This is a genomic window from Hahella sp. HNIBRBA332 (genome assembly GCF_030719035.1).
In the GTDB taxonomy this organism is placed as follows: domain Bacteria; phylum Pseudomonadota; class Gammaproteobacteria; order Pseudomonadales; family Oleiphilaceae; genus Hahella.
Map to the genome: position 1 here is coordinate 919,053 of NZ_CP132203.1, position 922,746 is coordinate 1,841,798.

The following is a 922,746-nucleotide window of genomic DNA, read 5'->3' on the forward strand; positions in this document are numbered from 1 at the left end:
TCTCAGAAGGTTTATTACTCATAGTTTGATGGAGGGCTCGTGTGAATAAACAGGCGTATGAATAAGCGTATGAACAAAAAGACGCATGAAACAAATAGCTCTGTAACTCTTCGTCTGCGCCATTGAAGATCGCATGGCATGCTTATATACTCGCTTAAGAACTTAGGTTTTGACGTTTTCTGGAGCCGATTTATGCGCATGCCCCGTGAAAGGTAATCTGAAGCGTTCTGCTTCCGCCAGCCGAGTTATTCTTGTTTCCCCTGATCTCAGGGTCTTACCTAATTAATTGATATTGCTTTAACTTTCGCGTTTCAGTCCAGAAACAGCGTCCACCTTTTTCTCGCCAGCTTGATCAACGCCTTCAGATAAACGGCTGTTTCCAGCACTTTGCGGCATTCCATTTCGATAAAACCGACCTGAGCCTTTTCGAATCTGTCATAGTCGCCGGTTTCGATGGATATTTTCATATAGCGGTCGCTGTACAGGTCGTTACAGGACTTAATGCAGTACTTGTCGTGAGCAATGAACTGCATGGCGGCCGGCTTCAGGTGTTTGGGCAGACTTTCCAGATTGCAGGAGTCCATAAGGCCTTCTGAGGTGGAAAGGTAATACTGATAGGGCAGCCCTTTGTGCTTTTTGCTGGCGTCGCTTTGGTACTGCGGCAATTCGTTGCGGAAGGCTTCGAACTGTGAGCGGATGTGGCGCACGTAATTATCGAAAGGCGTTTGTAGATAGCCGTTCATCAGTGCGCGTTTGCTGTCGATATTGAGGTCTTCCGACGGCCGCGTCAGGCCCAGCGGCAGCCAGCGTCGCCAGCGGCTGACCTGTAACTTGCGGGCGATCGCCTTCACGGCTTCGTCGATTTCCTTACGGGTGGACAGCATCAAGCCGAAGTCTTCGAACAGCATCTCCACCAAGGCGTCCATTTGCGCCAGCGCCTGCTGCTGCGCGTTGATCAAGGTCAGGTAATAGCGGGCGGCGGGAATCAGAATCTGAATCAGAATGGCGCCCAACACCACGGCGACGATGCGGGGATCAATGGCGGCGATCCAGCTTTTGCCGGTTTCCGGGTGCAGAATATCCTGCAGCGGCGAACTGAAAATGCTGACAATCAATGCGATCAGCACGACGCTTAACGCAATCCAAACGAAAAAAGAAACGCGTAGAAATCCCCAGGTCCACGGCATGCGGCCTATCCTTCGATATTGGGCTGATGAAAGGGAAATATTAGAAAATTAAAGCATTTGAAAGTCAAAGAAAGGTCGTTTCAGCAAGAATATTACGAAGTTCTAGGAGGAGGCCTGGGCTTCCCATGCTGCTCCGTTGGTCAGGGCGTGCAGACGAAAGTAAAAGGTGGCGCCGCAGTTCGGCTCGGAATGGTAGCCGATCTGGCCATGGTGACGCTGAACGATTTCTTTGGAGATGCTCAATCCCAAGCCAGTGCCGCCTTTGAGGCGAGTGTCGGAGCTGTCAGCCTGGGCGAATTTTTGGAAAATCTTATTGCGGAACTCCGGGGGCACTCCTGGCCCCTGATCTTGCACGGAGACTTCCCAATAGTGGGCGTGAGCGCTCAGCGATAACGTCACAGCTTCGTCGGCGGGAGAGAATTTGACGGCGTTGGAGATCAGGTTATCCAACACTTGCCGCAAACGATCCCGATCTGCTTTTACGAACGCAGGTGACGCTGGCGCCTCAAAGGCGAGGCTGACGGACGCTTTTTCCGCGAGTTGCCGATTGGCGCCCAGGGTCTCCTCGATGAGGTCTCGTAAGTCCAGGCGTTCGAAGCTGAACTCCAGACCGCCGGATTCTATTTTCTGTATATCAAGCAGATCATTGATCAGGCGCAGTAAGCGTTCACAGTTACTATAGGCGATGTGCAGCATTTGCCTGGCCTGGTCGGGCAACAGGCCGAGGCGACCGGAATCCAGCAGCGCCAGTGAGCCGTTGATGGCGGTTAAAGGCGTACGCAGTTCATGGGAAACCGTGGAAATGAATTCGTTCTTCAGAATATCCAGACGCTTACGTTCGCTGATGTCGGCGATGAAACCGCTATACCCGTCCATTTTTCCGCTGGCGTCTTTGCTGCGCTGCAAATGGATTTCCACCCAGGGCGCCCGTTCCAGTTGCAAGGCGTTCAGGCGCAGTTCCAGAAACATACTGGACTCTTCCAGCCGGGCGATTTTCTGTAGCGCATCCCCCAGCTTGTCGCAGTCATCGGGGTGAAAGTAGCGAAACATTTCACGACCGATGGCGTCTTCGGGGTTTTCCCCGGTCAGGCCGCTCCAGGCGGGGTTAAGCACTCGCCACTGATAGGCTTTATCGATCTGAAAGATTACCTGCTTCAACCCTGTGAATAATTCCTGATAACGGGTTTCGGCTTTGACCAGTCGTTGCGATTGATCGATGACCGCTTTCTCTATTTTGACGGTATGCGCCGTCTCCAGCAGCAAAACGGCGGTGAGCAGACTGCCGAACAAGACAGCCAGTATCAAGGCAATCCAGGGCGTGAAGGACGCGTCCTGCATTACGAACAGATGCGTTGGCGTTATGGAAATGCGCCAGATCCGCCCTGAAATATCCATCTGCATGGTTTGGGTGAACATATCCTCCAAAGGGTTGTCCGGCGTGCTTGGGCGAGAAATGAACAGTGCCTCGGGTTGCTCTGGTTCGGTGATATCGAAAATTTCTATATGGAACAGCTCAAGATTGATGTCCTGGGATAAACGGTCAATCAGATTGCCGATCTGAACTGATCCCACAACAAACCCCATGACTCTGCGTGTTTGATCTGAATTGGAGTTCTGCGGCGGGCTGGAGTAAACCGGCGTAATACAGATGGCGCCTTTGCCGTAGTTGCCCGCCAGCGTAATCGGCGCTGTCAGTGTCAGTTCGCCCTTACGCATGGACTCCAGAATGGCGCTGCGGCGTATGTCGTTGGAATACAGATCGAACCCTTGTGCGGCGCGGGTGACTTCATTATTGGGCGTGACATACAACACCGGGACATAGAAATTGCGCTCTGAAGCCGGAACCTGCTGTTGGCCCAGTGTTTCGCGTATTTGATAGTCCTTTTCCAGCAACAACGACGCCCAGTGCTCGAAGTTTGAGCGGCTGGCGTTATCGATATAGGGCGCCCAACCCAGCCCGCTGATATCGCGATGGAAGTTGCGGAACTGTGAGGCGTAGCGTTCAAAATCCTGCGGCACTATGACCTTGGAGCCCTCAAACAGCAGGGCGAGGGCGTTGACGGCGTTGGTGATCCCCTGTACTTGATTGAAGGTGGACCAGTGCAGTTGCACGCCCTGCTGGCGCACGTCTTCTTTAATCTGCTTCTGGTCCGCTTGCACCAGATAATAATGAGAAATCACAGCGAGTGTGAACGACGCCATTCCAGGCAACGTCACCAGCAGTCGTCGCTTCAGCGTGCTGCTCTCCTTCTGAAGCCACAGCAACAGAATCGGGGCGAAGATCAATACGCCGAAGGTGTCGCCAAACCACCACGCCAGCCAGTGAGCGCCTGCGTCCTGGATATGTATAACGTTCAGGCTGGCCATCAGGCCAATGCTGATGGTTGCGCTGATAACGCAGGCCACGGGGCCGCCGAGTATGAGTAAGCGCGCCACATCTTCTTTTTTCTCCAGGGAAGGGCTGAAGTTTGCGCGCATTCGGATCAGGGTGACGCCGATGGCCGCCTCCAGCGGCGCGCCGATGGAAATGACCAGCGCCAGCAAGACTTTGCTGAAGGAGTCGGCCTGTTGCGATATCAGCTCCACGGCGAAACTCGCGCACCAGATGGCGGGCCAGATGCCGCGGCCGTAGTGGATCATTCCCGCCAGTGCGATGCCGGCGGGAATCCATACCGGGCTGGCGTTGCTGCCGGGCAGCGACAATAGCAGGCCGGCGCGGGCGGTGAGGAAATAGGCTATAGCCAGTGCGCACGCCGGAGCCAGAACGCCGAGCTTCGATGGCCGCTGATGTTTCGCCATGGGCGCGGGCAACCTCCTGTCGGGCTGAAAAAAGATCAGCGCCATGTTGATTATAGACACAAGTTTGCGCCACGTTGGCCGGATATAACCTTGGGATATTTAACGCATTGAAATCACTTACAGTTTTTTACATTTGTTTACCCTTGGGAACCGCGTCGTCATGGGTTTGGGAGGTTGACTTCGGTATGATGCGCATGCCTTCGCAAAGGGTGACAGGTAGTTTCTTTTAGAAGTGTCAAACATTTAGCCGCAGGCGCTTTCCCCTCTTTTTCATATGGATTTCTTTTTGATGTGTCAGGGTGGTCAATGATCTCAGTAAAACAGTTTTACGCAATCACACTTGTCGGTTTCAGTGCGGCTATCTCCGCTAACAGTTACGCGACGCCGGTAAATCTTGGCGCGGCGGCGAACTACAACGGATTCTTCCATGGCGACTTCACGTCTTCCCCTAACGACAGTGAAGGCGCGTTGGCGGTAGGCGGGAACGCCAGTCTTACCGGTTATACGCTGAACGCTTTCCGTGAAAACGATGGATTAGCGATAGTCGTTGGCGGCGATTACAGCCATGTTGGCGGCGATATCCATGGCGACGCTTTGGTTGGCGGCCAGTTCACCACCGCCAGCGCAGGCATTTTTGGGACCGTGAAGGATCATGCGGTATTGCCGATTAATTTTGACGCCGAATTCACCAAGTTGACGCAACTGTCAAAAGAGCTGTCTTTGGCGGATTCCCTTGGCGTAACCGAACAGTGGGGCGCTCTGACTTTCAATGGCGACAGCTCTGGCGACCAGCAGATCTTCAATATCAGCGAGAAGGATTTCGAATCTGTCTGGGGCTTCTTCGCCAAAGACATCGGCCAACACCAGGAGTTGATCATCAACGTGGCGGGCGACGTCATCGATATCGACCCCGCTGACTACAAAATCAAAGCCAGCGACTGGTCTTGGGTGGGTAATGAAACCAGCGTCATTTTTAACTTCTATGAAGCGACGCAGATCAACCTGTCCGCAGGCTTCTATGGGACCATTCTGGCGCCGGGCGCAGATATCTTTGCTAACGGCGGTCATGTTGACGGTCAGGTGATTGCGCACTCCTGGCAAGGCGCCAATCAGTTGAACTGGCGTCCTTATGAGCACAATGTGGAGCTGCCTGAACCGACGACGTTTGGCCTGATGTTGTCCGCGCTGGCGGTTGTAGGCGCCGGCGCATTGCGTCGCAAGCAGCAGGCGTAACGGGCGAAGACAGTCAGTGGCTGTGAATTAATAATGATGAGAGAAGGCCCCGAATTCGGGGCCTTTTTGATGGTTACTGGTTGCTGGTTGCTGATCAGGAAGAGGCGGGCGCTTCCGCCGCCTCAGCGGCGTCGCCTTGTTGTCCCAGGTTGACGTCGCTTTGTTCCGGCTCGGTCACGGGGGCGGCGCTGACGAAGCGGGCGCGCTCCAGATCCAGCAGCGAGTCAACATGACTGGCGTCGATCTTGAACACTTGCGGGCGATCAGAACGGGTGAGGATGTAATAGTCGCCTTCCGCCGGTTTGCCGAAAGTCAGCTCAAGGGATTGCTCGCCCTTGGCGTTTTTCTCTTTTAGCTGCAGCGTAAAATGAAGCTTGGGTTCGCTTAGGTTATATTCCGGCTTCACTTCCGCGCCCAGTACATCCTCAAAGCGCATGTCCGCCAAGGACGCAAGCAGTTTGTGGGCGGCTTCCTCATTGGTGATTTCGCCGTTCTGCAGGTCTTCCAGGTCCCATCTGTCGCCGTTTTTATTCAGCACGATATCTTTGATTTTGACCTGACTGATACTCTCTTCGGGCACGGCGGTCAGCTTGCTGTCCACCCAGTCTTTGCCCGTCATGGGCAGTTCATGAATGGCGTAATTGACTGCGAAGACGGCGTCCTGTTCATTCAGACGCGCGTGAACTTTGCGATATCCCGGGGATGTGCCCAGATAGAGCGTGGCCAGCGTGTCCCCCCCTTGGGACAGTTCCAGTTTGCGCTGGAACTTATCCTCGGCGACTTCAAAGCGCTTGGCGCCGGACGCGGTGGTGGCCACAGGCCAACTGGCCTTGATCTCTTTCAGCTTGGTCAGCATGGCGTCCACTTTACCGTTAGCGACGGGCAGGTTGTAGTAACTGGCCACCACCCAGCCGTCCTGTTCTTTCTTCAGGTCGACTTTCGTCGTTTCTTCGCCGTAGATATGGATGGCGTCAGGCTGCCTGGACTCCAGGTCAAGCAGCGCCTGGTCGGTGTGGGTGTACGCCGGCTGTGAGCCAGGCCAATGCAGGGCGACGATAAGCGCCGCCTGCGCCACCAAGGCGATGGATAGTAATTTGGTCCACTTGGCGTTCATCTATCAAGCCCTCCCTAATTCCAGCATGCCGGCGTAATAGCTCTGCCGGCGGTTGAACCATAAGCGGAACAATGCATACAACAACGCCAGTCCGGCGATCGCCAGGCCGTAGTTCAGGTATTCCCAGAACTGTTGGCGCTCTGCGCTCATGGGGTAGAGCGTATTGGCGAAATGGCTGCGTGAGCGGATTTGCAGCAGACTGCGATCCTCCAGCGACCAGTCCACGGCGTTTTGCACCAATTGCATCGAGTTGAGATAAGGCGCTCGTTCTGTGGAGCTGATCAGGCTGATGGTCTGGTCATTCAGGAACTCGTTGGAGGAAAACAGAATGATGCGCGCGGACTCCGGCGATTTATCGATTACGCCGCCGAAGTGCGTTTTCTCTTCTTTGTCTTCTTTCTGTCCGGGCTTATCGCCGTCAGTGGAAGTTTGATCCGCTTTTTGCGCGTCGTCGGCTTTGCTCAACAGAGGCGACTCCTTGCCTTTGAACGAGGACTCGAAACGCCCTTCCAATGCGACGCCCACCAGATAGGATTCCGGTTCGCCCTCGCTGGTCCAGGGACTGACGTGGCCGTCGGCAGAAACCCGAGGCGTTACGTCCAGCTTATCGGAAGCCCAGGATTGCGGCGAAGAGCGCAGCAATTCCGTGACCTGCAGCGCTTTGGTTTTCTCTTTATCCAGCTCAATGGGGGAAGCCCAGCTCATGGTGACGTTAGGCAGACCGGAGGTGATTGCGGAATCCTGATTCATGCCGGTGTCGCGAATGTCGGCGAAGTAAGGGTAATCCAACAGACGTATCTCCCGGAACGACATGCCGCCCACATTACGCGTGACTGGAATGGGGAAGCTGGCGTTCTGTGGGTCCAGCACCATGGACTGAGCGAGATTGATCCCGTAATTCTGCAGCCATGTCTCCAGCCCGGAGGTGTGTTTGCCCGCCGTGAGGGAGTTGGAGGTCATGCGGGTTTGGTAGGGGGATGTGGACAACAGTACTGTGCCGCCTTTCATCAGGAACTGGTCAACGGCGAACAGCTGCTTGTCGGACAGGGACTCCGGCGCCGCCAGCATGAGAATATCTGCATCTTCTGGGACCAGGCCATCCTTCAGGTCGACTGTTTTAACCGTCATGGTTTCCATCAGCTTGTCGTGCAGCGTTTTGAAGCTGGGAGAGCTTGGCTGACCGAACTGCTGCATGTAAGGCTTGGCGTCGCTTTCCGGAACCACCAGCGCCAGCGTCTTGGTGAAGCCCGCTGAGAAGCGCTTCAGGCCGCTTTCAATATTACGCTTGAGACCTTCTTTGTCGAGAGAGTCGGGTAGGGCGATCTGCACGTATTGTTTGCTGTCGTTCATCAGCAGATAGAAATAGAAGCGCTCATCGGACAGCAGGCTGGTGGCCATCGGTTGCATGCCGAAATCCTGCTGAATCTGCTGCGCCAGCGAGCCGTCGCCTGCGTTGGGGTCCTGCAGTTCATAGCTGAACTTGCCGTTGGACTCCTGTTTGATCTCCGCCAGTACGTCGTTCAAATCCTGCGCCAGGGTTTGCAGTTCTTTCGGCAACTGCTGGGTGGAGGAGACGTAGCCGTTCAATTTTACCGGGGTGTTAATCGTGGCGAACAGGTCGCCCTGGCTCTGGTAGGCGTACAGCACTTTCTTGATGGCTTTGGTGATGTCGTATTCCGGATTGCGCAGGCGCACGTCCAGGTCCGATTCATTGCGGTCCTTCACTTCGATCAGGTCGCGGAAGCCCAGTACTTCGAATTGATCGCCGTAGCTGATCAGCACGTTGAAGTAGGAGTTCACCAGTGACGCCTGATACTTATCCGACACCTGGAAAGGCACAGGGCGGATGCTGTATTTGTTGTTGGCTTCGTCTTCCAGCTCGGGATTGCTTTGCGGGTCGACGAACTCCACGCGTACTTTACCGCCGCCGGCGACTTCATACTCTTTGATCAGATCCCGCAGCTGGGGAACCAATGGAGCCAGCAGAGGGTGGGTTTTGGCGGAGAAGTAACCGCGAACCAGCAGAGGCTCCTGCAATTGGTTCAGGTAGTCGCGGGTGGCGTCGTTGATGGAGTACAAATTGCCGTCGGTGAGGTCCGCACGCAAGGTTTTGACTTCGCTCAGCCACAGGTTGGCGGCGAACAGGTTGGCGATCATCAGGCCGGAAACGGCGTACCAGGCGCGATGGTTGGAGCGGGCGCCATCGCTGTTGGCCCAGCGCTGTTTCTCCAGCGCCAGCACGTTAAGCGCGAGGAACATGCCGACCAGACTGAGATAGTAATACAGGTCGCGAATGTCGATGATGCCGCGTGTGACAGACTCAAAACGGGAGCCAGCGCCCAATTGTTTCAGGACTTCGCCTGTGGAGTATCCAAACAGGTCCACCAGCGTGTCGGACCCTAACAGATACAACAGTGAGCAGACCAACACCGTGACGATCAGACTGACGATTTGCGAGTCATTCTTAGCGCTGACATACAAGCCAATGGCGAGGTAGGCTGCGCCAAGACACAGAGTGGCCACATAGGCGCCGATAACCGGTCCCCAATCCAAATGCCCAAGGTAAGACACGGTGAAGGGGATCGGCAGCGTGAGCGCCAGGGCAATGAGCAACAGAATGAAGCAGGCGATAAATTTGCCCAGCACCAATTGCAAGGGCGTCACGGGCAGCGTCATCAGAAACTCGATGGTGCCCATGCGCTTTTCATCGCTCCACATGCGCATCGTCAGCGCCGCCACCAGGAAGATCAGCAGCAGCGGCATCCATTCAAACAGGGGGCGCACGTCTGCGATATTGCGGGCGAAGAAGGCTTCCACCCAGAAGAAAATAAACAGGTTAACCGCCAGAAAGGCGGCCAGGAAAACAAACGCCACCGGCGAAGAGAAGAACTGAGAGACTTCCTTGCCGGCCATCCGTAATACGCTTTTTTCAGGCAGCATAGGGAACCTCCGCGACTTGATTCACTTCCTTGAATACGGTTTCCAGGTCGCGCACTTCCGGGTGCAGCGCGAGGATGGGCACATGGGCGTTAATCAGCTTGCGCGCGACGTCGGACACGAAGCTCTCGTCCACATGCAACAGGGAAGTGTTGAGCGCGTAGGTGGACGTGCCGCCATCGGTGGCGATCGGATGGATGTCCTGTAAGGCGCCCAGGTCCGCCAGCGCGCTCTTTATCTGCGTCTGGCCTGCACTGCTGCGCAACAAAAGACGCTGCGACTTTTGCAGGTCCGCCAGAGAAGAATCCAGCGCCAGTTCTCCGTGACGAATCATCAGTACGCGGTCGCACATGGCGCTCACCTCTTGCATGATGTGCGTGGACAGTATCACCGTGGAATGGCTGCGCAACGACGTGATGAGATCGCGCATGTGCTGTATCTGAGAAGGGTCAAGGCCGTTGGTGGGTTCGTCGAGAATAAGAATTTTGGGGCGGTTGATGATGGCTTGGGCGACGCCAACTCTTTGCCGGTAACCCCGGGATAAGGTGCTGATGGAGTTAAGCGCCTTATCCCGTAAATCGGTGCGGGCGATGGCGTCTATCACCGCCTGACGGCGCTTGTTCGCAGGGGTTCCTCTTAGTTGTGCGGCGTAGTCCAGATAATCCACCACGGTCATTTCCGGATAAGTGGGTGGATTTTCCGGCAGGTATCCCATCTCGGCGCGTAACGCGAGTGAGTTTTCGCGCATATCTTTGCCATCGATGAGGATGCTGCCTGACGAAGGCTCAAGATAGCCCATCAGCATTTTCATGATCGTGGTTTTGCCGGCCCCGTTATGGCCAAGCAATCCGACGATGCGGCCGCTTTCGATATTGAAACTCACGTTATTGACGGCGGTGAAGTCGCCGTAATGACGGCTGAGGTTCTGGACATTGATCATGGAATCATGTCTCCCTTCTGACATTTACAACGAATAATGCTTATTGATTGTGCTCGGCGTTGCGCCGATATGATTCCGGGAGTGTGGGCCTTTGGCCTTTCGACGTCAAAACGCCAATAAACCCGATTCCCGGGCGCGATAAAAAATAGGGGCTTAAATATAAGAAAAAAATACCTCGACCGAACAAAATTAATGAAATTTAACCACTTGTCGCGAATCAAGCGCACGCCGGAAAGTCCCGGCGCGCAGGGGAAAGGTCAGGTGGAAGGATTATTATTAACATGGCGATGATATTGACATGTTAGTAGTCAGGCGCATGGATGCGCCTGCGCGGCGGCTAGCCGCGGGAGACAGGGCCTGACATGTGCAGGCCCTGTCGTTGCAGACAAATAGAAGGAAGCTATTTGTCTGCCTGACTATTAATCAATTGCAAGGCGTCGCTGAGGCTGGCGGCGAAGCCCAAAGCGCCTTCGATGGGTTTGACATTGGCTTTGGCCAGGGTGCGCAAAGGTTGAAACTGCAAGTCCGCCAGGATGAGTCGGCGCCCCCGTTGCTGGCTCAATTGGACGAACTTGTTGAATGCGGAGAGCCCGCCGGCATCCAGCAGGGACACGGCGTCCATGTACAGAATCAGCCCCTGTTTAGTCTCGGTCAGCATTTCCAGCTCGGAAAACACCCTGTCCGCTGCAGCGAAGAATAAGGGGCCGTTGATCTTATACACCGCCCAATTGTCAGGTAGCGGCGTGGAGATCAGCTTAGGATGGCTGGAGATATCAGAGACCTTGGTCATCATCGATATATCGCGCATGAACAGCAGCGCCGCCAGAACGATGCCGGCGGAGATCGCCAATACCATATCGAATAACACAGTCAGCGTGAGGCAGGTCATCAATACAAAAATATCGCCAGTAGGCGCTTTCTTGATCAGTGCGACGACTTTATGCGCTTCGCTCATATTCCACGCCACCATTAATAGCAGCGCCGCCATGGAGGCCATCGGCAGATAGGCGAGCAAGGGACCCAGGGCGATCAGACCTGCCAGGACCACTGCAGCGTGAACCATGCCGGAGACGGGGGACTCTGCGCCGGAGCGGTAGTTGGCGGTGGAGCGTGCGATGGCGGCGGTCGCGGTGATGCCGCCGAAAAATGGAACCACCAGATTGCCAATGCCCTGGCCGAGCAATTCGCCGTTGGCCTGATGGCGGCGTCCGGTCATGCCGTCCAGAACCACGGCGCACAGCAACGACTCGATAGCGCCCAACATGGCGATGGAGAACGCCGCTGGCAGAAGCCGTTCAAAGGTGCTCCAGGTCCACGCCAATGGCTGACCGTCCGGCCCAGGCTGCAGCCAGGGCCAGGTGAAGTCCGGAAATAAGCTGGGAATGCCGTGGCCCACGCCACCGTCGGCGAGCGGATAAGTAAAGCGAGAGCCGATGGTGTCTACAGGATGCCCCGCCGACGCCAGAGCGAGTGACACGGCGACGCCAAGCAGAACGGCGGGTAAATGTCCGGGGATCGGCATTTTCAGTCGCGGCCACAGTATCAGTAACGCCAGAGTGAGTGACGCCACCAGGACATTCGCCCAGTCCAGCGTCGGCAGCGCCAGCGCCAAGGTATGGATTTTGTCGATATAGGATTCCGGCATTTCGGCGAGCTTGAGTCCGAAAAAGTCTTTCACCTGTAAAGTGGCGATAACGATAGCAATACCGGAGGTGAAGCCCAGGGTGACGGATTCCGGGATGTATTCGATCAGTCTGCCCAGGCGGGCCAAAGCCAGTCCGACCAGAATGAAACCGGACATCAGCGTCGCCATCAATAGTCCTGCGAGCCCAAACTCGGATGCGATGGGGAACAAGATCACCACAAAAGCGGCGGTGGGACCGGAAATGCTGAGGCGGGAGCCTCCGGTCAGCGCAATCAGGAACCCGGCGATCATGGCGGTGTAAAGGCCGTGTTGCGGCGGTACGCCACTGGCGATAGCCAGCGCCATGGCCAGGGGAATGGCGATAATGCCCACGGTCACGCCGGCGATCAGGTCCTTGCGAAAGCGATGGAGGTTATAGGGTTCTTTGATGCAGCTATCGACAAAGGCGCTAGCCAGACGTACCGAACGCAGATGCGCGCGATGTGGCATATGGACTCCGAAGATGTGAGGTTAAGGGACTCGTCGCCGGAGTGGTCCGCCGTGAGGGGGGGACGCAGTCAGACGCGCCCTTAGTTTAGCATGGCGCGAGGTCAAAATTGTTATGTGATTGATTTTAAATGAAATTATTGGTGGTTTGAGGCTTGGGTCGTTCTCAGCAGCTTTAGGCGAAGTCAGCGCAAGCCTGGAAGGTCATATCCTCGCCAAAATAGGGATGCCTAAAACTCAGTGACTGCGCATGTAGCAGTAGACGGTCGCTGGCGGCCAGCGCTTCCGGAGAAGCATAGAAACGATCGCCCAGAATTGGATGTCCAAGGGACAGCATGTGTACGCGCAGTTGATGCGAACGCCCGGTAATGGGGTATAGCTCCACCAAGGTGGCGTTTCTTTCCCGCGATAACACTCGATAGCCTGTCACCGCTGGCTTGCCGTGTTCGAAACAAACTTTCTGTTTGGGGCGGTTGGGCCAGTCGCATATCAGAGGCAGATCCACTTCGCCCTGGTCTTCCTTAATTACGCCCCAGACTTTGGCGATATAGGTTTTGCGCACTTCGCGCTCCATGAACTGCCGTTTCAGCTCCTTTTCCGCCTTGCGCCTCAGGGCCAGCACCAGCACGCCGGATGTCGCCAGGTCCAGTCGGTGTACGACATGGGATAGAGGGTGTTTCTCCTTTACCCGGCTCCAGATACTGTCATACAAATGCGCGCCGCGTCCCGGGCTGGTGAGAATGCCGCTGGGTTTGTTAACGACGATAATATCTTTGTCTTCATACAGCGTTTCCAACCAGGGTTCGGTTGGGGGAGAGTAAACGAAATTATCTTGCATGGGCGGAACGGCTGGCCAAGTGGAATAATAAGCTCCCAGGGACGGGAATCCGGCAGTTATAAGGCGGTTCGCAGGATAAATCAATCAAGTATTGTTATCGCTGAGCCGGCGGTCATACACTATCTCAGCGCTGATCTTTGGCGCGCCTGCGCCCAAAGCAAGCCAGAGATCTGATAACAATAAAACCATGGCGGGGGATAGAGAGTATGGAGCGTAGTTACCTGACGACCTTATGTTTGTTGATTTTCCATCAAATTGACGCTGCTTACTGGAAAGAGTGGGAGATGTTTCAACTTCCAGGAGGCGTACAGGGATATCTGATTTTCAACATGCTGGCGTTGCCCATACTGCTTTACGGGTATCGACAGGTGTTGCTGAAGAAACGCAACGCGCCCCTGTTTTCCTACGTCTGCGCGGGTCTCGGCATCCTCACGTTCCTGATCCATGCCGGCTTTTTTCTCACTGGTTACACGCAGTTCAAGTTACCGCTATCCATCGCGTTGATCGTCGCCTGTCTGGTCAGCGGTCTCTGGCAGTTTTTTCAGACCCGGTTATACGAAAGACATCAGCGCTGACGCGATGGCGTCAGCCTATGCCAGGTCTTGACGAAACGGTGCTTGTCACCCAGTGAGACCGCCCTGTTGTCACAGGCCTGAGCAAAAGCCTCGCGACATCGCCATGAGCACACAACTGTACGCGAGATGTAATGAATCAAGACGAAATCCGCCAGCTGATTATTCAATCCGCCGACACCAGAGGCTTCACCGATCGCCTATTAATAAAAGAGCTGCGGGCGCAACTGGCGCCATGTGCTCCCTCTGAGTTATTTGAAGGTTTGTACAGTCTATTCCTATCCGACGAAAGCAATTATAGAGATCGGCAAGAACTGGCTGGCAGGCTGCTGTACAAGCTATACCCACGGTTACGCCTGGATCTGCGGCGGGTGATAAAAGATTGCTTGGCGACCTACTACATCAGTGTGGAACAGCTGCCGCAATACCTGGTCTTGCTCTGCGGCATAGAGCGCGTTGTGATGGTCGTGAATGAACTGGCTGCGACGGAACTGACAGAAAGAGAAAGAATCAGTCTGAATGTTTTCAAATTTTGGCTGGGTATGGACTGATCACTCCGATACGCCTGAACCTACATTGTCCGCCTTATAAGATTTATGTCGCGGCAACCACAGCGATATCACCGCGCCTCTCCATTTTTATCCCGCATTAGAAAAAAACTGAAACTTAATCGTATATTTCGTCACCAAGAGAATAATGCAAATTTCTAGTGGGGACATATTGATGACTCATGGCTATGAGACCGTACAGAGTTTTTTATCTGCTTTAGGTAAAAAAGTGCAATCGAATTAAATTTGGATCGAAACGGGGTTTGTTTGTTAGAGGATGATAGAGGGTTCGTCTGGCAACTTGAAGTCTTAGGAGATGAGGTGCTGCTTTCATGTGAAATGATGAAAATAAGTGATCAGGACGGCAATTCGGCTATTTCCCTTTTGGACTTTAATCTTAATCTAAATAAAACAAAAGGCGCATGGTTCTCTCGTAATGCCTCTTCTGGAATGGATTTGCTATGTATATGTAGACCGATTATTTATCTGGATGAATATTCTTTTGAGTCATTGTTGCTCGGCTTTATGAAGTCCAGTGCTGACATTAAAGAAGAGTTAGAGTTTCAATTAAGTAAAAAAGCGGGCGCAAAGGAAAAAGAGGTGTCCCGACCAAACTTTGCTTCTTTCGTATAAGTCCATATCAATAAAATTCATTAGAATAGCCAGGAGAAGTCAATGGATCCTATCGTTGGGAACGCTGCTAGTTCAAGTCATCAGGTAAACACTGCAAATCCAGCCCAAGGCGTTGTCGGTGGTCAGAGTGTCGCTACTAGACAAAGTCAAGGAGGTCATAGCGTGGGAGGAGATGTCGCGTCGTTGGAGACGTCTCATGCTGAGGCCCCATCGGGGTTAAAGGCAAAACCTTCTGCTCAAGAAATTTATGATCATTTCAAAGGTGACTATAAGAGTGATGATAGAAGTAAACCTTATGAAATTATGAGAGAAGTTACCAAAGATAAAATTAGTTTCGACACTGAAAAGCCAAGCCTTAATGGAATTCAGAAACGGGCATATCAAGCGCTAAAAAATATGCCTATGACACTAAGGCATTATTCTACTAATCAGCAAGCAAAAGGCCAAGAGCCGCCATTTAAAAGTATTGCTTCAAACTTTGAGTTGGTGCATAACGGAGTCAAAGATCTTTCGGGCGGAAGTTCGTCAAATACGAATCAAAAGGATTGGACTCATTGCGGTAACACAGCATTTACTTTCTTTCTTGTTAGTATCGACGGGCAAGTAAGCGACAAAGCAAAATTTTTGGATAACTGCACTCATTATGCTGAGGTAGATTTATCGAGTGATAGTGCGAAATCATTAGGAGAGATATGGGCTTCGAAGGATTTACTGGATGAGCGTGATCTCGGTTCAGCAGTAGCAATTAAAGGAACCCCCTCTGAGTTCAAAGATTTGATATGCCTTCATTTGGCGAAAAAAGGGGCGCTTGGAATGAATGTAGACGCTAAGAACGCTGTGGAAAAGCTTGATACAGCTGTATTTAAGGGTCTGCCCGAAGTTAAAGTTCCAGGGGCTGTTCAAGTTGCCGAATGGAAAGCTAAATGATGGGCTTTAGTCTATATAGAAAGGCTGCTCATTCTTTTGCGTCCTGCTTTTGTCGGTATGTCGCGGCAACCACAGCGATATCACCGCAGTCGTCGCAATAAATCCAGCGGAGGTCCACAGGCAGGCGGCCAGTCCGGCAGTTTGGAACAGCCAGCCTGACAGGATGGTTCCGCATAGGCGCCCCAAGGCGTTGGCCATGTAGTAGAAGCCGACGTCGAGGGAGACGCCTTCTTCTTTGGCGTAGCTGACGATCAGGTAGCTGTGCATTGAGGAGTTGACGGCGAAGACGGCGCCGAACATCAGCAGGCCTGTGACGACGATCAGCCCCGGCGGCGCTTGCAAATACAGACCCATGGCGATCGCTGCAGGCGTCGCCGCCAAGGCGGCCGCCCAGACCACTGCGCTGGCTCCGTCTGGCGTTTTGCCCGCCGTTAGTCTGGGGGCGGCGGATTGTATAACGCCGTAGCCGATAATCCAGGCGGCGAGGAAGCCGCCCACACCCCAAAAGTCCCAACCCAGCTGTTCGCTGAGGAAAACGGGCAGGGCGACCACAAACCAGACATCCCGCGAAGCAAACAGAAACAGCCGTGCCGCGGACAGAATATTGACCGCTCGGCTTTGCGAAAAAATATCCCTGAACTTGGGTTTGTTCTTCGCTTTACCCATGTCCTGTTTCAGCCAATACAGACTGGCGATCCAGATCACCATGATCGCTATCGCCATACCCGCAACGGATCCGCGAAATCCGACCAGCGCCAGCAGGGCTCCGCCAAGAAAGAATCCGACGCCCTTCAGCGCATTTTTAGAGCCGGTCAGCAACGCCACCCACTTATATAACTTGCCTTGGGCATTGGCGGGGACCAGCAGCTTGATCGCGCTTTTTGCGCTCATCTTATTGAGGTCTTTGGCGACGCCGGACAGGGCCTGGGCGCTCATTACCCAGGGAATGCTTAACCAGGAGGAAGGAACCGTCAGCATGGCCAGCGCGATGACTTGTAGCGCCAGCCCCAGGTTCATGGTGCGATTGAGACCGATGCGGGCGCCGAGCCATCCTCCGAAAAGGTTGGTGACGACGCCGAAAAACTCATAAAAGAGAAACAGCAGCGCAATGTCCAGTGGCGCATAGCCGAGCTGGTGAAAATGCAGCACCACCAGCATCCGCAAGGCGCCGTCAGTCAGAGTGAACGCCCAGTAATTGCCAGTGATCAATAAATACTGACGCACCTGCGGCGACAGGCTGGCGATGAAGGACATAACGACTTCTGCTCCCAATGCCTCTGTTATGCGGCGCCGACCATGCGCGCCAATTCCACCGTGCGGTTCGCGTAAGCCCACTCATTGTCATACCACGCGTAGACTTTCACTTGCGTCTCGTTCACTACCATGGTTGACAGGGCGTCGATGACGCTGGAGCGGGGATCGGTGCGGTAATCAATGGACACCAGCGGGCGCTCCTCATAACCGAGGATGCCTTTCAACTCGCCCTCCGCCGCCTTTTTAAACAGTGCATTCACTTCCTCCACAGTGGTGGGCTTCTCCACTTCGAATACGCAGTCAGTGATAGAGGCATTGGCCAGGGGGACGCGAATGGCGTGTCCATTGAGGCGGCCCGACAGCTCGGGAAATATTTCCGTGATGGCGGTGGCGGAGCCGGTGGTGGTCGGAATCAGGCTCATGCCGCAGGCCCGGGCGCGACGCAGATCCTTGTGCGCGGCGTCGAGAATGGTCTGAGTGTTGGTTATATCGTGAATGGTGGTGATGGACCCATGGCGTAAGTGCAGGTTTTCATGAATGACTTTCACCACGGGGGCCAGGCAGTTGGTGGTGCAGGACGCGGCGGTGACGATGCGATGCGCCTGCGGAATGAAACAGTGATCATTGACGCCCATCACCACGTTCAAGACGCCTTCTTCTTTCACTGGCGCAGTAACCACGACGCGTTTGACGCCCTGAGCGAAGTAGGCCTGCAGTAACTCTTTTTTGCGCATTTTGCCGGAGGCCTCAATCACGACGTCGCACTCCGACCAGTCTGCGCCGGGGATGGATTTTTCCGCACTAAGAGCAATGTGTTTGCCATTGATGTCGATGCCATCATTGCTCGCCATGGCCTCATGCGCCCAGCGACCATGAACGGAATCAAAATTCAGCAGGTGGGCGTGAGTCGCCGCATTGCCGGCGGGGTCATTGATGCGTACAAACTCCACCTCTGGCCAATCCCAGGCGGCTCTAAGCGCCAGGCGACCAATGCGGCCAAAGCCGTTGATACCGATTTTTATTGTCATAACCAACTCCTGTTTGCGTTGTTTATCCAGCTATATGGCGATGCCTGCAGACTTTAGCAGCAGGAACGGGCGCTGTCGGGTTTTATCGTGCTGGCGCAGCAGCTTTTCTCCGCGGAGGAAGTCATCGCCTCCTGCTTGGCGGCGCTTGTGTCGCCATAGGTGGGAATGGCCTCCAGGCTGTGAAAAGCTTCCCAGGCGACGCCGTCTGGATCCACGGTCCAATGTTTGTTGGAGCGGGCGTAACAGCAGGCGGCGCCTTCTTCCTCTTTCATGGGGCGACCAGCGTCCTCCATTAACTGTCGCACCAGATCAAGCTCATCTTCGCTCTCCACCTGGATGCCCAGGTGATCCAAACCCTGTTTGGCGGAGCGATCAGAAATGGCGAAGTTGACCCGGGGATCATCCAGTTTCCATTTTGCGTAGTCGTCTTTAAGGATAGTCGGCTCAACAGCGAACAGACCCGAATAAAAGCGGACGCTGGCTTGCAGATCTTTGACGCTCAGGTGTACATGCAGTCGTTTCATATTGCTCTCCTTATATATGATTAAAGATATATATTTGGCTTTGGGGAACCTGCAGGCGTTAGTCGCAGCAGGCGGAACTGGCGCCGGGCCTGGCGCACATATCGGCGAGTCTGCTCCTGACCTCCTGCATAAACGCCTCGTTACCGGAGGCGGTATGTTCCAGGGTGGCCTTTACCCAGTAGGGCAGGGCCGGATTCAGACGATAGTAGACCCACTGTCCGCGCTTGCTGTCCAGAAGCAGGCCGGACTTGCGGAGCTGCGCCAGATGACGAGAAATTTTCGGTTGAATTTCCTGTAAGGCGTGAGTCAGTTCACACACGCATAACTCGCCTTCGCTTTGTATCAAGAGCATAAGACGCAGACGGGTTTCATCCGCCAGACACTTAAAGAATGAGACGGGAGTCATGATGATTTCCTGTTCCGTATATATGGAATATCATATATATGATATTCCATATGTATCAACACTAAAGAAGTGGGACAGATGCGTGCTGAAAGTCACAAGGCGTGAGGAGGTGTGAGGAAGTGTAAGGAGGAGAGAAGAATGTAACGGTAGAGAGAAAAGTAAAAATACAGGGCGCTGCTTGCGAGCGCCCAGAGGGAGGCCCAATCTCTATTGCGCAGCCGCCAGCTTCGGCTTGATTAAGCTGTTGGTCAGCGCCGTGCCGGCGAACACTACAAGGCAGCCGCTCAGCATATAAATCGTGACAGGCTCATCGAGTACGACATAACCCCAGAACATGGCGAACACTGGAATCAAATAGGTCACGGTGACCGTTTTGGTCGGACCGATACGGGAGAGCAAGCCATAGAAAATGATGTACGCCAGGGCGGTGGAGAAAACGCCCATAACGATCACTGAGATCCAGGCGGCGGCGGAAATATCTCCTTGCGGCATATAACTCCAGGTGAACGGGGCCAACGCCAGTGCGGCGGCGATCTGGCTGGCGGCGGCCAGCACCATAGGCTGCACGCCAGTGAGAAAGCGCTTGGTGTAATTGGCTGAGAAGCCGTAGCTGAGGGTGGCGGTCAAGGCGGCCATAATCGCCAGGGTGGGACCGGTCAGCGAGAATTCGCCTTTACTGACGATCAGGATGGAAACCCCAAGAAATCCGATCAACAGCCCCATTGTTTGCCAGCGGTTAAGCCAGTCTCCCAGCCAGAGCGCGGCGATGATGGCGCTCCATAAAGGCACGGCGGCGTTCAGAATGGAGGTGAAGCCGGCGCTCACGTGCAGTGTGGCGAAGCCTAACAGGACGAAGGGCAGGGCGGAGTTGCTTACTCCCAGGAAGATATAGTGGGGCGCATGAGCCCAGCGTACTTGATGTCGATACTTGACCAGCATAATGGGCGTCAGGCAGAGCGCGGCGATGGTAATGCGCAACTGCACCATCGCGACCGGACCGAATTCCGGCGCCGCGATACGCATGAACAGGAAGGAGGCGCCCCATAATCCTGCGAGGGCGAGCAGGTTGATCAAGTCTTTCTTTTCCATTGTCGACGCTCATGCAGATACGGCTGAAAGTGGCAGCATGTCTTCTTTTGCAAGCCAATGATATAGGTGAAAATATCCGGTTATTAAAGGGCTCAGAATGGTGCTTTTTCCAGCTCTAAAAGCGCTTGCTTTCTATGCAATCCACCGGCGTAACCGGTCAATGAACCATTGCCGCCGATGACGCGGTGACAGGGAATAATGACGGAGAGGGGGTTACGTCCTACCGCCGCGCCGACCGCTCGCGTGGCGCTGGGACGCCCCAAAAAGTTGGCGATCTGCTGGTAGGTAGAGAGCCGACCCGACTCAATATCCGACAGGGCGCGCCATACCTCCTGCTGAAACGCGGTGCCTTTGGGCGCCAGCGGTAAATCGAAACGCTGTAACTGGCCGGCGAAGTAGAGCTCAAGCTGGCGCGCCGCCTCCTGCAAAACGGTGCAATCAGGATTATGACGCCATGATGGAGTCAGCTCCGGGTAGTATTTCTGGCCATCGAAATAGCAACCGGTAAGCTCGTTATTCTGAGCGGCCAGACGAACGCGCCCCAAGGGCGAGTCAATATCGATATAGTCAATCATGGGATATCTCCAAACTTCTCCATAAATGCATGACGGCGTATCCGCGCCAAGGTCGCCAGTCCTCCGCCGTCAGCGCCGCCTGTTTGGCGTCTACGCCGCCCAGGGCTTTGCGCACGCCCACATCGGAGGCGGGAAAGCCGTCGGGCCAGGACATGGCGCGCAGAGCGATATATTGGGCTGTCCAGTCGCCAATGCCTGGAATGGCGTGCAACCGTTTTATTTCCTGCTCCACATTGGTGGCTGGAGTCAGGGTTAATTCGCCACGCAGCATCGCAGCGGCGATTTCCTGAATGGCGCGTACTCGCGTTCGGATCACGCCAAGGGAAGCCAGTTCCTCAATGGGCAGGTCGACCAGCGTCGCAGCGTTGGGAAAAGCGCGGTGGATCTCCGGAAATGGGGTATCGATAGGCTCGCCGAATTTGTCCACCAGCCTGGCCAGTAACGTCCGCGCCGCCGCGACGGTAATCTGTTGTCCGAGAATGGCGCGCACGGCGATTTCAAAGCCGTCCATGCCGCCGGGAATGCGTAATCCGGGGTCGCCTTGCGCCAGCGTTCCCAACACTTTATTGATCTCCTGCGGGACGCAGGAAACATCGAAAAAGGCGCGCAGACGATTAATGAGGTAGCCAATGTGGCGACTGAGCGTACTGTCCAAGCGTATGCGGATGCGAGCGGCCTCTGCTTCGTGGCTGGCCTCAAACCAGCCCACGACGGGGTTCTCTTCTGCTTCAACTCTGACAATCCTTCGATAACGTCCGTCGACGACTGCGTCCACGCCGGCAATGGTTCTGGCGTTGAGAAAGTTGAGCAGGGCGTCCCAGGCGTAAGGTGGACGGTAGGGCATCTCAAAGCTGATCATATCGGTCTGCGATGGCGCTGAACGTCGCCGCACCTTGGATGGGATCAGGCTGTAGTGCTTTTGAAACAGGTCATTAAAGCGGCGGGTGCTGTTGAACCCGGCCGCCAGCGCCACATCCGTCATGGACAAGTCGCTCTCTGTCAGTAGCTGCTTGGCCAGCAACAGACGATGCGTTTGTGAATACTGAATAGGCGACACGCCGAACTCGTTCTGAAACAGATCACGCAGATAGCGGTCGCTGACGCCAATCCGCGCAGCCAGTTGCGCCAGTGAACGTCCACGCAGAAACCCTTGCTCAATCAGGTTGGAGGCGGCGCGGGCGAGCTGCCGCTTGCTATCCACCGCCGCCAGTCCGGGAGCGAGTTCCGGCCGGCATTTCAAACAGGGACGAAAGCCGCCGTTTTCCGCTGCTGCGGCGCTACGGAAAAACAACGTATTTTCCTTCTTTGGCTTACGGACGGCGCAGACGGGTCGGCAATACACACCGGTGCTGGTGACGCCGACAAAAAAGCAGCCGTCAAAGCGCTGGTCTCTGCTGATCAGAGCGTTATAACAGGTATCATGGTCGAGGTTGGCGTTTGTCATCATAGAGGCTATGCTAGTCCTCAATACGAAGCCTGTCTCGCCATTTTCGGAACTGTTGTTTTTTCATTCCCGACAGACCGTTTTTCACTTCAGGCAGTTCGTTGTATTATCCGGAAGACCGGTCCCTGCAATTGCGCTGAATGATAACCAGGAGCTTATATGGCCTATACGCCCGAGCTGATTGACGAAATCGAGATCCTCGCTAAATACAATCTCACCACGACCCAGGAAGGGCTAAAAGTGCACCAGACTGCAGGGCAGAAAATGGTGACGGCGGCGAAAAGGCTGCATGCGAAAGGGCTGATCACCCAGGCGGACGGCGGCTATCTTACCAGCCTCGGCCACGACGCGGCGGAACACGCCCAGGCCCTGCTGACCATATTGAAGCCGGTTTGAGTGTCTCCGGGGCTCAGCAGGCGCTGAGTCCCGATTCATTGGTGCTGTCCTTCTGCCGACGCCCCACAAGCAAAATATTCCTCGGCGTTATCTCGCGACTACAAAACTCCCGCATTGTCACCTCATAGCCCTGCTCTTGCAGAAACAGAGCGCGATCAAGCGCCAGCCAGATTTCCAGTGGGCGGCGAAACAGATGTCTCACCAGTTCTATTCTGCGCACTTCGCGATAACGAGAGCGGCCAGCTGCTGCGAACTGAACGTAGTCGATATCCTCAGGCAATATGAGTTGTTTTTCCTGCGCCGCCCATGCGCAGAAGGCGGTGAAGTCGCCATTCAGCATCGCTTTGGGAAGCGATGGCGTGGGAAGGTATTCGTCTTTATTGCGTAATTGACGCTGTAGCGCGTCGAATCCGAGACGCCATTGGCTTTCCTTCTCTCTCTGTGCGCGTTCTTTCGCTGAAGCGGTCACTGTCTCCTGCACCGAGAGGGAAACGTCTTTCAATGACAAGGTTAGACTGGCTTGACGGGCGGCTGCGGAGAGCGGCTGGTAATGTGCGCCGAGACAGAGTTTATGGTAGCAACATGGCGCGATGGCGAGGCCATCCGCCGCACCCTCCACACAGGCGCGCAACAGGTTGACGTGTAACTGCCCGCAAGCGTGAAGACCCAGGCGCCACCCTCCGCGATACTCCTCCTTATAGGAATCGAACGGCTGTAGCAAGTCCTGTCGAACATAGCGGATCGGCAATTTCTGCTTATCAGCCAATGCCTGTCCGCTCTCACATAATTGCGCGTCCAGTTCAAAACAATACATCGTCACGTCGTTGGCGCCCGTGATGGCGCGAGCGAGGTGGCCTTTGCCTGAGCACCAGTCGTGAACGCGTCCGCTCAGCGGCGGAAGGGCGGCGGCGAAGGCGGTAACCTGCCGCCATTTGCGTCCGGGCGCATGCACGGCGTCAAAAGACGAAAATGTCAAAGGACGACTTGACGCAGCGACCAACTCACTGGCCCGCAACAACTCCTGCAGCCAGGGAAAAAATGGCTGAGCAATGTCCTGAAACCGGGCTGGTTCGGTGGAGCAGATGTCGACCTCTGCATCGGACAGACGACTGACCGCGTTATAGAGTTCCGGATGCGCATGGCGCCAACTCGGATGGACTGTTTCAAAAGGGCGCGGCTTCCAAAAATAGTCATGCTCGGCGAGCAGGGCGTCGAGGGATTGGAAGCGTTGAAGCAGATCCAGATCGCCCCGCTCAGAGAGGGCGTCAGGATGCAGCGGGACAGCGGCTGGCATTAAGTTTAATAATTGATCAGGTGGAAGGTGCGCAGATTTTATAGCGAATTCGGTGTTTGGCAAGTGAAATGTTAATGCCTGATAACGTGAAAGTCCTTGGTGGAGGAGCGCTTCGCCGTGACCTTGCGCGCGCCTTTCGTTATATTGCACGGGTTTTGCTTAAGCCAAAAAACACACTCGCTTTTTCAGGTAGGAAGATATCCATGATGAGTACGACCGAACCGCTATGGAAACAGATGCTGGCCGGCGCGCAAATGCTATTTGTCGCATTTGGCGCACTGGTGTTGATGCCTCTCATTACCGGACTGGATACCAATGTCGCATTATTCACCGCCGGCATGGGCACCTTGTTGTTCCACCTGATTACCGGCGGCCAGGTTCCTATCTTTCTGGCTTCTTCATTTGCTTTTATCGCGCCGATTATGGCGGCGAAATCCACTTTCGGGTTGCCCGCCACTATGGGAGGGCTGATCGCCGCTGGTCTGACCTACATGGTTTTGAGCGCAGCGGTGAAGTTCAGAGGAACCGGATTTCTGGACCGTTTATTGCCGCCGGTGGTGGTGGGGCCGGTGATCATGTCCATAGGTTTGGGCCTGGCGCCGGTGGCCGCCAACATGGCGATGGGCAAAAGCGGTAATGGCGCTCTACAGTTGGTGCCCTACGATACGGCATTGATGATATCCCTGCCTGCGCTGGCGTTGACATTGGTGGTGGCGGTCATGGGCAAGGGGCTGTTGCGTTTGTTGCCGATATTGTGCGGCGTGGCGTTTGGATATGCGTTGTCGTGGATTTTCGGCGTGGTGGATATGACTCCAGTTCTCAACGCTGATTGGATTGGGCTGCCCGCTTTTGTGGCGCCGGAGTTCAGTTGGGGAGCGATTCTGTTCATGATACCTGTCGCGTTGGCGCCGGCCGTGGAGCATATCGGCGATATTCTGGCGATCAGCTCGGTCACTGGCAAAAACTACCTGCAAAAGCCAGGCTTGCATCGCACTCTGCTCGGCGATGGCGTGGCCACCTCCGTCGCGGCGGCGTTTGGCGGGCCGCCCAATACGACCTACTCAGAGGTGACGGGCGCTGTGATGCTGACCAAAAACTACAATCCCAAAATCATGATCTGGGCGGCGGTCATCGCTATCGCGTTGGCGTTTATCGGCAAATTCGGCGCGGCGTTGCAGACGATTCCGGTCCCCGTGATGGGAGGCATATTGTGTCTGCTGTTCGGTTCTATCGCCGCGGTGGGAATGAATTCACTGATTCGCCATCAGGTGGATTTGAGTGAAGCCCGTAATCTGGTGATAGTCGGCGTCACGCTGGTGTTCGGGATTGGCGGTATGGTGATAGGAGATGGAGAGTTGGGTCTGAAGGGAATATCACTGTGCGCATTCGTCGCGATTATTCTGAATGTGCTATTGCCGATGCCCGCTGGGCGGCAGGAGCATATTGAGCGGGTAGAGGATATGATCTGATCACGGTGAGGGCGGCATTGGCCGCCCTTTTATTAATCTGGCGTCCTATCAATGGGAATGAGGAACGGGAACATGATAGATGTCGCCTCCCACTTCCAACACATAATATTCTGGCGAGCCTCTGTAGCGCATAATCATCATGGACTTGGCGGCCTCAATATAGTGAGCTTCCACTTTAAGGGGCAGTTTTGCGTTAGGACGCATTTCCTCGCCTTTTTCGTTCAGTACTACCATCCTGCCGTCACTGGTCATCGTAATCCTGAATGACGCATATTTGTCCACATTTTTAGGGTCGTGTTTTTCCCCGGTATTCGGATGGTTAGGGAAATTTGGGTCTCCGTCGCTGGGTTTGGTTCCCGGAGTATGAGCGCAGGCGCTGAGGGAAAGGGAAGATCCCAAAGCAAGGGTGTAAAGCAGCTTCATCATTCTCATTATCATCTCCTTGTTTTTACGTTTTTTATTTAGAAAGACAGCTGTATGCGGCTGTATAGGAATCTTTTCGGGTAATACCCAGGATAATCCAGCTCACTGTTCAGGATTTCTTTGTTTTTATCAAAGATGTTGTCGACGCCAAACTGCAGCTCTCCGAAGCGGCGTGGCAATTTGTAATCCAGGCGAATATTGAAGGTCCAAAGATGAGTGTCAAAGTCTCTTTGATCATCAGAGGCGAAAGAGGCCTTTATCTTTTGGTCAGTGTATATGCTCTCCATTCGCATAGAGAGGTGTCTGGGGAGATAAAGCGTGACGCCTAATGGGAGGCTGTGTGTTTTCACTCGGTAAATAGACCCTGAGCTAAACTGCTTGTCCTCTAAATCCTGATCTTCATACTCGTAGGCGATATCCAGGGTGGCGGAAGAAGAAAGGGCGCCAAAGTAATAGAGTCTGTAGTTTTCAAACTCATGATGTGGTCTTTCCGGTTCTTCCTGTAGAAGCTTTGGACGAATATCTACGGTGCGTCGCATCGCTTCCAAGCCGGCGCCGAAGCGGCTACCAAGCTTATAATCCATTGCTGCGGCGTAGGTCTTTATATCTGAGCCATTAGGGTCGTCATACAGCTGATTGAAACCTAGGATATGCGCCGGCTCGATGGTGCGGTCTGCGGCAATATCGCGTTTGAGGGATCTATATGTCGCCAGTCGGAATGTAAGCTGTTCAGTTGGCGTGAATTCAACACCGAATTTGGGGGACCATTGTTTAATTTCGTCAGTGGCGCTGTCGCTAATATCGATGTCCGGTAACGGGAATGGAAAATCAAAGAAAGTGTTGCGCTCTACTTCAAGCCGCAAATTATCGTAGGTTGCGCCAATCAATAGAAATACTGATTCTGACGGCTGGATTCCAAAATAGGTATATATATTTCGGTGGGTTATGTCGTCGTCGTTATTGATATATCCAGCAGGGTTCTGGATGTTCGTTTTCGTTTCAATCGAAGCCCTGCCAGCGCCTATTTGGGCATAGAAGTTTGAGGCGGTATGGATATATTGCACCTCGTAAGTACGCGGCTTACGGTCTGAAAAGGTATCTGCGGCAGCCAGCGCTTGCTCTTCCTCGAACTCCTGGCGAATAGCGGAAAACAGCCAACTGTTGTGATTGTCCAGGCGACTGGCTAATCCAACTCTGTAGGTTTTCGTATCTACACTGCGGCTCTCTGGATCGGTGTCTGGGGCAATGGTTTTCAGTTTAAACAGATGATCATCTTTTTCAGCCTTCCGCGCTTCCAATTGAATGCTGATGGAAGGATGGACTTGCCATTGCAAAAGCCCGTTGTAGATATTCTGTTCCTGATCCAATCCGTTGCGGAAGCCATCGCTTTCATAGTGATACTGGCCGAAGCTGGCGCTCACCGGGCCCTGTAAGCCGGAGACGACGATGTCTTCTCCCCAGGTGTCGTCGCTGCCGACAAAGCCGTTGGTCAGACCGTAAACCCCATCTTGTAGAAACAAGGGATGGTATTCATTGACGCCGCTACGGGATGGGCCAAGTCCTTCCACGATAGGCAGTCCAGTCTCGTAGAGTTGCGGTTGCAGCGGATAAGCGGTGATGGGCTGCCAGAGTTGCGCCTGCATCAGTTCGGAAACCCGGGCGGCCTGATGATTGGGTTGCGACAGGTAGCGATCCGCCAGCAAACGATGGCCGTCGGCGCTGGTCGGATCTTGTCTGAGCGCTTCCCAGCCCTCTAAAAGCACCGCCTGGTCGAAGCCCGCTTCACCATAGGCGCGAGCTAATGCTGCGCTGCGGGCGGCGGAGTCGCTTTGCAGCAGCCCGTCTGAACGGTACACGGCGCGATTGCGGTTCAGCTGCTTCGATTGTTCCAATTCTTCTATGGCTCCGACCGGATCATTGCTGAAGAGCTTGTTGACGCCCTCATAAAAGTATGGCGTTGGGTCCTGCGGATCGCGCTCTTTCGCCAGCAGCCACTGCTCATTGGCGTCGTCGCTGCGTTTTTCTTCAAAATAGGCGCGCCCCAGATAGCTGCGTAAGACGGCGTTGTTGGGGGACAGACTGACGGCGACTTCGAGGTCGTTGCGTCCTCCCTCCAGATCGCCGCTGCGTAATTTGGTCAGCCCCAGACCCAGCCAGGCGTCAGGAACGCCCGGGTCTGTTTTGATCGCGCTTTGGAAATGGGCGTCGGCGTCGGACAGTTTGTGTTCGAATAACGCAATAAATCCCGCAGCGATTTGAGCCTGAGGATGAGCGGGGGAGACTTCCGTTGCGCGTCCGGCTGCATATTTTGCATCGCTATATGCGCCGGAAGTAAGCTGAAGCTCAGCCAGACGGGTCCATGCGATGACGCTATGGGGCGCGCTCACTGTCGCTCTTTCGGCGGCGGCAATGGCTTCCGGCAAATTTAAGTTAGCCTGCCAGGCGTAAGAGAGTGCGAGCTGTGCGGACGGGCTGTCAGCACGCAGGGTGACGGCGTCCTGCGCCAGTCGCAATGCCTGCTGAGATTGACTGTTGACCGCAGCGAGCACGGCTTTCATCGCCAGTGCGAGATGCCCCATGCGCTGATCATCTTGCATGGGCCTTAAGAGATCGTCAGCTTCCTGTTGCTGCCCGGAAGTTAACAATATTGCAGCGCGGGCCAGCTTGATGGACGGCTCGTCAGTTGTGCTATTTGAATACTCGCGTAACGCTTGTAACGCCGCATCCGGGCGATTGCGGCCAGTCATTTCCTGGGCCTTGGTCAATGCGTCGGCGGCAGCGCCATCGCTTATGGCGACCAGCTCGGTCAGCACCGTGCCTGGAGGGTAATAAATCGCCCAGGCCACAGTGTCCTGCGTATTGACCTTTAAACTGCGCAGGTGCGCGCCCGCATCGCTGCGTGCTTGCTCGCCCTGGGTCAGCCTCTGGCGTTCCGTGTCGGTGAAAGCCAGCACTTTGCCCTCGATCACCGTGACGGAGCCGCTTTGCGTAGCCTCCACGACGAACTCGGTGCCTTCCACCATTGCGTTTACGTAGGGAGTATCGACTTCAAACCGGTTGACGATGCGGCTGAGAAAGTGTGCGACGCCTTGCTTGAGCTGCACCCAGAAACTTTCTTTCTCAACGTTGTCGGGAAAGCGCATGATAGCGTTCTGATTCAGGCGCATGTAGGTGTTGTTGCGGAGATAAATGGAGGCGCGACTATCCTGGCCCGTGCGCAGAGTGTCTCCTGGACAGAGATACTGCTCAGGCTTTAACGAGGTCCAGGATTGTTGGGGGAATGACTTTTCCAGCGTTCCCTGGACGGCGATGACTTTGCCCATCCAGTCCGCGCAGGGAGGCGCGGCGACAGAAGCTTCCGACAGCGTCAGGCTAATGGATAATAATGCTCCGCATGAAACACGACACAGCAATTGGCCACGCAGCAATAGGCCCACGGCGATCTCCTTAACGGGTACCGCAATATTGATGTTCAGGCTGACAACTACGTGAGGACAACGCGCCGGATTCAGGAGACAGCTTCCGGCAAGCTCAATATCCGCCCAGATAGATGACTATGTTTATATATCGATGCGACTTTAATGATTGGAATTATCCCTAAGGATTAAATCCGGATACAGAGAAGTCCACCTGTCTTTTGGCTTATTCAACACTCGGAAAAGTGTCGCATAGTCATGTAATAATTCTGAGAGGATTGTAGCAGTAAATCCAGGCATTAGTGCCGGTAATTCAGTGGAAAAATTCCAATAAACTCATATAAATGGACTAGACCTTGCTTAATTGGGAAACAAATTCCCGTGGGGTATCGTATGTTGACTGTGAGGATATTGCATCACATTGGCGCAGGTAATATTTGCATACGGAATCGGCGCTATTTTCGTGCAGGCGCGCAAAAAGAGCCCGAGCTTGCGCAATCTCACCCAGATCCAGGTAATGCAGCGCTTGCCGAAACGCGATTTCATTATCATAACTCCAGCTGTCCTGCATCAGACTGAATAAGGCGACAGGATGCTGTTTGCCTTGTAGTAGAAATCGTCCCAGGGCGCGTAGAGAGCTGGACTGGATATCAGCGCAGGTCTCACTGATCAGCGTGTCCGTTCCCAGTAATTTATTGGCGTTTTCGATGCGCGATGTCGTGTTGACAATATCGCCCATCGCCCGGTATTCAAAGTGGTCGGAAGCGCCGAAATGGCCCAGCACCACCTCGCCGGCGTGCAGGCCGATACGAGTGGGGAGCGGCGAATCCGGATACTGTTGATTGAACAGGTCTATGGACGCGCGCAACGCCTTCAATGCAGGCTCGATCGTCGTCCAGGTCTTATCGGTAGGTATGTGCGGCCAAAGCGCGATTACGCCATCACCCGCCACATCGGAAATGATGCCGCCATGTTGGCGAATTGGCGTGAGCACGGCCTGATAGTAGCTGTCCATAATCTGACTCAGTCGCTCCGGCGGCACGTTTTCGGACAGCGTCGTATACCCTGCGGCGTCGGTTGCGAGGCACACGCCAAACAGCTTTTGTTGTTGCGGCAGCCCTGGCTGGCTGGCCAGGCGCTTAATTTCATTCGCCGGAATATAGCGACCAAAGGCCAGCTCCAGACGGCGTTTCTGCTGGTCGATAATCTGCATGCGCCGCCATACTCCATGCAACGCCGCAGCGGGAGTGAGTCCCAGGACGGGCGTCATCCAGGGAAGCCAGAAATAACTCTGTACGAACAACGCGTACGTCAGCGCCATATAGCCTGCGCCAAGCAAACACAGCATCAGCAACCCGCGTCCGGGGGAGGCAAGATTGCTCAATATGAACGCCAGTGCGGCGTACAGCAGCGTTACGGCGAACCAGACTCCCAGATGATAACGTACGGCGCTGTTTTCCAGCAGATTGGCGTAAGCGGTGGCGGCCAGCTCTACGCCACTGATGTCCAAGCCGGTGTCTGGGGTGAAGGGGGTATAAAAGCCATCGCGCTGGTCGGGTTGGTATTCCGCCGCATAGCCGATGAAGACAGTCGCATCGCGTAGGAGATCGGCGTAATCATCAGGGCGGGCAAGGAGATTCTCCATAAAGATGGTGGGAATAGAGCGGGGCGGACCATAAAAATTATACAGCTGCGTTGGCCGCAGTTCCTGCAAACGGGCGACGACGGCGCCGCGATCAGGCGCGCGTTGCAGCAGCGCCGCAGCGGGCATCGCCCAGCGTGACGGGTTGGCAGGCTGGAGTAGCCAGAAGCGGCTGATTTTGGAAGACACCTTCGGCAGTGCAAAAGGCGCTGTCGTCGCCGCTGCATTCGCGAAAATGGGGTGCGGTTCGCTGACGCTGTCCGCGACAATGCGGCGGCCATCCACATTGGTGATGCGCCGCATGCTGAAAGCGAACAACGCCACTTTGCCGCTGCGTGTCATAGCGTCGGCGAAACGTGCGTCCGCCACAGGGTCGCGGGCTTCTCTGAAATAGATGTCGAACGCAATCAAACCGACCTGCTGAGCGTCCAATGTGTCCACCAGCTCCCCGTAAACTGAACGGGGCCATTCGGTGAGCCGGGCCGGCGTCTGTAAGTACGCTGCGGTGTTTTCCGTAATGGCGACCACTGCCACTTTAGGAGGAGGGGACCTCTCTCCACGCAGATGAAACAGCGTATCCAATCCGAAACCTTCCTCCATGCTCTGACCGACCGGCGTGATCAGGCTGAGCGCCAAAACCAGGCTCAGCAGCAAGGGCGGCAGCCACAATCTCAAGTGCTGTCGAAGAGGCGGACGGTATCGTGGTTGTTTGGACATCTGATTAATTTTTACGGAAAAATCACTCACTAGCGCGTAACATATAAAACATAGCCGGGGACGGCGTAATAAGAAAAAATGATGTCGGAGCTAATACAGTATGAGTCTTTTATCGCAGATTCCACTTTTCTCCGGGTTCGACGCTGAACAACTCCAGCAATTGGAAAAGCACGCTGTTTTTCGGTGTTTCCAGAAAAACAGCATTGTCATTACGGAAGGCGACCACAGCGACTCCCTTTATATCATCGTCTCCGGACGGGTCAGAGTGTTCTGTAGCGATGAGAACGGCAAGGAGGTCATTTTAAACGACCTTAAAGCCGGCGAATATTTTGGAGAACTGGCCTTATTTGATGACAAAGAACGCTCGGCTTCGGTGATGGCCACCGAACCATGCCGCTTTCTGATGCTAAGCAAATCCAGTCTGTTGGAAGGGTTCAGGCAGACGCCCGAACTTGCCTACAACCTGATTATCCACCTCACCCAGCGCGTGCGCGCTCTCACCCATAATGTGAAAAATCTGGCGTTGATGGATGTCTATGGCCGGGTCGCCAGCACTTTGTTGCAGCTATCGGAGCGCAAAGGCGACCGCCTGATTACGGAGATTCCTCTGACGCAGCAGGAAATCGCCAACCGGGTCGGCGCCAGTCGGGAAATGGTCTCGCGCATCATGAAGGATCTTGAGATTGGCGGGTATATCAAAGTGGAGAAAAAGAAAATCGTCATTAACGACGCGCTGCCAGCCCATTATTGAGTTGGCGCGCGCCACGCCTTACTGGCTATTGCGTCACGAGTGGGGCGGCTATCTTTTTGTTTTGCGCCCATAACTCAAGAATGGCCTCGTCGCTGATTAGCGGCGGGTAGTGCAGATAGTCGCTGGATAGGGCGACTGGACGGACGCCGGGCTGGGCGCCTTGATTTGCTCCAGAAATGCGGTCCTTGCCAAATACCGGGTTCTGCGCCGGAGGGGCGTCCTGAGCCAATGCAGGATGTTTGTCGTCATTCATGGACATCCTTTCAAAGGCGATGCTGGCGGCGACGGCGCAGCAGAGGGCGACGGCGACCAGTGGCGCATCAATATAGACTTTCATAGGGCGGCTCTTTTTGTAGTTGCTACTACTCTCGGAGGTTGAGATTCCGGATCAGCTTTGAAATTGCAATAGCTATTAGACCAGCGGACGGAACAATCCTCTGTAACACAATGCGCTTTCAATTTGTGGAAAATTCACTAACCGACCGTCCTCGCGAAGCATCTCCACCGTAACTCCGGCGCAGGCGCTTTGGTTGAACTCACCCGCTTCCCGGATACTGCCGGCTAGTCGCAAGGGGCCTGTCCAGGAGCCGCGAACGCGGCGGTTGGCCCTCTGTATTAAATATAGTCCATTTCTGAGAGGGTAGGACTGTTATTGTGAAAATTCCGGTGTTTTTCTTGGGGGCGACTATTCGGAAAATGGAATGCTCTTTGGCGAAAGACGTGGTCATCAGCTAAAACTCATAGAAGCGCTGATAAAAACAGAAGGATGAATGGGCTGGAGTTGAATCGCGGGACTGCTAAAATCCAGAATGTCGCGCTACGAGCATTGAGCGAACAACATCGCTAGAATCCACAGGAGACGCTATGAAGAATGTTGATGCCAAAGTAGTAGAGGATTTCGGAAATGAATGGGGCGCATACCCTCAGGATGAGGTAGCTCAATGCTCTCTCGAAAAAGCTTTTAATCAATACTTCGATATCTTTCCCTTTAATCTCCTCGATAAAAACGCAGCCGGCTTCGACATGGGGTGCGGAAGCGGTAGGTGGGCAAGTTTTGTCGCTCCGCGCGTAGGTAGTCTGACTTGCATTGACCCCAGTGAAAAGGCGTTGGGCGTCGCTAGGAAGAAATTATCTAGATACAGCAATGTCAGCTATGAGTGCGCGCCGGTCGATGGCGTTTCTATTGAGCCTGGGAGCCAGGATTTCGGATATTGTCTGGGGGTGTTGCATCACATTCCTGATACGGAAAGTGGAATAAAGTCCTGTTCCGAGTTGCTAAAAAGCGGCGCTCCATTTTTGTTGTATCTTTATTATAACTTTGAAAACAGAGGGGTAGCCTTTAAGTTGCTATGGCGAGTCTCTGATGTGATCAGAAAGTTTATTTCCAGCCTGCCATTTGCTGCTAAGAAGCCTCTTTCTACTTGTATCGCTGCTCTAGTCTATTTTCCTTTTGCAAGAGCTGCTCTGTGCTTCGAAAAGCTGGGCTTTGAAGTGGAGAGAATGCCTTTGTCTGATTACCGTGGTAAAGAGTTCTACTATATGAAAACGGACGCTCTGGATCGGTTTGGAACTAGGCTTGAGAAGAGGTTTAGCCGTGAGGACATCACAAAGATGCTGGAGAGGAACGGCTTTCGTGACGTTAAGTTTTCTCCCAACATGCCATACTGGGTGTGTTTGGCATTTAGAAAGTAAGCTAAACCATCTATGGATGGTCGGCTATGCGTTCAAAGCAGAGTCGTTAGGTTGGCTTGTCCATTCTGAATAGAGTTGGTGTGGCTGATGTTGCTAAAAATAATGACCATCGACTGCTTTGTGGCCTAATGGCCGCCCTGCATTGGGCGGCTTTGTTTTAGTGCTGATTTATCTGGTATATGTTTAAAAAACGAAATCGACAATTGTATTGAGGCTAAAATTCTTCAATAGGCCTATCAAGCGCTGCGGGATTAAATAGCCTGTGGGTCAGGGGTGGGGCAATGTGCAAAATTTGTGATCCGCTTGTCTGTGTGCTGACATTAAAGGGAGTATGTTGCTTGTAAAGGGACTACAAGTTGAATTGGGCCTGTTCTATCAGGCGTGAGCCGAAGGTAGGTAAAGACTCCAATACATCAGCGAGGATGTGTTCACTTTAGCTTGCTTCGGATAACTGCTTTGAGATGTACAGAAATCATGAGCGAACCGCAATTCGACTGTGTCGAGCAAATAGGAGCCGCCTTGGCGGCGCATTGGTATAACGCCCTTGCAATAGAAATCAGTCCGGGACAGCTGGTATCTCGCTTGTTGGCCACTGGCGACGATGTGGAGATGTGTCTGGGAGGGTTTGAGTGGATTTGTGATGGTGAGGAAAGGGCGGCCCTGATCGGACTGCCCGATAAAGATCCTCATGGCGCGAAGATAGCCTTACCGGAGAGCATTGATGACGGTCATCACTGCCTTTTTATTCTCAATCTGGCGGCGTTAATCGCCAACAAAATCGGCGTTTCCGACGACTTCACTGCGCTACAGGATTCTCAAATCACCGACGACCTGATCGCGATGCTGAAAACCGCGATTGAGTACGAAATGCTGCATTCCCTTGGCGACGTTAAGCGACAACTGGAGCAGGGCGGCGTGAAGTTCTCTGCTGACGCAGTGGTCGGCGTATACCGCCACGATGAACTGACCCCCACCACTCTTGAAGACTACGCCAATGGCCCGGAACAACTGGAATTCTGCTCCCACAAAATCGCCCCGGAACATGTACTGGAAATAGTGGCCGACGCCTTCTACCGGTCTGACGAGAGAAAGACATGGCTGAAACAAGGCGGACTGTTTGTAGTGGAATGTGAACTGTGACTGATTGAGTCAAGCGGCCAGAGTCAATCTCAGCTGCAGTGTGAGGCCCGCTCTTATGGTCACCTACGGATACCTTCTCTGTGAGTTAGCTTCTTTTTATAAAGATCAAAAATAAACGCGATGCTGTGGGTTTCATAGCCTGTCTGTGCGCCTGTCTCGATGAACCACTCTTGCAGTTTTGGGAGCGCTTCTTCCTTTAACAGTGAGCTCGAAATGGATAAATATTCCTTTGGCAGTGCAGTCAAAGTGATTGTCCATTTCGGCTCATATAAACCTTGCTCGATAAACTTATTAGGCGATGAATGGCGAGTACGAAGGCGAGAATACGTGGCTTTCAGGATGGTGACAGGCTCTTGCATACGGAGCCTGTAGCGATAGGAGCTTAGTGAGTACTCGTCTCCGAACCTAAAAATCGCCGATAACTCGCTATATTGAGGTACATCGATAAGAGCCTCCGATAAAGCTTTGCTGTTTAACGGAAAGGCATGATCTTTGGGTATTTTATATCTCAATTGGGTGGGAATCTGATTCACTGCTAATTAAATCTGGCGGGTAAACGACCTGAGATAATAAAGTGAAATGAGCCGCTTGTGTATTGGGCTAGGGTTATTTTCGAACAACAGATGAGCGCTTGTCTTAATTTCAAGAACATTTGCCGCAGCAAGGCAGGATTTAAATGGGCCGCCCACCCGCATACGACCGCCAAGGTCGTTTTTCAGGCAATAAAAAAGCCAGCTAAAAAGCTGGCTTTAAGAATGCTGGTTGCGGGGGCAGGATTTGAACCTACGACCTTCGGGTTATGAGCCCGACGAGCTACCAGACTGCTCCACCCCGCGACAACGAGGTGCGTATACTAAAGATCGGATTGGCGTACGTCAATGGTAAATTCCAAAAAACTTTTGAGAAATCGCTATTTATCGACGAGCTTGGGGCGGGGGCCTGAATGAAGCGCTTCTCGTGGCGCAAAAACTTGGAAGGAATTGTTTGCGGACTCTCTCCTGGGTAAACGCCTGCATCCAAAGGTGAATGCCCGCTCTAAGGTTAATAAGCCCAATGCCATTGAGCTTTAAAGCGCAGGTTGCAGGGCGGATAGTACATGGACGGGCCGGCCATCAGGATAAGCCTGCCAAAGCTATTTTTCAGGCAATAAAAAAGCCCGATATAAAATCGAGCTTTTAGGAATGCTGGTTGCGGGGGCAGGATTTGAACCTACGACCTTCGGGTTATGAGCCCGACGAGCTACCAGACTGCTCCACCCCGCGACAACGAGGTGCGTATACTAAAGACCTTGTTTGCATCCGTCAACCCCTTGTAGAAAAAAGTTAACGGGGCGGTCAAATATTGCGCTGAGTTGGGTGCCAGTGCGAACAATTTCTGGATGTTTGACTATTATTTAGCTCAAGCGTGGGAGTTTAGGCGTTGATCGTCTCTTTGCATCGGCGAAGCAAACGTCAATGTTTCGTATAGTGGCCTGGACTCAGGTCTTGAGAGCTAATAATAAATCAATGAATTCAAGAAATGGCCCGATGGGGCATTTGAGAGAGTGAGTCAGAACTTCGATGGATTCTCTGGAAGAGCTGTTCGCCCTGGCGCGTAAAAATGAAGAAATTGCGCGTAACCTGTTCGATATTGAGGTCGCGATCCTTAATGTCGCCAAGGTGCAGCCGTTTCTTGAGCATCTGCTGCAAACCGTGCAGGACAAATTTGGCGTTAAGTATGTCTGGTACGCCATGGTTGAAAGCGCTCACACGGAATCTCTGATAAAAACGCTGAAAGCCTCGCCGGATCTTATGGGAAAGTGGGTGAGCGCGCCTTCCGTTGAGTATCTGGCGGCCACTAAAGGTGCGCGGGAGCCGTTGATGGATCACGCCGATCTGTATCGCTTCTTCTTTATGACGCCGCCGGAAATTCGCACTCAGATTCGCTCCATTGCGATACTGCCGCTGATTCTTGAGGGGCGTCTGGCGGGTAGTCTGAATTTGGCCGCCGACGATCAGGAGCGTTATCGCGCCGATAAAGAATGTTTCTTTTTGCGTCAGCTGAGCGTCAAGGCGTCGCTATGTCTGAGTTCTGTGGTGGCGCGGGAAAAAGTCGCTGATCTCGCCACCCGCGATCCTTTGACGCAATTGCGCAATCGCCGGGAAATGGAGGACGCGTTGGAAGTGGAGGTGAGCCGATCGGCGCGCAACGACCAGCCTTTGGCGCTCGCGTTTATTGATTGCGATGACTTCAAACTGGTCAACGACGCCTACGGACATGATGTAGGCGACGAGTATCTGAAGCATGTCGCTGAGGGGCTGTGTGTGATGTTGCGCAAGTCCGACCAGGCGTTTCGCTTCGCCGGGGATGAGTTTGTGGTGCTGTTGCCTGACCAGGATCAGGACGGCGCAGAGCAAATTGCGGAGCGGCTGGGCGAGTATCTCTACGCCAATCCTTTGATCATTGACGACATGCGTATTCCCGTCAAAGTAAGCATTGGCGTGGCGTCCACCAGTCAAATCGGAACGGGGAGCGCGCGCTCGCTGTTGAAACTGGCTGACAAGCGCTTGTATGAAAAGAAAAAGCGTAAGCCCTGCGCTGCAACTCGCCTGTCGTCACAGGATCAGTGCTGACGCTCTCGCAGCACGCTTTCCCGATATTCTCCCGGTGTTACCCCTGTCCATTTCTTAAAAGCACGGTGAAAGGTGCTGGGCTCGGTGAATCCCACTTTAAAGGCGATTTCGTTGATGGACATTTCCCGGCGCGACAGATAATAAATCGCCGCGTCCCGCCGCATATTGTCCTTGATCTCCTGAAACGAGGTGTTTTCCTCCTTCAGACGCCGCCGCAGGGTTTGCGGGCTGACATTGATCTGGGACGCGATGAACTCAAAATCCGGCATTTGCTGGCTGAGATCGCGCCCCACCAGCGCACGGATTTTCGATGTATAGGTGTTGCTGTCGTCCGGTCGCGCCAGCAGGTCGGCGGGGGAGGTTTTCAAAAATTCCTTGAGCGATGGCTCATCCTGAATCACAGGTAATTGCAGATAGCGTTTATGGAAATAAATGCGCGTGTCCGGCTGATTGAATTGCAGTGGGCAATAGAACAAATGACGATACTCACTGGAGTGCTCCGGTTCAGGATAATTGAAGCGCGCTTCGTCCAGGGCCACCCGCTGTCCGGTTAACCAGCAGGCGAGTCGGTGCCAGATCACCAAAAGACTTTCCTGAAAGAAGTGATAAGGGTCGTGAAAAGTCGCTTCAGCGTCGACGATGAGCGCCGCCTGATCGCCCTGTACTTCCAGTTTCAAGGTCACTGGCTTGTCGAACAGAGAATAAAAGATACGGCCGCGACGCAGCACGCTCTCCAGATTATTGCAGTGCACCACCAGATAACACATGGTGGCGAAGGTTCCGGTTTTGCAGACGGTGTCCGTCAAGCCCATAAATTCGTCCTGCAGGGCCTTCCAGATGCATTGCATCAATTTGGTGTACTGCGGTCCGCCCACACGACTGCGTGGGTTTTGGTACGCCTGCAGGGGAATGCCTGCGCAGCGCAATAGTTCGGCAACGTCCTTGCCTTGTCTTTCCGCACCGCTGAGCGCAGCGCGAACAAAATGACTGGAAACCGTAAGTTTTGCCATGTTTTTGGGTATACCGGCGGAAAATGCTGTTCGTCACGCCCTTGTGGGGCTCTAACTTATTGGAATCTATGGAAACTCTGATTCGCTCAGTCTTAACTAATTGCCTGTTATGATCAAGGATGATTTCGCCAATGGATTTGGCGCGCAATCCCATTGGCGCCTGCTCAAGGGGCATGATAATGGAGGTTGCTGAAGCGACGCGCCCGGCAATCAGGGCGTATTCGTGTCGATAATGATAATAAAACGGTGGTTTCTTTATATGGCTGCGCCCTTATCCTCCCTGAAAATACTCGATTTCTCCACGCTACTGCCCGGTCCCTGCGCCACCATGATGCTGGCGGACATGGGGGCGCAAGTATTGCGAATTGAATCTCCCACGCGCACGGATCTGTTAAGAGTCGTCCCGCCGATGCTGGGTGAGGTCTCCGCCAGTCATGCCTATCTGAACCGGGGAAAACGCTCTCTGACTCTGGACCTGAAACAGCCGACGGCCGTCGATATCGTCAGAAAGCTGATTGCTGAGTACGACATTCTGGTGGAGCAATTCCGGCCGGGGGTGATGCGGCGATTGGGGTTGGATTATGAAACCCTGCAGGCGATCAACCCTCGATTGATCTATTGCTCCATCACCGGATACGGGCAAAGCGGGCCCTGCCGGGATCGACCTGGCCACGATATTAACTACCTGGCGTTGGCGGGCGTCAGCTCCTATAGCGGTAGAACGGAAAGCGGCCCGTCGCCGTTTGGCGTGCAAGCGGCGGATGTGGCGGGAGGCTCTCATCACGCGGTGATGGGGATTCTGGCGGCGGTCGTGCAACGACAATCAAGTGGCGAAGGGCGGCGCATCGATATTTCCATGAGCGATGCGGCGCTGTCGATGAATCATATGGCGATGGCGGGTTATCTGGCGACCGGAGAAGATCCGCAACTGGAGGAGGAAATCCTCAATGGCGGGGGCTGCTATGACTATTACCGCACTCAGGACGGACGCTATCTTTCCGTTGGCGCCTTGGAGCCGCAATTCGCTGAGGCGTTATGCCGCACCCTGGGCGTGCCTCAGATGCTGCCGTTGATGCTGAGCCCACGAGAGTTGGATCGGAAGGTCAGCAAGCAAAAATTCGTGGAAATTTTCCTGGGTAAAACCCTGGCGGAATGGCAGCGGATATTCGCATCGGTCGACGCCTGTGTGGAGCCGGTTTTGACCTTGTCGGAAGTGGAAAAACATCCTCACTTCAACGCGAGGGGTATGTTTTGTCAGGTACGCGACGAGGATGGCGCGAGTCGCAAGCAGCTGGCGTCCCCCATCAAATTTGAGGGAGACGCCTTTGTTCCTGGCCGCGCTGGCGCTGCATTGGGGCAACACAGCCGGGAAGTATTGATTGAGTTAGGCTTTAACGACACTGGGATAGACGCCCTGATGGAACAGGGAGTTACCTCATCGCCGAAAAGGCTGTCCCAATAAAGTTAGAATGTGCCGCTGACGGCGTTGTTGATGCGCTCCAACTCTCTGCCTGCCTCAGAGTTGTCCGTCACCGGCGCCACGATGCCAGCGCCTACAGTGTTGGCGACTGCGCCGGCGGCATTGATTGCGGCGTTTCCGAAATCGCCCTGGGCTGCGTACTGTACGGCGCTGCCAGCGAACATTCTGGCTTCCCGCATGTGGGCTTCGCCTTGGGACAATGTGCCTCTCTCATGCTCAGACACGTTATTGGCGATACTCTGCGCTTGGTCGTTGGGCAATGGCACGCCGTTTTGTTGCAGGAAACTGTTTACGCCGTTGACCGCTTGGCCATAGTAGGTTTGGGCTCCTTCGGTGCTGGACGCGAGATAAGCTCGGCCGTTTGACGAACCGGTTGGGTGAGAGGATGAGCCTCCTCCCAGATCTGAGCCGCCAAGTCGCGCACTGTCGCTGGAGGGCGAGGCATGGTTAAGGCTCGACGATGGATTGGTCGAATTGGGTTGTTGGGTTGATTGCACTTGATTGGCGGATGATACGCCATGGATATTGGTCATCTGACGACTCCTATACTCGCATGAAGCTACTTGGGTGTGCCGGCTGGGCGTTAGTCGACGCGCTCGGCGCTTTATTGCCGGCGCCGATGGCGTCTACTAACTGCTCGCGGGTTTGGGTGGCGCTTTCAATAAAGAAATCCAGTAAGTTGTTTAATTGAACCGCCTCGTTAACCTGTTCTGTCAGATACTGCATATGGAACGTCAGGCGATGGCTTTCCGGGTTGAGGGACAGGGTGGCGCCGCGAGTGCTTTTGCCCAGAAAATTCCACTCAAGCAGTTGCTCCAGCAGAGCGGCTTTGCTTGCTTCCGCGCTGGGCGCATGGCCGAAATCCGCATGTAGCAATAACCAGGGGCTGTCATGGGTTTGTACAATGGAATAGAGATGGCCATCTACAGAGAGAGAGCAGACGCCGTTATCGTCGAGCTTCATAAACGGCAGATTGTAGTCCTGGCCTAATTGGCGCAGGAAAGAGTTGATTTTAGTTTGGCCGGATTGGTCAACCATCTTGAACGTTCCCTCATACTGACTATTTGTCTGCATTGGGTAACGCTTGCGATAGTAAAGTTGCGCCGGGTTTTAGCCCTGGCGCAACCAGATAGTAGGGAATTGAGGTTTAAGGCAGTCGATAGGCCGCCAGTTCGCCTTTCCACATGAGCGGCATCAGCACCAGTTTTTGTTCAGGAATGTAGTCCAGGTCGGCGCTACCGGGGGGAAGTTCGAATTCCGCCGGCGCTGTGGTCAGAGAGCTGAAATAGAATAGGCGGCCGCGCATGAAGTCCGTCGCCAGCAGGCCGTTTGCGCCATCGTCGGTCACGCCGTCCAGGTTGCCAAGTGGTTGGTCGTCAATCAAATCGCTGATGTGTTTGTCGGACAACTGAACCTGTTTGAGGCGGCCGGGGATGCGTGTGCTGAAGTCCTCCTGCAGACCCTGTCCCCAGGCGGCCACCAGCAGTCGATCGCGCTGCGCCCACAGACCATTGGGCAAATTCAGTTCCGCAGAGCTTAGCCAGATTTCCAGGACGCCCTGATGCAAGCGGTAAATACGCTGCGCCAAAAGGTCGGAAATATAGACGTCGCCGTTGTCGGTGACCGTCACATCGTTGAGAAACTGGGCCTCCGGCGCGTCATAAATATGAGCGATTTTTCCGGTAGTGATGTCGATATCCAAGACGCGGGTCAGGTCCGCCACGTAAAGGTGGTCTCCATGGATACCCATGCCCTTGGGCGCATTCAGTCCTTGCACCCAATGCTTTTGCACGATGTCTCCATGCTCCGTCAGTACCGAGATATACCCCATGCCATTGGCGGCGTCAGCACTTCCATTCATGCTGGACAGCAGAATCTGATGACGTTTGCGGTCATAAATCGCTGACTCTGGCTGGTCGAATCCTGAGGCGGTCCAAACGTTTTGGAGGGCGGGTTGTGTGGGCGCGGCGGTCTCCGCTGACGCGAGGATGGGCAGGGCGGCGAGTGCGAGTAGGCTGAGCATTCGAGCGTGCATGATATCTCCTGAGGCAGAGCAATTAAGTTGTGGTTTACAGGCGCTCAGGTTATGTTTTTATGGATCTTTTATAAAATTATGAATAATAAAGTGACAATATATGTATCTTTTTGTCGCTTGAAGCGACATATGAAGAAAGGTGTCATATGAATCAAGAGCAGGGCGTTAATCAGGGGGGCGACCGGTCAGAACTGATTGCCGTGCTAAAAACCGCGTTGAAAGCCAAAGGACTTACCTACCGCGACATCGCAGAAAAATTGGGCGTGTCGGAGCAGAGCATTAAGCGGCTTTTTCGCGACCAGGATTGCGCACTCAGCAGGCTGGAAAAAATCTGTGAGGCGATTGGCGTCTCTCTGCTTGATTTGATGCTGGTGGCGCGCAATCGTCAGGAGCCTCTCACTCAGATCACGCCGGAACAGGAGGATTTTCTGGCCTCCCATATCAGTCATTTCAATATATTGTTCCTGCTCACGCAGGGATATAGCGTCACCGATATTCAGGCGCGTCATGGTCTATCGCAGGCGCAGATGTACTCTTTCCTACGCGCGCTGGAAGTCTGGCGTTTTCTGGATATCAAGCAGGGACTGGAGATTCGGCTGCGAGTGGAGGGGCATTTGAGTTTTCCTCTGGGAGGGGCATTGCATGAGCATATTAAAGGCATGAACAGCCGTTTTTTGTCCCAGGTCCTGGACGAGTATGAGCAGGAAGACCGGCTGTTTGACAGCGGGTTTCGGCGGGTTTCCCAAAGCACCCTGCAGCGCTGGCGACGGGATATGGAAGAGCTGATTCGGCAGGTGCGGCGCAGCGCCTATCAGGACGAACGGCTGCTGCCGGTGGATCAACTGGTCCCGGTGAAGTGGACATTGTGTTTGAGTCCGTTTGACTGGTTTGCGCAGTTAGAGGTCGATCCTGAGGATGCATTGATCGCTATACCGCAACAGGGTGTTTAGGCGGTTTCAGTCAAAGCTTCGAGTGGGGCAATCAAGAGGGCGCGCCGGCGTTGTCGCGGAACTCACCGGGCGTTACCCCCGTATGACTCTTAAAGCTGCGGTGAAAGGAGCGCACTTCCGCGAAGCCAAGCTGGCGGGCAATATCCGGAATAGGGACGTCTGAATGGGTCAACATATCCTGCGCCATTTCCAGACGCACCTCGTCGAGCAGCAGCTGGTAGCTGCTATGGTATTCGCTTAACCGCCTTTGCAGCGTGCGAGCGGTGACGCCGAGCCGTTCCGCCACCATGTCCTGGCGGCTGACGCCATGGCGCAATTGGTGGCGAATGGCGTTCTTCACCCGGGTCAATAAGCTCAGATCTTCTTCATCCAGGGTTTTGATCTGGGCGCTGGCGTGGCTTTCCAACGTTTGCCGCAGTAACAGGTCCGGCTGCCGCAAAGGCGTGTCCAGCAGCGAGTCGTTCACTACTAGGCCGCTCATCGGGCTGTCGAAGATGACTTCGCATTGGAAAGCTCGCTGGTAGGCGGGTTCGAACTCAGGGCCGGGGGACGGGTGTTCAAATAGAACCTGCAAGGGCGCGGCATTATCCGCGTTTGCCAGCCAACGGGCGAAGTTGACCCAGGACGCCAGCACATTGGCGATCATATGCGGACGCACGTCCGGATCAGGGTAGGCGCAGTCCCAGCGAATCAGAGTCTGCGCGCCCTCTCGCGTCAGACTGGTGACGCCCATGTCGCCGACCAGCTTCTCAAACGGAATGATACGCTCAACCGCCTCCCTTAATGTGCTGCAACTCATGACGATATAGCCCAGCACGCTATAGGAGCCGGGTTGCACATAACTTCCGCTTTTCAATCCCAATAATGGGTCCTGGGCTTGGTGCGCCAGATCTCGCAACAAAGACTGAAACTGATCGCCATTGATGCGCTGATTCTGCCCGCCTTGCAGGATGACCGGATCGACGCCGGCGGCGGCGAGGGCGCGCTTGCAATCCAGGCCGGAGTCGGCGGCGAAGCGCAAATATTGATTAACGGCGGGAACGGAGGCGAATCCCAAGTGTTGGTTGGCGTTCATTTCTTAGTCTATTACATCGTTTATTGACGCATGTCGCCAAATGATACCGGGGCTGTCTTAATCCGACAGTGACTGACGACGGATTTTAATTAGTATATGCCGCAGAGAACAGGCCCGAAATGGCGACAGATCATAGGGCCGGGGTCCGTTGAATTAGCGACGCCGCTATCGACGGACGCAGACAGCGACAGAAACAGGTTCACACGGGGAGACAGGTATGCGGCGTTGGAATGGCTGGGGCGATGAAAATAACGGGATGGAGCTGCCGCCGGGCGGCGTTGGATTTCTGCATGAGCGCGTAGGTAAGGCGGCGCCGCTCGCTGATGCGTCGCTGGAGAGCGTGCTGGCGCGAACGCCGTCGTCGCGTCTGCCTGCGCATCCTCTGATTACGACTGACGCCGAAACCCGCGTCAGGCACGCGCGCGGACAAAGTCTGCCGGACTGGCTGGCCATGCGCAGCGGCGATTTCCTGTATTTCCCCGATGGCGTGGCTTTTCCCGAAAGCTCGGAGGACGTACGCGAATTGCTGGACTTCTGTCTGGCGCGGGACATCGTCGTGATTCCCTACGGCGGCGGCACCAGCGTGGCGGGACACATCAACCCGTTTGAGTCGGACAAGCCCATCCTGACGATGGACATGGGGCGGATGAACAGCCTGCTGGAGCTGGATGAAGAGAGTCAGCTCGCCACTTTCGGCGCAGGGACCCCCGGCCCGCATCTGGAAGCGCAATTGCGGGCGCGGGGATACACCCTCGGACACTTTCCGCAATCCTTTGAACTCTCCACGGTGGGAGGTTGGGTCGCCAGTCGCTCCAGCGGGCAGCAGTCCCTGCGCTATGGCCGTATCGAACAGCTCTTTGCCGGCGGCCGCGTTGAGACTCCGCGGGGAACTATGTATATCCCCACCTTTCCTGCTTCGTCGGCGGGGCCGGATATTCGCGAAATCATCCTGGGTTCGGAAGGGCGCATGGGGGTGCTCACGGAAGTGAAAGTTCGGGTGACGCCTCTGGCGGAAAAAGAAGATTTTTACGTCATTGTGTTCCCCTCCTGGACTCAGGCCAAAATCGCCGCCCGCGAGCTGGTTCAGGGCAAGGTGCAGTTGTCCATGCTGCGGGTCAGCAACGCGGTGGAGACGGAAACGCAGTTGGCGCTGGCGGGGCATCCTAAACAGATCGAGTGGCTGGAGCGTTATCTGAAGTGGCGCGGGGCCGGCAATGGCAAATGCATGATGACCGTCGGCGTGACAGGAACGGCGGACCAGTGTCGCGCCGCCAAGAGTCAGCTCAATGCGCTGATTAAACGGCAACGAGGCGTTAACACGGGCACATTGCTGGGTCACAAATGGGCGCAAAAACGCTTCCTTATGCCTTATCTTCGGGAAGCGCTATGGCGTGACGGCTATGTGGTGGACACCCTGGAAACCGCCACCGACTGGGATAATGTCGATCATTTGCTCAATAAAATCGAAGCTAATCTACGCGCGGGCCTGGAGCGGGAAGGGGAGCGGGTGCATGTGTTCACGCACTTGTCGCACTTCTATGGACAGGGCTGCTCCATTTACACCACCTACGTATTTAAATCCGGCTCCAGCTATGAGGAGACGCTGGCGCGCTGGGAGCGCATGAAGCGTTCCACTTCCGAGATTATTGTCAACAATCGCGGCACCATCAGTCACCAGCACGGCGTGGGTAAGGATCACGCCCCTTTTCTGCCGGTGGAGAAAGGAGAGCTGGGTATGTGCGCGATCGCGGCGTTATGTCGTGAATTTGACCCCCAACAATTGATGAATCCGGGAACATTGATCGCTAGTGTGGAGGAGCCGCAAACCACCGCCAAAAAGGCTATCAAACGGGGGGATGCATGGACAACCTGAGCTACTGGCGGCCACAACAACGGGAAAAGCTCTGGGATATGCTGGAGTCCGGCAAGCATGTCTGGGACGTGGTGATTGTCGGCGGCGGCGTTACCGGCGCCGGCGTATTGAGGGAGGCGGTAAGATACGGCCTGAAGGCGCTGCTGGTGGAAAAGCGCGACTTCGCCTGGGGCGCTTCCAGTAAGTCATCGAAAATGGTGCATGGCGGATTGCGCTACCTCGCCTCGGGACAGCTTTCGCTGACCCGTCACTCTGTGCGAGAGCGTCAGCGTCTGTTGGAGGAAGCGCCGGGACTGGTGGAGCCGCTGAATTTTTTAATGGGGCACTATCGCGGCGAATTTCCTCCGTGTTTTATTTTTCAGCGCGTGCTGGATGTATATGACCGCATGGCGGGCGCGAGGAATCATGAAGCCTATGGGCCGGAACAGACGGCCTATCTGGCGCCGGGTCTGAACGCGGAGGGGCTGCGTGGGCTCAGCCGCTTTGGCGACGCAGTGACTGACGACGCCCGCTTGGTGCTGAAAATTCTGCGTCAAGGCGTGGCGGAAGGCGGCGTGGCGATGAACTATTGCGGCGCTAGAGAAATTGTGCGCGTCAATGGACGTATGCATGGCGTGGTGCTGCATGACACCATCGCCGACCGCAATTGTGAAGTGCGGGCGCGGGTGGTGGTGAACGCCACCGGCGCCTGGTCTGATCAATTGCGCATGCAGGAAGGCGTCGATGCGCAAATTCGCCCTTTGCGCGGCAGTCATCTGGTCTTGCCTCACTGGCGGTTGCCGGTCGCCTATGCGGTGAGCGGATTTCACCCGGATGATAAGCGTCCCGTCTTCGCATTTCCCTGGGAAGGCGTCACCGTAGTGGGCACCACGGACCTCGATCATACACAGGACATGGAGCAGGATGTCAGCATCAGCGCCGCCGAAATGACGTACTTGATGCGGGGCGTGAACCACATGTTTCCGTCCCTGCGGTTGCAGCCGGAGGAGGTCGTGTGTACTTACTCCGGCATTCGTCCCGTCGTATCCAGCGGCGCGGCGGACCCCTCCAAAGAAAAGCGCGAGCACTCGATCTGGAATGATAATGGACTGATTTCCGTCGCGGGGGGCAAACTGACCACATTCAGATTGATTGCGTTGGATGTGCTGCAGGAAGCCTCCCGTTATCTCGACGGCGTTGCGTTCAATGCTTCGGACGCCCGGGTGTTCGCCAATGGCGCGCCGCCTTACAGTCCGGAATGCGGCGTCTCGCCGTCGATGTATCGGCGGTTATGCGGACGCTACGGCTCCGCCGGGGCATCTATGTTGGAGAAGGACAAAGAGCGCCTGCGGCCCATCACCGGAACCAATCTGCTCTGGGGAGAGATTGATCATGCGTTGCAAAACGAATCCGTGGTTCATCTGGATGACCTGATGTTGCGACGCACCCGTCTGGGCCTGTTGGCGCCGAACGGCGCAGAGGCCATGTTGGAGGAGGTCGGCCGGCGTTGTCAGCGTTATCTCGGATGGTCGGAGGCGGTTTGGCGTGACGAGGCGGATCGCTATCGAAATCTGTTTCAGCGCCACTTTGGCGTACCGGGGATGACAGCGATCAGCGATGCGACGCAGACGCAGCGCAAGACAGAGGAGAGCGGCGCATGACCACGGTCGCATCCGCCCGCACCTACGTAATGGCTATCGATAACGGCACCCAAAGCGTGCGCGCCCTGTTAATCGACGACCTCGGCAATGTGGCCGCCAAAGGCAAGCAGCCTATCGAGCCCTATTTTTCAGAGCAGCCAGGCTGGGCGGAGCAGCATCCTGAGTATTATTGGGATGCGTTGGGAGAGGCTTGTCGTCTGATGTGGCGCAGCAGTCCGGTGGCGCCTGAACAGGTGGCGGCGGTCACGGTGACGACGCAGCGCGGTACGGTCATCTGCGTTGATCGGGATGGTAATTCTTTACGTCCTGCCATCATCTGGCTGGATCAGCGCCACGCGCAGGCGCAGGATAAATTGGGCGGCGTCTGGGATGTGTTGTTCAAAGTCGCCAGGGTGGAGGAGACCGTCAAGCGTTTTCGGGAAAAGACCCAAGCCAACTGGCTGGCTCAGCAGCAACCGGAACTCTGGCGGCGCACGCACAAGCTCCTATTGTTATCGGGCTACCTGAATTTTCGTCTGACCGGAAATTATGTGGACTCCATCGGCAGTCAGGTCGGATACATTCCCTTTGATTACAAGAAGCTGTGTTGGGCTTCGGCGCGAGACTGGAAATGGCGCGCTATGCCGGTAAGCCGAGAGCAATTACCCGATTTGGTGGAGCCGGGTCAGCCGGTAGGGACGTTGACTGTTGACGCCTCAGTTTGGCTAGGTCTACCCGCTGGCCTGCCTGTTATCGCTGCGGCGTCTGACAAGGCCTGTGAGATTATCGGCTCGGGCGGCTCCGCCCCGCACATCGGCTGCGTGAGTTACGGCACCACCGCTACTATCAACGCCACTAACGCCAAGTACGTGGAAGCCATTCCTTATATGCCGCCGTATCCGTCCGCGATCCCTGGGCGCTACTGTACGGAAGTCATGATTTATCGTGGTTTCTGGATGGTAAGCTGGTTCAAGAGGGAGTTTGGTCTGCGCGAGGAAGGCGTGGCGAAGGAACGAGGCATTGAGCCGGAGCAATTGTTCGACGAACTAGTCGACGCCGTACCGCCAGGGTCTATGGGGCTGACTTTACAGCCCTACTGGTCGCCCGGCGTGCGCAGCCCAGGGCCGGAGGCGAAAGGAGCGATTATCGGTTTTGGCGATGTGCACACCCGCGCTCATATGTATCGGGCGATTTTGGAAGGGCTGGCGTACGCCTTGAGGGAGGGGCGGGAAAAAATCGAGAAGAAGTCTGGCGTCAAAATGCGCGTATTGCGCGTATCCGGCGGCGGTTCGCAGAGCGACGCCGCTCTGCAACTGACGGCGGATATTTTCAATCTCCCGGTGGAGCGCCCTCATACTTATGAAACATCCGCGCTGGGCGCCGCCATTGACGCGATGGTTGGACTGGGCGTGCACAGGGATTTTGACGCCGCCATCGCCGCCATGACCCGTGTAGGGAAAACCTTTCAGCCGCGACCGGAGGTGGTGAGAGTCTATGAGCGTCTATATTCGGAGGTCTATCTGAAGATGTATCGGCAGCTGCAGCCACTCTATCAATCGATCAGGGAGATAACGGGATATCCCGGATAGAGTGTGACGAGACTAAGTTGGACATCAGCGGGGGATATAAACAAAAAGGGGCGACAAACTGCGTCACCCCAAAGAAACCTGCTAAGGATAAAAATGAAACAAAAAGGCAAGGAAACCTGGAGATTTGAAGCCCAAAAGAAGCAGGGGGTACAACTTAACCCCCCTGCTCTAAGTGGGGGATACTACTCAAATCCACGATTAAATCTTAGTGTCTGCCGGCTCGATTCTCAGTTGTGTTTGAGTAATGGGTTGTTTTGCTTTTGTAACAAAAGGATATAACGGAGCGGCTGCTGAAACATTTCTGTTATTGACGTAAGTATTTGTTATTCCAGGCCAGAAAGGGCTTTAAGTTTATAGCCCGATTGGAATAAGGGGGTTACGTAAAGAGTGTTTTTCTGGCAGTTTCGTCGCATCTGGATGGAGATTGTCGAGCAGACATAAAAAAGCCGGGGCGTCCCGGTTTTTTTATGTCTGATGGGCCGCCAGATGAGAGGCGGCGGCCGTCTGATTAATCTACATTATTCCGCGTCTTTGACTTCGTCGCTGACCTCCGGCCACAGGGCCAGGGCGATAGTGGCGGTTTCGTAGGCGTATTGCAGGCGGCGCAAGGCGACTTTTTCCACTTGCTGAGCCTTTGGCGTCGTGGTGCTGCCGTCGATGGCGCACACGCTGGTGCCCGCCTGAACGGAAACGAAGCCCGCGGTGGTTTTGAACGCCTTCAGGTTGATGCCGTCGTGAATGCGGCGATAGCAGCTAGTTGTGCACTGCTCCAGACTGGAAAACTGGCCAATGACCGCGAACTGATTCTCGGAGATGCGACAGACTGTATCCAGAGGCCGGGTCAGATGGCGCAGGCGGCGAGACACGCCGTTGGCGATTTCTTCAAGTATTGCTGGGTTGAAGTGCTTCTTGATGGTCTGCCAGTTCTTGATGCCCAGCAGCAGGTAGCTTGCAGCGCCGCCGCGGGACTCCATTTGACGCAGCGTATCAGTGAGACGCTCGCGAGCCAGCACCTGATTGCCCAGGCCGGTCGCCAGATCCAGCACATTGCGTTCCTGCAGTTCCTTGATGTTATCCATCAACAGTTGATTGGCCACCAGCAGAGTGTTTTGCATATCGGAAATCCGGTCTGCGGCGAACACGCGGGGCAGCAACTGTTTGTTCATCTCTGATTTATAAACGAAGTCGTCGACGCCGCGATCGAAGGCTTCAGCCAGTGCTTCCACGCCTTCTTTGGCAGTCAGCAGAATGATGTAGGTAAAGTGATTGCTTGCTTCGTCAAGTTGCCGAACCTTGGCCGTCAGTTCCAACCCATCCATTTCGGGCATCAGCCAGTCGGCGATCAATACGCTGACAGGGCGTTCTTCAAGCATTTGCAGGGCGGAGGGAGCATTGTGGGCGATACGCACATCGTGATAACCGGAGTTTCTCAATGTCTTGGCGATCATGGCGCTGCTGAATTTGGCGTCGTCGACCACAAGGATGGATAAATCTAGATTCGGCATGGAATAAGTCCAGTTCAACCTTATTGGTTATACATTTAAAAATTCTCGATAGTTCAATAAACGCTCCGACGGATGGGGTCGCCGGGATGGGTTGTATGAAGTGAGAACTTTCGTAACCGGCCGCGATAATCGGCCCGGGCTTGCCCGCCGTCAGGCCTGGGCGGTTGGTCCGGACGTGCGTTCTTGCAAGACTTTATTTGAAATAACTTAGTTGTCAGAAGTATAGCTGCATTTTTCGTGCGAGTTATAATAAACGGCTTGTAGTTTATTGCTATCGGACACATGGCGGATCTTGGCGACATGGCCAGGTGTAACGTTGTGTTTACAGTTTTGCATGCAGCCGCGTCAGGATTGCGTTGGTGGAGTGTGCCGAGAAAGTTATTTGTTAGTGTGTCGGCCAGGAATGCTGATGAGAGTCCGTATTCGTCGCGGAGCCGACGAAAGACCCTCGCCAGGCGCGACCTTTACGGCGCGGGCGGGTATGATGGGCGCAAACGTTAATGACTATTTGGAGAATTGAATGCCTTCGTTTGATATTGTTTCAGAAATAGACCGTCACGAACTCACCAACGCGGTGGACCAGGCCAATCGGGAACTGGAAATGCGGTATGACTTCCGGGGCGTCGAGGCTTCATTCACCCTGTCTGAAAAGTCGGTGGAAATGGCGGCGGAGCAGGAGTTTCAGCTGGAGCAGATGCTGCTGATCCTCAACACTACGTTGTCCAAGCGCAAAGTCGACCTGCGCGTACTGGGCGACTCAACAGATCAAAAATCCGGCAAGCAAGTGAAGCGCTCCTATGCCTTGAAAGAAGGGTTGGAGCAGAAAGTGGCCAAAGACATCGTCAAGAAGATTAAAGAAAGCAAAATGAAAGTGCAGGCCTCTATCCAGGGCGACCAAGTGCGCATCACTGGTAAGAAAAGAGATGATCTGCAAGAAGCTATCCAGTTGTTGCGCGGCGACGAATCCCTGGACGTTCCGCTGCAATTCAACAATTTCCGCGATTGATTCTTTCGGGCCGGTCCCTGGCCGGCCTTTCCTTACCGCATATTAAGCTCCTGGGTGCTGGAGCTTTGTCTCACCTGACTATATCCTGAGCCAGAATTTCTTCCCTAAACAAAAGGTTGTGAAACTTGGAAACGCCGACCTCCTGGCGCGACGGGGTGCGCTATTACCTCGATAAACGCCTGTTGACCATTTTTGTATTTGGCATCTCCAGCGGCTTTCCCGCTGTCATGATCGGCTCGGCGGTCACAGCCTGGTTGAAGGACGTGGGCTATTCGCGCACGGACATCGGTTTTTTTGGTCTGGTGTTCCTGGCTTATTCGACCAACTTTTTGTGGTCGCCAGTGGCGGACCGAGTGCGTCTACCCTGGTTGACTCGCGTTCTGGGACAGCGCCGCAGCTGGGTGCTGATGATGCAGGCTCTGGTGGCGATGTGTTGCTGGGCGATGTCAGGAGTGGATCTGGCGGACGACTTGCTGCTCGCCAAGTCCATTGCCCTGGCGCTGGCGTTTTTCGCGGCGACGCAGGATATCGCCATTGACGCCTATCGTATTGACGTTGTTCCGGAAGGGGATGGCAAGATGATGTCGGCGGCGTCCGCCATGGCCACCGCCGGTTGGTGGACTGGCTACGCGGGCCTGGGCGCTGCGCCGTTTATTCTGGTCGGGCGCTGGGAATGGGGGTGGGCGGACATGTATGTGCTGATGGCCGCCGTCGTGGTGGTATTGATGGCGTTCACCTGGTGGGTGGCGAGCGAGCCGGACAATAACCGTGAGAATGGACAGCAGGCGGCTGAATCCCGTTATGCGCGGGTGCTGGGATCAAAAGGCGAGGCGAAGCCGCTCGCCATGTTTGTCGCCCTGATGGCGATGATCGCCCTGGCGGTGTGGTCCATTATCGGCAAGCCAGGGCTGGCGGAAGAGTGGCGCGCCTCCACACCGTTGACCTTATTCATTGCAATGGCGGACTTGGCGGCGTTAGCCTGGATGATCCGCACCTTATGGCGCTGGGAGTCGCAGGCGGTGGAGGGTGAGCCTGACAGTTCCGCAAATCGCTGGGATCAGCGCGCGCTTATCTGGCTGCTTACTACGTTCATCGAACCGCTGGCGGAGTTCTTCCGGCGCAATGGCGTGCAATTGGCGGCGTCGATCCTGTTGTTTATCTTCCTGTTCAAAATCGGCGAGGCCTTTCTCGGCAAGATGTCGGTGGTCTTTTATAAAGAAGTTGGCTTCACAGACGAAGAAATAGGCATCTATTCCAAGGCCGTTACCTGGTGGGTGACGATTGTCTTCTCGATCTTGGGCAGCTTGGTCAATATTCGCTATGGGCTGTATCGCGGGCTAATGATCGGCGGCATCGCCATGGCCGCCTCCAATCTGATGTTCGCCGCGTTGGCGATGGTAGGGCCGAGCGTGCCCATGCTGGTGTCGGCGGTGGTGGTCGATGGGTTTACTTCTGCATGGTCCACGGTTGCGTTTGTCGCGTTTTTATCCGTGATGTGCAACCGCGCCTTCACTGCGGCGCAGTATGCGCTGATGGCGTCTCTCGGAACCTTGGGGCGGACCTTGCTGGCCTCATACAGCGGCGTATTGGTGGATAGTCTTGATGGCGACTGGGTGATGTTTTTTATCATCACCACGCTGATGATTACACCCAGCCTGATCTTTTTGACCTTCTTGAGGGTGCGTCTGGAAGCAGTTTTGAAGTAAAGATGAAGGTGGCTTTGGTCAGGGCGCCCATTGAAAGCGTTTCAGAGGGATGCGTCCGTTGTGAACCTCGACGCCCTCATGGGTCAATGCGCTTTGCTGACGAAAAAAAGCCTTCGACTTCGGTGGAAAAGAGATTTTCCCCTGGCTGTTGATGACCCTGTACCAGGGGATGCTGGAGCCGTCTGGAAGTTGTTTCATGGCGTATCCCACATATCGAGACAACCCGGGCAGTCCCGCCAGGCTGGCGACTTGGCCATAGGTCGCTACTTTTCCGGGAGGAATCTGGCTGACAACGAACCAGATAGCTTGCAGTTTTTCCTGTTGGCTGAGTTCAGACATGAAGGCGGTGCAGATCGGTCAGTGAATCTATTAGCGAAAGGAAACGGAGTCTCGCTTCACGGTGAAGTAAAAAGCAAGGGGCCGAAGCCCCTTATGGCTAGATACGCAGGGCGCCGTCCACTTCGATGACGCGGCCGGAAAGGTAGTCATTTTCCAGAATGAAGCATACTGTTTGCGCAATTTCATTCGGCTGCCCCATGCGACGCAAAGGAATCTGCTTGGTCATCATCTCCAGCGCTTCGGGTTTCATCGAGCCGGTCATTTCAGTTTCGATAAAGCCGGGAGCAATCGCCATACAACGAATACCGAAGCGCGCCAATTCCTTCGCCCAACTCACGCTCATGCCCACGACGCCGGCTTTGGCGGCGGAGTAGTTGGTCTGGCCGATGTTGCCGGCGCGGGAAATACTGGAAATGTTGATGATGCAGCCCTTGCGGCCGCTTTCCAGCATCTTGGCGGCGGCTTCGCGTCCGCACAGAAAGACGCCAGTCAGGTTGACGTCGATGACGGACTGCCATTGCTCCAGACTCATACGGTGAGTGACCTGGCCATCTTTATATTTGATCAGCATGCCATCCCGCAGGATCCCCGCATTGTTGACCAGCGCGTCGACGCCGCCGAAATCTTCGGCAATTTGGGCGAACACGCTTTCAACGTCGGCTTCCTTGGCGACATTGCACAGGTAGTACTTGGCTTCAGCGCCCAGCTCCTCGCATTTGGCGACGCTTTCCTGCAGTTTCTCTTCAGACAGGTCGATCAACGCCAGGCGGGCGCCTTTTTCGGCGAGATAAAGCGCCATCGCGCGGCCCAGGCCCTGGCCGCCACCGGTAATCACAACCATAGAATCTTTCAATTGCATAACTTGTCCCACTCTCTCGATAGTGAAAAAACAATAATCTTTGTCCGTCGCGTTGAAATAGAAATAAACAACTCCATCTATAGTAACGACAGGTGAAGATACATACGCTTCATAGAGGGGAGCGGACCGCCAGGGGCGGGACTCCTCCACGCTGAATTACCGCTTACTATATTGAATTATATGGTGTTCTAGGGTTTGCGGCTGCGCCCGGAGGCGCTCGTAAAGCCAGTATTATGGCAGTAATTTCGCCGACCACCAAACGGTCCAGGAACCGATTTCCACCTGCATAACACTGGCTGATGTAACGACGGAATCATGCTAAGCAGAATACCTTTTCTTATCCCCCTCATAGCGCTAATTGAGATTTATCTGATCATTGAAGTCGGCGGGGCCATTGGCTTCTGGCCGACTGTATCGATTTTTATCGTCACCGGAATTATCGGTGTGACCATGTTGCGACGGCAGGGATTTTCTCTGCTTCGCAGTCTGCAGGCGAAAATGCAGGCGGGCGAGCTGCCCGCAGGAGAAATGCTGGAAGGCGTCGCGTTGCTGATTGGCGGAGCCATGTTGGTGACGCCAGGCTTTTTGACCGATTTCATGGGGTTCGTTCTGCTGACGCCTTTGACGCGCAAATTGCTCATAGGCCGTATTGGCGGCGCGTTGTTGCGTAGCGGGCGAGTAGTAAGAAGCAGTTATAGCCAGACGACCTATTCTACGTCCTCAGAGCGTGACGCTCCCTTCCGCGAAGGACCTTCCGGCGGCCCACGCCAAGGCGCTGGCGGGGATAAGGTAATTGAAGGCGAGTACACCCGAGAGGACTAGGAAAAAAATTTAAAAAAATTATAGCCGGGGTGTTGAAATCCTCGCCCCGGGCCCCATTTAAACCTCCACAATTTAAGCACTCGGCGTTCTTGGTCCAACCCGGATGTCCGGCTGCTGTTTAAAACCAAAAAGTCAGCTAGTTAAATGTTCTAACTGGGAGAAAAAGCGAAATGAAAATTCGTCCGTTACACGAACGTGTTGTCGTGCGCCGTAAGGAAGAAGAAACCAAAACTGCCGGTGGTATCGTACTGCCCGGCAATGCGGCAGAAAAGCCTTCACAGGGTGAAGTTCTGGCTGTGGGCGAAGGCCGTATTCTGGATAATGGCGATGTCCGTCCGTTGGCGGTCAAAGTCGGTGACAAGGTGGTATTCGGCCAGTATGCCGGCAGCACCGTTAAGATTGATGGCGAAGAGCTGTTGATCATGAGCGAAAGCGACATCTTCGGCGTTATCGAAGGCTAACACTCCGAAACTAAAGACTTTTGTCATCAACTAACAAGTAATGGGATTTTGTTATGGCAGCTAAAGACGTTAAATTTGGCGATTCCGCGCGTAAGCGCATGGTGGCGGGCGTTAACACCTTAGCCGACGCAGTTAAAGTCACTTTGGGCCCGAAAGGCCGCAACGTGGTTCTGGACAAGTCCTTCGGCGCGCCTACTGTCACCAAAGACGGTGTGTCCGTAGCTAAAGAAATCGAACTGAAAGACAAGTTCGAAAACATGGGCGCGCAAATGGTTAAGGAAGTTGCTTCCAAAACCAACGATGAAGCGGGCGATGGCACCACTACTGCAACTGTACTGGCTCAGGCGATCCTGAACGAAGGTCTGAAGTCCGTTGCAGCGGGTATGAACCCAATGGACCTGAAGCGCGGCATCGACAAAGCAGTTATCGCTGCGGTCAAAGAAATCAAGAATATCTCCCGTCCTTGCGAAGACTCCAAGTCCATCGCCCAGGTTGGCACCATCTCCGCCAACAGCGACGAGCGCATCGGCAACATCATTGCTGAAGCCATGGAAAAAGTTGGTAAGGAAGGCGTTATCACTGTTGAAGAAGGCAGTGGTCTGGAAGACGAGCTGGACGTGGTTGAAGGTATGCAATTCGACCGTGGCTACCTGTCCGCCTACTTCGTAAACAACCAAGACAGCATGAGCGCTGAACTGGAAGATCCTTTCATCCTGCTGGTTGACAAGAAAATCTCCAACATCCGCGAAATGCTGCCTGTGCTGGAAGCTGTCGCCAAGTCTTCCAAGCCTCTGCTGGTGATCTCTGAAGATCTGGAAGGCGAAGCGCTGGCGACTCTGGTTGTCAACAACATGCGCGGCATCGTGAAAGTGGCGGCGGTTAAAGCGCCTGGCTTCGGCGACCGTCGTAAGGAAATGCTGCAGGATATCGCTATCCTGACTGGCGGCACCGTCATCTCCGAAGAAGTTGGCCTGAACCTGGAAGGCGCTACTCTGGATGACCTGGGCACCGCTAAGCGTGTTGTCGTCACTAAAGAAAACACCACTATCATTGACGGCGCTGGCGCTAAGAGCGACATCGAAGCGCGCGTTGCGCAAATCCGTCGTCAAGTCGAAGAAACTTCTTCCGATTACGACCGTGAGAAGCTGCAAGAGCGTGTTGCCAAACTGGCTGGCGGCGTAGCCGTTATCAAAGTTGGCGCAGCGACTGAAGTGGAAATGAAAGAGAAGAAAGCCCGCGTTGAAGACGCGCTGCACTCCACCCGCGCTGCGGTTGAGGAAGGCGTGGTGCCTGGCGGTGGCGTAGCGCTGGTGCGCGCACTGCAGGCCGTTTCTGACCTGACCGGTGACAACGCTGATCAGGACGTAGGCATCAACCTGCTGCGTCGCGCGATGGAAGCCCCTCTGCGTCAGATCGTCGCTAACGCTGGCGGCGAGCCTTCCGTAGTTGTGGACAAAGTCCGTCAGGGCGAAGGCGCATTCGGCTACAATGCCGGTACTGAAGTATACGGCGACATGCTGGAAATGGGTATTCTGGATCCTGCGAAAGTTACCCGCACCGCACTGCAGTCCGCTGCGTCTATCGCTGGTCTGATGATCACTACCGAGTGTATGGTTTCTGACCTGCCTGAAGACGACAAGAAAGGCGGCATGCCAGACATGGGCGGCATGGGAGGAATGGGCGGCATGGGCGGCATGATGTAATCATCCCCTCATAACGCTCCCGCGGAAAAAACCCGGCTTCGGCCGGGTTTTTTTATGGCGCGAAGAGCCTGAAGCGGGTGGTGGGGTCTATTAAGAATGTTTAACCTCAAACACGTTGCCAATGTTGCAAATATTCTTTAGAAAACACTGCTATGCTTTTGTTACCATGTAAGAATTTATAGCCTGTGTTTTGAGGCGAAGATAAAAGAATTCTGCTGTTCGCGACAGTTGTCTTAAACCTCCCGGAGGCGGAGCCCGGCCAGAGACAATGGCCGCCGAGGCTTGGCGTAGTAGGGTTTGTCGGTTCAACAATTAGAATGTAGTCCATTGCGCGTATGCATATGCTCAGTGGTTGATTGGGAAGGTTGTAGGCCAAAGAAGTGATAAAAAAAATTGTAGGATTGGTTATTATTGGCGGCCTGACCTATCTGGCGGGGTTAGTATTACTCGTGCCTGTGGAGTTTGTGTGGCGTCAGGCTGGGGGTCCCGCCAACCAACTTCCCGTGCGGGTGCAGAAGCTGCAGGGCACGCTTTGGGAAGGCAAAGCACTGATTTCTCATTCTTGGGCCACTGGCGTGCTGGATTGGGATGTGTATCCATCCGGCCTGCTACTGATGGGCGACGCTCTGGCGCTGAACTTTCGCGCCAACAAAATCGATATTGACGCCAAAGCCGCACTGGATGGATTTGATCAAGTCCGGGTGCTTGCTGATGGTTCTCTGGATTTGGCGGCGCTGGCGCCTGCGTTGCGCCGCCATCGTCTAAATCTGAGTGGAGAGCTGAAGATCAGCGGCTTGGATGTGACGCTGGATACAAATACAGGTCTTCCTGTGCGAGCTTCAGGGCGAGCGCAGTGGGCGGGCGGACCGGTTACCTATCCGATGGGCCGGGAGAATAAGACCGCCACAATGCCTCCGTTGCAGGGGCTGATTAAACAGGAGGGTGAGGAAATTCACCTGGAAGTACTGGATAGCACGGAAAACAAACCCGTTATGAGCGCTCAGGTAACGCGGGACGGCACAGCGAAGATACAAATTCGCAAACGGTTGCTGGACCTGGCGGGCGCGCCTTGGAGTAAACAGGCGAATCCTGACGACATTGTTTTCCGGGTGCAGCAACGGATACTTTAACGACCCATGTTGACAGGCCATATTACTAAGATAACCTGGGTGCTCTTGCTCGCCATCGTCGTGACGCTGGCGTGGCAAGCCGCAAGGGTGACCTGGGGCGTTTGGGTGGGAACCCCGGACATTATCGTCATGCCGGTCGGCGGCGTGGCGAATGCAAACAAGAATCAAGCGATGCAGGCTAACTATCCTGCGTGGAATTTATTCGGCAAGGCGGAAGATACCTCCGCCAAAAAGGCGTTGAGCCAAGTGGACGCTCCAATCACTGCGTTAAGGCTGGATCTGTATGGGGTCGTAGTCGGCGGTGAAGAAGGCGGTTCCGGCGCCATCATTGCGGAAAAGGGAAAATCGGCCGAATATTATCGTATTAATGAAATGCTGCCCGGCGGAGCCAAATTGTCAGCAGTGTTTCCTGATCATGTGTTGATCAGTCGAAATGGCGCTTTGGAGAAGCTGGCGTTTGACGATTCCGTCGCCGTTGCGGGCAGCGCTATCGAACAGGTGGCGAGACCCAGAGACAGCGGCAGGATTGACTCTCCCGAAGAGTTCGTCAACGTCGCGCAGAAGAGACTGGAGGAAGACCCGCGGGGAGCATTGGCTTCGGTGGGTCTGGCGCCGGTGAGTGGCGGCGACGGAGCGTCCGGCTACCAGTACGATGGCGCCAACCCTATGTTGGGTGCCATGAACCTGCAGAAAGGGGATGTGATTCGTTCGGTGAATGGTCATGTTCTTGGAAACATCGAGCAGGATAGACAGATGATTCAGCAGCTGTATGAAAGCGGCATGCTGGAGGTGGAAATAGAACGGGATGGGGCGACTTTCACTATCAGTTACCCATTACGCTGAGCCAGTTACCCGCTGCGCTAAGCGACTTCCTCAAAGTAATGAAAATCAAAAAAAGATTGTTGAATGGACATGAAACATTTTAGAGCCTTTACATTTGCCTGGTTGTTGATTGCGGGTTTTTTCTCCGGCGTGGCGGGGGCCGAAGATCAGACATGGAAGGTCAACCTTAAAGACGCCGATATCCGCGCCTTCATTACTCAAATCGCCGACATCACCGGCTACAGCTTTGTAGTCGACCCCAGGGTGAAAGGCAAAGTCACCGTGGTGTCGAACGCCGCCATGGGGCGTGATGAAGTCTACGAAATGTTTCTTTCCGTGTTGAACGTACATGGTTTCGCGGCGATTCCTTCCGAAGGAATCATCAAAATTGTGCAGCAGAACGAGGCTAAACAAACCGCGGAGAACACCTCGATTTTCAAGACGGTGCCGCAGGAGCAGTTGGTGACCCGGGTCATACAGGTCAAGAACGCCAACGCCCTTGAGCTGGTGCCGATATTGCGTCCGATGGTGGCCAAATATGGACACCTTGCCGGAGTCGCCGCCGCCAACGCCCTGATTATCAGCGACCACGTCAATAACATCGCCCGTATTGAGCGCATCGTAAGCGAGCTCGACAGCCCCTCCAACTATCAACTTGAAGTCATTCAGCTGAAAGACGCCTGGGTAGGCGACATGGTTAAATTGTTGGAAGAGCTGGCGCCTTCCGAGCTGGGTAAAGGCGCGCCCAAAGGGCCCGCCAACAAGTTCAGCGTTGTAGCCGATGAGCGCAGCAACCGTCTGATCCTGAAAGGCGATGAGAACTTCCGCGATAAAATGCGCCTTCTTATCGCCAAGTTGGACCAGCCTGCGGCGGTGAGCGGCACCACCAAGGTTATCAACTTGCGTCATGCTGACGCGGAGGCTCTGGCTGAGTTGCTGAAAGGTCTGATGGGTGATATTGCGCCGGCAAAAGGCGAGGGAGCGGCAGCGGCGGCGCCTGGCGGCGGCAAAGTCAGCATCTATCCGGATGAAGGGTTGAATGCGCTGGTGGTGCGCGCGGAGCCTTCCATGATGAAAGAGATCGAGGCGATCGTTCAGCAGCTGGATGTGCGTCGTGCGCAAGTATTGATCGAGGCTGCGATTGTGGAAATCAGCGATGGTCTGAGTCGCCAGTTGGGTGTGCAAATGGCCGCTGGGGATTTGACTGGCAAGTCTGGTCCGGCCACTGTCACTAACTTCACTAACGTAGGCATTTCCGCCTCGGCGATACTGGCGGCTATCGCCAGCAACTCGACGCCTTCCATTGGTGGCGATATCGCTGCAGTGGCGATTGGCGAGGCTGATGGCAAAAAAGGCTGGGGCGCGTTGATTCAGGCACTGGGCACCAGTGGTCAGGCGAACCTGCTGTCCACGCCAAGCATCATCACTATGGATAACCTGCAGTCTGAAATTATCGTTGGTCAAAACGTGCCATTCCGTACCGGACAAACTGGCACTGGCACCGACGGCACCAGTAACCCATTCACTACTATTGAGCGTCAGGACGTGGGCTTAACCTTGCGTGTTACGCCAAGCATCAGTGATGGCGATCTGGTCAGATTGGAAATCGAACAGGAAACCTCTTCCATTGCGCCCTCCAACGAAAGCGCGTCGGATATCATCACCAATAAGCGTCAGATCAAGACCTCTGTCTTGGCGGACAATGCTGAAACCATCGTGTTGGGCGGTCTGATGAGCGAGAACTACAAATTGTCAGAAGCCAAGGTGCCATTGTTGGGCGATATCCCTCTGTTAGGCGCGCTGTTCCGTAGCACCAAGCGTGAAAAAGATAAGCAAAACCTTCTCGTATTTCTGCGTCCAACCATCCTGCGCAACAAGGAAGAAGCCAAGAAGGCGAGCCAGGATAAATATGATCAGCTGTGGGAGCTTAACCTCAGCATCAAACGCAATCATAAAGGCGATAAGCATGCAGAAACCATGATCAAGCCTTCTATGGACAGCGTATACAGAGAGAACGCGTTCGAGCAGTAAGACTTCTCAATGCCGGCGGCGGACAAGCTCCGCCGCCTCACGCCTGATATCTTCCTTCTATCTTTCTTTTCTAATTATCAATCTCGTCGCTGGGTTCCAGGGGCGGCATCGGACATCCCATCACCGCCGTTGCGGCGCGCAGCAACTCATATTCCTTCAAGCTGACATAACCATCGTAGCTGACGCATTGTGCGAAGGCCTCGACCACGGCTGGTTTAAGTAATGCTGACAGCTGTGACAATCTGTTGAGCGCATCCGTGAGCCGATCGGAAGCAAGTCTGGAGTAAAAGGTCGCTTGCAGGTGGGGGAAGTTCTGCGACATCACTTGTTTGAAGAACTGGCTGGGATTGTTTTCTGGATCTGCGCCTGAAGCGGTGACGCCCAAACGCGCAAAAGCGGAGATCATCAATGCAATTTCATCACCGGCTTGCTCATAGCGAGTCAAGGTTTCTCGTTGAGGAGCAAAGCCTTCATCCAGTTGCGTGCGTAACAGGGCGAGGATGGCGAATTCCGAAAGCGTCGTGCGTTCGTCCAGAGCAACAATTTGTTGCGCGGTGACGACGACTTGAGAGCGAGTGGCGACGGCCCCTCCTTTCAATGCGCCAAGACAGACTTCTAAAAGCGGTAAGCGATGATTGGCCGGTAATGTCGTGATCTTGCGTTCAAGGCTGTCGACTTCTGGCATGCTCTTTATGGGAGTTCCCGAGGAGTGCAGGATATTCTCGCCCACCGGCAATCTGACTGGCGATTCCAGTAGCAGTAGAGCATAGATCATGCTTTCCGCCTGACTTGGCGTGTGCAGGGCGTCGCCAAAGGTGGCTTGCAGCTGTTGCAGTGTTCGCTGGCTCCAGTCATGCGTCGCCTGTGTATGACGTCCAACCTGCCTGGCGATGCCTGTGCTTTTGATTTGCTCCGTGCAAGGCGGCGCGCTCCCGGGTGCGAATCCCGATGTGGCTGGATGGGCGCTAGAGGCTGATGCTGTAGTTTGTTGGGCCTGGCCTTGATTGCGGCGCGCTCTCTGTTTGGTCAGAAAAAGTGGATCCACAGCGCGAATGCGTTCATCTAGCGGCGGATGGGAGGCGAACCAGGCGCTCAGTTTCAGGCTCTCTCCAAAGCACATATGGTTGACTTCCTGGGCGTTGGACGTATGTCCCAGGTAGGAGTGTGTCTGGTTTTCCCTGATCTTGAAGAGTGCGCCAGCGATGCCTTCTGGATTGCGGGTAAACTGCACCGACGATGCGTCCGCCAGATATTCCCTTTGGCGGGAGAGCGCAGCTTGAATCAGGCGGCCGAAAAACAGGCCTATATAGCCCAATATGAACAGAGTGAATCCCGCTGCGACGACGATTATGATCCCACGCGCGTCGCGTGAGCGCCCACCGCCGCTTCGGCTGGACATTCGCAGCAGAAAGGCCCCGGTGGAGCCTATCAGGAGGATGCCGGCAAGAACGGCGATAATCTGTACATTCAGGCGGGTGTCAGCGTTCAGAATGTGGCTGAACTCATGGCCAATGACGCCTTGTAACTCATCCCTGCTTAGTGAGTTAAGCGCGCCGGCAGTGACTACCAGAGACATATCCTCAAGCGTGTAGCCCGCCACAAAGGCGTTGATGGCTTCTTCCTTGTCCATGATGTAAATACTGGGAATGGGTACGCCGGAAGCAATGCTCATTTCCTCCACGATATTGACCAGGCGACGCTCATTCGGGTTCTGAGTCGCCGCATTGATCTGGCGGGCGCCAACCATCTGCGCAACGGAGCGTCCGCCGTGCCTCAACTGTAAAAAGCGTTTGCCTGCGCCCACTGCGACGATGGCGATGACCGCTAGCGCGACCCACCAGGCTGGGCCGGCCAGCCAGACGCCAGGGGTCATACGCGCATCCACAAAGTAGTAGTAAGCGACGAAGCCGGCGATATTAATGGCGAGTGCGATACCTATCAGGGCGGCGGCGAAATGGAGCAGGAGTATCCCGGAGAGCTTGCGCGCGCGCTCTTGTTTGGCGAAAAAGTCCATGGCTTGTCAGGAATCAGTTAAAGCTGACTTTGACAGCCTGACGAGCCTCGGCGGACTCGATTTCAAACATCTCTGTTTCTTTGAAGCCGAAAAAGCCGGCGATAAGATTGCTGGGGAATTGTTCTCGATAGGTGTGATAGGTCATAACGGCGTCGTTGTATGCCTGACGGGCGAAGCCAACTTTGTTTTCCGTGCTGGTTAGCTCTTCCATTAACTGTTGCATGGTTTGGTTCGCCTTGATGTCCGGATAGTTTTCAGACACAGCGTAGAAGTTCGCCAGAGCGCGGCTCAGCATGCCTTCGGCCTGAGAAAGCTGCTTGATGCGCTCTCCTTCCTCAGGCCGTTGCGCCGCCGCCTGTTGCGCATTGATAGCCTGGCTGCGCGCCTGCATGACTTTCTCCAACGTGTCCTGCTCATGCTTCATAAACGCCTTGGCGGTTTCCACCAGATTGGGTATCAGGTCGTGACGGCGCTGTAACTGTACGTCTATTTGGGCGAAAGCGTTCTTGAAGCGATTCTTCAGGGATACGAGTTTGTTGTAGATGGATATCAGGTAGAAGGCGACGGCGATGATGACGACAATGCCGATAATCGCGGAAATGCTCATTGATAGGCTCCCGTAATAGAATGTTTTCCCGCATGTTAAATGAGGGCGTTACGCAAGTTCCACCCTCACGCTTGGCGTCAAGCGTGATGAGGCGGCGGTCAGGTTTGCGGCGCGTGACTGACTTTCATGAACTCTATGAATTCTTCCGGCGGCACCGGCTTGCTGTAATAGTAGCCCTGCGCCAGCGTACAGCCGTCATGCTTCAGGAAGCGCTCTTGCCGCGGCGTTTCCACACCTTCGGCGATGACATCCAGGCGCAGGCTTTTGCCCAGCTGAATGATGGCGTGCACGATTTGGGTGTCGTCTTCGTCTTTCATCAAGTCACGGACAAATTGTTTGTCGATCTTGATCTTGCGGATAGGCAGCTGCTTCAGGTAACTGAGCGAAGAATAGCCGGTGCCGAAATCATCCACGGCGCATTGAATACCGAATTCACTGAGGTGGCGCAGGGACGTAATGGCCTGATTCAGGTTCTCCATGAAGCTGGTTTCAGTGACCTCCAGCTCGATCAGAGAAGTAGGGATTTGGCGGCTTTCGATAATTTTCAGCACATGAGGCGCGAACTCTTTCTGTCTGAGCTGGTTGGCGGACAGGTTTATCGCCACCTTGATGTTGAAGCCCTGGCTGCGCCACTGATGAACCTGAGCGCAGGCTTCGTGCAGCACCCAGTCGCCAATCTCCAGGATGGTCTCATTGGCTTCGGCAATGGGGATGAAAACGTCCGGGGGAACCAGGCCGCGTTCTGGATGACGCCAGCGCAACAGCGCCTCGCAGCCCACAACCTGCTTCGAATTCAGGTCCATTTGCGGCTGGTAGACCAGAAACAGCTCGTTGTTCTGTATGGCCTTGGAGAGATCTCTCTCCAGTTTTTTTCGCTCGCGAATTTCGCTGTCTAGGCTGGCGACGTAGAACTGAAAGTGATTATTGGCGACTGACTTGGCCAGCATCATGGTTTGCTCGGCCTTTTGTAGAATCTTCTCCGCATCGCGGGCGTCGTCCGGGTAAATGGCGATGCCGATGGTGCAGGATACGGGGGTTAATTGGTCCTCAATCTCGAACGGACGACTGATTTCCCGTAGCAGCGATTCGGCGAAAGCCGCCACCCGGTAACTGCTGCTGACATTAAACAGGATCAGGGCGAATTGATCGCCGCCAAGTCGGCAGACCGTATGCACGCCGTCCCGTTGCGACAGCAGTCTCTCGGCGAAGGCCTGTAACAGCTTGTCTCCCTGGCTGTAGCCCAGTTGTTCGTTGATCGACTTAAAGTCGTCGATGCCGACGCAAAAAACCGCAAACTTCTGGTTCAGCGCTTCGGAGTCGTCCACCGCTGCGGCAATGTAGTTACTGAACAGAGATCGAGTCGGCAGGCCGGTGAGGGAATCGTACTGGGATAGTTTAATGATTCGCGCTTCCGCCGCCTGACGCTTCTGTTGGTGCTCCTCTATGGACTGCAAAAGGCTGTTGGCGGCGCGCACCCAACTGCCCAATTCGTCTTTTTCGTGTTGGCGGGGCACTGGGAGTGACTGCAGTCCGGGCTCAGCAGGGTTGATGCGTAGTAACGAATTGATGATGGCTTTAAGCGGCGCGGTTAACAGAAAGTGGTAGACCAGGTGCAGGACAAACGCCAGGAGTAGGGCGCGCAGGAGGCCGGTTAAGAAAATCAGTATGGAGCGTTCGAAAAACAGCGCTGACTTGGGTGCGGTATCCACGACGATTTTTAGCTCGCCGTAGTAGGTGGGCTGTGGCGTCGGACGAAATAAAGAGATGGCGTATTCACGCTCTTTGCCAAAGATGGCGTCGGTCATCCAGCGGCTTTGGGTTTCCTGCAGGGGTTTGGAGAGCTCTGCCAGAATAGTCTGATTGGGATGGGAGATGGCCGCATAACGGATGGACGGTTTTTCGAACAGGCCTTCCAGAACCTGTTGCGCCAAATCGGGATCAATGCTGTATACCGCCTGAGTGGCGGGGTCGCGCACAATGGCCAGAGTTTGTCTGGCTTCGTTGTCCATTTCCTCCACGGCGCGCATGGATTCGAAAATAATCTGACCAATGCTGAGTAAAACGCCTACCGCCAAGGCGGTAAACAGCACCCAGTTCATTAATTTGGCGGACAGGCTGTGTCGCCATTTTACTGGAGCGTTTTGCTTTTCTTGAACCATGCTGATTGATTGCTTCGACGCCGGCGGTGGTGTTTGTGTCAATCTTATTATCCCCTGCTATAGAAAGTGTAGTTATATACGGGGCAAAGTAACAGCATAGGCGCGCGGGAGTAGAGAGGGGGGGAGAAACTGAATATGTGGCGAGTGAAATAAAAACCGGAGAGTGGGGAGGGAACTGTCTGGGTGTGAGTCACGCCGGGGCGCGGGGCCCCGACGTTGGAGCGGATTAAGCGGCCAGGTTCTTGGCGACGAAATCCCAGTTCACCAGATTCCAGAATGCGTTCATGTAGTTAGGACGAACATTTCTGTAATCGATGTAGTAGGCGTGCTCCCAAACGTCAACAGTCAGCAGGGCAGTTTTGCCGTCAGTCATTGGCGTGCCCGCGTTGCTGGTGTTGAAGATTTCCAGAGAGCCGTCAGCGTTTTTGACCAACCAGGTCCATGCAGAACCGAAGTTGTTAACGGCTTTGTCAGTGAATTGGGTTTTGAAGCTTTCAAAGGAGCCGAAGGTTTTGTTGATAGCGTCCGCCAACTCGCCGGTAGGCTCGCCGCCGCCGTTAGGGCTCAAACAGTGCCAGTAGAAAGTATGGTTCCATATTTGGGCGGCGTTGTTGAAAACGGGGCCGCTCTTGGAAGCCATAATAATTTCTTCCAGAGACTTCCCTTCGTATTCAGTTCCTGGAACCAGACCGTTCAACTTATCGACGTAAGTTTTGTGGTGTTTACCGTAGTGGTATTCGATAGTTTCTTCGGAAATGTGCGGCGCAAGCGCATTCTTTTCGTAAGGGAGAGCAGGAAGTTCAAATGCCATGAGATTTTCTCCGTCTTTTTAAGTGTGTAATCCCGTGTAAGTCTCTGATTCTAGAGTATACAGACTGAGTAGGAAGAGATAGCTCCGAATCTCCGGAAATTCAGCCTGCAGGCTCAGGGTCATCACAGTATCACCCTGGGTATTGATGCCGGCCAGATGGCGACCGACAGAATTCTTTTGTTTGATCGCGCAGAATGATATCACCCGCATATATGGAGTGCTATCAAGGGTTTTTCAAGATTATTTATCAGACTTATTAATAAAATTAATAAGCTAGGTGAGTGATAGAACCAGATGGCTATAAGAAATGCGGGCGGTTTATTGGGGATGCCGGCCCATAAAAATGGGCCGGCAAAACGTTAGTCAAAGTGAGCCAGCGAGGAAGTGAAAGGCGTATGCTCCGGCACGAAGGGGAGGCATTTTTCCACTTTGGCGATCAACGCTTTGTAGTCTTCCGCAACAATGTTGATATGTCCCAGTTTGCGGCCTGCGCGTTCTTCTTTGCCGTACAGGTGCAGATGCGTGTCGCTGAGCGTCAGTACGCTTTCACGATCCGCATGGCGACCGATCAGGTTGATCATGCAGCTGACGCCGACAGGCTGGGTGTCGCCTAACGGTAAGCCGGCGACGGCGCGCAAGTGGTTCTCAAACTGCCCTGTATGCGCCCCATTCATGGACCAGTGACCGGAGTTGTGCACTCGCGGCGCCATCTCATTGGCCAGGAGGCCGTCTGGCGTTTCAAAGAGCTCCAGAGCCAGGACGCCCACATAGGACAGGTGCGCCATCAGCTTTTCAATATACTCAGCCGCTTTCTGCGCCAGTTCGGCGCTAATGCGCGGCGCCGGGGCGATGGTGTAGCGCAAAATGCCGCCATGATGAATATTTTCCGCCAGAGGGTAGGTGACGGTTTCGCCTGAGCTGCTGCGGGCGGCGATGATGGAGATTTCCCGGGAGAAATTGACGAAGGACTCGACAATCAGTCGGGGGTGTCCAATGCTGTTCCAGGCTTCTTCCGCCTCTTCGGCGGACTTCAGGACCGCTTGGCCTTTGCCGTCGTAACCTTCCGTGATGGATTTCGCGACAACCGGAGTTCCCAGCTCACGAGCGGCTTCAGCCAATTCTTCCGGGCTGTTGGCCAGACGATATTTGGGCGTAGGGATGCCCAATTGAGTGAACAGCGCCTTTTCGTGTTCTCGATTCTGACATACGCGCAGCGCCTCCACGCCTGGATACAGAGGCTTACGAGCGGCGATGTTTTGCGCCAGATCTAGAGGCAGGTGTTCAAACTCGTAGGTCACTACATCAACGAAATCGAGGAAGCGATCCAGCTCTGACTGGGTGTTGTCGGGGTCGCTGAAAATCGTTCCAAGGCCCGCAGACGGGGCCCCGGAGGTGTCGTAAAGCGCAAATTCAAAGCCCAGCGGCATACCCGCCAGCGCCATCATGCGGCCAAGTTGGCCGGCTCCGAGAATGCCGATTCTTTTCATGATTGCCTTGGATCAGCGTTGTTGAGAACAGTGTCTGTCTGCTGTTTGCGGAACGCTTTGACTGCGTCCATGATATTGCTGTCCTGCAAGCCCAGAATCTGGGCCGCCATCAGTCCTGCGTTAGTAGCTCCGGCTTTGCCGATCGCCAGCGTACCCACAGGGACTCCTCCGGGCATTTGTACGATGGATAATAATGAGTCTAGACCATTCAGCGTTTTGGACTGCACAGGGACGCCCAGTACCGGTAACGAGGTTTGTGACGCGGCCATACCGGGCAGATGGGCGGCGCCGCCAGCTCCGGCGATGATTATCTTGATGCCTCTGCCTTCGGCGGACTTGGCGTAGTCAAACAGCAGGTCCGGCGTGCGGTGAGCGGAAACAACTTGCACTTCATAGGGGACGCCCAGCTTGTCGAGAATCTCGGCGGCGTGCTCCATGGTAGGCCAGTCGGATTTGGAGCCCATAATAATGCCAACTAAAGGCTGCATGATTTCTCCTTAGTAACCCTGTCATTATTGGATAAATTCGCCTATGGGGCGCGAATTTGCGGGTGGTCGAGGCATACTGTTTAAAAAAGAGGCGCATAGTTTAGTGAGTCGGTACATGGGATGCAAACGAAAGCGGCCCTTGTCGACTCCCGCTGCAAACCGTGGCGATCAGGCGTGCGCGACGCCTTTATCTGGCTCATGAAAAACGGAATAATAGCGGGTTGCTTCATGCCTGTTCTGTCGCAATTATTGTGAAGCTGGATGAGGGCGCGTGTACGGAAACTTCGGCATTGTCTAAAATGCCACGGCGCAACCGCGCAGAATCGGGCGTTTGCCGATACACTATATAAATACAGTCCACTAGCGAGGATACATGGAGACAATTAAGCCCGAGAAAGACGAGGTTGATCGATTTCAATCACAGCGCCATAAAGCGCCTGCGACGAAACCTGCTGAGCCCAAAAAGGCTGCGCCGGTTGCGGAGGCCCCGGTGGAGGCTTATGTCAGACTGTCCCGTCCCGCGCAATGGGCGATCGTCTTTGTGTTCATTCTGGTGCTGACTTTTGCGCTGATTGGATATTGGCAGGTCAAAAACCAGCAGCAAACCATTCTGTCTCTACAAAACCAACTGCAGCAGGCGACTCAGTACATATCCCAAAGTAAGCTGGTGACTGCGCGTCTTGAAGGTCAAATTAATCAGACCGACGCCACCATGGCGCAAAGCGGCAATGAAATGGCCAGGGAACTGAAGACCCTGGACTCCGAAATCCGTAAGTTGTGGGATGTGTCCAATAAACGCAATAAACAGTTGATTGAGGACAATCAGAAAGCGCTGAAAGCCCTGCAGGGTGATTTCAAGCAGTCACAGGAGCGGGTTAAGGCGCTAAGCGGTGAGATAAATGGCCTGACGGTTATCGGTGAAAACCTTGGCAAGTCTCAGGAAGCGCAGGCGCTGCAGATTTCCGCACTGGCGGATGATATGGGGCGCACCGATGAAGCATTGGAGAGGAAGCAGGCTGAGTTGGCGCAACTTCTGAAGCAAAGTTCCGACAAGCTGGAGAAAGCTTTGTCGGAACAGACCGTGGCTCTCGCCAAACTTGAGCGCATGATCGGAAAAATGAACGAGCAGAATCTGGAGGGCAATCTCAAGGAGCTTGAGAAGAAAGTCAGCGCCATCGACGCCACCCGCAATCAACTGGTGCAACGCTATGTTGAGCTGGATCGTCGCATGAACGAAATCGGGCTGCAATTGAAGGCAATGCAGAAATAGCACTGGGTTGTGCGCCTAAGTGAGGCTTGGGCGCTTTCCTGCAGCTCGCGAATCAATCTTTATTCTTTTACGGCCGCGGCGTGTTGACGATTGTGGTCGCATCAAAATCCACCGCTTGAAATTGCGGCTCAATTCTTACTTCCACATATTGGCGAAAAAGCAGCGCCGCTGCGACAGACGTTTCCAGCGTCGCTAATTTGTTAGGGTCGTATAGTGCGGCTTCTCTTTCATCATTACGCGCTCGTTGTGCTTCTTCATAAACAGGGCCACCCGCCGCAGGCGGGGAGAACAGGCCGGGAACGAAGATATCCGATAGCTGCGGATTCTGAAGCAGGGCGAGAGAGATGGAGTCCAGAGTGGTGCGTTCTACTGTGTCTGCAATGGGGATATAGTTTATTTGCGCCTCGGAGAAGGTGATATCGAGCGCTTGTCCGTCATCAAGCTCAATATGCACGCTAGCTTCCGTGGAAGGCTCATCCAAGGCTTTCCATTCCATTTCGTAGGGAAGCTCTTCGGCTGAAATGCTCAGCGCTGCGACGAGCAGTAACGCCATCAAAGCTGGTGTGAATAAACGATCCTTTTGTGGATCTGGCGCGGTGGCGAGGACATCCGAGTCGTTCATGAGTAGTGACCCTTGCGCATTTTTTATAATTGATTGTGACTGATTGTAGCAATTCAACAGAACGGGAATGTGGAGCCGTTTCAAAATACGACTTATTTATTGTCATTTATCGTCTCTGTTGAAAATTTAATCTAATCATTCGGCTGGCGCATGCTTGTGGGAAAAATAACTGTAAAGAAATGTAGTGCAAAGTAACTCCTTGTAGCGAATTCTTGCTCCAATTCTCAGCTGGCGAAGCATACGGTTGTTAGAATCATCGCCAGCCTGGAGAGTTGTACGCCAAGGGGATCGCCCCCACACAACCCTCTACCTCAATAAACAAGAGCCATGATTTGTGAAATGGTCATGAAAGCGACGCCCTTATAAATGGGGGAGTGAGTATGCAACGATATCCGAGCCTCAGAACGTTTGTATTACTGCTGGTGACGGCGGTGGGGATGAGTGGGTGTAAGATCTATCAATCCGTGGGGAAGAGCGTAGGGGCCTTTGTGCATCCGGTTAGCGGCCCTAAATTTGTGCATATTCCTGACTCGGAATGGGATAGTACGTCCTCCGCACTTATATATTTTTACCGACCTCACAGTGACTGGGCGTCAGAAGAGATAGAGTCGCCCAGTGTGTATGTCGATGACAGCCAGTACTTCAACTTTCGCGACAACAGTTATACCTGGCTGCAGGTGGCTCCAGGCGAGCGGCGTATTACTATGCGCAGGCCCTTACTGGGCTTTGAAGGTATCGGCGGATTTACTCTGAGCGATATGACGGATCAGATACTCAGTGTTGATGCAGGCAAAATTTACTATCTACGTTATTCCGAAATCAGCAAACCGGATCCAAACCCGGAAATAGAAGCGGACTCGCCCTGGGCGGAAGGGGATTTGCAGTTGGTGGCCGCTGACTTCGCTTATAACGAAATCGTGGAGACCCGCTTTCTGAATAGCGATCTGCTGGCGCCTAATCACGCCGCTACATCTATTGTGAAAGAAAATATCGAATACGCATTTGAGCGGGAGCAGGAAGAAATAGAGGTCGCCCGCGAGGAAGAAATTGAAAGGTTGAAAGAGCAGGGCCATTACCGTCCCGATAAATGGTGGTGTATGTATATGTGCGGCGGCGGGCCCACCAAGCGGCTGAAGGCGGATCGTATGCAGCGTGAGCTGGATCAACGCAAAGAAGCCTACGAGGCGCAGCTCGCGGAAAACGAAAGCTCATCCTGGTGGTGGCCGTTCTGATAGGACGCGTGATGCCACATTAAATTTTCAATTCTGTGCTGTCACCCGGTTCTATAGGGTGACATCTGGGTTTAACATCTATCATTTACTGTAAGGGCTTCAATTGAAGCAGAAGCTGCGGCGACGCCGCGCTTCTGAAATATGGGTAAGGTTTTCAGCCGGTTAGTTTTGGAAGTAAGCGGCGACAAATCAACGGCGGACAGGAAACAGAAAAAGGACTTACTGAACTATGAGCGTGACGACCATGTTTCAAGACCAAGTGCAAAAGACCAGAAGCTTTGTTGACCGTGTGAAGGATGTATATGGCAAAGCCTACGATAAGGCGTTGCAGACGGGAAAAGGCGGCTTGGCCGGAGCGACGCGCATCAGTGCGGCGCTGGAGCCCAAGGTGCGACAAAGTATCGACTCGGCCCATCATTTCTTTGACAGCATCAATCAATCTCTGGCGGATAAAGCCATTCCCGAATGTCGGCGTTCTAATGTCGAGTCAGCTCGTCTGGAGGAAAAGTCATGCGCAGCGCGACACGGAATCAGCGACGTCGGCGCTTCGCGCCAGGATATTTGAGATCGAGCCCGCGAAGTCACTGCGCTTTCGGATATGGTAAGGTAGCCGCATTTTTCACACTGTTGTTAGGAGAAAAATCATGAGGCTATTACATACGATGATCCGGGTTGGCGACCTGGATCGTTCCATCAGTTTTTACACTGAAGTGTTGGGTATGCGTCTGTTGCGGCGCAAAGACTATCCGGAAGGCCGTTTCACATTGGCGTTCGTCGGCTACGGAGACGAGTCGGAAAGCGCCGTTATTGAACTGACTCACAACTGGGACACTGCTGCATATGAGTTGGGTTCCGGGTTTGGTCATCTCGCCATTGAAGTAGAAGACGCTTATCAAGCCTGTGACGCTATTCGTGAAAAAGGCGGGCAAGTGGTTCGGGAGGCGGGCCCCATGAAGCATGGAACCACAGTGATTGCGTTCGTCAAAGATCCTGATGGTTATATGATTGAGCTGATCCAGCGCTAACTTCTCTTCTGGCTAATGGGGCTTTTATTTCTCTATAGAATAAGCGCCGCGATTTGGCGCTTTTGATCGACATTTCAGCGAAATAGCCATTGCGAAAACTTTTTTAAACATTGCGCTTGACACACCATGGGGCGATCAGTACTATGCGCATCGTCTTCACGGGGCAGCCAAGCGGTTCGCGGGGTTGATTCGGAAGCGCCTCTTGATTCAGAGTGACGTGGGGGTGGTTAGCTCAGCTGGGAGAGCATCGCCCTTACAAGGCGAGGGTCGCAGGTTCGATCCCTGCACCACCCACCAAATTCTGAAATAGAGATCGCGGAGCGGTAGTTCAGTTGGTTAGAATACCGGCCTGTCACGCCGGGGGTCGCGGGTTCGAGTCCCGTCCGCTCCGCCAATTTCTAGTAAGTCAAGAGCCAGTTCATCTGGAACTGGGTGGTTAGCTCAGCTGGGAGAGCATCGCCCTTACAAGGCGAGGGTCGCAGGTTCGATCCCTGCACCACCCACCATCTTCCCCAAAGATGGATTTTCGCGGAGCGGTAGTTCAGTCGGTTAGAATACCGGCCTGTCACGCCGGGGGTCGCGGGTTCGAGTCCCGTCCGCTCCGCCAACTCTTATCCCCTCCTCTTACGCACTTCTTATTTTAATTTCTACTCATAATTTTCTGATTCCAATCACTAATTTATTTTCCTCCCTGCATTATTTTATAGCCTTTCTTTGTCATTTTTCTGACATGGCAGTTTGATAGCCTGGACAATAACCATTAGCAAGGAGCCGTACCTGTGCAAGAATATATTGATGATCTCATTGATGTTGATTATGAAGAGTTTGATGACGACGAATTCGTCGATGACGCTGTAGAGCTTTAATTCAGTTTCTTCTTGTCTCGCTCAAGTATTTTCGCCTGTCGCTGTATCCCCGTCCACCCGGCCAGAAGTGTGCTGGTCCTTGAACGGCTTCGGATTGACGCCAAACCACCTCTTAAAGGCCCGATGAAATGCTGCAGGTGAAGAAAAGCCCAGTAGGTAAGCGATCTCGCCAATCGTTAAGTCTGTGGCTTTGAGGTAGGTAGCCGCGACCTGTTTGCGAGTCTCGTCCAGAACTTGTTGAAATTGAACGCCTTCCTTTTTTAATCGCCTTTGTAGTGTCCACTCCGATAGACCCAGCTGTCTTGCTGTTTCAGTGAGCCCCACTTCGCGTCCTTGCAGCATGGGGGTGATAATCTGCTTGACCCGTTCAGTCAGACTGGTGGCTCCAACCAGGGTGGTGAGCTCCCGGTTGCAGATGCTGACGATTTCGCTATGTGTAGCCGGATTGGCGTAAATAGAAGGGAGAGTTAGCGCTTCTTTACGAAAAATCAGTGCGTTACGAGAGCGACCGAACTTAACGGGACAATTGAAAGCCAGTTGATAATGTTGAGCGTAAGGCGGCGCCTCAAATTCGATTTCCACTTCTTTCAGTAGCCGCTCCTGTCCGGTAATCCAGTGCGCCAGCGCGCTCCATCCGCTGAGCAGGCAATCCACCACGAAATAGTTGAACTCGTTATAAGGGCTGATGGAATAAAACTGGGCGACGCCACTTTCTTCTGTCAGATAAAACCGGCTGCTGCCGCGTTTGTTGACGCTGCTCAGGCTTTCATAGTGAATCCATAGCCGGATCGCCCGCTCAAGATTGGAGCTGGTCATGGCTGCATAGCCGGAAAGGCCCATATGGGTGATGCGCAGCGCTTGCCCCATGAATAATCCCAGTGCGGGCTGGTTGGCGGTGCTGATCAGGGCCTGCCCGATGCGCATGAAGCGGGATATGCTGATTCGCGCCTTGGGGGAGGCGAGAGTCTCCGTCGTAACGCCGTATTCGTTGAGGACCGGCATTGGGTCAACGTTAAGCCGGTGACAGGCTTCGCGCATTAATTCTACGAAATTGACGGATATGTCGCCGAGCTGCATACGGCTCTTCCCCTGGCAGTGTTTAAGGTGGTGAGTGGGTGTATTTTATAGATAAAAAAATGTTATCCAAGGGTATTGGCTGTTTTACGTGGCAGGGCTAATTTATACGGCATATCCCGTAGCTATGATTGCTGCGTATAAATCGAGGCGGAAGCCGTTCAGTTACTGGCATTTCGCCCATTAAAGTGAATATTCAGGAGTGTTTCATGCAACAGAACTCATCTGGCGCGAGCAAGTACCCGCATCTGTTGGCCCCTTTGGACTTGGGCTTCACCACCCTCGCCAACCGGACTCTAATGGGCTCCATGCACACAGGGTTGGAGGAGTCGCCGAATGGCTTTCAGCGCATGGCGGCGTTTTACGCTGAGCGTGCGAGAGGCGGGGTGGGGCTCATCGTAACCGGCGGTATCGCTCCGAATCCAGAGGGTGCGGTCGCTCAAGGCGCTTCCAAGATGGATTCCGAGGCGGATGCGGAAAAGCACAAGATTATCACTCAGGCTGTGCATGAAGCGGGCGGCAAGATCTGTATGCAGATTCTGCATGCGGGGCGTTACGCCTATCATCCCAAGCTGGTGGCGCCTTCCGCCATTCAAGCGCCTATCAATATGTTCAAGCCGCGTGAACTATCCACTGAAGAGGTGGATGAGCAAATAGACGCCTACGCTGACTGCGCGGCTCTAGCGCAGCGGGCGGGCTATGATGGCGTTGAAATCATGGGTTCGGAAGGTTATTTCATCAACCAGTTCATCGTGAGTCACACCAACAAGCGGACCGACAAGTGGGGCGGTGATTACGAGAGCCGGATTCGCATGCCGATCGAGGTGGTGCGCCGTGTGCGTGAAAGAGTCGGCCCGAACTTCATTATCATTTATCGTCTTTCCATGCTTGATCTGATTGACGACGGCAGTAACTGGGAAGAGGTGGTGTTACTGGCCAAGAAGATCGAAGAGGCGGGCGCCACCATCATCAATACCGGTATCGGCTGGCATGAAGCGCGCGTTCCCACGATCGCGACAATGGTGCCGCGAGCGGCGTTCACCAAGGTAACGGCGAAGCTGAAGAAAGACGTCACTATTCCATTGGTGACCACTAACCGCATCAATATGCCGGATGTGGCGGAAAAAGTGCTGGCGGATGGCGATGCGGATATGATTTCCATGGCCCGTCCTTTCCTGGCGGATGCGGATTTTGTCGTGAAGGCGTCGGAAGATCGTGCGGATGAAATCAATACCTGTATCGCCTGCAACCAAGCCTGTCTCGATCATACATTCCAGATGAAGTTGACTTCCTGTTTGGTGAATCCTCGCGCCTGTCATGAAACCGAACTGGTTTACGTGAAAACCAATGCGAAGAAAAAATTAGCGGTTGTTGGCGCAGGGCCTGCCGGTTTGGCCTTTGCAACAGTGGCCGCCGAAAGAGGTCATGATGTAACACTGTTTGACGGCGCGGATAAGATTGGCGGCCAGTTCAATGTCGCCAAACTGATTCCGGGTAAAGAAGAGTTTTATGAAACCTTGCGTTACTTCGACCGTATGCTGAAAAAACATAATGTTGATGTGCGCCTGAATACCCGTGTGAGCGCTGAAGACTTGAAGGCTGGCGGTTACGACGAGGTGATTCTCGCCACGGGCGTTTCTCCGCGCATGCCCGAAATAGAAGGGATTGATCATCCTAAAGTGATGGGATATCTGGATGCGTTGCTGGGGCGTAAGCCGATAGGGAAAAAGGTCGCCGTTGTCGGCGCTGGCGGCATCGGTTTTGACGTTAGTGAATTTATTACGCATGAAGGCAAGTCGCCCAGCCTGGACGTTTCCGCGTTCATGAAAGAGTGGGGCGTGGACTTGGCGGTAGAGCATCGTGGTGGCGTTCAGGGCGTTGAAGCGCATATTGAGCCCTCTCCCAGAGAGGTTTATCTGTTGCAACGCAAAACCTCCAAGCCGGGTAAGAATCTTGGCAAAACGACTGGCTGGATTCATCGCGCTTCACTGAAGAATAAGCAGGTTCGGATGGTCGCCGGCTGCGAGTACGTCAAAATTGATGATGCCGGCTTCCATGTGAATATTAACGGCGAGGCCAAGTTGTTGCCGGTGGACAACGTGATTATTTGCGCAGGCCAAGATCCTCTGCGTGAGCTGCAGCAGCCGCTTGAGGCGGCGGGTGTGTCGGTGCATCTGATTGGCGGCGCGGATGTGGCGGCGGAGCTGGACGCTAAACGCGCGATTAATCAGGGCAGTCGACTGGCCGCAGAAATCTGATTTCCCTCTACTGGACTCAGTCTGTGCGCTGAGTCCAGTACAGCCTTTCTTTTTTTGCACAAACCAGGTCGATTGGCCTGGTTTGTGCGCCCTTTCCCTAACTTCACGCGATCTGTCCGACTGACATTTCCAAGGTTGCGTGCTAAGTTTTCATCAGCTTCATTAATAATCAACGGGTGCGCCGGAGCCGTTTTATATGGCCCGGGAACAAAAAATATCGGTGTTTAAACGCTTGGTAAGCGCTAACGAAACAATTTTCTGTTATTTTGTTGCGCTTACAAAAAATAACAACATCGACAATGGGCTTCTGGACAACGCAGCTTAAACAACAAGCAAAGAAAGAAGGGCTTATTATCTAGGACATTGGCATGCCCAAACCTCAAAAAGATGATATTTACGAAGCGGTTCTCTTTCTGGAGGATCAGTATGTAGCGCGGCAAATGCGCTATTCGGAATTTGAGGCCATATTGGACGGCGTGGTTGCTCTGAATGATCTGGCTGATACGGAAATAACGGCGGTTTATGCAGAGCTGAACAAACAGTTGATACCTCGAGCGCTGGTATTTTTTACGGTCTATTTCGACGAGGAAGGCGTCGCGGATTCGGAATGGAACGTGCCGCTGAAGCGGTTGGCGAAAATTTCCGGTTCCGGTCCTGATCTCGGCGCAGGTCCGATACGGCTTGCCTGTCGCAGTCAGTGCGCAATTTCATGGCATCAGCGGGATTTGTGGGATCCGGACATGAAGCCTGGCGGCAACGACTTTCAGGTGATAAAAAAGTCCCTGCAAGAGAATCGTCTGGGCTTCGAAGTGGTTGGTGAAGTGGTTGAGGGGGATGAGGATATTCCTGTCCTGACACCCACTGAGGCCGCGCCGCAGCCAGCGGCGTCCGCGTCTGCGCTGGAGGAGCAGGAGCGTATTCATCGCACGAAACTGGCGCGCTTGCTGAAAGCGCAACGCCTGCGCATCAAAACGTTGAATAGTCAGCACGAAGCGGAAATTGAAGAGCTCAGGCGTCAACACCGATTGGAGATGCAGGCGCTGAAGACTAAGGTCCAGGACATGGAGCAAAGTCTCCAGCACACCAAGGTGCTTTACGATCAGACCAAAATCAAACTGCAGAAGCGCAGCGATCAATACCTGTCTCTGCAAGAGGAAATGGTTCAGTTCAAGAAACGCCAATCCATGCTGGAGAAAGAACTCAGCAAAGGAGATGGGGGTGAGGAGGCGGAACGTCTGCGCCAGCGCCTGGAAAGCGAACTGACGATTGTGAAAGAGCAATTGCAGCGTCGCGAGGCGGAATTGGTCTACCGCGACGAGCGTGAGGAGCAGTTGCGCCAGGAGATTCAAACGCTAAAGGATGAATCTGAGGATGGCGGCGGAGATATTCTCAATAAGCTTTCCGAGCTGGATGTGGTCTTTGTCGTTTATCATCCCGGCGCGGGTCATATCACTATCCCGGCGAAAGATGTTTTGCGCTACGTACAGAATCCTATCGCCTATGCGGCGGAGCGTTGTTTTGTAACGGAGCGGCACTACAAAGAGTGGCTGGACCATTACGAAAACGCGGTATGCGAACACGAAATTCCTGGCAAGGGGTTGTGTGGCGAGAGCGTCCCTCGCGTGACCGTACCGGCGGAATTCGTTGCAGGCGAAAGCAACCGTTGCGAGAAGCATCAAGAATAGTTCGTGTCCTCTCTGTTGTATCAACCCGATTGCGTGATTCAACCGCTCAGCCATCCCGTGGCTGAGCGCGCCGGCGTTCGCCTATGGATGGCGCGGGGCGATTTGGTTCATGAGCTTGTGTCAGGCAACAAGTGGTTCAAGCTTAAATACAGCCTGTTGGAAGCGGAACGAAATCAAGCATCGGGATTGCTGAGCTTCGGCGGCGCTTACTCCAATCACTTGCATGCGCTCGCCGCGGCGGGTCGTATGCTGAATATTCCCACCTTTGGCGTTGTGCGCGGCGCCTGGCGGCGTGAGCTGACGTCAACTTTGCAGGATGCCCAAAAGTGGGGGATGCGTTTGTTGTTTGTCAGTAATCAGGCGTATCGCCGCAAAGATGACCCTGCTTGGGTGGAGGAAAGCATTGCGGACTGGGGGCTGTCAGAGCTTATCGATACGCAAAAGCTGATGGTTATCCCCGAAGGCGGCAGCAACGCGCTGGCGTTGAAAGGCGTGTCTGAGTGGGCGCAGCAAATCTATTCTCGTTTTCCCTCGGCGCCTGCGTCAGTATTCTTGCCTTGCGGCACCGGCGGCACGATGGCGGGGTTCGTCGCTGCTGACTCTCATCATGAGGTAGTTGGCGTGCCTGTATTGCGAGCCGGCGACTCTATTGCAGAAAAGATCGATGAGTTGCTGACTCTGAATGATCGACGACCAGGAACGGGTTTTCGTTTCCTGTCCGGCTATGAGTTTGGTGGATACGCGAAGACAAACACGGAGCTGATGGCCTTCATTCAGGCATTTGCCGATCATACTGGCGTTGGTTTGGAGCCCGTCTACACAGGAAAAATGGCGTATGCGGCGCTGGACTGGTTGCGCCGCGGCGAGGCTCCTAAAGGCTCGGACGTTGTGCTTGTGCACACTGGCGGTATGCAGGGCGCGCGGGGTTTTGTTGAGCAACTTTGATCCCTTCTGCTAGTTGTTCAGTGTTGCTCTTGCTGATTCCGCCCAGTCGTCGCTAACGACGAAATATCGGGCTGTTTCCAGCCATCCGCCCGCCGGCGACTCCGCCAATGCGATTAACATCTGTGGACGGCCGCTCCTTTCTGTAGAGTTCAATTCCCCAAATAACTTTTCCCAGCTCATAACTGGGGCCTGATCGTCGGGATGTATTGAAAGGGGCGATAGCCAGTGTGATTTAGGCGTGAGTATCCAGTGTGTGGCTGTTCCCTCCAATTGGGGCAGGGCGCTGACGGGTAGCCAGCCGCCGCGCAGGTGGTCGGGGGAGGCGAGTGGCGATGCGCCGACGTTGCCAGGGTCAAGCAGTGGATAGAACAGATAGCCTTTCATAACGATCTGACGACCGACTTCGTGAACGCCCAGATGCGCAAGCGCTTGTCTGGCTTCGGGCGTTTCCGAGAGTAGAATCTGGCTGGTGAGCAGCTTGTTCAGCTTAAGGTCCAGCCGGTCCAGGTAGTTGGGGCCGAACCAGTGTATGTCTCCGCCTTTCGCCGAGGGTGTTGGTAAGCCGAGATAGTATTTGATGGCGACTTCCTGATGTACATAATGGCCGTCCGGGGCCTGCAGGATAAAATCAAACTCGCCGTAAGTCTTTTTTCTGTCTTTCACTTGCAAGCTATGCGCAATCACACGCCAAGCGCTGAGCCGATCAACGCCGAAGCGCCAAAGCGATTCAAAGTAAGGGCCCAGAAAACGGCTTTTTAAGCCTTTCTCCATACTTACCAGATCCATGGTGAGCGTCTGGTCGGTATCGCTCAGCGCTATGGGCGCTTGGCGATCGAACTGTGTTGGCGCCATGTCAGGAATGGCGGCCAGTTCCGGGCTGTTACAAGTCCACTGTAAGTCTCTGAGCAGTTGTTGTGGCGTTCGCTTCACAAATTAAACTTCCGTTAGTACCCTGGCCGGCGCTTTGGTCGATGGGCGCAGTCACAGATTGGGCTGCAGCGGGGCGCGAGGGTGAGGAAAAAGACAAAAACCGCCCACGGGGCGCATACAAGCCGGGGCAGTTTGGGTAACATAACAAAAACGCTTGATTAAGGGCATGTATGGAACAGTTTCGTAATATCGGTTTGCTGGGCCGGATGGGCAGTGTGCAGGTGGTGGAGACGCTGAAGCGGCTCAAAAACTATCTGGTCGGCGAAGGTTACGCAGTGATCCTGGAAGAAGCTACCGCAGCGGTGTTGCCAGGGCATAACGTGCAGGTGTCCAGCAAGAAAATGCTAGGCGAGATCTGTGACTTGGTGATTGTGGTCGGCGGCGACGGCAGTTTGCTGGGCGCAGCGCGGGCGCTGGCGGGGTGCAATGTGCCGGTGCTCGGCGTCAATCGCGGCAGGTTGGGCTTTCTCACTGATATTACGCCAACAGAAATGGAGCCCCAGCTGGCGGAGGTGCTGTCCGGAAAGTATGTCGAAGAGTCCCGCTTTCTGTTGGACGCCTACGTCAAACGTAATGGCGAGCCCGTGGGCTATGGGTGCGGCCTGAATGATATCGTGCTGCACCCTGGTAAATCTACCCGGATGATCGGCTTCGACCTTTATATCGAAGGGCAGTTCGTCAACAGTCAGCGTTCCGACGGACTGATTGTTTCCACGCCGACCGGCTCTACGGCGTATGCGTTATCCGCGGGCGGCCCGATCATGCACCCGCGTCTGGACGCCATTGTTCTGGTGCCCATGTTTCCCCATACCCTGAGCAGCCGTCCGATTGTGGTGGACGGCAACAGCGAAATTAAGATCATTATCGGCGACTACAACGAAACCTATCCCCATGTCAGTTGCGATGGGCAGACCCACGTCACCTGCGCGCCGGGCGATACGGTCACGATTTGCAAGAAGCCGCAGAAGCTGCGTCTGATTCACCCCATGAACCATAATTTCTATCAGATCTGCCGGGATAAACTGGGCTGGTCGAGCAGTCGAGATCAGGGAGGGCAGTAGTCTAATGTCCGAGAGCCAGAAGTACCGAGGCTTTGACTTCATCGGCGACGTCCATGGATGCGCCAGAACCCTTGAGGCATTGCTGGAGAAGCTCGACTACCGGAAAATCAACGGCGTATACAGTCATAAGCATCGTCAGGCGATTTACGTTGGCGATATCGTCGACCGCGGTCCCCGTATCCGCGAGGCGTTGCATATTGTGCGGGATATGGTGGAGCACGGCAGCGCGCGCATTGTCATGGGGAATCATGAATACAATGCCCTGGGTTATTGCACTCGGGCGCGCCCAGGCAGCGCCCACACTTACCTGCGCGAACATACGCCTCGCCATGAACGCTTGATTCGGGAAACACTGGATCAGTTCGCTAATTACGGACATGAATGGAATGAGTTCCTTGAATGGTTCATGACGCTGCCGCTGGTGATTGACGACCAGAGTTTCCGGGTTGTGCACGCATGCTGGGACCATGAATTGATATCTCAGTTTCTGGAGCATCACCCCGATGGCCTTATTACGGAAGATTTTCTGCACGCATCGACCGTGCGCGACAGTTTTGCCGGCCATGTCATGGACAGGTTGTTGCGCGGCACGGATATGAAACTCCCGGATGGCATGTCCATTCACAGCAGCGACGGCTTCGTTCGCACTGCTTTTCGCACCAAATTCTGGAAAGCGGAGCCTGAAACCTATGGCGACATTGTGTTTCAGCCAGACGCTTTGCCCGACGAAGTGGCGGAAAGGCGCTTGTCGGAGCGGGAGCGGCGCATGCTGTTGTTTTACGGCCTGGAAGAGCCGCCCTTATTCGTCGGTCATTACTGGCTGCAGGGCGCGCCGCGTCCTATTCGTCCCAATATCGCCTGCCTGGATTACAGTGCAGTGAAGTACGGCAAGCTGGTGGCCTACCGACTCGAAGCGGGAGATCGCAAGCTGACGGCGGACAATTTTGTCTGGGTTGATGTAATGCGAGACGCGGGGGACGCCGCTGGGCGTTGAGCATATGGAAAAGGTTTGCGATATCCCTATCGAAGAGGACATTGAATCTCTATATCGCTATCTGCGCAGCAGAGGCGTTGCAATATGGGTGACCGAAAATGAGGGGCGGCAGGAAATATGGGTGAATGATCCCGCCGCCAAGTCTGTCGTGCTGGACTGCTATCAGCGCTTCAAAGAAGATCCTGGCGTTCGCGAGCGGCTGGATGATGCTGTAAGTGCGCAATCGCAGCCTAAAGGCAACAGTTTGTCGATGCAGTTAAAGCCTTTCCCCTGTATCGCATGGTTACTGCTGACGTTGCTGGCGGCGGCCTTGTACACCGGCTTTGGCGACTTTCAGAGCAGTCGTTATTTCTTTATTATCGATCGTTTCCAGTTGCCTTATGGGGACTTGTCTACTCGTGTGCAATCCTTATTGATTACGTTGCAGCAGGGCGAGTGGTGGCGTCTAATCTCGCCCGCTTGGTTGCATTGGGGGCTGGCGCACTGGTTGTTTAACTCCCTTGCGCTGTGGATATTTGGGCGCACTCTGGAAGCCTTGTTCAGTCGTGGTGGATTTATAGCGTTCATTTTGGGGTCGGCCGTATTCAGTAACCTTGCTCAATATCTGGTGGCGGGGCCGGCGTTCGGCGGTTTCTCAGGCGTCGCCTACGCTCTGGTTGGCGCGCATGCGGCGGGTTGGGCGTTAGCGCCGGGTATGCGGATATGGGCGCCTTCCGCGATGGTGATTTTCAGTATTGTGTGGATGTTGGCGGGTATGTTGGGCGTCACTGATCAATTTGGCGTGTCGTTCGCCAATACCGCTCACTTCGTCGGCTTTTGGTTTGGCTTGATGTTAATGGCGTTGTGGCTAAAAACAAGTGGGAAAAAGATGGGGAAGGCATCAACGGAGCATAACGGATAAACCAAGTTGCAGAGCTGATTTATCCAGCCTCCGTTGATGCGCATCCCCCAAGTAGCTGTGAATACTCTGATGAGAGCTGTGTGGGATCAAACACACAATGCAAATGATAATGATTATCATTTGTAAGTCAACACTTTTTCACCAGAATTTTATTGAAATGTCGGATCGCCCTTATGTTATAGTCCGCAACATTGTGCTGGAGACCCCTTATGTCCTTTGAAAATGCAGTAAAAAACCTGACTCCGGAGATCTATGAGGCCATGAAGACAGCCTTGGAGTTGGGGAAGTGGCCGGACGGCAAAAAATTATCAATGGAACAGAAAGAACTCTGCATGGAGGCGCTCATCACCTACGAAATTTCCCACAATGTGCCTGAAGAGCAACGAGTGGGGTATATAGAAAGAGATCGGCCGACGCCTTGCGCTTTGAAGGCGGCAGCGGCTGAATCCTCCTCTGGCGTATGGACGCCCGAAAGCGGCGTTTCCAAGCATTGATCGAAGCTTCGCTTTCGTTGCGACGGGAGCGCGCGTTTCGACAATAACAATAATCGAGAGATGAATTTAGAACCAAGGGGACTCACTTGAGGGAAGTAGCTCAAGGCTGTCTGGAGAAAATGTTCAGCCAGCTCGGTAACCCCGTCAACTACAGCCTGGTGGTTGGCGACGAACGGGTGGAGTTGAATCCTCTGCTCGGCAAATCACTTCAGATTAAATTCAGCGGTAAGATTGTCTGCAGTCATTGCGGCCGCTCGACCAAAAAGAGCTTCAGTCAGGGGTTCTGTTTTCCCTGCTTCAAAAAACTGGCGCGTTGCGACAGTTGCATTATGAGCCCGGAAAAGTGCCATTTTTTCGCCGGAACCTGTCGGGAGCCTGAGTGGGGAGAAACCCACTGTATGGTTCCGCATGTGGTGTATCTGGCTAACTCATCGGGAGTCAAAGTCGGCATTACCCGTAAAACCCAGACGCCCACGCGTTGGATTGATCAGGGCGCAACTCAGGCTCTGCCCATCATGGAAGTCACCACACGCCGGATGTCCGGTTTGGTGGAAGCGGTCTTCCGTCAATCGGTGACGGATAGAACCAATTGGCGCGCAATGCTTAAGGGTGATCCTGAGCCGCTGGATCTGGTCGCGGAAAGAGATCGTTTACTGGCCGAGCTGGAAGGGGCGCTGGAAGGTTTACGCTGCGCCGAGGGCGCGGATAACATGGAAATATTGACGTCTGCGGAGGTGGTCGACATCGCCTTTCCAGTGATGCAGTATCCGCAGAAGGTGGTTAGCCTGAATCCGGAAAAAGAGCCGGAAGTTAGTGGTACATTACTCGGTATCAAAGGGCAGTATCTGATCCTGGATACCGGCTGCATCAACATTCGCAAATTTACGTCATACGAAGTTTCAGTCGCCGCTTGAGCGTATATGGAAGCTCGCCTACGGAAAACTTGAGCATAATTACTATGAAAGAAAGTCAACCTCGCACTATTTATCTGAAAGATTATCGTAAACCGGACTTTTTGATCGACGCCACGGACCTGAACTTCCAGCTTTATGAAGATGGGGCCCGAGTCACTTCTCAGCTGCACATCAGACGCAACCCTGACGCCGATGCGTTTCGTGATGTTCTGGAGCTTGATGGCGTTGAGCTGCAACTGGAGCGTTTGCTGCTGGACGGGCGCACGCTGAACCCGGATGAGTATCAGCTGGACGACGAGACGCTGAGACTGGAGCGTTTGCCCAAGCAGTTCGTGCTGACCGTGGTCACCTGGATCAAGCCGCAGGAAAACACCTGCCTGGAAGGGCTGTATCGCTCCAGCTCGATGTTCTGTACTCAGTGCGAGGCGGAAGGTTTCCGTCGCATTACCTATTACCTGGATCGCCCGGACGTCATGTCCTCCTTCACCACCACAATTGAAGCGGAGAAGGGGCGCTATCCTGTATTGCTGTCCAACGGCAATCCTGTCGCTTCTGGTGAGAGCGGCGATCGTCATTGGGTGAAGTGGGAAGATCCTTTCAAGAAGCCTTGTTATCTGTTTGCTCTGGTCGCCGGCGATCTGCGCTGGGTGGAGGACAGCTTCACGACCATGAGCGGGCGCGAAGTGCAACTGCGTATCTATGTCGAACCGCAGGACCTGAATAAGTGCAGCCACGCCATGGACTCTCTCAAGCGCTCCATGACCTGGGACGAAGAAGTATATGGTCGTGAATACGATCTGGATATTTTCAATATCGTCGCCGTCAGCGATTTCAACATGGGCGCGATGGAAAACAAAGGGTTGAATATCTTCAACTCCTCCTGCGTGCTGGCGAACCCGGAAACGTCTACAGACAGCGCGTTTCAGCGTATAGAAGCGATTGTCGCTCATGAATACTTCCACAACTGGTCCGGCAACCGGGTGACCTGTCGCGACTGGTTTCAGTTGAGCCTGAAGGAAGGCTTTACTGTTTTCCGTGACGCGGAATTTTCTGCGGACATGCATTCGCGCGCCGTGAAGCGCATCGAAGACGTCGCCTTGCTGCGCACCATGCAGTTCGCTGAGGATGCGGGCCCAATGTCGCATCCGGTGCGTCCGGATTCCTATATGGAAATCTCTAACTTCTACACGCTGACAGTGTACGAGAAGGGCAGTGAGGTGGTTCGCATGCTGCACACACTGCTGGGGGCGGAGAAGTTCCGCGAGGGCTCTGATCTCTATTTCTCCCGTTTTGATGGCCAGGCAGTGACTACCGATGATTTTGTCGCCTGCATGGAAGAAGTCAGCGGGCAAGACTTTGCTCAGTTCAAGCGGTGGTACAGTCAGTCTGGAACGCCTGTGGTGTCAGTGACGGATCATTATGATGCGGAGACGAAAGAGTACCGTCTCGACGTCAAACAAAGCTGTCCTCCTACGCCAGGGCAACAGGAAAAGCAGCCGTTCCAGATTCCGTTGGCGGTTGGTCTGCTGGACAGTTCGGGCAAAGACATGTCCTTGACGCTGAAAGCAGGTCAGGGCGAAGCCTCCGGCGCGGATGGCGATCTCACCCGAGTCCTGCAGGTTAGAGAGTCCGAACAAAGCTTTGTTTTCACCGGCGTAACGGAAAAACCGACGCCTTCGCTGTTGCGTGGTTTCTCTGCGCCAGTGCGACTGAATTATCCCTATGACAGAAATCAGCTTACTTTCCTCATGTCTTTTGACAGCGATGGCTTCAACCGTTGGGACGCGGGACAGAAACTGGCTGTCTCCGTCTTCAATGAGTTGATAAATGCTGAGTTGAAAGGCGAACAAGCGGAAATCGACGAACGCTACATCGACGCTATGCGTCAGGTATTGCTGGATGACAAAGGCGATCACGCCATGCTGGCGAAAATGGTGCAGGCGCCCGGCGTGTCGCTACTGGCGGAACAGGCTGAAGTGGTCCATGTCGACGCTATACTCAACGCCCGTCAGCGTGTGCATGAGAGACTCGGCGCCACTTTGTCGGAACTGTTGTTGAGCAAATACCGTCAACTGCACGCTCAATCGGGCAATGCATTGGACAGCGTTTCCATGGGCTTGCGCGCTTATAAGAACGCTTGCTTGATGTTGCTTGCTCAGGGCGGCGCGCAAGAGTCCGTCTCCTTGGCGAAGCTGCAGATGCAGCAGGCGCAGACTATGACGGATGAATTCGGCGCTCTGGCTGCTCTGGTGAACGGCCCTGATGTTGAGGCGGCGCAATCCGCTCTTGCCGACTTCCTGTGTAAGTGGAAGAAAGATCAGTTGGTCATGGAGCAGTGGTTCAGCGTGCAGGCGGCCAGCGAGCATCATGGCGCGCTGGATAGCATCCAGGCGTTGACGGCGCATGAGCTGTTTTCTGAGCGTAATCCAAACAAGGTTCGTTCCGTGATTGGAACCTTTGGCGGCCAGAACTGGCGTCACTTCCATGCTGCGGACGGCTCCGGCTATCGCTTCCTGCGCGAGTGGATCATAAAAATGGATGGCCTGAATCCGCAGATCGCTTCCCGTCTGCTGACGCCGTTGACTCGCTGGCGTAAATTAGAGCCGCAGCGCTCTGCGCTCATGCAGAAAGAGCTGCAGGAAATCATGGCGCATCCAGGTCTGTCCAGAGATGCGTACGAAGTGGTGTCAAAGAGCCTGAAATAGGCGTAACTTGTAGAGAAAATGTCGATAAAAGCCCGATAAGTCCCGGAGGAATAGACAAAATTACTTGCTGAACTAAGCTTTTACAAACAATAAAGCCCTGTTGAAGCAGAGCATAATAAGAATAAAGCAGGAGGGGACCTCTAAGTCCGGCGCTCAATCACTCAGCTGAGCGCTGCGGCCGCCGAAAGAGTCGTTCAATAATCCAGCTGTCTTCGATTAGGAATAAGAGTATCTATGATGCAGAATAAAAAAGTACTGCTTGGAAGCTTGTTGCTGTTTTCCTTATACGCCGCCTGCGCTGGGGCGGCGGTAAGTCCCGCTGAAGCCAAAAAACTAACGGGGGAGCTCACCCCTTTTGGCGCAATCCGTGAAGGGAATGGCGCGGATATTCCCCGTTGGGAAGGGGGAATGACTCAGCCTCCGAAAGAGTATCAGCGTGAGGGGCAGCACCACCCGGATCCCTTCAAAGAAGATAAACCCAAAGAAGTCATTACAGCCCAGAACTTCACTAAGTACGAGAAGTACCTGAGTGAAGGTTTAAAGGCGCTGTTCAAGACTTATCCCACCACTTTTAAGATCCCGGTGTATGTCACTCGACGCTCGCACTCCGCGCCGGACTGGGTAAATCAAAATACCTACGAAAACGCCGTCAAAGCTGATCTGACTAAAGACGGAAATGGCGTTACCGGCGCATATGGCGGCATACCATTCCCTGTGTTGCATGGTTCGAACGAGCGCAAGGCGTTACAGGCGGTCTGGAACCACCTAACGCGCTGGCGCGGCGTTTTTGTCACGCGTCGCGCATCTGAGACGGCGGTACAGCGCAACGGTGAATTCAGTCTGGTCAATTCTCAGCAGGAAGTGTTCTGGAACTTTTATAACCCGGAAGGCAGTGAAAAGGATCTGAAGAATATTCTGTTCTACTATCTGTCGTTCACCATTTCACCTGCGCGTCTCGCCGGCGGCGCGGTATTGGTGCATGAAACCTTGGATCAGGTGAAAGAACCTCGGCAGGCATGGGGTTACAACGCTGGACAGAGACGCGTCAGAAGGGCGCCGAATCTGGCTTATGACTCGCCCATCGCCGCCTCGGATAATCTGCGCACGGCGGATGACACGGATATGTACAACGGCGCCCCGGATCGATACGACTGGAATTATCTGGGGCTGAAGGAAATGTACATTCCCTACAACAGCTATCAAATATCCCAGGCCGGTTTGAAGTATGCGGATGTGCTGGGCGTTTCTCATATCAATCCTGACTATACGCGTTTCGAGAAGCACCGGGTGCATGTCATTGAGGCCAAGCTCAAGGCGGGCGAGCGGCATATATACTCCCGACGCGTGTTTTATATCGATGAGGACAGCTGGAATATCGCTTTGGTGGACCAATACGACGGCCGCGGCGAGCTGTGGCGGGTCAGTATGGCGTTCCTGAAAAACTTTTACGAGCTGCCTTCCACATGGACGGCGCTGGACGTTTTTTACGATTTGCAGGCGCGCCGGTATCACGTGCAGGGCTTGGACAGCGAAGAGCGCTCCACCCGAGTGTTCACCAATGAGGTTCCAGATCGCCGTTACTTCAGTCCGCAGTCGCTGCGGCGGCGCGGCATACGCTAGGGCGCTTGCAGTTGGTGCGATAGCGGCTAATTTTTAAGGGGCGTCGTGAGGCGCAATGTGCAAAAGGAAGATGTGGGCGTAGACAGTGATGGGCTCAGAAAAAGGCAGGAATAAATGAAGTTAACGACGGTTCTGCGGAAAATGACGTTCGCGTGCGCGTTATATGCGTCGCTGAACTCTCCTTGGTCTCTGGCGGGCGATGTGCTTAGCACTCCGGCAATGAAAACCGAATTAGCGCCATCCACGTTGCTGGTGGATGTGGTGAAGGCCGGTGATCGTCTGGTGGCGGTTGGGCAGCGGGGACACATTATTTATTCCGATGATCAGGGAGGAAGCTGGACGCAGGCCAACTCGCCTGTATCGACATTATTGACCTCCCTGTATTTTGTGGACGCCAAGCAAGGCTGGGCGGTGGGCCACGGCGCTGTGGTGCTTCATACCGAGGATGGTGGCGTCAATTGGAGTAAACAGTTTGACGGTTTTGCGGCGAATGAGATGGTTATCGCTCAGGCGCAGAAACGCGTGGCGAATTTGAAGGAGCAACTGGAGTCGGCGCCGGAAGAGGAAGCAACAGATCTAGAGTATCAGCTCGAAGACGCCAACTTCGCTCTTGAAGACGCCATGGCGGATGCGGAAGTCGGCCCGGGCAAACCATTGCTCGACGTTTGGTTCAAAAATGCGCAGGAAGGATTCATCGTTGGCGCCTATGGATTTTTCTTTCATACGGAAGACGGCGGAGCAAGTTGGACCAACTGGGCGCCCAGACTGGAAAACACTGAACGCTTTCACTTGAATGCGATTGCGCAGATCACTGGCGGAGCCATGTTTATTGTCGGCGAGGCGGGATACGTTTTTCGCTCGACGGATTTTGGCGCGACTTGGGAAACCCTTGAGTCGCCCTATGACGGCTCGCTGTTCGGCGTGAGTGGCAATGGCAACGTCAATGAGGTGTTTGTGTTCGGCCTGCGTGGGCATCTGTTCTATTCCCAGGACTCGGGCTCCACATGGGAGCGCGTAGGGGTTGATGTGGAAGAATCGCTGATGGGAGCCGCCGTAGGCGAGGATGGACGCATGGCGGTCGTCGGCAACTCCGGGGTTATGTTGTTAAGCCAGAACTTCGGCGAAGACTTCAAAGTGCATCCGCAGGCTGACCGCCAGGGATTGTTGGCGGCGACATTCCTGTCATCCGACCAATTGTTGCTAGTCGGCGAGGGCGGCGTGAACGTCCTCAAAAGCATAAGCAAGCTGAACTAGCCATAGTTCGATAGCAACCCACAGTAGAACAATCAGACAGGGGAAACTTGAATGTCGAACAAGTTGCACGATCAAGGCGATCACTTCATTTTAACGCCAAAGGCGGAGCCATGGCTGGAACGCCTGGTGTTTAACAACCGCCTGATCATTCTAATCGCTTTCCTGGCGATTACCGTTTTCATGGCCTTCAACGCGGCCAAAATCAAGCCGGACTCCAGTTTTGAGAGACTGATTCCGCTGGAGCACCCTTACATTCAAAACATGCTTGAGAATCGGGATGACCTGGAAAACCTGGGTAACTCCATTCGCATCGCCGTGGCGGTCGAGGAAGGGGATATCTTTACCGATTCTTATATGGAAACCCTGAAGCAGATCACGGATGAAGTGTTTTATCTGCGCGGCGTGGACCGCTCCGGCGTACGCTCTGTATGGACCCCCAATGTACGCTGGGTGGAGGTCACTGAGGAAGGGTTCCAGGGCGGCACAGTCATTCCAGATGGATACAACGGCGGTCAGGAAAGTCTGGACAAGCTGCGCCAGAATATCTTGCGCTCTGGCGAAGTAGGTAGGCTGGTGGCGGACAATTTCCGCTCCGCTATTATCTATGCGCCTCTATTGGAGATCGACCCGGATACCGGGCAATCGTTGAATTACGAGCAGTTCTCTCGTGATCTGGAAAAAAATATCAGAGAGAAGTTTCAGGCGCAAAACCCTAATATCCGCGTCTACGCGATTGGATTTGCGAAGAAGCTGGGGGATTTGATAGAGGGTATGCGCTCTGTCGTGCTGTTCTTCCTGGTCGCCATTGTTCTTACCATCGTGCTGCTCTACTGGTACTCGCGTTGTTGGTCCGGCACATTGACGCCGGTTCTGGCTTCCATTGTGGCGGTAACCTGGCAGGTCGGGATATTGCGTCTGCTGGGATATGGAATAGATCCATACTCCATACTGGTACCATTCCTGGTATTCGCAATCGGCATTAGTCACGGGGTGCAAATCGTCAATGCAATGACCATTGAGTCAGCCCGCGGGTTCGACGCCACGACCTCTGCGCGTTTGGCGTTCAGGGCGTTGTATATTCCTGGAATGCTGGCGCTGGTGAGCGACGCGATGGGGTTCCTGACGCTTCTGTTCATTAAAATTGACGTCATCAAGGATCTCGCCGTCACCGCCAGCATTGGCGTTGCAGTGATCATTATCACCAACCTGGTGTTGCACCCGATTATTCTTTCCTATGTAGGCATCACCAAGACCGGGGTCAAGCACCAGAAGAACCGGGGCGAAGAGCGCGATCGTAAGTGGCTGCGTATGTCTTATTTCGCCCATCCCTCGGTGGCCCGAGTATCTTTGTTGATCGCGTTGGTCGGCGCCGGACTGGGAATTTACTACAAGCAGGGCTTGAAGATCGGCGATCTGGACAAAGGCGCGCCTGAGCTGCGTCCTGACAGCAGATATAACCGGGATAATGACTTCATCATCAACAATTACAGCACCAGCTCGGATGTAATGGTGGTGATGGTGAAGACGGATAAGGAAAAATGCTCCAGTTATCCGGTCATGAAAGGGATGGATGAGCTGCAGTGGGTGTTGGAGAACACGCCTGGCGTTGAGTCGACGGCGTCGTTGGCGACCGTATCCAAAATCGTCACCAAAGCGCTGAATGAAGGCAACTTCAAGTGGTACGAACTATCCCGCAACCAGCAGATTATTAACTCTTCCATCCAGCGGGCGCCGTCCGGACTGGTGAACTCTGATTGCAGCATGACGCCGTTGTTGGCTTTCCTTGAGGATCACAAAGCGGAAACCCTGCAGCGGGTGGTGGACACCATAGAAGCCTTCTCTCGCGAAAACGCCAGTGAGGACTACCAATTGCTGCTGGCGGCGGGCAACGCCGGCGTGGATGCAGCCACGAACCAGGTAATCTCCAAAGCCAAAGACCTGATGCTGATCTTCGTTTACTCGGTGGTCAGCGTATTGTGCTTTGTGACGTTCCGATCTATCCGGGCAGTGTTGTGTATTGTTGTGCCTCTTGGCTTGACCTCGATCCTGTGTGAAGCGCTGATGACGCAGATGGGCATTGGCATCAAAGTCGAAACCTTGCCAGTGATTGCACTGGGTGTGGGCATTGGCGTGGATTACGGCATCTATATCTACACCAAGTTTGAGCACTATATTCTGGAAGGTAAAAGTTTGCAGGATGCGTATTTCGAAACATTGCGCTCCACTGGTAAGGCGGTGATGTTTACAGGCGTTACGCTGGCGATTGGCGTATGCACCTGGATATTCTCGCCCATCAAACTGCAGGCGAATATGGGGCTGTTGCTGTTCTTTATGTTCCTTTGGAATATGATCGGCGCATTGTGGCTGCTGCCGGCGTTGGCCCGCTTTCTGCTTAATCCAGAGAAGATGGTCGCCAAGGCGAAAGCCGCAGAAGGGGGCGTCTGACACGCCGGGCGGTATAGTCGTCGTATATCTCTGTAACGAACAGGGCCCGGTCAAGGGCCCTTCTTTGACTATAATTAATTGGTAAGCGTCTGGAATTGAATAGTAAATTGGGTTGTAAAGCGGCTTGTGGGCCTATACACCACCCGGTATACGTAAAGCAGTCTTGAAAGCAGGTACTCATCTCCCAATGCCATTGATTAACGCTACGCTGCGCTTCTTGGTTCTGAGCATTGCAGCTCTTTGCGCCACATTGACGTACTCCGCAGACACGCCTTCTCACATCAGTATCGCCACCGGCAATGAAACCGGGGTGTATTTTCCTACCGGCGGCGCTATTTGTCGCTTGGTGAATAAGTCCAGCAAGGAGTACGGCTTTCGCTGCTTCGTTGAAAGCACGGACGGATCGCCTTACAACCTGCGCGCATTGCGCGCCGGAGAAGTGGACTTCGCAGTGGTGCAGTCCGATTGGCAGTTTCATGCCTATCATGGCAGCAGTATTTTCAAAGAAGCGGGGCCTCACAAAGAGCTTCGCTCTGTATTTGCTATCCACCCGGAAGCTTTTACCATCGTGGCGCGTAAAGACGCCAATGTGAAAAGTTTTAAGGATTTGAAGGGCAAGCGGGTCAATGTGGGTAACGAAGGTTCTGGCCAGCGTGGCACGATGGAAGTGCTGATGAATGCGTATGGCTGGTCCCTCAATGATTTCAAGTCCGCCTCGGAAATCAAGGCTATCGAACAGCCACGGGCGCTGTGCTCCGGCCAGATTGACGTGATGCTATATATTGTGGGCCACCCAAGCGGCGCGGTGAAAGAGGCGACCACCCTGTGCGACAGCGTGCTGGTGTCAGTGGAAGGGGGCGAAATCGACAAATTGGTCCGCGCCAACACCTATTATCGCCGCGCAGTGGTGCCCGGCGGAATGTATCGTGGCAATGAGCGGGATGTGAACACCTTTGGCGTCGGCGCTACCTTTGTGACGACTACGGCGGTATCGGATGAAGTGGTCTACAGCGTGGTTAAGGCGGTTTTTGAGAATTTTGACCTGTTTCGACGTCTGCATCCCGCGTTGGCCAATCTGAAGAAAGAACAGATGATCTTCGATAGTCTGACGGCGCCGTTGCATGCCGGCGCAGAAAAATACTATCGGGAAATGGGCATGATCGGTAACTGATCGCCAAATCTCTTCTCTGTAAGGCCAACCTTAACGTCGGCGCAGCGCTTTTTTGCGGATGTTGTCCCACAACAGCTGATAGGCGAGGGTGGCTGGCGATCTTGGCGCGAATACCGGCAAGGGCTCGCGAAACTCCCCCATCTTCTCCACGTCGCTGCAGTATGGAATAAAGCCGATAGGCGTCTTGCCGAGCGTTTTCCTGCAGCTGGCGGTGAACTCCTGGTGTATGCTCTTGCGGCGATCAATCATGGTCAGCACGGGATACAGCTTGGCCAAATCGATTTTCTTTTGCTCCATCATCTCTGTCACATGACGATAAGTTTCAAACGACAGATGGGTCGGTATCATGGTAACTAGCACGGCGTCGGCGGCCTTGAGTACGCGCAATGCCAGCTCCGATAAGGTGGGAGGGCAGTCCAGAACCAGTACCCCATAAGTCTCGCTCAGCATGGATAGCCAGGAGTCGAGCTTGCCTCCGCTGACGCCGGTGAGATTCACGTCGATATTACGATTGCTCATATCGGATGGGATAATATCGAGGCGATCATAGCCGGTTCCCTGAATCAGCTCGCCCAGCGCAAGCTTGTCCTTGATCAGCTTGCTCGCTTTCTTGCGTTTGCTGTTCTCAACCTGGAAATACCAACTCGCCGCCGCTTGAGCGTCAAAGTCCCACAATAACGTTGGCTGGCCGCTTCCTGCGCTGAGATAGGCAATGTTGACGGCGGTGGCGGTTTTTCCCACCCCGCCTTTGAGATTGTATACCGCTATGGTTTTCATGAAGTCAGATGGCGCCTTGTTGTTATGGTCGGTTGGAGCCTTTATTGACCGGCGGTGACGTCATACTTCCATGGAGCGCCGGTGAGTGTGGACAGTCAGGCTTCGCCGACAGGGTTTTATAATTCGGTTACTCTGTCAGAGTTATATAGCCTTTAACTGTAAAATCAAGAAACAATCGCATGCCGGGACGCTTTTGGCGTGGTAACGCAGCCACATAGTTGCTAGAATCTCTGCCCCTGAAATTTGTGTGCAAGTGGTCTTTGGTATGGACCACCACTGGTGAAGGATAGTTTTTTATGCCCGTAATTACATTGCCTGACGGCAGTAAGAGAGAATTTTCCAACCCTGTAACCGTGCTGGATGTCGCTGCCGACATCGGTCCCGGGTTAGCCAAAGCCGCCGTGGCGGGCAAAGTGGATGGAACACTGGTTGACTGCTCTCATGTTATTGATAAAGACGCCGAGCTGGCGATTGTAACGGAGCGGGACCCTGAAGGCGTGGAAGTAATCAGACATTCCAGCGCCCACTTACTGGCGATGGCGGTGCAAAGCATTTTTCCCAGTGCGCAGGTAACTATCGGTCCCGTTATTGAAGATGGCTTTTATTACGACTTTGCATTTGAGCGTCCTTTCACCCCAGACGATCTGGTTAAGATCGAAGAAAAGATGCAGGAGCTATCCGACGCCGACCTGCCGGTCACTCGCTCGTTGATGTCTCGTTCCGAGGCTGTAGAACTGTTCAAGAAAATGGGTGAAGAATACAAAGTCGAAATCATCGCCAGTATTCCCACTGAAGAAAATCTGTCTTTCTATTCTCAGGGCGACTTCATTGATTTGTGTCGCGGTCCACACGTCCCCAGTACAGGCAAAATCAAAGCCTTCAAGCTGACCAAAGTGGCGGGAGCATACTGGCGTGGCGACTCTAACAACGCCATGCTGCAACGGATTTATGGCACTGCCTGGGGTAATAAAAAGGACCTCAAGGCCTATTTGCATAGAATTGAAGAGGCGGAAAAGCGCGATCACCGTAAAATCGGTAAAAAGCTGGGCCTGTTCCACATGCAGGAAGAAGCGCCAGGTATGGTGTTCTGGCATTCTGATGGCTGGACCTTGTATCAGGTGATCGAGCAGTACATGCGCAAGCAGTTGCGCAAACACGACTACAAAGAAATCAAAACGCCTCAAGTGGTTGAGCGTACTTTGTGGGAGAAGTCCGGGCACTGGGAGAAGTTCCGCGACGATATGTTCACCACTCAGTCTGAAGATCGCGACTTCGCCATCAAGCCGATGAATTGCCCCTGCCACGTTCAGGTGTTCAACCAAGGGCTTCGTAGCTACCGCGATCTACCGCTGCGATTGGCCGAGTTTGGTTCCTGTCACCGTAATGAAGCTTCAGGTGCGCTCCATGGTCTGATGCGGGTGCGAGGTTTCACTCAGGATGACGCGCATATTTTCTGTACCGAAGAGCAAATTCAGGAAGAAGTCGGCAAGTTTATTGACTTCCTGCACGAGGTTTATGCGGATTTCGGCTTCTCTGAAATCATATATAAGCTGTCCACGCGTCCAGAGAAACGTGTAGGTTCAGACGAAATCTGGGATAAGTCAGAGAAGGCTCTGGCTGATGCGTTGGACGCTAAAGGCTTGCCTTGGGAAGAACTGCCCGGCGAGGGCGCGTTTTACGGTCCGAAGGTTGAGTTTTCACTGAAAGACTGCTTGGGACGTCTGTGGCAGTGCGGTACTGTGCAGGTGGATTTCTCCATGCCAGGCCGCTTAGGTGCGCAATACGTATCCGATGAGCAGGTCAGAAAAACGCCAGTCATGTTGCACCGAGCGATTCTGGGCTCCTTTGAGCGATTTATTGGTATTCTTATCGAACATTACGAAGGGGCCTTCCCTTCCTGGTTGGCTCCGACACAGGTGGCTATCCTCAATATTACCGATAAACAAGCGGAATATTGTAAAAAAATAGGCGAAATCCTGAATGATAAAGGGTTTAGGGTGTGTCTGGACTTGAGAAACGAAAAAATCAACTATAAAATTCGCGAGCATACTTTGAACAGGGTCCCCTTTTTGGCAGTGGTCGGGGACAAAGAAGTCGAAACTCAATGTTTAGCTATCCGGACTCGTCAAGGCGAAGACCTCGGCGTGATGTCCATTTCTGCGTTTGAAGAATTGCTTCAAAACGAAGAAGCCAAACGCAGCCGTAGCTAGAAACGATTAATTAACACGGAGAAAACACGATTAAGCGCAATACGCCACAAGGCAAATCCGATCGTCCAAAAATAAATGAAAACATAACTGCTTCGGAAGTTCGGCTGATCGCATCCGATGGGAAGCAGGTCGGTATAGTTCCTATAAAAGAAGCCTTGGAAAAAGCAGAGCAGGAAGGCTTGGACTTAGTGCAGATCGCGGATTCTGACCCGGTAGTCTGCCGCATAATGGACTACGGGAAAAAGATTTTTGAAGAGAAAAAGCAAAAAGCTGCTGCCAAGAAAAAGCAGAAGCAAACGCAAGTAAAAGAAATGAAATTTCGACCAGGGACGGAAGAAGGGGATTATCAGGTAAAGCTGCGCAACCTGATACGTTTCCTAGAGCACGGGGATAAGGCCAAAGTATCCATCCGCTTCCGCGGGCGGGAAATGGCTCACCAAGAGCTCGGGCTGCAGTTACTGCAAAGGGTCGAAAAAGACCTGGAGGAGTTCGGCGTCGTGGAGCAAAGGCCCAAGATGGAAGGGCGTCAGGCTATGATGGTGGTAGCCCCGAAAAAGAAAAAGTAGCTTTGTTAAGCGAAGCTGCTCATTTATATCTAAATGAATGCGGAGTATTCATATGCCTAAGATGAAAAGCAAAAGCTCGGCGGCGAAGCGGTTCAAAAAAACCGCTAATGGCTTCAAACACCGCCAATCCTTCACCAGTCATATTTTGACCAAGAAGAGCACCAAGCGTAAGCGTCACCTGCGTCCTAAGAAGCAAGTGAACCCTTCGGATGTTCCATTGATCAAGCGTATGCTCTGCCAGTAATTAATACGGAAGGATTGAAATATGCCTCGAGTTAAACGTGGTGTAACGGCTCGCCGTCGCCATAAGAAAGTTCTGAATCAAGCCAAGGGTTACTACGGAGCGCGTAGTCGTGTATTCCGTGTAGCCAAACAAGCGGTTATCAAAGCCGGACAGTATGCTTACCGTGACCGTCGTCAGCGTAAGCGTCAATTCCGCGCACTGTGGATCGCCCGTATTAACGCCGGTGCGCGTGACAACGGTCTGTCCTATAGCCGTTTGATCGCTGGTCTGAAGCGCGCCAACGTCGAAATCGACCGTAAGGTCCTGGCGGATCTGGCTATGAACGAAAAAGCAGCTTTTGCTGCTGTAGTTCAGAAAGCTAAAGAGGCCCTGGCGTAATCTAAATTTTCAGCAAATCCTTGATTTTGTTGATTAATATTTGATAGGGGAAGGGGCTGCTCTTCCCCTATTTTTGTTTCTCGGAGCGGAAAAATGGAGAATCTTGAAGGCATTGTTGATCGCGCCAAAGACGCCGTCGCCAAGGCGGAGAGCGAACAGAGCCTTGAACAACTAAGAGTTGACTACCTTGGCAAGAAAGGGCAAATCACCCAACTTCTGAAAGAGCTGGGGCGTCTTGACGCTGCGGAGAGACCTGCGGCGGGGGCAAAAATCAATGAAGCCAAGCTGTTGGTGCAAGACCTGATCAACGAAGCCAAAAGCGAGCTCTCCAGTAAAAACGAAGCAGCCAAACTGGCTGCGGAATCAATCGACGTAACTCTGCCTGGGCGTAAAGAGTCATTGGGAACTCTTCATCCTGTCACTCGGACGATGTTACGTATTGAAGACTTCTTCGCGCGATCTGGATACACAGTGGAAGAAGGCCCTGAAATCGAAGATGACTATCATAACTTCGAGGCCCTTAATATCCCCTCTCACCATCCGGCGCGCGCCATGCACGATACCTTTTACTTTGATCCGACGACATTGCTACGTACGCATACGTCCCCGGTACAGATTCGGGTGATGGAGTCAAGTAAGCCTCCATTTCGCATGATATGTCCTGGAAGAGTTTATCGTTGCGACTCGGATATGACCCATACGCCAATGTTCCACCAAGTCGAAGGTTTGATGGTGGATAAACACGTCAGCTTCGCTGACCTGAAAAGTACAATCGTTGAGTTTCTGCGTGAGTTCTTTGAGAAAGACCTTGAAGTGCGCTTCCGTCCTTCATACTTCCCGTTTACAGAGCCTTCCGCTGAAGTGGACATTGAGTGGGGAAGAAACGAAGACGGTTCAATCAAGTGGCTCGAAGTAATGGGCTGCGGCATGGTTCATCCTAAAGTGTTTGAAGCTGCGGGCGTCGATTCTGAAACCTATTCAGGGTTTGCCTTTGGTATGGGCGTTGAGCGATTGGCGATGCTCCGGTACGGCGTGAACGATCTGCGGATGTTTTTCGAAAACGACATGCGTTTTCTTGACCAGTTTTAACCTCAGACGTGATTACCCCTTAAAACACGGTAAGGATTAATAATAGGCTTTGTGATATGAAATTCAGTGAATATTGGTTACGAGAGTGGGTCGATCCGCAGCTGAGCTCAGAGGCTTTGGTTCAGCAAATCACTATGGCGGGCCTGGAAGTGGACGCTGCTGAGCGCGTAGCCAAGCCTTTTAGTGGAATCGTGGTGGGTGAGGTGCTGTCAGTCGAGCCCCACCCTGATGCAGATAAGCTTCGCGTTTGTAAGGTATCGGATGGTCAGGAGCAGTTCCAGGTAGTATGTGGCGCTCCTAATGTCGTAGCGGGAATGAAAGTTCCGTTCGCAAAAATTGGCGCTGTGCTGTCCGGCGACTTCAAAATAAAAAAGGCCAAGCTGCGGGGCGTAGAGTCCCAGGGCATGTTGTGCTCAGAAGAAGAGCTGACGCTGGCGGAAAAATCCGATGGCTTGATGCCGCTTGCTGCGGATGCGCCTGTTGGCGTTGACGTTCGCAGCTATTTGAAGTTGGATGACAATATTATTGATGTTGACCTGACTCCCAACCGTAGCGATTGCCTCAGTATTTTGGGGATGGCGCGGGAAGTGGCCGCTCTCAATAAGATTCCTTTTGAAGCCCCTGAAGTGAAGAAGACGGCGGCGGTTATTGACGACGTATTTCCTGTTCGTATCGACGCTCCTGACGCCTGCCCGCGATATGTCGGGCGCGTTATTAAAGGTGTGGATTTGTCTGCGCCTACACCTCAGTGGATGGTTGAAAAATTGCGTCGTAGCGGCATTCGCAGCATTGACGCTGTGGTGGACGTTACTAACTTCGTAATGATCGAGTTAGGTCAGCCTATGCATGCTTTTGACCTCAACGAACTTGCGGGCGGTATCGTCGTTCGGATGCCCACGCCGGGAGAAAAGCTGGTTCTGTTGGATGGTCAGGAGATAGCTATTAATCCTGATACATTGGTCATTGCTGACAAAGAAAAGCCTCTTGCCTTGGCAGGCATCATGGGGGGCGAACACAGTGGCGTTTCTGAAAAAACCAAGGACATATTCCTGGAAAGCGCGTTCTTTGCTCCTTTGCATTTGGCGGGGAAAGCGCGTTCATACGGTTTGCACACGGACTCATCTCACCGCTTTGAAAGAGGTGTTGACTACGCTCATCAGGCGCGGGCTATAGAAAGAGCCACGGAGCTGTTGCTTGAGATTGTGGGTGGTCAGCCTGGCCCGGTTACAGAAGTTTGCAGCAAGGAGCATTTGCCCGCCAAGACATTGGTAAATCTCCGTCATGCGCGCGTTGATGAGTTGCTGGGCGTTCATCTTGATCGCACAAGAGTAGAGGAAATGCTGGCGAGGCTGGGTCTTAGCGTACACAAGGTGGCTAAGGACGGCTGGACTTTCAGCGCGCCGACTCATCGCTTCGATATTAGTATTGAGGTGGATCTGATCGAAGAAGTGGCAAGACTGTATGGCTATAACAAGCTACCTGTTACCGAGCCTATGGCGCCATTGGGAATCAAGCCGTTGCCGGAAAGCAAGGTGTCGCTACGCCGCTTGAAGCTGCATTTAGTGTCGAAAGGGTACCAGGAAGCGATTACATACACTTTCGTAGATCAGAAAGTGCTGAGCCTGCTGACTCCTGAGGAAGATACCATTACCTTGGCGAATCCTATCGCCAGCGATATGGCTGCGATGCGTACGACCCTCTGGGCAGGCCTTTTGCAGACGGCTTTGTATAATCAAAATCGCCAACAAAATCGCATTCGTCTTTTTGAATCTGGTCTACGCTTCCTTAGGAAGGACGGGCAAATTCAACAAGACCCGATGTTGGCGGGGTTAATTATGGGAGCCAGCATGCCGGAAGGCTGGGAAAGCAAAAAGCGCACGGTAGACTTCTATGATGTGAAGGGTGATCTGGAGTCGCTTCTGGAAATCCCTGGCTGCAACTTGAGTTTCCGGAGCGCTCAGCATCCTGCATTGCACCCCGGGCAGACGGCTGAAGTACTGAAAGACGGGCAACCTATCGGTGTGTTAGGCGCACTGCATCCCAGAATTGCTAAAACTTTGAATTTAAATGGCCCACTTTATTTATTTGAGCTATGCTTAAATTCAATAGCAGACGGGCAAGTGCCTTCTTTTAAAGGAGTTTCCCGCTTCCCGGAGATCCGAAGAGACCTTGCTATTGTAATAGATGAACAAACACCTTACGCGGATGTCGCCCTGGCGATTGCTCAGAGCGCAGGGGAATGGCGTGTTCACCACGAACTGTTCGATGTATATCATGGGGAATCGGTCGGTGCGGATAAGAAGAGCCTGGCCATCAGTATCGTGTGGCGCCATCCTGAAAGAACATTACGCGACGAAGAAATCACGGAGGCATTTGACAACGTGGTGAAAGAACTTGGTAATCGTTTCGGTGCGTCTTTGAGGAGTTAGTCATGGGAGCTTTAACGAAAGCAGATATGGCTGAGCGGCTTTATCAGGAAGTGGGTCTCAATAAGCGTGAAGCAAAGGAAATGGTCGAGGCCTTCTTTGACGAGGTCAGGGATGCATTAAGCCACAACGAGCAAGTAAAGCTGTCAGGATTTGGCAATTTTGACCTGAGGGACAAAAAACAGCGTCCTGGCCGTAACCCTAAAACTGGTGAGGAAATACCTATCACCGCCAGACGGGTTGTTACTTTCAGACCAGGTCAAAAATTAAAGGCTAAAGTAGAAGCTTATGCTGGAACCCAGTCATAACGACGAGCTCCCACCCATTCCAGGAAAACGCTACTTCACTATTGGTGAAGTTAGCGATTTATGTAGTGTTAAGGCTCACGTACTACGATATTGGGAGCAGGAGTTTCCTCAACTCGCTCCCGTAAAGCGGCGCGGAAATCGCCGCTATTATCAACGTCAGGACGTGTTGATGATTCGCCAGATACGAGACCTTCTATACAATCAAGGGTATACCATCGGCGGCGCCAAGCAGAAATTGGCAGGCTCCGAAACCAAGGAAGACGCTACACAGGCCAAGCAACTCATTCGTCAGATGATTGTTGAGTTGGAAGAAGTGTTGTTGGTCCTCGAAACCTGATAAGTTTCGAGGACTATCACCCCAAAGTAAAAAACTAAATTATTTGGTTTTTTAGGGGTTGAAGGGCGAGGTGTTTTTATCTATGATACGCACCTCTTCGAGTCGGGGCGTAGCGCAGCCTGGTAGCGCACTTGCATGGGGTGCAAGGGGTCGAGTGTTCAAATCACTCCGTCCCGACCAATTTTACTTACTAATATCAATAAGTTACGCCACTTATCGGTTCTGTTTAAATTTTGCTCTTGCAAATGTTTTGCAAAACCTCCCGTTAAATTCCGGCTATTTTTAGGTCTGCACCGGCATTTATCCACCTAATTTCGCTGTGTCCGGAATCGTAGTTCTTCACCATTTTTTCTGAAGCCCATCCGCCTAATTTTTTAGGGTCTTTCCCTTGGTGTCTCTGTACAGTTTTTTCATCCAAAGCTCCTATATCATGAAAAGTTAGTTTTTCTTCTTCCGTGATTACGGCAAAGACCAGCTTGAGCTGACGCGCTATGAGGTGGGAATCAGTCACGCCCAGCCAAGCAGAATAGTCGATGGAGAGGCTGTTGCTACTAATAAGGCGGTAGAAAAGTGTACCTAATAATTGGTATTGATAAGTTGGTGGAGCCAACTAAATTTTAGTGGGAGTGAGGTGATTTTTTGGCGCATTTGAAGCTGAAACACCGAGGTATTATGTATGGTTGGTTTCATTCTGATTGATTAATTTTGGCATTAAATTGGCCGGTAATGCAGCCGCGAAGAAGCTGTTACATGCATTAATGAAAAATTCAATTATATCCAATGCTTAGAGAACGCTTCTTCTTTGCCGGCAGCTGTTTTGGACCATATCAGAGTCATGAGAACTTGCTGGGCGACACAAAGTGTTGTTGGCTAGAGGCAAGCCAGCTCTAACAAAGCCGCTGACTCCATAAGCATGTATAGTTTGGTAACTGTTGAGCTTAAGGTGCTTGGAATAATGTTAGGTTAATTGCCTACTTTCATAAGCAGGCCTAGTGTTTTTATTTCCTATAAATCTTGCTATTAATTCTTGCTGAGCGATGGTGCTTAGTTGACCCGTTAGTATTCTGATCAAAAGACAGAAAGCGCCAATTGCACAGCTCTTGGTATTAATGTAAACCCTATTATGTGAGCATGGTCTGGAGAGTGTAGGTGGTTGCCAATTTTAAATAACTCTCAGGAGGGGAGGTTATATGTGGCTTGGGATAAAAGTGCAGGTTTAATCAGTGTTTATGGAAAGTCGCCTTTAGATTCAAAGAGCCCCCCCGAGGTAGGTGATCATGTGAGTCTTTCTAAAGGTAATGGTGAGTTGTGGGTTACTGTATGTGTGTTATCTACTGACGGAAGCAGAATGAGAGGGATTATTAGCGAGGTTAGTGGAATGGAAGGCGCAGAGGCGGACTGCCAAATTGGGAAATTGGTTAGCTTCGCTAAGGAGAATGTCAGGATCCTGAAGCGCCAGGGTAAGCTATAAAACCACGTGGGAGTCAATCAACTATCATCTCTATCATTATCTGACGTTGGGAGAATGAGCCAGATTCTGAAGGTAGAGGACTTAGAGTAAAAATGGTGATGAAAGCCCCCCTTGTAGACCACTCATGGGAAGTCATTGGAGAGGAGAAACATCCACCGCGTTTAGCGCTGAAAGAAGTGCTAGCTAAGATGGAGCAGCTAAAAAAGGTGGCGGCGGTTATTCAAAAAAATGAGGGTAGTAATAAGTTAGAAAGAATACTTCGTTATACATGTTTAATGCATACATTGGCGAAGTGTAAAGATTTCTTAGAAGATGATAAGGACCCTGTTCGTGAAGAACACTTCCAGTGCTTGTTCGCCCATGCTACCAGCCAGCTCTTCGAAGCTCAGCAGAGAATTGATGCCGAACTCGGACATTTAGACTTATAAGTCCCTGTTAGGATGTAGGGAAGAGTATTATAAGGACGCAAAATGGATATTCCTAAGTGCAGGGAGTATACCCAAATTAAGGTTGATGGAATAACTAGTTTGCTTGAGCGCTCCTTACGTATAGATAGAGAGTGCTTTGACATCAAGCTAAAGTTAATGGATGCGAAGGTTAGGCTGGCGAAAGCAAGACAATACGAAGGCGATCCACCAAAAGGCATGTTAAGTGAGTCGGATGAGTCGATGGAAATATTACAGCAGCTATTCGGCGTGCACCTTCAATGGTTGCCGTAGACGTGACTAGCATGCATGAGATTAATCTCCGCCTATCCCTGCGGATGGGCCTAGACTCATACCATGATACCGATAAGGGAATGAGCTGAGCTGTAGTCAAGACGGCGTTTCTTCAATTGCGGTTGAGACATGGGGGGTAAAATGAATAGCGAAAGTAAGTATCAAGGCAGCTGTTTCTGTGGGGTTGTTCAATTTACGGTAAGTGGTAAACCCGAAGGGATGGGCTATTGCCATTGTGAGTCGTGTCGACGCTGGTCAGCATCACCAGTCAATGCTTTTACTCTGTGGAAGCCAGAGCAAGTCGTCGTGTTAAAGGGGGCAGATAGCATTGGCACATACAATAAGACCCCTAACAGTTACCGCAAATGGTGTAAAAACTGCGGAGGTCACATCTTTACAGAGCATCCAGGAATGGGGCTGATCGATGTCTTTGCTGCTGTGATTCCCGACTTTCCTTATGAAGCCGGTGTGCATGTCCATTATCAGGAGCACCGATTACCGATCAAGGATGGGGTGATGAAACTGAAAGATGTGCCTTTGGAGCTGGGTGGGTCTGGCGAAGTTATCCAAGAGTGAAGCTACAGACTTCGCCACGGGAGAAATGTCATGGTTAAGGTGTCAATTACTCAAAAGCCTCCGGTATTGTTGGATCTGCAAGCATCAATACATCTGGCCGTAGAAATAATTGAAGAAGCGGCGAGTAATGGAGCGAAGCTGATTGTTTTTCCCGAGGCGCATCTTCCTGGCTACCCAACTTGGATATGGCGTCTTAGGCCGGGAGGCGATATTGCGCTGGGTAATGAAATCCATGCCAAGCTCCGGGCCAATGCGGTTAATCTTAAAGCGGGTGATTTGAAACCTATTGCAGAAGCAGCCGCCAAGTACCAGATCGTCGTGGTTATGGGGGCGCATGAGCTTGAGTCAGAGTTCAGCGGATCAACTCTATTCAATTCGTTGTTTGTCTTTGACGCTGATGGCTCTTTGCTGAACCGGCATCGAAAACTGATGCCAACTAACCCAGAACGGATGGTGTGGGGAATGGGGGATGGTTCTGGGCTAAAAGTAGTGGAAACCGCGATAGGTCGGATAGGGTGTCTAATCTGTTGGGAAAGCTATATGCCACTGGCGCGGTTTGCTCTATATAGTCAGAACATTGATGTCTACGTAGCTCCGACTTGGGACAATGGCGATACTTGGGTTGCTTCGATGAATCACATAGCCAGAGAGGGCGGATGCTGGGTCTTGAGCACTGCGACGGCTATTACAGGCAGTGATATCCCTGATGACTTTCCGGGCAGGTCTCAGCTGTTTAAAAACGAAGAGTGGATCAACACTGGTGGAGCTGTCGTAGTGAAACCTTTTGGCGGGATTGCTGCAGGGCCTATGCATAAAGAGAAAGCCATACTGTATGCTGACATTGACCTTGAGGCCTCAAAAAACGCAAGAAAATCTCTTGATGTTGCTGGACATTATGGTCGACCCGATCTCTTTAAATTAAATGTTGATCGTAGCACTGTTTCTCCTGTGTCATTTCAGGATGACCAATCTTTGAAAAAAAGCCCCTGGGGAAGGGGCTGAGTCTACTCTAGCTCTAAACTAGTGAGGTTTACTCAGTGTGAAATCTTTTCCTTGAACAGGGCGACTTTGTCCCGAAGGTATTTGATCCTGTTTTCGAGGTTGTGTTTGTAGGTTTCGAGTCTTGGTTTGACTTCTTTGTCCACGGCTTTTTCGGCCTGCATTTTGGCGTAGGCGGACATCATGTTTGCGTTCCAGCGTATTCTGCCGCGCACGTCATAAGTGGCTGCGTCGATGTTGCGTGCGAAGTCTTTGAAGGTGTTGTTTTTGGCTCGGATTCGGGCGACGACGGCTTTCAGACTCTTATCTTCATTATCCAGATCTGCGCCAAGTTGATTCAGAACCTTTTTTCCTTCCTGTTCAACTGTGCTCAGGCCGGATTGCAGTTGGCGTTGTAGTTGGTCCTTTAAAGTGGTTAGCCGGTCCATTTGGCTTTTTGAGTTTTTTGCCGACATTTTAGCGCCTTGAAATCGGGTTATATGGCTAAATTAGAATCAAATACTAGAAGCAAAAATTAGAATAATCATCCTAATTTGCAGGCAGTCAGCAGGTGACTCAATGTGGGGAATCCGCCGATTTGAAATCGGCGGGAGCAGAGTGGGATTAGTCGATCCAGGTTAGAATCTGGCGGACAAGCTTTTCAATACCTGTGGCGGCTTCTGAAATCCGGCCCGCCAGCATATAGGCTGGCGTGGAGACAACCTTACGTTCTTCATCCGCTACTACGTCGTCCACGGCGCAGTCCACGTGCTGCCCGCCCATACTTTCAATCGCGCCGGCGATGTCTCTATTGTCGCCAATGGTGCATTTGACGCCGGCTCCATAGATATGAGGGATCATGGTTGGAGCGATGCAGATATAACCAGACGGTTTGCCAGCTTCGGCGAAAGCTTTGGCGACTCGCTCCACCTGTGGGAGGATTTTCATGTCGACGCCGTCGACAGCGAAAGTGGACAGGTTTTTCGCGGCGCCAAATCCTCCCGGAAAGATCAGTGCGTCAAACTCATCAGGATTAAGTTCCGAAAGTTCTTTGATTTCGCCGCGCGCCAAACGGGCGGACTCCAACAATACATTGCGTGACGCTCCCGGCACAGGCTCTCCGCTGATGTGGTTCACCACTTGCACCAGATTAATATCCGGGGCGAAACACTGATATTTTGCGTCGTTGCTGTCCAGCGCTAAAAGAGTGATGACGGACTCGTAGATTTCCGCGCCATCGAGGTACCCACAGCCTGACAAAACCACAGCAATATTAGCCATTGTAACTCCTCCCTTTTTCTCAGCTTAGCTTTAATCAGTCTTAACTATTTATGCCGACATACTTTAGCCCGGCGGGTTTGCATTTTCTATGCTATGGTGAATTTAGACTCACCAGAACAATCCGCCATGAATTTGAGATCGCTTTGGTTCAAATTCGGAGCAATTTGTGTCTGCTTCGCCGTGATTTTGATCATGATCTTTATGGCGGGGTTGCAGGTATTTTTTGCTCCAATGGCCAGGGACTTGGAATCTCAGCGCGCCCGTCTTGATATAGACAGGGTGACAGGCGCTTTATTTCATGAATTAACCAACCTGCATCAATATACCTTGGACTGGGCGGCCTGGGACGATACCTATCGTTTTGTCGAATCACCTTATCCTGAATACATAGAATCCAATCTCGGCGACGCCACATTCGTTAATCTCAAGATCGATGCGATGATGCTTTATAAGCCCAATGGCGAAGTGGTTTGGGGAAAGACGTGGGATCAGGAAGCCGGAGAGACGCTGCATGTGAAAGAGCTGCCCTTGGACGGTCCGCCCGATCCTGGTTTTATCCTGGGGGTGGCGCTCGGTGACTTTAAGGATCCCTACTCGGGGTATTCCGGGATCATGGGGACCGAATCCGGGCTGATGTTTGTCAGCGTGCGCCCTGTGTTTCGCTCGAATCTCACTGGGCCAGCGAATGGCGTGCTGCTATTTGGCCGCCTGGTGCGCGGGCGGTTGTTGCAAAATGTGCAGCAGTTGGTGGGGGTCCCTTTCGCGGTTTTTTGGATGCATGACCCAAAGCTTGGTGATGACTTGCGCGATATTGCGGACAGATTGACAGTGGATGAACCTATCTATACCCAGGAAGTCAGCGACTCCAAATTGGAAGGCTACACGCTGATCCCTGATATTGAGAGCGATCTTAGTATTCTGGTGCGTATCAACGCCGACCGCGATTTCTTTAATCTCACCGCAGCGACGTTCGACCGGGCGATGAGCTATGCCTCCTATTTATTGACGACGGTATTGGGTATCTTCGCCTTTCTTGTTTGGATGCTCGTGCTGCGTCCACTGGCGCGTTTGGAGGCTTATGTCCGGCGTGTTCAAAGCCAGCCGCAATTGGAAAAGCTGGATCTGCCCAAGCTGCCGAGAGACGAAATAGGCAAGCTTGGCAGGGCGTTTCATCAGTTGTTATGTCAGTTGCAGGAGCAGAGTGAAAAGCTGCGTGAGATGTCCTTTCGTGATGAGTTGACGGGGCTGGCGAACCGTCGAGCGGTCATTGGATATCTGGATGAGCGCTGGAAACTGGCTTTGGAGCAGAAGTCAGATATCGCCATTATCATCTGTGACGTCGATTATTTTAAGGACTTCAATGATCACTATGGCCATGACATGGGCGATGAAGTGCTCAAAGAGGTCGCCTCGGCGTTGCGTCGAGGCGCTAACAAGCGCCTTGATCTTGTCGCCCGTTATGGAGGAGAAGAGTTTTTAGTCGTGTTGCCTGGAGCTGACTTGCACATAGGAGAGCAGGTCGCTGAGCGTTTGGTTAAGCGCGTCTATGAAATGAAACTCCCTCACCACTTTTCGCAAGTCGCGCAGTATGTGTCAGTAAGTTGTGGCGTCGCGGCAGGGGCTCCTGGCGAAGACGAGACTAAAGAAGAGTGGATCCGGTTGGCGGATGAGGCCTTATACAAAGCCAAGGAATCTGGACGAAATAGATTCGCGGCGATCAATCCTGCGGACTTGCGCAATGTAAAGCGCAGTGGTTCTTACAACTCTGTCAATCCCTAAGCACTTGTCCATCCGCCCTCAGGCGTTATATTAGTCGCCTGACTCCGCTTCCAACGTTTTGGTGATCCATTATGCGTCTTGCTGCACTGCTTTCGTCGGCTTTGAGCTTCGTTCTATCCGGCTGTGATTCTTTTACAGTAAGAGAAGCGGAAATTCAGGCCAGTATTAATAAGCAGCTCCCCATTCAAGGCATTATCAATGTACAGGTCCGTGCGCCGGAAAATATGGGTGGACTGGGAACCATCCTGCCTGACCTCATGAGCCAAAGCCTGTCCGTTCAGGCGCAATTGGACTTGCAGCGGCTTACTATTGCGTTATTGGGCGATCGAGGCGGATATGTCATGTTAGATGCCGAGCCGATACTGTCCACTCGCATTTTGGGCGTCAGTATTGAAGAGCCGCTCCGAATTACCGGAAGCGCGGAGGTAAGATGGGAGGCGGATTCAGGCTCTCTGTATCTGGATAACATTCAAGTGCTAAATGTCGAGTCTCGATTTATTAATCGTTTCGTGCCCGAAGGCGTTCGTAAGCCTTTATGGAGCAATATTAGCGATTGGCTGAACGCCTATTATGGAGCCTATCCCGTCTATAAACTGAAAGAGCCCGTCGGTATTGCAAGTAGAGTTGTTGGCTCTGTGCGAGAGATCACGGTCGAAGATGATATGGTGAGGTTCCGCTTATAGCGGATAATGACGTCTGGCTTCCTGCTCCAGACGCCCGCAAATCCCTGTATGTCCTTTAGGATAAGGAGATTCTCGGATTTTTATTCCTATAGAGATGACTAAAATTCATCTTTACTTGTCGGTGATTGGCTGATCGTCGTCAGGAAGTCGAGTCATGCCGGGCTCTTTAACCGGGTGGCTAAAGAAGTAAAGTTGTATTAATGAAGTAGGTACCAGCTGTGATTAAACGTTTTGCATCTTATGGCGCACTGGACGCGTTCATAGCAGCCAACACAGTGCTGCTGGTTCAATGCTGGCCTGACGTTAACGGCGAATGGGTCGCTGAATTTAAGGCCTAATGGAAGAATCTTTTAAAGAAGCCGGGTGATGAGAGTCTCCCGGCTTTTTTCTTTCTATATCCGAGGCTTCTGCTAATCTCAAAGAGAGCGGCCAGGGCTTCCGGCAAATACCGTCATGTCCCCGGCTTAGTGCAGAAACACTGATATCGGACAACTGATAGACACCGCCGACATGGAGCATCGACTGATTCTATGGTTGACCATATGGGGAGTTAGCCTTCTCTATCCTCTCGCAGTGAGAGGGGCGGATAGTGTTGAGCTGGTTTTGTATAACTGGGCGAATTACATGCCTCCTGAGTTACTGGACGCCTTTCAAAAGGAAACGGGGGTTCAGGTGCGGGAACTTTATTACTCCTCCGATGAAAGCAAACAAGCCTTGCTGGCGGAAACCCAGGGAGTTGGGCTTGATTTGATTGTCAGCGCCGGCGCATCCATGCGGGAATATGTGATTCCAGAATGGATTGATGCCTTGCAGCCAGAGCTATTACCTCATTTGTCCAATGTGGATGAACACTGGATGAAGATGTTCGGAGAGGTGGGGGGTTACGGCGTGCCTCTGTTATGGGGAACCGTCGGCATCGCTTACCGAAGCGACAAGCTTCCGCAGCCGCCTTCCAGTTGGCGAGACTTCTTTAAACCCCATCATACTCTGCGACAAAAAATCATGGTGATCGATGACTCCGCTGATGCATTTGGAATGGCGTTGGTGGCGTTGGGATATTCTATGAATGCGACGGACCTGAACCAGGTTGAGGCGGCGGGCGTGTTGCTGGAGCAGCAAAAACCGTATGTGGCGGGTTACGCCTATCCCCTCATTGATGAAAACTCGGAGCTGATCAAAGGCCATATTGTAATGGCCATGATGTACAACGGAGATGCAGTGGGGCTGCACGAACTCGACCCAAGAGTAGAGTTCGTAGCGCCGGCCGAAGGCACCAATTTGTGGGTGGACTATATCGGCGTGGTCAAGAAAAGCCTGCATAAGGAAGAGGCGCATCAGTTTATCGACTTTTTACTACGCCCCGAGAACGCCGCTAAGCTGTCTGAGTTTCTACATTATGGTTCCGCAAATAAGGCGGCGGCCTCAAAATTGTCAAAAGAGCACCTGGAAAATCCTGACATTTACCCGCCGAAAAATGTGATGGATAAGGCGGATACTTACAAAGTCATTTCGCCGGAGGTGTTAAAGTTGCGCAACCAGATGTTTCGTTCGATTAAGCGTTAGAATGGATACGCCGCCATGCTAAAACTGCAGTTAAGAGCGCGCATCTTTCTATTCGTCCTGCCTTTCATTGTATTGCCGCTGCTCATGTTCGGCAGTCTCTCGTATCTTTATATTCGCGAGAACACCATGCGGATACTGGAACATCAGCTTGATCTTTCTTTGCGTAGCGGGCGTGATGAACTCAATAAGGATTTTAGCTCCGCCCGCGCCAATCTGGAGTTGTTCGTCTCCAATGACATTATTCGCCGCTATCTGAATCTCCCTGATACGGTTCGCTACAAAGTCATGCAGCCCGCATTGCTGGGATTGTTCGCCGACTACCGTAAAGCCTTTCCCTCATACGTCGACATTGCCTTGCTGTTGCCGGACGGCAGTATTGATTCAAGGGATGCGGAGGATCCTAAAGCTCCGCCTAAGTACCAGGATTTTATTGAGCGTGTGGCGGCCCAGCGCCCGAGCTATGCGGAGCAATTGTTTTTCGTGGAAGAGGGCGGATACATCGAATATGTGCAGGCGCAGCGAATTGATCATCGCAACGAGGCGGTGGAGTATCTTGGCACGACGGATCTGACCAAAGGTTATCTGTTGGTGGTGATGCGGATCGAGGATGTGATGCAGATGCTGCGCAAAAAGCTGAATAATCCAGAAGGGTACGTTGTGGTCAGTGATCCCCAGGGAGAATCATACTTTCTCAATGATAAGGAACTGAAGCTCTGGGGGCCTCAGGTAAAGCAGATTATTACCTCGGGAATCGGGCGACTGAGAGGTTTTACTTTGGGGGAGCAGGATTATCTGGGAGGCTTCTATCGCGTTAATGAGCAGCTTTTTATTACCGGTATCGTCACAGAAGAGGTGGTGGACCGGATGGTGACGCCTATCCTGATAGCTTTGGGCTGGTTTGTGGTGATTGTGATTATTGTGGCGTTTTTGTTGGTTTATTCGAAGCTAAACAAGCTGTTGCTGGAACCAATTAACCGTCTCCAGCGCCAAATCGCCGCATTTCGCAGTGGAGCGGAGATCGCCTGGGTGTTTGACGGTAACGATGAGCTCAGTCGGCTCAGCGCGGAGTTTGAGGAAATGGCTTCTACCCAACGCGGGCAAATAGAGCGTGTGAAAGGACTGTCGAATTTGGATCCGCTGACGGGCTTACCTAATCGCACCGCCTTTGCCGGCATCTTGGAAAAGGCGGTCAGTTATACCCGCAGGCAGGACCAGGCTTTGGCGGTGCTGTTTATTGATATCGATCACTTCAAGCGCATCAATGAGACCTACGGTTCTAAGGTCGGGGATGAGCTGTTTCGGCAGGTGGCCGACCGGATCGGCGCCAGTCTGCGGCTTTCCGATGAGGTGGCGCGACAGGTGATGACGGAATTTGGCGATATGGACAGAGTGTTGGTGCGCACTGGAGGAGATGAGTTCACGGTCCTCTTGAGGGATATCCGTAAAGCGCATCAGGTCTCATTGGTGGCTTCCCGTATTCTTGCTGCTTTTGAACATCCGTTTACCTTGGATGAACATAGCGTTTCCATGTCCGTCAGTATTGGTATTGCCTTGTATCCCGTAGACGGGCAGTCGCCGGAGCTGCTGTTGAAAAGTGCGGACTTGGCTATGTACGAAGCCAAACAAGCGGGTGGGGCCTGCTTCCGCTTCTTTACGCATGCCCTTAACACTTCCGCAGAGAAGCGATTGCAGTTGGAGCGGGATATTCAGGATGGCTTGGTCGTAAAAGAATTTACGGTGTACTTACAACCTCGTGTTAATTTGAGGACCGGTGTCGCTACTGAGTTTGAGGCGATGGCCCGATGGAATCATCCGCGCCTGGGTGTTTTGCTGCCTGAGCAATTTATCTCTGTGGCGGAAGAGTCCGGTCATTTGATTGAGTTAGGCAAACAGTTACTGGAGGCTGTTTGCAACGCGATTAAGAGCCTGCAACAAAGCGTTGGTAATGACGTGACCGTGTCATTTAACCTCTCTCCGCATCATTTAAGGATGAACGAAGTGCTTAGCGAGATCAGTAATTGCCTGGAACGTTATGGTCTGCCAGGGGAAACGCTTGAGCTGGAGATTACGGAGGACTTGCTAAAAGCGGAAAACAAGGACGCCTTGATTCTCTTGAATCGATTGCGTGAGCGTGGGGTGTCCGTGGCGCTGGATGATTTCGGCTCTGGAGATTCCTCACTGTCGGCGTTGCGTCGTGCGCCTATTGATACGCTGAAAGTCTCGCCAAACTTCATGCAGGAATTGTATGTGGATAAAGAAAGCCCGGTTGTTCTGAGGGCGATCTGCGATCTGGCGCGTAGTCTTGAGCTGAAGGTAGTGGTGCAGGGCGTGGAGAGTCGGGCGCAGGTGGAGCAGGCGCTTACCGTCGGCGCTGATCAGGCGCAAGGGCACTACCTTTCAGAAGCGGTTCCTGTTGATGATGTGAGAGTGGATTTCCGCATTAAAATCTTTGACCTGCCTACTGGCGAGCGCGGCGGTGTAAGAGTTTAGCTTCATTCCTGACTAACCTTCCTCGGGGTGTGTGCAGTCGCCGTCGCCATGTTTATAATGCCTGTTCACTTTGCTGTGGCCTGAAATCGGGCCCGATTCACTGAGATATAAAACAGGTAACTGCTACCATGACGGTAAGAACCCGTATTGCACCATCTCCCACCGGCGATCCTCACGTAGGAACCGCTTATATTGCGCTTTTCAATCTGTGCTTCGCTCGTCAGCACGGCGGTAAATTCATTCTGCGTATTGAAGATACTGATCAGACTCGCAGCACGACGGAATCAGAACAAGATATTCTGAGCGCTTTGAAATGGTTGGGGCTGGAATGGGATGAGGGGCCTGATGTTGGCGGTCCTCATGCGCCTTATCGTCAAAGCGAAAGAAAAGACAGTTATCGGGCTTATGCTGAGGAGTTAGTCGCTAAAGGGCATGCATACTACTGCTTCCGCACGCCGGAAGAATTGGATGTCATTCGCGAAGAGCGTAAAGCGAAAGGTTTGCCGCCTGGGGTAAAAGGCGATCTTGAGTTGCCTGAAGATGAAGTAAAGCGTCGTCTGGCCGCCGGCGAACCTCACGTTATCCGGATGAAAGTGCCGGACGAAGGCGTGTGCGTGGTGAAAGACATGTTGCGTGGCGATATTGAGATCGACTGGGGGCAGGTCGACTGCCAGATTCTGTTGAAATCCGATGGCATGCCCACTTATCACCTGGCCAACGTGGTGGATGATCATCTGATGGAAATCACCCACGTCATTCGTGGCGAAGAGTGGATTAACTCGGCGCCTAAGCACATGCTGTTGTACAAGTATTTTGGTTGGGAAATGCCAACGCTGTGCCACATGCCGTTGCTGCGCAATCCTGACAAAACCAAGCTGAGCAAGCGCAAGAACCCAACCAGTATTAATTTCTATGAGCGTTTGGGGGTGATGCCGGAAGCGCTGCTGAATTATCTGGGCCGGATGGGCTGGTCTATGCCTGATGAGAGCGAAAAGTTCACGCTGACCCAAATGATCGAGAATTTCGACATTAAACGTGTTTCGCTTGGCGGACCGGTTTTTGACATAGTGAAGCTGCGTTGGTTGAATGGGCTCTGGATGAGAGAGAATCTGAGCGAAACCCAGTTCCTGGAGCGACTGGTGCGCTGGTCTTACAATAATGACTACGCCGCCAAGATGATTCCCCATGTCCAAAGCAGGGCGGAGACATTTTCTGATGTAGCTCCGTTGGCGTCCTTCATGTTCAGCGGCTATTTACCGATTAAAGAGGAAGATTTCGCTGCCTCTAAACTAGAGGCGGAACAGCTCAAGAAGGTGCTGCAATATTCGTTATGGCGACTGGAAGCGCAACGCCATTGGACCAAAGAGAATATCTTCGCTGACCTGAAAGCGCTCAGCAAGGCGATGAGTGTGAAGATGGGCGACTTCATGATGCCTATTTTCGTGTCTATCGCGGGTACGCCAAACTCTTGGTCAGTCGTGGATTCCATGGAAGCCCTGGGGCCCGATATGACTCGCGCCAGGCTGCGTTTTGCGCTGGAAGTATTGGGCGGACTATCCAAGAAAGATCTGAAGGCGGCGGAGAAAGAGTTTGCTCAAATTTCAGCCGCTATCGATGCTGCTGAAAAAAATTAGAATTTTTTCAAAGGTAACGCTTGACTCAATGGGGGGATCTCTCTAACATACGCCTCCGTTGTGACACGGGGCCATAGCTCAGCTGGGAGAGCGCAACGCTGGCAGCGTTGAGGTCGACGGTTCGATCCCGTCTGGCTCCACCAAGTTTCTAGTCCCCTTCGTCTAGAGGCCTAGGACACCGCCCTTTCACGGCGGTAACAGGGGTTCGAATCCCCTAGGGGACGCCAAATTGAAAACCCTCATATCGAAAGATATGAGGGTTTTTTTATGCTTTTAAACTGAAGTTTCCCTTTTCTTCGCCGATAACCAACTAGTGACTGCAGTTTGTTGGGCGGAGGCTTCATGCAGATCCAATCCTCTTCCATTCAGTTGTCCAATCAGAGTGTTTCGCAGGAAAAAACGCTGGAGCGCGAACGTCTTTTGTTTGTCTCCTCGCAATCTTCGCCGGTAGATCCTTCCGGTTCTTATTTGCTTAGTCAGCGACAGTCTTATTTTAATTATGACGCTAATCAATCTGAAAGCGCTCAGGTATACACCAGGGTGCTCTCTGGCGATGGTCAGACAGAAGTGATGGGCAGAGGCTCGGCCTTATCGCAGATCGTCCAGGTTGGTTTACAGGGGGAGGAGGCGGTACAGGTGATCGCCAGCGGGGCGACGGGGGGCGTATCCGTTGCGGGCGAGGCCGTTGTTGCATTCAGTCGCTATTCTTTTGTCTCTGAATCTCAAAGCTCCACGACCGTTTCTTCTGGTGTTATCAATCTGGAAGATGGGAGAGAGGTCGCGTTCACCTTATATCTCAATCGTGAGCGTGCGAGCATAGTTGAAAGCCAGTCTAATCTTCTGGTCAGCGCAAGAGTGATGACCGATCCGCTGGTGCTGAATTTCGGAACGGAGGCCGCGACGCTGCGTAATACTTCCTTCAGCTTTGATCTGAATGGAGATGGGCGGCAGGAAGATATTGCGGAGCTGGGCGTTGGTAGCGGCTATTTGGTGCTGGACGTAAATGGCGACGGGAAAATTAATGATGGCGGTGAAATGTTTGGGGCGTATAGCGGCGATGGTCTTGGCGACCTTTCTCGTTATGATGCGGACGGCAATCGCTGGATTGACGAATCCGATCCTGTCTTTTCCCAATTGCGTGTTTGGGCGGCTTCGGAAAATGGCGATAAGCAGCTATTGTCCCTGAAGGAAGTGGGCGTTGGAGCGATATATCTGGGCTCGACGCCGGATTCGTTTGAGTTGGTGGGTGATTATGGTCGGGTGCTCGGGCGCACTAAGTCCACGGGAATAATGTTGATGGATAATGGCGACGTGCGCACTTTGCAAGAAATTGACCTTGCGCATTCCGCTCCAACCAGTATTAGGCCCTCCTCTTCTGAGGTAATCGAAGAAGCCAGGGCTGAACTTAATCTAGGTGACGCTCAGGCCTCCTCAGATGACGTACAAGGTTCAAGGTTTGTGCTTGGCATGCAGGATGTGCTCGCCAAGCTAAACGAGCTTAGAGAGCAGCAGAAGCAATATTTGGAAGCAATGGCTCCTGCTTCAGTGAAGTTCAAATCGCCGCTTGAACAACTATTGACGCGAATGGAAGAAGAGCGCCGAAAACTGCAGCGGCGCTTACACAAGGACTAAGGGGAAGGTGTGTAAAACTGGTTAGCGAACAGTTTTGGGGAGAATCTCTGAGGGTTCGCTTTCAATACCGTCAGTGTCGACTACTGTTACCGCAAAGTAGTGTTCGCCTGGTTTGAGGTTGTCAAAATAGTAGGAGTCGGCAGTGGCTGACATCTGAATGGAGCTCCACTTATCGTCCTTTATGCTTTTGTCTGAGCTTGTGGGTTCAGCTGGCGTGAAGCTGTGGTACACACGATAACTGGCAATTTCTGACAGCGCCAATGGTGAGCCGTCTTCGCGGGTAGCCGGGGCGTCCCAGAATACATATACGCCGTTATCTGTTGAGTGGGATGAGCCTTCACCTCCGCCACAACCAGTAACCAGGGTTGTCAGAAAGATAATGCCTGTGAATATGGGTAAGGATTTATTACGTAAGCAAGCAGATAAAATTGATGCAAATCCTGCAAATGACATGGACTTCACTGTAGGTACCGCCTTATACCAGCTCCTGATTTTGCGATGGAGTTTAAACCAAGCCTGTGACGGGATTCTGTTTATTTCGGTAACGAATTGTTTCGCAACAAAAAATTACAATATGTAAGGGCTTGGGGAGCACTGCCAAAGCCCCTGTTGCTCGTGTGGAGACGGGAGATATTGGAGTGGGTTTGGTTTTGAAATGTTGTAACAAGTCTGCGTATTAATGGAATGATGCGGATAGCAATACTCGATAGGCTGTTATTCGCAACCTGCCGAATGTGGCATGGCGTACTGGTAGCGCTACTGCTAATCTTCGCTAAAACAAAATGTTATAAAAAATAGCTGGATAGCGGCCCGTTATCCGGTCGCGTTTCGCCCTTGCGGAGTTCCTTCATGGCTAATAAAGGCGTGTTTAATTTGCTCGGTTCCATTCGCTTCCTGCCGTATTTTTTGACGCAGGCGTTTGGAGCTTTTAACGACAACCTTTTCAAGCAGGGTATCTTGCTGTTGTTCGCATACAAGCTGAGCGAAGAAGAAAGCGCAACGCTGGTAAATGTGGCGGCGGGTTTGTTTATCCTTCCCTTTTTCCTCTTTTCTCCTTTGGCGGGCCAGCTCGCAGATAAGTTTGAGAAGGGAAAGTTAATTCGAATCATCAAGTTGGTGGAAATTGCGCTCATGTCGCTGGCCGCCTTTGCTTTTATCACTGAGTCCAAAGTTCTGCTGTTGTTTTTGTTGTTTATGATGGGAGTGCAGTCTGCAGCGTTTGGTCCTGTGAAATACTCCATTCTCCCACAGCATTTGAGGCGTGAAGAGCTGTTGGCTGGAAATGCGCTGGTGGAGATGGGGACTTTCCTGGCGATTTTATTCGGCACTATCCTCGCTGGTGTTTTGTTTAGCCATCAAGGGGGCGTAAACCTTATCGCCGGCGGCATTATTGTTTGCGCTATTGCTGGCTATGTCGCCAGTCGTTCGATACCGCAGGCGGACTCGGTCAACCCGCAGCTAAGTATTAATTGGAACCCGATTACCGAGACCATGGGAACAGTGCGTGATGTAAAAGACAATCGCGCGGTGTTTCTCTCGGTGATGGCCATTAGTTGGTTCTGGTTTCTGGGGGCGAGCTATCTGACTCAATTCAACCTTTTTACCAAAGAGTATTTATTGGGGAATCCAGCCGTCGCCACGGGATTGTTGACATTGTTTTCTATCGGCGTTGCGGCGGGATCGCTGCTGTGCAGTAAATTGTCGGATGGCAAAGTGGAGCTTGGACTGGTGCCTATTGGCTCGCTGGGTCTGACCCTGTTTGGCGCCCATCTCTACTTTTCGACCCCTGCCGTTAATGCCATAGAGTTACGAACGTTTGGAGAATTTCTGGCTGATCCCTCCGGTTATGGCGTGTTGCTGGATCTATTGTTTATAGGCTTGTTTGGCGGTTTTTATATTGTGCCTTTGTATGCATTGATCCAGGAGCGCTCGGAAGAAAAGAAACGGGCGCAGGTCATTGCGTTAAATAATGTCATGAACGCTATTTTCATGGTGTTTAGCGCGGCTTTCGCCATTATTATCTTAACGCTAGTAGGGCTTAGCATTCCCGAATACTTCCTTGTTTTGGCGATCATGAACGCCGTTGTCGCCGTGTATATATTCAAGCAAGTGCCGGAATTTGCATTGCGCTTCTGCATATGGCTGTTGGGCCATACTATGTATCGGGTAACGCATCGAGGATTAGATAATATACCTGAAGAAGGACCAGTCGTTCTGGTGTGTAATCATGTCAGTTATGTCGACGCGATGCTGATCGGTGGCGCCGTGCGCAGACCTGTACGCTTTGTTATGGATAAAGGGATATATGAAATGGCTGGGCTGCACTGGTTCTTCAAACTTGCGCGCACCATTCCCATCACCTCCGAAAAGAGAGACCCGAATACCTATTATCGTGCTTTCGAAGCGATTAGCGAGGCGCTGGAGAATGGCGAGGTGATTTGTATCTTCCCGGAGGGGCGACTGACAAAGACGGGAGATATTGATGCTTTCAGGAAGGGGATTGAGCTGATTGTCCAGCGCAACCCTGTGCCTGTAACGCCAATGGCGCTACGAGGATTATGGGGGTCATTCTTTAGTCATAAAGACGGTGTGGCGCTGGCTAAACTGCCTCGGCGCTTCTGGTCCAAAGTCGAGTTGGTCGCGGACGCAAGCTGGGAGCCCGAAAAAGTCAGCTCCGATGCATTGGAAGTGAAAGTGAAAGCTTTAAGAGGGGAGTGGGCCTAAGCCCGCTCCGCTTTTCGATATAGGGCGCTAACGTTCGGCGATAGCTCCTTTTTTAACGCCTTCGTACGCGCGCACGGTAAACCAGTTTTGCGGGCGTTGCTTTTTCAGAGTCTGTGCAATATGTTCGGCGATCCACTCGACGGTGGAGTCAGTGTCAATCATGTATATCCGCTTCTTGGGCATCAATAGCTCAAAATCACCTTGGGAGGCGGTATATTTAAAGCGTATGTGCTCAACGCCGTTGATGGTCTCTTCCTGAGCGACATCTTCCCAGCTGCCGATATAGATATCTTTCCATTTTTTGGCCCATTGGTACTCGGTGAGCTGGCTGCGTTGTCCGTCTGCGAATATTTCCAGTTTGGAGCGGTGGCCGTGAGCAATGCGCTGGCAGTTGCCGGCATGCTTTTTCAATCCGTGAGTGTAGTGGTAGTAAGCGCCTTGGATGTTTTCCTCACGCAAGCGGATTTTTACCTTCTTCACATTGTCCGGCACCACGCTTTGCAGGTGTTTGGTCAATAGTGGCTCCACTGACTCGATATCGATTTCCGTCAGGGGGAGAGCGGCGATGGCGTCTGCGGGGCAGGAGATATAAAACTGGGCGTCGCCGGGAAAGCCGCAGCTGACTTCAACACGCTCTCCCTTTTGCTCAACATTTATGTCCAGCAGGTCTTGGGGAACCGCCAGCTTGTGATCAATCATATCCTCCGCAGCCTGACGAAGGATTTTTTTTACGTCGCCGAAATCGAACACCATGCCTTGTTCGTCCAGGTCGCCGGAAAGCTCTATATCCATAATCCAGCTTTCTCCGACGATGCCGCGGAGAGGGTGAAGGTAAGAAAAATCAAGGACGGTAAGGTGATCAACAAACAGACGATTCATAAGGGGTGGCTATAAAATAAGCTATGTGTGCGAAATTAATGCTGCGTTATATCGCTTAAAAGCGTGTAAGTCCAGTAATGTTGAGTATTTTCCTGGGACTTCTCCCGCCCCGCCATTCAGCGAATGGGGGCGGGAGGCGACAGGATAACAATCAGCCGAATATGCCGGAGATAAAGGCGACGCCTGCGGCGAATACGCCGATGCTGATCGATAAAGCGATCATATAAGCTTTATTGCTGGCGCTACGCTGTGATTCCGCGTACAGCTCAATGGTGCGCTGAGCGATGTCTTCCGCCGTTTCCCGGGAGATGTCATGCGCTTGCTGGATGGCCTCTGCCTGCAAGGTTTGCCAGAACTCAGTGTCAATAGACTGCACTGTCGTCATGTGATCTTTCAGCTCGTCCAATTGCTTCTGGGTGATGGCGGGAGAAGCGCCTGTGGCGGACGCCGCCGGCGCGGCGTTTTTAAGCTCTTCCTTGATTTCATTCAGCTCTTGGCTGATTTCTCTGGCCAGCTCAGCGGATACCTCTTCTTTGAGTGCGGCGAAGCTGGTTGTAATTTGGTTTTCAATGCGGCTATAAAAAGTTTCTATACGCTCATCATGTCTGTTTTGTAATTCTTCCGACAAGCGTTTGAGATGGGCGTACTGCTCATCGAACAGATCACTCAATAATTCGTGAACGCGTGTGTTCAAACTGGTTTTCACCGTAGAGCGCGCAACCTGCTCGATCATTTCTATGGGCAGGCTGAAGGCTTTGCCGTTGACAGGCAGGGCGTCATGAGGCGAAGGCGGCTGCTCTTCCTTAGCTTTGACGTTTTTGGCGGTAGTATCTTCCGCATCATCCACGTCATGGTCGCTGAAAGCGAAATCCATAGCGGTCAGATCGATGGGCGCCGAAGCCAGATTGCCGGCTTCAATGTCCCGGTTGAGCTGTTCCAGAATGCTATGCAGGCCGTCAGTTTGCGGTGGCTTGGTGAGAATGTTGTAGATACCGAAGCGTTTGGCTGCGTCCTCAAACTCCTTGGACTTTTTCGACGTGCACATAATGATCGGAATGGCGGCGGTGTCCGGATTGGACTTGATCGCCTTGGAGGCTTCCACTCCGTTCATACCCGGCATCAAGTGATCCATAAATATCACGTCGGGCGGCGAGTTCTTGCTCAGATAATCGAGCGCCTCTTCCGCGGAGCCGGCCAGATTTACGTTCATGCTGACGTTCTCAAGTAGCTTGCTGAGCGCAAACCTCGCTACTTTGGAGTCGTCAACGAGTAACGCAGTTTTAATTGTCATGGTGTACCTCAAATACCAATGTCACCGTCACAGCGGGCTAACATAGCTGACTTTGGGTGTTTGTTACCAGCCTTCTAAAGGCGGGCATTGAGTTGCTCTATAACTTTTCAGGCGATAGCAAACGCCGGGGTTACTGCTACGGGCGGTAAATATCTCGCCCTCCGGCGTCGTCAGCGTCGCCAGTCCATATGGTTTGCCGAATTTAAACGTACCGCTGATCTTACTGCCATTAGGGTTCAGTAATTCCCCCTGTCCATGAAACTTCCCTTCAAAGAACTGTCCGGTGTACTTCTTGCCGTCCGCGTAAATGAGCTCTCCTTTGCCCTGGAACTGTCCGTTGGCGAAGCCTCCCTCATAATGAGTCCCGTCCGGATATGTCAACGAACCGGAGCCGTGATATTTGCTTTCAGAAAAACCGCCAACGTAGAGCATACCGTTTTTGCCGGTCAGCGTACCTTCGCCGTTTAGTTTTCCATCAACCCAGTATCCTGTGTAGATGTCACCACTTTTCAGCGTCAGCGTGCCTTCGCCATTAAACTGGTCGTCTCTGAAATCGCCGACATACAGATCGCCGTTAGGCTGTTTGAAAGAACCGTGTCCATGCTTGCGGCCTTCATGCCATTCGCCGTTGTATTCCGCACCGTTGGCCATTTTCAGCAAGCCTTTGCCATGGAACAACTTGTTGACGAACTCTCCCTGGTAGCGGGAGCCGTCTTTGCCGACATAGGTTCCTTCGCCGGTTACCACGCCGTGTTTCCAGACGCCATCTTTGTATTCCACAACCGTGATGCGTTCCAGCGTTACGCTGATTGTGCGGGAGTCGCCCCGGGCGAGATCGATCTTATTGCGAAAGGTTTTGTAGCCTTCTTTACTGACTTCTATGTCGTATTCGCCAGCGGCCAACTCTACTTCGACGGCGCTGGCGCCATAGGACTTTCCGTTGATGAGGACATTGTCATTGGCGATATTCGATCGGATAAACAACTTGCCGGTTTCCGGCATAGTGGAGGAGGGCGACTGTTGGGTTTCTTTCGCAACAACCTGCTGTGGTAAAGAGAGCGTCTGGTCCGCATCCGCTGAAGCCAGTAGCGCGCCGTTCTCCGCATCTTGCAAGGCGTTCGACTCTTCAAGCGCCTGCTGTTGTTCGGCCGTCAACTGATCGACGAACAGAATGGCCTCTTCCAGCGATTCCCCCGGCGCGTTTTCAGTAGAGCGGAAACTTTCCAGCTGGGCGCTGAGATCCGCACTGCCGATGGGCGTGCCGTAATCGGTAGTTTTAATATCGCCTGCCCTGCGCTCGGTCGCGGGGGATAAGCTATCCGCCAGCGCCGGTATGTTGATATCTTGCCTATGGGCGAAGCCGGCGGTCACCAGCAGCATCAGGACAAGCGCATTGATAAATAAAAGTGGTCTCAGATCGACCATTATTACTACCTTGCCTACCAACCCATGTATAAATTGTAATTCATCTTAGCCCTTAATCCGGATGATTGTAACCAAATAGGCCACGGCTTCTATTAAATGCATATAGTGTCACATTGCTGTTGGTATTGGCTCACGCTAAATGTCTGTCCTTGTTAAGTTTTGTTGCGAGTTTGCAACTCCTCCCAAGCGCGCATATGGACATCCGCCTCATATTCATAGGGGCTTTTGAAGGGCGTAAGTATGAAGTCAAAAACTGCGAAGGTGAAGCCGATTGAAAACCAGGCGATAAATAAAGTTTCTATAGTCGCCGCCTGACTTTGCGGATTGGCCTCCACGAATGATTGCAAACTGGGAAGAATATCCTGAACCATCGCCACGGGATTGAACCGGGACAGCACCAAGGGCACCCAGAATGCGATGAACACAGGAAAGAATGTAAATGACCACAGAAAGCGCCGCAGTAAGTAGATGAGCGCTGATTTCATATAGCGGGTGCGCAGCTCCGGAATTTTCTTGATTTCATTCAAATAGCGCTTGCGTTCCACCCAATAGGCTTCAATCTCTACTGGAGCTGGAGCTGGAGCTGGAGCTGGAGCTGGAGCTGGAGCTGGAGCTGGAGCTGGAGCTGGAGCTGGAGCTGGAGCTGGAGCTGGAGCTGGAGCTGGAGCTGGAGCTGGAGACTCGCCGGACGGCGTTTCGTTGTTGTTTTCGCTTGTCATAGAGTCTGGTCTTTGCCTTTGGGTTCTGACATATTCGTATAAAAAGCTACATCCGATCTACCGATGTCAGCGTTTTAGCATGTATAGAATAAAGTCTGAAATAGTGGATGTAACTACATGACAGATCAAGTAAATCGCCCCAAGGGCGTCACCAGTGTCGCTCTTATCGCTCACGATAACAAAAAGGCCGACCTGATCGCCTGGGTGGAAAAAAATAGCGTTAAACTGAACAAATGTACAGTCTACGCGACGGGTACGACGGGAAAATTAATTGCTGAAAAAACAGGAGTGGAGGTTAAGCGCTGCCATAGCGGTCCACTTGGCGGAGACCAGCAGATAGGCGCTTTGATCTCAGAGGGAAAAGTTGATTTGCTGATATTCTTCTGGGACCCGTTGGAGCCGATGCCGCATGATCCGGATATCAAGGCGCTGTTGCGCCTGGCGACATTATGGAATGTGCCCAGCGCCTGCAATTCGGCGACCGCTGACTTTTTGGTTAACTCAAACTTGTTTGAAGATTTTCTCCCGCAGCGCCCGGATTTCGACTCCTATCTCAACCGGGATGTTCCTGGTAAATGATTGTTGGCCATAGGAATGCGCAATCGAGGAGATAGGAAGATATGTCTGGCGCGGCATTCGGTAAATATCTGTTCTCTCTGTTACACTTGTTTCAATTGTCATTCTCTGAAGGCGCGGCTCTGAGCTTATCTGGCGGTCTTCAGTAGAGCGGCGCAAGGAACTAAAACTAACTCGACACTCGTAAAGATTGGCTGGAAATAAATGTCTGACTCGTTGTCTTTGGATATCGCCCATCCCACATTTGAATGCATTAGCCGACGCAAAGTAGATGCGTTGAAAATTGAGCTTCAAGAATTCCGGCACCTGAAAACCGGAGCCAGGCACTTTCACTTGAGTTCCGAGCAAAAGGAAAACGTATTTCTGGTTGCATTGCGTACCGTGCCGACGGACTCCACAGGCGTCGCGCATATTCTTGAGCATACAACGCTATGCGGCAGCAAAAATTTCCCGGTGCGTGACCCGTTTTTTATGATGACCCGGCGGTCATTGAATACCTTTATGAACGCTTTCACCAGCAGCGACTGGACGGCTTACCCGTTCGCCAGCCAGAACCGCAAGGACTATTTTAATCTGCTGGATGTTTATTTGGATTCCGTGTTTTTCGCGAATCTGAATGAGCTGGATTTTGCGCAAGAAGGGCACCGTTTTGAGTTCGAAGAAGCGGCAAACCCCGATTCTGACTTGGTCTACAAGGGCGTTGTCTACAATGAGATGAAAGGCGCAATGAGTTCGCCGATGTCGCAATTGTGGGGGGCGGTCACCAAATATCTGTACCCGACATCCACTTATCATTACAACAGCGGGGGCGAGCCTGACCACATACCCGATCTGACCCACGAGCAACTGCTGCAGTTTTACCGTAAGCATTATCATCCCAGTAATGCCGTGTTCATGACCTTTGGCGACCTGCCGGCGAATGAGCTGCAGAAAGTGTTTGAAGATAAGGCGCTGAAGCAGTTCGAGCGCTCTGATGATATTCCTGTTATTAGTGATGAAAAACGCTACTTCTCGCCGATTCGCGTGCAAGAAGCCTATCCGCTGGCGGCGGAAGAAGAGTCCGCCTCCAAATCACATGTTGTTATGGGTTGGCTGCTGACGCCGAGCGGCGACCTCGAACGCAACCTGGAAGCTCACCTGTTGTCCAATGTTCTGTTGGAAAACAGCGCTTCGCCGCTGATGCATGCGTTGGAGACTACGGATTTGGGCCATTCGCCGTCTGGCCTTTGCGGCTTGGAAGACTCGTATAAAGAAATGGCGTTTGTGTGCGGAATAGAAGGTTCTGAGCCTGAGCGCGCTGCGGCGTTTGAGTCTTTGGTCGTGGGCGTGCTGGAAAAAGTGGCGGCGGAAGGCGTGCCTCTGGAGAAGCTGGAAGCTGTGCTGCACCAGTTGGAGCTGAGTCAGCGTGAGATTTCCGGAGACTCTTACCCTTATGGCCTGCAATTGATTCTGGCGGCCATGTCGCCTGCGCTGCAAGGCGTAGATCCTGCGGAATTATTGGATATCGATCCGGTGCTGGTGAAATTGCGGGAGCGCATCAAGGACCCGGAATATATTAAAACCCTGGTGAAAGAGCTGCTGCTGGACAATCCTCATCGCATTACCCTGACATTGGCTCCAGATGCGCAGCTGGAAGCTCAGCGGGAAAAGTATATTCAGGCTAAATTACAGGCGGTAAAGAGCCGTTTGTCGGATGAAGAGAAGCAGAAGATCGTCGCTCAGGCGCAAGCGCTGATCGAACGCCAGAACCAAAAAGACCCGGAAGATATTCTTCCTAAAGTGGGTCTGGATGATGTTCCTCTGGATATTACTATTCCGGAGCCGGTGAAGGTTCAAGGCGCTTTGCCGTTGACGGCTTATGCCCAGGGAACGAACGGCTTAATCTACCATCAGGCGATTTTGCCGTTGCCGGAGCTGAGCGATGAGGAATTGTCGCTGTTGCCCCTGCTGACGTTCTGCCTGGCGGAAGTCGGCGCTGGAGAACGCTCCTATCTGGAAATGCAAGAACGTCAATCCGCCTACACTGGCGGCGTATCCTGTTACTGGGAAATTCGCGGCGAGGTGGCGGATGAGCAAAAGTGCAAGGGCTTCTTGGTAGTTTCCGGCAAGGCGTTGCAGCGCAATCAGGCTGAGTTGATTGGTTTGATGAAAGAGTTTTTGTATCAGCCGCGCTTTGATGAGCTCGATCGCATCAAAGAGTTGGTGGCTCTGCTGGCTTCCAGACGAGAGCAGGGCGTTACCAGCAATGGTCATGGTATGGCGATGATGGCGGCGGCGAGTCGCCTGAGTCCTGCAGGGGCGATTGGTCACCGCACTGGCGGTCTGGCGGGCATTCAGTGGATCAAGGCGCTGGATAAGTCCTTCACGGATAAAGCGAAATTGCAAGCGTTCGCAGACAGTCTCAAGCAATTGCACCAGAAGCTGATCGCCAATCCGGCGCAGTTCCTGAGCGTCGCTGAGCCGGCTAACCTGGATGCGTTTAATCAGGCGGCGGCTGAGGGATGGGGGAGCGCCTCGTCCGATTCCGAGGCCAGTCTGCTTAACCTGCCCACCACGCGAGAGCATTGTCAGGTGGGTTGGATCACCAACAGCCAAGTAAGCTTCTGCGCCAAAGTCTATGCGACGGTTCCCAGCGATCATGCTGATGCTGCTGCATTGACCGTGTTGGGGCACTATCTGCGCAACGGCTTCCTGCATCGGGCGATTCGCGAGCAGGGCGGCGCCTATGGCGCGGGAGCGGGGCAGGATAACGCCAACTCCGTATTCCGCTTCTATTCATACCGCGATCCGCGGATAGAAGGAACGTTGGGCGACTTTGATGAGTCCATCACTTGGCTGCTGAATCGTGAACATGATCCAGCGGAGCTGGAGCAGGCGGTGTTGGGCGTAGTGAGCAATATTGATAAGCCGCGTTCTCCTGCGGGTGAGGCGAAGTCCGCTTTCCACAGCGAGTTGTTTGGTCGCACGGCCGAGCAGCGGAAGCAATTCCGTCGTCGAGTGCTTGGCGTGACGATGGAAGACCTGGAGAGGGTTGCCAAAACCTATCTGCTTAACAAAGACGCCAGTGTGGCGGTGGTGAGTGGAGAGAACGCCAAAGACACGTTCAATAAACTGAACTTGGCCATCCACAAGATATAAGCCGCCTTGCGGCGTGTCTAATGCGTCAATAAAAAGCCCCGGGGATGCAGGTCGCCGGGGCTTTTTTTATTAGCGAATGTGGCGTTCGATGCCGGTCATCATCATGATGCGGGTGGATATTTCCTCGACGGAATAGTCCGTGGAGTTGAGGTAAGGGATACGCTCACGGCGGTACATCAGCTCCACTTCCTCTACTTCATAGTTGCATTGCTTGATGGACGCGTATTTGGAATTGGGTTTGCGCTCGTTACGAATGACGGCAAGGCGCTCGGGGTCTATGGTGAGGCCGAAAATCTTTTCACGGTAGCTACGCAGCGATTCCGGCAGGCGTTGGTCCAGAATGTCGTCTTCGGTCAGGGGAAAGTTGGCGGCCTTGATGCCGTATTGCAGCGCAAGATAAATGCACGTGGGGGTTTTACCGCTACGGGAGACGCCGACCAAAATGATATCCGCCTCATTATAGTAGCGAACGCGCGCGCCATCGTCGTTCTCCAGGGCGTAGTTCATAGCGTCGATACGACGGTTGTAGGAGGAGTTGCTGACGATAGAGTGGGACTTCCCGACAGTGTAAGTGGATTTTGATCCCAGCTCCTGTTCCAGGGGCTCCAGGAAGGTGCCAAATATATCAATCATATATCCCTGGCTTTTGCGTATTTCTGCGCGAATTTCACTATTGACGATAGTGTCGAATATGACGGGTTTATTCCCGTCTATTTCTGATGCTTTATCTATGCGGGCGACAGCTTTGCGGGCTTTTTCCAGTGAGTCGATATATGGCAGGGTGATCTTTTCAAATTCTATGAATTCAAACTGCGCCAGCAGACTCTGTCCCAGGGCTTCGGCGGTAATGCCTGTGCCGTCGGATATAAAAAATGCGGTTCTTTTCATGAAGTTTAACCTGCTCAAAGCATATAAAAGGCGGAAGTAATAGTTAGTTATGATTTAAATGTATCTGCGCGTTTCCTTTGTCGCGAGTCCCGCCGCCGACAAGACTGGCCTGGAATGTCACATTTGAAAGACTTGATCGTAATCGCCTAATTGCTAATTGTCTTCCTGTATTGTTGGGTGCAGAGCTCAGTATACAGATGCTAGACTACGCCGGATAAGTCGCTTATAAAGTGAATCACAAATAAGATTAGGCATAAACATCATAGGGATGGCTGCTACTTGTAGTTATCTCGGTAAACGGTTACAACTGTGTGGCGCCGCTGAGCTATGATTTGCGACATGCTTCGTAGTTTGACGCCAAACGCTATGATTTGACTAGGGAGAAGCACCTTGGAAGATTACATCATTTGGTTTGAAAGCCTGGGTATGGGCGATATCGACAAAGTGGGGGGGAAGAACGCCTCACTTGGCGAGATGATCAGTAACCTGGCTCACGCCGGGGTTACCGTTCCGTTGGGGTTCGCCACTACCGCTCACGCTTATCGTGAGTTCCTCCAAACTGAGGGATTGGATAAGCGTATTCATGATGAGCTGGCCAAGTTGGATGTGAACGATGTGGTAGCGTTAGCGGAAACCGGTTCCCGTATTCGCCAGTGGATCACTGACACTCCTTTCCCCAAGCAGTTGGATGAAGCGATCGCCTCTGGCGTCGCCAAACTGCAAGAAGGCAATCAGAATATGGCGGTGGCGGTTCGTTCCTCCGCTACTGCAGAAGACCTGCCGGACGCCTCTTTCGCAGGCCAGCAGGAAACATTCCTCAATATCGTCGGCGTCGACAACATCAGACACGCAGTGAAAGAAGTCTTTGCGTCTCTGTTTAATGATCGCGCTATTTCCTATCGCGCCCACCATGGCTTCGAGCACAGTCACGTGGCGTTGTCCGCGGGCATTCAGCGCATGGTGCGCAGTGAATCCGCATCCAGTGGGGTTATGTTCACCCTGGATACGGAGTCAGGCTTTAAAGACGTCGTGTTTATCACTGCGTCATACGGTTTGGGCGAAACGGTTGTGCAGGGTGCAGTGAACCCGGATGAGTTCTATGTTCACAAGCCCACATTCGAAGCCGGGCGTCCCGCTGTATTGCGTCGCAATCTTGGCAGCAAAGCCATCAAGATGGTATATGGCGATCACGGCTCCGCCGGCAAGTCCGTGCAGACTGTAAACGTCGATCAGGAAGATCGCGGCAAGTTTTCGCTGACTGATGCGGAAATTTATGAGCTGACGCGTCAGGCGTTGGTTATCGAAAAGCATTACGACCGTCCGATGGACATCGAGTGGGCGAAAGACGGCGACGACGGCAAGCTATATATCGTACAAGCGCGTCCAGAAACCGTTAAGAGCCGCGCTTCCGCCGTCATGGAGCGTTACCTGTTGAAAGAGAAGGGTAAAGTGCTGTGTGAAGGCCGTAGCATCGGTCAGAAGATCGGAAGCGGTCCGGTTCGCGTCATCACCAATATTTCCGAGATGGATAAGGTTAAGGATGGCGACGTATTGGTCACTGATATGACCGATCCTGATTGGGAGCCTGTAATGAAGCGCGCTTCGGCCATCGTGACGGATCGCGGCGGCCGCACCTGCCACGCGGCGATTATCGCTCGTGAGCTGGGCATCCCTGCGGTGGTCGGTTGCGGAGACGCCACCGAGCTGTTGCAGGACGGCGTGAATGTGACAGTCTCCTGCGCCGAAGGCGATACCGGTATGATCTATGAAGGTCTGCTGGACTTCGAACTGCAGAAAAACAGCGTTGAATCCATGCCTAAACTGCCGTTCAAAATCATGATGAACGTCGGTAACCCGGATCGCGCGTTTGACTTCCAGGCGTTGCCCAACGAAGGCGTGGGGCTGGCGCGTTTGGAGTTCATCATTAACCGTATGATCGGCGTGCATCCCAAGGCGCTGTTGAACTTCGACACCCTTCCTCGTGATGTTAAGCAAGTCGTGGAGAAGCGCATTTCCGGTTACTCTTCTCCTGTTGATTTTTACATCGAGAAGTTGGTCGAGGGCATTTCCACGTTGGCGGCGGCGTTTTACCCGCAGCGCGTCATTGTGCGTTTGTCTGACTTCAAGTCCAATGAGTACGCCAACCTGATCGGCGGCACCATCTATGAGCCGGAAGAAGAGAACCCCATGTTGGGCTTCCGCGGCGCCTCTCGCTACATTTCGGATTCTTTCCGCGACTGTTTTGAGCTGGAATGTCGCGCGTTGAAGAAAGTTCGCAATGAAATGGGCTTCACCAACGTGGAAATCATGGTTCCGTTTGTACGGACAGTGGGTGAAGCCAAGCAGGTAGTAGAGCTGCTTGAGCAAAATGAACTGCGTCGCGGCGACAACGGTCTGCGTCTGGTCATGATGTGTGAGCTGCCTGCCAATGCATTGTTAGCCGAACAGTTCCTGGAATACTTTGATGGTTTCTCCATCGGTTCCAATGACCTGACTCAGCTGACGCTAGGGCTAGATCGCGATTCCGGCATTGTGGCGCACTTGTTTGATGAACGTAACGATGCGGTGTTGCGTCTGCTATCTATGGCTATTCAGGCCTGTAAGAACGCTGGCAAATACATTGGTATCTGCGGACAGGGTCCATCCGATCACCCTGATTTCGCCAAGTGGCTGATGGACCAGGGTATCGATAGTGTCTCTTTGAACCCTGACTCTGTGCTGGATACTTGGTTTTTCCTGGCGGAAAAACACGCATAACGACAGCATTGGATATGTTTGCAAAGCCGGCTGAATGCCGGCTTTTTGCGTTTAGAAGGCATATTGTCTTATCAAACGCGCCTCAGAAACGTTCTACGTCTCGGCGTAGAGGAAGCAAAGGAGACTAAATGGTGGATGGGAAGCGTAGCGCTTTGATACTGGGGGCGAGTGGCCTTGTCGGTGGATTATGTCTTCGCCGCATACTTGCGTCAGCGTGCTATGAGCAAGTTACAGCAGTCGTGCGCCGCCCTCTTGAAGTAGAAAGTGAAAAGTTGGCTCAGAGAGTGGTCAACTTTGATCGGCTGGAGCAGGAACTGAGGGATATACGTGCGGATGACGTGTTTTGCTGCCTTGGTTCAACCATGAAAAAGGCGGGCAGTCAGGAGGCATTCAGTCGGGTCGATTATGCCTACCCTGCTGCTGCGGCTCGTGCTATGAAGCGTAATGGCTCCAGTCACTTTTTGCTGGTATCGGCTCTAGGGGCGTCAGAAAAGTCACTGTTTTTCTACAATCGCGTCAAAGGAAAGGCGGAGCGGGCAGTGCTGGAAGAAGACTTTCCCTTTGTGACGATTTTCAGGCCCTCGTTGTTGCTTGGTGAGCGTCATGAGTCTCGATTTTTGGAAGGAGTTGGCGTCAAAGCTGCGGCTTGGTTGAGCCCTGTTATGCAAGGACCGCTTAGAAAGTATGCCGGACTGGAGGCAAATAAATTGGCGTGTCGTATGGTCCGGGAAGCGGAGCAAGCTCTAACCTCAAGCCGATCATCCGTTCTGACGCTTGAATCCGATAGTTTGCAAAGGTCTCTATAAAAGACGGTCATGGCCGTTTAAGTTTCTTAGTAAAAGCCTTTTAATAATGCCTCTGCACTTTCATAAAAATATGGAGAACTAATAAGTGAAATATGTCACTCCGGATTTATGCGACGCATATCCACAGCTGGTTAAAGTAGTTGAGCCAATGTTTCAAAACTTCGGCGCCAAAAGCTCTTTTGGTGGAGAGATTGTGACGGTTAAGTGTTTTGAGGATAACTCCGTCGTCAAGCAGCAGGTGGATCAACCTGGGCGTGGTAAGGTCATGGTGGTGGATGGCGGCGGCTCCAGAAGGGCTGCGCTATTGGGGGATATGCTGGCGGAAAAAGCAGCGGCCAATGGGTGGGAAGGCATCATTATCTATGGATGCATCCGGGATGTAGATGTTATTCGCCAAACTGATCTTGGAGTCCAGGCATTAGGTACTCATCCCATGAAAACGGATAAAAGGGGAATGGGTGACTTGAATGTGGACATTACGTTTGGCGGCGTCACATTTAAACCCGGCCATTATGTCTATGCAGACAATAATGGCGTGATTGTATCTCCTGAGCCATTGAGTATGCCTCAAGAGTAACAGCCGTCCACAGAAACAAAAAAGGCGTCGAGCGACGCCTTTCATGGATGTCAATTGACGACCTTGGTGATCTCTACGCCTATGATGTATCTGTCCTCAGATACCGGAGTACATCTGATCACTTTGACGATGGTCTCAAAAGAAGGAAATGCCTCGTTGGATGAGGGGAGGGATGTCTGGAACTCCGCGCCTTCGGCGAACGGCTCTCCGATTTCGATGGACATTCCCGCTCCGCTGAGGTCTTTGCAAACCCCCGTTAAGCTTCTGCCTGTGTCGGCGATCGTCAACACAATTTCTGAGTCAACTTTCATACGGATGAAGTCACGTTTTTCGCTGTAATCGCGCATAGTTGTCAGTCTCATCGCGGCCTCACTTATTGTTATTGGGTCCTTAGTTTTATACGCTGCTAAAAAGGACCTGTCAAAGCTGGATTTGTTATAAGTTGGCCTATTGGTAGAACATTTGGTATGTGCTATTGAATCAAGGCACTACATATTGATAGCATGAAAACCTTTCCCCCCTTCCAAGCACACCCGCTTTCATTATTCCGGACGCGTTTTCAGCTCACTGAGGTATAAAAAATATAGTGATGAAAGTATCCGGTTATAAAAGGCTTTAAAGAAGCAAACGGACGTCTGCTTCCTTATATAAGAATAGTGTAGCACTCGTCCGCAAACATACCCGGATGCTATTGCGGACAAGTTCTTAGGAGGCGACTGCGTTACCAGCCAGCTTTTTTCTCTCTTTTGAACATGGGGACAATCAGGGCGATAATGACGCCAAGTAACACCAGTCCTCCACCCAATAGCATTTTGTCGCGCTCGTCGCTGTCTTTCAGGCGCAAATTTTCTGCAGAGAGCAATTCCACTTCGTTTTTCAGCTTCTCATTACTTTCTCTGAGCTCGCGATTACGGGTATCCAGAGCGATTGCGTTTTCGGAAATGCGCTTGATATTGCTAAGCTCCAGCTGAAGCTCTTTGTTGGACTTTTCCAGCTGCTCTCGAGCGCCGCCGAGGTTAGAGTTTTCGCCCTTGATCTGGTTGTACTCGTTCTGTAGGTCGTTAAATTTCTGCTGTAACGCGGTATATTGCTGCGTCATTCTATTGAGCTTGTCTCTGGCGACGGGCTCATTGATCAAAAAGCGGGTGGGTAGCCAGCCTTCAATACCTTCAGGGGTGCGGATAAGGCTATATCCAGACTCTGCGTTGGTTTGCAGATGCTCAACCGGCGTACCGCTTTTTACGCCTTTGTGGACGATACGAAACTCCAGGCCCTGGCCGCTTCGCAGCGGAGCGTACATGGTATCGTCAATATATTTCGTTTCGGCAAATGCAAATGAGGAAATTAGCAAGCCGGCTAATAAAAGCGCTTTTTTTCCCACGTTGTTATTCCTAATCAGTATGCGGTGACATGGTTGGAAAGCCCGGGCGCGTTTGTATCATCGTCTCAGTTTGAGTTGACCCTGCTTCCCGCTTTAAATAGCGGCAGCATTAGTCGAATGTTTTTTAAACTATATCGACAGGGTAGCGCAAGCGCCCAGAGCGTTTGGTTGTTCTCAGGGCAATACTTTTTTGAATGGCTTGACGGTAACTTTTTCATACACGCCCGCTTTAACATAGGGGTCGGCGTCCGCCCAGGCTTTAGCGTCCTCCAGTGATGGAAACTCCGCTATCACCACGCTGCCGCTGAAACCGGCCGGTCCTGGATCCATCGCGTCAACATGTGGAGTGGGGCCGGCGAGGATGAGGCGGCCTTGCTGTTTCAACGTTTCCAGACGCTGGAGGTGGTCTGGCCTTGCCTGCATTCTGTTTTCCAGGCTGTCAGCTTTGTCTTCTGCGTAAATGACGTAAAGCATTGTGAGACTCTTGATTCTTTGAGGTATGTTGGAAGTTTCTTTGTTAACTAAAAGGACTTGTTATCGCCATTACCTGTGGCGCTCTCGGATGGCGCTGGTTCGTCCTCTTCCATGTGGCGGCTGATGTAAACGCCCTGCATCAATGCGAAAACCAGGGATAGACCGAGCATGCCGAATAGCTTGAAATTAACCCACTGGTCTTGGGTGTAGTGGTAGGCGACATACAAGTTGAGCGCCCCCAGCAGGGTGTTAAAGATAACCCAGGAATAGTTCAGCTTGGACCATGCGTGTTGCGGCAGGCTGATGTTCGCCTCCATCATACGCTGGTAGAGGTTCTTCTTGCTTACCCAGCCGCCAATCAAAAATACAACGGCCAGCAGCCAGCACACTACGCTGGGTTTCCACTTAATGAATGTGTCGTCTTTAAATAGAATCGTGGCGCCGCCCAGTATCACGACGATAACCAGGGCGATTAAATGCATCTTTTCCACTTTTCTATATTTAAACCAGGAGAAGGCGACTTGTGCGATGGTGGCGGGTATAAGTGCGGCGGTGGCGGTGACGATATCGTTAGTCGCTTTATAGACTACAAAAAAAAGAATAATCGGGAAAAAATCAAATAACAGTTTCATAGGTAGCCGTGTCGTTTGGCGACGGTCAGTTGGGCCGTCGGCGGTTATTGTCTCCCACAATGATGCAAGTTTAGGCGTGCGGAGAACTTTTTTAATTAGAACTTAAATTAGACGAGATGATACTGTATTTTCTACTAGCGTTGTACTTTAGGGTTTTGTAACCATTTATGCAGATTGTCAATCATGACTTCGATCTTCACTGTCACACCACCGCTTCGGATGGCTCCCGAAGTCCTGCAGAGCTGTTGGAGCTGGCCGTCAGCCGGGGACTGACAACTTTAGCTATCACGGATCACGATACCGTGGAAGGGATGCGTTCTTTGATGGATGCGTCATTGGATAAGGCGCAAGGGATCAGGCTGATTGCCGGTGCGGAGTTCTCATGCCTATGGCAAGGAATGACGCTGCATATGCTGGCGTTTGATTTTGATCTGGAGGGCGGTGACGTTGCAGTGCTGTTGGAGAAGCAGAAAACGCGACGTTTGGATCGCGCCAGAGTGATCGCCGAAAAATTGGAGAGAAAGCTGAAGATCGCCGATTTATACGCTCGAGCGGAAGCCTATGCGGAGAGCGGCGTGCCGGCTCGCCCGCACTTTGCCCAGGCGTTAGTGGAAATGGAAGCGGTTGAATCAATTGATGTGGCTTTCAAGAAGTACCTGGGCGCAGGGAAGATTGGCGATGTGAAGTTGTATTGGCCGGATCTTGAAGAAGTTCTCTCTGCGGTGAAACGTAGCAAGGGATATAGCTCCTTGGCGCACCCTTTCAAATACAAAATGACGGCTACGAAACTGCGGCGTTTAATGGGGGAAATTAAAGCCTGTGGCGGAGATGCGGTGGAGGTGTCGGTGCCCGACATCAACTCTGGCGAGTTCGGCTGGATTCAGCAGGAGGCCGGAAAGCTTGGGTTGGCGCAATCCGCCGGTAGCGACTATCACGGCGCTATGATGCCTTGGCGTCAATTGGGTAGATTTCCCAAAATGGCGCCATCTTTACCCAGTCTCATTGACATCTTGCTCGCGCGACAATAAATGAACACTCATGGATAGATGCAAGGTTGTCGGAGACAACGCTTTTAGTTTCTACATTGGACACATGGAAATTTTGCAAGCGCTACATCAGGCGCTTTCCTCCGCCCGTCACTATATATTTATTGAAATGTATTTGGTGGAGAGAGGGCGGGCCTTTCAGTGGGTGTATGCCTTATTGGAAGAGGCGTCGAATCGTGGGGTACAGGTATTTTTACTGCTGGATGATTTTGGCTCCCGCCCCGTGCTACGGGACCTCTTTTTATCTCATGCCTTGCCGGCGAATATCCATGTCGCTGCATACAATCCCATAAATTATCGACGTTGGACTCGAAACTTCAACAGAGATCATCGCAAACTGGTGTTAGTGGACGGCGAGGTGGCGTTGGTCGGTGGTTTTGGGATTACGGATGACTTTTTTCCGCAGACTCCAGATCCCGGCGAACCTGTCCCAGAAATGGCATACGAGTCGATTGGCGACGAGGCGGGGGCGGCCTGGCTGGATGTGGCGGTGACTATCTCCGGACCAGTGTTGACGGACTGGGATAGGGGGTTTCGGGAAGTCTGGCGTGAAAGCAGCGAGACCATACTGCCTTTGGGGCGTACGGCGGCGAAAGGGGGCGAGATGACTGGGCGCGCCGCTTTTGGTTGGGGGTGGCGTAAACAGGATATTGTGCGTGAGTTACTGCGCCGCATTAAGCGCTCCCACGGCAGCCTGCAGATTATCACTCCTTATTTCGTTACATCTTGGCGGGTCAGGCGCGCTTTACGTTGGGCGGCTCGAAAAGGGGTTAAAGTACAGATTATCGTTCCGGGATTGACCAGTGACCACCCGGGAGTGACTTATGCCGCGCGGCGTCATTATCGCTCTTTACTGCGAGCGGGAGTGGCATTGTATGAATACCAGCCGACGTTTATTCACGCCAAAGTATATATATGCGACGACTGGTGTTCAGTTGGTTCATTCAATCTCGATCATTGGACATATCGCTGGAACCTGGAAGCGAATCAGGAAGTGTGGAATGCGGAGTTCGCCACCCAAGTGGCTGGCTTTTTCGAACAGTGTCGTAAGAAGAGCAGGGCGGTAACCTTGGACTCTTTGAATAGAATGGGTTGGTATGGTCGGCTGATGGTCTATTTGATGGGGAAGTTAGACGAGCTGTTGATTCGGTTTCTGAGGTAGCGCGACCCTCGACAAGGTGTGAGGGCCGCCTAAAAAAGCCTACTGCTTAGCGTGATAAAGCAGGTATAGATCGGTTAGATTCTCAGGAATCTGGTCCGCCATCTCCGCCATCAGCTTGTCATTGTGTTTTATGTCCTCGAAGTCTTCATCCTCAAAGAGTTCAGAGTGCGCCATCATGGGTAGCAAGAGTGACGCCACCGCAGCTTCGTCGTAGCCTTCAAACCACTGCTTTTCATTGCTCAAGAAGCCTTCAATGAATCCTGCAGACCAGTTAGCCAGTGCGTCTTCATCGTCAAAAATTTCTTCTGGTACGGAGACGTTTTCTTCGCTGTGAAGTTGCTGTTCGATATGTTTGAACAGCTTCAGAATGGCTTGTTTGATTGCCTCAAGTTCTTGGCTCTCCAGTTGGCAGGAGTCGTCCAGAATAAGGCGTAGCCACTCGTTGACGTCCGCATCCGCCGGACCAACGGCAAAGGCGCTCAAGAGACCGTGAATCCCAAATAGATCCAGGTTTTCTTCTTCTTGGTCGTTGTCGAACAACAATGACTCAAGATGGTCGATTTCCTGGGAGGTAAAGGGAAAAGCTTCGGATTGCATGACGGGTTCCTTAGAGGACGCTTTGAATCAGTCTAATTTATGCCGATAGTGGATGCTACAGCAAAAATGTGAAGTATTAATATCCGCGTTTTGCACCGACATGATCGTCCCGTTTATAAGGTTTGCGGTATGTCTCGGTCTGAACCAGGAGCAAAAAGCGAGACGCCGACGGCTGGCGTTGCGGCCCGCCGTCGGCGCGTCATTGTGCCGGTTATCGCCGGCTTAGGCTTGTGACGCCTTGCTGTCCTGTGATGAAGGTTTGTCTTCAGCCTTTACATCGGAGACGGTCGCTTCCGGAGCGCTGGGAGCGCTCTTGGGAGACTCTGCTTCCTCGCGAGGTTTCTCGGCCGCTGGAGCTGGCGCCTTTTTAGGCTGCTCAGGCTCTTTCATTTCCGTCTTGGACTCGATGGTTGCCGCTTCGGGGGCTTTGGGAGCCGCCATTTGCCGGGTTGCCATTGCTCCAGTCGCGCCATTGCCGGCGGGAGTCTTCTGAGCCTGTATGCGTTTGCGTACCTCACGAGGGTCGTTGAAGGCCCGCTTAGGCTCTTCTTCCGCAGCTGCCTCAGTAGGTTTGTCGGAAAGTTTCTTCTCTGCTGTTGGCTCTGGCGCGGTTTTGGTTGCGCTTTTGTCCGTCGCAGGCGCTGTGTCTGGCTTCTCTTTGGGCTCTGTGGTCGCCTCTTTCTTTGGTCGCTCGACAGCGGGCGCCTTAGCCATACGCTCCTCTTTCTTGTCTTCCTTGTTTTTACTTTCCGCAGAAGGGCTGTCCACCTCAGGCGCGCTTGCTTTCGCTTGTGAGACGGGTTTTTCTAGCGAGCTTTTGGGCGTCTCTTCTGATTTGGTCTCCGTAGCCTCTCGCTTAGGGCGCCGCGCTTTGTTGCGAGGATCATTCTCCGCCCGGGATCTGCGCTCAGGCTTTTCCTTCTCGCCTTCGCTTGCGTCCTGCTTGGCTTCAACGCCATCGTGTTTGCGTTGGCGTGAATCCGCATCGGAGTGTTTTGCTGACTGCGCTGACGCGCGATCTTGCGGCGCCTTACTCTGGTCAGCGGATTCATGGGGCTGCTTTTCTGATTGCTGAGCAGGCGCTGCGCTTTTCTCTTCCGCTTGGGTCTGCGACGGTTGGACGCTGTCGGAGCTCTCTGCTCCAGCAATAGCTTCTACAGACTTGTTCCACACCTCTTTAGCGATTTCAGCCTTCACAGGTTCTTCTGCGACGCTGGCGGCTGCAGTGGGAGTGATGCGCTCTACAGTCTCCTCGGTCACTTTCTCCTGGGTTTCAGGTTTGTCTTGGCGCTCAGGTCTGTCCTGGCGCTGTGGGCGAGGGACGGGTTTGCCGGAGGAGCGATCGCGCCTCGGGCGGCTAAACTCCGATTTTTCCTGGCTGCTTGACTCCGCTTTCGGTGATTCGTTGCGGCCTTTTTGGTCGCGCTGAGAGTCGCCTTTGTTGGAGTCGCGGTCGCGTTGGCGTCTATCTTTCTGTCCGTCGTTGCGCTCATTGCGTTCGTTGCGGCGCTGGTTACGATCATCATTGCGACCACGGTTGCCGCGACGGTTATCCTGTCCGCCATCCCGGGATTCGGCTTGGCGGGAATCCTGACGTTGATTGTCGCGTTGCCCGTCCTGACGGTCCCGTACTTTAACTTTTCTGCGGCCGGCGTCTTTGTCTTGTGACGTTTGCGGAGACTCTGTAACAGTAATCTTGAGATCGCTGTCTTTCTTTTCACCAGAGAACATCTTTGACACTTTCTGGCGCAGGCGTTTCAGCAGGCCGACTTCCTCGCTTGGAGCGGTAGGCGTGGAGCTGGGCACGATGGTTTTTACTGCGGCTTCCTGGCGCACAACTTCTTTGTGCAGCAGGCTTTCAACCGGATTTTTCTCTTCCATCTCAGGCTTCACGTTGTAGCTGATCTCGCTAACATTGGCGTTGTCGTCCCGGATGCGCTGAACTTCGAAGTGAGGGGTGTCCATATGCGAGTTCGGGACTACAATCACTTTCACGCCATGACGCTTTTGCGTTTTGGCTAAATTCTCACGTTTTTCGTTCAGCAGGTATGTGGCGACGCTGATTGGGCAGATTGCGCGGACTTCCGCTGTACGCTCTTTAAACGCTTCCTCTTCGATCAGTCGCATGACGGAAAGAGCAAGAGACTCTACTCCGCGAATAGAGCCCTGGCCTTTACAGCGGGGGCACATTTCGTTACGGGTTTCGCCTAATGATGGACGCAGGCGTTGGCGTGACATTTCCAATAAGCCGAAGCGGGAAATTTTGCCGATTTGCACGCGGGCGCGGTCCAATTCCAGCGCCTCTTTCAGGCGATTCTCCACCTCACGCTGGTTCTTGTTGGGCGTCATGTCGATAAAGTCGATAACGATCAGACCGCCAATATCGCGCAGACGCAGTTGGCGTGCGATTTCGTCTGCTGCTTCCAGGTTGGTTTGCAGTGCGGTCTCTTCAATGTCGCCCCCTTTGGTGGCGCGAGCAGAGTTGATGTCGATAGAAACCAGGGCTTCGGTAGGATCTATAACAATAGAGCCGCCGGACGGGAGTTTTACCTCTCTCTGGAACGCGGTTTCGATCTGGCTTTCAATCTGGTAGCGATTGAACAGAGGGATATCATCTTGGTACAGCTTGATACGGTTTTCGAAGTTTGGCATCACCGCTTTTACAAAGTTGAGCGCGTCCTGATGCACCTGAGGGTGGTCGATCAGAACTTCGCCAATATCCTGGCGCAAGTAGTCGCGGGTGGCGCGGATGACTACGTTACTCTCCTGATAGATCAGGAAGGGGGCTGGTTTGCTATCTGATGCGTGACGGATGGAGTCCCAGAATTGCAGCAGGTAGTCCAAGTCTCTTTGCAGCTCTTTGGAGGAGCGGCCAACGCCCGCAGTGCGGATAATCAGTCCCATGTCTTTGGGGACTGTCAGGCCTGACATGGCGTCTTTCAATTGGTCGCGATCATCGCCTTCAATACGACGAGAAATGCCGCCCGCGCGGGGGTTGTTTGGCATTAGCACCAAGTAGCGGCCAGCCAGACTGATGAATGTCGTGAGAGCTGCGCCTTTATTGCCGCGCTCTTCTTTATCCACCTGGATAATGATTTCCTGACCTTCCTGCAGCAAATCCTTGATGTTCATCTTGCCGCCTTTTTGCGGCTGACTCTTGAAATATTCGCGGGAAATTTCTTTTAGGGGCAGGAAGCCGTGGCGCTCTGCGCCGAAGTCTACAAAGGCGGCCTCAAGGCTGGGCTCTATGCGGGTAATTTTGCCTTTATAGATATTGGATTTTTTTTGCTCGCGGGTGCCGGACTCAATGTCCAGGTCGTACAGTTTTTGTCCGTCAACGAGGGCTACACGCAACTCCTCTGGTTGAGTTGCGTTGATCAACATTCGCTTCATTTATGTTTTTGTCCCACTCAGTGTTCTGTGGGCGCCAAAAACCGCTTAAGCAAGTCGGAACGGTGATGCGTGAGGCCACAGCGGAGATGTGCTGGTGGACCATGGGATGGGATCATCCGGGTCAACCATAGAGTTACAGATTGTGCCTCTATTGTGCGAGCCGTACATTATCTATGCGTGCGCCGTGTCGTCACTAGTTTTCCACCCTCTTTTATAATCAGAGGGTGGGCGGGAAGGTAATTGCCCCTACCGCGGGAATTCGTTCCGCCTGGATATGCGTCTCTCGGCGCCGTTTTATCGGTTGCCAGTCTGATTACAGCATATAGGCTTGGAGTCAACGCTCGGTTTATAACCCGTGTTCAACTCTGTATAATCTCTTCGCGCCTGATGTTATGTCATCGCTCAGCTATTCGGATGCTAAATGGCCTACCTTTTTCCGCCGAGTTAGCGCCTTGAAAATATAGCAGTTAAACCCCTGGCATTCAATCACGTTTGTTTTGTCCGGTTTTTATTCAAGAATATTTGCGATTTACGCCAGAGTTAAATATTTGTGACTAAGTTAGATGGCGGGGCCGGCGTCGGCGCCCGAGTTGTTACTATCGATAGTGGGTCTGATGGCCAACGCCTGGATAACTTTCTGGTGCGAGAGCTGAAAGGCGTGCCGAAGGGGAAAATATATAAAATAATTCGCAAGGGAGAGGTGCGAATAAATAAAGGGCGATGCAAGCCCGAGACAAAACTGAAAAGCGGAGACTTGGTTAGAATTCCTCCCATTCGTGTATCGGAAACGGATAATTCAGAACCTGTTATACCCGCTGGTCTGATAGAGTTGATCTCTCAATCAACGCTGTTTGAGAATGACGAGCTGCTTATCATAAATAAGCCATGCGGCGTAGCTGTCCATGGTGGAAGCGGCGTCAGCTTCGGCATCATTGAAATTCTTCGCGCTGCGCGCCAGGACTTGCGTTTTCTTGAATTGGCTCATCGACTTGATCGCGACACATCTGGTGTTTTAGTGCTGGCGAAAAAGCGCCGGGCCTTGGTGCAGTTCCATGATATGTTGAAAACTGGCAGGGTGGAGAAAATCTATCATGCTTGGGTGTGTGGGAAATGGCCTAAGCATAAGTCAGTAATAACCGCTCCGCTGAAAAAAAATGTTCTGCGTTCTGGGGAGCGTATGGTGAGTGTCAGTGAAGATGGCAAGGCCAGTGAGACGCGTTTCAGGGTGTTGTATTCCGGTGCGGAGCGCTCTTTGGTTGAGGCTCAGCCAATTACGGGGAGAACGCATCAGATTCGAGTGCATGCGAAATTTGCCGGACACCCTATCATTGGCGATGACAAATACTGCGACTCGGAAACGAATAAGGTCTACCGGGATAGCGGCGTTAAAAGGTTGTGCCTGCACGCCTACTCGTTGCGTTTGAGTTGGCCTGATCGCCCAGAGCAAAAGATCGTATGTGAGTGGGATGAAGACTATTCCCCTGTGCTGAGAAGTTAGCGTCGAAATCATATGTATAAGTTGTTGATATTTGATTGGGATGGGACTTTGGCTGACTCCACTTCTCATATCGTGGACTGTTTGGAGGCGGCCAGTAAAAAAATGCAGGCGCCTTTTCCGGGAAGAGAGGCGGCCAAGAATATAATCGGGCTTGGTTTGTCTGAGGCGATTATCGAGTTATTTGGCATTGAGGATCAGATGTTTGTCGATGGCTTTAAAGAGGCGTATTCGGCGCAGTTCCTGTTGGCGGAGATAACTCGGAGCGGGCTGTATCCGGGGGTTATTGATATGCTGGATGGGCTGCGTAAGGCTAGATATCTGACTGCAATTGCAACAGGTAAGAGTCGTCGCGGCATGGATAGAGCGCTCAATGCAATGGAGATGTGTGCGTACTTCGATGCTGTCAGGTGTGCGGACGAGACCCGTTCCAAGCCGGACCCGCTTATGCTGCAGGAGTTGTTGGGCGAGTTTTCGCTACAGCCGCATGAAGCAGTGATGGTTGGGGACACAGAGTACGATATGGAGATGGCTATGCGATTGGGTATGGATCGTGTAGCGTTGTCTCATGGCGCCCATCAAGTTTTCCGGTTGCAAAAATATGGGCCGGTAGCGGTCGTGGATAATGTGGCTGAGTTGCAGAAATTGTTTCTGTGATGGCCTTGTAGTTGTGACTATGGATGTTAAGACCAAGCTAGCAGGTGTGTAAAAGCGAATATGTTTGAAAATTCTGAAGATAAAGCGATGCGGGAGTCTTCTGGGCAGCCAGGAAACCAAAAAGAGTGGCGTCTTATTGAAAAAATGGTGATGAGTTCTCTCAGCGAGCAACGCAAGGCGCGTCGCTGGGGGATTTTTTTTAAGTCACTGACCTTTTTGTACCTGTTTTTCATTGTGATTGCTCTCAGTCCCGGCGTAGGTAAAAACGTTGCTGCGCGTACAGAGCCTCATACGGCGGTAATTGAAGTGAACGGCGTTATCGCCGCCTCTGAGGAGGCTAATGCGGACGCCATCGTATCTGCGTTACGGGATGCATTCGAAGAGGATGCAGCCAAGGCGGTTATCTTGCGTATCAATAGTCCTGGCGGAAGCCCGGTCCAGGCGGGCTATGTTTATGATGAGATTGGTCGCCTGAAAGGCGAGCATCCAGATAAGAAAGTGTACGCGGTGATTATGGATATTGGCGCCAGCGGGGCTTACTACATCGCGGCGGCGGCGGATGAGATTTATGCTGATAAGGCGAGTCTGGTAGGGTCTATTGGTGTGACCGCATCTGGTTTTGGGTTTGTTGATGCGATGGATAAGTTGGGTGTCGAGCGCCGAATTTTCACCGCCGGCGAGCACAAGTCCTTTTTGGATCCTTTTGTGCCAGTTAAAGAGGATGAGCGCGAACTGTGGCAGGGTGTATTGAATACAACTCATAAGCAGTTTATTGAGCAGGTTGAGAAAGGCCGGGGTGACCGCATTCATAAAGATAATCCGCTGCTATATTCTGGAATGATCTGGAGTGGTGAGCAGGCTTTGGGGTTGGGATTGATTGATGGTCTGGGTAGCTCTGGTTATGTGGCCAGAGAGGTTGTGAAAGCGGAAAAGCTTATTAACTACACACCGAAGCGCAATCCATTTGATGAGCTGCTCGGAAAGTTGGGGGTTGGTGTTGGAAAGGGGGTTGCTCAGGCTGTATTGGGTTCTGGGCCTCAGCTTCAGTAAGTGCTCTCCTTCTTTTGATAAATGATTGTGATGAAGGGTTACGGTATGCGTAACCCTTCTTTTTTGAGTAGCGTGATCAGGTCGATTAGAGGGAGGCCGATAAGTGTGTTGGGGTCCTTTCCTTCTATTTTTTCAAATAAGCTAATCCCCAGGCCTTCGACTTTGAAGCTGCCAAGGCAGTCAAAGGGTTCTTCGAGTTCAAGATAGCGCTCGATTTCCTCTTTTGATAACTCTCTGAAATAGACGGTTTGCCAGTCGACGCAAGTTCTAACGGTGTTGAGTCTGGTGTTTATTAGCGCCAGTCCGCTATAAAAGGTCACCGATTTGCCTGAACAGGCGGTTAACTGCTTGGCGGCATTGGCTTTGTCGCCAGGCTTTCTGAGTAACTTTCCATCAAGTGCGGCCGTTTGGTCGGAGCCAATTATCAAGTGGTCTGGAAACTGTTTGCGGAGGCTTTCCGCCTTTTCTTTCGCGAAGTTGATGGCTATATCTTTGGGGTGGCTAGTTGGCGCCGTATTTTCGTCAAAGCATGGGGCGGCCTGTTGAAAACTCAGGTTTAGCTTTTGTAACAATGCGGCTCGGTAAGGAGAGGTTGAGCCTAATATAATAGAGGGAGGCGTGTTTTTATTCGTCATCTTTGGGGCTTAAGCTTTGTAATAGGGGCGAATAGTCGATTTGCGGCTCTTTTATCGCTTTAATTCCGTGATTTTGCAATCATCTCTTTGACTTTGTTTGGGCGCATCACTAGAATTGCGCGCTTATGAAAAAGCCTGGTATTCCGGAATTGGTAGATCCCTATAAATTGTGTGAGAAAGAACTCACGCATGAGGGGGTCATTTTGGCTAAAACACTCCCCAGATATGCGGATCAGCTGGCGGGTGGCGCAACTGACGAAGATCAGATTGAAGCGTCTGCCCGTTTTAGGCGTGATGAGCAGGGCTCCAGAGTGGCATGCGTTGCATATTCTACTTTGGCGAGATTGACCTGCCAGCGTTGCTTGGGAGAAGTTAGGCTGAAAATTAACGGTGAAACTACATTCGCCTTTTTAAGTTCCGAATCTGAGTTAGATCAGTTACCGCGTTCCTACGAGCCAGTGCTTATGGAAGGGAGCGAGGTTAACCTGCTCCAGGCAATTGAAGACGAGCTGCTGCTGAGTTTGCCCATGTTCGCATATCATGAAGATGAGCACTGTAGCGGCGAGTTAAATGAAATTAAGGGGCAGGCGTCCGAGACAAAGGCTGATAATCCTTTCTCGGTGCTGGGCGACCTGTTAAAAAAGTAGACCTGTTTTATTAGTTTTAGCGAAAGAGCTAGCTCAGGAGAATTGCAATGGCTGTTCAACAGAATCGTAAATCCCGTTCACGTCGCGGCATGCGTCGTTCACATGATGCATTGTCTTCAGCGGCGTTGTCCATCGACCCGACTACTGGCGAAAAGCATCGTCGTCACCACGTTACTCCAGATGGATTCTATCGTGGCAAGAAAGTGGTTGAGGTTTCTCAGGACTAAGAAGCCCTGTCTTGGAACGCAATATAACAGTTGCGGTCGATACGATGAGTGGGGACTTCGGTCCCTCCATCGTGATTCCTGCTGCATTAAAATGCATCAAAAATAATCCCTTCGTAAGTTTGATTTTGGTTGGCGATGAAGCTGAGCTGAGAAGCCTGCTTCGCAATCAGCCTAGCTCTCCCCGTATCTCAATTGTTCATGCTCCTGATGTTGTCCGAATGGATGATCGTCCCAGTCATGCGCTCAGGAAAAAGCAGCAGTCCTCTATGGCTGTGGCGTTATCACTGGTGCGGCAAAAGGCTGCTCATGCTTGTGTGAGTGCGGGTAATACTGGCGCCTTGATGTTGTTGGCCAGATCAATTCTGAAAACGCACCCTGGGGTGGATCGTCCCGCCATTGTGAAGCGCATCCCGTCGCCTAAAAATCGCTGTTATGTATTGGATTTGGGCGCCAACGTTGATTGTACGGCTGAGCATTTGTACCAGTTCGCCCTTATGGGGTCTGCTTTGGTTGAGGCGTTAGAGGGCAAGCCTGAGCCGAGGGTGGCGCTTCTGAATGTGGGGGAAGAGGAAATCAAGGGGAATGAGCAGGTGCGCTTGGCTTCGCGCATGCTGGCGGAGTGTGAGTCAGTTAACTACATTGGCTATGTAGAAGGTGGGGACATATTTAAAACCATTGCTGATGTGGTGGTGTGTGACGGCTTTGTCGGCAATGTCGCTCTGAAAGCTGGCGAAGGGGTGGTGGAGCTGATGATCGGTATGGTCAAGAGTGTGTTCAATCGTAACTGGTACAGTCGTTTGGTTGGATATGCGGCGTTGCCAATGTTGCGTAAGTTGCGCGACTTGGTGGATCCGTCCCGTCACAACGGTGCAAGTCTAATTGGGCTTCAGGCGACTGTGATTAAAAGTCATGGCAATGCGCGGGAGACGGGGTTCCTTAGTGCGCTGGAGCAGGCTATTTTTGAGGCGCAGAAAGGTGTGCCAGAGATGATAAACGCCCGCCTTGATGAGCTTATATGACGCTCTGATGCAAGTTGTAATACAACTTTGATCTAATTACTCCGTTTAACTGTATTTGAGTATTCTAAGCCGATGAACACTGCTATCTTATTTCCAGGGCAAGGGGCGCAAAGCATTGGGATGTTATCTGATCTCAATCAGGCGTTTCCATCAATTGCCGAAACATTTCAGGAGGCGTCCGACGCCTTGGGTTATGACCTCTGGTCTTTGACTCAAAACGGACCCGAAGATCAACTCAACAAAACTGAAATTACGCAACCTGCTATCCTGACCGCCAGTATAGCTCTATGGCGGCTATATCATCAGCAGAAAGCGAACCCCTCCATCTCTTTTATGGCGGGTCACAGTCTTGGTGAATATAGCGCTTTGGTCGCCGCTGGCGTCATCGGTCTGCAAGATGGCGTGAAGCTGGTTCAGTTGCGTGGCCAACTTATGCAGAAGTCTGTCGAAGGGCAGGCGACGGCGATGGCGGCGATTCTGGGGTTGGATGACCAAGCCGTGATTGACGGTTGTCGCGAAGTGGCTGTTGGAGAGTGCGTTGAGGCTGTGAATTTCAACTGCCCGGGACAAGTGGTTATAGCAGGAGTGGAGCCTGCTGTAGAAAGGGCTATTGTGGCGCTTAAGGAGAAGGGTGCGAAGCGCGCTTTGAAATTGGCTGTGAGCGTGCCGTCCCATTGCGCGTTGATGAAGCCTGCGGCGGAGAAGCTGGCGGAGCATATCGGCGCTATGTCGTTTAACAAGCCGTCTACTCCAATTGTCCAGAATGTGGGGGCGAGGTCTGTCGATGATCTTGCTGAACTCAAAGACAATCTGATCAAACAATTATTTTCTCCTGTGTTGTGGACGCAGAGCGTTCAATATATCAGCGAGAAGGGCGTGGACAGCTATGTAGAGTGCGGTCCAGGCAAAGTCTTGGCGGGTCTGGTTAAGAAGATTGATCGCGCCGCTTCCATTCAATCGCTATCAGACGCAGAAGTCTGGAACGCGTTATAGAAGGACTCCCATAATGGATAAAGTAGCCTTGGTGACTGGTGCTTCCAGAGGTATCGGCAGCGCCATTGCGGACTCGTTGGCGAAAGCGGGTTATATCACAATTGGTACGGCCACCTCTGAATCCGGTGCGGCGGCGATTACCGAGCGCCTGAGCGCTATCGGTAAGGGGGCGGGCAAAGTGCTGGACGTGGCTTCAGATGAATCCATTGCTCAGTGCCTCAAGTCAATTGAAGAAGAATTTGGCGCTCCGGCTGTGTTGATAAATAATGCAGGCATTACCCGGGATACCTTGATCATGCGCATGAAAGACGAAGATTGGGATCAAGTGGTTCAAACCAACTTGAGCTCGGTTTTTCGCATGAGCAAGCTGGTGGTGAAAAGCATGATGAAGGCGCGTTGGGGTCGAATTATTAACATTAGCTCTGTGGTCGCCTCAATGGGGAATGCGGGGCAAGTTAACTATGCCGCCGCCAAAGCGGGGATTGAAGGATTTACGCGCTCCCTTGCAAAAGAAATTGGCGCCAGAGGGATTACGGTTAATGCGATTGCGCCTGGTTTTATCGAGACAGATATGACCAGTGAATTGCCTGAAGCCCAGAAAGAGGCCTTGCTGAGCGCTATTCCTTTGCAGCGCCTTGGTAAGCCATCCGAAATTGCTGAAGTGGCTTCATTTTTGGTTTCTGACGCCGCCGGCTATATTACCGGTGAGACCATCCATGTAAACGGCGGCATGTATATGGGTTAAGTTTGCGCCGCCGCGCTATGCGGTGCGTGAACTTTAGCTTGATTAATTAAATAGGGTTCAACTAGACTAGCACGCGATTAAGTGCTTGGTTATGAAATAAGAGTGAGGAAATTATGAGTACTGTCGAAGAGCGCGTTAAGAAGATTGTTTGTGAGCAGTTGGGAGTTAAAGAGGGCGACGTTCAACTGACTTCCAAGTTCGTTGAAGATCTCGGTGCTGACTCTCTGGATACTGTGGAGCTGGTAATGGCGCTTGAAGAAGAATTCGAGACCGAAATCCCAGACGAAGAAGCAGAGAAGATCACAACTGTTCAAGACGCTATCGACTACATCTTGGCTAATCAATAAGAAGTAACCTTCTCAGACCAAGCCGAAGAACCGCTCGCAGGTAGACCTTGCGGGCGGTTTTTTGCTTTTAGGGTTTGTGATTTTTTTTGGGTTGATGCGTGTATCTGTTAAACGGCGAAAAAGCGGATCATATATCGATCACCGATCGGGGGTTGGCCTACGGGGACGGTCTCTTCGAGACTATTCTTGTGGTAAATGGTCAGCCTGTTTTATGGGATGAGCACTTGGCGCGTTTGCGGATGGGGTGTGAGCGATTGCGAATACCTTATGACGTAGATGGCGTTTCTTTGCTGGCGAGATTGGATGATCTGCTTGCAGAGAGTAAAGGTATGAGCTTCAAGTGTGTGTTGAAGATTGTATTGACCCGAGGAAGTGGCGGAAGAGGGTATGCGCTGCCCGAGAGGCAGTGTCCGGTGGAGATACTGGGCCTGTTTGCTGCGCCAGATGTCGTTTCGATTCAAGCGCATGGCGGCAGCGTACGGAGCCTAAAATCGCAGACTGTGGAATATGGCGCATACGCGGGGCTGAAGCATCTTAATCGCCTTGAGCAGGTGTTGGCGTCCATTGAGCTTGATGGGCAGGCGTTCGAAGGATTGATGTTTGATGCTTCCGGGCGTTTAGTTGAGGGAACTCGAACGAATATTTTTCTCTGGGATGAGGAGAAAATCTTTACGCCAACGCTGGCGAAATCGGGGGTGAAGGGTGTGCTGAGACAATATATCCTTAACAATGCTCCTGAGTGGGGTTTGCATATTGATGAGGCGAATATTACTCGGGCAGAATTGAGGGAAATCAAGGGGATGGCTTTAGTCAACAGCGTGATGGGGGTTATCCCAGTTAATCAATTAGATGGTAAATTACTGAATATCAACTGTGTCATCAAAGAACTCCAAGAAAAAGTCCACCAAAAAATCCCGTTTTAGCCTGAGAAAGTTCGTTCTCAAGACCCTTCTTGCTGTATTTCTTCTCTCATCAGCAGTTGTCGCCGGCGCATACTATTACGGGCGTTATTTGTTATCGCAGCCTTTGCCAGTCGCTGCCACCACCACGATTGAAGTCAAGCGTGGCGATTCTTTGCGGAAAGTCGCCGATCGGATGGCTGAGGAGGGGGTGCTGGAAAACGCGGAATGGTTTTATTGGTACGGCCGTCTGAGCAGAAAAGATAAGCAGCTGGTAGCTGGCGAGTATTTACTTGAGCCTGGTAAAAACTCCATTGAACTATTCGCTTTGCTGACTTCCGGGAATACTCTGAATTATGCGCTCACCATCATTGAAGGTTGGAATCTGAAGGATGTGCTGCGTGAGTTGGATAATCATCCGAAACTGGAAAAAACCATTGGTACACAAGATCCTGCGCAGCTCGCCAAATTGCTGGGCATGAACTATTCACATGCAGAAGGTCTTCTGTTTCCTGATACCTATTTTTATAAGAAGGGGACCCGCGACATAGATCTGCTGACTACGGCTCATCGTCGGATGGTCCGTATTTTGGAGGATGAATGGTCTCGCAAGAGCGCCTGGAGTGCGGCGGCGACTCCCTACGAGGCGCTGGTGCTGGCTTCGATCGTCGAAAAAGAAACTAGTGTGGACAGTGAGCGAGGACGTATCTCAGGAGTGTTCACTTTGCGGCTGGAGAAAGGGATGCGTCTGCAGACAGACCCCACTGTGATCTATGGTATGGGGGATAAATACGAAGGTAATCTACGGCGAAAAGATTTGCGCGAAGCGACGGCATACAATACCTATGTCATAAAAGGTTTGCCGCCAACGCCGATCGCTATGCCTGGGCGCGCTTCCATTCATGCGGCGTTACACCCAGAGATAACGGGGGATCTGTACTTTGTGGCGCGCGGCGACGGTACTCATGAGTTTTCTAAAACGCATGATGCGCATGTAAGAGCAGTCAGAAAGTATCAGCTACGCCGCAGAGAGGACTATCGCTCAACGCAGTGATCGAGTGTTGATGCTGTGCGTGCTACATTGGGTTTAAGTTCGGGTGTTTTAATGGGTGCAAATGTTGAAGAAAGGGTTGTTTATTACCGTTGAAGGTATTGAGGGGGCGGGTAAGACCACTAATCTCAACTTCATTCGTTCTATTTTAGAGGGGAAGGGCGAGGGGGTGGTTATGACTCGGGAGCCGGGTGGTACGCCGATGGCGGAGGAGGTCAGAGAGCTGTTGTTGCGTCCCCGTGAAGAATCCGTCTCGTCCACGGCTGAGCTGCTGCTCATGTTCGCTGCGAGAGCTCAGCACTTAGAGCAAAAGATTCGGCCAGCTATTGATCGGGGTGTGCATGTGTTGAGCGACCGATTTACCGATGCAACCTATGCTTATCAAGGTGGGGGGCGTGGTTTGTCCTGGGAAATGATTCACGACCTCGAAAAGATTGTACAGGCGGACTTCAAGCCGGATCTAACTTTGCTATTGCGTATTGATCCTGAGGTGGGGATGACAAGGGCAAGAAAGCGGGGGGCTTTGGACCGTTTTGAGCGGGAGAAGCAGGAGTTTTATTCCCGTGTTCAGGATGGTTATATGAAGAGAGTGGCCGAAGATCCGAAGCGCTTTCTGGTCGTGGATGCGCAACAGTCGTTGGAAGATGTGCAAGCGGCGATCGCTGAGGGATTGGCGGCGAAGCTGGCTGATTAGCAACTACGGGCTTGAGCTTTGAGTGGTAAAAGAACGCCCCGCATTTGCGGGGCGTTTTGTTTTAGGCCTCAGCTTTCGCGTTGGCTGCTTTCTCTGTGTATGCGTCCATTTTGTCGAAATTCAGGTAGCGGTAAATTTCGCCAGCCATGCTGTCGATATTCTTCGCATAATCCATGTACTCTTCAACAGAAGGCAGGCGACCCAATACTGCGCCGACAGCCGCCAGTTCCGCGGAAGTCAGGTAGACATTGGCTCCATCGCCCAAACGGTTGGGGAAGTTACGAGTGGATGTAGACAGTACGGTTACGCCGGGAGCTACGCGAGCCTGGTTGCCCATGCAGAGGGAGCAGCCTGGCATTTCTGTGCGCACGCCATTGCGTCCGTAAATGTTGTAGTAACCTTCTTCCATCAGCTGCGCCTGATCCATTTTGGTGGGCGGGGACATCCAGAATCGGGTTTTTAGCGCGTCTTTGTTTTGCTCCAGCAGTTTACCAGCGGCGCGGAAATGACCAATGTTGGTCATACAAGAGCCGATGAATACTTCATCAACTTTGTCGCCTGCCACTTCCGACAGCTTCTTGGCGTCGTCTGGATCGTTCGGGCAGCAAACGATAGGCTCTTTGATTTCGTCCATGTCAATTTCGATAACCGCTGCATACTCAGCGTCGGAGTCAGCGCGCATCAGGCTTGGGTTGGCCAGCCATTCTTCCATGGCTTTGGCGCGGCGCTCGATGGTGCGAACGTCTCCGTAGCCTTCAGCAATCATCCAGCGCAGCATAACAATGTTGGAGCGCAGGTATTCGGCGACTGAATCTTCAGACAGGGTGATAGTACAGCCTGCTGCGGAACGCTCTGCTGATGCGTCGGAAAGCTCGAACGCTTGCTCGACAGTCAGGCTTTCCAGACCTTCGATTTCCAGTACGCGACCAGAGAAAATGTTTTTCTTCCCTTTCTTTTCAACGGTCAGCAGGCCTTGCTGAATTGCGTAATAGGGGATGGCGTGAACCAAGTCGCGCAGCGTGATGCCGGACTGCATTTTGCCCTTAAAGCGAACCAGTACTGACTCAGGCATGTCCAGAGGCATCACGCCAGTGGCGGCGGCGAAAGCGACCAGGCCTGATCCTGCTGGGAAAGAGATGCCCATGGGGAAGCGAGTGTGGGAGTCGCCGCCGGTGCCAACGGTGTCGGGCAGCAGCATACGGTTCAGCCAGCTGTGAATGATGCCGTCGCCGGGGCGCAGCGCCACGCCGCCGCGGTTCATGATGAAGTCTGGCAGAGAGTGTTGCATTTCTACGTCAACCGGCTTGGGATAAGCGGCGGTGTGACAGAATGACTGCATAACCAGGTCAGCAGAGAAGCCCAGGCACGCCAAGTCTTTCAGCTCGTCGCGAGTCATCGGTCCGGTGGTGTCCTGAGAGCCGACGGTGGTCATGCGAGGTTCGCAGTATTGACCGGGGCGAATACCTTCAACGCCACAGGCTTTTCCGACCATTTTCTGGGCCAGGGTGAAGCCTTTGCCGGAGTCGCTGGCGGCTTGTGGGCGGCGGAATACGTCGGATGGCGTTAGGCCCATAGCTTCGCGAGCTTTATCGGTCAGGCCGCGGCCGATAATCAGAGGAATACGTCCACCTGCGCGAACTTCGTCCAGCAGTACGTCTGATTTCAGTTCGAATTCACCGATGACTTCGCCGGTTTCGTGATTCTTAACCTTGCCTTCGAATGGCAGGATTTCGATTACGTCGCCCATGTTCATCTGGGATACGTCACATTCAAAAGGTAGAGCGCCGGCATCTTCCATTGTGTTGAAGAAGATAGGGGCGATCTTTCCACCGATACAGATGCCGCCGGTGCGCTTGTTGGGCACGCCTGGCATGTCGCGGCCAATGTACCAAAGTACGGAGTTGGTGGCGGACTTTCTGGAGGAGCCTGTGCCGACTACGTCGCCGACGAAAGCGACTTCGTGGCCTTTCTTCTTCAGCTCTTCGATCTGCTGCTCGGCATTGGTGATGCCTTCGCGAGGCATTTTGTACATCGCTTTAGCGTGTAGAGGAATGTCCGGGCGCGACCAGGCGTCAGGAGCGGGAGAAAGGTCGTCGGTATTGGTCTCGCCTGTTACTTTGAAAACAGTAGCGATAATGCTCTTGGGCACTTCAGGCTTTTGCAGGAACCATTCTGCGTTAGCCCAGGATTCCATGACTGCTTTCGCGTTGGCGTTGCCTGCATCCGCTTTTTCTTTGATGTCGTGGAAAGTGTCGAAAACCAGAAGCGTAGACTTCAGTTGTTCTGCGGCGAGTTGTCCAAGAGAGGCGTCGTCCAGCAGTTCAACCAATGTGGAGATGTTGTAGCCGCCCTGCATCATGCCTAATAATTGAATGGCTTTTTCCTTGGAGATCAGGGGGGATTGGGCTTCGCCTTTAACGATGGCGGTGAGGAAGCCGGCTTTAACGTATGCCGCTTCATCAACACCGGGGGGCACGCGATTTTCCAACAAGTCTACTAGCGTTTCTTCCTCACCGGCTGGGGGGGCTTTCAGTAGCTCCACCAACCCTGCCATTTGCTCTGCGTTAAGTGGCTTGGGTGGGACGCCTAGTTCGGCTCGTTCTTCAACGTGTTTACGATATGCTTCTAGCACGGTAGAACCCTCATCATTTCCTGTATCCGCCCTTATGGGGCGGTGTTTTTGATTGGGCGAGAGGTTACTTCGCTCCATATATAAAGACGCAATATTCTATGCCAATGATAGTGCAAAGTTAAGCAAACGCCCTATCAGCCCGGTTGATAGTCGATATAAATTTGAAAAATGTAGCCATTGGTCGTAATAAACTTTCGTGAATGTAGGAGGGTGAGCGGCTCATTGAAAATGGCGTCGGTAATGAGTTGGAGTGGGCGGGGATATGGGAATTTCTGGTATACTGCGCGGCTCGAATTTTGACGATTATTTTTGACTTTAGTGCGGAAATTATAGTGGATATGTCTGTGTCGGCTCCTGAAGACATCGTTAGCTTTTTAGGGTGTGAAACGCCCGAGGCCTGGTTGCGTAAAGCTGCAGCGGAGCTGCCGTTATTGCTGGTGGATCATGCGCAATGTGAGAAGAAGGCGGCTTCTTCAGCATTGCAGTTGATGTTCAGATACCCTGAGGATATTGAGCTGTCGACTCGGATGTCGAAGCTTGCGCGGGAGGAACTGCGTCACTATGAGCAGGTAGTGAAGATCATGCAGGGCCGAAAAGTGTCTGATCGCAAGCAAACGGCGTCCCGTTATGCTTCTGCGTTGCGCGATTGCGTTCGTAAGGGGGAGCCGCACAGGTTGGTGGATATGTTGATCGTTGGCGCGTTTATAGAGGCGCGTTCCTGTGAGCGATTCGCTCGATTAATTCCATATTTGGATGAAGAGCTGGCTGTTTTTTATAGAGGCTTGCTTGAGTCGGAGGGGCGCCATTACAGAAGTTATCTGAAGCTGGCTAAAGAACGTTCTCCAGTCGATATAAAGGACAGGGTGGCTTATGTTCGTGGGGTGGAAGCTGATTTGATTTGTTCGCCCGATTCGGAGTTCCGTTTCCATAGCGGTGTTCCCGCTTGATGTGTTGAGGGCCTGACGCTGCCTGCGTCAGGCTATATCCTCGGCTTTCAGGTTCAGTAACTGGAAGCCGTCGGCGTCCGCTCGGCCATACCAGGTTTCCTCTCCCCAGTCGCCCAGAACAATGCGCTTCACTCTCCCTTGAGGCAAGTTGTAACGATGCGTGTCGGGGCGGTGGGTGTGACCGTGAATTAGCAGCTCAATCTGGTGGCTGTTGAAGGTGCTTATTACCTCGTCCTGAGCGACATCCATAATTTCTTCCGCTTTCCCTTGGTTCTTCGCCATGCTGATTTGGCGCATTTGGCGGGCGGTTAATTGGCGTTGATCCAGAGGGCGGGAGAGAAATTGCGACTGAAAGGCCGGGTTGCGAAATGTGGCGCGAGCCTTTTGGTAGGCGGCGTCCAGTGTGCAAAGCGAGTCGCCATGCATGAGTAATGATGGGACGCCATACAGGTCAAGCGCATGAGGGTCTTCCAACAAGGTGGCGCCACATTGCTTCGCATAGGCCTCCCCAATGAGGAAGTCGCGGTTGCCATGCATGAGATAGATATGCGTTCCGGCTTCTGCGAGGCTGTGCAGTCGCTGCGCCACCTCTACTTGCAGAGGGGACTGTTCATCGTCGCCTACCCAGACTTCGAAGAAGTCTCCGAGTATATACAGTGCGTCTGCATTCGGAGCTATTTTGTCCAGAAAGTTAAAGAAAAACCGGGTGAGCTCCGGTTTTTCCATTTCCAGGTGTAAATCGGAAATAAACAGCGTTGGCATGATTTATTCGACGATGGAGGCGGAAGTGATAATCACGTCCTCGGCTGGAACGTCCTGGTGTGCGCCTTTGTAAGTGGTGGCGACAGATTTGATTTGATTGACGACGTCCATGCCTTCGACGACTTTGCCGAATACTGCGTAACCCCAGCCTTCAGTGGTTTCCGATGTGAAGTCCAGAAATCCGTTATCCGCTACGTTAATAAAAAATTGAGCGCTGGCGGAATGAGGGTCCATAGTGCGGGCCATGGCGACGGAGCCTGTCATGTTGCTAAGGCCATTGTTGGCTTCATTTTTGATTGGCGCGCGGGCCTGCTTGGGGGCAAGTCCTGGCTCAAAGCCGCCACCCTGAATCATGAAATTGGAGATGACGCGGTGAAAGATAGTGCCGTCATAAAAGCCGTCGCGGACATATTGCTCGAAGTTTTTCGCTGTAATGGGCGCGTTTTCGTAGTCGAGCTCGATTTTGATGTCACCGAAGTTTGTCTGCAAAAGAATCATGTAGTTACCTTTTAAGGCTTTTGAACGGTTAAAACGTCATTTTAGCCAAAAAGCGGCGACCATTTCAGTAATTTGCGCTGCGACGAAGGTAAAGTTTCCCTATAATTGCCGGTTTATCCCCTGTGCGTATAATCCAGGGAATAACAAAAGCGAATTCTTTTGCAGGGCTGAGACGCAGCCTGAGCGCAATAATCATTGATGGTAGAGAAAGCATTTTTATGAGTGAAGGCGAGGCCATAAAGCCCAACTTTATTACCCAGATCATTGATAAAGATCTGGCGGCGAACAAGCATGGCGGCAAAGTGCATACCCGTTTTCCACCGGAACCGAATGGATATCTCCATATCGGTCATGCGAAGTCCATTTGTCTGAACTTTGGCGTTGCTGAAACCTACGCCAATGGCCGCTGCAATCTGCGCTTCGACGATACCAATCCTGAAAAAGAAAGCCAGGAATATATCGATTCGATTGCCACTGACGTCAAGTGGCTGGGATGCGAGTGGGAAGAGCCTATCAGACATGCTTCCTCATACTTTGATCAGTTATTTGAGTACGCCATTGAGCTGATTAATAAAGGCAAGGCTTATGTGTGTAGCCTGACGCCGGAAGAAATGACTGCATATCGCGGCTCACTGAAGGAGCCAGGCAAACCAAGTCCATACCGCGACCGGAGCGTTGAGGAAAACCTGGACCTGTTTCATCGTATGGCGAAAGGTGAGTTTGCGGATGGGGCGCATGTGCTGCGCGCTAAGATCGATATGGCGTCGCCTAACATCAATATGCGCGACCCGATTTTGTATCGCATTCGTCGCGCACACCATCATCAGACTGGCGATAAGTGGTGCGTGTACCCGATGTACGATTACACCCACCCAATTTCGGACGCCCTGGAAGGGATAACCCATTCTCTATGCACGCTGGAGTTTGAAGATCATCGCCCCCTGTATGACTGGGTGCTGGATAACATCAGTATTGATTGTCATCCGCAGCAAATTGAATTTGCGCGCTTAAATCTCAACTACACCGTCACCAGTAAGCGTAAGCTGAAGAAACTGGTGGACGAAAAGTATGTTGAAGGCTGGGATGATCCGCGCATGCCGACTCTGGCTGGGTTGCGTCGTCGCGGCTATACGCCTCGCTCAATTCGTAGCTTTTGTAACGCAATCGGCGTTACGCGTAGCGAAGGTGTGGTCGACGTAGCTATGCTGGAATTCGCGATCCGTGAAGACTTGAATGAGCGTGCGCCCAGAGCAATGTGTGTATTGCATCCGTTGAGGGTGGTGATTACTAACTATCCCGAAGGGCAGGTCGAGGAGTTGGTTGCCCCGGCGCATCCTCAAAATGAATCCATGGGGACGCGTACGGTGCCATTTGCGAAAGAGATCTATATCGATCAGGAAGATTTCCGGGAATCCGCTAACAAGCACTTCAAGCGTTTAGTGTTAGGGAAAGAGGTGCGCCTGCGTAACGCCTATGTGATTCGCTGCGATGAAGTGATCAAGAATGAAGCGGGTGAACCTGTTGAATTGCGCTGTGTCTATGATCCCGACACACTGGGCAAAGACCCTGAAGGACGTAAAGTTAAGGGAGTTATTCACTGGGTCGCTGCGGATCAGGCGGTGGACGTGGAAGTGCGGCTATATGATCGGCTGTTCAATCACGAAAGCCCGGATGCCCAGAAAGAAGTGGAATTTACGGAATTCCTGAATCCAGACTCACTGGTTGTCTTAAGTGGAGCCAAGGCTGAGGCGAGCTTGAGTCAGGCGAACTCTGAGATTCCTTACCAGTTTGAGCGGGAGGGGTATTTTTACCTTGACCCAATCAAGGCCGCCCAAGGGCGGCTGGTGTTTAATCGCACAGTCACGCTTCGTGACACTTGGGCGAAAATAGAGGCGAAGGGCGAATAAGTTCGCCTTGTCGCCGGAAGCAACGTTAACGGTAACATTAGGACTAATAGGTCGTGTTGAAGATATACAGTAGCCTTTCTCAGCAAAAAGAAGAGTTTAAACCCATTCAGGCCGGTAAGGTCGGTATCTACGTTTGCGGAATGACTGTATATGACTACTGTCACCTCGGGCATGCCCGGGTCCTGGTGTGTTTTGACATAATTACCCGTTACCTGCGCGCCAAGGGTTATGACGTTAACTATGTGCGCAACATTACCGATGTTGATGACAAGATCCTGAATCGGGCGCGTGATAACGGGGAGTCTGTTGATGCGCTGACGGCTCGTTTTATCGATGCTATGCATGAAGATGAGCGGGCGTTGGGCGTGCTGTCTCCTTCTGTGGAGCCCCGTGCGACGGGGCACATTGGCGAGATTATCGCTATGATTCAGCGTCTTGTGGATAAAGGGTATGCTTACCACGCGTCCAATGGCGATGTTTACTACGCCGTAGAGCAGTTTGCGGATTACGGTAAACTCAGCAAGCAGAAGCTGGATGAAATTCGCGCTGGAGCCAGAGTTGAAGTGGATGCGGAGAAGCGCAGCCCTGCGGATTTTGTGCTCTGGAAGGCGGCGAAGCCGGGTGAGTTGTCATGGAGTTCGCCATGGGGTGAGGGGCGTCCCGGTTGGCACATTGAGTGCTCTGCGATGTCTACGCAATGCTTGGGCGATACCTTTGATATCCATGGCGGCGGACCAGACCTTAAGTTCCCGCACCATGAAAATGAAATTGCCCAGTCGGAAGCCGCTACGGGTTGTAAGTATGTTAATTATTGGATGCATGCTGGTGCGGTAAGAGTTAACAAGGAAAAGATGTCCAAGTCTTTGGGTAACTTTTTCACAATTCGAGAAATTCTAGATAAGTATCCGGCGGAAGTTGTTCGGTACTTTTTGGTCTCTAGTCATTACAGAAGCGCGATTGATTATTCTGATCTCGCCTTGAACGAGGCGTGGAGTGGGTTGGAGCGATTGTACAACACTATCCGTGAACTCTACGGAGAGCTAGAAAGCGCTCATGCGGATGAGGAGGCGACCAGGGAGTACCAGGGGCGCTTCTACCAGGCGATGGACGATGACTTCAATACTTCCTCCGCTGTAGCTGTGTTGTTTGATATGGCGAAAGCGATAAACGTGGCGAAAAAGGAAGATCGCGCCAAGGCGTTATCGCTGGCGAAAGGCATGGTTAATTTGGCTGAGGTGCTTGGCCTGCTCCAGGCTAACCCTGAATCACTGATGCAGGGGGAGAGTGAAGAGGTTGGAGGGCTGAGCGTGGCCGAAATTGAAGATTATATTGCCCAGCGCAATGCGGCTCGCGCTAATAAGGACTTTGCTGAGTCTGACCGCATTAGAGACTTGCTCAAGGATAAAGGCATATTGCTTAACGACTCGCGCGAAGGTACAACCTGGCAGAGAGCATGACGTAAGTATATAAATAACAAAAAAGCCCCGGCCATTTGTACAAGTGGTCGGGGCTTTTCTTTATATGGAGATAGCGTTGGCTATGTGCTGGCCGCTATGAAAAGGGAACTAATCTTTGTGCAGGTGATTGGCGGCGTAAAGGGTGTTCTCCATGAGGGTGGCGACTGTCATTGGTCCAACGCCGCCGGGTACTGGCGTGATCCAGCTCGCGCGTTCCGCTGCTTCGTCAAATTCCACGTCGCCAACCAGTGCGCCATCTTCTTTGCGGTTGATGCCCACATCAATCACGATGGCGCCGGGCTTTATCCATTCGCCTTTAACAATGCCTGGGCGTCCCACCGCGACGACGACAATGTCAGACTGGCTTACTTTGGCTGGAAGATTGACCGTAAAGCGGTGAGTGATAGTGACGGTGCAGCCTGCTAACAATAGCTCCAGTCCCATTGGGCGTCCGACAATATTGGAAGCTCCAACCACCAGTGCGTCTTTTCCGCGTAGTTCAACGCCCGTGCGGGCCAGTAGTGTCATGATGCCTTTAGGGGTGCAGGGGCGGAGTACGGGCATGCGCTGCGCCAGTCGGCCAAGGTTGTAGGGGTGGAAGCCGTCAACGTCTTTGTCTGGTTTGATGCGTTCTAATATGTTGTCTGCATCCATATGTGCAGGGAGAGGCAGTTGGACAAGTATGCCGTCAATGGCGTTGTCTTCGTTAAGCGTGTCGATCAGGCTGAGCAACTCTTGCTCTGTCGTGCTCTCTTCCAGTGTGTATTTTTGGGAGAGAAATCCGACTTCTTCGCAAGCCTTGGTTTTATTCTTAACATAAACTTGGGAGGCGGGATCCTCTCCCACTAATACAACGGCGAGACCGGGAGGGCGTAAGCCGCTATCGATACGGGCTTTTACGCCTTCTGCAACATTTTTGCGAACGTCCGCGGCGACCTGCTTGCCGTCGATCAGCCTAGCGTGATGGTTGTTCTGGGCGTGAGTCATAGTCATGGCCAACTGATGGGAATAGGGGCCCACATTTTACTGAAATGGCGTCGTAGCTCAATTGTTTAATGTAATGGGCCAGGAAGCTCCCGGCAGGGTGATTTTATCCAAAGCTATGCGTTTGCGCATGATGAGGGTATTGGTAGCTAATGGGCGTCTATATGTATGTTATGGTGTTGAAGTGAAAATATAGGCGTGAGACCGGCGCTTCTAGATATCTTGTTCATTTATATGTGATTGCGGGTTATTGCCACTCGAATGGCCCGTGTTAGAAAATATTTTAAGTATTTTCAAATTGATGGTTGACGGTGGTGGGTGCCGCGAGTATTATTCGCGCCAGCTTTCGCTGAGACGCCTGGTCTCACTAAGAGCGGGGTATAGCGCAGTCTGGTAGCGCGCCTGCTTTGGGAGCAGGATGTCGGGAGTTCGAATCTCTCTACCCCGACCACTTTACTCAGTGAGTAATCACAGTTTAAGGTGGTAATTCGCAAGGATTCGCGAATATAGAGCGCCCGTAGCTCAACCGGATAGAGCATCGGCCTTCTAAGCCGAGGGTTGCAGGTTCGAGTCCTGCCGGGCGCGCCATGCTACGGAATGGTGGCCCTTAGTTAGCGAAGCATTTGTGGTGGACGTAGCTCAGTCGGTAGAGCTCAGGATTGTGATTCCTGCGGTCGAGGGTTCGATCCCCTTCGTCCACCCCATTCCTCTCAAGCTTTAGGGCTTGTTAAAAAGTTTTGATGTATTTTGCAGCAAAACTACCTCTTATAGTGCGAAAGTGGCGGAACTGGTAGACGCGCTGGATTTAGGTTCCAGTACCGAAAGGTGTGAGAGTTCGAGTCTCTCCTTTCGCACCATGTTAATATTTAATAATTGCGAAGCTCCTCGTTTGTATTCTCTACTTGCTAAAGCATCCGGGGCTCCGTAATATTTGCCTCCACTTTTTTAAGTTGCGTATCAGAATCGAGGATTATCATGCAAGTTTCGCTAGAGTCGACCTCTTCTATCGAGCGTCGAATGACAATTGGTGTGCCGGCAACTCAAGTTAACTCGGAAGTAGAAAAGCGTTTGCGGAAAACTGCTCGTACTGTCCGCATGAATGGTTTCCGTCCCGGCAAAGTACCGATGAGCGTGGTCAAAAAGCGCTACGGAGAGGGCGTACGCCAGGAAGTTATCGGCGAAATGATGCGCGACGCTTATGTTGAGGCGCTTCAGAAAGAAGACCTGAACCCCGCCGGCTATCCCAAATTTGAACCCAAAAAAATCGAAGACGGCGAAGACTTGGAGTTTATCGCCACTTTTGAAATCTATCCTGAAGTAGCTATCGGCGACCTTTCCTCTATCAGCGTTGAAAAAGAAGACTTTGAAATCGTTGATGCTGACGTTGATAGCATGATCGAAAAGCTGCGTCAGCAGTCTTCTGTATGGAAAGACAGCGAAGACGCGGCTGCTGAAGGCGACCGTCTGACTATCGACTTTAAAGGTATGGTTGATGGCGAAGCGTTCGAAGGCGGTTCTGCGCAAAATGCACAGATCGTTATCGGCTCCAAACGGATGATTCCTGGCTTTGAAGACGGCTTGGTAGGTTTAAAAGCTGGCGATGAAAAAACGCTGGATCTGACATTCCCTGAAGACTATCACGCAGAAAACCTGAAAGGTAAACCTGCTCAGTTTGAAGTGAAAGTGAGTAAGGTTGAGCGCTCTGAGCTGCCTGAAATCAATGATGAGTTTTTCGCGCAGTACGGTGTGCAGGAAGGTGGCGAAGAGGCTTTCAAAGTCGAAATTCGCAAAAACATGGAGCGCGAAGCAAAATTTGCCATCGCAAACAAAGTTAAACAGCAAGTGGTTGATCAGTTGCTGGGCTTGAGCGAATTTGAAGTCCCTTCCGCTTTGGTTGACTCTGAAGTTAACAGAATGCGTGAAGATGCCGCTCAACGTTTTGGCGGCGGCCAAATGAAGGCTTCGCAATTGCCTGCGGAACTGTTTAAGGATCAAGCGGTCAAACGAGTTAAGACCGGCTTAATTTTTGCTCAAGTGGTTAAGGATAACAATCTGGAAGCAACTGAAGAGCAGATCGAAGCGAAAATTCGTGAGCTGGCCTCTAGCTATCAAGAGCCTGAGCAAGTAGTTAGCTGGTATATGAGCAACCCTGAGCAGAAGGCTCAAATGCAGTCTGTAGTTCTGGAAGACGTAGTAGTGGACTTTGTAGCGGACAAGGCGAAGATCGAGACTAAGTCCGTATCATACGAAGACGCTGTCAAGCCTAGAACGGCTTCTGCTGCGGAAGCTGATCAAGCGGAAGACGCTGAGCAAAGCGCGGAATAAAAAACGCGGTCTTGCGCTAAAAAAGCCAGCAAATTAAGCTAGAATGACAAACAGCCGGTAACGTCCGGCTGTTTGTCTTTTATAGAAAGCAATGGAGTTCTGATAAAAATGGCTCGCGACGACAACGCAATGATGATGAATAAATTAGAAATAGCCAATGCTCTGGTGCCCATGGTGGTCGAGCAGACCGCGCGGGGCGAAAGATCCTACGATATATACTCAAGGCTGTTGAAGGAGCGGATCATTTTTCTGGTCGGCCAAGTTGAAGACCACATGGCTAACTTGGTGGTGGCGCAGTTGTTGTTCCTGGAGTCAGAGAACCCGGACAAAGATATTCATCTCTACATCAATTCTCCTGGCGGTTCCGTGACTGCGGGGCTGTCAATTTACGACACCATGCAATTTATTAAGCCTGACGTTTCTACGATGTGTATCGGGCAGGCGGCTAGTATGGGCGCCTTACTGCTAAGCGGCGGAGCTGCTGGAAAGCGATACTGTTTGCCGCACTCTCGAGTGATGATCCACCAGCCACTACTGGGCGGCCTTCAAGGGCAAGCTTCTGATATTGAGATACATGCCAAGGAAATTCTGTTGTTGCGCGAGAAGCTGAACAACATTCTCTCCAAGCACACTGGGCAAGATATCGAGACAATCGCCCGCGACACCGACCGGGATAAATTCATGGACGCGGAGATGGCTAAAAATTATGGCTTGATAGACTCCGTGCTTGATAAACGGGTGGTTGGTTAGCATACTTGGAGTATGGTAAATACGTAAGACTAACTAAACCCGTCTTGCATATATTGAATTAATTTAGGGGTAGTTTGATGGCTGATGAAAGAAGCGGAAAGGGCGAAGACAGCGGAAAGTTGCTGTATTGCTCCTTTTGCGGGAAAAGCCAACATGAGGTTCGCAAGCTGATCGCCGGTCCGTCTGTATTTATTTGCGATGAGTGCGTTGATCTGTGCAACGACATTATCCGCGAAGAGATTCAGGAAGCGACCACCAGTGACAGCAGCGACAGGTTGCCCACACCTCACGAAATTAAAGAGACGCTGGATGACTATGTTATTGGTCAGACCCGAGCCAAACTTGCACTGGCTGTCGCGGTTTACAACCATTACAAGCGCCTGCGTTACGAAGACAAAAAAGGTGAAGTTGAGTTAGGCAAGAGTAATATTTTGCTGATCGGGCCCACCGGTAGCGGTAAGACTTTGTTGGCTGAAACGCTGGCGAGATTACTGAACGTGCCCTTTACTATCGCTGACGCCACAACATTGACGGAAGCCGGTTATGTCGGCGAAGACGTTGAAAATATCATTCAGAAGTTGTTGCAGAAGTGCGACTATGATGTTGAGAAGGCGCAGAAAGGTATCGTATATATTGACGAAATCGATAAGATTTCGCGTAAATCCGATAATCCCTCTATAACGCGTGATGTGTCTGGCGAAGGCGTTCAACAGGCGCTGCTGAAGCTGATTGAGGGCACCGTCGCCTCTGTGCCGCCTCAGGGTGGCCGCAAGCATCCGCAGCAGGAATTTTTGCAAGTAGATACTTCGAATATTCTTTTCATCTGCGGCGGCGCATTTGCCGGATTGGAGAAGATTATTCGGGATCGCGCCGAAAAGGGCAGTATTGGATTCTCGGCAGTAGTGAAGAGTCAAATAAGCTCCAAGTCCGTTGGCGAGACATTGAAAGACGTAGAAACAGAGGACTTGATCAAGTTTGGCTTGATTCCTGAGTTTGTCGGTCGTTTACCTGTTATCGCAACATTGGATGAGTTGGACGAGGAGGCGTTGATTCAGATTTTGACTCAGCCGCGCAACGCTCTTACCAAGCAGTACTCCAAGCTGTTTGAGATGGAAAGCGTTGAAGTGGACTTCCGTGAGGACGCCTTGCGCTCAATCGCCAAGAAAGCCATGGAGCGTAAAACGGGTGCGAGGGGGCTTCGCTCTATACTTGAGCAAGTTCTTCTGAGGACCATGTATGACATTCCTTCAGAGCAGGATGTCTGCAAAGTCGTTATCGACGAGGGCGTTATCGCTGGCGAGTCTGAACCAATCAAAATCTACAAGAACAGCGAACAGGCCAAATTGGCTGCTGACGAGTAGCTTCTATTGCGGTAATGGTTAAATTACCGCCTGTTTTTGAAGGTTTTTGTAAAAAATGGGGCGTTCAGCCCCTTTTTTCTAAAATATTCCTATCTTGTAATCATCCTACATTTGTATTTTGCGGCCATTGTCCCCATCATCTATAGCAAGTGAAAGATAGTGACCAGCATACGGCGCGTGTAAGAAGCGCCATCAAGTTCTGAGGTGTTATATGGTTGAGGGTTCATCACCTATCGTAATCCCTTTACTGCCATTGCGTGATGTTGTTGTTTTCCCGCATATGGTGATCCCTTTGTTTGTTGGCAGAGCCAAATCTATTAAAGCTCTCGAAGAAGCAACGGAAGGCAATAAGGAAATTCTGCTGGTAGCTCAGCGTGACCCCGCGGACGAAGACCCGGGGCAGTCTGAAATTTATGGCATCGGCACCGTATCAACTATCCTGCAGATGCTTAAACTTCCTGACGGCACTGTAAAAGTGCTGGTTGAGGGCAACTATCGCGCCCATATTGACCGCGTTGAAAACGACGATTATCTCAGTGCGAAAGTCAGTGAGCTGCCTGAGCCAATCCTGTCTGAGCGTTCTGCCGATGTACTTACTCGTTCTCTGCTGTCTCAGTTCGAACAATACGTGAAGCTGAGTAAGAAAATCCCAAATGAACTATCCGATTCGTTGAGCAATATTGCTGAGCCCGGACGTTTGGCCGATACCATCGCGGCGCATTTGGAGCTTAAGCTTGAGTCCAAGCAAGAGCTACTGGAAGTTGTGGATGTTAAGGCGCGAGTTGAAGCGCTGATGCAGAGACTGGAGAATGAGATTGACATTCTGCAGGTGGAGCAGCGTATTCGCGGCCGCGTTAAAAAGCAGATGGAAAAGAGCCAGCGCGAGTATTACCTCAACGAGCAGATGAAAGCCATTCAAAAGGAAATGGGCGATCTGGGCGATGGCGGTAACGAGCTGGAGCAGCTTGAAAAACGCATCCTTTCGGCAGGTATGCCTGAAGAGGCGCGTAAGAAGGCGGAGTCTGAATTAAGTAAGCTCAAAATGATGTCGCCAATGTCCGCTGAAGCGACGGTTGTGCGCAGCTACATCGATTGGATGGTGAATATTCCATGGAAAAAGCGCAGCCGTGTTAAACATGACTTGGATGCCGCGCGTAAGATCCTGAATGAAGATCACTACGGTCTGGAAGAGGTTAAAGAGCGAATTCTTGAATATTTGGCGGTACAGAGTCGGGTCAAGAAGATGAAAGGGCCCGTGCTTTGCCTGGTCGGCCCTCCAGGCGTAGGTAAGACCTCGCTGGGGCAGTCAGTTGCAAAAGCCACAAACCGTAAGTACGTTCGTATGGCTCTTGGTGGCGTACGTGATGAGGCTGAGATTCGCGGTCATCGTCGGACTTATATTGGCTCTTTGCCCGGAAAGCTGTTGCAGAAACTGGCGAAAGTCAACGTAAAGAACCCGTTGTTCCTGTTCGATGAGATCGACAAAATGGGGATGGATCATCGCGGCGATCCAGCGTCGGCTTTGCTGGAAGTGTTGGATCCAGAGCAGAACCATACTTTTAACGACCACTACTTGGAAGTGGATTATGACCTGTCAGAGGTCATGTTTGTCTGTACTTCCAATACGATGAATATTCCGCCCGCGCTGCTGGATCGTATGGAGATTATTCGGATTCCGGGATATACGGAAGACGAAAAGGTGAATATTGCTCAGAAATACTTGTTGCCCAAGCAAATGGTGAACAACGGTTTGCAGGAAGGTGAGATGGAGACCGATGAGCAGGCCATTCGCACAGTCATTCGCTATTACACGAAAGAGGCGGGCGTGCGTGGGCTTGAGCGTGAGATCGCCAAAATCTGTCGCAAAGTAGTTAAAGAAAATGTATTGCTGAAAAGCAAGAAGGGGGAGCCTCGTCGCGTCACCGAAGAAAATCTGGAAGACTACTTGGGAGTGCGTAAGTTCAACTACGGCAAAGCCTCGTCTCAAGATCGCGTTGGACAGGTTACTGGGTTGGCTTGGACTCAGGTTGGCGGCGAACTGCTGACAATTGAGTGCACCTCGGTGCCTGGCAAGGGGAAGGTGGTGAAAACCGGTTCGCTTGGCGATGTTATGCAGGAGTCTATTCAGGCGGCTTTGACGGTAGTGAGAGGGCGTTCTCATGTGCTGGGCATCGCCCCTGATTTCCATGAAAAGAATGATATTCACGTACACGTTCCCGAAGGCGCAACGCCAAAGGATGGCCCTAGCGCAGGTATTGGAATGTGCACCGCGTTGGTATCGAGTTTGACCAATGCGCCGGTTAAGGCTAACGTGGCGATGACAGGAGAGATCACCCTTCGAGGTGAAGTCCTGGCTATCGGTGGACTTAAGGAGAAGTTATTGGCCGCGCACCGTGGCGGTATTAAAACGGTGGTGATACCACAGGAAAATGTTCGTGACTTAAAGGAGATTCCAGATAACATCAAAAATGAACTGGAAATTATTCCAGTTACATGGATAGATGAAGTTTGGAATATTGCACTGGGGGATGACTTTGCAAATAGGTTATCTAGTGCAGAAGGGGGCGTATCAGAAAAAGATAAAGGCTCCATAAATAAAGGTGATGAAACTTCTGATGGGGCGGACCGTATAAATACGCACTAGTGGAAGAAGCTGCTTGACACGCTTTTATCCGTGTTGGTATAAATGATCGCGTTGTCAGGCAGCGTCCCACAAGGGCTGCCGGCCAATTAAAAGAAGAAAAAGGATGTACTCACGCTCTAAAGTTATAAGTGTGTTGTATACCTGAATTCCTTCATCACCAGTCAATTAATCAATTCAAAAAGATCTAAGGGGTTTAGTGTGAATAAGTCAGAATTGATTGATGCTGTTGCTGCATCTGCAGACATCTCAAAAGCGGCTGCTGGTCGTGCTCTTGATGCTGTCGTTGAGTCAGTTACTGAAGCATTAAAAAAGGGTGAGCAGGTTACTTTGATCGGTTTTGGTACGTTCTCTGTTAAAGAGCGCGCTGCACGCACTGGTCGCAACCCGCAAACTGGCGCTACGATTAAAATCGACGCCGCCAAAGTTCCCAGCTTTAAAGCCGGTAAAGCTCTGAAAGACGCAGTCAACTAGCATCTTGTGTCCCTAGTAAAATAGGGACGCAATGCAATCGAAGGAGCGGTAGTTCAGTCGGTTAGAATACCGGCCTGTCACGCCGGGGGTCGCGGGTTCGAGTCCCGTCCGCTCCGCCAAGATCCAAGGCGCCCAAGAGCGCCTTTTTTCATTAGAACAGTACAACCAGATTTGGAAGTTAGAATTCTAAGAGGGGCGCATGCTTCAAAATATTCGGGATAACGCCCAGGGCGTGATCGCCAAGGTAATTGTCGGCCTAATTGTAATGACGTTTGCCTTCTTTGGCGTTGAGTCTATCGTTGGAGGGCTCAGCGGCGAGCCCGAAGTTGCGTCAGTCAATGGCGAACCTATCACCAAGTCTCAGTTCGAACGCCAGTTCGAGAGAAACCGCCTTCAGGCTATCGCCAGCATGGGAGAGAACTACGATCCCAGCAAAATCGATGAAAACAAACTGCGTAAAACCACCCTTGATGAATTTATAGCCCGCGAGGTTCAGCTACAGGCTGCGCGAGAGGCTGGTTTCGCTGTTTCTGATGCAACCATCAACAATTTTATTACCCAGTGGCCAATGGCCCAGAAAGACGGTAAATACGACAATAACCAGTTCATGGAGGCGCTACGCAGGATTGGCATGCGTCCTTTGGAATTCCGTAAAGAGTTATCGGATGAGCTGCTGGTGGGACAGTTGCAGTCTGGAATTGCTCAAACCTCTTTTGTTATTGGGGAAGAACTGAATGAACTGCTGAGAATGGAGCGTCAAACTCGCAGTTTCAGTTACTACCGCCTTAACGCTGAAGATGTTGCGAAAGATATCCAGATTAGCGACGTGGAAGCTGAAGAATATTACAACGCGAACAAAGACGAATTTATCCTGCCTGAGCGTATTATTGTCAACTACATCGAGTTGACTCGGGATGCTTTGGTGGGGCGCGCAGAAGTCAGCGATGAAGAAATAAGCGCGCGCTATGAGCAGGAAAAGAAAGACTTTCATGTTTCTGAGCAGCGCCGTGCTGCCCATATCCTGATCGAAACTTCTGATGATGTATCAGATGAGCAGGCGTTGGCAAAGGCTAAAGAAGTTGAGCAGAAGTTGAAAGACGGCGGCGACTTTGCTGCGCTGGCGAAAGAGTTTTCAAATGATTTAGGTTCGGCCAACGACGGCGGTGATTTGGGATATGCTCAGGAAGGCGCGTTTGTGAAGCCTTTCGAAGAAAAGCTGTTTTCCATGAATGTGGGCGAGATTTCTGAGCCGGTCAAGACTGAGTATGGCTACCACATCATTAAGTTGAATGATGTCAAAGCTGTTGAAATGCCAAGTCTGGAAGAATCCAGGGATCGTATAGTTAAAGAGTTGCAGGAGCAGAAGGCGGATAGTCTGTTCGTTGAAGTCAACGCCAAATTGAAAGATGTCACTTATACTGCGGATGATCTGGCAGGACCGGCTGAGGAGCTTGGCCTGACGGTTCAAACTTCCGAGCCGTTCTCCAGAGAAGGCGGACAAGGTATTTTCAGTGGCCCTCAGGTAATTCAAGAAGCTTTCTCTGCGGACGTCATTGAAGACGGCCACAACAGCCAAGTTATCGATCTTGGCAAGGAAGGAAGCTTGGTATTGAGGAAGAAAGAACTGTTGCCCAGCGTGCCGCAACAGTTTGCTGAGGTGAAAGAGTCTATTAAACAGAAGCTGGCTGTGCAGAAAGCGAAAGATTCTCTGGCTGCGAAATCAGAAGAAATGGTCGCTCAGCTGAAGAGCGGTGATCTGGCCCCGGTTTCTAAAGGCGCGGATGGCGAGCAAACTGGTTGGGTGGAGCTGAACGACGCTCGTCGTTCTCAGGCTGGCGCTGCGGATATTGCCCGCTTAGCCTTTAAGTTGCCCAAACCGGCGGAAGGTAAGCCTGTTATAGAGAAGTTCGAGACAAACTTTGGTTATGCGGTCATCGTTCTGAATGAAGTGAAGGATAATACAGAAGACCTGAGCGAAGCGGAGCAAAAGACCTACAGAACCTTCATGGCGAGTCGCAATGGTCAGCGTGAATACAGCGACTACAATGAGAAGATTCAAGACGCGGCGGAGATAGAGCGTCTGTAAAAGTTCTCGATTTTAAGTTAATAAAAAGACGGCCATGAGCCGTCTTTTTTGTTGTCTAGAACTGATTATCACCATACAAAACCAGGCCGCTTGTAAAAGGCTTTGTCTTGGGGGAGGGCGATGGCGTCGCAGTGAGCCCTCCGCCAGACCTTGGTCTCTCTGAAGCTTTTCCCGTAAGGGATTTTACTGATCTTGCGCCCCCGTCTAACTGAGAATTGTGTACTGGTTATCTTTACCGGAGAAGCAATTGCGGTATCTTTACTTTACAAACAGTTACGTTGTAATCCCGTAATTTCACAGAATAAAAACGAGTGGAAATGAATGCTTCTAGTGCTCGCCGGTTCGGTGCTCGCTTTCAATATCGCCAACGAGGCGGCTATTGTTGAGCCGCAGCCTAAAGGGGTTGTGGTGTATCAACAGGCAATCAGCACTGCGGGTAATGACGTTGCATTTTTGCGTTACGATACGATGGTGGAACCAGCGAAAGAACAAAAGTTTCGCAATATCACCAGGCAAGCCTATGATTACAGTTGCGGCTCCGCTGCGCTGACTACAGTGTTGGAACATTATCTGGGACGTACTTTCGAAGAACGTCAGATCATGGAGGGGCTGCTTCATTATGGCGACGCTGCCCGTATTGTAGAGCGTCGTGGCTTTTCCATGCTCGACTTCAAACGGCTGGTGACGGCGCTGGGATATCCTTCCGGCGGCTTCAAAGCGGAAATTGAAGACTTGGCTGAGCTGGATCACCCCGCCATCGTGCCTATCCGCTATGGCGGCTTCAAACATTTCATTGTCGTTCGCGCAGTTCGCGATAATCGCGTTTTTGTGGCGGACCCCTCGTTGGGCAACATCACGTTTACGGTGGAACTGTTCAAAGAACATTGGGATCAGAATGTTCTCTTTATTGTCTTTCCTGGTAATACCAAGCCCGTGGACGGACTGGAATTAAGAGAAGAGGACATGCGCTATGTGGATGAGCAGACCTTCACTTTAAATGCATACCGGGAATTTCCTCAGTTTCATGAGGCGACAGAGTTTCGCATACGTAACGAACTGGAAAGACTTAAAAACAACGAAGACGGTTCAGTTAACAATACCAACAAGTATTTGCACTACAAACGCAATTAAAAAGTCCTGAAAACGTAACCGTCTGGAAAAGCTAATAAATACAATAACATTAAGGGAAAGCTAATGAAGCATTGGGTAGTATCCTGTGTTTACTGTGCGCTTACTTTTACTGCTGCTTCGCCTGTCTTAGCCGATGATGAGCAAAGCAGCGTAGACAAGGCCAGAGAGGCGTTGACCAAACAGGAGGACGATGCCGATTCCGCGAAGCAACTGGAGGAAGTATTCCAGGCGGCGGAGAAAAACTACTCCTTGTTGAAGAAGGGCAAGATGTCATTGACCTATGCCTTTGACTACAGCTACTTCGGCGATCAGCGCCTGGATATTGATATCGTCAACGGCTCATTCCGGAATTTTGACGTCACGCCTGCTGCGCAACATACCTTCACCAACACTTTTACTTTTGACTACGGCGTAATGGACAACTTAACCCTATCCACACGCGTGCCGTTGTCCACCAAATATGATACTGAGACAGAGTTGAATAACTCTGATGTGGGGGATGTTTCACTGACCGCCCGTTGGCAGCCTTTCGCTTATGTGCCGGGGAAGCCATCTTATACCCTGTTCAGCACTTTCAAGTCTAAAACCGGGGTCAGTCCATATGAAATTGACGTCAAGAGACAGCTGTCTTCCGGGAGCGGTTATTACTCGTTTTCCGTCGGGGGCAGCTTTTCCAAGGTGCTTGATCCCGTCGTCATATTCAGCTCCGTCAGTTATACCTTCCCTCTGAAAGAGACAGATCTGAACCAGGTGCGCGGGGGGCAGAGGCTGGTCTCTGTAGAGCCCGCCAACTCCCTGTCGCTATCGGCGGGTTTTTCGTATGCGCTGTCATATGACGTATCGCTCAGTGTTTCATCTCAGCTGAGCTATTCGGATGAAACCGTTCTGACTTTCAACACTGGCAACAAAGCTGTCGCCCAGGATCAGGTCAGCAGTCTGATGAGTTTCGCCATGGGGATTCGCGTCAGTGAAACCAAAATCATTAACACCTCTGTGGGGTTTGGTCTCACAGAGGATTCGCCTGATGTAACTATCGGGGTGTCTATCCCCATCAATATCGCAGGACTTAAAGAGCAATAAGCGGGAACAACAATCAGGCAGAGTTGTAAGATGAGCTTAAATATTAATAAGAATACAAAGCTCCTGGCTACGGCGGGACTATGCGCAGCCTGCTGGAGCGGAATTGCCTCCGCCCAGCTGGCGACGAATCTGATGGTGGATCCCTACGCTTTATCGCTGGGAAACGCTGTGACGGCTGCGCCTCCTGGCGTGGCTTCCATTCACTATAATCCCGCCGGTCTGACCAAGCTGAAAGGACGTCAGCTGGCGGTGACGCTGATGGGGGTTCACGCCAACATACAGTCGGACTTTTACGCTCCTGAAGGCTATAACGTATTTGGGATCGATGGGGTTGAAAACGACCCTATATTCGATGGCGATACGGTCGCCAGGAGTCGCACGAATACCATCGCTCTGTATGTGCCTGGCTTCGGCATCCAGCGTCTGCCGAAAGGTCCGCCGGCATTGGCGCCTTCTGTGGGGTTCAGTCTGAACCCGCCTGGCTCTAAATTCACCTTTGCGAACCTCACCTACGGCCCGGAAATTCTGGGCTATTACCGGAAGAAAGACGATCCCGCCAGATATCTGGGCAAGGCGTTGTCATTGCAGCGTTTTACGTATTTATCACCCTCATTTGGTTATGAAATAAACGATGAGTGGTCGGTGGGGTTTGGCGTCAGCATGTCGTCTCAATCGTTGGCGCTGGATACATATACCCGCGCGCCCAACCTGATGATTGGCGTATTGGAAGTCCTGCAGGACGCCTTCAACTGTGAGACCGGAGAAGAGCCTCTGGCGCCGTTTTTGGGGCTGTGCGGCGGTAATGTCGGTCCTTGGGACGACATTGGCGGGATGAGTATTCAGGTGCAGGAGACGCTCTCTCCGAAGTATCACCTTGGCGTGCTCTGGGAGCCGACGGATTGGTTCGCATGGGGGGCCAGCTATCAGAGCGAGTCCGACATGAAGTTGAAAGGGACTTATGAGCTTGCGTACACCGATGACTGGTCTGGTTTCTGGCGTTCCTTCAACGGCTCGATTGTTGGCGCTATTACCGCAGGGATATTCTCACTGCCTTCCGGGACGCCCCGAGAAGCGGGGCAGCTATCCATCGATCTGACTCACCCTCAGCACTTCCAAACCGGCGTCAGTGTGAAGCTGAATCACCAGTTTACCGTGAATGTGGATGTGGGATGGACAGATTACAGTTCCTGGGACGCCTTCCTGCTCAAGTTTGATCGCAATCTGGAGTTTTTGGGGGCGGCGCGTCTGTTGTCGCCTAACGCGACGGCGAACACCATGCGTTTGCCGCTGGAGTATCAGGATGTCTGGAACCTGGGCATTGGCGTCGAGCACCATCTTTCCAACCGTCTGGATCTTCGTTTCGGGGTGGAGATGCGTAACTCGCCGATCCCGCATAATCGCCGCGATATTCTGGCTCCTCTGAATGATACGGTGCTGTACAGCGTAGGCATGGGGTACAAGTGGGATAGAGATACGACGGTGGACTTCAACCTCAGCTACATGCGTAGTTGGCAGTATATTCCCGCCGGCTCCAGTTTGAATCTGAACGACGACGGTATTCAGAATATTGTTTATAACCCCTATGCTGGCGTGGATGTGGAGACCAATCTGAAACTGATTATGGCGGGTATGACTTTCCGGACGGCGTTTTGAGCATGAAGAAAACAGCATTACTTCTCTCGCTGGCGCTATTCAGTAGCGGTTCGGTGTTGGCGGACAGGTATTACACCTGGGTGGACGAAAACGGCCAGGTGCGCCATACGCTGATACGTGATGGACAACCGGCGGCTTCGCCGCAGGCCCAACAACAGACACTGCCAGAAGCGGCCCAATCGACGCCCGAACAAAGTCCAACCTCTACAGAGGCAGCTGCTCCCCCAGTTGAGAAGGAGATTAATGCAGAGGCGACGTCTTCCAGTCAGGCGCAGGAAGTCTCTGTTGCAAATGACGTTCAGGAAGTATCTAAAGCAGATTCGCCCCAGCCTGCGTCGCCAGTGAGCCAGTCTAAATCAAGCCAACGCGAAATTATTGACGAGTCTACCTATATCGATGCGGCGGAGTTGGAAAAACGGGGCTTCGTGCGAGAAGGCGATAGTCGCTTTTACACTTGGGTTGACACTAACGGAGTCATGCATACAGAGGAATACAATCCCGCGGACGCTAAGTCCAAGGCGCACGTGCAGCCTCTGCAACCTACCCAGGTCGTGGCGGATGAACAGCGGATCGAGAAGGCCAGTCTCCCTGAAGGCGCAGACCCCTTTGCAGCCGATCTGCTAGGGCTGAACGCGCCGGGCGCGAAGCAGGAGATTGACCTTATCTATGAACGCTGCTGTGAAAACCTGGTGAATGACGAGCGGGTTGAGCTTGAGTTTGATGATGGGGAATTACTGGAAATTCACAAGGACGAACAGGGTTATAACTTCGGCGTAGGCTACAGTCTGTACCGAGTTGTGGAGATCCCTGAAGGCAGCGTCAATCGATTGTTGCAGTTGCGCGCCTATGCGCAACCTGACGCGTTTTATCCATCGGTGTTGGTATTGGATAGCGCATGGAAGCCGGTGCGCTTTTTACAGGACTTACTCTATATCTATGAGCCGGAAAACTGGTTCCGTTATGGCTATCTGGAAGGTTTTCTCAGGGTAAAAACGAAGGATGAGAAGTATCTCGTCTTGCTGACGACGGGGGCTGATCTCAAAAAACGCACTGTTGCAGAAGGCGTGGCTGACAAACCGGTCGTTATCAGCCACTCCGCCAGCGGTATACTGCATCTGGCGATTCTGCCGCCTGAGTAGGCGACAGGATGGATGCTAATCCTCGGGGACGGCGGGATTGATCCATGGGAAAGAGCGCCAATAGAACAGACCGCCGCCGGCCGGCGCTGTGCAATTGTAACGGAAGCGACGGCCTTTGAACGGCGCCATTCCTACGACGGTCACTTCGTTATTGTCGACTGCGCTGTCGAGAAGTCCTTGTCCGCTGCCGTAGCAAGTAACCTTTGCGTTCAACTCAGTGCTGAAGCGCAATTGCGGAGGGTTGTTATCCGCAATCAGGATGTTCTGTGGCGACAGCATTTGAGCAGGCAACGGTAGCGTGCTCAGTTTTTCTTTTAATTGCGGCACAGAACTGTAGGCGTTAGAGGCGGGAAAGCGGGGCAGGGCGGTCCAGTCGCTATCCGGTCCAATAGGCCCGGAGTGTTGGCCCAATCCTACGTAACCCATTGAACTCACTAATTTTTGTAGTGACGTATCGTATTCGCCGTAAGGGTAGGCGAGTAGTTTGAGTGAGGCGCCCGTCTCTTCCTCGATTCTTTTTTCCGCTTGTTCGATATTTTGAGTGATGCGGGCGCGCCAGGCGCTGGCGTCTTCATTGGTTTTGACTTCCACCATATGGATGTGGCCCACGCCATGGTTCGCCACCACGCCGCCGTGTTTCCCCATTTCTCGAGCCTGTTCCCAGGTAATGTGCGTGCTACGGTGATTATCAAGCGCGTCCGGGTTCAGGAAAATCGTGAATGGATAACCACGTTCTTTCAGCAGCGGGTAGGCGGTTTCGTAAATACTTTTGTAGCCGTCGTCAAAAGTCAGGGCGACTGTTTTCTCGGGCAGGCTGCCGCCTTCCTGAAGTGTGCGAATGATCTCCGCCAATGGCAGCACTTGGTAGCCATTATCGGCAATAAAGTTTATATGCTGGCGAAAGAGCGCCGGGGCGGTGGAGGTGCTGCGCGGAGTATCGTCGCTAATGTGATGATATTGCAGTATATATGCGCGGGCGGGACTTTCTTGAGCCTGAGCTGATGGGCAAAGCAAGACGCCGATGGCTATTCCAAGCGACTGTATTCGGCGTGTAGTTGGCGTTGCAGTGAGAGAATAGCGTCCGTTATTCATAGTGAGTAATAAACCTTCAATACTTCATATGCTTCCGTGATGGCTTGAAACAACGCGGTGTCTCCGCCACGGTCTGGGTGATGTTCCATGGCGAGGCGGCGGTAGCGAGCCTTAATCTGTCCTGCGTCGCTATCTGGAGCGCACCCCAGGGTGTCCAACGCGGACTGCTTTTGATGGGGGTGTACGTACATCAGCCAAAAATCCCGGATCAGCTTTTCCACGTCCGCGGCGCTGGTGTCGAATAGGTTTTTGGGGTTGAGGTAGTACTCCGCCAAAGGGTCCGCCGCAACCGGCGCGTTGTGGTTGCTGTGGGCCTCCGCATCGTAGTGATAAAGGGTGATGCGTACGGAGGTCATGGCGAGGACAAGATTATGTTCTTGTAACCATTTGTTTTTCAAGCGATAGAGCGTATGGAACGTCAAGAAGTGGGTCTGAAAAAGGTCCAGTGGAGATTGCAGGCAGTTCTCAGAAAAAATGCTATGTGGCGGCAGGGTCAGTTGTTTGATTAGGTCGTGTTCGGAAATCATTGCCGGGCCGGGGAGTAGAATCTCTGCGACGGCTTGTTCCAGTTTTTGCGTGAGATAGCGCCAACTGGTCGGTTCGCGGGAACCTTCCGTACCTGCTAAGGTCAAATCCTCTGGTATGTCTGGATGATCAAAACTCATGAGCGTAAGACTATTTTTAATCCTGATTTTTATGGGCTGGTTGTCGGGCGAAGCCATTGCGGCGCCGAAGGCCGAGTATTGGGGCCTGTGGGACAAGGCCAATGAGCGAAACCCTGCTTTGCTAGATCATAGCACTTGGACCCGTCTTCTGCAGACCCGCCTTAGTGATGATGGGGACGGCTTCGCCAGATTGTCGTACGGCAGGTTTACGACGGAAGAGAAGCGTCAGCTGGATGACTACATTGCCTCACTGACGGCCGTTGATCCCCGCGAGTATTCCAGAGATACGCAAATGGCGTACTGGATCAACTTATATAACGCCCTGACCGTGCAGCTGGTGCTGCAACATTATCCGGTAGACAGCATTAAGGAGATTGGCGGCGGCTGGTTTCATTTTGGACCCTGGGACGATGTCATCACCTATGTGCAAGGTCAGGCGCTGACATTGAACGATATCGAGCACCGAATTCTGCGCCCCATTTGGAAAGACAAACGCATCCACTATGCAGTCAACTGCGCCAGCCTCGGCTGCCCCAATCTTCTTCCTGAAGCCTTCGACCCCAATCGCCTGGAAGAACAATTAAATAACGCCGCGCAAAACTTCATCCGTCATCCCAAAGGTGTGGCTTTCGTTAAAGACGGCTTGCGGCTTTCCACTATCTATGACTGGTATCAAAGCGACTTCGGCTCCAGACAAGAACTTCTTGATCATCTCACCAAGTACTCCGTGGAGCCGGAAAAGAGCCGCCTGAGCAATTATCGAGGCGGCATCGAATACGCCTATGATTGGAAGCTGAATGATGCGCGTTAGGGGAGGCCTTGGTTCCACGTAAACTTAACATTCACTGTTTACAGACTGAACAAAAACTGCACTGGCGTTATGCGGGGGGATTTAGGCTATAATGCGCACCCGTTAACCGGAGGTAGTGAGATATGACGGCGGCTTTTAAGTCAGAGATGGCGCAGCGCGATCGCTTGGAGTTGAACAAACTGAGAAAACTGCTGCGGCGTGAAGTCGGCAGGGCGATTGCTGATTTCAATATGATTGAGGATGGCGACAAGGTGATGTGCTGCCTCAGTGGCGGTAAAGACTCTTACGCCATGCTGGACATCCTGTTGAATCTGAAAAAGCACGCGCCTATCAGCTTTGAAGTTATTGCGGTCAACCTGGACCAGAAACAACCCGGTTTTCCGGAGCATGTCCTGCCTGAGTATCTGAGCTCCCTGGGCGTTGAGTATTACGTCATTGAGCGCGATACATATAGCATCGTGAAAGACAAAATCCCTGAGGGCAAAACCACCTGTGGTTTGTGTTCACGTCTACGCCGCGGGATTCTGTACGACTTCGCCGTCGAGCATAAGTGCACCAAGATTGCGTTGGGACATCACCGCGACGACATCATGGAAACGCTGTTTCTGAATATGTTCTACGGCGGTAAAATGCGCGCAATGCCTCCCAAGCTGAAAAGCGATGACGGCCGCAATATCGTAATTCGTCCTCTGGCTTACTGCCGTGAAAAAGACATTGAGCGTTACGCTGGCCTGCGTGAGTTTCCAATTATTCCCTGCAACCTGTGCGGCTCTCAGGAAAACCTGCAGAGACAGAACATCAAAATGATGCTGCAGGACTGGGATAAGCGTTTCCCCGGTCGTTTGGAAAACATGTTCCGCGCTGTGCAAAACGTGCTGCCATCACACTTGTGCGACACCAGACTTTACGACTTCGACAAGCTGGAGAGATACAGCATGGAGCCGGAAGAGTTCAATCAAATCAGCGTACTTAACCTCTAAACAGGCATAACGCAGACGGGCCGAGCTCTTCGGCCCTTATCGTCTTGATGGGCCATCCCCCGGAGAATCAAGCGCCATGACGCCTTTATCGCTAGCCATTCTCAGCATTGTTGTCGGTATTTTTCCCTTGTTGATCGCCGGTATGGCGAAGGCGATTGCGACCTCTCTGGGCGGAACGCTAAGCGAAGCGGATTGTGAGGAGTGCATGCTGTTCGGAAGAGACATCAGCCCGATTCTCTACAGAATGTTTGTCTTCGCCTGGTTGAGTATGTTTACGCTTGGCTTAGGCATGCTCGGCGTCATGGGCGCTATTGTCTGGGCTTTGTTGAGCTAACCCTCCCGCCGATCTTAATTAACATATCGTAATCCTTTGATTTAATTGACGGCTTTTCTCTCTATCCAGCGCTTAGGGTGTCATGAAGAACAGCTTTTATGCGGCGCTCGCGCTGATATGTTTTTCCCCGCTGAGAAGCGGCCCAATCGGTTAGTTTTCTTATCCTATAGGCGTATCTCGACATACGCTCCTGCGCCGACCGCGGTTTTGCGAGTCGGCTTTTTTTATTGCCTCGACTTATCAGGCTCATAGTCTTTTCCTTTAGGCAAAACATTTTGCGAATGTGTCATACTCGTGCGCTCGAATTAAGCGAGCAGTATCAGGCTCCGCCTTTCGCTTATACGCCAACTGCCTGACAGAAAAAGGACCTGCTTATGTTAGCCAAATCCTATCCCTTCTATCTCGCCAATGAGCCTGTCGCAGATCCTCGCGGCTGGCTGCCGGTCGAAGACAAATATACCGGAGAAGAATTCACCAAAGTCGGTCTGGCCGATCACGATGATATTGAGAAGGCGATCGCCGCTGCAGAAAAAGCTGTGGCTCCCATGCGCAGAATGCCGGGATATAAACGTCGTGATGTGTTGTTGCATACCGTGGCGCGTCTGAAAGAGCGTTCGGAAGAGCTGGCTCAGGCGCTGGTGCGGGAAGCGGGCAAGCCGCTGAAGGACAGCCGTGGCGAAGTGGGACGTTTGATCGAAACCTTTCAGATTGCTGCTGAAGAAGCCGTGCGCAATAACGGGGAATGGCTGGATCTGGCTTATTCCGAACGCAGTGAAGGCTATCAGGGAATGGTGCGCCAGTTCCCGATTGGCGTCTGCTCGTTTATCACCCCCTTTAACTTTCCGTTGAATCTGGTGGCGCATAAGGTGGCTCCGGCCATCGCAGCGGGTTGTCCGTTTGTGCTCAAGCCCGCCAGTCTCACGCCTATCGGCGCGCTGATTTTGGCGGAAATTCTGGCTGAGACAGATCTTCCCAAAGGCGCTTTCTCCGTCGTGCCCTGTAAAAAGGACGACGCCATGGCGCTGATTTCCGATGAGCGCATCAAGCTGCTGAGTTTCACTGGTTCGCCGGCGGCGGGGTGGCCTATGAAAGCGAAGGCGGGCAAGAAAAAAGTCGTGCTGGAGCTGGGCGGCAACGCGGCCTGTATCGTGGAGCCGGAAACCGACCTGGATAAGGCTATTCCACGCATTCTTTTCGGCGGCTATTACCAATCCGGGCAAAGTTGCGTGAGCGTGCAGCGCGTTCTGGTGCAGGAGTCTTTATATGAAGACTTCAAACGTCGCCTGGTGGCGGAAGTGGAAACCCTGAAGACTGGCGACCCTAAAGATGAGAATACATTTGTAGGCCCGCTGATCAGCCGCAAAGAGGCGGACCGGGTGGCGTCCTGGATCAATGAGGCGGTAGAGGCGGGCGCAGAGCTGCTGATTGGCGGCGAACGAAGCGGCAACGTCATTACGCCAACGGTGCTGGCTAATACTCCGCATCATTGCAGCGCCTATAACGAGGAAATATTCGGGCCGGTGACCGTCTTGGAATCCTACAAGACTTTCGACGACGCCCTGCAAGCGGTCAATAACAGCAAGTTCGGCCTGCAAACCGGCGTATTTACCCGTGACGTGGAAAACATGCAGAAAGCCTGGGAAGAGCTGGAAGTTGGCGGCGTGATTATCGGCGATGTGCCCTCCTGGCGTGTGGATCACATGCCATACGGCGGCGTGAAAGACAGCGGTATTGGTCGGGAAGGGGTGCGTTACGCCATGCAGGACATGAGCGAACCACGCTTGCTGGCGATCAAGCGCCAAAGCTGATTGTGTTGCGAGGGATTCAGGCGCAGTCATTGCGCCTGGATATGGAGTACGTGTGAAAACCCTGTGGAGAGCTGAATGAAAACAGAGCACGGGGGCGAGAAAGCCTCAGATCTATTTGTCAAAGCGCTGGAAAATGAAGGCGTCAAATATATCTTCGGCGTGCCCGGAGAAGAAAACCTGGACTTACTCGAGTCGCTACGGGGTTCTTCTATCAAGCTGGTATTAACCCGGCATGAACAGGCGGCGGCCTTTATGGCGGCCACCTATGGCCGGTTAACGGGGAAAACCGGCGTGTGTCTATCTACTTTAGGGCCCGGAGCCACCAATCTGGTGACCGGCGCCGCCTACGCGAAACTGGGCGCCATGCCGTTGCTGATGGTGACGGGGCAGAAGCCGGTGAAGAAGTCCAAGCAGGGCCTGTTTCAAATTGTCGATGTGGTGGACATGATGCGTCCATTGACAAAATTCACCCATCAGATCATCAACGTAAACACTATTCCCTCGAAGATTCGCGAGGCGTTTCGCTTGGCGGAGGAAGAGCGACCGGGGCCCGCGCACCTGGAGTTGCCGGAAGATATCGCTGAAGAAATCTCCGACTCCGACGTCATGCTGTTCGAGTCCAGTCACAGTCGTCGCCCGGACGCCAATGACCTGAGTATTCAGCAGGCGCTGGAGATGATCCGGAACGCCAGGCATCCGCTGGTGTTGATCGGCGCCGGAGCGAATCGCAAACGAGTGTCTGAAGCGTTGCTGGGTTTTATTGAGAAGACCGGCATTCCGTTCTTCAACACCCAGATGGGCAAAGGCGTGGTGGATGAGCGCCATCCTCTGTTTATGGGAACGGCGGCGTTGTCAGACGGCGACTATCTGCATTGCGCCATCGACTTCGCTGATCTGATCATTAATGTCGGCCATGACGTCATTGAAAAACCGCCTTTCTTTATGGAGCCCGGCGGTAAGAAAGTCATTCACATCAACTTCAATTCCGCCAACGTGGACAGGGTGTATTTCCCGCAGTTGGAAGTGGTGGGAGATATCGCCAATTCGGTGTCGAGGCTGACGCAGTTGCTGGAGCCGGTGAACACCCACGACTTCGAATACTTCAAGCGGGTTAAGGAGGAGGTTGAGAAACAACTGTGCGAAGGCTCTGAGGACAACCGCTTTCCGATCATTCCTCAGCGACTGGTGGCGGATGTTCGCAAGGTGATGCCTGATGACGGCGTTATCGCTCTGGATAACGGCATGTACAAGATTTGGTTCGCCCGCAACTACAAGGCGCACATGAACAATACGGTGTTGCTGGACAACGCCCTCGCTACAATGGGAGCGGGATTGCCCAGCGCTATCGCGGCGGCGATGCTGCATCCCGAATTGCAGGTGATGGCGATCTGCGGTGATGGCGGATTCATGATGAACAGCCAGGAAATGGAAACGGCTGTGCGTCTGGGGTTGAATCTGGTGGTGTTAATCGTCAACGACAGCGCCTATGGCATGATTCGCTGGAAACAGGAGCAGGGCGGCTTTCATGATTGGGGATTGAGCTATGGCAATCCGGACTTCGTTAAGTACGCGCAAGCCTATGGCGCATCTGGACACCGCGTGAAACGCGCCGAAGACCTGTCGCCCACCATTAGACAGGCTTTCGCTGAAGGCGGCGTGCACTTGATTGACGTGCCGGTGGATTATTCGGAAAACCGTCGCGTGTTGACGGAGGAGCTGGCCCGTAGAGTTTGTCTGGTCTGACTGCTAACCATTCTTTTCCTGCTTCGGTCCCGAGCCGCCCCGGCTGGGACCTGCCTCCACAAGTTTGAAGCTACGCCATCTATAGCCTATAAAATATTCAGGCGAATACCTTATGTGGAAGGACCCCGTCCAACATTATGGCCAAATCCCATGCCGTCGGGACCCTGTTTTATAATCTGCTTACCGCGCTGGCGTATTTTGTCACGGGTAGAATTGGCTTATGGCTGACCACTGACAGCACTTATGTCACCGCTATCTGGATTCCCTCCGGCATTGCGCTCGCAGCGGTGTTGTTGGGTGGTTATCGCCTATGCGCAGGCGTTTTTCTTGGCTCTCTGATCAATAACCTGAGCGTTACCCAAGGGTTTCCCGATACGGAAATCTGGCCCTGGCAACTGTTCACTTTTGTCGCCATCGGAGCTGGGGCAGCCCTGCAGGCCTGTTTGGGGCGCTATTTAGTCATTCGCTTCGCGAACTATCCAGGTAGTCTGGCGGATCTTCCTGAGATCATTCGCTTCTTGTTTTTCGCCGGCCCGGCGAGCTGTTTGTCCAATGCCTTGATCGGCAGCAGCAGCCTGCTGATGGCTGGATTTATACCCGCTGAAAATTATGCGCGCTCTCTCGGTGTCTGGTGGATCGGCGATACTATTGGAGTGGTTGTTTTTACCCCGTTAATACTGGTGTGGGGATTACAGCCTCGCGAGTCATGGAAAAAACGCCGCTGGGCGGTGACTTTCTCTTTGCTCGGAACCTTCTTTCTCGCCACGGTCGCGTTTTTGTATGCGAAATCCTGGGAGGAAAGCAGTTTACGACTGCGTTTCTTCAGTGAAGCCCAGGGCTATTCCGCAGCTCTCAATCAGAGCCTGGAGGCGCATCTGGATGTGGCCCGGGCGATTGAAAAGAACCTTCCCGCTAATGCGACAATCGACCGAAGCGGTTTTGAGAAAGCGGTATTCTGGGCGCTGGAGCGTTATCCGGGGTTTCAGGCCATGTCCTGGAACCCTTATATACGCAGCTATGAAAGGGAGGAGTTTGAGGTCGGGCTGCAGGAAGACTACGGCTCCGATATGGGAATAGTGATTCGGCGGGACGGTGAATTACACCGCTCGCCGGAGAAGCCGATTTATCTACCCGTGCGCTATATCTTTCCTTTAGAGAGCAACCGTGGGGCGCTCGGATTTGATGTGTCTTCCAACCCCTCCCGCCTGACCGCTATCGCCGACGCCAGGGCATCAGGAAAGCCGATGATGACCGGGCCAATTCATCTAGTGCAGCACTCTATGGACAATGTGGGCGCATTGGTGTTTTACCCTCATTTTCTCAGCAGCGGGCGACCTGGCGAATCAACGCCATTGCCGAATCAGGATGACGAAGAGAGTGAAGACACAGATTATCCTGACGGTTTTATGGTGGCGGTATTTCGCATTCACTCGTTGCTGAAGCATTTTACCAAATTACTGGATATGGACGGTTACCATATTACGCTTGCCGACATCACAGAACAGCGTTTCTTGATGCATGAAATGACAATCGATAACGGCAAGGTCACTATGTCCACTGAAATCTCTGAAGAAGAAGTCAGTAGCCGGCCTTATCGCTGGGAACATAAATTCACCGTCCTCAACAGAGTGTGGGATCTGGATATTGCTCCCACCAAGGGCAATATTACTGCGAACACTTCCATTAATGCCTGGATTGTCTACGTGTTGGGACTATTGTTCACTGGCGTCAGTGGCATGGTGTCCTTGCTCTTCAGTGGTCGAACGCTGGCTTTGGAAGCACTGGTGGGTGAACGGACGGCGGAGTTGAGGCATAGCGAGCAACGCCTGCGCGCCATCTATGAGCATACGCCGGATGGGTTGCTGACAGTGACGGAGGACGGAAGTATCACGGCGGTGAATCCGGCGGTGGAAAATCTGTTTGGATATGCCTGCTCCGATCTGGCCGGTCTTAATATCCGGGTTCTGATACCAGATTATCATGCGACGACCGTTGAGTCGAGCCAAGTGTCCGTCGCTCTGGAATCGGGGCCAGGTTATTTGCAGGGTATACGCCGCAATGGGCAGGACTTCCCCCTGGAATTGCAAACGGTATGTCTGTCCCAGACGCCGCCGGTCTCTTATCTATGCATAGTGCGTGATGTGACCGAAAGGGCGGAGGCGGAGCGCATCAAAGACGAGTTCATTTCTACCATCAGTCATGAGTTGCGTACGCCGTTGACTGCGATTAACGGTTCACTGACGCTGTTGGACTCCAAGATCGCTCTGGCTACGCCGGACAAGCATGCGCATATGATTGATATTGCGCGGCGCAATACGGATCGCTTGCTCAATCTGGTTAATGCGATTCTGGACCTGAAGAAAATGGCGTCTGGAGAAATGACGTTGCAGCTCAGTCACTTCAATCTGGCGCAGCTTGTCAGCGATGTGCTGGCGCTCAATCAGGGACTGACTCATAACGCTGACGTCAGCTTTAGTTTACAGATTCCCTCTGACTGTGCGGTAGTGGTGGAGGCGGATGAAGAGCGTCTTACTCAGGTGCTGACGAATTTGATTTCCAACGCCGCCAAATTCTCGCCTCCGCATTCGGAAATCGTGGTTGCAATTACGCTGGAAGACCACGTCGCGCGAGTTTCCGTTACGGATAAGGGACCTGGCGTCCCCCCGGAATTCCAGAACCGCATATTCGGTCGCTTCGCACAGGCGGATTCCTCCAACACCCGCAACAAAAGCGGAACCGGTCTCGGTCTTAACATTTCCAAAGCCATCATTGAGAGACATGGCGGCAAAATTGGCTTTCACAATAATCCCCGCGGCGGCTGTACGTTCTATTTTGAGTTGCCGGTGCTTTCTTAAATTATGAAAGGCATTGCCCAGATACAGCGGCAACCGCGCGCTTATGGTATTTGGCGGTCATAGACGACTAAGACTGCTGAATTCACTGCTGAGAATCGATACCATGCTATGACTTCGTTGAACGCGCCATAACCCAAGTTAATGCGGCGCGTCCTGATTCAGCTGGAAGATAAGGGCGTTATGGCTATCAAATTTAATACTTCGACAATCACAAATGGTGTGAAAGGCGCCGTGCAGTCCTCCAAGGAGGCGCTGTCTAATCTGATGTCATCGGTGGATGAGCAATATCAGCGTGTGAAGGAGAGTGTCGGTAAGCTGCAGTTATTTTCCTCAAGCCAGACTGCGCCTTCCTTGTACGAGGATGTGGATGAGAAGCACTACTTTATTGTTCCTTTCCGTCTTGCTGAGCAAGGTTATGTATTGCACACCATGCGCGTGCTGCCGCCGGGCGTTTCGCCGCTTAACAGTCTTCCCAAAAAGCGCATTTTCCACGCGCCGTCGAACTGCTCCAGAGAAATGATTCAGCAGCTGATTGTAGAGCCCATGCTCGCGGAAGCGCCTCCGCCTGAAGATGGAAGCGCGTTTGGCCAATATCTGAAAGAAGTGGCGAACAATATCGACCGGGTAGAAAATAAAGTGACAGGCGGTCTGCTGCTGGTAGGAGGGCTGGTCGCGATGATCAATCCGGTGACGGCGGTGGCCATCGCCGGACACGCCTTGCTACCCACTCTGGCTAAATACGGACTGAATAGCGCAGGCAAGAAGCTCAACGCACTGAACGCCGAGAAAGAGGTTGAGCTGGCGCGTGCGAAGTTGTTAAAGGAGTTCAGCGAAAGTGGGGTGGAGTATGTGGAGAACCCGATACTGACGGAGCTTGTCCTGGCGTTATCGACCTCGGCCGAAGAGCATGATCCGGCGACCTTTGATCTCCAGCAACATCATTTTAATAATCGCGACAACGCTAAACTTATCCATCTGACATGCGCATGCATTTACGATGTTTACGTAGATCTGCTTAAAACCAAGCGCAAATGGAGCGATGCAGGCCTCGGCGCTGAAGATATTCAATGGATCAACCAATTGGGTCTGGAGGCGGATCACTATCGTTCCCTGATCAAGTCAAAGGGAATGCTTGACTGGAAAGCGTCCAAGCAACGCCTGATGACGCGCCTGAGTGACATGGGGCTCAATGAAACCAAAGCGTTAGTCGGGGAGATAGACCACCTTATCGATTATCTGCTGCCCTACATTAGCCGCCAATCTGTCTTTCAGGATGATAAGCACGACTTCCAGAAACTGGTGTTTTCCTGGTTGCCGGAATACATCAATTATTTTTTGAGCATGCCGACAGACAAACTGCTCGAAAAAGAGGGAGATGGTGAATCCTTGGCGGACCGCTTCATCGCGGAGATGGCGCTTCTACAGACCAAACTGAAAGAAATGTCCGCTTCCGTTTATCTCAACAAGTCGACATCTATGGTCAATTTAGGCGACTTTTTCAGATATAAGTTTGATCGCTCGGACTCGATAGCCATGGAAAACCAGAAAGAGCGCGGCTGAGAAAGCCGCGTCTATGCAGTGGGAGTTAAATAATCCGCGAAAACCCCTGTTGCGCCTGTGTCCGGTAGCGGTCGAATACTTTGCAGACGCCGCGGATCAGGAGTCTTCCTGTTGGGTTTACGTGCAGGCCGTCGTGGGTGAAGGTGATCAGTCCGTCTTGCGCCATGTCCTGCAATATTCTTAGTTCTCCCTGGAAATAATGGGCGAAGTCGATATTGAACAGCGTTTCGATGCGGCGGTATTCGATTTTGAAGTTGCAGATCAGCTCTACGATGACTTTACGGCGGATGACGTCGTCATCGTTTAACTGTACGCCTTTAATGACCGGTAGCCGGTTTTCCGCCATGGCCGCTTCATAGGTTTCCTGGTCGTAACAGTTCTGGTAATAGCAACGATCCAACATGCTGATGCTGGAAGCGCCCATGGCGATAAGGTCGCAGTCGCCATGGGTCGTGTAGCCCTGGAAGTTGCGATGCAACTCTCCTTTCTCTTGAGCAATGGAGAGCTCATCGCCGGGCTTGGCGAAGTGATCCATGCCGATAAAGCGATAATCCGCCGCGATCAATTGGTCGACGGATTGCTGCAGGATGGTCAACTTATCTTCTGGGCGCGGCAGATCTTCATCGCGAATGCGGCGTTGCGGCATAAAGCGTTGCGGCATATGCGCGTAATTGAACACCGACAGCCGGTCCGGGGCGAAGTCGATGATAGTGTCTACGGTTTTACGGAATGAGTCCGGCGTTTGCAAGGGCAGACCGTAGATCAGATCAATATTGATGGAGCGAAAACCCAGTTCTCGCGCCTTACGCAGCACGCCCAAAGTGAGCTCTTCGCTTTGAATCCGGTTTACCGCTTTCTGTACGGCGGGGTTGAAGTCCTGCACGCCCAGGCTGATGCGATTAAAGCCAATTTCACGCAATGTGGTCAGGGTCTCGTCGTCGGCTTCGCGGGGATCGATTTCGATGGAGTAGTCGCCCTGATCATCCTCCATAAAGCGAAAGTGCGTGCGTAATGCATTCATCAAATCGCGCATCTGCTGCGGGGCCAGAAAAGTGGGTGTGCCGCCGCCCCAATGCAGTTGCTCCACCAATCGATCTGCGCCAAAAAGCTCGCTTTGCAGGGCGATTTCGCGATACAGAGCGTCGAGGTAGGGAATCGCTTTTTCCCGACGTTTGGTAATGATTTTATTGCAGGCGCAGTAGTAGCAAAGGCGCGCGCAGAACGGGATGTGCAGATACAGTGATAGCGAGCGGTTCGCGGTGCGACTGGCGGCGGCTGCCTCATACACGGCGGTGATAGGGAACTCGTTCTGAAACTCGACGGCGGTGGGGTAGGAGGTGTATCGGGGGCCTTGCAGATCGTATTTGCGGATCAGGCTCTCGTTCCAGTAAATATTTTTCACAACGGCGCTCGCACTTCTAGCAACAGAATGGAGACGTCATTGTATATCCGAGGTTGTCAGTCGGGTTTGATATGCATCAATGCCCGGCGTGTTCAGCGGGAGAGTGCGGAGCGACAGAGGAGTCGAGTTGGTGATTTTCCATTTGTCCGACGAAAAGGCCAGCAAAATGCACGGGCAGCGTCCATACGCCGAACAGGATGAGCAGCCCGCCGAACACGCGACGCACGGAGAGATTGCTCAGCCAGCGTCGCAGGTGGTAAGCGAAAAGCCCTGCGGCCAGCATGCTGGGTAAAGTGCCAAGGCCAAAAGTAAACATTAGCAGCGCCGATAGGGAGGCGTCCGCGTTCGACATCGACCAGGCGAGAGCGCTGTAAACCAGTCCACAGGGCAGCCAGCCCCAGAGCAGTCCCAGAGCGAAGCTGATATGTGGCCCCTGGCGTTCGCCAAGGGATTTGCTAAGCGGGGAGATTCGGCTCCAGAGTCTGCCTCCGAGGCGTTCGATATGAGTCAGTCCCATCCACCACTGACCTACGTAAAGTCCCATCAGGATGATCATGACGGCTGCGATGGTGCGTAACGCCACCAGCAGTGTTTCGTTCAGCGCCAGGGCTTCGCCCAGGAAGCCGGCGAGCAGTCCGATCAATGCATAACTGCTGAGACGGCCGAAGTTGAACAAGAACAGCCAGGAGGTTCTTGGCGAGCCATCTCCACCCTGGGCGAAGGACTGTGCGCCAGCGATGCCGCCGCACATGGCGATACAGTGACCGCTGCCGAACAGACCGATCAGAAACGCGTTAGCGATCAGCAGAAGCTCATGCATCGTGGTTGCGGGAGGTGTCCTCGGAAGGCTGGGTGGACGCTTCCTGTTTGTCCTTCTTGTGCGCGTCGTTGCCGGGAATCATCTTTTCATCATCATCGAACAGGATGCTGTGCGCAGGGCCTTCCAGATCGTCATACTGGCCGGACCGCACCGCCCAACGAAAAATAAATATGGCGACGGTGATGAGTGCGATGGAGAGAGGGATCAGGACGAACAGTATCTGCATAGCGGGGCCTTATGGCTTTTGGACGCCGGACAGTCTAAGAGCGTTGAGCACAACAATCAATGAACTGACCGACATGCCGATAGCGGCGGCGTAGGGCGGTACATAACCGGCGGCGGCCAGCGGCAGGGCGAGCAGGTTATAGCAGACCGCCCAGGACAGGTTCTGGCGAATGATGCGATAAGCGTCCCGCGCTTTCTTGACGCCGAATGCGAAAGTGCGTAGATCGCCGTTAAGGATGACCGCGTCGGCGCGCACCTGAGTCAGGTCCGTCGCGTTGTTCATCGCCACCGCCAGGTGCGCTCCCGCCATGACGGGAACGTCATTGACGCCGTCCCCGACCATGACGACGGTGTCGCCTTCTCGCTGCCACTGCTTCACTCGCTCCAGCTTGCCCTCCGGCGAGCAGGATTTTTCGATGTCGGTCACCGCCAGCTCTGACGCAATGGTTTCGACGGCCGCGGAACTATCGCCGGATAAGATCGCAGTACGCAGACCCTGTTCCTGCTGCAATTGTCGCAAAGCCTCTTTCGCAGACGGACGCAGACTGTCAGTCAGATAGAACAGCGCCAGGAGCTGCTTATCGTCAGCCAGGGCCACGGTTTGATAGTTTTCCGGCGTCACGTTTTGCGACAGAGGTAGATTCTGCGTAGCAAATTTCAGACTGCCGAGACGGTAGTTAGACCCACCGTGAGTTCCCTCGACGCCTAGCCCGGTATGATTGCGAATCTGCTCTGCTGGTCCCTGGGCGTAATCCTGGAATGTTTTGGCGATGGGGTGGGGGTTATCCCACTCCAGGGATCCGGCGAGAGCAAGCAGCTCTGTGTCTGAAAAGCTTGAACGGTTATCGATTTTCACCAGACTTAGTTCGCCCTGGGTTAAGGTGCCGGTTTTATCGAATACCACGCGTGAGGCGCGGGCCAGGGTTTCCAGCGCATGACCCCGGGTAATAATTAATCCGGACTGTCGTAATGCAGTGGTGGCGGTGGTCAAAGCTGTAGGGGTGGCCAGCGACAGGGCGCAGGGACAGGTGACCACCAGCACGGAGAGCGTAATCGCGAAAGCGTGGGAGGGATCAATCCGCCACCAGATAAAGCCAACAATCGCTGCCGTCAGCAGCACCCCAGCCACGAAATAGCTGGCGACTTTGTCCGCCATAGCGCTGAGCTGCGGACGTTCCTGCAAGGCTCTTTCCACCAGTCGATTGATGGTAGACAGGTGCGAGTCCTGATCAAGAGCAGTAACACGCACCACCAGCGCGTTATCAATGTTGACGCTGCCGCTGAGTACGGCGTCTCCGATGCATCGGGGACGCGGCATGAACTCGCCAGTCAGCGCAGCTTCATTGACGGAAGACTCACCCTGCACGATTTCTCCGTCAACCGGAATCAGATCGCCGGCTTTAAATAAAATGAGGTCACCAACGCGAATATCCCGTAATGGCGTCAATTGCGCCCTGGACTGATCGATCTGGTCATTCTGTGTCCCTTGATTGGGCAGTAAGTCCACAAACTGAGGCGCCTTTTGCTTCAGGCGGGCGTTGGATTGGGCGGCGGACATCCGCGCGCGGCTCTCCAGATAGCGTCCCAATAGCAGGAAGAAAGTAAACATGCAGACAGAGTCGAAATAGACTTCCGGTCCTCCGCGAAAGGTGATCCAGACGCTGGCCGCGAAGGCGCCGCCAATCGCAAGGGAAACAGGAACGTCCATGGTCAGGTGGCGTAAGCGGATGTCTCGTAGCGCCGCGCTGAAGAATGGTCGCGCCGAATACAGAATCACTGGCATGGCGACAATCAGGCTGATGAAGCGGAACAGATCGACGTACTCGGGCGTATCCTGCAGCAGGCCGAAGTACATCGGCACCGCGAGCATCATGTTCTGCATCATGCCAATGCCGGCGATACCCAGACGCACCAACATGCTTTTTTGCTCATCGGCGAGTCGCTGTTCTTCTTTCGTCTCGGAAAAGGGATAACCGCGAAAGCCGATGGACTGCAATTGTAATAACACGTCGCTGAGTGGTGTGGCGTCCTGATTCCAGGTCAGGGTGGCGCGATGGTTACTCAGGTTCACCCAGAATTCGTCAACGCCAGGGAGCTTGCGCACGAACTGCTCAACCAGCCAGACACAGGCGGCGCAGGTAATGCCTTCAAGAGACAGGGACAGACTGCGTTTACCGCTGGAGGTGGGCTGAGTGGCGATAGACGAAAGCACGTCGTCTCTGTCGTACAGCGCGTACTTGGAGCGATCCAGGCTGGAGATCGGCTCAGGAGCCTCCAGGCGCTTGTCCCGGAAGCGATAGAACTGTTGCAATCCGTCGTTATGGATCAGATTGGCGACTGCCTGACAGCCGCGACAGCATACTGCGTAATCCTCGCCGCCTACGGTGACATGAAGGTTAATGGAGGCGGGAACGGAATTACTGCAGTGATAGCACTTTTCGGCTTCACTCATTCTCAGTCGGGACAGCTGGGCTCAAAGTGATTTTTGCGTCAGTGGGAAACCAGCTCTCGCCTTTCAGGCGCCAGGCGCCATCAGCGTCGGACAGATGAATGTAACGTCTGCCTTCGATCGGGCTGGGCAATATGCCGTGATAGCCGTCTTCCTGGCTGATCAGGGCGACATTGTAATCATGTTCCGCCAACGTGGGGTGAATAAACTGAATGTTCAGACGCTCCGCCTGCTTGATGGGAATACCTGAAGTCAGAACCAGTTTGATACGCCCGTCTTCATCAATATACGCCTGCGCCGCCAGGCCATAGTTTTGCGCAGTGCGATCTTTGAACAACTCCTGGTTGATCGCCAGACCATCTTTGTAATAGTCGTCTTTAACCAGCGTATCTTTCCCGCGCACCGCGAGAGTGACCATCAAGATGCTGAACAACACGGAAGAGGCGGGCAGGCCTATCAACAGCCACACCCATTTTTCTTTGTACCAAGGCAGAACAGTACCAGCCGACATAGCAGAATTACTCATTAGAATTTAACCGGCGCAGGACCAAGGAAACGACTTTCGGATTCAATCTTCACGGAGGCGTCGTCGACAGCCTGCGCTTTAAATACGATATCATGATTACGCTCTGTCAGCGCATTGGGTTTAGCTTCAATCGCCATTGGGATGGAGCGTACTTCCGAAGGCTCCAACGTGAATTCGCTCTTGCCGGAGATGCTGATGCCATCCATGCCCTCCACAGAAATGATGAACGTGCGCACTTGGTCGGACATATTCATCAACTGCAGGGTGTACGCGTTTTCAATGTAGCCTTTGGCGTTGGTCTGGAATAAGGCGCCGCGGTCGCGAATAACATCCAGCTCGACGGGAAGGCGCGTTCCCAGCTTGAAGGCGAAGGCCGACATCATGATCACCAGGGCCAGTCCGTAACCAATGGTGCGTGGGCGCAACAGCTTGGAGTCCTTGCCTTCCAGCTTCTGCTCAGTAGTGTAGCTGATCAGTCCTTTCGGATATTCCATTTTCTCCATGACTGAGTCGCAGGCGTCGATACAGAGCGCGCAGCCTATACATTCGTATTGCAGGCCGTCGCGAATATCGATGCCGGTCGGGCAGACCTGCACGCACATACCGCAGTCCACGCAATCGCCCAGGCCAACTTCTTTGGGGTCGGCGGAGCGTTTGCGGCTGCCTCTGGGTTCGCCACGGTTGAGGTCATAGGACACCACCAGTGTATCCTTGTCGAACATAACCGATTGGAAGCGAGCGTAAGGACACATGTACAGACATACCTGCTCGCGCATCCAGCCCGCGTTGATGTAAGTGGCCAGAGTAAAGAATGCGATCCAGAAATAGGCCCAGCCGGAGCTGATGTCAAAGGTGAAGAAGTCAGGAACCAATTCGCGGATAGGGTAAAAGTAACCCACGAAGGTCAGTCCGGTAGCGAAGGCCACGAATAACCAGGAAGCGTGCTTGGCCGCCTTTTTCAGCGCCTTCTGCTTGTTCATGGAAGCCTGATCCAGCTTCATGCGCTGGTTTCTGCTGCCTTCAATGCGTTCTTCCAGCCACATAAAGATGAACGTCCAGACGGTTTGCGGGCAGGTATAGCCGCACCAGACGCGTCCAAACAGGGTGGTGATGAAGAAGAGTCCGAAGGCGCAGATAATCAGCAGCCAGGACAACAGCACAAAGTCCTGCGGCCAGAACGTGGCGCCGAAGATGTGGAACTTGCGGTTTGGCAAATCGAACAGCACCAATTGCTGTCCGTCAACGCTGACCCAGCAGAACAGGAAGTACATTCCCATCAGGAACCAGAGCGAAAAGGAGCGGACTTTTTGGAAGACGCCAGTAATTTCCTTGACGTAAATCTTCTTGCGGGCTTCGTAAAGTTCGACCGTTTTGACCTTGGCGGTAGAAGCGTCTTGCGGGTCGATATTTTGGACCGGGATCTTAGTACTCATGATGCTGTCCAAGGTTTAATCACTTTAGCTTTGTCCAAACAGCGAATGACCAAAGCTAAGGAGACTAAGCCGCCGGAGTCCCGCTGGGCGGGCTCCGGCATCGCAATAGTTAGCGATGAGACAAAGAGTAGATGTATGCAGCCAGTAGATGGATGCGTTCTTCTCCAAGCTGATCTTTGAAAGATGGCATGATGCCGCCGCGACCATTACGAATTGTCGCTTCGACAATGTTCTGAGTGCCGCCGTACAACCAGATGCCGTCAGTCAGGTTGGGGGCGCCCATGTCATGGCTGCCTTTGCCGTCTTGGCCGTGACAAACAACGCAGTTTGCAGCGAAGATGTCAGCGCCTTTGGCCGCCATTGCTTCATCAACGCCTTCTTGGCCGCTCAGTAAGCGAACATAGTTGGCGACCTGTTTGACGCCTTCTTCGCCGATCTCGTCTTTCCAGGCGCGCATGGCGGAGCCATTACGACCGCTGGTGATGGTTTCTTTGATTTTCTCTGGGGAGCCGCCGTACAACCAATCATTGTCAGTCAGGTTGGGGAAGCCGGTGGCGCCGTGCGCCGTGCTGCCGTGACAGACTGCGCAGTTGTTGGCGAACAGGCGCTGACCGATTTTCATGGCGTTTTCATCTTTAGCCAACTCCTCAATCGGCGTGGCTGCAAGCTTGGCGAAAATCGGAGCGTAGGTTTCTTCCGCTTTTTTAACTTCCGCTTCCCACTGGTTTGCGGAGGTCCAGCCGAAAACGCCTTTGTAACTGCCTAACCCGGGGTAAAAAACCAAGTAACCCAGTCCGAAGACAATGGTTCCCATGAACAGAACCAGCCACCAGCGGGGCAGGGGATTGTCATACTCTTCAATGCCGTCGAACGAGTGACCCATGGTCTGCTCGGTCTCGGTATCGAACTTCTGGCTTTTGCGGGTGACCCACAACAACCAGGCGCAACCAAATATTGATCCCAGGACGATAAAAGATATCCATCCGGTCCAGAAACTAGTCATGTTTTTTAGTCTCCGCTTCGCGTACTGACTTAGCGTCCGCTTCGTCATCTTCAAAGGGTAGGTTCGCAGCTTCGTCAAACGTTTTCTTTTGTTTGGAGCTGAAGGCCCATACCACTAAGCCGATAAACGCCGCCATGATTAACAGGGTGGCTAACCCACGGACAGTATTAATATCCATTGAACTTACCGTTTGATTGCCGTACCCAGTTGCTGCAGGTAAGCAACCAGGGCTTCAATCTCATACTTGCCTTCAACCATTTCCGCTGCGCCATCGATGTCCTCTTGGGTATAAGGTACGCCAACTTTGCTGAGAGCGTTCAATTTGGCCGCAGTTTTTGATGGGTCCACTTTGGTGGTGAACAACCATGGGAAAGCAGGCATGTTGGATTCCGGAACCACATCGCGGGGGTCGTACAGGTGAGCCCGATGCCAGGCGTCGCTGTACTTTTCTCCTACACGGGCCAGGTCCGGACCAGTACGCTTGGAGCCCCACAGGAATGGGTGCTCATAAACGGATTCACCGGCGACAGAGTAGTGGCCGTAGCGCTCAGTTTCCGCACGGAACGGACGAATCATCTGTGTATGGCATACAGTGCAGCCTTCACGGATGTAAATGTCGCGTCCTTCCAACTGCAATGCGTTCAGCGGCTTGAGGCCTTTAACCGGTGTCGTCACTTCTTTGGTAAAGAACAAAGGTACGACTTCAACGAGTACACCGAAGCTGATTGCGATCACGATCAGAGGGATCATCAAGCCAAGGTTTTTCTCGACGACTTCATGATTCATCGAATTCTCTCCCTCTTAGTTAAACAGCATGTGGAACAGAGTCAGCTTGCGCCAGCGCATCAATTGCCTTGGCGTCGCTCTGTCTGACGGTTTTCCAGGTGTTGTACGCCATGACCAGCATACCGGTCAGGAATACGGCTCCGCCCAGGACACGCACTGCGTAACCAGGGTAGCTGGCGTTCAGCGCTTGTACGAAGCTGTAGGTCAGGGTGCCGTCTTCGTTAACTGCGCGCCACATCAGTCCTTGCATGATGCCGTTGACCCACATTGCTGCGATGTACAGTACAGTGCCGATAGTCGCCAGCCAGAAGTGGACGTTAACCAGCTTGACGCTGAACATTTCTTTCAGGCCGTACAGACGAGGAATCAGGTGGTAAAGCGCGCCGATGGAAATCATCGCAACCCAGCCCAGAGCGCCGGAGTGAACGTGGCCGATAGTCCAGTCAGTATTGTGGGACAGCGCGTTGACGGTCTTGATGGACATCATCGGACCTTCGAAGGTGGACATACCGTAGAAAGACAGAGATACGACCAGGAAGCGCAGAACCGGGTCGGTGCGCAGCTTATGCCATGCGCCGGACAGGGTCATCATGCCGTTGATCATACCGCCCCAGGAAGGAGCCAGCAGAATCAGGGACATAACCATCCCTGCGCTTTGCGCCCAGTCAGGCAGTGCGCTGTAGTGCAAATGGTGCGCGCCGGCCCATACGTAGATACTGATCAACGCCCAGAAGTGAACGATGGACAGACGGTAGGAGTAAACTGGACGCTCCGCCTGCTTGGGTACGAAGTAATACATGATGCCCAGGAAGCCGGCGGTCAGGAAGAAGCCTACCGCGTTGTGGCCCCACCACCACTGCACCATCGCGTCGATTGCGCCTGCGTAAATGGAGTAAGACTTCATGGCGGAAACGGGAATCGCCATGCTGTTGCCGATGTGCAGAACGGCGACAGTAATAATGAATGCGCCGAAGAACCAGTTAGCGACATATATATGCTTGCTTTTGCGCTTGGCGACCGTGCCAAAGAAAACGATAGCGTACGCCACCCAGACAACCGCGATCAAAATGTCGATCGGCCATTCCAGCTCAGCGTATTCTTTGGACGTGGTGTAACCCAGAGGCAGCGTGATAGCGGCCAGTACGATAATCGCCTGCCAGCCCCAGAAGGTGAAGCTAGCCAGACCGTTGGAAAACAGAGACGCCTGACTGGTGCGTTGGACTACATAGTAGGAAGTTGCGAAAAGTGCGCAGCCGCCGAAGGCGAATATAACGGCGTTAGTGTGCAGAGGTCTCAATCGACCGAAGTGGAACCATGGATAGTGAGTATTTAGCTCCGGCCAGACCAGCTGTGCTGCGATAAGCACGCCGACAGCCATGCCCACTATACCCCAAACAACTGTCATGATGGCGAACTGACGCACCACCTTGTAGTTGTAGGTTTCGTTAGCACTTACTGTATTCATTAGTGACTATTCCTACCCTGAGTTGATTAATACGGCGCAAACCTGCTGGCGAGTTCGTTATGCTTTTGCAATGTTGAGTTGTCGCCCAGTTCGAATGTCAGGCTTTCAGGATCCAGAAACCAGGGGCCTCTTTTTCCTCCCCCTCGACAGCGGGCCGAAGCATAAGAGCTGCGCAATAGGGCTGTCAACTGAATATGCTTGGCCAAGTCATTATCTCCACATATTTTTTCCCCTGCTTGATATGCATCAAACGCGTTATAAACCGGAGGGCGGATGCGTTAGTTCAGAAGGGGAGCGTCTGTCTTCGACTTTACTGCAAGGGAAGTCTTAGGGCATGTGAAGCAATGACCAAAGGACAGGAAATCCCTCTCACCCAATGCCTAAATAACTACTAGAAATAATAGATGATTTTTGGCTTATTTCTGGTCAATTTTATATGGGATGACTCCTTCCTTTAATAAAGGAGGCGAGATCGTGATAATAGCGGCCTTCGCGCAAAGATGAATATTTGTTCAGATCGCAGTCTTTATTGGTTTTTGGTTGAGGGAGGGCGCATGCGCTTCATGGTCGACGGTCCGGAACAGGCCGGGAAAGTTCTTTTATTCGCTCATGGCGCCGGCGCGCCGATGGACTCTGATTTCATGTCCTTTATTACACGGGAGATCAGCACCGGTGGCGTTAAGGTCGTGCGCTTTGAGTTTCCCTACATGCAGGAGCGCCGCGATAACGGAAAGAAGCGCCCGCCGGACCGTCAGGAGAAGTTGCTGAGCTGCTTCGCAGGGGCGCTGGAGAACTGCCCTCCTGACAGGGAGATTTTTTTGGCGGGCAAGTCCATGGGGGGGCGCATGGCCAGTATGCTGGCGGCGGATTTACCGGAAGGCGATTCCAGGGTGCAAGGTTGGCTGGCGTTTGGTTATCCCTTTCATCCCCCTGGCAAACCGGAAAAGCTCAGGACTGAGCACTTGGCGGATATTTCACTTCCCGGGTTGGTGCTGCAGGGCGAGCGGGATCCATTTGGCGATCGCTCTGAGAATATGGAGAAGTATTTGAACGAGCAAAGCGCTGTAGTCTGGCTGCCCGATGGCAATCATGATCTGGCTCCGCGCAAGGCTTCAGGCCTGACCAAAGAGCAAAACTGGCGAACGGCGGCGCAGGCGGCGTTGGCCTTTATGCTTCGCTGATTTGCCCGGGGCGATAGGATCGACGACAATAGCGGCCTTTACCCAGCCGCGCATTGGCGCGTCGATGAATTGATGATTGGAAATGCCCGGATGTCGCAAAAATACCCTGCCAGCTCTTCCCGTAAACGCTCTCCTTTAAGTTCCGGCAAATACTCCGCTATCGGACTTCTCGCCTACTGCCGACCTGGATTCGAAGCAGAATGCGCCCAGGAGCTGCAGAATATCGCCTCGCTGCAGTTTGTTTACGGTTACTCGAAAATAGAAAAGGGGGCAGGGGTTGTGTTTTGGCGCTGCTCCCAAGGCAATGCGCTGGATGTGTATAAAGAGATAGAGGTAAGTCGCTGCATTTTTGCGCGGCAAGTGTTTTGCGCGTTGCATGACCTCGAAATTGAAGACCCCACTGACCGTGTTTCGCCAGTGGTCGAAGCGCTGCGCGCCGGCGGCGCCTTCGGGTTCCTGCATATTGAAACGCCGTTGGAAGATGAAGCCGGCTCTTTGCAGAAATTAGCCAGGAAGCTGACGGCGCCGATGAGCGCGGCGTTGCGCAACGCGGGCGTGCTGAGCAAAACCAAGACGGATGAACTGCCTCAACTGCACTTGGTATGTTTGTCCGGTCAGCACATTATCGCCGCTTTGGCGATGTATCCCAACAGCAGCGCCTTACCGCTCGGTATTCCCCGTCTGCGGTTTCGCAATGAGGCTCCGAGTCGTTCCGCTCTGAAAATAGAAGAGGCGTTTCTCACCATGTTGACCCCTGCGGAACGTGAGTTCGTACTGAAGCGCGGTCAGCGGGGCGTGGATCTGGGCGCGGCGCCAGGCGGTTGGACCTGGTATATGGTGACTCAGGGCGTGAAGATGACGGCGGTCGATCATGGCGCTTTGCAGCAGGAACTTCTGGAAGATCCGGCGGTGACTTACGTCAGCGACGACGGATATGTCTATAAGCCACAGAAAAAAGTCGATTGGGTCGTATGCGATATCGTGGATAAGCCGAAACGGACGCTGGAGCGAATGGCGGATTGGTTGTGTTACGACTGGACCACCTATGCGTTGTTCAATCTCAAGTTGCCGATGAAAACGCGGATGGATGAAGTGGAGGCCTGTTTGCAACGGTTGCAGGAACGCCTTGTCGGTGCTGATATTGAGTCGGAAGTGCGCGTGAAGCAGTTATATCATGATCGCGAAGAAGTCACCGTGTTGGCGCTCACCGGACACTTTTTGACTGCGTTTCAGAAGCATTAACGCGCTGCTTGCGAGGATTGCAATCAGCGACGCTCGGGGGCTCAGGCCCCCGAGTCTCTGTTTGCTGCTCAGCCGGCTTTTCTTTAGGAGTGTTCCAGGATGGTGACTTTTTCTTCCCGGTCCATCATCGGAATCAGCTCCGCCATCAGCCTCTTACGCTCATCCGAGGTCTGCCAGGATTGCCAATCCTGCACTGAACGCCAAGTGGACCAAATCACCCGGTAATTGGGTTCGTTGGCGTTGCGCAGCGATTCACCAGATAGAAATCCGGGCGCCTGCACCGCCGCCTGCAGGATTTTTTTCGCGGTGTATTCGTAATTGGTTTCCAGGGTCTTGGCGATATGGCGCTCAATCAGCACGCGGATCATGAAGCTGTCCTCCGGTTTAGCAATGTTTGTTGTTATGAGTATAACAAGCAATCCCAAGCAATTGAGGCCGATGCGGCATTGACGGTGTATAATCGCCGCCACGTAATGGAGAGGTTGCAATGAACGACAGCAAGAGCGAAAACGTGGAATACTCAATCGACAGCGTCATGGATGTGTGCGGTCTGTTTTGTCCAGAGCCAGTCATGATGCTGCACAACCGTATCAATGACGTGGACGTGGGATGCGTTATCGAAGTATTGGCCACGGATCCATCCACCCAGAGAGATATCCCTAAATTCTGTCAGTTTCTGGGCCATGAATTGCTGGCTTCAGGCGAGCGGGACAAGCAGTTTTTTTATCACATACGCAAAGTCGGCAGCTGAAGCGTCAGCCTTTGGCGGTCGCAATTACCGGTTTTCTGGGGCGGCTATAGAAGAAGGTCAGTGCGCCAGCCAGGACAATCAGGCCGCTTCCGATCCAGAGCTCCAGGTATATCTCTTCACTCCAGATTAGCCATCCCAATAGGCCGGCAATTGGCAGCGACGCGTAGCTGTACAGGCCGATTTTGCCTGGCGAAGCCAGTGTATAGGCGTGGGTGGTTGATAGTTGGCCGACGGTCGCCAATATGGCGAATAGAAACAGCCAGACCAGGGTGGCCGGCTCCAGCGCCTGCCAGTACCAGAGCATGGGGATGCATGACAGTAGCGTGCTGAACAGGTTGAAATAGAAAACGATGCGGACGCTGGGCTCGGTAGAGCCCAGGCGGCCAATCACTACTTTGGCGCCGGCGGCGAACAGGGAGCCGCACAATCCCGCGAGGATGGCGAGGCGTCCTGCGGCGGCAAGGCTGTCCGGTTGCAGGATAATAATGACGCCTAGAAATCCCAAGCCCAGAGAAAACGCCAAAATTGGCGTTGGACGCTCGCGTAGCCAGACCCAGGCGATGACTGGAATAAATAGCGGCAGCATCAGCTTCAGCATGGTGGCTTCCGCCAAACGAATGGACGCGAAGGTGTAGATCAGACAGGAAAAGGCGGCGACGCCCAGGGCGGCGCGGAGAAAATGGAGCGGCAATCGCTGGGTTTTGAAGGCGCTACGCCCTGAGCGAAGTAGAAGCGGAGTAAGAAAAGCCAGACCGAAGAGATTGCGGAAAAACACCATCTGCCAGACGTGGGCTTCCAGGCTGATATGTTTCACCACCATGCCGGTAAGCACGAAAAAGCATTCGCCGAGAATGATGAACGCCACTCCCCGCAGGAAACGATCTTGCGGCATGCGCTGACAACCCTTAATGATGGATGATTGCGACGCCGGGCAGTTTATATATCTTTAACGTGATTAAGAAGCGCGTTTTTGGAGATTTCGCCCAGGAAGCGTTTGGACGCCAGTTCTGCGCCATTGGCGTCGAAGAAGACGAATGCGGGAGGTCCAAATATGCCGTAGCGTTTGAGCAGCGCCTGATTGCCTTGGTCGTTTTCAGTGACGTCCGCCTTGATAAGGTGAAAGCGGCTGAGTCCCGCTCGCACCTCTGGTAGAACGAAGGTCTCCCGTTCCATGATCTTGCAGCTGATGCACCAATCGGCGTAAAAATCCACCATGACGGGCTTGCCGCTGGCGGAGGCTTTGGCGACCTCTTGATCGAGCTGCTCTGGTGAGGTGACTTTGACAAAAGATAGCGGCTGTGCGGCTGATCCACCAGGGGCCGCCATCGCGGATTTGATCGCATAGGGCGCCAGAGGTTGCAGCGGGTCGTTGGCGCCCGCCGCGGCGCCCAGCATCAGGGTGACGGCGTAGACGAAGAACACCAGCCCCAAGCCCTTACTAAGCTTCTGCCAGCCGCTCCAACCAGATTCGACATTGGTGAAGGCGCCCATGTAAACCGCAGAGACGCCGATCAATACCGCCCACAGTGTCAGGGTCGCCTCCGGCGGCAGGATACGCTCCAGCATCCAGATGGCCACGCCCAGCAGGGCGACGCCGAAGACATGTTTCACATGCTCCATCCAGGCGCCGGCGCGGGGCAATAGTTTGGTGCCGCCAGTGCCGAGTATCAGCAATGGTAAGCCAATGCCCAGGCTGAGGCCGAACAGCGCCATGCCCCCTTTGAATGCGGAGCCTAGATAAGCCGCGTATCCCAGCGCGGCGATGAGCGGCGCGGAAACGCAGGGCGACACCACCAGCGCGGACAACAGGCCCATGATGAAAACGCTGAAGATTTCACCACCCTTTTGCTTGCTGTTCAGGCCGCTGAGCCTGTCGCGCAAAAACGAGGGCATCTGCAGCTCGTAGAATCCAAACATGGATAAAGCCAGGAACACAAACAATCCGCTGAACAGGATCAAGATCCAGGGTTTTTGCACCTGCGCCTGAATGTTGGCGTCCTGACCCAGTTCGCCGAAATGGCCTGCGACAGCGCCCAGCGCGGTATACACGGCGGCCATACCCATGATGTAGCTAAAGGACAAGATAAAGGAGCGCAGCAGAGTGACTTCTTTTTGTCCGACGATGATGCTGGACAGGATGGGTATCATGGGGAACACGCAAGGCGTGAATGCTAAACCTATCCCCACCGCCATCAGGATGAAAAAACTGAACAGCAGGCCTTGGGCGATGAGGTAGTCCGTAATCGAAGTGGATGACGTGAAGTCAACGTCAGCGGCCTTGCTTGCTGGGATGCTGGAAGCGGCTGAGGAACCGCCTTGGTTGGCTGAGGGCGGTGTGGATGAGGGAGTCTTGCTTGTGGTTGCGGCTGGCGTGGCGCCATCCGACTCCGTTCCGATAAAAAGCGCTGTTTCCGTTTGCGGCGGATAACACAAACCGGCTTCCGCACAGCCCTGATAGCGTACTTTGAACTCGACTTCGGCGCCGTCCTCCGCCGCTACCGGCACGCGGATTGTGAGCTCATCGTGATAGACGTAGACCAGGCCAAAATAAGGATCTTCTTTTTCCTCGCCAGGGGAGGAATAAGTCCAGCGCCCTTGCGCTACGCCCTCCGCGTCTGTCGTCACGGACATGCGGTCTTTGTACAGGTAATAGCCGTCAGCAATCGCCCAATGCAGGACTAGCTCGTCCCCTTCCACCGATGACGTGAACCGGTAGGCCTCCTCTACGGGCAGGAATTCCGGTTCGGCCAGAAAGCCGCTGTTGTCGCCGAACAGATTGCTTTCCGCTCTGACTGTGGCGCAGCAAAACAGCGTCAGTATGAATAGGGCTCTGAGTAGTAGGGGCATGTTTCTCGCTACAGGTGCTTAAAAATTAAAGTGGCGCTATCCAGCGCTCCTGTTTCCCGGGCGTCCCTTCGGTTGCGCGGGCATGGACTGGTTCAATATGACAATTTACTGGCTAAAAGGTTCAAAAAACTTGAACTTCTCGTTGAAATTACAATTGATTACCTTATCCATAAAATCGATAATCGGCCATCATAATCCAAGGCCCCTGTCTGCGCGACTTTCTGCGGTTAAGTTAAACTATTTTTAAGGTCCGCCTGAATGTATCGCAACACCTATACTCTAAGTGCTTCGCACAGGCGATGGGGCATCCATAAGACGGGCATGCCGCCCGGCTTGATTGTAGCGACACGGAGCTGTCACGCATCGGGGTTTTTTACGCGTTGTCGAGTTATTCCAGATTAGACTTCTCCATGCCGGCCGCTAGGGCGCAAGACTTGCAGCTATTATTCGACGGTTTGTTCCGGGAAACATTGAATACAGTGCTGGTGCGCGGAGAAGGCGAGCCTATTTACTTGCCTGCTTCCGCAACGGGCGGATGCAACGAAATCCATTTTGCTCATGGCTTTGTGAACAGCGCTTTGCATGAGATTTCTCACTGGTGCATCGCTGGTGAAGCACGTCGCCAACTCATCGACTACGGGTACTGGTACGAGCCCGATGGCCGTAGCGCCCAGCGTCAGGCGGAGTTTGAGCGGGTTGAAGTGAAGCCGCAGGCGTTGGAGTGGATTCTGGCGGAAGCCTGTGGCGTAAAGTTTTTTATCAGTTTCGATAATCTCGACGGTCAAGGCGCCGCCGGGGAAGGGGCCTTCAAGGTCGCCGTTCATGAACAGGCGCGACGCTATCTGCAAGAAGGGTTGCCGCCGCGCGCCCAGCAACTTCTGGACTGTTTTTTGGACACGTACATAGGGCGGGAAAATTTCGGACTGTCTCTGTTTGCACTGGATAAGCTATGAATGTTTGCGGAGATCCCGGAATAACCCAAATAAGCGGTGCGCGACGGAGCGTCCGCGGATAAGCTCTTCAACCTCCAACTCATTGGACTTCCTGTGAAGAGCAGGCGGTTGGCGAGTGAGGCGTTGAGGGCTTGTTTTAAACAACTTATTGCAAACATTGCAGGTCCAGCCGCCCATCGCATAAAGTATGTGGTTTGGACTACGTCGGTTTGCCGGGAATATCTTCAAAAATCATGACAGTTAGTGATCAAACGACGGATAACGCCGTCCTCTTTTCTTCTCTGAATTTACATCCAAAACTTGAGCAGGCTATTCGCGATCTGAAGTTTGAGCGCTGCACTCCGATTCAGGGGCAGACGCTGCCGCACACGTTGCAGGGCGTGGATCTGATCGGCCAGGCGCAGACAGGCACCGGCAAAACCGCCGCGTTCCTGATCACCATTCTGCAGCGTCTGGTTTCCAACCCAATTCCAACCGAAGAGCGCTTCTCCAGCGAGCCAAGAGCCCTGGTGGTGGCGCCGACCCGGGAGCTGGCGTTACAGATTGAGAAAGACGCCTGTGAGCTCGCCAAGCACCTGAAGCTGAATATCATCTCCGTCATCGGCGGCACGCAGCTGGATCGCCAGCGCAGAAAGCTGCGCGACGAAGCGGTGGACTTGTTGATCGCCACGCCGGGACGTTTGCTGGACCATCTCACCAGCGCTGATATTTACCTGGATCAGGTGGAAGTGCTGGTGCTGGACGAGGCGGATCGCATGTTGGACATGGGCTTTATTCCTGATGTCAAGCGTATTGTCCGAGCTACGCCGAGAGAGCGGCAGACCTTGCTGTTCAGCGCGACCTTCAGTGAAGACATCAAGAATCTGGCGCGGCGCTGGACCGAAGATCCGGTGGAGGTCATGCTGGCGGTGGACCATCTTCCCGCTAAAACAGTGGATCAGCGCGTCTACATGGTGGAAAGCAGCGCCAAGCGTAAGCTGTTGGTGAATCTGTTGAAAGACAGTGAAACCCGGCGCGTGATCGTATTTTGTAATCGCCGTGACGAAACACGAAGTTTGTCGGAAGCCTTGAATCGCCACTCCATCAAAAATGAGCTTATATCCGGTGAGTTGCCCCAGCAAAAACGCTTGAAGACACTGGAGCGTTTCCGTAAAGGCGACTTCCGCGTGTTGGTCGCCACCGATGTCGCCGGCCGTGGGCTGCATATCGATGGAGTGACTCACGTGGTCAACTATAATCTTCCCGACGACCCGGAAGATTATGTTCACCGTATCGGGCGCACCGGGCGTGCGGGCGCGACGGGCGTCTCCATCAGCTTTGCCTGTGAGGACGATTCCTTCCTGATTCCGGAACTGGAGAAATACCTGGGTCATGAGCTGGCTCTGATTCACCCGGATGATGACTTATTGCAGTAGCCGAGCATACCGACCAAGAGGAAAGGGAAGATGAAAATAGTTGCAGATGAGAATATTCCGCTACTGCAGCCGTTTTTCGGATCAATGGGAGAAATTCATACACTGCCGGGACGTGAGATCAGCAACGAGCACCTGCGTGACGCGGATGTGCTGTTGGTGCGTTCTGTGACCAGGGTGGACGAACGTCTGCTGGAAAATACTGGTGTGAAGTTTGTCGGTTCCGCCACCATTGGTTGCAACCATGTCGACATGGACTACCTCACTTCACGGGGAGTGGGGTTCAGTAATGCGCCGGGGTGTAACGCCAGCGCAGTGGTCGAGTATGTGGTGAGCTGTCTGTCCGTATTGAGCGAGCAGTTGGGCTTCGAGCTGGAAGACAAGACCGTAGGCATTATTGGTCGCGGTGAAATAGGCGGGCGACTTGAGCGCGCGCTGACCTTGTTGGGGCTTGAGGTGAAATCCAATGATCCGCCCAGAGAGGCCGCCGGAGAGCAGAACCTGTTTTCTCTGGATGAGGTGTTGCAGTGCGACATCATCACCCTGCATACGCCATTGACGGACTCTGGTTCCTATCCGACGCGAGAATTATTGAACGCGTCGATGATAGAGAATCTGCGTTCGGACCAGATACTGATCAACACCTGTCGCGGGGAAGTGGTCGACGAGTCGGCGCTCAAGCGCCGGTTGCAGAAGGGAGACGGTCTGACCGTCGCGCTCGACGTCTGGAATAACGAGCCCGCCATTGATGTGGAGCTGGCGATGCTTTGCCACTTCGCCACGCCGCATATTGCGGGCTACACGCTGGATGGCCGTACGGCGGGAACGGAGATTATTTATCAACATCTGAGTCGCTATCTGGGCCTGCCGGTGAGACATAAGCTGGGACAGTTCTTGCCCGAGCCGCCGCTGCGCAGAATGGCGTTTTCATCCGGGGTAGACCCGGACTGGGCGTTGCATACTGCGATCAGAGCGAGTTACGACGTGCGTCACGACGATAGTCAGTTAAAGCGCACCTTGCGTTTGGATGCGCCTGTGCGGGCTCAGGAGTTTGATCGTTTGCGCAGAGAATATCGTGTGCGTAGAGGATTTGATCGCATCAAGATTGAACTCAAGGGCGGCAAAGCGGATCTTCTGGCCACCCTGAGCGCAGTCGGGTTTAATCTCAGTTCGAAATAGCTCAGCCTTTCTGCCGCTGGCGCATACTCGTGTGCTGGCGGCTCCAGGGATTCCAATTATCCTCCATCGCTTTCAGCGCCTTTTGGATCATAGCTTCAGTGATGGGAATTTCTTCGCCGTTTTCCATAATGATGGCGGCGCCGTTCATCGCTTCGTCGTCGCCGGTTTCGCTTGCCGATTTACGCCAGTTGTTCGCTTGCATTTGCCCGGACCTCCAGAGTTTGCACCAGCCTAAACTCGTCTCATGACGATCCTGTGACACGAGAGGGGCGTCTGTTTACAGGTTTTATCTGTTTATCGCAGACGCCTTTATCTCTAAAGCTAGCCCATGACGTCAGCTTGAGCCATCGCCCTCCAGAAGGCGCTCCCAAGGCATTATCAACAGAAAATGCGAAAAAGCTCGAAAAGTGGACGATAATATATTGAAAGGCAAACCAACCCGAATCGGCGTTTATTTGTGAATCATTGCAAAAAAATGACCATTCGGGCTCATAAGCAGCGGCAGGCGGTCGATACTGAACTGTTGAAACTATCGTCACGGAAAGAGGCGATTAATCCATCCGGCATGAACAAAGGCGTTACAATGTAAACGTCGCTGGATACTAGTCTTGGAGAAATGGCTGAGTGGGTGATAAAGCTGCGGTGTATTCTCCCAAGGATGTGGAAATACCATTCGAAAAGCTGGGACTGCAAGTTGGCGATCCTTTGCATCTGGAGAGCATGGATCAGAGTGCGCGCTATCATGTGCGCCTGATCGGATATGCGCCAGGGCAAAGCGTAATGGTCACCACACCGGTTGTGGACGGCAAGCAATTGATTTTGAAAAAAGATCGGCCGTTCACCGTGCGTTCTGTGGCGAAGAATAAAGTGTGCGCTTTCACCAGCCAGGTTAAGCACATGGCGCTGCAGCCCTTCGCCCATGTTCATCTGGAATATCCCAAAGAGCTTCTGGCGCTACAAGTGCGCAACGCTGAACGACTGAAGGTGGAGATTCCCACCCAGGTCAACAGCGACTTCGACAGCGGCTTGGGCGACTGGCCGAAAGAGGCGGTGATTATTGATATCAGCAAGACCGGGGCGGGGGTAAAATCCATCGTCAAGCTGGGCGATGCTGGCGAAGAAGTGATTCTGCGCTTTGCGCTGACTGTGGCGGATATCACCAAGACGTTTAACGTCAACGGCATCATTCGCAACCGCACCATTATGGAACAGGACGATGCGCCTTTCAGGTACCTTTACGGGGTGCAGTTTACCGGGTTGTCTGATGCGGCGAAGATCGTCATTAGCGGCTTTGTGCACGAGCTGCAATTGTCCAAGTAATCGAGCGACGATAACGGGCTAAGCGTCAATCTGGGTGACGCTTTCGTTCATCTGGTAAGCGTCAATAAACGGCATTGCCTTCCTGAAATTCTATTGCAGACTTCCATTAGCTGAAACGAAAAAGCCCGGCATTGAAACCGGGCTTCTTGTTCGCGTTTAGCGATTGGCGGCGAGAGCCGCAATGCGCTCATCCAGGGGAGGGTGGCTGGAGAACAGCGCCTTAAGTCCCTGTTTGACTCCCTCGGTAATGCCGAAAGCGGTCAGCGTATCGGGCATTTCGTTCGGCATTTGCGTCTCAGCTTTCAGTCGTTGCAGCGCCGCAATCATGGCGCCGGAGCCCGCCAGTTTGGCCCCCATGGCGTCGGCGCGGAACTCTCGCTGACGGGAAAACCACATGACGATAATGGACGCGAGAATGCCCAGCACAATCTCGGCGAAAATGGTGGTGATGAAGAAGCCGATGCCGTGACCGTTTTCATTTTTGAAGACGGCCTTGTCCACAATGTTGCCGATAATGCGGGCGAAGAACATCACAAAGGTGTTAATAACGCCCTGTATCAGCGCCAGAGTCACCATATCGCCGTTGGCGACATGGCCGATCTCATGAGCCAGTACTGCGCGAACCTCATCTTTGCTGAAGCGGCGCAGCAGTCCTTCACTCACCGCCACCAGAGCGTCGTTCTTGTTCCAGCCTGTCGCGAAGGCGTTTGACTGATGTGCGGGAAAGATGCCGACTTCCGGCATATTTATTCCTGCTTCACTGGAAAGCTCTTTTACGGTGTCCAGCAACCAGCGTTCTGTCGCGTCCCGGGGCTGCCCGATTATCTGGGTGCGGGTGGACATCTTCGCCATCCACTTGGACAGGAAGAGCGAGATCATCGCCCCGCTCATGCCGAATACGGCGCAGAAGATAAGAAGTGAGGTGAGATTCAGCCCGCTGCCCTGCAGATAGGGTTCAACCCCCAAAAGCCGCAACGTCACGCTCGCCACAAGCAATACAGCAATGTTGGTTGCCAGAAACAGTAGAATCCTGAACATAGTCGCCTCAAACTAAAGGGATAAGCCTACTGGGAAAATATGTTTCGGATGGAGGAAAATCAATAAATGAGGGATTAAAGATTATTAACCGATCGGGGCGCGGAATACGCTTTTTAAAAGGCTGAATTCTAAGCGTGCCCAAGTGTTAAAGCGTGGCGATTTTCATCGGGGTTTCGCCTTTGCTAGTAGCGCTGAAAAAGTGGATTGAGGTTTGACCAGAACAGTTTGAATAGGGAGTGGAAGGAGCGTGACGGTTTCGATTTTTCTGGATGATGCAGGCAAGGAGTTGGAGAAGCGGGCGGCGGGGAAAAGGGTCGCTTTGGTGTTTCATTTGAAAATAAAGCGCAGCGAGGATTATCTGAGTTGGCTGCGAGAGAGTGCGAATCAGTGTGGTGGCGTACGGTTGTTTCGTGTGCAGGCGGACCCGGTCGCCAGGGAAGGGATGTGGCTGGATGAAATCCTGATTGATGAGTTTCCTTCACCCAAGGCCGCTGTGAATTTTATGACGACGCACTGCGAGCGCATACGGGAATGCTTTGATTCGTGGGCGGTGCTGGCGGTAGCGCCCGAGTCGCCTTGGGTGTTTCGGATGGTGAGGTGGATCTCCAGGCTGATTCAGGTGTTTAAGGGTGTTTGTGATAAAGGGACGCCGGCAGCCGACTGGAAAGCGGAAAATACGGCGATATGGCCTGACCCAGCCCAGATGGCGGTCGCACGAAGTCAGTGCTTGGACACCCCTTTGTTCGTCTACAACCTGAATAAATACAAAACGGTAGCGGAGTATCAGGGAGAATCCGTTTCTGAGCCTTCCGTTAGCGGTAAAGACGCCTATGATCGTTACGCTAAATTGGCTGGATTTGAGCTCATGCGACGAGGCGCGTTTCCCGTATACGGCGGAACACCGATCTGTTTGTTGGCGGGAGAGCCGGATTGCATGCTGCAGGATAACTGGGATAAGTTTATTTTTGTGCGTTATCCGCAGAGAAGGAATCTACTGGCTACGATAGAAGGCGATGCGTTTGGCGAGAGTCAGAAGCATCGTGACGCGGGACTGGCGCGAGTAGCGATATTCATGGCCAGTCCGGTTGGCTCAGGCTGATCCTTATTTCACACGGGGCGGATTCTCCGCTTCCACCCGCTGCGTCATCCAATCTCGAAACGCCTCCATCGCTGGGGTGGGCGACCGGGACTTCAGTCGCGTCAGCCAGTATCCGCCTTCGGAAATGAAGCAGGAAAACGGCTGTTGAATGGTCCCGGAGGCGAGATGGCGGGCGAACATCAGTGGTGGCGCCAAAGCCACGCCCACACCTTGCAAAGCCGCTTCCATCATGGCGATGGAGGAGTCGAAAACGATACCCTTTATCAAATTGGCCGGTTGCGCCATGCCGGCGGCGGCGAACCAGTTGCTCCATTCGTTGGCGCGATAGGAGCGCAATAATGTGTGCCCGCTCAAATCTTCCGGCGTGCGCAGCGTTTCCGCGAGGGCGGGGATGCATAAAGGCGTTAGCGGGGCTTCGAAAAGTGGTGCGGCGTCGACGCCATGCCAGGCGCCGTCCCCGAATCGGATAGCGTAGTCCAGGCCTTCCGCAGCGATATCCACGCGATTGTTGTTAGTCGACAGGCGTACTTCCACAAAGGGGTGCTGCTGTTGAAAATCGGCCAGACGCGGCAATAACCATCCCACCGCGAATGTTCCCACCGCCCCCAATGTCAGCACCTCTCGAACTTGTCCTCCTTCGAGTCGGGACAACGCCTCGGACATGCGGTCAAACGCCTGATTGACGGTCGGTAGCAGCGCTTCGCCTTCCGGCGTGATCATGAGCCCGCGGGGCAAGCGCTTAAACAACTTCACGTTGAGGCGTTCCTCCAGCACCTTGACCTGATGGCTGACGGCGGCTTGGGTGACGCAGAGTTCGATGGCGGCCTGGGTGAAGCTCAGGTGTCGAGCCGCCGCTTCAAAAGCTCTGATGGCGTTCAGAGGGAGGTGAGGTCTGGCCATGGATACCCAAATTTAATTTATGGCTAATGCAAAAATTGGTCGTTTGTTATCAATTCTCCTGAATCATAAGCTATCCAACTCTAAGCGTTAAGGGGTTCGTCGCTGGTTTGGTATAAATAAAATTTGTGCTCTTCGATCCAAATCCTTTTTCGACGGTGATAAAACCAACGCTTAGTTACTTCAATCAACATGGCAAGTTATCTGGGAGATACTTATGAGTTTTTGGGTGTCGCGTCGTCGTTTGACGGTGTTACTGGGATCGGCGTGCGTAGGCGGTCTGCTGATGTTTTCCGGCGTCAGCGTGGCGGCGGATAAATCCGTTCAGCTGGAAAAGGTGTTTGCGAAGCTGGAAGACCGGCTGGAAGCGCGAATGGGAGTGATGGTGCTGGACACGCAGACAGGCCGGACTTGGGAGCAGCGCGGACAAGAGCGTTTCCCGCTGTGCAGTACGTTTAAAGTGCTGGCCTGCGCGGCGTTGTTGGCGAAAGTGGACGCCGGTGAGGAGAATCTGGCGCGTCGCGTACAGATTCAAGCCCGAGACATCGTCACCTATTCGCCCGTTACCAAAGACCGTATCGGCGGGGAGGGAATGACGCTGGGAGAACTGTGTCAGGCGGCTATGACTAAAAGCGATAATACGGCGGCCAATCTGGTGCTGAAAGCCGTCGGCGGTCCGCCCAAACTGACCGAGTACCTGCGTGGTCTGGGGGATGAAACCACTCGTCTGGATCGCTGGGAAACCGAGCTGAATGAGGCGACGCCGGGCGACCCGCGCGATACAACCTCTCCCGCGGCGATGGCGTCTACGTTGCAAAAGCTTTTTTTGAACTCTCCGTTGTCATCGGCGTCCCGTCAGCAACTGACGGCCTGGTTTCTCGCGAACGAAACTGGCGACGCCAAGTTGCGCGCAGGCCTGCCGCAAGACTGGCGCATCGGAGATCGTACTGGCGGCGGCGCCTATGGCTCCACCAATGATGTGGCGGTGATCTGGCCGCAGGGGCGTGAGCCTCTGATTGTGACGGTGTATATCACAGAGACTGAAGCGGCTTTTGATGATCGCAACAAGGCGATTGCCGATATCGGCCGAGCAGTGGGTGCGGCGTTTCAGCCCTGAAGTCGGAATCGTTAAGGCGAACATCCAGAACAAGGGTAAACCAGGTTTACCCTTGATGTGCTTGGCTCAACGGAGGTGGGGCGTAAGTTCCATCAGTGTTGCGCCGGCGCGAACAGGATGCATTGCATGAGCTCCGCCAGTTGCGTGGAGGTCGCTTTATGCAGCGCCTTCTTGATGAGTTGGATGTTGCTCATGGCGATGTTGGGCGTCGCGTCGCCGCTCTCTTCCAGGGCGCTGATAAAGCGCTGCAAGGTAGGCGAGACTGCCTGATTGACGGCCAGACTGTTGAGTTTCAAAAAAGCCGGCTGGGTCAGCACCGCCTGATCAATCGCTTCCTGTCGGATGGTGTCTACGAAACGAATCAACCCTTCTTCCGACAGCCAGATCATGGCGGCGAAACAAGCCTGATGTCGCACGCTGTGCAGTCCGAACTCATCCGGCGTGTCCGCGCCGGAAATATCCTCCACAAAGACAGCGCTTTTGCGAGGGAAAGAGTTATAGAGCTGAATCAGGACCTTGGCTGCGTCCTTGTAGAACTCTTCTATATGTATTTCTGGCACGATTCAATTCTCGGTTAGTTCGCTATAAAGGCGGACGCATACCGGGCGCATCCGCCGCAAAGGCGACGAATTACTGTTCGTAGCCTTGCAGGAAGTGGCTGATGCGGCTGACCGCGCCCTCCAGTTCATCCACCCTTGGCAGGAACACCAGGCGGAAATGCTGAGTGTCCGGCTGATTAAAGGCGGAACCCTGAACGATCAGAATGCGTTCCTGACGCAGCAGGTCCAGCACCATTTTTTCATCATTGTGGATGGTCAATACCTTGGGATCAATTTTGGGAAAGAGGTACATGGCTCCGCGCGGCTTGACGCAACTGACCCCAGGGATCTGCGAAATCAGGTTGTAGGCGGTGTCGCGCTGTTCCCGCAGGCGTCCGCCTGGGGCTACCAGATCGTTGATGCTCTGGTAGCCGCCCAATGCGGTCTGAATGCCTAATTGCGCCGGCACGTTGGAGCACAAACGCATGGAGCTGAGCATGGTCAGGCCTTCAATATAATCTCCAGCGCGCAGTTTAGCGCCGCTGACGATCAGCCAGCCGGCGCGATAACCCGCCGCCCGATAGTTCTTGGACAGGCCGTTGAAGGTCAGGAATAACAGATCGTCCGCCAACGAGGCGATGCAAGTGTGCTCCGCTTCATCATAGAGAATCTTGTCGTAAATCTCGTCAGCAAGAACGATCAGGCGATGGCGACGCGCCAGCTCCACGATTTGTTGCAACAATTCCCGTGAATAGACGGCGCCAGTGGGATTGTTGGGGTTAATAATAACGATCGCCTTGGTGCGTTCGGTAATCTTGCTTTCGATATCCGCAATGTCTGGGAACCAGTCCGATTGCTCATCACAGCGGTAATGGACGGCGCGGCCGCTGGACAAAGTAACGGCGGCGGTCCATAGGGGGTAATCCGGCGCTGGAATCAGCACTTCGTCATTGGTGTTCAACAACGCCTGCATCGCCATGACGATCAGCTCGCTGACGCCATTGCCCAGGTAAATATCCTCGATATCCACGTTAGCGATGCCGCATTGCTGGGTGTAATGCTGCACCGCCTTGCGCGCGGCGAACAGACCTTTAGAATCCGCATAACCTTGCGCATGGCTGAGGTTGTAAATAACGTCTTGCTGGATCTCTTCCGGAACGTCAAACCCGAATGGGGCGGGGTTGCCGATATTGAGTTTCAGGATTCGATGGCCTTCTTCTTCCAGGCGTTTTGCTTCCTGGAGCACTTGTCCGCGAATTTCATAACAGACGTGGAGCAACTTATTTGATTTCTTGATTTCATGCATACTTAAACCGCTGCCGGGAACTGGCCTATAAGAAACATATATATAGAACATAAAAGGGGGCTGCGTATTATTCAATTGATGTCCCCATAATTACAAGCGGGATGCGGAAAGTCGCATGCTGCAGTCTTGTGTTGGCGCAGGGGCGGAACAATTTCGCGACGCCTGCGTCAAAGTAAATGGAATATCGTTCAAGCGAGCAGAGAGTATTTGAGTCGGAGGCCTTATGGATAAAGTAAAGAAAAGCGACCAGGAATGGCGTCAGCAATTATCGGATGAGCAATACCGGGTGACCCGTGAGAAGGGCACCGAGCGTCCTTTCACTGGCGAGTATTACGATACTAAAGATGAGGGCGTATATGTCTGTGTCTGTTGCGGCGAACCGTTGTTCACCTCGGAGAATAAATACGATTCCGGCTGTGGCTGGCCCAGTTTTTGGGCGCCGATGGATAAAGAAAAAATCACCGAAGAGATGGATATGAGCCATATGATGGTGCGCACGGAAATTATGTGTAGCAAATGCGATGCGCATCTGGGGCATGTTTTTGACGATGGCCCGCAGCCCACCGGGCAGCGCTACTGCGTGAACTCCGCCTCGCTACGCTTTCATTCTGCTGACGGCGACGCCAAACAGGAAGACGAATAACCGGCGCTCCGCGTCTCAGGAGAATTATCGTGAAATTTGCAGATCGGCTGGCGGCGGTGCGGGACCGCTTCGGCTCCGACGAGGCTATGCGCGCTGCGTTATCGGTGGCGGCGGATGCTGATGAACTGACGCAGCAGTCCGACGCTTACTATCTTTCCAATATCAGTCGGCGGATATTTCGCGCCGGGCTGAAGCACAGTTTTGTCGACTCTCGCTGGCCAGCCTTTGAAGAAGCTTTTTTCGGTTTTGAGCCGGAAAAAGCGGAGCTGTTGTCGGAGTCCGATCTGGATGAGCGTATGAAAGACACCCGGCTCATACGGCATTGGGGCAAGATGTGTTCTATTCCTTATAACGCCGCAATGGTGAGAGAAGTCTCCCGCGCTCATGGTGGTTTCGGTCGTTTTCTGGCGCAATGGCCGGAAACGGATATTGTCGGGCTGTGGCGCTATCTCGCCAAGCAGGGCAAGCAAATGGGCGGGCAATCGGGAGCTCGCTTTTTGCGCATGGTCGGCAAGGACACCTTTTTGTTGACGGATGATGTGGTCGCCGCGCTGAAAGCCATGGGCGTGGTGGAAAAAATCCCGACGTCCCAGAAGCAATTGCAGCACACACAGGCGTTTTTCAATGAGTTGGCGCACACCTACTCATTGCAGCTCTGTCAGTTAAGCCAGATCCTTGCCTACAGCGTAGGTTAGGCGTTGAATAAATGATAGGAACTGGGTGCATAACGATCGCCGCTTGAAGTGCGTTCAGCGGCGAGGTTTTGTGACCCTGGACGCAAAAGATCTCAGGAGAGATTGAAAATATATATTGCGCGCAATATTATTTTTCGAAATACAAAGGAGGAGCCTATGAGCGTTTACGATTATCAGGTAGAGGATATTAAAGGCGCCAAGCGGGACATGTCCGAGTTCAAGGGCAAGGTTCTGTTGATCGTCAACACCGCCAGCAAGTGTGGCTTCACGCCACAGTTTTCCGGCCTGGAGTCCTTGTATGAGAAATATAAAGATCAGGGGCTGGAAGTGTTGGGGTTTCCCTGTAACCAGTTTATGCAGCAGGATCCGGGCGAGAACGCCGAGATTGCGGAATTTTGCCAGCTTAACTATGGCGTCAGCTTTCCCATGTTCGCCAAGATTGATGTCAACGGCGATAGCGCACATCCGCTTTATAAGTTTCTGAAGAGCCAATCCAAAGGCCTTTTGGGCACCGAAGCGATCAAGTGGAACTTCACCAAATTCCTGGTGGACAAGAACGGTAAAGTCCTGGAACGTTTTCCGCCTACCGCTACTCCGGAGAAGCTGGAAAAGCCGATCAAGGAACTGTTGGCGTGACGCTACCCGCTTGTCAGGAAGGTCGGGAAGATCAGTTGCTGGCGTTGGATAACCAGATTTGTTTTCTGCTGTATTCCTGCTCCCGCAGCATGACGTCTCTCTACCGCCCTTTGCTGAGTGAGCTGGGGCTGACCTATCCACAGTATCTGGCCATGCTCGTGCTGTGGGAGGGTGATAAGTCTGGCGAGGCGATGAGCATCAAGCATATCTGTGAACGTTTGCTGCTAGATACCGGTACGGTGACGCCGCTACTGAAGCGACTGCAGCAGCAGGGGCTGATTACCCGTCAGCGCTCAGCGGAGGATGAGCGGAGCGTTTTGCTGGGTCTGACTGACGTGGGAAGGGAGCTAAAGGCGCAGGCGGCGAAAGTGCCGATGCAACTCTTATGCAAAGCCAATGTGGCGATTGAAGAGCTTGAGCGCTTGAAAGGCGATTTGCGCGGCTTTCTGGATCGTATTCAACAGCTGAGTTAAGGCGTTTAAGCGAATTTGCTGCTGGCGGCCGCTGCGACAGGATCCGCCAGCCACTTGGCCAGCATTTGGGTGAGCGCTTTTTTCTCGTAAGGCTTGGTAAGGTAGTCATTCATGCCGCAACTGAGACAACGCTCCTTGTCGCCCTGCATAACGTTGGCGGTGACGGCGATGATGGGCAGGGCGTCATACTTGGCATTCTGACGAATCAGCCGCGTGGCCTCGTAGCCGTCCATGACCGGCATATGACAGTCCATCAGAATGATGTCGTAATGGTCGTTGCCCACCAGATCCATGGCGTCCTGGCCGTTGTTGGCGATGCTGACTTCGTAACCCAGCTTGCGCAGGATGGTTTTCGCCACCAGCTGATTGACTTGATTATCCTCCACCAGCAGCACATGTTTCTTGCCAACCGGCGCCTCCGGCATGTCCGCGCCTTCAGTAACCACCGTGGCTCCGCCTGGGTTGGCGGCTTTGTATAAGGTGTCGTAAAGCCTGTCGCGACTGATCGGCGCGCTGATCATTTGCTCAATGCGCATGGCTTTGAAGGCGTCGTTGTCCGATGGAATGTTTTGGCGCGCCACCAGGATCATATGCACATTATCGATATCTTCATGCTCCACCAGGAGCGGAGAGAGTGAGCGGGAGTCGAACAAAATGATGGTGTTGGGCTCAAAACGCTGTTCTTTCAGATTAATGTCCTGAGGATGTTCATAGGGGTAGGCGTCGCAGGGCAGCTTCCAATTCTGCAATTCGGCGCTGATGCATTCAAAGGTGCGGTTCTCTGTTTGATGCATCAGCACAAAGTGATGTTTGAACAGACTTTCGTCCACCTTGGGACTGGGCGTGTTGTGGTCCGCCAGCAGGGGCAGGGTGACCATGAAACTGCTACCGCGTCCACGCTCCGAAGCCACTTCGATCTTGCCGCCCATATGGGTCACCAGCTGCCGGCACAGAGTCAGACCAAGGCCGGTGCCGCCGTATTTGCGAGTGATATCAGCGTCGCCTTGGGAGAAGGGGGAGAAGATAGACTCTAACCGGTCTGCTTCAATACCGATGCCGGTGTCGGACACGCGGATTTCCACGCTCTGGTTTTTCAGAATGCTCAGGCTGACGGTGACACTGCCTGTCTCAGTAAACTTGATGGCGTTACCGGTCAGGTTGCTGACGATCTGGCGAATACGAGTGGGGTCGCCGTAGACCCGTTCCGGGAAGGTGGGGTCGATATTGGTGTACAGCGCGACATTCTTGGCGTGTGCGTTTTGCGCTAACAGGCGCGATACGTCCTCGACGGTTTTGCGAAGATCGAAGGCGATGTTCTCCAGCGTAAGCTTGCCGGCTTCCACTTTGGAAATGTCCAGAATGTCGTTGAGCAACTCCAGCAAGGCGACGCCGGAGCTGTAGGCGACGTTAAGTTGTTCCTTTTGTTTCTCAGACAGCGGCTCTTCCAGCGTCAGGCTGATCATGCCCAGTACGCCGTTAAACGGGGTGCGGATTTCGTGGCTCATATTGGCGAGGAAATCCGCCCGGGCTTTGGCGCGGCTGACCGCTTCCTCTTTGGCGACGCGCAGGTCGTGGTTGCTCTTGATGAGCTGCTTGTTCTTCTCGGAAAGTTCTTTGGTGCGACTGTCGACGATCTGTTCCAGCTGCTCCGAATAGGTCTTCAGGCGCGATTCCGCTTTCTTCAGCTTGTTCAGGTTTTCGTCGATGGCCTGCAGCTGGTTGTTGGTGGAGTTGACCAGAACGCCGATTTCATCCATCTCATGGCCTTTGGGCACCGGCAGACGGATTTTTTCCGGGGTTTCCGGGTCGACTTCGCTGACCGCGGAGATAACTTTCACCAGCGGCTGGGTCAGCATGATATAGAACAGAATCAGCAACACTGCGGAAAGGATCAAGCTGCGCAAAAAGCCGGATACCAGGGTAAATGCCGCCCGTTTGAGGAACTCAGCGCCGCTGGGATAGGTGTCCACGACCACATTCAGGTCGCCCAGAACAAAGTCGTTCAGCTGCGGTACGAAGAGCGTTTCAGTGTAGGTGCGGCTGGGTTGGAACAGCAGATCGCTGAGCCAGCGGTAGGCGGATGTCTGTGGTTCGCGTTCTTTACTGGCCAGCAGTCGATTGTCCGTGTCGATAATTTCCGCATGGATGATCGATGGGTGTTCAAGCAGCCCGTCCAGCAGTTCCGCGGCGAGTCTGGCGTCGATGTTATAGGCGATTTGCGAGGCTGGCGCATGGCTGATGGCGACGACGGCGCGAATTTCCGCATCCAGAGAATTTTTTTCGTTGAGAAAGTCGATGATGACCTGGATCAGACTCAGCACCATGCCCAGCAGCAAGGCAACGGCGACGGTGTTGCGCGCCAGTCGGAAGGATAGTCGGTTGTTGATGCTAATTTTCAAGGGTTATTCCCATGAACGCCAAACGAGCTGCGGAGACAGGGGAAACTGCCCGGCGCTTCGCCGGTCAGGAAAGCATAAGCGCTGTCCGGGCCGTCCGCTCTAATCATAAGACTGCTTTTTCTTCCATTTTTCTTCTTCTGTCATCATCTTGTCCAATTGCGCGCTCAGCCTGTCGCTTCCTTCCGCAACTGCTTCAGATTTACTCTGCGCCGCTTCAGTGGCAAGTTTTTCCAGCTCTTTGATGCGTTGACGATAAATAAGCATGCTTTTCTGCGCAAGGGGATTCTTCTCTATTTTGCCCAAAGCCTCGATGGCGTCATGATAATGGTGAATGGCGACGCGCAGTCGGTTGTTGGCTTGGGCGTGTTTGGCTTTATTGACGTGGGAATCCGCCAGAGAGCGAACAATCAGGTATTGGGTGTTGAGGAGGTGTTTGACGCCGGTTTTCTTTTCTATGCGGCCTTTTTGAACCTGCACCTCAATAAACTTGTATAGTCCCTTGAGCAGTTTGCGGACTTCCTGCATCACCGCCTGGTTTTGCAAATCGAGCTGGGGGAAGTCGGCCTGACTCTTTATATTCTCCTTTATTACTTCCCACTCTTCGGCCTGGCTTTCATGATCGCCCCGGTGACCGAGATTGGCGAGCTCTGCGATGGTTTCCTGGGCGCGAGCCACCACCAGTAGACGAATGTCTTTGGCGGCGTATTGGGGCGGCAACCCAGTGGCCAGCGCTCTTAGCAGACGCAAACGGTCGAGCAAAGTATTGAGCTGACGTTGCCGGGCGTCCTTCGCCTTTTCGCGCCACTGTCCCAAGTAAATCAGAAGCAACACCAAAATAATGACGCCGCCTATTAAGGCGGTAATATTCGTTGCGGACATCTGGGTCGTATATTTTCTATATAAATTTAGAACTTACGGAAAGTATAGATGAAACTGGGAAAGTCTACGGATTTCTGCAAAAAAATGTCTGTCCGTGAGAAGAGGGCGACTGATTGGCGAGACTAAGCCGATAGAGACTTTGGCGTTACAAAAAGCTGCAAAATCCCCCGCGTTTGCGATACATCGGACCAGCGTTCCATATCAAAGCGGATTTGAGCGACGCCGCAGGTGGGAAGGTTGGCGATACGGCTGTCGGAAATGGCGTTCAACAGGTCTGTAAAACCGGGATTGTGTCCAATAATTGTGAGATTGGCTTGCGTTTGCTGTTTGATCAGAGCCAGGAGTATGGTGTAATCCGCCTCGTAAATTTTGGCGTCTTCCTGCACCACTTTTAATAGGGCAGGATTGTCCTGGCCCAGTAATTGCAAAGTTTGCCGGGTTCTGCGTGAAGGACTCAGCAGGCATACATCGGTGGAGAATTTCATATTCTTCAGGAAACCGCCAATCTTGGGCGCGTCCCGTAATCCTCGTTTTCCCAGCGGCCTCTCCAAATCAGGCAGTTGTGAATTTTCCCAGGAGGATTTTGCGTGACGGATCAGGGTCAGGGTATGCATGAGGGGCTGCCGGAATTTGCGCGAACTCGTATTTATAACGTGAAAATTATTCTGCCATCAATTAATTCAGGCGTGCGTCAACATTGTGCGTCGATGGAGAATTGTAATAGCATCCGCACTGTAATGATAAAAAGATCGTTCAGTCCTAGATCTACCAAGGATAATTATATGAAAAAAACTATAATTGCTGCTTGTATGGGGTTAACTTTGGTTCAGCCGGCGATCGCCGCGGACTTCAAACCGGCCGTTGTTTACGACAAAGCCGGCAAGTTCGACAAGTCATTCAATGAGGCGGTTTTTCGAGGAGCGGAAAAGTTTAAAAAGGACACCGGCGTTGAAGTGAAAGAGGTGGAGCCTACTAATGAGGCTCAGGTTGAGCAAGGTCTCGAGAAGTTGGCTCGTCGGGGCTCCAGCCCGATTGTAGCGGTTGGTTTCAGCCAGGCGAATGCGGTGTCTTCAGTCTCCGCAAAATATCCAGACGTTCAGTTCACCTTGATCGACATGGTGGTGGATAACCCTAACGTCCACTCCATCGTGTTCAAAGAGCATGAAGGTTCATTTTTGGTCGGCGCATTGGCGGCGATGAAGTCCGCGACCGGTAAAGTCGGTTTTATCGGCGGCATGGACATCCCTCTGATTCGTAAATTTGGCTGTGGCTTCGAGCAAGGCGCCAAGTACGAAAATCCAAAAGCGGAAGTTTTCACTAACATGATCGGCTCCACCGGCGCGGCGTTCAATAACCCGGGCAAAGCGGCGGAACTCGCCAAGAGCCAGTTTGACAGCGGCGCGGACGTTATCTTCGCAGCGGCTGGCAGCAGCGGCAGCGGCGTATATCAGGCGGCCAAAGACATGGGCAAGTACGCTATCGGCGTCGACAGCAACCAGAACTACCTGCACCCAGGCACCATGCTGACTTCTATGGTCAAACGCGTTGACGTAGCGGCTTACAGCAACTGGATGGCGGCCAAAGACGGCAAGTGGGAGCCGGGCGTTGAAGCGTTGGGATTGGCGGAGAACGGCGTTGATTGGGCGCTGGACGAGCACAACCGCGCGTTGGTGACCAAGGAAATGGAAGAGAAGGTCAATCAGATCAAGGCGGACATCATTTCCGGCAAGATCAAAGTACACGACTACATGTCTGACAACAGCTGCAAATACTAAGCAGGTTGTGAATTTAACGACGGCGTTGTAAGCGCCGCCACGAAAGAAATATCGCCGGGCTTAAAGGGCCCGAAGCCGGGTTTTAGTCGCCCCGGGACAAGTTTTTTCTTGCCCGGGTCTGTCATTTATCTTGACTACTTGGTCAGAAAAATGAGAAAAAACCCTGCGCGGGTGCTTAAGCCCGGCGGATTTCCGAGTAAACTAACAACCGATAAACCAATTCGGGATTTCCCATTTCCATGACTAGTAACGCATTGCAGCTTGAGAGTATCAGCAAGCGGTTCGGCGCTGTATTGGCTAATTCAGACGTTAGCCTTGCTGTCGAACAGGGAACTATACACGGCGTCATTGGTGAAAACGGCGCAGGTAAGTCGACCCTGATGAGCATACTCTACGGCTTTTACCAGGCGGACAGCGGTTCCATCAAAGTTTTCGGCAAGGAAGCAAAAATCCACGATTCTCAGGACGCCATCGACGTCGGCATCGGCATGGTGCATCAGCACTTTATGCTGGTGGATACCTTCACTGTGCTGGAGAACATTACTCTGGGTTGCGAAGGCAGCATGTTGCTGAGCAAAGGCCAGGCGCAGGCGCGCGAGGCTTTGAGTAAACTGTCCCGGGAGTACAACCTTAAAGTTGACCCTGACGCCCTGGTTGGCGAGCTGCCGGTCGGCGTACAGCAGCGGGTGGAAATCCTGAAGGCGCTGTACAAAGGCGCAAAAATTCTGATCCTGGACGAACCCACCGGCGTACTGACGCCACAGGAAACAGACGACCTGTTCAAGATACTGTTATCTCTGAAAGAGCAGGGCGTGACCGTCCTTTTGATCACACACAAACTGAAAGAAATCATGCACGTGACGGATAATGTGTCCGTTATGCGCCAAGGCAAGATGGTGGCTCACCGTCGTACTGCGGATACCAACCCCGAAGAGCTTGCGGAGCTGATGGTCGGGCGCAAGGTCGTTCTGCAACTGGAAAAGCCCGCGACCGAAGCCGGCTCCAAGGCGCTCACCGTTTCCAACCTGAAAGTTCGCGACGCCCAAGGCATTGAGCGGGTGAAAGGGGTTTCCTTTGAGGTGGCGGCTGGCGAAATCGTCGGTATCGCAGGGGTGTCCGGCAACGGACAGACCGAACTGATGGAAGCGCTGGCGGGCATGGTCACGCCGGAATCCGGGGAAATTCGCTACGGCGACCTGTTAATTTCCGCTGACCATAAAGTCTGCCCGTCAGAGATGCGCAAAGCTGGCGTGGCCCACGTGCCGGAAGACCGCCATCGGGTCGGCTTGGTGACCTCCTTCAGCGCCAGTGAAAACGCCATTCTGGGTTATCATCGCAGCGCCGCCTGGAATAGTAAGGGCGTACTAAGCAGCGCCACCGTTGGTAAGCACTGTGCGGAATTGATGGCCGATTTCGACGTACGTCCCCAGGACCCCACCCTCAAATGCGCCAACTTCTCCGGCGGCAATCAGCAGAAACTTATCCTTGCGCGTGAACTCGATCAGACGCCCAAAGTATTGCTGGTAGGCCAGCCAACGCGCGGCGTGGATATCGGCGCGATCGAGTTTATTCATCAGCGTCTGCTGGATATGCGCAATCGTGGGGGCGCTATTCTATTGGTATCCGTAGAGCTGGATGAGATTCTTTCTCTGAGCGACCGCATTATCGTCATGTGCGACGGCCGCGTCACTGGAGAGTTAGCCGCCTCGGAAGCGGATGAATGTACGCTGGGGCTGATGATGTCGTCGTCCCGGGATATCAACGCCAGCGAAGAGAAAGAATAATGAAAGGTCTGGATCGTAATTTGCCCACTTGGGTCAATGTCGGCTTGTTGCCGTTGTTGAACGTCGTTACCGCATTGCTGGTATCCGCCGTGGTGTTCTGGCTGATAGACGTTAACCCGCTGGAAGCGGCTGAAATTCTGTTGTACGGCGCCTTTGGCTATCAGGAAGGCATTGGGTTTACGCTGTATTACACCACTAACTTCATATTCACCGGACTGGCTGTAGCGATCGCGTTTCACGTCGGTCTGTTCAACATCGGCGGCGAAGGCCAGGCCTACATTGGCGGTCTAGGTGTCGGTTTGCTGTGTCTGGCGTTGGATGCGTCGGTGCCTGGACCGGTATTGCTGCTGTTGAGCACTTTGTCTGCGGCCCTGTTCGGAGCCGCCTGGGCGTTTATTCCAGGCTGGCTGCAGGCTTATCGCGGCAGTCACATCGTTATTACTACGATCATGTTCAACTTCCTGGCGTCGTCGCTGATGGTCTATCTAATGGTGAACGTACTGCGTGAGCCTGGACAGATGGCGCCGCAAAGCCGCGCCCTGGCGGAAACAGCCTGGCTGCCCTATATGCATGATTTGTTCGCTGCGATTGGCATTGAATTTGAGCGTTCTCCATTGAACATTTCTCTGTTTCTGGCTTTGCTGTGCGCGTTTGGAGCCTGGGTGTTTATCTGGAAAACCAAGTGGGGCTATGAGATTCGCACCGTAGGCAGCAACCAACAGGCAGCGGTTTACGCAGGCATCAAACCTGCGCGGGTGATGTTGTTGGCCATGGCGATTTCCGGCGCTCTGGCGGGCTTCGTCGGCGTCAATGAAATCAATGGTGTACAGCATCGTCTGTTGCTGGATTTCCATTACGGATATGGTTTTGCCGGGATTGCGGTCGCTCTGATGGGGCGCAACCATCCCATCGGCATCGTATTGGCGGCGTTGCTGTTTGGCGCGTTGTATCAGGGCGGCGCTGAGCTGGCCTTTGAAATGTCCAACGTGAACCGGGACATCGTCGTGGTCATGCAGGGTCTGGTTATTTTGTTCTGTGGCGCCTTGGAGTTTTTGTATAAACCCTTGATCGCCAATATGTTCAAGGAGAAAACGGCATGATCGATACCTTGATTCTGACTCTGGACGCCACCATGCGGGTGTCCACGCCACTGATCTTCGCCGCACTTGCGGGGATGTTTTCTGAGCGCTCCGGTGTTGTCGATATCAGTCTGGAAGGAAAAATGCTGGCGGCGGCTTTCACCGCGGCGGCGGTGGCCTATCTGACCAACTCCGCCTGGCTGGGCCTGAGCGCAGCCATCATGGTGTCAGTATGTCTGGCGATGCTGCACGGCGTCGCCTGCGTCACCTTCCGAGGCAATCAGGTTGTGAGCGGTGTGGCGATCAACATTCTGGCGGCCGGCTTGACTATGACCTTGGGGTTGAGCTGGTTCAAGCAGGGCGGTCAAACGCCGCAACTGACTGACGCCGCACGTTTCTCTACGATCGATTTTCCTGGCGCTGAAATGATGCGGGATGTGCCTGTAATTGGCGGGATCTATTCGGAAATGCTCAGTGGCCACAATATTTTCGTCTATCTGGCTTTCCTGGCGGTGCCCTTTACGTGGTGGTTGCTGTTCCGCACGCGCTTTGGGTTGCGTTTGAGAGCCGTTGGCGAGAACCCGAAAGCAGTGGATACCGCCGGTATTTCCGTGCATCGCATGCGCTACGCCGCATTACTGTGCGCGGGCATTCTTTGCGGCTTCGCCGGCGCCTATATTTCCTCCGCTCAGAATGCGCAGTTCGTACGCGACATGACCGCCGGGCAGGGCTTTATCGCGCTGGCGGCGTTGATTTTTGGTAAGTGGCGTCCTCTGCCGGTTCTGGGCGCCTGTCTGCTGTTCGGATTCCTCGACGCTGTCGCCGTGCGCTTGCAAGGCGTGGAAATTCCCGGATTGGGCAAGGCGCCGATTCAGTTGATTGAGGCGCTGCCTTATATCCTGACGGTTGTATTGTTGGCGGGCTTCTTTGGCAAAGCGGTGGCGCCCAAGGCGATCGGCTTGCCCTATGTGAAAGAGCGTTAAGACATAACACTGACAAAGGCATATCTGCGTCGCCAGGGCTCTGAGATCATTTAGTCTTGGCGACGACCTAAGGAAGACTATGAAAGTTCTGAATTTCGGTTCTATTAATATTGATTATGTCTACCGGGTGCCTCACTTCGTGCGCCCGGGGGAAACACTGGCCAGCGACTCGCTGACGACAGTTTTGGGCGGTAAGGGCGCTAATCAGTCCATCGCAGTGGCCCGCGCCGGCGTTAAAACTGCGCATTTGGGACGGGTGTCCGCGGCGGATGCCTGGGCGGTCGACCTGATGCGCGACAGCGGCGTGGACGTCGCCACCGTCTCACAAATCGCTGAGCCCAGCGGCCACGCCATCATTCAGGTGGATGACGCGGGTGAAAACGCCATTGTGTTGTTTGGCGGCGCAAATCGCAGTTTTTCCCAAGAAGAAGTGGCTTCCGCCGTGTCCGCTCTGGACGAAGGCGACTGGCTGCTGATGCAAAATGAATGTAATGGCGTGGAATGGGCGATCGCCGCGGCGGCGGAGCGTAAGGTGAAAATCGCGTTCAATCCCGCGCCAATGACGGAAGACGTCAAGAAGTTGCCTTTGGAGCAGGTTGACCTGTTGATTCTCAACGCCATGGAAGCCTGCGACCTGGCGGAAACCGCGGATGCGGACGCCGCATTGCAAGCCCTGGCGGGCAAATACCCGAACACCACAGTTGTGGTGACATTGGGGGGCGAAGGCGCTTTGGTCATGAGCGGCGGAGAGACTGTCACCCGTCCGGCGGACAAAGTGACTCCTGTCGACACCACGGGCGCCGGCGACACCTTCGTCGGCTATTTCCTGGCTTCGCTTATTTCCGGTTATGAACATTCCGCCGCTCTGGCCAGAGCGGTCAAAGCGGCTGGTATTGCGGTCACCCGTCCCGGCGCTTCTCCCAGTATTCCAACCGCCCAGGAGGTGGACTGATTTATGTACCCGATTATTATCGATACGGATCCCGGTGTAGATGATGCGATGGCGATCGCCTTCGCCCTGGCGCATCCTGAGATTGAACTGGTGGGTCTGACCACCGTTTTCGGCAACGTGCCGGTTGCTCGCGCCACCCGTAACGCGTTGGCCCTGGCTGAACGTTTTGGCGTTCCCAGTCTGCCGGTGGCGCAAGGCGCCAAATACCCTCTAGTGCAGTCGCCGCTGCCGCACCCTGATTTTGTGCACGGCGCGGACGGCCTGGGCAACATGGATTACGACGCCCCTCAGGGACAAGCCGTGGCGCAAAGCGCAGCGGAATTTATCGTTGAGCAGGCCAATCGCCTGAATGGCGAACTGACGGTCGTGGCGATAGGCCCGCTGACCAACTTGGCCTTGGCGCTCAAGCTGGATCCGGACCTGCCCAGTAAGTTACGCTCACTGGTAATCATGGGCGGCGCAGTCGACGAGCCGGGTAACGTGTCGCCGATCGCGGAGGCGAATTTCTTGTCTGACCCTCATGCCGCGGACGTGGTGTTGGGCGCGGATTGGCCGGCGGTCATCGTTGGCCTGGATGTAACGCACAAAATCATTCTCACGGACAGCAATTTGGCGCAACTGCGCGACAACGCCGGTGAAACCGGTAAATTGCTGTGGGAAACCAGCCGCTTTTATGTGAATTATTACTCCAATACCGGCGCTGCGTCCGACCATGACGAAGCGGGCTGCTGCATGCATGACGCCGCTGCGGTGGCGTATGTGGTGGCGCCGGAACTGTTCACTTGCATCAGTGGACCCGTGCGGGTCATCAGTGAGGGCGTTGGAGCAGGGCAGTTGACGATTAATCGTAAAGGCTACACCTATCTGCTCAAGCATTGGGAAGGCCGTCCCGCCGCCAAAGTCTGTATGGACCTGGAGGTGGAGAAAGTACGCTCTTTGTTCCTGGATACGATCATCCAGCACAAAGTGTGTTGAACTGTTAAATAGAATAATGACGGTATCGAACTTCTCATGATAAAAGGCCCTTGTACTCCAAGGGCCTTTTGCGAAGTGAGTGTTACCGAGCGGCCACGGGCGTTTAAAAATAACTCAGCTTAGGGCTTGGGTCTGTTGGCGATTGCTTTCGCCACCCCTTTTTGGCTATTTTCCCTTTCTCATTGCCGGAGACGCGACTCGGCGGCGTAACCAGCGCGGCAGAGCCTCCACTATGAGTAATGAAAAATCTTTCAAAATCGGCGCTGTTCCCAGAGGACAACGGGCCCGGATATAAAAACAGAAAGGAAAAACACATGGTAGCAAAGCAACGCAAACTGGGCCTGGCCATTCTGGCGGCCTGTTCCTTGACGGTCGTCGCCTGCGCCCCGATGCAAACGGGTCCGCAGAAAGACAGGACGTACCATATTACCCTCCTGCACACCAATGACCATCACGGCCGCTTCTGGCCCAATAAGCACGGCGAATATGGACTGGCGGCGCGTAAGTCCCTGGTGGACGAGATCCGTCAGGAGGTGATGGCGGAAGGCGGTCATGTGCTGCTGCTGTCCGGCGGCGATATCAACACTGGCGTTCCTGAGTCCGATTTGCAGGACGCTGAGCCGGATTTCAAAGGGATGAACATGGTCGGCTACGACGCCATGGCGATTGGCAACCATGAGTTTGACAACCCGCTCGACATCCTGCGTATGCAGGAGCAGTGGGCGAACTTCCCATTCCTGGCGGCGAATATCTACGACTCCAATGGCAAGCGCCTTTTCGAACCTTACAAGATCTTCAACGTTGAGGGTCTGCGCATCGGCGTAATGGGACTGACGACGGAAGACACCAAGAAGCTGGGCAACCCAGAATTTATTGACGCGGTTCAGTTCACCAAACCTGCGGACGAAGCGGCGAAAGTGTTGCCGGAGTTGAAGAAAAAGGCGGACGTCGTTATCGCTGCAACTCATATGGGCCACTACGTTGACGCTACTTACGGCATCAACGCTCCAGGCGACGTGACTCTGGCCAGAACCGTTTCCGGCATCGACGTGATCGTTGGCGGCCACTCCCAGGATCCTGTGTGTATGACTGGCGAAAACCAAGCCAATGAGTCGTACCAACCAGGTGATCCCTGTATGCCGGATGTGCAGAACGGCACACTGATCATGCAGGCGCATGAGTGGGGCAAATATGTGGGGCGTGCGGATCTGGAATACCGCAATGGTCAACTGAAACTGGTTAAATATCAGTTGATTCCCGTTAACCTGAAGAAAAAGGTCAAAAACGCCAAGGGTGAAGACGAGCGCGTGTTCGTGACCGAAGAGATCAAGCCGGATCAAAAAGTGTTGGCCTTCCTGCAGCCTTATCAGGATAAAGGTCAGGCGCAACTGAATCAGGTTGTGGGCGATGTGGACAAACGTCTGGAAGGCGACCGCAATGTTGTGCGTTTCAAACCGACCAATCTGGGGCACCTGATTGCGGCGGCGCAAATGGAGAAGGTAAAAGCGGATCTGGCGGTGATGAACTCCGGCGGCGTTCGCGACAGCATTGATGCGGGTCCGATCACCTACAAAGAAGTGCTGATGGTGCAGCCATTCGCCAACATGGTGAGCTCAGTAGACCTGAGCGGCAAAGAGCTGCTGGACTATCTGCGCATTGTGGCGGAGAAGCCTGTGGATAGCGGCGCTTTCGCTCAGTTCGCTGGCGTACAGCTGGAAGTGGTTGGCGGTAAACTAAAGTCCGCCAAGGTAAACGGCAAGCCTATCAATCCGAAGCAGACTTACCGTATGGCCATCAACAGCTATATCGCCTCCGGCGGTGACGGCTATCCGAAAATCGACACCCATTCCGGCTATGTGAACAGTGGGTTCGTCGATGCGGAAGTGTTGATGAGTTATCTGAAGAAACACTCTCCGGTTAAAGCGGCTGATCACGAGAAAGCGGAAATTATTCGTAAATAAGTTTCTCTGAACAGAAAGCGCTTCGGCCTCCCCTTTATCCTTGCATAACGCTCAAAAGGAGGAAGGGGAGGCATCCTCTCCCTTCTTTTATATTCCTCACTTAGAAATACTTAATCCATCCGACGATACATCACGTCAGTTCGAAGCACGTATTTGATTCCGGCTTTGACTTCGCAGCCTTCATGAAATATCTCGTGCTGAAACGCCAGCGCCAGACCCGCCTTGGGCGAAATTCTGACTTCCGGCGCCACAAAAAATCCGGTTTCGCCCCCAGCTTCAACTTCATTCAGATATAGCAGCAACGTGTAAAAGCTACGCTCGTCTTTTGAACGCCCATAAAAGCCGTCGGAGTGAGGGGCGAACTTCATCCCAGGTTTGTATCGGTAGCACCGAAATAGCTCATTCAATCCGGCAATGGTCCATCCAAATACCGTTTGAGGCAGGTCACTCTTTATTTTCTGGAACAGGTAGGCGGCATAGTCAGGGTCGCTTTTCATCACCCTTTCGTTATTTCGATAGTCTGGTTTATAGATTTCGCCTTTATGTGTGTGAAGGGGGGCTGCCTGGGGATTTTGATTATCAATGAACTGGATCCATTCAAGGCATTCCTGCACTGAAATAACCTCTTCCACGGTGGAAATATACGGGGCGCTATGATCAATATTCATGTGGATTTTGTGTGCCGGAGATATTAAGGAAGTGAGCGTTTGATAGCGGCGATTATTGTATCATTTTTTGCGTATTTTTAGGCTTCTTTATCGATGCTTTGCATTATTTAACTGATTGAAAATAAAGAAATTAATTTGTTTTTGCGTGAAGGTTTAGCTGGCATTCTGGTGACGTCATCAGGAGATGGAATTTAAGTGTCTGATGTGAGTATTTAGCTCATACAGTCAATGCGAAGGTTGAATCAGAGTGTTCATTGGATATCTCGATGGCCAGCCCTGTCATTAATCCTGAAAACGACAGGACCTGCGCAGGGCAGGTCCTGTATCTGCTTCCTTAGTTCTGTCGAGTACGCGCTGTATTTACTCTCTCTTCTTTAGATAAGCGCCCGGACATGCCCAGATATGCGCATCGGATAGAGGTTGATAGAAGACCCAGAGAGTGTCCTTAAGCGTCGCGATGGCGAGAGGCGTGTCGGAGTTGCGGAATACGCCGGAAACCGCGCCGGTTTCGCTCCAGCCCGCCTCAGCCAGGGTTCCATACCCATTGCTGGTAGTGTCGTTCTCGGCCGGGTTGTAGGAAACGGGATTAGCGGGCGTCAGGGTTCCGCTTATGGAAAAGGTTTCAAACAGTAACTGGCCGTTAGCCGGGCCATCGGTGAGTCGGTTATGCGCCAGATAAACGACGCCGTTGAGGGTTGCGGCGGCTATTTCTCCTGACGCGCCGACGCCTTCCGCCACAGGCTCATCTTCATTCGGCGTTACCGGATTGGGCGCTGCGCTGAAGTGATTCAGGGGGAAGGCGCTGGCGGACCATTGATTCACGGTGGTGTCGTCATAGGGGCCGGCGTATTGGCTGTTCTCCACCGTCACTCTATTGAATTCTCCGGTGTTGTAGCTCATACAAGCTAACTGTCCGGTTTTCACGATCTTATAGATCAATAGAATTGTGGGCCCCAGTGCTGCGAGCGTGAAAGGACCTTCGCTGTGAGTGCAAATAGCGGAGGAGGGACCCTGCCAGGCTCCGTTGCTGAAGGTCAGGCTGTGCAATTGCTGAGTCGCATTATCACGGTAGACCAGCATAAATGCTGACTGGTGCGGGATGCTGATCAGGGCGATTTCCTCGACTTCTCCGGTATCGGGCGCTTCCGCCAGTCGCCAACCGCTTTCAAGATCATAGTGCTTGATGATCAGTCGCTTATTCGAGTCCCGGTAGGCTAGCGCGAGCCCGTCTGTATTAGAAGCCAAATGCAGGTAGCCATCGCCATCCTCTGCGACGGTGACTTCCGGCGACCATCTATGGCCGTCAAACACGCAGTACTTCAATGTTCCATCGATATCTGCGCTGACGACATAGAGTTCATCCCGGTAAGCGGCGGCGCTCAGGTTCTGCTTGCCGCCAAGGGGTGTTTCCTGTGGAGGCTGCCATTGGAAGGATTTGCCCCACAGGAACTGAAACCAGTTGGCGTCTCTGTCGTTTTTCTGCAGGTCGCCCAGGTTGAAGTTCTTTTCGATGGTTTTGAGCAAGCTGTAATGGTTGTAACCTTCCGCCTGTTTCCCGGGGGCGATCATGTCTCCGAGAAGCACGGTATAGATCTGGTTGGGGCCATCGTAGGTGTACTTTTTGCCTTTGTCGTAAAAGGCTTCGAAGTCGGCTTCGTCGTAGGTGACGACCACCAGGGTTTTCGGCGGCAGTTTGCTGTTGGGGCCGGGAAAGTTCAGGCCGGCGAAGAAGGATTGCAGCCATTTCGCCTGCTGGTCGACCAATACTGGGGCGCGTTCGCCATTCAGACTGTTATTGAGCGTGCCCACCAGATAATGGCCGTCGTTCCACATATTGGGCGTGAACCAGGCATATTCTGGAAAGTCATTATTGAGCAGGTCGCGCCAAAACCCGGCTTCGTTGTCTATTTTTTTCCAGCGTTCCTGATTGTCCAGGATGTTCTGGAAGGATGAAAACGGATTGTGTTTGATCACATAGGGATAGTGGTCGCGAGGCTTGAAGTTCTCGGGAACCCAGGGCGTATCGTCAGGGACGTAGCTGTCCATATAGGCTTTCCAGCGTAAATTCTGCGGAGAAGCCTCAATGAGGTCCACTATGGTTTTCTGGGGGAGGGGTTGCGGCTGGTCGTCATCGCTGACATTGCAGAGCTCTCCCGCAATGGACGTAATGTAGTTGGTCTGAGAAGGATGCATGACGCCGAAGCTGTTGGTCAGCTCAATTCCCTGGGCGGCCAGGTTGCGCATGTACTCGTTCTCTTGCACGTACCCCCGGTATTCATTTTCGAACATGATGATCAGGACATGATCAAAGACGCGCTCTTCCATAAAACCTCCCTATTCGCCTTGGGCGGATAAACTGTACTGGCGGAGTGGAACTCTAACTTTCCGGTGCGGAAATGAGTCCCCACATAGTCTGGATTTTTGTAGGGAATGCAGTCAGTGAGTCCGATAAAAACGCATTCAGTGGAAGGGGAGTTGAGGGGAATGGAGTCTGACTGAGACAAATTTTCCAACCCGTCCATAGAGGGCTCCCTGGGCTTTGATCCACTAACCACTTGCTTCCGCGCAGCAATCTGAAGCCAACTTTTTGTCTTCTGTTGAGGGTTAGTATAGACCGTTTACTGATCAGTCAGGGGGCGTCAGGTATTCAGGGCTTTCGTTATTTCAAAAACGGATGTTTAGCAGGTGGTGCAGGGAAGCAGCTTTTGCAAATCTCTGTCCCACTCGAACAGCACTTCGTGTGATTTGGGGGATGCTGGCCATCCCTTTTCCTGCGCCGACTCGATGACCTTTCTGACTTCGGCGGGAGTGACTGGCCTCAGCTCAAATAGGTTTGGCGCTTTTTCTGGAGGGCATGAGATCAGGGGGCCGAAGTTGAGCCAGGGATCATCAAAGCGTGTGATAACAATCAGCTTCTGACTTTTGTTATCGGATGGCCAGACCGTGAGTCGTAGATATCCGGCCTCTTCTTTCAAGCATTTCTCATGAGAAATGGCGTAGTTGAAAGTGAGTTCGTTCACCGAAATTTTGCGAAGCTTGCTTTTCATCAAATAAGACGGCTCTATTGGCGCAACTAGGGTTCAATAATAAACAAAAAAAGGCGACCTTGCGGCCGCCTTTTTTCGGGGACTTAGCGTGAAAATCGGTTCTTAGTGGAACTGATCTTCTTCAGTTGAGCCGGTCAGAGCGGTTACTGAAGACTGACCGCCCTGGATAACGGTGGTCATGTCGTCGAAGTAGCCGGTGCCGACTTCTTGCTGGTGAGCAACGAAGGTGTAACCCCGTTCCGCAGCAGCAAATTCGGTTTCCTGCAGTTCCACGTATGCGGACATGTCGTTGCGAGCGTACTTGTACGCCAAGTCGAACATGTTGTACCACATGTTGTGGATGCCCGCCAAAGTGATGAACTGGAACTTGTAGCCCATGGCTGACAGTTCGCGCTGGAACTTGGCGATAGTGGCGTCGTCCAGGTTCTTCTTCCAGTTGAAGGAAGGAGAGCAGTTGTAGGACAACAGTTGATCTGGATATTCTCTCTTGATCGCTTCCGCGAACTTCCTGGCTTCGGCCAGATCCGGCGTCGCTGTTTCACACCACAGCAGGTCAGCGTATGGCGCGTAAGCCAGACCGCGAGCGATGGCTTGGTCAATACCGGCTTTAACGCGGTAGAAGCCTTCGGAAGTACGGTCGCCAGTGACGAACGGCTTGTCATAGTCGTCGCAATCGGAAGTCAGCAGATCCGCCGCGTTGGCGTCAGTACGCGCCAGAACGATGGTGGAGGCGCCGGAAACGTCTGCAGCCAAACGTGCAGCGATCAGCTTTTGTACGGCTTCCTGAGTAGGAACCAGTACTTTTCCGCCCATGTGGCCGCACTTCTTAACAGAAGCCAACTGGTCTTCGAAGTGAACGCCGGAAGCGCCTGCTTCGATCATGGCGCGCATCAGTTCGTAGGCGTTCAATACGCCGCCGAAACCGGCTTCCGCGTCAGCGACGATTGGAGCGAAGTAATCAATGTAGCCTTCGTCGCCTGGATTCAGGCCTTTTTTCCACTGAATCTGGTCAGCGCGACGGAAAGAGTTGTTGATGCGCTTAACGACTGCTGGAACAGAGTCCACCGGGTACAGAGATTGATCCGGGAACATGGACATGTAGGAGTTGTTGTCCGCAGCAACCTGCCAGCCTGACAGGTAGATAGCCTGGATGCCGGCTTTAACTTGTTGTACAGCCTGACCGCCGGTCAGAGCGCCCATGGCGTTTACGAAGTCCTTCTCAGGACGAAAAGCGGGTTTGGCGCCTTCATTGATCAGCTTCCACAGCTTTTCAGCGCCGCGCTTGGCGATAGTGTTTTCGATTTTCAGGGAACCACGCAGGCGCACTACGTCTTCAGCAGAGTAGGTGCGTCTTACGCCTTTCCAACGTGGGTTTTCCGCCCAGTCCTTCTCGATGGCTGCTATTTCTTCAGCGCGATTGTAATTTCCAGTTGTCATCGCTCAACGACCCTCTTTTGGCTTAGTTGAATTTTTGTACGAGACAAAGTGTACGACTTTAGTCATAATTTCTTAAATTTATAGTTTTTATTTTCGGTATTCGCGAAATGAATGTAAGTCGTATCGATTTGAATTTATTGGTTTTTCTTGATGTTTTGCTGCGTGAAAAAAGCGTCACCAAGGCGGCGAATCACTTGGGAATCACGCAGCCGGCCATGAGTAATGGTCTGCGTCGTCTGCGGGATATGTTTGGCGATCCATTGCTGGTGCGCACCAGTGAGGGCATGACGGCGACGGCCCGCGCACTGGAGTTGCAGCCGATGGTGCGGTCGATTTTGTCCGATATAGATATGGTGGTGCAGCCGAAGGAAGTGTTTTCGCCAGCCACCAGCCGCCGCGTCTTCCGCATTATGGCCAGCGACTATGCGGAAAGTACGCTAATCCCCGCTTTGTTGCGTCGCCTGCGCAGAGTGGCGCCGAATATCATTCTGGATGTACTGACTCCCAGCGACGTCAGCTTTCTCGATGTGGAGCAGGGCAGGGTTGATATGGCGATCAACCGCTTTGACAAAATGCCCCAGTCTTTCCACCAGAAAACCATTTGGGAGGACAGCTTTTCCTGCCTGTTGAGCGTTCATAATCCGTTGGTGTTCGATTTCACTTTGGAGAACTATCTCAACGCCAATCATATCTGGGTCAGTAAAACCGGCTTTGGCGTAGGGGTGGGGGTCAACCCCAAGGACGTGCAGCGTTTGGGATGGGTGGATGAGGCGCTGACCCGTTTGGGACGAAAGCGGAAGATCAGCGTGTTTACCCGTCACTATCAGGTGGCGATGTTGCTCGCGCAGCAGCATGACCTGATCGCCACTTTGCCGAGCCGCGCCGCGCTGTTGACTCTGGATAGCCCGGGGGTGGTGGTCAAGGAACCGCCTTTTCCCATTCCGCCGATCGAGCTGAAAATGGCGTGGAGCCCCCTGTTGCAGAACAACTCAGATCACCGCTGGCTGCGTCAACTGATTACGGAAGTCGCCAACGAACCCGAAGAGAGGGAGACCCGGGCCAAGGACTGATGACCTTGCCGTGCGCTTCTGCCGCTGACGACTCAGGATTTTTGCATGACGTCCACCAGCTTATTGTTCAGCTCCAATATTTGCTTGGCCATATTTTCCATCAGCGCCAGACAGGTGCGCGGCTGGTTGCGAATCAGAAAGATAAACTCATCCATGGGCGCAGACATTACCGTGCAAGGGCGGTCGGCGATGACTGTGGCGGTGCGGGGCGTTTTGGTCAACGCCGCCATAGCGCCGAAAATCTCATTGGGGCCGACCTTGCCGACTAATTGATCCTTCACGTACACCGACGCTTCGCCGCTGATCAGATCGAACACTTCGTCAGCGGAATCACCCTCTCGAATAATCACTTCTCCTTGTTTGAACGACTTGAAGGAAGTGTGGGTTTCATTCTGAGTATCGAGACCATGACAGCAGGCTTCGGCGAAAAAGGCTGAGATCTGCATGAGATATTCTTTGAAATGCACTGAGCCCGCGGCGGCGTCCCGAAAATGCTTCTTGCTGATCTGGGCCAGGGTGGCGGGGCCGTCTGAGCGGATGACCGGTTCTGGGAATCCTGACAGCACCTGAATGCCGATCAGGTCTCCTTGCTCGAAGTGATAAACCGGACGGTCATTCGTTACCGCTTCCAGCTCGCCTGATTCGACGAAGTACAGATAGTCGCCGTCGAACTCCCGGTACAAGTCGTCGATATAGTCGAATTTGACGCTGTCGCACAGCATCTTGATGGCGTCATACAGCTTGGCGCTGCTCTGGGTGACGTTTGCGCCCAGAGCTTGCAGCCTGTCCGTTGTGCTATTGATGAAACGCATGATGTTAGTTCCCCCGCAGAGACGGACTTATTGTTGTTCCATAAGCAAAAGACCTTCCACATGGACGTCTGGATCGTCAAATCGCTGCAAGTCGAATGAGCCGGCGAAGGCGTCTCCCGGCGCTGCGAAAATGCCGTTGAGATTGCCGGTGACGCAGTCGCTGCAATTGACGGATCCGCTGATATTTCCGTTCAGCACATTCAGGTAGGCCTGCGCATCTTGATACGAGCCAGAGAGCTGGCTGCTCCAGTTCTGGCTGGCGGTGCTGACGTCCAGCAGGCCATTGCTGATGACGCCGCTATCGAAATCCACCTGAAAAGAGCCATTGACGGCGGCGACCGCCCCATCTGAACCGCTGCCGATAAAGTCGCCGGTCGTGGCGAAGTTTGCGGTTCCCGTCAGGTCGGCGGTGTTGGCGGCCTCCGCTGACAGCCAGTAGACGGAGCGTTCCTCAGACCTGAAGACGTCTGGGTTGGCCACATCATCGTAAATCTGTACGCCGGCGCTGGCGGATGACTTCCAGAGCCCCCAACTGATATTGCTGCGACCGCCCACGTTGGGATCGAACTTTTCCAGGATGGCGTCACCCTGTCGCACCACCGTGTAGGGCTCAGGAAAGTTATCCGGATCGAAGAACATGACTGTGGAGGGCGGGCTGCCGGACCCGGGATCATCTACATCCGGCAGAATGAAAACCGGTTCGCCATTGGCGTCGAAGACGATTTTCAGGTTGGCGGACTGGGAGCCGTTGATGCTGCCGTAGCCATATGTGCCTTCCATGATGCCGCCCAGGGTGCCGGCGATATCCGTGCTGGACGCAGAGGAGGAGATGGGGTCATAGGTCACCAGACCAAACAGCAAGGTGACGTCTCCTGTGGTGGTGTAAAACTCCAGCTTGCCGGGGTTCTGCATGGACTCTCGCACGCCGATGGGCGCGCCGGAGAGGGACAGATCGTCGTCAATATCAGCGATGAGGCCGGCCAGATCTGTAATATTGTCCTGCAGCATGATGGTGACGGTATTAATAGGCGGCGCGCCGCCGGAGCTGCTGAAGGAATATTCGATATTAAATGTCACCGGGCCCGCGCTGGTGTAATCGAAAGGCGTTATCGTCTGGGGCGCGATGATGGTGGCGAGCATCTCTGCGCCGGCTCCAGTCACCACGGCGGCGCCGAATATGCGGTCATTGATGAACTGCTCATACTCGGCGATGGTCAGGCGTGGATCCTGGATAGCGGGACCGGAGTTGTCGCCAGGCGGTTCTGGCGTCAGTTCGCCGCTCAAGTCAGGGTTGGTGTCGGTGAAGTTGGTCGTTTCCGGGTCACTGATCTGGTTAACCGGATTGGACTCGGCAATCGTCGTCGCGGAGATCAGTTCCGCGTCGCTGTTGTCGGCGCTGGCGGTTGTGTCGTCGGTGAAGCCATCGGGTGACGTTCTGACCTCGCCAGTCGCCGCTGTTTGGCCTGAGGAAGTCGATGTGCTTTCGCTTTCTTTATTAGGCTCGTCTGCAGTATTGGCGTCGTCTGCGGTCGTCCCTTGTGAGCGTGAGCGCCGGGCTTCCGCTTTTGGAATGGGCAGGCCTTGCTGCATTTCCGGCGGCGCCTGCAAGAGCCCTTCAGGAGCTTGGCCGGGTGTGATGGCGGAGAAGCGGAAGGCGACATCTTCGCCCAGATCCAGGGCCCCGGCGGTATTCTCCACCCGTACGCCTCCCTGCCAGACTGCCAGTAACAGCTTTTGCCCGCTGCTTTCCAGAGCCTCGTAGTGCGTGCCGCGGATTCCGATGCTGGCCGCGTGGGTGGAGACTTTGTAGGCGTCGCTGTCGCCTTTGCCGATGGAGCCCGTGATAGTGCGGAATCCACCCTCCAGCAGCCGCATGATGGCGGCTCCGCCTTTACCCTTGTCTCCAGGGGAATACTCTTCGATGGTGAAGCGGGTGTTTTCCCGCAGCGTCATCAAGGCCTTGTCGGTAAATCTTAGTTGCAGCATGGAGTCAGCTCCGGTGGTGAGAGTATCTCCCACGTAAATAGCTGCGCGGCGGTTCAGGGAACGTTCTTCGCCGTTATCTCCCGTCGCAGTGGCGACGCCGCGGGACATAATCACTTTCCCCGCCTCCAAGGACGCTGCCGCGGCCGTAGGCGTGAGTGAACCGTAGGTCATCAGTATGGCGGCAAACGCGCTGAGCATGAGTTCTCGCATAAGGGGGCCTCCTTAAAACCGCCAACGGACGCGGAATTCTCCGCGCCAACGGGTGTAGTCATATAAGTCCAGATTGCTCTGGTTGTCCGTGTAGGACAGCTCGGCGAGCGCGCTTAGCTCATGATTGAGCTTCCATTCGCCGCCAGCGTTGAACTGAGAGGATTTATCGTCGCGCACTTCCCCGAAGACCGGATTTTCCGCTTTGTAATCGGCGAAAAAGCCCGAGTATCCCAAGTACGGCGTCAGGGTAGGGGAAAGCTTGTAGCTAAGCCGATAGCCCAGGCTGTGGAAGTCTTTGGCGAGAGAAGCTGCATTCTGCTCTCGTGGATTTTCCGTTCCGGCGAATACACTGAGGGTGTGCAGGAACTTGGCGCGAGGAATAAGCAAAGACAGACCTGTCAGCGGCTGATAGTTATTCAGCAGCGGGTTGGCGAAAGAGTCCTTGACGAACACGCCGGCGTAAAAAAACGTCAGCAAATGCGTATTCCATTGCTCTCGCCACTGCATGAATGCGCCGGTATTGCGCTGGTAATCTTCGGCGTCCAGCAGCACATGTTGATAGGAGGCTCCGGCCTCTACTTCCCGTCGGGTGCGACTGTATTTCCAGGAGGCGCTGAGGCGGCCGGAGTCGAGGTCAAAATCGCTGTTTTCAAAGTTGTGCTTGTGTTGGCTGTCGAACTCCAGCTTGGCGGCGTTTAATTGCGAAACCGGGTGTTCGTAAGCGAAATTGGTGCGCAGCGCGGCGTAGGCGCTTTCCGTTTCCTGGGCAGAATCAGGCAGTTCAAACAGGCCGACGAAGCGTTCGTCGGTGGCGTTGTTGATGTTGCTGTCGTAACCGCCGCCAAGCCCTATATAGCCGCGCCAGCGTCGCTGTGTCTCGTATTCGCGTTCATCCAGGGCGGCGAGAAAGCGGGCGATATTGTCTTTGACGGCGGGCGGTGGTTCTCTGGCCAGAACGATAAGAAACTGCTCTCGTGCAGCTTCATACTGTTGCAGATTGAACAGCGTCCTTGCGTACTCCAGGCGGAAGCGGTCATTGTCCGGGTACATCGCCGTGAGCCTTTCGAACATAAATTGCGCTTCTGGATAGTGCCCGCTTTGCAGGGCGGACATGCCGAAATAGAAATCGAATTCAGGATCTCCCTCCATGATTTCCATGTGCTCGGACCCCAGTCGATAAGCTTGCTCATAATCCGCTGCGGCGTTCAGCGACTTCAGGGTCGCAATGATTGAGCTACTCTTAACAGAATCCTGGGCGTAGGCGGGTAAGCCCCAGATCATCAGCAATATCAGTATCAGGCGGCGAGTTATTTTGGTTATCAACAAAGCGATAATTCCTTTTGCCCATGGTTACGGAAACATCCAGTGCTTTAAGTCTAGAAAGAGAGGGTGATTTTGCCAGCCGCAGTTTTTTCGGAGTCCGCAATAAATTGATGAATTGCAACAAGTTCACATGCGAACGATTTCTGGGTTCCTCAAACATCTTCCCACGCTGCTGATTGCTGTGGCCATGATCGGCTGGCAGTTGATCACGCAGTCGGGTGACCGTTCTTTGCTGAATCGTCTCGATTATGTGTTTTATGACTGGCGTGCGCAGACGGCGGCGCTTTTCACCAGGGCGGAGTTGTATACGGACGTGGTGATTGTCGATATCGACGAGGAGTCCATTCAACGCGAAGGACGTTGGCCCTGGAGTCGCGCCCGGGTGGCGGCTTTGGTGGAGTCGCTGCAGGAATCCGGTGCGGCGGTGGTGGCGTTTGATGTGGTGTTCTCCGAGTCCGAGAGCAATAACTTCATTGAATCCGTAGCGGCGTCCGCCGGGCCGGATCTGAGTGACGAAGAACGCACGGTGCTGAATCGCATCGCCATGTCCTGGCGGCCGGATGAACAACTGGCGGAACGTCTGTCGGAGATCGACACGGTGCTGGGGTTCTTCATGCATTTGGATACCTCGATGCAAATCGGCAGATTGCCGGATCCATTGGCGCGGGCGCCTGCCGGTAATGTTCTGGTGAATGCCTCAGGGTACGCCGCGCCGCTGTTGGAACTGCAGGATGTGGCGGCAGGCAGCGGGTTTGTCACCACCTTTCCCGATGCGGATGGCGTGATTCGACGCACGCCATTATTCATGTCTCATGACGGCTCCATTTATCCCTCCCTGGCGCTGGCGGCGGCGATGGCCTATTTGCTGGCGGATGAGGTGGAGTTGGAGTTCGCTCCTCTGGGCGCGGTGCAAGCCTCGAGCGGTATGCGTCTGACTGATGCGCTGGTGCAGACTGACGCCGTTGGACGGGTATTGGTTCCTTATCGGCAGGGGCGGGGACAGTTTCGCTATATTCCCGCCTGGATAGCATTAGCTGGCGGCTTGGCTCCGCAGGAGTTGGAAGGCAAGCTCGTGTTTGTGGGGACGTCCGCCATTGGTCTCGCTGATCTGGTCAGCACGCCATTCGCTACCGTTTTCCCCGGCGTGGAGGTGCAGGCGCTGGTGACGCAGGGACTGTTGCGGGGAGGGTTTCCATATCGTCCGGTATGGGAGCCGGGCGCGGTGCTGGTGTTTCAGTTGGCTTTGCTGCTGTTGCTGGTGTGGGTGTTGCCTGGGCGTCGTCCTCTGACCATGGTGCTGGCGGCGATCATGATCAGCCTTTTATTGGTGGCATTGAACACGCTGATATGGACGCGCTGGCGCATGGACTTTCCCATGATCAGTACGCTGTTGCTGGCGCAGGGCGTTTTTGGCTGGTATCTGGTGACGGAATTCATTCACGAATACGCTGTCGAGCGACGCGTTCGCGGCATGTTTGCGCAATATGTGCCGCCCGCCCATATCGACCGTATGTTGGATAATCCCGAGCAGTACTCCATGGCGGGGGAAAGCAAGGAGTTGACGGTGCTGTTCTCCGATATCCGCAGCTTCACCACTATTTCCGAGCAACTGTCCGCCGCGCAACTGAAAGAACTTCTGAATCTTTACTTTACGCCAATCACCGAGTCTATTTTTCGTAATGACGGTACTATCGATAAGTATGTCGGCGATATGGTCATGGCATTCTGGGGCGCGCCGGTAGACGATCCGGAGCATGCGGAAAAAGCGGTCAAAACCGCCATGGAGATGCAGGCGATCACCCGGCGCTTGTCTTCCGAGCTCACGGCAAAAGGTTTTCCCTCCATTCAAATCGGCGTTGGCGTCAATACCGGCTTGATGAATGTCGGCGACATGGGGTCGCAATATCGCAAGGCGTACACCGTGTTGGGGGACGCGGTGAATCTGGGCTCCCGGCTGGAGGGGCTGACCAAGTTCTATGGCGTCGATGTGCTGGTGGGAGAAACGACAGTCAAGGGGGCTGATGGCTATGCCTTTCGTTTCTGCGATCGCATTCAGGTGAAAGGTAAGGATATTCCGGTGGACGCCTACGAACCACTGGGTGAAAAGGGGCGGCTTGACGCGGTGACCTTGAATCGCCTGACCCGCTACCAAAGGGCGATAGAGTGTTACCGAGCGCGGCAATGGGAGCAGGCGGACGCCATATTCCAGCAACTGCAGCTCGAAGAGCCGGGGTGTCGTTTGTACAGCTTATACAGGGAACGGATCAGTGGGCTACGACAGCAAACGTTGCCGGAGGATTGGGATGGCGTCTATCGCCACACATCCAAATAGCGGCGTGCAGAATAACTGAGTCTGAGAGCCGGACTACAGGGAAAACTGACGCAATTCCTGCGACACCTGACTGTGCTGCAGTAAGCGCATGAACTCATCTTTCAGGCGTTTCACCGTTCCGGGGTCCTGATAGCAACAAAAGCCTTCCCATTTTTCATAATGGTGGCGCAGCAAGACGCCATCATCGTCGATCAGCACATAAACCTGTTCGGGAAAACTCAGCTCCGGGTTGAGCATTTTGATTTCAATGTTGGAGGTGAGCCGGCGGGCGAGGGCGAGCAGTTGGTTGCTCTGCGCCACCGGAGTTTTCGGCGCGCCCAGGAGGATTTTAATCTGCGTAGCGCGACCGCCCCGGGCGAGACGACTCAATGCATCCAGCACGTCGGGATTGTCCAGTACATTTTTTTCCAGATCCCAGGTCAATATTAAGGCGCTTTGTTTCGCCTGGGAGGTAAGCGATTTCAGGTGCTCCAGATAGTCGGGCTCGGAGTGAGTGCGGTAAACCCGCTCGTCTTGTCCCAGCGCATTGGCGGCTTCGACTTTGGCGGTTCCCAACGTCAGCTCCATGCGCTGATGCAGCGAGCCGGCTTCTTCATGGGGAGAGCCTAAAGCCTGAAAACCTTCGTTAGCATAGAGGGACGTGGCGTCGATGTTAGCGCTGAGCGTCAGATGATTGAATCCTTCGGAGCGGGCGTAGCCGATAACGAACTTGAGCAGACTTCTGGCGATGCCTTGGCGGCGAAACTCCGGCAGGACCGCCAGACGACCGAACTTCGCCTTTCCCGGCGATAGACGCACCAGACGGGCGACCGCCAGATTGCGGTCCTCCACGTCTTTCACCAGGAAGTGTACGGCGTTTTCGTCCTTGTCGTCCCACTCCAGTTGCGGGGGAACGCCTTGCTCTTCCACAAACACCTGTTGGCGGATCGCGCGTAACTCGCTCTCATTTTCCAACCAAGTCGTAATGCGGGTGTATTTAAGCGTCGTCATCGTCCCAATGTTCCTCGTCATCATCGAAGCCTTCTAACACCAGACTGCCTCTATTTAACAAGGAACTCAACAACTTCAATGCGTCCTTATCGGCGCTCCACGGCAGCAGCCGCTCACGGTCTATGTTGTTGCTGCGGCACAATATTTCCACCAGCGGCGCAAAGCGCTCATCGGCGTCATATGCCTCGCCGTCGACGGCAAACATGACGCGGCGCGCGCCAGCCTCTTCATACAGACTGTAGGTGTAGCGGGAACCCTCATTCCAGCGCCACTGGATTTCCTGGTCCTGCAACGACTCGCCTGCATCTTCCGGCGAAAGACGCATATCCGCTTCCAGCGGCGGCACAGCAGCGTCAAACTTGGGAGCGCTGATAAAGCGACCGAAGCTGCGACGCAGACCCGCTTCGTCATCGAGCAGAGCCTGTAAGCGGGATTTGATGTCTGCAAAAACGTCGTCGCTTATCAGGCCGGGATTGTTCAATGGCGCTTCGGTGGCGTCATGCAGATGAGTGGATAACGCGGGATTCTCAAACCAATCGTCCGCCAGCGCGGACATCAGTTCCGCATAAGTAGGGGAGCGAAAGCCCACAGAAAGAGTGATGCAGGACGTTTCCGCGATGCCGTAGTGAGCGTAGCGGGGCGGCAAATACAGCGCGTCGCCTGGCTCCAGCACCCACTCTTCCGTCTGCTCGAAATTCTGCAGAATGCGTAATGGCGTGCCGTCTACACGAGGCGACTGGTGATCGCAGGGCGGGCCGATGCGCCAGCGGCGAGCCCCCGTGGCCTGGATCAGGAACACGTCATAATGGTCAAAGTGCGGTCCCACGCTGCCGCCAGGGGGCGCGAAGCTGGCCATGACGTCATCCACGCGCCAGTTGGGCAGGAAACGGAAGCGGTCGAGCAGGTCTGCGACTTCCGGAACCCAGGTGTCTAATCCTTGCACCAAAAGGGTCCAGCCCTGAAGAGGCATATTCTCCAGCTTTTCTATGGAAAACGGACCATGCTCAAGTTGCCATGGTAGACCGTTCAGTTCTTCATAGACCAAACGGGATTCGACTTCTTCTTCTGTGGCGAGCCCCGCCAGATCATTCTCGTCCAACGGGCATTCGTAACCGGGAAATAAGCCGCGAATAATCAGCGGTTTTTTTTGCCAGTAATGCGCCAGGAAGTCGGCGACGCTGATGTCGCCCAGGTGAGTCAACATATCGCCGTTACTCGCCGCTATAGTCTTTGATGCGCGCAGCCTGCTCTGCAGCATTGCCGATGTATGTCGCCGGCGTCATTTCAAGCAGACGCTGCTTGGCTTCTTCAGGAATTTCCAGCGACTCAATAAACGGCTTCATCGCTTTTTGGGTAATCGCTTTGCCGCGGGTCAGTTCTTTCAGCTTCTCGTAGGCGCCTTCGATGCGATAGCGACGCATGACGGTCTGAATCGGTTCCGCCAACACTTCCCAGCTATGATTCAGGTCTTCGTCCAGGCGCATAGGGTTAAGCTCCAGCTTGCCCAGGCCCTTCAGAGTAGAGTGGTAAGCGATCAAGGACTGCGCTAGGCCAACGCCCAGGTTGCGCAATACAGTGGAGTCGGTCAGGTCGCGCTGCCAGCGGGAAACCGGCAACTTGCGGCTCAGGTGCTCCATTACCGCATTGGCGATGCCCAGGTTGCCCTCGGAGTTTTCGAAGTCAATCGGGTTAACTTTGTGGGGCATGGTGGAAGAGCCGACTTCGCCAGCCACCGCTTTCTGCTTGAAGTAACCCAGAGAAATGTAGCCCCATACGTCGCGGTTCAGGTCGATCAGGATGGTATTGAACCGGCACACTGCGTCGAAGGCCTCGGCGATAAAATCGTGGGGTTCGATCTGGGTGGTGTACGGGTTCCATTCCAGCCCCAGCTCTTTGATCAGAGCTTGCGCGTGAGCTTCCCAGTCGACATCGGGATAGGCGCTCAAGTGGGCGTTGTAGTTGCCGACCGCGCCGTTGATTTTGCCCAGCATTTTGACTTGGCGAATCTGCGCCATTTGTCTTTTCAGACGAGCGACCACATTGGCAAGCTCTTTGCCGACTGTCGTGGGCGATGCTGTTTGGCCGTGCGTGCGGGACAGCATGGGCTGTGCGGCGAAGTTCAGGGCCAGTTCTTCCAGTCTGGCGACGACTTGCTGCATGACTGGCAGCACGACGTCTTGCACGCCGCGTTTCAGCATCAGGGAGTAAGACAGGTTGTTGATGTCTTCCGAGGTGCAGGCGAAGTGGACGAACTCATTGATATCCGTAAGGATTTTAGGCGCGCCTTCGCGTTTGAACTGTTCTTTGATGAAATACTCCACCGCTTTCACATCGTGATTGGTGGTGCGCTCGATTTCCTTGACCCGGGAGGCGTCTTCCAGCGACAGGTTTTCATAAATGGCGGTCAGGAAGGCTGCCGTGGCTGCGTCAAAAACGGGAACTTCTGGGATACCGGGATTGGCGGCCAGTTGCAACAGCCATTTGATTTCCACTTCAATCCGCGCTTTGATCAGACCAAACTCACTGAAGATCGGCCGCAAATCGGCGACCTTACCGGCGTAGCGGCCGTCGACGGGGGAGAGTGCTGTCAGCTCGTTAAGTATCATGTTTCTATCTCTTGCAGCGGTTGAACAAACGTTGAATTCTAACATTAAAGGGGCGTGCGATCAGCGCAACATACCATTGGCGATCTGCAGAATCTTTTTGCGCATGAAGAACAGTTTCCAGCGGCGTCCGCCAACCTGTCTCCATAATACGGCGGCGCGAATGCCGGCCAGCAGCAGGGCGCGAATCTTATCCGCGTTTTCATCCACTCTCAGGAATCTGGGGTCGCCAGTCACCTGTATGCGCTGAGGGAAAGTGCTGATGGTGTCGCTGTATAGCGAGGCGAAAGCGCTGATGATATTGGTGTGTGTGGGGTCGAAGTGCAAAGTCTGGGTGTTTATCTGCGCGATGCGTTGACTCATTACGTCCAGCATATCGCCGCGCTTGTTGACCTTACCTTCCAGATACAGGAGCGTCAGGGCGTAACGCACGACATCCACTTTTTTGCGGTCCTGCTTTCTTTCCAGTACGGCGATCAACTCTTTCAAGCCCAGTTGCACGCCATAAATATCGCCATACACATCCAGGGTTGAGGTCGCATCGACCTTGAGCAGGCTCTTCAGACTGCATTCATAGCTGGTTGGTGCGACAGTACCTTGCTTGGCCAACTGATCCACCAACGCGGCGGACTGAAAAACGCCCGCCAGCGCTATCACTTGATTCTCAAGGTTATAGGACAATGTCGACAGACTCCTATTTGAATACGGATTCGATAACGCCGCCACCCAGGCAACGCGCGCCATCATAAAATACGACTGACTGGCCGGGGGTGACCGCCCGCTGGGGCTTATCGAAAGTCACCCTTACGCCGCCGTCCCGCACATCCACCCGACACAACTGATCGGGTTGTCTATAACGGGTTTTGGCGTAGCAGGAAAAGGAGGATTTGGCGGGAAGGCCGTTAATCCAATCCAGCTTGCTGGCGGTGAGGCCGGCGCTGAACAGTCGAGGATGATCGCCGCCCTGGGCGACGACCAGTTCATTGTTGTCGAGATCTTTCTCCACTACGTACCAGGGCGCGTCGTTATAGCCTTTCAGGCCGCCAATGCCGAGGCCTTGGCGCTGACCGATAGTGTGGTACATCAAGCCTTGGTGACGGCCGATCTCTTCGCCTTTGTCCGTCACGATTTTACCCGGCTGGGCGGGCAGGTAGGTTTTCAGGAAGTCGGAAAACTTACGCTCGCCGATGAAGCAGATGCCGGTGCTGTCCTTTTTGTCGTGAGTGACCAAATCCTGCTCCCGGGCAATGCGACGGACTTCTTTCTTCAATAGACCACCAACCGGGAATAAGGTTCGCGCCAGCGCCTGACCGGGGACGGCGTGCAGGAAGTAGCTCTGCTCTTTGCTGGGATCCGCGCCTTTCATCAGATAAGTGTGCTCGCCAAAGCGGGAGAACTGGGCGTAATGACCGGTGGCGATCAGGTTGCCGCCAAGGGCCTGGGCATAATCCAGGAAAGCTTTGAATTTGATTTCCTTGTTGCACAGAATATCCGGATTGGGCGTGCGTCCTGCGCGATATTCATCCAGAAAATGTTCGAAAACGCGGTCCCAGTACTCAGCGGAAAAGCTTGCCGTGTGCAACTTGATGCCCAGCTTGTCGCAGACTTTTTGCGCGTCCTCCAGATCGGAAAGCGCGGTGCAGTATTCAGTGCCGTCATCCTCATCCCAGTTTTTCATGAACAGGCCTTCGACTTCATAGCCAAGGGCTTTCAGGAGATAGGCGGATACAGAAGAGTCGACTCCTCCGGAAATGCCAACGATGACGCGTTGTTTACGATGTGTGGACATGGCTTAAACTTTCAGGGCTTGGATTGGCTAAGGGGCGCCAAGGCTTCAGTGTGAAAAAACGCCCTATTATAGGCGTCCGCCGGCAAGATTTCTAAAGTTTCATTAACTGCCGCCTGATTTGGGGCGTGAGCCTTAGATTTTGTGATGGCGAATTGTGTCCAGGGGGAGGCGACGTCCTGCAAGATAATCTTCCAGACAAAGCCTGACCAGATCGCTGCGCAAAGGGATATCGCCATTGATGAGTTGCGCAGGTGACAGCCAGTGAGTGGCGGTGATGTCCGGGTCCAGTGAGCGTCCACTTTGACGTAAGGGGCGAGCGCTGAAGCAGTAGCGATGGTACACCGTCTCGGGATCGGGTGTATTCAGGACATATATCCCAACAAAATTTTCCAGTTCCACTTCCCAGCCGGTCTCTTCCAGCGTCTCACGTAGAACTGCGTCAAATATGCTTTCGCCTCTTTCGATATGGCCAGCGGGCTGATTCAGCACGGCGCGTCCGTCAATCTCTTCCTCTACGAACAGAAATTTATCGTCTTGGGGAATGACCGCAGCCACGACGGCTCTGGGACGCCATACCATAACAAATGCTCCGAATGATCGAGTCAGCGTTTTTTGAAACGAACGACTTTTTGTGGATTTCTACGACTGGACATTTGCGCTTTCTGCGGAGCATGCACATGCTCTTCCCGCCATTCTCCAGGTTGTAAGCCATTAATGCTCCAGGGGCCGATACTGTATCGGATGAGACGCAGGGTTGGAAACCCCACGGCGGCCGTCATGCGCCGCACTTGTCTGTTTCTGCCTTCAAAGAGGGTCAGGGCGATCCAGCTGGTGGGGATATTTTTACGCTGCCGGATAGGTGGGTCGCGCTCCCAGACTTCGGGCGGGCTGATGATGCTGGCGTGAGCGGGACGGGTTGGGCCGTCATTGAGCATCACCCCTTTCTCCAGTCTACGCAATGCGGGTTCGCCAATAACTCCCTCAACTTGCACCCAGTAAGTTTTCGGGAGTTTAAATTTCGGTTGGCTGATGCGCGCTTGAATCGCGCCGTCATCCGTCAGCAGTAGTAATCCCTCGGAGTCGTAATCCAGCCTGCCTGCGGCGTACACGCCGGGCTTGTCGATGTAGTTGGATAGGGTGGCGCGTCCTTGGGAGTCGTTAAATTGGGTCAGGACGTTCATGGGTTTATTGAATACGACTAAAGTAGCCATTGCTTGGGGTTACCAATTTCTGTAATAAAATTACGGTTTTAGTAGTGCTATACTATGGGCGCGGTAATAAAACTACAAAGTGCGCCCGCTTCACGCCGTTCGGCGGAAGCCTCTTTCTGTTCGATATTATGGAATAACACAAACCTTAAACCTACGGAGTAGAGAATGGGATACCAAAAGATCAGAGTTCCTGCTGACGGTGACAAAATCACAGTAAACGCGGACCTGTCCATGAATGTCCCCAATCATCCAATTATACCTTTCATCGAAGGCGATGGGATTGGCGTCGACATTACCCCTCCAATGATTAAAGTTGTCAATGCGGCCGTTGAAAAAGCCTATGGCTCCAAACGCGCCATCGCCTGGATGGAAATCTATTCAGGCGAGAAGGCGACCAAGGTGTATGGACCCAATGACTGGCTGCCTGAGGAAACCTTGGAGGCGTTGCGGGAATTCTCTATTGGTATCAAAGGTCCACTGACCACACCTGTCGGCGGAGGCATTCGCTCTCTGAACGTCGCATTACGGCAGGAACTTGATCTCTATGTCTGCATGCGTCCAGTGCGCTGGTTTAAGGGCGTGCCGAGTCCAGTCGTAGCGCCTCAGAAGACCGATATGGTGATCTTTCGCGAGAACTCAGAGGATATCTACGCCGGGATTGAGTGGAAGGCGAACAGCCCTGAAGCGCAAAAAATCATTCGTTTTCTGCGCGAAGAAATGGGCGTCACCAAGATCCGTTTTCCTGACAATTGCGGCATCGGCATCAAGCCTGTGTCGGAAGAAGGCACTAAGCGCCTGGTGAGAAAAGCGATTCAATACGCGATTGATAATGACAAGCCGTCAGTGACTCTGGTTCACAAGGGCAACATTATGAAATTCACGGAAGGGGCGTTTAAGGATTGGGGATATGAGTTGGCGGTGGAGCGTTTCGGCGCGGAACCTTTGGATGGCGGGCCATGGCATGCGTTCAAAAACCCTAAAACCGGACGCCAGATCGTGATTAAGGACGTGATCGCCGATGCATTCCTGCAGCAAATCTTGATGCGGCCGGAAGATTACAGCGTCATTGCGACTCTGAACTTGAACGGAGACTATATTTCCGACGCCTTGGCGGCGGAAGTTGGTGGGATAGGCATAGCGCCAGGCGCGAACATCGGCGGCAGTGTGGCGTTGTTTGAAGCGACGCACGGTACGGCTCCCAAGTACGCTGGCCAGGACAAGGTGAATCCGGGGTCGTTAATCCTATCCGCAGAGATGATGCTGCGCCATATGGGATGGGAAGAGGCGGCGGACCTGATTTTGAATGGTATGGCGGGCGCTATCGAGGCAAAAACGGTGACATACGACTTTGAGCGCTTGATGCCGGACGCGACATTGCTGAAAACCTCGGAGTTTGGCGATGCGGTTATCAGACACATGAAGTAGGATTCTGCGTGCAGCGGAAACTAAAAGCCCCGCAGGTAGCGGGGCTTTTTTTCGCCGTCTCGTTTATGTTTATCGCCATGGTGTGACGTACATAAAAGATGATGGCGCAAAGGCGGTGATTTGGCCGATTGATGTCGCAAGCAGGGCAAAACACGCCCCGTACAAGCCGGAGCATGTTTGGAATTACAAGTATCCGGATGGTGCTAAGCTAGGCGCTTGCGGCCATTGGCGTCCTTGAATTCTCTTTTGATTTATTCTCGACTGATTCGGCTTTTGCGGCGCTTTCAGGGCCTTCCGCAGTTTCCGTTTCAGGATCTATCGAGGATTTTTCTGGTTCGGATTCTAGCGGAACAATATTGACCGCGTGGAATCCTTTGCCGCTGGGCTGTGCGTCAAAATTAACAGCTTGTCCCGCTTTCAGCGTCTTGTATCCTTCCATTTGGATTGACGAGAAGTGGACGAACAGATCTTCTTTGCAGAGATCGCCGTTTCCTTCATCAGCGATGATAAAGCCGTAGCCCTTGGCATTATTGAACCATTTTACTTTACCTTGAGGCATGATCGACTCCCTTGTCTCCATAGAGATGGGCTTTTACCCTAGTTATTTTTGTCTATTGGCCAGTCCACTCTAATTTTACTACTTTCGCTTTACTACTGAAGCACCGGTAGCAGCAGTACAACAATTCGAGTATCTCGGCCTAGTTTGCTACCAATGCAGATAGTATTATAAAGCAGCGCATATTGAAAGTAACCGGCCAAAAGGCTGGGCCCATTGAAGTTTGGATGGGGCGACTCCACTTTTATAATTGGCGTATAGTGTAGTTGGCGGGCAGTTATTGTGTTGCAAAAAAGAGCTCAGAGCTGGTTGCCGGAAAGTTACGTACTACTGCAAAAATTTAACTAAATTATTCAATCCGGCTATGGGTAAAGTTGAAAATAGTCTACTAATATTAAATCAGGACAACGATGGCCTGGAGGATGAAGGAAACCAAGATGGGGACCATCCGGGAAGCTTAGCGCTGGCGCCTGAAAAACCGGCGTTGAAGCGGCCTTCGATGTATCAGGTTGTGATGCTGAATGACGACTATACACCGATGGACTTCGTTGTTGAGGTGTTGATAAGGTTTTTCAACATGTCGGAACCTAAGGCTACGCAAGTTATGCTGGCGGTGCATACCCAAGGGCGTGCAGTATGTGGAGTGTTCACCAGGGATATCGCTGAGTCGAAGGCGGCTCAGGTAAACCAGTACTCGTCCGAGTGTGAACACCCTCTGCTATGTGAGATAGAAAGAGCGGATTAGTCATTCCTGAGGTGCCAAATGCTAAGTAAAGACCTCGAATTAACTCTTAATGCAGCTTTCAAAAGCGCGCGCGAGAAACGTCATGAATTCATGACGGTCGAGCACCTTTTGCTTGCCCTGCTCGACAATGATTCTGCGCTGAAAGTGTTAACAGCATGCGGCGCGGATCTGGGTCAGCTGCGTAACGAGCTTTCGGAGTTTGTTGATTCGACTACGCCGTTGATTCCGAACAATGATCCAGAGCGGGAAACTCAGCCGACTCTTGGTTTTCAACGGGTGCTGCAAAGAGCCGTATTTCATGTCCAGTCCTCTGGCAAAAAAGAAGTGACTGGCGCTAATGTTCTGGTCGCTATTTTTAGCGAGCAGGAAAGTCAGGCGGTGTACGTGCTGAAGAAACAGAACGTCGCTCGTATTGACGTGGTTAACTATATCAGTCATGGCATTTCCAAAGTTTCCGGCGACCGTGAACAGGATGAGGAACACGAACACCAGGAGGAAGGCTTGGAAGAGGGCGGCGGTTCAAAACCTTTGGAATCGTACGCAACCAATCTGAATGAGCAGGCCAGACTGGGGCGGATTGATCCTTTAATCGGTCGTGACAAAGAGCTGGAAAGAGTCATGCAGATTCTTTCGCGCCGGCGCAAAAACAATCCGCTATTAGTGGGTGAGGCCGGCGTTGGTAAAACCGCCATCGCTGAAGGTTTGGCGAAACAGATTGTTGAAGGCAATGTGCCGGACATCATCAAAGACGCCGTGGTTTATTCTCTGGACCTTGGCGCGCTGCTGGCGGGCACCAAGTACCGCGGCGATTTCGAAAAACGCTTTAAAGCCTTACTGAAAGAGCTTAAGCGTCAAGCCAAGTCCATTTTGTTCATTGACGAGATTCACACTATTATCGGTGCGGGCTCGGCTTCCGGCGGCGTCATGGATGCGTCAAATCTATTGAAGCCGTTGTTGAGTTCGGGCGAAATCCGCTGTATTGGTTCAACGACCTTCACTGAATTCCGTGGCATATTTGAGAAAGACAGCGCTTTGGCGCGTCGTTTCCAGAAGATTGATGTGGTTGAGCCTTCCGTCAACGATACTTATCTGATTCTGAAGGGCCTTAAAAGGCAGTTCGAGAAGCATCATGAGGTCGAATACACCGATGCGGCGCTTCGTTCTGCAGCGGATCTGGCGGATCGTTATATTAATGATCGTCATATGCCGGATAAGGCGATTGACGTTATTGATGAGGCAGGCGCAAGTCAAAGGCTGAAGCCTGAGGCGGATCGCGCCAAGATCATTGATATCCATATCGTTGAGAGCGTCGTGGCGTCAATCGCCAGAATACCGCCGAAAACTGTTTCATCTTCAGACAAAGATAAGCTGCGTAATCTGCAGCGTAACCTGAAAATGGTGGTGTTTGGTCAGGATCCCGCAATAGAAGCGTTGGTAACTGCCATCAAGCTTTCCAGAGCGGGGCTTAAGTCAGAAGGTAAACCTGAAGGCTCATTCCTGTTTGCTGGTCCCACTGGGGTTGGTAAGACGGAGGTGACTCGTCAGTTGGCTAAGATCCTGGGTGTGGAGCTGGTGCGTTTCGATATGTCTGAGTACATGGAAAGGCATACCGTTTCCCGCCTGATTGGCGCGCCTCCCGGCTATGTTGGGTTTGATCAGGGAGGGTTGTTGACCGAAGCGGTCAATAAGAATCCTCACTGCGTGTTGTTGCTGGACGAGATAGAGAAGGCGCATCCGGAAGTCTTTAACTTGCTTCTGCAGGTGATGGACCATGGCACCTTGACAGACAACAACGGCCGCAAAGCGGATTTTCGTCATGTTATTCTGGTAATGACCACCAATGCTGGCGCGGAAGAAATGAGTCGTCGCTCCATTGGCTTCCGGTCTCAGGATCACAGTACTGACGGCATGGAGATTATTACTAAAACCTTTACGCCTGAATTTAGAAACCGCCTTGACGGAATCATTCAGTTTGGTCCATTGGACGCCACAACTATCACTCATGTGGTGGACAAGTTCCTGACCGAAATGCAGGCGCAACTGGACGACAAGCGCATCCTTCTTGAATTCGACACTGAAGCCAAAGCGTGGCTGGCGGTGCATGGATATGACGAGAAGATGGGGGCGAGACCGATGGCTCGGCTTATTCAGGAGTGTATCAAGAAACCTCTTGCCGAACAGATCCTGTTTGGAGATTTGGCGGAGTGTGGCGGCACTGTGTTTGTCAGCGTGAAAGACGACAAACTGGACTTCAAATATGTGCCGGAGCGTGAGTTATTGGATGAATCTACGCCGTAATCAAAAGAGCGTTAAAAATTAAAAAAGGGGCGATAAGCCCCTTTTTTATTTCGCCTGATTAAATCGCCAGATAGTCACCGGTGATTTATAAATTTTCCCATCTACAGAACATGTAGCAAAAAATCCTGGCGGCGTTATGGGAAAATTTATGTGAGGTATTAGCGGGCGCGGTATACGATGCGACCTTTGCTCAGGTCGTAGGGGGTCATTTCTACTTTGACTTTGTCTCCGGTCAGGATGCGGATGTAGTTTTTACGCATTTTTCCAGAGATATGGGCAGTAACGACATGACCATTTTCGAGTTGAACCCTGAACATTGTATTGGGAAGGGTGTCAATGATGGTCCCTTCCATTTCAATATTACCTTCTTTCGCCATTCAGCTTTGTCCTCATGAAATTCGTGTTAAGCGCAAAAAGTTAAAAAATAGTAAGCGCTTTTTTAAGAGAGCGAATTTTGCCTTAATTATAACCAAAGTGCAAAAGCCAATTCTTTATTATCTGGATAAACCGCCCCTATTTCGCAAAATTTTCGGGTTGACGCGCAGATAAGTGTGTTATGTAACCAAGAAATGTATGAATGTTAGGCGTTAAATCGTAATCCAGGAATCTCTGACTAACACTTGAATAGGGCGGTAGTTGGTTTTGTAGGACATTTTTCGGCAGCCTCGTATCCAGTATCCCAGATATAAATAGGGGAGGCGTTGTTCGCGGGCGAATTGGAGTTGCCACAAGATAGCGTAGACGCCAAGGGCGCGTTTATCTTCGTCTGGTTCAAAGAACGTATAGATTGCGGAGAGGCCGTCTGTGGTTCTGTCTGTCACAGCGATGGCGAGCAGTTTGTTATCCAAACGGAACTCGATAAACAAGGTTTCTGACCGCGCCTCCAGCAAGAACGACTCATATTGGTCCAGCGTGGGGGGGTACATATCTCCGTCCTGGTGTCGGGCGCTGATGTAGCGTTGATAGAGTGCAAAGTGCTCTTGTTCGAACTGAGCGGAACGCAGACGCACCGTCAGGTCTGAGTTGCGCTTCCAGGTGCGCTCCTGGCTTCGTGTGCGATTGAACTCTTCTGTGGGAATGCGCACGGCGATGCAGGCGTTGCACCCATTGCAGCGAGGCTTGTAGTAATGGTTACCGCTGCGACGAAAGCCCAGTTGCGACAGTCTGGTGTACAGGTCCTGGTTAATGTCCGCTTTAGGGTCCACGAACATGGTGGTGGCCAGGCGATCGTCAAGGTAACTGCACGGGTGTTCCGGCGTGGCGTAAAAAACCAGAGTCCTTAAGTTCGACATCGTCAGCAGCCTGTGGGGTCTATCGTCATCTTCCAGGGGTGAGAGAAATCGGCTCGCACCTCTATTTCTAGTATAGATAAAAACTCTTTTCTTGAAATCTGGCAAGCCCCCAAAGAGAGAAGGTGTGGATTGGGCACCTGACAGTCAATCAACTGGTAGCCCCAAGCGTGTAATTGCCGGACCAGAGTGATGAATGCGGCTTTGGAGGCGTTGGTTTCTTTGGAGAACATAGACTCGCCAAAAAAGCAGCGTCCGATGGCGAGGCCATATAGTCCGCCGACCAGTTCGGAGTCCCGCCAGACTTCAATGCTGTGAGCGAGGCCAATTTGATGGAGATAGCTATACGCCTGAAGCATGTCCGGGGTGATCCAGGTTTCGTCTGAGTACGACCGGGGCGCGGCGCAAGCTTGTACTACCTGACTGAAATGCTGGTCGAAACTATAGGTAATTCCGCTGTTACGCAGAAAGCGGCGCATGCTGCGGGATATATGCAGGTCATCGTGTCGAATGATGCAGCGTGGATCGGGAGACCACCAAAGTATCGGCTGGTCGTCGCTGAACCAGGGAAAAATGCCGTTTTCATACGCCAGACGTAAGCGGGCGGGATGGAGATCGCCGCCAACGCACAGCAGGCCGTTTGGATCCTTCAAGGCGCTGTCAGGATGAGGAAACCATAGGTTGTCATCTAACCAGGGTAGGGCGGGCATAGAAAATGAATCTTGCTGGGCTTGTTTTAATACACAATATCGAAGAAGGCGCAAACAAAAACGCCCATTAGGATTAATGGGCGTTTTGGCGCATTCCCGGTGGGATTATTGGTCCAGGAACTTCTCGGCGTCAAGAGCCGCCATACAGCCAAAGCCCGCTGAAGTTACCGCCTGGCGGTAGATGTGATCAGCAACGTCGCCTGCGGCGAATACGCCAGGAACGCTGGTTTGAGTTGCGGCGCCTTCAGAGCCGGAGCGAATTTTGATGTAACCGTCTTTCATGTCCAGCTGGCCTGCGAAAATGTCGGTGTTGGGCTTGTGGCCAATGGCGATGAATACGCCGGTTACATCCATCTCCTGAGTGCTGTCGTCCTTGGTGCTGCGCAGGCGCAGGCCGGTTACGCCAGAGTCGTCGCCCAAGACCTCATCCAGCGTATGGTCCCAAACAATCTTGATGTTGCCGTTCTGCTCTTTTTCGAACAGCTTGTCCTGCAGGATTTTTTCCGCCCGCAGCTTGTCGCGGCGGTGCACCAGAGTGACTTCTGCGGCAATGTTAGACAAATAAAGCGCTTCCTCGACTGCGGTGTTGCCGCCGCCGATAACGGCGACTTTCTGCTTGCGGTAAAAGAATCCATCGCAGGTTGCGCAGGCGCTAACGCCTTTGCCTTTGAATGCTTCCTCTGAGTCCAGGCCAAGGTACTGCGCAGAAGCGCCTGTGGCGATGATCAGCGCATCACAGGTGTATTCGCCGTTGTCGCCTTTCAGGCGGAAGGGGCGTTGGCTCAGGTCGGTTTCGTTGATATGGTCAAAAATGATTTCGGTGTCAAAGCGCTCCGCATGCTTCTGCATGCGCTGCATCAGCTCAGGGCCTTGTACGCCAGCATCGTCGCCCGGCCAGTTGTCGACATCCGTGGTGGTGGTCAATTGTCCGCCCATTTGCATGCCGGTAATGATGACCGGGTTCAGGTTGGCGCGGGCTGCGTAAACCGCAGCGGTGTAGCCGGCGGGGCCGGAGCCGAGAATAAGCAGTTTGATGTGCCTGGTTTCTTTACTCATTGACGTTCCTTAATGCTGAAATAAAACAATGCCTGGTACGGACCCCTTGCCGCTGTATCCAATGATCCCTGTGGCTGGAAGGCATCAAAAATAATGCGCCTAAAGTACCATATTTATTTAGCTGGATTGATTATATTTGGTTATGGGGCATATAGAGCTACGTAATTATAGGCGGTGCGGTATTTAGACCACCGTCACCTCTCTCAGAATTAGCGTCGATAACGGATAGTGCTCCGCACGGCTTGAGCCTCCGAGTCGATGTTCGACGACGGCTGGCAGGACGGTCTGAACATCGTCAGGAAGCACGTGCTGGCGTCCCTCCAGTAATGCCCAGCCTTTGGCGGCGCGCAGTAGTGCGATGGCTCCACGAGGCGAGATGCCGTCTTTAAAGCCGCTATGGCTGCGAGTGTAGGCGATGATGCGCTGTATGTAGTCGATTAGAGGGTCAGTAGCACGCACCTCTAATACTTTCGCCTGGAGCTCCGCCAACACATCCTGCGGCATAACTGGCTGCAACTTGCTTAATAGCGAGCGGCGATCACTGCCTTTCAGCAGTTCGCGTTCGGCTTCCGGCGGTGGGTAGCCGAGATGAATGCGCATGAAAAAACGGTCCATTTGCGACTCCGGCAGCAAAAAGGTGCCGGACTGGTCGGATGGATTCTGAGTCGCAATGACGAAGAACGGCTTCGGAAGCGTGTAAGTGGTTCCTTCAACGCTGATCTGGCGTTCTTCCATGGCTTCCAACAAGGCGCTCTGAGCCTTTGGCGTGGCGCGGTTGATTTCGTCGGCCAGCACCAGCTGTGCGAACAGAGGGCCTTTGTGAAAAGTGAACTCGCTTTTGTTTTTATCGAAAAGGTTAATCCCTATCAGGTCTGAAGGCAGCAGATCGCTGGTGAACTGCACCCGGTTGTAACTCAGGCCCAGTGTTTGCGCCATGGCGTGGGAAAGAGTGGTTTTGCCCATGCCGGGCAGGTCTTCTATCAGCAGGTGCCCTTGACAGAGGAGGGAGGTGAGTGCGAGCTTGATCTGATGCTCTTTGCCTAAAACTACTTTGCCAATCTGTGCGACGGCCTGCCTGACGATTTCTGTCATGGTTCGTCCAATCAGTGGTTAACGGTCATCAGTTGGCTGCGCGCCGCGCTGACTGTTTGAAAATTATAGTCGCGCCAGGATAATTTGGGCGCTAAATAAAGAAGCGGACATAAAGTCCGCTTCTGACTCTAACTAGTCGATATAGCGACGAGTCAGGTTCTGGTAGGCGTCCACTCTGCGGTCGCGCAGATAAGGCCAGATACGACGGACATCGTCCGTGCGCTGCAGGTCAAGCTCAGCAGCGATAATCTGCACGCTGGAGTCGTCGGCCTGACGCAGGATCTCGCCCTGCTGACCGGCGATAAAACTATTGCCCCAAAACAGGCTGCCGGGAGACTGTTGTGAAGGGTCGGGCTCTTGACCGACCCTGTTCGCGACGATTACCGGCAACCCGTTGGCGACGGCATGTGCGCGCTGAATGGTGATCCAGGCGTCCAGTTGGCGTTTGTGTTCGGCTTGATCGTCACGCACGTCCCAACCGATGGCGGTTGGATAGATCAGCATGTCTGCGCCAGCCAGCGCCATCAATCTCGCCGCTTCTGGATACCACTGATCCCAGCACACCAGTACGCCCAGTTTGCCGACGGAGGTCTGGATCGGCTTGAAGCCTGCTTCAGCGTCGGCATCGCCAGGGGTGAAGTAAAACTTCTCATAAAAACCTGGGTCGTCGGGAATATGCATTTTGCGGTATTTGCCGACCAATGATCCGTCTTTCTCCAATACGACTGCTGTATTGTGGTAGAGGCCTGGGGCTCGTTTCTCGAATAAAGAGCCAACGATCACTACATTGTGCTTGCGCGCGCACTCGGACAGAAACTCGGTGGTCGGACCGGGGATCGGCTCCGCCAAATTGAATACGTCAACATCTTCTGTTTGGCAGAAGTACAGGGTGGCGTGCAGCTCCTGCAACACAATCAATTCGGCGCCTTGCGCCGCAGCCTGAGCGATAAGCTCCGCTGTCAGGGCAAGACTTTTTTCTTTCTCAGGAAAGCTTTGCTGCTGGAGGGCCGCCACCTGTAAGGTGGTTTTTTTCATCAGATCACCCCCTCTGGTAATTGCATGGTGACACAGTGGAGACTTCCATGCTGTTCAATCAGACTGCGACAGTCAATGGCTTCTATAGTGCGGTCAGGGAAGCATGATTGGATAGCGTTCAATGCCGCCTCGTCCTCAGGAAGGTCGTAGACAGGAACCAGGACCGCCTCGTTAATGATCAGGAAGTTGGCGTATGTCGCAGGTAGGCGATGCCCGTCGTCGTCATAGCAGGCGCGGGCCATAGGGAGTGGAACCAGCTTGTAAGGCGCGCCGTCCGCATCGACGAATGCCTGCAATTGTTTTTCCATCGCCGACAATTCTGCGTAATGCTCATCTTCTGGATCCTGGCACTGTACGTAGCAAATAGTGCGTTCATCGCAGAAGCGGGCGAGCGTATCAATATGGCTGTCGGTGTCGTCCCCAGCCAAATAGCCGTGATCCAGCCACAGAGTGCGCTTGATGCCCAGATGCTCCGCCATAACGGCTTCCACTTTTTCTTTGGTGGCGTCCGGGTTGCGCGTTGGGGTCAACAGACAAGCGGAAGTGGTTAACAAAGTTCCACGGCCATCTGTTTCAATAGATCCGCCTTCCAGAATATAAGGAATATGGCGTAAGGCGGCGCCGTCGAACGCGCCCAGCTCGTAAAGCGTAGCGGTTATCTGGTCGTCTTTTTCGTAGTCAAACTTCCCGCCCCAGGCGTTAAAGTGAAAATCCAGCAGCACTGGCTCGTCATTGTCATAAATGGTGATTGGCCCGTGGTCTCTGCTCCAGGTGTCGTTCGACGGGGCGCAGAACAACGCCACTTTTTCAGGGGGTACGCCGTTTTCGTGCAATGCGTCGGCGATCGCCTCCAGACGCGGAAATGATTGACAGTTGATGACCAGATTCTGGTATTTGCATACCGCTATGGCGATATCCAAAAAAGTTCTGTCAACCTCTTCCAGGCGGTCAGCCCAGTCGGTTTGCTCATGAGGCCAAGTCAGCAGAACGGCGCACTGCGGCGCCCATTCAGGAGGCAGGACAATAGTGCTCACTGGTTAATCCATCGTAAACAGTTTAAGGGGCGAGTAGTTTACGGTTTGACAGGCTTAAGTACAGTATGAATTACGCGATCGCCCTCAAAATATACGGAATAGCTTCCGTACTCCCATACTGTGATGGGCGGGTCTCCGACTGGGCCTTTGACATAAGAGGGGCTGCCGTAGCGTTGTTCCACTGCACTCATGGTTTGGCCTGTGCGTGGCGTTTCCATGCCGGCGTTTGATGAGCCTTGTTGCATGACGGGGGTGACTAGCTCATCGGCGTTGGCCAACGGCGCCAGACTGATTAAAGCGACTGCGAATAACTTATTCCAAGAATTTAGCATCGACTTATTCCTAAATTCGTTTCTTTAACATACTAGTCTAGCTGTATTTAGCTGATTAGACACTTAAAATTTCATACGCAAGTCTTTGTCATTAATTGAATAACGCTCTTGGATTCGCGTAGTAGCGCCATCTTATTCCAGTTGACGCCTGCGTTGCTGTTGCTGGGTTCTCAGAATGTGTCTTGCAACGATTTGTCGCTGTGATTCGCTGAAATTAATGAAATTGACTCGTGTAATGAAACCATCTCCATTTTCTTGCTCATGGCTTAATGCATGCTCAGGATGCTCTTTAACGGGCTCGGAGCTGACGACTTCCGCTTCAGTCAGAATGGATATATAGCTGGGAACCAGCGTCGCCTTAAGAATCAGCTGCAGTCCCTCGCGCTCCTGGCGAGGGCTGACAAAGGCCATGCCGCCCTCGCTCAGGTCAATAAACTGTAGTCTATCCTCATTGATGCCTGTCTCCACCAGCGCGAGCGTGCGGGCGATCAAGTCGACCTTTTTGTTGAGCGCTTTCAGCAGCGCCGCCAGGGAACGGTCCTTTTCCGCAACATGCCCCATCAGCTTAGAGGTTTCCAGGTCCAGGCTTTGCAGCTCGTTCAGCATCTCGAAATAGACAGGGTGTCGGTAGAATTCCGCCATCGAGTGATTGCTTGCCGTGCGCTCCTGATACTCAACCAAAGCCTGGTCATGAATTCGGTAATAATCCCTCCGGTTATCTGATGTGACGTCTGAATCGGACATATTAATAAACCGTAGTAGTGAAACACTTATTAATAGATTATAGTTTTACGCCGCTTAATTTGGGCTAATTAACTTATCAACTTAAGCGGCCAGTCGGACGCTCCCATCCGATCACACTTTCAGGCGGCGATTTAAGCCCGCCAACAAGCCAACAATTAATACCAGGTGCTCTGTGGATGTATAAACCCTTATCTCTATTTATAGGCTTGCGCTACACCTCGGCGAAGCGAGATAACCACTTTATTTCTTTTATCTCCTTGACGTCCATGATTGGGTTGATTCTTGGAGTGCTGGTGCTGATTACCGTTATGTCCGTCATGAACGGCTTTGATCGGGAGTTGCGGCAACGAATATTGGGTATGGTTCCGCACGCGGTGATTAAGAGCCATGGCCCTATGAGTAGTTGGGGAGAGGTCAAAGAGTTTGCTTTGCAACATCCGCAGGTGGAGGGCGTTGCGCCGTTCGTTTATGCGCAAGGCATGGCGACGGCGGCGGGGAATGTACATGGAATTATGATCAATGGTATTGATCCTGAGGCGGAGAAAGGCGTTTCCATCGTTCAGAATCACATTATCTCCGGTAGCCTGGATGATTTGAAACCTGGGGAGTTTGGTATTGTTCTTGGCGATATTTTGGCTAGCTACATGCGGGCCAGAGTAGGGGACAAAATTACAGTCATCTTACCTGAAGCCTCAGTCACCCCTGCAGGCGTATTTCCTCGAATGAAGCGGTTTACGGTAAAAGGGATATTCAGTGTTGGCGCTGAATTGGACAGTACGCTGGCGATTATCCATATCGAAGATGCCGCTAGAATAAAGCGCCTGGGTGACTCTGTTGAGGGTGTGCGACTTAAGCTTAAGAATTTGTTCGATGCTTCAAAAGTATCCCGCACGATTGTGGCGGAATTAGGCAGTGGATATTACGCAAGCGACTGGACACGAACCCACGGTAATTTGTTTCAAGCTATCCAAATGGAAAAGACCATGGTTGGATTGCTGTTGATGTTCATCGTTGCGGTGGCTGCGTTTAACATTGTTTCCACTCTGGTAATGGTCGTCACTGACAAGAAAGCGGATATTGCAATATTGCGTACGATGGGGGCGACCCCCGGTAATATTCTGCGCATTTTTATGGTCCAAGGTTTGTTTATAGGAGTAGTGGGGACTGCCTTGGGGGTTCTGCTAGGTTGTCTGTTGGCGGTCAATATCAGTGATATGATCGCTTGGTTTGAGAAGGTGGCGGGTATTCAGTTACTAAGCTCTGATGTGTATTTCATTAGCTATCTCCCATCCGATTTGCAGTGGGGGGATGTTGCGTTGATTAGCGCCGTTACCCTGACTATCAGCTTTGTTGCGACTATGTATCCCGCATGGCGCGCGTCCAAAATCGAGCCGGCGGAGGCGTTGAGGTATGAGTAGTCCAGTATTGGAATGCCAATCTGTGCACAAGGTATATGTACAGGGAAAGGAGCCTATCGAAGTTCTGCGCGGCGTTAATATTTCGCTTTATCCAGAGCAGACCGTCGCTATTGTCGGCGCATCCGGTTCGGGTAAGTCTACCTTGCTGAATATTATGGGCGCTTTGGATCATCCAAGCTCAGGCTCTATCAGCATCTCGGGGCAGGATGTGCATGGCATGGATGAAAAAGCCAAGGCTAAACTGCGCAACGCCCACGTAGGTTTTGTCTACCAGTTTCATCATCTTTTACCCGAGTTTAGTGCATTGGAAAACGTCTGTATGCCTTTGTTGTTAAGAGGCGTTGCGGTCAAAGAAGCTAAAAAGGAAGCGGAATACTGGCTGGAGCGAGTGGGTTTGTCGCACCGTCTCAAGCATCGTCCTGGACAGTTGTCTGGTGGCGAGCGCCAGCGTGTGGCGATAGCCCGCGCGCTTTCTCCCAGGCCATCTTGTGTTTTGATGGACGAGCCTACCGGTAACCTGGACCCGGATACTGCGGACTCTGTACAGGCGCTGTTATGGGATTTGGTGCGTCAAAACCAGACTGCATTTGTGTTGGTGACTCATGATTATAAGCTTGCGGCGCGTATGGATGAACAATACTCTCTAAAAGAAGGCGTATTGGCGAAAGTGGATCGCGACACTTTGTGAAATAACAAATGTGGCGCACAAGTTGCGGCGGAATTAAAAAGGGCGGGTCTTTTTAGAGGCCCGCCTTTTTTATTGGGGGTGACCCCGGAATCTCTACCGGGTTTAGCCCATCTTTTTGAGCAGCATCTGCTCCAATTTAACTTGATCCTCAGCGAACTTGCGGATGCCTTCGGCCAGTTTCTCCGTCGCCATTGCGTCCTCGTTCATGCCCCAGCGGAAAGCGGCTTCGGTAATCGGCGCATCGCGTTCGGCGCTTGGCTGTTCAGAGGATAGGGCGCGGGTCAATTCGCCAGCGTCTGCTTCCAGGTCATTCAGTAATTCTGGGCTGATGGTCAACTTATCGCAGCCTGACAGGGCTTCAATTTGTCCGGCGTGACGGAAACTGGCGCCCATTACGATAGTGTTGTAGCCACGCGACTTGTAGAACTCGTAAATAGATTTCACTGACATCACGCCTGGATCTTCGTCAACGGAAATCTCGTCTTTGTTCCACTTGGCCTTGTACCAATCATAGATTCGCCCGACAAAAGGCGATATCAGGAATACGCCGGCCTCGGCGCAAGCAACAGCTTGGGTAAAGGAGAACAGCAATGTCAGGTTGCAGCGAATACCTTGCTTTTCCAGTACTTCTGCGGCGCGAATGCCTTCCCAGGTAGAAGCGATTTTGATCAGAATGCGCTCTTTGCCAACGCCGACGTCGTTGTAAAGCTTAATCAACTGCTTGGCTTTGTCGATGGTGGCGTCAGTGTCGAAGGACAAGCGAGCGTCCACTTCGGTGGAAATATATCCCGAAATGACTTTTGAAATTTCTTTGCCAATGGAAACGGACAGGTAGTCGATAGCATGGGCTACGGCCTCTTGAGGCGCAGCGGCTTGTTGCTTGCCATAGTTGAGCGCATCATTGACCAGGCTTTCGTAGACAGGAAGAGACGCGGCCTTCAACAGTAGCGAAGGGTTGGTGGTTGCGTCGTCGGGTTTGTGCTTTTTGATTGCTTCGATATCGCCGGTGTCGGCGACAACGGAAGTCATTTGGCGTAATTGCTCGAGCTTGCTTAAAGCCATTGTATTTTTATCCCTGGGTTGGTTCTTTCAGACCGCCTCGGAGGCGGCGTTCAGAGAGTTGGACTGTTTGTAAGAAGATACTATATCTAAAGCTTCTCTAAAAACAGTCGGAGAGGCGGTGCGTTTGATGGCGTTTTCGCTTAAATATCTGCGAAACTGTTTCCCACCTTTTTGGCCATGAAACAAGCCCAGTGCGTGTCGCGCCATATGCCAGACCGCAACGCCGTTCTGATAGTTGCGTTCGATATACTCTAAAAACTGATAGCCGATATCCGTAGCGCTGAAGCTCGGCGGCGGAGTGTGGAACAGACGGTTGTCCACGTCCGCCAGCATCCATGGGCGCTGATAGGCTTCGCGCCCGATCATGACTCCATCGACTTCCTGCAAGTGGCTTTCCGATTCGTCCATGGTTTTGATGCCGCCATTGATAATGATCTCAAGTTCAGGAAATGTCTGCTTGATCATATAGGCGCGCGGATATATCAGCGGCGGAATCTCCCGGTTTTCCTTTGGGCTGAGCCCTTTGAGGATCGCCTTGCGTGCATGAATGATAAAGGTGGAGCATCCTGCTGCTTTGACAGTGCGAACAAAATTCAACAAGAACTCTTCGGAGTCCTGGTCATCAATGCCTATGCGATGCTTGACCGTCACCGGGATGGAAACGACGGAGCGCATGGCCGCCACGCATTCCGCCACGCGCTCGGGATACCCCATCAGACAGGCTCCGATCATGTTGTTCTGGACGCGGTCGCTGGGGCATCCCACATTCAGATTGATCTCATCGTAGCCCCAGTCTTCGCAGATCTTGGCGCACTCCTTCAATTCGTCAGGATTGCTGCCGCCGAGCTGGACGGCGATAGGGTGCTCTTCCGTGTTGAAATCCAGGAAGCGGTTGCGGTCACCATGTACGATGGCTCCGGTGGTCACCATCTCGGTATATAAATAGGTATGCTTGGAAAGGAGGCGGGCGAGGTAGCGATAGTGCCTGTCTGTCCAATCCATCATCGGGGCCACGGAAAGCCGACGAAGTCCTGAATTGCCCGAATCTATTGGCTTAGTGCTTGATTTTGTTGACATACTGCGTTGTATAAAACTGTACTTTCTTGTGCAAAATTAGGCGGTTTTATACAATTGGTGCACCACTCGTGCACCATGATCCACTAAAAATGCACCATGGAATTTTAGGAAAATGCACCCGCTAATGCGGTGCAAAATTTGTCCGGAAGGCAGTATAACATGGCAACCATCATCAAGCGTAAAGCCAAAGACGGCAGCACCCGCTATCGGGTGCAAATTAGAGTAAAAAAAGGAGGGGAGGTCGTTCATAGCGAGAGCGCTACTTTTCCGACTATAAAGCTGGCAAAGGAGTATGAGCGTCGCAGGGAGACTGAATTAGATCAGCCTGGAGCGATTGAGAGAATGCAGTATAGCGGCCTGACCGTTCGCGATGTGCTGCAGTGGTACTTTGATGAGTATCATGAGGTTTCAGGGTTTGGCGAATCAAAAATGTATCATATAAAAATGATGCTAAATATGGAGCCTCTGGCAAGTACAGAGCTGGTTACCCTGTCCACAGCACACCTTGTAGATCACCTAAAGAATCGTCGCAAAACCGTGAGCGCCTCTACAGCGAATAATGATTTGGTATGGCTTCGGGTGGCATTTCGAACGGCTAAATCTCATTTTCCTAGCTACCCGATTAGCTTGCAGGTTATTGACGACGCAGCGGTGATCGCACGGAAACATAAACTTGTGGCGAAGTCTGCCCAGCGTGATCGAAGGCCTACGGCTGAAGAGTTGGCTTTACTCTCAGATTATTTCATTCGGCGCGACCAAGGTTCCTCAATTCCGATGCATGACATTATGTGGTTCGCAATCCATTCAGCGAGACGGCAGGGGGAGATTGTTAAGCTAAAGTGGTCTGATAATAATGAGGAAGTTCAAGTCGGATTGGTAAGGGATGCGAAACACCCGACCAAGAAAGTTGGCAACCATAGAAAATTCAAATATACCAATGAGGCATGGGAAATCATCCAGCGCCAACCGCGAAATAGTGAATATATCTTCCCGTATTACGAGAAGACTATTAGTACTGCTTTTACCAAGGCTTGCCAGCTTAATGGTATTGAAGACTTAAGGTTTCATGACCTAAGGCATGAGGCGACAAGCCGGCTCTTTGAGGCCGGCTACAGCATAGTGGAGGTGCAACAGTTTACGTTGCACGAGAGCTGGGGAGTTTTGAAGCGGTACACAAATTTGAGGCCCGAGAACCTGGAGTTAAGGGCTTAACGTTGAAGCCATTAATCGCGGCCCAGCTCTTGGTGGCCTCTTCTCTCTGTGTATCAATCCAGTTTGCTAGATCATGGACATGAACAATCCACTCTGAAGCGTTAGATTTTGCGCGGTATACAGCAAAAGGAAATTGCTGTGCGCGAGCCTTTCTTTGTATCTCAGTGCGGACAGTAATGTTCAGATACTTTTCAGCAATTACGGTGAGCGGTATCTGACTTGTTTCGTATTCGGCCATTAATAAGAATGCAGTATTCATAATTTCCTTATCTTTCTTTGTGTCATTCAAAAAGGAATGTCGTCGAATTCGTCATATGCCTGGCCTGTTGCTGGCATCTGAACTGGTGGCGGTGTTGCTGGCCTGTATGGTTGTGGTGCAGGCTGGGTTTGTTTCGGGCTCGCAAAGTCGACCTTTACTATCCGGCAGCGAATCTTGGCGCTGGGTGTGCCGTCGCCCTTGGTGAACTGCTCCAGCTCCAGATCGTCAGCTGTCACTACCAGCTTTGTGCCTTTGGTCAGATGCGGCTCCAGCGAGATAGCACGGTCGCCCCATAGCGCGCCGTCGATCCACTGGGTCCGTCTGTTGTCGCCGTGGCCGATGCTGTAGGCGAGGGCGAGCGTAGCCACTGCCTGTCCGCTTGGTGTGTATCTCAGTTCGGCGTCACGCCCGAGGGCGCAGAGTTTGATAAACATGTGTCTCCTTACTTAATGCGGATGTAACTCTTGCCAAGCTCCAGGCGGGCGCCGGGGATGTCTTTACCGGCTTTCAGGTCCTGGGTGATGGCCTGCTTGTTGGGTTTTATCGTCACGTCTACGGCGACGTAATCCTGTGGGAGGGCGGCTTCGTCTTCGATATGAGCCACCTCTCGACCTGCTACGCATGAGATTGTGTGTAGCGGAGTGCTGACGGTTTTAATGCGTGTCAGCTCCATATGGTTCCGCAGGTATTCGCTTATGGATTCTTCTTTGCGCTCTATGCTTTTCTCGCGCCTGTTTAGTCGGTCCACTTCGGATTTGATGGCGGAGCGATCGGCCTCAAGGTTTTGAAGTAGCCGAGCGATCTGCGCGGCCTTGTCCTTAAACTCTCCCTCTACGGCTTCCAATGTGTCGGCGATGGCTTGCTGTAGGGTTTCGTCGTTGTCTGCGTCAATGTTGTGTAGTTCGGCAAGCTTGCCGGTGATCTCGTATAGCTTCGGCACTTATGCTGGCTCCGCGTGCTCCAGGGTGTTTTTCTTGGCGGCGTACAGGATGGTCAGGCGTCTTAAACCGGCGTCGTCCCATCTGGATTTCAGGCGAATAGCGGCGCCCTTATAAAGCGCTTCTAGATCGCTGAGTGTTTCCGCTTCCTCTATCAGTCTCGCTTGATCGTCCAGCCATGCTTTGTCGGCGGCTTCTTGGCGTTTCCGCTCTGCGCTGTGGTTGGGGCCGGGATCATTCGGCAAGCGTTTGTGCATTCCCGTTGTGACGTCACCGGCAAAGCCAAGCATGTACAGGCACTTCTTGATGGCGTCCGTCAGCGTCTTTTTCGGCGCGTCGCTGTCGTACTGAATGCCGAAGGCGTCCCGATAGACGTAGGGTGTGTGTCCGTAGTGGATAAACTCGGCGATCTCGTTTTCGTAGGCATACCAGAAGCGGAGCTTGATGGTGTGTGTCTTCCCCATAATCATCTGCTGGCCTTCTGCGTCCAGGTTAAGCGGCGCGCCTTCGTCGATGCGTTCCTCTAAAATCTCATATCCCCAGCCAGTCCCAAGCGGGCCGAATTGTTCAGTGGCTCGCTTTATCAGGTAAGAGGCGTTTACGCTAGTCCCAACAAAGCCAGAGGGTAGGGTGTAGGCTTCGGTGTATTCGGGAGCGGTCTTATCGACTGCCTCCCAGATGTGTAGGTTGCTGTTCATGTCAGATCCTGTTGTTACTCACATAGCCCGTAGATGCTTGAGCAGGTTGGGGTGGAGTCCAAATTGATGGCGGATATCAGGTCATATTGATTGCCGCCGCGCCCGGTTTTGCTCCACTCAATGACGTCGTAAATGTTTGGCATCTTGATTCGAGAGTCTTTTTTGTGTGCTCCTGGCGTTTTGCCAGCGGCAAAGAACGTAGACATTCCGCGCTTGGATGCGCTGGAGACACGCTTCTCCCAAGCATCGATAGTCTGAGGAACATGCGGAAAGCGTCGGCTGATCTCGAATAACTCGCGCTTGCCTGCATGAATGCATGGCATGCATCCCACGCGCCCCATACCTTGCTCATAGAGCGGATTCCATTTGATGCCGTATTTTGTATGCATGGCGAAGCAGTCCTCCGCTTTCCAGTCCAACAAGGGGCGGTAGGTCCAGAAGCCGGCGCCGCTCTCAATGTCGCCAAAGTTGAGTTCCCACTCATCCAGGTTTGCCCGGGCCCGGGACTCGTCCCGGCGCACGCCTTGCCAATGAACCACACGTTGATAGCCATGTTCTTTCCGCAGCTTGTTGATGTATTCGTCTACCGGAACATGCTTAAGCTCTTGGGAGCAGAAGCGCGCACGTGTAGAGGGGAAGCGTCCCTTCCAGATGCAAAGGTCCAAGAACGGATTTCCCGTTGGCTTGATCGCCTTTAGCGCCTGATAGATGCGGCGCTTAGCTTTGCGCCGTGATCGGTTGGACCGATCCTCTCCCATGAACTCCTTAAGCCACTTCTTCTGTACGTATCTGCGTTTGCCCGCGATTTGTGCTGCAAAGTCCGCCTTAACTCGCGTGATCCCTTTGCCGCATAACCGCTTCAGTTCTTTGTCCAAATAGTCCACGTAGTCGTAAGTGGTCTGATGTTCGTGACCAGTATCCGCAAACACAAACTCTAGGTTTGGAGCGCCCTCCTCAATGGCGAGAAGGGCCAGGGCGGTGCTGTCTTTACCGCCCGATACAGAAACAACGTTTAGTTCTTTCAAGGCCCGGTCCCTGTTACTGAATGCTGTGGTAATGCTGATTGGTTTCGTAGCGATCAATCGCTATGTCTTCCTGCTCCTGCTTGTATGCTGCGTCAGCCAGATATTTCCCGATGCTGTAGGCGGCGTTGTCGATCATCTGCTTGCAGGAGGTGACTGCTGTTTGGCGGCCTTTCTTGTCGTCCCGGCTCTGGTAGAGCAGGGATAAAACAGAGTCGATGTCGTCGCCTTGTTTGACCTCGTCTAGCACATCCTGAAAGCCCCACTTCTGGCCGTTCACATGTACGCGACGGCCCTCTAGCAAATCCTCGGCGATGGACTTAGCCGTGCTCTCCAGAATGCGCTCTTTGATCTCTTGTCTTTCCAGGTAGTTCATGTATTTCATTGCTCTAAGTCCTTCTGAAGCTGGGCGATAATGTTTTGTAGTTCGGCGATCTTGCGGTCGCGCTCCTGAATGGCTGAGTTGGCGTCGACCAGATCGTCATGGCTGCATTCCAGATCAAATACCAAGTCACTGTTCTTATCTCGTAAGTCGTCCAGTCTGTAGAGGATGGCTTCAGCCTCGACCGCGCACTTGATCATGAGGGCGTTTAGAAGCTCTCTGTCTGTCATGTGGGTGAGTAGAGTTCCGTTCATGTGTGGTCCTTATTGGTAGATAGCGACTGGAAACTTGGCGTTAGGGTTAACGGCCTTGATGGCTCGTTTAGACCGGTACTGGGCTAGTCTGGATAGGTTGCTGATTGGGCCTGTGTGTGGGGACACTGACAGATGAAGAGTTGGTTTAGGTTTTCTATTGCTTGGCTCTAGGGGGCTAAACATTTCTCTATCCTTGTTGGCGATAACTTGGAATAGAGTTTAGAGCTATGAACTTTGGAGGTCAACTAAAAAGTTCAATATTAAGTACTCAGTTCTTCTGGACGAAAAAAAACCTGCTTTTGCAGGTTTTGTGAACAAAACGAACGTCTTCTGGGTCTTGTTTGTTGGTTTGGAGATGTAAGGGGATGATTATTATTTCAACAAATCCATTGTTCCCACATAGACTATATCTGGGTTACAGAATTACTGAGTACCAAACTATTCGTCCAAGAATGCGCACATTCTTCAGGCTTTCGCCGACAACTATTTCATCCGGGTAATCTGCGCCGTTATAGCACTTGAGCCTCAATCCCCCGCCGGGGACACGAAATACTTGCCGCACGATTATCATGCCGCTGTGATCAATGCCATACAGTTTGCCGTCTTTTATTGACGTATCGCCTCGGTCGGCGACTGTAGTGCTTCCATCTGGTAATACTGGGTCCATACTGGAACCACTTACCACAATACAAGCTGCGTTTTCTGGCTCAACTCCTTGCATCTCAAGCAAGGGCGCCGAAAAACGAAACTTGGCTCCATGGTTATCCAAATTGACAACGCTGCCGTTACCGTTAGACAACTTAACTTCGGTATAAAAAGGCAACTCTACCTCATCCTCCTTTAGTGGGTCTCCTTCATTCCACACCTCGACACTGCCGCTCCAGCCAGAATTTAATTCCGGCTTGTCTCTTTCTTTCCCAGAAAGAAGCCAATCAGGATCACATTTAAGCACTTGGCTCAAGGCCACTAGATTCCCGCCGCTTGGCTTGCTAACAGCATTAACCCATTGGCTGACAGTCCCCTTTGAGACGCCCATTAATTTAGAAATTTGTACAGCTTTCAGACCTAGGGTCTGCATGCGCTGTTTGATGCGGTTTGAAGTATCCATAGGTTTAGTATGCTAAACAATATAGAGTTCATAGTCTTGACTTCTAAAGTTTAGCACTCTAGATTAGTTCTAAACTATGACCTTTAGGAAGTCAACTATGAAAAAAGCTGAGGCAGTCCAGTACTTTGGAAGCCAGCAGGCATTAGCAAACGTTTTGAAGCTTCATAAGTCCGCCATTTCACAATGGGGCGACACGATCCCGGAGCTTCGCGCTTTCCAGTTAGAGAGGCTGACAAACGGCAAGTTAAAGCATGATCCGAATGTAGCCGCCGAAACGACACGGTCAGTTTAAGAGCAGGGAGGCTTTTAATTCATGAAACAGCAATCACGCCTAAAACTGCTTATGTCCGCCGTTAATCGCTGGCTGGAGCAACCGAAAGCGAGCCGGGCGACCATCTGCGGCGAAATCGTTCAAGCGGCTAATGACTGCGGGCTGTCTGAAATCCTTAAAAACGAAGGGATAACGTTCAACCAGTCGGATGACCTTTATAACGACCTCCGCGTCAACGCCCAAAAGATTTTTCGCTGGCTTGGTCAATACGACGGGATACATGCCTTTTTAGATCGTCTTTGGTGTTTGGAGCCCGCCATCGTCTCGGCGATGCCTGAAGAGCTTCGTCTGTCTTATCTGAATGATGTGTTTGGTGTTGCGGGTGTCGTGGTGTGCAGCCGGCAGGTGAGTTGCGAACGCATCGACGCCACCCGCATGGCGGCATGTCTCACCAAAGAACAGATGGAAGCTCAGGTGTCCGTCATCGAATTGGGTATTCACCCGGATCTCGAATCCGCACGCCGCGCCTATCAGGAAGTGTCCGAAGCGGTCGCCACTGGGGCGGCTGTCCTGGGCGAGCTGGAAAGAACCTATCCCGAGCTGAACTATAAGGGCGCTGCAATAGCCGCCCGCTCTCACGCAGTTATCAACTAGGAGGTTGATGTATGACGGCGCAAGCCAACGTCTTGGCGTTTCCTTCCGCGCCCAAAATGGAAGTGGTCAAAGCAGATATTGATAACGGCTTCTTTCGCCTAGCCAATGAGCTGGCGGACAGCCTTTGCAAGGTCGAGCTGTCAGGCCGTCAGTATCGCGTCTTTATGGCGTTAATAAGGAAGACCTACGGATACGGGAAAAAGTATGACTGGATTGTCGCCGAACAGCTCTGTCAGCTCATGAGTTATGAGGGATGCCCGTCGCATATCCGCGCAGACATCCGCGAGCTTAAAGCCCGCCGCATGATCGTTGTCGATGGTCGGCAGATGGGGCCTAACCCGGTGATATCAGACTGGGAAATGACGAAGCCAAGCAGGCCGAAAACGGCCCATAAACGAGCCGAAACCGGCCCGAAAATGAGCCGAAACCAGCCTGTTAATGAGCCGAAAACGGCCTGTTCTTACACTACGGATTCAGAACAAAACAGGCCGAAACCGGCTCGTCAGCAGGCCGAAACCGGCCCGAAAAACGAGCCGAAAACGGCCTACACAAAAGACAATAAAGACAATCTTACAAAAGACATTGTTAAGAAAGCGCGTGTGAAACGCGCCACCCAAGCGCCGACCGATTTTGAAATCACCGACGAGCTGTTCGGCTGGGCATGTGACAACCGGATCACCACGGACCTTGTCACCGAAACCGACAAGTTTCTCGATTACCACCGGGCCAAGGGGTCGACGTTCAAGTGCTGGAAGTCGGCGTGGCGTAACTGGATGCGCAACAGCATGAAGTTTGCGCCGAAGCCAACCCGTCAATCGCAGCTCAACGAATACGGCGCCGCAGGCAACAGCACGGTGCCTGGGGATGTTTACGGGTTTCACGACACAAGCTGGGCGCAGGATTTAGGGATTTAACCATGGAAGCAAAGCACATCGGATCACAGCAAATACACGGCGTAATCAGTCGCACGCTACGCCAGGGCGACACGCTACAGCATACAGCGCAGCGCAGGGCTTACGGACAATCACAGGCCGCTATTTCCGAGCAGGCGGCGGAGATCGTCAACGCCTTGTTCACGGAGCTTAGCGGAGTATTCCCCGCCTGGAAGTACGCCTTCCCAGACCATGAAGTCATCCAGCAGGCCAAGAAAGCTTGGACCAAGGGATTCATCGAAAACGGGATTCTGAGCATGCAACAGGTTCAGGTCGGTTTAACCAGAGCGCGCAGACTGAACTCCCCGCACATTCCCAGCGTGGGCCAGTTCATCGCGTGGTGTAGACCTACAGCGGAAGACCTTGGCCTGATGCCAGTGCAAGCAGCCTACCGGGTGGCCTGCGGTGGGCTTCAGCAGCTTGAGCGCGGGGAAAGCCTTGCCTATCTGGCGGCGCGTATCGCAGCAAGGGAGACGGGCAGCTTTGAGCTTAGAACGCGCCCTGAAAGTGAAATGCTGCCGCTGTTCACACGCAATTACGACATCGTTTGTCGCCGCGTGATGAACGGGGAAGACATCCAAGCGGACATCCCTAAAGCGCTACCAGAGCAACCAGCGAAGGCGTCTAAGCCAGTCTCCCGCGAAGAAGCCCGCCGACGCATGGCGGACTTGTTGAAATCAGTTTCGGCCAGCAGTTAGGCCAAGGAAAAGCAGTAATGACACAAACACACGCAAGAAGAACCGATCCCATTAGCAGCCATCTAGCCGCGGCGGCCAATGAGTCAAACCGCTGGACGCAGACACAACTTGTCGCGCTGGAGCTGGCCAAGCGCCCGGTCCCTGATTGGGTCATAGGGTGGACCAGTTCAGAGCTGGCCAGGACCGCCAAGCTGGATCGCTACATGGTCGCACGCCGTCTTCCAGACGCGGAGAAAGCGGGCTTGGTGGAGCGAGTCGGGATAATGGAGTGCTCGATTTCAGGACGTAAGGCGGTGGCGTGGAGGGCGGTTAAGCATGACTAAGCGCCCAAGAGAATACGCCGCCGAGATTCTGCAAATGCAGGGCAGGGAGGAGCGAGCCAGAGCGCTGGCCACCGTTCCCGCTCAATTCCGGGCGATGGTCGAAGCGCATGTGCGGACCTATTTCGCACTGAAAGCCAAACCGAAACCCGCGCCGACGGTGATCACGCCAGAGATGGCCAGGGCAATGATACGGAGGCGGGCGGCATGAGCGACGAAACTTTGGAGCAGAAGCTCCAGAACATCCGCAACAAGGCGGCGGAGTTTGCGAAAGCCAAGGCGAATCGGGTTTACCTGGAGGAGTTCCGCAAGTCCAAGATCGCCATTCTTATGAGGGAGGCGGAGAGCGCGGACCCGGACCTGACGGCGGCGAATCGTCAGGAGGCTTGGGCGCGGCGACACCCGGAATACCTGGAGCTATTAAAGGGGCTGATGCAAGCGACAGAGGAGGAGGCCCGGCTACATTGGGAGTTACGGACAGCGGAATGGGCCGTCGAGATATGGCGGACCAAGTCAGCCAACAAGAGAGCGGAGAGGATGAGGTACGGCGCATGATTTATCGAAACAACAAACTACTGGCGGCCATCCGGCAGTTGCCTTGCGCCTCCTGCGGCATCGAGGGCGGCTCACAAGCGGCGCATTCGAACCTGTTGAGGCATGGCAAGGGCAGGGGGCTGAAGGCCTCAGACGCCGCTACGTTCCCGCTGTGTGTGCCTTGCCACATGGAGTTCGATCAAGGCAAAGCATTAACCAAAGCGGAGCGAGAGCAGCTGACCATGGATTGGCTAGCGTGGACACATATCCAACTGATTGAAAATGAAATGATTGAGGTAAAACGATGAGACGAGCAGTCGATGAAACCGCGTGGTTACTGGAGCAGTGGGCACGGTGGTCTAAAATTAATACAGATAATGTGGGCTATCCATCGTCCACGCCGTTTGCGCGGATGGCGGGGAGTTCGGTGCGATCGCCGGTGATAACAGATCAGGAGGCGGCTAAGGTTGATTTAGCTGTTTCCAAGCTGCGGGCAAGGGATGAAGAGATGGGGGAGGTTGTTAGGCTCTACTATATGGCTGGAGAGAATTTGTCTTATGTGGTGCGTCAAATGCCGAAATTGGATAGACGTAAAGCTGACATTTTAGTTAAGTCTGGCGTTGCCTGGATCGACTCTGCTTTGTATGTCCCTTAATAGTATGTAGAGGTGGTTAGGGGGGGGCTAAAAAAGACGAGATTGTTTTTTGTTAATATTGGAGAGGAGCTATGAGCCAGCTTAGTGAAGAGTCATGGTTTGAAAAGAATATAATAAGAATAATGAGTTGTATTTTTTTAATTTGCTTGTTTATGGCTGTTATTGTTGCTTTATTATATAGGGTTTATTTTGGGGGTGTTATATCTCTCCGGCAAGATGTATGGGGGCAATTTGGAGATTTCTTTGGTGGGACGTTAAATCCATTGATTGGATTGGCAGGGTTGCTGGCGCTACTTGTTACAATAAGCATTCAATCAAGAGAGCTTAAAGCTTCAGTGGATGAGTTAAGAGAAACGAGAGGGATATTGAAGAAGCAGAGCGATAGCATTGAGGTACAACTTTTCGAAAGTTGTTTCTTTCAGATGCTTAAGTTGAGTAGAGATATAATTGACAATGCTACGATAAAAGGTAGTAGGGAGTTTGTTGGGCGAGAAGTAATGGAAGTTTTATTTAATAGATATAAGGATATATATTCGACATATGCGTGATAGTGATGGGGGTATTCAAGAGGCAATTATCTCTTCCTACAAGGATTTTCATAAATATCACAGACAGCTAATTGGTCATTACTATAGAGGTGTTTATAATATAGTAAAATTCGTTGATAGTTGTGATTATGTTGATCGTGGTTTTTATATTGGGGTGCCAGGCAAATCGCACTATGTGGTTGAATAGTAGGCAGTAAATTCATAGAGTACGCCTCTTTTTCTCCCCTAATAAGGACTGTTATGGGCTCTTCTTTAATTGACGGCGTTAAACACCATTTCTCCAGCCTTTCTGATCCTCGTCGAGAGACGCTCAATATGCGGCATAATTTCTATGATGTTCTCACCATCGCGCTCTGCGGGATCATCTGTGGGGCTGACGATTGGGTTACCATCACTCGGTTTGGCGACGCTAAAAAAGAGTGGTTTGAGTCTTTTCTGGAGCTGCCCAACGGCATTCCCTCCCACGACACCTTCAACAACATCTTTGCGAAGTTAGATCCCGAGGCGCTAGAGATAAGCTTTCTATCCTGGGCTTCGACGCTGGCGGAGCAGATTCCAGATGATCAGATCGCAATAGACGGCAAAACGTTACGGCGCTCATACGACCGATCCTCTTCCAAACCCGCCATTCATATGGTTAGCGCCTGGTCGACAGCGAACGAACTGGTGTTGGGACAGGTGAAAACTCAGGAGAAGTCCAATGAGATCACTGCTATTCCTAAACTGTTGAAGGCATTGTCATTAAAAGGAAGTCTCGTCACCTTGGACGCGATGGGATGCCAGCGGGAGATCGTGAAGCATATCCGTCACGCGGAAGCAGACTATTTAGTGGGTGTGAAGGAAAATCAGGCCTCATTACACGATGAGATTCACGACCGGTACGTGGACGCTGAGGCTAAAGGCTTCGGCGAGGATTTTGTCGACTTTGTATGCGAACCAGGGCGCGTTGAGGATGAGAAGCGGCGCTGCCGCGTTTCAACGAATCTGGAGGGTCTGGAAAAGCAACAAAGTCGCTGGCAAGACCTGAAGAGTTTCATCGTCGTAGAAACAGAGCGAATGGAGTCAGGACAAAGAACGCTGGAGCGCCGCTTGTATATTTCGAGTCGAGAAGGCGATGCGAGATATTTCCTGAATGCGACGCGAAAGCACTGGCACATAGAGAACAAACTGCATTGGGTGCTGGATGTAGCGTTTAAAGAGGATGACTCGCGGCATCGCATGGGACACAGCGCGGAGAATTTAGCGGTGTTGAGACATATGGCGTTGAATTTACTGAAGAATGAGAAGACGGACAAAGGAGGTATAAAAACTAAGAGGCTACGAGCAGGCTGGGATCATGGTTACTTAAAAAAAGTGCTATCGGGCCTGGCTACTTTGTAGCCACATAGTGCGATTTGCCTGGGGGTGCTTATGTCTCAGTTGTCAACATACGAGATATTGATTATGTTTTATAATTGCTTAAGTGAATTTGGTAAAGATAAGTTTAAGCCGTTGGTTGAAAAGTATGGAATGCTAGAATATATGGACGGGGAATTATTGATAGATAAGGTTTCTCATGTTGAGTTTTATGATCAATCTGCATTTGGTATGAATAAGTGATTGTTATGTTGTAACGTTGTGGTTGTTTGCAAGTGATGCGCGCATGCAGAGAAATTGAGCTGTCCTCGAATGAGTCCCCATATTGATAGATGCTCAACTATATCGCGTTCGTTTCTTTGTGACTAATTGGACTGGTTAAAACTCTTTCAGACAGGTCATGCTTCCTACTACCAAATATCTAAGTTGCTGAATAAAAAGATCATTTCTTTTTTTCTTTATAATCCCTTCTATCCAGACATATCTAATCACCTGAAATCCCCTTTCGATTTGGTGTAAGTAGTCTAAATTTAATACAGATAACGTGGGCTATCCGTCGTCTACGCCGTTTGCACGGATGGCAGGGAGTTCGGTGCAGTCGCAGGTAATTACGGATAAAGGAGGCGGCGTAGGTAGATTTAGTTGTGTCTAAGTTGTGGGCGAAGGATGAGGAGATGGGGGAGGTCTTACATGGCAGGGGAGAACTTGGCGTATGTTGTGCGATGTATGCTAGAGCTAGATAGGCGCATGGCAGGCTCTCTGTCGAAATCAGGTACTGCTTGGATAGATGCGATTATCTTTAGCTGTGCGGCATGATTTGGGGTGCTGAAAATGGAAAAAAAGGCTGAATTAGTTGAGCCTCATTTGTTAGAAAATGCATTTGAAGTTTGGGCTTCAGGTCCAAGTGAGTGGCTGAAAGCCATCAGAAATGAACCAGAACTTAACGTTATAGAATTCAATGGGGGTAAATTTTCAGAATATAGAGAAGGGGATGTTATTTCCTTCTCCGAGTACCATATTCCTTCTGATTGTAAGTTTAACTTTGTTGATGTTGTATTTGACTCTAAGAAGGCTGTATTTAGCGGTGTGAAATTAAATGGGGGGAATTTTGAATTTAAAAACGTTAATTTTTCTAAATGCGAGGAAGTCATATTTGAAGGGATGACTTTTGCAGGCGATAGGGTTTTCATCGATAATGTTGACTTTGAGAGTGCTTCTGTTTCATTTGAAAGTTCTATTTTTGATTGTAAGGAGGTCGTTTTTTTTGGATGCAAATTTCGAAGGGGACTGCGGTTTAATTCTGTCAAGGGGGTAGGCGCAGAAATTGAATTTAGAAATTGTTCCTTCTTCGGAGATGTTTTATTTTCAGGTTCGCACTTTGATCATGGTAAGATGTCGTTTTTGACGTGTGATATGGATATGGAGAGGGAGGGAAGTGATAATATTCGGGCGAAGTTTAATTTCAAGAGAGTAAAGCTTGAACGATGCATGTTGGTTGTTTCTGAATGTGATTTTGATATGGTCGATGTTGACTTTAGCAAGACAGAGTTCGGAAGAGGAGGAGTGATTTTTGATGATAATAGTTTTGGTGAAAGCCGTTTAACGTTTCGCTTTATTAGCTCTCAGGGATCGTTTATATTCAAGGGAAATGATGTTCAATTAGTAAGATCCATTGATTTTTCTTCTTCTAATTTTGAAGGTGAGTTGTCTTTGTCTGGTTTGACGACATCGTCGGTTGTTGACTTTAGACATACGAAATTTGATCGCTCCATTGATTTAGATAAAATTGATATAGGCTACAAGAAAGAAGATTTATACTTTTGTTTTTCAATGGCTAAGAATCCTGATGCTTCGACATGTTTTAGGAAGCTAAAAAAGTTAGCAAAGGAAGCCGAGGATCATAGAAGAGCATTGGACTTTTTTGCGAAAGAAATGAAAAGTGATTATTGGAGGGGGCTTACAGGAGGCAGACTTTTTGCTTACTATTTGTATGATGTTGTAAGTGATTATGGAAGAAGTATCAAAAGGACACTCATTCTTTTTTGTGTCAGTTTTTTGATTTTCGGTGTTATCTATTCTAATATGGCGACTGAGAAAACAGCTACACAAAGCGCAGGATTTGTGTATTCATTTGGGCATGCAATACCTATTTATCCAGCATCTCGAGATGCGAGAGCTGATGCTGTGATATCATTATTTGGAAGCGCCGAAAATATACCGGACGAGACTGTAATTTAATTTGTGTATCTGCCTATCACTAGTACCCTATAGCGGGGTTAAGGATAGGTAGACAATGAACCAGAAAGAATTAGAAGCATTTGCCCGTGAGGCAGCCAAATCTCTGAAAACAGAAAAGGATCTCAACGAGTTCCGTCAGATGCTCACCAAGGCGACCGTGGAAGCCGCGCTCAATGCAGAGCTGGATGTGCATCTGGGATACGAGAAACATCAATCTTCAAATTCAGACAATAGCCGTAACGGCTATTCCAGCAAGACCCTCCGTACCGAGGACGGTCAGTTTGAAGTTAATACTCCCAGAGATCGTCAGGGCAGCTTTGAGCCTCTACTGGTCAAGAAGCAGCAGACCCGCTTCACCACCATGGACGACAAGATTCTCAGCCTCTACGCCAAAGGCATGAGCACCCGAGAGATCGTGGCCACCTTTAAGGAAATGTATGGCGCGGATGTCTCTCCCACCTTAATCTCCAAAGTCACGGATGCCGTGATTGAGCGGGTGGTGGAATGGCAGTCTCGTCCTCTGGATGCGGTTTATCCCATCGTATACCTGGACTGTATTGTGGTGAAGATCCGCCAGGATAAGCAGGTGATCAACAAGGCGATCTATCTTGCCTTGGGAGTGAATCTGGAAGGTCACAAAGAACTGTTAGGGATGTGGATCTCTGAAACCGAAGGGGCGAAGTTCTGGCTTAATGTGCTGACCGAGTTACAGAACCGGGGCGTGAAGGACATTCTGATCGCCTGTGTGGATGGTCTGAAGGGTTTCCCCGAAGCGATCAATACCGTGTATCCCCAAACCCGGATACAGCTCTGTATCGTGCACATGGTGCGCAATGCGGTGAAGTATGTGCCATGGAAAGACTATAAGCCGGTCACAACAGATCTGAAGCGGATCTACCAATCGGCCACCGAAGAGGAAGCCCTCTCAGAGCTGGACAAATTTGCCGAACGATGGGATGAGAAATATCCCCAGATCAGCCGATCCTGGCGGCTTCACTGGGAGAATCTCAACACTCTGTTCCGCTACCCGGAAGACATTCGCAGGGCCATCTACACGACCAATGCCATTGAGTCCCTTAACAGCGTCATTAGGAAAGTGATCAAGAAACGGAAGCTGTTCCCCACGGATGATTCCGCGAGAAAGGTGGTGTATCTGGCGATCATGGATGCGTCGAAGAAATGGACGATGCCGATCAGGAATTGGAAGTCAGCGCTGAACCGATTTATGATCGAGTTCGAAGATCGCTTAACGGAGTATCTTTAATAACCAGGCAGATACACAGAATTATTTACAGGGTCTACCGGACATTATTCATTATGTTGCAATGATTCAAGATATTATATCTGGGGCATGTATTTTTCTTATAGCTTTGGCTCTTCGAAACTTGTTTAGAACATAACCGGGATCATGACACTCTAGGAATATCTCCCCACCTAGTAGTATAAGCAGGAGAAAGCCTACCTCGCTTCATTCCCCAGGGCTGTTGAATACTCTGTCCAGCAAACCAGACAACGCCACCTGTTCCCCTATTAAGCTTATCCAATGTCTCCATAAGCTCCACACTACCGCGCCTCCCTTCGTCCTCTTCAAATAGATGACGCTGACAAACCCCAGGAGAGGAGAAATCACAAAGCATTACCCCGGCCTTCAAATAGCGGTAGCCATCCCGCCAGATCCTCTCCAGTAACACCCTGGCAAGCTCTATAAAATCGCGGGTATCGTCAGAAGGAAAAGGCAGCTTTCCGGTTGCTGAATTGGAGTAGTATGGTTCACCTTTGGAGAATTTGCCGGTTTGCCCTGATGTGAGAAGTAGATTTTTGTATTCGGCTGCCCACTATTCCATAGGGCCTAGGTGTCATGGTGGATTGAGGTCGCGGGGCTCATTTGGTAACTTTTTGATCAACAAGGCATGCATTGCTACTAACAAAAGCAAATTACATTCCTGCGTTAACGGGCCTAGAAATTCCTTTGGCGCGTTGCACTTCTGCTGAGTAGTTTAGATAACACTCGGTCACATATGAAGTTTTAGGGATTAAACACAAGCAATATCAATGGGTTAAATCGGTCCAATTGCTAGCTTTTCTGCTTTAGGCGTGTATGTAGTTTTTGACGTTTCAGGATTAGGGGCATCCCGCGTCCGTAGAGATGGTTAATTACGAGTTTTATCCAATCCGCAATCAGAATAGGAGAGGCAGGCAATGGGGCAGTGTTATAAGTCAGGGGATTTCTACAAGTATTTCAAGGAAAATATGGACGCTTTAGGCATGCCTGCGCCGGATTCTTTGTTTAATTCATTCACTGCGGCTGTTAGTACAGTTTCCACAATCACTTCTGCACTGAACACGCTTGGTTCTGGTGCGACAATGGCTGAGATCGTTGGAGCTACAACTGGATTAGAAGCCCTTATGGTTATAGGCTCAATAGGCGCAAGTATTTATGCTGGAGCAGCGGCAGGCAGCATTGCTGTGGCCACAGGGCGTTCTTTGGGGTGTGGGTCACGTATTGCGGACATGTTTGCATTTACGGAAGAAAATAACCTGCAGTTCCCTGGTTGGAAGTCATTCTACCTACATAACCCGCAAATATTTGACACTAGGAATCCTCATCGGTATAGCTTTGCTGTAATGGCGAAAGCTTCATCTGCAAGGTTTGGGTATGCGTAATGGCAAAAAATCTATTATTCCTGCTTGGCTGTCTAGTGGCGGCAGCTTTAGCCTGGGGGGTCTTCCAAGTGTTAGGGCAATACACTTTCATTGTTATGCTTGTGATAACAATTGCCGGATTACTTGTAAAAGCTGGAAAGCCTAAATTTGGAAAAGGTAGCGACAAATAAACGGTAGGGCTTGATGGAGTGAAGCGCTCTAGCGAGCCCACCGTATTCTTTCTGATCTGCTAAATGCCCTATCCGACAGCAAATCACTGCGTCCAGATAAGCTTCAATGTCTCCATAAGCTCCACACTACCGCGCCTCCCTTCGTCCTCTTCAAATAAATGACGCTGACAAACCCCAGGAGGAGAGAAGTCATAAAGCATTACTCCGGCCTTCAAATAGCGGTAGCTCCTCTCCAGTAACACCCTGGCAAGCTCTATAAAATCTCGGGTATCGTCAGAAGGAAAAGGCAGCTTTCCGGCTGATGCATTGGAGTTCCAGCATTTAAGGTGCTGACCGATATCGTCCGGTCGACATAGAGTACATGCTAGAAAGGTCGTGAGTAGCTATGATGAAAATGTCGTTATAAGGCTTATAGAACCGTAGTTGTTATGAATAAAATTCTGATCTCTCTTTTGCTGGCTTTCACGTTGTCGGCTTGTGATAACGACCTGTACAACGAACTTTTTCGTAACCCATATATGGTTGACGTGGCCGAAGGAGTGGAGTTAGACCAGAATTGGAAGAAGTTTTCTCCTAAATATCCCTTGGAAATTATTAACCAAAGACAGTGGGTTACGATTGGGTTTGAAGGGGCTGAGAAATGGGGATTCATAATGGATGGCTGGGAGTCGAGAGGGCTCGTAGATCAAGATGACAATCCTGTACAAATAGACGTAAAGATTGTTACTCAAGATGGGCGAGAGTTTCATCTAACTGAAAGTGCAAAAGCTTCCTTTATAGCTTTCGGGATTTATAGTACTAAGTTGCCAAAGGATACAGAGGTTTCAACAATATATATTAGGTCGAGCAGAGCTATTGCTGATGCCAATATTGGGTGGCTTTGCACTACTGGTAAGTAAGAGCGGTTATGGCTATCTCTGCCCAGAAAGTTATGAAGCATCGAAAATCGGTTAGTGACGTGTCTAATCTTTGTGGACCGGATCAAAGGCGTTATGTTTAAAAAAAGTGGGTTACAGAGAAGAAAAGAAATAAAGGCCGCACGCTTGGAGAGGGCCAAGCGATCGGAGGTGGATGTTTATTCAGAAGTCGTCCCGAAAGGTGCGTTGCCTGCAAATACGGAAATTCTGAGGGAGATAAATCCTTTGGAGCGTTTGCCAAACTTTTATATAGACCGTCATTTCATATGTAAGGACTGTGAAAGTCACGAGATATGGACGGCAAAGCAACAGAAGTGGTGGTATGAAATTGCCAGAGGAAGTATCGCATCAAAAGCTGTACGATGCCGGTCGTGTCGTTACAAAGAAAAACGTAGGAAAGAGGAGGCCAGGAGGGTCCATCTTGAAGGTTTGGCAAGAAAATATAACAAGTAGCGGCAGCTCGTCCTTCGAATGCAAACGAATGAATATGCAGCGACCGTGATTATTAGGTGGAAGTATGGATAGAGATGATTTGCTAGTACCAACCTTAAAGGTTGACCCAAAGGAAATTGGGTGGTGCTTTATCTCCAATTATTACGATGCTCCAATAGAGGGATTGGTATACTTTCGGGGAGAAATTCATCGGTTTTGCTGTTTTCCTGAAGATGTGCCTGATCAGAAAGTTTTTGTTGTATTGGAGTTGAATCCGGAAGAGATGGAGTTTCAACTGAAAATGAAAGAGAAGTTTGAGAGGATGGTTGGTACACACTGGTCTTATGACGAGAACGGAAATGCATTGCCCGAATCATCCGCGACACCTGAAAGTGCAAAGCAATACTATGACTCGAAGCAGGGCGAAAAGTATATTGGTCCTTACGATGCTAAAGTGATTGCTTGGTTTGATTTGTCAAAGGATGTGGATGGAGTTGCATAACAAAGTTAAGTGGCATTGTGAGTAAACGCCTGCGCATCCTTGCACCGCTGCGACCAAGTAGCGATACGCGCATTGTGAACTCCAAAGTGATAAAATATACTGCATAAAAATACAGTATGGTTGTGACCTCGGCAAATGGCGCCGGTTGTGTGGATGGCAAGCCACGATGCGACGTTTTTTGGGGTCAGATAAGGGATAGGATGTAACATGCTGAATCCCCCAGAAGGATCTGCAAGGTCATGAAATTGATAAGCGCGAATATGCGATATACAAATGTTAGATTCGTCAAATTATGGAACTAAACTTTTCCTCGATTATTGTCTTAGTATTGCTGGCTGCGGTGATCGTTCAAGCTATTAGTATCGTTTTTTCTCAAAAAGGGTTCACATGGAAAACTATTTTAAACTTCTTGGCTAGTGCCTGCCTTATTGTTGGGGCTATAGGCTTTTTTGGTCCTGCACTTTCGTCAATTTCTGGCCTAGGTGCTTCGCAGTCCTTTGAATGGCCAGTAGGTAATATCGATAAAGCCCTAGAATATCCTGACGGCTACCTAGTCGTACCTCATGAGCCATCTGGTAGAGTCCAATTGTATAATCACTCTCTTCAGTTTATACGAGGCTGGCAAGTAAAGGCCTCCGGCGGCCCATTCAAGTTATTCCCAGCTGAGGACTCTACTTTTTATATATTTACCGCGCGAAATAGAATGAAGTACCACTACGATCTAGAAGGAAATTTGTTATCTTCACAAAAGTATACTGGCCCTTATCCCAAGGATAGTGTTGATTTAGTAAGTGCTTCGATACCAACACCTATATATCTACAGGCATTCACTCATCCACGTTCAGCTTGGTTTGTCGCTGTAATTGGTGCGCTGTTGCTTATAGCCGTTAATGCACGTGGTCTAAAATCTAACAGATAGGATTGCCCACTTAAGTACATCTATCACATCGGACTGATTGTGGCCGTATTGAGCTTGTTCGCTATCGCCTTACAGCGAAATATCGTACCTTCAGGGTGGTAAACAACGTCTAAAAATACGCAGCATGAGGTCAGTATTGAGTTCTGAAGGGCCGCTCGCCTCGCTCTATACAGGAGGCTAAACAATTCTATGTTCTATGTTGTGACCTCAGCAAATGGCACTAGTTGTGTGGATGGTAGTCCACGATGCGGCGCTTGAGTGAAAGCTCATTCCTAAAATCGTTTGGAGTAAGCAATCTTGGCTCCCATGGCTGCATTAGACTAAGCGAAGAGTATACAAACATTAAGCATAAGCAGCAGTTATCGAAAAATGGAAACGATTATTACTTATAGAAACACCGAGAAAGGTGTTTTACTTGATTGCGAATCTATGGGGGAAGGCAGATTTATTCGTCAATCCTCTAGCCTTGATAGGTATGGTCACGTGGTGCTAAAAATTGAGCCGATGAAGGATGGCAATCCACAAAGCGTGTTTTCATGGGAGGTTACGGAAGATCAGATTCCTTTCGTATTCTTCGATGCTACTCTTGAGGGAATTAAGCGTTATTATGAAAAAGATGAGTTCCCTGGAACACACCTTTCCGGAGCGCGAATAAGAGTTATCGGTGGGTCATTTAATCCAGTAGACTCAAGTGCTATGTGCTATTCAATTGCTGCTATGTTTGCAATCAAAGAGGCTTTGCGAAAAATTGGTATCAGCAACGAAGATGAGAATGTTTGACCTTTCGTGAAAATTATATGAATAGCGTAATTCTACATTTTGACATCTCAAAGGAAGAGGTGCTTCACATTGCGTCATCAGTGGGGATACTCAATGGCGAATGTAACTCTAAGGATGGCGATAGGTTTCTGTTATGGATTTATAAAGATTACGAAAGTGAGTACGAAGAAGATGAAAAGGAAGTCGTTGAGTCTATGCTTGGATGTAAGCCCGTCAGTAGCTTTCAACTATTATGCCGCTACGCTTCTGGACACTTAGCCCTACAAAAAGTCATGGAGATATTTTCTGCGTCGAATGGCGTATTAGATGACGACAATGATGGCTATTGGAGGCTTAAGGATATTGAGCTTGCATATGGTTTTGGTGTCGAAGCGACAATATATAATATCTCCGATTTCATAAGTTAAAAAATATTTGGTAAAGTCAATTCTTAAGGCGTATGTATGGAATGGAGACTATGAAGAGATTTAAAAGCGACGAAATAGCTACTCAATTTGTTTCTGATTTCGGAATGACATTGGAACTATTTATTGATACCGGGAATGAGGCTATAGATGAAAGTGTAGACTATCCTCTCCTGAAATTTTACGCTGACGAAGAAAGCGAAGATAAATTTGTAGAGTTTTGGTCTGGTAAAGAGTTAGTTCAAATTCCCGTATCTAAATTGAGAGAAGCGCTGGAGCTCGTGGATAAAGAAGTTCATTCAGAGGCATGGTTTGAAAAAAATGTATTCAGGGACATTGAAAGCACATAGCTATGAGCTGAAAAATTCGCAAACAACACACTTATCAGCTGAATGCTATGCCTCAGGGAGAACTAAATGCCTTTAACATGGAATGACCTTACGGTCAGCTTTGCACACATTGATCGGGATAAACTAGTCGAAGATTGGAAGTGGCTCGTAGGCCAATCCCTGCCGATATTAGTAACCTCTATTGGAGATGCCTTCCTACAGAATAAGTCAGGGGAAATATATTGGCTCATTACAGGTAGCGCCGAGTTTGAGAAAGTTGCGGAGTCTTACGAAGAGTTCAAAATAAAGCTGCGAGATAATGAGCTTGTCAACGAGTGGTTTTTGGTCCCTTTGGTGCTTCAACTCAAAGAGCAAGGCTCCGTGCTTGAGCGGGGTAAACTGTATGGCTTTAAGCAGCTGCCAGTTTTGGGTGGTAAATATGAGCCAGAAAACTTCGAACTCACTGATATTGAGGTTCATTTTGCTATGTCGGGTCAAATGAACTTCCTAATAAAAGATCTACCAGATGGTACGCAGGTTAATTTTCAGATTTCCGAGTAAAGGCGCAACGTAGTGATCAAGTAATTACGGACTAGTGGTTGATGCTGATTGTTGTATTTTTTGGGATAATCCGGTTTGCTTTTATTTGATTGTTGCGATTTTTGAAACAATTTGTTAGTGTATTTCCCATATTCTGCACTACTACGCCCTGACAACTCTCAGGGCGTTTTCATTTAAAGACCCGGTATCCGAAAAGGAGCCGGGTTTTTTGCTTTCTAGAGCCTCGCTTATGCGGGGCTTTTTCGTTTCTGGGTTATGCAAAACATGAGCTTCTACTTAGGAAAGCGCTCTAAGTCGCGCTTGGTTGGCCTGCATCCTGACCTTGTGAAAGTCGTAGAAAGAGCGATTCAGATCACCCCGATAGACTTCACCGTGCTGGAAGGCCTGCGAACCACTGAGTGCCAAACGGAACTGTATAAGGCAGGCAAATCCAAAACGATGCGCAGCCGACACTTAACGGGGCATGCGGTGGACCTGGGTGTTTTGATAAACGGCTCGATCACTTGGGAGACCCGCTATTACCAGATACTCGCCGACGCTGTGAAACAAGCCGCCGAAGAGCTGGGCATTCCAATAGAGTGGGGCGGCGACTTCAACGGCTTTTTCGACGGACCTCATTATCAACTGCCTTGGAAAGAATACCCATGAGCGCCTGGGCTTCAATTCTGAACCTGTTTAAACCGGTCGCCGACCTGATCGACAATGTCCACACCAGCGACGAAGAGCGCCTGCAGATACAAGCGCAGCTATTCCAGATTCAGGCCGAGCTAACCCAACGGGTGATGGAGTACGAAACCAAGCTGCTGGAGGCGAAAGCCAGAACGATTCAGGCCGAGGCGCAAGGCCAAAGCATCCTGCAGCGCAATTGGCGCCCGTTAACCATGCTGTGCTTTCTGGCGCTTGTTGTGTGCGACTCCTTCGGCCTGCTTACGTTCAGGCTAAACGTGGAAGCCTGGGATCTGCTGCAAATAGGACTGGGCGGATACGTCGCCGGCAGATCGCTGGAAAAGATCGCCCCCAAGGTAACCGACGTGATGAGTAAGAAATAATGGAAGAGAACCAAACCACCCGGAGGCACTGGCACTTGGACAAAACCATCAGTGTGGGCCACCTGATCAGCACGCTGGTAATCGCCATTTCCGTGATCACCTGGGCGGGCTCCATAGATCGCCGTGTGGAGCAAAACGCGCTGGCGGTTAAGTACCTGAATGAAGAGCAAGTGCAACAGCGTCAGCGTATCGACGCCGTCCGCAATGAGATTAAAACCGACCTGCGAGCCATCAACGACAAGTTAGACCGCCTGATCGAGCGGCAGAGTGACCGCTAATGCCACAAGCTTCGTTAAGGCCCTGCAAAGATAAGGGCTGCCCTAATACGACCCGGCACAAGTCACGATACTGTGAGAGCCACGCAGACAAGCGAGAGGCGACACGCTGGGGAGTCTGGCAACAACAGAAAGGCAGCGACACCCAGCGCGGCTATGGTTGGCAATGGCGCAAGCTTAGGGTGCGGATACTGCGGCGGGATAACTACCTGTGTCAGGTGTGTTTAAAGGCAGGGCGTACCAGTGCGGCGACGGAGGTGGATCACATCCTTCCTAAAGCCCAAGGCGGGGACGACCGGGAGAATAATCTTCAAGGGATTTGTAGTAGGTGCCACCGATTCAAATCTTCAATGAGTGGGAAGACGGCTAAGGCAATTAAAGCCGTACCAAGTATAAATCGACCACTGTAAGCCTATAAAGAAAGCAATCCCATTCCCCCTACTCAAGGGATATGGGATAAGTCAGGGCGCATACCTATTGATTACTATGTATAAGGAGGCAGGGCTATGAGGCCTTCACATAGTGATAGGGAACGCCCTGGATCAACCCCGCATATTCTTTTTCAGTGAGTAGTTTTTCTACTTCGGCGGGTATTTCAATCTTAACTATAAGCAACCAGCCTTTTCCGTATGGGTTGCGCGTATCTTTAGTGGGATGGTTGTTAATTCCGGTTATATATCCGGTAACAGGGACATAAAACGGAAACTTTTCTCCGCTATGAGTTTCGACGACGCCTATTTGGTCGCCAGCGGCGTAGAGTCTCTCGTAGTTAACGCTTCCGATTAAGGTTATTGCTCCATCTGTCACAAAATCCGTGACGCCTACTATGGCGTAGTTTGCTAACACTCGAACCCATTCATGACAGGAATAATACCTCAATGTATCGGTTACCTTATTCATTGGGGTTTCCTTACCTATTAATTATTCGTGCGGTGAACTAAGTGCAGAAGCCGCTGATGCATCCTTGGGCGTCACGCAAGCAACTGCTAATAAATAGAGTATTCCTGCTTTACGAGTAAAAGAATCGGGGCAATGCTGATGAGGGTATGGGAGCATACCTTACCCCTTAGGACTGGCACTAGAAGTGCTTAAGCAAGGGCTGTCCCAATACGACCCGACATAAATCCCGATACTGTGAAAGCTACGCAGACAAGCGAGAGACGACACGCTGGGGAGTCTGGCAACAACAGAAAGGGAGCGACGATCAAGACAAGGACCAGCAGGCAATATGCAGACCTTGCCATCACATTAAAACCACTTGGGAAAGCCTTTTGGGGCTCCGTAGTTCGTAAAATATGGGAACCTATTTCTCCTGCCCTGGTGAGATAGGTAAAACTAGGCGAACACTATTGTCGCCTTTGATAAAAGCTTCCGCACACTTTATACACAAACAACAGAGCAGTTACTTAGAGCCGTACTAAGGGTAGAACCGCATTACTGCATTTAGGGCTTTGAGTTGATCTGATTAGGTAACTCTCAAAGGCTAAGATGTATGACATGGCTCACAGCAGTAAGCGCACCCATTTATCGTTGCACTTTCCTCAGGATAGATTTTTTTCGCAGCGGCAATAGCTTCATGGCAGTTATTGCAGACTCCAAGATCAATCTGATTCGCTGGATGGGGTAGGTGACGGCACACATTAGGTGTCAGGTCATGGACTTCGTAATCGCCGCTTTCGGTTTGGGGGTTTTGATTCAGGCAGTATCTGGGCATCTGAATACTCCTTTAGTTAGCTGGTAGTCTCAGGCGAATTGCTCAATGGTGGACTACGGCTGCATGAGTAAGAATAGTTCATCAGACGAGTGTAATCTTGTTATTTCGATTTAAATATTCTATGGGGAGGGACGGGTCAGATCTCTGACACCTGAGCGACCAACCGAGCAGTAATGCCACAAGCCTCGCTAAGGCCCTGCAATCAAAAGGGCTATTCCAAATACCATTCGGCATAAGTCACGATACTGTGAGAGCCACGCAGACAAGCGAGAGGCGACACGCTGGGGAGTCTGGCAACAACAGAAAGGCAGTGACACCCAACGCGGCTATGGTTGGCAATGGCGCAAGCTCCGGGCGTGGATACTGCGACGGGATAACTACTTGTGTCAGGTGTGCTTAAAGGCTGGGCGTACCAGTGCGGCGACAGAGGTGGATCTCATCCAACCCAAGGCTAAGGGGGGGAGTGATCACGAAGATAATCTGCAAGGAATATGTGAGACCTGCCACAGGCGCAAAACATCAAAAGAGCAGCTAGCCTAGCCGGGTATAGCCAGGCGCCCACACTGTAGTCCATCGCCTAGGAGTCACCAGTACAAGGCTCAAAGATTGTTTGCTCTGGAAACCAAGGTGGGGTAGCCCCATATTTTTCATACAAAGCAGCGACTCGTCCTGTTCTAACCAAGTCCTCCAACGCTGCTTGGAGTGCAGCTTTGTGACGATTGCCAGGGCTAATTCCGTAGTAGTTTCCAATATTGATTTTCTTCTTATAAATGGCAAATGCATACTCTGTAACCCCAGCTGCCTCTAGTGCATCCAGTACAGATCTGCGATCAAGAACGGCCATCGCGTCAAATCGCGAGCCGTTGAACATTTTTACCATATTATCGTCATCTCCAGACTCCACTTTTTGAATATCGGAGGCGGTATTGAACTCTTTAAAATAAAAAGTGCCTCTTTTCACCCCAATCTTTAGGCGCTTAAGGTCATCAAAGGTTTTGACTGATTCTTCCCTGCCGGGCTTAACAAGAAACTCTATAACCTTCTCCTGATATCCAATAGGGCCAATATATTCAATTTCACGCACCCTCTCATCAGTGCATAACGTTCTAGGGAGAATATCTACGCTTCCTTTTTTTAACTCTTCGTAACTGGCTTTGAACTGCCTTTCTGAGAAGTGGACTGTATGGCCTGCTTTCGTTGCTGCCTCGCTGATAATATCAAGCAATGGGCCACTCATTGCCCCATCACTGATAACCATTTCAGGTGGGCGACTTCGGACATCAACATTTAGCTCGGCTGCTGAGGCTGTGCTCAGCCAAAAGAAACATAGGCCCCACTTTACATACGTCAGGACGTGGTAACGTTGTATCGGTAGCAAATGCATGAAATGACCTCGCCAAGTACGTATGGGGTTGAACTAATGGGCTGTTAAGCAAGGGAAGAATCGCGGGCTATTACACGGATGAGGTGGAGCCAGCTCACAGCCAAAGAACCTTTTCCTATACATACAGAGTAGCCAAGGATTCTGATACTGCCCACTTGATTCGCGCGTTTGTGATTGATAGAAGAATCTGCAAGCAATTTGTAGGCTATTGTCATAGGTATAAGACTTTGCAGAGTTGAGCAGGTATCGCTAGTTTATGCTATTGTAAGAATAGTTCTTACAAAGTGGAGGGCAAACCATGCCTAGAACAATCACCTTTCAGCCTAGCGCTGAGCTGGAAAGCTTCATTTCTTCGATGATCGAGACCGGCAGCTACAACAATCAGAGCGAAGTGATCCGAGCAGGGTTGAGGTTGCTACAAGAGCAGATGGCGGCTTCTAAACTGCAAGAGCTTCGTAGCCTGATTGATGAGGGAGAAGCCAGCGGAGAGCTTAAAAACTGGGATGTGAATGAGTTTCTTGCAAGGATGAAAAAGACCTCTAATGACGGATAAAACATTCAAGCTTCGTCCTAAAGCGGAGGCTGATCTTGTCTCAATCTATCAGTTCTCGTTAAAGGAGTGGGGAGCAGACAAGGCGGAGGCCTATATCAGGGAGATAAACGAAGCATTCCTGACGCTCGTTAACAACAAGACTCTCGGCAGTGATCGCAGCTACGTGCGCCCTTCTTTACGAGCTTATTACGTAGGCTCACATGTAGTCTTCTACAAGCCAACTGTTTATGGTGTCGCCGTTATTCGGGTTTTGCACCAGTCGATGGATTGTGTGCGGCATTTATGAGATCGTGTGGGCTTAATATCCAGAAAGAAACGTGGCGGAAGTGAAAGTCAACTGGCCCAAATCATAAGCATGAAGGCGGGCCTCGAAAAGTTGTTTCGTAATCTTTCTCGGATAGTAGTTTGCCAAATTCAGAATAATCCTTAATTTTTATTATGAGTAGCCAGCCATTGCCGTAAGGACCGTTGATAATGGCTGACGGATGATTGTTGATGCTAACGATATAGCCGGATAGAGGGATAATAAGAGGAAGTTTCTCGCCTTTGATGGTCTCTAACGTTCCTATTCTTTCCCCAGATGAATAGAGCTTATGGTAATCAACACCACAAGTGAGCCTGAGAGTGCCCTTAAGTTCAGAGACAAAGTCTGTCACACCAACGACGGCATAGCCTGCTAAGATACAAACCCATTCATGACAGGAATAATACCTCAATGTATCAGTTACCTTGTTCACCGGGTTTCCTTATCTATTAATTGTTTTTGTTGCGAACTTGCCACAGACGCTATTGGTGCAACTTCAGGTGTCGCGCAAGAGACTGCTTATTAACAGAGTATTCCGGTTTTATGAGTAAAAGAATCAGGGCAATGCTGATGAGGTTATGGGAGCATACCTTACTCATTAGGGCTGCCCCACACGACCCTACATAATCCCGATCCTGTGAGATTCACTCAGACAAGCGAGAAGCGACACGCTGGGTTGTCTGGCAACAACAGAAAGGCAGCGACACCCAACGCGGTTATGGTTGGCAATGGTGTAAGCTCAGGGTGCGGATACTGAGACGGGATAACTACTTGTGTCAGGTATGCTTATAACAGGGGCGAACCAGCGCGGCGACGGAGGTGGATCACATCCAGCCCAAGGCGAGTGGCGGGGATGATCGAGAGGCAAACTTGCGTGGGATATGTCAGTCATGCCATCGAGAAAAGTCGTTATTGGATACCTCTTAGCTATAATAGAGTAAAGGGGATAAATAATGACGAAGCCTTATGTCGACTTTGAGTGGACTCTTGCGGGAAGCATTGATACTCCTGAAGAGAGTGTTCTCAACTCTATTATTAATAAGCTTGTGCAGCTTTCAGAGCTAGCTGTTGCTGCTGAAGATATGCCGGACATTATGCTCCAGATTCAAACCTGCCAATGCGTCTTAAACAATCTGAGGATGCATGTAGGGAAAGCAAGCTTTGATTACTATTTCAGTATTGCAGATGTTGAGCTAGAAAAGCTGGACGGCCTGCTTGAGACCGAAGGGCCCAGCCTCTAGGGAATGATGTTGTCTGATTAAAAAACGATCAAACGACGAAAATAGGAAGGGGTGGGGCGGGTCAAATTTCTGATATCTGAGCGACCAACACCGCACCCCTAAGTCTTTTTTTATACCCGCGAAATTAAAAATTTTAGATTCACGCTGTGGGTGGAACCGCCACTCGCTTGCCACGTAGCACCAAATAAAGCAATGGTCCAGCAGATACAAATATGGCAGTCAAGATGAAAAAGGGAAGAACGTAAACGAAACCTTTCCCACGGCTTTTCGCATCTTGGTACATCCATAGGCAAGCTAATGAAGCGAGTATATAGAGGTCGATAACAACCTGAGCGGTATCCGGCCTGGACATGAGCTGAGCGCCAAACGCCACCAGCGACTGTTCTGCGCCAACCATTACCCAAAGGGTAAAACCCATGAAGAGGCAGAGGACAATAAGAGGGGGGATTGAGAGTCTCATAATAATCCTTAATCGAGTCTGAGGAATGTAGTGTTGCACTTTGCCACTAGTTAGATGGCCAAGAAGTACGGGCCTCAATATGCTTATAAACAAATGTAAAGGGGCGGGTCAAACCTGTGATTTGGGTCGTCCTCGTATCATGTTTTTATAATCACGATAATTAAATTCAGATAAACGCAATGAGTGGAACCGCAACCAGAGCAGGACGGGGGCGGAAGCCCAAGCCCGTTGCGCAAAAGCTCCTGGCCGGCAACCCCGGAAAGCGTCAACTCAACACCCACGAACCCCAGTTTTCACAGATCACTAACATCGATTGCCCGGACTGGCTGGGCGACGACGCGCGCCGTATGTGGGAGCTGATCGCCCCGGAGCTATGCGCGCAAAAGATCATCGCCATTACAGACGTGCATAACCTAGAGGCCTTCTGTGCTTCGTACGGTCGATGGCGTCAGGCGGAGCGTGAGCTGGCGCAATACGGCATCACCACCACGGACGCAAACGGCGGCCTGAAGAAGAACCCGGCGGCCACCGTCGCCAATGAATCCTTAAAACAACTGGCGACCTTCGGGGCGCTCCTGGGCCTGGACCCATCCAGTCGCCAACGTCTGACCGGCGGCGGCAACCACGACACGTCAAACCCCTTCGATAAATTCTGATTTTCGGTTATTCCATGGCTGCTAAATATCCTCATGTCGAGGCGGCGACGCGGTACGCCCGCGCCGTGCTGGACGGGTCTATCCCTGCGTATCGGTACACGCGCTTGGCGTGCCAGCGTTACCTGGACGATCTCGCCCAGGAGAGCGACCCGGACTATCCGTATTACTTCGACAAGGCGGAGGCCGAGCGAGTGTGCGAGTTCGTCGAACTACTACCGCACACCAAAGGCGAGTGGGCGTTCAAGCGTCAGCTTATCAAGCTGGAGCCCTGGCAGGTGTTCGGCTTCGTCAACATCTTCGGATGGAAGAGCAAGGCCGACGACCTGCGCCGCTTCCGCGAAGTCTATTGGTGCGTCCCGCGTAAGAACGGCAAGTCGATCATCGCCGCCGGCGTGGGGCTGTATATGTTCGCCTGCGATAACGAGTTTGGCGCCGAGGTCTACAGCGGCGCCACCAACGAGCGCCAAGCCTGGGAGGTATTCAGACCGGCCAAGCTGATGGTCTCCCGCACGCCTCTACTTCAGAAAGCAAAAGGGATCGCGGTCAATGCAAAGAACTTAAATCGCCCGGCGGATGAAGCGCGCTTTGAGCCGGTCATCGGTAAGCCCGGCGATGGCGCGAGTCCGTCCTGTGCGCTGATCGATGAGTACCACGAACACGACGCCCCCGACTTATACGAGACCATGGTGACGGGGCAGGGCGCTCGCCGGCAGCCGCTGACGTTTATTATCACCACCGCCGGCAACAACATCGAAGGCCCCTGCTACGACAAGCAGACCGAGGCGCAAGAGATGCTGGACGGCGTCGCGCCCAATGACGAGCTGTTCGCCCTGATGTACGGCGTGGACGATCCGGAGCGCTGGGCGGACCCGGACGTATTGGCCATGGCTAATCCGAATCTGGGCGTTAGCGTTTATAAAAAGTATTTGGAAAGTCAGCAGCAAAAAGCGATTCGCAGCGCTCGCTTTCAGAACATATTCAAGATCAAGCATTTAAATATCTGGGTTACAGCGCGCTCGGCGTTCTTCAACATGGAGCAGTGGCAACGCTGCTACGACCCCAGCCTGAGCGTGGAAGACTTCGAAGGCCAGGAGTGTATCGGCGGCCTGGACTTGGCCGGCAAACTCGACCTTAACGCTTTCATCAAACTGTTCTACCGCGACCTGATGGACGAGGACGGAAGAACCCGCCGGCATTACTACTGCCTCTCGCCGGTGTTCTGGGCGCCCGAGGATACGGTCAACAACCCGGACAACCGCAAGCTATCCAGTCGTTATCAGAAGTGGGCCAACCTGGGCGCGCTCACCGCCACCGATGGCGCGGAAGTGGACTATCTGGAAGTGTTGGCGGAAGTCACCGACACCAACCAACGCCATCCTATTGCGGAGATCGGCATCGATCCACACGGCGCGCTGAACCTGTCGCACCGCCTGGACGACGAGAACCTGAACCCGGTGCAGATCACGCAGAACTATTCCGGCATGTCCGCCGGCATGAAAGAGCTGGAAGCGGCCATCGCCGCCGGGCGTTTTCATCATGACGGCAACCCCATTTTAACCTGGTGTATGGGCAACGTAGTCGGACGCTATATGGGCGGCGCCGATGACGACATCGTTCGCCCAACCAAGGAACACAAAGACAAAAAAATCGACGGCGCGGTTGCGCTCATCATGGCCGTGGGCCGCGCTATGTTGGCGGCGGAAACCACCGGCCCCAGCATAAGGTTTGCCTGATGTTCTCCATTTTCAAACGTAAGAACGCCGCCGTCATCGACAGCTCGGCCAAGCTGGCGGAGTTGTTGGGCGCATGGTACGACGCCGACGCCGGCGTGCAGATCACCCCCGGCAACGCCCCGGAGATCAGCGCCGTATTTTCGTGCATCAAAGTCCTAACGGAATCTATCGGCATGCTGCCCTTAAACCTGTTTAAGGAACTGCCCGGCGGCGGGTCGGAAAAGGCGTCTAACCACCCGCTGCAGGCGCTGTTAAAGCACGGACCGAACGACTATCTGACCGATCAGGAATTTAAAGAACTGATCGTCGCGCACCTGTGCTTACGCGGTAACCATTACAGCTACATCAACCGCACGGCGTCGGGCCGGGTGCTGGAGTTGCTGCCGATGGCGCCGGATGCGGTGACGCCGAAACTTTCCAACGACTACGAACTGACCTATGACGTGCAGTTTAAAAGCGGCCCTGTGCGCACGCTGCCGGCGGAGGAGGTGTTGCATATCCGCTTATGGAGCCAGGACGGTTTAACAGGACTGAACCCGATTCAATACAACCGCCACTGCCTGGGGCTGGCCAAGGCGACGGAAAAGCACGGCTCCACGCTGTTCGCCCATGGCGCGAAACCCTCCGGCGTGCTCTCCACTGATCACGCGCTGACAGACAAGCAATACGAGCGGCTGAAACAGGAGATGGAGCTGCACCGCGGCGTCGCCAATCAGAACCGCGAGATGATCCTCGATGGCGGCTTGAAGTGGCTGCAGGTCTCCATGACGGCGGAAGACAGCCAGTTTTTAGAAACCCGCAAGTTTCAGCGCTCCGAGATCGCCGGCTTTTTCCGGGTGCCGCCGCACATGATCGGCGACCTGGAGCGGGCGACGTTTTCGAATATCGAACATCAGGACTTGGCGTTTGTCCGGCACACACTGATTCCGTATTGCACACGCATCGAGAAGCGTATCAACAAGGCGCTGCTTACCGATAAAGAGCGCGCCAATTATTTCTCCAAGTTTGTAGTGAATGCCCTTATGCGCGGAGACATGAAGACCCGCAGCGAGTACTACACCGCCATGATTCAAAACGGCGTCATGAGTCCGAACGAGGTCCGCATCCTGGAGGACATGAACCCCAGGGAAGGCGGCGATACCTATCTGACGCCGCTCAATATGGCGGTTAACGGCCAGCCTGCCGACGAGACGGAAACGAATTAAGCAGCCATACGAGGCACGCATGCACACCAAGCAAAAACTGGATATCCCATTAAAGATCAAGTCCCTGTCCGACACCGGTGAGTTCGAGGGGTACGGCTCCGTATTCGGGGTTAAAGACTCGTACAGCGACATTGTCGTCAAGGGCGCGTTTAACGCCTCTTTGGATCGCTGGAAACAACAAGGCCGCCTGCCGGCGCTGTTATGGCAGCACCGCATGGACGAACCCATTGGCGTCTATACCGCCATGGAGGAAGACGAGCACGGCCTCAAGCTGTCCGGGCGTCTGCTGGTTGACGATGACCCGTTAGCCAGGCGCGCTTACGGGCACCTAAAAGCCGGCTCTATTTCCGGCCTCTCTATCGGGTATTCCGTCCCCAGTCATGGCGTGGAATACGACAGCGCCAAAGAGGCGTTCTTAATCAAAGAAATCGACTTGTGGGAAGTGTCCCTGGTGACCTTTCCCGCCAATGACGAGGCGCGCATTGCGCAAGTCAAACACCGCCAACGAAACGCCGAGCACGCACAAGCCCTGGCCGCTATTTCATCCCTAAAACATATATTCACCACAAGGAACTAACCCTGATGCCAGTCGAATTAAAAGACATCCAAGACGTAGCGGAAGAACTGTCTAGCCGCTTCACGGAATTTAAATCAGCCAATGACTCCTCTATGGAGGCCACCCGCGCAGAGGTAATCAAGCTCACCGAAAAAACCGACAAGCTCAACGCCCAGCTTAGCGAACTGGAGGCCCTGAAAAAGGAGCTGGACGGCCTTTATAAAAAGCAGAACCGCCCCGGAACGGTGGAAGGGGATGCGGAATACCGCAAACACTTTATCGACCAGTGGATGCGCAAGAACAACGCCGCCGGCATTGAAGCCAAGGCCGTCAACCTGGGCGCGAATCAGGACGGCGGCTTTGGCGTGCCGGAAGAGCTGGACCGTCAGATTTTGGAATTAGAGCGCGAGCTGTCTCCCATGCGGGCGCTGTGCCGAAATATCCAGGTGTCCACGGATGGCTACAAGCGTCTCGTTAATCTGGGCGGCGCCGGTTCCGGCTGGGTGGGCGAGACCGACGCCCGCCCGGAAACCAACACACCCAAGCTGGCGCAGATTGAAGCCTTCATGGGGGAGATCTACGCCAACCCGGCCACGACCCAAAAGGCGCTGGACGATGTGTATTTCAACGTCGAGCAGTGGATCGCCGACGAGGTGGCGCAAGAGTTCGTCGACCGTGAAGCCGACGCCTTTCTAAATGGCGATGGCGTGGGCAAACCGAAAGGCATCCTGGCTTACGCCATGGACACCGCCCCGGACGCCTCCCGCGAGTTCGGCAAGCTGCAACGAGTGATCAGCGGCAAGGCGGGCGACTTCACCGCGGATAACCTGCTAAGCGTGATCTACCGTCTCAAGAAAGCGTTTCGCCGCAACGCCAGCTGGATGATGACCGGAACCACGGTGGAGAAGGTGCGCAAGTTCAAGGACGCGGACGGTAACTACATGTGGCGTCCCGGCATCGAGGCGGGTCAGCCTTCGTTGCTGTTGGGCTACGGCATCGAGGAAAACGAGGACATGCCGGAAGTGGCGGCGGATGCTAACGCCATCTTGTTCGGCGACTTCATGCGCGGCTATTCGATTGTGGACCGCATCGGCGCGCGCATGCTGCGCGACCCTTACACGCATAAACCCTTCGTCCACTTTTACACCACCAAGCGGGTGGGCGGCATGTTGGTCGACTCCAACGCCATCAAAGTGCTGACATTGAGTAAGGGGGCGTAATGGCCCCCATCACCTTAGAGGAAGCCAAGCAGCATCTGCGGGTGGAGCATGACGAGGAAGACGGCTACATCGAGACCCTGATTGCGGTGGCGGGCAATCTGGCGCAGGAGTATTCCGGTCTCTCATTCAATGAAGATGTGCCAGAGCTGGCCAAGCACGCCATAAAAATGATCATCGCCACCCTGTACGAGCAACGGGAGGACCAGACGGCGGCGACGGTCTCACAGGTTCCGTTGTGCTCCAAAGCGCTGCTGGACCTGCTGCGGATTCGGCGGCTATGAGAGCGGGACGGTTACGGCGGAGGGTGACGATTCAGGTTAATGACACGACTCAGGATGAATACGGCGAAACCGTGCAAGGCTGGCGAGATGTCGCTACGCGTTGGGCGGGCGTGGAGCCGCTGTCCGGTCGCGAGTTTCTGGCCGCCAGCGGCCCCCGCGCCGAGCTGACCACCCGTATTGTGCTGCGCTGGGAGCCGGGGCTGGCTGGGCTCACGTCGCAGGATCACCGAGTGATCTATCAAGGCCGCGTCTACGACATCCATTCCGCCATCAATACCAACGAGATGAATAAAGAATGGGTGCTGATGTGTGCGGACGTGGGGTCGGCAGTATGAGCAGCGGCGTCAAGATCAGCGGTTTGCGCGAGCTGCATCAGGCCTTACAACAACTCGGCAAGCAGGCGGCCAACAAGGCGGCGCGTGACGGACTGACTGAGGCGGCCAAGACGTTTAGGAAAGAGATCCGCCAAGGCGCGCCCGTGAAAAGCGGCCACCTGCGTAAGCACATCCGTTACAAGCTTCGCAGGGATCGCAGCGGTCGCGGTTTCACCGGTCGCGTAGGCGTGCATCCCAAAGCCTATTACGCCCGCTTTATCGAGTTCGGCGCGGCGCCGCACGCCATTCCCAACCCGACCACTGGGCGGGGGAGAAACAAGCGCAAAAACAAAAAGCGTCTGCGTATCGGCTCGCAGGTGGTGTCCGGCGTTAACCATCCTGGCATTGCCCCGCGTCCTTTTCTGCGCCCGGCGTTTCTGCGCGCCAAGGATGCGGCGGTCAAAGCCGCCGGCAAACGCATGTGGCGCTCCATTATTCAAGCGAGGGCGCGCCGATGATTATCCCGCGATTGCTGAAGCGTCTGCGCAAGTCGGATCAGGTCAGGGCGCTGATTCCGCCGTCCGCGATTCATGGACGTTTTCTACCGCCCAACGCATCAACGCCGGCGCTGTCCCTGCTGTATGTCGGCGACGATCCCGTCAACGACCTGGGCGGAGAGGATAACAGCCGCCGCGAACGGGCGCAGATAGACGCCTGGGCTTCAACGCTCAAGCAGGCGGACCAGTTGGCGGAGGCGGTGATCAAAGCGCTGGCCCCACGCGGCCAAGACTTAATCGCCGTGCGCAACGGCAAAACTTACGAGTACGACGACGCGGCCCAGCTCCACCGGCTGATGCTGGATTATTCATTCACCTTTTACGAGGACTGAGCATGGCGAAAATGCCTGCAGACGGAACCAAAATTGAAATCGACAGTACCACCGCCGGCACGCCCGACATTGAGGTGACCGGAGTTAAATCTTTTTCCGGTTTTGACGGCGAACGCCCCGAAATCGACAACACGGACTTATCCAGCGAGGCGTCCGAGTTCTTTCTCGGCAAGCGCGACTGGGGGAGCTTTAGCCTGGACTGGTTTATTAACTACAGCGACCCCGGCCAAAACGAGATCCGCGCCGCCGAGCTATCTGGAGCGCTGAAGACCGTCAAGATTACTTTTCCAGATTTAACCACCGTCACATTCAGGGCATACGTGAAGAACGCAACCAGCCTTTCCGGCGGGATCAGCGGCATGGTGGAAGGCTCCGCCGCGCTGCGCATCACCGGTAAACCCACTTTCGCGAAACCCTAAACGAGGAACTTTTATGAGTTATTTAAACAAAGCCCAGATCCTGGCGGCGCAAGATATCGAATGCGTAGACGTAGACGTGCCGGAGTGGGGCGGGACCGTGCGGGTCGCCCTGATGAGCGGCGCCGCCCGCGACGATTACGAGGGCTCGCTGATTCGACTGGCCCCAGATGGAACGGCGCAACGGGACCTGACCAACATTCGCGCCAAGCTGGTGGCGGTCTGCTTGGTGGACGACAACGGCGAGCGCTTGTTCAGCGAGAGCGACGTTAAAGCCTTGGGCGCGAAATCCTGCGCGGCCCTGGATCGCGTTTATCATGTCGCCGCCCGACTCAATCGCCTGACCCAAGGCGAAGTGGAGGACGCCGCAAAAAACTCCTGAGCCGGCCCGAGCGCCGGTTCTATTTCTACCTCGCCGCCAAACTCGGCAAAACCGTAAGAGCCCTACTGCAAGAGATCGATTCCGCCGAACTGGCCGAGTGGATGGCTTACGAATCCCTAGACGCCTACGCCGAGCAATTCGAACGTGAGCGTCAGAGTAGCGCGGAGCGTGCGGACGCACTGAAAAACCTCCTATTCGGCGATGCTTGGCAGGATGGATAAGGGCTGTCATCGATGGCGACGGATCAGTCAGATGACGATGCGTCGCCCGTTAAGATGGTTCAGGGTCGGTCTACCAGCGGTCGCGATAAAGGGTTATACCCGCTTTGGCGAGGTCGTCTTCGTCGTGTTTTCGCGTGTCTATTAACGCATCTGAATAGTAATAAAAGCCACGCCAGAACGGAGATTGCTCTTCAGTCTTAATGCTGACATTGGGGCTCTTAAGGTCAGGTGAAAGGCGCTTGATGATGGCGTTGATTTCGTCCTGGTTGGCGCTCTTTTCTGCGTGGCTTTGGGCGAGAAGCGCTAGGCCCGTGGCGGGTCTGGTAAGTAAAGGCGTTAGGATGGTGTCGGGTATATCTCCATCGGGGAAGACAGCGCGTGCGAGTTGGCCGAGGAGATACATCGGGTTGCTATCGTTCATGATGTTTACTCCCTTAAAGGTTTATTTCTCCTGTTTATTTTTCGGCATAAATGTACCAAAAAACAGGCCCCTGTCAAATGGCCTCTCCCCCTTAATTAAATCAATTACAGGCTTGCTATGAGTCAGGAAATGATTGGCGCGTTGTCCATCGATCTGCGCCTTGCGACGGCCAAGATCGAGGACGGGCTTAAGAGCGTCAATACCCATCTGGAGCGGACGGCGTCAGCGGCCAACAATGCCGGCAAAATGTTTACGACGTTGGCCACCATCGCCACGGCGGGTGTGTTTGGCGGGGTTATCAAAGGCAGCCTGGACGCGGCGAATCACCTGGGTGACCTGAGTGTGCGCCTGGGCGTGAGCGTGGAAGGGTTGAGCCGTCTCGCCTACGCGGCGGAATTGTCGGGCGTATCCGCCGGTACACTGGAAACCGGCCTGCAGCGCATGACCCGACGCATCGCTGAGGCCGCCGCCGGCAGTGGCGAAGCCATAGGCGCGATCAAAGCGCTGGGACTGTCTGCGCAGAAGCTCCAGCAACTGCGACCAGAACAGCAATTCGAAGTGCTGGCGGACGCTCTGGCGGAGGTGCCGGCGAAGTCGGACCGGGTCCGCCTCGCCATGAAGCTGTTGGACTCCGAAGGCGTCGCCCTACTGCAAACCATGGAAGGCGGCAGCGCCGCCATACGAGCCATGGGCGAAGAGTCCGACCGCACCGGCAATACCATCAGCACAAGCTTTGCGACTCAAGCCACCGCCGCCAATGCCGCCATAATCAAAATGAACGCGGCGCTGACAGGCATGACCAATAACATGGCCGTGGCGCTGGGGCCGACCATCGAGCAAGTCGCCCACTTCCTGGGGGATGTGCTGCCCGAGGCGGCGAAGCTGGGCGGGCAGGCGGTGCGGTTGCTCGCCGCCGGCGCGCTGGAGGTCAGCGCCAGCGTGATTGAGTTTATCCGGGTGGCGACCTACTACCTGGGCAAGCTCTCCGACGACGTGGCGGAGGTCGACGCCGAACTATACAGCATGCAGGAGAACCTGCGCGGCACCACCGGCGACATCTTTGCTCAGATGGCGGCGGCGGATCAGGAGACGGAAAAGTTCAACGTCACCCTGGGTCAAAGCGTCGTCACCCTGCAGGACTACCAGGGCGTGACCGCCACCGTGGCGGATAACTTGGTGCGGGTGAAGGCGGCGCAGGATGAGGCCAACGCCGCGCTGCAGCGTCAGAACGAAATCCGCGGCAACGTCGAAAGCATCCGTGAAGCCCTGCTGACCGAAGAGGAGGCGGAACGGGAGTCCTACCAGCGTCGGCGGGACATGCTGCAGGAGGCGTTGGACGAAAGCCTGTTAACCCAAGCCCAGCATATGGAGTTGCTGGGGGAACTGTCCGCGCAGCATCAAGCCACGCTGACGGAGATCGAGGCGCGGGAGAAGGGCAGGCGTAAGGCCCTGGCGGAGGCCGAGCATCAGGAGCGGGTGTCGGTCATGACTGGCATGCTGGGCAACCTCTCAACGCTCATGGACACCAAGTCAAAGAAGCTATTCGAGATCGGCAAAAAGGCCGCCATCGCTAACGCCATAGTCTCTGGCTATGAAGCGGCGGTGCATTCCTATAACAAAGGCGCGCAGATCGGCGGTCCGATAGTGGGCGCGGCGTTCGCCGCCACGTCTGTGGTTGCTACGGCTGTCCAGATCCAAAAGCTTAAATCGCAGAAGTTTGGCGGCGGGGGAACGGTCAGCGCCGGCGGAGGCGGAGCGCCGTCGAATACCTACCAGCCGCCACAACCCACGATCCCCAGCGGACCCGCCGGCGGGAAAGGCGAGGGCGCGCAGATCATTTTTCAGTTTAACGGATCCGTCAACGGCGACCCCTACCTGATCGCCGACGCCATTGCGCCGCACCTGCGGGACATTGTCAGCAAGAAAGACATCGTCATCGTGGAAGCGAACAGCCGCAACGGGCAACAGTTACGGGGGCTGTGAGCAGCGCCGAAAGGGGGCAGACACCTATACAGGCTGCTTGGATGCATGGCTAGAGTAGAAGGTAATGCTATGCCCTGCCGGCTCCTTCACTTGAAAAAACTGATGGTCGATGTTCGGGCGGTCCTCAATAGGAGAGGGAGCAAATCCAAGCGATGTGAAGTATTCATGTGTGGCGAGAAGGTCGTCAACCATGAGATCAAACGAGGCGTCGCCTGGAGTGATTGTCGCCTTATTCATCAAAATCAGATGGGTGCCGCCGCGTAACTCGAAAACAGACACGTCAGCCCCCCTGAATATCGGTCGCATACCGATAGCAAGCATGAACTGGGCGGAGGCTTCCATTTGATTTGTTTCCATTGTGACATGCCCAACACTGACGGAAGGGCGTTCGTTATTGGGGGCCATCTTACGCTCCTTGCAATGACTTGTTGTGATTCATCTGTTTGAGGATATTAATGTATATCGAGTATACCGCGAGACGCTTTATCGCGCCCGGCCATGCCGCAGGGGGCAATTACTGGATCGATGTGAAACTGACGCGCTGTGACTTCGATCCGCAGATTGAGGCGCAGACGACCACTGCGCTCAGCGGCAAATCGAAAACGCTGCTGCACCGTATCGATCAGACCTATGACATCGCCACCATGTACATGAACCAGCCAGAACAAATAGCGGAAATGCGGGAGTTCTTAGGGTCTGTCAGTGGTGGCGAGAGCTTTATGGTCAGCCTGCATGGCGACCGAGCGAGCCCGCTACAACCCGCTATGCTGGACCCGATTACCTGGAAGGAGGAACGCTATGGAACGACGGATTATTTAATGTATACCTTTAAAGTTCGCATCACTGAATAATAGATTTTAAATGTTGCTTCCAATAAACGATTCAAGCTGTTCTGAAGAAGACTCCGAATCAATGTTCATCAAAGTACATTTTGCTCGGCGGAGATACTTATCAATTGTCCTGCTTGAAACCTGTCTTTCTTCGAACTGCTCAAGAAGTTGCTCTAGGACGTGTGTTATCCTGCTCTCCTCTTCCGGAGCCAAATCCATGCCAATAATAGAGCTTTGTATGGTCCACCGAAAATCGGAGAAGCAGTCTATTGTACAGTTATTGCAGGCGGTTTCTAGGTCCAAGATATTGTCTAATAGCTCAATAGTGTCGGATAAGGCTTTTTGGCTTAGGCGGCGTTTGACAACCTTTTCTTGACTGCTTTTTGCTAAGTTTTCAATGATATAGTCGCACACTTGAGATAACCTGGTTAAATCATCTAACTTGTTATCGTCCAGCGATGTTAAGCACAATGAGAAGTACGGATAGTTGATAAGTGTCTTGTGGTTAAAGCGTATTATTCTATCTTTCTGAAGTGTCAGGTGAGTAATTATTTTTGCCTGTAGATCAGTGATGTATCCGTCATGCGAGTAAATATAATATTGCTCAGGCCAATTAATCAGAAAGCAATACTCTGTATCAAAGACAGTTAGGGATTCTTGAATGTGACTTGCAATATTTAATGGGTCGATTTCGTGGCTACAATTCTCGAATAATGTGATAACGTTTCCCAGAGAGCTATTGGAGCGCATTTGGTCCATTAGTAGGCCTGTAAGCTCTCTATTTGAAGTCTCAAGCTCAGCGTTTCTAGCCTCAAGCTCAGCATTTTTCTTCTCAAGCTCAGAAAATTCGTCGGACGCTAGCCTCTTTTTCTCTTTTTCTACAGCTTCTCGCTCGTAATTACTGATGGGGGTTAAATTGTTGTTGGTTATAAACTGCTGAAACATAAAGATAAACACCAAACCTGTTAATGAGAATCACGTCATCCTTATGTACGTATAATTTCCTATGTTGGATTTAAGCATTATCTACGCAGGTTAAAAATCAGTAGCGCTACTGAATTTTCTGTGCAGTCGTTTTTACCTCCCCCCATGTGCACTGCCTTGATCGTTTGTTTGACCTCTATTTAATCCCTTCAATTATTACCGATAGGTTCCAGCCTAATGAGAGTGAGCAATAGCGAATTTGTATCCGCCTGGAGCGGCGAGAGCGTGTCGCTTGTCTATGTCGTTGAGCTGTCGTTCTACCGCGCCAACGAGGACGTGGTGTATCTGACCAGCGGCCCGGTAACGGGTTTGTCTGGCGTAGTGTATGACGGCGTGCTGAACGCCCGTACTTTGTCCGGCACATCGCAAAAAAATCCAACCCGACAAATTGTAAGAGGGAAGCTTCTTTTTTATATCTAAATGAGTCACTCACGATATAAAAAATATAATCAAGGGTAATTCGACATATGGTGTAGGCTAAACGAGCTGTGCAAGTGCTTTGTCAAGAATGCCGGTTCTTGTTGGTGTGGCGAGTCTAGGTACGTACTTGATGGGTGTTTTTTGAGCTTGGCGAAAGGTTTGTGGGTGCACCATTTTTGCACCATGAGATTTCAGGCTGGCCTAAGCTTTTGAAACAAAAGGATATATTTTATATGCTATCCAATCCATCATCGGGGCCACGGAAAACCGACGAAGTCCATCATTGCTCGTCATGTCTGTGTTGTTTGCTGAAGTTGCAGGCATTATTACATTTCTAAAAATGGGGTGGCATGCAGCGAACTGAAGTCGTTGTTGCGCCTTTTGCTCTTGGGTGACCTGATTTGGTCAATTGGCGGGGCAGTATACCATGACCGATGCTTTAAGGCAGTGAGCATCGTGGCGGCTTGTGTAGCCTTTATGTCACGATTCGGACTTGTAACTTTATATGGAAAGCAACTGGGAGATGACATTGGTATTGATGTGCGTAGGTCTATTTATTGTGCTCGCTTTTATCACTCCGTTTTTTATATCTTCATGGAAGTGGTTGGGCGCTTTGGTTTTAGTCCTTGGGGGACTGCTTTTCATGCTGGGCGTTGAATTTATGTACCGAGAGTATATGGATACAGAAGTTAGAGATTACGGGACGCTGGGAATGCTTGTCCCTATGGTCATCGCTGTGACGGTAGGGCCTATATTTGCTGGCGGGCTTGTTAAGTTACTTTATTTGGCGATCAAGGCGGATATTTCTTCCTCGAATGGAGAGGCATAGCGACGCTATTCACCCCTCTTTGTCTTTCTTCAGGTTATATGCATAGGTCGCTTCCATCACTAGGGCGTATGGTGTCCAAGTTAAAATGATCAAGACGCTGAAGAAAACGCTAGAAACGATATGTATCCAGCCGGCGCCCGCTGAGTACGCCAGTGCGAGCAGAGTGAAAAAAGCGGCGATGGAAACTAGCCCAAACCTCCTGCGTTCAAGAAGAGCGCGATATAAATGCTCTCTGGCTACAATGAAAAAAAGCGCGATCCCGATAAATAGGAGTCCTGACTCTATCTGTGAATCCGCTGGTTCTTGGCTGCAAAGCAGGTTTACGCCGAGGGAAAAGTTGATGGGAAAGAATACCAAAGACACATGATGATGTGGGTTGTTCTTAATGTAATCGCATGTAATTGAAAGCCAATGGCCCTCCTTAGTCTCGTTTTTGGTCAGGAACCAGACCCAGAATGGCGCCGCCAGGAAGAAGCCTAGAAACAATAGCATGGCGAGAACGATAACCAAGGAAGATACCTCTGTGGCGGATGTCAGATTTTACATTTCATAAAAGGATTTTTTGTCACCTTTTGATTTATGAGTATAAGATACGCGGCCTGCAAAGTGGTGGCGCATAAAGTACTGCGTTAGGCGGTGCTCGCCATGAAGTATTATCTGCAGTCCAGCCAAGGTTTCCGCTGCATACTATGCGTCTCTCTCTGGCGCATAGTCCTTCAGAGTTGTTGCAACCCCTTATCAAATCATCTATCTCTTAGTATTCAGACTACGATCGGAATCGGCCGCTATGAATCTGGGTATTCGAACCCTGTTATCTCTTACCCTTGCCGGAATAGTCTTCATTACCACTAGCTTGGTGAATGGGATCGTTGACTATGAAGCTTCTCGCCGGTTGCGTAATGAGTTAGGGGAGCAGTATTCGGAACTCGCTTATCAAATGGCGGATCGGCTGGACAGAGCAATGTTCGAAAGGCTCAGTGACATGATCAACGTATCCAGTCTCCCCACGATCCGCAATCTCAATGGCTCCCAGGCGGAGCTGCAGCGCAATATTCTGGAAACCCTTAAGCGAACATACGGCTATTACGCCTGGATTGGGCTCACTGATGTTAACGGTGTGGTGCTCAGAGCTACTGGCGGCCTGATGGAGGGAGCGGATGTCTCTGGCTTGCCTTGGTGGAAAGAAGGGCATCTCGCCCCTTATGTTGGCGATGTAAGAGACAGCGAATTGCTCGATCGTTATCCGCGACAGGGCGACCCGACGCAACCTCTGCGTATCGTGGACTTCGCTGCGCCAATTTTGGGGCCGGAAGGCGCGCCAATTGGCGTAATGGGCGCTCATCTTAACTGGGACTGGGTTAAAGAAGCCGCTTCCAGCCTGCTGCAACAGCGCAACAAAGATATCGAACTGCTGGTGCTTTCAAAGGATGGCGATGTCCTGTTAGCGCCTGAAAATACGCCTTTTACGAAAGTGACGCTTCCTGACTCGCTCAGAGGCAACGAAACCCACATTATGACTTGGCCGGACGGTCAGAAGTATTTGACAGGCTTTTCCGGGACCAAGGGGTTCCTGGAATACTCCGGGCTTGGATGGACAGTGATTGCGCGGCGCGAAGTCTCCCAGGCTCTCGGACCGGTTCGACGGCTGAGCGCTGCAATATGGATGTGGGGAGGCTCGATTACTATCATTTTTGCGATGATTGGCTGGATGATGGCGGCGCGTATTTCGCGTCCTCTACGGGAACTGGCTGCTTCCGCCGAAGCGATTGAGCGCACGGATAGCCAACTTTCCTACACGGAGTCATTCGCCCCCAGAGAAATTCGCGGACTGGCGGCGGCTTTGCGGGATATGCTGGAAAAGCTGCGTAATCGCGAGGAAACCTTGCGGCGTCAGTATTCGGAGCTGCAAATGTTGTATGAAGGCTCACCGGTCGGCATCGCCATGATCGGGCAGGACTTGAACTGCCTGCGCATCAATACCCGTCTGGCGGATTGGTTTGAGTTGGATAATGCGCAGGTGGTGGGGCGCAACATCAATGAAATCTCCAGCGAGCTGATGGAGTGGACAAAGCCAGTGGTTTTGAAAGTGCTGGCTTCAGGCTCCCCCGAGCTTGGCATTGAGATGACGATGAAGGAGAGCAGCGCAGGTAAGACGCGGCACTTTTTAGCCTCCTGCCTGCCTTTATTTGAAGAGAAGAAAGCATCTGCCGTCGGCGTGGCGTTACTGATCAGCGAAATGACCGCGCAGCGGCAGGCGGAATACTTCGCGACTCACGATACGTTGACAGGACTGCCCAACCGACGTTTTCTCTCTACTTTTATTACGCAGGAGCTGGCGGTGGCGCGGCGGCAGCATAAGAAAGTCGCTGCACTGTATTTGGATCTTGATCGTTTCAAAGACGTCAATGATAACCATGGACATGACATCGGCGATACGCTGCTGCAGGAGGTGACGCGGCGATTACGTCAAGTGGTGCGTGAGTCGGACTTGATCGTCAGATTGGGGGGCGATGAGTTTGTGGTGGTGCTTTTGGATATCAAGGGCGTTTCCGATGTTACGCGGCTTGCGGAAAGTATTATCAACAGCCTGTCTGCCCCGTATGTACTTGATGGCGTCGAAGTGCGTACATCTCCCAGTATCGGGATTGCCGTTTATCCAGATGACGTAACGGGCGAGTCTCAATTGCTCTCCTGCGCTGATGAAGCCATGTATGAAGCCAAAAAAAACGGTCCTGGGCAGTATCGGTATTACGTCGATCTGCATGGCGCCGAAGAATAGTTTGGTGCTGTAACGCCTTCATTTCCCTCATAGACATTTACTCGTCGACTTGCGTCCTGTATTTAATGATCGTCAAAGCTAAGTATTTTATGTGGCTATCGATTAAGGAGTAGCATGTACGATCAATCCGTCATCGTCTTTGAACGCTATTTGCAGCGTTTGTCCGTCATGATGAACCGCCTGGAGGCATATGCCGAGACGGCGTCCAAGCAGGAGGCGATACTGCAAACGAGTCTTGCGCCAGGTATGTTTCCCCTTGTGCAGCAAGCGCGCACGGCAATCGGTTTTTCTATGCGGACCTGTTATCCATTGGCTGGACTGGAGATTCCAGAAATTGAGTCTCATGAAGACACCGTGGCAGATCTGCGCCGTCAAATTAAAGAAGCAGAGCGCTATTTGCAGGCCTTGTCAGCGCGTAATTTTACAAAGGCTGCAGAACGGGAAATTGTGACGACAGCTGGGTTCAAAGAGCTGCGATTGGGAGGCGAAACTTTTCTTACCCAATATGCATTGCCGAACTTTTTCTTTCATCTCAGCATGGCCTACGCAATTTTGCGACAGTGTGGGGTTCCAGTCGGGAAGGGGGACTTCGATGGTTTTCATGAGTATCCCGCAGGGTTTGCATTTTGAGCTTCACTGAGCATTGACCTTTGCGCTTCGGTTGTTTTTTTGGTTGCTTTCGACCAGAAAGAGGTGATCTATACTGAGGTGGCTTCATCACCTGTTGCGTTCAGTGCGCAAGCTAAATTCAATATAAGGAGAGCGATCCATGGAAAAGTTGTCCGGCGAACCTGAAAAGGGGAGTAAGGCTGACCGTATTGAAGAGCAGTATTCGTTCAAGTCCCGTTTTGTGTTTATTTTCGGCGATATTAATCATGAGATGGCGCAGGCGACTTGTCAGCGCTTGATAGCCTTGGCGGAAGACTCGGAAGATCCTATCAGAGTGCTGATTTCCTCTCCCGGCGGGCATGTGGAGTCGGGAGACGCTATTCACGACATGATTCGCTTTATCCGCGCGCCGGTCATTACGGTAGGAGCCGGGTGGGTCGCCAGTGCGGGAACGCATATCTACCTGGCGGCGGAGAAAGAGCGTCGTGTTTGTTTGCCCAATACGCGCTTTATGATTCACCAACCTGGCGGTGGCGCTGGCGGCCCTGCTTCGGATATCGCGATTCAGGCGAAAGAAATTCTAAGAGCCCGTGAGCGTATCGCCCATGTTGTCGCCAGGCAGACGGGTAAACCGTTCGAGAAAGTATTGGTGGATATTGAAAGGGATTTTTGGATGAGTCCAGAAGAAGCGATGGACTACGGCATTGTCTCTCGTGTCGTAGAGTCCTACAAAGATCTTCAGTAGATTTAATATTCCCTCACACTTCATGAGCGCCATTTAAAGCGCTCATGATTTTCCCATAACGATATATATAACCGACAATGTCGTGTATATGCTTCTGGAATAAATGATAGATAACAACCTATCTCTATTTTTGCCGCAGCCTGCTGATACTAAAGAGATTTCTTGAGTCATTTGGCCTTGGAGCATAAGAAAAAACATCGGCCTCGTCACTATCCTATTCAGCCGATAAAACTGAAAGTTGCAACATTCTTCTCAAAAATATTAAAAAAATTAAATCATCGAGAAACTTTTTGAAAAACATGTTGTATTCTCAAATGACCGGCGGACCTCTCATGCATATAAAGTCGTTATCAAAATCCAGTGCGTTCTCCGGCAGTAACTCCTGATGGGGGCTATTCGCTCTTTTCCATTTTTCCAGCGCTTGTAGTAGAGGGATAGGCCAGTATCAGGGTTCTATTAATAAGGAAATAATAAGGAATTCAGTATGAGGAAAAATACTGCTTTGGGACTCGTAACTTTGTTGGCGTGCAGTTTCATGTCCAGTATAACGGCGGCTGAAACAGCCACTAGTAATAGCTCGCCATCAAACGTTCCTGCTATTCATTCTAAGTTCACCCCGCCTGGATTTATCAAACTCGCTAATGAAAAACGTATGATGGCCAGCGCCGCCGCCCGGGCAATTAATCCTGCGGACCTTGTGCGGCAATTAAAGGAAAATAATGGTAGCGTTTCAATCGCCAATGTACTGAAGGAAGTAAAAGGTCTATCCAGTTCTTTTGTTACTCAGGCGCAAAGCGCAGAAAGAAGCATTCTGAGCAAGAAAGGCGTACGTACAAAAGGGGAAACACTGCTTGAGTTGCGTATAGCCGCTCCGCAGATGATGTCGCAGTTGCAGGAGGGGATGGAGCCGCTCTATGCCTATGAGCCGGATGGAGATGAATCTTCCTGGCAGTATATCGAAGCCTATGACAGCTATGGCGGTTTGCACTTGCTGGATGTTTGGAATATGCCGGAGCAGCCAGTGGTGGTTGTTGACCTCAATGCGAAAAAAGATATGCAGCTTGGCCTGGCGCAAATGCGCGAGGTTTTTTCTCGCTCCGCATCTAAATCCATTCAGATAAATAAGGCTCAGTCGGATAGCATCGATGTAACCATACTGGACAGCATTCGTCTGGAAGATGATGAGGAGCCTTGGATTTCCGGCAATGCGGAAGTGTATGCGATTGTGACGGGCGTTGATCCCAGCAGGGATGAGCCGGCACTGGATATTGTAGATATGCCATATCTGGATGAAGACGGCAAAACCTATTACCCCAACCAGGTTGTCGTGTATTGGGATAGGTATCGTTGGGGCGCAGCGAATATCATTCTGATGGAGCATGACGATAACACCAACTATCAAACGTTGGCGCAGAAACTTCTGACAACCGCGGCAGAAGTGCTGTCGGCGTTGGGGCAGCCTGAGATTGGAGCATTGGTGGCTTTAGGTAGTGGAATTGTCGAGCTAATGCCAGAGCATTGGTTCAGCAACGACGACGACTATTTGGACTCTTTCTATACCTTGGAAAAGAGTATGCATTATGGAAATCACATGGGTGTATCAAGTAATGCGATGACGACCATGAGACCCTACACGTTGAATGGAATTAAATAACGGTAAATAAACAGGCGCGACGACGCGTCTGCTAAATAAAGAAGGCCCCTCCGAGACAGTAATATACTGTTCTCGGAGGGGCCTTTCGCATGCCTCAATATTATTCCAGCACAATCAAGCTACGGTTCTTCTCCACGGTTTTCTCACCAATACCTTTAACCAGCGCCAACTCGGAAATATCTTTGAAGGGGCCGTTGGTGGTGCGAAACTCTATAATGGCTTCGGCTTTCTTAAGACCGACGCCATTGAGTGCTTTTGCTAATGCTTCGGCGTCCGCCGTATTAATATTCACCACATTCTGTTGCGCGGCCGGTTGTGCTTGTTGTGGCGCAGCGTCCGTAGCGAATGAAACATTAGCGAAGGCGAGGGTAAAAGCGAAGAAAATAACTGATAGCAGTTTTTGCATGTGAAATCACTCCATTGAAGTATTTGATTTAATATCCACCGATCCCGGTGGTGGCGCTATTATGCTCAATGCGCATAAAAAAGCTTTACGCTTTATTCTGAATTTTTCGTAAGAAATAACGTACGGCTGTAAGAAATGCTCCATATGCCTCTTGATATTTATTTATTTTTAATTACATTGTTATGTGATGATTGTAAACCCAAGCGAATAACCCCGGAGCTATAAATGAATAAACTATCTGCTTATATTGAAGCAAAAGCTGCCTACGAAAATCTCAAAAAGAAAATCGAAGCGTTAGAGAGCGATGAGAGCGTTAAGAAAACGCTAGAGTTTCAAAAGAAACTGCAAGACTTAATGGATAAATACGGGGTATCCAAAGAAGATGTCGTTCGTATGTGGCATAAAGACGAAAAACCCAGTGCGACAGATAAACGTCGCGGCGTTCGTCCTTTGAAAGTATACAAAAACCCGCATACTGGCGAAGTTGTTAAAACCCGCGGCGGCAACCATAAAGTGCTGAACGAGTGGCGCGGTAAATACGGTAAAGAAACCGTCGACAGCTGGATCAGCTAAGCTTTTGGCGCCACCTGCAGTGCTTATTGCAGGTGGCGCGCACCAAAATCAGTCACCTAATGCATTGATTTGGTTAAATAATGCTCAAAAATTAATTTTCCTCGCTTCCTACACATTCCAAAACATCTCTCCTATAATCCTTTTAAATAGCTGTATCTAATTATAATAACGCCAGCTCTCCTAATCAGAGTGGTATCAGACAACTACAATAATCGGTAATAAGGGTGAAGGAATCACTAATTCCGGGGAGGAAGTCTGTACTTGCCTTGCTCCTGGTCTGGTCACTTAATGCGCATGGCTCGCCATGGGCGGATTCTGACGATATCCGTCTTCGCCACAGCCTGCAGCTTTTAGTCGATTCAGGGTATGCAAACCTGAATGTAATGGCGTGGCCCATCTCCTGGTCCAGCATTGATAGAGAATTGATGCTTATCGACCGCGCAGAACTTCTTTCCGACCGTATTCGCACTGCATTCGATTATGTTCAATTTGAATTACGCCGCTATAAAACTCAGAGCGCTCATTTTGAGGCGCAGTTCTATGCTTCCAATCGCTCTCCTTTCTTAAAAGGCTTTGGCGATAGCTATACGGAGAAAGATGAAGCATGGCTTCAAGCGGAATTCCTTGGCAGCTTTTTGGCTGCTGGGATCCGTGTTGGTGGAGTCAATGGAGACTATGACGATACACCAACAGCCAGAGCAGACGGATCTTATTTAGCTGGTATCTTCGGAAACTGGGTTTTTGGCATCGGCGCAATTGACCGCTGGTGGGGACCTGGCTGGCAATCCAGTCTTATTCTTTCCAATAACGCCAGGCCAGTTCCGGGGGTTTTCCTTCGACGAAATGCCGACACCTCTTTTGAAACACGCTGGCTTTCTTGGATAGGGCCGTGGAGTTTTGAAATGTTTGGCGGTCAGTTGGAGAGCGAGCGCGCTGTCCCTGATGCCAAACTACTAGGCGCTCGATTCTCTTTCAGACCACTGCAAAGTCTGGAGTTTGGATTATATCGGGTTGCGCAGTGGGGAGGGGACGGACGCCCTCAGTCAATTTCCAGCTTGGTTGATATGTTGTTAGGGAGAGACAACATTGGAGATGGAGGGATTGTCGCAGCGAACGAGCCAGGCAATCAGTTGGCGGGTGTAGACCTGCGTTTTTCCTTTGATGTCGCTTCATTCCCCTCCGCCTTATATTTGCAAATAGTGGGAGAAGATGAAGCGGGAGGGCTGCCGTCTAAAAGGTTATGGCTCGGCGGGCTTGAGAGTTCATTTAGCCTTAATGAATGGGACTATGGCTTTTTTCTCGAAGCAGCGACCACCTCGGCGGGAGGTGTTTTTGGATCACTTTCTTCTAATGTTGCATATAACCATCAAGTTTACCTGACAGGCTACAGATATCACGGGCGCTCTATCGGAGCTTCGGTGGAAAATGACGCCGAAATATACTCCATTGGAATGCGTTTAATTTCCCCGAACTCTACTGTGATAACGGGCGCTCTTTCAAAGGTGCGCGCCAACATTGATAGCGCGCGTATAGCCCCTACGCCTAGCGGGGAGTTTTATGAAGAGTCGCTGTGGGAAGCAAAGCTGGCATATCAGAGCGAATGGGGAGGTTTACGATATGAAATCGGGTGTAATTATTTCTCCAAAGAGTTGATCAATGATTACGCCACTAGCGGTGACTTTCAATTCCGACTTGAAGGGACATATAGATTTTAATAATGAAGAACATAACTATGCACAGTATGTATAAAGCTATAGCGCTAATGTTTCTCTGGGGATGGAGTGTGCTCTCTGGCGCTCAGACGCTAACGCAAGAGCAAGTGCAGCAGTTTCTCTCGCTCCCTGAGGCGCAGCAAAAAGCGCTGGCCCAACAATATGGCCTGGACATAGACGCTTTAAAAAAGTCACAAACTGCCACAAATAATAAGAAGCTTGAGCCCGCTCCGGAATCGCCTGTCAGGCCGTTGCCTTCTGATGAACAAGAGCGCTCCATTGGTGGCGACGCCTCCAATGATCGCATGGAGGGGGTTGGGTATGACTGGGAGCCAGACGAAGATGAGCATTCCTATGAGCAAGATTGGCTGCTGCGGGATGATGGCCCTCCTGCTGAAGGAGATCAGCGTCAACGTTTAAAGTATGAGGAAGAGAGAGGTTCGTACTCAAGAGAGAGTAGAGAGGAAGGTAGAGAACGCTATTATAAGGACCGAGGCTCTGAGCAGTTTAGAAATGTCCAGCAAGAAAGACGTGAACAGCAAGAAAAACTTGAGCGAAAAGAAAGACGTGATGCGTCCTCTATCACCGATAAGCTGAAACCATTTGGCTATGATTTATTTGCTGGCGCCCCGACTACATTTGCGCCAGTCACCGAAATTCCCATACCTGCAGAATATATCGTTGGACCTGGTGACACTATTCGGGTGCAGATGTTTGGCAAAGAGAACCAACTGCATGAGTTGATAGTAACCAGAGATGGTCAAATACAGATACCTCAGATAGGCCCCATTTCCGTAGCGGGTTTATCTTTCAACGAGTTAAAAGATCAATTAACACGCTTAATTCAACAAAAATTTATTGGTGTCGAGAGTGCGATTTCTCTAGGCGAGTTAAGAAGCATAAGAGTTTTCATCTTGGGGGAAGCCAGGACGCCGGGAGCGTATACGGTAAGTTCATTATCCACCATGACTAATGCGCTATTTGTCAGCGGAGGAGTGAGATCTACTGGTTCTCTACGTAACATCCAGTTGAAGCGTCAAGGTAAACTGGTTTCCACTTTGGATTTGTACGACCTGCTGCTACAAGGAGATACAAGCGCTGATCGTCGTTTGCAGCCGGGCGATGTCATTTTCATTCCTCCCAAAGGTAAAGCAGTGGGCGTTAGTGGTTATGTTCAACGTCCAGCTATCTATGAGCTGAGAAATGAAAAAACGATATCCGAAGTCGTTGAGTTGGCAGGTGGGCTTCGGGCGGAAGCTTATCCGAAATTTACTAAGGTGGAGCGGGTCGCTGACGGTTTTAAAAAGACAGTACAGGACGTGAATCTCCTTACTAAGCAGGGGGAAAGGTTTGGCGTCAAAAATGGCGACTTGATTACTGTCGGCGCAGTGGACAATCTCGTGGAAGGGTATGTAAAAATTCTGGGTGAAGTCAGTCGTCCAGGTGTTTACGACTGGAGCCCGGGCATGAGGGTTAGCGATGTTTTGCACTCAATTAAGTCGGGATTGAAACCTTTGGCGGACTTGGAGTATGCGTTGATAATCAGGGAAAAGAACGCATACAAGGATATCGAAGCGATCCACGTCAAACTGGGCGAAGCGCTATCCAGGCCGGATAGTCCTGCTAACGTGGCGATGCTCGACAAGGACCGATTACTGGTCTTCGATAAGTATCGCAGCAGAAGCAAAATGCTGGCGGGATTGTTGAGGAAATTAAAGGCTCAATCAAGTCCGGCTGAGAAAGAAAAAACTTTCTCTGTTCTAGGAACTGCTCGCCTGCAAGGTAAATTTCCTTTGCCCGCCAACTACTCAGCGAAGGATGCGATCATGGCCGCAGGGGGGATAGATCCGGCGGTGACTGATCTCAACTACGCAATACTAGTGAGAGAAATTAACCCCCGAGGAGATATCTCTGTCCAATACTTGGATTTAGTGGATATCTTTTCAGAAAAGGGTGGTGAGGGCTACGTTATTAGTCCCTTGGATAAGCTCATCCTCTTTAACAAAGACGCCAGCAGGGAGCCGCTGCTAAATGACGTTATAAATAGATTAAGGGAGCAGGCGCGACCAGGACATCCACCTCAGTATGTGACTATTGGTGGAGCAGTGAAGTTCCCAGGTTCATATCCGATTACGGAAAACTTCTCACTCGATCGATTAATTCGCGCAGCAGGAGGCTTGCTTGACTCTTCATATACGTTGCAGGCAGAGATTTCACGAATAAATGTCTCTTCTGCAAAAAGTGATCTGAAAGTTTTCAATACGCCCGTGAGCGCAATAGGTAATGGGCAAGCGAATCAGCTGAAGGCGATGGATAAGGTATTTATAAAAACTATACCTGAGTACGCTGAGCGGTATACGGTCACTTTGGAAGGCGAAGTCCAGTTTCCTGGTGAATATGTGGTTAGAAAGGGTGAGACGCTGTCGGAGGTCATTCAGCGAGCAGGAGGTTTCAGCTCGAATGCCTTTATAAAAGGTGCGATTTACACAAGGGAACGTTTGGCTGAATTAGAGGCTGAAAGATTGAAGGAGGCTGAGGCGCGCTTAAAAAGAGATCTGGCATCGCTGCAGTTGCAGCTGGCTAGAGAGGGTAATCCAGGGCAGGAAATATCCACGACTGACTTAAGTACGCTTGAGAATCTACTTAGCCAAGTTAAAGAAAGTAAGCCATTGGGTCGTCTGGTTATAGATTTGAGTGCGTTAATGCAGGGAGATCGAAAGCAGGATGTTATTTTGCAGGAGGGCGACAAACTAATCGTTCCGCCAATTACACAATCTGTAACCGTAATTGGTGAAGTCCAGTTTTCCACCAGTCATATTTTTTATCAAAACCTTACTGTTGATGACTATGTTAGGCGAAGCGGAGGCGAAACTGCGCAAGCGGACGCGGACCGTACTTATGTTGTGAGAGCGAATGGCTCCGTTTGGCTTCCCGGAGGGTCTCCATGGTTTAGTAGTGGAACTGAGAGGATTGGGCCCGGAGATACTATTGTCGTACCTTTGGAAACAGACAGACTTAGCAAGCTTCAACTATGGACTAACGTCAGCCAGATCTTCTATCAGATAGCCTTAGGGGCTGCGGCGGTTGCTAGTTTGTAGGCTAATTAATTTCCTGGCATAGCTGCATTAATGTAGTTATTGTTACTCTTATCAGGAGGGGTTATGAAGAAAGTATCTATCCAAATAGGAAGAGAAATAACTTTCTCAATGGACTATTAAGCTATGGAAAGAAAGACTTTTCCTGTTATTGAGACATATAAGGATAATGAAGTCAGCTTCAGGGATATATTCTCTGCGTTGTGGAAAGGAAAGTGGATAATAGTTTCCCTAACCTTGGTGTCCTTTATATTCGCCATATTCATGGCGGTTGGTAAGCCGAATATATATAAATCCTCTATATTGCTAGTCCCTGCACAGGAAGAGCAGAAAGGTGGCCTTGCGGGGCTTGCTGGTCAGTTTGGCGGCTTAGCCAGTATTGCGGGACTAAATATTGGCGGCGGGAAGTCGGAGGTTACTGAGGCTCTGGCTATCTTGAAGTCGCAAGAATTTCTCACTCACTTTTTGCAAGAGGGGAATATTAAGTCCTCTCTATTCATTAAGAACTGGAATAAGGAGAGTGGGCAGTGGGAAAAGCCAGACTCTCTGTTAGGTAGTATTTGGGGATGGGTTAAAGGTGGTTCGAATAATGATGAAAAATCCAACCTTGAACCTTCGTGGCAGAAAGCGTATCAGCTTTTTTTAAGCAAACATTTAAGCGTATTCGAAGACCCTAAAACTGGTTTGGTGACGGTTTCAGTCATGGCGTACCAGCCAGAAGAGGCTGCACATTGGGTAACCTTATTGGTAGATAAATTAAATAGTCATGTAAGACTACAGAAAAAAGCTGAAGCTGAAAGAAGTATAGAGTATCTGAATGAGCAAATAAGACTAACTGTAAATGCGGAAATGCAGAGAGTTTTGTATCAGTTGGTCGAGGCGCAGGCAAAAGTGGCTATGTTGGCTAGTGTCAGGGAAGATTATGTATTCAGAGTGATCGATCCGGCATTTGTGCCTGAGCAAAAATATAAGCCGAATAGATTTCAAATAGTAATTGTGGGCGCTATTGCTGGATGCGTTTTTGGGATTTTGTTGGTTCTATTTATTCAGGTATTAACTGAAAACAAAAAAATTGAATAAGCTTGAGTTTGTTGTCCTTGCATTATAAATGTTCACGTAAATGGGATGAGGATTTGTCAAGCTAATGTGCGGAATAGGCGGCTTCTATTATAAACCTTCACACACGGCGATGCCGGATGGTGCGGAGTTGCTTAAAGAGATATTGGCGAAGCAACGGCATCGAGGTCCTGATGCGTCTGCTTATTGGCTTAATAAAACAGAAACCGTAGGTCTTTGTCATTCCAGGCTGGCGATCATTGATTTATCTCCTCTAGGTGACCAACCTATGCACAGTTCCTGTGGTAAGTTAACGATAGTTTTTAATGGGGAGATATATAACTACAAAGAGCTACGGATCAAATATGAAGCGCTTGGATATGGATTTAAGACCAGCTCTGACACTGAAGTATTGTTAGCCGCCTATCAGTTGAAGGGCAAGATGTTCCTTGAAGAATTAAGAGGAATGTTTTCCTTTGCATTATTTGACCATCAGAAAAACATTCTGATTTGCGCGCGGGATCCTATTGGCAAGAAGCCATTCATATATGCTGAAACCGATAGCGGTTTTTATTTTTCTTCTGAAATCCCTGCGTTGGGAGTGTTTACGGATATTAATAGAAGCATTGACCATTCTGCTTTGGCGGCGATGCTTCTTCATAATCTCCGGCATATACCTGAACCACACACTGCATTTCACGGCATTAAAAGATTACGACCTGGTCATGCGATGGTGGTCTGCGAAGGAAAGTTGGAAGCAATGTGGCGGCACTGGAATCCTGCGCCGGGTATGGTGAGAGACGCAGGCGAGCTACGTGATGTGATTGAGAGCGCCGTGGCTATCCGCTCACAAGCGGATGTCCCGGTTGGCGCGTTGTTGTCGGGGGGCGTCGATAGTTCAGCTATCGTCGCCTTGATGAAAAAGCATACCAATCAAACTATTCGAACCTATGCTTTTGGCGCTGGTCCTCAGGACGAAGACTTGTGTCGAGCGAGAAAAGTGGCGGACCTCTTCGGAGTAAGTCACAAAGAATTCTATTTTGACGCTAACAGACAGCTCCAGGTTTTTAAGACTTTATTAGCGACTTGGGGCGAGCCGATCATGTTATTGCCGCTGATTCATACCTATGAGATGTCCGAAGCGATTCATGAGGACGGGATTAAAGTCGTCATGAGTGGCAATGGCGCTGATGAGCTTTTCTTTGGTTATACCGGGCACTTCCAAACTGCAAAAATATCAAGGTTTCTGAGTGGCGTAGCTTTACTTTTGGCGTGCGCTCGAATAGCCCCAGACAGCTGGAGGCGAGGGCCTTTAAAGTTTTTATTGGAAAGGCCTGGATTGAGAAAAGCAGCATACTACAAATACAAGGCTGCGGAGCAATGGCCTTTGATCATACCGCCAGATGTCGCCAGGACGATGCTGAACTATGTTTCCGAGGAAATGAGCTATTGGGGACCGCTGCTCCCTAACAAGGATTTTATCGATGAATCTAACTATTTGGCGTTGTTAATTGAGAATGCTCATTCAATAACAATTTCATCTGACCTCCCAGCCATGATGGCGTCTGTGGAGTTCAGGGCCCCTTTTCTTGATAAAGAAGTTATTGCGGCTGCAATGGGAATACATTTCAAAGATAAGGTCCGAAAAGGTGGAAGCGGCGAAGGTTTGAAACATATTCTCAGGGAGGCGGTAAGAGACTTGATACCAGAAGAAATACTGTATGCGCCAAAGCGTGGTTTTGGCATGAGTATTCAGGAAGAAGATGTTTTAAAAGGACCGTGGCGTCAAATAGGAGACCGACTTTTTGCAGAAGCGAACGATTGTGATGGCCTGTTTGATACTAAAAATTTGAGTAATGTCTGGAGCCGGTATTTAAGTGGTGACGGCCGCGTTGACACCAGCACTATAGCGAGACTCTTCGCCATTCAACTCTGGAGGAATCATGAGATTGCTAACTTCTGAGACGAAAACCCTTTGGCTGGACTTTTTGAATAACTCTGAGAACAGGGGGCATGCGGAGCGGATTCTTCAGGGAGAGAACCTCCAGCGTCATTACGAAGCTTGCTCCAAGTCCTCTCGTCAGGTCGTCAAGTGGGTTTCCCAATATGTAGATAGAAGTCATGTGAAAAACATCCTGGAGGTTGGGTCATCTATCGGTATGAACTGCGTCGCCCTTGCGGAAGAGTATCCAGAAGCGAAGGTGACAGGCATTGAGCCTGAAAGAGAGGCGGTTAAAGTGGCGGAAGCCCTGTCTGAGGATGTCCCTAGGTGCAGGTTCGTTCAAGGGGTTGGTGAGAGCTTGCCCTTTGAGGATGGCGAATTCGATTTGATTTTATGCAGTACCGTTATTGAACATGTAGGTGATGTCGAGAAAGTTGTAAATGAAATGTCGCGAGTGCTTTCGAAAAACGGGGTGATATATATTGAGGCCCCCAATTATATATGGCCTTACGAGCCTCATTTGCAAATATGGACGATACCAAAGCTTGGAAAAAAATGGATGGCTTTGACTGCGCTGCTTCAAGGGAAGCGGCGCCAAATTCCTTTCCTTGGTCACTTACAACTTGTAACGCCTCATCAAATCAAAAGATTGCTATTGAAAAATGGACTCTATGTTAGAAATATATTTTCTGAGAAAGTGGAGCGTTCTCTACTAGGTAATGCAGTGGAAATAAAGGCTTATCCAGGGCTGGCAAAGTCTCTTCGTATATTGAACAAGTTGGGCGTGGCGAAGGCGATAATTAAAGTGGTTTTTTTCGTCGGCCTTTATCCAAGCCTCATGTATGTTGCTAAAAAGGGATAGCGCATTGTTCGCCTTCGCGTCAATTAAAGTAATAAAGCCCTATTTGAGCACACTATCGAGCGGCTATATCCTTATGTTCGTAACAATGCTAGGGCAGCTTGTTACGATACCTTTATATCTTGATCGATACGAAAAATGGGGCTTTGGCGTCATTTCCATGATGCTCGCCACAATACCGCTGCTCGCATTAGGGATAACCTGGGTAAGTGGCGGCGGCGCTCGATTGATGGGGGAGGCGGTGGCCAAAAATGATATTACAGGCGCTTGTCGAATTTATTCCGCATCCAAGTATTTGTTTACAGGTTATGGTGTTGTTGTCGCGATGTTGCTGGCGGCGATAGGTTTTTTTTTCCAGGATTATTGGCTTAGTGGAGCTCCTGAATCCTATACAAAACATGACCTGTATTCTTTAATTATAAGTTTTTGTGTCTATATCGTAATTCAGTATGAGTACTCATCTGAGCTGGCTGCATTCGCCGCGACTAAAAAGCAACATGAAGGGAATATTTTACAAATCATTAATCCTTTGGTTATGGTTGCCTCTGTATATCTTATGATTATTTCTGGTGTTGGTATGCAGGCGGTATTTATCGCTATGGCGACTGGATATGTGGCGATGAGGATATGTTCTTACTACTATTGGCGAAGACTATCGACTTTCGGGAGCTATGTCGTTCTTCTAAGCCCTGACAAAGAACAGATGGCGATTTCTTCTAAGATGCTTAAAAACTTTGCTATAGGTTACTCTATCTATGGTGTATTACTGCTTTTTCTTTTTTCGGATGTAATTATTGTAGGATACTTAATGGGGGCGGAGGCCGCCGCCACTCTTACTCTTATATGGAAAATCCCCAATCTTCTTATGCAAACATTATGGAGGGCCCCCGGTTATGCTGAGCCTTATGTTATTCATATGGACGCAAAAGGCGAAACTGAAAAGCTAAGAAATCTATTCAGGAAAGGGTTCTCCGTTTATGCATTAATGTGCCTCATGGCGGCAACGTTTTTTTATTTGTGCGGGGAAATAATTTTAGAGTTATGGGTAGGCTCTGTCCCAGAGCTAAAAGGTGATTTTAATTACTTGGTGTGCGCTGGGGCTGTATTCTGTTTGAGCTTGGTTCGATGGCCAATTAGTTTTCTCTATGCAATGGTCAAACTGCGTATGCTGGTCAAAGTTATGGCGGCTGAGCTAATGGTAAAAATTATCTTGATATTTCTGTTGTATGGATATTTCGGTTTTATATCTCCCATCGTGGCAATTAATATTGAATACATACTAGGTTTGGCCATAGCTTATTACTTTATAATAAAAAAAGAGAGATTGATCTAATGAAAATACTAGCAATTCATGTCGGTCATAATTCCACTGTTGCGGCTATGGACGGTGGCGAGATTAAAGGCGCTTTAAGTCAAGAGAAACTGGATAATAAGAAGAACTCAGCAGACTTTCCGGTTGACGCTATTAACGCTCTTTGCAAAGAGTTGAGGTGGCGCAAGGATGAAATTGATAAAGTGTTAATAGCGAGCCTAGAGGTTTTTCCCGCCATTTGTTATGACTATCTATTTGGCTCCACTCCAGAAACCCAGACATCCCTAAGCCTTGCGGAACTCATAAAAAAAGCTGAAAAAGGAATTGCGGGACGCTTGGCTCCTAAGGCGTTTGATCGTCTTAGGACAATCCGGGCGAACCAGCTGAAAGAAATGGGTTTAGAGGAGTTACAAGCTAATCTTAGAAAAGCGGGACTTGAGAACAAAGCGATAGAGCATATTGAGCATCATACCTGCCATGCCCGTGCAGCGTTTCATTCATTTTCCCCTACACCGTCAACAAAAGACGCACTGATTTTTACCCTGGATGGTAGTGGCGATGGTTTGTGCGCCACCGTTAGCCTTGCAAAGGCTGATGGTAGCTGGAAGAGAGTCGCCGAGACGCCGATGAGGTCTTCTTTGGGGGGAGTGTATAGTAATACCACTCGTTTTTTAGGCATGAAGATACTTGAGCATGAATATAAGGTCATGGGATTGGCTCCATATGCGAAGAGCTATTATCTGAAAACCTACGAAAGAGTCTTCAAGCCGGTAATAGATATAGATCCACAGAATCCGCTTAGTTTTTCGTCCAAAGTAGATACCACTAAGTTCTATGACTATCTGGTTGAAAATGCAGTTGGAGAGCGTTTCGATAATATCGCGGCTGCATTACAGCACTTGACTGAGGACTTGTGCATTCGGTGGATAAAAAATGGAATCGCGAAGACAGGGGTGAGGGATATATACGTTGGCGGCGGCGTCTTTATGAACGTTAAATTAAACCAGCGAATAAAGGACCTGGAGGAAGTCGATACAGTTTGCTTTATGCCTTCATGTGGAGATGAATCAAACCCAATAGGAGCTTGTTATGACTTTGCAGCAAGAAGCCACCAGCCTACCAAGCCTTTAAATGACCTGTTTTTGGGTATCGGATACTCAAGGGACGAGTGTGTTGATTATATAGAAAAGACGAGGTTGAGTGAGAAGTATAAAATTCAGGAATTTGATGATATAGAAGTCAAAATAGCGCAACTGCTTGCAAGCAAGAATGTGGTTGCAAGATTTCATGGCCGCTGTGAGTGGGGGGCTCGCTCATTGGGAAATAGGGCTATATTAGCGCACCCGAGCTATATGGAAAGCTTCTATACAGTTAATGATCTGATCAAATCAAGAGACTTTTGGATGCCTTTCGCGCCTAGTATTCTTGAGGAGAGTGCGTCACGCTATTTAGAAAACTATAATCCCGAGAAATCAGAAGCGCCTTATATGATATGTACATATCAGGCGACAGAAGAAGGAGTCGCTCAACTGCGTGCGGCGATTCATCAAGGAGATCACACGCTGAGACCCCAGGTTGTCAAGAAGCAGGTTAACCCTGACTATTACAAACTGATCCACGAGTTCCAGAGGCTTTCGGGCGTTGGAGCCGTCTTAAATACGAGTTTCAATCTTCATGGCTATCCATTAGTTGCGACACCAGAGCAGGCAATTATGACTTTTGAAAACTCAGGTCTGCAATATTTGGCGCTCGGAACATTCTTAATCTCAAAAGCTTAACGCTACGATAAGATTAAAAGGTACGCAATTATGAACGATATAGTCCAGCTCTCAGAAGATAGAGTGGCTTATTTTGATCATGACTCTACTGCTGTACATGCTGTTTCGCCGGTTGTAAATATTATTCGCGCTCTTCTCAATAATCCTGCTTCAGTAAACTTACTCGATGTCGGGGGTGGCAATGGAACCTTTTTGGACACCATGCTGAGCTCCATGCCCGAATCAAAGGGGACAATTGTTGAGATGAGTCGGGCAATGGCTGATAAGAACGCACCTCGCCATAATAAAGAAGTCATATGTGATAACTACTTGGACTGGGCGGATAGAAAGCTAGATGGCGATGAGAGATTTGACGTCATATTTTTTAATTTCGTACTTCATCACTTTGTTGGCGAAAGCTGGACCGCCTCGGTAGAGTTACAAAATAAAGCCTTGGAAATATCTAGAAGATTGCTAACAAGAGGTGGTGTGATAGTTGTTTATGAAATTCACTATAATGGAGGACTATTTAATGAAATTACAAGCAAAATAATATATGGAGTTTCGTCTAGTAAAGTATTAGCCCCTTTTGCTAAGTTGATGGGCGCCAATACAGCTGGTTTCGGAGTTTGTTTTCACTCAGAACCATTCTGGAGAGAGCTTTTTAGTAAGCAAGGAATGATATGCAAAAAGGAACACCTGATTATGGAAGGGGCCTTTCAAGGTGTACTTCCGAAAATACATAAATTCTTCTTAAATGTTAAGAGTATGAGTTACAAGATCCACTTTATTGGAAGTGAGTAGAAATGCTTCTTGCTTTTTTGGCTTCTTCCTGTGCTTTGATAGTTGGTCTTTGGCTATACGATACCTGCCGTGTAGGAATTTCTAAATCCTGCCTGAATCATTTTTGGTTTTTCTCTTTATTATGGATAATATACTTTCCATTTAGAGGCGTGTTGATTGACCAGGGAATTATATCTCTTCAGGTTAGTAGGGATTGGTTAGAGTCAGAGCTTATTATTTCACTCTTTGTTGCATTTTTATTTTGGCTATTTGCTTTTTTGGGATACCTGTCATTCTCAGTTGCTAATCAGCCTTTTTTTTATAAGAGAGAAAACCCAGTAAATTTTCCTGGAATTAAAGTTTTATTGTTAGTTGGGCTGGCATGGGTTTTTTTGTTTAATAGAGTGATACATGAAGGAGTATTTGTTCCTTTTCAAGGTAATGAGCAAAACGAAATGAGGACAGGAGGAGGGCATATATTTTTGTTCTCAGAGCTTTACTTGAATGCCTTCTTTTCTTATGTGTGTATGGTTTTTATCTATAAAAATAAGCCTGCTAAAGATGGCGTTTTTCTAGCTGTCGTTATGGCAGTTTTAATTACCTCTCTCATCATGACTGTCGCATTAGCTTCCAGGCGTATCATATCAATGACCATATTTGTTTTGGCTGTTTGCTATATTTTAAGGCGACGGAGAGGTGCTGCGCTTGCCCCGGCGTTAATACTCTCTTCTATATTTCTTGCGCCACTTCTCCAGACTTTAAGGTATACCGATCCATATTTGTTCATTTCTGAGGATGTATCTATTAGTAAAATAATACTTAGCGCATTTGCCATGAGGAATTTTCTTACTTCTTTATCGTCTTCATTTGAAGGTATTGATCATTTGGCAGCCTTCTTGGAAAAGGTTGACTTAAATCAGCTTTTGTTTGGTGTTGATGGTGGTGGGGCTTGGTTGTTCAACTTATTTTTAGGGGCTGTTCCCCGAGCTATCTGGTCTGGCAAACCAGAAATATATGGAAGTATTTCTGAGCAGCAGTTTCTTTACCCTTGGATGTACGCCAATGGATCTGCGACAACGACCTTACCTTCAAGCTTCGTTGTTGACTTCATGTTTGGGATGGGTTTTTTTGTAGGAATTCTCTTTTCATTCTTTCTTGGAAGATTGCTTAAAATTCTTTATGTTAAGTTATGGTCGCTTGATGAAAATTATGCAGGAAAATCTATATCTATATTTGTTCTGGCTAATTTGTTTAACATCGTTAGAAGTGGGACGGGATTTGCTCAGCCTTTAATTATATTTCTGATCGCTTCGGCTATAATTTTAGGTGGCGGTAGGGTTTATAGAGAAACTAAGCAAATTCTTAAGGAAGTGTTGGGGTTAAGATGCTACAGATGTGGAAGTAATGTTGACAACGGTTTAGCTTTGAGATCGGGTTGAAATTATGAGTGCGATATACTTTTATCCTCATGGTTATTTTAGAGATCGCCAACTTGATACTGTCAGGAATTGGCCTGGGGAGGTGGCTAATCCTGATGTTGGGAAGCAGTCGGGGAAACAGGTTGCGTCCAAGAAATCAATTGCAAGCGCAGGAATAAGATCTTGGGTCAACAGGGTTCCTTTAATCAATTTTAAGATCAGGCCAAAAGGGCTTGGTAGTCAGGTTGTTGTATATGTCTGGGGGGGCTTGGTTCTATCAGGGAAATTTATTGTGGATCTGGATAATCCTTATAGTCTGACTGGTTATAATATTAGAGCTTTCAGCTTTTATAAACCTGTATTGAAGAATGTATTGCTTTCGAATCGCTGTATACAGATACGTTGTATGAGCCGCGCTTGTTTAGAAAATCTCCGCCTTACATTAGGCGAAAAGGTGGCGAATAAGGCTGTTGTTTCATATCCTTATATGCCTGTAGTAAGAGACTCTGACACAGTGTCTTCAGTCGGTAAAAATAGAATCAAGAAGTTTCTTTATATATCAACGCAGTTTGATATAAAGGGAGGACGCGCGCTTATAGCGGCATTTTCGTGCGCCTATAAAAAGAATCCGAATATTTCATTGGAAATGATTACACACCTTCCAGAAAAGTATAAGGATGCTGTCGCCAGATGCCCGGGAGTAAATTTTTATCCAGCTGAATTTAACCGGCAAGAGATAGCAGAGAAATTTATGAGTCATTGCGATGTTCTGATTCATCCAACCTATGTGGACTCGTTTGGTATGGTGGTGTTAGAGGCGATGTCCTATGGGATGGCGTTAATCGCAACTGACGTATACGCCATATCTGAAATGGTTAGAAATGAGCAGAACGGCATTTTGTTACAACCGCCTGTTTCTATTTGGGATAAGTATCTTCCATCTCAATATTACTATCAGCTTGGAAATATTAAAGCGCTGATAGAACAAGCGGATGACACAGCTTTCTCCGAAGAATTGGAGAAGGCCATTCTTTACTTGGCTGAAGATGAAGAGCGATTGAGTCGATATAGGAAGAATAGCCTGGAGATATTTCTAAGGGAGTTTGGACGTCATGCTGCTTAGCGTTATTGTTCCTGCGTTTAATGCTGGCGCGACTATCGGAGCGACTTTAGGAAGCATAAATGCGGCTTTCGCCAATATAGACTTCGAGGTGGAAGTAGTGGTGGTCGATGATGGTAGCGATGACAAAGATATGCTTGCTGCTGTGATACAGGGTTATTCCTTCGTACGCTTGGTTGGGCATGAGTCGAATAGAGGAATGTGTGCAGCCCGTAATACGGGAATAAAGGCCAGCCAAGGCGACTTTGTTACGATTCTCGATGCGGATGATGAGTTTGTTGAGGGCTGGCCGGAGCGACTACTGTCAATTATTTCCGAGTGGCCCCTGGATTGCCAGTTGTGCTACAGCGCATGCGTGAACTCTAACGGCTCCCCTACAGTCTCAGAGCCTGAATATCGTGGCAGACTGACTTATAAAGACCTTCTGAACGAGAGGCATTCAGGAGAATATTTGCCTGTTTTTCGTGGAAATTTTGTAAGAAGTCAACTATATCAAGACTTAGGATTACGAAAGTCCTGTGGAATAGTCAGCTACCTTTATTTTGCAAAAGAAAGTGACTTTTGGATTTCGCCTATCGTTCTTAGGATATACCACGATCAAAGGCAGGGGTCTGTATCCAGCGGTTGGTTAACGGAAAAAAAAGCTAGAGAGACGGCCCTGTGTTACGAGAAGCTCTTTCAAGAATTCGGCGCTGAATACCGGCGGCATGCTCCTAGAATTTATCACACCAAAATGTTGCGTTACGCCGTATATCGAAAAGTCGGCAATTTATCGGGAATATGGCGACCTTGTCTGCAAGGATTTTCTATCCGCGCCATACCTGAATTTCTAGTTACGGCTTTTATTCTTGTCATGGGGGAGGGGGTAATTCGCCCTCTTATAATCTTCGCACGTAGAATCGGAGTACTGAGAAAATATGGATAACACACTGGATGACTCTGAATTTTATGAAGACTTCTGGCGCGATGCTGGGTACCAATATGCCTATGCGATGGATTCAGCTGTCAGGGACCGTTTTCCAGCGATCGAGAAAGTATGGGGAGGGTTAAGGAGACCACACCGAGTTCTTGATTTCGGCTGCGGCAATGGCGTTTTGTCTTACTGGATGTATCAAAACAGCTTCGCTTATAAGGTGCTGGGCGTAGATGTAAGCAAAACCGGGGTTCGTAATGCTCACCGAGAGTTTGCGCAACCGGGATTGGATTACAGGGTTATTACGTCACCAATGAACGTCAGGCAGTTGGGCGAGTTTGATGCTGTCGTTTCTTCCCATGTGCTTGAGCATATTCCAGATGTTGATGAGGCTTTAGCTTCATTGAAGGGTGTCGCCAAGTGGTATGTATTTGAAGTGCCTCTTGAAGACTGCCTGTTTCAGACACTGAAATGGTCTCTTTTAAACAAACCAAGGCGCGAAAACTCACTTGGACATGTGCAGTTTTGGACGCGAGAAAGCTTCCGTAACTTGCTTGCAAGTCATGGATATGTGGTTATACGTGACTATATCTATGCTTCAGCTCCATTTTCGCCATATAACAATAAGTGGGTCAGGATGGCGGAAAAGCTCCTTCTGCGATCTGCGGGCTTAAATATATACTCTAAAATAATGGCTACGCATTATATTGTGTTGGCGAGCGAAAACCCTTGGCAGTAATTTGCTTAATGGATCGTTATGCGATTTGTTATCAATATATCTTTATAGTGGGCGTTTAAAGGCGGAGGCTCGTTTTTGAAGGTGAAAAGGTGAGCTTGATATATGAGTGGTCTGGAAAGTTGATAGTAAGGATATTAAAGGCGAGACCTACCGGTGAAAGTTCTAATTCTATTTACCAGCAGTGAGTTAGGTGGGGCGGAACGCAGCCTTACTAAAATGGCGAGGGCGGCGACCTATTCAACTCCAAATGTTGAATATTTCATAGGGGCGTTGGATGGCGATGGCGCATGGTCTGAATGGGCTCATGGAATAGGTATGACTCCATTTCTGTTTGGAAAGCGCCAACGAGGGCATGGACGCTTTGGGATGTTAGCCATTTTTAACGCAATAAGATTTGTTCGAGAGCGAAATATCGACATTGTTTATGTCATCGGCTTTCGGTCTGCAGTTCTCTTCAGAATGCTGCGATGGTGCATGCCTTGTGTGAAATTGGTTCAAGGTATTAGGTGGAACCCAGACTCAACAAGCAGGCTAGATGTCTGGTTTAGGCGAATAGAGAAGTACGCGCACAGGATGATTGATGGATACGTCACCAACTCAACAGCCGCTTATCGTACGTTGCAGCAACTCGGTATTCCTTCGAGCAAACTTGCTACGGCCTACAATGGCTTGGACGCCATTCCATCCAGTTTGGACGTGACAGCCAAGCCTTCACTTGTAGTTATTACAGTTGCGAATCTCAATTACCGAAAAGGTTATGAGCCTTATCTGCATGCTATTTCGAAAGTTGTGAATGTAGTTCCTGACGTCAAGTTTATATTCTTGGGAAGAGACGACTTGGGAGGAGTTATACAAAGTAAGATTCAGTCAATGGATCTGACGAAGTGGGTTACTTACGCCGGATTTCAACAGGATGTAAGCCCTTTTCTCAAGGCCTCATCTTTGATGGTTTTGCCCTCGTTATACTGTGAAGGGTGCCCTACATCCATAATGGAAGCTATGAGTTTTGGTTTACCAATTGTGGCCTATGCAATCGATGGCATTCCTGAGCTGGTGGAGTCTGGAAAAGAAGGACTTTTAGTTGATCAAGTCGGTAATGTTGATTTTTTGGCGGACTCTATAGTGGCTGTCTTAGAGAATACGGAATTGAGGGAGCGACTGTCTGTCGCCGCTAGATCCAAAGCAGAAACCACTTTCTCAATCACGAATTGTTGTAAATCTCATGAACAATACTGGAACAGACTGATCTATCGGGCTACGCAACTGGCCGCATACAACGGAAAGTAGTGGGCGACCAATGAATTAAAGGCTTAAGCGGCGCAGCCTATAGCGCGGCGATAAGATGGAAGCTTCTACTTATGTGTGGAATCTTAGGTTGGATTGGCGCTCGATTAAATGTACAGCATGCGAATCAAATGCTGGATCAGTTAACGCATAGAGGGCCGGATGATCGTGGAGATTGGTTTTATCCAGATCATAATGTTTGGCTTGGACATAGGCGCCTCTCTATTTTGGACTTGAGCAGTGCGGGAAGGCAGCCCATGTGCAGTGAAAATGGGCGCTGGACGCTGACATTCAATGGGGAAATATATAACTTTCAACAGCTCAGGCGACAGCTTATAGAGGCAGGTTGCCAGTTTAAAGGAAGCTCGGATACAGAAGTTCTACTAAGAAGCATAGAGCGGCGCGGTGTTGTTGAGACGTTGAGGCGATTGGTCGGAATGTTCGCTTTCGCCGCCTACGATGTTCATGACAGGAAGCTCTATTTGGCGCGAGACCGAATGGGGGTGAAACCTCTTTACTATTCTGTTGATAGCAACGAAATCGCTTTTTCCTCAGAACTGGGACCTTTGAAGCGTTTGCCTTGGTTTGACGCTGAGCTGAATGGCGATGCGATGCACGCCTATTTTCGGTATCTAACTGTTCCCGCTCCAATCTCTATCTTTAAGCAGATACATAAAGTAAAGCCTGGTGTTTTGATTGAGTGGTCGCAAACGTCCGGCGTTAAAGAGACCGCATACTGGTCAATTAAAGAGACCGTTTGCAATGGGGTGTTGGCTCGCAAGGAGAAAGGAGGGCTTGATATCAAGGCGGTTGCGGACGAGATGGAGTCCATTCTCAGTGAGTCGATCTCCCTTAGAATGATTTCAGATGTGCCTCTAGGTGTTTTCTTATCCGGCGGTGTGGATTCCTCTCTGGTTGCAGCGATGATGCGCAAGCTTTCAAATGGCTCTATTTCTTCTTTTTCTATTGGCTTTGAAGAGCCGTCGCATGACGAGTCGGCATATGCGCGGGACGTGGCGCGGAGCCTGAAACTTGATCATCATGAGGCTATTTTAACTGAGCGCGATGCGATTGACTTGGTTCCTGAAATCGCCGGCGCCCAAGATGAGCCTTTTGCCGATAACAGCATTATTCCTACCTATCTGCTAAGTAAATTCACGCGTGAGAAAGTCACGGTTGCGCTGTCTGGCGACGGAGGCGATGAGCTTTTCGCAGGCTATCCCAGGTATTTTTGGGGCGACCGAATCAGCGCGCTGAGAAAAGCGCTGACCCCGGTGGGGGCGAGTGCTATCGGTGGGCTATTAAAATCAGCGCCTGCGACATTTTGGGACAGTTTTGTCCATCGTTTAACGCGTGGGCGATATACCAGTAGCGAGGGACTGGCCTATCGAGTGCGCAGATTCGCCGACTACCTGTCTACTTCGGAGAGTGATGCATACAGAAAAATAATATCTGTATGGGACTCGCCAGGATCGCTTATAGGCATGAGAGAGCTGTATGACTGGGGGCCCTCGATAGCTCATTACCAGGGAATTCCATGGTCGGAACAGATGATGGCCTGTGACCAGGAACATTATCTGCCCAACGATATCCTCATGAAAGTGGACTGGGCGTCTATGCAGTGCTCACTAGAAGCAAGAGAGCCGCTGCTTGACCATCGTTTGGTTGAGTGGGCTTGGACATTGCCTTTTCAGTTTAAAAAGGCGGACGGCGTTGATCAGGGTAAGCGGGTGATGAGGGAGCTGTTGTACCGCTATGTGCCGTCAAACTTGATTGAGCGTCCAAAGAAGGGGTTTGGGTTGCCTATGGATCGATGGTTAAGAGGCGCGCTGAGAGATTGGGCGGAGTCCCTGCTGACGAAAACAGCATTGGAGCGCTCTTGTTTAGTGAATTTCGAATTGGTGGCGAATATGTGGCGTCGCCATCTCCGCGGTGAAAATTTCTCTTCACAATTGTGGACAATACTTGTGTTCAGAAGCTGGGAAGAGAGGGTCTTACTGAGCCGTAGAAAAGAAGTAGTTGTACCACCGGTAGCGCTTGCTTGAGCAAGTGGCCCCGGAATACCCGTAATTATAAATTTAAAATCGTTTAAGGGGGTGTTTGGTGTGTGGCATAGCTGGCTTTTGGGATGCAGGGGGCCTGACTAAAAATCCAGAAAGCGTATTGCGTAATATGGCGAGCGCTATTCGCCATCGGGGGCCTGATGATTTCGGCGCTTGGTATGACCCCGGTGCAGGTATTGGGCTGGCGCATCAAAGGCTATCTATTCAGGATTTATCCGAATTAGGTCATCAGCCGATGAAATCACCCAATGGACGCTACACAATTATTTTTAATGGTGAAGTTTATAACTTTCTTTCATTGCGAGCTGAATTGGAGAGTTCAGGGTTTAAGTTTTACGGTCATTCTGATACTGAAGTTATCCTTGCGCTATTTGAGCAGAAAGGGATTAAAGATGCATTAAAAGCAATGGTGGGAATGTTTGCTATTGCGTTATGGGATAACTTAGCGAAAAAGTTGTATCTGATGCGTGATCGATTTGGTGAAAAGCCGCTGTACTATGGAGTGAGTCAAGGCGTTTTATTGTTTTCCTCTGAGTTGAAGGCTGTTCGAGCGCACCCTTGCTTTAATAACGATATCGATAGAGATGTACTGTCGACCTATTTGAGGTTCAACTACGTTCCTACCCCATATTGTATTTATAAAGGCTTTAGAAAAGCAGTTCCGGGAACGTATATCGTCTTTAATGGAGAGAATCTACTTGAGCCCGAGTGTGTAAGCTACTGGTCCGTGCTGGATGATGCTAGTTCTCCTCGAGACTCATTTCCGGGCGGTGACCATCGCGCTATAGACGAGCTGGAGCAGGTGTTACTGGATACCATTAGCGATAAGATGATAGCGGATGTTCCTCTTGGAGCTTTTCTCTCTGGCGGCATTGACTCCTCAACGATTGTAGCGTTGATGCAAAAGCAGAGCCCTAGAAAGGTCAGGACATTCTCTATTGGTTTTCATGAAGATGAGTATAACGAAGCCCAATTCGCAAAAGAGGTCGCCTCTTACCTGAATACCGAGCACACGGAGCTATATGTTACGCCTGAAATGGCGCAATCTATTATCCCCGAATTACCCCTAATATATGATGAACCGTTTGCTGATGTATCGCAGATACCCACTTATATTGTTTCGCAGTTAGCGCGGAAACAAGTAACTGTTGCTCTCTCTGGCGACGGGGGGGACGAGCTCTTTGGTGGGTATACCAGATATTCATGGGCGACAAGTATTTGGCGAGTAATGCGTAATGTTCCCTTGCCGGCTCGGTTGGCTGTTCAGTCTTTAATAAACGGTGTATCTGTTGAACGTTGGAATAGTATTGCTGATGCTTTAAGTTCATTGACTCCTGCGCGACTCAAACAATCGCACCCTGGAGATAAGCTGCACAAGCTTGCTGGCGTTCTTGGCTCTAAGAACCGTTTTGATGTTTATCAATATCTCATATCTCAATGTAAAACCCCGGATTCTCTGGTTGCGGAAGGCCGTGAGCTGTCCACAGTGCTGAACGAGTCAACAGTTTGGAAGTTGTTATCGGATTTTAGCGAACAAATGATGTTGATGGATCAGCTTTGCTATCTGAGAGATGACATCTTGACCAAAGTAGATCGTGCCGCAATGGCAGTCAGTTTGGAAACCAGGGTGCCTTTCTTGGATCATAGGGTTACCCAGTTTGCATGGCGTCTTCCAGCAGCGCTTAAAGTGAGGGACGGAAAAGGGAAATGGATATTACGACAGGTGCTATACAGACATGTGCCTGAACAGCTTATTGAACGCCCAAAAACTGGGTTTGGCGTGCCGATTGCCGAGTGGTTAAGAAGGGATTTGAGGGACTGGGCTGAGTCTCTCTTGTCACATACGGCATTGGCTGCTCCGGGCTGTTGGAATGTTGACGCTGTCAGGCGTAAGTGGAAGGAGCATGTGACTGGAGAGAGGAATTGGTGGTATGAAATGTGGGGGGTGCTTATGTTTCAAGCATGGCGCTTTTCAATAGATGACAGTTTTGTCAACAGTTCCAAAGAATTTAGGAGAGAGGTGGAAACCAACCCGTAAAGGAATACTAAAAATGAATAGAAGAATAATATTTTGCTCCAATACTTCTTGGTATTTATTTAAGTTTAGACGTTCTACGATAACCCGGCTGCTTAAGGAAGGGAGGGAGGTATATTGTATGGCCCCCCGTGATGACTACTCGAAGATGTTATCGGATTTGGGAGCGGAGTTTGTTGACATAAAAATGGATGGAAAAAGTGTCAACCCTCTTAAAGAGATTAGCGTTATTTGTGAAATATATAGGGCTATAAAGCGTATAAGACCAGACTATGTTTTTAACTTTACGCCGAAAATGAATCTGTATAGTGGGGTGGCGTGTAGAAGCATGGGGGTATTGTACTCGAATAACATATCTGGCCTTGGTACTGCATTTATTCATGATTCGTTTATTTATAGAGTGGCAAGAAAGCTGCTTGGCTTTTCCAACAAGGGTGCGCATAGAGTTTTCTTTCAAAATGAGGACGACAAATGTCTGTTTGAACGTCTGAACCTCATAAGGCGTCAAGGTGTTGATATCTTACCAGGGTCTGGCGTGAACACGGATGAATTCTACTTTTCTCCACTTCCTGACGGCCCAATCGTATTCTTGATGATAGCGAGGCTGATCGCCGATAAAGGTGTTCGCGAGTATGTGGCGGCGTCTCAGTCTGTTAGGGAAAAGTATCCAGACATCAGATGTTTATTGGTTGGTCCAATGGGGGTGAGCAATAAGACAGCCATTGCTGAGGAAGAGGTTGTTGAATGGGTGCGAAAGGGATGGATCGAATATTTGGGATATCAAGAGGATGTCAGGCCGCTAATTAGTCAGTCGCATGTGGTGGTGCTGCCTTCTTATCGAGAAGGTATGCCGCGGGTCGTTCTAGAAGCGGCAAGCATGGGGCGGCCAGCCATAGTGACGGATGCGCCTGGATGTCGGCAGTCGGTAGAGGCCGGGGAAACAGGGTTTCACTGCCAGCCCCAAGATGCAGGTGATTTAGCGCGGGTAATGTTTGAAGTCGTTGAACTCGATCGGAAGCCGCTCTCTTTGATGGGGATTGCCGCGCGAAGAAGGGTAGAAAAAACATTTTCCGAAGTCTATGTCATTAATCGGGCGTTAGAGTGCGTTGAATCTGTGTGCTGAAGGGGCCCGTCTTCACTGACTCGCGTCAGGGTTTTCAATGGAAAACCAGCCAAATTTAATGCTCTTAAAACTCTCCCTGAGCCTTAAAAAATTTAAGCAAAAAAATAGAAAGCGTCTAAGCTGAATATTACGAATCCCATCGCTACGGGCTTGAGCCAGATGGAGTCGTTGTAGGAGAAGGTTTCCTCAGGCGCTACTATCGTAGACGTATTTGGAGAGATAAAAATTCCGGATGGAGTGTCGACTTGCGCAACGCAAGTTAAGTAGCCGGAAAAGCCCAGTTGTTAAGTAGTACCAGCTCTTTGTCTTACGCGCTTTATGCGTGGTGGCGGGCTATTAGCTGTTTTACTCATCTCTGGCCAAGACCAGAGCACCATTAACTGGTTTTACTCGAAGAATAAGAAGGGTGTATGGACGCGTTATTTCAGTTGGCTTTCTACAGTTTGGTGTTGGTAGGGACAATTGTATTGCACAAAATATTAATTCCTATGTCGCAAAAACTGGAGCTGGTCGATGTGCCGGGGGGGCGCAAGGCTCATGATGGCAAAGTTCCCCTGATAGGCGGCGTTGCCATGTTTTCCGGGTTTTGCGTCAGTGGCGTCATTCTTACTCACGGAAACGAATACTTTCTTCTCTTAATTGTCGCCTTAGTTATTATCTTAACAACAGGTATCTTGGACGATTTAAATGAGCTGGGCGTAAAAACTCGATTTGCGGCTCAGACCGCTGCGACTCTCGTTATGATGATCTTTGGCGGGGTCACCCTGAACAGCATGGGGGATCTTGTCGGGCTGGGTGATGTCACGCTTGGAGTAATGGCTTTGCCTGTAACTGTATTCTGCGTGGTGGGTGTGATCAATGCTCTTAATATGGCTGATGGCGTTGATGGTTTGGCGGGTGGAGTCAGTCTTGTCACCTTCATGGGATTTTATGTTCTGAGTTTGTTAGGTGGTGACGGCTTGTTTAAGTCAGGTATCCTCCTTTTATACATAAGCGTTATTGCAGCATTTTTGTACTTTAATATGAGAGGACCGGGGCAGCCCAGGGCGCGAGTGTTCATGGGAGATGCCGGTAGTATGTTTCTTGGTTTTTCCATCGCTTGGTTCTCCATAGACCTGTCGCAGGGAGATCATCAAGTATTGAGGCCAGTTACAGCCTTATGGATATTCTCAGTTCCCTTGTTCGACACATGCCGAGTTATGGCGAGAAGAGTGAAATTTGGGCGCTCTCCATTTACTGCAGGCAGGGACCATATCCACCATATTCTTTTGGACCATGGCATTTCAATCAGTCGAGTTGTCTTTCTCATTGTTGGCGGGCACTTTGCTTTGGTCGCATTTGGTGTTGTAGGAGAAGTGGCGGATATTCCTGAATATTTGATGTTTTCTTTATTTATATTGGCGTTCATCGTGTACAGTCTTGCTGTGAATCTGCTTGATAGCAAGCGGGCCAATCAGGGTGTTTAGTCTCAGGAGCCAGAGTGGGTTGCGGCTTTGTCGGTAGTGTGTTTAGTGGCTAATAATAGGAAGCGTTGCGATATATAATGCGAGGAAGTGAAATAGAGATACTAAGCACTAGTAATGAAGATCTTAATAACCGGCTGTACAGGCTTTGTAGGGTCCGCATTGGCAGTTGAAGCGGCTTCGCGAGGGGCTTGTGTTATCGGTACTTCCCGAAAGGCCGGTCAGTGTCCGTCGCCGTTTCCTGGCAAAATAGAGTTGGCTCCTGATTATGGCAGCGAAAATTGGATTAATTTGTTGCGTGGGGTGGACGTTCTTGTGCACTGCGCGGCTCGGGTTCACCAGGTTAAAGACGATGCGGTGGATCCTTTAACTGAATTTCGTGCTGCTAACGCCATTGCGACCAGAATGCTTGCGCAATGGGCTGTTAAATCTGGCGTTAAAAAATTTGTATATCTGAGCACGATTAAGGTTAACGGGGAGGGGACCGCCCCAGGTCAGCCATTTACTGCCCACGATTCTCCAAATCCATCATCTCCCTACGCCATATCCAAGTGGGAGGGGGAACAAGCTCTACGTGAAGTTTCTGCTGGGTCAGCAATGTCTTTTGAGATCATTCGTCCCCCTTTGGTTTATGGCGATGGGGTCAAAGGAAATCTGGCTATACTGGAAAAATTAGCGAAGCTGCGAGCGCCGTTGCCCTTAGCTGGAGTGGAGAACCGTCGTAGTTTGATCAGTCGCGAAAACTTGGTCGACGTTATTTTGCGCTGTGCGGAAACACCCTCCGCTACGCCCGGAGCGGGGAACCTTTGGCTGGTTTCAGATGGCTATTCAGTGTCCACCAGTCAGATATATCTTTCGTTGTGCCGCTCAATGGATATTCAAGGACGAATCTTCAGCCTCCCTAAGCCATTGAAGTCCCTCATGTTCTATGTGCTTGAGCGGTTAGGGATTCAGGAAAAGCTCTTTGGCAGTCTGGAAGTAGACTGCTCCGCTACAATGTCAGCGTTGGATTGGCGGCCGGCTCCAGGAATACGGTAATTAGGAGACTAAATACCGTTCGCTGACGCCACCGAAATCTGAGTTGCGGCTGCCTCTTATAGAAAAAGGTCGAATTTATCTTTTATGGCTATGCACTTACCTTTTGAGGTAAAGGCGCTGGCGACTCTCAATGGCTTGTCGGTCCCATCAAAGAATTACAAAAAGCCGTTTTTCGGGTGAAGGGCTCCCGGAACTGCGGCTTTGCTATTTAACGGTTTATTTATGATCGGCATCGAGCACATCAGTACGTATTTGCCAGAGGGACGAATTAACAATCTGGAGCGTCAGGAGCAATTTAACGTTAACGAAACCTTTCTGACCGAAAAGACCGGTATGCGATATTTGGCGGTGAAAGGGGAGGGGGAAGAAACCTCCGACATGTGCGTAAAGGCGTTTCGGCGGTTGGAGGAAGAGCTTGGTCCTCTTGTCGACAATATTGAGTGTCTCGTAGTCTGCACGCAAAACCCCGACGCATATGGCGTACCTCATGCTTCAGCCATCGTGCATGGTAAGCTTGGGCTGCCAGTACATTGCGCTTGCTTTGATATCTCTCTTGCCTGCTCGGGATATGTTTACAGCATTTCCATTATGAAGGCCTTCATGGAAGCCAACGGCTACAAAAAAGGCGTTCTTATCACTGCGGACCCGTATTCGAAAATTATCGATATGTCCGACAAGAATACCTCCCTTCTATTTGGCGATGCAGCTACCGCTACCTTATTCAGCGATAAACCAAAATGGCTGATTGGCAAATGTGTCTTCGGTACTGATGGCGCTCGTAATGCTGCCATTCGCGTCCGTGCGGAAGATCGTAAATTCGAGATGGCGGGCAGAGCTGTGCTCGACTTTTGCGCCAACGTAGTTCCTGAAAATATTCACGCCACCCTGGCTCAAAACAACAGTGTTTTGGGCGACATCGATAAGTTTATTCTCCATCAAGGTAGCAAGTTCATCGTAGATATGGTTATCAAACGCATGAAACTTGACCCTGCCAAAGTCCCCTTCGAAGCCGCCCAGTACGGCAATACTGTCTCCTCATCCATCCCAATGATCCTCGCCAATGAAAAAGAGGCCCGAAAAGTTGTTGTATCGGGTTTTGGCGTTGGGTTGTCATGGGGGAGTTGTGTGATTTCAAGGTCTTGCGACGACTAAAGCCTGCCGCTAGTGTTGGCTAACCCGTTTGTTACAGATGGATACATTTTGGTGAAGCTTATCGCTTCACCGCTTATGTCAGGCCGCATTAAAACCTGTTAAACTTCGCGCCGCTGTAAAAGTCTATGTAACACAAGGTAATCTGGGTGTCGCATTGAGACTATTTCAGTTAAGTAATTAATGGTTTTCAGGGCGCATTCGCCTTTGTCGCTTGTTCGCTGCTTATCATTGTGGCGGAGCGAGCCTTTATCACTACTCTAAACTCAATGTGGAATGAGTCTTGGATACTTTGGTTTTGCTTCTTATTCTGGGTATCGCCTCCTTTTTGTTAACTGGTTGGGCTAGGCGGTATGCATTAGCAAAAAAAGTGTTAGACATTCCTGAAGCGCGCAGTTCCCATACTGTCCCTACTCCTAGAGGGGGAGGGATTTCGATAGTGGTTTGTATACTGATAGTGCTGCCTTTTTTAGGGGGTGAGTACGGATGGGTGTTGTGGTGTACATTGGCATTGTTGGCTCTAGTTAGCTACGTTGACGATCATCGGGGGCTAGGGTTTAAAGTGCGCCTGTTGGTGCAGCTAGTGTGCGCGTACGCACTTGTATACTTTGTGTGGATGTCTGATCGCCTTTATCATATCCGAGATATAGACTCCTATGTAGCAGACTTGGTTGTAATCTTACTTGCGATCTTCGGAGTGGTCTGGATTACAAACCTGTATAATTTCATGGACGGAATAGATGGGATTGCAGCTACTGAAGCGATATTTGTCTCCTCCTCTCTGGCTGGTGTATATGCATACTCTGGTGAATATGTGTGGGCTTGGATTATGCTTGCCATAGTTGTATCAAGCATGGGGTTTTTATGTTGGAATTGGGCCCCAGCGAAAATATTTATGGGAGATATAGGGAGTATTTCTTTAGGGTGGTTGTTTGGCGCAGGAATGTTAGTTAGCTCCCAGGTAACCCAAGTTGAAGTATGGGTATACCTTATTTTAATGGGAGTATTTATTTCTGATGCGTCTTGTACTTTGCTGGCTCGATTTTTTAATGGAGAAAAGATTTGGCTTCCTCACCGAACTCATTTGTACCAGTTGTTGAGCGTTCGTCTAGGAGACCATCGTAAAGTTAACTATTTGTTGATATTCGTTAATGTTGTGTGGTTGCTTCCCATGGCGTTATTCGCTTTCATGATGGCAGATTGGGCGTGGGGTTTTGCTGTAGCGGCTTATGCCCCTCTTCTGCTGATCTGCGCTGTGGCGAGAGGGCGACTGATTGCAAATTCCAAGGCTGAGGAATGTTAAAGTGCTGGAAACACTGTTGAATGCCTCAAGGCGAACGAAGCGGATACTTTCTGTAATTGCTGACTCTCTATTCATTCTGATTGCCTTTTGGGCTGCGATGAGTTTGCGGATGGACGAGGTCTACCTTAATTTTGATGCAAAACAGATTGGTGTTCTTGGGGTTACCATTTCGGTAAGCATTTTCTTTTTTGTGCGCCTTGGATTATATCGAGCTGTAATTCGCTTTATGAGCAATCACGCTATGATGGCCGTGTTTATTGGCGCTTCATTTTCCGGTCTCGTGCTGGCAAGTATGGGGTTTTTAGTTAAGGCGTTTATTCCCAGGTCGGTGCCTTTTATGTACTGGTGTTTTGTGCTCCTGATGGTAGGAGGGTCCAGAATGCTGGTTCGCGCGTACTTGCACAACAAGCTGGTTAAGCCTAAAGAGAAGGTTATCATTTATGGCGCTGGACATGCTGGTGTCCAATTGGCTATAGCCCTGTCGCAGGGGAGTGATTACCAACCAGTATTGTATGTAGATGACGACAAGCGTAAGCAAGGAAGTATCGTGCAAGGGCTGCATGTATATCCGCCAACAGAGCTTGATGAGCTTATCAAAGACTATAAAGTGAAGAAGGTTTTGCTGGCCATTAGCGATGCGCCGCAAAGCACGAAGCGTTTGATTCTTCGATTTCTGGAACCATTCCCTGTGGAGGTTCTTAAAATTCCCAGCTTTACAGACTTGATCGAAGGTAAATCAAAAATTCAGGAGCTCCGAAGCGTAGAGATAGAGGATTTGTTAGGGAGAGATTGTGTCGAGCCGGATATAGAATTAATGCTTTCCTGCGCTCAACATAAGAATGTTATGGTCACTGGAGCCGGTGGGTCTATAGGCTCCGAGTTATGCCGTCAGCTCATCAGGCTATCACCGACCAAGTTGGTTCTTTTGGAGCAATCTGAGTTTGCGCTTTATGAAATCACCAAAGCGTTATCGGATATCTGTACTCTACGAAGGCTTAAGGTGGATTTGATTCCAGTTCTGGGGTCGGTCACTAATAAGGATTTAATTGGAAGTGTAGTTGCTAACTATAGCATTCATACTCTTTATCATGCTGCAGCTTATAAACATGTGCCTATTGTTGAGAGAAACTCTATTGAAGGCGCAAAAAATAATGTATTAGGCACCTACTATGCGGCGCTGGCGGCAAAAACTTATGGTGTAGAGAAGTTTGTACTGATTTCTACAGACAAGGCCGTTAAGCCTGTTAATGTTATGGGGCAGACCAAGCGCGCAGCGGAGATTATTGTGAGGAAAATGGCGGAAAAGCCATCCAAAACGACATTTTGCTCTGTAAGATTTGGTAATGTGCTTGGTTCCTCTGGGTCTGTTGTTCCACTGTTTCGGGATCAGATCAAGAAGGGAGGGCCAGTGACTGTGACTCACCCTGATGTTACCAGGTTTTTCATGACCATCCCTGAGGCGGCTCAGCTAGTTATCCAGGCGGGAGGAATGGCTGAAGGCGACGGAGAGGTGTTTGTGTTGGACATGGGTACACCTATAAAAATCAAGGATCTCGCATATAAAATGGTTCATCTCATGGGCTTGGACGTTAAAGATGATGCCAATCCAGATGGCAACATAGAAATTGTGTACACTGGGCTTCGTCAGGGAGAAAAGCTCCATGAGCAGCTTTTCGACGAGGAAGATGGATTTGGCACATCGCATAGTCGAATTTGGCGGGCCAGGCAGACAAAGATGAGAGATTTCAATATGGAAAGCTATGCTGCCGCTTTGCTTAAAGCATGCGAAGCTCAGTTGGAAGAGTCGGTTAAAAAACTGCTTAATCAAATAGTGGATAGCGACACTGTGCAAGATCAAGCCTATAAGAGTGTTGCCCTAACCCAGTACCAAGGTAATGTGGTTGGCCTTGTTAAGTGAGGTTGGTGAGCGTCTGCTGGTTCGTTTCCTCAAACAGTGCAACGGCTGTAGAAGTAACCTTTTGGCTAACTGCAGAACTATTTGACTAAATCATTTTTTAAGTGGCTAAGCCTAACTCGTTTGTGCTTGGCTACGTGGCTTAAGCCATTAATTGTGAGTATAGAGTATGAAGATATTGGTAACTGGCGGCGCGGGATTTATTGGTTCTGCTGTAGTTAGATATATAATTAATTGCACTGGCGACAGTGTTATAAATATAGATAAGTTAACCTATGCTGGTAATTTAGATAATTTGGTTGATGTTGTAAACAATGATCGTTATGAGTTTTTTCGTGCAGATATTTGTGATCGCGCTGCAGTAGCGGATATATTCTCACAGTACAAGCCTGATGCGGTTATGCATTTAGCTGCGGAGTCACATGTAGACCGTTCAATTGATGGTCCAGGTGACTTTATCCACACTAATATTGTTGGGACATACACGTTACTTGAAGAAGCTCGTAAGTACTGGCTTCAATTGCCTGTAGAGCGGAAAGATGCGTTTCGCTTTCACCACATCTCTACTGATGAAGTGTTTGGTGATTTAGATGGCGCTACAGACCTTTTTCGCGAAGATACGCCATATGCTCCTAGCTCCCCCTATTCCGCAAGTAAGGCCAGTTCGGATCACTTGGTCAGGGCATGGGGGCGTACCTATGGTCTGCCAGTAATAGTTACAAATTGCTCTAATAACTATGGCCCTTACCACTTCCCAGAAAAGCTTATACCTCTCATGATTCTTAACGCGCTTGAAGGGAAACCTTTACCTGTTTACGGGAAAGGAGATCAGATAAGAGATTGGTTGTATGTTGAGGATCATGCGGCAGCTCTATACAAAGTTGTGACCGAAGGCGAGATCGGAGAGACTTACAATATTGGCGGGCATAACGAGAAGAAGAACATTGAAGTTGTGCAGGCTATTTGTCAATTATTGGAAGAGCTGGTTCCCATCAAGCCTCAAGGTGTATCCTCCTACGAAGAGCTTATCAGTTTTGTACAAGATCGCCCCGGGCATGATGTTCGTTATGCTATTGACGCATCGAAGATCCAAAGAGAGCTGGGGTGGTCTCCTACAGAAACGTTTGAAAGTGGACTAAGGAAAACTGTGGAGTGGTATTTGGCTAACAAGTCATGGTCGCAAAGAGTGCTGGATGGCTCATACAAGGGCGAGAGATTAGGGCTTGCTCAATAAATGCGAGATATTATTGCCAGTCGGCGAGCGTATTGGATTATTACAGATTGTTATGCTCTTTTGAGCATGGTGGGGGAATAGAGAGTTAGGATGAAAGGCATTGTTTTGGCTGGTGGGTCGGGCACTCGACTTCACCCGATTACAAGGGGGGTTTCCAAGCAGTTGCTCCCAATCTACGACAAACCGATGATTTATTACCCTATTTCAGTGTTAATGCTTGCTGGAATAAGGGAAATTCTTATCATTTCAACCCCTGATGACTTGCCATACTTTAAAAAGATGCTGGGTGATGGCGGAGACTTTGGCGTTGCATTTGAATATGCCGAACAGCCTTCTCCTGATGGTCTGGCCCAAGCATTTATAATCGGTGAAGACTTTATTGGCGATGATAGTGTGTGCTTAGTATTGGGCGATAATATTTTTTATGGCGAACATTTCTCCGATAAGTTGAAAATGGCTGCCAAGAAAGATAAAGGTGCTACAGTATTCGGTTATTTTGTGAATGATCCTGAGCGATTTGGCGTCGTTGAATTTGATCAACAAGGGAGGGCGGTGTCAATTGAAGAGAAACCAGAAACCCCCAAATCAAATTACGCGGTGACAGGTTTATATTTTTACGATAATGATGTTGTAGACATTGCAAAGTCGGTTCGGCCATCAGAAAGAGGAGAGCTCGAGATCACCTCTGTTAACCGGGCGTATCTACAGCGCGGAGACCTTAATGTCACTCAACTCGGGCGTGGGTTTGCGTGGTTGGATACAGGAACTCATGACAGCTTGTTGGAGGCGGCGCATTTTGTAAAAACAATTGAATCCAGACAAGGTCTTAAAATAGCTTGTTTGGAGGAAATTGCTTTTCATAACGGGTGGCTGTCTAAAGAGAGGCTGTTGGAGCAAGCAACTGGGTTATCCAAGACTGGTTATGGACAATACTTAATGCACTTGGTCGAAAAGCAACTTTGATTTATTAATTATGAAAGTTATACACACGAAGTTGAGTGGCGTTGTAATAATCGAGCCTAAAGTGTTTGGTGACCATCGTGGCTTTTTTATAGAAACATACCAAGCCGCTAGATATCGCGATGAAGCTGGTATTGATTTGGAGTTTGTGCAAGACAACCATTCTCGCTCTGGGCGTGGTGTTTTACGTGGGTTGCATTTTCAAAAGACTAAGCCTCAAGGTAAATTGGTTAGGGTGACTCAAGGGGAAGTCTTCGATGTGGCGGTGGATCTGCGCAAAGGTTCGCCGACCTATGGTCAGTGGGAAGGCGTTATTCTTTCAGGGGAAAACCATCTGCAGTTCTATGTGCCTCCTGGGTTTGCGCATGGCTTCTGTGTGTTGAGTGATACGGCGGATTTTCAATATAAATGTACGGACTATTATGACCCTTCAGATGAGGGGGGATTGATTTGGAATGATCCCGATGTCGGTGTGGCTTGGCCAATAGAAAGTCCAAATTTGTCGCAAAAGGATCTGGCGTTGCCAACTTTGCGTGACATCGGGGGTGGCTGATGGAAATTATGGTGACCGGCGCAACTGGTCAGTTAGGTTGGGAGTTGGCCAGAAGTTTATCGATGCTTGGCAGGGTTCATGCACTGGATAGGCGCCAATGTGATTTGAATGACCCAGGCTCACTGAGGGCTGTGGTAAGAGACATTAAGCCTGATGTGATTGTAAATGCCGCCGCATACACTGCTGTGGATAAGGCTGAGTCGGATATGTTGGGCGCTATGCGCGTCAACTCTGAGTCAGTTGCTATTCTGGCGGAGGAGGCCAAGAGTTATGGGGCTTTGTTTGTTCATTATTCAACTGACTATGTATTCAATGGTGAGAAAAGAACGCCTTATGTCGAGACTGACCCGGTTTGTCCTATAAATTCATATGGTGAGAGCAAGCTTTCTGGTGAAAAACTAATAGAGCAAATTGGCGGGGACTATTTAATATTCCGAACCAGTTGGGTATACGCCGCACGGGGTAAAAACTTTCTGCTTACCATGCTCAACTTGGCGCAATCAAGAGAGACTTTAAGTGTAGTGTCTGATCAGAGAGGGGCCCCTACCTGGGCGCGAGATTTGGCGCAAATGACTTTGCTGTCAGCATATAAGTCCATCAGAGCCATGAAAGATGACGGGTTTGAGTCTGGCATTTACAACCTCGCATCTTCGGGGGAGACCTCTTGGCATGGTTTTGCCACTTATCTTATTGAAGAGTTCAGGTCGCAGCTCCGAGAGGATGCAGGTCGAGTGATAGTTAATGAAATTAATGAAGTGACCTCAGACTTTTATAAGACTGATGCTAAAAGGCCTGCATACTCAAAACTGGATGCTTCAAGGTTTGAAGAAACTTTTCAGGTTTGTATGCCAGACTGGAAGGATTCATGCCGCCTATGTATTGCCGATGTAGTGTCTAACTTGGTGAGATAGCCACTGGAAATTGCTAATTTGCTTCCCTTGGTGATGGCTTTGATATAGCTGAGCAGGGTGCGTTGCTATATTCAAAGCTAGGAGGGCGCGCGGTGTGGTGCGTCGCAGATTTATATGTGTTGAGTTATCGAGCTGTGATTAGTTAAGGGCTTTTGAACGCATGGGAAGTGTCATTACCAAGAGTAAATCATGCAGCCTTTCTGTGTCATGTGTGGTATATCATCCGGACTATGAATTGCTTGGTAAGTGTCTAATTTCCTTATCAGACTCAAGTCTCCAGCTAGGACTAAAGATCAGAGTCCTTGTCGTAAACAATTCTGAAAGCGATGACTTTGGATTAGAGTCTTTCTTGCAAGACTTGGAGGACAAATGCGGTTTTCCATTGGAGCTCGTTTCCGGGCATGGCAATGTTGGATATGCCAAGGGAAATAACATTGCTATAGATGATATTGAGTCGGAATATCATCTCATTCTAAACCCTGATGTTATTTTGGCTTCTGATGCGCTGACTAGGGGCTTGAGGCAATTAGGTGGCGATGCCAGTTTGTCGCTAGTGGCTCCTGCATCGTATGATTTTTTTGGTGGACCCATACAGTACATATGTAAGCGTTACCCCTCCCTGCTGGTTCTTTTTCTCCGATTTATTAAATCACCATGGCTGGATGCCCGCTTTAAACGCGTTCTTTCAGAATATGAGTACAGGGACGAAATTGACCGGGGCGTCACCTTCTCTCCCGAGATAGTCAGCGGCTGTTTTATGTTATGTCGAACTTCAGCTTTGAAGAAAGTTGGCGGTTTTGACGAGCGCTTTTTTTTATATTTCGAGGACTTCGATCTCTCGCTGAGAATGGGGAAAGTTGGTAAAGTGGTTTATTTGCCGGAAATGAAAATTCAGCATTATGGGGGAGGCGCAGGGCGTAAAGGATGGAAACACGTTAGGATGTTTATCGTATCTGCTGCTAAATTTTTCCATAAGCACGGCCTAAAGTGGATCTGACCTTATCAATTTTGGGGAGTAGCAATGCTTACTGCGATCATTCTCTGCGGCGGCTCAGGCACGCGTCTTTGGCCATTATCCAGAGAGACTTTTCCAAAGCAGTTTTTAAGCCTGGCGGCTGACGGTAGTTTGTTGGCTGAGACAATCGCCCGGGTGGCGGCGGTTGATAGTGACGCTCATTTAAGCGTGGTCTCCAACGAAGATCATCGCTTCCTGGTGGCGGCTACATTGCAGGTGCAGTGTCCGTCCACAAAGAAAAATATCATTTTAGAACCTTGCGCCCGCAACACTGCGCCGGCTATCGCGCTGGCCGCGTTGGATGCTTTGGCGTCGGATACGCAAGCAGTGCTATTGGTATTGCCGGCGGATCATGTCATTCGTAATGTTCAGGCATTCGCCGATGCGGTGCGCACTGGCGAACAGGCGGCTGCGCAAGGGAAGTTAGTGACATTTGGTATTGTGCCGGATTCCCCTCATACGGGTTATGGGTATATCAAAGCGAATGTTGGCGATAAAGACTGGGCGCCGGTAGAGCAGTTTGTTGAAAAGCCGGACCTTGATACCGCCAAGAGCTACGTGGACTCCGGAAATTATTTCTGGAATAGCGGTATGTTCATGTTCCGTGCGGACCGTTATTTGGAAGAACTGAAAAAGTTCCGCGCGGACATTTATGAGGCTTGTGTTAATGCTTATGCTGGCAAATCCTCTGACTTGGACTTCGTGCGCGTGGATAAGCAGGCGTTCTCTGATTGTCCGGACGACTCCATTGATTATGCGGTGATGGAAAAGACGTCCGACGCAGTCGTGATTCCGCTGGATGCAGGATGGAGTGATGTCGGCTCTTGGTCCACTCTGTGGGAGATCCAGGATAAAGATGCAGCGGGCAATGTGTGTCGCGGCGATGTAATCACTGAAGATGTGGAAGGCTCTTATATTCATTCGGAAGGTCGCTTGATCGCGGCGATTGGTCTGAAAAATCACGTGATTGTCGAGACGGATGATGTGGTCCTGGTGGCGGACAAAGAGCGTGTGCAGGATGTTAAGAAGCTGGTGGCGCAGGTCAAACAGCAGAACCGTGCTGAGCACCGTTTCCACAAGAAGGTGCATCGCCCATGGGGGACTTACGAAGGCATCGCGATATCTGATCGCTTTCAGGTGAAGCGCATCGTGGTGAATCCTGGCGGTACGCTTTCCCTGCAGAAGCACCACCATCGTGCAGAGCACTGGGTGGTAGTGAAAGGAACCGCGAGCGTCACCCGCGGCGATGAAGTCATGCTACTGAGTGAAGATCAATCTACCTACATCCCATTGGGGGTTGTGCATCGCCTGGAGAATCCTGGGGTGATTCCACTCGAGCTCATCGAAGTGCAGACGGGAAGCTATCTGGGTGAGGATGACATCGTGCGTTTTGAGGATACATACGGACGATCATAAGCAAAGACTGAAGCGCACCGCGGGGTGCGCTTTTTTGATAGTTTAATCCGACGTCTCAGCTCAGCGGTTGTTCAGGCACTCCAATACTCTTTTCACCATTCCACGATAGTAGTCTGAGTACATTGTGTATTCGCTTCCCATTGGGTCTATTTCTGTGATCGCCAAGTTGGGGATCGTGAAAAAGCGGTCTACGGCGGCGGCTCGATATTGTGGCTCGACCACGATACAGGCTTGTAAAGAAATAGCTTTGGCCTTGATATCCGAGAGATGGCGGGCCCCGGGAGAGGTCTCAGGTTGTAGCGCTACGACATCCGCGATATTCAGATTTAACTCATTGGCGAAATAGTTAAACCCGTTGTGGTAAGTAAGCAAGTTTCTGTTACTGAGCTGCTGAGCAGCCAGCTGCGACGCGTCCGTCAGCTCTCGCATCCGCGTCTGATATTTTCTGGCCAGCGCCAGATAATCGGCGCCGATAGGGTCTAACCGGGAGAGCGTCTCAGCCAAATTTAAGGCGATGGCCCCGGCCACATTCGCGCTCAGCCAGATATGAGGGTCGTGCGCTCCATCGTGGCTGTGATCATGCGAGTCGCTGTGTTTTGACTGGTTGAACTCCAGCAGTAGAGTATCATGGCTGCTCTCCAGATGACTGAGGGCGTCCACTTTCTCCAGGCGTGTGTATTTCTCCAGGATTTTCGGAAGGAATCGCTCCAGCTCCGGCCCGACCCATAGGAATACATTCGCCGCTTGCAGGCGGCGCGCATCGCTTGGTTTGAGCTGATACATGTGAGGGCTGGCCATTGGCGGAAGCAAATAGTCTACTTGCACGGCGTCGCCGAAGGCTTCGTTGACGATCAGGCTTAATGGTTTAATTGAAGTGAGTACTTTGATCTTATCTCCCGCCTGAGCGGGCAGCGTGATTAGGCAGAGTATTAGCAATGCCTGAAAAAAGTGCGACAGCGTGCGAATAATTAACTGCATGGTTTTTGAGTGGTGCGGCGTTACGGCTTGAGAGTTTATGGAAAGGTTATAACATAACATTATACAAATTACCCGAGGCATTTAATAGCTATTGCGCTAAACTCTGCGCGAGTTTGATAAAATTGGTATATGCTTGTCTTAGAACGAAAATCAAGGGAATAGAATACTATGCCTCCAAAATTTGGTGCTCGCAGTGGCATATTGACGTTAACCATAAAAGACAAAGCAGTGCTCTATGCTGCTTACATGCCTTTTGTTCGTAATGGCGGACTATTTATTCCTACCTCCAAGAACTATCAATTGGGCGATGAGGTCTTTCTGTTGTTGAATCTGATGGACGAACCGGAAAAAATTCCGGTGGCGGGTAAAGTGGTCTGGGTGACGCCTAAAGGCGCACAAGGCAACCGCGCAGCCGGCATTGGCGTGCAGTTTAACAGCGATGACGAGACAGCGAAGAACAAGATTGAGACCTATCTTGCCGGAGCGTTGAACTCCGATCGCCCGACGCATACTATGTGATTGCGCGTCGCCCAGGGGTTATCAGAGGCCGACTGATTCGGCCTCATTCTCTGAGTCAATTCTTTTTTCTACAGACCACACTTAATGATGTTGATAGATTCCCATTGTCACTTGGATCGTATTGATCTGTCCCAGGCCGGCGGCGATTTAACCGTCGCTTTGAACCAGGCGCGAGCGCGTGGTGTTTCCGGTTTCCTTTGCGTTGATATCGACTTGGATAATTTCGAGGATGTCTACCGTATCGCTCAAACCTACGGCGACGTTTGGTGCTCGGCAGGCGTACATCCTCTGGCTAAAATGAGCGCGGCGGATTTACATCCTGATCATCTTACGCAGCTGGCTATGACTGGAGATAAGGTTGTCGCAGTAGGGGAATGTGGACTGGATTACTATTACGATCAGGACAGCAAAGCCAATCAGCAGGAGATGTTCGAAAAACAATTGAGCGTGGCTTGCGAAATCGGCAAACCGGTCATCGTGCACACCCGAGAGGCGCGGGTGGATACGCTTTACTTGTTGAAAAAATACTCAGCGAAAGGTTTGCAGGGCGTCTTGCATTGCTTCACGGAAAGCTGGGATATGGCGAAAGCGGCGTTGGACCTGGACTTTTATATTTCGTTTTCCGGCATCATCACCTTTCGCAATGCGGAAGAATTACGGGAAGTGGTCAAGCAGACGCCGATAGAACGCTTGTTGGTGGAGACGGATTCCCCTTATCTGGCGCCCGTTCCTTATCGAGGCAAGAGCAATCAGCCTCAGTGGGTGGTGGAAGTCGCGCAGTGCGTGGCGGATTTGAAGGGGCTGTCTTTGGATGACACGGCGCAGGCCACTACCGCCAACTTTCATCGCCTGTTCAAAACGCAGCAGAGTGCAGGGAGCAGCTGAATCACATCATGGATGAATTGGCCCTGCAACTTCCTCACCTGAAATTGGCGGCGTTACGTTGGGGAGAGGGGCGGCCGAATAAAATTCTGGCGCTGCATGGGTGGCTGGACAACGCGGCTTCATTTTCTTTTTTAGGACCACGCTTGGCGGCGGTTGGCTATGAAGTTGTCGCCGTGGATTTGCCCGGGCATGGTTACAGTCAGCATCGACCATCTGGAGCTAGCTACCATTTGCTGGACTACCTCCATGATGTGGATCAGGCCCTTATCTCTCTAGGATGGAGTCGACCGATTCTGCTAGGGCATTCATTAGGCGCTGTGATCAGTTCATTGTATGCAGCGGCGGCCCAGGACCGCATAGCCCGGCTGATATTGGTTGAGGCGTTGGGGCCGGTCGCTGCGACTCCCAATGAAGTTCCTGCGAACCTGAGTAAAGCCTTGGCCAAAACCCGCACCAAATCAGGTCAGAAAAAGGTCTATTATACCATTGAGAAATTGGTGGAAGACCGACAGCGTGGCTTTGGCGGACTCTCGGCGGAGGCTTCTCGCATTCTGGTGGAGCGCAACATTCAGCCGGTGAAAGACGGCTGGGTATGGCGTACGGACGCGCGCTTGCGCTGGCCGTCATATTTGCGCTTCAGTGAAGAGCAGGTGAAGGCCTATCTAAGTTCGATTATGACGCCGACCCTATTAGTGGCCGGAGACAAGGGTTTTATCTCGCTTGATCCCGAGAAAAACGCCCGGATAGCCGCCCTGGCTGCGGCGCGAAAAGAAACGCTGCGTGGCGGCCATCACTTGCATATGGATGGAGATGTCGACGGTCTTGCGCAAATTATCGATGATTTTTTGCGCTGATTCTCGACGCATACGATATGGATAAATAATGAAGAAAAAAGACAGTTTGCGCTTGTTGTTGGTCTTGTTGGCGGCGTTCAGCCAGATGGCCATAGCGGCTACTGGAAGCCGGGTGGAGGAGTTGCTGCCGTTGTTTCCGCAGGCGGATGTGGTTGGCGACCGTGCGGTAAATGCGCCCGAGTATCGTTTGGCGACAGGTCCGCTTGCGTCACTCGGCAGTGCGGTAAGACCTGAAAAAGAGGAACGGGTCAGTGGTCAACTGACGCAGAAATCATACGAAATTTCCCAGGTGCATGAGCCCCGGGAGGTTATGCAGCATTACCTTAAAGTGTTGCAGGACCTGGATGCGAATATTCTGTATCGGTGTGAAGGCCGCGGCTGTGGGCGTAGCAATGATTGGGCGAATGTGATTTTCAAGCGCTCATATCTGTACGGACTGGATGACTACCAACAATATCTGGCCGCAACCTTTCAGGCGCGGGACGCTGCTTATGCCGTGGCGATTTATACGGTGCGCCGCGCTAATCAGCGAGTATTTGCGCATGTGGAGTTGGTCGAGTTGAGTGACGCCCAGGTCGCTTTACAGGCGCAGAAGCGGGATTTTATCGCGATTGACGAAGCCGAGCTGGAGCGACCGGGCGCCTTAAACAATAAGTTGGGCGCCTGGTTGAGCAAGGTAAGAGCGAAGCCTTCGGATTTTCAAATATTTATCGCGTCTTACAGTCATTCGTCGAAACGTACGGATATTGAGAACTATGAGCATGCCGCCGACCTTGCTCGCAGGTTTCGCGTGTATTTGACGCAGCAGGCGATTCTTTCCGGCTCCATCCGTTTGATCGTGATAGGGCCCTTTGCGGATGAAGAGGATTTTGCGGAGAGTGCGAGCTATCTGGAGATACATACGGTTGTTGCGGGCCCCTGAACGCATATTTAAGACTTGGAGCGAATGATCGGCTATGGCGGCGAAAACAGTTGCATTGGTGTTAGGTAGCGGCGGCGCGCGTGGGTATGCGCATGTGGGCGTTATTGAGGTGTTGCTGGAGCGCGGCTATAACATCGTTGCGATCTCCGGGTGTTCAATGGGGGCGCTGGTCGGCGGCATCTATGCGGCGGGCAAACTGAGAGAGTTTAAAGATTGGGCTACCGGGTTGGACCAGTTCGACGTGCTGCGCCTGCTGGATATTTCCCTGTCTTCGCCCGGCGCTATTCGGGGAGAAAAAGTTTTTTCTGTGGTGCGGGAGTTGATTGGCGATATTCGCATAGAGGATCTGCCTATTGCATACACAGCGGTGGCGACAGATCTGCTGCATCAAAAAGAGGTGTGGTTTCAAGAAGGGCCGCTGCATCAGGCGATCAGGGCGTCCGTCGCCATTCCCAGCCTGCTGACTCCGGAAATTATTAAAGATCGCGTCCTGGTGGACGGCGGTCTTTTGAACCCCTTGCCGATTATTCCCACCATATCCGCCCACGCTGACTATATTATTGCGGTCAATCTCAGCTATTACGATTATCAGGCTGAGAAGAAGCTTTATGAAAAAACAGAGATCAAGCAGGACCGCCGGTTCGAGGAGTGGGTCGCGGGCGTGTGGGAAAAAGCCTCGCAATTCTTTGATCGGGAGGAGGAGGCGCTTTCCGGCCCCAAAGTCTCTCCGCCTGGAGCTCCAGTGATAGGCGAGCCGACGCCGCACAGCGCCGGAGGCGCGGAAACAATGAGCGAGGAAGAAGAGGAGTCGCCGGATCAAACCATGCAGACCCGACTCAGTCTGGGCAAGTTCGACATTATGAACTTGTCTTTCGAGGCGATGCAGAGTTCGTTGACGCAGTACAAACTGGCGGGATATCCGCCGGATATTCTGATCAATATTCCCAAGGGCGTATGTCGCACCTTTGAATACCATAAAGCTCCGGAATTAATTCAACTGGGCCGGGAAATCGCCGAACGCACCCTGGACAAACTCGCCAAAGAAGGCAAGTTAGAGGGAAATGGCGTTGAATCCGGTTAGGCGCGGCCGCCAAGCGTCGCTATAATAGGGCTCCATTTTTTCTGAGGTGTGCTGTGTTCGAACCAGAGTCTTTTCTGCAGTTGCAGACAATTCGTGATTTTATTCGTTATGCCTGGTCCCGTTTTAATCAGGAAGAACTGTTTTTTGGCCATGGTACGGACAACGCCTGGGATGAGGCGGTGCACCTGGTGTTGGGTTCGTTGCATCTTCCCTGGGATGTGGACGCCAACATGCTGGACGCCCGTCTTGTAGATCACGAAAAGCTGGCCCTGGCCGAGGCCATCGGCAAGCGTGTGCTGCGGCGTATTCCCACTCCATATATTCTGGGCGAAGCCTGGTTCATGGGGTTACCGTTTCATATCACTCAGGACGTTCTGATTCCCCGTTCTCCCATTGCTGAGCTGCTGGAAAATGAACTGCAACCCTGGCTTGAACAACCACCGTTACGGATTCTGGATTTGTGTTGCGGCAGCGGCTGCATTGGCATCGCGGCGGCGCACGTATTCCCTGAAGCGGAAGTCGTACTGGCGGACATTTCCCCGCAGGCTTTAGAAGTGGCGCGTAAAAACGTGGCCCGGCATCATCTGGGGGACCGCTGCACGGTTGTGGAGTCGGATATGTTCGACGCGTTACAAGGCGAATTCGATGTGATCCTCACCAACCCGCCTTACGTTGACAAGCCGGATATGGACAGCCTGCCGCCGGAATACCTGCATGAGCCCGAGCTGGGGTTGGCCTCTGGAGTCGATGGCCTGGACGCTGCGCGTATTATTCTCGCCCGCGCTGCGGACTTTTTAAGCGATGGCGGATTTATGGTGTGTGAAGTCGGCAACAGTATGGAAGCGCTGCAGAACTCCTATCCGGAAATTATGTTCATCTTCCCTGAATTCGAGAAAGGCGGAGACGGCGTCTTCGTCATGACCAAAGATGATTTGCTCGGCTGTCGCGAACTGTTATAGGCGATGGCCGTCGATTAAGTTTTAAATTGCAAAAAGTGATATACCCCTATGTCTGGAAATACATTTGGAAAGTTATTCACGGTCACGACCTTCGGTGAAAGCCATGGCCTGGCGCTGGGTTGTATTGTTGACGGCTGTCCTCCCGGATTGCCGCTGACGGAAGAAGATCTGCAGGTTGACCTGGATCGTCGCAAGCCCGGAACGTCCCGCCACACGACGCAGCGCAGAGAGCCGGACCAGGTGCGAATTCTGTCTGGCGTATTCGAGGGTAAAACCACTGGTACGCCGATTGGACTGCTAATCGAAAATACTGACCAGAAATCCAAAGACTATTCCAACATCAAAGATCAGTTCCGTCCGGCGCATGCGGATTACGCCTACTGGCACAAATATGGCGTTCGCGACTATCGCGGCGGCGGCCGTAGCTCCGCCCGCGAAACGGCCATGCGGGTGGCCGCCGGGGCCATCGCCAAGAAGTTTTTGCAGACAGTCTATGGCGTTCGCATTCGTGGATATTTGTCTCAGCTGGGACCGATTAAAGTAGAGAAAGTGGACTGGTCTATCGTCAACGATAACCCTTTCTTTTGCCCGGATGCGGATAAGATTCCGGAAATGGAAAAGTACATGGACGCCTTGCGCAAAGAGGGCGACTCCATCGGCGCTAAAATCACCGTGGTCGCCGAAGGCGTTCCTCCCGGACTGGGTGAGCCCATATTCGATCGTCTGGATGCGGACCTGGCCCATGCCCTGATGAGCATTAACGCGGTCAAAGGCGTGGAAATTGGGGCCGGATTTGACGTGGTTGAGCAGAAAGGAACGGAGCATCGCGATGAGATGACGCCGGAAGGCTTTCTGAGCAATAACGCTGGCGGCGTGTTAGGCGGCATATCCAGCGGCCAGGACGTGGTCGCTCATATGGCGCTCAAGCCGACTTCCAGTTTGCGCCTGCCAGGCAAGTCCATTGATGTGAATGGCGATCCTGTGGAAGTGATCACCACCGGGCGTCACGATCCCTGCGTGGGCATTCGCGCCACGCCGATTGCGGAAGCCATGATGGCCATGGTGTTGATGGATCACATGCTGCGTCATCGCGGACAGAACGCGGACGTTAAAGTGGATACGCCTGATATCGCCGCCATTGCGCGGGCGAAGACGCAAGACTGAGCGACACGCTGTCGTCGATATCCAGATACAGGCAAGGCGCATGGAGTGTTTGTTTCGGCTGGAAAGTCAGGAGCAGCTGGCGCGCCAGCGCCTATTCGCTCCCGGAATGTCGGGGCCTGTGCGCCCCAGTCAGCCTTGCTGAAAGGATGACGCCTTAGGTTGAAAGTATTGGCGCAGCTTCTCATTGCAGAGGCTGCGCCTTGTCACCAGTTGTAACCTGATAAACGGATATCTCGTGACCAGAGAGCCCATATGGAAGCTCGCGGGCTTCTACTTTTTCTATTTTGCCCTGGTGGGCGGCATCTCGCCTTACTTCCCGGTTTATTTGGAATATGTCGGCTTCGACGCGCTAGAGGTCGGGCAGCTCATGTCCATCCTCATGCTGACCCGGATTCTGGCGCCGAACCTATGGGGCTGGATTGCGGACGCCACGGGAAAACGGCTTTTGATGATCCGTATGGGCAGCGCCTGCGCCACTTTCTTTTTCGCCGGGCTTTTGCTCATACAAGGGTTCTGGTGGCATGCGCTGCTGATGACCTTGTTCAGCTGTTTCTGGAATGCGGTGTTGCCGCAGTTTGAAGTGGTGACGCTGCACAACCTGGGCGACGAGCGGGCGCGTTACAGCTCCGTGCGCCTGTGGGGCTCCATTGGTTTTGTTGTCTCCGTCACCAGCTTCGGCGCGCTCTTCAATCTGTATTCAGTGGCGTTGTTGCCCTGGCTGCTGCTGGCGCTGTTGGTGGGTATTTTCCTCAGCGCCTGTATTATTCGCGGCGATACCGGCAAGGTGGAGTCAGCCGGTTTTGCAGGTTTTTTGGGGCTGTTGCGGAATCGCTCGATCCTGTTGTTTTTCTTTATCGCCTGCCTTGGGCAAATTTCTTTCGGCCCGTTTTACACTTTCTTCAGCATTTATCTGAAATCGCTGGGCTACGACATGACGATGATCGGTCTGTTCTGGAGCGTGGGCGTGGTGGCGGAAATATTGTTGTTTTCCGCGATGCATCGACTGTTAGGCCGCTATTCGTTGTATGTCATCGTGGTCAGCTGCCTGTTGCTGACGGCGCTACGCTGGTCAGGCGTGGCGTTGCTGGCGGAGCATTGGTGGGTGCTGGTGTTGACTCAGGCGCTGCACGCAGCCAGTTTTGGCGGTCTGCACGCCGCTGCGATTGAGTTTGTCCATCGCGCTTTCCCTAAAGAATATGCGGGGCAGGGGCAGGCTATGTATAGCGCTGTCAGCTTTGGCGTTGGCGGGGCGATTGGCGCCAATGTCAGCGGTGCGATTTATGATCCCCTGGGCGCTACCTTTACCTTTCTCGCCGCTGCGGGCGTTTGTCTTCTTTCTGCAATAATTTTGATACTTAAACGCCGTAATCTTGGTCCGTTATGGAATTGACCTTCCGCTGCGTTGCGCAGCCTGGGCTGGCCTTCTCATGACGTGACGCCAAGGACGCCGCCGGCTGTCTCTTATACGCTACTGGCTGGCGGATAGTCGTATTGTAGGGGGGGGAGGATGTTCCTACTATTTTTGTCAGCCTGACAGAATGGCGTTGAGCCGGGCTCGCGATTAGCCGTGAGCTTTGATTTGCATCAACGGCGCTGACAGGCCGCCGCTCTAAACTGGGCTAACGGCTGTAAGCAGTCGCCCTGGAATAGAGTGCAATTTTTTGCTGTGAAGTTTCAGATATGGCAATAAAATACTACTGCCCAGCAGGGAGTTTGTTGTCGCCGGGACAGGGTAGTTACGTTCAAACAAATCAGGAATATTTGGGTGATTACTATGCAATCATACTTCGGAAACTTTGCTGACCAGGCAAAACACATGTATGAACCAGTTGGGAAAATCAGCTCTCTTGTTGTGTCCAACCTGGAAAGAGTGGCTGAGTTTCAGATGGATGCGGCCAAGTCCTACGCAGACTTGACCATGAAACAATGGAAAGATATCGCAGACATCAAGGATGTGGAATCTCTGAAAAACTTCGCCGCCGGCCAGGCGGAACTCGCCAGTGAATTCAGCAAGAAGTGGGTTGAAGACATGAAAGTGCTGGGTGACATGGGCATTGAGTTCAAAGACGAAGTTGAAAAAATTCTCGCCAGCTCACGCAACGGCGCTGATAAACCGGCCGGTAAAACCGGCGCCTGACAGCGAATCATAGACTTTCCAAGATAAACGCCTGTTCAGCAGGCGTTTTTTCATGAGTCTGGCCGGTCCGCGCCCGGATTTGTTGGATTCCGGCCGACTCCTTAAGTCATTTTGGCCAGGGGGAAATGGAAATAATGAGCGACGACAAGGGAAGCGTGGCCGGTAGAGCGCTGCGCAGGGTTTTTCACGCGGTTAATACTTCTTCGGAAAATTACAGAAACTCTCTGCAGGATTTTTTAAATAAGAACTGGGACGTCAATGACGCCCAAGTGTCGGCTCTGATGGATATGCTCGGTTCATACAGGGACATCGCTGAGCAACTGGCGCTGCATCCGGTGCGTCTCGCCGGCAAGGAGTTTGAGTTGGCGAAAGGGCATGTGTCCCTGTTGGGCGGCAGCCTGAAACGCCTTCTTGGCAAAAAGCAGGAGCCGGTCGCTGTACCGGAAGATGGCGACCGCCGTTTTACCGATCCAGAATGGAGCGATAACGTTCTCTTCGATTACCTCAAACAAGCGTACCTGCTGAACTCCAAGGCGGTGTTGGATCTGGTGGATACGCTGGAGGATTCCGGTAATCACACGCATGATCAGTTCATGTTCTACACCCGCCAACTGGTCAATGCGCTGGCGCCGACCAACTTCTTTCTCACCAATCCCGAAGTGCTGCGGAAAACGCTGTCCAGCAGCGGCGGTAATTTATTGGAGGGCATGAAGAACTTTTGGGAGGACTACAAGAAGAACCCCAATCTGCTCAATATCTCCATGACTGACTTTTCCGCGTTTGAGGTGGGGCATAATGTCGCCACCACGCCCGGAAAGGTGGTCTATCAGAATGATTTGATGCAACTGATCCAGTACTCGCCCACCACGGAGCAAGTTTATAAAACGCCGTTGCTGATTATTCCGCCTTGGATCAACAAGTACTACATTCTGGATCTCAAAGAGAAAAACTCGCTGATCAAGTGGATTGTGGATCAGGGGCACACGGTGTTCGTGGTGTCCTGGGTCAATCCGGGGCCGGCGTTGCGGGATAAAACTTTCGAGAGCTATATGGTGGAAGGCGCTCTGGCCGCCATGGACGCCGTGGAGAAAGCCACCGGCGAGAAGGAAATGAACGCCATCGGCTATTGTGTCGGCGGCACTTTGCTCGGATGTACGTTGGCGTATCTGGCGGCGAAGAAGCAGGCCAAGCGCATCAAGTCGGCGACTTACCTGACGACGCTGCTGGATTTCACCGATCCCGGCGGCATTGGCGTATTCATCAACAAGCACGCGATCAGCGGTATAGAGAAGCAACTGGATAAAGCCGGCTATTATGACGGTCGCGCCATGGCCTTCAGTTTCAACATGCTGCGGGAGAACGATCTATTCTGGTCTTTCTTCGTCAATAACTACCTAAAGGGAGAAAAACCGGCGGCTTTTGACTTACTCTACTGGAACTCCGACAGCACGAATTTGCCGGCGGCCATGCACAGCTACTATTTGCGCAATATGTACCTGGAGAACAAGTTAATGGAGCCGGGCGGGATTTCCCTGATGAATACCCCCATCGACCTGCGCAAGATCAAAACGCCGGCCTTTTTCCTTTCCACTATTCAGGATCATATCGCCAAGTGGAAGTCCACCTACGGCGGCGCCCGCGTGCACTCTGGTCCCACGCATTTCGCACTGTCCGGCTCTGGGCATATCGCTGGCGTAGTGAATCCCCCGAGTGCGGAGAAGTACGGTTTTTGGACCGGGGATCAGCTACCTGACGACCCGGATGATTGGTTCGCCATGGCGGAGAAGCATAAAGGCTCCTGGTGGCCCCATTGGAGTGAGTGGATGCAACCTTTCACCGGAGAAAAAGTAGCAGCCAGGGTTCCGGGAGACCGGGAACTGGCCGTGATCGAAGACGCCCCGGGCACATACGTGAAGCAGCGCATCGCCGATGTAATCGGACATTAAGGCGCTACTGGCGGCGCTTCTCCCTGGAGTTGCTGCAGAAAAGCTTCCGCGACCCTGCTCAGGGTGCGTCGGGAGTCATAAATGACGCCGAGCTTGCGGTAGAGATTCGTCTCCAGCGCCAGCTCGGCGACGCTGTCGTCGAGCATGGAATCAGGGAGTACGCCCCAGCCCAGCCCCACCGATACCATCATCTTGATTGTCTCCAGATAATTGGTGGGCATGGAAGTCGCCAACGGTAAAGACTGTCCGGCGAACAGTGACGAAATCAACTGAAACGTCACGGTGTGCGGCGCGGGCAGCAACGCGCGATACTCCGCCAGATCGGACAGTTGTAAGTTCTTGTTGTGGGTCAAAGGGTGGTCCGGCTCCGCCACGAAGACCAAACGGTCCAACCAAAGCTCATGCGCCGTGAAAGGCGCTTTTACCTGTTCCGGAAGTGTGACCAGGGCCAATTGTACCGATCCCGCCAACAATGCCTGTTCAGCGTCTTCTGAGGCTAAAAACTGCAAATCGAATTCCGCCTCGGGATGGGCGCGGGAAAAGCGCCTGATTTCCCTTGGCAGTCTGTGCAGGCCGATATGGTGGCTGGTGGCGAGGTGTAACACCCCGGCGACGCTGCTGTGTAAATTGAGGATTTCCGCCTGAGTGTTGTCAACTTCGCGCAGTATCGTCGCTGCGCGTTGGCGTAGCAGTTTGCCGGCGTCGGTCAACACCGCCTTGCGTGGCAGGCGCTCAATTAACGGCGTGGCGAAATGCTGCTCCAGATTAGCGAGGCGTTTCGACACCGCCGGCTGGGTGACATGCAGCAGTTCCGCGGCTTGCGAGAACGAGCCCGTATCTGCGATAGCCATGAAGGTCTTCAGATCGAGTAAATCCATGCTATTCCGTTTGGTTATGCAAAATATGAAAAATATGAATTGGATTTATTCTAACCTGAATACTAGCATTGCCGATACATGTCGTCCCACGACGTCGTTATCAACGGATGAGCGTGGAAATGGCGACCCGGACGCGGATCAAGATGCAATAGAGTCCGGATAACAAATCAAGCAGCGATGAATACTCTGAGGTAACTATCATGGCGGGCAAAACCCTCTACGACAAATTATGGGATTCCCATGTAGTGAAACAGCGCGATGACGGCAGCGCGCTTATCTATATCGATCGTCAATTACTGCACGAAGTTACCTCGCCACAGGCGTTTGAAGGTCTGCGTCTGGCGGGTAGAAAGCCTTGGCGTGTGGACGCCAATCTGGCGACGCCGGATCACAACGTACCCACGACGGAGCGCAGCGCCGGCGTACAGGGGATCGAAGACCCCATCTCACGCATCCAGGTGCAGACCTTGGACGAAAACTGCGAAGAGTTCGGCATTGTTGAGTTCAAGATGCTGGATAAGCGTCAGGGCATCGTGCATGTAATAGGGCCGGAACAGGGGGCGACTCTGCCGGGCATGACTATCGTCTGTGGCGATTCTCACACCTCGACCCACGGCGCTTTCGCCGCATTGGCCCATGGCATCGGCACTTCGGAAGTCGAGCACGTGTTAGCCACGCAGTGTCTGGTGCAAAAGAAAATGAAAAACCTGCTGATCAAGGTGAATGGTCAGTTGTCGCGGGGCGTCACTGCAAAAGACGTGATATTGGCGATTATTGGTGAGATCGGCACCGCCGGCGGCACCGGCTACGCCATGGAGTTTGCGGGCGAGGCGATTGAAAGCCTGTCGATGGAAGGGCGTATGACCATCTGCAACATGGCCATAGAAGCGGGCGCGCGCGCCGGACTGGTGGCGGTGGATGACAAGACCATCGAATATGTGAAAGATCGTCCCTACAGCCCCAAAGGAGATTTGTGGGACAAGGCTGTCGCAGCATGGCGCGACTTGAAAAGCGACTCCGACGCCGTATTCGATAAAGTCATTGAGTTGAACGGCGCCGACATTGAGCCGCAAGTGACCTGGGGCACCTCTCCCGAAATGGTCGCCGGCGTCAACGGCAGCGTGCCTGACCCTGAAAAAGCGGAAGACGCCACCGCCAAAGAAGGTATCAGTCGCGCCTTGAAATATATGGGCTTGCAAGCTGGCGCTGCGATTACCGATATCAAACTGGATCGCGTCTTCATCGGCTCCTGCACCAACTCGCGCATTGAAGACCTGCGTGAAGTCGCTGCGGTCGTCAAAGGCCGTAAGGTCGCCGCCAATGTCAAACAGGCGTTGGTGGTGCCGGGTTCGGGGCTGGTGAAAGAGCAGGCGGAGCAGGAAGGCCTGGATAAGATCTTTATCGAAGCGGGTCTGGAATGGCGTGAACCCGGATGCTCCATGTGTCTGGCCATGAATGCGGACAAGTTGGGGCAGGGCGAGCATTGCGCGTCCACTTCCAACCGCAACTTCGAAGGCCGTCAGGGCTTTGGCGGTCGCACCCATCTGGTCAGTCCCGCTATGGCCGCTGCAGCGGCGGTGTTCGGTCACTTTGTTGATGTCAGAGAGTTGATTTAAGGAGCGGTCCCATGAAGAAATTTACTCAGGTTACTGGCGTGGTAGCGCCTATTGATCGCGCCAACGTCGACACCGACATGATCATTCCTAAGCAGTTTTTGAAATCCATCAAGCGCTCTGGTTTCGGTCCGAATCTGTTTGATGAGTTGCGTTATCTGGACGAAGGACAGCCTGACGCAGATTGCAGCAAGCGTCCCCTCAACCCGGACTTTGTGCTGAATCAGCCTCGTTACCAGGGCGCGAGTATTATGTTGGCGCGGCGCAACTTCGGTTGTGGTTCCAGTCGCGAACATGCCCCTTGGGCGCTGGACGACTACGGATTTCGCGCGGTAATTGCGCCCAGCTTTGCGGATATCTTCTTCAATAACTGTTTTAAAAATGGCTTGTTGCCTATTGTTTTAGATGAAAAAGAAGTGGATAAGCTGTTTGAGGAAACTTTCGCTCAAGAAGGCTATCAGTTGACGGTGGACCTGGAGCGCAAAAAAGTCATCAAGCCGGACGGGACTGAATTGTCATTCGAAGTGGATGAATTCAGACAGCACTGCTTATTGAAAGGGTTGGACGAAATCGGCGTCACCTTGGAAGACAGAGAAGCGATCGCTGCGTATGAAGCGCGCCGCAAGGCCGAGGCGCCTTGGATGTTTTTAGGCGTGCAATCCTAGTCGACGACCGGTCCCTATTTGCGGAAAAGACATTAAAACAAACTCCAGAGATTGAACATGGCGAAACAAGTACTGATTTTACCTGGCGACGGCATTGGTCCAGAGATAGTGGCGCAGGCGCGTAGTGTATTGGATGTAGTGAACAATAAGTTTTCCCTGGGCCTGACCTTCACCGAAGGCCTGGTGGGCGGCGCGGCTATTGACGCCACCGGCGTTCCCTTGCCTGAAGAGACGCTGGCTGCTGCAAAGGCGGCGGATGCGATTCTGCTGGGCGCGGTGGGCGGCCCCAAATGGGATAAGCTGGACATGGCGATTCGCCCGGAGAAAGGGTTGCTCGGTCTGCGCAGCGGACTGGAGTTGTTCGCCAACCTGCGTCCCGCCATTCTGTATCCGCAGCTGGCGGAAGCGTCTTCATTGCGTCCGGAAGTGGTCGCTGGTCTCGACATTCTGATCGTGCGCGAGCTGACCGGCGGCATCTATTTCGGCAAGCCGCGTGGTGTGCGTACGCTGGAAAACGGAGAGCGCGAAGGTTACAACACTTACGTGTATAGCGAGAGTGAGATTCGTCGCATTGGTCGCGTGGCCTTTGAGGCGGCGCAGAAGCGCAATAAGCGCCTGTGCTCCGTGGACAAGGCCAACGTACTGGAAGTCACTGTGCTATGGCGCGAGGTGATGGACGAGCTGGCGAAAGAGTATCCGGATGTGGAGTTGAGCCATATGTACGTGGATAACGCCGCCATGCAGCTGGTGCGCGCGCCCAAGCAGTTTGACGTGATCGTCACTGGCAACATGTTCGGAGACATTCTGTCTGATGAAGCCGCCATGCTGACCGGCTCCATCGGCATGCTGCCGTCCGCGTCCCTCAATGCGGCAGGCAAGGGCATGTACGAGCCGTGTCATGGCTCGGCTCCGGACATCGCCGGGCAAAATATGGCTAACCCCCTGGCGACTATTCTTTCAGCAGCTATGATGCTACGCTATTCTCTCGCTGCGGAAGACGCGGCGGCGGCGATTGAGCAAGCGGTCAGCGACGTGCTGGACCAAGGGTTAAGAACCCGCGACATCGCCGGCTCCAGCGGAGAGTCCGTTTCAACTCAGGCAATGGGCGAAGCCGTGGCGAGGGTCCTGGCGGATCGCTGACCCGCCGTTTCCCGACGCAATCAAAATCTGCGAACAGTCGCCTTGTACGGCGGCTGTTTCAGTCTGTCAGCTTAATTCACAGAACACATAGAGGTCTTGAAGCAAATGAAGAAAGTGGGTCTGGTAGGATGGCGGGGCATGGTAGGCTCCGTTTTGATGCAGCGCATGCAAGAAGAGAACGATTTCGCGCACATCGATCCGATATTCTTCACCACATCCCAGGTTGGTCAGGCGGCGCCTGACTTTGGCAAACCCGCGCCAGCGTTGAAAGACGCTACCTCCATTCAAGACCTGAGTGAAATGGACATTATTATTTCCTGCCAGGGCGGCGACTACACCAATGACGTGTATCCGCAATTGCGCGCCGCTGGCTGGAATGGTTACTGGATCGACGCCGCCTCCGCATTGCGCATGAAAGACGATGCGGTCATCGTGTTGGATCCGGTTAACCGTAAAGTTATTGATCGCGCTATCGACCAGGGGCGCAAGGATTTCATTGGCGGTAACTGCACCGTCAGCCTGATGTTGCTGGCCTTGGGCGGCTTGTTTGAGCAGGATCTGGTGGAGTGGGTCAGCCCGATGACCTATCAGGCGGCTTCTGGCGCAGGCGCACAGAACATGCGCGAGCTGATCAAGCAAATGGGCTCCGTTTACGATAGCGTATCCGCTGAACTGGCCGACCCCGCCAGCTCCATTCTGGAAATTGATCGTCTGGTGGCGGAAAGAATGCGCGGCGGCGAATTTCCTGTGGATCAGTTTGGCGTGCCGTTGGCCGGCAGCCTGATTCCCTGGATCGACAAGCCCATGCCTTCCGGCCAGAGCAAAGAAGAGTGGAAGGCGCAGGCGGAAGCCAACAAAATTCTGGGCAGAGAAGGGGCTCCGATTCCTATCGATGGCCTCTGCGTACGCATCGGCGCTATGCGCTGCCACAGCCAGGCGATGACGATCAAGCTGCGTAAGGATGTTCCTCTGCCGGAAATCGAGCAGATGCTGGCCACGTCCAACGACTGGGCGAAGGTGATTCCCAACGATCGCGACATCTCTATGCGTGAGCTGACTCCGGCGCGGGTGAACGGCGGTCTGGATATTCCGGTGGGCCGTTTGCGCAAGCTGAGCATGGGGCCAGAGTATCTGGGGGCATTCACTGTCGGCGATCAGTTGTTATGGGGCGCAGCCGAGCCGTTACGTCGTACGCTGGCGATTTTGCTGGGTAATATCTGATATCGCGGTTTTGCGACGGCGCCGGTTTTTTGACGCAATCGGCGCCGTTAAATCTGGAAAAATTTGCATTCGTCGTTACAATACCGCTCAAGTGAAAGGCTTATTCCGATTCGCTTGAGCGGTAATCCCGCCTGACTCGGACGGAGTTATCAGTTTCCGAATAACTACCTCCGCCTTTGTTGCTCATTTCCATCTCTGGACTAAATTTAAGTGTGTGATGGCCGATATGGCTTTTTTACGCAAGCGCGTATGACGCATTATCCGCTTCTGGAGTTTGGGAAGTGGTTGATCTGCATGTAAATTGATCAACCAGACAGGCTTGTATTAAAAATCATCCGTTTGGCCGTTTTGAATAGGCCTAATTTCTTGTAAAAATGCAGGACCTAATTAATACTTAGTAGCAATATTGAAAGTTTATTCTAAACATTCTCAATCAACTGAGATTTTTAACGACATTTGACGCCGTCAGATAACCTCGGGCGGCGCCGGAAAGCTCGGCGCGCCACCTGATGAGGTGAAGAATTAATAGAAAGGAAAGACGCTATGGTTCGCAAACTCGCGATTGCAGTATTAACAATGTCCGCGCTTTCATCGGGGGTGGCTAAGGCGCTAGGGTTAGGCGAAGCAAAAGTTTATTCATCGCTCAATCAGCCGCTGAATGCGGAAATCGAGCTGGTCAGCGTTCGTGATCTCACCGAGAGCGAAATTTTGACGAATCTGGCCTCCCGGGAAGCGTTCCAGCGCGCCAACCTGGACCGGGTGTATTTCCTTTCGGATTTGCGCTTCAAAGTTTTATTCAAAGACGGCAAGGCCTATGTTCGAGTCACCAGCTCCAAGCCGGTGCGCGAACCTTATCTGAATTTCCTGATGGAAGTGACCTGGCCCAGCGGAAGACTGTTGCGAGAGTACGCGCTTCTGATCGATCCGCCTACGTTTAGCAGCGAGAGCGTGAAGCCCGCGCAGGTTGCGCCGGCCAGAACCACCACCGCCAGCGCGCCTGCTACGACAACGCGCCCTTCCACTTCAACGACCACTACCAGAACAACCGCTCCTTCCTCCTCGTCCACCTATGATGCGCCCTCTACTTCAGGCTCTTATGGACCGACAGGCGGCGATGACACCTTGTGGGAGATTGCGCTGAAAACCCGTCCGGACAGCAGCGTGTCTCCGCAGCAGATGATGTTGGCGATTCAGGATTTAAATCCGGACGCTTTCTTCGACAGCAATATCAACAAGCTGAAATCCGGTCAGGTATTGCGTATCCCTGACATGGAGCAGATCCAGCAGCGCAGCAATCGCGACGCCGTGCGTCAGGTCAGCCTGCAAAACCGCGAGTTTGCGGAAGGGCGCGCGCCATCCACTCGTCAGGTGGATGCATCAGGAACCGGTCGTAGCCAGACTGGCTCCGCCGCGTCGCAAACCGACGAAGACAAGTTGAGAATTATTGTCTCCAAAACCGGCGAAAATGCTTCGACAACGCCGGAGAAGGCCGGTGAGTCCACTGGCTCGCGCGGCGGCACTTCGAAAACCGCGGAAGAGCTGAGTCTGGCGCAGGAGAAGCTGGATCAGGTCTCTCGTGAAAACGAAGACCTGAAGAGCCGGATGGAAGATCTGCAGAGTCAGTTAGAGACGATGCAGCGTCTGGTGTCGCTGAAAGATGATCAATTGGCGGCCTTGCAATCAAAAGTGGGTGAAACGGGTGGCGATACTACCGCCCCGACGCTTCCTGAAGAGCCTGTTATGCCGGGTGACGAAGGCATGCTTCCCGGGGAAGAGCCCATGACGCCAAGCGAGCCTTCTATGGGCTTGGGCGATGAGCCGTCCACGATGGGTGAGGGGACGCCAATGTCTCCCGGCATGGAGACTCCGGAAGATCAAGCTGGCATGAATGCGCCCGAGACGCCTGAGCCCGTCGCCCCCGTCACGCCAGTAGAACCTGAGCAGCCTCCTGTCGCCGTAGACAAAAAGCCGCCAACGCCAGCGGTTACCGAGCCGACTCCACAGCCTGAGCCGGAAAGCTGGATCGACATCATCAAGAACAACGTGATTTACCAGGCCGCCATTGGCGGCGGCGCGGTTTTGTTGCTGTTGATCCTTTGGTTGCTGGCCCGCCGCGGCGGCAAGAAAGAAGCGGAAGCGGATGATGAAGCTCTGGATATCGCAGACCACGACAATCTGGCGCTGGACCTGGATATCGAAGCGGAAGACGGCGAGGGTGAAGCGAAAGTCGGCGGCGATGATCCTATCGCGGAAGCAGACGTTTATATCGCGTATCAGCGTTTCGACCAGGCGGTGCAAGTGCTTGACGCCGCACTGGAAGAAAATCCCAATAATCAGGAGTATCGCCTGAAACTGTTGGAAGTGTTGGGTGAAGCTAAAGAAGGCGCGCGCTTCAATGAAACCTATAACCATCTGCGCGAAGCTGGCAACACCGCTATCGTGAACCGCGCTGATGAGATCAAATCCCGGTTCTCCGACCTGGATGATGAGCCAGGCTTGTCCCTGGACGATCTGGAAAGTCAGTTGCTGGGCGGCGATGATTTCGCCTCTTCAACTGCGGACGATGACGAGTTGGATTTGGATCTTGACGCCAACTTGGATGCGACAGTTCCCAATCAGCCTTCTGCACTGAGCGAGCCTGAAGAGCTGGAGCCAGTCGAGGAAGCTGAAGATAACCTGGATATCGACTTTGACCTGAGTGAAATCGATCTGGGCGAAACCGACAAGGACGAAGTGGAGGAGGCAGAATCCTCTTCCGGTTATGACAAAGGCATTGATTACGTATCAAGCAAAGCGCCTGCTGAGGAGGAATCCCTGGAGGATTCTTTCGAGACGGCGGATGACTCTCTCGAATCCCTTGAAGAAGACGGTTTTGAGTTGGCGGACGCCGAAGAGCTGGAGTCAGACTTCGAGCTGGATACTGTCGGCCTGGACGATGACCTGGAAACGCTGGATCTGGAGAGCGACCTTAGCGACGAACTGCTGGATATGGATGCGCCAGTTGAAAGCGACGAGCTGGACGAAAGCCTTGATCTGGATATGAATCTGGAAGAGGAAGAGCCCTCCCTGGATTTGGATGATAGCGATCTGGACCTGTCTCTTGACGAACAGCCTGCGGAAAGCAAAGAGTTCACCGGCGCTGAGCTGTCCAGTGATGTGGCGGAAGAATTCGTGCAACAGGTTGATGATCTGGAAGACGAACTGCCGGACTTGAGCGCTTCCTTCGACGAAGAGCCGAAAGCGGATGTCTCAGCGGAGTTGGATACGGATCTCGACTTTAACCTGGATGATGACTTTGGCGACAAAACCATCGTGCAGCCGCAAGAGCCTGCGCCAAGCGTGGCGGCGGAATCGAAACCCGCCGCTAAAGAAGGCATGCAGGACGAGTTCGTGGAAGAACTGGAAGAAGACTTCAACTTCCTGTCCGACACCGACGAAGCCGCCACTAAACTGGATCTGGCCAGAGCCTACATCGACATGGGCGACCGTGAAGGGGCTCGCGACATCCTGGAAGAGGTTGTCGAAGAAGGCAACAACGACCAGAAGCAGGAAGCCGCTTCCTTGCTGAAGAGACTTGCATAATTCCGCTACTTTTCAATAATGCTGCCCTCAAGTATTGAGGGCGGCTTATGAATCCAACCAGTTCGAACCAGTCATTGTACCCACTTTCCAACGATCTCCTGCCAGATACCGGGCGCGTCGCGCTGGTGTTGGGCTATGACGGCTCCCGTTATCACGGCTGGCAGGCGCAAAACTCAGGCGTGCCGTCCGTGCAGGCGGAAGTAGAGGCCGCCTTATCAAAAGTCGCAGATCATCCCGTTAGTGTCGTGTGCGCTGGTCGCACCGACGCTGGCGTTCATGCGGTGAACCAGGTGGTTCACTTCGAGACGAAGGCGCAGCGCAGCCCGTATTCCTGGGCGATGGGCGTCAATCATTTTCTCCCGGCGGACGTGTCCGTGAGCTGGGCGGGCGCGGTGTCTGAAGATTTCCATGCCCGTTACACCGCTACCTCTCGCAGCTACCGCTACATCATCTATAACCATCCGATTCGCCCCGCGTGGCTTAATAGCAACGTTACCTGGAACTACCGTCCTCTCGATGTGGAAAGTATGGCCGCCGCCGGCGCGCATCTTTTAGGGGAAAATGACTTCAGCGCATTTCGTGGTTCTGACTGTCAATCCAAGTCGCCTTTTCGCAATCTGACCCGGCTTGAAGTGAGCAGGGTCGGCGATATGGTTGTGATAGAGGTGGAGGCGAACGCGTTTTTGCACCACATGGTGCGCAACATTTCAGGCACCCTGATGGCGGTGGGAATTGGTAAGAAACCATCGGACTGGGTGGCGGATGTTCTCGCTTCCAAGAAGCGCTCAAAAGCCGGGGTGACGGCGCCGCCCTTCGGGCTGTATTTGACTTCAGTTACCTATCCTGAAAAGTTTGCGATTCCTTCGTTGCGGAAAGGGCCGTTTTTTCTCGGGGCCTGATATCCTCGATTTCCCGAAGCCGCTTTAACTCGCTATAATCCCAAGCCTGTTATGCGCCGCCGAATCGCTGACTTGAACTTTTCCGGAAAACGACAACAGCATAAAAAAGGAAGAGATAAAATGAATGCCCGCAACAAGCGCGTACGCTGCAAAATCTGCGGCATCCTTGAGTTGGAGCATGCGCTGGCGGTCTCCGACGCCGGCGGCGACGCCATTGGATTTGTTTTTTACCCGCCCAGCCCCCGATACATTGATCCCGTCGCAGCCAGCCGCATTATCGCCAAGCTGCCTCCCTTTATTACTACTGTTGGCCTCTTCGTCAATCATGACGCGGAGCAGGTGAGGGAGATATTGAATGTCGTTCCCCTTGATGTGCTGCAGTTTCACGGCGATGAAGACAACGATTTTTGCCGCAGTTTTTCCCGTCCTTTTTACAAGGCCATTGGCGTAGGCGAAGAGACCGACGTCGTCGCAGAAGCAGCCAGGTATCCAGATGCGGCGGCTTTATTGTTTGACACCCATGACCCGCAATTACGCGGCGGCACCGGAAGAGTTTTCGACTGGTCCCGCATTCGTCATGAGTTGGGCAAGCCGGTGATTCTCGCCGGCGGCCTTAATCCGACCAATGTGGCGGAAGCTATTCGCACTGTCAGGCCCTACGCCGTTGATGTTAGCGGTGGCGTTGAAGCAAGCAAGGGCGTGAAGAGCATTGAATTAATCCAGGAATTTATAGGTGAGGTATATCGTGAGTACGAGGTTTGACGCTGAAACGCTGGCCAATATTCCGGACCATCGCGGCCACTTCGGCCATTACGGCGGCCGATTCGTATCCGAGACGCTCATGTCTTCGCTGTTGGAGCTGGAGCAGCATTACGAAAAACTGCGTATCGACCCCAAGTTCCAGGAAGAATTCGACTCGGATCTGGCGGATTACGTAGGTCGCCCATCTCCTTTGTATTTTGCGGAGCGTCTGACCAGACAGGTTGGCGGCGCCAGGATTTATCTGAAGCGGGAAGATCTCAATCATACCGGCGCTCATAAGGTGAACAACACCATCGGGCAGGCGTTGCTGGCGAAGTATCTCGGCAAGCCGCGCATCATCGCCGAAACTGGCGCAGGCCAGCACGGTGTGGCGACGGCGACCGTCGCCGCTCGTCTGGGATTGAAATGCGTGGTCTACATGGGCGAAGAGGATGTGCGCAGGCAGTCTTTGAATGTCTACCGCATGAAACTCCTGGGCGCAGAAGTACGTCCCGTCACCAGCGGCACCAAGACCCTCAAGGATGCGATGAACGAAGCATTGCGGGATTGGGTGACCTACGTTGACGATACTTTCTACATCATCGGCACGGTAGCGGGTCCGCACCCGTATCCCAAGCTGGTGCGGGAATTTCAGTCCATTATTGGTCGTGAAGCGCGCCTGCAGTGCATGGAGAAAGAAGGGCGGCTTCCGGACGCATTGGTGGCCTGTGTGGGTGGCGGCTCTAACGCTATCGGTTTGTTTTATCCTTTCATCGCGGATGAGCAGATCAAAATGTACGGCGTGGAAGCCGGCGGACTGGGATTGGAGACCGGTCAGCACGCAGCGCCGCTTTGCGCGGGTCGTCCCGGCGTATTACATGGCAACCGCACGTATTTGATGGAAGACGAAAACGGCCAAATCTCCGCTACACACTCTATTTCAGCGGGTCTCGACTATCCGGGCGTTGGTCCTGAGCACGCCTGGCTTAAAGACATCAAACGTGCGGATTATGTTTCGGCGACGGATGACGAGGCGCTGCGCGCATTTCACACCCTGACTCGGGTGGAAGGCATTATGCCGGCGCTGGAATCCAGTCATGCGGTGGCGTACGCCATGAAGCTGGCCAAGACCATGGATAAGGATCAGATCATCATCGTCAATCTGTCCGGACGCGGCGATAAAGACATCCATACGGTGGCCAAGCTTGACGGAATTGAATTTTAAAAAGGGTGTGACATGAGTCGAATTAAGCAATGCCTGGAGACGTTGAAGGCGAATAATAAAACAGCGCTGATTCCCTATGTGACCGCGGGCGACCCCGCACCGCAGCACACTGTAGATATCATGCATGCCTTGGTTGAATCGGGCGCTGACATTATTGAATTAGGCGTGCCGTTTTCCGATCCCATGGCGGACGGCCCTGTGATTCAGTTGGCCTGTGAGCGCGCGCTGGAACACGGAACTTCCCTGAAAATGGTATTGGGCATGGTGGAGGAGTTCCGCAAGACCAACACGGAGACGCCTGTTGTATTGATGGGGTATTTGAACCCGGTGGAGGCCATGGGCGTGCATCCATTTACCGATGCAGCCAAGGCGGCGGGCGTGGATGGCGTATTGATCGTGGATTTGCCGCCGGAAGAAGCGGATATGGCTGCGCCGCATCTGAAACGGGCGGGGCTGGATGTCATCTTTCTGATTGCGCCCACCACTACGGAGGATCGTATCGCCGCCGCTGCGAAGTTCGGCAGCGGATACCTGTACTATGTATCGTTGAAAGGGGTGACTGGCTCCAATGCCCTGGATATAGACGATGTGGAAAAACATGTCAGCGCCATCAAGTCTCTGACCGTTATGCCTGTCGGCGTGGGCTTCGGCATCAAAGACGCGGCCACGGCGAAAGCAGTGTCGGCAGTATCCGATGGTGTAATTGTCGGTAGCGCACTTGTGAATACAATAGCGACTAATGCTGAAAATCCTGAGCAGATGCGCGCCAAAGTGAAAGAGCTGCTTAGCTCCATGCGCGCCGCGATGGACGAATAAACAAGTGAGTAGGGTTAAATATGAGTAACTGGTTAGAAAAAATTATTCCGGGAATGGGAGGGGCTCAGTCCAAGCACAAGAGTAACGTTCCCGAAGGCTTGTGGAAAAAGTGCCCTAAGTGCAGCGCCGTACTCTATCGCCCTGAACTGGAAAAAAACCTGGATGTGTGCCCCAAATGTCAGCACCACATGCGCATATCCGCACGCAGACGCATCGATATTTTCCTGGACGGCGCCGACAGAGTGGAGATCGCCCCTGAGCTGGAGCCGGCGGATCGTCTGAAGTTCAAAGACACCAAGCGCTATAAAGACCGTCTGGTCAGCAATCAGAAAGCGACCGGTGAGAAAGACGCCCTGGTGGCCTTCAAGGGAACTGTCGCCGGCGTGCCGGTTGCGGCGGTGGCGTTTGAATTCAACTTTCTGGGCGGCTCCATGGGCGCGGTGGTGGGCGAGAAGTTCGTTCGCGCCGTAAATGTCTGTCTGGAAGAAAACCGCGCACTGATCTGCTTCTCCGCCAGTGGTGGGGCGCGTATGCAAGAGGCGCTGATCTCCCTGATGCAGATGGCGAAAACCGCCGCGGCGCTGGAAGTGATGAAGCAGCGTGGCCTCCCTTACATTTCTGTGATGACTGACCCCGTATTCGGCGGCGTATCCGCCAGTCTCGCTATGCTGGGCGACCTGAATGTGGCGGAGCCCAATGCGCTGATCGGCTTCGCAGGCCCTCGCGTTATTGAGCAGACCGTGCGCGAAAAGTTGCCCGAAGGCTTCCAGCGCAGTGAATTTTTGCTGGAGCATGGCGCGCTGGATATGATTCTTGCCCGCAATCAATTGCGTCGCAGACTGTCGATGCTCATCTCCAAAATGATGAAGCTGCCTGAGCCTGAATTTGAAAACGAAGAAGATCTCGAAGAAGAGGAAATGGAAATACCGGAACCGCCAGAAAACCTGGAATAAGCCGGTCTTAGCCTGATATCGGATCTCAAAGCGTAGATAAGGAATATGGAATCTCGAAGACTGTCTGACTGGCTTGACTATGTATCGCAACTGCATAGTCAGGTCATAGAAATGGGCCTGGATCGCGTTAATGACGTATTCCACCGACTTTGCCGTAACGCCAGGCTGGCGAAAACCGTTGTCACCCTTGCAGGAACAAACGGTAAAGGCTCTACGCTGGCGGCGGTGGAGGCGCTTGCTCTCGCCGCGGGTAAAACGGTGGGCGCTTACACGTCGCCTCATATTCTGCGTTTTAATGAGCGTGTGCGCATTAATGGCGTTGATGTCAGCGATGAGGCGCTTGAAGGGGCGTTCGCCGCTGTAGAATCGGCTCGCGGTCAAACGGCGCTGACCTATTTTGAGTTCACCACGTTGGTGGGGTTCTATTTGTTTCAACAGGCCAAACTGGACTTGGTTCTGCTGGAAGTCGGTCTGGGTGGACGCCTGGATGCGGTTAACATTGTCGATCCGGATCTGGCGGTGATTACCAGCGTGGATCTGGATCATCAGGAGTGGCTGGGTGATTCCCGTGAAGATATCGGCCGTGAAAAGGCGGGTATTCTGAGGCCGGGTATTCCTCTGGTCATCGCCGAAGAGGCTCCGCCGACCAGTGTGGTGGATGTGGCTGGGAAGCTGGGGTGCGCAACCTTCATCTGGCGTCAGGATTATACGCTTGAGCGTGCTGGCGAAGCGTCGCAAGCCCTGCAGTGGCGAGGTCGCCGCAAGCATGCGGACATCGTCATTGACGGCCTGAGTGATAACGGTCTGCCTATGGCCAATATGGCGGCGGCCATGCAGGCCGCCATGCTGCTGGACTTTCCGTTGTCCGAATCTCAAATCGCCGCTGCGATCGCCGGCCTCAAGGTTCAGGGGCGCTTCCAGTTATTGCGCCGTGACCCGGAAGTATATGCTGATGTGGGGCATAACCCCCATGCCGCACGCTATCTCAAGCAATGGCTGTGCGGATTGCCGGTTAAAAAGCCGCAGGTGGCGGTATTTTCTGCGTTGAAAGATAAAGATGTGGCGGGCATTGTAAAAGAGCTCGCCGGCGTATTCGACCGCTGGTTTGTCTTTCCCCTCAATGTGGATCGGGCCATGCCATTGGCGCAACTGGCGGATCTGGTCGAACGAAACCAGTCCGCGCCGGTGCATACCTGTGATTCCTTGCCGGAGTGCCTGGCCCAGGCGACATCCGAAGCGGGTTCGGATGGGCGGATCGTCGCTTTCGGTTCTTTTTTCACCGTGGCGGAAATTTTTCAAAACGGTATGATGGGAGCCGATGAGGGAGACGGTGGCTAAGCGGATCGTCTCCACAGTCTTTTAATCCATTTGGTTTTTTCCATCATGATTTCTAATTACAGTCTCAGGGTTTTTCTATGGATGGATTAAAGCAGCGTATTGTCGGCGCTATCGTGCTGGTGTCTCTGGCGGTCATATTTCTACCTATGTTGTTTGATAACGCCCAGCAGGAAAAGACATCTCAGATCATTATCATTCCTGATAAGCCGGAAACGCCCAATTTCACTATTGAAGAGGCAAAAGCGCCGCAACTAAGCACAGGCGACGCCAGCGCCGGGTCGCCGACGCAGCCGGCTAATGCGCAGACCGGCGACGCCGTTGCGGATGAAACTTCCAGGATTTCTGATTCAGCAGAAGAGATCGCCCAAGAGGCGGCGATTGCGGAAACGCATCAGTTGAGCGATTCGAAACCTGCCGCAACGAGTCCGGAGCCAGTTCCGCAAAAGGTTGTGGAGGCGAAGCCGGAACCCGAGCCGCAGCCCAAGCCAGAACCAAAACCAAAACCTTCCGTGAAAGTGGAAGAGAAGCCTGCGACGACGGTAGCCGTGGCGACGCCATCAGTCAGCGTCAAGAGTGAGACCAAGGACGCGCCTAAGGATTACAGTCTGGATAAAGACAAATCTCCTGCAGCTTGGTCGATTCAGATTGGCACTTTCAAGAATCGCGACAGCGCCTTGAAAATCCGCAATGAACTGCATAACGACGGCCATCCTGCATTTACTCAGGAATTCCGCAGCTCAGAAGGTGAGAATCTGGTCCGGGTCTTCGCCGGGCCGGTAATGGAGCGCAGTCAGGCGGACAAGCTCAAGACTCAGGTGGACAAGCGCTACAAAGTCAACTCTCTCGTCGTGCAATATCGCCCTGGGCAATAGCCCGCCGCGACAAAGCATTAGTTTTTCTGCCCCCGCCTTTTTGCTAGAATGATGCGCCCCCGAAATACGGGGGCTAATTACGCTATTTCCAGGATGCTATGATGATTTGGGCCGATTGGGTCATTATTGGAATTATTGGTTTATCCACGGTAGTCAGCCTGGTCAGAGGTTTCGTCAAAGAAGCGCTTTCTCTGGTTACCTGGGTGCTCGCATTTATAGTGGCGCGCATGTTTTATGTGCATTTGGCCACGCTGCTGGAAGGGCTTATCTCCGTGCCTTCCGTCAGGCTGATCGCAGCCTTTGTCATACTTTTCATTGTGACGCTCATCATCGGCGCGTTGCTGAACCATTTGATTTCCGCATTGGTGAAGTCCACAGGTCTGTCCGGTACTGATCGTACCCTGGGCATGGCGTTTGGAATGATCCGGGGCGTGGTGTTGGTTGTCGTTGTCGTGGCGCTGTTGCGACTGACTCCCGTCGTGCAGGACCCCTGGTGGTCGGAATCGACGTTAATTCCCCATTTTGAAAAATTGGAAGCTTGGTCGCGGTCGGTTTTTGGCGACCCCATAGCGTCTATGCTTACATAAACCGCTTTAATTTTTGCGCGAGATTCAAAGACGAGGTAACCATACATGTGCGGTATTGTTGGTATTGTGGGTAAAGCGAATGTTAATCAGGACCTTTACGACGCACTCACCGTGTTACAACATCGGGGCCAGGACGCCGCGGGAATCGTTACCTTCCAGGACGACCGCTTTTTCCTGAGAAAGGACAACGGTCTTGTGCGCGACGTGTTCCGCACCCGCCATATGATGCGTCTGGTCGGCAGCGTGGGCATCGGTCATGTCCGCTATCCCACGGCGGGCTCTTCCAGTTCTGCGGAAGCCCAGCCTTTTTATGTGAACTCTCCTTACGGCATTACGCTGGCCCATAACGGAAACCTCACCAATGCGGAAGAGTTGGCGCGCGATATCTTTCGCACCGACCTGCGTCACGTCAACACCAGCTCCGACTCCGAAGTGCTGCTGAATATCTTCGCTCATGAGTTGCAGAAACTGGGCAAATTGGTGCCGGAAAAAGATGACGTATTTGCAGCGGTCAAGGCCGTTCACAAGCGCGTCAAGGGCGCTTATGCGGTTATCGCCATGATCACCGGCTATGGCATTGTGGCGTTCCGTGACCCCAACGGTATACGTCCTGCCTGTTTCGGCAAGCGCGAGACCGCGAAGGGGCCGGAGTACATGATCGCCTCCGAGAGCGTGGCGCTTAGCGCGCTGGGCTTCGAGCTGCAACGCGACATCGCCCCGGGCGAAGCGGTATACATCGAGACCGACGGCAGTCTGCACACGCAGCAGTGTGCAGAGAACCCGAAATTGAATCCCTGTATTTTCGAGTACGTGTATTTCGCGAGACCCGATTCCATCATGGACGGCATTTCCGTCTATAAAGCGCGTTTGCGCATGGGGGATCATCTGGCGGAGAAGATTCATCGCCTGCGTCCCGACCACGATATCGACGTGGTGATGCCGATTCCCGACACCAGCCGCACCTCCGCCATGCAAATGGCGCTGAGCCTGGGAGTGAAGTACCGGGAAGGCTTTATCAAGAACCGCTACATTGGCCGCACCTTCATCATGCCAGGCCAAAACCAGCGTAAGAAATCCGTGCGTCAGAAATTGAATCCGATCGCCTTGGAATTCCGCGGCAAAAACGTGCTGTTGGTGGATGACTCCATCGTGCGCGGCACCACCTGTCGCGAAATCGTGCAGATGGCCCGGGACGCCGGCGCCAAGAAAGTCTATTTCGCTTCAGCGGCGCCAGCGGTGCGCTATCCCAACGTGTACGGCATCGACATGCCTTCCGCCAATGAGCTGATCGCACACGGCCGCACGCCAGAAGAAGTGCAGGAGCTGATCGGCGCTGACTGGCTGGTGTATCAGGATCTGGAAGACTTGGTGTCTTGCGCTCTGGAAGGCAATCCGAATATAGAGAAGTTCGATTGCTCCGTGTTTGACGGCGACTATGTGACCGGCGATGTAAATGATGAGTATCTCCAGCGACTGGAGGCCATTCGCAACGACAGCAGCAAGTCCAAGCGCGAGCAGGAGCTGATGATGGCGCAGGCGCCGCTGGACTTGCACAACGACGACTGATCGCCGGCGGCGCATTTTGATGCATGACGCCGGTCCTATGCCGGCGTCAGTCGCGCAAGTGTCTATACAGTTGCACTACGATCTATTCAGTCGCAACGACTATCCATCCAGTGTTCAATTCAATAGACTGCACGGAACAATGCTATAGCGCCGGATAGGGGAGGGCGCTCACTTGCTCTCCTCAGGCGGCCCCACTTTATATCCAGGAACAGACGATGTCAGGCAGAAAAACTGAAACCCGTGAGCTTCTGCTGCCCCCGGAGGTAGACTGGCGCGACGCCACGCAGGCGATTCGCGCGGGCCAGATCCGCACTCAGGAGCAAGAGCATGCGGAAGTGATTTATCCCACTTCCAGCTACGTTTTCAAGTCGGCGGCGGAAGCGGCTGCGACATTCGCCGGCGATAATCCCGGCAATGTCTATTCGCGCTACACCAACCCCACTGTGCGCATGTTTGAAGAGCGTCTGGCGGCGTTGGAAGGCGCGGAGAACTGCGTGGCGACCGCCTCCGGCATGGCGGCGATTGTGTCCGCCTGTATGGCGTTGCTGAAAAGCGGCGACCATGTAATCTGTTCCCGTAACGTGTTCGGCACGACTCACGCCGTATTCGATAAGTACATGAAGAAGTTCGGCGTGGAAACGACATTCGTGCCGCTGACTGACATGGACGGCTGGCGTGGGGCGATCAAATCCAATACCCGCTTGCTGTTTATCGAGACGCCATCCAACCCATTGAATGAAGTGGCCGATATCGCGAGCTTGGCGCAGTTGGCGCACGCCAATGGGGCTTTGTTGGCGGTGGACAATTGTTTTTGTACACCGGTGCTGCAAAAGCCGCTGAGTCTGGGGGCGGACCTGGTGATCCACTCCGCGACCAAATACCTCGACGGACAGGGCCGTTGTCTGGGGGGCGCAGTAGTGGGCGACTCCGCGTTAACGTCGGAAGTGCTGGCGTTTCTGCGCTCTGGCGGTTTCACCATGAGCCCCTTTAACGCCTGGGTGTTTTTGAAGGGCCTGGAGACTCTGCCTATTCGGATGAAGGCGCATTGTGAGAACGGCATGCGGGTCGCGCAGTGGTTGAATGAACAAAGCTGGGTGGAGAAAGTGCACTACTGCGGACTGTCTGACCATCCTGGTCATGAACTGGCTACGCGTCAGCAGAAAGGCTATGGCGGAGTGCTGTCATTCAAGGTAAAAGGCGGTAGAGAAGAGGCCTGGGCGTTTATCGACAATACCAAGTGGATCTCCATCACCGCCAATCTGGGGGATGTGAAGTCTACGATGACGCATCCGGCGACCACGACTCATGGTCGCCTTTCCGAGGACGACAAGGCGTTGGCGGGTATTTCCGAGAATCTGATTCGTCTCTGCGTGGGACTTGAGGATTTTGAGGATATTCGTGACGATCTGCTGTCCGGCGCGGCGGCGTTGGGCGCTTGATTTTAGGCGCCGGGGCTGCGCAAAGCCCTGGCGTTTTTTGTCTGATCCCGCCAGAAGACGATCTGTAGCCTGCCGAAAAATGCATCTCCCGCCAATTTGAGCTAGAATAAAATCAATATAAACAAATAGATAGAGCGCAATTTTAATTTTTGGCGTTAAATTCTATTAATGCGCGGTTAAGCTGGGTTCACCTAGACTCCCGGCTTGTGTACACTACTGAATATTTAGCCAGCTAAAATCCTTATGCCAGCAGATATAGAAGACAACAGAGCGAAGCGCTACCTGGAGCAGGGACTCCGCGAAGGGGTGTTGATCGCTTGTGTGACCATCGCCGTTTATCTGGTGTTGGCCCTGGTCTCGTACAATCCCTCAGACCCTGGCTGGACCAGCACAGGGCAACATTCCCAGGTCGTTAATTACGCTGGGCGCGTCGGCGCCTGGATTTCCGACGTCCTGCTGTACTTCTTCGGCTACGTCGCCTATTTATTCCCCTTTTTGTTCGTCTTGCGTTCGGTGCAACTGTTCCGCCAGCGCCACATGCGCCATCCCATCAACTGGTGGATGGTGGTTATCCGCGTAGTCGGTCTGATCGTGTTGGTGTTGTCCACTTGTTCGTTGTTGACCATGTATTCGGTCAGTGGTCTGAACTCCAGCTCCGGCGGCATTGTCGGCGCGGAAGTCGCTGGGATGGCCGTCGACACCTTTAACATTATCGGCAGCACGCTGGTTTGGGTGGCGCTTTCCCTGTTTGGTTTCAGTATCGCCACCGGCTTGTCCTGGCTGAAGATTATGGACTGGGTGGGCGCCAAGACACTGGCGTTGTTCCGTCGCATCGGCGAAGAGTTTTCGTCCGCAAAAGAGAAGATGGGAGAGCGTGCGCAAGCCCGTCGCGAAGAAAAAGCCAGATTAGAAGCTGAAGCGCCGCCGCCCAAGCCTAAAAAGGCGAAACGGGAAGTGAAAGACCTCGACGATGAAGACGAGCGCATTCCCTTGCTGGACTCCAGGGTGAATGTCCCAGAAGAGCAGGAAACCAAGACGCGCTCTTTACTGAGCTTCGGCAAGAAGAAAGCCGAGGCCAAAGTTGAGCCCAGTTTGGGCGACACCATGGATGTGGATAGCGAAGGGCCTGCGGACAAAAAGATCAAGATTCTGCCGTTTCAGAAAGAGGCGGGAGGCGAGAGCAAGCGGGCCAAGCGAGCATCGCAGCCGTCCCTGTTTAACTTTGCGGAAGGCCCGTTGCCGTCACTGAATCTGCTTGATCCGCCTGAATCTTCCAAGAAAGGCGGTTACTCGCCTGAGGTGCTGGAAAACATGTCGCGCCTGCTGGAAGTGAAGTTGAATGACTTTGGCGTCGTCGCCGAAGTCGTGGAGGTGAACCCCGGCCCTGTGATCACCCGTTTTGAAATCCAGCCGGCGCCAGGCGTCAAAGTCAGCCGCATCAGCAATCTGGCCAAAGACCTTGCGCGCTCGTTGGCGGTGATTAGCGTGCGTGTGGTGGAAGTCATCCCCGGCAAGTCAGTGGTGGGTATTGAAATTCCTAACGAAAATCGCGATATCGTGCGTTTGCGAGAGGTGTTGTCCTCTAAAGCCTATGACGATTCCAGCTCGCCATTGTCATTGGGGCTGGGCAACGATATTGCGGGCAATCCGGTCGTCGCCAATCTGGCGAAAATGCCGCACTTACTGGTGGCGGGCACCACGGGCTCAGGTAAATCCGTAGGCGTGAACGCCATGTTGATCAGTATGCTTTACAAGGCGACCCCAGAAGAACTGCGCCTCATCATGATCGACCCCAAAATGTTGGAGTTGTCCATCTACGATGGCATTCCTCATTTGCTCACGCCGGTAGTGACGGATATGAAAGAAGCCGCTAATGCGTTGCGTTGGTGCGTGGGGGAAATGGAGCGCCGTTATCGGTTGATGGCCGCCATGGGCGTCAGAAACATTGCGGGCTTTAATAAAGTCGTGAAAGACGCCATCACCGCTGGCGAGCCGATTCGTGACCCTCTATGGAAACCGGGCGATAACGCGCTTGAAGAAGAGCCGCCGATGCTGACCACATTGCCATTCGTGGTGGTGGTCGTGGACGAATTCGCCGACATGATGATGATTGTCGGCAAGAAAGTGGAAGAGTTGATCGCCCGTATCGCCCAGAAAGCGCGGGCGGCGGGAATTCATTTGATTCTGGCGACCCAGCGGCCGTCAGTGGACGTTATTACCGGCTTGATCAAAGCTAACGTGCCGACCCGTATGGCGTTTCAGGTATCTTCCAAGATCGACTCCCGTACTATTTTGGATCAGGGCGGCGCAGAGCAGTTGCTGGGACACGGCGACATGCTGTACTTGCCTCCCGGCACTGGCCTGCCGATCCGCGTGCATGGCGCTTTTGTCGACGATGATGAAGTGCATCGCGTGGTGGATGACTGGAAACAGCGGGGCGAGCCCGATTATCTGGACGAAATTCTCGACGGCGCCACCGATAGCGAGTTTGTCGCTAGCTTCGATGGCGGCGGCGACAATAACAATGGCACTGAAAAAGACGATCTGTTTGATCAGGCTGTGGCGTTTGTGACGGAAAGCCGCAAGGCGTCCATATCCGCTGTGCAGCGTCGTCTGAAAATTGGCTACAACAGGGCGGCCAACCTGGTTGACGCAATGGAGGCGGCGGGCGTGGTCTCGTCCGCTGGCCATAACGGCTCCCGGGAAGTTTTGGCTCCACCTCCTCCTAGAGATTGATATCCATGAAATTATTGAAACTACTCTCCGTGGCGGCGTTGAGCGCCGCCAGTATGATGGCGAATGCGGCGGGCGTGGATACGCTCTCCGGCCTTTTGAAAAACGTAGAAACTTTTACGGCCAATTTCACCCAAACGATGCGCTCTCAAAGCGGGCAGGTGATGCAGGAAGTGTCCGGCACACTGAAGGCCAAGCGTCCTGGCTTGTTCTTCTGGAAGACCAAGGCCCCATTGGAGCAGACCATCGTGACGGACGGCCAGCAGGTCTGGATTTACGATCCGGATCTGGAGCAGGTCACTATCCAGCATTTATCGCAGCAACTTTCTAACACCCCGGCGCTGCTGCTGAGCGGAGAAGTGGGCAAGATCGACGAACAGTATCAGGTAGAGCAGCAACCGGAGTCTCAGCCGGGGCAGGTGGATTTCCTGCTGCGTCCGAAAGGCGTCGACTCCCTGTTTGACACGCTGCAACTGAGCTTCGTCAACGATCAATTGGTGAGCATGAAACTGAAGGACTCTCTTGGTCAGCAAACCAGCCTGTTCTTTACCGCGGTGTCGATAAATCAAACCATTAGCGAAAAAGCGTTCCACTTTGAGATCCCTGATGGCGTCGACGTCATCCGGGAGGCGCCTTGACGCTAAACCTGTTTGAATCGGAAGAACGCCGTCGGAGCGCGCAGTATGCGCCTCTGGCGGCGCGAATGCGTCCCCGGGTTATTGATGAATATATTGGGCAGACGCATTTGCTGGATGCGGACAAGCCCTTACGCAAGGCGCTGGAGCGCGATCAACTGCACTCGGTGATCTTCTGGGGGCCGCCCGGGGTAGGCAAAACTTCTCTCGCCCGCCTTGTGGCGGGATACACCGGCGCGGAATTCATCACCTTGTCCGCCGTACAAAGCGGGGTCAAGGAAATCCGCGAAGTCAGCCAGCGCGCTCGCGCGAACTCACAAAGCGGACGCAAGACCATTGTGTTCGTGGATGAAGTCCATCGTTTCAATAAGTCCCAGCAGGACGCCTTTCTCCCTTACGTAGAAGAGGGCGCTTTTGTTTTTATCGGCGCCACCACGGAAAACCCCTCTTTTGAGCTGAATAACGCACTGTTATCGCGGGCGCGGGTGTATCCATTAAAACCGCTCACCATTGATGACCTGACGACGTTATTGCAGCGGGCTCTGACGGACTCCGATAACGGCCTGGGACAAACAGCCTGGAGCTATGATGCCGATCTGCTACGCATGATCGCTGAAGCCGCCAACGGCGATGCGAGACAGGCGCTGAATATTCTCGAAACCATGTCTGATCTGGCGGACCCGGGCGAGCAGGGCGGGGTTCTTTCCCGCGAGCTGCTGGCGTCGGTGATGCAGGTTTCATTAAAACGCTTCGACAAAGGCGGAGATGCGTTCTACGATCAGATTTCCGCACTGCATAAATCCGTGCGCGGCTCCAATCCCGATGGCGCTTTGTACTGGTTCGCCCGCATGTTGAACGGGGGCTGCGATCCTTTGTACGTCGCCCGCCGCGTGGTGCGTATGGCCAGCGAGGATATCGGCAATGCCGATCCGCGAGGGCTGGATCTTGCGCTTTCAGCCTGGGACGTGCAAGAGCGACTGGGCTCCCCGGAAGGCGAGCTGGCGATTGCTCAGGCGGTTGTTTATCTGGCGTGCGCGCCGAAGAGCAATGCGGTTTATAACGCGTTTAACGCGGCGATGAAGCTGGCGGCGGAGTCGCCGGATTATCCGGTCCCCGTGCATTTACGCAATGCGCCGACCAAGTTGATGAAGGAAATGGGCTACGGCAAAGAATACCGTTATGCTCATGACGAGCCCGGAGCCTACGCCGCCGGCGAGACGTATTTGCCTGAAGAGCTGGATGGCCTGCGTCTGTACCACCCTGTGGAGCGGGGCCTGGAAAGCAAAGTCAAGGAAAAGCTGGAATACCTGCGGGGTCTGGACGAAGAGTATCGGAACCGCTCCTGAACCATCTGAAATCTGTCCGTGATCATTATGAGCATTCCCCATCTTGTGTATGTTGCTCTTGGCGGCGCGTTGGGCGCCGTCAGCCGGTATTTAATCGTCGCCTGGGTCAGTAACGTGGCGGGGGCTAAATTTCCTTGGGGGACGCTAGCGGTCAATGTACTCGGCTCTTTTCTGCTGGGGACGGCATTTGTATATGTGGTGGAGAAACTGCATGGACAACCCGAGCTGCGATCTTTGATAATGGTGGGCTTTTTAGGGGCGTTGACCACGTTTTCCACATTTTCGCTGGAAGCCTGGAGCCTGATGCAAAGCGATCAGCTGTTGCAAGGTCTCGCCTATATTTTAATGAGCGTTATACTATGCCTCTTCGCCGTGGGCGCAGGTATCGCTCTGACCCGGCTTATTCTTTGATTTAAAAAATTACTGGACGAATTCATGTTAGATCCAAAATTGCTTCGCAACAGCCTGGATGAAGTGGCTGCCAGACTAAAGACCAAACGCTATGACCTGGACGTGGACGCGTTCAGTCAGTTAGAAGAGCGGCGCAAGTCCGTTCAGGTCCGTACTGAGGAACTGCAAAGCGAGCGCAACAGTAAGTCGAAGAATATCGGCATGATGATTAAGCAGGGTCAGGACCCTCAGCCGTTAAAAGACGAAGTGGCTAAAATCGGCGAACAACTGGAGTCCGCCAAGACGGAGCTGCAGGACATTCAGGACAAGCTGGACGATCTGCTGCAAGGCATTCCCAACCTTCCTGACGCCTCCGTTCCCGAAGGCGAGAGCGAAGATGACAATGTGGAAGTGCGCAAATGGGGAAGCATCCGCGAATTTGATTTCGAACCCAAGGACCATGTTGATCTGGGCGAGAGCCTGGGCCTGTTGGACTTCAACAGCGGCGCCAAGCTGGCTGGCTCCCGTTTTGTGGTGATGCGCCGCGAACTGGCCAGACTGCATCGTGCGTTGGCCCAGTTCATGTTGGATATTCACACCACAGAACACGGTTATCAAGAAACCATGACGCCGTTTTTGGTGCACGCCCATGCGTTGCAGGGCACGGGACAGTTGCCCAAATTTGAGGCGGACCTGTTTAAAGTGCCGGGCGAGCATGACTTTTATCTGATCCCAACCGCGGAAGTGCCGGTCACCAATTTGGTGCGTGAAGAAATTCTGGACGCCAAAGAGCTGCCTCTTAAAATGACCAGCCATACACCTTGTTTCCGCAGTGAAGCCGGCAGCTATGGCCGCGATGTGCGCGGAATGATCCGCCAGCACCAGTTTGAGAAGGTGGAACTGATTCATGTGGTGGCGCCGGAGCAGTCTGATGCGGCTTTGGAAGAACTGACCGGCAATGCGGAACGAATCCTGCAGCTGCTAAACCTGCCGTATCGTGTTGTGGCGCTGTGCGGAGGCGATCTGGGCTTCTCTGCGGCGAAAACCTATGACATCGAAGTCTGGTTGCCAGCGCAGAAGAAGTACCGCGAAATTTCCTCTTGCAGCAACTGCCGCGACTTCCAGGCCCGCCGCATGCAGGCGCGCTGGCGTAATCCTGAAACCGGTAAGCCGGAGCTGGTGCATACGCTGAATGGTTCTGGACTGGCCATAGGACGTACTTTGATCGCAGTGCTGGAGAACTACCAGCAGGCGGACGGCTCTATTTTGGTGCCGGATGTGCTTGAGCCATACATGGGCGGCGTGAAGGTGATCAAACCAGCTAACTGAGGTAATTGATGTCCACACAACTACAGACCTGGGACTTCCTGCCCATATCCATGAATCTACAGGGCAGGGAATGTCTTGTAGTTGGTGACACCGAGCAGGCGGTGCGCAAAACCGACCTGCTGCTGCGCGCAGGGGCCAAAGTCCGGCTCCTGGGCGATGCCAATGCGAAGGCGCTCGTTGAGAGCGCCGACGTGCTCAACGCCATTACCCTTACTTCTGCCCCCTTTCATCCTGAGCTGTTGCAATCGTGCGCGATGGTCGTCGCGGCATCTGATTCCACTGACTTGAATCAACAAGTGGCGCACGCCGCTCAGGCGCGTGGGGTTCCGGTTAATGTTGTGGAACAGCCGGAACTTAGCAGTTTTATCTTTCCCTCTATTATCGATCGTCACCCGGTGTTGGTGTCCGTCACCAGTTCTGGCGGCGCGCCTGTATTGACCCGTTTGCTGCGCAACCGTCTGGAGTCGCTGATTCCCCATGGTTTTGGAAGACTGGCTGACCTGGCGATGGAGTTTCGGGATAAAGTCCGGGCTCGCTTTGGCCATATCAACCAACGGCGTCGTTTTTGGGAGTCCGTACTGGAAGGCGTCGTTTCCGATCTGGTGTTTTGCGGGCGTACGGACAAAGCCAGGGCGATGCTGGATGACATGCTGAGCGGCGAGCAGGCGGATGCGATCACCGACGCGGGTGAAGTGTATCTGGTCGGCGCAGGGCCTGGCGATCCTGACTTGCTGACGTTTCGTGCGCTGCGCTTGATGCGTCAGGCCGATGTGGTGTTGTACGACCGCCTGGTGTCGCCGCAGATCCTTGATCTGGTGCGTCGCGACGCCAAGCGCATTAACGTAGGCAAAGCCCGCTCCAACCATACTTTGCCGCAGCAGGAAATCAACGCCATGTTGGTGGAGTTGGCCAAGGAAGGAAAACGGGTGTTGCGCCTCAAAGGCGGCGACCCTTTTATCTTTGGTCGCGGTGGAGAGGAGATCGATCAACTGGCGGATGCCGGCATCCCGTTTCAGGTTGTGCCTGGAATTACTGCAGCTTCAGGTTGCGCGGCCTATTCCGGCATTCCATTGACCCACAGAGATCACTCGCAGTCGGTGCGTTTTGTGACTGGTCACCTGAAGTCAGATACCTGCGACCTGCCATGGCATGAGTTTGTGCAGGACAATCAGACCCTGGTGTTCTACATGGGATTGGTGGGACTGCCTATTATCAGTCGTGAGCTGATCGCGCATGGCATGAAACCTTCAACGCCAATCGCCCTGGTGTCCAGAGGCACGCTGCCGGATCAGCAGGTGCTGGTGGGAGAGCTGGGCAATATCGCCAAGAAGGTTGAGGAGCAGCAGATTCCCGGTCCGACCATTATTATTATCGGCGATGTTGTGACCTTGCGTGATCGTTTGCGCTGGATGGATTAAAGACGTCAATCAGGCTCCGCTGACATAGGCGGAGCCAGCACAACCCTTGTAAGCGCTCAGAGCCTCTCCCCGTTATCCGGACGCCACAAATACGCCTCAAGCTCCTTGCGAACTTCGTTTTCCAGTATCCCCACCACCACTTCAGCCCCCGCTTGCTTAAGGATATCAATGCCTGCCCCACGATTTTTCGGGTGAGGGTCGAGCATGCCGACATACAGCTTGCGTATGCCTAGCTTGACCAGCGTTTGAGCACAGGATGGCGTGCGGCCATGGAACGAGCAGGGCTCCAGGGTGACGAACGCGATGGTGTCGGCGGTCGGGCCATGCAGATAATGCAGCGCCATTGCTTCGGCGTGAGGCTGTCCTGGCGCGTTGGTGTGGCCCGATGCGACAACCTGACCGTTGCGCACCAGTACACAGCCCACAGGTGGGTTGGGGCGGCAATGCGCTATGGCTTTACGGCCTTCGGCGATGGCCAGACGCATAAAACGCTCCAGTTCACGGGTTTGCATTAGACTTTCTCTTTGCAAGGGGATCAGTCAATCAAGGCCACGCTTTTCACCTGGGCGAACACCTGCATGCCTCTTTCGATATTCAATTGATCAATGGAGCGACGGGTGACGCGGGCAAGAATGGTTTCTTCTCCCAAGGCCAGGCGCACCACTACCTGTGACGGCTCTCTGTCCACGTTGATATCGATCACTTTCACGGGAATGCAGTTAGAGATACTGCTCAACTCCGGCGGCTTCAGCGCCAGACTGACGTCCTTGGCGTGGATGCGCAGTCTGACTTGCTGACCAATCGGTCCCTGTTTGTGATGCACCGCCAAAACGCCTCCAGGAACGCCCAGTAGGGTTTGGTGATACTCCAGATCATGAGCCTGGATGTTAGCGTGCACGACGGCGCTGGCCTCCTCCAGATGCGCCAGAGGCAGATCGGGGCGGGTGAGCAGCTCGTTGATGGGGCCGCCGGCGCGGACGCCGCCATGGTCCAGCAGCACCAGATGCGAGGCCAGGCGCATGACTTCATCGGGCGAGTGGCTCACATAGAAAACGGGAATGTCCAACTGCTGAAACAGCTCATCCAGATAGGGCAGGATCTCTTCCTTGCTCTGCAAATCCAGGCTGGCCAGAGGCTCGTCCATCAACAGCAGTTTGGGGCTGGTGAGCAGGGCGCGGCCAATGGCGACCCGCTGTCGTTGCCCGCCGGACAGTGATTGGGTGTTGCGACCGATCAACGCTTCCAATTCAAGCCAGCGAATGACTTCTTCCGGGGCCACCCTGCGCTCCCATTGCGGAATGCGATGGTAACCGTAAAGCAGATTGTCCATGACTGAGAGATGCGCGAACAGGCTGGGCTCCTGAAACACATAACCAAGAGCGCGGCGGTGCGGTGGTACAAACAGGTCCGCGCTTTGCCAGATCTCATCCTTGATTTGCAAGGCGCCTTTTTCTGCTCGCTCCAGACCAGCGATAAAACGTAGCAGCGTCGTTTTGCCGGAGCCGGAACGGCCAAACAGAGCGGTGACCCCCTGGCCCGGTGTGGTGAACGCGACGTCCAGGGTGAAGTCGCCTTTGTGGGAGAAAAAGGCGGCGGAGATATCGTCGTTCATGCGATCACCTTCGCCGGCTTGCGGATAATCTGCAACGCCAGCAGCACCGTGAAGGAAAAGATCAGCATGCCGGCGGAGAGGATGTTGGCCTGGGTGTATTCGATGGCTTCCACATGATCATAAATGGCCACCGACAAGACTTTGGTTTCGCCCGCGATGGCGCCGCCGATCATGAGCACGATGCCAAACTCGCCAATCGTGTGAGCGAACACCAGCACGGCGGCGGTGATCAGGCCGGAACGGGATAGCGGCAGCGCGACGGTCATGAAGCGATCCCAGGGGGAGGCGCGCAAGGTGGCGGCGACCTCCAGCGGGCGGGCGCCGAGGGTTTCGAAGGCGTTCTGAATAGGCTGTACGGCGAAGGGCAGTGAATAAATGACGGAGGCGACCACCAAGCCGGGAAAAGTGAAGGGCAGTACGCCTAATCCCAAAGCCTGGGTAATCTCGCCAATCGGGCCTTTGGGGCCTAACAGCAGCAATAGATAAAAGCCCAGCACCGTCGGCGGCAGCACCAAAGGCAGAGAGATGATCGCCTCCAGCGGACGTTTGCTCCAGTGTCGGCTCTGCGCCAGACCCCAGGCGATGGCGGTGCCCAGCGCCATCAGAATCAGGGTGGTCAGCCCCGCCAGTTTCAGCGTAATCCATACCGCCTGCCAGTCGACCAGCCCCTGGACGCCCACTGCATTCATCTAATCAAGTTCCTTATGCCGGATATCGGGATGAAATAGGGCGTCATTATCGGCATTTCTCCTTATTCTTCAACATTGTAACCAAAGGATTCGATAATCGAGCGGGCGCGGGGGGATTTCAGATAGTCGATAAACGCCGCCGCCGCCGGATTATCCTGACCTTTGGCCAACAGGACGCCCTCTTGCCGGATCGGCGTATACAGCGACTGAGGAACCAGCCAGTAGGCGCCGGGTTCGGCATCATTCATGGCGATCACCTGCGACAGCGCGACGAACCCCAGTGTCGCTACGCCGCTGTAGACGAACTGATAGGTTTGCGAAATATTTTCTCCAAAAACCAACTGAGGGTGCAGCTGTTCGTATAGTTTGAGCGATTGCATGGTCTTGACGGCGGCGGCGCCGTAAGGGGCGGTTTTGGGGTTGGCGATAGCCAGTTTGCCTTTGTTAATCTCCAGCCACTGACGGCCATCTTCGCCCGGAACGGGGTCTTTGCTCCATAACGCCAGGCGCCCACTGGCGTAGACGAAGTCGCTTCCTTTAACGGCGACTCCGGCGTCTATGGCTTTTTTGCTGCGTACGTCGTCCGCCGCCAGAAATACTTCAAAGGGCGCGCCATTAGTGATTTGCGCGTAAAGCTTGCCGGTGGAGCCGAAACTGGGTTTGAGGCGGTGTCCGGTCTGCGCCTCGAAGTCCGGGGCCAGCGCCTGAATGGCGGACGTGAAATTGGCGGACACCGCCGCCAAAACCTCGCCTGCATTGGCCAGCGGCGCCAGAAACAAAGCGATGAATGTCGTCGCGATAGCGCGAACGAGAGTAAAGCGTGTCAACATGTACAGATCCTTTTCGTGTTGATCGGCCCTGCTTCACAGGGCGGCGTTGTTGGCGTGCGTCATTGATTGACCGCCAGAATGATATGGGACGCTTTAACGTAAGCCTGACAGGATGCGCCTTCTGTAAGACCCAGGTCCTGCAGACTTTGTTCCGTGATGACGGCGGTCAGTGTCCGGTCCCCGCTCAAGCGCACGCGCACCTCCGCGTTTACCTGACCGTGTCGAATATCGCTGACGACGCCGCGTAGACGATTGCGTGCGCTGAGTCTTAAGGTCTCATCCGTCGCCAGAATGACAAAGCTGGACTTGATGATCGCGCTTGCCGTGCGTCCCGGCGCCAGTCCCAGATCCTGAACCGATTCCTGGGTCACTACCGCCACCAGTTCCAGGCCGTCCCCCAGATCCAGAGTGACTTCCGCATTTACCGCGCCCGGCTGCACGCGACTGATCACTCCCCGAAACTGATTGCGTGCGCTGGTTTTCATCGCCATGGCCTGAAGCACTCCATGAATATCGTCAAAATCATCAATGTCCCGCTGTAATCGGCTTAATAAGGCGGAGTAATGCGCTTCCATCGCCCGATAGGCGGAGACCAGCTTGCGGCCCTGGAGCGTCAGGCGCGCGCCACCGCCTTGCTTGCCGCCGGTGGCGCGCTCCACCAGCGGACGCGGGGACAGATTATTCATTGCGTCCACTGCGTCCCAGGCGGTTTTGTAGCTGATGCCGGTCAGCCTGGCTGCTTTGGTGATGGAGCCGGCGCTGTCGATATGCTCCAGCAGGGCGATGCGGGAGCCCCCTTGCACGCCGCGTACATTCTGGTTTAGCCAGAATTCGCCGGCCAGCTCCAAAACCCTGGCGCTGTCGCTATTTCCACTCATGGTTGTTCATCCGGCGAGTAAGCCTCGTTCTGTTATTTGTCTACAATGCTAGCTGTAGCGAGCTACCCAGTTACACCGACATGTCAGATCCTGTGTCTCGCGGCATGCCGCTGCGCAGATGCTTCCTGACGTTTGTTTATAACTGCTGGCGTTGGTGGAAACCGGTGATCGGGCTCTCTGAAAAGCGTTATATAGTATTCTATATAACGATGATGCGATCAACTGTCATGTAAGCGGCGGCGCGGCATAGCGGGGAGGATAAACATTGCATGACCCTTTGACGACGCCGTAAACTTTGTGAAAAAAGAATGACTGATTCCGCCTTCGTTTGGCGCTTATATGCCTGATGTTTTGTCTAAAATTTAAGAACAGTGAAAAAGTAAATGGAACTCATCCTCAAAGTGACTAAATGTCCCCCCGGAAGCGACATGTCTGGGGTGACTGTTACCGTTGGCAAAGACGGCGCGACCATAGGGAGAGCGACCACGAACTCCCTGGTGCTGCCAGACGCCAACCGGTATGTATCCTCGGACCACGGACGGATCGAGTTCGACGGAAGTCGATACAGCTTTATCGATATCAGCACCAACGGCAGCTATTTGAACCATCTGGGGCACCCCCTTATCAAAGGTCACCCCGAACCGCTGAAGAACGGCGATCGCCTGATGCTGGGACAGTATGAACTGAAGGTGGAGCTGGCGGAGCCCAGCGACGATCGCACGCAAATGTTTGCGCCGGATTCGGATATTGAGGCGACCCGGATATCGTCCGATATTGCGTCTCAAACCGCTATGTCGGGGCTGGATGACTGGATTGGGTCCGGCCAGGAGCCCTGGCCGGTCTACCAGCATGCGGCGAACACCACCGCCGTGCCGCCAGAGCAGGTGGAGGCGGAGATGCAGGATGATCTGGAGCCGCAGAGCGCGGCGGACATGGATGACGGCATTCTGGACGCGGAAATCATCGAAGATGTGGAAGCGCCGACGCTGGTGAATCACGCTGCGCCGAGAGACTCGGACGCGGCGCTTGAAGAAGAATTTGAACCCGCTGCGGAGCCAGCTGCAGATGAAGCGGCCACGGCTCCCGAGCAGGATGAGCAAACAACGCAATTCAGCAAAAAGGACATGACCCCGGATTGGCTGACTCAGGCCCTGGGCATGATGACACTGACGGAAGAGGCCCATAAGCAGGTGGTGGATAAATCCATGGACCTGCTGAGAGAGGCGGTGGAAGGGGTGCTCACCACCTTGCGGGAAAAGCAGTCGTTGAAGAACGAGTTGCGTATCAACCAGACTCAGATTCGCGTGGCGGAAAACAATCCTCTGAAGTTTTCACCGACTCCTGAAGTGGCGCTGGAAAATCTCTTACTGAAGCAGGGGACGACTTATCTTTCCGCCGACGAAGCGATGAAAGAAGCGTTCGCGGATATTCGCGATCACCAGCGTGCGTTGTACAAATCCGTGCGTGGGCTGTATACCCGGATCATCAAGTCTCTCGATCCGGAGCAGATCGTCAAGCATATCGACAACAAGCATGGGCAGCCCTGGATTGGCGGCAATCATCGTAAATACTGGGATGAATACCTGAAAGCCTATAACAAGCTGCGCAAAGATGAAGAACAGGCGTTTCAAGGTAAATTCTCGGAAGACTTCGCCAACAGCTACGAGTTCTACTTTAATCAGCTCAAAGCCCAACGCAAGAACAATAAAGCGGACGAAGACGACCTGTAAGGCGTCATCTCATCGCTTATCTCCAAGGCGCTCGCAGTGCGGGCGCCGCCGTTCCGACAGGGTGGTCGGACGCACACCCTCCGTCGCCTCTCTCTTAACTGTTCTATACTTCTTCAACATGAAGAAGCCCCAAAGGGCGCAATCACTCTCTCCTGCGGTATGCGCGGTATCGCAGTACGTTGGTTATACGAACTGTATGTGTTCCTCGGGGCGAGACCTATACAAGAGAGGGAGAACACATCGTGAAGATTCGTCCGCTATTCCTAACCATTTTTGGCGTGATCATCGCCAGCACCCTTGCCAACTTTCTACTGGCGTTTTATTTGCGTTCGGAAGTGACGTCGTTGAAACAAACGACGGAGACCCGATATGCGTCCTACCAGCGGGCGGATGAGTTGCGGCAGAGTTCGGATGATCTGACCCGACTGGCCCGCACCTACGTGGTGACCGGCGATCCTAAATATAAGCAGATGTATCAGTCTGTGCTGGATATTCGTAATGGCCTTAAACCCCGCCCCCAGGATTATCACCGTATATATTGGGACCTGGCGTTGAATGCGGGGGATAAGCCCAAGCCGGATGGCGAAACGATCTCTCTGCAAAAGATGATGGAGAATCTTGGCTTCTCGCAAAAAGAATTTGATTTGCTCAAACAGGCGCAGAAGAACTCGGACGGCTTGGTGAATCTGGAAGTCGAAGCGATGAAAGCGGTGGAAGACGGTAGTTTGGAGCGCGCCAGAGAGCTGATGCATGGCCAGGATTATCATCGTGAAAAAGCCAAGATCATGCGTCCCATCGATGAGTTTTTCAAAGCCTTGGAGGCGCGCACCAGTCAACAACTTTCCGGGATTCAGAATGCGGTATCGAACATTATCCTCGCGTTGATCTGCTTCCTGATATTGCTGACGGTCGCGGCGGCGGCGGGATATCTGGTTGTGCTCAAGAAGATTGAACGGCCTGTGTTGAACCTGTATCGACTGATCGGCGATGTGGAAAAGAACGCTGATTTAACGCTGCGTTCAGATTATGGCAGCCAGGATGAAATTGGCATGATGGCTAAGGGGTTCAACAGTCTGGTTGGGCGGTTCAGGGATATTCTCGGCGACGCTCGCACCCTCATCCGCCACGTGGCGGATGACTCCTCAACGGTAGCCCGACTCACTGCGGACTCCAACGCCAGAACGGAGAGGCAGGCGAGTGAAACCGATATGGTGGCCACGGCGATTACGGAAATGACCGCCGCGATGGAGGAAATCGCAGCGTCGACTAATGAAGCCAAGACTTCCGTGACGGAAGCGACAGAATACACCTCGACCGCGAACGGGGTGGGGCGGCAGTCCATCAATAACATGACCCGTTTAAAAGCGTGCTTTGACGAGGCTTCAGGGCAGGTCAATGAGTTGTCGCAGGAGTTTTCTCAGATCGAAAACGTACTGCAAGTCATAAAAAGCATCGCGGAACAGACCAACCTGCTGGCGCTCAACGCCGCAATAGAGGCGGCTCGCGCAGGCGAGCAGGGGCGCGGTTTCGCGGTGGTGGCGGACGAGGTGAGGACGCTCGCCAAGCGTACGCAGGAGTCAACGGGAGAAATAGAGTCCAACATCGCCAAACTCAGGGAGGGTATGGATAATACAGTCAACTCTATGAACGCGGGGATTAGTGAAGTGGCTCGTAGTAGTGAATCTGTGGCGCAGACCATGACGTCGCTGGAACAGATTGCTTCCAGCATTGAAGTCATCAACAACCTGAGTCTGCAAATCGCTTCTGCGACGGAAGAGCAGTCAGCGACGATTGGCTCCATAGACCAAAGCGTTGGCGCAGTGAGGGATCTGGCGGAAGAAACCTCCGAGGATCTGCGCGCGCTGGAGGAAAAAGCGAAGTCCTTAAGTCAGATGACCCATGGCCTGCAGGATAAGATTCAGGTTTTCAAGTTGCCTTGAGGGGGGCCATTTCCAGTACTACGAATGTATTGCGGCCCTGGCGTTTGGCCTGATACATCGCCTCATCCGCCCGTGTGACCAGTTTGTCCGGCGTCAGGCCGCGTTCACCTATCGCCACAGCGACGCCAATGCTGGCGGTGATCTTGATCCGGCGGCCGTCTCCCAATGCGACAGGCTCTTGCAGGGCTTTATGAATCTTGCCAGCGATGTGGGCGGCGTCCTGCATCGGATGAGACACCGCCTCCAGCACTATCACAAACTCATCGCCGGCGATACGGGCGATACTGTCGGTCTTGCGCACCGCCATCATGAGTCGGTCCGCTGTAACCCGGAGCAGGATATCTCCCGCGTCGTGGCCATAGGTGTCGTTGATTGCTTTAAAATGGTCCAGATCCAAAAACATGATCGCAATGCCGGTGTGACTGCGGCCAGCGCGCTCCACCGCCAAGTCCAGCAGGGTCTTGAGCCCCTGTCGGTTGAGAGCCCCGGTCAGATGATCATGCTGCAGTTGCCAGCGCAATCCTTTTTCATGCTCCCTGTGCTCAGTGATATCGGAAATCATAATGAAAAAGCCGCAGACCTCACCATGACTGTTACTGTCTGGAATGTAGTTGCCTTCATAATAATGCTGCCGGCCACCTATCGCCTGTTGAAACTCGAAACTTACATGCTGCCCACCCAGGACCTTCTGAATATGCGGATAGGCTGCTGAATACCTGGTCTCTCCCAGAACATCGGCGATAGTGCGCCCATGCAAGTCCTGGGGTTCCAGACTGAACCATTTTTTGTAGACGGCGTTGTTGAACTGGTAGCGCTCCTGTTTGTCTGCATAAGCCACCAATACGGGCAGGTTGTCGGCGATGGTTTTCAATTTACGCTCGCTGGCGCCTAAAATTTTCAGGGCGTCGCTGAGTTCTTCAGTGCGATGGTGAACCCGTTGCTCCAGCGACTGATTCAAGTGAATCAGCTCCTGTTCCTGAGACGTGATGTCCTCCATCATGGCGCTGAAAGATTCAGCCAGATTGACGCCCTCCCGGTAGAGCGCCTGCGGCGGCGGCGTCAAGGTGCGTTCTTTGGTGAAGCGCACGGCGGATTGGGATAACAGGGAAAGTGGCTGGGTGATCCATATCGAAGCGGACCAGACCAAGGCGATAAACAATGAGCCGAACAGCAGTCCCCATAGCAGTATCTCGCCCTGCAGGCGCTGAATTTCGCTAAAGGCGGCGTCCACATTCTGGCGAATCAAAATACGCCATTGGAAATCTTGCAAATGATCAAAGCCGTTGCTGACAATCATCGCGTTGAGAAACTCACCCTCCCCAGGCCACTCACTCACAAACGAGGCCGACTCAGCGCCGGTTGTGAGCGGCAGTTGGATGGGAAGAGGCGCTTGCGTCAGGGATGGCGGTCCCATCAAAACAGCGCCTTCGTCGTCAATAATCAGCGCCTCCGCAGGGTGTCGTTTTAACAGAGGTTGCAATATCTCCGAGCTGAGCTGCTCAGCCCAATCCCAGCTTAAGTGAGCCCCCAGGACGCCCTGCACTTGGCCGTCAGCGGATTTAATGGGAATGGATACGTCCACAAACCGCCAGGGTTCCTCCCGAGGTGGCATCAACTTGGCGAGCAACACCGCTTTGTGTACATCGCCGAAGAAAGGCGCGATCAAGCCGTGCTGGAACCAGGGGCGAGCGGATACGTCTGCGCCTTCCAACATTCCCCCTGCGCTCACTTGAATCTTGCCTTGCATGTCGGCGTAACCGATCCAGGCGTAAAGGGGAAATTGTTGCTTCAGCTCGCTGAGCCAGACTCGCGCCAGCGCTTTATTCTGCAGCAACGGGCCGTCAAAAGTGGTGATAGAAGCGGCGGTGGAAAGGTCGAGGTAACGCTCGTAGAGACTGCGATCAAGTTTATCCGCTACTTGGTAGGCGACGGCTTCGATTGCCGCAGATTGTTCACGCACCAGAGTCTCCCGCGCCAGACTGCCTATGACGCCGGTGAGCAGGGCGGTAAGCGCGAACATCAGAAAGCCAAAAACCAGCGTCAAGCTTGCTTTCAGCGGCAGCGCCTTGATTTTGGTGCGGCCATTGAGGGGCATGAGGTTGCTTTAGCAGTCAGTTATTTGTACAAACTTCTAATGCCCCAGTTGCATTTTGCTTCGAGGAGGGGCGTTAAATGAGGCTTTCAGAAAGCCTGGCGCCGACCTTAATAATCGAACGGCGTTGTTTATAGCCTAGTTGTCCGCGCGCTAAATACAACTGTTTTAGTCAAGTATTCCGGTTGTCCGTTAGTTGAGACGCAGGCACGGCTTTTTCTTATTCCCGTACCCAGCTCCTGGGCTAAAATGGCCGGCTCTTCGCGTGCTGGTGTTTGGGAGCCTGAGGTCATCCTTTGCTAGACTGAAATTAGAGGGCAGCGCCGCGAAACAGCCTGTAACGAAGCCGATGAGAATCCCGTGTCATTGATGCCGCAAAGTAGCCGATCCCTAGTCAAAATTCCTGTGTCCGAACTTCAGGTCGGCATGTATGTGGCCCAACTGGACCGTCCCTGGGAGGAAACCCGGTTCGTCTATCAGGGCTTTTTTATTTACGACTGGCGTGACATTCAGGAACTGCAGACACAGTGCGAGTTCGTCTACGTGCAGTCGGAGACGGAAGTGGTGGAGGAAGAGAAAACCGTCACGGCCCCCAGCGGTAAAAAGGTTATCACCCGGGTCAAAAAAGAAAAGACCCGTTTGGTGCACAAAGTCCCCGCCTATCGTGAGCTGACCAAAGCGACCCATTCCATGGGGCAGGCCAGGCAGACGATTCATGATGTATTCCGCGCTGTGAAGCTGGGGCGAGATATCGATATGGAGGCAGTGACTGTCGCCGTGACGGATATTGTCGACAGCATCATGCGTAATCCTAACGCGCTGCAATGGCTGTCTCTGATCAAGGACAAAGATGATTACACGGCGGAGCATTGCCTGCGGGTCTGCGTGTTATCCATCATCATCGGACGAGAGATGGGGTTCAACGAATCTGAAATGGTGGACATCGGCGTTTGCGGCATGTTGCATGACGTGGGCAAGGTCAAGGTGCCGGATGAAATTCTCAATAAGCCGGGCAGTCTGGACAAGGATGAGTTTGAGATCATGAAGCGGCACTCCCAGTACGGCAGGGATATTCTTATCTCGCTGTCTTCCGCCCCCAAGAGCGCTGTGGATGTCGCCTACAGCCACCATGAAAAAGTGGATGGAACCGGCTACCCGCGCGGTCTGGCGGCGCATCAGATCCCGCTTAAGTCGAAAATTGTCGGCGTGGTGGACGCCTATGACGCCATGACTTCCGCCCGGGTCTATAAAGATCCCATGTCGGCGCTGGAGTCTTTGCGCATCATTTACGACGTTAGAGGCAAACACTTTGACCTGGAAGTGGCGGAATTCTTCATCAAGACCATGGGAGTGTATCCGGTGGGCCATATCGCCGAACTCAACAGCGGCGAAGTGGGAATCATCGTGCGCTCCAGCAATGAACATCGCCTTAAACCCAAGGTGCTGTTGGTGCTGGATGAGAGGAAACAGCAGCGCAAAGAAACCATTATCGATCTCTCCATTAACTGCCTGACCGATGCAGGCAAGCCGCTGCGCATCAAGGAAATCCATCCTAACGGAGCCTTTGGCGTGCGCCTGGAAAATTATGTGAAGAAAGGGTTGCGACTCGCCGAGTACGACGACTGAGCCGCATTGGGCTCAGGCGTTCTCCACCTCGACTTCCTTCGCCTTCTTGAATTCCGCGACCATCTGATGACCCTTGAGCGCAGGCCCGGACAGAGCGCTTAACGCCAGTTTGCCAATAAGAATGAGGGTAGCTGTGGCCAGGGCGTCTAGAAACCATATCATTGGCGTTGCCAGCCATGTCGTGTCGAATGTCGGCCTGAAAGCCTCGCCCAACGTCGTCATTCCCATCAGGCCGTGCAGCGCCAGGGCGATCCAGAAACCGGAACAGTAAGGGCAACGCCAATCTTCGTAGAGTTTCGCCAAAGGGCGGGGCAGGCTCGCAACAATGCGATTAAACCAGGTTCCCCATTCCGGCAGCTTCTCCCATACCAGCAAATAAATACTCAATCCCACCAATGCGGCTGAAAAATCCATGACTTCGCGTCTCCCGATACTTCACTGAAAAATGAATCAACAAGAACAGGATTTATGATGCGGCGCGAGCAGAGAATCTGGTAGGGCGCGGCTTGGGGGAAAATCGGCTTATTTTTAGATTTTCAGCAGTAAGGCCTGAAATCGATGTCAGTTTATCTGGTTGTATTGATGGCTTAATTGCGATGGCTTTTCATCTGCATCAGTTTGCTATTTGTAATATTTAAATGGCAGTTTACTTGAAATATATAAGTGAGGATTAATCCTCTCAATAATTAGGTAATTACCGGAATAAATTCATGAAATATCTGTTGAATGTTCTGTGTTAAATGCCTTCAACTGCATGAAAAATATGATTTTTATGAAATATTGTTTTATTGGGAAGGTTTAACTTATTACTAAATAGTAATATTGTGAATTTATTGCCGGGAAGCGGGGTTGAGGCATAATCAGGAAATTGCCGATTAAACAAGCTGTTAATATAAATTAGAAAATATAGGACTGCTTATGCCAGCTAACTTTACCTCAAGAGATTTACACTATAACGGCATAGATCGCCGGTCTGGACCTCGCCGCATCAATACCGATCGACGCACCAGCGTCCGTTTTGAACCGGGGAATCCGGATCGTCGTCAAATCGCTGGACGTCGCGCAGGAGAAATAGGCGGCTGGGCGAGGACCACGTTGTAATTTTCAGCCATCATCCGCTGAGGTATCGGTGGCGGCTTATTCCGCCTCGTAGGTGATGAGCCGGTAGCCGACGCCCTGTTCCGTCACCAGAAAGCGGGGAGAGGAAGGGGCGTCGCCCAGTTTGTTCCTCAGTTTAGCCACCACAATGCGCAGGTAATGCGTATCTTCTGTGTGCGTCGGCCCCCAGATTTCCGCCAGCAGTTGCTGTTGCGTCACCACATGGTCGGGCGTGGCCGCCAGTCGCGCCAGTAGTGCATATTCCTTTTTGGACAGGTGGATGTCTTCACCGTCCAGAGTCACCGAGCGCTTCACAAAGTCTATGATCAAGCCGGCGGAACGGTAGATGCCGGCGGAAGGACGCAGCGCAGTGGGGTCGCGATCGCGCAGCAGCACTCTGATGCGGGCGACGAACTCGCGAATGCCGAAAGGCTTGGTGACGTAGTCGTTGGCGCCGTTATCCAGCGCCTCCACTTTTTCCGCCTCCGAGGAGCGCACCGACAGCACTAGCACCGGTGTTCGGCTGGTGCGCCGCAATTGTTTTAGCGCCTCCTGGCCATCCAGGTCCGGTAACCCCAGGTCGAGTACGATCGCGTCCGGCGTTTCCGTGGCCGCCAGCATCAACCCTTCCGTGGCGGAGCCCGCCTGCAATACCTCATAGCCTTCCGAGCGCAGGCTGATGCGCAGGAAGCGCAGTATCTGCGGTTCATCGTCGATAACAAGAATGCGCGGTTGGGTGGCGGTCAATGAAATAGGTCTCGTTGTTCAGGAAGAGGGCCAGAAACCGCAGGAGGATATAGTCCCGGATGTAAAAGCTCAACAAGCGACAGTGTATCGAAGGGGTATTGTCACTCAAAGGGCATAGTCTGACTTGCCTATGTTTTTTCCGGTATAGCTTTGCATAATGCAGTCTTCTGGAAAACGATTTCATAATTGCGTCATGGTGACGGTGCAAGATAATCGCTATCGATAACAGGATGAGGGAGGTCGCCGGGTCGTCGCTGAACAGGTAGAGGCGATCGCTATGGAAGGGACGTTTGTATAGAAAAAGTGGCGACTCGGGTCTAGACCCAACACCCGATACTTTTTTACGTGATTTCATATCATGATTGCCGGAAATAGAGACATATTGCGCTATTTGGCGCAGTGACGCCGGGTCTGAATACTTAAAAAAAAGAGTGTATTCCAGATCATTTTTTACAAACCGGCGCTCGCAAACTAGACTGCTTTTATCATATGAGCCCACGCAGGCGCGCATCCTTGCCGGGGCAGGTGAAAGGGTCGATTCAACGCGTAAAAAATTTTACGCATAGTTGAAAACGTTTTCAAAACTGATTAAAAAATCCTCGCTCCGTCAGGGGGATCATAAAAATAAAACGCGACCAACGTCCTGCCTACGATGAGCGATGCGGCTGACGTGAATCGGAATGGCGAAGTAAGGAGAAAGAGTATGACTAAACTATCGGTATGGAGTTTGTTAAGCGGATGCGCGTTGATATCCGCTCAGGGGATGGCGCAGGAAAACTACGGTGAAGCCCTGCAGAAATCCATTTACTTCTATGAAGCCCAGCAGTCTGGCGCATTGCCGGACTGGAATCGCGTTGAATGGCGGGATGATTCGGCTGTACAGGACGGCGCCGATGTCGGGCATGATCTCAGCGGCGGCTGGTACGACGCTGGCGATCACGTCAAATTCGGTTTTCCCATGGCGGCGTCGGCGACGCTGTTAGCCTGGGGCGCGGTGGAATACAGGGACGCTTACGCCCAATCCGGTCAGTTGCAACACATCCTCAATAATCTGCGCTTTGTCGCCGACTATTTCGTAAAAGCCCATACAGCCCCGAATGAATTGTGGGGACAGGTCGGCAATGGCGGCGCCGATCACGCCTGGTGGGGCTCCGCGGAAGTCATGCCGATGGCGCGTCCCTCTTATAAAATCGACGCCAGTTGTCCAGGGTCGGATCTGGCGGGAGAAACCGCCGCTGCGTTGGCGGCGATCGCCATGGTTTTCAAACCGGTGGATAGTGCATACGCCAATACACTGCTGACCCACGCCAGTCAGTTGTACGAGTTCGCCAATACTTATCGCGGCAAATACTCCGATTGCATTACTGACGCCAGCAGTTACTACAAGTCCTGGAGCGGCTATCAGGATGAGCTGGTCTGGTCCGCGCTCTGGTTATATCGGGCCACCGGCGAAGCCAGCTATTTACAGCAGGCGAAACAGGAATATCAGAAGCTGGGTGGAGAAGGGCAGCAAGACGTCAAAGCCTACAAGTGGGGGCATGCCTGGGATAACAAAGCCTACGGCTCCTATGTTCTGATGGCGCAGATCACAGGGGAGGCCGGCTATCAGGCGGATGCCGAGCGTTGGCTGGATTACTGGACGACGGGCTACAACGGCGAGCGGGTGAACTACACCCCCGGCGGTCTGGCCTATCTGGATGTGTGGGGCGCCAATCGCTACGCCGCCAACACTGCTTTTATTGCGCTGGTTTACGCCGACTTTTTGAATAACGCCGGCATCAAGGCGGAGAAAGCGCAAGCCTATTACGAGTTCGGTCGCAGTCAGATCGAATACCTGCTGGGGAACAATCCGGCGGGGGTGAGTTATCAAATTGGTTATGGCGCCAACTACCCCGCCAATCCGCACCATCGCACCGCCCATGGAACCTGGACTAATAACCTGCGTACGCCGGAGCAGTCGCGACACTTGCTGGTGGGAGCCTTGGTGGGCGGGCCTGACAGTAACGATAACTATGCGGATGATCGCGGCGATTATGTGAAAAACGAAGTAGCCACGGACTACAACGCCGGCTTTACGTCCGCCCTGGCGCGCCTCTACCTGGATTTTGGCGGCGACCCTATTCCCGACAACGCTTTCCCGCAGGCGGAAGCAAAAGACGAAGAGTTTTATGTCGAAGCCAAGCTGAACTCCAGCGGTCCTCGCTACGTGGAGATCGCCGCGCAAGTGCACAATCACAGCGCCTGGCCGGCGCGGGGCAGCGAACAGCTGCGCTTCCGCTATTGGGTCGACCTTTCCGACGAATTCGCCGCCGGTTATGGCTTGCAGGACATCAAAGTCACCACCGCCTACAGTCAGGCGACGGAGGTGAGCGGTCTGCAATCCTGGGGAGATCCTGAAGACCATATCTACTACGTGGACGCGTCATTCCAGGGAGTGAACATCTATCCTGGCGGACAGTCGGAATCCCGCAGGGAAGTGCAGTTCAGAATTTCGTTGCCGACTAATACCAACGCCAGCGAGTGGGGCAACGAAGGCGATCCGTCCTGGGACAGCTATGACGGCTCTTATAAAAAGGCGAGCAAAATCGCTCTGTATGACGGCGCTGAACTGGTCTGGGGCGAAGAGCCCGGCGCAGGCTGCGGCGGCGACTCCGGCGTCAATTGTCTACCCCAGGCGCAATCGTTGAGCGTGAGCACGGATATGAATGAAGCGCTCGACATCGCCCTGCATGGCGAAGACAGCGACGGCTCCATCGTCGCCTATGAATACACGCAACCCACCCATGGCGTCGTGACGGGAACAGGCCCAGCGGTCACCTATATGCCCCATGCCGGATACCATGGCCAGGATGCGTTCACCTACACCGTATTGGACAACGACGGCGGACGCTCACCGCAGGCGCAGGCGCAGGTTGACATTAACGTGGAAGCGCCCGATCTGCCGGCGGTGGAGATCACTGCTCCAACGGGCGGGCTCGAAGTCAGACCGGGGCAGTCCTTCTCTGTGCGCTATCGTTTGGAAAACGCGGCTGGCGTGCGCCTGTATCTCAATGGCGATGTCGCTGGAGAAGGGGATGCGTCCGGGGTGATTGAGGTTACGGCGCCGACAGTGGAAGGAGAATACAGCCTGAAACTGGTTGCGTTGTCCTCGGATGGTCAGGAAATCGAAGACGCCACTGACGTGATCCTCATCAAAGTCGCCGAGCCGGACGCAGGCGGGGATGTCTCCTGCAGCGTCGGCGGGTTGAATGTCTGGAATACCGGTTATGTTCTGGGCGACGTCAAACTCGTCAATAACGCTTCATCTTCTATCAACGGGTGGGAAGTCGTTCTCACCTTTGATGAACCCACTTCCATCGTGAACCTGTGGAACGGGGACTACACGCTGTCTGCGGACGGTAAAACCCTCACCGTGAAAAACATGCCATACAACGGTTCATTAGGGCCCGGCGCCGCAACCAGCTTTGGTCTGCAGGGCGTCCATGACGGAAGTTTCTCACCGCCAACCTGCACCGCCAGATAACCCGGCAATACCGTCTCAATCCGACCGGAAGCGGTTCCAGCGCGCTGGATTCCGGTCGGCGGGCGGCGACATCTGAGCGCGTGTGAATTAATAAAATCTATGGAGTCAAAACATGGAATTAACGTTCAAGAAAAGACCATTGAAGGGGATGCTGCTGCCTATCGCCGCAGCGGTTAGCTTCGCCACTTTCTGCTCTCACGCCCAGGCCAGCGCAGAGGAATACAACGAGCGCTTTATGGAAATGTGGAATAAAATCCACGATCCGGCCAATGGATATTTCAGCGCCGACGGCGGTCCTTACCATTCAGTAGAGACCCTCATCGTCGAAGCGCCGGACCACGGCCATGAGTCCACCAGTGAAGCCTATTCCTACTTCCTGCTGCTGGAAGCCTACTACGGTAAAGTGACTGGCGACTGGAGCAAGCTGCGCAACGCCTGGGAAAAAATGGAAGAGCACATCATTCCAACCCATGAAATGCAGCCGACCAACAACTTCTACAATCCATCCAAGCCGGCGGCCTATGCGGCGGAACACTCGCAACCTTCCGGTTATCCAAGCCAGCTGGAGTTCGGCGTTCCCGTGGGTGAAGACCCTATCTCCGCCAAACTGGCGCAGACCTACGGCACCTGGGACGTCTACGGCATGCACTGGCTGTTGGACATGGACAACATCTACGGTTACGGCAACCTGGGCGATGGCGTCAGCACCCCGTCCTACATCAACACCTTCCAGCGCGGCGAGCAGGAATCCGTGTGGGAAACCGTCACCCATCCTTCCTGGGAGAGCTTCAAATGGGGCGGTCCTAACGGTTTCCTGCCGTTGTTCACCAAGGACAATAATTACTCTAAACAATGGCGCTACACCAACGCCCCGGACGCCGACGCCCGTGCGGTGCAGGTAATGTACTGGGCGTATCAGTGGATCAAGGAGCAGGGCAAAGATCCAGAACAGGAAATTCCAGGTCTGGTGGCGAAAGCGGCCAAAATGGGGGATTACCTGCGTCTGGCCATGTTCGATAAATACTTCAAGAAAATGGGAACTCAGGACAAGAACGCCCAGGGCGGTCGTGGTTACGAGAGCGCTCACTATCTGATGTCCTGGTACTACGCCTGGGGCGGAGCGGCGGACCCCAACGCCGGTTGGGCGTTCCGTATCGGCAGCAGTCATGTGCACTTCGGTTATCAAAACCCCATTGCCGCCATGGCGCTGTCGGAGTTCGATCCGATGAAACCAAAAACCCCCGGCGCGACGGAAGACTGGGCCACCGGCCTGAAGCGCTCCATGGAATTCTATACCTGGCTGCAATCCGCAGAGGGCGGCATCGCCGGCGGCGCCACCAACAGCTGGGACGGCTCCTACAATCCCCATCCTCAGGATCGCGCCGACGCCACTTTCTACGGCATGGTGTACGACGAAAACCCGGTGTATCACGATCCAGGCAGCGGCACGTGGTTTGGCTGGCAGGCGTGGTCCATGCAGCGTGTGGCGGAATACTACTACCTGAAAGGGGACGCCCAGGCCAAGCAGTTGATGGACAAATGGGTCCCTTGGGTGCTGAGTAATATCAACTGGCTGGAAGACGGCTCCTTTGAAGTTCCCGCCACGTTGGAATGGACTGGTAAACCGGAAAAATGGGACCCGGCCAACCCGAAAGCCAACGCCAATCTGCACGTGAGCGTGGTGGATCATGGTCAGGATCTCGGTATCGCGGCGGGCGTGGCCAAGGCGCTGATGTTCTACGCCGCGGCGGCGGAGAAATTCGATACGCCCAAGAACGAGGCCAAAGACGCATCCAAGAAGTTGCTGGATGCCATGTGGACCCACTTCCAGACGCCCAAGGGGCTGGCGGCGCAGGAAAAACGCGGCGATTACGCGCGCTTCTTTGATAAAGTCTACGTGCCCGGCGAGTTCAACGGCTCCATGGCTAACGGCGACGCCATCAACAGTGAGTCCACCTTCCTGAGCATGCGTTCATTCTATTTGAACGACCCTATGTTCAAGCAGGTGGAAGACGCCCTGAACTCTGGTGAAGACCCTGTGTTCACCTATCACCGGTTCTGGGCGCAAGCGGAAGCGGCGACTGCCTACGCCAATTACGCATCACTGTTCGAAGCGGACAATCCCTGTGACGATGGTTGCGCGCCGACGGCGCAACCGCTGTCTGTCTCTACCCGCATCAACAAGGCGGTTTCCATCACCCTGAAAGGAACGGATAGCGACGGGACTGTCGTCGGTTACACCGTCAGCAAGCCGCCGCAGCATGGAACCCTGTCCGGCTCCGGCGCTAATTTAACCTATCAGCCCGAGGCGGGCTTCAGCGGTCAAGACGCTTTCGAGTACACCGTGACCGACAACAGCGGGGAAGTCTCCGCGCCGGCGAAAGTCAGTATCGATGTGGCGGAAGCTACTATCAGCCTGACTTCTCCGGCAGACGGTTCGGAGTTTGAGGTCGGCGCGACTGTCACGGTCAAAGTGAACAAGGAAGCCGGCCTGCAGGCGCAGATGATGTTAAATGGCGAATTGGCGGCGACCATCGGCGGCAATAGCGACGCCGCACAGGTGACCTTGCCGAGCAGCGAAGGCGCGCACAGCCTGTTAGCGAAACTGTTGGATGAAGACGGCGCCGTCATCGCCACCTCCAATAGCGTCAGCGTGAAGACCAAAAAAGCCCCTTCCGGCGATGGTCTGACCTGTACTGTACGCGAGGACGTGTGGAATAGCGGATTTGTCGCGCACATCACACTGACCAATAACACCAGTGAGGTGATTGATGGTTGGACAGTGAACATCCCGCTGGGCGCGACGGATCAATACACCAACGGCTGGAGCGCGCAATACAGCGTCAACGGCTCTGTGTTGAAGGCGACCAACATGAGCTGGAACGCGACCTTGCAGCCTGGCGCCTCCACCAGCATCGGCTTCCAGGGAACCCATGGCGGCGATCACGCGGCGATCAAATGCACTGAGTAAACTGAGCGCATTTAAGGTTCATTAGAGCGACCTATTACGCCTATCGCGTCGACTGACCATTAGGTGTTGATAGCCCTTTTGGGGACGGTAACGTCCCCTTTTTTTAGCTTCGATCAGGCTTCCATGTCTTCTGCTATCGAGCCAGTTTGTTTCATACCGCCGCCCGCAAATCACCTTCGATAATAATATCGCTTCCCTCGAACCCGGGATTCTCAATTCGATCCAGCAGCATATTGATGGCGGAATGGCCCATCTGATAGGTGTCGTGATGCACGCACGGAATATTGAAGTCAAAGATATCCGCGTAGGGCGCCTCATCGATACTGAACACCGCAGGGTTGTGATTTTTGGCGCCCAGTTTCCGCAGCGCTTTAAGCGCGCCCAGAGTAATCAGGATGTTGAGGCCGAACACCGCATCGGGAGCCTGTTTATGCTGTTTAAAGTAGGCGGTGGCGTTTTCAAACGCCGGCTGCATGGTGTAGTCGCCGTAAAGCACTTCCAGCCGGGTAGGTTCTTTACATTCAGCCAGGGCTTTTTTCAGGCCTTCGAGACGCAGTTTGGAGATGTTGGACTGCTCTGGACCCGCCAGCGCCAGGATATGGCGATGACCCTGTTCCAGCACATAACGGCCGCCTTTGTAGCCGCTCGCAAGATTGTCCAGATACACGCCAGGGAAGGGCGCCGCTGGCAGTCGGCGGTCCACCTGCACCACGGGGATATTGGCGTGAATCAATTGCTCCAGGTATTGCGGATGGTACTCGTCATAGTCGGACACGACGGACAGGATGATGCCGTCCACCTGATAGCTGAGCATGGTCTCCATGGCTTTGTTTTCCAGCTCCGGCGATCCGTCTGTGTCGAACAGCATGATGGAATAGTTGCGCTTCTTGGCGGCGCGGGAAATCGCCTTGATCATCTCGCTGTAAAATGGGTTGTCCAGGCTGGCGGTGATGATGCCGATCAGCCGGCTTTTGCTGCCTTTCAGGTTGCGGGCGAAGGCGTTGGGAACATAATTCAGCTCCCGCGCCACTTCCAGAATCCGGTCGAGGGTTTCTTTCTTCACCAGTTCCGGCTTGTTCAACGCCCGGGATACGGTGATGGTGGTCATGTTCACCCGGCGGGCGATATCGGTAATCGTTACTTTACTCTTTTTGGGCATGATGCCTCTCAAACGCTGTGTCGGTAAGGGATGCGGCGATCCCGGAGTGCGTGTCGCGACTTGCTTGTTGCAATGGAAAATTCGCTATGATAGCTTAATGTTAACGTTAACATTCTCTCAATGCGAGGGATTGTTGCAAAAGTTGATATTTATTCTATATAGATGTCAACGTTAGCGTTCCCGTAGACGGAGGCTGGCTCCGGCTCCCATCTACGGGTTTGTTCGATGTGAAAATGTTAACGTTAACATTTTGGCGTAGAAGACGCTTCGAACCACTAAAAATAAATAAAGGTTGAGTCATGTTGAAAATAAGTAAAACCCTTAAGACCCTTGTCGCCGGTATCGCATGCAGTTTGGGCCTGGCATCGCCAGCCGGAGCTGAACAATTGAAAATCGGCATGTCCTTTCAGGAACTGAACAACGCTTACTTCGTCACCATGAAGAATGCGTTGGAAGAGGCGGCCAAGGATATTGGCGCAGAAGTCTACATCACCGACGCCCATCACGACGTTTCCAAACAAATCAATGACGTAGAAGACATGCTGCAGAAAGGCGTGGACATTCTATTGCTCAACCCCACTGACTCCGTTGGCGTGCAATCCGCCGTAGTGTCCGCCAAGAAAGCGGGCGTCATTACCGTTGCTATTGATGCTGAGGCGGAAGGTCCCATCGATTCTTTCGTCGGCTCCAAGAACTACACCGCCGGTTACATGGCCGGTAAATACCTTGGCGAACAATTGGGCGGCAAGGGCGAAGTGGCTATCCTTGACGGCATTCCCGTCGTTCCTATCCTTGAGCGCGTGCGCGGATTCAGCGACGCCATGCTGGAATTCCCCGACATCAAAGTGGTCGGCAAGCAAAACGGCAAGCAGGAGCGCGACGTCGCCATGAATGTGACGGAGAACATGCTGCAGGCCAATCCCGGTCTGGATGGCGTATTCAGCGTTAACGACACTGGCGCTTTGGGCGCACTGACTGCGATTGAAGCCAGCGGTATGGACGTCAAGCTGGTCAGCGTGGACGGTCACCCGGAAGCCATCAAAGCCATGCTGAAACCTGACTCCAAATTTATCGCCACCTCGGCGCAGTTTCCTCGCGACCAGATTCGTCTGGGCCTGGCTATCGCACTGGTCAAGCACTGGGGCTCGGAAATACCCGCCACCATGCCAGTGGATGTGAAACTGATCGATAAAGCCTCCGCCGCTGATTTCAGCTGGTAGGCGTTGATCCGTTTTCCGAATCTGAGAATCCGTCGCTCAGGCCTCCCGCCGACTCAAAGGCGGGCAGGGCCTTTCGACAGGCTCAGGGTGAACGGAGCGGGGGCTTCCTCGTATCTTCTTTGCGTAGGCGTACGGCGCGAGCGTATTTTGCGTCGCCATACGAGGTTTCAGAAGTAACGCAGATCAAATCGGTCTCCTGGACGCAATCATGGCGTAACGCCATGCAGACGCGTTGGAAGATGCGGTTGGAAGTTGGGTCGTAATACTGGGTGTAAGAGTCATGAACAGTCTTCTTTCCCTTGAACATATCAGCAAAGGATTTCCCGGCGTACGCGCGCTCAACGATATCAGCTTTGAGCTGCAGGCGGGGGAAATCCACGCCTTATTGGGCGAAAACGGAGCGGGCAAGTCCACGCTGATGAAAATCCTGTGCGGCGTCTACAAACAGGACGCCGGGCGAATCCTGATCGACGGCGCGCCCGTGGATTTTCGTCATTACCACGACGCCACTAACGCCGGCGTGGGCGTTATCTTTCAGGAATTCAGTCTGATTCCTTATCTCAATGCCGTTGAAAATATTTTTCTTGGTCGCGAATTGCGCAGTCCCTTGGGCATGTTGCGCAAAAAGGCGATGCGCGCTCAGGCGGAGAAAATCTGTCAGCGCCTGGATGTGAACATTGATCTGGACGAGCCGGTGGATCATCTGAGCGTGGCGGAACAACAGTTTGTGGAGATCGCCAAAGCGTTGTCCCTGGACGCTCGCATTCTGGTGCTGGACGAGCCCACCGCCACCCTGACGCCCAATGAGGCGGAGCATCTGTTTCGGGTGATGCGGGAGTTGAAGGCGCAAGGGGTGGGGATGGTGTTTATTTCCCATCACATGGAGGAGATTTACGAGATTTGCGACCGCATCACCGTGTTGCGCGATGGCGAAAAGATCGGTGATCGCGATGTCAGTGAAGTGGCGGTGGATGAGCTGCTGGAAATGATGGTGGGACGCAAAATCAGCAATAGCTTTCCAGAGAAAACGCCGTTGCAGGATGACGGCGACATCGTCATCGACGCCCGCGCGATCCAATTGCATAAAGGCGCGCCGGTGAACCGCTTTCAAGTCCGCAAAGGCGAAATTCTGGGCTTCGCCGGACTGGTGGGCTCCGGACGTACGGAGACGGCGTTGGCCATGATCGGCGCGCTGCCTGCCTGTCGCAAAGACGTTAGCGTGGATGGCGAGCCCGCCGCGATGAAAACGCCGGCGGAAGCCCTGCGTCGAGGCATTGGCCTGTTGCCGGAAAGCCGTAAAAAAGAAGGGCTGATATTGCCGTTCTCCATCCGCGAAAACATCACTTTGAATAATCTCGCCAAAGTCGCCGGGACTGGCTCTTTGATCGACCGCAAACGGGAGAGCGAAGTGGCGGAGTCACTGTCCGCGAAAGTGCGGGTGAAGGCGCCGGACTGCGAAACGCCGGTGGGCAATCTGAGCGGCGGCAATCAGCAGAAAGTGGTGATCGCGCGCTGGCTGAACAACGACTGCAAGGTGCTTATTTTCGATGAACCGACGCGGGGCATCGATGTCGGCGCGAAAGCGGAAATCTATCGCCTGATGAAGCAACTGACCGCTCAGGGAGTGTCAATCATCATGATTTCTTCCGAATTGCCGGAAGTGGTGGGCGTGAGCGATCGCGTCGCGGTTTTTCGGCAGGGAAGCATCGTCAAGATTCTGGAAGGGGATGCGGTGAATTCCAATGAAATTATGCGCTATGCAACCGGAGGCGTAAAAGATGAATAAACTGACTGGTAGCGCCACGGCGAATGTAGAGGTGAATCTGATGCAAGGCTGGCTGAAAAAGTGGAGGAAGTCCCCCGCGTTTTATCCGTTGCTTGGCTTTATCGTGATATTCATTGCGATGGCGTTGGCGAACGAGAACTTTCTGACTACCGCCAACCTGAGCAATGTGGCGCGACAGGTGTCCATCAATGCGATTATCGCCGTGGGCATGACCTGCGCCATTCTGACCGGCGGCATTGACTTGTCTGTGGGACCGGTGATGGCGCTCTCCGGAACTATTACCGCCGGCTTGATTCTGGCGGGCTTTCCTCCGGAAGTTTCCATTGTGGGCGGCTTGTTGGTGGGCGCGTTGTTCGGCGCTGGTAACGGCGCTTTCGTCGCCTACGCCAAAATGCCGCCGATTATTGTGACGCTGGCCACCATGGGGATCGCCCGCGGATTGGCGTTGATCTATACCGGCGGATATCCGATTTCCGGTCTACCTGATTCTTTCTCGGTGCTGGGGCGCGGCGAGGTCTTCGGCATCCAGGCGCCGATACTGGTGATGGCGGCGGTTTACTTGGTCGCATACGTTCTTCTCAACCATATGCCTTTTGGCCGCTACGTATATGCGATAGGCGGCAATGAAGAAGCCGCGCGCCTGAGCGGGGTGAGAGTGCAGCGCTACAAACTGGCGGTCTACACCATCAGCGGCTTCACTGCGGCGCTGGCGGGCATCGTGCTGACTTCCCGTCTGATGAGCGGGCAGCCCAATGCGGGCATCGGCTTTGAACTGGACGCTATCGCCGCCGTGGTGCTTGGCGGCGCAGCCATCGCCGGCGGTCGCGGGGCCATTATGGGCACCCTGATTGGCGCCATGATGCTGGGCGTGCTCAATAACGGACTCAATCTGATGGGCGTCTCGCCGTACATTCAGAACATCATCAAGGGCGGCATCATTCTGCTCGCCATATTTATCAGTAGAAGCCGGGACAGATAGTCCCGGCTCGCTCTCGAAACTCGAAACCCGAAATCATACAACTCGAACAACAGCCATTATCAGCATGGCGATGATAGGGGCATGCTGATAATCAGGGGCATGGATGCGCCTGCGCGGCGGCAAGCCGCGGGAGACAGGGCCTGACATGTGCCGGTTCTGTCGTTTCAGACAAATGGAAGGAAGCTATTTGTCTGCCAGATTAATAATATGGAGAATTCCGCATGTCTGCTTTACCTGAAATGATGACCGCGGTGGTCTGTCACGCTCCCAACGATTACCGCCTGGAACAACGCGCCCGCCCGGTGGCGGGCCATGGTGAGCTGGTGATCAAAATAGAAGCCTGCGGTATTTGCGGCAGCGACTGCAAGGCCAGCTCCGGCGCGGATATGTTCTGGTGCGGCGATAACCCCTGGTTGAAAGCGCCGGTCATCCCGGGTCATGAGTTCTACGGTCGCGTCGTGGAGATGGGGCCGGGTGCGGCGGAGCGTTTCAACGTCAAGCTGGGAGAGAAAGTGATCGCCGAGCAGATCGCCCCCTGCGAGCGTTGCCGCTTCTGCCGTTCCGGCAAGTACTGGATGTGCGAAGTGCACAATATTTTCGGCTTCCAGAAAGATGTCGCCGAGGGTGGTATGGCGGAGTACATGCGTGTGCCCGCCAACGCCATCGTGCACAGTATTCCTGAGTCCGTGTCCCTGGAGGATGCTGCGCTGATCGAACCCATGGCCTGCGCAATTCACACCGTCAACCGGGCGGACATTCAACTGGACGACGTGGTGGTGCTGGCGGGCGCGGGCCCCTTGGGGCTGTGCATGATCCAGGTCGCGCGTTTGAAAACGCCAAAAAAACTAGTGGTCATCGACATGGTGGATGAGCGTCTGGAACTGGCGAAGGATTTTGGCGCCGATGTGGTATTGAATCCCGCCCGCGACGATATCGACGCAGCGATCAAGGGCATGACGGACGGCTACGGCTGCGATGTCTATATCGAAGCCACCGGCGCGCCGGCGGCGGTCACTCAGGGCTTGCGCATCATCCGTAAGCTGGGGCGTTTCGTTGAGTTCAGCGTTTTCGGCGCGGAGACCACCACCGACTGGTCCGTCATCGGCGACCGCAAGGAGCTGGATATTCGCGGCGCGCATCTGGGACCGTACACCTATCCAGTGGCGATTGATCTGTTTGAACGTGGACTGGTGACATCCCGAGGCATCGTCACTCATCAACGTAAGCTGGATGATTGGGAGAACGCCTTCCAGCTGGCGTCCACCGCCGACTCTATCAAAGTGCTGCTGATACCCTGAGGAGTCCCGTCATGAATTATGTCATTGGCGTCGATATCGGCACGCAGAGCGCCAAGGCGCTGTTGGTGGCGGCGGACGGCGCCATCATTGCGAAAGCGTCGCAGAGCTATCAAGTGGACACGCCGCGTCCCCTGTGGGCGGAGCAATGGCCGGATGTCTGGTTGCAGGCGGTGTACAAGACCGTGGCCGAGTGCGTGGCGATCTCAGGAGTCGACCCCGCCAGCATTTGCGGCGTCTGCGTCAGCAGTCTTTATGGCGGTTCCGGCATTCCCGTGGATGCGGACATTAAACCGCTGCATCCCTGTCTGATCTGGATGGACCGCCGGGCTACCGCCGAGACGGAATGGGTTCGCGAACATGTGAATGTGACGCGGTTGCAGGAGATCACCGGCAATGGCGTGGACAGCTATTACGGCTACACCAAAATATTGTGGCTGAAGGGCAACAAGCCGGAGATCTGGCGTCAAACCCGTTATCTGCTGCCCCCCAACAGTTACGTCAATTACCATCTCACTGGCGAGCTGGCGGTGGACCATAGCTCCGCCGGTAATATTGGCGGCGTGTACGACCTACGGCGTCGCCAGTGGTCGCAAGAGGCGATGGATATGCTAGGCATCGAAGCGGACAAAATGCCCGCACGGCTGGTGGCCTCCGGCGACATTGTTGGGCGTCTTACTGCGGAAGCGGGAGCGCGGCTGGGCTTGCCCGCCGACGTTCCTGTGGTGGCGGGCGGCGTTGACGCGGCCATGGCGACTCTGGCGGCGGGTGTGGTGGAGCCGGGCAACCATGTCGCCATGATCGGCACCAGCATGTGCTGGGGATTCGTCAATCGGGAGACCGATGCGCGCAACGGCTTGATCAGCATGCCTTATGTGGCCAACAGCGAGCAGGACATCTATATCTTCGGCGGCGCTATCACGGCGGGCGCTTCCATCAGTTGGTTTCGGGAGCAGTTTTGCGAACAGGACCGGCAGGCCGCCCAGGCCCAGGGGGAAGCGGATGTTCATCAGTTGATGGAAAGAGATGCGGCGAAGACGCCTCCTGGCGCCAATGGACTGGTATTTCTCCCGTATCTGATGGGAGAGCGCAGTCCGATCTGGGACCCCAATGCTTCCGGCTCCTTCGTCGGACTGACCCTGTATCACACCCGCGCCCATTTATATCGCTCCATTCTGGAAGGACTGGCGTTTGCGCTGCGACACAACATCGAATGCGGCAGGCAAGGAGCGGCGCGCCTGGACCCTGAGTTGATTGTCGTCGGCGGCGCGGCGCGCTCGGACTTATGGATGCAGATCATCGCCGACGTTACGGGATATCCGGTGCTCACTATCGAGCAGGATGTTGAGGCGCCGATTGGCGCAGCGCTGCTGGCGGCGTTGGCGGGCGGGGTAGTCGAGGACGTCGCCGCCATTCGCAACTGGATCAGCCTGGCGCCCAGAGCCAAGCCCATTGCGGCAAATTCGGCGGTCTACGAGCGTATGTTTCAGCAATACTGCGCGCTTTATCCAAAGCTGCGCGACGCCATGCACGATTTGAGAGCGGTAGCCCAGGAGAAAGAATAAAACGATGAAAAGCTTGTTGAATCAATTACGCGATTACACCAAGGTCGTGGCCGACACCGGCGACCTGGAAGCGATTCGCCGCTTTGCGCCGGAAGACGCCACCACCAATCCTTCACTGGTATTGAAAGCGGTGCAGTCTGGAGACTATGACGGCTTATTGCGACAAAGCGTGGCGCTGGCGCGCAAACTGAATCCTCATGACGAAGAAAGAGCCATCGAAACCGCCCAGGACAATCTGGTCGTGGCGATGGCGCAGCGCATACTGGAGGCGACGCCGGGCAAAGTCTCCATTGAGGTCAGCGCCCGCTATTCCTACGATGTGGACGCCACCGTCACCAAGGCGCGGGAGTTGCGACGTCTATTGAGTCAGACTGGCGCGCCGGTGGAGCGCGTGCTGATAAAAATCGCCGCAACCTGGGAAGGCGCTCAGGCGGCGCGCATTCTTGAGCGCGAGGGCGTCAACTGCAACCTGACGCTGATTTTCAATTTGGCGCAGGCGCGCGCCTGCGCGGAGGCGGGGGCGTTTCTGGTGTCTCCCTTCGTCGGACGCATTCTGGACTGGTACAAGAAAGCGAAGCCAGATGCTGAATATGCCCCTGAGCAAGAGCCAGGGGTGCTCTCGGTGAAAGATATATATCGCTACTACCGGCGTTACGGTTATGCCACCGTCGTAATGGGCGCCAGTTTTCGCAATATCGGAGAAATTATCGCGCTGGCGGGATGCGATCGCCTCACTATCAGTCCCGCGTTGCTGGAAGAGTTGGCGGAAACGCAGGGGATGCTGCTGCCGGCGTTGTGTGACGATGGCGTGCGCGCAGCGCCCCCTGAACCGTTGACGGAAAAAGAGTTTCGCTGGCTGATGAGTGAAGACGCCATGGCGACGGAAAAGCTGGCGGAAGGCATCCGCGGGTTCTACCAGGATCAGCTGAAGCTGGAGGCGATGATTCGCGATCACTTGCGCGCAGGAGATTGAAAGTACTGCTGTGAGTCGTTGCGCGGGCGGGGCGCCGAGCGGCGTTATTCATCTGTTTTAATGGAGAAAAGCAACGCCCTAAAAAAGCCGGATTACCGTATGGCGCGCTCGGTGAATCCGGCTTAGGCCTGAGCCGTTATCGCCTGACTTAAGCCAGGCTATTCATTCGTAGAAGCCAGTCCGCTGGAGTTTTCGTTGGTTTCCAGATGCGGATCTCTCCACCACTTATCGTCCTTGGGCACGGGCGACGTTAACGATCCCAGAAACGCCACCAATTGCGCCAGCTCTTCCTCCGTCAATCCTAATGGAATGATGTCGAAGTGCGGGCGGCTGGGGTGTTGTTCGCGGTCGTAATAGGGCGGTTTGGGTTTGTTGTAGTGCTGCACCACATCCAGCAGCGTCGCGAACTGTCCCGCCTGCATGTAAGGCGCGGTCGCCGCCACATTGCGCAGGCTGGGCGTCTTGAAGGCGCCGACCAGCTCCGGTCCCTGCTTCTTCAGAAACGCCATTTCCTCGCACTGTTCCAGTTGGGCGTCGCTCACGGGAGACAGACAGGTGAACTCGTTTTTGGTGAGATCATTGACGCCTTGAAAGCGACCCAGATCCACCTGTTTTACGTCTGGCTCCGGTGCGCCGATATTGTGAAACTCAAAGTTGGTGAACAAGGGGCCGTTATGGCAACTGGCGCAGTTCGCCTTGCCCATGAACAGACGCATGCCTTGAATTTCATCTGCGCTCATAATGGTTTTGAGTTTGTCTTCGCCGGCCTTTTTTTCCAGCAGATCAATAAACTGGTCGAAGCGGGCAGGGGGCAGTTTGAGCTGGCGCTCGTAGGCCATGATGGCTTTACCCATATTGGCGAACACGCGGTTGACCGCTTCCTGCTGGGCGGCGCTGAGCTGCGACCAGTTCTTCTCGGCTTCACCCGCGACTTTGGGACTGGCGGGCTGAGTCAGACCGGAGATGGCGTCCAGATCCTTAGCGTCGCCGAACAGTTTGACGTATTCTTCACGATAGTCCGTGGCCATGGCTTTGGCAGCGCTGGTGCGGTCAAGGCCGTGTTCGTTCTGATCTTCCAGTGGCGATAGAGCCTGCGCCCACAGACTGTCCGTGCGGCCGTCCCAGAATTGCCAGGGGCCGTAGATGGCGCCAGGAATGGAAGGCGCGCTGCGGCGCGTGGTTCCAATGGCCTGAGATTGCGGCAGGCCGTCAGTGAAATAAAGTTGCGGGTTATGGCACTGCGCACAGGAAACTTGCCCATTGCCGCTCAAGCTGCGGTCAAAGAAGAGCTTGCGGCCGAGCTCGGCGGCTTCTTCATTGTCCGCATATTTGTTGCTGGGCGCAGCGGGTAAATCGGGAAGGGCGGACAGGGAGAATCTGGCGATAAAGTCCCGGTCCGCATCGGTAAACTGGTAGACGTCCGAGGCGGCGACAGCGACGCTGGATATCGCCGCCAACACGCCTGCCGCGATATGTTTGATCCTCAACATACAGCCCTCTAGAGTACAAGATTGAATACGATGGTGTCGGATTTGCCGTTGGCGGTGACGTCAAACTGAATGACCCACCAACCCGCCATCTGGAACTTGACGCCGTCCACTTTATATACCCCCGGAGCGGACTCCGCCGTAATGCGGGGTTGTGTCGGCAAACCGTGAACGTGGCCGGGCATATGGCCGGAGAATTCAATTTTTGCGTCGGTGATGGGTTCGCCGTTCATGTCCGACAGCAGGAAGTTCCACTTGTGAATTTCATTCAGTGGCGTCAGCGGTTCAGGAGCGCCTTCGGTGAGGGGCTCAATATGCGCAAAGAAGTTGAGGTCCCGGGACGCCTGGAAAGTGCGAATATCCAGATCCGCGGGGGCCTGCTGTCCGGTCATCGCCGGGATTTCCAGGCTCATGGAGTCCGGTTTCACGGTCTCTGGCGTGGAGGTCATGCGGTTCAGCATGGACGGGTGAACGCTGCGGATTTGCGTGTTATGGGCGAGCATTTGATTGTGGGAACTCTGCAGGCGCATGGGGCCGGTCAGCTTCACCCAATCGCTCCACTGTACAATGAAGCCTTCTTCAATCAGCGCCAGGGCGTAATTCTTTAAATTGGAACTGCTTTCACGCAGGTCTGCGCCCTGTTTCTGCCAAAGCTCCAACTGGCTGTTGAGCATATCAATTGACTGACCAAAGGATTCTTTTTGTTTCTTATCCTTCAATGACCTTTCCACCACCCGCATTTCACTCACCTGTTTACGGATGTGGCTGGCGTTGCGAAGAACGTTGACCGAATTCTGCTCCAGCTCTTGCGCTTCGGTAAGCAGGCGGCTGGCGACCTGCATGGATAGGTTGGGCGTTTCTGCTTCTATTTCTGTTTCTGGTGCGGGCGCCTGCGCGGCGTTTTCAGCGGCGGCGATACCCGGCATTAGGGTGAGTAACAAAAAAACTTGGGCAATGTGTTTCATGAACAGTCCATCTTTATGTATTCCCTTCAGTTCCCCGTTCTAGCTCTGCGGGGCGATCTGCGTCGCCTTGGGGAAACTTCTCTGAAGAGCTTCTTATTTTAATTTAGGGCTCGGAGCTGGCGACGTCATTGCGCCGACAAACCCTGATACAAACGAAAACAGGGGCAAGTCTCCCCAACTTGCCCCTTTATCCGATCAGCCGATCAGTTAGAACTTGATGCCCCAGCTGTTCAGCGTGCCGTTGTCGCGTCTGGCCAGGTCTTTGACCCGAAGCTTCCACTGTCCTGCAGAGTCTTTGGCGCCGATGTCGACGCTGAAGGTCTGCTGGATGTTGTCAGCGGAGCCGCCAGTGCGGTTATGCAGGTTGAACACGGTTCCATCTGGATGCAGCAGGTCCACCACCAAGTCGCCTTTGTAGGTGTGAGTGATGTCCACGGTGACGCTGACTGTGCCGGAAGCGCCGGAGCGGGTCACGTCAATCGGGCTGCTGATGCCGGTTCCGTTGTTATCCGGAATGGCGAATGGAGTGGTGTTCTCGTAGCTGTCTGGATCAGTGGGCGGCTCGCCGCCACTACCGATCTCAACAGTGTAGTCTTCCACTTCGCCGTAGTTGAAGGTTCCGCAAGGGCTGGGCGCTGCGTTGTAACGCATGGCCACGCGCATACGGGTTTTGCCTTCAGGCGCTGAAGCTGGAATGTTCAGAGAACCGGTTACCGGAGACGAGGAAGCGCTGCCGGAGCTGAACACTTCTTCACCGCTGTCTTCGAAGTCGCCGTCGCCATTCAGGTCAACCCAGATCTTCCAGGACTCTTTGTAGGAGCTGCCGCTGAAAGAAGGCGTCAAGGTGACGCTGGTTTCGCCAGCGGCCAGAGCGACAGTCATGTCGGTGAAGTCGCTGTACTTGGACGAGCCGGAAGCATTAGCGAATTCGCCGATTTCCACTTTACCGATCCACTCTTCACTGGCGTTGGCGCCGGAGGCTTCACAGTAGTCGCTTGGATCTGGATCGGGGTCCGGATCGGGATTTTCGATCGCGTCCCAGTCAGGCTTCACGGTGAAGAGACCGTTACCGATGTCGCTCAGGATGATGTTGCCGCTGGCGAAGTAGGCGTAGTTACTCCAGGTGCCGGAGAACTGCGCTGCGTTCGAGCCTGGGATGGTGTCGAAATACGCCACTTCTTCCAGGTTGCCGTTGGCGATATCGTCTGCGTTAAGAATGCGCAGACCTGCGCGATAGTTGGTTTCGAACACATAACCGTCTTTGGTGTAGAGGTTGTGGTCGATGGCTTCGGTCGGGCCGACATAACGCCCAAGTTCAACCGGATGCTCCAGATCGCTCACGTCCCAAATATAGGAAGTGGTGTTGATGCCGGAGTTTTGCTCATCCAGCTCATCGTTCATGATCAACACAGAGTGGTTGTCATCGACGAACCAGCCCTGGTGCGTATACTGCGAGCCTTGGTAAGGCGTACGCGAGATCTGCTGAGGGTTGCTCTTGTTGGATACGTCTACGATGGTGATGGTGTCTTCGTTGTAGCCAACGCAGATTTCCTTGCCGAAGTAGCGTGAATCCGGACCGTTGTACACCACGCACTGGGTGTCGTGGGTATAACCGTCGGCTGAGAAACAGCCGGCGTAGGAAGGCGCAGTCGGGTTGGACACGTCCACCATGTACAGACCACCGCTACACTGGTTGCTGCCCACGATGTAGGCGTAACCGGTTTCTTCGTTGATAGCGATGTTGTGCGCGTTGCCAAAGCCGCCCAAATGCGCTGTTTCCGTCAGGGTGGAGCCTGGCGTCACATTGCGTAGAGTGGTCAGGTCGAACACCTGCAGACCATGAGTGCGGTTGCCGCTGCCGTCAGCGACGATGAACGCATGGTCATTGTAGGTTTTGATATCCCGCCAGGAATCGGAGCCATTGTTGTGTGATGGCAGGAAGCCCAGGTAAACCGGGTTTTCCGCGTCCGTCACGTCAACAAAGGAGGTGCCGTTCTCGCGGCCGACAATAGCGATTTCCTTGCCGGTTTGCGGGTCGGTGTAACCCCAGATGTCGTTCAGGTTGGAGGAGCCTCCGCCCATATCGCCTTTCGGCAAAAATGACATCAGGTCGACGTTTTTGCAGGGGTAGCCTGCGGCGCCGCCATCTTGGCATTGTGTGCTGGCGGTGAAGCTTGCGACTGACGCCGACCCCTCATCGGCCATCATCGCGCTCATCATCGGGCTTGGCGCGCCTTCGTTCGAATTGTCGTACTTGAAGCCGTCAGGAAACATTGCGCTGTGCCCCCAGGAATGAGAAGAGAGCAAGAGAGCGCTAGTCGCCGCTACAGCCTTTAAAGGAAGATTTTTCATCTTTATATTTCCTTATAACTCTGCGGTTTGAGTTTTATTAGTTCCGCTGAATTCCACTACCGACGAAGAAACGGTCATCGGGGAGAGCATGACGTTGTCCTTGTCTGTCGAGTACTGCGACTGGAAGCCCCAAACCCCTGTTCGGTCATCCACGTCACTCGCGTGAAATCACGCAATCTTCGCCACTACGGAAACGCCCTGTTATTGAATACGATCATTGGCTTTTGGCCTATATGTCGTTCGTCCTAATTCAGCTCGGGCGTTCGTTCTAGCCTTGGCGAAACGGCTATTTAGCAATAATCGCACCACACGCCGCTTCCCTGGAATCTGGCCTTGCGGTCAGCATCCGGACCGTGACGGCGCTAAAACAGTGCGTTAATGCACCTTTTAGTAACACATTGATGTCACAATAGGTAACTTGAATTTACCAGTGTTAAATAAAATCGAAAATATCCGACGACATGCGTCGCCGGATATTTACGCAGTCCGAGACTGCTGTCACATTTAAGGCGTCAGATCAGACCTTGTCGGTCTGCCTTAGAACACCATTTTCCAGCTGTCGATGTAGCCAACGTCGCGTCTTGCGCGGTCAGTGACTTTCAACTCCCAGGTACCGTCGACGTCCTTGCCGCCCAGGTTCACGGTATAGGTTTTGTTCAGGTTGTCCGCGCTGCCGCCGGAACGGTTATGCAGAGTTTGAACGCTACCGTCTGGACCGACCAACTGTACAACCAGGTCTCCGATATAGGTGTGAACGATATTCACAGACACTTCAACGGAGTTGGCTGAGCCGATTTCTTTCACTTCGATCGGGCTGGAAACGCCATTGGCGTCGTTGTCCGGAATCTGATAGTCATCAGTGTTTTCGAACTCGCCGCCGCCAGGATCGGTGTCGCCATTAAAGTCGCCGACCAGGGTTACGCCGGAGTAGCTGGAGTAGCCGCGCAGCATGACGTAGTAGTCGCCTTCGCTTGGAGTCTCGAAGGTGCACACTTCATCGTTGCCGTTTTTGTATGGGCGGCAATCATAGCTGGAGGTGCTTGGCTTGGAGCCGAACTTGACGTACATGTCAGCGTCGCCGCTGCCGCCGCTCATGGTGAAGACCAGATCGGTAGCGTCAGCAGGCACGCTCAGTTTGTAGTACTTCATTGAGCCCTGGTTGCCGGAGATGCCTTCGATAGGCGTCGCTTTCTCCATGGTGATGACCTGGTCGCCAGGATCAGTGCCGTCGCAGCTTACGCCGACTTGCTCGAACGCAGCGGTAACGTCGGCTTTGCTGTAGCCTTTGTCTTCCGCAGCGGACTCAACGCCGCAAGCGCCGTCGTTGAAGTTGGAGTTGGGCGTCCAGTAAGTCTGGTTAGCGCGTACGAATACTTCGAAGGCTTTCTTGGTGTCCCAGCCGCTGGTGGTGGCCAGCAGGTAGAAGGCTTTGTTGTAAACGCCGCTGCTGTAGTGCACGTCCAGGCCGTCATAGTAGTCGCTGGCGTGGCCGATGGAGCTGCCGTCACGGGGAGGGTTGTCCATGTAACGCAGACCGTCGCCGTTTTTCATGATGGCTGCGCCGACATAGAAGTCGTTTTCGCCGTGCATGAAGAACTCAGCCGCTTCGCCCGCCATGTCGGAGAACGCTTCGTTCATGCCGCCGGGTTGTCTTTCATAGACCAGACCGGAGTTGAACTCAGTGAAGCCGTGAGAGACTTCGTGTGCGACCACGTTGATGTCAACCAGCGGGTAGAAGTAGCTGGCGCCGTCCCCGAAGGTCATCTGGCTGCCGTCCCAGAAGGCGTTCTCATAGCCGTTGCTGTAGTGCACGCGCAGTTTCAGCTTGGTGTTGAGCGGGGAGGTGTCGAACCACTCGCTGTACATTTTGAACACTTCGATACCGAAGAAGTGTGCGTCGTTGAGTGGAGAGTAAGCGCCGTTGATCTCCTTGACGGTGTTTCTCGGGCAAGTGAACTGGTGGATAGTGCCACCGGAAGTACGGTGATTCAGGTTGATCGTTTCCACATTGGCGGTGGTCATACGACATTGGGAATCCACTTCGAAAGTGGGGTAGTCGGCGCCGTACTCGTATTTTCCGGTTTTTTCGTTGCCTCCGGGACCAGTGGCTTCTTGATGCGCCAGTCCGTCCCAGGTCTTGATCACGTCGCCGCTATGAGCGTCGATGATGAAGAAAGGACGCTTGGGATCAGGCGCGCCTTTGGTGGCTTCGGAGAAATAGTTGACGACGTAGACCAGCTTCGCCTGTTCGGACTCCTGGTCGAAATAGATCATCAGTTCGGTGGACTCATTGCGATATTGCGGCGCATTCACGAAGGTGAATCCGCTGTTGTTTTTCGCAATGTTCAGCGCTTCTTTGTCGGAAATGGTGGGATTGGCTCCGGGTACGAAACCATTGTCCAGATCCGCCTGGATGCCCTGAATCAGGCCGCCGTTCATGTGGACCACTTCGTCGTTCGCATCGCGCACCATGATGATGTGTTCGCCGAAAACCTTCAGTCCATGATAGGTTTGCTGCAGTCTTTCATAGGTGCGGCCGTTCGCTTCGGTTCGGCTCGAAAGCGTGACGACGCCATTCTCCCCTAACAGTCCCAAAGCAGCATCGTTGCTCAGGGAAGCCATAGATGAGCCAGACGCTGAGAATCCCGCGCTTTGATGAGTGCGGAGATCTATGCGCTCCGCCGCCATGGTATGAGCGGAAGCGAGCGTAAGGCCTACTATCAAGGCATTAAGCTTAAAGTGTCGATCAGACATGCTAAAACTCCAGTTTTAATTATTTAACCGGGTCGAAACATACTGACGTTCAACGAGTAGGAAGGTATATACGAAAGGAAACGATATATAAAAAGATAGGCAAACGAAACAGAACAGGCGTTGGATATAAGTACACCTGATCCCATAGGATCATTTCATGCTTTGGTAAAAGTATGAAACGCAGTGAAGTGACGGCAAATAAACTTCACATTCCATGTAAAAGTCATATAAGGCTTTTAGCAAACCCGTTTGTTATCTTTTTTACGCGTTAACCCTGTCGCGTTAGAGCTATCCATACACTGCACTTGGTAGCCCTTTATTATCCGAATCGCCAAACATCCAAGTACAGTTCTTTCCCATCCTTGTTATGGGGATGCGCCACCCGGGTCACTCGCACATCTGTTTGATGAGAGGGATAACCCTCTGAATTCCCGGGCTTGGCGACAATCCGCCAACCTGATTGCCGGAGTCGTTCCTTGATGCGATTTTTGTATGAGTTGGTATTTCCATTCGCATCGTTTGCTGACGCCGCGGCAAGCAAGTGGAAAAAATAGTAGGTTAAAAAATTACAATCTGTCAACGTTAATAAGGACTAGGATAATGGATTATCTATAGGTATTTTCCGTAGTGGTAAAAGCCTATGTCTAGGCTCAAAACACAGGTTAAGTGGTTGATTCTTTCGGTTTTTACTGATGGCATTTAATAAACGGCATTAAGTTTTGAGAACTGCCGCTCAACTCGCTCGTCGCGCTCTTTGACATAAATATTTTATACGCGTCGGTAAATATTACGGAGATGAAATAAAGGTTCTGTTTAAAAATTGATTTCCTTTCGTGGTTTCAATAGAAGAAACGTATAGTGAGAAATTGGAAAAAGCGCGCTTTACTTGCTTTTATATAGGCGACTTAATTGTATATTGGCGACCTGGTATTAAACCTTATTGGACAATCATCGCTTCAAAATTGGGACAATGTTTCCCTTTTATGACGCTATCGGGGTACGGAGAAATTGTTAGAATCCCCAAAAACGCAGGAAAAATACCTGCCTTTCAAATGACGACGCGAGTCAGGGCGTAACAGGGTCAACTGTGCGGCGGATGTCTCCGCGCGGTGGGAAGTAAAGACAAGACAGGGTGATAGTGGAACATGGGAACGATAAACGTGAAGGATCTGCAAGGCGCGGAAGTAAAAATCCAGGCGGTAGAGGGATACTCTCTCATGGAGCTGTTGCGGGACAATGGCTTTGAGATGGCCGCCATTTGCGGCGGCGCCTGCATTTGCGGCACCTGTCATGTTCATGTGCGCGGGGAGAACGCACGCCACTTGCCTGAACCTGCTTATGATGAAGCCGAACTGCTGGAAACCAAGCCTGATTACATCGAAGGAGTATCGCGGCTGGCGTGTCAGATAAATTATGCGGAAGAGTTGAACGGTCTGATGTTGGAGTTGACCGAAGATAACTGATTCACGCTTATTTTGTTCCGCTGGGCTATTTGGCGGTGGGGCGCACGCAGGCGATTAAGGCTCGTACTAAAAAGGACGATCACTTAATCGTTTTTATTTCCCGCGACAGTGCGCCAGCGGAACTAAACCCGCCTTTGCGTATCCAATCTTCTGATCTCTTCATGTATAAATATCTCTATCCAGATACACTGGGTGTGGGTATTTCATCCGAGTCGAAACTTGTAGGACAATAGGGTTAAGTTATGGTGACGGAAGCACTTTTTAAAAAAATATCCCGGTTTAGGCTAAAGGTTTATTTAAAGCTTCATCGAATCAGTTTACATTCTGCTCTGAGGATGAATGCTCACTCCACAAAACATCAAAAAATACTGAATAACTATTACTTCCCCTGGAACTAATAAGAACCGGGTTTGTCCGGTTCATGACACCCTGAATTTCCGTGCGCGAACGTGTTGCGTTCTCCGCCGGAGGCGGCGCTCTTTGCGGTTCAGCGGTAAGGCGTTGCGACTGAAAGGGTTCACCAAATGTGAATATTTAACAGCACAGACGGTTGAACTTGTTTATAACTAGAAAGATGGAACATCAGCTGTTGGAATAGGTTGCAGTTTAGTTGAAAAGACGTTGGTCGCAGGACCGACTGACCGGTAGCTGGAGGCCAGACGCCGGGCGTTAATAAAACTAAGAAAATAAGCTTTTCATTATAGTTAGGGATGAATGCACTATGGATCTTAACAGTATGTGTATTTTTACCAAGGTCGCGGAAACTAAGAGCATTACTTCCGCAAGTCAGATGCTTGGTATAAGTAAACAAACCATCAGTCGTAAAATTATTCAATTGGAGGAATCTTTAGGCGTTTGCCTGATAAGGAGAACCACTCGTAACTTCGAATTGACCACCGCCGGTCAGGCTTATTTCCAATATTGCACCTGTATAGTGCAGCAAGCGGAGGAGGCCAATGCCATGGTCAAATCCCTGCAAAGCACTCCCGTAGGTGAAATTAAAGTCAGTATGCCCCTGGCGTTTAATAACAATAACGCCATGTCGAAATTGTTCACCAATTTCCTCAAGAAGACCCCGCAAGTAAAAATCGATATCCATCTAAGCAACCGCCGCACCTGTCTGATCAGTGAAGGGATAGACATGGCGTTCCGGCTGGGGCCTCTGGTGGATTCGACTATGATCGCGCGCGGCCTTGGCGTATTGACCTTTACTTATGTGGCGAGCCCGGAATATGTGGAAATGAACGGTCTGCCCGACACGCCCCATGAGGTCATCAATCACACCATTATCGCCATGCATGACTGCAAGCTCCTGGATGATTTCCGGATCAACGAAAAGATTGGCGACCGCGTGCAGATAAATGATTTCTCATTGGCGAAGCAAATGGCGATGGACGGCTTCGGTATTGCCGTGCTGCCGGTGTTTATGTGCGTGGATGAAATCAGAGAAGGCATTCTGATCCCCATTCAGAAAGAATGCTTCCAGCCCACGCGGCATCTTAACCTGGTGTACACCCAATCCCGTCATCAACCCGCCCACGTCAGGAAGTTCATTAACCACGTCGTAGAGGAGACCCGCCCAATACCTCCCTGGGAAATATATGTCGACGATGTTTTCCCATCCCCCCATACTTTGATTCCCCCGCATAAGAATGTCGACAGAGAACCGTTGCTGATGCAGAAATAGGCAAAAGTAAGCAGCGCGCCCGGAGCTTTCCGATATTGCGCCCCTATGGAGATATCGGAAAGCTCGCTCTTTACTTTTACCTTTGTATTTACTTGCGTCGAAAGCGGGACGGAATGGAGTCAGCAGTGTGAGTATTCAACCCGCTAGATTTTGACTGAGCGAAACGGCGGATATACTTCTTTATTATCTCTTGTCACGATACTTGGGCTTATATCAATAAACTGCACTTCTCTAACCTGAGACTGAAAAGCTGAAGGCGTGCTCATTCCTGTGATTTCGATAATGTAGCGAACATACACCCTGCGACCATTGTTTCTGTGATTAAGGAATGACTCTGCATCTTCAATGCTCATTTTCAGACTGGGAATCTCTGAAGGGTTCTCAACGGTAACCGTGATCTCACGAGGCAATATTTCAATATTGCTACCCCCACGTAAGGTAAAGTCTTTCGCTGGTCTAAAAGGAAACGCCTCTTTATCAAAGTCGTATTTTCCTAACTCAACAGGAACCGTAATTTGATATGCATTTTTTAAGGAGTGCTTGGCCAGTGCGCTTTCCAGCTCTAAAGTGGCTCGATGAATGTTTTTGCGATATGAAATTTCATTGCTCCGTTGCGAAACGAACTTAATTCCAAGGTTGTGTTTTAAGTAGTCTTCTCCATATGGCGTCAGGTCCTTGACGTTGGACTCTGACAGGCCTTCCAGCATCAAGGCATGCCAGGTTAGCAACTCTTGTTTGGTGTGCGTTTCATGACGGCTGCTCTCAGAAGGCTCATAGTTTAATGGTTCCTCCGTAATAGGGTTGTTCCAGCACGATATGCACTTGCCGTCTACATACATATGGCGGCCATTCGAGGCGCACCCCGTAAGGTAAAGCGCTACCAATGTTGCTATTAGAATTTTTACTATTTTCATCGTTATCCTTAATCAAGCTTTCATATTATGTGTTGCTGGAATGGGTATTGAAATGAGCGCGGGTGCGCATGCAATAAGGCGCTTTTGCCCTATAAAGAAACAGTTTGTTTCCTCATTATCCATAATGTGTGTCATTCCATTTCCGAGGCTGGGTTTTACTGGGTGGCGTTCATCAATGGTGACTGCCGTCTTTTGTAAGGGGATGAATAATAACTACAATTTTGGCGCCTATCCATACATTGAAAGGGAAGGATTCTTGTGATCTTTGGCGTTAGGGATTATCAATATTGGATTAATGGCGGAGGGCGATTGATGATCGCGCAAGAAAGTGGCTAATGAGGAGGTATTATTTGCTTATCCTTAGCACTCATGTAGCTGCTCTTGCGATGTATTTTAAAGCCACTGAAGAATCAATTTAAAAACGGAGCTATTGATAACGCAGGCTGCTTTTTAAAGGCGCCTGCGTTGTAAAAATACTTTCTCTACCAAGAGTAAATCGTCATGTCTCGCCAGGATAAGAGACCGCAGTTGACTGTAAAGCTGTAACTACGCATCAGCCGCTGTAACTGCGGATGCTCTCCGCCAGCTGAATAATCCCAGCGATGTCAGCAATCCCAATATGACCAGAGAGACGCCGATATATTCGGCGGAGCTTGGCGTTTCGCCGAGTATTAGGTCGCCGAAAAGCACCGCCAGACCGGGCGCCAGTGATGTGAAGACAGCGGCTTGCGCAGCGCCCAGGATGGAGATGGATTTGGTATAGCACACCAGGGCGATGGCGGCGGCGAGGACGCCCTGGAATATGCCTTGAACCAGTAATTCCTGACCGCTTGCCTGAAGAAGGTGGGGCTCGCCGAACGCCAGATAGGCGGGGACATATATCAACATGGATAGAACGGATACGATAGCCGCTCCGGTTACCGGCGGAACATTGTAGCGTTTGCTGTTGAGGGTATAGGACGCCCACAGGAAACCGGATAGGACGAATACCAGGTCGCCAATCCAGGCGTCAGCGAGTGCGTCCGATGAGGTAGTGACGCTCCGATAGCCAATACTCATGATGCCCAAGGCGATCAGCATGAAACCGATCCAGCGCTGGGAAGAGGGACGGTCGCCCAATAACAGGACGCTGCCCAGTGTGGCGAACAAAAAGGCGCAACCGGAAATAATGACCCCGCCGTGGCTGGCGGGCGCTAAGGTAAGGCCGCCAACGCTGATCAAAACATAGGGCGCGCCGGCGCCGGTGGTGAGAATCAGCGCCTGTCTCCAGGTCAGACTTTCCAAACCCGATTTGATGACCCAAGGCAAGAAAATCACGCCCGCCACAATAAAGCGGATGGCGGCCACATCGTAGGCGGTTAAAGTCTGCTGTACGCCCAGGCGGGAAATAACCGGCCAGATACCCCAAATCAATGCCGCCAGGACGCCCATGGCGATACCTTGTCCAATACGAGCCCGCTCAACTGTCACGATTCACCTACTGCTATCTAAAACTTTTAATTGCTGAACATCAGGGCGACATTTTAGGAGGAAGGTTGTGAGGAATTTCTGCGTATTTATGATTTAGAATGTAGTAAATCTGCTTATTTTCATAATAGACGCATAAAAGAGGCGAAAATGAACGCACTTGACTCGTTTGACGTCGCATTACTAAAAACATTGCAGGAAGACTGCCAGCAAACCTCCCAACAACTGGCGGAGAAGATCGGTCTATCACCCACGGCGATCCAGCGTCGCATTAAGAGATTGAGAGAGCAGGGAATTATTCACAAGGAAGTGGCGATTCTGAACTCACAACTGCTGGGTAACAGAATGACCGTGATCATTCAGGTAATTCTGGAAAAAGGCGGACCGCGAATCGTCGACGCCTTCAAACGCCGCGTCATCAAATTCCCGGAAGTGCAGCAATGCTACTACGTAGCAGGGGAGTTCGACTTCGTACTAATCGTCAACGTGGCCAACATCGCCGAATACGACCTACTCACCCGCAAACTGTTTCCAGACGACATGAAGATCAGTAAGTTCTACACCATCATCGCTATCGAAGCGGTAAAAGCCGACTTGAGTTTGCCGTTGTGAGTTTTTGCCGGGTTTGGCCCAGAGGGTTTTCACAAAACTCAGTTCCTGTGCATTTCGCCAGTCAGAATACAATAATGGACTGCCTTCGAACCTTATGGCATAGCCCTTCTGACGGCTTGTGTATTGAGTGGTAGTTTTGTTACGGTTTGCTTCAGCTATAAAAGCAATATTTATTGCAATCAATTCAATACAAGCCACCGCCACTGTGATATCACCTTGGGTAATACCATTTGGGGGACTGCGTGTTTGCTGATACGTGGGAAAAATGGGCTGAAAGCTAACTTGCAGCGCAGCCAGAGATTTTTAGGGATTAACTCATGAGTTCTTGATATTTACTTGAAAAATCGCTTAGTAAGGCGGCTCAACTTACTTGTTAAAAATAGATTTCAAGCCCCACCAAGGTGCTGTACAGGAATGTTATATGACCAGCAAGCTTCGGAAATTTCCCCTTTTACTTTTGACCGCCATCCTCGGTGGACTACTTTCCGGCTGTGGCGACTCCGCTGAGGAGGAAGCGAGGTTCCAGGCGGAAATAGCTAGGCAGGACCGGCTTAACGCATTGCATGACGCTTGCCTTGAGTCCCCGACCGCTGTGGAGGAATACCGGGCATGTGTCCAATACTCCCGTGAAACCAAGAATCCTGTAATAGGGCTCGGCGGAGGTGGGGAAGAACTTCCAGATGACCTCTTTTCCGGCCCGGGATTGGAACATGTCACCGTCCTTTTCTTAAACGACAATAAATTGACCGACCTACCATCTTCCCTGACAAACCTGACAAATCTGAAAAAGCTGTATCTGTTCAAGAATGAATTCACCGAGATTCCCGAGGTGGTGTTCGAGTTGCCCGGGCTGGAGAAAATGTCCATCACCTTTAACCGGATATCCCATATCAGCGACAAGATCAACAACCTGAGCAGCCTCAAATCCCTGGACCTGGGGGTTAACGAGCTGGCCACGCTGCCGAAGTCCCTTGCGGGCCTGGCCCGGCTGAAATACCTGAATCTGGAAGCCAACCGCTTCGCCACTATCCCCGCCTCCATCGCCACCCTGCCCAATGTCGAGTACCTGTCTTTCGCTGAGAATCGACTGGAGGCCGTGCCGGATGCGATTACGCAGATGCCTTCGCTTAAAGGGGTGTTTTTAAAGGATAACCATATTCATATTCTGCCGGAGCAATGGGACGGCATGGAGCGGCTGGCGGTTCTGCACCTCGCCCGCAATTCCCTGTCCTCGTTGCCGGTCTCCCTGGCCCGTCTTCCCCAGTTGGGCCAGTCCATCGAAGGCCATATAGGGCGGCTGCCTTTCGATGTGGATAACGCGGAAGGCATGGACGAAAAGTTTGAAGAAAGGGGGATACGTGAAGTGGCCCACGGCATTGACGTTTCCAACAACAAATTCACAAGCCTGGACTCGGCTTTTTGCCGGGTGGGCTGGATCAATCTGGAGAACAATCCCTTGACCACGGAAAAATTCAATTTCAGTTGCGGAAAGTAAACAGGAAAGGAGCGGATAGAATGAGCGATCACCTTAATATTCACCGGAAACTAGAAAACCTATCCAAAGAAGCCAACGAGGCGAAAGCCCGTTGGGATGAGCATGTCAGCGCCCCCTATTCCAGGGCATACGAGGCGGCCCATAAGAAGTTTCAGAGCGTGTTAAATGAAGATAAGAAATCAAAACAACAGGCGCTCGATTTGGCTTTCCTGGCACTGTCCCTGTGTGGCGGCGCCCTGCTGACCTCCGCCTTCGCCACCACCGCCCGAGTGGCGCTGGCGGACGCCATGTTGAACTATATCTGTAAAAGAAACCTGACGCGCGTCTTCAAGACCGTCGCTTTTATCGAGAACAGCGCGGCGACGCAATTCGTGCTCGGCGAGGTCTGGAATATGTTGAAAACCAGGGGAATGGCCTCAGCCAAGCGTGATATTGAAACCAAGTTCAACAGCCCGGCGAAGCTTCTGTCGGATGAGCCCTGGCGGGTGGATAGCGCTCTCAAGGAGTTTACCGAACAGGCGAAGAACTCGGTCAAAGCCATGGTCGGCCACGTCGCTTCCAATAGCAAACTCTCTATCGAAGACAGAGGACGGATCTACAAAGGCTTAATCAATAGCCCGTTCTTTGCTCCACCTGACAAATCTCCTTACAAGGAAGAAATACTTGCCCAAGAAATAGAGTTCACCATGTATCTGAACCTGATTATCGATAGCGACTTTGTACAAAAGCGCAAAGGCGGGAGAACCTCTATCGGCGTCAGCCCCTCTGCGGCGGATTATCCGAAAAATATCGGCTTCGGCAGGGGCTACCATCAAAAAATCGGGTATAACCGTATCGGCCAGACCATTATCGACCGGATAAATGTACTGCATAAAAGCCTGTACAAAGCGGAAAGCAAATTTATCGATTCTGGATATCTAGGCGAAACCATGAACAAGGAAATTATTCTGCGCGCCGAGTCTTTGCTGGCTAAAATTGGCGACCGAAGTGATATCTATCGGCAGAAGTATGCACCGTTGATCGTAGATAAGAGAGTTCAGAAAATTTCCTGAAGCAGAGATAGCAAACCATTTGGAATGTCCAGTCTACGTCGCTTTAGCAATCGGGTGTAGGAAACGTGCTCCCATCGCCACCGTTGTCAAACGTCCAACCTGGCGGGCGACGAATTCATATAATTCACTGCTACTACCATCGCTCTGGGATAGTGCTGTACAGGAATGTCATATGACCAGCAAGCTTCGGAAATCTCACCGTTTACTTTTGGCCGCCGTCCTCGGTGGACTACTTTCCGGCTGCGGCGACTCTGCCGAAGAGGAGGCGAGGTTCCAGGCGGAAATAGCCAGGGATGACCGCATCAGCGCCCTGCATGCGGCTTGCCTTGAGTCCCCGACTGCTCTGGAGGAATACCGGGCATGCGTTCAGCACTCCCGCGAAACCAAAACTCCTGAGTTAGGGCTCAGTAGGCGTGGAGAAAAACTCCCAGACGATCTCTTTTCCGGCCCGGGATTGGAACATATCACCGTCCTTTCCATAAACGGTAATAAGTTGACCGATTTGCCATCCTCCCTGTCAAACCTGACAAACCTGAAAGAACTCCGCCTTGAGTCCAATGAGTTCACCGAGATTCCCGAGGTAGTGTTTGAGATGCCTTGGCTGGAGAAAATGTCTATCTCTATGAACCGGATATCCCATATCAGTGATAAGATAAACAACCTGAGCAGCCTTAAATCCCTGGACCTGGCGGTCAACGAGCTGGCCACGCTGCCAAAGTCCCTGGCGGGCCTGACCCGGCTGAAATACCTGAACTTGGCGGCCAACCGCTTCGCCACCATCCCCGCCTCCATTGCAACCCTACCCAATGTTGAGTACCTGTCCTTCGCCCGCAACCGTCTGGAGGCCGTGCCGGATACGGTTACTCAAATGCACTCGCTGAAGGGCCTGTTCTTAAAGGATAACCATATTCATATTCTGCCGGAACAATGGGACGGCATGGACCGGCTGGCGGTTCTCCACCTCGCCCGCAATTCCCTGTCCACGCTGCCGATCTCCCTGACCCATCTTACCCAATTGAGCCAGCCCACTGAAGGCCACATAGGGCGGCTGCCTTTCGATGTGGATAACGCGGAAGGCATGGACTACAAATTCGAAAAATGGGGTGATGTCGAAGTGGCTCACGGCATTGACGTTTCCAACAACAAATTCACAAGCCTGGACCCGGCCTTTTGCCAGGTTGGCTGGATCAATCTTGAGAACAATCCCTTGACCACGGAAAAATTCAACTTTAGTTGCGGAAAGTAGCAAGTAGAATACAAGAGGCTTGTGGCTCACCGGATGTCAGTAATCCGAAATGAAGGGCTCTTAGTGACTCGCCCCTTATTCGACAGGCTCAGGGCGAACGGGGTGTGTAGAACAGGGTATGGCGGTGGGTGTCAGACTACTCATCAGTCCGCGCCTATGGTTGTGGACAAAAAAATTCAGAAAATCACCTGAATCAACAGGGAGCGTAAAACTCTACTGATACTGAGGCGCCCTAAGTCTCATCCTCTTTTTCGACGGCCAACTTGGCAAATATTGAACATGCAGGGCGATTTCCCCGCGACTCCCTCCGTTCGCCCTGAGCTTGTCGAAGGGCTCTTAGTGACTCTCGACAGGCGAAATCTGGAACTAGTGGATCAATAATGTGAAATCTAGCCGTTTTTTTCTACTCAGGCTGGTCATTTTAGATTAGCGCTCTGGGAGGCCCTTCGACAAGCTCAGGGCGAACGGGGTGTGTAGAACAGGGTAGGGCGGTGGGCGTCAAACTACTCATCAGTCCGCGGCTATGATTGTGGACAAAAGAGTTCAGAAAATCACCTGAACCAGCTCAGGGAGCGTAAACTCTACTGAGACTGAGGTTCCCTAAGTCTCATCCTCTTTTTCGGCGGCCAACTTGGCAAATATTCAACATGCTGGGCGATTTCCCCGCGCCTCCCTCCGTTCGCCCTGAGCTTGTCGAAGGGCTCTTAATGACTCGTTTCTTATTCGACAGGCGGACATCGGAACTAGTGGATCACTAACGTGAATTCCAGTTGTTTTTTCTACCCAGGTTGGTCAGTGGTTTTAGATTAGCGCTCTGGGAGGCCCTTCGACAAGCTCAGGGCGAACGGGGTGTGTAGAACAGGGATATTGTTCTTTAGGGAATCTCTGAAAAACGTTGGCGACGCCGCAGGTAGTTTTTCAGAGGTTCCCTAAAGTTGGAAGAACCCTCTCTGTCGCGTCCCCTCTCAACCCACCGCACAAAGCGGTGGGCGCCAACCACTCCCAAATTTATCAAGCCGTCACGGTATTTTTCAGCGTTTCTGCGACGGGTTTTGGTTTGGGGCCGAAGGCCAGGAGGAGGAGTGGGAGCATGATGAAGTCGAAGATGAGGGCGATGAGGAAGGTGAGGGAGGACATGATGCCCAGGGTCACGTTCATGTGGAAGTGGCTGAGGGAGAAGGCGAGGAAGCCGACTGACAGGACGACGGTGGATATTAGCAGGGCGGGGCCGATGCTGCGGAAAGTTTCCACTACGGCTTCATTGGGGGACATACCCTGATCGCGGGTCAGGCGCAGGTATTTACTGATGAAATGCACGGTGTCGTCCACCACCACGCCCAGAGTCATGGCGAAGATCAGCACGGCGGCGAAGTCCAGAGAACCGCCGAACAGGGACCAGAATCCGAACGCTACCAGAATAGGGGCCAAGTTGGGGGCCATGGAGATCAACCCCAGACGCACGCTGCCCAAGGTCAGCGTCAACACCAGGCCGATCAATACGGTGGCCAGCGCGGCGTTGATGATCATATTGTCCGCCAAGCGCTCAATCATGTAAGAAAACATCACCAGCACCGACACCCCCCGGCTTTTGAAGCTGTGCACATTGTCCTGCAGCCATTGATGGGTGCGATCCACCAGATGAATGATTTCACTGGAGCTGGAGGATGCAATAGTGGCGATCATGCGGGTTGAGGACTTGGCGATATTGATCTCATTGTTGATCTCCTGACCGAAAGGCAGGTTAGCTTCGTAGAACAACAACGCCTGGGCGTTGGCTTCCTGTGAGTCCGCCGTTTTGTAGAACGTCGGATCACCGTTGTGCAGAGACTTGTTGACCCGCTTCAGCGTGTCGGTCAAAGACGTCACATGATGGATCATGGGATCGTCGAGCAGATGCTGTTTGAACGCTTCTGCGTCTTGCAGGAAAGTCGGATCGGAAATGCCCTGTTCAACGCCGGTGTCGAGGCTGAAATGGATGGTCGTGGTGCCAGCGAGACGTTGATCGATAAAGTCCGCATCGTCGCGGAATTCAGTGCCTTTTTCGAACATTTTCACCGGATGGTCGTCGATCGTGAAGTAGCGCAACCCGTACAGCGGTGCGGATATGAGCCCCAGGAACACAACTGCCGCAAGCGCTTTTCTGCGCACCAGAAATTCCCCCAGCGCCTTACAAAACTGACTGATGGCGGAAGTGGCGGACTGGTCGCGCTGGATGTTCATTAACATCATGGACGCGGGTATCAGAACCATCGAGTTGATGTAGGCGAACAACACGCCCAGCGCGCACATGACGCCGAGATGTTGGAACGGCGGCACGTCGCTGTACAGCATCGACAAAAAGCCAATGCCGGTGGTGAGGCTGGTCAGGGTTACGGGGTAAATATTCTGTTGCAGCGTGTGCTTCACCGCCTCATCCCGATTGGGATAGCGGCTGCGCCCGAACAGGAAGCTGAGCGCCACATGAATACCTACCGCCACACTGATCGTGAGAATGACGTGCGGCGCAATCGAGCTGTGCGGACTGAACTCGATACCCAGAAAACCGGTGACGCCAAAGGCCGAGAAAACCGTGAGCATGGTCGAGAACACGATGCACAACGTGACTTTCCAGGAACGGAACAACAGCGCCATGATGACCATGAAAATCAGGAACATCAGTGGAAACAACGTCGCCATATCGGCGCGGGCGTACTCATCGAAAGCGGCGTTCAGCATAACGATGCCGCCCAGACGAATGTCGATGTTGGCGTAACGTTGCTCATAGTCATCGCGAATGGAGCGCACTTTGGCGGCGGCTTCGGCGATGGCGTTTTCCTTGTCGGGAATCATCAACTGCAGATAAATGGCGGTGACTTTACCATCGGAAGACAACATTCTGTCTTTGATGCGCGGCTCACTTTCGGCGATGGCGCGGCGGGAGCTGAGATAGCCGGGATTACGCAGTTTCTCCGGCAGAACCAGATCCTCCACCAGAATTTCCTCTGCGTCCGCCTCGATGTGCTGGAAGTTGGCGATCGAGTCCACCCGGGTGACGAAATCCACTTGCCATAACTCTTCTGTGAGCCGTTGCACCGCTTCCATGACCTCGGGGGAGAACAGGTCCGCGCCCTGGGCCGCCTCCACGGTCACAATCAGCGGATCGGTGCGGGAGTAAGTGTTCAACAGATTTTCCCAGGCCACCAGATCCACATTGTCCTTGGAAAAGTACACCCGATAATCGTCATTGAATTTGATGTGTTGCAAACCTGGCGACAGAAGCACCGGAATTAACAGCAAAAACACAATCACCCGTTTCGGGGCGGCGATGATCAGATGGGCGAGAGTGAGAGCGAGCCTGTTCATAGTGAATCACCGGATCAGTCGAAATAGTAAGTGAATGAAGCGTTGATCAATTGGTCGTCGCGCAGGGGATACAACGGATCGCTGTCGTCAGGGTCGTAACCGCGCAAGGTCAGTTCCATGGCGATATTGGGGGTCAGACGGCGTTTGAAGTTGAGGTGATAGACCGCGGCGCTGTGATTGAGGTCGGCAATGGCGCCGACAATGAGTGTGCTGTCGTTGTAGTCATTGGAGGCCCAGCGCACACCGACGAAGAGATCCTGATCGAAGGGCGTTCCCAGCGCGCCATCGCTGCGAGAGTCATAGATATACTCGGCGAACACGCTGAGGTCCGCTTGTTCTTCGGGGCGGATAAAGGTGTATTCCGCCCCCGCTACGGCGGCGAAAAAGTCCGTCGGCAACGCATAACGCGAGCTGGACTCTTCGGTGTTGTTATAGGCGAACTCGCCTTTGTACAGCCAGCTTCCTGCGCTTCCCTGCACTGTAAAACCCGTGGTTCTCACCTTGTAATACAGCGGGCGTAAATGGCCAGGTTCGGAGCCGGGAACAAATAGCGGGTCCTGCCGATAACCGTCGTAATGAAAGGCGGCGAGGTTCACATCTCCGGTCACTTTCTCCACCCTCAGCGCGTAACTCAGGCGGTGATTGTCCCGGTCATCGGTGAACAGGGCGTCGTCTTCGTCAAACTCCAGTTGTCCACGGGTCGGGTTCTCCCGGGCTTCGCGACTGGGCAGGGTGCGTTCGCGAAACCAGGGCAGCGCATAAACTTCATATTGCATGGATTCCGCCTGATAGGCGTACCGCAGGCTGGGAGCGCCGAGTTTGTCCTGGCCGGCGGGATCGCCGGCGATGTCCCGCTGGTTGATCACATCCGCCACCTGCAAGGGCAGTACGTTAACCGCTTCCACGGTGCTCCATGAGACATGACGTAACCCAATATTGACGATATGGCTGTTGTGGAAATACTCGAAATCCAGTTCTTTAAAATCGACGCGGTGACGATTATCGTCAACAAAATCCACACGGCCGTAGGGCGTAGCCTTCAGGCTCCAGTTGCGCGGCAGATAGGTGAACAGTTCTGCTGAGCCCGCCAGCGCCGCATTACCGTGTTCCTGAATTGACGCTCCGTTCTGCGGATACCAGTAAACTTCGGGGCTCAGGTATGCGCTGGTGACGGAAAAATCCGCTCCCCAGGCATCACAGGGCAGGGCGGCGGCGAGGGCCAGCCCCGCCGCGCTCAATCTGCGAGTTCGAAACTGTAAGCGTGTGTCCTTGGACATGACCATCCCTTTCGCCGCCGAGGTTAAAATCGGCGCAGGGTGTCATTGCTCACCCGGCTCAGATTGAAGCTGTTGAACTCGCCGCCGTCCGCTTCGCCAAACACATAGTCGCTGAGTTGCAGAATGGTTTTCTTCTTGTTCTGCAGGTTCACCATCTCAAAGTACTTGGGACGCCAGAAACGACCTTCGTATTTATTCCATTCGGTCATTTTCAAGGTTTTCAGCAGGTCGCCCTTTGCGTCGTAAAACTCGATATAACTGGTCTGATAGTTACTCTTGTCCACATGAGTGATCTGCTTGCTGTAACCGGAATAGCCATACACCGGCGTACGCTCCACCACCCAGTAATCTGGCGTTTCGCTCAGCAGGTTGTAAGTGTATTTGGACAATTCCGTGGTGGAGATATCTTCCCAGCTGAACTCGGAGCCCACAAAGGAGCCGGACTTGTTCTGCGCGTTGATTTTCTTGGTGCGCTTGATAGTGGGCATGAAAAGCCACTGATTGTCCGCGCCTTCGGATTGTTCAAAGGTAAGCATCACGGTGCCTTTGATGTCGTTGGGTTCGACGAAAATGCCGATGGTTTTATCGGGCACACCTGCTTCCTCCATCATTTTTTTGATCACCAGGCGTTTGCTGGTGCGCCCCTGGGCGTCCACCAGGGTCATTTCCATGCGCGCCTCGGTTGAGGTCCAGCCCTCGTCAATCAGGTATTGTTGGGTGTAAATCTCCAGGCCTTTCTTTTGGGACTCAGACTGATGGCGCGAGGCAATCGGGTCCAGATACCCATTGATGTTTTTCTCGTCGTAATTGCCCGCCTGAGCTGCGCCGGCCGTCAGCGCCGCTGTCAGAAATGCGATGGAAAGTGCTCCTCTTTGCATGATGAATCTCCGCTGATCCTGTGTGACCGCCGCCGGGTGACCCGCGACTCAAGCGCCGTGGGGCCGGGACAGGTGATTGATGACGTATCGGTTGGACACTACGGGTTTGAAGTAACGCGCAGCGATCTTCTTGTGCTCGGGATTGTCGATGAAGCGTTGCAGGTAGTGCTCCGATTTGAAGGTCCAGATGGAGATGAAATCTCCATAGCAGACATCCGGTGACACCGCCGATAAGGATTCCTCCCCCTGCAGCCGGTGAATGGGGCCGCAGTCCATGCTCAACAGTCCTTCAGACAGGGCGGCAAGCCGGTTGAGCGCCTGTTGAAAGCTGTCGATATCGGCAGGAGAGGCGTCGTCCTTGAACTTCACCATGACAATGCGCTTGTAGGCGCCGATCTCCCGGTGAGCCCGGAACAGCCGGCTGCGCAGTGAGCGTAGCGCGGCGGCGGGGGCGAACTTGCGTTCTTTGGCGGAAGGGGCGGATGCGTTTTCCGTCGCCTGAATGAGAAACCGCTCGGCGGCTTCGGCGAATTCCTCCGCTGTCTGGCGCATGAGACGCCAGAGAAAACTGTCGTTCTCAGTCCAGGTCGCCGCGCCGTGGGTAAATAATCGGGACAATCCTGTCTCCGTGATGAATTTACCCGCCTCTGGTTTGAATCTCATACTGGGCTCCACTTCCGAAATGTGCCTGATGCATTTCTTATCTCTAGTTAATTCAAACACTTAAATAAAGCGTTTCAACTTTGCTATGGACCAAATTCTTAATGAGCGGGGCGCCTGTGAGCAACCGTTAATGGTGAGACATTGTGTCCCGATTTTGGTTGTAGCCAACGAGAAGGGGAGTCAATTAAGGTTTTTTAAACAGCGAAATCACGGATTGCAGGCTCATGTTATTCATCGAAGGCGAATACGAAACCATAGAAGACTGGGTGGCCGATGCGGACACCGGATACTTCAAGCGCACTAAGCCTGGCTCGCAACGTCAGGACGCCGCGGTGCTTTCCAAATTGCTGCGCAAACGCAAGGCGTACAAACGCTTCCATCCGGAATGCGTCATTCCGGAAACGGATGTGGAGTACATCCTGCAGCAAGCCAGCCTGTCGCCTTCGGCCTTCAACATACAGCATTGGCGCGTGATCCGGGTGCGGCGCCAGGCGCTCAGAAACGAGATTCTGAAAGCGGCCTGGAATCAAAAGCAGATCAGCGAAGCGGCGGAGATCATGGTGGTGTGCGCCGATAAGAAAGCCTGGGCCGCCCCCGGCATGCCGTTCTGCCACAGCCGCAACCCCCAGGACCGTGCGGCGTTCGCCAAAATGCTGCGTTCCATTTACGCCAACAATCCTGCGCTGGAAAGAGATGAGGCCATGCGCTCCGCGAATCTGTTCGCCATGTCGGTGATGTTGATTGCGGAATCGCTGGACTATCAGAGCTGCCCCATGTCCGGGTTCAACTACAAACGGGTTTCCGAGCTTCTGCATCTGGATGAAGACAGAGTGGAGATCGCCATGATTCTGGCCATCGGCAAGGGCGTCAGCCAGCCGGGGACAGGCAAAAGGCGCATCCCGACGGCCCGTTTCACCCATGAGGACAAGTACCGGGATTGAACGGCGGGCGCAGGGACGCTTCGGCGGACTCCACTGCGAAACAAATTCAAGTACCTGAACAAATATAAGCGCCTGAAAAAAGACAGGCGCGCAAAACGAAGACTGTCTTTAGAAGGAGGCACTGTGGACACCATATTCATTATGGGCGCAACCGGATTCATCGGCGAGGAAACCGCCAGAAGCCATATCGCCAAAGGCAATAAAGTACTGGGACTGGCGCGTAGTGAAGCCAGCGCCGCCAAATTGAGATCCATCGGCGTTACGCCTGTGATGGGAGATGTTTATCGCCCGGAAGAGTGGCTGCCGAAACTCCCCAAGATCGATTACGCCATCAATGTGCTGGGCTTTTTCACCGACGGCATGCCGGCGCGCTTCAGCGTCAGCCACGCGGAAAAGTGCTGCGAGAAATACACCCGCTGGATCAAGGTCACCATCGATCTGGCGCGCAGAAAAGGCATCAAAGCGGTGGTTAATGTCACCGGCACCACCATCTTTGAAGACATGGGCGTGGACTGGGTGACGGAAGAAACCCCCATTCGCTACACCCCCTCCGGTTTCAACCGGGTGGCGACGCCCGCCACCAAACTGTGTCAGCAGGCCATCGCCGAAGGACTGCCGTTGATCATCGCCGTAGCGCCCAGCGTGGTGTATGGCGACAAGCCCACTTCCTCCTTTGACGAAGTCTTCGTCAAGCCGCTGGAAAAAGGGCAGATGGGCGTGGTCGGCGACGGCAAGAATTACATCACTGCCGGACACGTGGAAGATGTGGGGCGCGCCATCGCGCATATCACTGACGTCAAATACGCCGGCGAATTCTTTCACATCGCCGACGACCAGCCGGTCACTCAGCGCGAATTCGTCACCTCCATCGCCAGAGCGTTGGGTAAGACGCGGGTGATGACCATGCCAAGATGGCTGGTGGCGATCCTGGGCGGCAAGTGCGCAGTGGAATTCATGACCCTGTCCCAGCGCATCAGCAACGCCAAATTGAAGAGCACCGGCTTTACCCTGAAACACCCCCGTTTCCTGGATGAAGTCGGCGATGTGGTGCGCAGCATGAGACGCGCCCGCGCAGGTCAGAAACTGCAGGCGTCGCCCGCCTGATTCCCGCAACGCCAGCAAGGAGACAAACATGGATTTTCGCTTTATTAACAATCGCCTGGATGAGTCCATCGCCATTCTGGAACTGGACGATCCGTCCGCCAACACACTGACTTACGACCTGCTGCATGAACTGGAATACAAGTTCCTGGCGCTGGAGGCGGACCCGCAGGTGCAGGCGATCGTCATCACTGGCAAGGGCGCGCGCTTTTTCTCCGGTGGAGTGAACATCGGCATGCTGCTGACCGCAGGCAAAAAGTTCAACTCCAACTTCATTCTGTACGCGGCGGAAGTGCTGGAAGCGATCACTCATTCCAGGAAGCTGATCGTCGCGGCCATCAACGGCAACATCACTGGCGGCGGACTGGAGTTGGCGCTGGTGGCGCACAAGCGGGTGGCGGTGGAAGGCGAGTACAACATTGGTTTTCCGGAAGTGCGCCTCGGCGTTATCCCGGGGATGGGCGGCACGCAACGGCTGACGCGTCTGGTGGGACCGCAGACCGCGCTGGAGATGATCACCCAGGGGCAGTTCATCAGTGCGGAACGAGCGAAGCAAATCGGTCTGGTGGATGAGATTTATCCGCAAGAAGGCTTCCTCAATCGCGCCATCGCCTTCACCCGCGAACAACTGAACGCGCTGAAACCGGCGCCGACGCTCTCCAGCGAAACCGGCGCGGCGCTGGCGCAGAGCCTGAGCACGCCATTTCCGCAAGGATTGGCGACCTTGCGCAAAGAGAACGGGCTGGCGGTTATCGCGCTGACTGAAGCCAGCGCCTCGGCGGATGCGTTCTCCACTTTGCGCGCGCTCAACGAACGGCTGCTGGAGGTCCGCATCGACGAAGACGTATACGCGTTGGCGATCGATTTGTCTGCGGGCCTTCTGCGGGCCGACGAACTGATTGATAACGATGACTTTGTTGTCGCCTACGGACGCAGAGTGTTCTCCCGCATCGACGGCTTCGCCCGCCTGTGCGTGTTCTATTGCGACCGCGCCATGTCGGAACTGGAAATGGAATTGGCGCTGGCCTGCGACTTCCGCTTCTGCAGCCAGGCCGGATTAACGGCGGAGGTGGCGCTGCCCACAGGCGAGCTGCCGATTCTGCAACGCTATCCCAGCCAGCTTCCCGCTGCGCTCGCCGGCAAACAAGTGACACTGGCGCGACTGGTCGAAACAGGACTGTTCCGTTGCATCGATGAAGAAGAACCAATGGCCTGGGTGGCGCGTTACATGACCCGGTTTCTGCCGCCCAACGGCGCCAGCGCCGCCATCGGCTACGCCAAGCTGGCCATCAGTAAAGGTTATGCGGAGAGCATTCCCTCAGCGCTGCTGCTGGAGCGCCACCTGCAGGAGCAACTATTCATCGGCGCGGACAGTCAGGAAGGCATGAGCGCGTACATCGAAAAACGCACACCCAACTTTAAAGGGGCATAGGAAAATGGCCGCCATTAACGAATACACCATTGATAAGAAGTATCACGACGCGTTGATCGAATGGCAGCGCAAGAACTTCCCGGACATTGGTCTGCTGGAGAAGTATTGGGATGTCTACTTCCCGAATGATCCCGCCTGGCGTTTGACCGCCAAGCTCTCCGAAGTGAAAGCGGATCTCATCAATCAAGGCAAGTACCAGGGCGTGAAGAAGTACGCCACCGCCCGCGAGATGAAAGGCTCCATGCTGTATCAGGCGCTGCGCATCATCAAGGCCCAGTGCAGCACCGAACTGGGTTCTATCCAGCAGCATATGGACACGGTGAACACCTGCTACACGGACAAGGCGAAGTTCAGCGTGCTGCGCATCATGGCGGAAGAATTCCGTCACGCCTACCAGATGTTCTGGGTGCTGTCTCACGACCCCAGCTGGTCCACCACCGGGTCCAGCCGCATTGCGGAAAACACCCTGGATGAGCTGCTGTCCATGAACACCGGCTCCCATGTGCTGGACGCCTTCAACATTCCGTTTACGGACTCGCTGGATAACGTCACTTTCGCCTGCTTCATCGACCGGGTAGGGCGCTTCCAGCTCACCATGCAGGAAGAGTTCGCCTACGCGCCCATGGCCGCCAGCATGCGTCCCATGTTGAAAGAAGAAGCCTTCCATCTGAAAACCGGTTGGGAAGTGCTGAAGGAAATCTGCGAAATGGCGGCGGTGGGCGAAGGCCCCTGGACCCTGGCGGACATCCAGAAAAAGATCAATCTCTGGTATCCCCGCGCTTTGGAGATGTTCGGCAGCGAAGAAGGCGGCGAGTCCAACCTCGAATTCAGTTTCAAAACCATGTCCAACAAAGAGGCGATCGGCGGCTACATCAAAGAGATCGAATGGCTGCTCAACTCTCTCAACGCGGCCATCTTGCAGCGTCGACACCCTGAACTGAGCAAGGAGCAGGTGCGTCTGATGGCGAAAGAAACCGCGATTCTGCGTCTGCCTTCGACTCGCTTTCTGCGCTTCCGCAGCGGTGAGGCGATTCATGAGTCCACGTTCGATGTGGATGGCAATCGCATCAGCCCCTTTGAATACATCAATTACCTGAACCGTGTGCTGCCGGAGAAACTGTGTAGCACGGAGTACTTCAGAAGCTACACGGACAGGATTCGTCAGGCGCTGCCGACCATGACGGCGGCGTAGACGGGGACCTTGGACAGAAACGGGCACATTAATACGGATGGATAAAGTTATGTACGACGTTGCAATCATCGGATCAGGATTCGGAGGCGCCGCAAGCGCCATCATGCTGGCGAAACTGGGTTACACTGTGGCGCTGATTGAGAAGGGCAAGCACCCCCGCTTCGCGCTGGGCGAATCGACCACGCCCATCATGAGTAAGACCATTCGTCATCTGGGGCAGAAATACGACATTCCCGAGTTCGTCAACCTGGCCAGTTACGACACCATCATGAACGCGCACATGCCGATCACCTGCGGACCCAAGGAGTTGTTCCACTACTTCTGGCATGAACCTGGACTGTCCTCCGCCACACTGAGCAATGGGATTGTGCCGGAAATCATTGTGCAGACCCCGGAAGTCGACACGCAGTTGTATCGTGCGGAGAGCGATAAATATCTGGTGGACGTGGCGATCAGCTACGGCGCGGATTATTTCGAGGAAACCACCGTCGAAGACATCGAGTTCAATGACGACGGCGCGCTGATCAAGTGCTCCCGTGCAGACGGAAGCGACAGCGAAATCAAGACCAAGTTCATCATCGACGGCACTGGCCATCGTTCGCTGATTTCCCAGCGTTACGACCTGATTGTGCCGCAGGAAGAACTGGATACGCCGCTGAATAGCCGCAGTATTTTCACGCACTTCAAGGACATCGGCGATTTCGAAAGCAGTCTGGAATGCGATGACGCTTTTATCGGACGCACCCCGGTTCCGCGTATTCGCGGCACTCAGCACCATTGCTTTGACGGCGGCTGGATCTGGTTTATCCCGTTCGACAACGGCGTCACCAGCGTGGGGCTGAACCTGGATATCGACACCTATCCAATCAATGATAAAACCGGGGAAGAAGAATTCTGGGAGATCATCGGACGTTATCCGATTGTCGAAAAGATGTTGAAGGGACGCGAAACCTTGATGCCGTTTATCAAGACCAAACGCATTCAGTTTCGCACAAAACAAGCGGTCGGCGATCGTTGGGCCATGTTGCCGGGTTCGGCGGTGGGAGGTGATGGTTGGTTTAGCACCGGACTCGGCTTTACCTTACTTTGCGCGCATCGCATCGTAGACATGCTGCATACCAAAATGCTCAAGGACGACGACTTTTCCCGTCAATATCTGGAGAACTACGAAACCGCGCTGTTCAAAGAGTGGAAGTACGTCTGCCGCATGGTGGACGGCATCTACAAGAGCATGCGCCACTTCGAAGTGTTCAAGTACTACTGCTTCTTCTGCTTCATGGGCGCGGAGAGCTTCGTGCACCGCGGCGGCATCAAACGTCCGCACGATCTCAAGTTCCTGCTGCTCAACGTCGGCGACGACAACTTCGTCGCCAAGTTCGAAGAGTTCTACACCATGGTGAAAGACCTGCACGAACGCGATGAAGTGACCCAGGAGCAGCTCGATTACCTGCGCGATTTCGTGCGCTACGAAATGAAAGACTACAACTACCGGGATTACGGCAACCCCATTTACGGCGGCGTGCACCGTCGGTTGGACAAGTCATCCCGATACTTCGCGGAACTGGCCTGATCAACTGAGAAATGACCACGGAGAGGACAATATGGTTGCGAGTAATCTTGATCCTATAAGCGTTGATGTCGTCGTAGTAGGCGGAGGCATCGCGGGGTGCTGGACGGCGCTGAAGCTGTTGCGCAAGGGCATCCCGACCGCCATCGCCTTCTACAGCGATAGCGATCGGGGCGGCAAGCTGGGCGCTTCCGCCTTATCGGTGGGCGCCATCAACACCTCTCCGTTGACGCGCGGGGATTATCTGGAATGGCTGACCGACCTGGGGCGTGGACAAGAGCACTCCGACGTTGGCGTCATCACCAGAAATCACCTGGCGTCGGAACTGGATGCGCTACTGGAGTTCGATGCGCTCAAGAACATCCAATTGGGGGTGGCGTTGAAATCCGGTTCCGGTCGGCATCTGCTGGCGCGGCTGCTGCAGGAGATCCGTTATCTGGGCGGCGTCGTGTTGGATAACGCCTGGGTGACCCGCATCGTCGCCGACGCCAAGCGCTGCCATGGCGTGCAATATCAAAACGGCGATCAAATCGGAGCGGTGTACGCTGGCGCGGTGGTGCTGGCCTCCGGCGGCTATTCCGGTCTGTTCCATGGTTCGGTGAAAACCGGCACTTACGGTTCCGTGCACGGTCGTCATCTCGCCGCCGGCGGCTGGCTGAGCAATCTGGAGTTCGTGTTCAAACACGGCTACGGACAGCCGGACCTGGGCACCCTGACGCCGACGGAAGAACTGCCCGGCGCGGAAATCTATGACGAGAACGGCGAGCACGTGGACTGGCTGGAGCAGGAACTGTTCTACGGACGCGGCACCAGCAACCACTTCCAGGCGTTCATGACCTGGCGTAAAGGCGGCGACCTCAAATATTACGTGGACTTCCGCTATCGCGAACTGCACCGCAGCGTCAAACGCATCGCAGTGGTCGGCTCCGACGATATCGAAGATATCTGCGCGGACAAAGAAGCCTTGATCGCCGGTCTGCTGGAGCGCTGCCCGGTAGCCAGCCAGGAAGCCCTGCGGGAGATCCTGGAAGCGGTGAACCGGCATGAACGGGAGTATGACTTTGAGACGTTCAGCGAGATCAAGGCGCTGGTCGCGGACGCCTATCCGGTGGATCGCAGTCGTATTCGTCAGATCTCCTATTTCTCAATGGGCGGCGTGGCCCACCACAAATTCAAAACCAACCTGAAGAACGTGTTCGTGTGCGGCGAAGCCATGCACGACTACGGCGCTCATCGGGTAGGGGGATTGCCCTGGGCGTTGTATCTCTGCGCCGCCAAAGTGATTTCAGAAAAGATCGATTTGCTCAAACGTCAGGGACATCTGCTGTCCACGCCGTTCGAGCTGGATGACAAAACGTCCGCCTATGACAAGAAGTTGGTGGCGGAGTTGCAGCAGGGATTGCAGCGCTATCAGGAAAGCGGCGTGGATGTGGAAGGCGCGGTAGCCTTCGCCGACTGGATTCGGGATCAACGACGCGCACTGACGGCGCAACACCGGGAATTGGATGACGTGGTGGCCTATCTGCTGGTGGGCGAGGCCATTATGCGCTCCTCCCTGGCCCGGCAGGAAAGCCGCGGCTGTTTCTTCCGGGACGATTTCGGGGATGAAAATCCCGCCCTGAGCTCACAACGGACGCTGACCCGCTATGACTCAGAATCCGATGAAGTACACGCGGAGCTGATCAGCGCCGAACAACTCTCCGCAATGATAGACAGAGGGCGATTAGCGATGGACGACAAATCTTTGATAAGCAGCGCGGCCACAAAAAACGCGGCTTACTTTCTGTTGAAAAAGCATGTTGAAACCGGACTGGGCGGCAAAGCGGCGGTGGAGACATTGGACGTTTCATACACTTACGACGAACTGTGGAGCCTGACCAGTCGATACGCCGGTTTCCTGAAAGCCAGCCGCATCGACGAGGGCGACCGCGTAGCGCTGCTGCTGAACGACCGTCCCGAATATCTGGCGATGTTCCTGGCGACGCAGCAAATCGGCGCCATCGCGATCCCGCTCAACACCTTCTCGAAAGAGCAGGAGCTGACCCATTATCTGGAGGACTCCGGGGCCAAGCTGCTGATCACCGAGGCGGAGCTGATGGCTCGGTATTCCGTGGAGCAGATCAACGAACAGACCCATGTGGAAGTGGTCAGCTATGAGGACATCGCCACCGCGCGCATGGAGCCGGTGGAGGATATCCTGCCGGTGAGCGATGAAACCATCGGCTTCATCCTCTACACCTCCGGCAGCACTGGCAAACCCAAAGGCGCCATTCATCGTCAGGTGAGCATGGGCTTCAGCGCCGAGAACTTTGCCCGCAAAACCCTGAAGATCAACGACCGCGACCGTATTTTCTCTTCCTCCAAATTGTTCTTCGCCTACGGACTGGGTAATTCGCTGTATTTCCCCTTGTACTTCGGCGCCACCGCGCTGCTGTGCAGCACCAAGGCGGCGCCGGAAGTGATCCGGGATATTCTGGGACAACTCAAGCCGACGGTCTTCTTCGCGGTGCCCGCCGTGTATCGGGGAATTCTGGAAGGCGGCGGCGCGACAGAAGACAACTTCCGCTCCGTACGCTTGTGCGTAAGCGCCGGCGAAGCCCTGCCGATCAAATTGGCGCAGCAATGGTGCGCCGCCACGGGGGTGGAAGTGCTGGATGGCATCGGCAGCACCGAGGCATTGCATATCTTTTGCGTCTCCAATCATTCCTCCGCCAAGGAGAGCTATTACGGCCGCGCCGTTCCTGGCTATGAACTGTGCGTGTGCGATGAGAGCGGCAAAGTCCTGACGGAAAACGCCATCGGCGAGCTGCGGGTGAAGGGCCCAACCTTGGCGCAGGGATATTGGAACAATCCCGCCAAGACGGCGGAAACCTTCTACGACGGGTCGTTGTTGACCGGCGACCGCTACTTCGCCAACGACAAAGGCGAATATGTCTTTGTCGGCAGACATGGCGACACCTATAAATCCTCCGGCTTGTGGGTCTCCACCCTGGAGATCGAGGCGGTGCTGGGCGAGTTGGCGGCGGTGGCGGAGTCCTCCGTGGTGGTGTTCCAGGGCAACGACGGATTGTTGAAGTCGAAGGCCTATGTGGTCGCCCGGGAGGCGGAAAGCTTCGAGGACAAACAACGGGTGGAGACGGATACGCACCGCTTCCTGCGGGAGCGTCTGCCCAAATACAAAACCCCTCATTGCGTGGAGGCGCTGGACGAACTGCCCCGCACCGCCACCGGCAAAATCGCCAAGGCGATCCTGCGGGATATGGCTCAGGAAGTCATCTGGGCCAGACCGGTGAGAGAAAGCGCTCCGGAACGGGAGCTGAACATGGCGCAGTAGCGCCGCACTCTAAACGTCTGCGCCAGGATGGTCCCGGCGCGGCGAACTAATAAAAAAACTTCCCCCAAAGAAACTGATTCCGCCTCCGGGCGGAGGAGGTGGGGGGCTCTAAACAATACTCTTACGGAGAGAAGTAGAATGAGCTTCAGTAACCCAAAGTACTATTCAAACACAGCCACACTGTACAGCGCGGCTTTGGATGAGGGTGACTACCACGATTGGAAAGACTCCATCATTACAGGCCTGATGGGATTCATCACCCCGTTCCCGGAGAAGATGCGCATTAACCGCGCGTTCGTCCGGCAGATGTACGAGGGCTACCAGCAGGAAGGCTTCAACAATATTCTGGATATCGGCGCCGGACCGATTCCCAGAGGTCATGAGTGGGCGACCGAAGCCAACATCATGTATGTCGATCACAACCCGGACATCGTTGAGCACGCACGCAGAAAACTGCCTGTCGGCGCCAGCGCAAGATACGAAACCTCCAGCGTCGGCGCGTTGCCGGGACTGCTGGAAAAAGGCCTGGTGGACGGCTTCTTCGACGACTCCAGAAAAGTGGCCTTCGGCTCTAACGCGGTGTTGATGTTTGTGGATGACGCGGAGATCCAAAGCACCTTCCAGTACCTGTACGACTGGTGCGCGCCGGGCTCCGTACTCAAGATCAGCACGACCGGCATCACTGGATCGGAAAGCGATCTGCGGGCCAAGTTCATTCGCACTTTCTTCAAGAAGGTCAACGCGCCCATGCACATTCGCAACGTGGACAAGTTCTGCGAACTGCTGGCGCCCTGGAAGGTCACGCGTCGCCCCATGCCGTTGTGGGAGTGGGTGAACTGGCCGCCTTCCAAAATGACTGCGGGCATCGGTTTCGATATCTACGGTATCGAACTTCGTAAAGAGTGATTCGCGTCAGGCATGCCGAGCGGTTCGCCCGCTCTTCCCATGGATCGCGGTTAACGCACGAGGAATAAGATATGGATAACATACACAAGGACATTCCTTTCGGAAGTCCGGTTCAGGTGGGGCAGGGCGTGTTCCTGCTGAAAATGCCGCTGCCGTTTCGCCTGGATCATATCAACCTGTATCTGATCGATGATCAGGACGGGTGGATTCTGGTCGACACCGGCCTGAATCATCGCGCTGTGCGTGAGACATGGGAAGCGTTGGCGGACACGGTCTTCCAGCAAAAGCCGATTAAGAAGATTCTGATCACCCATCTGCATCCGGATCATATTGGTCAGGCGGCCTGGCTGCAGCGCCGCTTCAAAGCGGACGCCTATATTTCCGAAGGGGACTGGCTGATGGCGCAGCGGCTGTGGTTTTCCCCCGCGGAGAGCGCGATTCCCCGCTACGCGGCGCACTACCGGGCGTTTGGCGTGGACGGGGAACGCTTCGAACAACTGATCGAAAATCGCGGCAACTATCAGCGTCTGGTGAAGGAACTGCCTTTACAGGTGAAGTTCCTGCGCACTGGCGATATCATCAGCGCCGCCAGCGGCGACTGGCGCGTTGTCAGTGGCAGCGGTCATTCTCCAGAGCACCTGTGTCTGTGGAATGAGGCAAGTCGTGAGATGATCACCGGCGACCATGTATTGCCGAAAATCACCCCGAATATCGGCATTATCGTGGGTGGCCTTTCTAACCCTTTGGAAAACTACCTGTTGTCTCTGGAAGATTTCCTGGCGATTGATTGCGCCAGATATTTTCCCGCTCATGGGCTGCCTTCCGAGAATTACCATGAGCGCATCGCCGAGATCAAAATGCACCATCATCGGCAATTGCAGAAACTTTTGAGCGGTTGCGGCGAACCGACCACCGTGTATGAAGCGGTAGGTATGTTGTTCGATACGGAACTGCCGCCTCATCAATATATGTTCGCGCTGGGGGAAACCGCCGCGCACTTGCGCTATCTTGAAAGCATTGGGCTGATGCATCGCGACGGCGAGAAAACCTGGTCTTTCAAATCCGTATCCCAAGCGGACCAGCAGAGGGAGGAAACCGCCTGCGCGTCTTCGGTGTAAGGTCATGACGGAGAGGAGCGGTGAAGTGTTCAAGGTCAGGAAAGTGCTGGTGACTGGCGCGACGGGATTCGCCGGGAGCCATATTTTGGAAGCGCTGAGCAGGGTCCCCGGAATCCGCCCTATCGCCGCCTGCCGTCATCCCGGCGCACTGCCTGCGGAAGTCTGCTGCGAAGTGCGCGAGGGTGATCTGCGCGACGCCAATTACATCAAGGATGTGTGTCGGGGCGTGGATGTGGTGATTCATGCTGCGGCTTGGACGTCTCTGTACGGTCATAGCGAAAGTTCGCAGCGCCTGTATTTTCAGCCGACCCTGGGATTGATCGAGGCGGCGCGGCAGGCGGGCGTGAAAGTCTTCATCAACACCAGCACTGCTTCCGCCGCCGCGCCGGAGCGCTCTGCCGATCCCTATAGTCCAGGCGTCGAACCTCCTTATTGGCCGCATCTGTGTAATCTGGTGCGCATCGAAAATATCCTGCGCGGATACGCCCGCGATTGGTTCAAGGTCATTAACCTGCGCATGGGAATTTATGTAGGGCGACGCTATCGCGTAGGCTTTCTGCCGATACTGTTGCCGCGTCTGAAAACACGGCTGATTCCCTGGATTCGCGGCGGCAGAACCAGTCTGCCCCTGATTGACGGCCGCGATATCGGGCAGGCGTTTTCTCTGGCGGCGCAATGGACGCCGGGAGAAAACTTCGCCGCTTTCAATATCGTCGGTTCCGGTCCGCCCAGCGTGCGCGAGGTGATCGAATATATCTCCGACCGTCACCATATCCCCAAGCCATGCTATAGCGTCCCATTCCCGGTTGCTTATGGGGTGGGCGAATTGATGGAGCTGATTGATCCGTTAATGCCCTTTGACCCATTGGTTACCCGCAGCCTGATTCACTTGCTGGAGGAAACCGGGGCTGACAACAGCCGCGCCACGGCTGTGTTGGGCTATCAGCCGCAGATCGACTGGCGTCGCTCCATTGATGAACAAATTGAAGAAATATGCCGCCAGAAAACCCTGGCGCCTATGCATAATTTGTTGGAGACCTGAGAGTCTGTTTAAATAGCGGACCTTATCGGTAAGTTGTGCGCAGCCTGCGCCGCGCCGTGGATATGGGAAGTGGATCGCATAATGGAATCTCTTTTGTCCTTCATCAACAATTCTGTCTTATGGCTGGTCTATATTGTTGTGGACCTGCCCGGCGAAATCAGCGCCCGCAATGCCGCCGAGCGCCATCAACGCAACTTGCGCACGCTGGAAGCGAAGCTGAAGGAAGGTGGCCAAGCCAGTTCGACCATTGTTTCCAGCGGCAAGCGAATGCAGGCATTGCTTTACTATGATGGGGAGTTCAGGGCGACCCTCGAGAGGGAAGAAAAGGAGTCGACTACGATGGGGTTTCAAACCATCGACGCGCTGGATGAATACTTAACAAACTCAACGCCTTTCAGGGCGCGTGACTTTATTGCGTAACACCATGCTTAAAATAAAAAAGACGGAAAGGATTCATTATGAATAAAGACATCTGGTTGATTTATCACAAATCCTCACTCAGCCCCCGTTCGTCCATCAATATGGACGGCTCCGATTTCATGGTCGGCGTCAGCGCCGTGCCCGCCAGAGAGATGATGGAAGCGATTGAGCTATTCAAAGAGCATCTGCGGGAAGACTACATGGCCCCCATGGAGTTGTGGAAGTGCGTGAAATGGGGCTCCGGCGATTATGGTCTGGAAAGTGAAATCGGCGCGGATATCGAAGAATCCGTCACCCTTGCTCAGGCCAGCAACACTACTATCACCACCGGTATTTCCTCCGAATTTCTTGCCGACCTGGAGGAAGAGCTCGTTGTGGTGAAGTCTGAGTGATGCAAAAGTAAGACGGCAAGACGCGTTGTTCAAAATCCGTCTTCAACAGCGACCAGACGCGCAAGCCCTTACTGAGTAACGCAAGTAAATGTAAAGGGCGACGAAACGGGCGCATTTGTTCAAGTGCGCGCGTTTTGCTGTGCGTGTCTACTCGTCAACGAGTCAGGCGATGTTGTCTTGTCGTCTGAATCTGTCTCTTTTTAAACTAGAACACCCCGACCCGCATCGTTATAATCGCCGGCTTTTTTCCAAAAAGGGGCCAGTTATGTTCGCCGGTTTTGATTATGGGACCTCCAATTGCGCATTGGGCGTGATTCGTCGCGGAGAAGAGGCGTCATCGGAGGTGAAGTTGCTGGGCCTGGATCGGGACTCAGTGTTGTTGCCTTCCAATCTTTATGCTCTGGATCGCAGTCTGGTATGTGAATATGTGGCCGGACGTATTACCGATCCAGACGCCCGTGAATCCTATCTTGCTTCCCGACCTAACGCCGCCGGACAAGCGCAACGCGCCCGCCGCGAGCTGAGCATCGGTTCTGACGAACAAGTGCTGTGTGTCGGCCGGCAGGCGGTGGATCTGCACATCGAAGCGCCGGATGAAGGCTTTTATATCAAGTCTCCTAAATCTTTCCTGGGTTCTGGCGGTCTGAGTCGGCCGCAACTCGACTTCATTGAAGACGTGGTCACCGCCATGATGATATGGGCGAAGTCCCAGGCGGAAGCCAGCGCGGAGGCGGAATTGTCGCAAGCGGTGATTGGTCGCCCAGTGAATTATCAAGGCGCGGATAGCGACGCGGCGAACCGGCAGGCTATGGAGATTATGACCTCGGCGGCGCAGCGGGCGGGATTCAAAGACTTTGAATTTATGTATGAGCCTCTTGCTGCGGGCGTTAATTTTGAGAGTCGCATGCAGCAGGATCAAGTGCTGCTGGTCGTCGATATCGGCGGCGGCACCACTGACTGCTCTATGGTGAGAATGGGGCCGTCGCACCGCAATAACGACAATCGCAGCGATGATTTCCTGGCGCATTGCGGTCAACGCACCGGCGGTAATGATCTGGACATCTACCTGACCTACAAAGGCCTGATGCCGTTGTTTGGACTGGGGACAGATAAGAAATCCGGTCTCACCATGCCTACGCAGCCGTTCTGGAGCGCGATCGAAATCAACAACGTGCGCACACAGGCGGAATTCAGCGCCTGGCAGACCCGTGACGACATCGCGCAGCTATGTTGCGACGCTAAGCGTCCTGAGCTATTGAACCGTCTACTGCTTCTGCAGGAAGGCCGCAAGAGCTATCAGTTGGTGCGCAGCGGCGAACAGGCCAAGATTGAACTGTCAGACGCCGACGCCCATGAAGTGAATCTCGACTACATCGAAAAAGGCCTCAGTCAGCCTTTGGACCGCGCGATGCTGAGCGAAGCGATTCAAAATCCGCTCAACCGGATTATCGACATTGTGCGTGAGGCGCTGAAACTGGCGCAATGTCGTCCGGATCTGGTATACCTCACTGGCGGCAGCGGCAAATCCCCGGTTATCCGCGCCGCGCTTGAGCAGGAGCTTGGCGAGATTCCCGTGGTGGACGGCGACTTCTTCGGCAGCGTCGCGGCGGGCCTCACACAGTGGGCCGCCAAAATCTACCGATAACAGGTAACTGATAAAGGTACAGGTATAGGCGAAGGTCACAATGTAAGGAAACAAAATGGAGCGAGTAATCAAGAAACTGACGTTAGGATTGTTTGGGCTTTGGTTGCTCGCTTTGACGGTCGCTCTTATTACGTTGCGTACTTGCCCTGGCGCAATTGAGTGCAGCCAGCATGATGATCGTATCCTGTTGAAATCTTTGCAAAGCGCGCTGCGCTTGTATCAGCTCGACCACAACGCACTGCCTACAAGAGAGCAAGGATTACAGGCGTTGAGCAATGGTTATCTCACCAAAATCTCTAAAGACGCCTGGGGACAAGAGTATCAGTACTCTCCCGAACCCTGGCATGGAGTGGAAATGACGCTGTACTCCATCGGCCCAAATGGCGTCGATGAAAAAGGCGAGGGCGACGATATCGTGAATTGGGACAAGGCCTATCCATGCGGTATCTTCGATCCCTGTCCAAGCCTGTGTGAACGGGCCCAAAATGCAACGATTCATACCAGTATGATCTTGCTTCCTATAGCCTGTCTGTCTGGATTTGCGTGGCTGTTGATCTATGTCCGAAGCAGGCGTCAGGCGGGAGAGGCTGAGAGAGATTTAGAGGGGCGCTGAAGCAAAATAGTGAAGGGCTTAATAGTTGGGTGAGGTTATTTCAACAATGTTCAATTTACGGGGGAGAAATTTCCAAACACCCGCTTTTTAACTAGAGTTGCGCTGCTAGGATTGGCGGGCGCTTGGCTCATTTTGGGTTATCTTCCTCTGATAGTTGGTCATCCTTGCATTCCCTTTATTTTATTCCGCTTCTACCTGCATGTAGTCGATATAAGCGTTGAGTCCGTCTTCCGCTTCTTGTTGTGAGGCGTAGGGACCGATGGGAATTTGTTCGCGGGTCAGGTAAAACCACTCGCCGTTTTCGATATAGAAACGATCTGAGCGATCGTAGCTGGGACGCTGGAGCGCGTCGTCGTTGCGTGTCATTTGGTTCATGTCTACTCCATAAGAAACTGCTGTTAGAACCTGGGAGGCGAAAAATTATACACATTTACACTTTGTTACAAAAGGGCGAAATGTCTCGCCCTTCTAAGACTTTCAGCGAATACCCCTCATATTGACCAGGGTATTCCCTAGGGGTGGAGCCCCTTTTTACTCTGATATCAGCGTACGCGACCGTTCTTCCAGGCTTTCAACAGCTCATCGTAAGACGCTGTGATGCCCTTGGGCTTTTCATTGGCCAGTTTGGGCTTGGGGGCGCCGGGTTGGCGTAGCCAGTAGTCCGCGCCCTTGACCTCGCTGGCGTCCGCGATTTTGGGCGCGCAGGACTGCAGTTCCATGTTTCGCTGAATGACCGCCATCGCCCGATCTTGTCTTTCCGCCAAGCTATCCAGCGCCTGCTGCGGCGTTTTCTTGCCAGTGATGGCGTCCGCCAGCGTCGGCCACCAGTAGCGCGACAGCTTAGGGTAATCCGGGACGTTGACGCCGGTGGGCGTCCAGGCTTTGCGGGCGGGGCTCAAGTAGAACTCCACCAGTCCGCCGAGCTTGGGCGCGGCTTTTTGCATGGCGGCGGATCTCAGGTCGGATTCGCGAATCGGCGTCAGACCCACCAAGGTTTTCTTCAGGGATACGGTTTTGGCGACGGTGAACTGCGCATACAGCCAGACCGCTTTTTGCCGGGTTGGGCTCATGTTTTTGGGGATGGTCCAGGAACCGGCGTCCTGATAGCCCAGTTTCATCCCTTCCTGCCAATAAGCGCCGTGAGGCGAGGGGGCCATGCGCCATTTGGGCGTGCCGTCGCTGTTCACTACTGGCAGTCCGGGCTGGGTCATGTCTGAGGTAAAAGCGGTGTACCAGAAAATCTGCTGGGCGATGTGACCTTGCGCGGGAACGGAGCCGGCTTCACTGAAATCCATTTTGATGGCCTCCGGCGGCGCATATTTCTTCAACCAATCGATGTATTTCTCCAGCGAGTACACGGCGGCCGGACTGTTGGTGGCGCCGCCGCGATCCATACTGGAACCCACCGGGTGGCAACCTTCGATGCGAATGCCCCATTCGTCCACGGGCTTGCCGTTGGGCAGACCCGGGTCTCCTGCGCCGGCCATGGAAAACCAAGCGTCGGTGAAACGCCAGCCCAGAGACGGATCGCGCTTGCCGTAGTCCATGTGTCCGTAAACCCGTTCGCCATCGATATGTTTGACCTTATTGGTGAAGAAGTCGGCGATGTCCTCATAGGCGGACCAGTTAACCGGCACTCCCAGCTCGTAGCCGTAAATCTCTTTGAATTTCTTCTTCAGGTCCGGGCGTTGGAACCAGTCGTAGCGAAACCAGTAAAGATTGGCGAACTGTTGATCGGGAAGCTGATAGATCTTGCCGTCGAGCCCGGTCACGAAGCTGATGCCGATAAAGTCGTTGATATCCAGGGTAGGTAAGGTGACGTCTTTGCCTTCCCCTTGCATGAAGTCGCTTAGAGCCAGAATGCGTCCGGAGCGGGAGTGATTGCCGATCAGGTCGGAGTCGCTGATGAAGGCGTCATAACGGTGTTGGTCGCCAATGAACTGCACCCAGAGACGATCAATGACTGTGCCTTCCGGCTGCAGTTCATGATGAATTTTAACCCCTGTGAGCTCAGTGAACGCCTTCGCCAACACCTGGGATTCATATTCGTGGGTTTTAATGGTTTCCGACAGCACATTCAGCTCGAGTCCCTGATAAGGCGTGGCGGTATGAATAAACCAGGCCAGCTCTTCGATTTGCTGATCCCGGCTGATGGACGAGTCTTTAAACTCACCGTTCACCCATTTTTCCACCTGCGCTCTTTTCTCGGGCGAGAGCCGGTCCGCGTAAGGGCCGGCGGCTGCATCAGCGGCATGAAGCGCTGCGGCAAGAGTGAGAGAAAGCATAGAGACGCTGAAAGTGTTTTTTATTGTGATCATAACTACTCAACCTGTCTTCGTATTTGTTCGTTTTTATTTGCGAAAGGAAAGATTGGCGACTAACTTCGAAATACGAAACGAATCGCAATGAATAAAATTTATACACAAAATGCTCGAATTTAAATGGCTGGTACGGAATTATTTGTAATTATTCGTATTGGGATAGCCTAAGTAGGTGTGGAAATTGGATTTTCCAAAACGAAAAATTTAGAAAAATGGCGTTTTTGTGCACAGCGTGTATAATCCAACGCCCTTTTTTTATCGGTCTCGCCGACAGGTGAAGGCCGCTCCGCTTCTGATCGTTCTTGGAACAAATATGCTGTTACTCTCAAAAAAACATGACTGGCTGGGAAATGTGCGCGCCGATCTGCTGGCTGGTCTGGTGGTTGCGCTGGCGCTGATTCCTGAGGCGATTGCGTTTTCCATTATCGCCGGCGTGGACCCGAAAGTAGGGCTGTACGCCTCCTTCTGTATCGCCATGATTATCGCTATTGTTGGCGGCAGACCCGGTATGATCTCCGCCGCCACTGGCGCCATGGCGTTGCTGATGGTGGATCTGGTGAAAGATCATGGCTTGCAATACCTGTTCGCGGCCACTTTGTTGACGGGGGTGCTGCAGATACTGGCTGGCTACTTGAAACTCGGCCAGTTGATGAGTTTTGTCTCCCGTTCGGTGGTTACGGGATTCGTCAACGCGCTGGCGATACTTATCTTTATGGCGCAATTGCCGGAACTGACCAATGTCACCTGGCACGTTTACGCCATGACCGCGACGGGGCTGGCCATCATTTATCTGTTCCCGTATGTGCCGGTCATCGGTAAGACTCTGCCGTCCCCGCTGGTGTGCATCCTGTCCATGACCGCAGTGGCGGTGTTGCTGGATCTGGACATCCGCACGGTGGGCGATATGGGGAATCTACCGGATACGCTGCCGATTTTTCTGTTCCCTGACGTGCCGTTGAACTTTGACACCTTGGCGATCATTTTCCCGTATTCCGCCGCTCTGGCGGTGGTAGGACTACTGGAATCCTTGATGACGGCGACGATTGTCGACGATCTGACCGACACGCAGAGCGATAAAAACCGCGAGTGTAAAGGGCAGGGCATCGCCAATATTGGCGCGGGTCTGTTCGGAGGTATGGCGGGCTGTGCGATGATCGGCCAGTCGGTGATCAATGTGAAATCCGGTGGTCGCGGCAGGTTGTCCACCTTCGCGGCAGGCTTGCTGTTGCTGGTGATGATTGCTTTCCTGGGGCCCTGGCTGGCGCGTATTCCTATGGCGGCTTTGGTGGCGGTCATGATCATGGTGTCGATCGGCACCTTCAGTTGGGATTCCATCATTAATCTGAAGAAGCACCCGCTTTCCACCAATATCGTGATGATCGCCACCGTTGCAGTAGTGATTGCGACTCATAATCTCGCCTACGGCGTTTTTGTCGGCGTGCTGCTGGCGGCCTTGTTCTTCGCTAATAAAGTCAGCCATTTCATGTATGTCGAGTCCGCCTTGAGCGAAGATGGCGCGCAACGCACCTACCGGGTGGTGGGACAGGTGTTTTTCAACTCTTCCGACAAGTTCGTAGCCAACTTTGATTTCAAGGAAGCTGTGGACAAAGTCGTCATCGACCTGCACCGCGCGCACTTCTGGGATATCTCCGCCGTTTCTGCGTTGGACAAAGTAGTGATAAAGTTCCGCCGGGAAGGGGCGGATGTCGAGTTGATCGGCCTGAACGAAGCCAGCGAGACAATTGTTGACCGCTTCGGCGTGCACGATAAGCCCGAAGAGATCGAGAAAATCATGGGAGGTCATTAATGGAGAGCAATAACAAGACGGTGCTGGCCTGTATCGACGGTTCCAACTTCAGTCGCGCCGTCTGCGATTACGCCGCCTGGATTGCGCAGCGTGTCGGCGCGCCCTTGAAGCTGTTGCACAATATCGAACATCGCGAGGCCCCCGCCGTGTCGGATCTGACCGGCAGTATTGGTCTGGGCAGCAGAGAGAAACTGCTGGCGGAGCTGACCGACCTGGAGCAGCGTCGCAGCAAAATTTTGCTGCAGGAAGGCAAACTGATGTTGGAGGCGGCGAAAGAAAGAGTGGTCGCCGCCGGCGTCAGCGATCCTATGGTCAACCAGCGTCATGGCGGCCTCACTGAGGCCCTGATTGAGCTGGAGGACGATATCGGGGTGCTGGTGATGGGCATTCGCGGCGAAGAGCATGAGAATCAGGCGGGCCGCGTTGGCGCGCACCTGGAAACCATTATTCGTTCCCTGCATCGTCCGGTGCTGGTGGTGAATGGCGAATTCAGCGCGCCTCAACGCATCATGCTGGCTTATGACGGCAGTGAAGCCGCCGGCAAGGCGTTGAATATGGTGGCGGAAAGCCCGCTATACAAAGGCCTGCGTTGCCATGTTGTGCATGTCAGTCGCGACGGCAAGGCCAATCAGCAGGTGCTGGATCAGGCGGAGCAACGTTTGCGGAACGCCGGCGTTGATGTGGTCGCCGCGACATTGACTGGCTCGGTGGAACAGGAGCTGTGTGAGTACCAGCGCCAGCACGATATTGATCTGACCGTCATGGGCGCTTACAGCCATACCCGCCTGCGTGAACTGCTGCTCGGCAGTTTCACCGCCAAGATGCTGACAATGACGCAGAAGCCCTTGTTATTGCTGCGATAGGAATTCCTGGTAAAAGCAGGGATGCTTTTTAAACAGGATTATCTAAGAAAGAGGGAAGGCGTCCACCTGTGCGGCGGACGCGGACTTCTTGACTCGCCGTTCAGATACGCTTTGGTAAAACGTCTTTCAGCTTGTCGTGCATGTCGCGCAGGGCCTTTTCTGTGGTGGCCCAGTCGATACAGGCGTCGGTGATGGAGACGCCATATTGCAGATCCGCCAGATTGGCGGGGATTGGCTGATTGCCGAAGTTTATATTACTTTCCACCATCACGCCCACGATAGACTTGTTGCCTTCCATGATCTGATGCGTGATGTCCTGCATGACCAACGGCTGCAGAGAAGCGTCCTTGTTGGAGTTGGCGTGGCTGCAATCCACCATGATGGCTTCGCGCAGCTTGGCCTTCTGCAGTTCCTTCTCGCACAGTGCGACGCTGACGGAGTCGTAGTTCGGCTTACCGCCGCCGCCGCGCAGCACCACATGACCGTAGGCATTGCCTTTGGTGCGGATGATGGCGACCTGACCTTCCCGGTTGATGCCCAGGAATGAGTGCGGATGCGAGACGGAGCTCATGGCGTTAACCGCCACAGTGAGGCTGCCGTCAGTGCCGTTCTTAAAGCCAATAGGCATGGACAGGCCGCTGCTCATCTCACGGTGAGTTTGCGACTCAGTGGTTCTGGCGCCGATGGCGGACCAGGAGATGGTGTCCTGCAGGTATTGCGGAGAAATCGGATCCAACGCTTCCGTCGCGGTAGGCAGACCCATTTCCGCCAGCTCCACCAGCAGTTGCCGCCCCAGGTGCAGGCCTTTCTCGATTTCGAAGGAGTCATCCAGGTTGGGGTCGTTGATCAACCCTTTCCAACCGATGGTGGTGCGCGGTTTTTCGAAATACACGCGCATAACCAGATAGAGAGTGTCCTTTAATTCTTCCGATAACGTTTTAAGTTTCTGCGCATACTCTTTGGCGGCGGCTACGTCGTGAATCGAGCAGGGCCCGACCACTACGAACAGACGGTGATCCTTGCGATCAAGAATATTGCGGATGGTTTCGCGACCCTCGATAACGGTTTGACCCGCTTGTTCGGACAGAGGGATGTCGCTCTTAAGCTGGTCAGGAGTGATGAGAATCTCCTGACTGTTTACATTTACGTTTTCAATCTGATTTAAGGACATGCTTGATCCCTACTTGATTTCCCGTGTCAGCACTCCAGGCGTCAGGCGAACTTCGCTTATGGGAAAAAGAGTTCGTCAGGTCCCCGATGGCGCTGGTTTGATTTGATCCCGCCGGCGAACCCCGCGGCGCGGCCGGGCCCGGGCAGGACAAGAAGAATAGCAAGCTTGCCGGCGTTAGCCTATAGATGAATAGAGGAAATTCGGCGCACGGTGGGAGTTTGCGGGCGGTTTAACCGTAAAACAGGAACCCGGAGACGGAATTTTCCGTCTCCGGTAGGGTCGGCGTTAGCCGACTATAGGCAACACTGGGGCAAATAGGGAAATTCGTCCAATGGACGTCTGTCCCTGCGCCGGTCAGTGCTGCGACGCTCAAGGTTCTTGATCCTGGGCGCGTTCGATCCCGGTTGGTTGCGACGCTCTCTGCGGCGGCGATCTTCGCAAAGGTTATACATTGAGTCCTCCTTGTTATTCACTGCTGTGCGGTCTTGTGGGACTCTGTTTTAAAGCATAACAGTATTACGTTTGTGAGGTCATATTGATTGGTCATAAGAGCGGTCTGTACAGAATTGGCGGTTATAGGCGACAAGCATGAAATATCTGTCAGACGCGACTCGCCCGCGACAAATCCGACTATACTTTTAGAGTCGTCCGGACATTTTTAACCTCGCGTTTTCATTCCCCTCTAACACCGGACCGCTTCGGCCCGGATCTCGCTGATGCGGCTGTCTTGAAAAGTTGGGTTGCGTGCAAAAGGTACATGATGGAGCAAGCTGAAGTTACAGTAGAAGCCCTTTCCGCGGCCTTGGTCAGACTGGAGCTTCCAGAGACGAAAGAAATTTTTTCTTTTCTTGGCGACACCGCCGCGCCGCCGCAAATTGACCGGGAGCGTCATGAGGTGGCGGACAAGCTGGCCAGCGTGAGCCGGGAGAAGCAGGAAAACCTCAAAGGCGTGGTGCTGGCGCTTAGTAAAGAGCTTGGCGGATTGGACAGAACGCTGGTCAACTGCCTTACTTTCATCGACCGTGCGGTGGAGCGCTGGGAAAACGCCAGTCCCCTGGACCCATTCGTAAAGAAGACGCTGTTGCGTCGTAAATACATATTCGCCGCCTTGCTGCTCGATCAACCGGAATTCGTCATCAATGAAGAACACCCGGTGGCGCGTTTGCTGGAGTTGGTGGAAAAGCTGTTTATGGGATGGGAGGAAGGCGGGGGGCAGCCGCCGCCCTTTGTGATGAAGTCCCTGTCCGCCCTGACGCACTTGCTGGATGACGACAACTGTCTCAGCTTCGACGAGCAGCGACGCGCCTACGACGCCTTGATGGCGGAGTGGCAGCGGGAAAGTCAGCGTCGTCATCAATTGGAAAAGCGCCTGATTGAAACTGAATTGGGGCTAGACAATGCCTGGTATATCCACCAGAAGGCCGCGATGGCGGTGAATCAATCAGCGGCGGGGGTGGAGCTGCCGGAAGTGGTGGTCCAGTTTATGAAAGGGCCCTGGCTCGATTCCATGCGACTGGTGCTGTTGCAGGAAGGTGAAAGCAGCAAACACTATTCGATCATGCGTAAGCTGTGCGATCGCATTGTGTTCACGTTTCGCGGCGATCATACGCCCGCCAGCCAGCAGAAGTTATACACCTTCGCCGGATTGATCGTAGAGGAGCTGGAGAAGCATCTGGTGAGCCTGAGCCATAACCCCAATGATGCGGAGCAAACCCTGGCCTGGCTGGAGGATATCCTGATGAGCATCGTCAAAGGTCAGGATGTGGAGCGGGTGATGTTCACGCCGGCTCCCACGGAACTGGATGAGGTGAGAGATCAATTGCAGATTGACGAACTGGCGCTGACGGAGTTGCGCGGGGGTTGGTTTAACCGGTTTGAAAAAGTATGCAAGTTTCTGGTGTATCTGCCGGGGCAGAAAGTGGTGGTCTGGGGCGACTATAACGGCAGAAAGACGTCGATAGAGCCCATAGAGGATTTGATCAAGGACAAGGATGAAGGCCGCTTGCAGGCGTTTGATGGTTCGACCCGCATTCAGCAAGTGTTCTATGAGCTGGCCAGGGAGTATATTGTCTGGGATCGCGCGCAGCGTCTGCGTCAGCAAAGTTTGCTGGCGAAAGAAAAGGCGTTGCGCAAGGCGGCGCAGGAAAAAGCGGAAGCCGAGGCCAGGGCGATCATCGCTGCGCGGGAAGAAGCCGCCAGAAAGCTGGAGCAGGAGCGCCTTGAGGCGGAGCAGGAGTTGCGCCGACGGGAGTTGGAAGAGCAGGAAAGAAAAGCCCTGGAGTTGCGTCAGCAGGCGCGTAACGCGATTGACGGTCTCAAAGTGGGTGGCTGGGTGCAGTTGCAGAAGGGAGGCGAACCTGTGCGCTGCAAGCTGGGTGTACGTTTGAACGCCACGGACAAGCTGATATTTGTAGATGATTTCGGGATGAAAATAACAGAAATGAAACGTGATGAGGTTGTGAACCAGATTCTCGAAGGGCTTTTTGAAGTGTTGGGAGCTGGTGTGGAAATGGAAGAAAGGTTGTCCCGCGCCTTGGGCAGAATAGGCATTGCGAAGAGGTGACGTATGTCGGTGAAAGAAAATCCCCTGGACGATAACCAGCGCACGGAGCCGCGTCTGCCGCACAATGAGGTGATTTATGTGGAAATCATGACCCCCGGCGCAGTGGAAAGCGATGACCTTAATCCGGCGGTGCGGGCGACCGAGACGGTGGATATCTCCGCCAACGGGCTGCAGGTGCGCATTCCGGAAGCGCTACGAGTTGGGGCCATATTGCAGATATGCATCCTGCGGGAGAAAACCGGCGACAGGTTTCATCTTACCGCTGAAGTGAAGTGGCGAAAACGCCTGCCGGGAACTTATGGATATATGACCGGATTGGCGTTGTTCGAATCTGAAGAGACCTCCATCGCCGAGTGGAAAATGGCGGTGTCAGCCATGTTTTCCGATGAGGACGCCGATCACGCGGATCATGTGACCCACTGAGGCTCCGCAAATCGCGAATCCTCAGTGTGAGCGGAGGGCTGTGGCGTTGTCCGGCCAGCTCGGTCCGACGAGGGCGTTAAATGCCCTCCATGGGCTCGAAGCCGCCGTCGCCTTGTAGAATGGATTCCAGTTCTTCAATAGACGGCTCGCTGCGAGTCGGCGCCTGCTGTAGGTCCGACAGAAATACGATAGCGTCCTGTACGGTCTGGTAGGCGATTTCCTCCATGGGCACGTGTCCTACGCCGGGATAGCTGATGAATTTGATATTCCTGACATCCCCGCGCCAGCGTTCCGCCAGTGTAATGGGAACCCAACGATCCGCTTCTCCCCACATCAATAACGTCGGCGAGCGAATGTCCGCGAAAGGAAGGTTGCGTTGCTCTGCGGCGGCTTCTTTCATAATGCGCATGGTGCGCACGTATATCTTCCTGGCGCCGGGGCGCTGGGACATGTGTACGTATCGGTAGAGATTGTCCTGGCTGATTCGCTTGGGATCGCCATAAACCTGCTCCACATTGCGCGTCACCAATATCGGCGGTTGCACGTAATTGGCCAGAGTGCCCACCACCGGCATGGTGGCCAGGTCGAAGACTCCCGGCGTGTGTTCCTGTGGGTAGCCTACCGGGTCAATCAGAATGAGTTTTTCCACCTGCTCGGGATGCTCTGCGGCGTAGCGGGCGGAAAGATATCCGCCGAAGGAATTGCCGGCCAGACTGAATCGGGTTAGCTCCAGTTGTCGGATGAACTTGCTGAAACGGGTGTAAACGTAGTCCTCATCGAAGTCGTCGGCGTCTTCCGGCCCTCCGGTCAGACCGTAACCGGGAAGATCCAGCGCGATGACGCGGTAGTTCTTGCGTAATTCCTCAATCCATCCTTCCCATGTATGTAAAGACGACATGATGCCGTGCAGCAAGACAATGGTTGGCCCTTCTCCGGCATCGCGATAGTGAATCTGCAGGTCGTCCACTTCCATGAAGCGGGAGTCTTTATCCGCATATTGCTTCTTTAACTCTTTCAGGGGGATGTCTGCGACGCCCAGGGCGTTGGCGAGTGTGGGGCTGGCTTTGAGAGATGGTTTGAGGCTGGCGCAGCCACTGAGCCCGACGACGAATAGAAGGCAGAACGACAGTAAGAGCTTCCTGTTCATATGCGGCTGAAATACTCCTGGTGTGGATATTGTTTTTATATACGTTGCGTGGTGGGAGCGTTACGTCCCGAGATAACAAACGGTTACATTAACCCTAATGCGGGACTCATACAGTGACGTGGTGCTGAAAACCAATACACGCCTGTCAGATGCAACCCAGGGCGAAAGCTGGAACTGGGGGGGAAGGCTCATTAAGTAAACGGGAAAACGGAGGCGCAAGGATCAGACGAAGCGGAGAAGTTAAGAAAAGGCGAGAGGAATTAAATAAGGAGCCGGCATAATCCGGCTCCGCGGTATTGCAGTCAGCAGCGATAACTTATTCGCCGCCTCTGGCGGTAATGTTGAAGCCGCCATCCACGTACATGATTTCACCGGTAACGCCGCTGGCCAGATCAGAGCACAGGAACAGCGCGGCGTTGCCCACTTCTTCGATGGTCACGTTGCGACGCAGTGGCGTCTGCTTCTCGTTTTCCTGCAGCATCTTGCGGAAATCCTTGATTCCGGACGCCGCCAGAGTGCGGATTGGACCTGCGGAAATCGCGTTGACGCGAGTGCCTTCCGGCCCCAGGCTGCATGCCATGTAACGGGTGTTGGCTTCAAGACTGGCTTTGGCCAGACCCATCACGTTGTAGTTGGGGATAACGCGCTCTGCGCCCAGATAGGTCAGCGTCAGCAGGCTGCCGTTGCGGCCTTTCATCATTTCGCGTGCGCCTTTCGCCAACGCGACGAAGCTGTAGGAGCTGATGTCGTGAGCGATGCGGAAGCCTTCGCGAGTAGTGGCGTCCACGTAATTGCCTTCAAGCTCATGGCCTGGCGCGTAACCGACGGAATGCACCAGAATATCAATTCCGTCCCAATGCTGGCCGAGGTCTTTGAACAGTTGTTCGATTTCAGCGTCGCTGCTTACGTCGCAGGGAAATGTCAGCTTGGAGTCGTATTCCGCGGCGAAACCTTCCACCCGGCCCTTGAGCTTATCGTTCTGGTAGGTCAGGGCGATTTCCGCGCCTTCCCGATGGAAAGCGTCAGCGATACCTTTGGCGATGGATAATTTACTTGCAACACCGACGATCAGTGCTTTTTTTCCGCTTAGTAATCCCATTTTTCTATCCTGTAGTTATCTTCAGAGAGACCTTCAAGCTGTTTATGAATAAACGGCCGATGATTGTATTTACTTAAGCTAACATCCAAAACTTATTGTCGGCTGAAACATTAAATATTTTCTTACTAATCACGGCGACGCTTCTATGAGTCTTTAGTATGACAGAAAAAGGCGCGCCGTGGCCCGTCCCGCAACGCCCCGGGGGCATTTAACGGGGCGGTGAAGGGCGCGCTGGTATGAGATGTAACCGCTTTGTATTAATAAAAAGCAGTTTCCAATAATTTGCGTGTGTAGGGCTGAGTCGGATTGGCGTAAATAGCGTCGCAGTCGCCGGCTTCCACCAGCTCTCCGCCCTGCATGACCACGATACGGTGACAAAGGGCTTTCACCACTCGCAGATCATGACTGATGAACAAGTAACTGAGATGGTGCTCTTTTTGCAGTCGCTGCAACAGCTCGATGACCTGCTGCTGGATGGTGCGGTCCAGGGAAGAGGTGGGTTCGTCGAGAATGAGCAGCTTGGGCTTCAGCACCAGCGCCCGGGCGATGGCGATGCGTTGCCGCTGTCCGCCGGAAAATTCATTGGGGTAGCGATAGCGCCATTCAGGATCAAGCTCCACTTCCCGCATCGCCTCAATCACGCTTTGCTCGCGGCTGGCGGCGTCGCCGATGTTATGGATTTCCAGCCCCTCGCTGATGATCTCCTCGATGGTTAACCGTGGGCTAAGAGAGCCGAAAGGGTCCTGAAAAATAACCTGGATTTCCCGGCGAAGTGGCTTCAGGGACTTGCTGTCCAGCAGGTCTATGCGTTGACCGTTGTAATTGATGACTCCTTCGCTATTTTCCAGGCGCAGAATGGTGCGTCCCAATGTTGACTTGCCTGATCCGCTTTCTCCCACCAATCCCACGGACTCGCCCGGTAGTATATCCAGACTGATATCGTTGACTGCTTTGACGTGATCTACGGTTCGCTTGAGCACGCCCTTCTTGATCGGAAACCAGCACTTAAGGTTTTTGACTTCCAGAATGGGCGTCGCATCTGTGGCGATAATTGGCGGCGTGCCGTGAGGCTCCGCTGCAATCAGTTTTTGGGTGTAGGGATGGGAGGGAGTGGAAAACAGTTTTTGAGTTTCTCCTTGTTCGACCACATGGCCTTTTTCCATCACGACGACGTAATCCGACAGCTTTTTCACGATATGCAGATCGTGCGTGATAAACAGCACGGCCATGTTCATTTCCGCCTGTAACTGACGGATCAGATCCAGAATCTGCGCCTGTATCGTGACGTCCAGCGCCGTAGTGGGTTCGTCGGCGATCAGTAATTTGGGGTTGTTGACCAAGGCCATGGCGATCATGACACGCTGTCTCTCGCCACCTGAAAGCTGATGCGGATATGCATTAAGCTTATGTTCCGGGTTGCGAATGCCGACTTTATTGAGCCAGTCCAGCGCCAGATCGATGCACTGTTTCTTGGATAGCCCCTGGTGCAGCTCAATGATTTCCGAAATCTGTCGATGGATTTTGTGCAATGGGTTGAGGGAGGTCAGCGGCTCCTGAAATATGACGCTGATTTCGTGACCGCGTACTTGTCGCATACGGGATTCCGGCGCGCTGACCAAGTCTTCCCCTTTCCAGAGAATTTTGCCGCTCTTGAAATTGAGAGGAGGGGAGTTCAGCAATTTGAGTATCGACAGTGAGCTGACGGATTTTCCTGAGCCGCTTTCCCCCACCAACGCCACCGTCTGTCCCGCTTTGACATCAAAGCTGACGCCGTGAACCACCTGACTTTCCCGCCCCCCCTGAGTAAAGCTAAGAGTCAGGTCCTGCATGCTTAAAATTGTATCCATGACTCTCTCCGGTTAATAACTGGTGCGCGGATCGAAAGCGTCTCTGACGCCTTCGCCGATGAAAACCAACAGACCCATCAACAACGCCAGGACGTTAAAGGCGGTGATGCCCAGCCAGGGCGCCTGCAGGTTGCCTTTACCTTGAGACAATAGTTCGCCCAAGGACGGCGAGCCAGGGGGTAATCCAAACCCTAAGAAGTCTAATGACGTCAGGATGACCACTGAACCAGACAGGGTGAATGGCACGAAGGTCATCGTAGCGACCATGGCGTTGGGAAGAATGTGCTTGAACATGAGCCTGCCGTCGCTCATCCCCATGGCTCTGGCGGCCACCACATATTCGAAATTTCTGCCGCGTAAAAACTCCGCCCGCACGGCGCCGACGTATCCCATCCAGGAAAACAGAAGTATGAAACCGAGTAGTATCCAGAAAGTGGGTTGAATAATGCTCGCCAGAATGATTAGTAAGAACAGCGTGGGCATGCTCGACCAGATTTCGATAAAACGCTGGAAAAGCAAATCCACCTTGCCGCCGTAATATCCCTGCGCAGCGCCTGCGATAACGCCAATGATGGCGGAGACGATCGTTAAACTGAAACCGAACAGAACGGAAATTCTGAAACCGTAGATAACCCGCGCCAACACGTCTCGCCCCTGATCATCCGTGCCGAGCCAGTTCTTCGCGCTGGGAGGGCTTGGCGCCGGGGAGTCCAAGTCGTAGATGATGGTCTTGTAGTTATAAGGAACCAGCGGCCAGATCATCCATCCCTTATCATTGATCAGCTTGGCGACGTAGGGATCCTTGTAGTCGGCTTCGAGCTCGAACTCGCCGTCGAATTCTGTTTCCAGATAGGTGTTCCAGACGGGGAAGTAGTAGTCTCCATCGTATTTCACCAGAATGGGTCTGTCGTTGGCGACGAACTCGGCGAATAGACAGAAGACGAACAGGGCGAGAAACATCCACAATGAAAACAGTCCCATTCGATGCTTCTTGAAGGTTTCCCAGCGGCGCGCATTTTTGTAGCTGAGTTTGATCAACGCCATGGCTTCACCCTCTCTTCTCGAAATCGATTCTGGGATCAACCCAGGTATAAGTGAGATCCGTCAGCAGGGATATCAGCAAGCCGATCAGCGTGAAGACATAAAGTGTACTGAAAACAATAGGGTAGTCGCGCTGCATGATGGCCTCGAAGCCTAGTAACCCAAGGCCTTCCAGTGAGAATATGACCTCGATCAGCAGGGCGCCGGTGAAGAAAATACTGACAAATGCAGCCGGGAACCCGGAAATAACAATAAGCATGGCGTTGCGGAAGACATGCTTGTACAGAACTCTGGATTGAGTCAGGCCCTTCGCTTTAGCAGTCATGACATACTGCTTGTTGATTTCGTCCAGGAACGAGTTCTTGGTTAGTAATGTCAGCGTGGCGAAGCCGCCGATAACATTGGCGGTGATCGGAAGCGCCATATGCCAGAAATAGTCGAGAATCTTATCGGGCCAGGACAAAGTGTCCCAATTATCGGATACCAGTCCTCTTAACGGGAACCAGTCAAAATAGGTGCCGCCAGCGAATAAAATCACCAATAAAATGGCGAACAGGAAGCCGGGAATGGCGTAGGCGATGGAGAGAACTGTGCTGGTCCATCTGTCGAACTGGTGGCCATGTCTCAGGGCTTTTGAAATGCCGAGAGGTATGGAGATCATGTAGATGAGCAAGGTGCTCCAGAGACCGATGGATATGGTGACGGGCATACGCTCTAGAACCAGATCGACTACGCTACCGCTTTTAAAAAGACTGTCGCCAAAGTCGAACATGATGTAGCTCTTCAGCATATCCCAGTAGCGTTCGTGTATTGGCTTATCAAATCCAAAGCGTTTCTCGATTTCTGCGATAATCTCCGGGTCCAGCCCTCTGGCTCCGCGATATTGAGAGCTTTCCGCGGCCTGACTTTGCACATCCCCTTGATTGGCGCCGGTAATCCTGTCCAACCTCTCGCCTTCAAGTCCCATGGACTGCGCCATGGCTTGCTCGACGGGCCCTCCGGGCGCGGTCTGAATAACGAAGAAGTTAATAGTGATGATCGCCCAGAGAGTGGGGATCATCAGAAGGAGTCGTCTTATTATGTAAGCGGCCATAGATTAACGCCCAAGTTGCGCTGCTTTGTCTTTGTCAAACCACCAGGTGTCCTGCCCTAAATCGTATTTGGGGCGGGTTTCAGGACGGCTGAATTTGTCCCAATAGGCGATGCGGAAGGCGCTTAGGTGCCATTGTGGAATCATGAGGTATTTCCATAGCAGCACTCGATCCAGCGCATGTCCGTAAACCATCAATTTGTCCGGGTCTTCCTGGCTTTTTTCTATCCCTTCAACAATCGCGTCCACTGCAGGATCTCTGAGGTTAGCGGAGTTCCAGGTTGAGTCGACAAAACTGGAGTGGAACAGGATCTTGAGATCACTGGAAGGATAGGAGAGGGCGGGATAACGGAACGACACCATGTCGAAGTCATGGCTGCGCACCCGGTTGATGTACTGGCTTGGGTCCACTTGGCGCAGATTCATGATGATGCCGATCTTCTCCAAATTTCTCCTCAGCGGCGCTGCTGAACGTTCTGTAGTGGGGCTGTAGCTGAGTAGCTCAAATTCCATCTGCTGGCCGGTTTTGGCGTTGACGGTTTTTCCATCTCTCAGCTCCCAGCCAGCTTCCTTCAATAATTGGAGCGCGATGCGGATATTGTCGCGAATGTAGCCGTCGCCGTTGGTGACGGGCAGCTTGAATGGTTTTTCGAATACTTCCGGGGGTAACTGGTCTTTTAGTGGATTTAAGATCTCCAGTTCCGCTTCGCTGGGAAGACCTGAAGCAGAGTAAGGCGTATTGGTGAAATAGCTGGTGGTGCGAACATACTGGCCATAAAAAAGCGCTTTGTTCATCCACTCAAAATCAAGCAGGTAGCTCAGCGCCTTACGAACGCGACGATCTTTGAAGATGGGGCGTTCCGTGTTGAAAACGAAGCCGTTGGTGCTTTGAGGAATACTGTGCGCCAACTCTTCTTTCTTGACGAGCTTGTTCTTGATCGCAGGAAAGTTGTAGGCCGTCGCCCAGTTTTTGGCTTCGCCTTCCTGCCAGAAGTCGAATTCGCCGGATTTAAACGCTTCGAATGCGACGGTGGCGTCCCGGTAATAGTCGTAGCGGGTATAAGTGATGTTGTTGCGGCCTTTGTTGACGGGCAGGTCTTTGCCCCAGTAATCATCCAGTGCTTTCACCACTACATACTGGCCGTAACTGTAATCGCTGATGGTGACGCCGCTGCTGCCCAGGGGCACGTCCTTAATGGGGTCGCCGAAATTGCGGGAGGCCCAGTAGTGCTCCGGCAGGATTTTGAGACCAAATAAGGAGAACATTTGCTCTCGATTGGCGTCCTGCATTGAAAATTTGACTTGATGTTCATCCAGGACGTCGATTGAGGTGATGAACGAATAATATTTTTTAAATTGAGGCACGCCTTCGTTGGCGAACTTCTCAAAGGAGAATTTGACGTCCTGGGCGGTGATCGGCTTGCGGTCCTGAAAGGTCGCTTTGGGATTGATATGGAAAATGATCCAGGAATAATCAGACGCGAATTCAATCTTCTCCGCTATCAACGGATAGTAGACTTCAATTTCGTCCTGAGAAGCGATCAGCAAACTATCGTATAGCTCGTCTGCGCCCGCACCGGAGGTACCCCTTTGTGCATAACGGTTAAAGTTGTCGTAGGTGCCGATTGAGTGAAGTCGGATCGTGCCGCCTTTGGGCGCGTTGGGGTTAACGTAATCGAAGTGGGAAAAATCGTCCGGATACTTGGGTTCGCCCCTGAGCGCGATGCCTTTTGCTGTGATGACCTCCGGCTCTCCATAACATACCAAGCTAACGGCGCATAAGAGCAGCAGAACGAAGGATCGAATCATTTCATAGCCTTGTTAAAGGTTAATTTATTGAAAACAAGCAGTTATTGATATTAGCAGTTTAATGCGGGCGTACAAGACGATTGACGGGCCGCTGCCGTAAACTGTGATCCACGCGTCCTTGCCGACAAAATCCCTGCGCCCGGTGGGCGGGCGTTCCAGATTGCATGTTGCTTTGTCCGGCGCGAGGCTTCAAGCGCTTTATATTACGATCCGTTTAGGCTGCGCTGCGCGTTCATCGCTGTCGCTAAGCTTGTTGGAAATGTCGCGAAACCACATGCACGGCTGACTTCCCGTAAAGCGACTACACTTATTCAACGCATGACTTTTACGCATCCTGCGGCGACTTCTACTATTTAATTAAGAGAACCCAATAGAGCGATCATGGTTTTGGCAAAGACAAAGGCGCCTTTTGGCCTGGACGAATGGCTTGAAGAGTTGGCGCACATGGACGCTGTGGTGATGGGGGCGATCATCAGGCAACTGAATCAGTTGACCGCCTCGGAGGAGTCCTCCGTGGCGCAACTCTCGGACGTGGTGCTGAAGACCCCTGCGCTGACCTCGAAAATCATCAAACTGGCGAACAGTGCGGTGTATAACCCCGGCAGGGCTCCTATACCCACTGTCAGCCGGGCGATCATGCATATCGGCTTCAATGCAGTAAGGGCGATTTGCGTGTCATCCATTGTGATGGAAGCGTTGTTGAAGCAGCATCCCCGCGACAGCCTGGTCATGCAAATGGCTCGATCCTTCCACGCCGCCGTGCAGGCTCGCAATCTGTGTGACAAAGCGCGGGCGGACGTGAAAGAGGAAGTGTTCGTTGCAACTCTGTTGCTGCATCTGGGGGAAATGCTGATCTGGGGCTATCCTCATCCCGCCGTGGACAAGGCCTATCGCATGTACCAGCAAGGCGTCTCCACCCCAGAGCTGGAAGCATTGTTGGGGGTGACCTTTGATCGGCTGACGAGGGAAATGGCTAATGAATGGGGGCTGGGAGACACGCTCAGCGAAGCCCTGTCGCCCCCGGATGAGCCCAGCAAGAAGGCCCAGGCGGTGCGCTTGGGAGAAGACATCTCCATCGCCGTGGAGAAAGGCTGGGACTCCCCGGAAATGCAGGCGGTGCTGAAGCGTGTATCGGTGTTCAGCAACTCGCCAGTGAATACGGTCAAGGCCAAACTGCAAGCGAGCATGGAAGAAGCGGCCGAGTTATCCAGAGAATACTCGGACCCGCAGATCTCCAGAATCCTGGAGCAGACCAGTCGGGAGGCGAAGTCGGCTGAACTGGCGGCGGACGGCCCTCTGCTGCAGCCGGATCCACAGTTCCAGCTGGAAACGCTGCAGCGCATCATGCAAATGATGGCGGGCAAAATCGACACCGGGGTATTGTTCCAGACGGTGTTGGAAGGTCTCCATCGAGGAGTGGGTCTGGAGAGAGTCGTACTGGCGATTTTCAACCAGCCGCGAACGCAGGTTGGAGCGAAATTCCTGTTGGGGCAAAAAATGATTAACTGGCGGGAACGGTTCAGATTCGCCTACGACAAGTCGCAGGATAATTTTTTCCACGCCGTCATGAGTTCGCAGCAGTCCGCCTGGATTGGCAGCGGCAGCTACGCTTCCCTGAGTAAACTACGCACCCGCACCTTCATCGACATTGTGGGGATGGGGGATTTCTTTATCGGGCCGATTATCGCCAACGGTAGAGAAGTCGGCTTTCTCTATGCGGATCTAAGAGTGAGCGGTCGGCCCATGAGCGAAACTTACTACACGGGATTCAAGCATTTTGTGCAGCAAACCTGTCTGTGTCTGTCGCTGCTGGCGAAGAAATAAGTTCGTAGCGGGCGAATCGGAAACGTCTCTAGCTCCCCAATAAAAAAGCCAGCATTGTCGCTGGCTTTTTAGTCCTTTTGCTTGCGTGACCATTCCGTCCGTAAGCCGCGTTTGTCAGTTAATTTGCGTGACGTCCACGTAGATGCTCAGGCGCTGGCCAGGGCGCAGAACGCTTCCCTTGTTGATGGAGTTCCAACGCAATAGATCGTTGACGCTGACGTTAAAGCGGCTGGCGATGCGGTACAGCGAATCGCCGCTACGAATTTTGTAGCCGATCTTGCGAATAACCTGACGATTTTTGATGGAAGGCGATGACGCCTTGGCGGTTTGCTGCACGCCGGATTTGGTCCAGATAACCAAGGTTTTGCCGGGGGAGAGCACATCGCCGGGCGCCATGCCGTTCCAGCGCGCCAACTTGCGGACATTGACTTTGTAGTCCTGGGCGATATCCCACAGGGTGTCGCCGGCTTTCACAACGTGCTCCACTTTAGCGGTACCGCTGCCGCCCACCTGTTTCGACTGCTTGGCTTCCAGACGGTTGTCCGCGCTCAGGCTGTAGAAATCTTCGCCTTCATAAGAGCTGGGAATCAGCAGCTGCTGGCCAACTCTGATCAGCGCGCCTTTCAGCCGGTTAACTTCCTGTACGACTTCCGGGGTGGTCTTGTGGTGTTTGGCGATAGTGATTAGCGTGTCGCCTTGTTTGACCTTGTAGCGAGTCCAGTTCACCAGCTGCTTTTTCGGCGTGTTGGCGTAGGCTTCCTCAAAGACTTTCATCTGCGGTAAAGGCAGCGCGAGACGATGTGGACCCAGAGGCGCAGTCGCCCATTGGTTGTAACCAGGGTTAAGAACGTAAAGGTCGTCCACGTCGATTTGCGCCAGTTTGGCCGCTTGAGCGAGGTCGATTTGAGAATCCAGCTCCACGACGCCAAAATAAGGCTCATCTGCAATGTCCACCAGGGTGACGCCGTTGGTGTCCGGGTCCGCTACAACCTTGGCGATGGCCAACAGGCGCGGCACGTACATGCTTGTTTCTCGGGGCAGGCTCAACGACCAGTAATCGGTCGGCAGACCTTTCGCCTTATTCTTTTTGATCGCCCGCATAACGGTGCCGGCGCCTGAATTATAAGCCGCCAGCGCCAACAGCCAGTCGCCGTCGAACATGTCCGACAACTTCTGCAAGTAGGTCAGCGCCGCGTCGGTAGAAGCGACGATGTCGCGACGACCGTCATACCACCAGTTTTGTTGCAGCCCAAAGTGTTTACCGGTGCTGGGGATGAACTGCCAGATGCCGGACGCGCGACCGTGAGAATAGGCGAAGGGGTCGAAGGCGCTTTCCACCACTGGCAATAACGCCAGTTCGAGGGGCATTTTGCGCTTTTCCGCCTCGTTCACAATGTGGTGCAGATATAAGGCGCTGCGACCGAAAGTGCGGTCAAGATAGGACTGATGACTGGCGTACCACTTCTGTTCAGAATCAATACGGGGATTGGTCTGATTGACGAGGTCCAGTGCGAAACCGGCTCGAATGCGGTTCCAGATATTGGCGGGCGCTGCATCCACGCCGCCGTCAATGTCTCCGTCTTCGCCTTGGGCCCCTTGCGCCGCCCAGGTTAACTGTTCTTCGGGAGAGAGATCATTGAGGTCAAGATACTCATAATCCGATTGCAGAGAAGGATTCCAAGGGTCCTGCTTGCCTCCCGCCGGGCCTTCGCCGTTCTTGCGGGAAGAGGCGTCCGCTTGGTGTGCGGCGCTTTCGTCAGCCAGGGGCTCTCCGCCTTCCTTTGATAGTCCTTTTAATTGCGTACAGGAGACGCAGACTAGTAATGACAACGTGATCGCGAGGCGCGAGATCCAAACCATAACTTCACAACTTTTCTTTTGAGCCTGAAAAATGCCAGGGTCGGATTTTAGGTACACATTTTATAGACAGCAAGTTAAAAAATTTTAGAACCGATCCTTCCAGGCGCGAATCGCCGCAAAAGTGTCGGTTGCGGTGGCGCAGGGAGAACCGGAAACTTCCTGCGCCATTCGGCGTACTGCGGGGTGCTCCACCATTAAGAACGGATTGTAGGCGACCTCTTCGCCTAACACGGCAGGCAAAGTCGGGGCGCCTTGAGCCCGCAAAGTCTCACATTGTAGTTTTCTTTTATTTACCTCGTCCGATTCCGGCATTACGGCCTGAGCGAAACGGAGGTTAGATAACGTATATTCATGGGCGCAATATATATAGGTATCCGCCGGCAGGCGTTTCAGTTTGTCCAGAGACCGACGCATCATCGCCGGGTCGCCCTCGAACAATCGTCCGCAGCCGGCGGAAAACAGAGTGTCTCCGCAAAACAGACGCGGCGCGCCGGCGATGTCGCCGAAGTAGGCAATATGATCCAGGGTGTGTCCCGGGGTCTCAAGTACTTCCAGTGAGAAGCTGCCCAGTTCCACACGGTCGCCCTCCTGTAAAGGCGCGGTGATAGCTTTGATGGCGGAACGCATGAAACCGTAAACCGGAACAGAGTGCTTGGCCAGTAACTCATTCACGCCGCCGATGTGGTCGTGATGATGGTGCGTAATCAGAATCCCCCTCAACCTAAGATGGTTTTCCGCCAAGTGGCGCACCACGGGGCGCGCGTCGCCGGGATCCACTAGCCAGGCGTCGCCCTGGTCATTCTGAATCGACCAGATGTAGTTATCGTTGAAGGCTGGAATGGGGAGTATTTCGGTCATTCTCAATTACTGGCTGTTTTGCGTTGATGAAATATTAGAAAACTTGCCGCCAGGCGCTTATCATATTTTGAACTGCCCTTATCATTAACCCGATAGATATGAGGGCCATCTTAATAGCATAGCTGCTCGCTGTCTGTTGTTAAGTGGTTTTCAAACGAAAGTAAGTTTTCACAGAGAACTGACCAAGGGGGATGCGTGCGAGGACTGAAAGTTAAAAGCGACATGGAAGCGGAGCGTCTGCAGAAGGATTTTGAAGCCTGGTTTCAGTCGCCTCTGGGGCAGACCATGCTGGCCAATCAACGCCAGACTGTGGAGCAAAGCATTGGGCGCTTTTTTGGCTATCACCAGTTGGAGTTACTGGTCAGTCATGAGCTGCCGGTGGGCCAGTCCAGTCTGCTTGGACACCGTATCATCTCCGTTCCCCGCTGGGAGAAAGAGCTGCCAGAGGGCTCTCTGGTCTGCCACTCCCATGAGTTGCCGCTGGAAAGCGACAGCATTGATCTGGTCATTCTGCATCATACGCTTGATGTGGCTGCGCGGCCGCACCAGTCCTTGCGCGAGGCGGCGCGTGTGCTGCGCTCGGGCGGCCATATGGTGATCATAGGGTTTAACCCTCTTAGCGCCTGGGGTTTGCGCAGGGCGATCTTCAGGAGTCCGAAGGCTCCCTGGTCCGGGCGCTTCCTGACTTCCTCTCGTCTGGAGGACTGGTTGAGCCTGCTGGACTTCCGCCTTAAAGATGTGCGCCATTGTTTCTATGCGCCGCCGGTCACCAATCTGCAATGGTTGAGTCGTCTTGCGTTTCTTGATAAGTTCGGCGCACGTTTCCGGCTGCCCCTGGGAGCTTACTACACCATCGTCGCTCAAAAACGAGTGGGGTGCGTGATTCCGCTGCGGCCGCAATGGCGCAGCTCGCGTGTCGCGGGGGCGGCTGTAGTCCATCAATTTACGCCCTACAGGCCGTACAAAAAGAATGAAGACAGTTGAAATTTATACCGACGGCGCCTGCAAAAAGAATCCCGGGCCCGGCGGTTGGGGAGCGATCCTGATATACGGGAAGAATAAAAAGGAGATATACGGGGGAGAGCTCGACACCACCAACAATCGTATGGAGCTCATGGCGGCGATCAAAGCGCTGCGGGCGTTGAAGCAAGGCTGCAAAGTTGAACTCTATACGGATTCCCAATATGTGCGCAAAGGCATCACCGAATGGATGCAAAACTGGATCAAGAAGGGCTGGCGCACCAGCGGCGGAGATCCGGTAAAAAACGTTGATTTGTGGCAGGCGTTGGACAAAGAGCGCAATAAGCATGATATCAGTTGGCGCTGGGTCAAAGGCCACAGTGGCCATCCATTAAACGAACGCGCGGACGAGCTGGCCAATCTCGGCGTTAAAGATGCGTTAGGCGAGACAGGCTGAGAATCTTATTATGCGTCAAATAGTATTGGATACCGAAACCACTGGTCTGGAAACCTCCCAAGGCCATCGGATCATAGAAATCGGTTGCGTTGAGGTGATCGATCGTTCTCTGACCGGCAATCACTATCACGTTTACATCAATCCCGAGCGGGAAGTGGACGCCGGAGCCTTTGAAGTTCACGGCATTTCCAACGAATTCCTGGCGGATAAACCTAAATTTAAACAGGTCGCCCAGGATTTCCTGGATTTCATCAACGGCGCGGAGCTGGTCATCCATAACGCGGCGTTTGACGTGGGCTTTATCGACTACGAATTCTCATTGCTGGGAGCGCCTTTCGGTAAAGTCAGTGATTATTGCTCCGTCGTCGATACCTTAATGATGGCGCGCAAGAAGCATCCGGGTCAGAAAAACAACCTGGATGCGCTCTGTAAACGCTACGGCATCGATAACAGTCACCGTGACCTCCACGGGGCCTTGCTTGACTCGGAAATTCTGGCGGATGTTTATCTCGCCATGACTGGCGGGCAGACCAGTTTATCCCTGCATTCTGAAGATGGCGGAGCGGAAGAAGAAGCCTCTGAAGTGCGCAGAATTAATACGCAAAGACCTTCATTAAGGGTTATTCGAGCTTCTGAAGCGGAATTGGCGGAGCACGCCCGTCAGCTGGACGCTGTAGAGAAAGCCGCTGGTTTTAGTCTTTGGCGTAAGAAACAAGAAGAAGGTTTGAACTGAGTGGGGCGGATTTAGTCTGACAATCGGTTTGCTCTGCGCACTAAAAAAGCCGCTCTGCTGAGCGGCTTTTTTATGCTGGCGTCTCGGGGAGTGAGCGGCTCCGCGTTATATGGTGATAACAATCATCACGTAGCCGAGCCCGCCCATGACGATGGTGTAGGGCAGCGCCATCCATACCATCTTGCCGTAGGACAATCTGATCAACGGGGCGATAGCGGACGTCAGCAAAAACAGGAATGCTGCCTGACCGTTTGGCGTGGCGACGCTGGGTAGGTTGGTGCCGGTATTGATCGCCACCGCCAGCGCTTCATAGTGAGCCCTGTCAATCAAGCCATCATTGAATGCGTTACGCACTTCGTCAATATAAACCGTCGCGACGAAGACGTTATCGCTGATCATCGACAACACGCCGTTGGCGATAAAGAACATGCCGGGTTGAATGCTCTTCTCCAGGCCCAGCACATAGTTGATGATGCCAGTGAACAGGTGCTGCTCGTGGATCACGCCAACTACGGCGAAGAACACCACTAACAAGGAGGTGAAGGGAAGCGCTTCTTCAAAAGCCTTACCTATTTGATGTTCTTCAATAACACCGCAGAACGCCGTCGCCAGGATGATCACCGTTAGACCGATCAAGCCCACTTCGGCCAAATGAAGCGCCAGCGCCACGACCAGGATGAGTGCGACGATAGCCTGCGTAATCAGTTTGGATTCATGTTGCAGGGTCATCTTTTTCTTTTCCGCTTCGTTGAAGTCTTCCAGAATTTTCCGGACGGAAGCGGGAATATCGTCGCCGTAGCCAAACCAGCGGGTTTTCTCCAGAACGACGCAGGTGATTAATCCTGCGATCAGTACGGGGATGGAGATCGGCGCCATGCGCACGAAGAACTCAATAAAATCCCAGCCCAGGCGTTGAGCGATCAGCAGATTCTGAGGCTCGCCCACTTGAGTGCAGACGCCGCCCAGCGCCGTACCCACAGCCGCATGCATCAACAGGCTGCGCAGGAAGCTGCGAAACTGTTCAAGATCAGCGCGGTGGTCATGATGAACGGATTCGTCGTCGCCATGGTCGTGATCATGATGGAAGTGTTTGCCGGAAGCGACCTTGTGGTAAACCGAGTAAAAGCCGACTGCGACGCTGATGATGACTGCGGTGACGGTCAAGGCGTCAAGGAAAGCGGACAGCACCGCCGCGACCAGGCTGAACAGCAGAGACAGAATGGCTTTGGAGCGGATGCTGAGCAGAATTTTGGTGAATACGTAGAGCAACAGCTCCTTCATGAAATAAATGCCCGCCACCATGAATACCAGCAGCAGGATTACCTCCAAATTGCCGGATACTTCTTCATATACAGTGTGCGGCGACACCATGCCGATCAGCACAGCTTCAATGGCGAGCAGGCCGCCGGGCTGGAGCGGATAACACTTCAGCGCCATGGCCAGGGTGAAGATGAATTCCAGAATCAACACCCAGCCTGCGATGTAGGGGCTGATTAGAAAGATAACGGGGTTAATAAGTAGAAAGAGGCAAATGGCCTTCTTATACCAGCTCGGGGCGTTTCCCAGGAAATTACTGTAAAACGCCTGCGGCAAAGTGGTCACCATACACGGCTCCTGTTAACGAATGCGGTCGCCTGAACGACCTGTTAAAAAATGGTAAGGGTCGACCATTCTAATGAAAAACGGCAATAAATCCATGTAATTGAATATGTGCGGTCGCTTCAGCGAGAGCCTTCAGTTGTGACTCCAATAATAGCCAACTATTCTTGAATTCGCCTTTTGCCTGTTCTCTCATTAGGCCTAATGCCAGTGCGGCTTTTACGATTCCGCGAGCAGATAACAAATGAAACAGTTAGTTTCTTGTTTAACTTGAATTTTGTGTTATAAGTTAGTAATAACTCGGCGATTTTCCACTTTTTGACAATAAACTCCTCAGTTGCTGATGAACTGAGGATTAAGGACATCGTATATGGTTGACGCGACGCTAGCCGCGAAAAAGTCTAGTTCCTTCGATCTGGTCGAAAGGGAAATCAATAATACGATCGAGCAAGCGGAGCTTAGTCTCGAACGTTTTCAGGAAAACCGCGAAAGCGGCGAAGATCTACAGAATTGCATTGATTATCTGAATCAACTGCGCGGTATTTTTGTATTGATTGAACTGCAGGGCGGCACTGTCCTGTGTCAGGAATCCGTGGCGATCGCCAATGAAGTTCCCGTTGGGGCGGCGGAAGACAAAAATGGATTGCTGTCGTCACTGAGTCAGGCTTTATTTGTACTGCGCCGTTATACCGAATACTACCAGCGTCGTCGCGAAGACCATCCCGAATTGCTGCTGGAGATCATTAATCTCCTGCGTCTGTCCCGTCGCGCCAAGCCGCTGCCGGACAGCTATTTCTTTGATGTAGAGTTCCAGCGTTCTCCGCCCAAGCCCGTGCGCGACGCCAGCGTCACTACAGACGTGTTTGAGCACCGTAGCCGCCGTCTCCGGCATATGTATCAGGTGGGCTTGCTCAACCTGCTGCGCAGCAAGGAAACTGACATCGGCTATCGTCTGATGAGCCGCGCCGCGAATGGCATGAGCAAGATTTGCGCTGGCTCTTCCATCGCAGAGCTTTGGTCGCTTACCGCCTATACTGTGGAGCTGATGCATTCTCAGTCCATGGAGTTGACGCCGACCCGGCAGCGTCTGTTAATGAAAATCGAAAAGTACGCACGGGAAATCGTCAAGCTGGGCAAAGTGGCCACCGCCAAGGCCATTTCCGAGACTGTGGCGAAGGATTTGCTGTATCTGATCGCCATCAGCGGCGATAAAGGTGAGAAGACCCGGGAATTGTTGGCCGGTTATAGTCTCGCGCCGGCGGATTTTGATCAGGCCAAGATCATTGCGCATCGTAGTCTGTTGATGGGGCCGGGGAGCGATGTTTTGGCGTCGCTGTCAAAAGCGCTCCACGAAGAAATCAGCCAAATCAAAGACAAGCTGGATATCATCGAGCGCGGTATCGATGGTCAGGAAGATGGCCTGACGCAGATCGCCGAAGGTCTGGGCAAGCTGGCGGATACGCTAACTATGCTCGATCTCACCAATCTCAGCGCGGTGGCTAGAGGCGTGCATCAGACTATCGCCTCATGGGCGATGGACAAAAAGCACCCCAGCAATACGGACTTGATGCAAGTGGCGGACTCAGTGCTGAGCATTGAGCAGGCGATTCTGCAGTTGGAGGAAGACGGCCTCACTATCGAAACCGATAAAGCGGTGGGCTCCGATACGGAGGAATTGAGCAGCCCTTATCTGATGGAAGCTCATATCGTGGTGATTGGCGAGTCTCAGGCGGGTCTGTCCCTCGCCAAACGGGCGATTACCGCTTATCTGGAGTCCGGCGGCGACAAACTGCATTTGGCCAATGTGCTACCCACGCTGGAAGGTGTGCTCGGGGCGCTGGTGATGATCGAACAGTCCCGTGCGGCGAAAGCATTGCACGCTACGGCGCGCTGTATTGAAGAAAAGCTTATCAAGAATGAAAACAAGCCTGGCGACCATGTTCTGGAGACCCTCGCTGACGCGCTGACCTCACTTGAATACTATGTGGACAGCGTGGGTCGCTCTGGCGCAGGCAATTCTGAGCTGCTGAAACTCGCAGAAGACAGCGTCCATTCTCTGGGCTATTAATTCAAAACCTATTCCTTTTGAGCCTGGCGGTGAGTCAGGCTCTGTTCAATAACGCCAACTGGTTAGCAGGATTCGTCGCTTTGTCGGCTCAGGCATGTTAGTTGGCGCGTCCGGCTCCCTCTTGAACTCCTTTATCACTGTTATTCCTGAGAAAATATGAAAACCTGCGGGGACTGTCCTAGAATTCAAAGGGCGATTAACGCAGGATGCTTACCTTATTTTTGGGCGACAGGAGCGAGTGATCTAACAGTGTCTGGTGAAGAAAAGCGGTTTCACAGCTGCCGCCGAGTGCGGTCGGGGGAGGGGTATGTTGTATTCCGGCATTAGTATCGCGTTGGTGGCGATTGCGATACTGACCGTTTTTATTTGCTTGCGTCTTCTGTTCAGGAAGTCTTGGTTTTTGGTTTGGCTGAAAGGCACGATGACCTTCGTTGCGCTTTTGTTTGCGGTGTTTCTCTGTTTTCTTGCTTTGGATATGTACCGTTACAAGGCCTATCAACAGGAAACGACTATCGCCACGCTTAGCATGCAGAAGCTGGGAGAGCAGTTGTACCGCGTCAAAGTCGCCGCCCCTCCGGATGGCGAGTACAGCTTTGATGTGTCGGGGGATCTCTGGCAGTTGGACGCCAGACTGGTTTCCTGGTCCGGGCCGTTCAGTGCGCTGGGCATGCAGCCGGGATATCGTCTGGAGCGCATCAGTGGGCGCTATTACTCTTTGGAGCAGGAAAACGATGGCGCTCGCACTGTGTTCGCCATTGCGCCTTCCGATTTTGGGTTTGATTTCTGGGCCTGGCTGAACAGCCACGAAGGCGTGCCCTGGGTGGACGCTAAGTACGGTAGCGCCACTTATTTGCCCATGCGCGACGGCGCCATTTTTACGGTCTCGATAGGAAATGACGGTTTGATTGCCCGGCCAGTTAATACGCCGGCGGTGGAAGCGGTGGAAATGTGGCAGTAACTCGCCCGTCCATTCCAGCGTGGAGCATGAAGCAGAGATATCTCAGGTATATGGATATAAAAAAGGCGCCGTAGAGGCGCCTTCAGACAATCACAATGCTTAGCCGATATTGAACAGTTGGCCCAGCTTCATCGCCAGCATCATGTCGCCTTCAGCGCGCAGATCGCCCGCCATGAAGGCTTGCATGCCGTCAGTTTCGCCACTGACGATGCCTTTCAGCGTATCGGAATTCATGATCAGGGTAACGGAAGGATCGTCGTGGTCGCCTTGAATCAGCTCGCAGCCGCCGTTTTTAACTACCAAGTGATAGTTGTCAGCGTCTTCAATGGAAAACTGAAAAACAAGATCAAGGTCAGAAGCGGCGTCGGCGTTAAAGTTGTCTTTCAGTTGTTGAAAAATTTGTGCTACAGGCATGGTGCTTTCCTTTATAAGAGTAATACACAATTATATTGTGGAGACTTTGGCGCATATGTTTTAGCTTAGAATTCAAGGAGTAGCAACTCCCTTAAGATAAAACGTAAAGTCTTTCGTAAACAGCAGATATACACCGCTAATGCCTGAATGTAGGGGCTTTGCAGTTGTCTGTCAATAAAAAATCGAACGCTTGTTTGAATTGGCGGCGCAATTCATTTTTCGCTGTGGGTTGCAATTTACATAGACGCCCTTAATTTAACCGGATTGTCTCTATCAGTAGAGATTAATAGCTATCACACGCTTTGAATAAACATCCATTTTAGGAGTACGACTTTGGACTTTCTAACCGATTACGGCGCTTTCCTGGCCAAAACTGTGACCCTCGTGGCGGCGATACTGTTTGTCGTGGGGACGATCATTGCTTTAAGCCAGCGCGGAAAAAAACATGCGGACGGTGAGATCGAGGTCGTACATCTCAATGATCGTTTGAAAAGGATGCGTGAGGCGTTGGAGCACAGCGTTTTCAGTAAGGAATGGTTGAAAAACGCCGCTAAGGAAAAAAAGAAGAGCGACAAGAAAAGCAAGAAGGACGCTCACAAGGAAATGCTGCAGGAGCAGGATAAGAGCAGGGTATATGTGCTGGACTTTGATGGTGATATTAAAGCCTCTGAAGTCTCCACGCTGCGCGAAGCCATTACCGCGGTGCTCAGCCTGGCGAAGCCGGAAGATGAAGTTGTTGTGCGTCTGGAGAGTCCAGGAGGAATGGTGCATGGCTATGGTTTGGCGGCGTCGCAATTGGAGCGTATTCGCCAGCGCGGCGTCAATCTGACGGTCTGTGTGGATAAGGTCGCCGCCAGCGGCGGCTACTTGATGGCTTGTCTGGCCAATAAAATCATTGCAGCGCCATTTTCCATTATTGGCTCCATCGGTGTGGTGGCGCAGCTGCCGAACTTTAACCGTCTGTTGAAAAAGCATGATATTGATTATGAAGTGCTGACAGCTGGAGAGTATAAGCGTACGCTGACCGTATTCGGTGAGAACACGGAAAAAGGACGGGAAAAGTTCATGCAGGACCTCGAGGAAACCCATGTCCTGTTTAAAGAATTCGTCGCCACCCATCGGCCGCAAGTGGATATCGACGAGGTGGCGAAAGGCGAAGTATGGTACGGCGCTCGCGCTAAGGATATCAACCTGGTGGACGCTATCCAGACCAGCGATGACTATCTGGCGGAGCGTTGTAACGAATGCGAGGTATACCAGGTGCGATACATCGAGAAAAAGTCCCTGGCGGAAAAGGTGGGATTATCGATGGCGGCGTCACTGGAAAGCCTCGGCCTCAAGCTCGCCAAGTCATTTAACTTTAAAAGCTAAAGGCGCGAGCTAGGCGGGAATGCCGGCGTGGGAACTGGGTTGTAGCGGGCGTCGCCTGTTGGTTCATTCGGCAATGGAAAGAGATAACTGAGTGACGGAGTCTGCTCTATGAGCGATAGTAAATTTCGGGCGCTACGCGTGCTGGAGAAAGGGGGATATTTTCACACTGAGATTCAAGAGCAATCTCTGGATGATTTGCCCGATAACGATGTATTGGTGAAAGTGAAGTACTCGTCCTTGAACTTCAAGGATGCGCTGTCCGCTCACGGCCACAAAGGCGTAACCCGTCAGTTCCCTCATACCCCGGGTATCGATGCGGCGGGCGTGGTGGTGGAAAGCCGCTCGCCGGAATTGAAGCCAGGCCAGGAAGTCATTGTGACGGGCTATGATTTGGGTATGAATACGCCAGGCGGATTTGGCGAATATATTCGCGTGCCAGTGGAATGGTGCGTGGTGAAACCTCCCAGGCACGATCTTCATTACTTTATGACGCTGGGAACCGCCGGGTTGACCGCTGGTCTTTCTGTGGACCGATTGAGCCAGACAGTGGCGCCTGGCGATGGCGAAGTGCTGGTGACCGGCTCCACAGGAGGCGTGGGTTGTCTGGCGGTGGCTCTGTTGGCCAAGCTGGGCTACGACACAGTGGCTTTGACCAGCAAAGTTGACCACAGTGACTTGCTGGCTAAGCTGGGCGCTCGCAGGGTGCTGGATCGCTCCCATCTTGAAGAAATGCCTGATAAGGCGCTGATGAAAGAAACCTGGGCGGGGGTCGTGGATACTGTTGGGGGGGCGCTGTTTTCCAAAATTCTCAAAACGGTGAAGCATAGCGGCGCTGCGACTACTTGCGGCATGGTGGCGGGAACCGAGCTTTCCACGTCTATCTTCCCTTTTATTTTGCGAGGCGTGACGCTATATGGCATCGACTCTGTAGAGATCGCCAGGGAGAGAAAGCGTCATATCTGGGAAAAGCTGGATAGCGACTGGGCGCTGCCGGACCTGAAGTTTCTGGCGCAAGATGTGGTGCTGGAAGAGTTGCCCGGCGTCATCGAAAAAATCTATTGCGGCAAAATGCTGGGGCGCGCAGTGCTCCGGCATATCGACCAGGAGTAATCAGTCAAAAGCAATTACCTGCGGCGGGTTCAGTCCCGCCGCAACTTGTCAGAGATGGCGATCGGGCTGGGAAAATTCAGCACAACAATGTAGGACGACAACATGAACATGATGATCGCCGTCGCCTGAATCAACACTGACGCAGATTCCCCAATCATAGACTTGCTGGCCGCCAGAAAGGCGACCAACAAAGAGAATTCACTGATTTGTCCCAACCTGAACCCAATCTCCCAGGAAGTCTTCTTGTCCTCTTTCATGGTGCGTAACAAGCCATAAAATGTGGCTGGTTTGGCCGCCAGCAATATCAATGACAACAGTATTGCAGGGATGGCGATATCCGGCAGCAATCCAAGGTTGAGGCTGGCGCCAAGGGAGAAGAAAAACAGCACCAGAAAGAAATCGCGAAGGGGTTTTAAACTTTCGGCGATATATTGAGCGATGGGGCTGGTGGCGATAGTGACGCCCGCGATGAAAGCGCCGATTTCCAGGGACAGCCCCATGGCTTTCGCCAGTTCCGCGATACCCAGACACCAGCCGATGGCCAGTAGAAAAACATACTCATGAAAACGGTCGAACTTGGAGAATAGCTTCAGCAACACATACTTGACCGCCAGGAAGGTAACGCCGATCAAAATCGGCAAGGCAAGAAACGTCTTACCAAGATTCATTATGGAGATGCCGTCGTCGCCAGCGGCCAGTATCAATAACGCCACAATGGCGATTAAATCCTGGACTAACAACAAACCAACCACCATTTCACCCACATGGCGATGATGCAGGACAGTGGTGGGCAACAGTTTGATGCCGATAATCGTACTGGAGAAGGTGGCCGCAATGGCGACGATCATGGCCTCAGTGGCGGTAAAGCCGAATATAATGGCGATCAGATAGCCAATGGCGGCGAACGCCACAGAGCTGAGCAGTGCGACCAGCGTTGCTTTACGCAACACATGAAGCAGCGCTTTCGGCTGCATGTCCAGGCCAAGTAGGAACAGCAGAAATATAATGCCGATTTCAGAAATATCTGCGAGCAGTCCTGAGTTATTGATCAGACTCAGTCCGTAAGGCCCCACCAGGGCGCCTAGAACGATATAAGCGAGGATAAGAGGTTGTCGCGTAAACAGGGCGACGGAAGCCAAAACCGCGGCGCCGGAAAAGATCAGAAAGAATGAGTAGACGATATTGATTTCCATGGATGCTCCGCTCTCCGCTTCTACCAAAGAGTATCGGCAGTCTCTGTCTAAGTCAAAGTACAACCTGTTGTTCTAAGAAGGAAAAGGTTCATTCATACAGGCGCAAAAAAAGGGTGGACGAGGCCACCCTTTAGAAATTCAGGCGCTAATGTCAGTGCATTCTGCGACGAAACAGGGGTTCCGGTTGATCCACTGACGCTTGATAAGTCACAGAAAAATCTGTGAGTCCGGCCAACGCTTTCTCTGCATCGCGGTCCGCTCTCACTGCGAAGGCGTCAAAGCCGCAGCGCTTCATGAAGAAAAGCTGGTCCATGAGTACGTCGCCGATTGCGCGCAGCTCGCCTGTATAGTGAAGTTGCTCGCGCAGGATGCGTGCGATGGAGTAGCCGCGACCGTCAGCGAACTTCGGAAAGTTCACGGCGATCACGTTGAAGTGGCTTAAATCTGCGCCAATGGCGTCAGGCTCTTCATCGCTATCCAGCCAAACGCCGGTTTGCTCTGGGGCTCTCGCCAGCAGCTGTTCTCTCTGCGCCAGCCAGGTGCTCAGCGGAATGATTACTTTGCCGGTCGGAACGGTTTGCTCCGCAGGCGCATCGGCTTTGTCCAGAACAGTCCAATCGTCAGCGACGACCGCCGCGTTCTTAATTAGGTTTGGCATAAACGCGCTCCTTGAACGGGGTGATGCCGATGCGGCGGAAGGTGTCGATAAACAGTTCGTCGTCATTGCGGCTGGAGACGTATACATCAAGAATCTTCTCAATGACGTCCGCCATCTGCTCGCGAGCAAACGACGGCCCCAGAATTTGCCCCAGAGACGCATCCTGTCCTGAGGCGCCGCCCAAGGATACCTGATACCACTCCTCGCCCTTCTTATCCACGCCCAATACGCCGATGGCGCCGACATGGTGATGGCCGCAAGCATTCATGCAGCCGGAGATGTTCAGATCGATATTGCCGAGGTCGTACAGGTAGTCCAGGTTGTCGAAACGCTCCTGAATCGCCTCCGCCACCGGGATAGACTTGGCGTTCGCGAGAGAGCAGTAATCGCCGCCAGGGCAGCAGATAATATCGGTCAGCGTACCCAGGTTGGGAGTGGCGAAGCCGAGTGATTTGATGGCTTCCCACAGCTCGAACAATTTGCTCTGTTCAACGTCGGCCAGCACCACGTTCTGCTCATGGGTGATGCGCATTTCGCCGAAGCTGTATTGGTCCGCCAGGTCCGCCAGACGGTCCATCTGCTTGTCCGTAATGTTGCCGGGAGGAACGCCCAGCTTCTTCAGCGTCAGAGTGACAATGGCGTATCCAGGCTTTTTGTGCTTGGCGACATTGCGGTGATGCCAGTTGCTGAAAAACTTGTTCTCCGCCAGACGTTCGGTCAGTGCGGCAGGCTGATCTTCCAGCGTCAGGTAAGCCGGTTCTGTGAAGAATGACTTAATGCGATCGATCTCCGCCAGAGTCAGCTTGGAAGGGCTGTCTTTTATACGCTCCCATTCCGCTTCGACTTTTTCAGCGAAAGCTTCCGGGGACATGGCTTTGACCAGAATTTTAATGCGCGCCTTGTACTTGTTGTCACGACGGCCGTAGCGGTTATATACCCGCAGGATGGCTTCCAGGTAGGTCAGCAAGTCCAGCTCAGGCAGAAACTCGCGAATAACGGAGCCGATCATTGGGGTCCGTCCGAGTCCACCGCCAGCCAACACTTTGTAGCCAATCTCGCCAGCGGCGTTTTTGACGATCTGAATGCCGATGTCGTGAACCTGAATGGCTGCGCGATCACTATCCGGGCAGGAGTTGACGGCGATTTTGAATTTTCGCGGCAGGAAGGCGAATTCAGGATGGAAGGTGGACCATTGACGGATGATCTCGCAATAGGGGCGAGGATCCACGATCTCTTCCGGCGTTACGCCTGCGAACTGGTCGGTGGTAGTGTTACGAATGCAGTTACCGCTGGTTTGCACTGCGTGCATCTCCACGTCCGCCAGTTCGGCGAGGATCTTTGGAGAATCTTCAATAGACGGCCAGTTCAGCTGCAGGTTCTGCCGGGTAGTGAAGTGAGCGTACCCTTTATCGTACTTGCGCGTTACTTCGCTCAACTTGCGTAGCTGAGTGGAAGACAACATGCCATATGGAATACAGATGCGCAGCATCGGCGCCAGCCGCTGCACATATAACCCGTTTTGCAGACGCAGGGGCAGGAACTCTTCATTGCTGAGCTCACCGGCGAAAAAACGGTCTGTTTGCCCTTGGAACTGCTTGACTCGTTCCTTGATGATCTGGCGATCGTAATCGTCGTATCTATACATTGACACTACCTGACAGTTTCAATTACCCATTGAATGGGCGCCAATTTAGCAGGATATACTTATAATTAAAATGATTGATTATCTATATGGTAATTCGTTTTTATTATATGAATATGACGGAACCCTTTCATGCACATGGCGCTTTAATATAAGCGGCGACGCTGGCCTCCAGTCAGATGCGTCAGGATTATTGGCGTCGGCCTTTATAAGCGCTTGCACTTAATAAAAATGTGGTTTAAAACAAACCAGTACATACTCTTTGTACAATCCGGACATCAAAAAAGGAGCTGGACTGTGTCAGAAAACAATAATCATAACGCGACTTCAAATCCCGACAGCAAAGTGGACGCCATTGCTGCGGTGGTGCTGATACTCAGCATCGCCTCCATGATGGTGATCTGGGTGGCGGGGCACTGACTGCTGCGGAACTTCATCCCGGGCGGATTATCGAGCCGTTTTTCCTGTTTCCCTGATGTGAGATGAATTAAAGAAGCAAAGTGGGGACATCCGTTTCATCCTCACTTTGTCTGGGCGCGCCTGTAGGAATTAAACGCGTTAATCCTGAAGACAGATCAGTAATGGTTCACTGCTGCGTTATCAGGCCTATGCGACATGACTCAGAACCAGTTTCACGATAAGCGCCAGCGTCAATACAAACACCACCCCGAATATTATCCCGCCGATGATATAGGCTTTGGGATTGGCTTGTTTAAAGTCTCTTTCTCGGGTCTTGCTGCTTTGCACGCCAAACGCTGCTCCCAATACGCTTACCACTAACTGCCACAGGGAGGGTTTTTGCTCTTTTTCCTTGTGCTCGGACAGGTTGTTCATGATGCTCTCCATACTCGCTCGTTTTATTATTTTGATGTCCGCACTCAGGTAGGACCTAATCTTTCGGCGGACACTCGTTCCCTAATAGTAATCCGACTGACAAATGGCGTCCTTCTATTTGTCTGCAGCGACAGGACTTATGCAAGTCAGTTCCAGCCTCACGCAGTTTGTCGCTGCGCCGGCGCGTCCATATGGTTGATAATTCGCAGGTAAAACACATCAAACCCGCAATACGAAAAGTCATACTCTATATGCGCTGACGCCCCATGGAAGGGGCGTCTTAATGTGTGTCGATCAGTTTGCGCTAGAGGGATCGTATCCCAGATTAGGCGACAGCCAGCGCTCGGCTTCCTGTAAGGTCATGCCTTTTCTGGCGGCGTAATCTTCTACCTGATCCCGTTGAATCTTGCCTACGGCGAAATAGCGGGCTTCCGGGTGGGAGAAGTACCATCCGCTGACGGATGCCGCGGGATACATGGCGTAGTGCTCGGTGAGTTTGACGCCAGTATGTAGCTCCGCTTCAAGAACGCTGAACAGTTTGGCTTTTTCTGTATGGTCTGGGCAGGCGGGGTAGCCTGGGGCTGGACGAATACCGGCGTACTTTTCTTTGATGAGCGCTTCGTTGTCCAGTTGCTCGCTTGAGGCGTATCCCCAGAACTCTTTGCGCACGCGTTCATGCATGCGTTCAGCGAAGGCTTCCGCCAAGCGGTCTGCAAGGGCTTTGACCATGATGCTGGAGTAGTCGTCGTGCTCGCTTTCGTACTGCTTCGCCAGTTCTTCTGCGCCAATGCCGGCGGTCACCACAAAGGCGCCCACGTAGTCGTCTTTGCCGGATTCAGCTGGAGCCACGAAGTCCGCCAATGAGTAGTTAGGACGGTTTTGCTCTCTTTGGGTTTGCTGTCTTAAGTGACTAAGTGTCGCCAGAGGCGCTGACTTGCTCTCGTCCGTATACAGGACGGTGTCTTCGTCGCTAATGCGATTGGATGGCCAGATGCCCACTACCGCGCGCGCCTTCAACAGGTTGTTGTCGATAATGTGAGACAGCATTTTCTGAGCGTCCTGGAATAGCTGTCGAGCGGCCTCGCCGACTTTTTCGTCTTGCAGGATGCGCGGGTATTTGCCGGCCAGATCCCAGGATATAAAGAAAGGGGTCCAGTCGATGTAGTCGACCAGTTCCTGCAATGGGTAGTCGTCAAACACTTTCACGCCGGTGAATGTGGGCGTAGGCGGGGTGTAATTCCTCCAGTCGCCCTGGAATCGGTTGTCCCGCGCTGCGGCCAGAGGAATTGCCTTGGCGGAAGGTTCGCGATTTTTCCTTCTTTCTCTTACCTCTTCGTATTCCGCGCGAATGCCCTGCACATAATCCGACTTTTGCGTGTCGCTCATCAGGCGAGTCGCAACGCTGACGCTGCGGGAGGCGTCGGTGACGTAAACGGTCACGTCGTTCTTGTATTCCGGCTCAATTTTGACGGCGGTGTGCGCCTTGGAGGTGGTGGCGCCGCCGATCATCAGAGGAATATTGAAGTTAAGGCGCTGCATTTCGCGCGCGACATGCACCATTTCATCCAGTGACGGTGTGATCAGGCCGCTGAGACCAATAATGTCTACATTTTCCTCTTTGGCCACCTGCAGTATTTTCTCACAGGGGACCATGACGCCCAGGTCGATAACTTCATAGTTATTACATTGCAGTACAACGCCAACGATATTCTTGCCAATGTCGTGCACATCGCCCTTGACCGTGGCCATCAGGATGCGACCTTTGGCTTTCTCCTTGGCGTCTTTTTCCTGTTCAATGTACGGGATCAAGTGCGCCACCGCCTGCTTCATGACGCGGGCGCTTTTCACTACCTGGGGCAGGAACATTTTGCCGGAGCCGAACAAGTCGCCGACGACATTCATGCCGTCCATCAGCGGACCTTCGATAACTTCGATAGGGCGCGCCGCCGCCAGTCGCGCTTCTTCCGTGTCTTCGAGGATATAAGCGTTCACGCCTTTCACCAACGCGTGTTCAAGGCGTTTGGTGACAGGCCAGGAGCGCCACTCCTGGCTCTCTTCCTGCTTTTTCTCGCCTGTGCTGCGGTAGCGCTCAGCGGCTTCCAGCAGGCGTTCTGTGGCGTCGGGGTGCTTGTTCAGAACGACGTCTTCCACCAGCTCTTTGAGTTCGGCGGGAATCTCATCGTAAATGACCAATTGCGCCGGGTTGACGATACCCATGTTCATGCCGGCGTTGATGGCGTGGAACAGGAATACCGAGTGAATCGCCTCGCGCACGGTGTCATTGCCGCGGAAGGAGAAGGAAACGTTGCTGACGCCCCCGGAGATGTTGGCGTAGGGCAGGTTCTCGCGAATCCAGCGGGTGGCTTGGATGAAGTCCACGGCGTAGTTGTTGTGCTCTTCAATCCCTGTGGCGATGGCGAAAATATTCGGGTCGAAAATGATGTCCTGTGGCGGATAGCCCAGTCCAACCAGAATATCGTAGCTGCGTTTGCAGATCTCCGTTTTGCGCTCGTAGGTGTCAGCCTGGCCTGCTTCGTCGAACGCCATGACGACCACTGCTGCGCCGTAGCGCATGCACGATTTCGCTTTGGCGATAAAGTCCTCTTCGCCTTCTTTCAAGCTGATGGAGTTCACCACAGCTTTACCTTGAATGCAGCGCAGACCCGCTTCGATGACTTCCCATTTTGATGAGTCCACCATAATGGGAACCTTGGAAATATCAGGTTCAGAAGCGATCAGGTTCAGGAAGACTTTCATTGCATCCGCCGACTCCAACATGCCTTCATCCATGTTGATGTCGATGACCTGAGCGCCGTTTTCCACTTGATCGCGGGCCACATCAAGCGCTTCTTCGTAACTCTCTTCTTTGATCAGACGCAGAAAGCGGCGGGAGCCAGTAACGTTGGTGCGTTCGCCTACGTTTACGAAACGGATTTCATCTGTGAGCGTAAAAGGCTCCAGCCCTGAAAGGCGTAGACGTGGTTTGATGTTGGGAATGGTCCGTGGCGCGTGCTTATCTACCGCCTTTTTAATCGCGGCAATGTGGTCGGGCGTGGTGCCGCAACAGCCGCCAATGATGTTCACAAAACCATCTTGGGCGAAACCTTCGACAATGGCCGCCATTTCTTCCGGCGTTTGATCGTACTCTCCGAATTCGTTGGGCAAACCGGCGTTAGGGTGGGCGCTGATATAAGTAGTGGCGCGGTTGGACAGTTCTTCCACATAAGGACGCAGGGCGTCCGCCCCCAGCGCACAGTTCAGGCCAATGCTGATGGGCCTTGAATGCGCCACGGAATTCCAGAATGCCTCTGCCGTCTGTCCAGACAGCGTCCGCCCTGAGGCGTCGGTGATCGTGCCGGAAATCATTATCGGCAGTTCGATATTGTGGTCGATAAAGTATTGCTGAACGGCGTATATGCAGGCCTTGGCGTTCAGTGTATCGAAAATGGTTTCGATCAGGATGATGTCGCTGCCGCCATCGACCAAACCTTTGGTGGCTTCGTAGTAATTGTCGACCAGAGTCTGGAAATCAACATTGCGATATCCGGGATTGTTAACGTCAGGCGAAATGGAGGCGGTGCGGGAGGTTGGGCCTAACACGCCGGCCACGAAACGTGGGGTGTCCGGGGTTTCCGCGGTTTTCTCGGCCGCCGCTTCACGGGCGACCTTGGCGCTGGCGACATTCAGCTCGTAAACAATATCTTCCAGTCCGTATTCGGCTTGGGATACCCAGGTGGCGTTGAAACTGTTGGTTTCAATAATGTCGGCGCCAGCGTCCAGATAGGCTTTGTGAATGGCTTTGATAATGTGCGGCTGGGTCAGACACAAAAGATCGTTATTGCCTTTGATATCGCGGTGAAAGTCCTTGAATCGTTCGCCTCGATAATCGGCTTCCTCCAGTTTGTAGCGCTGAATCATGGTTCCCATGGCGCCGTCCAATATCAATATCCGTTTTTTCAGGGAGTCATTAAGGGCTTCTACTCGTTGGATCCGCGTCAGCATGTGAAAAACCTAGCCGTAGTCATTATGATTCTAAAGGGGGAGAATATTAGCAGATTAAGCCATAAGATGCCCTGTTTGCCTAGGGCTAAGAAGCCTTTTGCAGTATTGCGGAGACCGATGTGGGGGTATAGGTAAAGCGCGCTTCAGCTAAATCCTACTAATTTGCTAAGGCTTTAACCAACGAGGCTTTTGCTCTACAATTCACAGCATCAATCACCTTTGGGGCTATTTAGGAATGGTAACAGTCACAGAATCGGCTCGCGACTACCTCGCGCAATTACTGGAAAAGCAAAAAACCGAGGGCATGGGCGTGCGCATGTTCGTGACGCAGCCAGGCACCAAGTATGCGGAAACTTGTCTGGCGTACTGTAAGCCGGAAGAGATCATAAAGGATGATGAAAAAGTCGAGTTTGACGCTTTTACCCTGTATCTGGATAAAAACAGCCTGCCATACCTGGAAGAAGCTTTCGTTGACTTCAACACCGAACGCATGGGCGGCCAGCTCACCATTAAGGCGCCCAACGCCAAAATGCCCAAGGTGGACGAAAGCTCTCCGTTGCCTGATCGTATCAATTACATCCTGTATACCGAAATTAACCCTGGACTGGCCTCCCATGGCGGCGAAGTGTCTCTGGTGGAAGTGGTTGACGATATCGCCGTACTCAAGTTCGGCGGCGGTTGTCAGGGGTGTTCGGCGGTGGATTTCACCCTGAAGCAAGGCGTTGAGAAAACGCTGTTGACGAAAATTCCAGAGTTGAAAGGCGTTCGTGACGCCACTGACCATACGGTCACGGACAACGCTTACTACTCTTAAGCGTTCTGGTAAGAGTGCAGGCTTGGCCAAGCCATAGAGCACAAATGAAATAAGGGCGAACATGGTTCGCCCTTTCTATTTCTGTATCCTCAGAATCGTTGTTTATCCCGCTTGCGCCACCATTCTGTGGCGGTTTCCAGCGCTTCCTGTTGAGACTGGCTATTTCCAATATATTTCAACGCCAATGCCAGGGTGCTGATCGCCGCGGCCTCTGCATACTCATCTTCATCAACTCCTCGCCACACATTAAGCATGTGTTCAATGGAGAGCTCTTCTGCTTTGAGATGACGTTGCGCAAATAAAGGCGGCCAGGTTTCTTCGAAGGTTTCGCCCTGGCGGCTGACATGCGCCACACATTGGGCGTCCGGGTTGCGTTCGACTTCACCTCCTTCGCCCTTGATAACGACGGCGGTGGGGTATTGCAACAGGTTGGCGCTGAGCTGGTGTATAGGATTGTAGGGCGGGTGGAAGATGCCCTGCATGACGAGAGGGGCATGAAGGGGGTTCAGCAGGCGCGCCATGGAATGCACGGGAGAGCGCAGGCCTAAAATTGAGCGCATCTGAATAATGTCGTGCAAACGGGGAGAAAAGCTTTGCAGTGGCATATATACGAAGTGGCTGTCCTCAAGGGCTCTTTCGGCGTCATGCCAGTTGGCCGCCACGGGCAGGCCCAGGGTTTCAACCACCGAACGAGTGTAAAGGCGTCCCTGCGTATGGCCCTCAGAGCCATGCATAAAAATGCGATAACCGTTTTGGCTCAGTAATAGGGCGGCGAACAGAAACCAAGGTTGGTGACGCTTCTTGCCTGCGTAGGAACTCCAGTCAATATCCACCTTGAGTTTGGGGGCGTTAAATCTGGCCTGCGCCGCTTCCACAAATCCAGCCAATTCCTCCGGCGTTTCTTCTTTCACCCGCAACAGCATAAGAAACGCGCCAAGCTGCAGGTCCAGCGTATCGCCGTCCAGAATCATTCCCATGGCGGCGCGCGCTTCTTCACGGGTCAGTGAGCGAGAGCCCTTTTTACCTTTACCTAATGCCCTGATAAAAGGAGCGAAAGCGTGTTCGTTGCTTTCTTTGGGAAACTTTTCATTCAGCATAGGTTTTCCTTGTTTACAGGCAGTTGTTCGGCTTGGGGAGGCCGGCGATTTTGCAGGCAATTTTGGCGGGGCCGCCGGGAAACAGTTGCATCAGATAAATGCTGTTGCCTTTGTCCTGGCCCAGTTTGGCCCCTGTGGTTTTCACCAGAACGCGATTGACCGGGGACAGGCCGAATTCATCATAAAACTCCCGCACCAGATCTATGATTTCCCAATGCTCGGGAGTCAGTGCGATATTCTCGTGTGCGGCGATTTCTTCTGCGATAGTGGGGCTCCAGTCGTTCAGATTGACCAGAAAGCCGTCTTTATCCAGGGGGAGGTCCTGTAACGTCATGGAATAGCTTCCGCTTTTTGTTTGCGATATGGCTTTAGAACCAGGAAACGCTGCGAGGGTGGCGCTCGGTCAATTCGACGAACTGTGCGTAGTCCGCTATTGCAATGGCGTCTGCGGCGGTGATGCCTCGCGCGGTCAGATCTTCCTTGAGCGCATACACTTTGACGCCTGCATCAAGGAGTCCCAGCAGCAATGAGTTCTCTTTATGTTCCTTGGCCCATATTACGCCGTCTTCAATTAAAAGCAGACTGTCATTGGGGCCTGTCATTTCAGCGCAGGTTTTAAGCAGCTCGCGATTGCGAATGCCTTTATTGAATATATGTAACACCATGGCGTATGAGTAATGATGAATTAGTGGGTTGAAAAAAGACGTTTTAAAAGCTGAATATATGGTCCGCCATCGCCATTTTTTCTTTAATGGCGCTGATCTCCAGGGTTTCAACGGGCATGCTCAGATCATCTATGCTGAGGGCGAACTTATCTAAGGCCTCGACGGAGACAAAGACCTTTTCTACGCCATAAATAGGCAAGGCTTTGAACCCTTTCGCATGATTTTTCATGGCGATTGGGGTTGGGTCGATGTTTTTCGACAATTGGAAAACGCCTTCCTCCAGGAAGATGACTTCCACGTCCTGATCGAAAACCGCCGCCGCCAGCACTGCGTCCAGGCCTTCTGCTCCGTAAGCGTCGCCAAATGGGGGGCGGGTAATCAGATATAACAAACGCTTTTTGCCTGCTTCGCTCACGTTAGCCTGCTCCAAATGTGATAACGCGGTCGGAATACAAGGCGGCATCCACAAGTTGTCCAAGTCCGGACAGTTCAAACTCGTTTTGTAGCGAATCGCCGCTGCGCTGATAGCGCTCAGCTTCCGATGGGGTGATGACGCCACGCTTAACGCTGGCGCCAATACAGGCGACCAGGTCGAGATTATGCTCTCGTTTGAGCGTCGCCCACTCGGCGGGAAGATAAGCGTCGTCCTGCGGCGCAATGCTGAGGGAGGACGCGTTCAGTACGCCGTCATGGTAAAAAAAGATGCGGTAAATGCTATGGCCCCTGGCCAGAACGGCTTTGGCGAACTGGCAGGCTGAGTAAGGCGCCTGTGACGAAAAGGGAGCGCCGTAAACGACAATGGTGTATTTCATGACAAATAAAAAAGCCCGGTTAGACCGGGCTTAGTGTAAACCTATTTAGGATCAATCGTCACCGCTGAACGCCAGGATCAGGTTCAGCAGGCTCACGAACAGGTTGTAGATGGAAGCGTACAGAGATACCGCCGCCAGGATGTAGTTGGTCTCACCGCCATGAACGATGGCGCTGGTCTGATACAGAATTCCCGCGGACGCGAACAGTACGATAGCGCCTGAGATCGCCAGAGAGAATGCGCTGCTCTGGATGAAGAAGCTCATGATGATGCAGCCTACGATGACCCAGAAGCCTGCAACCAGGAAGCCAGCCAGGAAGCTGAAGTCTTTCTTACTGATCAGGGCGTAAGCGGACAGGCCAAAGAACACGAATGCGGTCAGGCCCAATGCGCTGGTTACCGCCTGTGCGGCGCCTGCGGCGACAAGGTGGCCAACAACAGGGCCAATTGTCAAACCCAGCAATCCAGTGAAAGCAAACGCCAGCACCAAGCCCCAAACGCTATTGGCGACCTTATGAATTAAGAAGCTGATCGCCAAGGCGCCGAAGAATGCGCCGTAATGCATAATAGGGTTGAACTGCATGCTTGATGACAAGAATGCTGTGAAAGCGGAAAAGGCCAGGGTCATGCCCAGCAGCCAGTAAGTGTTTTTCAATACGTTGGCGGCGGTGGAGGAATCCACTGCTACGCCGTAGCCCTGACTAAATTCAGCGACGGCTGATTGGTTATTAAAGCGTCTGTTGTCCATGAACATCTCCAGTTAAAAAGCTATTTGGTTCTATATTAGTGACGGAAAGGGAAATTTCAATCTTTGTTGTAGCTAAAGAAGATAAATTATTCGTTACAGAAAACCTTGTGCGCCGCGCCTCTCAGGTGAATGCTGCAGTGTACCTGTTGATACGAAAGAACTTGTTCGATGGTTCAAGTGGAAAGATAGGTTTGGAGGCAGCCGGAAAGCTAAAAAAGAATTAATAAATAAGAGAGGATGTTTCTTTTGAAGATCTCCGCAAGGGCGAAGAAAGAAGTGGCGGTGAGCCAGGGATTCGAACCCCGGGTAGGCTATTAACCTACGGCGGTTTTCAAGACCGCTGCTTTCAACCACTCAGCCAGCTCACCGTTAAGAGTGCCTGTGTGACACGAGTCGTGCATAATACTCAAAAATTTTGGGGTGTCAACAGGTTTGAAGAATGCGTTCTAACAAAGTTCTTCAGTGATTAACATTTAAGCACAATGAGGCCTTATGTGCTTCCTGATGACTAACATATAAGTGAAGGGACGATTTCAATCCTCGTCTGGCTCATATAGCTCGAAGCGATATTTAATTAGTGAACGGTGGAGCGTTCTTAATCCGCGCTGCCGTCCAAATGTACAACGTCTGTCTTTGATTGCTCTTCGGCGGCCTCGGGCGAACCACGGCAAATTTCTTTTCAGCTGAGTGCGATGAATAAGAAAAGCGTCAAAACGATTGTTGCGGTAAATCCAGCGCCAATGGAAGCCTCGCCTAAGATCGCTGCGAAATGCGCTGACCCATGGCTGACGTCTACCGAAAAAAACTTTCTCTTTAGGGAACTTCTCAGGCTTACGGATAGTGACTGCTCCATTACTTACTTTTTACAGTTATTGCGGCCCCGCATACTGTCTTCAAGTCTGTAATCTGATATCTTTCCAGCCCTTGTTTTATTCCGCGAAAGTACAGAGTCCATGAGCAAGCAGATTGTATTAACGGGTATCACCACTACCGGCATTCCTCACCTGGGTAACTATGCGGGCGCTATTCGTCCTGCCATTGAAGCCAGCAAGCAGGACGGGGTGCAGTCTTATTTCTTCCTGGCGGATTATCACGCCTTGATCAAGTGCCACGAGCCTGAGCGTGTCAGGGAGTCCACCAAAGCCATCGCGGCGACTTGGCTTGCTTGCGGTCTGGACCCGGAAAAAGTGACGTTCTACCGTCAATCCGATATTCCGGAAATTCTTGAACTGAACTGGTTATTGACCAGTGTGACGGCGAAAGGTTTGATGAACCGCGCTCACGCATATAAAGCCGCGGTGCAGGAGAACATTGAGAAAGGCGACGCCGATCCTGACAAGGGCGTGACCATGGGGCTGTTCAGTTATCCGGTGCTGATGTCGGCGGACATTCTGATGTTCAATGCGCACAAGGTGCCTGTCGGTAAGGATCAGGTGCAGCATTTGGAAATGTGTCGTGATATCGCTGCGCGCTTCAACCACATCTTTGGTGAAACCTTCGTGCTGCCGGAAGTGGTGGTCAGTGAGGAGTCCATGGTGTTGCCTGGTCTGGACGGGCGCAAAATGAGCAAGAGCTACAACAACACCATTCCTTTGTTCGAGCCGGAAAAGAAATTCAGAAAGCTGATCAACAAAATCGTCACTAACTCTCTGGAGCCCGGTGAACCGAAAGAGACCGACGGTTGCAGCCTGTTTGCGATTTATTCCGCATTCGCCAAACCAGAAGAAGTGGCGAACATGCGTAAGCAATACGCAGAAGGCATCGGCTGGGGCGAGATGAAGAAGCAGTTGTTCGAATATCTGAACGAGATCCTGGCCGATAAGCGTGAACGCTACAACGAGCTAATGCAGGATCCCGCCTATATCGAAGCCACGCTGCAGCAAGGCGCGGAAAAGGCCAGAGAAAAGGCGGCGGTATTGCTGGCCAAGGCCAAGCAGGCGGTAGGCATTGGGCCTATTCGCTGATCGGTTAATGTGACAGGCGGACGGAGACGGTCATGCGTACATTCAACTGGGGTGTCATTGCGCCAGGGCGCATCGCCCAACGATTCGCCGCCTGCTTCGAGAGTATTGACGACGCCAGAGTGCTGGCGGTCGCCAGCTCCAATCGCGAGCGCGGCGAAGCTTTCGCCCAACGCTTTGGCTGCGAACGGGTTTACGGGGATTACTCGGAAATCGCCCGTGATCCGGACATTGACGCCATCTATATCGCCAATCCTCATCGTTATCATTTAGAAACTGCGCTGCTATGTATTGAAGCTGGCAAGCCGGTGCTCTGTGAAAAGCCGCTGACCGTTTCCGCTGCACAGGCGCGCGTATTGATGGACGCCGCATCCCGCCGTCAGGTTTTCCTGATGGAGGCGCTCTGGACGCGTTTCATACCTGTCTGGCGTCAGGTTAAACAATGGCTGGATGCCGGCGCGATAGGCGATGTGGTGCTGCTGGACTCCCGTTTCGGCTTCAAAGCGGAAAGGACGCCGGGAGACCGTTTGTTCGAATTGAACCTCGCCGGCGGCTCACTACTTGATATCGGGATCTATAACCTTTCCATGTCCCAGTTTGTCATGGGGCGTAATCCAGACTCCTTTGTGTGCGATGGCGTGGTGGGAGAAACCGGCGTGGACGAGCGGGTTTCCGCCATTCTCAATTATGGCGGCCCGGCGAGTCAGTTCACCTGTAATCTGCTATCCAACACGGACAATCGTTTCCTGATATACGGTTCCAAAGGACGTATCGAGGTTCCCGCTGATTTTTGGGAAGCGTCGACAGTGACGCTGACCACGGATGACGGAACCTGCGAAGCTTTTGAGGGGTCGCTGTTGGCGAACGGGTTCGAGTATCAGGTCATGCATGCGATGGAGCGTATTCGCGCCGGCGAACTGCAGAGCGATGTGATTCCCTGGTGCGATACTGTCGCCACCCAGACGCTAATGGACGCCATGCTTGCCCGTCTGGGTGTGGTTTATCCCTTCCTCCCCGAGCCGCAATAAGCGTCAGCGACTAAACTTTCCTGCAATACCCATATACTGAGCAAACAGCTTCCGTCCGTTGCGACGGCTGGATTATTGGTAGTTGGAATGATAGAAAGTCCATTTTCGACAGCTTGCAATCATCGCGAACACATAACGCTCTGTCTGGATCTGTCGGCTTTTATGAATGCTAAGGAATCAATGCGTGCTGAAGGACATTAACGCTCATTTCAAACCGAAGGACTTCTGGCTGGCGACCCTGATTATGCTGGGCGCCATGCTGGCGTCGCTGGTGATCACCCAGGTGTTGGCGCACCCCAACGTATTGCTGGTGTTGTTTCTGGGGGTGCTCGCCGCGGGCCTCAAAACCAGTGTCTGGCCCGCCTTATGGAGTGCGCTGCTGGGCTTTTTCGCATACAACTACTTTTTTACCCACCCTCATTACACCCTGAAGGTCACTCATTTAGAGGACCTGTTAACAATTATCTTTTTTCTGCTGTTATCCACCATCAGCGGCAACCTTGCTGTGCGCTTGAAAGAGCAGGTTTCCGCGATTCGCGAGAGCAAACGGGAAGTGGAGGATCTACTGTCCTTGAGCAGCAAGCTGAGTCTGGCGCCGGATCGGGCCTCTATTATGCAAGTGGCGCTCAAAGAAATGGCCAAGCTTGTCGGCGCGCCAGTACTGGCGTTTGAAAAAGGCCAGGGGGAACCTGGCGGCGCGGCGGATGCGCGTGGAGAACCTTTTTCTTTGCCCCCGCCTGAGTTAGAGCTCGCCAGACGTATATGGGACCAGTCAGGGCCGGATTCCACTGGCGCGCTGACCTCTCCTGAGCACCCATCCCAGTACAAATGGCTGCCGGTGCGCTCGGAAATGGGAGTGCTTTGTCTGCTGGGCGTTCCTGATGGGGCATACAAAGCTTTGGATTGGGAGAACCACAGTCGCATCAGCAATCTGACGCAGCAACTGAAGCTGTCCCTGCTCAGGACCAAACTCAATGAAGAGTTAGAGGAAGTACGCTTTCAGGCTGAGACCGAGCGTCTGCGGGCGGCGCTGCTTTCATCTGTTTCCCATGACCTGAAAACGCCCTTGGCGGCGATGATCGGAGCAGCCGGCAGTCTGCTGCAATACCATGATCGCCTGTCCGACGAGGATCGCAGGGAATTGATGGAGACGACATTACAGGAAGCGGAGCGTTTGGACCGCTATATTCAGAACCTGCTGGATATGACCCGCCTGGGATATGGCGCCTTGAAGCTGCACCGGGACTGGACCTCTCTGCACGATATTGTCGGCGCCGCAGTGAAAAGGCTGGTGAATGAACTTAAGTCGTTAAAGGTCAATATTGAGTTGGCTCCAGATATCCCCCTGTTGTATGTGCATGCCGCCCTGCTGGAGCAGGCGCTGATCAATATCCTGGAAAACGCCGCCAAGTTTTCGCCGGAAGGCGGCCGCATCGACATTCTGGCCAGAGTGGAGAATACGAGCCTGATCATTGATGTGATTGATCAAGGGCCCGGGATTCCGCCGGAAGAGCGGGAGCAGGTGTTCAATATGTTCTATTCCGTCACCAAAGGCGATCGCAAGCCGAGCACCGGGTTGGGGCTCGCTATCTGTCACGGTATGATCGGCGCCCATGGCGGCTCAGTGGAGGCGTTGGATGGTAAAGAAGGACGTGGCGCGAATATTCGCATCATCCTGCCGGTTGACCCGCAGCCGGAGCCCGATCCAGATGGCCTCCAGGATGGCGATTCAGCGGAGAGCGAAGCGGAGTAGGCTTTTTGTCCGCTATCCCCGTCAGGCTATCTGCGCCAGAAGTGGGGCAGGAAGATGGCCAGCAGCGTGAAGTATTCCAGACGCCCCAGGATCATGCCGAAGGACAGCACCCAGGTGCCGGTGTCGCTGACCGGGGCGAAGTTGCTACCCAGTTCCGCAAATGCCGGGCCCAGCACGTTTAGGCATGCGGCGACGGCGGTGAAAGAAGACCAGAACTCCAATCCTGTCGCCATGAGCGCCAAAGTCAGTATCAGAGTGCTGCCGGCGGCGAAGCTCATGAAGGCGGCCGTCGCGCTGGTGACGTCGGAGCCGACGGAGCGTCCCTGATATTTCATGACGAAGACGCCGTGAGGATGGACGATCCGCTTGAGTTCAAGGCTGATGGACTTAATGGAAATGATATTGCGGATGATTTTGTTGCCCCCAGCGGTGGACCCTGCGCAGCCTCCCAGGTAGCCGGCGAAAACCAATAGCATGGCGGTGGCTTCAGGCCAGTCCGTGAAGCCGGCGGCGCCGAAGCCGGTGCTGGTGATGAATGAGACCAAATGGAAAGCGGAATCGCTGAGCGCGGTTAAAGGATCATGATACTTCTGCGCTTTCAGCAACATGATGCACAGAAGCAAAGACAGGCCCGCCACAATCAGCAGAAAGGTGCGGGTTTCCTCGTCTTTGAGGTACACAAAGGGATTACGGGCGCGAAATACCTTGAAATGCAAGCCGAAGCTGATAGCGCCCAACAGCATGAAGACATCGGAAACCGCCAGAATCAGATGGCTCTGGAAGTAGCCCATGCTGGCGTCATGAGTGGAGAATCCGCCGGTGGATACGGTGGTAAAGCTGTGTGCGACAGCATCGTAAAAACTCATGCCGGCGACGAAATAGGCGAGAGCGCAGAGCACGGTGATGGCGATATAGACGATCCAGAGGTAGTGCGCCGTGTTGGCGACACGAGGTGAGAGCTTCTCGTCTTTGACTGGCCCGGGGGTCTCCGCTTTTAGCAGTTTCATACCGCCGACATTCAACATGGGTAACACCGCCACCACGAATATCACCACCCCGAGGCCTCCCAGCCACTGCAGGAACTGTCGATACAACAGGAAGGTTCTGGGTAAGTCGTCCAGTCCGCTCAGAATCGTGGCGCCTGTAGTAGTAAGGGCGCTGATGGATTCAAATACGCCGTCGGTGAAGCTGACGCCTGTGACCAGAATAATAGGGATTGCCCCCAGCACGCCGCTGCACATCCAGGTGAGACTGGCGAACAGTAATGAGTCGCGGTAGCCAATTTTGGTGAGATCGGACTTGCGGTAGCGGGACCAGAATAAATAGGACGCCGCCAGCATCGCCAACGCGGGAGCCATAAAAGCCTGCTGCACATTGTCGCGAAAAAGCGCCACGGACAGCGCGCCGAAAATCAATTGCACGCCTCCCATTAATGCGACCGGGAAGGTGAGTAGGTAGAAAGTGGCTCGTCTGTTGATCACGCTGGGGAGAAACTGTCTGAAAATAGCTTGGAAACCAAGTATTAAAGTTTATCAAGGCGGGGATTGCCAGGCCGTAAAAATTCCGTAAAAAAAGCCGCTTAGGGCCGGTATAAATGGGCCGCTGATGGCAATTGTCATTCGAACATTAAATAATCGGCGAAGACGTTTAGGTGAAAGCGTCCCCCTGAAGTGGGCGGTAGGCGGACGATGTGGCGACAAAGAAACAATAGGGAGTTTATGTCTATGAACCAGTGTTATCTACAATCGGGAGCGCGTCTGCTGGGCGCGGTGGCGTTGTGTTTATCCAGTGCGTCTATGGCGCTGGAGGGGACGAGCGATTCAGCGCTCGCTACGGCGAACCTGGGCGGCAAGGCGTTGCGGGGGGAATATGGCTTTGTCGGTCAGTTCTCGTGCGTGCAGACCCCATTGCAGCCGCCGCCAGCGACAGGGTTCGATCCAGAGCCTCCTCACAGCCTGCTGGTGGAGGGCGAAGCGGTTTCTGTGGCGGGCTATGGCGTGATGACGTTTTCTCCGGCAGGAACGGTGGACTTGAATGTCACCGGGTCGCTGATTGGTCTGGATAAAACCGCTATTGGCGACGCCCCGGTCACTGCGCGCATCGCTGGAAACTGCCCGGGAGGTCATTATCAGGTGCTGGAAAATCATCGGCTGTCCGTGGAGTTCTCCAACTGTCAGGAGAGCGTCCCAGGCTTCAGCGCCAGCGGCGGGCCCTTGCGCTTCGAAGGGTTAATCGCGCGGGACCGGCGCTGGATCAAACTGGCGATGGTGGATGGCGGCGTGCAGACCTATGACATCGTCATCCCCGGATATCCTGAGCTGCAGAACCAGCGCGCCTGCATACAAACCTTTGTTATGGACAGAATGTAGTTTTGTCGAGGGTTATCTGTTTCGCCTTTTAAGGTGTTTGGAGTCGCTGCCGAGAGGCGGCGATTCTGCATTCTTTTTACAGTTTTTATTTTTATTTCAATAATTTGAGCTAAACTCAGCCACTAAGGTTGAGTTTTACTACGTATTTCCGAAACGCTGCGGCCAACTCTGAAAATCAGGAGTGGCGACTTGGCCGCTGGATATGATTCACCGCACAAGCAGCGAATAACAAAGAAAAATATAGCAATTGTTTATGCTTTCGGGTTTAGGGAAACGCTTCTGCAGACTGTTTCTGATCCTGACCGCTGTCCTGGGGACGTGGGAGCAGGCGTACGCCCGTTCCGAATACGAAATCAAAGCCGCCTACCTTTATAACTTCATCAAGTTCGTTACTTGGACTGACACGGAGGCGACGGCTTCCACCATTGATATCTGTGTCTACGGGGAGGATCCATTCAAGGAAATTCTCCATCCGCTTAAGTCTCTTACCGCACACGGCAAGCCCATCAATTTGTTGTATCCCGCTAAACCTGCGGACGCCGCGGTCTGCGAAGTGCTGTTTATCAGTCGGGAAGAGAGGCGTCAGTTACCAACGATTCTCTCCCAGGCGGGACAGAATGTTTTGACCGTAAGCGATATGAAAGATTTCGCCAGCTCTGGCGGCATGATCGGGTTTGTGACCGTCGGCAATGTGATCCGGTTTGAAATAAATTTATCCAGCGCCCGCGAGGCCGGTCTCGACATCAGCTCCAAGCTGCTCGAACTGGCCCTGGACGTGATCAAGAAGTAGGCAGGTGCAGCAGAACATGAAATGGTCTCAGATGCCGATAAAGCACAAGCTGATCATGATGACGTTGTTCACCAGCGTGATCGGCATTGTGGTGGTCAGCCTGAGTTTCATCTGGTACGAGAACCTTACTTACAAAGACCAGCTGAAACAGGAAATGAACGTCATTGGAAAAATCCTGGCGGACCGCAGCAACGCTGCCCTGGTGTTCAGCGATACGGCGCAATTGCAGGATAACGTCAACAGCCTTAAGTTGCGCCAGTCTATCGAGCTGTCCTGTATCTACGACGCCATGGGGCAGCCTCTGAGCAGCTTTTCCCGACGGCAGGACTTGCAATGTCCCCTGGCGCCTGCCGCCAATGAAGGGGAGTTCACCAGCAGCTATTTTCATCTGACCCAGGCCATTGAACTGGATGGCGAAAGCATCGGCAAGCTGTATATCCGCTCTTCCTTGCAGGAATTAGTGGGCCATTTGCAAAACTATATCGCCACCACCGCGATTGTGTCTGCATTGGTGGTGATGGCGTTGTTGCTGGTGTCCAGCATGCTGCAGCGCATCATCTCCACGCCGCTGGTGCATTTAACGGAAACCGCCACCCGTATCGCCAGGGTGAAGGATTACAGTCTGCGGGCGGAACAGGAGAGCGAAGACGAGATCGGGCAGTTGGTGGTGGCTTTTAATTCCATGCTGGACACCATTGAAGAGCAGAACGCGCAGATTCTGCATAACTACGAGAATCTGGAAAAAATCGTGGCGCAGAGGACAGTGGAGCTGCGTTCGGCCAATAAGGAGCTGGAGGCGTTCAGCTACTCAGTCTCCCACGATCTGCGTCAGCCTTTGCGCGCTATCGATGGTTTCAGTGACGCATTGCTGGAGGACTGTTCGGATCAGCTTGACGAAGTCGCCATGGATTACCTCAACCGTGTGCGCGCCGCCAGTCAGCGCATGGGGCGCCTGATCGACAGCATGCTCACTTTGTCGAGGGTGACGCGCTATAAGGTGGAGAGCAAAGAAGTGAATCTCAGCAACCTGGCGGCGACCATCGTGGAGGCTTTGCAGGCGGATCAGCCGGAGCGGCATGTGGAGGTTGTCATTCAGCCGGATTTAATGACCCAGGGGGATGACAATCTGCTTGGCGTGGCGCTTTCCAATCTTATTGGCAATGCCTGGAAATATTCCTCGAAACTTTCCCTTGCGAGAATTGAATTTGGCGCCATTGACAAAGACGGCGAGCGGATATTTTATGTGAAAGACAACGGCGCAGGGTTTGATATGAAGTATGCGGACAAGCTGTTCGTCGCCTTTAACCGTCTCCACTCGCCAGCGGAGTTTGAAGGCAGCGGCATTGGGCTGGCGACAGTGTCCCGGGTGATCAGCCGTCATCGCGGTCGGATATGGGCGGAATCGCAACCCGGAGAGGGCAGCGCATTCTACTTCACATTGAATGATGCGGCGGTGGACGCACACGAGACTGGGGCGCGCTGAATAGTCGGCGCGTAAAGTTGTATAAAATAAAATAATAGGCCTAGACTTGGTTAGTGGACTGAGAGAATCGCTGATGCAACAGTGCATGATATTACTGGTTGAGGATAACCCTGATGATGAGGCGTTGGCGTTAAGAGCATTAAAGAAAGCTAACCCGAAAACACAGGTGGTGGTGGCGCGGGATGGCCAGCAGGCCCTGGATTTTGTGTTTGGCGAAGGAGACTATCAGGGACGCAACGTCGCTGAGCAGCCAGTAGTGATTTTTCTCGACATGAAGTTACCCAAGCTGAATGGATTGGATGTGCTGAGAAATATTCGGAACGACCAAAGGACCTGTTTGTTGCCAGTCGTGATTCTGACCTCGTCAGATGAATCCAGCGACATCAAGGAAGCCTATCGCCTGGGCGCGAACAGCTATATCAACAAGCCTGTTAATTTTACTGAGTTCTCCCGTCAGATGAACCTGATGGGAGAATACTGGTTGGACATCAATCGGCCTCCGTTATGCAAGCTTCAGTGACCGGAGCGACTATGCGACAGGGTTTGCGTCTTCTGGTAGTGGATGATTCGGAAGACGACGCCATCCTGTTGATCAGGGAATTGCGCAAAGGCGGCATGCTGCCCAACTATACCCGCGTGGACAATGAGCGCGACATGCGCAAGATGCTCGGTGCTCAACAGTGGGACATCATCATTACCGACCATAACATGCCCGGCTTTTCCTCGGAGGAAGCCCTGGCGATCGTGCGTGAGGCGGAACTGGATGTGCCTGTCATCATCGTATCCGGCACCATTGGCGAAGATGTCGCCGTGCGAGCGATGAAAGCCGGCGCCCATGACTACATCATGAAGGACAATCTGGCGCGCCTGCTGCCGGCTATCCAGCGGGAGCTGAAAGAAGCTACAGTTCGCGACGCCCGCAAGCGAGCCGAGCGTACGCTGCATCATATGGCGTACCACGACAGCCTGACTGATCTGGTGAACCGTCGTGAATTCGAACGTCGCCTGAAAAGCGCGCTCACCAGCAGCAAGGAGCGCGGTCTGACTCACATGCTGCTGTACCTGGATCTGGATCAGTTCAAGATCATCAACGATACCTGCGGACATGTCGCCGGGGATGAACTGCTCAAGCAATTGTCCATACTGCTGTCCAAACATATTCGCGAAAGCGATACGCTGGCCCGGTTGGGCGGCGACGAATTCGGAATACTTTTGGAGAGTTGTGCGGAACGCCGCGCCATTCAGTTGGCGCAGGAGCTGAACAGCGAAGTGAGAAACTTCCGTTTTGTCTGGCAGCAGAAGCCGTTCACCATCAGTTTGAGCATCGGCGTGGTGGCGGTCACCAGTGAATACGGCTCCGGCGCCGAGATTCTCAGTCACGCCGATATCGCCTGTTACGCCGCCAAGGATAAAGGTCGCAATACGATTCAGGTGTACCAGAGCGACGACGTGGAAATGAAACGCCGTCGAACGGAAATGCAATGGATCAGTCGCATCCGCATCGCTTTGGAGGAAAATCGCTTCTTCCTTTATCGGCAGCCTATGGAGCGGCTTGGTCCGGATCGCGGCGCTGGACTACATACCGAGTTCCTGCTGCGTCTGCATGAAGGGGAGGAGATTGTTCCGCCGGGGGCTTTCATACCCGCCGCCGAACGCTACAGCCTCATGCCGCTGATCGATCGCCGGGTTATCGAATTGGTGTTCCAATACCTCGCCGAAAGCGGCAAAGGGATGGCGGACGACGGGGCTTATTTCATCAACCTGTCAGGCACTTCGTTAAGCGACGACAAGGTATTCGAGGACATTCGCAAAAATCTCAGAAAATACAAAATCCGCCCGGAGCGTATTTGCTTCGAGATAACGGAAACCGCCGCCATCGCGCACCTGGCGGAAACCGTGGAGTTTATCCGTGAGATCAGGGAAGAGGGGTTCAAGTTTGCATTGGACGACTTCGGCTGCGGTATGAGTTCCTTCTCCTATTTAAAAACGATTCCGGTGGATTATCTGAAAATTGACGGCAGCTTTGTGCGCAACATGCTGTCCGATCCGATTGACGTGGGGATCGTCGAAGCCTGCAACCGTATTGGGCATGCGGCGGGACTGACGACCATCGCTGAGTTTGTGGAAAACGAGCAGATTAAGGAAAAACTGATCGAAATAGGCGTGGATTATGCGCAAGGCTTCGCTATCAGTAAGCCCAAGCCGTTGTAATTAATAAAATTTCCAGCGCCATCTTTTCGCACAGATCAAATCCTGCTGCTATGCTTAGCTAAGACGTGCGCGGCTGGCTGTATCTTATGTTCGACGCGTCATCCTGTCCGCAGCAATCAAACGCGATACGACTCATATGACTACAACTAGAAAGGTTTGCGCGTTAAGTCTGGCTCTTGCCGCTTCGGCAGGGTACGCCGCTGACGATAATCTCTTTGAAGACAGCCTCTGGGCGCTCTCCCCCGAAGAACTGGGGCAGATCCGCGTCACCAGCATCGCCTCGGGCACCATCACCCCACTGGACAAAGCCGCCGCGGTCACCACGGTCATCACTGCGGAAGACATCGCGGCCATGGGGGCGACCGATATTGACGAAGTGCTGGAGACGGTGCCGGGTCTGCATGTGTCACCTTCAACGTTAGCTTATTTCCCCAGATACTATTTCCGCGGAATAGTTTCCGCCCGCAACCCTCAAACTTTGATGCTGGTCAACGGTATACCTCTGCGGACGTTGGTGTTTGGTAATCGGGGCCATATATGGGGCGGAATGCCGCTTAAAGCGGTGGAGAGGATAGAAGTAATTCGCGGGCCGGGATCTGCTCTGTACGGCGCTGACGCTTTTGCTGGAGTGATTAATGTCATTACCAAATCAGGCAAGGAAATAAATGGCACATACACTGGCGCTCGGGCGGGAAGTTTTGATACTCAGGCAGGCTGGTTATTACATGGGGGCGTATACGGCGATTGGGATATAGGTGTGTCGTTGGAATATGAAGGTACAGATGGGTTTAAAGAAATCATCGCCAGTGACGCCCAAACAATTAATGACAATGCTGCAGGGACTGCGGTATCGCATGCCCCCGGTTCGGTGAATCTTGGGCGGGATATAACAGAAGTTCGATTGGAGGCAGGGTTTAAATCATTTAAAGCGAGGCTGGGATATCAAGGGCGTAATAACCTGCAGACCGGCCCGGGCGTTATTCAGGCGTTGGATCCATACGGGGAATTCAGAAGCGACAGAGTGAACGCTGACTTAACTTACGATTTCAGCAATTTGGCCGATCACTTATCGGCATCCGCCCAGGTGTCCTACTACTACGGCACCCAAGATCCAGAGTCGAATAACTATCTTTACCCGAAGGGGACAGTGCTGGTCTTTTCACCAGGCTCTACGGCCTCTTTTCCAGACGGATTTATTGGTAATCCTGGTTATAAAGAGCAAAACGTACTTACACAGATATCGAGTCTCTATTCAGGCAGTAAAGATCACCGGATCAGGTTAGGATTGGGCTATTTCTGGGGGGATGTTTATGAAACGACAGAAACAAAGAACTTTACCCCTATGTTCACTCCAAGACCTGGTGGGCTGGAAAGTGTGGCTGACACCGATGAGGTATGGTTACCGGAGAAAGATCGTACGAGCTACTTTGGTTACATTCAGGACGAATGGCAGTTCGCACAGAACTGGCAGTTGACCTCAGGGTTACGCTATGACCATTACTCGGATTTTGGCCAAACAATGAACCCTAGAGCAGCCCTCATTTGGGCTACCACAGAGAGTTTTACGTCGAAGCTGCTATATGGGAGAGCGTTTAGAGCTCCCAGTTTCGAGGAGTTGTTTGTTATTTCCAACCCGTTTTCTCTTGGTAATCCAGATCTCAAACCGGAAACCATAGATACCTATGAACTGGCGTTTACTCACTATCTTTCCAAAGAGGTCGAGTACTCAATGAACTTTTTCTATTACCGAATTAAAGACTTCATCACCTTTGCGCCTCTCAATGATGGGACTCCCAGGAGTCAGGCTAAGAATGTCGGGCGTCGTAAAGGTTACGGGACAGAGCTGGAAGTGAAAGTGAACCCCAGTGATAAATGGACATTAACCGCTAATTACGCCTATCAAAAGTCGGTGGATGAAGCGATGGACGAGGATGTCGGGGATGCTCCTAATCACCAGATATATGTGCGCAGTGATTACTGGTTTGATCCACAGTGGGCGCTACACACGCAAATCAATTGGGTTGGTCGGCAACAGAGACCTCCCGGCGATACACGTCCTGATCTCGATGACTACGCCACTGTGGACGCTGGCGTGAGATATTTTCAGGGACAACAGATAGAGGCGTCTTTATTTGTAAAGAACATCTTTGATCGAGACGCAAAAGAGCCCGGTCCCGCCTCGGCGCTGCCGGAAGACCTGCCTTTGGCGGGGCGAAGTATATATGCGTCCCTGCAATATAAATTCTAGGGAGCCTCTGAAAAACTACCTGCGTTGCCATTGCGGCGTCAAAAGTCGGCTCAAAATGCTCATTTATTCACGATAAACTACGCTTTTTCGCCGACTTTTTCCTTGCACTGGTGGCCTCGCCAACGTTTTTCAGAGGTTCCCTGGATATCGTGAGAGACCGGTTGTTACAAAATGATCTGCTTTTTGCCCATCAGATACTTAATCTTGTTTGGCATGAACTTAAAGGCGTTAACCAAGGCTCGGTTTACTTTGCCGTTGATGAGCAGATGCTCGCCTCGCATTACTCCCTCATAACCTTCCTTAGCGACGATATCTGACTCCATCCAACGCCATTTGGGGATATAACTCAGAAATTCCTTAACTCCCATGGTTTCGTGAAACTCGCTGCTAGTCAGTCCGGGACATAAAGACATGCAGTTGATATTGAATGGCCTTAACTCAAGATCCAGGGCCTCTGTCATGTGCAGAACATAGGATTTGGCGGCGTTGTAGAGGCTGCCGGGAAACTCTGGGGCGAATGCGGCGATGGAGGAAACATTGATAATCCAACCTTGACCATGCTCTTTCATACCTTCCGCCACTAAGTGACATAACGCAGTTGGAACTGTAATGAGCAAGTTGATCATCGCCTTATGTTCATCCCAAGACCCGACCATGAAGGGTTTGGGGAGAGCATAGCCTGCGTTATTGACCAAAGCATCCACATGTAATCTACGCTTCTTCAGAAACGAGGCGACTTTTTGAATGGCGTCAGTTTCATTAAGGTCCAAAGCCAGCGTTAGGTTGACGTTGCCATGGGCTGCTGTTAGCTCTTGCGCCAGCTTTTCCAGGCGTTCTTTTCTGCGAGCGATAAGCAGTGTGTCAAAGCCTTTTTCTGCAAAGACTTTGGCGAAGGATTCACCGATGCCGGAAGATGCACCGGTTATCAAGACGGTCTTACGATTATTTATTGAGTTGTTCATATTGGCTCCTGATTGGCTGAAATCTTATTAATCACCAACTACGCCTCTCCGGCCCGGAATACTGAATCGATTCGCAGCGCATGGGGAAAACGCTGCCCTCGGGTTTGGCCGCGCCATCTAGATAGCAAGGGACCATGCCGGCCATAAAGCAGGGCGTCAGATAAAGCTGATACTCTTCCGGCGACATGCCGAAATCCGCGCCGATGGCCGCAGCCAGGGCGGCGACGTTGATGGTCAGGCGTTTGTTCTTTTTGAGATAGTGATAGATCTCCAACGCCAAGGTGAAATGGGCTCCGTCAGCAAAGCCTAAGTCGCGGGCCTTTTTGACCAGATGCAACACGCGTTCATCCAGGCGCGCCAAGGGGCGGCCGTAGCCGTAGATGACGCGATATTTTTTCAACGCCGCGTTGATCAGGTCCGGTAGTTCTTCTCCGGTGTCCAACGCTTTGCGAGTGCATTGTAGAAAGTCGATGGCGCGGCGGTCCGGTCTTCTGCCGTAAATGGACGCCTCAGAAATGGACAATCCGCTCATCAAGGACAGCGATGGCGTGCTGCGTACGTTGCCAGCCAGCTCAGCGACATGGTTTGGCCAGATGCTCGGGTCTGGGTAGCTGGTGCATACCCAGATGTAATTCAGCATGCGCATTTGTTCCGGGGTGTAGAACTTGCCGGTGATGGAGTAGAGATAAAGTGAAAACCAGTCGCGCTCGCTTAACTCCTGATGCAGGTCTTTACCGCGAAACACTACGCGTTCGCACAAAAATGCTTTACCCATTGCGGTTTCGTGGGCGGTTTCCTGTTGGCGCAGATGTTTGTTGCTCATAGCCCAAGCTCCTCTGCATTGGGTAATTCGAAGGGGCCGGGGTCATCCGACAGCTTGATGTGGTCACCGTAGAACGGAAACATTTTCCAGCCCAAGTCTCGTTGTTCAATGGCGTGTGCGGCGGCGCCAGGTAAGCGCAGCATCAGGTACAGCATGACGGCGGCGTGCTCGTTCATTGCCAAATCGTGCAGCGCTGCGGCGGCTACGCCGGACATTGACAGCGGCGCCTCGGCGACGGCTTCCAGTTCCTGGCGATGTTGCGCAAGCCAGCGTACGTTGATGGCGCAAGGAATTTCCGCCAGTGCTTCCAACACCTGACGCACCGGCTTTGGACAGCTCTCGCCGTTGGGATCGAAACCGGGCGCGTGCTCCATGGGCCGCCAGATATCCTCCCGCGTATCGCTGACCGGGGAGGGGAGGCGCGCTCGCCATTGTTCAATGTCGGTACCGCATTCCCGCCAAAGCTGCATCAAAATGTAGACTTCATGTCCGCCGCCGTATTGACCAGCGCCGACGGCCAGGGACGCCATTAACGAAGCCGCATGAGGGCAGCCGCCAACGCCGCCGTTCATTGCTGCGCGCACGCTGGCCTCGCGGGGACCTGGGTTGGCGAGGGCGATAGCCAGTTTTTCCAACAGTTGCGTCTGGTCCGCGTTGGGCTTCTCCCCCCTGAACAGCAGATACAGGTACTCGAACCAGCTCGCCTTGGTCAGGATGTCGCCGTAGACATCGTAGCCGTAGCAAAGGGCGGAGTGTGCGGCGAAGGGATTGTCGGCTTCAGGTTCTTCAGACCAGACTTTCGTCAGGTATCCGTATTTGCTGCTCATGATTGCCTCCTGTCAGAACTTTGGTGCGTTGGCGCATGGGGGGAACTTGTTCGCTGTCGACGACCACATCCAGAACGAATGGGCCGGGTTTGGAGAAAAGGCTGTCGACGCCGATTTCATCCAGCTCTTTAAGCCGGGTAATGCGTTGCGACGCGAGGCCTGCCGCTTTGGCCATGGCGGCGAAATCCACATGTGGCAGACGATTGGCGATATCCTCCGCGCGACCCAGACGTTGGCCGTGTTTAATCATACCCAGGTGACTGTCGTTCAGAACGATGAACAGAATGTTCAAATCCAGCTCCCGCGCGACGGTGATCTCCTGTCCGCTCATCAGCATGCTGCCGTCGCCGGTGAAACAAATGACAGGCGTATCCGGTTTGGCGAGCGCCATGCCGACTGCGGCTCCGATAGCCCAGCCCATGGTCGCGAACCCCATGCCTATGTGGAACAGTTTAGTTGAATCTGACAAGGGTGGATTGGTGCGCCAATAGTGCACGCCCCACAGGAAACTATTGCCCGTGTCCATCAATACGGGCGTATTACGAGGGCAAACCTGACTCAGCGCCCAATACAGCGCTTGCGGTTTGATCGGCGCTTCCACGTCAAGGCAGGCTTCTTTGTCTGCATAGATGACGTGTTGAGGAAATCCGTCAGCTCCCGGCGAATACTTTAATTTGCGCGGCGCTGCATGCTTCAGATATTTGGCGAAAGGCTCCAACAGCAAGCGCGGCGAACCCAGTATCGACAGTCTCGACATCACTGAGCGACTGAGGTGGTCAGGGTTGCCGGACAGATGTATCAAGCGGTTGGAGAAAATCGCGTTGGGGTCCCAGCCGCCGGTCGTGACTTCATCCAATGCGGAGCCAATGACTATTACGCGCTCTGCATTGTCGGGATGTAAGGCGTCGCGGGCGCTTTCATGTCCGCCGAGGCCGAATACGCCTCTATATAAAGGGTGATATTCCGAAACTAAACCCTTGCCCATAGGCGTGGTGACGATCAACCAGTTGCGTGACTCCGCCAGAGCGAGCAGCGGCTCCATCGCCCCAGCGCAACCTTCTCCGATCACCAGCGTGGCTTTCTGAACGTACGCGAGTTCTTTTAGTAAACGATGCATCGACTCGGCGCTGGGCACGACTTCATGGTTGATAAAGGCGCGCATATTGAAAATGCCCGCCGGATCAGGGGATTTGGCGCGCATGATGTCCAGGGGAACGCTCAAATGCACTGGACCAGGCTGGTTGCTGAGCGCATATCCGATCGCCATCAGCAGCTTGTGCTCCAACTGGGCGGGGTGCGACACCAGTGTGTTGAAGCGGGTGCAACTGTCGAAGATGCTGACGGTATTAATGCCTGTACAGGAACCTTCCTGAAACGCGCCCAAGCCGAAACGCTCGATAGACGGCTGTGCAGTTATCACCAGCATGGGGATACCGTCAGCATAGGCATTGGCCACGCCGGTCAGCAGGTTGGTGGCTCCCGGACCGGAAGTCGAAATGCACACCCCCAGTTTGCCTGTCGCTCTCGCATATCCGTCCGCCATGAAGGCCGCTCCGGATTCGTGTCTCGCCAACACCGCCTTTGGTCCGCCCCGGCGCTCGCTGCGGGCGAGGGCGTTATAAAGTGGTTCAATACTGCCTCCTGGCACACCGAATACGTACTTCACTCCCAATCGTTCCAGATAGTGGAGTATCAAATCACCATTCTCGATCATGCTTTGATACCTTTTCGGACGTGTATAAATTTTGAGCGCGAATTCTTGGGTAAGATGGCCGAAAAAGATAGGGTCTAAATGTAAAGCATTGAAAAACAAGAATTTTATGGACTAGTCCTATCGGATGATTGTTGCTTTTTCCGTAAGAGTTGTGACGAGAAAAAGAAAAGAGAATGACTTTTCGGTCTGAACTGCAGGGCGTCTTAGCCCCTTTAAAGTTAACGATGAGCGGCGAATTACCTGTAGATACTGTGAACTGGCGCAAAAAATGGACTATCTGGACAGGAAATATCCATAAATTCATTTTTTCTTATTTTTCTTTAAATACATTGCAGGTTCAGGCTTGACAGGTCCGGCTAAAAACGTAAACTAAGCGCCACTCCAGCAGAGAGACGCGAAAAGCTCACTGCTCAAGAGTGATATGCGGGAATAGCTCAGTTGGTAGAGCACAACCTTGCCAAGGTTGGGGTCGCGAGTTCGAGTCTCGTTTCCCGCTCCAAGATTTCCGAAACCCCGACAAGCTCGGGGTTTTTAGCTCTAGAAGTCTTGATTATAGGCGCGGTGGCAGAGTGGTCATGCAGCGGACTGCAACTCCGTGTACGCCGGTTCGATTCCGACCCGCGCCTCCATGTTTTCTCCGGCAAATGCCTCCCTCGCCCGGGTGGCGAAATTGGTAGACGCAAGGGACTTAAAATCCCTCGGTATTTGATACCGTGCCGGTTCGACCCCGGCCCCGGGCACCAAATTTATCCTTATAAATCAATGTATTATATCTATACTCTCATCTTCTGTTGATACCTCCTTCAGTGCTTGGTCGCAGTTTGGTCGCGCTTGTCCATCAGAGACAGATTGATGCGCGGCAGGTTCGAGACTGTGTCGTCCAGCGTCGACGTAAATAAGTGCGCGTATCTGCTGGTCACGATCAATGAGCTATGTCCTAACAAATCTCTCACTGCTGTAATTGGCGCATTCGACGCTGCAAGAAATGAAGCGTAAGTGTGCCGCAGGTCGTGAAAGCGAACATGCTCCATCTTGCACTGCGTCCGCGCGCATTCAAAGCCGCGCCTTATGTCTTGATACTTAATTGGGAAGGGTAGCGTCCCCTCTAACCACTCTCTCATTTCCTGTAATACAGGAACGATTCTTGGCTTCCCGTTTTTTGTTTGGTCTGGCCGCAGCATAATACGACCATCTATATAGTTTTCAGCTCCGAGCTTTAATAGCTCGCCTTGGCGAAGCCCTGTAAATGCAGAAAGAATTATTACTCTTCCGACCCACATGCAGTCTTCAGGAACTGAAGTGGCCAACATAAGTACCTGTGACGGAGTAAGGTAAACATGTCTGGCATTCTTTGGGTCAGGCTTTTTAAGCTTTTGGCCTAATGGTTCTTCAATCCAGTCCCACTCTCTATATGCCAAGTTGAGAACTCTTTTTACTATTTGAACTCGGTTATTAATTGTTGATTGGGAGAGGCCCGATTCGCGCAACTCTTTTGCCATTGCTCTGGTTTTATCGACGAGTTCCATACCAAGTGCAATTTCATCCCCCATATATTCCGCCACACGTTCAATATGGTGATGTTGGCTCTCGACGTTATACTCGTTTACCCAGCGCATAGCGGCTTCAAGAAAAGTGCGCTTTGGCTTTCTCCCCATTTTTCCATTGTGTATTGCCTCGTTTAATTCTGTAGTTGATTTTGCTGCATATTGGCGGGCTTCTTTCTCTGTCCTAAACGTTGTTTGAACTCGCTCACCGTTATATGTTTCCGTAACGACCCAGCGGTCGCGGCTTTGTCTGTACCTAACTGTGATTCCCATCTGTTTAAACCTTTATCGATGGGGTTGCGCCTGCGCTGATTCTCAATGTATCTCCGCAACTCGGCCAACTCAATTCTCCGGCCTCGTTTGCCTATCTGTATGTATTCCAGCTCTTTGCCTAACATTGAGTAAACTTGTGATGCGCTGCAGTTGAGGGCTTTTGCTACCTGACTTACCTTCATTAGTTCGGGTAGCTCTTCCATTTCAGTGGTCACTGAACCCCTTTCCTTTTATGTGTTGTTAGGCGTCATTCAAAAAGGAATGTCGTCGAATTCGTCATATGCCTGGCCTGTGGCTGGCATCTGGACTGGCGGCTGTGGTGGCGTTGCTGGCCTGTATGGTTGCGGCGCAGGCTGGGTTTGTTTCGGGCTCGCAAAGTCGACCTTAACTATCCGGCAGCGGATCTTCGCCCCGGGTGAACCATCGCCCTTGGTGAACTGCTCCAGCTCCAGATCGTCAGCCGTCACGACCAGCTTTGTGCCTTTGGTCAGGTGTGGCTCCAGCGAGATAGCACGGTCGCCCCATAGTGCGCCGTCGATCCATTGGGTCCGTCTGTTGTCGCCGTGTCCAATGCTGTAGGCGAGGGCGAGCGTAGCCACTGCCTGTCCGCTTGGTGTGTATCTCAGTTCGGCGTCACGCCCGAGGGCGCAGAGTTTGATAAACATGTGTCTCCTTACTTAATGCGGATGTAACTCTTGCCAAGCTCCAGGCGGGCGCCGGGGATGTCTTTACCGGCTTTCAGGTCCTGGGTGATGGCCTGCTTGTTGGGTTTTATCGTCACGTCTACGGCGACGTAATCCTGTGGGAGGGCGGCTTCGTCTTCGATATGAGCCACCTCTCGACCTGCTACGCATGAGATTGTGTGTAGCGGAGTGCTGACGGTTTTAATGCGTGTCAGCTCCATATGGTTCCGCAGGTATTCGCTTATGGATTCTTCTTTGCGCTCTATGCTTTTCTCGCGCCTGTTTAGTCGGTCCACTTCGGATTTGATGGCGGAGCGATCGGCCTCAAGGTTTTGAAGTAGCCGAGCGATCTGCGCGGCCTTGTCCTTAAACTCTCCCTCTACGGCTTCCAATGTGTCGGCGATGGCTTGCTGTAGGGTTTCGTCGTTGTCTGCGTCAATGTTGTGTAGTTCGGCAAGCTTGCCGGTGATCTCGTATAGCTTCGGCACTTATGCTGGCTCCGCGTGCTCCAGGGTGTTTTTCTTGGCGGCGTACAGGATGGTCAGGCGTCTTAAACCGGCGTCGTCCCATCTGGATTTCAGGCGAATAGCGGCGCCCTTATAAAGCGCTTCTAGATCGCTGAGTGTTTCCGCTTCCTCTATCAGTCTCGCTTGATCGTCCAGCCATGCTTTGTCGGCGGCTTCCTGGCGTTTCCGCTCTGCGCTGTGGTTGGGGCCGGGATCAATCGGCAGGCGTTTGTGCATTCCTGTTGTGACGTCACCGGCAAAGCCAAGCATGTATAGGCACTTCTTGATGGCGTCCGTCAGCGTCTTTTTGGGCGCGTCTGCGTCGTACTGAATGCCGAAGGCGTCCTTATAGACGTAGGGTGTGTGTCCGTAGTGGATAAACTCGGCGATCTCGTTATCGTATGCATACCAGAAGCGGATCTTGATGGTGTGCGTCTTCCCCATAATCATCTGCTGGCCTTCTGCGTCCAGGTTAAGCGGCGCGCCTTCATCGATGCGCTCCTCTAATATTTCATAACCCCAGCCAGTCCCAAGCGGGCCGAATTGTTCAGTGGCTCGCTTTATCAGGTAAGAGGCGTTTACGCTGGTCCCAACAAAGCCAGAGGGTAGGGTGTAGGCTTCGGTGTATTCGGGAGCGGTCTTATCGACTGCCTCCCAGATGTGTAGGTTGCTGTTCATGTCAGATCCTGTTGTTACTCACATAGCCCGTAGATGCTTGAGCAGGTTGGGGTGGAGTCCAAATTGATGGCGGATATCAGGTCATATTGATTGCCGCCGCGTCCGGTTTTGCTCCACTCGATGACGTCGTAAATGTTTGGCATCTTGATTCGAGAGTCTTTTTTGTGTGCTCCTGGCGTTTTGTCAGCGGCAAAGAACGTAGACATTCCGCGCTTGGATGCGCTGGAGACACGCTTCTCCCAAGCATCGATAGTCTGAGGAACATGCGGAAAGCGTCGGTTAATTTCGAATAACTCGCGCTTGCCTGCATGAATGCATGGCATGCATCCCACGCGCCCCATACCTTGCTCATAGAGCGGATTCCATTTGATGCCGTATTTTGTATGCATGGCGAAGCAGTCCTCCGCTTTCCAGTCCAACAAGGGGCGGTAGGTCCAGAAGCCGGCGCCGCTCTCAATGTCGCCAAAGTTGAGTTCCCACTCATCCAGGTTTGCCCGGGCCCGGGACTCGTCCCGGCGCACGCCTTGCCAATGAACCACACGTTGATAGCCATGTTCTTTCCGCAGCTTGTTGATGTATTCGTCTACCGGAACATGCTTAAGCTCTTGGGAGCAGAAGCGCGCACGTGTAGAGGGGAAGCGCCCCTTCCAGATGCAAAGGTCCAAGAACGGATTCCCTGTTGGCTTGATCGCCTTTAGCGCCTGATAGATGCGGCGCTTAGCTTTGCGCCGTGATCGGTTGGACCGATCCTCTCCCATGAACTCCTTAAGCCACTTCTTCTGTACGTATCTGCGTTTACCCGCGATTTGCGCTGCAAAGTCCGCTTTAACTCGTGTGATCCCCTTGCCGCATAACCGCTTCAGTTCTTTGTCCAAATAGTCCACGTAGTCGTAAGTGGTCTGATGTTCGTGACCAGTATCCGCAAACACAAACTCCAGGTTTGAAGCGCCCTCCTCAATGGCGAGAAGGGCCAGGGCGGTGCTGTCTTTACCGCCCGATACAGAAACAACGTTTAGTTCTTTCAAGGCCCGGTCCCTGTTACTGAATGCTGTGGTAGTGCTGGTTGGTTTCGTAGCGGTCGATGGAGAAGTCTTCCTGCTCCTGCTTGTAGGCTGCGTCAGCCAGATATTTCCCGATGCTATAGGCGGCGTTGTCGATCATCTGCTTACAGGAGGTGACTGCTGTTTGGCGGCCTTTCTTGTCGTCCCGGCTCTGGTAGAGCAGGGATAAAACAGAGTCGATGTCGTCGCCTTGTTTGACCTCGTCTAACACATCCTGAAAGCCCCACTTCTGGCCGTTCACATGTACGCGCCTGCCTTCCAATAAATCCTCCGCGATGGACTTAGCCGTGCTCTCCAGAATGCGCTCTTTGATCTCTTGTCTTTCCATGTAGTCCATGTATTTCATTGCTCTAAGTCCTTCTGAAGTTGGGTAATGATGTTTTGTAGTTCGGCGATCTTGCGGTCGCGCTCCTGAATAGCTGAGTTGGCGTCGACCAGATCGTCATGGCTGCATTCCAGATCAAATACCAAGTCGCTGTTCTTATCTCGTAAGTCGTCCAGTCTGTAGAGGATGGCTTCAGCCTCGACCGCGCACTTGATCATGAGGGCGTTTAGAAGCTCTCTGTCTGTCATGTGGGTGAGTAGAGTTCCGTTCATGTGTGGTCCTTATTGGTAGATAGCGACTGGAAACTTGGCGTTAGGGTTAACGGCCTTGATGGCTCGTTTGCTCTTGTATTGGGCCAGTCTGGATAAGTTGCTGATTGGTCCCTGGGTCTCGATGAGAGCCAAACGTATATGGCTGTTTTGTGGTGTGAACTTTCTAAGAACACTTAGCATTTCTCTGTCCTTTCATCTGAATCGGCTTGAGAGAAATATAAGAAAACTTAGTTTTGTGGTCAAGCTAAAAAATAAGAAATCTTATTTTATTTGTCGGAGGCGAAAAAAAAGCCTGCTAAGCAGGCCTTTCATGGAGGTCGGTGGGTTAAATCATTGATACGATATACCAGAATACACGACCTAAAATCCGTATGCCTTGGCTACTCTCCTCTGTATAAACCTCGTCAGGGTATTCGTTGCTGTTGTATGTTCTAAGCCTGATGCCGCCTCCAGGGACGCGGTAGATAAGCCGCAACAACAACATTCCATTGTGGTCAATCCCATATAGATCGCCGTCATTGATTACAGTGTTGGCTGTATCAATAAGCGCATACGACCCATTGGGTAGCACTGGCGCCATGCTGGAGCCTTTAACGGTTACCCAAGCAACCTTTTTAGGGTTTAAGCCTTTCTCTTCTAGAAAGGCGGCGGAGCATCTGCTCTTTCTTCCTTCCTCGTCAAGCTTGACGACAGTGCCTTTACCCGTAGACAACTGAACTTCGGTATAAAATGGCAACTCTACCTCACCTTGCTTTAGGGGATCTCCTTCTTCCCACGTATCCACATAGCCCATCCATACGGCATTCTGAAACTTTCTGGGTATCGGGGTTCTTCCTTTTTCCTCCAATAGCCAATCCACCTCGCAATCCAAAACCTTTGCGAGCTTGACGAGATTTTCGCCACGCGGGGAGGTCTCGTCTTTCTCCCATTGAGTCACTGACACACTTGATACCCCGACCAGTTTCCCGACTTTGGCCTGGGTTAACTCAAGTTCTTTGCGTCGCTCTCTGATTCTCTGACCTAGTGTTTTCATAATAAGTTATCTTACATTTCCTTGCCATAAGTTTTCTTTGTAAATATGATGTAAGAAATCTTATTTTTCCGATGCATGAGGCAACGAATGAAGAAAACAGAAGCAGTGGATTATTTTGGCAACCAAGCAAACTTGGCCAAAGCACTTGGGATTGCTCCGGCGGCAGTTTACCAATGGGGTGACTTTATCCCAGAGCTACGTGCTTTCCAGCTTGAGCGCATCACTAACGGAAAACTAAAACACGCGCGAACACTATCCTCCGAAACGACACGATCAGTTTAAGAGCAGGGAGGCTTTTAATTCATGAAACAGCAATCACGCCTAAAACTGCTTATGTCCGCCGTTAATCGCTGGCTGGAGCAACCCAAAGCGAGCCGGGCGACCATCTGCGGCGAAATCGTTCAAGCGGCTAATGACTGCGGGCTGTCTGAAATCCTCAAAAACGAAGGGATCACGTTCAACCGGTCGGATGACCTTTATAACGACATGCGCGTCAACGCCCAAAAGATTTTTCGCTGGCTGGGTCAATACGACGGGATACACGCCTTCCTTGATAGGTTGTGGTGTCTAGAGCCCGCCATCGTTGCGGCCATGCCTGAAGCTTTGCGCCTGTCTTATTTGAATGACGTGTTCAGTGTTGCGGGTGTCGTGGTGTGCAGCCGGCAGGTGAGTTGCGAACGCATCGACGCCACCCGCATGGCGGCATGTCTCACCAAAGAACAGATGGAAGCTCAGGTGTCTGTCATCGAATTGGGTATTCACCCGGACTTAGAGTCCGCACGTCGCGCCTATCAGGAAGTGTCCGAAGCGGTCGCCACTGGGGCGGCTGTACTGGGTGAACTGGAAAGAACTTATCCAGAGCTGAACTATAAGGGCGCTGCAATGGTCGCCCGCTCTCACGCAGTTATCAACTAGGAGGTTGATGTATGACGGCGCAAGCCAACGTCTTGGCGTTTCCTTCCGCGCCCAAAATGGAAGTGGTCAAAGCAGATATTGATAACGGCTTCTTTCGCCTAGCCAATGAGCTGGCGGACAGCCTTTGCAAGGTCGAGCTGTCAGGCCGTCAGTATCGCGTCTTTATGGCGTTAATAAGGAAGACCTACGGATACGGGAAAAAGTATGACTGGATTGTCGCCGAACAGCTCTGTCAGCTCATGAGTTATGAGGGATGCCCGTCGCATATCCGCGCAGACATCCGCGAGCTTAAAGCCCGCCGCATGATCGTTGTCGATGGTCGGCAGATGGGGCCTAACCCGGTGATATCAGACTGGGAAATGACGAAGCCAAGCAGGCCGAAAACGGCCCATAAACGAGCCGAAACCGGCCCGAAAATGAGCCGAAACCAGCCTGTTAATGAGCCGAAAACGGCCTGTTCTTACACTACGGATTCAGAACAAAACAGGCCGAAACCGGCCCGAAAAACGAGCCGAAAACGGCCTACACAAAAGACAATAAAGACAATCTTACAAAAGACATTGTTAAGAAAGCGCGTGCGAAACGCGCCACCCAAGCGCCGACCGATTTTGAAATCACCGACGAGCTGTTCGGCTGGGCATGTGACAACCGGATCACCACGGACCTTGTCACCGAAACCGACAAGTTTCTCGATTACCACCGGGCCAAGGGTACGACGTTCAAGTGCTGGAAGTCGGCTTGGCGTAACTGGATGCGCAACAGTATGAAGTTTGCGCCGAAGCCAACCCGTCAATCGCAGCTCAACGAATACGGCGCCGCAGGCAACAGCACGGTGCCTGGGGATGTTTACGGGTTTCACGACACAAGCTGGGCGCAGGATTTAGGGATTTAACCATGGAAGCAAAGCACATCGGATCACAGCAAATACGCGGCGTAATCAGCCGAACGCTACGCCAGGGCGACACGCTACAGCATACAGCGCAGAGCAGGGCTTACGGACAATCACAGGCGGCTATTTCCGAGCAGGCGGCGGAGATCGTCAACGCCTTGTTCACGGAGCTTAGCGGAGTATTCCCCGCCTGGAAGTACGCCTTCCCAGACCATGAAGTCATCCAGCAGGCCAAGAAAGCTTGGACCAAGGGCTTCATCGAAAATGGGATTCTAAGCATGCAACAGGTTCAGGTCGGTTTAACCAGAGCGCGCAGGCTGAACTCCCCGCACATTCCCAGCGTGGGCCAGTTTATCGCGTGGTGTAGACCTACAGCGGAAGACCTTGGCCTGATGCCAGTGCAAGCGGCCTACCGGATGGCCTGCGGTGGACTTCAGCAGCTTGAGCGCAGGGAAAGCCTTGCCTATCTGGCGGTGCGTATCGCAGCAAGGGAGACGGGCAGCTTTGAGCTTAGAGCGCGCCCTGAAAGTGAAATGCTGCCGCTGTTCACGCGCAATTACGACATCGTCTGTCGCCGCGTCATGAACGGGGAAGACATCCAGGCGGACATCCCTAAAGCGCTACCAGAGCAGCCCGTTAAAGCTTCTCGCCCAGTCCCGAAAGAGGAAGCCCGCCGGAGGATGGCGGACCTATTGAAATCAGTTTCGGCCAGCAGTTAGGCCAAGGAAAAGCAGTAATGACACAAACACACGCAAGAAGAACCGACCCCGTAAGCAGCCACTTGGCGGCCGCGGCCAATGAGTCAAATCGCTGGACGCAGACACAACTTGTCGCGCTGGAGCTGGCCAAGCGCCCGGTGCCGGATTGGGTCATAGGGTGGACCAGTTCAGAGCTGGCCAGGACCGCCAAGCTGGATCGGTACATGGTCGCCAGAAGGCTGCCGGACGCTGAAAAGGCCGGGCTAGTGGAGCGCGTCGGGATCATGGAATGCTCGATTTCAGGACGTAAGGCAGTGGCCTGGAGGGCGGTTAAACATGACTAAGCGCCCAAGGGAGTACGCCGCCGAGATTCTACAAATGCAGGGCAGGGAGGAGCGAGCCAGAGCGCTGGCCGCTGTTCCCACTCAATTCCGGGCGATGGTGGAGGCGCATGTGCGGACCTACTTCGCGTTGAAAGCCAAACCGAAAGCGGCACCGTCTGTGATAACACCAGAGATGGCCAGGGCTTTGATACGGAGGCGGGCGGCATGAGTGACGAGACCCTGGAGCAGAAGCTACAGAACATCCGAAACAAGGCCGCCGAGTTCGCCCGAGCCAAGGCGAACCGGGTTTACCTGGAGGAGTTCCGCAAGTCCAAGATCGCCATTCTGATGAGAGAGGCGGAGAGCGCAGACCCGGACCTGACGGCGGCGAACCGCCAGGAGGCTTGGGCGAGGCGTCACCCTGAATACCTGGAGCTATTAAAGGGCCTGATGCAAGCGACGGAAGAGGAGGCCCGGCTGCACTGGGAACTACGGACGGCGGAATGGGCGGTGGAGATATGGCGGACCAAGTCGGCCAACAAGAGGGCGGAGCGGATGAGGTACGGGGCGTGATTTATCGAAACAACAAACTACTAGCGGCCATCCGGCAATTGCCTTGCGCGGCCTGTGGCATAGAGGGTGGCTCTCAGGCTGCCCATTCCAACCTGCTGAGGCACGGCAAGGGTAGGGGATTGAAGGCGTCAGACGCTGCCACGTTCCCACTGTGCCCGCCTTGTCACATGAGGTTTGACCAGGGGAAAGAGCTGACCAAATCCGAGCGGGAACAACTGACCATGGATTGGTTGGCGTGGACACATATCCAACTTATTGAAAACGAACTGATAGAGGTAAAACGATGAGACGAGCAGTAGATGAAACCGCGTGGTTGCTGGAACAGTGGGCGCGGTGGTCTAAATTTAATACAGATAACGTGGGCTATCCGTCGTCGACGCCGTTTGCGCGGATGGCGGGGAGTTCGGTGCGGTCGCCGGTGATTACGGATCAGGAGGCGGCCAAGGTGGATTTGGCTGTGTCCAAGCTGCGGGCGCGTGATGAAGAAATGGGAGAAGTTTTAAGGCTTTATTACATGGCGGGAGAAAACCTCTCATATGTGGTGCGACGTATGCCCAGTTTGGATCGACGTAAGGCTGGTGCCTTGATTAAGGCTGGTGCCTTGATTAAGGCTGGTGTCGCTTGGGTTGATGCGGCTCTCTGTATCGGGAGTGCCAATTAATGCATATGAAGTGTGATCTGAAATGCTAAAGAGTAATTTTTGGTATGTCTGCCGATAACCAAGAAAAAGATTCCGGCAGCCGGCTTTTAGATGTCAAATTATCCAGTTTGGAAAAAGCTGTAGACGAGAAATGTTCTACTTTTGAGAAGAAATATAAAAGGTTGTCAGAAGATTTGAAAAAATGCTTTTTTTTGTTAGATGGGCTGACTAAAAATTATAATAAAAAATCATCAATTCAATTATGGGTTTCTGTTCTTGGAGTATTCTCATCTTTTTTGCTCGCATGGTCCGCCTACTTAAATTTGAAAATTTCTTCATTTCAGGCCTTTATGATCGCTAATCAAGTTTTTTGGCAGGATAGAGCAGATAAAAATGATCAGAGAGATAAAATACTTAACTACCTCTATAGTTATAAGGTTGATTTAAGTAATGAAAATGAATTGGCTGACTCGATGCCATTTTATAATCAAGGAGTTAGGGAGGGCGCATTTAAACGTTTAGTTGAAATTGAGTCGATTCAAACTGAAGCTCCAAATGTAGAAGATATAACTGGGATAAGTGTGTTTGATGATACAAGGAAGTTGTTTTATAAGGCTGAGGTTAAAGGAAATGATAATATGGAGAAAGGTGAGTCTTATAAGATTTCAGTTGTGAGCTTGCGAAAGGCCTTTCTAAATGACTTTGTATGGCCTGATGTAAGCAAAGTTATTTTAGTGGCTGACAATGCGGATATATCATACAGTAAAATCATTGATAGAAAATTTGTGGGGGCTAGCTTTGTAGGCGCAAAATTCTATAAGTCAGACCTAACGGATTCATATTTTCTTGACACTAATTTGTCATGGGCAAATTTTAGAGAAGCAATTGTTGCTAATGTTCTGATAAAGAACTCATCTCTTGATCATGCTGACTTCACAAATGCTGATCTAACCGGAGCTAAATTGTGGAATGTTACGCTAGTGAATGCAGTGTTTAGTGAGGCAGATTTAACTGGAGTTATAATAAAAGATGTCGACCTTTCTGGTGTTGATTTACGCGGTGCGAAGATTGATTGTAGTGTAATTAAAAGAGCTATCAATTGGAAGGATGCTATATTGGATGAGGGTTGTAATTAATTCTTTCTTAAAAGTCGCATGAAATTTGGGTTGATAACTGAGTTGGTTGCTCCTGTTTGAAATTCAAATGAATGATTTTTGTTGTCAATTTTTAATGAGGATTTATTGATTTTTACATTGGGTCGTGGGGCGATATGAGAGTTTCATCAATACATATAATTGTAATACTTTCTTTTCTCGTTCAAGGGTGTGGCGATGAATGTAGCAGCTATTCAGACTTCTCCTGTGGTGAAATAGAAAACGCTACATATAACACTTATTTCTATTATCCAAACAATAATGAATATTACCTTACCTTGGTGTGGCACATGGTCTTAGCCAGTGCGGTTCTATGGCTCATAGTTTTGCTTCATCTGAAAATCTTACTGGTAATCAAGAGTGGAGCTACATTTGTTGCATGAAAGCAAAAGGCTCAGAGTGCTACGAAAAACACAGGTAAAATCATGGGTGAGCAAGTAATACTAATAATATTGGGGATTATTGCTTTAGTTCTAGTTACTCAAAGATGGTTTTGGGTTCTAGTATTTGGGCTTGGAACTTTGGCTAGTGGCTTCACTGTTATCGCTAGCATTATCCACTTTCAAATATTCGGGGCTGTAGGTTTTACAATTCTTACTTTTATATTGTGGGCTATTACAATCAGTATTCTAGAGGGCTACTAACTCAGTGAAAAATTTACCTAATAAACAGCTACTCTGGAAGGGCGGCTGGCTTTGGGGCTCACTGTTCTTTTTGCTTGAGTCTCCTGTGTCGCATGCGGAGAGAATTGCAACCCCGATATCTGCCTTACATCTGTATGCAGCCTGTCAGGATGCTGAAAAGAGCGAATATGCTCGCGGCTTTTGCGATGGGGCCATTGATGCACTTTATAGTTCAATGGATGAATGGTGCGTTCCACCAAGTGTGACACATGGCGAAGTTAAGGCGCAGGTAAAGAAAGAACTTCTTGGAAGGGTTCCGCAAACGTCATACGATGCATTGGAGTTTGTAAAGAAGGCCGTTCACCGGAAGTGGCCGTGCCCATAAACCTATTTCAGATTTTATCAAGAAAATACGCGTTCGCAGTGAAGCTGCCTTGGTGATTTTGCTTTTAACTAGAACGTGCAGCAAATTATCATATCTACAGTATAATTGTTCTGACTATAATTTACCGCTCCAGCGACATACTCATTTTTTTTACAGTAAAAATGTCCTCCGTTACTTGGGCCATCCACAACTCTACAATTTGAGTTGTTGCGATCAGTTACCCTACTTTTAAACGCTAGCAGTAAGTCTATATTTTTATCAACGAATACAAGCTTGTTTTTTATTTCGGTTATATCGTTTCTTAATTCACTGTTTAAATTATTCTCTACTATGACTTCAATTGATGGCTTAAGTAAGTCTGCAACTATTCTTGGGTCTGGGGGAGGGCCATCTTCACCTTTAAAATCTTTGTTTCCCTTCATTTTATTTATTAATACTTTTCTATAGTCTTCCTCGTCCACAATTTTCCGAGCTATGGTGTTTAGTTGGCTTTCTGAAACTCTTGACTCAAATATTCCAGATGCATACCCTGCAAATAGTGTTACTACCGCTGATATTATGGCTACAAGTATATCTCGGTTATATGGCATGGTGTGTCCTCCTTTGATCTTGGTTGTGACTCCAATAAAAGTCAAAAGAAAGCTTTCTTATCCAACTGTGAGTATATCTCCCCACCTAGTAGTATAAGCAGGAGAAAGCCTCCCTCGCTTCATTCCCCAGGGCTGTTGAATACCTTGTCCAGCAAACCAAACAACGCCACCTGTTCCCCGGTTCAGCTTATCTAGTGTCTCCATAAGCTCCACACTACCGCGCCTCCCTTCGTCCTCTTCAAATAGATGACGCTGGCAAACCCCAGGAGGGGAGAAGTCACAAAGCATTACTCCGGCCTTCAAATAGCGGTAGCCATCCCGCCAGATCCTCTCCAGTAACACCCTGGCAAGTTCTATAAAATCGCGGGTATCGTCAGAAGGAAAAGGCAGCTTTCCGGTTGCTGCATTGGAGTAGTATGGTTCACCTTTGGAGAATTTGCCGGTCTGGATAAACACGGTAATGACGGAGGCGCGCTGTTTCTCCCGGCGGAGCTTTTCGGCGGCGCGACTTGCGTATTCGCATACGGCCTCACGCATGTTCTGAAAGCAGGTAATGCGCTCGCCAAATGAACGACTACAGATGATCTGTTTCTTGGGTGGCGGGGCGTCTTCTAACTCAATACAGGAAACGCCGTTAAGCTCGTTAACCGTGCGCTCTACCACAACCGATAAGCGCTTGCGGAGTAGGGCGGGGTTCGCTTCGGCAAGCTCTAAGGCGGTGGTAATGCCCAGAGCGCCCAGGCGAGCGGCAAGCTTTGAACCAATGCCCCAGACCTCCGAAACCGGCGTAAGGGTCAATAAACGGCGCTGACGGTAGCGGTCGGAGAGATCGACCACGCCGCCGGTAGCTGGGTAACGCTTGGCTGCATGGTTGGCGAGCTTGGCTAATGTCTTGCTCGGAGCGATGCCCACACAGACGGTAATGCCGATCCATTGCCCGATGGTCTGGCGGACCTGCTGGCCGAACTCGACCAAATCCAAACAGGCTGAGACGCCGGACAAGTCGAGAAACGCCTCATCTATAGAGTAGACCTCACACACCGGAGCCAGCTCGCCTAGGGTGCGCATAACGCGGCTGGAGATGTCCGCGTAAAGGGCGTAATTCGATGAGAAGGTAACCACGCCGTGTTGTCTAACTAGGTCGCGGAACTTGAAGATAGGCGCGCCCATGGGAAAGCCAAGCGCTTTGGCCTCCCGTGAGCGGGCGACAATACAGCCGTCGTTGTTGCTGAGTACCAGGACGGGCGTGTCCTTCAAATCGGGTCGGAAGAGCTTCTCACAGCTCGCATAGAAGTTGTTGCAATCAACCAGGGCGTAAGTCATCTGCTGAGTATCCGGACAACGCCTGACACCACGCCGAAGACTTCAATCTCAGGCGCGTCTATGGGCTTGTAGCGCTTGTTTCGGGGGAGCAAGCAAGGGGTAGGGTGGAGCTGTAATTCTTTGACTGTGAACTCGCCGTGTAAGGCTGCAATAACTATGTCGCCGTGCTTGGCGGTAAGGGAGCGGTCCACTATCAGGATATCACCGGAATAGATACCGGCTTCTATCATCGAGCCGCCCTGAACGCGGACGTAATACGTGGCGGCGGGGTGCCTGATACATAGCTCGTTGAGGTCCAGGGCTTTTTCTATGTAATCCTGGGCGGGGCTCGGAAACCCGGCTGAAACGTGCTCCAAAAACAACGGGAGTAAACGCCTGCGCATCCTTGCACCGCTGCGACCAAGTAGCGATACGCGCATTGTGACCTCTAAAATGACAAAATATACTGTATAAAAATACAGTATCCCTCTGACGTGTCAAGAAACTCTCACGGCTTGCAGAATCAAGTGGCATGGTTTAACGATGGTTCAATAATCTAGTGGCTATACTTAAGGTGGTAATGAGATCGCATACGAATTTGCATATGAACACTCAATGTTACTCGTGACTCAGGTTGTTTGGATTTTTTGGGCTTTTTTAAATGGAATCAATAGATTGGAGGAAGTGACTTCGGAGTTGTGAGCTTAATAAACGCGCATGCGGGATATACAAATGTTAAGTTTCTCAATAAAGAATGATCCTGCCCACAAAGATTAGACACGTCATTAAGCGACTTTCGATGCTTCATAACTCTCTGGGCTGAGATAGCCATTTGCGCTATGAAGGCGGATTCGATTGTAATCCACTTCGATATACTCAAACACGGCTTCACGCATTTCTTGTCGGGTTGCGTACCGCTCTCCGTGAATCGCTTCCACTTTCAGGGAGTGAAAGAAGCTTTCCACACAGGCATTGTCATAGCAATTGCCTTTGCCGCTCATGCTGCAACGAAGCCCATGCGCCTGAATCAACGTCTGATAGGCTTCTGAGCAATATTGGGAACCTCGATCTGAATGGACGATCACCCCTTTGGGCTGACGTCGACGCCACAACGCCATGCGCAAGGCGTCGCAGACCAGCTCCGATTTCATTCGCTTGCTCATCGCCCAGCCTATGACTTTACGGCTGAACAGGTCCAGCACGACGGCTAGATACAGCCAACCTTCTTCCGTCCACAAATAGGTGATGTCACCCGCCCATTTTTGATTTATCTCCGTTGCATTAAAGTCCTGCTGAAGAAGGTTTTCCGCCACAGGCAGGCTATGCCTGGAGTGAGTGGTGGCCTTAAACTTTCTGGCGGCTTTCGCTCTCAAGCCCAAGCGTTGCATGCTTCTGGCCACCGTTTTACGGTTAGCCTGGACTCCCTGTTGCGCCAAGTCTTTGGTCAGCCGGGGCGCCCCATTACGCTTTTTAGCTTTATCAAAAGCGGCCCCAACTTGGATGTCCAGGGATTGCTGACGCTGTCGTCGCAGAGAAGGGGCTTTCTGTCGATGGAGCCAAACGTAGTAGCCGCTTCTTGAGACCTGAAGCGCTCTCGCCATGCAAGTGACGCGGAAAAGGCTCGTGTGAGAGTGCATAAAGGCGTACCTCACTTCACACTTTTGGCGAAGTACGCCGCCGCTTTTTTTAACACGGCAAGCTCTTCCGCCTGTTCAGCCAACTGACGCTTCAGGCGGGCGTTTTCCTGGGCCAGTTGCTGTTCCGTTTCGCCACGATCCTGCGCCAGTCGGGCTTTACTGCGCCAATTGTAAAGTTGTGACTCGTGCAGACCCAATTGCCTTGCGGCGTCGCTCACGCCGATACGTTGAGCTAGCGCCAGGGCTTCCGCCTTGTACTCGTCGGAATAACGTTGGCGAGATTTGGAATTTGATGTTTTCTGTTTGGTCATAGTTCACCTCTGTAGCGTAGTTTACTCGCTTAACGGGGTGTCTATCATTGGTGGGTAGGATCAGAAGCACTCAATTTAGGAGCGAACATGTCAGAAGTGAATGTATATGAGCAGGCTCTAGTAGCCGTATTAAACGAAGCCAAGTCGATGGGTGTTGAAATAGATAAGTTGTTTGAGAATGTAAGTGCTGGAATTATGGGGAATAAACCATACGTGTTGGTTGATTCTACGCATAAAGCAGACGTTATAGATGTTCTTAGAAAAGCAGTCAATAAGCTTGAGTCACGCCACGCAGAAACTTAAAAGTTGATACTATTTTCGCTGCGTAGTGTGGAGCTATTTTCCACAGGGTTGCACTTTAGCCCTAAAGAAAGGCGTTACATATACTAATGGATAAGGTGGATATTATATGGACTGGGAAAAGCTACTCTCTACTAGAAGACAACAAAGCTCACATAAGGGAGATGAGGTGCGGAGTGAATATAATAAAGACTACGATAAGATAGTTTTTTCGTCTGCATTTAGGCGTTTAGGAAGGAAGACACAGGTCCACCCTTTAGCGCATCACGATCACGTTCACACTCGTTTAACTCATTCTTTAGAAGTCGGAAGTGTTGGAAGAAGCTTGGGGCTTAGAGTAGGGAATTTTTTATCAAAAAAAGATGTTCTTCCTCAAGGTGTATGCTCACCAGAAATTGGTGCAATTGTTCATGCAGCTTGTTTGGCGCATGACATAGGTAATCCTCCATTTGGGCACGCAGGCGAATTTGCTATTCGTCATTGGTTTAAGGAAAATAGCCACAAACTTTGTTTAAGAAGCCGAAGCGAACGAAATGATTTTGAAATATTTGAAGGCAATGCTCAGGGATTTAGGATCGTATCAAAAATAGAAAATAATTATAACGATGGAGGTCTGCGATTAACATATGCGACATTGGGGACTTTGGTGAAATATCCATGGTTTTCTAATCACTGTATCGCTGAATCCAAGGGGAAATTTAACTTTTTTCAGTCAGAGAAGGAGTTTGTAGAAGAAGTAATGGAGGAATTGGGTTTAAGTAGTGGTAACAGCGTCCAGTTTGCTAGGCACCCTTTATCATTCTTAATGGAAGCCGCTGATGATATTTGTTACATAATACTGGATATAGAAGATGCACTTGAACTAAACATTCTGAGAATTAGAGATACTTATGATATATTTGAGAAGCTTTCTGGGGATAATGTTTCAGATGGTAGCTCTTATGATCTGCATCATACAAATCGACGGCTGGTAGCTCCCCTAAGAGCCCGTGCCATTGAAAACCTGATAATAAAATGTGCAAGTATATTTGAAGAGAATTATGATAAAATAATGTCAGGTGATTTTAATGGAGATCTTATTGGTCATATTAAAGGGGCCGAAAGCGAAGGTTTGGAAGAGGCTAAAAATGTCACTGAAAAAGATATTTTTATAACCAGAATAAAGGTAGAGCTTGAGATCGGTTCTTACTCTATTCTTGAAACAATTTTATCGGCATATATAGACGCCGTTAACGAGTTTAAGGTAGGTAAGTTATCGTTTAAATCAAAACGCGTATTAGCCCTTATGGGTGCAAATAAGTTAGATGATAATGCTTCTTATCATCAATGTTATCTTCGAGTAACGGATCTGGTTTCAGGAATGACTGATAATCATGCGGCTTATGTGGCGGCACAATTATCAGGTCATGTTGGCTGATGTAATAAATTAAATCCTAATGATGCCTGGCGGCGAACGTATTTTAGTGTTTAGTACGGTTTTTCGTGAATGAGATAGTTCGAGCCTTTAGGGTTTGTACACTGGAATCATTAAATCGATATGAAAACAAAAATAGCCCCAATTTTTCTAATTGTCATGCTCGCTGTGCTTCTTTATGGATGTGGCGATAAATGTAGCAGCTATTCAGATTTCTCCTGTAGTGAAATAGAAAACGCTACATATAACGCTTTCTTCTATTTTCCAAACAATAATGAATATTATCTTGGTGTGGCACACGGCCTTAGTCAGTGTGGTTCTATGGCGCATAGTTTTGCTTCATCTAAAAACCTTACTGGTAATCGAGAGTGGGGCTATATTTGTTGTATGAAAGTAAAAGGATCAGAATGCTACGAAAAGCACAGGTAAATTCATGGATGTAATACTACTAATATTGGGTGTGGCTGCTCTATTTCTAATTACTCAAAGATGGTTTTGGGTTTTAGTATTTGGGCTTGGAACTTTGGCAAGTGCCTTCACTGTTATCGCAAGTGTTATCCACTTCCAAATATTAGGGGCTGTAGGTTTTACAGTTCTGACCTTCATATTATGGGCTATTACAGTCATGATTCTTGGAAGCGACTAACTCAGTAGCGCTCCGCAGATGTCATACGATGCATTGGAGTTTGTAAAGAAAGCGGTTCATCGGAAGTGGCCGTGCCCATAAGTCGATCTCAGGTTTATCAAGAAAGCACGTGTTCGCAGTGAAGCCGCCTTGATGACCCTTTCTTATCCTTAGAGACATTTATAAATACTGGCGAACCAATATGATATCCCCCCACCTAGTAGTATAAGCAGGAGAAAGCTTCCTTAATATAAAAACAGGCGAGACTTATAAGTATGGAATAAGCGGGTATGGTTTGGATCAAAATGGACAGTCAAAAAGGGCTCAGGCTCAGGTGAATAGGCTAAATTGAAAGGCCGGTTATACACAATAAGTTTCAAAGCTGAAAGCTGCGAATAACTTGCCTCGGATGGATGCGATTAATACAGAAAAGAATTTAACAAGAGGGTATGTTAAGAATTTTAGAAAATTGCCTCCAGGAATGAAGTATCCAGTGATTAGGCTTCCTTTGCGTAATAGGAGATGATTTCATGTTGATTGATATTGCTGTAACAGCAGCCGATTCATATGAAAGAAAGTCGGAGTTTAATGGTACTACAAATTGTGTGTCCGCCATGTTTCTACTGGAGCTGCCCAAACACTATGATGCTGGAAAGATAGAGAAAATTATTATTGAGCTTGGTCTAGACGAGTCACGGTATTATCTCGATGATGACATTTTGGTATGTTGTAAGCCGTTTGATTTTGAGGCCTATTGGAGGCTGAATGACTTTGAGGCAAAAGAGCTTATATTTGAAATAATATACAACACGCTATTTGCGCTGGCTGCTGAGTTTGGCTGGAGAAAGGAGCCGCTTGAAAATGCGTTGGCAGCCAATAAAGAGAAGGGGTACTCATTAACCTACGGTATTGTGAAAAAGAAAAGTCCAGATAAGGAAAATACTGCAATGCTTAGTATTGACTTTGGACGATTCGATGCTCGTGTATATGTCAGGTTTGAGTCTGTTAATGATGGGTGTCATGGAGAAGTTGATATAGTGAAAACGCTACCTCACACAATATTCTTTGATGATTACCTTGGCAAGATTAAATGGATTGATAATAAAACTGTTGAAGTAATACCATCAGGGAGTGATGCTCCGAAACAATCCATAGTCATGCCATACTAAAATATCGCCACACTCATTGAGAGTCTATCCGGGAGTTTATTGTTCTAAAATATGGATCAATACTGATTATTTATCGCTATTGTTGACAATTAATGAACAATAGGGTAGGCTTTACCCTACATTCTGCACTATTGCGCCCTGACAACTCTCAGGGCGTTTTCATATAGAGACCCGGTATCCGAAAGGAACCGGGTTTTTGTGTTTTAGAGGGCCGCTCGCCGTTGCATGGAGAGGGGGTAACTCGGCCCATTCAGGAAGGATCATGACACCAGAACACGTAGTACCTACACCGGGAGTTCAACTTCACTTATCTGATCGCTCTATGCTTTAGCATCAATATAGAGGCTATACTTTTGTGATAATGAGGTGTATACGAATGTGCATACGGGTATGTGAAAAATAGAAGGGTGAGGTGTCATCATGGGGCCAAGTGCATTCATTATATTTGAAAATAAGCCATCGAGTGAGAATTCGTCACAGTTGGAAGAAGCTCTGATCGAACTAGGGCATGACATCGAATTTGGATTTATCTATCCGGGCGATGAATATTGGTGTTACGAGGAAGACGAGCTTGAATTGATTAAAGAAAAAACTTCCATGTCTGTATGTGGAGTATTTGAAATATCTTGCCCAAGCAATTCTGCTAGTTCTCATCGAGATTTGGGGCAAGCTGCACTCATCGCTTGCGAATACCTCTCTGGTCTAGTTGATTTTAATGGGGCTATTATCCCTGAGCTGCCTCGCATAATGTATAAAGGTATGTGGCTTTGGGAAAAAGCTAATTGGGCAGATGTTGAACCTTATTTTTTAGAAATGGTTAAAGAAATTAGTGGTAAGGTCTACACAATCGAATATGAAACTGCAAATAATAGAATCTGGGCTCATCACATTTGTGACAAGGAATTTATGGCTAATTGGCTTAAGCATCCCATGTTTAGAATGATAAAATGAGCCTGTATTTAGATAAGCTTCGGTTCCTTTCAGGATTAGCCTGGTTATCATCCTTCAAGCGTAGCAAGCAAACTATGAAAAGAATGGTACTCATTTCTTTCCTGGTTTAATAAGCGCGCAACCTCACAATTAGAGGCCCGGTATCCGCAAGGAGCCGGGTTTTTTGCTTTCTAGAGCCTCGCTTACGCGGGGCTTTTTCGTTTCTGGGTTATGCAAAACATGAGCTTCTACTTAGGAAAGCGCTCCAAGTCGCGCTTGGTTGGCCTGCATCCTGACCTTGTGAAAGTAATAGAGAGAGCGATTCAGATCAGCCCTATCGATTTCACTGTGCTGGAAGGCCTGAGAACTATCGAGCGCCAAAAGGAACTGTATAAGGCTAGCAAATCAAAGACGATGCGCAGCCGCCATTTAACGGGGCATGCGGTGGATCTGGGTGTTTTGATTAACGGGGCGATCACCTGGGAAACCCGCTATTACCAGATACTCGCCGACGCTGTTAAGCAAGCCGCCGAAGGGCTGGGCATTCCCATAGAGTGGGGCGGCGACTTCAACGGCTTTTTCGACGGACCTCATTATCAACTGCCGTGGAAAGAATACCCATGAGCGCCTGGGCTTCAATTCTGAACCTGTTTAAACCCGTCGCAGATCTGATAGACAACGTCCACACCAGCGACGAAGAGCGCCTGCAGATACAGGCACAGCTATTTCAGATTCAGGCCGAGCTAACCCAGCGAGTGATGGAATACGAAACCAAGCTGCTGGAGGCGAAGGCCAGAACGATCCAAGCGGAAGCGCAAGGCCAAAGCATCCTACAGCGCAACTGGCGCCCGCTAACCATGCTGTGTTTTCTGGCGCTGGTCGTGTGTGACTCCTTTGGCCTGCTGACGTTCCGGCTAAGCGTGGAAGCCTGGGATCTGCTGCAAATAGGCTTAGGTGGATATGTCGCCGGCAGATCGCTGGAGAAGATCGCCCCCAAGGTAACCGACGTGATGAGTAAGAAATAATGGAAGAGAACCAAACCACCCGGAGGCACTGGCACTTGGACAAAACCATCAGTGTGGGCCACCTGATCAGCACGCTGGTAATCGCCATTTCCGTGATCACCTGGGCGGGCTCCATAGATCGCCGTGTGGAGCAAAACGCGCTGGCGGTTAAGTACCTGAATGAAGAGCAAGTGCAACAGCGTCAGCGTATCGACTCCGTCCGCAATGAGATTAAAACCGACCTGCGAGCCATCAACGACAAGCTAGACCGCCTGATCGAGCGGCAGAGTGAACGGTAATGCCCAAGGCATCGCTAAGGCCCTGCAAAGATAAGGGCTGTCCCAATACGACCCGGCACAAATCCCGATACTGTGAGAACCACGCAGACAAACGGGAGGCGACACGCTGGGGAGTCTGGCAACAACTGAAGGGCAGCGACACCCAACGCGGTTATGGTTGGCAATGGCGCAAGATTAGAGCGCGGATATTGCGGCGGGATAACTACCTGTGTCAGGTGTGTTTAAAGGCGGGGCGAACAAGTGCGGCCACAGAGGTGGATCACATCAAGCCCAAGGCGAAAGGAGGAGGTGACCGGGAGGAAAATTTGCAGGGAATTTGTAGGGCTTGTCATCTCTTGAAATCTGTAAGCCAGATCTTGATAGCCGTTATTTCTCAAACTGTAAGCCTGACCACATGGAAATCGATGAGGGTAAAGCGAGCCTAAAATCCGACTCTACGCATATTCCTCAGTATATAGGTAAGCAATAGGGCCGTAGGAGCACTGGTAAAGCCATGCTTTTTTGCGTTATTTTAAAGTCCACGGATGTTACAGGATGAGAAAAAATTGAAGAAATGGATAACGAATAACTACAGGCTAAGTCGTTTATTTATCCTCGAACAGGTGCGTGAGCCTCTTACACTATTCTGGACTCTAATAGCTCCGCCGTTGCTATTTGTGTTTCTTAACCTTGATCCTCTTGTCTCCGGCGCAGCTACCACCGGATGGTATGAAGAACAAGCCTCTTGGTATCTAAGTTATTTGGCTCTCTCGGTCTCCTTGTTTGGGTTCGCATTGTACTTTGTAGGGAGGCGTGAAAGTGGATTTATAAAGTCATTCATTCAGGGTAAGGAAGCCAAGGCCCTTTTTTTATCAGCGCAAATCAGCGCGTCTCTTCTGCTTTCGTGCTTTTGTTTTATTGTTTTCATAGTGATAACAACAGTTGCTTTTGGGGTGAGTCCCTTAGATGCTCTGACAAGGTTTGCGATACCATTCCTGATTATTATGGTTACATTCGTGTGGAGCGCTCTATTTATCTCGGTACTCCCATTAACTTTTATGAATGCTAATTCTGGCATCTCAATTTTTTTTATGGCATTGCTGATGTTCAGTATCGCTGGCTTCAAGGCAAATATACCGGCGCTTTCTTATCTCAACCTTTTCAATCCTCTGTCAATTGCAACTCAATTTATGGCAAGTGGCGGCCTACACAGCGTAGAGTCAATAGGAACCATTGCACTTATGACTGCCTTAGGTGGAGTTGGCTTAGTCCGTATGAAAACAAGCCCAACATGGAGCCGACAATGACCTCCACTGTAATTAGCGGGAACAATCTCACGTTCAAGTATTCGAAAAAGAGTGTTTTCAATAATATTTCATTTTCTTTCGAGAGTGGTTATGTGATTGGCCTGCTGGGTGAAAATGGCGCAGGAAAGACCACCCTGTTTGATTTGGTAAGTAGAGAGCTTGTCCCAACTAGCGGTGAGCTGACTTTTAATGTCGAGGCAGAAGCTATCGCCTATTTGCCCCAGATTGTTACGCTGCCCCCTTCGTTGCGAATAAAAGAAGTCCTGGAGATGATATCTTGCTTCCAGAACCGCGATATGGATCAGTCTGCGTCTGACATGGCTCGGTTATGGCCTGATCATATGCAACAGCGTTACAACGAGATTAAGGACCATCGTGCTGGCGTCTGTAGCTACGGAGAGAAGCGGTGGTTTGTGACCGCAGCAATGCTAGCTATATGTCAAAAGTCGATCTTTATTCTTGATGAGCCGACTGCAGGTGTAGATGTTCAATACCGCTATCTCATCTGGCAGCTCATTAAGGAGATGAAAAGAAGAGGATGCTCGATAATCGTTTCCTCGCACATACTGGACGAAATTGGCGCAAACACGGATTATTTTTATTTTCTCCAAAAGACGGGCATTCATAAGTTTAATGGCATGAAGGACTTCTTGGAGCGATTCAACGCAAGTACTCCCGATGAAGCTTTCATAAAGGCGACTGTGCTTGAGGCAGGCTGATCGCTTGGTCAAGCTTTCCATCGAGACAAGACGTTGCTGGATGGCTCCAGATAACTGGCGTGTCAGTCTTAGGGGTAGTACCGAACGCACCATAGGGCACGCCACAGTGGCTAGGGTGTGGCAGATCAAAAAATGATCAAATATCGAAAATTGGAAGGGGCGGGGCGGGTCAAATTTCTGATATCTGAGCCACCAACACCGCACCCCTAAGTCTTTTTTTATACCCGCGAAATTAAAAATTTCAGGTTAACGCAATGAGTGGAACCGCAACCAGAGCTGGAAGGGGGCGGAAGCCCAAGCCCGTTGCGCAAAAGCTCCTGGCCGGCAACCCCGGAAAGCGTCAACTTAACACCCACGAACCCCAGTTTTCCCAGATCACTAACATCGACTGCCCGGACTGGCTGGGCGATGACGCACGCCGCATGTGGGAGCTGATCGCCCCGGAGCTATGCGCGCAAAAGATCATCGCCATTACAGACGTGCATAACCTGGAAGCCTTCTGCGCCGCCTATGGTCGCTGGCGTCAGGCGGAAAGAGAACTGGCGCAATATGGCATCACTATTACGGACGCAAACGGCGGCCTGAAGAAAAACCCGGCGGCCACCGTCGCCAATGAATCCTTAAAACAACTGGCGACCTTCGGGGCGCTCCTGGGCCTGGACCCATCCAGTCGCCAACGTCTGACCGGCGGCGGCAACCACGACACGTCAAACCCCTTCGATAAATTCTGATTTTCGGTTATTCCATGGCTGCTAAATATCCTCATGTCGAGGCGGCGACGCGGTACGCCCGCGCCGTGCTGGACGGGTCTATCCCTGCGTATCGGTACACGCGCTTGGCGTGCCAGCGTTACCTGGACGATCTCGCCCAGGAGAGCGACCCGGACTATCCGTATTACTTCGACAAGGCGGAGGCCGAGCGAGTGTGCGAGTTCGTCGAACTACTACCGCACACCAAAGGCGAGTGGGCGTTCAAGCGTCAGCTTATCAAGCTGGAGCCCTGGCAGGTGTTCGGCTTCGTCAACATCTTCGGATGGAAGAGCAAGGCCGACGACCTGCGCCGCTTCCGCGAAGTCTATTGGTGCGTCCCGCGTAAGAACGGCAAGTCGATCATCGCCGCCGGCGTGGGGCTGTATATGTTCGCCTGCGATAACGAGTTTGGCGCCGAGGTCTACAGCGGCGCCACCAACGAGCGCCAAGCCTGGGAGGTATTCAGACCGGCCAAGCTGATGGTCTCCCGCACGCCTCTACTTCAGAAAGCAAAAGGGATCGCGGTCAATGCAAAGAACTTAAATCGCCCGGCGGATGAAGCGCGCTTTGAGCCGGTCATCGGTAAGCCCGGCGATGGCGCGAGTCCGTCCTGTGCGCTGATCGATGAGTACCACGAACACGACGCCCCCGACTTATACGAGACCATGGTGACGGGGCAGGGCGCACGCCGGCAGCCGCTGACGTTTATTATCACCACCGCCGGTAACAACATCGAAGGCCCTTGCTACGACAAGCAGACCGAGGCGCAAGAGATGCTGGACGGCGTCGCACCGAATGACGAGCTGTTCGCGCTGATGTATGGCGTGGATGATCCGGAGCGCTGGGCGGACCCGGACGTATTGGCGATGGCCAATCCGAATCTGGGCGTCAGTGTGTACAAAAAATACCTGGAGAGCCAGCAACAGAAGGCGATTCGCAGCGCCCGCTTTCAGAACATATTCAAAATTAAACACCTGAATATATGGGTTACCGCCCGCAGCGCCTTTTTCAATATGGAACAGTGGGGCAAATGCTTTGACCCCAGCATGAGCGTGGAAGACTTCGAAGGCCAAGAGTGTATCGGCGGCCTCGACTTGGCCGGCAAACTCGACCTTAACGCTTTCATCAAGCTGTTCTACCGCGACCTGATGGACGAGGACGGAAGAACCCGCCGGCATTACTACTGCCTCTCGCCCGTGTTCTGGGCGCCCGAGGATACGGTTAACAACCCGGACAACCGCAAGCTATCCAGTCGCTATCAGAAGTGGGTCAACCTGGGGGCGCTCACCGCCACCGATGGCGCGGAAGTGGACTATCTGGAAGTGTTGGCGGAAGTCACCGACACCAACCAACGCCATCCTATTGCGGAGATCGGCATCGATCCACACGGCGCGCTGAACCTGTCGCACCGCCTGGACGACGAGAACCTGAACCCGGTGCAGATCACGCAGAACTATTCCGGTATGTCCGCCGGCATGAAAGAGCTTGAAGCGGCCATCGCGGCCGGGCGTTTTCATCATGACGGCCATCCGATTTTAACCTGGTGTATGGGCAACGTAGTCGGACGCTACATGGGCGGCGCCGATGACGACATCGTTCGCCCAACCAAGGAACACAAAGACAAAAAAATCGACGGCGCGGTTGCGCTCATCATGGCCGTGGGCCGCGCTATGTTGGCGGCGGAAACCACCGGCCCCAGCATAAGGTTTGCCTGATGTTCTCCATTTTCAAACGTAAGAACGCCGCCGTCATCGACAGCTCGGCCAAGCTCGCGGAGTTGCTGGGCGCATGGTATGACGCCGACGCCGGCGTACAGATCACTCCTGGCAACGCTCCAGAGATCAGCGCCGTGTTTTCCTGCATCAAAGTCCTAACCGAGTCTATCGGCATGCTGCCGCTGAACCTCTTCAAAGAGCTGCCCGGCGGCGGTTCGGAAAAGGCGTCTAACCACCCGCTGCAGGCGCTGTTAAAGCACGGACCGAACGACTATCTGACCGATCAGGAATTTAAAGAACTGATCGTCGCGCACCTGTGCTTACGCGGTAACCATTACAGCTACATCAACCGCACGGCGTCGGGCCGGGTGCTGGAGTTGCTGCCGATGGCGCCGGATGCGGTGACGCCGAAACTTTCCAACGACTACGAACTGACCTATGACGTGCAGTTTAAAAGCGGCCCTGTGCGCACGCTGCCGGCGGAGGAGGTGTTGCATATCCGCTTATGGAGCCAGGACGGTTTAACAGGACTGAACCCGATTCAATACAACCGCCACTGCCTGGGGCTGGCCAAGGCGACGGAAAAGCACGGCTCCACGCTGTTCGCCCATGGCGCGAAACCCTCCGGCGTGCTCTCCACTGATCACGCGCTGACAGACAAGCAATACGAGCGGCTGAAACAGGAGATGGAGCTGCACCGCGGCGTCGCCAATCAGAACCGCGAGATGATCCTCGATGGCGGCTTGAAGTGGCTGCAGGTCTCCATGACGGCGGAAGACAGCCAGTTTTTAGAAACCCGCAAGTTTCAGCGCTCCGAGATCGCCGGCTTTTTCCGGGTGCCGCCGCACATGATCGGCGACCTGGAGCGGGCGACGTTTTCGAATATCGAACATCAGGACTTGGCGTTTGTCCGGCACACACTGATTCCGTATTGCACACGCATCGAGAAGCGTATCAACAAGGCGCTGCTTACCGATAAAGAGCGCGCCAATTATTTCTCCAAGTTTGTAGTGAATGCCCTTATGCGCGGAGACATGAAGACCCGCAGCGAGTACTACACCGCCATGATTCAAAACGGCGTCATGAGTCCGAACGAGGTCCGCATCCTGGAGGACATGAACCCCAGGGAAGGCGGCGATACCTATCTGACGCCGCTCAATATGGCGGTTAACGGCCAGCCTGCCGACGAGACGGAAACGAATTAAGCAGCCATACGAGGCACGCATGCACACCAAGCAAAAACTGGATATCCCATTAAAGATCAAGTCCCTGTCCGACACCGGTGAGTTCGAGGGGTACGGCTCCGTATTCGGGGTTAAAGACTCGTACAGCGACATTGTCGTCAAGGGCGCGTTTAACGCCTCTTTGGATCGCTGGAAACAACAAGGCCGCCTGCCGGCGCTGTTATGGCAGCACCGCATGGACGAACCCATTGGCGTCTATACCGCCATGGAGGAAGACGAGCACGGCCTCAAGCTGTCCGGGCGTCTGCTGGTTGACGATGACCCGTTAGCCAGGCGCGCTTACGGGCACCTAAAAGCCGGCTCTATTTCCGGCCTCTCTATCGGGTATTCCGTCCCCAGTCATGGCGTGGAATACGACAGCGCCAAAGAGGCGTTCTTAATCAAAGAAATCGACTTGTGGGAAGTGTCCCTGGTGACCTTTCCCGCCAATGACGAGGCGCGCATTGCGCAAGTCAAACACCGCCAACGAAACGCCGAGCACGCACAAGCCCTGGCCGCTATTTCATCCCTAAAACATATATTCACCACAAGGAACTAACCCTGATGCCAGTCGAATTAAAAGACATCCAAGACGTAGCGGAAGAACTGTCTAGCCGCTTCACGGAATTTAAATCAGCCAATGACTCCTCTATGGAGGCCACCCGCGCAGAGGTAATCAAGCTCACCGAAAAAACCGACAAGCTCAACGCCCAGCTTAGCGAACTGGAGGCCCTGAAAAAGGAGCTGGACGGCCTTTATAAAAAGCAGAACCGCCCCGGAACGGTGGAAGGGGATGCGGAATACCGCAAACACTTTATCGACCAGTGGATGCGCAAGAACAACGCCGCCGGCATTGAAGCCAAGGCCGTCAACCTGGGCGCGAATCAGGACGGCGGCTTTGGCGTGCCGGAAGAGCTGGACCGTCAGATTTTGGAATTAGAGCGCGAGCTGTCTCCCATGCGGGCGCTGTGCCGAAATATCCAGGTGTCCACGGATGGCTACAAGCGTCTCGTTAATCTGGGCGGCGCCGGTTCCGGCTGGGTGGGCGAGACCGACGCCCGCCCGGAAACCAACACACCCAAGCTGGCGCAGATTGAAGCCTTCATGGGGGAGATCTACGCCAACCCGGCCACGACCCAAAAGGCGCTGGACGATGTGTATTTCAACGTCGAGCAGTGGATCGCCGACGAGGTGGCGCAAGAGTTCGTCGACCGTGAAGCCGACGCCTTTCTAAATGGCGATGGCGTGGGCAAACCGAAAGGCATCCTGGCTTACGCCATGGACACCGCCCCGGACGCCTCCCGCGAGTTCGGCAAGCTGCAACGAGTGATCAGCGGCAAGGCGGGCGACTTCACCGCGGATAACCTGCTAAGCGTGATCTACCGTCTCAAGAAAGCGTTTCGCCGCAACGCCAGCTGGATGATGACCGGAACCACGGTGGAGAAGGTGCGCAAGTTCAAGGACGCGGACGGTAACTACATGTGGCGTCCCGGCATCGAGGCGGGTCAGCCTTCGTTGCTGTTGGGCTACGGCATCGAGGAAAACGAGGACATGCCGGAAGTGGCGGCGGATGCTAACGCCATCTTGTTCGGCGACTTCATGCGCGGGTATTCGATTGTGGACCGCATCGGCGCACGCATGCTGCGCGATCCCTACACGCACAAACCCTTCGTTCACTTCTACACCACCAAGCGGGTGGGCGGCATGCTAGTAGACTCCAACGCAATCAAGGTGCTGACATTGAGTAAGGGGGCGTAATGGCCCCCATCACCTTAGAGGAAGCCAAGCAGCATCTACGGGTTGAACACGAGGAAGAAGACGCCTACATCGAAACCCTGATCGCCGTAGCGCGCAATCTGGCGGAGGAATATTCCGGGCTTTCCCTGGAGGAGGGCGAGAGCATTCCCGAGCTGGCCAAACACGCCATAAAAATGATCATCGCTACCCTGTACGAACAACGGGAGGACCAGACGGCGGCGACGGTCTCACAGGTGCCGCTGTGCTCCAAAGCGCTGCTGGACCTGCTGCGGATTCGGCGGCTATGAGAGCGGGACGGTTACGGCGGAGGGTGACGATTCAGGTTAATGACACGACTCAGGATGAATACGGCGAAACCGTGCAAGGCTGGCGAGATGTCGCTACGCGTTGGGCGGGCGTGGAGCCGCTGTCCGGTCGGGAGTTCCTGGCCGCCAGCGGCCCCCGCGCCGAGCTGACCACCCGCATTGTGCTGCGCTGGGAACCGGCGCTGGCTGGGCTCACGTCCCAGGATCACCGGGCGATCTATCAGGGGCGCGTCTACGACATCCATTCCGCTATCAACACCCGCGAGGAAAACAAAGAGTGGGTGCTGATGTGCGCGGATACAGGGGGCTCATCATGAGTAGCGGCGTTAAGATCAGCGGTTTGCGCGAGCTGCACCAAGCCTTACAGCAACTCGGCAAACAGGCGGCCAACAAGGCGGCGCGTGACGGGCTGGCCGAGGCGGCCAAAACGTTTAGGAAAGAGATCCGCCAAGGCGCGCCAGTTAAAAGCGGCCACCTGCGTAAGCACATCCGCTACAAGCTTCGCAGGGATCGCAGTGGTCGCGGCTACACCGGTCGCGTGGGCGTGCATCCCAAAGCCTACTACGCCCGCTTTATTGAGTTTGGCGCGGCTCCGCACGCCATCCCCAACCCGACTACCGGGCGCGGAAGAAACAAACGCAAAAACAAAAAGCGTCTGCGCATCGGTTCGCAGGTAGTGTCTGGCGTTAACCATCCCGGCATTGCCCCGCGTCCTTTCCTGCGCCCGGCTTTTCTGCGCGCCAAGGATGCGGCGGTCAAAGCCGCCGGCAAACGCATGTGGCATTCCATCATTCAAGCGAGGGCGCGCCGATGATTATCCCGCGATTGCTGAAGCGACTGCGTAAGGCGGATCAGGTTAGGGCGCTGATTCCGCCGTCGGCGATTCACGGACGCTTTCTACCGCCCCACGCAGCAACGCCGGCGCTATCTCTGCTGTATGTCGGCGACGATCCCGTCAACGACCTGGGGGGAGAGGATAACAGTCGCCGCGAACGGGCGCAGATCGACGCCTGGGCGCCGACGCTCAAGCAGGCGGACCAGTTAGCAAAGGCTGCGACGGCTGCATTGGCCCCACGCGGCCAAGACTTAATCGCCGTGCGCAACGGCAAAACTTACGAGTACGACGACGCGGCCCAGCTCCACCGGCTGATGCTGGATTATTCATTCACATTTTACGAGGACTGACCATGGCGAAAATGCCCGCCGACGGAACCAAAATTGAAATCGACGGTACGACCGCTGGCGCGCCCGACATTGAGGTGACCGGAGTTAAATCCTTCTCTGGCTTTGACGGCGAACGTCCCGAAATCGACAACACGGACTTAAGCAGCGAGGCGTCCGAGTTCTTTCTCGGCAAGCGCGACTGGGGGAGCTTTAGCCTGGACTGGTTCATTAACTATGGCGATCCCGGCCAGAACGAAGTCCGCGCCGCTGAGTTATCCGGGGCGCTGAAGACCGTCAAGATTACTTTTCCAGATTTAACCACCGCCACATTCAAGGCTTACGTCAAAAACGCAACCAGCCTTTCCGGCGGGATCAGCGGCATGCTGGAAGGCTCCGCCGCGCTACGCATCACCGGTAAACCTTCTTTCGCGAAACCCTAAACGAGGAACCTTTATGAGTTATTTAAACAAAGCCCAGATCCTGTCGGCGCAAGATATCGAATGCGTAGACGTAGACGTGCCGGAGTGGGGCGGGACCGTGCGAGTCGCCCTGATGAGCGGAGCCGCCCGCGATGATTACGAGGGCTCCCTGATTCGCTTGGCCGCGGATGGAACGGCGCAACGGGATCTGACCAACATCCGCGCCAAGCTGGTGGCGGTCTGTCTGGTGGATGACAACGGCGAGCGCTTATTCAGCGAGAGCGACGTTAAAGCCCTGGGCGCGAAATCCTGCGCCGCCCTGGATCGCGTTTATCATGTCGCCGCCCGACTCAATCGCCTGACCCAAGGCGAAGTGGAGGACGCCGCAAAAAACTCCTAAGCCGGCCCGAGCGCCGGTTTTACTTCTACCTCGCCGCCAAGTTGGGCAAGACGGTTAAGGCCCTGCTGCAGGAGATCGACTCCGCCGAGCTGGCTGAGTGGATGGCTTACGAATCCCTGGACGCCTACGCCGAGCAATTCGAACGTGAGCGCCAGAGCAGCGCAGAGCGGTCGGACGCACTTAAAAACCTCTTGTTCGGCGACGCCTGGCGCGACGCCTAACCCTTCTATTTCATAATTCCTACAGGTTGGCAAATGAGCCAAGAAATGATTGGCGCGTTGTCTATCGATCTGCGCCTTGCGACGGCCAAGATCGAGGACGGGCTAAAAAGCGTCAACACCCATCTGGAGCGCACGGCGTCAGCGGCCAACAATGCCGGCAAGATGTTTTCTGTGCTGACCACTATCGCCACGGCGGGCGTGTTTGGCGGGGTCATCAAAGGCAGTCTGGACGCGGCCAATCACCTGGGCGACTTAAGCGTGCGCCTGGGCGTGAGCGTGGAAGGGTTGAGCCGTCTCGCCTACGCAGCGGAATTGTCGGGCGTATCCGCCGGCACGCTGGAAACCGGCCTGCAGCGCATGACGCGACGCATCGCCGAGGCGGCCGCCGGCAGCGGTGAAGCCATCGGCGCGATCAAAGCGCTGGGACTGTCCGCGCAGAAGCTCCAGCAACTGCGACCAGAACAGCAATTTGAAGTGCTGGCGGATGCTCTGGCGGAAGTGCCGGCGAAGTCGGACCGGGTCCGCCTCGCCATGAAACTGTTGGACTCCGAAGGTGTTGCACTATTACAGACGATGGAAGGCGGCAGCGCCGCTATTCGGGCCATGGGCGAAGAGTCCGACCGCATCGGCAATACCATCAGCACAAGCTTTGCGACCCAGGCCACCGCCGCCAATGCCGCCATAATCAAAATGAACGCGGCGCTGACGGGCATGACCAACAACATGGCCGTGGCGTTGGGGCCGACCATCGAGCAAGTCGCCCACTTCATGGGGGATGTGCTCCCCGAGGCGGCCAAGCTGGGCGGGCAGGCGGTGCGGCTGCTCGCCGCCGGCGCGCTGGAGGTCAGCGCCAGCGTGATCGAGTTTATCCGGGTTGGAACCTACTACCTGGGCAAGCTCTCCGATGATGTGGCGAAAGTGGACGCTGAGCTTTACGCCATGCAGGAGAACCTACGCGGCGCCACGGGCGACATTTTCGCGGAGATGGAGGGGGCGAACAGGGAGACGGAAAAGTTCAAGGTGACGCTGGGCGAGAGCGTCGTCACCCTGCAGGACTACCAAGGCGTGACCGCCACCGTGGCGGACAACCTGCAACGCGTGAAGGCGGCCCAGGAGGAAGCCAACGCCGCATTGCAGCGTCAGAACGAAATACGCGGCAACGTCGAAAGCATCCGTGAATCCCTGCTGACCGAAGAGGAGGCGGAGCGGGAGTCGTACGAACGCCGACGGGACATGCTGCAGGAGGCGTTGGACGAAAGCCTGTTAACCCAAACGCAGCATATGGAGCTGTTGGGCGAACTGTCCGCGCAGCATCAAGCCACGCTCACAGCCATAGAGGAAAGAGAGAAGGGCAAGCGTAAAGCCCTGGCGGAGGCGGAGCATCAGGAGCGGGTGTCAGTCATGACCGGCATGCTGGGCAACCTCTCAACGCTCATGGATACCAAATCCAAGAAGCTGTTCGAGATCGGCAAAAAGGCGGCCATCGCCAACGCCTTAGTCTCTGGCTATGAAGCGGCGGTGCATTCCTATAACAAAGGCGCGCAAATTGGTGGCCCGATTGTGGGCGCGGCGTTCGCCGCCACGTCTGTAGTTGCTACGGCCGTGCAAATTCAAAAACTGAAGTCGCAGAAGTTTGGCGGAGGCGGAACCGTCAGCGCCGGCGGAGGAGGAGCGCCGCCCAACACCTACCAGCCGCCACAACCCACGATCCCCAGCGGGCCCGCCAGCGGCAAAGGCGAGGGCGCGCAGATCATTTTTCAGTTTAACGGCCCCGTGAATGGCGACCCCTACCTGATCGCCGACGCCATCGCGCCGCACCTGCGGGACATTGTCAGCAAGAAAGACATCGTTATTGTGGAAGCGAACAGCCGCAACGGCCAACAACTAAGAGGACTGTAATGTATATCGAGTATGTCGCGAGACGCTTTATCGCGCCCGGCCATGTCGCGGGCGGTAATTACTGGATCGATGTAAAGCTGACGCGCTGTGATTTCGATCCGCAGATTGAAGCGCAGACGACCACGGCGCTCAGTGGTAAATCGAAAACCTTGCTCCACCGTATCGATCAGACTTATGACATCGCTACGGTGTATATGAACAAAGCGGAAGAACTGGCGGAAATGCGGGAGTTTCTGGGGTCCGTTAGCGGTGGCGAAAGCTTTATGGTTAACCTGCATGGCGACAGAGCGAGCCCGCTACAACCCGCTATGCTGGACCCGATTACCTGGAAGGAGGAGCGCTACGGCACGACGGACTATGTCCGGTATACATTTAAGCTGTGCTTGATGTAAGGGGGGTGTAATCTGGCAGTGTCAATGTGTGGCGTCTATATTTGTCACTTATCTACGCTGTTATGCGGAACTTTGTTTTAAATATTTGGGAGTAGAAGTAATGGGCGGAGTATCAAATGTGATTTATTTTGAGCATGACAACCCTGCAGTTGCAGAGGTGCTTACCAGGATACTCGATTGGAGATTTAACGGGGATAATTCAGAAATTGAGGAAATGTTGGGCGAGTTTAACCCGAAGATCATTGATCTGATCAGGGCTCCTCATTATGGCCATAAGAACTTGGAATGGCTTGATGACTTTCCCGCCATAAAAAAGTTCGCGGATTACGAACTAAATTTTGATGAGTTGGATAAGGACTTTCGGCTTTGGCTGGATGATTTCTATAGCTACAGCGATGCGCTTGGAAATGGCAGCGTTACCAAGAAAAGGAATGGATATGAAATATTCGTAGAAAGTAATCTGTATGTTGGTCCTTTTCTGGTCGCGATTCTAAAGTTGGCTGGCGCAACTAAAGCGAAACTAAAACAAGACTCGCTTGACTGGCATGGCTAAACGGTAGCGTTTCCAGTCGTTGATTGTCGCCTGAGCCACTCATAGTTTAATTCTCTGGATGCTGCCTTGGATGCCCTGTCCAAGGCGCCCCTCTTCATTTTCCCTCTCTTTATTCCATCTCTATATTTTGTAAGCAGGCATCTTTTCGATGAGAGCAAATAATAGCGAATTCGCCTCCGCCTGGAGCGGCGAGAGCGTGTCGCCCGTCTATGTCGTCGAGCTGTCGTTCGACCGATCCAACGAGGATGTGGTGCATCTGACCAGCGGTCCCGTTTCCGGTCTGTCTGGTGTGGTCTATGATGGCGTGCTGAACGCCCGCACCTTGTCCGGCACATCGCAAAAAATCCAGCCTGATAAAGGTTTGGCGTCTATCGGCAGCCTGGAATTTGAGGCGCTGGACCACAATCTGAGCGCGCTGCAAAAAGCCAAGCTGGATGATGGCAAGGGCCTACGCGGCAAACGCGTGCGCGTCTTGGTCGGCGAGCGTGGTTTGCAGTGGCAGGACTTTGTGCTGGTGGCCACGCAGATCATCGAGGACGCCGAGTTCCTGGACGGGGTTTATTCTTTTAGTTGCGCCGATGTGCAACGCACACTGCGTAAGGATATTTTCGACGTTAAAAAAGTCGGCTTGGCGGTGTCTGCTGTGGGCAATCACGATGTGATACAAGTGTATTCCACGGAAGGGTTTGCGCCCGTCTACCAGCCGCGTGGCAGTGGCATTACCGATGCGCCTAACCAGACCGTCGGTTATCTCAAAATGCCCAACGGCTGCATCGTGCGTTACAAATACACCACCGCTACGGCCTTCTGGGGCTGCGAGTGGGGCGCGCTGGGAACCAAGCATCTGGTCGCAACCGTCAACAAATCCGAGGACACCAACGCCGACAACGCGCCGCAGGTGGAAGAATACGTCTACATCGAGCAGCCCGCGCCCATGCTGCTGTATGGATTGCTGACCGGCTATATCTACGGCTATCCCGGCAAGCGCTACCCCGATCACTGGCACCTGGGCGTTGATCCGCAATATGTGCGCACGTCGGACTTTATCAATATTGGTTCAGACCTTTGGGATGTGACCGACGCGGATAAGGGCTTGCCGGCGGTGGTGCGCGGACAAACCAAGATCGACGGCAAGAAGTTCATCGAAGAGCAACTGCTGTTGATGATGGGCGCCTTTTCGCCCATCTACGCCAATGGGGAAATGGGGCTGCGTCGCCGCACGGCGATCATGTCCAGCGGCGCTTACGTCAGAGAACTGAACGCCAGCAACCTGTTAAAGGTGGACGCGCTACGCCACGACATGGGCGCGATCATCAATCAGATCGCTATCCACTGGCATTATGACCCGGATAAGAAGGAATACCGCCGCGCCAACGTATTGGTGGACCCGGATTCCATCGCTACCCACGGCGCGTCAGACCTGAAAGAACTGAAGTTTAAAACCCTGCATAGCTCCAGACATGCCTATTCCGCCATCAAGCATCAGTTCGACGCTTTGCGCGACGCCTACGCCGGTCCGCCTTTGCTCCTCGATGTCGTGGCCGATATGGACAACCACGATCTGGAAGTGGGCGACATTGTCCGCGTTAACCTGGAGCATGTGCAGGATTACACCGGATCGATGGCGGACGGACGCCTGGATCGTAACTTCGAAATCCAGCAGATCACCACGGACTGGGTGACGGGGCGGGTTAAGCTTGCCTTGCTGGGCTCCTCGCAACCGGCGGGCGCCTTGCCGCCGGATCAGAATGGCGCGGCGCTGCCTGACGCGTGGTACAGCTCCGCCGGCGTGGCGATCAACGCCGCCAGCTTCCCGGGCAAAGTGCTGGTCACCGATACGCAGGTGCGCATCGTTGGCGACATTAGCCTGACTGGCGGGGTGGACCTGCATCAGTCCGTTTACTACTGCGACCGGGATTTAACCGTGGACGCGGGTGTGACGGTGGTTCTGTCCGGCAACGTGCAACTGCGGGTCAAAGGCTTTCTACAGATTAATGGAATGGTGGACGGCAAAGGCCGAGGCATCGAGGGAGTCGCTGGCGGACAGTCTGTGGCGCTAACCGGTATCGGCTCCACGGTGGCGGGGGACGGGATTGTCTTCGGCCTGGGGACGGGAGACCGCCGCCGCTTTGAGTCCGCCAACAACCGAGGCGGGATCAACGCCCGCGCCGCTCGGGATAACGTCGCTTACCTTAACCTGACCGTAAATGCGCAAGGTCAACTGCAGGGCTTGCCGTCTGATATTCGCGGCAACGGCGGCCATGGCGGCGGCGCAGCCATCAACCGCTACGGCGGCAATACCGGCGAAACACCCGGCGGACGCGGTGGCGCAGGCGGCGCCGGATTGCTGGTGGTGGCGCGAGGGATCGTCCTGGGCGCCAATGGACGGGTGGACACCAGCGGCGTGGATGGCGAACTGGGCAGCCCGCGTCAGATCGGCGGGAACATGGACCCAAAAGCCTATCTCAAATCCGGCAGCGGCGCAGGCGGCGCGCCTGGAGCGGTGTATTACCTCGTTGACGGCAAGTACAACCCGCCCAACGTCACGGTGGGCAACAGCGCGGCGCGCTATGGCCTGAGCCCGGTGCAAGACGGCGTCTACTTTATCCAGGGCCGCAAGCATCAAAATGATACCGTGGGCGCAAGCTGGGATCCGTCCTTTGAAGGTATTACTAAAGCGGTCGCCTCCGCCTACGTGGGAAACTATCTTGGTCCTGAACGCGAGAACGCCGTACGCGGTTTTCTGACCAAGGCGACCGGGCAAGCGCCCAATATGGCGGAGTCCTGGCATCGCGTGCAGATCCTGTCCGGCTATCAACCGCCCGTTGTTATGGAAGAGGTGGCCAATAAGCCGCTGCGAATCACTGTCACGGAGTCAGTGAACACGCCGCGCACGCCGGACGGCAATATCTCCACCCTGGAATTGAGCGCGGTCCCGCCGGACGATCCCAACTATAGCCACGCCTTTTTCCAGTATCGCCCGGCGGACGGCGCAGGCTGGACGGATTTGGGATCGGCGGCGCCGGAGCTGACGCTGCAACTGGTGAGCGATGGCAAGAAGTATTACTTCCGCGCCTTCGGTGTGAGCAAGTCGGGCAAACGCTCCGCTAACTACGCCGCCACGTCAGCCGCAGTGTCACGCATTGAGATCGGCTCGCCTGACATACGCGAGGCCTTGCCCCTGGTGACGCCCAAAGTGATGTTGGTGGACCGTGGACAGGAAGCCAATCACTATCTGGGAAGAGATGCGCACTTTTATATCTACTATGGCTCTGGCTACCAAGAGCCCCCGCACTTCGCTTTCTATGAGATAACGGTTTACCACAAAGGCCTGCAGGTGCGCCGGGAGTACATACCCGGCAGGAGTTACACCTACACCAGCGAGATGAACCTGGAGGACGGCAACAGCCGAGAGATTGGCTTAAGCGTGCGCCCTTGGGGGAAACAGAACCAGACCGGGCAAGCGGCTGTTATCAGCGTGTCCAACCCGGCGCCCAAGGTCACCGTCAACAATACCGTGGCGGGGATCAGCACGGCGCGCACTTATCTGACCGACATCACTGACCCGGATTTCAAATCCATCAAGGTCTACCGGTCAACGGTGAAAGGCTTTACGCCCAGCCCGGATAACCTGGTGTATGACGGCTACACCAACCCGGTTATCCATGAAGGCTTGCAGCCGGACACCACCTACTATTTCCGGTTGCTGGGCGCGGATGAGTTCGGCGATGGCGAACTGACGCCTGAGTTCAGCTTCAAGACGCAGCCGTTTAATCTGGCGGGCGAGCTGAGCGACGGCGACAACCTGATCGTGCGCGGCAATGTCGTTAGCGAATATAGCGGCTCAAAAGTGATCCTGGGACCGCTCAAGCGCGACGGTTATTTCAATGTGCTGGAAGCCAGCGCGGCGAATGCGCCCATATTCGAGGTCAGGGAAAACGGCGACCTTTTGCTTGGCAGCGAGCAAAGCGGCTCTTATGCAATCTGGGATCAGTCCGAAAAAGCGTTCAAGGTGTTCGGTCAGATCAACATCGCGGCGGGGAGCAAGGGCTATTCCGCCCTGCAGGATCGCCCCAGTTCGTTGTCAGCGATCAACGCAGCGGAAGCCGGTAAGTTGCAAGGCATTCAGGACGGCGCCACCAAAGGCGCGGACTGGGGGCAGGTGTCGGGCATTCCGCAACGGTTTTCCGATAGCGCTACGCCCGGTCTCAACCTGACGGCGGACTACCTTGGCTTTCATAATGGCAGCCGATTCACCACCTACATGGACCGAAACGGCCACTTCGCCCTGAACGCTGGCGCGGCGAATAACTGCCTAAGCTGGAATGGCTCCGTGCTGTCCGTGCGTGGGGATGTGTTGGCCACCAGCGTCGCGGCGAGCGTCAGTCTGAGCGCGCCGACTATTAGCGGCGGCACGATCCAAGGAACGCACATCACGGGAACCACCATTAATGGCGGCGCTATCAACGGAACCAGTATCACCGGCGCCACGGTGACGGGCTCCACTATGCAGACCGCCAGCAGCGGCAAGCGGATGATCTTGTCCTCGGCTTCTAATGAGTTAGAGTTCTATGGAGATCGTGGCGATGGCCAAATTGCCAAGCTTGCAACGATAGGGATTAGTCAAAGAGACAGTGATCGATACATAGGAAATTTTGGAGGTATCGATGCTGGATACTCTGCAATAGGTGTTCTGGCAACCTCATACAGTAATAACGGCCTATCCGCGGCTTCAATTAAGGGGACAGGAGGCGAATTTTCATCAAGAGAAAGAACGGCTGTTAGGGGATTAACCTGGGGAGTGAATCAAGTTGGAGTTGAAGGGGCAACGCAAGGCGGGGGAGCCTCTTCAATTGGTGTGAGAGGGTATTCAACAACTGGTAGAGGTGTTCAGGGACATGGCGCGACCTATGACTTCTATGCCTCGGGTGTCGGATCAAACTACGGACCCTTTACTGGCGGGCATGATTGCCTTATCGATAAGGCGGAGATAACAAGACAAGGCCAAGTCCTGATATATGACCGGGTTGTCGCACGAGCGAATGTCTCAAACGTTCTGCATACCGTTAGGCTGTCATCGGAACCTATGCAAAAAGGAAAAGCCGGAGTGCTTGTCTCCCGAACTGCTATGAGCAATGACGAGAAACCTGCGGCACTATTGGAGTTGAATGGGTTGGAGACTAAGTACGACATGGGGGTAATGAACGCCTTGGGCGAAGGTCAGGTTCTGGTCTGCGCAGAGCGCGGCGACATTGAGATAGGCGACTACATCGTCACCTCAAACCGACCCGGCATTGGCATGCGCCAGGATGATGACGTGCTGCGTAGCTACACCATCGCGGAGGCACGCGAGGCGGTTAACTGGACAGAGGAGGAAAGCGACGAGAGGTTGATCTCGTGTAAGTATCTTTGTGGTTGAGGAGGGCACTCCTCCCCACCTCTGCGCAGTTTGAGTAAATGCCGAGTTTGTGAAATTGGGGTTAGGCTCTCAGCTTCAATGGAAACTGGTTCTGGAAAGTGCTTTGATTCAATAAGTTGGGATCTGGCTTGTTGTGATAACGAGCCCCCAAGAAAGTGTATATGCGCACGCACGGTTTTTAGAAAATGAGATGGTTTTACTTTTCGGGGTTTTTACACTGGAATCAGTGAGCTGGAGGGGGTATCTTCGAAGTCTTGAAATTGAAGAACGCGCATGCGCGATATATGATCCTACCCACCAATGATAGACACCCTGTTAAGCGAGTACACTACGCTACAGAGGTGAACTATGACCAAACAGAAAACAACAAATTCCAAATCTCGCCAACGTTATTCCGACGAGTACAAGGCGGAAGCCCTGACGCTAGCTCAACGTATCGGCGTGAGCGCCGCCGCAAGGCAATTGGGTCTGCACGAGTCACAACTTTACAATTGGCGCAGTAAAGCCCGACTGGCGCAGGATCGTGGCGAAACGGAACAGCAACTGGCCCAGGAAAACGCCCGCCTGAAGCGTCAGTTGGCTGAACAGGCGGAAGAGCTTGCCGTGTTAAAAAAAGCGGCGGCGTACTTCGCCAAAAGTGTGAAGTGAGGTACGCCTTTATGCACTCTCACACGAGCCTTTTCCGCGTCACTTGCATGGCGAGAGCGCTTCAGGTCTCAAGAAGCGGCTACTACGTTTGGCTCCATCGACAGAAAGCCCCTTCTCTGCGACGACAGCGTCAGCAATCCCTGGACATCCAAGTTGGGGCCGCTTTTGATAAAGCTAAAAAGCGTAATGGGGCGCCCCGGCTGACCAAAGACTTGGCGCAACAGGGAGTCCAGGCTAACCGTAAAACGGTGGCCAGAAGCATGCAACGCTTGGGCTTGAGAGCGAAAGCCGCCAGAAAGTTTAAGGCCACCACTCACTCCAGGCATAGCCTGCCTGTGGCGGAAAACCTTCTTCAGCAGGACTTTAATGCAACGGAGATAAATCAAAAATGGGCGGGTGACATCAGTGTGCCGCAGCAAGCTGCGGGAGAGATGAGGGATTGTGACCCCTCGTCATCGGCATACAGGTGCTGATGACAAACCACCTTATGCGGCGATGGCCAAAAGCCGTGGTCGTGAGCGATAAGGAAAAGGCGCCAATAAGGCGTCAGGTGTGAAACAGGAAGACGAACAACCGTGAACCGCCGTTCAATTGTCGAAACCACTCAGATGATACCAAAACCGGGGAGTGATGTTGCTCCGGGATCAGTGCGGACAGTGCCTGTTGATGGGCCGCATGGTATCCGGCAGAGAGGCGGCGTGATCCTGTTTTGGGCTCTCTCATGGAACTGCGGGAACCTTCGATGGCAATGCCAAGGGAAAAGCACAAGCTCACAAGGCGAGGCCGATAGTACCGATGTGTCATCAAGGGGCGGAGCCGCTCGTAGTAGCATTGAAGGGGCTGTAATGGCCGTGGAGCGAAGGGGCGGCGTCATTCAGCCGAGCTTGTTGGTCAACTGCGCGAGCAGGATGAACTGATGAGTAAGGCAAAGCCATTTGTGATTGAGAAGTCTCTAGTTTGGGAGGCGTTCAAAGATGTTAGAGCGAACCGAGGAGTAGCGGGAGTCGATGGACAGTCGCTGCAGCAGTTTGAGCAGCGTTTGGGGCCGAACCTTTATCGGATCTGGAATCGCCTGTCGTCGGGGAGCTATTTTCCTCCGGCGGTCAGGGGTGTCGCGATCCCAAAGAAGAGCGGCGGCGAGCGTGTTCTGGGTATCCCGACGGTATCGGATCGTATCGCGCAGACAGTGGCGAAGAAGATTTTTGAACCCCTGGTAGAGCCGATCTTCCATGAAAACTCCTACGGCTATAGGCCCAATCGTTCAGCGCATGATGCGCTGACGACGGTGCGGCGGCGATGCTGGGAGTATGATTGGGTGATTGAGTTTGATATCAAAGGGTTGTTCGATAATATCGACCATGACCTGCTGATGCGTGCGGTGAGACGCCACTGTCAGATACCTTGGGTGGCGCTCTACATTGAGCGCTGGTTAAAAGCGCCGATGGTAGGTCCAGATGGGCAAGAACAGCAACGCGATCGGGGTACCCCTCAAGGGGGTGTGATCAGTCCGGTGCTAGCCAACCTGTTTCTGCACTACGCACTGGATCGTTGGATCAAAGAGCGCTGTCGAAGCGTGCGATTGTGTCGCTATGCGGATGATGGTGTGATCCACTGCAAAAGCCAGCGTCAAGCTGAATGGGTGCTTGCCCAAGTCAGTCGGCGATTGGTTGACTGTGGCTTGCAGATCCATCCGGGGAAAACGCGCATTGTGTATTGTAAGGATGTCAATCGTACGACCAATCACGAGAGCATTGAGTTCAGCTTTCTGGGTTACAGTTTTCGTCCTCGAAAAGCAGTGGACAAATACGGGCGCGTTTACGTCAACTTCTTACCGGCAGTCAGTCCAGCAGCCTTGAAAGACATGCGGCGGAAAATCCGTAGTTGGCGCTTGCAGTTAAAGAACGACAAGTCGCTGATGGATTTATCACGTATGTTTAACCCTGTACTGAGAGGGTGGTGGCAATACTATGGACGGTTCTATCGTTCAAAGCTGGAGGCTGTTGGTAAGGGCTTCGATGGATATCTGGTTCGGTGGCTAATGCGCAAGTTCAAATCCTTCGCAAGGCGCAAAACCAGAGCATGGCGATACCTTGATACACTGAAACAACGTTACCCGCATGCCTTCGTGCACTGGAGTAACCAAGCAAAAGGCCGAATGATGGGAGCCGTATGACGCGAGAGTGTCATGTACGGTTCTGCGAGGGGCTGGCGGTGAGAGTCCGCCGGCCTACTCACCCCTATTTGTGGACGGAAGAAGGTTGGCTGTATCTAGCCGTCGTGCTGGACCTGTTCAGCCGTAAAGTCATAGGCTGGGCGATGAGCGAGCGAATGAAATCGGAGCTGGTCTGTGACGCTTTGCGCATGGCGTTGTGGCGTCGACGTCAACCCAAAGGGGTGATCGTCCATTCAGATCGAGGTTCCCAATATTGCTCAGAAGCCTATCAGACGTTGATTCAGGCGCATGGGCTTCGTTGCAGCATGAGCGGCAAAGGCAATTGCTATGACAATGCCTGTGTGGAAAGCTTCTTTCACTCCCTGAAAGTGGAAGCGATTCACGGAGAGCGGTACGCAACCCGACAAGAAATGCGTGAAGCCGTGTTTGAGTATATCGAAGTGGATTACAATCGAATCCGCCTTCATAGCGCAAATGGCTATCTCAGCCCAGAGAGTTATGAAGCATCGAAAGTCGCTTAATGACGTGTCTAATCTTTGTGGGCAGGATCAGTTAGGGCTAAAATAGATCATGCTCAAGAATCCAAATGATTGGAAGAAAGCTGCGGATAGACTGGGAGAGCTTTTAAATTCTGAAGTTGAACTTGGAGATGCTCTTCGCAGTATGCGTGAGATCGAAGGGTTTTCAGCCCTAGATTTAATAAAGTCTGTGTCTGAAGTCTGTAACCTGGAATCTTCTGACGCAGCAAGAATTGTGGCGCGAGAAGTTACGATGAGATCAAGTTAAGATGATATTCAAATCGTCCATATTTTTGGTGCGGCGATATATGCATGTGAGCATTTTTTTATATTGTTCATAAAAAATGGCTATTGCATAGTGTCTTTAAACAGGTTGTTGGTGTTGTCGCAGGTTGCCCACTGATGCGGGCGTTATAGGTAAATCAGAATGAGCTTTACTGTTGATTTGATTCTTACGGACATTCCTGAAAACAATAAGGATGCATGGTCGTTTATAGAGCAGTTACGAGAGGAATATTATGAAGACAAATCTGGCGCCCATTCTAAATTACAAGAATTCAACGAAGATTTGACAAAGAAGTACCCTTGTCTTTGCAGCTTCGCTGATGACGATCCTGAAATGGAAAATAGCCCATGGGCTGATGGCCCCATGATGGAAAATTTCGCAAGCAAAATGGGAATGGTGGCAATAGTTTGGTCTAGAGCTGATGAAGTATTCCCATTTGTTTTAGATAGCGCACTAGCATTGGACATAATCGTTGCTGATGGGCAAAGTGAAAAAATCTACCGCCCTGGTATGTGAACAGAAGCTCAGAATAAACCATGGTGGATAATTTGGTAACAACCTATAACAAGGCGGTGTTGTCGCCTTCGGCTGGGACTGCCATTCCGCTGGCGCTCCATGTCAGCCCCAAACCACGGCGTTATACGCTATGAAAAAATTCACCATCGTACTATTAATGATCATCGCAGGATGTAGTGATTCTAAAATGGATGCACCATTACTCAAAGATATGACGTCTATCAATTACACTAGGCATGAATTCTATCATCCACCTGAAAATGTGAATGGAGATCTTCTGACCTTAGTCTATGACATTCCTTATTTTGGGGCCTGTGGCGTATTTCCACCTTTACATATTGCTAATCAAACATTTTCTAGCGGTGGAGGTGATGGAGGAATGAGTCCGGGGGCATCTTGGAATCCATTTACGATAAGCCAAAACCAATATGATATTTTGCTAAATCAAGTTTTAGAAACACCAACGAGTGAATTAGAAGGGAAGTCGAGATTTAACGATGTAAAATTTATTCGTGATGATTCATTTGATAACATTCAAGATCAATTTGATTGGCTAGAGGCAGTTTGCGTTAAACATCGTGAACGCTACAGATTGGAAAATGAAAAGTATCAAAAAGGCGTATAGCAAGGCGCTGCAACCGACCTCCGGCGGCTGAGCGCGGCGTTAAATGCTAAGAGAGATTGCATGAAGTTTACATATCCGCTTCCTACTCACAAGACTGGTGGCTTCTATCCTCCCACTGGGAAATGCGGTTATTGTGGCAATTCGAATGAAGGCAACTTTGTAGTTATTTCGCAAAGTGCTATGGAAAAAATTCCAGGAACCAATTCATACGCGCCAGCCGACGTGATTACAAGCTTTTCACTACTTGATCATGGTGTAACAAAAACTGGTCAAGGTATAACAATTTTTGAAAATACTAATGATGCGTTTTTTTGCTCAACTGAATGCCTTCGTAACTTTCTTAACGCCATAGTCGATGATTTTGAGGCGGGCAAGTAAATGCATTTAACAAACAAAGGCAGCATCGCCCTGCGGGCTGGACGCGCCAACGCGCGCCGCTGCTTTGGACGTTAAATTTCTCCAGGTATCGAGATGAAGTGTTATAAACACCAAGATATAGATGCAATCGGATTGTGCAAAAGCTGCCACAAGGGAGTATGTCCCGAGTGTTCGGCGCTAGTAGGCGGGTCTGTGGCGTGTGCAGAATCTTGCCGCCCTCAATTACATGGTTGAGCGTGGCAAGAAAGTTTATAAGAATCTGGGTAAGCAATGGGGTCCTTCCGTAATCCTAAACGGTGTTGGTGGTGTATTCTTCCTGGGCTTCGGCCTATACAATTTTGGCCGATCTTCATCTTGGCTTCTAATCGGCCTTGGTGCAATTATGATTGTTGGCGGTATTATGAGTGCAGTTCAAGGAAAGCGCATAGGCGAGCAAAAAAATTAACAAGTCAATGAATATCACCCCTTCGGGGCTGGACCTACACTCCGCGGCTTCGTCGCTGTGTTCCGGCCTTTTATTGAGGCGTTATGTCAATAAGGTGACTATTACATATATATGGGTAAGAAAAATTTCCATTTAATTACAGAAGAGCGAACTCAAAGTTGTTTTTCTGCGCGAAGCTTTATATTGGAGCATCAAGAAAATCTATTTTTCTTAGTAGACTACTTCAGAGTACGTTTAAATACTGGAGCCAGTTTTTATGGAAATGCCGATACTGAGCCTGTTAAGAGCCAGTCGCATATCTATGGCTGTTCCAGTTGTGAGCGCTGGTTAAACAACGAAGTACCAAGAAAGTACACTGCAAGGCCATTCGCGATGGCACATTATTGTTGTAGCGGGATGTATGTGGCTGTAGAGGAAAATGAGCAATGCATGAATAGTATCGTTAAATTTGATGAGTTTGCTACTTCTGATGGTGGCCAATGGCGTATTGGAAACTTGTTTATTTCATTTTGCCCATGGTGCGGAATAAGATTGCCTTATAAGTCATTTAGGGATTGTTAGTCTTTTAAATGCGCAATTTGGAAATGAGAAGTTATCGGTTTCGTGTAATTTAGACTTAACAAAAAGCTCAAAAGGACAAATATGGATAGAGAGTCTTTCAAAAAATCTATAGTTGATGACCTTTTGTCTTATAAAGATTACTGGGCTGAATATTCGGATACTGTTGATCCTCTGAGGGTTATAAACTGGATCTCCTCGGAGAATGAAGATGGCTACTATGAATATTTCCTGTGTGTAATTGACCAGGTTGCAGCAAGAAAAGGGCGAGAAATAGAGAAAGTGTTAACCCATGCAGGTGCTGAGTCTCTTTACCCTTTGGCAAAAATAAAAGTAAATTCGGCTTCGCAAAAAATGGAAGTTAAAGGTATATGAAAGCGACTGTATCAAAACCTAACAAGCGGCATCAGTCTGACAGCCAGTGCCGGGCGTTAACTGTCATATGAGCTTCAGAGAAAAATTAGAGAAGAAGTGGAAGATTACTATCGCCTTGTTAAGCGAGGCTCGCGTAGTTCTTTGTGAATGTCAGGGTGTTGGCAAATATATCGCCGAGTACGATGAATACCTTGATCACAACGAGCTAGAACTAGCTCTGGACATGCTAGAAGAAGCTGCACTTGAGGCAACGAGTAAGCCACCAAAAGAGATTTGGGCAAAGCTCAAAGAGGCTGCGAAGTCTATGGGATTAGAGGATCGCTGTGAATTCTACAATCAGCAAATACAAAACAGTTAACAAAGCCAAGCAGCATCGCGCACTACGTGCGCTGGACCTCGCTACGCTCGGCCGCTGTTGGCGGCGTTAATCAGTATGCATAGCCAACAGATACAAAAATTGATTGATGCTGTAAGGAAAGAGTTTGGAGAAATTCATTACTTTGGATCTTCCAAAGAAGAGAGACACGGAGTTGGATTCGCGATTTCCGATGTCAAAGCTACGTTTGCTATCTCTACATTGGGTGGTGACCTAAAGAGCAGTTACGATATTCAAGTAGAAGGTATACCCGCTGGTGAGTATATTTTTACTAATGAAGTTTCACTGGATGAATTTTTGAATCTCGTGAAGATATTTAGAGGTCCTGAGAGTGAGTGGCCATGAATACACCTAACAAGTCAAACCAGCAAGGGCCCTTCGGGCCGGGACGCGCTTGCGCGCCACCTGTTCGAGGCGTTAAGTTAAGTGTCAGGCGTAACGATGAAAATTATTAGACCAAAAACAGAGATCTTGTGGTTAGGAACAGTGGATGATGGAAAGAAGCTACTTATTAATTCCGAAATCGAAGGGGTTTCCTATGACCTGATTACTGTTACCGCCGATGATGAGGATGAGTCGCTTTGGTTTGAAATTGTAGTGAACGATTACGTGGTGCAGATACCTATGTCAGTTGTACAAAAGGCAATCGAATCTGCATCTGATGAAGTTCATTCGGAATCTTGGTATGAGAAAAATGTATACACAAACAACGACACTTAACAAACGCAAGCAGCCGATTCGCTACGCTCTCGGCTGTTGCTGGCGTTATAGGTAATCGAATTGGATAAAGAAATCAAAAATTTATTAGGAAAGTTGTGCGTAGACTTGGGGTTCTGTTTACCGCCTATAGAGCAAGATCGCATCGCATCTCTTGGAGTTTGGAGGGCGGACGAATTTGCGAGGGATGTTATTTCTAGTGAAGGGCTTAATCCAGAGTATGAGAATAAATGGTTCCGAGAAATTCGAAATCGATTTGTTGCTCATTTTGGTAGTAACGAGTATGAAAGCAAAAATTCATAACTAGGCGTGGGGTTGTCGCCTTCGGCTGGGACGGCGCATAAAAGCGCGCCACCCCAACACTTGGCGTTATATTTTCTTGAGAATGATTTGAGATGGATTTTCACCTTACTTTGATGCTTCTTCCATATTGGTTAATACTGCTTTCCTTTCTGATTTGGGGTGGGAAGGGTAGCGATTCTGAGCTGTTAGTAACAGACCGTTTAGCCCTATCTTTGAAGTTCATTGGTGGTACTTGTGCAATAACTTTTATCTTGACGTTCATAGGTGGTACAACACTTGAGTTTTATGTGCCAGACTCATTTAAGCTGGGCGTTAGTTACTTGTTACCCATGGTTTTCTGTGGTCGAATATTGGAAAAATATAAGCGGTCTAAAAAATAATATAACAAGCCGTTCAATCCGAAGCCCAACCTACGCTTCGTTTCGCCCATGTGCTGCGCACATTCTATGGGCTACACTACGCTCTCGGTTAGGCTCGGGTTAACGGAGCGTTATGTGGAATAGCGAGTTTAAGCTAAGGAGTTCATTATCAATTGTAATCTTCATGGCAAAACGCAGCCTGCAATTTTGTGTTCTCATTTAGCGCAAGAAGGCCGCACCAAGCAAGTAGGTTGGATTCAAGCAGAGTACGATATTAACTCTAGAGAGCCTGGAGACTTGATGGCTTGGTGTGATGAATGTGATAAAACTTATGAAGCAGATAATGGTTGGAATGATGAAAACGATTCTCACTTTAAGGTAGTCTGTTCTTCTTGTTTTGAAGAAATATGTGAAATTCAATCCGTTTGAATTCCACATAACCAGTTGCAGCTGCAGATGTCGCTAGCTGTCACAAATTTTGTTCCAAAATTTTCGCCAGCCGCGCCGCGGCTGTGCAAAGCGTTAGGCAACAATATGAATGACTTCCCAATAAAAGAAAACGCTGATGAACGAGTATTAATTTGTTGCCATTTGATGGATGGTGCTGAATTACATTGGGTACATCATCTACCAGAAGAACAGTGTGTATGGAACTTCATGTGTGCGAAAGAGCATGAACGATCTGATATGGTTCAAAAAACGTTGGAAGAAGCATGTCGGTTATTTCCAGAAATCGGAGAGCTAGCAGACGTGCCTCACGATATGGATGTATCGTTTAAAAAGGGTAAAAACACAGGTAAATGGTATGATTTTCACCGCAGTAACTAGCATGCCTAACAAAGCGCTAAAATTCGTTCCGGCCGCAAAAAGCACGGCCTCCACCAGATAGTCTACGCGCTGCTTCGCCTGCCGTTTAGCTTTGCGTTAGGCTCAAGAAGGAGCAAGAATGGAATTAAGAGTTAACGAAAACGGTTTGCCAATTCTTGATCAATTTAGCGAAGAAGGGTTTGTTGACTGCGTATTAAAAATCGTTGACCTCGATGAGAGAGAGGATTCATATAAATTTAATCTTCGTGCTTCTTATAGTGGAGTTGATTTGGGATTCAGGGTTGAGGTTGTGAAAGGTATTAAAGGCGGTTTTGATTCTGTGTAGTGGTCTAATAGTCCCGGACACATTAATAAGAGACAATACCCGTCAACGATTAAGGTGTCAGCATGAGTCAGAAAAGGTCGTATAAGCAGTATCCAAAAGAGTTTAAAGAAGAGGCCGTTTCCCTGGTGCGCGATCAAGGTTATTCCGTCCCAGAAGCGGCTAAATCCCTCGGCATTAGCGCCAATATGCTCTACAAGTGGAAGGAAAAAATTGAAGCTCAGCTTGAAAACCAGGTTCTGGCTGAAGACGAGCGCGCCGAGTTAAAACGGCTTCGCAAAGAAAACAAAGAACTACGCATGGAAAAGGAAATCCTAAAAAAGGCTTCGGCCTTCTTCGCGAAAGAAATGAAATAAAGTTCGCCTTCATTCAAGCAGAGTCGAGTCGCTTCCCAGTGAAAGTGCTTTGCCGGGCTCTGCGTGCAAGTCGATCAGCCTACTATGCCTGGCGTCGGCGCCGCGCGCCGGTGATCCGGTTTGATGAACTTCATCTGCATCGGCGAATGAAGCGACTGTTTAACGCTTCTCGAAGCAGTCTGGGCAGTCGAGAGATGATGAAGAAGCTACGCGAAGAAGGCTTTCAGATAGGGCGTTATCGGGTTCGCAAGCTCATGAAGAGGTTGGGTCTTCAGGTCACTCAACGCGTTGCTTACAAGGCCACGACAAGGCGCAAGCATCATCATGCGGTTGCAGATAACTTGTTGAATCAGAATTTTAATCCTACTGCGCCCAATCAGGTTTGGGCTGGCGATGTGACCTATCTAAAAACAGGAGAAGGCTGGATGTATCTGGCCATTGTCATGGATTTATATTCCCGGAGGATTGTCGGCTGGCGCATCGACAAGCGCATGACGACGAGTCTGGTCAGTCAGGCGCTGATCAAGGCGTACAACTTGCGGAAGCCGGCCAAGGGCGTGGTATTCCATAGTGACCGTGGTTCACAGTACACCAGCGGACATTATCGAAAGCTGCTGGAAAAGTATGAAATCAGGGCGAGTATGGGTGATGTGGGAGCCTGTTGGGACAATGCGGTGGTTGAGCGCTTTTTTGGCAGCCTTAAGCATGACTGGATATTAAAAATCCCTCAGCCTACCCGGGAGCACATGGAACAGGATGTGGCAGCTTACATGAGATATTACAACCTCGAAAGACTACATACGGCGAACAATGATATGTCGCCGGTTAATTATGAAAACTCTCTAAAGAAAGTGTCCGGTGGGATTTGACCAGAACACTGAGATGTCACTTATTCAAGACCATGTATATAAAAAAGGCGTAAGGTTTTTCCGTACAGGCCTAGAAAGCGACTCCCTGTTAAAAGTTCTTGCTCGTCTTTATGGCCTCGATGAGGCCTCAGCTCAAATGACTAACGAGGAAACATTTACGGCGATTGCTCTGCATCAAGGTGAGATTGATATGGCTTCTGAGTCCATAAAGATCAAGATTTTTGGTAAAGATCAGGACGAAGATTTGGAAGAAAACTACTATGAATCCTTTTTCAATCTCGACTTAAAAAATGGCTTTGTATTTTGGAATGAAAAAGATCAAGAATATAGGGAGCCGTTGATTCGTGGTTTGTCAGCATAAAAGCCTAACAAGTGGCTGTTGTCGGACGTGTCTACGCTGCGCTTCGTCACGCCGCAAAGCCAAGCGTTAAGTATATGAGAAAGATTTTCGAAGTTACGGATGGAGTACAGCTAGTAGTTCTTCTTTGGTTTGGCGCTGCATTGCTCCCAATTCTCATTCTTCATGGAAATGGTGAAGTTTGGGCTCAATCTTTAGGGGGGCTTATATTATTTTGCTCCGGTTTCTTTGTGTCAGAGTTTAGACGGTATAAAAAATCCAAATGCGAATGGTATATATCAGACTTCTCCGTTTACATTGCAGTACCGTTGATTTTATTTGGATTTATATTCTATGCGTCATTGTCTGGAAGTAATACTTAACAAGGCGGTGTTGTCGCCTTCGGCTGGGACTGCCATTCGCTGGCGCTTTATGTTAGCCCCAAACCGCGGCGTTATGCATAATCGAGAGTTTATCTATGGATGCTAAGGCAATAATAGAGGGTATTGAATCTGGTGATATCCTTCCAAAAGACCTAATTTTAAATATTGATATCGATGCATACTTAGATAAACGTGATAGCGATGAAGCATTTGAAAGAAAACTATTGGCGGCCTTTGATGATGTTGCTGATATAGATAACGATCAAATAGATGGTTATCAAGAGCTGACCTTGAAGATATTCAATTGTATCGATTCTTTAGTGGGAGTGTCAGAGTTGTCTTGTTATGTTGCTGAAGACTTTGAAGTAATATTGAAAGGCATTTATAAAGGGCTCAGTAATGAGTGTTCTGGTCAAATCCCACCGGACACTTTCTTTAGAGAGTTTTCATAATTAACCGGCGACATATCATTGTTCGCCGTATGCAGTCTTTCGAGATTGTAATATCTCATGTAGGCTGCCACATCCTGCTTCATGTGTTCCCGGGTGGGCTGGGGGATTTTTAATATCCAGTCATGTTTAAGACTACCAAAAAAGCGTTCAACCACTGCATTGTCCCAACAGGCTCCCACATCACCCATACTTGCCCTGATTTCATACTTTTCCAGCAGTTTTCGATAATGTCCGCTGGTGTACTGTGAGCCCCTGTCGCTATGGAATACCACGCCCTTGGCCGGCTTCCGCAAGTTGTACGCCTTGATCAGCGCCTGACTGACCAGACTCGTCGTCATGCGCTTGTCGATGCGCCAGCCGACAATCCTCCGGGAATATAAATCCATGACAATGGCCAGATACATCCAGCCTTCTCCTGTTTTTAGATAGGTCACATCGCCAGCCCAAACCTGATTGGGCGCAGTAGGATTAAAATTCTGATTCAACAAGTTATCTGCAACCGCATGATGATGCTTACGCCTTGTCGTGGCCTTGTAAGCAACGCGTTGAGTGACCTGAAGACCCAACCACTTCATGAGCTTGCGAACCCGATAACGCCCTATCTGAAAGCCTTCTTCGCGTAGCTTCTTCATCATCTCTCGACTGCCCAGACTGCTTCGAGAAGCGTTAAACAGTCGCTTCATTCGCCGATGCAGATGAAGTTCATCAAACCGGATCACCGGCGCGCGGCGCCGACGCCAGGCATAGTAGGCTGATCGACTTGCACGCAGAGCCCGGCAAAGCACTTTCACTGGGAAGCGATTCGACTCTGCTTGAATGAAGGCGAACTTTATTTCATTTCTTTCGCGAAGAAGGCCGAAGCCTTTTTTAGAATTTCCTTTTCCATGCGCAGCTCTTTGTTTTCTTTGCGAAGCCGTTTTAACTCGGCGCGCTCGTCTTCAGCCAGAACCTGGTTTTCAAGCTGAGCTTCAATTTTTTCCTTCCACTTGTAGAGCATATTGGCGCTAATGCCGAGGGATTTAGCCGCTTCTGGGAAGGAATAACCTTGGTCGCGCACCAAGGAAACGGCCTCTTCTTTAAACTCTTTTGTATACTGTTTATACGACCTTTTCTGACTCATGCTGACACCTTAATCGTTGACGGGTATTGTCTCTTATTAACGTGTCCGGGACTATTAGACCACTACAGATCTTGCGTCTAATCTCACGAGTGAGAAAAAGCGGAATAATCGAATACAAAAACTCGGCGAGCTATGGCGGGGTAATGAAGGTGGAGGGTGTAGGTGCCCAATAGGTGAGCCATCACCAAAATTTGAACGTGTTCAGCCAACGAAAGAAGCAATAGCCATTTTAAATAAAATATTTTTATCGGCACCCGAGGAAACTCAAATTGTAATAGTTAGAGCTCTGGTTAGACCCGAGCCATTCGTTGATGATGCCATGAAGATTCTACTAGCGGCTATAAAAAGCGAACGAGTAAAAGTTAGAATAAATGCCGTGCGCACCATTCGTGATATTGGCTCAAGCACAAAGCCATATTTAAACGATGTGCTTTTTCTTAAAAATGATCCAATATTTGCGGTTAAATCGGAAATTGAAGGTTTAGAGGCATATCTAAATGAAGTCGGCACATAACAAACGGCTCCACGCAGACGTCCAAACCAGCGCGGTTTTTGTGGTTTCGGTGCGCTACACCTTAACACAAAAACCACTCCGGTTTGGCCGCTGGTGAGCCGGGCGTTAACTGAACAGAGAAAATTTGTGGTTACTGATATCAATGGCAAGGAAGTAATAGTTGGGTCAAGGGTAAAAGTCTTAGAAATCGACATGTCTGTCACTGAGGGGCTATCGGAAAATGAAGTCATAGATATTAAATCAATGCTGGATGATGTTCTCGAAGTCTACGAAGTGGATGAATATGGTAGAGCATGGGTTGAGAAATGGTGGGATAGAGGTGACGGTCGAAGTGAAAGTCACAGTCTTGCTCTAGAGTCTAAGCAAATGGAGGTTGTTTAAAATGTCAGTTAACAAAGTGTTCAATCGGATTTGGGTAAGCTGTCGCCATTTTTGCAAAAAAGCCGCAAAATTATCGCCATCTCACCCAAACCAATTAACACGGCGTTAAGTGCCCAATAATGGAAGTCGACGAATTGAACATAGATTGCGAGAAACATGGTAGGGGTATAGCTGCTACGGTCTGCTGTCATTTGGTAAGGAATAATAGTGCTCCTTTAGGCTTTATCGAAAATAGTTCTGAGCCAGGCGATCTTCAAGGCTGGTGTTACGCCTGTGAGCACATGTTCTTGCAAGAAGAAGATAAAACGGAGCGCTTTCGTAAATTCTGCGACTTTTCAGTTGTTTGCGAAGAGTGCTACAAAAGCATTAAGGCACATCATGAGTCGAACACTTAACAAGGCCAAGCACCATCGCGCACCGCGTGCGCTGGACCTCGCTACGCTCGGCCGGTGTTGGCGGCGTTGCGTTTCAAGGGGAACACTTGAGTAGAATCGAGCACATACGATCAGCGGGAAGTTTAGAAGTAAGAATAAAGCCTGGAAATGAGGGTGAATTTCAAACTTACTTTTTGGGGGTTTGGTTAGTTGCTTGGGCATTCGGTTGGGTATCAGGTGTAAGCAGCTTACTAAGTGAGCCCATCGGATTTAATAGTATATTCATGCTAGTGTGGACGACTTTCTGGACAATCGGTGGGTTATTCGCAGGGCTTTGGCTGGCATGGAAGACGAATGGATTCGAGCAGCTCATTATAGATAGCGATCAATTTAAAATTAAGCACAATGTTTTTGGCTTTGGCCCAGAAAAAGTGTATTCAACTAGTGAATGTCAAAATCTACGAGCTGCGGGATATTTTGGCAATAAAAATAAACATTCGCTTTTGCATCAAATAGGTATGAAAGGTGGTGTCGTAGTCGTAGAGTCAAATGGTCAAGATATTCGCTTTGGGGTTTCATTAGAAGAAAATGAGGCACAGGAAATTGTAGATTTATTAAGTGCGTATATAAAAACGTAACAAAGCCATCAATTTGACCGCCTTACGCTGCGCTTCAGGCGGCAAATTATGGCGGCGTTAGCTGTTTTGAAAGATTGGGATGGAAATGGCGAGACCAACAACCAAAAATGAGATGCTAGAAGCAGCAGAGTCAAATTTTGAAAAACTCTGGGATCTAATAGATTCTATGAATGATGAGTCCTTGAGTACGGAATTTGATTTCAGTCATGACACGAAAAAGAATGAGGCGCATTGGAGCAGAGATAAGAATCTTAGAGATGTGTTGATCCATCTATATGAATGGCACCAGTTGCTGCTTAAATGGGTGGCTGCCAACGAGTCTGGAAAGAAAGCAAATTTCCTGCCAGAGCCATATACCTGGAAAACCTATGGTGAGATGAACGTTGAAATTTGGAAGAAGCATCAAGATACAAAGCTCGTGGATGCCAAAAAAATGCTCAAGAAGAGTCACAAATCTGTAATTAAGTTGGTTGATCGATTCTCTAATGATGAGCTATTCACTAAGAAGTATTTTGATTGGACAGGCGCCACGACTCTCGGTAGCTACTGTGTGTCTACATTGTCTAGTCATTACGATTGGGCCATTAAAAAGCTTAAAGCGCATTGTAAAAGGTTTGCATAAACAATTATAGCTAACAAAGGGTTCCAGGCAAATCGCACTATGTGGCTACAAAGTAGCCAGGCCCGATAGCACTTTTTTTAAGTAACCATGATCCCAGCCTGCTCGTAGCCTCTTAGTTTTTATACCTCCTTTGTCCGTCTTCTCATTCTTCAGTAAATTCAACGCCATATGTCTCAACACCGCTAAATTCTCCGCGCTGTGTCCCATGCGATGCCGCGAGTCATCCTCTTTAAACGCTACATCCAGCACCCAATGCAGTTTGTTCTCTATGTGCCAGTGCTTTCGCGTCGCATTCAGGAAATATCTCGCATCGCCTTCTCGACTCGAAATATACAAGCGGCGCTCCAGCGTTCTTTGTCCTGACTCCATTCGCTCTGTTTCTACGACGATGAAACTCTTCAGGTCTTGCCAGCGACTTTGTTGCTTTTCCAGACCCTCCAGATTCGTTGAAACGCGGCAGCGCCGCTTCTCATCCTCAACGCGCCCTGGTTCGCATACAAAGTCGACAAAATCCTCGCCGAAGCCTTTAGCCTCAGCGTCCACGTACCGGTCGTGAATCTCATCGTGTAATGAGGCCTGATTTTCCTTCACACCCACTAAATAGTCTGCTTCCGCGTGACGGATATGCTTCACGATCTCCCGCTGGCATCCCATCGCGTCCAAGGTGACGAGACTTCCTTTTAATGACAATGCCTTCAACAGTTTAGGAATAGCAGTGATCTCATTGGACTTCTCCTGAGTTTTCACCTGTCCCAACACCAGTTCGTTCGCTGTCGACCAGGCGCTAACCATATGAATGGCGGGTTTGGAAGAGGATCGGTCGTATGAGCGCCGTAACGTTTTGCCGTCTATTGCGATCTGATCATCTGGAATCTGCTCCGCCAGCGTCGAAGCCCAGGATAGAAAGCTTATCTCTAGCGCCTCGGGATCTAACTTCGCAAAGATGTTGTTGAAGGTGTCGTGGGAGGGAATGCCGTTGGGCAGCTCCAGAAAAGACTCAAACCACTCTTTTTTAGCGTCGCCAAACCGAGTGATGGTAACCCAATCGTCAGCCCCACAGATGATCCCGCAGAGCGCGATGGTGAGAACATCATAGAAATTATGCCGCATATTGAGCGTCTCTCGACGAGGATCAGAAAGGCTGGAGAAATGGTGTTTAACGCCGTCAATTAAAGAAGAGCCCATAACAGTCCTTATTAGGGGAGAAAAAGAGGCGTACTCTATGAATTTACTGCCTACTATTCAACCACATAGTGCGATTTGCCTGCAAAGGGTTCAACCTGACAGCTTCCTGCAGGTTAACCAAGTGTTAGCAGAACAATTCAATGGATAAAGCCCTAGAGCTAAAAATCAGCATAGATAATGGTCTCTCGATTTCGCGAAGTGAGGCATTACAGCTGCTTGCGCAGTCAGAGCTTGTAAAAAAGCTCACACGAGATTGGAGCGATGACCCGCTTTTCTATGTATGGAGACTCATTGCGTTGAGTGAGATACCTTTTGCCCGGCACCTTGAATATACCTGCAGGCTAATTGATCGGGTCTTCGAGAAACTTGCAACTCCTTTTGGCTTCTCGTTAAGTGGCGATGAAAAGTATTTTCTCTCCTGTTACAACGCAATGCTGGTCTCTGCGATGTGCAGACTAGGCCAATCCAGAGCAGAGCACGTTATAAATGGTGTTGAGTGGATTACTACATATCAACCAATGGAGCGCGGATTATCAGTATCTATACCAAAATTTAATTTTGATAGATTTGGCGGTTGCTTTAAACGTGCACCTTGTTACATTGGAGTTGCCAAGTCCGTATTTGCATTGTTTTCTTATTGGGAGGCCACTGGAGATGCAGGTGTTAACGAAAAATTGGAGCAAGGTAAAGAATACTTACTTGAACATGAACTAGTAAGAAAGCTAAGCGATGGTACACCTATTACCCGACATATTATGGATATTTCGTTTCCTGAGTCTTATCACCTGAATATTGTTGAACTGATTCGATTTGCTGGTAATGCCAGTATTTTGGATGATCCAAGAAGCCAATACGCAATACGCTATTTGGAGACAAAAAAGGGAAAATCGGGCTGGAAAACGGATTTTCGCTACAGATCGAACGGATACACTACCTTTGATGATGGTAGAAAAACAGGTGATTGGGTAACTTATATGATTAATCACGCATTAAATGGAAGGCCATACTAACAAAGCGTTGCACCAGACATGCCGATGAACGCGACATTATGAGTAACCGAATTGGATAAAGAAATCAAAAATTTGTTAGGAAAACTGTGCGTAGACTTGGGGTTCTGTTTACCGCCTATAGAGCAAGATCGTATCGCATCTCTTGGAGTTTGGAGAGCGAACGAATTTGCGAAGGAAGTTATTTCTAGTGAAGGGCTTAATCCAGAGTATGAGAAAAAATGGTTCCGAGAAATTCGAAATCGATTTGTTGCTCATTTTGGTAGTAACGAGTATGAAAGCAAAAATTCATAACCAGGCGTTGTTGTCGCCTTCGGCTGGGACGGCGCAAAAAGCGCGCCGCCCTAACACTTGGCGTTATACGAAGTGAAGTATGAAAATACATTGTAAGTGTGGTGCAACGATTTCTGATTCCTCAGACTTTATTTACAATAAAGGCTATGTTGTGCCTGATCAGGATTTGGAAGATCTTCAGGATGAAATCGAACAAGCAAAAAAAGTGGATTTGGGAACGATTTGGAAGTATTCGAAAACGTTGTACCAATGCCATGAATGCTCTTGCCTCATACTAGAACTGAACGATGAATACCATTTCTTTTCGGCTGACATTCCTGACAAGTCGAAATACGCCGTCCGTTCTGTTTTTGGAGAAAAGTGGAAGCGCCATTTGCGCGGGAACTGGACTAGAGGAAAGGGCTCTTTATGGTGGGGAGGGGGAGTCCAAGATCAAGCCTTTGATTTTGACGTCCGAGATTGGGAAGAGATGTCTAATAGATACTTTGAGGCTTTTGAAAGGCTGAAGAATGAAGGAATTCTTCGTGACTCTTTTCTTAGAAAAGACGGTGAGATGATTCACGAATGGCCGTCGAAATAAAATCGTATAACAAAGCGTTGCTGCCGGACAAATTTTCCGCAGAGCGCGGCGTTATATCTAATGAATAATGGTTTCAATCCACGCCCTCCGTGTGAGGGCGTGGATTGAAACAAGGACATTACCTGAGAATTTGAACAAGGGTTCCCGGAGTCAAAGTCCGGTTGATGGAAGGGGTAGCCGTTTTCATTTTCAATGCTGGTGATGATGGGCGTTTGGCTCAGACTGCCCAGAATTATAGCCTCGCAGTTGCATATAGCGAGTAACCTGCCCCGGAGTGAGGATACGACCCTGAGTAAGATGCGCCTCTAGATGGGCCGCACGAACCTTGGCCTGCAATTCGCCGATTTGCGTAAGCGATTGCGACAACAGCTCTGGAGTGATTAACTTGGCAGCGAACAGGTTATCGAGTTTGCGCTCTTCTTCAATCAGCGATTGACCCCACTTAATTGCATTGGCCTGCATGCTTGCAAACAGCGCCCGGGTAAGCTTCTGCTGCTCTTGAGTAAGCTCCAGCTCAGAGGCCAGCGTCAATACATGGGAGGGTCCGGGATAGCCATTGAGTTCTGCTGCTTTTGCCAAGCCCATCCCCTTGCCTGATAAATATGCCTGCACGTCTTCTGAGGACAGCGCCTTAATTTCGCGTGCTTCTTGACCGGCGTAGGAAGATGCCTCGACCGAGGGTGCAGCTTGAACGCTACATGCGAAGGCTGCTGCGATGACTACAATATATGAACGGAAACTCATGAAAAACCTCACTGGTTGATTGAGATGGCTAACGCTTTGCTAATGGGCAGCCGAAATGCAGAGTAGGCTGTCCCGAGGAAGCCACGCTGTTTGTGGCCGGAACGAAATTAAGCAACTTGTTATATGCCAATTTATTCACCTTTGTGGCCATAAACAATTAAATGGTTGATTATTTTCCGTGATTCCGGGCTGCCTTGAACCTCATTTGATAATTCGTTTCCACCCCAATCCTCTGTCATGAAGTGATCATGCGCTTGCCCTGATATTTCCGCCTGATTTGCTACCGCTTCCAATCGCCTCGCAAGCCAACGCAGCCTTTCAGGTGTGCCATGAATATACACTTGAAGTGCTTCTTCATCTTTTTCAACAGTTAGCATTGTTCACCACTGGCAACTAACATTTGTATATCGCGCATGCGCGTTTTTTAATTTCAAGACTTCGAAGATACCCCCTCCAGCTCACTGATTCCAGTGTAAAAATCCCGGGAAGTCAAACGTGACCCTACCCACCAATGATAAACACCCTGTTAAGCGGGTAAACTACGCTACAGAGGTGAACTATGATCAAACAGAAGACATCAAATTCCAAATCTCGCCAACGTTTTTCAGACGAGTACAAGGCGGAAGCCCTGGCGCTAGCTCAACGTATCGGCGTGAGCGCCGCTGCAAGGCAATTAGGCCGGCATGATTCACAACTTTACAATTGGCGCAGGATCACCTGAAGTGGGATATCAACAGTGGCAAAGAAGACAATTCAACAATTAAGAGATGAAAATCCAGTCTTCCTTACTGTGTTTTGGTGTGACCGGTGTGGGAAAGCAATAAACCAAAATGAAGACAAAGATCACTGGCATGAAGAGCAATGTGGGTGTTGCAAAAAGTACCGCCAAATAGACCCGGATTGGGGTTATTGTAGTAATGATGCTTCGGTTTATTGTGGAAGGAAAATGTTTGAACATGACACTTGCTCAAATTGGGTTAAAGGTAAATGGTAATGGTGGGTATAAAATATAGAAATAGGTGCTGACTAGGAATTGCTTATGCTCCGCTTCGGCAATCCTATGAGCGCTGCGTTATCTGTATTGCATGAATATGAAGGCTTTAATGGTTGCACCATCGTTAATAAGTATAGGTCTGAAAAATGCCCAAGGCATCGTTAAGACCCTGCAAAGAGAAGGGCTGCCCAATACGACCCGGCACAAGTCGCGAGATACTGTGAGAGCCACGCCGTCAAGCGTGAGGCGGCTCGATGGAGAGTTTGGCAATAGCGGAAAGGCAGCGACACCCAGTGCAGCGATGGAGGTGGATCTAGGGCTAGAGGAGGAGGGCGTGAGGGGTGTCTGCAAGGGATTTGTCGGTCGAGACATCATATGAAGACTTTGGCTTATAAATGATCGCAGTACAAATAATAGTTAAAGTGAATAACGCCCTTCTGCTTATAACAAGCCCGTCTAAAATCCAGCGCAATGTGATGCGTTATTTGAGTTCTTTTTGATCGATGCTAACTTATGATGTGAGGAGTAGTTTCTGGCTTTAGAAACTGGAGAAAGCTAATGGAATGGGATAAAAGCGGAGGCCACATTAGCGTTTATGGTAAAGCCCCATTGGACGCGGAGAGTCCTCCCGCTGTAGGGGATACGGTCATGCTTACAGAAGGCGGCAGAAAGCACTGGATAACCGTAACTGTCACGGAGCGCAAAGAGGAAATGATTGCCGGGGAAATTAAAGACATTTCTAGCTGTGAGGATGAAGATGATAGCTTCGAAATGAGCGTTGGAGAAAGCGTTCTCTTTCACTGTGATAGCGTGAAAATTATAGTGCGCCATAAGTAACAGGACGCCCAAGTAAAAGAGAAGCGGGCAAAGCAACATAGACGTCTTTATGAGGAATTCGTTTTAAGGTTCGCTGATGAGTGGAAGGCGAAGTCCGAAGGAGACGGTCGCTCGTATTTTCGGTTGTTATAAGTACAAATCCTGTCAGACAAACACCTATAGAAGGATGTCCGCAAAATTGAGTGAGCCGGATAGATTTTTAGAACTTCTATTGGAAGATAATAAGGAAAAAGCACTGAAATAAATGGGATACACGTCTGGCGAAATTCGTTCGACATTGAATCCATTTAGAGAGTGTGGCGGCTACATGATCCGTTATAGAGGTTGTTATCCAATGTTCGTAGCTATTATATATTGTTGGTGTTCATTATAAGGTTGCGTCGTACGATCTATTTTATTCATATGTTTACGTATTAAGGGGGCGTTGGTATAAATGATGGAATATCAGTACAGGGAACTGCATAGAGGTGATAACGACTTGTATTTCCAGATGTTGGATTGCTTCGGGAAGGCATTTGGAGACTTGAAAACCTACAACGGGCAGCGGCCAGATGACGATTATATAACTGAGTTGCTGGGACGCGACACGTTCATTGCTTTGGTTGCGTTAAATAGGGGTAAGGTGGTAGGGGCCATAGCAGCCTATGTTCTGGAGAAGTTTGAACAACCACTTAGTGAGGTTTACATATATGACTTAGCGGTTGACGAAAAGCATAGAAGACATGGTGTCGCAACGCAATTGATAGAGCATCTCAAGCCTATAGCAAGAGACAAAAAGGCGAGTGTGATATATGTCCAAGCCGATTACGGAGATGAACCAGCAATTGCGTTATATACAAAATTAGGTATTAGGGAAGATGTGATGCATTTCGATATTCCTGTGTCTGAAGATAAATTGTAACTTCACTATGCGATAGCAGAACAATGGCGGCTAATCAGTATGAAATATGCGGTTTTGAAATGTTGCTTCTGGCCGACGCCGGGGCGTTCAAATCTTGCGTAATATGCTGCATAACGAAGTCTTTCATCAATGGCCGGCAGGATGCATTTGGTAGGCATATTGCGATGAGTTTTTGTGGAACCAACAATCAGCCCGTGACCCGAGTTGAAAAGACTGCTGTCGAGGCGTAGATACTAAATGGCGGTAGCGGCACAAGGGCTTTCTACGGCAGGCCAGCTTGGTTGGGAGCATAGCTGGGGATAAGAATGCCGAGGGCTATAACTGAGCATTAGCCTCAAGATGCACCTAGCCCGGCGCTATTGTGGGCGTGTTGTTGGCGATCACGCCCATTTTCGTCATTAGGGTCAAATACAAAAGCTCTATCACAAAGTTTTTGGGAAGCTGGTGCAGAGGCCTGGTTAATACATTGATTTAATAAGACTTCTACGGTTTTCGTCTCAATCTCACCGAACCTAATCCTTTCCATTCTCTTAATCCCCTGTCGATTCAGAATAAGTCGTCTAAATTTAATATAGAGAACATTGGATATCCGTCATTGTCGCTGTCCGCGCTGGGATAGCTAGGCGAAGGAGGGCTGGCGTCTTTGTGATGTGGGATTGGCGAACACTGGTGTAGTTAACATAGTTTCGGCGGTAAGAGGTGGTGTTGTGTTGCATTTTAAGTCGCTGATATCTCTGGTGATTCCTCTTCTTGCGTTGTTTTCTTACAGTGTGGCCCCCGAAGCGAGAGGGGAGATAATCGTCAAACACTATCAAAATCAAGATAGATACAAATACGGTCTAAAAGTATTGGACCTTGCGCTGAGCAAACTGAACACCCCTTACAAAATACAATTCCCTGAATTTTTGGATGTCAGCATTAATGAGGCCAGGGGAGAGCTCATGGTTACAAAAGGGATTTTGAATCTTGAGTTTATGTCTACTAATCCAGAGCGAGAAGAAAAGATGATCCCAATAAGGATTCCGATTTATCGAGGAATCCTGGGGCTTAGACTTTTGTTGGTGACGCAAGAAAAGAGCGCGATTTTCAGCAAGATAGACGACATTGAAGATCTCAGACAGTTTGTCGGCGGACATGGGCTTCACTGGGGGGATTTGCCCGTCTACAGCGCAAATGGGTTGAAGGTTGTAACAAGCTCCCAATATGAAGCCTTATTTACACTGCTGAGAAATAATAGATTTGACTACTTCCATCGCGGTTTCCTGGAAGTTTGGGATGAGCTGGACAGGAATCAGGATCGGCTTGTTGTCGCCGATAACATCATGTTGTTTTATCCGCATCCTGTATATTTTTTCATTTCTAGAAATGAGCCTGAATTAGCCGGGAAGCTGGAAGAAGGATTGAATATCGCTATTGCTGATGGCTCCTTTAAAAAGCTTTTTACAGAGGAGATGAAGGGCTATTTAGCGAAAGGGAATCTATCGTCTAGAAAACTCATCATATTGAAGAATCCTGTTGTACCTGAAAATAGCCCGGCCATTGACGCCAGCTGGTGGCTCCCGGAGAAATTTCAAAAGCAGTTGGCGGCGTCTCAGTAGCTTGGACTTCCGCCATACCCCATCCCCAGCTTTGCTTCTGGGGACTTCTCAGCCGGCGCAACGTCGGTTTTCTGTGCGACCCGGCCCGCTCGGCAATTGAACTATACTAAATACATTTCCAGAAACCTGATCATCGGGGCTATAGCTGTATGGTTGTCTCCATTCGTTGTTGAGGCCTGGAGGTTGTCAAATGACGCTTGCTTCATCGCGTTGTATGGGCGCGCTTTTATTGCTGGTGTGGAGTCTTGCGCCCTTGGCTGCTAACTCTGTCGATACGCCTGACGCCGAGCAAAGCAAAACCGAGATTCGCGTCGCCATAGACGCTTGGCCGCCTTTTCGTATTTTGGACAGCGAGGAGGAAGGGTACAGCGGGATCGATTTTGACTTATGGGCCCTACTTGCGAACGAATTAAAGCTTGAAATCAATTACGTGCGCTGTCCATGGGTGCGTTGCTTGAAAATGATGGAGGATGGCGCGGTGGACGCCATGAGCGGCTTGGCGCTAAGGCCTGATCGGGCTGTGTATATGGACTATCTGGAGCCGGCATATTACAGCTGTTCAACGGTGTTTTATGTCAGAAAGGGACGCGGTGGAATGCTTCAGAATTACGAGGACCTCTATCGCATTGATGTCGGCATTGTTACGGGTTCGGCTTATTTTCAGGCGTTCGATGACGATGAAAAGATTAACAAGATCGGCGTCAGCACCGAAAAGCAGCTGGTGGACATGCTGGGTCGTTTGCGTTTGACAGCGATAGTCGGGACGGACTGTCAGGCGGATTATGAGATCGCTCAGTCACCCTATAAAGGCCAGTTCGAGAAAGCCGAATATCGCCCCAGCAACAGTGTTGACTTGTATTTCGCCATATCCAAAAAATCCTCCTTTCGCGACAAAAAGGATGAATTTTCACAGGCCCTTACGCATCTTTTGCAAGCAGGAGCCATCGAAGAAATCCGCCATCAATATTTGCATTGAACCATCCAGAAGATCCTCGGTCTAACCAAGTTGGTCATAAACTTTAGCGTTGGCAAAGGCGTCTCAGTGGGCGCCAAAGATCAGTCCTCCGATTTACCGATCGACCACAAATACCTACATAAGGAATCACGATGGAGAGCTATCCGTTCTTATTTCTTGGCCACGGCGTTGGTAACTTATCTAGCGGTTTTGATGCGCATATTCTTTTTGCTGAGAGACCGGATGAGCAAGCCATGGCGGATATTCAAGTAAAGCTTCAGGGGCATGGAGAAATTCGCTGGAGCGGCAACAGCGCTTCTTTCTGTGTATCTGATCGCCAGATAAAAGGCGCCATGAAGTATGACCCTGCCTATAGCGATAACCCGCAGATGCTTGATGATCCGGAGATCTATAAGACATTTGGTTTGGTACAAAGCAAGTTGAATGACATACAGCAACGGCTGGCGCACTTTTATTATGACTTTCAACTTACAGTGCAGGAAATTCATCAGACCTTTCCGGTCTCTTTGTGCCTCATCCAACAGGGCGCTAGAGTAAAGCTGACCCCATGGCATACATGGAGCGAGGAGCGATTGCCGCAGGTGTTTGATGTGTTGTCGGACTATTTCAGTCGTGAAGACGTTCGTAGCGAGCGCTTTAAAGATTACACCGAGGTTTCCTACTACGACGCCAATGCGATCATTCTGTGCCACTTTATTGAGACAATCGTGAGGAAAAAGGCGGATGTTAAGAAGCTCTCACCCGCGACTGTGTCCCGCCTTATCGACGTTATAAAATCCGCGATCGGCTACTCAGATAACTCCGACAATTTCCTGCTTAGCACTGCCCTTTATTTGGGAGGAGTGGAGATGGAGGACATCATTGTGGATTTTCCTGAGCACGCAATGGCGGCGTTGGAAGAGATTAACGAAGATTTGCCTTTGGATGAGCGGTTTCCCGAAGGGTTATGAGACAAAGACGGCGCAATTCGCTCTGACATGACGGGAGTGACGATCACGCCGCATTTGTAGTCTGTCCTCGCTCTTTCCTGCTATTGGACGGGGCGGGATTGATGCTGCATTATGGCGTAGTTGTACACCTGTGAAACGAGGTTTGATTTCATGCTTGTCGAAAGGGCGAAAGTATTCGCCAGCGCCGCCCATGCCGCTATCGGTCAACGAAGACGTTATACCGATGAACCCTACATCGTGCATCCTGCCGAAGTGGCGGGAATCGTTGCGTCAGTGGGGGGAGACGAGGAAATGATCGCCGCCGCCTACCTGCATGACATCGTCGAAGACACCCAGGTCACTCAAGAACTGATCCTTGAGTTCTTTGGCCCCGCCGTGGCGAAATTGGTGGAGGAAGTGACAGATGTGAGTCGACCGCAAGACGGTAATCGTCAGGCGCGCAAGGAAATAGACAGACAGCATCTCGCTAACGCCTCCCCACGAGCGAAAACCATCAAACTGGCGGACTTGATCAGCAACTCCACCAATATCATTCAGCATGACCGCTGGTTCGCCAAAGTCTACATGCAGGAGAAAAAACTTCTGTTGGAAGTGCTTGGCGAAGGGGATTCAAGCCTGTATCAAAGAGCCCAGACCATAGTCAGTGAGTATTATGCAGAACGGGAAGCCCGCCGGTTGTTAAGAAGCGGCGAGCAAGACGTCTAAATCAGCGGCCGGGTGACTTCGGCTATTTTGGCTCCTCTTTTTGTATGAATAAATTTAGCTTAACGGCGCTAAGCGGCGTCATTCTGATCGTTGGCGCGACGCCGTATGTGTCGGCTGTGGAGTCGGCCTCAGATATGCAGACGAGTCCCGTCAGGGAAACGGAATATGCGTTGATATATAACGGACCTGTATCAGATGCAGACAGCTCTGAAGCCATCGCGGACCTCGCTGTCCAGGCGGGCCTGACAGTGAGGTATATCACGGACCTGAAAGCGCTGCCGGACATGCTGAGTGGGGCGAAAGTTTTCATCATCGGCGGTACGGAAGACGACGTTGAGCCCCTGGTTGACGCCTTTACGCCGGATCTCTCCGCTTCATTAAAGGCTTACCTGAACAATGGCGGGCGTTACCTGGGTATTTGTGGCGGCGCTTACGTCGCGTCAGTGGGGTGGGCTGAAGAAAATCGGTTTGTGGATGCGTTAGGCATCGCACCAGCGGAATCCGATAATTACGACAGTGACTTCGCTCCGAAAATCTATCCTGTTACTTGGTCTGGGGAAGAGCGTCAGATGTACTATCAGGCTGGCCCTGCATTCAAACTGACGCAAAGCAAGGAGCAAGTTCGCAACATCGCCTACTTTGAAAACCAACAAATCGCCGCACTTATAAGCTCCTACGGGAAAGGCAAAGTGGCGGTATCCGGCCCGCACCCGGAAGCCCCCGAATCATGGAAAGAAAATGCTTTGGACGGCGCCGAGATGGAATCCAACCTGGACCTTGCTATCAAACTAATGCAGGAGTTGTTATCCGACCGGCCTGTTGATGGCTTGGTGTTTGAGGGCTGTCAGCGTGAATGCCTTATTCTATTAACCTGGCATCGATATAGATATGATACAATGCCCATATGATTATAGAAGACGCTCGCTCATTACCTGCCGCAGCGCAGGAAGAAAAAAGAAAACAGGCCGTGCGACTGCGCAAGCAGGGGTATAGCTATCAGGAAATAGCCGATAAGGTCGGTGTCCATAACCTGACGGTGGGAAAGTGGATCAGAGCTTATGAAGCGCAAGGGGTTAGCGGGATTAAATCCAAGCCCCGCGGACGAGAGCCCGGCTCGGGACAGCGATTGACGCCAAGCCAGGAGAACCGAATCAGATGTTTGATTGTCGATAAAAGCCCGGACCAGCTCAAGCTGGAGTATGCGCTCTGGACCCGTAAGGCGGTGCAACAGCTTATTGCGCAGGAGACGGGAGAGCACTTGGCGATCCGAACGGTTGGCAGTTATTTGACCGCCTGGGGTTTCACGCCGCAGAAGCCGGTGAAGAAAGCGTATGAGCAAAACCCGTCTCAAGTCGAGAAGTGGCTGAAGGAGGAATATCCGGTCATCAGCGGACGAGCGAAGGCGGAAGGGGCGGAGATCTATTGGGGCGATGAGACAGGGCTTCGAAGCGACGCTCAACATGGGCGGGGCTATGCGCCGAAAGGGAAAACGCCGGTGATTCGCCTGAACGCCAAGCGTGAGTCGATCAATATGATCTCAGCGATCAGCAACCAGGGCAAAGTGCGGTTTCAAATCTATGACGGCTCAATGGACGCAGACCGGTTGATAGGGTTCATGAAGCGGCTGATCCAAGACGCCCAACGGAAGGTCTTCCTGATACTGGACAATTTGAGAGTCCATCACGCCAAGGTTGTGAAGGCTTGGCTTGAGGAGAATGAGGATCGTATAGAAGTGTTCTATTTACCCGCCTATTCCCCGGAATTGAACCCGGACGAATACTTGAATTGTGATTTAAAAGCGGGAGTTCACAGTGGTAAGCCGGCACGAAAGAAAGGGGATCTCAAAAAGAAAGTTCGATCACATATGTGTATGTTGCAAAAGAAGCCTTCGAGGGTGAAAAAATACTTTAACCACCCAAGCATCAAATATGCGGCATAGAATGTCTATATCGATGCTTGGTTAATATTATTAGCTAAGTAACTATCTCATAACCTCATTGACGCCCCTGTAGCCGCCACATCCGCCGAAACCATAACAGATCACATGCCAATTGCAGCAATCCCAGATAGTTGCTGTCCTTTTTGTCATAGCGAATCAGTAACGCACGGCACTTCGGCAGCCAACCAAACGTGCGCTCCACTACCCAACGCCGGGGCTTTCCACTTGGATGACGGTCCGCTGGCTGCGCCTCCTCGCCAATTCGGCAGATATGCGGTATGTAGTTATGTCGGGCTGCCACGTCTTCGCTCGCCACATTGTCATACCCCTTATCCAGGCATAAATGCTGCCGCGCCTCCACCGTTGGAGCCGGACGCTCTACCGCAATCGACTCCAGCGTTGCTTCCAGCAGCTTATGGTCGTTGACATTGGCTCCGGCGATGACGAGTCCCAAGGGGCCTCCCTCGGCTTCCACCAGCAGGCTTTTCTTGGTTCCCTTCTTGCCTCGGTCTGTCGGGTTCGGCCTCACATTCTCCCCCCCCCCCAAAGCGGGCTTTCCCCAGCCAGCCGTCCGCACTTTGCCATTCCCAGTCCACCCCTTCCAGTTCCTGGCAGTCTCGCAATAGACTCGCCCAGATCTTCTCCATTACGCCGTTTTTACTCCAGCGCTGAAACCAGCGATGGACCGTGGCGTCATCCCCAAATCGGCGGGGCAACTGGTTCCACTGGCAGCCTGAACGCATCCGAAAAATAATCCCGTTCAAATAGCCCCTCCAGTTGCCGATGGGGCGGCCACCCTTGGCGCTGGGTTGCCAGTCTTCTTTTAAAATGGGTTCGATTCGTAGCCATAGCTCGTCCGGTACTTCCCATAGAGTGTCCAGGGGTTTCGATATACTGGACGGGGCGCTTGAGTCCTTTTGTGACATGACGTTTCCTTATCAGAGAAGTGGGCCTCAGTGAACCGGCAAAGGTGAAAAAATTCAAGTGGGGGTTATGAGATAGTTACTAAGCCAGCCTTTGGCTTTCGTCAGTTCGCGTGCTTGCCATGCCGGGGTCAACATCCTAAACCTAAAGATTTGCTCTAAAGCCAACTCTGGGGCGTAACCCACAATATTTCACCTTTTTTAAATTGATCAAGAAGTAACAGGTTGTTAGAATTGCCGCCTCCATCGGAGGTGTGTTCCTTAGGGATGAAGTATCAAAAACTTTGGGCTACGGGCCGCTCCGGATTGTTGTTAGTAGTCATTTTCAGGTGTAAGAATGATGGACCTAAGTCTCTTTGAAGGCGACGAGTTGCTTGCCTTGGCCAGATTGGATGTTGACGCAAAGCGAATTGACGAAGCATTGGCCAAACTGAAGAGAGCATATCAGCTCCCCGAATTCCCCCCCGAAGTAGAATCTTTATTAGCTAAAATTTACGCTCAGCTGGATCTGTTAGAGCGCGCTTCCTTCCACTATGAGAGCTTTCTCGCCAGAGAAACCAAGGCGGTTCTAGAGCGTTTTCAGTACGGCATGGTGCAATTTGAACAAGGTATTAAGGACCGCGCCCTGCAGGTTTGGGCCGAAGTGCTTGAGGACGAACCCACCCATCCGCCTTCATTGTTTTACGCGTCATTGGCGAATGTTGAGTTGGGGAATGAAAATGAAGCTCGGCGTCTGATCGATATTCTGCTAAAGTCCGCCCCCGTCGATAACCTTTATTTTAATCGGGCTAAAACCCTTCTTCAGGACCTTGACGGACGACGCCCTCAGGCCGAGTCCATGAGTGATTTGAAAGAAGCGGACCATCTATACAACTGATACTACGGACGGACACATGTCAGTCTCCGACTTGGCGGAAAAAATCGCGCGCCTCAAGCGTTTTCTCGAACAAGATGAAAACAACCTGAATCTGTTGTTGGACTTGGGGCGCGCGTTGCATGACAGCGGCCAGCCTGAAGACGCTATTTCGCTCTTTGACCGCGCATTAAAAATTGCGGCGGACCACCCCCAGGCGATTTATGAACGCTCGATGGTCATGATCACATTGGGACGAGTTGAAGATGCGGTAGCGGGCTTCTCCCAGCTTAAAACAGCAGGGCTGTCTCACCCGAGCATTAGCTACAATCTAGGTTACTGTTACCTCCTGCAATCAGCGCCGGATAAGGCGGTCGTTGAACTGAGCGAGCATATTGAAGAGCCTGCAAAGAATCCCGGTTACGCATTAATCCTCGCGCGAGCTTATTACGCCATGGGCGACCTGCCTGAGGTAGAGCGCTTTGTAAATCTAGCGCTGTCTCTCCAGCCGGACTTCTTAGAAGCCAAAGCTGTTTTAGCAATGTGTCTGCAAGACAATGAAGACTTTGATAAAGCGATAGGCATGGCAGAGGAAGTGTTGGCCCAAGACCCAGACAACGCGGAAGCATTGGGCGTTAAGGCATATTGCTCCCTCAATGCGTTGGATCTGAGTACAGCAGCGCAAAGCTTTGACGCAATGATACAGGCCAAGCCGAAAAGTGGGCGCGGATGGGTTGGCAAAGGCCTTTTGGAAATGCAGCAGGGTGATTTGGCCGCCGCTGAGGGCGCGTTAGAAAAAGGGCTTGAAAATATGCCTGGTCATATCGGCTCTTGGAACGTACTGGCTTGGTGCCAGATTTTACAGGGGCGGATGCAGGAAGCTGAAGAAAGTTTACGCCGCGCCAGCGAAATCGATGACCGTTTTGGCGAAACCTACGGCGCCCTGGCGGTTATTAGAGCGTTAACACAGGATTATGCGGAAGCGCGTTTACTGGCGCGCAAGGCGACTCGACTGGATAAGGACTCCTTCTCGGGACACTTCGCCCGCGCTTTATGTGACCAAGGCGAAAATAATCCAGAGCAGGCGCAACAGATTATGCATCGCCTTATGAATGCTCCTATTGATGATAAAGGGCGTAAGCTGATCGATATTCTTCCTCAGTTTATCCGTCATTGAGATTAGATGGAGATGAATCTATGAACGCTGATCTGGCGATGATGCTTACCGAAGACATGTTATGGACGGCAGTTTTGGTCGCTGCGCCTATTTTAATAGTCAGTCTGATCGTAGGGTTGATTATCAGCATATTGCAGGTAGTCACCCAGATACAGGAAATGACGCTAACGTTTGTACCGAAAATTGGCGCTGTCGTGGCGATCATATTTGTTATGGGGTCATGGATGCTGGCGACACTGACCCTTTACGCAAAAAACGTAATCGGGAATATACCGGCATACTTTTAGACGATGCACTTCACCATTGATCTCTCTTGGGCATGGGCCTGGTGGCTCCTGTCCATACGGCTGGCGTTAGTGGTGATGGCTTCTCCTTTTGATATGTTTGGACGTTTACCTGGGCGTATCAGGTTTTTCCTGGTTTGCGCCCTGGCTTTGTTGATGGTGCGTTTCTCGCCGACTGCGGGTGCGCAACTGCCATCTTCAATAGTCGAGATGGCGTTAGCCTGTGCGAATGAGTTGGTACTGGGATTGGCGATGGCTTTAGGTCTTCATGCCGCCTTTACCGTCTTTCAGATATCTGGCAGGCTGATTGACTTTCAGTCAGGCTTCGGCGCGGCGAATATAATGAATCCCGCAACAAACTCGGCGGAGCCGTTGATGGGAACAATATTGCTGTTTTTCGCCACCTTCGTTTTTTTTAGCATGGATGCGCATCACATGGTGATTAAAGGGCTTGCGTATAGTGTCGCCCAAGTACCACCGGGCTCTGGTTTAGCAAGAATGGATTTTAATGGCGCTATGAAGCAGGTGGGACTGATGTTCTCATTCGCCATGGTGCTCGCGGCACCTGTTTTGGCGGTGCTGTTTTTGTTGGATGTGGGTGTAGCAGTCATGGCGAGGACGATGCCGCAAATGAACGTTTACTTTCTCTTTCTGCCATTAAAAGTGGCGTTAGGGATTATAGTGACGGCGCTTTCACTCAAATACCTGACTCCATTAATTGGAGAAGTGTTTATTTCTATATTCCGCTACTGGAGCGGAATGCTGACAGTCATCTGAAGTAGTTATGGCAGAGTCGCAACCGGATAAGTCTGAAAAGACCGAACCCCCTTCGCCCTTTAAACTCCAAGAGGCGAAGAAGAAAGGCAGTGTGGCGAAGAGTCAGGAAGTCAATCATGTCTTCGCTCTCGCCGCCGGTGCGCTGCTATTGTGGTCAGTATCGCAGGATCTCGCCACGCGTTTCTTCAGCTTGTGTCAAAAGCTATTTGTAGATGCGGCGTCTGTTGACTTTGACGTTATGACGGTCAGAGCCTGGGGCGTCTGGATTATCTCGGAGATAGGCTGGATATTGAGTCCGTTGCTGGTTGTAATGATGGTTATCGGTGTGTTGTGCTCAATGGCTCAAACAGGGCCAGTATTTTCTTTCCATCCAATCAAACCTGACATTAAACGAATCAATCCAATCGCAGGCTTTAAGCGCTTGTTCTCCATCAAAATATTGTTTGAGCTAGTGAAGAACCTGATAAAGCTTGCTTTGCTGGGGAGTGTTTTGTACTGGGCTTTGGCTGGCCTGATGCCAGATCTCTTCGGGTTAACCGCCAAGTCGGCGGCGACAGCGTTGCCGGCATTCACTGGATATGCTGCGGGTATTATTTTCAAACTGACGGCCGCGCTCTTGTTGATCGCAGTCATTGATATGTTGTTCACTCGCTGGGAGTTTATGCGCAACATGCGCATGACCAAGAAAGAAGTTAAAGACGAGATTAAAAGGCGCGAGGGAGACCCTCACATAAGGGCGAAAAGAAAGGAACTGGAAAGGGAGCTGCGAAAACGAAGTGGCTCCGCAGCCAGTGTTCCTGAGGCGGACCTGATTATCACTAACCCGGAACACTACGCAGTGGTTGTAAAGTATGACGCAAAAAAAATGGCTGCGCCGACAGTGACTGGGAAAGGGATGGACGCCATGGCGAAACATCTACGGGACATAGCGCGCCAGCATCAGGTGCCCATTATTCAGGATCCGCCGCTGGCCCGTTATTTATTCAAGAAAACTGAGATTGGCTCGATGATTCCAGAGGATGCGTTTGTGGGGGTGGCAAGAGCTTTACGCCGCGCTTATCAAATCAAAAGAGAACGGCAGGGGAGAGATCAGTTTAGCGTGAAAAGGGCCGCCACATGATGAATAGACCATCGATGGCTTCATTGCTGGGAACACGCAGCGAGCTTGCGCTTGTATTGGGAATGGTGGGCATACTGCTGGTGCTTTTTACGCCTATTCCTTCGCAGCTATTGGATGTGCTGCTCATTATTAATTTCAGTTTTGGTTTGTTGATCCTTTTATTAACTTTCTTTGTTGATAAACCACTGGGATTCTCAACCTTTCCTTCTTTATTGCTTATCGCAACGCTCTTCAGGCTGTCTCTCAATATCGCCGCAACACGACTTATTTTGTCTGATGGCGATGCCGGCGATGTGATTAACGCCATCGGCACTTATGTTGTTGGCGGTAACTACGTTATAGGGCTTGTCGTTTTTCTCATATTGATTGTCGTTCAGTATGTGGTGGTCACCAATGGCGCCCAAAGGGTGGCGGAAGTAGCCGCTCGATTTACCTTGGATAGTATGCCGGGTAAACAAATGAGCATTGATGCTGACATGAACATGGGGCTCATTGATGAAAAAGAGGCTCGAGAAAGGCGTCAGAATATTGAGCGCGAAGCCAGTTTTTATGGGGCAATGGACGGCGCCAGTAAGTTTGTGAAAGGCGACGCCATTGCGGGTATTTTAATAATTCTGATCGACATCATTGGCGGGTTGACTGTTGGGATTGCGCAGCGAGGCCTTAGCTGGGGCGAGGCGCTTCACAGCTATACTTTGCTGACAGTCGGGGACGGCATTGTTACTCAGATCCCCGCACTGGTTATTTCCACTGCCACAGGCATTATCATCACCCGCGCAGCGACAGACGCATTTCTCGGTGATGAAATATCCAGGCAGGTCACTCGTTATCCAAAGAGCCTTGTCATTGTTACTCTGGGGTTGCTTGCATTATTGCTCCTGCCAGGAATCCCTGCGCTCCCGATTTTTATTGTCGCATCACTGATGGCTGCGTTGGTGGTGTATGCCTTCAAACAGAACAAGTACCAGGAAGCTGAGGATAGCGTCGAAGATCAGGAAGATGCGGAAAAGGATATTTATGAAGAGCTGAAAGTCGAACCTTTGGAGATTTCTCTTGGGCCTGCTATCGCTGGATATCTAGGGGCGAGTGAAGGCGCTTTGATGGATGAAATCAAAAGGCTCCGCAAACAGCTGGCGCTTGAGCTGGGATTCGTTTTGCCGAATGTGAAGATATATCAGACAGATCGCAATAATGAACGTGAATATAAAGTCTGCGTGCATGGCGCCCAAGTGGCGGAAGGTGAGTTGTACTCAGATCGAATATTGGCGATCAGTGCACAGGACTTGACGGATAAATTACCTGGGGTGTCGGTGAAAGACCCTACCTATGGGCTGCCGGCGGTCTGGATAGAAGAGAATTTAAAAGAAAAAGCGCGGCAGCTTAACTGTACTTTGGTTGATCCGTTGACAGTGATGTTAACTCATGTGAATGAAACCGTCAGGTCGCAAGCGCCGGCCCTTTTAACCCGGTCAGAAACAGAAAAACTGATGGGAAGAGTACGTACAGCGCAGTCCTCTTTGTATGAAGAGCTGGTTCCCAATACGTTGACGCTCTCCGATATTCAAAAAGTCCTGCAGCAATTGCTGCAGGAAAAAGTGTCTATCAGAAACATTGAGCTTATTGCAGAGGCGTTGGTCGACGCAGGTAAAGTGAGTAAGGACCATGAGCAGTTAGCGGATCAAGTGAGGCAAAAGCTTGGCGCCGAAATCTGCCAGGATTTGGTTGCGCAGGACCGTTACCTTCATGTTATGAGTTTGGATCCGGGAGTTGAGCAGCTGATGCAGTCCGGCATCAGAGTGACGGAACAAGGTGCGTCTTTATATATCGATCCGAAGTTGACGGAGCAGGTGTTAAGCAGCATGGCTCGTCAGGTTGAGAAAATGATGTCAGCCGGCTTGAAGCCTGTGCTGATTACCTCACCTGGTATTCGCCGGCATATAAGAAAACTGTCAAGTCGACTATTGCCTCATCTTACTGTGTTGGCGTTAACCGAGGTTCCTGTCGGTATGAACATCAAATCGTTTTCTATTGTGGAAGTCGATCGTGGCTTGATTAACCGCGCGACGAATAAAGAAAGGAAGGAAAGTTAATATGGCTGACGTAGTAAGTGCAATTCAGCTTACCTTGAACGCTGATTTGGAACGTTTACGGACTATTAGTCAGAACTTATCTAATCAAGGCGCTCCAGCATATAAGCGTGACCAATTGATCGTGGATAAGTTTCAAACTGCATTTATGAATGAGGCAAAACTAGAGCCAGATTTGACGCTGCAGAAAGACTTCACTCAGGGCGCTTTCAAGATGACAGGTAACGCCTTGGACATCGCTTTGGATGGAGAGGGTTTTCTTATGGCCTCTTCCGGCGATAAAACGCTTTTCACTCGGAAGGGGCAACTGCGTCTGAACCCAGACGGCTATCTGGGGCTGGTCACGGGGGAGAGAGTGTTAGGACGTAGCGGACCTGTTGCGCTGAGTGATACTGATTTTGAAGTGCAGCCAGACGGGTCAATCGTTCAGGACGGCGTTGTATTGGACAAGCTGGCGATAGCTGTATTTCAGAACCCCGAGCAGCTGAGCTACGCCGGCGAGGGGCTTTTCGAAAATCCATCTATGCAGGCTTCAACAGAGGCGTCAGATACCCAGGTTATGCAGTCTTATTTGGAAATGTCCAACGTCAATACAATGGAAGAGATCGTAAGACTGGTTGAGCTCACACGTCATTATCAGTTGTCGCACAATGTGCTGAAAGCCTATGACGGCTCAATAGACAGCGCCATTAGCACTTTAGGAAAATTTTAGGAGATCCGGTTCATGATTGATGCGTTGTATGTGGCTGAAACTGGTTTACAAGCCGGACAGAAGCAGATTGAAACCATCTCAAATAATATGGCGAACCTTAACACCATCGCATACAAGAAAAGTCGGGTGGCGTTTGGCGACTTGATCAGTCGTCAGCCCGCAACGTCGGCGGCAGGAAGAAAAGGGGTTAACTCCGTCGGAATGGGGACAAAGGTCGCTGAAGTCACCATGCAATTTGACTCTGGAGACCTGAAAGTCACTGAGAATCAACTGGATCTGGCGATACGTGGAGACGGTTTCTTTGAGGTTATGCTGGAAAACGGCGAGTACGGCTATACCCGAAACGGCGCGCTCAAGATCGATGAGGACGGCTATCTGTCAACGCTTACCGGGTTGCGTCTATCTGATCAGATTCAGATTCCGCCCGATGCAGCCAAAATGCAGATTTCCACCGACGGCGTGGTGAAGGTACTGATCGGCGAGGACGTTCTTGAAGTTGGCGAAATACAGCTGGCCAAGTTCATCAATGATCAGGCTTTGGAATCTGCTGGACAAGGGCTGTACATTCCGGCGGATGATGCGGGAGCCCCTCTTTATTCGCAAGCGGGCTCCAATGGGCTGGGAATGATTCAACAAGGGTTTCTGGAAAGTTCGAACGTTGATCTGGTGAAAGAGTTGGTGGAGCTGGTGACCGCTCAGCGGGGCTATCAAGCTAATTCTCATGTCATCAGAGCGGCGGATGAAATCATGCAGATTACAAACGACCTTCGTGGTTAATCTCTTTCGCGGCGTTTGATGTCAGTTCTAATGCGCTTATTTTGGTGCTTGGCGATAGGAATATGCAGCATGCCGTGTGCGGCTGAAAATCGCCTGACGCTAAGCCCTTATGCAACCTTGATAGGTGTAAACGAACCAGGGGCGAGAAAGCAGGTCATGCAAGTCGAGTTAAGTCGTCTCGGGGCGGTACGATTGGACCCGGCTCAGGATGAAAATATGCTGCCGACTATTCAGCTTTCATCGCGTCAGCTTAGTGCTGAGTCTATTTCCAAAACGGAAATACAAAAGCAGCTTACGCATTGGAGTTCTAATGTAAGCATGCCCTCCTGGAGATTGGAGGGACCGGATCATATCCAGCTTAAGGTTGCGGCTGAAAAGATCGACCTGGATGCGCTAGATGAAAAAGCTGGCGCTTATTTAAAGCGTTGGCTTGTCGAAGCTGGTTTTCAAGAGGTTGAGGTAACCCCGGTAAGCGGCAGGAAAAGAAACATTCTGGTTTCTAAACAGATAGCGGGAATACAAATTCGTCCCCTGGAAGTGGGTGTTTTGTCTCGCCGCATATGCGTTTGGGCGGATATCGTCGATGTTTCCGGCGCAGTACTTAATAGTGCGCCAGTGTGGTTTGACGTATCAGCTATGGGGGAAGTTTGGACGCCCTCGGTAGACGCGGATAAAGGGAGGCTGGTGGGCTCTCATCCCTTGAAGAGAGAGCTGATTGATGTCGCTGCGGCGGGTATTGAACCTGCATCGAGAAGGGACTTCGAAGGTAAAGAGTTCTCAAAACGGGTCGGGGCGGGCCAGCCAATTACCAAGGATATGCTTCGGGCAGTTCCGGAAGTTAAAAACGGCGATATTGTCTCTGTTGAGGTGCGTGTTGGCACGGTGTATCTGCGCAGTCGAGCTGAGGCCATGCATGACGCTTACGTGGGCGATCGAGTCAAATTAAAGTCGGTTAGCAGTGGAGAAACCATGTTGGGCGTGGTTCTGTCAGCTGGTCGAGTGTGGATAGGAAGTTAATTGTGAAGTGGTTAATACGAGCATTTTGTTTGTTAAGCGTGCTAGGGCTGCCGAACCTGGTACTTGCCGAGAGTCTGTTTGATGAGGCCAGCTTCCGGCCTTTGACGTCAGATAAGAAAGCCTACCGGGTAGGCGATAACCTGACGGTTCTGATTGTAGAAGTATCTAAAGCCGGCGCGAGCAGCGACTCGAAGGTTAATCAGTCATTAGAGGCTTCCGGTTCATTTGGGCAAACCAATCGTACGGAAGTGGGCAGCCTTGAACTTGGACTAGGTAGAAACAGCGGCGCCAGCACGCAACGTGAAGGTGAGTTGCGAGCCCGCGTCAGTGTTGATGTTATCGATAAGGACGATGTGGGCAGACTGCTGATCTCTGGCGAGCAGAAAATTACGGTTAACGGCGAAAAACAGACGATTAAGTTAACCGGCTGGGTAAGGGAAGAGGACATCACAGCGCAAAATACGATTCTCTCAACCAGAATTTCCGACGCGCAAATCGAATACAACGGAAAAGGCATCTTAGGAGATTCCGATGATAGAGGCTTTATTCACTGGTTCCTTACCAAGGTGGGCTTGATATGAGTCTCTTTATTAGACGACTTTATTGGTCGCTGGCGTTGATATGTTTTGTCGTAGCGCAAACAGCCAGCGCCTCATCTGTGCGCCTGAAAGAGTTGGCTCGAATCGAGGGTGTGAGAGAAAACTCATTGTTTGGTTATGGACTGGTCGTCGGACTGGCGGGCACGGGCGATACCCACAGAAGTAAGGCGACCTTGCAAAGTATCGCAAATACCCTTCAACAATTTGGCATTAGTCTGAATTCTGACGAAATCGCCAGCCGCAACGTCGCGGCGGTGACATTGACGGCCAAGCTACCCCCTTTTGCAAACAGCGGCGATATGATTGACGTGAATGTTTCGTCTATGGGAGACGCCAGAAGCCTGGTTGGCGGAACGCTGTTGCTGGCTCCGCTAAAAGCGGTGAACGGTAAGATCTATGCGGTTGCGCAAGGTCAGGTTTCCGTGGGTGGCTTCAGTTACGATCTGAATGGCAACGTAGTGCAGAAGAACCACCCTACCGTTGGCGTTATTCCCTCTGGCGCTTCAGTGGAGAGAGGACTCTCGACAGACTTGGTCGGGGAGGATGGGTATATCAATGTCATATTGAATCAGCCGGATTTTACAACTGCCAGCCGTATCAAGAACGCCATTAATAAGACTTTAGGTTCTGGCAAAGCAAGGGCCGTTCATGCTGGTAAGGTCTCGGTTTTGGCCCCGGTTGGCGAATATGATCTTGTTGACTACTTGACCCGGATTGAAAATGCGGTCATTGAGCCTGACCGAGTCGCCACGGTAGTGGTCAACGAACGAACAGGGACTGTGGTGGCGGGCGGCGATGTCACCATCGACAACGTCACTATTTCCCACGGCAATATCAAAGTGGTGATTTCCACTGACTATCAAGTGTCGCAGCCAATATTTGTAAGAGAAACTGGTAGAGGGGTTTCGACAGTGGTCACGCCGGATACATCAATTGATGTTGAAGAGTCTGTTGCGGAGCCTGTTCGCTTATCTTCCGGCGCCTCAATTGCGGATCTTGTGACGGCGTTGCGGCAGATTAAGACCAGTACTCGAGACGTCATTACGATACTGCAACTGATAAAAACGGCCGGCGCACTCCATGCGCAGCTAGTCATTCAATAAAGCGGCGATGCTGCGAACAACTCGAAAGCGTAGTCATATATGGAATTTTTAACTTCAGTTACATCGACACTCTTGAATAAATCGTTAGATGCGGCGCAGCTACAGCAGCGTTTAATCGCCCAAAACGTGGCTAATGCGTCGACAGAAGGCTATAGAGCCATGTCTCTTAACTTTAAGGCCGCTCTGCAACATATCGACGCAGTCGCCAACAGCAGCTTGAATGATGCGGATAAGGTTGACCGCATTAACAACGTGAATTTCAACCAGTTCGTCTCTCTGGAAGAAACGGCGGCGAAAGTTGAGCTGGATGAGCAAATCCTGGCGCTGAATAAAAATGTCATCAACTACCAGGCGCTGCTAACCGCTAAATCGAAGTTAGGCGGAATTATGAAACTGGCTATTAATGGGGGACGTTAATCATGGATTACTTGCAAGTTTTTGACATTAGCGGCTCTGGACTTGATTTCCAAAAGCTCCGGCTGCAAGCGGTTGCGACGAATCTGGCCAATGTGTATTCCACTACGTCGAAGGCCGGCGCTTCCTTTAAGCCTCTTATGGCTGTCGCGACGGCTGAGCAGACTGGCGGCGCTCTGCGAGGGGTCGGAGATATGCAGTTGGTGGAAAGAGACGTTGAGCCTCGCTTGAAATACGACCCTGCGCACCCTCATGCGAATGCCGAGGGGTATGTGGAAATGCCCGCGATTAATCCAGTCGATGAAATGACCTCCATGATGCTGGCTACCCGCGCATATGAAGCCAATATCAGCGTCATGAGCGCAGCGAAAACGATGGCGTTGAAAGCACTGGAAATAGGAAGTTAAAGAATGACAGTTGAAGCAATATTGGGTGTCGGCGCAATTGGGGAAAGCTCGCTTCTTCAAAAATCCGCCAAGACGAGCGGTGTTTCTTTTGCTGACTGGCTTGGCGGTGAAGTCCAGCAGGTTAACCAACAGATAGCCGCCGCTGACAGCGCTGCAAGATCTTTGGCTACTGGAGACGCCGAAAATCTGCATCAGGTGATGATAGCTTTAGATAAAGCGCAGCTATCCATGAGCCTGATGGTTGAAGTGAGAAATCGCCTTCTTGAGAGCTATCAAGAAGTGATGAGAATGTCTATTTAATTTAAAGGTAGTAACAGATGGCGGGTTTTTGGTCAGAATGGTCCAGCGGCAGACGAGTGGCGTTTGTATTGGCTACATTAATTGTGGTCGGCGCTGGAGTGGCCTTATACATGATGTTGACCTCACATAATTATCAAGTTCTATATAAGGATTTGGACACGGAGCAGGCGGCCAAACTGACCGAGAAACTGGATGAGCTGAAAATCCCCTATCAACTCGGCGCCCAGGGCTCTCAGGTATTGGTGTCTCAAGATGATTTGTATAACGCCAAGCTTAAATTGGCGTCTTCAGGTTATGCCTTAAATGGCGGGGTTGGCTTTGAGCTATTTGATGAAGCGGATTACGGTATGACGGAGTTCGCTCAGAAAATAAATTATCAACGCGCCCTGCAAGGTGAACTGGCCAGAACCATCATGTCATTTGATGAGATCAAGTTCGCTCGCGTTCACTTGGTGTTACCAGAGTCTTCCTTATTCAAAAAGGACACTAAGCAGCCAAAAGCTTCCGTGACGATAGTGATGGAAGAAGGCAAATATCTTTCGGTGGATCAGATCAATGGCATTCAGAATCTGGTCGCTGCGTCTGTAGAAGGGTTGAAACCTGAGACAGTGACATTGCTGAACCACAAAGGCGTGGCGCTGACCCAGATGGAAACGGGTGACCAAGCTGCCGTGTCCGCCCAATTGAAAGGCAAAAGTGCGATGGAAGCGTTTCTGCAGCACAAGGTCGGAGCGATACTTAATCAGATCTTTGATGAAGGAACGACTGCTGTCCGAGTTGACGTGGCGTTGAATCACAAGCGTGTGGAGAGAGTTCGTGAAACGCTGGTTCCATTTGGCGAAACCGACAAAGGCGCGGTGATTAAATCCAGTGTTAATCGTCAGTACGAAGTCCCTGAGCAGGAGGGTAGAAAGAAGCCTTCTTCTGTTGTCAGTTCTGATGTGAAAGAAGAAGAGTTCGCGTATGGCAAGCAGGTGGAAACATTATCTGATGCAGGTGGGGATGTAGAGCGCATCACCGTCAGTGTGGTTATTCCCGCAAACGCCTCAGACGCACAGACTGAAGCCGTTAAATCCTTGATTGCATCAGCGATAGGGCTGGATTTTGAACGGGGCGACCTAATCAATGTCGCAGCAATGGGCGTTGGCGGTCTGGAGCAGGTTCTTCAACCTGAGTCACCTGAAAAGGCTTCAATGGCGGTCGCTACTACTAAGCCAAATTTAGAGCAGGCGCCATGGGAAAATTTGAAATACCTGCAACTAACTGTGGTGGCGTTGGTTGCCGTCGCCCTGTTTCTCCTTATTCTGTTGATGGCGTTTTCTGGACGCAGTAAGCCTAAGCTCAGCGCGGCAGAGAGAGAAGAGACTTTGGCGGAAATAAAAGCCTGGCTTAATTCGGTAGATCGTGTATGAACGCAGCTTCCCCCGAAAAGTTAATTGCTTTGCGCCTTATGGGGTTAGCCAGTTCCGACAGGAACTGGATACTGGCGCAACTCGGACCTGAGCAGAGGAAAAAAGCGCAAGCGGCGATTGAGCATCTTAAGCTGATGAAGCGCGCCCGACGCAAACTAGAATTTGACGATGTTTTCGCTGCGTTGTCGGAACAGGAAGAAAGCCAGGAGTTGTCAGGCGTAGAGGAAGCTATCAGCTCTGCGGAAGTTTCGACTTTCCTTAACTTGAGCCTACCTCTGCAGACTCTAGTCTATTGTGCGATGAACGAAATGCAAAGAGCGCATTTGGATAGCTTCCTGGATAAGAAAACCAAGCAGCACCTTCAGCAGAAATCAGTCTCTTCAGGCCACCAGTCCGAACGGGTAAGGAGAGAGCTGATACGCCAGTTGTCAGCTGATGCGCCCTTAGCGCCAGAGGTGGCGAGCCGTGGATAAAATTTTACGCTCTTCGCCTGTCGCTGGCTCACGCCGGCTTTCTTATCGCGCGGAAAACGCCAAGGCGTCTGATTCAGCTCCACAGAAGACGGCGTTTACGGAACAAGCTTTTGAAGCCAGCGTTTCTACATCGAACGAGGAGAGCATAGACGAAGCATTGGCGTCCGAGTCATCCAGGCAACTCGTTGCGATGCAGCGTAAGTTGGATGAAGTGTTACGAGAAAAAGAAGGTTTAGAGCGACGGCTTGCTGACTTTGAAAGTCAGTTAAAAGAAGCGACTCAAGAGACCTATGATGAGGCGAAAAAGAAGGGATATGAGGCCGGCGTCGAAGAAGGGCGTAAGCACAGTCAGAAGGAAATTGAAGAGGCTTTGGAGCAGTTTAGCGTATTACTGAAGAATATTGAGACGCAGGCGAATACAGCCTTTAATCAGCTTGAATCCATCTCTACTGATGTTGGCTTTGCGGTAGTTTGTAAAATACTAGGGGAAAAGCTGGTCTCACGAGAGGCTGTTTTGGCTTCTGTGAACGCCGTACTGGAAGCCATCCGCGATGCTGGCCACCTCAAAATATATCTGAGTCAGCGAGACTATGCGCTGTTAAGCCAAGTGGCGGATGGAGAGCTGGCGAGCGGCTCCGGCAAGGTAGAGCTTGCAATTGACTCAAGAATAAACATTGGCGGCTGTCGAGTAGAGGCCAACACGGGCTCTTGGGATGGTCGCTTAGAGTCGCAATTGAGAATTTTGCGACAAAAACTGGAAGAGTTCTCCGATAGTGAGAAAAGTTAGATTGTTGCTGTGGTGGCCTCTTGAAAGATAACGCTAACCCCATTTCTCGAATGATCGACGCCATCAAGGGATGCGAGACCGTTCGTCGTATTGGGCGAGTGGAGCAGTTTTATGGTTCGGTATTGGAGTGTGCTGGTCCGGATGCTTTTCTGGGCGAGGTCTGCGAGGTTTTTTCACCTGGTCAAATGACCTCAATAGCCGCAGAGGTCGTCGGCTTTCGTCATGGCAGGGTTCTATTAATGCCCTTGGGGCGCGTAACAGGCATACATGTGGGCAGTGAAGTCGTTGCGACAGGGCTGCCGGCCAGCGTTACGGTCAGTGACGGCATGTTAGGCAGAGTGGTGAATGCTTTTGGCGCGCCTCTTGATGGCGGACCACTGTCTGGCGCAGGGAAGAGTTACCCACTATATAAAGAGCCGATTAATCCCATGGAGCGAGCGCCTTGTGATGAGCCGTTAAGGGTGGGGGTTAGGGTTATTGATGCTTTTTGTGCAATGGCCAAAGGCCAGAGAGTGGGGATATTCGCAGGTAGCGGCGTCGGTAAAAGCACCTTATTGGGAATGATCGCCAAGCAATGCGATGCGGAAGTAAATGTCATCGCTATGATTGGCGAACGAGGTAGAGAAGTCAGCGAATTTATTCAGGATAATCTGGGCCCCAATGGTCTGAAGAAAAGCGTTGTTGTCGCGGCCACAGCGGACGAGCCTGCTCTGGTGCGCGTTCATGCTGCATTTGTCGCTACGGCTATCGCGGAATATTTCAGAGATCAAGGCAAGCACGTCATGCTGTATATGGACTCCATTACCAGACTGGCCACGGCGCAACGTGAAATAGGACTCGCGATCGGCGAGCCGCCAACGTCAAGGGGTTATACGCCCTCGACGTTCTCTTTACTGCCAAGGCTGACGGAGCGTGCGGGAATATTCAAAAGCGGCGGCTCTATCTCGGCGTTATATACAGTTTTGGTTGAAGGCGATGACTTCAATGAACCTGTCTCAGATACGGTTCGTTCTATCTTGGATGGCCATATCATGCTCAAGCGGCGCCTGGCTCATCAGGGGATATTTCCCGCCATTGATATTCGCGAAAGCATGAGCCGTCTTTTCCAGCGAGTGACAGGCAAAGAGCAGCAAGCGGCTGTAAGAGAATTGATCCGGCTCGAAAGTCTATATCAGGAATCCAAGGAACTGATTGAGTTGGGAGCATATAAACAAGGCGGAGATCCTGACATCGATTTGGCTATTCGGGTACATAAGTCTCTCAACAAGTTTATCTCTCAGTCTGAAGGCGAAAGTGGAGTTAGTAGGGACATTGTCGCCGCGCTAAAACAAGTTTTATCTGGAAAGTAATTGATTGGAGTTTTCCCATTAGGCTAAGGGAATAATCGAGTGCGTTTATGAAAATGTCGAAGCGCGAGCGCGCAATCAGCATCGTAAATAACCAAAACAAACTGGAACTTATTCAAGTGCGCCGGGACTTTATCGAAATTGACAGTGTTTTGACTGGGCTTTGCAAAACTAAGAAATCACTGCTTGAACAGATCGATATACAAGAGTCTGAGTTCAGAGCGATGCAACAACCGGGGGCGCAGTTGGATCTCCACAGACTGAGTGAAATAGGCGGTTGGTTAAATTCGGCGGCCCAGGATGTGCAGACGCTTGATAGGAGCATTAACGAAGCGGAGTCCGATTTGCGGATACAACTCGAAAAGCTGGCGCAACTGGAGGCGGCTCAGGAAGTCATTAAACAGAAGATGCTCGATGAACGTAGTTCGCAATGGGCTGAACTGGAGCAGCGGACTGAGCGAGATATATCCGAGCTGAACAACCCTAAAAACCTGCGATCCACGGAGCTGTCATATGGAGCTTAATGCTGGAGTCGTCGACAAACTCATCGGTGATTGGCAAGACAAGTCCGGCGCTTCTGGACCAGGGATCAAAGCAAAATGGTTGTCTACACTGGAAGCGGACATTGACTTGACGCCTGGCGATGATTCACCTGCAAAGCTGGCATTGGACGGGGATGCAAACATAACCCCAACGGCAAATGAGTCAGCGTCGTCAACTTTAAGCTTGCTCCAGTCAGGTGTCGCGAATGAGGCGATTGTAAAAAGTTCTTTAGCGAGCAGTATTTCGGTTATCAATAACGCACCTATTGCGCCGCCAACTGTCGACAAGGGCGCTAAAGTGATAAATGCCAAGAGTGCGGATACGCTGGTGGGTATGAGGCAACCGCCGAGCCTGGATGAGCGACAGAGCGCTGGCAGGAGTAATCGTTTGGTGACGACGCGCTCCACGGAGTACGTCTCTCAATTGTTGGGAGAGCTTTATCCCGCCACCAATATTCATATCACTAAAAACGGAGACAAGCTGGTGGTATGGATAAGGGATTACAAACAGCAGCACAAACAAGCGCTGTTGGACTTAAGCAAAGTGATTGTAGAGACGCTTGGGTGCGATGAAGATCAACTCAGCTTTATGTTTAACGGTAAACCGCTTCATGAAGACAAGGACAGCTTGTCAGCAGTGACGGCTAGAAACACTTTTAATCAGGAATAGGTTGTATGGCGATAGATTCTATAGCGCGAGTGAGCGCCGAAGCTGGCGGATTAAAGCAGAACACGGTGGGAATCGAAGACTTCCTGCAAATATTCCTGACGCAGCTGACTTTCCAGGATCCATTGGAGCCAGTCGATAACAGAGAGTTTATTGCGCAGCTGGCTCAGTTTTCTTCGTTGGAGACCGCGACCAGAACGAATGAGAACATCGAAGGCTTGCTGGATGTGCAATCTGTGGCTCAAACCGTCGGCCTGATAGGAAAAACGGTGCAAGTAAATGATGAGCAGGGATTTGCTGTCGGCAAAGTTTCAACCATTACCTTTAATAATGGAAAGCCTGAAATAACGATGGTCCAGGAAGATGGCACGCCTATTGTGGGAATCAGTCCTTCAAGAATTTCTCTGGTGCGCGAATAAGGAGGTGCGTTTATGAGCATGAGTTCAATATATTCCAGCTTGAGCGGGATGCTTGGCTTCTCGAAAGGGTTGGAAAACTCAAGCAACAATGTGTCAAACCTGAATACGCCAGGCTTCAAAGGGCGTGACGTGTTTTTTCAGGAGCTGAATCCCTACAGTGACGGCCAGGGCTCTCATTATGACGGCGTTAAGGTAAATGACGGCGGCGTGCGTTTCACTGCCGGCGACCTCACTACCACCGGCAATAATACTGACCTCGCCATTGATGGGGCGGGATTTTTTATTTTACGCGGGGACGGTGAAAACCTGTACACCAGAGCAGGCCAATTCCGTCTGGATAACGATGGTTATCTCGTTGACCAAAACTCCAATCGCAGAGTCGCTGCTTTAGGTGGGGGAAATAAGCTATCGGACCTGAACATAAAAGCGAATATGTTTACCGAAGCGTCCGCTACGACTAAGGCCACAATAAAAGGCAATATTGACGCGGGTACTTCGGAAGGGGGAACGGTTAACTCAAGTTCAGATTCTCCGCTGACTATTGATGTGATTGATAATCAGGGCGTTAAGCGTACCGTTCGCGTTGCCTTCGTCAAGAAGTTTGGTTCGCAATGGGCGATGCAGCTGAAAGACCAGCAAGGTAATTTTGTCGCGCCTGAGACGATTGTCACTTTCAGCGCAGATGGCTCCATTCGTGCTGAAGACGCCAACCTGTCAATAAACTATCTGCCTTTTTCCGTATTGAGCGCGGAAAAAGCCAAGGAGGTTTTCAAACAAGATGGCGAGTACGCCTTTACTGATGGCGACTTCACTTCTGCTCCCGCGTTGGCCTTCAACCTGGACGATGAAGTTTTATTCATGGCCAGAAACAATGAGGGAGGCGAGCCGGACTATATTCATGGCGGCGAGTTTTCTTTTGACGTTGATGGGAATTTGGTTGTCGCCGGTAGTGGTAAGAGAGTAGCCGGAGTTAACTCCGAGGGAGTCATTACGGACTTTAGCCTTAAAGATCTGAAAGAGAACCCTGCAAAGCCGACCGCTAAAGTGCAGGCGTTTGGTAACTTGAATCCCGAACTTGCTGATTTTGCGAACTTTCCGGCGGAAGGGGAGGACCCCATCTCCTTTGAAGTCATGCAAAGCAATGGAGAAAAGCTGCAGATCAACATGGAGTTTACTAAGCAAGCAGCGAACGTATGGAATGTAACGCTGAGAGATACTGAGGGCGAATTGGTGTCCGGCCCTTATTCGCTCAATTTTGACTCAAACGGAATTTTAGCGGCGGAAAGTAGAACTTTTTCTGCATCGATACCGGACAGTGACGATACGGCGCTTAGTGTGGAATTAAAGTTTTATGAATCGGATAGTAAAAGCCTGACTCAAAAAGTCGATGCGACAGACGGGGTGTCGCCCACTGCTGACGGAAAAGAAAAAGGCATGTTAGAGAAGGTGACCTTCGACGAAAAAGGCGTAGCGCACCTTGCCTATTCAAATGGCAATACTGCTGAAGGGCCGAGAATCGCATTGGTTGATAGGGGAACAGAGGCCACCGCCAATTTTGACTTGTCCTTAAGCGGCCTGACATCTCTAAGTGGCGTCAACTCAGTTGAAGTTTCTGATGTTGACGGCTTTGAGGCAGGTCGGGTGACGGAGTTTTCGTTTCAAGAAGACGGCGTCATCGCATTCAAATACTCCAATGGTCAAGAAAAAACTGGGCCCCAGGTGGCTATGGCCAACTTCATGAATGTTAATGCCCTGACTTCGGAAGGCGGCTCTTTATTCAGAGCTGGCGAAGACGCGGGTATGACTATCGGTGCAGCTAATTCTGGTGGATTTGGAAAAATAAAAGGCGAGAGCATCGAGCTTTCCAATGTAGAGCTTTCCAGAGAGTTCGCGGAAATTATCATCATCCAGCGGGGATACCAGGCCAGTTCTCAGGTCATGAACGTCTCTAATGAGATGATAGAGAATTTGTACAACAGCGTAAGGGGACGGTAATGCCGGTCAGGCCTTATAGCCTTTGGGGCGCTTCGTTATTAAAGCGTATTGAAGCGGAGGCGTCTGCATGCGCCGCAGCCTGGTATGGAGAATGGGTGGGAGAGGACGCTGCTGTCAGCGTAAGTCTGGCGCAGAGTCAGGATATCGACAGTCAGTTGCTGCAGCGGGTTGCATCAGCCGACGCTCAGGCATCAAGCGCGCCGGGCGTCTTCGTGTTGCGAGCCGACCATAGCGAGTGGTCTTCTCTACTGCTGAAAGAAAAACTGGCCGACGAGGATGTCAGTCATAAGTTGGTTTCCAGGCTGATCAAGCAAGCAGTGAGTGAGTTAATGGAGCCATGGGGGCTAGCTCCACAGGGGGAGGCAGAACAACCATCAGAGTATGCCAGAGAGCATGCGTCAGGCTGGCTTCAAGTCACTATGACTTGGCCCACCGCAAGCGTTGTTCTTCTGTGGTCTCCACAGGTCATTGAAAAACACTTCTCTGCTGATGTGAGTAAGAGTCATCTCGCCTTAAAGGCCCCTGAGCCGTTGTTGAGTTCTTGTGGGGCGCTGGCGGCAAAGCTGTCTGTCCGTTTGAGTTCGGTGGAACTGACCGTGCAAGAAGTGACCAGTCTGCAGGTGGGCGATGTTATTAAACTGGACCATAAACTGACGGATCCTGCGTTGGTGTTTACTCAAGATAACGCTTTGCGCTTTAAAGCCAGTCTGGGCGAAAGTGAAGGTTTTAAGTCAGTTAAGCTATTGAATATTAAAGGTTGATATCGATGTCTCAAGAGAAAGACGTGAAAGAAACGAATACTGACGCGCTTGTGGAAGAGGTAATACTGGAACCGATGAAGTCAAGCGAGACGGGCGCGAAGCTTAGAAGCGATCCGCTGGATTTGGTGAAAAACGTTAAAGTGACGCTGGATGTATATCTCGGTGACGCCAATCTGACCGTTGCTGAACTGACGGCGCTGACAAATGAATCTGTTGTAAAAATGAACAAGCAACTGAATGATCCAATCGAGCTGTTGCTGGACGGCAAGGTCGTCGCGCGTGGGAAACTGGTGGCGGTGGATGATGTATTCGGTATTCAAATCACTGAGACCAGTCGTTAAAAATGAGACGGTTGATTCCTGCCTATTATCTTTCTGTGGCGGCGTTGATATCTACTGTGGCTATAGGGGCGACAAGCGGAGAGGCTGAGAGTCCGCGCGTCGCGCCGTCCTTAACTCAGGTGGAAACAGAGTCTGCAGTAGCAGGCGAAAAGCCAACTCCCAATACAGAATCGTCTCGGGTAGCACAAGACAATCAAGGAGGAATTGAAGCGATTCCTCTCAATGAATTGCCGTTCAAAGACAAAGGCGGTCAACCTACCCATGAGTTTAGCGGCGTATATACGCTACTGCTTTTTATTCTTGTTTTACTCGCCCTGGTGCTATGGGGTGTGCGTCGTTTTCTTGCAAAAAAAGGCGCGATCCCTCTTCAGGCTGGGCAGATACGGTATATCGAAACCAAACGTTTAAATGCTAAAACTCAGGCCTACTTGGTGGAAGTTGAAGGACGAAAAGTGCTGATTGTTGATAACGGACAAAGCGTCGCAATGCAGACATTGAGCTTGCCTGCAACGAGTGAAGAAAATAGTGAGCAAGGTAGTGATTAGGTATTTATTGCCTTTATTGGTATTACTTCTATTTCCATCATTGAGCTGGGCGGACGCGTCTACGGCTTCATTTGGCGTTGACTTATCCGGACTGGATAAGTCATCTCCTGACGAAGTCGCCAGCGCGCTACAAGTGCTGGCGGTACTGACCATATTAAGCCTGGCGCCTGCGCTGCTTATCGCCCTGACGTCGTTTACTCGCATAGTCATTGTCCTGTCTATGCTGCGTTATGCGTTTGGTATGCAGCAAACGCCGCCTAATACCGTGATTATCGCGCTTTCTCTATTTTTGACTCTTTTTACGATGGCGCCCGTGTTTAACAAAATTGATCAACAGGCGGTGCAGCCCTATTTGGCTGGAGAGCTCGTTTTTACGGAAGCCGTGAACGCAGGTTTGGCGCCAATGCGGGAATTTATGGTCAGACAAACCCGAGAAAAGGATCTTGCGCTTGTTATTGAAATGGCGGGAGAAGAATCGCCGGAAACATTGAATGATATTTCCAATACGTCGCTTATAACGGCGTTTATGCTGAGTGAACTGCAAACGGCTTTTCAAATTGGCTTTGTCATTTTCTTGCCGTTTTTATTGATTGATCTGGTTTCAGCCAGTGTGCTGATGTCAATGGGAATGATAATGGTGCCGCCATTGACGATATCTCTACCAGTCAAAATTCTGATGTTTGTGCTTATTGAAGGATGGACTCTGGTGGCTCAGGCATTAGTTGGAAGTTTTAATTAAGGAGTCTGATATGAGTGACTTAATGGATAATCTGGATTCGGAAGAGCTATTTTATCTTGGCTTGCAGGCCAGCGGTAAAGGCGATCATGAAAAGGCCATTCTGTTTTTTAAACGGTCTATTTCATTGGACTGTAATGCTAAAAATACCTACTTGTTAGCGGCGGAGTACGCGGAAATCGGTATGTACGAGCGGGCATATGAAACAATGCAAAAAGCGGTGGATCTGGACCCGCAGCTTTGGACCGCCCACTTTCAGGCGGGGCTGATTAAGTTTTCGGTAGGAGATACGGAAACTGCTCGGGAAGCTTGGTCAAAATTGGATGCGCTGCCAGAGAGTAGCCCGTTACGGATATTTAAGAACGGTATCATTAAGTGCCTGGATGGCGACCTTGAGAGTGGCGAAGCTTTGATTCTGCAAGGCTTGGAGGCTAATAACTCCAATCCTGCTCTCAATGAGGACATGAAGAGGCTGCTTGAGCTACTAAAAGCAAATCATGGAGAACAATCACCGCAACCTACTCGTAAGGATGAGAGTGCGACAGCGGACGATAGTCTCAATCACTTATTTTTGTCGGCGTATAAAAACAAAACTAAACAATAATGTTGCTTTGTACGCTCGGACATAAGTATTGCAGTTCGGCGCAGTTCTCTGCGCCTCTGTTAGTTTTTATTTTGGGTTTAGGCCGCTGACGACAGGCGCAAAGTCTGCCGTCAGCGGCTTTTTTATGCGTTAAAAAAGACAGTCGGAAGTATTTAGGAGTCATCAAATGGTTGCGGTTGTATCAGGGGAAGGTCTGGGATTATTTGGCGCGTCCTTGTCAGGCGCGGGCGCGGGATTATCGCAAGCGGGCGTGGGCCAGGGCGGCGAGCGGGTCTACGTCAATGCGGCCACGGGCAACCTGGTGCTGCAGCGCCGCGATGAGATGCTGTTAGGCGCAGGGCGCGACGCGAGCCTGATCCGCACTTACAACAGCCAGGGCCGCTTCACCGACGACAACGGCGACAACTTCTACTTCAGCTTCAACCAGCGCTTGGAATTCAACGGCGGCAATCTGAACAAAGCCGGCAGCGTGATCACGCGGATCGCCGGCGACGGCAGCCGCACAGACTATCGTTATGACGAGAGCCGCGGACTGTATGTCTCCAGCGTCGGCGAAGGCGCTCACGACACCCTGGAATTCCGCGGCGGAACCGGTTCTGACGCGTTCCTGTGGACGGAAGGCGAGAGCGGTTCCCAGGAAGTGTACAGCTGGCAGGGCAAGCTGAGCGCGCTGGCCCATCGCGACGAACCGGGACGGGTGACCATCAGCCGCAGCGCGGCCGCGACGACCCTGACGACGGCGTCGGGGGAGAAACTGGAGATTCAGTACGACGGCGCCGGCCGGGCGGTGCTGGTGAAGACGGTGGGCGCGGACGGCGCGCAACGCAACCAGACCTATTACGGCTATGACGCCCAGGGCCGTCTGACGACGGTGACGGTGGACCTGACCCCGGCGGACAACAGCATCGGCGACGGCCGCACTTTCGTGACGCGCTACAGCTACGACGGCGACAGCAAACGCGTGGCGAAGATGCAGGCCAGCGACGGCGTATCAGTGAGCTTCCAGTACCAGGAGATTGGCGGCGAATACCGGGTGACCCGGGTCACCCAGGGCGACGGCGCGGACGCCATCGTCACCGCCTACGCCTATGATCTGGCGCAGCGCACGGCGACGGTGACGCGGGTGCTGGACCCAGCGACGCTGAGCGGCCTGCAGACGGTGCTGCGCTACGACGAACGCGCGCGTCTGGTGGAGCTGCGCCTGCCGCAGCAGGACGGAACCCAGAGCGTGCGCCGCTACGCCTACGACGCCGACGACAACCTCATCCAAAGCACGGACGCCGACGGCCACAGCGAGACCTACCGCTACGACGCCATGGGCAATCTGCTGACCCATACCGACCGTTTGGGCCGCGCCACTGACTACACCTATAACGCCCAGAACCAGACCCTGACGGAAACGACGGACGGCGCCACCCAGCGCTACGTTTACGACAGCGAACACCGTTTGCGCTACCGCGTGGACGCCCAGGGCGGCGTCACCGAATTCCGCTACAACAACCAGGGCCAGTTGACGGCGACCCAGGGGTATCTGGCGCGCTACGATCTGAGCGGTCTGGCTCACGATCAGGCGCTGACCGAAGGCCCTCTGAAGACCTGGACGGGCGCCGCCCGGGCGCAGGGAACCACTCTCACGGAATACGTCTACGACTTCCGCGGCCAACTGAGCCGTCAGACCCGCTACAGCAAGACCGACGCCACGGGCGCGGGAATCGGCGCGGCGACGACGCACTTTATCTACGACGCGGAAGGGCGCCTGCTGAAACAGGTCAACCCCGATCAGGCGGCGCCGACGGAGAACGCGAGCGCGGCCCCGGAGAGCCTGGGGCATCGCACCGGAGAAACGCTGTACGTCTACGACGGCCTGGGCCGGCTGCTGTCGGTGAAGGACGCGCTGGGCGCGGTGACCACGCAGACCGAATACCAGGGCGCGACCATCCTGAGCCGCGACGCGGCGGGCCTGCAAAGCGTGAAGACGTACAACAGCGCCGGCGCGCTGATCGACGTGGTGGAGCGCGACGCCGGCGGCGTGCTGCTGGGCAAGGCGCAACAGTATTACGACGCCCAGGGCCGGGTGATCCGCAGAGTGGACGCGCAGGGCGCGCAGACCCGTTACGTCTATGACGGCCAGGACCGGGTGCGCTTTGAGATCGACGCCCTGGGTTACGTCACGGAGAACCGCTACGACGCTCAGGGACGGGTGACGCAGTCGCGTCGCTATGAGACCGCCTATCGCGGCGGCGACGTCAGTCTGGCGGCGCTGGAGACCTTCGCCGGGGGCCAGAGCGCGATCACTACGCGACGCTTCTACGACGCCGCAGGCCAGGTGCGTTTCGAAATCGACGCCCAGGGTTATGTCACCGGCTACGAGTACGACGGACAAGGGCGCGTTGCGAAGAAGACCCGCTACGACAAGGCGGCGGACCTGAACGCCGCCAACCTGGCGTCGCTGGCGGCGCATGCGCCGAGCTGGCGTGGCGATGGCGTCGTGCAGATCGACGCGGGACGGATTATCAAGACCGCCGCTACCGGGCTCAGCGCAGGCCGGGCGGTGGCGAACGAAGCGCTGCAACAAGGCCGCGGCGCGCTGGAGTTCACCGTGGCGGCGCTGCCGACCGGGGCTTCCCTGGGCGCGGTGGGCTTCAATAAGAACCCGGAGACCGTCCTGACCGGCAACGATTATCTGAATGAAGTGGACCTGGGCGTTTTCATCCGCGACCCGGACGGCGCGGGTTCACAGGGCCACAGCCTGATGATCCAGGTGAACGGCGTGCGCACGGAGCCAACCTCGGCGACGCCGATTCAGGTCGGCGACCGTCTGCGTATCGAAATGCGGGGCGCGGACGCGCGCATCCTGCTCCAGCGTGCTGGCCAGCACGGCTTCACGCTGATTCAAACCCTCACGGGCGTGGTGGATGCGAACGCGATTTACACGGCGCAAACCAACCTGTACGGCGCGGGCGCGGCCATTGAGGCCGTGGCGCTCAGCGGCGACGCGGACTATCACAGCGCGGGCGCCGCCACCCGCTACGTTTATGACGCAAAGGGACAGGCGCGCTTCGAGGTGGACGCGCAAGGCTACGTCACGGAGAACCGCTACGATGCCCTGGGCCGTGTAACCGAAAAACTCAGCTACAGCCATGCCTACACGGGCGCCGTCTTTACTGAAAGCGCCCTGCAGACGTTCGCGAACGGCGCAACTCCGGCGTCTCACTCTCGTTTGGTGTATGACGCGAGAGGCCAGGTGCGCTTTGAGGTCGACGCTCTGGGTTACGTCACGGAATTCGAGTATGACGCGCAAGGGCGGGTGGTTAACAAGAGCCGCTACGCGCATCCGGTGGACGCCGCTTCTGCGGATCTGGCGTCGCGCCTGCCTCAGTTATTGAACTGGGGAACGGATGCGGCGGTGTCCCAACAAGGAGGACGCCTGACGCGCACCGGACCGGCGAGTCTGACCGCAGGCCGCGCAATCGCGGGAAGCGGCCTGACGGGCGGCGAAGGCGTTCTGGAATTCACCGTAGACCAACTGGTCAATGGCCAATCCCTGGGTGTAGTGGGCTTTAACCTGAACCCGGAAGAACGGTTGTCGGGGAACGACTACTTTAAGGAAATCGACCTGGGCGTGTTTATCCGCGACCGGGACGGCGCGGCGGCGGAGAAGCACAGCGTTCTGATTCAATACAAGGGAACGCAGATCGCGCCGGCGACGATGCAATTCGTGGAGGCGGGAGACCGTTTCCGGATTGAACTGAAGGACGGCGACGCCCGCATCCTGCTGCAACGCAAGGGACAGGATAACTACGCCCTGATTCATACCCTGAAGGATGCGGTGGACGCCACGCAGACCTACGTGGCGCAGGCGAACCTGTACGCACAGGGCTCGGCGATTGGCGATGCCTGGATGAGCGGCGACGCGACGCAGAACAGTGAGCGCAGCCGCGAACGCGTGGTTTATGACGCCAAAGGTCAGGCGCGCTTTACCATCGACGCACTCGGACAGGTGACGGAGAGCCGCTACGATGCGTTGGGCCGTATAACCGAGAAACTCAGTTACAGCTCTGCTTACACGGGCGTCACTTTTACTGAAAGCGCCTTGCAGAGCGTTATCAGCGGCAAAACGCCCGCTTCCCATTCCCGACTGGTCTACGACGTGAAAGGCCAGGTGCGCTTCACTGTCGATGCTCTGGGCCAGGTGACGGAGACTCGTTACGACAGTCTGGGCCAAGTAACCGAAAAACTAAGCTACAGCTCTGCCTACACGGGCGCCGCCTTTACCGAAAGCGCCCTGCAGACCTTCGCGAATGGCGCAACCCCGGCTTCGCATTCTCGTTTGGTGTATGACGCGAGGGGGCAGGTGCGCTTTGAGGTCGACGCTCTGGGCTACATCACGGAATTCGAGTATGACGCGCAAGGGCGGGTGGTTAACAAGAGCCGCTACGCGCATCCGGTGGACGCCGCTTCTGCGGATCTGGCGTCGCGCCTGCCTCAGTTATTGAACTGGGGAACGGATGCGGCGGTGTCCCTGCAAGGAGGACGCCTGACGCGAACCACACCAGCGAGTCTGACCGCCGGCCGCGCGATCGCGGGGAGTGGCTTGACGGGTGGCGAAGGCGTCCTGGAATTCACCGTAGACCAGCTGGTTAACGGTCAATCCTTGGGTGTAGTGGGCTTTAACCTGAATCCGGAAGAACGGTTGTCGGGGAACGACTACTTTAAGGAAATCGACCTGGGCGTGTTTATCCGCGACCGTGACGGCGCGGCGGCGGAGAAGCACAGCGTTCTGATTCAATACAAGGGAACGCAGATCGCGCCGGCGACGATGCAATTCGTGGAGGCGGGAGACCGTTTCCGGATTGAACTGAAGGACGGCGACGCCCGCATCCTGCTGCAACGCAAGGGACAGGATAACTACGTCCTGATTCATACCCTGAAGGATGCGGTGGACGCCACGCAGACCTATGTGGCGCAGGCGAACCTGTACGCACAGGGCTCGGCGATTGGCGATGCCTGGATGAGCGGCGACGCGACGCAGAACAGTGAGCGCAGCCGCGAACGCGTGGTTTATGACGCCAAAGGTCAGGCGCGCTTTACGGTTGACGCTCTGGGCTATGTTACCGAGAACCGTTACGACGCCCTGGGACAGGTGGCGGAAAAACTTAGCTATGACCGCGCCTACGCTGGCCCGGATTATAGCGAAGCGGCGTTGACCCAGTTCGCTAATGCACAAAGTCAGCCGCGCAGCGGGCGCCTAGTGTATGACGCCAAAGGCCAGCCGCGGTTTGAGATCGACGCGCTGGGCCATGTGACGGAGCGGGAATACGACGCGGCCGGTCGGGTGACGGCGACGCACAAATACCTCAACCCCTTATCGCTGGCGGGCCTTGTTTACGACGAAGCCGGAATAGAGAGTAAGCTGCCCATCGCCGATGGTAGACACACGCAGCGCACGGCGTACGACGCGCGCGGTCTGGCGCGCTTCAGCCTGAACGCCCTGGGGCAGGTGACGGAGACCCGCTACGACGCGGCGGGCCGGGCGACGCAGACGCTGCGCTACGAAACCGCTTACAGCGGCGCCGATTACAGCGAAGCGGCGCTGGCGCAGTTCGTCGCGGGCGAGACCCGGGCGCAACATACTTACCTGGTGTACGACAGCCTGGGCCAGGCGCGCTTCAAGCTGGATCATCAGGGCCATATCACCGAACTGGAATACGACCACAATGGCCAGGTGACGCGCACGCTGAGTTACGTCGCGGCCTATGACCTGAGCCAGCCGCTGACGGCGGCGGCGCTGGAAACTTATGTGCAAGGCCATGCCTCAGCTGGCGACCGGGTGGAGCAGATCTTCTACGACGCCCGCGGCCTGGAAATCTACCGGGTGGACGCCGGCGGGCATCTCATCGCACAGAAATACGACCACGCCGGTCGTCTGACCCATCGCGTGCGCTACGCCGCCAGCCTGAATCTCGGAGCCGCGGCGACCCTGACGCAAGTGACGCAGGCGGCGGACGCCCATCGCAGCGCGGCGGCGAACCAGCACAGCCGTCTGGTTTACGACGCCCTGGGACGCCTGCGCTACAGCCTGGACGGCGAGAACTACGTCTCGGAAACCCTGTACAACGGACAGGGGCAGGTGACGGAAGAACGCCGTTACGCCGCCCCCTGGACCCAGGCGGCGACCCTGAGCGCCCTGTCGGGGCTGCATCCGGACGCGGAAACCCGCATCACCCGCTACGCCTATGACGACGCCGGCCGTAAAATCAGCCAGTCGCAGCGGCTGATGACCGGCGGCGCGGAAACCTGGATTACTGAAAGCTACGCCTACGACGCCCACGGCAACCGCACGGCGGTGACCGACGCGCGGGGCAACGTCACCACCTTCGCCTACGATGCGGACAACCGCCTGATCGCCAAACTGACGCCGAAGGATTCCGTCGACGACGCGGACATCAGCGCCAGCGCGCGCAAAGGCGCCGTGACGCGCTACCAGTACGACGGCTTCGATAACCTGATTCAGGAAAGCCAGTACATCACGGAAGTGTCGATCCATGAACGCACGGCGGCGGATTACGCCACGGCGAACGTCCCGGCGAATAACGATCCGGTCAGCGGAGACCGGCATACCCGTTACGAATACGACGCCCTCAATCGCCAGGAGCGCATCCGCACGCCGGAGCTCAATGGCGTCTCCACGTTGACGCGTAAGGAATATGACCGTTACGGCAACGTCATCGCCCTGATCGAAGCGGAGGGCTCCGCCCTGGAGCGCACCACGCGCTACGAATTCGACGACCTGAACCGGGTGGTGAAAGAAACCAAAGCGTTCGGCACGGCGAACGCCAGCAGCACCGGCTACGTCTACGACGCCTTCGGTCAGGTGGAGCGGGTGATCGATCCGCGCGCCTATGAGATTCTTGACAGCCAAAGCGACTGGGCCAAAGGGGAGCGGGAGCGTTTGCGCCTGCTGGCGGAAAACTATCAGGCCAATCCCGCGGGACTGTGGCAGTCCCAGCAGGCGCAGTGGCTGAAGGACAATGCGTTATTGCTGAGCTTCCTGAGCCGGGAGCACCTGCCCGAGGGCGAGCACCGGGCGTTGCTGCTGCAGATTTACAGCAAATCGCAGACGTTTGACGCGCGGGGTCTGAAAACCTCGGAAACCAACGGCGAAGGCTATACGACGTATACGCAGTACGACGCGTTCGGCAACGTCACCTCGGTGACCGACCCGAACGGCGCCACCGGCTACTTCTTCTATGACGCCCTCAATCGCCAGACGCTGCAGGTCAGCGCCGGCGGCGCGGCGAAGGACTTCACCTACAACGCGGCGGGACAGGTGATCGCCCAGCGCAGCTGGGCCAACCGGATCAACGCGGCGTCCCTGGCGGGCAAAACCGAGGCGCAGGCGCGGGCGATGCTGACGGCGGACGCGGCGCATGACCAGCTCACCCGCAGCGACTTCGACAGCCTGGGCCGACTGAAGACGCAGACGGCGCAAGCGACCTCGGCGCAACAGGTCGTGGAAAGCTACGGCTATGACGCACAGGGCAACCGGATCAGCTGGACCGACCGTGGCGGCCATGTTTACGCCTACCGTTACGACGCGCAGGGGCGCCTGCTGGAGACCATCAAACCCAGCGTGCGGGTGACCTTCAACGCCGACGCGAGCCTGACCGGAGAGCGGCGTCTGAGCGATCGCAATAGCTATGACGCGCTGGGCAACCGCATTCGCGTGGTGGAAGGCGGCTATCGCGATGCGGACGGCGCCTACAAAACCATCAGCGGGCAGACGCGCGCGACGGAATACGTTTACGACAAACTGAACCGGGAAGTTCAGGTGTGGTCGGACCTCATCGATATTGGCTTCGCCAACGACGCGGGCGAGATCCGCCGCTATAACCGGGTGCGGCAGGTGACCCAGCGCGAATACGACGCCTTGGGCAACCAACTGAAAGAGACCGTGCAGGCGTTTCAGGTGGACGGCGCCAACCGACCCACCACGGCGGTGGGCGCGCAGCGCAAGCAACTGTTCGAATACGATAACCTGAATCGGGTGACGGCGGCGGTGGACGCGGCCGGCGCCGTGACCGTCTCCGGCTACGACCCCAGCGGCAACCGCATCCTGGAGCGACGTTACGGCGAGGCCTTGAGCAATCCCAGCAATGGCGCGTTGGCGACGTTATTGAGCAAAGACACGGACGATTACCGGGAACTGCGTTACACGTTCGACCTGAACAACCGTCAGGTAGAGACGCGGACCCGGGGCGAGACCCACTTTGATCTGGCGCTGAGCAATCAGCAGCTGGCGGCGCTGACCCAGGGCGAAAGCGCCGTGAGCAAGGGCTTCTACAGCTCCGCGTACAGCCAGGAGGAGGTGGTGACGCAAACGCTCTACAACCGTAACGGCGACGTGATCGCGGAGCGGGACGGTCGCGGCGGCGTGACGCGTCACTTCTATACGGCGCAGGGCGACCTGCAGGCGACGTTGGCGGCGGGCGTCACGGATTACCAGCGCGAAGGGGGAGCGGTGACGGTGACCCGTCATCACGCCCTGACGCAATGGACGACGGACGCACTGGGGCAGATCCGGGAGCAGGTCCAGTACGCCTATGAGGCGAAAAACCCTGCAGAAACGGCGACCCTGGCGGAGCTGCTGGCGAACGTGGCGGCGCAGCGGGCGGCGGCGGAGAGCGACGCGGCGAAGCTGGCCGGGCGCGACCTGGCGGACCTGAGCGACGCGGAAGTGGCGCAGAAACTGGTGCGGGGCGACCGCAGACAGACTTACGACTATGACCGCCTGGGACGCCGGATCACGGAAACCGTACACGGCGTGGAGGACTACCAGTTCGTGAACGGGGCGCCGAAGAAGACCACGGCGAGCAGTCGCAGCACCCGCTACGACTACGACAACCTGAACCGCCTGCAACGCACGATCGCGCCGGGAGAAGGCGCGGAGACGCTGCGTACGCTGGAGACGACCTACGACGCTCTGGGTCGCAAGACGACGGAGAAAGGACAGAGCTTTACGGATTACAAAGGCCGCATGGCGCGCGCCACCGTGACCTATGGTTATGACGCGTTAGGACGTCAGGTGACGCAGACGCGGGTGGCGCTGGAGGCGGGCGCCAACCAGACCCGCCGCACGCTGGTGAACGCGCTGGGCTTTGCGGTGGCGGACATTGACGCCAGCGGCGCGCGGACGGATTACGCGACGGACGCGTTCGGCGCGGTGGCGGAGAAAAGCTGGAGTCAGCGGCAGGCGGAAGGCGGCAGCCAGAGCTACTGGAACCGTTACTGGTATGACGGCGCGGGTCGTGAAATCAAACGCGTGGACACGACCGGCCTGAGTCACGAGACGCGCTATAACGGCTACGGCGACATCACGGCGAAAGGGATGAACGGGCAATACCAGGAGCAGTTCAAGTATGACCGCCTGGGCCGTCTGTTCAGCACCAACAAGGAAACCGGCGCGCCGCAGCTTTACCTGTACGACAAGAACGGCAACGCCTCGGCGGAATTCATTCTGGTGGACGACCTGAAAGACGCGTCAGGCAATCCGATCGACTTGGCGACGCTGACGTCGCCGGAACAGGTGAAGGCGCTGGGCGTGCTGCAGACGCAAATGAAAGTCAGCGTGTATGACGAACGCAACCGCCATACGGACACCTTTGAGGCGCCTCATGATTACAGCCAGTTGGAAGCGGATATTTTAAAAAGTAACGAGACGATTACTGACTGGAAATCCGATGCCGATTGGCAACTGGGCGCCGACGATGTCGGAAAGATACGTTTTGAAGACAGCGTAGGACCCACGGTTACTGGCGCAGATACCGTAATTAATACTTCCTTAACGCAGCCGCCCCGCACTGAAGAAGTTACTGTCAATGGCGGCAAGCCAGGACCGATCACGCAAAAAATTAATGTCACTGACCTCGGCGCTAATTTGAGTGGACTCATGGGGTACCTGGGCATCAGTCCCGAGGCGTGGAGCAAGTCGGGCTCGTCTTATGGCGCCATCAGCCTTAATGCCGGGACCAATAGCTACGCCAGCGCTTGGAAGGCTGAAGGGCCGATGGAGAAAGTAAATGGCGCATTCGAAAAAACGATCATTCGAATTTGGAATCGTTATGAGAACGGCATTACGTATATCTATAGAGATGTAGAAACGCAGCGATATATTCTGACCTCGAATACAGAAGTCGGCGCGGAGCAAATCGTTTCCATTAATGTGGCGGATGATGATGGTTATAAAGTAGAAACGGTCAAAACCCGTGATGGTGAAATTAAAGTAACAGGTTATCGAACCTCAAATCACGATGCAGGCAGGTTCAGATTAGAAAACCAAGTTGAGACGCGTTATGGCAACTTAAGTTCTGAAGGGCCTGGAATTATCCAAGCGGTTAAGCAGTCAATAATTACAATTGATGCGAAAGAAGTTATTCGTGGAGGGCATCCTGGAGGGCAGGGAAGCTTCAGTTTCAAAGTGAATATACCTAAAGAGCTCGTTAATCTTGGTATGCAGTTAAGGGTTACATTCTATGATCAATATAATCGTGCATTTGATGGAAAGTGGGATCCATTGATGCCCGAAATGATGCCTGAATTTAGTTCAACTGCTTACTGGAGGACAAATGATGACCATGAGAAAAATAGCGATTGGGACTCATATAAATATAAATTTAAGGTCACTATTCCTAGCCTTTCCGGCGAAGAAATATTCTATACAAATTATATTACTAACAGAGGAGATAATCACGGCACGTTCAATAAGAGCCTTTCTGGCCTGACAAACAAAGCATTTCTGATTGTTGATGATGCCAACCCTTATGTCGAAAGACTGACAGGAAGTGTTGGCGGTATAGACTTATCAACTGCGGAGCGCTTGGATAATAGTCGATTTCTGGTTCGTCTCAGCAATGGGCAATATGATCTGTCTTACTCTACGTGGGATTCCACAAGGAAGCTGAATGAAGTTAAAACATTCATTAACTTAACCGACATGAAGACGGGTAGAGATACGAATCTTTATTTCAAAGCGCTAAAGACGACGACTTATAGGCAACTAGTCTACAAGGCTTCCGCCACACCTACGAGCACTAATCAAAACGTCCTGACGCCCTTAGTCCAAGAAAATGACCAGCAGCAGCGTATTTTCCAGAGCTACAGGACGATGTGGACGTTGGGTGGTCAGACTACTTATCAAATCCATCGCCGGCAGCGTTACAACGCCTTTGGCGAAGTGGTGCAGGAAGTGGATGGCCGGGGGAACGCGACCCATCTGGCGTATGACACGCAAGGCCGTCTGACCCATAAAATCGATCCTAAGGTAGAAGTGAGTCAGGACCATGCCGCCAATGGCGTTCTAAAGTCGCTGGATGCCCATCCCGTCACTCGTTATTTCTATGACGCCTTAGGGAATTTGGTGGCCAATCAGGATGCGAACAGTTATCTGGCGGAAAAGAAAGCAGGCTATTCCATCAGTAACAATGCCGCCTTCTATCGGGGCCAGACCTATTCGGCGGGGATGGTCGCAAGCGAAACCAATGCACTGGGGCACGGCAAAACCTACCGATATGACCAGCTTGGCAATAAGCGCCTGGTGATTGATGAGCTGGGCCAGTATCACAGCTTTGTGTATGACAGCATGGGCAGGCTGACGGAAGTCAGACGCTTCGAAAACCTGGCGAAGTACAATGCTGGCGATAGTTATACCTCTGACAAGTACTCTTATGATGAACTTGGCAACAGAGTGACGCATACCAATGCGTTAGGTCATGCTGAAAAATATGTCTACGACGGCGAAGGGCGCATCATTAAACATATTGGGTTTAATGACGGAAGTCAGGGAGGCGGGGCTAATGAGACCTCATACGAATATCGCTATGTCAGTAGCATTGGCGGCATTGGCGGTTATAAAAAGGTCACGACAAACGGCTTGTCCACAGAAACTGACGCCAACTATAAAGCGACGTCTAACCTGACTGATGAGACGGATTACTTTGGCCGGATTCGCACTCACCAGGATTTGGGGGGGCATCAGTTTGTGTATGAATATAATCGGGCGGGCTGGCTGCAGAGACAGAGCACTTCAAACAGCGCCTATACCTATACGGATGGGGATATTCCTGCAGAACTGCTGTCGGATGACTCGCATCCCACGAGAGGTTTGCAGGATATTCAATATGAATATTACGCAAATGGCCGCGTGCGTCGCATCAGCGACAAAGGCGCGGGGAGTTATTCGGAGTTCAAGTATGATGCGAACGGGAATGTGGAAGAGGAAACCTACCGTCGCTCCCCCTTTACGGAACTGGATAGCATTGCTGGCGCAGGGCTGGAACAGAACTCGCTGCCATATCAAAACGTCAGAGCGACCTATGATGCGTTGAACCGCGTGGTCAGAATCCGCGATGACGACTACGACCTGACTTACTCCTATGACGCTGTGGGCAACCGGCGTCATATGAAGTCCGTCTATGACGACTATCTCATCACCGATAAGAATAAAGGCGAGGATATTAAGACCCAGGACTTCTATTACCTTTACGATAAGGAAAACCGCTTCATCGTAACGATGGGGGCGTTGACCGCTGGGGCGACGCAAAGCATATATGCCGGCAATACGGGTCATGAAATCGGCTACGATCAGGGCGGGCGTCGCATCATAGATAACAGCGCGTTACTGAACAAAGACGGCGCTCCCGTCGAGAGCCGCCAGAAGTTTGAGTATGACGCTTATGGACGAGTGCGCGCAGTCTGGCTGAAAGACGCGAGCCTTAATGGCAAGACCGGCGAAGGCGTGAGGGCGGATGGTTATGCACGGGTTGCGGTGCGTGAGACGGATGAGCTGGGGCGTACAACCACACACTCACAGTATTCTCATTACCTTGACGCCGCCGGAGCTGTAAAAGAACGCTTGGAAAGCCTGCATCATTACGATTACAACGCTAATAATCAGGTGTTGAAGGACACGGCCTATAAAGACTCCTCTATGAGTGATGGCAGCCGTAAATCCATTTTGACCTACACCTATCTGAATGATGGACAAACGCTCAAACAAACGTTTCTTGATGATTTGGCAAATAATAAAGGAGATGTCACGACTACATATCACTATTTGGCGCGTGACCGTTGGGACACCTATAAAGCCAGCAAGGTCACCGTATCTGCTTCTGTCGGCGCTGGCGCGTCCTATTACATCTATGATGCGAACGGCCACACTCGCTGGGTCTATGATCATCAGGATCAGCGGACTATCTCCTATGTCAACAATCAGCGCGGACAGGCCATTCAGCGGAACGAAATAGACAGAAATAACAACGGTGAGGAGAAATCCATCCGTCGGAAGTTCTACTATTTGGACGGTATTGTGCGCGGCGACATTGGCAACGATGGCGTTCCTTCAAGGACGGACTACGTTCAACAGCTGGCGGAAAATGGTGACCACAGCGTCGTTGTCGGACAGGAGTCTTACTTTATTCCCAAGTATGCAGGGCGGGATGACAATCGCAGCTTGGTAGAGACCAGAACCAGGGATATCAAAAAGAAAGTAGGGTACTCCAGTTATTACAGAATGACGCCTGTGACCTCGGCGGATTTCGATCAGAACTTCCAGCCGATTAACTACGATTATCCCGGCAAGGCATCCTCTTACTACGAGGTTCATGAAGGGGACAAACTGTCTTCGATCGCCGCCAGCATGTGGGGAGACGCCAGTCTTTGGTATCTGCTGGCGGACGCCAATGGCCTCACCGGCGATCAGGATCTGAAAGCCGGTTTAAGTCTGGTGATCCCAAACGTAGTCACCAACATTCACAATAACGCCAACACATTCCGACCCTATGACCCGGGACTGGGCCTTGGCGACACGACGCCATCGTTGCCCGAGCCTCCGCCGCCTAAGAAAGGCAAATGTGGCGCTACCTTTATTGTCATGGTCATTGCTATCGCTGTTGCGGCAGTAATAGCGCCATATGCGATTCAAGGAGCTGCCAGCTTATTTGGCGCTGCCACTGGCGCAGCTGGAAGTGGCGTCACGTTAATAGCTGGTACAACAGGGATAGGCACACTGGGAGCGACTACGGGGATTGTTGCAGGCGCTAGCGGTTATGCTGCCGTCGCTGCAGGCGCATTTGTCGGTGGGGCGATAGGCAGCGCAGCATCTCAATGGGCGGCGAAAGAGTTGGGAGTTCAAGAGCACTTCTCTCTTCGTGGCGTATTAAGGTCAGGGCTTACTGCCGCTGCGACAGCGGGTGTCGCAGCGTATGCAAACACAGCTAAATGGGCGAAAGATTTACCTAAATGGGCTAAAAACGCGGCTACAGCCGTAACTGGCGTCGGGGCAAATTATCTCGCTGGCAAAGCCACAAAACTCCCCACCACCTTCCGCTGGAGAGACGTCGCCACTAGCTTTGCTACTGCATCAGTGATGAACGGCATTGGCATTGGGGATAAGAATGCATTTTACAACCAAGGACTAAGCAGCTACGTCGATGGCTTTCTCCCAGGCAGTATTAGAAACAATGACATCGCCCGCAATGCCATCCAAGGCCTCACCGCCGGCGCAGTATCCGAAGCCGTCCGCGTAGCGGTCTATGACAGCGAAGATTATCGTCCTGATTATGTGGGAATGATCGCGGGGGTTGTTGGTAGTACGTTGGGAGGCTTGGCGCTGGCGGGAGTGGCAGGAGGTTCTGGTCGACCAAGAAGTTTGTCACTTGAAGAAAATATTGCAGCAGGTGGAATTGATTTACGGAACCCAAATAGCAAAGGGCTGGTACTTCAGAGAGAGAAAGGAGAGTTTTCCGACTTAGCCTACTTATACGCCTCTGTTCCTGATATTGGCGACTCTATGCCAGAAGACTATCAGGTGCGACCGGAGACATACTTGGAGTGGAGAGATAGTTACTTTGCTTCGCTAGATGATCTGTCTGCTTCTCTTGCTGTTCCTGTTGATGTTGATGAGAGACTAGCTGGAATTTTGGGTGTTTCAGCTCACCAATGGCAAGAAACATTTACAGGACAAGTGGCCACGACCCTATATGACATGAGCAAAGCCGCTGTAAATGCAGCCATAGACTATTTTTCAACACCAATCGATAGTATTTCGGGCTCAGTGCTGGGCTTTCATAATTGGGCTACAGTAAAACACTCGCAGTATTCTCATAATTTTTGGGGAACCGCTCTTGATGACTATTTGACAGTAATGAATGGCTTGTCGGATACGTCTGAGGCATTTACTTTCTCTATAGTTAATGGTGATGGGAAGGTATTTGCTGAGTCAGGCGTTATGCTTAGCAGTTTGTTTATTCCGGCTTCGCGTTTGAAGGGACTGCCTGATGTTCCAGACAATGCTGGGCTCAGGTTTAGTGCTGATGAGGCGGCAAACCGAAACTCATTACCATTAACGGATATCCAGAAACAAGAGATTCTAGCCGTTGCTCAAAGGTTGGGGGTTCCAGAAGAGAAAATAGCATTTTGGAATGGCCCAACTGCATACAGCCCTAACTTTGAAAATGTTTGGGTTGGGCCTAATGTTTACCCAGGAAATAGCGGTGTAATTAGGCAGTCTGGAATGGGCGTTTTAGATAGGATGAGTATGGAAGCTACAATGGCTCATGAAATCGTAGGCCATCGTAATTCGTTTTTAGCTGGTAAAGACTTTGCGGATGGAAGTTTATTGGATGAAGTGCAGGCAAGTTATAGGGCTGCTGCTCTAACGCCAGAGCTTTCATCAACTGAACGTTACCAACTACTTCGCGATGTGGTTAGGCGCCTGCACGATGAAAGTCAGACAGTAAAAGATCTTGATAAATCACTTTTCTATATGGGGAATTAGATGAGCGATAATAATTACACCGATAGCGACCGTGAGATATTCAAGAAAGCGGCAGAAGATTTTTTTGCCGAGAAGCCGGCTACTGTTTCATGCGATAAGTGTTTAGCGGTGATCAGGTTTGAGTATGAAGGAACGATCGTTAAGCACTCCTGTGATTGTGGAAAATTTTCTGGAGTGCTTAAGGTAATGTAGTTCCAAACAGTCCAAATAGGGTTCATGGTGGAGGTTACAATGGAGGTTCTCGTGGGTACTTGTAGTGGTCTAATAGTCCCGGACACATTAATAAGAGACAATACCCGTCAACGATTAAGGTGTCAGCATGAGTCAGAAAAGGTCGTATAAGCAGTATACAAAAGAGTTTAAAGAAGAGGCCGTTTCCCTGGTGCGCGATCAAGGTTATTCCGTCCCAGAAGCGGCTAAATCCCTCGGCATTAGCGCCAATATGCTCTACAAGTGGAAGGAAAAAATTGAAGCTCAGCTTGAAAACCAGGTTCTGGCTGAAGACGAGCGCGCCGAGTTAAAACGGCTTCGCAAAGAAAACAAAGAGCTGCGCATGGAAAAGGAAATCCTAAAAAAGGCTTCGGCCTTCTTCGCGAAAGAAATGAAATAAAGTTCGCCTTCATTCAAGCAGAGTCGAGTCGCTTCCCAGTGAAAGTGCTTTGCCGGGCTCTGCGTGCAAGTCGATCAGCCTACTATGCCTGGCGTCGGCGCCGCGCGCCGGTGATCCGGTTTGATGAGCTTCATCTGCATCGGCGAATGAAGCGACTGTTTAAAGCTTCTCGAAGCAGTCTGGGCAGTCGGGAGATGATGAAGAAGCTACGCGAAGAAGGCTTTCAGATAGGGCGTTATCGGGTTCGCAAGCTCATGAAGAGGTTGGGTCTTCAGGTCACTCAACGCGTTGCTTACAAGGCCACGACAAGGCGCAAGCATCATCATGCGGTTGCAGATAACTTGTTGAATCAGAATTTTAATCCTACTGCGCCCAATCAGGTTTGGGCTGGCGATGTGACCTATCTGAAAACAGGAGAAGGCTGGATGTATCTGGCCATTGTCATGGATTTATATTCCCGGAGGATTGTCGGCTGGCGCATCGACAAGCGCATGACGACAAGTCTGGTCAGTCAGGCGCTGATCAAGGCGTACAACTTGCGGAAGCCGGCCAAGGGCTTGGTATTCCATAGTGACCGTGGTTCACAGTACACCAGCGGACATTATCGAAAGCTGCTGGAAAAGTATGAAATCAGGGCGAGTATGGGGGACGTGGGAGCCTGTTGGGACAATGCGGTGGTTGAGCGCTTTTTTGGCAGCCTTAAGCATGACTGGATATTAAAAATCCCTCAGCCTACCCGGGAGCACATGAAGCAGGATGTCGCAGCCTACATGAGATATTACAACCTCGAAAGACTGCATACGGCGAACAATGATATGTCGCCGGTTAATTATGAAAACTCTCTAAAGAAAGTGCAGATACACAGAATTATTTACAGGGTCTGCACTGGATGCGTCCACAGTTCTGTGGCGTTCAACATACCCGCATGACGAAACCGCCTTTGGTTTTGGTTAGCTTGCCAATGTACCGCCTCTACTGCATTGGTTGCGTAAATGGCGGCTCGTACATAATCAGAATTCTTGAAGCACGTCGAGAGGGGCTATCACTTGCTGCGCTAGGACTTGATCACTATTGGGTACTTCTCACCTGTTTCTCAATTTTGTAGAGCCCCCTAATCAGAATAAGCACTCAAATACTTGTCATAACTCCCGTCCGACATCATTTCTTTCAACGCAGCGTCAAATTTGTCCCGTAGGCTGGCGAGGTCTTTCTTTTTTGAGAAGGCGATGTAGCTGGGGACGCTTTGGATGGAGGGGGTGAGTTCTTTGAACTGGCCAGCGAAGCCGAGGTTTTTGAACATCGCCAGGGCGGTGTATTTGTTGCTGATGAGCAGGTCAATGCGTCCGGATTCGAGTTTTTTAACGCTTTGCTCCAGGTTGGTGGTTTCGGAGATTTGTTTGAACATGCCGTTTTTGCGGGCTTCATCAAAGGTGCTGCCGTAGCTGATGTCGCGCACCACGCCGATTTTTACGTTGGCGAGGGCGGTCAGGTCGCCGTTGAAGCTGATGTTGCTGTCTTTTTTGGCGAACAGGACGATTTCCTGGGGCATTAACACCACGTTGGAGTAGTACAGGAATTCTTCGCGCTCGGGAGTTTTGTATGCGGTGAAAATGGCATCGGCCTGTCCGCTTCTCACCATTTCCAATGAACGGGGCCAGGCGTTCAGGCGGATGCTGGTGTCCATGCCCACACGGCGAAAGGCCTCATTGACGATGTTCACCACCAAACCTTGTACTTCATCTTGTTCCTGATACTGATAAGGAGGGTATTGCAGGGTGACGAGTTCCACAGTCTCTGCTTTAGCTAAGCCTGACATCATGACGAGGCCGATTAACGCCAAATAAAGTTTTTTCATAGCCGGTCCATGTTGAAAAGTAGCGAGTTGTTTTCTTTGCTGTAAGTATAGAAATAGATAGCTCAAGGCGACGGGATTATCCAATAGCTGTTCAAATTCCGCGCTGGGACGGTTAACTTTTTCGATATTGTCTGCTATTTGACCTGTTTTGCGGCTTTGGATATCCACACAACCTGTGGATATCTCTTTGGAAAACGCTGGCTTCCCTTTATTCCGTAGGGCTTCCGGGAATTTTTACAATTTATGATCAGTGTTATTTTTATACAGGCGCGCCACGTCTGACGCTTGTTATTGGGTTGTTGGGAAGGCGTTGCGATTTCGAGCGCCCAGCAACGCAATTGCCCGTACGCCAGAACCTTGCCATCATAGCTTTGAAATATGTTTCCACAGAGGATAAAGAGAATGACGCTGAAAGAAAAAGCGACCCAGCATATTCTGGAGATCTATCGCGATAACTATGACGACGATAAGTCGGACGAGGAGATTCTGGCCTTTGATCCGAATGAATACGACGTGGACCCGGAAAACTTCTATGAAGACGTGCTGTACTCTTTTTTCGGTATGGGAACGGATGTTGATATTCAAAGCGGTACGGTTCAGGAGCTGATCGATCAGGTTGCTGCGAAGTGGGACGGTTCGGATATTGATCGAGACTGGATGGAAAACGCCATGCCGGACGATTTTTAGCGTCCGCTTCATAACAGGCCGCCCGATGGTTATGAGTGTGGGCGGCTATTTCTTCAACTAAGCGTTGGCATATCCCCGGGCTCATTGCCGCCTCTTCACCGACCGTCTAAGCTTATCTTTACAGACTAATGCTTCTCTGAATGAAGGAGTCTTATGGCGGTATTCCTAAGGTGGTTCAGGGGATTGGCGGTGGTTGTCCTGCTATCGTTCGCGATGGGAGCGGGGGCGAAACCGCTTATCGTGGTGGGGACGCCTGAACTGCGTTATCGAATGGAGCTAAACGGCGTTTTCACGGGCATCGATGTTGAGATCGTCAGGGCTATTCTCAATGACCTGTCGATTGAGCATGAATTTCAATTGATAGAGTCCGGCGCCCGCATTATCCGCGAAGCCCATCAGGGGCGGGTGGATATGGTGATGAGCTTTTCTTTTAAAGAAGAGCGCGCCGAATATTTAAATTATCCTCAGGTGGCCTACAAAGACCTGAGCTGGCACTTCTTTGTTCTTAAGGACAATCAGCCCTATATCACTTTCAATACGCTGGAAGACCTTAAAAACCTGCGTATCGGCGCGGTTAACGAATGGGCGTATACGCCGGAATTCTGGAACTCTGATTTGAATATCGTCAAGGTGAGCCGCCATACCCTGTTGGTGGAGATGCTGTTGAACCGGCGCATCGAAGCGGCGCCGATGAACACCCAGGAAGCGCTCTACGACTTGCGCCAGAGAGGCCTGGATAAGCTCATCACCTATCTGCCCAAGCCCCTGGTTAGCCGCCCCTACTACAACGTATTCGTGAAGGCTTCTGTGCATCCGGATATGGCGAGACTGCAGGCCGGCTATGACCAGTCGCTCAAGAAACTGGAGGCGTCCGGCTTAGTGGCGGATGTCTTCAAACGTTTCCTGGGGCAATTTCCTCTGGAGTGACGTCGCTGCGCATGCCTTTATCTTTGTGGAATGTCATCCTGGGGTTTGTTGATATGAAATGCTTGTTGTAGTAAGTCGCCCACTTCCTGAACAGGCTGTCTTCAGGGTAGTCATTCGACAGCATCTGTTGCTCAATAAATTGCTGCATGGCGCTGATATTAGCGTTATTTAGAGCCATGCCGTACCAGCGATGCAGCTCAACTGTTTTTTTGGCGATGGACATTTGGTTATGTCGCCCCGCTGCTTCGATGATTTTTCCTGACATGATGTAGAGCGAAGCGCTAAGCCGAGTGCGTTCCTCTGAAGGGGTAAATGCGGTGAACTGCTCTGGGTTGGCGACAGCTAGCTTAGAAATGAAATTTTTTATCAAAACGAAGGTTCCCATAGAAAACGTCGGAATTTCTGGGTAAGTCCGTGTACGAGCAGAAACAGGGTATCTAAGTAGAGTACGATGAATAAGGGCGTAAGCGTATTCGTAGGGTTACCGAAAAAGTGTGTTTATTCTAAGTAATACTACGGAACACTTTCGCTGATCATGTTCCTATTCACCAGCGGACTAAAATTCTTCCTGTGCAATGTCGGCGTGATGCCGAATTCTTTGCGGAAGTGGTGGCGCATGGTGGTAGCGTTGTCAAAGCCGGAGAGGGCGGCGACTTTCTCGATGCTGTAGTTTTGATTTTCCAGAATTTCTTTGGCCAGATTCAGGCGTTGATGGGTCAGCCATTCCTTCGGCGTGATATTAAAGTCAGCGCGAAATTTCCGGTCGAAAGTGCGTCGGGACATACTGGCTTTTTGGGCGAACAGATTGATGTCGATGGATTTATCCAGATTACGCAGCGCCCAATCAATGGCATTGTTGAACTGACTGTTGTTTTCCGGCACCGGCGTTTCCGCGAACTGAGCCTGGCCGCCTTTGCGGTGGGCGGACAGCACCATGCCGCGCGCCATACGGTTGGCGACCTTATAGCCATAATCGTCGCGGATCACCTCCAGACAAAGATCTATCGCAGCGGAGCTGCCTGCTGAGCATCCAATGACGCCATCGTATACATACAGCACGTCATCCACGTAGTCGACGCCGGGGTAGCGGCTTTTGAACTTGTCGCCGTAGCGCCAATGGGTGGTCGCCTGTCGTCCTTCGAGTAGTCCTAATTCCGCCAGCAGAAAGGCCCCGGAGCAAAGAGACAGCACGCGCTTCCCCTGTTCGTAAAAACGCGTGACGGCGGCGGCGATGGGGGCGGGAATATCGGTGAGCTGGGTGGGCCAGCTGGGGATGACCAGGGTGCTGAATGCATCGAGGCTCTCCACCTGACGGGCGCAGATCTGAAATCCTGAGGTGGTCGTCAGCGGTCCGGGAGTGAAGGAGACGAGATCGCACTGGTACCAGTCTTCGATGCCCGGACGGGGCAGGGCGAACAGCTCCACCGCGCAGCCCAGCTCAAAAAACGCCACGTCTTCAAACGCCAGAATGGCCACGTTATGCATCGACTATCTCCTGTTCATCTCTTCAAAAGAGGCTGGCTTGATATTAACGAACAATGTCTTTCAAGCCAATGGCGGATTGACATTGGAAAACCAATAATGATCACGCACTAACCCAAAGGAGAATCTTATGTCATCTGTTGTATCCAGAATTCCGGCCGCAGACAGCCAAACCGCATTGGCGCATTTTCAGGCGTTATTGCAGTTTGAAACCGACTGCTGGGACGTTCATCACGCCATCAGCAACAAGCGTCAGGACTTTGTATTGTTGGATGTAAGAGGCGATGAAGCCTATTGCAAAGGCCATATCGCCGGCGCTATCAGCCTGCCGTATACGCGCCTGAACGAGCAGAATCTGGCGGCCTATCCCACGGATACCCTGTTTGTGGTGTACTGCGCCGGTCCGCACTGTAATGCGACGGAGAAGGCGGCGATCAAACTGGCGACTCTGCAGCGCCCGGTCAAGAAAATGATCGGAGGCGTGACGGGATGGATTGATGAGGGCTTCACTTTGGAGACGGATGCGGATGCCTAGCGACAATCCCAGCGTCATCCGTCCGGCGCGTCTGGAGGACGGACCGCGCCTGTTGGGCATGATGCGGCGACTGGCTGAGTTTGAAGGCTATGCTGAGGACTTCGCCGTCACCCTGGAGGAGCTGGAGCGCCGCTTATTCGTCAATCGCGATTTCGGCGTCTATGTGGCGGAGTCGGATGCCCAGGCGGTGGGCATGCTGGTGTATTACAGCTTGCCGTTCACTTATGACCTGACGCCCTGGATCTACGTCAAGGAGCTGTTTATCGAGCAGCAATATCGCTACCTCGGTCTGGGCGGAAAACTGATGGCGGCGCTGGCGCGGGAGTGTCTGCGTGAAGGGGGGCGCAAGATTCGTTGGGATGTCCTGACCACGAACGAGCCGGCGGCGATGTTTTATCACTCCCAGGGTGCGAAGTGCGAGGATAACTGGCGCATATTCAGCCTCAATGCGTCGGATATTTCCAAGTTGGCCGGTTACGCATGACGGTATTTACATGGCGACCATATCGCCATATGAGTTCCCAGGCGCATGGATGCGCTCCGGTTGGGTGGGGGGTTGTATCGTCGCAATGCCCCATCTCTAGCGCCGCCGGTCAATCCTGGTCCAGACTCAATCCTTCCGCGCGCAGTATTTCCTCCAACTCCCGATAGCCCTCAAGCTCCATCAGCAGACGCGTCTTTTCCGACTTGGCGATTTCCATCCAGTGGCGGTCTTCCACGGCGCCGACCATGGCGTATAAAAAGTTAAGACTGGGTTTGGCGGCGCTGGCTTGCTTCAACTTCAGAAACGTTCTGACCGGACCGATTTCCCTGAGCTTTTCCGGCGTATCGACGCCGATGGCGATAAGGTCTTTTTCTGACTTGGGTCCAAGCCCTTTAAGGTCTCTGAGGCGCATAATCATGATGTCTCTGAACAATGAGGCGGGACGCCCGGCGGAGCCATATTATCACCTTTTCGCCCGAACCCAGGAATAGGGCTATATTAGAATCGTTGATCAACGAAATGCCGCCGCAGCGCTGCTTATAAATGAGGCCAGTTCATGGAGATAGCTGTACATCTGCCGGATGTAACGCTGCTTGATATGTTACGCGTACGTTCTATCTATCCCATCGCCGCGATTGGGCAGTCGGTACATAAAGGGCAGGTGATCTGCAGATTGAATCTGGCGGGAGGCGAAATTGATCTGGTGAGCCCGGAAAGCGGACGACTGGAATATTTGGATGTTTATGCGTTGGAAAAGGTCAAACCTGAGCGCCCGCTATTATTTCGCATCGGCTCCATTCAGGAAAACCGGGTGAATACGGAAGCCATCGCCAGAGATATCTGGCAGAGCCTGCTCAAGATGTTTGACCAGCGCACCCAGAGCATCAAAGAGGATATTAAGCGGGACAAAACCGCGCGCTGGGCGCTGCCTCTGTGCTTCTTCGCTTTTTTTCTGGTGGCGTGGGCCCTGGCGGAATCCGTACAGCATTTCTCCGGCGACACCGCCGCCTACAAAATTGCGCTGATTTTTCCAGCGGTTTCGTCGGTCGGCGTGCTTATTTCTTTGGTGGCGCCAATTTTTCTTCGCAAACAAATACGGGACAGTGAAGGACGCCTGGCCCGGCTGATGCAGCTCGACATCATTCGCCGTTGCCGGGATACGATCGCCATTCTGCAATAGAAAGCACGCAGTGGAAGCAAAAAGTACTTTTCTTTAATGCTGTATTTATATACAGTATTTTGCATGAGAAAGAGTAAACCCATCAGAGCTGAGCTGGAAGAGTGGCGCTGTAAAAAGTGCTGGTTGGGCGTATTGCGAGCCACCGATGATCACCCGGAGCTGCGGGACTATCTGACCCAGATGCCCGAGTCCATTTACCATGTGCGTTGGCCCCACGCTTGTTCCCATTGCGGTTATGTCTACGACTGGTCGGACAGTTGCCCGGTGATTGTATATGGCGGACAACGCTGGGTGCTGGAAAAAGCGGTCAACAAAAAGTTGTCCGCCTTGCTGGAGCACCTGAAGCGCGCCAAGGACCTGGAGAATATGCCGAGTGGAAATCTGTGGTGACTTGTCGCGGCTGATCGTCTACATTTCTCCCCCTTGCGGCCCATACTGGGTCGTCTAAAGGAGGTTGTATTTTTAGCATTCGATTAGTGGCGTACAGCCTGGATCTGTTTTACGCTTGGAAGCGCCAGTTTGATGGGCTGGCGAATGTAGAAGTTATCGACGGCGATATTCTGAAACAGGTCGCCGACGCCATCGTGAGTCCCGCCAATAGCTTCGGTTACATGGATGGCGGCCTGGACCTCAAATACAGTCTGCACTTTGGCTGGGAACTGGAAGCGAAAGTACGTCAGGCGCTGGAGTCTGACTACTTTGGTGAAATCCCCGTTGGACAGGCCATTGTCGTTGAGACTGATCATCAAAGCATTCCTTTCCTCATTTCCGCCCCCACCATGCGCGTTCCTATGGATGTTTCGCAAACCGCTAATGCTTACCTGGCTTTCAAGGCGGTGCTGCAAGCCGTGATTCGTCACAACCAGATGAACGCACAGGGCGGCCGTCAGATTCGCTCACTCTTATGTCCCGGACTGGGAACCGGCGAAGGGCGCATGCCGGCGCATCGATGCGCGACGCAAATGCGTAGAGCGTATGAGGTGTGCGTCAAGGGACGCTATATCACCCAGGGAGGCCTTGCGGCGGCGGTGAAAGACCATATGGCGCTGTTGGAGTAGGCGCTTGACCGAACGCTCCGAAAATGACGGCGACATGATGAATTTTTAATGGCGGGTTTGATGGCGTCCAGGCGCTTGGACTTGTATTGTGCAGTGAGCTTATATTCAGCCATATCAAGGAGTTGTAACGTGGATAACCGCAATACCCAGTTCATAAGCGATCCCATTGCGTTTCTGAACAACAATACGATCAATCATCGCTGGTTCGATGAGCATATCCAAAGACGCAATAACAATCCGCAGGGCGTATCCATGGCTGAAAGGGCCGCAGTGGACCTGTTGCCGTACACAAAAATGGGGTGTTTCGATTTACAGCCCGCCGCGACGCCAGTGGGTGGCCGACGGCAATCCAGATTTGCGGTGATCCACGATCACCCTGCGAATGACAGCGCGTTGACCGGCTACTGGTGTCCCTATGTCAACGGCGCGGGACTGCCGGGATTTGTAGACGTGCCGAGGCATAATCCTCAGCACCGATTCGTGTTTACCGCAGCGATGAACGGTTGCGCCTTCTTCATTACCGAATCGCCTCTTGGTGGCGCTTACTTTCGCGTCTATCACCACCAGCATCCCGGCAATGTCGGAGTCAATAACCTGATCAGCGCCGTGACGCCCAACGTCATTTCGGTCTTCGATTTCAGTCAGTATGGCAATGACAATCTGCCTGGCCTTAATCTTCCTGTGGCGTTTAACTTTCTGTACTACCGCAACAGTGGTTGGGTGGTCGTCAGCCACGCCACCGCCATGGACGCCCATACTGGCGTCGTGCGTTTTGATCCCGCCAAGCCGACGTTGGTGGCGGACACCTTCGTATAAATGAGGATAATCGTTCTCCCGTAGACGCCTGATTTGCGGGAGGGCTTTAATGCTTGGATGGAAGTGGCATTTTTTCTTACCCGAACGTTATAAAAGAATGCGCTCAACACGAGATTTGATATTGATTAATCAACTAAAAATCAGTTGATCTCTATCAAAATTCAACCTGACTTCATCACACCAGATCGCTTCGCAGCGCTACACTATTTTTGTGTCAGCGCCCTCATTGAGGGCCGTACCGCTAATGCATTTATCCATGGAAAGAGAAGCGAGGAGGTCGATATGAATCTGAAGAAATGGTCTCCCTGGAACTGGCTGCACCAGGAAGGTAAGAGCGCAAGCGAAGTCCCCGTTAGTTCGCGTCAATCCAGTAACTATCCCATGGCGAGATTCCGTCAGGAAATGGATCGCCTTTTCGATGACATGCTGCACTCCTTTAAGTACCCCGAACTGCCCGAGTTCGGCTTGGGGCGTGAATGGGCGGGCTTGCTGAAGCCCAATCTGGATATTTCAGAGGGCAAGGAGTCCTACAGTATCAGCGTCGAACTGCCGGGTGTCTCCAAAGAGAATGTGAAAGTCAGTTTGGATGGGCAACGGCTGACCATCAGTGGTGAAAAGAAGCATGAGTCGGAAGAAAAAAGAGAGGATTATCATTGCGTAGAGCGCAGCTACGGCAGCTTTATGCGTATCCTCACTTTGCCAGACAACGCCGACGGCGAGCGTTTGCATGCGAACTTCAAGAACGGCGTATTGACGTTGAAAGTGCCCAAGTCCGGCGATGTGGCGGTGAAGGGCAGGGAAGTGGAAATCAAAGACGACTAGCGTTTTCCCGTCAGCGGATGGTCCCGGGGCGCTAGGGCGCCCCGGTTTGCAGGCATTCGTCTATCTGCGCCTTGTGCAGCGTCTCTGAGCGTTCCAGCAGCGACACCAGTTTGTCCAGTCTTTCCCGGTGTGTGTGAATCAGGTCGGCGGCAGTGGTTTCCGCAGACATCAGCAGTTCGCGCACGGCCTTGTCGATGATTTCCGCTGAAAACTCGCTGTGATGGTGCGGCTGGGCCATTTCACGGCCAAGGAAAGGGTGCTCTTCACTGTCGCGCAGATCCACCGGACCCACCTCTTTCGACATGCCCCAACGACTGACCATGGCGCGGGCGAGCCCCGTCGCCTGATGAATGTCATCGTCAGCCCCGGTGCTGACGCTGCCCAGCAATTCACGCTCGGCGATACGACCCGCCAGCATCACGGCGAGTTTGTCGCGCAGATACTCTTCCGGATATGTATGCCGTTCCTGTAAGGGCATTTGGTGGGTGCCGCCCAAACTGCGTCCGTGGGGGACAATGGAGACTTTGTACAGCGGATCGGTATTGGGCAGGTAATAAGCGACCAAAGTGTGTCCGGACTCATGCACGGCGAGACGATGCTTCTCATCCGGTGGAATAATCAGAGTGCGCTCGGCGCCCATGATGATCTTGTCCCGGGCGACATCGAAATCCAGACTGTGTACGTGGTCCCGATTTTCCCGGGCGGCCTGAATGGCGGCTTCGTTTATCAGGTTTTTCAGATCTGCGCCGGAGAAGCCCGGCGTTCCTGCTGCGATCTGGGTGAGATTGACGTCGTCCGCCAGGGGGATGCGTTTGGCGTGAACCTTGAGAATCGCGACGCGTCCCTCCTGATCCGGCAAATCCAGGGTGACGTGACGGTCGAAACGACCGGGGCGCATTAACGCCGGGTCCAGTACATCCGGGCGATTAGTGGCCGCCAATACGATGACGGCGTCGTGACCGGCGAAACCGTCCATCTCCGCAAGAATCTGGTTCAGGGTTTGCTCCCTTTCGTCATGGCCGCCGCCATAGCCAGCGCCGCGGGTGCGACCGACGCTGTCCAGTTCATCAATAAAAATGATGCTGGGAGCGTTCTCTTTGGCGGTTTTGAATAACTGACGCACTCGCGACGCGCCGACGCCGACGAAGACTTCAATAAACTCAGAGGCGGACATGGGATAGAAATTGACGCCCGCCTCTCCGGCCAAGGCTCTGGCCAGCAGCGTCTTACCGGTGCCGGGCGGGCCCATTAACAAGACGCCCCGCGGCGCCAAGGCTCCCACGCGGTGGAAGCGGTCTGGGTCGCGCAGGTATTCCACCAGCTCCTGTACTTCCCGTTTGGCGTTGCTTTGTCCGGCAACCTCGTCGAAGGTAGTGTCCGGCTTTTGGCATTCGAACTGGGTCTCCAGCCGCTTGTCGAAATCGAACGCGCCGCCCCGGCCAGAGAAGTTACGGAGCGTACGACGGGACAGCCAGAACAGAATGACCATGAACATGATCCAGGGCAGGTAGGACAGCAAAATCACTTTGGAGCTGCTGGCGTCGTGGCCTTCTTTCACTTCCAGCGGAATATTCTGCTCCTCCAGCTCCGCTAATATGGCCTCATTGCCGAAATCCGGCAGCTGAGTCAGAAAGCGGGAGTATTGTCGCCGCTGCTCCGGAAACATGCGCGGGGTGATGAATTTGCCGTCAAGCTCACTGCCGCGCAGGGTAACGCTGCTGATTTGCCCTTCGCGCAACAGCATCTTGAATTCGCTGTAGGGAAGTTTAATGGCGGGTTCCGGACGGTCGCGCATGGCGGGAAAATAATAAAGCATCAAAGCGATCGCCAGGGTCCACACAACCCAGTTCAGAGGCAGCTTCTGTGGTGGTTGAGGATCAGTATTGCTCATGCGCTGTCCGTTAACTCACTGATTCAGTGGTTCATCATTATCGATAGAGGTCTCCGCCGCTTTGACGCAGCGCAGCTTGTCGCCACTCAGAGCTGGCGCGACAGCCGCTGTTTGACCAAGCTCCTGCAAACGCGACTGCCCCTCACTTTGAATATAGCAGCGCGGAGGAATTTTCGGAGTTAACGGCGCGCATAAAGTTGAGGCCAGAAGAATGGGGTGAGATGAATGAGTTGAGGCGGATGTCGCGAGTCATTATGATCTGGCGGCTAAATATCATGATGGCGTCCGATGAGGAGCCAGGCGGAAGTGAGCGGTATGTCGAAAAAGTTTAAAACTGTCATGGTGGGCGTATCGCTGGCGGCGACACTGGCTCTCACTGGTTTTTATAAGTTTGGCCGCTCGATCTGGGTTCCTTTATACCTGGATTTGAAAGGACGACGGACGCTGGATGACGTGGTGCGCAATATCGGCCCTGTGGTGGAGCCCGGCTTGCAGGCCGCGTTCGCCAAGGCGGGCGTGACGTATCCGCCGCGGCGCATTACCCTGTTGGCGTTCAAGGAGGAGAAGCGATTGGAGTTGTGGGCGGAGCAGGATGGCGTACAGATTCTGGTCAGCGCCTATCCCATCCAGGCCGCCAGCGGCGTCGCCGGCCCCAAATTACGTGAAGGCGATCGTCAGGTGCCGGAGGGCTTTTACCGCATCGAAGGCTTCAATCCCAACAGCAGCTTCCACCTTTCAATGAAACTGAACTATCCCAACCCGTTTGATCTCAAGCACGCGAGGGCGGAAGGGCGAACGTCGCCGGGCGGGGATATTTTTATCCATGGCAAGGCGTCATCCGTGGGGTGCCTGGCGATGGGCGACCCGGCGGTGGAGGATCTGTTTATTCTGGCTAACCGAGTGGGGGCGAGCAATATTGATGTGATCATCGCTCCTCACGACTTCCGCTTGCGCGCTCTGGATGCGCCGCCGCAGAACGCGCCAGCATGGTTGCCGGGGTTGTACCAGGATATCGAGCAGGCGCTGCGACCTTTCGCCGCCAGCGACGTCAAATCCAGTTAGGCTAGAGTTTCGATGTTACAGGGAGCGTCGCCCGGCGCTTCAGTAAGGCGGGTCCGGCTCCGCATAGGAAACGATGGTTTCCGGGCAGACCAGCCATAAAAACCATTCGGCCATATCCACTTTTTTGTCCACGAATGAACCAAAACTCAGACCCAGGCAACGAAACGCCTGTTCAAGTTCAAGAGGGGAAAAATCGCGGTCGACGACTATTTTGCGTTCGCATCTACCGTGAGCTTTGGCTTCCCTGACCATCTCCCAGATCATCCATGAGTTTTCGAAGCTGTCGATTACCGCCTTGGCTTTGGCGGGTTTTAGTTTGCTTATTGCGTCCTTCATATTCGCCACCTCTACACCCTTACCTCTAGTCTTAGTCATATGATGAGGTTTCGCCAGTTTTACTGGGGAGATTTTTGTTACATCAGATTGGCGATCAGGCGCTTTGTTATGGGCCTGTTACGGTTTCAGGGGCGGGTGTTGAGTTGTGCAGCGGAAATGGCGATTGGGTAACCCATAGGTAACTTCAAGATCGCCGCGAAGGTCTGGCGCAGGAGCGTCAACAGACCTTCAGACACTGTGGGAAATCAGGAGTCCCGGGTCAGTTCCGGCCAGGCCGCCTTTAAATATACGAACATGGACCAGAGCGTGAGCAGGGCGGCGATATAGAGCAACGCCAGGCCAACCCATGCTTCTTTCATTCCTGGCGGAAACGCGAGCAGGGCGGTGATGGCGAGCATCTGGCAGCTGGTTTTGACCTTGCCGATAAAGTTCACGGCGATACTGGCGCGTTTGCCCATTTCCGCCATCCATTCCCGTAAGGCGGAAATGACGATTTCCCGTCCAATGATGACAATGGCGGGAGCGGTAAGGGCCAGATTGTGGTGAGCCTCCACCAGCATCGCCAAGGCCACCGCCACGATCACTTTGTCCGCTACCGGGTCGAGAAATGCGCCGAAGGGCGTCATCTGGTTCCAGCGTCGGGCCAGGTAGCCGTCCAGCCAATCCGTCGCCGCCGCCAGGGCGAAAATCGCCGCCGCCACCACGTAATTGCCTTGAAAGGGAAGGTAATAAATAACGACGATGACCGGAATCAGGACGAGTCTGCCCAAGGTCAGGATGTTGGGGAAATTGAGAAAAACCGACTTTCTTGAGCGTTTATTCATGGAAGGCTGCATAAATTGTTTGAGCTATCACTTCACTAATGCCAGGCACGCGCTTGATTTCCTCGAGGCTGGCTCGTTCTATATTGCGCACGCTGCCGAAATAGTTGAGCAGGTCCCGTCTGCGTTTGGGACCAATGCCAGGCACGGCGTCCAAAACCGATTGCGTTCGCTTTTTATTGCGCTGGTTCCGGTGTCCAGTGATCGCAAATCGGTGAGCCTCATCCCTGATCTGCTGAATCAGATGCAGGGCGGTGGAATCGCCCGGCAGATTCAGGATCGAATTATCCGCGGAAATGAACAAGGTTTCCATGCCGGGTTTCCGCGTTACGCCTTTGGCGACGCCAATCAGCGTTACGCCGGTGATCTGCAGCTCGTCAAAGACTTGATGCGCGATGCCGAGCTGTCCTTTGCCGCCATCGATCAGAATGATGTCGGGGAGGCCGACATCGCTGTCTTTCAGCTTGCTGTAGCGCCGCGTCAGCGCCTGCTCCATGGCGTGATAATCGTCGCCGGCGGGCACATCCTTGATATTGTAACGACGGTACAGGTCTTTTATCGCCCCGTCCGGTCCGAACACGACGCAGGACGCGACGGTCGCCTCGCCGAAGGTATGGCTGACGTCAAAGCACTCCACTCGTTTCACGGATGTCTCCAGGCTCAGCGCGTCGCAGAATGACTGCCAGCGTTGCAGTTGCGCGTCCTGCGACTGCATGCGCGTGCTCAGCGCCTGATTAGCGTTGGTTTGCGCCAGATGCAGCCACTCCGCCCGGTTGCTGCGCACATTGTGCTCGATCCGCACGTTGCGATTGAAGACTTCTTTAAAGGCGTCTTTGAGCGCGTCCTTATCCGTCAGGCCGACAGAGGTGGTGATTTCTTGAGGCAAACCGTAAATGGCGTGCTCGCCGAAGTAGTATTGGTTGAGGAAGGAAGACAACAGGTCGCCGTCATCGCTTTCCAGTCTTTCCGACAAATAGAAGGATTTGCTGCCGACCACGCGGCCGGTGCGGATAAACAGACCATGCACCACCACCAGCTCCAATGACGAGGAGAGCGCGAAAGCGTCGATGTCGCGAGCCACGCCTTCAATCGCTTGCTGTTCCTGCACCCGACGCAGATAGTCCACCTGATCGCGCAGCACCGCCGCCCGCTCAAAATCCAACTGCGCCGAGGCGGTCTCCATCTGCTGGATGGTTTCGTTGATGATTTCCGGGTTACGCCCCTCCAGAAACATGGTGGCGTGGGACATATCCTCCGCGTAGCTCTGCGGATCGATCAACCCCACGCAGGGCGCGCTGCAACGCCCGATCTGATGTTGCAGGCAGGGACGGGAGCGGTTGCTGAAAAAACTGTCTTCGCACTGGCGGATGCGGAAAATCTTCTGCAGCAACGCCAGGCTTTCGCGCACGGCGGCGGCGCTGGTGTAAGGACCGAAAAAGCGGCCCTTGCCGGTCTTTTTCTGCCGTACCCGCCGAAAAGTCAACGAAGGGTAGTCCGAGTGGGACGACAGATAGATGTAGGGGTAGGATTTATCATCCCGCAGCAGAATGTTGTAGGGCGGCTTCAGCGTCTTGATCAGGTTTTGTTCAAGCAGTAGCGCTTCGGTTTCGCTGTGGGTGATGGTGATTTCAATGTCGGCGATTTTCTCCACCAGCGCGCGGGTCTTGATGCTGACGCCGGTGTTGCGGAAATAGCTGCTGACGCGGTTTTTCAGATTGCGCGCCTTGCCGACGTACAACACCTCGCCACGAGCGTCCATCATGCGATAGACGCCCGGATGCGTGGTGAGTTGTTTGAGAAATGATTTAGCGTCGAAAATGGATTGCGATTCCACCGATCAGAGTTTTCCGTCGGATTGCTGTCAAATGCGCCGTTTTCCGCCAGTGCGAAGCGGCGCCCGGGGCTGGCGACGTTTTATATCGCCAGAGTCCTCACGTTCAGGTTTTCAGGCTGCCGACCTGATTGGCGTCGAGCATACCATGCCGGATGGCGAGAAGAGTGAGTTCAACATCGCTGTTGATGTTGAGTTTCTCGAAAATACGATAGCGGTAGCTGTTGACCGTTTTAGGGCTCAGGCAGAGTTTGTCGGAAATCTCCTGCACCTTATGGCAATTCACGATCATCATGGCGATCTGCATCTCCCGCTCGGACAAACTCTCGAATACATCGCCTTCTTCCGCGTCGAACGGACGCAGCGCCATTTTCTGAGCGATGTCCGGGCTAATGTAACGTTGCCCGGCATGCACCACGCGGATGGCTTTGACCATCTCGGTAATATCCGCGCCTTTGGTAATGTAAGCGGAGGCGCCGGCTTTCATGACCCGTGATGGAAATGGGTCGTCTTCACAGGCGGTGACCGCCACCACTTTTACGCTTTCATCAATACGATGAATGCGGCGCATGGCTTCCAGCCCGCCAATGCCGGGCATACGAATATCCATGAGAATAATATCGATAGGATGCTGGCGGACAATACTGACCGCTTCCTCGCCCGAGCGGGCTTCCGCGACTACTTCAATACCGTCTTCATCTTTTAACATTCTGGACAAGCCGGCGCGCACCAGCTCGTGGTCATCAACAATTAACACCCTGATCAAAGTATCACCTCGCAGTCTTCCTTGTTGATCCTTGTTCGAGCCGACCGGGCTGTAGTCCCATAAACACTCGCAAATCTCAACAGAGCTAAGGCGCTCATTATAAAAAACGTGTAACTAAAACGATAGACGAAAAAGTCGGCTACCTTTAGACATTATCACGATATGAAATCGCTGTCGGATTAAATTTGCATCCGCCATTTTTCAGGCGCCGCCATCCCCTTGTATGGCGATAGATTCTGCTTACTCGAATGAAAAATAATCATCGATATCTGATGCAGGTTCTGATCAAAAACACAGCTCCGCCACGTATAAGTATAGGTTTGGAAAAACGTCACTGAGATGCGACGTCGGGCGCAGGAAGCTTAACGTATATTAATCTGAATATTTGGACAACTTTATAAGTGCTTGTTTAAATAAAACTAATTTTCATGCAAAGCGCTTTCCCTATCACAGTACAGTAGCGCATAGTTGCGAGAATGTAGGGAAGCCGAGATAACTAAAAACTGGGAAAGGATATGAAAGACGACAAACTCAAAGAAGAAAACCTTGATCATCATTTAAAACTGCGTCACTTGTTATTGGCCGATTACAACGACATCAAGGCGGTGATGGACAAGGTGTATCACAATCTGGGCGGCGCCTGGACCAAGCGTAAGTTTCGCGCGCAGCTGAAAACGTTCCCGGAAGGCCAGATTTGTATTGAAGACAACGGCAAGGTGGTCGCCGCCGCCTTTTCAGTCATTATCGACTACCACAAATTTGGCGATCAGCATACCTACGATGAGGTTACCGGCGATGCTTATCTCACCACTCACGATCCCAATGGCGACGTGTTGTATGGCGTGGATGTGTTCGTCGATCCGGATTACCGCGACATGCGTTTGGGGCGTCGTTTATATGAAGGCCGTAAAGAGCTGTGTCGTAACCTGAATCTGCGAGCCATTGTTGCTGGCGGGCGTATTCCCAATTATCAGACCTATGCGAAGAGCATGACGCCGGAGGAGTATATTGAGGCGGTCAGTCGCAAGGAGGTGTACGATCCGATTCTGACGTTCCAGCTCTCCAATGACTTTGTCGTGAGAAAAATCATTACCGGCTATCTGCCGGAGGACAAAGAATCCAAAGGCTACGCCACCTTGTTGCAATGGGATAACCTGAACTACGAACCCGGCGCCAAGCAACTGATCGGCGCCGCCAAGACTACGGCCCGCATTGGCTGCGTGCAGTGGCAGATGCGGCAGATGCGCAGCGCTGAGGAAGTGTTGCAGCAGGTGGAGTATTTCATTGACGCGTTGTCGGATTACAAGTGTGACGTGGCCTTGTTCCCCGAATTCTTCAATGCGCCGCTCATGGGGTTGGAGCGGCACGCCAACTCCATTGACGCCATCAAGTATCTGGCCGGCTTCACCGACAAGATGCTGGAGGAAATTTCCCGTCTGGCGGTGAGTTATAACATCAACGTGGTGGCTGGCAGTATGCCGGTGATCGAGGACGGCGAGTTGTACAACGTCGCCTATATGTGTCGTCGCGACGGCGGTGTTGAGGCTCAGTACAAGTTGCACCCCACTCCTCATGAAAAGAAAGAGTGGACCATGCAGGGCGGCGATGAACTGACGGTGTTCGATACGGATTTCGGTAAGGTGGGCATCCTGATTTGTTATGACGTGGAGTTCCCGGAACTGGCCCGTCTGCTGTCGGATCAGGAAGTGGAAATATTGTTGGTGCCATTCTGGACCGACACCAAAAACGGCTACTTGCGCGTACGGCGCTGCGCCCAGGCGCGGGCGATTGAAAACGAATGCTACGTCGCCATCGCCGGTTCGGTGGGCAACCTGCCTCAGGTCGACAGCGTGGACATCCAGTACGCCCAATCAGCGGTATTTTCTCCCTCGGACTTCGCCTTTCCCCACGACGCCATCATGGCGGAAACCACGCCGAATACGGAAATGACGCTGATCGTCGATCTGGATTTGAACAAGCTGCAGGAACTGCAGAACGAAGGTTCCGTGCGCAACTACCTGGACCGTCGCCGCGATCTGTACCGTATCCAATGGCAGGGCGAGCAGGAGGAGTAGCTGTGGTGCTACTCCTGTTAATAGAGAGGGCGGATTACAACAGGTGTTTGTAATCGGCTTCCAATTGATTGAAGTTAAGCTGCCCGATAAAGCGGGAGAAACTCATCCAGGCCGCCAGTCCTTTCAGATCCTGGAAGAAGGGCGGCACATAGCGGGGCGCGGTAATCACGCCTTGCTCCTCCAGATCATGCAGGCTGGCCAGGTCATCCAGTACGATCTTGCCGCAGAACAGCATGGGCAGGCGGTCGATCTTGCCCCTGGCGAAAGCCAGGCGCAGGAAGTTGTAAGTCAGCACGAAACCCTTGATGTAGGTGATATCCTTGGCGAAGGGCCCCAGATTGGGGGTGCTGCCGCGAAACACCCGGGCGGCCAGGGTGAAGCTTTCGTCTTCGCTGATGCCTTTCTCACACAGATAATGAAATACGTCATTGAAGGTGGCCCCGTCTTCGGCCAGCGTCACCGCGCGCACCCGATTGATGAGTTTGAACAGGCGCGTGGGGCCGGAGCGCAGAGTGAGGATTTCACTCAATACGGCAAGGCCCTCCTGAGTGATCGTCGCGGAGGGCGGCCCTTTGCTCAGAAAGGTGCAGTAGGGCTGACTGCCGCCGTTGAGAGTGGTGCCGAGGTGCACCCAGCCTTCATGAACTTCCAGCACGTCTACGTCCTGCTGGTTGAACAGGGCGTCGTTGCGAATTTTGATGTAATCCGTGCCCGCCGCCGCGTCCGCGGCGATGCCGTCGGAGATCATGACGCGAATGCCGGCGCCAATGAAGAAACTGGAAAGACGGGAGTTCAACTCGTCCACCACATACTGCGCGGGTAAGTTCTTTTCGGACTCCTGCATGGAGCTGTCTTTAAGCAGGTTGGCCAGGGTCATCTCCATCATTTCGCCGAGCTCCGCCAGCGTGGGGTCACCGGCGTGGAATGCATCGCTGGGGGAGCCGTAAAGCTCCTGAGAGATATAGCTGAACTCCGGCGTGCCGCGCGCTTCCAGCATGCGCACCACCATCTGATACTCCCGACATACGCGGCGCATAATCTGGGTGACCGGGTTCATTTGCCCCAGTTTTTTACTGATCTCGCGCTCTATCTCGTAGAACTCGGCTTTTTTGGCGGCGGGGTCGAATCCCAGCGGACAGTTTTTCTGATAGTACTCGATGTCCACCTGGGGCGCTTTTTTGAAACCGGACTCAAAAAACTGCTGACGGATCGACGGCGACCATTTGATGGCGTCCAGAATGCGGATAGGCTTTTGCGCCTCCACGATGCGATCAGAGAGCGATTTCAGGGTTTGGAGGTACGACTCTCCCATTTGATTGGACGGCATAGACTCTGTGAGTTCCTCTTGTTGGACGGCTGCTTTCCGGTTGTGTCGGCGTCAGGAAAAATGCGGCGCCAGGCGCGGTCCGGCAGTTTCGATTCTAGTGGCGTTTCCGGCCTTGCGCCAAGCCAATTTATGCGTTTCGTCGTCGCCGATCAGCCAAGCCGTGGCGAAGGCCGCGCAGGCGGTGGCGTAATGGCCGGTTTGTCTGTAATCTTCTTTAAATGCGTGCGCTTGGGCGCGCGCCAAAGGGTTTCCGTCGGAGCCTGGGAGTCCGGCGCTATGGGGAGTTCAAGGGGATGAGCACGACGCAGTATGCGGATAGTCTGAGAGAATTTCTGGTTCGAAAGATTGTTAAAGCTGAAAGAGAACTGCAACAACTGAAGATGGACTACTGCCGGTTCATCTACGGTATTTCCCATCGCACCAAAATCAAGTTCGAAGGCGGCGTTTATCTGGTGCAGTCGGTGGATCTGGACTCTATGCAACGCCTGGATAACGGCGAGTGGGGGAAGCCCTGCGTCACCGCAGTCAGACTGGATGGCGGGGAAAGCGAAGAAGCCTCCCCCAGACAGATTCCTTCCCAATGGGAGCTGTGCTGATTCAGGCCACCAATCCCCAGGCGTTGATGCTGTTGAACAGACTGCACTCTTTGGGAAATTCCTGGCTGTACAGCCACTGCTCGGCGGCGCAGTGGCCGGCGACGTACATCTCCGTGTGTCGATGAGACTGCGCCCGCTCAATCAAGTTCAAGTCATTGTCGTCATGATGCGGCGCCCCCAACCCTTTTGCGATGAGATAGCACTGCATTTGCAGGCGCTGTCGGTCGCTGCACTGAAAAAACTCCGCCGTCGCATCCGCCGCGCCCTGCAGATAATCCAGTGTATGTTCGAACAGAGCAGGGTGCAGCAGAATGTCCGGGGCGAAACCGTTCAGGCGCATTTCCAGCACCTGGGTTGACCAGAACATCTGCAGTTGTTTGATGGATTCGGAGGGCGCGCAGGAACAACGCGGATCTTTACGCACGGAGTTGACGCTGAGGTTGCCGAGGACGATATGTTCATCCGCGTCCTTTTTCATGGCTTCAGTCAGACTGTATATCAGGCAGACAATAAGACCAAACAGTATTGCCTCCATCCCGTGGATCAGCCATTGCATAGATTGATGTATCCCTTTTATTAATCCGGCAGACGCATAGCGATCTTCTATTTGTCTGCAAACGACAGGGCCGGCGCATGTCAGCTCCTGTCTCCTGCGGTCTGTCGCCGCACAGGGTGATTGTTTTAGTTTCCGTCTCTTTTACTGCTTTGACCTGTCAGCGTTTTGTCCTTGCTCGTGCGGTGTCGGTATTCCGCCTGGCGTCAGCAACGCATGCTTATAACTGCTGGTAATCAAGTTATACCAATCACGCAGAAGCGCCTGTGATCCAGGTGACATTTTGTTTTATGTCGAAAGGATTAGGCTGAAACTGTGAAGAACCGCATGTGCGATACGTTAACCAGGACGACTTATTGGCGCGCCAGACAGAGTGTTGGCGCGCTCAGACTAGAGAAGAAGAGATTTGACGGCTCAGGCGGTCTGCTTGAGCTTATGCTCGTTCAGATAGATGTAGAGATCTTCGAAGGACAAGGGCTTGCTGAACAGATAACCCTGGGCGAAATCGCATTGATTGGCGATCAGGTACTCTTTCTGGTCGGCGGTCTCCACGCCCTCCGCCACGACTTTCAATTGCAGTTTGTGGGCGACGGCGATAATCGCCGAGGTGATTTCCATATCGTTGCTGTCCTCGGGAATATCGCGCACGAATTCCCGGTCTACCTTCAGCGCATTCACCGGCAGCTTTTTCAGGTAGCTTAATGAGGAATAACCTGAGCCGAAGTCGTCGATGGCCAGACTGACCCCGGTTTGTTTGAGGCGCTTCAACTTGTCTGTGACGGCTTCAATGTCGCCCATCAACATACTTTCCGTCACTTCCAGCTCCAGCCACTGCGGCTCCAGGCCGGTTTCGTTGAGCACTTCCTCAATGTTTTGCTCCAGTTTCGGGTCATCAAACTGACGTGCGGAAAGGTTGACGGCGATTTTGATGGCGGAGCCAGTCAGGTCCTGCAGCATTTTCATCTGCATGCAGGCGTTCTTCAGCACCCAGCGTCCGATCGGATTGATGAGGCCGGTTTCTTCCGCCACGCTGATGAAGTTGTCCGGCATCACCAGTCCCTTACTGGGGTGATGCCAGCGGATCAACGCCTCGACGCAGACGATCTTGCCGGAGGCCAGATTGATCTGGGGCTGGAAGCCGAGGGTGAACTCTTCAAACTGCAGCGCATGGCGCAGCTCCTGCTCCATCAGTAATTGTTTGAGGGCATGGGCGTTCAGTTCTTCCGTATAGAAATGATAACGGTCGCGGCCATGCTCTTTGGCCCGGTACAGCGCCAGATCCGCGTTCTTCATCAGCACGTCCGCGTTGGCGCCATCCGTCGGGGCCAGGGTGACGCCGATGCTGGTGGAGACAATCACTTCATGCTTTTTCAGCTTGATCGGCGCCTTGAGCGCTTTCAGGATTTGCGTGGCGACGGGGGTGACGGAAAAAGTATCGACGATGTCGGTTAACAGCACAGTGAACTCGTCGCCGCCCAAGCGGGCGACGGTGTCTTTGGCGCGCACGCAGTTTTTCAGACGCTGCGCCACGGTTTGCAGCAGGCTGTCGCCAGCGTCGTGCCCCAGGGTGTCGTTGATGCGTTTGAACTGGTCCAGGTCGAGAAACAGCAGGGCGATCTGTTTACGATCGCGACGGGCGGCTTTCACCGCCTGCTCCAGGCGGTCCACGAACAGGCGGCGGTTGGCGAGTCCGGTGAGGGAGTCGTACAACGCCATTTGCTGCATCTTGCGGTTGGCTTCCTTCAGCTCGCTGACATCCACTCCGGAGATGACATAGTTGGTGACGGTGTTGTCGCTGTCGCAGACGGTGGATACGGTCACCGCCCACCAGAAATCATGGCCGTCCCGGCGACGGCTTAATACTTCGCCTTCCCAACCATCGTACAGAATCTCGCTTTCCCAGATTTGCTCCTGCGGTTTTTCCTCGTCCATATCTTTGGGATTAAGGATGTCGAGGAAGCGGCCGCGCGCTTCATCCTGGCCATAGCCGGTGACGTTAACGAACTTGTTGTTAACGAACTCAATGCGGCCAAGACGGTCGGTGATGATAATCGAACAGCCACTGTTAGTGACCGCACTGCTCAGCTTCTTTAGTTTGAAGTCGCGCTCATGCAGCGCTCTGACCTTGGCGGCGAGCTGACGGTTTAGGCGGATTTGAATCAGGGATAAAAACGCGAAGATAACGGCAATGCTGAGGGTGGTCAGAATCGGCCAGGACAGGCTTTCCCCCTCAAAGTAATACAGTGAAGCCAAGTGGATGGCTGCGACGCTTCCCAGCATAAGCAACGAGATAGGTAGTACGTTCCAAAACTCACCATGTTTTCGCATGTATCTGCTTCTCTGTGTCCAGGTTCCATCCGGTAACCTACTGCGGGCCTCTTCTTAAGACTCCCAGTGTAGAAGCTGCCCTCAGGTTGCTATAGTCAGATTTTGTAACCATCGTAACCATATGTAAAGCGACAAAGTCGGAGTGTGACGCCCCTCAAAAAAAGCGTCCCGGTCTGATTACGGGTTGTAATCTGTTAAATAATTTTTACAAAGCCCATGCCGGCGGACTTGCATCTGTTCATGGCAATTCCCCTGTATTGGCGCGGCGAGGCTAGGCCGGATGTATGGGGCTTTGATCGACGCTGAGGACGTAGAGAGCATTAATCATTAAAAAAGGGATAGGTTAGATCGAAAGCTCGCCAATCGGAGGTGACAGTGGTGTCAAATTTGGTGGCCGGGGAGTAGAATCCGAGCGCAAAATAATCAACCGCCTGTGGCCATATTAAAAAAGAACACAACCTTAGGTCGGACCCTTACATGTCGCAAAAATTAGTCATCCGAGTCAAAAATGCGGAGTCGTTGGCGGACGCATCCGCCAAGCCGCCGCAAACCGTTACGGTATACCATTGGAATCGCATCATCGCCGCTGGCTGCGTCGCATTCGCACTGTTTGCCGGGGCGCTATGGGGCGTGTATCGCTGGGCGTTCACCTCGCCGGCGGACGTATCGCAGACAGATTTCGTCGCACAGAATGAGCCTTCGGTCATCACGGACGAACGGCCTGAGCAAGCGGCTGAATCGACGTCGGTCTCGTTGGCCGCAGAAGATAAGCGTGAAGAATGGGTCAGTGGCCGTGCAGAATCGACGATAGATGAGCCTGTCATCGCAGACGCCACGCCAGAGATCCCGGCGGAGCCTGTTGTAGCGCCGGACCCTGTCGCACCGGAAAGCACGCTTGAAGAGAGCGTCGTCATTGCCGAGCCAGCCGCCACGCTTGCTGAGGAAGCCCCGCCTGAAGTCGAGACGGTTGAGGAAGTCGAGGTGGCGCAAGACATGGAAGACATGCAAGAAGACCCTGTCGATCCCACCAAACGTAGACATCTGGAGACTGTCTCCAGCGGTGGTGAGCCGGTGAAAATCTTTTCGGACGCCATCAGTCGCGCGCAATTGACTCAGGAACTGGACGATAGCGAACCGACCAACGCCCTGCGCGACAGCATCGTTATGAACGACGAGGGCCTGTTGCGCATCTACCTGTTTACGGAAATGATGGATATGACCGGGCAGACGCTTTATCACGAATGGTATCGCGACGATAAGCGGGTGGCGCGTATAAGAATACGTCCCCATCGTTCGCCCATGCGCGCCTCCTCCAGCAAATTTATTGATCGTCATATGCTGGGGCAGTGGACGGTCAAAGTGACGGGCCCGGAAGGCAATGTGCTGGCCGAAGCGGCCTTTTCGGTAAACTAGACGGTAGTTAAGTGATTGAGCGAAAGAAAGCCCGATGCAATGTCGGGCTTTCTCATGGGATTTGCGGCGGATCGGTATGGGCGTGATTGCTCAGCGGGACACCGGATTGCAGTTCTTGATGACCACTTTACCTTCCAACATCGCGCCCCGGGAATATTCCTGAAAATAACAGGTATTGGTTTTAGGGTCGTAATTCTCGATCCACATGTTGTCGTCTTTCCAGGTCGCCGCCACATGCTGCATGCCCTCAGGGACCGACAGACTCATGGTGCCGCCCCAGCGCTTCACGAACATTTGCTGCAGATAGAAATAATAGAAAGAGGCGCAGACCACCAAAATAACGCCACTGACCACTGCGGCGGGTATCCACTGTTTAAGTTTTAGACCGAGCAGGTAAAGCGTTCCCCCGGTGAGGGCGAGGACGAAAATCCAATATATATAAGTTATCATCGTTAACTTCCAAATTTTCCTTTATCGATTTAAAGTGTTAGTCGGCGCAAACGACTAGTCCCGGCGGCGCGTTGTCAGTTCACGACTGCAAAGCTGACCGGCGCGGGCGTTGCTCCCGAAAACCCGTTTGCGGGTCATGCAATTTATCAAAACGTCGTATTCAGATTTACAGCGACCGCGGTGAAACTGAAACTGTAGTACGTTGCAGGGCTAAGGTTAAGCCCTTGTTTTGCATTTATAAAATATTAAGCGCAGAGCCGCCTCTCCGGCAGTCTCACCGCGGCCGCCCGTCCGCCGTATTTCTGCGCCGCACGAGTCAAGAAATGGAGAAGACACTGATGCGCACGCGCATACCCACCTATTGGATTTCATTCGGAATTATCGTCGCATTAGCTGTCTGGCTGATGGCGGGGCCTGTGCAAACCGCTCAGACCGAAGCGCCGGAGGCGACGAAACAAGAGAAGGCCGCACTGTCTAAGGTGGCTTATGAAGTCGCGCAGGCTGAAACGATCAAGAAAACATTGGAGATTCAGGGACAGATTGATGTCTGGCGCCAGGTGAATCTGCAATCCCGTCTGGGGTCTACGGTTGAAAAAGTCGCCGCAGAACGCGGTCATCGTGTGAATCAAGGCGATCTCTTGCTGACCCTCAGTGAGGAAGATCTGCCGGCGCAAATGGCTCAGGCCAAAGCACAGAGGGAAGTGGCGCGCAGTGAATTGAAAGCCGCCAAGTCTCTGATGCAAAGAGGCCTGCAGGCGGAAACTGAATTGAAGGCGAAACAGGCCGCCCTGGCCAGCGCGGAAGCCGCCGTCGCCAGACTGGAGCAGAACCTGAAGCACACTCGTATTCTCGCGCCTTTCGCCGGCGTGGTCGAAGACCGGATGGTGGAGCTGGGCCAGACTGTGCAGGAAGGCGTATCCCTGGTGCGTCTTATCGATGATCACAAGTTGAAGCTAATGGGACAGGCGCCTCAGCAGCAGATTGGACTGCTCAGCATCGGCCAGCCGGTGACCGCGCACTTGCTGAACGGCGAAACTCTGACCGGCAGAGTGTCTTATATCGCCGCTCAAGCGGACGCCGACACCCGCTCCTTCACCGTGGAAGCGGAGCTGGATAACCCGCAGCGTTTGCGCGTGGCCGGCTCTACCGCCACCTTGAACATCGACGTCGGCGATGTTATGGCGCATCGCATTTCCGCTGCTTTGCTGAGTCTGGATGAAAAAGGCCGCCTCAGTGTGGAGTATCTGGATGCGGACCAGCGTGTCGCCCGTGCGCCGGTTGAGCGTATTCGCGCCAGCAATACGGAGCTCTGGGTCAGCGGACTGCCGGAAACCGTCAAGCTCATCACCATGGGGCGCGGTTACGCCAAACTGGGCGAGAAGGTGGATGCGACGCCGGAAGAAGAGTTGCTCAAACACGATCAAGACAAAGATGAAGAGCCGGATGCGGATAGCGCCAGTCTGGCGATGAAACAAGCGGTGAACTGATGGATAAGCTCATACGTGCGACGATGGATCGCTCGCGAGCGAGCGTGATTGTATTGTTGATGTTATGGATTGGCGGCTACTGGGCGTTTATGACCATGCCGAAAGAGTCCAATCCGGATATCACTATTCCCATAATTTATGTCTCCGTGTCTCATGAAGGCATCGCGCCGGAAGACGCGGAGCGCCTTTTGGCCCGTCCCCTGGAGCAGGAACTGCGCTCTCTGGAAGGCCTGAAAGAAATGCGTTCGGTGGCGGCGGAAGGCTACGCTTCGGTGACTTTGGAGTTCCTGGCCGGTTTCGATCCGGACCAGGCTCTGACGGATGTGCGCGAAAAAGTGGATACCGCCAAAGCCAAGCTGCCGGTGGAGAGTGATGAGCCTCGCGTTGTGGAAATCAATGTGTCGCAGTTTCCGGTGCTCAACCTGAGTCTGTCCGGCCCCTTCGCTGAAGACCAGTTGGTGCGCATCGCCCGGGAACTGAAGCGGCATATCGAAGGCATTCCTGAGGTATTGAAAGTAGAGATCGGCGGCGACCGTGAGGATTTACTGGAACTGGTGGCGGATATGCAGGTGCTGGAGCGTTACGGCATCGACTATGCGCAACTGTTTTCTCTGATCTCCAATAACAACCGTCTGGTGGCCGCAGGCAATATCGACACTGGCGCCGGGCGCATGGTGATCAAGGTGCCGGGGGTGATTGAAAACCTGCCTGATTTGTTGGGCATGCCGATCAAAATTCACGAAGGCCGCGTCATCACGTTCGGCGACGTCGCCACCGTGCAGCGCACTTTCAAAGACCCGGGCGGCTTCGCCAGAGTGGACGGCAAACCCGCCGTGGTGCTGGAAATCTCCAAGCGGGCCGGCGCCAATATCATCGAAACCATTGAGACGGTGAAGGCGGTGGTCAAGATCGCGGAAGGGCGCTGGCCCTCCAGCCTCAAGGTGACCTACATCACTGATGAATCCAAGCAGATTCGCGAGATGTTGCGCGACCTGCTTAACAACGTCCTGTTTGCGGTGGTGCTGGTGCTGATCGTCATGATCGCCGCCATGGGCATGCGTCCGGCGCTGTTGGTGGGCCTGACTATCCCCGGCGCATTCCTGGCCAGTTTGCTGGTGATCCAGGCGTTGGGCTTTACCCTAAATATCGTGGTGCTGTTCAGTCTTATTTTGGTTGCGGGAATGCTGGTGGATGGCGCCATCGTGGTGGCGGAACTGTCGGACCGTAATCTGGAAGGCGGCATGTCGCGCAAAGAGGCGTATGCGCAGGCGGCCTATCGTATGGCGTGGCCGGTTATCGCCTCCACCGCCACCACTTTGGCGGTGTTTATGCCCCTGCTGTTCTGGCCGGGTATGGTGGGCGAATTCATGAAATATCTGCCGGCGACGGTGATTGTCTGCCTTATCTCTTCATTGCTGATGGCGCTGATATTCATGCCAGTGCTGGGCGGCGTCTTCGGGCGTTCCAAAGCCCCGGACAACGCTTCCAGTGGGCCCAGTCGCTTCACTCACTGGTATGCCGCGGTGTTGGCGCGATTGCTGGCGGCGCCGGGGAAAACGCTGCTGATGTTTTTGGCGTTGTTGACGCTGACCTATATCGCGTACGGACGATACAACTATGGCGTTGAGTTTTTCCCGGAAGTGGAGCCTGACTCCGCCCAGGTGCTGGTGCACGCCAGAGGCGACCTGTCGGTGTACGAAAAAGACGCCATGTTGCAGGGCGTGGAGCAACGTCTGTCCGGCATGCCGGAAGTGCGGGCGTTGTATGCGCGCTCCTTCGCTATGGCGGACGGGGATATGGCGGAGGATGTCATCGGCGTCATTCGTTTTCAGCTGATCGACTGGCATGAGCGCCGTCCCGCCAATCGTATATTGGAAGACATGCGCATTCGCGTGCAGGACCTGCCGTTGAAGCTGGAGTTCCGCAAACAGGAAGACGGCCCGGCCCAGGGCAAACCGGTCAAGGTGCGTCTCTCCGGAACCACCGAGGAGGTGGAGGAAGCGGTGGGGCAACTGCATGAGCGTTTGCAGGAGTTGGGCGGCTTTATCGACATCTCCGACAATCGTCCGCTGCCAGGCATTGAATGGCGTATCGAAGTGGATCGCGAAAAAGCCGCGCGCTATGGCGTGGATGTGGCCACTGTCGGCAATGTAGTGCAGTTGGTGACCACGGGTCTGAAACTGGCGGACTATCGTCCTGACGACGCGGAGGAAGAGGTGGATATTCGCCTGCGTGCGCCGTTGGAGCGACGCACGCTGGACGCCTTGAGCGGGCAGATGGTGAGCACCGCCATGGGGCCTGTGCCGGTCTCCAATTTCACCCGCCTGATTCCCGCGCCGAAGACCGGCACCTTGCATCGGGTGGACGGAGAACGCTCTTTGACCGTGGAAGCGGATGTTGCGGAAGGCGTACAGGCGGATGAGCGCATTACTGCATTGAAGGAGTCTCTGGCTGAGCGTCCCCTGGATGACGTCATGGTGAAATTCGCCGGCGAAGACGAAGACCAGCGCGAAACCATGGTCTTCCTGGCGCAGGCGTTCATCATCGCCATTATGCTGATGGCGCTGATCCTGGTGGTGCAGTTCAACAGCATCTATCAGGCGGCGTTGGTGTTGTCCGCGATTGTATTCTCCACGGCGGGCGTGTTGCTGGGGCTGATGATTACCGGTCGGCCTTTCGGCATTGTCATGGTGGGGCTGGGGCTGATCGCTCTGGCGGGTATCGTGGTGAACAACAATATCATTCTGATCGACACCTACAACCAGATGCGCGCTTCCGGCGCGTCTCCCTACGAGGCGGCGCTGGAAACCGGAAAAGTGCGTCTGCGACCGGTGTTGCTGACGGCGGTCACCACGGTGCTGGGACTGATGCCCATGGTGCTGGGGGTGAATGTGGACTTGATGACGCCCTCCCTGGGTATTGGCGGACCCTCCACGCAGTGGTGGACGGAGCTGTCCAGCGCCATTGCCGGCGGACTGACTTTCGCCACCTTCCTGACTCTGCTGATTACGCCTTGTCTGTTGGTGATCGGCGAAAAAACCGGGGCCAAGTTGCGCACATTGTGGCGGCGTAATTTCGGCCGCCGTCGTGAGCAGGAGGACGTGGAGGAACTTCAGCCAGCGCCGCCAGTGCGCGGTCTCAGCGGCGCTCCACGGCCGCAGGAGGAGATCTTCGGCAAGTGATTTATGGCTCCGGCGCGGAATAAAAACTACACTGTAAACGGCTGCCGCCTGAATTCCAGACGCGCCCTCCACGGGACATGAGGTCTGTGCGTGGGGAAGGGAGATACGCTGAAATTGCTTTGGCGTAGCTTGAGGCAGTGTAGAGCAACGCGCCGGACAACCGTCAATTGTTCGGTCTCTGTTCGCCTGGGGCCGAAATGGAAGAGAAAGAATTTTATAGGGAACTGTTCAAGGGGCTTCGCGCCATCGCGGAGTCCGCTTTCCCGAAACGCTGCAATACTTGCGGTCGCGTCTATGAGACTGCGGAACAATTTCTATCCGAAACGGAAAGCATCCGCCACACCCGCAGCGGCATGAAAGAATCCGAGGACGATGACGGCTCTCTGATTGTCGAGGTGTTTCGCAACTGCGCCTGCGGCTCCACCTTGATGGATGTGTTTAACAACCGTCGCGACCTGTCCGAAGCCGGCCTCAGACGCCGCAAGCGTTTTGGCGACTTCCTTGAATTTTTGGTGGAGCAAGGCGTTGATCGGGAGCTGGCGCGCACCGAATTGCTGAAAGTGGCGCGCGGCATGCGCAGTCATGTTCTGGAGAAAATCCGCCCGCCTAAAATCTGATTTGTCCCCGCGTTGTTCTTCCCTTTGTTTTCCTTTTCGGCGCTGCGTCGATCTAGTTTCGCTTTCATAGCGCCCCCCACGGGACGACGTTTGCGCAACAGCGTATCGCTACTACACTATGTGAAGAGAGTTTGGAAGGAATCAAAGAGACTGTTAGTGGAAACAGATCAGCTCCCCGACGCCCTATTACTGGTGGATGATGAAGTTAATATTCTCAGGTCCCTCACGCGCCTGTTTCGTCGCGAAGGTTACCGAATCTTAACCGCCAACTCCGCGCAGGAAGGCCTTGACATACTGGCGCAGGAACCGGTGGCGGTGATTCTATCGGATCAACGTATGCCGGGCATGACGGGGTCGGAAATGTTCAAGGAAGTGAAGTCCCGCTATCCAGACACCATTCGGCTGATCATGAGCGGCTATACCGAGTTGGAAAGCATCACCTCCGCCATCAACGACGGCGCCGTCTACAAGTTCCTGCTCAAGCCCTGGGAAGACGAAAAGCTGCTGCAGCATATTCGTGAGGCGTTTTCCATCCATGAGCTGAAAAGTAAGAACGCCCGCCTGAATGAGCAGCTCAAGGAATTGAATCGTCAGTTGGAGCAGAAGGTGGAAGAGCAGAATCTGGAGTTGATACTGAATGTTCGCTCGCTGCGCGCCTCGCAGGAAATTCTTGAGCACTTGCCCGTCGCTATTGTCGGCGTCTCCGACGACGGCATGATCGTGGAAGTGAACGCCGCTGCTCGCGGCCTGTTGGGCGAGGGGCTGCAGGTCGGCATGTTCGTGATGCAGGTATTTCCGGAAAATGTATTCCACAGCTATATGGAGGCGGTGAAGTCGTCAGTCGGGGAGGTAGTGCAAGTCGCGGCGACTATCGGCGGCCAGTCCACGCATATGCTGATTAAACGTTTCAGCGGAAATTTCAACGTTTCAGGCACTGTCATGGCGATGCTGTCCGCGGAAGGATAAACAGCGCCGTGCGGACTTAATCAGGAGAGAAGGATATGACCTGGAATGTGGAGGAGATCAAAACCAAACTTTCCGAGCTTTCATCGCCCAACCCGGAAATTGAGGCCATCATCAAAATGATGGACGACGGCGTCAGCGATCTGGGCATCATTGGCAAAAAAGTATTGGCGGATCCCGTGTTGGCGGCGCGTATTCTGCAATTGGCCAACAGTTCTTTCTACGGCTTCACCAAGGAAGTGAAGGACGTGGACATGGCGTGCGTCATTCTCGGCGCCAATACCATTCGCAATCTGATTTACACCCTGGTAGTGCTTTCCCGCTTCAACGGCCCCCGGCAGGATACCCAGCTCGACTACACGCAAATCTGGCGGCACAGCCTGATGACCGCCTGTATTTCACAAGAGCTGTCGCGGCGCCAGAACATCGACTTTCTGACCGCATTCACCGCTGGCCTGTTCAACAATCTGGGCGTGGTGCTGATGGACTATTTTTACGGCGACGAAATTACGGAATGCGTAAGAGAAGCACGTCAGGAGAGGAAGCATTTGGTGTCGTCGGAACGCAGCATTCTTGGCAAAGATCATCGCGCGCTGTCCGCGATTGTTCTGGAGTGCTGGTCGTTTCCTCAGGAAATTGTGCAGGTGTTGAACTCAGGCAGTGAAATCAATACGCCTATGGCGTTGGCGGTCAGTCTGGGAGATGTGCTGGCCACCAGTATTGTCGGCAATTGTATCGCCGGGGTGCAGTTGCATTGTATTGCTCCCTGCAAAGTTGAAGCGAGCGGCGTGGATATCTCAGAGGTTCCCGCCATGACCCTCAATGGTTTGAAGTTGTTCAAGGAGCTGGCGTCGGAATTTATTCCCAAAGGCAAGAAAAACGGCTCCTGAGCCCCTGTTAGATAGGATAAACGGAATGTTGCTTTATAAGGTTGTTCATGATGCTGGCGGTAACCAGGGCAATATCAGTGAGTTACTGGAAGCCTTGTTCGCTGAAGACGAAGGCGTTTCGGTCAGCTGGATGTGGCTGGATCCGCAGAGTCAGTATATTGCGCAACACCTGCAAAGCTCGGTGATTTCGTTCCGCTTCAAATGGGGTGAGGAGGCGCTGAGCAGCCTGAGGGATCGGGTTGAGGAGTCTGAGCCCAACGCCTGGATTGGCTTTGAACTGCCGCTAGCCAACGGTAAAGTCCTGTATGGCTGGCATATCAAGATCAAGCTGAGCGAGAGCGCCTCCAGCGGCATCGCCGTGTGCGCAGATGAGCCGTTCAAACTGTCCGAGAGACTGGACAGCAAACTGAGTTGGGCGATGACCACCTTGGGGCTGACCCGTCGCAATGAAGTCCTGCAGTATCAGTTGACTGATTTACAGAAATTGATGTTGTTCCAGGTGGTGTGGGCAGAGACCTTGGAATGGATCAAAGGCGTGGAGAACGAAGACGACGAATTCTTCCGCGAGCTGCTGGTGCGTCTGGAGATTGTCACCGGCGCCAGCGGTTCCGCGCTGGAGCTGCGGGGGCAGCGTGGCGAGCCGCCGAAGTGGCTGGAAAAGGGGCTGACGCTGACCAAGCTACAGGGCATCGCCGCCGCCTTGGGCGATGAGTCGATTCTGGAGTCGGAGAAATCCCTGTGTCTGGGGGATCTGTCCGAAAAATGCCAGCCGCCAGGCAGCTGTCAGGACATTGATCAACTGAATATTTTTCCTATCCAGACCGGCGACGGGGTCTGCAAGGGCACGTTGTATCTCGCCAAAAGCAAGGGCAAGCCCGTGTTTTCCCTGGCGGACGAAATGTATATCTCGCAGATGGTCAGTCAGGCGTATAGCGGTTTTGAGAAAAACGCGCTGCTGGCGGAGCTGGAAAAAAGCAACCAGCAACTGGTGCTGGAGCGACAGCAGCAGGAGAAACTGATCAGCCAGCTGCAGGACACCCGGGCGCAATTGCTGCAATCGGAGAAGCTCGCCTCCATCGGCCAACTGGCGGCCGGGGTGGCGCATGAAATCAACAACCCCATCGGCTATGTTAGCTCCAACCTGACGACGTTGAATGAATACATCAGTACGTTGTTTGAGCTACTGGATGAAATTGAAGAGCGCTTAGGCGGCGACAAGGCGGAAGTGAAAGCCATCTTTAAAGAACTGGAAGAGAAGTACGAAACGGAATACATCAGGGGCGATGTCACGGACCTGATGAAGGAGTCCAACGAGGGCATCTATCGAGTCAAGCAGATCATTCAATCCCTGAAGGATTTCTCGCGGCCGGATACCGGTCAGTTTGAACTGGGCGATCTGAATCAGTACATCAACAAGACGCTCAATATTGTTCACAACGAGATCAAATACAAGGCGGAAGTCATCAAGGACTTTGGCGAGCTGCCCAAGATCGAGATGGTGGAGTCGCAGATTGGGCAAGTGATACTGAATCTGGTGGTCAACGCCGGTCATGCGATCGAACACAACGGCGTGATCAGGGTGTCAACCAGAGTGGTGGAGGACGGGTTCGTCTGTGTCTCCGTGGCGGATAACGGCAGCGGCATCGCCAAGGAAAACCTGTCCAAGCTCTATGACCCCTTCTTCACCACCAAGCCGGTGGGGCAGGGCACTGGGCTGGGACTGGCTTTGTCCTATGGCATCGTCAACAAACACCATGGCCGTTTGGAAGTGGAGAGCGAACTGGGAAAAGGTACGACGTTTTACGTCTATCTGCCCGTTAAGCAACCTAAACAGGGAGAGGAGCAATGACGCAAGACCTGGCTTCGCCGGATTCCGCCCTACCCGCGGCGTCTGACGCAGACGTTGATTATGTGTTGTTTGTCGACGACGAGAAGCCGATCCTCTCTTCCATTCAGCGCTTACTGCGTAAACAGGACTTTAAATGCCTGTTTGCGGAAAGCGGAGCGGATGGGCTGAAAATACTGGAGTCGCAGCGAATCGACCTGGTGATTTCCGACATGCGCATGCCGAATATGGACGGCGCTCAGTTTCTGTCACAGGTGAAAGCGCGCTGGCCGTTGACGGTGCGTATGCTGTTGACCGGTCACTCGGATATTTCCGCCACAGTGACCGCCCTCAATGAGGGCGGCATCTATCGCTACATCAGCAAACCCTGGGATGACGAAAATCTGATTGAAGTGATTCACGAAGGTTTGCGCATACGGCGTCTGGAGCGGGAGAAAAAACGCCTGCTCAACGTCACCCAGCAGCAGAACCGCGAACTGCAGAAGTTCAACAAGGATCTGGAAAAAATGGTCGCCGCGCGCACCGAGGAAGTGCGCCAGACTGCGGACATGCTGGAGCTGGCGTACCAGCAACTGAAAGACAGCTATGACGATTTCGTCAGAGTGTTCTCCACTTTCATCACCAGCCGCGGCTATTTGATCAAGGGCCACTCACAGAGCGTGGCGGACTTATCCAAATCCATCGCGGAGGCCATGGAGCTGCCGGAGGCGGACGTCAAACATATCTACTACGCCGGCTTGCTGCATGAGGTGGGCAAGCTCAGTCTGTCTGACGATGTGTTGAGTCGGGCGGAAGCCAAACTGACCCGGCAGGATGCGGTGGAGTATCAACGTTACCCGCTGTTGGGCGAAATGGCGCTGACGGCGATTGCGGAACTGGAGCCGACTTCCCGCTTTATCCGCCACCATGCGGAATACATGGACGGCAGCGGCTTTCCCGATAAGTTGAAAGGCGATGCTATTCCCATGGGCTCGCGGATCATCCGCGCCGTGCGCGACTTTGTAGGGCTGCAAAGCGGACTGATGCGCACCGACGCCATGACCAAGGATGATGCGTACAAGCTGATTCAGGATTACGCGGGCAAGCGCTACGACCCTCTGGTGGTGAAACTGCTGGCGCCGCTGGTGGAGAGCTACACCGGCGACGATGTGTTGCCTCATGAAGATAAACTCGGCGTGGGAGCGCTGGTTCCCGGTATGCGGTTATCCCGGGATTTAAAAAACACCAATGGCATTCTGCTCATCGCCAAAGGCCATGTGCTGACAGAGAAAATCATCGAAAAAATGCTGTCGTTGGAGAAACTGGAAAACCGCAAACTCAGTGTGTTCGTAATGAAAAGATAGGCGGGATCTATATGGCTACATTGGCGATTATCGACGATGAAGAAAATGTGCTGCGCGCCATGCAGCGGATATTACGCAAGAAGCCCTGGAAGGTTTTGACCTTTAGTGACCCCTACGAGGCCATTGACGCACTGAAGAAAGAGCCGGTGGATCTGGTGATTTCCGATTATCGGATGCCGGAAATCAACGGCGTGGAACTGCTAAACGCGCTCAAAGAAGTGCGTCCAGAGGCGTTGCGGATTCTGCTGAGCGGTCAGGCGGACATCGATGGCGTCACGTCCGCCATCAACGACGCGGAAATCTACCGCTTTATCTCCAAACCCTGGTCTGACGAGGATCTTTTGATGACGCTGGAGAACGCTCTGGAGCATAACGCTTTGGTGCGGGAGAACAGGCGCTTGTTGGATTTGGTGCGAAAACAGGAAGGGGCGCTGAAGAAGCAGTTGGAGGAATTGCAGCGACTGGAGGCCGCGACGCCAGGCATTACCCAGGTGAGCTGGAATGAGGACGGTAGTATTGATCTGGTGGATGAAGACTTCGACGAACTCTGACGCTGAAGTCGCTGACGAATGACGCAAGGTCTTTGCCCTCCGGCGCTGTGCGCGAGATGGCGAAGATATCGGAGCCATGACGCTCCGAAACATAAGGCGGACCTGCAGAGGAGCGCCAAGGAAAACCCGGCCGCGCGACGTCCTCATGATGAGGGTTGTAAAAGTCGTTGGATAACAAGGGCATGGATATATTGTTGAAGGCGGGCTATTTTCGCAGATTAAGACTTACCCGACGCTTGATGGTCGCCATCGCTGGGGCGTTGCTGCTGTTTTATGGAGGCTTCGCCTTTTACACCCTGTCTGGTCTGAAGAAACAGGTGTATGAAGACTTCTACGCCCGCGCTGATTACCTTATGGAAATCGCCGTGCAGGCGAACGCTCAGAATATGTGGGATTTTGACCTGAGTAAAAGCAATCAGTTCGCCAAATCCCTTTCCAAAGACCCCGTCGTCAGCGCCGTCATCTTTGAGGTTTACGACGCTGTCCAGAATGGCGGAAGTTTCTTTACCGGCAATATCGGCGGCATAGAGGAGGTGCGTCAGCGCTCTCCCAGTCTGGATGTGCTGGAGCCCGAACGCAGTCGCTATGAATTTCGTGAGGAACGGGAAGTGATTTGGGAAAACTCAGTCATTGGCCGCGCCTATCTGTACTTCACTGACGACCCCGTGCAAGCCAAACTGGAAGAGCAAACCGCCAGTTTTGTTCTGGCTTTGCTGGGCTTTTTATTCCTGTACCTGGTGGCGCTTTTTTATATTTTCAGTCATTGGTTCAGCCGACCGTTTTTAGGCATGCATCAATTGGTGGTTAGCCTGGGTGGCAGTCTGGACAAATATCGCCGCGACATGGAGCAGGGCGATAGTAATGAGAACGCCTTGCCGGATTTGGGAAAACTGTTGCAGCAGAATGACATCGACACGCACCGGGAAGATGAGATGGGAGATTTCATCCGCGCCTTCACCCAGGTGATGCAGGCGTTTACCGTGGTGGCGTCGGAGTTGTCGCAGCGCTCGCAACATGTCAGCAAATTGAATGAAGAGCTGGAGAACCGCATTCAGGAGCGGACCTGGGAGCTTAAACGCGCCAACGCCAGCCTGCAGGAATCACTGGAGTCGCTGCAAGTGACTCAGTCACAGATGGTGCAGCAGGAAAAGTTGGCGTCCCTGGGACAACTGGCGGCGGGCGTCGCCCACGAAATCAACAACCCAATTGGTTATGTCGCCAGTAATATCAATCGGCTGAAAGAATATTATTCTGACTACGACAAGCTGTTCCAGGTGGTGGAGGCGCACCATGATCGCGTGCCGGTGGAAGTGGCGGCGGAGCTGGATCGGGTGAAGGATGAGATCGACTACGATTTTCTAAAAGAGGATTTACCCGAACTCCTGCAGGATTGCCTGGAAGGCAGTCGCCGGGTGCAGGAAATCGTCGAAAATCTGAAGAACTACTCTCGCGTGGATCAGGGCGATGTGCACCAGGACTTCAATATCAACGACGTCATCACCAGCACGCTCAAACTGGTATGGAACGAGCTGAAGTATGACTGTGACGTGGAAACCGACTTGCAGAACACCGACCTGACCTGCGGCAACCAGGGACAGATTAACCAGGTGGTCTCCAATATTCTGGTCAACGCCAGTCACGCCATCAAGGAAACCCAACGTCACGGCAAGGTGCGCATTCGCACCCACAGCGACGCGGAATGGGTGTATGCGGAAGTGTCCGACACCGGCTGCGGCATACCTCAGGAGATTGTCTGCAAGATCTTCGATCCTTTTTTCACCACTAAACCGGTCGGCAAAGGCACCGGGCTGGGATTGAATATTTCCTACGATATTATCGTCAATAAGCATCGCGGCGACATCAAAGTGGAGAGTCGACCGGGCGTGGGGTCGACGTTCATCATCAAACTGCCGATCGCCCAACGCAAGGCGCAGCCGGAGCGTCCATCTTCCGCCGCTTGAGAGAAGATGCGCCCTTAGAAAATTAAGCCTATTGTCAGGCGACAAATTTCCTTAGAATCCCATGCTTCATGAGAAAGCGGGAAACTTACTCGTTATGTCGCTTTCCTAACTCATAAAAGAAATATCAGAGAGGCGCGCCCAAAGTCTGGTCGGCTCTCATTGCGTGCGACGCACGAAGATTTGCAACATCCATGTGGCTTAACAAGCCAGCACAGATGGACAACTTAATACCGACAGATAAAGAAAAGGAGACCCGTACGCATGGCGTCAGGTTCTAAAAAAGTGATTTATGCGGCCTTGATCGGCAACGCGCTGGTCGCGCTCACTAAATTCGCCGCGGCGGCTTTCACCGGCAGCTCGGCGATGTTTTCCGAAGGCGTTCACTCCGTGGTGGACACTGGTAACCAGGTGTTGTTGCTGCACGGGATGAAACGCTCCCAGCGTCCAGCTTCTGAGGATTTCCCGTTTGGACACGGCAAGGAAATCTACTTCTGGTCCTTCATTGTAGCGATCCTGATTTTCGCCTTGGGTGCGGGCATATCCATTTACGAGGGCGTTGAGCACATCCTGCACCCGCAGGTGGTGGAAAACCCGGTGGTTAACTATATCGTACTGTCCCTGGCGATTATTTTTGAGGGCTTCGCTTTCGGTATGGCGGTCAAAGAGTTCCGCAACGCCAAAGGGCAGATGGGCTACGTCGAGGCCGTGCAACGGGGCAAAGACCCCTCCATGTTCGTCGTGCTGTTTGAAGACGCCGCCGCCATGCTGGGTCTTCTAGTGGCGCTGGGCGGCATTATCATGGGACAGGTGACCGGCAACCCGGTATACGATGGCGTCGCCTCGGTCATCATCGGTTGTATCCTCGGTCTGACGGCGTTGTGGCTGGCGGTGGAGACCAAAGGTCTGCTGATCGGTGAAAGCGCCAACAAGAAAGTGGTGAAAAGCATTCGTGAAATGACCAGCGCCATTCCGGGTGTAGAGCATGTCAACGAAGTGCTCACCATGCATATGGGGCCGGACTTTGTACTGGTAAACGTCTCTGTGGACTTCGACGACAATATTTCCGCTGGCGAGATTGAAACTCGCATCGCCGCTCTCGACGAACAGATCAAATCCACCTTTCCAGAGTGCAAACGTATATTTGTGGAGGCGGAAAGTCGTCGTAAAAAGGCGGCGGTAGCGGCTCCCACTGTGGACGTGTAATGTCTCACTTCAAGACAGCGGCGTCATTTGGCGCCACTGTCTTCCTCCTTGTCGCCATTTCTTCCTGGTCATCACTATTACTTGATCACGCGTACTGAATCTTTCCGGCGCTGCTAAGAGTCGGATATCAACCCCTGCCGGATCAGTTTGTCCCTGGCCTCTTCCTGAATCAGCTGGCAGGCGTCAGGATCGTCTAGATTCAGCGTCAGAGGCGAACGGGTCAGTTTGTTGCCATAGCTCGATTTGCCTTCGAATAAGAGGCCTTTCTCGGTAATCAGCAAATCCTCGCCGCCAAACAGTGGGCCTTGGCCGATCGCCAGAGCGCTGGGGTTTTCGAAGGCGAACCAGGGAGTGGCGTAAAGCTCTGGAAAGTATTCGCGGCCAGTGGCGGGATCAGTGTATGAGGCGACATAGTGCAGGCGGCCGCTGAGAAAGCTGGTCAAGGCGACGCCGCCGCAATAAGGCATGATGTCATCCACGATCGCGCCGGGCTCCCGCCAGAGAGTGACGCCCAGGCTGGTTTGATAGTCGCCGTTGCGGTCAATGACCAGGGCGGGTATGGCGCCATTGGCGTCAAACTGGAAGCGTTTCACACTGTCGCCATCGCTGATGAAAAGCTGATCGCCCACCACTCTGACGCCATTGGGAGAGCCAAGTCCCCGTTCTCCGGCGATCCAGTCCCGCTGGAACCCGGTTATTTGCGGCGACCCGGCGGAGTCCGCTTCAGGAAACACCAGCGTAATGCGCGTCAGACCGGAAGTGGCGAAGAAGTTTTCATCCGCCACCAACAGTGCGCCGTCCGGGGCGAAAGCGACGCCATTAGGGATCGCCAGCGCATCAAAAGGGTCCTGCGTATCATCCCGGCGCGTTACGAATTCGAAGCGATAGTCGGGGTGAGACAGGTTGGCGGCGAGCAGGTGGTTGTTGCGAATGAGCAGCCAGCGCGTCTCCACACAGGATGTCAGCACCCAGTCGCCATGCTGCGCCATACCGGTGTAATTGCAACTGTCCAGTTCCAGAGGCGACAGCTCCGTGGAGAGGTAGGCGATTTCGCCGTTGGCGTCTGTGCGGGCGTCGATGCGGTATATGCCTTTGCCCCCGGTCACCAATAATTGGCCGTCCGACGTAAACAGAATATTTTCCGCATCGGGAATGGCGACCAGGGTTTGTTTTTCCAGGCATCCGCTCAAAAACGGCGGCAGGATGGCGGCGGCGATTGCGGCGCGCCAGTTGTTTCGATTCATGGATTTCCTTCCTGATGTTTTATTGTTGTTGGAAGGAAAATTGTCTTCGATTAACCCTGGGGCGAACATCACTCAAACGAGTGGCGCGCCCGCTATCTCACGCCTTGCGATTCACCAGCCAGACCGCCGCTTCGACCCGGGAGCGCATGCCCATCTTCTTGAGAATATGCTTAACGTGAACTTTCACGGTGCCGTCGGAGATATTCAGATCGCGGGCGATGACTTTGTTGCTGTGTCCCTGTGCGATGCGGGTGAGAATCTCATATTCACGGCTGGTCAGGGACGCGGAAGGATCGGCGGCTTCGACAGGCTTGCGCAGGGCGGAGGCGAGAATTTCCGTCAAGCGTTCGCTGATCGCCATTTTACCGAGCGTCACTTGTTTGATCTTTTCCAGGATGTCTTCCGGCTCCATGTCCTTCAGCAAATAGCCATCGGCGCCGGCGCGGAAACAGTTCACCACATCGGCTTCGTTATCAGACACTGTCAGCATGATAATGCGAGAGTCCACACCGGCGGCGCGAATGGCGCGTAAGGTATCCAGGCCGTCCATGCCCTGCATATTGAGGTCCAGCAGAATCAGGTCTGGCTCCAGCTCTTTCGCCCTGGCCAGCCCTTCCTCGCCGTTTTTGGCTTCGGCGACGATATCCAGCTCATCTTCCAACTCAATCAACTGTCGGATGCCTTTGCGAAACAGGGGGTGGTCGTCCACCATCATGATTGTTGCTTTTGCGCTCATCTCAGCTTCACCTTGTCATTCTTTTTCATATACGCCCAGCGTAATCTGGCGTGTTTCAGCATAACACGAACTCAGAGCAGCCCCTGCGACGGCGCGATAGGGACTTGATCCATATCAGGTTTGCCAACGATGGTCCTGAGCTGCGCATACTGAGGATATACCGCTTTTGCGCCGGGTTCGTCTACCTCATTGGAGGTATAGGAAGTCTTTCTCTAATTCTCAGTTATCGGTCTAAGTTTATGAAAAATGGGAAATAGTTGTAACTCCTAAAGTCGATTGCGAGCAAATAGCTCACGCAGCCCCGACATTGAGCGCTACCCCCTCCGGAGCATTGTCGCCCCATCTGTTTATAAAGATAGTTGAGCCGAAGATTATTTTTCAGGCCCAACGCAGAGGTAAGGCATATGGCGGACATCACTGCAGGCTGGAATCCGGAGGACAGTGGGTTCTGGCAAAAAACAGGTAAAAAAGTAGCGAATCGGAACTTGTGGATCTCCATTCCGAGTTTGCTGTGCGGCTTCGCCGTATGGTTGTACTGGGGCGTCATCACAGTACAGATGTTGAATCTGGGCTTTCCGTTTCAGGCGTCGGAATTGTTCACATTGATGGCGATCTCCGGTCTGACCGGCGCCACGCTGCGTATTCCCAGCAGCTTTTTCATTCGCCTATGCGGTGGTCGCAACACCATCTTTTTCACCACGGCGTTGTTGATGATTCCGGCAGTCGGCGCAGGCATCGCCCTGCAGAATAAAGACACGCCCCTGTGGGTGTTCCAGTTACTGGCGTTACTATCCGGTCTTGGGGGGGGCAATTTCGCTTCTTCTATGTCCAATATCAGCTTTTTCTTTCCCAAGAAGCAGCAAGGGTTGGCGTTGGGGTTGAATGCCGGTCTGGGTAACTTCGGCGTCACCACCATGCAGATATTGGTGCCGTTGTTCATGACGTTCGGCGCTTTCGGCGCGGCGGGCGGCGACCCTATGACCCTGGTCAATCCATCTGGTACGCTGATCGGCAAGATTCCTGCGGGTTCCGAAACCTGGATCCAAAACGCAGGTTTTGTGTGGCTGTTGTTCCTGGCGCCACTGGCCTTCGCCGGCTGGTTTGGCATGAACAATATTCGCACCGATGAAGTGTCGCCCGATATTGGCGGACCTCTCGGCGCTTTCTCCAAGATCACCTTCATGTTGTTGATCGGCTTCCTGACCTCCGTCGCCGGTCTGTGGTTGATGTTGCCTGAATCCGCCAACGGCTCAGGGTGGGGTATCCCTAAAGAACTGGTGTTAGTGGGTGTGATCGCCGCCACGGTGTTCCTGCTCAAGCTGTTGCCGGGACAGATTCGCAGCAGTCTGACTCGTCAGTACCGTATCTTCGGCAACCGTCATACCTGGGTGATGAGCGTCATCTACACCATGACTTTCGGCAGCTTTATTGGCTACGCAGCGGCCTTCCCGCTGGCGATCAAAGTAATCTTCGGCTATAGCCATGTGATGGTGGACGGGGTGATGACTCATAACACTGTTAATCCCAACGGTCCCAGCGCACTCATGTACGCTTGGATGGGCCCTTTCATCGGCGCGCTGATTCGCCCGGTGGGCGGCTGGATTTCCGATAAATTCGGTGGTGCGTTGGTCACTCAGATTTGTTCTCTGGTGATGGTGGTGTGCGCTCTGGCGGTCGCCTATTACATGAGTGCGGCCTATAACTCAGCAACCCCGGAAGAGTACTTTGCGCCTTTCTTCATCTTGTTCCTGGCGTTGTTCGCGGCGTCTGGCATCGGCAATGGCTCCACTTTCCGCACCATCGCCATGGTGTTCCCGAAAGAGCAGGCAGGCCCTGTGCTGGGCTGGACCTCTGCGGTGGCGGCCTATGGCGCTTTCTACATTCCGCAGGTGTTCGGCGAGCAGATCAAAGCCGCCACGCCAGAATACGCGCTGATCGGTTTTGCGGTGTTCTACGCGGTATGCGTTCTGGTGAACTGGTTCTTCTATCTGCGTAAAGGCGCTGAGTTTTATAACCCTTGATTCCCGAGTCACTCCTGCGGAGTGGAGTTTCGCCCCGTCGTTCACGCAGCTGGGACGAAACCTTTACCTTGGCGCGCCTTAGGGCGCGCTTTTTTATTAGGCGGAGAGTTTTGCAAGATAACTATCAGCTTTTGAGAAGTTGATCCAGATCTTTGGCGATCATGTCGGCGCTGAGATCATCCCGCAGCAACAGGCGGGCTTTGCCATTCGCATCGAACACAAACGCAGCGGAGCTGTGGGAGACTTCATAGTTGCCGGTTTCATCGGGCTTACCATAGCCGAACGCCACCCGGTAGCGTTTGGTGAGGGTCTGTAGCGCATCCATGTCGCCGGTGAGGCCGACGAACTCCGGGCCAAAGGCGTCGGTATAAGCCTTGAGCTGTTCCGGCGCGTCTCTTTTAGGGTCTACGCTGATAAACAGGATATTGATACGCTGCTGCTCGGCGGCCTCCAGTTTGCTGAGAGCGGACTTCAGTCTGGCGAGGGTGGTGGGGCAGATATCCGGACAATAGGTGTAACCGAAAAACAGGATATTGTACTTGCCGGTGAAATCTTTCTCCGACACCGGAGCGGCGTTTTCACTTTGCAGCGAAAACTCCAGCTCTGGCAGCATGCCGCTGATATCGGTCCCTGACCACTCCAAAGGTTCCTGGCTACAGGCGCTGGTCAGCGCCAATACGATTGCGATAAAAACAAGGCGTATCGCCGTCACGAAGATATCTCCTTAACAGTTTCTGAAATTTCAAGCGGCGCCGCTGAGAGCGCTGGAACTGCGGACGTTCACCATATCCTGGCGTCGGATATAGGATAACATCACCAAAATGGCGATGGCGCTCATCATCGCGGGGGGAATCCAGGTGATCACGCCGCCCACCATTTGGTCCGCCGCCGGCGCAATGGGAAAGGCTCGCCCGCAGATGGCGTAGATGTCATACAGTGTGGATTCCGATAACGTGATGTACGCGCCCAGCAGTATTTGGGGCACCATAATGGCCAATAGAATGATAATGCGCCAGCCGAAGGAAGGGCCTTGCTGAGGTGAAGGATTAAGAATCAGCCACCAAAACAGCAGACCATCCAGAAACATGCTCCAGTTCATCAAATGGTAAAGCTTCAAGTCCAGCATGGCGTAAAAGTGTATGGACGGCGTCAGCCAGAAAAAGATGATACCGACGAATAAAAAAGCGGCCAACGGGGGAAACTGCAGTATCCGGTAGCAACCCACAATCAACCCTGCGCCGGGAAGCGCTCTCCAGTCGACGTCGCGCAAGCGTTGCGGCGAGCCCGCCGCCAGCACTGACCATGGGGCCGCCAGAGCGATAAAGAAAGGCCCCAGATGATGCAGCACCAGATGCTGCAGGCGATGCGCGAAAAACAGGTATTGAGCGTAATAATCAAACCGTGTGTGCAGAACGGCGTATGTAATCGCTACGCCGACGAAGAATGACAGAGAGCGTGCGAAACTGATGGGGTGGCCCACTGCGCGCAACCTGCGCAAGCCGCGTATGTACAGCGTGACGGTGACCAGGGAAACTAAAACGACCGAAGGATAAAATTCCCAAGGAGTGAGAACGGTAATCCATGTCGGAGCACTATCGGGCATGAGCGACCTTTCCGTTACACCGCCGCGTTAACGTGAGGGCGGTGGTGATTTAAGTTATTGTTATTCAGATCTGTTCGACAGAGTTCTTGTTTTACCAGTCGCCACGTGAAATGACAATAACCGCCGTGCGGTGAAAAATACGGTACGCGCCGGCGAAATAACGATCTATATGACAGGAGTGAGTTTTGGGCGGTAACGCATTAAAAGAATACGGCGCGCAGCGCTTGTCCGCCGCGGAGGCTTTACGCATTGGCGAGAAGGCGCGTCATGCTGTCCAGGCATTGCAGAGTCATGACGGCGCGCCGGTGCGCGCGGAGATCGTCACCGCGTATCGGAAGAAAGAGACCTATGGCGATATTGATATGGTGGTCAGCGACTGCATTAAACGCGATCTTGGCAATGCTTTTATAGCTGAGTTACTGGGTAACGTATTGGGTGATGGTGAGCCGCTGCCATTTGTCGCCAATGGCGGTGTGGCCAGTTTTGGCGCTCCATTGGAGCGGGGCGGCGTGTTTCAGGTGGATCTGCTTTATACGCCAGCGTGTCAGTTCGATTTCGCATTAAGCTACTTTTCCTGGAACGACGCTGGCAACCTGATGGGGCGCGTCGCCCACAAAATGGGAATGAAATTCGGCCACAATGGCTTGTGGCTGCCGTTTCGGGATGGGGATTATTTGTTTACCGAGGTACTGGTGACTCGGGATTTCGAAAAGGCTGTCCGCTTTTTAGGGTTCGATGTAGCCCGTTGGAAGCAGGGCTTTGACGACTTGATTCAGTTGTATCAGTTTATTTCTGATTCCAAATACTTCGATAAGAACATCTATTTGCTGGAAAACCGCAGCCACAACGCTCGCGTCCGCGACGCCAAGCGGCCGACTTATACGGGCTTCCTCAACTGGCTGCGTGAGGCTTATACGGGCGAAGACTTTAAAGACTGGCCTGCGTGCAAATCCACCTGGTTGCCCCAGATCTTCGCCGAGTTTCCTGAGGCTGAAGCCGAATGGCGAGTCGCGGAGGCGGATCTGTCCCGTCAACGTGAGATCAAGCGTAAATTCAATGGCGGACTGGTCAGCGGGTTATCAGGCCTGACAGGAACGGAGTTGGGGGCGCTGATGCAGCAGATCCGTCAGGGTTTTAAGGATAAAGATGCGTTTGAAACGTTCATATTGGGTGCTTCGGAAGGTGAAATCGAAGACCTTGTGGTTACGCAGAAGGGCGCATTGGACGCGAAGGAGTAAGGGGAAAGGAATCAGGAGGTAACAGAGCGGCGGTATAACCGCCGCATTGCCATCAGGCTTACAGGTGCAGACCGCACTCGGTCTTTTCTTTACCCTGCCAGCGTCCTGCGCGTTCTTCCCCTTTTCGGGTGCAGTGCTCACAGCCAATAGAAGAGTAACCTTCGCTCACCAGCGGGTGGAAGGGGAGGTCGTGATCGCGAATATAGGCGTCACGCTCTTCTCTGGTGACATCAATCATCGGATTGAATTTGATGATGCCTCGGCGCTCTTCAAAAATCTGCAGGCCGGCGCGGTGCTCAGTCTGCCAGCTCATCAGACTGGACACCCAGATATCGTAATTCTCTTTCACTTCTTCCAGCGGCTGAACCTTGTTGACGGTGCAGCACAGGTCGGGGTCCGTTTCCCACAGACGTTCGCTTACAGAGTAAGCATGGTGGTGCCTGTCCGGTTTCACATCCTCCACATCCAACCCGTATAGACGGGTGAGGTAATCCCTATACTCCAGGGTTTCCTTGAAGTGGAACTGAGTATCAATGAAGTGAATTCGCTGTGAGGGACGGATGCGCGAAATAATATGCAAGAAATAGGCGGACGTGGCGGCGAAGGAGGACGTCACCAGCACCTTCTCCGGTGCGAAGTCCTGATACAGGCGACGGATACGCGCTTCGAAGTCAAGCGGGGCATAGGAGGCGTTCAAATCGGCGATGGCTTCGTAAGAAAGCCCTGCGCTATTGTCGCCTATGCGGGTTATCAGTTGCGCGCTGTTCATGAATCGGTCATCTCCAGACTACGGGTCATCAAGTCACGGGTTTCATGATACGGAACGAACATAAAATTTAAAGTAATAAAAAATTCTATTGTTATGCGTTTTTGTTAATGCAAGCAGGGGAGAAGGTTGGTTGTTTTTTATGTTGGTTTAGAGATGGGGGCGCTCTTAAGCAAAGCAGAACAGTGCCTATTGCCTGCTTCCTGGCTTCCTATAAACGAAAAAGCCGCCCGAAGGCGGCTGATGACTTAGCTTCCGATAGATGACTCAACCGTATTGGTCTGTTGAATCTTATGCTCCAGCGTATGAAGACTGCGGATGAGTTTAATCACGTAAACGAGGTAAGCGATGCTTAGCCCCAGCAGGATCAGTGACAGCAGCCCCATGAAGATCACGGTCGCTTTGTCAGGGTATCTGACGGTTACCGATATCAGAGTGATAAAAAGCCAGCCGCACAGCAGACTGATGAAGACATAGCGTACCCGATCCGCCAGAAGCGCCTCGCGAGCATTGACGTCGCCCAGGGCGCCTTTGACGGTTTGCGCCCAGCGGCTCAGGCTGCTGCACAACCAGAATATATTGAAAACCGGTATCGCCATCAGCCAGGCCATGTATTTGGGCGAATGCGGGCGCTTGCTTTCAGGAATAACCCGCCACTGAACGTATGTCATCAACATCAGTGAAACCAGTGAATAAGCGGTGGCGAACAGGTAAGCGATCAGGACGTAGATCAGCTCTTCACTTGAGCCATACATGAATGTGGACTTTTCCGAGAAAGCCAGAATGCTGGTGTATACGCCCATGACGCTGGCCGCCGCGAGTAGAGTAAGAGTGAAGCCTCCTAATGCCTTGGTAGAGTCCCTCAACCTGTCTACGCCTTCTTTCTTGAAAAGCAAAAAGCCGATGAGGGCGATAATCATCCCTTGTTGGAAACCCGCGCCAATCGCTGAATACAAGCCGAAAATGAACCTGTTGTCGCTCGTATCCAAATAAAAGGTGAAGGGGAAAAGCCAGTAATAAAATGCGCTCACAATCATACAAACCGCCAGGGCGACGACCAGCGCGCTGCTTCGGAAGTAGCGCAGCAAAATGATGGCGGCGAGGCTATTAAAGGTAACTGGGAAAAGATTCTGCGCCGTAAGCTTGGCGAACTCCACGAATGTCATATCCATAATGGCGGGCTTTCTATAGTAATGGGTTTCTTAATGATAGCCGGCGAGGATAAACGATAGCGTTATCAAAATAAAATTTCGCAAGCCTGTCATAGAGTTGTGAAAAAAATCGGAGGCGTAGACTGATCAGTGAAGAGATAAGAATGGGGGAGTTTAAAATTGCGGGGGCCAGAAAAACAAAAAGCGCAATATCCATATTGCGCCTTTTCCATTTGATGCTTCCTTTTGCCGGTTCCAGCGGCTCTTTTGCTATCCTTGCTGCAGTCCTTTGCGGGCTTTCCTTGCCGCGTTTTCGCATCCGTTGTGGCTATATTAGCCATGGCTTGGTAGGGAGGATAGACGACATATCTGCATTGCTTGTAGGATATCTCGCACACCCTGGCGTCCCGCCTGTTCATCCCTCAATCCTTCATCCCATCCAGCCCCGGTGTCCTTGCCTGCTGTTGTCTGACTCCATTCAGTCGACGCGTCCGAGCTCCACAAAGAAAAAGACGCAACGTTCCATGCTGCGTCTTCCGTGTCAGATGCTTCCTTTGATGCCTATTTCCGTCGGCGTTGGTCGTCCTTGTTGCTTCCTTGCTTCATGTCCTTATGTGTCAGCGCATCCTCTTGCTGCCTATATTAGGGTGGGAAGGGGTAGGAAAATAGACGCGATGTCTGCATTGCGTGTGAGATATTTCCTACATTATTCGGCGTATGAGATTCTACGCTCCTGCACGTAACTGGGCGTGAAGCTGAAAAGCACGCCGGTGCCGCCTTCCGGCATGCGCTGAATAGACAGTTCACCGTGCAGATTGCGGGTGCGCTCGCGCATAATGGCGAGGCCATAGTGGTTAAGTTTTTCCGGATCCTCGGGAATGCCGACGCCATTGTCAGTGATGGCCAATGTAACTTTTTTCATTGGATCCGAATGCAGCGACACCATCACCAGATTACCCTGAGAATGACGGACGGCGTTCTGCAGCGCCTCCCGCGTTATTTGCAGCAAATGAATTTCTTCATTGGGGGAAAAGGGAATGTCTTCCACCCGATAATCCAGCACGATTTTGACGTTTGTGCTTTGCTCGGTCAGTTGCTCGACGGTGTGTAAAATAGCCGCATGCAGGCCTTTCTCGGAAATGCTCAGGCGGAATGTGGTGAGCAGCTCGCGCAGCTGGCGATAGGCGGAGGTGATGCCTTCCTTCAGCTCAGCGGTAATACCGTCAATCTGTTCGTCTTCCACTTGTTTGGATTGCAAGGCGCGAGTGAGGCGCGCCACCTGTATCTTCAGGTAAGAAAGGCTTTGAGCCAGTGAGTCGTGCAGCTCTCGGGCGATAACGTTGCGCTCGTTCATCAGAGATACCCGCCGCTCCTGGTCGCCCTGATTTTTCAAACTCAGGGCGATCGCCACCTGATCGGCGAAGGATTGCAGCAACTGATGTTGCCAGCCTTCCAAAAACTGGCTGTTGCGCAGAGAGCAGACGATGACGCCATATTGCACGCCTTCCTTGATCAGCGGGTAGCGCACTTGCACTTCATCGTTCTCTCGGCAGACTTGTGCTTTTTCCACCATGCATTTTTCGCATTCCTGGCGCTGGCAGGTCGAAGGCAACTCCACCATGTAATCGTTGCGGATGTGTTCATAGGGAATCACCGCTTCAGGGGTTTTCAGGCACAGTTCGACGCCGCCGACGGCGGTAATGCTGGTGAGTTCCTCCAACCAGGCCTGAAAATCAATGTTCTCATGAGTTTTCTCACTGACCTCCCGGGCCAGGTGGTAGAGAAAGTTCAAGGAGTCGTTGCTGCGTTTCAATGCCTGGGTTTTGTTTTTGACTCGCGTCTCCAGCGACTCGTACATCTCCGATAGCGCAGCGCTCATTTGATTGAAGGTCTCCGCCAGCAAGCCCAATTCGTCGTCGTTCTTCACTTCCAGGCGATCACTGAAATCGCCGCGCGCGATTTTGCGGGCGTTTTGCGTCAGGCTGCGCAAAGGCAGCTCGACGTGATGATGGAGAATGAGCAGAGAGAAGCTGACCAGGGCGAAAGTGAGAAACAGGGCGCTGATTTGTATCAGGCGCAGGTTCTCGATGCGATCTTCCGCGCGGATTTGATAAAGCTGCACCAGATTGTCTATCTCATCGACAAACTTGTCGATCTTCTCGCCCAGCTCGTCCGCAATGCGGTGGTCCGGATTGCGGGCGTAGGTGGCGATAAAGCCACTGACATCTTTCTCCCAGCTCTCCCGAACCTGCAGGAACTGATGATGCAGCTCCGAAGAGTCGTCTTTCATGGCTTCCGCCACCAGCACAGGATTCTCGATGCGTTCTGCGAACTGGCGGGCCAGCGTCGCCACAAAGTCCGACGACGGCGCATCCAGGGACAGCAGTCGCGCCTGCATGCGGTAGCTCTGCATGCGCAGGGAGCCGGCGATATTCACCGCCTCGGCGTCTTTTTCCGCCGACTCGGAGATAAAGAAAGACGCCAGCATGGTGATCATCGCCAGCGACACCATGGCGATCATCAGGGCGCCCATACGGAAGATCAGTGACTTCTGGAATCGCGCAATCATCGTTTCAAACTCCTTCCAGGGGGGAGTACTACCAAAGAACCGAGACCTGTCGTTAGCTCAATCAATCTATGCTTCCAATGTATAACTTATTGAAAAATATGAACAACGCTTTTTTCGCCTCTACCCCCTAAGAGGTAGGCGCCAGAGGATACTGACGCGTCCCCCAAAAACCGCTTTGATTTGCATCAATTATAGTCCCCCGGGCTCTCCTAGAATGAATTTGAAATTAAAAAAACGACCTGTCTCTAACGCTGTGCTCCATGCTTCGAAGCAGGTTCTGATGAGGAGTCCGACATGAGCCATTTTCTGGATAGACTGCAGTTTTTCAAACGCAAAGGAGAGACTTTCGCGGATGGACACGGCGCCACCACCAAAGACGATCGTAGCTGGGAAGACGGTTATCGCCGTCGTTGGCAACACGATAAAATTGTGCGCTCCACTCATGGGGTGAATTGCACCGGGTCCTGTAGCTGGAAGATCTACGTCAAAGACGGTCTGGTGACCTGGGAAACCCAGCAGACCGACTATCCTCGCACGCGTCCGGACCTCCCCAATCATGAACCCAGAGGGTGTCCGCGGGGCGCCAGTTATTCCTGGTACATCTACAGCGCTAACCGGCTTAAGTATCCCAAGATCAGACAAAGCCTGATAAAGCTGTGGCGCGAAGCGAAGCAAAGGCACGACGACCCCGTCGACGCCTGGGAAAGCATTGTTGAAGATCCGGCCAAGGCCAAGTCTTACAAGCAACGCCGTGGTTTGGGCGGATTCGTGCGCAGTTCATGGGATGAGGTCAACGAGATTATCGCCGCCGCAAACGTTTATACCGCGAAGCGTTATGGTCCAGACCGTATCTCCGGGTTTTCGCCGATTCCCGCCATGTCGATGGTCTCTTACGCCGCTGGCTCCCGTTATTTGTCACTGATCGGCGGTAACTGTCTGAGTTTTTACGACTGGTATTGCGATTTGCCGCCGGCGTCCCCGCAAATCTGGGGCGAGCAGACCGACGTGCCGGAAGCGGCGGACTGGTACAACTCCAATTACATCATCGCCTGGGGCTCCAACGTGCCGCAGACGCGTACCCCGGACGCCCACTTCCTGACTGAAGTGCGTTACAAAGGAACCAAGACCTGCGTCATCACCTCGGACTATTCCGAGTGCTCCAAGTTTGGCGATACCTGGCTGGCGCCTAAACAAGGAACCGATTCCGCGCTGGCCATGGCGTTTGGTCATGTGATTCTGAAGGATTTCCATATCGATAATCCCAGCGAATACTTCACTGATTACGTGCGCCGCTACACCGACATGCCCATGTTGGTCATGCTGGAAGAGCATGATGGTTACTATGTTCAGGGGCGTTTCCTGCGCGCCTCAGATCTGGCCGGTAATCTAGGGCAGGATAATAACCCGGAATGGAAAACCATCGCCGTCAACGAAGCTTCTGGTGAGTTGGTGTCGCCTACTGGGTCAGTAGGATACCGCTGGGGCGAGCAGGGCAAATGGAACATTCAGCAACTGGACGGCAAATCCGGCGCGGAAGTCAAACTGGCGCTCAGTCTGAAAAATATCAGCGATGAAATCGCGCCAGTGGCGTTTCCCTATTTTGGCGGGCAAGAGCATGAGTACGACTACTTCCAGCACACCGATCACGATGAACTGCTGATCCGCAAAGTGCCGGTGAAGCACGTACAGCTGGCGGACGGCTCTACCGTAAAAGTCGCCTGCGTGTTCGACCTGACGGTGGCTAACTATGGCGTCGACAACGGCTATAACGACCCGGCGTGCGCCAAGGACTATTCCGACGATATTCCCTATACGCCGGCCTGGCAGGAAAAAATCACCGGCGTTCCGCAGGCGGACGTGATCCGCGTGGCGCGTGAGTTCGCCCGCAATGCGGATAAAACCCACGGCCGCTCTATGGTCATCGTCGGGGCTGCGCTGAACCACTGGTATCACATGGACATGAACTACCGCGGCCTGATCAATATGCTGATGCTGTGCGGATGCGTCGGTCAAAGCGGCGGCGGTTGGGCGCACTATGTGGGACAGGAGAAGCTGCGGCCTCAGTGCGGCTGGCTGCCTCTGGCGTTTGGCCTGGATTGGCAGCGTCCGCCCCGGCAGATGAACGGCACCTCCTTCTTTTATAACCATGCCGACCAATGGCGTTATGAAAAACTGCAGATGACGGAAGTGGTGTCGCCTCTCGCAGACAAAGGCAAATGGAGCGCCTCCATCATTGATTACAATACCCGCGCCGAGCGTATGGGCTGGCTGCCGTCTGCGCCGCAACTGGGTATGAACCCGTTGATGCTGACCAAAGAAGCGGCGGTGGAGGGCATGGACCCGAAAGATTACGCCGTCAAACTGTTGAAAGAAGGGCAACTGAAGTTCGCCTGCGAGGACCCGGACAACCCACAGAACTATCCCCGCAACATGTTTATCTGGCGCAGCAACCTGCTGGGCTCCTCCGGCAAAGGCCATGAGTACATGCTGCGGCACCTGTTGGGAACCAAACACGGTCTGCTGGGCAAAGATCTCGGGGAAATGGGCGAAACCAAGCCAGATGACGTGATTTGGCGTGACGAAGCGCCGGAAGGCAAGGTGGATCTGCTGGTGACGCTGGATTTTCGTATGTCCACTACCTGCCTGTATTCCGACATCGTGCTACCCACGGCGACTTGGTACGAAAAGGACGATCTGAATACGTCAGACATGCACCCCTTCATTCATCCTCTGTCCAAAGCGGTGGATCCGGTATGGGAAGCGCGCAGCGACTGGGACATTTTCAAAGGCATCGCCAAGCAATTTTCAGTTGCGGCGCAAGGCCATCTGGGCGTGGAAAAAGACTTGGTGACTGTGCCGATTCTGCACGACACTCCGGCTGAAATCGCCCAGCCGTTTGGCGTTAAACACTGGTGGAAAGGGGAGTGCGACCTGATTCCCGGCAAGACGGCGCCCAACATGGTCGTAGTGGAGCGGGATTACCCCAACACCTACAATCGCTTCACCTCCATCGGTCCGTTGCTGGACAAACTGGGCAACGGCGGCAAAGGCATCAACTGGGATACCAAAGAGGAAGTGGCGTTCCTCGCCAAACTAAACCTGACGCACGACGAGGACAGCGCCCGCGGCGGTCGCCCCAAAATCGAAAGCGCCATCGACGCGGCGGAAGTGATTCTGTCCCTGGCGCCGGAGACCAATGGTCATGTGGCGGTAAAAGCCTGGGAAGCGCTTGGGCGCGCTACCGGTCTTGATCATACCCATCTGGCGCGGCCGAAAGAGGAAGAGAAAATCCGCTTCCGCGATATCGTGGCGCAGCCCCGCAAGATCATATCCTCGCCCACCTGGTCGGGTCTGGAGGATGAGCATGTGAGCTACAACGCGGGCTACACCAACGTGCACGAGATGATTCCCTGGCGCACCATCACCGGCCGTCAGCAGTTCTATCAGGACCATGAGTGGATGCGTGATTTCGGCGAAACCATGTGCGTATACAAGCCGCCGATCAACCTGAAAACCACCTCGCCGGTGATGAACAGCAAACCCAACGGCAACAAGGAGATCCTGCTCAACTGGATCACGCCGCACCAGAAATGGGGCATTCACAGCACCTATTCAGACAACTTGCTAATGCTGACGCTGTCCCGGGGCGGCCCCATCGTGTGGATGAGCGAAACCGACGCCAAGAAGGCCGGTCTGGAGGATAACGACTGGATCGAGGTGTTCAATGTCAACGGCTCCATCGCCGCACGGGCGGTGGTGTCGCAAAGGGTGCCGGAAGGCATGGCGATGATGTATCACGCCCAGGAGCGGATCATCAATACACCCGGAGCGGAAATGACCCAAACCCGGGGCGGCATCCACAACTCCGTGACCCGGGCGGTCATGAAACCGACCCATATGATCGGTGGCTACGCGCAACAGTCTTACGGCTTTAACTACTACGGCACTGTAGGCTGTAACCGCGATGAATTCGTCATCGTACGTAAAATGAACAATGTTGACTGGCTAGATACAGAGTGATTGGAGACAGATTATGAAAGTACGCGCTCAAATCGGAATGGTCCTGAATCTGGACAAGTGTATCGGCTGTCACACCTGCTCCATCACCTGCAAGAACGTATGGACGTCGCGGGAAGGGGTGGAGTACGCCTGGTTCAACAACGTGGAAAGTAAGCCCGGCGTCGGCTATCCCAAAGAATGGGAGAATCAGGAAAAATGGAAAGGCGGCTGGAAACGCGGCGCCGATGGAACCTTGAAGCCGCGCATCGGCGGCCGTCATCGGGTGTTGGCGAATATTTTCGGCAATCCGGATCTGCCGACAATCGATGAATATTACGAGCCCTTTGATTACGACTATCAATATCTGCACACCGCGCCGGACCGCAAGCATCAGCCCACCGCGCGTCCGCGCTCGCTGATTGACGGCCGCCGCATGGAGAAAATCGAGTGGGGGCCCAACTGGGAGGAAATCCTGGGCACGGAATTCGCCAAGCGCCGCAAAGACAAAAACTTTGATCAGGTGCAGGCGGACATGTACGGCGAGTTTGAAAAAACCTTCTTGATGTATCTGCCGCGCTTGTGCGAGCACTGTTTGAATCCCGCCTGTGTGGCCTCCTGTCCCAGCGGCGCCATCTACAAACGGGAGGAGGACGGCATTGTGCTGATCGATCAGGACAAATGCCGCGGCTGGAGAATGTGCGTCTCCGCCTGTCCCTACAAAAAGATCTATTACAACTGGAAGAGCGGTAAGTCCGAGAAGTGCATCTTCTGCTATCCGCGTATAGAAAGCGGGCAGCCGACCGTCTGTTCGGAAACCTGCGTCGGCCGCATCCGTTATCTGGGCGTATTGCTGTACGACGCGGATCGTATCAAAGATGCGGCCTCTGCGGCTTCGGATCAGGATCTGTATCAGGCGCAGTGCGACATCTTTCTGGATCCCCATGATCCCAAAGTGCAGGAAGCGGCGCGGGCGGAAGGCATTCCGCAGGCTTGGCTGGAGGCGGCCATGCAGTCGCCAGTCTACAAGATGGCGATTGACTGGAAGGTGGCGCTGCCGCTACACCCGGAATACCGCACTTTACCCATGGTCTGGTATGTGCCGCCGCTCAGCCCGATCCAGAATGCCGTTGAGCAAGGTCACGTTGGCATGAACGGCGAAATTCCAGACCTGAAAAGCCTGCGCATTCCCCTGCGTTATCTGGCCAACATGCTGACGGCGGGAGATGAAGCCCCTGTAGTGCGGGCGCTGGAGCGTATGATCGCCATGCGCGCCTACATGCGCGCCAAGCATGTGGATAAGGTCGAGGATCTGAAAGTCCTGGAGCAGGTTGGTCTGACCAAATCCCTGGTGGAGGACATGTATCGCATCATGGCCCTGGCCAATTACGAAGACCGCTTTGTGATTCCCACCACTCACCGGGAATACGCAGAGAACGCTTACGATCTCAAGAGCAGTTGCGGCTTCAGCTTCGGCAATGGCTGCTCCGACGGAGACAATCCGGTGAACCTGTTTGGCGGCAAACAGGCGACGGTGCGTCAGGTTATACCGGTGCGGCAGGAGGATTAATCATGGTCATTTTGAAGTTGATATCCCGGTTGTTGGATTACCCTACCGAGGAATTGTATGCGAGTTCGGCGCTTGTCAGAGGCTTGGTTAAGGATGACCAGCTTCTGACAACCTTAACCCGGCGGCGTCTGGAAAATTTTATCGACGATTTTTTCAGTCGTGATTTATTGGATTTGCAGAGTGAATATGACGGCTTGTTCGAACGCGGCCGGGCGGTATCCCTGCACCTGTTTGAGCATGTGCACGGCGAATCCCGGGATCGCGGGCAGGCCATGGTCAACCTGTTGCAACAATACCGTGAGGCGGGTCTGGAAATCAGTGTGCGCGAATTGCCGGATTATCTGCCGGTTTACCTTGAGTTCGCCGCGACGCAGGGCGAACAGGCGAGAGGATGGTTACAGGACGTGGCGCATATTCTCGCTCTGTTGGCGGCGCGTCTGGAAGAACGCGAAAGCCCATACGCACTGTTGATTCATGCGCTGATCGAGCTTGCCGAAGTGGACGTGAATCTGGCTTCGTTGCGCGAACAGATCAAGGGCGAGGAGCGTGACGACACCCCAGAAGCCCTGGACAAAATCTGGGAAGAAGAAGCGGTGACCTTCACGCAGGACAGCGCCATGAACAGTTGCGGCGACGCGCGTTATCGTCCGGCGGCGAGTCAGCGCAAAGACGACGTCATGCCGGTGCAGTTACTGGACCCTGCGGCGATGGCCGAGCGCCAGTCCAATCTGGGTTGAGGAGAAATATCATGAACTATATCAATACACTTCTGTTTTCCGTTTATCCCTACATCGCGCTGGCGGTCTTTTTCCTCGGCAGTTTGATCCGTTATGACAGGGATCAGTACACCTGGAAAACCAGTTCCAGCCAGATATTTGAAAGCCGCCAGTTGCGCATCGGCAGCATCCTGTTTCATATCGGCGTCATCGCCATCCTGGCGGGACACTTCGTCGGTTTGCTGACGCCGAAAGCGGTGTGGCATGCGCTGGGCGTTTCCACCAGCTTCAAGCAGGCCATGGCGATGGGCATTGGCGGATTGTTTGGAATTATCTGCTTCGCCGGGCTGACCATTCTGATCAAGCGCCGCCTGACCAATCCACGGGTGCGCGCCAACTCCAGCAAAATGGATATAGCGATTCTGTTGTTGCTCTATGCGCAACTGATTCTGGGATTGCTCAGCATCTTCGTTTCCGCTGGTCACATGGACGGGACCGAAATGCTCAAGCTGATGAGCTGGGCGCAATCCCTGGTTACCTTTAATGCCGCAGATGCAGCGGCGGCGGTAAGCAGCGTGCATGTGATCTATAAACTGCACATCTTCCTGGGAATGACCCTGTTTCTGCTGTTCCCGTTCAGCCGGCTGGTGCATGTGTGGAGCGTGCCGGTGCGCTACTTTACCCGCAACTATCAAGTCGTTCGGGCGAGATAAAGGCCCTTTCCGCAACGCCCGCCCCGAGCTTTCTAATTGCAGAGGGCAGGGGCGACTTGCAAGAAGCACAGTGAGGAAGACCATGAGCACAGACATCAGCGTAAACGGCGTTGCAATCTCTGAAGCAGCGATGTGTCAGGAAATGCAGTATTTTCCCTCGGAAAGTCGTGAAGACGCGTTGAATCAGGCGGCGCGCGCCTTGATCATCGGCGAGCTGTTGCGACAACGGGCGCAAGCGCTGGGAATGGAAACAGACGGGTTATCCCGGGATGAAGTGATTGAACAACTACTGCAGCAAGAAGCCCCGGTGCGCGAACCAACAGTTGCGGAGTGCGAACGGTTCTACCAAGGCCATCCGCAGCAGTTCAGCTCATCTCCATTGGTGGAGGCCAGGCATATCCTGCTGGCGGCGGCTCCCGACGACGTCAAAGAACGCTCACTGAAGCTGGAGCAGGCCAAAGTGTTGATCGAGCGCCTGCAATCTCATCCAGAGCAGTTCGCCATGCTGGCGCAAAAGTTCTCCGCCTGCCCGTCCAAGGAGCAGGGCGGCTCGCTCGGACAGTTATCGCGGGGGCAAACTGTCGCCGAGTTCGAGGCGGCGGTATTTCGTCATGATCATGGTTTGATCGCCAGTCCCGTAGAGAGCCGATACGGCGTTCATGTGGTCTGGGTGGAGCGCAACATTCCTGGCGATCTTTTGCCGTTCTCATACGTAGAGGATAAATTGCGCAGCTATTTGCATGAGCTGGCTGAGCGTCGTGCGATTGTGGATTATTTGCACAGGCTGGTGGAGGCGGCGGAAATTCATGGCTACCGCTTTGCGCAGGACGGATCTCCGTTGCTACAGTAATATTTCTTATTTATTACAATGGGTTATGCCTCCCTATACTGGGTGGGGCTGACCCTGATGAAGCCGGGCTTGTCACAATAAATTATCCGTAAGCAATTAAACGCTCGTTTAGCGATTAAATTAAGGTATAATTGCGACCCCGTGGCCAGGTACGTTTGGCTTTTCGGGTTCTCTTCCAATATCGAGGCGACAGGAACATAGCCTCCGACAGAGCAGAAAAGCAAACGCTTCTCGCCAGGGGCGGACCTACTTATCTTTGACCTTTCGCCCAAATCCTCCATAATCGGCGGCGGTTTTAATGCTTGTCACCAGATTTTGATTTTCTTGCAAAGGCGCGATTGTAATGACTGTAAAAAAGGCGGATGTGCTGCTAGTCGGCGGCGGTGTTATGAGCACGACCCTAGGGACGATGCTGATGCAGTTGGACCCATCCTTAAATATCGTCATGGTGGAAAGACTCGATCATGTCGCCCACGAAAGCACATACGGCTGGAATAATGCAGGCACAGGCCACGCTGGATATTGTGAGCTGAACTACACCCCGGAAACCGGCGGTGGCGACATTGAAATCACCCGGGCGCTTGCTATCAATGCTTCTTTCGAAGTGTCGCTGCAGTTCTGGAGCTTTCTGGTGGAGCGCGGCGGACTGCCCAGTCCCAATGAATTTATCAACACCTGTCCGCACGAAAGCTTCGTTTGGGGCGAGTCGGACATCGCGTTTCTGCGCAAGCGTCATCAGTTATTGAGCGCTCATCACTTATTCAAAGACATGGAGTTCAGTGACGATCCCCGCACGCTGCAGGATTGGATGCCGCTGGTCATGGAGCATCGCGACCCCATGCAGAAAGTGGCGGCGACTCGCGTTCGCTACGGTTCCGATGTGGATTTCGGCTCTCTGACCCGCAATATGGTGGAGCACCTGCAAAAGAACGCCAACTTTGAATTGTTGCTGAGCCATCCGGTTAAGAGCCTGAAGCAAAAAACGGACGGACGCTGGACAGTGCATTTGTCCGACAGCCACAACGGCGGAAGCAAAACCATCGACGCAGGCTTTGTATTCCTGGGCGCCGGCGGCGGCGCGTTGCCGTTGCTGCAAAAATCCGGCATCCCGGAAGGCGACGGCTACGGCGGTTTCCCAGTCAGCGGTCAGTGGCTGGTGTGCAAGAAACCGGATATCGTCAAACGTCATTACGCCAAAGTATACGGTAAAGCAGCTATCGGCGCGCCGCCCATGTCGGTGCCGCACCTGGACACCCGCATCATCAACGGCGAGCCCGCGTTGCTGTTTGGACCCTACGCTGGATTCACCACCAAATTCCTGAAAACAGGCTCTTCTTTCGATTTGTTCGGCTCTATCCGCGCCAACAACTTTGGGCCGATCATGTCCGTGGGCATTAATAACATGGACCTGACCCGTTACCTGATTAAAGAAGCGATGCAGTCGCATTCAGATCGCGTGAAGTCGCTGCTGAACTACTTCCCCGAAGCGAAAGAAGACGACTGGACGCTGGCGGAAGCCGGACAGCGCGTGCAGATCATCAAGCGTGATGCGCAAGGCCGCGGCAAACTGGAATTCGGCACCGAGCTGGTGGCTTCCAAAGACGGCTCGCTGGCGGCGCTGTTGGGCGCTTCGCCAGGCGCTTCCGTAGCGGTGAAGGCGATGGTCGACGTGATCGAACGTTGCTTCAAGGATCGTTTGAGCAGCGCAGACTGGAACGCCAAACTGAAGGAGATGATTCCTTCCTATGGGGAGTCGTTGGTGGACAATGCAGAGCTGCTGCACCGCGTACGTTCCAGAACCTTGTCTGTATTGGGGCTGGATAAAAAACGCATGTAATGGTCGCTATGCGGTAAGTAAACTGCGCTTCCGCAACTGTCCAAGGTAAAAGGGTCGCTAAGCGGCCCTTTTTTGTGGGCGTATTCCTGGCATATAAAAACCGCCCTGAGGCGGTTTTAGAATGAATAAAGGGGCGTTATTGATTTACGCTCGCCTGAGACTGCGCGGCGAGATTTTTCAAATAGGCCGCATTCTCAGGCTTGTCGTTCTCTTCTGCGTAAGTCAGTGCAGTGTCGCCCAGACCGTCCACCAATAAGGGATCGGCCCCAGCCTTGATTAACAGTTCCAACATGGCTGTATCAGCATGTTGAGCTGCGTGCATCAGCGGGCTACGCAAGGTGCGGGTGATGTTGTAGCGGCAATCGTACTGGACCTCTGGCCCTGACTTATAACGATGGTTAACCTCCGCGCCTGCATTCAGCAGAGCCTGCGCGGACTCGGGCAAATTGAACTGAATGGCGTAATACAGCGCAGTTTTGCCGAAGCCGTTTTGATAGTTGACATCCGCCCCTTTGCTGAGCAACAAACGCATATTGTCCGGATTATGCACTGCAAAGAACAAAGGCGACTCATCGCCCTGATTAAGGTCTTTAACCGAATCCAGCAGGGTTTCGACGATTTCTGTCGATAACCCCAGTCCCAAGGCTGCGTTCAACGCTTGCAGGCGGGCGCTTTGGTCGGCGTCGGTGATAAGCTTTTGCACTGTGTCCAAGGCTGGCGGTTTGTCATTGAACAGCAACGTCGCCAGCGGCGCGACGGTGTAATCCTGGCTACTGGGATACGCCCCCGCCGCTCGTTGCAGGAACAAGTCCACGCCGGCTTGTGCGGCGGCTTGCGCTTTGCTGTCGTCCATGCCGAAGCGGCTGGCGTAGTGGGCGGCCAGATCGTTTTCCGCCTGTTGCATGACTTGCAGGTATTGGTGGTAGTAGGGCAGATTGTAGATGCTCTCCAGGGACCAGTAGCGGAGGTAGTCCAATGTCGCTGCGCGATAGCGCGCTCTGTCTTTCGCAGCAATGCGTGCCAGATTTACTTCCGGCGCGAAGCCTGCCTCAAGCAGTTGAAAGTGGTAATAACGCCATTGGACGTAAACAATCGTGCCTGTGCATGCATGTGAGCCTTGTTCGCTGCGGAACGCATCGCTCAATGCCTTCAAGTTCTGCAGGAACGGCTGTTCAGCCAAACTCTCGGGGCACTGATAGTCCACTTCCAGTGGACTGCCTCTGCCTGAACCAAGATCAGGAGCTTCCGAAAATATGCGCGCCGGCTGTGAGCTCATTTCCTCGCAAGTCAGCTTGCCATCTTCATAGGGCCCCAGGGTAAGAGTAAACGGCAGCTTTTTACCAGAGTGGGTCCAGTATCCCTTGATCTCGTTGGGTATGACGGCTCCGGCATTGTTGCTGTGGCCGGCGATGACGGTAGTGGTGAAGCTGCCGTCAAAGTTCTCTTCATCTCTGCCTTTGGGAGCGCTGCTTTCCAGGTGGATATTCGAGCCTTGAATGCCCCCATGCAGTTCGATGGCCGTTTTGTAGCGGTCGTAATAGTAGCCGCCTTTTACAGAACCGTTTTCTTCGATCGACAGCGTCATGGTGATCGGATACTGGTCGATGACGCCGTAGTATTTACTCTCAGCCGCCAACGCCGATGCAGTTGCGCCTGCCAGAAATAGCGCAGACGGAACCAGACGGGCGAGCCGCGTCAGGGAGTTCAGCATGCGGCCGGGCCGCGCGCACAAGAGATGGTTTGGGGATATTTTGTTCACAACTACTGTCCTGGTGTTGTAACCGACTGCGGATATTGCCGCTTTAAACGGCGCTCCAGTTTTTCCGCAATAAATAAAAATGTGGGACCCGGATCATAAACCCTAAATGGGCTTTTATGCAGTAAATTTTCGTAATTTCATTAGGTTAGTGGTTATTTACGACATAGGGTGAAGCGTATTTTTAATCAGTCCAGAGCGTCAAGAGGGAAGATTGCGGATGGGAGCTGATGGCGAGGATGGGGGGACGAAAAAAGGGAGCGTGTGAAGCGCTCCCCCGTTGGCTGTTCATCTCAACCGATGCGTATTAGGGCATGACGAATTCAAAAGAGCCCAAATCGCAATTCTCAACGCCATCGCCATTGCCGTCTTTGGGACGCACTACGCGACGTTGATCGGTTCTGGCGCAGAGACCCATGCCAGCGTCAATCGCCGGGCTGGTTTCACGCAGACGATGGGTTTTGGTCAGACCGGTATTGTCCATCAAAGGATAGAGCACTTGGGTGAACACGTCTTCGCTGGCCACTTCCATATCCGCCTTACAGTTACCTGCGCCGATGCCAGTCATCAGGCCTTTGTTGCGGTAGGATACGCCGTAGTCCGCACAGTCGGCGAAGCCGCTGTTGTCGAGCAGGTGGTTGCCGACCATCAGGCTGTTGCGCACGTTGACGTCGCCATAGTTATAGAAGCCATGGCCGGTGTTGTCCGCCAGGGTGACATGAACGACTTTCATGGTGGCGACGCCTTGCAGAGTCGGATTGGTGACGCCGTTCACCAGCGCTGCGCCATTCTCACCCAGAGCGATGTTGCCGCTCAGTGTGCTATTGCTTAGCCACAAGTCGGCTGCGTCATCGTTCAGAAATGCGGAACCGGTGGAGTCAGCGACGTTATTGGCGAAAGTCGTACGGGAGATATCCGCTACGCCGCGGTTGTAGACCGCACCGCCTGCGCCGGTCAGGCTTTCGTTCTCGGATGAGTTGTTTTCGAAAGTGGTTTCACGCACGAACAGGGAGCCGGTATTGTAGATAGCCCCGCCGTGGGCTTCGTCGCCTTGCGCACGGTTGTCGTCAAGGATGGACTGATAGATGTCCAGCATGCCTTCGTTGGAGATGCCGCCGCCGTTGCCGGGGTTCAGGTCGCCTTTGGTGACGTTGCCGGTGATGCGCATTTGACGCAGCATCAGTTCGCCATAGTTTTCGATGCCGCCGCCGTAATCACGCACGTTGCCGTTACGGATGGTGAAGCCGCGCAGTTCCACTTTGACTTCTTTCAGGACTTCGATGGCGCGGTCCAGGCCGTCCGCGTCGATGATGCTGATGTCGATGCCCTGACCCTCGATAACCAGGTCATCCAGGATGTCCAGATCGCCGTTCAGGTTTTCGTCTTCTTCATCCATGGCGCCGTCGGCGGGGATGGATAACTTGTAGACGCCTGCGTCCAGGATAATTTTATCCGCGCCAGCATTCTCGTTAGCCTGTTGGATAGCTTCGCGCAACGAACAGTCGCTGTCGCATACGCCATCAAAGCCGTCGGTGAATTTGGTGACTTGGAAGCTGGCTGCGCCTGCTGGGGCGGCAACGATGAGAGCGCCGAGGGTGAGTGAAGAGGTTAGCCGGGAGTAGCTTTTCGCTAATTTGTTATTCATGTCATTCCTTCCTTAGTTTTGATGTTGGCGCGGTTAGATACCCCTTTAACCACGCGGGCGTAAATATACTGGTTTAAAAAACAAAAGAGTAGGTAAAATGACTTAGGACAAACCGCTATATAAATCCTCTAGTTAGCGTTTTTTAACGGAAACTTGATCTGGATGCGCTTTTTCGTTTTTGATGCATACTTACTTCATTCCCTTGCAATGTTTTCTTAATGGCGGAGCAAACGAAAATGGCGAAGGCGTTGCTGCTGTTGATCGCTCTCGCCGCTCTATTGGGCGGTAAAGTGGCGGCCGCCGCGGACCTGATTGAGCTCAAGGCTGCTGCAGACCCCTGGCCACCTTTTATTGATCCCGAACACCCCCAGGGCGGCGTCTCTGTTGAAATCGCCAATGCTGCTTTCGCCACCCAGGGGTACAAGGTAAAGCAGCTTATCGTCCCTTGGGCGCGGGCGGTGGAAGGAACCCGGCGCGGAACCTTCGATCTGATTCTGGACGCGTGGTGGAGTCAGGAGCGCTCAGCGTTGTTCGCCTACAGCGCCCCTTATCTTATAAACGAAGTCAAATTCATCAAACTCAAGGGCGACCTGTTCGAGTATAAAGGGTTGCAGAGTCTGCGCGGCCGAGTGATTGGCGTAGTGCGAGGGTACGCCTACAACGACGCTTTCATGGAGGCCGATTACTTTACCCGTCTGGAAGTCACTCAGTTCATGCAAAGCGTCTTGATGCTGTCGCAGCGACGGGTCAATCTGACTCTGGAAGATGAACTGGTGGCCCGTTATCGCATCCAGCGGGAAGAGCCTGCGCTGTTGCCGATGTTGGAATTCGTGGAGCCGCCCCTGAGCGCCAACAAACTGTACGTTATCAGCGGCCTGGAAAATCCACGTCACCAGCAATATATCGACGCTTTCAATCGGGGGCTGGCCATTATCAAGGAGAATGGCGAGTTCGAGCGGATCCTGAAGGAAAACGGCCTAGTGGATGGCGAGCGCGTTCACGAAGGTCCCTGACAGGAAAACAGGACCAACACCAGCAACAAAATCAGCGCCCAGAATCCTGACAGCATCTGCCAGAACATGACCGGGCTGCGATCTTCCATCTCCAGGGGATTGTCTTGCAGGAACGCCGGATTAGGGTTCTTCAGATCTTGCAGCAACGCGTCCATGGTCTGATAACGTTGATCCAGATCGAACGCCACGCCTTTTTGCAGCGCCCGGTCGAACCAAAGTGGAATCACCGGGTTGAACTGCATGGCGGAGCGATAACGTAGGCGATCATAATCAAAACGAGACCGACATTCGTTGATTGGGTCGCCATAGGGCAGTTCACCTGTGAACATTTCGTAGGCGATGGTCGCCAGGGCGTAGAGATCGCCCCGCGCGCCGGTGTTCTGGCCTAACAGATACAGCGGGTCCGAATAGGAGGCGGTGCCCAGCGCAGCGACATGCTCCAGGGGACGGAAAACCTCGGCGACCCCCGCCACATAAACGGAGCCGAAGTCGATGATCGTCGCCTGGTTATCGGGACTGATGATGATATTGGCTGGTTTCAGATCCTGATGAATAGTGTCTTGGTTATGCAGCGCGGACAATCCGTCGGCGATTTGCTCGATCAGCGTAAAGGCGGTTTTGGGCTTGGGAAATGGATGCTCCTTGATCCATTGCTGCAGCGTGATTCCCTCCACATGCTCCATCAAATAATAAAGGCAGGTTCGCGGTTGCGGCTGCTCAATGATGCGCACCACATGGGGATTGTCGATGCGTTTGCCGATCCACTCTTCCTGAATGAAGCGGTCGATGTAGCTGACGTCGCCCAAATAGTTGCGCGATGGTGTTTTCATTACCCAGCGCTCGCCGCTGTCCTGGTCTCTCACCAGATACAACTGACTGCGTGAGGAAGCGAAAATTTCTTCTTCGACGACAAGACCGTCCAGCGTCATGCCGGGCTCCAACTCCGGAGGAAAGGGCAGGCGGGTTAACTGGCTGCTGTAATCTTCCAGCGTGGTTTCCGGTAAATCATCCACCGCCAGGACGATAGCGCTGATGTTATCGTTACTGCCGGCTTGCAAAGACTGTTGCAGCAACTCATCCACCGCCTCCTGTGCGGTGGGCGCATGATCGACGATGTGTTTGATCTGATCGTCGTCGAGAAAATCATGTACGCCATCGGAAGTGAGGATCAGAATATCGCCAATTTCCAGCGGGGTCTTGCCGTAATCAATGGGCAGATTGTTATCCATGCCGACCGCCCGGGAGAGCATCTTTCTACCACCTCCCAGACTGACGATGTGGTCCCGCGTCAGGCGGCTCAGTTCGCTATGACGCAACAGATAGATGCGGCTGTCGCCCACATGAAAAATATGCGCGGTGCGGGATTTGAGAATCAAGGCGGAAAAGGTGCAGAGATAGCCTTTGGCCTCATGCACGAACTCCTGGCTTTTGCGGTACAGTCTGAGATTGAGTGAGGAGAGTATCTTCTGTCCTGCGTGACTTACCGCCCAGGTGTCCGGCGTCTTCTGATAGTCGGCGATGAACAGGTCCACCGCTGTTGCGCTGGCTTCCTTGCCGGCTTCCGCGGAGCTGACTCCGTCCGCCAGTGCGGCGACGACGCCTTTGCTGTGCAGGCGTCGCTCCTGTGATGGGACGCACACCGCCACTGCGTCTTCATTTAGGGCTTTGACGCCGGCGGCGGTGATTGAGCCGTAGTGGACGATCAGAGGCATGATTGACTCATGACGGCTCAGCTTACATCGATCATATGCACGGTGCCGTCAGGCATAACTTCCGCGATTTGGCCGCTGGGCTCGTCCAGGAACCAGCAGGCGACGAACACCACCGCTGCGGAAACGGCGATTACCTGGAAGAAGGTGCTGTAATCGACGAATGAGAGTACGGTCAGGTAGGCGACTCCGCCCACGTTGCCGTAAGCGCCGGCCATGCCTGCAATTTGTCCGGTCATGCGCCGTTTGACCAGAGGTACGATGGCGAACACCGCGCCTTCGCCGGCCTGCACGAAGAAAGAGCAGCACATGGTGGCGGCCACCGCGAGGGGCAGCCACCAGCTACCGTCGATCATGCTGAGCACGAAGTAACCTCCGGCCAGACCGCCGATCAGCAACATCATGCTCTTGCGACGACCGATCTTATCGCTGAAGTGTCCCCCGGTGGGGCGGGCCACCAGATTCATGAACGCGAAACCAGAAGCGAGCAGACCTGCTTTGACTGGATCCAGACCATCAAAGGTCTCCAGGAAGAATAGCGGCAGCATGGACACCACCGCCAGTTCTGAACCAAAGGTCACGAAGTAAGCCAGATCCAGCAGCGCCACTTGTTTGAACTTGTAGCGTTCATACTCTGGCGCGCCGTGAGTCAGGTTTTCCTTGTTGACCTTCCAGATCTGGCTGGTCTGGAACAGGAACAGTATTACCAGGGCGATCCATAAAATGTACATGGTGTTGTCAGTGAGCAGGGCGACGCCGGCGGGAGACAGTTTCCAGGCCAGTACCGCCAGGGCCAGGTACATCGGCACGTTCATCACCAGGTAGAAGATAAAATCGCCTTTGCTGGTGACCTCCAGGCCGCCGGATTTTTTCGGTTTGAAGTAGGTTGAGCCTTTGGGCGTATTGCGGGCTACTTTGTAGTAAATGATGCCGTAGAGGAAGGTGAGTACACCAGTCAGGCCCAGAGCGTAGCGCCATCCGTCATCGCCGCCGAACAGCAGGGCGAGTGTGGGAAGCGTCATGGCGCCGGCGGCGGATCCGAAGTTGCCCCAGCCGCCGTAGATGCCTTCAGCGATGCCAACCTGTTTGGCGGGAAACCATTCACCTACCATGCGAATGCCGATCACGAAGCCTGCGCCGACGAAGCCGAGCAGGAAACGGAACAAGGCCAGGGACTCATAGGTGTCCGCCATGGCGAAGCCGGCGCAGATGAATGAAGAGGAGATCAGCAAGCCGCTATAAACCAATCGTGGACCGTACTTGTCGACCAGAATGCCGATCAGGATCCGCGCCGGAATCGTCAGCGCGACGTTGAGAATCAGAAGGGCTTTGATCTGCTGGCTGCTCAGATCCAGCGCCTCTTTAATGAATACCATCAAAGGCGCATGGCTGAACCACACCACAAAGGTCAGGAAAAACGCGAACCAAGTGATATGGAGCGTCTTTATCTTGCCGTCGCTGAAGTTGAATAAATTGAGTTTGCTGTCAGTACTCATACATCTCCCCTTCGCATAGGGTTGGAAAGGACATGGGAAAGCATTGGCTTTCGTTAGGGACCATGGATGACTGCAATATTTCATCTGTGCGGTCCAATCGAATTGACCGGTATCAAATTGCTTCAGTGGCCGGTTCGGTCGTGGCGAAGGGCGCTACCTCCAAAGAGATAGCCTCTGCGGGGCCTGTTTTTGCGGTGTTTATGAGGGATTCAGGAAAAATCTACCTATAAGTAGGTAGCCAAACGCCAGCACAGGAGAGGGCGTGGTTTATTTGGGTAAGAAGGGTCTTCTTGGCGTTTTTAACCAGTATTCTTGCAACAAAGGCCGATAAAACTCGGCGCAAACTGCTGCATGAGGAAAACGCCAATGCTCTATACCGAAAAACTGGGACAACGCGCGCTCGCCGCGGCGACGCTGGCGTTCGCCGCCAACTTTTCGGTATGGACGCTGTATGCGGTGCTGGGGCTGCGCATTCGAGAGCAACTTGACCTCAGCATCGTCCAGTTCGGATTGTTGCTGGCGGCGCCGATGTTCAGCGGCGCGTTGCTGCGCTTTCCCGCAGGCATGCTGAGCGAGGTGATGTCCTGCCGGAAGTTGTTTATCTGGCAGATGGCGCTGCTGCCGCCGGCGCTGTTTATGTTGCCGCTGATTTCCAGCTACCAAGGATATCTACTGGCGGGATTATGGTTGGGCGTCTCCGGCGTATCTTTCACTATTGGCATTCGCTACGTCACCGCTTGGTTTGAAAGTCGCCGTCAGGGCTTCGCCATGGGCGTGTTCGGCGCAGGCAACGCCGGCGCGGCGGTGACCCTGGCGCTAGCCCCGGTTATTGAGCGGGTATGGAGCGCTGAGTTAATCGGACCCGCCTATGGGCTGGGGATGCTTGTCACCCTGGTGTTGTTCTGGGCGCTGGCGCCGGAGGACACCCGCTACATGCAAACCCGGCGGCGTGCGGATCTGGCGTATCATCTACAGCCGCTGAAAGATCCCCAGGTGTGGCGCTTCAGCCTGTATTACTACTTCGTATTCGGCAGCTTCCTGGCGTTGTTGATGTGGTTGCCGCACTACTACGTCAATGCGTATGGGCTGTCTTTACAGAACGCCATGCTGCTGACGCTGCTATTCGTCACCACTTCCAGCATGGTGCGGGCGCTGGGAGGCTGGTTCGCAGACCGCTATGGGGGCAGGGCGGTGAACTGGAGCGTGTTCTGGATCTGCTTGGTGTGCTTGTTCTTTCTAAGTTATCCGCCTACTAGCATGACTATTCATGGCGTTGATCGGGATGTGCAACTGGAAATTCGCGTCAACGTATGGGTGTTCACTCTACTGATGCTGATTATTGGCGTGGCGCAGGGCTTCGGCCGCGCTTCGGTCTACAAAATCATCCATGACTACTTCCCCGACCATATGGGCAGCGTCGGCGGAACCGTCGCCACACTCGGCGCCGCTGGCGGTTTCACCCTGCCCATCGCCTTCGCCCTGGCGGTTGAAGCGCTAGGCGTTCACTCCGCCAGCTTCATGGTGCTCTACGGCGTATTGGCCGCCTGCATGGTGGCCATGTACGCAGCCATCCGTAATGAGCGCAGCCGACGCCGGGTGCGGGAAGCGAGGGAGCATAACTTTCTGTTGGATGATTGAGATTGGAGGGAATTGAACAGCAAATTTGCGGTATTCTTGGAGGGTTGAGTGAACGCGTGGATCGCCAGCCCTGCTGGGGATGTCTGGTTGCAGGGAGGTCGGAACTGGGCTTAATAGAATTTGGGACGCCAAACCCAAGCGAGTTTGAATAGCCTTTTGTAGACAGTCGAGATGAAGAAAAAAGTCTCAATTACAATCATACTTATATTTGTTTTAAGCTTGCTTCCATGTATCAGCCGAACCTGGAAGTTGGCGTCGGACGCACATGGTCTGGTTATACTTGCCACTCTCAACCCGAATGAAATGACATTTAATCCGTATAGCAACGACGGACTGTTTATTAATCCAGAAATCGCCTTGCTCTTATTGGAAAATTTCGAGTATCCCTACAGAAGGTGCTCGAGCATTTCTGAAATAATAGAAATTTGTAATACCTCTCTAATTACCTGGGTTGGTCGTGCACTGGATACGCATGGACCTGTGCAAACAGAGCGTGGTTATCGCCTGTTGAGCTATTTTATCTCGCGTGGTGAAGACGTTAATAAGCTAACCGATGGTATGGCTCCGGTCCACGAGGCGATTCTCTTTCGTAATGCAAAGTATTTAAAAGTATTACTGGACGCCGGCGCGAGCCTTGATATAAAGATTGAGCGCCCCGGAAGAGAATACGATGGGCTTGATGTACTACAGTTTCTTGAATTACTTGAATCAAAGAAAGACACGAAATTTAATGAAATTCGCAAAATTATTCAGCAAGTTAAGGCTTAACAACGCATCGTTAGGGGGAAACTGCGCTGCAATTCGACATTGGGCGCACTGTGTATGAATCTGAAGCAGGTATGTGAAACACTTTTAGACAACGCTGATATGCGTATTGACTTTAGCGCCTTTCCAAAAGTTACCCTGGATATACTGGTTTATGGAACCATGAACGATAAGTATTGGAAGGTGGTTTTTGAATGTGGCCAGGTCGTTTACATGGACGCGGAGCTTGACGATGACGCATCGAAAAATGATCTATTTGTCGTCCTGGAAACCCGTGTAAAAGAAACAACCAAAAGTAAAATAACGCCTTCAGTTCAACATAGAATGAATGATCTACAAGATGAAGACCCTGTGTGGGAGGTGCATTTGTATGGCGGTATGTCGCTCACACTGATTACGACAAAGTTTGACTGGAAGCTCGTAGAGCTAGCTGAAAGTGAGTACAACTTGGCTTGCGCCTGATGAGTCAAAGCATGATGGCTTGGGTGAGGCTGTCACCTTATTTTTGCATTATGGCGCTATCTGCAGCGTATCAGTACGGATGATTGCGTCATATGAAAACGGATGAGTTCATCGAAAATAGAATAAGGTGGAGAGCGCGTGAACACGGAATACCAAAGCAGAGCACTCATTTTTGGGCGGATGTTAAAAATGCGCCTCAAATCCATCTGCCCAAAGAGCTTGGTAAGCCGATCCTGATATCTTCCAGTAGCGAAGCTGACTTGATTGTTTTATGCACCCGAGGCGCAGCGGTTAAGAGTAATGGACAAGAGACCACACTTAGCTACGAAGACATCGAAGAGATTCGCGATGCGCCAATCATTGAGGATGAAGACAAGGCCGACCTTTCTCGGCTAGTCATTAAACTATCCAGCGGCAATGAAATATTTGTATCTCCAGAGCCCTACGGTCCTGCATTTTCTATATGGAATATACTGATTATGCTCCAGAGAATGCACAGCTCCTAGGTGATTTTGACGTTCACACACAAAACGGCTGGGGCGGAAATATTTTCGAAGCCACCTCTTTTGTAAAAAACCTGAAAGGCCGCCATCAAAAATTAGCTTGATGAGCCAAATGTTAGGTATTCCAGTAATCGTAGGGCGCTATGGAGTTTAAGGCAGAAATACAGAAATTAATAGGCTTGGAAGTTTCCTTGCCTTGGAAAGGATATGGATCGGCTATTTTTCTTGAGCTTGGGACATTGTCTTCAGTTAAAACAAAGCGGGGGCTAAAGGAAAAAGGCGAGGCTTGTATTGCGATTGAATGGGACTGGAGGGTCGAGCGAGAGGGTAGAATATTGTTTGGGAGTTCAAATTCAAATGTTGAAGTCACTCGCGGTATTCAATCTTTAATGCATTGCCGTATAGAGAGCATAGAAATCAGTGGTAATGTACCTGAGCTGGAAGTTGTTTTCTCTGATAAAAGCTGTCTAAGATCCATGATAATGGTTACCGGTGATCCTATGTGGTCAATCAGGCTCCTAACTGGAGAGTGGATTTCGTCTGTCGACGGCAAGCTAAGCGATGAAAATGCAACACCATATCTAACAGAGGAAGAAAAAGAGGCTTTTCTAATTGCAGAGGCTGCTGCTGCAAGATGGGGCGTTCCAGAGAGGCAACCGTGTGGCGGGTCTTGTTCGGAGTGTAAGTATTATGCGCCAATAGATGGTAATGGGCATCTATTGGATTATGGCGTTTGTGTTAGTGGAGACAGCACATTCGATGGTTGCGTGGTCAACTTTCGCAGTGGTTGTCCCAAGTTTTTTGCTAAAGGTTTTTCATGAGCGATAAAAACGATAAAGGAAAAGAGTTGGCTGAGCAGTTAATAGATGCTGGGCTTAAAGGAGTTACTGAGGATATGCTTGAAAACATGTCAGTAAGGGAGCTTAAGATTCTTCGTGAAAAATTCATAACGGATCTATTTGGTAATAATCGTACGAATATTGTTGACTGTCAGTTTGAAATTACTAGGGAAAAAATTAGAAAAATAGAAGAAAAGGCGCTTAAAAGACTTCGCGATCATCCCTAATGGCGTAAATGAGATGGGAGTTAATATATGCCTTTTACGGGGGATGTTTTAGAAGGCTAAGTATAAGAGAGGAATAGTGGCTGGCAACAGAGGAGAAGTTAGGAAAACCTTTTCTATTGGAATATGCGGGCCTCTTCTAAATCACGTTGGTGCCTCTCAAGTATTGAGATGTTCAAAAAGATTAATTTTTATCTAATCATGAGTATGCGTAAAGTATATGTGTTTGGTATCGATGAAAAAGTGGATGATACCGACAGATTAATGAACGAGCTGTTTGAAGAAATAGCCAGGGAAATTATACGGAGCGGAGGCGTTGTCGTTGACAGGCAGCTTTTTCCATTGGTGCCTGATTGGTTTATGTGGGTAAAAACTCTAACTTCGGAAGTGATTATTTGTGGGGCTATATACCGCCTTTCCCCTGGACGGTGGGGGATAGATATTCGAAACTTACCTAAAGAGCTTAAGCAAGGGCAGTCTACACATGGCTGGTTGGAGCCAGGGAATATGAGTCGGGAAATCAGTCCGGAAGTATATGAGTATCTGTCGCCAATAATTGAATCTGTTGTCAAGCGATACGCTAAGTATTGTTTCTGGGTAGACAACAACGAAGATTTTAAGCGTTTTGTGAATTAACCTATATAAATAACTCTCCAAAATATGAGCAATGTGATTGGTCTCAGGGGGCTATATGCTCGCAGTAGTAGGAGCAACCAGAATGAAGCGAGCAATTCGCTTAATTTGGAGAACTATTCCCTGGGCAGATGGTTTAAGGCTGGACATGGCGCATTCGATTCGGCGTAAGAAATATACTGAAATCTGTTCTCTTTGAATCATAGGGTGCAAATGAAAAATCTTATTCTTCTATTAATTTCTCTGGCTGTTTGTGGTTGTGCTACAGATGCGGCGCATTTTACTTCAAAATATGAACGGTGTAATGATCCAGCTTTTACGAGTTGCTTAGGAGTTGATACTGTTAGGTGTGATGCAGAATTTTCAGAAGCAGAGGCATTGTGTAAGAATAAGCTGGCGGAAAGCCCTTTGGTATCAAATATGGATAACTATATGAAGATGGGCTTTTTGGCTGGCTGCATGGTGAAAAGTATTTCGTTATCTATTAATAAAAGTGCACAAGAAGCTATGCAGTGCGCAAAATGATTCATGGCGCAGTGATAGAATTTATTATGCTGCGGATATTGCCATTATTGTGGTATTGATTTTGTAAATATAACGATTTCTTTTTAATAAGGAATGGATGGTTCGAAGAATGCCCTGTATGGACGTGCATGTGCATGTGCATGTGTATGGTGTTGTGTCGACCATGTTGGTGATGAATAAGGGGGGAGGAATTTATCGAGATTGCCCCCATGGTTTTCAGAAATATATTAAATTATGTTGAAGGGGGCTAAAAGACTAATGCCGAAAAGATGGGTATGGGACCCAAAAGAAAATCCTAAGATTGTTGAATTGATAGATAGCAATGAAGAGTCTGTAAATTGGTGTGATGCTCTAGATCGGACCCTGTAAATAATTCTGTGTATCTGCCTGGTTATTAAAGATACTCCGTTAAGCGATCTTCGAACTCGATCATAAATCGGTTCAGCGCTGACTTCCAATTCCTGATCGGCATCGTCCATTTCTTCGACGCATCCATGATCGCCAGATACACCACCTTTCTCGCGGAATCATCCGTGGGGAACAGCTTCCGTTTCTTGATCACTTTCCTAATGACGCTGTTAAGGGACTCAATGGCATTGGTCGTGTAGATGGCCCTGCGAATGTCTTCCGGGTAGCGGAACAGAGTGTTGAGATTCTCCCAGTGAAGCCGCCAGGATCGGCTGATCTGGGGATATTTCTCATCCCATCGTTCGGCAAATTTGTCCAGCTCTGAGAGGGCTTCCTCTTCGGTGGCCGATTGGTAGATCCGCTTCAGATCTGTTGTGACCGGCTTATAGTCTTTCCATGGCACATACTTCACCGCATTGCGCACCATGTGCACGATACAGAGCTGTATCCGGGTTTGGGGATACACGGTATTGATCGCTTCGGGGAAACCCTTCAGACCATCCACACAGGCGATCAGAATGTCCTTCACGCCCCGGTTCTGTAACTCGGTCAGCACATTAAGCCAGAACTTCGCCCCTTCGGTTTCAGAGATCCACATCCCTAACAGTTCTTTGTGACCTTCCAGATTCACTCCCAAGGCAAGATAGATCGCCTTGTTGATCACCTGCTTATCCTGGCGGATCTTCACCACAATACAGTCCAGGTATACGATGGGATAAACCGCATCCAGAGGACGAGACTGCCATTCCACCACCCGCTCAATCACGGCATCCGTGACTTTGGAGATTAAGGTGGGAGAGACATCCGCGCCATACATTTCCTTAAAGGTGGCCACGATCTCTCGGGTGCTCATGCCTTTGGCGTAGAGGCTGAGAATCTTGTCGTCCATGGTGGTGAAGCGGGTCTGCTGCTTCTTGACCAGTAGAGGCTCAAAGCTGCCCTGACGATCTCTGGGAGTATTAACTTCAAACTGACCGTCCTCGGTACGGAGGGTCTTGCTGGAATAGCCGTTACGGCTATTGTCTGAATTTGAAGATTGATGTTTCTCGTATCCCAGATGCACATCCAGCTCTGCATTGAGCGCGGCTTCCACGGTCGCCTTGGTGAGCATCTGACGGAACTCGTTGAGATCCTTTTCTGTTTTCAGAGATTTGGCTGCCTCACGGGCAAATGCTTCTAATTCTTTCTGGTTCATTGTCTACCTATCCTTAACCCCGCTATAGGGTACTAGTGATAGGCAGATACACAAATTAAATTACAGTCTCCTAGATCGCGCAAAAAATTGCTCGATAGGTATTACTCTTGCTGTCTGTGCTTCTTGATCCTACCCACCAATGATAGACACCCTGTTAAGCGAGTACACTACGCTACAGAGGTGAACTATGACCAAACAGAAAACATCAAACTCCAAATCTCGCCAACGTTATTCCGACGAGTACAAGGCGGAAGCCCTGGCGTTAGCTCAACGTATCGGCGTGAGCGCCGCCGCAAGGCAATTGGGTCTGCACGAGTCACAACTTTACAATTGGCGCAGTAAAGCCCGACTGGCGCAGGATCGTGGCGAAACGGAACAGCAACTGGCCCAGGAAAACGCCCGCCTGAAGCGTCAGTTGGCTGAACAGGCGGAAGAGCTTGCCGTGTTAAAAAAAGCGGCGGCGTACTTCGCCAAAAGTGTGAAGTGAGGTACGCCTTTATGCACTCTCACACGAGCCTTTTCCGCGTCACTTGCATGGCGAGAGCGCTTCAGGTCTCAAGAAGCGGCTACTACGTTTGGCTCCATCGACAGAAAGCCCCTTCTCTGCGACGACAGCGTCAGCAATCCCTGGACATCCAGGTTGGGGCCGCTTTTGATAAAGCTAAAAAGCGTAATGGGGCGCCTCGGCTGACCAAAGACTTGGCGCAACAGGGAGTCCATGCTAACCGTAAAACGGTGGCCAGAAGCATGCAACGCTTGGGCTTGAGAGCGAAAGCCGCCAGAAAGTTTAAGGCCACCACTCACTCCAGGCATAGCCTGCCTGTGGCGGAAAACCTTCTTCAGCAGGACTTTAATGCAACGGAGATAAATCAAAAATGGGCGGGTGACATCAGTGTGCCGCAGCAAGCTGCGGGAGAGATGAGGGATTGTGACCCCTCGTCATCGGCATACAGGTGCTGATGACAAACCACCTTATGCGGCGATGGCCAAAAGCCGTGGTCGTGAGCGATAAGGAAAAGGCGCCAATAAGGCGTCAGGTGTGAAACAGGAAGACGAACAACCGTGAACCGCCGTTCAATTGTCGAAACCACTCAGATGATACCAAAACCGGGGAGTGATGTTGCTCCGGGATCAGTGCGGACAGTGCCTGTTGATGGGCCGCATGGTATCCGGCAGAGAGGCGGCGTGATCCTGTTTTGGGCTCTCTCATGGAACTGCGGGAACCTTCGATGGCAATGCCAAGGGAAAAGCACAAGCTCACAAGGCGAGGCCGATAGTACCGATGTGTCATCAAGGGGCGGAGCCGCTCGTAGTAGCATTGAAGGGGCTGTAATGGCCGTGGAGCGAAGGGGCGGCGTCATTCAGCCGAGCTTGTTGGTCAACTGCGCGAGCAGGATGAACTGATGAGTAAGGCAAAGCCATTTGTGATTGAGAAGTCTCTAGTTTGGGAGGCGTTCAAAGATGTTAGAGCGAACCGAGGAGTAGCGGGAGTCGATGGACAGTCGCTGCAGCAGTTTGAGCAGCGTTTGGGGCCGAACCTTTATCGGATCTGGAATCGCCTGTCGTCGGGGAGCTATTTTCCTCCGGCGGTCAGGGGTGTCGCGATCCCAAAGAAGAGCGGCGGCGAGCGTGTTCTGGGTATCCCGACGGTATCGGATCGTATCGCGCAGACAGTGGCGAAGAAGATTTTTGAACCCCTGGTAGAGCCGATCTTCCATGAAAACTCCTACGGCTATAGGCCCAATCGTTCAGCGCATGATGCGCTGACGACGGTGCGGCGGCGATGCTGGGAGTATGATTGGGTGATTGAGTTTGATATCAAAGGGTTGTTCGATAATATCGACCATGACCTGCTGATGCGTGCGGTGAGACGCCACTGTCAGATACCTTGGGTGGCGCTCTACATTGAGCGCTGGTTAAAAGCGCCGATGGTAGGTCCAGATGGGCAAGAACAGCAACGCGATCGGGGTACCCCTCAAGGGGGTGTGATCAGTCCGGTGCTAGCCAACCTGTTTCTGCACTACGCACTGGATCGTTGGATCAAAGAGCGCTGTCGAAGCGTGCGATTGTGTCGCTATGCGGATGATGGTGTGATCCACTGCAAAAGCCAGCGTCAAGCTGAATGGGTGCTTGCCCAAGTCAGTCGGCGATTGGTTGACTGTGGCTTGCAGATCCATCCGGGGAAAACGCGCATTGTGTATTGTAAGGATGTCAATCGTACGACCAATCACGAGAGCATTGAGTTCAGCTTTCTGGGTTACAGTTTTCGTCCTCGAAAAGCAGTGGACAAATACGGGCGCGTTTACGTCAACTTCTTACCGGCAGTCAGTCCAGCAGCCTTGAAAGACATGCGGCGGAAAATCCGTAGTTGGCGCTTGCAGTTAAAGAACGACAAGTCGCTGATGGATTTATCACGTATGTTTAACCCTGTACTGAGAGGGTGGTGGCAATACTATGGACGGTTCTATCGTTCAAAGCTGGAGGCTGTTGGTAAGGGCTTCGATGGATATCTGGTTCGGTGGCTAATGCGCAAGTTCAAATCCTTCGCAAGGCGCAAAACCAGAGCATGGCGATACCTTGATACACTGAAACAACGTTACCCGCATGCCTTCGTGCACTGGAGTAACCAAGCAAAAGGCCGAATGATGGGAGCCGTATGACGCGAGAGTGTCATGTACGGTTCTGCGAGGGGCTGGCGGTGAGAGTCCGCCGGCCTACTCACCCCTATTTGTGGACGGAAGAAGGTTGGCTGTATCTAGCCGTCGTGCTGGACCTGTTCAGCCGTAAAGTCATAGGCTGGGCGATGAGCAAGCGAATGAAATCGGAGCTGGTCTGCGACGCCTTGCGCATGGCGTTGTGGCGTCGACGTCAGCCCAAAGGGGTGATCGTCCATTCAGATCGAGGTTCCCAATATTGCTCAGAAGCCTATCAGACGTTGATTCAGGCGCATGGGCTTCGTTGCAGCATGAGCGGCAAAGGTAATTGCTATGACAATGCCTGTGTGGAAAGCTTCTTTCACTCCCTGAAAGTGGAAGCGATTCACGGAGAGCGGTACGCAACCCGACAAGAAATGCGTGAAGCCGTGTTTGAGTATATCGAAGTGGATTACAATCGGACCCGCCTTCATAGCGCAAATGGGTATCTCAGCCCAGAGAGTTATGAAGCATCGAAAGTCGCTTAATGACGTGTCTAATCTTTGTGGGCAGGATCAGATCATCTCTCTCAATTGTTAAAAGGGTAATTACGTGTTCGGGTGGGCTGGATAGCTTTCCGGACGACGAATACGCTATTAAAGTACTTGAAGCTTGGATTGATGAACCATCGGAGAAGAATTTTTCTTTAGTTTTTAGCCTATTATATGGAGACGAAGATATTGACCAAGGGTCTCAGAATATTAGTCCATACGTTAAAGGGGCGTTAAGGTGCGCAACTTCTCACCCTGATGGTTGTGGTGAGATTACATGGGCTTTGGAATCTTTCTGCGAGGATCTGGTAGGTATTGGGTATGACCCAGCTTGGATACGAGAAGTCGGACTAAGGGGAGTAAAAGCACGCATGAGGCCATTAATTTATCTTGTCCAAAGTCGCAATGAAAGTTGAGTTTGAGTCAAAACCACTAGCTTGGTGGATGAAAAACTTTCATGAGATGTCTCGTGAAATTTGGCTATGGATACCAAGCGAAACTAAAGCACTTACGCCAGAAACCATCTGCTATATCGTAGATGAGGATATTGATTTAAGTGTTGAAGAGCAGGATCAACGAGATGTACTTCTAGAGGGAAGTGGCTTGTCTTGTCTCTTTTGTAAAGATCAGTTGGAAGATATCTTGTTAAATCTAGAGGCGCAGAAAAAGGATTACGCTGATAGTGACTTATATTTTGCGCTGAATTTTTATTGGAAGCGGGATGCTTTTATTAATCTTGATAACGTATAAAAAGGTCAGCAGAATTGGCGCATTTTTTATGCTAACCCTAACTTTAAGGGAACGGTGTATGCTGTATATAAGTAAGTGATTTGAAGTATGGAAGGAGTATTTCAGTACCGATTGTTTTTCTTTTATTTTGATCTTTTTACACTTGATAAAAGTGGTATGTGGTGTAAGGGGAAATACTACCGATGGGAAGAGGTTAAAGACTTGCGAGAGAGAGATGGAACTGCTGTCTTAACTTTTAGTGATGGTAAGAGCCGCATGTTCCAGTATCAGCGTTTTAAGCAAAAAAATAGAAAATTAACTCTGACTTTCTTTGGAAGAAATGAGACTTACGAGCAATTTCAAAGATTTATTTTTGAAAAAATTAGGGAGAATAACGAACACCCTGATCTCAAGAGGCTTAGGAAGCTGGTTGCGAGTATCAGTGAGAGAATTGAATCCTCCAATTCTGAACGGGAGCTTTTAGCTTTGCGAAGGGACTTCAAGGTGACTGTATCTCAGTTGGCTTCGCTAGAAAGAAGAGAGTTTTTGAAGAATATGGAAAAGTGCCGGACGTCTATTCGTAATGATATTATATTCCTTCTTTTTTTAGCTTCATTGATGATGTTTGGTATTATGTAAATTTATTTTACCAATTTATATTATGTTTAAAATATTAGGAATGCTCTGGAAAATTAAAAATGTTCGAGTATCACGGTTGGGTTACTGTTTGGGAAGGCGCTTGCGAGATTGAAGACGATTTAGCTCTTCGCGAGAAAAACTGCCGTGAAATTCAGCTATTGGTTGAAAAATATAGAGATAATATGTCAAGGGTTGAACTCTTTTACCAAAATGGTTCGTCCTATGTAAGGTTTGACGGTGATAGAAACCACTATCAAGCATGGGTGCTCGAATTGTTTATACGCATTGGCGAAATTGCCAAAGGCTCGCATGGGCTTTTATATGTCAGAGATCAAGAAAGTCCAGATTACGGCAACGAGTTCCAGGTGTGGCGAATGGCGAGAGGCAAGGTTATTAGAGTGAAGGATAACCTCTTGTCTCCGTGTGATCCTACTATTGAAACGTATGAGGAGTAGCCTTTTAACAGGTTGCTGTGCAGGTAGTTGAGGGATATAGAGTGGAGGGCGTATGAGTTTCCTTGAGGAGTCATGGGAAGAAAGGGAAGAGATTTTGTATAAGGAGATATTTGGGAATATTGGACCAGGGATATACCCGTTATCTGTTGAGATATTAAATGGGCTGAACGCTAATAGTGTTGACCCACGCTGGCTCTCTCATGGAGTTTTTAAGTGCCCGCCAGCACGAGATAGAGATACGTGGGCTTATGTTACCTCAGGAATGTCTAACCCTTGGGAGACAGATAAACGAGAAGAATACTCCGGGCTTGGCGTTGAGTTTCTAATGGAAACGGAAAATGAAGAGCTATGGGCGGTTGAAGTTCTCCAAACTCTAATGGGCTATAACTTACTGCTAGCAGCTGGTCGAATGGGGGATTTTCCACCGCTGTACTACGGAGACCGAGTGCCGTTGGTTTTGTCTGAATCAGTTAAAACGATGATGTTTATCCAACCTGTGCACTTTCCCAGCCGCTTTTCCATAAAATCGGGCAGTGTCGATTTGATACAGGTTGTCGGTATCACCCCGTCAGAACTGCAGGCTGCTAAGCAGTCATCATCCGAAGAAATCAAAGAAAAGTTAATTGGCAATACAGGCCGTTTGGTTACCTGCAAGGAACGAGAAAGTGTCGTGTAAATCACCTTGCAAGTGCATACTGTTAGATTGCCTCTTTGCACTGCGTCAGTTTTTTAGCAGGGTGTGCCGCGTTAGCTGGCGTCAATAATCCCTACACTTTACACTACAACTACTCACAAACGCACATTTTTCAAAGTTTTACTCTTCCATCTCCGCCCTCCGAAGCCCGACAAATAGGGTGTTTTCCGGGTTTTTTAGCGATTAACCGGCGACATTAGTCGTAGTCTTCGCCAAAAAATGGAGGATTTTATCGAGTTGGCGTCTGGGTAGCATCAACTAGCTTCATTTTGCGCCTGTCAGCGAAATTGCAATAAACACGTATATACAGCAAAATTCACGACCTGCCTAAAGCCTGTTTTCGTCACTCGATCAGCGACTTGAATTCGGTGTCATTTTCATGGGGAACCCGGACTCGGCGCGCAGGTTGGCTCTGTGTACAAATCTAATGCAGAAATTATAAAACTCAGGTGTTTAACTGGACTATTCATTCAATCTTTCGAGACTCCAATATAAAAATAAAAGAGGGTTGAGATGTTGGATTTCCTGACTCAATTAATATGGGGCAAGGTGCTTGTCGCCGTCCTCATCGCGCTGGGATTATTGCTCACCATTACCTCGCGCTTCGTACAGTTCCGCTATTTCGGTCGGATGTTTCGTCTCGTCCGCCGTTCGATGAAAGAATCTCCGGATCAAATCAACTCATTCCAGGCGTTATCCCTGACTCTCGCCGGTCGAGTGGGGGCGGGCAATATCGCTGGCGTCGCCATTGCTATCGCCTTGGGTGGTCCGGGCGCCGTGTTCTGGATGTGGCTGATCGGCTTGATCGGCATGGGGCTCAGCTTTTTTGAGTGTTCACTGGCGCAGCTGTTCAAACGCAAAGACTCTGATGGCAGCTTCCGCGGCGGTCCCGCCTATTACATACATCGTGGCCTGGGCCTCAAATGGCTCGCCGTTCTGTTTTCCGTATTGTTGCTGGTGACTTTCGGTTTTGCCTTTAACGCTTTGCAGGCGCATACCGTTGCGTCCACGCTTAAACATACTTTTGGCATCGCCACGCCGATTACCGGTTCTGTGCTGGTGGTTTTCATTGGGCTGATTATTTTCGGCGGCGTGCGTCGCATCGCTGAGGTGGCGGAAGTTATTGTGCCGATTATGGTGGTGGCGTATTTCGGTATTGGACTGTATGTCATCGGCATGAATTATCATGCGGCGCCGGCGACCTTCCTGCTGATCTTCAAGAGCGCGTTTGCGCTGGAGCCAGCGTTTTCCGGATTGATCGGCATCGCCATCATGATGGGCGTGAAGCAGGGTATGTTCTCTAATGAGGCAGGTTTGGGCAGCGCGCCTAACGTATCCGCGGCGGCCAAAGTAGGGCACCCGGCGGACCAGGGTATTGTGCAGGCGTTCAGCGTGTTCATGGATACCATGGTGTTGTGCACCTGCACCGCTATGATCATCCTCATGTCCAACTCTCTGGATCTGGGCGGCGTTTTGAACGGCGTTGAGTTGACCCAATTGGCGCTGGCCAAGCAGATGGGAGAGTTGGGACGCGGGCTGATCAGTCTGGCGCTGATGTTGTTCGCCTTCACCTCCATCATTTACAACTATTATCTGGGAGAAAACAGCCTCAGATATCTGAACTCATCTAATGAGAAAGCCGTCGCCATCTACCGTATGTTTACGCTGGGACTGGTGATGTGGGGCGCCTTGCAGAACCTGGCGGCGGTGTTTGCTTTCGCTGATATCACCATGGGTCTGCTGGCGCTGGTGAATCTGGTGGCGTTGTTTATGTTGCTGAAAGTCGGGTTGCGCCTGCTTCGCGACTATGACGAGCAGATTCAATCCGGGGTGAAGAGTCCGGTATTCGATCCAGACAAGTTCGCTGACCTGGATATTGATCATTCCGCCTGGGCGCCCTCCACGCGAGACGAGAGCGAAGAGCAGAATGAAGAGCTTTCTGTGTCGCCAAGAGTAGGCGCTCCGGTTATTCCCAGCTAAAATTAGCGGTTATATCAATATATTAAGAACCGAATTGATCGTTTCGCCAGTGTCATCTATAGACTTATGACGCTGGTGAGCGGCGAACGGGAACCGCTAGGAATAACATGACCGAGGACTTCTGCAGCAACCTGAAATTGCTGTGCAGCCACTATAAATCCACCGCCGAAGTCTGTCGGCGCATGGAGATCCACCGCGCCCAATTCAATAAATATCTGAACGGAACCAGCCAGCCCTCGCGCTTCGTTTTACGTAAAATCTGCGACTTCTTTGGCGTGGAGCCCCATGAGCTGGCCCTGCCGCATGACCGTTTCATGCAAGTGGCTCAATCCTGCGTTACTGATGAAAGGCGCGCACGTGCGTCGGAAAAGCCTTATACGGAGAAACTGGAGCTTTTACAGAAGCAATCGGAAGGGCGACTGGATAAGTATCTGGGCTACTATTACGAATACCATTTCTCCATGACATTTCCGGATCAGATTATTCGCAGCCTGCTGCAGATTGATATGAGCGGGAACGATTATTACTTCCGTCGCCTGGAGCGCATGCGTCCGCCCAACAAGGAGGAGAAATACAAGTCTCGCTATGAAGGAACGGCCATGTTTCTCTCCGAGCGTATCTTTCTGGTGGGATACGAAACCCTGACCCACAATGAGATTGCACAGACGATTCTTTATCCAACCTATAAGAGCAGGGTGAGCTATCTGTCCGGTCTGAAGCTGGGGGTCTCCGCCAGCGACAGGCGTGAACCGGTGTGCGTGAAGGTGGTGTTGGAATACCTGGGACGCTCCATTGGCAAACGAGAAGCCTTGCAGAAGTGCGGTCTATTCAACCCGGCGACAGACGCTGTGGCGCGACATATCAAAGAGAAAATCGCTGACGCTACCGGGTATCGCGGCGCCAGTTTATTGGCGACGCCGTTGTAATGGTCTTAAACGGGCGTACGTTGATGAGCTCAACAGGGAGCAAGGCGACCAGATCAGGATCTGAAAAAGAGCTGGGTGGGCTACGGATTACCAATAAATAGGTACCACCAATGCCCTTGCGGTGCGGCGAGGGCATTTGACGAGGGTCAAGGGATCGCTGGAGGCAAGCCTCCTACAATGGGGCTGTCTGATCACTGACCGAGGTAAGCCGTTTTGAACCGCCGCACCGATCTCCCCCTGATTTACGCCTGCTCCGGCTGCTCTAACGTTGCGCAGTTGGCCAACAATGCCGCTGTGGCGATGGACCGTCGGGGCTTAGCGGAAATGTCCTGTATCTCCGGCGTTGGCGGCGGCGTGAAATCCCTGGTCAAAGTCGCCTGCAGCGGACGCCCCATCATCGCCGTAGACGGCTGTTTGCTCGGCTGCGTCAAGCAATGCCTGAACAACGTGAATGTGACGCCAAAGGTCTATGTGCGTCTGGATGAGCAGGGTTATCGGAAACGCTACGGCGAGGATTGCTCTGAAGGCGATCTGGAGACTGTCGTCGAACAGGTTCAGATCGCCATGGCGCAAGCCGGGCTGGACTCACAATGAATGCTTCCGCCTCTTTCAAAGCCCGTCTGCGCGTTACGCCTGTGAAGGACGAGCTGGTAGCACCTAAACAGGAAAGCTCCGTATTGCAGGACCGGTTCGGTAGGCGGTTGCACTATTTGCGTCTATCTATCACAGACATCTGCAACTTCCGCTGCAATTACTGTTTGCCGGACGGCTATCAATGTAAGACGGAGACACTGCCGTTAACTGTAAGCGAAATTCAGACTCTCACTACCGCCTTCGCCGCCTTGGGAACCCGCAAAGTGCGCATCACGGGGGGAGAGCCAGCTATTCGCCGTGACTTGCCTCAAATCATCAACGCCTGCGCGCAAACTGAGGGTATACGCAAAGTCGCCTTGACTACCAATGGCTATAACCTGCGCAAGCAGGTCGACGTTTGGGCGCAGGCTGGATTGAGCGCACTGAATGTGAGTGTGGACAGCCTTGACCCACAACGCTTTCACGCTATTACCGGCCATGACCGATTGCATGCAGTGCTCCATGGCGTGGATCGTGCGCTGGAATTGGGGGGAATGCAGGTCAAACTCAACTCTGTGCTGCTGCGGGATTACAATGGCGACCAACTGGAGCCGTTTCTGGAGTGGGTGAAGGACAAGCCTGTAGCGGTGCGTTTCATTGAGCTGATGCAAACTGGCGACAATGCCGTGTTCTTTCGCGCCAATCATATATCGGGTGCGGAAATCGCAGAGCGATTAGAGCAGCAGGGCTGGACGCTGGTCCCCAAAGACATTGACGCCGGTCCCGCGCAGGAATATCAGCACCCGGACTACCGCGGCCGCATCGGCCTGATCATGCCCTACAGCAAAGACTTCTGCGCTACCTGCAACCGACTGCGCGTCTCCTCCCAAGGCAAACTCCACTTATGTTTGTTCGCGGAAGCTGGCGTCACCCTCCGTGACCACCTCCGCAACGGCGACGTAGTAGGAACCGTCGCCGCCATCCGCCGCGCTGTAGAAGGAAAAGTGTCGGGCCACTCCCTGCATGAAGGCTTCACTGGCGTGATGTCTCATCTGGCTATGTTGGGAGGATGAGGGGGCAGATAGATTGATGCATGAAAGCAACTATTCATTCACGATGAGGTATGCCGTCAATTTTTCACGCTAGCGGTCAGCCGTAGCATGTGCAAACCTACTTTTTTTCCCAGGGGCTTTCAGCAGATAGTTCACGTTTCAGTATCTTCACATCGCACTTGTCGTTAACGCTAAATTCATAACTTATTCTATCAATTCGCTCTTCTTGGGCAATTGATATTGTGTAAGTGTTTGATGTGGTTAGTTTTATTTCAGTTATTCCTCCACCCCCTGCATGAGAGTAGTTCTCGCCGATGTCTTTTAGTATTACTTGCAAAACTTCTTGAGACTTTTTAGTGGGTGTATTAGCACAAAGTTTATTGTTTTCCATTGTATTCTGTCCTCCAGCGACTGCATGTGTGCAGCCAAATAATGTTGATAATGATAGCGCTAGACACGCAGTCTTCATCGGCTTCTTTTGTAATGTTGGTTTCATTGGATTTCTTTTTAGTGTAGTGAAGTTACTTACGCTTTGGCTTAACAGTGATATGAGCGTTTGAGGCTGCTTCTGGAAGCGTTCTTGGGTAGTGTCTTTTTCTCTTCGGAGCCCAGTCAGCCGCATTCGTCATATTACCCTTTTTGGTAAAATCAATTATTGCCCGTCTCCATGGGTTAGCATGTCGATCTCGAAGTTCCATACCTTGGCCCATTACGGAGTACTTATCCGTGTCGGCAACACCGTAACAAGGCCCGAGGTTTGTATTACCTGAAGAAGGGCAATGTTTTTTCCCTATGTCTACATGTCCTAAGCCAAGTAGATGGCCGATTTCATGGACGTGAGCTCGTTGCATAATAGGATTGCCCTTGCTGTCAGTACCTTTTTGAACAGAATTTGTGTCAAGGCTATCATACAGCTTTGAGTGAGATCCAAACCACGTTTCAGATTTATCCAATCTGACAACCTCAATTACATGGTGAAATTTTTTTGCGGGGGAATAGTCATCGCCATATAGTTCCAAGCGACACCAAATGTTAGGTAAATATTTTATTCCTGCATCAACGTACTCAAACTCAGAAAAATTATTTACTAGCCAAAACTTTCCATGCCAGAAATTCTTAGCTGAGCTTACAAAGTTGGCTTTCCATGAGAGCCACTCTGAGCTTGACCATTTTACAATTTTACGAGCGGTGGCGCTTTTATCGCCGTAGTCATTGTATGTGCCTGTTGCTGCGCCGCCGGACGGGTTGATTTGTTTGAAGCCTAAACGGAGTTGAATTGTGAGGTCTGCATTATTGTAGGCATCACAGATATCTGTATCTATTACAGCATCCCATGAGGATTTTTTGATCGTTTTTTTCATTTATTTGATATTCCATTATGCTACGTGTGACAAGTTATGGATAACTACTGAAAAAATGTAAGAAAGCTGCCAAGAACTATTTGGAAGAGCATTGTGGCGGAATTATTGCCTGCTCTCGATTGACTTATTGGCAGCCAGTAACCTCCTAGAAAAACAGATTGTAGAAAGGAATGGTATTGTCTTTTTTTGATAATCCTTATGGGGTGTTGAGTCTTATGAAGTTGGTCGCCTGCTCCATGGTCAAGTGGTTAAATGTTGAGATGCTTATTCCGTCTGGTGCTCCGTGCAGCCTAAAGAAACCATGAATAATCTATAGTTATCGTAATATCTTTCTACATTGGGAGCTTGATCAAATATGTATGGGGCTTTTAGATAGCTCGCCCCTATCTCACAGGGGGGGCTTCCATTTGCCATTGCGATAGTTCTTTTCTGGCCTTCATCCGCTGCCTTGATAGCGGAATTTGTTTTATAACCAAACACATGCTTGATATGGTGACACGGAGCTTCCACTTTGATTGGAATGCTGGTTTTGAGCGTGATGATCTTTACTCAATGTCCGCCGAATGCACGGACATCACGCGATAAGCCAAGCGAGCCCAGTTCGGTTTTGGTGTTCCTCCCGCTTATGAACGCTTTTAATCATTGAGATAAATCTGATACTCCGCTCCTTCGAAAACCTCGGCTATGCGAGCATATAGATGGAGACTTTTGGGTTTCCTTAAGTTTTCGCATGACTGAACTCGGGTCGCTTGTGTTCATAGGGAGTATGGGCGCCGAGATTAAAGAAATATCTATTCCGTATATTTCAAAACCAAAACCGGATTATCAACAATAAAACCACGAAGCATTTCCTTCATGTCTTCATCAAACTCATCGCGATAGATTTGATCCAGGACGTCGATCAGTTTTTGTATGGCGTTGTCGTCGAGGGGTTTGGTTTTCAGGAATGCGAGGTAGGATGCGCCGAGTCCGACTAGTTGGTATCCGAAATGGTCGTCCAGGTGTTTGGCGAGGATGGCGTTTTCGAATGGGTTCAGGTCGCTGGTGAAGTAGCCGTTGGGGAAGGCGAAAATCGTTTCGTGGCTGGCGGTGACTGGGACTTTCAGCAAGTAAGTTTCTGCGTTAATGAGGGCGAGAGGGTCTGCATTAACGTCTTCGATGTCTTCGGGGGCGTCTTCATTTAGGCTCACGCCTTTGGCGATGACGTCGGCAAGGGGGTGTTCCTTGAGTCTGGCTTCCATGTTGCGTCGGCGAATCGGAAACTCGTCTTTGTGGCTCAGATAACCTTTGTGCTCGCCGTCTTCGAAACATTCTGACGGCAGTTTGGATAAATCAAAGCCATCCGTATTGTCCAGGTCATGAGACAGCTTTGAATGCATGGAGGTGTAACAGGCTTGTCCGAGGTCGTCTAATGTCAGCAGAAAGCGGTAATCGGGATGGCTGGCCGACAACTCGCGGTAAGCAGTGAGTATTTCTTCCAGACTGTCGATGTCAGTGATGCGGTAGCGGTCGCACAGGAAGTCTTCGCTAGGCGTGTCGATGTATTCCAGGTTCATGTTTTTCACCTTTTACATGCTGAGCGCCTACACAAATCTTGTCAGCGCTAAAATCTCAAATGGGTGGGGCTAAGTCTTCAGTCCTAAAGCCCTTGATAAATCTCTGGCTTCCAAACCTGCATCAGGATGTCTGGATTCTCCACTTGGGTGAAACCAAACTGGGAGTAGAGACCGTGGGCGTCTCGCGTCGCCAGCATCATGCGCCTCAATCCCTGCAGATCGGGGTGGTCCATGACCTGGGTCATCAGGAGTTTGCTCAAGCCTTTGCCGCGGTGGGCATCCAGTATGAAAACGTCCGCCAGATAAGCAAAAGTGGCTTTGTCAGTGATCAGACGGGCGAAGCCGACCTGTTTGTCTTCCGGATCAAAAACGCCGAAGCAGAGAGAATTGGCGATGGCTTTGCCCAATAGCTCTTTGGGAATGCCGCTGGCCCAATAACTGGTGGAGATAAAACCATGGATGACATCCAAATCCATCTCATCCAAATTCGTACTGATTCTGTAGCCCTGCATGTGCGCTCCTTGAGCCGTATTTTGACTGACATTGATCGTTAAAAATAGGCCAGTGAAATGTATCAGTAGAGGCGTTATTTCGGAAGAAGATAGTAGCTGAGTAATAGGCCCGACTGTTTGCTTTGGCGAAACCGTCGGGCGTGGACATGAACGTTAGTACCTGGAACCCGCCGTCGAGCCCATTGGCAGTTTTGCGTTGATCAGGTCTACGTCTTCCGCATCCAGTTGCAGAGATGCGGCGGCGAGGTTTTCCTGTAAGCGGCTTAGACGACTGCTGCCGGGGATGGGGATGATGTCTTCACCCTGGCGCAGCAGCCAGGCCAGTGCGATTTGCGCGGCGGTGGCGTTATGACGCTGGGCGATGGCGGCCAATACATCCACAAACTTTTTGTTGGCCTCAATGGCCTCGTCGCTGAAGCGGGGGTTGTTGCGGCGCCAGTCTTCTTCGCTCAGCGCTTTGCCTGTCGCGATTTTCCCGGTCAGAAAGCCTCGTCCAAGAGGACTGTAAGGCACTAACGCCACGCCTAATTCCCGGCAGGCGGGCAGGGCGTCCGCTTCCGGTTCGCGGCTCCACAGCGAGTACTCGTTTTGTACCGCGGCGAGAGGATGTACGGCGTGAGCGCGGCGGATTTGCTCGCCGGTCGCTTCACTGATGCCCAAATGACGCACTTTACCTTCTTTGACGAGTTCCGCCATGGCGCCAAGGGTGCATTCCAGAGGCGTTTCCGGGTCGATGCGGTGATAGTAGTAGAGATCGATAACATCTACGTCCAATCTGAGTAGGCTGTCTTCGCAGCATTGGCGCACATACTCAGGGCGTCCGTTAATGCCGCGAGTCTGAGTGGCTTCATCCCAGGTGATGCCGAACTTGGTGGCGATGACGGCCTGTTCGCGCACGGGCTTCAGTGCGCGGCCCACTAGTGATTCGTTGCGACCCGCGGCGTAGAAGTCTGAGGTGTCGAAGAAGTTCATGCCCATCTCCAGCGCCTGTCGCAGAAAGCTTTCGGAGTCCTTTTCGTCATGCTCCTTGGAGCCATCAAACGGGCGGTAAAAGGCGTTCAGTCCCATACAACCCAATCCCAGGCGGGAAACAAACAGGTTGCTTGAGCCTAACTGGACCTTGCCTAATCGTGATGAATCGTTCATATCTGTCTCCCTGTGCGGTCGTTCACTCATGGATGGAGCGTCGTCGCTAAAGGCTCCGTATAGCGGACGACGTATATTCATGCTAGGAGAAGGAAGGCGTGAACTGAATGCACGATTCTACGGCGTCCTTGCCTGATTCTGTCGTATGCTGTGATCAACAGGAGCGCAGGCCCTTTGGGCCTGATAGAATTTGCATACCGAATTCAACGATGGCGCATCCCGGAGGATGACATGGGAGAGATGGCGATGAACGATAAAATCATTTACAACCGTGAGTCGAAACCCAGCATCGAAGCGTGTCTGGACGCGCACAACAAAAGCCTGTTCGTTGACCTTTTGGGGCAGCATGCGAAGCAGGTAGGCGTGAACCATACACCGCTGCCGGAAGTCACGACATTCAGAGTCGTCAAACCCTCACCGCGGCAGCCGGTGGTGTACGAACCGGCGATCGTCATCGTCGGGCAGGGCGGCAAGCGCGGATACGTAGGTGAGCAGACCTATACTTACGACGCCTATAACTATCTGGTGCTGTCCGTGCCGCTACCGTTTGAGTGCGAAATCTACGACGCATCCCCTGAATCGCCTTTGCTCGGTTTGCGCATACTGGTGGATACTCTTGCTTTGAATGATCTGTTGATCGATATGGGCGAACCGCCCTCCCGAACCTCCGGCGACATTCCCAAAAGTATCTACTCGACGCCCCTCAACGATACCTTGATTGAAGCCTGCATCCGTCTGGTGAAGGTGCTCTCTGACCCGGCGGAAGCCAGGATTCTGGGGCCGCAGATTCTGCGTGAGATCTATTATCGGGTGTTATGCGGTGATCGTGGCGAGACGCTGCGGGCGGCGGCCAATCACAACAGTCGCGTGGCCCAGATCGCCAAGGTGCTGAACATGATCCATCAGCAGTACGATCAACCTTTGGACATTGATACGATGGCGCGGGCGGCCAATATGAGCCCCTCCACCTTGCACCATAACTTCAAGGCGGTGACGGACTGTTCGCCATTGCAGTACCTGAAGAGCATTCGCCTGCATCAGGCTCGCAATTTGTTGGCGAGAGGCGGCATCAACGCCAGCACGGCGGCGATGAAAGTGGGCTATGTGAGCCCGTCGCAGTTCAGCAGGGAGTTTAAGCGCTTGTTTGGCGCGCCGCCCCGGGACAGCAATCTGGGGGCGGCGATGGAAGTCTAGGGCGGAAGCCGGCTAGATGGTGGTGCGCACCAGCGCTGCGTCAGGAAGCGGCTCTGGCGCATTTTGATCTGGAGTCGGCAGCGCTTCTGTCTGAGATGTTTCCGCGCTCGTTTCTTCATTGGCCTCTACCGGCGGCGCAAACAAAAGCATATTGATCATCTGCTCCTGCTGCAGCCGGGCGTCGGCGCGGCAAGGGAGCGTTACCACGAATTTGTGCTTGGCCACGTCCGTCGTGGTGAAGCGGAATTTTGGGATCACGTCCTGCAAGATCAAGCGCCGACTGCGGATTAAAGGAATGAAATCCTTGTTTTCTTTCTGGAACTCGCTCCAGTATTTGTCCAGCGCTTCCTTCATTCTCAATGAGTACTCGTAGGAGCGCTGGAAATCCGGCTCTGTGGTGATGCAGAAACTATGAATCACATAGGGACGCAGCACCGAGTGATTCTTGATCGCCGAACTCAGATACAGACTGTTCGGAATGACTACCGTTTTACCCGTACTGGAGTAAAAGTCCCGGTTCAGCTCTTTCAGCGTGGTGGTGATCAGGTTCTGGTCCACCACGTAGCCGAGATAATCGCCGGCTTCGATAATATCCCCCACGGCGAACTGACGGTTGCCCGCCCGCAGCAGCGTGCCGCTGACGCATAGGATCAGCTCCTTGGTGGCGATCACAATGGCCACGGCGAAGGCGGTCAGCGACAGAGCGAAGGTCTGAATCTGCGGCGCCCAGATCAGGATCAGGCCGATGATCAGAATCAGATAGGTTGAGTTCTTGAGGATGTTGGACCAGCGCAGCTTGAAGTCTTCCGACAGTGAATTATTGCGCTTGATCTGACGGTGAACCAGCCATCGCAACAACGCTAACGCAATCAACAGCGTTACCGTGGCGGGGACTCCTCGTGTGGACGCAATATCGATCAGACTTTTGAAACTTTCCAGCATTTTGCGGCTCTTTATCCTCTCTGTTTTAACGCTGATGTTGATCTGGGTGAAAGCTCACAGCCTGCAACATTTTCTCGCGAATTAATATTAGGGTATTCATCAATAATTCATTTTAAATACAGGGGCATAAGCGCCAATGGCGTTAATCGCCTGGGTCTTCTTTGCGACTAGACAACGCTGGAGGTCGCCGGGCGCCGCGTGAGAAGCCGCTACGATACTTATAGTTTGGCCCGTTAACGTAATTTCGCCAGACGCCAATCAGACTAGGCCCGTTGCAGAACAGAAGAAAGACGGCGTAATAAGCGGATTATTAGGAAAGTTTAATGCGCGCTGGAGGCCATCATTCGCTTAGAGGACGACGGTGGGGGGAGTCAGCCCGGCGCTGAACTGCCGGGCTTGGGCAAGAGGAAATAAGTGCAACGCTAAGACAGCCCGACGTCAATAATCCAGGTCGATGGACACTAGCTTGGACGGCTCCTGCAAGGTGAACTTGCTCTTGTCGAAACTGGGTGGTCCCATAAACCCTTTGGCGTTGTTAGAGACGCCAACACCTTCCTTGGGGATGCCCAGAAAATTGGCGTCGCAGTCGTCATTGCTGTTGGCGTCGTGACACACCGCCACCGCATAGACGCCGTAAGGCACATTGGCGAATGTGGCGTGAGCGCTGGTGTCCGTAGGTTTCACATACAACTTGATGGACGCCTTGGCGGGAGTATCGGGAAAGCCGTCGGCGGTGGTATATAAATGCACCATCAAGCCGCCCTCGTTATTCTGCAGATGTTGCAACTGCACTTCGATCGAGCCTGTGGATGTATCCGCCGCCATGGCTGTCGTGACGCCGAGCGCCGCCAGACAGCCTGCCGCGACGAGGTGCGTAAAGAGTCTGGCTTGCTTCCATGTTGGTGTGCGCATAGTTTTTCCTTCCTTATTTCCTGCAGACCAATAGCGATCTTTTAATTGTCTGCAACGACACTAATTCAACCGCCGTATTAATGGGCGGCTGCATTCTTAGGCGCAGGGGAGGCTGTTGACTCCAACTGCGCCGATGCGCTGGCATAGAAATGGCGGGCCATCTCCAATACATCGTCTACGGACCACTGGTCGTAAGCATGGACGCCGTATTTACAGGCGACCACGGCGCCATCCGGCGCGATCAGGAAGTCCGCCGGCAATCCCAATGGGCTTTCGCCTTTATCCGGATTGGCGGTTTTCATCTTGCGCGCGCCGCCTTTGATAGCGGCGGAGATTGCCCGGGGATCGATCAGGGCGCGCAGGGATCTCCCTACGCCAAATTCCTGATAAAGTTTTTTGCGCGGATCGGAGATCACATCAAAAGGCGCGTCTCCCTGAAATGGCTGCATGGACGCTTCACTGGAATGGAAGACGACAATCTCCCGTATCCCGGCGGCGACTAACTCCGCATGCCTCAACGTCATGGCGCGCATATGCATATTGCAGAAGGGGCAGCCGGCGAAGCGGCGGAACTGCAAATGGACCAGCCGTTCCGGGTCCGGCCACTGCGTTGGCTGACCTTTGATGGTGGTCAGGGTTTTGGGGGCGACGAGATCGCCTGCTTTGATTTTGTATATTAATCCTGGTTTCACGGCGGTGGGTTCCTTATTGTCCGACATGCTGTGGAATCAGGCGGCCTGGGACAGATGCGGCCAGGGGTAGCCTTGTTCCTTGAGTTCCGCGAGCGCTTCGCTCACTGCGACGCGCCAGTCTTTTTGCGGCGTATAGCCGATTTTTTTGTGGGCGTAGTCGGTGGGACACAGCCAGTCTTCCGCCACGTGCACCAGAGAACGAGTGAGGAAAGGGGAAGAGCCCGGCAGAATGGGCAGCAGCGTCTCCATCAACCAGCCAAAAGCGTAGCCTGCGAAATACGGCACGCTATAAATCGGCTTGGGTGAATTGGTTTCCTTGCAGATGAACTCAAACACTTCCCGGGTAGTGGGGAAGTCCTTGCCGCAGATATTGAAAGACTCATAGTTGTCCAACCCCTGCGCCACGGAAGCCAGGGCGAAAGATTCGCCGAGATCCGTATCCGCCACCAGCGCCATACGACTGCGCCCGCCGGACAACCAGGGCACCATGTACGTGCGCAGACGCGGCACCAGCGCCGGCACCATGCCGAGGTGGTTGCCCTTGCCGACGAAATGGCCCAGGCGCATATTGACCATCTGCGTGCCGCGCTGGCTGTTCTCGCGCATGTAATTATCCACGTCGATCAGTTTGTCGACGTGCGGCCAGTAGCCGGTGTAGCGGGGTTCGGAAAAATCGTCCTGTGGTTTGCCGTCCTTGCGGATTCCTGCGATGGCCACGGTGCTGGCGAGCAGAAATCGCTTCACGCCAGCGTTGATGCACTGGTCAATGATATCCACTGCAGGTTCGAAAAAGTGGGTGCGCTCCAATGCGGCGTGTCCCCAGAAGGCCCCCCAGGTGCCGGTATGACAGACCACATCGACGTCCTGCACCACGGCTTTGCGGTAAGCTGCATCCATCAGATCGCCGCTGCGTATCTCGCCTTTGAATTGGGGAATCAGTTTCGATGGGGTGCGACAGGCTGCGATGGGCTCAACATCCGGGCGAGCCATCAGCGCCTTGATAACGTTGCTTCCCAAAAAGCCAGTCGCGCCGGTGACCAGCACCCGCGTTTTTGGTCCTGTGTCCATGACAGTCTCCTTGTTTGCTATGACGCCCCGCCGAATCGTCACGCGCCTCTTGTCGTCGAGGAGAGTGACTATCCGGTGGGGCTGCGTTGTTGTCCTGACCGCTCATTTCCCGAACTACAGTTCGATCATACGCCTCTGTCGGGACATGGACTATGTCGTTTTTTGAGCAGGAAATGAATTACCGGCTCATTTCTATTCGTTAATCCACTGCTACTTAATTTTTTCCAAAGCGAAACGTTGCAGGCACATGCGCTGGAACTCGATGGAGGTTCCCGGCAGGTCAACTGTAAGCGTCTGGATATTTTGTTGCAGGTTCAGCGTCATGCCACGGCCGCCTCTGGTTAGGTAGCCGTCAGCATAGACAGGTCCGGCATGAATGGTGGCGCTTTGCGCGGGTACATCAATGACGCAGTTGAAGGCGACAGCAATCTGGTTATCTTTTTTCAGTTCATAAGTGCCTTCGCAGTAGGGGCTAAAACCAGTTTGAATCGGAAAATCGCCACTGGCGAGGTTGGACTTGTTCAGTTCGCCCGCTGCAGCCTGCTCCAGGGTCATGGTGCCGTCGCGACTGAAGGTCATGACTCCGTAACCGCTCATATCGACGATTTGCGCATCCACCAGCAACTGACGGGTATCTGGATCTATGGAGACGGTCCCCGGCGCTTGCGGCAAACTGCGCACGCAGGTCTGGTCGGTGGTGAAGCCGAACTCCGCTTCAAAGTAGCGATGAGGGCGATGACGCTCCCCGTAGAAATCGGAGTCTGCGTAAACATCAGCCGCGCCCGCGCTCAACCCGGCCAACAGCATGAAACTCATGCCTGCCTGGCGTTTCACTTTATCGAACATAAATACTCCTCGTATTTTAATTTCAGGTTAAGGAAACACTGGTTAACCGGGTGTTTATGCCGTCCATGCCCGGGCGACGAAGGCGTCGTTTCCGGAAGTGGCTCAACATTCTGTTTGACGTCAGATTGGTTTAAAAATTACCGGCTCGATATGTCGAAAGCAACGTGAAAACAGGGGTTTATTGTCCCGTATATGGGAAACAGAATCGCCCAAACAAAGCTTGGCGCGCGGGAGGCGCTAACGCTTGGGCTCGACGCCGGGTAACGCCAAAATTAAATACCAGTAACAGTCGTTTTATAAGTTGAATGCATACCAAAAGCATGCCAATAGCATAATGCGATTTTATTAGTCCTTTAGTTTTAGAGGCTTACAAATATGAGGTAAATAGCCGATATTGCGCAAAATATACGCGTAATAAAATCCCTGCTCTTCCTTGAAGAAAGGACTATACCAATTGATAATAAGGGGAGCTCTAATATGAACCGAGCACATACCAAGAAACTCGTCATCGGGTGTCTGGTAACTTTACCTTTCATCGCCCAAAACGTTCTCGCGCACGGCTACATCTCCAAGCCGGCGTCCCGTTCCTACCAATGTAAACTGGGGGAAAACCTTAATTGCGGCGCTATTCAGTGGGAGCCGCAGAGTGTAGAAGGCCCCGACCGCTATCCGGAAGGCGGCCCTGCCGACGGTAAAATCGCCAGCGCAGGGGTGTCTCACTTTTCCGAGTTGGATGAGCAGTCCGTCAACCGCTGGAAGAAAACGCCGATCCAGGCTGGCTCCAATACCTTTATGTGGCGCTTCACCGCCAATCACGCTACCCGTGACTGGCGTTACTACATCACCAAAGAGGGCTGGAATCCCAATGCGCCGCTGACCCGCAGTTCATTTGAAGCGCAGCCGTTCTGTAGCTACGACGGCGCCAACCAGCGTCCGCCCACGGAATTGTCTCATGAATGTAACGTGCCCAGCCGTAGCGGCTATCAGGTCATCCTGGGCGTTTGGGATGTAGGGGATACCGTCAACAGTTTCTATCAGGTAGTCGACGTTGACTTCGGCGGTGGCGGCGGCGATCCGTCCGAGCCGCAAGAGTGGCGCGACATCGGCGACATCAACCCGTCCATCGATTTGCAGGTCGGCGATCAAGTGAAAACCCGCGTCTTCGATGGCGACGGCGAGAATCCCGGACTGCAAACCGTGCTGAATATCAACTCCGTGGATGACGGCAAGAAAGATAAATGGCCATTCCTGTTGGCCAGCGCCATCAACAAAGAGTCTGACGTGCTGCGCGCCGGTAAGATGAACGCCAGAGGCGACATCGTTCCGGCCTATGGTCGCAATGACATATTCAGCAAAGCGGATTGCGAGGTTGATCGCGTCGAGATTGAAATCGTCAAAGGCGATGATGGCCCTGTTGATCCAGCTGTTGAACTAAGCGGATTGCAGGGCGAGTACATGATCGAGAATGGCATGGCGACCATCGACTTCACCGTGTCCACCAACGCGGCGATGAACGTAAGCAGCTATGTGTATGCGCCAGACGGTTCCGCAGCCGGCTTCGGTGAGGCTAAGGTGGATAACGCATCTCACAACTTCCGCATCGACATCGACAAAGCCGAGCCTGGCGCCTACTCCCTGGTGGTCAAAGGGGAGAGCGAAGACGGCAAAGTGGTGCAGAAAACCCAGGGCTTCCTGCTGAAGGAAGATGGCGGCGATACGCCTCCGGACGGTGATTACGATTACGTCTTCCCGGAAGGCCTGAGCGCCTACAAAGCGGGAACGACTGTCCTGGCCAAAGACGGCAATATCTACCGTTGTAAGCCATTCCCATACAGCGGTTGGTGCACTGTGTACAGCAAGAACGCCAACCACTACGAACCTGGCGTGGGCGCTTATTGGAGCGACGCCTGGGAGTTGGTGAAGTAACCGATTAAGGGAATTCCGATTCCTGATTTCAAGCCCCGGTTGCAGTCTGCGCCGGGGCTTTTTTTATCAGCGCACTGACGGTTTATTCAGAGGGAAGGGGCTCGCATTCGCCCCGTGGAAAACTGGAAGTTAGGGCTGACCTGTGTAGTTAGACGTGACGTAATTACCGTTATCGTCAAGGAAGATGAAAAACGTCTGCTTGACCGCGTCGGCGGCGCTGGAGTTTTCATAGCTCACCCGCCAGAAATGCTCTTCTCCCTTGTCCATGTACAGAGTCTCGACTCTTTCCGCATGGGTCCAGCTTGCGTCCAGACGTTTGGCGCCGACCATCTTCTTCATGACGAAATCTCCGCGATCCTGAGCGGTTTCCTCAGGGATTGCCTGCAGCCTGTCGTGATTGGGGTGAGCATGCGCCTGAACGACGGAGAAGGCCAGGGGGAGGCTTAGCAGAAACGCTTTGGTTTTGGTCATAGTGATTGCCGTGTCTATATAAATCCGGTTGTGAGTTCCATATACCGCAAAGCCTGCGCCAGGAGACGGGGAGATCAATGCGAGGAGATTATTCTAGTTCGACGGGATAGTCTGCGCTTCGGCCAAATGGTCGGTTTTAGGGGGCGTGAAAATGGACGATTTGACAGGAATCAGAACTGCGTCAATTATTGTTGCAAATGATAATAATTATCATTTAGGATTTTGCAAAAAGACGGAGGCTTTCATACCCATGCGTTTTCTATGTCCCACACATGAAGAATGGTATTCGCTGCAACCTGAAGAGGAGCTGGTGAATAACTGGATGCACTGGATGCATTTGTCCGGCTGCTATTATCAAAACTCACAATGGAACCGGGCCTTGCCCTATATCGGCAGTTCTTTCGATCTGGCCCGGCTGCTGTTGTCGCGACAAGGCGAAGAGCGCAAGACGGCGATTACATTGCTGACCCTGTCCGGTATTTATCTGTCCAATGTGTTTCATCATATGGGCGATGAAGTGGAGTCCAACACGGTGCTCAACACCGCCTGTGAATACTTGGCGCGCTTCAGCGAACCGACCACTAATTCCAGCGTGATGCAGTGTATGAGTTGTCTATCGGACACCCGCGCTCATGATATGTTCGTGGCGCATCATCTGAATATGCCGCTGGCGCGCCGCAGCAGTTCCCAGGCGACTCATTAGTCGCCTGGCGCTCGCTCAACGGTGTTACTGCTCGCGCGGTGACGTTATAAATAGTCCGGCAGATGTCCCCGGATGTCCTTGATCGGGTGCACGGTGAGATTTTTATCGACCTCCGCCGCCACGCAATGACGCACGTTGGCGTTCATCTGACGTCTTAACACGCCCAGAAAGGTGGGTTCGGAGAGAATGTACAACTTGTCATACTGCTTTTTGTTGAGCCCTTCGTTCAGGCGCTCATTGACGCGCTTGGCGAATCTCTCTACTTCTTCATGCTTTTTACGATCCGCTTCGCCGTAGGAGTGGTTGCCTGAGCCGTTCATCATTCCGCCGTTGCGGTCTGAGACGATTTCCTGTTCCATCAGTCGGTTGATAGGGTGGGTGAGGGTTTCCAGTTCCTGTAACGCGCCTTTCGGGGTGTCGCAGGAAAACAGTCTGGCGTGGGTGGTGTCCGCCGCTAGTACCCATGTAGTCATAAAAACTCCTCTGGTTAACGGTTTTAGTAAGCAATCGCTGGTGCGGCATTCCGCCGCAATTACCGCCACACACTGCTTGAGTGTAACCCATACTTTGGAGAATCGCCTGAAACGGCGAAAAGCAGTAAACAAGACATCCCGGGTTCACCTGTCGCCATATTCCGCTATAATGGCGCGTCGGCGCACAACGCCGATGGATGGCGGATAACAACTCAGTGCGGTTCGCTCCGCTAAAAATCAAGTATCGGACAGCCGGTTCAACCGGAAAAATATTGGGAAACACCAAAGACGATTTCGATTTTTCGACCTCTTTCTTTTCTTCCTCCTCAACGACTTCTTCCGAAGTCACCTTGCATCAAGCTGCGGTCATCGCAGCGCATCCAGCGACTAAAGAATATCTGTCAGGTCTGTTATGGGATCTGGACGGCGTGCGTCAACCATTGCGTTATCACCCTGAAGAAGATGCGCTCTATCACTCATTACAAGTGTTCGAACTGGCCTACGCCGAAACCCGGGACCCGGAGCTTTGGGCCGCTGCGCTCTTTCATGACATAGGCAAAAGCGTCGATCAGCAGGATCACTGCGCGGTCGGCGCCGCCATGGTGCGGGGCGTGCTGTCCAGCCGGGTGGAGTGGTTGATCGCTCATCATCTGGATCTGTTGCTGGCGCCGCAGCGCACGCGTCGACGCCTGAGCGGCTCTACGCGTCTGCAGGACTTGATCTGCCTGCGGCGCTGGGATCTGGGCGGACGCTCGCTTACCGCTAAAGTACGCAACCCGGAGCTGGCGCTGCAATTGACGCTGGATGCATTGGTCGCCGCTGGCGCGCAGCATTCTGATTCAGCGTCTTAAGGCCGCGCAGGCGCAGTGATGCGCCAGCTAATTAAGATATCAATTTGATTTTCACGGCGCAGATCCGCGCCGGTCCATTTATGAAAAATAAACGTAATAACCGCATTCGCCGCCTGTTGGTGATTGAGGCGGCGCGCCTGATGTATGAAGAAGGCGTGGATCAGTATCTGGACGCCAAGCGTAAGGCGGCGAAACGGTTGGTGGGCGGCTATACGCTGCACTTGCCCTCCAATGGGGAAATCTCCGAGGAAATATACCGCATGGCGCGTTTTGAAGAGCCTGACGCGGTAGCGCAGAGGCTATTCAGCATGCGGATCCTGGCGATGGATGTGATGGAGCAACTGACGCTGTTCAATCCGCGACTGATTGGCTCGGTCAGCACCGGCCGCATACGCGCCAGCAGCGATATTGATCTGCACGTGTTCGTCGATATGCCGGAGACGCTGTTTCGCTATCTCGATGAATTGGCGTGGCCGTATGAAACCAAGAGCGTTTGCATACGCAAAGAGGGTCGTTTTATGGAGTTCACCCATGTCTATCTGGATATGGAGTTTCCCGTGGAGTTATCGGTGTATCCCTTGCAGGACTTGCGGGTAAGGGGGCGCAGCAGCACTGATGGCAAGCCTATTGACCGCCTTTCCGTGGGACGCTTGCGGACGCTGATCATGCATGAACATCCTGAGCAATGGGAGGCGTTGATTTATGGCGGCGGTGTCGATGAAGTCTGCGTTGAAGCGCTTGCGGACTGAGCTTACGGCGAGATGGCCAAAGGTTAATACACGGCGTGGCGATGATCTCCGCCCTTGTGACTGACGGCTAAAATAAGTATGGTCAATAAATGACCGGCGCTGGTCGCCGGTTCAACATGCAAAGGGTGTCGCGTGTTCGTGAGGAGCAGATTTGGCTCTTCGTCTTTATCGCCGATGAGGTTTTCGGGCGATAAAAAACCGACGCGACGCTATATGGAAAAGGGAGGATTGCAATGGCGCGGTATCCGACGATAACCGTACAAAGCAACCAAACTGCAGGATGTCGGGCGTGTGGACGCCTGCTGTGGATCGACGCGTCAAACCCAATCTGATGTGACTGGGACCGCAATGACGCGCGGATTGTCTTTAAAGACCTCGATGATTCTGGGAATTGTCGGGGTCACCGTGATCGTAGCGTTGCTGTACGCATTCGACGTACACCGCGATATCGTCCATCTATTGGAGTGGATGGATCAACAGGGACCGGCGGCGGGAGCGATTTTCGTCGCGCTAATGGCCGCTGCGGTGGTGTTGTTGGCTCCTGGTGTATTTTTCACCACCGGCGCGGGATTCGTCTTCGGGGTCGTCGCCGGCGCCATATACGTGATCGTCGGTACGGCGTTGGGTTCCATCGCGGCCTTTGTCATCGCCCGGCGCGGCTTCGGTGAGAAGGCGACAGCCTATGTGCGCTCTCACGCCAAAATCAGATTGGTCGATGCGGAAGTCAGTCACCAAGGCTGGAAATTGGTGATGTTGACTCGGCTTGTGCCTCTCTTTCCTTTCAAAGTGTCCAATTATCTGTTCGGCCTCAGTCGCTTCTCTCTCAAGGACTTCGCCATCGGCAACACCATCGGAATCATCCCGTACTCCGTGCATAACGTGTATGTCGGTTCGCTTGCGGCGGACGCGCTCAGTGTCTCCGTGGGCGCCGCGCAGCGCAGTCCCTGGCAGTGGGCGATATATCTAGGCGGTTTCGCAGCGTTAGCGGTGTTTCTCGTCTATTTGAATCGCATGGCCAAACGGATTCTGGCGACCTATGAGCTGGAGCAGCGGGACGCGCCGAAGGTCCCGGGCGCAACGGCGGGGTCGCCCGTGAATGGAGGAGAAGAACAATGCCGTGGATGAAATGGTTGCCCTGGCGCTACATCATTAGCCGCTTCGCCCGCGCACACGGGTTTCTGGACCCGGTGGCGGTGCTGTCGCATTTACACCGGTTTTCCCAGCCTTCGGAAGTGACGGAGCCTATTGAACTGTTGCGGGCGGGCGCGGTTTTTCACGCCCGGGGATTCATTAACAGCCGGGTTATTCAGCACAACCTGGACTGGGTCTGGCCATATTGGATCACCCGTCAGTTTGATCCGGCTGACCCGTCTTTCGTACCCCGCGCTTTCAGTCTCACTCACGTTAACCTGACCCATCGCAACTGGACCGCCGTGGGATTGCCGGACTTGCAGGAGACGCCGCTGGTCGATCCTCGCGGACTGTTGACGCCGCTGTGGGACGGCTGGTCGCTGGACGCCTGGATCGTTACCGCCGACGGCGACATTTTGGTTCCCTCCCGCTCGACGGAGACCCGGCAGGCATTGCATACGGAGGCTTTGAGCGTCGTCACGGAAACAGACGAACTGGACATGCGCTTGCGCGTTGAAGCGCAAGTGGTCATGCGCGACGGCGCGCCGGTGTGTCTGTTGGACATGACCGGGCATGCGGGACGCGACGCCTGGCTGGTGTTGGCGCTGCGTCCGTATAACCCGGAAGGCGTGCGCTTTATTCATGAAGTGACATTGAACCCGCAGCGCAACGGCTGGGCGGTGGACAATGAGCGCCAAGTGGCGTTCAGCGATCCCGTTGATCGCCATCACGTCTCCGACTATCGGCAAGGGGATGTTTATATTCATTTGCGTGACGCCAAGGACCAGGAGTCCGGAGAATGCGACATCGGCATGGTCACCGCCGCCGCCATGTTCGCGATCCCCGCAGGCGGCGCCCGCAAGGTGCAGGCGCGGATTCCGCTGCCGGAATCGGGAGATGAGAAACCGGGCGACTGGCGGGCATGTCTGAGCGAATGCTGCCAGCTGCAAACTACTGATGAACAGGTTCAATTTCTCTATGACGCCGCAGTGCGCACCCTGACTCTGTTGTCTCCCGGGGAAGTATACGCCGGCCCCTATACCTACAAACGTTTCTGGTTCCGGGATGCGGCGTTCATCATTCATGGTCTGTTGTGCCTGGGGCTGACCCAGCGGGCGGAACGGGCATTGGATCGTTTCCCCAAACTGCAGGACCTTAACGGCTACTTTCATTCCCAGGCGGGAGAGTGGGACTCCAATGGCGAGGCGATCTGGATCATGCAACGCTTCTGCGAGCTGACCGGAACCAGACCGAAGAACGCCTGGCGCGACGCCGCCCGCTCCGGCGCGCGCTGGATTCTGCGCAAACGCGAGCCCAACGACGGCGCGCCTCATGCAGGGCTATTACCGGCTGGATTCAGCGCGGAACATTTGGGTCCCAATGACTATTATTACTGGGACGACTTTTGGGGCGTGGCCGGTTTACGCGCCGCCGCGCGCATGATGGACGGCTATGACAAATTGGCGGCGGCGGAATTCGAACGTGAGGCGGAAATCTTTCAGCAGGCCGTCGACATTAGTCTTCATCGCGCCTCAGAGCGACTGGGTCGACCGGGCATGCCGGCGTCGCCGTATCGACGTTTGGACGCGGGCGCTATTGGATCAGTGGCCGCCGGGTATCCATTACAGGTTTGTGCGGCGGACGACCCCCGTCTGCTGGATACGGTGGAGTTCCTGCTCGCCAACTGTTTTTACAAGGGCGGGTTCTTTCAGGACGTGATTCACTCCGGCGTGAATATCTACCTGACCTTGCATGTGGCGCAGGTGTTGCTGCGCGCCGGAGATCCCCGCTACGAGGCGTTGATGCAGGCGGCGGCGGATTTGGCTTCGCCTACCGGCCAGTGGCCGGAGGCGGTGCACCCGGCCACTGGCGGAGGTTGTATGGGCGATGGGCAACACGCCTGGGCGGCGGTGGAATGGATTTTATTACTACGCAATTGTTTCGTGCGGGAAGAAGAGGGCAAGCTGATTTTAGTGTCCGGCGTGCCCCGGCGCTGGCTGGAGGATGATCAGACTGTCACCTTCGGGCCCACGCCGACCCGTTTTGGTACGATCAGCGTCAAGCTGATCGGCGAGGGCGTCGGCGCCAGCGTCGGCGGCGGGGGCATGGTGCGAGTCAGTTGGGAAGCGGAGTGGTTTGACGCAGCGCCGGCGATGGAAGTGAGACTTCCGGGCGTCGCTCCAATGGAAGCGCCCCAGGAACGTAATTTCGTTGATATCAATCTGGAGGATTCTCGATGAATATCGTCATGGTCACCAACACGTATCTGCCTCATGTGGGCGGCGTGGCCCGGTCGGTGGAGAGCTTTACGCGGGAATATCGGCGACGCGGTCATAAGGTGTTGGTGATCGCGCCGGAGTTTCCCAATCAGCCGCAGGAGGAAGAGGGCGTCATCAGAGTTCCCGCCATTCAGAACTTCAATGGCAGTGACTTTTCGATGGTGCTGCCTGTTCCCGGTCTGCTGGGGGAAGCCCTGGACGCCTTTCAACCGGATATCGTGCATTCGCACCATCCCTATCTGCTGGGGATGACCGCGCTACGAGTCGCCCGGTATCGGGAGACGCCGCTGGTGTTCACTCATCACACGCTGTATGAGGAGTACACCCATTATGTGCCCGCGGACAGGCCGCTGTTCAAACGCTTTGTGGTCGAGTTGGCCACCATCTACGCCAATATGACTGACCGTGTGTTCGCACCCAGCGACAGCGTCGCCAGACTGATCCGGGAGCGCGGCGTGCGCATGCCCATCAGCGTCGTTCCCACCGGCGTGAAATTGCAGGATTTTCAGCGAGGCGAGGGCGGCCTGTTTCGTCACTCCGTGGGCATTTCTCAGGAGGCGTATGTCATTGGTCATGTGGGACGGCTGGCGCCCGAGAAGAATCTGAAGTTCCTGGCGGAAGCGGTGGCGGCCTTTATGTTGCTCAACCGCTATGCGCACTTTCTGGTCGTGGGAGAAGGGCCCTCGGAAGCCGAGATGCGCGATGTGTTCCATCGCTATGGTCTCGCCGATCGATTGCATTTCGCTGGCCAGTTACAACTCCCTCACCTGGCTGACGCCTATCACGCCATGGATGTGTTTGCGTTCAGCTCGCAAAGTGAAACCCAGGGCATGGTGCTCACTGAAGCGATGGCGGCGGGAGTTCCGGTGGCCGCTCTGGACGGCGCCGGGGTGCGAGAAGTGGTGATAGACCAGGAAAACGGCTATCTGATCAAAGAGCCCTCCATCGTCGAATTTATTGGCGCGTTGCAACACTTCGGCGCGCAGAGCCGGGTTGAGCGCCGGCGTATGCAGGAATGCGCGCGGCTGACGGCGGAGAGTTTTTCTCTCAGCGCCACCGCCGAGGCCGCCTTGCGGCATTACGAGAGCTTGCAACGGCTGGCCCATATCTCCGAACCGGAGACTGAAGAGCAATGGGAGCGCGTTCTCAACCTCATCAAGGCGGAATGGAACATCGTTAAAGGCATGGCGGGCGCCGCAGGCGCGGCCATAGTCGGCGGCGGCGTGAGCTCCCAGGAGTGCGAACAGGACAGGGGCTGAGCCTGCCTTGAGGCCCTGCCGGCGGCCTCATTCGCCCTGTTAATAACAGGGCGCAACCCTCTGTCGGCAAAGGATAAAAAACGTCTAAACTTTTCGTTTCGCTATGTTATTCTTACTCCCTTTCATTCTCCGCTCCTAAGCGCCTGTGGCTGAAATTTCCGTTCATCGCGTTTTAATCATGGCGATGTTCGGGTAACTCACGAAAGCGAGATGGGACACTCGTTTGAATCAGCGCAAGGCTTCGCCAGTGAAGGCCGCAATATTAATTCGGAGCGACGCATCCCGTTATCCCGTAAGGATAAAGCCGATATGAAGCTGATAAAAAAGGCCAGCCTGCATTTTCAGGAAGGAAACTCCAATAAAGTTTACGAGGTTGAGCTGAGCGAAGCTGCCAGCCGCAAGGACGACCGTTTCCTGGTCAATTTCCGCTACGGCCGCCAGGGCGGCGCGTTGCGCGAAGGCACCAAAACCCCCACGCCGGTAACGCTGGAAGAGGCGGAAAGGCTGTTTGACAGTGTCGTCGTCTCTAAAACCAACAAAGGCTATTACGATGTCGCTCACGGCGCGCCCGCAGCCTCAACGACGAGCGCCGAAGCCAGACCTGTTCTGCAGGAAGGGCCGACGGACCTGTTGGTGAAGCTGCTGGAAAAGCTGCGACAGGAATGGGATAACGGCAAACGGGCCCGACTGATCTGGCGTTTGGGAGAATTGGGGCGCCCTGAAGCCGGGCAAGAGCTGGCGGCGTGCGTCGGCAAAGGGGATTGGCTGCAGGACTTCGCCGTCGCCTGGTCGTTGGGACGCATCCGCGCTATAGACTATATGGAAGATCTGCACCGCTTGCAGAATTCGAAGAACAGCACCGTCAGCGCCATGGCGTTTGAGTCGATACTGGCCCTGACGGAGCCCTCGCAAAGAATGACGCTACTGCAAACGCAATGGAATCAGATGCCCTCGCCATTGCAACAGGCGCTGACCTCCGGCGACGACGTGGGCGTGCGTCTGCAACTGGAAAACGGGCTGAACGCCGCGCCCGCCGGCGCCAATGATCTGCTGAAAAACGCGTATCTGCTGGCGCTCCATTATCCTGCACTTTATCAGGCGCTGTACGGCTGGCTCAGTCAGTGCAAGCTGGCGCCTGGCGTATTCAGTGGCGTACGTTATATCTACAAAGCCGCCGAGTTCCGTCTGGACGCCCCGATGTTCGCCCTGTTGGCGCGTCGTTTTGAAACCAGTCGTGAATTCTTCCAATACCAATGGGACTGGGCCTGGTTGCCGGGCGTGGGCAGCTTCAAGCCGAGAAGCGAGCTGAAAAAGCCGGACCCCAAGGTCGCTTACTCCAATAAAACCCGCAACTACCTGCGTCGTCGTAGCTGGCGCAGCATCAAGCGTATCGGGCAGGTGGGCGATTTGCGCTATGTCGATATGGCCACGGAAATGCTGTTGACGGTTTCGGATGCGGACGCGGGACAGACTCGCAAAGCGGATATCTATCGCTGGGAGCGTAACGGCCGGCGTTATGAGCACAAGCTGGTCGCGCGTAACGTCTATGATTATTACGCAGGCTTGATCGCCTTCAACCACATTCTGCGGGGCGACAGCGCTCAGTATAAATTGGCGCCGAGCGGACGCGCCTGGCTGAAAGTCGAAGCAGAAAGCGCGGCGGACGCGGACGCCCGTGAAGAAGCTTTTTCGCATTTATGGGATCAGCGTCCCGACTGCGCGTTGCGTCTGTTGCTGGAAAGCCAGTGTGAGCCGGTGCATGAATTCGCCTGCAAGGTATTGGCTGCGAATACGTCTTTTTGCGCAGAGATCGCCGTCTCTGCTATTGAGCGCCTGCTGCGCAGCCGCTATGAAGCGACTCAGCGATTTGCGTTGCAGTTGGCGCGGACCCGCCTTGACGGCCATATCGAACACGGCCTGTTGCTGGCGCTGCTGAACAGCGGCCTGGATGAAGCGCGGGCGTTAGGGATGGAAATTCTGACGCGAATGCCCCAGGCGACGCTGGTCGAAGCGCCGTTGCTGGCTGCGTTGTTGCTGGCGCAGTACGAAGAAGTACGCCGCTTTGCGGCGGACAAGACCGCGCAACATCCGTGGACGACGTCGGATCAGGCGCAATGCCTGCACACTCTGATCGAGCAGGCGTTGCAAACGACCCCTGAACTGCCGCCGGCCCTGGCGCAGGAATCCCATGCGGTGTGGTTGGCGGATTTCTGTATCGCCCGCTTCGTCGACGCCTGCCGGGAATTGTCCCTGCACTTGATCGACCGCCTGCTGGCGGAGCGCAACACGGCGTTGCAATTGTTCGGCGCGCGCTTGCTGGTGGCTCATGGCGTCGGTTTTGGCGATATTCCCGAACGCCTGCTGCAACACATCATGCAGTCGGATTCGTCAGCGGTGCGCGCATGCCAGACTCTGTTGCTGGGCAAGCAGCCGGATGCCGAACTGGTCAAACAAGCGGGCGTGCTTGCACTGCAATTCTTTGAAGGCGAGGCGGATGACCGCAGCGCCGCGGCGGCGATTCTGAAGCGTTTGGCGCTGGCGCAACGGGAATGGGCGGAGGCGATTTTGCACCACTTATTACCGTATACGTTCCGCAGCGAGAAACAGGACGGTCAACGGGAAGAGTGGCTGGCGTTCTTCAAAGACGCACTCAACGCGGCGTTCGACGCCGTGGACGATAACACCTGCTGGCGCCTGCTGCAGGCGCAATCCATCGGTGCGCAACAGATAGGCGCACTGCTGTTGCAGGCGCGCAGTCCATTGCAGTTTAGCGTCCGTCAGTGGGCGCAGTTGGCGAAGCATCCCGATGTGGCGGTGCGTCAATACGCCTATAACGCCTATGAAGCCAACCCGGATCGTATTCTGGCCGAGGTTCGCGACGGATTGCGCATTCTGGACTCTGACTGGGATGACTGCCGCGAATTCGGCTTCGCCTTCTTCCGCAGCCATTATGAGGAAGCCGGCGAAACACTGTGGACTCCTGATCTGGTGGTTTATCTGTGCGATAGCGTGCGGCCGGACGTACAGCGTTATGGCATGGAACTGTTGCAGCGTTTCTTCCAGGAGCAGAATGGCGTTGAGTATCTGTTGAAGCTCAGTCAGCATCCCTCCGCTAATGTGCAGTTTTTCGTGAGCAACTTCCTCAATGAATACGCCGCCGGACACCCGGAGCGTATTCTCAGTCTGCAAGGCTACTTCACCACGGTGTTGTCGCAGGTGAATCGCAGCCGGGTCTGTAAGGATCGCATTCTGGCCTTCTTATCCGAACAGTCTTTACTCGACGCACAGGTGGCCAACATGGCGGCGGATTTGTTCTCCCGCATTTCCCTGACCGTCGTGCACAAAGACAAGGCCGCGTTGATCAAGGCCCTGTTGGATCTGCGCCGCCACTATCCGCAACTGGGAACGCCGCTCAGCGTCAAGCCCGCCGAAGTAAGAGAATATTAAGGAGCCGTTGATGGAGTTTCGTTACCGTTATCACGGACACAGCCGCGTGGACAGCAATGCGGGCAAGACGGATCTGTCCTTCGCCCCGGACAGTCTGCGGCCGCCAACCCACTTTGTCGGTAAACTGAGAAAACATATCGCCTTTCGCGAAGCGATTTCCGCGCTGCATAACGTGGTCATTTCCGACATGCGTTTCCAGCCCAAAGACAAAGAAGAATACAAACGCTGGCTGGCTCAGGAAGAGCAGAACATGCTGGCGGAATTCATGTCCCGTAAAGAGTCGTTGCAAACGGAGATTCGCTCTCTGCGCAGCGAACTGGACGATTTAAACAAGCAGAGCGACAAAATACTCAAGCCGTATTACGACGCTCAGCGCAAATATTTCAACTATCTGTACAAGCATGATCTGGACGCCTGGTATGTGTTGGACCCGGTGATCACGGTGCATCCGGACCAAGTGTTCTTTGAATGCTTTTCCGAAGACGAATCCAGCTACGGCAAGTTGAGCTGCGGTTACGAGGTGTTCGAAACCATCAGTGACACCGCCTGCGGCACCACGAACATTGACTATTCCCAAGGGCTGTATAACGAGTTCCAGAAAATCCGTGATTATCGGGAGACGCTGTTGCAGGTGGACCCCGGCGGCTTTAGCGTGCAGACCGGCGATGACGATCAGTTCGATGAGAAGAAAATCGACCTGCCGGAAAGCTGGGTGCGCGGTTTTCTGCAGGTCAGTTCGGCGATGACTTTGCCGATGGTAAAAGTCGAATTGCAGCCCATGGATGTGCATAACCTGTGTTATGTGCTGCGTCGCAAGAAAGAGCGGGTTGGACCGCGGGCGATGCGTTACGAGCTGGAGCCCGGCAAACCGGTGCGGGTGATATTCGAGCCCTGGGGTGAAGAAGTGGTGTGTAGCCGTTCGATCTATCAGGGCAATGAAGCGCGCAGCATTCGCGTGTGGGGGCGACGCCGCCTGCATATTCTGGAGCGCTTGATTCCGGTGGCGGACAAATTCGTCGTGCATCTCATGGGGGATGGCATGCCCAGTTTCTATGTGGCGGAAATGGGCGATCTGACCTTTACCTTGGGGCTGTCCGGCTGGAGCGCCAACGACTGGTCGCGTATGGGGAACTTTGACCTGATGGCGCCACGAGCGGAAGTGGATGAGATCACGCTGCGCCGCGTCTATCACGGACTGCAGGAAAACTGGTTGGAAGGCTCCGGCAGTCTGGCCGCCCGATTGGGGTTGGATGAGGCCGTGGTGCAATCCGCGTTGTCCATCTATAGCCAGCAGGGACAGGTTCTGTTCGATCTGGCGGATGGCGTCTACCGCATTCGTGAGTTGAGTCGTGAGCCCCTGCCTATGACGCAATTACGCTTCGCCAACGAGCGTGAAGAAAAAGCGGATAATTTCAATAAAGCCAATCTGGTGAAACTGAGTGCAGTGGACGTCAACGATGGCGTGCTGTCATTGCAGGGGGAAGTCACTGACAACGCCGTCGCTTACCGCCCCAAAGTGGCCATCGACGCCGATCAACGGCTGCGTCAGGGTGAATGTCAGTGCCACTTCTATGTGCACAACCGTTTGCGCAAAGGCCCCTGTGAGCACATGCTGGCGCTGCGCAAGCAGCATCAGCTACAGCATCCGTTTATCCTGGCGGGCGCAGAGGAGGCGGGGCGATGAGTGCATTTTTTCCTGTAAAATCAACAGCGGGGTTTGCTTGCTCCGTCCAGGTTGTTATACTGCCCGACGGCGGTAGCGCGACAAAACTACCTTGCAATCCGAGCGGTGGATCGCCGTTCTTGCTATTAGACTTATCACGCTTCACTGGCCAGATCTTTACTGGGCCGTACTGCACCACCTATCGCTATTGCGGTTTGGTTTCTACGAAACCAATGAGCGATAGGTGGTGCGTACGGCGTCGAGTTGATCAGTCCAGTTCTGAGAATTCTACGAAGGGAAACCATGTCGCGCTACCGCCTTCTTCTTGCGCCGCTTTGGCGCGCTCCTTTGCGTCTTCATTATCCTTCTCCACACCCCATTCGTTATCCGTCACTGTCGGAAGTCGGTCAGTTGCCGTGCGCGTTGGTCGATGTAGTACGCGGTTGTCATCGGTATTGAGAGGAGGGCGTTGAGATGAGCGAAGAGAAAAAACTGACCCGTCAGGAAATCTACCAACGCATCCGTGAAACCAGCAAGGACGAGTACATTCTCTCCGAAATGGTGCGCCTGGGCTTCTGGCCGGATAACTCGGAAAAGCCTTCTTTGTCGGAAGCGTTTATCAAGAAACGCACAGAGTTACAGGCGGCGTTGCGGGAGTTGGGGCAACAGCAAATGCTGTACTCCGATCCAGAGAAAGCGCTGAAGGAAATGCACAAGCAGCGCAAGCAGGCGGCGTTGGCCAAGCGGGAAGAGACGCGTCGCAAACGCAACGAAGAGCGATTCCAGCGGGCGCAACATTGGCGCGAAGTGCAGGCGCAACAGATCACTTACCTTGGCGAGAACGTGTCAGGGGGATTGGGCGATCCGGCTTCTGATGATGCGCGCCTGCGCAGTCAGAACCTGCCGGTCATAAACGCCGCTAACGAGCTGGCGGCGGCGATGGGCGTGACGTTGAACGAGCTGCGTTTTCTCGCCTACAACAAAGACGTGTCCAAGCTCAGCCATTATCAACAGTTCGCCATCGCCAAGAAGACCGGTGGCGTGCGCGAAATTTCCGCTCCCATGCCGCGCATGAAGAGAGCGCAGTATTGGATTCTGGACAACATATTGGCGCCGCTGTCTCTGCATGACGCCGCCCATGGTTTTGTCGTCGAGCGCTCTATTGTGTCTAATGCGCAGCCTCACGTGGGCAAAGACGTGGTCATCAATCTGGACTTGAAGGACTTCTTTCCAACCGTATCCTACGCGCGCATCAAAGGCGCGTTCCGCCATCTCGGCTACAGCGAACAAATCGCCACTATTCTGGGGCTGCTGTGTTCGCAGCCGAAGGCGCAGGAAGTGGAAATGGACGGCCAGAAATGGTTTGTCAGCGAAGGTGAACGCTTTCTGCCCCAGGGCGCGCCCACCAGTCCGGCGATCAGTAACGTCATTTGTCGCAAGCTTGATCGCCGTCTGCAAAGCATGGCCGCCAAACTCGGTTTCACCTATACCCGTTACGCGGATGACGTAACTTTCTCCGCCGACGGCAAATCCGACGATGACGTCAAGCGCCTGCTGTGGCGCTGCCGTAGCATCATCAAGGATGAAGGTTTTGTGGTGCACCCGGACAAAACCCGGATCATGCGCAAGCATCGCAGGCAGGAAGTCACCGGCGTCGTGGTGAACGACAAAGTCTCTGTGGAGAGAAAGCAACTGAAGCGGTTTCGCGCGCTGTTGCATCAGATCGACAAAGACGGTCCCGCCGGTAAGACCTGGGGGCGCGGAGAGCTGTTCGCCGCCATTGACGGTTTCGCTAACTATGTGGCGATGGTGAACCCTGAAAAAGGCGTGCCGCTGCAACAGAAAGTGGGGCAGTTGAAGTTGAAATATGGCGTGAAAGTGAAGCCATCCCGTGTGCTGGCGTTGAATAAAAAACGCATGCGCCTGAAGGCGGCGAAAGGCGAAGCGCCTCGTGAAGACTGGTGGCAGGCGCAAGCGGCGGCCGCGCCGGAACTGGAGAAGACGACGGAGCAGGTCAAGGAAGAGCGGAAGGCGGAGAAAGTCGCACAGAAGGCGCAGACGACGCCTGTCGCATTGTCTGAGGACGCCGAGCCACCGCAAGCGCCGACACGCCCGCAACAGCAGTCGCAACCGCCCGCGACAGGACCTGAAGGCGAGTCGCACGCCAAAACAGGGTGGATCATGCTGGCCATCGGCATACTCATCTATCTTGCGATGAAGATGCTGGGCTAAGCAAAGAGCAAGCACTTTGGGTTCGTGGTCCATGACCCGAAGTGCTGACCGAATGCAACGGGGAAAGGAACATGTCCAGACATATAGGCATTGTTGCATGTAGCGCTGAGGGCGCTGCGCTTTGCTATCGTACTATTTGCGCGGAAGCGCCAGCGTTGATGGGAGAGCATCGGCATCCGGAAGTGTCGCTGCATACGCACCCGGTGGCGGATTACATGCCTTATCTGAACCAGGGCGATTGGCGCGGAGTGGCGGATTTGATGCTGTCGTCCGCTCACAAGCTGGCGATGATCGGCGCTGAATTCGCTATCTGCCCGGATAACACCATTCATCAGGCGTTCCAGATGGTGCAGGCTGAGTCGCCGATTCCCTGGCTGCATATCGCGGAAACTGTGGCGCAGGCGGCGCAAGCGCGAGGCTATCGCAAGCTGGGCATAACCGGTACGCGCTTTCTGATGACCGGGCCTGTCTATCCGCAAGCCTTGAGCAAGTTTGATATCGACAGCCTGATCCCGGATGAGGCGGATCGAGAACTCATTGACCGGGTGATTTTCAATGAACTGGTGAATGGAGAGTTCAAGGAAGAATCCAGATTGCGTTTCAATGCGGCGATCCAGCGATTGCGAGACCGTGGCTGCGATGCGGTGGTGCTGGGTTGCACGGAGATTCCGCTGCTGATCGATCCTGATGACTGTCCGCTGCCGACGTTGGATTCCACTCGCTTGCTGGCTCGGGCCGCCCTGATGGAAGCGCTGCGAGCGTGACGCTCCGGCGTCAATCATCCTCTAAGATGTGACCTCTCCACATTTCTAATTCTATCGCTCCCTGATAGCATGCGGTGATATACCCTTCATTTTCAGGAAGTCGTCCACCTTTATGAAAAATAAGAAAATAGTCACAGCTTTTCCATTATTGTTCCGTTGCATGGCGCTGGCGGGGATTGCGCTCCTGAGCGCCTGTTCAGATTCATCTTCCGACGCCGGATATGCAGACGATGATGCGGCGGATACACCGCCAGACTACAGCGCTGACAGCGATATGGACATCCAGGATGACGTCCTCGACTGGAACCCGGCCAACGACGGCTGGCGTAAAGGCCGGCTGTTTGTGGAGTTGAGGATTGAGCAGGAAGGCTCCAAAGTCGAGCACAAGGTTCATCAAGGATTGAGCGGCCCGGAAACCACGCAGATTGATTGGACTTACAGTCTGGTCGCCAACGGCGATCAGGCGGTCTGGACTCGACCGGATCTGGATAAACTGACCCCGGACATGGACCCTGAATATGGTCGCAGCAGCTGGGAATCGGAACCCTATATGCCGTTGAATGACGATAGCGAACTGGTTGTGCAGGGAAATGTGAAAGTCAGTCTGTACTTCGACTCGCAAACGCCGGATGCGTCAGATTATGTGCGCACCATGCGGGAAGTGTCAGCTGAGGGTAAAGTCAGCGGTTTGACTATCAAAGCCTTGCAACCCTCGCTATTCGGTCAGGGTTACGAACTTTCCGCTGAATGGGAGCCCTCCTTGAATGTCAGAGATATTACGACGCTCACTGACCGTAAAGGCGCGAATCAGGTCCTGGATGAAAGCGGCGCCTTTAATGAGCCCATAAAGTTGCGTTTGTATCCAGCGCTTAACCCGGACGGCATCAATGACTATCCCCTCGCGGCCAATGATGATCCGGCGGACGTCAAAGCGGGAATGAAGAAGTTTGAGCAGGAAATCTGGCAGTCGCTGCAGCAACTGAGCGATGCTCCAATACTGGGGGAGGGGCGCACGGGTCTTGTGACCGAGCAAAGTAAAGACAGCCTGACCCTGACCTATGAATACAGTGGCGACAAACAAATGCCTTACTGGCCCAGTCTGGAAACGCTTGCCGCCAAACCCGATAAGAAAAACACCATGAAGGTCAGAGTGCGATTGCAGGTGGATTGATCTCTGACGTATCTGGCTGGCTTATTTGTGGTAAGCCGCAGTGTCTGGTCCTGAAATAGGTGTCAACCTATTTCAGGACGGGTCACAGGAATAAAAAAGCCGGCTTACGCCGGCTTTTCTGCACTACATGTTCGGATAGTTGGGACCGCCGCCGCCTTCCGGGGTGACCCAGATGATGTTCTGGGTGGGGTCTTTGATATCGCAGGTTTTGCAGTGTACGCAGTTTTGCGCGTTGATCTGGAAGCGCTTGCCGCCGTCGTCATTCTCCACCACTTCGTAGACGCCCGCAGGGCAGTAGCGCTGCGCCGGTTCGTCGTACTTGGGCAGGTTGTAGTTGATCGGCACGTCTTTGTCCTTGAGGGTCAAATGACAGGGCTGATCTTCTTCATGGTTGGTGTTCGACAGGAATACCGATGTCAGACGGTCGAACGTCAGCTTGTTGTCCGGCTTCGGATAGCTGATTTTCGGACACTCGCTGGCGGGCTTCAGGGCCTCGTGGTCTTTCTTCAGATCACGCAGTGTGATTGGCAGGCTTCTGCGCAGAATATTCTGCTCGAAGAACGCCAGCGCACCGCCCAGAATGTTGCCGAACTTGTGCATGCCTGGTCCGAAGTTTCTCTCTTCGTAAAGCTCTTTGTAGAGCCAGGACGCTTTGAACTTGTCTGTAAAGGCGGTGAGGTCTTCTTTACCTTCAGAACCTTTCTGGAGCGCTTCAAACACAGCCTCCGCCCCTAAAATGCCGGACTTCATGGCGGTGTGAGAGCCTTTGATCTTGGAGAAGTTCAAGGTGCCTGCGTCACAACCCAGCAGCAGGCCGCCAGGGAAAGTTTGCTTGGGCAGGGAATTGAAGCCGCCTTTGGTGATAGCGCGCGCGCCGTAGGATACGCGTTTGCCGCCTTCCAGATATTTGCTGATTTCCGGATGTAGCTTCAGGCGCTGAAATTCTTCGAAAGGAGAAACGTGCGGGTTGCTGTAACCCAGGTCAGTGATCAGGCCGACGTAAACCTGATTGTTCTCCAGGTGATACAGGAAAGAACCGCCGGTAGAACTGCTTTCCGCCAATGGCCAGCCAGTGGTGTGGACGACCAGACCGGGTTCGTGTTTGGCGGGGTCGATATCCCACAGTTCCTTAATGCCGAGGCCGTAATGTTGGGGGTCTTTACCTTCATCCAGCTTGAATTTTTCGATCAGCTGTTTGCCCAGATGGCCGCGGCAGCCTTCACAGAACAGGGTGTACTTGGCATGCAGCTCCATGCCGGGCGTGTAGGAGTCTTTGTGCTCGCCATTGTGGCCGACTCCCATGTCGCCGGTGACGATGCCTTTTACGCTGCCGTCCTCATGATACAGAATCTCGGCGGCGGGGAAGCCGGGATAGATTTCCGCGCCAAGGCCTTCGGCCTGTTCCGCCAGCCAGCGGCACAGGTTGCCCAGGCTGATGATGTAATTGCCTTCGTTGTGCATATTGCGGGGCACGAAAGCATTGGGAACCTTGATGGCGTTTTCCTGACTGCGTAATACGAAAATGTCGTCACGGGTGACGGGAGTATTGAGGGGTGCGCCTTCTTCTTTCCAGTTAGGGAAGAGCTCATTCAGGGCGGTGGGCTCGAAGACGGTGCCGGCCAGAATGTGCGCGCCGACTTCCGATCCTTTCTCCACAACGCATACTGTCAGTTCCTGCCCTTTATCCTTGGCCAACTGGAGAATTTTGCAGGCGGCTGATAAGCCCGCCGGTCCTGCGCCCACGATTAGTACGTCAAACTCCATCGATTCGCGTTCCACCATTGATCTCCTTTTAGCTTCACAACTCTCAGTCTAAAAAGTTTATAGGCAACACGGCTTTTGGGGGTCGCGAAAAGCTGCGACGATGCTGTCCCGCGGAAGCGGTCGAGCTGCGTCCCTGACTGATTTTATCCTGTCTTATTTTTCCGACTACGCTGTGCTGCAGTTATTAAAAATCGTCAGAAGTATAATGGATTAAGTCCAGGGAGCATATATCATTTGGCGGCTCAAACAAACGTTTGTTTGAATTTTTGCGGGAAATCGCCTTTAATAAGCGGCACGCAGTTAAGACGAGCGTTTCCGGCGTTGAGCGTCGGGGCCTCAGGCGACGCCTGCGAGGCCGCTTCCTGAATTCCGGGACGGAGTGAACCCGAATTTTTTCGGCGTTAACAATAAATCGATCGTCCTTTGATCGCAGGTCCTTTTTCGGACGCGTCAGGCGCGCCCCTGAATATTGACCTGAGTGGGATAAGCGTTCAGTATTAGCCTGCTTTGTTTGGACCATATCCTGGCGTTTCGGCTGAAGTTTTTGGCCGAGAACCCGGTTTAAGGCAGGGTGGTTATCGGGATAAAAATCCAGAGCCGCGAGGATATGCTTCGTTAATTACACATCACAACACAAACGAGGAATCTATGAAGGTTCTGGTCGCTGTAAAACGAGTAATTGATTACAACGTTAAAGTACGAGTAAAACCGGATAATACCGGTGTAGACCTGACAAACGTAAAAATGGCGATGAATCCATTCTGCGAAATCGCAGTGGAAGAAGCTGTACGCCTGAAAGAGAAAGGCGTCGCTACCGAAGTCGTCGTAGTTTCCATCGGCCCCAAAGCCGCTCAGGAACAAATCCGCACCGCACTGGCGCTGGGCGCTGACCGCGGCATCCACGTGGAAACTGACGAAGAGATTCAATCTCTGGCGGCCGCCAAGCTGTTGAAGGCGGTTGTAGAAAAAGAACAACCCAAGCTGGTGATTCTGGGTAAACAGTCCATCGACACCGACAACAACCAGACTGGCCAGATGCTGGCGGCGCTGTGCGGTTACGCGCAGGGCACCTTCGCATCCGAAGTGGTGGTTGAAGGCGATAAAGTCAACGTGACCCGCGAAATCGACGGCGGTCTGTTGACGGTGGCGTTGAACCTGCCTGCTATCGTGACCACCGACCTGCGTCTGAACGAACCCCGTTACGCGTCTCTTCCCAACATCATGAAAGCCAAGAAGAAGCCGCTGGACACTGTAACGCCTGCGGATCTTGGTGCGGAAATCGCTCCCAGACTGACCACGTTGAAAGTGGAAGCCCCTGCACAACGTCAGGCGGGTATTAAAGTGGGCAGCGTAGCTGAGCTGGTGGACAAGCTGAAGAACGAAGCGAAGGTGATTTAAGATGAGCATTCTGGTAATTGCAGATCACGATAATAAGGTTCTGAAGCCCGCTACGTTGAACGTTATTGCAGCCGCTCAGAAAATCGGCGGAGACGTTCATGTTCTGGTTGCCGGCGCTGATTGCGGCGCTGTCGCTGAAGCGGCTTCCAAAGTGTCTGGCGTAGGGAAAGTGCTGCACGCCGACAACGCCGCTTACGGCCACTTCCTGGCTGAAAACCTGGGCTTGCTGGTGGCCGAACTGGGTAAAGGCTACAGCCATGTGCTGACTTCCGCCGGCACCACCGGTAAGGACTTCATGCCCCGCGTTGCAGCGCTGCTGGACGTGGCTCAGATTTCCGACATTATCCGCGTCGATTCCGCTGACACCTTCGTGCGTCCTATCTACGCGGGCAACGCGATTGCGACGGTGCAATCCTCCGATGCGATCAAGGTCATCACTGTACGTCCTACCGGTTTCGACCCGGTGGCGGCGGAAGGCGGCTCTGCGGCGGTTGAATCCGTTGGCGCGGCGCACGACGCAGGCATTTCCTCTTTCGTGAAAGAAGAACTGGCCAAGTCCGATCGTCCTGAACTGACCAGCGCGAACATCGTTGTTTCCGGTGGTCGCGGCATGCAGAACGGCGACAACTTCGAAATGCTGTATAAAGTGGCTGACAAGTTGGGCGCAGCGGTTGGCGCATCTCGCGCGGCGGTTGACGCAGGCTTCGTTCCCAACGATATGCAGGTGGGTCAGACGGGTAAAATCGTGGCTCCGCAACTGTATATCGCCGTTGGTATCTCCGGCGCGATCCAGCATTTGGCGGGTATGTCCGACAGTAAAGTGATCGTTGCGATCAACAAAGACGAAGAAGCGCCAATCTTCCAGGTAGCCGATTACGGTCTGGTGGCGGACTTGTTCGAAGCAGTGCCGCAACTGGAAGCTGAACTGGATAAAGTTCTCTAAGCCAAGTAATGAATACTCCCTCCCCAATCCGGGGAGGGATCTTTTCTTCAGGCTGTTCTAGCCGCGTAGTTCTTCAAGATTCTCAAATAACGCCAACGCTTCTGGATTGGCGAGCGCGTCCTTGTTTTTCACTTCCTTGCCGTGAATCACGTTCTTCACCGCCAGCTCAACAATCTTGCCGCTGATGGTGCGAGGGATGTCGGCGATCTGAATGATCTTCGCCGGAACATGTCTGGGCGTGGTGTTCTTGCGAATCGTCTGGGTGATGCGGCTGCATAACTCTTCATTTAGATCGACGCCGGGGCGGGTCTTGACGAACAAGATAACCCTCTCGTCATCGCCCCAGGCTTGTCCGACGGCGATGCTTTCCAGCACTTCCTCAATTTTCTCCACCTGACGATAGATTTCGGCGGTGCCGATGCGCACGCCGCCAGGATTAAGCACGGCGTCGGAGCGGCCATGAATGATGACGCCTTTCTGCACCACTTCGCCGTTTTCCGCATGGCTGATGAATTCGCCGTAGTCTCCATGGGCCCAGATGTTGTCGATGGAAGAAAAATAAGCGCTGTGGAAGCGCGCGCCCTCCTCGTCATTCCAAAATCCGACCGGCATGGAAGGGAAGGGCGACTTGCACACCAGCTCACCTTTGCCTTGCGTCAGAGAACGGCCTGAGTCGTCGACAAACTCGACATCCATGCCCAGACCGATACATTGTAGCTCCCCCCGGTAAACGGGCAATGTGGGGCATCCCAGGGCGAAACAGGACACGATGTCGGTGCCGCCGGAGATACTGCTCAGGCAGACATCTGCTTTCACGTCCCGATAGATGTAATCGAAACTCTCATGAGCCAGCGGGGAGCCGGTTGAAAGCATGGCGCTGAGACTGTCCAGGCGGTGGGTCTGCGCCGGCTTGAGATGATTCTTCTCGCAGGCGGCGTAGAATTTGGCGCTGGACCCGAACACGTTGATATTCTCTTCCTGGGCGATATCGAACAGGTGAGATGGCGACGGGTGAAAAGGGGAGCCGTCATACAGCACCAGCGTTGCGCCGATCGCCAGACTGCTCACCAGCCAGTTCCACATCATCCAGCCGCAGGTGGTGTAATAGAATATGCGGTCGCCGGGTTTGAGATCGGTATGCAATCCCAGTTCTTTCAGATGCTGCAACAGCGTGCCGCCCTGGCCATGCACAATACACTTGGGCTGACCGGTGGTGCCGGAGGAGTACATGATGTACAGCGGCTCGGAAAAGCCGCGCCGGACAAACTCAATGGCGCTCTCTCCCGGCGTGTTTACGATTTCTTCCCAAGCGGTGGCCGCGATGCCTGACAACTCCGTCGGCGCCGCTTCTGGGCTTTTCAGATAGTTGACCCATACCACCCCTTGCAAAGCGGGGAGTTTGTCGACGATGTCCCGCACTCTGTCCGTGGTGTCGATCACTTTGCCGTTGTAGTTATAACCGCGGCAGGCGATCAACAGTTTGGGAGTGATCTGGCCAAAGCGGTCAATAACGCCGTTAAGCCCGAAGTCGGGGGAGCAGGAAGACCAGACTCCACCCAGACTGGCGGTGGCCAGCATACCGATAACCGCTTCGGCGCAGTTTGGAATGAATGCGGCGACGCGATCGCCGGGACCAACGCCATGGGCTTTCAGGAATTGCGCCAGTTTGGCGACCTGGCGATACAGCTCGTTGAAGCTGAGTTCTTCACGACGACCGTCTTCGCCTCTGACAATAATCGCAGGCTCGCCGCCGTGCTTGCCGTTGCGATGCTTAAGCAGGTTTTCCGCAAAATTGATTTTGGCTTCAGGAAACCATTGCGCGCCGGGCATTTTATCCGCATGACGCAGAAACGGAGCTCCACCAAGGTCGCCTTTGACTTGAAAGTATTCCCATATCGCCAGCCAGAAATCCTCTTTATTGTCCACTGACCAGGCATGTAATGCGTCGTAGTGAGAGGGGGGAGACAGCTTTCTGGTTTTTAAAAATGCAATGAAATCGGTGAGTCGTGCTTGTTGTATTCGCTCGTGTCCGGGGCGCCATAAAGGGAGCGCGGTCATAAAGACTCCAATATTATCCTTATTGTGAAGATTGCGCCTGCGACAACGCCAGGCCGGCTTTGGAGCCGTTGTTGCGCGCCAGCAGGGTGGAAATCTCATTACCTACCATGGCGAGGCGATTCAAATCAATGTTTGTTTTCAAGCCGTTGCCGTGCAGCATGTACACCACATCTTCCGTGGCGACGTTGCCGGAGGCGCCTTTGGCGTAAGGGCAGCCGCCCAATCCGGCGACGGAGGCGTCGACCGTACGGATGCCGAGGTTAAGGGCGGTGTCGATGTTAGCCAGGGCCTGCCCGTAGGTGTCGTGGAAGTGCACCGCCAGTCGATCGCTCTGAATTTCGGACAGCAGGGCTTTCAGCAGGTTGGCCACCTGATGAGTGGAGCCGACGCCGATGGTGTCTCCCAGAGACACTTCGTAACAGCCGGCATCCAGCAGCAGTCGAGTGGTTTTCAGAACCTGGGATATCTCGATGCGTCCCTCATAAGGACAGCCCAACACGCAGCTGACATAGCCGCGTACGGGGATATTGCGCTCCTGCGCCAAAGCGAATACCGGTTGAAAACGCTCAATGCTTTCTTGGATGGAGCAGTTGATATTGCGCTGGTTAAACGCCTCGGAAGCGGCGGTGAATACCGCCACTTCGTTGATCTGAGTCTGTAGCGCCGCTTCCATGCCCTTCAGGTTTGGCGTCAGGGCGGCGTAGACCACATCTTTGCGTTCCGGCAGCTGCTGGATCACTTCGGCGGAGCTGGCCATTTGCGGCACCCATTTCGGGGAAACGAAACTTCCCGCCTCGATATAACTTACGCCTGCATCGATCAGCCCCTTGATGAGATGTACTTTCTCTTCAACGCTCAGCAGCTTGCTTTCGTTCTGTAAGCCATCACGAGGGCCCACCTCCACGATGCGAACAAAATCCGGGTCGCCGGTGATATGCGTGGCGTTCACTTCAGAGGACATATCAGGCTCCTTCGCCGCTGGCTTCGAACGCCACCAGAATCTGGTTGGCGGTGACCACTTCGCCTTCTTTGCATAACACTTCCGTGACAGTGCCTGCGCCGGGGGCGCGGATGCTGTGCTCCATCTTCATGGCTTCCATCACTACCAGAATGTCGCCTTTGACCACTTCCTGGCCCGCTTGCACGGCGGTTTTGACGATGGTGCCGCCCATGGGGGCGTTGAGGGAGCCGCCGTCCTGCACATGATGTTCCGTCAGCGTATTATCGTCAGGGGTCTCGAAGCGCCAGTGCGCGCCGTCTTTGAACAGGTCGATGCAGCTCTCCGAAATGGCGAAACGGAAGCAGCTTTTGACGCCATCCACCCACAAGTCCACATGAGAGTGGTTGCGATTAAAGCTGACGTCCGCCCAGTGTTGTCCATCGCCAATTTTTAACTGGTCATGATGTTGTTCAAGTAGCAGGGAAAATGATTCGCCGTTGAGCCAGAACTCATATTCGGAGGCTTCCACCAGATTCAAACGCCAGTTGTTGATCTGGGACCAGGGCGAAAATGGGTCCTGATCGGCGGCATTGGGCGCTGCCTTGAGGTTTGACCAGTACAACGCCGCCAGCGCGCACTTGGTGTTGAAAGGGATCTCCCGATCTGCTTTTTCCAGGCCGGGGTTGGCTTCCAGAAAGCCGGTCGTCAAACGCGCCTGAACGAAGTCGTCGCTGTTGATGATGCGACACAGATAGCCGGTGTTGGTGGTGACGCCGGTCACCAGAAAATCCGCCAGCGCATCTTTTAATCGCCTCCGCGCCATTTCGCGGGATGGGCCCCAGCCGATGACTTTGGCGATCATCGGGTCATAGAAGGGAGAGATTTCGCAGCCCGCTGCGACGCCACAATCAATGCGCGTGTGCTCGCTGCTCGCGGGAGCAGAGAGAAAATGTAGGGCGCCGGCGCTGGGCAGAAAACCATTCTCAGGATCTTCTGCGTAAATACGCGCTTCAATCGCGCAGCCATTGCTGCGAATACGGTCCTGGGTCGCCGGTAAAGGCTCGCCGCCGGCGACTTTGATTTGCCACTCGACCAAGTCGAGACCCGTGATCATTTCCGTCACCGGATGCTCCACCTGCAGGCGGGTGTTCATTTCCATGAAGTAGAAGTTTTCATTTTTGTCGACCAGGAACTCCACCGTACCGGCGCCGACATAGCCGATCGCCTTGCCGCAGGCGACCGCCGTTTCTCCCATTTTGCGCCGGGTTGCGTCAGCGAGGTGAGGTGCGGGCGCTTCTTCAATGATCTTCTGATGGCGACGCTGAATGGAGCAGTCGCGGTCAAACAGATAGACGCCTTCGCCGTGGGCGTCGAAGAAAATCTGTACCTCGACGTGGCGCGGCTGTTCAATCAGTTTTTCGATCAGCATGGTTTGATCGCCGAAGGCGTTTTTCGCCTCACGCTGGGCGGAGGCCAATTGTTCATCGAATTCAGAGGGTGCGCGCACGGCGCGCATACCTTTGCCGCCGCCGCCTGCGCTGGCTTTAAGCAGCACCGGGTAGCCGACAACCTCGGCCTGGGCGCGCAGAACGTCAACGTTTTGATCTTCGCCGTGATAGCCGGGGATCAGAGGGACACTGGCCTGCTCCATCAGATGCTTGGCGCGGGCCTTGTCCCCCATGGCGTCAATGGCCTTGGCGGGAGGACCTATGAAAATCAGCGACTCCTTTGCGCACAGCGCGGCGAAGGTCGCGTTCTCCGACAGAAAGCCATAACCGGGATGGATCGCATCGGCGCGGCATTTTTTCGCAACGGCGATGATTTTGTCCTGATTCAGGTAGGTCTCTGTCGCCGTCACCCCGTGTAGAGGGTAGGCCTCGTCGGCCTCCTGCACGAATGGCATGTTACGGTCCACGTCGGCGTACACGGCGATCGTGCGCACGCCCATGCGGCTGGCGGTGCGGATAATACGGCTGGCGATCTCGCCGCGGTTGGCGATCAGTAGCGTCTCAATCATGTTCGGCGGCTCCATCAGCAAGGGTCCACGCGGCGGGGCGTTTCTCCAGGAATGCGCTGAGCCCTTCCTGTCCTTCGGAAGAAACGCGAACGTCGGCAATAGCGCGAGTGGTGTAATCGATCACCGCGTCGTCAATGGGGCCAGCCTCGATCCGGCGCAACAACTCTTTGGCGCGGGACAGGGCATTGGGACCGTTCTGTTTGAACAGGCGGGCAAAAAGCTCCACTTCCGCATCCAGGTTGGTCTCTTCGACGATTTCGTGGATCAGACCAAGGCGTAGCGCCTCTTTGGCGTCGAACAGCTCAGCGGTAAGAGTATAGCGCTGCATGGCGCGGGGACCGATGGCTCTCAGTACGTAGGGGCTGATCACCGCAGGCAGAATGCCCAGTTTCACTTCGCTGAGACAGAACTTGCTGCGCGCGCTGGCGATGGCGATGTCGCAGCAGCTGATCAGACCCAGGGCGCCGCCGAAGGCGCTGCCTTGCACCCGGGCGATAGTCGGTTTGGGTAGCTCAAAGAGGCCGCGCATGAGTCTGGCCAGTTCGGCTGCGTCATCCAGATTGGCCTGATGGTCCGCTTGGGCGTTGGCGCGCATCCATTCCAGGTCGGCGCCGGCGGAGAAATGCTTGCCTTCGCTGCGCAGGACGACCATGCGAACGGCGCTGTCGTTGGCGGTTTCATCGATCATTTCATTCAGGGATTGAATAACATCGGCGTTAAAGGCGTTATGCTTTTCGGGCCGGTTTAATACTATTTCCGCAACACCCTGATTTACGCGGTATAAAACGGGTTCTGACACGGCGTAACCTCTCTTGTTGGTCTGGTGGTCGGCTGAGTTGGCGTCATGTGAAGTCCTTGTCGCGCCTACATGCGGAACACGCCGAATTTGCTGTCTTTAATCGGGGCGTTCAACGCGGCGGAAAGCGCCAGGCTCAACACCATGCGGGTGTCCGCCGGGTCGATGATGCCGTCGTCCCACAAGCGCGCGGAGGCGTAATAGGGATGTGACTGCTCGTTGAACTGCTGAATTGTGGGGGCCTTAAACGCCTGCTTCTCTTCTTCGGTCCACAGTGCGCCTTTGCGGCGTAGATTGTCCTCGCGCACCTGCGCCAGCACGCCCGCCGCCTGCTCGCCGCCCATTACCGCGATGCGCGCGTTCGGCCACATCCACAGAAAACGGGGGTTGTAACCGCGGCCGCACATGCCGTAGTTGCCGGCGCCGAAACTGCCGCCAATGATAATGGTGAATTTGGGCACTTCCGCGCAGGCGACTGCCGTGACCAGCTTGGCGCCGTTTTTGGCGATGCCGCCTTCTTCGTACTGCTTGCCCACCATGAAGCCGGTGATGTTCTGCAGGAACACCAGAGGAATTTTGCGCTGGCAGCACAGTTCAATAAAGTGAGCGCCTTTGACGGCGGACTCGCTAAATAAAATGCCATTGTTGGCGATGATGCCTACGGGATAGCCGTTGATGCGGGCGAAACCGCACACCAGCGTTGCGCCATAGAGCGCCTTGAACTCATCGAATTCAGAGCCGTCCACCAGTCTGGCGATGACTTCATGCACGTCATAAGGCGTACGCAGATCAGTGGGGACGACGCCGCGCAGCTGTTGAGCGGGATAGAGCGGCTCTACAGGCGTCTGGATGTCCATGGTGACAGTTTTCTTGCGGTTGAGGCGTTTAACCGCTTGTCTGGCCAGCAAGAGGGCGTGGAACTCGTCTTGAGCGTAATGGTCCGCCACCCCGGAGATACGGCAATGAACGTCTGCGCCGCCCAGGTCCTCGGCGCTGACTTCCTCGCCGGTGGCGGCTTTCACCAAAGGTGGTCCCGCCAGAAAGATGGAGCTTTGTCCTTTCACCATGATGGCTTCGTCCGCCATCGCGGGCACATAGGCGCCGCCGGCGGTGCAGAGACCCATCACCACGGCGATTTGTGGAATGCCTTGGGCGGACATGCGCGCCTGACGATAGAAAATGTGCCCGAAGTCTTCTTTGTCGGGGAAGACTTCATCCTGCTGTGGCAGGTTGGCGCCGCCGGAATCCACCAGATAGATGCAGGGCAGGTTGTTCTCTTCTGCAATGGTCTGGGCGCGGATATGCTTCTTCACCGTCAGCGGGTAGTAGGTGCCGCCTTTGACTGTCGAGTCGTTGGCGACAATCATGCATTCGACGCCCTCGACCCGTCCGATTCCGGCAATGACGCCGGCGGCGGGCACATTGTCTTCGTAGACGTTGTAGGCGGCGAATTGGCCGATTTCAAGAAACGGAGAACCGGGGTCGAGCAATTTGGCGACGCGCTCACGGGGCAGCAACTTTCCTTTTGCGCGCTGCTTTTCCTGAGCGGCGTGGCCGCCGCCTTGTTCGATAAAACTGATTTCAGTCTTCAGATCATCCACCAGTTTGCTCATCGCCGCGTATTGGCTTTGATAGCTTTCGCTGTCGGTGGATGTTTGGGATTTCAGAACAGCCATAGCTTCGTCCTGTCTTGCTGGGTGGTTGTTTGGATTCCTTGCGGCGAACCGGAAGCCGAAGGCTACCGGGACTCCTCGAACAGTTCGCGGCCGATCAGCATTCTGCGGATCTCAGAGGTGCCGGCGCCGATCTCGTACAGTTTGGCGTCGCGCAGCAGTCTGCCGGTGGCGTATTCGTTGATGTAGCCGTTGCCTCCGAGGATCTGAATGGCGTCAAGGGCCATCTGGGTGGCTTTTTCCGCGCAGTACAGAATTACGCCAGCGGCGTCCTTACGCGTGGTTTCGCCACGGTCACAAGCGGCGGCGACGGCGTAGAGGTATGCGCGGCAGGCATTCAGTGTGGTGTACATATCCGCCACTTTGCCCTGAATGAGCTGGAACTGGCCGATGGCCTGGCCGAACTGCTCGCGCTCATGGATGTAGGGAACGACGACATCCATACAGGCCTGCATGATGCCGATAGGGCCGGCGGCCAGTACGACGCGTTCGTAGTCCAGGCCGCTCATCAAGACTTTCACGCCCTGGTTGAGGCCGCCGAGAATATTTTCTTCCGGCACTTCACAATTATCGAACACCAGTTCACAGGTGTTGGAGCCGCGCATGCCCAGTTTGTCGAGTTTGGGGGAGCGGGAGAAGCCGGGGTAATCGCGCTCCACGATGAACGCGGTGATGCCTCTGGGGCCGGCCTGAACGTCTGTCTTGGCGTAGATGACGTAAGTGTGCGCGTCGGGGCCGTTGGTGATCCACATTTTGGCGCCGTTCAACACATATTTGTCGCCTTTTTTTACCGCCTGCAATTTCATGCTGACGACATCACTGCCGGCGTTGGGCTCGCTCATGGCGAGGGCGCCGATGTGTTCGCCGGAGATCAGTTTAGGCAGGTACTTCTGTCTTTGCTCCGGCGTGCCGTTACGGTAAATCTGGTTGACGCACAGGTTGGAGTGGGCTCCGTAGCTGAGCGCGATGGAAGCGGATGCACGGCTGATTTCCTCCATGGCCAGGACATGGGCCAGATAACCCAGATCCGCGCCGCCGAATTCTTCGCTGACGGTAACGCCCAGCAGGCCCATTTCTCCCAGGCGAGGCCACAGTTGATTGGGGAACGCGTTATCTTTGTCTACCTGCGCGGCGATGGGGGCGATCTCTTTCTGCGCGAATCCCGCTACTTGTTCACGCAGCATATCCAGGGTTTCACCCAGTCCGAAGTTCAGGGAGTGATAGTGGTTGGCCATAATGGTTCCTTTGTTATTTTTAACGTTGAATCAATGTCATCAGAAGAGGGCCTGCCGCGATTTGTTACGCACGCTCGCCGCGCATTTACATCGTCAGTCTTTTCCAAAATCCGCCAGCGCCTGACGGCAGCGCTCTTCCGCCTCATCCAGTTCCTCCTGCATGAGGCGAATATCGGACAGCTGCTGCTTCAGGATGTCTCTTTTTTCCGCAATTTTGTTCAGCATCAGTTGTAGCTGCACCCGGTTGCCGCTGTCCGGGTCGTACATGCAGATAATTTGTTTGGATTCCGCCAGGGAGAAGCCGAGTCGTTTTCCTCGCAAGATAAGCTTGAGGTAAACGCGGTCTTTTTCTGAGTAGATGCGGGTCTGTCCCTGGCGTTCCGGGCTGAGCAGCCCTTCCGCTTCGTAAAACCTGATTGTCCTTGTGGTAACGTCGAACTCCTTCGCCAGGTCACTGATGCTGTAGTTTTTTGTCATGGGCGTTCTCTGTCTGAATTGAGCAAAATTATTACAGCAAGTTTACGTTTACGTCAACGTTATAATGCGTCGCCATGAATAGGCGGTCAGTAAGTGATGCCCGGGGAGGCGAATGAAAAGAAAATGGGCCGGCGGCTAGAAGGGGCGCTGATGCAAAATAATAATGTGATAGCGGAAAAGCGCTTGATCGAAAAAGAGAAACGAAAAAATCAGGTGCGGCCAGTCGTACTGGCTTGAACGAGGTCTGGGATTAGAGGCGAGTCTGCAACTGTTGCAGCATGCGCGTGTTCAAATCGTTCCACTGATCCAGCCGGTTGGCCTGGCCTACGCGCTTGCCCAGCCCGCGTTGCTTGGACAGCCATAATCCATCGCCATTGAAGCTGTAGATGGGGTAGAGGTCATCGCGTTCGGAGCCAGATCGGATTTCCTGAATCAGGTTGTCCAGTATCAGTGGTTCTTTGCTCTGGTCTGGATAGTACGCGAGCACCATGTGCGCCTGATTGAGTTTCAACGCCTTAACGTAGGTGATGCGCAGCTTGTCGTCCGGCACGCCCATTTCACGCAAGGCGAAATACTTGGCGATAGAATAGTCTTCACAGTCGCCGCCATTAGTGACCAGCAGCTCAACGGGCGTCGCCCAGTAATCTTCCTGGCCCCAGTGCTTGATGTCCGGAATGAACTGGGTTTCGTTAAAGAAGGCGTTGACCATCATTAACTTACGTTCGTCGGGAATGTCTTTGGGAGTATTGAGTAACTTTTGCCAGCGTTCCAGACGCTCGCGGGCGGAACCGCCGTATTCGCGTTCGACGTGAGTCAGAATCTGCTGGCTGATTTCGAAGGCGGCGGACGCAACAAGAGCCCAGCATGAAAACAGGGTGATGGCTGTTTTGACACGCAATTTTCTTGTCCACTGCATAGGTGGGGCGTCCCGTCGTCGATGTCGTTGGTATAGTTAATGCCGGTTGATGGACCGGAGTCATAGTTATGTTTATGAGTTTAAGTATAGGAATTAATCTGAAATATGACTGGATGAGTTTTGTAAAACTGTGTAAGGAAAGGTGAATTCTGGGGCTGGCCCTAAGTGGTTTAAATACAAGGAAAATAAAACGAATTGTCCTGAGAGGATCGGGTTCTGGACAAGTAAGAACTAGAAATCGTTGATCCAGGGAAAAGGGAGGAAGCGCCGGAACGATATTGACGTTTCGACGCTTAAAATTGAGCGTGATTAACCGTTATTCTTTTGCCGGATTTGTTCGCGCAATTTTTGTAGTCGATCACGAATTTCCTGACGACGTTGCTCATCCATTTCGCTCAGCTCCGAACTGTTGTCGCTGGAAGGCTCGGAAAACTCCTCTGGCGGCTGATCGATAGCGTAAGTCGGTTCTTCCTGATAGGCGGGCTCTGAAATCGCCTGCTGAGAGCCGTCATCATGAGGTGCGTCTACGACTGGAACAGGTTCGCCGCCGCTGTCAGGTTGCTCATACTTGGGTTCTTCGTATTGAGGCTCCGGGTACTCAGGCTCTTGATACTGCGGCTCTTCGTAGACGGGTTCCTCGTAAGCGGGCTCAGAATAGTCAGGAGCGTCGTCGCGGGAAACGCTGGCGTAGGTTTCTATGCTGGCGCCGGAGCTGGATTCTTCAGGGAAGAACAGATTCTCCAGGCTGCCGCGGCGATCGATGACCACGCGGTTGGCGTAGACGGAATGTAGCGTTGCGTTGCCGGGCATGTTTTCGCCCACGCGGAAGAAGTCGGTGTTGCGATCCGGTCCTTCAATCAATGCGCCGCCGGACTCGCCTTTTTCAAGATTGGTGGCTGCTACGCCCCGCAAAGTCAGGCGGAGGTTGGTGGGCGGTAGATCTTCCGTCTCTTTTTTCTGAGCGACGGGTTCGTTTTTGCCGAACAGATTGAGGGGCGCCAACTGTTGAACGGTGCGTTCCTGTTTGACCTGAGTTGCTGGCGCCGCCTTGACTACAATTTCCTTCTTGGTGTTGTAGTCGAGCCAGAACTGATAACCGCGCCAACCAACCGTCGCGGTAGCGGCGATCAACAGTAGCGACGCCGTAATGGAGGGGGCGGAATTGAGTAGTTTGTCTTTATTCACGATGAATCTGTCTCGGTGTTCTAATGGCTCGCTTTTTATTATGTGCGACCATTATCCCGGTTAAGTAATTCTGTGCCCGGTATTTTTGCTGTAGCAGCTTTAAAAGAAAAGCCCGGAATTCTCAAAAATATACTAAAAACGGGTATTTAATGGCCTTTATTACATATAATTAACTATAAATGAAATGAGACCAGGTAGTCTGGAATCTCTTGAAAAGATAAAGTAGATTCTCAAACCTTCCCGGCTTCCATGTATGGCCTGAGCGTAAGCCGGAATGACAATGTTTACAATAGACTAAAGGTTAGATATGGACGAGCGCCAACTCGAAGCAACTGAAGACGCGATCCCAGTATTGACGGACGATTCCGAAGATCAGGAGGATCAGCCGCGGTTCTATTACCGCCTGCCGTTTTCATTCGCCAAGCGCCATGGCGTGTTCGTCGGTCAGCCGGATCAGAATCACGGTCAAATTGTTTATTACAAAGAGTCGCTGAAGCCGCAAATATTTGCGGAAGTAAATCGATATGTCGAAGGTAAATGCCGCTTTGAAGTGATAGAAGACGCCGCTTTTGAGGATGGTTTGGCGAAGGCCTACCAGAATGACTCCACTGAGGCCATGCAAATGGTGGAGGGCCTGGGCGACGATATGGACCTGGCCAGCCTGGCGGACTCCGTTCCAGAAACGGAAGACCTGTTGGAACAGGAAGACGACGCGCCTATCATCCGCCTGATCAACGCCATTCTGACGGAAGCAGTTAAAACCAACGCTTCGGATATTCACATAGAAACCTTTGAGAAAGACCTCGTCGTGCGCTTCCGCGTGGACGGTGTGTTGAGAGAGATGGTTAAACCCAAGCGGGCGTTGGCGCCGCTGCTGGTGTCTCGTATCAAGGTTATGTCCAGATTGGACATCGCGGAAAAAAGAATTCCTCAGGACGGCCGGATTTCCCTGCGCGTAGCCGGTAAAGAAGTGGATATCCGGGTGTCCACCATGCCTTCCGCCAACGGCGAGCGTATCGTACTACGTTTGTTGGACAAACAAGCGGGCAGATTGAAACTGGAAAAGCTCGGCATGGCCGATCGCGATTTCAAACTGATCAAAAAACTGATTCATCGTCCTCACGGCATTATTCTGGTGACGGGGCCTACGGGCTCCGGTAAAACCACTAGTTTGTATGCGGGGCTGTCTGAAATTAATGATCGCAGCCGTAACATTTTGACGGTTGAGGATCCTATTGAATACAACCTGCCGGGCATTGGCCAGACTCAGGTCAACACCAAAGTCGATATGACCTTTGCACGCGGCCTGCGCGCCATCCTGCGTCAGGACCCGGACGTGGTGATGATTGGTGAGATCCGGGACTTGGAGACAGCCGAAATCGCAGTTCAGGCGAGTTTGACGGGACACTTGGTGTTGTCCACCCTTCACACCAACAGCGCGGTGGGCGCTGTAACCCGTTTGATGGATATGGGCGTGGAGCCTTTTTTGATATCTTCAAGTTTGATCGGCGTAATAGCCCAGCGTCTGGTGCGCGTATTGTGCGATCAGTGCAAAGAGGCGTACACGCCGGACGACGAGGTTTGCGAGTTCCTCGGCATTGACCCGCAAAACCCGCAGCAAATCTATCATGCGAAAGGCTGTGCAGACTGTAACCACCTTGGCTATCGGGGGCGGTTGGGTATTTACGAAGTTATTGAGGTCGATGAAGAGCTTCGTCATCTGGTGCACAAGCAAGCCGGCGAAATGGAGCTGGAGGCCTGCGCTCGCAAGCGTGGCCCGAGCATTCATGCGGACGGCATAGCTAAAGTATTGAAGGGCCTGACCTCCGTCGAGGAGGTGGTGCGGGTAACTCACCGGGAGTAATGCGCGAAGGCGATTTAAAAAAGGTTTGGCGGCAGGCGCATACTTCCGAACGGCAGTCTAAAACATACAGTATTACCGCATATGGCAGCATTTGATTTTAAAGCCCTGGACCAAAAGGGGCGTCCGCAAAAAGGCGTTCTTGAAGCGGACAGCGCCCGTCAGGTCAGGCAGCAGATTCGTGATAAAGGATGGACGCCTCTGGAAGTCACCCAGGCGTCTGAAAAGCAAAGCAATAAAAATGGCGGAGGCGGAGGCTTTCGTCCTCGCGGAAGCCGATTGGGCGCTGCGGACCTTGCATTGTTGACCCGCCAGATCGCTACTTTGATCCAGTCCGGCATCCCCGTGGAGGAGACCCTGAGCGCGGTGGCCTCGCAAAGTGAAAAAGCCAAAGTCAGAAGTATGATGCTGGCGGTGCGGGCCAAGGTGCTGGAGGGGTATTCTCTGGCGGATAGTCTTAGCGAGTTTCCCAGTGCGTTTCCTGAACTTTATCGTTCAACGGTAGCGGCCGGGGAGCACGCTGGTCACCTGGATCTGGTGCTCAATCGTTTGGCGGATTACACCGAACAGCGGCAGATGAGCCGGCAAAAAATCCAACTCGCCGCCATTTACCCTATTATCCTCACATTCGTGGCGTTCGGCATAGTCGGTTTCCTGCTGGGTTACGTGGTGCCTGACATCATCAAAGTGTTTGTCAGTAAAGGGCAGGCGTTACCGGCTTTAACTCAGGTTATCCTGGCGCTGAGCGATTTTGTCGCAAACTATGCGTTGCTTATCGTGGCCGCTCTGGTCATCGCCTTCTTCTCTTTCACCTATGCAATGAAAAAAGAAGGTTTCCGACTTCAGGTGCATCGGCAATTGCTGCACCTTCCCTTCACCGCAAAGATGTCGCGGGGAATTAATACCGCCCGGTTCGCCAGTACGCTCAGCATACTCAACAGCAGCGGCGTGCCGCTGGTTGACGCCATGCGCATCGCTGGCGAGGTGTTGAGCAATCAATGGCTGAAACTACGGGTCGCCGAAGCGGCGCAGAAAGTGCGGGAAGGCGGCAGTCTGTACAAGTGCCTGGAGCAGACCGGTTATTTTCCGCCGATGATGATTCATATGATCGCCAGCGGCGAGGCCAGCGGCGAATTGGGGGAAATGCTGGAAAGGACCGCCAGCAGCCAGGAAAACGATCTGCAAAGCCGCATCGCAACGATGGTTGGACTGTTCGAGCCCTTGATGCTTCTAGTCATGGGCGGCGTCGTACTGATCATCGTTATGGCGATCATGTTGCCGATTTTGAGCATGAGCGATCTGGTTGGTTAAAATACACATCAATAAAAGAAGTAATGTTACAGAGGGAAAAAATGAAACCTAAAGCGTCATTCAAAACCAGGAAATCCGTACAGGGCTTCACCCTGATCGAAATCATGGTTGTATTGGTTATCCTTGGATTGCTGGTGGCGGCTGTAGCGCCCAAGATTTTGGGGCGCGCTGACCAGGCCAAAGTGACGACCACGCAAACCAACATCAAAACCATCAGCAATGCTCTGAATATGTACAAGCTGGATAACTACAATTATCCCAGCAGTGAGCAGGGCATCGAAGCGCTGGTGAACAAACCGTCCGGTTTCCCTGAGGCTAAAAACTGGAACCCAGAAGGCTATATCGACAAACTGCCCGTCGACGGCTGGCAGAGAGAGTTCGTTTATATTTCTCCTGGCACCCACGGCGCTTTTGACCTGTATTCATTGGGCGCTGACGGTAAAGAAGGCGGCGAAGGTTACGACGCTGATATCACCAGCTGGGATAAATAACCGGTGCGCCGTCCCTGTATTTGGAGCGGCGATTGGAAAGAGACATTATGAAGCGCGCTCACAAAGGTTTTACGCTGATTGAAATACTGGTCGTGCTGGTCATTATCTCGGTAATGGTCGGCATGGTCACGTTGGTGGTCAGTGGCAATCGTGAGCGCAGAGAGTTGGAGAATGAGGCCAGAAAACTTCTGGCCATCATGCAGATGACCTCCGATGAAGCCATTTTTCAGAATGTGGATATCGGGCTGCGTCTTGACGATGATGGTTATGCCTTCATGGGGTTTGACGATACGGCGCTCGCCTGGATCGAGTTGCCGCAGGAGTTTTTGAAAGAAAGAGAACTGCCAGAATGGTTGGTCTTGGACTTTGACAAAAAGAACAAGGAAATTGAGCTGAAAAACAAGGATGAAGGCAAGAAAGACAAGAAGGACGACAAAGACAAGAAGTTCCTCCCTCAAATCCTGTTTTTGTCCAGCGGAGAAAACACTCCGGTTAATATCGAGCTGAAGCTGAAAAGCAATGAAGAAATTAAGTTCATCATCAAGTCCGATGGCCTGAATGGATTTGAAATGAAAGGACCGGCGGATGATGAAGATGCCTAAACCGTTGCGCCGATCGCCGCAAAGTCGCGCAAAAGGCTTTACGTTACTGGAAGTGCTGGTGGCGTTGCTCATTTTTTCGATCAGCGTCGCCGCGTTGGTGCGTGGTATGACGCAGATTGTGAGGCAGACGGAGCAGTTGGAGCTAAAAACCTTCGCCGCCTGGATCGCTGACAATGAGTATACAGAGCTCGCGATTGCGGAAAACTTCCCCGCCGTTGGCGAAAAGAAGAAAACGGTAGAGTACGCAAGCCGTACGTGGCGCGTTGTTGAAAAAGTCATCGCGACGCCGAACCCCCAGATGAGAAAAGTGGAAATTCAGGTCCTGATCGCCGATACGGCGAACCTGTCGGAAAGGCAGATTATCTCGGTCACCTCGTTTATAGGTAATAACTCCTGATGTCTCCTGCAGTCATGTCATCTAAGCCTGCTGTCGTGAAAGCCCGCTCTCGGGAACAAGGCTTTACTCTGCTGGAGGTGCTGATCGCCGTCACTATCACCGCGATAATCGGCACGGCCGCATTTCAGTTTTTGGGGCAGGGGATACGTAATAAAGAAAACTTGGAAGCCAAGAGTAAGTCTTTGGGAGAGATTCAAAAGGCGCAGCGTGTGCTGGAGGCGGATCTCGGTCAGATTGTGGCCCGTAGCGTGCGCGGAGAATATGGCGATGAGTTTTATTCCGTCACCAATCTGAATGCGCTGAAACTGATCGAATTCTCCCGCACCGGCTGGCGTGACACCAACGACCTGCTTGAGCTGATCACGGAAGATGAAGAGGAAATCAGTCGTCGCAGTAATTTGCAGCGGGTTTCCTATGAGCTGGAGGAGAATACGTTGTATCGGGAGTACTGGGAGGTTATGGATCGGGCGCAGGACTCTCAGCCCTTGAAGCAGCGTCTGCTGACGCATGTTAAGTCCGTGAAGTTCAGGTTTATGGACAAGGACAATCAGTGGCATAACGAATGGCCGACGGAAGACATGCTGACCAATCAGAACGAGCCCGCCTATTTGAAAGTGCCTAAGGCGCTGGAAATTACCTTGGATCACGAACAGTTCGGCGGCATTCGCCGTATTTATCAGGTGGCGGGTTGGGCTGAGATTAAAGATTCCACCAATGGCGGTGGTAATGGCGGCAATTCTGGAGGCGGCAGCGGCGGTAATAATTCCGGCGGCGATAAACCAGATCCCAATAGTAACGGCGGCTCAGGTAGCGGTCGTGGTTAGTGGTGGAAATAGCGGGCTGCACAAACAGTCCGGCATGGCGGCGCTCATTGTTATCTTCATCGTCGCGCTGGTGATGGTGTTGGTGGCCGGCCTCTTCAACATTCATTATCTGGATATCCGCCGCACTTCCAATATTCTGGAGCAGGATCAGGCGAAGATGTACGCCCTGGCGGCGGAAACCTACGCCAGAACCATTCTGCGTGAGGATTTCGCCCAGGATAAGAAAGCCAACAAAATGGTGGACCATGAGGTCGATAACACCGATGAGCCTTGGGGGCAGTACGCGATTCAAATCCCTATCGACACCAATGTCGGCATTCAGGGGCAAATCGACGATCTCATGGGGCGCTTCAATATCAATAGTCTGGTGACCAATAAAAACGGCGCCAGCGCAGTCAACAAAGAAGCGGTGCAGCAGTTTGAGCGCTTGTTGAGCTCATTAAAAAACATCAATCCGGATGTGACGGCGGAGAAGTTCGTAGATTGGATTGATGTGGACGATCAGATCTATCAGCTCAAAGGTGCGGAAGAAGAAACCTATCTGCTCAAAAAGCCGCCATATCGCGCCGCAAATTCGTATTTCAATGATATATCGGAATTTTGGCTGATCGACGGCATGGACGCGGCGACTTATAAAGAGCTTAAAAAGTTTGTGGCGATACTGCCTAACAGCTCCGGCATGCTCAATGTGAACACCGCGCCGGCGGAAGTGTTGATGGCGTACATTCCCGGGCTGGATAAACAGACTGCGGATAAGATCGTCGACATTCGTAAAGAGGAAGGGCATTTCGCTGACGTGAATCAGTTTCTTTCTTTGGCCGAGTTAGCGGGCAAGAAGGATATACCCAAGAAATTGTTTCAAGTGAATAGCGAGTATTTTCAAGCGACCTTGCGCGCTATTTTTAATGAACGGACAACGCGGTTAATATCTATAATTCATCGTGACGCTGAAGAAGGTAACACCAGCGTTTTGCGACGGGATTTTGGTAAGAAAGAAGACATTACCAAGGAAGTGTATGTTCCCAAATAAGGACAGGATCAGTTTCTGGCTTTCCGTCGCGGGACTGTTCGGAAGAAAATAATTAAATGTGTGAATTATGACCATCAAGTTATTTGTTAGACCGATTCCGGTCACCCAAGCCGCCGCCACAGCGCTGGAATGGGCGTTGTATAGTTATACGGGCGAGCGGATCGGTTCCGGAAGGGCTGACGACGCCGAAGAACTGATGCAGTTGGTGGCCCAGCATGACCTGCAGGATGTCTGGGTGCAATATGTGGCGCCAGCCTCTCATTTTACCTTCACGGTCGCCCACGTGGCCGCCAAACAGGCGCGCTATGTGCAGCAGGCGTTGCCTTTCGCCATTGAAGAAGCCATCGCGGAAGACGTTGAGTCCATGCATTTGGTGACCGGCGAGCGTATCGGCAAGGAAGAATATCCGGTGCTGGTCATCCGTCGGGAAAGGATGGATCGCTGGTTCGACGCCGCCAACGCGTTGGAGTTTCCATTGCACGGCATGTACGTGGATGCGCAAATGTGCCCGGGTGAAGAGGGCGCGTTAACGGTGCTGTTTGACGGCGATGAGGTGTTGCTGTTCCAGCCTGGGTTGGTGTGCATGCGCACCCATCATGAAAACCTGTTGCCTTTTCTGGAGATTTGCGCGCGCAACCGTGTTTCATCCGAATCCGAGCTGGAGGGCGATGCGCCTGCTTGGAATATTCGCGTTCTGACGCCTGAAGAGCAGAAAGAAAGCCTTGGCGTTTTGTTGGCGCAGATAGAGCACGTTGATGGCGCTATCGTGCAGATCGAGTCATTTTCCGTATCTTCTTTCGATTTATTGTGCGAGTCATTTTTCAACACCAGCCATGCCGCGAACCTATGCCAGGGTTCATATGCGATCAAGGAAAACCGCGGCTCGTCCGGCATCGGCAAATGGTGGCCTGTGGCGGCGGTGGCGGCGGGATGGTTCGCCATTCAGGTTGGCCTGGATCTGACGCAAGGGTTCATGTACCAGAAGCAAGCCGAAGAGTATGAACAGCAGATGGTCAAATTGTACCGCTCGCTGTATCCCAATGAGAAAAATGTGAGCAGCCCGAAGCGGCAGATGGAAGGCAAGCTGCGTAACGCCAGCAATACTGGCGGCGGAGGCTTTTTACAACTGCTGGGAGAGGCGGGCTATCAATTGTCCGTGCAGCCTGGCAAGCAGAATATGGGCTTCAACAACCTTCAGTTCAGTAACCAGCGCGGCGAGCTCGCGGTGGAAGTGAAAGCTCCCTCTTTGGACCAGCTGGATCGCTACAAGCAGGCGCTGGTGCAATCCGGATATCAGGTGGACATCGGCTCTGCGATCAAAGAGCCCAGTGGTGTCCGCGGCAAGATTACCATTAAGGGGAGCTAGGCAATGGGAAGCATACAGCAACTTAAAAAGATCCCCGCCGTGGGCAAGGGCTTGAGCTGGTTTTACGGTCTGTCGCAGCGCGATCAGACCGCTTTGAAGTGGATGGTGCTGGTTGTAGCGTTGTTCAGTGTTTACATGTTTGTATGGGCCCCGGTGCAGGACTTTGTCGAGAGTTCAAAGAACAGTGCGGAAGCGTCGCACGAGTCTTTGACCTGGATGAAAGAGAATGAAGCCCGCGCGCGCGCCTCTTCGCGTCAAAGCGGTTCTGGAAAAGGTTCGATTTCCGGCGGCCAGTCATTGTTGTCCACTGTAGGAAGTAGCGCACGCAAGTTTGGGCTGGAGTTACAGCGTTTCGAGCCACGCGGCGAGGACAAGGTCAATGTGTGGCTGGATAAAGTTTCTTTCAACCAATTGATGCTATGGTTGGGCGAGCTTGAGAAGAATTATGGCGTCGCGGTGGAGCAGATCACCGTAGATAAAGCCGATGCGCCCGGAGTTGTCAGCTCCAGGCTTTCCTTAAGCATATAATCCCTTTATTATCAGTGGATGCGGCTGTTTTCGTCAGCCGCTGACGCTATCCGGAAAATTCGTCGGAATTCAGATAACGAGCCCATTTTATTGACTGGCGCAAGGACGCGTCAGCGGGTTACATAACCCGAAGCCCAGGGGCGGGAACATTCCTCTTTGGGCATGCGTTAAAACGATTAGGGATGTGGTTTTTAATGCTGGAGCAGTAAAAGGAACGACAGCAGTAATACAGTCGGCAAGCGCCTGGAGAGACCCCTGCGGGTAACGGTGCGTCTGGCCGGTATTAACCGGCTTGGGCCTGTAGAACGCCTATTCAGCGCGCTTGGAAGTACAAATATAAAAATAATGATACTTTCTAGCTCTCAGGAGACCATAAAATGACTGGGGACCTCGTCGCTGACACTGCTTTAGTGCGTCTGGACAGAAGCGCGCTGTCTGAAGCAAAGTCCATTCTGTTTCACGCTTACCGCCATGAGCCTACTTTTCAGTATTTATTTGATTCTTCCCGCCCCGGTTATGACCAAAGAGTTCGCGCCACCATCCGTGAAGGACTGGAGCTGCACTTTGCGCACAATCAGGATGCGCTTGGGTTGGTGGATGAGGATACGTTGGTGGCGGTCGCGTTTATTGGCAGCCCGGAAGCCAGGTTCAGTCTTGCCGATCAACTGAACTGGCGCATCAGGATGATGCTCACCGCGGGCTTGTCCTCCACCAAGCGTTACATTGATTATCACGAGCAGGTGCATGCCTGTCTGCCGAAAGACACCCATCACCACTTGCCTTTTATCGGTGTGCACCCCAAATACCAGAGTAAGGGATACGGCCGCATGTTGATGCAGGTGATTGAAGGCATCTGCCGGGAAAGTCCGTTATCCTCCGGCATAGGGCTGGACACTGGCAATGCGCGCTATCTGCGCTTTTATCTTGGGCTGGGCTATGAAAAAGTCGGCGAGGTCCGTTTGGGCAACGTCACCGAAACGGTGTTGTTCAAAGCTTGCCACTGAAGCGCCGCCCGCCGGATTATTAATTTACCTAATGTAAAAGCTTAATAAGGCGCTTTAAATGTATGATTTAGTTGTTATTGGAGCCGGTTCGGGAGGCGTGAGAGCGGCTCGCGTAGCGGCTCAGTTAGGCGCAAAAGTCGCCATTATCGAAGAGCGTTTCTATGGTGGCACCTGTGTTAACGTGGGTTGCGTGCCGAAAAAGCTGTTTGTCTACGCCTCACACTACGGCGAAGACTTCCATGACGCCCAAGGTTTCGGCTGGGACGCGGGATCGCCAACCTTCAACTGGCGTCGGCTAGTTGAAAATAAAGACAATGAAATCAAACGATTGAATGGTATTTATGAGAATCTTCTCAAGAATGCCGGCGTGGAAATTATCGATGGACGCGGGACAATTAAAAGTCCTGGTCACGTTGAAGTAAATGGCGAGGTGCTGCAGACCAAGCATATTCTGGTGGCTACAGGCAGCAAGTCGTTTACGCCGGAGTTTCCAGGTTGTGAGCATAGCGTGGATTCCGACGCCATGTTCTATCTGGAGCGTCTGCCGAATAAGGCGATTGTCGTGGGCGGCGGTTATATCGCTGTGGAGTTCGCTGGCATACTCGCGGGTCTCGGCGTAGAGACTCACTTGGTTTATCGCGGCCCGCGTCTGTTGAAGAAGTTCGACGGCGATATTCGTGATTTTCTGCACGATGAGATCGTCAAGAAAGGTATTCATCTTCATTTAGAAGATGATGTTGTCGCCATCGACAAGGCCGATGACGATACAGCCCCTTATTTGGTGAAGCTTAAATCCGGCGTCACTCTGCAGGTCGGCTTAACGCTTCACGCGACAGGCAGGACGCCGAATACAGCCGGACTGGGTCTGGAGCAAAGCGGCGTCAAGCTGGGCGCGAGAGACGAGGTGCTGGTGGATGACGATTACCAGACCAATGTGCCCGGCATATTCGCCGTCGGCGATGTGATTGATCGTTATCAGCTCACGCCGGTGGCGCTGTCAGAAGGCATGTACGTCGCTAACTACCTGTTTGGCGAGAATCCGGTGGCGCTGGATTATGAACGCATCCCTACGGCGGTGTTCTCTCAGCCGAGCGTCGCCACCATTGGTCCAACCGAAGAAGAGGCGAGGGCGAACCACAGTAACATCAAGGTATTCCGCTCCAGCTTCCGCGCCCTGAAAAACACACTCAGCGGCAATCAGGAACGCACCATGATGAAACTGATTGTGGATGGGGATACAGACGTGGTTCTCGGCGCCCACATGGTCGGCCCGGAAGCGGCTGAGATTATTCAGGGGTTGGCGGTGGCGATTCGGGCTGGCGCCACCAAGGCGATATTCGATACTACCATCGGCATCCATCCGTCCAGTGCGGAAGAGTTCGTCACCATGCGGCAGCCTGTCTAGAGGCCGTCGCGAACGCTTCTTCTTTTAGCGATCTTCATCGCCGTGAGCGGCGGCGTTTTCCGGCGTGGGGTTTTCCGCGTCGGACTCCCCCAGCCAAGTTTGCAGGCATTCCACAAGCTGTTGCTTTTTAATGGGTTTGCTCAGGTAATCGTCCATACCGGCCTTGCGGCAGGCGTCGGCGGCGCCTTCTAAGGCGTTGGCCGTTAACGCGACAATGGGGGTGGGTTTGACGCCGGCGCGGGTTTCCATCTGCCGGATCTTGGCGGTGGCCTGATAGCCGTCCATGACGGGCATTTGACAGTCCATGAAGATCAGGTCGTATTTGCTCCCGCGTACTTTTTGCAGGGCTTCTTCGCCGTTGTCAGCATTTTCAGTTTCTATGCCCAGCTTATTGAGGATGCCGCAGGTGACTTTCTGGTTGACCTGATTATCCTCCACAATCAAAACCCGGCCCTGGAACCGCGGAATCGGTCCGGCCGCCGGAGCGTTCCAACTGGAGCCGTCCGGTGAGCGCCGATAATGCAGCGTCAGTGCGAATTTGAAACAACTGCCTTTGCCGGATTCACTTTCAACGAAAATTTCTCCTTCCATCAATTCCAGCAGACGCTTGGCGATCGCCAGACCCAGGCCGGTTCCTCCGTAACGCCGCGAATTGGACTGATCCGCCTGTTGGAAAGAGCTGAACATCCGCCGCTGCTGTTCGGGAGCGATGCCGATGCCGCTGTCCTCCACCTCGCAGGTGAAGCAGACCTTATCGGCGCCGATTTCCTCCCAATTGGCGTGTACGCGGATGTAGCCCTCCGCGGTAAACTTGATAGCATTATTGATCAGATTGGCGAGCACCTGGCGAATGCGCGCGGGATCGGCGGTGACCAGCGCGTCCTGTAGCTCGCCTTCATACTCCTGATGCAATAACAGGCCTTTTTCTTCGACCTGAGGACGGAAGGCGTTGAGTGTTTCTTCCACCAGAGAGCGCAGGTTGAATTCAATGGGGTCGATGGACAGGCGTCCGCGCTCGATCTTGGAGAAGTCCAGAATATCGTCGATGATGGCGATCAGATGTTCCGTGGAGCGCATGGCTACATGGGTGTATTCCTTCTGTTCTTCATCCTGCTGGGTTTCCTGCAATAACTGCAACATGCCCAACACGCCGTTCATGGGCGTGCGCAGCTCGTGGCTCATAATAGCCAGGAACTCGCTTTTGGCCTTGCTGGCGCTTTCTGCTTCATTCCGGGCGGTTTCGATCATTCCCAGATGTTCGGTCTGCTCTACGCTGGCTTTTTCCAGCGCCACCGCGAGCTGATTGATGCTGTCCCGCAAGCGGCTTAGCTCCAGCCCTCTGATATCCGGCGCACGGGTGCGATAGTCTCCGTTTTTTATCAACTCCACACCTGCGGTGAGTTGTTCAATGGGGTTGGCGATAGAGCGGGCCATATTCCGTATCAGCAGATAAGTGAGGAACATGAGCAGGGCGGCCACAGTGAAAGAGCTGTAGATAATCCGGTGCTGGCCCTCGATGATGACGCTTTCGGTAATGGCGACCTCCACTTTGCCGATTCGCGAAGGGCCGGTCGTGAACTGGAACTCGCTGGCGAAACTGGCGAAGGCGTCGTTCTCCAATTCGATCTGTGACTGCAGAATGTCCGCGGACAGCATGATCGGCGTTTCGTCGGCGTCGGCCAGCTTGCGGCCTGCGCCGTCGATCTCCGCCATCAAGTTGCCAAAGGAGTCGTGAATAGTGATGTGGTGCACCAATGGCGACTGCGCGACTTTGCCAAGCAGCTTCTCCAGTGCGCCGGTATTGCCGGAGATGACGTCATACTCCACCGCCGGGGCGAGTTGGTCGGCGATCAGTTGTCCCCGTGCGATCAGGTCAGTGCGCGCCTCGCTAAGTCTTACCGTCGTGAAGAAGAATACTAGGCACGCAAACATCAAGCCGCTGGGCAACAGGCCGAGCAGCAAGGACTTCTTGTAAACGCTCCAGTCTTGAAAACCGCGTTTCATTGTTCAGCCTCTGACATTTCCAGACGATGCTGCAACTCGTAGGCATCGGGAATGATTAAATTCAGCGAGCGCGCCACCTGAATGTTGACGGCGACGGAAAAGTAGCGGGGATGTTCCGCCGGAGCAGGCTTTTTGTCAGTAAGGTAGCGCTGGACTATTTCCGTCGTCTGACGGGCGAAGTCGGCGCTGGTTGAATAGGTGGTGGCGAGCGCTCCTGCTTTGACGAAAGCGAGAGAGGGGCCGATCAAAAAGCGATTATGCCGGTAGGCGGTGAGCAGGATGTGTTTGATCTGTGAACCGTTGAATACATCTGTGTCCAGAATGCCCAGCAGATAGTCCGTATTGTCCAGCGCGGCGCTGAGCATGCGTTGTGCGCTTTCATACTGGGACAAGGGGTAATTGCTGAGCAGTTGTCCAGCCACAGGCGTGGCGGGCAGATCCGTCAATGGCTGGGCGCTGAGTACCCCCGCCGTGCGAGCGGTGGGCAGTATCAAACCGGCCAGTCGCGCCTGCCGCTGCAGCGGCGCATCCAGAAAGATAGCAGTGTGCGGCGTTGCGTCGGGATATTCCTGGGTTAATCTCTGATACTCATTGCGGCTGACGAACAGACTGATCACCAGTTGGCCCCTGGCCCCCGCCAGACTTTGCTGCAATGCCCGTTCGCCCAACGCCAGGATGACGGCGTCATTGTCCAGTGTGGAAAAGTGAATATTGGCGTCGCTGATGAACTCTGCGCGCCAGGGGGCGGGAGACAGCGCTTTGAATTCCTCCAGGAATTTGGCGGCGATCGGAGTTCTTTCCGGTCCCGCCACATAGACTTTCAGACTGAAATCCCGCGCGCCTGCAACAGTGGAGAGAGACAGCGCCAGCATCAAGGCGGCCCAGGCCGCATAGCGCCGGAAGGCGGCGAGAGAGAAGGCTAATGATGCAAACATACCGGCCATCCCTGCTCCCCGCCTCAAAACTTCAGGTTCGCGGACAAAAACAGATGGGTGCGGTCGTCCAGGACGTTGTCGCGGTACATGATCGGATCGTCGCTCAGGTAATGCTCCAGTTTTGCGGATAGCTCCATCTGCCCGCGACCCAGACGGCGGTGATAGCTGACGGCTAGATCGGCGCGCTCGTAAACATAGTCGCCGATAGCGTCGGCCAGATAATAGGCCATCGCCGCATCAAATCGGTCGTTGATCCGTCGCAGCCAGGCGAAACTGCCGCTATGGCGGGCGGACATGCGAGACTCGATCTGGAACAAACGACTGACGTCGAAACTGGTGTAGGCGGTGTAAAAGTCCGTCACGGAGCCGGTGTATTCCTCATCCTGATCCAAGTAAGCGTAGGTCGCTCTGAGGGTGTCGCGCAAGGAAGGAGAGTAGGTAGTTTCGACTTCGAAGCCGGTTTGCTCGATCTTGAGGTTATTTTCAGGTTCGAAGGAAAAGTACTGCAACGGCGCGCTGATAAGGTCCCACATATTGTCGCGAAATACCTTGATGTCCGCTTCCAGTCCCCATTCGGGATAGTTGAGATAATAGCCGATTTCGCGGGAGACAATTTTTTCGTTATCCAGCCCTCCAGGCGACCGGATCAGAAAGCTGCGGGCTTCGGTCTCGCCATCCAGAGGCGGATCCAGATCTCTGGCGACGAAGCTCCAGGCGACGGACTGCTCATAGGTGTCTGGAGTGCGCACCGCATGAGACACCACCAGACGTAATGTCTGGTTGGGCGTCAGGTGATAGAACATGGCGCCACGGGGGGAGAAATAACCGCCATTGGCCTGATCATGCTCCGCCATGCCTCCCAGGTTAAAGCCCAGGTCCGGCTGCGGCCGATACTCCAGATTGAAAAACGCCCGTTGCAGATAGTTATCATCGCCGCCGTTAAAGTAGGTTTCCGAATAAAAGCTGTCTTTGCGAAAGCTCAAACCGGATACCAGCCTCAGTTCATCGGAGAAGGTGTAAGTGTCCTGCAGTTCAATATCCTGCCGGGTTTCTGCGATGTCCAGATTAATACGGCCGCAGACAACGGCGTCAGGATCGCTGGCGAACATTTCCTCGATCAATGCGCGGGCGATCGCGTCATCTTCCGTGGAGCCAAGCCCTGAGCCCGTCCCGGAGGCAATATTGGCGTGTATCTCAGAGAGTGTTGCGCCGTTGGCGCCGATCAGGATGGAGCCGAAACGCTGATTGGCCGCGTATAGGGCGGACAGGTTGTCGCTGAACAGAATGGGGTGATTGCAGTTCGTCCAGTCCTGCTGTCGGATGCGTCGATGCACATAGGCTTGCACCTGGAAAAAGTGATTGGCGTTCACTTCCCGCCGCCAGCTCACGGAGGCGAATCGGTCGCGTTCGTCGGAGTCAGGGACGCTGGTCTGGCCGTCGCCGGTATCTGGGTGATATTGATGGTCGCCGTTCAACAGACCGGCTTGCACTTGCAGAATATCCTTGGGCCCCAATTGCATATTGGCGGAAAGGTTAAATCCGTCCAGGTCGTAACTGTCGATAAAGGGCTCGCCATTGGCGCGGCGATCAAAGCCATCGTCCTGTTTGCCGTTTACGGAAATGCGGTAGTTGAGGGTGTCGCCGCCTCCGCCGTAACTGGCGTGGTAGCGATTGTAACCATTGCTGCCGTCCCAGTAGGTGAGGGAGGTTCCGTGAGTGTCATAGGGATGTTTGGTGATGATATTGACGATAGCCAGGAACGAATTGGCGCCATAAGCGGCGGCGTTGGGGCCGCGGGTGATTTCAATGCGCGCAATGTCTTCCAGAGCGACCGGAATATTGAGCCAGTCCACATCCGCCAGGTTAGGGTTATAGACGGATCGTCCATCCACCAGCACCTGCAGGCGGCGCTGCTCGTTGGCGTTGGTGCCATGGTAGCTGACGGAAGGAAGGTTGGAGGACACGGACCCAACGGTCATGCCGGGAACCAGACGAAAGGCGTCGTGCAGATTGCGTACGCCAAGCCGATGCAGCAACTCAGTATCCAGAACCGTTACGGTCGCCGGGGTTTCCGAGCGGGGCTGTTTGAGCCGGGCTGGCGTCAGCACCACCGGGATCTCAGCGGACTGCCAGTCCGTCATGGATAGGTCGACCGCCGCCAGCATATCGTTCTGTGAAGAGCTTTCGACGGCGTAGGTGAAAGAGCTGGCGCAAGCCAAAACAAGCGCAGACAGACCGCGTCGCTCTTTGGTCGCTCGGACAGTTATCAACCGCATATGATAGCGTCTAGTTGTGTGGTATGAGGTTTCCCGGTGTCTTGTTCTTATTCGTTTGCTCCCTGCCAGGTCAAGCCGACGTCGTTTCCGGCCCTGCGTTTCCATCGCCCATCGGGTGTCCGCTGTGGAGGAATCGCTGCTGACAAAGCTGACTTTTACCCTAGAAAGTCATCCGGCGCAATATTTAAGGTTTTTTAGCGCCTTATGCGCGCAAAGTTTGTCCGATGCGATAGCGACGTCTACTAAATAGAAAAGCGACGCCAACCCGAAATGATCCCTGCCCATATTGTGATACACCATGCCCAGCGCGATATCCTCCGCGCTATAGCTTTGGTGATGGGTGCTGAAATACAGGGCGCTCTGGTTCAGTTCCTCGTCATTCAGCAAGCGTGTTATACGGCCGACGCCGCCATGATAGGCCTGAATCAATAACAGGCCATACAGGGTGTTGCGTTTCTTCTCCGGCAGCTTGCCGAACAGCGCATTAAAAGGTTCTTCCAGATTGCGATGGTTCTGCTGATACAGCTTCAACGCGCAGTCGATTTGCGCCATACGGTGCAGATAGTACTGCTTGGGCACGCCGCAATCCTTCAGCACCGTGGTGCGCAATTGCATGATGCCGTTGGCGTTGGCGACGGACCGACTGTTTTTCAGCCCGCCGCTTTCGATCAATACCTGGCCGAGAATCTCCCGCATGATGGAGTCAGGGAAGCTATAGCGCCCCTGGGCTTTGCGGGTTTCGTAGATATCGATGAAAGCTTTGTATAGCGGAACCGGCGCATTCTTGTCGCCCACCTTCAGGCCGTCCCAGGAGCCCCAGATCAGCACGTCTTTGTCTGGTCCCATCATGCGCGCCGTAGACTCCTGCAAGTCCACGTGAGGTTGGTCGCAGGCGAGCGCGAAGGGATAACCGGCGTCACTTAGCGAGCCTTCCGCCCAGAAGGGCTCCTTCTTTTTGGCCGCCAGTTTTTTACGCAATTGGTTGATGGCCTGCTGGGTGGCGGCTTCATCATCCCGATTGTTGAGATAGCCTTTGAAGATGCCCTGGTTATCGAACAGGATGTGCCGGTCAGGCTTTTCGCAAAATCCGGTGGATAACAAAACCCAGGTGCGGATGATGCTCAGATTACGGTAAAAGTTCAGGCTGTATCGGTAGGGTGTCTGTCTGACGGCTTCTGTCCAACGTTCCAGCTGGGCGTCCGCAACGGCGCTTCTTACTGGTGAAAGAGAAGTCAGCAGGACCAATGCAATAAAACGGATGACGAGTGTAATTCTAAAGCTACGCATATCCAAATAGTGTCAGCAGTGAAATTCATACGCAACCGGCGCGAAGCGTATTCTCGGCCTGTCTATAACGCGGAAACCACAACAGACCCTAGGCTAATGTATTGTTTTACGGTAACTTATGGAAGCGTTAGGGCTTTTACTCAAGTCTCCCTCGCCGTATAAAACGGCGCAGAAAGGCGTGCTTTCGCGAGAGCTTACGCAGCCGCGCCCTGAACTTGGGCGAATATCGCGCCAGAACGGTTAGCGCTATAAAAATCAGCGGCAGGCCCAGAGGAATTGGCAAGGGAAGAAGCACTGCGCCAACAATCAGCAATGCGGATGCGAGAATAATGTAAGTCCAATGTACCACTTTCATAGATGACGTACAGTTAGGCGGAAATCGCGGCATCTTAATCCGCCGTTTATGACAGGATGATGAACAGTTTTATGAATGCGAAGTTAGCGGTTAAAAGAGAGTGGAGGTTGTCCGTGTTGAGGTTGCTATGCGGACGTGGGTTCGATTGGCGAGCGCTGGCTGTCATGGCGGCGCTGGCGCTTTCGCCCACCTCCGCCTGGGCATGGGGGGAGCTGGGACACCGTGTGGTGTGCGATGTCGCCTGGAAGGAGTTGTCCCCCGCGGCGCGGGATCAGGTGCAGAAGTTGTTGCAGCAGGCCGGTAAACGCACTTTCGCGGAAGCCTGCCTGTGGCCGGATCAAATCAGGTCAGAAAAAGAGTTCAAACATACTGGCTCCTACCACTATGTGAACGTCGAGCGCGCCGCCGCCCAGGTGTCCGCAGCTACGGATTGTCAAAGCAAAGGCTGCGTGCTGACTGCGCTCAACGCGTATGCGGACGCCCTGAGAGGCAAGCCGCACCCGGATTATCAGGCCAGTCCAGCGCAGGCGTTGATGTTTATCGGGCACTTTATCGGCGATATTCATCAGCCCCTGCATGTGTCCTACGGCGATGACCGAGGCGGCAATAAGGTCGCTTATAAAGTTGCTGGCGAGGAGACCAATTTACATCGCTTGTGGGATGTAAATATCCCTGAGTCAGGCTTGCCCCGGGATTGGCGCAAGGCGGGCAAGAAAGTGCGCGGCAAGCACCGCGGAGAGACGGTCACTGCATTATCCTTGCAGGAGGCGGAAGCCTGGGCGAATGAATCGCTCGCCATCACCCGAAAAGTCTATGAATCGCTGCCGACACAAGGCTCCGAATGGAGTAAAAAAGATCTGGCGCGGGAATACCCTATCGCTGAAATGCGTCTTTATCAGGCGGGCGTACGCTTGGGCGCGGTCCTGAATCAACTGTTGGCTCCCAATCAGACCCAGACTCAGGCGGATTAGACCAAAAGACGAGGGCGCAGCCGGTCGGCATGGTTCCCAGCCGCTTGCGAATCTGCATAGAATGGAAGTGAGCAACGGCGAAACCCGTAAGGAGAGGTATCGATGGGGGTAGTAATCAGCTTTCGCAAGGACAACATTTCTCCGGAAGACGTCCTGCGCTATTTCTTCCATGAGATCAATGAGGCTCACGGTCTGGAATTGAGTCTGAGCGATCCTCGTATCAAACCACATCTTGCCGCGCTGAAAAGTCTTGCGGAGGTTTACGTCAAAACCGCCGCGACGGAAGTGAAGGGAATCGACGAGGCGCTGCAGGAGCCGCTTCTGAAAGAAATCACCAAACTGAGGGCCCGTTTTTTAGCGGAAACTGTGTTGGGCGTCTTGCAGGAAGAGAGCATAGTGCATATTGTGCCCGACCACGAATGAAAGCCGTCCGTATACCTCCGCAGCAATGCCGTTCTTCCGGGAGTTGTTACGGAGATTTCCGGCGACGGACGCTTATCGTAGTTCAGGTTGTTTTTGATTAGTACGACACCAGGATTTGTTTGATGAATATTGAAGAACAGGAAAAAATCATCGGTCTGTTAGGATCAATGGCGATGTATAACGATAAGGGAATACACTGGACGGACGCCTCGCCGGAAAAGGCGGCGCAAGTGCGCGACGGATTCCGAAAAGCAATCGATAACCTGATTGCGGAGATAGGGCAGGACAATATACCGCAGCAGGTCTTAACCCTACTGCGCTCGGATAAGGTGCTGGTGGACGGCCAGGGCTCCGCCTACACCGAGGCGCGTCGGCTGTTTAAAAGCCTCAACGCCTGATTTACCACACTTTTCTCTTCTCTCACGAACGCCCTGACTGCGGCGTTCGTTTTCAATTGTTCGTCTGGCGCAGATCTGAACTAAATGCGTACAAAGAGTGAACCCTGATGTGGAAAACGGGTCCACTCTTCGATTGCCCGGTTAAGCGGTTTGACGAGTTCTGAGTCGCTGTTTGGACAAGAAGCCCAAGAAGCCCAATAAGGCCATCCCAAATAACGCAAACGCGCCAGGTTCAGAGACAGGAACGGGGTCGTCGACAAAGCTGGTGACTTTGAGGTTATCCAGTGCGACATATACATCGTCGTTTCTTGGGGAATTGCTCCCTATCTTCCCGAGCGAAAAACGAAAACTGTCTATATCTCCACCCGAACTTCGAAAAGGAGAGCTGGTTACGTGAGACCCGTTTACTGCAATCTCCCATGTGGATGCTGCAAGGTCTACGTCGATGACAAATTTGAGGATGCTATCTTCTTGAAAGTAGGTGGTCGCCGGAGGTGGGGAAGGCATGCGCCCGGTCAGGCCAATCTGTCCATTTGGTCGCAAGTAAACATTTTGAACCGTCGGCGTGTCCAAAAATAACGTCATTTGATACTCGGAGCCGATAAGGTTGGAGGCCAGGATATCGTATTCGAACCTGTAGTTGTCATAGCCACGACCCAGCCGAAATCCAATTTGATCGTAAAGATATGGAGCCGAATTGCCGGTTGAATTAAACACCAGAGGCTGGTCATCCAAGGCGCCGAATCGTTCTTTAACCGTCGGCGAGCCAAACACAATTCTTGTTGGCGTGTCGGCGCCTGAGCCGGTGGTTGGCGTTGATCCGGGAGTATGGACGGGGGAGTTGAAGTCGACATCGTAGTGGGTGATCACGCCTGCCTGGGCGTTTACGGCGCAAGCAAGAAGAACGCTGCCTGCAAGAAAAATATTCCTTTTCATATAAAAAAACTCTCAAAAAATGACACAACAGCAGAATAGAAATTGTGCATTTTGAAACGCATGAATGGGTCGTTTTGACGACGTCTCAGATAGATAGAACACTGAATATTTTCGTTATTCAAGGTGTGGCGTCGCCGGCTTCCCGTTGTCTTTGGCGGCTCGCGAAGACTGATAAAAAATGACTTCCTTCCGTTATTTCCTGCAAATCCAGAAACTTGGCGCACTTGCCATTCGGATGAAAACGATAAGCAAATTGGGGGATTGACCCTGTCGCCGCATTCGCTTAAAAATTCTCCAGCGTCTTCAGGAAAAGGATGTATTCGGAGAAGGCGTTAAGGAGACTGGAGGCGGGTCCTGCATGCCGGCTCTGGTCCACAGCAACAAGAATCCAGGAAATCACTATGAGCAAGAGATCAGAAAGAAGGCTTTCCAGACTGTTGGAGGGCGCGTTGAAAAAAACTCGCGGCAAAAATTGGCGTCAAAATGAAAACGTTTTCATATTCGGCTTATTGTTCGGCTGCGCTACTTTGGCTCATGCTGTGCCGCCGCTGTCGGTGCAGGGCAATAAAGTGGTCAGTGGCGGTAATCAAGTCAGTCTGGGGGGCAATAGCCTGTTTTGGAGCAACAACGGCTGGGGAGGGGAGCGCTTTTATAACTCTGGCGCAGTAGGCGCTATCAAAAATGACTGGAAATCCAGCATTGTGCGCGCCGCCATGGGCGTGGATGAAAGCGGCGGTTATTTACAGGACCGGGAAGGCAATCGCAATAAAGTCATCTCCGTGGTGGACGCCGCCATCGCCAACGATATGTACGTCATCATCGACTGGCACTCACACCATGCTCATCAGTACAAGAGCGAAGCTATCGAGTTTTTCCAGGACATGGCGCGTCGCTATGGTGATAAAAACAATGTTATTTACGAGGTTTATAACGAACCGCTGGACGTATCCTGGAGTGGCGTTATCAAGCCCTACGCCGAGTCGGTGATTGACGCCATTCGTCAAATTGACCCGGATAACCTGATTATCGTCGGCACTCGCCAGTGGTCCCAGGAAGTGGAGGAAGCCTCCTGGGACCCTATCCGTAAGAACAATATCGCCTATACGCTGCACTTTTATGCAGGAACCCATAAACAGTGGCTGCGCGATAAAGCGCAAAACGCCATGAACAACGGCATCGCACTTTTCGTGACGGAGTGGGGAACTGTAGACGCCAGCGGCGATGGCGCGGTTAATGAAAGTGAAACCTGGGCCTGGGTCGATTTCATGCGCAACCACGGCATCAGCCACGCGAACTGGGCGCTGAATGATAAGGCCGAAGGCGCCTCAACGTTCTGGCCCGGCGTGAACGCCACCGGCGGGTGGAATGACGGCGATCTGACGCCTTCCGGTAAACTGGTAAAATCCATTATCCAAAGCTCTGACCCCATTCCTGGCGGCGATGACCCGGATAATCCTGATTGCGGATCAGTCTCCGTGCCCGGCAAGGTGCAGGCGGAAAACTACTGTGAAATGGAAGGCGTCGAAAAGGAAAATACCTCTGATGCTGGCGGCGGTCAGAACCTTGGCTACATCGATTCCGGCGACTGGATGACTTATAAGATTAACGTGCCCAGCGATGGGGTTTATACGCTTTCCTATCGGGTGGCGAGCCTGAATGGCGGCGGCATTTTACAAGCGGAGAAAGCCGGTGGTTCGCCAGTGTACGGCGCTATCGATATTCCATCCACTGGCGGCTGGCAAAACTGGAAAACGATTTCTCACGACGTTCAGTTGAGTGCGGGTGAACAACGAATTGGACTGGCGGCGGTGTCCGGCGGTTTCAATATCAATTGGTTTGACGTCACCCAAAAAGGCGGCCCGGCGCCGAACGCCATTACCGTGCAGGCGGAAGATTATCTAGTGATGAGCGGGGTGGAGCTGGAAAACACCAGTGACGCAGGCGGCGGTAAAAACGTCGGCTACATCGACGCCAATGACTGGATGTCCTACCCAGAGGTCGATATTCCGGAAAGCGGCGTGTATACCGTGGAGTATCGTGTGGCGAGTCTGTATGGCGGCGGCGTGCTGCAATTTGAGAAGGCCGGCGGCGATGTGGTGTATGGCAGCGTGGATGTACCGAATACTGGCGGCTGGCAGAACTGGAAAACCATTAAGCACCAAGTGACGCTTGAAGCGGGTAAACAGCGTTTCGGCATCTACGCCCCTGCAGGCGGCTGGAACCTGAACTGGTTCAAGATCACCAAAGGGCAAAAATAGACGGAAGTTTATCAAAGAGACGCCCCTGTTGGCGCATTGCGCTGGAGGCGTCTTATCGAGGTTCTATTGCTGTAGCCGAATCTGCTTCAGCGCTTCGAAGACCATGTCTTTGTCGCGCTGAGACAGATTTTCGATGGTAAGCGTGTCATTGAACAGGTCCCTTTCCGCGTCAGTGAAGGGGCCTTCGTTTTTCAGTTTATCGGCGATAGCAATAATGATCGCGTCACCCAGTTTCAATAACGCTGGGCGTACCTCGGTCTGCAAATCACGGGCGGACTGCTTCAGCGCGTCAGCATCTGATAGCCAATCGGCGCGATATCTGAACTGAATGGCTTTGGCGGCGGAAATCTGTGCCGTAAAAAAAGCGCCGACAGATTCTGGATCAACCCCGTGTCCGGCCGCGCCGTCTTTGGCTTTATCCAGCACCACGCGCTCCCGCTTAATGTCTTCAATTGGCGCGCCTTTCTGGGCTTTGAACAGCGCCACATCCTTCATGTAACTCAAGCGCTCGTTGATGGTCTTAAATGTGGTTTCCGCATAGCCCGCGGCGAGGGTGGAGTGGGAGAAGACTAAACAAACGAGCAGAAAAAACATGTTCCTCATGGGAGCTTCCTTAAACAAACAATCAATAATAGAGAGAAAATAAATGCGCCCTCGGGCGCAGCACAGGCTCAGAGAGATGGAAAAAGGGAGAGCCTTGTCTCGATATTAGTGTGCTGACCATTTGCGACAATAAGTAATTGGCGGAAATAGACTATTGTCTATTTAAGCCGTGTTCGCATCGCTTTGGCGGCGTTCTTGCAGAAATTGAATAAACCGATAGGTCAGGCTTTCTCTGGCGGCGTTGGGCGGCCAGACTGCATAGACGCCCAAGGCGTCGACATTCCAGCCCGGCAGCGGATCGCATAATCGCCCGACACGCAGATCTTCCTCCACCAGAAAAGCCGGCGGTGTGGCCAAGCCCAGTCCCGCTGCGGCCAACTGGCAAACCGCATCGATGCTGTCCACGGTAATGCGTGGTGAATAGTCAACGCGCTGACATTCTCCTGCAGTGTTAAAAAGCAACTTATAGTTCGGCCGCATCTTCAGTCCGATCCAGTCCCAGTCCAGCAAGTCTTCCGGCTTGCTGGGCGTCGCTCTGGACTGGAGATAATGGGGCGACGCCACCAGGCGTCGAGTCAGATCGAACAGCTTTTTCGATTTCAGGGAACTGTCAGGCATCGCGCCGATACGTATCGCCAGGTCAATGCCTTCGCGTATCAGGTCCTGCTGTATGTCGCTGTAGTTAATGAACAGTGAGACTCTGGGATAAGCCAAAGCGAAAGCGGCGACATCCTCGGTAAAGGGCCCCCGCGCTAATACGGCGGGAGCGGTGATGCTCAACTTGCCGGTCGGCTCCGCCGCTTGTTCGACGATGGCGTTCAAGCCGGCCTCCGCCGCCGCCAGCATCGCCTTGGCGTGTTCGAACAGGCGTTCGCCCTCGCTGGTGAGCGAGAGCCGTCGAGTGGAGCGGTAGAGCAGGGCGACGCCAAGCCGGGTCTCCAACCCTGAAATATGGTGGCTGACCACGGAAGGCGACAATGACAGTGCGCTCGCCGCGGCGCGAAAAGAGCCGGCTTCCACCGTTTTAGCGAAAACCGCCAGGGCGCGTAAATCGTCAATCATTATTCGATATTATCGATCAGTGAAAATGAATTGGCCCATATTATCATCGCTATTCCGTGCGCATATAGTTTTCTCAGCCATTGATCACATTATGCTGAGGAAACAAAGGATGACGGATACCGAAACCACTGACCTGAAGTGCGTCATAGTCATCGACGCCAACCTGCCGACCGGTCCCATCGCCAATACCGCCGCTGTGTTGGCGCTATCGCTGGGCAAAGCGTTTCCCGAATTAATTGGCGACGCGTTGCCGGACCATAACGGCCATCTTCGCGCGGGAATTACCACCACCGCCATTCCAATACTGCGCGCCGAAGGCGTTCGCTTGCGCAACCTGCGGGAAGAATTGAAGGAGCACGAGCCGCAATTGACCGTTATCGATCTCACCAGCGCCACTATGACGACCAAGAGCTATGAAGCCTACGCGGAAAAGTTGCTTTCCACGCCTGTTGATGAACTTGAGTATCTGGGCGTCGCCCTTTGCGGACCCAAAAAGATCGTTAATAAATTCACCGGTAATCTGGGGCTGCTGCGCTGAGGCCAGCAAATGCCATCCAAAGGCGCCGAATACTGAAGGGGAGTCCAAATGTTATTGAGTTTTATTGTCGCGACGGTGCTGATCACACTCGCCCCTGGCCCCTCTATGCTACTGGTGATCGCCAATACGTTGCGCAGCGGTCTGGGGCAGGGGATATTCACCAGTCTGGGCGTGGTGGTCGCCGACGCGATACTGCTGTGTCTGACTGTCTCAGGTTTGGGAGCGTTGGTGCAGACTTCTGCATTGGCGTTCAATTTGCTGAAATGGTTTGGGGTAGCCTATCTCGCATATCTGGGAGTTCGTCAGCTTCGCAGCCAGCCTTCAACGGAAGATCTGTCCGGCGCGACTGAAGTCGCCAAACAAAATCCATTCAAACAAGGCTTGGGCGTCACCCTGCTTAACCCTAAAATCATCGGGTTTTTCATTGCGTTTTTTCCACAGTTCCTCGACGCCAGCGCGCCTGTCGGCCCGCAACTCATAACGCTGGGGCCGCTGTTCCTTGTTATCGTCTTTCTCATCCTGGCGGGATACGCCATGGCGGCCAACCGTGTCCGGCGATGGCTGGCCGGCGCACAGGCGCAATCCGTGTTAAATAAATCATCAGGATTCGCTTTGCTGGTTTGTGGGGCGGCGGCGGGGTTGACGACGCGCTGAAATCAGACATCATACTCGCAAACTTCAGAACGCCGTGCTCGAGTGAACCCTAATACGCAGGCTTCAACATAAACAGATTAACTTTCTATCTGAATTTTAAACGCGACCAAGAGGCATTGTAGTGGTCTAATAGTCCTGGACACGTTAATAAGAGACAATACCGGTCAACGATTAAGGTGTCAGCATGAGTCAGAAAAGGTCGTATAAGCAGTATACAAAAGAGTTTAAAGAAGAGGCCGTTTCCTTGGTGCGCGACCAAAGTTATTCCGTTCCAGAAGCGGCTAAATCCCTCGGTATTAGCCCCACTATGCTCTACAAGTGGAAGGAAAAAATTGAAGCTCAGCTTGAAAACCAGGTTCTGGCTGAAGACGAGCGCGCCGAGTTAAAACGGCTTCGCAAAGAAAACAAAGAACTACGCATGGAAAAGGAAATCCTAAAAAAGGCTTCGGCCTTCTTCGCGAAAGAAATGAAATAAAGTTCGCCTTCATTCAAGCAGAGTCGAAATTCTTCCCAGTGAAAGGGTTGTGCCGGGCTCTGCGTGTAAGTCGATCAGCCTACTATGCCTGGCGTCAGCGCCCGGAGCCGGTGATCCATTTTGATGAACTTCGTCTATATCGGCGAATGAAGCGATGGTTTAAAGCTTCTCGAAGTAGTCTGGGCAGTCGGGAGATGATGAAGAAGCTACGCGAAGAAGGCTTTCAGATAGGGCGAGTATGGGGGACGTGGGAGCCTGTTGGGACAATGCGGTGGTTGAGCGCTTTTTTGGCAGCCTTAAGCATGACTGGATATTAAAAATCTCTCAGCCTACCCGAGAGCACATGGAACAGGATGTGGCAGCCTACATGAGATATTACAATCTCGAAAGACTGCATACGGCGAACAATGATATGTCGCCGGTTAATTATGAAAACTCTCTCAGGCAAGTGTCCGGTGAGGTTTGACCAGAACATCCTACCAATAACAGAAAAGGCGCATCCACGGGTTTAAGCCGGAGAGGCGCCTTTAGCCCCAGTAAACTTGAGCTTTTACATATATAGCGACAGCTGATTAGGCTAATGGGGCAGAGACTGTAATTTAATTTGTGTATCTGCCTATCACTAGTACCCTATAGCGGGGTTAAGGATAGGTAGACAATGAACCAGAAAGAATTAGAAGCATTTGCCCGTGAGGCAGCCAAATCTCTGAAAACAGAAAAGGATCTCAACGAGTTCCGTCAGATGCTCACCAAGGCGACCGTGGAAGCCGCGCTCAATGCAGAGCTGGATGTGCATCTGGGATACGAGAAACATCAATCTTCAAATTCAGACAATAGCCGTAACGGCTATTCCAGCAAGACCCTCCGTACCGAGGACGGTCAGTTTGAAGTTAATACTCCCAGAGATCGTCAGGGCAGCTTTGAGCCTCTACTGGTCAAGAAGCAGCAGACCCGCTTCACCACCATGGACGACAAGATTCTCAGCCTCTACGCCAAAGGCATGAGCACCCGAGAGATCGTGGCCACCTTTAAGGAAATGTATGGCGCGGATGTCTCTCCCACCTTAATCTCCAAAGTCACGGATGCCGTGATTGAGCGGGTGGTGGAATGGCAGTCTCGTCCTCTGGATGCGGTTTATCCCATCGTATACCTGGACTGTATTGTGGTGAAGATCCGCCAGGATAAGCAGGTGATCAACAAGGCGATCTATCTTGCCTTGGGAGTGAATCTGGAAGGTCACAAAGAACTGTTAGGGATGTGGATCTCTGAAACCGAAGGGGCGAAGTTCTGGCTTAATGTGCTGACCGAGTTACAGAACCGGGGCGTGAAGGACATTCTGATCGCCTGTGTGGATGGTCTGAAGGGTTTCCCCGAAGCGATCAATACCGTGTATCCCCAAACCCGGATACAGCTCTGTATCGTGCACATGGTGCGCAATGCGGTGAAGTATGTGCCATGGAAAGACTATAAGCCGGTCACAACAGATCTGAAGCGGATCTACCAATCGGCCACCGAAGAGGAAGCCCTCTCAGAGCTGGACAAATTTGCCGAACGATGGGATGAGAAATATCCCCAGATCAGCCGATCCTGGCGGCTTCACTGGGAGAATCTCAACACTCTGTTCCGCTACCCGGAAGACATTCGCAGGGCCATCTACACGACCAATGCCATTGAGTCCCTTAACAGCGTCATTAGGAAAGTGATCAAGAAACGGAAGCTGTTCCCCACGGATGATTCCGCGAGAAAGGTGGTGTATCTGGCGATCATGGATGCGTCGAAGAAATGGACGATGCCGATCAGGAATTGGAAGTCAGCGCTGAACCGATTTATGATCGAGTTCGAAGATCGCTTAACGGAGTATCTTTAATAACCAGGCAGATACACAGAATTATTTACAGGGTCAATGGGGCATTCTTAGTTGCCCCACATACCCAACTGGCTTTCAGAAGAAGCAGTACGCACAGCCCGAGAACAACTAGCAATGCAGTTCCTAGCCCAGTGTTATTCGCTAACAGACCAATTAGCGGTGGTCCTGCTAGCATTCCTCCATATCCCAGTGTCGAAATAGATGCCACTCCAATAGCTGGTTCGACTCCTGGCTGATTACCCGCTGCGTTAAACATGATTGGTGAAACCACTGAAAGCCCCAATCCAACGACTGCAAAGCCAATAATTGCCATTGCAGGCGATTCACAGAACAGTACGAGAGCCATTCCCACAGTGGCAATTGACGCCAAAACTCTAACTAGGCTTACGTCACTGATTTTCTCTCTGAATCGATCGCCAAATAAACGGCCAAAAATCATCACTGCTGAGAATGCGGCATAGCCTAATGCTGCAACTGCTTCTGAAGCTCCTTTCTCAGAACTGAGTAACAATGCCCCCCAATCTGCTATAGCTCCTTCTGAGACCATTGCGCACAACGCTAGGATGCCAATTCCAAATAAGGCTTTAGGTGGCATTTTGAATCCGTGGTTTTCTTCTTCTGCTTCTACCTTCTCTGGATCTGGGACTAGATATGGTAGCGAAATTCCAAGCAGTATTAGTCCTGAAACCATGAGTATGCTGAAGTGTTTAATTGGCTCCAAATCAGAGAATATAAATGTACTTCCTGCGCCGATCATGCCTCCCACACTTGCCATTGCGAATAACGTAGACATACAAGGCTTCTGAATCAATCTTTCTAGATTAATCGCCTGAACCCCCATTGCAACCTCCATAGCGCCCATCGAAAAGCCAAACAGGCAGAACGGAATCATAAGAGTCAACCAGCTATTGGCGACTCCTGCTATTAGAAGGCTTATGAGCAACATGCACGTTGTAATGAGGGCCATATACCGGCTACCAATTGAGCGCAGAATAACACCCGCTACAGGAAACGAAATCAGTGCTCCCAGGCCTAGGCCTAACAATGCTTGCCCCAGCTGCGCTTCGTTCAGATCTGTTTGGTTTTTAATGGCGGGCATTCTCGAAACAATACTTCCGTATGCTAAGCCATTTGCCATAAATAAGAATTTACACGCCCATTTGGCATGGGGGAGTTTATTTGTTTGATTCATAATAATTCCAAGACGCTAACGGACTGGTTGTTTGATATTAATTAGGCTGACAAATAGCTTCCTCCTATTTGTCTAAAACGATAGGGCCTTATCCATTTCAGGCCCTGTCTCTCGCGGCTTGCAGCCGCGCAGGCGCATCCATGCGCCTAGCTATTAACATGTCAACATCATTGCCATGTTAATAAATAAAATAAGCGGTTTGATGAATAGATATATTTGTTAATTCCGAATAATTAGAGGCGTGTGTGTAACGGTCCAATTAACCAGGAGTTTAGGAGTCAGAGCATTAACTAGATGTGCCGCGATAAGGTAGCAATCAGTCTGTGACAAAAAGAGTCGAGTATCCCTGCATACATTCCCATATAGGTCGTTAAATAAGGGGTATATCCCTTATTAATGAGGAATCCAGCTACTTCTTTATATAGTGAGTAGCCTCGACATTATATCCGTCGGGATCGTAGACAAAGGCTGCATGAAAACCGCTCTCTACCTTGTATCCTGGCGTTCTATTACCCATCCCCCCTGCTTTTATAGCGGCTGTGAGAAAAGCTTTAACCTGTTCTTCGCTGGTCGCTCTAAAACAAAAATGTGGTCGAGGATCACATGCTTTCTTTCTCTTGGACTCAACAAGATATAGGCTTCCATATCGCTCTTTGGACTCCCCAAGCGCTACAACACGCACATCCTGGTCAACTTCAAATTTAACTTCATATCCAAGCGGCTTAAGAACAGCTCGATACCAAGCGAGGCTTTCTTCAATATTGGTTACATCAATAGAAAAGTGGTCTATCACCTTTATACTCCTGAATAAGTGATGATTATTAATCCGGCTGACAATTAGCTTCCTTCTATTTGTCTGAAACGACAGAGCCTGCACATGTCTGGCCCTGTCTCCCGCGGCTCGCCGCCGCGCAGACGTATCCATGTGCTTAGTTATCAACATGTCAATATCATTGCCATGTTAATAATTAGTCCTTACTTGCCTCTTTAAGCAGATAGGTGACAAGTTCTCTGCGCTGTTTTTCTGAATATGCCGGCTCAGGATAACTGTCCATAAGAATCAAGCCCTCAATTGCGGTCCACAATGATAGAGCTCTGATAGGATCTTTCGCCTCTTCCGCAATACGAGCCCAGTAATCGCGATAAAAGCGCGTAAAAGGTTCAGTAATTGGTGGTTCTTCCGCCACAGCCGCTTGGAAGATACCTTGCGAGAAGTCATTCATCTTTTTTGACTCATCTGCAATTGCCAGAATCATGCCCGTTAGTACTGGAAAAGGTACGTCTTTGGCTTTCTCTATTTCCTGTTCGACCAGCTCCCTTGTCTTCATGAACATGTCATCGACGATGGCGACTACCAGATCCCGCTTCGTGGGGAAGTTGTGAGTGATTGCCCCGCGACTACACCCCAAGTCCTTACCGACGGCATCAAAGGTCAATTTACTCGGGCCTTGCTCTTGGATAATTTTCCTGGCTGAAGAAATGAAGTTCTCTAAGGTGAATTGTCGGCGTCTTGTCATTTTACTTAACCCATAACAAACAGAACGGTCTGTATGTTATGGGGGAATGGAACGACTGTCAATACTCAATCAAACCCAATGTTGCTGAAGACAGTTATCTGGTGTCTGACCCCTTAGGTTTTTGCGCAAAGCTCGCCGTAATCAACCAGCTGTAGGCGCTTTCATAGCGACGGAGTAGTGTTTGCCGAGAAGAGAACTTAACTCAATAGCTACTACTCTGCACCATAATAGGCGGCTTCGACGTTATAGCCATCAGGGTCGTAAACAAAGGCGGCAAAGTAGTCATGCTCTTCCCTGTAGCCTGGCGCTCCATTATCTGTTCCGCCAGCCGCTATAGCCGCTGCGTAAAAAGCTCTCACTTTCTCTTCGCTGCTTGCTTTAAAGCAAAAGTGGGGGCGTGGGTCACAGGCGCCTTTTTCCTTGGCCTCAATTAAATACAGTTCTCCATGCTGAGCTTTCACTTCTCCAAGTCCAGCAACGCGAACACCATAGTCTGCGTCTGATTTAACCTCATAACCTAGCGGCTCAAGAGCCGCTCTATACCAGGCGAGGCTTTCATTGAAGTTAGTTACACATATTGAAAAATGATCAATCATTATTGTCCCCTTTTTATGTACTCATTAGCTTTTAGGCAGAACACAACTAGCTTTGACAATAAACGTAGCTCAGATATGAATGGGCTCCAAGGTGCATTGAGCGTAGTTTAGTTATTGTCACAAGCAAACTCTGAGGGAATTATAGAGACGATACCTGTCAACTTCTGTCAGGTATAAAGATCAATCACTGTAACACTCAGTGAATTTCCCACTCTATCAAATCGGGTCGTGGAGAGTGGCTTCTAACGATGAAATATATGGAGTGGTGAGTAAGCCCTCTGCTTTCAATGTGATGGCGACCTATGGGATTGAATTTATACATATTGCCATTGAAGGTAGGCCATCGGTGTACCTGACCTGCCGGAATGGTGCGAGGTCAAAAAGTGATCAGATGACAAAAATTTGGAGGGGGGTGGGTCAAATCTCTGATATCTGAGCAACCAACACCGCACCCCTAAGTCTTTTTTTACACCCGCGAAATTAAAAATTTAGCCTTGGCCTTATTGCTCTCACTTTGGGCAAAAAAGGCCGTCTAGAAGACGGCCTGAGATAGAGTTAGATAACGGACGACAAGGCTTACCAAGCCGCCGCTATGGTCACGCTCGGCTGATTGTGCGGGTCGTGTGGAAGCAGGATTTCACCGCCCGATGGCGCATCAAACGCCGCCATGGCGCTGACTAAGGCTTCAACCTTATGCCCCATGCCTGAATCATCCGCCAGAACCGGTTCCGGCCAATCCGACATAGTGAACGCCGCCATGGTAGCCCCGCCTGTGCCAGGAATCACGTCTCCCCATACGCCAGTGGTATTGCCGGAAGCCAGGACCGCATCGCGGCCATGGCCGCTTTGGTCATGCACGGTAGTTCCTTCGCCTTCGCGGAAGTCGTACCAGAGGTGCAGGCCGCTTTCGTTGCCGGAAATCGTTGCGCTCCAGCTCGACGCTACCGCTTCGGCATCCTTGGCGTAATTCCAGACGCGCAGGTCGCCGAAACTTCCTTCCAGGTCTGCAACCGAGCTGTTCTTCGAAAGAGAGGCTAGAGGCAGATCGACGCCGAGCGCCAGGGTGTCTTTCAGCTCGCCATTTTCATACAAATGGGTTTGATTGCCTTCGCGCACCAGCGTCAGTTGCACCCATTCGCCGATAGGGGCGGCGTAGTTGAACTTATAGTCGCCTTTGCCGTATGCAGTAATGCCCATATTGCCTCCACCATTCCATTGCGTCAGCCGTATGGAGGCTCCAGCGGAGTTCAGCAGGATTGACGCGCCGTCTTCATCAGGCGCCCGTTTCACCAACATCTCCAGCGTCCAATCACCACTCAAGTCTGACTCGCCAATGTTGGCTTGTCTGTTGGTGGATGGCAGCTTGAACTCATGATTAAACGGGTCTTCCGAAGCTGTGGGAGCAGGCGACACCGTCAAGGCGAACACATCCTCGGCGCTCGCTCCTGTGTTGTCCGTGGCTGTCACTTTGATTTCAAGATCGCTTGCGCTACTTGGCGCGCCGCTGAAGGTTTGCGTCGTTGCGTCAAAACTGAGCCACTCCGGCAATGGAGTTCCATCCGCCAGCGTTGCTGAGTAACTGAGCGCGTCGCCTTCGTCCACATCTGTGAAGCTTCCCGCAGGTACGCCAAAGCTCAATACCTCGCCAGCCTTTGTCTCGACATCGATTAATGCAGCGCTGAGGGTAGGGGCGTGGTTGGGCTTTTCAACCGGTTCATCGCCTCCTGTTCCGGGTATGACGTCGCCCCACACGCCGGTAGTATTGCTGGAGTCCAGTGTTGCGTGGCGACCGTTACCGCTTTGATCATGAATGACCGTCCCTTCGCCTTCACGGAAGTCGTACCAGAGATGCAGACTGTTGTCTTGGCCAGGGACTTTATCGTTTACGCCAATTAAGACCTCTTCAGCATGTTTTGCATAGCTCCATACTCTTATGTCGCCCAGACTGCCTTCGAGATCGCCGACACTACTGTTTTTCGAAAGCGTTGAGAGAGGCAGGTCGACGCCGAGCGCCAAGGTGTCTTTCAGCTCGCCATTTTCATATAAATGTGTTTGATTGCCTTCGCGCACCAGCGTCAGTTGCACCCACTCGCCAATAGGTGCGGCGTAGTTGAACTTATAGTCGCCTTTGCCATATGCAGTAATGCCCATATTCCCGCCGCCATTCCATTGCGTCAGGCGTATGGAAGCGCCAGCTGAGTTCAGCAAGATCGACGCGCCGTCTTCATCTGGCGCGCGTTTCACCAGCATCTCCAGCGTCCAATCACCACTCAGGTCTAACTCGCCGATGTTGGCTTGTTTGTTGGTGGCTGGCAGTTTGAACTCGTGATTGAAGGGGTTTCCAGCGACTGTCTCTTCTGGCGCAACAAACAAAGCAAAGATATCAGATGTCGATGCGCCAGCGTTGTCTGTCGCTGTCACCTTAATATCAAAGTTGCCAGAGCGAGATGGCGCGCCACTGAAGGTGTGAGTTGCTTCATCAAAGCTGAGCCACTCCGGCAATGTGGCGCCATCCGCCAGCGTCGCCGAGTAACTGAGTGCGTCGCCTTCATCCACATCTGTGAAGCTTCCTGCAGGCACGTTAAAGTTCAATGCCTCGCCAACCCTTGTCTGAACATCGTTTAAGGCGGCGCTGAGGGTGGGGGTGTGGTTGGAGACTTCACTTGGCGTATCGTAGCCCGTCCCTGGAATGACCTCGCCCCATACGCTGGTGGTATTGCTGGAGTCCAGTGCTGCGTGGCGACCATTACCGCTTTGGTCATGAATGGTCATACCTTCACCTTCGCGGAAGTCGTACCAGAGGTACAAGCCTGTCTCTGCGCCGTTAAGCGGCGTGTCCCAGGCGATAGCCGCATCCTCGTATTCTTTGGCGTAGTTCCAAACCCGCACTTCGCCCAGGCTGGCGTCCAAGTCGGCGGTGCTATTGTTTTTGCCAAGCGTGGATAAAGGAAGGTTGATGGCGCCATCACGGACATGTCTCAAACTGCCATTGACAAGCAGAGATGTTACCGGGCCCTTCCTTATCAGTGTCAGCCGGACCCATTGGTCCACTGGCGCGACATAGTCGAAGGTGTAGGCGGTCTTGCCGTAGACGGTCAGACCCATCTTTCCGCCTCCGTTCCATTGGGTCAGACTGATAGCGTTCTTGGAGGAATTAAGCAGCACTGATGCGCCGTCTGTAACTTGGCCTTGTTTGACCAGCACTTCCAGCGTCCAGTCGCCAGCGAGATCAGCTTCGCCAATCGTGGCAATTCGATTGTTCTCCGGTAGTCGGAATTCATGGTTGGCGGGGTCTACTGGTCCGGGTTCAACCGTCAAGGTTAATAGGGCGTCAGTGGATGCGCCTGCCTTGTCTCTAGCCGTCACCTTGATGTCGTAGTCGCCAGGCTCGGCTGGTGTTCCTCTGAAGGTTTGCGTCTCAGGGTCAAAAACAAGCCATTCAGGGAGAAGCCCGCCTTCTTTAAGGGAAACAGAGTAGGTTAAAGCATCATTCTGGTCTGGATCGATAAAGCTGCCTGCCGGAATCGCAAAGCTCAACTCCTTGCCTCTTTGCGCGACAATTGGACTTAACTCCGCTGTGACGATAGGCGCATCATTGATATTGACTGCAGTCAGCGTAAAATCGGTACTGACGCTCTCTCTGCCATCCGAGGCCGTAACAGTCATCGCGTAGTCGCCCTCCATGCCATTGCTCGGAACGCCACGAAGCTTAGCGCCATCAAAATGCAGCCATTCCGGCAACGGCTGGCCATTGCTCAGGGCCACGCTGTAGCTGAGAATATCCCCATCACTGTCGGCAAATACGCCATTTGAAACATCCAGCTCAAAGCTGGCGTTTTCTTGGACCACCTGATCCGTGATTGAGCCAACCAGCACAGGGGCGTTATTTGTTGGAATGCTGGAACCGGCCCAAATCGCGTCCATGGCGGCATGAACCGCATTGAGTTGCGCCTCGGTAAGGCTAGGCCTGCCGTCTACAGGGGCTGGATACTCCGACATATAACCGATCAATTGGTCCACTTGGCTGCGAGTAAGCGTTTGTCCCGCCGCCTCAATAGCCGATAATGGCGCATTGCTGGAAGCAAACCAGTTAGAGACATGGATGGTGTCGCCAGCCAGGCCCAATACATGGATAACCAAGTGATTGCCTGATTTTTGGAACCACAGGTCGTGTTTAAGGATGTCTTCAGAGATTATCAGCTTGTTGCTGTCGGCGGACGAGTCATAAATCCAATCGCTGCCGTCACCTCTGGCGTAGTAGTACGTATCGTCGCCAGCGCCGCCAACAAGGCTGTCATTGCCTGAACCGCCACTTAGTGCGTCGTTACCCTCAGCGCCGGAGAGGTAGTCGTTGCCATCGTCGCCAAAGAGGCGGTCGTCCCCCTCTTCGCCATACAGCTTGTCATTGCCTTCGCCGCCCCTCAGCTCGTCATTGCCCTCCTGTCCGTATAGCAGGTCGTTTCCGGCTTTTCCGTCCAGCGTATCATCACCCGTTCCGCCGCTGATGCCCTGGTCGTACTCATTTCCCTGAGCGGCCAGCGTTAGCAGGTCTGAATAGGAGTAGGTGACGCCTGCTTCTTCAAAGGTGATTTTATACTCGGTTAAAAAGTTTAAACTACCGTAGCCTTCCAGCGCATGACTGTAGAACTCATTGATGGTAATGGCGTCATTAGGCGAGTTTCTAAAGCTGATTTTGAGCCCGGTGCTATTCGCAAAGGCGTATCGGTTGTACACAACATCCTGAAGGCTGATCTCCCCTTTTATGATGATTTCGTCGTAGTCTTGTTCTGTGTATCCAAGTCTTCCGCGTTGACTGTCAATACTGTCTTCGCCATCGCCCAGCTGATAGATATAGGTGTCGTTTCCTTCTCCGCCCCATAAACTGTCGTTCCCGGCTCCGCCAATCAACACATCCGAGCCGCGTCCTCCTTCTAGGCGGTCTTCTCCGTCCCCGCCTGCTAAGGTATCGTCGCCTTCATCTCCCCAGATAATGTCGTCGCCGTCCTGTCCATCGATAGTATCATTGGTATAAAAACCATCAATCCTGTCATTATCATGGCTGGCCTTAAGCGCCAAAGTTTGGATATCTGCAGCATTCCAGGTTACTCCAACTTCCTCAAAATGAATTGTGAAGTCGTCGTCGACAAACCTTCCTCCGTCGGAGAAAAATTCAGTCATGTAAATATTAAACCCTTTCCCATCTCCTCCGTCATACCACACCCCCAAATTCAGATGATCTCTTCGTACAAGCACGTCATCTAACGCTACCTCTCCAGCAATAACCACTTTATCGCTATATTCCGTACCGTTCTGGTAGCTAATTTTTATATTCGTATTACTGCTGGACTCCGTTGAGAGGTGGTACGTGTTGTTGCCTGATCCTCCGTAAAAAGACGCACGCCCTTTCCCTGCATAAAATACATCGTCGCCTTCGTCCCCATAGATATCCCGTTCTCCATCGCCGGCGTAGAAGGTATCATCGCCTTGACCGCCACGCATCGTCACATTGTGCGCCGCCGTACTCGAAATAACGTCATCGCCGTCTCCTCCTGAAAGGGTGATGACTTTGGCGCCGGCCGTGATTGTATCGTTCCCGGCGTTACCCTCAATGAAGTCTATTACGGTAGCGCTATCGCCTAACTCGATGGTATCCGCGCCACTTGTGCCGGACAGCCCGCCACTGGACTCTGGAGCCTGGAACGTCGCCTTCGCGTCAGAGTCATTCGCTAGAAGGAGCTTGCTGTTTTTAAAGGTATCAATTGGCATGACAACGAAGTCGTCAGCGCCATAATGAAGAGTGGCATTACTCCCATCCTGCGTAACCTTAATGGCGGACCCGAGATAGATGCCTGCGAACTTGATGTAATTGAGTCCCGTGTCCATGATCTGCGCGCCACCGTCGCCAATTCTGAACACATAGGTATCTACGCCGTCGCCGCCGGCCAGGAAGTCATCCCCCTTACCGCCGTCCAGCGTGTCATTGCCTTCTCCGCCGATGAGGACATCTTTGTCGTAGCCCCCTAACAGAATGTCATTGCCTACGCCACCGTACAGGAAGTCCTGGCCTGCGCCGCCATCCATTAGATTGTCGCCTTCCACGCCATAAATGGCGTCGTCGCCGTCTTCACCATAAAGCTTGTCGTTTCCGGCGCCGCCGACAATAAGGTCTGAGCCTCCGCCGGCATTGACGGTGTCGTTTCCATGGTAAGCCGTGTCCAACTTCGACGTGGTTGGTTTTGAGAATGACAGTCCGTATTCCGTGACGGCGACCAGATTGTAAGCGGCGTCCGCCCAGATGATATCCTTTCCGCCGCCGCCCTTGATCCTGTCGTTTCCACCGCCGCCCACGATTTGTTGACCTTCGCCTTCGCCAGCGTCAATGATGTCGTCACCATGAAACTCTCCAGCGAGATCATCGCTGTCGCCCCAGATGAGATCTTTATTCGCTCCGCCGTAGATCGTGTCGTTACCGCCATCGCCGTAGAGGATGTTATCTCCGTCTCCGCCATGGATGACGTCATCGCCATGAAACTGACCTGCCAGGTCTACGCCGTCCCCTGAAATCTCATCCGCGTCCGCACCCCCGTCTAAGGTGTCATTACCGCCATGTCCAACAATAATATCTTTACCTGCACCGCCGTAGATGACGTCATCGCCATGCAGGGTAGGATCTAGGTCAGGAGCGCCTTCCAACACGCCTCGGTCGCCCCATAGGGTGTCGTCGCCAGCGCCGCCGTCAATGACGTCAGAACCAATTTCTCCAAAAATGCGATCATTATCGCCGCCGCCGGATAAGGTGTCGTCATAGTTAACGCCAGCCTCTCTCTCGGTGATGTAATCATCACGATTGACTTCGGCCTGATTGCTGGAAGAAAGGACTTTATATTCATTGCGGCTATCGCCTGCGATGAAGTCATTACCTATGCCGCCAATAATAATATCGCTGCCGCTTCCGCCGCTGAGGATGTCATTGCCTGCGCCGCCCAGTATCTCGTCGTCGCCTTCATCTCCTGACACCCAGTCGTCGCCATCGCCTGCGTCAATGTAATCGCTGGAGGAGGCGTCTTCTTTCTCGTAGTTGGGAGATGGGGTTCCTAGGTCGTCATATAGGCGTTGCCCCGAGTTCCCCCAAATCCAGTCATTGCCGTCACCGCCCAGAATATGGTCGTTGCCATGACCGCCTTCCAGGACGTCTGCGCCAAGGGCTCCGTCCATAAAGTCATCGCCTGCGCGGCCATAGAAAAAGTCGCCGGACTGATAACCGCCATAAAATGCGTCTTGTTTGTCCGTGCCCTCAAAAAAGAACACGTAACCGCTATCGGGCTTGCCTTTTTTCCACTTCGGCAGCGAGGCGCCATTATGGTCTTTGCCATTAGCGTAGTCCCACAGCTTGGTCGCGTCTTCCGCTTTAAATATCAGACCGGATTTATTGATCTCATCCTGATATGCCAAGCCGTCACGCGCTTCCCATGTGGTTTTGATGATGGTGGAAGTGGTTCCGGGTCGGAGGATTTCGCCTGTATTGACGTTATACGCTCCTGAGGCGGAAGGAGGCGCGTTATCTTCCGGCTCTTTTATAGAAATACCAAAATTTAAATTAGGGTCATTCGGGTCGAAATAACAAATAAAAATCGAGCCGCCGCTAGTGTCGCCTTTCATAGTAATGAAGAGCTGTTTGGTGTCGCTCAGAAGGTAAGTGTTACCGTCTTCATCTTCAAAGATATTAGTGCCCGATGTGACCCGCGTAATTTCACTAATGACCTTCCCTGAGTCCGATGCGCTCTTTTTAAGCGTTATTTTATTATTTCCTTGCAAGTCTAGTATGATGTCTTGACCATCGCCCATGGTATAGATATAGGTGTCATCACCAGCTCCTCCCCAAAGACGATCATTTCCTTCTCCGCCTTCTAATGTATCCTGCCCGTCATTTCCTTCAATGTAGTCGTTACCAAAGTCGCCTGTAATAACGTCATTTCCGCCGTCTCCGAACAGCTTGTCATCGTTGATGCCTCCTTCTATGATCTCGCCATTATCGCTACCAAAAATTATTTTGATTGGCGCTCCTAAATCTGTTCCTGAGACATTTAATGTGTACTCGTAAATATCTGGGTTTAATCCATCAACAAACTGATAAGATTCTTTTGTAATCCCATTAATTTCCAGACCATCTCTTTTCATTGTCTCGAAGGATAGGAATAGTGATCTACATCGAATCCACTCTTCAGACATGCTCCCCATGCCTGTGGCCGGATCAAAGAGATCTAGCTCACCGTTCGTATTATGTTGATCATAGTCAGCATTGCTAATAGCGAAAGGGTTAAGCTTACGGAGAGCATAGCGCCATGCAATATCATGCTTGGCCGCCTCAGCGATTGCGTCCGGGTTGTATTTTTGTGAGCCAGACTCGCCCCCCAGTTGGAACTCATCTAAGCTGTGGTATTCCAGCAGTTTATCTGGGGGCGGAAGCTTGGAAATAAGGTCATCAGGACTTTCTGAATATCCAAAAATACCTTCAGAAACGGCATGAATCATGTCTAACGTTTCATCATCCGCTTTATCTTTAAAGTCCTGGAAATAGGCGCCAGCTGTTGCTCCGCCGAAATAACCGCCAGCAATAGCCGCTCCAAAACCGACGACTGCTAATAGGGGGGCTGAAGTCACTCCGACAAAGCCCAGGAACATTCCAGCCGCCATCATCCCGGCGATAGACCCAATTTCGGAGCCTATTGTTTCCGCTGCCCAGTTTTCCATAATGTCCCGGGCCGCCGCCATATCGCCTTTCTCTGCGGCAGCTTCCGCTTCATTAGACGTAAGCAGAAGATCCAGGGCAAAAAAAGCTGGACCAAGAGCTTTTAAGGTGCCAGCACCAACATCCAGCAGAACCTTTTTATTAGTGGATATTAATGAAGTAATTTCAGTTGATGTAGCCTTGATGAAATCATCAAAAAACTTCTTTTGGTCTGGATTGAAAAAGCTGAAACTACTAATTGGCACACCTGGTTTGGGTACTATTTCAATAATTCCATCTACTATTTTGTATTCAAAGTTATCTCCGATTAATTCTGCTTTCTTTAATAGATCCGCACGATGGAATATATGACGGATGTTAAAGACAGGGCCTGGCGTTACATTGGTAAATAATCCCGCTGCCGCATTGATGGAAATTGATTGAGAGACCATGGCTGCTGAGACTGCATCAATTCCTCTCAGTTTGGAAAGCTTAGATAGTTCTTCTACAGGTATGCCGTCGATCTTGAAGCTAACGCCCGTCTTATCAAACTTATCTATTAATGCATGAATTTCTGTGACGGAGAAAACACTGGTTTCTTTTGGCAGATCAGGAAGTATGAGTGAGAAATTTCCTTTTGCGTCTTCTATAAATCGTCTAGAAGCAATATCCCAAAACGAATTGTTGCTAGCTCGCATACCTGTACTGGGATCTGTTCCGAGCTCGGCTATCCGCAACTCATTATCGAAGATAGCGCCTTGTGCCTTTGACATCTCCCTGCGTTTGATGAACGGGTTAGGTCCATCTGGCGAGTTTATAGTTATCTGGTATTTAAGCGCCATCTCAATGGCGAGCTTGAATTCAGAGCTGTTCATAAGCTTGCCGACTTGGCTTTCAGCTATAACTATTCCATTTTTTGACTTATTAATAGCTTTAGCCACCTGGAAAGCTTCTGTCCCATTTGGTAGGGCTCCACTATAAAGAATATAAGGGGTGTTACCTTTTCCGCCGGGATTTAAAAGATCACCACTTGTATTTTCTAATATTTGTTTTAATTCTTCAATTGTATAAGGTTTTACCCCTTCAACTTTGTTTATAACGTCTTTTGTTCTTTCTTTTATTTTTTCGATGGAATACTCAAAGGTGGTCGCCATTAAATGTCTTCCTTGAAATAATACATTCCGTAATTTAGTACGTCTAAAGCTTCTTTAGCTTCATGTGTAACTTTTTCTTTTTTTAGGGGGTCTTCGATAGGTATTGGCTTCAGTATGCGTGTTTGGTACTCTGTCTCTAAAAGATATTTTTCACCATCTAAATATAAAAGAACCCGGTTTACGCCGAGTACATAGGAAATCTCTATTGCGTAATAGTTTCTGTTTCGATCTATTGCCCAGGAACTTAAATGACATATATCGCCGTAGGGCGTCGCGTACTCAAAACTAATTCCTGGTTTAGCTCCTCTTTTGTGAACTGTCTCTAGTAAATGGTCGGGCCAATGATTGGGCCAATCATCGCACAGGTCATCTTGAACTCTTATGCAACTCTCAGGGGTTAGGTCTTCTAAAATGTAGCTCATATATTTTTCCAAATTACGTTTGATGAGTGTTTCTATAGTATTGTCTGTCTCAGAAATGTATGGGCAGACAGGTGTTTCAATAATGTGGGTTGCCGCATTTTGCAACTTATCTAGGCCAGTTGATTTTTCTCTTTGGGTAAAAGGGCTCTAGCTGCATTTCTTCTCGTTGGTGTTAAGGAAACTTGTCTGCTGGTCGGTGATGTGGCTATACATGATCGGCTACTATTCTCTTCTCCATAAAAATGTAACGTAGGCTCAGGTAAGGTGGAAAAACGAAGCCTGCTGACTTATGCATGTTATAACACGATGTAGCGACAGATTTATTCGGTTACAGAGAGCCGTCGTAAGTATTAAGGCGTTAACAGCTCTTGCTTGCGGCGGAATTTTTGCACTCTGAATCAGGGGGCATTGCCCAGGATGGTGACGGGAAAAAGGCCCAGCGGCGGCGGAGATAGGTTGTCTTCATGATTAGTGTGATATTCCCTTAAGGCAGGCGAGAAATAAGGGCGTATTTTACATCTTTCAGGCAGTCCGGCCACTGAAAATTAGGAACAGTGGCGTAACTTTTTATGTGCCCGGCGAAGTGTGAGAGATATGCCCACATAGGCCTGTATCTGTAAGTGTTTTCTTGACCAGAGTGTCCATGTTGATCCTACCCACCAATGATAGAAACCCTGTTAAGCGAGTAAACCTCTCAACAGAGGTGAACTAGGACCAGTCAGGAAACTCCGAACCTTAAAATCCCCCAACAAGATACTGCGACAAGCACAACGCGGAAGCCCTGACATCGGCTCATCGACCTGGCGTGAGCCGTGCCCATCGTGACGAACCTTAGAGCCTGAAAAGATTCTCCAGAAAAGCGGCTACCGGTTGCCTGGCCATAGGCAGGTTAAGCAGGGTGTGGGGCGCATCGGGTATTAATACGACGCTGGCGTTAGCGCGCCCTTTGAAAGCCTCTATACAATTTCCCTTGGCGGACGCATTTCCGAGCCATTCATTGGCGGAAGAGAAGTAAGGGTCGCTGGCGCTGATGACGTTAATGATGGGACGCCCGTCGAGCACAGCGGTATCGGGAGAAGCCACAAAGTAGTTATTCTCGCAACTCCACGAAAAGATAATTCGTCCTGCGAATGCCTCGCCGCTATAACGGGCTACCGCAACCGATCCTTCACTGGCGCCCGCCAGTGCCAGGCGTTGATTGTCCGCCCAGGGAATCGTCTTCAACGCCTGAATGGCCAGATTGATTTCAGAGCTGCGCAGGGCATGGATTTTCTCGTAGATATCCTTACTGACCGGCGACTTATAGGTCAGTCTATCTGGCAGGGCGAAAGAGTCGGGGGCGAGACTGGCGATTCCCAGGCCAGCCAGCCACTGTTGCCATTGACCAATAGCTTGCAAACCCAGACCTGAGGAACCATGCAGGAGTACCACCACGGGAACCTTTTTCTCCAAAAGCTTTGGCGCATTTTTTAATAAACCCAGATAGATATCGCCGCCAGTGACGCTGCCAGGCAGCGCTATCTGAGCGTTGCTTATCGCCTTACGGGATGAAACGGCGTCGTGAGCGCTTGCATGCCCCTTTACTTCTCCTTGTGGTGTTTTGGCTTCCGCCTGCAGGGAAAGGACGGCGTAGGTATATAGCATGGCAAAAAGAAAGTGGGATAGTTTCATGGCGCGGCTCCGATACAAGCTCCAATAGTGACGTCACCACTTTAAAAATCAGCTTGAGTGATGTCTAATGCATTAATTGAGCTGATTAATAATTAAGAGTTATGAATCTATCTCAGCGTCATCTCCAGATGTTCGTTACCACTGCCGCTTATTGTAATGTCTCTCGGGCAAGTGAAATCCTGCACATCAGCCAGCCGGCGTTGACACGGGCTCTGAAGGAGCTTGAAAGCCAGCTCGGCGTCACCCTGTTTCAGCGCACAACCCGCAGAATTAATCTGACCATGGAAGGCGAAAGGTTTCTGCCGGTCGCCCAGCGGCTTCTCAACGATATGACTGCTGCGATAGATATGGTGCGAGGGGAAGCGACAGGACAGCAGGGTTCGGTTAGTCTGGCGGTGGGTGAGGCATTTGGCTGCACAGTGCTTCCAGCCGTGCTTAAGGTGTTCGCCCAAAGCTTTCCAAGGGTGCGTGTCAGGATCATCAATGACAACAGTCAGGGGATTACCCGACGGGTTGATAATAGTGAAGTGGACTTCGGTATTGGCACCCCTGTTGGAAACACTGGAGCGCTGTTGTGCACCCCGTTGTTAAGCGCTCCTCTGGGGTTGCTTGCCGATCCCTCCGAGTACAAGCTTGGGGCTGACGTGGATGCCTGTGATCTAGCCAGCCTGCCTTTGCTTAAGGAAAGTAACGATACCAGTATTCATCATTTGCTTAGCGTCAACGGCTCGGATGTGGTGGCATGGATGAGTATCGGAATTGAGGTTTCGAGCCTGGCTCAACAACTGGCATTGGCCCGGTCTGGAGTCGGTGTTGCTGTGCTGTCTGCTTTAGGGGCGTCGCACTATGACGCTGTATCCATGAAGTTCTCCCAACTTAAGCCAGAGATAAACAGGAAAGTCTTCCTCATGCAACGCAGGGACAAAGTGTTATCACCTTCATCCCGAGCATTATTGGCGACGATCTTTGAGCATATGCATTCAGTACCTTTGCATTCCATGGTTCGGCTGGCTAAGGGCGAAACATCTTCTTCGTAGAGCAAGCCCAAATGGAGTTTTATAGGGTGGCATAAGCCCAGAAGTTTGGCTGCTGTTCATCCAATAGCTTTCAAAGAGGGCGCTTCTAAGCATGGCTCGCTAGTAGTGGCGCTCACATTGTAAAGCGTATCAGAACTCTGAAATAACAAGAGCAGTTTTGGTTTCTTTTTTGTAGAAAAAATGAAAGTTTGGCATGTATCTATGGGAGTAGTTTATGCCCTCTGAAAATCCTATGTATATGTATTCATTTTCGCTTTTGTCAAAAAACCGAACATATTTATTGAGGCTGTCTTCGTTGCCAGGAATGTCAAAAAGACTGTGAGAGAAACTGTCCTGTATTTCGCAGAAGCAGTTTGAAAAGCTGGTTATGTTACCTCCGGCATGGAAAAGTGGAAGCTTCGAGCTTATATCGCCTAAAGATGTTATGTATCCATCTCTTTTGAATGACTCTTTAGTTTCTTGGAACATCTCTCTCGCTACCTCCGAGAAATGCTCGAAGGAATGGAGGTCACTTTCAGTGCAATCTACAGACCACTTGCCATTTCTATTTGTGTATGTCAACCAAAGCTCCCCACAATTGCCGCCTATGTTGTTTATACCTAAAAGACCTTCTTCATTTCCTAGTGGAATCGCAAGCAACACATCGCTCTCTATATTTCCCCCAAGTTTATAAATGCCAAGAGGTAGGAGGAGACGCTTTTCTAGCTCGGAAGAAAATACTTTTTCAGGATCAGGGAAGGCGGTGAAAAACTCGCAGTCTGAATATATGATTATCTCGTTCATAACTATCATATTTAATATAAAAAGGATTTATGATTTGCTTTATATGTATTTATTGACTCTGGTTTTATAGCTTAACAGCTGGTTCACTTTATTAGTTGACGTGACTGTTTCGTTTCCTGATATTGGTTTTCGGACTGCTTGCATTATTTGAAATCACTTTCTGAGGTGTTGATGCCAGTAGTTACAAATATGTGCGTAAATTTTAAAATTGATTCTTCTACGTTGTTCCACTTGCTTAGCATGGCCTTTCCGAACGAGAAACTAATGTTGAAGTTCTCATATGTTGAGTCTGCAGTACAAACTTTGTTACAGCTTATAATACGTATCTTGGAGTTTTTTCCTTCGATTGGTATAAAGTAATCGGTGTCGTTGTATTCTGTGCAGCCGAGTTGATCGAACAAATCTTTGGAGTATTTTTTCATATCACAGCCAAACCTCTTGTAATGACGAAGTCCATGATCTATGTTGCCGATTTCAGTTAATCTATTTAAGTTATACTCGTTCCTTTTTGAGTAATCATTCTTTAAAGTTAACGATATTATGTTGTTGTCCTCCTTGATATGCTCTTGTTTTGCTGGCTGCATGTCTGATATTTTGAATTTAAGAGTGATTATAGAACTACCATCCGAATATAGTTTATAATCTGATACGTAATCGTAAGGAATTTTTACGTGTAAATAATTCTTCCCTTCGCCAAGGGGGGATATTTTTTGCTCAAATATTTTATCATCGATTTCTTCTTTGCTACAGCCTGATAATAAAAATAATAAGGCTGTTAATTTTAAGAATAATATTTTTCTCATGATTGAATGGTTTTTAAATTTTTGAATTGAAGTGTTTATTTTGGGGGGGTATGTTCACTTTGACTCTTGAAGGAGATTGCACTGTTGTGCTAGTGTCAAGTAATCACGCCAGAGAGAAATATACAACGATAGGTATAGAGAATTTACAGCCCTTGACCATTATTTATTATCCTTGAAATAATACTTCCCACGATTAAGCACTCTTAAGGCTTTAATTGCTTCAGACTTAACCCAATTATTTTCCTCGTTGTCTTCGATTGCTAGCGGTTTAAGGGTGCGGGTCTGATATTCGGTTTCTAGGAGGTATTTTTCACCATCTAAATATAAGAGAACCCTGCCTACGCCGAGTACATAGGAAATCTCTGTTGCGTAATGATTTTTTTTTCGATCTATAACCCAGGGGTTTAAATGACATATATCGCCATAGGGCGTCGCGTACTCAAAACTAATTCCTGGTTTAGCTCCTCTTTTGTGAGCTGTCTCGACCCTGTAAATAATTCTGTGTATCTGCCTGGTTATTAAAGATACTCCGTTAAGCGATCTTCGAACTCGATCATAAATCGGTTCAGCGCTGACTTCCAATTCCTGATCGGCATCGTCCATTTCTTCGACGCATCCATGATCGCCAGATACACCACCTTTCTCGCGGAATCATCCGTGGGGAACAGCTTCCGTTTCTTGATCACTTTCCTAATGACGCTGTTAAGGGACTCAATGGCATTGGTCGTGTAGATGGCCCTGCGAATGTCTTCCGGGTAGCGGAACAGAGTGTTGAGATTCTCCCAGTGAAGCCGCCAGGATCGGCTGATCTGGGGATATTTCTCATCCCATCGTTCGGCAAATTTGTCCAGCTCTGAGAGGGCTTCCTCTTCGGTGGCCGATTGGTAGATCCGCTTCAGATCTGTTGTGACCGGCTTATAGTCTTTCCATGGCACATACTTCACCGCATTGCGCACCATGTGCACGATACAGAGCTGTATCCGGGTTTGGGGATACACGGTATTGATCGCTTCGGGGAAACCCTTCAGACCATCCACACAGGCGATCAGAATGTCCTTCACGCCCCGGTTCTGTAACTCGGTCAGCACATTAAGCCAGAACTTCGCCCCTTCGGTTTCAGAGATCCACATCCCTAACAGTTCTTTGTGACCTTCCAGATTCACTCCCAAGGCAAGATAGATCGCCTTGTTGATCACCTGCTTATCCTGGCGGATCTTCACCACAATACAGTCCAGGTATACGATGGGATAAACCGCATCCAGAGGACGAGACTGCCATTCCACCACCCGCTCAATCACGGCATCCGTGACTTTGGAGATTAAGGTGGGAGAGACATCCGCGCCATACATTTCCTTAAAGGTGGCCACGATCTCTCGGGTGCTCATGCCTTTGGCGTAGAGGCTGAGAATCTTGTCGTCCATGGTGGTGAAGCGGGTCTGCTGCTTCTTGACCAGTAGAGGCTCAAAGCTGCCCTGACGATCTCTGGGAGTATTAACTTCAAACTGACCGTCCTCGGTACGGAGGGTCTTGCTGGAATAGCCGTTACGGCTATTGTCTGAATTTGAAGATTGATGTTTCTCGTATCCCAGATGCACATCCAGCTCTGCATTGAGCGCGGCTTCCACGGTCGCCTTGGTGAGCATCTGACGGAACTCGTTGAGATCCTTTTCTGTTTTCAGAGATTTGGCTGCCTCACGGGCAAATGCTTCTAATTCTTTCTGGTTCATTGTCTACCTATCCTTAACCCCGCTATAGGGTACTAGTGATAGGCAGATACACAAATTAAATTACAGTCTCGCTGTCTCTAGTAAATGGTCGGGCCAATGATTGGGCCAATCATCGCGCAGGTCATCTTGAACTCTTATGCAGTCATCAGGGGTTAGGCGTTCTAAAATGTAGCTCATTTATTTTTCCAAATTACGTTTTATGAATGCTTGTATAATATTCTTTGACTGTATGCTTTAAAAATTGTTCTCTGGCCAAAAGGGCAGGCGGACTGGTGTGAGCCGAACATGGAAACCCAGGTAACTATGGGTTATGCAGAGGTTCTCTAAATTATGCCATAAATTTTTTCCACTACCACTAACAAGCACATTAGATATGCGCTACCATCTCTCCCTGTTTCCCATAGGGCTCAGTAAATTCATTGATCCCAGTTACACCGTTTGATTTTAAAGTATTAAACATAGTTTCGTTAATATATAGAGCAGAGTCTACTGCATAGGCTTGGTCTATGTGCTTCCAGAGAGGAAGTAGCTCTATGAACTCACGGATGGAGGCGTTATGTTGAATAGAAGGAATAAATTCCTTCTCTTGCAGGGAAGGGGAAAAATCCACATCCATTAGTGATTTATGGTGATTAGTAATCGTCAAGTATCGGCGCATATTCATATGATAAAAAGGCGTATCTGTAACATTTTTTCCATTTTCTCCTAAAATTTCAATAGGCCAAAATTGATGGCCAAAAGGATCAATTTTTTCGATTAATAATTTAACTTTATCTGATACATATATGTGATCAATTAGCACTAATATGTCTGGTATGTCTTTTTCTGTTACGTTTGTTTCAATAGGAACGTTTATTCGCCATTCAGCAAGTAAAGGCGCTTTATAAAGTTTACAATGATGGCATTCGCTGGAGGTGAATTCTTCAAAGCTATATTTATACTCGCTGGGTCCTGGTCGTCTATCCATTTTAAAAGGTATTGGTTTTTCAGCAGAAAAATATATTCTTTCTGGTAGGTTATTGAAGTCTATTTCAAGTCTGTAAATCATTGCGTTTCGACCTTAGATTTGTATTTGGCTATTGCTCTTTTATGGTTTCAAATAGCGCACAAAGACTCCTCTCCCTTGCCATACTTTTCGCTGTATAGATCCATGCCATTAATACCCTTTATATGAAATGCATCTATTAGGTTTTGATTTAAGTAAAGGACTGTGCGTGCTTTCAAATGCCGTTGATCAATATCAGCTATGCAATGTCGCCACAAAGGGACTTGTCCCAACTGCTCCCTTAACGTAGGGGAGTCCTTAACCCTGGCCATAAAGTCTTCTTCCCTTGGTATAGGATAAAAACCAAGCTCAGCAGCTGTGGCTACTCGATTAGACGGCGTAATAGTTAGAAAGCGTCGCTCATTAAACCAGTAATAAGCTTGTTCAGGAGCAACTGGCTCTTCCTTGTGGTTGAGCAATTGCACGGGAAAGTACTCATGCTCCATTGTGTCTATACTTTCGATCACAGTTTTTGCTCGCTCGGAGATAAATAGGTAACCACCAACACCCCACAAATCCGGTATTGGTTCCACCTCTTTTCCTTGGTGAAAACGTAAGCAGGCGATGATTGGACGATCAGATAAAAGCGGCGCTTGAAAAAAATTTACGCCAAGCTGCTGAAAGACTCCTGGGGTGGGGGTAAATTTTCTCTCGTAATGTATTAATCCCACTCCCCAGCGCTCTTTGGCGTCGCTTCCGGGGCGAGGAACAGGGAATGCTTCCAAACGATCTTGCGTCGCCAGCTTCGACAAAAATCTATAAAACATGATTTGAATTCATACAGTCTGTTTTAATTAATTCATAGTTTCCATTTTCATCGCCCAAACATCTGGCTGCGAATCATTGGCGGGAATTCTACGCATACTAAACGGTTTTGATCCTTCTATGCCGATAGTGTTACCTTCAACGAAGATAGGTCCGTTAGCCAGGACATAACCGACCATGCAGTATAAGTGCTTGGCGACCTCGGAGGGTTTGCATTCAAATGGGTCGATTTGGATTTCAAATCCTGATAAAGCCTCAAGTCCTTGCGTAACTGCTCCAACTTTGTTTTTCTCTTCCAGAGAAAAAAATCGAATACCAGTCAAGTAGGGAATTGGTAGCCCGTACAATGCGATGGGGCCGTGATCATTGAAATCCGCCATTGCTTTGTCTGCACTGCTAATCGTCATTGCATATTGTTCTCTGTCTTCCAACATATCAGAACAGGGCCAGTAGAATGCTAATGGAGTCGCGCATTGAGCTAGTAAGTCAGTTATCGTCATTACACACAAAGCTGAAAAGATTGCCTGTAATTGGTCATCAGTCGACAGTCCTGGCGATATGATCAGATGAGCTTTATGGTTACTAACTAACTGCTCTCCATTTACCAAGTTATAGCTTGTCTGCAATGCCGTATTGAAAGTGCTCGAAGGAACTGGTTGGTCAATGGATAAGACAGTATATGGGCGCTCATTCCACATTATAATGAGCCCATCACTAGCGTTTTCTGTGCCATGGACTGTTATGTTTGGGTTGCCTATTTTATCTCTTAATAATTTCTCAAGTTCCGTAATTGGTAAGTCTATTGGGCGCTCAAGCAATATTATTTGCATGATGGAGGGAAAAGTGGCTATTGTGTTTAGGACTTGATTACTCACGTTTGCCTCAATGGTAACGTTATTAAATATTGGAAGCTGGTGGCTATTTGAATAGCTATATTGCCTTCAGTATGTGTGAACGCTAGCGTCAGTCTCATTTATATTAAGAAAAGTGAGCTTCTTATGTGAAGTCATGAATGACTAATACTCGTTTTAAGTTTGCGCAAAAAAAGAAATGGGCTTGAGCGAGTAGACCTGCATACACTCCCGCTTCAACGAATCCAAGATAAGTGTACTCATTTCCATCATCACTATATAGAGAAACTAGCTTTTCATTTCCATTTTTATTGCCTGGTATTTCGGAAAGCTTATTTCTAACATGCTTCTTCAATTTATTATACCAGTTGCAATAGTTGGTTGTTTCATCACCTTTATTGAAAAGCATCTTATGCCCAGGCACCCCGTTTTTGTGACAGATATGGCCACTTTCTAAAAACTCGTCTCTTCTTTGGTTAAATTTTATTTTGGCTTCACTTAAAACGAGATCAAAGGGAAGCAGGTCGCTTGGCGAGCAGTCCAATGACCATCTGCCATCTCTTTGGGTATAGGTGAGCCAAGTTTCACCGCATGTTTCTCCAAAATTATCGACGCCTATTAACCCTTCATCATCACCGATAGGGATCGCCAAAAGGATGTCATATTTTCCGTCGCTTTCTTCTAAGTGATAAATTCCTACAGGGAGGAGCAAGTCTTTTTCAGTTTCAGATGCGAAAAATTCATCAGCATCTGGAAATGCCGTAAAGAAGCTGCAGTTCTCATATATTTCTCTTTCATTCATCTATCAGTCCTTGGAGTGTTGTTTTATGCCCTGGTATTCGCTTTGATTTCGGCTATTCTCTGGCGCAGAAAATTATTGGTTTATTTGCGAGATAAGAAAAGACGCAAAGAAATTCCGAAGAGTTGGTCGTGATTAATGCCTAAAGTTTTGCCTCACCAATACCATTATTCATCGAAATAATACATCCCACGATTAAGCACACTTAAGGCTTTAATTGCTTCAGACTTAACCCAATTCTTCTTCTCGCTGTCTTCGATTGCCAGCGGTTTAAGGGTGCGAGTCTGATATTCGGTTTCGAGGAGGTATTTTTCTCCATCTAAATATAAGAGAACCCGATTTACACCGAGTACATAGGAAATCTCTATTGCGTAATAGTTTCTGTTTCGATCTATTGCCCAGGAACTTAAATGACATATATCGCCATAGGGCGTCGCGTACTCAAAACTAATTCCTGGTTTGGCTCCTCTTTTGTGAGCTGTATCTAGTAAATGCTCGGGCCAATTATCGCGCAGGTCATCTTGAACTCTTATGCAACTTTCAGGAGTTAGGTCTTCTAAAATGTAGTTCATGTATTTTCCAAATTACGTTTTATGAATGCCTGTATAATACTCTTTGACTGTATACTTTAAAAATTGCTCTCTAGCCAAAAGGGCAGGCGGACTGGTGTGAGCCGAACATAGAAACCCAGGTAACTATGGGTTATGCAGAGGTTCCCTAGTGCTCTCCAGAAAATAGCTTGGCCAGACTGGTGTTGCGCATCTCTATGGCTGTGCTCAGATAAAGCTGTCTCTTTTTATCTGAAAACAAACCAAGTTCGATACTTTTCGAAAGTAAAATATTGACTATCTTGATGTCTGACTTGACTCTTATCGAATAATGTAAGTAGTCGTATTCGGTCATGTCTATATTGTGTGATAAAAGCAGGTCTACTACTTCGCTGTCATTGCTTAATATGGCATGAGATAATGTTCGGTTTATCTTGCCTTCATAGCTCATTTTTGCCCCATTGGCTAGCGCTTCTTTTATTATTAAAAAGATGCCTCTATCTGCTTTAACTTTAACACTTGCAACACGGTTCATTATTCCATATTCAATGATTGACTTTTCAGCCTCGCCACTCTTCCAGGCAATGCTGTTAACATCTAACCCTTTTTTTAGTAATGTCTTAAATATTTCGTACTCGCCATATCTCACAATTAATCCTAAGAGAGTTGAACCCCTGTATTGTTTTGAATGTATGTCAACGTCGCGATTCAGCATTGTTTTTGTTAAGTTTACAAGATGATCACTTCTGACCATGGCAATGGCTAGTGGTGATATTTTATACTTATTTTTACTCAGCATGTTAGGATTTGCTCCTAACTCTAATAATTTATTTGTATTATCTTCGCACTCTTCTTTTTCATCTCTATTGATATGCACTAGATACTTGCATGAGTCCATCAACCTATGAAGTGGCGCCCATCCATCACTATCAAAGCTGTTCACATTGTCTCTGGTTATTTTTGATATGTTCACTTTTTCTATGTCTGCCAGACACGCGCTAATGCTGAGTACTGAAATTATTGTTGCCGTGAATATTTTGACGACTGTATTTTTCACACTTTTCCCTTTTGGCTATAAAGGTTCTTAAATAATACGAAAAAATCGTACAATAAAGCCGTGACTAAACCTATAACGCCTACACATACTCTTACTAAGTAAGAAGCAATGTAGACTTCATCTGAATCATCTCTTAGGTCCGTATAGAGTAGTGACATTTCAAGAACTGATGATGTCAGTATGCAAGCTGCTCCTACACCAATGATAGAAAATTTTGCAACCATACTTCTGCTAAGAAAGCCGCAGAGAAGGGCAGGGATGTATGTCAGAACGTGAAACGCCAGATAACTGAAGGGTACGGCTCCTCTTTCTAGAATCCGCCCCCAATGAGGATCAATATAGCTATTGATCCTGCTGTAAAATATTAAAGTAGATGATATGGTTGTAATTAACGATATCGTGATCAAAATAAAGAAATATTTTCGATCTTTAAGGCACGATGAAATGTATGAGTGAAACACTTGGATTCTCTTTGCTGATCGCTAGGGCGTTAGATGCAGCTAGTATATGGATGTAGGAGCAGGCTTTTTACCTGGGGCTAATGTTGTTGAAAAGGGTCTCTAACTTCTGCATAGTTTTATATACCAATAGGGCTCTTCTATTGGCTTTATCAGACATGGCTCTTTATGGGTGTTATCAGAAGGCCAGTCTAATGTCCAGTTAAATGGATATATCCAGTACCAGTCTAGAGAAGACGCTACCTGGAATCTTTTACTGTTTTCGCCTTTATGGTCAGTAGTGGATAAAAGCCATCCGTTCTGGAATTTCTGAGGTTGGGGGATGTAAAGGTATTCTTTTTTAAGTAAGCCAAGTTTTGCGGAGTAAGCCTTTGAATTATTAGTATATATATTTAGCTCTCTAAATCTGGATTTCTCTGATAGCGTTGCTGCTGCGCTTCTTTGATTATAATCTTTTGAATATGGTCTATTTAACCAACTGGCGCCACTATCAATTCCAACAACCCCTGTTCTGGCGATAATGTCTTTGCCCTCATCGGTGTTCTCCCAAGTGAACGACACCTGTGCTGCTGATTTTATTAGTTCTTTTTCTTCACTATTTAAAGTTATCTTTCCCTGATTACCCTCTGCGACTAACGCAAGTATGTAACTATAATGGTACTGAAGCTCCACCAGTCTAAGGAAGTCATTCCTGTATTTATGGAAGTTATCAACCATCTCTTCGTCAGAAGGCAGAGAGTGAGTAAGCTTTTCTATGGTAATTCCCGTGTAGCCTACTTCGCGGATAAATCTTTCTTCATCCCCAGTACTCAAGTACGTGCCAATATTCGTTAGAAACATGGTCGTTATCTTTAAAAAAAATGTATATCTGAGAATAAAATAAAGTAGTAAAAGATAAGTGCACCATCGAAGCTTACGGCTCGATTTCCATATAGAGTTGGCTCTCGTTGGCGCCGATTTATGTACTGGTTTAATTTTGTCACTCATCGAAATAATACATCCCACGATTAAGCACCCTTAAGGCTTCAACTGCTTCAGTCTTAACCCAATTCTTCTTCTCGTTGTCTTCGATTGCCAGCGGCTTAAGGGTGTGAGTCTGATATTCGGTTTCGAGGAGGTATTTTTCGCCATCTAAATATAAGAAAACTCTACCCACGCCCAACACATAAACAATCTCTACGGCATAGTGATTTCTCGATGTATCTGTTACCCAAGGATTGAGATGACAGACGGCTCCGTAGGGCGTTGCATATTCAAAGCTTATTCCAGGTGTTGGACCTGCTGAAGTGGCCAAATGAGAAAGGCGTTCTGGCAAATCTTCGTTGAGATCACGTTGAATTCTTATGCAGTCCTCAGGTTTGAGGCGATGGAGTATGTAATTCATAGTAAATGCCCAGTGGGTGCGTGATTAGCCATTCAGCTTCGCCCCACAGTTAAAACAACTTATCGCCCGAGCGCTGACTTTTCGTCCACATTCGTTGCAAACCACGGAGGTTTTCCCGGCTGAGGTTTGGGATTTCTTTTCAACTTCCGCCAGTTTGGCTTTTAGTCTGGCGCTGGAGCAGCCGTCTTCTTCCATGATTTCCCACATGGCCTGGCAAAGGTGGGATAGCTTTTCCACTTTTTTCTCTAACAGGCGCACGTCTACGGCGATGCCTTCCGCCCTGGTTTTGGCATTGCGTGCTTCGCCATGGGCTCGGGAGATTTTGAAGTTTTGAAAAAGGTCATAGAGGTTCATGGGGAGTTCCAACTGCCTGTCACTACTGTTTTGCTAACGATTATTGGGTCGGGGAGGCGAACAGGTTCGCGGCGTCAGGAAAGAGGTTGAATAAGGCGCCGGTTTTGTCGATGGAATGTTCGTCCATGGGTGTATCCGAGTAGTTCTGTTGCTGGGCGATTGCACATACGGCTTAGGCCGGTTCGCGGGTTGCGCGCTATCTTACCCATTCTTGGTTTCCAATCCTACTTTCTGTACACGCTCAAATACTCTGATTAGGGACGATCTGGCGCCGTGGCGCCCCAGTCTGGGTAAAAAATAACCCAGTGCGTACCGGTGGTGCTTTCTTGGCGGCTTTGGCCTGGAGAGTCCGGTGAAAAGAGGGGCTGGTTACTCATCGCCGCCTGACTTTTGCGGGTCGGAATACACCCGGTTTGCACTGAGAATCTCTGCTTGGGCTTAGCTTGAAACGCGGATATCGCTCGGCGCATCCGGGGGTTGCTGATGGCCTGGAAAATTGGAATGAAGCTTGCTCACGCATAGCTCACCGAAATCAGTGATCGTATGCGCAAGAATTCAGCGGATCGAATCTATAACAATGAAGAACCACGTGCGTATCAAATTACGGCGACCGGTAGCGGCGCTGGAGGATCTGCCTCACTGGCAGCAGTTGCTGGGCAATCGGCGGCTGGAGCGTGAGCGTTTTCTGCCGGACGTTGATCGTATCTTTCATCAGCATCGACTGTCCTTTTTCGCTACGCGGGAATATCAGCCCGCGGGGTCGAACTGGTCTGAGGATGAGGTCGCCAGTGGGTTGAATCGCGTCTATCGGCTGATCCTGACCCGTGATGGCGATATTCCTCCCGACATGATCGCGGATATTCGTCTGCTGCCGGAAGTGGAGGATGCCGCTCCCGGCGATATCGGGCAAATGGAGCTGAATCCACGCAGCGCAGCCATGAGCGCGCGCACTGACCGCGCCTCGCGGGAGGCCATCTTCCTGGAAGAGGCGCAGGCGTTCAGCCAGGGCGATAGCGACATTGTGGTGGCGGTGTTGGATACCGGCGTCGAGCTGGACCATCCCGAACTGCGCCATGCTATCCGCGGCGGCTATGACTTCGTCAACATTCTCGACGGCGCCAGTGAATTCATCGGCGACTATATCGACGCGGACGCCATTGCCGATGACGAGGTTGGCCATGGCACCCATGTGGCCGGCATTATCGTGGGTAAAGGGCAGGGCATGCCGGGCGGTGTGGCGCCCCGTTGCAAACTGATTCCCGTACGCGTGCTCGCCGCCATGGAAAAACAGGGACGCCGGGTTGGCGCCGGCCTCATCGAAAATATTAACGCCGGCGTTAAATATGCGGTGGATCAAGGCGCGCATGTGATCAACATGTCATTAGGCGTAAGACATGAGGGAGGCGGCCTACCTCACCAGGAAGTTATCGACTACGCTTATCGGAAAGGAGTCACCATTGTGGCGGCGTCCGGCAACGACGGGTTACAGGAAATGTATTACCCCGGCGCTTTTGAAACAGTCATCGCTGTCGGCGCAATGGACGCGCAAGGGCAAGTTGCGGACTTTTCCACCTACGGAGACCAGGTCTCCTTTATCGCTCCCGGCGTTGACGTCTACAGCGCCTATCTGGACAACGAATACGCGTTTTCAACCGGCACCTCCCACGCCGCGCCCTTCGTAACCGGCGCTGTGGCGTTGCTGAAATCCTATGCCCGCAAAGCCGGACGCACGCTTTCCGACGGGCAGATCAAACATATCCTCAAGCACACCAGCGACAAAATCGACAATCGCTTCAAACACCGCAAAGCCGGATACGGGAGACTGAATCTGGCGGATGCGATGCGCTATCTCGAGTTCAAGCTTGGCCAAAGGAGAGAACGATATGGCTACCACTGAAGAGAAGAAAGAGTCCTCCGCCCGCACTGCGGCGGGAACCACCGTCACGGCGTCGTCCGCTCTCGACTTCGGCGACTTGAAGAACGAGTGGAGCAAATTGTTGGAGAAGCAACGGCCGGACGCGGAGAGCAACCTGCTCAAGGTGAACGTCCGCGCCAGCAAGATCGATCCACTGGCGGAAGCGGCGCTCAGTAAAGTGAAAGAAGCGTACTCCACCAACGAGAACACGCTGCGCAAGCTCATCACCCGCAAGGGCTGGGCGACGGAGCTGGACCGGGTGATCAAACGCATCAACAGCCTGCGCATCAGCGAAAGCAAACGCGTGGTGTTGGCGGCGGTGTATCCGGCGTTGCTGAACAAGTTGCTGAGTTGCAGCGGCGCGGACGAGGAAGTGAAGGACGAAATGGGATTCACCGATTCGGTGTTGTTCGAGCTGGAGCGCGAAGATGGCCCTCTCGATCGATTCGCCCAGGAGGTGGTGAAACTGGTGGGGGCCAAGCACCGCATCAATTTTGCCGAAGACAATGTATTGTGCGACCTGATTGCGCATCAGGTTCGCGCCGGCCTGTAATCAGCGAACGGGACGTCAACCATGCCTAGCAACACAAAAATCTCGCTTAACCCCGGCGCCTTGGAGGCCGCGGTATTAAAACTGATTAATTCGGTGAACGAGCAGGGGCAGTTGCCGGCGTTGCTCGAAATCTACATCGAGAGCAACGAGATCGAGAAGTCCCGGTTCACGCCGGAAGTCAAAGCAGCGATGATCGACTACCTGCTGGATCGCGGCGTACAGATCGACGACATCGACAAGCTCAAAAAGGGCGGCTACGACGAGCATTTCGCGCTCGCCTACGACTATGCCCTGAGCACCGCCGGCGGCGAAGAGGATCCTCTGGACGCGGCGCGGCGCAAAGGCGGCGGCCGTGGTTTCGGACAATGGGACTTCACGGTCGATCACTTTGATGATGTCGAAGAGCAGGGCGTCGTTAAAGAGAATATTCTGGCGGCGGGCGCGTTGGATTACATCTTCGAATTCGGCGAGCGCCTCGGCGTGTTCCGCCTGGTGGACGCGCTGGTGCTGAACTGGGCCGCAGGCTCCATTGATGTGGTGGAAGGTCCGGCGGCCGCCCGTTTATACCGTTACTGGAAGCTGCGGGAAGAGCGCGCCTCGCTCGACGAACGCGGCATGGTGTATCGGCGGGTGTTGAACAAGGGCTCCACCGAAGTGCTGTCGCGCATGGTGGTCAACGAACCTTTCCCCTTGTTGTGGCGCAACCTGATGGCGGAAGTGGCGGAGTACATCGATAAGACTGAAAAAGTCGACGACGGCGCCGGGGAATTCTCACCCGTGTCCCGCTCCCGCATCTACCAGGCTACCCGTGAGCTGCAATACAACCTGACCGAATACTGCACCGGCATGGCCCATGTGCAGGCGCGGGAATTCTATGCGCAACTGCAGGAGTGCTTCGAAATCCTGAAGGATGACGAAATCATGTCCTACTTCGGCGGCAACCGCCGTAAGAGCCTGTGGACGGTGATCGAAAAGCTGTCCAAGGAAGAATTCGGCGCCTCGCCCAATATCGCCGCGCATCGCTCATTGGCGGTGGACGGCAACCGTATATTCCAGTGGATCGCCAATTACAACGAGGCGGCGGTGCGGCAGGAGGATTTCATCGCCTTCCTGCAGGCGGCCGAGTCCTACATCCTCAACTTCACCTCCGCGTCTGATCAGGAAATAGATGAGTATGCGGAAGAGGATGATTTCGAATTCGCCGACGAGGACGACGATTTCTAACCCAGGCCAACAGGGAGCCCAGTCGCATGAGTGAACAGGCTATCAAAGACATTGCAAGAGAATATACGCGCAGGACTTTGGCCCAGTCGGCCACATTTCACCAGTTGGGGATTGATGACCAAAAGGCCTTGTATCTGGACGTTTATCGGCAGAACTATCAGCAATTGGCGCAGAACGCCAATGGCGGCGCGCATTATCCTGCGCCTTATGGCCGTCAGCAGAGCCTGCCAAGCCAGGCCATGGCGGGACCGAAAAAAGCCAGCGACATGATTGACGACGATCGCCACAAAAATCAGCGCATCGATCAGGCCGGCGAGCTGGCGGGCGGTTTTATTGACGAGGTGGATTTTCCCGGCTTCGTCAAAGATCTGCTCAAAGGGGTGTTCGACGCCAATCTGGAAGTCACCCTGGCGCAGATGGAGTCTTATCAGAAGCTGCTGAAGGCGGCGACCCAGTCCGTCTCCAAATTCATTAATGCTATCGACGACTCCGCCTCCTTCGGCTATCTGGCGGAGAACAACAGCGATGAGTTTGGCCTGGACTTCAGTGATGAGGAAAACGCCGACGGCTCGCGCAAAGTGGTGCTGACCGACAGAAACGGCGATCCGGTGGACCTGGGAGATAATCAGGTCAAGGCCCGCATCATGGACGCCAAGATTCAAATGGCGAAAGAGCAGCGCGCCATGCTGCGTGAGACCATTCTGATGGGCATCACCCGTCTGGTGGTGGAGCGCGGCAACGTAAAGGCCTCTGTGCTGTTCGACATCAAGGCCACCGAACAGGTGCAAAAGGCGGACAAGGCGGCGTTGCAGGAACTCAAATCCTCCAGCAACAGCGTCAGCGCCAGCGGCGGCCTGATCGGCGCCATCTTCGGCGGTCCCAAGGGCGGGCATACTTCCAGCACGCGCAAAACCAAAATCTCTGTGTCCAGCGCCAAAAGCGTCTCGAATACGGAACTGGCGGCGAAGGTGGCGGGCTCGGTGGATATCACCTTCAAATCCGACTACTTCAAGCTGGATAACTTCGCTGCGCTGTATCAGGGCGGCAATGACGGCGGCGCGCGGCTTGGTCCCTCGCAGCAGGTGGCTGCGCAACCGGGTGCGGCGCCGGCGGCCGCTCCGCCAGCGCCGGTAGCGGGAAGATAAACACGTGGCGCTGGCGCTGATCCTGGCGATACAGCCCGGACCCGATGGCGTCGCAGTGCGGTTCGACATTGGTCACAACCGCTATCTGCGATGGAGCCTGGGGGAGGGCGAGAGCGAGACCGCCAACGGACTGCCCCGTCTGACCGGCGCGGCCGGGCGCTCCAGCCTGATCGGCCCGCTGCGGCCGGAGGCGAGAGGGCGCGGTGAGTTCGTCATTCCTCGCGCCATGCTGACGCGAGAGAAACGCGCGCTGCAGATCACCAGTTACCGGGATGAAAACGGCGCCGGTCCCGCTATCTCTGCGGTGGAGACCTTGCCGGTCTCCCTGCTCAGCGATCTGGGCGGCGAGCCGCCGCCACCGGCGGGATTAGCGTTAGGGGCGACACAGGCAAGTAAAAAGGACAGCATCATGACAGCCGTATCCCCTGCATATCAGAGACAGACAGCCATGGCGCGGCAAGTGGATAACGCGCCTTTTCATCTACGGGAAAGGCGTTTGAGCCGGCCAATGTTCATTGATGCGATCGTGGGCGCGCTGCCCAGTCTGTTGCCTATGCTGGCGCCGGCGATCGGTTCTCTATTGGCCGGCGTGGCGCCTGCAGTAGGACAAGTGGCGGGACAGGTCGTGCGCAGCGTATCCGGCGGCGGCGCGCCGCGGGCGGACGCAGGAACCCAGACCGCCGTGGCGCAAATCGCCAATCTGGCGGAACAGGCTTTGCGTGCGGCGGGCCCTGCATCGCAACAAATACTTACTCCAGACAACATGCGCCAGATCATACAACTGATTCAGGCCGGCGCCGCAGCGCAAGGCGGGGCGACCGCCAGAGCCAGTGGGCTATCGTTGTGTGGGCCCAGACGTCGTCATTTGAGTCTGGCGCGCTCTCAGTACAGTCAGGCTCAAGTCGCCCCGGCGTTATTGGCGGCGCTGCCCGCATTGATGCCTTTGCTGCAGCAGGTGCTGAGCCCGCAGACGGTGCAGAGCATCATTGACGCGCCGCAGCGCATGACTGGCCAGATTATCAACGGCATCACCGACTTCGCCCGCCTGGGCCTCCAGGCCGACCAGCAATTGCAGGAGCATCTGCGCGCCCTTAACCCGGGAGTGGACGATCCTGCGCTGCATCAATTGCTGGCGGGCTTGAGTCTGGGCATGACCGCCCGTCGCGGACGCCCCTACAAGCGGGTCGGCAGCGTGCGTTTGCTGTTGGATCATGCGCCGACACAAGTGGTGTTCGGGCGGGAAGTGTCTCTGTATCAGCAGGGCGCGCCGCTGCAGTTTCCTCTATCCGTGGAGACGCCCCAGGCCATTCGCGACGCGGAGCTGATGCTGCAGATCAAACAGGCGGATGACTTGCGCATTGTGCATGAGGACGCCGAGCCGGTGGGCGACGTCAGTTCCGGCCCGCTGGAGATCATTCCGCGTGTGGAGGCGGACGTCTCGGCGCGCTTGTCGCCGCAGAAAGACTATATCGTCGTGCTCACCCTGATCTGGCGCAATAGCAAGGGGCAGAGCCGGGGAACCTCCGTGCAGCACAGTATCAGTCTGATGGGGGACTATCGTTTTGACAGAGTGGAGGAGGACGGTGAACTCATTCCCCTAAGCGACCGGGAAACCTATCGGGATTACTGGCATCGTCTGTGGGAGGGGCCGTTTAACAGCGATACGCGTCGAGTGGATATCCAGAGCCGCTATTACCTGACCCTCAATCCAGAACGCAATCGCAACGCCAGGCTGGATTCCGACGTGCGCACCGAACAGGAAGGGCCGCGGGCCGCTATCCGTTTGCGCAGTGGGTATGAATATAGCTTGTATGCGCTGAATCACCTGATGACGCGGCTGGCGCCGGATCAAGAGGCGCTGAGCGACGCGGCGCTGGAGGCGCTCAACGGCGCCGACTTTGTCGAGCGCTTCAATCAGGCGGCGCAGCATCAGGGACAAATCCGCGGTCGTCCCGGCGAGTCTGCGGCCTTGTGGGCGTTTCCCGTCTTCAAGATGCAGACCCTGGTGATGGTCAGGGCGGAAAACGTGGACGCAAACGGCGTGATCGGCGGCCTGTCGGAAGAACGCATACGCTTCCCGATGCCCGCCATGGTGCATTTCGTGGGAGTGAAACAAGCATGAAGAACAGACATTCCCGGCCGCGCTCCCAGTCAGGTTCCCGGTCCTTCTCCGAGCGCGATATCGCGGATCAGTTTCAAGGGCTGGAAGTGGAATTCAATGACAAGGTGACGCTGTTTCCCGTGCAGGTGGAGCGCGATGCGCCGCCGCGGCGCAGACGTCCGATGCGAAATTACCTGCAATAGGGCGCCGACAATGAGCGACTCCATGAATCCCAATCAGAATGTGGCGGTCGGTGATCAAGATGATCTCATTGAGCCGGCGCCGCCACAGGATCAGGAGCTTCTTGCTCAGGAAGACCAGTTTCCTGGATTGGCGGCGATGCTGGAGGATTTTCTGACGCCGCAACTGGCCTTTGACGTCGACCCGGCGCAACCGGATCAACTGTTGGGCCTGTTTGTCGAACGTCTGGCGCTGGACATGCCCATCGAGCTGCAGTCGCTCCGGGATGAAAATGATGTTTTCACCGTTGGCGTGGCTCCGCCGACCCAATGGATCGAAACCAGCGTGCAACCGGTGTTGCACAGACTGCGGGTCACTTTGGAGTTGAACGACGATGACGACGCGTGAAAGCAAATCCTGGAATCTGGAGCAGTTTCTGGACTCGCTGATCCTGGAGCTGGATAAGGCGCAGGACACACTGTCCCTGAAGGGGCTGACGCGCAAGCTGACCTACACCGTCAAAGACGTGGCGCTGGATCTGAATATCTTCCCGGTGCTGGAGGACGGCAAGGTGAAGTTTCAGATGGTGAAACCCGGCGAGACCGGCGGCTCACGGATTTCTTTTCAATTGGGCTCCATCACCGGTCGGCAGATTCGCGAGAGCGCCAACGAGCCGCCCAACAAGGACGATGTGCAACTGGATACCCTGGACGAGGTGGATGAAGAGGTGAAGCAAAGCCTGCGCAAGATAGGCGTCACCTCTACGCGGGATCTGGAGAAATTGAACCAGCGCAATGTGAATATTGAGAACGTCGTGAAGGATAAAACCGGCGGCGAAAAAAGCCTCGACTATTCTGATCTCGCCAATCTGATCAACAAGGCGCGTCGGCGCAAATTGTCGCCGCAATTGTCCACGCTGAGCGCGACGGAGCAGGAGGAAGCGGTGGAGCTGACCCTGCGCGGCAGTAACTTTGTCTTGCAGCAAAGCGCCAGTTATCCGGCCGCCATGGTGAACAACCAGAAAGCCGAAGTACTGCATGCGGACGCCGGCGAGTTGAGACTGAAAGTGCCGCGGCAGGCGCTTAAAGACGGCGACAACGCCCTGGCCATCGCCCTGGACCCCTATGCGGTGATGCAACTGAATCTGCAGTCCTGAGAGTGCAGCGCAGTCCATGGCCTAATGCGTAGTCCCAAGAATAAAGTGCAGTTCTGAGAATAAAGCGTAGTTCTGAGGATAAAGCGTAGTTCTGAGGATAAAGATTAAAGCAGGCGCGGTAGCGATACTCGCCAAACCAACATTGACTGGATACGAACCTTCGGAGGGGACGCCTCTATGGGACGAAGTCTGCGATCACTGGAGCAGTCGCTGGCGCGGGACGCCCATCCCGAACGCAGCGACGCCAGAGAACTTAAACGGCAAGACGCGATCCGGCGCGGAACGGGCATGTCGGCGTCGCCCCTTGGGTATCGGGAGCAAATCGAGGTGGTGCGCGGTCAGCGCGTCGCCCAGCCGACCCGGAGTCTCAGAGCGCTGGAGGACCGCGTGCTGGGACGCAGGCCCTCCGCGCCCGCGACGGCGGATAAACCGCCGCAACGCACCATGCTGCGGATGGATCAGGAACAGGCGCCACCGCTTCCTGCGCCCGCGCCTGTACTCGCACCGGAACAGAATACCTTCGCGCCGACGGCGCACTCCTGGAGCGCTTCGCAAAGTTATCAGCCCCAATACCAGAATAGCCATCAAACAAGCTATCCGCAGCCGGCGGCGGACGCACTGGCTTACGCGCCCGAATTCTCCGCTCTGGATTCCGGGCGCTTTCGGGTGGAGCCTTTTGAAGAGCCGCAGGCGGTTTCTCAAAGTCGCGCATTGAGCGGGCCGACTTCGCCGGACGACTTATTCAGGCCCGATCCCGCCGTGGCGTCGCCGGCGCCTTCTGATTCCACGCCCGTTTACGCGCCGGCGTCTCAGCCGCGTTTGCGAGCAGAATCGCCCAATGCCCCTCAACCCGCGTCTCCAGCGGTGGTCAGCCGGCAGGAGGAAGAGGATGACCTTAACTGGCTGACGGAGTCGCAACCGCAGCGGGTGACGGCGGCGAGTAAACAGGCGCTGGATGCGGGGCTGGCGTTAGCGAAAGACGATTTCGAACGGGATCTGGCCGCTATCCTCGGGCAGCCGGCGTCGACCGCCCCTGAGCCTGGTGAGCCGCCGCTGACGTCTCAGGCGCAACCCGCATCGCCTCCGGCTCCAAACGCCTCGGGGACGCCGCAGAATCAGGAGCCAGCGCCCGCCCATCCTTCCCACGATGTGTTTGATCAGATGGGGCTGGCCATGCGCTACGCGAACAGCTTCGATCTGGGGGCCGTGCCCTTAAAAGAGCGTTTTGATCATTTTGAGAGAGAGCTGCAGGGAGCGCCTCCGCAGCCATCGCAACTGTCGGCGCCGCCGACTGTGCAAAGTCCTTTCGTGGACCCCATGAATCTGGATGAGTTTGATCTGGTGGCGGAACTGGCGGAGATCGGCGCTGAGCGCCCACCGCAGCCACCGATCCCGGAAACCGAGACAGACAACAAGGCAAACCGCACTGAAGAAACAGCAGGTGACGACAATGAGCAACCGACTGGCTGACCTGGAACAAACACTGGCGCCGCGCGCGCCCGCTCGCTCCAAACCCAACAAGCAACAGAAAATGCGTAGCGCGCTGGACCGTATGCAGCAGCCACAACCCGCTCCACCAGCGCCGAGCACGCCGCCAGTGGGGCAGGGGCTCAGCGCCCGGGTGTCGCGCTGGCCGGGGCGGGGGCGTCACGCCGCCCACAGCTTTTCCTCCATCAGCTACGACGTGCCGGGAAATTTCTGGGTCATGGCGCAGCCTTCCGGGATGACCTGTTGGGCGACGGTGTTTACCATGCTGAAAAGCTGGCGCTCGCAACGTCAGTTGACCATTGAGCAGGCGCTGGCGACGGTGGGCGAGCGCTGGGTGAATATATTCCGCGCCAATGGCGGTTTGTCCGGCGACGATAAACCCACTTTCATATCCACCTCCGGTCTGGTGGCGGAACCGCCGCAAAGTTACAGCCTGGAGGGCTGGGAAGGTTTGTTGCGCAACTACGGACCGGTCTGGGTGACCACCGACGAAGCGCCGGGCGAGCCCTGGGCGATCCACGCCCGCATCATTACTGGCATGCATGGCGACGGCACGCCGGAGAACACCAAGTTCAAGATTGTCGATCCGGCGGGCGGTAGACGTTATGAAGAATCGATCGCCGTGTTCATTCCCAAATACGAAGAGGAAGTGCGCCGCACCGGCTATATGCGCATTCAGGTCGTGCACTGGCAGGCGGATGCGGTGAGCGAGCAGCGGGCGATGTCCTACGGTCGCAGTCTTCCAGCTCCGTCCCGCAGCTTCAGTGCGCCGGCGGCTTTTGGACATAGCCGCGCCTTTGACTATACCGACGCGCTGGCGGCGCATCGGCAGGCGATGGCGATGAACCAGTCTTTCGATGTGCGCTATAACGTGCAGCTGGTGCCCCAGCAAACCGGTTTCTCCTGTTGGGCGGCGGGATTCGCCATGATTGTCGGCTGGCGCGAACAAATGAGTATTGATCCCTCGGAAATCGCCAGAGCGGTGGGCTATTGGTCGCAGTATCAAAACGGCCTGCACCCCGAAGATCTGCGGGTGATGAATGTGTGGGGCTTCACCCCGGAAGCGCCGCAGTCCTACATGATCGAAGCTTTCGTCGACTTGCTGCGCAACTACGGTCCTCTATGGATCGCCACGGCGGAGCCCGGACCTCATATCCGGGTGGTCACTGGCATCCACGGCGACGGCACGCCGGACGGCACGATTCTGCATATCAACGATCCCTGGGAGCAGGGCATGAGCAGCTTCCGTCCGTCCAATCGCGGTTCTCAGTACACGGAAACTTATCGTCAGTTTGAACAGAAACAGGCAACCCTGGCGGGCCAGGAGATGAGCTACAAAGCGCCCATTTATGTCGCGCACCTGCCCAGCCTGCCGGACTGGATGCGCAACCCGGCGGCGCAAAGCTTCTCCGCCTACGTCGGTCACTCCATCGCCATGGAAGCGCCCAGCAACCCCGCCAATTATCGGCTGCTCACTTCTGGAACCTGGAACAGCAATACCTCGCTGCGTGTGCAGGGCGGCCAAGGCATGTGGTTTAAAATCCGCAACGCCAACGTGCTGGGAACCACTATCACCATCACCGATCAGGCGGGACAGACCAAACAATCCATCATCCTGCCGGCCTCCAGCGTCGAATTCGTCTTCGCCATCTTCGGCTCAGAACCCATGGGCTGGCGCTTCGACATCTCCACCAACAGCGACGCCTTCATCGTCACCTGGGAACTCTGGAGCACCTGGGTTCCGGGCATGCCGCCGAATGGGTGATGGGAAAAAATTAGACTCAAGCTTGTTTGACTAAACCTACTCAGACTTGATGCGCTGGATATCGCTTAGAGGCAGATATCCAGCGCATTGAATGCTGATCGATTTATAGAGCCCCTCTTCACTCTGTACTGATTCCCGGGTAAGTTCTAACCTGTGATTTCTTGCGTTTTTCAGACATAACGCAGAAGTATGAGGAGGCGAGATTGACAAGTTTGTATGAGTGGAACCCAATGCCTCATGTCGTGGATATCTGTTGTCCTGAATGTGGCGATAAAGCTCAATTTGAGTTTGCTGAAGTGGTTCGAATCAGAAAGAAGGAAGAGGTTGCCTTCTTCCAACAAAATAATGCGTTCGAATACCGGCAATTTACAGATGGTTGCGGCCATAAATGGCATGCGGCGATTTATTATGCCGGTATGCATGGCGGTTCGGTGAATGCCATTACTGAGCTACCAAAAGGCTATGAATCTGATGACTGGTCCCATTCAAAATTTCTTGTCCGCGACCATGGTACGGACATGGGGTCAATATTCTGCGGAAACTGCCATTTGAATCGGCATCATAACCTGAGCTGGCCGGGTGATGCATACTATTCAATTGAGTATCGGGGTAATGTCTTGTGGGCGTTTAATCAAGAGTCTGCGCATGATCTGCACCGCTTTATAAGCAGTAATGAAAGGAAAGTTGATGCTTATAAGTGGGGTCACTTTTTGAGGCATATACCAACAGTGTTTAAAACAAAGGCGGCGCGTGAGCCAATAGCCAAGAAATTGGCCAAATTGTTACGCTCTGACTAGATATACTTGGTTTATCTCATAGGCTCTGGTAAGAGGCGAATGAGTTAATACGACGGTCATAAGCATCAAAAGCTTCAAGGAGGGATAATTATGTCTGGAAACACCGTCCGTCTGCACCGCGTGCTGCGTACGACGCCTGAAAAAATCTATCGCGCTTTTCTTGATCCAGAGGCGATGGCCAGGTGGCTGCCGCCGAATGGGTTTGTCGGTAAGGTGCATGGCATGGACGCCAAGGTAGGCGGTGGATACAGGATGTCCTTCACCAATTTTTCCACCGGACATAGCCACTCTTTTGGCGGGGTTTATCATGAGCTGGTTCCCCATGAGCGTATCCGCTATACCGCGTCTTTTGACGATTCCAATCTGCCTGGCGAGATGCAGACCACGGTTACCCTGAGACAAGTCTCCTGCGGCTGTGAGCTGCACATTACCCAGGAAGGCATCCCGGAAATGATTCCAGTGGAAGCCTGCTATTTGGGGTGGCAGGAGTCTCTGGAACATCTGGCGAGACTGGTGGAGCCTGAGATACCGGATTGATCATTAACCCTGTTGCCGCAGGGCTCCTATCTAACGAATTTGTCCGATATAGTGGATTCTCTTTTACACAGGCCGCGATGCGCCTGGAACGGTAATTCAAGGAATCCCTATGTCGGAAAAGATGAAAATGCTGGCGGGTCAGCTCTACGACCCGACTGATCCTGAACTGGTGGAAATGCGCCTGAGCGCACGCTTGTTGACGGAGCAACTGAACGCCACCAGTGCAGTGGAGCCGGATGCGCGCAGGCGTCTGGTCAAGGAGTTGTTTGGGACCACTGGGGAGAACATTTTCATCGAGTCTTCTTTCAACTGTGATTATGGCCGCCATATCCATGTGGGGGAAAACTTTTACGCTAACTTCGGCTGTGTGATTCTGGATGTGGCGGAGGTGCGCATTGGCGATAACTGCCTGATTGCACCTCAGGTCGGCATCTACACCGCCACGCACCCTATCGATCCTGTGGAGCGCAACAGTGGTAAAGAATACGCCTTGCCCGTCACCATCGGCCACAACTGCTGGATTGGCGGACAGGCTACGATTAACCCGGGCGTCACCTTGGGCGATAACGTGGTCATCGCCTCCGGCGCGGTGGTGAGCAAAAGCTTTGGGAATAATGTGGTGATCGCGGGAAATCCGGCTAGAGTGATAAGAGAAATACCGTAGGCTCGTGGCGAAACCTGGGCCCGATACGGTAAAAACAATTCGCGTCGCAAAGGCGGTGGCGCCGGAGGGGGAATATCATGCTGGAATTGAATCGGGAACGATGGGCGCAGTTATCGCACGCATTCGGCGAAGCGGGGGATATCCCGGATATGTTGCAGGAACTGGCGAAAATGCCGCCGTCGGACACCTTTGAATCCGAACCCTACTTTTCACTTTGGAATGCGTTGTGTCATCAGGGAGATGTATACACTGCGTCCTACGCGGCGGTTCCTCATATTGTCGATATCCTGAGCCGGAACCCTCAAGACGCGCCGATAGACTTCTTCCTGTTGCCCGTATCGATAGAAATCACCCGGCTTCATGGTCACGGGCCTGAGATGTCGGCGGAACTGGAAGAGGGCTATCATAACGCCATCGCCATGTTGCCGGGTCTCGCCGCCAAGGCGAAACCGAAAGATGAAGTTGGCGTGAGAGTATTAGCCGCCGTGATGGCCGTCGTACATGGCCAGGCTGCATTGGCTGAAGCGATTATGGAATTAAGCCCTGAAGTCATTGAAGACTTTATGGAAGAAATATAGCTGCTTTTATTGGTGATTAATCTCTTTTTTAATATATATTTCCACTTGTCATAATGAGGCCATTCTGGATGCTGGTAAGCAGTCAGGTGCGAATACAAAAAAGCAGAGACGAATATCATCGACTCTGCTTTTTCCATCTTATAGATCCTGTCCGGATCTAAACATTAATCCAGCCAGTAAATGTCTTGTACTGTGATTAAAGTGCCTGCTTGAGAGTTCATGGAACCTTCGCGCAGATAAACTTGCTCACCCACGATTTCCACCCACAAACCGTCCAGCTTCATCGCGTCCTGTTGATTGATGCTGAAGTTCAGCAGGTAATTGCCGCCTTCTGGCGTACGCAGGCTGATATCGGCGAAACGAATGTCTTTGGCGGGTTTGGTGACAACCAGTTTGCCGCTCAGCGTGACGATGTTAGGTGTTACGTCAGTTACGCAAGCGCCGCTTTCTTCAGAGTAAACGCGGCCTTCCTCGCAAGAGCAGTGGCTGGGAGCGCCCCAGGCGCCCAGATCGCGGGTGCAGATCTGAGGATAACGGCCTTGTCTGCCAAGGTCGTTGTAGGCAGTTTGAGTCAGGCAGGTGCCGGTGACTTCGCTGTACACCTGGTCTTCAGGGCACTGGCAGATACTGGCGTTGCCCCAGACGTTGATATCCATGGTGCAGATCAACGCATCGGTTTTACCTTCCGCAAAAGCGGGCAGAGTGAAAATACAAAGACATGAAAGCAGAACCAGTTTAATTAATCTCATTGTTACCTCTAACCTGTAATTTTAATTTCCATATATTGAAATAATCTGGCAATAAATGAGCAGAATATAGTCTGATTGAAAAAATCTTAGAATATATAAAACCCATTAACTGCAACGGCGCGCATTGTAAGAAGGGAAAATAACTCCGCCTATCGTATTTTCTACGAGTCGCTGAAAATAAATGACGAAAAATTAAAAATATGGGGTTATATAAAAAACGAATTGATGTGAATCAATTAAGAAAAACGATATGTGGTATTTATGTAAATATATCGGTTTTAACGTATTGTATGTGGAGGTCTAAAATATTGGTTTGCACAGACTCTTGTCTGATGACGGAAGCGTGAATGGGCGCCTACGGCTTAGAAGTAAACGCCGATCGCCATCACCGCCAAGGTTAATAACAATGGGACTCCAACCAGCAATGCTGGCAAAGTCAGGATGTAAAAAACAGGCCTTGCTACGACCGATCTGGTGTTGGACGCGAATAAAGCGGATAGGATCAGAAATCCTTCTGTCAGCAGTAAATTGCTCCATATGCTCTTGGCGGCGCCCAAACTCTCGTCAAAAAATAACGCGTGTATGCTGTGGGCGGCGGCGATCAACGCGAGGCAGGTGAAAACCACCGCGATGGTTACTTGCATCCTGGATAACATGGATCGATGAACGCTTGTCTTGGGCATGGATTAATTGGGCTTCAATATGCACGAGAGTGGCTGCATGCGTTGTTGAATCAGTAGAACATATAAATATTGAGTTGAGCTATGAGAGTCAGCTGTTTCTTGTCAGAGCGGGTTAATCAGGAAAGGCTTGCGTGGGTCAAATTCAAAAGGGGTCGAAACAAATTTCGACCCCTTTCTTTTTGACTTAAACGTCCATGCCCTGAGAGCGAAGGTATTCATCATAAGTGCCGGCGAAATTGATCACGCTGTTTGGTGTGATGTCGATGATTCGCGTGGCGAGTGAGGAGACGAATTCGCGGTCGTGGCTGACGAAAATGACGGTGCCTTCGAATTTCTCCAGAGAGAGGTTGAGGGATTCGATGGATTCCATGTCCAAGTGGTTGGTGGGCTCGTCCATGACGATAATGTTGGGACGTTGCAGCATGATTTTGCCAAACAACATGCGGCCCTGTTCGCCCCCGGAAATTTTGGTGACGGACTTCTTGATCTCGTCGCCTGAAAACAGCAGTTGTCCCAGGATGCCGCGAATCACCTGATCGTCATCTTTGGGCTGACGCCATTGGCTCATCCATTCGAATAAGCTCATGTCCTCAGCGAAATCGGCGGCGTGGTCCTGCGCGTAGTAACCAATCGACGCGCCTTCCGACCATTTCACGATGCCCGCGTCCGGTTCGACTTCGTTCATCAGGCAGCGCATCAGTGTGGTTTTACCTGCGCCGTTGGCGCCCAGAACCGCTACTTTTTCGCCGACTTCAACCATCATATCCAGCTTTTTAAACAGGCTGAGATCTTCATAGCCTTTGCTGAGACCTTCCACTTCCAGCGCCAGGCGGAACAGTTTCTTCTCCTGGTTGAAGCGGATATAGGGGTTAACCCGGCTGGAAGCCTTAACTTCCGCCAGTTGGATTTTCTCCATCTGACGAGCGCGGGACGTCGCCTGCTTGGCTTTAGAAGCGTTTGCGGAGAAGCGGGCGACAAACTGCGCCAGATCGTCCAGCTGCGCTTGCTTCTTCTCATTCTCAGCCAGCAGCTGTGAGCGCGCCAGAGTTGAGGCGGCCATGTACTGGTCGTAGTTGCCGGGGTAGAGGCGAATCTCGCCGTAATCCACATCCGCCATGTGCGTACACACGCTGTTCAGGAAGTGACGATCGTGAGAAATGATGATCATGGTGCTGTTTCTGGCGTTCAACACATCTTCCAGCCAGCGGATGGTGTTGATGTCCAGGTTGTTGGTCGGCTCATCGAGCAACAGAACGTCTGGGTCCGAAAACAGCGCTTGCGCCAACAGAACCCGTAACTTCCAGCCGGGAGCGACGGCGCTCATCAGCCCATAGTGTTGTTCGACGGGAATGCCGACGCCAATCAACAATTCGCCCGCGCGGGACTCGGCGGTATAACCATCCATTTCTGCGAAGGCGCCTTCCAGGTCGGCGACTTTCATGCCGTCCTCGTCGCTCATTTCCGGCAGGCTGTAGATGCGATCCCGCTCACGCTTTACTTCCCACAGCTCGGGATAACCCATGATGACCGTGTCGATGACAGAATAGTTTTCGTACGCGAACTGATCCTGACGCAATTTACCTACGCGGGCGTTCGGCTCAATGGAAACCACGCCGGCGGTCGGGCTCAGATCGCCGCCGAGGATTTTCATAAACGTCGACTTCCCGCAACCATTAGCGCCGATCAGGCCGTAGCGGCCGCCGGGGGAGAACTTGACGGAGACGTTTTCAAACAGCGGCCGGGAGCCGAATTGCATCGTAATGTTCGCAGTACTAATCACAGCATTGTCCAGGAAATAAACAGAAGGGCCGCGCATGATAGAGCAATCGCCGCTTAGGGCCAAGAGTGGCGGTGTGATAATGTGTGAAAGACCTTTATTGTGTTGCACATACTGGAAAGCACTATTCGGCGAACATTTGTTATTTTATGTAAGTTGGTATTGATTAATTAGTAAGGGGCATAGATGCGATATTAAATTGCATTTTTGTCGCCTCTACATGGAAAATGTAAGTTGATTGCGGCATTGAAAAAAATTAATCTAATACTATAACTCTGCATACAGTTCGTTAAATGAGACGGATTGTTTCTTATTGACTCTTCTTAGCTGAACGGCCATTAATCAGGAGGCCAGGGAATAGCATGGAAATACGCCAAACCAATTTTAATATCAGGCTGTCAGTCATTCCGTTTTTAATTTATCTATAACAGGCGCACCTGCCTGTCATTTAACTTTTCCCCGTTGTAACCCGGACCTATTGATTGACGACGAATCAGTCTCCCAGAGACGTAACTCGCTCGTTGTCAGCCATGAAGGTCTCCTCCGTCCCTGAGCCTTTGACAAGGTGTAGTTTAAGGAAAATATATGATTGCTAAAGTAGATAATAAGTCACTGAAGAATGTGTCTCTACTGCAAAAGTCCGCATTGGCCGCCATGACTGCGTTTTCATTCAGCGCGCTGGCTGATCCCGCCATCCATGATATTGATGTGACGCCGAAAGTTTATCCTCCATACTATACGTCCACCGGGCTTGGTATTACCAAAGGCGATACGATTCAGGAAGCATTGAATATCTGGTGGGAGCTTTATTCTCGCCACTATAAAGTAAAACCTTATGGCAAGCTGAACTGTGTTTACTTATTAAAATCTAAGGCGAGCGGCAATATTGTCGCCAACGCCAAATTGGCCTTGGATTGCCATGGCGGCGTCAATATATATGGTACGCCTGCCTGCCCAAGTGGTTATGTCGAACTGGGTTCAATGTGTAAAGCGGACGGCGTGATACTAGATAAGAATCGCCCCAACAGTTGCCCGACAGTGGCTGACTCAGTCAGTCTGGGCGTTGGTGAAACATTCTTGCGAGAAGCGGACTATCTGGATGCCGATAACTCCTTGCTGTTTTTCTCCCGTATGTACTCAAGCCAGGCCTACGCGGATATCAACACCGTGTCAGGATGGCGTCACGCATACTCCAGACGGGTCAATTATCGGGATGTTAACAAGGTAAAGATCGCAGAAGTCGTTTCAGACGAGGGGCAAGCGTATTCATTCACTCAGGATGGCGATAATTGGGTGAGCGATCCTGATGTCAATGTTAGCTTGCGTCTTTTCAAGGGCGACTCCGGGCTAAACATGTGGGAAGTGAAGCGAGATGGTCTGGTTGAGATTTATGACAATACTGGAAGACTTTTGTCCGTTAGCAATGCTACCGGGGAAGAGATAACGCTGTCTTATTATCCTAAAACCGATCTCGTGCAGGAAATCGCCGCTACAAACGGGAAGAAACTGCAACTCTTCTATCAAGGCGCTTTGTTGAGTTCCTTAGTTGCTCCCAATGGACAAGAGTTTGTATACGAGTTTGACGCAAAAATTAACTTTGTGACGGTTTCTCGTAAGGACAATGCTGAAGCGCCTCCTGTGCTTTTGAAACGTTACCACTATGAAAACGCCAAATACTCTCATCACATTACAGGCGTAACTGACGGCTCTGACAGGTCGATAGCAACATGGACGTATGACGAGCAGGGAAGAACGAAATCCGCTGTGTCTGGAGATGGCTCGGATAGCTATACCATTGTATATAACGAAGACGATTCCGTCACTGTCACCCGTGATCAGGACAAGCAAACCACATACTTCTTTGAAACTATTTATGGCGTTCGCAAAGTAGTTCGAGTGGATGGCGACGCGTCCAGCAGTTGCGCTGCCTCTGAAGCGCTTTACACCTATGACGTAAATGGATATCTGGATACGGTGACGGACAAGAACGGTCTTATCACCGACTACGACCACATCGATCGTGGGCTTGAAGTCAAACGCGTTGAGGCGAAAGGGATGCCGTATGAGCGCGTTATTCTGACCGAGTGGCATCCAACTTTCCGTTTACCCACGAAAATCACTGAGCCAGAGAAAGTGACTGAGTTCGTCTACGATGACGAGGGTAAATTAATCAGTAAAACTGAACGTCCCGTAGACAGCAAATAGCCAGTCTGTTAATCAGGTCTTAAACCTCTTGATACTGCCGCCCCACGAAGGGGCGGCTTACTCTCCAGCTTCTGTAGCGTCATCGATTGATTTGACCCAGGTCGCAATTCTCCCACCCTCCGCTAAAAAGCTTTGCCTGGATTCATGGCCTGGGTGCATGATCTCTTCTGAATAACGTTCAGTTAACTGTTTTTATCGGCCTGCGTCTGGCCGGTTATAACCTGCAGTATTGCGGACATTCAGTATTCAGCCGCCGCGATAGGTTTTTAAAAGCTATCGAAAACAACAATGGAAGGGGGCAGGGATACTGTGAATGCAATATCTAAGGAGTTGGAGCAGGGATTTTTCACGCAGTCGGTGATCGGCGACCAGCCTTATCCCAGTTATGAGTTACGTAATATCCTGGCGTGCCTGGAGGAATGGGGGGACGTCGAGTTCGTGGAATCTGTTTTGAAGCAGGTGGGACTGGATTGGGAGCGCTTATGGGAAGAGCCTTCCATGCCCACTCATACATTGCTGCAAACGCTGGATTTGGTGCGCGGGCGATACGCCACGCCTGGTTTGGGATGCGCCATCGGGCAGTCCTATACGTTGGCCAGTCTGGGAGAAATCGGCGTACAGGTGGCGACTTGCCGAACACTGGGCGAAGCTCTGGTGATGGTGGAGCGCAACTATGATCAGCTCGGCGTAGTAATGGATAAATCACTGACCTTGCAGGGCGACCAGGTGGTGGTGCGGCATTACAACGTCAGCGGTCTGGATCACGAGACCCTCGATTTTCTGATGGAGATTTGTATCGCCGCTTTCTTCACGGTCGCCAGAGAGGTGGCGGGGTTCGATTTCCCCTTGCGCTATGTGTCTTTTACACGAGAACCGCCGACGGACCAAAAAGTATATCGTCTGGTGTTCGGCGATCATTTGCGTTTTTCGCAATCCTTCATCGAATGGGCGTTTGACGTGCGCTTGCTGGAGGAGCCGGTGCGGGTGCGTTTACCCGACACAACGCCGATGCAGGAGCAGCCGACCTATCTGCAGTTCACCGCCTGGGATGAAACCAGTCTGGTGCAGCGCATCAGCGACATGCTTTACGCCAGTCGCGGCTTTCCTGAACTGCCGGAAATCGCCGGACGACTGAATATGAGTCCACGCACGTTGAGGCGTCGGCTGGCGGCGGCGGGGATCAATTATCAGCGACTGCTCAATCGAATAAGGTGCCAGCAGGCGATTGCGCTGTTACAGGAAGAAGAACTGGCGGTGGACGATATCGCAGACAGGCTGGGGTTTACGGAGGTCGCCAACTTTCGGCATGCGTTCAAGAAATGGCTGGGACTGCCCCCGGGGGCAGTCCGTTCGGTTTAGCGTCTAGGGTGTCGCAAAAACTGGTTTAGCGACTGATTTTATAAAATTTTTTGTCGTTTGCCGCGCATGTGCAGCCTGTTGTCAGTTTGTAACCTGAATTATCGACGCACGCAAGGGGTTAATCTACGCAGTCGTTGGTCGCCATCCGCGCGATCCACTCATATATCAGCGCCTGTCCTTCCTGATGCACAAGCTGCCGGCCGATTTCCGGCATCTTGTCGCCAGGCTGGTCGGTCGCCATTCTGAAGTTGATGATGGAGGCGTCCGGCGATCCCGGCTCAATGTCGTAACTCAATGCGCCGCCGCCGTAAGCCACGGGCTGTTTACAAACGCCGTGCTGACTTTGGTAGTCCGCGAAGCTGCGCCAGAACTCCAGGCTGAGACCGGTGTTCGACGCGCCGCCTTCAGGACGGTGGCAATGCGCGCAGTTAATGTCCAGATAGCCTTTCGCCAGGCGATGAATCTGATCGTCGGAATAGCCCGCCAGATTGGAGGCGTCGGCGTCGCTATAGCTGGGGACGCTGTCTATGCTGGAAAGATCATCCGGCAGGCCGGAAAGAATGCCTTTCTGTTTCCAATAGGCGAGCTGGTTGGCGGCGCCGTCGGCGTAAGTGTAAATCCAGTTAAGCTGACGCGCTTTGGGGCCCAGCGGAACAAAGCGGGAGCCGGACTCCGTCTTGAACTGATGGCATTGCTTGCACTTATTAGTGTCGGGAACCTGATAAGTGAAGTTATGCTGCACCCCGTTATGCACCACCGTTGCAGCGTAATTTCCCCCAGCCACGCTCAGTTCCGCGTCTTCTTTGTTGACGTCCCAGATGTAGGGCAGGGCCACCCAGCCGCTGGCGCGACGGATCAATAGACGGGTTTCCAGTAGCCGCTCATTTTCCAGACCGCGGTTGGCCGTATCCGCCGGTAGCGCGAAAGTTTTGGTTATGACAGTTCCTTCGGGGAAATCAATGACTTCCTGTTCGCTGTATTGGGCTTGTTTACCTTCAGGAACATACACTACGCGGTATTTGCTCGCATAATCCGTAAACAGGGGGCTGGCGAGATCATATATAACGCCCGAACCGCCTGTGGTTTGCGTGGGGTCCGCGCCGCTGAACAGACGATAGCTAGACAAGTAGCGGCAATTGGTGGAAGCCAGCGCGCTCCAGTTCACCCCATCGCCGCTTTCGCCGCATACTCCCGCTTCCTTGGCGGTGGTTCCGCCGCCATCGGCGGACCCGTCTCCACCGCTGCTGCAGCCGGCGATCACTCCGGCCATTATCCACAGCACGCCGCCACAAATAGCGGCTTTTTTATTGTTTTGCATAAGCGCCTCAACTCATTACTGATGTGTCTAGCCTTGGTGTCTCATCACAGGCTGCAAGCCGCATGGGCGTCATCCAGGCCGCATCCGTATACCTTGCCGGCGACCGTGGCGGTGGCGGCGGGCAGTCGGTCCAGGTCGCAGACCAGCAGACTGGCTCCGACTCCTGTGGTGGCGTCTGGCTCGCCGTCGGCGGGGTTTGCGTCAGTAAAGGTGGTTGGGTCCGGGTTATAGAGGAAACCCTTGGTAGCGTCGCCATTGTTGAAAACGCAGATGTTCTCCGATCCGTCCGCAGCGAACGGATCTTCTGAAAACGGCGCGCCATAGCCTGCGCGGGCCAGTAGTTCCCCGAAGCCGTCATACAACACGCTGGGCAGGGTGGTCTCCCCAATGGCCTGAAATGCGGGGAGCACACCCTGTATTAAATCGCCTCGCGGGTTGGCGCCAGAGTCGCTGATGCTGTTGTCGTGAATGGAGATATTGCGAGGAACGGAGCGCCAGCCATCGTTCATGATGCCGTCCATGACATATTGCGCCATCTCTGTCTGACTGGCGGCGATGAAGAATGAGGAGACGGTGACGGACGTGGTGTCGTGATTGCTGATAGCGTTGTTATAAACCTCCACATCAGCCGTGGACAGCACGATCACGCCAGTGCCGGGAGGCACGATATGCACGCCGGCGGGATTGCTGCTGGCGTTGGCGAAGTTGTCGGTATTGTTATCGCGAATGATGTTATTGAACACACGTACGGTGGAGCCGTATTTGTGGTTGCCGATGGGAAGATCGAACACCAGGATGCCGCCGGTGTTGCCTTCCGCCACATTGTTGTAAACGTCCGCGTTGTGGGAGTTTTCAATCTCAATTCCCGCCACGTTTTCTTTGGCGATATTGCGACGCACTACGATATTGCTGGACTGTCCGACATAAACGCCGGCGTCCGCCGAACCGCGCACATAGGAGTCTTCGATCAGGATGTTGGAGCATTCCACGGGGTACAGGCCGTAGGCGCCGTTGTCCGAGTTTAATTCTCCTTTCCACTCGGTGCGGGTGTACTGCAGGCGAATGCCGTCGGAGTCCTTCAGTTTGATGCCGTTGTTGGCGGCCTCCTCCACGGCAAGGTTGCGGACAGTAATGTCCTTCATATTCTGAATGAATATGCCGTCGCCGCCCAGAGAGCCGGAAAAGTCCAGAATGGTCTTATCCATGCCGTACCCGGCGATGGTGATATTCTGCAATGATGCGCCGTCGCCGTCGGGATCGCCGTCCAGGGTCAGGGTGTCGGTGATTTGCAGACGCCCCTCTGGCAGCACCAGATAATCGCCGGACTGCGCGGTGATGAAAGCGGTCTTGATTGCAATGGTGATGTCGCCGTCGGCGCTGATGAATTTTGCGTTGTCGGGGAAGTTAGCGCCGCTGGAGCTGTCGCCGCCAGTGGTGTCGCTACTGCATCCGGTCAACGCTGCGATAGAAAGACAAAGAGCCGGCGCAAGGCCGGCGGGGATGAAATTGGGTTGCATAGTGTCCCTCGCATTCTTTTTATTATTGGGCGGTCAAAATAAGGGGATAAATTGTCCGCTTTTGGGTGTTCTCTGTTATGCCGTAAAAGCGGGGAGGGTCACAATGTGCAAAGTGGCCAGCGGTAATTTTATTCTGATTAATGCTGGCGTAGAATCGACGTCTGGGAAGGCGAAGACGGGAGAACGGCTGTAACCGTCTGTAAAAAGTTATTTTTTCTTAACAATGTGAGAAAAATACCAGTTTTGGGAGAAAAGTCTTATAGCATATCCGCTGGCGATGGCGGAGATTAAGGCGACAGGCTCCCGGAGGAAATACGCTTTCGAGCGCTATTGGAATTCTCCATAATGCCGTAGCCCCCGATTTTCAGGACACAGGACAACACCTAACAAGGACTTGATGGGCAGAGAAGGATGATCAGACGCCAGATTCACCCCCTTAGACCCTTTAAAATCGGAGACTGGTGGGTCGACCCGGAAGCCAACAAACTGGCTGACCAGGATTGTGAAATCTCTCTTACCCCTAAAGCGATGGCGGCTCTACTGGCGTTGGTGGAAGCGCAGGGCCGGGCGCTTGGGGAGACGCAACTGCAGGAAAAAATCTGGCCGTCGTCCGCTCAGCCGGACGCATCCGTCGATCAGATTGTTTCTCAATTACGCAAGGCGTTCGGAGATAATGGCAGGCCGCGTCGTTACATAGAACGAGACGGCTCCACTTATCGTATCGTGGCGCAAATGTCGCAGCCCGATGTGGACGGCCTGTGTCCCCATACAGGCCCCCAAGGTCGCCGGCGCGGTTTGTGTAAATGGGGGATCAGTGTCGGCGCGCTCGCCTTGATGTTCGCATTGGGGTTCGGCGTCTTTTACCCCAAGCCTCATGCCCCCAGCCAGGTTATTGTTTACCCGATTCAATTGGTGGACGCCTCCCATCATCGCGATAGCGCGTATCTGGCCACCAGCGTTACGGACGCCATTCGTTCGCGATTGGTTACTTTGCGCGGCGCGCGGGTGGTCTTCAGCGAGACGGCGCCCTGGTCCCGTCCTGATCGGGGCAGCGCGGTCAGCGGCAGTCTGCAGGTCACCGGTTCCAGCTTGAGGCTGATTCTCAATATCACCGATCTGGCGGGCAGAGACTCCCAGTGGAGCGGTCTCATCGAAGGCGACGCCAGTAAGCTGTATGCATTTCATCAGGAGCTGACGGAGGCGTTGCTGTCCCAGCTCAATGTGCCTGATGACGAATTTAGTGACCGCCGCGAGCCGGATCCGGAAGCATACGATTATTACCTGCAAGGGCGTCACTATTGGTCTCAGCGCGACGTGCTTTCGCTGCAGCGGGCTTTGCAGAATTTCTCTCAGGCGATCAGTCTCGACGGCCAGTTTGCGCCGGCCTATGTTGCGCTGTGCGATAGCTACCACTTCCTGAGCGTCTATTCGGATCTGCCCGCCAGTACGGTGTCAGAGAAGTGCGCGCCTCTGCTGGACCGGGCGTTCGCCCTCGACCCAGGCATGCCACAGGCCTATGCGTCACGCGCGTTGCAGTTCTCCGAGCAGGGCAGGGAGGGTGAGGCGGAAGGCTTCTACAAAAAAGCTATGGACATGGCGCCGAATTACACACCGGCCTATCTCTGGTACGGCCAGTTGCTGCGTTCCCAAGGGCGTTTTATTCAGTCTTTGGCTATGTACGAACGGGCGTTGGAACTGGAGCCTTTCTCCGGCGGCATCAATCGGGGGAAAGCCTATACTTTGCTGCGCATGGGACGCCTGGAGCAGGCGCGGGACACCTATCAGCGCGCTTTGGCTCTGGAGCCGGATTATTTGTACCGTCCACTGGACCAGCTGGAGTTTCTGCCGATCACGGTGGATACGGCGACGGACTACTTCAATTGGTCGCGCATGTATCCGCATGTGATCGGGCGGCAACCCAATAATAAAGTGACCGAAGCGATTTTGTGGATGGCTCTCGGAGATATGAAGAAAGCGCAGGAATTACTGATTCAGGTGCCGCCAGGCATGCGCACCGGCGCCAGCTATCTCTATGCGCGTGGCCTGCAGTACTCTATCAACCGTGACTATGAGGCGGCGTTATCTGTATTTCAGCAACGGCGCAGTCAGCAACCTGGGAATCGCTCTTACACGCTGCCGGTGGCCGCCACGCTGATCAAGCTGGGGCGGAACGAAGAAGCGCTGGAGGAGCTGGATCGTTACTATCCCAAGCTTGGCAATAATAAGACGTCCATTGACTCTGAGAACCGCTTTCCCTATCTGATCGCCTGTTATTTACGGCATATCATCGGGCAGAAGTCGCCGCAATATCTGCATGATGAACTCAAGCAGTCCGTGTCCTATAAAATTGTCGAAGCCATGGATATACCGGAATGGTTTGTATACGAAAACCCCGCCAAGCTGTTTGAAATATTACGAGCGCAATTGATGTCGGGCTGGCTGCCGGACTACAACCAGTTTCTGTGGGCGCCGGAGCAGTGGCCGGAGTGGAGTTCCTTTACGCGGGATCAACAGGAAGAGGTGACCAGCCTGCTACGTCGCAATCGTCAGTCGGTGCTGCGGGAAAGCGGGCGTGAGGATAAGCTTAACGCGTCCCTGGACAAGCGGAGCGTCAAAGAAGCGGCGGCGTTGAACTGAGCCGCCGCCTTGACGCAGAAAGACGTTATCGCGATCCCCAGTCATAATCCTGAATCTGATGTAGACGCTCCCGTTGCTCTTCGGTGAGCGCCTCTTGCATTTTCCTGCGCGCCTGCAAACGAATTTCCAGCATCTTGAGATGGGCGTCCGCCATGGCGCGATGAGCTTCCAGAATGGCTTTATCATTCATTTCGTCTTTGTTGAGCAGGTTCTGCATGGCGGCGTGTTGTTTGTACATTTCCTGAAAATGAGCCCATTGCTGCTCGCCCAGCTGTTTTTGAATTTCTTCTATTTGGTTTCGCTGCTTATCCTCCAACCCCAGCAGCCCCGCCATTCTAGGCGAACTTAAATCCATCATGCCGCCCATCATAAAGCCATCGCCCATCATGTATCCGTGACCAAACATACGACCGGATCCCATCATGGAATGGCGACCATAGCCGCCCCAGTTGGAGGCGCTCCAGTCGTCTCCGTTGTACATGCCGCCGCTTCCCATCATGCGCCGGCCCCGCATCATGCCCGGACCGCCTGCGCCGCAGTCATCACAATCGCTATCGACAGCGTTTGAACCGAAGAAGCCGTGTCCTGAAGCAGAGGTAGCCACGCAGAGCATCAAGGTGAAGAAAAGGGCGTTAAGGGGCGCGAGGACAAGTTTAATCATGGCGACGTATCCTTTTAGGTTGCGGGTAAGTAGTACCCCTGAACTACTGGCGAATCATGGAGTCCCTGGGGATTTCTTTAGATAGTCTGGTCAAAATTACGTCAATTGCCATGGCTTCCGCATAAATTTTTGCTTGGTTTGACAGTCATCAATTCAATTGCCTTTTATTCCGTCCCACTAAGGCAAAATTGCGGTCTTGTGCTAGTTTCCTTTATAAAAACAACAAGCCGCCACAGGCGGACATGCGAAACCAGGGAAGACGCCATAGCGTGCGCTTGATACATCTCAAAAGTCATATTCGTTCCTACCTCCGGCGTTTACTCGTCTTTTCGTTGCTGGGCGCTGGCCTCCTCTCCACTGTCTTCTTATGGGCGGACTACCAGCTGATGGAGACCTTGCCCCCTGCGCAAAAAGCGGAATTGTCTCTGCAAAGCGCCATGTTATATCTCCTGATCGCCTGCGTCGTTCTGGTCGGCGGTGTGGTCGCCTGGCTGCTTACTGCCAATGAGGCCCGCAATGAGGCCCTGCGCGAGAGTCGCAACAATCTGGATAAAGCGCAGCAAATCGCCCGGCTGGGCAATTGGCTTTGGGATATAAAGCGCAATGAAGTGTATTGGTCGGATCAGGTTTACCGCAATCTGGGGTTGTCGCTGCATGACAACAAAGCCTCCTATGAAAAGTTTCTGGAATGCGTGCATCCGGATGACAGGGCGCGCGTCGTCAAGCTGGTGGACGAGGCATTGGAGAACAAGCAGATATACGCCATCGAGCACCGCGTCATCTGGCCCGATGGCGAGGAGCGCATTATGTGCGGGGCGGGCGAGGTGCTCTTTGATGCGCAGGGAAACCCTGTGGAAATGCACGGCACTATCCAGGACATCACTGAACGCAAGCTGGATGAAAACCGCAAGAACGAATATGCGCACCTGATTTATGACCTATACAACAATGCGCCTTGCGGCTATCACTCGCTGGATCCCCAGGGAGTAATCGTGGATATCAACGAAACGGCGCTGCGCTGGCTGGGATATTCGCGCAGCGAACTGGTTGGCAAAGTGATGTTCTGCGATCTGCTGTCTGAAGACTGCGTGCAATTGTGCTGGGACAAGCTGGGGCAACTGAAGAAAGGCGGCACGCTGAGCAATCTGGAGCTTAATGTTCGCTGCAAAGACGGCCGGTTGTTCTGTGTTTTGCTGAGCAGCACGGCGTTGCGAAGCGAAGACGGCGAATTTCGCGGTAGTCGCTGCATATTGGTGGATTACACTGAGCGACGTCGTCACGAGAAGGAGCTGCAGCAGGCGGCGGTGGTGTTCGACGCCATCCGCGAAGCGGTCATTATTACCGACGACGCCCGCAATATCGTGGCGGTGAACAACGCCTTCACCGAGATCACCGGTTACACCCTGGATGATGTCTACGGACGTAACCCCCGCCTGCAACAATCCGGTCGCCACGACAAAACTTTCTATCAATCCCTGTGGCGCTCCATCACGGAGCACGGCCATTGGCAGGGGGAGATTGAGAATAAACGGCGCAATGGCGAGATTTACCCCGCCTGGCAGAACATCAATGTGGTCTACGATAGAAACGGCAAAATCGCCAACTATGTGTCGGTGTTCTCTGATATCAGCGTGATCAAAGAGAAAGAGAAGCAGCTACGCCACCTCGCTAACCATGATTCGCTGACCGGGTTGCCCAATCGACTGCTGTTCTTCAATAGCCTTGAGATTTCTCTGGAGCGGGCCAAGCGTCGGCGTATGGAAGTGGCGTTGATGTTTATCGACCTGGATCGCTTCAAAATCATCAACGACACCATGGGGCATGAGGCTGGCGATATCCTGCTGAAAACTGTGGCGCGACGCTTGTCGGAAGCGGTGCGGGGCGAAGACATGGTGGCGCGCCTGGGAGGAGATGAGTTCACTATCAGTCTGGAGGAGCTGTCCAATACCGAGGACGCCGCCGCCATGGCCGGCAAGCTGATAGAGACTATTCGTCAGCCCATTCACATCGGCGGTCATGAAATTGTCTGCTCCGCCAGCATCGGCATCGCCATTTTCCCCCATGACGCCGAAAGCGCGCAGAATCTGGCGCGGGCGGCGGATGCGGCCATGTACCGGGCCAAGGAATTGCACCGCAATACTTTCGAGTTCTACACCAGCGAACTGACGGAAAGGGCGATAGAGCACCTGACTCTGAGCAGCGAAATGCGGCAAGCCCTGGAGCGCAATGAATTTGAACTTTACTACCAGCCGCAATTCAATCTGGCCAGCGGCAAACTGGTGGGGGCGGAGACGCTGCTGCGCTGGCGGCACCCCACGCGGGGACTGATAACCCCATACTGTTTCATCAATATTGCGGAGGACAGCGCTCTGATTGATCCCATCGGCGGATGGGTGATCAATCAACTATGCCGGGATGTGGCCGGCTGGCTGAAAGAGGGGCTGAAGTTGCCTCGCATCGCCTTTAACGTCTCAGGCAAACAGCTGGAGCATTACGATGTCAAAGGGCGTATCGAACATGCGTTGCAACGCTGGGGTCTGGAGCCGTCCGATCTCGATCTGGAGCTGGAAGTGACGGAAGGCGCTCTGCAGCACGAGGAGCGTAGTGTGGAGGTGCTAAGGAAGGTGCGATCGCTGGGGTTGAGCGTGGCCATTGATGATTTTGGCACAGGGTACTCTTCTCTTAGCAGGCTCAAGCGCATGCCGATAGATACGCTTAAAATCGACCGTATGTTTATTCGCGATTTACCGGACGACCCCAATAATCAAGCTCTAGCCAGCGGTATTATTCTGCTGGGCCGGGCGCTGGGTCTTAAAGTAGTGGCGGAAGGCGTGGAGAATGTGGAGCAGCTACGCTTTCTGCAGGAGCGGGATTGCGATGAGGCGCAGGGCTTTTTGCTCAGCAAGCCTCTGCCCAAAGCAGCGTTTGTAAAGCTGTTGAAAGGAGAGGGGCTGCCTGTTATTCCGCCGGCGTCGCTGACCGTCGTCAGGAAACCGGCGGCGTCGGATTAGCGGACTTTACTGCTCCGCTTTCATAGTCAATAGATACAGCCCCCGTCAGGGCCGCAGGTGACGCTGATTCCATGGCTGGGGTCAGACGAAATGAAACCAGAGGTGGTTCCGTCGCTGATCACCGAGCCGCCACGACCGTTATGACCCAAACCGCGATTGCCGCCGCCACGGTTGCTGAACATCGGCGCCAGATTAAATAGCGCCGGACCGCCTTCATAACCGCCGACGCCAGCGGCGTTGAGCCAGTAACGTCCGGGAATCGCCTGGCCGAAATAATTTCTCAGCGCCACGGCTTCGCTGGGATGAATCTCTCGACCATTGATAAAGATCCCGGAGCCGCCGCCGGAGATATCCGCGGGCAGGGGAGCGGAGACAGGGAGTCCGGGGTAAGTGACGCCGACAGTTGGGCCGCCTTCAAAACCCCAGGCGCCGGTGTGCGCGTCGTACCAGTATTGGCCCGGTTGCAGACGAATCCCTTGCTGCGCGAAGTAGTTGGCCACTTGCGCGTCGAGGGGCGCGCGATTCACGATCACCCCCTCCGCCATCGCTGTGACTGAAATCAGTAGTGTCAGAAGAATCGTGCATGAACGAAACATCGTCGTCCTCCCGCCATTGCTACAAATAACTTGATTGCAAAGCTTTCGCCAATTAAGCGCCTATGAGGGGGCGTTAAAAACAAGTAGCGCGTTTTTTGATCAAATTCCGTCAATAAATTTTCATGAATTGACTTAGCCTGCGCGCAGTCCATCCAGGCTCAAGCCATCGCCCGCCACCGGCGCAGTGCGGGAGATAAATTGCACAAAACCGGCCACGGCGGGGGAAGTCTGCTCCCGATTATATAAAAGACGCATTTGCACGCCTGGCAAGGCAGGCAGATAGTCGCTGCTCTCCACTACTCGCAACCCTTCAGGCACGATGCTTTTACCCAATACCGTGACGCCCAATCCCGCCAACACGCCAGCGCGGATGCCGCTGAAGCTGGCGCAGGTATAAACAATGCGCCAGGGGATGCTCATGGAGTCCAGGGCTTCAATTATGCGGTGGCGGTAAACGCAGCCCCGCGGCGCGACGATCAGCGGCACCGGATGGCGGGTATGGCAGGTGTGATGAATGCTGGTGGCCCACACCAGATCCTCCATCCAGCCTTCTTCCGGAGAGATGGTGCGTAAACTGGTGTGCAGGGCGAACACAAGATCCAACTCTTTGGAGCGATAACGCTCCACCAGATTGGAGCTGAGGTCGCAGGTGACCTCCAGCGTGACATTGGGATGCGCCTGGGAGAACTTGCCCAGCACCTCTGGCAACGAACTGGCGAACTCATTGGGAATGCCCAGGCGCAAGCAACCGGCCAGCTCCGGTTGCGACAGCTTGATCATGGCTTCTTTATTAAGAGCAAGAATGTCGCGGGCGTATTGCAACAGAATCAAGCCTTCCGGAGTGGGGGCCAATGCCTTGTTGTTACGCAGCAGCAGGGTGGCGCCGACTAATTCTTCCAGTCGCCGGATCTGCAGGCTGATCGCCGGCTGCGAGCGTCCCAACGCGTCGCCGGCCTGAGTAAAACCGCCATAATCCGCTACGGCGACAAAGGTTTGCAGGAGATCGGTGGGGAGATAATTCACAGCGTTACCATAAATATTTTAAATAAATGCATTTTAACTATTAATTTCACAAATCAATAGCCCGGAGTTATGGTTCAGTTATATAAAAACGATATCGCTGTAGCCCTGTTTCGGCGGCGTCTCTCTTTGTCGATACGTCCTGGGGCGGGCTCAGAAGGATAATTTATTCCAACCGGTTCCAATTGAGGAGTATGTTACGTATGAGCGGTCTGAAATTCACTGAAGATCACGAGTGGTTGTCCATGGAATCCGATGAAGTCGGTGTTGTGGGCATTACAGATTACGCACAGGCGCAACTGGGCGATCTGGTGTTCGTGGAGCTGCCCGAAGTGGGCCGTGAAGTCAGCCAGGGCGAAGATATCGGCGTAGTGGAGTCGGTGAAAACCGCCAGCGATATCAAGAGCCCCGTCAGCGGTGTCGTAGTCGCCGTGAACGAAGCGCTGAGCGATGATCCAGGTAAAGTGAACGAAGATCCTACTGGAGAAGGCTGGATTTACAAAATCTCCCTTTCCAATGCTTCTGAAGTTGAGTCGCTGATGGATGACGCGGCTTATAAGGCGCTGACAGGAGAGTAATATCATGAGCGATACACGCGAAACTCTGGCTGAACTGGAGCAGCGGGACGCTTTCATCGGCCGCCACATCGGCCCGGATGAAGCGGAAAAGACCACCATGTTGAACGCGCTGGGCGTGGCCGACATGGAAACGCTGATCAGCAAGACTGTTCCTGAAACCATCCGCATCCAGGAAGGTCTCGAACTCGACGGCCCTTGCACCGAAGCGCAGGCGCTGGCGGAACTGAAAGCCTTCGCTGAACGTAACAAAGTTTTCAAAACCTACATCGGCATGGGTTACTACAACACCCTGACGCCGACCGTTATCCTCCGTAACGTACTGGAAAACCCCGCCTGGTATACCGCTTATACTCCGTACCAGCCGGAAATCTCTCAGGGCCGCCTGGAAGCGCTGTTGAACTTCCAAACCATGATCGGCGACCTCACCGGTATGGAAATGGCCAACGCGTCTCTGTTGGACGAAGGCACTGCGGCGGCGGAAGCCATGACCATGTGTCGCCGGGTCAACGGCAAGAACAAGAGCAATGTATTCTTCGTCGCGGAAGACTGCCTGCCGCAGACAATCGAAGTAGTAAAAGGCCGCGCTGAGCCTCTGGGCATCGAAGTCGTGGTCGGCGATCCTCTGAAAGATCTGCAGAACCGCGACTACTTTGCGGTGCTTCTGCAATATCCGGGCGTCAACGGCGATGTCCGCGATTACCGCGAACTGATCAAAACCGTTCACGAAGCCAACGCACTGGCGATCATGGCGGCGGATATCCTGTCTCTGACCCTGTTGACGCCTCCGGGCGAACTGGGCGCTGATATCGCTATCGGCAACAGTCAGCGTTTCGGCGTGCCCTTGTTCTTCGGGGGCCCCCACGCGGCTTACATCGCCACCAAAGACGAGTACAAGCGTTCTCTGCCTGGTCGTCTGGTGGGCGTTTCTGTTGACGCCAATGGCGACAAAGCCTACCGCTTGGCGCTGCAGACCCGTGAACAGCACATTCGTCGTCAGAACGCGACCTCAAACATCTGCACCGCGCAGGCGCTGCTGGCGATTACCGCCTCCATGTACGGCGCTTACCACGGCCCGGAAGGGCTCAAACGCATCGCCCGTCGCGTGCATCGTCTGACCACTATTCTGGCGGAAGGCCTGAAGCAGGCGGGACGCACCGTCAACACCACGCATTTCTTTGACACTGTGTCCGTCGCCACTGGCGGCGATACAGACGTGGTCTATCAAGCCGCTCTGCAGCAGAAGATCAACCTGCGGCGCATCGATGATAAAACCCTGGGCGTTTCATTGGACGAAACCACTACCCGCGAAGATGTCGCCGCACTTTTACAGGTATTCGCCTCCGGCAAGCCGGTTGCGGATGTCGCGACGCTGGACGCTTCCGCCAAGGATGCGATTCCAGCGGAGCTGAGCCGTCAAAGCGCATTCATGACGCACACGGTATTCAACCGTTACCACTCTGAAACGGAAATGCTGCGTTATCTGCGCCGTCTGGCGGATAAAGACCTGGCGCTTGACCGCACCATGATCCCGCTGGGCTCCTGCACCATGAAGCTGAACGCCACCACGGAAATGACCCCGGTGAGCTGGGAAGGTTTCTGCGCGATTCACCCCTTTGCGCCGTTGGATCAAACTGAAGGCTATCGCGCCCTGATCGCTGATCTGGAACGTATGCTCAGCGCAGCGACCGGTTATGCGGCGTTCTCTTTGCAGCCCAATGCGGGCTCTCAGGGCGAATACGCTGGCCTGCTGGCGATCCGCGCTTATCATCAAAGCCGCGGAGAAGGCGACCGCGACGTCTGCTTGATCCCCAATTCCGCCCACGGCACCAACCCGGCGTCAGCGCAGATGGTGGGCATGAAAGTCGTAGCGGTGAAGTGCGACGACAACGGCAACGTGGACCTGAACGATCTGCGTCTGAAAGCGGAGCAGCACAGCGCCAAACTGGCGGCGTTAATGGCGACCTATCCGTCCACTCACGGCGTGTTCGAAGAGGGCATTCGCGAAGTGTGCTCTATCGTGCATCAGCACGGCGGTCAGGTATACATTGATGGCGCTAACCTCAATGCGATGGTCGGCCTGTGTAAACCCGGTCAGTTCGGCGGCGACGTGTCGCACCTGAACCTGCACAAAACATTCTGTATTCCACACGGCGGCGGCGGCCCCGGCGTTGGCCCAATTGGCGTCGCTGCGCATCTTGCTCCGTTCCTGCCTGGCCACAGCGCCATGGGCGAGACGGCGGAAAAAGCGATTGCGCCTATCTCCGCAGCGCCTTGGGGCAGCGCGGGCATTCTGCCCATTTCCTGGACTTATATCCGCATGATGGGCGGCGAAGGTCTGACCGAAGCGACCAAGTCGGCGATTCTGAACGCCAACTACATCGCCAAGCGCCTGGAGCCGCACTATCCCGTGCTGTATACCGGTTCGCAAGGTTTCGTGGCGCATGAGTGCATTATCGACGTGCGTCCGTTCAAAGACAGCTGCGGCGTGACCGTTGACGATATCGCCAAGCGTTTGATCGACTTCGGCTTCCACGCGCCAACCATGTCATTCCCGGTTCCTGGCACGCTGATGATCGAGCCGACTGAGAGCGAATCTCTGGCGGAACTGGATCGCTTCTGCGACGCCATGATTGCTATCCGCGAGGAAATCCGCGCGATTGAGAACGGCGAGTACGACGTGGATCACAGCCCGCTGCACCATGCCCCGCACACCGCGGCGGATCTGGTGGGCGACTGGGATCGGCCCTACAGCCGCGAGCGTGGCGTGTATCCGTTGAAAGCGCTGAAAGCGGACAAATACTGGAGCCCGGTGGGTCGCATCGACAACGTGTACGGCGACCGCAACCTGGTGTGCGCATGTCCTCCGATGACTGAGTACGAGGACTAAGCAGTACTGCGGGGCGTTCACGCGTCCCGCTTCTCTGCGCAAAATAAGAATCTGAAAGAGGAACACGAGCCATGTTTACCGAAGATATGCGGATCGCTGATTACGATCCCGAGCTGTCGGCGGCCATTAATGCGGAAAAACGCCGTCAGGAAGAACACATTGAATTGATCGCCTCCGAAAACTACGTCAGCCCACGGGTGATGGAAGCGCAAGGCGGCGTCTTGACCAACAAATACGCGGAAGGCTATCCCGGCAAGCGTTATTACGGCGGCTGCGAGCACGTCGATGTCGCGGAGCAACTGGCTATCGACCGCGCCAAGCAACTGTTCGGCGCTGATTACGCCAACGTGCAACCCCATTCTGGATCACAAGCCAACGCAGGCGTGTATCTGGCCCTGGCCAAGCCTGGCGACACGATTCTGGGCATGAGTCTGGACCACGGCGGTCACCTGACCCACGGCGCCAAGCCCAACTTCTCCGGCAAAATTTTCAACGCCGTGCAGTACGGCCTGAACCCGGAAACCGGCGAAATCGACTATGATCAAGTCGAGCGTCTAGCCAAAGAACACAAGCCGAAACTGGTTATCGCAGGCTTCTCCGCTTATTCACGAGTGGTGGACTGGCAGCGTTTCCGCGACATTGCGGATAGCGTTGGCGCCTACCTGATCGTTGATATGGCGCATGTCGCCGGTCTGGTTGCGGCGGGTCTGTATCCCAGCCCGGTGCAGATCGCCGACGTCACCACGACCACCACGCATAAGACTTTGCGCGGCCCTCGCGGTGGCCTGATTCTGGCGAAGTCCAACCCAGAGATTGAGAAAAAACTGCAATCTTTGATTTTCCCTGGTATTCAGGGCGGTCCTCTGATGCACGTGATCGCCGCTAAGGCGGTAGCGTTCAAGGAAGCGTTGGAGCCTGCATTCCGCGACTACCAACAGCAAGTCGTGAATAACGCCAGAGCCATGGCGGATGCGGTGAAGGCGCGCGGCTACAAAGTCGTCAGCGGCGGCACGGACAATCACCTGTTCCTGATCGATCTGATCGATAAGGGCGTGACCGGTAAAGACGCCGACGCTGCATTAGGCCGCGCGTACATTACCGTCAACAAAAATACGGTGCCGAACGACCCACAATCGCCGTTCGTGACTTCCGGTCTGCGTATCGGTACGCCAGGCGTCACCACTCGCGGCTTCAAAGAAAAAGAAGTTGTGGAGCTGGCGAACTGGATTTGCGATGTGCTGGACAATATGGGCGATGAAAGCGTCGTAGAGAAGGTCCGCGAGAAGGTGCTGAGCATCTGTCGCGATTTCCCTGTCTACCGCGCTAACGCCAAATCCGGAGCCGCCCTATGAGGCGCTCCGGTCTCTCCGTCCGCATAGCGGGCGGGTTTCTCAAGGTTTCACAGCTCCGTGGCGAGTGATGATTTATGGCTGTAAGCGTTTTTGATTTGCTCAAAATAGGCATTGGTCCTTCCAGTTCCCATACCGTGGGACCTATGAAGGCGGTGCGTCAATTCCTGCAGGGATTGCAGCGGGACAGCCTGCTGGAGCAGGTTATCACTATCAAGGCGGAATTATTTGGCTCTCTGGCCGCCACCGGTAAGGGGCACGGCTCCGACAAAGCGGTGATGCTGGGCCTAGAGGGAGAAACACCCGAGGACGTCGATACGGATGACGTGGAAGCGAAGATTGAACGTATTCGCACCCGTCGCCGCATCCGTCTGTTGGGGCTGCACGAAGTCGACTTCGTGGAGAAAGAACATCTGCTGATGAACAAGCGCGCGACCTTGCCTTATCACCCCAACGGCATGCGTTTTACGGCGTTTAATCATGGCGCGGTGGCTCTGCGTACGCGGACGTATTATTCCGTAGGCGGCGGCTTCGTTCTGGACGAGGACGCGGTGGGCGAAGACAAGATCGTTCCCGACACCACGCCGCTGCCATACGCTTTCCGCACGGCGGCGCAGTTGCTGGAGCACTGTCGCGCCACGGGATACAGCATCAGCCGTATCATGATGGAGAACGAAAAGACCTGGCGCAGCGAAGAAGAAGTGCGCAAGGGGCTGCTGCGCATCTGGCAGGTAATGCAGGATTGCGTGGAGAACGGCTGCCGTAAAGAGGGCATTTTGCCTGGCGGTCTGAAAGTGAAGCGTCGTGCGGCGGAACTGCATCGCGCGCTGTCAAAGCGGCCGGAGTCCGCCATGAAGGATCCGCTGAACGTTCTCGACTGGGTGAATTTGTATGCGCTGGCGGTGAATGAAGAAAACGCTGCGGGCGGCAGAGTGGTGACGGCGCCGACGAACGGCGCGGCGGGCATTATTCCTGCAGTATTGCACTACTACGACCGGTTCGTTGGCGGCGCCAATGAAGACGGCATTGTGCGTTTTCTGCTGACAGCGGCCGCTATTGGCGTGCTGTACAAAGAAGGCGCTTCTATTTCCGGCGCCGAAGTCGGCTGTCAGGGTGAAGTGGGTGTGGCCTGCTCCATGGCGGCAGGCGCGTTGGCGGAGGTGCTCGGTGGAACGCCTCAGCAGGTGGAGAACGCCGCGGAAGTCGGCATGGAACATAACCTTGGCCTGACCTGCGATCCTATTGGCGGCTTGGTGCAGGTGCCCTGCATCGAGCGCAACGCCATGGGCTCGGTGAAAGCGATCAACGCCGCGCGTATCGCGCTGCGGGGAGACGGAAGTCACTTCGTTTCCCTGGACAAGGTGATCAAAACCATGAAAGCCACCGGCGCTGACATGAAGACCAAATATAAAGAGACCGCTCGCGGCGGCCTCGCGGTAAACGTAATCGAATGCTGATGCGCCGGTCCTTCGGGACCGGCTTCGGCGACCATAGAATTTCATGCGAACAATGGCGTCCCCAGTGACGCCTTTAGGGAGACGAAGCAATGGCTGAAAGTCAGAACAACGCCGAAATGGCGAAAACCCCGTTGTATGATCTGCACGTGGAGTGCGGGGCGAAGATGGTTGAATTCGCAGGCTACGCCATGCCGGTGACATTCCCCGCAGGCATTATCAAAGAACATTTGCACACCCGCGCCAAGGCCGGTCTGTTCGACGTCTCCCACATGGGGCAGGTGCGTCTCAAAGGCGCTGGCGCGGCGGAAGCGCTGGAAGCGCTGGTTCCCGGCGATATCGTTGGTCTGGAGAAGGGCGCGCAGCGCTACACGCTGTTCACCAATGACAAGGGCGGCATCCTGGACGACCTGATGGTCACCAACACTGGCGAAGATCTGTTCCTGGTGGTTAACGCCGCCTGTAAAGAGCAGGATATCGCGCATCTCCGCAAACACCTTGGCGACAAGGTGGAAATCGAAGTGCTGGAAGACCGCGCGCTGTTGGCGTTGCAAGGTCCGGCTGCGGCGGGCGTGATGGAAGAACTGGCTCCGGAACTGACCAAGCTGGTTTTCATGACTGGCGCGTGGGCGACCTTGGACGGCGCTGAGTGTTTTGTTACTCGTTCCGGCTATACCGGCGAAGACGGCTACGAAATCTCCGTCCCTGCGGATCGTGCGGAGGCGCTGGCGCGCAAATTACTGGCGCACCCGGACGTCGAGGCTATCGGCCTGGGCGCGAGAGATTCTCTGCGTCTGGAAGCCGGCCTGTGTCTGTATGGCCATGACCTGGACACGGACACCAACCTGGTGGCGGCGAACCTGAAGTGGGTGCTGTCCAAGCCGCGTCGCGCCGATGGCGAACGCGCAGGCGGTTTCCCTGGCGCGGATGTGACCCTGAGTGAATTCGCGGAAGGCTCTCCTCGCAAGCGCGTTGGTTTGGCTCCGCAAGGTCGGGCCCCAGTGCGTGAAGGCGTTGAGATTGTCAATGCGGAAGGGCAGGTGGTTGGCGTTGTGACCAGCGGCGGCTACGGTCCCAGCGTTGAGAAACCGGTGGCGATGGGCTACGTCAAAGCTGACTGTTCCGCCATGGGAACGGAGCTGAAAGCGATCGTGCGCGGTAAAGAAGTGCCGGTGACTGTCGTGTCTGCGACTTTCGTTGAGCACCGCTACTACAGAGGCTGATTCGCCACGGTAGCGCATGCGGGCGGGCAGAGAGCGGCGGGAGCCGCTTTCGCCCGCTTGGTTTCTTCCGCCGTAACGCGCCCCATATAGCGGGCGAAAACCTGTTTGTAATCCTCACTGCCTTTGAGCTGTCTGATTTTTTGCGTCACCATCTCCCTCAAGTCAGGGCTTGCCTGCTTACTCATGCTGAGATAAATATCGTAAGGCGGTATCACCGCGTCCATGTTGAGGAAGTGATAGCAATCCGATGAGGCCTCGTTTTCCTGCGCCAGGTTGTAGCGCAAACGAATTTCCATCTCCACAAATCCGTCCACGCGCCCGGCCGCCGCTAAACGAAAGCCTTGTTCATATTTTTCCACGCTTGTCAGCGTCAAGGCCCCGCGCTCTTCCAGTAAACGCAGTTCGGGGTAGCTGAAGTTATCGAGGATAGCCAGAGTCATACCCAGTAAATCGGTTTCCGTATCGATAAGCCTGGGTTGGCTATGACAGGTGAGCAAGGCGTGGTTGACGGTGAATAGTGGCTCATCCACAAAGTCTCCGACATCCGCCAATGAATTCCACACTTTGGCGTCGTAAGTCAGCCAAACCGACTGGGTGTCTTCTCTGATAATCCGGTGCAAACGGTTGACCGGCAGAGGTTTGGGGATCACGCGCAGTGGCGTGTCGCGAAAGATGATTTCCACCAGATCGGTAATAAGACCGCCGTTACTGACGCCCTCGGAAGCAATCTGAAATGGGCTGGCCAGATCCTCAACGATGTAATAGGTGATTTCACCCGAGGGCGGCGGCTCAGCCTGAGAATGTAGTGAGAAGGAAGCCAGCAAACAGTTTAGAGACGCCAACAGAACGAGCTTGGGTGCGAACATCTTTGGTACCGGCTAACGCGCTTTAAAATCTGTGGGAGAGCAATTGGTTTTGATTTGAAAAGACCAAGGCGTCTCAATGCATTGTTTGATAATAGAGTTAGCATAGCCCACTCAAAGGGCAATTGGGAGGTGGAATATCGCCAATACAGCAGGAGGCTGTGCGCAGCCTCCGACCGAGCTTGTCGTTGCGAGGAGCGAATAGGTATCATTGGCCGACCTGAAGCGCGCGGCGTCTGGCCGCTTCAGATTGTATACAGCGCAAGAAAATGACAAACAGGGAGCCGTGGGACGACGGACTCACCTGATGACTGACACGAGCCAGAGGAACCGCTTTGAAATTACACATCGCTGAATCTTATTCGTCGCAGGGGGCGTCGAATAACGTCAGAGCAGGGTTGCATGATGCCGGATAAGTTCAACGACCGGCTGCAGGCTGAAGCGATTCGGCATATTCAGGAAAACGAGGCGTATGCGGAGCTTTCGCTGCGCGAGCCTGCGCATACTTCGGGACAGGGTCTGGAGCAGCATGTATTGGACCGGGCCCGGCAGATGGGGGAAGGCGTTGCTTTGCGTCCTCGCCTGCAAAAGACGGCGGAGGCGGCGAAAAAAGTCGCCTTTGCCGCAATGGCGCTGTTGTTTTGCCTTGGCGCATTGGCGGCCCGGCAGGCCTTTGACGGCGCACAGCAAGGCAGTGTGAATTTCTTCTGGTTGTTACTGGCGCTGTTAGGCGTCAACACGCTGATGCTGGCGTTGTGGGCGGGCGGCATGGCGCTGGCGTCGCGCAAGGCTAAAACAGGTATGCTCGGCCAGACGTTGGAGTGGACGGTGGCCTACTGGATGGCCAGGCTGGGCGGCAAGAACGGCGCAGACGCCGCTGCGGCGCAGGCATGGTTCGCCGTCATGAACGCCGGGGCGTTGGGTCGCTGGAACCTCAGTCGGCTGTCTCATGCGTTATGGCTGTCCTATTTGCTGGGTGGATCGACCATGATTCTGCTCATGCTGGCCGCTCGTCAGTATGACTTTATTTGGGAAACCACCATCCTGTCCGAATCTTCATTCCAAGCTCTGACTCAAGGTCTCGCGGTGTTGCCGCAATGGCTTGGTTTCTCTTCGCCGACGTCAGAGCAAATCGCCGCCAGTCGTATTGGCGGCTCGCCAGCTGACGCTGAAGCGGCGCGTCAGGCGTGGTCAGGCTTGCTGCTGGGCGCTATGTTGACCTATGGAATCATCCCCCGTCTCTTATTGCTGGCGGCGTCCTGGGTGGCGTACGGACGTGCGCGCGCCGCTTTTCGCCTGAATCTGGCGCGCCCTTACTATGTCCGTTTGAAACAGAGGCTGATTCCGGCCACGCGAGTGCTGGGCGTGGTGGATGCGGATGACGGCGCCCGTCCTCAGACGGGCCCTGAGCCTCAACAGGCGCGTGAGGAAACCCCACCGACCCAAAGCTACTGGCTTGGGGTGGAATTGGACAACGCGCACATGGCGGCGGGGGAGAGTGTTCCCGTGGCGTTTAATCTGGGCAATGTACTGGATCGGGAAGGGCAGCATACTGCGCTGCAGCGCGCCCAGACGCTGAAACAGGCGCCATTGGTGGCTGCGGTGTCGCTGCAACGCTCCCCGGATCGCGGTTTGAAGCGGTTTCTGGCGCAACTGACGGAAGGGCGCAAATCACTGACATGGCTTGAGTTGTGCGAAACGGCGGGATATTTCGATCAGGACGAGCAGGGACGCGACATACGCATCTGCGACTGGCACCAATTAGCGGCGGAATGCGGGATAGAACCGCAACGGGTGGTGCACCGGGTGATCGGGACGCATTCCGAAGGGGAGATGAAACATGGATAATGCGACACCGTCCAAAGCGCGCGCCGGCATCGGCGGCGACCCGATTTCCGTGGCGGTGGTCGGTCACACCAACGCAGGTAAAACCTCCCTCATGCGCACCTTGCTGCGCGATCTGAAATTCGGGGTTATCTCCAATCACCCCGGCGCCACCCGGCATGTGGAGGCTGGCCAGATCCTGGTCAACGAAACGCCAGTCATCACTCTGTTCGACACGCCGGGGCTGGAGGATTCCATTGAGCTGCTGGAAGCGCTGGAACAATTACGCCCGGAGCAGGATAACGGTCTGGGACGGCTGCGCGCCTTTATCCAGGATCTGGATCGCTATCCGCAGTTCTCGCAAGAAGCCAAGGTGATCCGGCAGTTGTTGCAGGACGAGCTGATCTTCTATGTCGTGGATGTCCGTGAGCCGGTGCTCGGTAAATATCGGGATGAGCTGAAAGTGCTGAGTTTTGCTGCGCGCCCGGTGATCCCCGTGCTGAACTTTATCGCCGCGCCACGCTCCAATCTGGCGCAGTGGCGTGAGCAACTGGCGGCGTTGAACCTGCACGCCCAGGTGGAGTTCGACACGGTCGCCTTCAATTTTGAGGACGAGAAGCGTCTTTACCAGAAGATGCAGGCGCTGATGGCCGCCCGCTATGACGACCTGCAGCAGCTTATCGAAGAGCGGCAGAAGCAATGGGACTCCCAGATGGACAGCGCCGCGCAGCGCATCGCCGCCTTGTGGACGGACGTGGCCAGTTTTCGTCTGATGACGACGAATGAGGAAGCGGAAATTCAGACTGCGGCGGAGCGGATGCAGGATCAGGTGCGTAAGGCGGAGTCAGACTGCGTCGCCGACCTGCTGCAGATCTTTCGCTTCGCCGACGAGGATGTGACGATCGCCGCCTTGCCGGTACGCGATGGCGAATGGGAGCTGGATTTGTTTGATCCGGACAATATGAAGCGCATGGGCGTAGAGGCGGGTAGCGGCGCGGCCGCCGGCGCAGCGGTAGGCGTTGGCGTGGATCTGATGGCCGGCGGCGTTACGCTGGGCGCTGCGGCGGCGCTGGGCGCCCTGGCGGGGGTCGTATGGCAGACCGGACGCCGTTATCGCGAAGATTTGACCGCGGCGATACGTAAACAACGCAAGTTGTGCGTCGACGAATCCACCCTCAAAGTATTGTGGCTGCGGCAACAGTATTTATTCGAAGCGCTGCAAAAGCGGGGACATGCGTCTCAACAGCCGATGGCCCTGGCGGACGGCGGATCGCCGGAATTGCCGGGAGACTGGTCGCGCTGGTTGCGCAAGGCGCGGAGCAACCCGGAATGGTCCAGTCTGCGTCCCGGTTGCGACCTGGACGACCAAGAGCGAGTGGCGTTTATCAAGACAATAGGTTCTAATTTACCGGGTGTTCTGGTAAAAAGTTGAAAAACTTTTTAGTAAAACACTCTAACATTCTGAAAAATATGGAAGAGAAGATGAGAAAAGCAACGTTAGTATTGATTGCGACAACCTTAATGGCCTCCGGGTGTTCGTGGGTTTCTCTGACGCCGGAAGGCGAAACCGTCAAGGTGGCCAAGAGAAATGAGGTGGCGAACTGCCAGAAGCTGGGCACGACTACCTCCAATGGCGTCAGCCGCGTGGGCATACTGAGCCGCGATGAGAAGGTTATTTTCGAAGAGTTGTCTACTTTGGCGCGTAACGAAGCGGCGGCTCTGGGCGGCAATACCGTCGTTCCTGATAGTGAAATCTCCATCGACGGACGTCAGCGTTTCGCTATCTATCAGTGCCCTTACTGATCTGTATTCTGACGTCGGTTGCAGAACGAGCGGCGTCCGGCGGGCTTTGAGCGGATGATTCCGCCTGGATTGTGTCTTATGAACCTCAGCGGCGTTAAAGGATTTATCTTCGATCTGGACGGCACCTTGGTGGATTCCCGTCTGGACTTTGACGCCATGCGGCGGGAACTGGGTTTTCCTGAGGGAAAGCCCATTCTTGAGCACTTGGATACGCTGGATGATCCTGACGCCGTCGCCAGGGCCTGGACGGTGGTGGAAGCCCATGAAATCGCTGGCGCGCGCGCGGCTACCTGGATGCCGGGCGCGAAAGAACTGTTGATGTCGCTGCGGGAGCTGGATATTCCCGTGGCGATCCTGACCCGCAATATGCGTGAAGCAACCCGTATCGCCATTGAGGCGCTGGGCATTCCCGTTGAGCTGGCGCTAACCCGTGAAGACTGCAAGCCCAAGCCGCACCCTGAAGGACTGTTGCGTATCGCCGAAACCTGGGGGCTGGCCTGCGGTGAGCTGATCTATGTCGGCGATTATATTTTTGACCTGCAGGCGGCCCGTAACGCCAACATGATCGCCTGTCTTTATCTGAACGAACGTAACCACATCTACCAGGAACACGCAGACTGCGTGATCCGCGCCTTTGACGAGTTATCCCCCCGGCGCTGACTCCCCCAAAAGATGCTCTCCTCAGGTAATGACGGACTGGTCTTCCTGACGCCAGGCATTATTTTTTGTTTAACCCGCTCGTGGCGCGCCGCTTTCGTCGCCAGTAACGCCATGACGTCTCACGATCATTATGGTCCGCTTCGCACCGGGCTTCAGCGTCTCCCGCTCCTTTTCCAATCCCATAACCGCTCTAAATAGGCGCGCCCCGAGTTTGGTAATTACGCCTGGAGAGGTCTATTGTTGATATGACAGTGCAGGGAGAATTGCTATGCAAGGCGGGGAGGACATTCAGCTGCTTGTCTTTCGTTTGGACGAGAGGCCTTATGCAGTTGAATTGGCGCGAGTCAGGAAAGTGTTCAGAGCGGCGGCGATCAATCCGTTGCCGTCAGGGCCAAGGGTGATATGCGGCGTATTGAATATGCGCGGGCGGCCGGTGCCGGTGGCGGATTTGCGATTGCGCCTGGGATTGCCTCCACGCGCCACAGCGCTGGAAGACCGCTTCCTGTGGGTGCGCGCCGACGCCATGGATCTGATTCTGATCTGCGATAGCGTTGACGGCGTCAGCATATTTCCACGCTCCACTATGTTGGACGGCGCTGAGATTCCCGAACGACCGCCAATGCTGAAGGGCGTGGTCTGTCTGCCTGATGGCGTGCTTTACATCAACGACCCCGACACCTTGCTCAACCTCAGGGAAAAAGAGGAACTGGCGTATGCGCTCGCTGAGCATGATGAGTGACGCGGTGGCCATGCCCAATGCGCTCAGCCCTGACTTATTGTCGGCCTGCCAGTGGAAAATCAACGAGCTATGGGGTCTGCATTATCCTCAGGAACGCTGGTCTGATCTGGAGCGGCACCTCAAACTGGCCGCCCTGGATCTTGGTTACGACGAACCATCTGCGTTCGCCCGCGCGCTGCTCTACGACCAAATTGATGCAGCGCAGAAGGTGCGCCTGGCCACAGAGCTGGCGGTGGGCGAGACCTATTTTTTGCGCGATCCCGCCTGTTATCAGCACCTGATTCATCATTTCCTTATTCCTTTGCTTGATCAACGCCGCCGCAATGGCCAGAAACGCCTGCGCATCTGGAGCGCAGGCTGCTGCAGCGGCGAGGAAGCATACAGCCTGGCGATTCTGTTGGAAGGCCTGCTGCCTGATATCCGCGATTGGCGTGTTGAACTCATGGCCACGGATTTGGTGGCGGAATTTGTGGAGAAGGCGCAAAGCGGCAGCTACAGCGCCTGGTCGTTCCGTCAGGTCGACCCGCAATGGCGCGCCCGGTATTTCAGCCAGAGCGGCGCTAATCAGTGGACGATTCATGATCGCTTCCGGCGGCGCGTCGATTTCTTTCAGTTGAATCTGGCGCAGTCAGTTTTTCCCGACGAGAAACGAGGACTGTGCGACTGTGACGTGATTTTGTGTCGCAACGTGTTGATGTATTTCTCCCCCTCACAAGCGGCGGCGGTGCTGGACCGTTTGCAGCGCACCCTGAGCCCGGGCGGGGTATTGTTGCTATCGCCGGTGGAGAGCGTGATCTGCCAATGGGCCGGGAAGAAAGTGCACAACTGGCCGGAGGCGGTATGTCTGCGGCGGCAGGGTGAAGAGACGCGTTGGAGTCAAGCCGCGTGGGAACCCGCTGGCCCAGACCTGCAAGCGATGAATGCGCTTTCGGGACGGACTGAGCAGCATGCCAGACGCACGACGGCCGTGGATATCTCGTTAGCGGCGTCTGTTGTATCCAATACTCAGGAAAGGAAAGCCGTCTCGCGAGAGCAACAGGCGTCTGATGCGGACAATGAATGGCGCCGGGGACAAGAGGCTTATAGCGAAGGCGATTATGACGCCGCCGTGCGATTTTTGGAACGCTTTACTGCCTGCACAGGCCTATCGCTGCGTCAGCAGGCGGACGCCGCCATTCTCATCGCCCGCAGCCACGCCAACCGTCATCGCATACAAGAGGCGGAAGACTGGGCTAATCAGGCCATTCGATTGGATCGGTTGCAGCCGGCCGCCTATTGGCTGTTGGCGTCTTTGCATATTGGACGTTCTGAGCGTCGCCAGGCGTTGGAGGCGCTGATTCGGGTGATCTATCTGCAACCGGATTTCATTATGGCCCACTATCTCAGCGGCATTTTGTGTATGCGATTGGGGCAACCTGAGCGCGCTTTGCGCTGTCTGCGAAACTGCAGGGAGCTGCTGGCGTCCGTGGCGCCGGAGCAGCCACTGGAGGAAGGGGAAGGGCTGACGGCGGGAGATCTGCTGGAACTGGTGCGAGGCGCGTTTGACGATATCGCCGGCGATATCAAATGAGGCGTATTGCGCCTGAAGGACTGTAAGGAAGGAGGGCGGAGTTGAAAGGTTCAACTTACACCGACTGGGAAGCGTTAAAGCGCAATCTGCAGCAGGTGGAGCAGTTTCTGGCGAATGAGTTCAATCCGTCGCCGGATTCCGCCAGAGCGCGGCTGCAGGAGCGCGCGCGCGAGTTGGCGGAGCCGGAGAAGGAAGAAGACGAGTCGGACCGCATGGAAGCCCTGGTGTTTGAGCTGGCTCAGGAAGTTTACGCCCTGGAGCCGGAGTTTATCGCGGAAGTCACGCCACTTAAGCCGCCGACGCCTATTCCCTGTACGCCTCCCTATGTGCTGGGAGTGATCGGCGTGCGTGGGCGCATCGTATCAGTGTTAGACCTTCGCGTGTTCTTCGATCTGCCGTTGAAAGGCCTTTCGGATCGTAATTCTGTCGTTGTGTTGTCGCAGGAAGGCCGTGAATTCGGACTGCTGACCGACCGGGTGACCGGCATTCGCATATTATCGCGGAAGCGCCTGAACACCCGGCTTGAGCATTTGAGCGGTGTGCGCAAAGAATATCTGCTGGGGGTGACTCCCTCCCACTGGGCGGTGCTTGATGCATACAAGTTACTTCATGACGCCCGATTGATCGTCAACGACAGGATATAGGATATGTTCTATCGCAACCTGAAGACCGCCAATAAGCTGATTCTGGCATTCAGCTCCATCGCAGTGATTGTGGTGGGCTCCTTGATCATCGCTTTCCAGGGGCTGCAGCAGATTCAGCAGTCGCAACAGCAAATTTTCGACGACCAGTTCGCCCAGCACATGCGCATCAAGGACTTAATGATCAACATCAACGAGAATCGGGCGTTGATGTTGAAAATGGTGATGCAGCGCGGCGCCGGCGGCGTGCTGCTGGATGAGGTCAAGCGCAGCAGTTTGCAGGGAGAGAAGTTATTGGGTGAGCTCAATGCCGACGCGGTGCGCGCCAGTGAAGCTCAAGGGTTGTTGCAGAAATTGCGGGATCAGTGGATGGCGTTTTCCAGCACCCGGGAGAAAACCATTATTCCATTGATAGCGTCCGGCGATTTTGACGCCGCCGCGACGGTATTGACCAACGAGCAGGCGGAGCGCATCACGCAGATACGCGAGCTGGGCGAACAGATTATTCACTTGGGCGAACGCAATATTCAGCAGGCTCTGGCGGAGTCAGAAGCGACGGTGGAGGAGCAACGACGGACCATCATTATTGTCATTGCAGTGATATTGGCGCTGATGGCGGCCATCGTGTGGTTGACCTCTAAAGCGATTGCGGGCCCTCTGGCCGATCTGACGCAATGGGCGGAACAGATCGCGGAGGGCGATTTGATGTACGGAAGGGAATTCGAGAAACGGGAAGACGAAGTCGGCATGCTGAGTCAGGCGTTCAGCCGTATGGGAGAGTATCTGCGCGAACTGGCGAAAACTTCCGAAGCCATCACCAAGGGAGACCTGACAGTGAGCGTCACGCCTCGTTCAGGGCGGGATATTTTAGGCAATGCGTTTTCCGCCATGATCAACAATTTGCAGAGCCTCACCGCCGACTTGAAAGAAGGGGTGGCGGTGCTCTCCACCGCAAGTCAGGAAATTATGGCGTCAACCGGGCAGGTCGCCGCCAGCGCCCAGGAAACCGCCACCGCCATCAGCGAAATCACCACTACGGTGGAAGAAGTCAAACAAACGGCCTCCGTATCCAACCAGAAAGCCAAGCATGTCACTGAGGCCGCGCAACGCACCCTGCAGGTGTCCCAGGACGGACGCAAGGCGGTGGAGGCGACTCAGGACAGCATGAGCCAAATCCGGCAACAGATGCATGCCGTGGCGGAAAGCATCGTACGTTTGAGCGAGCAGAGTCAGGCCATTGCAGAGATAGTCGCTACGGTTAACGATCTGGCGGAGCAGTCTAACCTGTTGGGGGTCAACGCCTCCATTGAAGCGGTCAAGTCCGGCGAACAGGGGCGTGGTTTTTCAGTGGTGGCGCAGGAAGTGAAAACCCTGGCGGATCAGTCCAAACAGGCTACCGGTCAGGTGCGCAACATCCTCAATGATATCCAGCGCGCCATGAATAAGGCGGTGATGGTGGCGGAACAGAGCAGTAAGGCGGTGGATGGCGGTTACCAGCAGGCGCAGCTGTCTGGGGACGCCATTCGCATGCTGGCGGACAGTATCGAAGAATCTTCCGGCGCAGCGCTGCAGATCGCGGCTTCCAGCCAGCAGCAACTGGTGGGAATGGATCAGGTGGCGAGCGCGATGGAGAGCATCAAGAAAGCCAGCCAGGACAATGTGGAGGGCACCAAACAGGCGGAGCAGGCGGCGCGTAATCTGCATCAATTGGGATTGCGCATGCAGAATCGGATTGCGCAGTTCAATGCCTGAGCGACACCAAATGCGCGCTGGCTTGAGGCTTTGGAAAAGGCTTTGCTGGGCGGGAAATAATGGGGATCGGACAGAGACGTTGGTCGGGCATGCAGGGTGGAAAGACGTATGCAGGACAGAAATGAAGCGCTGAAGAAGCGGTTGCTGGAGGCTTTCCGTATGGAAGCCGGCGATCGCATGCGAATCCTGGCGGATGCCTTCGCCATGCCTGCTGACGCCTTCGACACTGCGCTGGTGGAAAGCGTATTCCGGGAGGTGCATAGCCTCAAAGGCGCCGCCAGAGCGGTATCCCTGGGAGCGGTGGAGAAACTCTGCCAGGCCTGGGAAACGCTGCTTGCTGATATCAAACGTAGCGGCGCTGGCGTCAGCGAAACGCAGCTCAGCGTCAATCGTAAGTGCCATGGTCTGTTGCGTCGGTTAATGGCGGACGCGGCCGCTATCCCCAATGACCAGCTCACGGATTTCTGCCGGCGCATCGAACGGGGCGAAGATCTGGCAGGTCCGGATCCTGCCGAGCGTCAGGCTCAGGATCTGACCTCAGACGACACTGAGCCGCCCGTGCAGGAAGAATCGAAAGTCTCCCTGCCGCCAGTTGAAGTCAGCCCCGCCCCCGCGTCAGTTTCAGCCCAACCCATAGAGGAAGAGGTCGCCGAGTCAAACGAAACCGTATCGTCGAATGAGACGGGGCGGCAAACTATGCGTCGGCAGTCTCCCGAGCTGGCCGGGTTGACGGGCGGCAGCGGTATGTTGCGTATCAAGGCGGAGCATCTGGATGAACTGATGTATCAGGTTGAGGACTTGCAGCAGGCCAAGCTGGAGGCGACGCAAGCCTGTTTAATGCTGAAAGAGGCGGTGGCCGGGTTCACGGAATGGCGCAAGCATCGGCATGAAATCACCACCGCCGCCCGTCAGTTACGGACGCATATCGAGCACGAGGCTGAACGTCAGGCGAGCCGCGATCAGGTGTTGGCGTCGATGGAGCGAGAACAACAGATCCTGATTGACTTCAGCGTCTGGGCGTCGGACTTCCTGGGGCAGTGGGAATACCGGCTCAGCCAGTTGGCCAAAACTTCAGAAAAAGTCGCCAGAGGCGTGGCCACGGTTGCGGACGGCATGCATTCGCAGATGCAGGCGGTGCTGCTGTTGCCTTGTTCTATGCTAGTGGAAGGCCTGCCGGCCATGGTGCAGGACATTGCGGACGCCCTGGGTAAAAAAGTGCGCCTGCGCTACTCAGGAGAAACGTTACAAGTGGACAAGCGAGTGCTGGATGAGCTGAAGAGTCCGCTGCAACACATGCTGCGTAACGCCGTTGATCATGGCGTGGAGACGCCCGCGCGCCGCCGTGAGCTGGGTAAAGCGGAATGCGCGCAAATCGAACTGGATTTCATGCAGGAAAATGCTGGCCTGTTTGTGGTGAGAATTCGCGATGATGGCGTTGGTTTCGACCCCGTTAAACTGAAAACCAAAGCCATCGCCCAGAAGGTGCTGGATGAGGACAAAGCCGCCGCGATGAGCGACAAAGACGCGGCGCAACTGGCGTTCACTTCCGGTGTGTCCACCAGCAACATCATAACCGACCTGTCCGGACGCGGTTTGGGATTAGCCATCGTTCGCGAGAAGGTAGAGCGCCTTGGCGGCCGCATCCATTTGGAAACGACGCCTGGTAGCGGGTCCACCATCACGCTGCAGGCGCCGACCAGTATGGCGACCTATCGGGCGTTGTTGGTGCGAGTGGAGGACCAGTTGATGGCGATTCCCGCGCAGTCGGTGGAGCGGGTGCTGCGTCTGCCCCAGGAAGAAGTCAAAAGCGTGGAAAACCGGCTTTCCTTTACTTTGCATAACGAAGCTAATCCGCTGTGGCGGCTATCGGATATTCTCGGGCTGGGCGCTTCCGCCTCCGCGCCGGACAAGGCCGCTTGCGTGCAAGTGGCGGTGATGAGCGTCAACGGCGATCGCTTTGGTCTGATGGTGGACGAAGTCATCGGCGATCACGAAGTGATTATCAAACCGCTGGGGCCTCAGCTACTGCGCGTGCGTAATATTCTTGGCGCGACGCAGATAGGGGACGGCCGCATCGTGCCTATCCTGCATCCGTTTGATCTTTATAAAAGCGCCTGCAATACAGACTCCGCGCCGCTCCAGATGGGGGACATGGAGGAGCTGCGCCGGCGTAAGCGCATTTTGGTCGCGGAAGACTCCGTGACGTCGCGGGGATTATTGAAAACCATCCTGGAAAGCGCCGGCTATGAAGCCGTAACCGCCAACGACGGCGTTGAGGCCTGGGAAGCGCTGAAACAGGGCGCATTCGATCTGATGGTGTCGGATATCGAAATGCCTCGTCTGGATGGTTTCGGATTAACCGCGAAGGTGCGCGCAGACCGCCGCTTCGCGGAGTTGCCGGTAGTGTTGGTCACCGCTTTGCAGAGCCCTGAGGACAAAGAGCGGGGCATGGAGGCGGGCGCCAACGCCTATATCGTAAAAAGCGGTTTTGATCAGGCCAATTTGCTGGAGATTATCCGCCAGTTGCTCTGATTTCAGGGGCGGGCGCAGGATGGCCTGTCGACAACGGGAGAAGAGGTGACAACGATGGATGTGTTGATAGTGGACGACTCGCCTGTTATCAGACAGCTGCTGCGCCACATCATTGAAGAAGGTGGAATGCGGGTGATCGGTGAAGCGTCGAATGGCGCGGAAGCGCTGCGCTGTATCGCCAGACGCAGACCGGATGTGATCACTATGGATATTCACATGCCGGTGATGGATGGGTTGGAAGCGTCGCGAAGAATCATGGAGGAATACCCGACGCCAATTGTGGTGGTGACCGCCAGTTACAGTCTGGGAGACGCGGTGACCGCTATGCAGGTACTGGAGGCTGGCGCTATTACCGTTACGCCGAAGCCGCAGGGCCCCGGCCACCCGGATTTTGAGCGAGACGCGGAAGGCTTGGTGAGAACCATTCGCCTCATCAGCGAAGTCAAAGTGGTGAGGCGATTTCGTCGTGAAGAAAGGCGCACGACGACGCGGCCGCCGCCTTCAGTTGGGTTGGATCAGGACCATGAAGGCATACAGCCGGGCGTGATTGCGATCGGCGCATCCACCGGCGGCCCGGTGGCGTTGAAGGAGCTGCTACAGGCGATGTCGCGGAATACGTCTTGTCCGGTGCTGGTGGTGCAGCATATATCGCCGGGTTTTCTGACCAGCTTTTGTGAGTGGCTCAATCAGGTGTCGGCGCTGCCGGTCAGCATCGGCGAGTATGGCGAGCGAGCGGAGCGAGGGCGAGTGTATCTGGCGCCGGACGGCTGCCACATGGAGGTGGATCGATCCTGCCGCATCAGTCTGGTGAATGGGGATCGCGACGAGACGCTGTGTCCGTCTGTGTCGCGTCTATTCAGCAGCGTCGCCAAAAACTTCGGCAGGAACGCGGTGGTCGTGTTGCTGTCGGGGATGGGGCGCGATGGCGCTGCGGAAATGGCGGAACTGCATCGGCTGGGAGCCCTGACCATTGCGCAGGATCCCGCCACGGTCGTAGTGAACGGCATGCCAGGGGAGGCGGTGAAGCTGGGCGCGGCCCGGCACGTATTGAGTCCTCCGCGCATCGCTGCGCTGCTAAACGAATTACCGGTACAAAGCTGCGTCTGATTTGCATATGCAACAAAGTCGTGGAGAAAACAACAAGAGAGTTGAAGTGATGTTAACAGGAACAGAAATTCTCATTGTCGAAGACAGCCTGACTCAAGCCCTGCAACTGCAAATGCTGTTGGAGCAGAATAATTGCTCCGTCACGGTTGCGGAAAACGGCGTACAGGCCCTGAAATGCATAGCTGAACGCAGACCGACCATCATCGTGAGCGACATCATGATGCCGGAAATGGACGGTTACACCTTATGCCGGACGCTGAAGTCGGACCCTAAGACGGAATCCATTCCGGTCATCCTGGTCACCACGCTCACCGACCCGAAAGACGTGGTGCAGGGACTGATCGCCGGCGCGGATAACTTCATCACCAAGCCCTATGACGAGAAGTATCTGCTGTCGCGCATCCGTTATTTCCTGGCCAACCTGGAGCACCGGGATCACCAGCGGGTGAAGATGGGGATTGAAATTATTCTGGACGGAGAGCGTCACTTCATTAACTCCGCCCGCCAGCAGATTCTCGATCTGCTGATTTCCACTTACGAAGAAGGCATCCGTCTCAATCGGGAACTGAAAGCCAAGCACGAAGAGCTCAGTCACACTCATTCGCTGATCAACAGCCTGTTTCATTTCACAGCGGGCTTGAGCGCAGCCAGCACGGAAAAGGACACCATTGAGCAAGGACTGGGGCAGGTGCTGGCGTTCCCGAACGTAATCGCCTCCTGGCTGTTGCTGGTGGATGCGGACCTGGAAGGCGGCGGCTGGCGCCTGGCGGGTTATCGCGGCGATAAGATCGACGCCGCGCAACTGGATCCTTGCGGCCGTGAGTGTCCGTGCCGGCATGGCGTGATTAACGATGGCCTGACTGGCGCCGTGGATATCGCTGACTGCCCGGCGATGAAAGGGGTTTTTGTCAGCAATCATCATGCGACCATTCCCTTGCAATTGGGAGGCGATGTCATCGGCTTGCTCAACGTCGCCCGCACCGAAGGCGAGCCTTGGGTGGAGGAGCCGCTGCGTGCGCTACATTCCCTGGGGCATCAGTTCTCGGTCGCCCTGGGCCGGGCGAGACTGTTCGATAGCCTGGAAAGTCTGGTGGAGCAGCGCACCTCCGCTCTAAAAGAGGAAATGGCGGAAAAAGAGAGCGCACAGGAGCAACTTAACCTGCGTAACCGCGCTGTAGACGCAAGTGTTAACGCTATTATCATCGCCGACAAAAGCGAACCGGATAACCCCATTGTGTACGCTAACCCGGCCTTTGAACGCATTAGCGGTTACAACCTGGAAGATGTCACGGGACGAAACTTCCTGTTTTTGCTCGGCAAAGAAACCAGTCAACTGGGCATCGCGAACATCAAACGCGCGCTTAAATCCAATACCGAAGGCTACGCCTTGCTGAAGAACTATCGCAAAGACGGCACGCTGTTTTGGAGTGAGCTGAAAGTTGCTCCAGTCACGGACGCCAAAGGCGATGTCACCCACTTCGTCGCCATTTTGAATGACGTGACGGAATCCATTCAGTATCAGGAGCAACTGGAATACAAGACCAACTACGACAACCTCACCGGGCTGCCTAACCGTAACCTGCTTAATGACCGTATTCAGCAGGCTATCGCCTATGCAGCGAGGCGCGACAAGGGCTTCGCGCTGGCGGTGTTCGACCTGGATAACTTCAAATATATCAATGACAGCATGGGCCATGAAACCGGCGATCTATTACTGAAAGAGGTGGCGGAATCCCTGCGCAGTTGTCTGCGGGAAGGCGATACGCTGGCGCGGCTGGGCGGGGATGAGTTCGTCATTCTGATGCATAAAGAGGAGCGCGACCGGCCTTTGGGGGTGATGTTGAACCGTATCCAGCAACTGGTGGCGCAGCCCCGTCGTTTGAAAGACAAAGAAATTCTGGTCACGCCCAGCATTGGGGTCTGTCAGTATCCAGAAGACGGAGAAGATGCTTCCACTTTGCTTAAAAATGCCGATACGGCCATGTACAAGGCCAAGGAGCGGGGGCGCAATCGCATCTGCAGTTATACCCAGGAAATGAATGAGTCGATCCAGAAACGGGTGCAAATGGAACAGGACCTGCGACGCGGCATCGAAAATGGCGAGCTGGAGCTGTATTACCAACCGCAACTGGATCCTCATGGCGGCGGTGCTGTCGGACTGGAGGCGCTGGTGCGCTGGCGCAAGGGCGACCGCATGGTGCCGCCGCTGGAGTTTATTCCCATTGCGGAAGAAACCGGTCTGATCACCGAAGTGGACGCCTGGGTGCTGCGCGCCGCCTGTCTGCAACTAAAAATGTGGCGGGATCAGAAACAGCAGATGGTCCCCGTTTCCGTCAATCTGTCGCCCCGGCAGTTCCAGGACGCCCATTGCGTCGAACTGGTGCGCAAAGTGCTGCAGGAATCCGATATTGAACCCGGCTGCCTCAAAATAGAGGTGACGGAAAGCATGGTCATGCACAACGCGGAAGAGGCGTTGCGCACCATGACCCAGCTCAAAGCCATGGGCGTGCAACTGTCCATGGATGACTTCGGCACAGGGTATTCCTCCCTGAGTTACCTGAAGATGTTTCCTTTTGATCAGCTCAAGATCGATAAAAGCTTTGTTCGTAACGTCACCAATGATCCCCAGGAAGCGGCCATCATCCGCGTCATTATCGGCCTGGGCAAAACCCTGGGCATCAAAATCGTGGCGGAAGGCGTGGAAACCGTCGAACAGTACAGCTTCCTGGTGCGCGCCGGTTGCGATCTCATCCAAGGCTATTTCTACTCGCCGCCATTGCCCGTCGCCGCCTGCATGCACTTCCTGCAGGAAGATCATCTGTGGGGGAAAAAGCGTAAAGAAATAGAAGATGGTCCCCAAGCCAGAAGAATACTGATCGTCAACGACGACGAAACCATATTACGCGCCGTCTGCGGCGAACTCGGCCACGAAGGCTACGATATCTTCGAAGCCCGCACCACGGCGGAAGCATTGCGTCTCCTCGCTGCCCACGAAATGCATGTCATCGTCACAGACCAATGCATGAAAGAAATAAAAGGGGTGGACCTGCTGCGCAAAGTCAAAGCCATTCACCCCGGCACCGTCCGCATGGTCCTCAGCGGCTATAGCGGTTTCAAAGAAGTCCTCGAAGCCATCAACGAAGGCGCCGTCTTCCGCTTCATCACCAAACCCTGGAACTCAGAACACCTGCGGGAAAACGTAAAACAAGCCTTCCGCGAAAGTGACCTGGCGCGGGAAAATCAGATGCTGAGGGAACAGTTGGATATATTGCGGAGTGGGAGTTGATATAGATTTAAAACAATGAGGTACGTCAGCGCAGTGTGTTTCAATAGCGCTGACGTATCGCGCCTGCTGCACGTCAGCTATAAGCCAGTTCTGTTACGATGCTTGGCCTGAGCCCGAAACTGAACTAACATCCCGCTGCAGGCAACGCCCGTTGCACTGTAATACTGAACGCGCCTGATGCTCACGCCTTAGCCTGTATATAGAACTACGAAATGAAAAAACTTGCCTGTATTTTTCTAATGATGATTTGCACGACGGCGAAGGCTGACGTAACCGAATTTGTGCGCATGTTTCAAGCTGCTCCAGAGACTGAAGCGGTTCAATTGATGCATTACAGGCCGCAACATGAAGCCAGAAAAAAAGCGCGGATAAGTGCGGAGATTAAGGTGCTTCTTCGGAACTGGGGAAGTATCTCTGATTGCAGACCTACAGATAACTCCGACTATGTCTATCTTATTCTTGAGTCCGACAATGTTGGTGACAGGGTGTTAGACACCTCCAGGCACTTTTTTGAGTGCGAGCTAAGCACTCTGGGGAGGGCGGGACTGTATGTGGAAACGGGGAAGCTATCCGGTGAGGAAAAGCCATACAGAGTCGCCCTTGGGCCGAGTATCAGTGCTGAAGGCAAGGATGAAGTGAGGCGTGTTTTCGCTCAGCTATTTGGCGACCAACATGGTGGAATGGTTGATGTATTGGAAAGCGGGAAGCCTGTTTATATTGATAAAATATACCGCGATAAAATAAGCCCTCATCTGATAGATGTTATTTACAGAACAACTTTGAACATTGTGGAAGATCGCGACGCTATCGGCGCCGAAGCAATATCGGTAGTCGAGGAGCTGGTAAGGAAAGACGCATCAGAAAAGTTTGAGTATGTGAGACTGACTATAATTGAGTTGGACACTCTGCTTGAAGAAAAAAAGATTAAGGTGGCGAAAGTATCTCTGAAGAAGAATGAAGGTCATTGGAGTGAAGCTAAGGAAGAGATAAACGAGAAATTTGGTGAGTTTCCAGAAATTAAGATAAATATTAATGGCTCTAAATAAAGGTTTAAATTGGCGTTTTAAGTGTGGGTGATGTTCTCAGTGGGTTTGCTTATATAACTGAATATTTGTTTTTTGTGGTGGGTGATTTACGATTGTATTCAGTGTTGTGAATGGGTATCTGTAAATAGTGCTGAATATAGTGTCCATTGATTTGATGTGTTTTAAATCGGCGATTAAGAAAAAAATTTTGAGCATAGAGAGAAGGAGTAATTGAATGGCTGATGATAAAGTCACGTTTTCTGTCAGGTTGATCGGTGTAGAGAAACGGTTACTCGAAAAATTTAATCATTACCTTGATTCCTTTAGTCCCTCTATTAGAGAGTACTTCAAGGATAAAACAAAGCTTGTATTTTCTATTGAAGTTACAAAAAATGTGAATATTTTTCACCTTTGTGAGGTCGTGAAAGCACTGAAAGAGCATTGCACTGTAGATATTTTTGTTTCAGTATCTTCTGATTTGGACAGTGATATTATCGATGTTCCCAGACCGGTTGTAGACATAATAGCTGTGACGGGGGCGAATCTGGTTTTTTAATATACTATTCTTGGCTGATCTATCATTGAAATGTTAAATGATGCGTTTGCCCTCATCTGTGTTTGAAGGTATGTGATGAATATGAAAAGTGAAAGGGCTACTTTAAAGGAAGTGTTAGCATTTTTGTTTGTCATGGCAGGATACTTTCTTCTCTCAATGATAAGTTTTGAGAAGATCAAACATGCAGTTGCCTGGAGCGCACTAACATTGATGTTTTTGATAATGGTCAGGCTTGCTTATGGGGTTAGTCTTGTAAAGGTGTATTCAAAGATCGCTAAAGCAGACAAAATCCAAGCTGCAATGATTTTCTTTATATTTGTTTTTTTTAATGTCTATGAGGGACTTGCTGAAAAGCTGTTGGTTGCGGTCAGCTTTTCAATGTTTGTGTTGTCATTTCATGGATGGGTCAGTAGAAGAAAACTTGAAAGCAGCTAATTGGCCACAAACCATCTTCAATGGGCGAAGAGGGTGTTCAAAACACTGCGTTGTCTGAATAACGCGCGCTCTCGCCCAACAAATCCCAGTAGCCATTAAACTCAGTCGCCTTGACTACTTCTATATGCCCCCATTTCAAGCAGTTCCACATAATCGGCTAATTTCTTCCCCGGGCAGTTATTCGGGTGGACTTGCGCAAGGTTTCGCCACTGGCTGATATTCATATCGTCGATCATGACCTGCGGTTTTGGCAGGAAGCCTGTAAATATTGCCTCTATGCCAAACTCGGCGGCGCTGTTGCGGGCGTATTCCGCACCGCCGGAACTCCAGCAATAAAGGATGGCGCCTTGTTCGTAGAGGTTTTTGAGAAGCTCTATGGTTGCGCGGGTATGGGGATGTGTTTGCTGCCATAACTACGGACGAAAGTGTCGTCGACATCGACGAAGAAAGTAAGTGGTCGTGTAGAGTGGGTCATTGATCGCGCTCAGTCCGCGATTGGAACCTTGGTTATGTCGGAAAAACGCGGCCATGTTATCGGTAGCGTCGTATTTTGCAAAGGCGGGTGATGGAAACCAGGGGCGGCCCTGTAGACGTAGATGGCAGATTATGCCGCGAATTGGCTTCAGGCTATATAAGATAAGGGAGCTGTCACGATTACCCTGAAAAATAGTCGCTCGGAGGGTGTTTTCATCGTGGCGGGCCCTTGATGCGACCTGCAGAGGGGGCGAAATGTTTAGATGAATGATCGAGCATTTTAGTGTTAGAACAAGAGGTGTCGTCGGAAGCTGGACTTATGGAACCAACTTAGCGAAAGTGAATGAGCTAACTGCTAAAGGAATACCATTGGAAAAAGCGGTTACTGAGATATGGACCGCAAAGCAGGCAGCGAAATATGGTTATACAAAGGCTACCATTTAAAGAGCTGAGGTAAAGCTCGAAAAGGCGCAAGATGCAGCTACAAAAAGTATTGATTGACGAGTTAAAGAGTATGCATGAAATTGGTTCGTCAGTTTCAGATATGCTGGCTCGAATAAAAGAAAAAGAGAGTGAGGAAAATATTAAGATGAAAAGCATCATGTATTTCAGGGCGGCCTTTGATCTCTCTATTTCTGAAGTTAGCGCTATTCCTGGATGGGAAGGGTTTGGTGGTGAGCTAAGTAGTGATCGGATTAATAGATTAGTGGTGATCAAAAGGCAGGGACAAGGCTCATGAGCGAAGTTGGCTCAAATACACCTCCGAAGGTGAAAAGTTTATGCATGATTGGACGCTGGTAGCGTTGGCGGTCGATTGGGAAAAGGGAGTTGTCACGATCACCCTGAAAAACAGTCGCTCGGAGGATGTTTTCATTGTGGCGGATGGACTTGCGAACCTTATCGTTCCAAGAAGAGAGGCGTGGGGCGGGAGTGTCTCGGTTAATGCGGTGGAAGGTCCCAGGTTGCATACAAGCGGTGATTATTATTTGGCCCTTGAGATGCAGTCTGGCGATAAAATAGAACTTGAGGCCAGAGCTATTACGCTGCCAGAATCCAGGTGTGATGAGACTGTAATTTAATTTGTGTATCTGCCTATCACTAGTACCCTATAGCGGGGTTAAGGATAGGTAGACAATGAACCAGAAAGAATTAGAAGCATTTGCCCGCGAGGCAGCCAAATCTCTGAAAACAGAAAAGGATCTCAACGAGTTCCGTCAGATGCTCACCAAGGCGACCGTGGAAGCCGCGCTCAATGCAGAGCTGGATGTGCATCTGGGGTACGAGAAACATCAATCTTCAAATTCAGACAATAGCCGTAACGGCTATTCCAGCAAGACCCTCCGTACCGAGGACGGTCAGTTTGAAGTTAATACTCCCAGAGATCGTCAGGGCAGCTTTGAGCCTCAACTGGTCAAGAAGCAGCAGACCCGCTTCACCACCATGGACGACAAGATTCTCAGCCTCTACGCCAAAGGCATGAGCACCCGAGAGATCGTGGCCACCTTCAAGGAAATGTATGGCGCGGATGTCTCTCCCACCTTAATCTCCAAAGTGACGGATGCCGTGATTGAGCAAGTGGTGGAATGGCAGTCTCGTCCTCTGGATGCGGTTTATCCCATCGTATACCTGGACTGTATTGTGGTGAAGATCCGCCAGGACAAGCAGGTGATCAACAAGGCGATTTATCTTGCCCTGGGGGTCAACCTAGAAGGCCACAAAGAACTGTTAGGGATGTGGCTCTCGGAAACCGAAGGGGCGAAGTTCTGGCTGAATGTGCTGACCGAGTTGCAGAACCGGGGCGTGAAGGACATCCTGATCGCCTGTGTGGACGGCCTGAAGGGCTTTCCCGAAGCGATCAATACCGTGTATCCCCAAACCCAGATACAGCTCTGTATCGTGCACATGGTGCGCAATGCCGTGAAGTATGTGCCGTGGAAAGACTATAAGCCGGTGACGACAGATCTGAAGCGGATCTACCAATCGGCCACCGAAGAGGAAGCCCTCTCTGAGCTGGACAAGTTTGCCGAGCGATGGGATGAGAAATATCCCCAGATCAGCCGTTCCTGGCGCACTCACTGGGAGAATCTCAACACCTTGTTCCGCTACCCGGAAGACATTCGCAGGGCCATCTACACGACCAACGCCATAGAGTCCCTTAACAGCGTCATTAGGAAAGTGATCAAGAAACGGAAGCTGTTCCCCACGGATGATTCCGCGAGGAAGGTGGTGTATCTGGCAATCATGGATGCGTCGAAGAAATGGACGATGCCGATCAGGAATTGGAAGTCAGCGCTGAACCGATTTATGATCGAGTTCGAAGATCGCTTAACAGAGTATCTTTAATAACCAGGCAGATACACAGAATTATTTACAGGGTCGGTGTGATTAGCGAGAGATAGCGGAAAGCCGCATTGCTTGCGCAAACCTGGTGTTCAGCCCCTGGCATTTTTTCCCAGAAACGGAATTTATTATGTTGAGTTCTCCGAAATTTCCTGTATTTTATGCAACCTTTTTTCCGGCATAGCGTCTTCCTCAGATGGTTCGCCGGGCTTCCACCGGCTTATTCGGGAGTTAATTTGTGGAAAAGACTTTCATCAGCGCTCAACAGCTATTAGACGATTCCTTCAAACTGGGCCTGAAAATTTACGAGAGCGGCTATCGACCTAACTACATCGTTGGCGTGTGGCGCGGCGGCGCTCCGGTCGGCATCGCGGTGCAGGAACTGCTCGATTTTCTGGGCGTGGAGTCGGACCACATCGCTATCCGCACGTCTTCCTACACTGGCATCGGCGAAAGAAGCCGTCATGTCACCGTTCATGGCCTGAACTACATGGTTAAGCGCGTCAATGCGGAAGATTCTGTTCTGATCGTGGATGATGTGTACGACACCGGCTTGAGCGTACAGCAGGTGGTGACGGATCTGAAAGCGGCCTGCCGTAAGAATACGCCGGACATCAAAATTGCGACGCCATACTTTAAGCCGTCCAACAACAAAACCGACAAAGTGCCTGACTACTTCGTACATGAGACGGACCAATGGTTGGTTTTCCCCCACGAATTGCACGGCCTGACTACGGAAGAAATTCTGGAGCACAAGCCAGAGCTGGCGGTCATTCACGACAAGCTGCTGAAGCTGCGTGAAGGAGAAAACTCCTAACTTGAGGGACTGAGCGCCTTTTAGCTAAATGAAAAAACAGGCGCTTGTTTCTTTAGATATGGCAGCCCGGCGATATATCAATAAACCAACCGGGCTGCTCGCCGTCTCCCTGGACGCTCTCCGATGAGAACTTTGTTTCCCTCATATCTTCTTTATTCTTCCAGAAAGCCTGCCATCACGACGACACAGCAGTCGTGTTAGGCATACAAATTCCTCCCAGAAAAATAGCGAGCGCCCCTATGTCATTGATCAAGCTTTTGAAACCGTTGGTTTTGGCTTTTCCAATTTTAGTAAGCGGCTGCGTCAATCATGATGGCATTGTGACGGGGTTAGACGGTGAGCCTGTACAGGTCGCTCATGATGAGATAATGCAGAAAAAATGCTACTTATCGCGAGTAAGCAATCTTAGTGACTTGCACGACAAAACTGAGGGCGGCGCTGTCTTTGAAGGGGTGGTGGTAGATAAAGAAGTGGATGCTTCCTCAATGGCTAAAGTTCAAGTGAAAACGTCTTGGATTTTATATGGTGTAAAGTCAGCGAAAGTGTTTGTCGAAACGTCGGAAAAAAGCCCCTATGGCGTAGACTTTGTCGTTGGTGAGAGCTATCGAATTCTTGCGCATTACGATGAAAGCGATCAGCTCAAAACCTGGACTTGGCTCGGTACCTATAACCTGAAAGACAAATCCGTCTGCGAACAAGCCGATTTGACGGCGAAGTGAAACTGCCAGTAGTTTCCAAAGTCCGGCCCGTCTTAACGCCACTATAGAAATGGATTACTGATGGCTTGAAACGGGCGATCATTCAAGGCAAGCCTATGAGACTACTTTTCCCCTCCCATCCTCTTTATTCCCAGCAACCGGATGATTCCTACCTGGAAGAATTTACGGCGTTTCGTCAGGTTGGCGTGAGTTGTTCTGCTGTTGATATTGATGCGTTGTGCAACGGTCTTTGCGATATACGTCCTGCAATAGGGGCGGGTGAGCCGTTGCTTTACCGGGGGTGGATGCTTGCTCCTGAGCGTTACCGTCAGCTGATTCAATTGATTGAGGAAGCAGGCGGGACACCAATAACTTCTTTTGAAAACTACCTGCGCTGTCATCATTTACCGGGTTGGTATGAAACCTGTCGGACCTTTACGGCGGAGACCCGGTTCTTCCCGGACGACGATCAGTTGCTACATAAGGTTTCGTGTTTGGGGTGGGAAGGCTTTTTTGTAAAAGACTTCGTGAAATCCAACTCGACCGGGCAGGGTTCTATCGCGCGCTCGCCGGAGGAAGTGGTGGAAATTGTGAGCCAGATTCGCGCTCACCGCGGCGCCATGGAAGGCGGCGTAGCGCTGCGGCGGGTGGAGGACTACGACGAAGCCTCGGAGCAGAGATACTTTGTCCTCAATGGCGTCGTCTACTCTGCCCATGGCGAACCTCCCGCCCTGTGTCAGGAAATAGCGCATCGCATTGATGCGCCGTTTTATTCCATTGATCTGGCGCTTCGACAGGACGGCGTGATGCGATTGGTGGAGATTGGCGATGGCCAGGTATCGGACAGAAAGCGTTGGCCATTGCACGCTTTTGTGAGAATGTTGGCCCAATAGACATAATTGGGTTTGTGTCACATTCTCACGTTTATTTGTGAACAACTGTATATTTAATCGTTCCGGCGTCTGTATACTCAGAAATGTCACCCTCCCAATGGACGCCGCCATGACATGGACTCTCCGCCTTCCTCCCGCCGCCTTTGGCGCCGGCTCTATATCTGACTTGACGCCCGCTTGGCTGAAGCGCGTTGCGAACGCCGAGTTGACTGAGTTTTATGTCTCCCATTTGTCTCCTTTGTGGTCCATGCGTCAGGTCAAGGCGCGGGTCGTCGATATTGTCGATGAAAGCGCCGACTGCAAGTCGTTTATCTTGCAACCCAATGGTCTGTGGCGGGGGTTCAGACCGGGGCAGTTCGTTACGGTCACCGTTGAAATAGACGGGGTGCGTCAGCAGCGTTGCTACAGTCTGTCTTCGGATTGGCGTGAGCCGGAGCGCCTTCGCATCACCGTCAAAGAGAAGAAAGACGGGCGCGTGTCCTCCTGGTTGCTGCGGAATCTGCGCAAGCAGGATGTATTGTTGCTGAGTCAGGCTCAGGGAGAGTTCGCAGCGCCGGAATCTCTGTCTGAACCTCTGCTGCTGATCGCCGCAGGCAGCGGCATTACGCCGTTGCGAGCCATGCTGTATCAACTCGAAGAACACCCTCGAAACACCGTATTGATTTATTACGCCCGTAGTCGCGACGAGTTGATCTTTGCGGAGGAAATTCGTAAAGCCGCCGCACATAGCGCGCAGCTCACCACGCATATCTGCTATACCGCAGCCGGTCACAACCAGGCGGAAGAGGGAGGACGCTTTCATCCAGACCAACTCTCCCGTTTGGTTCCGGATTATCGCGAACGGCGGACTCTGGTCTGCGGCCCAGAAGGATTGATGCAGCGCGTGCGACGGCATTGGCGGGAGGAGGGTGTTGAAGCGCGCATTAGCTTCGAAGATTTCACCGGGACCTTTCAAGACTTCCTCGACCCAGGGCTTACTTCGCCGTCACAGTTGGCGTCCTGTCAGGTGGACTTCCAACGTTCCGCCTGCGCCATTGAAGCAGACGGGCGGCAGAGCCTGCTGGATTTGGCTGAAGCCGCCGGGCTGCACCCGCCCTTTGGTTGCCGGATGGGAATTTGCCATAGCTGCAAAGCCAGAAAACGAGCAGGCGTGGTGCGTAATCTGGTGACAGGAAAAGTCTCCGGCGCCGGAAGTGAAGAAATCCAGTTGTGTATATGCGTTCCCATAACCGATGTCTCTCTTGATGTGTGATATCTGATGAATCAGAACAAACAAGGAGATTTGTTATGCGCCATCCTTCCAGTCGAGCATTAACGCCGGAACAGTTGGAATCTTTTCAGAACGAACTGGACGACCTGCGGCAGCAGGTGGTTGATGATCTGGGTCAGCGGGATCTGGAGCATATTCGAGGTGTGATAAACGCCGTCAGGTATTCAGAGTTAGCCGGCCGAGTGTTGTTGCACGTCAGTTTTACGCCTTTGGGCGTGGTCGCAGGCGTGGCTTGTCTGTCTTTGTCCAAAATTCTGGAGAATATGGAAGTGGGCCACAACGTGATGCACGGTCAGTACGATTGGACCCAGGATCCGGCTCTGAATTCCAAGCGCTATGAGTGGGATATTGTATGCGCCGGCGACGCCTGGCGGCATTACCATAATTATGAGCATCACACCTTCACCAATATCCTCGGTAAAGACCGGGATTTCGGTTATACCATCACCCGTTTGACCGCGGAGCAGCCCTGGCGGCCGGTTTACTTGCTGCAACCGGTATACAATGTGGTGCAGGCGCTGACTTTCGAATGGGGCGTGGCCTTATTCGGATTGGAGCTGGAGCGTGTCGCGTCCGGCAAAATGAGCAGACAGGAATTCGTTGATCGGTTAAAGCCTTTTCTGCGGAAAGCGGGCAGGCAACTCGGCAAGGATTATGTGTTGTTCCCCGCCTTGGCGGGCGTTGGCGCGCCTAAAGTTTTGGCGGGGAATCTGGCGGCGAATGTCATACGCAACGTCTGGGCCTACGCGATTATCTCTTGTGGTCATTTTACCGCGGACACTCGGGTCTACACTGAGGAAGAAACCCGCAATGAGAGTCGGGGGCAGTGGTATCTGCGGCAACTGCACGGCTCCGGCAATATAGAGGGCGGTCGTCGTTTCTATCTGCTGACCGGCCATCTCAGTCATCAGATAGAGCATCACTTGTTCCCGGATATTCCCGCGCATCGTTATCCGGAAATCGCCCCCAAGGTTAGAGCTATCTGCGACAAATACGGGCAACACTACAATACAGGGCCTTTTCTGCGTCAGTTCGGCTCGGTGATCAAACGCATTGTGAAATATGCGCTACCGATAAAAGACGCCAAGATTGATGGGCCCCGTTCAGCGTTGCAGAGCGCTCCCCAAAAGCCTCCTATAGCCAAACGTCGGAAACGGGAGGCCGAGGATCTCGCGGTGGCCTGAGCGATAGGCGAGCAGGGGCTCCAAGGTTGAATCCTTGTAAATATTCCGGTATTTATCGAGTCTCCTGGCGTGACCGGGAGTCTCGAAATCTTATTCATCCCCTGCCCAAGAAGTTAGACGCATGCTAGAGAAATTAGATCCCCGGACGTTGGACGCGCTGCTGCACAAGGTGGGCGACTATGCGCAGGATATGATGGCGGATTTAGGCGACGAAATCCGGGACATTGTCGCCAATGCGGATGGCGATGGCTCCCTGGAATTGCATGAATGCATTGGTAATTGTTGGGAAATTCACGTTGGCGATGAGATCAAACGATGGATGAACAAGGCGATGCAGGTCAAACCGGGAGAGGCCAAAACGCTCTATCTGAAACAGCTGCATGAACTGGCCCAGGAGCGCTTCACCAAATCCTGTTATGAAGCGCTCGGGATGATGCATTTATATTATTGATATCGATACCTACTGAATGCGCGGCGTATCCTTCCACACGTAAATTTCAATCTCACCCGGATCGCATAAGTTGCAGCCGCTACAGGGCGTACCCAGCGGCAGCTTTTCCAACCGGCCTTTGGAGATCCATTTATCAAGCATCCCCCGCAATGCATCCGGCTCCGTATTGAAGCGGTGAGCCATGTCTTTGAGCGCGGCCCGTTTGTGGGTCTGCAGGTAGTCGCGTATTTCTGACAGGATCATGGGGCCGCTACCGTTGCAGGACTTTGCCTGGCGCCGATATAGCGCAGCGCCGCCAGAGACGCCGCGAAGGTCGCCAGCATGATGCCGATAACCGCCAGAGCGTGCGCGGGTTGACGGCTGAGTGTGGCGGCTTGATAGAACACGGTGGCGACGACGTAAGCCACGCCGGTGGTCCAGCCTGCGATAAACAGGGTCCAGTTCAGATTGGTTTCACGATAGACGGCGGCCAGCGTGGCGGCGCAGGGCATGTACAGCAGGATGAATAGCAGGTAAGCGAAAGCGCCCGCCGCGCCGTCGAATTTCGCCGCCATGGCGCCGAAAGTGCCGGTATCCACAGCTTGCTCCTGAGCGGCGCTCTCCACATCCAGGCCCAACGGATCGCTCCAGGAGCCCAGCGCGTCAGCGAGGTTGGCGGGGATAGTAGCGAAAGACGCCAACACGCTTTCCGCCAGATTGAATTCAGGGGGTGGCTCCGGCTCTTCGCCGGCGGCTTGCGCTTCTATTCTCGCCAAGTCGCTGTAAAGAGAGTCCAATGTGCCGACTACGGCTTCTTTCGCCAGTACGCCGGTAAAGATGCCCACCGCGGCGGGCCAGTTATCTTCGCGCACTCCCATCGGTGCGAAAGCGGGAGCGATGACGCCGCCGATTTCACTTAACAGGGACTTATTGCTGTTTTCATTGCCGTAGGAGCCGTCTGTGCCCACAGAGTTCAGCACATTGAGGGCCAGCACCATCGGTACGATTACTTTGCCGGCGCGGAACATGAAGCCCCGGGTGCGCTCCCAGGCGCGAATGCCGACGCCTTTCAACGTGGGAATATGGTACGGCGGCAGCTCCATAATGAAGGGCGTGGCCTGACCCTGCAGCAGGGTGGTCTTCATTACCAGTCCAGTGAGCACCGCGATGGCGACGCCAATAATGTAGAGCCCGAAAACCACGTTTTGCCCGCCAATGGGAAAGAACGCGGCGGCGAACAAGGCGTACACGGACAAGCGCGCGCCGCAGGACATAAAGGGCGCCATGATGATGGTCATGATGCGGTCGCGCTGTTTCTCCATGGTGCGGGTGGCCATAACCGCCGGCACGTTGCAGCCGAAACCGACAATCAGCGGCACGAAAGCCTTGCCGGGAAGACCGATGGCGCGCATGGCGCGATCCATGACAAAGGCCGCGCGGGCCATGTAGCCGGAATCCTCCAGCGCGGACAGAAACAGATACAGAAAGCCGATTACCGGAATAAAAGTGGCCACCACCTGTACGCCGCCGCCCATGCCGTCCGCCAGCAACAGACGCAGCCACTGCGACGCCCCCAGTGAGGTCAGCAGCGCGCCGAAGCCGTCAACCAATAATGCGCCGGTAAATTGATCGAAGAAATCAATAAACGCGCCGCCGATGTTGATGGTGAACATGAACATCAAATACATGGCGAGGAGAAATATGGGAATGCCCAGCACCCGATTCAGGACCACGCGGTCAATTTTGTCGGATATGCTGCGCTGCACTTCGTGGTTGCGTTTGACGCTGGCGCCGGCTACCTGGTTGACGAAACCGTAGCGGGCGTCCGCCAGGCAGATGTCGATATCATCTTCCAGCTGCTGCACCAGGTTCTCTTGCAGTTCCTCCACGCTTGCGCGCAGTGTCGCGTCAGCCAGTTTCAAGGCGGAGGCGTCTCCTTCCAGCATTCGCGTCGCCAGCCAGCGCGGATCGCACCTGCCCTCGGCATGTGCGCCCAGCATGGGAGTCAGGGTGTCCAGGGCCTTGGCCACAGGGGAGGGATAAGTGATGACCGCGTTGGAGATATGCTTGCGACGCGCGGCGTCCAGAATCGCCGCCTTCAGTTGCGGCAGACCTGCGCCGGAAGCCGCCACAATGGGAACGACGGGGCAGTCCAGTAGATTGGCGAGTTTATCGTGAGCCACCGCATGGCCGCGCTCTTCCGCCACATCCATCATGTTCAACGCCGTCAGCAAGGGCGTTTTCATTTCCAGTAGCTGGCAGGTGAGGTAAAGGTTGCGCTCCAGGTTGGAGGCGTCGACGATATTGATGATGAGATCCGCCTCACGCTCGGCGACGAAATCTCTGGCGATTTGTTCATCCAGGGAGACGTCTTCTTCACAGACGTCGAGAGAATAGGTGCCGGGAAGGTCGATCAGTTCAAAGTCCACGCCTTGAAACGAAAAGCGCCCGCTTTTGCGCTCCACGGTAACGCCGGGCCAGTTGCCCACCCGCTGCTTGGAGCCGGTCAGCGCGTTGAATAAGGTGGTTTTGCCGCAGTTGGGGTTACCCACCACTGCGATGACGTATTTTTCGGTGTTGCGCTCCGGACTGGCCATGATCGACTTTCTCTCTCCAATAAACGGCTCGGGATCGGGCTGATTGCGTGTATTTCAGAGCACGCTAGATTTTTTCAATAAGAAGACTGCCTGCTTCGTCTTTACGCAGGCTGAGGCGAAACCCACGCACCAGGACTTCCACCGGATCGCCCATCGGGGCGTAGCGGGTGACGCTGAATTCGACGCCAGGGGTCAAGCCCATGGATAACAGTTTGCGGCGATAGCTTTTACCGCCTTCGCCAAACCCCGTGACACGGCCTTGATCGCCGACTTTAAGATCTTTCAGACTGACATTGTTCATTCTCGGAAACGCTCCTCAATGACTGCTGGCTGCGGCGCACGCGTTCACCACCATGATTTTCTGCGCCATGCCTGCGCCCAGCGCCAGACGCGTATCGGCGCGCACGACCACCAGGTCAGCGCCCTTGCGGTGCAGCACCGTTAACTCGCAGCCCACATTGAGCCCCAGAGAAGTTAAACGCATTTCCAGGTTTTTGCCCCCGCGTAACAGGTGAACTTTCACTCTTTCGCGCTCTTGCGCCAGCGCCAGAGGGAAAGGCTTCTGTTCTAACGTGTTCATACGATCGCCTTTAAATAAAAGTGAGATTGAGAAACGTTCTTATTCTTAACGCTATTACTGAGTGAATCCAGCAACCAAAAGAGGTATTTGCGGGGAATCTGACTCAGATCAAAGGCTTGAGATGTATTGCTCCAGGCCCGGATTCGAGTCGAATGAAGACGAACCGGATGGCCGAATAATCCATAAACGTATTGGCGAAGCGAACGTTTGGGATGATCCGGCGTTCGGCGAGCCGTTCCGCTTTTTCTACGTCAGGCTGACGCCACGCCTTCAATGATCGTCTTCTGTATATGTCAGCAGTTGCCGCTGCCTATGGCGTAGTAAAGCGTTACATCAATGTGCCGGTTGGCGTGGCCTATCAGAAAACTGATGACGGCGCTGTTTTCATTGGGCTCAAACTCTCCGTTGGACGAAATTTCCCAGGTGGAGGATTCGCCTGATCCTAACGGCGAGGGGATTATGTCGACGTACACGCCGCCACCGAATGTGGCGATAGCGCCGACCACGCTGGCGCCCAGCTTATCCCAGCTGCAGGCGCCGACTGGCCCCATATGCCCAGGGTTTCTGCGTAGGATTGGCTGGGCGTGAGGTTGTCCGCGTAGCTTTCCATTTCTCTGATGAGTTGAAGCGCCGCATCCTTGCCTTTATTGACATAGATATCGCCGTGTTCCGTGGAGAGGGTGGGGGATGAGCGTGAAGGGATCGTCATACCGATAAGTCCTTTTATCTGTCGTTGAGAGGCGCCATGAAGAACCGGGCGATGATGCGTCCCGCCTCTCCATGGCGATTTGCGTCAAAATGCGGCTGCAAACAGCCAACATAAAACGTGGCGGCAGCGGATGTTTTAGGGAGGGAGGATTCCCTAGGCGATTAGTGGTAGAGAAATCTCATGGCCCCAAAAAGCACATCGGAAAGTCCAGGGGCTGTGTATAAGGTTATGATTAAACTGAAAAAGTGTAAACTGACCTGGCTTGTCACAGTGTCGCACGCCAGTGACGTCATCCCCCCCTTTACTCACGCCAGGAGGAAACGCCATGGAAGAAATTGTGGAGATCAAGGCATTCGTGCCGGCAAAAGACTTCGAACAATCCAAAGCTTTCTATCGGGATATCGGCTTTACGCAGGCTTCTGATGTTGGCGGCGTCGCTTATTTCCATCATGGGAATTGCAGCTTTTTACTGCAGGACTTTTACCGTAAGGAACACGCGGAAAACTTCATGATGCATGTTCTGGTCAAGGATATTTACGCCTGGCGGAAGAAGGTGGTCGAGTCGGGCGTAGTGGAGAAATACCACGTTCGTCTCTCTGAGGTGATGGAGCAGCCCTGGGGCATGCTCGACTTTACCCTGACGGATCCCTGCGGTGTACTGTGGCGATTTGGAGAAAATATTTAGATCGGTTTTCAAGGAGTAAACCATGTTGAAGTTTGATGTTGGCGACAATCGCTTTAATTTCCGCAGCGCCGCGGTGATTATCCATCAAGATCATGTGCTGCTGCACAAAGCGGTGCAGGACGATTTCTGGACGCTGCCCGGCGGTCGCGTGGAGTTTTTTGAATTCTCCAGCGACACCGTGGCCCGTGAAGTGGAGGAAGAGCTGGGCATGACGGCCCGCGTGATTCGTCCTCTGTGGTATGTCGAGAATTTCTTCCAATATCAGCAGACGCGTTTCCACGAAATCGCCACGCTGTATCTCACCGACCTGGCCGATCCTGACGCTATTCCTTTTAACGAGGATGTTCCCGGCGCGGAGGAAGATGTCGACCTGATTTTCCGCTGGTTCAAAATCAGTGAACTTGAGGCTTTCGAAGTCGCTCCCTATTTCCTCAAAACACGACTAGGCTCACTGCCTGAAGGCGTTGAGTTTCTGACTTTGGATGAAATCGGAAGCTGATTTTTGACTGCCTAACGTTTTCGCTCATGCGCCTGCTAGTAAGCGAAAGCGCGCTGGGATCAGCATATGAGAGGAGAGGGACGTTGAAATTCGAGAGCGGCGATAAGCGATTCAAATTCCGCAGCGTGGCGGTGATCATCCACAATGACCACGTTTTGCTGCATAAAGTCGTCAAAGGCGACTTCTGGGCGTTGCCGGGCGGCAAAGTGGAATTCTTCGAATTCTCCCACGCCACCCTCATCCGCGAACTGGAGGAAGAACTCGGCGTCGCCGCCAACATCATCCGACCGCTCTGGTTCGTAGAAGACTACTACGCCCGCGGCGGCGTCAAAAGCCACGAAATCGCCACCTACTACCTGACTACTCTGCAAGACCCTAACGCCATCCCTTTCGGCCAGGACGTCAGAGGATTGGAGCAAGACGTCGACATCATATTTCGCTGGGTCAAACTGGCGGACGTCGCCTCATTAAATCTTTGGCCGCAATTTCTCAAAGAACGACTGACGGCGCTGCCGCAAGAAGTTGAATTCATCCACATAAACGAGCTGAAGTAGGCGTTTATGAATGAAATACAGCCATTGAATATCGCCCCTGAACATGACATTGATTGCCAGCCTATGCTGTATACATTGAAGGGTGAGTTTGAAAAAACTGTATTGCTGATGCGTTTTTCCGGTACCTACGGATATGGATGTAAGGGCAATACCGACGCCAGATACATGACCGCGATGACCCATGCCTCCATTGCCTTTGCTGATCCAGACGCGCTGGTGTTCGACTTTTCAAAACTTACATACGAGTGGGGAGATGCGATGGCGGGCGTCATCGCTGCGGGTTCCGAGTGGGAATTAGAGACGTTGGTGATTGCCGGCGAAATGTCTCAAGAGGGCCTTATATCACTCGTAGACTCTGAAATGATGATGGAGCAGAGCGAGGTCGTTTTCACATCATTGGAGAGCGCGAATGAGCGGCTTAAACATCTCTTGAACGCGCGTTAGGTTTTCCTGAGCCTGTCGAAGGGCCTCCCCGGGCGGCAAAGGGCAAAGTTGCTCTGTTCACCCAGGGCGCTCAATGGAGACAGGAGATAGTCGTCTATGAATTAACGCTCAGGAAAGCCCTTCGACAGGCTCAGGGCGAACGGGGAAAATGGGAGCAGGGAGGTTTTGGATAGGGGTGATCGGAGATTGGGCTTTCCTCTTTTGTGAGGTATAAGTCGAATTCAATATCCAAGAAGACGCGCAGCTTTGCCTTCTAGGCCATGCCATACTAGCGCTCAGACTCTCATCCTGTGACTTAGTAACGTCTACTCCCAGCCAACTCGCCCAAATTGACCTCTCCACCGTTCGCCCTGAGCTTGTCGAAGGGCCTCCCCGGGCGAAAAAGGGAAAAAATTATCCCGCTATTTCAGTATTCAATTTGGGACCTCACGGAGGCTAGGGATAACCATCTATGGATTAACGCTCTGGAAAGCCCTTCGACAAGCTCAGGGCGAACGGGGGAATGAAAGCCGGGAGGTTTCGGATGCGGTTATATGTAGATCAGACTTACCCTTTTCGAGAGTTATAAAGAGGTATAAGTCGAATTCAATATCCAAGACGCGCAGCTTTGCCTTCTAGGTCATGCCATTCTAGCGCTCAGCCTCTCGTACTGTGACTCAGTAATGTCAACTCCCAGCCAACTCGCCCAAATTGACCTCTCCACCGTTCGCCCTGAGCCTGTCGAAGGGCTTCCCAGAGCGACTAAAAGAAAAAAAGTCCCTCTGATACAGCCGTCATGATGATGGAGGTTTCAAATCCGTTCTGCCCCCAGATATTGATTAAAAGTTACTGTCTATGAATTAACTCTCTGGAAGGCCCTTCGACGAGCTCGGGGTGAACGGAGTGGATAAGGAGGGGGGAGTGCGCCTGGCTCAATTCGTCTGCAAAAAAAGGGTGAGCATAGCTCACCCAAAAACAGACTTTGATTGCAGGTTTGCAGCTGCGGCCGTCCTTGGCAGTCTGCTGCGCTCTAGGGTAGGGGTGAGCGCAGTCTCACTCTAGAGTCGGTAGTCGACCACGATGCCCGCTGTGCGGGGTGGTCCGACCTGGGCTTCGGTGGTGGCCCAGGTGGTTGTCTGGCGGTAGAGGACTTCTTCGTCGAACAGGTTTTTCACGTAGAGGCGCAGGGTGAAGTCGTCGTTTTCGTAGCCGGCGTTGACGTTGGTGATCACGTAATCGCCGGCGGTCAGGTCGTCGTTGTTGGTGACGTCGGAGTAGTATTCGCCTACGTAGCTGACGTCGGCCCCGGCGAAGTAGCCCTGGTCGAAATATCTGGTGAAGCCCAGGTTGGCGTTGACGCTGGGGGCGTAGCCGAATTCATTGCCTTTGATGTCTGGGCTGCCGTCAACGGCTTTGGTCACTTCCGTTTTCAGTAAGCCGACGGAGCCGAACACTTCCAGACCCGCCGCTAATTGCGCGTTGGTCTCCACTTCCAGGCCGTAGCTGCGGCCTTCTGGAATATTCACGAAACGACGATTGAGAATGGATTGGTAGCCGTCGTATTCATTGGCGAACAGCGTGACGCCCAGGGTCATGCGGTTATCCCAGAGGCTGGAGCGGCTGCTGGCTTCGTAAGAGATGACTTCTTCTTTCTCGTACTCATAGAAGCTGCTGTCATCCCAGTCGAGGGAGCCGCCGCCCGGGTTGTAGCCTTTGCGCACCACAAAGCCGAGCAGCGTCTGCGGCGTGGCCTGATAGCTGACGCCGGCTTTGGGCAGAAACATGGTTTCGCCGATATCGGTCAGCAGGCGGCCTTCATAGCTGGTATCCGGCCAGGCGAGGATATTTCGTTCCTGGCTTTCCCGTTCCACACGGCCGCCCAGAATCAAGTCCATACGTTCCGTCAGCGCGAAAGTGGCGTCGCCATAAACCGCAACAGTGCTGACATTGTCATCGCCGCTGAAAGTGGCCGGGTCCACCGCGAGATCCTGAGTGCGCTTGAACAGATAAACGCCCACCACGCCGCTAAGCGGGCCGGACGCCGGGTCGTACACCAGACGGCTCTCCAGCGAGTTGCTTTTTTCCTCCAGATCCAGTCTCAGATCGATATCGCCGACGCGGGAGGCGTATTCCTCGAACTTGGCCTGGGTGTTGGCGTGGTTCAATGTCAGGTAGGCGGTCAACGCATCGTTGAGAGCGTATTGCACATCCAGGGCGTAGCTGGCGCTGTCCGAGTCCTGATAACGGGTGTTGGACACATCTCCGTTCAGCTCATAGTCAAAGAAATCGCCGTTGACGAAATTGAGATATTCGCCCTCCTGGCTGCGATGCGTGGCGGTGAATTTCACCGACAGGCCAGACAACGCGGAAGGCTCCCAAAGCAGCTTGCCGCGCAGGTTGTAACGCTTGGACTCGGACGGGTCCCAGGGCCATTCCTGACCGCTGATAGGGTAGTCAATATAACCCTCTCCTTGGGACGCGCTGGCGGCCAGCCGGAACGCCAGTTCGTTGTCGATCAGAGGGCCGGACGTCATCAGGGCGAGCTGCTGCTTGCTGTCGGCGCTTTCATAGCCGGCGCGGACCGCGCTTTCCCAGTGATAGGTGGGGTCTTTGGTCAACACGACAATCGCGCCGCCAATAGAATTGCGACCCTGAGTGGTGGATTGCGGCCCACGCAATACTTCTACCTGCTGCACGTCCCATAAATTAGCGTCTACATACTCCTGGCCGAACCAGGATTCTGAAACGCCATCGACGCTGGTGCTGACTTTGGGGCGCGATCCCGCCACCAGCGCGAAACTGCCGTTCGCCGCGCCGGAGCCTTCAACGCCCCGGATGTTGGGAACGCCATAGGGGTTGGCAATCATGTTCGGCACTTTATCCACCACCTCGAAGACAGACTGCGTCTCGCCGGTGTCCACTTTCAAGTCGTCCAGCACGGTGACGGCGCTGGTGGACTCCTGCAAGTCGCGGTCGATCTTCTCACCTGTCACCACCACCGGCGCCAGGGTGGTGCTTTCCGACGGCTTGATGCGATCCGGCTGCGCCAGCGCAAGAGTTTCCGCCGCTGCATGGGCGGCCATGCCTCCTGCGAGCGCAGTGACGGCGACTTTGGTGGCGAACGCCAAGGGATGCAGGCGTGGATTCGATCGTTTATCCCGAAACAGGAACATCATTGTCTCCCCAAATGGTTGGTTTTTGCAGTGCGCCACTGGCGGGCGCGCCCAGTGCTTGGCTCCCTGTTAATGCGATCGAAGAGGAGGGTGGAAGACGACCTCGGGTGATGTCCGCAGGTATTCCTGACTAGCTGCATCGGAGGCCGGCGCAGTGCGGACGGATGATTCTCTAAATGAGAATCATTCGCAAATAACTATTGAATGCAAATGATAATCATTATTATTATGTAAAACAACACTGATGCAGACAGAGCGGAAATCTCGTTAGCTGACGCGGCTTTACCGTTATAGGGCGGGAGAGTGACGCGTTAGCGAGCTGCGTTGTCGTTCCTGATTACCGCGAGTCCATCGCAGATGGAAAAAATGAAGGCCGGGCGCTGTCCCGGGAAGGTGAAAACCATGTCCGAGATCATTGGCCGCAGAATGCCGGTCCCCATCTCACACGAACCATCGAGTGCGCAACCATTAGCGTCCGTACAGCACACATCGCCCCCCGTGGCCTCCGAATTCAGCGCATTCGGATTAGATGGCGACATTGGCGACGAGCGCTGGTGGCGTTCTCTACAACAGAAAGGAACGCCGCTGGTGGAATCTCTTGCCAATGATAAGGCGCGGGTGACCTTTGTCTGGCGCGATCCTCATGGCGACGAACATTGTTCTCCCATCCGCCGCGTGTATATCGACGTCAACTCCGTCACCAATCACCGCAGTCGTAACCCGCAAAGCCTGGAGCGTATCGCCGGGACGGATGTGTGGCGCTGGCGGACGACCTTACCGGCCAATTGGCGCGGAACCTATGCGCTGGCCCCCGTCACCAAGGATTATTTGCCGCCAAACTGGAGCGGTAGCGAAGAGCGTCAACGCATGAGCCAGCGCGTCTGGTGGCGGGATTTGATGAGTCAGGCTATCGCCGATCCACTTAACCCCAATCAACCCTATAGCGCTGGTTGGGGCGCCGCTTCCGCTTTGCATCTTCCGCAGGCGCCGGAGCAGACGGCCTGGGGCAGCGTAGACGCGGGAGAAACCGGACTGGGCGACGGCGCGCTGTTGCAGGCGCTGCACTGGAGCAGTCAAACCCTGGGCAATCGGCGCAAAGTCTGGATATTCAGCCCGGAAGAGGCGCAGGGCGATAACGTTGACCCTCGCAGACGCCCCCTGGTCATCCTGCTGGATGGTCAGCACTGGGCGACCCGCATGCCGGCGTTTTCCGCGTTGCAATATGAAACCCGCCAAGGCGCGTTGCCGCCCGCCGTGTATGTGCTGATCGACGCGATTGATGGCGAGCGCCGCAGCGAAGAACTCTGTTGCAATCCCCGTTTTTGGGAGGCGGTGCAGGACGAGCTGATCCCGCTCGCTGCTGGCGTGACGCCGTTTTCCAGTCGCGCTATGGATACGGTCGTCGCCGGACAGAGTTTCGGCGGATTGGCGGCGATGTACGCGGGACTGGCGTTTTCCGAGCGTTTCGGCTGCGTGCTGAGCCAGTCCGGCTCCTTCTGGTGGCCTTATGTGGAGTATCTGCATGCGCCGCTTGGCCAGTGCGCGGTGCGTCGCCCCGGAGAGCGCGGCGCGCTGGCGGAGCAACTGGCGCAAGGCCGGCTGAGCGCACGGCCGCTGCGCATCTATCAGGAAGTCGGCGCGCGGGAGGATGTGATGATCGATCTTAACGACACCCTGCGCATAGAACTGGAGCGCGCCGGTCATCACGTGAATTACCACTTGTTCGAAGGCGGTCACGACTGGCTTTGCTGGCGCGGCGGACTGATTGAAGGCCTGCGCTGGCTGCTGGAACAACCTGACTGACGGATTATTCAGACGCCGCTGCGGCGGCGCGATTGCATTAAAAGGAGACCCATTCATGAATACAGAGCAGCCCAACCCGTTCGATGACGAATCCCTGCCATTTCTGGTGCTGATCAACAGCCGCGGACAATACAGTTTATGGCCGCAATTCACGTCAATTCCGCCTGGTTGGCGCAACGTTCTCGGTCCGGCCAGACGCGCCGACTGCCTTCATTATATTGAACAGAACTGGACCGATATCCGCCCCCGATTATCTATAAATCCAGCAGATAAATAGCGTCCTTCTATTTGTCCGCAAGCGACAGGTCCCGCGTAGGTCAGGACCTGTCTCCCGCGGCTTATCGCCGCGCCGACGCATTCTGCGCCCGGTTATTAACGCGTCAATTACGCCTGTTAATAACGACGCCTGAGCGCGTCTGTCCCAACACTCCCGATTCGAATTTATCCGGCCGACAAGAGGGAAGGCATTGTGTTAGAAACTTCAGGTAAGAACTCTCTGGCTCCAGAGGAGGTGGAACTTCCTCTGATTGGAACCCAAATGGGCATATGGCTCGCCGATCAGATTGCGGTGGGACGCAACAGCTACGTGGTGGCTCATTATGTGGACTTACATGGGGCGCTGGACGCGCCTCTGTTGCAGCGTGCGATACGCATGGGGCTGGCGGAGACGGATACTCCCCACGCCCGCTTTATTGAAGACGACAACGGTGTTCTACAGCGCCTGCCGCTGAACCGCTGCGTCGACGACGTGGACGTTCCGGACCTGATCGATTTGACCGCGGAGCAAGATCCCAAACGCCAGGCCGGCGTCATCATGTACGACGACCTGGGAACGCCCTGGCGCGGCGAAGAGAATCAGCCGCTGTATCGACATATGCTGATCAAAGTCGGAGCGGCGCGCTGGTTCTGGTATCAGCGCTACCATCATGTGAGCGTGGATGGTTACAGCTTCGCCGCCATGACCCGTCGCATCGCCGATATCTACAACGCCCTGCGCAAAGGCCGCGCCCCGGAAAAGAGCCGTCATACTCCCTTCGCCAAAGTCGTGCAGGAGTATCAAAATTATCAGGCGTCCGACGCCTACGCGCAGGACCGCGCCTTCTGGTGGGATTACGCTGCGACTCTGGCGGACCCGGTGTCGCTGGCGGCGGGAGAGCGGCAAAAGGCGGGCGGATTCGCCAACGCCAATACCCTGAAACGCAGACTGCGCCTGCCGCTACAGCGCTTCGAGATACCGGCTGAGACGCGCCTGAATCCTAATGAAATCGCCATGGCCGGGGTGTTCGCCTATCTGCGCCGAATGACCGGCCGCAAGCGGATTGTCGTAGGCATGCCGTTTATGCGGCGAATGGGATCGACGGCCCTGAACGCCACCGGGCCGGTGGTGAATGTGTTACCGGTGCAACTGGATATGAACGGCGCGCCGGATATCGTCAGTCTGGCGCGACGTCTGACGTCGGAACTGGCGCGGATTCGCCGCCGCCAACGCTACGACGCCGAACAATTGCAACGGGATGTGGGCGTGGTGGGCTCCGGTCGGGGCCTGTACGCCGCTACGATTAACCTGAAGATTTATGATCAGGGCCTGGATCTGGACGGCGTACCCGGCGTCACTCATGTGCTGGCCGCCGGACCGGTGGAGGATCTGGAGTTTGGCCTGTGGCTGGAGCAGAACGCGCTGGTGATCGAACTCACCGCCAACCCGGAGCGCTATGGGGATCAGGAACTGCGTCTGCATTGCGAGCGACTGGCGCATTTTCTGGAGTACGCGTTGCGCCATCCTCAGGAATCGATTGATCAGCTTCCCTTATTGGGTCCGGGAGAACTGGCGCGCCTGCGCAACTGGTCCACCGGACCCCGTGTGGAGGCTCCCGCCCAAACGCAGACCATTCTGGACATATTTCACGCCTGCGTCGTCCCGTTCGAACAGGAAATAGCGCTGCGCTGCGGCGAGGCATATCTGACTTTCGCTGAACTTTCCGCCCGCGTTAACCGCCTTGGCCGAGAACTGATCGCGCAGGGGCTGGCGCCGGATGATCTGGCGGCGATCGCCTTGCCCCGAGGCGTGGACTATGTGGTGTCTATTCTCGCGGTGCTGTCAGCGGGGGCGGCGTATTTGCCGTTGGATCTGGACTATCCACCGGAGCGGCTGGCGCTGATGCTTGAAGACGCTTCGCCAAAACTGGCGGTGACGCACAGCGCTGTGGCGCAAGACGCCCTCGCGACGGTTGCTTGCGTGGCTCTGGACGACTCTGTGTTGCAACAACGCATTAACGGCCGTTCCGGCGCTCCGATTCGCGATGCAGAGCGCGCCGAGCCGCTACGTAGCGGTCATCTGGCGTATGTCATCTACACTTCCGGCTCCACCGGCGCGCCCAAAGGCGTGATGGCGACCCATGGCGGCCTGCTCAACTTATTGCTGTCCCATCAGGTCACGCTCTACGGCGCCGCCATGGCGCAACTGCCGGGACGACGCCTGCGGGCGGCGCACAGCGCGTCGTTTTCCTTCGATGCGTCCTGGGAGCAATTGTTCTGGCTGCTGCTGGGGCAGGAGCTGCATATCTGCACGGAAGAGCAGCGACGCGACGCCCAGGCGCTGGTGGAGCTGGCCCATAGCCAGGGCATTGACGCCTTTGATGTGCCGCCTTCCATGTTGCAGCAGATGCTGGATTGCGGACTCATGCAGGAAGGGGCGCCTCATCCCAGCCTGGTCCTGATCGGTAGCGAAGCGGCGCCGCCTGCGTTGTGGCGCAGGGTGAAACAGTATCCAAAATTGCACGTTCACAATTTCTATGGCCCCACTGAATATACCGTAGACGCCCTTGGCGCCGGCGTCGCTGCGGCGGACCAGCCGGTGATCGGCCGCCCGGTGGCCAATACCCGGATTTACGTGCTGGACCCGGAACTGCGCGACGCTCCCCAAGGCGTGACGGGTGAACTCTATGTCGCCGGCACGGGATTGGCGCGGGGCTATCTGGCGCGACCCGGCATGACCGCCGCGCGCTTCGTGGCGAATCCGGAAGGGGAAGGCGACTTGATGTATCGCACCGGGGATCTGGTGCGCTGGACTCCAGATGGACAGCTGGAGTTCGTCGGCCGCAGCGATCGACAAGTGAAAGTGCGCGGCTTCCGGGTGGAGCTGGGCGAAGTGGAGCATGCGCTGGAGGCGCTGCCGGGCGTCAGCGGGGCGGTGGTGACGGCGGCGACGGCGGGGGCCAGTCATCGGCTGACGGCCTACTGCACGGTCAACGAAGGCTTGCGTCATGATGACGAGCCACTGCGCGACCGCCTGTATCGTCAGCTGTCCGAAATGCTGCCGGACTATATGATGCCCTCCGCACTGGCCATCCTGCCCGCCTGGCCGCTGACGGTAAACGGCAAGATCGACAAACAGGCGCTGCCTACGATTCGTCCGTCCTCTCGCCAGGGGGGAAAGGCCCCGGTTACTGACGCAGAGAAACGGGTCTGCGCCGCCATCGCGCAAGTGTTGGGACTGGAGCAAGTGGCCGTCGATGACGATTTCTTCAATCTGGGCGGCGACAGTATTTCCGCCATGAGCCTGGGGACCGAGCTGCGGCGCAGCGGTTATCAATTGCGGCCCAAAGAAATATTCACCCAGCGTACTGCGGCGCGCATGAGCAGAGCCATGCAGCCGCTCAAGAAACAAAACGGAACCGCCAGCGGCTTGATTCAGGGGCCGGTAGGCGCATTGCCGGCGCCAAGCTGGTTTGCGGAGCAGTACGGCTGGGAGCGCCGTTTCGCCCAAGGCGTGCTACTGCGTATTCCTGAACGGATACAGTCAGCCCATTTACGGGAAGCATTGCAGGCGCTGCAACGCGCTCATCCCGCGTTACGCGCCTATATCGGCGAAGAAGGATTGGCGATAAAGGATATCGGCGCCGGTCTCGACAGCCGAATTCTCACCCGGGTTGAGGTGGCCCATGAGGCCGACTCGGAGGCTTTCGGCAAACTGGCGGATGAGTTGTTCGAGGCGTCCGCGGCGGAACTGAATCCCGCCGCCGGCGTCATGATGCGCGCCTGGTGCATCGCCGACAGAGACAACGGCGTCTGGTTAATGCTGACCTTGCATCATCTGGTGGTGGATGGCGTGTCCTGGCGGGTGCTGCTGCGCGAGCTGGAAACCGCCTGTGAAGCAGTCGCAGCCGGCGCTGCGGCGATGATTCCCGCCGAGGAAACCTCTTTGCGCGATTGGTCGCGGGCCTTACATGAAGAGATTCCGGCGCGACGTCAGGAACTGGCGCTGTGGCGCGACATGTTGCAAGGCTATCTGCCGTTGTTGTCACGACGGCCCCTTGATCCAGCGCAGGACACCTACGGCGCGGCGCAACACTGGCGCACGTTGGCGGATGCGATGCTGACCAGGGCGTTATTGCAGACGTTGCCGAACGCTTATCGGGCGTCGATTGATGAGATTCTGCTGGCGGTGGTGGCGAAAGCCTTCTGTGAAGAACGTGCGGCTTCCGGCGTGCGTTTTTCTCTGGAATCCCATGGACGTGAAATCCTGCAGGAGCAGGTCGATCCCGCTCGCACCATTGGCTGGCTGACGGCGGAATATCCGGTCGCGTTCGATCTGACGGCGGTGTTATCGGGTCAGTATGACGCGGCGGAGCCGGTGCGGGCGGTGAAACGCAGCCTGCGGCGCATTCCTGATCACGGTCTGGGCTATGGCGTGCTGCGTTATCTGGACAAAACGAGCCGGGATGAACTGGCGCAACTGGAAGCGGAACATCGACCTCAGGTGTTATTTAACTATCTGGGGCGTTTCAATGTCGGTGAGGGCTACTGGACGCCGCGCCATCTGGGCGAGCGTTTCAAAGACGCCTTCGCTGTGGCTATCGATGGCGAACTGTCCATGTTGTACGGCCTGGAAATCAATATCTTCGTGGATGAGGCCAAAGGCGACCCCCGACTGGCGATCAACTGGACCTGGGCGCAAGGGTTGTATGATCGCTGGCTGATCGCCCGCCTGCATCAACGCATCGTGGAAAACCTGCGCGAGCTGGAGCACTTCGCCGCCTACCGACCCGGCGCGGCGGCGGATACCCTGATTGCCGCGGAGACCGCAGTCGCGGGAGTCAGTCTGGATGAAGCGGCGCTGTCCGAGCTGCGTGATCGTTGTGGTCCTCTTGCGGCGGCGCTGCCTGTGTTGCCGTTACAGCAGGGGCTTTTGTTCCATGCCCAATTGGGGGAAGCGGCCAGCAAGTATAACTCCACCACACGTCTGGATTTTCGTGGAACGCTTGATGTGGAGCGGATGCGGGATGCGCTGGAGGCGGTGTTGCGACGTCATCCGCAAATGGCGGCGGCGTTCGATACCGAGAGCGCGCCGCAACCGCTGCAACTGATTCCTCTGGTAATTGACGGCGAGCGCCGTTGGCCTTGGTCGCAATGTTATTTGGGCGACCTGCGCGGGGAGGCGCTGGAGCAGGAACTGTGGCGTCTGGAACAGGAAGAGCTGGCGCGGGATTTCGATATCGCCGCGACGCCGGCGCAACCCCTGCTGCACGCCAGATTGATTCACCATATCGACAACCGCCACACCCTGTTCTTAACGGCGCACCATTTGGTGGTGGACGGGTGGTCCACGCCGATTTTGTTGCGGGACTTTCTGCACGCCTACGGCGATGGCGCGGATACCCTGGCGCCCACGCACTCCGATTACGCCCAGGTGGTGCGCGATTTATGCGCCAGAGACACAGAAGCCGCCGCCACCGCCTGGCGCGAAGCGCTGAAGGATGTCCGTCCCACCTTGTTGTTTGCAGGCGCACCCGCACAAGCGCAGGTGAAAGAGCTGGAGCTGACCTTGCCGAAGGCGTTGGAGCAGGCGCTGCAGACCTGTTGCCGTGAACAGGGACTGACTCTCAATACGGTGATGCAAGGCGCCTGGGCCGCCGTGTTGGCGGTGTTGAGCGGCCGTGATGATGTGGTGTTCGGCGCGCCAGTATCGGGACGTTTCAGTCCGGTGGATGGACTGGAGGAGCATGTGGGCCTGTTCAGTAACACGATTCCGGTGCGCATGCGCTTCGATCCTGAGCGGCCGTTATTGGCCCAATTTCAGGGGCTGCAGGCGCAACAGGTGGCGTTGCTGGAGCACGATTGTCTGGGGCTGGCGGATATTCAGCGCTTGGCGGGTACGTCGACCTTGTTCGATACCTTGCTGGTCAGTGAGAACTATCCCGATAACGATGGGCTGACCGAGCGGGATTATCTGGGCGCGCGCTTGACCCATATTCGCAATCGCGGCTACACCCATTATCCGCTGACGATCATGGTGCTGCCCGGTGACCGTTTGCGATTGATCATCGAATATCGCGAGCCGGTGACTCAGGCGGAGGACATCGCGCAACGACTGTTGAGCGTGCTGGAGCAACTCGCCTATCACTCGGAGACGCCCTGGAGCCGGATGGATCTGCGCACCCAAAGCGAATGCAGTTTGATTGATAGCGTCAACGCCACGAACGCTGTCGTCGCCGACAGCACGTTGTGTCAGTTACTGGCGGCGCAAGCCCGCAGGACCCCCAACGCGGTGGCGCTGGAAGACGAAATGCTGCGACTGAGCTATCGCCAGATGCGCGCCCAAGCGCTGGCATTGGCGCAGAAAATGCGACGGGCGGGGGTTAATACAGGAGATATCGTCGCTGTCGCTTTGCCCCGGTGCGCGCGGCTGAGCATTGCTCTGACTGCGGTATTGGAGAGCGGCGCGGCCTATCTGCCGCTGGATACCGGTTATCCCGACGAGCGCTTGGCCTATATGGTCCGTAACGCCGCGCCGCGTTTGATCATCACTTCTTCGGATCAGGCCTCCCGCTTCCGCGAGATGGGGGAACTGATGCGGTTTGATCAGCTGGCGGCGGAAGTCGCGGAGGTTGAGAAAGGTGGGCTGGAAAATGAATTAGAAGCGCAACAAGCCTTATCTCACGGACTGACGCCGGATCATCCCGCCTACCTGATTTATACCTCCGGCTCCACCGGCAATCCCAAGGGCGTGTTGGTGTCGCATCGCGCTATCGTCAATCGTCTGGCCTGGATGCAGGCGGAGTATGGGCTGCAATCCGATGATGTGGTGTTGCAGAAAACGCCCTGTAGTTTCGATGTGTCGGTGTGGGAGTTTTTCTGGTCGCATATGGTGGGGGCGTCGCTGTATATGGCGCCGCCGGAGGCGCATCGCGACCCGGATGAGCTACTGGCGTTGATCGAGCGCCACAAGGTGACGACGCTGCATTTTGTGCCGTCTATGCTGGCGGCGTTTGTGAACCGTCTGCCGGCGGCCATCGCCAGTCAGGGGGAGGTTCCCTGTGGCGGACTGCGCCGTGTTTTCTGCAGCGGCGAAGCGCTTTCCCGCGAATTGGCGGATTTGTATTCCGTCTATATTCGCGCCCCGTTGCACAATCTTTATGGACCCACGGAAGCGGCGGTGGACGTCACTTATAAACAGGCGTCTGGTTTGCTCGATAAAGAGCGTGAGAATACGGGGTTGAGCGTGCCGATCGGACGACCGGTCTGGAATACGCAACTGCGTATCCTTGATCCCTGGCTGCGTCCGGCGCCGGTCGGCGTGGCCGGAGAGTTGTATCTGTGCGGCGTGCAGTTGGCGGAGGGTTATCTGGGGCGTCCAGACCTCACCGCCGTGCGTTTTGTCGCGGATGCCGCAGGCGAGAGCGCCCGTATGTATCGCACTGGAGACGTAGCGCGCTGGCTGCCCAACGGCGATGTGGAGTATCTGGGACGCAGTGACGATCAGCTTAAGATACGCGGCCAGCGTATCGAGTTGGGAGACATCGAGTCCGCCCTGCAAAGCCTGTCGGAGGTCAAACGGGCGGTCGTCCACGCCCGCGTGATCAACCACAGCGACGCCGCCATGGCGGGCGCGGATAATCGCCAGCTCGTCGGCTATGTCATCCCCCATGCTGACGACATTGACGCCGACGCCATACGCCGTCAATTGGCGGCAACCCTGCCGGCCCATATGGTCCCCGTGGCCATTGTGCCAGTGCGGGAATTTCCGCTCAGCGCCAACGGCAAACTGGACCGTAAAGCCCTGCCGGAGCCATCAACGGTGAAGAGAGAGACTCAGGGCAGGGCGCCAAGGCCTGGATTAGAGGCGCAGATCGCCAGTGTGTTTGCGCGCATTTTGAACTTGCCGACAGTCGCTGCGGACGATGACTTTTTCGCGCTGGGAGGCCACTCTCTTCTGGCGATGAACCTGGCGGCGGAACTGCGCAAGACGTTGGCGCGTCCTGTATCCGTCGGGACGATTATGACCTCGCCAACCGTGGCGCAGTTGGCGACGTTATTGGCGGACGAGAACGCGCTGAACGATCCCGCCAACGCTGGGTTTGGCGAAGTCTTGCACCTACGCGCCGGGCGCGGCGCGCCCTTGTTCTGCGTGCATCCTGCCTCTGGATTCGCCTGGCAATACAGCGGTCTGGTGCGCCACTTGCCGACGCATATTCCATTGGTTGGCTTGCAGTCGCCAGGTTCTCACGGAGCTATCGCCGCCAGCGACGATATCGATGCGATATGTGAACGTCATCTGCAAACATTACGGCGCATTCAGCCCCATGGTCCTTATCATCTGATCGGTTATTCGCTGGGCGGCACCATCGCTCACGGCCTGGCTGCGAAGCTGCGTATGCTTGGCGAAGATGTCGCCTTCCTCGGCCTGCTGGATGCGTATCCACCAGAAGGTCAGGATTGGAGCGGCCCGACGGAAGAAGAAGCGCATGCGGAAGTGGAGCGGGAGAAGGAGCAGTTCATGCTGGACGCCGAAGCCGCGGCGGATGATTTCGTTGAGCAGGAGAAAGCGGCGATGTTCAAACAAATCGTCGCCAACTACGAAGCCTCCGTAAAACTTCTCTCCACTGCGCAAACGCCGATCTATGACGGCGACATACACATGTTCGTCGCCACCCGCACCTTACCGGAAAACTGGCAAGTGGAAGGCAGCTGGAAGCCCTACATTCGCACCATGACCCGTCACGACATTCACTGTAACCACGAAGACATCGTCTCCCCCGAGACATTGAAAACGCTGGGACCACTGCTGAATAAACTGCTGACGGAAATGAGCGAAGGAGGCGGCGAGCGCTGATTGGATTCGGCCTTGGGGTGGAAGCCTCAGGGCCTTTCCCTGGCCCATGGAGAGAGTGGGAATAGTCAGCCTTTTTTATTGTGGCAGTGATAGCCACCCTTTTTATGGTCATGATGACAGCCGTTACTATCCGTCCCTCCCGAGTGGGCGTATGCAAAGCCTGCGAAAGCAAAGAGAAAAGCTGTGATTAAGAGCGTCTTCATGGCGGTACTTCCTATATTTCCAGATGAGAGGCTACGCAAGAACTGCATAGTCGATAAAATATAGGTGTCGATCGTTATTTGATCAAATTGTGTCTGGTAGGATGGCGACGTTTCACCCTCTGTCCGTTTCTCTCATGTCATCTTGAACACTTCTCAGGCTCGCAAACCATCCCATTACACGTCCTAAAACGCGATCAAGGTCTTACCGTACGGGCCTTTCCGCTTTAATAGTCGCTTCGGGGTTGCCGTCAGCAACCCTCTAAACAGCACAAATATGGAGAGGCTAATGGCGGTATTTAGCAGGTTTATTTACTGGTTGATCCTAATGTTGGGTATAGCGTCAGGCTCTACTGTGATAGCGGCGGACCATGTGGGCGTGCGGCATCTCAGTGTGGCGTCGGGGCAGCGCGCTGGCGGTCTTGATATGACAATATGGTATCCGGCGACTGAGGGAGGTGAGCCGGTGTTATTGGGCGACAGTATTTTTTTCTCCGGCGTTCCCTCCGCGCTTAACGCACCCATAGTCACCGGAAAATTTCCACTTATCCTGCTTTCCCATGGCGCAGGTCTGGGCGGAAGTGCGCAGGCCATGAGCTGGATGGCGACGCCTTTAGCGCAGCGGGGATTTATTGTCGTCGCGCCGACTCATCCCGGTAACGCTGGGCCGAATAGATCGGCGTCAGAAACGATGAAACTCTGGTTGCGGCCCGTTGATCTGACTGACGCCCTTAATGCAATGCAGACGGATGCGCTTTTCCGCGAACATTCACGCTTCGACAGGGTTGGCGTTCTCGGGCTTTCCATGGGCGGGGGTACGGCCCTAATGATGACCGGAGCCCGTCTCGACCCTGAACGCTTTGCGGCATACTGTGATACCGGCCAGCGTAATGCGTCTCTGTGTGAGTGGGTACGGCAAAGCGGCCTGGATCTCCATAAAATGGACCTTCAGCCAGCGGGCCGTGACTATCGTGATCAACGCATTCGTTTCGCAATGGCTATCGACCCCGTGCCCATAGACGTTATTGCAGGCGACTCTTTCAAGGACATAACGACTCCCGTCACACTGGTGAATCTGGGACCGCCAGGAAAGATCCCGCAAACAGCTTTGGCTTCTGATATAGCCAAGGCTATCCCTGACGCTACCTACACACTGATCAACGATGCCAGTCACTACAGCCTGTTTGGCGAATGCAAACCTCATGCGGCGGACATTGCCAAAGAAGAACAGATTGGAGAACCCATATGCACCGACGGTAGCGGGCGTTCACGGCATGCGATTCATGATGAACTGGTTCAGTTGGTTTCGAGAGCGTTTGAACGGGCGCTGCATGGGGTGCAATAGCGGGGAGCTTCCTCGAATTGGCAAGCGTGGTTGGTAATAGAGACTTAGCCTCGATCCCGACTGGAGTAAAAGGCATACTTAATCGCACCCTGGAAGGGAATACTGTTAAAGGACGCATGTAGCGGTGGTTGAAACGATGCTAGGCGACGATGAAAGAAGATTAGTTAACGATATTAGACGGACTGTCATCCTCCATGATTATATTTCTCATTGGGGGCAGCCATCTCTCGTACATTGTGTTCGAATAAAAACAGTCAAGTTGACGTTGAAGTCTATGAGTTTTCTTCGAAAGAAGACGGCGTATACCGTTTAGCGACAATAGGGATTTCCGGTCAGGTGCTTGAAGGCGGGGGCTTGGCCAACTGGGAGTTTCTGCTATCTCTCCCAGCAGAATGGGAAAAAGAGGAAACCTCAGAGGTAGTCAACTATCTGCTTGATATTATGGCGTATTCGTTGCGCCCTGATGTTGAAGTTAAGGTAGGAAACACAATCCCTGAAACGTCATTGGCGCCCGCTTCATGGACAACGAGGGCTGTTTTATTTGATGAGCCCCGTGGTGAACCAGAGGATATGTCCAGCTTTAAAGTTGGAGATCAGGTTGTTGACTTAATTTGGCTGGTTCCGATCACAGAAAAAGAACGCCAGCTTATAAAAAATAGCGGCATAGAAGAATTCGACAAATGGGAAGCTCATTCCGACAGCTCATTAATCGATGTAAAAAGAATGAGCATAGTTTAGCCTGCTCAGTACAGGTCTATTGCTGCGTGCAAGGAGTCGTCCTCGAAGTTTCTAAACTGAAAAACGCGTATATGCGGTTTCCTAATGTCGCATACACCTGGATGCTTCTGGCGATGTGGCTACAAATGCAAGTATAGAAAAATCAAGTAGTAGGTAGAGCCGCATGTTGGTGCTTTTGTGTGGAAAAATGGGCGCTGGGAAAACGACTAAATCCAAAGAACTGGCAAAAGAGAGGGGGGCGGTTCTGCTCTCGGAAGATATATGGCTTGAATCTCTATATCCTGCGCAAATTCGTAGTGTTGAAGACTATGTAAAGTATTCAAATATGATAAAGCCGTTGGTTAAATCGCTTGTGCAAGATGTGCTCAATACGGGCTCAGACGTAGTGATGGATTTTCCCGCCAATACAATCGGGCAAAGAGGTTGGCTAAAAAGCATATTCACCGAAATTGGCGCTGATCACGAGCTAATATACATAAAAGCGCCCAACGAAATTTGTTTGAATCAAATAGCCAAAAGACGCATCGAGCAACCGGAACGAGCCGCAACGGATACTGAGGAAATGTTTGTGCAAATAACCCAATATTTCGTCGAGCCCTCTCCCGATGAGGGTTTTAACGTCACCGTTATTGAGCATAACAAGTAGCGGCAACGGACCCACCCACGATCCGCCCACTTGTGGTTTGCAGCACTCACTCGATCACAAATGGGCTTCACTCCATCCACCGTTCGCCCTGAGCCTGTCGAAGGGCCTCCCAGAGCGCTAATCCAAAACCTCTAATCAGCTCCAGCGGTGAAAACGATCCCAACTTCAACTTCCGTGTCCACCCCAAACCCGGGCTTTTACAACATGCTACGGACATTGCTCAAGAAGAGGTCGCGGAGCATATTTGCTTAGACGCTGGTGGACGCGATACTTGATCTATAGGCCTGCTCACTCTTGCAGGCTCTATAATCAGCTTTGCTTCAATCTATCTGGCAATGGAAGCGGCTATAAAGGGTATTTCCCTGGTAGGAACCTTTTAATGACGGTGATCTGGAGAGAAACAACAGCGCCAAACCCAATTAACGACATTGCTGATAGATGAAGTTTGAGGTAAGGATCAAAATCGACGGCCTTGGAGATTTGATAAAAGCATATGAGAATGCAAATGAATAGTATGTCGCTCGCATGTTTCCTTACAAACTCGAACTTACCGAATAGTCGCCAAATTTCAAAGTACAATTGCATAATAAGTACACCGACGACAGTGAATATTGCGGCCTGCGTTAAGCACAAAAGGGGTGGGATTCTCCATAGGCATAGAAGGACAGCCGCAATAATCGAAATAAGGAGCACGGCAAGCACTTCATTAATAGCCTGAATGGGGCGCAATGATTGGTAGAATTGCTTTTCACTGATATCAAGATTTGAGTTAGTGAAAACCTCTCCCACTTGACCGAGAGTTGGCGACTTTCCTGGTTTTTGACGTTCAAGCTCATTGATGGCTGCGTCAATCATCCTCAAGTAGCTTCTGTCGATCAATTTACGTTCAGCGATATCGGCGGCAAACTCCCGCGCCGGTGTCGATTTGTCGATGCCAAACACTCGAAAAGGAAGGAGTGTATTCAGTACGTGGTCATACCAAGAGCGATAGTGTTGCTTTAACCTGTCTTTTCTCGTTAATGGAGCTTGCTTAGGAGGGGAGAGCTGCTTCTTATTGGTAAACAGAAACCACTCAAACTTGTCCAAATGGTGTTTGTAGTTGGAGAATTTCAAAAACGCATGGAGCTCCTTTGCGGTGAGGTCTTGTTTAGCCCCTTCGCGTCGCTTGGCGTAAGCTTGTATGATCTCGATAACTTCAGATAGAAGCGCCTGAGCCTCAATATTGGAAGTCAAGTCGGGATTTTTTTCCAGCATTCCCTCCAGGTCTCTATCTATCGGCCTGGCAAAGTTTGCAAACAGGATAGTCTTTCCGCCGCGCAACGACAGGTAACGCCGAGCTAACGCGCCGTCGCTATCAAAACGCTCCATAAATTCCTGGTCTTTCTCAAGGTGCTCATAGTAGGACTGTAATGAGCCGCCTTTAAAGCCCTTTGGTGTATTAGGTTTTGCTGATTGTCCGGGCGCTGCTTGTTTTTGAATAGAGGGAGGCAATATGACTCTGTTTTCTTTCGTATCGTAGCGCCATAATTTGGCTTCTTCGTATGAAATGCGGTGCTGCGCACCCACATTTGACCGGAGTTCAGGCTTGTCTATCCACGCAAGCTGTTGGCCAGTTTGAAGGTCTCTCAGCTCCAACGCATCCTTGTAACATGCCACAAAGCGCATCCCTTTGGTCGTTTGAACCTTTAATAGTCTAAATGGTCCATCGCTGTAGTAGATTGAGCTGTAACTCATATAGCGTTCGTTGGCCGCATAGAGAAGTTCTTTAACTTCCGCAAAAATGGAGCCGCTGCTTTTAATACGCTCCCAGTAATTGGGGATAGCATCTATCTGTTCGATCAGCCAATCGTTAAGTTGTTGCTGGCTACTGATAAATAGAGGCGGATTTTTCCAAAACAGTTCCTGTACCTTCTGAGATAGACGTTCACTGCAAATTAATTCGCACACCTTATTGTCCCAGACGATAGCGTGGATGGCGTCCTCAATTTTTTTATTATCAATTATGGCGCGGTCATGTGACGCGATATCACTCTGATTAAATTGCTCTAACTTTCTTTCACAGTGCTTTAAAGCCGCGAGCAACTCAGGCTCGTCTATATATTCGATGAACCTGATGAGATGCTTGATATTGAGGGTTGATCCATTGTATGGCGTGTAACAGGTATACGCGCCTTTAAACCCTTCACTAGCCATACCAAAGAGCATGGTCCCATATAGTTGAATCGGTAAGTCTGCAGGGCTAAAAAGATAGTTGTCGGTATAGTCTTCGGCTATGTAAAAGACCGCTTCATAAAAATAGGCGTCTTTTGTAGCTTTAAGCGATTCAAAGGTTGTTTCCAGCACTGGAACGGCGTTGAGTTTCATTTACTTTACATCCCTAATTCGGCGGGCGGATTCTACACAAAACTTATTCCTTGTGTCTGCCCTGATTAAAGGGACGTGTCAGCTCTTTGGATCTGTTTTGGACTTGGGCTTTCTGACTGTGGAAAGCAAACACTTAGATAGGGCGTGCTAACTACACTAGCCAATTACCCATTGAGGAATGGCACGGACTGATCGGTGACGCGACCCTCGCAGATGCCATTCTGGATCGTCTGGTTCACAACGCCTACAAGATCAATCTCAGGGGCGAGTTCATGCGGAAACAGCAGGCAAAGTTGACGGGCGCCGAGACTTCGGAGTAAGAAGAGAAACCCCGCGTCGCTACGCTCCGATGGGTGGCAGCCTTCACGTGGAATGGGTGGCAACCTTCAGCGGTTTGCGCACTTGTCCTTTGATGGGGTTTCAGAGCTTGCTAGTAAATACATTTCAAATATAGGCAAATAACTCAAGCCAACTACAGGTGGCGGCTTAGTCGGGCGCTAAATTCTCGAATATCATGAGCATATAGCCTGAAAGGAGTTAAGGCTGAAATTGCCTGGAGGCAATCAGTGTTTGTCCGGTATGCTGGGCTATTCGTATAGGAAGAGGGGCTTTAAGGAACTGCGGTCTTGGGTACTTAGAAAGGCGGCGGCAGCTAAAGCACAACCGCCTATTCATCCCTAGTTCACGTCACTCATTCTCATGTTCCAGGGCGTATCTTCCACCGTTTGTCCCGAGCTTATAGAGGGGGCTCTGGAAAGCTGTCAACAAATGACTACTATTTATTGGGGTCTTTGAATTTTTGGCCATACTTTAGTGCGGCTTGCGTGGCTACAAACTTTGCATCTTTTGGGGCAGTCTCTCCACGAAGAGGCGTCCTCTGTTTTTCAAATTCGGGCATCTGATTTTCATTCTTCTTCGTCATCAGGAACAAAGCCTCCGTCTTTATCTGCCTTTCCCCATGCCAAGTCTTCGGGCTCGTCGTCACCATTGTTTTCACTGTTAAGCCAGTCATTCACGAATTTCGAGCGCCTGAGAAACCTTTCGCCGCGTATACGGGGAGGTAAGTTTTGTTCTTCTTTTTCTATCTTGTCGATCAATGGAGTGACTTTGCTCATAACTGACCCGCATTAGCTTCCAAATAAGGTTGCGTGTAACTCAACTATCCCCTGATAAATAGCATCAAAGATGAAGCCAGGTTGGGCAGTGGGTAGGAAGGGAGGCCCCGTTCACCCATCCTGCCCCACCGTTCGCCCTGAGCCTGTCGAAGGGCCTCCCAGAGCGCTAATCCAAAACCTCTAACCCGCCCCAGCGGTGAAAACAATCCTGCCCTCACTGACGCTGACTTCAACTTCCGTGTCCACCCCAAACCCGGCTTGCTCTAGCCAATAACCCTTAATCAACATCCAGGGGACAGGTTTGAAACCGCCATAATCATAACGGCTGGAGGAGAGGTGATAATTGTAATAACCCTTGCGGACCTTGAGACGGCGCTGATGGGGAAGGGCAGATTTTCCTTTAGCCGAGCGACGCTCTGGCTTATCATGCGGCTTAGCCATGATTGACTCCTAGTAAGTCTTTTGTGGTCAGCTGCCTCTGGGTGTTGCGAGCACTCAGGGGTAGCGCTTCAATTCATATATTTAAATCGAGATATTTAGTTATATTTCCCTTGGGGAAACGGTCGGTTTCTAACGTGGGAAATACCCTCCTATCATTAACTGGAATGCTGGTTAAATCAACAGGTTTTTAGGTGTGAGGCTCATTATTATCGGAAAATTCTACGGTATTGCCGAGTAAAACTTGTTCGTATATGAAAGAAGGCATAAATTCTGAGATATATAATTTGAAAGATTCAATCTGAGAGTATGCGACTATCACTAGGCATCCAATAAATACAACTATGTCTGTCACGCTGTAGTATAGGATACTGGGAAAAGTGCAGATTGATAGAGTTAAGGCTGTCTCTGAAATAGCTTGCTTTCCTTTTAAAAGAGCTCTTTTTGCATCAACGCCTAGAATATTTGTTTCGATGTTTATGTTTCTTTTCTCACTTTTTACCTTATGTGCTTTCTGGGAGATGTCACTTACATATTGATCAAAATTATTCAGCTTAGCCATAACTCTAAATGATCGAGAGTTTATTATTTTGCTTATTTGAGATCCGACAATTGTAAGTGTTACGGATACTGTTAGACCGAATATGCTAACCTCGGAGATAAGGCCTGAAGAGAAGTTGAATAGAAAGCTTATTTTGATGTCTTTTGTAGTCATTAGGAGACTATCTTTATGTGTTGTAAAGTACACATAGTAGGAAAATAGGTATATGAGTAGGCAGAAGAATCTATAAAGAGGGTATCTTGATGTTATATCTTCGATGTACTTCTGCTGTATTTTTTTTGCTAACTCATCCATTGTGAAGGTCTAAGAAATATATGTCTCCGGCTTTAGGGTCGAAGGCTCCATACTCAATCATTGGGCAGCCAGTAAATATCATGATTTCCTCTGTTCCCAAATATTCTTTTGCCTTGTGAAATGTTTGATTGTTTTCAAAGTGTATTATAGACGTGGCATTGCTTGAGAGGTTCTCAATTTTTCCATTTAAATTTTTGTGGTCTAGAGAGATTAGCTTCGATCTATAGATAATAGGGTCCCCTAATGATCTTTTTGAAATAACCTTGTGAAACTCTTCGCTCACTATAGTGTCAAACGTATATTTGTGAGATAACGTTCCATGAATGCTTACCTCAATAATACTATCCCCAGAATATTTTGATCTAACAATGGTTAATATTTGATCTATTTCTTTTAAAATAGAACGATCTCCATATTTTCTCAGTATTTTACTGCTAGGGTTGGTGTAAAGTTGATTGAAATCTTGCGGTTCGATTAAGTAACTATCTCATAACCTCATTGACTCCCCTGTAGCCGCCACATCCGCCGAAACCATAACAGACCACATGCCAATTGCAGCAATCCCAGATAGTTGCTGTCCTTTTTGTCATAGCGAATCAGTAACGCACGGCACTTAGACAGCCAACCAAACGTGCGCTCCACTACCCAACGCCGGGGCTTTCCACTTGGATGACGGTCCGCTGGCTGCGCCTCCTCGCCAATTCGGCAGATATGCGGTATGTAGTCATGCCGGGCTGCCACGTCTTCGCTCGCCACATTGTCATACCCCTTATCCAGGCATAAATGCTGCCGCGCCTCCACCGTTGGAGCCGGACGCTCTACCACAATCGACTCCAGCGTCGCTTCCAGCAGCTTATGGTCGTTGACATTGGCTCCGGCGATGACGAGTCCCAAGGGGCCTCCCTCGGCTTCCACCAGCAAGCTTTTCTTGGTTCCCTTCTTGCCTCGGTCTGTCGGGTTCGGCCCCACATTCTCCCCCCCCAAAGCGGGCTTTCCCCAGCCAGCCGTCCGCACTTTGCCATTCCCAGTCCACCCCTTCCAGTTCCTGGCAGTCTCGCAGTAGACTCGCCCAGATCTTCTCCATCACGCCGTTTTTACTCCAGCGCTGAAACCAGCGATGGACCGTGGCGTCATCCCCAAATCGGCGGGGCAACTGATTCCACTGGCAGCCTGAACGCATCCGAAAAATAATCCCGTCCAAATAGCCCCTCCAGTTGCCGATGGGGCGGCCACCCTTGACGCTGGGTTGCCAGTCTTCTTTTAAAATGGGTTCGATTCGTAGCCATAGCTCGTCCGGTACTTCCCATAGAGTGTCCAGGGGTTTCGATTTACTGGACGGGGCGCTTGAGTCCTTTTGTGACATGACGTTTCCTTATCAGAGAAGTGGCGCCTCAGTGAACCGGCAAAGGTGAAAAAATTCAAGTGGGGGGTTATGAGATAGTTACTAAGCCTGAACTTACCTGATCTGACTTTTGTTTAAGTTGATCTTGAATTGATTGGGTGTTTTCTAATCCTTTTTGCTTTGCTTGCTCGAATGCTGGAGTTAATGCAGATGAAACTCTATCTACAATCCATTTTGATACTGGGTTATCAGAGAAAAAGCTAAGTATGTACCCTCCTTCACGAGGAGCCTCAACCAGAAAGTCCGATTTTGTGAAGTCCTCGGAGAGCATGCGCGCATGCTTCCATATATGGCCGTGCTTTTGCTCTATATAAGCTCGATCTAGAGCGGACTGAAGGTGTTGGAGGGTTTTTCCAAGAGTTCTAATAGTTACTTGATGGTTCTTAGCTATATGACCATCAAAATGAATCTGTATTTTGCTCATTGACCTTTCCTTGACTGCCTGCTTGTATCGGATAGGTAAAATAGTTTTGAGACTTGTATATTGAGCAAGCTATTTATCAATTTTCCGCCGTCGGCGATTACGGCATCGCGATATTCGAATACGTCCATCTTCCTGGCTTCCTGAAGACTGTTAGTGCAGGAATTTCTGTGAAATCAAGCAGTAAACAAATCACGTCCTAATTCTCCATGCCTTATGGAGATGCCTGAGTCGTTTTTGGTTGTTGGTTGAATTTTGATCAGGTGAAAAGAAGTATAGACAAGGGCTTCAGAAATGCAGGGGAAATTGTTGATGAATTGCTTGCGTTTCGAAGAGCCCTTCGACAGGCTCAGGGCGAACGGGGCGAACGGGGCGAACGGGGCGAACGGGGCGAACGGGGCGAACGGGGCGAACGGGGCGAACGGGGCGAACGGGGCGAACGGGGCGAACGGGGCGAACGGGGCGAACGGGGCGAACGGGGCGAACGGGGCGAACGGGGCGAACGGGGTGGGCAGGTCGTAATTGGCTACAAAGAGCAGGCGACTCAATCCCCCAACGCTTGAACAATCACCTTCCTAGTCTGAATCAACCGCTCCCTGATCTCCTGCACAACGCTTTCGTTATCTGAGGCGAGTTCTGTGATGTTGGTGTCGAGGTAAGTCATGGCGGTTGAGTAGGGGAGGTAGCGGTAGTCTTTCTCGGTGGCTGCGTCGATGGGGAAGTGTTTGCGGATGTCGTTTTCCGTCATGTTGCGGTAGACAATCACGTGAACGTCGTAGTGTCTTGGTCTGGGGTCGCCGTGGGACTGCCATTGCCACCATTCTGAGCCTAACAAATCCGTCGCCAGGGAGGGCGGACCGAAGTCTTGGTAGGTCATGTCGAGGTAGCGTTGTTTGGTGGAAGTTGAGGTGGCGCAGGCGTTGAGCAGCAGGATGCCGCCGATGATCAGGAGAATAATTTTGTTTTTACAGCGGATGGGGTTGTTGAGCATGTGCGTCTTGAGCTGTGTTATGTGAAGGAATATCCGACGATTAAACTACCATCAATCCTATCTTGTCTCACTAGCGGCGGATCTTTTGAGAACAAGGAGGATCTTGTCCTGGCCAGGGAAACCCTCATGGGTTTGCCATGACGCCAATCTATGCGCTACGACGCGCGGTTGGATTTGGAGTCGCTGCGCTTCGCCTGGGGCGTCAGTTCATCCAGATAGAGGAGAATTTTTCTTGAGGCGTGCAGCGCGGCTTCCAGTGAGCGGCGCAGTAGCGAAACGACTTGAGGGCGCAGGGCGTGGTTCATGATGAGGATTTCCACGCGTTTGCACAGCATGGAGAGGGAGTCGGCGCCGATGGTTTTGGAAAGCCCTCCCATGATATGGAGTTCTTTCTCGATTTCCCGCGTGTCTTCGGTGTTGAACGGTACGCTCAGATGGATCAGCAGGCGGTTGACGTCATTTTCAAAACCTTCCAGCGCAATGCGGTACGCCGAAAAGTTGGAGCCGAATCGCCCGGCGGCTTCTTTCACATTAATGCCGATTTCCGCGCCTTTATTGAATATGGATTCCAGGGTGACGTCGCCGGCTTCATGCGGGCGGGCGGCTTTGTCCAGGCGGCTTTCGTCGGTGTACTTGAGAATGATCCGGCACAATTCGTTGATGTCGAAAGGCTTGCCAATGTGGTCGTTCATACCCGCGGCCAGACACTCCTCTCTGTCTTTTTCGAGTACGTTGGCGGTCATGGCCACAATGGGGAGAGTCTTGTAGCCGAACTTTTCCCGCAAGGCTCTGGTCGCTGCATAGCCGTCCATTTCCGGCATCTGGATATCCATGAGCACGATATCAAACTGAGAGCCCGCGTGGGTGATGGCGGTGATCGCTTCTTTTCCGGTGGAGGCGATATCCACGAACGCGCCTTCCGCCTGCAGCAGCTGGGAGGCGATCTGCTGGTTGGTGAGGTTGTCCTCCACCAGCAAGATCCGAATGCCGGATAAACTGGCTCCGGTTATCACGCTACTTAGCTGGCTGCGGCGTTTTTGCGCGGATCTGGATTGCGACGCCCGCGCTTCGGCGACGGAATCCAGCAACATCGACGGCGTGACCGGTTTGGACAGCAGGCCGTCAAAGGCGGCGTCGATCTGGGCGTCCCGCAGACCCGGGATAGCCTTGCCGCTGTTGGTCATCAGAATCAGCGCCGGAGGCGTATCGGAACGCCGTATTTTTTGCAGCTCCTCCGTCGGGTTGGCGCCGCTGGCTTTGATCATATTCAGGTCGACGAACACCGCGTCGTATTTCTTCTGTGAATCCTGGGATAAGGTGGCCAGTTCCGGCAACGACAAGACGACATCCGAAGTCCATCCCAGCGTAAGCGCCAGCTCTTTGATGCAGGCCGCCGCCCGCTTGTTGTCGTCAGCGATGAGAATACGCAAGGCTCTTAATTCCGGACGGTTGATGTTCAACTCGCCGGTTCTGTTCTCATCCACCGCCACCTTGATGTTGAAGCTGAACGCGCTGCCCTCTCCGAGGGCGCTGCGGACCTGGATATCGCCGCCCATCATTTCAATCAGTTGTTTACAGATGCCGAGTCCCAGTCCGCCGCCGCCATAATTCCTGGACGCAGCGGCGTCATCCTGAACGAACGTTTCGAATATATCTTTGCAGTGCTCCTCCGTCATGCCGATGCCGGTATCTTCTACGCTGAATTTGAGTTCCAGTTCGTCCTGAGTCATCACGGATAATTTCACGAATAAGGTGATTTCTCCCTGGTTGGTGAACTTGGCCGCATTACTGAGCAGCTTGATGAGCACCTGCTTTAATCTGGCCTCGTCGCCCACTAGGTTATTGGGTATTTTGTGGTCCAGATAGAAAATGACCTCGATGTCTTTGTTCTCTGCATGGGCGGCAACGAGATAGCTGATTTCCCGCAACAGCTTGTCCAGGTTAAAGGCGTGCGGCTCCAGTTCAAGCTGGCCTGCTTCGATTTTGGTGTAGTCGAGCAGGTCGTTAACGAAGGAGGTCATGGACTGAGAGGCGTGCTCCAGTTTTTCCACGCAGTCCTCCTGTTGAGAGTTCAATGTAGTGCGCCTCAGCACTTGCAAGGTTTCGGAAATGGCGGACATAGGGCTGCGGATTTCCTGGCTTATATTGGCGACAAAATCCGACTTTGATTTATTCGCCGACAGCACTTTATTCACGGCTTCGCCCAACTCCTGAGTGCGCTCTTTCACGTCGTTGGTCAGCTTCTTGTTTAGCGCCTTGATCTGATCCTCCGCCTCCACTTTATCCGAGATGTCGCGAATGATCGCGGCGGCGCCGATAGCCCTGCCGTCCCATTTGGACTTGATTGGAAAGGATGAGACGGAAACATCCACGCGCGCGCCGTCCTTGCGTTGCCGGGTGGTGTGATACGCCTTGACGGATTGTCCCTGATTGATCGTTTTCAACGCGTCGGCGTATTCGCTTTTCAGTCGGTCTGGAACGATCAACTTCCCCAGATTTTTACCGATCGCTTCGCTTTCCGCATAGTCGAACATCTCTTCCGCGGATTTATTCCAGCTTTCCACCACGCCCCGCAAAGAGAGGCTGATAATGGCGTCGCTGGAATTGTCGATAATGGCGGACAGGCGCGCCTGGTCTTTCAACAGACCTACTTTGCGGCCCATATGAGACAAGTAGAAATACACCAGCACGCCTGACAGGGCCAGCAGGACAATCAGGATTCCAGCCTGCCTCCAGGCGGCGTTGGCGGCCGAGGCCAGCACCACCGATTGAGGCACGGTAAGAATAAAGTTCAACGGCGCATTGGCGCGACTGTCCAGGGAGGTGATTTGAAAGGGATAGGTGTAATAGCGCACAGCGTTGATGCGGGATAGCGCAAGCTCTCCCATTTGTGGCGGGCTGGCGAATTCATCCGCCCAGGTGTTCCTTTTGCCCAGATCGAAGCCGTACTCCATCTCTTTGTCTGGATGGTAAATAAAGTCGTTACTGGCGGTGGTGATGTAGGCGCTGTAATCAGGAGGTAGATTCTCCGCTAACGTGGAGGTGATTATCGGCTCTGCATAGACATTGACGATAACTATGCCAAAGACGGCCCCAAGGTTGTCATAGATAGGCGTTGCAAAGCGCAGGGTGGGCGTCAAAGGCATGGCGACAACGCCGTTCTCTCTGTTCAGATTGATGGGAGAGATATAGGTTTCGCCTTTTTTGTACTTGATGGCTTCACTGAGGTAGGGACTTTCTCCCATATGCTGAAGCTTATCCCGGGCGATCACTGCGACAGCGTTTCCGCTGTCTCTCTCCACCCGCACCAGCTCCTTTCCGTTGTCGGCAAGCCCGATGAAACGGGCCTGCATAATGGCGTCATTGATCAACAGGTACTCGCGAAATATGACTTCCAGGCGATTCTCCCAGGTTTCGATACTGTTATTCTCCAGCGGGTCGTATCCGTCGTTCGCGGATGCGCGAATGATCCCCTGAATCGGCGGCGTTCTGGAGAGAAACTGGGTGACGTGTATGTAATCTTCAATCTCGTTATTGAACTTGCTGATTCGTAATTGCGCCTGACCGGACACTTCCACGGATTGCTGCGCCAGAATCTTATTGATTTCCGCGCTTCGAGTGACAAAATGCGCGGTGGGAACAATGATGAGAGATGCTAAAAAAGTCAGAACCGCGACACGAATGCCAAGTCCGCGGTTGCTGTAAGTGGAGCCTGTTTGCATCATGCTTTCTCCCTAAGCAATGCAAGCTATATGATCTGACGCGCCTGAGTCGCCCTGCACATCCTGGTTGCCATAAGTGTAGCTTTATTAGTTGGTAAAGCCAGGTGTGGGGGGGTATGGGAGAATTCTGCTGTTTGGGAGCGATTGAAGTGGGCGTGAGAGCATTGTGAGTAGATTGGATAATATGAATAGGTTGTGGGTGAGGCTCGGACATTTGTTTACAGATGATGAAGGCTCATTGCCCGATATTTGGATAGAAAACATCACACAAGACGAGCTGGTGAAAATCTATGGCTGGGTAATGTCGCTTACCAAGCCGGCAAAGGACGCAATGCTCTGGAGCCTCGAAGAAGATCGAGACATGCTGATCTCTGATATTGCAGACCCGGCTGTGTATTATATCCAAGGGAAGGCGGAGAGCTTTCGACACCTTCTGGACGTTTTTACGATGAATGGCGTGACGATTCCTCAACTGTCCATGTGCCTTGGCGATAGTGGCGTCGAATTTGATTACCGCATGGGCAAGGAATGGGGCCCCAAAGAAGTCTATGCGCTGTTTGAATTTCTGTATGAGATAAAGAAAATCGCGCCTGCGGCTAAGGTGACGCAGTCATACGAGGGAGGCTATTACAGCCCTAATTCAGAGTTTGCCTTGGCGTTTGAAGAGTTTTGCAAACTAGCTGTAAGTCATCGTGGTGATAATGGATAAGTGAATGCGTTATGAAAATACAAAACTCTAAAGATGTTCTGACCATTGATTGCGGCTTTCTCAAACCGCGCTTTCAGATCCTCATCGCCGAGGTGCAATCCTGGGCGTTTGTGGCGGAGGAGAATGGCGCTACTTACTTGTCCTTCCTGCTGGAAAACGCGACGCAGCATGTTTCAGTTACCGTTGCTGACGAGAACGAATTGGATCAGGTTCTTAACGACATCAGCTCTGCTTTAAACATGACGCCGCATTTGGACATCGCGGAACAAAGATTGAACTGCGGCAACGTAATCATGGCGGTGGATGGGACTCTCGGGGTGGCGGCCCTTGCGAGCATTTTGGTGTCAGCTGTCGCCAGTTGAAACTGGCTATCGGCCTTGAAATGGGGGACTAAAAACTGGGTTTGAATAAGTACAGTCTAAAAGAGTTGATTGGAGACTATCTGGAATGCGGAGCAGAGGTGACGGCTGATGAGCTTGAGCTTATCCGGAGCGCATTTCGCGGGGCGGTCGACACAGTGGACGGCCCCGTAAGATTTTATGTGGACCTTGAAACTCTGGTCCTGGAGCACGCGGATACGGCCGAAGCGATCTGGAGCGCTGATGCAGACGGCAAGCTAAAAGGGCGCCGCGGCAGAATCCTGGCGGATTTGGATAGCCTCGATGACTGTGTAAATCAGAACATAGTTGATTTGTCGGCTCTTCATGACAGCCGTGTTCTAAATAGACTCAAGGACGCTTTTGCAGGATCTGATGATAAAAGAACCCTATGGATTGCGTTTGAGAAGAAAGTTATTGAGCCTTATCGAAGAATTGAATAATCCATTTTTACCTAAACGCTCAGCTTAAAAGCGCCCTGTGACATTGCCCGCTTATTAAATCCCGCGAATTATTCTCCAGTTCCTTTCAATATTCTACGGAGTCTCTTAACGAGGCTCCGTTAGAGTGATCAATGATCAAAAACGGAAACTTACTGTAATATTTTTTCTTCTGAGTGGCGTAATAAAGCCTTGCTTTTTAACCGAGAGTAAAAGCGGCTTCACAGGGCGCTCTAACGGTAGTTTGATCTATATCAAATCGATAACTTTTATCGCGCAAAAAACAACTTTTACAAGTCGCTTAAATAAACCTAAGAATAGGGTGTCGTTACGGTCGCTATTGTACCTATCGTTGGTAAATTAAACAGAACAGTAAGTGGAAGTTATGACCAAATATATTGCGTAGAAAAGCTTTGTTAAATTGGCGGATGCAGCGTGCGTTATGATTTTATTGAAGGTTAGAGGAGGCGATAGCCTGTTGATGAATTTTTTTCATAGATATCAGGGTGGTTAAATTTAAATCTGATTAAACTCTATTAATTATTTAACAATCTTTCGTACTGGCGTAAATATATACGAATGTATATTTGGACTGGTTAATACTTTCGTATAATTGCTGGCGTCACGGTAAAAATATTTTTATAGACCTTCATTCTTTAGAAGGCTTATGCATTTTTATTGGTTTCTGAAACCTCTGTTAAATGCAGGTTTACTATTGTCAAAGCGTCCTTGGCGCCAAGTCTCTGTCGGTCACTACAAGGAGGTATGAAATGTCGATTGCCAGCCCCTCTTAACAGACTCATTACATTGAATGTAGTCGGTCATTCAGTTGTGTCAATTTTCTATTTCAATTAAGCATCCATGCCGGTGGAAGGTAGAAGATTGGGCAGGTTGTTAAATTAAGTATAGCTGTATAGAAATTATGGAAAGCATCTGTATAGATTTTAATGGTAATAAAGTTTTTGGTTCTTACGATCCCAGGTTCAGGGCAGTCGCTGAACAATTTATTGAAAACTTCCACCATCACGGAGAAGTAGGCGCTTCCGCCTGCATTCACTTGCAGGGCGAAACGGTCCTGACTCTTCATGGCGGCAGTGACGGCATAACGCCGGGGAGCCAATGGGAGGAAGATACCCTGGTGACCATCTGGTCCTGCACCAAACCGGTAGTGAGTCTTTGCGCAATGCTGTTGATGCAGGATGGGCTGTTGAGGCCGGACCAGCGGGTGACTGACTTTTGGCCTGAGTACGGCAAGAACGGTAAGCACGCCACCACGGTGGAGATGTTTTTAAATCATACCGCCGGAGCGCCGACCATCAACTCCGCTTTGTTGTCCAGCGAATGGGGCGATTGGTCATTGATGACCGAACTGCTGCAAGAGGCGGAACCCTTTTGGAATCCTGGAGATGTGGTCGGTTACCACCCCTATACATTTGGCTGGCTGGTGGGGCGTCTGGTGCGGACGATTTCTGGTATGTCGGTGACAGAGTTCGTGCAAGAACGGATATCAAAACCACTGGGGCTTGATCTCTGGATTGGCGCTCCCGCCAAGGTCAGGCATCGCATCGCCAAGACCCTGTTGGCGGAGGCTCCGGTGGAGTGCGCCTACAGGAAAGCGGCGCGTGACCGTCCCGGCTCGCTGCAGGCGGTTATCGAAAAATACCCCATAGACTTTGTTAACCGCAGCAGCGGATATGAAGCGGAGCTCTGCGCCGCCAATGGCGTCACCAATGCTTTTAACTTATCGAAGCTGTTCAGCCTGCTGATGGATGACGGAAAGCTGTTAAGCCGGGAATACCTGGCGTTAATGACGTCGATCTCTTCCGAGACGGAGGAAGACGCTACGTTTCTGACGCCGGCCCGTTATGGGCTGGGTGTGATGAAACGCTTCGGCGAACTGAGCGATCAGGACAAATTCATTATAGGCGACAGCGCGTTTGGGCATGTCGGCGCGGGCGGACATGTCGTGTTTGCAGATCCGGATTGTGATGTCAGCTTTGCCTACACCATGAACAAAATGGGCGGCGAGCTGCACCTGAATCATCGCGGACAAGGTTTGATTAATGCCGTATACCAGAGCATCGGCGGGAACAGGTTTCCCTAAGATGCCGGTTGTTATAATCATGGAGGACTCATGCGCGAATATAGTTCTATATCGTATATTGGAAATAAATGGCCCACTGATTATCAGTCGCCTTACTTAACAAGAAATCCAGAAAAGTGGCTCACTAAAGAGACTCGCCTTTTTGCGATCGGCAGTTGTTTCGCCGTGAACTTAGGGCGCTGGATAACACAGCATGGCGTGCCCATTGTATCTCCGGAATGGGGGTTACATTATAACTCTTCCACGATTAAAGAAGAGTTAAGCAGCGCTGCGGGAAAATCAAAAGCGTCTGTTATATGGAAAGCGTCTACTGACAGTGGCGTCAGGTATTTTGATGCGGGACGCCACCCTGTGGCGGCGAATTCTGAAGAGGAATTAAAGAGTCTGATTACCGCTATAGAAGCGGCGGGGCGTGAAGGCATGATTGAGGCGGACGCTTTTGTCGTCACCCTTGGTCTGTCGGAAGTCTGGGAACAGAAAGTAGGCGATGAGTGGCGTATTTTAAACAGAGCTCCGCTCAGCTCTCTTGATCGTGAAAACTATAACTTTAGAAACCGCTTTCAGACGGCGGAAGAAATTAAAAATGATCTACATGCGATTGTGGATTTGATTAACTCTGCGAGCGATTATAAAAGACCTGTTGTCATCACTGTTTCTCCCGTTCCATTAAAAACGACTGGCGCCGGTTTTGACCCGCGTATCGCAAACACGCGTTCGAAATCCAATATTGTTGCGGCGGTGCACCAATTTCTGGATGAGATTGAAGAAGAGGGAGGTCACCAAGTGAGTTATTTCCCTGCGTATGAGATGTTTCAATATATCGCCGCCGAAGATAATTGCTGGCAGTCGGACGGAAGGCATGTCACTGCAGAAAAAGTAAACTATGTATGTAAACAGTTTACGAATATATTCGCTCAGGATGAAAAGGAATTCCCCACTATAAAAGGATTTGAGGTGCCTCGTGTATGAATATCCCGTCTATTGCAACGCTTGAAAGTTTTAAGTCTATCAATGAAGAGAGCATCAGCATCAATATCTCTTCCGCTAAAAATTCCATTCTTCCGTTGTTGTTCGCGTCGATTTTGCATGCAGGAAGGACGAGGTTTCTCATAGGGGATGGCGCCACTTTAGTTGATGTGAAAATTGTTATTGAGATCCTAAGGTCTTATGGCGTCGAAGTATCTGTCGAGGACGGCGTGGTCGACATTGACGCAAGCCGCATTGAAGCCAACCAGACCTGCCCGGAGTTGTGCAAGAAAACAAGGTACTCAATCCTGGCGTTGGGAGCGTTGATATCGCGATGCGGCTTTTCTGAAGTCGGTTTGCCCGGCGGGTGCGACCTCAACCGGCCCATAGATTTTCACCTGCAGGCGCTAAAGAGTCTGGGCTGCGAAGTCAGCGAATCGGAAGGCGGCGTCAGAGGGAAGAGAGTGCGGCCATCTGAAAATGTGGTCAATTTGCCTTATCCCTCGGTGGGGGCGACGCTGAACGCCATACTGTGCGCCGCTGGCGCGGAGACACGGAGTGGCGAGCCGATCCTGATTCATAACTGCGCCACGGAGCCGGAAATTGATGATGTCATTGCGTATCTGGGTAAGATCGGGATCTCGATCAGACGCAAATGGCGCATGATAGAGGTGGCGTCATCGAACCGGCAGGTGGTCGACGTGGTGGAGCACAGACCTATTTACGACCGCATAGAAGCCGGTTCCTATGCGCTGGCGGCGGCGATATTCGGCATTGGCGTACGGCTGAATAACGCGCCGATCAATTTAATGTCGGCGGTGATATCAATCCTGCTTCAACTTGGTTGTAAAGTTAACCGTGACGGCGGCGCATTGATTATCGACGCCAGACAAATAGACAGCGATACCGCCATCAGGTTGTGCACGGAACCCTATCCAGGGTTTCCCACTGACTTGCAGCCCATATTGACGGTGCTGTGCACGACGCTGAATACGGCGGGTGTGATCAGCGATACGGTTATGCCTGAACGCACTCGATTTGTGGACGAGCTGGTCAGGCTGGGGGCGGATATCACCGTCTGTAATTCAGAAATAGTGGTCAAGCCCAAGGGCCGCGAAGATAAAAGTCATTACCCGATCAGCGTAAAGGCGACGGATCTCAGAGGCGGCATGGCGGTCCTGCTTTACGCGCTGAAAAACCGAGTCGCCTGCAATATCGATAATTACGGCTACATCAAGCGGGGGTACTCGAATGTGGAATCCATCATTGAGTCCCTGGGCGGAGGGCTGCAGGTGTGATGCTGCGAAATATCAATCTACTGGCGTATAACACCTACAAAGTGAATGCGACTGCGGAGCTGGTTGCTATACCTGAGAATGAAAACGAGCTGATATCCCATCTGCAGTATATCGGCTCAACGGAGTTCGCCGTGATTGGCGGCGGCAGCAACATCATTTTATCAAAGCCTGACTACCGATTTCCCCTGATCGTTCTTACGGAGTTCAATCGCTTCATCCGCGTGGAAGGAAATCACATCATAGCGGGCGCCGGCGTTTCGCTGTCGTCGGTGGTGGAAGCCGCCGTGTCCAACGGGCTGTGGGGGCTTGAAAAGCTGATCGGCATACCGGGAACTCTGGGCGGCGCGGTCTACATGAACGCCGGCGCATATGGTCAGGATATCGGTTCGTCAATCGAATGGGTTGAATCTCTGGATATTCGTAACCATAGCTTAGTCAGGCGCACGGGAGAGGAGCTGGGCTTTTCGTATCGGCATAGCGATTTTGTGAACTGGAAGCATGAGATCATCTGCTCCGTGAAGATTGCTCTGACTGATAAAGCGCCGGAAGGAGAGAATGGAGACATTCGCTCGGTCTCTTTATCGACGCTGCGAACGCGGCTTGCGAAACTGCCTTACGATCTTCCGAACGCCGGCAGCGTATTCAAGCGGCCTGATTACCAATACCCGGTCGGCAAAATGGTGGAAGACCTGGGAATGAAAGGCCGCTCAGTGAATGGCGCGATGGTTTCCCATATGCATGCGGGTATTATCGTGAATACAGGGTTTGCGACCGGATCGGATATACAACGCCTGGCCACGGAAATACGTGGCGCGATCAAAAAGAACTATGGTTTGGACATTGAAATGGAACAAATAGTGTTATGAAGTTAATTATTGAGTTGGGACGCCGCATTCAAAACCTGGGCCGACGGGCGGTTAGAGCGAAAACGGTTGGCGTGCGGGCGCTGGTGTTTGACTCCGATAACCGCGTTCTGTTGGTCAAGCACACCTATAGAGAGGGATGGCATACGCCAGGAGGCGCTGTTAATAACGGCGAAACGCCGATCGACGCCGTCCGTAGAGAGGTCTTGGAAGAAACCGGCGTAACGCTCGACGATAATATCGATCTGTTCGCGGTGTACCTGAATAAATGGCGTAATCTGGACGACTTCCCCATTTTGTACGTGGCGAAGAATCAGGAAGGCGATGTGGCGACCAATGACCGCTATGAAATCGCTGAAGTCGGCTGGTTCCTGCTGGATTCGCTCCCCGAGGATACGACGCAGAAAACGCGACGGAGGATTGAAGAGTACCTAGGGAATCAAGCCGTTTCCAATACTTGGTAATGGAATAGCTTGGCGCTGATATGACAGGTTCGTAACCCGGCGCACGGATGCGCAGGATCTGTCGTGGCGGACATACAGGTGCGGACAAACATACAGGTTGTGGACAAACAAAAGGAGACTGGTTGTCCGCCGGATTAATTATTCAGGGAGTTTGCGATGGCGGCCGAATATGCCTTGGCGATAGGGAATGACGATGTCGAGCGGCTGGATATTTTAAATGATATATACAGCGAAATAAGCGAGAAATACATTCGTCATGCGGTCTTTGAGCGTTATCGTCCCAAGACGGTGATGGAAGTAGGGTGTGGGCATGGGCGTCTGCTTTGTTATTGGGCGGGTCTGCTGGCCGGCGAGCAGGGTACGATTACCGGCCTTGATTGTTTTAAGGAGCAGCTCCAGCAGACGGAGAGACGGGTTCAGAGCGAGAAACTCTCAAACGTGGACCTGATGGAAGCGGATATCAACGCCACAGAGATAGAGCGCCGTTTTGACTGTGTTTACGGTCGTTTCGTATTAATGCATCAACCGCATAAACAGAGGTATCTGGAGAGAGTCGCAGGGCTTCTTAATCCCGGCGGAGCGGCTGTTTTTGAGGAGCCGGAATTATCCAGCCAGTTTTGCTACCCCTACTTGTCTGAGTTCTATTACGCCAATGAGCTGACGCTTGAGCTGGGCAAAATTAAAGGGGTGAATTATGACTACGGACACCATCTCCTGAACGATATGCCGGCGTCTTTGCAAGTGAGCGATATTCATATCGAGCAACCCGTGCTGAAGAGCGCCAGAGAGAAACTGATCGTGGCTTACTCGTTTAAACAATTATCCGCGGAGCTCATACACCACAAACTGATCGAACCGGGACAAGCTGAAAAAATCTATAACAAGCTGGTTCAGTTCGCCTCTGATCCTGGTTCTCTGATCGGCTCGCTCAAGTTGTTTCAAGTGACGGCGGTTCGTCAGTAATTGATAGGGAATGTGTCATGACGCCAAGAGTTGCGAAGAACTTTTTAACCATTACATGCCTCTGGAACGCGGAGCGAAGGGCCAGAGAGTGTTCGGCGACGCATGTGGTGTCTTTGCTGGACCCGGATCTGGATAGCCGCAGCGTTCCCGATTTATCGGGGGTTGTCAGGGAGCACCACATACTCCGGTTATATGATCAGGAGAGAGCGGGGGAGACTCAGCATTTCGACGCTCTGATTGCCGATGCATTGGCTAGATTAAAGCCTGTGACGGAGAACCCTGAAAACCGGCTGGTCATACACTGCCATGCAGGGGTAAGTCGATCCACCGCCTTAGGGTACGGAGTGCTTTCGCTACTTCACGGAGAAGG

At 52.8% G+C, this 922,746-nt stretch carries 838 protein-coding genes, 18 tRNA genes and 10 pseudogenes (2 of these 866 running past the window's edge); 567 read left to right on the forward strand and 299 right to left on the reverse strand.

The genetic code is table 11. The features are described from left to right. From O5O45_RS04310 to O5O45_RS04320, 3 genes are all read right to left on the reverse strand, one after another. Window positions 1-22 carry the start of an ATP-grasp domain-containing protein gene (locus O5O45_RS04310; RefSeq protein WP_305904042.1) on the reverse strand. It extends 809 nt beyond the left edge of the window, so only the first 22 of its 831 coding nucleotides appear in the window; it begins with the start codon at window positions 20-22; the stop codon falls past the left edge of the window. A gap of 289 nt (window positions 23-311) precedes the next feature. Beyond that, window positions 312-1,187 carry a hypothetical protein gene (locus O5O45_RS04315; RefSeq protein ID WP_305904043.1) on the reverse strand — a complete coding sequence of 292 codons (876 nt, stop codon included), beginning with the start codon at window positions 1,185-1,187 and terminating at the stop codon, window positions 312-314. A gap of 102 nt (window positions 1,188-1,289) precedes the next feature. Further along, window positions 1,290-3,986 carry a CHASE domain-containing protein gene (locus tag O5O45_RS04320; RefSeq protein WP_305904044.1) on the reverse strand — a complete coding sequence of 899 codons (2,697 nt, stop codon included), beginning with the start codon at window positions 3,984-3,986 and terminating at the stop codon, window positions 1,290-1,292. A 306-nt stretch (window positions 3,987-4,292) separates the two neighbouring features. Here O5O45_RS04320 and O5O45_RS04325 point away from each other — a divergent pair, with 306 nt between their 5' ends. After that, the gene (locus tag O5O45_RS04325) at window positions 4,293-5,219 is read left to right on the forward strand and encodes a choice-of-anchor A family protein (RefSeq protein WP_305904045.1); all 927 of its coding nucleotides are present in this window, start codon (window positions 4,293-4,295) and stop codon (window positions 5,217-5,219) included. Between the two features lie 94 nt (window positions 5,220-5,313). Here the strand turns inward: O5O45_RS04325 and O5O45_RS04330 are convergent, their stop codons facing one another. The 5 genes from O5O45_RS04330 to rluA all read right to left on the reverse strand — a co-directional run bounded on the left by O5O45_RS04330 (window position 5,314) and on the right by rluA (window position 13,179). Beyond that, complete coding sequence (locus O5O45_RS04330) at window positions 5,314-6,333, reverse strand: DUF4340 domain-containing protein (RefSeq protein WP_305904046.1); 1,020 nt, start codon at window positions 6,331-6,333, stop codon at window positions 5,314-5,316. A 3-nt stretch (window positions 6,334-6,336) separates the two neighbouring features. Further along, window positions 6,337-9,273 (reverse strand): Gldg family protein, encoded by a 2,937-nt coding sequence (locus O5O45_RS04335; protein ID WP_305904047.1) that lies wholly within the window; start codon window positions 9,271-9,273, stop codon window positions 6,337-6,339. After that, entirely contained in the window at window positions 9,263-10,210 is a 948-nt protein-coding gene (locus O5O45_RS04340) for an ABC transporter ATP-binding protein (protein WP_305904048.1), read from the reverse strand. The genes O5O45_RS04335 and O5O45_RS04340 overlap by 11 nt, the downstream gene beginning before the upstream one ends. 400 nt (window positions 10,211-10,610) lie before the next feature. Further along, window positions 10,611-12,344: a C4-dicarboxylic acid transporter DauA gene (gene dauA / locus O5O45_RS04345; protein ID WP_305904049.1), complete on the reverse strand. Its 1,734-nt coding sequence runs from the start codon at window positions 12,342-12,344 to the stop codon at window positions 10,611-10,613. A gap of 172 nt (window positions 12,345-12,516) precedes the next feature. After that, a complete protein-coding gene (gene rluA, locus O5O45_RS04350; RefSeq protein ID WP_305904050.1) occupies window positions 12,517-13,179 on the reverse strand; it encodes a bifunctional tRNA pseudouridine(32) synthase/23S rRNA pseudouridine(746) synthase RluA in 663 nt (220 codons plus the stop codon). A 206-nt stretch (window positions 13,180-13,385) separates the two neighbouring features. Between rluA and O5O45_RS04355 the strand changes: the two genes are divergently transcribed. From O5O45_RS04355 to O5O45_RS04370, 4 genes are all read left to right on the forward strand, one after another. Then, window positions 13,386-13,754 carry a DUF6713 family protein gene (locus tag O5O45_RS04355; RefSeq protein WP_305904051.1) on the forward strand — a complete coding sequence of 123 codons (369 nt, stop codon included), beginning with the start codon at window positions 13,386-13,388 and terminating at the stop codon, window positions 13,752-13,754. 131 nt (window positions 13,755-13,885) lie between these two features. Beyond that, window positions 13,886-14,302 (forward strand): hypothetical protein, encoded by a 417-nt coding sequence (locus tag O5O45_RS04360; protein ID WP_305904052.1) that lies wholly within the window; start codon window positions 13,886-13,888, stop codon window positions 14,300-14,302. Window positions 14,303-14,545: 243 nt separating this feature from the next. Further along, window positions 14,546-14,932, forward strand: a complete 387-nt coding sequence (locus O5O45_RS04365; protein ID WP_305904053.1) for a CesT family type III secretion system chaperone — start codon at window positions 14,546-14,548, stop codon at window positions 14,930-14,932. A 42-nt stretch (window positions 14,933-14,974) separates the two neighbouring features. Continuing rightward, entirely contained in the window at window positions 14,975-15,859 is an 885-nt protein-coding gene (locus O5O45_RS04370) for a hypothetical protein (RefSeq protein ID WP_305904054.1), read from the forward strand. A gap of 6 nt (window positions 15,860-15,865) precedes the next feature. Here O5O45_RS04370 and arsJ read toward each other — a convergent pair whose 3' ends face one another. The 7 genes from arsJ to O5O45_RS04405 form a co-directional block, all read right to left on the reverse strand. After that, on the reverse strand, window positions 15,866-17,113 hold the full coding sequence (gene arsJ, locus O5O45_RS04375) for an organoarsenical effux MFS transporter ArsJ (RefSeq protein ID WP_305904055.1): 1,248 nt from the start codon (window positions 17,111-17,113) through the stop codon (window positions 15,866-15,868). 26 nt (window positions 17,114-17,139) lie between these two features. Further along, the gene (locus tag O5O45_RS04380) at window positions 17,140-18,141 is read right to left on the reverse strand and encodes an ArsJ-associated glyceraldehyde-3-phosphate dehydrogenase (RefSeq protein ID WP_305904056.1); all 1,002 of its coding nucleotides are present in this window, start codon (window positions 18,139-18,141) and stop codon (window positions 17,140-17,142) included. Between the two features lie 53 nt (window positions 18,142-18,194). Next, window positions 18,195-18,665 (reverse strand): ArsI/CadI family heavy metal resistance metalloenzyme, encoded by a 471-nt coding sequence (locus tag O5O45_RS04385; protein ID WP_305904057.1) that lies wholly within the window; start codon window positions 18,663-18,665, stop codon window positions 18,195-18,197. A 58-nt stretch (window positions 18,666-18,723) separates the two neighbouring features. Then, entirely contained in the window at window positions 18,724-19,071 is a 348-nt protein-coding gene (locus O5O45_RS04390) for a metalloregulator ArsR/SmtB family transcription factor (protein ID WP_305904058.1), read from the reverse strand. A 207-nt stretch (window positions 19,072-19,278) separates the two neighbouring features. Then, on the reverse strand, window positions 19,279-20,160 hold the full coding sequence (locus O5O45_RS04395) for a DMT family transporter (RefSeq protein WP_305904059.1): 882 nt from the start codon (window positions 20,158-20,160) through the stop codon (window positions 19,279-19,281). A 92-nt stretch (window positions 20,161-20,252) separates the two neighbouring features. Then, window positions 20,253-20,735, reverse strand: a complete 483-nt coding sequence (locus tag O5O45_RS04400; RefSeq protein WP_305904060.1) for a methylated-DNA--[protein]-cysteine S-methyltransferase — start codon at window positions 20,733-20,735, stop codon at window positions 20,253-20,255. After that, window positions 20,728-22,182, reverse strand: coding sequence for a DNA-3-methyladenine glycosylase 2 family protein (locus O5O45_RS04405; protein WP_305904061.1), 1,455 nt, complete (start codon window positions 22,180-22,182; stop codon window positions 20,728-20,730). Before O5O45_RS04405 ends, O5O45_RS04400 begins: the two co-directional genes overlap by 8 nt. 156 nt (window positions 22,183-22,338) lie before the next feature. Between O5O45_RS04405 and O5O45_RS04410 the strand changes: the two genes are divergently transcribed. After that, on the forward strand, window positions 22,339-22,575 hold the full coding sequence (locus O5O45_RS04410; RefSeq protein ID WP_011398411.1) for a TIGR02647 family protein: 237 nt from the start codon (window positions 22,339-22,341) through the stop codon (window positions 22,573-22,575). Window positions 22,576-22,588: 13 nt separating this feature from the next. On the opposite strand, the gene O5O45_RS04415 is transcribed toward O5O45_RS04410, so the two are convergent. Beyond that, on the reverse strand, window positions 22,589-23,869 hold the full coding sequence (locus O5O45_RS04415) for a methyltransferase (RefSeq protein WP_305904062.1): 1,281 nt from the start codon (window positions 23,867-23,869) through the stop codon (window positions 22,589-22,591). 203 nt (window positions 23,870-24,072) lie between these two features. Here O5O45_RS04415 and O5O45_RS04420 point away from each other — a divergent pair, with 203 nt between their 5' ends. Then, window positions 24,073-25,338, forward strand: coding sequence for a uracil-xanthine permease family protein (locus O5O45_RS04420; RefSeq protein WP_305904063.1), 1,266 nt, complete (start codon window positions 24,073-24,075; stop codon window positions 25,336-25,338). Between the two features lie 48 nt (window positions 25,339-25,386). Here O5O45_RS04420 and O5O45_RS04425 read toward each other — a convergent pair whose 3' ends face one another. The 3 genes from O5O45_RS04425 to O5O45_RS04435 all read right to left on the reverse strand — a co-directional run bounded on the left by O5O45_RS04425 (window position 25,387) and on the right by O5O45_RS04435 (window position 31,536). Next, on the reverse strand, window positions 25,387-25,770 hold the full coding sequence (locus tag O5O45_RS04425; protein ID WP_305904064.1) for a hypothetical protein: 384 nt from the start codon (window positions 25,768-25,770) through the stop codon (window positions 25,387-25,389). A 29-nt stretch (window positions 25,771-25,799) separates the two neighbouring features. Further along, window positions 25,800-29,198 (reverse strand): FecR domain-containing protein, encoded by a 3,399-nt coding sequence (locus tag O5O45_RS04430; RefSeq protein WP_305904065.1) that lies wholly within the window; start codon window positions 29,196-29,198, stop codon window positions 25,800-25,802. A gap of 328 nt (window positions 29,199-29,526) precedes the next feature. Then, window positions 29,527-31,536 carry a CHASE2 domain-containing protein gene (locus O5O45_RS04435; protein ID WP_305904066.1) on the reverse strand — a complete coding sequence of 670 codons (2,010 nt, stop codon included), beginning with the start codon at window positions 31,534-31,536 and terminating at the stop codon, window positions 29,527-29,529. 100 nt (window positions 31,537-31,636) lie between these two features. On the opposite strand from O5O45_RS04435, the gene O5O45_RS04440 reads away from it, so the two are divergent. Beyond that, window positions 31,637-32,287, forward strand: coding sequence for a Crp/Fnr family transcriptional regulator (locus O5O45_RS04440; protein WP_305904067.1), 651 nt, complete (start codon window positions 31,637-31,639; stop codon window positions 32,285-32,287). 25 nt (window positions 32,288-32,312) lie between these two features. Here O5O45_RS04440 and O5O45_RS04445 read toward each other — a convergent pair whose 3' ends face one another. After that, entirely contained in the window at window positions 32,313-32,624 is a 312-nt protein-coding gene (locus O5O45_RS04445) for a hypothetical protein (RefSeq protein WP_305904068.1), read from the reverse strand. Between the two features lie 527 nt (window positions 32,625-33,151). On the opposite strand from O5O45_RS04445, the gene O5O45_RS04450 reads away from it, so the two are divergent. Continuing rightward, window positions 33,152-33,979 carry a class I SAM-dependent methyltransferase gene (locus O5O45_RS04450; RefSeq protein ID WP_305904069.1) on the forward strand — a complete coding sequence of 276 codons (828 nt, stop codon included), beginning with the start codon at window positions 33,152-33,154 and terminating at the stop codon, window positions 33,977-33,979. Between the two features lie 474 nt (window positions 33,980-34,453). Continuing rightward, window positions 34,454-35,119, forward strand: a complete 666-nt coding sequence (locus tag O5O45_RS04455; protein ID WP_305904070.1) for a hypothetical protein — start codon at window positions 34,454-34,456, stop codon at window positions 35,117-35,119. A 59-nt stretch (window positions 35,120-35,178) separates the two neighbouring features. Here O5O45_RS04455 and O5O45_RS04460 read toward each other — a convergent pair whose 3' ends face one another. The 3 genes from O5O45_RS04460 to O5O45_RS04470 all read right to left on the reverse strand — a co-directional run bounded on the left by O5O45_RS04460 (window position 35,179) and on the right by O5O45_RS04470 (window position 36,381). Then, window positions 35,179-35,652 (reverse strand): hypothetical protein, encoded by a 474-nt coding sequence (locus O5O45_RS04460; RefSeq protein WP_305904071.1) that lies wholly within the window; start codon window positions 35,650-35,652, stop codon window positions 35,179-35,181. A 226-nt stretch (window positions 35,653-35,878) separates the two neighbouring features. Further along, window positions 35,879-35,955, reverse strand: a tRNA-Met gene (locus O5O45_RS04465). A 349-nt stretch (window positions 35,956-36,304) separates the two neighbouring features. Then, window positions 36,305-36,381: transfer RNA gene (locus O5O45_RS04470), tRNA-Met, on the reverse strand. 297 nt (window positions 36,382-36,678) lie between these two features. On the opposite strand from O5O45_RS04470, the gene O5O45_RS04475 reads away from it, so the two are divergent. Then, on the forward strand, window positions 36,679-37,731 hold the full coding sequence (locus tag O5O45_RS04475) for a GGDEF domain-containing protein (protein ID WP_305904072.1): 1,053 nt from the start codon (window positions 36,679-36,681) through the stop codon (window positions 37,729-37,731). On the opposite strand, the gene O5O45_RS04480 is transcribed toward O5O45_RS04475, so the two are convergent. Further along, window positions 37,722-38,741 (reverse strand): AraC family transcriptional regulator, encoded by a 1,020-nt coding sequence (locus O5O45_RS04480; RefSeq protein ID WP_305904073.1) that lies wholly within the window; start codon window positions 38,739-38,741, stop codon window positions 37,722-37,724. The two genes, O5O45_RS04475 and O5O45_RS04480, sit on opposite strands and share 10 nt — an antisense overlap. A 259-nt stretch (window positions 38,742-39,000) precedes the next feature. On the opposite strand from O5O45_RS04480, the gene O5O45_RS04485 reads away from it, so the two are divergent. Next, the gene (locus O5O45_RS04485; RefSeq protein ID WP_305904074.1) at window positions 39,001-40,203 is read left to right on the forward strand and encodes a CaiB/BaiF CoA transferase family protein; all 1,203 of its coding nucleotides are present in this window, start codon (window positions 39,001-39,003) and stop codon (window positions 40,201-40,203) included. 2 nt (window positions 40,204-40,205) lie between these two features. Here O5O45_RS04485 and O5O45_RS04490 read toward each other — a convergent pair whose 3' ends face one another. The 3 genes from O5O45_RS04490 to O5O45_RS04500 form a co-directional block, all read right to left on the reverse strand. After that, window positions 40,206-40,754 carry a hypothetical protein gene (locus tag O5O45_RS04490; RefSeq protein WP_305904075.1) on the reverse strand — a complete coding sequence of 183 codons (549 nt, stop codon included), beginning with the start codon at window positions 40,752-40,754 and terminating at the stop codon, window positions 40,206-40,208. 10 nt (window positions 40,755-40,764) lie between these two features. Then, the gene (locus O5O45_RS04495) at window positions 40,765-41,295 is read right to left on the reverse strand and encodes a CesT family type III secretion system chaperone (protein ID WP_305904076.1); all 531 of its coding nucleotides are present in this window, start codon (window positions 41,293-41,295) and stop codon (window positions 40,765-40,767) included. Between the two features lie 73 nt (window positions 41,296-41,368). Beyond that, a complete protein-coding gene (locus tag O5O45_RS04500) occupies window positions 41,369-42,256 on the reverse strand; it encodes an SMP-30/gluconolactonase/LRE family protein (RefSeq protein WP_305904077.1) in 888 nt (295 codons plus the stop codon). Window positions 42,257-42,402: 146 nt separating this feature from the next. Here O5O45_RS04500 and O5O45_RS04505 point away from each other — a divergent pair, with 146 nt between their 5' ends. Further along, the gene (locus O5O45_RS04505) at window positions 42,403-43,206 is read left to right on the forward strand and encodes a helix-turn-helix domain-containing protein (protein ID WP_305904078.1); all 804 of its coding nucleotides are present in this window, start codon (window positions 42,403-42,405) and stop codon (window positions 43,204-43,206) included. A 31-nt stretch (window positions 43,207-43,237) separates the two neighbouring features. On the opposite strand, the gene O5O45_RS04510 is transcribed toward O5O45_RS04505, so the two are convergent. After that, window positions 43,238-44,281, reverse strand: coding sequence for an AraC family transcriptional regulator (locus tag O5O45_RS04510; RefSeq protein WP_305904079.1), 1,044 nt, complete (start codon window positions 44,279-44,281; stop codon window positions 43,238-43,240). 217 nt (window positions 44,282-44,498) lie between these two features. On the opposite strand from O5O45_RS04510, the gene O5O45_RS04515 reads away from it, so the two are divergent. Genes O5O45_RS04515 through O5O45_RS04525 form a run of 3 tightly spaced genes read left to right on the forward strand, consistent with a single transcriptional unit; the run spans window position 44,499 to window position 49,362 of the window. Next, entirely contained in the window at window positions 44,499-46,154 is a 1,656-nt protein-coding gene (locus tag O5O45_RS04515) for an FAD-binding oxidoreductase (protein WP_305904080.1), read from the forward strand. Continuing rightward, a complete protein-coding gene (locus tag O5O45_RS04520) occupies window positions 46,142-47,794 on the forward strand; it encodes a glycerol-3-phosphate dehydrogenase/oxidase (RefSeq protein ID WP_305904081.1) in 1,653 nt (550 codons plus the stop codon). Before O5O45_RS04515 ends, O5O45_RS04520 begins: the two co-directional genes overlap by 13 nt. Continuing rightward, entirely contained in the window at window positions 47,791-49,362 is a 1,572-nt protein-coding gene (locus O5O45_RS04525; RefSeq protein WP_305904082.1) for an FGGY-family carbohydrate kinase, read from the forward strand. Before O5O45_RS04520 ends, O5O45_RS04525 begins: the two co-directional genes overlap by 4 nt. 518 nt (window positions 49,363-49,880) lie before the next feature. On the opposite strand, the gene O5O45_RS04530 is transcribed toward O5O45_RS04525, so the two are convergent. Continuing rightward, window positions 49,881-50,867, reverse strand: coding sequence for a response regulator (locus tag O5O45_RS04530; protein WP_305904083.1), 987 nt, complete (start codon window positions 50,865-50,867; stop codon window positions 49,881-49,883). A 520-nt stretch (window positions 50,868-51,387) separates the two neighbouring features. Between O5O45_RS04530 and O5O45_RS04535 the strand changes: the two genes are divergently transcribed. Then, window positions 51,388-51,873 (forward strand): YajQ family cyclic di-GMP-binding protein, encoded by a 486-nt coding sequence (locus tag O5O45_RS04535; RefSeq protein WP_305904084.1) that lies wholly within the window; start codon window positions 51,388-51,390, stop codon window positions 51,871-51,873. Window positions 51,874-51,998: 125 nt separating this feature from the next. Then, a complete protein-coding gene (locus tag O5O45_RS04540; protein WP_305904085.1) occupies window positions 51,999-53,579 on the forward strand; it encodes an AmpG family muropeptide MFS transporter in 1,581 nt (526 codons plus the stop codon). An 18-nt stretch (window positions 53,580-53,597) separates the two neighbouring features. Here the strand turns inward: O5O45_RS04540 and O5O45_RS04545 are convergent, their stop codons facing one another. Both O5O45_RS04545 and O5O45_RS04550 read right to left on the reverse strand, forming a co-directional pair. Continuing rightward, on the reverse strand, window positions 53,598-53,918 hold the full coding sequence (locus O5O45_RS04545) for an MGMT family protein (RefSeq protein ID WP_305904086.1): 321 nt from the start codon (window positions 53,916-53,918) through the stop codon (window positions 53,598-53,600). Between the two features lie 97 nt (window positions 53,919-54,015). After that, a complete protein-coding gene (locus tag O5O45_RS04550; protein ID WP_305904087.1) occupies window positions 54,016-54,777 on the reverse strand; it encodes an SDR family oxidoreductase in 762 nt (253 codons plus the stop codon). Window positions 54,778-55,092: 315 nt separating this feature from the next. On the opposite strand from O5O45_RS04550, the gene O5O45_RS04555 reads away from it, so the two are divergent. From O5O45_RS04555 to gspD, 6 genes are all read left to right on the forward strand, one after another. Then, entirely contained in the window at window positions 55,093-55,599 is a 507-nt protein-coding gene (locus O5O45_RS04555) for an FxsA family protein (protein ID WP_305904088.1), read from the forward strand. Between the two features lie 170 nt (window positions 55,600-55,769). Further along, entirely contained in the window at window positions 55,770-56,060 is a 291-nt protein-coding gene (gene groES, locus O5O45_RS04560) for a co-chaperone GroES (protein WP_011398380.1), read from the forward strand. Window positions 56,061-56,113: 53 nt separating this feature from the next. Continuing rightward, window positions 56,114-57,763 (forward strand): chaperonin GroEL, encoded by a 1,650-nt coding sequence (gene groL, locus O5O45_RS04565; protein ID WP_305904089.1) that lies wholly within the window; start codon window positions 56,114-56,116, stop codon window positions 57,761-57,763. A gap of 380 nt (window positions 57,764-58,143) precedes the next feature. After that, window positions 58,144-58,893 (forward strand): type II secretion system protein N, encoded by a 750-nt coding sequence (gene gspN, locus O5O45_RS04570; RefSeq protein ID WP_305904090.1) that lies wholly within the window; start codon window positions 58,144-58,146, stop codon window positions 58,891-58,893. Between the two features lie 6 nt (window positions 58,894-58,899). Next, window positions 58,900-59,736 (forward strand): type II secretion system protein N, encoded by an 837-nt coding sequence (locus O5O45_RS04575; protein WP_305904091.1) that lies wholly within the window; start codon window positions 58,900-58,902, stop codon window positions 59,734-59,736. Window positions 59,737-59,799: 63 nt separating this feature from the next. Next, window positions 59,800-61,746, forward strand: a complete 1,947-nt coding sequence (gspD, locus tag O5O45_RS04580) for a type II secretion system secretin GspD (protein WP_305904092.1) — start codon at window positions 59,800-59,802, stop codon at window positions 61,744-61,746. A 70-nt stretch (window positions 61,747-61,816) separates the two neighbouring features. On the opposite strand, the gene O5O45_RS04585 is transcribed toward gspD, so the two are convergent. From O5O45_RS04585 to purE, 6 genes are all read right to left on the reverse strand, one after another. After that, on the reverse strand, window positions 61,817-63,760 hold the full coding sequence (locus O5O45_RS04585) for a M48 family metallopeptidase (protein WP_305904093.1): 1,944 nt from the start codon (window positions 63,758-63,760) through the stop codon (window positions 61,817-61,819). A 13-nt stretch (window positions 63,761-63,773) separates the two neighbouring features. Beyond that, window positions 63,774-64,367, reverse strand: coding sequence for a LemA family protein (locus O5O45_RS04590; RefSeq protein WP_011398374.1), 594 nt, complete (start codon window positions 64,365-64,367; stop codon window positions 63,774-63,776). A 98-nt stretch (window positions 64,368-64,465) separates the two neighbouring features. Then, entirely contained in the window at window positions 64,466-66,526 is a 2,061-nt protein-coding gene (locus tag O5O45_RS04595; protein ID WP_305904094.1) for a putative bifunctional diguanylate cyclase/phosphodiesterase, read from the reverse strand. Between the two features lie 226 nt (window positions 66,527-66,752). Beyond that, a complete protein-coding gene (gene sodB / locus O5O45_RS04600; protein ID WP_127969583.1) occupies window positions 66,753-67,337 on the reverse strand; it encodes a superoxide dismutase [Fe] in 585 nt (194 codons plus the stop codon). A 359-nt stretch (window positions 67,338-67,696) separates the two neighbouring features. Then, window positions 67,697-68,824 (reverse strand): 5-(carboxyamino)imidazole ribonucleotide synthase, encoded by a 1,128-nt coding sequence (locus tag O5O45_RS04605; RefSeq protein ID WP_305904095.1) that lies wholly within the window; start codon window positions 68,822-68,824, stop codon window positions 67,697-67,699. Next, on the reverse strand, window positions 68,821-69,312 hold the full coding sequence (purE, locus tag O5O45_RS04610) for a 5-(carboxyamino)imidazole ribonucleotide mutase (protein WP_305904096.1): 492 nt from the start codon (window positions 69,310-69,312) through the stop codon (window positions 68,821-68,823). Before purE ends, O5O45_RS04605 begins: the two co-directional genes overlap by 4 nt. A 373-nt stretch (window positions 69,313-69,685) precedes the next feature. Here purE and O5O45_RS04615 point away from each other — a divergent pair, with 373 nt between their 5' ends. Next, a complete protein-coding gene (locus O5O45_RS04615) occupies window positions 69,686-70,582 on the forward strand; it encodes a coiled-coil domain-containing protein (RefSeq protein ID WP_305904097.1) in 897 nt (298 codons plus the stop codon). A gap of 67 nt (window positions 70,583-70,649) precedes the next feature. Here the strand turns inward: O5O45_RS04615 and O5O45_RS04620 are convergent, their stop codons facing one another. Further along, a complete protein-coding gene (locus tag O5O45_RS04620) occupies window positions 70,650-71,204 on the reverse strand; it encodes a hypothetical protein (RefSeq protein ID WP_305904098.1) in 555 nt (184 codons plus the stop codon). Between the two features lie 380 nt (window positions 71,205-71,584). Here O5O45_RS04620 and O5O45_RS04625 point away from each other — a divergent pair, with 380 nt between their 5' ends. The 7 genes from O5O45_RS04625 (at window position 71,585) to O5O45_RS04655 (ending at window position 74,068) form a co-directional block, all read left to right on the forward strand. Next, window positions 71,585-72,436 carry a DUF2846 domain-containing protein gene (locus tag O5O45_RS04625; RefSeq protein ID WP_305904099.1) on the forward strand — a complete coding sequence of 284 codons (852 nt, stop codon included), beginning with the start codon at window positions 71,585-71,587 and terminating at the stop codon, window positions 72,434-72,436. A 229-nt stretch (window positions 72,437-72,665) separates the two neighbouring features. Further along, complete coding sequence (locus O5O45_RS04630) at window positions 72,666-73,001, forward strand: hypothetical protein (protein ID WP_305904100.1); 336 nt, start codon at window positions 72,666-72,668, stop codon at window positions 72,999-73,001. A gap of 79 nt (window positions 73,002-73,080) precedes the next feature. Further along, on the forward strand, window positions 73,081-73,461 hold the full coding sequence (gloA, locus tag O5O45_RS04635) for a lactoylglutathione lyase (protein ID WP_305904101.1): 381 nt from the start codon (window positions 73,081-73,083) through the stop codon (window positions 73,459-73,461). 221 nt (window positions 73,462-73,682) lie between these two features. Beyond that, window positions 73,683-73,758, forward strand: a tRNA-Val gene (locus O5O45_RS04640). A gap of 20 nt (window positions 73,759-73,778) precedes the next feature. Continuing rightward, window positions 73,779-73,855: transfer RNA gene (locus O5O45_RS04645), tRNA-Asp, on the forward strand. Window positions 73,856-73,891: 36 nt separating this feature from the next. Then, a tRNA-Val gene (locus tag O5O45_RS04650) sits at window positions 73,892-73,967 on the forward strand. A gap of 24 nt (window positions 73,968-73,991) precedes the next feature. Then, window positions 73,992-74,068: transfer RNA gene (locus tag O5O45_RS04655), tRNA-Asp, on the forward strand. Window positions 74,069-74,348: 280 nt separating this feature from the next. On the opposite strand, the gene O5O45_RS04660 is transcribed toward O5O45_RS04655, so the two are convergent. After that, a complete protein-coding gene (locus O5O45_RS04660; protein ID WP_305904102.1) occupies window positions 74,349-75,404 on the reverse strand; it encodes an AraC family transcriptional regulator in 1,056 nt (351 codons plus the stop codon). A 206-nt stretch (window positions 75,405-75,610) separates the two neighbouring features. On the opposite strand from O5O45_RS04660, the gene O5O45_RS04665 reads away from it, so the two are divergent. The 3 genes from O5O45_RS04665 to O5O45_RS04675 all read left to right on the forward strand — a co-directional run bounded on the left by O5O45_RS04665 (window position 75,611) and on the right by O5O45_RS04675 (window position 80,289). Next, window positions 75,611-77,659 carry an NADPH-dependent 2,4-dienoyl-CoA reductase gene (locus O5O45_RS04665; RefSeq protein ID WP_305904103.1) on the forward strand — a complete coding sequence of 683 codons (2,049 nt, stop codon included), beginning with the start codon at window positions 75,611-75,613 and terminating at the stop codon, window positions 77,657-77,659. A 368-nt stretch (window positions 77,660-78,027) separates the two neighbouring features. Continuing rightward, window positions 78,028-79,344, forward strand: coding sequence for a coiled-coil domain-containing protein (locus O5O45_RS04670; protein WP_305904104.1), 1,317 nt, complete (start codon window positions 78,028-78,030; stop codon window positions 79,342-79,344). A gap of 3 nt (window positions 79,345-79,347) precedes the next feature. Next, entirely contained in the window at window positions 79,348-80,289 is a 942-nt protein-coding gene (locus O5O45_RS04675) for a 1-aminocyclopropane-1-carboxylate deaminase/D-cysteine desulfhydrase (protein ID WP_305904105.1), read from the forward strand. Between the two features lie 9 nt (window positions 80,290-80,298). Here the strand turns inward: O5O45_RS04675 and O5O45_RS04680 are convergent, their stop codons facing one another. Continuing rightward, on the reverse strand, window positions 80,299-81,219 hold the full coding sequence (locus O5O45_RS04680; RefSeq protein ID WP_305904106.1) for a DUF1853 family protein: 921 nt from the start codon (window positions 81,217-81,219) through the stop codon (window positions 80,299-80,301). Window positions 81,220-81,389: 170 nt separating this feature from the next. Between O5O45_RS04680 and O5O45_RS04685 the strand changes: the two genes are divergently transcribed. From O5O45_RS04685 to O5O45_RS04730, 10 genes are all read left to right on the forward strand, one after another. Continuing rightward, window positions 81,390-82,280, forward strand: coding sequence for an NAD(+) kinase (locus O5O45_RS04685; protein WP_127969596.1), 891 nt, complete (start codon window positions 81,390-81,392; stop codon window positions 82,278-82,280). A gap of 4 nt (window positions 82,281-82,284) precedes the next feature. Next, the gene (locus O5O45_RS04690; RefSeq protein WP_305904107.1) at window positions 82,285-83,274 is read left to right on the forward strand and encodes a metallophosphoesterase; all 990 of its coding nucleotides are present in this window, start codon (window positions 82,285-82,287) and stop codon (window positions 83,272-83,274) included. 4 nt (window positions 83,275-83,278) lie between these two features. Continuing rightward, on the forward strand, window positions 83,279-84,175 hold the full coding sequence (locus O5O45_RS04695) for a rhomboid family intramembrane serine protease (protein ID WP_305904108.1): 897 nt from the start codon (window positions 83,279-83,281) through the stop codon (window positions 84,173-84,175). Window positions 84,176-84,384: 209 nt separating this feature from the next. Then, on the forward strand, window positions 84,385-84,669 hold the full coding sequence (locus O5O45_RS04700) for a YeaC family protein (RefSeq protein WP_305904109.1): 285 nt from the start codon (window positions 84,385-84,387) through the stop codon (window positions 84,667-84,669). Window positions 84,670-84,755: 86 nt separating this feature from the next. After that, window positions 84,756-85,583 (forward strand): DUF2797 domain-containing protein, encoded by an 828-nt coding sequence (locus tag O5O45_RS04705; RefSeq protein WP_305904110.1) that lies wholly within the window; start codon window positions 84,756-84,758, stop codon window positions 85,581-85,583. A 44-nt stretch (window positions 85,584-85,627) separates the two neighbouring features. Further along, entirely contained in the window at window positions 85,628-88,288 is a 2,661-nt protein-coding gene (gene pepN / locus O5O45_RS04710; RefSeq protein WP_305904111.1) for an aminopeptidase N, read from the forward strand. A gap of 234 nt (window positions 88,289-88,522) precedes the next feature. Then, window positions 88,523-89,908 (forward strand): DUF1329 domain-containing protein, encoded by a 1,386-nt coding sequence (locus O5O45_RS04715; protein WP_305904112.1) that lies wholly within the window; start codon window positions 88,523-88,525, stop codon window positions 89,906-89,908. A gap of 114 nt (window positions 89,909-90,022) precedes the next feature. Beyond that, on the forward strand, window positions 90,023-91,162 hold the full coding sequence (locus tag O5O45_RS04720; RefSeq protein ID WP_305904113.1) for a WD40/YVTN/BNR-like repeat-containing protein: 1,140 nt from the start codon (window positions 90,023-90,025) through the stop codon (window positions 91,160-91,162). A 51-nt stretch (window positions 91,163-91,213) separates the two neighbouring features. Further along, entirely contained in the window at window positions 91,214-93,607 is a 2,394-nt protein-coding gene (locus O5O45_RS04725; RefSeq protein WP_305904114.1) for an efflux RND transporter permease subunit, read from the forward strand. A 187-nt stretch (window positions 93,608-93,794) separates the two neighbouring features. After that, the gene (locus O5O45_RS04730; protein WP_305904115.1) at window positions 93,795-94,778 is read left to right on the forward strand and encodes a TAXI family TRAP transporter solute-binding subunit; all 984 of its coding nucleotides are present in this window, start codon (window positions 93,795-93,797) and stop codon (window positions 94,776-94,778) included. Window positions 94,779-94,808: 30 nt separating this feature from the next. On the opposite strand, the gene O5O45_RS04735 is transcribed toward O5O45_RS04730, so the two are convergent. After that, the gene (locus O5O45_RS04735; RefSeq protein WP_305904116.1) at window positions 94,809-95,555 is read right to left on the reverse strand and encodes a ParA family protein; all 747 of its coding nucleotides are present in this window, start codon (window positions 95,553-95,555) and stop codon (window positions 94,809-94,811) included. Window positions 95,556-95,851: 296 nt separating this feature from the next. Between O5O45_RS04735 and thrS the strand changes: the two genes are divergently transcribed. The 9 genes from thrS (at window position 95,852) to O5O45_RS04780 (ending at window position 103,293) form a co-directional block, all read left to right on the forward strand. Next, complete coding sequence (gene thrS, locus O5O45_RS04740; RefSeq protein ID WP_305904117.1) at window positions 95,852-97,765, forward strand: threonine--tRNA ligase; 1,914 nt, start codon at window positions 95,852-95,854, stop codon at window positions 97,763-97,765. Window positions 97,766-97,794: 29 nt separating this feature from the next. Next, complete coding sequence (gene infC, locus O5O45_RS04745; RefSeq protein ID WP_305906188.1) at window positions 97,795-98,331, forward strand: translation initiation factor IF-3; 537 nt, start codon at window positions 97,795-97,797, stop codon at window positions 98,329-98,331. Window positions 98,332-98,383: 52 nt separating this feature from the next. Further along, window positions 98,384-98,575: a 50S ribosomal protein L35 gene (rpmI, locus tag O5O45_RS04750; protein WP_011398345.1), complete on the forward strand. Its 192-nt coding sequence runs from the start codon at window positions 98,384-98,386 to the stop codon at window positions 98,573-98,575. Between the two features lie 21 nt (window positions 98,576-98,596). Further along, window positions 98,597-98,953 (forward strand): 50S ribosomal protein L20, encoded by a 357-nt coding sequence (rplT, locus tag O5O45_RS04755; protein ID WP_011398344.1) that lies wholly within the window; start codon window positions 98,597-98,599, stop codon window positions 98,951-98,953. A gap of 93 nt (window positions 98,954-99,046) precedes the next feature. Beyond that, the gene (gene pheS / locus O5O45_RS04760) at window positions 99,047-100,042 is read left to right on the forward strand and encodes a phenylalanine--tRNA ligase subunit alpha (protein ID WP_305904118.1); all 996 of its coding nucleotides are present in this window, start codon (window positions 99,047-99,049) and stop codon (window positions 100,040-100,042) included. A gap of 56 nt (window positions 100,043-100,098) precedes the next feature. Then, on the forward strand, window positions 100,099-102,471 hold the full coding sequence (gene pheT, locus O5O45_RS04765; protein WP_305904119.1) for a phenylalanine--tRNA ligase subunit beta: 2,373 nt from the start codon (window positions 100,099-100,101) through the stop codon (window positions 102,469-102,471). 2 nt (window positions 102,472-102,473) lie between these two features. Next, window positions 102,474-102,776, forward strand: a complete 303-nt coding sequence (gene ihfA / locus O5O45_RS04770; RefSeq protein ID WP_011398341.1) for an integration host factor subunit alpha — start codon at window positions 102,474-102,476, stop codon at window positions 102,774-102,776. Beyond that, window positions 102,757-103,113 carry a MerR family transcriptional regulator gene (locus O5O45_RS04775; RefSeq protein ID WP_305904120.1) on the forward strand — a complete coding sequence of 119 codons (357 nt, stop codon included), beginning with the start codon at window positions 102,757-102,759 and terminating at the stop codon, window positions 103,111-103,113. Before ihfA ends, O5O45_RS04775 begins: the two co-directional genes overlap by 20 nt. 103 nt (window positions 103,114-103,216) lie before the next feature. After that, window positions 103,217-103,293: transfer RNA gene (locus O5O45_RS04780), tRNA-Pro, on the forward strand. Window positions 103,294-103,378: 85 nt separating this feature from the next. Here O5O45_RS04780 and O5O45_RS04785 read toward each other — a convergent pair. Next, window positions 103,379-103,723 (reverse strand): hypothetical protein, encoded by a 345-nt coding sequence (locus tag O5O45_RS04785; protein WP_305904121.1) that lies wholly within the window; start codon window positions 103,721-103,723, stop codon window positions 103,379-103,381. 953 nt (window positions 103,724-104,676) lie between these two features. Between O5O45_RS04785 and O5O45_RS04790 the strand changes: the two genes are divergently transcribed. From O5O45_RS04790 to O5O45_RS04805, 4 genes are all read left to right on the forward strand, one after another. Next, window positions 104,677-105,012, forward strand: a complete 336-nt coding sequence (locus tag O5O45_RS04790; protein ID WP_305904122.1) for a hypothetical protein — start codon at window positions 104,677-104,679, stop codon at window positions 105,010-105,012. A gap of 42 nt (window positions 105,013-105,054) precedes the next feature. Then, entirely contained in the window at window positions 105,055-105,303 is a 249-nt protein-coding gene (locus O5O45_RS04795; protein WP_305904123.1) for a hypothetical protein, read from the forward strand. Window positions 105,304-105,444: 141 nt separating this feature from the next. Beyond that, the gene (locus O5O45_RS04800) at window positions 105,445-105,879 is read left to right on the forward strand and encodes a GFA family protein (RefSeq protein WP_305904124.1); all 435 of its coding nucleotides are present in this window, start codon (window positions 105,445-105,447) and stop codon (window positions 105,877-105,879) included. Between the two features lie 30 nt (window positions 105,880-105,909). Next, a complete protein-coding gene (locus tag O5O45_RS04805) occupies window positions 105,910-106,881 on the forward strand; it encodes a carbon-nitrogen hydrolase family protein (RefSeq protein ID WP_305904125.1) in 972 nt (323 codons plus the stop codon). Window positions 106,882-106,913: 32 nt separating this feature from the next. On the opposite strand, the gene O5O45_RS04810 is transcribed toward O5O45_RS04805, so the two are convergent. Both O5O45_RS04810 and elbB read right to left on the reverse strand, forming a co-directional pair. Beyond that, complete coding sequence (locus O5O45_RS04810) at window positions 106,914-107,333, reverse strand: hypothetical protein (RefSeq protein ID WP_305904126.1); 420 nt, start codon at window positions 107,331-107,333, stop codon at window positions 106,914-106,916. A 148-nt stretch (window positions 107,334-107,481) separates the two neighbouring features. Further along, complete coding sequence (gene elbB / locus O5O45_RS04815; protein WP_305904127.1) at window positions 107,482-108,138, reverse strand: isoprenoid biosynthesis glyoxalase ElbB; 657 nt, start codon at window positions 108,136-108,138, stop codon at window positions 107,482-107,484. A 126-nt stretch (window positions 108,139-108,264) separates the two neighbouring features. Here elbB and O5O45_RS04820 point away from each other — a divergent pair, with 126 nt between their 5' ends. The 8 genes from O5O45_RS04820 to O5O45_RS04855 all read left to right on the forward strand — a co-directional run bounded on the left by O5O45_RS04820 (window position 108,265) and on the right by O5O45_RS04855 (window position 117,919). Beyond that, the gene (locus O5O45_RS04820; protein ID WP_305904128.1) at window positions 108,265-109,917 is read left to right on the forward strand and encodes a diguanylate cyclase; all 1,653 of its coding nucleotides are present in this window, start codon (window positions 108,265-108,267) and stop codon (window positions 109,915-109,917) included. Between the two features lie 71 nt (window positions 109,918-109,988). Then, complete coding sequence (locus O5O45_RS04825; RefSeq protein ID WP_305904129.1) at window positions 109,989-110,600, forward strand: DUF1439 domain-containing protein; 612 nt, start codon at window positions 109,989-109,991, stop codon at window positions 110,598-110,600. 624 nt (window positions 110,601-111,224) lie between these two features. After that, complete coding sequence (locus O5O45_RS04830; RefSeq protein ID WP_305904130.1) at window positions 111,225-112,163, forward strand: polyamine ABC transporter substrate-binding protein; 939 nt, start codon at window positions 111,225-111,227, stop codon at window positions 112,161-112,163. Between the two features lie 15 nt (window positions 112,164-112,178). After that, window positions 112,179-114,653, forward strand: a complete 2,475-nt coding sequence (locus O5O45_RS04835) for a bifunctional diguanylate cyclase/phosphodiesterase (RefSeq protein WP_305904131.1) — start codon at window positions 112,179-112,181, stop codon at window positions 114,651-114,653. Between the two features lie 128 nt (window positions 114,654-114,781). Next, entirely contained in the window at window positions 114,782-116,287 is a 1,506-nt protein-coding gene (gene gltX, locus O5O45_RS04840) for a glutamate--tRNA ligase (protein WP_305904132.1), read from the forward strand. A gap of 67 nt (window positions 116,288-116,354) precedes the next feature. Further along, window positions 116,355-116,430: transfer RNA gene (locus tag O5O45_RS04845), tRNA-Ala, on the forward strand. An 8-nt stretch (window positions 116,431-116,438) separates the two neighbouring features. Continuing rightward, window positions 116,439-116,514: transfer RNA gene (locus tag O5O45_RS04850), tRNA-Glu, on the forward strand. Window positions 116,515-116,629: 115 nt separating this feature from the next. Further along, the gene (locus O5O45_RS04855) at window positions 116,630-117,919 is read left to right on the forward strand and encodes a hypothetical protein (RefSeq protein WP_305904133.1); all 1,290 of its coding nucleotides are present in this window, start codon (window positions 116,630-116,632) and stop codon (window positions 117,917-117,919) included. A gap of 21 nt (window positions 117,920-117,940) precedes the next feature. Here the strand turns inward: O5O45_RS04855 and O5O45_RS04860 are convergent, their stop codons facing one another. Beyond that, on the reverse strand, window positions 117,941-118,381 hold the full coding sequence (locus O5O45_RS04860; protein ID WP_305904134.1) for a fibronectin type III domain-containing protein: 441 nt from the start codon (window positions 118,379-118,381) through the stop codon (window positions 117,941-117,943). A gap of 387 nt (window positions 118,382-118,768) precedes the next feature. Here O5O45_RS04860 and O5O45_RS04865 point away from each other — a divergent pair, with 387 nt between their 5' ends. After that, entirely contained in the window at window positions 118,769-120,643 is a 1,875-nt protein-coding gene (locus O5O45_RS04865) for an MFS transporter (protein WP_305904135.1), read from the forward strand. Between the two features lie 27 nt (window positions 120,644-120,670). Here the strand turns inward: O5O45_RS04865 and O5O45_RS04870 are convergent, their stop codons facing one another. From O5O45_RS04870 to O5O45_RS04885, 4 genes are all read right to left on the reverse strand, one after another. Continuing rightward, window positions 120,671-121,435, reverse strand: coding sequence for a 6-carboxytetrahydropterin synthase (locus O5O45_RS04870; RefSeq protein WP_371747962.1), 765 nt, complete (start codon window positions 121,433-121,435; stop codon window positions 120,671-120,673). Between the two features lie 238 nt (window positions 121,436-121,673). Then, the gene (locus tag O5O45_RS04875; RefSeq protein ID WP_305904137.1) at window positions 121,674-122,813 is read right to left on the reverse strand and encodes a response regulator; all 1,140 of its coding nucleotides are present in this window, start codon (window positions 122,811-122,813) and stop codon (window positions 121,674-121,676) included. 63 nt (window positions 122,814-122,876) lie between these two features. Continuing rightward, window positions 122,877-124,238, reverse strand: coding sequence for a PEGA domain-containing protein (locus O5O45_RS04880; protein WP_305904138.1), 1,362 nt, complete (start codon window positions 124,236-124,238; stop codon window positions 122,877-122,879). Window positions 124,239-124,390: 152 nt separating this feature from the next. Beyond that, complete coding sequence (locus O5O45_RS04885) at window positions 124,391-124,957, reverse strand: hypothetical protein (RefSeq protein ID WP_305904139.1); 567 nt, start codon at window positions 124,955-124,957, stop codon at window positions 124,391-124,393. A 117-nt stretch (window positions 124,958-125,074) separates the two neighbouring features. On the opposite strand from O5O45_RS04885, the gene O5O45_RS04890 reads away from it, so the two are divergent. Together O5O45_RS04890 and O5O45_RS04895 are read left to right on the forward strand one after the other, a co-directional pair. Next, window positions 125,075-125,536, forward strand: coding sequence for a methylglyoxal synthase (locus tag O5O45_RS04890; RefSeq protein WP_305904140.1), 462 nt, complete (start codon window positions 125,075-125,077; stop codon window positions 125,534-125,536). A gap of 201 nt (window positions 125,537-125,737) precedes the next feature. Further along, the gene (locus O5O45_RS04895; protein ID WP_305904141.1) at window positions 125,738-128,671 is read left to right on the forward strand and encodes an insulinase family protein; all 2,934 of its coding nucleotides are present in this window, start codon (window positions 125,738-125,740) and stop codon (window positions 128,669-128,671) included. Between the two features lie 69 nt (window positions 128,672-128,740). Here the strand turns inward: O5O45_RS04895 and ppsR are convergent, their stop codons facing one another. After that, window positions 128,741-129,559: a posphoenolpyruvate synthetase regulatory kinase/phosphorylase PpsR gene (gene ppsR, locus O5O45_RS04900; protein ID WP_011396022.1), complete on the reverse strand. Its 819-nt coding sequence runs from the start codon at window positions 129,557-129,559 to the stop codon at window positions 128,741-128,743. A 426-nt stretch (window positions 129,560-129,985) separates the two neighbouring features. Here ppsR and ppsA point away from each other — a divergent pair, with 426 nt between their 5' ends. From ppsA to rraA, 3 genes are all read left to right on the forward strand, one after another. After that, on the forward strand, window positions 129,986-132,316 hold the full coding sequence (gene ppsA, locus O5O45_RS04905) for a phosphoenolpyruvate synthase (protein WP_371747996.1): 2,331 nt from the start codon (window positions 129,986-129,988) through the stop codon (window positions 132,314-132,316). 128 nt (window positions 132,317-132,444) lie between these two features. Next, window positions 132,445-133,122, forward strand: coding sequence for an NAD(P)H-binding protein (locus tag O5O45_RS04910; protein WP_305904143.1), 678 nt, complete (start codon window positions 132,445-132,447; stop codon window positions 133,120-133,122). A gap of 85 nt (window positions 133,123-133,207) precedes the next feature. After that, entirely contained in the window at window positions 133,208-133,699 is a 492-nt protein-coding gene (rraA, locus tag O5O45_RS04915) for a ribonuclease E activity regulator RraA (RefSeq protein ID WP_305904144.1), read from the forward strand. 50 nt (window positions 133,700-133,749) lie between these two features. Here the strand turns inward: rraA and O5O45_RS04920 are convergent, their stop codons facing one another. From O5O45_RS04920 to O5O45_RS04935, 4 genes are all read right to left on the reverse strand, one after another. Continuing rightward, window positions 133,750-134,061, reverse strand: a complete 312-nt coding sequence (locus O5O45_RS04920) for a PilZ domain-containing protein (protein ID WP_305904145.1) — start codon at window positions 134,059-134,061, stop codon at window positions 133,750-133,752. A 359-nt stretch (window positions 134,062-134,420) separates the two neighbouring features. Continuing rightward, entirely contained in the window at window positions 134,421-134,999 is a 579-nt protein-coding gene (locus tag O5O45_RS04925) for a TIGR04211 family SH3 domain-containing protein (protein WP_371747963.1), read from the reverse strand. Window positions 135,000-135,254: 255 nt separating this feature from the next. Next, window positions 135,255-135,554 (reverse strand): YciI family protein, encoded by a 300-nt coding sequence (locus O5O45_RS04930; protein ID WP_305904147.1) that lies wholly within the window; start codon window positions 135,552-135,554, stop codon window positions 135,255-135,257. A gap of 47 nt (window positions 135,555-135,601) precedes the next feature. Further along, complete coding sequence (locus O5O45_RS04935; RefSeq protein WP_305904148.1) at window positions 135,602-136,186, reverse strand: septation protein A; 585 nt, start codon at window positions 136,184-136,186, stop codon at window positions 135,602-135,604. A gap of 167 nt (window positions 136,187-136,353) precedes the next feature. Here O5O45_RS04935 and O5O45_RS04940 point away from each other — a divergent pair, with 167 nt between their 5' ends. Together O5O45_RS04940 and O5O45_RS04945 are read left to right on the forward strand one after the other, a co-directional pair. Further along, window positions 136,354-137,214 (forward strand): PHP domain-containing protein, encoded by an 861-nt coding sequence (locus O5O45_RS04940; RefSeq protein WP_305904149.1) that lies wholly within the window; start codon window positions 136,354-136,356, stop codon window positions 137,212-137,214. Window positions 137,215-137,224: 10 nt separating this feature from the next. Then, a complete protein-coding gene (locus O5O45_RS04945) occupies window positions 137,225-138,394 on the forward strand; it encodes a phospholipase D-like domain-containing protein (RefSeq protein WP_305904150.1) in 1,170 nt (389 codons plus the stop codon). A 39-nt stretch (window positions 138,395-138,433) separates the two neighbouring features. Here the strand turns inward: O5O45_RS04945 and O5O45_RS04950 are convergent, their stop codons facing one another. Together O5O45_RS04950 and rne are read right to left on the reverse strand one after the other, a co-directional pair. Beyond that, window positions 138,434-138,991, reverse strand: coding sequence for a YecA/YgfB family protein (locus tag O5O45_RS04950; RefSeq protein ID WP_305904151.1), 558 nt, complete (start codon window positions 138,989-138,991; stop codon window positions 138,434-138,436). 222 nt (window positions 138,992-139,213) lie between these two features. Next, window positions 139,214-142,384, reverse strand: coding sequence for a ribonuclease E (gene rne / locus O5O45_RS04955; RefSeq protein WP_305904152.1), 3,171 nt, complete (start codon window positions 142,382-142,384; stop codon window positions 139,214-139,216). Window positions 142,385-142,934: 550 nt separating this feature from the next. Here rne and O5O45_RS04960 point away from each other — a divergent pair. Genes O5O45_RS04960 through O5O45_RS04970 form a run of 3 tightly spaced genes read left to right on the forward strand, consistent with a single transcriptional unit; the run spans window position 142,935 to window position 145,586 of the window. Next, window positions 142,935-143,882 carry an RluA family pseudouridine synthase gene (locus tag O5O45_RS04960; RefSeq protein WP_305904153.1) on the forward strand — a complete coding sequence of 316 codons (948 nt, stop codon included), beginning with the start codon at window positions 142,935-142,937 and terminating at the stop codon, window positions 143,880-143,882. A 12-nt stretch (window positions 143,883-143,894) separates the two neighbouring features. After that, window positions 143,895-144,536 (forward strand): HAD-IA family hydrolase, encoded by a 642-nt coding sequence (locus tag O5O45_RS04965; RefSeq protein ID WP_305904154.1) that lies wholly within the window; start codon window positions 143,895-143,897, stop codon window positions 144,534-144,536. A gap of 60 nt (window positions 144,537-144,596) precedes the next feature. After that, entirely contained in the window at window positions 144,597-145,586 is a 990-nt protein-coding gene (locus O5O45_RS04970; RefSeq protein ID WP_305904155.1) for a S49 family peptidase, read from the forward strand. A 38-nt stretch (window positions 145,587-145,624) separates the two neighbouring features. Here the strand turns inward: O5O45_RS04970 and O5O45_RS04975 are convergent, their stop codons facing one another. Continuing rightward, complete coding sequence (locus O5O45_RS04975; RefSeq protein ID WP_305904156.1) at window positions 145,625-146,221, reverse strand: Maf family protein; 597 nt, start codon at window positions 146,219-146,221, stop codon at window positions 145,625-145,627. Window positions 146,222-146,346: 125 nt separating this feature from the next. Here O5O45_RS04975 and O5O45_RS04980 point away from each other — a divergent pair, with 125 nt between their 5' ends. The 9 genes from O5O45_RS04980 (at window position 146,347) to tmk (ending at window position 152,843) form a co-directional block, all read left to right on the forward strand. Continuing rightward, entirely contained in the window at window positions 146,347-146,868 is a 522-nt protein-coding gene (locus O5O45_RS04980) for a YceD family protein (protein ID WP_305904157.1), read from the forward strand. A 47-nt stretch (window positions 146,869-146,915) separates the two neighbouring features. After that, window positions 146,916-147,095 (forward strand): 50S ribosomal protein L32, encoded by a 180-nt coding sequence (gene rpmF / locus O5O45_RS04985; protein ID WP_011396041.1) that lies wholly within the window; start codon window positions 146,916-146,918, stop codon window positions 147,093-147,095. 11 nt (window positions 147,096-147,106) lie between these two features. Next, window positions 147,107-148,114 carry a phosphate acyltransferase PlsX gene (plsX, locus tag O5O45_RS04990; RefSeq protein WP_305904158.1) on the forward strand — a complete coding sequence of 336 codons (1,008 nt, stop codon included), beginning with the start codon at window positions 147,107-147,109 and terminating at the stop codon, window positions 148,112-148,114. Window positions 148,115-148,186: 72 nt separating this feature from the next. Beyond that, complete coding sequence (gene fabD / locus O5O45_RS04995) at window positions 148,187-149,107, forward strand: ACP S-malonyltransferase (RefSeq protein ID WP_305904159.1); 921 nt, start codon at window positions 148,187-148,189, stop codon at window positions 149,105-149,107. A 13-nt stretch (window positions 149,108-149,120) separates the two neighbouring features. Continuing rightward, window positions 149,121-149,852 (forward strand): 3-oxoacyl-ACP reductase FabG, encoded by a 732-nt coding sequence (gene fabG / locus O5O45_RS05000; protein WP_305904160.1) that lies wholly within the window; start codon window positions 149,121-149,123, stop codon window positions 149,850-149,852. Window positions 149,853-149,965: 113 nt separating this feature from the next. Continuing rightward, window positions 149,966-150,199, forward strand: a complete 234-nt coding sequence (gene acpP, locus O5O45_RS05005; RefSeq protein WP_011396045.1) for an acyl carrier protein — start codon at window positions 149,966-149,968, stop codon at window positions 150,197-150,199. 98 nt (window positions 150,200-150,297) lie between these two features. After that, window positions 150,298-151,122, forward strand: coding sequence for an aminodeoxychorismate lyase (gene pabC / locus O5O45_RS05010; protein WP_305904161.1), 825 nt, complete (start codon window positions 150,298-150,300; stop codon window positions 151,120-151,122). Next, on the forward strand, window positions 151,073-152,152 hold the full coding sequence (gene mltG / locus O5O45_RS05015; RefSeq protein ID WP_305904162.1) for an endolytic transglycosylase MltG: 1,080 nt from the start codon (window positions 151,073-151,075) through the stop codon (window positions 152,150-152,152). Before pabC ends, mltG begins: the two co-directional genes overlap by 50 nt. Window positions 152,153-152,216: 64 nt before the next feature. Then, complete coding sequence (gene tmk, locus O5O45_RS05020) at window positions 152,217-152,843, forward strand: dTMP kinase (RefSeq protein WP_305906189.1); 627 nt, start codon at window positions 152,217-152,219, stop codon at window positions 152,841-152,843. Between the two features lie 61 nt (window positions 152,844-152,904). On the opposite strand, the gene acnB is transcribed toward tmk, so the two are convergent. Continuing rightward, window positions 152,905-155,475 (reverse strand): bifunctional aconitate hydratase 2/2-methylisocitrate dehydratase, encoded by a 2,571-nt coding sequence (gene acnB / locus O5O45_RS05025; RefSeq protein WP_305904163.1) that lies wholly within the window; start codon window positions 155,473-155,475, stop codon window positions 152,905-152,907. 338 nt (window positions 155,476-155,813) lie between these two features. Here acnB and O5O45_RS05030 point away from each other — a divergent pair, with 338 nt between their 5' ends. Continuing rightward, window positions 155,814-156,422: a MiaE family protein gene (locus tag O5O45_RS05030; RefSeq protein ID WP_305904164.1), complete on the forward strand. Its 609-nt coding sequence runs from the start codon at window positions 155,814-155,816 to the stop codon at window positions 156,420-156,422. Between the two features lie 27 nt (window positions 156,423-156,449). Here O5O45_RS05030 and O5O45_RS05035 read toward each other — a convergent pair whose 3' ends face one another. Together O5O45_RS05035 and O5O45_RS05040 are read right to left on the reverse strand one after the other, a co-directional pair. Beyond that, the gene (locus tag O5O45_RS05035) at window positions 156,450-157,184 is read right to left on the reverse strand and encodes a UDP-2,3-diacylglucosamine diphosphatase (RefSeq protein ID WP_305904165.1); all 735 of its coding nucleotides are present in this window, start codon (window positions 157,182-157,184) and stop codon (window positions 156,450-156,452) included. Window positions 157,185-157,187: 3 nt separating this feature from the next. After that, complete coding sequence (locus O5O45_RS05040; RefSeq protein ID WP_305904166.1) at window positions 157,188-157,682, reverse strand: peptidylprolyl isomerase; 495 nt, start codon at window positions 157,680-157,682, stop codon at window positions 157,188-157,190. Window positions 157,683-157,900: 218 nt separating this feature from the next. Between O5O45_RS05040 and O5O45_RS05045 the strand changes: the two genes are divergently transcribed. Next, window positions 157,901-159,589 carry a glutamine--tRNA ligase/YqeY domain fusion protein gene (locus tag O5O45_RS05045; RefSeq protein WP_305904167.1) on the forward strand — a complete coding sequence of 563 codons (1,689 nt, stop codon included), beginning with the start codon at window positions 157,901-157,903 and terminating at the stop codon, window positions 159,587-159,589. 53 nt (window positions 159,590-159,642) lie between these two features. Then, a complete protein-coding gene (gene cysS / locus O5O45_RS05050) occupies window positions 159,643-161,046 on the forward strand; it encodes a cysteine--tRNA ligase (protein ID WP_305904168.1) in 1,404 nt (467 codons plus the stop codon). A gap of 108 nt (window positions 161,047-161,154) precedes the next feature. On the opposite strand, the gene folD is transcribed toward cysS, so the two are convergent. Next, window positions 161,155-162,039: a bifunctional methylenetetrahydrofolate dehydrogenase/methenyltetrahydrofolate cyclohydrolase FolD gene (gene folD, locus O5O45_RS05055; protein WP_305904169.1), complete on the reverse strand. Its 885-nt coding sequence runs from the start codon at window positions 162,037-162,039 to the stop codon at window positions 161,155-161,157. A gap of 365 nt (window positions 162,040-162,404) precedes the next feature. Here folD and O5O45_RS05060 point away from each other — a divergent pair. The 15 genes from O5O45_RS05060 to O5O45_RS05130 all read left to right on the forward strand — a co-directional run bounded on the left by O5O45_RS05060 (window position 162,405) and on the right by O5O45_RS05130 (window position 176,670). Beyond that, window positions 162,405-162,481 (forward strand) — tRNA-Pro (locus O5O45_RS05060). A gap of 60 nt (window positions 162,482-162,541) precedes the next feature. Continuing rightward, a tRNA-Arg gene (locus tag O5O45_RS05065) sits at window positions 162,542-162,618 on the forward strand. Between the two features lie 40 nt (window positions 162,619-162,658). Next, window positions 162,659-162,734 (forward strand) — tRNA-His (locus tag O5O45_RS05070). Window positions 162,735-162,802: 68 nt separating this feature from the next. Next, window positions 162,803-162,887, forward strand: a tRNA-Leu gene (locus O5O45_RS05075). A gap of 118 nt (window positions 162,888-163,005) precedes the next feature. After that, window positions 163,006-164,355 (forward strand): trigger factor, encoded by a 1,350-nt coding sequence (gene tig, locus O5O45_RS05080; protein ID WP_305904170.1) that lies wholly within the window; start codon window positions 163,006-163,008, stop codon window positions 164,353-164,355. A 108-nt stretch (window positions 164,356-164,463) separates the two neighbouring features. Further along, a complete protein-coding gene (gene clpP, locus O5O45_RS05085; protein WP_371747965.1) occupies window positions 164,464-165,105 on the forward strand; it encodes an ATP-dependent Clp endopeptidase proteolytic subunit ClpP in 642 nt (213 codons plus the stop codon). Between the two features lie 77 nt (window positions 165,106-165,182). Further along, entirely contained in the window at window positions 165,183-166,466 is a 1,284-nt protein-coding gene (gene clpX / locus O5O45_RS05090) for an ATP-dependent Clp protease ATP-binding subunit ClpX (RefSeq protein ID WP_305904171.1), read from the forward strand. Window positions 166,467-166,677: 211 nt separating this feature from the next. Then, window positions 166,678-169,110, forward strand: coding sequence for an endopeptidase La (lon, locus tag O5O45_RS05095; RefSeq protein ID WP_305904172.1), 2,433 nt, complete (start codon window positions 166,678-166,680; stop codon window positions 169,108-169,110). Between the two features lie 198 nt (window positions 169,111-169,308). Then, complete coding sequence (hupB, locus tag O5O45_RS05100; RefSeq protein ID WP_011396062.1) at window positions 169,309-169,581, forward strand: nucleoid-associated protein HU-beta; 273 nt, start codon at window positions 169,309-169,311, stop codon at window positions 169,579-169,581. Between the two features lie 42 nt (window positions 169,582-169,623). After that, a tRNA-Asp gene (locus tag O5O45_RS05105) sits at window positions 169,624-169,700 on the forward strand. Window positions 169,701-169,780: 80 nt separating this feature from the next. Continuing rightward, window positions 169,781-171,667, forward strand: a complete 1,887-nt coding sequence (locus O5O45_RS05110) for a SurA N-terminal domain-containing protein (RefSeq protein ID WP_305904173.1) — start codon at window positions 169,781-169,783, stop codon at window positions 171,665-171,667. Window positions 171,668-171,988: 321 nt separating this feature from the next. Beyond that, complete coding sequence (locus O5O45_RS05115; RefSeq protein ID WP_305904174.1) at window positions 171,989-172,798, forward strand: C39 family peptidase; 810 nt, start codon at window positions 171,989-171,991, stop codon at window positions 172,796-172,798. A 63-nt stretch (window positions 172,799-172,861) separates the two neighbouring features. Beyond that, window positions 172,862-173,878: a transporter gene (locus O5O45_RS05120; protein WP_305904175.1), complete on the forward strand. Its 1,017-nt coding sequence runs from the start codon at window positions 172,862-172,864 to the stop codon at window positions 173,876-173,878. A 30-nt stretch (window positions 173,879-173,908) separates the two neighbouring features. Further along, window positions 173,909-175,531 (forward strand): OmpP1/FadL family transporter, encoded by a 1,623-nt coding sequence (locus tag O5O45_RS05125; protein WP_305904176.1) that lies wholly within the window; start codon window positions 173,909-173,911, stop codon window positions 175,529-175,531. 2 nt (window positions 175,532-175,533) lie between these two features. Further along, window positions 175,534-176,670, forward strand: a complete 1,137-nt coding sequence (locus O5O45_RS05130) for a MalM family protein (RefSeq protein WP_305904177.1) — start codon at window positions 175,534-175,536, stop codon at window positions 176,668-176,670. A 15-nt stretch (window positions 176,671-176,685) separates the two neighbouring features. Here O5O45_RS05130 and O5O45_RS05135 read toward each other — a convergent pair whose 3' ends face one another. After that, window positions 176,686-177,762: a polysaccharide deacetylase family protein gene (locus O5O45_RS05135; RefSeq protein WP_305904178.1), complete on the reverse strand. Its 1,077-nt coding sequence runs from the start codon at window positions 177,760-177,762 to the stop codon at window positions 176,686-176,688. Next, window positions 177,759-178,427, reverse strand: coding sequence for a DNA-J related domain-containing protein (locus O5O45_RS05140; protein WP_305904179.1), 669 nt, complete (start codon window positions 178,425-178,427; stop codon window positions 177,759-177,761). The genes O5O45_RS05135 and O5O45_RS05140 overlap by 4 nt, the downstream gene beginning before the upstream one ends. Here O5O45_RS05140 and O5O45_RS05145 point away from each other — a divergent pair. The 7 genes from O5O45_RS05145 (at window position 178,426) to O5O45_RS05175 (ending at window position 188,518) form a co-directional block, all read left to right on the forward strand. Next, window positions 178,426-179,238, forward strand: a complete 813-nt coding sequence (locus O5O45_RS05145; RefSeq protein WP_305904180.1) for a DUF547 domain-containing protein — start codon at window positions 178,426-178,428, stop codon at window positions 179,236-179,238. The two genes, O5O45_RS05140 and O5O45_RS05145, sit on opposite strands and share 2 nt — an antisense overlap. A 122-nt stretch (window positions 179,239-179,360) precedes the next feature. Further along, window positions 179,361-180,218, forward strand: coding sequence for a tRNA 2-thiocytidine(32) synthetase TtcA (ttcA, locus tag O5O45_RS05150; protein ID WP_011396072.1), 858 nt, complete (start codon window positions 179,361-179,363; stop codon window positions 180,216-180,218). A gap of 76 nt (window positions 180,219-180,294) precedes the next feature. Continuing rightward, window positions 180,295-180,552 (forward strand): hypothetical protein, encoded by a 258-nt coding sequence (locus O5O45_RS05155; protein ID WP_305904181.1) that lies wholly within the window; start codon window positions 180,295-180,297, stop codon window positions 180,550-180,552. A gap of 374 nt (window positions 180,553-180,926) precedes the next feature. Next, entirely contained in the window at window positions 180,927-182,360 is a 1,434-nt protein-coding gene (locus O5O45_RS05160; protein ID WP_305904182.1) for an aldehyde dehydrogenase family protein, read from the forward strand. A gap of 75 nt (window positions 182,361-182,435) precedes the next feature. Next, a complete protein-coding gene (locus O5O45_RS05165; RefSeq protein ID WP_305904183.1) occupies window positions 182,436-184,103 on the forward strand; it encodes an acetolactate synthase large subunit in 1,668 nt (555 codons plus the stop codon). Between the two features lie 137 nt (window positions 184,104-184,240). Beyond that, entirely contained in the window at window positions 184,241-186,958 is a 2,718-nt protein-coding gene (locus O5O45_RS05170; protein WP_305904184.1) for a CHASE domain-containing protein, read from the forward strand. 180 nt (window positions 186,959-187,138) lie between these two features. Beyond that, window positions 187,139-188,518 carry a hypothetical protein gene (locus O5O45_RS05175; RefSeq protein ID WP_305904185.1) on the forward strand — a complete coding sequence of 460 codons (1,380 nt, stop codon included), beginning with the start codon at window positions 187,139-187,141 and terminating at the stop codon, window positions 188,516-188,518. A 25-nt stretch (window positions 188,519-188,543) separates the two neighbouring features. On the opposite strand, the gene hemN is transcribed toward O5O45_RS05175, so the two are convergent. The 10 genes from hemN to ccoN form a co-directional block, all read right to left on the reverse strand. Then, entirely contained in the window at window positions 188,544-189,920 is a 1,377-nt protein-coding gene (gene hemN, locus O5O45_RS05180) for an oxygen-independent coproporphyrinogen III oxidase (protein ID WP_305904186.1), read from the reverse strand. A 76-nt stretch (window positions 189,921-189,996) separates the two neighbouring features. Further along, window positions 189,997-190,740, reverse strand: coding sequence for a sulfite exporter TauE/SafE family protein (locus O5O45_RS05185; protein ID WP_305904187.1), 744 nt, complete (start codon window positions 190,738-190,740; stop codon window positions 189,997-189,999). Further along, window positions 190,733-190,966 (reverse strand): cbb3-type cytochrome oxidase assembly protein CcoS, encoded by a 234-nt coding sequence (gene ccoS / locus O5O45_RS05190; RefSeq protein WP_305904188.1) that lies wholly within the window; start codon window positions 190,964-190,966, stop codon window positions 190,733-190,735. Before ccoS ends, O5O45_RS05185 begins: the two co-directional genes overlap by 8 nt. Before the next feature lie 9 nt (window positions 190,967-190,975). Further along, window positions 190,976-193,417: a heavy metal translocating P-type ATPase gene (locus O5O45_RS05195; RefSeq protein WP_305904189.1), complete on the reverse strand. Its 2,442-nt coding sequence runs from the start codon at window positions 193,415-193,417 to the stop codon at window positions 190,976-190,978. Next, window positions 193,410-193,940 (reverse strand): FixH family protein, encoded by a 531-nt coding sequence (locus O5O45_RS05200; protein WP_305904190.1) that lies wholly within the window; start codon window positions 193,938-193,940, stop codon window positions 193,410-193,412. The genes O5O45_RS05195 and O5O45_RS05200 overlap by 8 nt, the downstream gene beginning before the upstream one ends. Beyond that, on the reverse strand, window positions 193,940-195,373 hold the full coding sequence (gene ccoG, locus O5O45_RS05205; RefSeq protein ID WP_305904191.1) for a cytochrome c oxidase accessory protein CcoG: 1,434 nt from the start codon (window positions 195,371-195,373) through the stop codon (window positions 193,940-193,942). The genes O5O45_RS05200 and ccoG overlap by 1 nt, the downstream gene beginning before the upstream one ends. A gap of 109 nt (window positions 195,374-195,482) precedes the next feature. Then, a complete protein-coding gene (gene ccoP / locus O5O45_RS05210; RefSeq protein ID WP_305904192.1) occupies window positions 195,483-196,376 on the reverse strand; it encodes a cytochrome-c oxidase, cbb3-type subunit III in 894 nt (297 codons plus the stop codon). Further along, window positions 196,369-196,554 carry a cbb3-type cytochrome oxidase subunit 3 gene (locus O5O45_RS05215; protein ID WP_305904193.1) on the reverse strand — a complete coding sequence of 62 codons (186 nt, stop codon included), beginning with the start codon at window positions 196,552-196,554 and terminating at the stop codon, window positions 196,369-196,371. Before O5O45_RS05215 ends, ccoP begins: the two co-directional genes overlap by 8 nt. A gap of 5 nt (window positions 196,555-196,559) precedes the next feature. Continuing rightward, window positions 196,560-197,162 carry a cytochrome-c oxidase, cbb3-type subunit II gene (ccoO, locus tag O5O45_RS05220; RefSeq protein WP_305904194.1) on the reverse strand — a complete coding sequence of 201 codons (603 nt, stop codon included), beginning with the start codon at window positions 197,160-197,162 and terminating at the stop codon, window positions 196,560-196,562. A 19-nt stretch (window positions 197,163-197,181) separates the two neighbouring features. After that, entirely contained in the window at window positions 197,182-198,627 is a 1,446-nt protein-coding gene (gene ccoN, locus O5O45_RS05225) for a cytochrome-c oxidase, cbb3-type subunit I (RefSeq protein WP_305904195.1), read from the reverse strand. 554 nt (window positions 198,628-199,181) lie between these two features. Between ccoN and O5O45_RS05230 the strand changes: the two genes are divergently transcribed. Both O5O45_RS05230 and rlmM read left to right on the forward strand, forming a co-directional pair. Next, window positions 199,182-199,808, forward strand: coding sequence for an alpha/beta family hydrolase (locus tag O5O45_RS05230; protein ID WP_305904196.1), 627 nt, complete (start codon window positions 199,182-199,184; stop codon window positions 199,806-199,808). A 90-nt stretch (window positions 199,809-199,898) separates the two neighbouring features. Then, window positions 199,899-201,050 (forward strand): 23S rRNA (cytidine(2498)-2'-O)-methyltransferase RlmM, encoded by a 1,152-nt coding sequence (gene rlmM, locus O5O45_RS05235; protein WP_305904197.1) that lies wholly within the window; start codon window positions 199,899-199,901, stop codon window positions 201,048-201,050. 83 nt (window positions 201,051-201,133) lie between these two features. Here the strand turns inward: rlmM and O5O45_RS05240 are convergent, their stop codons facing one another. Next, a complete protein-coding gene (locus O5O45_RS05240) occupies window positions 201,134-201,418 on the reverse strand; it encodes an antibiotic biosynthesis monooxygenase family protein (RefSeq protein WP_305904198.1) in 285 nt (94 codons plus the stop codon). Between the two features lie 119 nt (window positions 201,419-201,537). Here O5O45_RS05240 and tusA point away from each other — a divergent pair, with 119 nt between their 5' ends. Further along, entirely contained in the window at window positions 201,538-201,801 is a 264-nt protein-coding gene (tusA, locus tag O5O45_RS05245; protein ID WP_305904199.1) for a sulfurtransferase TusA, read from the forward strand. Window positions 201,802-201,805: 4 nt separating this feature from the next. Here the strand turns inward: tusA and O5O45_RS05250 are convergent, their stop codons facing one another. Together O5O45_RS05250 and dsbD are read right to left on the reverse strand one after the other, a co-directional pair. After that, the gene (locus O5O45_RS05250) at window positions 201,806-202,693 is read right to left on the reverse strand and encodes a DMT family transporter (RefSeq protein ID WP_305904200.1); all 888 of its coding nucleotides are present in this window, start codon (window positions 202,691-202,693) and stop codon (window positions 201,806-201,808) included. Window positions 202,694-202,737: 44 nt separating this feature from the next. Continuing rightward, window positions 202,738-204,648 carry a protein-disulfide reductase DsbD gene (dsbD, locus tag O5O45_RS05255; protein ID WP_305904201.1) on the reverse strand — a complete coding sequence of 637 codons (1,911 nt, stop codon included), beginning with the start codon at window positions 204,646-204,648 and terminating at the stop codon, window positions 202,738-202,740. A 434-nt stretch (window positions 204,649-205,082) separates the two neighbouring features. Here dsbD and O5O45_RS05260 point away from each other — a divergent pair, with 434 nt between their 5' ends. From O5O45_RS05260 to pdxB, 3 genes are all read left to right on the forward strand, one after another. Beyond that, the gene (locus O5O45_RS05260; RefSeq protein WP_305904202.1) at window positions 205,083-205,601 is read left to right on the forward strand and encodes an elongation factor P hydroxylase; all 519 of its coding nucleotides are present in this window, start codon (window positions 205,083-205,085) and stop codon (window positions 205,599-205,601) included. Window positions 205,602-205,834: 233 nt separating this feature from the next. Beyond that, window positions 205,835-207,016 carry a DEAD/DEAH box helicase gene (locus tag O5O45_RS05265; protein WP_305904203.1) on the forward strand — a complete coding sequence of 394 codons (1,182 nt, stop codon included), beginning with the start codon at window positions 205,835-205,837 and terminating at the stop codon, window positions 207,014-207,016. A 30-nt stretch (window positions 207,017-207,046) separates the two neighbouring features. After that, a complete protein-coding gene (gene pdxB / locus O5O45_RS05270; RefSeq protein ID WP_305904204.1) occupies window positions 207,047-208,192 on the forward strand; it encodes a 4-phosphoerythronate dehydrogenase PdxB in 1,146 nt (381 codons plus the stop codon). A 1-nt stretch (window position 208,193) separates the two neighbouring features. Here the strand turns inward: pdxB and O5O45_RS05275 are convergent, their stop codons facing one another. Then, entirely contained in the window at window positions 208,194-208,394 is a 201-nt protein-coding gene (locus O5O45_RS05275) for a PA1571 family protein (protein ID WP_305904205.1), read from the reverse strand. A 422-nt stretch (window positions 208,395-208,816) separates the two neighbouring features. Here O5O45_RS05275 and O5O45_RS05280 point away from each other — a divergent pair, with 422 nt between their 5' ends. After that, on the forward strand, window positions 208,817-209,512 hold the full coding sequence (locus O5O45_RS05280; protein ID WP_305904206.1) for a flagellar brake protein: 696 nt from the start codon (window positions 208,817-208,819) through the stop codon (window positions 209,510-209,512). 156 nt (window positions 209,513-209,668) lie between these two features. Here O5O45_RS05280 and htpX read toward each other — a convergent pair whose 3' ends face one another. Then, on the reverse strand, window positions 209,669-210,550 hold the full coding sequence (htpX, locus tag O5O45_RS05285; protein ID WP_305904207.1) for a protease HtpX: 882 nt from the start codon (window positions 210,548-210,550) through the stop codon (window positions 209,669-209,671). Window positions 210,551-210,797: 247 nt separating this feature from the next. Here htpX and O5O45_RS05290 point away from each other — a divergent pair, with 247 nt between their 5' ends. Further along, the gene (locus tag O5O45_RS05290; protein WP_305904208.1) at window positions 210,798-211,649 is read left to right on the forward strand and encodes a Dimeric alpha-beta barrel; all 852 of its coding nucleotides are present in this window, start codon (window positions 210,798-210,800) and stop codon (window positions 211,647-211,649) included. Window positions 211,650-211,652: 3 nt separating this feature from the next. Here O5O45_RS05290 and gcvA read toward each other — a convergent pair whose 3' ends face one another. Continuing rightward, on the reverse strand, window positions 211,653-212,549 hold the full coding sequence (gene gcvA, locus O5O45_RS05295; RefSeq protein ID WP_305904209.1) for a LysR family transcriptional regulator: 897 nt from the start codon (window positions 212,547-212,549) through the stop codon (window positions 211,653-211,655). A 214-nt stretch (window positions 212,550-212,763) separates the two neighbouring features. Between gcvA and bla the strand changes: the two genes are divergently transcribed. Continuing rightward, the gene (gene bla / locus O5O45_RS05300) at window positions 212,764-213,663 is read left to right on the forward strand and encodes a class A beta-lactamase (protein WP_305904210.1); all 900 of its coding nucleotides are present in this window, start codon (window positions 212,764-212,766) and stop codon (window positions 213,661-213,663) included. 92 nt (window positions 213,664-213,755) lie between these two features. Here bla and O5O45_RS05305 read toward each other — a convergent pair whose 3' ends face one another. Further along, a complete protein-coding gene (locus tag O5O45_RS05305; RefSeq protein ID WP_305904211.1) occupies window positions 213,756-214,223 on the reverse strand; it encodes a hypothetical protein in 468 nt (155 codons plus the stop codon). Window positions 214,224-214,293: 70 nt separating this feature from the next. Beyond that, the gene (locus O5O45_RS05310; RefSeq protein WP_305904212.1) at window positions 214,294-215,508 is read right to left on the reverse strand and encodes a pyridoxal phosphate-dependent aminotransferase; all 1,215 of its coding nucleotides are present in this window, start codon (window positions 215,506-215,508) and stop codon (window positions 214,294-214,296) included. Window positions 215,509-215,731: 223 nt separating this feature from the next. On the opposite strand from O5O45_RS05310, the gene msrB reads away from it, so the two are divergent. From msrB to O5O45_RS05330, 4 genes are all read left to right on the forward strand, one after another. After that, window positions 215,732-216,151 (forward strand): peptide-methionine (R)-S-oxide reductase MsrB, encoded by a 420-nt coding sequence (gene msrB, locus O5O45_RS05315; protein ID WP_305904213.1) that lies wholly within the window; start codon window positions 215,732-215,734, stop codon window positions 216,149-216,151. A 29-nt stretch (window positions 216,152-216,180) separates the two neighbouring features. Then, window positions 216,181-216,846 (forward strand): DNA-3-methyladenine glycosylase I, encoded by a 666-nt coding sequence (locus O5O45_RS05320; RefSeq protein ID WP_305904214.1) that lies wholly within the window; start codon window positions 216,181-216,183, stop codon window positions 216,844-216,846. 156 nt (window positions 216,847-217,002) lie between these two features. After that, window positions 217,003-217,482 (forward strand): glutathione peroxidase, encoded by a 480-nt coding sequence (locus O5O45_RS05325; protein WP_305904215.1) that lies wholly within the window; start codon window positions 217,003-217,005, stop codon window positions 217,480-217,482. Further along, on the forward strand, window positions 217,479-217,955 hold the full coding sequence (locus tag O5O45_RS05330) for a MarR family winged helix-turn-helix transcriptional regulator (RefSeq protein ID WP_305904216.1): 477 nt from the start codon (window positions 217,479-217,481) through the stop codon (window positions 217,953-217,955). The genes O5O45_RS05325 and O5O45_RS05330 overlap by 4 nt, the downstream gene beginning before the upstream one ends. Window positions 217,956-217,960: 5 nt before the next feature. Here the strand turns inward: O5O45_RS05330 and O5O45_RS05335 are convergent, their stop codons facing one another. From O5O45_RS05335 to O5O45_RS05345, 3 genes are all read right to left on the reverse strand, one after another. After that, window positions 217,961-220,354: an ATP-binding protein gene (locus O5O45_RS05335; protein ID WP_305904217.1), complete on the reverse strand. Its 2,394-nt coding sequence runs from the start codon at window positions 220,352-220,354 to the stop codon at window positions 217,961-217,963. A 99-nt stretch (window positions 220,355-220,453) separates the two neighbouring features. Then, window positions 220,454-221,233, reverse strand: a complete 780-nt coding sequence (locus O5O45_RS05340; protein ID WP_305904218.1) for a hypothetical protein — start codon at window positions 221,231-221,233, stop codon at window positions 220,454-220,456. A 122-nt stretch (window positions 221,234-221,355) separates the two neighbouring features. Continuing rightward, complete coding sequence (locus O5O45_RS05345; protein ID WP_305904219.1) at window positions 221,356-221,847, reverse strand: SixA phosphatase family protein; 492 nt, start codon at window positions 221,845-221,847, stop codon at window positions 221,356-221,358. A 168-nt stretch (window positions 221,848-222,015) separates the two neighbouring features. On the opposite strand from O5O45_RS05345, the gene O5O45_RS05350 reads away from it, so the two are divergent. The 7 genes from O5O45_RS05350 to ushA all read left to right on the forward strand — a co-directional run bounded on the left by O5O45_RS05350 (window position 222,016) and on the right by ushA (window position 230,742). Next, window positions 222,016-223,008: a BMP family lipoprotein gene (locus tag O5O45_RS05350; RefSeq protein ID WP_305904220.1), complete on the forward strand. Its 993-nt coding sequence runs from the start codon at window positions 222,016-222,018 to the stop codon at window positions 223,006-223,008. Between the two features lie 239 nt (window positions 223,009-223,247). Beyond that, window positions 223,248-224,792, forward strand: coding sequence for an ABC transporter ATP-binding protein (locus O5O45_RS05355; RefSeq protein ID WP_305904221.1), 1,545 nt, complete (start codon window positions 223,248-223,250; stop codon window positions 224,790-224,792). Continuing rightward, on the forward strand, window positions 224,792-225,892 hold the full coding sequence (locus tag O5O45_RS05360) for an ABC transporter permease (protein ID WP_305904222.1): 1,101 nt from the start codon (window positions 224,792-224,794) through the stop codon (window positions 225,890-225,892). The genes O5O45_RS05355 and O5O45_RS05360 overlap by 1 nt, the downstream gene beginning before the upstream one ends. Beyond that, entirely contained in the window at window positions 225,889-226,854 is a 966-nt protein-coding gene (locus O5O45_RS05365) for an ABC transporter permease (protein WP_305904223.1), read from the forward strand. The genes O5O45_RS05360 and O5O45_RS05365 overlap by 4 nt, the downstream gene beginning before the upstream one ends. A gap of 79 nt (window positions 226,855-226,933) precedes the next feature. After that, window positions 226,934-227,806: a ribokinase gene (locus tag O5O45_RS05370; RefSeq protein ID WP_305904224.1), complete on the forward strand. Its 873-nt coding sequence runs from the start codon at window positions 226,934-226,936 to the stop codon at window positions 227,804-227,806. Between the two features lie 3 nt (window positions 227,807-227,809). Then, the gene (locus tag O5O45_RS05375) at window positions 227,810-228,781 is read left to right on the forward strand and encodes a nucleoside hydrolase (RefSeq protein ID WP_305904225.1); all 972 of its coding nucleotides are present in this window, start codon (window positions 227,810-227,812) and stop codon (window positions 228,779-228,781) included. A gap of 314 nt (window positions 228,782-229,095) precedes the next feature. Further along, window positions 229,096-230,742 carry a bifunctional UDP-sugar hydrolase/5'-nucleotidase UshA gene (gene ushA, locus O5O45_RS05380; RefSeq protein ID WP_305904226.1) on the forward strand — a complete coding sequence of 549 codons (1,647 nt, stop codon included), beginning with the start codon at window positions 229,096-229,098 and terminating at the stop codon, window positions 230,740-230,742. Between the two features lie 110 nt (window positions 230,743-230,852). Here the strand turns inward: ushA and O5O45_RS05385 are convergent, their stop codons facing one another. The 4 genes from O5O45_RS05385 to aceA all read right to left on the reverse strand — a co-directional run bounded on the left by O5O45_RS05385 (window position 230,853) and on the right by aceA (window position 235,894). Beyond that, window positions 230,853-231,410 (reverse strand): 2OG-Fe(II) oxygenase, encoded by a 558-nt coding sequence (locus O5O45_RS05385; RefSeq protein ID WP_305904227.1) that lies wholly within the window; start codon window positions 231,408-231,410, stop codon window positions 230,853-230,855. 360 nt (window positions 231,411-231,770) lie between these two features. Next, the gene (locus O5O45_RS05390; protein ID WP_305904228.1) at window positions 231,771-233,735 is read right to left on the reverse strand and encodes an alkaline phosphatase family protein; all 1,965 of its coding nucleotides are present in this window, start codon (window positions 233,733-233,735) and stop codon (window positions 231,771-231,773) included. 353 nt (window positions 233,736-234,088) lie between these two features. After that, entirely contained in the window at window positions 234,089-234,457 is a 369-nt protein-coding gene (locus O5O45_RS05395) for a hypothetical protein (protein ID WP_305904229.1), read from the reverse strand. Between the two features lie 102 nt (window positions 234,458-234,559). Then, window positions 234,560-235,894 (reverse strand): isocitrate lyase, encoded by a 1,335-nt coding sequence (aceA, locus tag O5O45_RS05400; RefSeq protein WP_305904230.1) that lies wholly within the window; start codon window positions 235,892-235,894, stop codon window positions 234,560-234,562. Between the two features lie 107 nt (window positions 235,895-236,001). Between aceA and O5O45_RS05405 the strand changes: the two genes are divergently transcribed. Further along, window positions 236,002-236,964, forward strand: a complete 963-nt coding sequence (locus O5O45_RS05405) for a LysR family transcriptional regulator (protein ID WP_305904231.1) — start codon at window positions 236,002-236,004, stop codon at window positions 236,962-236,964. Between the two features lie 32 nt (window positions 236,965-236,996). On the opposite strand, the gene O5O45_RS05410 is transcribed toward O5O45_RS05405, so the two are convergent. From O5O45_RS05410 to O5O45_RS05420, 3 genes are read right to left on the reverse strand one after another with little or no spacing between them, the layout of a single operon-like run. After that, window positions 236,997-237,776, reverse strand: a complete 780-nt coding sequence (locus O5O45_RS05410) for a cyclic nucleotide-binding domain-containing protein (RefSeq protein WP_305904232.1) — start codon at window positions 237,774-237,776, stop codon at window positions 236,997-236,999. A gap of 27 nt (window positions 237,777-237,803) precedes the next feature. Continuing rightward, entirely contained in the window at window positions 237,804-239,972 is a 2,169-nt protein-coding gene (locus tag O5O45_RS05415) for a FecR family protein (RefSeq protein WP_305904233.1), read from the reverse strand. Between the two features lie 12 nt (window positions 239,973-239,984). Beyond that, a complete protein-coding gene (locus O5O45_RS05420) occupies window positions 239,985-241,295 on the reverse strand; it encodes a porin family protein (protein WP_305904234.1) in 1,311 nt (436 codons plus the stop codon). 130 nt (window positions 241,296-241,425) lie between these two features. On the opposite strand from O5O45_RS05420, the gene O5O45_RS05425 reads away from it, so the two are divergent. Then, window positions 241,426-243,627 (forward strand): CHASE2 domain-containing protein, encoded by a 2,202-nt coding sequence (locus O5O45_RS05425; protein ID WP_305904235.1) that lies wholly within the window; start codon window positions 241,426-241,428, stop codon window positions 243,625-243,627. 33 nt (window positions 243,628-243,660) lie between these two features. Here the strand turns inward: O5O45_RS05425 and O5O45_RS05430 are convergent, their stop codons facing one another. From O5O45_RS05430 to O5O45_RS05460, 7 genes are all read right to left on the reverse strand, one after another. Beyond that, window positions 243,661-244,617, reverse strand: a complete 957-nt coding sequence (locus O5O45_RS05430) for a GNAT family N-acetyltransferase (RefSeq protein WP_305904236.1) — start codon at window positions 244,615-244,617, stop codon at window positions 243,661-243,663. After that, window positions 244,604-245,821 carry a cupin domain-containing protein gene (locus tag O5O45_RS05435; protein WP_305904237.1) on the reverse strand — a complete coding sequence of 406 codons (1,218 nt, stop codon included), beginning with the start codon at window positions 245,819-245,821 and terminating at the stop codon, window positions 244,604-244,606. The genes O5O45_RS05430 and O5O45_RS05435 overlap by 14 nt, the downstream gene beginning before the upstream one ends. Before the next feature lie 7 nt (window positions 245,822-245,828). After that, on the reverse strand, window positions 245,829-247,223 hold the full coding sequence (gene purB / locus O5O45_RS05440; protein WP_305904238.1) for an adenylosuccinate lyase: 1,395 nt from the start codon (window positions 247,221-247,223) through the stop codon (window positions 245,829-245,831). A gap of 60 nt (window positions 247,224-247,283) precedes the next feature. Then, window positions 247,284-247,901 carry a high frequency lysogenization protein HflD gene (gene hflD, locus O5O45_RS05445; protein WP_305904239.1) on the reverse strand — a complete coding sequence of 206 codons (618 nt, stop codon included), beginning with the start codon at window positions 247,899-247,901 and terminating at the stop codon, window positions 247,284-247,286. A 13-nt stretch (window positions 247,902-247,914) separates the two neighbouring features. Next, a complete protein-coding gene (gene mnmA, locus O5O45_RS05450) occupies window positions 247,915-249,009 on the reverse strand; it encodes a tRNA 2-thiouridine(34) synthase MnmA (RefSeq protein WP_305904240.1) in 1,095 nt (364 codons plus the stop codon). 132 nt (window positions 249,010-249,141) lie between these two features. After that, complete coding sequence (locus O5O45_RS05455; RefSeq protein ID WP_305904241.1) at window positions 249,142-249,588, reverse strand: NUDIX hydrolase; 447 nt, start codon at window positions 249,586-249,588, stop codon at window positions 249,142-249,144. Between the two features lie 23 nt (window positions 249,589-249,611). Continuing rightward, the gene (locus tag O5O45_RS05460) at window positions 249,612-250,220 is read right to left on the reverse strand and encodes a pseudouridine synthase (protein WP_305904242.1); all 609 of its coding nucleotides are present in this window, start codon (window positions 250,218-250,220) and stop codon (window positions 249,612-249,614) included. A 165-nt stretch (window positions 250,221-250,385) separates the two neighbouring features. Here O5O45_RS05460 and icd point away from each other — a divergent pair, with 165 nt between their 5' ends. Next, a complete protein-coding gene (icd, locus tag O5O45_RS05465; RefSeq protein WP_305904243.1) occupies window positions 250,386-251,645 on the forward strand; it encodes an NADP-dependent isocitrate dehydrogenase in 1,260 nt (419 codons plus the stop codon). 208 nt (window positions 251,646-251,853) lie between these two features. On the opposite strand, the gene O5O45_RS05470 is transcribed toward icd, so the two are convergent. Beyond that, window positions 251,854-252,204, reverse strand: coding sequence for a cold-shock protein (locus O5O45_RS05470; protein WP_305904244.1), 351 nt, complete (start codon window positions 252,202-252,204; stop codon window positions 251,854-251,856). Window positions 252,205-252,565: 361 nt separating this feature from the next. Between O5O45_RS05470 and clpS the strand changes: the two genes are divergently transcribed. After that, a complete protein-coding gene (clpS, locus tag O5O45_RS05475; protein WP_011396230.1) occupies window positions 252,566-252,946 on the forward strand; it encodes an ATP-dependent Clp protease adapter ClpS in 381 nt (126 codons plus the stop codon). 18 nt (window positions 252,947-252,964) lie between these two features. Further along, entirely contained in the window at window positions 252,965-255,244 is a 2,280-nt protein-coding gene (clpA, locus tag O5O45_RS05480; RefSeq protein WP_305904245.1) for an ATP-dependent Clp protease ATP-binding subunit ClpA, read from the forward strand. A 158-nt stretch (window positions 255,245-255,402) separates the two neighbouring features. Here the strand turns inward: clpA and infA are convergent, their stop codons facing one another. The 9 genes from infA to O5O45_RS05525 form a co-directional block, all read right to left on the reverse strand. Then, window positions 255,403-255,621 (reverse strand): translation initiation factor IF-1, encoded by a 219-nt coding sequence (gene infA / locus O5O45_RS05485; protein WP_011396232.1) that lies wholly within the window; start codon window positions 255,619-255,621, stop codon window positions 255,403-255,405. A gap of 210 nt (window positions 255,622-255,831) precedes the next feature. After that, window positions 255,832-256,536 (reverse strand): arginyltransferase, encoded by a 705-nt coding sequence (locus tag O5O45_RS05490; RefSeq protein WP_305904246.1) that lies wholly within the window; start codon window positions 256,534-256,536, stop codon window positions 255,832-255,834. Window positions 256,537-256,538: 2 nt separating this feature from the next. Beyond that, window positions 256,539-257,243 (reverse strand): leucyl/phenylalanyl-tRNA--protein transferase, encoded by a 705-nt coding sequence (aat, locus tag O5O45_RS05495; protein WP_305904247.1) that lies wholly within the window; start codon window positions 257,241-257,243, stop codon window positions 256,539-256,541. Window positions 257,244-257,348: 105 nt separating this feature from the next. After that, on the reverse strand, window positions 257,349-258,299 hold the full coding sequence (gene trxB / locus O5O45_RS05500; RefSeq protein ID WP_305904248.1) for a thioredoxin-disulfide reductase: 951 nt from the start codon (window positions 258,297-258,299) through the stop codon (window positions 257,349-257,351). A 183-nt stretch (window positions 258,300-258,482) separates the two neighbouring features. Beyond that, window positions 258,483-259,391, reverse strand: a complete 909-nt coding sequence (locus O5O45_RS05505; RefSeq protein WP_305904249.1) for an AAA family ATPase — start codon at window positions 259,389-259,391, stop codon at window positions 258,483-258,485. A gap of 132 nt (window positions 259,392-259,523) precedes the next feature. Next, entirely contained in the window at window positions 259,524-260,426 is a 903-nt protein-coding gene (locus tag O5O45_RS05510) for a carbon-nitrogen hydrolase (RefSeq protein WP_305904250.1), read from the reverse strand. After that, complete coding sequence (locus O5O45_RS05515) at window positions 260,426-261,460, reverse strand: agmatine deiminase family protein (protein ID WP_305904251.1); 1,035 nt, start codon at window positions 261,458-261,460, stop codon at window positions 260,426-260,428. The genes O5O45_RS05510 and O5O45_RS05515 overlap by 1 nt, the downstream gene beginning before the upstream one ends. Window positions 261,461-261,498: 38 nt before the next feature. Then, a complete protein-coding gene (locus O5O45_RS05520) occupies window positions 261,499-261,792 on the reverse strand; it encodes a hypothetical protein (protein WP_305904252.1) in 294 nt (97 codons plus the stop codon). A 132-nt stretch (window positions 261,793-261,924) separates the two neighbouring features. Continuing rightward, entirely contained in the window at window positions 261,925-262,536 is a 612-nt protein-coding gene (locus tag O5O45_RS05525; protein WP_305904253.1) for a PilZ domain-containing protein, read from the reverse strand. 176 nt (window positions 262,537-262,712) lie between these two features. Between O5O45_RS05525 and O5O45_RS05530 the strand changes: the two genes are divergently transcribed. Together O5O45_RS05530 and O5O45_RS05535 are read left to right on the forward strand one after the other, a co-directional pair. Beyond that, window positions 262,713-263,954 (forward strand): lipoprotein-releasing ABC transporter permease subunit, encoded by a 1,242-nt coding sequence (locus O5O45_RS05530; RefSeq protein WP_305904254.1) that lies wholly within the window; start codon window positions 262,713-262,715, stop codon window positions 263,952-263,954. After that, window positions 263,947-264,642: an ABC transporter ATP-binding protein gene (locus O5O45_RS05535; protein ID WP_305904255.1), complete on the forward strand. Its 696-nt coding sequence runs from the start codon at window positions 263,947-263,949 to the stop codon at window positions 264,640-264,642. The genes O5O45_RS05530 and O5O45_RS05535 overlap by 8 nt, the downstream gene beginning before the upstream one ends. A gap of 102 nt (window positions 264,643-264,744) precedes the next feature. On the opposite strand, the gene tal (O5O45_RS05540) is transcribed toward O5O45_RS05535, so the two are convergent. Both tal (O5O45_RS05540) and dusA read right to left on the reverse strand, forming a co-directional pair. Next, a complete protein-coding gene (gene tal, locus O5O45_RS05540) occupies window positions 264,745-265,704 on the reverse strand; it encodes a transaldolase (RefSeq protein ID WP_305904256.1) in 960 nt (319 codons plus the stop codon). Between the two features lie 27 nt (window positions 265,705-265,731). Next, on the reverse strand, window positions 265,732-266,781 hold the full coding sequence (dusA, locus tag O5O45_RS05545; protein ID WP_305904257.1) for a tRNA dihydrouridine(20/20a) synthase DusA: 1,050 nt from the start codon (window positions 266,779-266,781) through the stop codon (window positions 265,732-265,734). A gap of 159 nt (window positions 266,782-266,940) precedes the next feature. Between dusA and O5O45_RS05550 the strand changes: the two genes are divergently transcribed. Continuing rightward, window positions 266,941-267,993, forward strand: coding sequence for a site-specific integrase (locus O5O45_RS05550; RefSeq protein WP_305904258.1), 1,053 nt, complete (start codon window positions 266,941-266,943; stop codon window positions 267,991-267,993). Here O5O45_RS05550 and O5O45_RS31900 read toward each other — a convergent pair. From O5O45_RS31900 to O5O45_RS05585, 8 genes are all read right to left on the reverse strand, one after another. Next, entirely contained in the window at window positions 267,917-268,252 is a 336-nt protein-coding gene (locus O5O45_RS31900) for a pyocin activator PrtN family protein (protein WP_371747966.1), read from the reverse strand. The two genes, O5O45_RS05550 and O5O45_RS31900, sit on opposite strands and share 77 nt — an antisense overlap. 26 nt (window positions 268,253-268,278) lie before the next feature. Beyond that, the gene (locus tag O5O45_RS05555) at window positions 268,279-268,686 is read right to left on the reverse strand and encodes a single-stranded DNA-binding protein (RefSeq protein WP_305904259.1); all 408 of its coding nucleotides are present in this window, start codon (window positions 268,684-268,686) and stop codon (window positions 268,279-268,281) included. 8 nt (window positions 268,687-268,694) lie between these two features. Continuing rightward, complete coding sequence (locus O5O45_RS05560) at window positions 268,695-269,192, reverse strand: siphovirus Gp157 family protein (RefSeq protein ID WP_305904260.1); 498 nt, start codon at window positions 269,190-269,192, stop codon at window positions 268,695-268,697. Beyond that, window positions 269,193-269,888, reverse strand: a complete 696-nt coding sequence (locus O5O45_RS05565; protein WP_305904261.1) for a hypothetical protein — start codon at window positions 269,886-269,888, stop codon at window positions 269,193-269,195. Between the two features lie 14 nt (window positions 269,889-269,902). Beyond that, entirely contained in the window at window positions 269,903-270,913 is a 1,011-nt protein-coding gene (locus O5O45_RS05570) for a phosphoadenosine phosphosulfate reductase family protein (protein WP_305904262.1), read from the reverse strand. Window positions 270,914-270,926: 13 nt separating this feature from the next. After that, complete coding sequence (locus O5O45_RS05575; RefSeq protein ID WP_305904263.1) at window positions 270,927-271,295, reverse strand: hypothetical protein; 369 nt, start codon at window positions 271,293-271,295, stop codon at window positions 270,927-270,929. Then, window positions 271,292-271,546 (reverse strand): hypothetical protein, encoded by a 255-nt coding sequence (locus O5O45_RS05580; RefSeq protein WP_305904264.1) that lies wholly within the window; start codon window positions 271,544-271,546, stop codon window positions 271,292-271,294. The genes O5O45_RS05575 and O5O45_RS05580 overlap by 4 nt, the downstream gene beginning before the upstream one ends. Before the next feature lie 415 nt (window positions 271,547-271,961). Further along, the gene (locus O5O45_RS05585) at window positions 271,962-272,654 is read right to left on the reverse strand and encodes a S24 family peptidase (protein WP_305904265.1); all 693 of its coding nucleotides are present in this window, start codon (window positions 272,652-272,654) and stop codon (window positions 271,962-271,964) included. A 97-nt stretch (window positions 272,655-272,751) separates the two neighbouring features. On the opposite strand from O5O45_RS05585, the gene O5O45_RS05590 reads away from it, so the two are divergent. The 14 genes from O5O45_RS05590 to O5O45_RS05655 all read left to right on the forward strand — a co-directional run bounded on the left by O5O45_RS05590 (window position 272,752) and on the right by O5O45_RS05655 (window position 282,124). Then, complete coding sequence (locus tag O5O45_RS05590; RefSeq protein ID WP_305904266.1) at window positions 272,752-272,946, forward strand: Cro/CI family transcriptional regulator; 195 nt, start codon at window positions 272,752-272,754, stop codon at window positions 272,944-272,946. A 21-nt stretch (window positions 272,947-272,967) separates the two neighbouring features. Beyond that, window positions 272,968-273,579, forward strand: a complete 612-nt coding sequence (locus O5O45_RS05595) for a hypothetical protein (RefSeq protein ID WP_305904267.1) — start codon at window positions 272,968-272,970, stop codon at window positions 273,577-273,579. Window positions 273,580-273,590: 11 nt separating this feature from the next. Beyond that, window positions 273,591-274,493, forward strand: a complete 903-nt coding sequence (locus O5O45_RS05600) for a replication protein (RefSeq protein ID WP_305904268.1) — start codon at window positions 273,591-273,593, stop codon at window positions 274,491-274,493. 2 nt (window positions 274,494-274,495) lie between these two features. Then, entirely contained in the window at window positions 274,496-275,209 is a 714-nt protein-coding gene (locus tag O5O45_RS05605) for a replication protein P (RefSeq protein ID WP_305904269.1), read from the forward strand. Window positions 275,210-275,226: 17 nt separating this feature from the next. Next, on the forward strand, window positions 275,227-275,532 hold the full coding sequence (locus O5O45_RS05610; protein ID WP_305904270.1) for a hypothetical protein: 306 nt from the start codon (window positions 275,227-275,229) through the stop codon (window positions 275,530-275,532). Next, on the forward strand, window positions 275,525-275,740 hold the full coding sequence (locus O5O45_RS05615) for a hypothetical protein (protein ID WP_305904271.1): 216 nt from the start codon (window positions 275,525-275,527) through the stop codon (window positions 275,738-275,740). The genes O5O45_RS05610 and O5O45_RS05615 overlap by 8 nt, the downstream gene beginning before the upstream one ends. Beyond that, window positions 275,737-276,084, forward strand: coding sequence for a hypothetical protein (locus O5O45_RS05620; protein ID WP_216740476.1), 348 nt, complete (start codon window positions 275,737-275,739; stop codon window positions 276,082-276,084). The genes O5O45_RS05615 and O5O45_RS05620 overlap by 4 nt, the downstream gene beginning before the upstream one ends. Next, window positions 276,081-276,371 (forward strand): hypothetical protein, encoded by a 291-nt coding sequence (locus tag O5O45_RS05625; RefSeq protein ID WP_305904272.1) that lies wholly within the window; start codon window positions 276,081-276,083, stop codon window positions 276,369-276,371. The genes O5O45_RS05620 and O5O45_RS05625 overlap by 4 nt, the downstream gene beginning before the upstream one ends. Further along, window positions 276,368-276,718 carry an antiterminator Q family protein gene (locus tag O5O45_RS05630; RefSeq protein WP_305904273.1) on the forward strand — a complete coding sequence of 117 codons (351 nt, stop codon included), beginning with the start codon at window positions 276,368-276,370 and terminating at the stop codon, window positions 276,716-276,718. The genes O5O45_RS05625 and O5O45_RS05630 overlap by 4 nt, the downstream gene beginning before the upstream one ends. Window positions 276,719-276,789: 71 nt before the next feature. Next, on the forward strand, window positions 276,790-277,266 hold the full coding sequence (locus tag O5O45_RS05635; RefSeq protein ID WP_305904274.1) for a hypothetical protein: 477 nt from the start codon (window positions 276,790-276,792) through the stop codon (window positions 277,264-277,266). A gap of 240 nt (window positions 277,267-277,506) precedes the next feature. Further along, complete coding sequence (locus tag O5O45_RS05640) at window positions 277,507-278,646, forward strand: ISAs1 family transposase (protein WP_305903215.1); 1,140 nt, start codon at window positions 277,507-277,509, stop codon at window positions 278,644-278,646. A gap of 30 nt (window positions 278,647-278,676) precedes the next feature. Then, window positions 278,677-278,865, forward strand: coding sequence for a putative phage abortive infection protein (locus O5O45_RS05645; RefSeq protein WP_305904275.1), 189 nt, complete (start codon window positions 278,677-278,679; stop codon window positions 278,863-278,865). Between the two features lie 588 nt (window positions 278,866-279,453). Then, window positions 279,454-280,860 (forward strand): hypothetical protein, encoded by a 1,407-nt coding sequence (locus O5O45_RS05650; RefSeq protein WP_305904276.1) that lies wholly within the window; start codon window positions 279,454-279,456, stop codon window positions 280,858-280,860. A gap of 55 nt (window positions 280,861-280,915) precedes the next feature. Beyond that, entirely contained in the window at window positions 280,916-282,124 is a 1,209-nt protein-coding gene (locus O5O45_RS05655) for an IS256 family transposase (RefSeq protein WP_305900391.1), read from the forward strand. 142 nt (window positions 282,125-282,266) lie between these two features. On the opposite strand, the gene O5O45_RS05660 is transcribed toward O5O45_RS05655, so the two are convergent. Both O5O45_RS05660 and O5O45_RS05665 read right to left on the reverse strand, forming a co-directional pair. Beyond that, the gene (locus O5O45_RS05660; RefSeq protein WP_305906190.1) at window positions 282,267-282,413 is read right to left on the reverse strand and encodes a DUF4113 domain-containing protein; all 147 of its coding nucleotides are present in this window, start codon (window positions 282,411-282,413) and stop codon (window positions 282,267-282,269) included. Between the two features lie 54 nt (window positions 282,414-282,467). Then, window positions 282,468-282,629, reverse strand: a pseudogene (locus tag O5O45_RS05665) (DinB/UmuC family translesion DNA polymerase); the annotation flags it as partial. A 430-nt stretch (window positions 282,630-283,059) separates the two neighbouring features. Between O5O45_RS05665 and O5O45_RS05670 the strand changes: the two are divergent. Continuing rightward, window positions 283,060-283,524: a hypothetical protein gene (locus O5O45_RS05670; RefSeq protein WP_305904277.1), complete on the forward strand. Its 465-nt coding sequence runs from the start codon at window positions 283,060-283,062 to the stop codon at window positions 283,522-283,524. 253 nt (window positions 283,525-283,777) lie between these two features. On the opposite strand, the gene O5O45_RS31905 is transcribed toward O5O45_RS05670, so the two are convergent. Then, a complete protein-coding gene (locus O5O45_RS31905) occupies window positions 283,778-284,032 on the reverse strand; it encodes a DinB/UmuC family translesion DNA polymerase (RefSeq protein ID WP_371747998.1) in 255 nt (84 codons plus the stop codon). A gap of 90 nt (window positions 284,033-284,122) precedes the next feature. Here O5O45_RS31905 and O5O45_RS05675 point away from each other — a divergent pair, with 90 nt between their 5' ends. The 12 genes from O5O45_RS05675 to O5O45_RS05725 all read left to right on the forward strand — a co-directional run bounded on the left by O5O45_RS05675 (window position 284,123) and on the right by O5O45_RS05725 (window position 290,272). Next, complete coding sequence (locus O5O45_RS05675) at window positions 284,123-284,593, forward strand: hypothetical protein (protein ID WP_305904278.1); 471 nt, start codon at window positions 284,123-284,125, stop codon at window positions 284,591-284,593. A gap of 93 nt (window positions 284,594-284,686) precedes the next feature. Next, window positions 284,687-285,064, forward strand: coding sequence for a zinc-ribbon domain-containing protein (locus O5O45_RS31910; protein WP_371747967.1), 378 nt, complete (start codon window positions 284,687-284,689; stop codon window positions 285,062-285,064). A gap of 64 nt (window positions 285,065-285,128) precedes the next feature. Further along, on the forward strand, window positions 285,129-285,545 hold the full coding sequence (locus O5O45_RS05680; protein WP_011398335.1) for a hypothetical protein: 417 nt from the start codon (window positions 285,129-285,131) through the stop codon (window positions 285,543-285,545). A 292-nt stretch (window positions 285,546-285,837) separates the two neighbouring features. Beyond that, window positions 285,838-286,464 carry a hypothetical protein gene (locus tag O5O45_RS05685; protein ID WP_305904279.1) on the forward strand — a complete coding sequence of 209 codons (627 nt, stop codon included), beginning with the start codon at window positions 285,838-285,840 and terminating at the stop codon, window positions 286,462-286,464. A 369-nt stretch (window positions 286,465-286,833) separates the two neighbouring features. Beyond that, the gene (locus tag O5O45_RS05690; RefSeq protein WP_305904280.1) at window positions 286,834-287,244 is read left to right on the forward strand and encodes a hypothetical protein; all 411 of its coding nucleotides are present in this window, start codon (window positions 286,834-286,836) and stop codon (window positions 287,242-287,244) included. Between the two features lie 17 nt (window positions 287,245-287,261). Next, a complete protein-coding gene (locus O5O45_RS05695; RefSeq protein ID WP_305904281.1) occupies window positions 287,262-287,651 on the forward strand; it encodes a hypothetical protein in 390 nt (129 codons plus the stop codon). A gap of 50 nt (window positions 287,652-287,701) precedes the next feature. Continuing rightward, the gene (locus O5O45_RS05700) at window positions 287,702-287,998 is read left to right on the forward strand and encodes a hypothetical protein (RefSeq protein WP_305904282.1); all 297 of its coding nucleotides are present in this window, start codon (window positions 287,702-287,704) and stop codon (window positions 287,996-287,998) included. Window positions 287,999-288,064: 66 nt separating this feature from the next. Further along, the gene (locus O5O45_RS05705; protein ID WP_305904283.1) at window positions 288,065-288,538 is read left to right on the forward strand and encodes a DUF1851 domain-containing protein; all 474 of its coding nucleotides are present in this window, start codon (window positions 288,065-288,067) and stop codon (window positions 288,536-288,538) included. 264 nt (window positions 288,539-288,802) lie between these two features. Then, a complete protein-coding gene (locus O5O45_RS05710; protein WP_305904284.1) occupies window positions 288,803-289,186 on the forward strand; it encodes a M15 family metallopeptidase in 384 nt (127 codons plus the stop codon). Beyond that, window positions 289,183-289,587, forward strand: coding sequence for a 3TM-type holin (locus tag O5O45_RS05715; protein ID WP_305904285.1), 405 nt, complete (start codon window positions 289,183-289,185; stop codon window positions 289,585-289,587). The genes O5O45_RS05710 and O5O45_RS05715 overlap by 4 nt, the downstream gene beginning before the upstream one ends. Beyond that, window positions 289,587-289,865, forward strand: a complete 279-nt coding sequence (locus tag O5O45_RS05720) for a hypothetical protein (RefSeq protein WP_305904286.1) — start codon at window positions 289,587-289,589, stop codon at window positions 289,863-289,865. The genes O5O45_RS05715 and O5O45_RS05720 overlap by 1 nt, the downstream gene beginning before the upstream one ends. Beyond that, complete coding sequence (locus O5O45_RS05725) at window positions 289,865-290,272, forward strand: HNH endonuclease (RefSeq protein ID WP_305904287.1); 408 nt, start codon at window positions 289,865-289,867, stop codon at window positions 290,270-290,272. Before O5O45_RS05720 ends, O5O45_RS05725 begins: the two co-directional genes overlap by 1 nt. Before the next feature lie 94 nt (window positions 290,273-290,366). Here O5O45_RS05725 and O5O45_RS05730 read toward each other — a convergent pair whose 3' ends face one another. Next, window positions 290,367-290,762: a glycine cleavage system protein H gene (locus O5O45_RS05730; RefSeq protein WP_305904288.1), complete on the reverse strand. Its 396-nt coding sequence runs from the start codon at window positions 290,760-290,762 to the stop codon at window positions 290,367-290,369. A 1,243-nt stretch (window positions 290,763-292,005) separates the two neighbouring features. Between O5O45_RS05730 and O5O45_RS31915 the strand changes: the two genes are divergently transcribed. Continuing rightward, window positions 292,006-292,116 carry an HNH endonuclease gene (locus O5O45_RS31915; protein WP_371747968.1) on the forward strand — a complete coding sequence of 37 codons (111 nt, stop codon included), beginning with the start codon at window positions 292,006-292,008 and terminating at the stop codon, window positions 292,114-292,116. Between the two features lie 37 nt (window positions 292,117-292,153). Here the strand turns inward: O5O45_RS31915 and O5O45_RS05735 are convergent, their stop codons facing one another. Further along, window positions 292,154-292,960 carry a substrate-binding periplasmic protein gene (locus O5O45_RS05735; RefSeq protein WP_305904289.1) on the reverse strand — a complete coding sequence of 269 codons (807 nt, stop codon included), beginning with the start codon at window positions 292,958-292,960 and terminating at the stop codon, window positions 292,154-292,156. Between the two features lie 298 nt (window positions 292,961-293,258). Here O5O45_RS05735 and O5O45_RS05740 point away from each other — a divergent pair, with 298 nt between their 5' ends. Continuing rightward, complete coding sequence (locus tag O5O45_RS05740; RefSeq protein WP_011398328.1) at window positions 293,259-293,513, forward strand: type II toxin-antitoxin system ParD family antitoxin; 255 nt, start codon at window positions 293,259-293,261, stop codon at window positions 293,511-293,513. Next, on the forward strand, window positions 293,503-293,799 hold the full coding sequence (locus tag O5O45_RS05745) for a type II toxin-antitoxin system RelE/ParE family toxin (RefSeq protein WP_305904290.1): 297 nt from the start codon (window positions 293,503-293,505) through the stop codon (window positions 293,797-293,799). The genes O5O45_RS05740 and O5O45_RS05745 overlap by 11 nt, the downstream gene beginning before the upstream one ends. A 61-nt stretch (window positions 293,800-293,860) precedes the next feature. Here the strand turns inward: O5O45_RS05745 and O5O45_RS05750 are convergent, their stop codons facing one another. Beyond that, the gene (locus O5O45_RS05750; RefSeq protein ID WP_305904291.1) at window positions 293,861-294,250 is read right to left on the reverse strand and encodes a glycine cleavage system protein H; all 390 of its coding nucleotides are present in this window, start codon (window positions 294,248-294,250) and stop codon (window positions 293,861-293,863) included. Window positions 294,251-294,636: 386 nt separating this feature from the next. Here O5O45_RS05750 and O5O45_RS31920 point away from each other — a divergent pair, with 386 nt between their 5' ends. From O5O45_RS31920 to O5O45_RS05810, 13 genes are all read left to right on the forward strand, one after another. Continuing rightward, entirely contained in the window at window positions 294,637-294,744 is a 108-nt protein-coding gene (locus tag O5O45_RS31920; protein WP_371747969.1) for an HNH endonuclease, read from the forward strand. Window positions 294,745-294,770: 26 nt separating this feature from the next. Further along, window positions 294,771-295,058: a hypothetical protein gene (locus O5O45_RS05755; protein ID WP_305904292.1), complete on the forward strand. Its 288-nt coding sequence runs from the start codon at window positions 294,771-294,773 to the stop codon at window positions 295,056-295,058. A gap of 639 nt (window positions 295,059-295,697) precedes the next feature. Next, on the forward strand, window positions 295,698-296,174 hold the full coding sequence (locus O5O45_RS05760; RefSeq protein ID WP_305904293.1) for a phage terminase small subunit P27 family: 477 nt from the start codon (window positions 295,698-295,700) through the stop codon (window positions 296,172-296,174). A gap of 14 nt (window positions 296,175-296,188) precedes the next feature. Further along, window positions 296,189-297,907 (forward strand): terminase large subunit, encoded by a 1,719-nt coding sequence (locus tag O5O45_RS05765; RefSeq protein WP_305904294.1) that lies wholly within the window; start codon window positions 296,189-296,191, stop codon window positions 297,905-297,907. Beyond that, entirely contained in the window at window positions 297,907-299,112 is a 1,206-nt protein-coding gene (locus O5O45_RS05770) for a phage portal protein (RefSeq protein ID WP_305904295.1), read from the forward strand. Before O5O45_RS05765 ends, O5O45_RS05770 begins: the two co-directional genes overlap by 1 nt. A gap of 19 nt (window positions 299,113-299,131) precedes the next feature. Then, window positions 299,132-299,689 (forward strand): HK97 family phage prohead protease, encoded by a 558-nt coding sequence (locus O5O45_RS05775; RefSeq protein WP_305904296.1) that lies wholly within the window; start codon window positions 299,132-299,134, stop codon window positions 299,687-299,689. Between the two features lie 5 nt (window positions 299,690-299,694). Beyond that, entirely contained in the window at window positions 299,695-300,888 is a 1,194-nt protein-coding gene (locus tag O5O45_RS05780; protein ID WP_305904297.1) for a phage major capsid protein, read from the forward strand. After that, a complete protein-coding gene (locus tag O5O45_RS05785) occupies window positions 300,888-301,169 on the forward strand; it encodes a head-tail connector protein (RefSeq protein ID WP_305904298.1) in 282 nt (93 codons plus the stop codon). Before O5O45_RS05780 ends, O5O45_RS05785 begins: the two co-directional genes overlap by 1 nt. Further along, window positions 301,166-301,504: a phage head closure protein gene (locus O5O45_RS05790; RefSeq protein ID WP_305904299.1), complete on the forward strand. Its 339-nt coding sequence runs from the start codon at window positions 301,166-301,168 to the stop codon at window positions 301,502-301,504. The genes O5O45_RS05785 and O5O45_RS05790 overlap by 4 nt, the downstream gene beginning before the upstream one ends. After that, the gene (locus O5O45_RS05795) at window positions 301,501-302,001 is read left to right on the forward strand and encodes an HK97-gp10 family putative phage morphogenesis protein (protein WP_305904300.1); all 501 of its coding nucleotides are present in this window, start codon (window positions 301,501-301,503) and stop codon (window positions 301,999-302,001) included. Before O5O45_RS05790 ends, O5O45_RS05795 begins: the two co-directional genes overlap by 4 nt. Continuing rightward, the gene (locus O5O45_RS05800) at window positions 301,998-302,372 is read left to right on the forward strand and encodes a DUF3168 domain-containing protein (RefSeq protein ID WP_305904301.1); all 375 of its coding nucleotides are present in this window, start codon (window positions 301,998-302,000) and stop codon (window positions 302,370-302,372) included. Before O5O45_RS05795 ends, O5O45_RS05800 begins: the two co-directional genes overlap by 4 nt. A gap of 2 nt (window positions 302,373-302,374) precedes the next feature. Continuing rightward, a complete protein-coding gene (locus O5O45_RS05805; protein ID WP_305904302.1) occupies window positions 302,375-302,791 on the forward strand; it encodes a phage tail protein in 417 nt (138 codons plus the stop codon). A 13-nt stretch (window positions 302,792-302,804) separates the two neighbouring features. Beyond that, window positions 302,805-303,170, forward strand: coding sequence for a hypothetical protein (locus tag O5O45_RS05810; RefSeq protein WP_305904303.1), 366 nt, complete (start codon window positions 302,805-302,807; stop codon window positions 303,168-303,170). Window positions 303,171-303,461: 291 nt separating this feature from the next. On the opposite strand, the gene O5O45_RS05815 is transcribed toward O5O45_RS05810, so the two are convergent. Next, complete coding sequence (locus O5O45_RS05815; RefSeq protein WP_305904304.1) at window positions 303,462-303,812, reverse strand: hypothetical protein; 351 nt, start codon at window positions 303,810-303,812, stop codon at window positions 303,462-303,464. Between the two features lie 117 nt (window positions 303,813-303,929). Here O5O45_RS05815 and O5O45_RS05820 point away from each other — a divergent pair, with 117 nt between their 5' ends. Further along, window positions 303,930-305,795, forward strand: coding sequence for a hypothetical protein (locus O5O45_RS05820; RefSeq protein ID WP_305904305.1), 1,866 nt, complete (start codon window positions 303,930-303,932; stop codon window positions 305,793-305,795). Between the two features lie 24 nt (window positions 305,796-305,819). Here O5O45_RS05820 and O5O45_RS05825 read toward each other — a convergent pair whose 3' ends face one another. Further along, the gene (locus tag O5O45_RS05825) at window positions 305,820-306,200 is read right to left on the reverse strand and encodes a VOC family protein (RefSeq protein WP_305904306.1); all 381 of its coding nucleotides are present in this window, start codon (window positions 306,198-306,200) and stop codon (window positions 305,820-305,822) included. A gap of 50 nt (window positions 306,201-306,250) precedes the next feature. On the opposite strand from O5O45_RS05825, the gene O5O45_RS05830 reads away from it, so the two are divergent. Further along, entirely contained in the window at window positions 306,251-306,646 is a 396-nt protein-coding gene (locus tag O5O45_RS05830) for a hypothetical protein (RefSeq protein ID WP_305904307.1), read from the forward strand. Between the two features lie 6 nt (window positions 306,647-306,652). On the opposite strand, the gene O5O45_RS05835 is transcribed toward O5O45_RS05830, so the two are convergent. After that, entirely contained in the window at window positions 306,653-307,570 is a 918-nt protein-coding gene (locus tag O5O45_RS05835; protein ID WP_305904308.1) for a bZIP transcription factor, read from the reverse strand. A gap of 216 nt (window positions 307,571-307,786) precedes the next feature. On the opposite strand from O5O45_RS05835, the gene O5O45_RS05840 reads away from it, so the two are divergent. Together O5O45_RS05840 and O5O45_RS05845 are read left to right on the forward strand one after the other, a co-directional pair. After that, window positions 307,787-308,029: a hypothetical protein gene (locus O5O45_RS05840; protein WP_305904309.1), complete on the forward strand. Its 243-nt coding sequence runs from the start codon at window positions 307,787-307,789 to the stop codon at window positions 308,027-308,029. 505 nt (window positions 308,030-308,534) lie between these two features. Next, complete coding sequence (locus O5O45_RS05845) at window positions 308,535-308,858, forward strand: hypothetical protein (protein ID WP_305904310.1); 324 nt, start codon at window positions 308,535-308,537, stop codon at window positions 308,856-308,858. A gap of 9 nt (window positions 308,859-308,867) precedes the next feature. Here O5O45_RS05845 and O5O45_RS05850 read toward each other — a convergent pair whose 3' ends face one another. Then, window positions 308,868-309,368 (reverse strand): hypothetical protein, encoded by a 501-nt coding sequence (locus tag O5O45_RS05850; protein WP_305904311.1) that lies wholly within the window; start codon window positions 309,366-309,368, stop codon window positions 308,868-308,870. Window positions 309,369-309,645: 277 nt separating this feature from the next. Between O5O45_RS05850 and O5O45_RS05855 the strand changes: the two genes are divergently transcribed. The 4 genes from O5O45_RS05855 to O5O45_RS05870 all read left to right on the forward strand — a co-directional run bounded on the left by O5O45_RS05855 (window position 309,646) and on the right by O5O45_RS05870 (window position 314,645). Beyond that, entirely contained in the window at window positions 309,646-311,637 is a 1,992-nt protein-coding gene (locus O5O45_RS05855) for a diguanylate cyclase domain-containing protein (protein ID WP_305904312.1), read from the forward strand. A gap of 114 nt (window positions 311,638-311,751) precedes the next feature. Continuing rightward, window positions 311,752-312,267 carry a DUF1993 domain-containing protein gene (locus tag O5O45_RS05860; RefSeq protein WP_305904313.1) on the forward strand — a complete coding sequence of 172 codons (516 nt, stop codon included), beginning with the start codon at window positions 311,752-311,754 and terminating at the stop codon, window positions 312,265-312,267. Window positions 312,268-312,406: 139 nt separating this feature from the next. Then, window positions 312,407-312,991: an ATP-dependent Clp protease proteolytic subunit gene (locus O5O45_RS05865; RefSeq protein ID WP_305904314.1), complete on the forward strand. Its 585-nt coding sequence runs from the start codon at window positions 312,407-312,409 to the stop codon at window positions 312,989-312,991. 484 nt (window positions 312,992-313,475) lie between these two features. Then, a complete protein-coding gene (locus O5O45_RS05870; RefSeq protein ID WP_305904315.1) occupies window positions 313,476-314,645 on the forward strand; it encodes a DUF3103 domain-containing protein in 1,170 nt (389 codons plus the stop codon). 100 nt (window positions 314,646-314,745) lie between these two features. Here O5O45_RS05870 and O5O45_RS05875 read toward each other — a convergent pair whose 3' ends face one another. After that, complete coding sequence (locus tag O5O45_RS05875; RefSeq protein WP_305904316.1) at window positions 314,746-315,051, reverse strand: ComEA family DNA-binding protein; 306 nt, start codon at window positions 315,049-315,051, stop codon at window positions 314,746-314,748. Between the two features lie 225 nt (window positions 315,052-315,276). Here O5O45_RS05875 and O5O45_RS05880 point away from each other — a divergent pair, with 225 nt between their 5' ends. The 28 genes from O5O45_RS05880 to O5O45_RS06015 all read left to right on the forward strand — a co-directional run bounded on the left by O5O45_RS05880 (window position 315,277) and on the right by O5O45_RS06015 (window position 351,792). Next, window positions 315,277-315,624 (forward strand): histone-like nucleoid-structuring protein, MvaT/MvaU family, encoded by a 348-nt coding sequence (locus O5O45_RS05880; protein ID WP_305904317.1) that lies wholly within the window; start codon window positions 315,277-315,279, stop codon window positions 315,622-315,624. A gap of 224 nt (window positions 315,625-315,848) precedes the next feature. Further along, window positions 315,849-317,339, forward strand: a complete 1,491-nt coding sequence (locus O5O45_RS05885; RefSeq protein WP_305904318.1) for a capsule assembly Wzi family protein — start codon at window positions 315,849-315,851, stop codon at window positions 317,337-317,339. A 2-nt stretch (window positions 317,340-317,341) separates the two neighbouring features. Next, window positions 317,342-320,434, forward strand: a complete 3,093-nt coding sequence (locus O5O45_RS05890) for an SLBB domain-containing protein (RefSeq protein ID WP_305904319.1) — start codon at window positions 317,342-317,344, stop codon at window positions 320,432-320,434. A gap of 123 nt (window positions 320,435-320,557) precedes the next feature. After that, on the forward strand, window positions 320,558-321,511 hold the full coding sequence (locus tag O5O45_RS05895; RefSeq protein WP_305904320.1) for a Wzz/FepE/Etk N-terminal domain-containing protein: 954 nt from the start codon (window positions 320,558-320,560) through the stop codon (window positions 321,509-321,511). A gap of 64 nt (window positions 321,512-321,575) precedes the next feature. Next, complete coding sequence (gene asnB, locus O5O45_RS05900; protein ID WP_305904321.1) at window positions 321,576-323,450, forward strand: asparagine synthase (glutamine-hydrolyzing); 1,875 nt, start codon at window positions 321,576-321,578, stop codon at window positions 323,448-323,450. After that, complete coding sequence (locus O5O45_RS05905; RefSeq protein WP_305904322.1) at window positions 323,431-324,291, forward strand: class I SAM-dependent methyltransferase; 861 nt, start codon at window positions 323,431-323,433, stop codon at window positions 324,289-324,291. Before asnB (O5O45_RS05900) ends, O5O45_RS05905 begins: the two co-directional genes overlap by 20 nt. A gap of 73 nt (window positions 324,292-324,364) precedes the next feature. After that, window positions 324,365-325,621, forward strand: coding sequence for a lipopolysaccharide biosynthesis protein (locus tag O5O45_RS05910; RefSeq protein WP_305904323.1), 1,257 nt, complete (start codon window positions 324,365-324,367; stop codon window positions 325,619-325,621). Then, on the forward strand, window positions 325,621-327,378 hold the full coding sequence (locus O5O45_RS05915; protein ID WP_305904324.1) for a carbamoyltransferase C-terminal domain-containing protein: 1,758 nt from the start codon (window positions 325,621-325,623) through the stop codon (window positions 327,376-327,378). The genes O5O45_RS05910 and O5O45_RS05915 overlap by 1 nt, the downstream gene beginning before the upstream one ends. A gap of 30 nt (window positions 327,379-327,408) precedes the next feature. Then, window positions 327,409-328,161, forward strand: a complete 753-nt coding sequence (locus O5O45_RS05920; RefSeq protein WP_305904325.1) for a class I SAM-dependent methyltransferase — start codon at window positions 327,409-327,411, stop codon at window positions 328,159-328,161. 2 nt (window positions 328,162-328,163) lie between these two features. Next, on the forward strand, window positions 328,164-329,579 hold the full coding sequence (locus tag O5O45_RS05925) for a hypothetical protein (RefSeq protein WP_305904326.1): 1,416 nt from the start codon (window positions 328,164-328,166) through the stop codon (window positions 329,577-329,579). A 4-nt stretch (window positions 329,580-329,583) separates the two neighbouring features. Beyond that, on the forward strand, window positions 329,584-330,681 hold the full coding sequence (locus O5O45_RS05930; protein ID WP_305904327.1) for a glycosyltransferase family 4 protein: 1,098 nt from the start codon (window positions 329,584-329,586) through the stop codon (window positions 330,679-330,681). Further along, on the forward strand, window positions 330,671-331,603 hold the full coding sequence (locus tag O5O45_RS05935; protein ID WP_305904328.1) for a glycosyltransferase family 2 protein: 933 nt from the start codon (window positions 330,671-330,673) through the stop codon (window positions 331,601-331,603). The genes O5O45_RS05930 and O5O45_RS05935 overlap by 11 nt, the downstream gene beginning before the upstream one ends. After that, window positions 331,596-332,330, forward strand: coding sequence for a class I SAM-dependent methyltransferase (locus O5O45_RS05940; RefSeq protein WP_305904329.1), 735 nt, complete (start codon window positions 331,596-331,598; stop codon window positions 332,328-332,330). Before O5O45_RS05935 ends, O5O45_RS05940 begins: the two co-directional genes overlap by 8 nt. Before the next feature lie 153 nt (window positions 332,331-332,483). Beyond that, a complete protein-coding gene (locus tag O5O45_RS05945; protein WP_305904330.1) occupies window positions 332,484-333,617 on the forward strand; it encodes a glycosyltransferase family 4 protein in 1,134 nt (377 codons plus the stop codon). 71 nt (window positions 333,618-333,688) lie between these two features. After that, entirely contained in the window at window positions 333,689-335,659 is a 1,971-nt protein-coding gene (asnB, locus tag O5O45_RS05950; protein WP_305904331.1) for an asparagine synthase (glutamine-hydrolyzing), read from the forward strand. Window positions 335,660-335,717: 58 nt separating this feature from the next. Then, window positions 335,718-337,715, forward strand: a complete 1,998-nt coding sequence (asnB, locus tag O5O45_RS05955) for an asparagine synthase (glutamine-hydrolyzing) (protein ID WP_305904332.1) — start codon at window positions 335,718-335,720, stop codon at window positions 337,713-337,715. 13 nt (window positions 337,716-337,728) lie between these two features. Continuing rightward, a complete protein-coding gene (locus O5O45_RS05960) occupies window positions 337,729-338,835 on the forward strand; it encodes a glycosyltransferase family 4 protein (protein WP_305904333.1) in 1,107 nt (368 codons plus the stop codon). Window positions 338,836-339,245: 410 nt separating this feature from the next. Next, window positions 339,246-340,301, forward strand: a complete 1,056-nt coding sequence (locus O5O45_RS05965; RefSeq protein WP_305904334.1) for an MraY family glycosyltransferase — start codon at window positions 339,246-339,248, stop codon at window positions 340,299-340,301. A 114-nt stretch (window positions 340,302-340,415) separates the two neighbouring features. Continuing rightward, on the forward strand, window positions 340,416-341,336 hold the full coding sequence (locus O5O45_RS05970) for an NAD-dependent epimerase/dehydratase family protein (protein WP_305904335.1): 921 nt from the start codon (window positions 340,416-340,418) through the stop codon (window positions 341,334-341,336). Window positions 341,337-341,558: 222 nt separating this feature from the next. Next, window positions 341,559-342,488 carry a ketoacyl-ACP synthase III gene (locus O5O45_RS05975; protein ID WP_305904336.1) on the forward strand — a complete coding sequence of 310 codons (930 nt, stop codon included), beginning with the start codon at window positions 341,559-341,561 and terminating at the stop codon, window positions 342,486-342,488. Window positions 342,489-342,768: 280 nt separating this feature from the next. Then, window positions 342,769-343,788 (forward strand): MraY family glycosyltransferase, encoded by a 1,020-nt coding sequence (locus O5O45_RS05980; RefSeq protein ID WP_305904337.1) that lies wholly within the window; start codon window positions 342,769-342,771, stop codon window positions 343,786-343,788. Window position 343,789: 1 nt separating this feature from the next. Further along, the gene (locus O5O45_RS05985) at window positions 343,790-345,706 is read left to right on the forward strand and encodes a polysaccharide biosynthesis protein (protein ID WP_305904338.1); all 1,917 of its coding nucleotides are present in this window, start codon (window positions 343,790-343,792) and stop codon (window positions 345,704-345,706) included. 166 nt (window positions 345,707-345,872) lie between these two features. Continuing rightward, window positions 345,873-346,937 (forward strand): dTDP-glucose 4,6-dehydratase, encoded by a 1,065-nt coding sequence (rfbB, locus tag O5O45_RS05990; protein WP_305904339.1) that lies wholly within the window; start codon window positions 345,873-345,875, stop codon window positions 346,935-346,937. Between the two features lie 90 nt (window positions 346,938-347,027). Then, entirely contained in the window at window positions 347,028-347,900 is an 873-nt protein-coding gene (gene rfbA / locus O5O45_RS05995) for a glucose-1-phosphate thymidylyltransferase RfbA (protein ID WP_305904340.1), read from the forward strand. Between the two features lie 10 nt (window positions 347,901-347,910). After that, on the forward strand, window positions 347,911-348,450 hold the full coding sequence (rfbC, locus tag O5O45_RS06000; protein ID WP_305904341.1) for a dTDP-4-dehydrorhamnose 3,5-epimerase: 540 nt from the start codon (window positions 347,911-347,913) through the stop codon (window positions 348,448-348,450). After that, window positions 348,450-349,361 (forward strand): dTDP-4-dehydrorhamnose reductase, encoded by a 912-nt coding sequence (gene rfbD, locus O5O45_RS06005; protein ID WP_305904342.1) that lies wholly within the window; start codon window positions 348,450-348,452, stop codon window positions 349,359-349,361. Before rfbC ends, rfbD begins: the two co-directional genes overlap by 1 nt. Window positions 349,362-349,710: 349 nt before the next feature. Next, a complete protein-coding gene (locus tag O5O45_RS06010; protein WP_371747970.1) occupies window positions 349,711-350,358 on the forward strand; it encodes a glycosyltransferase family protein in 648 nt (215 codons plus the stop codon). Between the two features lie 24 nt (window positions 350,359-350,382). Further along, complete coding sequence (locus O5O45_RS06015; RefSeq protein WP_305904344.1) at window positions 350,383-351,792, forward strand: mannose-1-phosphate guanylyltransferase/mannose-6-phosphate isomerase; 1,410 nt, start codon at window positions 350,383-350,385, stop codon at window positions 351,790-351,792. A 60-nt stretch (window positions 351,793-351,852) separates the two neighbouring features. On the opposite strand, the gene O5O45_RS06020 is transcribed toward O5O45_RS06015, so the two are convergent. Further along, on the reverse strand, window positions 351,853-352,770 hold the full coding sequence (locus tag O5O45_RS06020; protein ID WP_305904345.1) for a metal ABC transporter substrate-binding protein: 918 nt from the start codon (window positions 352,768-352,770) through the stop codon (window positions 351,853-351,855). Window positions 352,771-352,938: 168 nt separating this feature from the next. On the opposite strand from O5O45_RS06020, the gene O5O45_RS06025 reads away from it, so the two are divergent. The 10 genes from O5O45_RS06025 to phaC all read left to right on the forward strand — a co-directional run bounded on the left by O5O45_RS06025 (window position 352,939) and on the right by phaC (window position 363,237). Further along, the gene (locus tag O5O45_RS06025) at window positions 352,939-353,289 is read left to right on the forward strand and encodes a PilZ domain-containing protein (protein WP_011396293.1); all 351 of its coding nucleotides are present in this window, start codon (window positions 352,939-352,941) and stop codon (window positions 353,287-353,289) included. An 84-nt stretch (window positions 353,290-353,373) separates the two neighbouring features. Then, window positions 353,374-354,174 (forward strand): TatD family hydrolase, encoded by an 801-nt coding sequence (locus O5O45_RS06030; RefSeq protein ID WP_371747971.1) that lies wholly within the window; start codon window positions 353,374-353,376, stop codon window positions 354,172-354,174. An 8-nt stretch (window positions 354,175-354,182) separates the two neighbouring features. Further along, the gene (locus tag O5O45_RS06035) at window positions 354,183-355,028 is read left to right on the forward strand and encodes an alpha/beta hydrolase (RefSeq protein ID WP_305904346.1); all 846 of its coding nucleotides are present in this window, start codon (window positions 354,183-354,185) and stop codon (window positions 355,026-355,028) included. Between the two features lie 28 nt (window positions 355,029-355,056). Next, on the forward strand, window positions 355,057-355,950 hold the full coding sequence (locus O5O45_RS06040) for a DUF4892 domain-containing protein (RefSeq protein WP_305904347.1): 894 nt from the start codon (window positions 355,057-355,059) through the stop codon (window positions 355,948-355,950). Window positions 355,951-355,984: 34 nt separating this feature from the next. Beyond that, window positions 355,985-357,031: a patatin-like phospholipase family protein gene (locus O5O45_RS06045; RefSeq protein WP_305904348.1), complete on the forward strand. Its 1,047-nt coding sequence runs from the start codon at window positions 355,985-355,987 to the stop codon at window positions 357,029-357,031. A 53-nt stretch (window positions 357,032-357,084) separates the two neighbouring features. Beyond that, the gene (gene prmB, locus O5O45_RS06050; protein WP_305904349.1) at window positions 357,085-357,990 is read left to right on the forward strand and encodes a 50S ribosomal protein L3 N(5)-glutamine methyltransferase; all 906 of its coding nucleotides are present in this window, start codon (window positions 357,085-357,087) and stop codon (window positions 357,988-357,990) included. A gap of 48 nt (window positions 357,991-358,038) precedes the next feature. After that, window positions 358,039-359,154 (forward strand): chorismate synthase, encoded by a 1,116-nt coding sequence (gene aroC, locus O5O45_RS06055; protein WP_305904350.1) that lies wholly within the window; start codon window positions 358,039-358,041, stop codon window positions 359,152-359,154. Window positions 359,155-359,389: 235 nt separating this feature from the next. Then, the gene (locus tag O5O45_RS06060) at window positions 359,390-360,544 is read left to right on the forward strand and encodes an MFS transporter (protein ID WP_305904351.1); all 1,155 of its coding nucleotides are present in this window, start codon (window positions 359,390-359,392) and stop codon (window positions 360,542-360,544) included. A 384-nt stretch (window positions 360,545-360,928) separates the two neighbouring features. Then, complete coding sequence (locus tag O5O45_RS06065; protein WP_305904352.1) at window positions 360,929-361,291, forward strand: phasin family protein; 363 nt, start codon at window positions 360,929-360,931, stop codon at window positions 361,289-361,291. 134 nt (window positions 361,292-361,425) lie between these two features. After that, a complete protein-coding gene (gene phaC, locus O5O45_RS06070) occupies window positions 361,426-363,237 on the forward strand; it encodes a class I poly(R)-hydroxyalkanoic acid synthase (protein WP_305904353.1) in 1,812 nt (603 codons plus the stop codon). Here phaC and O5O45_RS06075 read toward each other — a convergent pair. Beyond that, the gene (locus tag O5O45_RS06075) at window positions 363,234-364,115 is read right to left on the reverse strand and encodes a LysR family transcriptional regulator (protein ID WP_305904354.1); all 882 of its coding nucleotides are present in this window, start codon (window positions 364,113-364,115) and stop codon (window positions 363,234-363,236) included. The genes phaC and O5O45_RS06075 overlap by 4 nt on opposite strands. 200 nt (window positions 364,116-364,315) lie before the next feature. Between O5O45_RS06075 and leuC the strand changes: the two genes are divergently transcribed. The 21 genes from leuC (at window position 364,316) to cysG (ending at window position 390,623) form a co-directional block, all read left to right on the forward strand. After that, window positions 364,316-365,731: a 3-isopropylmalate dehydratase large subunit gene (leuC, locus tag O5O45_RS06080; protein ID WP_305904355.1), complete on the forward strand. Its 1,416-nt coding sequence runs from the start codon at window positions 364,316-364,318 to the stop codon at window positions 365,729-365,731. Window positions 365,732-365,742: 11 nt separating this feature from the next. Then, window positions 365,743-366,393 (forward strand): 3-isopropylmalate dehydratase small subunit, encoded by a 651-nt coding sequence (gene leuD / locus O5O45_RS06085; RefSeq protein ID WP_305904356.1) that lies wholly within the window; start codon window positions 365,743-365,745, stop codon window positions 366,391-366,393. 57 nt (window positions 366,394-366,450) lie between these two features. Beyond that, window positions 366,451-367,533: a 3-isopropylmalate dehydrogenase gene (leuB, locus tag O5O45_RS06090; protein ID WP_305904357.1), complete on the forward strand. Its 1,083-nt coding sequence runs from the start codon at window positions 366,451-366,453 to the stop codon at window positions 367,531-367,533. Window positions 367,534-367,638: 105 nt separating this feature from the next. Continuing rightward, a complete protein-coding gene (asd, locus tag O5O45_RS06095; RefSeq protein ID WP_279501897.1) occupies window positions 367,639-368,754 on the forward strand; it encodes an aspartate-semialdehyde dehydrogenase in 1,116 nt (371 codons plus the stop codon). A 543-nt stretch (window positions 368,755-369,297) separates the two neighbouring features. Next, window positions 369,298-372,336, forward strand: coding sequence for a FimV/HubP family polar landmark protein (locus O5O45_RS06100; RefSeq protein WP_305904358.1), 3,039 nt, complete (start codon window positions 369,298-369,300; stop codon window positions 372,334-372,336). Window positions 372,337-372,383: 47 nt separating this feature from the next. Then, window positions 372,384-373,235, forward strand: coding sequence for a tRNA pseudouridine(38-40) synthase TruA (gene truA, locus O5O45_RS06105; protein WP_305904359.1), 852 nt, complete (start codon window positions 372,384-372,386; stop codon window positions 373,233-373,235). A 120-nt stretch (window positions 373,236-373,355) separates the two neighbouring features. Then, the gene (locus tag O5O45_RS06110) at window positions 373,356-373,997 is read left to right on the forward strand and encodes a phosphoribosylanthranilate isomerase (protein ID WP_305904360.1); all 642 of its coding nucleotides are present in this window, start codon (window positions 373,356-373,358) and stop codon (window positions 373,995-373,997) included. After that, on the forward strand, window positions 373,981-375,201 hold the full coding sequence (gene trpB, locus O5O45_RS06115; RefSeq protein WP_305904361.1) for a tryptophan synthase subunit beta: 1,221 nt from the start codon (window positions 373,981-373,983) through the stop codon (window positions 375,199-375,201). The genes O5O45_RS06110 and trpB overlap by 17 nt, the downstream gene beginning before the upstream one ends. A gap of 12 nt (window positions 375,202-375,213) precedes the next feature. Next, window positions 375,214-376,017 (forward strand): tryptophan synthase subunit alpha, encoded by an 804-nt coding sequence (gene trpA, locus O5O45_RS06120; RefSeq protein ID WP_305904362.1) that lies wholly within the window; start codon window positions 375,214-375,216, stop codon window positions 376,015-376,017. Between the two features lie 20 nt (window positions 376,018-376,037). After that, entirely contained in the window at window positions 376,038-376,970 is a 933-nt protein-coding gene (gene accD, locus O5O45_RS06125) for an acetyl-CoA carboxylase, carboxyltransferase subunit beta (RefSeq protein ID WP_305904363.1), read from the forward strand. A 45-nt stretch (window positions 376,971-377,015) separates the two neighbouring features. Then, the gene (gene folC, locus O5O45_RS06130) at window positions 377,016-378,308 is read left to right on the forward strand and encodes a bifunctional tetrahydrofolate synthase/dihydrofolate synthase (RefSeq protein WP_305904364.1); all 1,293 of its coding nucleotides are present in this window, start codon (window positions 377,016-377,018) and stop codon (window positions 378,306-378,308) included. Between the two features lie 77 nt (window positions 378,309-378,385). Continuing rightward, entirely contained in the window at window positions 378,386-379,180 is a 795-nt protein-coding gene (locus O5O45_RS06135) for an SPOR domain-containing protein (RefSeq protein WP_305904365.1), read from the forward strand. A gap of 98 nt (window positions 379,181-379,278) precedes the next feature. Beyond that, on the forward strand, window positions 379,279-379,767 hold the full coding sequence (locus tag O5O45_RS06140) for a CvpA family protein (RefSeq protein WP_011396317.1): 489 nt from the start codon (window positions 379,279-379,281) through the stop codon (window positions 379,765-379,767). A 45-nt stretch (window positions 379,768-379,812) separates the two neighbouring features. Beyond that, complete coding sequence (gene purF / locus O5O45_RS06145) at window positions 379,813-381,333, forward strand: amidophosphoribosyltransferase (RefSeq protein ID WP_305904366.1); 1,521 nt, start codon at window positions 379,813-379,815, stop codon at window positions 381,331-381,333. 215 nt (window positions 381,334-381,548) lie between these two features. Next, a complete protein-coding gene (locus O5O45_RS06150) occupies window positions 381,549-382,772 on the forward strand; it encodes an O-succinylhomoserine sulfhydrylase (RefSeq protein ID WP_305904367.1) in 1,224 nt (407 codons plus the stop codon). A 243-nt stretch (window positions 382,773-383,015) separates the two neighbouring features. Continuing rightward, entirely contained in the window at window positions 383,016-385,508 is a 2,493-nt protein-coding gene (locus O5O45_RS06155) for a DNA translocase FtsK (protein WP_305904368.1), read from the forward strand. 5 nt (window positions 385,509-385,513) lie between these two features. Next, entirely contained in the window at window positions 385,514-386,143 is a 630-nt protein-coding gene (lolA, locus tag O5O45_RS06160) for an outer membrane lipoprotein chaperone LolA (RefSeq protein WP_305904369.1), read from the forward strand. After that, a complete protein-coding gene (locus O5O45_RS06165) occupies window positions 386,140-387,486 on the forward strand; it encodes a replication-associated recombination protein A (RefSeq protein WP_305904370.1) in 1,347 nt (448 codons plus the stop codon). The genes lolA and O5O45_RS06165 overlap by 4 nt, the downstream gene beginning before the upstream one ends. A 27-nt stretch (window positions 387,487-387,513) precedes the next feature. Then, window positions 387,514-387,897 carry a fluoride efflux transporter CrcB gene (gene crcB / locus O5O45_RS06170; RefSeq protein WP_305904371.1) on the forward strand — a complete coding sequence of 128 codons (384 nt, stop codon included), beginning with the start codon at window positions 387,514-387,516 and terminating at the stop codon, window positions 387,895-387,897. A gap of 24 nt (window positions 387,898-387,921) precedes the next feature. Then, on the forward strand, window positions 387,922-389,205 hold the full coding sequence (gene serS, locus O5O45_RS06175) for a serine--tRNA ligase (RefSeq protein ID WP_305904372.1): 1,284 nt from the start codon (window positions 387,922-387,924) through the stop codon (window positions 389,203-389,205). A gap of 8 nt (window positions 389,206-389,213) precedes the next feature. Then, window positions 389,214-390,623, forward strand: a complete 1,410-nt coding sequence (gene cysG, locus O5O45_RS06180; RefSeq protein ID WP_305904373.1) for a siroheme synthase CysG — start codon at window positions 389,214-389,216, stop codon at window positions 390,621-390,623. Window positions 390,624-390,679: 56 nt separating this feature from the next. On the opposite strand, the gene O5O45_RS06185 is transcribed toward cysG, so the two are convergent. The 5 genes from O5O45_RS06185 to O5O45_RS06205 form a co-directional block, all read right to left on the reverse strand. After that, window positions 390,680-391,135 (reverse strand): bifunctional diaminohydroxyphosphoribosylaminopyrimidine deaminase/5-amino-6-(5-phosphoribosylamino)uracil reductase RibD, encoded by a 456-nt coding sequence (locus O5O45_RS06185; protein WP_305904374.1) that lies wholly within the window; start codon window positions 391,133-391,135, stop codon window positions 390,680-390,682. A 23-nt stretch (window positions 391,136-391,158) separates the two neighbouring features. Further along, complete coding sequence (gene modC, locus O5O45_RS06190) at window positions 391,159-392,235, reverse strand: molybdenum ABC transporter ATP-binding protein (protein WP_305904375.1); 1,077 nt, start codon at window positions 392,233-392,235, stop codon at window positions 391,159-391,161. Next, complete coding sequence (gene modB / locus O5O45_RS06195) at window positions 392,232-392,924, reverse strand: molybdate ABC transporter permease subunit (protein ID WP_127969824.1); 693 nt, start codon at window positions 392,922-392,924, stop codon at window positions 392,232-392,234. The genes modC and modB overlap by 4 nt, the downstream gene beginning before the upstream one ends. A 62-nt stretch (window positions 392,925-392,986) precedes the next feature. Next, complete coding sequence (gene modA, locus O5O45_RS06200; protein WP_305904376.1) at window positions 392,987-393,754, reverse strand: molybdate ABC transporter substrate-binding protein; 768 nt, start codon at window positions 393,752-393,754, stop codon at window positions 392,987-392,989. Between the two features lie 59 nt (window positions 393,755-393,813). After that, complete coding sequence (locus O5O45_RS06205; RefSeq protein ID WP_305904377.1) at window positions 393,814-394,632, reverse strand: TOBE domain-containing protein; 819 nt, start codon at window positions 394,630-394,632, stop codon at window positions 393,814-393,816. A gap of 383 nt (window positions 394,633-395,015) precedes the next feature. Here O5O45_RS06205 and tagH point away from each other — a divergent pair, with 383 nt between their 5' ends. Both tagH and O5O45_RS06215 read left to right on the forward strand, forming a co-directional pair. Beyond that, window positions 395,016-396,362: a type VI secretion system-associated FHA domain protein TagH gene (gene tagH, locus O5O45_RS06210; RefSeq protein WP_305904378.1), complete on the forward strand. Its 1,347-nt coding sequence runs from the start codon at window positions 395,016-395,018 to the stop codon at window positions 396,360-396,362. Between the two features lie 242 nt (window positions 396,363-396,604). After that, window positions 396,605-398,302 carry a methyl-accepting chemotaxis protein gene (locus O5O45_RS06215; protein ID WP_305904379.1) on the forward strand — a complete coding sequence of 566 codons (1,698 nt, stop codon included), beginning with the start codon at window positions 396,605-396,607 and terminating at the stop codon, window positions 398,300-398,302. Here the strand turns inward: O5O45_RS06215 and O5O45_RS06220 are convergent. Then, the gene (locus O5O45_RS06220) at window positions 398,289-400,397 is read right to left on the reverse strand and encodes a diguanylate cyclase domain-containing protein (RefSeq protein WP_305904380.1); all 2,109 of its coding nucleotides are present in this window, start codon (window positions 400,395-400,397) and stop codon (window positions 398,289-398,291) included. The two genes, O5O45_RS06215 and O5O45_RS06220, sit on opposite strands and share 14 nt — an antisense overlap. A 366-nt stretch (window positions 400,398-400,763) precedes the next feature. Between O5O45_RS06220 and O5O45_RS06225 the strand changes: the two genes are divergently transcribed. Next, window positions 400,764-402,020, forward strand: coding sequence for an HD-GYP domain-containing protein (locus O5O45_RS06225; protein ID WP_371747999.1), 1,257 nt, complete (start codon window positions 400,764-400,766; stop codon window positions 402,018-402,020). Window positions 402,021-402,032: 12 nt separating this feature from the next. Here the strand turns inward: O5O45_RS06225 and O5O45_RS06230 are convergent, their stop codons facing one another. Continuing rightward, window positions 402,033-402,434 carry a hypothetical protein gene (locus O5O45_RS06230; protein ID WP_305904382.1) on the reverse strand — a complete coding sequence of 134 codons (402 nt, stop codon included), beginning with the start codon at window positions 402,432-402,434 and terminating at the stop codon, window positions 402,033-402,035. Between the two features lie 504 nt (window positions 402,435-402,938). Here O5O45_RS06230 and O5O45_RS06235 point away from each other — a divergent pair. Then, window positions 402,939-403,121 carry a hypothetical protein gene (locus O5O45_RS06235; RefSeq protein ID WP_305904383.1) on the forward strand — a complete coding sequence of 61 codons (183 nt, stop codon included), beginning with the start codon at window positions 402,939-402,941 and terminating at the stop codon, window positions 403,119-403,121. Window positions 403,122-403,157: 36 nt separating this feature from the next. Here the strand turns inward: O5O45_RS06235 and O5O45_RS06240 are convergent, their stop codons facing one another. Then, window positions 403,158-403,865 (reverse strand): response regulator, encoded by a 708-nt coding sequence (locus O5O45_RS06240; RefSeq protein WP_459077239.1) that lies wholly within the window; start codon window positions 403,863-403,865, stop codon window positions 403,158-403,160. A 703-nt stretch (window positions 403,866-404,568) separates the two neighbouring features. On the opposite strand from O5O45_RS06240, the gene O5O45_RS06245 reads away from it, so the two are divergent. Together O5O45_RS06245 and O5O45_RS06250 are read left to right on the forward strand one after the other, a co-directional pair. After that, the gene (locus O5O45_RS06245) at window positions 404,569-407,388 is read left to right on the forward strand and encodes a glycoside hydrolase family 9 protein (RefSeq protein ID WP_305904384.1); all 2,820 of its coding nucleotides are present in this window, start codon (window positions 404,569-404,571) and stop codon (window positions 407,386-407,388) included. Between the two features lie 112 nt (window positions 407,389-407,500). Continuing rightward, the gene (locus tag O5O45_RS06250) at window positions 407,501-410,359 is read left to right on the forward strand and encodes a glycoside hydrolase family 48 protein (RefSeq protein ID WP_305904385.1); all 2,859 of its coding nucleotides are present in this window, start codon (window positions 407,501-407,503) and stop codon (window positions 410,357-410,359) included. A gap of 151 nt (window positions 410,360-410,510) precedes the next feature. Here the strand turns inward: O5O45_RS06250 and O5O45_RS06255 are convergent, their stop codons facing one another. Then, window positions 410,511-411,518: a LacI family DNA-binding transcriptional regulator gene (locus O5O45_RS06255; protein ID WP_305904386.1), complete on the reverse strand. Its 1,008-nt coding sequence runs from the start codon at window positions 411,516-411,518 to the stop codon at window positions 410,511-410,513. Window positions 411,519-411,817: 299 nt separating this feature from the next. Here O5O45_RS06255 and O5O45_RS06260 point away from each other — a divergent pair, with 299 nt between their 5' ends. From O5O45_RS06260 to tal (O5O45_RS06285), 6 genes are all read left to right on the forward strand, one after another. Further along, window positions 411,818-412,738 carry an ABC transporter substrate-binding protein gene (locus O5O45_RS06260; protein ID WP_305904387.1) on the forward strand — a complete coding sequence of 307 codons (921 nt, stop codon included), beginning with the start codon at window positions 411,818-411,820 and terminating at the stop codon, window positions 412,736-412,738. A 280-nt stretch (window positions 412,739-413,018) separates the two neighbouring features. Further along, on the forward strand, window positions 413,019-414,524 hold the full coding sequence (locus O5O45_RS06265; RefSeq protein WP_305904388.1) for a sugar ABC transporter ATP-binding protein: 1,506 nt from the start codon (window positions 413,019-413,021) through the stop codon (window positions 414,522-414,524). Continuing rightward, window positions 414,517-415,503: an ABC transporter permease gene (locus tag O5O45_RS06270; RefSeq protein WP_305904389.1), complete on the forward strand. Its 987-nt coding sequence runs from the start codon at window positions 414,517-414,519 to the stop codon at window positions 415,501-415,503. The genes O5O45_RS06265 and O5O45_RS06270 overlap by 8 nt, the downstream gene beginning before the upstream one ends. Before the next feature lie 221 nt (window positions 415,504-415,724). Further along, window positions 415,725-416,801 carry a zinc-binding dehydrogenase gene (locus O5O45_RS06275; RefSeq protein WP_305904390.1) on the forward strand — a complete coding sequence of 359 codons (1,077 nt, stop codon included), beginning with the start codon at window positions 415,725-415,727 and terminating at the stop codon, window positions 416,799-416,801. A gap of 11 nt (window positions 416,802-416,812) precedes the next feature. Beyond that, window positions 416,813-418,363 carry an FGGY-family carbohydrate kinase gene (locus O5O45_RS06280; protein ID WP_305904391.1) on the forward strand — a complete coding sequence of 517 codons (1,551 nt, stop codon included), beginning with the start codon at window positions 416,813-416,815 and terminating at the stop codon, window positions 418,361-418,363. 4 nt (window positions 418,364-418,367) lie between these two features. Further along, complete coding sequence (gene tal / locus O5O45_RS06285) at window positions 418,368-419,336, forward strand: transaldolase (protein WP_305904392.1); 969 nt, start codon at window positions 418,368-418,370, stop codon at window positions 419,334-419,336. A gap of 158 nt (window positions 419,337-419,494) precedes the next feature. On the opposite strand, the gene O5O45_RS06290 is transcribed toward tal (O5O45_RS06285), so the two are convergent. From O5O45_RS06290 to O5O45_RS06305, 4 genes are all read right to left on the reverse strand, one after another. After that, entirely contained in the window at window positions 419,495-420,826 is a 1,332-nt protein-coding gene (locus O5O45_RS06290) for a cytochrome-c peroxidase (protein ID WP_305904393.1), read from the reverse strand. Window positions 420,827-420,834: 8 nt separating this feature from the next. Continuing rightward, window positions 420,835-421,788, reverse strand: coding sequence for a FixH family protein (locus O5O45_RS06295; RefSeq protein ID WP_305904394.1), 954 nt, complete (start codon window positions 421,786-421,788; stop codon window positions 420,835-420,837). 207 nt (window positions 421,789-421,995) lie between these two features. Next, window positions 421,996-424,140, reverse strand: coding sequence for a choice-of-anchor B family protein (locus O5O45_RS06300; protein WP_305904395.1), 2,145 nt, complete (start codon window positions 424,138-424,140; stop codon window positions 421,996-421,998). 537 nt (window positions 424,141-424,677) lie between these two features. Next, window positions 424,678-426,894 (reverse strand): M4 family metallopeptidase, encoded by a 2,217-nt coding sequence (locus O5O45_RS06305; RefSeq protein WP_305904396.1) that lies wholly within the window; start codon window positions 426,892-426,894, stop codon window positions 424,678-424,680. A 1,145-nt stretch (window positions 426,895-428,039) separates the two neighbouring features. Here O5O45_RS06305 and O5O45_RS06310 point away from each other — a divergent pair. Together O5O45_RS06310 and O5O45_RS06315 are read left to right on the forward strand one after the other, a co-directional pair. Then, window positions 428,040-428,357 (forward strand): 2Fe-2S iron-sulfur cluster-binding protein, encoded by a 318-nt coding sequence (locus O5O45_RS06310; RefSeq protein ID WP_305904397.1) that lies wholly within the window; start codon window positions 428,040-428,042, stop codon window positions 428,355-428,357. A gap of 721 nt (window positions 428,358-429,078) precedes the next feature. Continuing rightward, entirely contained in the window at window positions 429,079-430,044 is a 966-nt protein-coding gene (locus O5O45_RS06315) for a LysR family transcriptional regulator (protein WP_305904398.1), read from the forward strand. A 143-nt stretch (window positions 430,045-430,187) separates the two neighbouring features. On the opposite strand, the gene O5O45_RS06320 is transcribed toward O5O45_RS06315, so the two are convergent. Beyond that, a complete protein-coding gene (locus O5O45_RS06320) occupies window positions 430,188-430,958 on the reverse strand; it encodes a DUF4852 domain-containing protein (protein ID WP_305904399.1) in 771 nt (256 codons plus the stop codon). Window positions 430,959-431,504: 546 nt separating this feature from the next. Continuing rightward, window positions 431,505-432,428 (reverse strand): DMT family transporter, encoded by a 924-nt coding sequence (locus O5O45_RS06325; RefSeq protein WP_305904400.1) that lies wholly within the window; start codon window positions 432,426-432,428, stop codon window positions 431,505-431,507. A gap of 147 nt (window positions 432,429-432,575) precedes the next feature. On the opposite strand from O5O45_RS06325, the gene O5O45_RS06330 reads away from it, so the two are divergent. From O5O45_RS06330 to O5O45_RS06345, 4 genes are all read left to right on the forward strand, one after another. After that, window positions 432,576-433,037, forward strand: a complete 462-nt coding sequence (locus tag O5O45_RS06330; RefSeq protein ID WP_305904401.1) for an Lrp/AsnC family transcriptional regulator — start codon at window positions 432,576-432,578, stop codon at window positions 433,035-433,037. 421 nt (window positions 433,038-433,458) lie between these two features. Continuing rightward, the gene (locus O5O45_RS06335; protein ID WP_305904402.1) at window positions 433,459-434,532 is read left to right on the forward strand and encodes a leucine-rich repeat domain-containing protein; all 1,074 of its coding nucleotides are present in this window, start codon (window positions 433,459-433,461) and stop codon (window positions 434,530-434,532) included. 20 nt (window positions 434,533-434,552) lie between these two features. Continuing rightward, entirely contained in the window at window positions 434,553-435,584 is a 1,032-nt protein-coding gene (locus O5O45_RS06340) for a hypothetical protein (RefSeq protein WP_305904403.1), read from the forward strand. 172 nt (window positions 435,585-435,756) lie between these two features. Then, window positions 435,757-436,830: a leucine-rich repeat domain-containing protein gene (locus tag O5O45_RS06345; protein WP_305904404.1), complete on the forward strand. Its 1,074-nt coding sequence runs from the start codon at window positions 435,757-435,759 to the stop codon at window positions 436,828-436,830. Between the two features lie 1,011 nt (window positions 436,831-437,841). On the opposite strand, the gene O5O45_RS06350 is transcribed toward O5O45_RS06345, so the two are convergent. From O5O45_RS06350 to O5O45_RS06365, 4 genes are read right to left on the reverse strand one after another with little or no spacing between them, the layout of a single operon-like run. Next, a complete protein-coding gene (locus O5O45_RS06350) occupies window positions 437,842-440,172 on the reverse strand; it encodes an efflux RND transporter permease subunit (RefSeq protein WP_305904405.1) in 2,331 nt (776 codons plus the stop codon). A gap of 14 nt (window positions 440,173-440,186) precedes the next feature. Next, complete coding sequence (locus O5O45_RS06355; protein WP_305904406.1) at window positions 440,187-441,449, reverse strand: hypothetical protein; 1,263 nt, start codon at window positions 441,447-441,449, stop codon at window positions 440,187-440,189. A gap of 23 nt (window positions 441,450-441,472) precedes the next feature. Continuing rightward, window positions 441,473-442,327, reverse strand: a complete 855-nt coding sequence (locus tag O5O45_RS06360; RefSeq protein ID WP_305904407.1) for an outer membrane lipoprotein-sorting protein — start codon at window positions 442,325-442,327, stop codon at window positions 441,473-441,475. A 48-nt stretch (window positions 442,328-442,375) separates the two neighbouring features. Then, window positions 442,376-442,990, reverse strand: coding sequence for a Dabb family protein (locus tag O5O45_RS06365; protein WP_305904408.1), 615 nt, complete (start codon window positions 442,988-442,990; stop codon window positions 442,376-442,378). 224 nt (window positions 442,991-443,214) lie between these two features. Between O5O45_RS06365 and O5O45_RS06370 the strand changes: the two genes are divergently transcribed. The 13 genes from O5O45_RS06370 (at window position 443,215) to O5O45_RS06430 (ending at window position 458,693) form a co-directional block, all read left to right on the forward strand. Beyond that, window positions 443,215-443,931, forward strand: a complete 717-nt coding sequence (locus O5O45_RS06370; protein ID WP_305904409.1) for a nitroreductase family protein — start codon at window positions 443,215-443,217, stop codon at window positions 443,929-443,931. A 123-nt stretch (window positions 443,932-444,054) separates the two neighbouring features. Continuing rightward, a complete protein-coding gene (locus O5O45_RS06375) occupies window positions 444,055-445,035 on the forward strand; it encodes an NAD-dependent epimerase/dehydratase family protein (protein WP_305904410.1) in 981 nt (326 codons plus the stop codon). Between the two features lie 28 nt (window positions 445,036-445,063). Then, window positions 445,064-446,464: an enoyl-CoA hydratase/isomerase family protein gene (locus O5O45_RS06380; RefSeq protein ID WP_305904411.1), complete on the forward strand. Its 1,401-nt coding sequence runs from the start codon at window positions 445,064-445,066 to the stop codon at window positions 446,462-446,464. Window positions 446,465-446,468: 4 nt separating this feature from the next. Continuing rightward, on the forward strand, window positions 446,469-447,656 hold the full coding sequence (locus O5O45_RS06385; RefSeq protein WP_305904412.1) for a Phenylacetic acid catabolic protein: 1,188 nt from the start codon (window positions 446,469-446,471) through the stop codon (window positions 447,654-447,656). Between the two features lie 49 nt (window positions 447,657-447,705). Beyond that, entirely contained in the window at window positions 447,706-449,226 is a 1,521-nt protein-coding gene (locus O5O45_RS06390; protein WP_305904413.1) for an NAD(P)/FAD-dependent oxidoreductase, read from the forward strand. Between the two features lie 31 nt (window positions 449,227-449,257). Then, window positions 449,258-452,557 carry a benzoate-CoA ligase family protein gene (locus O5O45_RS06395; protein ID WP_305904414.1) on the forward strand — a complete coding sequence of 1,100 codons (3,300 nt, stop codon included), beginning with the start codon at window positions 449,258-449,260 and terminating at the stop codon, window positions 452,555-452,557. Between the two features lie 138 nt (window positions 452,558-452,695). Beyond that, window positions 452,696-453,463 (forward strand): SAM-dependent methyltransferase, encoded by a 768-nt coding sequence (locus O5O45_RS06400; RefSeq protein WP_305904415.1) that lies wholly within the window; start codon window positions 452,696-452,698, stop codon window positions 453,461-453,463. A 71-nt stretch (window positions 453,464-453,534) separates the two neighbouring features. Next, window positions 453,535-454,581, forward strand: coding sequence for an MBL fold metallo-hydrolase (locus O5O45_RS06405; RefSeq protein WP_305904416.1), 1,047 nt, complete (start codon window positions 453,535-453,537; stop codon window positions 454,579-454,581). A gap of 4 nt (window positions 454,582-454,585) precedes the next feature. Further along, entirely contained in the window at window positions 454,586-455,623 is a 1,038-nt protein-coding gene (locus tag O5O45_RS06410; protein WP_305904417.1) for an NAD-dependent epimerase/dehydratase family protein, read from the forward strand. 81 nt (window positions 455,624-455,704) lie between these two features. Further along, the gene (locus O5O45_RS06415) at window positions 455,705-456,043 is read left to right on the forward strand and encodes a hypothetical protein (protein ID WP_305904418.1); all 339 of its coding nucleotides are present in this window, start codon (window positions 455,705-455,707) and stop codon (window positions 456,041-456,043) included. 38 nt (window positions 456,044-456,081) lie between these two features. Next, window positions 456,082-456,435, forward strand: coding sequence for a hypothetical protein (locus O5O45_RS06420; RefSeq protein WP_305904419.1), 354 nt, complete (start codon window positions 456,082-456,084; stop codon window positions 456,433-456,435). Between the two features lie 265 nt (window positions 456,436-456,700). After that, window positions 456,701-458,080 (forward strand): molecular chaperone, encoded by a 1,380-nt coding sequence (gene yegD / locus O5O45_RS06425; protein ID WP_305904420.1) that lies wholly within the window; start codon window positions 456,701-456,703, stop codon window positions 458,078-458,080. Between the two features lie 55 nt (window positions 458,081-458,135). Next, complete coding sequence (locus tag O5O45_RS06430; protein ID WP_305904421.1) at window positions 458,136-458,693, forward strand: type II secretion system protein GspG; 558 nt, start codon at window positions 458,136-458,138, stop codon at window positions 458,691-458,693. A gap of 180 nt (window positions 458,694-458,873) precedes the next feature. Here the strand turns inward: O5O45_RS06430 and O5O45_RS06435 are convergent, their stop codons facing one another. Next, window positions 458,874-459,068 carry a DUF6316 family protein gene (locus tag O5O45_RS06435; RefSeq protein ID WP_305904422.1) on the reverse strand — a complete coding sequence of 65 codons (195 nt, stop codon included), beginning with the start codon at window positions 459,066-459,068 and terminating at the stop codon, window positions 458,874-458,876. A gap of 167 nt (window positions 459,069-459,235) precedes the next feature. Next, window positions 459,236-461,011, reverse strand: coding sequence for an ABC transporter substrate-binding protein (locus O5O45_RS06440; protein WP_305904423.1), 1,776 nt, complete (start codon window positions 461,009-461,011; stop codon window positions 459,236-459,238). A 316-nt stretch (window positions 461,012-461,327) separates the two neighbouring features. On the opposite strand from O5O45_RS06440, the gene O5O45_RS06445 reads away from it, so the two are divergent. Beyond that, entirely contained in the window at window positions 461,328-462,821 is a 1,494-nt protein-coding gene (locus O5O45_RS06445; protein ID WP_371747972.1) for a SulP family inorganic anion transporter, read from the forward strand. Further along, window positions 462,821-463,684 carry a universal stress protein gene (locus O5O45_RS06450; protein WP_305904424.1) on the forward strand — a complete coding sequence of 288 codons (864 nt, stop codon included), beginning with the start codon at window positions 462,821-462,823 and terminating at the stop codon, window positions 463,682-463,684. Before O5O45_RS06445 ends, O5O45_RS06450 begins: the two co-directional genes overlap by 1 nt. Before the next feature lie 100 nt (window positions 463,685-463,784). Here the strand turns inward: O5O45_RS06450 and O5O45_RS06455 are convergent, their stop codons facing one another. Further along, on the reverse strand, window positions 463,785-464,855 hold the full coding sequence (locus O5O45_RS06455; RefSeq protein ID WP_305904425.1) for a 3-deoxy-7-phosphoheptulonate synthase: 1,071 nt from the start codon (window positions 464,853-464,855) through the stop codon (window positions 463,785-463,787). Window positions 464,856-465,612: 757 nt separating this feature from the next. On the opposite strand from O5O45_RS06455, the gene O5O45_RS06460 reads away from it, so the two are divergent. Together O5O45_RS06460 and O5O45_RS06465 are read left to right on the forward strand one after the other, a co-directional pair. Continuing rightward, window positions 465,613-467,418: a DUF1631 family protein gene (locus O5O45_RS06460; protein WP_305904426.1), complete on the forward strand. Its 1,806-nt coding sequence runs from the start codon at window positions 465,613-465,615 to the stop codon at window positions 467,416-467,418. Between the two features lie 3 nt (window positions 467,419-467,421). Continuing rightward, window positions 467,422-467,841, forward strand: coding sequence for a PilZ domain-containing protein (locus O5O45_RS06465; RefSeq protein WP_305904427.1), 420 nt, complete (start codon window positions 467,422-467,424; stop codon window positions 467,839-467,841). Window positions 467,842-467,917: 76 nt separating this feature from the next. Here the strand turns inward: O5O45_RS06465 and O5O45_RS06470 are convergent, their stop codons facing one another. The 6 genes from O5O45_RS06470 to O5O45_RS06495 all read right to left on the reverse strand — a co-directional run bounded on the left by O5O45_RS06470 (window position 467,918) and on the right by O5O45_RS06495 (window position 475,874). After that, window positions 467,918-468,988, reverse strand: coding sequence for an alpha/beta fold hydrolase (locus tag O5O45_RS06470; protein WP_305904428.1), 1,071 nt, complete (start codon window positions 468,986-468,988; stop codon window positions 467,918-467,920). Window positions 468,989-469,304: 316 nt separating this feature from the next. Continuing rightward, window positions 469,305-470,087, reverse strand: a complete 783-nt coding sequence (locus O5O45_RS06475; protein WP_305904429.1) for an enoyl-ACP reductase FabI — start codon at window positions 470,085-470,087, stop codon at window positions 469,305-469,307. A 257-nt stretch (window positions 470,088-470,344) separates the two neighbouring features. After that, window positions 470,345-471,934, reverse strand: coding sequence for an ABC transporter ATP-binding protein (locus tag O5O45_RS06480; protein ID WP_305904430.1), 1,590 nt, complete (start codon window positions 471,932-471,934; stop codon window positions 470,345-470,347). Window positions 471,935-471,946: 12 nt separating this feature from the next. Next, on the reverse strand, window positions 471,947-472,978 hold the full coding sequence (locus tag O5O45_RS06485) for an ABC transporter permease (protein ID WP_459077240.1): 1,032 nt from the start codon (window positions 472,976-472,978) through the stop codon (window positions 471,947-471,949). Between the two features lie 4 nt (window positions 472,979-472,982). Further along, the gene (locus tag O5O45_RS06490) at window positions 472,983-474,068 is read right to left on the reverse strand and encodes a microcin C ABC transporter permease YejB (RefSeq protein WP_127969876.1); all 1,086 of its coding nucleotides are present in this window, start codon (window positions 474,066-474,068) and stop codon (window positions 472,983-472,985) included. A 3-nt stretch (window positions 474,069-474,071) separates the two neighbouring features. Further along, the gene (locus O5O45_RS06495) at window positions 474,072-475,874 is read right to left on the reverse strand and encodes an extracellular solute-binding protein (RefSeq protein ID WP_305904431.1); all 1,803 of its coding nucleotides are present in this window, start codon (window positions 475,872-475,874) and stop codon (window positions 474,072-474,074) included. A gap of 381 nt (window positions 475,875-476,255) precedes the next feature. Here O5O45_RS06495 and O5O45_RS06500 point away from each other — a divergent pair, with 381 nt between their 5' ends. Next, window positions 476,256-477,698, forward strand: a complete 1,443-nt coding sequence (locus tag O5O45_RS06500) for an HDOD domain-containing protein (RefSeq protein ID WP_305904432.1) — start codon at window positions 476,256-476,258, stop codon at window positions 477,696-477,698. A 114-nt stretch (window positions 477,699-477,812) separates the two neighbouring features. Here O5O45_RS06500 and O5O45_RS06505 read toward each other — a convergent pair whose 3' ends face one another. Both O5O45_RS06505 and gloB read right to left on the reverse strand, forming a co-directional pair. Continuing rightward, window positions 477,813-479,558 carry a LysM peptidoglycan-binding domain-containing protein gene (locus O5O45_RS06505; protein ID WP_305904433.1) on the reverse strand — a complete coding sequence of 582 codons (1,746 nt, stop codon included), beginning with the start codon at window positions 479,556-479,558 and terminating at the stop codon, window positions 477,813-477,815. An 84-nt stretch (window positions 479,559-479,642) separates the two neighbouring features. Then, the gene (gene gloB / locus O5O45_RS06510) at window positions 479,643-480,416 is read right to left on the reverse strand and encodes a hydroxyacylglutathione hydrolase (protein ID WP_305904434.1); all 774 of its coding nucleotides are present in this window, start codon (window positions 480,414-480,416) and stop codon (window positions 479,643-479,645) included. A 195-nt stretch (window positions 480,417-480,611) separates the two neighbouring features. Between gloB and O5O45_RS06515 the strand changes: the two genes are divergently transcribed. From O5O45_RS06515 to dnaQ, 3 genes are read left to right on the forward strand one after another with little or no spacing between them, the layout of a single operon-like run. Further along, window positions 480,612-481,400, forward strand: a complete 789-nt coding sequence (locus O5O45_RS06515; protein ID WP_305904435.1) for a class I SAM-dependent methyltransferase — start codon at window positions 480,612-480,614, stop codon at window positions 481,398-481,400. Next, on the forward strand, window positions 481,387-481,833 hold the full coding sequence (rnhA, locus tag O5O45_RS06520; protein ID WP_305904436.1) for a ribonuclease HI: 447 nt from the start codon (window positions 481,387-481,389) through the stop codon (window positions 481,831-481,833). The genes O5O45_RS06515 and rnhA overlap by 14 nt, the downstream gene beginning before the upstream one ends. 10 nt (window positions 481,834-481,843) lie before the next feature. Then, window positions 481,844-482,566: a DNA polymerase III subunit epsilon gene (gene dnaQ / locus O5O45_RS06525; RefSeq protein ID WP_305904437.1), complete on the forward strand. Its 723-nt coding sequence runs from the start codon at window positions 481,844-481,846 to the stop codon at window positions 482,564-482,566. 105 nt (window positions 482,567-482,671) lie between these two features. On the opposite strand, the gene nhaB is transcribed toward dnaQ, so the two are convergent. Continuing rightward, window positions 482,672-484,171 (reverse strand): sodium/proton antiporter NhaB, encoded by a 1,500-nt coding sequence (nhaB, locus tag O5O45_RS06530; protein ID WP_305904438.1) that lies wholly within the window; start codon window positions 484,169-484,171, stop codon window positions 482,672-482,674. A 364-nt stretch (window positions 484,172-484,535) separates the two neighbouring features. On the opposite strand from nhaB, the gene O5O45_RS06535 reads away from it, so the two are divergent. Both O5O45_RS06535 and O5O45_RS06540 read left to right on the forward strand, forming a co-directional pair. Next, window positions 484,536-486,233 (forward strand): BAR domain-containing protein, encoded by a 1,698-nt coding sequence (locus tag O5O45_RS06535; protein ID WP_305904439.1) that lies wholly within the window; start codon window positions 484,536-484,538, stop codon window positions 486,231-486,233. 307 nt (window positions 486,234-486,540) lie between these two features. Beyond that, window positions 486,541-487,191, forward strand: a complete 651-nt coding sequence (locus O5O45_RS06540; RefSeq protein WP_305904440.1) for a multidrug transporter — start codon at window positions 486,541-486,543, stop codon at window positions 487,189-487,191. 99 nt (window positions 487,192-487,290) lie between these two features. On the opposite strand, the gene O5O45_RS06545 is transcribed toward O5O45_RS06540, so the two are convergent. Further along, window positions 487,291-487,605, reverse strand: a complete 315-nt coding sequence (locus O5O45_RS06545; RefSeq protein ID WP_011396403.1) for an SCP2 sterol-binding domain-containing protein — start codon at window positions 487,603-487,605, stop codon at window positions 487,291-487,293. Between the two features lie 333 nt (window positions 487,606-487,938). Here O5O45_RS06545 and sohB point away from each other — a divergent pair, with 333 nt between their 5' ends. Together sohB and O5O45_RS06555 are read left to right on the forward strand one after the other, a co-directional pair. After that, the gene (gene sohB / locus O5O45_RS06550) at window positions 487,939-488,976 is read left to right on the forward strand and encodes a protease SohB (protein ID WP_305904441.1); all 1,038 of its coding nucleotides are present in this window, start codon (window positions 487,939-487,941) and stop codon (window positions 488,974-488,976) included. Between the two features lie 108 nt (window positions 488,977-489,084). Next, on the forward strand, window positions 489,085-490,086 hold the full coding sequence (locus O5O45_RS06555) for a YhdH/YhfP family quinone oxidoreductase (RefSeq protein ID WP_305904442.1): 1,002 nt from the start codon (window positions 489,085-489,087) through the stop codon (window positions 490,084-490,086). A gap of 29 nt (window positions 490,087-490,115) precedes the next feature. Here the strand turns inward: O5O45_RS06555 and O5O45_RS06560 are convergent, their stop codons facing one another. The 3 genes from O5O45_RS06560 to O5O45_RS06570 all read right to left on the reverse strand — a co-directional run bounded on the left by O5O45_RS06560 (window position 490,116) and on the right by O5O45_RS06570 (window position 493,582). Then, the gene (locus O5O45_RS06560) at window positions 490,116-491,279 is read right to left on the reverse strand and encodes a cation:proton antiporter domain-containing protein (RefSeq protein WP_305904443.1); all 1,164 of its coding nucleotides are present in this window, start codon (window positions 491,277-491,279) and stop codon (window positions 490,116-490,118) included. Window positions 491,280-491,430: 151 nt separating this feature from the next. Continuing rightward, window positions 491,431-491,937: a DUF934 domain-containing protein gene (locus O5O45_RS06565; RefSeq protein ID WP_305904444.1), complete on the reverse strand. Its 507-nt coding sequence runs from the start codon at window positions 491,935-491,937 to the stop codon at window positions 491,431-491,433. Beyond that, entirely contained in the window at window positions 491,921-493,582 is a 1,662-nt protein-coding gene (locus tag O5O45_RS06570) for a nitrite/sulfite reductase (protein ID WP_305904445.1), read from the reverse strand. Before O5O45_RS06570 ends, O5O45_RS06565 begins: the two co-directional genes overlap by 17 nt. Before the next feature lie 294 nt (window positions 493,583-493,876). Here O5O45_RS06570 and O5O45_RS06575 point away from each other — a divergent pair, with 294 nt between their 5' ends. Further along, entirely contained in the window at window positions 493,877-493,999 is a 123-nt protein-coding gene (locus O5O45_RS06575) for a hypothetical protein (RefSeq protein ID WP_255509308.1), read from the forward strand. Window positions 494,000-494,185: 186 nt separating this feature from the next. Here O5O45_RS06575 and O5O45_RS06580 read toward each other — a convergent pair whose 3' ends face one another. Then, window positions 494,186-494,413 carry a DUF2970 domain-containing protein gene (locus tag O5O45_RS06580; RefSeq protein ID WP_305904446.1) on the reverse strand — a complete coding sequence of 76 codons (228 nt, stop codon included), beginning with the start codon at window positions 494,411-494,413 and terminating at the stop codon, window positions 494,186-494,188. Window positions 494,414-494,707: 294 nt separating this feature from the next. Next, window positions 494,708-498,415, reverse strand: coding sequence for a methionine synthase (gene metH / locus O5O45_RS06585; protein ID WP_305904447.1), 3,708 nt, complete (start codon window positions 498,413-498,415; stop codon window positions 494,708-494,710). Between the two features lie 235 nt (window positions 498,416-498,650). Between metH and nfuA the strand changes: the two genes are divergently transcribed. Further along, complete coding sequence (nfuA, locus tag O5O45_RS06590) at window positions 498,651-499,229, forward strand: Fe-S biogenesis protein NfuA (RefSeq protein ID WP_305904448.1); 579 nt, start codon at window positions 498,651-498,653, stop codon at window positions 499,227-499,229. A gap of 89 nt (window positions 499,230-499,318) precedes the next feature. On the opposite strand, the gene O5O45_RS06595 is transcribed toward nfuA, so the two are convergent. The 7 genes from O5O45_RS06595 to O5O45_RS06625 form a co-directional block, all read right to left on the reverse strand. Then, window positions 499,319-500,326 (reverse strand): glycosyl transferase family protein, encoded by a 1,008-nt coding sequence (locus tag O5O45_RS06595; RefSeq protein WP_305904449.1) that lies wholly within the window; start codon window positions 500,324-500,326, stop codon window positions 499,319-499,321. Window positions 500,327-500,339: 13 nt separating this feature from the next. Next, window positions 500,340-500,660, reverse strand: coding sequence for a TusE/DsrC/DsvC family sulfur relay protein (locus O5O45_RS06600; RefSeq protein ID WP_279508063.1), 321 nt, complete (start codon window positions 500,658-500,660; stop codon window positions 500,340-500,342). 34 nt (window positions 500,661-500,694) lie between these two features. After that, window positions 500,695-500,991 carry a sulfurtransferase complex subunit TusB gene (gene tusB / locus O5O45_RS06605; RefSeq protein WP_305904450.1) on the reverse strand — a complete coding sequence of 99 codons (297 nt, stop codon included), beginning with the start codon at window positions 500,989-500,991 and terminating at the stop codon, window positions 500,695-500,697. A 43-nt stretch (window positions 500,992-501,034) separates the two neighbouring features. After that, on the reverse strand, window positions 501,035-501,406 hold the full coding sequence (gene tusC / locus O5O45_RS06610; RefSeq protein WP_305904451.1) for a sulfurtransferase complex subunit TusC: 372 nt from the start codon (window positions 501,404-501,406) through the stop codon (window positions 501,035-501,037). A gap of 1 nt (window position 501,407) precedes the next feature. Further along, complete coding sequence (tusD, locus tag O5O45_RS06615; protein WP_305904452.1) at window positions 501,408-501,803, reverse strand: sulfurtransferase complex subunit TusD; 396 nt, start codon at window positions 501,801-501,803, stop codon at window positions 501,408-501,410. Between the two features lie 51 nt (window positions 501,804-501,854). After that, window positions 501,855-502,550, reverse strand: a complete 696-nt coding sequence (locus O5O45_RS06620) for a Bax inhibitor-1/YccA family protein (RefSeq protein WP_305904453.1) — start codon at window positions 502,548-502,550, stop codon at window positions 501,855-501,857. Window positions 502,551-502,827: 277 nt separating this feature from the next. Then, window positions 502,828-502,918: transfer RNA gene (locus O5O45_RS06625), tRNA-Ser, on the reverse strand. A 585-nt stretch (window positions 502,919-503,503) separates the two neighbouring features. Between O5O45_RS06625 and O5O45_RS06630 the strand changes: the two genes are divergently transcribed. The 3 genes from O5O45_RS06630 (at window position 503,504) to O5O45_RS06640 (ending at window position 507,292) form a co-directional block, all read left to right on the forward strand. After that, on the forward strand, window positions 503,504-504,514 hold the full coding sequence (locus O5O45_RS06630) for a tryptophan--tRNA ligase (RefSeq protein ID WP_305904454.1): 1,011 nt from the start codon (window positions 503,504-503,506) through the stop codon (window positions 504,512-504,514). Between the two features lie 32 nt (window positions 504,515-504,546). After that, entirely contained in the window at window positions 504,547-505,539 is a 993-nt protein-coding gene (locus tag O5O45_RS06635; RefSeq protein ID WP_305904455.1) for a Gfo/Idh/MocA family protein, read from the forward strand. Between the two features lie 184 nt (window positions 505,540-505,723). After that, window positions 505,724-507,292 carry a sensor histidine kinase gene (locus O5O45_RS06640; RefSeq protein ID WP_305904456.1) on the forward strand — a complete coding sequence of 523 codons (1,569 nt, stop codon included), beginning with the start codon at window positions 505,724-505,726 and terminating at the stop codon, window positions 507,290-507,292. Window positions 507,293-507,318: 26 nt separating this feature from the next. Here O5O45_RS06640 and O5O45_RS06645 read toward each other — a convergent pair whose 3' ends face one another. Beyond that, complete coding sequence (locus O5O45_RS06645) at window positions 507,319-508,773, reverse strand: TrkH family potassium uptake protein (RefSeq protein WP_305904457.1); 1,455 nt, start codon at window positions 508,771-508,773, stop codon at window positions 507,319-507,321. Window positions 508,774-509,016: 243 nt separating this feature from the next. Between O5O45_RS06645 and O5O45_RS06650 the strand changes: the two genes are divergently transcribed. From O5O45_RS06650 to O5O45_RS06675, 6 genes are all read left to right on the forward strand, one after another. Beyond that, on the forward strand, window positions 509,017-509,661 hold the full coding sequence (locus tag O5O45_RS06650; RefSeq protein ID WP_305904458.1) for a hypothetical protein: 645 nt from the start codon (window positions 509,017-509,019) through the stop codon (window positions 509,659-509,661). Window positions 509,662-509,914: 253 nt separating this feature from the next. Next, entirely contained in the window at window positions 509,915-510,451 is a 537-nt protein-coding gene (locus O5O45_RS06655) for a YfiR family protein (RefSeq protein ID WP_305904459.1), read from the forward strand. Between the two features lie 16 nt (window positions 510,452-510,467). Continuing rightward, complete coding sequence (locus O5O45_RS06660; protein ID WP_305904460.1) at window positions 510,468-511,934, forward strand: ATP-binding protein; 1,467 nt, start codon at window positions 510,468-510,470, stop codon at window positions 511,932-511,934. Between the two features lie 73 nt (window positions 511,935-512,007). Then, window positions 512,008-512,454 (forward strand): response regulator, encoded by a 447-nt coding sequence (locus O5O45_RS06665; RefSeq protein WP_011396428.1) that lies wholly within the window; start codon window positions 512,008-512,010, stop codon window positions 512,452-512,454. Window positions 512,455-512,465: 11 nt separating this feature from the next. Continuing rightward, the gene (locus O5O45_RS06670) at window positions 512,466-514,145 is read left to right on the forward strand and encodes a putative bifunctional diguanylate cyclase/phosphodiesterase (RefSeq protein ID WP_305904461.1); all 1,680 of its coding nucleotides are present in this window, start codon (window positions 512,466-512,468) and stop codon (window positions 514,143-514,145) included. A gap of 136 nt (window positions 514,146-514,281) precedes the next feature. Continuing rightward, window positions 514,282-516,393 (forward strand): TonB-dependent receptor plug domain-containing protein, encoded by a 2,112-nt coding sequence (locus O5O45_RS06675; RefSeq protein ID WP_305904462.1) that lies wholly within the window; start codon window positions 514,282-514,284, stop codon window positions 516,391-516,393. A gap of 164 nt (window positions 516,394-516,557) precedes the next feature. On the opposite strand, the gene O5O45_RS06680 is transcribed toward O5O45_RS06675, so the two are convergent. From O5O45_RS06680 to O5O45_RS06695, 4 genes are read right to left on the reverse strand one after another with little or no spacing between them, the layout of a single operon-like run. Continuing rightward, window positions 516,558-517,355: an SDR family NAD(P)-dependent oxidoreductase gene (locus O5O45_RS06680; protein ID WP_305904463.1), complete on the reverse strand. Its 798-nt coding sequence runs from the start codon at window positions 517,353-517,355 to the stop codon at window positions 516,558-516,560. Window positions 517,356-517,386: 31 nt separating this feature from the next. Further along, complete coding sequence (locus tag O5O45_RS06685) at window positions 517,387-518,178, reverse strand: citrate/2-methylcitrate synthase (RefSeq protein WP_305904464.1); 792 nt, start codon at window positions 518,176-518,178, stop codon at window positions 517,387-517,389. Continuing rightward, window positions 518,175-519,005, reverse strand: coding sequence for a citryl-CoA lyase (locus tag O5O45_RS06690; protein ID WP_305904465.1), 831 nt, complete (start codon window positions 519,003-519,005; stop codon window positions 518,175-518,177). Before O5O45_RS06690 ends, O5O45_RS06685 begins: the two co-directional genes overlap by 4 nt. Then, a complete protein-coding gene (locus O5O45_RS06695; RefSeq protein WP_305904466.1) occupies window positions 518,965-520,719 on the reverse strand; it encodes a thiamine pyrophosphate-binding protein in 1,755 nt (584 codons plus the stop codon). Before O5O45_RS06695 ends, O5O45_RS06690 begins: the two co-directional genes overlap by 41 nt. A 423-nt stretch (window positions 520,720-521,142) precedes the next feature. On the opposite strand from O5O45_RS06695, the gene O5O45_RS06700 reads away from it, so the two are divergent. From O5O45_RS06700 to O5O45_RS06710, 3 genes are all read left to right on the forward strand, one after another. Further along, window positions 521,143-521,218: transfer RNA gene (locus O5O45_RS06700), tRNA-Gly, on the forward strand. Window positions 521,219-521,274: 56 nt separating this feature from the next. Then, a tRNA-Cys gene (locus tag O5O45_RS06705) sits at window positions 521,275-521,348 on the forward strand. 26 nt (window positions 521,349-521,374) lie between these two features. Then, window positions 521,375-521,462: transfer RNA gene (locus tag O5O45_RS06710), tRNA-Leu, on the forward strand. Window positions 521,463-521,522: 60 nt separating this feature from the next. On the opposite strand, the gene O5O45_RS06715 is transcribed toward O5O45_RS06710, so the two are convergent. The 9 genes and pseudogenes from O5O45_RS06715 to O5O45_RS06750 all read right to left on the reverse strand — a co-directional run bounded on the left by O5O45_RS06715 (window position 521,523) and on the right by O5O45_RS06750 (window position 527,094). Beyond that, on the reverse strand, window positions 521,523-522,536 hold the full coding sequence (locus O5O45_RS06715; RefSeq protein ID WP_305904467.1) for a tyrosine-type recombinase/integrase: 1,014 nt from the start codon (window positions 522,534-522,536) through the stop codon (window positions 521,523-521,525). 44 nt (window positions 522,537-522,580) lie between these two features. After that, window positions 522,581-522,739: pseudogene (locus O5O45_RS31925) on the reverse strand (helix-turn-helix domain-containing protein); the annotation flags it as partial. 48 nt (window positions 522,740-522,787) lie between these two features. Continuing rightward, window positions 522,788-523,201 carry a single-stranded DNA-binding protein gene (locus tag O5O45_RS06720; protein ID WP_305904468.1) on the reverse strand — a complete coding sequence of 138 codons (414 nt, stop codon included), beginning with the start codon at window positions 523,199-523,201 and terminating at the stop codon, window positions 522,788-522,790. 8 nt (window positions 523,202-523,209) lie between these two features. Then, window positions 523,210-523,707, reverse strand: coding sequence for a siphovirus Gp157 family protein (locus O5O45_RS06725; protein ID WP_305904260.1), 498 nt, complete (start codon window positions 523,705-523,707; stop codon window positions 523,210-523,212). Then, window positions 523,708-524,403: a hypothetical protein gene (locus tag O5O45_RS06730; protein ID WP_305904469.1), complete on the reverse strand. Its 696-nt coding sequence runs from the start codon at window positions 524,401-524,403 to the stop codon at window positions 523,708-523,710. A gap of 14 nt (window positions 524,404-524,417) precedes the next feature. Then, the gene (locus O5O45_RS06735; protein WP_305904470.1) at window positions 524,418-525,428 is read right to left on the reverse strand and encodes a phosphoadenosine phosphosulfate reductase family protein; all 1,011 of its coding nucleotides are present in this window, start codon (window positions 525,426-525,428) and stop codon (window positions 524,418-524,420) included. 13 nt (window positions 525,429-525,441) lie between these two features. Beyond that, on the reverse strand, window positions 525,442-525,810 hold the full coding sequence (locus O5O45_RS06740; RefSeq protein WP_305904471.1) for a hypothetical protein: 369 nt from the start codon (window positions 525,808-525,810) through the stop codon (window positions 525,442-525,444). Next, window positions 525,807-526,061, reverse strand: a complete 255-nt coding sequence (locus tag O5O45_RS06745) for a hypothetical protein (RefSeq protein WP_216740566.1) — start codon at window positions 526,059-526,061, stop codon at window positions 525,807-525,809. Before O5O45_RS06745 ends, O5O45_RS06740 begins: the two co-directional genes overlap by 4 nt. Before the next feature lie 325 nt (window positions 526,062-526,386). Next, window positions 526,387-527,094 carry a helix-turn-helix transcriptional regulator gene (locus O5O45_RS06750; protein WP_279508032.1) on the reverse strand — a complete coding sequence of 236 codons (708 nt, stop codon included), beginning with the start codon at window positions 527,092-527,094 and terminating at the stop codon, window positions 526,387-526,389. Between the two features lie 87 nt (window positions 527,095-527,181). On the opposite strand from O5O45_RS06750, the gene O5O45_RS06755 reads away from it, so the two are divergent. The 10 genes from O5O45_RS06755 (at window position 527,182) to O5O45_RS31930 (ending at window position 533,294) form a co-directional block, all read left to right on the forward strand. After that, window positions 527,182-527,376, forward strand: coding sequence for a Cro/CI family transcriptional regulator (locus O5O45_RS06755; protein WP_279508031.1), 195 nt, complete (start codon window positions 527,182-527,184; stop codon window positions 527,374-527,376). Window positions 527,377-527,397: 21 nt separating this feature from the next. Next, on the forward strand, window positions 527,398-528,009 hold the full coding sequence (locus tag O5O45_RS06760; protein ID WP_305904472.1) for a hypothetical protein: 612 nt from the start codon (window positions 527,398-527,400) through the stop codon (window positions 528,007-528,009). An 11-nt stretch (window positions 528,010-528,020) separates the two neighbouring features. After that, window positions 528,021-528,776 (forward strand): replication protein, encoded by a 756-nt coding sequence (locus O5O45_RS06765; RefSeq protein ID WP_305904473.1) that lies wholly within the window; start codon window positions 528,021-528,023, stop codon window positions 528,774-528,776. Next, a complete protein-coding gene (locus O5O45_RS06770) occupies window positions 528,773-528,901 on the forward strand; it encodes a hypothetical protein (protein ID WP_305904474.1) in 129 nt (42 codons plus the stop codon). The genes O5O45_RS06765 and O5O45_RS06770 overlap by 4 nt, the downstream gene beginning before the upstream one ends. 2 nt (window positions 528,902-528,903) lie before the next feature. Next, complete coding sequence (locus O5O45_RS06775) at window positions 528,904-529,617, forward strand: replication protein P (protein ID WP_305904475.1); 714 nt, start codon at window positions 528,904-528,906, stop codon at window positions 529,615-529,617. Between the two features lie 17 nt (window positions 529,618-529,634). Then, entirely contained in the window at window positions 529,635-529,940 is a 306-nt protein-coding gene (locus O5O45_RS06780) for a hypothetical protein (protein ID WP_305904476.1), read from the forward strand. Window positions 529,941-530,144: 204 nt separating this feature from the next. Further along, window positions 530,145-530,492 (forward strand): hypothetical protein, encoded by a 348-nt coding sequence (locus tag O5O45_RS06785; RefSeq protein WP_216740338.1) that lies wholly within the window; start codon window positions 530,145-530,147, stop codon window positions 530,490-530,492. A gap of 283 nt (window positions 530,493-530,775) precedes the next feature. After that, window positions 530,776-531,153, forward strand: coding sequence for an antiterminator Q family protein (locus O5O45_RS06790; protein WP_305904477.1), 378 nt, complete (start codon window positions 530,776-530,778; stop codon window positions 531,151-531,153). Window positions 531,154-531,197: 44 nt separating this feature from the next. Beyond that, window positions 531,198-532,268 (forward strand): pentapeptide repeat-containing protein, encoded by a 1,071-nt coding sequence (locus O5O45_RS06795; protein ID WP_305904478.1) that lies wholly within the window; start codon window positions 531,198-531,200, stop codon window positions 532,266-532,268. Between the two features lie 747 nt (window positions 532,269-533,015). Then, on the forward strand, window positions 533,016-533,294 hold the full coding sequence (locus O5O45_RS31930; protein WP_371748001.1) for a Rap1a/Tai family immunity protein: 279 nt from the start codon (window positions 533,016-533,018) through the stop codon (window positions 533,292-533,294). A 68-nt stretch (window positions 533,295-533,362) separates the two neighbouring features. Here O5O45_RS31930 and O5O45_RS06800 read toward each other — a convergent pair whose 3' ends face one another. The 4 genes from O5O45_RS06800 to O5O45_RS06815 form a co-directional block, all read right to left on the reverse strand. Further along, the gene (locus O5O45_RS06800; RefSeq protein WP_305904479.1) at window positions 533,363-533,884 is read right to left on the reverse strand and encodes a hypothetical protein; all 522 of its coding nucleotides are present in this window, start codon (window positions 533,882-533,884) and stop codon (window positions 533,363-533,365) included. Between the two features lie 57 nt (window positions 533,885-533,941). After that, window positions 533,942-535,207 carry a translesion error-prone DNA polymerase V subunit UmuC gene (gene umuC / locus O5O45_RS06805; RefSeq protein ID WP_305904480.1) on the reverse strand — a complete coding sequence of 422 codons (1,266 nt, stop codon included), beginning with the start codon at window positions 535,205-535,207 and terminating at the stop codon, window positions 533,942-533,944. After that, window positions 535,204-535,626 carry a translesion error-prone DNA polymerase V autoproteolytic subunit gene (gene umuD, locus O5O45_RS06810; protein ID WP_305904481.1) on the reverse strand — a complete coding sequence of 141 codons (423 nt, stop codon included), beginning with the start codon at window positions 535,624-535,626 and terminating at the stop codon, window positions 535,204-535,206. The genes umuC and umuD overlap by 4 nt, the downstream gene beginning before the upstream one ends. A 345-nt stretch (window positions 535,627-535,971) precedes the next feature. Continuing rightward, window positions 535,972-537,134, reverse strand: a protein-coding gene (locus O5O45_RS06815; RefSeq protein WP_371747973.1) for an IS3 family transposase whose coding sequence is annotated in 2 segments (ribosomal slippage) — window positions 535,972-536,864 and window positions 536,864-537,134 — 1,164 coding nt in all. Because the reading frame shifts where the segments join, the coding sequence is not laid out codon by codon here. 87 nt (window positions 537,135-537,221) lie between these two features. Between O5O45_RS06815 and O5O45_RS06820 the strand changes: the two genes are divergently transcribed. The 48 genes and pseudogenes from O5O45_RS06820 to O5O45_RS07045 all read left to right on the forward strand — a co-directional run bounded on the left by O5O45_RS06820 (window position 537,222) and on the right by O5O45_RS07045 (window position 572,921). After that, window positions 537,222-537,437: a hypothetical protein gene (locus O5O45_RS06820; RefSeq protein WP_305904483.1), complete on the forward strand. Its 216-nt coding sequence runs from the start codon at window positions 537,222-537,224 to the stop codon at window positions 537,435-537,437. A 106-nt stretch (window positions 537,438-537,543) separates the two neighbouring features. Then, a complete protein-coding gene (locus O5O45_RS06825) occupies window positions 537,544-538,851 on the forward strand; it encodes a deoxyguanosinetriphosphate triphosphohydrolase (RefSeq protein WP_305904484.1) in 1,308 nt (435 codons plus the stop codon). Window positions 538,852-538,971: 120 nt separating this feature from the next. Next, entirely contained in the window at window positions 538,972-539,277 is a 306-nt protein-coding gene (locus O5O45_RS06830; RefSeq protein WP_305904485.1) for a hypothetical protein, read from the forward strand. 4 nt (window positions 539,278-539,281) lie between these two features. Then, the gene (locus tag O5O45_RS06835) at window positions 539,282-539,494 is read left to right on the forward strand and encodes a hypothetical protein (protein ID WP_305904486.1); all 213 of its coding nucleotides are present in this window, start codon (window positions 539,282-539,284) and stop codon (window positions 539,492-539,494) included. 223 nt (window positions 539,495-539,717) lie between these two features. Then, window positions 539,718-539,825 (forward strand): annotated as a pseudogene (locus O5O45_RS31935) (hypothetical protein); the annotation flags it as partial. Between the two features lie 178 nt (window positions 539,826-540,003). Further along, the gene (locus O5O45_RS06840; protein ID WP_305904487.1) at window positions 540,004-540,642 is read left to right on the forward strand and encodes a hypothetical protein; all 639 of its coding nucleotides are present in this window, start codon (window positions 540,004-540,006) and stop codon (window positions 540,640-540,642) included. Window positions 540,643-541,062: 420 nt separating this feature from the next. Beyond that, the gene (locus O5O45_RS06845; protein ID WP_305904488.1) at window positions 541,063-541,593 is read left to right on the forward strand and encodes a DUF6368 family protein; all 531 of its coding nucleotides are present in this window, start codon (window positions 541,063-541,065) and stop codon (window positions 541,591-541,593) included. Window positions 541,594-541,812: 219 nt separating this feature from the next. Then, on the forward strand, window positions 541,813-542,196 hold the full coding sequence (locus O5O45_RS06850) for a M15 family metallopeptidase (protein WP_305904489.1): 384 nt from the start codon (window positions 541,813-541,815) through the stop codon (window positions 542,194-542,196). After that, window positions 542,193-542,597 (forward strand): 3TM-type holin, encoded by a 405-nt coding sequence (locus O5O45_RS06855; protein ID WP_305904490.1) that lies wholly within the window; start codon window positions 542,193-542,195, stop codon window positions 542,595-542,597. The genes O5O45_RS06850 and O5O45_RS06855 overlap by 4 nt, the downstream gene beginning before the upstream one ends. Continuing rightward, entirely contained in the window at window positions 542,597-542,875 is a 279-nt protein-coding gene (locus O5O45_RS06860; protein ID WP_305904491.1) for a hypothetical protein, read from the forward strand. The genes O5O45_RS06855 and O5O45_RS06860 overlap by 1 nt, the downstream gene beginning before the upstream one ends. After that, a complete protein-coding gene (locus O5O45_RS06865; RefSeq protein WP_305904492.1) occupies window positions 542,875-543,300 on the forward strand; it encodes an HNH endonuclease in 426 nt (141 codons plus the stop codon). The genes O5O45_RS06860 and O5O45_RS06865 overlap by 1 nt, the downstream gene beginning before the upstream one ends. Window positions 543,301-543,420: 120 nt before the next feature. Continuing rightward, window positions 543,421-544,161 carry a hypothetical protein gene (locus tag O5O45_RS06870; protein WP_305904493.1) on the forward strand — a complete coding sequence of 247 codons (741 nt, stop codon included), beginning with the start codon at window positions 543,421-543,423 and terminating at the stop codon, window positions 544,159-544,161. After that, on the forward strand, window positions 544,158-544,880 hold the full coding sequence (locus O5O45_RS06875) for an ATP-binding cassette domain-containing protein (RefSeq protein WP_305904494.1): 723 nt from the start codon (window positions 544,158-544,160) through the stop codon (window positions 544,878-544,880). The genes O5O45_RS06870 and O5O45_RS06875 overlap by 4 nt, the downstream gene beginning before the upstream one ends. A gap of 254 nt (window positions 544,881-545,134) precedes the next feature. Further along, window positions 545,135-545,611 carry a phage terminase small subunit P27 family gene (locus tag O5O45_RS06880; protein ID WP_216740634.1) on the forward strand — a complete coding sequence of 159 codons (477 nt, stop codon included), beginning with the start codon at window positions 545,135-545,137 and terminating at the stop codon, window positions 545,609-545,611. Between the two features lie 14 nt (window positions 545,612-545,625). Next, a complete protein-coding gene (locus O5O45_RS06885; RefSeq protein ID WP_305904495.1) occupies window positions 545,626-547,344 on the forward strand; it encodes a terminase large subunit in 1,719 nt (572 codons plus the stop codon). Then, window positions 547,344-548,549, forward strand: coding sequence for a phage portal protein (locus O5O45_RS06890; protein WP_305904295.1), 1,206 nt, complete (start codon window positions 547,344-547,346; stop codon window positions 548,547-548,549). The genes O5O45_RS06885 and O5O45_RS06890 overlap by 1 nt, the downstream gene beginning before the upstream one ends. Before the next feature lie 19 nt (window positions 548,550-548,568). After that, window positions 548,569-549,126 carry an HK97 family phage prohead protease gene (locus O5O45_RS06895; protein ID WP_305904296.1) on the forward strand — a complete coding sequence of 186 codons (558 nt, stop codon included), beginning with the start codon at window positions 548,569-548,571 and terminating at the stop codon, window positions 549,124-549,126. A 5-nt stretch (window positions 549,127-549,131) separates the two neighbouring features. Continuing rightward, window positions 549,132-550,325, forward strand: coding sequence for a phage major capsid protein (locus O5O45_RS06900; protein WP_305904297.1), 1,194 nt, complete (start codon window positions 549,132-549,134; stop codon window positions 550,323-550,325). Continuing rightward, window positions 550,325-550,612, forward strand: coding sequence for a head-tail connector protein (locus O5O45_RS06905; protein ID WP_305904496.1), 288 nt, complete (start codon window positions 550,325-550,327; stop codon window positions 550,610-550,612). The genes O5O45_RS06900 and O5O45_RS06905 overlap by 1 nt, the downstream gene beginning before the upstream one ends. Continuing rightward, complete coding sequence (locus tag O5O45_RS06910) at window positions 550,609-550,947, forward strand: phage head closure protein (protein ID WP_305904497.1); 339 nt, start codon at window positions 550,609-550,611, stop codon at window positions 550,945-550,947. The genes O5O45_RS06905 and O5O45_RS06910 overlap by 4 nt, the downstream gene beginning before the upstream one ends. Further along, window positions 550,944-551,444, forward strand: coding sequence for an HK97-gp10 family putative phage morphogenesis protein (locus O5O45_RS06915; protein WP_305904498.1), 501 nt, complete (start codon window positions 550,944-550,946; stop codon window positions 551,442-551,444). Before O5O45_RS06910 ends, O5O45_RS06915 begins: the two co-directional genes overlap by 4 nt. Next, complete coding sequence (locus tag O5O45_RS06920; RefSeq protein WP_305904499.1) at window positions 551,441-551,815, forward strand: DUF3168 domain-containing protein; 375 nt, start codon at window positions 551,441-551,443, stop codon at window positions 551,813-551,815. Before O5O45_RS06915 ends, O5O45_RS06920 begins: the two co-directional genes overlap by 4 nt. Before the next feature lie 2 nt (window positions 551,816-551,817). After that, window positions 551,818-552,234, forward strand: a complete 417-nt coding sequence (locus tag O5O45_RS06925) for a phage tail protein (protein WP_305904500.1) — start codon at window positions 551,818-551,820, stop codon at window positions 552,232-552,234. A gap of 13 nt (window positions 552,235-552,247) precedes the next feature. Next, window positions 552,248-552,613 carry a hypothetical protein gene (locus O5O45_RS06930; RefSeq protein ID WP_305904501.1) on the forward strand — a complete coding sequence of 122 codons (366 nt, stop codon included), beginning with the start codon at window positions 552,248-552,250 and terminating at the stop codon, window positions 552,611-552,613. Window positions 552,614-552,654: 41 nt separating this feature from the next. After that, window positions 552,655-552,834 carry a hypothetical protein gene (locus O5O45_RS06935; protein ID WP_305904502.1) on the forward strand — a complete coding sequence of 60 codons (180 nt, stop codon included), beginning with the start codon at window positions 552,655-552,657 and terminating at the stop codon, window positions 552,832-552,834. Window positions 552,835-552,867: 33 nt separating this feature from the next. Beyond that, on the forward strand, window positions 552,868-554,733 hold the full coding sequence (locus tag O5O45_RS06940) for a hypothetical protein (RefSeq protein ID WP_305904503.1): 1,866 nt from the start codon (window positions 552,868-552,870) through the stop codon (window positions 554,731-554,733). Then, complete coding sequence (locus tag O5O45_RS06945; RefSeq protein ID WP_305904504.1) at window positions 554,733-555,125, forward strand: hypothetical protein; 393 nt, start codon at window positions 554,733-554,735, stop codon at window positions 555,123-555,125. Before O5O45_RS06940 ends, O5O45_RS06945 begins: the two co-directional genes overlap by 1 nt. 100 nt (window positions 555,126-555,225) lie before the next feature. Beyond that, a complete protein-coding gene (locus O5O45_RS06950) occupies window positions 555,226-555,678 on the forward strand; it encodes a hypothetical protein (protein WP_305904505.1) in 453 nt (150 codons plus the stop codon). A gap of 148 nt (window positions 555,679-555,826) precedes the next feature. Next, window positions 555,827-561,097: a fibronectin type III domain-containing protein gene (locus O5O45_RS06955; protein WP_305904506.1), complete on the forward strand. Its 5,271-nt coding sequence runs from the start codon at window positions 555,827-555,829 to the stop codon at window positions 561,095-561,097. 348 nt (window positions 561,098-561,445) lie between these two features. Next, on the forward strand, window positions 561,446-561,745 hold the full coding sequence (locus tag O5O45_RS31940) for a transposase (protein WP_371747974.1): 300 nt from the start codon (window positions 561,446-561,448) through the stop codon (window positions 561,743-561,745). An 11-nt stretch (window positions 561,746-561,756) separates the two neighbouring features. Further along, window positions 561,757-562,218 (forward strand): IS3 family transposase, encoded by a 462-nt coding sequence (locus O5O45_RS31945; RefSeq protein WP_371747975.1) that lies wholly within the window; start codon window positions 561,757-561,759, stop codon window positions 562,216-562,218. 443 nt (window positions 562,219-562,661) lie between these two features. Further along, a complete protein-coding gene (ltrA, locus tag O5O45_RS06965; RefSeq protein ID WP_305902285.1) occupies window positions 562,662-563,918 on the forward strand; it encodes a group II intron reverse transcriptase/maturase in 1,257 nt (418 codons plus the stop codon). Between the two features lie 65 nt (window positions 563,919-563,983). Beyond that, window positions 563,984-564,439 (forward strand): annotated as a pseudogene (locus tag O5O45_RS06970) (IS3 family transposase); the annotation flags it as partial. 424 nt (window positions 564,440-564,863) lie between these two features. Continuing rightward, the gene (locus tag O5O45_RS06975; RefSeq protein ID WP_305904507.1) at window positions 564,864-565,238 is read left to right on the forward strand and encodes a hypothetical protein; all 375 of its coding nucleotides are present in this window, start codon (window positions 564,864-564,866) and stop codon (window positions 565,236-565,238) included. 130 nt (window positions 565,239-565,368) lie between these two features. Next, complete coding sequence (locus O5O45_RS06980) at window positions 565,369-565,863, forward strand: hypothetical protein (RefSeq protein WP_305904508.1); 495 nt, start codon at window positions 565,369-565,371, stop codon at window positions 565,861-565,863. 60 nt (window positions 565,864-565,923) lie between these two features. Further along, window positions 565,924-566,241 (forward strand): hypothetical protein, encoded by a 318-nt coding sequence (locus O5O45_RS06985; protein WP_305904509.1) that lies wholly within the window; start codon window positions 565,924-565,926, stop codon window positions 566,239-566,241. A 199-nt stretch (window positions 566,242-566,440) separates the two neighbouring features. Further along, window positions 566,441-566,686, forward strand: a complete 246-nt coding sequence (locus tag O5O45_RS06990) for a hypothetical protein (RefSeq protein WP_305904510.1) — start codon at window positions 566,441-566,443, stop codon at window positions 566,684-566,686. A gap of 111 nt (window positions 566,687-566,797) precedes the next feature. Further along, window positions 566,798-567,247, forward strand: coding sequence for a hypothetical protein (locus O5O45_RS06995; RefSeq protein ID WP_305904511.1), 450 nt, complete (start codon window positions 566,798-566,800; stop codon window positions 567,245-567,247). 81 nt (window positions 567,248-567,328) lie between these two features. Continuing rightward, window positions 567,329-567,619: a hypothetical protein gene (locus O5O45_RS07000; protein ID WP_305904512.1), complete on the forward strand. Its 291-nt coding sequence runs from the start codon at window positions 567,329-567,331 to the stop codon at window positions 567,617-567,619. Between the two features lie 67 nt (window positions 567,620-567,686). Next, the gene (locus O5O45_RS07005; RefSeq protein WP_305904513.1) at window positions 567,687-567,977 is read left to right on the forward strand and encodes a hypothetical protein; all 291 of its coding nucleotides are present in this window, start codon (window positions 567,687-567,689) and stop codon (window positions 567,975-567,977) included. A gap of 75 nt (window positions 567,978-568,052) precedes the next feature. Continuing rightward, window positions 568,053-568,340 carry a hypothetical protein gene (locus tag O5O45_RS07010; RefSeq protein ID WP_305904514.1) on the forward strand — a complete coding sequence of 96 codons (288 nt, stop codon included), beginning with the start codon at window positions 568,053-568,055 and terminating at the stop codon, window positions 568,338-568,340. A gap of 96 nt (window positions 568,341-568,436) precedes the next feature. Next, on the forward strand, window positions 568,437-568,715 hold the full coding sequence (locus O5O45_RS07015; RefSeq protein ID WP_305904515.1) for a hypothetical protein: 279 nt from the start codon (window positions 568,437-568,439) through the stop codon (window positions 568,713-568,715). Window positions 568,716-568,775: 60 nt separating this feature from the next. Beyond that, window positions 568,776-569,015 carry a hypothetical protein gene (locus O5O45_RS07020; RefSeq protein ID WP_305904516.1) on the forward strand — a complete coding sequence of 80 codons (240 nt, stop codon included), beginning with the start codon at window positions 568,776-568,778 and terminating at the stop codon, window positions 569,013-569,015. 893 nt (window positions 569,016-569,908) lie between these two features. Beyond that, on the forward strand, window positions 569,909-570,202 hold the full coding sequence (locus O5O45_RS07025) for a hypothetical protein (RefSeq protein WP_305904517.1): 294 nt from the start codon (window positions 569,909-569,911) through the stop codon (window positions 570,200-570,202). A gap of 118 nt (window positions 570,203-570,320) precedes the next feature. Beyond that, a complete protein-coding gene (locus O5O45_RS07030; RefSeq protein WP_305904518.1) occupies window positions 570,321-570,527 on the forward strand; it encodes a hypothetical protein in 207 nt (68 codons plus the stop codon). A gap of 62 nt (window positions 570,528-570,589) precedes the next feature. Next, a protein-coding gene (locus O5O45_RS07035) for an IS3 family transposase (RefSeq protein ID WP_305904519.1) occupies window positions 570,590-571,749 on the forward strand; the annotation gives its coding sequence in 2 pieces (ribosomal slippage) (window positions 570,590-570,854 and window positions 570,854-571,749; 1,161 coding nt in all). Next, window positions 571,739-572,110: a hypothetical protein gene (locus O5O45_RS07040; RefSeq protein ID WP_305904520.1), complete on the forward strand. Its 372-nt coding sequence runs from the start codon at window positions 571,739-571,741 to the stop codon at window positions 572,108-572,110. The genes O5O45_RS07035 and O5O45_RS07040 overlap by 11 nt, the downstream gene beginning before the upstream one ends. 454 nt (window positions 572,111-572,564) lie before the next feature. After that, window positions 572,565-572,921, forward strand: a complete 357-nt coding sequence (locus tag O5O45_RS07045; protein WP_305904521.1) for a hypothetical protein — start codon at window positions 572,565-572,567, stop codon at window positions 572,919-572,921. Here the strand turns inward: O5O45_RS07045 and O5O45_RS07050 are convergent. Next, window positions 572,882-574,041 (reverse strand): IS3 family transposase gene (locus O5O45_RS07050; RefSeq protein ID WP_305904522.1). Its coding sequence is split into 2 segments (ribosomal slippage): window positions 572,882-573,777 and window positions 573,777-574,041, totalling 1,161 coding nucleotides; the frame shifts between segments, so codons are not numbered across the junction. The genes O5O45_RS07045 and O5O45_RS07050 overlap by 40 nt on opposite strands. Before the next feature lie 319 nt (window positions 574,042-574,360). On the opposite strand from O5O45_RS07050, the gene O5O45_RS07055 reads away from it, so the two are divergent. From O5O45_RS07055 to O5O45_RS07070, 4 genes are all read left to right on the forward strand, one after another. Next, window positions 574,361-574,555: a hypothetical protein gene (locus O5O45_RS07055; protein ID WP_305904523.1), complete on the forward strand. Its 195-nt coding sequence runs from the start codon at window positions 574,361-574,363 to the stop codon at window positions 574,553-574,555. Window positions 574,556-574,681: 126 nt separating this feature from the next. After that, complete coding sequence (locus O5O45_RS07060) at window positions 574,682-574,936, forward strand: hypothetical protein (RefSeq protein WP_305904524.1); 255 nt, start codon at window positions 574,682-574,684, stop codon at window positions 574,934-574,936. Between the two features lie 481 nt (window positions 574,937-575,417). After that, the gene (locus tag O5O45_RS07065; RefSeq protein ID WP_305904525.1) at window positions 575,418-575,948 is read left to right on the forward strand and encodes a hypothetical protein; all 531 of its coding nucleotides are present in this window, start codon (window positions 575,418-575,420) and stop codon (window positions 575,946-575,948) included. Between the two features lie 85 nt (window positions 575,949-576,033). Next, window positions 576,034-576,570: a ClbS/DfsB family four-helix bundle protein gene (locus tag O5O45_RS07070; protein WP_305904526.1), complete on the forward strand. Its 537-nt coding sequence runs from the start codon at window positions 576,034-576,036 to the stop codon at window positions 576,568-576,570. 45 nt (window positions 576,571-576,615) lie between these two features. Here the strand turns inward: O5O45_RS07070 and O5O45_RS07075 are convergent, their stop codons facing one another. After that, window positions 576,616-577,755 (reverse strand): ISAs1 family transposase, encoded by a 1,140-nt coding sequence (locus tag O5O45_RS07075; RefSeq protein WP_305903215.1) that lies wholly within the window; start codon window positions 577,753-577,755, stop codon window positions 576,616-576,618. 140 nt (window positions 577,756-577,895) lie between these two features. Here O5O45_RS07075 and O5O45_RS07080 point away from each other — a divergent pair, with 140 nt between their 5' ends. From O5O45_RS07080 to O5O45_RS07090, 3 genes are all read left to right on the forward strand, one after another. Then, window positions 577,896-578,765 (forward strand): hypothetical protein, encoded by an 870-nt coding sequence (locus tag O5O45_RS07080; RefSeq protein WP_305904527.1) that lies wholly within the window; start codon window positions 577,896-577,898, stop codon window positions 578,763-578,765. Between the two features lie 51 nt (window positions 578,766-578,816). Next, window positions 578,817-579,056: a hypothetical protein gene (locus tag O5O45_RS07085; protein ID WP_305904528.1), complete on the forward strand. Its 240-nt coding sequence runs from the start codon at window positions 578,817-578,819 to the stop codon at window positions 579,054-579,056. Between the two features lie 79 nt (window positions 579,057-579,135). Continuing rightward, window positions 579,136-579,636, forward strand: a complete 501-nt coding sequence (locus O5O45_RS07090) for a hypothetical protein (RefSeq protein ID WP_305904529.1) — start codon at window positions 579,136-579,138, stop codon at window positions 579,634-579,636. 189 nt (window positions 579,637-579,825) lie between these two features. Here the strand turns inward: O5O45_RS07090 and O5O45_RS07095 are convergent, their stop codons facing one another. Continuing rightward, entirely contained in the window at window positions 579,826-580,380 is a 555-nt protein-coding gene (locus O5O45_RS07095; RefSeq protein WP_305904530.1) for a hypothetical protein, read from the reverse strand. A gap of 131 nt (window positions 580,381-580,511) precedes the next feature. Further along, window positions 580,512-580,757 carry an Imm32 family immunity protein gene (locus O5O45_RS07100; protein WP_305904531.1) on the reverse strand — a complete coding sequence of 82 codons (246 nt, stop codon included), beginning with the start codon at window positions 580,755-580,757 and terminating at the stop codon, window positions 580,512-580,514. A gap of 182 nt (window positions 580,758-580,939) precedes the next feature. Between O5O45_RS07100 and O5O45_RS07105 the strand changes: the two are divergent. From O5O45_RS07105 to O5O45_RS07145, 9 genes and pseudogenes are all read left to right on the forward strand, one after another. Next, window positions 580,940-581,092 (forward strand): annotated as a pseudogene (locus O5O45_RS07105) (transposase); the annotation flags it as partial. Between the two features lie 840 nt (window positions 581,093-581,932). Beyond that, window positions 581,933-582,211: a hypothetical protein gene (locus O5O45_RS07110; RefSeq protein WP_305904532.1), complete on the forward strand. Its 279-nt coding sequence runs from the start codon at window positions 581,933-581,935 to the stop codon at window positions 582,209-582,211. A gap of 433 nt (window positions 582,212-582,644) precedes the next feature. Then, window positions 582,645-583,112, forward strand: a complete 468-nt coding sequence (locus O5O45_RS07115; protein WP_305904533.1) for an AAC(3)-I family aminoglycoside N-acetyltransferase — start codon at window positions 582,645-582,647, stop codon at window positions 583,110-583,112. A 707-nt stretch (window positions 583,113-583,819) separates the two neighbouring features. Continuing rightward, window positions 583,820-584,710, forward strand: coding sequence for a type 2 periplasmic-binding domain-containing protein (locus O5O45_RS07120; protein ID WP_305904534.1), 891 nt, complete (start codon window positions 583,820-583,822; stop codon window positions 584,708-584,710). A 190-nt stretch (window positions 584,711-584,900) separates the two neighbouring features. After that, complete coding sequence (locus O5O45_RS07125; RefSeq protein ID WP_305904535.1) at window positions 584,901-585,686, forward strand: substrate-binding periplasmic protein; 786 nt, start codon at window positions 584,901-584,903, stop codon at window positions 585,684-585,686. Between the two features lie 131 nt (window positions 585,687-585,817). Further along, window positions 585,818-586,636: a hypothetical protein gene (locus O5O45_RS07130; protein ID WP_305904536.1), complete on the forward strand. Its 819-nt coding sequence runs from the start codon at window positions 585,818-585,820 to the stop codon at window positions 586,634-586,636. A gap of 150 nt (window positions 586,637-586,786) precedes the next feature. Then, complete coding sequence (locus O5O45_RS07135; protein WP_305904537.1) at window positions 586,787-587,341, forward strand: HD domain-containing protein; 555 nt, start codon at window positions 586,787-586,789, stop codon at window positions 587,339-587,341. A gap of 44 nt (window positions 587,342-587,385) precedes the next feature. Beyond that, the gene (locus O5O45_RS07140; protein ID WP_305904538.1) at window positions 587,386-588,249 is read left to right on the forward strand and encodes a BPL-N domain-containing protein; all 864 of its coding nucleotides are present in this window, start codon (window positions 587,386-587,388) and stop codon (window positions 588,247-588,249) included. Beyond that, a complete protein-coding gene (locus O5O45_RS07145; protein WP_305904539.1) occupies window positions 588,246-589,280 on the forward strand; it encodes an IS630 family transposase in 1,035 nt (344 codons plus the stop codon). The genes O5O45_RS07140 and O5O45_RS07145 overlap by 4 nt, the downstream gene beginning before the upstream one ends. Before the next feature lie 55 nt (window positions 589,281-589,335). On the opposite strand, the gene O5O45_RS07150 is transcribed toward O5O45_RS07145, so the two are convergent. Then, a protein-coding gene (locus O5O45_RS07150; protein ID WP_371748002.1) for an IS5 family transposase occupies window positions 589,336-590,161 on the reverse strand; the annotation gives its coding sequence in 2 pieces (ribosomal slippage) (window positions 589,336-589,837 and window positions 589,836-590,161; 828 coding nt in all). A gap of 379 nt (window positions 590,162-590,540) precedes the next feature. Here O5O45_RS07150 and O5O45_RS07155 point away from each other — a divergent pair. The 30 genes and pseudogenes from O5O45_RS07155 to O5O45_RS07300 form a co-directional block, all read left to right on the forward strand. Continuing rightward, window positions 590,541-591,080: a tetratricopeptide repeat protein gene (locus O5O45_RS07155; protein WP_305904540.1), complete on the forward strand. Its 540-nt coding sequence runs from the start codon at window positions 590,541-590,543 to the stop codon at window positions 591,078-591,080. A 16-nt stretch (window positions 591,081-591,096) separates the two neighbouring features. Then, the gene (locus O5O45_RS07160) at window positions 591,097-592,233 is read left to right on the forward strand and encodes a tetratricopeptide repeat protein (RefSeq protein WP_305904541.1); all 1,137 of its coding nucleotides are present in this window, start codon (window positions 591,097-591,099) and stop codon (window positions 592,231-592,233) included. A 20-nt stretch (window positions 592,234-592,253) separates the two neighbouring features. After that, a complete protein-coding gene (fliQ, locus tag O5O45_RS07165; protein ID WP_216739859.1) occupies window positions 592,254-592,520 on the forward strand; it encodes a flagellar biosynthesis protein FliQ in 267 nt (88 codons plus the stop codon). Window positions 592,521-592,523: 3 nt separating this feature from the next. After that, window positions 592,524-593,294 (forward strand): flagellar biosynthetic protein FliR, encoded by a 771-nt coding sequence (locus tag O5O45_RS07170; RefSeq protein ID WP_305904542.1) that lies wholly within the window; start codon window positions 592,524-592,526, stop codon window positions 593,292-593,294. Between the two features lie 7 nt (window positions 593,295-593,301). Then, window positions 593,302-594,414 carry a flagellar biosynthesis protein FlhB gene (gene flhB, locus O5O45_RS07175; RefSeq protein WP_305904543.1) on the forward strand — a complete coding sequence of 371 codons (1,113 nt, stop codon included), beginning with the start codon at window positions 593,302-593,304 and terminating at the stop codon, window positions 594,412-594,414. Then, the gene (locus O5O45_RS07180; protein ID WP_305904544.1) at window positions 594,411-596,504 is read left to right on the forward strand and encodes a flagellar biosynthesis protein FlhA; all 2,094 of its coding nucleotides are present in this window, start codon (window positions 594,411-594,413) and stop codon (window positions 596,502-596,504) included. The genes flhB and O5O45_RS07180 overlap by 4 nt, the downstream gene beginning before the upstream one ends. 1 nt (window position 596,505) lies before the next feature. Continuing rightward, window positions 596,506-597,213: a flagellar hook basal-body protein gene (locus tag O5O45_RS07185; RefSeq protein WP_305904545.1), complete on the forward strand. Its 708-nt coding sequence runs from the start codon at window positions 596,506-596,508 to the stop codon at window positions 597,211-597,213. A gap of 12 nt (window positions 597,214-597,225) precedes the next feature. Beyond that, window positions 597,226-597,990 (forward strand): flagellar basal-body rod protein FlgG, encoded by a 765-nt coding sequence (gene flgG, locus O5O45_RS07190; RefSeq protein WP_305904546.1) that lies wholly within the window; start codon window positions 597,226-597,228, stop codon window positions 597,988-597,990. A 156-nt stretch (window positions 597,991-598,146) separates the two neighbouring features. Continuing rightward, window positions 598,147-599,007 (forward strand): flagellar basal body P-ring formation chaperone FlgA, encoded by an 861-nt coding sequence (flgA, locus tag O5O45_RS07195; RefSeq protein WP_305904547.1) that lies wholly within the window; start codon window positions 598,147-598,149, stop codon window positions 599,005-599,007. A gap of 2 nt (window positions 599,008-599,009) precedes the next feature. Next, window positions 599,010-599,588, forward strand: coding sequence for a flagellar basal body L-ring protein FlgH (locus tag O5O45_RS07200; RefSeq protein ID WP_305904548.1), 579 nt, complete (start codon window positions 599,010-599,012; stop codon window positions 599,586-599,588). Further along, the gene (locus O5O45_RS07205; RefSeq protein ID WP_305904549.1) at window positions 599,585-600,709 is read left to right on the forward strand and encodes a flagellar basal body P-ring protein FlgI; all 1,125 of its coding nucleotides are present in this window, start codon (window positions 599,585-599,587) and stop codon (window positions 600,707-600,709) included. Before O5O45_RS07200 ends, O5O45_RS07205 begins: the two co-directional genes overlap by 4 nt. 72 nt (window positions 600,710-600,781) lie before the next feature. Next, a complete protein-coding gene (locus O5O45_RS07210; protein WP_253938690.1) occupies window positions 600,782-601,126 on the forward strand; it encodes a flagellar basal body rod protein FlgB in 345 nt (114 codons plus the stop codon). Between the two features lie 2 nt (window positions 601,127-601,128). Continuing rightward, on the forward strand, window positions 601,129-601,530 hold the full coding sequence (gene flgC, locus O5O45_RS07215; RefSeq protein WP_216739849.1) for a flagellar basal body rod protein FlgC: 402 nt from the start codon (window positions 601,129-601,131) through the stop codon (window positions 601,528-601,530). Window positions 601,531-601,533: 3 nt separating this feature from the next. Next, entirely contained in the window at window positions 601,534-601,830 is a 297-nt protein-coding gene (gene fliE / locus O5O45_RS07220) for a flagellar hook-basal body complex protein FliE (RefSeq protein WP_216739848.1), read from the forward strand. Between the two features lie 17 nt (window positions 601,831-601,847). After that, the gene (gene fliF, locus O5O45_RS07225) at window positions 601,848-603,242 is read left to right on the forward strand and encodes a flagellar basal-body MS-ring/collar protein FliF (protein ID WP_305904550.1); all 1,395 of its coding nucleotides are present in this window, start codon (window positions 601,848-601,850) and stop codon (window positions 603,240-603,242) included. Continuing rightward, window positions 603,239-603,715 carry a hypothetical protein gene (locus O5O45_RS07230; RefSeq protein WP_305904551.1) on the forward strand — a complete coding sequence of 159 codons (477 nt, stop codon included), beginning with the start codon at window positions 603,239-603,241 and terminating at the stop codon, window positions 603,713-603,715. Before fliF ends, O5O45_RS07230 begins: the two co-directional genes overlap by 4 nt. Next, entirely contained in the window at window positions 603,708-604,502 is a 795-nt protein-coding gene (locus tag O5O45_RS07235) for a FliH/SctL family protein (RefSeq protein ID WP_305904552.1), read from the forward strand. Before O5O45_RS07230 ends, O5O45_RS07235 begins: the two co-directional genes overlap by 8 nt. Before the next feature lie 20 nt (window positions 604,503-604,522). Further along, the gene (locus O5O45_RS07240) at window positions 604,523-605,851 is read left to right on the forward strand and encodes a FliI/YscN family ATPase (protein ID WP_305904553.1); all 1,329 of its coding nucleotides are present in this window, start codon (window positions 604,523-604,525) and stop codon (window positions 605,849-605,851) included. A gap of 47 nt (window positions 605,852-605,898) precedes the next feature. Beyond that, on the forward strand, window positions 605,899-606,372 hold the full coding sequence (locus O5O45_RS07245; RefSeq protein ID WP_305904554.1) for a hypothetical protein: 474 nt from the start codon (window positions 605,899-605,901) through the stop codon (window positions 606,370-606,372). Then, complete coding sequence (locus O5O45_RS07250) at window positions 606,362-607,060, forward strand: hypothetical protein (RefSeq protein ID WP_305904555.1); 699 nt, start codon at window positions 606,362-606,364, stop codon at window positions 607,058-607,060. The genes O5O45_RS07245 and O5O45_RS07250 overlap by 11 nt, the downstream gene beginning before the upstream one ends. A gap of 5 nt (window positions 607,061-607,065) precedes the next feature. Then, complete coding sequence (locus O5O45_RS07255) at window positions 607,066-607,476, forward strand: flagellar hook capping FlgD N-terminal domain-containing protein (protein WP_216739842.1); 411 nt, start codon at window positions 607,066-607,068, stop codon at window positions 607,474-607,476. Window positions 607,477-607,488: 12 nt separating this feature from the next. Continuing rightward, window positions 607,489-609,471: a flagellar hook-basal body complex protein gene (locus O5O45_RS07260; protein ID WP_305904556.1), complete on the forward strand. Its 1,983-nt coding sequence runs from the start codon at window positions 607,489-607,491 to the stop codon at window positions 609,469-609,471. Continuing rightward, on the forward strand, window positions 609,471-610,232 hold the full coding sequence (locus O5O45_RS07265; protein ID WP_305904557.1) for a FliM/FliN family flagellar motor C-terminal domain-containing protein: 762 nt from the start codon (window positions 609,471-609,473) through the stop codon (window positions 610,230-610,232). The genes O5O45_RS07260 and O5O45_RS07265 overlap by 1 nt, the downstream gene beginning before the upstream one ends. Before the next feature lie 5 nt (window positions 610,233-610,237). Continuing rightward, a complete protein-coding gene (locus O5O45_RS07270) occupies window positions 610,238-610,573 on the forward strand; it encodes a FliM/FliN family flagellar motor switch protein (RefSeq protein ID WP_305904558.1) in 336 nt (111 codons plus the stop codon). 2 nt (window positions 610,574-610,575) lie between these two features. Further along, complete coding sequence (locus tag O5O45_RS07275) at window positions 610,576-611,118, forward strand: flagellar biosynthetic protein FliO (protein ID WP_305904559.1); 543 nt, start codon at window positions 610,576-610,578, stop codon at window positions 611,116-611,118. Next, a complete protein-coding gene (fliP, locus tag O5O45_RS07280; RefSeq protein WP_305904560.1) occupies window positions 611,099-611,857 on the forward strand; it encodes a flagellar type III secretion system pore protein FliP in 759 nt (252 codons plus the stop codon). The genes O5O45_RS07275 and fliP overlap by 20 nt, the downstream gene beginning before the upstream one ends. A gap of 10 nt (window positions 611,858-611,867) precedes the next feature. Continuing rightward, window positions 611,868-612,458: a tetratricopeptide repeat protein gene (locus tag O5O45_RS07285; protein ID WP_305904561.1), complete on the forward strand. Its 591-nt coding sequence runs from the start codon at window positions 611,868-611,870 to the stop codon at window positions 612,456-612,458. Between the two features lie 166 nt (window positions 612,459-612,624). After that, the gene (locus O5O45_RS07290; RefSeq protein WP_305904562.1) at window positions 612,625-628,290 is read left to right on the forward strand and encodes a LysM peptidoglycan-binding domain-containing protein; all 15,666 of its coding nucleotides are present in this window, start codon (window positions 612,625-612,627) and stop codon (window positions 628,288-628,290) included. Beyond that, entirely contained in the window at window positions 628,291-628,482 is a 192-nt protein-coding gene (locus O5O45_RS07295) for a hypothetical protein (RefSeq protein ID WP_305904563.1), read from the forward strand. A 127-nt stretch (window positions 628,483-628,609) separates the two neighbouring features. Beyond that, window positions 628,610-629,754: pseudogene (locus O5O45_RS07300) on the forward strand (IS3 family transposase); the annotation flags it as partial. 26 nt (window positions 629,755-629,780) lie between these two features. On the opposite strand, the pseudogene O5O45_RS07305 reads toward O5O45_RS07300, so the two are convergent. Together O5O45_RS07305 and O5O45_RS07310 are read right to left on the reverse strand one after the other, a co-directional pair. Further along, a pseudogene (locus tag O5O45_RS07305) lies at window positions 629,781-629,936 on the reverse strand (IS256 family transposase); the annotation flags it as partial. 75 nt (window positions 629,937-630,011) lie between these two features. Next, complete coding sequence (locus O5O45_RS07310) at window positions 630,012-630,755, reverse strand: substrate-binding periplasmic protein (RefSeq protein WP_305904564.1); 744 nt, start codon at window positions 630,753-630,755, stop codon at window positions 630,012-630,014. 402 nt (window positions 630,756-631,157) lie between these two features. Here O5O45_RS07310 and O5O45_RS07315 point away from each other — a divergent pair, with 402 nt between their 5' ends. Beyond that, the gene (locus tag O5O45_RS07315; protein ID WP_305904565.1) at window positions 631,158-631,442 is read left to right on the forward strand and encodes a hypothetical protein; all 285 of its coding nucleotides are present in this window, start codon (window positions 631,158-631,160) and stop codon (window positions 631,440-631,442) included. A gap of 153 nt (window positions 631,443-631,595) precedes the next feature. Next, on the forward strand, window positions 631,596-632,369 hold the full coding sequence (locus O5O45_RS07320) for a substrate-binding periplasmic protein (RefSeq protein ID WP_305904566.1): 774 nt from the start codon (window positions 631,596-631,598) through the stop codon (window positions 632,367-632,369). Here the strand turns inward: O5O45_RS07320 and O5O45_RS07325 are convergent. Next, window positions 632,335-632,754 carry a hypothetical protein gene (locus O5O45_RS07325; RefSeq protein ID WP_305904567.1) on the reverse strand — a complete coding sequence of 140 codons (420 nt, stop codon included), beginning with the start codon at window positions 632,752-632,754 and terminating at the stop codon, window positions 632,335-632,337. The two genes, O5O45_RS07320 and O5O45_RS07325, sit on opposite strands and share 35 nt — an antisense overlap. Before the next feature lie 128 nt (window positions 632,755-632,882). Further along, the gene (locus O5O45_RS07330; RefSeq protein ID WP_305904568.1) at window positions 632,883-633,854 is read right to left on the reverse strand and encodes a helix-turn-helix domain-containing protein; all 972 of its coding nucleotides are present in this window, start codon (window positions 633,852-633,854) and stop codon (window positions 632,883-632,885) included. A 127-nt stretch (window positions 633,855-633,981) separates the two neighbouring features. On the opposite strand from O5O45_RS07330, the gene O5O45_RS07335 reads away from it, so the two are divergent. Continuing rightward, window positions 633,982-634,386, forward strand: coding sequence for a rhodanese-like domain-containing protein (locus O5O45_RS07335; protein ID WP_305904569.1), 405 nt, complete (start codon window positions 633,982-633,984; stop codon window positions 634,384-634,386). Beyond that, window positions 634,379-634,870 carry a GNAT family N-acetyltransferase gene (locus O5O45_RS07340; RefSeq protein ID WP_305904570.1) on the forward strand — a complete coding sequence of 164 codons (492 nt, stop codon included), beginning with the start codon at window positions 634,379-634,381 and terminating at the stop codon, window positions 634,868-634,870. Before O5O45_RS07335 ends, O5O45_RS07340 begins: the two co-directional genes overlap by 8 nt. A gap of 109 nt (window positions 634,871-634,979) precedes the next feature. Here the strand turns inward: O5O45_RS07340 and O5O45_RS07345 are convergent, their stop codons facing one another. Continuing rightward, the gene (locus O5O45_RS07345; protein ID WP_305904571.1) at window positions 634,980-635,288 is read right to left on the reverse strand and encodes a TfoX/Sxy family protein; all 309 of its coding nucleotides are present in this window, start codon (window positions 635,286-635,288) and stop codon (window positions 634,980-634,982) included. A gap of 138 nt (window positions 635,289-635,426) precedes the next feature. Between O5O45_RS07345 and O5O45_RS07350 the strand changes: the two genes are divergently transcribed. From O5O45_RS07350 to O5O45_RS07370, 5 genes are all read left to right on the forward strand, one after another. Continuing rightward, a complete protein-coding gene (locus tag O5O45_RS07350; RefSeq protein ID WP_305904572.1) occupies window positions 635,427-636,050 on the forward strand; it encodes a hypothetical protein in 624 nt (207 codons plus the stop codon). 63 nt (window positions 636,051-636,113) lie between these two features. Next, entirely contained in the window at window positions 636,114-636,440 is a 327-nt protein-coding gene (locus tag O5O45_RS07355; RefSeq protein ID WP_305904573.1) for a hypothetical protein, read from the forward strand. Window positions 636,441-636,526: 86 nt separating this feature from the next. Further along, window positions 636,527-637,108 carry a macro domain-containing protein gene (locus O5O45_RS07360; protein WP_305904574.1) on the forward strand — a complete coding sequence of 194 codons (582 nt, stop codon included), beginning with the start codon at window positions 636,527-636,529 and terminating at the stop codon, window positions 637,106-637,108. A 129-nt stretch (window positions 637,109-637,237) separates the two neighbouring features. Further along, on the forward strand, window positions 637,238-637,924 hold the full coding sequence (locus O5O45_RS07365) for a hypothetical protein (protein ID WP_305904575.1): 687 nt from the start codon (window positions 637,238-637,240) through the stop codon (window positions 637,922-637,924). 282 nt (window positions 637,925-638,206) lie between these two features. Beyond that, entirely contained in the window at window positions 638,207-638,746 is a 540-nt protein-coding gene (locus O5O45_RS07370) for an Hsp20/alpha crystallin family protein (protein ID WP_305904576.1), read from the forward strand. A gap of 31 nt (window positions 638,747-638,777) precedes the next feature. Here O5O45_RS07370 and ftsH read toward each other — a convergent pair whose 3' ends face one another. Next, the gene (gene ftsH, locus O5O45_RS07375) at window positions 638,778-640,637 is read right to left on the reverse strand and encodes an ATP-dependent zinc metalloprotease FtsH (RefSeq protein ID WP_305904577.1); all 1,860 of its coding nucleotides are present in this window, start codon (window positions 640,635-640,637) and stop codon (window positions 638,778-638,780) included. Between the two features lie 315 nt (window positions 640,638-640,952). Here ftsH and O5O45_RS07380 point away from each other — a divergent pair, with 315 nt between their 5' ends. Further along, the gene (locus O5O45_RS07380) at window positions 640,953-641,699 is read left to right on the forward strand and encodes a L,D-transpeptidase family protein (protein ID WP_305904578.1); all 747 of its coding nucleotides are present in this window, start codon (window positions 640,953-640,955) and stop codon (window positions 641,697-641,699) included. Window positions 641,700-641,738: 39 nt separating this feature from the next. Here the strand turns inward: O5O45_RS07380 and O5O45_RS07385 are convergent, their stop codons facing one another. The 4 genes from O5O45_RS07385 to uvrY all read right to left on the reverse strand — a co-directional run bounded on the left by O5O45_RS07385 (window position 641,739) and on the right by uvrY (window position 645,453). Next, window positions 641,739-642,074 (reverse strand): hypothetical protein, encoded by a 336-nt coding sequence (locus O5O45_RS07385; RefSeq protein ID WP_305904579.1) that lies wholly within the window; start codon window positions 642,072-642,074, stop codon window positions 641,739-641,741. A gap of 206 nt (window positions 642,075-642,280) precedes the next feature. Next, entirely contained in the window at window positions 642,281-642,859 is a 579-nt protein-coding gene (gene pgsA, locus O5O45_RS07390; protein WP_305904580.1) for a CDP-diacylglycerol--glycerol-3-phosphate 3-phosphatidyltransferase, read from the reverse strand. Further along, window positions 642,852-644,690 carry an excinuclease ABC subunit UvrC gene (uvrC, locus tag O5O45_RS07395; RefSeq protein WP_305904581.1) on the reverse strand — a complete coding sequence of 613 codons (1,839 nt, stop codon included), beginning with the start codon at window positions 644,688-644,690 and terminating at the stop codon, window positions 642,852-642,854. The genes pgsA and uvrC overlap by 8 nt, the downstream gene beginning before the upstream one ends. A gap of 103 nt (window positions 644,691-644,793) precedes the next feature. After that, window positions 644,794-645,453, reverse strand: a complete 660-nt coding sequence (gene uvrY / locus O5O45_RS07400; protein WP_011397823.1) for a UvrY/SirA/GacA family response regulator transcription factor — start codon at window positions 645,451-645,453, stop codon at window positions 644,794-644,796. Window positions 645,454-645,968: 515 nt separating this feature from the next. On the opposite strand from uvrY, the gene O5O45_RS07405 reads away from it, so the two are divergent. Beyond that, window positions 645,969-647,528, forward strand: coding sequence for a carbon-nitrogen hydrolase family protein (locus O5O45_RS07405; RefSeq protein ID WP_305904582.1), 1,560 nt, complete (start codon window positions 645,969-645,971; stop codon window positions 647,526-647,528). 34 nt (window positions 647,529-647,562) lie between these two features. Here the strand turns inward: O5O45_RS07405 and O5O45_RS07410 are convergent, their stop codons facing one another. Both O5O45_RS07410 and O5O45_RS07415 read right to left on the reverse strand, forming a co-directional pair. Beyond that, a complete protein-coding gene (locus O5O45_RS07410) occupies window positions 647,563-648,855 on the reverse strand; it encodes a flavohemoglobin expression-modulating QEGLA motif protein (protein WP_305904583.1) in 1,293 nt (430 codons plus the stop codon). A 51-nt stretch (window positions 648,856-648,906) separates the two neighbouring features. Continuing rightward, window positions 648,907-649,098, reverse strand: coding sequence for a hypothetical protein (locus O5O45_RS07415; protein ID WP_305904584.1), 192 nt, complete (start codon window positions 649,096-649,098; stop codon window positions 648,907-648,909). Between the two features lie 50 nt (window positions 649,099-649,148). On the opposite strand from O5O45_RS07415, the gene O5O45_RS07420 reads away from it, so the two are divergent. Further along, window positions 649,149-649,451: a hypothetical protein gene (locus tag O5O45_RS07420; RefSeq protein ID WP_305904585.1), complete on the forward strand. Its 303-nt coding sequence runs from the start codon at window positions 649,149-649,151 to the stop codon at window positions 649,449-649,451. Between the two features lies 1 nt (window position 649,452). Here the strand turns inward: O5O45_RS07420 and O5O45_RS07425 are convergent, their stop codons facing one another. Both O5O45_RS07425 and O5O45_RS07430 read right to left on the reverse strand, forming a co-directional pair. Beyond that, the gene (locus tag O5O45_RS07425; RefSeq protein WP_305904586.1) at window positions 649,453-650,007 is read right to left on the reverse strand and encodes a hypothetical protein; all 555 of its coding nucleotides are present in this window, start codon (window positions 650,005-650,007) and stop codon (window positions 649,453-649,455) included. 411 nt (window positions 650,008-650,418) lie between these two features. Continuing rightward, on the reverse strand, window positions 650,419-652,332 hold the full coding sequence (locus O5O45_RS07430) for a putative bifunctional diguanylate cyclase/phosphodiesterase (protein WP_305904587.1): 1,914 nt from the start codon (window positions 652,330-652,332) through the stop codon (window positions 650,419-650,421). A 477-nt stretch (window positions 652,333-652,809) separates the two neighbouring features. Between O5O45_RS07430 and O5O45_RS07435 the strand changes: the two genes are divergently transcribed. Beyond that, a complete protein-coding gene (locus tag O5O45_RS07435; protein WP_305904588.1) occupies window positions 652,810-653,745 on the forward strand; it encodes a DUF2914 domain-containing protein in 936 nt (311 codons plus the stop codon). Between the two features lie 90 nt (window positions 653,746-653,835). On the opposite strand, the gene O5O45_RS07440 is transcribed toward O5O45_RS07435, so the two are convergent. Beyond that, the gene (locus O5O45_RS07440; RefSeq protein WP_305904589.1) at window positions 653,836-654,195 is read right to left on the reverse strand and encodes a hypothetical protein; all 360 of its coding nucleotides are present in this window, start codon (window positions 654,193-654,195) and stop codon (window positions 653,836-653,838) included. 323 nt (window positions 654,196-654,518) lie between these two features. Between O5O45_RS07440 and O5O45_RS07445 the strand changes: the two genes are divergently transcribed. From O5O45_RS07445 to O5O45_RS07490, 10 genes are all read left to right on the forward strand, one after another. Next, window positions 654,519-655,682 (forward strand): efflux RND transporter periplasmic adaptor subunit, encoded by a 1,164-nt coding sequence (locus O5O45_RS07445; RefSeq protein ID WP_305904590.1) that lies wholly within the window; start codon window positions 654,519-654,521, stop codon window positions 655,680-655,682. Beyond that, window positions 655,682-658,864, forward strand: coding sequence for an efflux RND transporter permease subunit (locus O5O45_RS07450; protein ID WP_305904591.1), 3,183 nt, complete (start codon window positions 655,682-655,684; stop codon window positions 658,862-658,864). The genes O5O45_RS07445 and O5O45_RS07450 overlap by 1 nt, the downstream gene beginning before the upstream one ends. Window positions 658,865-659,061: 197 nt before the next feature. Then, on the forward strand, window positions 659,062-659,481 hold the full coding sequence (locus O5O45_RS07455) for an oxidoreductase (RefSeq protein ID WP_305904592.1): 420 nt from the start codon (window positions 659,062-659,064) through the stop codon (window positions 659,479-659,481). 156 nt (window positions 659,482-659,637) lie between these two features. Next, window positions 659,638-660,447 carry a response regulator gene (locus O5O45_RS07460; protein ID WP_305904593.1) on the forward strand — a complete coding sequence of 270 codons (810 nt, stop codon included), beginning with the start codon at window positions 659,638-659,640 and terminating at the stop codon, window positions 660,445-660,447. Between the two features lie 35 nt (window positions 660,448-660,482). Further along, a complete protein-coding gene (locus O5O45_RS07465) occupies window positions 660,483-661,334 on the forward strand; it encodes an HDOD domain-containing protein (RefSeq protein WP_305904594.1) in 852 nt (283 codons plus the stop codon). Between the two features lie 25 nt (window positions 661,335-661,359). Next, window positions 661,360-663,183, forward strand: coding sequence for a sensor histidine kinase (locus O5O45_RS07470; protein ID WP_305904595.1), 1,824 nt, complete (start codon window positions 661,360-661,362; stop codon window positions 663,181-663,183). After that, window positions 663,180-664,523: an HD domain-containing phosphohydrolase gene (locus O5O45_RS07475; protein WP_305904596.1), complete on the forward strand. Its 1,344-nt coding sequence runs from the start codon at window positions 663,180-663,182 to the stop codon at window positions 664,521-664,523. Before O5O45_RS07470 ends, O5O45_RS07475 begins: the two co-directional genes overlap by 4 nt. An 11-nt stretch (window positions 664,524-664,534) precedes the next feature. Continuing rightward, window positions 664,535-665,074 (forward strand): response regulator, encoded by a 540-nt coding sequence (locus tag O5O45_RS07480; protein WP_305904597.1) that lies wholly within the window; start codon window positions 664,535-664,537, stop codon window positions 665,072-665,074. A 182-nt stretch (window positions 665,075-665,256) separates the two neighbouring features. Next, window positions 665,257-667,035, forward strand: a complete 1,779-nt coding sequence (locus O5O45_RS07485; protein WP_305904598.1) for a sensor histidine kinase — start codon at window positions 665,257-665,259, stop codon at window positions 667,033-667,035. 261 nt (window positions 667,036-667,296) lie between these two features. Further along, window positions 667,297-668,238 carry a cation diffusion facilitator family transporter gene (locus O5O45_RS07490; RefSeq protein ID WP_305904599.1) on the forward strand — a complete coding sequence of 314 codons (942 nt, stop codon included), beginning with the start codon at window positions 667,297-667,299 and terminating at the stop codon, window positions 668,236-668,238. A gap of 113 nt (window positions 668,239-668,351) precedes the next feature. Here the strand turns inward: O5O45_RS07490 and O5O45_RS07495 are convergent, their stop codons facing one another. Together O5O45_RS07495 and narL are read right to left on the reverse strand one after the other, a co-directional pair. Continuing rightward, the gene (locus tag O5O45_RS07495; RefSeq protein WP_305904600.1) at window positions 668,352-669,482 is read right to left on the reverse strand and encodes an NHL repeat-containing protein; all 1,131 of its coding nucleotides are present in this window, start codon (window positions 669,480-669,482) and stop codon (window positions 668,352-668,354) included. Between the two features lie 97 nt (window positions 669,483-669,579). Further along, on the reverse strand, window positions 669,580-670,218 hold the full coding sequence (gene narL / locus O5O45_RS07500) for a two-component system response regulator NarL (RefSeq protein ID WP_305904601.1): 639 nt from the start codon (window positions 670,216-670,218) through the stop codon (window positions 669,580-669,582). Between the two features lie 404 nt (window positions 670,219-670,622). Between narL and O5O45_RS07505 the strand changes: the two genes are divergently transcribed. Beyond that, on the forward strand, window positions 670,623-672,239 hold the full coding sequence (locus O5O45_RS07505) for an MFS transporter (RefSeq protein ID WP_305904602.1): 1,617 nt from the start codon (window positions 670,623-670,625) through the stop codon (window positions 672,237-672,239). Between the two features lie 124 nt (window positions 672,240-672,363). On the opposite strand, the gene O5O45_RS07510 is transcribed toward O5O45_RS07505, so the two are convergent. After that, on the reverse strand, window positions 672,364-672,951 hold the full coding sequence (locus O5O45_RS07510) for an SCO family protein (RefSeq protein ID WP_305904603.1): 588 nt from the start codon (window positions 672,949-672,951) through the stop codon (window positions 672,364-672,366). Window positions 672,952-672,981: 30 nt separating this feature from the next. Next, window positions 672,982-673,842: a cytochrome c oxidase assembly protein gene (locus tag O5O45_RS07515; protein WP_305904604.1), complete on the reverse strand. Its 861-nt coding sequence runs from the start codon at window positions 673,840-673,842 to the stop codon at window positions 672,982-672,984. Window positions 673,843-674,027: 185 nt separating this feature from the next. On the opposite strand from O5O45_RS07515, the gene O5O45_RS07520 reads away from it, so the two are divergent. Beyond that, on the forward strand, window positions 674,028-675,080 hold the full coding sequence (locus O5O45_RS07520) for a nucleotidyltransferase family protein (RefSeq protein ID WP_305904605.1): 1,053 nt from the start codon (window positions 674,028-674,030) through the stop codon (window positions 675,078-675,080). A 58-nt stretch (window positions 675,081-675,138) separates the two neighbouring features. On the opposite strand, the gene O5O45_RS07525 is transcribed toward O5O45_RS07520, so the two are convergent. The 3 genes from O5O45_RS07525 to O5O45_RS07535 all read right to left on the reverse strand — a co-directional run bounded on the left by O5O45_RS07525 (window position 675,139) and on the right by O5O45_RS07535 (window position 679,566). Then, the gene (locus O5O45_RS07525) at window positions 675,139-675,849 is read right to left on the reverse strand and encodes a phosphoadenylyl-sulfate reductase (protein ID WP_305904606.1); all 711 of its coding nucleotides are present in this window, start codon (window positions 675,847-675,849) and stop codon (window positions 675,139-675,141) included. 245 nt (window positions 675,850-676,094) lie between these two features. Next, a complete protein-coding gene (locus O5O45_RS07530; RefSeq protein WP_305904607.1) occupies window positions 676,095-677,018 on the reverse strand; it encodes a hypothetical protein in 924 nt (307 codons plus the stop codon). A 685-nt stretch (window positions 677,019-677,703) separates the two neighbouring features. Then, window positions 677,704-679,566: a HAMP domain-containing protein gene (locus tag O5O45_RS07535; RefSeq protein WP_305904608.1), complete on the reverse strand. Its 1,863-nt coding sequence runs from the start codon at window positions 679,564-679,566 to the stop codon at window positions 677,704-677,706. Between the two features lie 294 nt (window positions 679,567-679,860). Here O5O45_RS07535 and O5O45_RS07540 point away from each other — a divergent pair, with 294 nt between their 5' ends. The 6 genes from O5O45_RS07540 to mqo all read left to right on the forward strand — a co-directional run bounded on the left by O5O45_RS07540 (window position 679,861) and on the right by mqo (window position 689,248). Next, a complete protein-coding gene (locus O5O45_RS07540) occupies window positions 679,861-683,586 on the forward strand; it encodes a nitrate reductase subunit alpha (RefSeq protein WP_305904609.1) in 3,726 nt (1,241 codons plus the stop codon). Window positions 683,587-683,599: 13 nt separating this feature from the next. Beyond that, window positions 683,600-685,132 carry a nitrate reductase subunit beta gene (gene narH, locus O5O45_RS07545; protein ID WP_216738049.1) on the forward strand — a complete coding sequence of 511 codons (1,533 nt, stop codon included), beginning with the start codon at window positions 683,600-683,602 and terminating at the stop codon, window positions 685,130-685,132. Between the two features lie 2 nt (window positions 685,133-685,134). Next, a complete protein-coding gene (gene narJ / locus O5O45_RS07550; protein WP_305904610.1) occupies window positions 685,135-685,869 on the forward strand; it encodes a nitrate reductase molybdenum cofactor assembly chaperone in 735 nt (244 codons plus the stop codon). An 11-nt stretch (window positions 685,870-685,880) separates the two neighbouring features. Further along, window positions 685,881-686,561: a respiratory nitrate reductase subunit gamma gene (gene narI, locus O5O45_RS07555; protein WP_305904611.1), complete on the forward strand. Its 681-nt coding sequence runs from the start codon at window positions 685,881-685,883 to the stop codon at window positions 686,559-686,561. Between the two features lie 82 nt (window positions 686,562-686,643). Beyond that, entirely contained in the window at window positions 686,644-687,411 is a 768-nt protein-coding gene (locus tag O5O45_RS07560) for a peptidylprolyl isomerase (protein WP_305904612.1), read from the forward strand. 343 nt (window positions 687,412-687,754) lie between these two features. Next, complete coding sequence (mqo, locus tag O5O45_RS07565; protein WP_305904613.1) at window positions 687,755-689,248, forward strand: malate dehydrogenase (quinone); 1,494 nt, start codon at window positions 687,755-687,757, stop codon at window positions 689,246-689,248. 136 nt (window positions 689,249-689,384) lie between these two features. Here the strand turns inward: mqo and O5O45_RS07570 are convergent, their stop codons facing one another. Beyond that, on the reverse strand, window positions 689,385-691,007 hold the full coding sequence (locus tag O5O45_RS07570; protein ID WP_305904614.1) for an ankyrin repeat domain-containing protein: 1,623 nt from the start codon (window positions 691,005-691,007) through the stop codon (window positions 689,385-689,387). 304 nt (window positions 691,008-691,311) lie between these two features. After that, window positions 691,312-692,649, reverse strand: a complete 1,338-nt coding sequence (locus O5O45_RS07575) for a CSLREA domain-containing protein (protein WP_305904615.1) — start codon at window positions 692,647-692,649, stop codon at window positions 691,312-691,314. A gap of 236 nt (window positions 692,650-692,885) precedes the next feature. On the opposite strand from O5O45_RS07575, the gene O5O45_RS07580 reads away from it, so the two are divergent. Next, the gene (locus tag O5O45_RS07580) at window positions 692,886-693,662 is read left to right on the forward strand and encodes a substrate-binding periplasmic protein (protein ID WP_305904616.1); all 777 of its coding nucleotides are present in this window, start codon (window positions 692,886-692,888) and stop codon (window positions 693,660-693,662) included. Here the strand turns inward: O5O45_RS07580 and O5O45_RS07585 are convergent. Continuing rightward, window positions 693,647-695,374, reverse strand: coding sequence for a bifunctional protein-serine/threonine kinase/phosphatase (locus tag O5O45_RS07585; RefSeq protein ID WP_305904617.1), 1,728 nt, complete (start codon window positions 695,372-695,374; stop codon window positions 693,647-693,649). The two genes, O5O45_RS07580 and O5O45_RS07585, sit on opposite strands and share 16 nt — an antisense overlap. A gap of 17 nt (window positions 695,375-695,391) precedes the next feature. Beyond that, complete coding sequence (locus O5O45_RS07590) at window positions 695,392-696,867, reverse strand: NarK family nitrate/nitrite MFS transporter (RefSeq protein ID WP_305904618.1); 1,476 nt, start codon at window positions 696,865-696,867, stop codon at window positions 695,392-695,394. A 366-nt stretch (window positions 696,868-697,233) separates the two neighbouring features. Between O5O45_RS07590 and O5O45_RS07595 the strand changes: the two genes are divergently transcribed. The 8 genes from O5O45_RS07595 (at window position 697,234) to O5O45_RS07630 (ending at window position 702,456) form a co-directional block, all read left to right on the forward strand. After that, a complete protein-coding gene (locus O5O45_RS07595; protein ID WP_305904619.1) occupies window positions 697,234-698,505 on the forward strand; it encodes an MFS transporter in 1,272 nt (423 codons plus the stop codon). Window positions 698,506-698,676: 171 nt separating this feature from the next. Continuing rightward, on the forward strand, window positions 698,677-699,273 hold the full coding sequence (locus tag O5O45_RS07600) for a hypothetical protein (RefSeq protein WP_305904620.1): 597 nt from the start codon (window positions 698,677-698,679) through the stop codon (window positions 699,271-699,273). 54 nt (window positions 699,274-699,327) lie between these two features. Further along, complete coding sequence (locus O5O45_RS07605) at window positions 699,328-699,732, forward strand: hypothetical protein (RefSeq protein ID WP_305904621.1); 405 nt, start codon at window positions 699,328-699,330, stop codon at window positions 699,730-699,732. 92 nt (window positions 699,733-699,824) lie between these two features. Next, on the forward strand, window positions 699,825-700,238 hold the full coding sequence (locus O5O45_RS07610; RefSeq protein ID WP_305904622.1) for a hypothetical protein: 414 nt from the start codon (window positions 699,825-699,827) through the stop codon (window positions 700,236-700,238). A gap of 140 nt (window positions 700,239-700,378) precedes the next feature. Continuing rightward, window positions 700,379-701,056 carry a hypothetical protein gene (locus O5O45_RS07615; RefSeq protein ID WP_305904623.1) on the forward strand — a complete coding sequence of 226 codons (678 nt, stop codon included), beginning with the start codon at window positions 700,379-700,381 and terminating at the stop codon, window positions 701,054-701,056. Then, on the forward strand, window positions 701,053-701,301 hold the full coding sequence (locus O5O45_RS07620; protein ID WP_305904624.1) for a sigma-70 family RNA polymerase sigma factor: 249 nt from the start codon (window positions 701,053-701,055) through the stop codon (window positions 701,299-701,301). The genes O5O45_RS07615 and O5O45_RS07620 overlap by 4 nt, the downstream gene beginning before the upstream one ends. A gap of 168 nt (window positions 701,302-701,469) precedes the next feature. Next, a complete protein-coding gene (locus O5O45_RS07625; RefSeq protein WP_305904625.1) occupies window positions 701,470-701,934 on the forward strand; it encodes a hypothetical protein in 465 nt (154 codons plus the stop codon). Window positions 701,935-702,144: 210 nt separating this feature from the next. Next, complete coding sequence (locus O5O45_RS07630) at window positions 702,145-702,456, forward strand: hypothetical protein (protein WP_305904626.1); 312 nt, start codon at window positions 702,145-702,147, stop codon at window positions 702,454-702,456. 394 nt (window positions 702,457-702,850) lie between these two features. Here the strand turns inward: O5O45_RS07630 and O5O45_RS07635 are convergent, their stop codons facing one another. Beyond that, a complete protein-coding gene (locus O5O45_RS07635) occupies window positions 702,851-704,059 on the reverse strand; it encodes an IS256 family transposase (RefSeq protein ID WP_305900391.1) in 1,209 nt (402 codons plus the stop codon). Window positions 704,060-704,246: 187 nt separating this feature from the next. Between O5O45_RS07635 and O5O45_RS31950 the strand changes: the two genes are divergently transcribed. The 12 genes and pseudogenes from O5O45_RS31950 to moaA all read left to right on the forward strand — a co-directional run bounded on the left by O5O45_RS31950 (window position 704,247) and on the right by moaA (window position 714,312). Beyond that, entirely contained in the window at window positions 704,247-704,546 is a 300-nt protein-coding gene (locus O5O45_RS31950) for a transposase (protein WP_371747976.1), read from the forward strand. An 11-nt stretch (window positions 704,547-704,557) separates the two neighbouring features. Then, window positions 704,558-705,019, forward strand: a complete 462-nt coding sequence (locus O5O45_RS31955; RefSeq protein WP_371747977.1) for an IS3 family transposase — start codon at window positions 704,558-704,560, stop codon at window positions 705,017-705,019. A gap of 443 nt (window positions 705,020-705,462) precedes the next feature. Beyond that, window positions 705,463-706,719, forward strand: coding sequence for a group II intron reverse transcriptase/maturase (gene ltrA, locus O5O45_RS07645; protein WP_305902285.1), 1,257 nt, complete (start codon window positions 705,463-705,465; stop codon window positions 706,717-706,719). A 65-nt stretch (window positions 706,720-706,784) separates the two neighbouring features. Beyond that, window positions 706,785-707,240 (forward strand): annotated as a pseudogene (locus tag O5O45_RS07650) (IS3 family transposase); the annotation flags it as partial. Between the two features lie 408 nt (window positions 707,241-707,648). Further along, window positions 707,649-707,993, forward strand: a complete 345-nt coding sequence (locus tag O5O45_RS07655) for a DUF7716 domain-containing protein (protein ID WP_305904627.1) — start codon at window positions 707,649-707,651, stop codon at window positions 707,991-707,993. A gap of 87 nt (window positions 707,994-708,080) precedes the next feature. Further along, window positions 708,081-708,611, forward strand: a complete 531-nt coding sequence (locus O5O45_RS07660; protein WP_305904628.1) for a hypothetical protein — start codon at window positions 708,081-708,083, stop codon at window positions 708,609-708,611. Window positions 708,612-708,670: 59 nt separating this feature from the next. Next, window positions 708,671-709,066: an Imm7 family immunity protein gene (locus O5O45_RS07665; RefSeq protein ID WP_305904629.1), complete on the forward strand. Its 396-nt coding sequence runs from the start codon at window positions 708,671-708,673 to the stop codon at window positions 709,064-709,066. A 52-nt stretch (window positions 709,067-709,118) separates the two neighbouring features. Further along, window positions 709,119-709,742 carry a suppressor of fused domain protein gene (locus O5O45_RS07670; RefSeq protein WP_305904630.1) on the forward strand — a complete coding sequence of 208 codons (624 nt, stop codon included), beginning with the start codon at window positions 709,119-709,121 and terminating at the stop codon, window positions 709,740-709,742. 531 nt (window positions 709,743-710,273) lie between these two features. Then, window positions 710,274-711,740, forward strand: coding sequence for an alanine/glycine:cation symporter family protein (locus O5O45_RS07675; protein ID WP_305904631.1), 1,467 nt, complete (start codon window positions 710,274-710,276; stop codon window positions 711,738-711,740). A gap of 107 nt (window positions 711,741-711,847) precedes the next feature. Continuing rightward, window positions 711,848-712,666 (forward strand): helix-turn-helix domain-containing protein, encoded by an 819-nt coding sequence (locus O5O45_RS07680; RefSeq protein WP_305904632.1) that lies wholly within the window; start codon window positions 711,848-711,850, stop codon window positions 712,664-712,666. A 213-nt stretch (window positions 712,667-712,879) separates the two neighbouring features. Continuing rightward, complete coding sequence (locus O5O45_RS07685) at window positions 712,880-713,260, forward strand: putative zinc-binding protein (RefSeq protein ID WP_305904633.1); 381 nt, start codon at window positions 712,880-712,882, stop codon at window positions 713,258-713,260. Continuing rightward, window positions 713,257-714,312, forward strand: coding sequence for a GTP 3',8-cyclase MoaA (gene moaA / locus O5O45_RS07690; protein ID WP_305904634.1), 1,056 nt, complete (start codon window positions 713,257-713,259; stop codon window positions 714,310-714,312). The genes O5O45_RS07685 and moaA overlap by 4 nt, the downstream gene beginning before the upstream one ends. Before the next feature lie 97 nt (window positions 714,313-714,409). On the opposite strand, the gene O5O45_RS07695 is transcribed toward moaA, so the two are convergent. From O5O45_RS07695 to O5O45_RS07715, 5 genes are all read right to left on the reverse strand, one after another. Then, complete coding sequence (locus tag O5O45_RS07695; RefSeq protein WP_305904635.1) at window positions 714,410-714,787, reverse strand: hypothetical protein; 378 nt, start codon at window positions 714,785-714,787, stop codon at window positions 714,410-714,412. Between the two features lie 25 nt (window positions 714,788-714,812). Next, window positions 714,813-715,652, reverse strand: a complete 840-nt coding sequence (locus O5O45_RS07700; RefSeq protein WP_305904636.1) for a zinc metalloprotease — start codon at window positions 715,650-715,652, stop codon at window positions 714,813-714,815. A gap of 791 nt (window positions 715,653-716,443) precedes the next feature. Continuing rightward, window positions 716,444-717,208 carry a hypothetical protein gene (locus O5O45_RS07705; protein ID WP_305904637.1) on the reverse strand — a complete coding sequence of 255 codons (765 nt, stop codon included), beginning with the start codon at window positions 717,206-717,208 and terminating at the stop codon, window positions 716,444-716,446. An 83-nt stretch (window positions 717,209-717,291) separates the two neighbouring features. Beyond that, a complete protein-coding gene (locus O5O45_RS07710) occupies window positions 717,292-717,720 on the reverse strand; it encodes a GNAT family N-acetyltransferase (protein ID WP_305904638.1) in 429 nt (142 codons plus the stop codon). A 153-nt stretch (window positions 717,721-717,873) separates the two neighbouring features. Then, window positions 717,874-718,866: an aldo/keto reductase gene (locus tag O5O45_RS07715; protein WP_305904639.1), complete on the reverse strand. Its 993-nt coding sequence runs from the start codon at window positions 718,864-718,866 to the stop codon at window positions 717,874-717,876. A 246-nt stretch (window positions 718,867-719,112) separates the two neighbouring features. Between O5O45_RS07715 and O5O45_RS07720 the strand changes: the two genes are divergently transcribed. Continuing rightward, a complete protein-coding gene (locus O5O45_RS07720; protein WP_305904640.1) occupies window positions 719,113-720,060 on the forward strand; it encodes an AraC family transcriptional regulator in 948 nt (315 codons plus the stop codon). Window positions 720,061-720,072: 12 nt separating this feature from the next. Here the strand turns inward: O5O45_RS07720 and O5O45_RS07725 are convergent, their stop codons facing one another. From O5O45_RS07725 to O5O45_RS07745, 5 genes are all read right to left on the reverse strand, one after another. Beyond that, complete coding sequence (locus O5O45_RS07725; RefSeq protein ID WP_305904641.1) at window positions 720,073-721,002, reverse strand: mechanosensitive ion channel family protein; 930 nt, start codon at window positions 721,000-721,002, stop codon at window positions 720,073-720,075. Between the two features lie 438 nt (window positions 721,003-721,440). Then, window positions 721,441-721,914: a DUF2141 domain-containing protein gene (locus O5O45_RS07730; protein ID WP_305904642.1), complete on the reverse strand. Its 474-nt coding sequence runs from the start codon at window positions 721,912-721,914 to the stop codon at window positions 721,441-721,443. A 77-nt stretch (window positions 721,915-721,991) separates the two neighbouring features. Further along, on the reverse strand, window positions 721,992-722,606 hold the full coding sequence (locus tag O5O45_RS07735; RefSeq protein ID WP_305904643.1) for a peroxiredoxin-like family protein: 615 nt from the start codon (window positions 722,604-722,606) through the stop codon (window positions 721,992-721,994). 36 nt (window positions 722,607-722,642) lie between these two features. After that, window positions 722,643-723,674 carry an NAD-dependent epimerase/dehydratase family protein gene (locus tag O5O45_RS07740; RefSeq protein WP_305904644.1) on the reverse strand — a complete coding sequence of 344 codons (1,032 nt, stop codon included), beginning with the start codon at window positions 723,672-723,674 and terminating at the stop codon, window positions 722,643-722,645. A 210-nt stretch (window positions 723,675-723,884) separates the two neighbouring features. Next, window positions 723,885-724,520 (reverse strand): hypothetical protein, encoded by a 636-nt coding sequence (locus O5O45_RS07745; RefSeq protein ID WP_305904645.1) that lies wholly within the window; start codon window positions 724,518-724,520, stop codon window positions 723,885-723,887. 477 nt (window positions 724,521-724,997) lie between these two features. On the opposite strand from O5O45_RS07745, the gene gbpA reads away from it, so the two are divergent. Continuing rightward, window positions 724,998-726,446, forward strand: a complete 1,449-nt coding sequence (gbpA, locus tag O5O45_RS07750) for an N-acetylglucosamine-binding protein GbpA (protein WP_305904646.1) — start codon at window positions 724,998-725,000, stop codon at window positions 726,444-726,446. Between the two features lie 129 nt (window positions 726,447-726,575). Here the strand turns inward: gbpA and O5O45_RS07755 are convergent, their stop codons facing one another. After that, a complete protein-coding gene (locus O5O45_RS07755) occupies window positions 726,576-726,917 on the reverse strand; it encodes a DUF6488 family protein (protein WP_305904647.1) in 342 nt (113 codons plus the stop codon). A 250-nt stretch (window positions 726,918-727,167) separates the two neighbouring features. On the opposite strand from O5O45_RS07755, the gene O5O45_RS07760 reads away from it, so the two are divergent. Next, entirely contained in the window at window positions 727,168-727,620 is a 453-nt protein-coding gene (locus O5O45_RS07760) for a hypothetical protein (RefSeq protein WP_305904648.1), read from the forward strand. A 44-nt stretch (window positions 727,621-727,664) separates the two neighbouring features. On the opposite strand, the gene O5O45_RS07765 is transcribed toward O5O45_RS07760, so the two are convergent. Further along, on the reverse strand, window positions 727,665-728,093 hold the full coding sequence (locus tag O5O45_RS07765) for a host attachment protein (protein WP_305904649.1): 429 nt from the start codon (window positions 728,091-728,093) through the stop codon (window positions 727,665-727,667). Window positions 728,094-728,365: 272 nt separating this feature from the next. Here O5O45_RS07765 and O5O45_RS07770 point away from each other — a divergent pair, with 272 nt between their 5' ends. The 7 genes from O5O45_RS07770 (at window position 728,366) to O5O45_RS07800 (ending at window position 739,493) form a co-directional block, all read left to right on the forward strand. Beyond that, window positions 728,366-728,944, forward strand: coding sequence for an HD domain-containing protein (locus tag O5O45_RS07770; protein WP_305904650.1), 579 nt, complete (start codon window positions 728,366-728,368; stop codon window positions 728,942-728,944). 80 nt (window positions 728,945-729,024) lie between these two features. Next, the gene (locus tag O5O45_RS07775; RefSeq protein ID WP_305904651.1) at window positions 729,025-729,693 is read left to right on the forward strand and encodes a nucleotidyltransferase; all 669 of its coding nucleotides are present in this window, start codon (window positions 729,025-729,027) and stop codon (window positions 729,691-729,693) included. Window positions 729,694-730,041: 348 nt separating this feature from the next. Further along, a complete protein-coding gene (locus O5O45_RS07780) occupies window positions 730,042-730,818 on the forward strand; it encodes a TVP38/TMEM64 family protein (protein WP_305904652.1) in 777 nt (258 codons plus the stop codon). Continuing rightward, entirely contained in the window at window positions 730,806-733,064 is a 2,259-nt protein-coding gene (locus O5O45_RS07785; RefSeq protein WP_305904653.1) for a hypothetical protein, read from the forward strand. Before O5O45_RS07780 ends, O5O45_RS07785 begins: the two co-directional genes overlap by 13 nt. Beyond that, on the forward strand, window positions 733,061-734,362 hold the full coding sequence (locus O5O45_RS07790; RefSeq protein WP_305904654.1) for a glycosyltransferase: 1,302 nt from the start codon (window positions 733,061-733,063) through the stop codon (window positions 734,360-734,362). Before O5O45_RS07785 ends, O5O45_RS07790 begins: the two co-directional genes overlap by 4 nt. A gap of 210 nt (window positions 734,363-734,572) precedes the next feature. Further along, on the forward strand, window positions 734,573-737,809 hold the full coding sequence (locus O5O45_RS07795; protein ID WP_305904655.1) for a WGR domain-containing protein: 3,237 nt from the start codon (window positions 734,573-734,575) through the stop codon (window positions 737,807-737,809). Between the two features lie 10 nt (window positions 737,810-737,819). Further along, entirely contained in the window at window positions 737,820-739,493 is a 1,674-nt protein-coding gene (locus O5O45_RS07800; RefSeq protein WP_305904656.1) for an SWIM zinc finger family protein, read from the forward strand. Between the two features lie 247 nt (window positions 739,494-739,740). Here O5O45_RS07800 and O5O45_RS07805 read toward each other — a convergent pair whose 3' ends face one another. Next, the gene (locus O5O45_RS07805) at window positions 739,741-739,866 is read right to left on the reverse strand and encodes a hypothetical protein (protein WP_305904657.1); all 126 of its coding nucleotides are present in this window, start codon (window positions 739,864-739,866) and stop codon (window positions 739,741-739,743) included. An 80-nt stretch (window positions 739,867-739,946) separates the two neighbouring features. Here O5O45_RS07805 and O5O45_RS07810 point away from each other — a divergent pair, with 80 nt between their 5' ends. The 3 genes from O5O45_RS07810 to O5O45_RS07820 all read left to right on the forward strand — a co-directional run bounded on the left by O5O45_RS07810 (window position 739,947) and on the right by O5O45_RS07820 (window position 743,639). Continuing rightward, window positions 739,947-741,704, forward strand: coding sequence for a reverse transcriptase family protein (locus tag O5O45_RS07810; protein WP_305904658.1), 1,758 nt, complete (start codon window positions 739,947-739,949; stop codon window positions 741,702-741,704). A 71-nt stretch (window positions 741,705-741,775) separates the two neighbouring features. Further along, complete coding sequence (locus O5O45_RS07815) at window positions 741,776-742,468, forward strand: aspartate/glutamate racemase family protein (RefSeq protein WP_305904659.1); 693 nt, start codon at window positions 741,776-741,778, stop codon at window positions 742,466-742,468. Between the two features lie 112 nt (window positions 742,469-742,580). Continuing rightward, window positions 742,581-743,639, forward strand: a complete 1,059-nt coding sequence (locus tag O5O45_RS07820) for a hypothetical protein (protein WP_305904660.1) — start codon at window positions 742,581-742,583, stop codon at window positions 743,637-743,639. Window positions 743,640-743,762: 123 nt separating this feature from the next. On the opposite strand, the gene O5O45_RS07825 is transcribed toward O5O45_RS07820, so the two are convergent. Beyond that, window positions 743,763-745,421 (reverse strand): electron transfer flavoprotein-ubiquinone oxidoreductase, encoded by a 1,659-nt coding sequence (locus tag O5O45_RS07825; protein WP_305904661.1) that lies wholly within the window; start codon window positions 745,419-745,421, stop codon window positions 743,763-743,765. Window positions 745,422-746,051: 630 nt separating this feature from the next. Between O5O45_RS07825 and O5O45_RS07830 the strand changes: the two genes are divergently transcribed. After that, window positions 746,052-746,801: an electron transfer flavoprotein subunit beta/FixA family protein gene (locus O5O45_RS07830; protein ID WP_011397737.1), complete on the forward strand. Its 750-nt coding sequence runs from the start codon at window positions 746,052-746,054 to the stop codon at window positions 746,799-746,801. A gap of 1 nt (window position 746,802) precedes the next feature. After that, on the forward strand, window positions 746,803-747,744 hold the full coding sequence (locus O5O45_RS07835) for an electron transfer flavoprotein subunit alpha/FixB family protein (protein WP_305904662.1): 942 nt from the start codon (window positions 746,803-746,805) through the stop codon (window positions 747,742-747,744). Between the two features lie 57 nt (window positions 747,745-747,801). Here the strand turns inward: O5O45_RS07835 and O5O45_RS07840 are convergent, their stop codons facing one another. The 9 genes from O5O45_RS07840 to O5O45_RS07880 all read right to left on the reverse strand — a co-directional run bounded on the left by O5O45_RS07840 (window position 747,802) and on the right by O5O45_RS07880 (window position 759,041). Next, entirely contained in the window at window positions 747,802-749,802 is a 2,001-nt protein-coding gene (locus tag O5O45_RS07840; protein ID WP_305904663.1) for an acetoacetate--CoA ligase, read from the reverse strand. Between the two features lie 19 nt (window positions 749,803-749,821). After that, window positions 749,822-750,763: a hydroxymethylglutaryl-CoA lyase gene (locus O5O45_RS07845; protein ID WP_305904664.1), complete on the reverse strand. Its 942-nt coding sequence runs from the start codon at window positions 750,761-750,763 to the stop codon at window positions 749,822-749,824. A gap of 1 nt (window position 750,764) precedes the next feature. Next, the gene (locus tag O5O45_RS07850) at window positions 750,765-752,759 is read right to left on the reverse strand and encodes an acetyl-CoA carboxylase biotin carboxylase subunit (protein ID WP_305904665.1); all 1,995 of its coding nucleotides are present in this window, start codon (window positions 752,757-752,759) and stop codon (window positions 750,765-750,767) included. Continuing rightward, window positions 752,752-753,558: an enoyl-CoA hydratase-related protein gene (locus tag O5O45_RS07855; RefSeq protein ID WP_305904666.1), complete on the reverse strand. Its 807-nt coding sequence runs from the start codon at window positions 753,556-753,558 to the stop codon at window positions 752,752-752,754. The genes O5O45_RS07850 and O5O45_RS07855 overlap by 8 nt, the downstream gene beginning before the upstream one ends. A gap of 65 nt (window positions 753,559-753,623) precedes the next feature. Further along, on the reverse strand, window positions 753,624-755,231 hold the full coding sequence (locus tag O5O45_RS07860) for a carboxyl transferase domain-containing protein (RefSeq protein ID WP_305904667.1): 1,608 nt from the start codon (window positions 755,229-755,231) through the stop codon (window positions 753,624-753,626). A 62-nt stretch (window positions 755,232-755,293) separates the two neighbouring features. Then, complete coding sequence (locus tag O5O45_RS07865; protein ID WP_305904668.1) at window positions 755,294-756,463, reverse strand: isovaleryl-CoA dehydrogenase; 1,170 nt, start codon at window positions 756,461-756,463, stop codon at window positions 755,294-755,296. A gap of 93 nt (window positions 756,464-756,556) precedes the next feature. Continuing rightward, window positions 756,557-756,940, reverse strand: coding sequence for a MerR family transcriptional regulator (locus O5O45_RS07870; RefSeq protein ID WP_305904669.1), 384 nt, complete (start codon window positions 756,938-756,940; stop codon window positions 756,557-756,559). Between the two features lie 250 nt (window positions 756,941-757,190). After that, window positions 757,191-757,856, reverse strand: coding sequence for a transglutaminase-like cysteine peptidase (locus tag O5O45_RS07875; RefSeq protein WP_305904670.1), 666 nt, complete (start codon window positions 757,854-757,856; stop codon window positions 757,191-757,193). A gap of 309 nt (window positions 757,857-758,165) precedes the next feature. Continuing rightward, a complete protein-coding gene (locus O5O45_RS07880) occupies window positions 758,166-759,041 on the reverse strand; it encodes a type II secretion system protein N (protein ID WP_305904671.1) in 876 nt (291 codons plus the stop codon). Window positions 759,042-759,348: 307 nt separating this feature from the next. Here O5O45_RS07880 and gspE point away from each other — a divergent pair, with 307 nt between their 5' ends. The 11 genes from gspE to gorA all read left to right on the forward strand — a co-directional run bounded on the left by gspE (window position 759,349) and on the right by gorA (window position 769,860). Then, a complete protein-coding gene (gspE, locus tag O5O45_RS07885) occupies window positions 759,349-760,905 on the forward strand; it encodes a type II secretion system ATPase GspE (RefSeq protein ID WP_305904672.1) in 1,557 nt (518 codons plus the stop codon). An 81-nt stretch (window positions 760,906-760,986) separates the two neighbouring features. Continuing rightward, complete coding sequence (gene gspF / locus O5O45_RS07890) at window positions 760,987-762,213, forward strand: type II secretion system inner membrane protein GspF (protein ID WP_011397723.1); 1,227 nt, start codon at window positions 760,987-760,989, stop codon at window positions 762,211-762,213. Between the two features lie 41 nt (window positions 762,214-762,254). Beyond that, complete coding sequence (gene gspG / locus O5O45_RS07895) at window positions 762,255-762,704, forward strand: type II secretion system major pseudopilin GspG (protein WP_305904673.1); 450 nt, start codon at window positions 762,255-762,257, stop codon at window positions 762,702-762,704. 47 nt (window positions 762,705-762,751) lie between these two features. Then, on the forward strand, window positions 762,752-763,306 hold the full coding sequence (gene gspH, locus O5O45_RS07900; protein WP_305904674.1) for a type II secretion system minor pseudopilin GspH: 555 nt from the start codon (window positions 762,752-762,754) through the stop codon (window positions 763,304-763,306). Next, window positions 763,290-763,703 (forward strand): type II secretion system minor pseudopilin GspI, encoded by a 414-nt coding sequence (gspI, locus tag O5O45_RS07905; protein ID WP_305904675.1) that lies wholly within the window; start codon window positions 763,290-763,292, stop codon window positions 763,701-763,703. The genes gspH and gspI overlap by 17 nt, the downstream gene beginning before the upstream one ends. Continuing rightward, entirely contained in the window at window positions 763,703-764,527 is an 825-nt protein-coding gene (gene gspJ / locus O5O45_RS07910) for a type II secretion system minor pseudopilin GspJ (protein WP_305904676.1), read from the forward strand. Before gspI ends, gspJ begins: the two co-directional genes overlap by 1 nt. Beyond that, on the forward strand, window positions 764,430-765,557 hold the full coding sequence (gspK, locus tag O5O45_RS07915) for a type II secretion system minor pseudopilin GspK (RefSeq protein ID WP_305904677.1): 1,128 nt from the start codon (window positions 764,430-764,432) through the stop codon (window positions 765,555-765,557). Before gspJ ends, gspK begins: the two co-directional genes overlap by 98 nt. A 67-nt stretch (window positions 765,558-765,624) precedes the next feature. After that, a complete protein-coding gene (gspL, locus tag O5O45_RS07920) occupies window positions 765,625-766,923 on the forward strand; it encodes a type II secretion system protein GspL (protein WP_305904678.1) in 1,299 nt (432 codons plus the stop codon). 3 nt (window positions 766,924-766,926) lie between these two features. Next, on the forward strand, window positions 766,927-767,451 hold the full coding sequence (locus tag O5O45_RS07925) for a type II secretion system protein M (RefSeq protein ID WP_305904679.1): 525 nt from the start codon (window positions 766,927-766,929) through the stop codon (window positions 767,449-767,451). A gap of 377 nt (window positions 767,452-767,828) precedes the next feature. Then, complete coding sequence (locus O5O45_RS07930) at window positions 767,829-768,455, forward strand: GNAT family N-acetyltransferase (protein ID WP_305904680.1); 627 nt, start codon at window positions 767,829-767,831, stop codon at window positions 768,453-768,455. Between the two features lie 58 nt (window positions 768,456-768,513). Beyond that, window positions 768,514-769,860: a glutathione-disulfide reductase gene (gorA, locus tag O5O45_RS07935; RefSeq protein ID WP_305904681.1), complete on the forward strand. Its 1,347-nt coding sequence runs from the start codon at window positions 768,514-768,516 to the stop codon at window positions 769,858-769,860. Window positions 769,861-769,884: 24 nt separating this feature from the next. Here the strand turns inward: gorA and O5O45_RS07940 are convergent, their stop codons facing one another. From O5O45_RS07940 to O5O45_RS07955, 4 genes are all read right to left on the reverse strand, one after another. Next, window positions 769,885-771,864, reverse strand: a complete 1,980-nt coding sequence (locus O5O45_RS07940) for an ATP-binding protein (RefSeq protein ID WP_305904682.1) — start codon at window positions 771,862-771,864, stop codon at window positions 769,885-769,887. Beyond that, window positions 771,861-772,799, reverse strand: coding sequence for a hypothetical protein (locus tag O5O45_RS07945; RefSeq protein WP_305904683.1), 939 nt, complete (start codon window positions 772,797-772,799; stop codon window positions 771,861-771,863). The genes O5O45_RS07940 and O5O45_RS07945 overlap by 4 nt, the downstream gene beginning before the upstream one ends. A 23-nt stretch (window positions 772,800-772,822) precedes the next feature. After that, the gene (locus tag O5O45_RS07950) at window positions 772,823-775,075 is read right to left on the reverse strand and encodes a TonB-dependent receptor plug domain-containing protein (RefSeq protein WP_305904684.1); all 2,253 of its coding nucleotides are present in this window, start codon (window positions 775,073-775,075) and stop codon (window positions 772,823-772,825) included. 168 nt (window positions 775,076-775,243) lie between these two features. After that, on the reverse strand, window positions 775,244-776,362 hold the full coding sequence (locus O5O45_RS07955) for a hypothetical protein (RefSeq protein ID WP_305904685.1): 1,119 nt from the start codon (window positions 776,360-776,362) through the stop codon (window positions 775,244-775,246). Window positions 776,363-776,788: 426 nt separating this feature from the next. On the opposite strand from O5O45_RS07955, the gene O5O45_RS07960 reads away from it, so the two are divergent. From O5O45_RS07960 to O5O45_RS07970, 3 genes are all read left to right on the forward strand, one after another. After that, on the forward strand, window positions 776,789-777,688 hold the full coding sequence (locus tag O5O45_RS07960; protein WP_305904686.1) for a S1/P1 nuclease: 900 nt from the start codon (window positions 776,789-776,791) through the stop codon (window positions 777,686-777,688). Window positions 777,689-777,790: 102 nt separating this feature from the next. Then, entirely contained in the window at window positions 777,791-778,111 is a 321-nt protein-coding gene (locus O5O45_RS07965) for a hypothetical protein (protein ID WP_305904687.1), read from the forward strand. Between the two features lie 122 nt (window positions 778,112-778,233). Then, a complete protein-coding gene (locus O5O45_RS07970; RefSeq protein ID WP_305904688.1) occupies window positions 778,234-778,509 on the forward strand; it encodes a hypothetical protein in 276 nt (91 codons plus the stop codon). A 141-nt stretch (window positions 778,510-778,650) separates the two neighbouring features. Here O5O45_RS07970 and O5O45_RS07975 read toward each other — a convergent pair whose 3' ends face one another. Continuing rightward, window positions 778,651-779,445: a hypothetical protein gene (locus O5O45_RS07975; RefSeq protein WP_305904689.1), complete on the reverse strand. Its 795-nt coding sequence runs from the start codon at window positions 779,443-779,445 to the stop codon at window positions 778,651-778,653. Window positions 779,446-779,846: 401 nt separating this feature from the next. Between O5O45_RS07975 and O5O45_RS07980 the strand changes: the two genes are divergently transcribed. After that, window positions 779,847-781,703 carry a cellulase family glycosylhydrolase gene (locus O5O45_RS07980; protein ID WP_305904690.1) on the forward strand — a complete coding sequence of 619 codons (1,857 nt, stop codon included), beginning with the start codon at window positions 779,847-779,849 and terminating at the stop codon, window positions 781,701-781,703. 63 nt (window positions 781,704-781,766) lie between these two features. Here O5O45_RS07980 and O5O45_RS07985 read toward each other — a convergent pair whose 3' ends face one another. Beyond that, window positions 781,767-782,306: a chorismate mutase gene (locus tag O5O45_RS07985; RefSeq protein ID WP_305904691.1), complete on the reverse strand. Its 540-nt coding sequence runs from the start codon at window positions 782,304-782,306 to the stop codon at window positions 781,767-781,769. Between the two features lie 162 nt (window positions 782,307-782,468). Beyond that, window positions 782,469-783,368 (reverse strand): LysR family transcriptional regulator, encoded by a 900-nt coding sequence (locus tag O5O45_RS07990; RefSeq protein ID WP_305904692.1) that lies wholly within the window; start codon window positions 783,366-783,368, stop codon window positions 782,469-782,471. Window positions 783,369-783,477: 109 nt separating this feature from the next. On the opposite strand from O5O45_RS07990, the gene O5O45_RS07995 reads away from it, so the two are divergent. The 4 genes and pseudogenes from O5O45_RS07995 (at window position 783,478) to O5O45_RS08010 (ending at window position 786,902) form a co-directional block, all read left to right on the forward strand. Further along, complete coding sequence (locus O5O45_RS07995) at window positions 783,478-783,906, forward strand: DUF2000 domain-containing protein (RefSeq protein WP_305904693.1); 429 nt, start codon at window positions 783,478-783,480, stop codon at window positions 783,904-783,906. Between the two features lie 48 nt (window positions 783,907-783,954). After that, window positions 783,955-784,560 (forward strand): LysE family translocator, encoded by a 606-nt coding sequence (locus tag O5O45_RS08000; RefSeq protein WP_305904694.1) that lies wholly within the window; start codon window positions 783,955-783,957, stop codon window positions 784,558-784,560. Between the two features lie 184 nt (window positions 784,561-784,744). Next, window positions 784,745-785,501: pseudogene (locus tag O5O45_RS08005) on the forward strand (transposase). Between the two features lie 192 nt (window positions 785,502-785,693). Then, window positions 785,694-786,902 (forward strand): IS256 family transposase, encoded by a 1,209-nt coding sequence (locus tag O5O45_RS08010; RefSeq protein ID WP_305900391.1) that lies wholly within the window; start codon window positions 785,694-785,696, stop codon window positions 786,900-786,902. 25 nt (window positions 786,903-786,927) lie between these two features. Here the strand turns inward: O5O45_RS08010 and O5O45_RS08015 are convergent, their stop codons facing one another. The 5 genes from O5O45_RS08015 to O5O45_RS08035 form a co-directional block, all read right to left on the reverse strand. Beyond that, window positions 786,928-788,094, reverse strand: a complete 1,167-nt coding sequence (locus tag O5O45_RS08015) for an MFS transporter (RefSeq protein ID WP_305904695.1) — start codon at window positions 788,092-788,094, stop codon at window positions 786,928-786,930. Between the two features lie 409 nt (window positions 788,095-788,503). Beyond that, a complete protein-coding gene (locus O5O45_RS08020; RefSeq protein WP_305904696.1) occupies window positions 788,504-788,887 on the reverse strand; it encodes a VOC family protein in 384 nt (127 codons plus the stop codon). A gap of 175 nt (window positions 788,888-789,062) precedes the next feature. Further along, window positions 789,063-789,611: a TetR/AcrR family transcriptional regulator gene (locus O5O45_RS08025; protein WP_305904697.1), complete on the reverse strand. Its 549-nt coding sequence runs from the start codon at window positions 789,609-789,611 to the stop codon at window positions 789,063-789,065. A gap of 212 nt (window positions 789,612-789,823) precedes the next feature. Continuing rightward, window positions 789,824-790,207 carry a VOC family protein gene (locus O5O45_RS08030; protein ID WP_305904698.1) on the reverse strand — a complete coding sequence of 128 codons (384 nt, stop codon included), beginning with the start codon at window positions 790,205-790,207 and terminating at the stop codon, window positions 789,824-789,826. A 576-nt stretch (window positions 790,208-790,783) separates the two neighbouring features. After that, a complete protein-coding gene (locus O5O45_RS08035; RefSeq protein WP_305904699.1) occupies window positions 790,784-798,958 on the reverse strand; it encodes a putative Ig domain-containing protein in 8,175 nt (2,724 codons plus the stop codon). 1 nt (window position 798,959) lies between these two features. Between O5O45_RS08035 and O5O45_RS08040 the strand changes: the two genes are divergently transcribed. Then, the gene (locus tag O5O45_RS08040) at window positions 798,960-799,307 is read left to right on the forward strand and encodes a hypothetical protein (protein ID WP_305904700.1); all 348 of its coding nucleotides are present in this window, start codon (window positions 798,960-798,962) and stop codon (window positions 799,305-799,307) included. Window positions 799,308-800,088: 781 nt separating this feature from the next. Here the strand turns inward: O5O45_RS08040 and O5O45_RS08045 are convergent. Further along, window positions 800,089-800,511: a hypothetical protein gene (locus tag O5O45_RS08045; protein ID WP_305904701.1), complete on the reverse strand. Its 423-nt coding sequence runs from the start codon at window positions 800,509-800,511 to the stop codon at window positions 800,089-800,091. 831 nt (window positions 800,512-801,342) lie between these two features. Further along, on the reverse strand, window positions 801,343-802,182 hold the full coding sequence (locus tag O5O45_RS08050) for a dienelactone hydrolase family protein (protein WP_305904702.1): 840 nt from the start codon (window positions 802,180-802,182) through the stop codon (window positions 801,343-801,345). Between the two features lie 128 nt (window positions 802,183-802,310). Between O5O45_RS08050 and O5O45_RS08055 the strand changes: the two genes are divergently transcribed. After that, window positions 802,311-803,219 (forward strand): LysR family transcriptional regulator, encoded by a 909-nt coding sequence (locus tag O5O45_RS08055; protein WP_305904703.1) that lies wholly within the window; start codon window positions 802,311-802,313, stop codon window positions 803,217-803,219. A 129-nt stretch (window positions 803,220-803,348) separates the two neighbouring features. Here O5O45_RS08055 and O5O45_RS08060 read toward each other — a convergent pair whose 3' ends face one another. The 12 genes from O5O45_RS08060 to O5O45_RS08115 form a co-directional block, all read right to left on the reverse strand. Beyond that, a complete protein-coding gene (locus O5O45_RS08060) occupies window positions 803,349-804,002 on the reverse strand; it encodes a hypothetical protein (RefSeq protein WP_305904704.1) in 654 nt (217 codons plus the stop codon). Between the two features lie 143 nt (window positions 804,003-804,145). Then, entirely contained in the window at window positions 804,146-804,805 is a 660-nt protein-coding gene (locus O5O45_RS08065) for a hypothetical protein (RefSeq protein WP_305904705.1), read from the reverse strand. 518 nt (window positions 804,806-805,323) lie between these two features. Then, window positions 805,324-806,532: an IS256 family transposase gene (locus O5O45_RS08070; RefSeq protein WP_305900391.1), complete on the reverse strand. Its 1,209-nt coding sequence runs from the start codon at window positions 806,530-806,532 to the stop codon at window positions 805,324-805,326. 367 nt (window positions 806,533-806,899) lie between these two features. Beyond that, entirely contained in the window at window positions 806,900-807,580 is a 681-nt protein-coding gene (locus tag O5O45_RS08075; RefSeq protein ID WP_305904706.1) for an imm11 family protein, read from the reverse strand. A 47-nt stretch (window positions 807,581-807,627) separates the two neighbouring features. Further along, entirely contained in the window at window positions 807,628-808,344 is a 717-nt protein-coding gene (locus tag O5O45_RS08080; protein ID WP_305904707.1) for an imm11 family protein, read from the reverse strand. A 27-nt stretch (window positions 808,345-808,371) separates the two neighbouring features. Further along, window positions 808,372-809,217: a DUF4261 domain-containing protein gene (locus tag O5O45_RS08085; protein ID WP_305904708.1), complete on the reverse strand. Its 846-nt coding sequence runs from the start codon at window positions 809,215-809,217 to the stop codon at window positions 808,372-808,374. A gap of 121 nt (window positions 809,218-809,338) precedes the next feature. Next, complete coding sequence (locus O5O45_RS08090) at window positions 809,339-809,995, reverse strand: hypothetical protein (RefSeq protein ID WP_305904709.1); 657 nt, start codon at window positions 809,993-809,995, stop codon at window positions 809,339-809,341. Between the two features lie 164 nt (window positions 809,996-810,159). Further along, window positions 810,160-810,564, reverse strand: coding sequence for a hypothetical protein (locus O5O45_RS08095; protein WP_305904710.1), 405 nt, complete (start codon window positions 810,562-810,564; stop codon window positions 810,160-810,162). A 145-nt stretch (window positions 810,565-810,709) separates the two neighbouring features. Further along, window positions 810,710-811,597, reverse strand: coding sequence for a hypothetical protein (locus O5O45_RS08100; RefSeq protein WP_305904711.1), 888 nt, complete (start codon window positions 811,595-811,597; stop codon window positions 810,710-810,712). A 560-nt stretch (window positions 811,598-812,157) separates the two neighbouring features. Continuing rightward, a complete protein-coding gene (locus O5O45_RS08105; protein WP_305904712.1) occupies window positions 812,158-812,895 on the reverse strand; it encodes a hypothetical protein in 738 nt (245 codons plus the stop codon). A gap of 139 nt (window positions 812,896-813,034) precedes the next feature. Then, window positions 813,035-813,439, reverse strand: a complete 405-nt coding sequence (locus tag O5O45_RS08110) for a hypothetical protein (RefSeq protein ID WP_305904713.1) — start codon at window positions 813,437-813,439, stop codon at window positions 813,035-813,037. Between the two features lie 24 nt (window positions 813,440-813,463). Next, window positions 813,464-813,793, reverse strand: a complete 330-nt coding sequence (locus O5O45_RS08115; RefSeq protein WP_305904714.1) for a zinc ribbon domain-containing protein — start codon at window positions 813,791-813,793, stop codon at window positions 813,464-813,466. Between the two features lie 589 nt (window positions 813,794-814,382). On the opposite strand from O5O45_RS08115, the gene O5O45_RS08120 reads away from it, so the two are divergent. The 14 genes from O5O45_RS08120 (at window position 814,383) to O5O45_RS08185 (ending at window position 827,896) form a co-directional block, all read left to right on the forward strand. Beyond that, window positions 814,383-815,690, forward strand: coding sequence for a S8 family peptidase (locus O5O45_RS08120; protein WP_305904715.1), 1,308 nt, complete (start codon window positions 814,383-814,385; stop codon window positions 815,688-815,690). Then, window positions 815,677-816,261, forward strand: coding sequence for a hypothetical protein (locus tag O5O45_RS08125; protein ID WP_011397686.1), 585 nt, complete (start codon window positions 815,677-815,679; stop codon window positions 816,259-816,261). The genes O5O45_RS08120 and O5O45_RS08125 overlap by 14 nt, the downstream gene beginning before the upstream one ends. A gap of 21 nt (window positions 816,262-816,282) precedes the next feature. Beyond that, entirely contained in the window at window positions 816,283-817,485 is a 1,203-nt protein-coding gene (locus tag O5O45_RS08130; protein ID WP_305904716.1) for a hypothetical protein, read from the forward strand. Between the two features lie 26 nt (window positions 817,486-817,511). Beyond that, window positions 817,512-818,630, forward strand: a complete 1,119-nt coding sequence (locus tag O5O45_RS08135) for a hypothetical protein (RefSeq protein WP_305904717.1) — start codon at window positions 817,512-817,514, stop codon at window positions 818,628-818,630. A gap of 4 nt (window positions 818,631-818,634) precedes the next feature. Beyond that, on the forward strand, window positions 818,635-820,752 hold the full coding sequence (locus O5O45_RS08140; RefSeq protein WP_305904718.1) for a hypothetical protein: 2,118 nt from the start codon (window positions 818,635-818,637) through the stop codon (window positions 820,750-820,752). Further along, on the forward strand, window positions 820,749-820,934 hold the full coding sequence (locus O5O45_RS08145) for a hypothetical protein (protein WP_305904719.1): 186 nt from the start codon (window positions 820,749-820,751) through the stop codon (window positions 820,932-820,934). The genes O5O45_RS08140 and O5O45_RS08145 overlap by 4 nt, the downstream gene beginning before the upstream one ends. Before the next feature lie 10 nt (window positions 820,935-820,944). After that, complete coding sequence (locus O5O45_RS08150) at window positions 820,945-821,319, forward strand: hypothetical protein (protein ID WP_305904720.1); 375 nt, start codon at window positions 820,945-820,947, stop codon at window positions 821,317-821,319. After that, the gene (locus O5O45_RS08155) at window positions 821,306-822,067 is read left to right on the forward strand and encodes a hypothetical protein (protein ID WP_305904721.1); all 762 of its coding nucleotides are present in this window, start codon (window positions 821,306-821,308) and stop codon (window positions 822,065-822,067) included. Before O5O45_RS08150 ends, O5O45_RS08155 begins: the two co-directional genes overlap by 14 nt. 177 nt (window positions 822,068-822,244) lie before the next feature. Then, complete coding sequence (locus O5O45_RS08160; protein ID WP_305904722.1) at window positions 822,245-823,537, forward strand: hypothetical protein; 1,293 nt, start codon at window positions 822,245-822,247, stop codon at window positions 823,535-823,537. Next, window positions 823,518-825,320 carry a papain-like cysteine protease family protein gene (locus tag O5O45_RS08165; RefSeq protein ID WP_305904723.1) on the forward strand — a complete coding sequence of 601 codons (1,803 nt, stop codon included), beginning with the start codon at window positions 823,518-823,520 and terminating at the stop codon, window positions 825,318-825,320. Before O5O45_RS08160 ends, O5O45_RS08165 begins: the two co-directional genes overlap by 20 nt. A gap of 203 nt (window positions 825,321-825,523) precedes the next feature. Beyond that, on the forward strand, window positions 825,524-826,117 hold the full coding sequence (locus tag O5O45_RS08170; protein WP_305904724.1) for a hypothetical protein: 594 nt from the start codon (window positions 825,524-825,526) through the stop codon (window positions 826,115-826,117). 90 nt (window positions 826,118-826,207) lie between these two features. After that, complete coding sequence (locus O5O45_RS08175) at window positions 826,208-826,654, forward strand: SRPBCC family protein (protein WP_305904725.1); 447 nt, start codon at window positions 826,208-826,210, stop codon at window positions 826,652-826,654. Between the two features lie 109 nt (window positions 826,655-826,763). Then, on the forward strand, window positions 826,764-827,318 hold the full coding sequence (locus O5O45_RS08180) for a sugar O-acetyltransferase (protein ID WP_305904726.1): 555 nt from the start codon (window positions 826,764-826,766) through the stop codon (window positions 827,316-827,318). Between the two features lie 77 nt (window positions 827,319-827,395). Then, complete coding sequence (locus O5O45_RS08185) at window positions 827,396-827,896, forward strand: hypothetical protein (RefSeq protein ID WP_305904727.1); 501 nt, start codon at window positions 827,396-827,398, stop codon at window positions 827,894-827,896. Window positions 827,897-828,060: 164 nt separating this feature from the next. On the opposite strand, the gene O5O45_RS08190 is transcribed toward O5O45_RS08185, so the two are convergent. The 3 genes from O5O45_RS08190 to O5O45_RS08200 form a co-directional block, all read right to left on the reverse strand. Beyond that, window positions 828,061-828,645 (reverse strand): hypothetical protein, encoded by a 585-nt coding sequence (locus tag O5O45_RS08190; RefSeq protein ID WP_305904728.1) that lies wholly within the window; start codon window positions 828,643-828,645, stop codon window positions 828,061-828,063. A 362-nt stretch (window positions 828,646-829,007) separates the two neighbouring features. Further along, window positions 829,008-829,289 (reverse strand): hypothetical protein, encoded by a 282-nt coding sequence (locus tag O5O45_RS08195; RefSeq protein WP_305904729.1) that lies wholly within the window; start codon window positions 829,287-829,289, stop codon window positions 829,008-829,010. Between the two features lie 223 nt (window positions 829,290-829,512). After that, complete coding sequence (locus tag O5O45_RS08200) at window positions 829,513-831,108, reverse strand: ABC-F family ATPase (RefSeq protein ID WP_305904730.1); 1,596 nt, start codon at window positions 831,106-831,108, stop codon at window positions 829,513-829,515. 582 nt (window positions 831,109-831,690) lie between these two features. Between O5O45_RS08200 and O5O45_RS08205 the strand changes: the two genes are divergently transcribed. Next, a complete protein-coding gene (locus O5O45_RS08205; RefSeq protein WP_305904731.1) occupies window positions 831,691-833,310 on the forward strand; it encodes an RHS repeat domain-containing protein in 1,620 nt (539 codons plus the stop codon). A 309-nt stretch (window positions 833,311-833,619) separates the two neighbouring features. After that, window positions 833,620-834,669, forward strand: a complete 1,050-nt coding sequence (locus tag O5O45_RS08210) for an AraC family transcriptional regulator (RefSeq protein WP_305904732.1) — start codon at window positions 833,620-833,622, stop codon at window positions 834,667-834,669. A gap of 118 nt (window positions 834,670-834,787) precedes the next feature. Here the strand turns inward: O5O45_RS08210 and O5O45_RS08215 are convergent, their stop codons facing one another. Together O5O45_RS08215 and O5O45_RS08220 are read right to left on the reverse strand one after the other, a co-directional pair. Next, window positions 834,788-835,987, reverse strand: coding sequence for an SO2930 family diheme c-type cytochrome (locus tag O5O45_RS08215; protein WP_305904733.1), 1,200 nt, complete (start codon window positions 835,985-835,987; stop codon window positions 834,788-834,790). A 44-nt stretch (window positions 835,988-836,031) separates the two neighbouring features. Further along, entirely contained in the window at window positions 836,032-837,504 is a 1,473-nt protein-coding gene (locus tag O5O45_RS08220; protein ID WP_305904734.1) for a parallel beta-helix domain-containing protein, read from the reverse strand. A 411-nt stretch (window positions 837,505-837,915) separates the two neighbouring features. Between O5O45_RS08220 and O5O45_RS08225 the strand changes: the two genes are divergently transcribed. Beyond that, window positions 837,916-840,141, forward strand: a complete 2,226-nt coding sequence (locus O5O45_RS08225; RefSeq protein ID WP_305904735.1) for a tetratricopeptide repeat protein — start codon at window positions 837,916-837,918, stop codon at window positions 840,139-840,141. Window positions 840,142-840,166: 25 nt separating this feature from the next. Here O5O45_RS08225 and O5O45_RS08230 read toward each other — a convergent pair whose 3' ends face one another. Next, entirely contained in the window at window positions 840,167-840,802 is a 636-nt protein-coding gene (locus O5O45_RS08230) for a Spy/CpxP family protein refolding chaperone (protein ID WP_305904736.1), read from the reverse strand. 269 nt (window positions 840,803-841,071) lie between these two features. Between O5O45_RS08230 and O5O45_RS08235 the strand changes: the two genes are divergently transcribed. After that, window positions 841,072-843,813, forward strand: coding sequence for a sensor domain-containing protein (locus tag O5O45_RS08235; RefSeq protein ID WP_305904737.1), 2,742 nt, complete (start codon window positions 841,072-841,074; stop codon window positions 843,811-843,813). A 26-nt stretch (window positions 843,814-843,839) separates the two neighbouring features. On the opposite strand, the gene O5O45_RS08240 is transcribed toward O5O45_RS08235, so the two are convergent. Next, window positions 843,840-844,409 (reverse strand): hypothetical protein, encoded by a 570-nt coding sequence (locus O5O45_RS08240; protein WP_305904738.1) that lies wholly within the window; start codon window positions 844,407-844,409, stop codon window positions 843,840-843,842. Window positions 844,410-844,541: 132 nt separating this feature from the next. Then, window positions 844,542-845,432, reverse strand: coding sequence for a LysR substrate-binding domain-containing protein (locus tag O5O45_RS08245; RefSeq protein WP_011397657.1), 891 nt, complete (start codon window positions 845,430-845,432; stop codon window positions 844,542-844,544). Window positions 845,433-845,632: 200 nt separating this feature from the next. Between O5O45_RS08245 and gcvH the strand changes: the two genes are divergently transcribed. The 5 genes from gcvH (at window position 845,633) to gcvT (ending at window position 852,920) form a co-directional block, all read left to right on the forward strand. Further along, the gene (gcvH, locus tag O5O45_RS08250; RefSeq protein WP_371747978.1) at window positions 845,633-846,007 is read left to right on the forward strand and encodes a glycine cleavage system protein GcvH; all 375 of its coding nucleotides are present in this window, start codon (window positions 845,633-845,635) and stop codon (window positions 846,005-846,007) included. 4 nt (window positions 846,008-846,011) lie between these two features. Next, entirely contained in the window at window positions 846,012-848,894 is a 2,883-nt protein-coding gene (gcvP, locus tag O5O45_RS08255) for an aminomethyl-transferring glycine dehydrogenase (RefSeq protein WP_305904740.1), read from the forward strand. A gap of 71 nt (window positions 848,895-848,965) precedes the next feature. Further along, window positions 848,966-850,246: a serine hydroxymethyltransferase gene (glyA, locus tag O5O45_RS08260; protein WP_011397654.1), complete on the forward strand. Its 1,281-nt coding sequence runs from the start codon at window positions 848,966-848,968 to the stop codon at window positions 850,244-850,246. Window positions 850,247-850,320: 74 nt separating this feature from the next. Further along, window positions 850,321-851,700: an L-serine ammonia-lyase gene (locus tag O5O45_RS08265; RefSeq protein ID WP_305904741.1), complete on the forward strand. Its 1,380-nt coding sequence runs from the start codon at window positions 850,321-850,323 to the stop codon at window positions 851,698-851,700. Between the two features lie 89 nt (window positions 851,701-851,789). Beyond that, window positions 851,790-852,920 (forward strand): glycine cleavage system aminomethyltransferase GcvT, encoded by a 1,131-nt coding sequence (gene gcvT, locus O5O45_RS08270; RefSeq protein ID WP_305904742.1) that lies wholly within the window; start codon window positions 851,790-851,792, stop codon window positions 852,918-852,920. Here the strand turns inward: gcvT and O5O45_RS08275 are convergent. Next, the gene (locus tag O5O45_RS08275) at window positions 852,908-853,786 is read right to left on the reverse strand and encodes a substrate-binding periplasmic protein (RefSeq protein ID WP_305904743.1); all 879 of its coding nucleotides are present in this window, start codon (window positions 853,784-853,786) and stop codon (window positions 852,908-852,910) included. The two genes, gcvT and O5O45_RS08275, sit on opposite strands and share 13 nt — an antisense overlap. 399 nt (window positions 853,787-854,185) lie before the next feature. Between O5O45_RS08275 and O5O45_RS08280 the strand changes: the two genes are divergently transcribed. The 24 genes from O5O45_RS08280 to O5O45_RS08395 all read left to right on the forward strand — a co-directional run bounded on the left by O5O45_RS08280 (window position 854,186) and on the right by O5O45_RS08395 (window position 879,840). Beyond that, window positions 854,186-855,631: a DUF2868 domain-containing protein gene (locus O5O45_RS08280; protein ID WP_305904744.1), complete on the forward strand. Its 1,446-nt coding sequence runs from the start codon at window positions 854,186-854,188 to the stop codon at window positions 855,629-855,631. Further along, the gene (locus O5O45_RS08285; protein ID WP_305904745.1) at window positions 855,624-857,039 is read left to right on the forward strand and encodes a GTPase/DUF3482 domain-containing protein; all 1,416 of its coding nucleotides are present in this window, start codon (window positions 855,624-855,626) and stop codon (window positions 857,037-857,039) included. Before O5O45_RS08280 ends, O5O45_RS08285 begins: the two co-directional genes overlap by 8 nt. Before the next feature lie 50 nt (window positions 857,040-857,089). After that, window positions 857,090-857,410 carry a DUF4156 domain-containing protein gene (locus O5O45_RS08290; RefSeq protein ID WP_041598750.1) on the forward strand — a complete coding sequence of 107 codons (321 nt, stop codon included), beginning with the start codon at window positions 857,090-857,092 and terminating at the stop codon, window positions 857,408-857,410. A 78-nt stretch (window positions 857,411-857,488) separates the two neighbouring features. Continuing rightward, window positions 857,489-858,070: an HAD family hydrolase gene (locus O5O45_RS08295; protein ID WP_305904746.1), complete on the forward strand. Its 582-nt coding sequence runs from the start codon at window positions 857,489-857,491 to the stop codon at window positions 858,068-858,070. Window positions 858,071-858,338: 268 nt separating this feature from the next. After that, entirely contained in the window at window positions 858,339-858,809 is a 471-nt protein-coding gene (locus tag O5O45_RS08300) for a chemotaxis protein CheW (protein WP_305904747.1), read from the forward strand. Beyond that, entirely contained in the window at window positions 858,784-860,379 is a 1,596-nt protein-coding gene (locus tag O5O45_RS08305) for a CheR family methyltransferase (RefSeq protein ID WP_305904748.1), read from the forward strand. The genes O5O45_RS08300 and O5O45_RS08305 overlap by 26 nt, the downstream gene beginning before the upstream one ends. Window positions 860,380-860,420: 41 nt before the next feature. After that, on the forward strand, window positions 860,421-861,023 hold the full coding sequence (locus O5O45_RS08310; protein WP_305904749.1) for a chemotaxis protein CheW: 603 nt from the start codon (window positions 860,421-860,423) through the stop codon (window positions 861,021-861,023). Between the two features lie 3 nt (window positions 861,024-861,026). Beyond that, window positions 861,027-862,772 carry a methyl-accepting chemotaxis protein gene (locus O5O45_RS08315; RefSeq protein WP_305904750.1) on the forward strand — a complete coding sequence of 582 codons (1,746 nt, stop codon included), beginning with the start codon at window positions 861,027-861,029 and terminating at the stop codon, window positions 862,770-862,772. 108 nt (window positions 862,773-862,880) lie between these two features. Beyond that, complete coding sequence (locus O5O45_RS08320) at window positions 862,881-865,304, forward strand: hybrid sensor histidine kinase/response regulator (protein WP_305904751.1); 2,424 nt, start codon at window positions 862,881-862,883, stop codon at window positions 865,302-865,304. Window positions 865,305-865,358: 54 nt separating this feature from the next. Continuing rightward, window positions 865,359-866,411 (forward strand): chemotaxis-specific protein-glutamate methyltransferase CheB, encoded by a 1,053-nt coding sequence (gene cheB / locus O5O45_RS08325; RefSeq protein WP_305904752.1) that lies wholly within the window; start codon window positions 865,359-865,361, stop codon window positions 866,409-866,411. A gap of 49 nt (window positions 866,412-866,460) precedes the next feature. Further along, window positions 866,461-869,697: an EAL domain-containing protein gene (locus tag O5O45_RS08330; protein ID WP_305904753.1), complete on the forward strand. Its 3,237-nt coding sequence runs from the start codon at window positions 866,461-866,463 to the stop codon at window positions 869,695-869,697. A gap of 212 nt (window positions 869,698-869,909) precedes the next feature. Beyond that, window positions 869,910-870,743 (forward strand): hypothetical protein, encoded by an 834-nt coding sequence (locus O5O45_RS08335; RefSeq protein ID WP_305904754.1) that lies wholly within the window; start codon window positions 869,910-869,912, stop codon window positions 870,741-870,743. Between the two features lie 214 nt (window positions 870,744-870,957). Then, window positions 870,958-871,278, forward strand: coding sequence for a hypothetical protein (locus tag O5O45_RS08340; protein WP_305904755.1), 321 nt, complete (start codon window positions 870,958-870,960; stop codon window positions 871,276-871,278). A gap of 81 nt (window positions 871,279-871,359) precedes the next feature. After that, window positions 871,360-871,713 (forward strand): hypothetical protein, encoded by a 354-nt coding sequence (locus O5O45_RS08345; protein WP_305904756.1) that lies wholly within the window; start codon window positions 871,360-871,362, stop codon window positions 871,711-871,713. A 185-nt stretch (window positions 871,714-871,898) separates the two neighbouring features. Beyond that, window positions 871,899-872,126 carry a hypothetical protein gene (locus O5O45_RS08350; RefSeq protein WP_305904757.1) on the forward strand — a complete coding sequence of 76 codons (228 nt, stop codon included), beginning with the start codon at window positions 871,899-871,901 and terminating at the stop codon, window positions 872,124-872,126. Window positions 872,127-872,662: 536 nt separating this feature from the next. Next, window positions 872,663-872,926, forward strand: a complete 264-nt coding sequence (locus tag O5O45_RS08355) for a hypothetical protein (protein WP_305904758.1) — start codon at window positions 872,663-872,665, stop codon at window positions 872,924-872,926. 40 nt (window positions 872,927-872,966) lie between these two features. Beyond that, window positions 872,967-873,266 carry a hypothetical protein gene (locus O5O45_RS08360; RefSeq protein WP_305904759.1) on the forward strand — a complete coding sequence of 100 codons (300 nt, stop codon included), beginning with the start codon at window positions 872,967-872,969 and terminating at the stop codon, window positions 873,264-873,266. Between the two features lie 55 nt (window positions 873,267-873,321). Continuing rightward, window positions 873,322-874,530 carry an IS256 family transposase gene (locus O5O45_RS08365; RefSeq protein WP_305904760.1) on the forward strand — a complete coding sequence of 403 codons (1,209 nt, stop codon included), beginning with the start codon at window positions 873,322-873,324 and terminating at the stop codon, window positions 874,528-874,530. A 235-nt stretch (window positions 874,531-874,765) separates the two neighbouring features. Further along, window positions 874,766-875,344, forward strand: a complete 579-nt coding sequence (locus O5O45_RS08370; protein WP_011397635.1) for a phosphoribosyltransferase — start codon at window positions 874,766-874,768, stop codon at window positions 875,342-875,344. Between the two features lie 239 nt (window positions 875,345-875,583). Next, window positions 875,584-876,063, forward strand: coding sequence for a hypothetical protein (locus O5O45_RS08375; RefSeq protein WP_305904761.1), 480 nt, complete (start codon window positions 875,584-875,586; stop codon window positions 876,061-876,063). Window positions 876,064-876,158: 95 nt separating this feature from the next. Beyond that, the gene (locus O5O45_RS08380) at window positions 876,159-876,935 is read left to right on the forward strand and encodes an ATP-grasp domain-containing protein (RefSeq protein WP_305904762.1); all 777 of its coding nucleotides are present in this window, start codon (window positions 876,159-876,161) and stop codon (window positions 876,933-876,935) included. A 109-nt stretch (window positions 876,936-877,044) separates the two neighbouring features. Continuing rightward, window positions 877,045-878,187 (forward strand): ferredoxin reductase, encoded by a 1,143-nt coding sequence (locus tag O5O45_RS08385; RefSeq protein WP_305904763.1) that lies wholly within the window; start codon window positions 877,045-877,047, stop codon window positions 878,185-878,187. Window positions 878,188-878,222: 35 nt separating this feature from the next. After that, complete coding sequence (locus tag O5O45_RS08390) at window positions 878,223-879,389, forward strand: fatty acid desaturase family protein (protein WP_305904764.1); 1,167 nt, start codon at window positions 878,223-878,225, stop codon at window positions 879,387-879,389. A 121-nt stretch (window positions 879,390-879,510) separates the two neighbouring features. Further along, on the forward strand, window positions 879,511-879,840 hold the full coding sequence (locus O5O45_RS08395) for a hypothetical protein (protein ID WP_305904765.1): 330 nt from the start codon (window positions 879,511-879,513) through the stop codon (window positions 879,838-879,840). 9 nt (window positions 879,841-879,849) lie between these two features. On the opposite strand, the gene O5O45_RS08400 is transcribed toward O5O45_RS08395, so the two are convergent. From O5O45_RS08400 to O5O45_RS08420, 5 genes are all read right to left on the reverse strand, one after another. Beyond that, complete coding sequence (locus tag O5O45_RS08400; protein ID WP_305904766.1) at window positions 879,850-880,083, reverse strand: FeoC-like transcriptional regulator; 234 nt, start codon at window positions 880,081-880,083, stop codon at window positions 879,850-879,852. Further along, window positions 880,080-882,416, reverse strand: coding sequence for a Fe(2+) transporter permease subunit FeoB (gene feoB, locus O5O45_RS08405; RefSeq protein WP_305904767.1), 2,337 nt, complete (start codon window positions 882,414-882,416; stop codon window positions 880,080-880,082). Before feoB ends, O5O45_RS08400 begins: the two co-directional genes overlap by 4 nt. 64 nt (window positions 882,417-882,480) lie before the next feature. Further along, window positions 882,481-882,717 (reverse strand): FeoA family protein, encoded by a 237-nt coding sequence (locus O5O45_RS08410; protein WP_305904768.1) that lies wholly within the window; start codon window positions 882,715-882,717, stop codon window positions 882,481-882,483. 15 nt (window positions 882,718-882,732) lie between these two features. After that, the gene (locus O5O45_RS08415; protein ID WP_305904769.1) at window positions 882,733-882,996 is read right to left on the reverse strand and encodes a FeoA family protein; all 264 of its coding nucleotides are present in this window, start codon (window positions 882,994-882,996) and stop codon (window positions 882,733-882,735) included. A gap of 293 nt (window positions 882,997-883,289) precedes the next feature. Continuing rightward, the gene (locus O5O45_RS08420; protein ID WP_305904770.1) at window positions 883,290-883,547 is read right to left on the reverse strand and encodes a hypothetical protein; all 258 of its coding nucleotides are present in this window, start codon (window positions 883,545-883,547) and stop codon (window positions 883,290-883,292) included. A 483-nt stretch (window positions 883,548-884,030) separates the two neighbouring features. Between O5O45_RS08420 and O5O45_RS08425 the strand changes: the two genes are divergently transcribed. The 4 genes from O5O45_RS08425 (at window position 884,031) to O5O45_RS08440 (ending at window position 885,887) form a co-directional block, all read left to right on the forward strand. After that, window positions 884,031-884,390 carry a VOC family protein gene (locus O5O45_RS08425; RefSeq protein ID WP_305904771.1) on the forward strand — a complete coding sequence of 120 codons (360 nt, stop codon included), beginning with the start codon at window positions 884,031-884,033 and terminating at the stop codon, window positions 884,388-884,390. 22 nt (window positions 884,391-884,412) lie between these two features. Continuing rightward, complete coding sequence (locus tag O5O45_RS08430) at window positions 884,413-884,889, forward strand: NUDIX hydrolase (RefSeq protein WP_305904772.1); 477 nt, start codon at window positions 884,413-884,415, stop codon at window positions 884,887-884,889. Between the two features lie 83 nt (window positions 884,890-884,972). Next, window positions 884,973-885,443, forward strand: a complete 471-nt coding sequence (locus O5O45_RS08435; protein ID WP_305904773.1) for an NUDIX hydrolase — start codon at window positions 884,973-884,975, stop codon at window positions 885,441-885,443. Between the two features lie 6 nt (window positions 885,444-885,449). Next, window positions 885,450-885,887 (forward strand): hypothetical protein, encoded by a 438-nt coding sequence (locus O5O45_RS08440; RefSeq protein WP_305904774.1) that lies wholly within the window; start codon window positions 885,450-885,452, stop codon window positions 885,885-885,887. A 1,037-nt stretch (window positions 885,888-886,924) separates the two neighbouring features. On the opposite strand, the gene O5O45_RS08445 is transcribed toward O5O45_RS08440, so the two are convergent. After that, window positions 886,925-889,042 carry a TonB-dependent receptor gene (locus tag O5O45_RS08445; protein WP_305904775.1) on the reverse strand — a complete coding sequence of 706 codons (2,118 nt, stop codon included), beginning with the start codon at window positions 889,040-889,042 and terminating at the stop codon, window positions 886,925-886,927. A 399-nt stretch (window positions 889,043-889,441) separates the two neighbouring features. Between O5O45_RS08445 and fes the strand changes: the two genes are divergently transcribed. From fes to O5O45_RS08460, 3 genes are all read left to right on the forward strand, one after another. Then, the gene (gene fes / locus O5O45_RS08450; RefSeq protein WP_305904776.1) at window positions 889,442-890,842 is read left to right on the forward strand and encodes an enterochelin esterase; all 1,401 of its coding nucleotides are present in this window, start codon (window positions 889,442-889,444) and stop codon (window positions 890,840-890,842) included. 55 nt (window positions 890,843-890,897) lie between these two features. Then, window positions 890,898-891,119 carry an MbtH family protein gene (locus O5O45_RS08455; RefSeq protein WP_305904777.1) on the forward strand — a complete coding sequence of 74 codons (222 nt, stop codon included), beginning with the start codon at window positions 890,898-890,900 and terminating at the stop codon, window positions 891,117-891,119. A gap of 192 nt (window positions 891,120-891,311) precedes the next feature. Next, window positions 891,312-899,954, forward strand: a complete 8,643-nt coding sequence (locus O5O45_RS08460) for a non-ribosomal peptide synthetase (protein WP_305904778.1) — start codon at window positions 891,312-891,314, stop codon at window positions 899,952-899,954. Between the two features lie 65 nt (window positions 899,955-900,019). On the opposite strand, the gene O5O45_RS31960 is transcribed toward O5O45_RS08460, so the two are convergent. After that, window positions 900,020-900,205, reverse strand: a complete 186-nt coding sequence (locus tag O5O45_RS31960) for a YHYH domain-containing protein (protein ID WP_371747979.1) — start codon at window positions 900,203-900,205, stop codon at window positions 900,020-900,022. Between the two features lie 238 nt (window positions 900,206-900,443). Between O5O45_RS31960 and O5O45_RS08465 the strand changes: the two genes are divergently transcribed. The 3 genes from O5O45_RS08465 (at window position 900,444) to O5O45_RS08475 (ending at window position 902,883) form a co-directional block, all read left to right on the forward strand. Further along, window positions 900,444-901,499 carry an alpha/beta hydrolase family protein gene (locus O5O45_RS08465; RefSeq protein ID WP_305904779.1) on the forward strand — a complete coding sequence of 352 codons (1,056 nt, stop codon included), beginning with the start codon at window positions 900,444-900,446 and terminating at the stop codon, window positions 901,497-901,499. 210 nt (window positions 901,500-901,709) lie between these two features. Beyond that, window positions 901,710-902,237, forward strand: coding sequence for a suppressor of fused domain protein (locus O5O45_RS08470; protein ID WP_305904780.1), 528 nt, complete (start codon window positions 901,710-901,712; stop codon window positions 902,235-902,237). Window positions 902,238-902,400: 163 nt separating this feature from the next. Then, a complete protein-coding gene (locus O5O45_RS08475; protein WP_305904781.1) occupies window positions 902,401-902,883 on the forward strand; it encodes an AAA family ATPase in 483 nt (160 codons plus the stop codon). A 345-nt stretch (window positions 902,884-903,228) separates the two neighbouring features. Here the strand turns inward: O5O45_RS08475 and O5O45_RS08480 are convergent, their stop codons facing one another. Then, the gene (locus tag O5O45_RS08480; RefSeq protein WP_305904782.1) at window positions 903,229-905,247 is read right to left on the reverse strand and encodes a hypothetical protein; all 2,019 of its coding nucleotides are present in this window, start codon (window positions 905,245-905,247) and stop codon (window positions 903,229-903,231) included. 155 nt (window positions 905,248-905,402) lie between these two features. On the opposite strand from O5O45_RS08480, the pseudogene O5O45_RS08485 reads away from it, so the two are divergent. Continuing rightward, window positions 905,403-905,567 (forward strand): annotated as a pseudogene (locus O5O45_RS08485) (ATP-binding protein); the annotation flags it as partial. A 585-nt stretch (window positions 905,568-906,152) separates the two neighbouring features. On the opposite strand, the gene O5O45_RS08490 reads toward O5O45_RS08485, so the two are convergent. From O5O45_RS08490 to O5O45_RS08515, 6 genes are all read right to left on the reverse strand, one after another. Next, complete coding sequence (locus O5O45_RS08490) at window positions 906,153-906,362, reverse strand: hypothetical protein (RefSeq protein ID WP_305904783.1); 210 nt, start codon at window positions 906,360-906,362, stop codon at window positions 906,153-906,155. Window positions 906,363-906,542: 180 nt separating this feature from the next. Then, entirely contained in the window at window positions 906,543-906,803 is a 261-nt protein-coding gene (locus tag O5O45_RS08495) for a SymE family type I addiction module toxin (RefSeq protein WP_305904784.1), read from the reverse strand. A gap of 187 nt (window positions 906,804-906,990) precedes the next feature. Further along, window positions 906,991-907,656 carry a hypothetical protein gene (locus O5O45_RS08500; protein WP_305904785.1) on the reverse strand — a complete coding sequence of 222 codons (666 nt, stop codon included), beginning with the start codon at window positions 907,654-907,656 and terminating at the stop codon, window positions 906,991-906,993. Further along, window positions 907,649-907,939 carry a hypothetical protein gene (locus O5O45_RS08505; protein WP_305904786.1) on the reverse strand — a complete coding sequence of 97 codons (291 nt, stop codon included), beginning with the start codon at window positions 907,937-907,939 and terminating at the stop codon, window positions 907,649-907,651. Before O5O45_RS08505 ends, O5O45_RS08500 begins: the two co-directional genes overlap by 8 nt. A 212-nt stretch (window positions 907,940-908,151) precedes the next feature. After that, window positions 908,152-908,974 (reverse strand): IS5-like element ISHch3 family transposase gene (locus O5O45_RS08510; RefSeq protein WP_305906195.1). Its coding sequence is split into 2 segments (ribosomal slippage): window positions 908,152-908,650 and window positions 908,649-908,974, totalling 825 coding nucleotides; the frame shifts between segments, so codons are not numbered across the junction. Between the two features lie 112 nt (window positions 908,975-909,086). Next, window positions 909,087-909,482, reverse strand: coding sequence for a hypothetical protein (locus O5O45_RS08515; RefSeq protein WP_305904787.1), 396 nt, complete (start codon window positions 909,480-909,482; stop codon window positions 909,087-909,089). Between the two features lie 260 nt (window positions 909,483-909,742). On the opposite strand from O5O45_RS08515, the gene O5O45_RS08520 reads away from it, so the two are divergent. Further along, on the forward strand, window positions 909,743-910,042 hold the full coding sequence (locus O5O45_RS08520) for a hypothetical protein (protein WP_305904788.1): 300 nt from the start codon (window positions 909,743-909,745) through the stop codon (window positions 910,040-910,042). Here O5O45_RS08520 and O5O45_RS08525 read toward each other — a convergent pair. Both O5O45_RS08525 and O5O45_RS08530 read right to left on the reverse strand, forming a co-directional pair. Continuing rightward, on the reverse strand, window positions 910,024-910,470 hold the full coding sequence (locus O5O45_RS08525) for a hypothetical protein (RefSeq protein ID WP_305904789.1): 447 nt from the start codon (window positions 910,468-910,470) through the stop codon (window positions 910,024-910,026). The genes O5O45_RS08520 and O5O45_RS08525 overlap by 19 nt on opposite strands. Window positions 910,471-910,625: 155 nt before the next feature. Continuing rightward, a complete protein-coding gene (locus tag O5O45_RS08530; protein WP_305904790.1) occupies window positions 910,626-914,195 on the reverse strand; it encodes a response regulator in 3,570 nt (1,189 codons plus the stop codon). Window positions 914,196-914,406: 211 nt separating this feature from the next. Between O5O45_RS08530 and O5O45_RS08535 the strand changes: the two genes are divergently transcribed. From O5O45_RS08535 to O5O45_RS08580, 10 genes are all read left to right on the forward strand, one after another. Then, window positions 914,407-914,901 carry a hypothetical protein gene (locus O5O45_RS08535; RefSeq protein WP_305904791.1) on the forward strand — a complete coding sequence of 165 codons (495 nt, stop codon included), beginning with the start codon at window positions 914,407-914,409 and terminating at the stop codon, window positions 914,899-914,901. A gap of 11 nt (window positions 914,902-914,912) precedes the next feature. Beyond that, a complete protein-coding gene (locus tag O5O45_RS08540) occupies window positions 914,913-915,263 on the forward strand; it encodes a hypothetical protein (protein WP_305904792.1) in 351 nt (116 codons plus the stop codon). Window positions 915,264-915,304: 41 nt separating this feature from the next. Further along, window positions 915,305-915,721 (forward strand): hypothetical protein, encoded by a 417-nt coding sequence (locus O5O45_RS08545; RefSeq protein ID WP_305904793.1) that lies wholly within the window; start codon window positions 915,305-915,307, stop codon window positions 915,719-915,721. Window positions 915,722-916,640: 919 nt separating this feature from the next. After that, complete coding sequence (locus tag O5O45_RS08550; RefSeq protein ID WP_305904794.1) at window positions 916,641-917,822, forward strand: serine hydrolase domain-containing protein; 1,182 nt, start codon at window positions 916,641-916,643, stop codon at window positions 917,820-917,822. A gap of 30 nt (window positions 917,823-917,852) precedes the next feature. Further along, complete coding sequence (locus tag O5O45_RS08555; RefSeq protein ID WP_305904795.1) at window positions 917,853-918,791, forward strand: GSCFA domain-containing protein; 939 nt, start codon at window positions 917,853-917,855, stop codon at window positions 918,789-918,791. After that, window positions 918,788-920,086 carry a UDP-N-acetylglucosamine 1-carboxyvinyltransferase gene (locus O5O45_RS08560; RefSeq protein WP_305904796.1) on the forward strand — a complete coding sequence of 433 codons (1,299 nt, stop codon included), beginning with the start codon at window positions 918,788-918,790 and terminating at the stop codon, window positions 920,084-920,086. The genes O5O45_RS08555 and O5O45_RS08560 overlap by 4 nt, the downstream gene beginning before the upstream one ends. After that, window positions 920,086-920,952: a UDP-N-acetylmuramate dehydrogenase gene (gene murB / locus O5O45_RS08565; RefSeq protein WP_305906196.1), complete on the forward strand. Its 867-nt coding sequence runs from the start codon at window positions 920,086-920,088 to the stop codon at window positions 920,950-920,952. Before O5O45_RS08560 ends, murB begins: the two co-directional genes overlap by 1 nt. Beyond that, window positions 920,949-921,413 (forward strand): NUDIX domain-containing protein, encoded by a 465-nt coding sequence (locus O5O45_RS08570; RefSeq protein WP_305904797.1) that lies wholly within the window; start codon window positions 920,949-920,951, stop codon window positions 921,411-921,413. Before murB ends, O5O45_RS08570 begins: the two co-directional genes overlap by 4 nt. A 156-nt stretch (window positions 921,414-921,569) precedes the next feature. Continuing rightward, a complete protein-coding gene (locus O5O45_RS08575) occupies window positions 921,570-922,376 on the forward strand; it encodes a class I SAM-dependent methyltransferase (RefSeq protein WP_305904798.1) in 807 nt (268 codons plus the stop codon). A gap of 17 nt (window positions 922,377-922,393) precedes the next feature. After that, a protein-coding gene (locus O5O45_RS08580) for a protein tyrosine phosphatase (protein ID WP_305904799.1) crosses the window boundary here: on the forward strand, window positions 922,394-922,746 show its 5' portion. The gene runs 211 nt beyond the window's last position; the window shows 353 of its 564 coding nt (coding positions 1-353); it begins with the start codon at window positions 922,394-922,396; the stop codon falls past the right edge of the window.

Excerpts from the sequence above, each read along its gene's own strand:
- O5O45_RS04315 (WP_305904043.1), bottom strand. The coding sequence starts at position 1,187 with ATGCCGTGGACCTGGGGATTTCTACGCGTTTCTTTTTTCGTTTGGATT.
- O5O45_RS04320 (WP_305904044.1), bottom strand. The coding sequence starts at position 3,986 with ATGGCGAAACATCAGCGGCCATCGAAGCTCGGCGTTCTGGCTCCGGCG.
- O5O45_RS04325 (WP_305904045.1), top strand. The coding sequence starts at position 4,293 with ATGATCTCAGTAAAACAGTTTTACGCAATCACACTTGTCGGTTTCAGT.
- O5O45_RS04330 (WP_305904046.1), bottom strand. The coding sequence starts at position 6,333 with ATGAACGCCAAGTGGACCAAATTACTATCCATCGCCTTGGTGGCGCAG.
- O5O45_RS04335 (WP_305904047.1), bottom strand. The coding sequence starts at position 9,273 with ATGCTGCCTGAAAAAAGCGTATTACGGATGGCCGGCAAGGAAGTCTCT.
- O5O45_RS04340 (WP_305904048.1), bottom strand. The coding sequence starts at position 10,210 with ATGATCAATGTCCAGAACCTCAGCCGTCATTACGGCGACTTCACCGCC.
- dauA (WP_305904049.1), bottom strand. The coding sequence starts at position 12,344 with ATGCCACATCGCGCGCATCTGCGTTCGGTACGTCTGGCTAGCGCCTTT.
- rluA (WP_305904050.1), bottom strand. The coding sequence starts at position 13,179 with ATGCAAGATAATTTCGTTTACTCTCCCCCAACCGAACCCTGGTTGGAA.
- O5O45_RS04355 (WP_305904051.1), top strand. The coding sequence starts at position 13,386 with ATGGAGCGTAGTTACCTGACGACCTTATGTTTGTTGATTTTCCATCAA.
- O5O45_RS04360 (WP_305904052.1), top strand. The coding sequence starts at position 13,886 with ATGAATCAAGACGAAATCCGCCAGCTGATTATTCAATCCGCCGACACC.
- O5O45_RS04370 (WP_305904054.1), top strand. The coding sequence starts at position 14,975 with ATGGATCCTATCGTTGGGAACGCTGCTAGTTCAAGTCATCAGGTAAAC.
- arsJ (WP_305904055.1), bottom strand. The coding sequence starts at position 17,113 with ATGTCCTTCATCGCCAGCCTGTCGCCGCAGGTGCGTCAGTATTTATTG.
- O5O45_RS04380 (WP_305904056.1), bottom strand. The coding sequence starts at position 18,141 with ATGACAATAAAAATCGGTATCAACGGCTTTGGCCGCATTGGTCGCCTG.
- O5O45_RS04385 (WP_305904057.1), bottom strand. The coding sequence starts at position 18,665 with ATGAAACGACTGCATGTACACCTGAGCGTCAAAGATCTGCAAGCCAGC.
- O5O45_RS04390 (WP_305904058.1), bottom strand. The coding sequence starts at position 19,071 with ATGACTCCCGTCTCATTCTTTAAGTGTCTGGCGGATGAAACCCGTCTG.
- O5O45_RS04395 (WP_305904059.1), bottom strand. The coding sequence starts at position 20,160 with ATGGAAAAGAAAGACTTGATCAACCTGCTCGCCCTCGCAGGATTATGG.
- O5O45_RS04400 (WP_305904060.1), bottom strand. The coding sequence starts at position 20,735 with ATGATTGACTATATCGATATTGACTCGCCCTTGGGGCGCGTTCGTCTG.
- O5O45_RS04405 (WP_305904061.1), bottom strand. The coding sequence starts at position 22,182 with ATGATGACAAACGCCAACCTCGACCATGATACCTGTTATAACGCTCTG.
- O5O45_RS04410 (WP_011398411.1), top strand. The coding sequence starts at position 22,339 with ATGGCCTATACGCCCGAGCTGATTGACGAAATCGAGATCCTCGCTAAA.
- O5O45_RS04415 (WP_305904062.1), bottom strand. The coding sequence starts at position 23,869 with ATGCCAGCCGCTGTCCCGCTGCATCCTGACGCCCTCTCTGAGCGGGGC.
- O5O45_RS04420 (WP_305904063.1), top strand. The coding sequence starts at position 24,073 with ATGATGAGTACGACCGAACCGCTATGGAAACAGATGCTGGCCGGCGCG.
- O5O45_RS04425 (WP_305904064.1), bottom strand. The coding sequence starts at position 25,770 with ATGAGAATGATGAAGCTGCTTTACACCCTTGCTTTGGGATCTTCCCTT.
- O5O45_RS04435 (WP_305904066.1), bottom strand. The coding sequence starts at position 31,536 with ATGTCCAAACAACCACGATACCGTCCGCCTCTTCGACAGCACTTGAGA.
- O5O45_RS04440 (WP_305904067.1), top strand. The coding sequence starts at position 31,637 with ATGAGTCTTTTATCGCAGATTCCACTTTTCTCCGGGTTCGACGCTGAA.
- O5O45_RS04445 (WP_305904068.1), bottom strand. The coding sequence starts at position 32,624 with ATGAAAGTCTATATTGATGCGCCACTGGTCGCCGTCGCCCTCTGCTGC.
- O5O45_RS04450 (WP_305904069.1), top strand. The coding sequence starts at position 33,152 with ATGAAGAATGTTGATGCCAAAGTAGTAGAGGATTTCGGAAATGAATGG.
- O5O45_RS04455 (WP_305904070.1), top strand. The coding sequence starts at position 34,454 with ATGAGCGAACCGCAATTCGACTGTGTCGAGCAAATAGGAGCCGCCTTG.
- O5O45_RS04475 (WP_305904072.1), top strand. The coding sequence starts at position 36,679 with ATGGATTCTCTGGAAGAGCTGTTCGCCCTGGCGCGTAAAAATGAAGAA.
- O5O45_RS04480 (WP_305904073.1), bottom strand. The coding sequence starts at position 38,741 with ATGGCAAAACTTACGGTTTCCAGTCATTTTGTTCGCGCTGCGCTCAGC.
- O5O45_RS04485 (WP_305904074.1), top strand. The coding sequence starts at position 39,001 with ATGGCTGCGCCCTTATCCTCCCTGAAAATACTCGATTTCTCCACGCTA.
- O5O45_RS04490 (WP_305904075.1), bottom strand. The coding sequence starts at position 40,754 with ATGACCAATATCCATGGCGTATCATCCGCCAATCAAGTGCAATCAACC.
- O5O45_RS04495 (WP_305904076.1), bottom strand. The coding sequence starts at position 41,295 with ATGCAGACAAATAGTCAGTATGAGGGAACGTTCAAGATGGTTGACCAA.
- O5O45_RS04500 (WP_305904077.1), bottom strand. The coding sequence starts at position 42,256 with ATGCACGCTCGAATGCTCAGCCTACTCGCACTCGCCGCCCTGCCCATC.
- O5O45_RS04505 (WP_305904078.1), top strand. The coding sequence starts at position 42,403 with ATGAATCAAGAGCAGGGCGTTAATCAGGGGGGCGACCGGTCAGAACTG.
- O5O45_RS04510 (WP_305904079.1), bottom strand. The coding sequence starts at position 44,281 with ATGAACGCCAACCAACACTTGGGATTCGCCTCCGTTCCCGCCGTTAAT.
- O5O45_RS04515 (WP_305904080.1), top strand. The coding sequence starts at position 44,499 with ATGCGGCGTTGGAATGGCTGGGGCGATGAAAATAACGGGATGGAGCTG.
- O5O45_RS04520 (WP_305904081.1), top strand. The coding sequence starts at position 46,142 with ATGGACAACCTGAGCTACTGGCGGCCACAACAACGGGAAAAGCTCTGG.
- O5O45_RS04525 (WP_305904082.1), top strand. The coding sequence starts at position 47,791 with ATGACCACGGTCGCATCCGCCCGCACCTACGTAATGGCTATCGATAAC.
- O5O45_RS04530 (WP_305904083.1), bottom strand. The coding sequence starts at position 50,867 with ATGCCGAATCTAGATTTATCCATCCTTGTGGTCGACGACGCCAAATTC.
- O5O45_RS04535 (WP_305904084.1), top strand. The coding sequence starts at position 51,388 with ATGCCTTCGTTTGATATTGTTTCAGAAATAGACCGTCACGAACTCACC.
- O5O45_RS04545 (WP_305904086.1), bottom strand. The coding sequence starts at position 53,918 with ATGTCTGAACTCAGCCAACAGGAAAAACTGCAAGCTATCTGGTTCGTT.
- O5O45_RS04550 (WP_305904087.1), bottom strand. The coding sequence starts at position 54,777 with ATGCAATTGAAAGATTCTATGGTTGTGATTACCGGTGGCGGCCAGGGC.
- O5O45_RS04555 (WP_305904088.1), top strand. The coding sequence starts at position 55,093 with ATGCTAAGCAGAATACCTTTTCTTATCCCCCTCATAGCGCTAATTGAG.
- groES (WP_011398380.1), top strand. The coding sequence starts at position 55,770 with ATGAAAATTCGTCCGTTACACGAACGTGTTGTCGTGCGCCGTAAGGAA.
- groL (WP_305904089.1), top strand. The coding sequence starts at position 56,114 with ATGGCAGCTAAAGACGTTAAATTTGGCGATTCCGCGCGTAAGCGCATG.
- O5O45_RS04575 (WP_305904091.1), top strand. The coding sequence starts at position 58,900 with ATGTTGACAGGCCATATTACTAAGATAACCTGGGTGCTCTTGCTCGCC.
- gspD (WP_305904092.1), top strand. The coding sequence starts at position 59,800 with ATGGACATGAAACATTTTAGAGCCTTTACATTTGCCTGGTTGTTGATT.
- O5O45_RS04585 (WP_305904093.1), bottom strand. The coding sequence starts at position 63,760 with ATGGACTTTTTCGCCAAACAAGAGCGCGCGCGCAAGCTCTCCGGGATA.
- O5O45_RS04590 (WP_011398374.1), bottom strand. The coding sequence starts at position 64,367 with ATGAGCATTTCCGCGATTATCGGCATTGTCGTCATCATCGCCGTCGCC.
- O5O45_RS04595 (WP_305904094.1), bottom strand. The coding sequence starts at position 66,526 with ATGGTTCAAGAAAAGCAAAACGCTCCAGTAAAATGGCGACACAGCCTG.
- sodB (WP_127969583.1), bottom strand. The coding sequence starts at position 67,337 with ATGGCATTTGAACTTCCTGCTCTCCCTTACGAAAAGAATGCGCTTGCG.
- O5O45_RS04605 (WP_305904095.1), bottom strand. The coding sequence starts at position 68,824 with ATGAAAAGAATCGGCATTCTCGGAGCCGGCCAACTTGGCCGCATGATG.
- purE (WP_305904096.1), bottom strand. The coding sequence starts at position 69,312 with ATGCAGCCTTTAGTTGGCATTATTATGGGCTCCAAATCCGACTGGCCT.
- O5O45_RS04615 (WP_305904097.1), top strand. The coding sequence starts at position 69,686 with ATGGAGACAATTAAGCCCGAGAAAGACGAGGTTGATCGATTTCAATCA.
- O5O45_RS04620 (WP_305904098.1), bottom strand. The coding sequence starts at position 71,204 with ATGAACGACTCGGATGTCCTCGCCACCGCGCCAGATCCACAAAAGGAT.
- O5O45_RS04625 (WP_305904099.1), top strand. The coding sequence starts at position 71,585 with ATGCAACGATATCCGAGCCTCAGAACGTTTGTATTACTGCTGGTGACG.
- O5O45_RS04630 (WP_305904100.1), top strand. The coding sequence starts at position 72,666 with ATGAGCGTGACGACCATGTTTCAAGACCAAGTGCAAAAGACCAGAAGC.
- gloA (WP_305904101.1), top strand. The coding sequence starts at position 73,081 with ATGAGGCTATTACATACGATGATCCGGGTTGGCGACCTGGATCGTTCC.
- O5O45_RS04660 (WP_305904102.1), bottom strand. The coding sequence starts at position 75,404 with ATGCAGCTCGGCGACATATCCGTCAATTTCGTAGAATTAATGCGCGAA.
- O5O45_RS04665 (WP_305904103.1), top strand. The coding sequence starts at position 75,611 with ATGCAACAGAACTCATCTGGCGCGAGCAAGTACCCGCATCTGTTGGCC.
- O5O45_RS04670 (WP_305904104.1), top strand. The coding sequence starts at position 78,028 with ATGCCCAAACCTCAAAAAGATGATATTTACGAAGCGGTTCTCTTTCTG.
- O5O45_RS04685 (WP_127969596.1), top strand. The coding sequence starts at position 81,390 with ATGGAACAGTTTCGTAATATCGGTTTGCTGGGCCGGATGGGCAGTGTG.
- O5O45_RS04690 (WP_305904107.1), top strand. The coding sequence starts at position 82,285 with ATGTCCGAGAGCCAGAAGTACCGAGGCTTTGACTTCATCGGCGACGTC.
- O5O45_RS04695 (WP_305904108.1), top strand. The coding sequence starts at position 83,279 with ATGGAAAAGGTTTGCGATATCCCTATCGAAGAGGACATTGAATCTCTA.
- O5O45_RS04700 (WP_305904109.1), top strand. The coding sequence starts at position 84,385 with ATGTCCTTTGAAAATGCAGTAAAAAACCTGACTCCGGAGATCTATGAG.
- pepN (WP_305904111.1), top strand. The coding sequence starts at position 85,628 with ATGAAAGAAAGTCAACCTCGCACTATTTATCTGAAAGATTATCGTAAA.
- O5O45_RS04715 (WP_305904112.1), top strand. The coding sequence starts at position 88,523 with ATGATGCAGAATAAAAAAGTACTGCTTGGAAGCTTGTTGCTGTTTTCC.
- O5O45_RS04720 (WP_305904113.1), top strand. The coding sequence starts at position 90,023 with ATGAAGTTAACGACGGTTCTGCGGAAAATGACGTTCGCGTGCGCGTTA.
- O5O45_RS04725 (WP_305904114.1), top strand. The coding sequence starts at position 91,214 with ATGTCGAACAAGTTGCACGATCAAGGCGATCACTTCATTTTAACGCCA.
- O5O45_RS04730 (WP_305904115.1), top strand. The coding sequence starts at position 93,795 with ATGCCATTGATTAACGCTACGCTGCGCTTCTTGGTTCTGAGCATTGCA.
- O5O45_RS04735 (WP_305904116.1), bottom strand. The coding sequence starts at position 95,555 with ATGAAAACCATAGCGGTATACAATCTCAAAGGCGGGGTGGGAAAAACC.
- thrS (WP_305904117.1), top strand. The coding sequence starts at position 95,852 with ATGCCCGTAATTACATTGCCTGACGGCAGTAAGAGAGAATTTTCCAAC.
- rpmI (WP_011398345.1), top strand. The coding sequence starts at position 98,384 with ATGCCTAAGATGAAAAGCAAAAGCTCGGCGGCGAAGCGGTTCAAAAAA.
- rplT (WP_011398344.1), top strand. The coding sequence starts at position 98,597 with ATGCCTCGAGTTAAACGTGGTGTAACGGCTCGCCGTCGCCATAAGAAA.
- pheS (WP_305904118.1), top strand. The coding sequence starts at position 99,047 with ATGGAGAATCTTGAAGGCATTGTTGATCGCGCCAAAGACGCCGTCGCC.
- pheT (WP_305904119.1), top strand. The coding sequence starts at position 100,099 with ATGAAATTCAGTGAATATTGGTTACGAGAGTGGGTCGATCCGCAGCTG.
- ihfA (WP_011398341.1), top strand. The coding sequence starts at position 102,474 with ATGGGAGCTTTAACGAAAGCAGATATGGCTGAGCGGCTTTATCAGGAA.
- O5O45_RS04775 (WP_305904120.1), top strand. The coding sequence starts at position 102,757 with ATGCTGGAACCCAGTCATAACGACGAGCTCCCACCCATTCCAGGAAAA.
- O5O45_RS04790 (WP_305904122.1), top strand. The coding sequence starts at position 104,677 with ATGGTGATGAAAGCCCCCCTTGTAGACCACTCATGGGAAGTCATTGGA.
- O5O45_RS04795 (WP_305904123.1), top strand. The coding sequence starts at position 105,055 with ATGGATATTCCTAAGTGCAGGGAGTATACCCAAATTAAGGTTGATGGA.
- O5O45_RS04800 (WP_305904124.1), top strand. The coding sequence starts at position 105,445 with ATGAATAGCGAAAGTAAGTATCAAGGCAGCTGTTTCTGTGGGGTTGTT.
- O5O45_RS04805 (WP_305904125.1), top strand. The coding sequence starts at position 105,910 with ATGGTTAAGGTGTCAATTACTCAAAAGCCTCCGGTATTGTTGGATCTG.
- O5O45_RS04810 (WP_305904126.1), bottom strand. The coding sequence starts at position 107,333 with ATGTCGGCAAAAAACTCAAAAAGCCAAATGGACCGGCTAACCACTTTA.
- elbB (WP_305904127.1), bottom strand. The coding sequence starts at position 108,138 with ATGGCTAATATTGCTGTGGTTTTGTCAGGCTGTGGGTACCTCGATGGC.
- O5O45_RS04820 (WP_305904128.1), top strand. The coding sequence starts at position 108,265 with ATGAATTTGAGATCGCTTTGGTTCAAATTCGGAGCAATTTGTGTCTGC.
- O5O45_RS04825 (WP_305904129.1), top strand. The coding sequence starts at position 109,989 with ATGCGTCTTGCTGCACTGCTTTCGTCGGCTTTGAGCTTCGTTCTATCC.
- O5O45_RS04830 (WP_305904130.1), top strand. The coding sequence starts at position 111,225 with ATGCCTCCTGAGTTACTGGACGCCTTTCAAAAGGAAACGGGGGTTCAG.
- O5O45_RS04835 (WP_305904131.1), top strand. The coding sequence starts at position 112,179 with ATGCTAAAACTGCAGTTAAGAGCGCGCATCTTTCTATTCGTCCTGCCT.
- gltX (WP_305904132.1), top strand. The coding sequence starts at position 114,782 with ATGACGGTAAGAACCCGTATTGCACCATCTCCCACCGGCGATCCTCAC.
- O5O45_RS04855 (WP_305904133.1), top strand. The coding sequence starts at position 116,630 with ATGCAGATCCAATCCTCTTCCATTCAGTTGTCCAATCAGAGTGTTTCG.
- O5O45_RS04865 (WP_305904135.1), top strand. The coding sequence starts at position 118,769 with ATGGCTAATAAAGGCGTGTTTAATTTGCTCGGTTCCATTCGCTTCCTG.
- O5O45_RS04870 (WP_371747962.1), bottom strand. The coding sequence starts at position 121,435 with ATGGATATAGAGCTTTCCGGCGACCTGGACGAACAAGGCATGGTGTTC.
- O5O45_RS04875 (WP_305904137.1), bottom strand. The coding sequence starts at position 122,813 with ATGACAATTAAAACTGCGTTACTCGTTGACGACTCCAAAGTAGCGAGG.
- O5O45_RS04880 (WP_305904138.1), bottom strand. The coding sequence starts at position 124,238 with ATGGTCGATCTGAGACCACTTTTATTTATCAATGCGCTTGTCCTGATG.
- O5O45_RS04885 (WP_305904139.1), bottom strand. The coding sequence starts at position 124,957 with ATGACAAGCGAAAACAACAACGAAACGCCGTCCGGCGAGTCTCCAGCT.
- O5O45_RS04890 (WP_305904140.1), top strand. The coding sequence starts at position 125,075 with ATGACAGATCAAGTAAATCGCCCCAAGGGCGTCACCAGTGTCGCTCTT.
- O5O45_RS04895 (WP_305904141.1), top strand. The coding sequence starts at position 125,738 with ATGTCTGACTCGTTGTCTTTGGATATCGCCCATCCCACATTTGAATGC.
- ppsR (WP_011396022.1), bottom strand. The coding sequence starts at position 129,559 with ATGAAAAGAACCGCATTTTTTATATCCGACGGCACAGGCATTACCGCC.
- ppsA (WP_371747996.1), top strand. The coding sequence starts at position 129,986 with ATGGGCGATATCGACAAAGTGGGGGGGAAGAACGCCTCACTTGGCGAG.
- O5O45_RS04910 (WP_305904143.1), top strand. The coding sequence starts at position 132,445 with ATGGTGGATGGGAAGCGTAGCGCTTTGATACTGGGGGCGAGTGGCCTT.
- O5O45_RS04920 (WP_305904145.1), bottom strand. The coding sequence starts at position 134,061 with ATGAGACTGACAACTATGCGCGATTACAGCGAAAAACGTGACTTCATC.
- O5O45_RS04925 (WP_371747963.1), bottom strand. The coding sequence starts at position 134,999 with ATGTACGCTCCGCTGCGAAGCGGCCAGGGCCTGGAGTTTCGTATCGTC.
- O5O45_RS04930 (WP_305904147.1), bottom strand. The coding sequence starts at position 135,554 with ATGCTTTACGTCATTTACGCAGAAGACAAAGCTGACAGCCTGGAAAAC.
- O5O45_RS04935 (WP_305904148.1), bottom strand. The coding sequence starts at position 136,186 with ATGAAACTGTTATTTGATTTTTTCCCGATTATTCTTTTTTTTGTAGTC.
- O5O45_RS04940 (WP_305904149.1), top strand. The coding sequence starts at position 136,354 with ATGCAGATTGTCAATCATGACTTCGATCTTCACTGTCACACCACCGCT.
- O5O45_RS04945 (WP_305904150.1), top strand. The coding sequence starts at position 137,225 with ATGGATAGATGCAAGGTTGTCGGAGACAACGCTTTTAGTTTCTACATT.
- O5O45_RS04950 (WP_305904151.1), bottom strand. The coding sequence starts at position 138,991 with ATGCAATCCGAAGCTTTTCCCTTTACCTCCCAGGAAATCGACCATCTT.
- rne (WP_305904152.1), bottom strand. The coding sequence starts at position 142,384 with ATGAAGCGAATGTTGATCAACGCAACTCAACCAGAGGAGTTGCGTGTA.
- O5O45_RS04965 (WP_305904154.1), top strand. The coding sequence starts at position 143,895 with ATGTATAAGTTGTTGATATTTGATTGGGATGGGACTTTGGCTGACTCC.
- O5O45_RS04970 (WP_305904155.1), top strand. The coding sequence starts at position 144,597 with ATGTTTGAAAATTCTGAAGATAAAGCGATGCGGGAGTCTTCTGGGCAG.
- O5O45_RS04975 (WP_305904156.1), bottom strand. The coding sequence starts at position 146,221 with ATGACGAATAAAAACACGCCTCCCTCTATTATATTAGGCTCAACCTCT.
- O5O45_RS04980 (WP_305904157.1), top strand. The coding sequence starts at position 146,347 with ATGAAAAAGCCTGGTATTCCGGAATTGGTAGATCCCTATAAATTGTGT.
- rpmF (WP_011396041.1), top strand. The coding sequence starts at position 146,916 with ATGGCTGTTCAACAGAATCGTAAATCCCGTTCACGTCGCGGCATGCGT.
- fabD (WP_305904159.1), top strand. The coding sequence starts at position 148,187 with ATGAACACTGCTATCTTATTTCCAGGGCAAGGGGCGCAAAGCATTGGG.
- fabG (WP_305904160.1), top strand. The coding sequence starts at position 149,121 with ATGGATAAAGTAGCCTTGGTGACTGGTGCTTCCAGAGGTATCGGCAGC.
- acpP (WP_011396045.1), top strand. The coding sequence starts at position 149,966 with ATGAGTACTGTCGAAGAGCGCGTTAAGAAGATTGTTTGTGAGCAGTTG.
- O5O45_RS05030 (WP_305904164.1), top strand. The coding sequence starts at position 155,814 with ATGTCTGTGTCGGCTCCTGAAGACATCGTTAGCTTTTTAGGGTGTGAA.
- O5O45_RS05035 (WP_305904165.1), bottom strand. The coding sequence starts at position 157,184 with ATGCCAACGCTGTTTATTTCCGATTTACACCTGGAAATGGAAAAACCG.
- O5O45_RS05040 (WP_305904166.1), bottom strand. The coding sequence starts at position 157,682 with ATGATTCTTTTGCAGACAAACTTCGGTGACATCAAAATCGAGCTCGAC.
- O5O45_RS05045 (WP_305904167.1), top strand. The coding sequence starts at position 157,901 with ATGAGTGAAGGCGAGGCCATAAAGCCCAACTTTATTACCCAGATCATT.
- folD (WP_305904169.1), bottom strand. The coding sequence starts at position 162,039 with ATGACTATGACTCACGCCCAGAACAACCATCACGCTAGGCTGATCGAC.
- tig (WP_305904170.1), top strand. The coding sequence starts at position 163,006 with ATGCAAGTTTCGCTAGAGTCGACCTCTTCTATCGAGCGTCGAATGACA.
- clpP (WP_371747965.1), top strand. The coding sequence starts at position 164,464 with ATGGCTCGCGACGACAACGCAATGATGATGAATAAATTAGAAATAGCC.
- clpX (WP_305904171.1), top strand. The coding sequence starts at position 165,183 with ATGGCTGATGAAAGAAGCGGAAAGGGCGAAGACAGCGGAAAGTTGCTG.
- lon (WP_305904172.1), top strand. The coding sequence starts at position 166,678 with ATGGTTGAGGGTTCATCACCTATCGTAATCCCTTTACTGCCATTGCGT.
- O5O45_RS05110 (WP_305904173.1), top strand. The coding sequence starts at position 169,781 with ATGCTTCAAAATATTCGGGATAACGCCCAGGGCGTGATCGCCAAGGTA.
- O5O45_RS05115 (WP_305904174.1), top strand. The coding sequence starts at position 171,989 with ATGCTTCTAGTGCTCGCCGGTTCGGTGCTCGCTTTCAATATCGCCAAC.
- O5O45_RS05120 (WP_305904175.1), top strand. The coding sequence starts at position 172,862 with ATGAAGCATTGGGTAGTATCCTGTGTTTACTGTGCGCTTACTTTTACT.
- O5O45_RS05125 (WP_305904176.1), top strand. The coding sequence starts at position 173,909 with ATGAGCTTAAATATTAATAAGAATACAAAGCTCCTGGCTACGGCGGGA.
- O5O45_RS05130 (WP_305904177.1), top strand. The coding sequence starts at position 175,534 with ATGAAGAAAACAGCATTACTTCTCTCGCTGGCGCTATTCAGTAGCGGT.
- O5O45_RS05135 (WP_305904178.1), bottom strand. The coding sequence starts at position 177,762 with ATGAATAACGGACGCTATTCTCTCACTGCAACGCCAACTACACGCCGA.
- O5O45_RS05145 (WP_305904180.1), top strand. The coding sequence starts at position 178,426 with ATGAGCGTAAGACTATTTTTAATCCTGATTTTTATGGGCTGGTTGTCG.
- O5O45_RS05140 (WP_305904179.1), bottom strand. The coding sequence starts at position 178,427 with ATGAGTTTTGATCATCCAGACATACCAGAGGATTTGACCTTAGCAGGT.
- ttcA (WP_011396072.1), top strand. The coding sequence starts at position 179,361 with ATGACGGCGGCTTTTAAGTCAGAGATGGCGCAGCGCGATCGCTTGGAG.
- O5O45_RS05155 (WP_305904181.1), top strand. The coding sequence starts at position 180,295 with ATGACGCCTTTATCGCTAGCCATTCTCAGCATTGTTGTCGGTATTTTT.
- O5O45_RS05160 (WP_305904182.1), top strand. The coding sequence starts at position 180,927 with ATGTTAGCCAAATCCTATCCCTTCTATCTCGCCAATGAGCCTGTCGCA.
- O5O45_RS05165 (WP_305904183.1), top strand. The coding sequence starts at position 182,436 with ATGAAAACAGAGCACGGGGGCGAGAAAGCCTCAGATCTATTTGTCAAA.
- O5O45_RS05170 (WP_305904184.1), top strand. The coding sequence starts at position 184,241 with ATGGCCAAATCCCATGCCGTCGGGACCCTGTTTTATAATCTGCTTACC.
- O5O45_RS05175 (WP_305904185.1), top strand. The coding sequence starts at position 187,139 with ATGGCTATCAAATTTAATACTTCGACAATCACAAATGGTGTGAAAGGC.
- O5O45_RS05185 (WP_305904187.1), bottom strand. The coding sequence starts at position 190,740 with ATGCATGAGCTTCTGCTGATCGCTAACGCGTTTCTGATCGGTCTGTTC.
- ccoS (WP_305904188.1), bottom strand. The coding sequence starts at position 190,966 with ATGCAGATACTGTTCGTCCTGATCCCTCTCTCCATCGCACTCATCACC.
- O5O45_RS05195 (WP_305904189.1), bottom strand. The coding sequence starts at position 193,417 with ATGAGTGAAGCCGAAAAGTGCTATCACTGCAGTAATTCCGTTCCCGCC.
- O5O45_RS05200 (WP_305904190.1), bottom strand. The coding sequence starts at position 193,940 with ATGAGTAATTCTGCTATGTCGGCTGGTACTGTTCTGCCTTGGTACAAA.
- ccoG (WP_305904191.1), bottom strand. The coding sequence starts at position 195,373 with ATGAGTACTAAGATCCCGGTCCAAAATATCGACCCGCAAGACGCTTCT.
- ccoP (WP_305904192.1), bottom strand. The coding sequence starts at position 196,376 with ATGACTAGTTTCTGGACCGGATGGATATCTTTTATCGTCCTGGGATCA.
- O5O45_RS05215 (WP_305904193.1), bottom strand. The coding sequence starts at position 196,554 with ATGGATATTAATACTGTCCGTGGGTTAGCCACCCTGTTAATCATGGCG.
- ccoO (WP_305904194.1), bottom strand. The coding sequence starts at position 197,162 with ATGAATCATGAAGTCGTCGAGAAAAACCTTGGCTTGATGATCCCTCTG.
- ccoN (WP_305904195.1), bottom strand. The coding sequence starts at position 198,627 with ATGAATACAGTAAGTGCTAACGAAACCTACAACTACAAGGTGGTGCGT.
- O5O45_RS05230 (WP_305904196.1), top strand. The coding sequence starts at position 199,182 with ATGCGCTTCATGGTCGACGGTCCGGAACAGGCCGGGAAAGTTCTTTTA.
- rlmM (WP_305904197.1), top strand. The coding sequence starts at position 199,899 with ATGTCGCAAAAATACCCTGCCAGCTCTTCCCGTAAACGCTCTCCTTTA.
- O5O45_RS05240 (WP_305904198.1), bottom strand. The coding sequence starts at position 201,418 with ATGATCCGCGTGCTGATTGAGCGCCATATCGCCAAGACCCTGGAAACC.
- tusA (WP_305904199.1), top strand. The coding sequence starts at position 201,538 with ATGAACGACAGCAAGAGCGAAAACGTGGAATACTCAATCGACAGCGTC.
- O5O45_RS05250 (WP_305904200.1), bottom strand. The coding sequence starts at position 202,693 with ATGCCGCAAGATCGTTTCCTGCGGGGAGTGGCGTTCATCATTCTCGGC.
- dsbD (WP_305904201.1), bottom strand. The coding sequence starts at position 204,648 with ATGCCCCTACTACTCAGAGCCCTATTCATACTGACGCTGTTTTGCTGC.
- O5O45_RS05265 (WP_305904203.1), top strand. The coding sequence starts at position 205,835 with ATGACAGTTAGTGATCAAACGACGGATAACGCCGTCCTCTTTTCTTCT.
- pdxB (WP_305904204.1), top strand. The coding sequence starts at position 207,047 with ATGAAAATAGTTGCAGATGAGAATATTCCGCTACTGCAGCCGTTTTTC.
- O5O45_RS05275 (WP_305904205.1), bottom strand. The coding sequence starts at position 208,394 with ATGCAAGCGAACAACTGGCGTAAATCGGCAAGCGAAACCGGCGACGAC.
- htpX (WP_305904207.1), bottom strand. The coding sequence starts at position 210,550 with ATGTTCAGGATTCTACTGTTTCTGGCAACCAACATTGCTGTATTGCTT.
- gcvA (WP_305904209.1), bottom strand. The coding sequence starts at position 212,549 with ATGGCCAGACCTCACCTCCCTCTGAACGCCATCAGAGCTTTTGAAGCG.
- bla (WP_305904210.1), top strand. The coding sequence starts at position 212,764 with ATGAGTTTTTGGGTGTCGCGTCGTCGTTTGACGGTGTTACTGGGATCG.
- O5O45_RS05310 (WP_305904212.1), bottom strand. The coding sequence starts at position 215,508 with ATGCATGAAATCAAGAAATCAAATAAGTTGCTCCACGTCTGTTATGAA.
- msrB (WP_305904213.1), top strand. The coding sequence starts at position 215,732 with ATGGATAAAGTAAAGAAAAGCGACCAGGAATGGCGTCAGCAATTATCG.
- O5O45_RS05325 (WP_305904215.1), top strand. The coding sequence starts at position 217,003 with ATGAGCGTTTACGATTATCAGGTAGAGGATATTAAAGGCGCCAAGCGG.
- O5O45_RS05340 (WP_305904218.1), bottom strand. The coding sequence starts at position 221,233 with ATGTCCGCAACGAATATTACCGCCTTAATAGGCGGCGTCATTATTTTG.
- O5O45_RS05345 (WP_305904219.1), bottom strand. The coding sequence starts at position 221,847 with ATGCATACCCTGACCCTGATCCGTCACGCAAAATCCTCCTGGGAAAAT.
- O5O45_RS05350 (WP_305904220.1), top strand. The coding sequence starts at position 222,016 with ATGAAAAAAACTATAATTGCTGCTTGTATGGGGTTAACTTTGGTTCAG.
- O5O45_RS05355 (WP_305904221.1), top strand. The coding sequence starts at position 223,248 with ATGACTAGTAACGCATTGCAGCTTGAGAGTATCAGCAAGCGGTTCGGC.
- O5O45_RS05360 (WP_305904222.1), top strand. The coding sequence starts at position 224,792 with ATGAAAGGTCTGGATCGTAATTTGCCCACTTGGGTCAATGTCGGCTTG.
- O5O45_RS05365 (WP_305904223.1), top strand. The coding sequence starts at position 225,889 with ATGATCGATACCTTGATTCTGACTCTGGACGCCACCATGCGGGTGTCC.
- O5O45_RS05370 (WP_305904224.1), top strand. The coding sequence starts at position 226,934 with ATGAAAGTTCTGAATTTCGGTTCTATTAATATTGATTATGTCTACCGG.
- O5O45_RS05375 (WP_305904225.1), top strand. The coding sequence starts at position 227,810 with ATGTACCCGATTATTATCGATACGGATCCCGGTGTAGATGATGCGATG.
- ushA (WP_305904226.1), top strand. The coding sequence starts at position 229,096 with ATGGTAGCAAAGCAACGCAAACTGGGCCTGGCCATTCTGGCGGCCTGT.
- O5O45_RS05385 (WP_305904227.1), bottom strand. The coding sequence starts at position 231,410 with ATGAATATTGATCATAGCGCCCCGTATATTTCCACCGTGGAAGAGGTT.
- O5O45_RS05390 (WP_305904228.1), bottom strand. The coding sequence starts at position 233,735 with ATGGAAGAGCGCGTCTTTGATCATGTCCTGATCATCATGTTCGAAAAT.
- O5O45_RS05395 (WP_305904229.1), bottom strand. The coding sequence starts at position 234,457 with ATGAAAAGCAAGCTTCGCAAAATTTCGGTGAACGAACTCACTTTCAAC.
- aceA (WP_305904230.1), bottom strand. The coding sequence starts at position 235,894 with ATGACAACTGGAAATTACAATCGCGCTGAAGAAATAGCAGCCATCGAG.
- O5O45_RS05405 (WP_305904231.1), top strand. The coding sequence starts at position 236,002 with ATGAATGTAAGTCGTATCGATTTGAATTTATTGGTTTTTCTTGATGTT.
- O5O45_RS05410 (WP_305904232.1), bottom strand. The coding sequence starts at position 237,776 with ATGCGTTTCATCAATAGCACAACGGACAGGCTGCAAGCTCTGGGCGCA.
- O5O45_RS05415 (WP_305904233.1), bottom strand. The coding sequence starts at position 239,972 with ATGCGAGAACTCATGCTCAGCGCGTTTGCCGCCATACTGATGACCTAC.
- O5O45_RS05425 (WP_305904235.1), top strand. The coding sequence starts at position 241,426 with ATGCGAACGATTTCTGGGTTCCTCAAACATCTTCCCACGCTGCTGATT.
- O5O45_RS05430 (WP_305904236.1), bottom strand. The coding sequence starts at position 244,617 with ATGACGACGCTTAAATACACCCGCATTACGACTTGGTTGGAAAATGAG.
- O5O45_RS05435 (WP_305904237.1), bottom strand. The coding sequence starts at position 245,821 with ATGTTGACTCACCTGGGCGACATCAGCGTCGCCGACTTCCTGGCGCAT.
- purB (WP_305904238.1), bottom strand. The coding sequence starts at position 247,223 with ATGATACTTAACGAGCTGACAGCACTCTCCCCCGTCGACGGCCGCTAC.
- mnmA (WP_305904240.1), bottom strand. The coding sequence starts at position 249,009 with ATGTCCACACATCGTAAACAACGCGTCATCGTTGGCATTTCCGGAGGA.
- O5O45_RS05455 (WP_305904241.1), bottom strand. The coding sequence starts at position 249,588 with ATGGTATGGCGTCCCAGAGCCGTCGTGGCTGCGGTCATTCCCCAAGAC.
- O5O45_RS05460 (WP_305904242.1), bottom strand. The coding sequence starts at position 250,220 with ATGGCTACTTTAGTCGTATTCAATAAACCCATGAACGTCCTGACCCAA.
- icd (WP_305904243.1), top strand. The coding sequence starts at position 250,386 with ATGGGATACCAAAAGATCAGAGTTCCTGCTGACGGTGACAAAATCACA.
- O5O45_RS05470 (WP_305904244.1), bottom strand. The coding sequence starts at position 252,204 with ATGCCTCAAGGTAAAGTAAAATGGTTCAATAATGCCAAGGGCTACGGC.
- clpS (WP_011396230.1), top strand. The coding sequence starts at position 252,566 with ATGGGTAAAGTTGAAAATAGTCTACTAATATTAAATCAGGACAACGAT.
- clpA (WP_305904245.1), top strand. The coding sequence starts at position 252,965 with ATGCTAAGTAAAGACCTCGAATTAACTCTTAATGCAGCTTTCAAAAGC.
- infA (WP_011396232.1), bottom strand. The coding sequence starts at position 255,621 with ATGGCGAAAGAAGGTAATATTGAAATGGAAGGGACCATCATTGACACC.
- O5O45_RS05490 (WP_305904246.1), bottom strand. The coding sequence starts at position 256,536 with ATGTCGAACTTAAGGACTCTGGTTTTTTACGCCACGCCGGAACACCCG.
- aat (WP_305904247.1), bottom strand. The coding sequence starts at position 257,243 with ATGCCCGCCCTACCCTGGTTAGATGACAACCTATGGTTTCCTCATCCT.
- trxB (WP_305904248.1), bottom strand. The coding sequence starts at position 258,299 with ATGAGTAAAGAAACCAGGCACATCAAACTGCTTATTCTCGGCTCCGGC.
- O5O45_RS05505 (WP_305904249.1), bottom strand. The coding sequence starts at position 259,391 with ATGACAGAAATCGTCAGGCAGGCCGTCGCACAGATTGGCAAAGTAGTT.
- O5O45_RS05510 (WP_305904250.1), bottom strand. The coding sequence starts at position 260,426 with ATGAAAAAAACCACCTTACAGGTGGCGGCCCTCCAGCAGCAAAGCTTT.
- O5O45_RS05520 (WP_305904252.1), bottom strand. The coding sequence starts at position 261,792 with ATGCTAAATTCTTGGAATAAGTTATTCGCAGTCGCTTTAATCAGTCTG.
- O5O45_RS05525 (WP_305904253.1), bottom strand. The coding sequence starts at position 262,536 with ATGTCCGATTCAGACGTCACATCAGATAACCGGAGGGATTATTACCGA.
- O5O45_RS05530 (WP_305904254.1), top strand. The coding sequence starts at position 262,713 with ATGTATAAACCCTTATCTCTATTTATAGGCTTGCGCTACACCTCGGCG.
- O5O45_RS05535 (WP_305904255.1), top strand. The coding sequence starts at position 263,947 with ATGAGTAGTCCAGTATTGGAATGCCAATCTGTGCACAAGGTATATGTA.
- tal (WP_305904256.1), bottom strand. The coding sequence starts at position 265,704 with ATGGCTTTAAGCAAGCTCGAGCAATTACGCCAAATGACTTCCGTTGTC.
- dusA (WP_305904257.1), bottom strand. The coding sequence starts at position 266,781 with ATGTCAACAAAATCAAGCACTAAGCCAATAGATTCGGGCAATTCAGGA.
- O5O45_RS05550 (WP_305904258.1), top strand. The coding sequence starts at position 266,941 with ATGGCAACCATCATCAAGCGTAAAGCCAAAGACGGCAGCACCCGCTAT.
- O5O45_RS31900 (WP_371747966.1), bottom strand. The coding sequence starts at position 268,252 with ATGAATACTGCATTCTTATTAATGGCCGAATACGAAACAAGTCAGATA.
- O5O45_RS05555 (WP_305904259.1), bottom strand. The coding sequence starts at position 268,686 with ATGTTTATCAAACTCTGCGCCCTCGGGCGTGACGCCGAACTGAGATAC.
- O5O45_RS05565 (WP_305904261.1), bottom strand. The coding sequence starts at position 269,888 with ATGAACAGCAACCTACACATCTGGGAGGCAGTCGATAAGACCGCTCCC.
- O5O45_RS05575 (WP_305904263.1), bottom strand. The coding sequence starts at position 271,295 with ATGAAATACATGAACTACCTGGAAAGACAAGAGATCAAAGAGCGCATT.
- O5O45_RS05580 (WP_305904264.1), bottom strand. The coding sequence starts at position 271,546 with ATGAACGGAACTCTACTCACCCACATGACAGACAGAGAGCTTCTAAAC.
- O5O45_RS05585 (WP_305904265.1), bottom strand. The coding sequence starts at position 272,654 with ATGGATACTTCAAACCGCATCAAACAGCGCATGCAGACCCTAGGTCTG.
- O5O45_RS05590 (WP_305904266.1), top strand. The coding sequence starts at position 272,752 with ATGAAAAAAGCTGAGGCAGTCCAGTACTTTGGAAGCCAGCAGGCATTA.
- O5O45_RS05595 (WP_305904267.1), top strand. The coding sequence starts at position 272,968 with ATGAAACAGCAATCACGCCTAAAACTGCTTATGTCCGCCGTTAATCGC.
- O5O45_RS05600 (WP_305904268.1), top strand. The coding sequence starts at position 273,591 with ATGACGGCGCAAGCCAACGTCTTGGCGTTTCCTTCCGCGCCCAAAATG.
- O5O45_RS05605 (WP_305904269.1), top strand. The coding sequence starts at position 274,496 with ATGGAAGCAAAGCACATCGGATCACAGCAAATACACGGCGTAATCAGT.
- O5O45_RS05610 (WP_305904270.1), top strand. The coding sequence starts at position 275,227 with ATGACACAAACACACGCAAGAAGAACCGATCCCATTAGCAGCCATCTA.
- O5O45_RS05615 (WP_305904271.1), top strand. The coding sequence starts at position 275,525 with ATGACTAAGCGCCCAAGAGAATACGCCGCCGAGATTCTGCAAATGCAG.
- O5O45_RS05620 (WP_216740476.1), top strand. The coding sequence starts at position 275,737 with ATGAGCGACGAAACTTTGGAGCAGAAGCTCCAGAACATCCGCAACAAG.
- O5O45_RS05625 (WP_305904272.1), top strand. The coding sequence starts at position 276,081 with ATGATTTATCGAAACAACAAACTACTGGCGGCCATCCGGCAGTTGCCT.
- O5O45_RS05630 (WP_305904273.1), top strand. The coding sequence starts at position 276,368 with ATGAGACGAGCAGTCGATGAAACCGCGTGGTTACTGGAGCAGTGGGCA.
- O5O45_RS05635 (WP_305904274.1), top strand. The coding sequence starts at position 276,790 with ATGAGCCAGCTTAGTGAAGAGTCATGGTTTGAAAAGAATATAATAAGA.
- O5O45_RS05640 (WP_305903215.1), top strand. The coding sequence starts at position 277,507 with ATGGGCTCTTCTTTAATTGACGGCGTTAAACACCATTTCTCCAGCCTT.
- O5O45_RS05645 (WP_305904275.1), top strand. The coding sequence starts at position 278,677 with ATGTCTCAGTTGTCAACATACGAGATATTGATTATGTTTTATAATTGC.
- O5O45_RS05650 (WP_305904276.1), top strand. The coding sequence starts at position 279,454 with ATGGAAAAAAAGGCTGAATTAGTTGAGCCTCATTTGTTAGAAAATGCA.
- O5O45_RS05655 (WP_305900391.1), top strand. The coding sequence starts at position 280,916 with ATGAACCAGAAAGAATTAGAAGCATTTGCCCGTGAGGCAGCCAAATCT.
- O5O45_RS05660 (WP_305906190.1), bottom strand. The coding sequence starts at position 282,413 with ATGGAGACATTGGATAAGCTTAATAGGGGAACAGGTGGCGTTGTCTGG.
- O5O45_RS05670 (WP_305904277.1), top strand. The coding sequence starts at position 283,060 with ATGGGGCAGTGTTATAAGTCAGGGGATTTCTACAAGTATTTCAAGGAA.
- O5O45_RS05675 (WP_305904278.1), top strand. The coding sequence starts at position 284,123 with ATGAATAAAATTCTGATCTCTCTTTTGCTGGCTTTCACGTTGTCGGCT.
- O5O45_RS31910 (WP_371747967.1), top strand. The coding sequence starts at position 284,687 with ATGTTTAAAAAAAGTGGGTTACAGAGAAGAAAAGAAATAAAGGCCGCA.
- O5O45_RS05680 (WP_011398335.1), top strand. The coding sequence starts at position 285,129 with ATGGATAGAGATGATTTGCTAGTACCAACCTTAAAGGTTGACCCAAAG.
- O5O45_RS05685 (WP_305904279.1), top strand. The coding sequence starts at position 285,838 with ATGGAACTAAACTTTTCCTCGATTATTGTCTTAGTATTGCTGGCTGCG.
- O5O45_RS05690 (WP_305904280.1), top strand. The coding sequence starts at position 286,834 with ATGGAAACGATTATTACTTATAGAAACACCGAGAAAGGTGTTTTACTT.
- O5O45_RS05695 (WP_305904281.1), top strand. The coding sequence starts at position 287,262 with ATGAATAGCGTAATTCTACATTTTGACATCTCAAAGGAAGAGGTGCTT.
- O5O45_RS05700 (WP_305904282.1), top strand. The coding sequence starts at position 287,702 with ATGAAGAGATTTAAAAGCGACGAAATAGCTACTCAATTTGTTTCTGAT.
- O5O45_RS05705 (WP_305904283.1), top strand. The coding sequence starts at position 288,065 with ATGCCTTTAACATGGAATGACCTTACGGTCAGCTTTGCACACATTGAT.
- O5O45_RS05710 (WP_305904284.1), top strand. The coding sequence starts at position 288,803 with ATGAGCTTCTACTTAGGAAAGCGCTCTAAGTCGCGCTTGGTTGGCCTG.
- O5O45_RS05715 (WP_305904285.1), top strand. The coding sequence starts at position 289,183 with ATGAGCGCCTGGGCTTCAATTCTGAACCTGTTTAAACCGGTCGCCGAC.
- O5O45_RS05720 (WP_305904286.1), top strand. The coding sequence starts at position 289,587 with ATGGAAGAGAACCAAACCACCCGGAGGCACTGGCACTTGGACAAAACC.
- O5O45_RS05725 (WP_305904287.1), top strand. The coding sequence starts at position 289,865 with ATGCCACAAGCTTCGTTAAGGCCCTGCAAAGATAAGGGCTGCCCTAAT.
- O5O45_RS05730 (WP_305904288.1), bottom strand. The coding sequence starts at position 290,762 with ATGAATAAGGTAACCGATACATTGAGGTATTATTCCTGTCATGAATGG.
- O5O45_RS05735 (WP_305904289.1), bottom strand. The coding sequence starts at position 292,960 with ATGCATTTGCTACCGATACAACGTTACCACGTCCTGACGTATGTAAAG.
- O5O45_RS05740 (WP_011398328.1), top strand. The coding sequence starts at position 293,259 with ATGCCTAGAACAATCACCTTTCAGCCTAGCGCTGAGCTGGAAAGCTTC.
- O5O45_RS05745 (WP_305904290.1), top strand. The coding sequence starts at position 293,503 with ATGACGGATAAAACATTCAAGCTTCGTCCTAAAGCGGAGGCTGATCTT.
- O5O45_RS05755 (WP_305904292.1), top strand. The coding sequence starts at position 294,771 with ATGACGAAGCCTTATGTCGACTTTGAGTGGACTCTTGCGGGAAGCATT.
- O5O45_RS05760 (WP_305904293.1), top strand. The coding sequence starts at position 295,698 with ATGAGTGGAACCGCAACCAGAGCAGGACGGGGGCGGAAGCCCAAGCCC.
- O5O45_RS05765 (WP_305904294.1), top strand. The coding sequence starts at position 296,189 with ATGGCTGCTAAATATCCTCATGTCGAGGCGGCGACGCGGTACGCCCGC.
- O5O45_RS05770 (WP_305904295.1), top strand. The coding sequence starts at position 297,907 with ATGTTCTCCATTTTCAAACGTAAGAACGCCGCCGTCATCGACAGCTCG.
- O5O45_RS05775 (WP_305904296.1), top strand. The coding sequence starts at position 299,132 with ATGCACACCAAGCAAAAACTGGATATCCCATTAAAGATCAAGTCCCTG.
- O5O45_RS05780 (WP_305904297.1), top strand. The coding sequence starts at position 299,695 with ATGCCAGTCGAATTAAAAGACATCCAAGACGTAGCGGAAGAACTGTCT.
- O5O45_RS05785 (WP_305904298.1), top strand. The coding sequence starts at position 300,888 with ATGGCCCCCATCACCTTAGAGGAAGCCAAGCAGCATCTGCGGGTGGAG.
- O5O45_RS05790 (WP_305904299.1), top strand. The coding sequence starts at position 301,166 with ATGAGAGCGGGACGGTTACGGCGGAGGGTGACGATTCAGGTTAATGAC.
- O5O45_RS05795 (WP_305904300.1), top strand. The coding sequence starts at position 301,501 with ATGAGCAGCGGCGTCAAGATCAGCGGTTTGCGCGAGCTGCATCAGGCC.
- O5O45_RS05800 (WP_305904301.1), top strand. The coding sequence starts at position 301,998 with ATGATTATCCCGCGATTGCTGAAGCGTCTGCGCAAGTCGGATCAGGTC.
- O5O45_RS05805 (WP_305904302.1), top strand. The coding sequence starts at position 302,375 with ATGGCGAAAATGCCTGCAGACGGAACCAAAATTGAAATCGACAGTACC.
- O5O45_RS05810 (WP_305904303.1), top strand. The coding sequence starts at position 302,805 with ATGAGTTATTTAAACAAAGCCCAGATCCTGGCGGCGCAAGATATCGAA.
- O5O45_RS05815 (WP_305904304.1), bottom strand. The coding sequence starts at position 303,812 with ATGAACGATAGCAACCCGATGTATCTCCTCGGCCAACTCGCACGCGCT.
- O5O45_RS05820 (WP_305904305.1), top strand. The coding sequence starts at position 303,930 with ATGAGTCAGGAAATGATTGGCGCGTTGTCCATCGATCTGCGCCTTGCG.
- O5O45_RS05825 (WP_305904306.1), bottom strand. The coding sequence starts at position 306,200 with ATGGCCCCCAATAACGAACGCCCTTCCGTCAGTGTTGGGCATGTCACA.
- O5O45_RS05830 (WP_305904307.1), top strand. The coding sequence starts at position 306,251 with ATGTATATCGAGTATACCGCGAGACGCTTTATCGCGCCCGGCCATGCC.
- O5O45_RS05835 (WP_305904308.1), bottom strand. The coding sequence starts at position 307,570 with ATGTTTCAGCAGTTTATAACCAACAACAATTTAACCCCCATCAGTAAT.
- O5O45_RS05840 (WP_305904309.1), top strand. The coding sequence starts at position 307,787 with ATGAGAGTGAGCAATAGCGAATTTGTATCCGCCTGGAGCGGCGAGAGC.
- O5O45_RS05845 (WP_305904310.1), top strand. The coding sequence starts at position 308,535 with ATGGAAAGCAACTGGGAGATGACATTGGTATTGATGTGCGTAGGTCTA.
- O5O45_RS05855 (WP_305904312.1), top strand. The coding sequence starts at position 309,646 with ATGAATCTGGGTATTCGAACCCTGTTATCTCTTACCCTTGCCGGAATA.
- O5O45_RS05860 (WP_305904313.1), top strand. The coding sequence starts at position 311,752 with ATGTACGATCAATCCGTCATCGTCTTTGAACGCTATTTGCAGCGTTTG.
- O5O45_RS05865 (WP_305904314.1), top strand. The coding sequence starts at position 312,407 with ATGGAAAAGTTGTCCGGCGAACCTGAAAAGGGGAGTAAGGCTGACCGT.
- O5O45_RS05870 (WP_305904315.1), top strand. The coding sequence starts at position 313,476 with ATGAGGAAAAATACTGCTTTGGGACTCGTAACTTTGTTGGCGTGCAGT.
- O5O45_RS05875 (WP_305904316.1), bottom strand. The coding sequence starts at position 315,051 with ATGCAAAAACTGCTATCAGTTATTTTCTTCGCTTTTACCCTCGCCTTC.
- O5O45_RS05880 (WP_305904317.1), top strand. The coding sequence starts at position 315,277 with ATGAATAAACTATCTGCTTATATTGAAGCAAAAGCTGCCTACGAAAAT.
- O5O45_RS05890 (WP_305904319.1), top strand. The coding sequence starts at position 317,342 with ATGAAGAACATAACTATGCACAGTATGTATAAAGCTATAGCGCTAATG.
- O5O45_RS05895 (WP_305904320.1), top strand. The coding sequence starts at position 320,558 with ATGGAAAGAAAGACTTTTCCTGTTATTGAGACATATAAGGATAATGAA.
- asnB (WP_305904321.1), top strand. The coding sequence starts at position 321,576 with ATGTGCGGAATAGGCGGCTTCTATTATAAACCTTCACACACGGCGATG.
- O5O45_RS05905 (WP_305904322.1), top strand. The coding sequence starts at position 323,431 with ATGAGATTGCTAACTTCTGAGACGAAAACCCTTTGGCTGGACTTTTTG.
- O5O45_RS05910 (WP_305904323.1), top strand. The coding sequence starts at position 324,365 with ATGTTCGTAACAATGCTAGGGCAGCTTGTTACGATACCTTTATATCTT.
- O5O45_RS05915 (WP_305904324.1), top strand. The coding sequence starts at position 325,621 with ATGAAAATACTAGCAATTCATGTCGGTCATAATTCCACTGTTGCGGCT.
- O5O45_RS05920 (WP_305904325.1), top strand. The coding sequence starts at position 327,409 with ATGAACGATATAGTCCAGCTCTCAGAAGATAGAGTGGCTTATTTTGAT.
- O5O45_RS05925 (WP_305904326.1), top strand. The coding sequence starts at position 328,164 with ATGCTTCTTGCTTTTTTGGCTTCTTCCTGTGCTTTGATAGTTGGTCTT.
- O5O45_RS05930 (WP_305904327.1), top strand. The coding sequence starts at position 329,584 with ATGAGTGCGATATACTTTTATCCTCATGGTTATTTTAGAGATCGCCAA.
- O5O45_RS05935 (WP_305904328.1), top strand. The coding sequence starts at position 330,671 with ATGCTGCTTAGCGTTATTGTTCCTGCGTTTAATGCTGGCGCGACTATC.
- O5O45_RS05940 (WP_305904329.1), top strand. The coding sequence starts at position 331,596 with ATGGATAACACACTGGATGACTCTGAATTTTATGAAGACTTCTGGCGC.
- asnB (WP_305904331.1), top strand. The coding sequence starts at position 333,689 with ATGTGTGGAATCTTAGGTTGGATTGGCGCTCGATTAAATGTACAGCAT.
- O5O45_RS05960 (WP_305904333.1), top strand. The coding sequence starts at position 337,729 with ATGAATAGAAGAATAATATTTTGCTCCAATACTTCTTGGTATTTATTT.
- O5O45_RS05965 (WP_305904334.1), top strand. The coding sequence starts at position 339,246 with ATGGACGCGTTATTTCAGTTGGCTTTCTACAGTTTGGTGTTGGTAGGG.
- O5O45_RS05970 (WP_305904335.1), top strand. The coding sequence starts at position 340,416 with ATGAAGATCTTAATAACCGGCTGTACAGGCTTTGTAGGGTCCGCATTG.
- O5O45_RS05975 (WP_305904336.1), top strand. The coding sequence starts at position 341,559 with ATGATCGGCATCGAGCACATCAGTACGTATTTGCCAGAGGGACGAATT.
- rfbB (WP_305904339.1), top strand. The coding sequence starts at position 345,873 with ATGAAGATATTGGTAACTGGCGGCGCGGGATTTATTGGTTCTGCTGTA.
- rfbA (WP_305904340.1), top strand. The coding sequence starts at position 347,028 with ATGAAAGGCATTGTTTTGGCTGGTGGGTCGGGCACTCGACTTCACCCG.
- rfbC (WP_305904341.1), top strand. The coding sequence starts at position 347,911 with ATGAAAGTTATACACACGAAGTTGAGTGGCGTTGTAATAATCGAGCCT.
- rfbD (WP_305904342.1), top strand. The coding sequence starts at position 348,450 with ATGGAAATTATGGTGACCGGCGCAACTGGTCAGTTAGGTTGGGAGTTG.
- O5O45_RS06015 (WP_305904344.1), top strand. The coding sequence starts at position 350,383 with ATGCTTACTGCGATCATTCTCTGCGGCGGCTCAGGCACGCGTCTTTGG.
- O5O45_RS06020 (WP_305904345.1), bottom strand. The coding sequence starts at position 352,770 with ATGCAGTTAATTATTCGCACGCTGTCGCACTTTTTTCAGGCATTGCTA.
- O5O45_RS06025 (WP_011396293.1), top strand. The coding sequence starts at position 352,939 with ATGCCTCCAAAATTTGGTGCTCGCAGTGGCATATTGACGTTAACCATA.
- O5O45_RS06030 (WP_371747971.1), top strand. The coding sequence starts at position 353,374 with ATGATGTTGATAGATTCCCATTGTCACTTGGATCGTATTGATCTGTCC.
- O5O45_RS06035 (WP_305904346.1), top strand. The coding sequence starts at position 354,183 with ATGGATGAATTGGCCCTGCAACTTCCTCACCTGAAATTGGCGGCGTTA.
- O5O45_RS06040 (WP_305904347.1), top strand. The coding sequence starts at position 355,057 with ATGAAGAAAAAAGACAGTTTGCGCTTGTTGTTGGTCTTGTTGGCGGCG.
- O5O45_RS06045 (WP_305904348.1), top strand. The coding sequence starts at position 355,985 with ATGGCGGCGAAAACAGTTGCATTGGTGTTAGGTAGCGGCGGCGCGCGT.
- aroC (WP_305904350.1), top strand. The coding sequence starts at position 358,039 with ATGTCTGGAAATACATTTGGAAAGTTATTCACGGTCACGACCTTCGGT.
- O5O45_RS06065 (WP_305904352.1), top strand. The coding sequence starts at position 360,929 with ATGCAATCATACTTCGGAAACTTTGCTGACCAGGCAAAACACATGTAT.
- phaC (WP_305904353.1), top strand. The coding sequence starts at position 361,426 with ATGAGCGACGACAAGGGAAGCGTGGCCGGTAGAGCGCTGCGCAGGGTT.
- O5O45_RS06075 (WP_305904354.1), bottom strand. The coding sequence starts at position 364,115 with ATGGATTTACTCGATCTGAAGACCTTCATGGCTATCGCAGATACGGGC.
- leuC (WP_305904355.1), top strand. The coding sequence starts at position 364,316 with ATGGCGGGCAAAACCCTCTACGACAAATTATGGGATTCCCATGTAGTG.
- leuD (WP_305904356.1), top strand. The coding sequence starts at position 365,743 with ATGAAGAAATTTACTCAGGTTACTGGCGTGGTAGCGCCTATTGATCGC.
- leuB (WP_305904357.1), top strand. The coding sequence starts at position 366,451 with ATGGCGAAACAAGTACTGATTTTACCTGGCGACGGCATTGGTCCAGAG.
- asd (WP_279501897.1), top strand. The coding sequence starts at position 367,639 with ATGAAGAAAGTGGGTCTGGTAGGATGGCGGGGCATGGTAGGCTCCGTT.
- O5O45_RS06100 (WP_305904358.1), top strand. The coding sequence starts at position 369,298 with ATGGTTCGCAAACTCGCGATTGCAGTATTAACAATGTCCGCGCTTTCA.
- truA (WP_305904359.1), top strand. The coding sequence starts at position 372,384 with ATGAATCCAACCAGTTCGAACCAGTCATTGTACCCACTTTCCAACGAT.
- O5O45_RS06110 (WP_305904360.1), top strand. The coding sequence starts at position 373,356 with ATGAATGCCCGCAACAAGCGCGTACGCTGCAAAATCTGCGGCATCCTT.
- trpA (WP_305904362.1), top strand. The coding sequence starts at position 375,214 with ATGAGTCGAATTAAGCAATGCCTGGAGACGTTGAAGGCGAATAATAAA.
- accD (WP_305904363.1), top strand. The coding sequence starts at position 376,038 with ATGAGTAACTGGTTAGAAAAAATTATTCCGGGAATGGGAGGGGCTCAG.
- folC (WP_305904364.1), top strand. The coding sequence starts at position 377,016 with ATGGAATCTCGAAGACTGTCTGACTGGCTTGACTATGTATCGCAACTG.
- O5O45_RS06135 (WP_305904365.1), top strand. The coding sequence starts at position 378,386 with ATGGATGGATTAAAGCAGCGTATTGTCGGCGCTATCGTGCTGGTGTCT.
- O5O45_RS06140 (WP_011396317.1), top strand. The coding sequence starts at position 379,279 with ATGATGATTTGGGCCGATTGGGTCATTATTGGAATTATTGGTTTATCC.
- purF (WP_305904366.1), top strand. The coding sequence starts at position 379,813 with ATGTGCGGTATTGTTGGTATTGTGGGTAAAGCGAATGTTAATCAGGAC.
- O5O45_RS06150 (WP_305904367.1), top strand. The coding sequence starts at position 381,549 with ATGTCAGGCAGAAAAACTGAAACCCGTGAGCTTCTGCTGCCCCCGGAG.
- O5O45_RS06155 (WP_305904368.1), top strand. The coding sequence starts at position 383,016 with ATGCCAGCAGATATAGAAGACAACAGAGCGAAGCGCTACCTGGAGCAG.
- lolA (WP_305904369.1), top strand. The coding sequence starts at position 385,514 with ATGAAATTATTGAAACTACTCTCCGTGGCGGCGTTGAGCGCCGCCAGT.
- crcB (WP_305904371.1), top strand. The coding sequence starts at position 387,514 with ATGAGCATTCCCCATCTTGTGTATGTTGCTCTTGGCGGCGCGTTGGGC.
- serS (WP_305904372.1), top strand. The coding sequence starts at position 387,922 with ATGTTAGATCCAAAATTGCTTCGCAACAGCCTGGATGAAGTGGCTGCC.
- cysG (WP_305904373.1), top strand. The coding sequence starts at position 389,214 with ATGTCCACACAACTACAGACCTGGGACTTCCTGCCCATATCCATGAAT.
- O5O45_RS06185 (WP_305904374.1), bottom strand. The coding sequence starts at position 391,135 with ATGCAAACCCGTGAACTGGAGCGTTTTATGCGTCTGGCCATCGCCGAA.
- modC (WP_305904375.1), bottom strand. The coding sequence starts at position 392,235 with ATGAACGACGATATCTCCGCCGCCTTTTTCTCCCACAAAGGCGACTTC.
- modB (WP_127969824.1), bottom strand. The coding sequence starts at position 392,924 with ATGAATGCAGTGGGCGTCCAGGGGCTGGTCGACTGGCAGGCGGTATGG.
- modA (WP_305904376.1), bottom strand. The coding sequence starts at position 393,754 with ATGTTGACACGCTTTACTCTCGTTCGCGCTATCGCGACGACATTCATC.
- O5O45_RS06205 (WP_305904377.1), bottom strand. The coding sequence starts at position 394,632 with ATGAGTGGAAATAGCGACAGCGCCAGGGTTTTGGAGCTGGCCGGCGAA.
- tagH (WP_305904378.1), top strand. The coding sequence starts at position 395,016 with ATGGAACTCATCCTCAAAGTGACTAAATGTCCCCCCGGAAGCGACATG.
- O5O45_RS06220 (WP_305904380.1), bottom strand. The coding sequence starts at position 400,397 with ATGCCCCTCAATGGCCGCACCAAAATCAAGGCGCTGCCGCTGAAAGCA.
- O5O45_RS06225 (WP_371747999.1), top strand. The coding sequence starts at position 400,764 with ATGCCGCAAAGTAGCCGATCCCTAGTCAAAATTCCTGTGTCCGAACTT.
- O5O45_RS06230 (WP_305904382.1), bottom strand. The coding sequence starts at position 402,434 with ATGGATTTTTCAGCCGCATTGGTGGGATTGAGTATTTATTTGCTGGTA.
- O5O45_RS06235 (WP_305904383.1), top strand. The coding sequence starts at position 402,939 with ATGCCAGCTAACTTTACCTCAAGAGATTTACACTATAACGGCATAGAT.
- O5O45_RS06245 (WP_305904384.1), top strand. The coding sequence starts at position 404,569 with ATGACTAAACTATCGGTATGGAGTTTGTTAAGCGGATGCGCGTTGATA.
- O5O45_RS06250 (WP_305904385.1), top strand. The coding sequence starts at position 407,501 with ATGGAATTAACGTTCAAGAAAAGACCATTGAAGGGGATGCTGCTGCCT.
- O5O45_RS06255 (WP_305904386.1), bottom strand. The coding sequence starts at position 411,518 with ATGCCCAAAAAGAGTAAAGTAACGATTACCGATATCGCCCGCCGGGTG.
- O5O45_RS06260 (WP_305904387.1), top strand. The coding sequence starts at position 411,818 with ATGTTGAAAATAAGTAAAACCCTTAAGACCCTTGTCGCCGGTATCGCA.
- O5O45_RS06265 (WP_305904388.1), top strand. The coding sequence starts at position 413,019 with ATGAACAGTCTTCTTTCCCTTGAACATATCAGCAAAGGATTTCCCGGC.
- O5O45_RS06270 (WP_305904389.1), top strand. The coding sequence starts at position 414,517 with ATGAATAAACTGACTGGTAGCGCCACGGCGAATGTAGAGGTGAATCTG.
- O5O45_RS06275 (WP_305904390.1), top strand. The coding sequence starts at position 415,725 with ATGTCTGCTTTACCTGAAATGATGACCGCGGTGGTCTGTCACGCTCCC.
- O5O45_RS06280 (WP_305904391.1), top strand. The coding sequence starts at position 416,813 with ATGAATTATGTCATTGGCGTCGATATCGGCACGCAGAGCGCCAAGGCG.
- tal (WP_305904392.1), top strand. The coding sequence starts at position 418,368 with ATGAAAAGCTTGTTGAATCAATTACGCGATTACACCAAGGTCGTGGCC.
- O5O45_RS06290 (WP_305904393.1), bottom strand. The coding sequence starts at position 420,826 with ATGTTGAGGATCAAACATATCGCGGCAGGCGTGTTGGCGGCGATATCC.
- O5O45_RS06295 (WP_305904394.1), bottom strand. The coding sequence starts at position 421,788 with ATGAAACACATTGCCCAAGTTTTTTTGTTACTCACCCTAATGCCGGGT.
- O5O45_RS06300 (WP_305904395.1), bottom strand. The coding sequence starts at position 424,140 with ATGAAAAATCTTCCTTTAAAGGCTGTAGCGGCGACTAGCGCTCTCTTG.
- O5O45_RS06305 (WP_305904396.1), bottom strand. The coding sequence starts at position 426,894 with ATGTCTGATCGACACTTTAAGCTTAATGCCTTGATAGTAGGCCTTACG.
- O5O45_RS06310 (WP_305904397.1), top strand. The coding sequence starts at position 428,040 with ATGGGAACGATAAACGTGAAGGATCTGCAAGGCGCGGAAGTAAAAATC.
- O5O45_RS06315 (WP_305904398.1), top strand. The coding sequence starts at position 429,079 with ATGGATCTTAACAGTATGTGTATTTTTACCAAGGTCGCGGAAACTAAG.
- O5O45_RS06320 (WP_305904399.1), bottom strand. The coding sequence starts at position 430,958 with ATGAAAATAGTAAAAATTCTAATAGCAACATTGGTAGCGCTTTACCTT.
- O5O45_RS06330 (WP_305904401.1), top strand. The coding sequence starts at position 432,576 with ATGAACGCACTTGACTCGTTTGACGTCGCATTACTAAAAACATTGCAG.
- O5O45_RS06335 (WP_305904402.1), top strand. The coding sequence starts at position 433,459 with ATGACCAGCAAGCTTCGGAAATTTCCCCTTTTACTTTTGACCGCCATC.
- O5O45_RS06340 (WP_305904403.1), top strand. The coding sequence starts at position 434,553 with ATGAGCGATCACCTTAATATTCACCGGAAACTAGAAAACCTATCCAAA.
- O5O45_RS06345 (WP_305904404.1), top strand. The coding sequence starts at position 435,757 with ATGACCAGCAAGCTTCGGAAATCTCACCGTTTACTTTTGGCCGCCGTC.
- O5O45_RS06350 (WP_305904405.1), bottom strand. The coding sequence starts at position 440,172 with ATGAACAGGCTCGCTCTCACTCTCGCCCATCTGATCATCGCCGCCCCG.
- O5O45_RS06355 (WP_305904406.1), bottom strand. The coding sequence starts at position 441,449 with ATGTCCAAGGACACACGCTTACAGTTTCGAACTCGCAGATTGAGCGCG.
- O5O45_RS06360 (WP_305904407.1), bottom strand. The coding sequence starts at position 442,327 with ATGCAAAGAGGAGCACTTTCCATCGCATTTCTGACAGCGGCGCTGACG.
- O5O45_RS06365 (WP_305904408.1), bottom strand. The coding sequence starts at position 442,990 with ATGAGATTCAAACCAGAGGCGGGTAAATTCATCACGGAGACAGGATTG.
- O5O45_RS06370 (WP_305904409.1), top strand. The coding sequence starts at position 443,215 with ATGTTATTCATCGAAGGCGAATACGAAACCATAGAAGACTGGGTGGCC.
- O5O45_RS06380 (WP_305904411.1), top strand. The coding sequence starts at position 445,064 with ATGGATTTTCGCTTTATTAACAATCGCCTGGATGAGTCCATCGCCATT.
- O5O45_RS06385 (WP_305904412.1), top strand. The coding sequence starts at position 446,469 with ATGGCCGCCATTAACGAATACACCATTGATAAGAAGTATCACGACGCG.
- O5O45_RS06390 (WP_305904413.1), top strand. The coding sequence starts at position 447,706 with ATGTACGACGTTGCAATCATCGGATCAGGATTCGGAGGCGCCGCAAGC.
- O5O45_RS06395 (WP_305904414.1), top strand. The coding sequence starts at position 449,258 with ATGGTTGCGAGTAATCTTGATCCTATAAGCGTTGATGTCGTCGTAGTA.
- O5O45_RS06400 (WP_305904415.1), top strand. The coding sequence starts at position 452,696 with ATGAGCTTCAGTAACCCAAAGTACTATTCAAACACAGCCACACTGTAC.
- O5O45_RS06405 (WP_305904416.1), top strand. The coding sequence starts at position 453,535 with ATGGATAACATACACAAGGACATTCCTTTCGGAAGTCCGGTTCAGGTG.
- O5O45_RS06410 (WP_305904417.1), top strand. The coding sequence starts at position 454,586 with ATGACGGAGAGGAGCGGTGAAGTGTTCAAGGTCAGGAAAGTGCTGGTG.
- O5O45_RS06415 (WP_305904418.1), top strand. The coding sequence starts at position 455,705 with ATGGAATCTCTTTTGTCCTTCATCAACAATTCTGTCTTATGGCTGGTC.
- O5O45_RS06420 (WP_305904419.1), top strand. The coding sequence starts at position 456,082 with ATGAATAAAGACATCTGGTTGATTTATCACAAATCCTCACTCAGCCCC.
- yegD (WP_305904420.1), top strand. The coding sequence starts at position 456,701 with ATGTTCGCCGGTTTTGATTATGGGACCTCCAATTGCGCATTGGGCGTG.
- O5O45_RS06430 (WP_305904421.1), top strand. The coding sequence starts at position 458,136 with ATGGAGCGAGTAATCAAGAAACTGACGTTAGGATTGTTTGGGCTTTGG.
- O5O45_RS06435 (WP_305904422.1), bottom strand. The coding sequence starts at position 459,068 with ATGAACCAAATGACACGCAACGACGACGCGCTCCAGCGTCCCAGCTAC.
- O5O45_RS06440 (WP_305904423.1), bottom strand. The coding sequence starts at position 461,011 with ATGATCACAATAAAAAACACTTTCAGCGTCTCTATGCTTTCTCTCACT.
- O5O45_RS06445 (WP_371747972.1), top strand. The coding sequence starts at position 461,328 with ATGCTGTTACTCTCAAAAAAACATGACTGGCTGGGAAATGTGCGCGCC.
- O5O45_RS06450 (WP_305904424.1), top strand. The coding sequence starts at position 462,821 with ATGGAGAGCAATAACAAGACGGTGCTGGCCTGTATCGACGGTTCCAAC.
- O5O45_RS06455 (WP_305904425.1), bottom strand. The coding sequence starts at position 464,855 with ATGTCCTTAAATCAGATTGAAAACGTAAATGTAAACAGTCAGGAGATT.
- O5O45_RS06460 (WP_305904426.1), top strand. The coding sequence starts at position 465,613 with ATGATGGAGCAAGCTGAAGTTACAGTAGAAGCCCTTTCCGCGGCCTTG.
- O5O45_RS06465 (WP_305904427.1), top strand. The coding sequence starts at position 467,422 with ATGTCGGTGAAAGAAAATCCCCTGGACGATAACCAGCGCACGGAGCCG.
- O5O45_RS06470 (WP_305904428.1), bottom strand. The coding sequence starts at position 468,988 with ATGAACAGGAAGCTCTTACTGTCGTTCTGCCTTCTATTCGTCGTCGGG.
- O5O45_RS06475 (WP_305904429.1), bottom strand. The coding sequence starts at position 470,087 with ATGGGATTACTAAGCGGAAAAAAAGCACTGATCGTCGGTGTTGCAAGT.
- O5O45_RS06480 (WP_305904430.1), bottom strand. The coding sequence starts at position 471,934 with ATGGATACAATTTTAAGCATGCAGGACCTGACTCTTAGCTTTACTCAG.
- O5O45_RS06485 (WP_459077240.1), bottom strand. The coding sequence starts at position 472,978 with ATGGCGTTGATCAAACTCAGCTACAAAAATGCGCGCCGCTGGGAAACC.
- O5O45_RS06490 (WP_127969876.1), bottom strand. The coding sequence starts at position 474,068 with ATGGCCGCTTACATAATAAGACGACTCCTTCTGATGATCCCCACTCTC.
- O5O45_RS06495 (WP_305904431.1), bottom strand. The coding sequence starts at position 475,874 with ATGATTCGATCCTTCGTTCTGCTGCTCTTATGCGCCGTTAGCTTGGTA.
- O5O45_RS06500 (WP_305904432.1), top strand. The coding sequence starts at position 476,256 with ATGGTTTTGGCAAAGACAAAGGCGCCTTTTGGCCTGGACGAATGGCTT.
- O5O45_RS06505 (WP_305904433.1), bottom strand. The coding sequence starts at position 479,558 with ATGGTTTGGATCTCGCGCCTCGCGATCACGTTGTCATTACTAGTCTGC.
- gloB (WP_305904434.1), bottom strand. The coding sequence starts at position 480,416 with ATGACCGAAATACTCCCCATTCCAGCCTTCAACGATAACTACATCTGG.
- rnhA (WP_305904436.1), top strand. The coding sequence starts at position 481,387 with ATGAAGACAGTTGAAATTTATACCGACGGCGCCTGCAAAAAGAATCCC.
- dnaQ (WP_305904437.1), top strand. The coding sequence starts at position 481,844 with ATGCGTCAAATAGTATTGGATACCGAAACCACTGGTCTGGAAACCTCC.
- nhaB (WP_305904438.1), bottom strand. The coding sequence starts at position 484,171 with ATGGTGACCACTTTGCCGCAGGCGTTTTACAGTAATTTCCTGGGAAAC.
- O5O45_RS06535 (WP_305904439.1), top strand. The coding sequence starts at position 484,536 with ATGGTTGACGCGACGCTAGCCGCGAAAAAGTCTAGTTCCTTCGATCTG.
- O5O45_RS06540 (WP_305904440.1), top strand. The coding sequence starts at position 486,541 with ATGTTGTATTCCGGCATTAGTATCGCGTTGGTGGCGATTGCGATACTG.
- O5O45_RS06545 (WP_011396403.1), bottom strand. The coding sequence starts at position 487,605 with ATGCCTGTAGCACAAATTTTTCAACAACTGAAAGACAACTTTAACGCC.
- O5O45_RS06555 (WP_305904442.1), top strand. The coding sequence starts at position 489,085 with ATGAGCGATAGTAAATTTCGGGCGCTACGCGTGCTGGAGAAAGGGGGA.
- O5O45_RS06560 (WP_305904443.1), bottom strand. The coding sequence starts at position 491,279 with ATGGAAATCAATATCGTCTACTCATTCTTTCTGATCTTTTCCGGCGCC.
- O5O45_RS06565 (WP_305904444.1), bottom strand. The coding sequence starts at position 491,937 with ATGCCAAACCTAATTAAGAACGCGGCGGTCGTCGCTGACGATTGGACT.
- O5O45_RS06570 (WP_305904445.1), bottom strand. The coding sequence starts at position 493,582 with ATGTATAGATACGACGATTACGATCGCCAGATCATCAAGGAACGAGTC.
- O5O45_RS06580 (WP_305904446.1), bottom strand. The coding sequence starts at position 494,413 with ATGAACAACCTGTCCGAGCACAAGGAAAAAGAGCAAAAACCCTCCCTG.
- metH (WP_305904447.1), bottom strand. The coding sequence starts at position 498,415 with ATGCTGACGCGGATCCAACGAGTAGAAGCCCTTAATGACTCCCTGAAA.
- nfuA (WP_305904448.1), top strand. The coding sequence starts at position 498,651 with ATGGTAACAGTCACAGAATCGGCTCGCGACTACCTCGCGCAATTACTG.
- O5O45_RS06595 (WP_305904449.1), bottom strand. The coding sequence starts at position 500,326 with ATGCTGAATGAAAAGTTTCCCAAAGAAAGCAACGAACACGCTTTCGCT.
- O5O45_RS06600 (WP_279508063.1), bottom strand. The coding sequence starts at position 500,660 with ATGACGTTACAGGACCTCCCCCTGGATAAAGACGGCTTTCTGGTCAAT.
- tusB (WP_305904450.1), bottom strand. The coding sequence starts at position 500,991 with ATGGTGTTACATATATTCAATAAAGGCATTCGCAATCGCGAGCTGCTT.
- tusD (WP_305904452.1), bottom strand. The coding sequence starts at position 501,803 with ATGAAATACACCATTGTCGTTTACGGCGCTCCCTTTTCGTCACAGGCG.
- O5O45_RS06620 (WP_305904453.1), bottom strand. The coding sequence starts at position 502,550 with ATGGACAACAGACGCTTTAATAACCAATCAGCCGTCGCTGAATTTAGT.
- O5O45_RS06630 (WP_305904454.1), top strand. The coding sequence starts at position 503,504 with ATGAGCAAGCAGATTGTATTAACGGGTATCACCACTACCGGCATTCCT.
- O5O45_RS06635 (WP_305904455.1), top strand. The coding sequence starts at position 504,547 with ATGCGTACATTCAACTGGGGTGTCATTGCGCCAGGGCGCATCGCCCAA.
- O5O45_RS06650 (WP_305904458.1), top strand. The coding sequence starts at position 509,017 with ATGAACCAGTGTTATCTACAATCGGGAGCGCGTCTGCTGGGCGCGGTG.
- O5O45_RS06655 (WP_305904459.1), top strand. The coding sequence starts at position 509,915 with ATGCTTTCGGGTTTAGGGAAACGCTTCTGCAGACTGTTTCTGATCCTG.
- O5O45_RS06660 (WP_305904460.1), top strand. The coding sequence starts at position 510,468 with ATGAAATGGTCTCAGATGCCGATAAAGCACAAGCTGATCATGATGACG.
- O5O45_RS06665 (WP_011396428.1), top strand. The coding sequence starts at position 512,008 with ATGCAACAGTGCATGATATTACTGGTTGAGGATAACCCTGATGATGAG.
- O5O45_RS06670 (WP_305904461.1), top strand. The coding sequence starts at position 512,466 with ATGCGACAGGGTTTGCGTCTTCTGGTAGTGGATGATTCGGAAGACGAC.
- O5O45_RS06675 (WP_305904462.1), top strand. The coding sequence starts at position 514,282 with ATGACTACAACTAGAAAGGTTTGCGCGTTAAGTCTGGCTCTTGCCGCT.
- O5O45_RS06680 (WP_305904463.1), bottom strand. The coding sequence starts at position 517,355 with ATGAACAACTCAATAAATAATCGTAAGACCGTCTTGATAACCGGTGCA.
- O5O45_RS06685 (WP_305904464.1), bottom strand. The coding sequence starts at position 518,178 with ATGAGCAACAAACATCTGCGCCAACAGGAAACCGCCCACGAAACCGCA.
- O5O45_RS06690 (WP_305904465.1), bottom strand. The coding sequence starts at position 519,005 with ATGAGCAGCAAATACGGATACCTGACGAAAGTCTGGTCTGAAGAACCT.
- O5O45_RS06695 (WP_305904466.1), bottom strand. The coding sequence starts at position 520,719 with ATGATCGAGAATGGTGATTTGATACTCCACTATCTGGAACGATTGGGA.
- O5O45_RS06715 (WP_305904467.1), bottom strand. The coding sequence starts at position 522,536 with ATGGGAATCACAGTTAGGTACAGACAAAGCCGCGACCGCTGGGTCGTT.
- O5O45_RS06720 (WP_305904468.1), bottom strand. The coding sequence starts at position 523,201 with ATGTTTATCAAACTCTGCGCCCTCGGGCGTGACGCCGAACTGAGATAC.
- O5O45_RS06730 (WP_305904469.1), bottom strand. The coding sequence starts at position 524,403 with ATGAACAGCAACCTACACATCTGGGAGGCAGTCGATAAGACCGCTCCC.
- O5O45_RS06740 (WP_305904471.1), bottom strand. The coding sequence starts at position 525,810 with ATGAAATACATGGACTACATGGAAAGACAAGAGATCAAAGAGCGCATT.
- O5O45_RS06745 (WP_216740566.1), bottom strand. The coding sequence starts at position 526,061 with ATGAACGGAACTCTACTCACCCACATGACAGACAGAGAGCTTCTAAAC.
- O5O45_RS06750 (WP_279508032.1), bottom strand. The coding sequence starts at position 527,094 with ATGAAAACACTAGGTCAGAGAATCAGAGAGCGACGCAAAGAACTTGAG.
- O5O45_RS06755 (WP_279508031.1), top strand. The coding sequence starts at position 527,182 with ATGAAGAAAACAGAAGCAGTGGATTATTTTGGCAACCAAGCAAACTTG.
- O5O45_RS06760 (WP_305904472.1), top strand. The coding sequence starts at position 527,398 with ATGAAACAGCAATCACGCCTAAAACTGCTTATGTCCGCCGTTAATCGC.
- O5O45_RS06765 (WP_305904473.1), top strand. The coding sequence starts at position 528,021 with ATGACGGCGCAAGCCAACGTCTTGGCGTTTCCTTCCGCGCCCAAAATG.
- O5O45_RS06770 (WP_305904474.1), top strand. The coding sequence starts at position 528,773 with ATGAAGTTTGCGCCGAAGCCAACCCGTCAATCGCAGCTCAACGAATAC.
- O5O45_RS06775 (WP_305904475.1), top strand. The coding sequence starts at position 528,904 with ATGGAAGCAAAGCACATCGGATCACAGCAAATACGCGGCGTAATCAGC.
- O5O45_RS06780 (WP_305904476.1), top strand. The coding sequence starts at position 529,635 with ATGACACAAACACACGCAAGAAGAACCGACCCCGTAAGCAGCCACTTG.
- O5O45_RS06785 (WP_216740338.1), top strand. The coding sequence starts at position 530,145 with ATGAGTGACGAGACCCTGGAGCAGAAGCTACAGAACATCCGAAACAAG.
- O5O45_RS06790 (WP_305904477.1), top strand. The coding sequence starts at position 530,776 with ATGAGACGAGCAGTAGATGAAACCGCGTGGTTGCTGGAACAGTGGGCG.
- O5O45_RS06795 (WP_305904478.1), top strand. The coding sequence starts at position 531,198 with ATGTCTGCCGATAACCAAGAAAAAGATTCCGGCAGCCGGCTTTTAGAT.
- O5O45_RS06800 (WP_305904479.1), bottom strand. The coding sequence starts at position 533,884 with ATGCCATATAACCGAGATATACTTGTAGCCATAATATCAGCGGTAGTA.
- umuC (WP_305904480.1), bottom strand. The coding sequence starts at position 535,207 with ATGACTTACGCCCTGGTTGATTGCAACAACTTCTATGCGAGCTGTGAG.
- umuD (WP_305904481.1), bottom strand. The coding sequence starts at position 535,626 with ATGCGCGTATCGCTACTTGGTCGCAGCGGTGCAAGGATGCGCAGGCGT.
- O5O45_RS06820 (WP_305904483.1), top strand. The coding sequence starts at position 537,222 with ATGTCAGAAGTGAATGTATATGAGCAGGCTCTAGTAGCCGTATTAAAC.
- O5O45_RS06825 (WP_305904484.1), top strand. The coding sequence starts at position 537,544 with ATGGACTGGGAAAAGCTACTCTCTACTAGAAGACAACAAAGCTCACAT.
- O5O45_RS06830 (WP_305904485.1), top strand. The coding sequence starts at position 538,972 with ATGAAAACAAAAATAGCCCCAATTTTTCTAATTGTCATGCTCGCTGTG.
- O5O45_RS06835 (WP_305904486.1), top strand. The coding sequence starts at position 539,282 with ATGGATGTAATACTACTAATATTGGGTGTGGCTGCTCTATTTCTAATT.
- O5O45_RS06840 (WP_305904487.1), top strand. The coding sequence starts at position 540,004 with ATGTTGATTGATATTGCTGTAACAGCAGCCGATTCATATGAAAGAAAG.
- O5O45_RS06845 (WP_305904488.1), top strand. The coding sequence starts at position 541,063 with ATGGGGCCAAGTGCATTCATTATATTTGAAAATAAGCCATCGAGTGAG.
- O5O45_RS06850 (WP_305904489.1), top strand. The coding sequence starts at position 541,813 with ATGAGCTTCTACTTAGGAAAGCGCTCCAAGTCGCGCTTGGTTGGCCTG.
- O5O45_RS06855 (WP_305904490.1), top strand. The coding sequence starts at position 542,193 with ATGAGCGCCTGGGCTTCAATTCTGAACCTGTTTAAACCCGTCGCAGAT.
- O5O45_RS06860 (WP_305904491.1), top strand. The coding sequence starts at position 542,597 with ATGGAAGAGAACCAAACCACCCGGAGGCACTGGCACTTGGACAAAACC.
- O5O45_RS06865 (WP_305904492.1), top strand. The coding sequence starts at position 542,875 with ATGCCCAAGGCATCGCTAAGGCCCTGCAAAGATAAGGGCTGTCCCAAT.
- O5O45_RS06875 (WP_305904494.1), top strand. The coding sequence starts at position 544,158 with ATGACCTCCACTGTAATTAGCGGGAACAATCTCACGTTCAAGTATTCG.
- O5O45_RS06880 (WP_216740634.1), top strand. The coding sequence starts at position 545,135 with ATGAGTGGAACCGCAACCAGAGCTGGAAGGGGGCGGAAGCCCAAGCCC.
- O5O45_RS06885 (WP_305904495.1), top strand. The coding sequence starts at position 545,626 with ATGGCTGCTAAATATCCTCATGTCGAGGCGGCGACGCGGTACGCCCGC.
- O5O45_RS06890 (WP_305904295.1), top strand. The coding sequence starts at position 547,344 with ATGTTCTCCATTTTCAAACGTAAGAACGCCGCCGTCATCGACAGCTCG.
- O5O45_RS06895 (WP_305904296.1), top strand. The coding sequence starts at position 548,569 with ATGCACACCAAGCAAAAACTGGATATCCCATTAAAGATCAAGTCCCTG.
- O5O45_RS06900 (WP_305904297.1), top strand. The coding sequence starts at position 549,132 with ATGCCAGTCGAATTAAAAGACATCCAAGACGTAGCGGAAGAACTGTCT.
- O5O45_RS06905 (WP_305904496.1), top strand. The coding sequence starts at position 550,325 with ATGGCCCCCATCACCTTAGAGGAAGCCAAGCAGCATCTACGGGTTGAA.
- O5O45_RS06910 (WP_305904497.1), top strand. The coding sequence starts at position 550,609 with ATGAGAGCGGGACGGTTACGGCGGAGGGTGACGATTCAGGTTAATGAC.
- O5O45_RS06915 (WP_305904498.1), top strand. The coding sequence starts at position 550,944 with ATGAGTAGCGGCGTTAAGATCAGCGGTTTGCGCGAGCTGCACCAAGCC.
- O5O45_RS06920 (WP_305904499.1), top strand. The coding sequence starts at position 551,441 with ATGATTATCCCGCGATTGCTGAAGCGACTGCGTAAGGCGGATCAGGTT.
- O5O45_RS06925 (WP_305904500.1), top strand. The coding sequence starts at position 551,818 with ATGGCGAAAATGCCCGCCGACGGAACCAAAATTGAAATCGACGGTACG.
- O5O45_RS06930 (WP_305904501.1), top strand. The coding sequence starts at position 552,248 with ATGAGTTATTTAAACAAAGCCCAGATCCTGTCGGCGCAAGATATCGAA.
- O5O45_RS06940 (WP_305904503.1), top strand. The coding sequence starts at position 552,868 with ATGAGCCAAGAAATGATTGGCGCGTTGTCTATCGATCTGCGCCTTGCG.
- O5O45_RS06945 (WP_305904504.1), top strand. The coding sequence starts at position 554,733 with ATGTATATCGAGTATGTCGCGAGACGCTTTATCGCGCCCGGCCATGTC.
- O5O45_RS06950 (WP_305904505.1), top strand. The coding sequence starts at position 555,226 with ATGGGCGGAGTATCAAATGTGATTTATTTTGAGCATGACAACCCTGCA.
- O5O45_RS06955 (WP_305904506.1), top strand. The coding sequence starts at position 555,827 with ATGAGAGCAAATAATAGCGAATTCGCCTCCGCCTGGAGCGGCGAGAGC.
- O5O45_RS31940 (WP_371747974.1), top strand. The coding sequence starts at position 561,446 with ATGACCAAACAGAAAACAACAAATTCCAAATCTCGCCAACGTTATTCC.
- O5O45_RS31945 (WP_371747975.1), top strand. The coding sequence starts at position 561,757 with ATGCACTCTCACACGAGCCTTTTCCGCGTCACTTGCATGGCGAGAGCG.
- ltrA (WP_305902285.1), top strand. The coding sequence starts at position 562,662 with ATGAGTAAGGCAAAGCCATTTGTGATTGAGAAGTCTCTAGTTTGGGAG.
- O5O45_RS06975 (WP_305904507.1), top strand. The coding sequence starts at position 564,864 with ATGAGCTTTACTGTTGATTTGATTCTTACGGACATTCCTGAAAACAAT.
- O5O45_RS06980 (WP_305904508.1), top strand. The coding sequence starts at position 565,369 with ATGAAAAAATTCACCATCGTACTATTAATGATCATCGCAGGATGTAGT.
- O5O45_RS06985 (WP_305904509.1), top strand. The coding sequence starts at position 565,924 with ATGAAGTTTACATATCCGCTTCCTACTCACAAGACTGGTGGCTTCTAT.
- O5O45_RS06995 (WP_305904511.1), top strand. The coding sequence starts at position 566,798 with ATGGGTAAGAAAAATTTCCATTTAATTACAGAAGAGCGAACTCAAAGT.
- O5O45_RS07000 (WP_305904512.1), top strand. The coding sequence starts at position 567,329 with ATGGATAGAGAGTCTTTCAAAAAATCTATAGTTGATGACCTTTTGTCT.
- O5O45_RS07005 (WP_305904513.1), top strand. The coding sequence starts at position 567,687 with ATGAGCTTCAGAGAAAAATTAGAGAAGAAGTGGAAGATTACTATCGCC.
- O5O45_RS07010 (WP_305904514.1), top strand. The coding sequence starts at position 568,053 with ATGCATAGCCAACAGATACAAAAATTGATTGATGCTGTAAGGAAAGAG.
- O5O45_RS07015 (WP_305904515.1), top strand. The coding sequence starts at position 568,437 with ATGAAAATTATTAGACCAAAAACAGAGATCTTGTGGTTAGGAACAGTG.
- O5O45_RS07025 (WP_305904517.1), top strand. The coding sequence starts at position 569,909 with ATGAATGACTTCCCAATAAAAGAAAACGCTGATGAACGAGTATTAATT.
- O5O45_RS07030 (WP_305904518.1), top strand. The coding sequence starts at position 570,321 with ATGGAATTAAGAGTTAACGAAAACGGTTTGCCAATTCTTGATCAATTT.
- O5O45_RS07045 (WP_305904521.1), top strand. The coding sequence starts at position 572,565 with ATGGATGCTAAGGCAATAATAGAGGGTATTGAATCTGGTGATATCCTT.
- O5O45_RS07055 (WP_305904523.1), top strand. The coding sequence starts at position 574,361 with ATGAAGATTCTACTAGCGGCTATAAAAAGCGAACGAGTAAAAGTTAGA.
- O5O45_RS07070 (WP_305904526.1), top strand. The coding sequence starts at position 576,034 with ATGGCGAGACCAACAACCAAAAATGAGATGCTAGAAGCAGCAGAGTCA.
- O5O45_RS07075 (WP_305903215.1), bottom strand. The coding sequence starts at position 577,755 with ATGGGCTCTTCTTTAATTGACGGCGTTAAACACCATTTCTCCAGCCTT.
- O5O45_RS07080 (WP_305904527.1), top strand. The coding sequence starts at position 577,896 with ATGGATAAAGCCCTAGAGCTAAAAATCAGCATAGATAATGGTCTCTCG.
- O5O45_RS07090 (WP_305904529.1), top strand. The coding sequence starts at position 579,136 with ATGAAAATACATTGTAAGTGTGGTGCAACGATTTCTGATTCCTCAGAC.
- O5O45_RS07095 (WP_305904530.1), bottom strand. The coding sequence starts at position 580,380 with ATGAGTTTCCGTTCATATATTGTAGTCATCGCAGCAGCCTTCGCATGT.
- O5O45_RS07100 (WP_305904531.1), bottom strand. The coding sequence starts at position 580,757 with ATGCTAACTGTTGAAAAAGATGAAGAAGCACTTCAAGTGTATATTCAT.
- O5O45_RS07110 (WP_305904532.1), top strand. The coding sequence starts at position 581,933 with ATGGAATGGGATAAAAGCGGAGGCCACATTAGCGTTTATGGTAAAGCC.
- O5O45_RS07115 (WP_305904533.1), top strand. The coding sequence starts at position 582,645 with ATGATGGAATATCAGTACAGGGAACTGCATAGAGGTGATAACGACTTG.
- O5O45_RS07125 (WP_305904535.1), top strand. The coding sequence starts at position 584,901 with ATGACGCTTGCTTCATCGCGTTGTATGGGCGCGCTTTTATTGCTGGTG.
- O5O45_RS07130 (WP_305904536.1), top strand. The coding sequence starts at position 585,818 with ATGGAGAGCTATCCGTTCTTATTTCTTGGCCACGGCGTTGGTAACTTA.
- O5O45_RS07135 (WP_305904537.1), top strand. The coding sequence starts at position 586,787 with ATGCTTGTCGAAAGGGCGAAAGTATTCGCCAGCGCCGCCCATGCCGCT.
- O5O45_RS07140 (WP_305904538.1), top strand. The coding sequence starts at position 587,386 with ATGAATAAATTTAGCTTAACGGCGCTAAGCGGCGTCATTCTGATCGTT.
- O5O45_RS07145 (WP_305904539.1), top strand. The coding sequence starts at position 588,246 with ATGATTATAGAAGACGCTCGCTCATTACCTGCCGCAGCGCAGGAAGAA.
- O5O45_RS07155 (WP_305904540.1), top strand. The coding sequence starts at position 590,541 with ATGATGGACCTAAGTCTCTTTGAAGGCGACGAGTTGCTTGCCTTGGCC.
- O5O45_RS07160 (WP_305904541.1), top strand. The coding sequence starts at position 591,097 with ATGTCAGTCTCCGACTTGGCGGAAAAAATCGCGCGCCTCAAGCGTTTT.
- fliQ (WP_216739859.1), top strand. The coding sequence starts at position 592,254 with ATGAACGCTGATCTGGCGATGATGCTTACCGAAGACATGTTATGGACG.
- O5O45_RS07170 (WP_305904542.1), top strand. The coding sequence starts at position 592,524 with ATGCACTTCACCATTGATCTCTCTTGGGCATGGGCCTGGTGGCTCCTG.
- flhB (WP_305904543.1), top strand. The coding sequence starts at position 593,302 with ATGGCAGAGTCGCAACCGGATAAGTCTGAAAAGACCGAACCCCCTTCG.
- O5O45_RS07180 (WP_305904544.1), top strand. The coding sequence starts at position 594,411 with ATGATGAATAGACCATCGATGGCTTCATTGCTGGGAACACGCAGCGAG.
- O5O45_RS07185 (WP_305904545.1), top strand. The coding sequence starts at position 596,506 with ATGGCTGACGTAGTAAGTGCAATTCAGCTTACCTTGAACGCTGATTTG.
- flgG (WP_305904546.1), top strand. The coding sequence starts at position 597,226 with ATGATTGATGCGTTGTATGTGGCTGAAACTGGTTTACAAGCCGGACAG.
- flgA (WP_305904547.1), top strand. The coding sequence starts at position 598,147 with ATGCAAGTCGAGTTAAGTCGTCTCGGGGCGGTACGATTGGACCCGGCT.
- O5O45_RS07205 (WP_305904549.1), top strand. The coding sequence starts at position 599,585 with ATGAGTCTCTTTATTAGACGACTTTATTGGTCGCTGGCGTTGATATGT.
- flgC (WP_216739849.1), top strand. The coding sequence starts at position 601,129 with ATGGATTACTTGCAAGTTTTTGACATTAGCGGCTCTGGACTTGATTTC.
- fliE (WP_216739848.1), top strand. The coding sequence starts at position 601,534 with ATGACAGTTGAAGCAATATTGGGTGTCGGCGCAATTGGGGAAAGCTCG.
- fliF (WP_305904550.1), top strand. The coding sequence starts at position 601,848 with ATGGCGGGTTTTTGGTCAGAATGGTCCAGCGGCAGACGAGTGGCGTTT.
- O5O45_RS07230 (WP_305904551.1), top strand. The coding sequence starts at position 603,239 with ATGAACGCAGCTTCCCCCGAAAAGTTAATTGCTTTGCGCCTTATGGGG.
- O5O45_RS07245 (WP_305904554.1), top strand. The coding sequence starts at position 605,899 with ATGAAAATGTCGAAGCGCGAGCGCGCAATCAGCATCGTAAATAACCAA.
- O5O45_RS07250 (WP_305904555.1), top strand. The coding sequence starts at position 606,362 with ATGGAGCTTAATGCTGGAGTCGTCGACAAACTCATCGGTGATTGGCAA.
- O5O45_RS07255 (WP_216739842.1), top strand. The coding sequence starts at position 607,066 with ATGGCGATAGATTCTATAGCGCGAGTGAGCGCCGAAGCTGGCGGATTA.
- O5O45_RS07260 (WP_305904556.1), top strand. The coding sequence starts at position 607,489 with ATGAGCATGAGTTCAATATATTCCAGCTTGAGCGGGATGCTTGGCTTC.
- O5O45_RS07265 (WP_305904557.1), top strand. The coding sequence starts at position 609,471 with ATGCCGGTCAGGCCTTATAGCCTTTGGGGCGCTTCGTTATTAAAGCGT.
- O5O45_RS07270 (WP_305904558.1), top strand. The coding sequence starts at position 610,238 with ATGTCTCAAGAGAAAGACGTGAAAGAAACGAATACTGACGCGCTTGTG.
- O5O45_RS07275 (WP_305904559.1), top strand. The coding sequence starts at position 610,576 with ATGAGACGGTTGATTCCTGCCTATTATCTTTCTGTGGCGGCGTTGATA.
- O5O45_RS07285 (WP_305904561.1), top strand. The coding sequence starts at position 611,868 with ATGAGTGACTTAATGGATAATCTGGATTCGGAAGAGCTATTTTATCTT.
- O5O45_RS07290 (WP_305904562.1), top strand. The coding sequence starts at position 612,625 with ATGGTTGCGGTTGTATCAGGGGAAGGTCTGGGATTATTTGGCGCGTCC.
- O5O45_RS07295 (WP_305904563.1), top strand. The coding sequence starts at position 628,291 with ATGAGCGATAATAATTACACCGATAGCGACCGTGAGATATTCAAGAAA.
- O5O45_RS07310 (WP_305904564.1), bottom strand. The coding sequence starts at position 630,755 with ATGAAAAAACTTTATTTGGCGTTAATCGGCCTCGTCATGATGTCAGGC.
- O5O45_RS07315 (WP_305904565.1), top strand. The coding sequence starts at position 631,158 with ATGACGCTGAAAGAAAAAGCGACCCAGCATATTCTGGAGATCTATCGC.
- O5O45_RS07320 (WP_305904566.1), top strand. The coding sequence starts at position 631,596 with ATGGCGGTATTCCTAAGGTGGTTCAGGGGATTGGCGGTGGTTGTCCTG.
- O5O45_RS07325 (WP_305904567.1), bottom strand. The coding sequence starts at position 632,754 with ATGGGAACCTTCGTTTTGATAAAAAATTTCATTTCTAAGCTAGCTGTC.
- O5O45_RS07330 (WP_305904568.1), bottom strand. The coding sequence starts at position 633,854 with ATGCATAACGTGGCCATTCTGGCGTTTGAAGACGTGGCGTTTTTTGAG.
- O5O45_RS07335 (WP_305904569.1), top strand. The coding sequence starts at position 633,982 with ATGTCATCTGTTGTATCCAGAATTCCGGCCGCAGACAGCCAAACCGCA.
- O5O45_RS07340 (WP_305904570.1), top strand. The coding sequence starts at position 634,379 with ATGCCTAGCGACAATCCCAGCGTCATCCGTCCGGCGCGTCTGGAGGAC.
- O5O45_RS07345 (WP_305904571.1), bottom strand. The coding sequence starts at position 635,288 with ATGATTATGCGCCTCAGAGACCTTAAAGGGCTTGGACCCAAGTCAGAA.
- O5O45_RS07350 (WP_305904572.1), top strand. The coding sequence starts at position 635,427 with ATGGAGATAGCTGTACATCTGCCGGATGTAACGCTGCTTGATATGTTA.
- O5O45_RS07355 (WP_305904573.1), top strand. The coding sequence starts at position 636,114 with ATGAGAAAGAGTAAACCCATCAGAGCTGAGCTGGAAGAGTGGCGCTGT.
- O5O45_RS07370 (WP_305904576.1), top strand. The coding sequence starts at position 638,207 with ATGAATCTGAAGAAATGGTCTCCCTGGAACTGGCTGCACCAGGAAGGT.
- ftsH (WP_305904577.1), bottom strand. The coding sequence starts at position 640,637 with ATGAGCAATACTGATCCTCAACCACCACAGAAGCTGCCTCTGAACTGG.
- O5O45_RS07380 (WP_305904578.1), top strand. The coding sequence starts at position 640,953 with ATGTCGAAAAAGTTTAAAACTGTCATGGTGGGCGTATCGCTGGCGGCG.
- O5O45_RS07385 (WP_305904579.1), bottom strand. The coding sequence starts at position 642,074 with ATGACTAAGACTAGAGGTAAGGGTGTAGAGGTGGCGAATATGAAGGAC.
- pgsA (WP_305904580.1), bottom strand. The coding sequence starts at position 642,859 with ATGAATAAACGCTCAAGAAAGTCGGTTTTTCTCAATTTCCCCAACATC.
- O5O45_RS07405 (WP_305904582.1), top strand. The coding sequence starts at position 645,969 with ATGAAAGACGACAAACTCAAAGAAGAAAACCTTGATCATCATTTAAAA.
- O5O45_RS07410 (WP_305904583.1), bottom strand. The coding sequence starts at position 648,855 with ATGCCGTCCAATCAAATGGGAGAGTCGTACCTCCAAACCCTGAAATCG.
- O5O45_RS07420 (WP_305904585.1), top strand. The coding sequence starts at position 649,149 with ATGAGCACGACGCAGTATGCGGATAGTCTGAGAGAATTTCTGGTTCGA.
- O5O45_RS07425 (WP_305904586.1), bottom strand. The coding sequence starts at position 650,007 with ATGCAATGGCTGATCCACGGGATGGAGGCAATACTGTTTGGTCTTATT.
- O5O45_RS07430 (WP_305904587.1), bottom strand. The coding sequence starts at position 652,332 with ATGCGAAAACATGGTGAGTTTTGGAACGTACTACCTATCTCGTTGCTT.
- O5O45_RS07435 (WP_305904588.1), top strand. The coding sequence starts at position 652,810 with ATGTCGCAAAAATTAGTCATCCGAGTCAAAAATGCGGAGTCGTTGGCG.
- O5O45_RS07440 (WP_305904589.1), bottom strand. The coding sequence starts at position 654,195 with ATGATAACTTATATATATTGGATTTTCGTCCTCGCCCTCACCGGGGGA.
- O5O45_RS07445 (WP_305904590.1), top strand. The coding sequence starts at position 654,519 with ATGGAGAAGACACTGATGCGCACGCGCATACCCACCTATTGGATTTCA.
- O5O45_RS07450 (WP_305904591.1), top strand. The coding sequence starts at position 655,682 with ATGGATAAGCTCATACGTGCGACGATGGATCGCTCGCGAGCGAGCGTG.
- O5O45_RS07455 (WP_305904592.1), top strand. The coding sequence starts at position 659,062 with ATGGAAGAGAAAGAATTTTATAGGGAACTGTTCAAGGGGCTTCGCGCC.
- O5O45_RS07465 (WP_305904594.1), top strand. The coding sequence starts at position 660,483 with ATGACCTGGAATGTGGAGGAGATCAAAACCAAACTTTCCGAGCTTTCA.
- O5O45_RS07470 (WP_305904595.1), top strand. The coding sequence starts at position 661,360 with ATGTTGCTTTATAAGGTTGTTCATGATGCTGGCGGTAACCAGGGCAAT.
- O5O45_RS07475 (WP_305904596.1), top strand. The coding sequence starts at position 663,180 with ATGACGCAAGACCTGGCTTCGCCGGATTCCGCCCTACCCGCGGCGTCT.
- O5O45_RS07480 (WP_305904597.1), top strand. The coding sequence starts at position 664,535 with ATGGCTACATTGGCGATTATCGACGATGAAGAAAATGTGCTGCGCGCC.
- O5O45_RS07485 (WP_305904598.1), top strand. The coding sequence starts at position 665,257 with ATGGATATATTGTTGAAGGCGGGCTATTTTCGCAGATTAAGACTTACC.
- O5O45_RS07490 (WP_305904599.1), top strand. The coding sequence starts at position 667,297 with ATGGCGTCAGGTTCTAAAAAAGTGATTTATGCGGCCTTGATCGGCAAC.
- O5O45_RS07495 (WP_305904600.1), bottom strand. The coding sequence starts at position 669,482 with ATGAATCGAAACAACTGGCGCGCCGCAATCGCCGCCGCCATCCTGCCG.
- narL (WP_305904601.1), bottom strand. The coding sequence starts at position 670,218 with ATGAGCGCAAAAGCAACAATCATGATGGTGGACGACCACCCCCTGTTT.
- O5O45_RS07505 (WP_305904602.1), top strand. The coding sequence starts at position 670,623 with ATGGCGGACATCACTGCAGGCTGGAATCCGGAGGACAGTGGGTTCTGG.
- O5O45_RS07515 (WP_305904604.1), bottom strand. The coding sequence starts at position 673,842 with ATGCCCGATAGTGCTCCGACATGGATTACCGTTCTCACTCCTTGGGAA.
- O5O45_RS07525 (WP_305904606.1), bottom strand. The coding sequence starts at position 675,849 with ATGAACAGCGCGCAACTGATAACCCGCATAGGCGACAATAGCGCAGGG.
- O5O45_RS07530 (WP_305904607.1), bottom strand. The coding sequence starts at position 677,018 with ATGGATATGACATTCGTGGAGTTCGCCAAGCTTACGGCGCAGAATCTT.
- O5O45_RS07535 (WP_305904608.1), bottom strand. The coding sequence starts at position 679,566 with ATGATTGCGCGATTCCAGAAGTCACTGATCTTCCGTATGGGCGCCCTG.
- O5O45_RS07540 (WP_305904609.1), top strand. The coding sequence starts at position 679,861 with ATGAGCCATTTTCTGGATAGACTGCAGTTTTTCAAACGCAAAGGAGAG.
- narH (WP_216738049.1), top strand. The coding sequence starts at position 683,600 with ATGAAAGTACGCGCTCAAATCGGAATGGTCCTGAATCTGGACAAGTGT.
- narJ (WP_305904610.1), top strand. The coding sequence starts at position 685,135 with ATGGTCATTTTGAAGTTGATATCCCGGTTGTTGGATTACCCTACCGAG.
- narI (WP_305904611.1), top strand. The coding sequence starts at position 685,881 with ATGAACTATATCAATACACTTCTGTTTTCCGTTTATCCCTACATCGCG.
- O5O45_RS07560 (WP_305904612.1), top strand. The coding sequence starts at position 686,644 with ATGAGCACAGACATCAGCGTAAACGGCGTTGCAATCTCTGAAGCAGCG.
- mqo (WP_305904613.1), top strand. The coding sequence starts at position 687,755 with ATGACTGTAAAAAAGGCGGATGTGCTGCTAGTCGGCGGCGGTGTTATG.
- O5O45_RS07575 (WP_305904615.1), bottom strand. The coding sequence starts at position 692,649 with ATGAATAACAAATTAGCGAAAAGCTACTCCCGGCTAACCTCTTCACTC.
- O5O45_RS07580 (WP_305904616.1), top strand. The coding sequence starts at position 692,886 with ATGGCGAAGGCGTTGCTGCTGTTGATCGCTCTCGCCGCTCTATTGGGC.
- O5O45_RS07585 (WP_305904617.1), bottom strand. The coding sequence starts at position 695,374 with ATGCCTCTGATCGTCCACTACGGCTCAATCACCGCCGCCGGCGTCAAA.
- O5O45_RS07590 (WP_305904618.1), bottom strand. The coding sequence starts at position 696,867 with ATGAGTACTGACAGCAAACTCAATTTATTCAACTTCAGCGACGGCAAG.
- O5O45_RS07595 (WP_305904619.1), top strand. The coding sequence starts at position 697,234 with ATGCTCTATACCGAAAAACTGGGACAACGCGCGCTCGCCGCGGCGACG.
- O5O45_RS07600 (WP_305904620.1), top strand. The coding sequence starts at position 698,677 with ATGAAGAAAAAAGTCTCAATTACAATCATACTTATATTTGTTTTAAGC.
- O5O45_RS07605 (WP_305904621.1), top strand. The coding sequence starts at position 699,328 with ATGAATCTGAAGCAGGTATGTGAAACACTTTTAGACAACGCTGATATG.
- O5O45_RS07610 (WP_305904622.1), top strand. The coding sequence starts at position 699,825 with ATGAAAACGGATGAGTTCATCGAAAATAGAATAAGGTGGAGAGCGCGT.
- O5O45_RS07615 (WP_305904623.1), top strand. The coding sequence starts at position 700,379 with ATGGAGTTTAAGGCAGAAATACAGAAATTAATAGGCTTGGAAGTTTCC.
- O5O45_RS07620 (WP_305904624.1), top strand. The coding sequence starts at position 701,053 with ATGAGCGATAAAAACGATAAAGGAAAAGAGTTGGCTGAGCAGTTAATA.
- O5O45_RS07625 (WP_305904625.1), top strand. The coding sequence starts at position 701,470 with ATGTTCAAAAAGATTAATTTTTATCTAATCATGAGTATGCGTAAAGTA.
- O5O45_RS07630 (WP_305904626.1), top strand. The coding sequence starts at position 702,145 with ATGAAAAATCTTATTCTTCTATTAATTTCTCTGGCTGTTTGTGGTTGT.
- O5O45_RS07635 (WP_305900391.1), bottom strand. The coding sequence starts at position 704,059 with ATGAACCAGAAAGAATTAGAAGCATTTGCCCGTGAGGCAGCCAAATCT.
- O5O45_RS31950 (WP_371747976.1), top strand. The coding sequence starts at position 704,247 with ATGACCAAACAGAAAACATCAAACTCCAAATCTCGCCAACGTTATTCC.
- O5O45_RS31955 (WP_371747977.1), top strand. The coding sequence starts at position 704,558 with ATGCACTCTCACACGAGCCTTTTCCGCGTCACTTGCATGGCGAGAGCG.
- ltrA (WP_305902285.1), top strand. The coding sequence starts at position 705,463 with ATGAGTAAGGCAAAGCCATTTGTGATTGAGAAGTCTCTAGTTTGGGAG.
- O5O45_RS07655 (WP_305904627.1), top strand. The coding sequence starts at position 707,649 with ATGAAAGTTGAGTTTGAGTCAAAACCACTAGCTTGGTGGATGAAAAAC.
- O5O45_RS07660 (WP_305904628.1), top strand. The coding sequence starts at position 708,081 with ATGGAAGGAGTATTTCAGTACCGATTGTTTTTCTTTTATTTTGATCTT.
- O5O45_RS07665 (WP_305904629.1), top strand. The coding sequence starts at position 708,671 with ATGTTCGAGTATCACGGTTGGGTTACTGTTTGGGAAGGCGCTTGCGAG.
- O5O45_RS07670 (WP_305904630.1), top strand. The coding sequence starts at position 709,119 with ATGAGTTTCCTTGAGGAGTCATGGGAAGAAAGGGAAGAGATTTTGTAT.
- O5O45_RS07675 (WP_305904631.1), top strand. The coding sequence starts at position 710,274 with ATGTTGGATTTCCTGACTCAATTAATATGGGGCAAGGTGCTTGTCGCC.
- O5O45_RS07680 (WP_305904632.1), top strand. The coding sequence starts at position 711,848 with ATGACCGAGGACTTCTGCAGCAACCTGAAATTGCTGTGCAGCCACTAT.
- moaA (WP_305904634.1), top strand. The coding sequence starts at position 713,257 with ATGAATGCTTCCGCCTCTTTCAAAGCCCGTCTGCGCGTTACGCCTGTG.
- O5O45_RS07695 (WP_305904635.1), bottom strand. The coding sequence starts at position 714,787 with ATGAAACCAACATTACAAAAGAAGCCGATGAAGACTGCGTGTCTAGCG.
- O5O45_RS07700 (WP_305904636.1), bottom strand. The coding sequence starts at position 715,652 with ATGAAAAAAACGATCAAAAAATCCTCATGGGATGCTGTAATAGATACA.
- O5O45_RS07705 (WP_305904637.1), bottom strand. The coding sequence starts at position 717,208 with ATGAACCTGGAATACATCGACACGCCTAGCGAAGACTTCCTGTGCGAC.
- O5O45_RS07710 (WP_305904638.1), bottom strand. The coding sequence starts at position 717,720 with ATGCAGGGCTACAGAATCAGTACGAATTTGGATGAGATGGATTTGGAT.
- O5O45_RS07715 (WP_305904639.1), bottom strand. The coding sequence starts at position 718,866 with ATGAACGATTCATCACGATTAGGCAAGGTCCAGTTAGGCTCAAGCAAC.
- O5O45_RS07720 (WP_305904640.1), top strand. The coding sequence starts at position 719,113 with ATGAACGATAAAATCATTTACAACCGTGAGTCGAAACCCAGCATCGAA.
- O5O45_RS07725 (WP_305904641.1), bottom strand. The coding sequence starts at position 721,002 with ATGCTGGAAAGTTTCAAAAGTCTGATCGATATTGCGTCCACACGAGGA.
- O5O45_RS07730 (WP_305904642.1), bottom strand. The coding sequence starts at position 721,914 with ATGCGCACACCAACATGGAAGCAAGCCAGACTCTTTACGCACCTCGTC.
- O5O45_RS07740 (WP_305904644.1), bottom strand. The coding sequence starts at position 723,674 with ATGGACACAGGACCAAAAACGCGGGTGCTGGTCACCGGCGCGACTGGC.
- O5O45_RS07745 (WP_305904645.1), bottom strand. The coding sequence starts at position 724,520 with ATGTTCGATAAAGTGAAACGCCAGGCAGGCATGAGTTTCATGCTGTTG.
- gbpA (WP_305904646.1), top strand. The coding sequence starts at position 724,998 with ATGAACCGAGCACATACCAAGAAACTCGTCATCGGGTGTCTGGTAACT.
- O5O45_RS07755 (WP_305904647.1), bottom strand. The coding sequence starts at position 726,917 with ATGACCAAAACCAAAGCGTTTCTGCTAAGCCTCCCCCTGGCCTTCTCC.
- O5O45_RS07760 (WP_305904648.1), top strand. The coding sequence starts at position 727,168 with ATGCGTTTTCTATGTCCCACACATGAAGAATGGTATTCGCTGCAACCT.
- O5O45_RS07765 (WP_305904649.1), bottom strand. The coding sequence starts at position 728,093 with ATGACTACATGGGTACTAGCGGCGGACACCACCCACGCCAGACTGTTT.
- O5O45_RS07775 (WP_305904651.1), top strand. The coding sequence starts at position 729,025 with ATGAAAAATAAACGTAATAACCGCATTCGCCGCCTGTTGGTGATTGAG.
- O5O45_RS07780 (WP_305904652.1), top strand. The coding sequence starts at position 730,042 with ATGACGCGCGGATTGTCTTTAAAGACCTCGATGATTCTGGGAATTGTC.
- O5O45_RS07785 (WP_305904653.1), top strand. The coding sequence starts at position 730,806 with ATGCCGTGGATGAAATGGTTGCCCTGGCGCTACATCATTAGCCGCTTC.
- O5O45_RS07790 (WP_305904654.1), top strand. The coding sequence starts at position 733,061 with ATGAATATCGTCATGGTCACCAACACGTATCTGCCTCATGTGGGCGGC.
- O5O45_RS07795 (WP_305904655.1), top strand. The coding sequence starts at position 734,573 with ATGGGACACTCGTTTGAATCAGCGCAAGGCTTCGCCAGTGAAGGCCGC.
- O5O45_RS07800 (WP_305904656.1), top strand. The coding sequence starts at position 737,820 with ATGGAGTTTCGTTACCGTTATCACGGACACAGCCGCGTGGACAGCAAT.
- O5O45_RS07810 (WP_305904658.1), top strand. The coding sequence starts at position 739,947 with ATGAGCGAAGAGAAAAAACTGACCCGTCAGGAAATCTACCAACGCATC.
- O5O45_RS07815 (WP_305904659.1), top strand. The coding sequence starts at position 741,776 with ATGTCCAGACATATAGGCATTGTTGCATGTAGCGCTGAGGGCGCTGCG.
- O5O45_RS07820 (WP_305904660.1), top strand. The coding sequence starts at position 742,581 with ATGAAAAATAAGAAAATAGTCACAGCTTTTCCATTATTGTTCCGTTGC.
- O5O45_RS07825 (WP_305904661.1), bottom strand. The coding sequence starts at position 745,421 with ATGGTGGAACGCGAATCGATGGAGTTTGACGTACTAATCGTGGGCGCA.
- O5O45_RS07830 (WP_011397737.1), top strand. The coding sequence starts at position 746,052 with ATGAAGGTTCTGGTCGCTGTAAAACGAGTAATTGATTACAACGTTAAA.
- O5O45_RS07835 (WP_305904662.1), top strand. The coding sequence starts at position 746,803 with ATGAGCATTCTGGTAATTGCAGATCACGATAATAAGGTTCTGAAGCCC.
- O5O45_RS07840 (WP_305904663.1), bottom strand. The coding sequence starts at position 749,802 with ATGACCGCGCTCCCTTTATGGCGCCCCGGACACGAGCGAATACAACAA.
- O5O45_RS07845 (WP_305904664.1), bottom strand. The coding sequence starts at position 750,763 with ATGTCCTCTGAAGTGAACGCCACGCATATCACCGGCGACCCGGATTTT.
- O5O45_RS07850 (WP_305904665.1), bottom strand. The coding sequence starts at position 752,759 with ATGATTGAGACGCTACTGATCGCCAACCGCGGCGAGATCGCCAGCCGT.
- O5O45_RS07860 (WP_305904667.1), bottom strand. The coding sequence starts at position 755,231 with ATGGCTGTTCTGAAATCCCAAACATCCACCGACAGCGAAAGCTATCAA.
- O5O45_RS07865 (WP_305904668.1), bottom strand. The coding sequence starts at position 756,463 with ATGGCCAACCACTATCACTCCCTGAACTTCGGACTGGGTGAAACCCTG.
- O5O45_RS07870 (WP_305904669.1), bottom strand. The coding sequence starts at position 756,940 with ATGACAAAAAACTACAGCATCAGTGACCTGGCGAAGGAGTTCGACGTT.
- O5O45_RS07875 (WP_305904670.1), bottom strand. The coding sequence starts at position 757,856 with ATGCAGTGGACAAGAAAATTGCGTGTCAAAACAGCCATCACCCTGTTT.
- gspE (WP_305904672.1), top strand. The coding sequence starts at position 759,349 with ATGGACGAGCGCCAACTCGAAGCAACTGAAGACGCGATCCCAGTATTG.
- gspF (WP_011397723.1), top strand. The coding sequence starts at position 760,987 with ATGGCAGCATTTGATTTTAAAGCCCTGGACCAAAAGGGGCGTCCGCAA.
- gspG (WP_305904673.1), top strand. The coding sequence starts at position 762,255 with ATGAAACCTAAAGCGTCATTCAAAACCAGGAAATCCGTACAGGGCTTC.
- gspH (WP_305904674.1), top strand. The coding sequence starts at position 762,752 with ATGAAGCGCGCTCACAAAGGTTTTACGCTGATTGAAATACTGGTCGTG.
- gspI (WP_305904675.1), top strand. The coding sequence starts at position 763,290 with ATGATGAAGATGCCTAAACCGTTGCGCCGATCGCCGCAAAGTCGCGCA.
- gspJ (WP_305904676.1), top strand. The coding sequence starts at position 763,703 with ATGTCTCCTGCAGTCATGTCATCTAAGCCTGCTGTCGTGAAAGCCCGC.
- gspK (WP_305904677.1), top strand. The coding sequence starts at position 764,430 with ATGGCGGCAATTCTGGAGGCGGCAGCGGCGGTAATAATTCCGGCGGCG.
- gspL (WP_305904678.1), top strand. The coding sequence starts at position 765,625 with ATGACCATCAAGTTATTTGTTAGACCGATTCCGGTCACCCAAGCCGCC.
- O5O45_RS07925 (WP_305904679.1), top strand. The coding sequence starts at position 766,927 with ATGGGAAGCATACAGCAACTTAAAAAGATCCCCGCCGTGGGCAAGGGC.
- O5O45_RS07930 (WP_305904680.1), top strand. The coding sequence starts at position 767,829 with ATGACTGGGGACCTCGTCGCTGACACTGCTTTAGTGCGTCTGGACAGA.
- gorA (WP_305904681.1), top strand. The coding sequence starts at position 768,514 with ATGTATGATTTAGTTGTTATTGGAGCCGGTTCGGGAGGCGTGAGAGCG.
- O5O45_RS07940 (WP_305904682.1), bottom strand. The coding sequence starts at position 771,864 with ATGAAACGCGGTTTTCAAGACTGGAGCGTTTACAAGAAGTCCTTGCTG.
- O5O45_RS07945 (WP_305904683.1), bottom strand. The coding sequence starts at position 772,799 with ATGTTTGCATCATTAGCCTTCTCTCTCGCCGCCTTCCGGCGCTATGCG.
- O5O45_RS07950 (WP_305904684.1), bottom strand. The coding sequence starts at position 775,075 with ATGCGGTTGATAACTGTCCGAGCGACCAAAGAGCGACGCGGTCTGTCT.
- O5O45_RS07955 (WP_305904685.1), bottom strand. The coding sequence starts at position 776,362 with ATGCGTAGCTTTAGAATTACACTCGTCATCCGTTTTATTGCATTGGTC.
- O5O45_RS07960 (WP_305904686.1), top strand. The coding sequence starts at position 776,789 with ATGAATGCGAAGTTAGCGGTTAAAAGAGAGTGGAGGTTGTCCGTGTTG.
- O5O45_RS07965 (WP_305904687.1), top strand. The coding sequence starts at position 777,791 with ATGGGGGTAGTAATCAGCTTTCGCAAGGACAACATTTCTCCGGAAGAC.
- O5O45_RS07970 (WP_305904688.1), top strand. The coding sequence starts at position 778,234 with ATGAATATTGAAGAACAGGAAAAAATCATCGGTCTGTTAGGATCAATG.
- O5O45_RS07975 (WP_305904689.1), bottom strand. The coding sequence starts at position 779,445 with ATGAAAAGGAATATTTTTCTTGCAGGCAGCGTTCTTCTTGCTTGCGCC.
- O5O45_RS07980 (WP_305904690.1), top strand. The coding sequence starts at position 779,847 with ATGAGCAAGAGATCAGAAAGAAGGCTTTCCAGACTGTTGGAGGGCGCG.
- O5O45_RS07985 (WP_305904691.1), bottom strand. The coding sequence starts at position 782,306 with ATGAGGAACATGTTTTTTCTGCTCGTTTGTTTAGTCTTCTCCCACTCC.
- O5O45_RS07990 (WP_305904692.1), bottom strand. The coding sequence starts at position 783,368 with ATGATTGACGATTTACGCGCCCTGGCGGTTTTCGCTAAAACGGTGGAA.
- O5O45_RS07995 (WP_305904693.1), top strand. The coding sequence starts at position 783,478 with ATGACGGATACCGAAACCACTGACCTGAAGTGCGTCATAGTCATCGAC.
- O5O45_RS08000 (WP_305904694.1), top strand. The coding sequence starts at position 783,955 with ATGTTATTGAGTTTTATTGTCGCGACGGTGCTGATCACACTCGCCCCT.
- O5O45_RS08010 (WP_305900391.1), top strand. The coding sequence starts at position 785,694 with ATGAACCAGAAAGAATTAGAAGCATTTGCCCGTGAGGCAGCCAAATCT.
- O5O45_RS08015 (WP_305904695.1), bottom strand. The coding sequence starts at position 788,094 with ATGAATCAAACAAATAAACTCCCCCATGCCAAATGGGCGTGTAAATTC.
- O5O45_RS08025 (WP_305904697.1), bottom strand. The coding sequence starts at position 789,611 with ATGACAAGACGCCGACAATTCACCTTAGAGAACTTCATTTCTTCAGCC.
- O5O45_RS08030 (WP_305904698.1), bottom strand. The coding sequence starts at position 790,207 with ATGATTGATCATTTTTCAATATGTGTAACTAACTTCAATGAAAGCCTC.
- O5O45_RS08035 (WP_305904699.1), bottom strand. The coding sequence starts at position 798,958 with ATGGAAAACTGGGCAGCGGAAACAATAGGCTCCGAAATTGGGTCTATC.
- O5O45_RS08040 (WP_305904700.1), top strand. The coding sequence starts at position 798,960 with ATGTCCCGGGCCGCCGCCATATCGCCTTTCTCTGCGGCAGCTTCCGCT.
- O5O45_RS08045 (WP_305904701.1), bottom strand. The coding sequence starts at position 800,511 with ATGAGCTACATTTTAGAAGACCTAACCCCTGAGAGTTGCATAAGAGTT.
- O5O45_RS08050 (WP_305904702.1), bottom strand. The coding sequence starts at position 802,182 with ATGAAACTATCCCACTTTCTTTTTGCCATGCTATATACCTACGCCGTC.
- O5O45_RS08055 (WP_305904703.1), top strand. The coding sequence starts at position 802,311 with ATGTTCGTTACCACTGCCGCTTATTGTAATGTCTCTCGGGCAAGTGAA.
- O5O45_RS08060 (WP_305904704.1), bottom strand. The coding sequence starts at position 804,002 with ATGAACGAGATAATCATATATTCAGACTGCGAGTTTTTCACCGCCTTC.
- O5O45_RS08065 (WP_305904705.1), bottom strand. The coding sequence starts at position 804,805 with ATGAGAAAAATATTATTCTTAAAATTAACAGCCTTATTATTTTTATTA.
- O5O45_RS08070 (WP_305900391.1), bottom strand. The coding sequence starts at position 806,532 with ATGAACCAGAAAGAATTAGAAGCATTTGCCCGTGAGGCAGCCAAATCT.
- O5O45_RS08075 (WP_305904706.1), bottom strand. The coding sequence starts at position 807,580 with ATGATTTACAGACTTGAAATAGACTTCAATAACCTACCAGAAAGAATA.
- O5O45_RS08080 (WP_305904707.1), bottom strand. The coding sequence starts at position 808,344 with ATGTTTTATAGATTTTTGTCGAAGCTGGCGACGCAAGATCGTTTGGAA.
- O5O45_RS08090 (WP_305904709.1), bottom strand. The coding sequence starts at position 809,995 with ATGAATGAAAGAGAAATATATGAGAACTGCAGCTTCTTTACGGCATTT.
- O5O45_RS08095 (WP_305904710.1), bottom strand. The coding sequence starts at position 810,564 with ATGAACTACATTTTAGAAGACCTAACTCCTGAAAGTTGCATAAGAGTT.
- O5O45_RS08105 (WP_305904712.1), bottom strand. The coding sequence starts at position 812,895 with ATGTTTCTAACGAATATTGGCACGTACTTGAGTACTGGGGATGAAGAA.
- O5O45_RS08110 (WP_305904713.1), bottom strand. The coding sequence starts at position 813,439 with ATGAATTACATACTCCATCGCCTCAAACCTGAGGACTGCATAAGAATT.
- O5O45_RS08115 (WP_305904714.1), bottom strand. The coding sequence starts at position 813,793 with ATGAACCTCTATGACCTTTTTCAAAACTTCAAAATCTCCCGAGCCCAT.
- O5O45_RS08125 (WP_011397686.1), top strand. The coding sequence starts at position 815,677 with ATGGCTACCACTGAAGAGAAGAAAGAGTCCTCCGCCCGCACTGCGGCG.
- O5O45_RS08130 (WP_305904716.1), top strand. The coding sequence starts at position 816,283 with ATGCCTAGCAACACAAAAATCTCGCTTAACCCCGGCGCCTTGGAGGCC.
- O5O45_RS08135 (WP_305904717.1), top strand. The coding sequence starts at position 817,512 with ATGAGTGAACAGGCTATCAAAGACATTGCAAGAGAATATACGCGCAGG.
- O5O45_RS08145 (WP_305904719.1), top strand. The coding sequence starts at position 820,749 with ATGAAGAACAGACATTCCCGGCCGCGCTCCCAGTCAGGTTCCCGGTCC.
- O5O45_RS08150 (WP_305904720.1), top strand. The coding sequence starts at position 820,945 with ATGAGCGACTCCATGAATCCCAATCAGAATGTGGCGGTCGGTGATCAA.
- O5O45_RS08155 (WP_305904721.1), top strand. The coding sequence starts at position 821,306 with ATGACGACGCGTGAAAGCAAATCCTGGAATCTGGAGCAGTTTCTGGAC.
- O5O45_RS08160 (WP_305904722.1), top strand. The coding sequence starts at position 822,245 with ATGGGACGAAGTCTGCGATCACTGGAGCAGTCGCTGGCGCGGGACGCC.
- O5O45_RS08165 (WP_305904723.1), top strand. The coding sequence starts at position 823,518 with ATGAGCAACCGACTGGCTGACCTGGAACAAACACTGGCGCCGCGCGCG.
- O5O45_RS08175 (WP_305904725.1), top strand. The coding sequence starts at position 826,208 with ATGTCTGGAAACACCGTCCGTCTGCACCGCGTGCTGCGTACGACGCCT.
- O5O45_RS08180 (WP_305904726.1), top strand. The coding sequence starts at position 826,764 with ATGTCGGAAAAGATGAAAATGCTGGCGGGTCAGCTCTACGACCCGACT.
- O5O45_RS08185 (WP_305904727.1), top strand. The coding sequence starts at position 827,396 with ATGCTGGAATTGAATCGGGAACGATGGGCGCAGTTATCGCACGCATTC.
- O5O45_RS08190 (WP_305904728.1), bottom strand. The coding sequence starts at position 828,645 with ATGAGATTAATTAAACTGGTTCTGCTTTCATGTCTTTGTATTTTCACT.
- O5O45_RS08195 (WP_305904729.1), bottom strand. The coding sequence starts at position 829,289 with ATGCAAGTAACCATCGCGGTGGTTTTCACCTGCCTCGCGTTGATCGCC.
- O5O45_RS08205 (WP_305904731.1), top strand. The coding sequence starts at position 831,691 with ATGATTGCTAAAGTAGATAATAAGTCACTGAAGAATGTGTCTCTACTG.
- O5O45_RS08215 (WP_305904733.1), bottom strand. The coding sequence starts at position 835,987 with ATGCAAAACAATAAAAAAGCCGCTATTTGTGGCGGCGTGCTGTGGATA.
- O5O45_RS08220 (WP_305904734.1), bottom strand. The coding sequence starts at position 837,504 with ATGCAACCCAATTTCATCCCCGCCGGCCTTGCGCCGGCTCTTTGTCTT.
- O5O45_RS08225 (WP_305904735.1), top strand. The coding sequence starts at position 837,916 with ATGATCAGACGCCAGATTCACCCCCTTAGACCCTTTAAAATCGGAGAC.
- O5O45_RS08230 (WP_305904736.1), bottom strand. The coding sequence starts at position 840,802 with ATGATTAAACTTGTCCTCGCGCCCCTTAACGCCCTTTTCTTCACCTTG.
- O5O45_RS08240 (WP_305904738.1), bottom strand. The coding sequence starts at position 844,409 with ATGTTTCGTTCATGCACGATTCTTCTGACACTACTGATTTCAGTCACA.
- gcvH (WP_371747978.1), top strand. The coding sequence starts at position 845,633 with ATGAGCGGTCTGAAATTCACTGAAGATCACGAGTGGTTGTCCATGGAA.
- gcvP (WP_305904740.1), top strand. The coding sequence starts at position 846,012 with ATGAGCGATACACGCGAAACTCTGGCTGAACTGGAGCAGCGGGACGCT.
- glyA (WP_011397654.1), top strand. The coding sequence starts at position 848,966 with ATGTTTACCGAAGATATGCGGATCGCTGATTACGATCCCGAGCTGTCG.
- O5O45_RS08265 (WP_305904741.1), top strand. The coding sequence starts at position 850,321 with ATGGCTGTAAGCGTTTTTGATTTGCTCAAAATAGGCATTGGTCCTTCC.
- gcvT (WP_305904742.1), top strand. The coding sequence starts at position 851,790 with ATGGCTGAAAGTCAGAACAACGCCGAAATGGCGAAAACCCCGTTGTAT.
- O5O45_RS08275 (WP_305904743.1), bottom strand. The coding sequence starts at position 853,786 with ATGTTCGCACCCAAGCTCGTTCTGTTGGCGTCTCTAAACTGTTTGCTG.
- O5O45_RS08280 (WP_305904744.1), top strand. The coding sequence starts at position 854,186 with ATGATGCCGGATAAGTTCAACGACCGGCTGCAGGCTGAAGCGATTCGG.
- O5O45_RS08285 (WP_305904745.1), top strand. The coding sequence starts at position 855,624 with ATGGATAATGCGACACCGTCCAAAGCGCGCGCCGGCATCGGCGGCGAC.
- O5O45_RS08290 (WP_041598750.1), top strand. The coding sequence starts at position 857,090 with ATGAGAAAAGCAACGTTAGTATTGATTGCGACAACCTTAATGGCCTCC.
- O5O45_RS08295 (WP_305904746.1), top strand. The coding sequence starts at position 857,489 with ATGAACCTCAGCGGCGTTAAAGGATTTATCTTCGATCTGGACGGCACC.
- O5O45_RS08300 (WP_305904747.1), top strand. The coding sequence starts at position 858,339 with ATGCAAGGCGGGGAGGACATTCAGCTGCTTGTCTTTCGTTTGGACGAG.
- O5O45_RS08305 (WP_305904748.1), top strand. The coding sequence starts at position 858,784 with ATGCGCTCGCTGAGCATGATGAGTGACGCGGTGGCCATGCCCAATGCG.
- O5O45_RS08315 (WP_305904750.1), top strand. The coding sequence starts at position 861,027 with ATGTTCTATCGCAACCTGAAGACCGCCAATAAGCTGATTCTGGCATTC.
- O5O45_RS08320 (WP_305904751.1), top strand. The coding sequence starts at position 862,881 with ATGCAGGACAGAAATGAAGCGCTGAAGAAGCGGTTGCTGGAGGCTTTC.
- cheB (WP_305904752.1), top strand. The coding sequence starts at position 865,359 with ATGGATGTGTTGATAGTGGACGACTCGCCTGTTATCAGACAGCTGCTG.
- O5O45_RS08330 (WP_305904753.1), top strand. The coding sequence starts at position 866,461 with ATGTTAACAGGAACAGAAATTCTCATTGTCGAAGACAGCCTGACTCAA.
- O5O45_RS08335 (WP_305904754.1), top strand. The coding sequence starts at position 869,910 with ATGAAAAAACTTGCCTGTATTTTTCTAATGATGATTTGCACGACGGCG.
- O5O45_RS08340 (WP_305904755.1), top strand. The coding sequence starts at position 870,958 with ATGGCTGATGATAAAGTCACGTTTTCTGTCAGGTTGATCGGTGTAGAG.
- O5O45_RS08345 (WP_305904756.1), top strand. The coding sequence starts at position 871,360 with ATGAAAAGTGAAAGGGCTACTTTAAAGGAAGTGTTAGCATTTTTGTTT.
- O5O45_RS08355 (WP_305904758.1), top strand. The coding sequence starts at position 872,663 with ATGCAGCTACAAAAAGTATTGATTGACGAGTTAAAGAGTATGCATGAA.
- O5O45_RS08360 (WP_305904759.1), top strand. The coding sequence starts at position 872,967 with ATGCATGATTGGACGCTGGTAGCGTTGGCGGTCGATTGGGAAAAGGGA.
- O5O45_RS08365 (WP_305904760.1), top strand. The coding sequence starts at position 873,322 with ATGAACCAGAAAGAATTAGAAGCATTTGCCCGCGAGGCAGCCAAATCT.
- O5O45_RS08375 (WP_305904761.1), top strand. The coding sequence starts at position 875,584 with ATGTCATTGATCAAGCTTTTGAAACCGTTGGTTTTGGCTTTTCCAATT.
- O5O45_RS08380 (WP_305904762.1), top strand. The coding sequence starts at position 876,159 with ATGAGACTACTTTTCCCCTCCCATCCTCTTTATTCCCAGCAACCGGAT.
- O5O45_RS08385 (WP_305904763.1), top strand. The coding sequence starts at position 877,045 with ATGACATGGACTCTCCGCCTTCCTCCCGCCGCCTTTGGCGCCGGCTCT.
- O5O45_RS08390 (WP_305904764.1), top strand. The coding sequence starts at position 878,223 with ATGCGCCATCCTTCCAGTCGAGCATTAACGCCGGAACAGTTGGAATCT.
- O5O45_RS08395 (WP_305904765.1), top strand. The coding sequence starts at position 879,511 with ATGCTAGAGAAATTAGATCCCCGGACGTTGGACGCGCTGCTGCACAAG.
- O5O45_RS08400 (WP_305904766.1), bottom strand. The coding sequence starts at position 880,083 with ATGATCCTGTCAGAAATACGCGACTACCTGCAGACCCACAAACGGGCC.
- feoB (WP_305904767.1), bottom strand. The coding sequence starts at position 882,416 with ATGGCCAGTCCGGAGCGCAACACCGAAAAATACGTCATCGCAGTGGTG.
- O5O45_RS08410 (WP_305904768.1), bottom strand. The coding sequence starts at position 882,717 with ATGAACAATGTCAGTCTGAAAGATCTTAAAGTCGGCGATCAAGGCCGT.
- O5O45_RS08415 (WP_305904769.1), bottom strand. The coding sequence starts at position 882,996 with ATGAACACGTTAGAACAGAAGCCTTTCCCTCTGGCGCTGGCGCAAGAG.
- O5O45_RS08420 (WP_305904770.1), bottom strand. The coding sequence starts at position 883,547 with ATGGGGCCAGTCGGCGCCTGCAGCTGGGATAAGCTGGGCGCCAGCGTG.
- O5O45_RS08425 (WP_305904771.1), top strand. The coding sequence starts at position 884,031 with ATGGAAGAAATTGTGGAGATCAAGGCATTCGTGCCGGCAAAAGACTTC.
- O5O45_RS08430 (WP_305904772.1), top strand. The coding sequence starts at position 884,413 with ATGTTGAAGTTTGATGTTGGCGACAATCGCTTTAATTTCCGCAGCGCC.
- O5O45_RS08440 (WP_305904774.1), top strand. The coding sequence starts at position 885,450 with ATGAATGAAATACAGCCATTGAATATCGCCCCTGAACATGACATTGAT.
- O5O45_RS08445 (WP_305904775.1), bottom strand. The coding sequence starts at position 889,042 with ATGATGTTCCTGTTTCGGGATAAACGATCGAATCCACGCCTGCATCCC.
- fes (WP_305904776.1), top strand. The coding sequence starts at position 889,442 with ATGTCCGAGATCATTGGCCGCAGAATGCCGGTCCCCATCTCACACGAA.
- O5O45_RS08455 (WP_305904777.1), top strand. The coding sequence starts at position 890,898 with ATGAATACAGAGCAGCCCAACCCGTTCGATGACGAATCCCTGCCATTT.
- O5O45_RS31960 (WP_371747979.1), bottom strand. The coding sequence starts at position 900,205 with ATGCAGTTCTTGCGTAGCCTCTCATCTGGAAATATAGGAAGTACCGCC.
- O5O45_RS08465 (WP_305904779.1), top strand. The coding sequence starts at position 900,444 with ATGGCGGTATTTAGCAGGTTTATTTACTGGTTGATCCTAATGTTGGGT.
- O5O45_RS08475 (WP_305904781.1), top strand. The coding sequence starts at position 902,401 with ATGTTGGTGCTTTTGTGTGGAAAAATGGGCGCTGGGAAAACGACTAAA.
- O5O45_RS08480 (WP_305904782.1), bottom strand. The coding sequence starts at position 905,247 with ATGAAACTCAACGCCGTTCCAGTGCTGGAAACAACCTTTGAATCGCTT.
- O5O45_RS08490 (WP_305904783.1), bottom strand. The coding sequence starts at position 906,362 with ATGAGCAAAGTCACTCCATTGATCGACAAGATAGAAAAAGAAGAACAA.
- O5O45_RS08495 (WP_305904784.1), bottom strand. The coding sequence starts at position 906,803 with ATGGCTAAGCCGCATGATAAGCCAGAGCGTCGCTCGGCTAAAGGAAAA.
- O5O45_RS08500 (WP_305904785.1), bottom strand. The coding sequence starts at position 907,656 with ATGGATGAGTTAGCAAAAAAAATACAGCAGAAGTACATCGAAGATATA.
- O5O45_RS08515 (WP_305904787.1), bottom strand. The coding sequence starts at position 909,482 with ATGAGCAAAATACAGATTCATTTTGATGGTCATATAGCTAAGAACCAT.
- O5O45_RS08525 (WP_305904789.1), bottom strand. The coding sequence starts at position 910,470 with ATGCTCAACAACCCCATCCGCTGTAAAAACAAAATTATTCTCCTGATC.
- O5O45_RS08530 (WP_305904790.1), bottom strand. The coding sequence starts at position 914,195 with ATGATGCAAACAGGCTCCACTTACAGCAACCGCGGACTTGGCATTCGT.
- O5O45_RS08540 (WP_305904792.1), top strand. The coding sequence starts at position 914,913 with ATGAAAATACAAAACTCTAAAGATGTTCTGACCATTGATTGCGGCTTT.
- O5O45_RS08550 (WP_305904794.1), top strand. The coding sequence starts at position 916,641 with ATGGAAAGCATCTGTATAGATTTTAATGGTAATAAAGTTTTTGGTTCT.
- O5O45_RS08555 (WP_305904795.1), top strand. The coding sequence starts at position 917,853 with ATGCGCGAATATAGTTCTATATCGTATATTGGAAATAAATGGCCCACT.
- O5O45_RS08560 (WP_305904796.1), top strand. The coding sequence starts at position 918,788 with ATGAATATCCCGTCTATTGCAACGCTTGAAAGTTTTAAGTCTATCAAT.
- murB (WP_305906196.1), top strand. The coding sequence starts at position 920,086 with ATGCTGCGAAATATCAATCTACTGGCGTATAACACCTACAAAGTGAAT.
- O5O45_RS08570 (WP_305904797.1), top strand. The coding sequence starts at position 920,949 with ATGAAGTTAATTATTGAGTTGGGACGCCGCATTCAAAACCTGGGCCGA.
- O5O45_RS08575 (WP_305904798.1), top strand. The coding sequence starts at position 921,570 with ATGGCGGCCGAATATGCCTTGGCGATAGGGAATGACGATGTCGAGCGG.